The sequence below is a fragment of the Clostridium carboxidivorans P7 genome, from assembly GCF_001038625.1.
Taxonomy (GTDB): Bacteria; Bacillota; Clostridia; order Clostridiales; family Clostridiaceae; genus Clostridium_AM; species Clostridium_AM carboxidivorans.
In genome coordinates, this window is sequence record NZ_CP011803.1 from 922744 (window position 1) to 1845489 (window position 922746).

801 protein-coding genes, 2 tRNA genes, 3 rRNA genes, 2 other RNA genes, 8 pseudogenes, 6 riboswitches and 8 other annotated features (2 of these 830 cut by a window edge) are annotated in these 922746 nt (G+C 29.4%); of the genes and pseudogenes, 537 read left to right on the forward strand and 279 right to left on the reverse strand.

Annotation, left to right across the window (positions count from 1 at the left end):
* A protein-coding gene (locus tag Ccar_RS03975; RefSeq protein ID WP_007060417.1) for a hypothetical protein crosses the window boundary here: on the forward strand, positions 1 to 122 show its 3' end. It extends 244 nt beyond the left edge of the window; only the last 122 of its 366 coding nucleotides appear in the window; its start codon lies beyond the left edge, outside the window; the stop codon is at positions 120 to 122.
* Between the two features lie 173 nt (positions 123 to 295).
* On the opposite strand, the gene Ccar_RS03980 is transcribed toward Ccar_RS03975, so the two are convergent.
* Together Ccar_RS03980 and Ccar_RS03985 are read right to left on the reverse strand one after the other, a co-directional pair.
* A complete protein-coding gene (locus Ccar_RS03980) occupies positions 296 to 1750 on the reverse strand; it encodes an aminotransferase class I/II-fold pyridoxal phosphate-dependent enzyme (protein WP_007060416.1) in 1455 nt (484 codons plus the stop codon).
* 19 nt (positions 1751 to 1769) lie between these two features.
* Positions 1770 to 2495 (reverse strand): GNAT family N-acetyltransferase, encoded by a 726-nt coding sequence (locus Ccar_RS03985; RefSeq protein WP_007060415.1) that lies wholly within the window; start codon positions 2493 to 2495, stop codon positions 1770 to 1772.
* A 442-nt stretch (positions 2496 to 2937) separates the two neighbouring features.
* Between Ccar_RS03985 and Ccar_RS27325 the strand changes: the two are divergent.
* The 8 genes and pseudogenes from Ccar_RS27325 to Ccar_RS04020 form a co-directional block, all read left to right on the forward strand.
* Positions 2938 to 3210: pseudogene (locus tag Ccar_RS27325) on the forward strand (MBL fold metallo-hydrolase); the annotation flags it as partial.
* A gap of 130 nt (positions 3211 to 3340) precedes the next feature.
* Positions 3341 to 4045 (forward strand): helix-turn-helix transcriptional regulator, encoded by a 705-nt coding sequence (locus Ccar_RS03990; RefSeq protein ID WP_237737318.1) that lies wholly within the window; start codon positions 3341 to 3343, stop codon positions 4043 to 4045.
* Complete coding sequence (locus tag Ccar_RS03995; RefSeq protein ID WP_007060413.1) at positions 4008 to 4727, forward strand: MarR family winged helix-turn-helix transcriptional regulator; 720 nt, start codon at positions 4008 to 4010, stop codon at positions 4725 to 4727. The genes Ccar_RS03990 and Ccar_RS03995 overlap by 38 nt, the downstream gene beginning before the upstream one ends.
* On the forward strand, positions 4717 to 5703 hold the full coding sequence (locus tag Ccar_RS04000) for an alpha/beta fold hydrolase (RefSeq protein ID WP_007060412.1): 987 nt from the start codon (positions 4717 to 4719) through the stop codon (positions 5701 to 5703). Before Ccar_RS03995 ends, Ccar_RS04000 begins: the two co-directional genes overlap by 11 nt.
* A 195-nt stretch (positions 5704 to 5898) precedes the next feature.
* Positions 5899 to 6528, forward strand: a complete 630-nt coding sequence (locus Ccar_RS04005; RefSeq protein ID WP_007064576.1) for a transcriptional regulator Cap37 — start codon at positions 5899 to 5901, stop codon at positions 6526 to 6528.
* Positions 6529 to 6546: 18 nt separating this feature from the next.
* Entirely contained in the window at positions 6547 to 7269 is a 723-nt protein-coding gene (locus tag Ccar_RS04010; RefSeq protein ID WP_007060409.1) for a polymer-forming cytoskeletal protein, read from the forward strand.
* A 538-nt stretch (positions 7270 to 7807) separates the two neighbouring features.
* Positions 7808 to 8140 carry a hypothetical protein gene (locus Ccar_RS04015; RefSeq protein WP_007060408.1) on the forward strand — a complete coding sequence of 111 codons (333 nt, stop codon included), beginning with the start codon at positions 7808 to 7810 and terminating at the stop codon, positions 8138 to 8140.
* A gap of 179 nt (positions 8141 to 8319) precedes the next feature.
* Entirely contained in the window at positions 8320 to 8799 is a 480-nt protein-coding gene (locus Ccar_RS04020; protein WP_007060407.1) for a cyanase, read from the forward strand.
* Between the two features lie 185 nt (positions 8800 to 8984).
* On the opposite strand, the gene Ccar_RS04025 is transcribed toward Ccar_RS04020, so the two are convergent.
* Positions 8985 to 10055, reverse strand: coding sequence for an AI-2E family transporter (locus tag Ccar_RS04025; protein WP_081449294.1), 1071 nt, complete (start codon positions 10053 to 10055; stop codon positions 8985 to 8987).
* Positions 10056 to 10364: 309 nt separating this feature from the next.
* Between Ccar_RS04025 and Ccar_RS04030 the strand changes: the two genes are divergently transcribed.
* A complete protein-coding gene (locus Ccar_RS04030) occupies positions 10365 to 11915 on the forward strand; it encodes a cell wall-binding repeat-containing protein (RefSeq protein ID WP_007060404.1) in 1551 nt (516 codons plus the stop codon).
* A gap of 69 nt (positions 11916 to 11984) precedes the next feature.
* Here Ccar_RS04030 and ssrS read toward each other — a convergent pair.
* The 4 genes from ssrS to Ccar_RS04040 form a co-directional block, all read right to left on the reverse strand.
* Positions 11985 to 12176: non-coding RNA, 6S RNA (gene ssrS / locus Ccar_RS26250), on the reverse strand.
* 12 nt (positions 12177 to 12188) lie between these two features.
* Positions 12189 to 12454: signal recognition particle sRNA large type (ffs, locus tag Ccar_RS26255), an RNA gene on the reverse strand.
* 399 nt (positions 12455 to 12853) lie between these two features.
* Positions 12854 to 13639: a ribonuclease H family protein gene (locus Ccar_RS04035; RefSeq protein ID WP_007064579.1), complete on the reverse strand. Its 786-nt coding sequence runs from the start codon at positions 13637 to 13639 to the stop codon at positions 12854 to 12856.
* Between the two features lie 262 nt (positions 13640 to 13901).
* Positions 13902 to 14369, reverse strand: a complete 468-nt coding sequence (locus Ccar_RS04040) for a hypothetical protein (RefSeq protein ID WP_007060402.1) — start codon at positions 14367 to 14369, stop codon at positions 13902 to 13904.
* 205 nt (positions 14370 to 14574) lie between these two features.
* Here Ccar_RS04040 and Ccar_RS04045 point away from each other — a divergent pair, with 205 nt between their 5' ends.
* Together Ccar_RS04045 and Ccar_RS04050 are read left to right on the forward strand one after the other, a co-directional pair.
* A complete protein-coding gene (locus tag Ccar_RS04045) occupies positions 14575 to 15504 on the forward strand; it encodes an AraC family transcriptional regulator (protein ID WP_007060401.1) in 930 nt (309 codons plus the stop codon).
* Between the two features lie 30 nt (positions 15505 to 15534).
* Positions 15535 to 16518: a serine hydrolase domain-containing protein gene (locus Ccar_RS04050; RefSeq protein ID WP_007060400.1), complete on the forward strand. Its 984-nt coding sequence runs from the start codon at positions 15535 to 15537 to the stop codon at positions 16516 to 16518.
* A 119-nt stretch (positions 16519 to 16637) separates the two neighbouring features.
* Here Ccar_RS04050 and Ccar_RS04055 read toward each other — a convergent pair whose 3' ends face one another.
* Both Ccar_RS04055 and Ccar_RS04060 read right to left on the reverse strand, forming a co-directional pair.
* Positions 16638 to 17837: a pyridoxal phosphate-dependent aminotransferase gene (locus Ccar_RS04055; protein WP_007060399.1), complete on the reverse strand. Its 1200-nt coding sequence runs from the start codon at positions 17835 to 17837 to the stop codon at positions 16638 to 16640.
* A gap of 726 nt (positions 17838 to 18563) precedes the next feature.
* Positions 18564 to 20645 carry a methyl-accepting chemotaxis protein gene (locus tag Ccar_RS04060; RefSeq protein ID WP_007060398.1) on the reverse strand — a complete coding sequence of 694 codons (2082 nt, stop codon included), beginning with the start codon at positions 20643 to 20645 and terminating at the stop codon, positions 18564 to 18566.
* A gap of 335 nt (positions 20646 to 20980) precedes the next feature.
* Between Ccar_RS04060 and Ccar_RS04065 the strand changes: the two genes are divergently transcribed.
* The 7 genes from Ccar_RS04065 (at position 20981) to Ccar_RS04095 (ending at position 26072) form a co-directional block, all read left to right on the forward strand.
* Entirely contained in the window at positions 20981 to 21331 is a 351-nt protein-coding gene (locus Ccar_RS04065; RefSeq protein ID WP_007060397.1) for a hypothetical protein, read from the forward strand.
* 304 nt (positions 21332 to 21635) lie between these two features.
* Positions 21636 to 22118, forward strand: coding sequence for an RNA polymerase sigma factor (locus Ccar_RS04070; RefSeq protein WP_007060396.1), 483 nt, complete (start codon positions 21636 to 21638; stop codon positions 22116 to 22118).
* Positions 22111 to 22887, forward strand: a complete 777-nt coding sequence (locus tag Ccar_RS04075; protein ID WP_007060395.1) for a hypothetical protein — start codon at positions 22111 to 22113, stop codon at positions 22885 to 22887. The genes Ccar_RS04070 and Ccar_RS04075 overlap by 8 nt, the downstream gene beginning before the upstream one ends.
* Positions 22888 to 23112: 225 nt before the next feature.
* Positions 23113 to 23520: a MerR family transcriptional regulator gene (locus Ccar_RS04080; protein WP_007060394.1), complete on the forward strand. Its 408-nt coding sequence runs from the start codon at positions 23113 to 23115 to the stop codon at positions 23518 to 23520.
* A 306-nt stretch (positions 23521 to 23826) separates the two neighbouring features.
* Complete coding sequence (locus Ccar_RS04085; protein WP_007060393.1) at positions 23827 to 24363, forward strand: flavodoxin family protein; 537 nt, start codon at positions 23827 to 23829, stop codon at positions 24361 to 24363.
* Between the two features lie 14 nt (positions 24364 to 24377).
* A complete protein-coding gene (locus Ccar_RS04090) occupies positions 24378 to 24878 on the forward strand; it encodes a flavodoxin (protein ID WP_237737319.1) in 501 nt (166 codons plus the stop codon).
* 69 nt (positions 24879 to 24947) lie between these two features.
* On the forward strand, positions 24948 to 26072 hold the full coding sequence (locus Ccar_RS04095; protein WP_007060391.1) for an aldo/keto reductase: 1125 nt from the start codon (positions 24948 to 24950) through the stop codon (positions 26070 to 26072).
* 298 nt (positions 26073 to 26370) lie between these two features.
* Here Ccar_RS04095 and Ccar_RS04100 read toward each other — a convergent pair whose 3' ends face one another.
* Positions 26371 to 26901: a nitroreductase family protein gene (locus tag Ccar_RS04100; protein WP_007060390.1), complete on the reverse strand. Its 531-nt coding sequence runs from the start codon at positions 26899 to 26901 to the stop codon at positions 26371 to 26373.
* Between the two features lie 139 nt (positions 26902 to 27040).
* Between Ccar_RS04100 and Ccar_RS04105 the strand changes: the two genes are divergently transcribed.
* The 4 genes from Ccar_RS04105 (at position 27041) to Ccar_RS04120 (ending at position 29940) form a co-directional block, all read left to right on the forward strand.
* The gene (locus Ccar_RS04105; RefSeq protein WP_007060389.1) at positions 27041 to 27400 is read left to right on the forward strand and encodes a winged helix-turn-helix transcriptional regulator; all 360 of its coding nucleotides are present in this window, start codon (positions 27041 to 27043) and stop codon (positions 27398 to 27400) included.
* A gap of 91 nt (positions 27401 to 27491) precedes the next feature.
* Complete coding sequence (locus tag Ccar_RS04110; protein ID WP_007060388.1) at positions 27492 to 27779, forward strand: putative quinol monooxygenase; 288 nt, start codon at positions 27492 to 27494, stop codon at positions 27777 to 27779.
* 108 nt (positions 27780 to 27887) lie between these two features.
* Positions 27888 to 28361 carry a peptide-methionine (R)-S-oxide reductase MsrB gene (gene msrB / locus Ccar_RS04115; RefSeq protein ID WP_007060387.1) on the forward strand — a complete coding sequence of 158 codons (474 nt, stop codon included), beginning with the start codon at positions 27888 to 27890 and terminating at the stop codon, positions 28359 to 28361.
* A gap of 178 nt (positions 28362 to 28539) precedes the next feature.
* The gene (locus Ccar_RS04120) at positions 28540 to 29940 is read left to right on the forward strand and encodes a L,D-transpeptidase family protein (RefSeq protein WP_007060386.1); all 1401 of its coding nucleotides are present in this window, start codon (positions 28540 to 28542) and stop codon (positions 29938 to 29940) included.
* A gap of 93 nt (positions 29941 to 30033) precedes the next feature.
* Here Ccar_RS04120 and Ccar_RS04125 read toward each other — a convergent pair whose 3' ends face one another.
* Positions 30034 to 30579, reverse strand: a complete 546-nt coding sequence (locus tag Ccar_RS04125; protein ID WP_007064261.1) for a hypothetical protein — start codon at positions 30577 to 30579, stop codon at positions 30034 to 30036.
* Positions 30580 to 30844: 265 nt separating this feature from the next.
* On the opposite strand from Ccar_RS04125, the gene Ccar_RS04130 reads away from it, so the two are divergent.
* The 4 genes from Ccar_RS04130 (at position 30845) to Ccar_RS04150 (ending at position 35727) form a co-directional block, all read left to right on the forward strand.
* Positions 30845 to 31573: a J domain-containing protein gene (locus Ccar_RS04130; protein WP_007064262.1), complete on the forward strand. Its 729-nt coding sequence runs from the start codon at positions 30845 to 30847 to the stop codon at positions 31571 to 31573.
* 337 nt (positions 31574 to 31910) lie between these two features.
* Positions 31911 to 32741, forward strand: a complete 831-nt coding sequence (locus Ccar_RS04135) for a TerC/Alx family metal homeostasis membrane protein (protein WP_007064263.1) — start codon at positions 31911 to 31913, stop codon at positions 32739 to 32741.
* 398 nt (positions 32742 to 33139) lie between these two features.
* Entirely contained in the window at positions 33140 to 34255 is a 1116-nt protein-coding gene (locus Ccar_RS04140; RefSeq protein ID WP_007064247.1) for an amidase domain-containing protein, read from the forward strand.
* A gap of 740 nt (positions 34256 to 34995) precedes the next feature.
* Complete coding sequence (locus Ccar_RS04150) at positions 34996 to 35727, forward strand: TerC family protein (protein WP_007064582.1); 732 nt, start codon at positions 34996 to 34998, stop codon at positions 35725 to 35727.
* Between the two features lie 95 nt (positions 35728 to 35822).
* On the opposite strand, the gene Ccar_RS04155 is transcribed toward Ccar_RS04150, so the two are convergent.
* The 3 genes from Ccar_RS04155 to Ccar_RS04165 all read right to left on the reverse strand — a co-directional run bounded on the left by Ccar_RS04155 (position 35823) and on the right by Ccar_RS04165 (position 38377).
* A complete protein-coding gene (locus Ccar_RS04155; RefSeq protein ID WP_007064583.1) occupies positions 35823 to 37595 on the reverse strand; it encodes a M56 family metallopeptidase in 1773 nt (590 codons plus the stop codon).
* Between the two features lie 5 nt (positions 37596 to 37600).
* Complete coding sequence (locus tag Ccar_RS04160) at positions 37601 to 37789, reverse strand: BlaI/MecI/CopY family transcriptional regulator (protein ID WP_007061919.1); 189 nt, start codon at positions 37787 to 37789, stop codon at positions 37601 to 37603.
* Between the two features lie 291 nt (positions 37790 to 38080).
* Complete coding sequence (locus tag Ccar_RS04165) at positions 38081 to 38377, reverse strand: hypothetical protein (RefSeq protein ID WP_007061918.1); 297 nt, start codon at positions 38375 to 38377, stop codon at positions 38081 to 38083.
* A gap of 185 nt (positions 38378 to 38562) precedes the next feature.
* On the opposite strand from Ccar_RS04165, the gene Ccar_RS04170 reads away from it, so the two are divergent.
* The 9 genes from Ccar_RS04170 (at position 38563) to Ccar_RS04210 (ending at position 57398) form a co-directional block, all read left to right on the forward strand.
* The gene (locus Ccar_RS04170; RefSeq protein ID WP_007061917.1) at positions 38563 to 39384 is read left to right on the forward strand and encodes a HEPN domain-containing protein; all 822 of its coding nucleotides are present in this window, start codon (positions 38563 to 38565) and stop codon (positions 39382 to 39384) included.
* Between the two features lie 124 nt (positions 39385 to 39508).
* The gene (locus Ccar_RS04175; RefSeq protein ID WP_007061916.1) at positions 39509 to 40990 is read left to right on the forward strand and encodes a TIGR02677 family protein; all 1482 of its coding nucleotides are present in this window, start codon (positions 39509 to 39511) and stop codon (positions 40988 to 40990) included.
* A gap of 255 nt (positions 40991 to 41245) precedes the next feature.
* Positions 41246 to 42376, forward strand: a complete 1131-nt coding sequence (locus Ccar_RS04180) for a TIGR02678 family protein (protein WP_007061915.1) — start codon at positions 41246 to 41248, stop codon at positions 42374 to 42376.
* Positions 42377 to 42449: 73 nt separating this feature from the next.
* Positions 42450 to 46502, forward strand: a complete 4053-nt coding sequence (locus Ccar_RS04185) for a TIGR02680 family protein (RefSeq protein ID WP_007064585.1) — start codon at positions 42450 to 42452, stop codon at positions 46500 to 46502.
* Positions 46503 to 46579: 77 nt separating this feature from the next.
* Positions 46580 to 47881, forward strand: a complete 1302-nt coding sequence (locus tag Ccar_RS04190; RefSeq protein WP_007061912.1) for a TIGR02679 domain-containing protein — start codon at positions 46580 to 46582, stop codon at positions 47879 to 47881.
* Positions 47882 to 47976: 95 nt separating this feature from the next.
* A complete protein-coding gene (locus Ccar_RS04195) occupies positions 47977 to 49338 on the forward strand; it encodes a DUF4434 domain-containing protein (RefSeq protein WP_007061911.1) in 1362 nt (453 codons plus the stop codon).
* A 123-nt stretch (positions 49339 to 49461) separates the two neighbouring features.
* Positions 49462 to 52467 carry a PD-(D/E)XK nuclease family protein gene (locus Ccar_RS04200; protein ID WP_007061910.1) on the forward strand — a complete coding sequence of 1002 codons (3006 nt, stop codon included), beginning with the start codon at positions 49462 to 49464 and terminating at the stop codon, positions 52465 to 52467.
* On the forward strand, positions 52464 to 55802 hold the full coding sequence (locus Ccar_RS04205) for a UvrD-helicase domain-containing protein (protein ID WP_007061909.1): 3339 nt from the start codon (positions 52464 to 52466) through the stop codon (positions 55800 to 55802). Before Ccar_RS04200 ends, Ccar_RS04205 begins: the two co-directional genes overlap by 4 nt.
* A 174-nt stretch (positions 55803 to 55976) precedes the next feature.
* Positions 55977 to 57398 (forward strand): cell wall-binding repeat-containing protein, encoded by a 1422-nt coding sequence (locus tag Ccar_RS04210; protein ID WP_007064588.1) that lies wholly within the window; start codon positions 55977 to 55979, stop codon positions 57396 to 57398.
* Positions 57399 to 57553: 155 nt separating this feature from the next.
* Here the strand turns inward: Ccar_RS04210 and Ccar_RS04215 are convergent, their stop codons facing one another.
* The 7 genes from Ccar_RS04215 to Ccar_RS04245 all read right to left on the reverse strand — a co-directional run bounded on the left by Ccar_RS04215 (position 57554) and on the right by Ccar_RS04245 (position 64474).
* Entirely contained in the window at positions 57554 to 58867 is a 1314-nt protein-coding gene (locus Ccar_RS04215) for an AMP-binding protein (RefSeq protein WP_007064589.1), read from the reverse strand.
* A gap of 6 nt (positions 58868 to 58873) precedes the next feature.
* Positions 58874 to 60034, reverse strand: coding sequence for a thiolase family protein (locus Ccar_RS04220; RefSeq protein ID WP_007061904.1), 1161 nt, complete (start codon positions 60032 to 60034; stop codon positions 58874 to 58876).
* A gap of 19 nt (positions 60035 to 60053) precedes the next feature.
* Entirely contained in the window at positions 60054 to 60593 is a 540-nt protein-coding gene (locus tag Ccar_RS04225; protein ID WP_007061903.1) for a biotin transporter BioY, read from the reverse strand.
* Between the two features lie 447 nt (positions 60594 to 61040).
* Positions 61041 to 62333 carry an ABC transporter permease subunit gene (locus Ccar_RS04230; protein ID WP_007061902.1) on the reverse strand — a complete coding sequence of 431 codons (1293 nt, stop codon included), beginning with the start codon at positions 62331 to 62333 and terminating at the stop codon, positions 61041 to 61043.
* A complete protein-coding gene (locus Ccar_RS04235) occupies positions 62308 to 63195 on the reverse strand; it encodes an ABC transporter ATP-binding protein (protein WP_007061901.1) in 888 nt (295 codons plus the stop codon). The genes Ccar_RS04230 and Ccar_RS04235 overlap by 26 nt, the downstream gene beginning before the upstream one ends.
* 15 nt (positions 63196 to 63210) lie before the next feature.
* Positions 63211 to 63951 (reverse strand): hypothetical protein, encoded by a 741-nt coding sequence (locus Ccar_RS04240; protein WP_007061900.1) that lies wholly within the window; start codon positions 63949 to 63951, stop codon positions 63211 to 63213.
* On the reverse strand, positions 63944 to 64474 hold the full coding sequence (locus tag Ccar_RS04245) for an RNA polymerase sigma factor (protein ID WP_007061899.1): 531 nt from the start codon (positions 64472 to 64474) through the stop codon (positions 63944 to 63946). Before Ccar_RS04245 ends, Ccar_RS04240 begins: the two co-directional genes overlap by 8 nt.
* 421 nt (positions 64475 to 64895) lie before the next feature.
* Between Ccar_RS04245 and Ccar_RS04250 the strand changes: the two genes are divergently transcribed.
* From Ccar_RS04250 to Ccar_RS04335, 19 genes are all read left to right on the forward strand, one after another.
* Entirely contained in the window at positions 64896 to 65309 is a 414-nt protein-coding gene (locus Ccar_RS04250) for a DUF3139 domain-containing protein (protein ID WP_007061898.1), read from the forward strand.
* Between the two features lie 234 nt (positions 65310 to 65543).
* The gene (locus Ccar_RS04255) at positions 65544 to 66167 is read left to right on the forward strand and encodes a DUF47 domain-containing protein (protein WP_007061897.1); all 624 of its coding nucleotides are present in this window, start codon (positions 65544 to 65546) and stop codon (positions 66165 to 66167) included.
* Positions 66160 to 67149 carry an inorganic phosphate transporter gene (locus tag Ccar_RS04260; RefSeq protein WP_007061896.1) on the forward strand — a complete coding sequence of 330 codons (990 nt, stop codon included), beginning with the start codon at positions 66160 to 66162 and terminating at the stop codon, positions 67147 to 67149. The genes Ccar_RS04255 and Ccar_RS04260 overlap by 8 nt, the downstream gene beginning before the upstream one ends.
* Positions 67150 to 67323: 174 nt before the next feature.
* Positions 67324 to 68082 carry a SagB/ThcOx family dehydrogenase gene (locus Ccar_RS04265; protein WP_048029909.1) on the forward strand — a complete coding sequence of 253 codons (759 nt, stop codon included), beginning with the start codon at positions 67324 to 67326 and terminating at the stop codon, positions 68080 to 68082.
* 520 nt (positions 68083 to 68602) lie between these two features.
* Positions 68603 to 69703 carry an ABC transporter substrate-binding protein gene (locus tag Ccar_RS04270; RefSeq protein WP_007061893.1) on the forward strand — a complete coding sequence of 367 codons (1101 nt, stop codon included), beginning with the start codon at positions 68603 to 68605 and terminating at the stop codon, positions 69701 to 69703.
* Positions 69704 to 69792: 89 nt separating this feature from the next.
* Positions 69793 to 70611: an ABC transporter permease gene (locus tag Ccar_RS04275; protein ID WP_007061892.1), complete on the forward strand. Its 819-nt coding sequence runs from the start codon at positions 69793 to 69795 to the stop codon at positions 70609 to 70611.
* Between the two features lie 3 nt (positions 70612 to 70614).
* Positions 70615 to 71409, forward strand: coding sequence for an ABC transporter permease (locus tag Ccar_RS04280; RefSeq protein WP_007061891.1), 795 nt, complete (start codon positions 70615 to 70617; stop codon positions 71407 to 71409).
* The gene (locus Ccar_RS04285) at positions 71410 to 72480 is read left to right on the forward strand and encodes an ABC transporter ATP-binding protein (protein WP_007064592.1); all 1071 of its coding nucleotides are present in this window, start codon (positions 71410 to 71412) and stop codon (positions 72478 to 72480) included. It begins immediately after the preceding gene.
* Positions 72481 to 72493: 13 nt separating this feature from the next.
* Positions 72494 to 73444, forward strand: a complete 951-nt coding sequence (locus Ccar_RS04290) for a carbohydrate kinase family protein (protein WP_007064593.1) — start codon at positions 72494 to 72496, stop codon at positions 73442 to 73444.
* Positions 73437 to 74444 (forward strand): ADP-ribosylglycohydrolase family protein, encoded by a 1008-nt coding sequence (locus Ccar_RS04295; protein ID WP_007064594.1) that lies wholly within the window; start codon positions 73437 to 73439, stop codon positions 74442 to 74444. Before Ccar_RS04290 ends, Ccar_RS04295 begins: the two co-directional genes overlap by 8 nt.
* A 436-nt stretch (positions 74445 to 74880) precedes the next feature.
* Positions 74881 to 74956: transfer RNA gene (locus tag Ccar_RS04300), tRNA-Met, on the forward strand.
* A 270-nt stretch (positions 74957 to 75226) separates the two neighbouring features.
* Positions 75227 to 76738 (forward strand): 16S ribosomal RNA (locus Ccar_RS04305).
* Positions 76739 to 77062: 324 nt separating this feature from the next.
* Positions 77063 to 79961: ribosomal RNA gene (locus Ccar_RS04310) — 23S ribosomal RNA — on the forward strand.
* 120 nt (positions 79962 to 80081) lie between these two features.
* A 5S ribosomal RNA gene (rrf, locus tag Ccar_RS04315) occupies positions 80082 to 80198 on the forward strand.
* The 16S, 23S and 5S rRNA genes sit together here with 1 tRNA gene alongside, the layout of an rRNA operon.
* Before the next feature lie 109 nt (positions 80199 to 80307).
* The gene (locus tag Ccar_RS04320; RefSeq protein ID WP_007062213.1) at positions 80308 to 82029 is read left to right on the forward strand and encodes a spore germination protein; all 1722 of its coding nucleotides are present in this window, start codon (positions 80308 to 80310) and stop codon (positions 82027 to 82029) included.
* Complete coding sequence (locus Ccar_RS04325) at positions 82022 to 83122, forward strand: GerAB/ArcD/ProY family transporter (RefSeq protein ID WP_007062212.1); 1101 nt, start codon at positions 82022 to 82024, stop codon at positions 83120 to 83122. The genes Ccar_RS04320 and Ccar_RS04325 overlap by 8 nt, the downstream gene beginning before the upstream one ends.
* Entirely contained in the window at positions 83115 to 84389 is a 1275-nt protein-coding gene (locus Ccar_RS04330) for a Ger(x)C family spore germination protein (RefSeq protein ID WP_007062211.1), read from the forward strand. Before Ccar_RS04325 ends, Ccar_RS04330 begins: the two co-directional genes overlap by 8 nt.
* A 15-nt stretch (positions 84390 to 84404) precedes the next feature.
* Complete coding sequence (locus Ccar_RS26970; protein ID WP_007062210.1) at positions 84405 to 84572, forward strand: hypothetical protein; 168 nt, start codon at positions 84405 to 84407, stop codon at positions 84570 to 84572.
* A gap of 80 nt (positions 84573 to 84652) precedes the next feature.
* Positions 84653 to 85843, forward strand: coding sequence for an MFS transporter (locus tag Ccar_RS04335; RefSeq protein WP_007062209.1), 1191 nt, complete (start codon positions 84653 to 84655; stop codon positions 85841 to 85843).
* A gap of 134 nt (positions 85844 to 85977) precedes the next feature.
* Here the strand turns inward: Ccar_RS04335 and Ccar_RS04340 are convergent, their stop codons facing one another.
* Positions 85978 to 86901 (reverse strand): cation diffusion facilitator family transporter, encoded by a 924-nt coding sequence (locus Ccar_RS04340; protein ID WP_007062208.1) that lies wholly within the window; start codon positions 86899 to 86901, stop codon positions 85978 to 85980.
* 524 nt (positions 86902 to 87425) lie between these two features.
* Between Ccar_RS04340 and ftsH the strand changes: the two genes are divergently transcribed.
* Entirely contained in the window at positions 87426 to 89246 is a 1821-nt protein-coding gene (gene ftsH, locus Ccar_RS04345; RefSeq protein ID WP_007062207.1) for an ATP-dependent zinc metalloprotease FtsH, read from the forward strand.
* Positions 89247 to 89311: 65 nt separating this feature from the next.
* On the opposite strand, the gene Ccar_RS04350 is transcribed toward ftsH, so the two are convergent.
* Positions 89312 to 89887, reverse strand: a complete 576-nt coding sequence (locus tag Ccar_RS04350) for an ECF transporter S component (RefSeq protein WP_007062206.1) — start codon at positions 89885 to 89887, stop codon at positions 89312 to 89314.
* Positions 89888 to 90141: 254 nt separating this feature from the next.
* On the opposite strand from Ccar_RS04350, the gene Ccar_RS04355 reads away from it, so the two are divergent.
* On the forward strand, positions 90142 to 91017 hold the full coding sequence (locus tag Ccar_RS04355; RefSeq protein WP_007062205.1) for an FtsZ/tubulin family protein: 876 nt from the start codon (positions 90142 to 90144) through the stop codon (positions 91015 to 91017).
* A gap of 109 nt (positions 91018 to 91126) precedes the next feature.
* On the opposite strand, the gene Ccar_RS04360 is transcribed toward Ccar_RS04355, so the two are convergent.
* The 5 genes from Ccar_RS04360 to Ccar_RS04380 form a co-directional block, all read right to left on the reverse strand.
* Positions 91127 to 91645, reverse strand: coding sequence for a hypothetical protein (locus Ccar_RS04360; protein WP_007062204.1), 519 nt, complete (start codon positions 91643 to 91645; stop codon positions 91127 to 91129).
* A gap of 100 nt (positions 91646 to 91745) precedes the next feature.
* On the reverse strand, positions 91746 to 93002 hold the full coding sequence (locus Ccar_RS04365) for an ArnT family glycosyltransferase (protein ID WP_169823851.1): 1257 nt from the start codon (positions 93000 to 93002) through the stop codon (positions 91746 to 91748).
* 176 nt (positions 93003 to 93178) lie between these two features.
* Positions 93179 to 94081, reverse strand: coding sequence for a permease-like cell division protein FtsX (ftsX, locus tag Ccar_RS04370; protein WP_007062201.1), 903 nt, complete (start codon positions 94079 to 94081; stop codon positions 93179 to 93181).
* A 169-nt stretch (positions 94082 to 94250) separates the two neighbouring features.
* Positions 94251 to 96254: an ABC transporter permease gene (locus tag Ccar_RS04375; RefSeq protein WP_007062200.1), complete on the reverse strand. Its 2004-nt coding sequence runs from the start codon at positions 96252 to 96254 to the stop codon at positions 94251 to 94253.
* Positions 96244 to 97014, reverse strand: a complete 771-nt coding sequence (locus Ccar_RS04380; RefSeq protein WP_007065138.1) for an ABC transporter ATP-binding protein — start codon at positions 97012 to 97014, stop codon at positions 96244 to 96246. Before Ccar_RS04380 ends, Ccar_RS04375 begins: the two co-directional genes overlap by 11 nt.
* Positions 97015 to 97521: 507 nt before the next feature.
* On the opposite strand from Ccar_RS04380, the gene Ccar_RS04385 reads away from it, so the two are divergent.
* Together Ccar_RS04385 and Ccar_RS26260 are read left to right on the forward strand one after the other, a co-directional pair.
* Positions 97522 to 98037, forward strand: coding sequence for a sigma-70 family RNA polymerase sigma factor (locus Ccar_RS04385; RefSeq protein ID WP_007062197.1), 516 nt, complete (start codon positions 97522 to 97524; stop codon positions 98035 to 98037).
* Between the two features lies 1 nt (position 98038).
* Positions 98039 to 99169, forward strand: coding sequence for a DUF4179 domain-containing protein (locus Ccar_RS26260; protein WP_048029913.1), 1131 nt, complete (start codon positions 98039 to 98041; stop codon positions 99167 to 99169).
* Between the two features lie 65 nt (positions 99170 to 99234).
* On the opposite strand, the gene Ccar_RS04395 is transcribed toward Ccar_RS26260, so the two are convergent.
* Entirely contained in the window at positions 99235 to 100245 is a 1011-nt protein-coding gene (locus Ccar_RS04395) for a sensor histidine kinase (protein WP_007062194.1), read from the reverse strand.
* Positions 100242 to 100910: a response regulator transcription factor gene (locus tag Ccar_RS04400; protein WP_007062193.1), complete on the reverse strand. Its 669-nt coding sequence runs from the start codon at positions 100908 to 100910 to the stop codon at positions 100242 to 100244. Before Ccar_RS04400 ends, Ccar_RS04395 begins: the two co-directional genes overlap by 4 nt.
* 277 nt (positions 100911 to 101187) lie before the next feature.
* On the opposite strand from Ccar_RS04400, the gene Ccar_RS04405 reads away from it, so the two are divergent.
* From Ccar_RS04405 to ppdK, 3 genes are all read left to right on the forward strand, one after another.
* Entirely contained in the window at positions 101188 to 101985 is a 798-nt protein-coding gene (locus Ccar_RS04405) for an EFR1 family ferrodoxin (RefSeq protein ID WP_007062192.1), read from the forward strand.
* A gap of 244 nt (positions 101986 to 102229) precedes the next feature.
* The gene (locus Ccar_RS04410; protein ID WP_007062191.1) at positions 102230 to 104710 is read left to right on the forward strand and encodes an HD domain-containing phosphohydrolase; all 2481 of its coding nucleotides are present in this window, start codon (positions 102230 to 102232) and stop codon (positions 104708 to 104710) included.
* Between the two features lie 160 nt (positions 104711 to 104870).
* Entirely contained in the window at positions 104871 to 107504 is a 2634-nt protein-coding gene (gene ppdK / locus Ccar_RS04415; RefSeq protein WP_007062190.1) for a pyruvate, phosphate dikinase, read from the forward strand.
* Between the two features lie 137 nt (positions 107505 to 107641).
* Here the strand turns inward: ppdK and Ccar_RS04420 are convergent, their stop codons facing one another.
* On the reverse strand, positions 107642 to 107950 hold the full coding sequence (locus Ccar_RS04420; protein ID WP_050759724.1) for a site-specific integrase: 309 nt from the start codon (positions 107948 to 107950) through the stop codon (positions 107642 to 107644).
* A gap of 350 nt (positions 107951 to 108300) precedes the next feature.
* Between Ccar_RS04420 and Ccar_RS04425 the strand changes: the two genes are divergently transcribed.
* The 6 genes from Ccar_RS04425 to Ccar_RS04450 all read left to right on the forward strand — a co-directional run bounded on the left by Ccar_RS04425 (position 108301) and on the right by Ccar_RS04450 (position 116174).
* On the forward strand, positions 108301 to 109008 hold the full coding sequence (locus Ccar_RS04425) for a FadR/GntR family transcriptional regulator (protein WP_007062188.1): 708 nt from the start codon (positions 108301 to 108303) through the stop codon (positions 109006 to 109008).
* A 273-nt stretch (positions 109009 to 109281) separates the two neighbouring features.
* On the forward strand, positions 109282 to 109860 hold the full coding sequence (locus Ccar_RS04430) for a hypothetical protein (protein ID WP_007065143.1): 579 nt from the start codon (positions 109282 to 109284) through the stop codon (positions 109858 to 109860).
* A gap of 219 nt (positions 109861 to 110079) precedes the next feature.
* Positions 110080 to 111396 carry a pyridoxal phosphate-dependent aminotransferase gene (locus tag Ccar_RS04435; protein WP_007062186.1) on the forward strand — a complete coding sequence of 439 codons (1317 nt, stop codon included), beginning with the start codon at positions 110080 to 110082 and terminating at the stop codon, positions 111394 to 111396.
* A 348-nt stretch (positions 111397 to 111744) separates the two neighbouring features.
* Complete coding sequence (gene rarD, locus Ccar_RS04440; RefSeq protein WP_007062185.1) at positions 111745 to 112623, forward strand: EamA family transporter RarD; 879 nt, start codon at positions 111745 to 111747, stop codon at positions 112621 to 112623.
* Between the two features lie 358 nt (positions 112624 to 112981).
* Positions 112982 to 114916 (forward strand): sigma-54-dependent Fis family transcriptional regulator, encoded by a 1935-nt coding sequence (locus tag Ccar_RS04445; protein WP_007064137.1) that lies wholly within the window; start codon positions 112982 to 112984, stop codon positions 114914 to 114916.
* Positions 114917 to 115100: 184 nt separating this feature from the next.
* Positions 115101 to 116174 (forward strand): 2,3-butanediol dehydrogenase, encoded by a 1074-nt coding sequence (locus tag Ccar_RS04450; RefSeq protein ID WP_007064136.1) that lies wholly within the window; start codon positions 115101 to 115103, stop codon positions 116172 to 116174.
* Positions 116175 to 116264: 90 nt separating this feature from the next.
* On the opposite strand, the gene Ccar_RS04455 is transcribed toward Ccar_RS04450, so the two are convergent.
* Complete coding sequence (locus Ccar_RS04455; protein ID WP_007064135.1) at positions 116265 to 116930, reverse strand: TetR/AcrR family transcriptional regulator; 666 nt, start codon at positions 116928 to 116930, stop codon at positions 116265 to 116267.
* A gap of 307 nt (positions 116931 to 117237) precedes the next feature.
* On the opposite strand from Ccar_RS04455, the gene Ccar_RS04460 reads away from it, so the two are divergent.
* The 16 genes and pseudogenes from Ccar_RS04460 to Ccar_RS26670 all read left to right on the forward strand — a co-directional run bounded on the left by Ccar_RS04460 (position 117238) and on the right by Ccar_RS26670 (position 132210).
* Positions 117238 to 118563 carry a glycine/sarcosine/betaine reductase component B subunit gene (locus Ccar_RS04460; protein ID WP_007064134.1) on the forward strand — a complete coding sequence of 442 codons (1326 nt, stop codon included), beginning with the start codon at positions 117238 to 117240 and terminating at the stop codon, positions 118561 to 118563.
* A gap of 15 nt (positions 118564 to 118578) precedes the next feature.
* Complete coding sequence (grdH, locus tag Ccar_RS04465; RefSeq protein ID WP_082141586.1) at positions 118579 to 119892, forward strand: betaine reductase selenoprotein B; 1314 nt, start codon at positions 118579 to 118581, stop codon at positions 119890 to 119892.
* 150 nt (positions 119893 to 120042) lie between these two features.
* Positions 120043 to 121536 (forward strand): glycine betaine uptake BCCT transporter, encoded by a 1494-nt coding sequence (locus tag Ccar_RS04475; protein ID WP_007064298.1) that lies wholly within the window; start codon positions 120043 to 120045, stop codon positions 121534 to 121536.
* A 109-nt stretch (positions 121537 to 121645) separates the two neighbouring features.
* Positions 121646 to 122593, forward strand: coding sequence for a thioredoxin-disulfide reductase (trxB, locus tag Ccar_RS04480; RefSeq protein WP_048029919.1), 948 nt, complete (start codon positions 121646 to 121648; stop codon positions 122591 to 122593).
* A 14-nt stretch (positions 122594 to 122607) separates the two neighbouring features.
* Positions 122608 to 122931 carry a thioredoxin TrxA gene (trxA, locus tag Ccar_RS04485; protein ID WP_007065249.1) on the forward strand — a complete coding sequence of 108 codons (324 nt, stop codon included), beginning with the start codon at positions 122608 to 122610 and terminating at the stop codon, positions 122929 to 122931.
* A 29-nt stretch (positions 122932 to 122960) separates the two neighbouring features.
* Positions 122961 to 123437, forward strand: a complete 477-nt coding sequence (gene grdA, locus Ccar_RS04495; protein WP_081449327.1) for a glycine/sarcosine/betaine reductase complex selenoprotein A — start codon at positions 122961 to 122963, stop codon at positions 123435 to 123437.
* A gap of 95 nt (positions 123438 to 123532) precedes the next feature.
* Positions 123533 to 125071, forward strand: a complete 1539-nt coding sequence (gene grdC, locus Ccar_RS04500) for a glycine/sarcosine/betaine reductase complex component C subunit beta (protein WP_007063949.1) — start codon at positions 123533 to 123535, stop codon at positions 125069 to 125071.
* Between the two features lie 91 nt (positions 125072 to 125162).
* A complete protein-coding gene (gene grdD / locus Ccar_RS04505; RefSeq protein WP_007063948.1) occupies positions 125163 to 126317 on the forward strand; it encodes a glycine/sarcosine/betaine reductase complex component C subunit alpha in 1155 nt (384 codons plus the stop codon).
* Between the two features lie 35 nt (positions 126318 to 126352).
* A complete protein-coding gene (locus Ccar_RS04510) occupies positions 126353 to 126913 on the forward strand; it encodes a DUF3841 domain-containing protein (RefSeq protein WP_007063947.1) in 561 nt (186 codons plus the stop codon).
* Positions 126889 to 127482: a DUF3841 domain-containing protein gene (locus Ccar_RS04515; RefSeq protein WP_007065250.1), complete on the forward strand. Its 594-nt coding sequence runs from the start codon at positions 126889 to 126891 to the stop codon at positions 127480 to 127482. Before Ccar_RS04510 ends, Ccar_RS04515 begins: the two co-directional genes overlap by 25 nt.
* 288 nt (positions 127483 to 127770) lie before the next feature.
* Entirely contained in the window at positions 127771 to 128664 is an 894-nt protein-coding gene (locus Ccar_RS04520) for a sulfide/dihydroorotate dehydrogenase-like FAD/NAD-binding protein (protein WP_034827081.1), read from the forward strand.
* Positions 128665 to 128706: 42 nt separating this feature from the next.
* A complete protein-coding gene (gene gltA, locus Ccar_RS04525; RefSeq protein WP_007063944.1) occupies positions 128707 to 130095 on the forward strand; it encodes an NADPH-dependent glutamate synthase in 1389 nt (462 codons plus the stop codon).
* A 38-nt stretch (positions 130096 to 130133) separates the two neighbouring features.
* On the forward strand, positions 130134 to 130274 hold the full coding sequence (locus Ccar_RS26660) for a hypothetical protein (RefSeq protein WP_007065253.1): 141 nt from the start codon (positions 130134 to 130136) through the stop codon (positions 130272 to 130274).
* Between the two features lie 57 nt (positions 130275 to 130331).
* A complete protein-coding gene (locus tag Ccar_RS04530) occupies positions 130332 to 131471 on the forward strand; it encodes a YkvI family membrane protein (RefSeq protein WP_007063942.1) in 1140 nt (379 codons plus the stop codon).
* Positions 131472 to 131694: 223 nt separating this feature from the next.
* Positions 131695 to 131844, forward strand: a pseudogene (locus Ccar_RS27750) (L-seryl-tRNA(Sec) selenium transferase); the annotation flags it as partial.
* 269 nt (positions 131845 to 132113) lie between these two features.
* Positions 132114 to 132210: transfer RNA gene (locus Ccar_RS26670), tRNA-Sec, on the forward strand.
* A 99-nt stretch (positions 132211 to 132309) separates the two neighbouring features.
* Here Ccar_RS26670 and Ccar_RS04535 read toward each other — a convergent pair.
* A complete protein-coding gene (locus Ccar_RS04535) occupies positions 132310 to 132963 on the reverse strand; it encodes a TetR/AcrR family transcriptional regulator (protein WP_007065254.1) in 654 nt (217 codons plus the stop codon).
* A gap of 339 nt (positions 132964 to 133302) precedes the next feature.
* Here Ccar_RS04535 and Ccar_RS04540 point away from each other — a divergent pair, with 339 nt between their 5' ends.
* From Ccar_RS04540 to grdD (Ccar_RS04580), 7 genes and pseudogenes are all read left to right on the forward strand, one after another.
* The gene (locus tag Ccar_RS04540; protein WP_007064305.1) at positions 133303 to 134628 is read left to right on the forward strand and encodes a glycine/sarcosine/betaine reductase component B subunit; all 1326 of its coding nucleotides are present in this window, start codon (positions 133303 to 133305) and stop codon (positions 134626 to 134628) included.
* Positions 134629 to 134643: 15 nt separating this feature from the next.
* Positions 134644 to 135957, forward strand: a complete 1314-nt coding sequence (gene grdH / locus Ccar_RS04545; RefSeq protein ID WP_082141587.1) for a betaine reductase selenoprotein B — start codon at positions 134644 to 134646, stop codon at positions 135955 to 135957.
* A 128-nt stretch (positions 135958 to 136085) separates the two neighbouring features.
* Positions 136086 to 137035, forward strand: a pseudogene (gene trxB / locus Ccar_RS04555) (thioredoxin-disulfide reductase).
* A 14-nt stretch (positions 137036 to 137049) separates the two neighbouring features.
* Positions 137050 to 137373, forward strand: a complete 324-nt coding sequence (gene trxA, locus Ccar_RS04560; RefSeq protein ID WP_007061813.1) for a thioredoxin TrxA — start codon at positions 137050 to 137052, stop codon at positions 137371 to 137373.
* Between the two features lie 164 nt (positions 137374 to 137537).
* Positions 137538 to 138014 carry a glycine/sarcosine/betaine reductase complex selenoprotein A gene (grdA, locus tag Ccar_RS04570; protein WP_081457833.1) on the forward strand — a complete coding sequence of 159 codons (477 nt, stop codon included), beginning with the start codon at positions 137538 to 137540 and terminating at the stop codon, positions 138012 to 138014.
* A 95-nt stretch (positions 138015 to 138109) separates the two neighbouring features.
* Positions 138110 to 139648, forward strand: coding sequence for a glycine/sarcosine/betaine reductase complex component C subunit beta (gene grdC, locus Ccar_RS04575; RefSeq protein ID WP_007061810.1), 1539 nt, complete (start codon positions 138110 to 138112; stop codon positions 139646 to 139648).
* 61 nt (positions 139649 to 139709) lie between these two features.
* Positions 139710 to 140864, forward strand: coding sequence for a glycine/sarcosine/betaine reductase complex component C subunit alpha (gene grdD / locus Ccar_RS04580; RefSeq protein ID WP_048029928.1), 1155 nt, complete (start codon positions 139710 to 139712; stop codon positions 140862 to 140864).
* Positions 140865 to 141220: 356 nt separating this feature from the next.
* Here the strand turns inward: grdD (Ccar_RS04580) and Ccar_RS04585 are convergent, their stop codons facing one another.
* On the reverse strand, positions 141221 to 141682 hold the full coding sequence (locus Ccar_RS04585) for a PPC domain-containing DNA-binding protein (RefSeq protein WP_007061807.1): 462 nt from the start codon (positions 141680 to 141682) through the stop codon (positions 141221 to 141223).
* Between the two features lie 147 nt (positions 141683 to 141829).
* Positions 141830 to 142107 (forward strand) — a binding site (T-box leader).
* A 160-nt stretch (positions 142108 to 142267) separates the two neighbouring features.
* On the opposite strand from Ccar_RS04585, the gene Ccar_RS04590 reads away from it, so the two are divergent.
* From Ccar_RS04590 to Ccar_RS04605, 4 genes are all read left to right on the forward strand, one after another.
* Positions 142268 to 143587, forward strand: a complete 1320-nt coding sequence (locus Ccar_RS04590; protein WP_007061806.1) for an MFS transporter — start codon at positions 142268 to 142270, stop codon at positions 143585 to 143587.
* A gap of 150 nt (positions 143588 to 143737) precedes the next feature.
* Positions 143738 to 145360 carry a spore germination protein gene (locus tag Ccar_RS04595; protein WP_007061805.1) on the forward strand — a complete coding sequence of 541 codons (1623 nt, stop codon included), beginning with the start codon at positions 143738 to 143740 and terminating at the stop codon, positions 145358 to 145360.
* An 89-nt stretch (positions 145361 to 145449) separates the two neighbouring features.
* The gene (locus tag Ccar_RS04600) at positions 145450 to 146619 is read left to right on the forward strand and encodes a Ger(x)C family spore germination protein (protein ID WP_007061804.1); all 1170 of its coding nucleotides are present in this window, start codon (positions 145450 to 145452) and stop codon (positions 146617 to 146619) included.
* A 16-nt stretch (positions 146620 to 146635) separates the two neighbouring features.
* On the forward strand, positions 146636 to 147751 hold the full coding sequence (locus Ccar_RS04605; RefSeq protein ID WP_007061803.1) for a GerAB/ArcD/ProY family transporter: 1116 nt from the start codon (positions 146636 to 146638) through the stop codon (positions 147749 to 147751).
* Between the two features lie 59 nt (positions 147752 to 147810).
* Here the strand turns inward: Ccar_RS04605 and Ccar_RS04610 are convergent, their stop codons facing one another.
* Together Ccar_RS04610 and Ccar_RS04615 are read right to left on the reverse strand one after the other, a co-directional pair.
* Positions 147811 to 148977: an iron-containing alcohol dehydrogenase gene (locus tag Ccar_RS04610; protein WP_007061802.1), complete on the reverse strand. Its 1167-nt coding sequence runs from the start codon at positions 148975 to 148977 to the stop codon at positions 147811 to 147813.
* Positions 148978 to 149108: 131 nt separating this feature from the next.
* Positions 149109 to 150821: a methyl-accepting chemotaxis protein gene (locus Ccar_RS04615; RefSeq protein ID WP_048029930.1), complete on the reverse strand. Its 1713-nt coding sequence runs from the start codon at positions 150819 to 150821 to the stop codon at positions 149109 to 149111.
* A gap of 273 nt (positions 150822 to 151094) precedes the next feature.
* Here Ccar_RS04615 and Ccar_RS04620 point away from each other — a divergent pair, with 273 nt between their 5' ends.
* The 9 genes from Ccar_RS04620 to Ccar_RS04660 all read left to right on the forward strand — a co-directional run bounded on the left by Ccar_RS04620 (position 151095) and on the right by Ccar_RS04660 (position 156450).
* Positions 151095 to 151415 carry a PadR family transcriptional regulator gene (locus tag Ccar_RS04620; RefSeq protein WP_007061800.1) on the forward strand — a complete coding sequence of 107 codons (321 nt, stop codon included), beginning with the start codon at positions 151095 to 151097 and terminating at the stop codon, positions 151413 to 151415.
* Positions 151402 to 151995 (forward strand): DUF2812 domain-containing protein, encoded by a 594-nt coding sequence (locus Ccar_RS26035; protein ID WP_007061799.1) that lies wholly within the window; start codon positions 151402 to 151404, stop codon positions 151993 to 151995. The genes Ccar_RS04620 and Ccar_RS26035 overlap by 14 nt, the downstream gene beginning before the upstream one ends.
* A 47-nt stretch (positions 151996 to 152042) precedes the next feature.
* Positions 152043 to 152222 (forward strand): hypothetical protein, encoded by a 180-nt coding sequence (locus tag Ccar_RS04630; RefSeq protein ID WP_007061798.1) that lies wholly within the window; start codon positions 152043 to 152045, stop codon positions 152220 to 152222.
* A gap of 121 nt (positions 152223 to 152343) precedes the next feature.
* Positions 152344 to 152937, forward strand: coding sequence for a DUF5105 domain-containing protein (locus tag Ccar_RS04635; RefSeq protein ID WP_007061797.1), 594 nt, complete (start codon positions 152344 to 152346; stop codon positions 152935 to 152937).
* 24 nt (positions 152938 to 152961) lie between these two features.
* The gene (locus tag Ccar_RS04640; RefSeq protein WP_007061796.1) at positions 152962 to 153366 is read left to right on the forward strand and encodes a C-GCAxxG-C-C family protein; all 405 of its coding nucleotides are present in this window, start codon (positions 152962 to 152964) and stop codon (positions 153364 to 153366) included.
* Positions 153367 to 153432: 66 nt separating this feature from the next.
* The gene (locus Ccar_RS04645; RefSeq protein ID WP_007061795.1) at positions 153433 to 153750 is read left to right on the forward strand and encodes a nucleotide pyrophosphohydrolase; all 318 of its coding nucleotides are present in this window, start codon (positions 153433 to 153435) and stop codon (positions 153748 to 153750) included.
* A gap of 11 nt (positions 153751 to 153761) precedes the next feature.
* Positions 153762 to 155171, forward strand: coding sequence for a glycoside hydrolase family 1 protein (locus Ccar_RS04650; RefSeq protein WP_007061794.1), 1410 nt, complete (start codon positions 153762 to 153764; stop codon positions 155169 to 155171).
* Positions 155172 to 155498: 327 nt separating this feature from the next.
* Positions 155499 to 155843: a PadR family transcriptional regulator gene (locus Ccar_RS04655; RefSeq protein ID WP_035774842.1), complete on the forward strand. Its 345-nt coding sequence runs from the start codon at positions 155499 to 155501 to the stop codon at positions 155841 to 155843.
* Positions 155836 to 156450 (forward strand): permease prefix domain 1-containing protein, encoded by a 615-nt coding sequence (locus tag Ccar_RS04660; protein ID WP_007061792.1) that lies wholly within the window; start codon positions 155836 to 155838, stop codon positions 156448 to 156450. Before Ccar_RS04655 ends, Ccar_RS04660 begins: the two co-directional genes overlap by 8 nt.
* A 178-nt stretch (positions 156451 to 156628) precedes the next feature.
* On the opposite strand, the gene Ccar_RS04665 is transcribed toward Ccar_RS04660, so the two are convergent.
* Together Ccar_RS04665 and Ccar_RS04670 are read right to left on the reverse strand one after the other, a co-directional pair.
* Positions 156629 to 157351: an SDR family NAD(P)-dependent oxidoreductase gene (locus Ccar_RS04665; protein WP_007061791.1), complete on the reverse strand. Its 723-nt coding sequence runs from the start codon at positions 157349 to 157351 to the stop codon at positions 156629 to 156631.
* A gap of 14 nt (positions 157352 to 157365) precedes the next feature.
* Entirely contained in the window at positions 157366 to 157809 is a 444-nt protein-coding gene (locus Ccar_RS04670; RefSeq protein WP_007061790.1) for a MarR family winged helix-turn-helix transcriptional regulator, read from the reverse strand.
* Positions 157810 to 157999: 190 nt separating this feature from the next.
* Here Ccar_RS04670 and Ccar_RS04675 point away from each other — a divergent pair, with 190 nt between their 5' ends.
* The 3 genes from Ccar_RS04675 (at position 158000) to Ccar_RS04685 (ending at position 161927) form a co-directional block, all read left to right on the forward strand.
* The gene (locus tag Ccar_RS04675; RefSeq protein ID WP_007061789.1) at positions 158000 to 158548 is read left to right on the forward strand and encodes a helix-turn-helix domain-containing protein; all 549 of its coding nucleotides are present in this window, start codon (positions 158000 to 158002) and stop codon (positions 158546 to 158548) included.
* Positions 158549 to 158641: 93 nt separating this feature from the next.
* The gene (locus Ccar_RS04680) at positions 158642 to 161011 is read left to right on the forward strand and encodes a glycyl radical protein (protein WP_007061788.1); all 2370 of its coding nucleotides are present in this window, start codon (positions 158642 to 158644) and stop codon (positions 161009 to 161011) included.
* A 10-nt stretch (positions 161012 to 161021) separates the two neighbouring features.
* Entirely contained in the window at positions 161022 to 161927 is a 906-nt protein-coding gene (locus Ccar_RS04685) for a glycyl-radical enzyme activating protein (RefSeq protein WP_007061787.1), read from the forward strand.
* 183 nt (positions 161928 to 162110) lie between these two features.
* On the opposite strand, the gene Ccar_RS04690 is transcribed toward Ccar_RS04685, so the two are convergent.
* Positions 162111 to 162872 (reverse strand): SIMPL domain-containing protein, encoded by a 762-nt coding sequence (locus tag Ccar_RS04690; RefSeq protein ID WP_007061786.1) that lies wholly within the window; start codon positions 162870 to 162872, stop codon positions 162111 to 162113.
* A 274-nt stretch (positions 162873 to 163146) separates the two neighbouring features.
* Here Ccar_RS04690 and Ccar_RS04695 point away from each other — a divergent pair, with 274 nt between their 5' ends.
* From Ccar_RS04695 to Ccar_RS04710, 4 genes are all read left to right on the forward strand, one after another.
* Positions 163147 to 163593, forward strand: a complete 447-nt coding sequence (locus tag Ccar_RS04695) for a PaaI family thioesterase (RefSeq protein WP_007061785.1) — start codon at positions 163147 to 163149, stop codon at positions 163591 to 163593.
* A gap of 191 nt (positions 163594 to 163784) precedes the next feature.
* Positions 163785 to 164003 (forward strand): hypothetical protein, encoded by a 219-nt coding sequence (locus Ccar_RS04700; RefSeq protein WP_007061784.1) that lies wholly within the window; start codon positions 163785 to 163787, stop codon positions 164001 to 164003.
* 453 nt (positions 164004 to 164456) lie between these two features.
* The gene (locus Ccar_RS04705) at positions 164457 to 165491 is read left to right on the forward strand and encodes a threonine aldolase family protein (RefSeq protein ID WP_007061783.1); all 1035 of its coding nucleotides are present in this window, start codon (positions 164457 to 164459) and stop codon (positions 165489 to 165491) included.
* 331 nt (positions 165492 to 165822) lie between these two features.
* The gene (locus Ccar_RS04710; protein WP_048029931.1) at positions 165823 to 167088 is read left to right on the forward strand and encodes an ammonium transporter family protein; all 1266 of its coding nucleotides are present in this window, start codon (positions 165823 to 165825) and stop codon (positions 167086 to 167088) included.
* Between the two features lie 286 nt (positions 167089 to 167374).
* Here Ccar_RS04710 and Ccar_RS04715 read toward each other — a convergent pair whose 3' ends face one another.
* The 5 genes from Ccar_RS04715 to Ccar_RS04735 form a co-directional block, all read right to left on the reverse strand.
* Positions 167375 to 168811, reverse strand: coding sequence for a GldG family protein (locus tag Ccar_RS04715; protein ID WP_007061781.1), 1437 nt, complete (start codon positions 168809 to 168811; stop codon positions 167375 to 167377).
* 16 nt (positions 168812 to 168827) lie between these two features.
* Positions 168828 to 169691 carry an ABC transporter permease gene (locus Ccar_RS04720; protein ID WP_007061780.1) on the reverse strand — a complete coding sequence of 288 codons (864 nt, stop codon included), beginning with the start codon at positions 169689 to 169691 and terminating at the stop codon, positions 168828 to 168830.
* Entirely contained in the window at positions 169672 to 170640 is a 969-nt protein-coding gene (locus Ccar_RS04725; RefSeq protein ID WP_007061779.1) for an ABC transporter ATP-binding protein, read from the reverse strand. Before Ccar_RS04725 ends, Ccar_RS04720 begins: the two co-directional genes overlap by 20 nt.
* A gap of 154 nt (positions 170641 to 170794) precedes the next feature.
* Positions 170795 to 171979, reverse strand: a complete 1185-nt coding sequence (locus Ccar_RS04730; RefSeq protein ID WP_007061778.1) for an ABC transporter permease — start codon at positions 171977 to 171979, stop codon at positions 170795 to 170797.
* Positions 171969 to 172700: an ABC transporter ATP-binding protein gene (locus Ccar_RS04735; RefSeq protein WP_007061777.1), complete on the reverse strand. Its 732-nt coding sequence runs from the start codon at positions 172698 to 172700 to the stop codon at positions 171969 to 171971. Before Ccar_RS04735 ends, Ccar_RS04730 begins: the two co-directional genes overlap by 11 nt.
* A gap of 528 nt (positions 172701 to 173228) precedes the next feature.
* Between Ccar_RS04735 and Ccar_RS04740 the strand changes: the two genes are divergently transcribed.
* The 3 genes from Ccar_RS04740 (at position 173229) to Ccar_RS26040 (ending at position 178389) form a co-directional block, all read left to right on the forward strand.
* On the forward strand, positions 173229 to 174176 hold the full coding sequence (locus Ccar_RS04740; RefSeq protein WP_007061776.1) for an AEC family transporter: 948 nt from the start codon (positions 173229 to 173231) through the stop codon (positions 174174 to 174176).
* A gap of 198 nt (positions 174177 to 174374) precedes the next feature.
* Complete coding sequence (gene asnB, locus Ccar_RS04745) at positions 174375 to 176078, forward strand: asparagine synthase (glutamine-hydrolyzing) (protein ID WP_048029933.1); 1704 nt, start codon at positions 174375 to 174377, stop codon at positions 176076 to 176078.
* Between the two features lie 70 nt (positions 176079 to 176148).
* Positions 176149 to 178389: a hypothetical protein gene (locus Ccar_RS26040; protein WP_007061400.1), complete on the forward strand. Its 2241-nt coding sequence runs from the start codon at positions 176149 to 176151 to the stop codon at positions 178387 to 178389.
* Positions 178390 to 179136: 747 nt separating this feature from the next.
* Here Ccar_RS26040 and Ccar_RS04755 read toward each other — a convergent pair.
* Entirely contained in the window at positions 179137 to 179556 is a 420-nt protein-coding gene (locus Ccar_RS04755) for a PPC domain-containing DNA-binding protein (RefSeq protein WP_007061399.1), read from the reverse strand.
* Positions 179557 to 179624: 68 nt separating this feature from the next.
* Positions 179625 to 179826 (reverse strand) — a binding site (T-box leader).
* Between the two features lie 377 nt (positions 179827 to 180203).
* Positions 180204 to 180401: a binding site (T-box leader), on the forward strand.
* Between the two features lie 85 nt (positions 180402 to 180486).
* Here Ccar_RS04755 and Ccar_RS04760 point away from each other — a divergent pair.
* The 5 genes from Ccar_RS04760 (at position 180487) to Ccar_RS04780 (ending at position 186411) form a co-directional block, all read left to right on the forward strand.
* Entirely contained in the window at positions 180487 to 181683 is a 1197-nt protein-coding gene (locus Ccar_RS04760; RefSeq protein ID WP_007061398.1) for an aminotransferase-like domain-containing protein, read from the forward strand.
* Between the two features lie 113 nt (positions 181684 to 181796).
* Positions 181797 to 182798, forward strand: coding sequence for a ketol-acid reductoisomerase (ilvC, locus tag Ccar_RS04765; protein ID WP_007061397.1), 1002 nt, complete (start codon positions 181797 to 181799; stop codon positions 182796 to 182798).
* A 23-nt stretch (positions 182799 to 182821) separates the two neighbouring features.
* Positions 182822 to 184483: a biosynthetic-type acetolactate synthase large subunit gene (gene ilvB, locus Ccar_RS04770; protein ID WP_007061396.1), complete on the forward strand. Its 1662-nt coding sequence runs from the start codon at positions 182822 to 182824 to the stop codon at positions 184481 to 184483.
* Between the two features lie 290 nt (positions 184484 to 184773).
* A complete protein-coding gene (locus Ccar_RS04775) occupies positions 184774 to 185484 on the forward strand; it encodes an AraC family transcriptional regulator (RefSeq protein WP_048029936.1) in 711 nt (236 codons plus the stop codon).
* Between the two features lie 123 nt (positions 185485 to 185607).
* A complete protein-coding gene (locus Ccar_RS04780) occupies positions 185608 to 186411 on the forward strand; it encodes an epoxyqueuosine reductase (RefSeq protein ID WP_048029938.1) in 804 nt (267 codons plus the stop codon).
* A 66-nt stretch (positions 186412 to 186477) separates the two neighbouring features.
* Here the strand turns inward: Ccar_RS04780 and Ccar_RS04785 are convergent, their stop codons facing one another.
* A complete protein-coding gene (locus tag Ccar_RS04785; RefSeq protein ID WP_007061392.1) occupies positions 186478 to 187629 on the reverse strand; it encodes a Coenzyme F420 hydrogenase/dehydrogenase, beta subunit C-terminal domain in 1152 nt (383 codons plus the stop codon).
* Positions 187630 to 188213: 584 nt separating this feature from the next.
* Between Ccar_RS04785 and Ccar_RS04790 the strand changes: the two genes are divergently transcribed.
* Positions 188214 to 189176, forward strand: coding sequence for a D-2-hydroxyacid dehydrogenase (locus tag Ccar_RS04790; protein ID WP_007061390.1), 963 nt, complete (start codon positions 188214 to 188216; stop codon positions 189174 to 189176).
* A gap of 34 nt (positions 189177 to 189210) precedes the next feature.
* Here the strand turns inward: Ccar_RS04790 and Ccar_RS04795 are convergent, their stop codons facing one another.
* On the reverse strand, positions 189211 to 189624 hold the full coding sequence (locus tag Ccar_RS04795) for a transposase (RefSeq protein WP_479723270.1): 414 nt from the start codon (positions 189622 to 189624) through the stop codon (positions 189211 to 189213).
* A 56-nt stretch (positions 189625 to 189680) separates the two neighbouring features.
* On the opposite strand from Ccar_RS04795, the gene Ccar_RS04800 reads away from it, so the two are divergent.
* The 12 genes and pseudogenes from Ccar_RS04800 to Ccar_RS04850 all read left to right on the forward strand — a co-directional run bounded on the left by Ccar_RS04800 (position 189681) and on the right by Ccar_RS04850 (position 202282).
* The gene (locus Ccar_RS04800; RefSeq protein WP_007061388.1) at positions 189681 to 190583 is read left to right on the forward strand and encodes a sugar phosphate isomerase/epimerase family protein; all 903 of its coding nucleotides are present in this window, start codon (positions 189681 to 189683) and stop codon (positions 190581 to 190583) included.
* Positions 190584 to 190908: 325 nt separating this feature from the next.
* Positions 190909 to 191106 (forward strand): annotated as a pseudogene (locus Ccar_RS26270) (GntP family permease); the annotation flags it as partial.
* Positions 191107 to 191170: 64 nt separating this feature from the next.
* Positions 191171 to 192313 (forward strand): glycerate kinase family protein, encoded by a 1143-nt coding sequence (locus tag Ccar_RS04805; RefSeq protein ID WP_007061387.1) that lies wholly within the window; start codon positions 191171 to 191173, stop codon positions 192311 to 192313.
* Positions 192314 to 192589: 276 nt separating this feature from the next.
* The gene (locus tag Ccar_RS04810; RefSeq protein ID WP_007061386.1) at positions 192590 to 193621 is read left to right on the forward strand and encodes a CdaR family transcriptional regulator; all 1032 of its coding nucleotides are present in this window, start codon (positions 192590 to 192592) and stop codon (positions 193619 to 193621) included.
* A gap of 243 nt (positions 193622 to 193864) precedes the next feature.
* Positions 193865 to 194023 carry a zinc-ribbon domain-containing protein gene (locus Ccar_RS04815; protein ID WP_007061385.1) on the forward strand — a complete coding sequence of 53 codons (159 nt, stop codon included), beginning with the start codon at positions 193865 to 193867 and terminating at the stop codon, positions 194021 to 194023.
* 264 nt (positions 194024 to 194287) lie between these two features.
* On the forward strand, positions 194288 to 195202 hold the full coding sequence (locus tag Ccar_RS04820; protein WP_007061384.1) for a phosphate ABC transporter substrate-binding protein: 915 nt from the start codon (positions 194288 to 194290) through the stop codon (positions 195200 to 195202).
* Between the two features lie 59 nt (positions 195203 to 195261).
* The gene (gene pstC, locus Ccar_RS04825) at positions 195262 to 196131 is read left to right on the forward strand and encodes a phosphate ABC transporter permease subunit PstC (protein WP_007061383.1); all 870 of its coding nucleotides are present in this window, start codon (positions 195262 to 195264) and stop codon (positions 196129 to 196131) included.
* 13 nt (positions 196132 to 196144) lie between these two features.
* The gene (pstA, locus tag Ccar_RS04830; RefSeq protein ID WP_007061382.1) at positions 196145 to 196975 is read left to right on the forward strand and encodes a phosphate ABC transporter permease PstA; all 831 of its coding nucleotides are present in this window, start codon (positions 196145 to 196147) and stop codon (positions 196973 to 196975) included.
* 2 nt (positions 196976 to 196977) lie between these two features.
* Entirely contained in the window at positions 196978 to 197727 is a 750-nt protein-coding gene (locus Ccar_RS04835) for a phosphate ABC transporter ATP-binding protein (RefSeq protein WP_007061381.1), read from the forward strand.
* Between the two features lie 33 nt (positions 197728 to 197760).
* Positions 197761 to 198231: an HAD family hydrolase gene (locus Ccar_RS04840; protein WP_007061380.1), complete on the forward strand. Its 471-nt coding sequence runs from the start codon at positions 197761 to 197763 to the stop codon at positions 198229 to 198231.
* A gap of 375 nt (positions 198232 to 198606) precedes the next feature.
* The gene (locus Ccar_RS04845; RefSeq protein ID WP_007061379.1) at positions 198607 to 200622 is read left to right on the forward strand and encodes a methyl-accepting chemotaxis protein; all 2016 of its coding nucleotides are present in this window, start codon (positions 198607 to 198609) and stop codon (positions 200620 to 200622) included.
* Positions 200623 to 200824: 202 nt separating this feature from the next.
* Positions 200825 to 202282: an MDR family MFS transporter gene (locus Ccar_RS04850; protein ID WP_007061378.1), complete on the forward strand. Its 1458-nt coding sequence runs from the start codon at positions 200825 to 200827 to the stop codon at positions 202280 to 202282.
* Positions 202283 to 202345: 63 nt separating this feature from the next.
* Here the strand turns inward: Ccar_RS04850 and Ccar_RS04855 are convergent, their stop codons facing one another.
* On the reverse strand, positions 202346 to 204448 hold the full coding sequence (locus tag Ccar_RS04855; RefSeq protein ID WP_007061377.1) for a M1 family metallopeptidase: 2103 nt from the start codon (positions 204446 to 204448) through the stop codon (positions 202346 to 202348).
* 440 nt (positions 204449 to 204888) lie between these two features.
* Between Ccar_RS04855 and Ccar_RS04860 the strand changes: the two genes are divergently transcribed.
* The 11 genes from Ccar_RS04860 to Ccar_RS04910 all read left to right on the forward strand — a co-directional run bounded on the left by Ccar_RS04860 (position 204889) and on the right by Ccar_RS04910 (position 219895).
* On the forward strand, positions 204889 to 209064 hold the full coding sequence (locus tag Ccar_RS04860; RefSeq protein WP_007061376.1) for a DUF445 family protein: 4176 nt from the start codon (positions 204889 to 204891) through the stop codon (positions 209062 to 209064).
* Positions 209065 to 209228: 164 nt separating this feature from the next.
* Positions 209229 to 209915 (forward strand): response regulator transcription factor, encoded by a 687-nt coding sequence (locus Ccar_RS04865; RefSeq protein ID WP_007061375.1) that lies wholly within the window; start codon positions 209229 to 209231, stop codon positions 209913 to 209915.
* The gene (locus Ccar_RS04870; RefSeq protein WP_007061374.1) at positions 209912 to 211171 is read left to right on the forward strand and encodes a sensor histidine kinase; all 1260 of its coding nucleotides are present in this window, start codon (positions 209912 to 209914) and stop codon (positions 211169 to 211171) included. The genes Ccar_RS04865 and Ccar_RS04870 overlap by 4 nt, the downstream gene beginning before the upstream one ends.
* A gap of 91 nt (positions 211172 to 211262) precedes the next feature.
* Positions 211263 to 211943 carry an ABC transporter ATP-binding protein gene (locus tag Ccar_RS04875; RefSeq protein WP_007061373.1) on the forward strand — a complete coding sequence of 227 codons (681 nt, stop codon included), beginning with the start codon at positions 211263 to 211265 and terminating at the stop codon, positions 211941 to 211943.
* Positions 211936 to 214371 carry an ABC transporter permease gene (locus Ccar_RS04880; protein WP_048029940.1) on the forward strand — a complete coding sequence of 812 codons (2436 nt, stop codon included), beginning with the start codon at positions 211936 to 211938 and terminating at the stop codon, positions 214369 to 214371. The genes Ccar_RS04875 and Ccar_RS04880 overlap by 8 nt, the downstream gene beginning before the upstream one ends.
* Before the next feature lie 132 nt (positions 214372 to 214503).
* Positions 214504 to 215073, forward strand: a complete 570-nt coding sequence (locus Ccar_RS04885) for a LemA family protein (protein ID WP_007061370.1) — start codon at positions 214504 to 214506, stop codon at positions 215071 to 215073.
* 83 nt (positions 215074 to 215156) lie between these two features.
* Positions 215157 to 215945 carry a TPM domain-containing protein gene (locus tag Ccar_RS04890; RefSeq protein WP_007061369.1) on the forward strand — a complete coding sequence of 263 codons (789 nt, stop codon included), beginning with the start codon at positions 215157 to 215159 and terminating at the stop codon, positions 215943 to 215945.
* A gap of 284 nt (positions 215946 to 216229) precedes the next feature.
* Positions 216230 to 216784 (forward strand): SiaB family protein kinase, encoded by a 555-nt coding sequence (locus Ccar_RS04895; protein WP_242852190.1) that lies wholly within the window; start codon positions 216230 to 216232, stop codon positions 216782 to 216784.
* 8 nt (positions 216785 to 216792) lie between these two features.
* A complete protein-coding gene (locus Ccar_RS04900) occupies positions 216793 to 217176 on the forward strand; it encodes a DUF1987 domain-containing protein (protein WP_007061367.1) in 384 nt (127 codons plus the stop codon).
* Between the two features lie 2 nt (positions 217177 to 217178).
* Positions 217179 to 219032, forward strand: coding sequence for a SpoIIE family protein phosphatase (locus Ccar_RS04905; protein WP_007061366.1), 1854 nt, complete (start codon positions 217179 to 217181; stop codon positions 219030 to 219032).
* Between the two features lie 104 nt (positions 219033 to 219136).
* Positions 219137 to 219895 (forward strand): GGDEF domain-containing protein, encoded by a 759-nt coding sequence (locus Ccar_RS04910; protein WP_007061365.1) that lies wholly within the window; start codon positions 219137 to 219139, stop codon positions 219893 to 219895.
* Between the two features lie 109 nt (positions 219896 to 220004).
* Here the strand turns inward: Ccar_RS04910 and Ccar_RS04915 are convergent, their stop codons facing one another.
* The gene (locus tag Ccar_RS04915; protein ID WP_007061364.1) at positions 220005 to 221198 is read right to left on the reverse strand and encodes an alpha/beta fold hydrolase; all 1194 of its coding nucleotides are present in this window, start codon (positions 221196 to 221198) and stop codon (positions 220005 to 220007) included.
* A gap of 106 nt (positions 221199 to 221304) precedes the next feature.
* Positions 221305 to 222177, reverse strand: coding sequence for an AraC family transcriptional regulator (locus Ccar_RS04920; RefSeq protein ID WP_048029942.1), 873 nt, complete (start codon positions 222175 to 222177; stop codon positions 221305 to 221307).
* 144 nt (positions 222178 to 222321) lie between these two features.
* Here Ccar_RS04920 and Ccar_RS04925 point away from each other — a divergent pair, with 144 nt between their 5' ends.
* Positions 222322 to 223785, forward strand: coding sequence for an MFS transporter (locus Ccar_RS04925; RefSeq protein WP_048029944.1), 1464 nt, complete (start codon positions 222322 to 222324; stop codon positions 223783 to 223785).
* Between the two features lie 45 nt (positions 223786 to 223830).
* Here Ccar_RS04925 and Ccar_RS04930 read toward each other — a convergent pair whose 3' ends face one another.
* The gene (locus Ccar_RS04930) at positions 223831 to 225096 is read right to left on the reverse strand and encodes an L-cysteine desulfidase family protein (protein WP_007064286.1); all 1266 of its coding nucleotides are present in this window, start codon (positions 225094 to 225096) and stop codon (positions 223831 to 223833) included.
* Positions 225097 to 225485: 389 nt separating this feature from the next.
* Here Ccar_RS04930 and Ccar_RS04935 point away from each other — a divergent pair, with 389 nt between their 5' ends.
* The 12 genes from Ccar_RS04935 to Ccar_RS04990 all read left to right on the forward strand — a co-directional run bounded on the left by Ccar_RS04935 (position 225486) and on the right by Ccar_RS04990 (position 239846).
* Positions 225486 to 226130 (forward strand): GntR family transcriptional regulator, encoded by a 645-nt coding sequence (locus Ccar_RS04935; protein ID WP_007064285.1) that lies wholly within the window; start codon positions 225486 to 225488, stop codon positions 226128 to 226130.
* Positions 226131 to 226516: 386 nt separating this feature from the next.
* Entirely contained in the window at positions 226517 to 228496 is a 1980-nt protein-coding gene (locus Ccar_RS04940; protein WP_007063000.1) for a serine hydrolase domain-containing protein, read from the forward strand.
* A 256-nt stretch (positions 228497 to 228752) separates the two neighbouring features.
* A complete protein-coding gene (locus Ccar_RS04945) occupies positions 228753 to 229673 on the forward strand; it encodes an ABC transporter ATP-binding protein (RefSeq protein ID WP_007062999.1) in 921 nt (306 codons plus the stop codon).
* The gene (locus Ccar_RS04950) at positions 229666 to 230388 is read left to right on the forward strand and encodes an ABC transporter permease (protein ID WP_007062998.1); all 723 of its coding nucleotides are present in this window, start codon (positions 229666 to 229668) and stop codon (positions 230386 to 230388) included. The genes Ccar_RS04945 and Ccar_RS04950 overlap by 8 nt, the downstream gene beginning before the upstream one ends.
* Positions 230389 to 230596: 208 nt before the next feature.
* On the forward strand, positions 230597 to 231607 hold the full coding sequence (locus tag Ccar_RS04955) for an alpha/beta fold hydrolase (RefSeq protein WP_048029946.1): 1011 nt from the start codon (positions 230597 to 230599) through the stop codon (positions 231605 to 231607).
* 29 nt (positions 231608 to 231636) lie between these two features.
* Positions 231637 to 233472, forward strand: coding sequence for a serine hydrolase domain-containing protein (locus tag Ccar_RS04960; RefSeq protein WP_035775072.1), 1836 nt, complete (start codon positions 231637 to 231639; stop codon positions 233470 to 233472).
* A 127-nt stretch (positions 233473 to 233599) separates the two neighbouring features.
* A complete protein-coding gene (locus Ccar_RS04965) occupies positions 233600 to 234307 on the forward strand; it encodes a response regulator transcription factor (protein ID WP_007062994.1) in 708 nt (235 codons plus the stop codon).
* Positions 234308 to 234312: 5 nt separating this feature from the next.
* On the forward strand, positions 234313 to 235254 hold the full coding sequence (locus Ccar_RS04970; protein ID WP_007062993.1) for a sensor histidine kinase: 942 nt from the start codon (positions 234313 to 234315) through the stop codon (positions 235252 to 235254).
* Positions 235255 to 235429: 175 nt separating this feature from the next.
* The gene (locus tag Ccar_RS04975; RefSeq protein WP_007062992.1) at positions 235430 to 236197 is read left to right on the forward strand and encodes an ABC transporter ATP-binding protein; all 768 of its coding nucleotides are present in this window, start codon (positions 235430 to 235432) and stop codon (positions 236195 to 236197) included.
* Complete coding sequence (locus Ccar_RS04980; protein WP_048029948.1) at positions 236184 to 238082, forward strand: ABC transporter permease; 1899 nt, start codon at positions 236184 to 236186, stop codon at positions 238080 to 238082. Before Ccar_RS04975 ends, Ccar_RS04980 begins: the two co-directional genes overlap by 14 nt.
* A gap of 79 nt (positions 238083 to 238161) precedes the next feature.
* Positions 238162 to 238836, forward strand: coding sequence for a response regulator transcription factor (locus Ccar_RS04985; protein ID WP_007062989.1), 675 nt, complete (start codon positions 238162 to 238164; stop codon positions 238834 to 238836).
* Positions 238833 to 239846, forward strand: coding sequence for a sensor histidine kinase (locus Ccar_RS04990; RefSeq protein ID WP_048029950.1), 1014 nt, complete (start codon positions 238833 to 238835; stop codon positions 239844 to 239846). The genes Ccar_RS04985 and Ccar_RS04990 overlap by 4 nt, the downstream gene beginning before the upstream one ends.
* Before the next feature lie 140 nt (positions 239847 to 239986).
* Here the strand turns inward: Ccar_RS04990 and Ccar_RS04995 are convergent, their stop codons facing one another.
* The 6 genes from Ccar_RS04995 to Ccar_RS05020 all read right to left on the reverse strand — a co-directional run bounded on the left by Ccar_RS04995 (position 239987) and on the right by Ccar_RS05020 (position 245944).
* Entirely contained in the window at positions 239987 to 241171 is a 1185-nt protein-coding gene (locus tag Ccar_RS04995) for an MFS transporter (RefSeq protein ID WP_007062986.1), read from the reverse strand.
* Positions 241172 to 241303: 132 nt separating this feature from the next.
* Positions 241304 to 242746, reverse strand: coding sequence for an MDR family MFS transporter (locus Ccar_RS05000; RefSeq protein ID WP_007062985.1), 1443 nt, complete (start codon positions 242744 to 242746; stop codon positions 241304 to 241306).
* Positions 242747 to 242864: 118 nt separating this feature from the next.
* Positions 242865 to 243449, reverse strand: coding sequence for a TetR/AcrR family transcriptional regulator (locus tag Ccar_RS05005; protein ID WP_048029952.1), 585 nt, complete (start codon positions 243447 to 243449; stop codon positions 242865 to 242867).
* 222 nt (positions 243450 to 243671) lie between these two features.
* Entirely contained in the window at positions 243672 to 244121 is a 450-nt protein-coding gene (locus Ccar_RS05010) for a hypothetical protein (protein WP_007062983.1), read from the reverse strand.
* A gap of 15 nt (positions 244122 to 244136) precedes the next feature.
* On the reverse strand, positions 244137 to 245312 hold the full coding sequence (locus Ccar_RS05015) for a 4Fe-4S binding protein (protein ID WP_007062982.1): 1176 nt from the start codon (positions 245310 to 245312) through the stop codon (positions 244137 to 244139).
* Positions 245309 to 245944 (reverse strand): sulfite exporter TauE/SafE family protein, encoded by a 636-nt coding sequence (locus Ccar_RS05020; RefSeq protein WP_048029953.1) that lies wholly within the window; start codon positions 245942 to 245944, stop codon positions 245309 to 245311. The genes Ccar_RS05015 and Ccar_RS05020 overlap by 4 nt, the downstream gene beginning before the upstream one ends.
* A gap of 231 nt (positions 245945 to 246175) precedes the next feature.
* On the opposite strand from Ccar_RS05020, the gene Ccar_RS05025 reads away from it, so the two are divergent.
* Both Ccar_RS05025 and Ccar_RS05030 read left to right on the forward strand, forming a co-directional pair.
* A complete protein-coding gene (locus tag Ccar_RS05025; RefSeq protein WP_007062980.1) occupies positions 246176 to 247174 on the forward strand; it encodes a DUF4003 domain-containing protein in 999 nt (332 codons plus the stop codon).
* Positions 247175 to 247738: 564 nt separating this feature from the next.
* Positions 247739 to 248827 carry a VanZ family protein gene (locus tag Ccar_RS05030; RefSeq protein ID WP_007061736.1) on the forward strand — a complete coding sequence of 363 codons (1089 nt, stop codon included), beginning with the start codon at positions 247739 to 247741 and terminating at the stop codon, positions 248825 to 248827.
* A gap of 155 nt (positions 248828 to 248982) precedes the next feature.
* Here the strand turns inward: Ccar_RS05030 and Ccar_RS05035 are convergent, their stop codons facing one another.
* Genes Ccar_RS05035 through Ccar_RS05045 form a run of 3 tightly spaced genes read right to left on the reverse strand, consistent with a single transcriptional unit; the run spans position 248983 to position 250566 of the window.
* Positions 248983 to 249369 carry a sulfite exporter TauE/SafE family protein gene (locus Ccar_RS05035; RefSeq protein WP_007061735.1) on the reverse strand — a complete coding sequence of 129 codons (387 nt, stop codon included), beginning with the start codon at positions 249367 to 249369 and terminating at the stop codon, positions 248983 to 248985.
* Entirely contained in the window at positions 249370 to 249729 is a 360-nt protein-coding gene (locus Ccar_RS05040; RefSeq protein WP_007061734.1) for a sulfite exporter TauE/SafE family protein, read from the reverse strand.
* Between the two features lie 27 nt (positions 249730 to 249756).
* The gene (locus tag Ccar_RS05045) at positions 249757 to 250566 is read right to left on the reverse strand and encodes a TrmB family transcriptional regulator (protein ID WP_007061733.1); all 810 of its coding nucleotides are present in this window, start codon (positions 250564 to 250566) and stop codon (positions 249757 to 249759) included.
* 376 nt (positions 250567 to 250942) lie between these two features.
* Here Ccar_RS05045 and Ccar_RS05050 point away from each other — a divergent pair, with 376 nt between their 5' ends.
* The 4 genes from Ccar_RS05050 (at position 250943) to Ccar_RS05065 (ending at position 255387) form a co-directional block, all read left to right on the forward strand.
* The gene (locus Ccar_RS05050; protein WP_007061732.1) at positions 250943 to 251734 is read left to right on the forward strand and encodes an alpha/beta hydrolase; all 792 of its coding nucleotides are present in this window, start codon (positions 250943 to 250945) and stop codon (positions 251732 to 251734) included.
* 178 nt (positions 251735 to 251912) lie between these two features.
* Positions 251913 to 253577 carry a ribonuclease J gene (locus Ccar_RS05055; protein ID WP_035774828.1) on the forward strand — a complete coding sequence of 555 codons (1665 nt, stop codon included), beginning with the start codon at positions 251913 to 251915 and terminating at the stop codon, positions 253575 to 253577.
* A gap of 278 nt (positions 253578 to 253855) precedes the next feature.
* On the forward strand, positions 253856 to 254689 hold the full coding sequence (locus tag Ccar_RS05060; RefSeq protein WP_007061730.1) for an AraC family transcriptional regulator: 834 nt from the start codon (positions 253856 to 253858) through the stop codon (positions 254687 to 254689).
* A 149-nt stretch (positions 254690 to 254838) separates the two neighbouring features.
* Complete coding sequence (locus tag Ccar_RS05065) at positions 254839 to 255387, forward strand: DUF6144 family protein (RefSeq protein ID WP_007061729.1); 549 nt, start codon at positions 254839 to 254841, stop codon at positions 255385 to 255387.
* 68 nt (positions 255388 to 255455) lie between these two features.
* Here the strand turns inward: Ccar_RS05065 and pepI are convergent, their stop codons facing one another.
* Entirely contained in the window at positions 255456 to 256337 is an 882-nt protein-coding gene (gene pepI, locus Ccar_RS05070; protein ID WP_007061728.1) for a proline iminopeptidase, read from the reverse strand.
* A 224-nt stretch (positions 256338 to 256561) separates the two neighbouring features.
* Here pepI and Ccar_RS05075 point away from each other — a divergent pair, with 224 nt between their 5' ends.
* On the forward strand, positions 256562 to 258688 hold the full coding sequence (locus tag Ccar_RS05075) for a glycosyltransferase family 39 protein (RefSeq protein WP_007061727.1): 2127 nt from the start codon (positions 256562 to 256564) through the stop codon (positions 258686 to 258688).
* A 72-nt stretch (positions 258689 to 258760) separates the two neighbouring features.
* Here the strand turns inward: Ccar_RS05075 and hydF are convergent, their stop codons facing one another.
* Together hydF and Ccar_RS05085 are read right to left on the reverse strand one after the other, a co-directional pair.
* Complete coding sequence (gene hydF, locus Ccar_RS05080) at positions 258761 to 259996, reverse strand: [FeFe] hydrogenase H-cluster maturation GTPase HydF (protein WP_007061726.1); 1236 nt, start codon at positions 259994 to 259996, stop codon at positions 258761 to 258763.
* A complete protein-coding gene (locus Ccar_RS05085) occupies positions 259996 to 261420 on the reverse strand; it encodes an aspartate ammonia-lyase (protein ID WP_007061725.1) in 1425 nt (474 codons plus the stop codon). The genes hydF and Ccar_RS05085 overlap by 1 nt, the downstream gene beginning before the upstream one ends.
* A gap of 292 nt (positions 261421 to 261712) precedes the next feature.
* Here Ccar_RS05085 and Ccar_RS05090 point away from each other — a divergent pair, with 292 nt between their 5' ends.
* The 7 genes from Ccar_RS05090 to eutH all read left to right on the forward strand — a co-directional run bounded on the left by Ccar_RS05090 (position 261713) and on the right by eutH (position 269858).
* Positions 261713 to 263275 carry an ABC transporter substrate-binding protein gene (locus Ccar_RS05090; protein WP_007061724.1) on the forward strand — a complete coding sequence of 521 codons (1563 nt, stop codon included), beginning with the start codon at positions 261713 to 261715 and terminating at the stop codon, positions 263273 to 263275.
* 111 nt (positions 263276 to 263386) lie between these two features.
* A complete protein-coding gene (locus Ccar_RS05095) occupies positions 263387 to 264391 on the forward strand; it encodes an ABC transporter permease (protein ID WP_007061723.1) in 1005 nt (334 codons plus the stop codon).
* 17 nt (positions 264392 to 264408) lie between these two features.
* Complete coding sequence (gene nikC, locus Ccar_RS05100; RefSeq protein ID WP_007061722.1) at positions 264409 to 265302, forward strand: nickel transporter permease; 894 nt, start codon at positions 264409 to 264411, stop codon at positions 265300 to 265302.
* A gap of 14 nt (positions 265303 to 265316) precedes the next feature.
* Positions 265317 to 266288: an ABC transporter ATP-binding protein gene (locus Ccar_RS05105; RefSeq protein WP_007061721.1), complete on the forward strand. Its 972-nt coding sequence runs from the start codon at positions 265317 to 265319 to the stop codon at positions 266286 to 266288.
* A gap of 2 nt (positions 266289 to 266290) precedes the next feature.
* Positions 266291 to 267253 carry an ABC transporter ATP-binding protein gene (locus tag Ccar_RS05110; RefSeq protein ID WP_048029955.1) on the forward strand — a complete coding sequence of 321 codons (963 nt, stop codon included), beginning with the start codon at positions 266291 to 266293 and terminating at the stop codon, positions 267251 to 267253.
* Between the two features lie 121 nt (positions 267254 to 267374).
* The gene (locus Ccar_RS05115; RefSeq protein ID WP_007061719.1) at positions 267375 to 268679 is read left to right on the forward strand and encodes an alkaline phosphatase family protein; all 1305 of its coding nucleotides are present in this window, start codon (positions 267375 to 267377) and stop codon (positions 268677 to 268679) included.
* Positions 268680 to 268754: 75 nt separating this feature from the next.
* Positions 268755 to 269858, forward strand: a complete 1104-nt coding sequence (gene eutH / locus Ccar_RS05120; protein ID WP_007061718.1) for an ethanolamine utilization protein EutH — start codon at positions 268755 to 268757, stop codon at positions 269856 to 269858.
* A gap of 95 nt (positions 269859 to 269953) precedes the next feature.
* Here the strand turns inward: eutH and Ccar_RS05125 are convergent, their stop codons facing one another.
* On the reverse strand, positions 269954 to 271372 hold the full coding sequence (locus Ccar_RS05125) for an aminotransferase-like domain-containing protein (protein WP_007061717.1): 1419 nt from the start codon (positions 271370 to 271372) through the stop codon (positions 269954 to 269956).
* 265 nt (positions 271373 to 271637) lie between these two features.
* On the opposite strand from Ccar_RS05125, the gene Ccar_RS05130 reads away from it, so the two are divergent.
* The 5 genes from Ccar_RS05130 to Ccar_RS05150 all read left to right on the forward strand — a co-directional run bounded on the left by Ccar_RS05130 (position 271638) and on the right by Ccar_RS05150 (position 275912).
* On the forward strand, positions 271638 to 272417 hold the full coding sequence (locus Ccar_RS05130) for a PhzF family phenazine biosynthesis protein (RefSeq protein WP_007061716.1): 780 nt from the start codon (positions 271638 to 271640) through the stop codon (positions 272415 to 272417).
* A gap of 206 nt (positions 272418 to 272623) precedes the next feature.
* Positions 272624 to 272832, forward strand: a binding site (T-box leader).
* A 78-nt stretch (positions 272833 to 272910) separates the two neighbouring features.
* Positions 272911 to 274188 (forward strand): serine--tRNA ligase, encoded by a 1278-nt coding sequence (serS, locus tag Ccar_RS05135; protein ID WP_007061715.1) that lies wholly within the window; start codon positions 272911 to 272913, stop codon positions 274186 to 274188.
* 220 nt (positions 274189 to 274408) lie between these two features.
* Positions 274409 to 274597: a hypothetical protein gene (locus Ccar_RS05140; protein WP_007061714.1), complete on the forward strand. Its 189-nt coding sequence runs from the start codon at positions 274409 to 274411 to the stop codon at positions 274595 to 274597.
* A gap of 206 nt (positions 274598 to 274803) precedes the next feature.
* Positions 274804 to 275451: a DUF3786 domain-containing protein gene (locus Ccar_RS05145; protein ID WP_007061713.1), complete on the forward strand. Its 648-nt coding sequence runs from the start codon at positions 274804 to 274806 to the stop codon at positions 275449 to 275451.
* 146 nt (positions 275452 to 275597) lie between these two features.
* Positions 275598 to 275912, forward strand: coding sequence for a hypothetical protein (locus Ccar_RS05150; protein ID WP_007061712.1), 315 nt, complete (start codon positions 275598 to 275600; stop codon positions 275910 to 275912).
* A 211-nt stretch (positions 275913 to 276123) separates the two neighbouring features.
* Here the strand turns inward: Ccar_RS05150 and Ccar_RS05155 are convergent, their stop codons facing one another.
* The 5 genes from Ccar_RS05155 to Ccar_RS05175 all read right to left on the reverse strand — a co-directional run bounded on the left by Ccar_RS05155 (position 276124) and on the right by Ccar_RS05175 (position 280368).
* Positions 276124 to 276906, reverse strand: a complete 783-nt coding sequence (locus tag Ccar_RS05155) for an ABC transporter permease (protein ID WP_007061711.1) — start codon at positions 276904 to 276906, stop codon at positions 276124 to 276126.
* Between the two features lie 5 nt (positions 276907 to 276911).
* On the reverse strand, positions 276912 to 277703 hold the full coding sequence (locus Ccar_RS05160) for an ABC transporter permease (RefSeq protein ID WP_479723111.1): 792 nt from the start codon (positions 277701 to 277703) through the stop codon (positions 276912 to 276914).
* The gene (locus Ccar_RS05165) at positions 277687 to 278610 is read right to left on the reverse strand and encodes an ABC transporter ATP-binding protein (protein ID WP_007061709.1); all 924 of its coding nucleotides are present in this window, start codon (positions 278608 to 278610) and stop codon (positions 277687 to 277689) included. Before Ccar_RS05165 ends, Ccar_RS05160 begins: the two co-directional genes overlap by 17 nt.
* 132 nt (positions 278611 to 278742) lie before the next feature.
* A complete protein-coding gene (locus Ccar_RS05170) occupies positions 278743 to 279669 on the reverse strand; it encodes a sensor histidine kinase (protein WP_007061708.1) in 927 nt (308 codons plus the stop codon).
* A 3-nt stretch (positions 279670 to 279672) separates the two neighbouring features.
* On the reverse strand, positions 279673 to 280368 hold the full coding sequence (locus Ccar_RS05175) for a response regulator transcription factor (protein ID WP_007061707.1): 696 nt from the start codon (positions 280366 to 280368) through the stop codon (positions 279673 to 279675).
* A 250-nt stretch (positions 280369 to 280618) separates the two neighbouring features.
* Here Ccar_RS05175 and Ccar_RS05180 point away from each other — a divergent pair, with 250 nt between their 5' ends.
* The 3 genes from Ccar_RS05180 (at position 280619) to Ccar_RS05190 (ending at position 285487) form a co-directional block, all read left to right on the forward strand.
* A complete protein-coding gene (locus Ccar_RS05180; protein WP_007061706.1) occupies positions 280619 to 283696 on the forward strand; it encodes an efflux RND transporter permease subunit in 3078 nt (1025 codons plus the stop codon).
* Complete coding sequence (locus Ccar_RS05185) at positions 283686 to 284942, forward strand: efflux RND transporter periplasmic adaptor subunit (protein WP_007061705.1); 1257 nt, start codon at positions 283686 to 283688, stop codon at positions 284940 to 284942. Before Ccar_RS05180 ends, Ccar_RS05185 begins: the two co-directional genes overlap by 11 nt.
* 77 nt (positions 284943 to 285019) lie before the next feature.
* Positions 285020 to 285487 carry a MarR family winged helix-turn-helix transcriptional regulator gene (locus Ccar_RS05190; protein ID WP_007061704.1) on the forward strand — a complete coding sequence of 156 codons (468 nt, stop codon included), beginning with the start codon at positions 285020 to 285022 and terminating at the stop codon, positions 285485 to 285487.
* Between the two features lie 59 nt (positions 285488 to 285546).
* Here the strand turns inward: Ccar_RS05190 and Ccar_RS05195 are convergent, their stop codons facing one another.
* On the reverse strand, positions 285547 to 285996 hold the full coding sequence (locus Ccar_RS05195) for a MarR family winged helix-turn-helix transcriptional regulator (RefSeq protein WP_007061703.1): 450 nt from the start codon (positions 285994 to 285996) through the stop codon (positions 285547 to 285549).
* A gap of 287 nt (positions 285997 to 286283) precedes the next feature.
* Here Ccar_RS05195 and Ccar_RS05200 point away from each other — a divergent pair, with 287 nt between their 5' ends.
* From Ccar_RS05200 to Ccar_RS05225, 6 genes are all read left to right on the forward strand, one after another.
* Complete coding sequence (locus Ccar_RS05200) at positions 286284 to 286847, forward strand: spore coat protein (RefSeq protein WP_007061702.1); 564 nt, start codon at positions 286284 to 286286, stop codon at positions 286845 to 286847.
* A gap of 144 nt (positions 286848 to 286991) precedes the next feature.
* Complete coding sequence (locus Ccar_RS05205; protein WP_007063675.1) at positions 286992 to 287798, forward strand: MBL fold metallo-hydrolase; 807 nt, start codon at positions 286992 to 286994, stop codon at positions 287796 to 287798.
* A gap of 129 nt (positions 287799 to 287927) precedes the next feature.
* Positions 287928 to 288758, forward strand: coding sequence for a hypothetical protein (locus Ccar_RS05210; protein ID WP_007063674.1), 831 nt, complete (start codon positions 287928 to 287930; stop codon positions 288756 to 288758).
* A 220-nt stretch (positions 288759 to 288978) separates the two neighbouring features.
* On the forward strand, positions 288979 to 289632 hold the full coding sequence (locus tag Ccar_RS05215; RefSeq protein WP_007063673.1) for a response regulator transcription factor: 654 nt from the start codon (positions 288979 to 288981) through the stop codon (positions 289630 to 289632).
* A complete protein-coding gene (locus tag Ccar_RS05220) occupies positions 289633 to 291054 on the forward strand; it encodes a HAMP domain-containing sensor histidine kinase (RefSeq protein ID WP_007063672.1) in 1422 nt (473 codons plus the stop codon).
* Between the two features lie 188 nt (positions 291055 to 291242).
* Positions 291243 to 291800 (forward strand): prolyl-tRNA synthetase associated domain-containing protein, encoded by a 558-nt coding sequence (locus Ccar_RS05225; protein ID WP_007063671.1) that lies wholly within the window; start codon positions 291243 to 291245, stop codon positions 291798 to 291800.
* Positions 291801 to 291858: 58 nt separating this feature from the next.
* On the opposite strand, the gene Ccar_RS05230 is transcribed toward Ccar_RS05225, so the two are convergent.
* Positions 291859 to 292065, reverse strand: a complete 207-nt coding sequence (locus Ccar_RS05230) for a hypothetical protein (RefSeq protein ID WP_007063670.1) — start codon at positions 292063 to 292065, stop codon at positions 291859 to 291861.
* A 120-nt stretch (positions 292066 to 292185) separates the two neighbouring features.
* On the opposite strand from Ccar_RS05230, the gene Ccar_RS05235 reads away from it, so the two are divergent.
* Together Ccar_RS05235 and Ccar_RS05240 are read left to right on the forward strand one after the other, a co-directional pair.
* Positions 292186 to 293037: a helix-turn-helix transcriptional regulator gene (locus Ccar_RS05235; protein WP_007063669.1), complete on the forward strand. Its 852-nt coding sequence runs from the start codon at positions 292186 to 292188 to the stop codon at positions 293035 to 293037.
* 45 nt (positions 293038 to 293082) lie between these two features.
* Positions 293083 to 293541: a VOC family protein gene (locus tag Ccar_RS05240; protein WP_007063668.1), complete on the forward strand. Its 459-nt coding sequence runs from the start codon at positions 293083 to 293085 to the stop codon at positions 293539 to 293541.
* 166 nt (positions 293542 to 293707) lie between these two features.
* Here the strand turns inward: Ccar_RS05240 and Ccar_RS05245 are convergent, their stop codons facing one another.
* Positions 293708 to 294448: a zinc ribbon domain-containing protein gene (locus tag Ccar_RS05245; protein ID WP_048029958.1), complete on the reverse strand. Its 741-nt coding sequence runs from the start codon at positions 294446 to 294448 to the stop codon at positions 293708 to 293710.
* 506 nt (positions 294449 to 294954) lie between these two features.
* Between Ccar_RS05245 and Ccar_RS05250 the strand changes: the two genes are divergently transcribed.
* The 9 genes from Ccar_RS05250 (at position 294955) to Ccar_RS05290 (ending at position 303727) form a co-directional block, all read left to right on the forward strand.
* Positions 294955 to 295806, forward strand: a complete 852-nt coding sequence (locus Ccar_RS05250) for a DMT family transporter (RefSeq protein ID WP_007063666.1) — start codon at positions 294955 to 294957, stop codon at positions 295804 to 295806.
* Positions 295807 to 296166: 360 nt separating this feature from the next.
* Positions 296167 to 297750, forward strand: a complete 1584-nt coding sequence (locus Ccar_RS05255; protein ID WP_007063665.1) for a DUF5050 domain-containing protein — start codon at positions 296167 to 296169, stop codon at positions 297748 to 297750.
* A gap of 381 nt (positions 297751 to 298131) precedes the next feature.
* Complete coding sequence (locus tag Ccar_RS05260; protein WP_007063663.1) at positions 298132 to 298683, forward strand: helix-turn-helix domain-containing protein; 552 nt, start codon at positions 298132 to 298134, stop codon at positions 298681 to 298683.
* Between the two features lie 32 nt (positions 298684 to 298715).
* Positions 298716 to 299432 carry an alanyl-tRNA editing protein gene (locus tag Ccar_RS05265; protein ID WP_007063662.1) on the forward strand — a complete coding sequence of 239 codons (717 nt, stop codon included), beginning with the start codon at positions 298716 to 298718 and terminating at the stop codon, positions 299430 to 299432.
* 218 nt (positions 299433 to 299650) lie between these two features.
* On the forward strand, positions 299651 to 300373 hold the full coding sequence (locus Ccar_RS05270; RefSeq protein WP_007063661.1) for an AzlC family ABC transporter permease: 723 nt from the start codon (positions 299651 to 299653) through the stop codon (positions 300371 to 300373).
* Entirely contained in the window at positions 300363 to 300698 is a 336-nt protein-coding gene (locus Ccar_RS05275; protein ID WP_007063660.1) for a branched-chain amino acid transporter permease, read from the forward strand. Before Ccar_RS05270 ends, Ccar_RS05275 begins: the two co-directional genes overlap by 11 nt.
* A 321-nt stretch (positions 300699 to 301019) precedes the next feature.
* Entirely contained in the window at positions 301020 to 301619 is a 600-nt protein-coding gene (locus Ccar_RS05280) for a nitroreductase family protein (RefSeq protein WP_007060769.1), read from the forward strand.
* A gap of 281 nt (positions 301620 to 301900) precedes the next feature.
* Entirely contained in the window at positions 301901 to 302368 is a 468-nt protein-coding gene (locus Ccar_RS05285; protein WP_007060768.1) for a DUF6323 family protein, read from the forward strand.
* A gap of 6 nt (positions 302369 to 302374) precedes the next feature.
* On the forward strand, positions 302375 to 303727 hold the full coding sequence (locus Ccar_RS05290; RefSeq protein ID WP_007060767.1) for a DUF6179 domain-containing protein: 1353 nt from the start codon (positions 302375 to 302377) through the stop codon (positions 303725 to 303727).
* A 73-nt stretch (positions 303728 to 303800) separates the two neighbouring features.
* On the opposite strand, the gene yyaC is transcribed toward Ccar_RS05290, so the two are convergent.
* The 6 genes from yyaC to Ccar_RS05320 all read right to left on the reverse strand — a co-directional run bounded on the left by yyaC (position 303801) and on the right by Ccar_RS05320 (position 309228).
* Positions 303801 to 304475 carry a spore protease YyaC gene (yyaC, locus tag Ccar_RS05295; RefSeq protein WP_007060766.1) on the reverse strand — a complete coding sequence of 225 codons (675 nt, stop codon included), beginning with the start codon at positions 304473 to 304475 and terminating at the stop codon, positions 303801 to 303803.
* Positions 304476 to 304953: 478 nt separating this feature from the next.
* Positions 304954 to 305751: a hypothetical protein gene (locus Ccar_RS05300; protein WP_007060765.1), complete on the reverse strand. Its 798-nt coding sequence runs from the start codon at positions 305749 to 305751 to the stop codon at positions 304954 to 304956.
* A 245-nt stretch (positions 305752 to 305996) separates the two neighbouring features.
* The gene (locus Ccar_RS05305; protein ID WP_007060764.1) at positions 305997 to 306623 is read right to left on the reverse strand and encodes an ankyrin repeat domain-containing protein; all 627 of its coding nucleotides are present in this window, start codon (positions 306621 to 306623) and stop codon (positions 305997 to 305999) included.
* Positions 306624 to 306700: 77 nt separating this feature from the next.
* Entirely contained in the window at positions 306701 to 307351 is a 651-nt protein-coding gene (locus Ccar_RS05310; protein ID WP_007060763.1) for a chloramphenicol acetyltransferase, read from the reverse strand.
* 292 nt (positions 307352 to 307643) lie between these two features.
* Entirely contained in the window at positions 307644 to 308138 is a 495-nt protein-coding gene (locus Ccar_RS05315; protein ID WP_007060762.1) for a PTS sugar transporter subunit IIA, read from the reverse strand.
* Between the two features lie 166 nt (positions 308139 to 308304).
* Positions 308305 to 309228 carry a LysR family transcriptional regulator gene (locus tag Ccar_RS05320; protein ID WP_048029961.1) on the reverse strand — a complete coding sequence of 308 codons (924 nt, stop codon included), beginning with the start codon at positions 309226 to 309228 and terminating at the stop codon, positions 308305 to 308307.
* Positions 309229 to 309560: 332 nt separating this feature from the next.
* Between Ccar_RS05320 and Ccar_RS05325 the strand changes: the two genes are divergently transcribed.
* Positions 309561 to 310922, forward strand: coding sequence for a citrate:proton symporter (locus Ccar_RS05325; protein WP_007060759.1), 1362 nt, complete (start codon positions 309561 to 309563; stop codon positions 310920 to 310922).
* A 163-nt stretch (positions 310923 to 311085) separates the two neighbouring features.
* Here Ccar_RS05325 and Ccar_RS05330 read toward each other — a convergent pair whose 3' ends face one another.
* Together Ccar_RS05330 and Ccar_RS05335 are read right to left on the reverse strand one after the other, a co-directional pair.
* Complete coding sequence (locus Ccar_RS05330; RefSeq protein ID WP_007060758.1) at positions 311086 to 312039, reverse strand: GlcG/HbpS family heme-binding protein; 954 nt, start codon at positions 312037 to 312039, stop codon at positions 311086 to 311088.
* Between the two features lie 346 nt (positions 312040 to 312385).
* Positions 312386 to 312856 (reverse strand): metallophosphoesterase family protein, encoded by a 471-nt coding sequence (locus Ccar_RS05335; RefSeq protein WP_007060757.1) that lies wholly within the window; start codon positions 312854 to 312856, stop codon positions 312386 to 312388.
* Positions 312857 to 313321: 465 nt separating this feature from the next.
* Between Ccar_RS05335 and Ccar_RS26275 the strand changes: the two genes are divergently transcribed.
* Both Ccar_RS26275 and Ccar_RS05345 read left to right on the forward strand, forming a co-directional pair.
* A complete protein-coding gene (locus tag Ccar_RS26275) occupies positions 313322 to 315226 on the forward strand; it encodes an acyl-CoA dehydrogenase family protein (protein WP_007060756.1) in 1905 nt (634 codons plus the stop codon).
* 50 nt (positions 315227 to 315276) lie between these two features.
* Positions 315277 to 316476, forward strand: coding sequence for an FprA family A-type flavoprotein (locus tag Ccar_RS05345; RefSeq protein WP_007060755.1), 1200 nt, complete (start codon positions 315277 to 315279; stop codon positions 316474 to 316476).
* A gap of 75 nt (positions 316477 to 316551) precedes the next feature.
* On the opposite strand, the gene Ccar_RS05350 is transcribed toward Ccar_RS05345, so the two are convergent.
* The 5 genes from Ccar_RS05350 to Ccar_RS05370 form a co-directional block, all read right to left on the reverse strand.
* On the reverse strand, positions 316552 to 317154 hold the full coding sequence (locus Ccar_RS05350) for a cytidylate kinase-like family protein (protein WP_007060754.1): 603 nt from the start codon (positions 317152 to 317154) through the stop codon (positions 316552 to 316554).
* Complete coding sequence (locus Ccar_RS05355; protein WP_007060753.1) at positions 317136 to 317897, reverse strand: amino acid ABC transporter ATP-binding protein; 762 nt, start codon at positions 317895 to 317897, stop codon at positions 317136 to 317138. Before Ccar_RS05355 ends, Ccar_RS05350 begins: the two co-directional genes overlap by 19 nt.
* A complete protein-coding gene (locus Ccar_RS05360; RefSeq protein WP_035774635.1) occupies positions 317894 to 318541 on the reverse strand; it encodes an amino acid ABC transporter permease in 648 nt (215 codons plus the stop codon). Before Ccar_RS05360 ends, Ccar_RS05355 begins: the two co-directional genes overlap by 4 nt.
* Before the next feature lie 159 nt (positions 318542 to 318700).
* A complete protein-coding gene (locus Ccar_RS05365) occupies positions 318701 to 319576 on the reverse strand; it encodes a substrate-binding periplasmic protein (RefSeq protein ID WP_048029964.1) in 876 nt (291 codons plus the stop codon).
* Positions 319577 to 319749: 173 nt separating this feature from the next.
* Positions 319750 to 320613, reverse strand: a complete 864-nt coding sequence (locus Ccar_RS05370) for a LysR family transcriptional regulator (RefSeq protein ID WP_007060750.1) — start codon at positions 320611 to 320613, stop codon at positions 319750 to 319752.
* Positions 320614 to 321232: 619 nt separating this feature from the next.
* On the opposite strand from Ccar_RS05370, the gene Ccar_RS05375 reads away from it, so the two are divergent.
* Positions 321233 to 322471 carry an aspartate aminotransferase family protein gene (locus Ccar_RS05375; RefSeq protein WP_007060749.1) on the forward strand — a complete coding sequence of 413 codons (1239 nt, stop codon included), beginning with the start codon at positions 321233 to 321235 and terminating at the stop codon, positions 322469 to 322471.
* 429 nt (positions 322472 to 322900) lie between these two features.
* Here Ccar_RS05375 and Ccar_RS05380 read toward each other — a convergent pair whose 3' ends face one another.
* A complete protein-coding gene (locus tag Ccar_RS05380) occupies positions 322901 to 324430 on the reverse strand; it encodes a methyl-accepting chemotaxis protein (RefSeq protein WP_048029965.1) in 1530 nt (509 codons plus the stop codon).
* 190 nt (positions 324431 to 324620) lie between these two features.
* Positions 324621 to 324786, forward strand: a riboswitch (M-box (ykoK) riboswitch).
* A gap of 230 nt (positions 324787 to 325016) precedes the next feature.
* Between Ccar_RS05380 and Ccar_RS05385 the strand changes: the two genes are divergently transcribed.
* From Ccar_RS05385 to Ccar_RS05400, 4 genes are all read left to right on the forward strand, one after another.
* A complete protein-coding gene (locus Ccar_RS05385; protein WP_007060746.1) occupies positions 325017 to 326741 on the forward strand; it encodes an ABC transporter permease in 1725 nt (574 codons plus the stop codon).
* A gap of 12 nt (positions 326742 to 326753) precedes the next feature.
* A complete protein-coding gene (locus Ccar_RS05390) occupies positions 326754 to 328079 on the forward strand; it encodes an ABC transporter ATP-binding protein (RefSeq protein WP_007060745.1) in 1326 nt (441 codons plus the stop codon).
* Between the two features lie 106 nt (positions 328080 to 328185).
* Positions 328186 to 329004, forward strand: a complete 819-nt coding sequence (locus Ccar_RS05395) for a sulfurtransferase (protein ID WP_007060744.1) — start codon at positions 328186 to 328188, stop codon at positions 329002 to 329004.
* Between the two features lie 10 nt (positions 329005 to 329014).
* Positions 329015 to 329740, forward strand: coding sequence for a DUF1287 domain-containing protein (locus Ccar_RS05400; protein WP_007060743.1), 726 nt, complete (start codon positions 329015 to 329017; stop codon positions 329738 to 329740).
* Between the two features lie 764 nt (positions 329741 to 330504).
* Here Ccar_RS05400 and Ccar_RS26980 read toward each other — a convergent pair.
* Positions 330505 to 330645, reverse strand: a complete 141-nt coding sequence (locus Ccar_RS26980; RefSeq protein ID WP_007060742.1) for a hypothetical protein — start codon at positions 330643 to 330645, stop codon at positions 330505 to 330507.
* 240 nt (positions 330646 to 330885) lie between these two features.
* Between Ccar_RS26980 and Ccar_RS05405 the strand changes: the two genes are divergently transcribed.
* Positions 330886 to 333126, forward strand: a complete 2241-nt coding sequence (locus tag Ccar_RS05405; RefSeq protein ID WP_007060741.1) for an ATP-binding cassette domain-containing protein — start codon at positions 330886 to 330888, stop codon at positions 333124 to 333126.
* Between the two features lie 50 nt (positions 333127 to 333176).
* Here the strand turns inward: Ccar_RS05405 and Ccar_RS05410 are convergent, their stop codons facing one another.
* The 4 genes from Ccar_RS05410 to Ccar_RS05425 all read right to left on the reverse strand — a co-directional run bounded on the left by Ccar_RS05410 (position 333177) and on the right by Ccar_RS05425 (position 340634).
* A complete protein-coding gene (locus Ccar_RS05410) occupies positions 333177 to 334346 on the reverse strand; it encodes a hypothetical protein (RefSeq protein WP_007060740.1) in 1170 nt (389 codons plus the stop codon).
* Between the two features lie 224 nt (positions 334347 to 334570).
* A complete protein-coding gene (locus Ccar_RS05415; RefSeq protein WP_007060739.1) occupies positions 334571 to 335647 on the reverse strand; it encodes an aldo/keto reductase in 1077 nt (358 codons plus the stop codon).
* Complete coding sequence (locus tag Ccar_RS05420; RefSeq protein ID WP_007060738.1) at positions 335644 to 339699, reverse strand: leucine-rich repeat domain-containing protein; 4056 nt, start codon at positions 339697 to 339699, stop codon at positions 335644 to 335646. Before Ccar_RS05420 ends, Ccar_RS05415 begins: the two co-directional genes overlap by 4 nt.
* The gene (locus Ccar_RS05425) at positions 339675 to 340634 is read right to left on the reverse strand and encodes a tRNA dihydrouridine synthase (protein ID WP_053075332.1); all 960 of its coding nucleotides are present in this window, start codon (positions 340632 to 340634) and stop codon (positions 339675 to 339677) included. The genes Ccar_RS05420 and Ccar_RS05425 overlap by 25 nt, the downstream gene beginning before the upstream one ends.
* A gap of 328 nt (positions 340635 to 340962) precedes the next feature.
* Between Ccar_RS05425 and Ccar_RS05430 the strand changes: the two genes are divergently transcribed.
* The 4 genes from Ccar_RS05430 (at position 340963) to Ccar_RS05445 (ending at position 345650) form a co-directional block, all read left to right on the forward strand.
* Positions 340963 to 342381 carry a methyl-accepting chemotaxis protein gene (locus Ccar_RS05430; RefSeq protein ID WP_007060735.1) on the forward strand — a complete coding sequence of 473 codons (1419 nt, stop codon included), beginning with the start codon at positions 340963 to 340965 and terminating at the stop codon, positions 342379 to 342381.
* 199 nt (positions 342382 to 342580) lie between these two features.
* Complete coding sequence (locus tag Ccar_RS05435; protein ID WP_007060734.1) at positions 342581 to 343393, forward strand: hypothetical protein; 813 nt, start codon at positions 342581 to 342583, stop codon at positions 343391 to 343393.
* A gap of 208 nt (positions 343394 to 343601) precedes the next feature.
* Positions 343602 to 344297, forward strand: a complete 696-nt coding sequence (locus Ccar_RS05440) for a response regulator transcription factor (protein WP_007060733.1) — start codon at positions 343602 to 343604, stop codon at positions 344295 to 344297.
* Between the two features lie 36 nt (positions 344298 to 344333).
* Entirely contained in the window at positions 344334 to 345650 is a 1317-nt protein-coding gene (locus Ccar_RS05445) for a HAMP domain-containing sensor histidine kinase (RefSeq protein WP_048029967.1), read from the forward strand.
* Positions 345651 to 345835: 185 nt separating this feature from the next.
* Here Ccar_RS05445 and Ccar_RS05450 read toward each other — a convergent pair whose 3' ends face one another.
* Complete coding sequence (locus Ccar_RS05450) at positions 345836 to 346522, reverse strand: lysozyme inhibitor LprI family protein (RefSeq protein WP_007060730.1); 687 nt, start codon at positions 346520 to 346522, stop codon at positions 345836 to 345838.
* Between the two features lie 344 nt (positions 346523 to 346866).
* Between Ccar_RS05450 and Ccar_RS05455 the strand changes: the two genes are divergently transcribed.
* Positions 346867 to 348198: a CoA-disulfide reductase gene (locus Ccar_RS05455; RefSeq protein ID WP_007060729.1), complete on the forward strand. Its 1332-nt coding sequence runs from the start codon at positions 346867 to 346869 to the stop codon at positions 348196 to 348198.
* Positions 348199 to 348371: 173 nt separating this feature from the next.
* Here Ccar_RS05455 and Ccar_RS26045 read toward each other — a convergent pair whose 3' ends face one another.
* The gene (locus tag Ccar_RS26045; protein WP_007060728.1) at positions 348372 to 351122 is read right to left on the reverse strand and encodes an EAL domain-containing protein; all 2751 of its coding nucleotides are present in this window, start codon (positions 351120 to 351122) and stop codon (positions 348372 to 348374) included.
* A 537-nt stretch (positions 351123 to 351659) separates the two neighbouring features.
* On the opposite strand from Ccar_RS26045, the gene Ccar_RS05465 reads away from it, so the two are divergent.
* Positions 351660 to 353366 carry a methyl-accepting chemotaxis protein gene (locus tag Ccar_RS05465; protein ID WP_007060727.1) on the forward strand — a complete coding sequence of 569 codons (1707 nt, stop codon included), beginning with the start codon at positions 351660 to 351662 and terminating at the stop codon, positions 353364 to 353366.
* Positions 353367 to 353404: 38 nt separating this feature from the next.
* Here the strand turns inward: Ccar_RS05465 and Ccar_RS05470 are convergent, their stop codons facing one another.
* The 4 genes from Ccar_RS05470 to Ccar_RS05485 form a co-directional block, all read right to left on the reverse strand.
* Entirely contained in the window at positions 353405 to 354634 is a 1230-nt protein-coding gene (locus tag Ccar_RS05470) for a sensor histidine kinase (RefSeq protein WP_007063988.1), read from the reverse strand.
* Positions 354631 to 355305 (reverse strand): response regulator transcription factor, encoded by a 675-nt coding sequence (locus tag Ccar_RS05475; RefSeq protein ID WP_007063987.1) that lies wholly within the window; start codon positions 355303 to 355305, stop codon positions 354631 to 354633. The genes Ccar_RS05470 and Ccar_RS05475 overlap by 4 nt, the downstream gene beginning before the upstream one ends.
* Positions 355286 to 355972, reverse strand: a complete 687-nt coding sequence (locus Ccar_RS05480) for a GTP pyrophosphokinase (RefSeq protein ID WP_048029969.1) — start codon at positions 355970 to 355972, stop codon at positions 355286 to 355288. The genes Ccar_RS05475 and Ccar_RS05480 overlap by 20 nt, the downstream gene beginning before the upstream one ends.
* 110 nt (positions 355973 to 356082) lie before the next feature.
* Positions 356083 to 356916 (reverse strand): methyl-accepting chemotaxis protein, encoded by an 834-nt coding sequence (locus Ccar_RS05485; protein WP_007063984.1) that lies wholly within the window; start codon positions 356914 to 356916, stop codon positions 356083 to 356085.
* 468 nt (positions 356917 to 357384) lie between these two features.
* On the opposite strand from Ccar_RS05485, the gene ptsG reads away from it, so the two are divergent.
* Together ptsG and mmuM are read left to right on the forward strand one after the other, a co-directional pair.
* Complete coding sequence (gene ptsG, locus Ccar_RS05490; RefSeq protein ID WP_007063983.1) at positions 357385 to 359448, forward strand: glucose-specific PTS transporter subunit IIBC; 2064 nt, start codon at positions 357385 to 357387, stop codon at positions 359446 to 359448.
* 143 nt (positions 359449 to 359591) lie between these two features.
* Entirely contained in the window at positions 359592 to 360524 is a 933-nt protein-coding gene (gene mmuM, locus Ccar_RS05495; RefSeq protein ID WP_007063982.1) for a homocysteine S-methyltransferase, read from the forward strand.
* 127 nt (positions 360525 to 360651) lie between these two features.
* On the opposite strand, the gene Ccar_RS05500 is transcribed toward mmuM, so the two are convergent.
* Positions 360652 to 361938: an O-acetylhomoserine aminocarboxypropyltransferase/cysteine synthase family protein gene (locus Ccar_RS05500; RefSeq protein ID WP_007063981.1), complete on the reverse strand. Its 1287-nt coding sequence runs from the start codon at positions 361936 to 361938 to the stop codon at positions 360652 to 360654.
* A gap of 261 nt (positions 361939 to 362199) precedes the next feature.
* On the opposite strand from Ccar_RS05500, the gene Ccar_RS05505 reads away from it, so the two are divergent.
* The 11 genes from Ccar_RS05505 to Ccar_RS05555 all read left to right on the forward strand — a co-directional run bounded on the left by Ccar_RS05505 (position 362200) and on the right by Ccar_RS05555 (position 375143).
* Entirely contained in the window at positions 362200 to 362505 is a 306-nt protein-coding gene (locus Ccar_RS05505; protein ID WP_007064143.1) for an ArsR/SmtB family transcription factor, read from the forward strand.
* 130 nt (positions 362506 to 362635) lie between these two features.
* Positions 362636 to 363436, forward strand: coding sequence for an EFR1 family ferrodoxin (locus Ccar_RS05510; RefSeq protein WP_007064144.1), 801 nt, complete (start codon positions 362636 to 362638; stop codon positions 363434 to 363436).
* A gap of 50 nt (positions 363437 to 363486) precedes the next feature.
* Positions 363487 to 364518 (forward strand): DUF362 domain-containing protein, encoded by a 1032-nt coding sequence (locus Ccar_RS05515; protein WP_007064145.1) that lies wholly within the window; start codon positions 363487 to 363489, stop codon positions 364516 to 364518.
* Between the two features lie 297 nt (positions 364519 to 364815).
* Positions 364816 to 365433 (forward strand): GyrI-like domain-containing protein, encoded by a 618-nt coding sequence (locus Ccar_RS05520; protein WP_007064146.1) that lies wholly within the window; start codon positions 364816 to 364818, stop codon positions 365431 to 365433.
* Between the two features lie 18 nt (positions 365434 to 365451).
* Positions 365452 to 366204, forward strand: coding sequence for an N-acetyltransferase (locus tag Ccar_RS05525; RefSeq protein WP_007064147.1), 753 nt, complete (start codon positions 365452 to 365454; stop codon positions 366202 to 366204).
* A 126-nt stretch (positions 366205 to 366330) separates the two neighbouring features.
* Positions 366331 to 367215: a helix-turn-helix domain-containing protein gene (locus tag Ccar_RS05530; protein WP_007064148.1), complete on the forward strand. Its 885-nt coding sequence runs from the start codon at positions 366331 to 366333 to the stop codon at positions 367213 to 367215.
* 240 nt (positions 367216 to 367455) lie between these two features.
* Positions 367456 to 367884 carry a pyridoxamine 5'-phosphate oxidase family protein gene (locus Ccar_RS05535; protein ID WP_007064149.1) on the forward strand — a complete coding sequence of 143 codons (429 nt, stop codon included), beginning with the start codon at positions 367456 to 367458 and terminating at the stop codon, positions 367882 to 367884.
* A 328-nt stretch (positions 367885 to 368212) separates the two neighbouring features.
* Entirely contained in the window at positions 368213 to 369034 is an 822-nt protein-coding gene (locus Ccar_RS05540) for a methyl-accepting chemotaxis protein (protein ID WP_007059688.1), read from the forward strand.
* Between the two features lie 1120 nt (positions 369035 to 370154).
* Positions 370155 to 371126, forward strand: a complete 972-nt coding sequence (locus Ccar_RS05545) for a ComEC/Rec2 family competence protein (protein ID WP_048029971.1) — start codon at positions 370155 to 370157, stop codon at positions 371124 to 371126.
* The gene (locus Ccar_RS05550; protein WP_007059685.1) at positions 371126 to 374170 is read left to right on the forward strand and encodes a P-loop NTPase; all 3045 of its coding nucleotides are present in this window, start codon (positions 371126 to 371128) and stop codon (positions 374168 to 374170) included. The genes Ccar_RS05545 and Ccar_RS05550 overlap by 1 nt, the downstream gene beginning before the upstream one ends.
* Positions 374171 to 374669: 499 nt before the next feature.
* Complete coding sequence (locus tag Ccar_RS05555) at positions 374670 to 375143, forward strand: hypothetical protein (protein WP_007059684.1); 474 nt, start codon at positions 374670 to 374672, stop codon at positions 375141 to 375143.
* 316 nt (positions 375144 to 375459) lie between these two features.
* Here Ccar_RS05555 and Ccar_RS05560 read toward each other — a convergent pair whose 3' ends face one another.
* The gene (locus Ccar_RS05560) at positions 375460 to 376044 is read right to left on the reverse strand and encodes a LysE family transporter (RefSeq protein ID WP_007059683.1); all 585 of its coding nucleotides are present in this window, start codon (positions 376042 to 376044) and stop codon (positions 375460 to 375462) included.
* Positions 376045 to 376162: 118 nt separating this feature from the next.
* Here Ccar_RS05560 and Ccar_RS05565 point away from each other — a divergent pair, with 118 nt between their 5' ends.
* Positions 376163 to 376717, forward strand: a complete 555-nt coding sequence (locus tag Ccar_RS05565) for a helix-turn-helix domain-containing protein (protein WP_007059682.1) — start codon at positions 376163 to 376165, stop codon at positions 376715 to 376717.
* A 371-nt stretch (positions 376718 to 377088) separates the two neighbouring features.
* Positions 377089 to 377343, forward strand: coding sequence for a DUF3781 domain-containing protein (locus tag Ccar_RS05570; protein ID WP_035774332.1), 255 nt, complete (start codon positions 377089 to 377091; stop codon positions 377341 to 377343).
* A 77-nt stretch (positions 377344 to 377420) separates the two neighbouring features.
* Here the strand turns inward: Ccar_RS05570 and Ccar_RS27705 are convergent, their stop codons facing one another.
* The gene (locus tag Ccar_RS27705; protein ID WP_156184612.1) at positions 377421 to 377582 is read right to left on the reverse strand and encodes a SpoVR family protein; all 162 of its coding nucleotides are present in this window, start codon (positions 377580 to 377582) and stop codon (positions 377421 to 377423) included.
* 149 nt (positions 377583 to 377731) lie between these two features.
* On the opposite strand from Ccar_RS27705, the gene Ccar_RS05575 reads away from it, so the two are divergent.
* A complete protein-coding gene (locus Ccar_RS05575) occupies positions 377732 to 378493 on the forward strand; it encodes an ABC transporter ATP-binding protein (protein ID WP_007059680.1) in 762 nt (253 codons plus the stop codon).
* Positions 378483 to 380399, forward strand: a complete 1917-nt coding sequence (locus tag Ccar_RS05580; RefSeq protein WP_007059679.1) for an FtsX-like permease family protein — start codon at positions 378483 to 378485, stop codon at positions 380397 to 380399. Before Ccar_RS05575 ends, Ccar_RS05580 begins: the two co-directional genes overlap by 11 nt.
* A gap of 129 nt (positions 380400 to 380528) precedes the next feature.
* Here the strand turns inward: Ccar_RS05580 and Ccar_RS05585 are convergent, their stop codons facing one another.
* Complete coding sequence (locus Ccar_RS05585; protein WP_007059678.1) at positions 380529 to 381893, reverse strand: APC family permease; 1365 nt, start codon at positions 381891 to 381893, stop codon at positions 380529 to 380531.
* 326 nt (positions 381894 to 382219) lie between these two features.
* Between Ccar_RS05585 and Ccar_RS05590 the strand changes: the two genes are divergently transcribed.
* From Ccar_RS05590 to Ccar_RS05635, 10 genes are all read left to right on the forward strand, one after another.
* Complete coding sequence (locus Ccar_RS05590) at positions 382220 to 382786, forward strand: Uma2 family endonuclease (RefSeq protein WP_007059677.1); 567 nt, start codon at positions 382220 to 382222, stop codon at positions 382784 to 382786.
* Between the two features lie 437 nt (positions 382787 to 383223).
* On the forward strand, positions 383224 to 383916 hold the full coding sequence (locus Ccar_RS05595) for a response regulator transcription factor (RefSeq protein ID WP_007059676.1): 693 nt from the start codon (positions 383224 to 383226) through the stop codon (positions 383914 to 383916).
* 147 nt (positions 383917 to 384063) lie between these two features.
* Complete coding sequence (locus Ccar_RS05600) at positions 384064 to 384984, forward strand: ABC transporter ATP-binding protein (RefSeq protein ID WP_007059675.1); 921 nt, start codon at positions 384064 to 384066, stop codon at positions 384982 to 384984.
* On the forward strand, positions 384977 to 385702 hold the full coding sequence (locus Ccar_RS05605; RefSeq protein ID WP_156184558.1) for an ABC transporter permease: 726 nt from the start codon (positions 384977 to 384979) through the stop codon (positions 385700 to 385702). Before Ccar_RS05600 ends, Ccar_RS05605 begins: the two co-directional genes overlap by 8 nt.
* 15 nt (positions 385703 to 385717) lie before the next feature.
* Positions 385718 to 386452, forward strand: coding sequence for an ABC transporter permease (locus Ccar_RS05610; protein WP_007059673.1), 735 nt, complete (start codon positions 385718 to 385720; stop codon positions 386450 to 386452).
* 24 nt (positions 386453 to 386476) lie between these two features.
* Positions 386477 to 387358, forward strand: a complete 882-nt coding sequence (locus Ccar_RS05615; RefSeq protein WP_007059672.1) for a sensor histidine kinase — start codon at positions 386477 to 386479, stop codon at positions 387356 to 387358.
* 28 nt (positions 387359 to 387386) lie between these two features.
* Complete coding sequence (locus Ccar_RS05620) at positions 387387 to 390383, forward strand: helicase C-terminal domain-containing protein (RefSeq protein WP_007059671.1); 2997 nt, start codon at positions 387387 to 387389, stop codon at positions 390381 to 390383.
* Positions 390384 to 390568: 185 nt separating this feature from the next.
* On the forward strand, positions 390569 to 391849 hold the full coding sequence (locus Ccar_RS05625; RefSeq protein WP_048029973.1) for a S8/S53 family peptidase: 1281 nt from the start codon (positions 390569 to 390571) through the stop codon (positions 391847 to 391849).
* 125 nt (positions 391850 to 391974) lie between these two features.
* Positions 391975 to 393027: a methylcobamide--CoM methyltransferase gene (locus tag Ccar_RS05630; protein WP_007059668.1), complete on the forward strand. Its 1053-nt coding sequence runs from the start codon at positions 391975 to 391977 to the stop codon at positions 393025 to 393027.
* A gap of 96 nt (positions 393028 to 393123) precedes the next feature.
* Positions 393124 to 393915: a pseudouridine synthase gene (locus Ccar_RS05635; RefSeq protein WP_048029974.1), complete on the forward strand. Its 792-nt coding sequence runs from the start codon at positions 393124 to 393126 to the stop codon at positions 393913 to 393915.
* 113 nt (positions 393916 to 394028) lie between these two features.
* Here the strand turns inward: Ccar_RS05635 and Ccar_RS05640 are convergent, their stop codons facing one another.
* Both Ccar_RS05640 and Ccar_RS05645 read right to left on the reverse strand, forming a co-directional pair.
* Entirely contained in the window at positions 394029 to 394763 is a 735-nt protein-coding gene (locus Ccar_RS05640) for a TIGR03915 family putative DNA repair protein (protein ID WP_007059665.1), read from the reverse strand.
* A gap of 11 nt (positions 394764 to 394774) precedes the next feature.
* Positions 394775 to 396121, reverse strand: coding sequence for a putative DNA modification/repair radical SAM protein (locus tag Ccar_RS05645; protein ID WP_007059664.1), 1347 nt, complete (start codon positions 396119 to 396121; stop codon positions 394775 to 394777).
* A gap of 427 nt (positions 396122 to 396548) precedes the next feature.
* On the opposite strand from Ccar_RS05645, the gene Ccar_RS05650 reads away from it, so the two are divergent.
* Positions 396549 to 398447 (forward strand): type I glutamate--ammonia ligase, encoded by a 1899-nt coding sequence (locus Ccar_RS05650; RefSeq protein ID WP_007059663.1) that lies wholly within the window; start codon positions 396549 to 396551, stop codon positions 398445 to 398447.
* 149 nt (positions 398448 to 398596) lie between these two features.
* On the opposite strand, the gene Ccar_RS05655 is transcribed toward Ccar_RS05650, so the two are convergent.
* From Ccar_RS05655 to Ccar_RS26690, 3 genes are all read right to left on the reverse strand, one after another.
* The gene (locus tag Ccar_RS05655) at positions 398597 to 399109 is read right to left on the reverse strand and encodes a C-GCAxxG-C-C family protein (protein WP_048029976.1); all 513 of its coding nucleotides are present in this window, start codon (positions 399107 to 399109) and stop codon (positions 398597 to 398599) included.
* A 96-nt stretch (positions 399110 to 399205) separates the two neighbouring features.
* Positions 399206 to 400054 (reverse strand): alpha/beta hydrolase, encoded by an 849-nt coding sequence (locus tag Ccar_RS05660; RefSeq protein WP_007059661.1) that lies wholly within the window; start codon positions 400052 to 400054, stop codon positions 399206 to 399208.
* 140 nt (positions 400055 to 400194) lie between these two features.
* Entirely contained in the window at positions 400195 to 400350 is a 156-nt protein-coding gene (locus Ccar_RS26690; RefSeq protein WP_007059660.1) for a hypothetical protein, read from the reverse strand.
* 147 nt (positions 400351 to 400497) lie between these two features.
* Between Ccar_RS26690 and Ccar_RS26695 the strand changes: the two genes are divergently transcribed.
* From Ccar_RS26695 to Ccar_RS05710, 11 genes are all read left to right on the forward strand, one after another.
* The gene (locus tag Ccar_RS26695; protein WP_156184559.1) at positions 400498 to 400656 is read left to right on the forward strand and encodes a hypothetical protein; all 159 of its coding nucleotides are present in this window, start codon (positions 400498 to 400500) and stop codon (positions 400654 to 400656) included.
* Positions 400657 to 401208: 552 nt separating this feature from the next.
* Positions 401209 to 402771, forward strand: coding sequence for a hypothetical protein (locus Ccar_RS05665; RefSeq protein ID WP_007059659.1), 1563 nt, complete (start codon positions 401209 to 401211; stop codon positions 402769 to 402771).
* Positions 402772 to 403404 carry a hypothetical protein gene (locus tag Ccar_RS05670; protein ID WP_007059658.1) on the forward strand — a complete coding sequence of 211 codons (633 nt, stop codon included), beginning with the start codon at positions 402772 to 402774 and terminating at the stop codon, positions 403402 to 403404.
* Positions 403401 to 405794: an AAA family ATPase gene (locus Ccar_RS05675; RefSeq protein ID WP_048029978.1), complete on the forward strand. Its 2394-nt coding sequence runs from the start codon at positions 403401 to 403403 to the stop codon at positions 405792 to 405794. Before Ccar_RS05670 ends, Ccar_RS05675 begins: the two co-directional genes overlap by 4 nt.
* A 465-nt stretch (positions 405795 to 406259) precedes the next feature.
* The gene (locus Ccar_RS05680; RefSeq protein ID WP_007059653.1) at positions 406260 to 406505 is read left to right on the forward strand and encodes a hypothetical protein; all 246 of its coding nucleotides are present in this window, start codon (positions 406260 to 406262) and stop codon (positions 406503 to 406505) included.
* A complete protein-coding gene (locus Ccar_RS05685; protein WP_007059652.1) occupies positions 406505 to 406894 on the forward strand; it encodes a retropepsin-like aspartic protease in 390 nt (129 codons plus the stop codon). Before Ccar_RS05680 ends, Ccar_RS05685 begins: the two co-directional genes overlap by 1 nt.
* Before the next feature lie 266 nt (positions 406895 to 407160).
* Positions 407161 to 407928, forward strand: a complete 768-nt coding sequence (locus tag Ccar_RS05690) for an ABC transporter ATP-binding protein (protein WP_007059651.1) — start codon at positions 407161 to 407163, stop codon at positions 407926 to 407928.
* On the forward strand, positions 407915 to 409879 hold the full coding sequence (locus tag Ccar_RS05695; protein ID WP_048029980.1) for an FtsX-like permease family protein: 1965 nt from the start codon (positions 407915 to 407917) through the stop codon (positions 409877 to 409879). The genes Ccar_RS05690 and Ccar_RS05695 overlap by 14 nt, the downstream gene beginning before the upstream one ends.
* Positions 409880 to 409999: 120 nt before the next feature.
* Positions 410000 to 411982, forward strand: coding sequence for an FtsX-like permease family protein (locus Ccar_RS05700; protein WP_007059649.1), 1983 nt, complete (start codon positions 410000 to 410002; stop codon positions 411980 to 411982).
* Between the two features lie 74 nt (positions 411983 to 412056).
* Positions 412057 to 412785 (forward strand): response regulator transcription factor, encoded by a 729-nt coding sequence (locus tag Ccar_RS05705; protein WP_007059648.1) that lies wholly within the window; start codon positions 412057 to 412059, stop codon positions 412783 to 412785.
* Position 412786: 1 nt separating this feature from the next.
* Positions 412787 to 414181, forward strand: coding sequence for a sensor histidine kinase (locus Ccar_RS05710; RefSeq protein ID WP_048029981.1), 1395 nt, complete (start codon positions 412787 to 412789; stop codon positions 414179 to 414181).
* A gap of 71 nt (positions 414182 to 414252) precedes the next feature.
* On the opposite strand, the gene Ccar_RS05715 is transcribed toward Ccar_RS05710, so the two are convergent.
* A complete protein-coding gene (locus Ccar_RS05715) occupies positions 414253 to 414630 on the reverse strand; it encodes a VOC family protein (protein WP_007059645.1) in 378 nt (125 codons plus the stop codon).
* Between the two features lie 218 nt (positions 414631 to 414848).
* Here Ccar_RS05715 and Ccar_RS05720 point away from each other — a divergent pair, with 218 nt between their 5' ends.
* Positions 414849 to 415112 carry a winged helix-turn-helix transcriptional regulator gene (locus tag Ccar_RS05720; protein ID WP_007059644.1) on the forward strand — a complete coding sequence of 88 codons (264 nt, stop codon included), beginning with the start codon at positions 414849 to 414851 and terminating at the stop codon, positions 415110 to 415112.
* A 148-nt stretch (positions 415113 to 415260) separates the two neighbouring features.
* On the forward strand, positions 415261 to 416229 hold the full coding sequence (locus tag Ccar_RS05725; RefSeq protein WP_007059643.1) for a D-2-hydroxyacid dehydrogenase: 969 nt from the start codon (positions 415261 to 415263) through the stop codon (positions 416227 to 416229).
* A 176-nt stretch (positions 416230 to 416405) separates the two neighbouring features.
* On the opposite strand, the gene Ccar_RS05730 is transcribed toward Ccar_RS05725, so the two are convergent.
* Positions 416406 to 416681, reverse strand: a complete 276-nt coding sequence (locus tag Ccar_RS05730) for a hypothetical protein (protein ID WP_007059642.1) — start codon at positions 416679 to 416681, stop codon at positions 416406 to 416408.
* A gap of 170 nt (positions 416682 to 416851) precedes the next feature.
* Between Ccar_RS05730 and Ccar_RS05735 the strand changes: the two genes are divergently transcribed.
* Positions 416852 to 417697, forward strand: coding sequence for a protein phosphatase 2C domain-containing protein (locus Ccar_RS05735; RefSeq protein WP_007059641.1), 846 nt, complete (start codon positions 416852 to 416854; stop codon positions 417695 to 417697).
* 70 nt (positions 417698 to 417767) lie between these two features.
* On the opposite strand, the gene Ccar_RS05740 is transcribed toward Ccar_RS05735, so the two are convergent.
* Together Ccar_RS05740 and Ccar_RS05745 are read right to left on the reverse strand one after the other, a co-directional pair.
* Complete coding sequence (locus Ccar_RS05740) at positions 417768 to 418265, reverse strand: peptide deformylase (RefSeq protein ID WP_007059640.1); 498 nt, start codon at positions 418263 to 418265, stop codon at positions 417768 to 417770.
* A gap of 29 nt (positions 418266 to 418294) precedes the next feature.
* Positions 418295 to 419011, reverse strand: coding sequence for an alanyl-tRNA editing protein (locus tag Ccar_RS05745; RefSeq protein ID WP_007059639.1), 717 nt, complete (start codon positions 419009 to 419011; stop codon positions 418295 to 418297).
* A gap of 208 nt (positions 419012 to 419219) precedes the next feature.
* On the opposite strand from Ccar_RS05745, the gene pdxR reads away from it, so the two are divergent.
* From pdxR to Ccar_RS05770, 5 genes are all read left to right on the forward strand, one after another.
* A complete protein-coding gene (gene pdxR, locus Ccar_RS05750) occupies positions 419220 to 420644 on the forward strand; it encodes a MocR-like pyridoxine biosynthesis transcription factor PdxR (RefSeq protein WP_007059638.1) in 1425 nt (474 codons plus the stop codon).
* A gap of 171 nt (positions 420645 to 420815) precedes the next feature.
* Complete coding sequence (locus Ccar_RS05755) at positions 420816 to 422516, forward strand: methyl-accepting chemotaxis protein (RefSeq protein WP_007059637.1); 1701 nt, start codon at positions 420816 to 420818, stop codon at positions 422514 to 422516.
* Positions 422517 to 423084: 568 nt separating this feature from the next.
* Positions 423085 to 424155, forward strand: a complete 1071-nt coding sequence (locus tag Ccar_RS05760; RefSeq protein ID WP_007059636.1) for an HD-GYP domain-containing protein — start codon at positions 423085 to 423087, stop codon at positions 424153 to 424155.
* 16 nt (positions 424156 to 424171) lie between these two features.
* Positions 424172 to 427009, forward strand: a complete 2838-nt coding sequence (locus tag Ccar_RS05765; RefSeq protein WP_007059635.1) for a response regulator — start codon at positions 424172 to 424174, stop codon at positions 427007 to 427009.
* A gap of 39 nt (positions 427010 to 427048) precedes the next feature.
* Positions 427049 to 427411, forward strand: coding sequence for a response regulator (locus Ccar_RS05770; RefSeq protein ID WP_007059634.1), 363 nt, complete (start codon positions 427049 to 427051; stop codon positions 427409 to 427411).
* A gap of 100 nt (positions 427412 to 427511) precedes the next feature.
* Here the strand turns inward: Ccar_RS05770 and Ccar_RS05775 are convergent, their stop codons facing one another.
* On the reverse strand, positions 427512 to 428855 hold the full coding sequence (locus Ccar_RS05775; protein WP_007059633.1) for an MFS transporter: 1344 nt from the start codon (positions 428853 to 428855) through the stop codon (positions 427512 to 427514).
* 123 nt (positions 428856 to 428978) lie between these two features.
* Positions 428979 to 429181: a binding site (T-box leader), on the reverse strand.
* Positions 429182 to 429223: 42 nt separating this feature from the next.
* Positions 429224 to 429422: a binding site (T-box leader), on the reverse strand.
* A 118-nt stretch (positions 429423 to 429540) separates the two neighbouring features.
* Entirely contained in the window at positions 429541 to 430761 is a 1221-nt protein-coding gene (locus Ccar_RS26050) for a PAS domain S-box protein (RefSeq protein WP_007059632.1), read from the reverse strand.
* A gap of 381 nt (positions 430762 to 431142) precedes the next feature.
* Between Ccar_RS26050 and Ccar_RS05785 the strand changes: the two genes are divergently transcribed.
* The 3 genes from Ccar_RS05785 (at position 431143) to Ccar_RS05795 (ending at position 435204) form a co-directional block, all read left to right on the forward strand.
* Entirely contained in the window at positions 431143 to 432189 is a 1047-nt protein-coding gene (locus Ccar_RS05785) for a PocR ligand-binding domain-containing protein (RefSeq protein ID WP_007059631.1), read from the forward strand.
* A gap of 197 nt (positions 432190 to 432386) precedes the next feature.
* Positions 432387 to 432851: a GreA/GreB family elongation factor gene (locus tag Ccar_RS05790; protein WP_007059630.1), complete on the forward strand. Its 465-nt coding sequence runs from the start codon at positions 432387 to 432389 to the stop codon at positions 432849 to 432851.
* Positions 432852 to 433116: 265 nt separating this feature from the next.
* Entirely contained in the window at positions 433117 to 435204 is a 2088-nt protein-coding gene (locus tag Ccar_RS05795) for a methyl-accepting chemotaxis protein (RefSeq protein WP_048029983.1), read from the forward strand.
* A 121-nt stretch (positions 435205 to 435325) separates the two neighbouring features.
* Here Ccar_RS05795 and Ccar_RS05800 read toward each other — a convergent pair whose 3' ends face one another.
* Entirely contained in the window at positions 435326 to 436612 is a 1287-nt protein-coding gene (locus tag Ccar_RS05800; protein WP_007059627.1) for a glycosyl hydrolase family 18 protein, read from the reverse strand.
* Between the two features lie 192 nt (positions 436613 to 436804).
* On the opposite strand from Ccar_RS05800, the gene Ccar_RS05805 reads away from it, so the two are divergent.
* Complete coding sequence (locus tag Ccar_RS05805; RefSeq protein ID WP_007059626.1) at positions 436805 to 438097, forward strand: S41 family peptidase; 1293 nt, start codon at positions 436805 to 436807, stop codon at positions 438095 to 438097.
* Between the two features lie 17 nt (positions 438098 to 438114).
* On the forward strand, positions 438115 to 438993 hold the full coding sequence (locus tag Ccar_RS05810; RefSeq protein WP_242655064.1) for an amidohydrolase family protein: 879 nt from the start codon (positions 438115 to 438117) through the stop codon (positions 438991 to 438993).
* A gap of 113 nt (positions 438994 to 439106) precedes the next feature.
* Here the strand turns inward: Ccar_RS05810 and Ccar_RS05815 are convergent, their stop codons facing one another.
* The 5 genes from Ccar_RS05815 to Ccar_RS05835 form a co-directional block, all read right to left on the reverse strand.
* Positions 439107 to 440372: an MFS transporter gene (locus Ccar_RS05815; RefSeq protein WP_007059624.1), complete on the reverse strand. Its 1266-nt coding sequence runs from the start codon at positions 440370 to 440372 to the stop codon at positions 439107 to 439109.
* A gap of 40 nt (positions 440373 to 440412) precedes the next feature.
* Positions 440413 to 440664: a hypothetical protein gene (locus Ccar_RS05820; RefSeq protein WP_007059623.1), complete on the reverse strand. Its 252-nt coding sequence runs from the start codon at positions 440662 to 440664 to the stop codon at positions 440413 to 440415.
* 12 nt (positions 440665 to 440676) lie between these two features.
* Entirely contained in the window at positions 440677 to 441066 is a 390-nt protein-coding gene (locus tag Ccar_RS05825) for an SHOCT-like domain-containing protein (protein ID WP_007059622.1), read from the reverse strand.
* 64 nt (positions 441067 to 441130) lie between these two features.
* The gene (locus Ccar_RS05830; protein WP_007059621.1) at positions 441131 to 441493 is read right to left on the reverse strand and encodes a DUF2089 domain-containing protein; all 363 of its coding nucleotides are present in this window, start codon (positions 441491 to 441493) and stop codon (positions 441131 to 441133) included.
* A gap of 223 nt (positions 441494 to 441716) precedes the next feature.
* On the reverse strand, positions 441717 to 442559 hold the full coding sequence (locus tag Ccar_RS05835; RefSeq protein ID WP_035774324.1) for an aldo/keto reductase: 843 nt from the start codon (positions 442557 to 442559) through the stop codon (positions 441717 to 441719).
* A gap of 137 nt (positions 442560 to 442696) precedes the next feature.
* On the opposite strand from Ccar_RS05835, the gene Ccar_RS05840 reads away from it, so the two are divergent.
* Together Ccar_RS05840 and Ccar_RS05845 are read left to right on the forward strand one after the other, a co-directional pair.
* Positions 442697 to 443158: an Lrp/AsnC family transcriptional regulator gene (locus tag Ccar_RS05840; protein WP_007059619.1), complete on the forward strand. Its 462-nt coding sequence runs from the start codon at positions 442697 to 442699 to the stop codon at positions 443156 to 443158.
* 95 nt (positions 443159 to 443253) lie between these two features.
* Positions 443254 to 444063: a DUF2935 domain-containing protein gene (locus tag Ccar_RS05845; RefSeq protein WP_007059618.1), complete on the forward strand. Its 810-nt coding sequence runs from the start codon at positions 443254 to 443256 to the stop codon at positions 444061 to 444063.
* 128 nt (positions 444064 to 444191) lie between these two features.
* Here the strand turns inward: Ccar_RS05845 and Ccar_RS05850 are convergent, their stop codons facing one another.
* Positions 444192 to 444626 carry a nucleoside/nucleotide kinase family protein gene (locus tag Ccar_RS05850; RefSeq protein ID WP_007059617.1) on the reverse strand — a complete coding sequence of 145 codons (435 nt, stop codon included), beginning with the start codon at positions 444624 to 444626 and terminating at the stop codon, positions 444192 to 444194.
* 686 nt (positions 444627 to 445312) lie between these two features.
* On the opposite strand from Ccar_RS05850, the gene Ccar_RS05855 reads away from it, so the two are divergent.
* Together Ccar_RS05855 and Ccar_RS05860 are read left to right on the forward strand one after the other, a co-directional pair.
* Positions 445313 to 446014 (forward strand): DUF3298 and DUF4163 domain-containing protein, encoded by a 702-nt coding sequence (locus tag Ccar_RS05855; RefSeq protein ID WP_007063706.1) that lies wholly within the window; start codon positions 445313 to 445315, stop codon positions 446012 to 446014.
* Positions 446015 to 446042: 28 nt separating this feature from the next.
* Entirely contained in the window at positions 446043 to 446528 is a 486-nt protein-coding gene (locus Ccar_RS05860; protein ID WP_035775318.1) for a flavodoxin family protein, read from the forward strand.
* Between the two features lie 289 nt (positions 446529 to 446817).
* Here the strand turns inward: Ccar_RS05860 and Ccar_RS05865 are convergent, their stop codons facing one another.
* From Ccar_RS05865 to Ccar_RS05885, 5 genes are all read right to left on the reverse strand, one after another.
* On the reverse strand, positions 446818 to 447360 hold the full coding sequence (locus Ccar_RS05865) for a histidine phosphatase family protein (RefSeq protein ID WP_048029986.1): 543 nt from the start codon (positions 447358 to 447360) through the stop codon (positions 446818 to 446820).
* Between the two features lie 134 nt (positions 447361 to 447494).
* The gene (locus Ccar_RS05870) at positions 447495 to 447932 is read right to left on the reverse strand and encodes a MarR family winged helix-turn-helix transcriptional regulator (RefSeq protein WP_007063703.1); all 438 of its coding nucleotides are present in this window, start codon (positions 447930 to 447932) and stop codon (positions 447495 to 447497) included.
* Between the two features lie 74 nt (positions 447933 to 448006).
* Complete coding sequence (locus tag Ccar_RS05875; RefSeq protein WP_007063702.1) at positions 448007 to 448234, reverse strand: glutaredoxin domain-containing protein; 228 nt, start codon at positions 448232 to 448234, stop codon at positions 448007 to 448009.
* 21 nt (positions 448235 to 448255) lie between these two features.
* The gene (locus Ccar_RS05880) at positions 448256 to 449179 is read right to left on the reverse strand and encodes an NAD(P)/FAD-dependent oxidoreductase (protein WP_035775323.1); all 924 of its coding nucleotides are present in this window, start codon (positions 449177 to 449179) and stop codon (positions 448256 to 448258) included.
* Positions 449180 to 449205: 26 nt separating this feature from the next.
* The gene (locus Ccar_RS05885; protein WP_007063700.1) at positions 449206 to 449751 is read right to left on the reverse strand and encodes a glutathione peroxidase; all 546 of its coding nucleotides are present in this window, start codon (positions 449749 to 449751) and stop codon (positions 449206 to 449208) included.
* A 228-nt stretch (positions 449752 to 449979) separates the two neighbouring features.
* On the opposite strand from Ccar_RS05885, the gene Ccar_RS05890 reads away from it, so the two are divergent.
* From Ccar_RS05890 to Ccar_RS05915, 6 genes and pseudogenes are all read left to right on the forward strand, one after another.
* A complete protein-coding gene (locus tag Ccar_RS05890) occupies positions 449980 to 451653 on the forward strand; it encodes a GH3 auxin-responsive promoter family protein (protein ID WP_479723112.1) in 1674 nt (557 codons plus the stop codon).
* A 342-nt stretch (positions 451654 to 451995) separates the two neighbouring features.
* A pseudogene (locus tag Ccar_RS05895) lies at positions 451996 to 453192 on the forward strand (PEP/pyruvate-binding domain-containing protein); the annotation flags it as partial.
* 251 nt (positions 453193 to 453443) lie between these two features.
* Complete coding sequence (locus tag Ccar_RS05900; RefSeq protein WP_007063697.1) at positions 453444 to 453881, forward strand: MarR family winged helix-turn-helix transcriptional regulator; 438 nt, start codon at positions 453444 to 453446, stop codon at positions 453879 to 453881.
* A gap of 135 nt (positions 453882 to 454016) precedes the next feature.
* Positions 454017 to 454328 carry a 2Fe-2S iron-sulfur cluster-binding protein gene (locus Ccar_RS05905; RefSeq protein ID WP_007063696.1) on the forward strand — a complete coding sequence of 104 codons (312 nt, stop codon included), beginning with the start codon at positions 454017 to 454019 and terminating at the stop codon, positions 454326 to 454328.
* 53 nt (positions 454329 to 454381) lie between these two features.
* Positions 454382 to 454843, forward strand: coding sequence for an L-2-amino-thiazoline-4-carboxylic acid hydrolase (locus Ccar_RS05910; protein WP_007063695.1), 462 nt, complete (start codon positions 454382 to 454384; stop codon positions 454841 to 454843).
* 19 nt (positions 454844 to 454862) lie between these two features.
* On the forward strand, positions 454863 to 456659 hold the full coding sequence (locus Ccar_RS05915) for an FAD-dependent oxidoreductase (RefSeq protein ID WP_007063694.1): 1797 nt from the start codon (positions 454863 to 454865) through the stop codon (positions 456657 to 456659).
* 113 nt (positions 456660 to 456772) lie between these two features.
* On the opposite strand, the gene Ccar_RS05920 is transcribed toward Ccar_RS05915, so the two are convergent.
* Positions 456773 to 457057, reverse strand: a complete 285-nt coding sequence (locus tag Ccar_RS05920) for a putative quinol monooxygenase (RefSeq protein ID WP_007063693.1) — start codon at positions 457055 to 457057, stop codon at positions 456773 to 456775.
* 200 nt (positions 457058 to 457257) lie between these two features.
* On the opposite strand from Ccar_RS05920, the gene Ccar_RS05925 reads away from it, so the two are divergent.
* Both Ccar_RS05925 and Ccar_RS05930 read left to right on the forward strand, forming a co-directional pair.
* Complete coding sequence (locus Ccar_RS05925; protein ID WP_007063692.1) at positions 457258 to 457668, forward strand: YkvA family protein; 411 nt, start codon at positions 457258 to 457260, stop codon at positions 457666 to 457668.
* Positions 457669 to 457778: 110 nt separating this feature from the next.
* Complete coding sequence (locus Ccar_RS05930) at positions 457779 to 458261, forward strand: hypothetical protein (RefSeq protein ID WP_007063691.1); 483 nt, start codon at positions 457779 to 457781, stop codon at positions 458259 to 458261.
* Positions 458262 to 458387: 126 nt separating this feature from the next.
* On the opposite strand, the gene yeiL is transcribed toward Ccar_RS05930, so the two are convergent.
* Complete coding sequence (gene yeiL / locus Ccar_RS05935) at positions 458388 to 459047, reverse strand: transcriptional regulator YeiL (RefSeq protein WP_007064068.1); 660 nt, start codon at positions 459045 to 459047, stop codon at positions 458388 to 458390.
* A gap of 107 nt (positions 459048 to 459154) precedes the next feature.
* On the opposite strand from yeiL, the gene Ccar_RS05940 reads away from it, so the two are divergent.
* Both Ccar_RS05940 and Ccar_RS05945 read left to right on the forward strand, forming a co-directional pair.
* Complete coding sequence (locus Ccar_RS05940) at positions 459155 to 459784, forward strand: class I SAM-dependent methyltransferase (RefSeq protein ID WP_048029989.1); 630 nt, start codon at positions 459155 to 459157, stop codon at positions 459782 to 459784.
* A 201-nt stretch (positions 459785 to 459985) separates the two neighbouring features.
* Entirely contained in the window at positions 459986 to 460891 is a 906-nt protein-coding gene (locus Ccar_RS05945) for a glycerophosphodiester phosphodiesterase (protein WP_007064070.1), read from the forward strand.
* 40 nt (positions 460892 to 460931) lie between these two features.
* On the opposite strand, the gene Ccar_RS05950 is transcribed toward Ccar_RS05945, so the two are convergent.
* The gene (locus Ccar_RS05950; RefSeq protein ID WP_007064071.1) at positions 460932 to 461345 is read right to left on the reverse strand and encodes an Lrp/AsnC family transcriptional regulator; all 414 of its coding nucleotides are present in this window, start codon (positions 461343 to 461345) and stop codon (positions 460932 to 460934) included.
* 106 nt (positions 461346 to 461451) lie between these two features.
* Here Ccar_RS05950 and Ccar_RS05955 point away from each other — a divergent pair, with 106 nt between their 5' ends.
* From Ccar_RS05955 to Ccar_RS05990, 8 genes and pseudogenes are all read left to right on the forward strand, one after another.
* On the forward strand, positions 461452 to 462207 hold the full coding sequence (locus Ccar_RS05955; protein ID WP_007064072.1) for an MBL fold metallo-hydrolase: 756 nt from the start codon (positions 461452 to 461454) through the stop codon (positions 462205 to 462207).
* Between the two features lie 257 nt (positions 462208 to 462464).
* Positions 462465 to 463127: a TetR family transcriptional regulator gene (locus Ccar_RS05960; RefSeq protein WP_007064073.1), complete on the forward strand. Its 663-nt coding sequence runs from the start codon at positions 462465 to 462467 to the stop codon at positions 463125 to 463127.
* 19 nt (positions 463128 to 463146) lie between these two features.
* Positions 463147 to 464124 (forward strand): EFR1 family ferrodoxin, encoded by a 978-nt coding sequence (locus Ccar_RS05965; protein WP_007064074.1) that lies wholly within the window; start codon positions 463147 to 463149, stop codon positions 464122 to 464124.
* A gap of 42 nt (positions 464125 to 464166) precedes the next feature.
* Complete coding sequence (locus tag Ccar_RS05970; RefSeq protein WP_007064075.1) at positions 464167 to 464874, forward strand: 4Fe-4S double cluster binding domain-containing protein; 708 nt, start codon at positions 464167 to 464169, stop codon at positions 464872 to 464874.
* Positions 464875 to 465344: 470 nt separating this feature from the next.
* A pseudogene (gene larC / locus Ccar_RS05975) lies at positions 465345 to 466208 on the forward strand (nickel pincer cofactor biosynthesis protein LarC); the annotation flags it as partial.
* Between the two features lie 95 nt (positions 466209 to 466303).
* Positions 466304 to 467107, forward strand: a complete 804-nt coding sequence (gene larE, locus Ccar_RS05980) for an ATP-dependent sacrificial sulfur transferase LarE (RefSeq protein WP_007064082.1) — start codon at positions 466304 to 466306, stop codon at positions 467105 to 467107.
* A 258-nt stretch (positions 467108 to 467365) separates the two neighbouring features.
* Entirely contained in the window at positions 467366 to 468601 is a 1236-nt protein-coding gene (locus Ccar_RS05985; protein WP_007064081.1) for a hypothetical protein, read from the forward strand.
* Positions 468602 to 468808: 207 nt separating this feature from the next.
* Positions 468809 to 469747, forward strand: coding sequence for a DMT family transporter (locus Ccar_RS05990; protein WP_007064080.1), 939 nt, complete (start codon positions 468809 to 468811; stop codon positions 469745 to 469747).
* Positions 469748 to 469822: 75 nt separating this feature from the next.
* On the opposite strand, the gene Ccar_RS05995 is transcribed toward Ccar_RS05990, so the two are convergent.
* Positions 469823 to 470128, reverse strand: a complete 306-nt coding sequence (locus Ccar_RS05995) for a thiamine-binding protein (protein WP_007064079.1) — start codon at positions 470126 to 470128, stop codon at positions 469823 to 469825.
* Positions 470129 to 470431: 303 nt separating this feature from the next.
* Between Ccar_RS05995 and Ccar_RS06000 the strand changes: the two genes are divergently transcribed.
* Positions 470432 to 470950 (forward strand): putative ABC transporter permease, encoded by a 519-nt coding sequence (locus Ccar_RS06000; RefSeq protein WP_007064078.1) that lies wholly within the window; start codon positions 470432 to 470434, stop codon positions 470948 to 470950.
* 68 nt (positions 470951 to 471018) lie between these two features.
* A riboswitch (purine riboswitch) is annotated at positions 471019 to 471119 on the forward strand.
* A gap of 196 nt (positions 471120 to 471315) precedes the next feature.
* Positions 471316 to 471888, forward strand: a complete 573-nt coding sequence (locus Ccar_RS06005) for a xanthine phosphoribosyltransferase (RefSeq protein ID WP_007064077.1) — start codon at positions 471316 to 471318, stop codon at positions 471886 to 471888.
* 124 nt (positions 471889 to 472012) lie between these two features.
* Here the strand turns inward: Ccar_RS06005 and Ccar_RS06010 are convergent.
* Positions 472013 to 473448 (reverse strand): IS1182 family transposase gene (locus Ccar_RS06010; protein ID WP_242852182.1). Its coding sequence is split into 2 segments (ribosomal slippage): positions 472013 to 472872 and positions 472872 to 473448, totalling 1437 coding nucleotides; the frame shifts between segments, so codons are not numbered across the junction.
* A gap of 339 nt (positions 473449 to 473787) precedes the next feature.
* On the opposite strand from Ccar_RS06010, the gene Ccar_RS26985 reads away from it, so the two are divergent.
* From Ccar_RS26985 to dapB (Ccar_RS06020), 3 genes are all read left to right on the forward strand, one after another.
* Positions 473788 to 473928: a hypothetical protein gene (locus Ccar_RS26985; RefSeq protein WP_007059965.1), complete on the forward strand. Its 141-nt coding sequence runs from the start codon at positions 473788 to 473790 to the stop codon at positions 473926 to 473928.
* 299 nt (positions 473929 to 474227) lie between these two features.
* The gene (locus Ccar_RS06015; protein ID WP_007059964.1) at positions 474228 to 476216 is read left to right on the forward strand and encodes a methyl-accepting chemotaxis protein; all 1989 of its coding nucleotides are present in this window, start codon (positions 474228 to 474230) and stop codon (positions 476214 to 476216) included.
* 136 nt (positions 476217 to 476352) lie between these two features.
* Positions 476353 to 477150, forward strand: a complete 798-nt coding sequence (dapB, locus tag Ccar_RS06020; RefSeq protein WP_007059963.1) for a 4-hydroxy-tetrahydrodipicolinate reductase — start codon at positions 476353 to 476355, stop codon at positions 477148 to 477150.
* Positions 477151 to 477271: 121 nt separating this feature from the next.
* Here dapB (Ccar_RS06020) and Ccar_RS27330 read toward each other — a convergent pair whose 3' ends face one another.
* The 3 genes and pseudogenes from Ccar_RS27330 to Ccar_RS06035 all read right to left on the reverse strand — a co-directional run bounded on the left by Ccar_RS27330 (position 477272) and on the right by Ccar_RS06035 (position 479269).
* Positions 477272 to 477394, reverse strand: coding sequence for a hypothetical protein (locus Ccar_RS27330; RefSeq protein ID WP_237737378.1), 123 nt, complete (start codon positions 477392 to 477394; stop codon positions 477272 to 477274).
* Positions 477374 to 478033, reverse strand: a pseudogene (locus Ccar_RS06025) (response regulator transcription factor); the annotation flags it as partial. The pseudogene Ccar_RS06025 and the gene Ccar_RS27330, both read right to left, overlap by 21 nt.
* Before the next feature lie 24 nt (positions 478034 to 478057).
* Positions 478058 to 479269, reverse strand: coding sequence for a sensor histidine kinase (locus Ccar_RS06035; protein ID WP_007059960.1), 1212 nt, complete (start codon positions 479267 to 479269; stop codon positions 478058 to 478060).
* Between the two features lie 299 nt (positions 479270 to 479568).
* On the opposite strand from Ccar_RS06035, the gene eutM reads away from it, so the two are divergent.
* The 34 genes from eutM (at position 479569) to Ccar_RS06200 (ending at position 515023) form a co-directional block, all read left to right on the forward strand.
* On the forward strand, positions 479569 to 479850 hold the full coding sequence (gene eutM, locus Ccar_RS06040; RefSeq protein WP_007059959.1) for an ethanolamine utilization microcompartment protein EutM: 282 nt from the start codon (positions 479569 to 479571) through the stop codon (positions 479848 to 479850).
* Positions 479851 to 479950: 100 nt separating this feature from the next.
* Entirely contained in the window at positions 479951 to 480757 is an 807-nt protein-coding gene (gene pduB, locus Ccar_RS06045) for a propanediol utilization microcompartment protein PduB (RefSeq protein ID WP_179945242.1), read from the forward strand.
* Between the two features lie 18 nt (positions 480758 to 480775).
* A complete protein-coding gene (locus tag Ccar_RS06050; RefSeq protein ID WP_007059957.1) occupies positions 480776 to 482440 on the forward strand; it encodes a propanediol/glycerol family dehydratase large subunit in 1665 nt (554 codons plus the stop codon).
* Positions 482441 to 482455: 15 nt separating this feature from the next.
* On the forward strand, positions 482456 to 483124 hold the full coding sequence (locus Ccar_RS06055; RefSeq protein WP_007059956.1) for a propanediol/glycerol family dehydratase medium subunit: 669 nt from the start codon (positions 482456 to 482458) through the stop codon (positions 483122 to 483124).
* Positions 483125 to 483134: 10 nt separating this feature from the next.
* On the forward strand, positions 483135 to 483647 hold the full coding sequence (locus Ccar_RS06060) for a diol dehydratase small subunit (RefSeq protein WP_007059955.1): 513 nt from the start codon (positions 483135 to 483137) through the stop codon (positions 483645 to 483647).
* Between the two features lie 13 nt (positions 483648 to 483660).
* The gene (locus Ccar_RS06065; RefSeq protein ID WP_007059954.1) at positions 483661 to 485481 is read left to right on the forward strand and encodes a diol dehydratase reactivase subunit alpha; all 1821 of its coding nucleotides are present in this window, start codon (positions 483661 to 483663) and stop codon (positions 485479 to 485481) included.
* Position 485482: 1 nt separating this feature from the next.
* The gene (locus Ccar_RS06070; RefSeq protein ID WP_007059953.1) at positions 485483 to 485920 is read left to right on the forward strand and encodes a glycerol dehydratase reactivase beta/small subunit family protein; all 438 of its coding nucleotides are present in this window, start codon (positions 485483 to 485485) and stop codon (positions 485918 to 485920) included.
* A gap of 47 nt (positions 485921 to 485967) precedes the next feature.
* Positions 485968 to 486612, forward strand: coding sequence for a BMC domain-containing protein (locus tag Ccar_RS27540; RefSeq protein WP_007059952.1), 645 nt, complete (start codon positions 485968 to 485970; stop codon positions 486610 to 486612).
* Positions 486613 to 486617: 5 nt separating this feature from the next.
* Positions 486618 to 487271, forward strand: a complete 654-nt coding sequence (locus Ccar_RS06080; protein ID WP_007059951.1) for a phosphate propanoyltransferase — start codon at positions 486618 to 486620, stop codon at positions 487269 to 487271.
* A 5-nt stretch (positions 487272 to 487276) separates the two neighbouring features.
* The gene (gene eutJ / locus Ccar_RS06085; RefSeq protein WP_007059950.1) at positions 487277 to 488122 is read left to right on the forward strand and encodes an ethanolamine utilization protein EutJ; all 846 of its coding nucleotides are present in this window, start codon (positions 487277 to 487279) and stop codon (positions 488120 to 488122) included.
* Positions 488123 to 488135: 13 nt separating this feature from the next.
* On the forward strand, positions 488136 to 488930 hold the full coding sequence (locus Ccar_RS06090; RefSeq protein WP_007059949.1) for a flavoprotein: 795 nt from the start codon (positions 488136 to 488138) through the stop codon (positions 488928 to 488930).
* A 15-nt stretch (positions 488931 to 488945) separates the two neighbouring features.
* The gene (locus Ccar_RS06095) at positions 488946 to 489224 is read left to right on the forward strand and encodes a EutN/CcmL family microcompartment protein (protein WP_007059948.1); all 279 of its coding nucleotides are present in this window, start codon (positions 488946 to 488948) and stop codon (positions 489222 to 489224) included.
* Between the two features lie 11 nt (positions 489225 to 489235).
* Positions 489236 to 490267: a cob(I)yrinic acid a,c-diamide adenosyltransferase gene (locus tag Ccar_RS06100; RefSeq protein WP_007059947.1), complete on the forward strand. Its 1032-nt coding sequence runs from the start codon at positions 489236 to 489238 to the stop codon at positions 490265 to 490267.
* Positions 490251 to 491660, forward strand: coding sequence for an aldehyde dehydrogenase family protein (locus Ccar_RS06105; protein WP_007059946.1), 1410 nt, complete (start codon positions 490251 to 490253; stop codon positions 491658 to 491660). Before Ccar_RS06100 ends, Ccar_RS06105 begins: the two co-directional genes overlap by 17 nt.
* Positions 491661 to 492035: 375 nt before the next feature.
* On the forward strand, positions 492036 to 493364 hold the full coding sequence (locus tag Ccar_RS06110) for a 4Fe-4S dicluster domain-containing protein (RefSeq protein ID WP_007059945.1): 1329 nt from the start codon (positions 492036 to 492038) through the stop codon (positions 493362 to 493364).
* Positions 493365 to 493378: 14 nt separating this feature from the next.
* Positions 493379 to 493927: a BMC domain-containing protein gene (locus tag Ccar_RS06115; RefSeq protein ID WP_007059944.1), complete on the forward strand. Its 549-nt coding sequence runs from the start codon at positions 493379 to 493381 to the stop codon at positions 493925 to 493927.
* A 95-nt stretch (positions 493928 to 494022) separates the two neighbouring features.
* Entirely contained in the window at positions 494023 to 495165 is a 1143-nt protein-coding gene (locus tag Ccar_RS06120; protein WP_007059943.1) for a 1-propanol dehydrogenase PduQ, read from the forward strand.
* A gap of 30 nt (positions 495166 to 495195) precedes the next feature.
* Entirely contained in the window at positions 495196 to 495978 is a 783-nt protein-coding gene (locus tag Ccar_RS06125) for an MIP/aquaporin family protein (protein WP_007059942.1), read from the forward strand.
* 685 nt (positions 495979 to 496663) lie between these two features.
* Complete coding sequence (locus tag Ccar_RS06130) at positions 496664 to 497644, forward strand: asparaginase (RefSeq protein WP_007059941.1); 981 nt, start codon at positions 496664 to 496666, stop codon at positions 497642 to 497644.
* 27 nt (positions 497645 to 497671) lie between these two features.
* Entirely contained in the window at positions 497672 to 498115 is a 444-nt protein-coding gene (locus Ccar_RS06135; protein ID WP_007059940.1) for an Lrp/AsnC family transcriptional regulator, read from the forward strand.
* A 75-nt stretch (positions 498116 to 498190) separates the two neighbouring features.
* A complete protein-coding gene (gene aspD / locus Ccar_RS06140) occupies positions 498191 to 499822 on the forward strand; it encodes an aspartate 4-decarboxylase (RefSeq protein ID WP_007059939.1) in 1632 nt (543 codons plus the stop codon).
* 193 nt (positions 499823 to 500015) lie between these two features.
* Positions 500016 to 500215 (forward strand) — a binding site (T-box leader).
* A 48-nt stretch (positions 500216 to 500263) separates the two neighbouring features.
* Positions 500264 to 500462: a binding site (T-box leader), on the forward strand.
* A gap of 122 nt (positions 500463 to 500584) precedes the next feature.
* Positions 500585 to 500791 carry a hypothetical protein gene (locus Ccar_RS06145; protein ID WP_007059938.1) on the forward strand — a complete coding sequence of 69 codons (207 nt, stop codon included), beginning with the start codon at positions 500585 to 500587 and terminating at the stop codon, positions 500789 to 500791.
* Positions 500792 to 500828: 37 nt separating this feature from the next.
* Positions 500829 to 500981, forward strand: a complete 153-nt coding sequence (locus Ccar_RS26990) for a hypothetical protein (RefSeq protein ID WP_007059937.1) — start codon at positions 500829 to 500831, stop codon at positions 500979 to 500981.
* A 73-nt stretch (positions 500982 to 501054) separates the two neighbouring features.
* Positions 501055 to 502047, forward strand: coding sequence for a ketol-acid reductoisomerase (ilvC, locus tag Ccar_RS06150; protein ID WP_007059936.1), 993 nt, complete (start codon positions 501055 to 501057; stop codon positions 502045 to 502047).
* 29 nt (positions 502048 to 502076) lie between these two features.
* Positions 502077 to 503621 carry a 2-isopropylmalate synthase gene (locus Ccar_RS06155; RefSeq protein WP_007059935.1) on the forward strand — a complete coding sequence of 515 codons (1545 nt, stop codon included), beginning with the start codon at positions 502077 to 502079 and terminating at the stop codon, positions 503619 to 503621.
* A gap of 180 nt (positions 503622 to 503801) precedes the next feature.
* Positions 503802 to 505067, forward strand: coding sequence for a 3-isopropylmalate dehydratase large subunit (gene leuC, locus Ccar_RS06160; protein ID WP_007059934.1), 1266 nt, complete (start codon positions 503802 to 503804; stop codon positions 505065 to 505067).
* Entirely contained in the window at positions 505067 to 505558 is a 492-nt protein-coding gene (leuD, locus tag Ccar_RS06165; protein ID WP_007059933.1) for a 3-isopropylmalate dehydratase small subunit, read from the forward strand. Before leuC ends, leuD begins: the two co-directional genes overlap by 1 nt.
* Positions 505558 to 506625, forward strand: a complete 1068-nt coding sequence (gene leuB / locus Ccar_RS06170) for a 3-isopropylmalate dehydrogenase (protein WP_007059932.1) — start codon at positions 505558 to 505560, stop codon at positions 506623 to 506625. The genes leuD and leuB overlap by 1 nt, the downstream gene beginning before the upstream one ends.
* A 107-nt stretch (positions 506626 to 506732) precedes the next feature.
* Positions 506733 to 508340 (forward strand): biosynthetic-type acetolactate synthase large subunit, encoded by a 1608-nt coding sequence (ilvB, locus tag Ccar_RS06175; protein WP_007059931.1) that lies wholly within the window; start codon positions 506733 to 506735, stop codon positions 508338 to 508340.
* Between the two features lie 14 nt (positions 508341 to 508354).
* Entirely contained in the window at positions 508355 to 508873 is a 519-nt protein-coding gene (gene ilvN / locus Ccar_RS06180) for an acetolactate synthase small subunit (RefSeq protein WP_034826961.1), read from the forward strand.
* Positions 508874 to 509095: 222 nt separating this feature from the next.
* On the forward strand, positions 509096 to 511138 hold the full coding sequence (locus Ccar_RS06185; protein ID WP_007065147.1) for a glycosyltransferase family 39 protein: 2043 nt from the start codon (positions 509096 to 509098) through the stop codon (positions 511136 to 511138).
* Between the two features lie 232 nt (positions 511139 to 511370).
* The gene (locus Ccar_RS06190) at positions 511371 to 511745 is read left to right on the forward strand and encodes a BlaI/MecI/CopY family transcriptional regulator (RefSeq protein ID WP_007059928.1); all 375 of its coding nucleotides are present in this window, start codon (positions 511371 to 511373) and stop codon (positions 511743 to 511745) included.
* Between the two features lie 16 nt (positions 511746 to 511761).
* Complete coding sequence (locus Ccar_RS06195) at positions 511762 to 513594, forward strand: M56 family metallopeptidase (RefSeq protein WP_007059927.1); 1833 nt, start codon at positions 511762 to 511764, stop codon at positions 513592 to 513594.
* A 118-nt stretch (positions 513595 to 513712) separates the two neighbouring features.
* A complete protein-coding gene (locus Ccar_RS06200) occupies positions 513713 to 515023 on the forward strand; it encodes a VanW family protein (protein ID WP_007059926.1) in 1311 nt (436 codons plus the stop codon).
* A 74-nt stretch (positions 515024 to 515097) separates the two neighbouring features.
* Here Ccar_RS06200 and Ccar_RS06205 read toward each other — a convergent pair whose 3' ends face one another.
* A complete protein-coding gene (locus Ccar_RS06205) occupies positions 515098 to 515676 on the reverse strand; it encodes a DJ-1/PfpI family protein (RefSeq protein ID WP_007059925.1) in 579 nt (192 codons plus the stop codon).
* Positions 515677 to 515851: 175 nt separating this feature from the next.
* Between Ccar_RS06205 and Ccar_RS06210 the strand changes: the two genes are divergently transcribed.
* Complete coding sequence (locus Ccar_RS06210; RefSeq protein ID WP_007059924.1) at positions 515852 to 516742, forward strand: LysR family transcriptional regulator; 891 nt, start codon at positions 515852 to 515854, stop codon at positions 516740 to 516742.
* A 4-nt stretch (positions 516743 to 516746) separates the two neighbouring features.
* On the opposite strand, the gene Ccar_RS06215 is transcribed toward Ccar_RS06210, so the two are convergent.
* The 3 genes from Ccar_RS06215 to Ccar_RS06225 are packed head-to-tail and all read right to left on the reverse strand — an operon-like array spanning position 516747 to position 518552.
* Positions 516747 to 517679, reverse strand: a complete 933-nt coding sequence (locus Ccar_RS06215) for a GNAT family N-acetyltransferase (protein ID WP_007059923.1) — start codon at positions 517677 to 517679, stop codon at positions 516747 to 516749.
* 17 nt (positions 517680 to 517696) lie between these two features.
* On the reverse strand, positions 517697 to 517984 hold the full coding sequence (locus tag Ccar_RS06220) for a YciI family protein (protein ID WP_007059922.1): 288 nt from the start codon (positions 517982 to 517984) through the stop codon (positions 517697 to 517699).
* 28 nt (positions 517985 to 518012) lie between these two features.
* On the reverse strand, positions 518013 to 518552 hold the full coding sequence (locus Ccar_RS06225) for a nitroreductase family protein (RefSeq protein WP_007059921.1): 540 nt from the start codon (positions 518550 to 518552) through the stop codon (positions 518013 to 518015).
* A gap of 203 nt (positions 518553 to 518755) precedes the next feature.
* Here Ccar_RS06225 and Ccar_RS06230 point away from each other — a divergent pair, with 203 nt between their 5' ends.
* The 3 genes from Ccar_RS06230 (at position 518756) to Ccar_RS06240 (ending at position 522194) form a co-directional block, all read left to right on the forward strand.
* Positions 518756 to 520132 carry an aminotransferase-like domain-containing protein gene (locus tag Ccar_RS06230; RefSeq protein ID WP_007059920.1) on the forward strand — a complete coding sequence of 459 codons (1377 nt, stop codon included), beginning with the start codon at positions 518756 to 518758 and terminating at the stop codon, positions 520130 to 520132.
* Between the two features lie 120 nt (positions 520133 to 520252).
* Positions 520253 to 520870 carry a HutD/Ves family protein gene (locus Ccar_RS06235; protein ID WP_007059919.1) on the forward strand — a complete coding sequence of 206 codons (618 nt, stop codon included), beginning with the start codon at positions 520253 to 520255 and terminating at the stop codon, positions 520868 to 520870.
* A 202-nt stretch (positions 520871 to 521072) separates the two neighbouring features.
* Complete coding sequence (locus Ccar_RS06240) at positions 521073 to 522194, forward strand: glycosyltransferase (protein WP_007059918.1); 1122 nt, start codon at positions 521073 to 521075, stop codon at positions 522192 to 522194.
* A gap of 56 nt (positions 522195 to 522250) precedes the next feature.
* On the opposite strand, the gene trhA is transcribed toward Ccar_RS06240, so the two are convergent.
* Positions 522251 to 522904, reverse strand: coding sequence for a PAQR family membrane homeostasis protein TrhA (trhA, locus tag Ccar_RS06245; RefSeq protein ID WP_007059917.1), 654 nt, complete (start codon positions 522902 to 522904; stop codon positions 522251 to 522253).
* 488 nt (positions 522905 to 523392) lie between these two features.
* Positions 523393 to 523551, forward strand: a riboswitch (Lysine riboswitch).
* Between the two features lie 95 nt (positions 523552 to 523646).
* A riboswitch (Lysine riboswitch) is annotated at positions 523647 to 523819 on the forward strand.
* A 136-nt stretch (positions 523820 to 523955) separates the two neighbouring features.
* Between trhA and lysA the strand changes: the two genes are divergently transcribed.
* The 5 genes from lysA to dapB (Ccar_RS06270) are packed head-to-tail and all read left to right on the forward strand — an operon-like array spanning position 523956 to position 529173.
* On the forward strand, positions 523956 to 525257 hold the full coding sequence (lysA, locus tag Ccar_RS06250; RefSeq protein ID WP_007065149.1) for a diaminopimelate decarboxylase: 1302 nt from the start codon (positions 523956 to 523958) through the stop codon (positions 525255 to 525257).
* 17 nt (positions 525258 to 525274) lie between these two features.
* On the forward strand, positions 525275 to 526480 hold the full coding sequence (locus tag Ccar_RS06255) for an aspartate kinase (protein WP_007065150.1): 1206 nt from the start codon (positions 525275 to 525277) through the stop codon (positions 526478 to 526480).
* A 34-nt stretch (positions 526481 to 526514) separates the two neighbouring features.
* Positions 526515 to 527507 (forward strand): aspartate-semialdehyde dehydrogenase, encoded by a 993-nt coding sequence (locus Ccar_RS06260; RefSeq protein ID WP_007059912.1) that lies wholly within the window; start codon positions 526515 to 526517, stop codon positions 527505 to 527507.
* 21 nt (positions 527508 to 527528) lie between these two features.
* Positions 527529 to 528419, forward strand: a complete 891-nt coding sequence (gene dapA, locus Ccar_RS06265; protein ID WP_007059911.1) for a 4-hydroxy-tetrahydrodipicolinate synthase — start codon at positions 527529 to 527531, stop codon at positions 528417 to 528419.
* A gap of 1 nt (position 528420) precedes the next feature.
* A complete protein-coding gene (gene dapB / locus Ccar_RS06270) occupies positions 528421 to 529173 on the forward strand; it encodes a 4-hydroxy-tetrahydrodipicolinate reductase (protein ID WP_007059910.1) in 753 nt (250 codons plus the stop codon).
* Positions 529174 to 529270: 97 nt separating this feature from the next.
* Here the strand turns inward: dapB (Ccar_RS06270) and Ccar_RS06275 are convergent, their stop codons facing one another.
* Positions 529271 to 529879: a LysE family translocator gene (locus Ccar_RS06275; protein WP_007065151.1), complete on the reverse strand. Its 609-nt coding sequence runs from the start codon at positions 529877 to 529879 to the stop codon at positions 529271 to 529273.
* Positions 529880 to 529890: 11 nt separating this feature from the next.
* On the reverse strand, positions 529891 to 530331 hold the full coding sequence (locus Ccar_RS06280) for an Lrp/AsnC family transcriptional regulator (RefSeq protein ID WP_007059908.1): 441 nt from the start codon (positions 530329 to 530331) through the stop codon (positions 529891 to 529893).
* A gap of 303 nt (positions 530332 to 530634) precedes the next feature.
* On the opposite strand from Ccar_RS06280, the gene Ccar_RS06285 reads away from it, so the two are divergent.
* The 5 genes from Ccar_RS06285 (at position 530635) to Ccar_RS06305 (ending at position 534960) form a co-directional block, all read left to right on the forward strand.
* Entirely contained in the window at positions 530635 to 530883 is a 249-nt protein-coding gene (locus Ccar_RS06285; RefSeq protein ID WP_007059907.1) for a hypothetical protein, read from the forward strand.
* A 180-nt stretch (positions 530884 to 531063) separates the two neighbouring features.
* A complete protein-coding gene (locus Ccar_RS06290) occupies positions 531064 to 531714 on the forward strand; it encodes a TetR/AcrR family transcriptional regulator (RefSeq protein ID WP_007059906.1) in 651 nt (216 codons plus the stop codon).
* Between the two features lie 25 nt (positions 531715 to 531739).
* Positions 531740 to 532720, forward strand: a complete 981-nt coding sequence (locus tag Ccar_RS06295; protein WP_007059905.1) for an HlyD family secretion protein — start codon at positions 531740 to 531742, stop codon at positions 532718 to 532720.
* 17 nt (positions 532721 to 532737) lie between these two features.
* Positions 532738 to 533394, forward strand: a complete 657-nt coding sequence (locus Ccar_RS06300) for an HlyD family secretion protein (RefSeq protein ID WP_007059904.1) — start codon at positions 532738 to 532740, stop codon at positions 533392 to 533394.
* A 30-nt stretch (positions 533395 to 533424) separates the two neighbouring features.
* Positions 533425 to 534960 carry a DHA2 family efflux MFS transporter permease subunit gene (locus Ccar_RS06305; RefSeq protein WP_007065152.1) on the forward strand — a complete coding sequence of 512 codons (1536 nt, stop codon included), beginning with the start codon at positions 533425 to 533427 and terminating at the stop codon, positions 534958 to 534960.
* Positions 534961 to 535000: 40 nt separating this feature from the next.
* Here Ccar_RS06305 and Ccar_RS06310 read toward each other — a convergent pair whose 3' ends face one another.
* Positions 535001 to 535519, reverse strand: coding sequence for a hypothetical protein (locus Ccar_RS06310; protein WP_007059902.1), 519 nt, complete (start codon positions 535517 to 535519; stop codon positions 535001 to 535003).
* A 553-nt stretch (positions 535520 to 536072) separates the two neighbouring features.
* Between Ccar_RS06310 and Ccar_RS06315 the strand changes: the two genes are divergently transcribed.
* Positions 536073 to 539204, forward strand: a complete 3132-nt coding sequence (locus tag Ccar_RS06315; RefSeq protein ID WP_007059901.1) for an efflux RND transporter permease subunit — start codon at positions 536073 to 536075, stop codon at positions 539202 to 539204.
* Between the two features lie 4 nt (positions 539205 to 539208).
* A complete protein-coding gene (locus Ccar_RS06320) occupies positions 539209 to 540486 on the forward strand; it encodes an efflux RND transporter periplasmic adaptor subunit (protein ID WP_007059900.1) in 1278 nt (425 codons plus the stop codon).
* Between the two features lie 43 nt (positions 540487 to 540529).
* On the opposite strand, the gene Ccar_RS06325 is transcribed toward Ccar_RS06320, so the two are convergent.
* On the reverse strand, positions 540530 to 541225 hold the full coding sequence (locus Ccar_RS06325) for a DUF975 family protein (RefSeq protein ID WP_007059899.1): 696 nt from the start codon (positions 541223 to 541225) through the stop codon (positions 540530 to 540532).
* A 411-nt stretch (positions 541226 to 541636) separates the two neighbouring features.
* Between Ccar_RS06325 and Ccar_RS06330 the strand changes: the two genes are divergently transcribed.
* The 3 genes from Ccar_RS06330 to Ccar_RS06340 all read left to right on the forward strand — a co-directional run bounded on the left by Ccar_RS06330 (position 541637) and on the right by Ccar_RS06340 (position 554922).
* Positions 541637 to 545011, forward strand: coding sequence for an insulinase family protein (locus Ccar_RS06330; RefSeq protein WP_007059898.1), 3375 nt, complete (start codon positions 541637 to 541639; stop codon positions 545009 to 545011).
* Between the two features lie 1323 nt (positions 545012 to 546334).
* On the forward strand, positions 546335 to 550060 hold the full coding sequence (locus tag Ccar_RS06335; RefSeq protein ID WP_007065153.1) for a hypothetical protein: 3726 nt from the start codon (positions 546335 to 546337) through the stop codon (positions 550058 to 550060).
* Positions 550061 to 550062: 2 nt separating this feature from the next.
* The gene (locus tag Ccar_RS06340) at positions 550063 to 554922 is read left to right on the forward strand and encodes a DEAD/DEAH box helicase (protein ID WP_007065154.1); all 4860 of its coding nucleotides are present in this window, start codon (positions 550063 to 550065) and stop codon (positions 554920 to 554922) included.
* Positions 554923 to 555054: 132 nt separating this feature from the next.
* On the opposite strand, the gene Ccar_RS06345 is transcribed toward Ccar_RS06340, so the two are convergent.
* Together Ccar_RS06345 and Ccar_RS06350 are read right to left on the reverse strand one after the other, a co-directional pair.
* Positions 555055 to 555264, reverse strand: a complete 210-nt coding sequence (locus tag Ccar_RS06345) for a DUF1294 domain-containing protein (RefSeq protein WP_007060926.1) — start codon at positions 555262 to 555264, stop codon at positions 555055 to 555057.
* A gap of 112 nt (positions 555265 to 555376) precedes the next feature.
* A complete protein-coding gene (locus tag Ccar_RS06350; protein ID WP_007060925.1) occupies positions 555377 to 556516 on the reverse strand; it encodes a glucosaminidase domain-containing protein in 1140 nt (379 codons plus the stop codon).
* 144 nt (positions 556517 to 556660) lie between these two features.
* On the opposite strand from Ccar_RS06350, the gene Ccar_RS06355 reads away from it, so the two are divergent.
* Together Ccar_RS06355 and Ccar_RS27545 are read left to right on the forward strand one after the other, a co-directional pair.
* Positions 556661 to 557488 carry an alpha/beta hydrolase gene (locus tag Ccar_RS06355; RefSeq protein WP_007060924.1) on the forward strand — a complete coding sequence of 276 codons (828 nt, stop codon included), beginning with the start codon at positions 556661 to 556663 and terminating at the stop codon, positions 557486 to 557488.
* 95 nt (positions 557489 to 557583) lie between these two features.
* On the forward strand, positions 557584 to 558531 hold the full coding sequence (locus Ccar_RS27545) for a glycoside hydrolase family 73 protein (RefSeq protein WP_007065157.1): 948 nt from the start codon (positions 557584 to 557586) through the stop codon (positions 558529 to 558531).
* Between the two features lie 114 nt (positions 558532 to 558645).
* On the opposite strand, the gene hypE is transcribed toward Ccar_RS27545, so the two are convergent.
* The 3 genes from hypE to Ccar_RS06375 are packed head-to-tail and all read right to left on the reverse strand — an operon-like array spanning position 558646 to position 560955.
* Complete coding sequence (gene hypE, locus Ccar_RS06365) at positions 558646 to 559653, reverse strand: hydrogenase expression/formation protein HypE (RefSeq protein WP_007060922.1); 1008 nt, start codon at positions 559651 to 559653, stop codon at positions 558646 to 558648.
* Entirely contained in the window at positions 559650 to 560744 is a 1095-nt protein-coding gene (hypD, locus tag Ccar_RS06370; protein WP_007060921.1) for a hydrogenase formation protein HypD, read from the reverse strand. The genes hypE and hypD overlap by 4 nt, the downstream gene beginning before the upstream one ends.
* On the reverse strand, positions 560731 to 560955 hold the full coding sequence (locus tag Ccar_RS06375) for a HypC/HybG/HupF family hydrogenase formation chaperone (RefSeq protein WP_007060920.1): 225 nt from the start codon (positions 560953 to 560955) through the stop codon (positions 560731 to 560733). The genes hypD and Ccar_RS06375 overlap by 14 nt, the downstream gene beginning before the upstream one ends.
* Before the next feature lie 247 nt (positions 560956 to 561202).
* On the opposite strand from Ccar_RS06375, the gene Ccar_RS06380 reads away from it, so the two are divergent.
* Genes Ccar_RS06380 through Ccar_RS06405 form a run of 6 tightly spaced genes read left to right on the forward strand, consistent with a single transcriptional unit; the run spans position 561203 to position 565409 of the window.
* Entirely contained in the window at positions 561203 to 561625 is a 423-nt protein-coding gene (locus tag Ccar_RS06380; protein WP_007060919.1) for a cytochrome b5 domain-containing protein, read from the forward strand.
* A gap of 51 nt (positions 561626 to 561676) precedes the next feature.
* Positions 561677 to 562501, forward strand: a complete 825-nt coding sequence (locus tag Ccar_RS06385; RefSeq protein ID WP_237737379.1) for a hydrogenase small subunit — start codon at positions 561677 to 561679, stop codon at positions 562499 to 562501.
* A 16-nt stretch (positions 562502 to 562517) separates the two neighbouring features.
* The gene (locus Ccar_RS06390) at positions 562518 to 563918 is read left to right on the forward strand and encodes a nickel-dependent hydrogenase large subunit (protein WP_007060917.1); all 1401 of its coding nucleotides are present in this window, start codon (positions 562518 to 562520) and stop codon (positions 563916 to 563918) included.
* A gap of 38 nt (positions 563919 to 563956) precedes the next feature.
* The gene (hypA, locus tag Ccar_RS06395) at positions 563957 to 564304 is read left to right on the forward strand and encodes a hydrogenase maturation nickel metallochaperone HypA (protein ID WP_007060916.1); all 348 of its coding nucleotides are present in this window, start codon (positions 563957 to 563959) and stop codon (positions 564302 to 564304) included.
* A 3-nt stretch (positions 564305 to 564307) separates the two neighbouring features.
* Positions 564308 to 564961: a hydrogenase nickel incorporation protein HypB gene (hypB, locus tag Ccar_RS06400; protein WP_007060915.1), complete on the forward strand. Its 654-nt coding sequence runs from the start codon at positions 564308 to 564310 to the stop codon at positions 564959 to 564961.
* Positions 564962 to 564965: 4 nt separating this feature from the next.
* The gene (locus Ccar_RS06405; protein ID WP_237737377.1) at positions 564966 to 565409 is read left to right on the forward strand and encodes a hydrogenase maturation protease; all 444 of its coding nucleotides are present in this window, start codon (positions 564966 to 564968) and stop codon (positions 565407 to 565409) included.
* 155 nt (positions 565410 to 565564) lie between these two features.
* On the opposite strand, the gene Ccar_RS06410 is transcribed toward Ccar_RS06405, so the two are convergent.
* Both Ccar_RS06410 and Ccar_RS06415 read right to left on the reverse strand, forming a co-directional pair.
* A complete protein-coding gene (locus tag Ccar_RS06410; RefSeq protein ID WP_007060913.1) occupies positions 565565 to 566146 on the reverse strand; it encodes a hypothetical protein in 582 nt (193 codons plus the stop codon).
* Between the two features lie 289 nt (positions 566147 to 566435).
* Entirely contained in the window at positions 566436 to 566642 is a 207-nt protein-coding gene (locus Ccar_RS06415; protein ID WP_007060912.1) for a hypothetical protein, read from the reverse strand.
* 779 nt (positions 566643 to 567421) lie between these two features.
* Between Ccar_RS06415 and aroF the strand changes: the two genes are divergently transcribed.
* From aroF to Ccar_RS06455, 8 genes are read left to right on the forward strand one after another with little or no spacing between them, the layout of a single operon-like run.
* Positions 567422 to 568435: a 3-deoxy-7-phosphoheptulonate synthase gene (gene aroF, locus Ccar_RS06420; protein WP_007060911.1), complete on the forward strand. Its 1014-nt coding sequence runs from the start codon at positions 567422 to 567424 to the stop codon at positions 568433 to 568435.
* A gap of 18 nt (positions 568436 to 568453) precedes the next feature.
* Entirely contained in the window at positions 568454 to 569311 is an 858-nt protein-coding gene (locus tag Ccar_RS06425; RefSeq protein ID WP_007060910.1) for a prephenate dehydrogenase, read from the forward strand.
* 3 nt (positions 569312 to 569314) lie between these two features.
* Positions 569315 to 570376: a 3-dehydroquinate synthase gene (gene aroB / locus Ccar_RS06430; RefSeq protein ID WP_007065161.1), complete on the forward strand. Its 1062-nt coding sequence runs from the start codon at positions 569315 to 569317 to the stop codon at positions 570374 to 570376.
* 20 nt (positions 570377 to 570396) lie between these two features.
* Positions 570397 to 571677, forward strand: a complete 1281-nt coding sequence (gene aroA / locus Ccar_RS06435; protein WP_007060907.1) for a 3-phosphoshikimate 1-carboxyvinyltransferase — start codon at positions 570397 to 570399, stop codon at positions 571675 to 571677.
* Complete coding sequence (gene aroC, locus Ccar_RS06440) at positions 571655 to 572728, forward strand: chorismate synthase (protein WP_007060906.1); 1074 nt, start codon at positions 571655 to 571657, stop codon at positions 572726 to 572728. The genes aroA and aroC overlap by 23 nt, the downstream gene beginning before the upstream one ends.
* 14 nt (positions 572729 to 572742) lie before the next feature.
* Entirely contained in the window at positions 572743 to 573867 is a 1125-nt protein-coding gene (locus Ccar_RS06445) for a chorismate mutase (RefSeq protein ID WP_007060905.1), read from the forward strand.
* A gap of 6 nt (positions 573868 to 573873) precedes the next feature.
* Entirely contained in the window at positions 573874 to 574689 is an 816-nt protein-coding gene (aroE, locus tag Ccar_RS06450) for a shikimate dehydrogenase (RefSeq protein ID WP_007060904.1), read from the forward strand.
* Positions 574690 to 574729: 40 nt separating this feature from the next.
* A complete protein-coding gene (locus Ccar_RS06455; protein ID WP_007065162.1) occupies positions 574730 to 575224 on the forward strand; it encodes a shikimate kinase in 495 nt (164 codons plus the stop codon).
* A gap of 196 nt (positions 575225 to 575420) precedes the next feature.
* Here the strand turns inward: Ccar_RS06455 and Ccar_RS06460 are convergent, their stop codons facing one another.
* Positions 575421 to 576332, reverse strand: coding sequence for a LysR family transcriptional regulator (locus tag Ccar_RS06460; protein WP_034826978.1), 912 nt, complete (start codon positions 576330 to 576332; stop codon positions 575421 to 575423).
* Positions 576333 to 576681: 349 nt separating this feature from the next.
* Between Ccar_RS06460 and Ccar_RS06465 the strand changes: the two genes are divergently transcribed.
* The gene (locus Ccar_RS06465; protein ID WP_007060901.1) at positions 576682 to 578688 is read left to right on the forward strand and encodes an oxidoreductase; all 2007 of its coding nucleotides are present in this window, start codon (positions 576682 to 576684) and stop codon (positions 578686 to 578688) included.
* Between the two features lie 100 nt (positions 578689 to 578788).
* On the opposite strand, the gene Ccar_RS06470 is transcribed toward Ccar_RS06465, so the two are convergent.
* The gene (locus Ccar_RS06470) at positions 578789 to 579685 is read right to left on the reverse strand and encodes a LysR substrate-binding domain-containing protein (RefSeq protein WP_007060900.1); all 897 of its coding nucleotides are present in this window, start codon (positions 579683 to 579685) and stop codon (positions 578789 to 578791) included.
* 303 nt (positions 579686 to 579988) lie between these two features.
* Here Ccar_RS06470 and aroD point away from each other — a divergent pair, with 303 nt between their 5' ends.
* Both aroD and Ccar_RS06480 read left to right on the forward strand, forming a co-directional pair.
* Positions 579989 to 580756, forward strand: a complete 768-nt coding sequence (gene aroD, locus Ccar_RS06475; RefSeq protein ID WP_007060899.1) for a type I 3-dehydroquinate dehydratase — start codon at positions 579989 to 579991, stop codon at positions 580754 to 580756.
* Positions 580757 to 580813: 57 nt separating this feature from the next.
* Positions 580814 to 581686: a shikimate dehydrogenase gene (locus Ccar_RS06480; RefSeq protein WP_007060898.1), complete on the forward strand. Its 873-nt coding sequence runs from the start codon at positions 580814 to 580816 to the stop codon at positions 581684 to 581686.
* 122 nt (positions 581687 to 581808) lie between these two features.
* Here the strand turns inward: Ccar_RS06480 and Ccar_RS06485 are convergent, their stop codons facing one another.
* A complete protein-coding gene (locus Ccar_RS06485; protein ID WP_007060897.1) occupies positions 581809 to 582693 on the reverse strand; it encodes a LysR family transcriptional regulator in 885 nt (294 codons plus the stop codon).
* A 278-nt stretch (positions 582694 to 582971) separates the two neighbouring features.
* Between Ccar_RS06485 and Ccar_RS06490 the strand changes: the two genes are divergently transcribed.
* The 31 genes from Ccar_RS06490 to Ccar_RS06645 all read left to right on the forward strand — a co-directional run bounded on the left by Ccar_RS06490 (position 582972) and on the right by Ccar_RS06645 (position 621463).
* On the forward strand, positions 582972 to 583826 hold the full coding sequence (locus tag Ccar_RS06490; RefSeq protein WP_007060896.1) for a sugar phosphate isomerase/epimerase family protein: 855 nt from the start codon (positions 582972 to 582974) through the stop codon (positions 583824 to 583826).
* Positions 583827 to 583886: 60 nt separating this feature from the next.
* Positions 583887 to 585809: an oxidoreductase gene (locus tag Ccar_RS06495; protein ID WP_007060895.1), complete on the forward strand. Its 1923-nt coding sequence runs from the start codon at positions 583887 to 583889 to the stop codon at positions 585807 to 585809.
* 37 nt (positions 585810 to 585846) lie between these two features.
* Positions 585847 to 586716 carry a shikimate dehydrogenase gene (locus tag Ccar_RS06500; RefSeq protein ID WP_007060894.1) on the forward strand — a complete coding sequence of 290 codons (870 nt, stop codon included), beginning with the start codon at positions 585847 to 585849 and terminating at the stop codon, positions 586714 to 586716.
* Positions 586717 to 586904: 188 nt separating this feature from the next.
* A complete protein-coding gene (locus Ccar_RS06505; protein WP_007060893.1) occupies positions 586905 to 588104 on the forward strand; it encodes an MFS transporter in 1200 nt (399 codons plus the stop codon).
* 108 nt (positions 588105 to 588212) lie between these two features.
* The gene (locus Ccar_RS06510) at positions 588213 to 588488 is read left to right on the forward strand and encodes a hypothetical protein (RefSeq protein WP_007060892.1); all 276 of its coding nucleotides are present in this window, start codon (positions 588213 to 588215) and stop codon (positions 588486 to 588488) included.
* A gap of 80 nt (positions 588489 to 588568) precedes the next feature.
* Entirely contained in the window at positions 588569 to 589879 is a 1311-nt protein-coding gene (locus Ccar_RS06515; RefSeq protein ID WP_007060891.1) for an MFS transporter, read from the forward strand.
* Positions 589880 to 590132: 253 nt separating this feature from the next.
* Positions 590133 to 591461, forward strand: coding sequence for an MFS transporter (locus Ccar_RS06520; RefSeq protein WP_007060890.1), 1329 nt, complete (start codon positions 590133 to 590135; stop codon positions 591459 to 591461).
* 93 nt (positions 591462 to 591554) lie between these two features.
* Positions 591555 to 592511 (forward strand): alpha/beta hydrolase, encoded by a 957-nt coding sequence (locus tag Ccar_RS06525; RefSeq protein ID WP_007065165.1) that lies wholly within the window; start codon positions 591555 to 591557, stop codon positions 592509 to 592511.
* A 34-nt stretch (positions 592512 to 592545) separates the two neighbouring features.
* Positions 592546 to 593457, forward strand: a complete 912-nt coding sequence (locus Ccar_RS06530) for an alpha/beta hydrolase (RefSeq protein ID WP_007060887.1) — start codon at positions 592546 to 592548, stop codon at positions 593455 to 593457.
* A gap of 452 nt (positions 593458 to 593909) precedes the next feature.
* Positions 593910 to 594782 (forward strand): shikimate dehydrogenase, encoded by an 873-nt coding sequence (locus tag Ccar_RS06535; RefSeq protein WP_034826983.1) that lies wholly within the window; start codon positions 593910 to 593912, stop codon positions 594780 to 594782.
* 307 nt (positions 594783 to 595089) lie between these two features.
* Positions 595090 to 596394 (forward strand): MFS transporter, encoded by a 1305-nt coding sequence (locus Ccar_RS06540; protein WP_007060884.1) that lies wholly within the window; start codon positions 595090 to 595092, stop codon positions 596392 to 596394.
* 895 nt (positions 596395 to 597289) lie between these two features.
* Positions 597290 to 597994: an MgtC/SapB family protein gene (locus tag Ccar_RS06545; RefSeq protein ID WP_007064175.1), complete on the forward strand. Its 705-nt coding sequence runs from the start codon at positions 597290 to 597292 to the stop codon at positions 597992 to 597994.
* A gap of 257 nt (positions 597995 to 598251) precedes the next feature.
* Positions 598252 to 599292, forward strand: a complete 1041-nt coding sequence (locus Ccar_RS06550) for an ABC transporter substrate-binding protein (RefSeq protein ID WP_007064176.1) — start codon at positions 598252 to 598254, stop codon at positions 599290 to 599292.
* A 75-nt stretch (positions 599293 to 599367) separates the two neighbouring features.
* Positions 599368 to 601050 carry an ABC transporter permease gene (locus Ccar_RS06555; RefSeq protein ID WP_007064177.1) on the forward strand — a complete coding sequence of 561 codons (1683 nt, stop codon included), beginning with the start codon at positions 599368 to 599370 and terminating at the stop codon, positions 601048 to 601050.
* Positions 601051 to 601060: 10 nt separating this feature from the next.
* Positions 601061 to 602137 carry an ABC transporter ATP-binding protein gene (locus Ccar_RS06560; RefSeq protein ID WP_048029996.1) on the forward strand — a complete coding sequence of 359 codons (1077 nt, stop codon included), beginning with the start codon at positions 601061 to 601063 and terminating at the stop codon, positions 602135 to 602137.
* A 100-nt stretch (positions 602138 to 602237) separates the two neighbouring features.
* Complete coding sequence (locus Ccar_RS26280; protein ID WP_242852191.1) at positions 602238 to 604343, forward strand: BglG family transcription antiterminator; 2106 nt, start codon at positions 602238 to 602240, stop codon at positions 604341 to 604343.
* Between the two features lie 40 nt (positions 604344 to 604383).
* Positions 604384 to 604665 carry a PTS sugar transporter subunit IIB gene (locus Ccar_RS06575; RefSeq protein WP_007062021.1) on the forward strand — a complete coding sequence of 94 codons (282 nt, stop codon included), beginning with the start codon at positions 604384 to 604386 and terminating at the stop codon, positions 604663 to 604665.
* Positions 604666 to 604667: 2 nt separating this feature from the next.
* Positions 604668 to 605900: a PTS transporter subunit IIC gene (locus Ccar_RS06580; RefSeq protein WP_007062020.1), complete on the forward strand. Its 1233-nt coding sequence runs from the start codon at positions 604668 to 604670 to the stop codon at positions 605898 to 605900.
* A 58-nt stretch (positions 605901 to 605958) separates the two neighbouring features.
* Positions 605959 to 606606 carry a DUF4397 domain-containing protein gene (locus tag Ccar_RS06585; RefSeq protein ID WP_007062019.1) on the forward strand — a complete coding sequence of 216 codons (648 nt, stop codon included), beginning with the start codon at positions 605959 to 605961 and terminating at the stop codon, positions 606604 to 606606.
* Positions 606607 to 606896: 290 nt separating this feature from the next.
* On the forward strand, positions 606897 to 607739 hold the full coding sequence (gene licT / locus Ccar_RS06590; RefSeq protein WP_007065169.1) for a BglG family transcription antiterminator LicT: 843 nt from the start codon (positions 606897 to 606899) through the stop codon (positions 607737 to 607739).
* A gap of 191 nt (positions 607740 to 607930) precedes the next feature.
* Positions 607931 to 609835: a sucrose-specific PTS transporter subunit IIBC gene (locus Ccar_RS06595; RefSeq protein ID WP_048029997.1), complete on the forward strand. Its 1905-nt coding sequence runs from the start codon at positions 607931 to 607933 to the stop codon at positions 609833 to 609835.
* Positions 609836 to 609952: 117 nt separating this feature from the next.
* Positions 609953 to 610909, forward strand: a complete 957-nt coding sequence (locus Ccar_RS06600) for a carbohydrate kinase family protein (protein ID WP_007065172.1) — start codon at positions 609953 to 609955, stop codon at positions 610907 to 610909.
* Complete coding sequence (locus tag Ccar_RS06605) at positions 610849 to 612435, forward strand: glycoside hydrolase family 32 protein (protein ID WP_007062013.1); 1587 nt, start codon at positions 610849 to 610851, stop codon at positions 612433 to 612435. Before Ccar_RS06600 ends, Ccar_RS06605 begins: the two co-directional genes overlap by 61 nt.
* 379 nt (positions 612436 to 612814) lie before the next feature.
* Entirely contained in the window at positions 612815 to 613612 is a 798-nt protein-coding gene (locus tag Ccar_RS06610) for an FAD binding domain-containing protein (protein ID WP_007062012.1), read from the forward strand.
* The gene (locus Ccar_RS06615) at positions 613603 to 614052 is read left to right on the forward strand and encodes a (2Fe-2S)-binding protein (RefSeq protein WP_007065174.1); all 450 of its coding nucleotides are present in this window, start codon (positions 613603 to 613605) and stop codon (positions 614050 to 614052) included. The genes Ccar_RS06610 and Ccar_RS06615 overlap by 10 nt, the downstream gene beginning before the upstream one ends.
* Before the next feature lie 2 nt (positions 614053 to 614054).
* The gene (locus tag Ccar_RS06620) at positions 614055 to 616340 is read left to right on the forward strand and encodes a xanthine dehydrogenase family protein molybdopterin-binding subunit (RefSeq protein ID WP_007062010.1); all 2286 of its coding nucleotides are present in this window, start codon (positions 614055 to 614057) and stop codon (positions 616338 to 616340) included.
* Positions 616341 to 616423: 83 nt separating this feature from the next.
* Positions 616424 to 617158, forward strand: coding sequence for a selenium cofactor biosynthesis protein YqeC (gene yqeC / locus Ccar_RS06625; RefSeq protein WP_007062009.1), 735 nt, complete (start codon positions 616424 to 616426; stop codon positions 617156 to 617158).
* Between the two features lie 55 nt (positions 617159 to 617213).
* Positions 617214 to 617786, forward strand: coding sequence for a molybdenum cofactor cytidylyltransferase (mocA, locus tag Ccar_RS06630; RefSeq protein ID WP_007062008.1), 573 nt, complete (start codon positions 617214 to 617216; stop codon positions 617784 to 617786).
* Between the two features lie 3 nt (positions 617787 to 617789).
* Positions 617790 to 618623 (forward strand): selenium-dependent molybdenum cofactor biosynthesis protein YqeB, encoded by an 834-nt coding sequence (gene yqeB / locus Ccar_RS06635; protein ID WP_007062007.1) that lies wholly within the window; start codon positions 617790 to 617792, stop codon positions 618621 to 618623.
* A gap of 112 nt (positions 618624 to 618735) precedes the next feature.
* Complete coding sequence (locus Ccar_RS06640) at positions 618736 to 620163, forward strand: TldD/PmbA family protein (protein WP_007062006.1); 1428 nt, start codon at positions 618736 to 618738, stop codon at positions 620161 to 620163.
* 1 nt (position 620164) lies between these two features.
* Positions 620165 to 621463: a metallopeptidase TldD-related protein gene (locus Ccar_RS06645; protein WP_007062005.1), complete on the forward strand. Its 1299-nt coding sequence runs from the start codon at positions 620165 to 620167 to the stop codon at positions 621461 to 621463.
* A 192-nt stretch (positions 621464 to 621655) separates the two neighbouring features.
* Here the strand turns inward: Ccar_RS06645 and Ccar_RS06650 are convergent, their stop codons facing one another.
* On the reverse strand, positions 621656 to 622876 hold the full coding sequence (locus Ccar_RS06650; protein ID WP_007062004.1) for a multidrug efflux MFS transporter: 1221 nt from the start codon (positions 622874 to 622876) through the stop codon (positions 621656 to 621658).
* A 77-nt stretch (positions 622877 to 622953) separates the two neighbouring features.
* A complete protein-coding gene (locus Ccar_RS06655; protein ID WP_007062003.1) occupies positions 622954 to 623790 on the reverse strand; it encodes a helix-turn-helix domain-containing protein in 837 nt (278 codons plus the stop codon).
* Positions 623791 to 623934: 144 nt separating this feature from the next.
* Between Ccar_RS06655 and Ccar_RS06660 the strand changes: the two genes are divergently transcribed.
* The 5 genes from Ccar_RS06660 (at position 623935) to Ccar_RS06680 (ending at position 629518) form a co-directional block, all read left to right on the forward strand.
* On the forward strand, positions 623935 to 624381 hold the full coding sequence (locus Ccar_RS06660) for a staygreen family protein (RefSeq protein ID WP_007062002.1): 447 nt from the start codon (positions 623935 to 623937) through the stop codon (positions 624379 to 624381).
* A gap of 318 nt (positions 624382 to 624699) precedes the next feature.
* A complete protein-coding gene (locus tag Ccar_RS06665; protein WP_007062001.1) occupies positions 624700 to 625623 on the forward strand; it encodes a polysaccharide deacetylase family protein in 924 nt (307 codons plus the stop codon).
* Positions 625624 to 625775: 152 nt separating this feature from the next.
* Positions 625776 to 627419, forward strand: a complete 1644-nt coding sequence (locus Ccar_RS06670; RefSeq protein WP_007062000.1) for a sensor histidine kinase — start codon at positions 625776 to 625778, stop codon at positions 627417 to 627419.
* 4 nt (positions 627420 to 627423) lie between these two features.
* The gene (locus tag Ccar_RS06675; RefSeq protein WP_007061999.1) at positions 627424 to 628146 is read left to right on the forward strand and encodes a LytR/AlgR family response regulator transcription factor; all 723 of its coding nucleotides are present in this window, start codon (positions 627424 to 627426) and stop codon (positions 628144 to 628146) included.
* 148 nt (positions 628147 to 628294) lie between these two features.
* Complete coding sequence (locus Ccar_RS06680; protein ID WP_007065177.1) at positions 628295 to 629518, forward strand: L-lactate MFS transporter; 1224 nt, start codon at positions 628295 to 628297, stop codon at positions 629516 to 629518.
* A gap of 703 nt (positions 629519 to 630221) precedes the next feature.
* Here Ccar_RS06680 and Ccar_RS06685 read toward each other — a convergent pair.
* The 3 genes from Ccar_RS06685 to Ccar_RS06695 all read right to left on the reverse strand — a co-directional run bounded on the left by Ccar_RS06685 (position 630222) and on the right by Ccar_RS06695 (position 632225).
* Positions 630222 to 630659: a threonine/serine exporter family protein gene (locus Ccar_RS06685; RefSeq protein ID WP_007061996.1), complete on the reverse strand. Its 438-nt coding sequence runs from the start codon at positions 630657 to 630659 to the stop codon at positions 630222 to 630224.
* On the reverse strand, positions 630656 to 631405 hold the full coding sequence (locus tag Ccar_RS06690) for a threonine/serine exporter family protein (protein ID WP_007061995.1): 750 nt from the start codon (positions 631403 to 631405) through the stop codon (positions 630656 to 630658). The genes Ccar_RS06685 and Ccar_RS06690 overlap by 4 nt, the downstream gene beginning before the upstream one ends.
* Positions 631406 to 631556: 151 nt before the next feature.
* The gene (locus tag Ccar_RS06695; RefSeq protein WP_007065179.1) at positions 631557 to 632225 is read right to left on the reverse strand and encodes a hypothetical protein; all 669 of its coding nucleotides are present in this window, start codon (positions 632223 to 632225) and stop codon (positions 631557 to 631559) included.
* Positions 632226 to 632438: 213 nt separating this feature from the next.
* Between Ccar_RS06695 and Ccar_RS06700 the strand changes: the two genes are divergently transcribed.
* The 5 genes from Ccar_RS06700 (at position 632439) to Ccar_RS06725 (ending at position 637982) form a co-directional block, all read left to right on the forward strand.
* A complete protein-coding gene (locus Ccar_RS06700; protein ID WP_007061993.1) occupies positions 632439 to 634700 on the forward strand; it encodes an alpha/beta fold hydrolase in 2262 nt (753 codons plus the stop codon).
* A 27-nt stretch (positions 634701 to 634727) separates the two neighbouring features.
* Positions 634728 to 635282, forward strand: coding sequence for a GNAT family N-acetyltransferase (locus Ccar_RS06705; RefSeq protein WP_007061992.1), 555 nt, complete (start codon positions 634728 to 634730; stop codon positions 635280 to 635282).
* A 146-nt stretch (positions 635283 to 635428) separates the two neighbouring features.
* Entirely contained in the window at positions 635429 to 635995 is a 567-nt protein-coding gene (locus Ccar_RS06710) for a beta-class carbonic anhydrase (RefSeq protein WP_007061991.1), read from the forward strand.
* Positions 635996 to 636759: 764 nt separating this feature from the next.
* The gene (locus tag Ccar_RS06720) at positions 636760 to 637458 is read left to right on the forward strand and encodes a flavodoxin family protein (protein WP_007061988.1); all 699 of its coding nucleotides are present in this window, start codon (positions 636760 to 636762) and stop codon (positions 637456 to 637458) included.
* 182 nt (positions 637459 to 637640) lie between these two features.
* Entirely contained in the window at positions 637641 to 637982 is a 342-nt protein-coding gene (locus Ccar_RS06725) for a hypothetical protein (protein WP_007061986.1), read from the forward strand.
* Between the two features lie 73 nt (positions 637983 to 638055).
* Here the strand turns inward: Ccar_RS06725 and Ccar_RS06730 are convergent, their stop codons facing one another.
* Positions 638056 to 639072 (reverse strand): MarR family transcriptional regulator, encoded by a 1017-nt coding sequence (locus Ccar_RS06730; RefSeq protein WP_007061985.1) that lies wholly within the window; start codon positions 639070 to 639072, stop codon positions 638056 to 638058.
* 256 nt (positions 639073 to 639328) lie between these two features.
* Here Ccar_RS06730 and Ccar_RS06735 point away from each other — a divergent pair, with 256 nt between their 5' ends.
* From Ccar_RS06735 to Ccar_RS06760, 6 genes are read left to right on the forward strand one after another with little or no spacing between them, the layout of a single operon-like run.
* On the forward strand, positions 639329 to 641113 hold the full coding sequence (locus Ccar_RS06735) for a proton-conducting transporter transmembrane domain-containing protein (RefSeq protein WP_007061319.1): 1785 nt from the start codon (positions 639329 to 639331) through the stop codon (positions 641111 to 641113).
* 34 nt (positions 641114 to 641147) lie between these two features.
* Positions 641148 to 642077 (forward strand): respiratory chain complex I subunit 1 family protein, encoded by a 930-nt coding sequence (locus tag Ccar_RS06740; protein ID WP_007061318.1) that lies wholly within the window; start codon positions 641148 to 641150, stop codon positions 642075 to 642077.
* A 58-nt stretch (positions 642078 to 642135) separates the two neighbouring features.
* The gene (locus tag Ccar_RS06745; protein WP_007061317.1) at positions 642136 to 642747 is read left to right on the forward strand and encodes a hypothetical protein; all 612 of its coding nucleotides are present in this window, start codon (positions 642136 to 642138) and stop codon (positions 642745 to 642747) included.
* Positions 642748 to 642757: 10 nt separating this feature from the next.
* Positions 642758 to 644218: a proton-conducting transporter transmembrane domain-containing protein gene (locus Ccar_RS06750; protein WP_007065180.1), complete on the forward strand. Its 1461-nt coding sequence runs from the start codon at positions 642758 to 642760 to the stop codon at positions 644216 to 644218.
* Positions 644219 to 644248: 30 nt separating this feature from the next.
* Complete coding sequence (locus Ccar_RS06755) at positions 644249 to 645829, forward strand: NADH-quinone oxidoreductase subunit D-related protein (RefSeq protein WP_007061314.1); 1581 nt, start codon at positions 644249 to 644251, stop codon at positions 645827 to 645829.
* Positions 645830 to 645837: 8 nt separating this feature from the next.
* Positions 645838 to 646566, forward strand: coding sequence for an NADH-quinone oxidoreductase subunit B family protein (locus Ccar_RS06760; RefSeq protein ID WP_007061313.1), 729 nt, complete (start codon positions 645838 to 645840; stop codon positions 646564 to 646566).
* Positions 646567 to 646683: 117 nt separating this feature from the next.
* Here the strand turns inward: Ccar_RS06760 and Ccar_RS06765 are convergent, their stop codons facing one another.
* Complete coding sequence (locus Ccar_RS06765; protein WP_007061312.1) at positions 646684 to 647601, reverse strand: bifunctional helix-turn-helix transcriptional regulator/GNAT family N-acetyltransferase; 918 nt, start codon at positions 647599 to 647601, stop codon at positions 646684 to 646686.
* 336 nt (positions 647602 to 647937) lie between these two features.
* Here Ccar_RS06765 and Ccar_RS06770 point away from each other — a divergent pair, with 336 nt between their 5' ends.
* The gene (locus Ccar_RS06770) at positions 647938 to 649173 is read left to right on the forward strand and encodes an SGNH/GDSL hydrolase family protein (protein ID WP_007061311.1); all 1236 of its coding nucleotides are present in this window, start codon (positions 647938 to 647940) and stop codon (positions 649171 to 649173) included.
* A gap of 57 nt (positions 649174 to 649230) precedes the next feature.
* Here Ccar_RS06770 and Ccar_RS06775 read toward each other — a convergent pair whose 3' ends face one another.
* The 6 genes from Ccar_RS06775 to Ccar_RS06800 all read right to left on the reverse strand — a co-directional run bounded on the left by Ccar_RS06775 (position 649231) and on the right by Ccar_RS06800 (position 654898).
* Positions 649231 to 649911: a CPBP family intramembrane glutamic endopeptidase gene (locus Ccar_RS06775; RefSeq protein ID WP_007061310.1), complete on the reverse strand. Its 681-nt coding sequence runs from the start codon at positions 649909 to 649911 to the stop codon at positions 649231 to 649233.
* Positions 649912 to 650078: 167 nt separating this feature from the next.
* Positions 650079 to 651194 carry an ABC transporter permease gene (locus tag Ccar_RS06780; protein WP_007065182.1) on the reverse strand — a complete coding sequence of 372 codons (1116 nt, stop codon included), beginning with the start codon at positions 651192 to 651194 and terminating at the stop codon, positions 650079 to 650081.
* 4 nt (positions 651195 to 651198) lie between these two features.
* Positions 651199 to 651873, reverse strand: a complete 675-nt coding sequence (locus Ccar_RS06785; RefSeq protein ID WP_007065183.1) for an ABC transporter ATP-binding protein — start codon at positions 651871 to 651873, stop codon at positions 651199 to 651201.
* 12 nt (positions 651874 to 651885) lie between these two features.
* Positions 651886 to 653022 (reverse strand): FtsX-like permease family protein, encoded by a 1137-nt coding sequence (locus Ccar_RS06790; RefSeq protein ID WP_007061306.1) that lies wholly within the window; start codon positions 653020 to 653022, stop codon positions 651886 to 651888.
* Positions 653023 to 653046: 24 nt separating this feature from the next.
* Positions 653047 to 653691 carry a response regulator gene (locus tag Ccar_RS06795; protein ID WP_007061305.1) on the reverse strand — a complete coding sequence of 215 codons (645 nt, stop codon included), beginning with the start codon at positions 653689 to 653691 and terminating at the stop codon, positions 653047 to 653049.
* On the reverse strand, positions 653684 to 654898 hold the full coding sequence (locus Ccar_RS06800) for a sensor histidine kinase (RefSeq protein ID WP_007061304.1): 1215 nt from the start codon (positions 654896 to 654898) through the stop codon (positions 653684 to 653686). Before Ccar_RS06800 ends, Ccar_RS06795 begins: the two co-directional genes overlap by 8 nt.
* Positions 654899 to 655147: 249 nt before the next feature.
* Between Ccar_RS06800 and Ccar_RS06805 the strand changes: the two genes are divergently transcribed.
* The gene (locus Ccar_RS06805) at positions 655148 to 655528 is read left to right on the forward strand and encodes a MerR family transcriptional regulator (RefSeq protein ID WP_007061303.1); all 381 of its coding nucleotides are present in this window, start codon (positions 655148 to 655150) and stop codon (positions 655526 to 655528) included.
* Positions 655512 to 656306 (forward strand): carboxymuconolactone decarboxylase family protein, encoded by a 795-nt coding sequence (locus tag Ccar_RS06810; protein WP_007061302.1) that lies wholly within the window; start codon positions 655512 to 655514, stop codon positions 656304 to 656306. Before Ccar_RS06805 ends, Ccar_RS06810 begins: the two co-directional genes overlap by 17 nt.
* 56 nt (positions 656307 to 656362) lie before the next feature.
* Here Ccar_RS06810 and uppS read toward each other — a convergent pair whose 3' ends face one another.
* On the reverse strand, positions 656363 to 657082 hold the full coding sequence (uppS, locus tag Ccar_RS06815) for a polyprenyl diphosphate synthase (RefSeq protein WP_007061301.1): 720 nt from the start codon (positions 657080 to 657082) through the stop codon (positions 656363 to 656365).
* A gap of 275 nt (positions 657083 to 657357) precedes the next feature.
* Between uppS and Ccar_RS06820 the strand changes: the two genes are divergently transcribed.
* The 24 genes from Ccar_RS06820 to Ccar_RS06935 all read left to right on the forward strand — a co-directional run bounded on the left by Ccar_RS06820 (position 657358) and on the right by Ccar_RS06935 (position 682565).
* Positions 657358 to 657627 carry a hypothetical protein gene (locus Ccar_RS06820; protein WP_007061300.1) on the forward strand — a complete coding sequence of 90 codons (270 nt, stop codon included), beginning with the start codon at positions 657358 to 657360 and terminating at the stop codon, positions 657625 to 657627.
* A gap of 213 nt (positions 657628 to 657840) precedes the next feature.
* Positions 657841 to 658524 carry a response regulator transcription factor gene (locus Ccar_RS06825; protein WP_007061299.1) on the forward strand — a complete coding sequence of 228 codons (684 nt, stop codon included), beginning with the start codon at positions 657841 to 657843 and terminating at the stop codon, positions 658522 to 658524.
* Positions 658525 to 658749: 225 nt separating this feature from the next.
* Positions 658750 to 659490, forward strand: coding sequence for an ABC transporter ATP-binding protein (locus tag Ccar_RS06830; protein WP_007061298.1), 741 nt, complete (start codon positions 658750 to 658752; stop codon positions 659488 to 659490).
* Positions 659491 to 659502: 12 nt separating this feature from the next.
* Positions 659503 to 660315, forward strand: coding sequence for an ABC transporter permease (locus tag Ccar_RS06835; RefSeq protein ID WP_007061297.1), 813 nt, complete (start codon positions 659503 to 659505; stop codon positions 660313 to 660315).
* A 12-nt stretch (positions 660316 to 660327) separates the two neighbouring features.
* Positions 660328 to 661101, forward strand: coding sequence for an ABC transporter permease (locus tag Ccar_RS06840; protein WP_007061296.1), 774 nt, complete (start codon positions 660328 to 660330; stop codon positions 661099 to 661101).
* Between the two features lie 33 nt (positions 661102 to 661134).
* Positions 661135 to 662463 (forward strand): erythromycin esterase family protein, encoded by a 1329-nt coding sequence (locus Ccar_RS06845; protein WP_007061295.1) that lies wholly within the window; start codon positions 661135 to 661137, stop codon positions 662461 to 662463.
* Positions 662464 to 662479: 16 nt separating this feature from the next.
* Entirely contained in the window at positions 662480 to 663904 is a 1425-nt protein-coding gene (locus tag Ccar_RS06850; RefSeq protein WP_007061294.1) for a HAMP domain-containing sensor histidine kinase, read from the forward strand.
* 173 nt (positions 663905 to 664077) lie between these two features.
* The gene (locus Ccar_RS06855; protein WP_007061293.1) at positions 664078 to 665613 is read left to right on the forward strand and encodes a cell wall-binding repeat-containing protein; all 1536 of its coding nucleotides are present in this window, start codon (positions 664078 to 664080) and stop codon (positions 665611 to 665613) included.
* A 179-nt stretch (positions 665614 to 665792) separates the two neighbouring features.
* Positions 665793 to 666629, forward strand: coding sequence for a methyl-accepting chemotaxis protein (locus tag Ccar_RS06860; RefSeq protein ID WP_007065185.1), 837 nt, complete (start codon positions 665793 to 665795; stop codon positions 666627 to 666629).
* Between the two features lie 285 nt (positions 666630 to 666914).
* Complete coding sequence (locus Ccar_RS06865) at positions 666915 to 668078, forward strand: 1-propanol dehydrogenase PduQ (protein ID WP_007061290.1); 1164 nt, start codon at positions 666915 to 666917, stop codon at positions 668076 to 668078.
* A gap of 222 nt (positions 668079 to 668300) precedes the next feature.
* On the forward strand, positions 668301 to 669161 hold the full coding sequence (locus Ccar_RS06870) for a pyridoxamine 5'-phosphate oxidase family protein (protein WP_007065187.1): 861 nt from the start codon (positions 668301 to 668303) through the stop codon (positions 669159 to 669161).
* 206 nt (positions 669162 to 669367) lie between these two features.
* The gene (locus tag Ccar_RS06875) at positions 669368 to 671080 is read left to right on the forward strand and encodes a methyl-accepting chemotaxis protein (RefSeq protein ID WP_007061287.1); all 1713 of its coding nucleotides are present in this window, start codon (positions 669368 to 669370) and stop codon (positions 671078 to 671080) included.
* Between the two features lie 327 nt (positions 671081 to 671407).
* Positions 671408 to 672298: a GGDEF domain-containing response regulator gene (locus tag Ccar_RS06880; protein ID WP_007065188.1), complete on the forward strand. Its 891-nt coding sequence runs from the start codon at positions 671408 to 671410 to the stop codon at positions 672296 to 672298.
* A gap of 372 nt (positions 672299 to 672670) precedes the next feature.
* Positions 672671 to 673348, forward strand: a complete 678-nt coding sequence (locus tag Ccar_RS06885) for a Crp/Fnr family transcriptional regulator (RefSeq protein ID WP_007061285.1) — start codon at positions 672671 to 672673, stop codon at positions 673346 to 673348.
* 14 nt (positions 673349 to 673362) lie between these two features.
* On the forward strand, positions 673363 to 674106 hold the full coding sequence (locus Ccar_RS06890; protein WP_007065189.1) for a nucleoside phosphorylase: 744 nt from the start codon (positions 673363 to 673365) through the stop codon (positions 674104 to 674106).
* Between the two features lie 14 nt (positions 674107 to 674120).
* Entirely contained in the window at positions 674121 to 674723 is a 603-nt protein-coding gene (locus Ccar_RS06895; protein ID WP_007061282.1) for a membrane protein, read from the forward strand.
* A gap of 24 nt (positions 674724 to 674747) precedes the next feature.
* Positions 674748 to 675515 (forward strand): energy-coupling factor transporter transmembrane component T family protein, encoded by a 768-nt coding sequence (locus Ccar_RS06900; RefSeq protein WP_007061281.1) that lies wholly within the window; start codon positions 674748 to 674750, stop codon positions 675513 to 675515.
* Entirely contained in the window at positions 675512 to 676366 is an 855-nt protein-coding gene (locus Ccar_RS06905; protein WP_007061280.1) for an energy-coupling factor ABC transporter ATP-binding protein, read from the forward strand. Before Ccar_RS06900 ends, Ccar_RS06905 begins: the two co-directional genes overlap by 4 nt.
* Positions 676350 to 677156 (forward strand): energy-coupling factor ABC transporter ATP-binding protein, encoded by an 807-nt coding sequence (locus tag Ccar_RS06910; RefSeq protein ID WP_007061279.1) that lies wholly within the window; start codon positions 676350 to 676352, stop codon positions 677154 to 677156. The genes Ccar_RS06905 and Ccar_RS06910 overlap by 17 nt, the downstream gene beginning before the upstream one ends.
* Before the next feature lie 231 nt (positions 677157 to 677387).
* Positions 677388 to 678575, forward strand: a complete 1188-nt coding sequence (locus Ccar_RS06915; protein WP_007061278.1) for an ABC transporter substrate-binding protein — start codon at positions 677388 to 677390, stop codon at positions 678573 to 678575.
* A 288-nt stretch (positions 678576 to 678863) separates the two neighbouring features.
* Entirely contained in the window at positions 678864 to 679301 is a 438-nt protein-coding gene (locus tag Ccar_RS06920; RefSeq protein ID WP_007061277.1) for a hotdog domain-containing protein, read from the forward strand.
* 26 nt (positions 679302 to 679327) lie between these two features.
* Positions 679328 to 679732, forward strand: coding sequence for a hotdog family protein (locus Ccar_RS06925; RefSeq protein ID WP_007061276.1), 405 nt, complete (start codon positions 679328 to 679330; stop codon positions 679730 to 679732).
* Positions 679733 to 679939: 207 nt separating this feature from the next.
* Positions 679940 to 681148, forward strand: coding sequence for a PucR family transcriptional regulator (locus tag Ccar_RS06930; RefSeq protein WP_007061275.1), 1209 nt, complete (start codon positions 679940 to 679942; stop codon positions 681146 to 681148).
* A gap of 277 nt (positions 681149 to 681425) precedes the next feature.
* The gene (locus Ccar_RS06935) at positions 681426 to 682565 is read left to right on the forward strand and encodes an acyl-CoA dehydrogenase family protein (RefSeq protein WP_007061274.1); all 1140 of its coding nucleotides are present in this window, start codon (positions 681426 to 681428) and stop codon (positions 682563 to 682565) included.
* Positions 682566 to 682569: 4 nt separating this feature from the next.
* Here Ccar_RS06935 and Ccar_RS06940 read toward each other — a convergent pair whose 3' ends face one another.
* The gene (locus Ccar_RS06940; RefSeq protein WP_007061273.1) at positions 682570 to 682758 is read right to left on the reverse strand and encodes a ribosome alternative rescue factor ArfA; all 189 of its coding nucleotides are present in this window, start codon (positions 682756 to 682758) and stop codon (positions 682570 to 682572) included.
* 380 nt (positions 682759 to 683138) lie between these two features.
* Here Ccar_RS06940 and Ccar_RS06945 point away from each other — a divergent pair, with 380 nt between their 5' ends.
* From Ccar_RS06945 to Ccar_RS06960, 4 genes are all read left to right on the forward strand, one after another.
* Positions 683139 to 683327 (forward strand): ferredoxin, encoded by a 189-nt coding sequence (locus Ccar_RS06945; protein WP_007061272.1) that lies wholly within the window; start codon positions 683139 to 683141, stop codon positions 683325 to 683327.
* 400 nt (positions 683328 to 683727) lie between these two features.
* Entirely contained in the window at positions 683728 to 684717 is a 990-nt protein-coding gene (locus Ccar_RS06950) for a C40 family peptidase (RefSeq protein WP_007061271.1), read from the forward strand.
* A gap of 166 nt (positions 684718 to 684883) precedes the next feature.
* A complete protein-coding gene (locus Ccar_RS06955; RefSeq protein WP_007061270.1) occupies positions 684884 to 685747 on the forward strand; it encodes a methionyl aminopeptidase in 864 nt (287 codons plus the stop codon).
* Positions 685748 to 685824: 77 nt separating this feature from the next.
* Complete coding sequence (locus Ccar_RS06960; RefSeq protein ID WP_007065193.1) at positions 685825 to 686307, forward strand: S-ribosylhomocysteine lyase; 483 nt, start codon at positions 685825 to 685827, stop codon at positions 686305 to 686307.
* A gap of 384 nt (positions 686308 to 686691) precedes the next feature.
* On the opposite strand, the gene Ccar_RS06965 is transcribed toward Ccar_RS06960, so the two are convergent.
* Positions 686692 to 687771 carry an XdhC family protein gene (locus Ccar_RS06965; protein ID WP_007060679.1) on the reverse strand — a complete coding sequence of 360 codons (1080 nt, stop codon included), beginning with the start codon at positions 687769 to 687771 and terminating at the stop codon, positions 686692 to 686694.
* 351 nt (positions 687772 to 688122) lie between these two features.
* Here Ccar_RS06965 and Ccar_RS06970 point away from each other — a divergent pair, with 351 nt between their 5' ends.
* The 12 genes from Ccar_RS06970 to Ccar_RS07025 all read left to right on the forward strand — a co-directional run bounded on the left by Ccar_RS06970 (position 688123) and on the right by Ccar_RS07025 (position 701232).
* The gene (locus Ccar_RS06970; RefSeq protein WP_007060678.1) at positions 688123 to 689307 is read left to right on the forward strand and encodes a metallophosphoesterase; all 1185 of its coding nucleotides are present in this window, start codon (positions 688123 to 688125) and stop codon (positions 689305 to 689307) included.
* Between the two features lie 44 nt (positions 689308 to 689351).
* Positions 689352 to 690263, forward strand: a complete 912-nt coding sequence (locus tag Ccar_RS06975) for an ABC transporter ATP-binding protein (RefSeq protein WP_007060677.1) — start codon at positions 689352 to 689354, stop codon at positions 690261 to 690263.
* An 18-nt stretch (positions 690264 to 690281) separates the two neighbouring features.
* The gene (locus Ccar_RS06980; RefSeq protein WP_007065194.1) at positions 690282 to 691286 is read left to right on the forward strand and encodes an ABC transporter permease; all 1005 of its coding nucleotides are present in this window, start codon (positions 690282 to 690284) and stop codon (positions 691284 to 691286) included.
* Positions 691287 to 691330: 44 nt separating this feature from the next.
* Positions 691331 to 692158: an SGNH/GDSL hydrolase family protein gene (locus Ccar_RS06985; RefSeq protein ID WP_007060675.1), complete on the forward strand. Its 828-nt coding sequence runs from the start codon at positions 691331 to 691333 to the stop codon at positions 692156 to 692158.
* Between the two features lie 46 nt (positions 692159 to 692204).
* Positions 692205 to 692705: a hypothetical protein gene (locus Ccar_RS06990; protein WP_007060674.1), complete on the forward strand. Its 501-nt coding sequence runs from the start codon at positions 692205 to 692207 to the stop codon at positions 692703 to 692705.
* A gap of 23 nt (positions 692706 to 692728) precedes the next feature.
* On the forward strand, positions 692729 to 693895 hold the full coding sequence (locus Ccar_RS06995) for a M20 metallopeptidase family protein (RefSeq protein WP_007060673.1): 1167 nt from the start codon (positions 692729 to 692731) through the stop codon (positions 693893 to 693895).
* A 205-nt stretch (positions 693896 to 694100) separates the two neighbouring features.
* The gene (locus Ccar_RS07000) at positions 694101 to 695342 is read left to right on the forward strand and encodes an MFS transporter (RefSeq protein ID WP_007060672.1); all 1242 of its coding nucleotides are present in this window, start codon (positions 694101 to 694103) and stop codon (positions 695340 to 695342) included.
* Positions 695343 to 695362: 20 nt separating this feature from the next.
* Positions 695363 to 696121 carry a GGDEF domain-containing protein gene (locus tag Ccar_RS07005; RefSeq protein WP_007060671.1) on the forward strand — a complete coding sequence of 253 codons (759 nt, stop codon included), beginning with the start codon at positions 695363 to 695365 and terminating at the stop codon, positions 696119 to 696121.
* A 253-nt stretch (positions 696122 to 696374) separates the two neighbouring features.
* Positions 696375 to 698090 (forward strand): hydroxylamine reductase, encoded by a 1716-nt coding sequence (hcp, locus tag Ccar_RS07010; protein ID WP_007060670.1) that lies wholly within the window; start codon positions 696375 to 696377, stop codon positions 698088 to 698090.
* A 360-nt stretch (positions 698091 to 698450) separates the two neighbouring features.
* Positions 698451 to 699515 carry a glycosyl hydrolase family 18 protein gene (locus tag Ccar_RS07015; protein ID WP_007060669.1) on the forward strand — a complete coding sequence of 355 codons (1065 nt, stop codon included), beginning with the start codon at positions 698451 to 698453 and terminating at the stop codon, positions 699513 to 699515.
* 121 nt (positions 699516 to 699636) lie between these two features.
* Positions 699637 to 699912 carry a hypothetical protein gene (locus Ccar_RS07020; RefSeq protein ID WP_007060668.1) on the forward strand — a complete coding sequence of 92 codons (276 nt, stop codon included), beginning with the start codon at positions 699637 to 699639 and terminating at the stop codon, positions 699910 to 699912.
* A gap of 444 nt (positions 699913 to 700356) precedes the next feature.
* Complete coding sequence (locus Ccar_RS07025) at positions 700357 to 701232, forward strand: sulfite exporter TauE/SafE family protein (protein WP_007065197.1); 876 nt, start codon at positions 700357 to 700359, stop codon at positions 701230 to 701232.
* A 9-nt stretch (positions 701233 to 701241) separates the two neighbouring features.
* Here Ccar_RS07025 and Ccar_RS07030 read toward each other — a convergent pair whose 3' ends face one another.
* The 3 genes from Ccar_RS07030 to Ccar_RS07040 form a co-directional block, all read right to left on the reverse strand.
* Positions 701242 to 701883, reverse strand: coding sequence for a TVP38/TMEM64 family protein (locus tag Ccar_RS07030; RefSeq protein ID WP_007060666.1), 642 nt, complete (start codon positions 701881 to 701883; stop codon positions 701242 to 701244).
* Between the two features lie 262 nt (positions 701884 to 702145).
* The gene (gene asnB, locus Ccar_RS07035) at positions 702146 to 703987 is read right to left on the reverse strand and encodes an asparagine synthase (glutamine-hydrolyzing) (protein ID WP_007065198.1); all 1842 of its coding nucleotides are present in this window, start codon (positions 703985 to 703987) and stop codon (positions 702146 to 702148) included.
* Between the two features lie 172 nt (positions 703988 to 704159).
* A complete protein-coding gene (locus Ccar_RS07040; RefSeq protein ID WP_007065199.1) occupies positions 704160 to 705896 on the reverse strand; it encodes a DUF4153 domain-containing protein in 1737 nt (578 codons plus the stop codon).
* 347 nt (positions 705897 to 706243) lie between these two features.
* Here Ccar_RS07040 and Ccar_RS07045 point away from each other — a divergent pair, with 347 nt between their 5' ends.
* The gene (locus Ccar_RS07045) at positions 706244 to 707956 is read left to right on the forward strand and encodes a methyl-accepting chemotaxis protein (protein WP_007065200.1); all 1713 of its coding nucleotides are present in this window, start codon (positions 706244 to 706246) and stop codon (positions 707954 to 707956) included.
* 54 nt (positions 707957 to 708010) lie between these two features.
* Here Ccar_RS07045 and Ccar_RS07050 read toward each other — a convergent pair whose 3' ends face one another.
* The gene (locus tag Ccar_RS07050; protein ID WP_007060660.1) at positions 708011 to 708703 is read right to left on the reverse strand and encodes a YczE/YyaS/YitT family protein; all 693 of its coding nucleotides are present in this window, start codon (positions 708701 to 708703) and stop codon (positions 708011 to 708013) included.
* Positions 708704 to 708945: 242 nt separating this feature from the next.
* On the opposite strand from Ccar_RS07050, the gene pepF reads away from it, so the two are divergent.
* The 8 genes from pepF (at position 708946) to mnmA (ending at position 719609) form a co-directional block, all read left to right on the forward strand.
* Positions 708946 to 710733 (forward strand): oligoendopeptidase F, encoded by a 1788-nt coding sequence (gene pepF / locus Ccar_RS07055; RefSeq protein WP_048030535.1) that lies wholly within the window; start codon positions 708946 to 708948, stop codon positions 710731 to 710733.
* Between the two features lie 34 nt (positions 710734 to 710767).
* A complete protein-coding gene (locus Ccar_RS07060) occupies positions 710768 to 711547 on the forward strand; it encodes a serine hydrolase (RefSeq protein ID WP_007060657.1) in 780 nt (259 codons plus the stop codon).
* Between the two features lie 20 nt (positions 711548 to 711567).
* Positions 711568 to 712668, forward strand: coding sequence for a dipeptide epimerase (locus Ccar_RS07065; protein WP_007060656.1), 1101 nt, complete (start codon positions 711568 to 711570; stop codon positions 712666 to 712668).
* 19 nt (positions 712669 to 712687) lie between these two features.
* Complete coding sequence (locus tag Ccar_RS07070) at positions 712688 to 714712, forward strand: sigma-54 interaction domain-containing protein (protein ID WP_007065203.1); 2025 nt, start codon at positions 712688 to 712690, stop codon at positions 714710 to 714712.
* A 309-nt stretch (positions 714713 to 715021) separates the two neighbouring features.
* Complete coding sequence (locus tag Ccar_RS07075) at positions 715022 to 715753, forward strand: gamma-glutamyl-gamma-aminobutyrate hydrolase family protein (protein ID WP_007060654.1); 732 nt, start codon at positions 715022 to 715024, stop codon at positions 715751 to 715753.
* Positions 715754 to 715755: 2 nt separating this feature from the next.
* Positions 715756 to 717048, forward strand: a complete 1293-nt coding sequence (locus Ccar_RS07080) for an APC family permease (RefSeq protein WP_007060653.1) — start codon at positions 715756 to 715758, stop codon at positions 717046 to 717048.
* Positions 717049 to 717278: 230 nt separating this feature from the next.
* Positions 717279 to 718439 carry a cysteine desulfurase NifS gene (gene nifS, locus Ccar_RS07085; protein ID WP_007060652.1) on the forward strand — a complete coding sequence of 387 codons (1161 nt, stop codon included), beginning with the start codon at positions 717279 to 717281 and terminating at the stop codon, positions 718437 to 718439.
* Between the two features lie 93 nt (positions 718440 to 718532).
* Complete coding sequence (gene mnmA / locus Ccar_RS07090) at positions 718533 to 719609, forward strand: tRNA 2-thiouridine(34) synthase MnmA (protein WP_007060651.1); 1077 nt, start codon at positions 718533 to 718535, stop codon at positions 719607 to 719609.
* Between the two features lie 66 nt (positions 719610 to 719675).
* Here mnmA and Ccar_RS07095 read toward each other — a convergent pair whose 3' ends face one another.
* Positions 719676 to 720404 (reverse strand): DUF421 domain-containing protein, encoded by a 729-nt coding sequence (locus Ccar_RS07095; protein WP_007060650.1) that lies wholly within the window; start codon positions 720402 to 720404, stop codon positions 719676 to 719678.
* Positions 720405 to 720614: 210 nt separating this feature from the next.
* Here Ccar_RS07095 and Ccar_RS07100 point away from each other — a divergent pair, with 210 nt between their 5' ends.
* From Ccar_RS07100 to Ccar_RS07125, 6 genes are all read left to right on the forward strand, one after another.
* Entirely contained in the window at positions 720615 to 721166 is a 552-nt protein-coding gene (locus Ccar_RS07100) for an NUDIX hydrolase (RefSeq protein WP_007060649.1), read from the forward strand.
* 72 nt (positions 721167 to 721238) lie between these two features.
* On the forward strand, positions 721239 to 722270 hold the full coding sequence (locus Ccar_RS07105) for a DUF262 domain-containing protein (protein ID WP_007060648.1): 1032 nt from the start codon (positions 721239 to 721241) through the stop codon (positions 722268 to 722270).
* Positions 722270 to 723496, forward strand: a complete 1227-nt coding sequence (locus Ccar_RS07110; protein WP_007060647.1) for an AAA family ATPase — start codon at positions 722270 to 722272, stop codon at positions 723494 to 723496. The genes Ccar_RS07105 and Ccar_RS07110 overlap by 1 nt, the downstream gene beginning before the upstream one ends.
* Positions 723483 to 724385: a hypothetical protein gene (locus Ccar_RS07115; RefSeq protein ID WP_007060646.1), complete on the forward strand. Its 903-nt coding sequence runs from the start codon at positions 723483 to 723485 to the stop codon at positions 724383 to 724385. The genes Ccar_RS07110 and Ccar_RS07115 overlap by 14 nt, the downstream gene beginning before the upstream one ends.
* An 80-nt stretch (positions 724386 to 724465) precedes the next feature.
* Positions 724466 to 728191 carry a BREX-1 system adenine-specific DNA-methyltransferase PglX gene (pglX, locus tag Ccar_RS07120; protein ID WP_007065205.1) on the forward strand — a complete coding sequence of 1242 codons (3726 nt, stop codon included), beginning with the start codon at positions 724466 to 724468 and terminating at the stop codon, positions 728189 to 728191.
* Positions 728192 to 728539: 348 nt separating this feature from the next.
* Positions 728540 to 728740, forward strand: coding sequence for an alpha/beta-type small acid-soluble spore protein (locus Ccar_RS07125; RefSeq protein ID WP_007060644.1), 201 nt, complete (start codon positions 728540 to 728542; stop codon positions 728738 to 728740).
* Positions 728741 to 728889: 149 nt separating this feature from the next.
* Here Ccar_RS07125 and Ccar_RS07130 read toward each other — a convergent pair whose 3' ends face one another.
* From Ccar_RS07130 to cooS, 3 genes are read right to left on the reverse strand one after another with little or no spacing between them, the layout of a single operon-like run.
* Entirely contained in the window at positions 728890 to 730125 is a 1236-nt protein-coding gene (locus tag Ccar_RS07130) for an NAD(P)/FAD-dependent oxidoreductase (RefSeq protein WP_007060643.1), read from the reverse strand.
* A complete protein-coding gene (locus tag Ccar_RS07135) occupies positions 730113 to 730577 on the reverse strand; it encodes a 4Fe-4S dicluster domain-containing protein (protein ID WP_007060642.1) in 465 nt (154 codons plus the stop codon). Before Ccar_RS07135 ends, Ccar_RS07130 begins: the two co-directional genes overlap by 13 nt.
* Before the next feature lie 21 nt (positions 730578 to 730598).
* The gene (gene cooS / locus Ccar_RS07140) at positions 730599 to 732476 is read right to left on the reverse strand and encodes an anaerobic carbon-monoxide dehydrogenase catalytic subunit (RefSeq protein ID WP_007060641.1); all 1878 of its coding nucleotides are present in this window, start codon (positions 732474 to 732476) and stop codon (positions 730599 to 730601) included.
* Between the two features lie 253 nt (positions 732477 to 732729).
* Here cooS and Ccar_RS07145 point away from each other — a divergent pair, with 253 nt between their 5' ends.
* From Ccar_RS07145 to Ccar_RS07185, 9 genes are all read left to right on the forward strand, one after another.
* Positions 732730 to 734172, forward strand: a complete 1443-nt coding sequence (locus Ccar_RS07145) for a DEAD/DEAH box helicase (RefSeq protein ID WP_007060640.1) — start codon at positions 732730 to 732732, stop codon at positions 734170 to 734172.
* Positions 734173 to 734189: 17 nt separating this feature from the next.
* The gene (locus Ccar_RS07150) at positions 734190 to 735338 is read left to right on the forward strand and encodes a DEAD/DEAH box helicase (protein ID WP_007060639.1); all 1149 of its coding nucleotides are present in this window, start codon (positions 734190 to 734192) and stop codon (positions 735336 to 735338) included.
* Positions 735339 to 735496: 158 nt separating this feature from the next.
* The gene (locus tag Ccar_RS07155; protein ID WP_007060638.1) at positions 735497 to 736204 is read left to right on the forward strand and encodes a lantibiotic protection ABC transporter ATP-binding protein; all 708 of its coding nucleotides are present in this window, start codon (positions 735497 to 735499) and stop codon (positions 736202 to 736204) included.
* 5 nt (positions 736205 to 736209) lie between these two features.
* The gene (locus Ccar_RS07160) at positions 736210 to 736971 is read left to right on the forward strand and encodes a lantibiotic immunity ABC transporter MutE/EpiE family permease subunit (RefSeq protein WP_007060637.1); all 762 of its coding nucleotides are present in this window, start codon (positions 736210 to 736212) and stop codon (positions 736969 to 736971) included.
* A gap of 1 nt (position 736972) precedes the next feature.
* The gene (locus Ccar_RS07165; protein WP_007060636.1) at positions 736973 to 737743 is read left to right on the forward strand and encodes a lantibiotic immunity ABC transporter MutG family permease subunit; all 771 of its coding nucleotides are present in this window, start codon (positions 736973 to 736975) and stop codon (positions 737741 to 737743) included.
* A gap of 27 nt (positions 737744 to 737770) precedes the next feature.
* Positions 737771 to 738430, forward strand: a complete 660-nt coding sequence (locus tag Ccar_RS07170) for a response regulator transcription factor (RefSeq protein ID WP_007060635.1) — start codon at positions 737771 to 737773, stop codon at positions 738428 to 738430.
* Positions 738421 to 739818: a sensor histidine kinase gene (locus tag Ccar_RS07175; RefSeq protein WP_007060634.1), complete on the forward strand. Its 1398-nt coding sequence runs from the start codon at positions 738421 to 738423 to the stop codon at positions 739816 to 739818. The genes Ccar_RS07170 and Ccar_RS07175 overlap by 10 nt, the downstream gene beginning before the upstream one ends.
* Before the next feature lie 410 nt (positions 739819 to 740228).
* Positions 740229 to 740894, forward strand: a complete 666-nt coding sequence (locus Ccar_RS07180) for a corrinoid protein (RefSeq protein WP_007060633.1) — start codon at positions 740229 to 740231, stop codon at positions 740892 to 740894.
* A gap of 2 nt (positions 740895 to 740896) precedes the next feature.
* On the forward strand, positions 740897 to 741976 hold the full coding sequence (locus Ccar_RS07185; RefSeq protein WP_007060632.1) for a uroporphyrinogen decarboxylase family protein: 1080 nt from the start codon (positions 740897 to 740899) through the stop codon (positions 741974 to 741976).
* 638 nt (positions 741977 to 742614) lie between these two features.
* On the opposite strand, the gene Ccar_RS07190 is transcribed toward Ccar_RS07185, so the two are convergent.
* A complete protein-coding gene (locus tag Ccar_RS07190; protein ID WP_007061774.1) occupies positions 742615 to 743469 on the reverse strand; it encodes a cation diffusion facilitator family transporter in 855 nt (284 codons plus the stop codon).
* Between the two features lie 204 nt (positions 743470 to 743673).
* On the opposite strand from Ccar_RS07190, the gene Ccar_RS07195 reads away from it, so the two are divergent.
* A complete protein-coding gene (locus Ccar_RS07195; protein WP_007061773.1) occupies positions 743674 to 744099 on the forward strand; it encodes a hypothetical protein in 426 nt (141 codons plus the stop codon).
* 63 nt (positions 744100 to 744162) lie between these two features.
* Here the strand turns inward: Ccar_RS07195 and crcB are convergent, their stop codons facing one another.
* Both crcB and Ccar_RS07205 read right to left on the reverse strand, forming a co-directional pair.
* The gene (crcB, locus tag Ccar_RS07200) at positions 744163 to 744522 is read right to left on the reverse strand and encodes a fluoride efflux transporter CrcB (protein ID WP_007061772.1); all 360 of its coding nucleotides are present in this window, start codon (positions 744520 to 744522) and stop codon (positions 744163 to 744165) included.
* Between the two features lie 3 nt (positions 744523 to 744525).
* A complete protein-coding gene (locus Ccar_RS07205) occupies positions 744526 to 744954 on the reverse strand; it encodes a fluoride efflux transporter FluC (RefSeq protein WP_416101167.1) in 429 nt (142 codons plus the stop codon).
* Between the two features lie 289 nt (positions 744955 to 745243).
* On the opposite strand from Ccar_RS07205, the gene recQ reads away from it, so the two are divergent.
* Positions 745244 to 747379, forward strand: coding sequence for a DNA helicase RecQ (gene recQ, locus Ccar_RS07210; RefSeq protein ID WP_007061770.1), 2136 nt, complete (start codon positions 745244 to 745246; stop codon positions 747377 to 747379).
* A gap of 95 nt (positions 747380 to 747474) precedes the next feature.
* Here the strand turns inward: recQ and Ccar_RS07215 are convergent, their stop codons facing one another.
* On the reverse strand, positions 747475 to 748206 hold the full coding sequence (locus Ccar_RS07215; protein WP_007061769.1) for a protein kinase family protein: 732 nt from the start codon (positions 748204 to 748206) through the stop codon (positions 747475 to 747477).
* A gap of 581 nt (positions 748207 to 748787) precedes the next feature.
* On the opposite strand from Ccar_RS07215, the gene Ccar_RS07220 reads away from it, so the two are divergent.
* Positions 748788 to 749690, forward strand: a complete 903-nt coding sequence (locus tag Ccar_RS07220) for a 3'-5' exoribonuclease YhaM family protein (protein ID WP_007061768.1) — start codon at positions 748788 to 748790, stop codon at positions 749688 to 749690.
* Between the two features lie 22 nt (positions 749691 to 749712).
* Entirely contained in the window at positions 749713 to 750003 is a 291-nt protein-coding gene (locus Ccar_RS07225; RefSeq protein ID WP_007065208.1) for a DUF503 domain-containing protein, read from the forward strand.
* 88 nt (positions 750004 to 750091) lie between these two features.
* Here Ccar_RS07225 and Ccar_RS07230 read toward each other — a convergent pair whose 3' ends face one another.
* Positions 750092 to 751627: an Ig-like domain-containing protein gene (locus Ccar_RS07230; protein ID WP_007061766.1), complete on the reverse strand. Its 1536-nt coding sequence runs from the start codon at positions 751625 to 751627 to the stop codon at positions 750092 to 750094.
* 207 nt (positions 751628 to 751834) lie between these two features.
* On the opposite strand from Ccar_RS07230, the gene helD reads away from it, so the two are divergent.
* Together helD and Ccar_RS07240 are read left to right on the forward strand one after the other, a co-directional pair.
* Complete coding sequence (helD, locus tag Ccar_RS07235; RefSeq protein ID WP_007061765.1) at positions 751835 to 754123, forward strand: RNA polymerase recycling motor HelD; 2289 nt, start codon at positions 751835 to 751837, stop codon at positions 754121 to 754123.
* Positions 754124 to 754229: 106 nt separating this feature from the next.
* Positions 754230 to 755405, forward strand: a complete 1176-nt coding sequence (locus Ccar_RS07240) for an FprA family A-type flavoprotein (RefSeq protein WP_007061764.1) — start codon at positions 754230 to 754232, stop codon at positions 755403 to 755405.
* A 60-nt stretch (positions 755406 to 755465) separates the two neighbouring features.
* Here the strand turns inward: Ccar_RS07240 and rocF are convergent, their stop codons facing one another.
* Positions 755466 to 756365: an arginase gene (gene rocF / locus Ccar_RS07245; RefSeq protein WP_007061763.1), complete on the reverse strand. Its 900-nt coding sequence runs from the start codon at positions 756363 to 756365 to the stop codon at positions 755466 to 755468.
* 237 nt (positions 756366 to 756602) lie between these two features.
* Between rocF and Ccar_RS07250 the strand changes: the two genes are divergently transcribed.
* Complete coding sequence (locus tag Ccar_RS07250; protein WP_007061762.1) at positions 756603 to 757001, forward strand: hypothetical protein; 399 nt, start codon at positions 756603 to 756605, stop codon at positions 756999 to 757001.
* A gap of 35 nt (positions 757002 to 757036) precedes the next feature.
* Positions 757037 to 757600 (forward strand): flavodoxin family protein, encoded by a 564-nt coding sequence (locus Ccar_RS07255; RefSeq protein WP_156184563.1) that lies wholly within the window; start codon positions 757037 to 757039, stop codon positions 757598 to 757600.
* Positions 757601 to 757670: 70 nt separating this feature from the next.
* Here Ccar_RS07255 and Ccar_RS07260 read toward each other — a convergent pair whose 3' ends face one another.
* Positions 757671 to 757847, reverse strand: a complete 177-nt coding sequence (locus tag Ccar_RS07260; RefSeq protein WP_007065210.1) for an aspartyl-phosphate phosphatase Spo0E family protein — start codon at positions 757845 to 757847, stop codon at positions 757671 to 757673.
* A gap of 554 nt (positions 757848 to 758401) precedes the next feature.
* Here Ccar_RS07260 and glpX point away from each other — a divergent pair.
* From glpX to Ccar_RS07300, 8 genes are all read left to right on the forward strand, one after another.
* On the forward strand, positions 758402 to 759376 hold the full coding sequence (gene glpX, locus Ccar_RS07265; protein WP_007061760.1) for a class II fructose-bisphosphatase: 975 nt from the start codon (positions 758402 to 758404) through the stop codon (positions 759374 to 759376).
* A gap of 253 nt (positions 759377 to 759629) precedes the next feature.
* Complete coding sequence (locus Ccar_RS07270; RefSeq protein ID WP_007061759.1) at positions 759630 to 759818, forward strand: DUF896 domain-containing protein; 189 nt, start codon at positions 759630 to 759632, stop codon at positions 759816 to 759818.
* A gap of 19 nt (positions 759819 to 759837) precedes the next feature.
* Positions 759838 to 760767 carry an HPr(Ser) kinase/phosphatase gene (gene hprK / locus Ccar_RS07275; RefSeq protein WP_007061758.1) on the forward strand — a complete coding sequence of 310 codons (930 nt, stop codon included), beginning with the start codon at positions 759838 to 759840 and terminating at the stop codon, positions 760765 to 760767.
* Positions 760757 to 761305, forward strand: coding sequence for a 5-formyltetrahydrofolate cyclo-ligase (locus Ccar_RS07280; protein WP_007065212.1), 549 nt, complete (start codon positions 760757 to 760759; stop codon positions 761303 to 761305). The genes hprK and Ccar_RS07280 overlap by 11 nt, the downstream gene beginning before the upstream one ends.
* A 132-nt stretch (positions 761306 to 761437) precedes the next feature.
* Positions 761438 to 762376 carry a magnesium transporter CorA family protein gene (locus Ccar_RS07285; protein WP_007065213.1) on the forward strand — a complete coding sequence of 313 codons (939 nt, stop codon included), beginning with the start codon at positions 761438 to 761440 and terminating at the stop codon, positions 762374 to 762376.
* 198 nt (positions 762377 to 762574) lie between these two features.
* Positions 762575 to 763975: an aminopeptidase gene (locus tag Ccar_RS07290; RefSeq protein WP_007065214.1), complete on the forward strand. Its 1401-nt coding sequence runs from the start codon at positions 762575 to 762577 to the stop codon at positions 763973 to 763975.
* 209 nt (positions 763976 to 764184) lie between these two features.
* Positions 764185 to 765039 carry a DUF4236 domain-containing protein gene (locus Ccar_RS26055; protein ID WP_007061753.1) on the forward strand — a complete coding sequence of 285 codons (855 nt, stop codon included), beginning with the start codon at positions 764185 to 764187 and terminating at the stop codon, positions 765037 to 765039.
* 59 nt (positions 765040 to 765098) lie between these two features.
* Positions 765099 to 765323 carry a phage holin family protein gene (locus tag Ccar_RS07300; RefSeq protein ID WP_007061752.1) on the forward strand — a complete coding sequence of 75 codons (225 nt, stop codon included), beginning with the start codon at positions 765099 to 765101 and terminating at the stop codon, positions 765321 to 765323.
* A 123-nt stretch (positions 765324 to 765446) separates the two neighbouring features.
* On the opposite strand, the gene Ccar_RS07305 is transcribed toward Ccar_RS07300, so the two are convergent.
* The 4 genes from Ccar_RS07305 to Ccar_RS07320 all read right to left on the reverse strand — a co-directional run bounded on the left by Ccar_RS07305 (position 765447) and on the right by Ccar_RS07320 (position 773608).
* Entirely contained in the window at positions 765447 to 766286 is an 840-nt protein-coding gene (locus Ccar_RS07305; RefSeq protein WP_007065218.1) for a PHP domain-containing protein, read from the reverse strand.
* A 38-nt stretch (positions 766287 to 766324) separates the two neighbouring features.
* Entirely contained in the window at positions 766325 to 767383 is a 1059-nt protein-coding gene (locus Ccar_RS07310; protein ID WP_007061749.1) for a flavodoxin family protein, read from the reverse strand.
* Positions 767384 to 767411: 28 nt separating this feature from the next.
* Positions 767412 to 768653, reverse strand: coding sequence for a lactate/malate family dehydrogenase (locus Ccar_RS07315; protein ID WP_007061748.1), 1242 nt, complete (start codon positions 768651 to 768653; stop codon positions 767412 to 767414).
* Between the two features lie 92 nt (positions 768654 to 768745).
* Entirely contained in the window at positions 768746 to 773608 is a 4863-nt protein-coding gene (locus Ccar_RS07320; RefSeq protein ID WP_007061747.1) for a nucleotidyl transferase family protein, read from the reverse strand.
* Positions 773609 to 773873: 265 nt separating this feature from the next.
* Between Ccar_RS07320 and Ccar_RS07325 the strand changes: the two genes are divergently transcribed.
* Both Ccar_RS07325 and Ccar_RS07330 read left to right on the forward strand, forming a co-directional pair.
* Positions 773874 to 774398, forward strand: coding sequence for a 2'-5' RNA ligase family protein (locus Ccar_RS07325; protein WP_007061746.1), 525 nt, complete (start codon positions 773874 to 773876; stop codon positions 774396 to 774398).
* Between the two features lie 132 nt (positions 774399 to 774530).
* Positions 774531 to 774944, forward strand: coding sequence for an acyl-CoA thioesterase (locus Ccar_RS07330; protein ID WP_007061745.1), 414 nt, complete (start codon positions 774531 to 774533; stop codon positions 774942 to 774944).
* 329 nt (positions 774945 to 775273) lie between these two features.
* Here the strand turns inward: Ccar_RS07330 and Ccar_RS07335 are convergent, their stop codons facing one another.
* The 4 genes from Ccar_RS07335 to Ccar_RS07350 form a co-directional block, all read right to left on the reverse strand.
* Positions 775274 to 775603: a hypothetical protein gene (locus Ccar_RS07335; protein WP_007061743.1), complete on the reverse strand. Its 330-nt coding sequence runs from the start codon at positions 775601 to 775603 to the stop codon at positions 775274 to 775276.
* Positions 775604 to 775678: 75 nt separating this feature from the next.
* A complete protein-coding gene (locus tag Ccar_RS07340; RefSeq protein WP_007061742.1) occupies positions 775679 to 776638 on the reverse strand; it encodes an acyl-CoA dehydratase activase in 960 nt (319 codons plus the stop codon).
* Positions 776619 to 777716, reverse strand: a complete 1098-nt coding sequence (locus Ccar_RS07345) for a hypothetical protein (RefSeq protein ID WP_007061741.1) — start codon at positions 777714 to 777716, stop codon at positions 776619 to 776621. The genes Ccar_RS07340 and Ccar_RS07345 overlap by 20 nt, the downstream gene beginning before the upstream one ends.
* 1 nt (position 777717) lies before the next feature.
* Entirely contained in the window at positions 777718 to 778611 is an 894-nt protein-coding gene (locus Ccar_RS07350; RefSeq protein ID WP_007061740.1) for an acyl-CoA dehydratase activase-related protein, read from the reverse strand.
* A 217-nt stretch (positions 778612 to 778828) separates the two neighbouring features.
* On the opposite strand from Ccar_RS07350, the gene dhaK reads away from it, so the two are divergent.
* The 15 genes from dhaK to Ccar_RS07425 all read left to right on the forward strand — a co-directional run bounded on the left by dhaK (position 778829) and on the right by Ccar_RS07425 (position 792623).
* Positions 778829 to 779830 carry a dihydroxyacetone kinase subunit DhaK gene (gene dhaK, locus Ccar_RS07355; protein WP_007061739.1) on the forward strand — a complete coding sequence of 334 codons (1002 nt, stop codon included), beginning with the start codon at positions 778829 to 778831 and terminating at the stop codon, positions 779828 to 779830.
* A gap of 64 nt (positions 779831 to 779894) precedes the next feature.
* Positions 779895 to 780539 carry a dihydroxyacetone kinase subunit DhaL gene (gene dhaL, locus Ccar_RS07360; protein WP_007061738.1) on the forward strand — a complete coding sequence of 215 codons (645 nt, stop codon included), beginning with the start codon at positions 779895 to 779897 and terminating at the stop codon, positions 780537 to 780539.
* A 159-nt stretch (positions 780540 to 780698) separates the two neighbouring features.
* Complete coding sequence (dhaM, locus tag Ccar_RS07365; RefSeq protein WP_007065220.1) at positions 780699 to 781088, forward strand: dihydroxyacetone kinase phosphoryl donor subunit DhaM; 390 nt, start codon at positions 780699 to 780701, stop codon at positions 781086 to 781088.
* A 258-nt stretch (positions 781089 to 781346) separates the two neighbouring features.
* Complete coding sequence (locus Ccar_RS07370) at positions 781347 to 782261, forward strand: AAA family ATPase (RefSeq protein ID WP_007061074.1); 915 nt, start codon at positions 781347 to 781349, stop codon at positions 782259 to 782261.
* Positions 782258 to 783991 carry a vWA domain-containing protein gene (locus Ccar_RS26060; protein ID WP_007065221.1) on the forward strand — a complete coding sequence of 578 codons (1734 nt, stop codon included), beginning with the start codon at positions 782258 to 782260 and terminating at the stop codon, positions 783989 to 783991. The genes Ccar_RS07370 and Ccar_RS26060 overlap by 4 nt, the downstream gene beginning before the upstream one ends.
* A 121-nt stretch (positions 783992 to 784112) precedes the next feature.
* Entirely contained in the window at positions 784113 to 784799 is a 687-nt protein-coding gene (locus tag Ccar_RS07380; RefSeq protein WP_007061071.1) for a sigma-70 family RNA polymerase sigma factor, read from the forward strand.
* A complete protein-coding gene (locus Ccar_RS07385; RefSeq protein ID WP_007065222.1) occupies positions 784789 to 785688 on the forward strand; it encodes an anti-sigma-I factor RsgI family protein in 900 nt (299 codons plus the stop codon). Before Ccar_RS07380 ends, Ccar_RS07385 begins: the two co-directional genes overlap by 11 nt.
* Before the next feature lie 175 nt (positions 785689 to 785863).
* Complete coding sequence (locus Ccar_RS07390) at positions 785864 to 786334, forward strand: hypothetical protein (protein WP_007061069.1); 471 nt, start codon at positions 785864 to 785866, stop codon at positions 786332 to 786334.
* Between the two features lie 293 nt (positions 786335 to 786627).
* Entirely contained in the window at positions 786628 to 787089 is a 462-nt protein-coding gene (locus Ccar_RS07395; RefSeq protein ID WP_007061068.1) for a RuvC family protein, read from the forward strand.
* A gap of 10 nt (positions 787090 to 787099) precedes the next feature.
* The gene (locus Ccar_RS07400; protein ID WP_007061067.1) at positions 787100 to 788176 is read left to right on the forward strand and encodes a serine/threonine-protein kinase; all 1077 of its coding nucleotides are present in this window, start codon (positions 787100 to 787102) and stop codon (positions 788174 to 788176) included.
* 20 nt (positions 788177 to 788196) lie between these two features.
* Positions 788197 to 788388, forward strand: coding sequence for a hypothetical protein (locus tag Ccar_RS07405; protein ID WP_007061066.1), 192 nt, complete (start codon positions 788197 to 788199; stop codon positions 788386 to 788388).
* 170 nt (positions 788389 to 788558) lie between these two features.
* Complete coding sequence (locus tag Ccar_RS07410; RefSeq protein ID WP_048030003.1) at positions 788559 to 789752, forward strand: Y-family DNA polymerase; 1194 nt, start codon at positions 788559 to 788561, stop codon at positions 789750 to 789752.
* Between the two features lie 121 nt (positions 789753 to 789873).
* Positions 789874 to 790218, forward strand: a complete 345-nt coding sequence (locus Ccar_RS07415) for a phenylpyruvate tautomerase MIF-related protein (RefSeq protein WP_007061064.1) — start codon at positions 789874 to 789876, stop codon at positions 790216 to 790218.
* Between the two features lie 739 nt (positions 790219 to 790957).
* The gene (locus tag Ccar_RS07420) at positions 790958 to 791626 is read left to right on the forward strand and encodes a hypothetical protein (protein WP_007065225.1); all 669 of its coding nucleotides are present in this window, start codon (positions 790958 to 790960) and stop codon (positions 791624 to 791626) included.
* A gap of 4 nt (positions 791627 to 791630) precedes the next feature.
* Positions 791631 to 792623, forward strand: coding sequence for a tyrosine recombinase XerC (locus Ccar_RS07425; RefSeq protein ID WP_007061061.1), 993 nt, complete (start codon positions 791631 to 791633; stop codon positions 792621 to 792623).
* A 45-nt stretch (positions 792624 to 792668) separates the two neighbouring features.
* Here Ccar_RS07425 and Ccar_RS07430 read toward each other — a convergent pair whose 3' ends face one another.
* Entirely contained in the window at positions 792669 to 793085 is a 417-nt protein-coding gene (locus Ccar_RS07430; RefSeq protein WP_007061060.1) for a hypothetical protein, read from the reverse strand.
* A 258-nt stretch (positions 793086 to 793343) separates the two neighbouring features.
* On the opposite strand from Ccar_RS07430, the gene lexA reads away from it, so the two are divergent.
* Positions 793344 to 793952 (forward strand): transcriptional repressor LexA, encoded by a 609-nt coding sequence (gene lexA / locus Ccar_RS07435; RefSeq protein WP_007061059.1) that lies wholly within the window; start codon positions 793344 to 793346, stop codon positions 793950 to 793952.
* A gap of 83 nt (positions 793953 to 794035) precedes the next feature.
* Here the strand turns inward: lexA and Ccar_RS07440 are convergent, their stop codons facing one another.
* From Ccar_RS07440 to miaB, 6 genes are all read right to left on the reverse strand, one after another.
* Positions 794036 to 795316 (reverse strand): methionine gamma-lyase family protein, encoded by a 1281-nt coding sequence (locus Ccar_RS07440; protein ID WP_007061058.1) that lies wholly within the window; start codon positions 795314 to 795316, stop codon positions 794036 to 794038.
* A 106-nt stretch (positions 795317 to 795422) separates the two neighbouring features.
* A complete protein-coding gene (gene hfq, locus Ccar_RS07445) occupies positions 795423 to 795677 on the reverse strand; it encodes an RNA chaperone Hfq (protein WP_007061057.1) in 255 nt (84 codons plus the stop codon).
* Positions 795678 to 795748: 71 nt separating this feature from the next.
* Entirely contained in the window at positions 795749 to 796687 is a 939-nt protein-coding gene (gene miaA, locus Ccar_RS07450; protein WP_007065228.1) for a tRNA (adenosine(37)-N6)-dimethylallyltransferase MiaA, read from the reverse strand.
* Positions 796688 to 796799: 112 nt separating this feature from the next.
* Positions 796800 to 798701: a DNA mismatch repair endonuclease MutL gene (gene mutL, locus Ccar_RS07455; RefSeq protein WP_007061054.1), complete on the reverse strand. Its 1902-nt coding sequence runs from the start codon at positions 798699 to 798701 to the stop codon at positions 796800 to 796802.
* Positions 798702 to 798792: 91 nt separating this feature from the next.
* On the reverse strand, positions 798793 to 801504 hold the full coding sequence (mutS, locus tag Ccar_RS07460; RefSeq protein ID WP_007065229.1) for a DNA mismatch repair protein MutS: 2712 nt from the start codon (positions 801502 to 801504) through the stop codon (positions 798793 to 798795).
* 54 nt (positions 801505 to 801558) lie between these two features.
* Entirely contained in the window at positions 801559 to 802839 is a 1281-nt protein-coding gene (gene miaB, locus Ccar_RS07465; RefSeq protein WP_156184614.1) for a tRNA (N6-isopentenyl adenosine(37)-C2)-methylthiotransferase MiaB, read from the reverse strand.
* A 631-nt stretch (positions 802840 to 803470) separates the two neighbouring features.
* Here miaB and Ccar_RS07470 point away from each other — a divergent pair.
* Positions 803471 to 804655, forward strand: a complete 1185-nt coding sequence (locus tag Ccar_RS07470; protein ID WP_007061050.1) for an aminotransferase-like domain-containing protein — start codon at positions 803471 to 803473, stop codon at positions 804653 to 804655.
* 70 nt (positions 804656 to 804725) lie between these two features.
* A complete protein-coding gene (locus tag Ccar_RS26995) occupies positions 804726 to 804884 on the forward strand; it encodes a hypothetical protein (RefSeq protein ID WP_007061049.1) in 159 nt (52 codons plus the stop codon).
* Positions 804885 to 804904: 20 nt separating this feature from the next.
* On the opposite strand, the gene Ccar_RS07475 is transcribed toward Ccar_RS26995, so the two are convergent.
* The 11 genes and pseudogenes from Ccar_RS07475 to Ccar_RS07515 form a co-directional block, all read right to left on the reverse strand.
* Positions 804905 to 805768, reverse strand: coding sequence for a GNAT family N-acetyltransferase (locus tag Ccar_RS07475; protein WP_007061048.1), 864 nt, complete (start codon positions 805766 to 805768; stop codon positions 804905 to 804907).
* A gap of 92 nt (positions 805769 to 805860) precedes the next feature.
* Positions 805861 to 806910 carry a CotS family spore coat protein gene (locus tag Ccar_RS07480; protein ID WP_048030004.1) on the reverse strand — a complete coding sequence of 350 codons (1050 nt, stop codon included), beginning with the start codon at positions 806908 to 806910 and terminating at the stop codon, positions 805861 to 805863.
* A 112-nt stretch (positions 806911 to 807022) separates the two neighbouring features.
* Positions 807023 to 807403: an adenosylmethionine decarboxylase gene (gene speD / locus Ccar_RS07485; RefSeq protein ID WP_007061045.1), complete on the reverse strand. Its 381-nt coding sequence runs from the start codon at positions 807401 to 807403 to the stop codon at positions 807023 to 807025.
* A gap of 220 nt (positions 807404 to 807623) precedes the next feature.
* Complete coding sequence (locus Ccar_RS07490; RefSeq protein WP_007061044.1) at positions 807624 to 809549, reverse strand: bifunctional 4-hydroxy-3-methylbut-2-enyl diphosphate reductase/30S ribosomal protein S1; 1926 nt, start codon at positions 809547 to 809549, stop codon at positions 807624 to 807626.
* A 16-nt stretch (positions 809550 to 809565) separates the two neighbouring features.
* Positions 809566 to 810231: a (d)CMP kinase gene (cmk, locus tag Ccar_RS07495; protein ID WP_007061043.1), complete on the reverse strand. Its 666-nt coding sequence runs from the start codon at positions 810229 to 810231 to the stop codon at positions 809566 to 809568.
* Positions 810232 to 810414: 183 nt separating this feature from the next.
* Positions 810415 to 811638: a BaiN/RdsA family NAD(P)/FAD-dependent oxidoreductase gene (locus Ccar_RS07500; protein ID WP_007061042.1), complete on the reverse strand. Its 1224-nt coding sequence runs from the start codon at positions 811636 to 811638 to the stop codon at positions 810415 to 810417.
* Between the two features lie 184 nt (positions 811639 to 811822).
* On the reverse strand, positions 811823 to 813181 hold the full coding sequence (gene gdhA, locus Ccar_RS07505; protein ID WP_007061041.1) for an NADP-specific glutamate dehydrogenase: 1359 nt from the start codon (positions 813179 to 813181) through the stop codon (positions 811823 to 811825).
* A gap of 161 nt (positions 813182 to 813342) precedes the next feature.
* A complete protein-coding gene (locus Ccar_RS07510) occupies positions 813343 to 814221 on the reverse strand; it encodes a MurR/RpiR family transcriptional regulator (RefSeq protein ID WP_007061040.1) in 879 nt (292 codons plus the stop codon).
* 123 nt (positions 814222 to 814344) lie between these two features.
* The gene (locus Ccar_RS26285) at positions 814345 to 814509 is read right to left on the reverse strand and encodes a DUF4264 family protein (protein WP_007061039.1); all 165 of its coding nucleotides are present in this window, start codon (positions 814507 to 814509) and stop codon (positions 814345 to 814347) included.
* Positions 814499 to 814745, reverse strand: a pseudogene (locus Ccar_RS27345) (MnmM family RNA methyltransferase). Before Ccar_RS27345 ends, Ccar_RS26285 begins: the two are co-directional and overlap by 11 nt.
* A 188-nt stretch (positions 814746 to 814933) precedes the next feature.
* Complete coding sequence (locus Ccar_RS07515; protein ID WP_007061038.1) at positions 814934 to 815638, reverse strand: pseudouridine synthase; 705 nt, start codon at positions 815636 to 815638, stop codon at positions 814934 to 814936.
* 151 nt (positions 815639 to 815789) lie between these two features.
* Between Ccar_RS07515 and Ccar_RS07520 the strand changes: the two genes are divergently transcribed.
* Complete coding sequence (locus Ccar_RS07520) at positions 815790 to 816422, forward strand: undecaprenyl diphosphate synthase family protein (protein ID WP_007061037.1); 633 nt, start codon at positions 815790 to 815792, stop codon at positions 816420 to 816422.
* Positions 816423 to 816552: 130 nt separating this feature from the next.
* Positions 816553 to 816720 carry a CDIF630_02480 family spore surface protein gene (locus tag Ccar_RS26300; RefSeq protein WP_007061036.1) on the forward strand — a complete coding sequence of 56 codons (168 nt, stop codon included), beginning with the start codon at positions 816553 to 816555 and terminating at the stop codon, positions 816718 to 816720.
* A 65-nt stretch (positions 816721 to 816785) separates the two neighbouring features.
* On the opposite strand, the gene nifJ is transcribed toward Ccar_RS26300, so the two are convergent.
* From nifJ to Ccar_RS07590, 14 genes are all read right to left on the reverse strand, one after another.
* Positions 816786 to 820313, reverse strand: coding sequence for a pyruvate:ferredoxin (flavodoxin) oxidoreductase (nifJ, locus tag Ccar_RS07525; RefSeq protein ID WP_007061035.1), 3528 nt, complete (start codon positions 820311 to 820313; stop codon positions 816786 to 816788).
* A gap of 238 nt (positions 820314 to 820551) precedes the next feature.
* Positions 820552 to 823704, reverse strand: coding sequence for an AAA family ATPase (locus Ccar_RS07530; protein WP_007065241.1), 3153 nt, complete (start codon positions 823702 to 823704; stop codon positions 820552 to 820554).
* Between the two features lie 4 nt (positions 823705 to 823708).
* Positions 823709 to 824872: an exonuclease SbcCD subunit D gene (locus Ccar_RS07535; protein WP_007061032.1), complete on the reverse strand. Its 1164-nt coding sequence runs from the start codon at positions 824870 to 824872 to the stop codon at positions 823709 to 823711.
* Positions 824873 to 825070: 198 nt separating this feature from the next.
* On the reverse strand, positions 825071 to 825568 hold the full coding sequence (locus Ccar_RS07540; protein ID WP_007061031.1) for an SMI1/KNR4 family protein: 498 nt from the start codon (positions 825566 to 825568) through the stop codon (positions 825071 to 825073).
* Between the two features lie 257 nt (positions 825569 to 825825).
* Positions 825826 to 826515, reverse strand: a complete 690-nt coding sequence (locus Ccar_RS07545; RefSeq protein WP_007061030.1) for a DUF3786 domain-containing protein — start codon at positions 826513 to 826515, stop codon at positions 825826 to 825828.
* A 162-nt stretch (positions 826516 to 826677) separates the two neighbouring features.
* A complete protein-coding gene (locus Ccar_RS07550) occupies positions 826678 to 828039 on the reverse strand; it encodes an MATE family efflux transporter (protein WP_048030006.1) in 1362 nt (453 codons plus the stop codon).
* Between the two features lie 544 nt (positions 828040 to 828583).
* Positions 828584 to 828775, reverse strand: a complete 192-nt coding sequence (locus Ccar_RS07555) for a hypothetical protein (RefSeq protein ID WP_007065243.1) — start codon at positions 828773 to 828775, stop codon at positions 828584 to 828586.
* Between the two features lie 168 nt (positions 828776 to 828943).
* A complete protein-coding gene (splB, locus tag Ccar_RS07560) occupies positions 828944 to 829966 on the reverse strand; it encodes a spore photoproduct lyase (protein WP_007061026.1) in 1023 nt (340 codons plus the stop codon).
* 20 nt (positions 829967 to 829986) lie between these two features.
* Positions 829987 to 831219 carry an SGNH/GDSL hydrolase family protein gene (locus tag Ccar_RS07565; protein WP_007061025.1) on the reverse strand — a complete coding sequence of 411 codons (1233 nt, stop codon included), beginning with the start codon at positions 831217 to 831219 and terminating at the stop codon, positions 829987 to 829989.
* A gap of 163 nt (positions 831220 to 831382) precedes the next feature.
* Positions 831383 to 831913, reverse strand: a complete 531-nt coding sequence (locus tag Ccar_RS07570) for a 2-oxoacid:acceptor oxidoreductase family protein (RefSeq protein WP_007064332.1) — start codon at positions 831911 to 831913, stop codon at positions 831383 to 831385.
* A gap of 2 nt (positions 831914 to 831915) precedes the next feature.
* Entirely contained in the window at positions 831916 to 832665 is a 750-nt protein-coding gene (locus Ccar_RS07575; protein ID WP_048030010.1) for a thiamine pyrophosphate-dependent enzyme, read from the reverse strand.
* Positions 832665 to 833735, reverse strand: coding sequence for a 3-methyl-2-oxobutanoate dehydrogenase subunit VorB (locus Ccar_RS07580; protein WP_048030012.1), 1071 nt, complete (start codon positions 833733 to 833735; stop codon positions 832665 to 832667). Before Ccar_RS07580 ends, Ccar_RS07575 begins: the two co-directional genes overlap by 1 nt.
* A 13-nt stretch (positions 833736 to 833748) precedes the next feature.
* On the reverse strand, positions 833749 to 833961 hold the full coding sequence (locus tag Ccar_RS07585; RefSeq protein WP_007064349.1) for a 4Fe-4S dicluster domain-containing protein: 213 nt from the start codon (positions 833959 to 833961) through the stop codon (positions 833749 to 833751).
* 115 nt (positions 833962 to 834076) lie between these two features.
* A complete protein-coding gene (locus tag Ccar_RS07590) occupies positions 834077 to 834739 on the reverse strand; it encodes a nucleotide-binding protein (protein ID WP_007064716.1) in 663 nt (220 codons plus the stop codon).
* A 239-nt stretch (positions 834740 to 834978) separates the two neighbouring features.
* Between Ccar_RS07590 and Ccar_RS07595 the strand changes: the two genes are divergently transcribed.
* Complete coding sequence (locus tag Ccar_RS07595; protein ID WP_007061623.1) at positions 834979 to 835449, forward strand: MarR family winged helix-turn-helix transcriptional regulator; 471 nt, start codon at positions 834979 to 834981, stop codon at positions 835447 to 835449.
* Between the two features lie 100 nt (positions 835450 to 835549).
* On the opposite strand, the gene Ccar_RS07600 is transcribed toward Ccar_RS07595, so the two are convergent.
* The gene (locus Ccar_RS07600; protein ID WP_007061622.1) at positions 835550 to 836050 is read right to left on the reverse strand and encodes a hypothetical protein; all 501 of its coding nucleotides are present in this window, start codon (positions 836048 to 836050) and stop codon (positions 835550 to 835552) included.
* A gap of 314 nt (positions 836051 to 836364) precedes the next feature.
* Between Ccar_RS07600 and Ccar_RS07605 the strand changes: the two genes are divergently transcribed.
* A complete protein-coding gene (locus Ccar_RS07605) occupies positions 836365 to 836664 on the forward strand; it encodes a hypothetical protein (protein ID WP_007061621.1) in 300 nt (99 codons plus the stop codon).
* A 53-nt stretch (positions 836665 to 836717) separates the two neighbouring features.
* On the opposite strand, the gene def is transcribed toward Ccar_RS07605, so the two are convergent.
* From def to Ccar_RS07635, 6 genes are all read right to left on the reverse strand, one after another.
* Complete coding sequence (gene def / locus Ccar_RS07610; protein WP_007061620.1) at positions 836718 to 837188, reverse strand: peptide deformylase; 471 nt, start codon at positions 837186 to 837188, stop codon at positions 836718 to 836720.
* Positions 837189 to 837350: 162 nt separating this feature from the next.
* Positions 837351 to 839030 carry a B12-binding domain-containing radical SAM protein gene (locus tag Ccar_RS07615; RefSeq protein ID WP_179945243.1) on the reverse strand — a complete coding sequence of 560 codons (1680 nt, stop codon included), beginning with the start codon at positions 839028 to 839030 and terminating at the stop codon, positions 837351 to 837353.
* Positions 839005 to 839589 (reverse strand): hypothetical protein, encoded by a 585-nt coding sequence (locus Ccar_RS07620; RefSeq protein ID WP_007064714.1) that lies wholly within the window; start codon positions 839587 to 839589, stop codon positions 839005 to 839007. The genes Ccar_RS07615 and Ccar_RS07620 overlap by 26 nt, the downstream gene beginning before the upstream one ends.
* Positions 839590 to 839641: 52 nt before the next feature.
* Positions 839642 to 840358, reverse strand: coding sequence for a zinc dependent phospholipase C family protein (locus Ccar_RS07625; RefSeq protein ID WP_007061617.1), 717 nt, complete (start codon positions 840356 to 840358; stop codon positions 839642 to 839644).
* 37 nt (positions 840359 to 840395) lie between these two features.
* Positions 840396 to 841703, reverse strand: coding sequence for a PQQ-dependent sugar dehydrogenase family protein (locus Ccar_RS07630; RefSeq protein WP_007061616.1), 1308 nt, complete (start codon positions 841701 to 841703; stop codon positions 840396 to 840398).
* A gap of 114 nt (positions 841704 to 841817) precedes the next feature.
* The gene (locus Ccar_RS07635; RefSeq protein ID WP_007061615.1) at positions 841818 to 842378 is read right to left on the reverse strand and encodes a ferritin-like domain-containing protein; all 561 of its coding nucleotides are present in this window, start codon (positions 842376 to 842378) and stop codon (positions 841818 to 841820) included.
* A gap of 124 nt (positions 842379 to 842502) precedes the next feature.
* Here Ccar_RS07635 and spoVB point away from each other — a divergent pair, with 124 nt between their 5' ends.
* The 3 genes from spoVB (at position 842503) to Ccar_RS07650 (ending at position 845528) form a co-directional block, all read left to right on the forward strand.
* Positions 842503 to 844005: a stage V sporulation protein B gene (gene spoVB, locus Ccar_RS07640; protein ID WP_007061614.1), complete on the forward strand. Its 1503-nt coding sequence runs from the start codon at positions 842503 to 842505 to the stop codon at positions 844003 to 844005.
* Between the two features lie 148 nt (positions 844006 to 844153).
* Positions 844154 to 844966: a Cof-type HAD-IIB family hydrolase gene (locus tag Ccar_RS07645; RefSeq protein WP_007061613.1), complete on the forward strand. Its 813-nt coding sequence runs from the start codon at positions 844154 to 844156 to the stop codon at positions 844964 to 844966.
* A gap of 25 nt (positions 844967 to 844991) precedes the next feature.
* Positions 844992 to 845528, forward strand: coding sequence for a nitroreductase family protein (locus Ccar_RS07650; protein WP_007061612.1), 537 nt, complete (start codon positions 844992 to 844994; stop codon positions 845526 to 845528).
* Positions 845529 to 845665: 137 nt separating this feature from the next.
* On the opposite strand, the gene Ccar_RS07655 is transcribed toward Ccar_RS07650, so the two are convergent.
* The 8 genes from Ccar_RS07655 to Ccar_RS07690 form a co-directional block, all read right to left on the reverse strand.
* The gene (locus Ccar_RS07655; RefSeq protein ID WP_007064711.1) at positions 845666 to 846448 is read right to left on the reverse strand and encodes a hypothetical protein; all 783 of its coding nucleotides are present in this window, start codon (positions 846446 to 846448) and stop codon (positions 845666 to 845668) included.
* Positions 846449 to 846466: 18 nt separating this feature from the next.
* A complete protein-coding gene (locus Ccar_RS07660; RefSeq protein WP_007064710.1) occupies positions 846467 to 846781 on the reverse strand; it encodes a hypothetical protein in 315 nt (104 codons plus the stop codon).
* Positions 846782 to 846996: 215 nt separating this feature from the next.
* A complete protein-coding gene (locus Ccar_RS07665) occupies positions 846997 to 848385 on the reverse strand; it encodes a glycoside hydrolase family 1 protein (RefSeq protein WP_007061609.1) in 1389 nt (462 codons plus the stop codon).
* Positions 848382 to 848702: a PTS sugar transporter subunit IIA gene (locus Ccar_RS07670; protein WP_007061608.1), complete on the reverse strand. Its 321-nt coding sequence runs from the start codon at positions 848700 to 848702 to the stop codon at positions 848382 to 848384. Before Ccar_RS07670 ends, Ccar_RS07665 begins: the two co-directional genes overlap by 4 nt.
* 33 nt (positions 848703 to 848735) lie before the next feature.
* Entirely contained in the window at positions 848736 to 850073 is a 1338-nt protein-coding gene (gene celB, locus Ccar_RS07675; RefSeq protein WP_007061607.1) for a PTS cellobiose transporter subunit IIC, read from the reverse strand.
* Positions 850074 to 850123: 50 nt separating this feature from the next.
* Positions 850124 to 850429, reverse strand: coding sequence for a PTS sugar transporter subunit IIB (locus Ccar_RS07680; protein ID WP_007061606.1), 306 nt, complete (start codon positions 850427 to 850429; stop codon positions 850124 to 850126).
* 216 nt (positions 850430 to 850645) lie between these two features.
* On the reverse strand, positions 850646 to 853393 hold the full coding sequence (locus Ccar_RS07685) for a sigma-54-dependent transcriptional regulator (protein WP_007061605.1): 2748 nt from the start codon (positions 853391 to 853393) through the stop codon (positions 850646 to 850648).
* A 124-nt stretch (positions 853394 to 853517) separates the two neighbouring features.
* Entirely contained in the window at positions 853518 to 854480 is a 963-nt protein-coding gene (locus Ccar_RS07690) for a DMT family transporter (protein WP_007061604.1), read from the reverse strand.
* Positions 854481 to 854663: 183 nt separating this feature from the next.
* On the opposite strand from Ccar_RS07690, the gene Ccar_RS07695 reads away from it, so the two are divergent.
* The gene (locus Ccar_RS07695; protein WP_007064708.1) at positions 854664 to 855524 is read left to right on the forward strand and encodes a LysR family transcriptional regulator; all 861 of its coding nucleotides are present in this window, start codon (positions 854664 to 854666) and stop codon (positions 855522 to 855524) included.
* A gap of 29 nt (positions 855525 to 855553) precedes the next feature.
* Here Ccar_RS07695 and Ccar_RS07700 read toward each other — a convergent pair whose 3' ends face one another.
* From Ccar_RS07700 to Ccar_RS07710, 3 genes are all read right to left on the reverse strand, one after another.
* On the reverse strand, positions 855554 to 855985 hold the full coding sequence (locus Ccar_RS07700) for a hypothetical protein (RefSeq protein ID WP_007061602.1): 432 nt from the start codon (positions 855983 to 855985) through the stop codon (positions 855554 to 855556).
* A gap of 12 nt (positions 855986 to 855997) precedes the next feature.
* Positions 855998 to 856546, reverse strand: a complete 549-nt coding sequence (locus Ccar_RS07705; protein ID WP_007061601.1) for a LytTR family DNA-binding domain-containing protein — start codon at positions 856544 to 856546, stop codon at positions 855998 to 856000.
* A gap of 272 nt (positions 856547 to 856818) precedes the next feature.
* Positions 856819 to 857115 (reverse strand): hypothetical protein, encoded by a 297-nt coding sequence (locus Ccar_RS07710; RefSeq protein ID WP_007061600.1) that lies wholly within the window; start codon positions 857113 to 857115, stop codon positions 856819 to 856821.
* A 60-nt stretch (positions 857116 to 857175) separates the two neighbouring features.
* Here Ccar_RS07710 and Ccar_RS07715 point away from each other — a divergent pair, with 60 nt between their 5' ends.
* Together Ccar_RS07715 and Ccar_RS07720 are read left to right on the forward strand one after the other, a co-directional pair.
* Positions 857176 to 858129 carry an AEC family transporter gene (locus Ccar_RS07715; protein WP_007061599.1) on the forward strand — a complete coding sequence of 318 codons (954 nt, stop codon included), beginning with the start codon at positions 857176 to 857178 and terminating at the stop codon, positions 858127 to 858129.
* Positions 858130 to 858290: 161 nt separating this feature from the next.
* A complete protein-coding gene (locus Ccar_RS07720; RefSeq protein ID WP_007061598.1) occupies positions 858291 to 858509 on the forward strand; it encodes a DUF3892 domain-containing protein in 219 nt (72 codons plus the stop codon).
* 63 nt (positions 858510 to 858572) lie between these two features.
* Here the strand turns inward: Ccar_RS07720 and Ccar_RS07725 are convergent, their stop codons facing one another.
* Both Ccar_RS07725 and Ccar_RS07730 read right to left on the reverse strand, forming a co-directional pair.
* On the reverse strand, positions 858573 to 859478 hold the full coding sequence (locus Ccar_RS07725) for an NUDIX hydrolase (RefSeq protein ID WP_007064707.1): 906 nt from the start codon (positions 859476 to 859478) through the stop codon (positions 858573 to 858575).
* Positions 859479 to 859674: 196 nt separating this feature from the next.
* The gene (locus tag Ccar_RS07730; protein WP_007061596.1) at positions 859675 to 860526 is read right to left on the reverse strand and encodes a DegV family protein; all 852 of its coding nucleotides are present in this window, start codon (positions 860524 to 860526) and stop codon (positions 859675 to 859677) included.
* 276 nt (positions 860527 to 860802) lie between these two features.
* Here Ccar_RS07730 and Ccar_RS07735 point away from each other — a divergent pair, with 276 nt between their 5' ends.
* Complete coding sequence (locus tag Ccar_RS07735; protein ID WP_007064706.1) at positions 860803 to 861819, forward strand: AI-2E family transporter; 1017 nt, start codon at positions 860803 to 860805, stop codon at positions 861817 to 861819.
* A gap of 161 nt (positions 861820 to 861980) precedes the next feature.
* Here Ccar_RS07735 and Ccar_RS07740 read toward each other — a convergent pair whose 3' ends face one another.
* The 5 genes from Ccar_RS07740 to Ccar_RS07760 form a co-directional block, all read right to left on the reverse strand.
* A complete protein-coding gene (locus tag Ccar_RS07740) occupies positions 861981 to 863027 on the reverse strand; it encodes an HD-GYP domain-containing protein (RefSeq protein ID WP_007061594.1) in 1047 nt (348 codons plus the stop codon).
* Positions 863028 to 863314: 287 nt separating this feature from the next.
* Positions 863315 to 863746, reverse strand: coding sequence for an MOSC domain-containing protein (locus tag Ccar_RS07745; RefSeq protein WP_007061593.1), 432 nt, complete (start codon positions 863744 to 863746; stop codon positions 863315 to 863317).
* A 32-nt stretch (positions 863747 to 863778) separates the two neighbouring features.
* Positions 863779 to 864249 carry a cyclic pyranopterin monophosphate synthase MoaC gene (moaC, locus tag Ccar_RS07750; protein ID WP_007061592.1) on the reverse strand — a complete coding sequence of 157 codons (471 nt, stop codon included), beginning with the start codon at positions 864247 to 864249 and terminating at the stop codon, positions 863779 to 863781.
* A gap of 21 nt (positions 864250 to 864270) precedes the next feature.
* Positions 864271 to 864759, reverse strand: coding sequence for a MogA/MoaB family molybdenum cofactor biosynthesis protein (locus Ccar_RS07755; protein ID WP_007061591.1), 489 nt, complete (start codon positions 864757 to 864759; stop codon positions 864271 to 864273).
* 110 nt (positions 864760 to 864869) lie between these two features.
* Positions 864870 to 865142 carry a hypothetical protein gene (locus Ccar_RS07760; protein ID WP_007061590.1) on the reverse strand — a complete coding sequence of 91 codons (273 nt, stop codon included), beginning with the start codon at positions 865140 to 865142 and terminating at the stop codon, positions 864870 to 864872.
* 248 nt (positions 865143 to 865390) lie between these two features.
* Between Ccar_RS07760 and Ccar_RS07765 the strand changes: the two genes are divergently transcribed.
* On the forward strand, positions 865391 to 866071 hold the full coding sequence (locus tag Ccar_RS07765) for a TrkA C-terminal domain-containing protein (protein ID WP_048030014.1): 681 nt from the start codon (positions 865391 to 865393) through the stop codon (positions 866069 to 866071).
* Positions 866072 to 866126: 55 nt separating this feature from the next.
* Here the strand turns inward: Ccar_RS07765 and Ccar_RS07770 are convergent, their stop codons facing one another.
* Genes Ccar_RS07770 through Ccar_RS07780 form a run of 3 tightly spaced genes read right to left on the reverse strand, consistent with a single transcriptional unit; the run spans position 866127 to position 869104 of the window.
* On the reverse strand, positions 866127 to 867239 hold the full coding sequence (locus tag Ccar_RS07770; protein ID WP_007061588.1) for a glycoside hydrolase family 113: 1113 nt from the start codon (positions 867237 to 867239) through the stop codon (positions 866127 to 866129).
* Between the two features lie 55 nt (positions 867240 to 867294).
* A complete protein-coding gene (locus Ccar_RS07775) occupies positions 867295 to 868635 on the reverse strand; it encodes a Na+/H+ antiporter NhaC family protein (RefSeq protein ID WP_007061587.1) in 1341 nt (446 codons plus the stop codon).
* 13 nt (positions 868636 to 868648) lie between these two features.
* Entirely contained in the window at positions 868649 to 869104 is a 456-nt protein-coding gene (locus Ccar_RS07780) for a DUF441 domain-containing protein (protein ID WP_007061586.1), read from the reverse strand.
* 247 nt (positions 869105 to 869351) lie between these two features.
* Between Ccar_RS07780 and Ccar_RS07785 the strand changes: the two genes are divergently transcribed.
* The gene (locus tag Ccar_RS07785; protein ID WP_007061585.1) at positions 869352 to 870704 is read left to right on the forward strand and encodes an alpha-amylase family glycosyl hydrolase; all 1353 of its coding nucleotides are present in this window, start codon (positions 869352 to 869354) and stop codon (positions 870702 to 870704) included.
* A gap of 135 nt (positions 870705 to 870839) precedes the next feature.
* Here Ccar_RS07785 and Ccar_RS07790 read toward each other — a convergent pair whose 3' ends face one another.
* A complete protein-coding gene (locus Ccar_RS07790) occupies positions 870840 to 871613 on the reverse strand; it encodes a tetratricopeptide repeat protein (protein WP_007061584.1) in 774 nt (257 codons plus the stop codon).
* A 233-nt stretch (positions 871614 to 871846) separates the two neighbouring features.
* Between Ccar_RS07790 and Ccar_RS07795 the strand changes: the two genes are divergently transcribed.
* Positions 871847 to 872167, forward strand: a complete 321-nt coding sequence (locus Ccar_RS07795; protein WP_007061583.1) for a DUF1540 domain-containing protein — start codon at positions 871847 to 871849, stop codon at positions 872165 to 872167.
* A 250-nt stretch (positions 872168 to 872417) separates the two neighbouring features.
* Here Ccar_RS07795 and Ccar_RS07800 read toward each other — a convergent pair whose 3' ends face one another.
* The 9 genes from Ccar_RS07800 to Ccar_RS07840 form a co-directional block, all read right to left on the reverse strand.
* On the reverse strand, positions 872418 to 873989 hold the full coding sequence (locus Ccar_RS07800; RefSeq protein WP_007061582.1) for a cell wall-binding repeat-containing protein: 1572 nt from the start codon (positions 873987 to 873989) through the stop codon (positions 872418 to 872420).
* A gap of 304 nt (positions 873990 to 874293) precedes the next feature.
* Positions 874294 to 874836, reverse strand: a complete 543-nt coding sequence (locus Ccar_RS07805; RefSeq protein WP_007061581.1) for an NADH peroxidase — start codon at positions 874834 to 874836, stop codon at positions 874294 to 874296.
* Positions 874837 to 875131: 295 nt separating this feature from the next.
* On the reverse strand, positions 875132 to 875896 hold the full coding sequence (locus Ccar_RS07810) for a hypothetical protein (protein WP_007063839.1): 765 nt from the start codon (positions 875894 to 875896) through the stop codon (positions 875132 to 875134).
* The gene (locus Ccar_RS07815) at positions 875889 to 876593 is read right to left on the reverse strand and encodes an ABC transporter ATP-binding protein (RefSeq protein WP_048030017.1); all 705 of its coding nucleotides are present in this window, start codon (positions 876591 to 876593) and stop codon (positions 875889 to 875891) included. Before Ccar_RS07815 ends, Ccar_RS07810 begins: the two co-directional genes overlap by 8 nt.
* 7 nt (positions 876594 to 876600) lie before the next feature.
* Complete coding sequence (locus Ccar_RS07820) at positions 876601 to 876966, reverse strand: GntR family transcriptional regulator (protein WP_007063836.1); 366 nt, start codon at positions 876964 to 876966, stop codon at positions 876601 to 876603.
* Positions 876967 to 877045: 79 nt separating this feature from the next.
* Positions 877046 to 880420 carry a hypothetical protein gene (locus tag Ccar_RS07825; RefSeq protein ID WP_007063835.1) on the reverse strand — a complete coding sequence of 1125 codons (3375 nt, stop codon included), beginning with the start codon at positions 880418 to 880420 and terminating at the stop codon, positions 877046 to 877048.
* A 187-nt stretch (positions 880421 to 880607) separates the two neighbouring features.
* A complete protein-coding gene (locus Ccar_RS07830) occupies positions 880608 to 882296 on the reverse strand; it encodes a methyl-accepting chemotaxis protein (RefSeq protein ID WP_007063834.1) in 1689 nt (562 codons plus the stop codon).
* A 70-nt stretch (positions 882297 to 882366) separates the two neighbouring features.
* Positions 882367 to 882681 (reverse strand): SoxR reducing system RseC family protein, encoded by a 315-nt coding sequence (locus tag Ccar_RS07835; protein ID WP_007063833.1) that lies wholly within the window; start codon positions 882679 to 882681, stop codon positions 882367 to 882369.
* Between the two features lie 205 nt (positions 882682 to 882886).
* The gene (locus Ccar_RS07840; protein ID WP_007063832.1) at positions 882887 to 883159 is read right to left on the reverse strand and encodes an acylphosphatase; all 273 of its coding nucleotides are present in this window, start codon (positions 883157 to 883159) and stop codon (positions 882887 to 882889) included.
* Positions 883160 to 883333: 174 nt separating this feature from the next.
* Between Ccar_RS07840 and Ccar_RS07845 the strand changes: the two genes are divergently transcribed.
* Positions 883334 to 884308: an alpha/beta hydrolase gene (locus Ccar_RS07845; protein ID WP_007064702.1), complete on the forward strand. Its 975-nt coding sequence runs from the start codon at positions 883334 to 883336 to the stop codon at positions 884306 to 884308.
* Between the two features lie 41 nt (positions 884309 to 884349).
* Here Ccar_RS07845 and Ccar_RS07850 read toward each other — a convergent pair whose 3' ends face one another.
* Together Ccar_RS07850 and Ccar_RS07855 are read right to left on the reverse strand one after the other, a co-directional pair.
* On the reverse strand, positions 884350 to 886068 hold the full coding sequence (locus Ccar_RS07850) for a DUF2207 domain-containing protein (RefSeq protein WP_007063829.1): 1719 nt from the start codon (positions 886066 to 886068) through the stop codon (positions 884350 to 884352).
* 14 nt (positions 886069 to 886082) lie between these two features.
* Entirely contained in the window at positions 886083 to 886556 is a 474-nt protein-coding gene (locus Ccar_RS07855; protein ID WP_007063828.1) for a hypothetical protein, read from the reverse strand.
* A gap of 60 nt (positions 886557 to 886616) precedes the next feature.
* Between Ccar_RS07855 and Ccar_RS07860 the strand changes: the two genes are divergently transcribed.
* Together Ccar_RS07860 and Ccar_RS07865 are read left to right on the forward strand one after the other, a co-directional pair.
* A complete protein-coding gene (locus tag Ccar_RS07860) occupies positions 886617 to 886916 on the forward strand; it encodes a hypothetical protein (protein ID WP_007064701.1) in 300 nt (99 codons plus the stop codon).
* 293 nt (positions 886917 to 887209) lie between these two features.
* Positions 887210 to 887485, forward strand: a complete 276-nt coding sequence (locus Ccar_RS07865; protein WP_007063793.1) for a late competence development ComFB family protein — start codon at positions 887210 to 887212, stop codon at positions 887483 to 887485.
* Positions 887486 to 887551: 66 nt separating this feature from the next.
* Here Ccar_RS07865 and Ccar_RS07870 read toward each other — a convergent pair whose 3' ends face one another.
* A complete protein-coding gene (locus Ccar_RS07870; RefSeq protein WP_007063792.1) occupies positions 887552 to 889033 on the reverse strand; it encodes an L-fucose/L-arabinose isomerase family protein in 1482 nt (493 codons plus the stop codon).
* A 510-nt stretch (positions 889034 to 889543) separates the two neighbouring features.
* Between Ccar_RS07870 and Ccar_RS07875 the strand changes: the two genes are divergently transcribed.
* Positions 889544 to 891466 (forward strand): hypothetical protein, encoded by a 1923-nt coding sequence (locus Ccar_RS07875; protein WP_007063791.1) that lies wholly within the window; start codon positions 889544 to 889546, stop codon positions 891464 to 891466.
* A 100-nt stretch (positions 891467 to 891566) separates the two neighbouring features.
* Here the strand turns inward: Ccar_RS07875 and Ccar_RS07880 are convergent, their stop codons facing one another.
* From Ccar_RS07880 to Ccar_RS07895, 4 genes are all read right to left on the reverse strand, one after another.
* Positions 891567 to 893942 (reverse strand): ATP-binding protein, encoded by a 2376-nt coding sequence (locus Ccar_RS07880; protein WP_242852192.1) that lies wholly within the window; start codon positions 893940 to 893942, stop codon positions 891567 to 891569.
* A gap of 128 nt (positions 893943 to 894070) precedes the next feature.
* Complete coding sequence (locus Ccar_RS07885) at positions 894071 to 897316, reverse strand: DEAD/DEAH box helicase (RefSeq protein WP_007063788.1); 3246 nt, start codon at positions 897314 to 897316, stop codon at positions 894071 to 894073.
* Positions 897317 to 897412: 96 nt separating this feature from the next.
* Positions 897413 to 898921 carry an amino acid permease gene (locus Ccar_RS07890; RefSeq protein WP_007063787.1) on the reverse strand — a complete coding sequence of 503 codons (1509 nt, stop codon included), beginning with the start codon at positions 898919 to 898921 and terminating at the stop codon, positions 897413 to 897415.
* 72 nt (positions 898922 to 898993) lie between these two features.
* Positions 898994 to 899797 (reverse strand): hypothetical protein, encoded by an 804-nt coding sequence (locus tag Ccar_RS07895; RefSeq protein ID WP_007064698.1) that lies wholly within the window; start codon positions 899795 to 899797, stop codon positions 898994 to 898996.
* Positions 899798 to 899881: 84 nt separating this feature from the next.
* A riboswitch (SAM riboswitch) is annotated at positions 899882 to 899987 on the reverse strand.
* A gap of 168 nt (positions 899988 to 900155) precedes the next feature.
* On the opposite strand from Ccar_RS07895, the gene Ccar_RS07900 reads away from it, so the two are divergent.
* On the forward strand, positions 900156 to 901112 hold the full coding sequence (locus tag Ccar_RS07900; protein WP_007064697.1) for a tyrosine-type recombinase/integrase: 957 nt from the start codon (positions 900156 to 900158) through the stop codon (positions 901110 to 901112).
* A 638-nt stretch (positions 901113 to 901750) separates the two neighbouring features.
* Here Ccar_RS07900 and Ccar_RS07905 read toward each other — a convergent pair.
* From Ccar_RS07905 to Ccar_RS07935, 8 genes are all read right to left on the reverse strand, one after another.
* Positions 901751 to 902863, reverse strand: a complete 1113-nt coding sequence (locus tag Ccar_RS07905; RefSeq protein ID WP_007064197.1) for a LolA family protein — start codon at positions 902861 to 902863, stop codon at positions 901751 to 901753.
* Between the two features lie 117 nt (positions 902864 to 902980).
* On the reverse strand, positions 902981 to 904429 hold the full coding sequence (locus Ccar_RS07910) for a HAMP domain-containing sensor histidine kinase (protein WP_007064696.1): 1449 nt from the start codon (positions 904427 to 904429) through the stop codon (positions 902981 to 902983).
* A gap of 44 nt (positions 904430 to 904473) precedes the next feature.
* On the reverse strand, positions 904474 to 904761 hold the full coding sequence (locus Ccar_RS07915) for a 50S ribosomal protein L7/L12 (RefSeq protein ID WP_007063718.1): 288 nt from the start codon (positions 904759 to 904761) through the stop codon (positions 904474 to 904476).
* Positions 904762 to 904763: 2 nt separating this feature from the next.
* Complete coding sequence (locus tag Ccar_RS07920; protein WP_007063717.1) at positions 904764 to 905792, reverse strand: DUF1835 domain-containing protein; 1029 nt, start codon at positions 905790 to 905792, stop codon at positions 904764 to 904766.
* Positions 905793 to 905854: 62 nt separating this feature from the next.
* The gene (locus Ccar_RS07925) at positions 905855 to 906883 is read right to left on the reverse strand and encodes a DUF1835 domain-containing protein (protein WP_007063716.1); all 1029 of its coding nucleotides are present in this window, start codon (positions 906881 to 906883) and stop codon (positions 905855 to 905857) included.
* 135 nt (positions 906884 to 907018) lie between these two features.
* Positions 907019 to 907159, reverse strand: a complete 141-nt coding sequence (locus Ccar_RS27000) for a hypothetical protein (protein WP_007063715.1) — start codon at positions 907157 to 907159, stop codon at positions 907019 to 907021.
* A 13-nt stretch (positions 907160 to 907172) separates the two neighbouring features.
* Complete coding sequence (locus Ccar_RS07930) at positions 907173 to 910235, reverse strand: insulinase family protein (protein WP_007063714.1); 3063 nt, start codon at positions 910233 to 910235, stop codon at positions 907173 to 907175.
* Positions 910236 to 910258: 23 nt separating this feature from the next.
* On the reverse strand, positions 910259 to 910966 hold the full coding sequence (locus Ccar_RS07935) for a response regulator transcription factor (RefSeq protein WP_007063713.1): 708 nt from the start codon (positions 910964 to 910966) through the stop codon (positions 910259 to 910261).
* A gap of 374 nt (positions 910967 to 911340) precedes the next feature.
* On the opposite strand from Ccar_RS07935, the gene Ccar_RS07940 reads away from it, so the two are divergent.
* Positions 911341 to 912387: an FAD:protein FMN transferase gene (locus tag Ccar_RS07940; RefSeq protein WP_007063712.1), complete on the forward strand. Its 1047-nt coding sequence runs from the start codon at positions 911341 to 911343 to the stop codon at positions 912385 to 912387.
* A 131-nt stretch (positions 912388 to 912518) separates the two neighbouring features.
* Here Ccar_RS07940 and Ccar_RS07945 read toward each other — a convergent pair whose 3' ends face one another.
* The 4 genes from Ccar_RS07945 to Ccar_RS07960 form a co-directional block, all read right to left on the reverse strand.
* Positions 912519 to 912974 carry an L-2-amino-thiazoline-4-carboxylic acid hydrolase gene (locus Ccar_RS07945; RefSeq protein WP_007063711.1) on the reverse strand — a complete coding sequence of 152 codons (456 nt, stop codon included), beginning with the start codon at positions 912972 to 912974 and terminating at the stop codon, positions 912519 to 912521.
* A 53-nt stretch (positions 912975 to 913027) separates the two neighbouring features.
* On the reverse strand, positions 913028 to 913870 hold the full coding sequence (gene proC, locus Ccar_RS07950) for a pyrroline-5-carboxylate reductase (RefSeq protein ID WP_007064693.1): 843 nt from the start codon (positions 913868 to 913870) through the stop codon (positions 913028 to 913030).
* 75 nt (positions 913871 to 913945) lie between these two features.
* Positions 913946 to 914050: riboswitch (SAM riboswitch) on the reverse strand.
* A gap of 61 nt (positions 914051 to 914111) precedes the next feature.
* Complete coding sequence (locus Ccar_RS07955) at positions 914112 to 915818, reverse strand: methyl-accepting chemotaxis protein (RefSeq protein ID WP_007063709.1); 1707 nt, start codon at positions 915816 to 915818, stop codon at positions 914112 to 914114.
* Positions 915819 to 915931: 113 nt separating this feature from the next.
* Positions 915932 to 916486, reverse strand: a complete 555-nt coding sequence (locus Ccar_RS07960) for a helix-turn-helix domain-containing protein (RefSeq protein ID WP_007063708.1) — start codon at positions 916484 to 916486, stop codon at positions 915932 to 915934.
* A gap of 125 nt (positions 916487 to 916611) precedes the next feature.
* Between Ccar_RS07960 and Ccar_RS07965 the strand changes: the two genes are divergently transcribed.
* The 6 genes from Ccar_RS07965 to Ccar_RS07990 form a co-directional block, all read left to right on the forward strand.
* Complete coding sequence (locus tag Ccar_RS07965; RefSeq protein WP_007063707.1) at positions 916612 to 917091, forward strand: YbaK/EbsC family protein; 480 nt, start codon at positions 916612 to 916614, stop codon at positions 917089 to 917091.
* Positions 917092 to 918126: 1035 nt separating this feature from the next.
* Positions 918127 to 918957, forward strand: a complete 831-nt coding sequence (locus tag Ccar_RS07970) for a MerR family transcriptional regulator (RefSeq protein ID WP_007063212.1) — start codon at positions 918127 to 918129, stop codon at positions 918955 to 918957.
* Between the two features lie 28 nt (positions 918958 to 918985).
* Positions 918986 to 920479 carry a UbiD family decarboxylase gene (locus tag Ccar_RS07975; RefSeq protein WP_007063211.1) on the forward strand — a complete coding sequence of 498 codons (1494 nt, stop codon included), beginning with the start codon at positions 918986 to 918988 and terminating at the stop codon, positions 920477 to 920479.
* A gap of 94 nt (positions 920480 to 920573) precedes the next feature.
* The gene (locus Ccar_RS07980; RefSeq protein ID WP_007063210.1) at positions 920574 to 921173 is read left to right on the forward strand and encodes a UbiX family flavin prenyltransferase; all 600 of its coding nucleotides are present in this window, start codon (positions 920574 to 920576) and stop codon (positions 921171 to 921173) included.
* Between the two features lie 18 nt (positions 921174 to 921191).
* Complete coding sequence (gene lpdD / locus Ccar_RS07985; protein WP_007063209.1) at positions 921192 to 921575, forward strand: prenylated flavin chaperone LpdD; 384 nt, start codon at positions 921192 to 921194, stop codon at positions 921573 to 921575.
* Between the two features lie 137 nt (positions 921576 to 921712).
* Positions 921713 to 922746 carry the 5' portion of a methyl-accepting chemotaxis protein gene (locus Ccar_RS07990; RefSeq protein ID WP_007063208.1) on the forward strand. Its footprint extends 991 nt past the window's final position, so the window shows 1034 of its 2025 coding nt (coding positions 1–1034); it begins with the start codon at positions 921713 to 921715; its stop codon lies beyond the right edge, outside the window.

A 922746-nucleotide genomic window follows, 5' to 3' on the forward strand; every position in this document is an offset into this window, starting at 1 on the left:
GAGTATTTCTTACAGGAAGGCTTAATATTAATAACAAGATGGCATTTAGAATACTGTATTGGATAATAATAATAAAGTGGGCATTAACAACAATTCACCATATGATAAACTTTATGAAATAAAATCACATTGACATATATGTTTTTTGAAAAGGAATGTGCTTATCTTTTCACAGGTGATTTAGTCTATAAAGATTCTAGGAAACCGCATTATTCAATTAAATAATGCGGTGTTTTTGTGTTGTATCTCAAAGATTAGAAAAGTAAATTAATAAATGTAAGTATATGCTTGCTAATTATTCAATAATATTGATATATTCAGCTGTAGTATCCTGTAATCCATGTAATACTCCATTTTCTTTTTGAAGCATACTAATATATTTTACCATATCTTCTGTTAGCCTTTCTCCTGAAACAACAATTGGAATACCAGGTGGATATGCCATAACAGTTTCTCCACTTATTTTACCCACAGAATCATCTAATTTTACAGATACTTTATTTGAATAAAATGCATCTCTTGGAGAAAGGATAATTTCAGGATTTGTAAGTACACTATCAACCATTTTAACTTTTTCATTTTTTCTATATTTCACAGATATGTCTTTTAAAGCTTTAATTAAAGATTTAAGGTTTTCCTTAGTTTGGCCAATACTTAATATGGCTAATACATTATACATATCACTAATTGCAACTTGTATATTATATTTTTTTAATAATATATCATAAACTTCAAATCCTTTAAGTCCAAGATTTTTTACGCATATACCTATTTTTGTTTCATCATAATCATAGACTCCAGGAGTTCCTATTAGTTCTCTTCCGTAGCAGTACAATCCATCTATTTTATTAATTTCGCTTCTTGCCCATCTCGATATTTCTAATATATTAGTTAAAATTTTTTCTCCTTCTGTAGCTAGTTGTTTTCTTGCTATATCAAGACTTGTTAGAAGTAAAAATGAAGCACTTGTAGAGTTTATCATATTTAAATAGGTTCTAACAGTTTTTTCTGTTATTATACCATTATTCAATAATAATATTGAACTTTGTACAAAAGAACCACCAGTTTTATGTGTACTCACAGCACACATATCTGCGCCTAACGTCATAGCCTCCCCAGGTAACTCTGGATGAAATTTAAAATGAGCACCATGAGCTTCATCTACCAAAACAGCCATATTATTAGCATGTGCAATTCTTGATATTTCTTTTATATCTGATACTGCTCCATAAAATGTAGAATGGATGATAAGAACAGCTTTTGCATCAGGATTTTCCTTTATTGCATCTTCTACAGCTTTAGGGGTTATTCCCATAGCTATACCTAAACCTGTATTGATTTCGGGTTGTATGAATACTGGTATAGCTCCGCTGTATATCAATGCAGTAATAACTGATTTATGAGCATTTCTTGGTATTATTATTTTTTCATTTGGTTTACAAACACTCATTATCATAGCTATTATACCTGATGAAGTTCCATTTATTAAAAAGAAGGCATGATCTGCACCATATGCTTCAGATGCTAATTTTTCTGCTTCCTTTATTATTCCTGTAGGTTGAGAATACTTGTCTAACATTTTAAAACATTCATGGACATCAAAGTTCACTACTCTTTCCCCAAAGAATTCAGCCATTTCAGGAAGCCCTTTACTTCCCTTATGACCTGGAATACCCAAAGGTACTAATTTTTTCTTCTCTAATTCCTTTATTCCGTCAAAAATTGGTGTTTTATATTGATTTAAATTCATTCTATTAATCATCCTTCTCTTACAGCCTAAATTTTTCGTCAAGAGGTTTATACATAAGCATACATTCTGAAGCTATATTTTCTGGTATACTGTTAAACATTTCATTATCTTCATATCTAATGGAAATAGGTTTTTCATGTATATCGTCTATTGTGTAGAAACCTAATAATTTACTAGCAAGCATTTGAGACCTAAAATTAGTTGCTTCTACAATAGCTCCTTTAAAGCCTTTTTCTTTTGCAGTATCAAGTATTAATTGAACAAGGCTTGCTCCAATATACTTTTTATCTCTTTCTGTTCTTACACCCAACATAAGTGGATGTACATATTCTCTTACTTTCATTTCCTGATTTGTTTTAAATTCAACAACTTCTATAAACTTTTTATCTAATTGCCAAAGGAATTGAGTTATACCATTAATTGATTTTAATTCTCCTTTCAAAATTGGGGGCTCTTCCTTGGGATTGAAGTTCTCACAAGCTATAGCACCTACTAATTCTCCGGTGCGCGTATCTATTGCATAAGTACTCAAACCATCTTCTGTAACATATTTTAAATATTCTATAACAAATTCGGTCAAAGCTTCCTTGGATAAGTTAAGAGCAATTGACATAGGCTCTTTTATAAATGTACTACCTACTTGTACTCCTGTAAATGTTTCTGCAAGGCATTTTGCCATTTCCACTATTGTTTTTTCATCATTTGGACTGCATACTTCATATTCATAATTTTCATTAAAGTTCATATGTTACTGACTCCTTTCTTTATCACTAGTAGTTTCAATGAATAAAATTTCAACATTATATAATGATCTTATTATTGTTCATTAGATTAAAGTTGAGTATAGTACTTATTATAGCACATTTTGAAAAAATTACATATATTATGCATATAATGGGAAAATTGTTGGGGTTTTTAGGAGTGGAAATAGAAAATATAATGAAATAAAAACTTTATTTTTAAAGATACGTATATATATAAGTGATATTCTAATGCTCTGGTAAAGATATAACTATTTAAAATAGTGAAGAGAAGAAATTTATGTTTGATTATCTGTCAGTGGTAAATTTACTTATAGAATATAAAGTTTAATGTAGTAATTAGTAAAAATTCAATAATGAGATACATATGTGTTATAATTTAACAGTAAGTAGATTGAATTTTGTCATGATTTTATTTAAAGATTCAAGGAACGTGGTTATCTTTTTACAGGTGATTTAGTTTATAAAGATACTTTATTTGCTTATTATCCTTCTACTGATCCTAAAGCTTATTTGAAATCAATTGATAGAGTTGCATCACTTCCAGTAAAAAAGGTTTTTCCAGCGCATCATAGTTTGGATATACATCCAGAAATACTCATTAGAATGCGGGATGCTTTTAGACAACTAGAATCGGAAGGTAAATTGCATCACGATAGTGGTATTTTTAAATACAAAGATTTTGCCATATGGATATAATCGCAAGTTGTAAAAGACAGCATGAGTATAGCAAAAACTATAAATTTCAATTTATAGTTTAACAATATAAATTTGTTAAAAATTGTATAAAACTCAACAATCTTAGAAATGGTAATAATGAATAGTAGGAGTGGTTGTATTGTTTTCACAAAAGTTAAAAAAGTATAGAAAAGAATTAGGACTTACACAAAAGGATTTGGGCAAAAAATTAGATTTATCAAAAGAAAGTATAGGTCAGTTAGAGACTGGTTTGAAGGAACCCTCTAAGGCATTGCTTGAAAAAATATATAAATTCAGTGGTAAAAACATGAATTGGTGGCTTGATAAAAATGAACAATTTAAATTTAGCCAAACATTTAAATATACAATTTATCCAGCTAATAAATACAAAGCTATTTTTCCCATATTATTTTTAGCTATTTTTTCGACAGTGTTAATATTTGCATTAGCTGATAGTCCTAATACTTTAGAAGCATGTATTACATTTATTATATTACTCTTATGCTTAATATTTACTGCTTACTATACTGTGTTAGCTTACTATTTATTTAAAAATAAAATTTATATTACTATAGAAGACAATTATATAGAAATAAAAAAAATTTCTACAACCAAAAGGGTGAATATAGCAGATATAACAGAAATAGAGTTTATTGCACGTTCTAGAGGCAGTTACCCAATGGTAGTAATTAAGTGTGATAATAGCACAAAGTACTACTATAAAGATTTATATTTTCCTCAGTCATGGTTTGATAAGAAAGATATTAATAGTATAGTAGACAACTTGAAGGAGAGTAATGAAAATATATGGATTATTGGACGAGGGGATCTGTAAGAGTAAAGTAAGTGTTAAAACACAAATAATAGACAATATATTGACAAATTCACAAAATGCTATTAAACTACAATTAGACAATATATTGACTAACGGAGGAAAAATTTTTATGGATATATACAGAGAGATATTTTTAATGCAACAAACTTATGCAACATTATTTTCGCTGGCAAATAAACTTCAAGTGAAGGGAGATGAATATCTGGGGGATTTGACCTCAAGGCAATATATGACTATGGTTGCAATTGCTCATTTAACTGAAGGCAAAGCTACTTTCAATAATATTGCAAGAAAGCTTGGAACAACTAAACAAAATGTAAAACAAATTATTACCGCTATGGAAAAGAAAGGGTATATTGATGTTATACCTAATCCTGAAGATAGGCGCGCAGTTAATGTAATAATTACGGAAGCTGGAAAGCAGGTAGTGTATCAAGTTTCAGAAAGAGGAATATTTTTTATGGCAGAGCTTTTTAAGGATTTTTCAACTGAAGAACTGGAAAATATTTGGAAAATGCTCAAAAAGCTTTATCGATTTGATGGTGAAGAACAGGATGGCTTTGAAGAAGATAGTAACTTAAAAGCAGATGAAAGTCATAAGGAGGATGTAACAAGGATATTAAAGGAGTTTGAAGAGATAAGAAAAAATCAGAAAATGGAGAGAGAAAGCTATGAAGAATAAAAATAACAGACCAATATGTACTTCTGAATATGTAAGGATTAATGGAATAGATCAATTCTTATTTCATTTAGGAACAAGCTTTGATAATCCTGTAATGCTATTTTTGCATGGAGGGCCAGGTTCAGCAGAATCCTTATTTACAGGGTTATTTCAAGATAGATGGGAAGAAATATATACTGTGGTTCATTGGGATCAGCGGGGTGCTGGTAAGACTTTGACTAGGAATCCAGATAAGCTTCCTACAATAGAGTTAATGCTTCAGGATTTGTTTGAAGTCATCCAGTATCTTAAAAAAAAATATAACAAGAAAAAGATTGTTATATTTGGACATTCCTGGGGAAGCGTTTTAGGGTCAATATTTATAAAAAAACATCCAGAAGAAGTAGAATATTATATTGGTGCTGGACAGGTCGTTGGTATGGTGGAAAATGAGCAGGTAGCCTATAACAAACTTAAAGAAATCATTGAGCAGGCAGGTGATAAAAAATCATTGAAGAAGCTTGAGAGTGTAGGTGAATATCCTGGCAGCAAAATTGTTTTTGACAAAGAGTTTTTGAAGAAATGTAATATAGTTCATAAGCTTCTTGGTAAATATAAATTAGGTATGGAAATAGGCATTGATATATGGATAGCTATGTTTAAAAGCCCTATTTTTAAGTTTTCTGATATTATAGCATTTATGAAAATCTTTAAGGCAAATTCAAAAGTTCATAGTTTTCTTGGTGATTTCAATCTCCGTATAGAATCGAAAGAATATAAGGTGCCAGTATATTATATTTTAGGAGAAAGGGATTGGCAAGCTCCATGTGTTATAGCTGAAGATTATTTTAAAGATATAAAGGCACCAAATAAAGAAATATTCATCATTCCTGATGCAGGACACTTTTTAATGATGGATCAGACTGATCTTGTGTTTGATGCATTGTCAACAATAAATAAAAAAGAATCACTTGATCAACAGGCATTGGTTATATAAGGCTAAAATATGACATGATGAGTTACTATTAAGAATCTAAAGTAGAAAATTTATTTGAGTATGGGAACTTTGCAGCGTACATGTATAGTTCCTAATTTTTTATAACTAATTTCTTTATTTTGAACTAACTATTGCCAATGTAACAATGTTATGTTATACTGTTTTTGTAAAACAGTTGAAGAGGGGAATGAACATATGGAAGAAGAAAACTTAATTTCTAAAAAAGAATTGCTTAAAATAACGGATATATCCTACGGGCAATTATATAGATGGAAGAGGAAAAATCTTATACCTGAGGAGTGGTTTATAAAAAAATCCAGCTTTACAGGGCAGGAAACATTTTTCCCAAGAAAAGAAATACTAGAAAGAGTAGAAAAAATTAAAAGTTTTAAAGAAGATATATCTTTAGATGAGCTAGCAAGAATATTTTCTCCAAATCTTTCAACAGTATTTTTAGAAGAAAGTGATGTACTGAAACAAAACATTGTTTCACAGATTGCGATAAATCTATATAAAACTGCTCATAAAGAAAGTACTGGGTTTTATTTTAACGAGTTACTATTTATGAGCATTGTAGATAGATTTATCAAGTCTGGTAAGGCAAGTTTAGAAGAAGGAAAACTGGTGCTGGATACTTTAGAAAAAAACTACAAAAATTTTGATGGTAGATATTGTGATGTAGTGCTTATAAGAAAATTTGGAGTAGGATTATGTTTTTTAATGCTAATACCTAATGAAATATACATTGAAAGTGAAGCTGTACTTGTATTAAAGATAAATGCTGGAGAATGCGTAGAAGAGTTAAAATCAAAAATAAATTTGTAAATGAAGGGAAGCTTTAAAATGGAAGAAAAATTAGTTGATATGAAAATTTCTGGATCAGGAAAAATCAGCGGTGGAAAATATAATGAAGTGAAAATCAGTGGTTCAGCTAAAGTTGAAGGAGATATAGAATGTTACACTTATAAGTGCTCAGGCTCCTCTTCTGTTAATGGAAATGCAAAGGCTGAAACAGTTGGAATTAGTGGCAGCACTAAAATAACAGGAGATCTTGATACTGACGAAATAACTGTAAGCGGATCTTTACACATATTAGGTGATGTTAATGCAAGAAAAGTGAAAATAAGTGGATCTTCTGACATAGGAGGCAGTTTGCATACAGAAGATATACAAATATCAGGGTCAGTTTCTATAGATGGTGACTGTGAGGCAGAAAATTTTAATGCAAGAGGTGGATTTAAAATAGGGGGACTACTAAATGCAGGGAATGTTGATATAGAGATGTATGGAAACTGTAGAGTAAAAGATATAGGAGGAGAAAATATAAAAGTAAGATTAGGAAAAGGGCATTTTTTTGGCAAAATGCTAAATCTTTTTATGGATAGTAAGGGACTTGAAGCAGGTACAATTGAAGGTGATGATATTTTTCTTGAAAATACTACAGCAAAGATAGTAAGAGGAAATAATGTTACAATAGGAGATAACTGTAGTATTGAAACTGTAGAATATAGAAATAAAATAAATATTGATAGTAATTCTAAGACAGTTTGTAAAAAGATAGATTAAATTTATGAAACATCTGTAGATTTACACAAATAGAGAAAGCGTACTGGATTTTTTCAGTACGTTTTTGTCTATCTTTCTATAGAACTTTAAGAATCATCTGGTGATACTTTTCAATAATTATAATTTTAACAAGATATTTCATACAACAAAAACTGTTCCTATTTTTGTAAAGAGTCTGATCAGCTAAGGTTTTGTAGCTTTAAACAACTACTACAATGAATTATAAGAAAATATACTAGCATATAAGCTAAAAGCTCAAACATGCTATTTGAAACAGATAAATAGAAAGCTTTAGCTTACATGATATAACATTAGGTAATGTGTTGTAAAAATATTCTATATAAAAAATAATATAAATGATTTCAATATAATAAGGGAAAATGTGAAAAAAATAACAAATGGGAGATATTAAGTATGCTATTGGGATAATCGCCTCAAAAGACCATAAATGGTATTTGATTGGATAAATTTAGAGGTATATAATTAACTCATAAATTGATTGATAAAAAATTAACAATATGTAAGGGAGAGGGTAACAATGAGTAAATACAAAGTTGGAGATGAATTAATAATAATACAAAATCAAATGGAAGATGAAAAAAATTTAAGTAAATTAACAAGTTTAAATGTTAAAGATGATTTTGCACAAATTTCTTGGGGATTAAAAATACTTGATGTACAGTATGATAAGCCAAATGTTACTTTAACTTATAAAAATCCAAGTGGAGTTACTAGTAAAGTTTTTGCAGTTTGTAATGATATAGAAAATTTTGATCAGCAAAAGGTTTTGGAAAAAGCTTTATTAAAGGCATTTCAATCAGAAATAATAAATATTAGTGTAATAAAGAATGAAAAAGGCCGTAGTATGTAAAATAAAGTTTTTAATTAATATATGTTTATTATAGAGATATATAGTTAAGATATATTATATATCTTTGTTTTTTGCTTACATCCTTATATGATTTTAGTTGTTGATAATTATTAAATACAATGTTAAAATAATACAAAAATTCAAAATATTCAATAACATATCTATGAGGGGGTAAAAATATGACACCAATGAATAATGAAGAGTATCTACTAAAATTACAGTTTTCTGATGAATTAAAAGAATTGGAAGCTGCAAAAAAGGCATCTGGCTTAAACTTTGAACAACTTGCTGAAAAAATTGGGGTAAACAAGGTGTGGCTTGCATCTACATTAAAGGGCCAGCAGTGGGTTCCTGAAGAATATTGCATAAAAATTGCAAAGGCTCTTGGTATTAGTGTTGAAAAAACCATGTTTTTAAACAATCATCCATATAAAGGAAACACTGATCCCATATTATACAGACTTCACGAAGTACTTGATACCTATGGTCCTGCTATTAAAGATATTATACATGAACAAGGCGGAAATGCTATTATGAGTGCCATCGATTTTGGTCTTGATGTTGACGTTATTGAAGATGCAGAAGGTAATCATAGAGTAATTATAAAATTTGATGGCAAATTATTACCTTATGCAAAAAAAGGTAAATATCCATGGTAATCAGTAAATTTATTTGTTCAAGTGATTCTTAGACTCAGGTGGAGTTTGCCTGTGAGGAATACTTCTCTTCATCTGAGTCTTAGAAGAACTTATCCAGGCGCGTAGCAGTGCTTATTGGGGGTATTAGCAATGGTAGCGATCGGATAAACTTAGTGAAATAAGGTAGAGGAGTATAATAAGACACTCTACCTTATTATTTTATATTTATATAAGCTTAATACAATAACTTTTACCATAGCGTACAGGGGAACAATAATAAAAGCGGCCATAGGGCCTCCGTAGGAAACAGCTGTTACAACTAAAAATATATCTGTAAGAGGATGTATTTTTAGTGTAGATGACATAATTAGTGGAACTACTACTCTTCCTTTTAATGTTTGAACAGTAATAAATACTATACTAAGCTTTATTATCATATATATACCTTTGCTTACAGCTATAATTGAAGGAATTATCATAGATATAAAAAATCCTATAAAGGGTATAAAACCTAAAATAAAAGTAAATAAAGCCCATATCAATGCATTTGGCATACCTATTATTTTATAACCTATATATATCATAATAGCTAGGGAGAGTGCTACCATGAGCTGGCCAGTTACATAGGCATTTAATGCTTTATCCACATTATAAAGTGTTTCGGATAAAAAATTTTTATATTTTTCAGGAAACAAATCTATAAATTTATCTTTAAACTTAGAAGCATCCTTTAAAAGAAAAAACAAAATTAAAAGTACCAATAGTATTTTAGAAAATGCATCAACAATGTCATTTATATTTTTATATAGGCTGCTTTGAAATTTTTGTGTATAATTGATCATCATATTATTAGCTATTTTAATTAATTCGTTAATATTAATAGACTTATAAATTTCACTAACAATCGAATTTATAGGGTTTTGGCTAGTAATAGTGTTAGTATTAGGGCTAAGATTATGTATATTTTTAGCTAATCCATTAAACTCCCATAGGGCATATCTAATAAAAAAATATAAAATTAATAAAGCAGCAATTAGGCTAATAATTAGAGTGAGCAAGGAGGAAATACCCTTACTAATACCTTTTTTATTAAATATATTGTTCAAGGGTTTTAATATATAGTATAAGAATACTGAAATAATTATAGGAACTAAAATGCATTTATATAAGGTTCTTATTATCTTAAAAATAAAATGTATTTTGCTAAAAAGGATTATGGATAAAAAAAGCAGATTTATAATTATTAAAATCTTGATTACCTTATTGTTTAATATAATAAATCATCCCCTTAAAATTGTGAATTAATAGTTGTTTGTAAATATATTATGGATATAATTTATGATATTTATTTAAAGTACAATATGATAAGCTTATTATTACTCAAGAACAAGTTAATGGTACAATTGTAAAATAATTACAAAAAATGTTATGCATGTAATTTGAAAATAAAGAGAAAAAGGAAATAACAAGAATAATACGCATGATAATTACATATTCTAAATTATTAGCAGTAATTATACTTATTGCATTATTATGTATACTAATCCATAATTTAATCATTACGTCTTAAGGGGGACTTTATAATTATGAAAAAAACATTAATTTTAGGTTTAACAGCATTAATTGCGTTAGGTAGCTCTGCATCGGCTTATGCAGATAATGGTTACAACGTTTCAAGATTATCTGGAAATGACAGATATAAAACTTCTGTTAATATTTCAGAAAGCTTTAACAATGGTACTATACAAACCGTAATATTAGCTAATGGTGAAAACTTTCCAGATGCATTGTCTGGCAGCTTGCTATCAAAAAAATATAATGCACCTATTTTACTAGCAGGCTTAACGCCTAGTACAAGTTCTGATGCTTTCGAATATATAAAAAATCATTTAAGCAAAAGTGGAACTGTGTATGTTTTAGGTGGTACTTCTTCAATAAGTGATGATTCAATAAATTACATAAAGCAGCTGGGCTATAATAATGTAATAAGACTAGGTGGTCAAAATAGGTTTGATACAAGCAAGGTAATACTAAATGATATAAAAGTTCAAAAGGGAACCCCAGTTATACTTGCTAATGGCTTTGGTTTTGCGGATGCTTTAAGTGCATCAAGTATAGCTGCCATTAAGGGATATCCAATATTGATGACTGATTCAAAGATTTTGCCTGCTGAAACTAAAGATTTAATAAATGATATACAACCTAGTCAATTGTACGTAATAGGTGGTACTGGTGTTATTTCTGATAATGTTGTAGCAGAAGCTAAAGGTACAGCTAAATCATTATCCAGCGATAATGTATTTAGAATAGCTGGTAATAACAGATATGATACTTCTATGAATATATGTAAATATTTTAATTTGGATTCTGATACTGCAGTGTTAGCCAGCGGTGAAAATTTTCCAGATGCTTTATCTGGCAGTGCTCTAGCAATAAAATCAAAGGCACCTGTAATACTTACTGATGGACAAGATATATCGTCACAAAAATCTTATATGAGTACTAAAAATTTTAAAAATATAATTTTACTTGGTGGTGCTGGATCAATAGATGTAGTTGCAGAATATAAATTAAAGAGAGCAAGTGATATTTCACAGCAAGAAAAAGATTTTACAAAAAATCTTTTAATTTACTGTGGTAATTTTTATGACAGTACTGAAAGCTTTGCAACTAAGTTTAGTCAATATGGAGAAAGTATTCAAAAAATTTCCGCTAACTCAAATTCAAGCAGCATACAGGATGCGGAAAATTCCTTAAATCAAATTTTAGGTGTTTTTAATAATATGACTTTAAGTTTAAATAATTACAAGCAGACTTTACTTAGCGTGAAGAATGAAGTTTCAAGCATGAATGCTCCAGAAAGCTTAAATTGTTTAAAGACTGATTTAGTTAAAAACATTAATTCACAAATTGGAAATGTTGATAAATTTACTGGACTTATCAATAATTATTCAAGTTTAGTTAGTTCTCTTAATAATGCTGTAAAGGCAGGAGACTATCAGAAAATGTACAGTATAGTTGCTCAAATAAAAGGAGCTAATAACGAGTTATCTAAATTCAATACTCAAAATGCAATTTTAGATATGAATAAGTTAAGTCAAAAGATACTTACTATTAAAGGTATTATGAACTTTTAATTTTAATAAATTTAAATGACAAGATAAAAGCCAATGCTTAATAACTAAGCATTGGCTTGAAATTTCTAAACAATATCCAAAATATCGGTACTCTAATTTTGACACCTATGTCTCCATAGGTGGGTATCCTCATAAATGCCTCAATCGCCTTCAATGCAGTAAAAGGACTCACAAGAAAGTACATTTCTTCATCTAATTATTGGATTCCCTTAAATTAAATGTAGGTTCAAAATAAGAGCTTAGCGAGTATTTCAGAAATATTATCTATGTATATCGTGCACCCACTGTTGACAAATAATCTACTAACGTTACAAATCTAGTTAGCTCGAACCAGGTTGTTCCACGGCACTCAGAAGTTATCACTTACCGCTGCTTCCTTCCGGATCTGACGGAGTTTGCGAGCTTCTGCTGCATGGGACCCAATTCTCAATACCACTTTGATCAGGCAGACTAAGCAGATTAAAGCCTATAGTGGGAATTCGATCCTGCTGTAGCGGATTTCAGGTTACAGGGCACCGCTAGCTCCCCATCTAGCACGAATTTTATTTTTAATTTTGTTATTCTCTTGCTGTGAAAATATAATAACATAATCTAAATCTTTATTCAAGGGATATATATATGGTAATTGTAACCTGTTCAACTTTTGTAGTTTAAAAATAATGCGGTGCAACTTTTTAGAGGACAGAGGACAATTGACAGAGGACAGTGAAGGATGATTTTTCTCCGCTGCACTACGAAAAATCTTCAATTAAATTTTTGATGACTCGTTTCGCTAAAGCGAAACATTGCTGACTTATACAAATTTAAAGATTCTTTTGCGTTAGCAAAAAATCAACATTCATTGTCCTCTGTCCTCTGTCAATTGTCCTCTTAAAAAAGTATTATTATATTAAGTTAAAATTTTGTATGTGCGAAAATTAAGTTACTTAAACTTAACTTTAAATATTCGTAGCTGCATCTCTTGCATACATATCACAAAGAGAGTTTTCAAAGTGGTTGGAGTGGCCTTTTACCCATTGAAATTCAATATACTTTCCATTACAGATGTTGTCAAAGAGAAGCCAATTTTCAATATTTTTAACAGGCTCTCCATTGATAGTTTTAAAATCATTTAATTTCCAGCAGGGAATCCATTCAGTCAGACCTTTTCTCACATACTGGCTGTCAGTTACTATTCTTATTTTTTCTACATCCTTTAGTAATTGAATAGCTTTTATAACTGCTGTAAGTTCAGCCTGGCTGCTGCCTATTGCTTGAACTTTTTCTGTGTATAGCTTATAGTTTCCTTCTAAATCTTCTATTATAAAAGCAAAACCACCATATTTTTTATTTTCAAAATAACAAGCATCTGAGAAGATTTTATAAATTTTTTCTTCACATTTATTTTCATCTATAACATAACTATAATTATTATCATTTCGCTTGTCTAAAACTACTATTTTACTTCTATCATTAAAAGCTGCCACATCTTTATTGGATCTTAAAACAAGCTTCACTTTAAAACCAACATAATAAGTATCTATACGCTTATTGTGAAGCATTTTTCTAAGTTGATATTCGTTAGTCTTAAGACAATCAGTTAAATTATTATTGAGAATAAAGTTCAGGTCTTTTTTAAAAGGGTCAAATTCTATTAAAGTAGCTTCTATATCATTACTTATCTTGATTTTATAACTATTATCATAAACATCTATTATTTCCATTTTAAATAGCAGCATTTTCATAGGAAATGTATTTCACACCTTTCAAGCCATGTTTTAAATTGGTTCATTTCTTATTTTTATTTTAATACTTATTAGAAATTTTCTCAATTTATCTTGTTTATTTTTATTTTAGCAGAAAGGTATCTTAATATAAAAAATTTTTTACTATACAAATTTATTATACAATAGAAATATAATATGACTATATTATAAAAATTATATTAATAGTAAAAAGCCTGTATCTTTATTTAAGATGCAGGCTTTGCTTTATATTACATAAGGTTTATTTTAAAATTTTTTCAAGTATCGCAATATGACTAGCCTTATTATTAATCATGTTAGATAATATTTCATATGTTTTTGTATCTGTGTCACGGGTACTTTTAACAAACCTGCCTTGTAAATCAATAATTAAAGAATACACATCTTTTTGAAAACCAAGTGAAAACTTTAGATATTCTCTAGTATTAATAATTTCTGCTACATATACCTTTTTATTGAACTCATTTATTAAAAAAGACATTTTATCATATATTCCAAAATCAATTTCATCAGGATTTAAATCACCTAGTTCTTTTTTTAGGCATTCATTGTGCTGAATATTCTTATCAACTTCTTGTATTAAAATCTTTGACATTATTTTTATTGATGGAATATTACATTTTTCTTTTCCTATGTTTTCGTATAGAGTCTTTTCTTTAATTCCAATATTTATAGCTTTATCAATTAAATCTATAACATTATAACCCATAATATTACCACCTTAGAATTTAAACTAAATGAATTATTTTACATAATAGTAACTAACAGTATATAGTAAATAAAAAGTTTTTTCAATAGCTATTGGAAAATTCAATTAGATGGTAATATTTTCTTATCTTTAGTCTGTTAAGATTGATTCGTCAAGAAATAACATTTCTGTTATACTGGCATTAACAGGAACAGGAGGGGATTATATGTCAGAACATAAGTGTCAGGAAGAGTACATACGAAGAATTCATAAAGTACAGGATTACATAGAACATCATTTAGGACAGTCCTTGTCCATTGAGGAACTTTCTGGTGCCGCTGGATTTTCAAAATATCATTTCAGCCGGATATTTCAAGGTATGTTACATGAGCCGTTAGCCCATTATGTGAACCGGATTCGCATAGAGAGGGCACTTTTTTTGCTGGCACACCGGGAAGATAAAAATATGACAGACATTGCTTATGAACTGGGATATACGGATTCAGCTGTATTTTCCCGAGCATTTAAGAATTATTATGGTGCAAGTCCAAGAGAATACCGGAAGGAATATAGCAAGAATTGCAAAGATTCTTTTTTATTGTCTGAGTATAATAAGAACACAGCAAAGAAAGAATGGGCAGGCGATCCGTTCCCCGTGACAGGTCAGATTACCATAGAAAATCTGGAGGAAAAACAGGTTGGTTATGTGAGACATACAGGTACTTATGAGACATTAGCAAAAGAGTATATCAATCTGATACAGGCATTATTTGATTATGCAAGAAAGCAGCACCTTCTTGTGGATGGTCAAAACTGGGTGCTTGCCATATATCATGACAATCCAGAATTTGGAGAGGAGAGTCAGTTTCGTACCAGTTTGTGTCTGACAGTGCCAGAGTATATTCAGATTCAAGAAGATGGAATCCTTGGAACCATGAAATTAGAAGGTGGTTTGTATGCGGTGGGACATTTTCAAATTCAGCAGGAACAGTACAGCGATGCTTGGAATTACATGTATCAAGAGTGGCTTACAGGCAGTGGTTATGTTCCAAGAAACTCCTATCCATTTGAAGTGTATCGCAACGATCCCTATGTAAGTGAGAGTCATATCCACAAGGTAGATATCTACGTTCCCGTTGAGCCCATTCTTTTCTAACATGCTGAAAATTTATTCAGAGGTGATCATATGAATCAAAGAAAAAAGCTATGCTTAGAAAAGATAGTAAACAGCAGCTATAACAATACTGCAGGTATAATTGTACTGAAAGACGGTAAAACATTATATGAAAATTACTTTAACGGATATACAGCTGCTAGCACCCTTCATGTTTTTTCAGTAACAAAAAGTATTATTTCCATATTGATTGGTATTGCCATAGATAAAGGTTATATCAAAAGCATAGATCAGAAAGTACTAAATTTTTTCCCTGATTATGAAGTTAAAAGAGGAGAAAAAACGATACAGAATGTTACACTTAAGGATATGCTGACTATGACAGCTCCGTATAAATATGAGTCAGAACCCTATACAGAATATTTTACAAGCCATAACTGGGTAAATAGTGCACTTGATTTGTTAGGAGGTAAGGGAAAGATAGGAGAATTTAAATACACTCCTGTTATAGGGCCAGATATTTTCTCTGGTATTCTTGTAAAAACAACTGGACAATCCGTGCTTGATTTTGCAACAGAAAACTTATTTTCACCACTTGGCATTAATGTTTGTGGCAATGTAGTTTTTCATAATAAGGAGGAACAACTTGCCTGGTATGAAGAGAAAAATGTTAAGGGCTGGGTTGCCGATCCTCAAGGAGTAAATACGGCAGGATGGGGTCTTACCTTAACACCTATGGATATGGCAAAAATAGGACAGTTGTATTTAAATAAAGGAATATGGAATGGTAAACAAATTGTACCCACATGGTGGATAGAGGAGAGTATAAAAGAACATAGTAAATGGGGCAAGCTGTCTTATGGCTATTTGTGGTGGATTATTGATCATAAAGAACATATCTATGCAGCTTTAGGAGATGGAGGAAATACGATTTATGTCAATACAAAGAAGAAAATGGTAGTTTCTGTTGCTTCTCTTTTTATGCCACAGGCTAAAGATAGAATAAAACTTATTAAAGAGTATATTGAACCAATGTTTGAGGATTGTGTTGTATAGTTTAAGCATAATGCGACTAACTGAATATAAAATAAAAAGGAATTGAAATAAAAACTTCAATTCCTCTTTTATTTTGCAATAGCTGCAATTAATATTTCTAATTAAAAAATCTAAGATTACTACTTTGTAGTTCTTCCTGGATATTTTTTTAATCCTTCTTTTAAAATATTCATGGATTTTAACAAATCAGACTCATTAAGAATATAAGCTATTCTAACTTCATCTATTCCACGTCCTTCTGTTTCATAGAAGCCATCTGCTGGTGCCATCATCAATGTTTCTCCATCAACATCAAATTCCTCTAAAAGCCAAATTACAAATTTTTCTGCATTATCTACTGGAAGTTTTACCATGTAATAGAAAGCTCCTTCTGGTTTTCTGCATACTACACCTTCCATGCTGCTAAGGGCTTCAAAAACTATGTCTCTTCTCTTTTTATATTCTTCATTAACTTCTTTTAGATAATTTTGTGGAGTTTTGTATAAAGCTGCTGCTCCTATCTGTTCTAATTCAGCAACAGATAATCTTACTTCACAAAGTTTAAAGGCATTTGTCATAAACTCTTTGTTTCTGCTTACGATCAAACCTACTCTAGCACCACAAGCACTATATCTTTTAGATATGCTGTCTATTATTATAACATTATCTTCTATATCCTTTATAGTTCCAAAGCTTGCATAATCCAAATTATCATATACAAACTCTCTGTAAACTTCGTCAGATATTATAAATATACCTTTTTCTTTAGCAACAGAAGCTAATGTATTGATTTCTTCTCTTGTGTAAGCTGTTCCTGTTGGGTTTCCAGGATTTGATATTAGTATAGCTTTTGTTTTAGGAGTAATAATTTTTTCAATTTCAGCCTTTGAAGGAAGATGGAAACCTTCCTCAACCTTAGTGCTTATAGGAACAACATTTATTTCTAGCACTTGAAACATGCTCTTGTAATTTGCATAAAATGGTTCAGGAATAACTATGTCATCACCTTTATCAAATAATGACATAAGTGTGAATAATAAAGCTTCACTTCCACCATTAGTTACTAATATATCATCCTTTGAAAATTCCATACCATAATTTCTATAGTAAGGAATTACAGCATCAATTAATTCAGGTATTCCGTTAGATGGTGAGTAAGTTAAAATTTCACAATTAAAGTTTTTTACAGCATCAAAAAATTGTCTTGGTGTTGCTATATCAGGTTGTCCAATATTTAAATGGTAAACCTTTTTACCTTTTTCTTTAGCTTTATTAGCATATGGTATTAGTTTTCTTATTGGAGAGCACTCCATTGCAGTTATTCTGTCAGAAAATTTCATTTATAGTCTTCCTCCTCTTTAGCTATATAACACTTAATTTTATTAAGTGCTTATATGCTTTTATCTAGTGTTTTTTTCATAGCTATTAATTCAACTTTGGCACACATAAAATTCTTATGTAATAAAAGCATAATGCGACGAAACTTTTTTAGAGGACATTTGACAGAGGACAGAGGACAATGAAGGTGAGTTTTCCTCCTTACGTCAGAAAACTAATTTATTTTTACGCTTGTTTTGCTAAAGCAAAACATTGATTTAGCAGTTAGCTAAAATCTATGATTTTCAGATAATTTTGTTTGCTTAGAAAGCATTTCTTAAAAACAAAAAAACGTGAGTTTTTTTAAATTAAAGATTTTTCGTAGTGAAGTGGAGAAAAATCATCCTTCACTGTCCTTTGTCAATTGTCCTCTGTCCTCTGAAAAGAAGTTGCATCACATTATTTTTTAATTGCGAAAGTTGAGTAATTAATATATAGGGCTATGTTAAAATTTAAACGTATTTTGTTAACCTTTTCACTGTTTTATTATATTACTCTAAAAAGTCAAATGCAATAGTTTCATGAATATTTTGTTTCATTTGTATCATTTCTGAACTTATACAATTATTGAATTTACATTTATGAATTTTTTTATTTATATGATAAACTTACTCAATAGATAAAAAGCCAATACCTAACAACTAGGCATTGGCTTAAAATTTCTAAAAAGTTTTTTAAGAAACTTATTATTAGTTTAATTTGAAGATTTTTATTGATTCATTAAGAGTGGAGGACATTTTATTTAAGTCTTCTGCCAGTGCTGTTACTTCCTCCATAGCTGCATTTTGTTCTTCTGTTATAGCTGAAACATGCTCAGAAGATGCTGATAGAGTTTCAGATACTTTTGCTGCATCTTCCATAAGTATAAGTAGTTGATCTCTACTAACAAGTACATTATCAAGGCTGGATGCAGTAGTAATAATTTTGTTTACTACATCTTGAATTTTTGAGGAAATTTCATTAAAGGTTTCACCAGTATATTTAACTGCATCATTTTGTTTTTTTACTACAAGTTCTGCTTGAGTTATGGCCTCTTTGGCTTTATTAACATCCTTTTGAACATTGGATATAATATCTTTAACATTGTTACTTGAGGAAGCAGTATCTTCTGATAACTTCCTAACCTGATCAGCAACTACAGAGAATCCTTTTCCAGCGTCCCCAGCTCTTGCAGCTTCTATAGCAGCATTTAAAGCTAAAAGATTAGTTTGTTCTGAAATTGAAGTTATAGTATCTGCTATATTTCCTATTACATTAGCTTTTTCGCTTAGAGAATTTACAACTACTGCTATATTGTTTATAGAATTATTATTTTCTTTTGCAGCAGTTTCTAAGCTGCCAATAATATTAACTCCTTTAGTGCTGACAGTATATATTTTTTCAGCAGACATCTTTCCTTCGTTCATATAATTGGTCATGATAGAAATTTCGTCTGACAATTTTGTAGTTGTATCAAGTCCAGTAATAGAATTTGAAGTTTGTTTTTCAGCAGCAGCAGCAACATCTGAAATATTTAAGGTAACTTGGTCAATAGATTGAGAAGTTGCATCAGTGTTAATTGCTAAAGTTTTAGCTGAATCTGTTACAAGGTTTGAAGTATTGCTTATATTGTTAATAAGATCCCTAATTTGAGATACCATACAATTAAAGTTGTAGCTTAAGTTGCCAATTTCGTCTTCACTTTTATGGTTACATTTAACTGTTAAGTCTCCTTCAGATGCCCTTTTCATTAAATCTACTAGTTCAAGAATGGGTTGTGTAAATTTTTTAGCCAACAAATATATTAATATGGCAATTAGTATTAATAATCCTAAGGCTATAAAAGTATTCTTAAGTTGAGTAGATTTTAGTACTGACATAGCGTAGGCTTTGTTTTCAACTGTTACTACTGCCCAACTTTGTGATTGACCAGGAAGCTTTATTGTAGTATAGGCACCTAACATTTCTTTTTTATTATTATCTGAGTATTCAACAACACCAGATTCTCCCTTTAGTGCTTTTCCAACGGTTTCTTTAAGGGTTTGAGGAATAGCTATATCTTCAAGCTTAGTTTTTAGATTTCCTGATGCATCTTTTTCTACATTACCAGAGGCATCTTTAACTAATACTGTTTTTTTCAAAGTTTTATAATTATAAAGTTCTGAAACTTGAGTTTTATCAGGATGAGCAATTACAACACCTTCACTATCCAAAATAAATGAGTAGACATTTTTACCATCCGAATACTTGTCCACAAGTTTTTGTAATTCATTTAATTTAAGATCGGCTCCAAATATTCCTAACATATTAGAATTTTTATCAAAAATTGGGTGAAATATTGAAGTCACAGCCATATTTCCACTTGCAGAGTAATAAGATTTACTGACAAAAGGTTTTTTATCCTTCATCATTTGAGTAAACCACCATCTATTAGATCTATCTCCTAATTCTCCAGAGGAACGAGCTGTTTGTTTCCCAGAAGTATTTTGAATATAAAGTAAGTCAAAATAAGGATTCTTAGCTAAAGCGTTTGTAAGCATTTCTTTCTGATTTTCCTGATTGAAATCAATAGTTGTTTTGTTTTGGGCCATTTCTTCAGTAAGTGTGTAGGCTTTATCTATAAAATCCTTAACACCATCAGATATTGTAGATGAAAGTTTTTTGTTGTTATCGATTACGTTAGAAGATATACTGCTGGAAAAATAGTAATAACATACAAAATTAGTAATTAGAACTGGTAATAATACTAATAATACTGCAAAAGTAATTAATTTGTTTTTAATAGATTTCATAGAATATTCTCCTTTAAAATTAATGTTTATAAGGGGGAATTATCTTATACCATATTTGTCTGCTTTTATAAAATATTTTAACATAACTAAATGAAACCTTCTAGTATTATTATGATAATATATTACAAAATAACTTAAAATTTTTAAAAAAATTATAATGTCCCAAAAACAGGGTATAAATTGAATTTGCAACAATTTGTGTAAAAGTTGGAGTAAACAAAGTTTAATATAAACAAATATTTAAAAGTTATACCAATGCTATTATAGTTAACCAAAACTTGTTATAATTATAAAAAGATTTATTATGAATTATACTTTTACAGGAGGAGATAACCATGGAAGAAGCAGGTAAGATATTGTCAGAAGAACAAAATGAAATGAGGTCAAGACTAGACAAGGCATTACAAGCATTTAAAGGAAAACAAATTACAATAGATACTAATGAGGACATAATGACAAATCAGCTATATGAAAAATTTGATTATAATTTCTTTAAAAATTGTGAAGAAGAAGCTTTGCTGGATTTTCAAGATGAAGATAATGATTCTACTCCTACCATTTGTATAAATATAGATGATATTTGTAGTGTTAAAATTGATGAAGATGTGGATACACATTATGTCAAGGAGATAGAAATTGAACTTAAAAATAAATTTGTAATGAATTTAAAAAATTATTTTCTTTAACATGTATTTTTACAGTAAAGTTTTAAAAGGAGTTGTTCATAACTGCTTGTTATATTTAATAAACTTTTTAAGATATCATATTATTCAGAAATGGATTTTATGGTATCTTTATTTTGTAATTAATTTACAAAATTCAATTTATAGCATTGTGTTAAAGTATAATGAAAATAAAGTTAGTTTTACAGATTATAAAAAAATTTAAATTTAAGTGAAAATAAAATGAACCATTTAGTATATATATCCATCTAATTAGTGTAAAGCAAAAAAGTAGCGCTACAGTTTGCAAAGAAAGGTAGGAAGTCAATTGAATAAAGAAACATTTATAGCTAATGTCCTTGAAGCTGAATCTACTTTATATCATGTATCTAAATCAATTTTGACTCATGATCAAGATTGTGAGGATGCAGTTCAAGGGGCAATTTTAAAAGCCTATGATAAAATAGATACACTTAAAAAAGAACAATATTTTAAAACATGGTTGATTAGGATACTCATAAATGAATGCTATGATTTAAAACGCAAAGAGTACCCCGAGGTACCTTATGAAGAATACTTTGAGTCTGCTAAGGCTGAGGATAGAAAGGACTATAGTGAATTATATTTTGCCATTCGCAATTTACCAGAACGTATTCGTGTTACAATTGTTCTTTATTATGTAGAAGGATATTCAGTAGAAGAAATTAAACAGATTTTAGAAATACCTTCAGGAACTGTAAAAAGTAGATTGGCAAAAGGACGAAAATTATTAAAAATAAAGTTAGAGAATATGGAGGCAATTTATGAGTAATTATGATTGGAATAGAGTCTTTCCAGATACACCTGAAAGTTTTAAAAATAAGGTAAGTGCAACGTTAAATAGTTTACCAGATAAAAAGGAGATTGATAAAATGGAAAATGTTAAAATGTTCAAAAAAGGATCAATTAGGAAAAAAATTATAGGTGCATTAGTAGCTACTATGGTAATAGGAACAACTGTATTTGCTGCAGGAAAAGTAACTTCTATAACTTCAAGTTCAAGTAGTAAACCAACATATACTACTATACCTACAGTAGAACAAGTGAAGAAGGATTTTAAATCTAATCCTAAATTAGTTAATAAATTTGATAACGGATATACTTTTGTAGATGGAAGTATTGTAAATAATAAAGGAACTGATGATAAAGGCAATTTTGCAGGAAAAACAAAATCACTTGATTTTACTTATTCAAAAGGAAATGATAAATTAAATCTTTATATAGAAAATGGAAGGTTAGGTGAAAGATCAAAGAAGGAGACTGTTGTTGCTAATTATAATGGTATAGATTTATATTATTGTTCATATGCTGACAAATTTGAGCCAGAAAATTATAAAATGACAGAACAAGATAAAAAGGATAAATTATCTGGTAAATATGTATTTAGCTTTGGATCTGATTCTGATAAGGAAAAAATCTCTCAAGTTCAATCTTTAAATTGGATGCAAGATGGAATTTACTATTCTTTCTTAGGAATTGATTCTAATGCATCAAAAGATGAATTAGTTAAAATGGCGCAACAGGTTATAAGTACCAAATAAATAGAGTTCTTGGATAGTTAGATTTTGTATATAAAGCATTAGCCATAATGAATTTTAAGGTCATTATGGCTTTCTTTATTCAGTTCTTCAGATATGATAAATATTTTAATTATTTTCGCAAATATTTACTTGACCTTAAGTTTGCTTCAGGGCTTATAATTATATATTGCAAATATTTAAAGATAATAGTTGTGAAAATATATATATTTCTGGGAGGAACCATATATGAACATAAAAGAAGCTGCAAGGATAACGGGTATTTCTATTGATAATCTTCGTTACTATGAAAGAATAGGTTTAATTCCTGAAGTTCCAAGAACTGCATCTGGAATCAGAAATTATGATGAAATGTCATTACATTGGATAGAATTTGCTATGCACTTTAAAAGAGCAGGAATGCCGTTAGATTCAATTACTGAATACATTCAATTAGCTTTAAAGGGCGAAGCAACAAAGGAAGCCAGGAGGGAAATTCTCTTAGAGACGAAAGAAAATTTGGAAGAAAAAATGAGTGGGATACAGGAAAGTTTGGATGCTATTAATTATAAGCTGGATAATTATGACAAGAAATGTGAATCTGTTACCAAAGAATTAATAAAAGAGTGGAAAACAAGTAAACACAAAGAGAAATAATATAATAAGTACCAATACTGAAAGGTATTAAAGTAAATTCCTCTTTATGATTTGTATAGATACAGGAGATTGCGAAAAAATAGGTATTTTTGCTGATAGCTCGTGGAATTTCATCTGCGGTTTAGTGGAATCTATAGAATACCTTTTATCATATCCTCCTACAATGCGATCATAAGGAGGATTTTTGTAATGTTTTTTATGAAGAAAATTTAAAAAAGTACTTGACTTTGAGTTAACTTAAGGGTTTATAGTCAATATATCAGGAAAAATGATATAGATAAATATGTTTAAAGGAGAAAAATATTTATGAAGATAACAGTAATAACAGGAAGTCCACATAAGAAAGGTACCACTGCTTTATTGGCAGATAACTTCATTGCAGGAGCTACAGAAGCTGGACACGATGTATATCGTTTTGATGCAGCATTTCAGGATGTAAAACCGTGTCTTTCATGTGGATATTGTGAAAGCCATAAATCTGAATGTGTATATAAGGACTCCATGCGTGAACTCAATGAAAAACTATTTGAATCAGATGTTGTAGTATTTGTAACTCCGATTTACTATTACACCATGTCTGCGCAAATTAAAGCTGTAGTTGATAGATTCCATGCAAATAATGCAAAACTGTCAGGAAATAAAAAAGCTATGATTTTTGCAGCTGCCTATGGAGCAGATGATGGAACTATGGAAGGGCTCCAAAAAACCTATGAAGCTATCCTTCGCTATTTGAATTGGAAAGATACAGGTGTATTGTTTGCAAAAGGATGTCCCACAAGAGAAAGCATTGAAGAGACAGGTTATTTACAGCAGGCGTATGAGATGGGTAAAGCCTTAGTATAATGAAATAATTATGATTGGAGGTAATTAATATGTCTAAAAATATACTTATTGCATATTTCACACATTCAGGAAATACTGGCATAATAGCAAATCTTATTCATAATATTGTTGGAGGGATTACTTTTGAAGTACAACCAGAAGTTTCCTATTCTAATTCCTATAACATGGTTGTGGAACAGGCAAAGAAAGAAATTAAAGCTGGTTATAAACCAGTTCTTAAAACGAACCTTGACAGCATTGAAGTTTATGATACTGTATTTGTTGGTTCTCCCAACTGGTGGAGTACTATAGCACCTCCCATTGCGACGTTCTTGTCCGATCATGATTGGTCAGGAAAAACCATAGTGCCTTTTTGTACTCATGGCGGCGGCGGTCAGGCACAGGTCATAAAAGATATTGCCAAGCTTTGTCCTGGAGCAGCAGTGTTAGACGGTTTTGATGTGTACGGTAGTGGCTCGGCAGGAGACACACAGGCCCAAATATCAGCATGGCTGCATAAAATCTCAGTTATCTAGTAGGCTATATTGGGGGCATCATTGGTAAATTATTATAAGGCAAAGTAAAGAATAGAGGAGAGAAAAATAATGGAATATTTAGGTGAACAAATTAAAAAGTTAGGTTTTGGATTGATGCGTTTGCCAAAAGAAGGTGAAATCATCGATATTAAGCAGGTGAAAGATATGGTAGACCGATTCCTTTTAGAGGGATTTACCTATTTTGATACAGCATGGGCTTATCCTGGCAGCGAAGATGCAATCCGTCAGGCACTTGTGGAACGTTATCCAAGAGAAAAATTTCAGTTGGCAACTAAGAATGCAGCATGGATCAACTGCAAGACAAGGGAAGAAGCAATTGACCAGTTTGAAACTTCTTTAAAACAGACAGGAGCAGGATATTTTGATTTTTATCTGTTACATAATCTTGGAGAGCATCGTACAAAGTTTTTTGATGACTTTGATATGTGGAGTTTTGTGCAGGATAAGAAGAAGGAAGGCATGATCAAGCATATAGGTTTTTCATTCCATTCCACACCGGAAGAATTAGAAGATATTTTGAACAAGCACCCTGAAATGGAGTTCGTGCAGTTACAGATTAATTATGCAGATTGGGAGAGTCCATCCGTTCAATCAAAAGCATGTTATGAAGTTGCAAGAAAGTATGGAAAGCCAGTTGTGATTATGGAGCCAGTAAAAGGTGGTATGCTTGCAAATCCACCAGAACCAGTGAAAGAGGTTTTTAAAAAGGCAAATGAAAAGGCTTCTTATGCATCATGGGCAATTCGTTTTGCTGCAAGTTTGGATGGAGTAATTACAGTTTTGTCAGGAATGAGTAACAGAGAGCAGATGGAAGATAACCTATCTTATATGAAGAATTTTACATCCTTATCAAAGTTGGAAAGGGACACTTTACAGGAGGCACAAAAGGTTTTAAATAATATTCCATTAATTCCATGTACATCTTGCAACTATTGTGCAAAAGTCTGTCCAAACAACATTGGTATTTCAGGCTCTTTTACGGCAATGAATTATCTTACATTATACAAAAATGAAGAATCAGCAAGGACACAGGAAAACTGGTTAGTTAGTGGACATGGTAAGAAAAGTGCATGCGAATGTATCAAGTGTGGTAAGTGTGAGGAAGTTTGTCCGCAGCATATTGCAATTAGGAAAGAACTAGTAAAAGTTAATAATGCTTTTGCTAAGAAGTAAGTATTTAACTTTTGCAGGTTGAGCATGATACGACGCAACTTTTTTGAGATGACAATGGAGGTGAGTTTTCTTCCTTATGTCAGAAAACTAATTTATTTTTAAAGCTTGTTTTGTTAACGCAAAACAAGCTTTAAATTTATATAAGTCATCAATGTTTCACTTTAGTGAAACGAGCAATTTAAAATTTAATTAAAGATTTTTTGTAGTGTAACAGAGAAAAAACATCCTACACTGTCCTCTCAAAAATATTGTATTCTAATATTTTTGCATTAAATATATAAATTAAAAATCTTATTATCTATATAATTGTATTAATTTTTATATTTTGTTTTAATTCTCTTTCTTGTGCTAGTGGTTCAGTTGGATATCCTAGTGCAATACCAGAAATAGGAACAAAGCCTTCAGGCAAATCTAGTTCTTTAAGTAACTCTTTATCTGCATTAAATGCACATAAGGCTCCTAAAATATATACACTTCCTATGCCAGCATCTGTCGCAGCAAGAGTCATATTTTCTATTATACAAGCTGCATTAGCAATTTCAACATTAGGAAATTGTTCATTTGGTATGCCTGAAACTATTATTAATGTTGGTGCACCATATAATGGATTAGAATTTGGAGCCCCAAACATATTTGCAGCAGTTTTTGCTATCTTATTTAGTAGATTAGAATTTTGGATGACTGTTATATGAATTGTATCATAAGCTCCATTACCTACTGGTGCAGCACATCCAGCGCTAATTATATTGTTTAAAGATTCATCACTGATTTGTTCAGGTTTATAACTTCTTGTAGACTTACGCATTGCTATTACTTTCATCATTTCCATAGTTATTATCTCCTTTTCAACACATCATTTACTCAAGTAAATATACTTGGTATAATTATTATACTTGCACTGTTTTATACTAACAAGTACGCAGAATTTTGTTATCAGGTACTATTTTTCGTACCAGGGAGGGATCAAAATGGCCAGCAAACAAGAATTGGATGAGTACTTGAATATACTCAAAAAATCAGAAAGTAATGAGGAATGTCCTGTAAAATGTACATTGGAGATAATTGGAGGTAGATGGAAACTGAGGATTTTATCTCAATTGCTAAAAAATGAAGTAAGTCGTTTTAATGAATTGAAAAGAGAGATATCAGGAATAACCAATACAATGCTTTCCAGTTCATTACATGAACTGGAAAATGATAAATTAGTTAAAAGAGTTCAATACAATGAAATGCCTTTAAGAGTGGAATATTCTCTAACTGATTATGGAAAAAGTCTTTTGCCTCTATTCTATGATATAGCTGTTTGGTGGAATAATTATAACAGTTAAATTATAAAGGAGTTGTTTAGGATTAAAATTGATCGTTTACTTTGAATAATAACTGTTCTTTTAAATAATATGTTGTAAGGAGAAGATAACTATGATAGTAAAAAGTGTAACACTTTATGTTAACAAGAAGCATATAGAGGAGTTTATTGAAGCAACTAAAGAAAATCAAAATAATTCATTAAAAGAAGCAGGAATTATAGGTTTTGACTTTTTTAGGTGCAAAGATGATTCATCAAAATTTTTGCTTTATGAAGTTTATAAATCAGAAGATGATGTAAATAAACATATGGAAACTGATCACTTTAAGAAATGGATAAGTACAGTAGAAAAGTGGTTTTCAAAGCCAAGAGACAGAGCTACATATATTCCTGTTTCTTAGATTAAAGAAAGCTATAATATGATTATATAGAATTAGCAATGGTAGCGATCGGATAAAAATCAAAGAATGCTTTATAATAGGAAACAAAGATATAAAAGGAGTGATTTTATGTCACAAAACTATAAAAAGCCAAGTAAAGAAGAATTAAAGGAAAAGCTTGATGAACTTCAGTATAAGGTTACTCAAGAAAACGCAACAGAGAGGCCTTTTAATAATACTTACGACAACCATTTTGAAAAGGGCATATATGTTGATATTGTTTCTGGTGAACCACTATTTGCTTCTGCTCATAAATTTAATTCTGGCTGCGGCTGGCCTGCATTTTCAAAGCCTATAAGTAGAAAGTTTATAAAAGAAAAGGCTGATTTTAGTCATAATATGCATAGAATTGAAGTTAGAAGCAAGAATGCTGATTCTCATCTTGGCCATGTTTTTAATGATGGTCCTACAGAAGAAGGAGGATTAAGGTATTGTATCAATTCTGCTGCCTTAAAGTTTATTCCATTTGATAAAATGAAAGAAGAAGGATATGAGGAATACATTTCTTTGGTAGAGGATAATAACCATAAGAATCATATATAATTTTTTGCGATAAATTTAATCCTAGCAATATTTGCAATAGCATTATAAATAGATGCTTTTTGTATATTTAAAATTAACATCCATATATTTAGTTTTAAAATCAAAAATACAAGCATATTTTAAATTAGTTATTATATTTAAAATATGCTTGTATTTTTTATGAAAGGTATAAATTCATATGAGAAATATTAATGTGAAAAAGTTCTTCAAAAGTAAAGATAAAGCAAATATTGCTATTCTGATATTTTCAATTATACTGATATATTTACTTATTTCAGTATATTTTACTAATCATTTCTTTTTCAATACAGTAATAAATGGAGCAGATGTCTCATTAAAGTCATATGATGATGCTAATAATATAATTAGAAATTATACTAGAAATTATAAACTTCAGCTAGTAGAGAGAAATGGGCAAATAGAAGAAATAGTAGGACAAGATATAGGGCTGAAATACAATGAAACAAACAATGTTTTTAAAATTTGTCACAAGAAAAGTTCATTTAAATGGGTTATTTCTTTATTTAAAAATCAAAAATATTATGTAAATGATTTGTTTATTTATAATCAAGACAGCTTGGAAAATAAGATAAATAAATTAAATTGTTTGAATAAAGCTATTATAGAACCTCACAATGTGAATTTTAAATATTCAAATGGTTCTTATAAGGTCATTAAAGAAGTATATGGAAATAAGATAAATAAAGGTAAAATGAATGAAGCTATAAAAATGAGTATACTAGAAGGAAAAACAAAATTAGATTTAAACAAAGAATTCTGTTATGAAAACCCAAAGTACACTCTAAATTCTAATAAAGTTTCTAAAACTAAGGATTTACTAAATAAGTATGTATCAACAAAAATCACTTATATATTTGAAAATAAAAATGAAATATTAGATGGGAATATTATAAATGAGTGGCTTAGTGTTGATGAAAATTTAGAAACAGTAATAGATGAAAAAGCAGTTGATAAATATGTGCAGGGATTAGCAAAAAAGTATGATACAGTTGGAATAGCAAGAAAATTTAAAACATCTATAGGAAAAATAGTAGAAGTTGAAGGTGGGCTTTACGGATGGAAAATCAATTGTACTGCTGAAACAAAAGTGTTGTTAGAAAACATAAGGTTTGGTGAAACTCTAGAAAAAGAACCTATATATATTCAAAAATCTTTACCCAGAGGTGAAGATGAAATAGGAAAAACTTATGTAGAAGTTAATATAACAAGACAGCATTTATGGTTTTATAAAAATGGAAGGCTTATATCTGAAGGTGATATAGTAACTGGAGATCCTAATAGAGGATGCTCTACTGTGCTTGGTACTTATATGCTTAATTATAAACAAAATGGAGCAACTTTAAGTGGGCTAAATTATGAAACTGAAGTAAGTTATTGGATGCCTTTTTTTGGAAACATAGGAATACATGATGCAACCTGGAGATATTCTTTTGGAGGAGATATATATAAGAGAAATGGAACTCATGGCTGTGTAAATGTTCCGTTAGACTTGGCTAAAGCAATTTTTGATAATATAGAAGAAGGAACTCCTATTATTTGTTATGAAGAACAGGAATGAAGATAGAAATAGCATTTTTAAATCAATTGTATATGTTATAAAAGTCTGGACTATTTTTTAGGAGGTAGAGTTAAATTAATAACTCTACCTAATTTAATGCAATTTTTTCCATTTAGAATATTTGTCAGGGTATTTATTTTTTATTAGTCTAAAGAATATATTTAAATATCCAAATTTCTTTAATGTTTTTAGTATACTTACAGGATATTTTTCAACAATTTCAAAGTTTTTTCTAGGATCTATTACTTTAATAGATTTATCGGCTTGTACAAAAATATGAGGAGAACGAATATTTAATCTTGTAAATCCTAGTAGTTCAAAATTGTATATTAATTCTACTAATTCAAATGCTATCTTTTCATCTAAAGAATTATTTTTCAAGTATTCCTTAAGATTAGGTCCAGGTACATAATCCATAATTATAGAGTCGTCATCATAATTATATATCTTAGTAAAAAACCTACTTTCTTGTGCACACTTCAAAATATGAATTTGATCTTTGAAGGAATAATCATTGAAAAAAACTTTTATTACTTTGTCTGGCGGCAAGAAATATACTTTACCTTGACTGCCTTTTCCAATAAACTTTAATTTACTTACATCTATGCCACAATGGTAATTCTTGTGTAGCTTATTCATAACAAATACCTCGCTTTGTAATTCTTTGTCATGCGTAAATTATTTTATATTACAGTATATTATTAAAGTAATAATATGTTACTTATATACAAAAAGGTATGGATTTTATCAAAATAGTTATCATAAAAAAGTTTTAATAATATATACACAGTTTTGACACAATTTTGTTATACTAGTGTAACATTTCTAATATATTATTAAGCTATTAACTAAATTAAAAGCACATTATATACATATTATTCTAGTGTAGGAAAAGGAGTAAAATATGAACAGAGATAGCTTTAAAGATTATTATAAAATATTGCAAGTAGATAGAAATGCTTCACAAGAAGTAATTACCATGTCTTATAAGGCTTTAGCAAAGAAATATCATCCAGACTTAAATTTGAATAGTAACTTAAATGAAGCAAATGAAAAGATGAAGGATATAAATGAAGCATACAACATATTAAACAATGTAGAAAGCAGAACAAAATACAATGTAATTTATGATTCATACATGAAAGATACCATTAATAATATTAATATTGACAGCAGTAATATTAGTAATGTTAATAATGCGTATAATTCTTATATGTCAGAAGAAATTAGAAAAGAAGGTACAAAAAAAGAAAAGATTAAAATAAGCAGATTTTTAAAGTTAAATAAAAGGAATATTGTTATAGCAAGTATTATAGCAATTTTATTAATATATGGAGCTGTAGAAAGAATGTTAGTTAGCAGCGATTATACTTCAATTCATAAAATTCAGAGGGATATAAGTACAAACATAGTACAAATGGATAGAATGAAAGCCGGTATTGATGGTAAACATGTAAATTATTCAGATGATCATTCTGAAAATCATGATAAAAAAGTATATTCTCATCACAATATACAGATAGATGATACATCGAAACAAGATGAAATATATTCGGAAAAAGTTAGCCAATTGGAGTACCTAACGGAAGAAGTTCAAGCTCCTAGTGCATTAATTCATAGATTGTTTAATTAACTAGATAAAAATGTACTAAACAGAGATGAATTTGAAAAATTTAATATATTTAGAAATAAAATATATTCAGAACTGTTAAAAACAACTCATGAAATAAAAAGAATGTAGTAGATTTGTTTGAATAAAACCTAACTACATTCTTTTTTATATGTTTTTTTATTTAATTGTATTAATTTTAATGATTTGTTTTAATTCTTTTTCTTATTTTAAATTAAATTTAAAATAAGAAAAAGGATTTTAAGTATATATAATATAACATTGATATAATATAACATTGATATAAGTTAATATTGTGTTATAAAAATGTTTCAAATCTTTTTTACAAGGGAGGTAAAAAATGTCTACTAAAAAACATTTAATAAAGTTTCTACTGATTACTTTTATAGCTCTTATTATTAATTTAGGTATATGGTATTACATGGGTCCTGAAAAAGCATTAGAATTTCTTGGAGGTTATATTATTGAGCTCAGCCTTAGCGTTGATAATTTATTTTTGTTTTTGTTAATTTTCTCAAGTTTTGGAATAGGTTCTAAATACCAAAAAAGGGTTTTGAACTATGGAATTATTGGTGCTATTATATTAAGGCTTGTATTTGTAATATTAGGGATTGCCATTGTAAATAGTTTTAAATGGGTACTGTACATATTTGGAGTATTGCTTATTATAAGTGGTGTTAAAATTGTATTAAATAAAGAAGAAGATGTATCTTATGAAGATAGTAAATTAATTAAGCTCCTGAAAAAGATGATACCAGTTACAGAAGAACTTCATGAAGAAAAATTTTTTGTTAGGATAGATAATGTACTACATGCCACTCCATTATTTGCACTGCTATTTTTAATAGAAGGTTCAGATATAATTTTTGCAATAGATTCAATTCCAGCAATATTTGCAATAACAACTAATCCATTTATTATATATAGCTCAAACATTCTTGCAATATTAGGACTTAGAAATTTGTACTTTCTTTTAGAAAAGTTACATAGTACCTTTGAATATGTTAAGTATGGAGTAGGAGTAGTACTTATATTTACTGGTATAAAGCTTGGAATATCATTTAAATATCATATACCTGTGGCAGTATCTATTCTTGTTATCATTTCTATATTGGTAATAAGTGTTTTAGTTTCTATAATTATCAATAGAGGAAAAAAGGTTAAATCGTGACATTATTAATAAATTAAGAGAATAATTTTTTATATTTATGTATAAATTATAAGTGGGTTCATTGAACTAACCCACACGCTCAATTACATGAAGCCTGTACCTGTTTTAGGTGCAGGCTTTTAAAATAAAAGTTGAATGAAAATACTTTATTAAATATTTTCATATAACTTTAGTAATAATTATTTTAAAATAGTATAAACTAAAAGCATCCTCTATTCTCAATTGTAATAAAAACAATATAACAAATACACAAATTTAATATAAATCTTACACTAGGTTAAAATTCTAGAGTAAGATTTATATTTTCCTTATCTTTTTTTTACAAGAGAGGTAGAAATATAGTTTTTTATATTAATTTATTATATATTTTGCATTAAGAGATAAAGGAGAATTAGAATATGAAATTCTATATGATAAATAAACATAAATCCATGGTTGTAAGAATTGTAATATTAATTATTGTATCTTTACTGATATATATAAGTCATACTACTCAAGTATTAGGTAGTAATATTGATTCTAAAGAAGAAATTGCAAGTTCTATAGAAAAAATTTTTCAAAATAGAAATAAAGCTATATTAGATAAAAATTTACAAATGATAGAGCCTATTTATGATAAAAGTACTAAGTATGGAGTTTGGGCTTATGAACATGAAAAAAAGAAGATAAACTATATTGAAAGTTGGGAAGAAAAGCAAGGAGTTAAGTTTACTGACATTTTATCTAAAATATTAATTAAAAGTATTAAAGGCAAGGAGGACAAATATACAGTAAGTTTGTTATGTTCAATGGAATATAAATATATATATGAAAATGAGCCGCAATTAGTAAATACATCTAGAATAGGAATGCACCATTTGTTAAATATTGTTAACAAAGATGGAGTGTGGTTAATTACAAAAGAATGGTATGAAGACCCCTTTGCAGATTCTCTAAATTTAGATAGCTTAAAAGCGGATTCCATTAGACAATATATATCATCACAAACATCAAGGGATATTTCTAATATAAGTGAAAGGAGAATAAAGGCTGTAGAATATGCTGATCAATATAGTGGAGCAGCTAATGATGAAGTATATGGATTTAAATATAATAAAAAGTATAGAGATTATAATCCCATGGGAGGAGATTGTGCTAATTTTGCATCCCAAATACTATTTGAGGGAGGAGGATTTAGAAAAAATTCTGCTTGGAATTACGATAATATCGGAGCAACCCGAGCTTGGTTAAATGCTGATGGATTTAAAGCATATATGCTTCATAGTGGTAGGGCATCTGTTATTGCATATGGAAACTATGAGAAGGTATATAAGGATTCTTATAAGCTGCTTCCAGGAGATTTTATTGCTTATGAAAAAAAAGGTGATATTAAACATATTTCAGTTGTAACAGGTGTTGATTCAAAAGGATATCCTTTAATTAGCTGTCATAATACAGATAGGAACAGAGTACCATGGGATCTTGGGTGGAGTAATAAAAATATAAAGTTTTGGTTGATCCATGTAAATTATTAATATGCGAAATTATAAAAATATATTTATTTTTCCTTGAAAGTAAAAGAGCAAAGGTGTCATTTAACCTTTGCTCTTTTTTAAAATGCATATCTTTTAATTTTGTCTTTAATTAAGGTTTATAATGTACTTCTTATCTAGGTCTTCTATACTCACAATGTCCCGGTACCCAGCGGCGTTCCCAATGTCCAGGAATCCACCATCCATTAGGACCACAACGTTGAGGACGGGGACGTTGTGGAGGGTAATGCTGAGGTCGCTGACGGGTCATACCATAATCCATCATATCATCATCCATCATTGAATAAAATGGCATGTATGAGTAAGGTGAATAATAGTTTTCATCAGTGTCATAGTTATAATACATGTATATACCTCCATAGTAATTGACTACTATATTATTATATGCAGCAGTTCAGAAAAGGTGCATTTACTTATATGTGTTATATTACCATTCAATTTGTGTTATTCAATACAAGAACATTTTACTATAGTATATTTAGGCTATATTGCAGAATTCATGATTTGAGAAAGTAGTATGTATCTTTATAAACATTATTAAGGATTATTAAAGATAGTATGAGAATAATGAAGAATGTGGTATTTATGACTATTTACAGTATGCACAATAACTATAATATGGGATTATGAATGTTGCATTGCATGAGATTTATGATAAACTAGTATTAGATATTAAGCAATTATTTAATGTAGAATTAGAAATTACGGAAGGGGATAACAATATGCCAGATTTAAGCCTCTTTATGATGAAGGCTTTTCAAATTACTGTTATGGACTTAGTTTTAAGTGGTGATAACATAGGTGTTATTGCACTAGCTACTAGAAATTTACCTCCAAAGCATGCAAAATTTGCATCCTTTATAGGAATATTTGCAGCAATGCTGTTAAGAATTATATTTGCATGCTTTTTAGTATATATTTTGGCCATACAATGGCTTCCTATACGTCTTATAGGTGGGCTTCTGTTAGTAAAAATCACTTATGATTTCATAAAGCCTGAATCAAATGAAGAAAATAAACCTAAATTAAGTGAAGAATGTGCAGTGGAATCAAGTATAGAAGATACAAATATACATGCTTCAAATAAATTTATGAGAGCTGTATTTAGTATAGTTGTAGCAGATATTACTATGAGTTTAGATAATGTTCTTGCAATAGCAAGCTTGGCAGATGGAAGTATAGTACTTATAATATTGGGATTGATTTTAAATGTACCAATTATATTCTTTGGAAGTCAATTGGTAGCAAAACTTATGAATAAATATCCTATAGTTACTTATATAGGTGCTGCAATACTTGCTCATACATCCTTCAAAATGATTTTTGAAGATAGGTTAACAATAAATTTAGTAGCTCCTGTTGTAGTACAAATAATAAGCTATGGAGCAGCATTATTAACTATAATTTATGGAATTTATATTGTAAAAAAACAGCAATCACCAGTTAACTCTTAAGGAAAAGAGTAGATTATATTGGGAAGCTGGAAAGAAAATAATTGAGGCAAGCATCATCAAGGTGCTTGCCTTAATTGCTTTATTAATTGATTTTGTTATTTAGATGAGAGTTTTTGAGTATTCTTTATTGCTAAAACGAGGGCATCTATGCAAGCTTTAATATCTTTTTCGGTTGAAAAATCATTTCCAATCTCAATAAGTACTGATTTGTTAGATAAATCTTGGTTGAAGTAAGTGTTTCCCTTATTAAAGTAGATCATATTTGTTTGAATTTTACTCGAACGTTTAATGTTATCTACTATACAATTAGCAAACTTAAAGTTGTCCTTATAGTATGGACTTTCTTTAGCAAATACAAAGGTTATGGTTTTAGCTTTATCTGCCTCTGCTTCGGATAAACCTATAATTCCATGTATATCTATAAGAACTGTATTAGGGTAATTTTTTACATTTGTTTTTATCAAGTCACGTGAATTACAGTAGGATTTTGCATACTCTTTAGGTGCGGTGCATGAAAGAAATTTGCTATTTAAGCCTTCTTTTACAAGTTTATCATTGATTAAGGCACCTAGTTCACTTACTTTTATACTAGATGCTAATTTATAATCTTCATCAGGATGACTATTATAAATAACTATATCAGCTGAAAATGGTACTATAGTATTTGACTTATTGATTTGCAGCGATTTTATGCTATCTGATAGCTTGTCATTAGATATACTGCTAATGTTGCTTTTAGTAGTAATTTCTGATGCTTTTTCATGTATCTCTGCAGCTTTAGAATTGTTACATAAACCAATACTTGAAGTGTTCACTGTAATGCTTAATCCGCCTATGATAGTTATAACTATGCCTCCCAGCAATATGTTCTTAATACTTGGCTTTTTATATCTTGAAATCATAATAATCCTCCTTTTTATTTCAGAACTATTCATAACCATTGGTGTAGTTCCAATAAGTCTCTTATTTTTTCCAATTAACTTTAATACTCTTATTATTGTGTTTCCATATTGTATATTTTCACCTTGGCTTAAATTAGAGATTACTTGATAATCGCAATAAATTTCGCAATTCTCCCTGATTTTTTGAAAGCCATATAGCAAGACTGGATTAAACCAATATATAACTGATAGCAGAGTTATAAGTGAATTTATTATTATGTCTTTATTTTTGAAGTGGCATAGCTCATGCATTATGATGTATTTAAATTCTTCATCACCAATATTATCTGCAACAGTAATTGGAATTAATATCTTTGGTTTAATGAATCCACATAAGGAAGGACTGCTAATTTGAGAAGAATAGAACAATCCTAAGTGGGATCTTATGTTCATAACATTTTTACAATCATGTAGAATTTTTTTGTGAGAGTAGTTTATATCTTTTATAGAAACACTAACAATTTCTTTCAGTTTTTTATAGCCAAGAACTAATATTCCTGTTAGTAATATAATTACAAGAATCCATAAAAAACATAGTCCATTTTCAATAGTAGAACTGTTTTTTGAAAAGATATTAACAACGGTGTTAGTATTACTTTTATTTTGAAAATGAATAGTATTTGCTAGTGTTGAATAATTTATATTTTCATTTTCAAGCTTCACAGGAGATTTGATTTGTGTTTTTTGTGCATTTTCATTTGTATTAGTTTGTATATAAATGCTTTTGTGAATATTGGGAAAAATTAAGTGAGGTTGAGGTCCAAAAGGAATCATTAATTTTAGAATTAATATCATCCATACATAATAATGAAAGGTAGAATTTAAATTGTTTTTAAATACTCTTTTAATAACTAGTAACACTAGTACTAGTATACTGCCAATGAAGGATGAGAGTACAATCATTTGAAAGATACTTGTAAAATCCATATATATCAACCTTTCATTTTATTTGGTTGGTTTAGTATTTTTTTTAATTCTTCTATGTCTTTTTTAGATATTTCATTTGATTCAACAAAGGTTAGAAGCATAGATTTAATAGAACCATTGAATACCTTGGTGATAAAAGAATTACTTTCTAATTTTATAGATTCATCTTCTGATATTTTTGGAATTTTAAACATGTAACTTTACCTCCTGGATTACAAAAGTAATTTATAACTTTAGTTTACAACCGTAATCTTAGAAAGTCAATACTGTTTTGGAATTAATTGTAAAAAACCAAAAATGCAGAAATTGTGTTTTGCTAAGTTCATCAATAATTATTGGAAAAGTGAAAAACCTAAGTGATAACTAAATAGAAAGATTAAATAGAGTAAAAGAGGAAAAAGGATGGTGAAGACTAAGTAATATCAACATGTATTAAAACAGGTAGTCCAATTCTTATTTGAACTACCTTTCAATTATATAAGTTTTTAAAAAAATGAACTCACTAGTGATGATATAATCATTAAAATGATGAATATTATGGATAATGCTTTTCCTGGTTTAGCTAAATAATCGTTTTCGTATTTGTGTCCAATAAATATTGATATGCAAAATAAAATCAAAGAAATTATTGCTACAGGAAAAGATATTTTAAGTACACCTAAAATATGCTCTCCTACACATTTTCCATTAAAAAAAGTAAATGAAAACATAATAGAGAATATAGAAATTATTAATGATGAACTTCCTATTCCCCATCTTTTAGAATTAGTTAATTCCAACATAATTATCCCCCTATAAATTTACTAATATGTTTTAATAGAATTTTATTCTATATTATCCCTTGTACACATTATACCATAATTGTATTTATTTTCAAAATATTTATATGTGCTTGCCTTAATTGAACTATTATGTTATATAAATTATAATAAAGTTAAAGATAAATAATATAGAGAGGATTTATTTCATGATACCTTTTAGAGAAGAAATTGAAAAAATAAAGAATCAAATAGTTAAATTATATAATCCATATGAAATAATACTTTTTGGTTCATGTGCTAGAGGAAGAGCAAGGAAAGATAGTGATATAGATATATGTATAGTATTAGATTTTGAAGATAAGAGAGAGTTACTCTTAGATTTAACCATGAAAATAGAAAGTACTAGAGAGATTGATTTTATAGTATATACAAAAAGTTCATGGGAAAAAAATATAGCGGACACAGCATCCTTTGCTAGCTTAATCCAGAAAACGGGAGTGAAAATTTATCCGATGACTACCCGCTCTAATACTCCTGCTTCTCCAAGCGGGAGTAAAGAGCGGCTACGTCCCTGGATAACGATTTCTAAGCATCAGGTGAAGTTAAAACTCCATCTGATGCCAAGAACTCTGTTTATGGTTGATACATTAAAATACAATGAATGGTTTATAATGGGAAATAAAGATTTAAAAGGAGCAAAGATTCTTTATGAGTATGATGGAGATTTGGGACTTGTATGTTTTCATCTTCAACAAGCAGTAGAAAAGTATATGAAAGGTTTTTTAATATACAAGACTGGAATACTGCAGAATGGACATAACTTATTTAAATTATGTAAAACTGCCTCAATGTATGATAAAGAATTCAATAAATTCTTAAAAGATAGCGCTTTTCTAAATGCCTATTATATAGAAACAAGATATCCAGCAGAGGAACCACTGGTGGCAGAAAAAGAAGATGTTCATGAATCATTAAGAATAGCAGAAAATATAATTGAGTATATAAAGAAAATAGAAACTGATAAATAAAATGTGGTGAATTTCATCACATTTTTACTTTATGTGGGAAAATAGTGCGTAGTATATTTTTTATAAAATCACAATATGCTACAATGTGTGTATTAATATAAGAATAAAGAGAAGGGAAAATGAAATGTTTTTAGACAATAAATTAAAAAAGGAAATTGTAGAAACAAAATATCTATCTGTAGATAATACCTGGCGATACAGGCCAATAATAAGAATAATGTTTAAAAACTATGAAAAAATGAACTTTTGGCTTTTAAAAGAACAAATTTATGAAGAGCTTATAAAGTATGAGGATTTCAAGAAATATGATATGGAAACTTTAAAGCAGGATCTAGAAGTACTGGTGAATTGGGGGAATCTACTCACCATGTATGATACGAGAAAAATGAAAACGCTGGAGGAATTTAAAAATAAGCAGTATAAATATCAAGTATCACCTTATACTGTTGAAATAGAGAGGATGCTCATTAGACTTGAAACTCTAAAGGAGGAAAACAGGGGGTCCTTGGAGGCTACTTTGGTAGAAAGATTTAAAGAAGAACTTAAAGAGATAAATAGTATGTCTTCAAAAGAAAATGTTAAGGTATATGATTGGTGGAAGAGATTAAACAGAGATTTTAAAATCTTAAATGAAAATTATCAAGATTATATAAGTAAGTTTTATTCACCTAAAAGTGAAGAATTGATGAAAACTACACAATTCTTAATTTTTAAGGAAAACTTCATATCCTATTTGAGAGATTTTATAAAGGGGCTGCAAGTAAATGCAAGTGCTATTCGAGAATTTTTGCAAAGGTTAGATGAAAACGCTATAGAAATTGTAATACAAAAATCTTTAGAGCACGAAAAATCTCTTCCAAGATTGGAAGGAGAGTTAAATGAAGAGTTTTATATTGAAAAGAATAGAGGTAGGTTTTACAGTATTAAAAGCTGGTTTTTAGGAGAAGGACACAAAAGTTCTATGGCAGATCAGCTTTTAGACAGCACAAATGAAATAATAAGAAAAATCACAAGATATGCAGTGCAGCTTACAGAGATGAGATACATAAGTGGCAACAGAAAAGAAGAGTATAAGAAAATTGCAGAGCTTTTTTCAAAGTGCAGCACTATAGAAGATGCTCATAAGCTTTCATCAGTAGTATTTGGTGTTTTTATACCAAAGCATATTAAAGGAAATCCTGTTAGGGAAACGGAAAGCATAGAAAGCAGTATATATGAGGAAAAACCTTATTATGTCACAGTAAAGCCTAGAATAAGGCAGTATAGAGAGAAAACTGCCAGTAGAGTTGCAGTGAAGGATAGAAGTGTAGAAAAAAGGATAAGGCTTGGAAAAATAATAGCTAAAAGAGAAGAAGAAAAAAAGTTAGTAGAAGGTTTAATAGTAAATGATAAAATTACTTTTTCTAAGCTAGGAAGTATATCCAGAAATCAAAGGGGAATTTTGCTTAGATGGCTTTCCAAAGGAATAAATAACAAAAAGGGTATTGGTAAAACGGAATATGGCAAGATTTATAATGTGGTACAGCATGAAAATAAAGAATATATAACGCTGCATTGTGATGATGGTGAATTTAAAATGCCTGACTATACGCTTGTTTTTAAATAAGCTGATAAGCATAATATGACGGAATTTTTAGAGGACAGAGGACAATTGACAGAGGACAGTGAAGGAGGATTTTTCTCCGCTCTGCTGCGAAAAATCTTTAATTAAATTTTTGATGACTCCTTTCGCTAAAGCGAAACATTGCCGACTAGTATAACCTTAAAAATAAATTAGTTTTCTGACGTAAAGAAGAAAACTTACCTTCATTGTCCTCTGTCCTCTTTCAACTGTCCTCTGAAAATACTTGGAGGTGAAAGCGTGAAGGAACTTTTAGCACTACTAGAAAATTATATTATTTTAAAGGAAAAAAACAGGGAGCTTTATTATCAAATAAAAGATAATTATGATAATTTTAAGGATTTTTTAATTGAGAAACTGGGTTATAATTTGATTTTTCATGAGGATTTTGTGAAGCTTGAAAAGATACCAGGCAGGGCAGAAGGCTGGATGGGTATAGAAGGCTTTACTGATATAAAGGAGTATATATTTTTTGTGATACTTTTAATGTATTTAGAGGATAAAAATAAAGAAGAACAATTTGTATTGTCCTTTGTAACAGAGTACATATCAAATCAATACCAGAATGAAAAGATAGATTGGACAAAATACAGTAATAGAAAATCCTTGGTTAAGGTTATAAAGTTAGCATTAAAATTAGGAATTATGAAAAATAATGATGGTGATGAAGATGAGTTTTCCAGTAATGAAAATGCAGATGTACTCTATGAAAGTACTGGTATTTCAAGATATATAGTGAGAAGCTTTTCAAAGGATATTATGGAATGTGAAAGTCTTGAAGAACTTATGCACCACAACTTTGAAGGAGTGGAGCAGGATAAGGGAATGCTAAGAAGAAATAGGGTTTATAGGAGATTGCTTTTATCACCAGTTGTCTATAATGGTGGAACAGAAGATAGTGACTATGATTACATAAAGAAATTTAGAAGCAGCCTTCAGGAGAATTTTGAAAATAATTTAGGCTGGGATTTACATGTACATAAAAATGGTGCTCTTATAGTTTTAAGTGATGATAACAAAATAGGTGATTTGTTTCCAAGTATGAAGGGAGAAAGTGAAGCTATACTTCTATTTGGAAAGCTTATAAGGGAAAAGCTTGAAGAAGGAAAGCTTGTTTTAAATTTAAATGATGAGATAGTTTTAAGTAGGGAAAATTTTAATGAGCTTTTATTAGAGTTAAGAAATAAAAAAGGAAGCGGCTTTAAAAAAGAACTTAGAGACAGTAAGGATGAGTATTTTATAGATGTGTTGTTAAATTATATGAAGGATTTCCTTATGGTAGAAGAAAGGGAAGCTTCTATAGTGATACTTCCAGTACTAGGTAAGGTTGTAGGTGATTACCCAAAGGATTATTTAGCAGAGGAAAATTAGGTATATCTAAAAATAACTAAGAAGCTAGTATTGTTGTATAATACTGCTTTGCTTTAACAAAATGGAGGAAGAAATGAAGGAAAGATGGATTGCAAATAAGTTTGGCCTTTTTAATTTTTGGTATTATGATGAAGAGGAATTTCAGCTTTTAAATGGGAAAATTCTTTTAAGAGGAAGCAATGGAAGTGGAAAATCTGTAACAACACAGAGCTTTATTCCACTGCTTTTAGATGGAAATAAAGCACCCAGCAGGCTTGATCCTTTTGGTTCTACTGCAAGAAGAATGGAAAATTATCTTCTTCATGATAATCATGAGGACAGGATAGGGTATTTATATATAGAATTTAAAAAGCCTGAAAGTAACTTATATATAACTATTGGAATGGGAATGAGAGCACAAAAATCTAAAGCTATGGATTCTTGGTATTTTATTTTAAAGGATGGAAGAAGAGTAAATAAGGATTTTAAGCTTTATAAAGTTTTAGGAGAAAAGTATCCTCTTACAAAGCAGCAGTTTAAAAATTCCTTAGGTGAGGGGAATTTCTTTACTGAAAGTCAAAAGGAATACATGTATAAGGTAAATGAGCATCTTTTTGGTTTCAGTGACATTGAAAATTATGAGGAACTTTTAAAGCTTTTGATTGAAATAAGAAGTCCAAAGCTTTCTAAAGAATTTAAGCCTACTAAAATATATAACATATTAAATAATTCTCAAAAGACTTTATCAGAGGATGATTTAAGACCTATGGCAGAGGCTATGGATAATATGGATTCTTTAAACATGAAGCTTATGTCCTTTGAAAAAAGCTTGAAGGCAGCGGAAAGTCTTAAGGAAAGCTTTCATAATTATAATAAATATATACTCTTTTCAAAGTCTAAGGATTATTTGGAGAAAGAAGATTATGTAAGGGCATTGACAAAGGAAAGAGAAAGCTTGCTGCTTGACATTGAGGAGTTAAAAGATGAAAAAGATATAAAAAAGAAGGAAGCAGATAACTTAAAAGAAAAATATGATAAAGCAAGAGTGGAATATGAGAAACTCATAAAAAATGATATTTTTGCTACTAAAAATGAACTTGAAAATTTAAAGATAGAGATAAGTGAAGAAGAAAAAGAGGTCAGTGCTTTAAGAACTTCCCTAGATAAAAAGAATAAAGATTTAAAAGAGAAGGAAGGCAAACTAGAAGAAATAAAAAAAGAAGAAGAATACATAGAATCACAGATAATAAGAGAATTGGATGACATAGAAGACTATGGAGAAGAATTTAATTTTGAAGAAGGTGCTTTATTAAAAAAGGAACTTTTGAAGGGTATAAAGGACTATGATTTTACATTTATAAAAGAAAGCTTAAATAAGGAAGAAAGAAAATTAGAAAATGCTTTTAAATTCATAAAGACGTATGAAGATATAAAATCTGAAAAAGAAGAATGTGAACTAGAAAGAGACAAAACAGCTAAAATTGTAGAAGGCTTAAATAGTGAACTGAAAGAAAGCTATGAATATTTTACCCATATTAAAGAAGAATACATGGAAAAAATAAATATTTATAATGGAAATAATAATGAGCTCATTTTAAAGGATGAAGAGCTTCAAAAGCTATTTAAGTTGGTAAATGATATAGAAAAAAGAGGGGATTTGGAAAACCTGAAGCCAATTATAAGTGATGCTTACAATAATTTTAGAGGAAAACTTTTAGTAGAGAAAACAGGACTTCATGAGAAAAGGAAAAGCTTTTTAGAAAGCATTAAAGAATTAGAAAAACAGATAAAAATATTGGAGCAGGAAAAAGAAGCTGAGTTTATATTGGAGGAGGAGGTAAAGGTTAGCCGTGAAAAGCTTGAAGAGAAGAAAATACCTTTCATACCTCTATATAGAGCCTTTGATTTTACAGAAAACTTGTCAGAAGAAGAAAAGAAGCTCATTGAAAGTTCTTTAATAGATATGGGTATGATAAATGCCTTGATAGTACCTAATAAATATAAAAATGAATTGATGAATATAACTGCAAAGGATAGATATTTATTTGCTGGAGAGGAAAAGAAGAGCAATAATCTTTCATCATTTTTAAAAGTAGAACATGGGGAATTTGCTTCACTTTATAAAGATGAATTAGAAGCAGTGCTTAGTAGTATATCTGTAGAAGAAGGAACATCTACATATTTAAACAACAAAGGTATTTATAACATAGGTATTATAAAGGGAAAAACTTCCTCCAATTATGAATTGAAATATATAGGAGAGGAAAGCAGAAAAAGACATAGAGAAGCCTTAATAAAAGAAAAGCTTCAGGAAATCCAAAGCATAAGGCTGCAAGTGGATTCTTTAGAAGATGGCTTAAAGTATTTAGAGAAAAAAATGGTTATTCTGCAAAAAGAGTATGAAGCTTTTCCTTCTAAAGAGGATTTAAAAACCAATCTGGAGCTTATTGAAGAAAAGGAAGATGAGGTTAGAAGTCAGGAGAAAAGCTTACTTATTTTAAAGGAGAAATATGCTCAGTTAATTAAGAGGTTGGAACAGGCTAAAGTAAAAGTTTTTGAAGAAACAAGTGAAATAAGCTTAGAAAAGAATTCAAAGTCTTTTGAAGATGCCTTGGATGCTGCAGAAGATTATAGAAAAACTTTAAGTAAAATAGAAATTAGTGTAGAAAAGTTTAAAAGCTGCAGCTTGAGAATAATATCAATAGATGAGCAAATAGAATATCTTAAGGAAGATTTGGATAGACTTTGGCAGAATGTAGCAAGCTTAGATAAAAAAATAAAGAATAAAAGTATTAAGGTACAAGGGCTTCAGGAAGTACTTATAAAGGCTAATTTAAGTGAAATAGAAAGAGCCATAGAAGAGGCTAAGCACATAGTAGACAGCTATCCCTATAAAAGTAGTGAAATGAACAAAGCAGTAACTACTATAGCCAATAAGATTGAAAGCAATATGGAAAAAGAAAAGGAAAAGGAAATAAAAATAAAAAGGGAAAAAGAATTTCTCAAAATATTAGAAGAAAACTTATTAAAAGAAATTGAACTTAATTATGTAGAGATAAATGCAGCAGATACCTTAAAGGAAAAAGCTGAATATGTGGTTACTAATTATAAGGAAGACAAAAATAAAGATGAAAGAACCTATGGAAGAGAGCTTTTTGAAAGCGTACAAAGATATGAGGGAGATTTGAGAGAGTACAATTTAAAGCATATGGAAATCTTTGAACTAGAGGAAAATATAGAAGATGAGGAAAAGAAAAGGCTGTATATGAAGGGAAAAAGATATGATATTGTACTTAGATTTAATGGGAAAGTTTCCATTTATAATTTAACTCATCTTTTAAGGGAAGTCATAGAAGAACAGAAGTTATTTATCAGTGAGAAGGAAAGACAAATTTTTGAGGAAACTTTGATAAATACTATCAGTACTAAGATAACTGGAAAGATATATCAAACTAAGATATGGGTAGATCAAATGAATGATTTAATGGAGTCTATGAATACTTCAAGTGGGCTTAAATTTAGTTTAAGATGGGTTCCTAAAAAGGCAGATAGTGAAAATCAAATGGATGTTTCAAGCCTAGTAAACATTCTTGAAAGAGGTGCTGTAGTAACAGAAGAAGATATAGATAAACTATCTAAACATTTTAAAGAAAAGCTTAAGCAGCAAAAAAGGGATCTTGAAGCTAGTGGTGAAGTAGTAAACTATCAAAGTATTATAAAGGATATTTTAGACTATAGGCAGTGGTATGAATTCAGGCTTTATTATACAAAGCCTTTAGAAGGAAAGAAAGAGCTTACAGATAATGAATTCTTTAAGTTTTCTGGTGGAGAAAAAGCTATGGCTATGTATGTTCCACTTTTTGCAGCAGTAAATGCAAAATATAATGGAGCGGATAAAAAGGATTGTCCTAGAATTATAGCTTTAGATGAAGCTTTTGCAGGAGTTGATGAAAATAATATAAGTGATATGTTTAAGCTTTTAGAAAAGATGAATTTAGACTATGTATTAAATTCTCAGGTTCTTTGGGGAGATTATGAAACGGTAAAGGAATTGGCTATTTGTGAATTAACGAGAGATAACGAAGATGATATTGTTGTAGTTGAGAGATTTCAGTGGAATGGAAAGGAAAAGGTTATAGTTATATAGGATTACAAGGTGAAAGCTTAACTTATGCTCCGAAATTCTATATAATTTGAGTAATTTTGAACTTAAGGGAGAATGGTATGTTAGAGAAGGAAGCGGTGAAGTTTTTTCAGGACAGGAAGGAATATGAAAGGATACTTACTGCAATATTTGAAAAGTATAAAAGTATTGGTAAGCTTTCTGGAACTTTTCAATTAAAAGAGCTAAATGATGATGAGCGAAGAATACTTGCTCCTATTCATCATAAGTATTTTGCTGCTAAAGAAGCTAAGGTATCTGTGAAAAAATTTCTTGATCATTTTTGCAGTGGAAGATTTGAAGGTTTGGATTTTACAAAGGTTTTAGCAATATATTTTAAAGATAACCTTACAACTTATAGAGAAGAAAAGGAAGGTAAGAAAATAAAAAAAGAAGAGTTTTTTAAAGAATTAATCAATATAAATAAAGGAACAAAATCAGAATTATGGCTTCAGGAAGCACTAGAAAACAAAGGCTTTGGATACAATATATTGATAAAAAATTATGAAGCTTATAGTAAAGATAACAAGTTAGAAGATTTTAAGCTGCTTTTAAGTGCTGTATTAAATGGGATTAATTCACTTACCTTTAGTGCTAGTGCTTTAGAAAGTCTTCCTATATTTTCTTCTAGAATTACAAAAGATCCTCACTATTTTGATATGAATACTACAGCAGGAAAAATTTTAATACATGGTATATGCTATATATTAAAAACAGAATTTCCAAAAGATGCGGAAGAAACTGCCGAAATACTATATTCTGCAGGACTATTAAAGGATGAAATATCCAGTTATGTTGCAACCTTTGGACTTAAAGCTTATAAAGAAGAAGGTGAACTGGAATTTGTATATGGTTTTACAAATATGGGAGAGCCTCTTATTTTTACCTTAGGAAACTTGTCTAAAATAGATAGGTTTATTTGTAATAAAAATAGATTATTTATTTTCGAAAATCCATCCTTGTTTAATGAGGTTATAAAAAGAACAGCTGAATTTAAACCTTCTATTGTATGTACAAGTGGACAATTAAAGCTTGCTTCAGTGGTTTTGTTAGATAAAGTAGTTCAAGAAGTAGAAGAAATTTATTATTCTGGAGATTTTGATCCAGAAGGAATTTTAATAGCTAATAAATTAAAGCTAAGATATGGAGATAAATTAAAGCTTTGGAGATTTGATGTGGAGGATTATTTGAAGGTTATATCAAATAAATTCATATCTGATATCAGCAGAGCAAAGCTTAATAATATTCAAAACAGCGCTTTAGAACCTTTGATAAAAAAGCTTGAGGATATAGGAAAAGCTGGATATCAGGAAATGTTGATTGAAGAGTATGTTGAGGATGTTATAAAAGTAAGCTCAACATGAGTTCTATTAAGTGGGAAGATGTAAGGAAACAAACTATCATAAGATGTTTAATATGGTAATATGTTAAAAATTTTTGAAAGGAATTCAAAGATATTATGGGAATTTTAAAAGATGTTTCTAGTATAATAACTAATAAGTTGACAATGTTAAGCCTACGTAATATCAACAATCCTAATAAAAAATACCCTGTAGCAGATGGGTCATTTATTCAAGCTGATATGGTGGAAAAGTGGAATGATTCAAAATGGCAAAGTGAATTTAATTATTTAAAAGAAGTTAATATGCATTACGTTATTATGGGCACTTCTATTACTGAAAATGATTTAACCAAAACTATCTACCCAACCAAAATTCCTGGAGGACAAATGGAATATCCAGGTGTAGATGTTGTTGACATGTGTCTTAGAAACGCAGAAAAAACAGGTATGAAGATTTTTTTAGGTATTAATTTTAATAAGGCTTGGTGGGAAAAAGGGCCTAGAGATCCCAAATGGCTTTATGATCAAATGGAAAGAGCGAATATGATAGCCGACGAATTATATACTAAATACCATGTGGAATATCCTAATGCTTTTCATGGATGGTATTGGGTATATGAGGTAGATAATTTAAATTTTAAAACAAAGGATGATTTTTTTGTACTAGCTAAAGCAATTGATATTAATTTAAAACACTTAAAAGAAAAGAATCATCGATTACCGTTGATGTTATCACCTTTTATGAATTCTATTTATGGAACAGCTGAAGAATATGCAAAAAATTGGGCTTATTTATTTCAGCATACGGATTTAGAAAAAGGAGATATATTTTGTCCACAGGATTCCGTTGGCGGTGGTGGACTAAAAATAGATGAAGTAGATCACTGGTTTGCAGAATTAAGAAAGGCTGTAGATACTAAACCAGGGTTATTATTTTGGGCTAATACAGAAACCTTTAATCATTTAAATTGGTCTAGTGCCCCTCTTAATCGATTTATAAGACAGATGGAAATTGAAAAACCATACGTAGATAACATTATAACTTTTGCATATTGTCATTACTATAGTCCTAATAATATTGATAAAGGTTTCCATGAAACTTATTTAAAATATGTTAAAAGCGGTCGGTTAGAAAATCGTAAACCAACACTCCCAAAGAAAGTTACAGTCAAAGAGGTGGGGAAAAATGAATTTTTAATCTCTTGGGACCCTGCCCGTGATAACATTGGGATATATGGGTATGAAGTCTATAGAAATAAAAAATTAATTTTCACTACTAATGTAGATAGGATTTTCAAAGGAAAAGAAGCAAAAAAGGAAGAACTTGCAATGAGTTATATAGATAAGATACTCTTAGAAGATAAATTGAAAGAGCTTAATTATGAAGTAAGAGCAATGGATTTCGTTGGAAATATATCAAAGCCTAAAAAAGGAAATACTAACTTCATATCTAACTTTTCTAAAACCTTTCAGAAGTAAGTAGTAAAAATTCATTTATAGGTGCAATTCAGGATAATTCTATGGAGAAAAAACATGATTGAAAGAGGAAAGCTATGATATAATTACAAATAAAACCTAATAAAAACTAGGGGAGATTTAATCATGGAAAGAAAAGTTTATATGGAGAAGCTTTTTTCAAAGCGAAGAGAAAAACTTATAGATATGTGTATTAAACTTCAAAAACAAGGGGAAAGATTTCTTTACATAATGCCTTCCAGTGTTGCTATAAAAGAAGTAAGAAAAAGGCTGTTAAATGAAAGCTGTGGACTTTTAGGATCTAAAGTAATCGTTTTTGATGATCTAGAAATGGATATAATAAAGGAAGAAATTCCTCAGGATAGAGTTATCTTTGAACCTGTGGTGAAGGTAATTATTTCTGAAATTTGCAGTAATCTTAAGGAAACCGGGCAACTTAATTATTACGAAAAATTGTACAATAAAAAAGGTTTTCATAGTGAAATTGCAGCACTAATTAGAAGTTTAAAAAGAAATTGTATAGATGAAGAAAAGTTTTCAAAGGTTAAAGAAAATATAGAAGATGAAGTTTTAAAAGCTAAGATGGAAGATTTGCTTTTAATATATAGGTTTTACAATAAAAACTTAAAAGAAAATAACATTTATGATAGAAATGACATTCCATTAGAAGCTATTAGGTTAGCTCATAACTTTAAAAAAATAAGCAAATATAATTCCATTATAATAGATGGTTTTACAGATATAGAAAACATAAGTATAGAGCTTATGGAAGAAATAGCAAAGTACAGTGATATAAATATATATGTAAATTGTCCTTATGTAAATTCTTTTATGGAGGATTTCTTAGAGGAGGAAATAAAAAGTCCCTTTGAAAAAATGGGCTTTGAAATAGTGGGAGAAGATGGGGAACTTTATGATGTAAAAAATGATTTTAAGGAATTAGGAAGTAAATTTTATTGTGGTGAAAGCTTAACTTGTAATGTGGAAGGACTTAATATAAAGGCTTATCCTTGTATAAAGACGGAAATTAGGGAAACTGCAAGAGATATAAAAGAAAAGCTTATGGCTAAAATTAATCCAGAAGATATTGCTATTTACATAAATAATAGGGAAGATTACTCTCCATATATCATTGAAATATTTGATGAGTTTAATATTCCTGTGGCTTTAAATTATGAAATAGCCCTCAGCAGCTCGGAGCTTATTAGAAAAATGGTTAAAGGTCTTTTAGAGTATGAAAAAGACAGCTGCTCTGGAGAAGAGTGGTTTGAAATATTGTGCCAGCAGATGGAAAGTAAGAAAGACTATATGGCAGGGCTTATTTATAAGGTGTTTAATTCAAATATTGATAATGATGATAAATTTGAGATTATGGCTTTTGAAGGATTTAAAAATTTAATTTATGAACTAAAGCTTAGCTTTGAAAAAAGTGAAATTCTTAATAAGGACATATTAAAAGAGGATTTTGTTCAGCTTTTAAGTGATTGTATTCAAGGGATAACTTTCACTGTAAAGAAGGGAAATAATGAAGGAGTAAGAATTTTAAATACAGCTTTGGCTAAAGGAGTATATTTTAAGCATGTGTATATTTTAGGCTTAAATGAAGGAGAATTGCCAAAGTGTGTAAAGAACAATGGTTTGTTTGACAGCTTTGAAACTTCAATGCTTTGTGAAAATGGTATAAGATACAAGGATTATTTATGGGAGCTTAATAGAGAAAAAATTAGGTTTAATCTGTCCATAGCTTCAGCAGAAGAAACTTTAAATCTAAGTTACAGATCTGCTGGTGAGGATGGTAAGTTTGCTATTGCATCTTCCTTTATTGATGAAATTAAATTTATGTGCAGAATAGATAAAATAAATAATCTTACCATGAGAAATAGATTTGAAATAAAGTATGATGAAGTTATGAGCAGCTATGAACTTCAAGCAGTTTATTTAAGAAGCTATTTTCAAAGCAAATATTTAAATAATGAAACTGACAGCTTCAAAAAAAATTTGAGCCTTATGGAAAAAGAGGTAAATAAAATTATAGATAAAGGTCTTGTGGAGTATCATAGAGAAAAGGAAGAGGCTTTTAACGAATATGAAGGAATTTTAGGAAATGACTTTAAGGATATATCAGAAACATTATGCAGATTTTCTCCTTCCAGTCTTAATGAATATTTAAAATGTCCTTTTAGATATATGATGAATACACTATTTAACTTAGGAGAAGAAGAGGAAGAAGAAGAGTTTTCAAGCCTCGAAATAGGAAGCTTTTATCACAGTGTACTTTATAGATATTACAGTAAAGCACAGCAGTTTCAATGCTTTGATGAGGAAGTTTTTGAAGCTGTATTTAAAAAATCTCTTGGAGAATTGAGAAAGATAGATATTCCTAAAGAAGAGTTAAACTTAATATTTAATTATCTCTATAGAGTGCTTAAAAATTTTATTACTGCAGATATAAAGAGAATGGAAGTATTTGCGGATGTAACTAAAAATTCAATTTTAAAGCCTTATCTTTTGGAAAAATTCTTTGAAGAAGAAGAAGTTTTTGGAGTACCTATAAGATGTAAAATTGATAGAGTTGATTTGGAATATAGAAAAGAAGGAAATGAATTAATTCCTACAGGAAGATATGTAATATATGATTACAAAAAGAGCGGTATTTTAGGAATGAAGGATATTGTACAAAATAATGATTATCAAACAGCTATTTATTATTATGTGGTGGAAAAAGAACTTAAAAAGCTTTTAAAAACAGATAAAGTTGAATGTATGGCTTTATTATATTTAAGTATTGAAAAAACAGAAGATACTGTTGAAAAGGATGGAATTTATAAAACAGAGTATAAAAAGCAGTTGGATTTTGCTAGAAAACGTTCTGATATAAAGGGAGACAAATTTACTATACTTATGGAATATATTAAAGACTCTATTTTAGATACTATTGCTTCAATAAAGCAGGGTAAGTTTAATTACAAACCCATGTGCAGCTTTTTTGAGGAGTATAGTACTTATCCATGCGACTTTGAAAAACTTTGTAGATACAGTACAAATAAGATGAGAGCAATTATGGAAGGTCAATTTACGGTTCAGGAAAATGGCAGTGATGAGAAAAATGTACTTATGGAGGGAAAAAGATGAGCAGCATTTTTGGATTAAGTGAAGAACAAGAAAAGGCAGTGGATATAACCAAAAATATAGCAGTATCTGCAGGAGCAGGTTCAGGTAAAACTAGAGTGCTTACCAATAGATATTTAAGGCTTTTAGAAGGAGGTCTTCAAATTGAAGAAATAGCTGCTATAACCTTTACGGAAAAAGCTGCCTTAGAAATGAAGGAGAGAATTAGAAAAGCTATTAATGAAAAGATAAGCTCATCAGATTTTGACCATAAGAAACAATGGATGAAACATTTAGATAAGTTAAATAGAGCTAACATAAGCACTATTCATGGCTTTTGTTCTAACATTGTAAGGGAAAATGCAGCTTTTTTAGGTGTAGATTTTAGTTTTTCTATTATAGATGGTATAGATAAAGCTATGTTTTTACGAGAAGCTTCACAAAATGCTGCAGAGCACTGCATAGAATTAGAGGAATATGAGGAAGCTGTAGAAAAACTTAAAAGTGTCTTTGGTGAAGAATATTTGCAGGGAACATTTACTGAAGAAGCTTTAAGAATTAGAAGTTGTGTATTGGAAGAAGGAAAGTCTATAAAACAGCTTTGTGAAAGTAGTGAAGAAGGCAGTATAAGAAAATTTTGTTTAGCTGTAGCACTTAAAATTGAAGAAGCTTATTTAAACTACAAATTGAAAAAGGATCTTTTAGATTATGATGACCTTGAAACAATGACACTTAAGGTGCTTAGCATTAAAAATTTAAGGGAGAGGTACAGAAATAGATATAAAACCCTTTTAGTGGATGAATTTCAGGATACTAATGGCATACAGAAAAATATTTTGTATAAGATTGCAGCAGATGATAATGGCAGGCTTATAAATAAGAAGATTTTTATTGTTGGAGATTTTAAACAGAGTATTTATGGCTTTAGAGGTACTGATTATACTATTTTTAAACAGGTTTCCAAAGACATAGAAAATGAAGTGTCTTTAAGTACCTGTTATAGAAGTAAAAGTGAAATAATTAAGGGGATTAACTCTATTTTTAATGAATTAATAGATGGATACCAGCCTTTAAAATGTCCTAAGGATGAAGAAATAAAGGAAAAAAGAATTAAGCTTTTAACTTATGAAAAAATTAGAAGGACTTCAGATAATGTTTATACTGAAGTGAAAAATATGCTTCAGGGTAAGGAGTCCAAGAAGTTTGAAAATATTCAGCAAGCTTTAAAGGCACTTAAAGACAGTAATAAGGATATAACTGTAAAGAAAAATAAAGAAGGTATGGCAGTTATAAAGGCTATAAAGATTTTAAGGGATAAAAATTTGGAGTTTAAGGACATATGTATTTTGGTGAGAAGCAGGTCTGTGATACCTGATATAGAAGAGGAACTTAAAAGAAGAAATGTGCCTTACTGCATAATTGGTGGGGTAGGCTTTTACCAAAAGGCAGAGGTAGACGAAATATTAAACTTATATAAAGTTATTGTTAGAGGTTTTTCTGGTGAATTTACCTATGAAGAAAATAAGAATTTTATACAGGTTCTTAGAGGAAGCTTATTTGAAATATCTGATGACACTTTACTTAAAATGAACATTGAAAAAGAGGAGAGCAGCTTGGAAAATCTTTATGAAGCTTTAAAGGTTTATGAAGATGGTATGCATAGTGAAAAGCTATTAAATACTGTTACTATTTTAGAAAAATTAGCTGGACTTAAAGAAAAGCTTAGTGTGGTTCAAATAATCCAGGCTATTATAAAGGAATGCAATGTTTTTGAAATTATGCTGTGTCAGGATAATGGACTGCAGAAGTTTAGAAATATAGAAAAGCTGCTGCAGGAGGCAGAAAAGTTTGATAGAGAGCAGCTGTTTACTTTAGAACAATTTGTGAATTATATAAATTTATTAGATGAAGAAAATGGTGATGATTCTGAAGCAGCACTGGATACAGAGGATTCTGAGGCAGTTAAGATAATGACTATACATCAATCTAAAGGGTTAGAGTTTAAAGGAGTAATAATACCTAAGATTCATTCTGATTTGCTTTCTATGAGTAAAAAGGATAAGCCTAATTTAGTTTACAACAAGAACTCCATAATACTATCAAAAGACTTAGAAAATGTGGAATTAACAACTCCTGAGTATGAAGAGTACTTAAATAGTAAGCTGGAAAAGGAAATAGAGGAAACTGAAAGGCTTCTCTATGTGGCTATGACAAGAGCTGAAGATTATGTAATTCTCACAGGAGGTGATGATGGAAAAGATCCTACTCCTATAAAAGATGAAACAGATAAGATAAAAGAACTTAATAGCTTTTTAAAACAGCTTAAATATTCGTTTACTGTAGGAAATGCAGATAAAGAATTAATAGAATTTATTAATTCAGATGATATAGAGGATCTGGAGGTCATAAAAAGAAAAATATCAAAAGTGCAAATAGATAAAGAAAAACTTCAGGAAAGTTTGAATTATAAAGGCAATATAAAGAACTATGCATCAGTAAGTGCTACAAGGTACATGAAATATTTAAAATGTCCAAGAAGGTTTTATTTGGAAAGTGTTTTAAATATAAATGGGAAGGATTATATAGAAAAGGAAAATAAACATGATATAGCTGAATTTTTAGCTGAGGATACAGCAAAGATGGAAGTAGAAGATATTGAACAAAAAACAGAGTATAAGCTTAGCCAGTCTATCAGTGCTAGTACCATAGGCACAGCTGTGCACAGTATAATTGAGAATTTAAATAATGAAGTAAGCATTGATGAAAAAGACATAATAAAAGCTGCTGCAGAAAAATATGAATTAAATTATGTGGATGGAATTGAAAATAAACTAAAGCACTATGTTGAAGGCTATAAACTTTTGGAAAAAGAAAAGTCTTCTTATGGAAGCTTGGTTTCTAAATTTAATGAACTGGATTATTCATTATCACAGATGGAACATAGAAAAACATCCATATCAGGTTTTATTGACAGATTAGAGATATTTCAAAAAGATGGTAAATATACAGCAGTAATAACGGATTATAAAACTAATTTTATATATGGAAACAGAAAAATTAAGGAACTAACAGCAGCTTATGAACTTCAAATGCTTTTGTATGGCAAGGCTGTTAAAGAACTTTTATATGTTAAGGGCTTCAAAGTAGAAGAAATTATATTGGAATTGTATTTTTTAGATGTGCCTGAGAGGGTGCAGATAGTTTATGATGAAGCTAAGGTAAATCAGTATATTGAAAATATGGATTGTATTTTTGTAAGAAACTTAAGTACATGTAAAGCTTCAGACTTTCCTAAGGAAAAAAACAGTGAATGTGATAAATGCTGGTATAGTGGAGTTTGCAACAATAGTGTAATGTAAATTTCTATTTTATGCAAGATACCATCAATAATGGCAGAACTAACAATAATAAAGCCTTTCAGCTTTTAACAACTTATGATAATGTTTTTTTGAAGGCTCTAATTTTTGTTGAGAGATTAACATATATGTTGGAGTTAGTAGTACAAATTAATTTAAAAAAGGGGATTTAAATTGATGAAGAAAAATAAGTTTATGGTGAGTTTATTACTAACTACTATCATTGCTGGAGGGATGTTTTCAAATGTAAAGGCTGCTGATGTGAGCCAGCAGAGAATATTTGGTGAAGATAGATATCAGACTTCAATAAATGCAAGTAAGACCTTTTTAGGTGATGAAAAGCCTAAAAATATAATTGTTACATATGGTGAAAATTATCCAGATGCTTTAAGTGCCGGACTATTAGCAAAAAAATTAAATGCTCCAATTATATTAATAAGTAACATAGATAGTCAGGATAAAGGTACTTATGATTATCTAAAAAGCATATATTCCAGTGATGCAAAAGTAACCATTATTGGTGGTACTGGTGTTGTTAGTCCTGTTACCGAAAGTAAAATTAAGGATATAGGTTATAATGTTGATAGAATTCAGGGTACAGACAGATATGCAACTAATAGAAAAGTTATACAAAATTGTGCAGTTGCAGAGGGTACACTAGTGGTAATTACTTCAGGAGAGGGATTTGCCGATGCTTTATCTGCTAATAATATAGTTTCAAAACTAGGATATCCAGTATTTATGACTGCAAAAGACAGCATAGATCAGCAAAGTGTAGAATACATTAAGGAATTAAAACCTTCTAAGATTATTGTTGTTGGTGGACCAGGTGTAGTGGCAAATAATGTAGTGCAAACACTATCTGACCAAATTACTACTATAAAAAAAGATAAATTTATAAATTTAGATAGATGGTTTGGCCTTGATAGATATGAGACTAGCAGTGTTGTCTTAGAGAATTTATATCATTCAAATTATAATCCTGAAAAGGATTTAATAGTAGCTTCTGGTGAAAACTTCCCGGATGCTTTAGTTTCAAGTCCTCTTCAAAACAAATTGAATGCACCATTAGTATTGGCTGCCAATAATGGACAATCCAGCTATGTAGCTACAGGTTTTAATATTAATCCTAGCAGCATAAATATATTTGGTGGTACAGGTGTTTTAGGTGATAGCTCTGTCACTCAACTAAAGAATGATATTTCTAAGAATATTAATGGTATAGAGGAAGCCGGCAAAAAGTTTACTTATGAAATGGCTAACAGAATATATAATTTAAAAGATAGTGTTTATAATGAAGATTACAGCGTTATAGAAAATCTTTTAGACAAAAGTTCAGCAAATTATAATGCATCTGTTACTGCTTTAAATAGCTTTAAGGATATGGTGAATAAATCAAATACTGTACAAGATGGTGATAGAAAGAATATAAGCATAGATGTTTTGGAAGATGATGGCTCAGGTAATATAATGGAAGCCAAATATCAAAATGAATACATTATAGATGGTAAATCAGTAAGTATTGTATATACATTCTTAGTAAATAAAAATGATTTAACAAAGCTTCAAATAAATAAACTAGAATTTATCCAAAACTAATATAAGCAAATTTAATTAGGCTTGAAAAGCAAGTAAGGGAATCACTTGATTCTTTTACTTGCTTCATTTTTGTATAGGAATTTTCTATTTTTGCATAAAAAATATGTTTAAGGCATTGAAACTAAGTAGTTAGTAGATTTCAAAAAAATCTTTGACTAAAGTAGAGCCTTTCTATCGATTTTACCACTGGAGTTCAGTTTTAAATCTTTTACTATTTTTATTTTCTTTGGCTGCATATACGATTCAAGATTATTTCTGCAGTAATTTTTAATACTTTCAACAGTAACTATATCAGTTTTAGGTACAACTACTGCACATATTTCTTCTCCCTTTATTGGGTCTTTTACACCATATACCACGGATTTTAGCACATCAGGATTTGAATCCAGTACCTTTTCTATGTTATAAGGAAGTATTTTTACACCACCTTTATTTATAGTGTTATTTTTTCTTCCTAAAATATATAAATTTCCTTCTTCATCGATTTTTCCTAAATCATAAACAGAAGATCTAGGCTTAAAGTCAGGAGCTATATAGGGGCTTTCCACCCATATGATCCCATCCTTTAGCCAAAGCTTTACTTGTGGAAATGCTTTTCCAACACTGTCGGTTATATTACTTTCTCTAAAGTTTATATAGGATATATGACCTAATTCGCTTGCACCATAATATTCGCAGATACTAGCATTTGGAAATCGCTTTTTTAATAAATACACTGTTTCACAATCGAGTTTGTCTCCTGCACTTAAAATGGAGTTTACACCTTCAAGATCATTCTTAAGTTCCTTCAACAATATTCTGTAACGTGCAGGTACCATAAATATGCTTGTAACATTATTTTGTTGAATCTCTTTTATCCATATTCCAGGATAAATACTCTTAGAAAATACTATACTACCGCCTTCATTTAGCATATGTATTGTGCTGTTGAGATTTCCTGTATATGAAAGTGAGCCTACAATGAAAAGTACATCACTAGAGCTTATATTAAATACTTCACTTTGGTATTTGAAGGCACTTGACCAGCTGCTGTGGTCTCGCCATATAATTTTATTGTGTCCTGTAGTTCCAGAACTCAAAGCTCCAAGAAAAATATGTGAGTCATCAATATAAGGCAGCTTTGAATAATCTTTTTCTTCATATTTAAAACAAAATTTGTCATCTATAATACAGCTTTGTTTAACTTTTGCTGTTATTTGCTGTAATTTAAATGAAGTTGTTTTAGCTTCTACTGGAATCGCAATTAGTGCTGCTCTGGAACAGGCTAAAAAATTAATTACCGCATCTATTGGGTTTTTATTTTTTATTATTATTTTGCTTGCTGGTTCATATTTTCCTGCTAAAAACAATGCCTTTTCATCTATATTTTTTACAAGTTCTCCATATGTAATATTTTTTTTATTAAAAGTCATACATATTTTTTCTGGATTCAATTCTGCATTCTTGAATATTCCTGAAAAAATTAACATATTAAACTAATCACACCTTTCTATGATAGCGGATTCTCCCAATCCTCCAGCAACTCCTAATGTTGCCATTCCTCTTTTTTTATTGTTATACTTTAAAGCTTCTAAAAGATGAATCATTATAATACCTCCTGATGCTCCATAAGGATGTCCATATGCCAAGGCTCCTCCAAATATGTTTACTCTATGCTCTGGATAATTAAAGTACTTTAAAAATGCCAGCACCTTTACAGCAAAAGCTTCATTTATCTCTATAAAATCCATATCATCAATGTTAAAATCATATAATTTCAAAAGTTTTTTTGAAGCAGCAATAGCTCCAAGTGGAAATAGGTTTGGATCAACTCCTGAACTTTCTCCATCAATCCATAGGGCTTCAGGATGCAGGTTATATTTTTGTACTGCTTCTTCAGAGGCCATAATTATAAGAGCTGATCCATCATTGGTACTGCAAGCATTTCCAGCAGTTATAGTGCCGTGAACTCCTAAAATTGGCACAGTTCTTTCCATAAGCTTTAAGGAAGGATTTCTTCTAATGTTTTCATCATCTTTAATGATTTTTTCATCAGTTTGTATACTGCAGATTATATCTTCAAGTTTGTTTTCATTTCTTGCCTCTAATGCTCTTATATGACTTTGAAGTGCCCATGTATCCATAGCCTTTCTGGTAATATTGCAATACTTTGCTGTATTTTCAGCACCTTCTATCATATCAGGATCGCCAATTGAGCAGGGGGAAAATTGTGCTCTTTTAAAAAAAACATCTTTTCCTTTATACCTAGAATCTCTTGGATTATACTGCTTGTTAGGAGCTAAGCTTGTACTTTCTACTCCACCTGCTAGAACAATATTTCTCTGACCAGATCTTATTAAATTTCCTGCTAGGTTTATAGCTTTTAGTGAAGAACCACATTGAAAATCTATGGTTGTACCAACTGTATTAAAGGGCAAATCTGCTTCTAGCAAGCTGAGTCTTGCAATATTACCACCTGGTCCTATAGCATTTCCAAGAATGATTTCCTCTATAGAATCTCTTTGAAGCTTGTATTTATGTATAAGGCTTTTAATTATAAAGGCTGCCAGTTTTTCAGGAAGAAAATCCTTTAAACATCCATTAGTTTTGCCTATTGGTGTTCTGAGTCCTCCTATTATATAAACCTTTTTTTTCATTAAACCATTTCTTTTAGTACTAATTTCTTTTCAACTCCTTGTTTAATCTTGAGGATATAAAAGTAGCAACTATGGCTTTTAATAAATCTCCTGGTAAAAAAGGAAGAGAACCTGTTATAAATGCTTTTTTTATTCCAATATTAGTGATAAACCCAAGCCATGCTGCACCAATAATATGAACTAATACTATTCCGCCTATAACACAGCCTGCAAACATACCTGTAAAAGATTTGTTTTTTCTTGTGAGAATGCTTATGATGATAGCACCTAAAAGATATCCGATAAAATATCCACCAGATGGTCCTAAAAGAGTTCCAATTCCTGCTCTTCCTCCTGAAAATACAGGTATACCAACACATCCAAGGAGTAAAAAGGTGAACATGCTAAGTCCAGCTTGAAATGGTGTCAGAACACAGCCTGCAAGCATCACTGCCAGAGATTGTCCTGTTATTGGAATAGGACTAAAGGGAAGTGGAATAATAACATAACCTAGAATGGAAATAATTGTGGCTAATAATGAGGAATAAATAATATCTCTTATAGTTAATTTCTTTTTCAATTTAAATTCTCCTATCTATTATGTGAATTTTAATCATTTGTTTGTTATACCTAAAAAATATCACATTTTACATTCCCTCCAGTTTTAAAAAGTTTTTCTAATTTTGCATATGAAAATAATAAATCAATTATCAAGTATTGTCAACTGAAAAAATATAAATGGTTGACAATAGTTCTGGTTTAAAATATATCAATGATGTTTCTTGGAAGTTAAATAGGAGCAAAACTAATTTAATTTGTGGGTTTGCCAGAAAAAAGGCTGTTTTACTAAGAAGTTTACATACAATATGTTGTAAAACTTATTCTTAGTGAAACAGTCTTTTGAAAAACTAAAATTAGTAAGTTCAAAAATCACTAATGGAATTGTTCAATTTGCTTTATGCATATTCAAAAAAATAACAAGTCCATATGCTAGTCTATTTTTTGTAATACTGCGTCGACAGAACCCTTAGATGTCAGTTCTATATTTTTGAGATGCTAGGTAAGTAAAAGGTAATAAAGTAATTATAATAAAGATATATAACCATGGGAGAATTTCATAAGGGGTAAAAACTTTTCCATGAATATCATATAACGTAAATGCTGTTATCAATCGCCACCCAAGCATCAATTGATGCGGCATTACACTTAAAATCTTTTGAAGAATACCTTGCACTCCAATTGATTTATCTAAGATTGCTGGAACCATCATAATTAAAAAAATCAAAATAATTGTAAAAAAGGAGCTTTTCACTTTTGAGGAAAGAAACATTGAAAGTGTACCAATAAATAAGCAAGCTATGTAACCCAATAATACAACCATCCCAAATGCCTGACTGTTGGTTATATGATAAAAGCTTTTCCATCCCCCCATATAAGCCTGCAGAGGGCAATTTCCTCCTTCAATTCCAAACATGAGAAAAATAGGTAGATTAGCTAGGAACATAAACACAAAATACACTAAAGTAATAGATAACAAGCCTGCAATTAATTTGTAAATAATTGCTTTTTTCTTTCCATGTTCTGTAGAAAGAAGAATTGCTGCTGCTCCAGTTTGATATTCAAATGAAAATATAGGTGCTAGAAGTATACAAATAACAAATGCCAGAGCATAAATAACTGCAGCACTATATTCCAATGCTATTGACCAACCATCAGCATAAGAATACTCAAAAGGTGTATTTAACGTTTCTGCAGAATGAATTAAATACCTTTTTTTTCCTGCTGAAAGTTGGTTGGCTTCCTGGCTTTTAAGCCATGTTTTTAACTGATTGATTCTGTTAGAATAAAATTTGTTAGAATTATTTACATCTAACTTATCCATTAAATCGTAATCATAAGAACGAAACTCTGAATAAGAGCAGCAAATCAAAGCTTTAATATCATTAAATTCCTGTTTCTCTGAATACTGCATGTTTGAAAGCTTTGCATCAGAATCCGAAAGTTTAGTGTTAGAGTCAGCGTTTTTTATACTAGCATATTTACTTTGGGAATTAATGGTTTGATTCTTTTCTAGTACCGTTCTAATTCTTTCCTCTGTCAATGGCCCATTCCATGTCATTTTCGCATTTTTAAGCAGTTTTATAGCTTTAATTCCTTTTATATCTGTACCATCAGCGTTAACATATGTTATATATGGTGTACCTTTTATATTAAAAAACAACATAGCTGCAAGATAAAAGGTTAGCACCACAAAGCTGATTAGAACACTTTTTTTACAAAAAATTTTTTTGAATTCATATTTCAAAATCTGCAATTTCATTCACCTCTCCAAAATAGTACATAAATAAGTCTTCTAGTGTAGGAGTAATCTGCCTGGCAGATATAATTGGCTTTTCGCTAGAAATAATTCTAAGTTCTATATTTTCTCCAATGTTTTTCTCATTACTAATCACATACTTTGCACGCAACTGTTCTGCTTCTTTTAATGATGCTTCACAAATCCATATACTATTTTTTATTGGTGTTAGCAAACTTAATACATCACCCTGGGCGATAATACTTCCTTCCTTCATAATTAGAATTTCTTTTGCAATGGAGTCCAGGTCTGATACTATATGTGTGGATAAAAGCACGATCCTTTCTTCAGCAAGGTGGCTTATAAGATTTCTAAAACGTATCCTTTCCTTTGGATCAAGCCCAGCGGTAGGCTCGTCTAAAATTAAAATTTCAGGCTCATTAATTACAGCTTGGGCAATTCCAAGTCTTCGCTTCATTCCTCCTGAAAAAGTTTTGATTTTCTTTTTACTAACTTTTGTTAATGAAACTATCTCTAATAATTCTTTTACACGCTTTTTTGCTATTTTCGGTTTTAATCCTTTTAGGGATGAAATATATAACAAATAATCTTCTGCTGAAAATTCAGGGTAATATCCAAATTCCTGTGGTAGATAACCTAATATCCTTCGATATTTTTCATTAAGTTTTTCAATATTTTCTCCATTATATTGTATTTCACCATTAGTTGGAGTAAGAAGAGTACAAAGCATTCTCATAAGTGTTGTTTTTCCTGAGCCATTGGCACCGAGCAAGCCATATACTCCTTTTTCCAATGTAAAATTAATATGATTCACTGCCATATTATCTTTAAATTTTTTACATAAATCATTAACTTGTAATTGCATTTATATACCTCCAAATTACATCTGTATTTCACAATAATATCTGCTGTATTCTATAATTTTCTTCCCTGCAAAGACCATATAGCAAAAAGAAAGAAACAAAAGTAAATACCAAATTTTCATCTGCAGCATGGCATAAATATGATAATTATTCACTAACACATACCATAAAGCAGCCTGAATAATACATATTCCCAAGGCTAAAACCTCTGAACAAAGCCTTTTTTTCCCGCACAACAAAGAAAAACAAATACAGCTGGTAAAGTTGAAAGGAACAAAAAAATAAATAACAGCCTCATATATGGAAAACTTAACTATGTTCACTGCTGCTATTACTAAAATGGTTGCTATTATTAAATCCAGCATTCCCACAAGAAGTAATCTTGCAAAGTATACCTTTCGCAAATCAAAATAAGTTGTATTTTCTACTTCGTATGCACCAGCTGATATATTTTTCCACAGTTCTGGTATTGCAAAAATGATTAATAGGGGAGTGAGTATAGCGCAATAAGCGGCTTTATTTCCTATAAAATTATATTGATTCATCACTACTAAACTGCACACAGCTGCAAAAAATACAATAATTTGTGTTAGCCAGTAATTTTTACTTAAATACTGCATTTGCTCAAATAAAAATTCTAAACTGCTTATTGGTTCTGAAATTACTTGTTTTAAGTATTGCTTCTTTGAAAGCTCTATTGTTCGTTTCATTTTTTCTTTATCATAAGTAGGTATTTTATAGTCCCAATTTTTATTCATAAAAATCCTCCTTATCCATACTGTTTTTAAGAAATTTTTTACCTTCAGAAAGTCGATATTTAACCAGTGAAAGCTTTATATCAAGTATTTCAGCAATTTCACGTAATTTTAAATTCTGAAAGTAGTGCAGAAGAACAACTTCCTTAAAATCTTCTGAAAGCCTTGAAATTTCTTGCATAATTCCTTCCTTCAGCGTAAGCTCGTCCTGTTCCACTTTACTATTTGTCAATTGTTCTTCCATCAGATCAATAGATTCTTCTTTATGTTTCTTATACTGATTCTTACATAGGTTTCCAGCAATTACATAAAGATAGTTTTTGGCTTTTCCTTTATGAATATAATTGTTAAAATGTCCAAAAAAACGTGTAAAGGTATCCTGTGTAATGTCTTCGGCCAGCCATTTATCATTTAATTTGTAATAACAATATTTATAGATTTCACCATAGTACAATTTTACAAAATCATCTACTGCAGCTTCATCACCCTGTTTCATTCTTCGTATTATGAAAAAATCTTTGTCCACTTCTGCACCTCCTTTCACCAAGTCGAAAAGTACTTTTCATTTAGTATAACAATTTATCTAAGGAAAAAGTTAGAAAAAGTTTTATCTTTTTTATCCGATCGCTACCATTGCTAATACCCCCATCTTTATATGAAACTCCTTCTCCTATTGTCGAAGGAGTAAGTGATTCGCACAAAATCATAGATTTTGGCTCTCTACTTAACTTGGGGATAAGCACTGCTACACGCCTGGATAAGTTCTTCTAAGACTCAGAGAGGTATTCCTCACAAGCAAACTCCACCTGAGTCTAAGAATCACTTGATAAAAGACTATTTTACCAATTTTTGTTTGAACTAGCATAGAAAAAGGGAATCTAAATGATATAATGGTTTTAATGCATAATTTTTACTTAAAAATATACTTTTGAAAAGTGGAGGTTTTTATGAGAACTTTAAAAAGAAGAACTGTACCATTGGTTATTATTTTTATAATTAGTATTTTTTTAGTTGGTTGTGGTGAGACAGCATCAAAAGAATATAAAGAAGAACCTGTAGAAATTATTACACAAAAGGTGGTTAAAGTAGAACCTATAGAATCTGTTAGACAAAAGGTAACAGCACATTTGACAGCAAAAGGCTGCAAAGAAGGGGATTTTAAGCTAACCGTTGAGTATAATAAAGATAATATGAATTCATATAAAGGACCATACTCTATAAATGTAGTTTTTAATGATGAACCAAATGTTATTTATAATTATAGATATAATTATGATTCAGAACTTAAAGATATAGCTCAAACAAGTATATCACCAACGAAAGATAAAAAAGATAAAAACTTTAAACATGCTGAATATTAAAAATCCACTATCTTAAATATAATAAATCAAATTAAAAAAATGAATAATTTATTAGAACACCGCATTATCTATTTAAATTTTGTGGTGTTTTTTTTATAAGTAAATTTATTTGCATATAAATAAAACTACAATATAACATCTTATGCTTAATAGTATTTTTAGAATAATCTACTCATACTAGGGAAAATTATTAAATAATACACACATTATTTAATTTGCTGGGGAGGAATTCTTATGTTTAGTATAAAACCAAAGGATAATATGTTTTTTGATCTTTTCACACAAGGTGTAAAAATTTCAAATTCAGCTGCAAAGGAATTGCGTACACTTATGGACGAACTTGGTAATCCAGATAAAAGGCTTGCAAAACTAACAGATCTTGAGCATGAAGGTGATAAAGTCACTCACAGCCTTATAGAATACACAAATAAAATGTTTATTACACCACTAGATAGGGAAGACATAATTACTATTACTAGAGAAATAGATAATGTTACAGATAATATTGATGCAACGGGACATAGGTTTTATATGTATTACATGGATAAGCCAACAAATGAAGCAATGAATATGCTGGATAAACTTGTAGCAGCTACAAAAGAACTTGTAGATATAGTGTCTGAATTAAAGAATCTTCAAAAGAGCACTACTATGATTGATAAGGTAATATACGTTAATACAATTGAGAATGAAGCAGATCAGATATATAGAGCTGCTGTTAGAAAGCTCTTTGAAAATCCATCAGATGTACTTTATATAACAAAATGGAAGGATATATATAAATATATAGAGGATAGTATAGACTCCTGTGAAAAGCTTGCAAATCAAATAAGAGGAGTTGTTATGAAATATGATTAGTACATTTGTCATAGTTGTTATAGTATTGGCACTGACTTTCGACTACATAAACGGGTTTCATGATACTGCCAACGCCATAGCAACCGTAGTTGGTACTAAAGTATTGACTCCTACTAAGGCGTTATTGATGTCTGCCACATTGAATTTTGTAGGAGCCATGTTAAATACTGAGGTGGCTTCAACTATAGGTAAGGGAATTGTGAAGGAAGGCGTAGCTACACCTGAGCTGATAACTATGGCTCTAATTGGAGCTATTGCCTGGAATCTGATTACCTGGTATTTTGGAATACCAAGCAGTTCTTCACATGCACTCATAGGTGCACTTATAGGAGCTGCAATAGCCTTTCATAAGTTCGACTTTGGTGTTATCAAATGGAAAGGTTTCTTTAATAAAATTATTATTCCTCTTATTACTTCACCTATAGCAGGTTTGATATTTGGTTTCTTGTTTATGATAATTTTAATATGGCTTTTTCATAAGGCTTCTCATACTAAAGCTAGTGGAATTTTTAAAAGGCTTCAGATTGTATCTGCTGCACTCATGTCCTACAGCCATGGTTCAAATGATGCTCAAAAATCTATGGGTATTATTACATTAGCACTAGTGGCTGGTGGATTTTTAAAAAATTTTCAGGTTTTATGGGAAGTTAAACTTGCTTGTGCTGCAGCCATGGCCTTTGGAACTATGTCAGGCGGCTGGAAAATCATCAAGACTATGGGTGTAAATATGATTAAACTTGAACCTATAAATGGTTTTGCTGCTGAAACTGCTGCAGCCATTACTATACAGACTGCAACCTTTATGGGAGCGCCTGTTAGTACAACGCATATTATTACTTCTTCTATTATGGGAGTTGGTGCAGCTAAAAGAATTTCAGCTGTAAGATGGAGTCTTGCAAAAAATATACTTGTGGCTTGGGTGCTGACAATTCCTTGCAGTGCTGCAATAGCTGGGGTGTGTACTTTGATATTTTATAGATAGCTTGTAATAGGATTATTAAATTTATACTATACTCTTTTATAGTTGGTGAAAGTACATTATGTTTATTGACCATGAAATGCACTGTAATCTTTAAAAGTAAAGAAATTATGTTGTAAGTGTAAAGATAAAAACTTAAAACGGGTGTAAATTTAAATTAGGAAGAAGGTAATTTATATGAATAAAGGTAAATTACAAAGGGAATTGTTGAAAGCAAAGTTTAATTTACTTAAGGATATAGAAACAGACCAAAAACAAAAACTTCCGCAACCGCTGCTTCAAAAGTCCGTGAAAGAAGATGAAGAAATAATTATTCTTCCAAAAGTAGATAGGAATGTTATAGTAAAAAGAGATATTTTCGATTGCATAATGGATAGAAGCAGCAACAGAGTTTATACAGAAGAAAGTCTATCATTAGAAGAACTTTCATTTTTGTTATGGAGCACTCAGGGAGTAAAAAAAGTTGTCGGAAAAGTAAATTTTGCGACTTTTAGAACAGTGCCTTCAGGTGGAGCAAGGCATCCTTTTGAAACTTATTTAGTAATAAACAGGGTAGAGGGATTAAAAAAAGGAGTATATCGTTACTTGCCATTAGACCATAAAATTGTGTTTTTGTTTGATAAAAATAATATGGAAGAAGAAGTAACAGAAGCTTTTTCTGGCCAAAAGTTTATTGCTAGCAGTGCAGTTGTATTTATTTGGAGCTGTATACCATATAGAAGTGAATGGAGATATGATGTAGCTGCTCATAAGACAATTCTTCAAGACTCAGGTCATCTTTGTGAAAACCTATATTTGGCATGTGAATCTATAGGTTGTGGAACCTGTGCAATAGGAGATTATAATCAAGAAATAATAGATAAATTTTTAATGCTTGATGGTGAAGAGGAGTTTGTTATTTATGCGGCACCAGTAGGAAAGGTTAAAAATGAATGATAATAATACATAGTGAATAAACAACTCAAAGGATACCTATAGAGTAAATTTTTAATTAAGTAATTGTTGTTTTAATATTAATAAAAATCGTTAAGCAATTAAGATTGTTTAGCGGTTTTTTTGTTATATTCTTTATGGCAATTCACCAAATACAAAATTACTATTAAGTTTTTTAAAATATTCTTTACCATCTGTATATTCAATGAATAGCATTATTTTAAATTTAGTATAGGTTGGAAAAATTTTTGATTAGTAAAATTAATAGTATAAGTAGCGGTATATATGAATAAAAAGATGATTATAGACTGCAAAATTTAGAGCGATAAGCCATAAAAAAACTGTAAGTAGGTTTGTAATAAATTATAAAAGTTAAGAAAAAAGGTATAAAAGTTCAAAAAGTAATAGATAAAAAGAAGGGATTTAGAAAAATATGTAGAATATACTAACCGTACATTTGTAAACACCAATGTATATACAATAATGCAATGAAGTAATTTATTTATCCAAGGAGGAACAAAAAATGAGCAGAAAAAGTTTTTTAAAGAAAGGAATTGCACTAGTTTTAACAACTTTTATAACAGTTGCTTTTACAAGCTGTGGTTTAAAATCAAATCAAGCAAGTGGTGATCAAAAAAGTACTAGTGCTGCAAAAACACTTGTGGTGGTTAACTGGAAGGATTATGGCTCTGATAAAGCAGATGTGGTGAAGGAATTTGAAGATAAGTATAAATGTAAAGTTCAACATATTTATATGTCTTCAGAAGAGGAGCTTTTAACAAAGTTAAGAACTGATGGAAAAGGTAAAATAGATGTGGTACTTCCTAATGCTTCAGTACTTCCAGTGGCAGAAAAAGAAGGTTTACTTGAAGCAATAGATACCAGCAAATTAGAAAATTATAAAAATATAGTAGATAAATTTAAAAGCTTACCTGAAAATAGTATGAATGGAAAGACTTATGCAGTTCCATGGGTTTGGGGTTCTACAGCGTTAGCTTACAATACAAATACAATTAAAGAAAATGTTGATAGTGTTAATGTTTTATGGGATGCAAAGTATAAGGGACAGATTGCATTTAGGGATGACTTTAATGATGCAGTAATGACTGCTGCCATTGCACTTGGACAAAATCCAAATAACCCAAGTGATTTAAATGCAATTAAGAATAAGCTTATTGAACAAAAGGCATTAAACAAGACTTACTGGAAAACTGGTGATGAGTGGTCAAAATTATTTGCAAATAACCAAATAGCTGTTGGGGTTATGTGGAGTGGACAAGCTGCTTCTATGAAAAAAGAGGGCCAGCCAATTAAGTTTGTTGTACCAAAAGAAGGAGCTATTGGCTGGGTTGATAACTGGTCTATAGTAAAGAATGCACCTAATCAGGATTTGGCTTACAAATTTATAGATTTTATGACTAGTAAGGAGTTTCAGCAAAACTGGGCAAAATCAGGTGGACCAGCTCCTACAAATAAGCTTGCCATAGCTGCTCTTGATCCAAAATTAGTTGAGGATAATTCTATGAGCGAAGCAGTATTAAACAAATTAAATTTCATATCCTACCATGACGAAGCAACAAAGAAGGCTTGGAACGAATTATGGCAAGAGGTTAAGGCAAAATAATCTATTTATAGGAGAGTTTCTATATCAAAAGTTAACTCTCCTTATATAACTATACATTGGATGAAAAGTGAGATGAATGGAGGGGTAAAATGAAGAAGAGATATTTGCTTATGAGTCCTGCACTTTTTATTCTAATTGCCTTTGGTATTGTACCATTGTTCATAATGCTTTATTTTAGTTTTTTAAGTGATGGGCAAACTGCAAGTTTTACATTGAAAAATTATATAGATTTTTTTTCAAAGGGATTATACATAAAATTAACAGTAAAAACTATAAAGATAAGCCTTATTGTAACTAGTAGTTGTCTATTGGTAGCTTATCCTATGGCATATATTATGGCTAAAATTGTGCGAAAAGGAAAAGGCATTATGCTGCTTCTTATTATCATACCATTTTGGACAAGTGAACTTGTACGTGCTTATTCCTGGGTAAATCTTCTAAGGGATGGAGGAATATTAGAAATATTTTTAAGAAAACTTCACATTATTGGAGGAGGAAACTTAGGCATATTGTTTACACAGGCAGCAGTAATAATTGGGCTTACACATATTTTTTTCCCATACATGGTTATTACAATTTATATGTCTTTGGAGAAGTTAGATGATTCTATTATAGAAGCTTCTAAAAGTCTTGGAGCTACCAGTTTTAATACCTTTAAAAATATTACTCTTCCCTTGAGTAAAGTAGGAATTTTGACTGGAGCTATTCTGGTTTTTGTACCATGTCTTGGAAGCTTTGTTGAGCCTAGAATATTAGGTGGAGTAAATGGTTCAGTTATAGGAACAATCATTGAAGATCAATTTTTTGAAATATACGGATGGAATTTTGGTGCGGCAATAGCTTTTATACTTCTTGCTTTGGTATTAGTATCCTTAGGCATATTTTCCAAGTTCAACAGAGAGGTGTAATTGATGAAAAAGAAAATTTTTGGATGGACTTATGCTCTATTGGTATTTATATTCCTATATACACCAATAATTGTACTGGCATTGATGTCCTTTAACAAATCAAGATATAACACACTTCCTTTTAACTTCAGTACGGAGTGGTATTTGGAGCTTTTTAATGATATAAAGCTTATAAATGCAGCAACAAATAGTGTGTATATTGCCTTTATTACAGCTATTATTTGTGTGGTTTTAGGAACTGCTTTGATGCTTGGAATACCTGAAGAAAGGAAAAAAGTAAGTAATATTGTAAATTCAATAGTACTTATGCCATTGACAATTCCCTGGATTATTATGGGGTTGTCTTTATTACTATTTTTAATGAAGCTTGGTTTAAATAAAAATCTATTTGTATTAATAATTGGACATGTTATTATTTCACTGCCTTATGCAGCATTGGTAATAGGAGCTAGAATTTCGGATATGGATAAGTCAATAGAGGAGGCCTCATACAGCCTTGGAGCAAATGAATGGACAACTTTTAGAAGGATAACACTGCCTGCTATATTGCCAGCAGTCATTGCAGGAGGCTTTTTGTCTTTTATGATATCCTTTGACAATTTTGTTATTTCTTATTTTCTTATTCCTACAGGTAATAGTACTTTGCCAATTGAAATATATTCTTCAATCAAATTTGGATTTACCCCAGAAATTAATGCAGTAGCAACAATTATTTTGGTTGTTTCCCTGGCAATAATTATACTTATTGCCCTGCTTATGAAGTCATCTCTTAAGAATATATTTAGGAGGAAAGCTTAAATGTCATATTTTCAGATAAAAAATTTAAGTAAAAAATACGATTCCAATACAGTTTTAGATAAAGTAAATTTAAATATTGAAAAGGGAACCTTTTTGTCTTTACTTGGACCTTCCGGATGCGGAAAAACTACAACTTTAAGAATTGTGGCAGGTTTTGAAAGCTCAGATGAAGGAGATGTAATAGTAGAGGATAAAGTTATCAATAAAATTCCTGTGTATAAAAGAAATGTAGGAATGGTTTTTCAAAGTTATGCATTGTTTCCTCACATGAATATTGAACAAAATATTGCCTATGGACTTGAGCAGAGAAAGGTATCAAAAAGCGAAATTAAAAAAGAAGTATCAAAAGCAATAGAAATGGTACAGCTCACTGGCCTTGAAAAGAGAAAACCTAAGCAGCTATCTGGAGGACAACAGCAGAGAGTGGCCCTTGCTAGAGCATTGGTAATTAAACCAAGTTTACTGCTATTAGATGAAAGCTTAAGTGCACTGGATAAAAAGTTGAGAGTTGATATGCAGGTTGAATTACGTCAAATTCAGAAAAAAGTTGGGATAACGACAATTTTTGTTACACATGATCAAGAAGAAGCTTTAACAATGTCTGATAAAATAGCTGTCATGAACAAAGGAAAGATTATGCAGCTAGATACCCCTCATAATATTTATGAAAGGCCAATCAACTCTTTTGTAGCAGGATTTTTAGGACAGTCAAATTTCTTTAAAGGAGTAATAACAGACATTAATAATGATATTTACAGTATTAAAATGGAAAATGGTCACAATGTAAATATAGAAACAGAAGATAAGCTGAATTTAAATCAAAATTATATTTTTTCAATTAGACCAGAGAAAATTAGTATTGAAAAAGAAAAACCTGATAATAAAACTTCTTTAATGGGAGTAATAAAATTCATTACTTATGCAGGTAATTTATCAATATACAGGGTTGATGTAATGGGGCAAGAAGTCATAGTACAGCTGCAAAATTTCTTTGGAGAAGAAAAATTTAAAAATGGAGATAAGGTCTATTTAACTTGGGATAAAGCAAGTAGTGTTATTTTAAATGAGTAATGTAGGTGGTTTTATGAAAGCAGATAAAGAAAAGAAAGTACTTGTCATGGGAGGTTTAATAGTTGATAAATATATTGTGACAGACAAATATCCTCTAAAGGGAGAAGATGTTTTAATTACAGATTCCTTTAACAGAGTTGGCGGATGTACAATAAATGTTGCATCTACGCTGAATAACCTTGGAGTTGATGCATATCCTGTATCTACTATAGGTGGAGATGAAAATGGAAACATAATAGAAAAATATCTGCTGGAAGCTAATATTAATAAAAATTGTGTAATTGTAGAGAAAGATAAAAATACAGGTTACTGCTTGGTGATTTTAGATGGTACATCAGAGAGAACCTTTATGACTTATAAGGGATGTGAGGAGGAGTTTTCTTGCAACCTTATAAATCGTGATTTGTTGAAAGAAATTAAATTTGTTTATTTAACAGGGTATTATCTTTTAGGAAGTTTTGCAGCAGAAATATTAAGCTTTATAAAAGATATCAAGGAACTAGGTGCTTCTATTATGTTTGATCCAGGTCCATTAGTAGATGAAATTCAGTCAGAAATACTACAATTAGCTCTAGATTTATGTGATATTTTTATACCTAATGTTAATGAAATAGAAAAAGTTAAAATAAAGCTAAATATAACTCAAGAGTTTGGTGAATTGGCAGAAAAAAATAAAATACAATATGTGATTATTAAAAATGGAAGTAAAGGAGTCACTGCTTATAAAGGAAACAAAAAATATGAAAGGTTAGCTTATAGTGTAAAAGCAATAGATACTACAGGAGCAGGAGACAGCTTTGCAGCAGGATGTATTTATGGATTTTTGAATGAAATGGAATTTGAAGAAATATTAAATGTAGGCAGTGCATGTGGTGCTTTAAATACTACTTTTATAGGACCAAATGGGAAATATGGTATAGAAAATATAGAAAGGCTTATGAAGGAGGAGAATGACAATGCTTGATAGGGCATATGGAACTTTAATAGGTTCAGCTATAGGTGATGGAATGGGAATGCCTGCATCATTTATGACACCTGATCAAATAAAAAAATCCTATGGGAAAATTGTAGGATTCAACAAACCGTCATCAGAACAGATAGCACATGGTTCATTAAATGAAGGAGAAATAACGGATGACACCGAGGAAAGCATTATTATAGCATCAGTTTTAATAGAAAAATTCGGCTTTCATAGAGAATTATTTGTAGATAAAATGAGAGAATGGGCAATTAAAAATAAAATGCTGGAAACAACAGTTATTGGACCAAGTACAAGAAGATTTTTAACTTCTATTATTAATGGAGAAGACTATATTAAGGCAGGGAGGCTTGGAGATACTAATGGAGGTGCTATGAGGGCAGCTCCTATAGGAATTTTTCATCATGGAGATATAAAAATGGCCACAGAGGATGCCTTTGAATCGGCTGTTGTATCACACGGGAGCAAGCCAGGAGCAGGTTCTACTTGTGCAATAGCAGCAGCAGTGGCTTGTGCTGTGGAAGGAAAGGTTTCAATTGATGAAGTAATGAAATCAGCAATTTATGGAGCACATTATGGTGAAGAAAATGGATACGACATACCAGCACCTTCTATCGAAGAAAGAATAAAACTTGCCATAGAGGTTGCAGATAGAAATAAGGATAAAAGTTTAGATGAAGTTTCTAAAATGTTATATCGTTTAATTGGAGCTGGTATGAAAAGCTATGAATCAATCCCTTTAAGTTTGGGTGTTTTTTATGCAGGTGGTGGAAATTATGAAAAATGCTTAACTGCAGTAATCAATATTGGTGATGATGCAGATACTAATGGATCCATAGTTGGTGCACTTTGTGGTGCCTTCAAGGGTGCTTCAAATATTAGAGATGAATGGAAATCATATATAGAAAATACTAATCACATAGATTTTTATAAGATGGCTAAAGACATTCTTTCTGCCAGAAACAAAATTATAAGAAAAATTTAAATAAAAGAGTTTAATTCAGTTTTAAACGTGAATTAAGCTCTTTTGTATTAAAAAAGTATTCTAATAGAATATATCTTTCAAATCTACATTTAAATCACTAAATATAGCTGAAGAAATTATATCATCCTTTAAATAGACCATTGGTTCATTGTAAGACTGAATATCTTTATTAAAAACAAGTTATAAATTGAGAGGGAGAACAGAGATTTCTATTGAGTGCTAGGTAAGCAATAAAAAATGTTGCATAAACTTAGTCACGTGTGTCTCTATATTAAATAGAGAGTATATTGTAGCATATAGCATAATTAATAATATTATCTTCAATAAACACATGTGTTACTAAATTTTTTATATATACTTACATGATAACATATCACTTGTCGCTTGAAGGAGCGGCAAACAGAAACAAAATGTGCTTCAATGTAATAAATAATGACGCGGGGTGGAGCAGTTGGTAGCTCGTCGGGCTCATAACCCGAAGGTCACAGGTTCAAGTCCTGTCTCCGCAACCAAAAGTAAAGATGGCAATTTAATTTGCTTGATATTATTTTTAATCTTCATTATATATCTTTATATTGAGTTTGTTATTACTAAGTTGGTAGTAATTTACTGATTGACAGATAGCAATAAGCATGTTAAGATGTAAATCCAGTCGCTGATAGCGGCAAGATCCTTGAAAATTAAACAGAGTGAAAGTAAGATATAAATCTTATTTTAAATAAGCCAGTATTAGTTAAACTAACAAGTTTAACATCAAGAAATTTGAGTACAGATTGAGCTTTTAAATTGAGAGTTTGATCCTGGCTCAGGACGAACGCTGGCGGCGTGCTTAACACATGCAAGTCGAGCGATGAAATCCCTTCGGGGATGGATTAGCGGCGGACGGGTGAGTAACACGTGGGCAACCTGCCTCAAAGTGGGGGATAGCCTTCCGAAAGGGAGATTAATACCGCATAACATTAGTTTTTCACATGAATTACTAATTAAAGGAGTAATCCGCTTTGAGATGGGCCCGCGGCGCATTAGCTAGTTGGTGAGGTAACGGCTCACCAAGGCCACGATGCGTAGCCGACCTGAGAGGGTGATCGGCCACATTGGAACTGAGACACGGTCCAGACTCCTACGGGAGGCAGCAGTGGGGAATATTGCACAATGGGCGAAAGCCTGATGCAGCAACGCCGCGTGAGTGATGAAGGCCTTCGGGTTGTAAAGCTCTGTCTTTGGGGACGATAATGACGGTACCCAAGGAGGAAGCCACGGCTAACTACGTGCCAGCAGCCGCGGTAATACGTAGGTGGCGAGCGTTGTCCGGATTTACTGGGCGTAAAGGATGCGTAGGCGGATGTTTAAGTCAGATGTGAAAATCCCGAGCTTAACTTGGGAACTGCATTTGAAACTGGATATCTAGAGTGCGGGAGAGGAGAATGGAATTCCTAGTGTAGCGGTGAAATGCGTAGAGATTAGGAAGAACACCAGTGGCGAAGGCGATTCTCTGGACCGTAACTGACGCTGAGGCATGAAAGCGTGGGTAGCAAACAGGATTAGATACCCTGGTAGTCCACGCCGTAAACGATGAATACTAGGTGTAGGAGGTATCGACTCCTTCTGTGCCGCAGCTAACGCAATAAGTATTCCGCCTGGGAAGTACGATCGCAAGATTAAAACTCAAAGGAATTGACGGGGGCCCGCACAAGCAGCGGAGCATGTGGTTTAATTCGAAGCAACGCGAAGAACCTTACCTAGACTTGACATCCCCTGAATTACCTGTAATGAGGGAAGCCCTTCGGGGCAGGGAGACAGGTGGTGCATGGTTGTCGTCAGCTCGTGTCGTGAGATGTTAGGTTAAGTCCTGCAACGAGCGCAACCCTTATCATTAGTTGCTACCATTAAGTTGAGCACTCTAGTGAGACTGCCCGGGTTAACCGGGAGGAAGGTGGGGATGACGTCAAATCATCATGCCCCTTATGTCTAGGGCTACACACGTGCTACAATGGTGAGTACAGAAAGATGCAAGACCGTGAGGTGGAGCAAAACTTTTAAAACTCATCTCAGTTCGGATTGTAGGCTGAAACTCGCCTACATGAAGCTGGAGTTGCTAGTAATCGCGAATCAGCATGTCGCGGTGAATACGTTCCCGGGCCTTGTACACACCGCCCGTCACACCATGAGAGCTGGCAACACCCGAAGTCCGTGAGGTAACCGTAAGGAGCCAGCGGCCGAAGGTGGGGTTAGTAATTGGGGTGAAGTCGTAACAAGGTAGCCGTAGGAGAACCTGCGGCTGGATCACCTCCTTTCTAAGGATTAAAAGTCTAAATGACTTTTAATGAGTAATTTAGCCATTAGGCGGTAAAATTACTCTGGGTCGTTAGACTAAAAGCTTGCACTTAATTGTGTAAGTGACTGGAACTGTTTAATAGCTCTGTTTAATTTTGAAGAATCTAATTCTTCAAATTGTTCTTTGAAAATTGCACAGTGAATATAACTTTTAAATAAAAGTAAAGCTAAAGGTAAAACTACTTATTATATAAGTAAAAAACCTTTGTAGATTTTAACTAAGAAAATTAGTTAAATGAAATTCCACAGTAAAACTGCGGAGTGCAATTTGGACCAAATTATCAGGTCAAGCTACAAAGGGCGCATGGTGAATGCCTTGGCACCAGAAGCCGAAGAAGGACGTGATAAGCTGCGATAAGCTTTGGGTAGGCGCAAATAGCCTGAGATCCAGAGATTTCCGAATGGGGAAACCCACAATGCTAACGCATTGTACTGTAAGCTGAATACATAGGTTTATGGAGGTAAACCCGGGGAACTGAAACATCTAAGTACCCGGAGGAAGAGAAAGAAAAATCGATTTTCTAAGTAGCGGCGAGCGAAAGGGAAAGAGCCCAAACCAGGAACTTGTTCCTGGGGTTGCGGATAGATCATAAATACTGTGATTTCTTAATTGAAGAGAGCTGGAAGGCTCCGCCGTAGAAGGTAACAGCCCTGTAAGTGAAAGGAAATAGCAGTCAGATCTACTCCAGAGTACCACGAGACACGTGAAACCTTGTGGGAAGCAGGGAGGACCACCTCCCAAGGCTAAATACTAACTGGTGACCGATAGTGAAGCAGTACCGTGAGGGAAAGGTGAAAAGAACCCCGGAAGGGGAGTGAAATAGAACCTGAAACCGTGTGTCCACAACCGGTCGAAGCACTTTTATGTGCGACGACGTGCTTTTTGTAGAACGAGCCAGCGAGTTACGGTATGTAGCAAGGTTAAGTACTTAAGGTACGGAGCCGAAGGGAAACCGAGTCTGAATAGGGCGAAAAGTTGCATGTCGTAGACCCGAAACCGGGTGACCTATCCATGGCCAGGATGAAGCGGAAGTAAAATTCCGTGGAGGTCCGAACCACGTTGGTGTTGAAAAACCATGGGATGAGCTGTGGATAGCGGAGAAATTCCAATCGAACTCGGAGATAGCTGGTTCTCCTCGAAATAGCTTTAGGGCTAGCGTTGAGATTGAGTAGTGGAGGTAGAGCACTGAATGGGCTAGGGGCTGACAACAGTTACTGAACCCTATCAAACTCCGAATGCCATATACTTGTATCTCAGCAGTCAGACTGCGAATGATAAGATCCGTAGTCAAAAGGGAAACAGCCCAGATCATCAGCTAAGGTCCCAAAGTGTAAGTTAAGTGGAAAAGGATGTGGGATTTCTAAGACAACTAGGATGTTGGCTTAGAAGCAGCCACTCATTTAAAGAGTGCGTAATAGCTCACTAGTCAAGAGATCCTGCGCCGAAGATGTCCGGGGCTAAAACTTACCACCGAAGCTATGGGCTCGAAAGAGCGGTAGAGGAGCTTCCTGTATGGAGTGAAGTCGTACCGAAAGGAGCGGTGGACTGTACAGGAGTGAGTATGCTGGCATAAGTAGCGAGAAATAAGTGAGAATCTTATTGGTCGAAAATCTAAGGTTTCCTGAGGAAGGCTCGTCCGCTCAGGGTTAGTCGGGACCTAAGCCGAGGCCGAAAGGCGTAGGTGATGGACAATCGGTTGATATTCCGATACCACCAACTGACGTTATTACAAATGGGATGACGCAGGAGGATAGGATGTGCACACTATTGGATGTGTGTCTAAGCACTTAGACAGATCAGACAGGCAAATCCGTCTGGTTAATGTTGAGGTGTGATGGGGAGTGGCTTTATGCCGCGAAGTATCTGATTCCACGCTGCCAAGAAAAGTCTCTATGGAGGATGTTGGTGCCCGTACCGCAAACCGACACAGGTAGATGAGGAGAGAATCCTAAGACCATCGGAAGAATTGTTGTCAAGGAACTCGGCAAATTGACCCCGTAACTTCGGGAGAAGGGGTGCCTATGAAAGTAGGTCGCAGAGAATAGGCCCAAGCAACTGTTTAGCAAAAACACAGGTCTCTGCTAAAGCGAAAGCTGAAGTATAGGGGCTGACGCCTGCCCGGTGCTGGAAGGTTAAGGGGAATACTTAGCGCAAGCGAAGGTATGAACTTAAGCCCCAGTAAACGGCGGCCGTAACTATAACGGTCCTAAGGTAGCGAAATTCCTTGTCGGGTAAGTTCCGACCCGCACGAATGGCGTAATGACTTGGGCACTGTCTCGACAACAAATCCGGCGAAATTGTAGTGCAAGTGAAGATGCTTGCTACCCGCGATTGGACGGAAAGACCCCGTAGAGCTTTACTGCAGCTTAGCATTGAGTTTCGATATTGTCTGTACAGGATAGGTGGGAGACTGCGAAACAGGGGCGTCAGCTTCTGTGGAGTCATCCTTGGGATACCACCCTGACAGTATTGGGATTCTAACCGGCGGCCATGAAACTGGTCACGGGACATTGTTAGGTGGGCAGTTTGACTGGGGCGGTCGCCTCCAAAAAAGTAACGGAGGCGCCCAAAGGTTCCCTCAGAACGGTTGGAAATCGTTCGAAGAGTGCAAAGGCAGAAGGGAGCCTGACTGCGACACATACAGGTGGAGCAGGGACGAAAGTCGGGCTTAGTGATCCGGTGGTTCCTCGTGGGAGGGCCATCGCTCAACGGATAAAAGCTACCTCGGGGATAACAGGCTGATCTCCCCCAAGAGTCCACATCGACGGGGAGGTTTGGCACCTCGATGTCGGCTCGTCGCATCCTGGGGCTGAAGTAGGTCCCAAGGGTTGGGCTGTTCGCCCATTAAAGCGGCACGCGAGCTGGGTTCAGAACGTCGTGAGACAGTTCGGTCCCTATCCGTCGCGGGCGTAGGAAATTTGAGAGGAGCTGTCCTTAGTACGAGAGGACCGGGATGGACTGACCTCTGGTGTACCAGTTGTTCCTCCAGGAGCATGGCTGGGTAGCTATGTCGGGACGGGATAAACGCTGAAAGCATCTAAGCGTGAAACCCACCTCAAGATTAGATTTCCCATAGCGTAAGCTAGTAAGACCCCTTGAAGAACACAAGGTTGATAGGTCAGAGGTGTAAGCATGGTAACATGTTCAGCTGACTGATACTAATAGGTCGAGGGCTTGACCAAAATGTTTTATGAAACTCCACAGCTGAAGCTGAGGAGTACTGATTTGTTACCAAAATCAAAGATTTTGACAAATCAGCACTGTGCAATTTTGAGATAACAAAATCTCTAAAATTAAATAAATCTGGTAATTATGACATAAAGGTAACACCCGTTCCCATTCCGAACACGATGGTTAAGCTTTATAGTGCCGATGGTACTGCAGGGGAGGCTCTGTGGAAGAGTAGGTCGTTGCCAGGTAATCAAAAGGTGACTAAGTAATAATTTGCTTAGTCATCTTTTTTTTATACATATAAAGTCACATTATACAAATAATAATCTATAATTATTAAATATTATAGGTGGTTAAATGAAAAATAAAAATAGCAAAATTACAAGTATATTATCTAAAATTTCATATAAAAAACCTAAGCATGATGAGCAATTTTATATACCAGAATTAATTCCAGAAGATGACAAACAGAGTGCCAAGAAACAGTATGCTAATGGACAAAAGAATGATGCATCAAAAAATGATAGTTCACAAAATAAAAATAATGAGGAAAGTGGTATTCCAAATAATATTGATGACAACTTAAAATATATGAAGAAAAGCTTTAATTATCCTTTAAATAAGGATATAAAAATTCGTGAATTCAAGATATTTGGAAATATAAGAGCATTTATTATATACATTGATGGTATGGTAGATAGAAATATTGTGAATAGAGATATTTTAAGGCCATTACTGAGAAATAACTCATCAATAAATCAGGAAGAGTGCACTGTTGAGAACATACTAAATAGTGTTATAGAAACAAATGAAGTTGAAAAGGTAACTAACATGGAGGATGCTATATATGGTGTGCTTTTAGGGGATACAGGAATATATGTAGATAATTGCAATTACTATATTTTTTGTGAAACGAAGGGTTATGAAAAAAGGGCAGTTGATAAACCACAGGTTGAAAATGTTATAAGTGGATCGCAAGAAGCTTTTAATGAAAACTTAAGAACTAATACTGTTTTAATTAGAAGAATTGTGAGAAATAATAATCTTGTAACAGAATTTTTAAAGGTTGGAGAGAGAATTAACAAACCTTGCGCCATAATGTATATAAATGATTTGGTAAACCCTGCATTAGTAAAAGAAGTAAAAAGAAGAATTAGCAGCATAAATACAGATTTTATTACTGGTGATGGAATGTTAGAACAGCTTATCGAAACAGAGTCAAAGTCGCTGCTGCCAACCATTTTAAGCACTGAGAGGCCAGATAGAACTGCTGCCAGTCTTGTGGAAGGAAAAGTAGCTATAATTTCTGATGGAGAGCCTTTTGCATTAATAATTCCTGTTACTGTAACTGAAATGCTTCATTCTCCAGAAGATATGAGTGTAAGACCTTATTATGGAACATTGTTAAGGTTTATAAGAATATTTGCCCTTTTTGTTGCTACTCTTTTACCAGGGTTATACATTGCAGTGACAAACTTTCATCAGGAAATGATACCTACTGAACTTTTAATAGCAATAGGCACTGCAAGAGAAAATGTACCATTTCCAACTATACTTGAAGTTTTACTTATGGAAACTTCCTTTGAACTTATAAGAGAAGCAGGCGTGAGAGTTCCTGGTACTCTTGGTACAACTATTGGTATTGTGGGAGCATTAATATTAGGGCAGGCAGCAGTTCAAGCAAGTTTAATAAGTCCTATATTGATAATTATTGTTGCTATAACTGGACTTGGAAACTTTGCATTGCCCAATATACCATTTGCTTTTGGAATAAGAATAATGAGAGTAATGTTTATAGCTGCTGGAGCAACTTTAGGCTTTTATGGAATATCACTTTTAATAGTAACTTTATTAATATTAATGATGGATATGAAATCCTTTGGAGTACCTTATATGACGCTTATTGAACCAAAAGGAAGAAAAAGTCATGATATTTTAAGAAGAAGACCTGTATGGCAGCAGGAGTTTAGACCAGACTATACCAATCCTTTAGACATAAGAAGACAGCCTGAGATTTCAAGAAACTGGACTACTGAAAAGCCTGAATACAGCCATAAAAGAGGAGATAGTAATGAGTAAAGGTGGTAAATTCAGTACATATGAGGGAATATTATTTATGACCATTATTATATTTTCCAAAATACTGTATACCAGCCCAGCTGTAGTAGTTAAACAGGTTGGAACTGCATGCTGGTACTCTACGCTAATTTCCTGTGCTGCAGCTATAATTTCATTTTTGCTGGTATGTGTGTTATTAGGTAGGTTTCCAGGAAAAAGCTTAGAAAAAGTTTTTGAGGCTGTTTTAGGAAAAGTACTAGGAAAAGTATGTGGATTATTATTTTCCTTATACATACTTTTTTATGCTGCTTCAAGTTTAAGAGAATTTCTTGATGTAATAAAGGTATATAATCTTCCAGACACACCACCTAGTGTTATAATGATAACTTTTATAGCTGTTTCTATGTTAATTGCTTATAAGGGAATTGAAAGTATTGTTAGAGCTTCATGTATAAGCTTTTATTTTATTATATTTGGATTGATTATTATTTTACTTATGGCAGCTCCATATTATAACTTTGACTATATAAAGCCTTATTTTGGTTATGGATTAAAGAAATCTCTCTATGTAGGCTTACTTAGGAGTTCAGCTTATGAGGAAGTATTAACACTTGCTATAGTTATTACATCTCTTCATAGTGTAAATGATTGTAAAAAGATAGGAGTTACAAGCTTAATCCTTACAGGAATCATATTCAGTATTTGTTTTATATGTTACTTAGCTACTTTTCAGTATACCATGGGTAGTGAAAACTTGTCTGGAATGTTTCAACTATCTAGAACTATATATTATAGCAGATATGTACAGAGAATAGAATCCATATTCCTTTTTATTTGGGTGATAGCTTCATTATTAACCACATCAACTGCTTTTTATCTTTCAATAAGAGTTTATTGCCAGAGTTTTGATATAAAAGATCATAGACCTTTACTGTTACCTTTTGCACTTTTGATGTATGTAACAGCACTTCAACCTAAGAATGTATCAGAACTAATAAATATAAATTTATTGTTTATTAGACAATATAGTTATTATCCTAACTTTGGTATACCTATTTTAGTACTAATAGTATCATTGATATTAAGAAAAAAGGAGGGAGGAGGTAATGCGTAAAGTAGTTTCTACTATTCTAATTATACTGACATTCTCAAGCTTATTGCTAACAGGATGTAAAGATTCTTCAGAGGTTGATGATAATGTGTATGCTGTAGTAATTGGACTTGATAAGGGTATTAATAATAAAGTTATGGTAACAATACAATATCCAGTTTATATGCAAACTAATGGAGAAGGTAAAGGATCAGGAATGGGCACTAATGGAAGTAATGCAAATGTGCATTCTGTTGAAGGCCCTTCAATGCTTGAATGCATAAATTTAATGAATATGGCAATATCACGCAGAATTTCATTAGTTCACACAAAAATGCTTGTAATTTCAGAAGACTTTGCAAAGGAGGGAATAGGAGATTTTCTTTCTCCTCTTGCAAGATTTCGTGGAGTGAGAAGGACTATGTTTGTTGTAGTTACTAAAGGAACGGCAGCATCCTTTATACAGGAGAATAAAACCAATATAGGACCAAGTCTTACAAAATCTATAGAATTAATGATGGCACAATCAAAAAACACTGGATTTTTTCCCCCAGAAAATTTTCATAATTTTTATAGAGATATACTTTCTAATTATGGTAACTCCGTTGCAATTTATGCTGGATTAAATGAAGGGAAGAATATACAGCTAGAAGGGGGTAAAAGAAAGTCCCAATTGGTTATAGAAAAAGATATAAATCCAGGAGAGATGCCAAGGATAGGAACATCTAAAAGGGAGTTTGTAGGTAGTGCTTTATTTAATGGAGATAAAATGGTGGGAAGTTTGAACCCTTATGAAACAAGGTATACGATGATGGTTAAGGGACAATTTCGTCAGGGTATTATGACTATTGAGGATAAAAAATCTCCTGGCGAGGGGATAATAGTAAGCATAAGAAATGGAAGACCCCCAAAGATTAATGCTAGGTTTGAAAACGGGAAGCCTGTAGTTGATATAAATTTAAATATTGAAGCTGATATTGGAGCAGTTCACAGCAGAATAAATTATGAAAGTTTAAATCTTATTGAAAATCTGAATAAACAGCTTCAGGAAGAGATAAAGGATGGTGTGGAGAAGGTTATTGAAAAGACTAAAAAAGAGTATAAAACTGATGTATTTGAATTTGGTAAAAAATTTGCAGGATATTTTCCAACCATACCGGAATGGGAAAATTATCATTGGCTTTTTCATTATCCAGAAACAAAGGTAAATGTAAATGTAGTAGTTAATGTAAGGCGAACTGGACTTATGTTGAATTCCAGTCCTATTATGGAAAGACCTAATATAAAGTAGGAGGAGTGAATTTTTATGAAAATTATGCTATCCTTAATTATTATTGCAGCTTGTTATTATAGCTTTTCCTATGGCATTTATTTATGGAAAATTGAAAAAGAAAAGCTTGCTAGTTTTGGAGTATTGCTGCTAACTTTTTTGGGGACTGTGATTCCTATAGCAGCTGTATATATTATATTGTAATAGTCAAATTTATTTGATAAGATTAACACATGACTTATGTAAAATTTCAATAAGCAATAAAGTATTTGAGGAATTAAAATATGATAAAAGATAATAATATTGTTCAAAAAAACTTTGTTCTGAGTAACTCTTTAGTATTAATTATGGCTGCAGCTAGTGGCATAACTGTTGCAAATTTATATTATATTCAGCCTTTATTGGGAGACATTGCAAGGGCTTTTCATGTACTGCAAGGAAGCATAGGTGCTGCAGCTATGCTTACGCAAGTAGGTTATGCTCTAGGAATGTTCTTTTTTTTACCACTAGGTGATATAAAAGAGCGCCGATCACTTATTACTTTAATGTTATATTTCACTGCTGCAGCTCTTATAATAATGGCTGTATCTTTTAATGTTAAAATGATTTTTATAGCTTCCTTTGCAATTGGTTTTACCTCAATTGTTCCACAGCTTATTGTTCCATTTGCTGCACAACTGGCCAAACCAGACGAGAGAGGTAAGGTGATTGGAAATGTTATGAGTGGTCTGCTTATAGGAATATTGGTATCTAGAACATTTAGTGGATTTATAGGGGCAAACTTTGGATGGAGAACTGTATACAAAGCTGCAGCTGTCATGATGTTTCTTTTAGCAATAGTACTTAAGAAATTGCTGCCTGTGAGTCCTGCTAATTCAAGCATAAAATATAGTAAATTAATAAGTTCTCTATGGCAATTGATAAAAAGCGAGAAGGTGTTGAGGGAAACATCTCTTATTGGAGCCATGATGTTTGCAACATTTAGTGTATTTTGGACATCCCTAATTTTTTTACTAGAAAGCCCAATCTACAATTTAGGGACTGAAACTGCAGGACTATTTGGATTAGTTGGAATTACAGGTGCTGTAGCAGCAACGTTTGTTGGAAGAATAGCAGATAAAAAAAGTCCTAAATTTACAGTAGCAGTAGCTATTTGTATTTCTACTTTGTCCTACATATGTTTTTGGACCTTTGGCTTTAAAATGTTGGGACTAATAATTGGGGTTATTTTATTGGATATTGGAGTTCAATCAGCTCAGATTTCTAATCAAGCTATAATATATGCTTTAAATCCTGAAGCACGTAATAGATTAAATACGGTGTACATGGTTTCCTATTTTATAGGTGGTGCATCAGGGTCCATATTAGGGTCATATGCATGGCAGCACTTTGGATGGAGTGGAGTTTGTGTTGTTGGTCTATTGTTTCAAGCAATAGCAATTATGACATGCTTATACGAAAAAGTAAATAATTAGTATAGGAGAGGGGCTGTCGCATTAATAAATTTATATACAATATATTGCCTCGTAAATAAATGACAAGCACAATATGTTGTAATGTTTATTCTTGGTGTGATAGCCCCATCATTTTTTGTACCTTAGGGGTATTTTTATTCTACTGGTTCTAAATGTATTATTAAATGTATATTTAAATCCTCGGAAATTTCCTTTTCTGCTTTATCTACAATTCTATGAATTTCTTTTAATGAAACATCTTTAGGTACTTCTGCATGAATGGAAGCTAGAATTTTTCGTGGACCATAATTATGGATTACTAACTCATGCACTCCTTTGATGTATTCATATTTCTTAACTTTGCTGGCTATGTTTTTAACTAATTCAGGGTCTGGAGCTTCTCCAAGCAATGGGTTCAGTGTGTCCTTTATTAATATATAACCTGAATATAATATGAATGCTGAAACCAATAAGCCTATATAGCCATCTATAACTAAGCTAGTATACCTTGATAGAATTAATGAAAAAATTATACAGGTAGAGATAATTACGTCTACAAAAGCCTCAATTGATGATGCTTGAAGAGCTGAAGAATTAATTGATTTTGCTATGGTTTTATTGAATTTACTTATCCATATTTTTATTGCTATAGAAAATAATAAAACCACCAAGTAAATCCATTGAAATTCAGTTTTAGCAGGATTTATTATTCTTTCATAAGATGATTTGACAAATTCAACTCCTATGTATAATACAATAAATGAAATTAACAAACCGGATATATATTCAATTCTTCCATGCCCAAAGGGATGTTCTTCATCTGCTGGTTTTGATGAAAGCTTAAATCCTACAATGGTAATAACAGATGAAGTTGCATCTGATAAGTTATTCATAGCATCTGCAATAAGGGAAATACTGTTTGATAATCTTCCAATTATAAATTTGGCACCAGCTAGTAAAATATTGGTTAAAATGCCTATAGTACCGCCTAAGTATCCATATTTATCTCTGACCTTAGGATTCTCTATGTCTTTATAATCTTTTATAAATTTGCTAATTAAAATTTTTGATAGCACCATATTACAATACCTCTTAAAATTTTAATTTATCCGATCGCTACCAGTGCTAATACCCCTGCTTCCTTTGTATGAAACTCCTTCTCCTATTGTCGAAGGAGTAAGTGATTCGCACAAAATCATAGATTTTGGCTCTCTACTTAACTTGGGGATAAGCACTGCTACGCGCCTGGATAAGTTCTTCTAAGACTCAGATGGGTAAAGTGCATAAATGGCATTTTACGAGCTTTTGCTCAGGTAAAAGGTATTCCTCGCAGGCAAACTCCACTTGAGTCTAAGAATCACTTGATTACTTTTAGTATTACCTTTTTGGCATAAGAATAAACTCACAATAGTAAAAGATATTATCCAGCCACAAGAGGAAGTTTCAGATACAAAAAATTAATAATTTGTTTCTTTAATAAAGTAATTAAGTGTGGTATATTATAATGACTATACATACCGGCTAGGACGGTGTGTTAATCTTATGAAAGTGTAAAATACTTGTTAAGGAAACTATCAACAAGTAAATCCTAAGGAGGAGAATTATGTTACAGAAGAAAAAAAATTTAGCTAGTTATATTGTAGTTACTTTAATTATTACGTTAATGATAAATGTAGTTATAACCTGGTTTGCTAAATCTTCTTTTAAAGAAATAGACTATGGTACATTTCTTACAATGATTCAAAATAAGCAGATAGAATCAGTGAAGATTCAAGATGATAGAATTTTAATAACTCCAAAAGCTAATCAAAATGCTTCAGTTAGCGATAAGAAAATTTACTATACAGGAACTTTAAATGATCCTCAGCTAGTAGACAAACTTCATACTGCTGGAGTAAAATTTTCTACACCGGTTAAAGATATGCAGTCACCTATTGTAAACTTTTTACTTACATGGATATTACCTTTTGCCATGTTCTATTTTCTAGGATCATTTATAATGAAATCTCTAGGAAAGAAAATGGGTGGGGGTGCCATGTCCTTTGGAAAAAGTAATGCAAAGGTGTATATTGAAAAGAAGACCGGTGTTACTTTTAATGATGTAGCTGGACAAGAAGAAGCAAAGGAATCACTTAATGAAATAGTGGACTTCCTTCATAAACCATCAAAATATACTGAAATTGGAGCAAAACTACCTAAAGGAGCACTATTAGTAGGCCCTCCTGGTACAGGTAAGACCTTGCTTGCTAAAGCAGTAGCAGGAGAAGCAAATGTGCCATTCTTTTCACTATCTGGTTCAGATTTTGTAGAGATGTTTGTAGGAGTTGGTGCTTCCAGGGTTAGAGATTTATTTCAACAAGCTGAGAAAAATGCTCCTTGTATCGTGTTCATTGATGAAATTGACGCAATAGGAAAAAGTCGTGATAGTAAGATGGGTGGAAATGACGAACGTGAACAAACATTAAATCAGCTTTTGGCTGAAATGGATGGCTTTGATTCTTCAAAAGGTGTTGTTATACTTGCAGCAACTAATAGACCAGAGATTCTTGATAAAGCTCTTTTAAGACCAGGAAGATTTGATAGAAGAGTTATTGTTGACAAGCCTGATCTTAAAGGTAGAGAAGAGATACTTAAGGTTCATGGAAAGAATGTTAAACTTGACAGCGATGTTAATCTTGGAGAAATAGCATTGGCTACAGCAGGTGCTGTTGGAGCGGATCTTGCCAATATGGTAAATGAAGCAGCTTTAAGAGCTGTAAGAATGGGCAGAGACCTGGTTAAACAGGAAGACTTATTTGAAGCTGTAGAAACTGTCATAGCAGGCAAGGAAAAGAAAGATAGAATTATGACAGAGGAAGAAAAGAACTTAGTTGCTTTTCATGAAGTAGGACATGCACTTGCAGCTGCATTACAAAAGCAAACACAGCCAGTGCATAAGATTACTATTATCCCGAGAACTATGGGAGCACTAGGCTATACAATGCAGATGCCAGAGAAAGAAAAATTTCTTATATCCAAGGGTGAATTAACAGAGCAAATAGTAGTTCTTTTAGCTGGTAGAGCAGCTGAAGAAATTGTATTTAAAAAAGCAACTACAGGAGCTTCAAATGATATTGAAAGAGCTACCCAGATTGCAAGGCAGATGGTAACCATGTATGGTATGTCAGATAAATTTGGTATGATGGGACTGGAATCTATTCAAAATAGATATTTAGATGGAAGACCAGTTCAAACTTGTTCTACTGAGACATCTTCGGAAGTTGATAGAGAAGTTCTTCAAATTATAAACAATTGCTATGAAAAGGCATTAAGTCTTTTAAAAACTAATATGGAAGCACTTTCAAAAATATCATCTCACCTTCTTGAAAAAGAGACTATAATGGGTGATGAATTTATGGAAATATTAAATTCTGTACCTAGATAAATATGAACCTAGCTTAGTATTATGATATTAAGCTAGGTTTTGTTGTTTCTAAGAAAACCACCTAGTTATTTTTCAATTTTCACCTTTGATTGAAGAGCTTTAGCTAGTGGTATTGCAATTATCATGCCTAAGGTAACCTGCCCTATGTTACTTTGAATACCAGCTAATGCTATGGCAAGAGCTTGATTGAAGCTGCTAGCTTTAACTATAATATACTGAACGATTACTATCTTGGCTAAAAAGTATCCAAATACCATCCATAAACCACCAGCAATAAAACCAAATAGGTTATTTAACATATTTTTGCCTTGGTAAGTGCCTCTATAAGCAATAGATGCAGCAATATAAGCCATAATTGCTTTAATAATAAAAGTAAAAGGAACATAATAAGCATATCCAAGTAAGAAATCTGCTAAGCTCATACCTACTGCAGCGGTTATAGCACCTTTTTTCCTTCCAAATAAAATTGCACCTAAAAATACCATGCTGTCTCCTAAGTGATCATATCCAACCCCAAATAGTGTGGGTACTTTAATAACCATAGTAGATACACAAGTTATTGCTATCATAAGTGCCATTTGAACAAGACTTACTGTTGATAAACTATTTGTCCTGCTATTTAAAATATTTTCTTGTTTCATAGAAAAATCCCCTCCATAAATTAACTATTATTGATCAACATAGTTTAATAGGTTTGTTGGTATAATAACTCTACTTTTGTATTATATTCCAATATAGTATTATATCAAAATGTATCCATACATTTTGATGGGATGTGTCAAATTATTTTTAAGTCAAAATTTTATAAGGTTACTAATTGATTGATAATTTGTTGTCAATGTAGTAAAGTAATATATGTTGATATTTTTAATTATTTAAGGGGGATGAACCAAATATGCACACTATGGAAGAATTTGAGGGTATGTATTTACCAAAGTCAACAATATTTTGTACTTGTCAGGACAGGTATGATAGGATTGGCGGAGAGTTTAATTGTGAATTAGACAATGTAAACAAAGCTCTTATAAAAGATGAATTCTTAAATGAGGTTAATATAGAAGGAATTATATATCCGTTTATATATAAGGATGTATATCAATCAGGAGTATGTTATGTGATTGTTGCTTTAGAGAAAGAAAGAGATTTAAAAATAGCTAAGTACATATATAACATAGCAAAGAAAAAAGACATATTGACAATTGGAATAGGAATTAAACCATCACTTTCACAAAATAAGGAGTTCAGGGAAATTTGTGATTCTCGAATTGAGATGTTAAAAAATAATTTGGATTCTTTAGTATTAATAGATAATGAAATTTTAGAAAATAGTGAAAATATTATTTTAGATGACATAGAAAAACAAAGCAATGATAATGTGATAGCTACTTTAAAATCTATGATTTATCCAATATCTTTGCCAGGTGTAATAAATATTGAAGTATCAGATTTAAAATATGTAATGAGTGGAAATACAATAGCTTATATTGGATTTGGAAGTGCAAGTGGAGATAACAAAGCAGAAATAGCTGCAGAGCAGGCAATTAATAGCAAGCTTTTAGTAGAGCCTTTGAAAAAAGCAGCTAAACAGCTATTGATGATAGAAGGCGGTCCAAGTATGGATTTAATGGAAATATATAAGGCAACTAAGAAGATAACAGATGTATCAGATTGTGATACAAGCAATATTTTCTTTGGTGCAGTTATAAATGAAGATTTAAAGGATGAAATTCGGGTATCTATAGTGGCATCTGGATACGATGTTGAAAAATAAAGAATATAAGTTTTAAAGAAAGTATATAGAGCATAAAAAAATTTTTATTGTACATATTTAAAGCTTAAAAGATGAATAAAAGAAGACATAAGATTATGTAATCATCACGTTAAAAAAATACCATGTATTTTTTTAACGTCCTATGTAAAATTTGATAAAATGCAAACGATGCTAAAATCGATAGTAATGTAGAAAAAGGTATAAACAGAAAAAAGTTTTTAAAATATGTATATGCATCAAAACTGTATTCCATTTTCATTACAAAATAAGGTATATAAATCAGTCCTGTAATAATGACACTAGAAGTAGCTATTACTTCTATGGCAACTATTCTCACTAGATTAAGTATCAAAGGAGATATAATATTATCAGTTAATGCTCTAATATTTTCTTTATTTATATGGTGAAATTCTATGAAGGTTAATAGTGAAAATAAACTTCCACTTACTAGTATGGTAGATGTATAGAAATTCATAATGAAATTTTGGGATGGAACTTGATTATGTAAAGCTTCTTTTAGAGTGAAGCCTATTGCTGGAGAAAATATTATTAGTAGGATAACTACATAAACATTTTTTAAATGAAATATACGATTTAATTCCACTATAAGATAAGAAAACAAATTCATAGGTTCATCGACTCCTTTTCAATTAATACCAGGACCCTCCATTTCTATAGAAACATCCTTTAATACTTTTTTATTTTTTGGGGATATCATATTTAAATTTTTAACTGAAATCTTTATAAACATTATTGCCATCCTTGTAGTTAAAGGGGTAAAGTATTTTTTTATATTTGTGTATTGAAATCCTTACAAAATAACAAAAGCAATATATCATTATAAATATTTCTGGAAAAGCATATCTTCCCTGTCCTTCTGTTACAAAATATACAGCTGTAAACATATAAAACAGTATTACATTATATAAAGTATATTTATTTAAAAGCTGTGTTTTGCCTTTCCGTATATATCTTAGAATCACAATACTGTAAATAAGTATATATATTATAGCCATCACAAAAATTGTACTTCTAATATCATTGGTAACAGTAAATATAACAGCTTTAGAAGAATCACTTAATGCACTTCCATTTGTGCTATAAAGTAAATCATCTCCCCAAAAATATGTATTAAATAATCTTTTAAAACCTAGTTCTATAAACTGTATTGGGTGAGATTTTATCCATATTTTGGCTTTACTCGTAAGCATCTTATTTTTTTGTGTCATATTTGCCTCTTTGTATTCTTCTGTTTTTACAATAGAGTTTTCTACTTGATCTGCAGGCATCCATCTTCCTAGCTTATTTTGAGAATTATTATTTATATATAAAACAATCCCTCCATTATTGGACACATAAGTAGGCTGACCTACAAGTTTTGTGTTTCTATATATCCATGGTGCTATAGTAATAGCACAAACTACTAAAATTATTAATGAATTTTTTATAGATGTGATAATTTTTTTCTCTATTAATAATTCCACTAAAAATATAGCAAAGAAATATAAAATAAAAAAAGGTTTTATCAATGTATTTAATCCTACAAGTATACCTACATAAACATACTTATATTTAATATCACTAAAATATATAAAAGTAATAAAAATAAGTATAGTAGTAAACAATAGTTCTGTAGCTACCAAACTATTATAAAATATGTTATTAGGCATAAGAACAAATAATGTAAATATTATTTTTCTATCTCTTTCTTTTAAATTTACTCTTTTTATAACACCATAAAACGACACATAACTTGCAAAAGTTAAGAACAAATTAAGAAGCTTTGCCTTAAATAAACTTGCCCCAAAGAGTTTAAAAAATCCTCCAAGCAGCATACAGTATCCCACTGATGTATAAGTATCTCCCCAAGGAAGACCACTAGCTATGTCCACAGATAATCTATAATAATAATCAAAATCCGAAAATGGCTTGGTGTCTACAATAAGTATCCACAATATACATAACACCATTCCCAAGCCCATCATAATTTTATAATAATTTTCATTTTTTAAAATAAACCTTTTCACATTCAACCTCCTTAGTATTACATATTCAGGTGATTTCATCTTTTTTCCTTGAAACCATATTTTTTCAAAAATTAAACATCTTATACGTATATATTAGTTATCTTTGTAAGTTTAAGCCGCAGAGCAGCACAATATTAAACTATTAAGAACTTTCTTATACCAAGAATACTTCCTATAACACTCATAATTATTCCAATAAGTATAAAGCTCCATGATATAGTTGTTAATATAAAAGACGGATCTATAAAACTAATAGACATCATGACCAAATAAGGAGTTACTTTTCTATATACAAAACTATATAGAAAATAAATTACTATTACTGCAGATACTGCTCCTAAAAAACCGATTATAATTCCCTCAAAAATAAATGGCCATCTTATAAACCAATCTGTTGCACCAACATATTGCATTATAATAATTTCATTACGCCTTGGATATATAGCCAGTTTTATTGTATTTTTTATTAAAAAAGATGATGCTACCATAAGTATAAGAAAAAGTACTACTCCTATCCATTGAAGTGTTTTAACAATTACGAAAATTTTCTTCGGAATACTTTGTTTACTATTAATTTCATTTATACCTTGTAAGCCATTAGTTTGAGAAATTATTTTAGGTATATCTTCTGACCTATTCACTTTAATTATATATGATGCTGATACAGGAGTATCATTTTCAAAATCAGCTAATAAGCTTTTGTTTCTATTATCTAATTTCTTTTTCACATTTTCTGAAGATTGTTTTTTATTTCCAAAAGTAATATCCGTTACACCCTTTGCCGCTTTTATTTTATTATATATATTTTGCTGATCTGTAATCTTTATATCATCCATTAAAGTCACCTGTATTTCGAATTGGGAATAAATACCAATGAGTGCCGATTTAACATTCAATAAAAATATCAAAAATATTCCTAAAATAAATAATGTTGACATTACTGTAGCAATGGAAGAAGTGCTAATAATATAATTTCTTCTAAAACTTTTTAAAGCATCTTTTAAAAATAAATTTAAGACATTATTCCTCATAATCATAACTATCCCTTTCTTCCTTTCTTGCTAACATTCCATTTTATATAGCAATAACTCTCTTTTTCATATCATTAAACATATCTCTAGCATAATGTCTCCTAAGCATTGTAGTTCTTCTCTATTAATATCACTTTATAATTTTCATTTTTAAAAATAGATTTTCTATACTCAATTATCTCACCATTTTTTTAGCCCCAATATAAGTAATCCAAAAGTATCCTCCGTAGATTATGATGAAAATAAGTGTGGTTATTAAAAGCTGCTCTGCAACATTATTCGTTCCAAGGCAATTTACTATTACCTTAGCGACCTTTAATCCAACAATAGAGTGAATTAATGCTAAAAATAGCGGCATCATAAAATAAATTGCTGTTTGTTTAAGTATTGTTTTATTTAACATTTCATCATCTACACCCATTTTTTTGAGAAGCTTATATCTTTCGATGTTATCTGCCGACTGAGATAACTGCTGAAGGGATAATATTACTGCTGATATTATTAAAAATATCAATCCTATATAAAGAGCTAAATAAGAAACTATTCCAGCCCTTCCAAAAGTACTCGCTATTAATTGTTCTCTAGTTGAACATATACAGGTTGTTCCAGTTTCTTTGTTATCATCAAGTGTATTTATTTCCTTTAAAAACTCCTTCTCTTTCTTAGACTTATCTCCTTTAAAATTAAGATTTAAAAAGCCTAAAGTTGGAGTTAATCCACCTATTAGCTCGTCTCTTACTATAAAGGTACAAGAATTTGTTTTAGCAGGAATAGCATCCATAGTAAACTGCATAACAGGTTGTTTAGAAGGTATTAAATCTTGTCCATTTACTTTAATTTTTGTTTTTTTATCCATTGCTTTCTGAATAGAAGGTAATAGTTCCTTTATATCTCCAAATGCTGCATACTCTCCCTTATTTAAAGTTATACCTTCCTTTTTATAAAATTTCATAATCCTATTAAAATCAGACAGCTTTATTATTGTTATTAAATCATTCTTTGCAACAGTTGCATATGAGCTTTTTTTCTCACCTTCATCCTTACCAATATAAGTTTTAATCCCTAATTGCTCATTTTGATTTTTGTTATAATATTCATAATAAGTAACGTAATCTTCTGCATAATAATTTAAATATATATTTTTATTTAAAAACTCATTTATTGGAGGTTCACCAACATAAAGTAAACTAATATCATATTGTGGTGAATCATCTATATTTTTGTTTAAAGTTTTGCTAATGCTAAACCCACCTGCTAACATACATATTGACATAAATATCATTAAGCATGCGAAGGACAAGGACACAAATGTAGTGTTTATTTTACTGTTTATTTGTCTTAGTAAAAACGTATTTAATTCTTTTAAATATACTCTTTTACTAATTTGAACTAGCCTTAATAAAAAACCAGATAAAGAGAAGAAAAGCAGAAAAGTTCCAATTACAGCCAGTGTTATAGGTATAATGATAGTTCTATTTATAAATATTATTCCTGAATTTTTATCTAGAATTATAAAATAAGCTACTGCTATGCAAATAATACTAATAATAAATATTATCATTGAAGTTTTTAAGTTCTTTACTTTTATCTTTTCATTTTTTCTTCCATCAGTTAACAGGTCAACAGGTTTCAGCTTTGTTATGGATATAACATTAAATATAAATACAACTAAGTATATTACTGCAAAGTAAGCTATAGTTTTTATAAATGCTCCACTAGAAAATATAAATCTAAAACTCTCCATTTTCACATGAAATAGCTTTGCTGTAAAAATTGACATGCCTTGAGATAAAAATACTCCTAATAATAAACCTAGGCCTAAAGAAAATACTCCAATTAAAATAGTTTCAATTAGTAATATATTGGATATTTCTCTATTTTCCATGCCAAGAGTTAAATATATCCCAAATTCTTTTTTTCTTCTTTTTATAAGATAGCTGTTTGCATATATTATTAAAAATCCAAGTATACATGATATAAATATAGATACTATAGCCATTAACTCATCTATTTTCTGAAAACTGTGAACCTCATATTCATTAAGCTTCATCATGATCTTTTGAGAACCAATGGAATTAAAGGTATAAAAAATACATACTCCAAACACTAGGGTTAAAAAATATATAGTATAAATTTTTAAACTTCTTTCCATATTCCTTTTTGCCAGCTTAATGTACATGTCTTGTGTCACCCCCAAGAAGAGATACTACTTCTATAATTCTATTGAAAAATTCTCCTCTAGAATCCTCTCCTCTTATGATTTCATTAAATATCTTACCATCCTTAATGAATAATATTCTTTTTGCAAAGCTAGCTGTAAAAGGGTCATGTGTTACCAAAATTATTGTAGAATTCCTAGTTTTATTTAAGCTTTCTAAACTTTCAAGAAGGACTTTAGCTGCGTTAGAATCCAGTGATCCTGTTGGCTCATCTGCCAGTATTAAAGAAGGATTTGTTATAATTGCTCTAGCTGCTGCAACTCTTTGCTTTTCTCCTCCAGACATTTCATAAGGATACTTATTTAAAATAGCTGTTATATTAAGTGTCTCAGCAACTTCTTTTACTTTTTTATCAATATTTTCACTATCTATTTTCATTATACTAAGTGCTAAAGCTATGTTTTCATAGGTTGTTAAAGTATCTAATATGTTAAAATCCTGAAATATAAAACCTAATTCTTCTCTTCTAAACTTAGCTATTTCTTTTTTATTTAGCTCAGTGACATCCTTATCTTCTATATAAATATGTCCACTAGTTACCTTATCTATTGTTGAAATGCAATTTAATAATGTGGTTTTACCGCTGCCAGAAGCCCCCATAATCCCTATGAAATCTCCCTCACATGCTTGAAAACTTATATTATTGATTGCTTTTGTAACTACGCCACTATTACCATAATATTTTTCTACATTTTGAACTTTTAATATTGTTTTACTCACAATTTCCTCCTCAGAACCTTATTTTATCCGATCGCTATCATTGCTAATACCCCCATCTTCTTCAAGTGGGAGATAAGCACTGCTACGCGCCTGGATAAGTTCTTCTAAGACTCAGAGAGGTATTCCTCACAAGCAAACTCCACCTGAGTCTAAGAATCACTTGATCCCCTGTCTATCATTTTGCTAATACTCCATCTTTTTCAAATGTAGGTTCCTTATATGTATATATTAACTTCTTTTATAACTACAAACCATAGAATAACATAACATAAAACTAACAATTTTGTCACTTAAGCAGCGAACCCAAATCTATGATTTGGTGTGAGTCGCTTACTCATTCGACGATAGGAGAAGGAGTTTCATATAAAAAATATGCAAATCTATGATATATGGTAAGTTAATAAAAAATTTTGCAGAAATTAAAACGAAACCATATAATAGATTGTCTAATAGGTGAAAAAGTTATTACCGGTGATAACAGAATATCTTACTTGGAGGAATAATACTATGGTCATTGAAGAATTGGTTAATGAAGCAAAAAATGGAGATGAAAATGCCTTTTGTGAACTTATGCAGATAAATAAAGAAATTCTCTATAAAACAGCTTATGCTTATACTAAAAACCAGCATGATGCTTTAGAAATATTGGATAGCACTGTTTACAAAGCTTATATATCTATAAAAAAATTAAAGGATACAAAATATTTTAATACCTGGATTATGAGAATACTTATAAACAATTGCATTAACTTTCTAAATAAGAAAAAACGAATTATATTATTTAAAAAAAATGATGATATTATAAAAGAAACTCAATTTATTGAAAATAAGGAAGAAATATTAGATTTATATGAAGCCATTGATAATTTGGATAGTAAATTAAAAATAATAATTATACTTAGATATTTTCAAGATTTAACCGTTCCACAGATAGCTGAAATAATGGACTACCCTCTTGGTACAGTTAAAACCTATATTCATAAAGCTTTAAAGCAATTAAGAATTAAATTGGAGGTAGAATAAAATGGATTATAAGGATAATTTTAAAAATATAGAAGTTCCAATGGAAGCAGATTTGGTTATTAAAAGAGCTATAAAAAGGGCTAAAAATAGACATAAAAAAAGATTTTTAAAAATTTCCTCAGGCATTGCTGCTGTTTTGGCTTTATCAATACTTCTTGGAAAAACCTCTCCTGCTTTTGCTGAATATATAAATAATGCTGCTATTCCTGTTAAAAACTTATTCAGCCATTTTGAAAATAAAGGCATTGATAATGCAGTCAAAAACGGATTTGTTCAAGAAACCTCAAAGAATTCAAAAAACTCTGCTTCCGATAAAGGAATTACGGTAACTATTGATCAAGTTGCTGCAAGCGGAAATGAAATTATTATTGGATTTACTTTAAAAGCAGATGAAAAATATACCAATTGGAAAGACTTAAATATAGATAGATTTAAAATTATAGGTGATAATGGAAGACTTCTTTATGATAGAAGACCTGATGAAGAAATAAAAAAAGATGCTAAAAAAAATAACATTAATCCTAGCATAGGAGAGTTAGATGGTTTTAATACTAAATATATAGATGAAGAAAGTTTTAAAAATACCAAAATAAAACAAGGAGTATTTAAATTCCTCTCTCATAACAGCAAAATAGATAAAATACCTAATAATATTACTATAGAGTTTTATGATTTTTCAGATATTGTAGGCGGCTATTTCTACAATAGCAGTCATGGATTCTTTTATAAACTAACTCACAAATCTCCAAAATTTGTTAAAGGCACCTGGTCTATTCCTCTAAAAATTGATGATAAATTTAAAAATGCAAAAGAAATAAAATATGTTAAAGCAGAAGAAACAGCTAAAAATTCAAATATAAAAATAGAATATGTAAATGTATATCCTACTACTGCAAATGCTAAAATCTTACTTCCATATGATATGATTATAACCAGTATGCACTTAGAAGATGAAAAAGGCAATAAATATAATCAGAAGGGTGGGACAGGATACCAAACTGATACTATTAATGCATCATGCCCAAGTTTTGAAAGTCTCTACTTTGATAAGGTAGGAAAATTGTATTTAGTATTTGATGCTAAGGAAAATGGCAAAAATAAAAACTTTAAAATAGAACTTAAAAAACAGTAAACACATATAATAATAGGGTAGTCCTTATATTCACAAAGAATTACCCTATTATTCATATAATTTAATTAAGCTAGATACATATTATTTTTAGGGAACAATATAGATACGGTAGTACCTACCCCTTCTTTAGAAGTTATACTAATGCCTAATCCCAAGCTATCACAAAGTTTTTTACTTAAGTAAAGGCCAAATCCTGTGGATTCTCTAAATTTTCTACCATTCTCACCGGTGAAACCTTTGTTAAATACACTTGCTAAGGATTTTTCACTTATTCCAATACCTGTATCGCTTATATTTAAAACTATCTCGCCATTATTATTTTTACATTGAAATAGAATTTCGCCTTCGGTTTTTTCTATATATTTAATAGAGTTGCTTACTATTTGGTGTAAAATAAACTCAATCCACTTTTTATCACAAAAAACAAATTCCTCACATTCCATAATCTTCACCCTTATATGCCTATCAATAAGAGTATTAGAATTTCTTATAACTACATTGTTGATACACTCCTTGAGATTTAGCTTTTTAATTATATAATCCCTATCCACCTGGCTGCTTTTACTATAAAAGAGGGACTGATCTATATAGTTTTCTACCTTCTCTATTTCATTTAAAATATTAGAAGTTACCATTGATTTATTGTTATCTATGATTAATTTAATAGCTGCTATAGGCGTCTTTATTTCATGTATCCACATTTCTATGTATTCTTTATATTCCTGTTTATCATTTATAAATCTTCCTATTTCATCGTTCATTGACTTATTAGTTTGAGTTAAAATATCATATAAGATCTTGCTCTCTAAAAAATCCCCCTCAGAAATAAGCTCTGAAAGTAAATACTTTTTATCTAATGAATCTAAATTATCATATACCTTTTTATAATACTTACTCTTAGTAATGTAATCATACATATAAAAACCCATAAATGCTGCAAAGTTTAAAATGACTATAAAAATAATAGCATATAAATCAACACTTAAAGCCTTTAAAATCATGGCTGTAAATATTAATATAAGAATCTCAATTATAATAAAAATGGCCTTTTCCTTAAGATAATCTCCTATTCTCATGTTAAAATATATCCTTGTCCTCGCTTAGTTTGAATATAGCCCACTGCTCCCAAATCTTCTAATTTTTTTCTCAGTCTATTCACATTAACAGTAAGTGTATTATCATCGACAAACTCCGCTTGCTGCCATAAACATTTCATAATTTCGTCCCTTGAAACAATTTTTCCACTATTATTTATAAGGATATGTAAGATTTTACTTTCATTTTTAGTAAGCTCTATTTTACTGTTATTAAACTCTACCTGACTGGCAGCTATATTGTAAATAATTTCTCTGTACCTTAAAAAATCAGCTTGCGCATTTCCGTAGGTCCTTTTTAATACAGAAGTAATCCTTGCTAATAGGATTTGTAAATTATAAGGCTTAGTTATAAAATCATCCGCACCTAAATTTATACTCATAAGCTCATTTAACTCATCATCTCTACTAGTAACTACTATAATTGGTACCTGTGAAACCTTCCTAATTTCTCTACATACATAATGACCATCGAAGTATGGTAAATTAATATCTAATAAAATAATAGATGGATTTTCCTTTATAGCTTCTTCTACTATATTTTTAAAATTTATTGAAAATGAGCTTTCATATCCATATCTAGTAAGAAAGGTACAAAGTTCATCTCTTATTCTTGAATCATCTTCTATAATAAATACCTTTTTCATATGATTCCTCCCTATTGAAAAATTCAATTCAATATATTTATTATACCAAATATATGAAAACAAAAATTGTTATTTTATAATTGGTTTTATCAAAGGATTTATGAGTTATATAAAAACTGAAAAATGATAAAGAAGAAGAGGTTTGCAGTGATTTGATTCTGTAAAATGTTTGATATAATGTTAATAAAGAAAAAAATAATAATAAATAAGCTGCCGAAATTTTTTATAGTTGGCAGTTTTGTATAATTTTTGAATATAAAGGAGATAGGAAGTTAAGATGATATTTTATTTTTCGGGAACAGGAAATTCACTGCAAGTTGCTAAAAATATTGCACAGGAAAATAATGAAGAGATAATTTCCATTGCAGCTATGATGAATAGCAAAGAGGGTAAGTTTGAATACAGCCTTAAGGATAATGAAATAATAGGTTTTGTATATCCAGTATATGCATGGGCTCCACCAAAGATGGTATTTGATTTTATTCATAAGCTAAAGCTAAATAATTATAGAGATAATTACATCTTTTCTGCTGCAACCTGTGGTGCCAATATTGGAAATACCATGAAGGTTTTAGATAAAAGGTTAAGAGAAAAGAATTTACATCTGGATAGTGGTTTTTCTGTTATCATGCCAAGTAACTATATAATAATGGGAGATGTTGATTCTAAGACTGATCAGGAGAAAAAGCTTTCAGCTGTTCAAGAAAATTTAAAAAGTATAAACAGTATTATACAGAAAAGAGAAAAAAACATTTTTAAACTTGTAAAAGGAGCTATGCCGGGAATTCGAACTAGCATAGTAAATCCATTATTTAATAAGTCAGCCATGAACACTAAAAATTTTTATGCTAATGATAATTGCACAGGCTGTGGCATATGTGAAAGTGTATGTAACTGTCAAACTATAAAAGTTGAAGGGAAACCTAAGTGGGGAAATGAATGCAGTCAATGTTTAGCTTGTATTAATCTTTGTCCGGTTAAGGCAATTCAATATGGTAAAGCTACGGAAAGTAAAGGAAGATATAAGAATCCTGATGTAACTGTGGAAGAATTGAAAATCAATAATAGAAGCTAGTAAATTCTTATCTATAGTAGTAGACAAGGCAATTATATAATTCTAAAAAATTAGAATGAAATTAGATTGAATTATAAGATAATTAAGGTTATATTCAAAATATGAATATAGCCTTAAAAATTTTTTGAAAAGCAAAAAAATACAAAGGAAATTTATATTATTTGTAGAATAGTGTAAAAATATAAATCTTTTTAAAGTCAACAGCAAGATGAGGTGTATTGTAGTATATGTAAAAGGAAGGAGTATGATTATAATAAGACGTAAAGTTTTTATCATAGTATTTTTTATAATTTCAATTTTTTTATTAGATAACAATTTTGGAAAAGTAGTATTTGCTGATAATAAAAAAGGTGTGAATGTAAGTAAAGAAGTTGTTTATAAGGTGTCGAGCAATAATGAAAAAGAAGCAGATAGAACAATAACAATAGGTGATGATAAAGATTATCCACCTTACAGCTTTATAGATGAAAAGGGTAATCCATCTGGTTTTGATATAGAACTTGCTAAGGCTGCAGCAGAGGCAATGGGATTTAAGGTAAAGATTAAATTAGGTGTTTGGAATGATATTAGGAATGAGCTTGAAAGTGGTAAAATAGATGCCATAGCAGGTATGTTTTATTCTAAGGATAGGGAGAAAAATTACTCATTTACCACAAAGAGTACAATAAGTAGAGCTGATGTATTCACGAGAAATGGTAAAAGTGTAAAGAATATAAGTGATTTGAAAGGAAAAACAGTAGTAGTTGAGGCAGATGAAATATCAGAGGAATATCTAAAAAAACAGAATCTTGGAATTAATTTTATTGAAGTTAGTTCATCTGAGAATGCACTTAAACTTGTATCTATGAACAAGTATGAATATTCAGTAGTTCCTACTGTAATAGGAAATTATTTTATAAAAAAAGATAATCTTTCAAATCTAAAAAACAATGGACTAGTTATTAATCCTGATAATTATTGTTTTGCTGTAAAAAAGGGAAATGATGATTTATTATTTGCTCTTAATGGTGGTCTGCAAATACTTAAATCTACAGGAAAATATGATGAAATATATAATAAATGGTTAGGAGTTTATGAAGAAAAAACCTTTTATGAGACAGTAATGAAAAATATTTGGTTAATAGCAACAGTATCAGCAAGTATATTTTTATTATTATTGTGGAATATAACTCTTAAAAAAAGGGTTGTTGTACGTACTAAGGAATTATTAGAAACAAATGAAGCTTTGAATAAAAATAAACAGGAGCTTTTGGCATCAAATGAAGAAATAGAAGCTTCCTATAATGAATTACTTGCAATAGAGGAAGAACTTCGACGTCAATATGAAATGCTGATAGAAAGTGAAGACAATTTAAAGAAAAGTGAAGAACGAAATAGGGCAATAGTAACTGCTATTCCTGATATTATATTTGTTGTAGATGAAAATGGAGTTTTTAGAGATTGTCAAACAAGAGATACTTCTGTTTTAATAAAACCTAAAAATGAGTTCATAGGAAAAACTCTTTGGGAAGTGCTTCCACCTGAAATAGCTGAAATTGGTTATATTAAAATTAAGGTTGCTCTTGAAAACAATTCTTTGGAAAGCTTTGAATATGAAATTGATACATCAGTAGGCAAGAAACATTATGAGCTTAGAGTAGTTAAATGCAGAGGAAATGAGATTATTGCAATAAGCAGGGATGTTACAGTTGAAAGAAAAAATCGAAAGGAAATTGAATTTTTAAGCTATAATGATCAACTTACAGGACTACATAATAGAAGATTTTTTGAAGAAGAACTTAAACGATTAGATAATAGTGAAAATCTTCCTTTTACTATTGTTATGGCTGATGTTAATGGATTAAAACTAATAAATGATTCATTTGGACATGCTGTTGGTGATGAGTTGTTAAAAAAGGTTTCATCGGTAATGCTTAATGGTTGTGGTGATAATGGAATGATATCGCGTGTAGGAGGAGATGAATTTATAATATTGCTGCCAAGAAAAAATGCCCTTGAAACGGAGGAAATACTTAAGTATATTTCAGAATTAGCTTCAAAGGAAGAGGTAGCATCAATAAAGCTTTCAATTTCTTTTGGATTTGCCACAAAGCACCATGATGAAGAGGATATATTTGAAATATTGAAAAAAGCAGAGGATTTCATGTATAAAAGGAAGCTTTTTGAAAGTCCAAGCATGAGGGGAAAAACAATTGCCGCCATTATAAATACGCTGCATGAAAAAAATAAAAGAGAGGAGCAGCATTCTCATAGAGTATCTGAGTATTGTAATTCTTTAGGCAAAGCCATGAATTTGTCAGATGGTGAAATACAAGAATTGAAAACTGTAGGTTTATTACATGACATAGGAAAAATTGCTATACCTGAGGATATTTTAAATAAACCAGGTAAGCTTACTAATGAAGAGTGGGAAGAACTAAAACGTCATCCGGAAATAGGATATCGTATTTTAAGTTCTGTTAACGATATGTCAGAAATAGCGGAATATGTTCTAGCACATCATGAAAGATGGAATGGAAGTGGTTATCCTAAAGGTCTTAAAGGAGAACAAATTCCATTAAAATCAAGAATAATTGCAGTTGCTGATGCTTTTGATGCAATGATCAGTGAGAGACCTTATAAAAATTCTTTATCAAGGGAAGAGGCTGTAAAAGAGCTTATTAAGAACGCAGGTGTTCAATTCGATCCAGAACTTGTAAAGATATTTGTTAAAAAGGTAGTTTGAATTTTACATATTAATAGCACCATAAATGGAATATAATTTAATTTTTTTATATATTATGTATTGCATATAAGTTATTTTTGTTATATAGTATATAACATATAATAAAACGTATAGCACATATTGAAAAATAAAGTATTTACATTAGGGGGTTACTATTTGTATGGAAACTAGAAAATACGTATATCTTTTTAACGAAGGAAATGCAAATATGAGAAATTTACTTGGCGGGAAAGGGGCAAATCTTGCCGAGATGAAGAATTTAGGAATGCCTGTTCCAGAAGGCTTTACATTGTCTACAGAAGCTTGTACAAAGTATTATGAGGATGACAAAAAGTTATCAGAAGAAGTAATGAATCAAGTTTATGAAGCACTTATTAAGATTGAAGAAACAACTGGTAAAAAGTTTGGAAGTGTACATAATCCTTTACTTGTTTCAGTTAGATCTGGAGCTAGAGTTTCTATGCCGGGAATGATGGATACAATATTAAACTTGGGATTAAATGATGAAACTGTGGAAGGCTTAAGTAAGCTAACAGGAAATGATAGATTTGCTTATGATTCATATAGAAGATTCATTCAAATGTTTTCTGATGTTGTTATGGGGATTGAAAAGAGAAAATTTGAAGATATTCTTGATGAAGTTAAAGCACTTAAAGGAGCTAAATTTGATAATGAATTAACTGCAGCAGATTTAAAAGATGTTGTTAATAAATATAAAGATTTATATAAGAAAGAAATGGGAGTGAATTTTCCACAGAATCCAAAGGAACAGTTATTAGAAGCCATAACAGCTGTATTTAGGTCATGGGACAATCCTAGAGCTATAGTTTATAGAAGACTAAATGATATTCCAAGAGAATGGGGAACGGCTGTCAATGTTCAATCAATGGTATTTGGCAATATGGGAGAAACTTCAGGAACAGGAGTTGCATTTACAAGAAATCCTGCTACTGGAGAAAAGGCTGTATTTGGTGAATATTTAATAAATGCACAGGGAGAAGATGTAGTTGCAGGTATAAGAACTCCTCAGCCAATATCAAAATTAGAACAGGATTTACCAGAATGTTATAAACAGTTTATGGAAATAGCAGGAACCTTGGAAAATCACTATAAAGATATGCAGGATATGGAGTTTACCATTGAACAAGGAAAACTATATTTCCTTCAAACTAGAAATGGAAAGAGAACGGCTCAAGCTGCATTAAAGATTGCTGTGGACCTAGTAGCAGAAGGTCTTATTACAAAGAAAGAAGCAATATTAAAGGTTGAGCCTAAGCAGCTAGATTCCCTTTTACATCCTAGTTTTGATCAAAATGAATTAAAAAATACTGAGATTATAGGAAAGGGTTTACCTGCTTCACCAGGTGCTGCTTGTGGTAAGGTTTATTTTACTGCAGAGGATGCTAAGAGACATCATGAAGAAGGTGAAAAGGTAGTACTTGTAAGACTTGAAACATCGCCAGAAGATATAGAAGGAATGGTAGCAGCTGAAGGTATACTTACAGCAAGAGGAGGAATGACTTCTCATGCTGCAGTTGTTGCAAGAGGAATGGGAACTTGCTGCATAGCTGGATGTGCTGATTTAAAAATAAATGAAGTAGATAAGACCTTTGAACTAAGTGGAAAGCTATATAACGAAGGGGATTATATATCCTTAGATGGCAGTACAGGAAATGTTTATGGTCAAGCTATCAAAACTACTGGCAATGAAATAAGCGGAGACTTTAAAACCTTTATGATTTGGGCTGATGAAATAAGAATACTAAAGATTAGAACCAATGCGGACACTCCTAGAGATGCTGAAAATGCTGTTAATTTTGGAGCAGAAGGTATAGGACTTTGTAGAACTGAACATATGTTTTTTGATGAAGATAGAATACCAAAAGTTAGAGAAATGATAGTTTCAGAAACAGAAATGCAGAGAAGAAAAGCACTTAATAAATTGCTTCCAGTGCAGAGAGAAGATTTTATAGGAATTTATGAGGCTATGGAAGGCAAACCGGTAAATATAAGGTTATTGGATCCACCACTTCATGAATTCTTGCCTCAAGAAGATGAAGATATAAGAGATTTAGCTAAGGAAATGAAATTGGAGTTTGAAAGCTTAAAAGCAACAATTGAATCCTTACATGAAGTTAATCCTATGATGGGTCATAGAGGCTGTCGTCTTCCTGTATCATATCCTGAGATAGCGGAGATGCAGGCAAGAGCTATAATAGAAGCAGCTATAGATGTTAAGAAAAGAAAAGGCTATGATATAGTGCCAGAAATAATGATACCTCTTGTTGGAGAAATAAAAGAATTAAAATTTGTAAAAGATATAGTTGTAAGAGTTGCTGAAGAAGTAATTGCCAGTGAGAAAATAGATTTAAAATATTTAGTAGGTACCATGATAGAAATACCAAGAGCGGCTATTACAGCAGATGAAATAGCTAAAGAAGCTGAATTCTTCTCCTTTGGAACAAATGATTTAACTCAAATGACCTTTGGTTTTTCAAGAGATGATGCTGGTAAGTTCTTAGGAGACTACTATGATAAAAAGATATATGAATTTGATCCATTCCAAAAATTAGATCAAATAGGTGTAGGTAAACTTGTTAAGATGGCAGTAGGACTTGGAAAACAAACAAGGCCAGATATCCATCTTGGAATATGTGGAGAACATGGTGGAGATCCATCTTCTATAGAATTTTGCCATAATGTTGGATTAGACTATGTGTCTTGTTCACCATTTAGAGTTCCAATAGCAAGACTTGCAGCAGCACAAGCTCAGGTGAAAAATCCAAGATTGTAGAGTAATAAATCCAGTATTACAAGCATGGATTAAAGAACTTTAAAAAATGGACATTTAATACTATATGTATTATAAAAAATATAGGGTATTGTAAATTTAAATCATTGTTGATTTAAACTGCAATACCTTATTTATATTTAGTAATCTAAGATTTTATGCTTTTTACTTGGAATATAATTTTTAGGTGCATTTTTATAGCAGAAAAAACTATTAAACTTGGTCAATGCGGAAAGTTCAACATTTAGGGTTGTTTGTTTTCTTTTTTTTATGAATACTAAATAGTCTTTATAATTATTAATTATCTCCATATTTAATTTCAAAAGCTTTTTACCACTGCTGATATAGTACCAATCAATAAATTTTTGTATACACCTTGAATATGTTTTAATTGTACTAAAACTTTTATGTTCTTTATATAATAGATAGTTTTCAAATTTTTCTAACACGTATATTACCTCCATTGTGAACAAACATTATATGTCCGAGTTATTTTTGTTTTTAAAAATTGTCCTTTCAATATAAAGCAAATAGTTTATCAACGTTTTGTTTGAAATTTTTTTTAATAGTTTTATTGTTAAAGGTCGTACCGGTCATACCAATTATTTATTTGAAGTTAGTTTATCACGTTTTGCAGCATATTGCAATAAATAAAAAAATATATCATTGCAATGCATTAAAAAAAGTGGTAGACTAGCATTAATATTTAAAGTGGTATGACCGGTATAACCACTCGTGCGTAAAAATTATAATAATAAGATAAAAAGCTAAAAGTATTTTATTTTGGAGGAAATTTTGAATGCTTAATAAAACAAATAATACCAAGGTATATGAAAAGGTAATAGAAAAGATTAAAGATTTAATAGAAAAAGGTGAATTGACATGTGGAGATAAATTACCTTCTGAAAGAGAGTTGTGTGAACAACTTAATGTGAGCAGAACATCGGTAAGGGAAGCTTTAAGGGTTTTAGAAATATTAGGAATTATTAAATGCAAAATAGGTGAAGGAAATTTTATAAAAGACAGTTTTGAAGATAGTTTGCTTGAACCACTTTCCATGACATTTATGCTTCATGGAAGCAAAACAGATGAAATTTTAGATTTAAGAAAGTTTACTGAACCTGGAATGGCAGCATTAGCAGCAAAAAACATAAATGATAAGCAGCTTAAAGAAATAGAAGAACTAGTTAATTTATTAAATATCACAGAGAATGAAGAGGAATGTGCAGAACTAGATAAAAAAATGCATTATAAAATTGTTCAGGCATCGGGAAATTACTTGGTTTCTACTATGATGTTTGCAGCATCAACTTTGGTAGAAACATATATTGAAAATGTGTTAACTAATATGTTTCGAAATGTAGAGAATAAAAATATACTTAAAAAACAACATGAAGATATAATTCAAGCTATAAAAAAGCATGATTCTGCGGCTGCATCTATGGCTATGCTAAAGCATCTGGAATATACAGATGGTTATATTAGTAAAATAATCAAAAATAAATGATACTGAAGAATCAAGTGATTCTTAGACTCAGGTGGAGTTTGCCTGTGAGGAATACCTCTCTACATCTGAGTCTTAGAAGAACTTATCCAGGCGCGTAGCAGTGCTTATCCACAACTTGAAAAAGATGGGGATATTAGCAATGGTAGCGATCGGATAAAAGAGTTGCTTATAAAACTTGATAACTATTATGGTTGAAAAAAGAATGAATCAGTTAAGAGATTAACATTTAACAAGTTCTGTACAATGAGCATATCGAAGGGAATGAGTATAAATATGGAGAATGATAAAAATTTATCAGAAAATAAAAATTCAATTAGTAGATTATTGAGTTCAATTGATAATTTACTACGGGATGAGAAAGAAAGAAAATTTAGGATTAAATTAGGAAATAGAATAAAAGACTGTATTTTTACTGATGAGATTATGGCAGAGTTAAATGAAAGTGATTTTTCAGGATTAATTGATGAAGAAGAAGAAATAGTATTCCTTTTTTCTATGTTATTTCCAGTATTTGTAGAGAAGGAGGGAGTTACATTTAGATTATATAGACATAAAATTGAAGTTGATTTATCTGATGATATGAGGGATAGATATATTTATATATTTTCCGATGGTAGGTTGACATCAGGATTGTTTGAAAGTTTTAGACTTTATGATGATGAATATGTTTATGGAATAAAACGAATAATTAATGTAATTCCGCTCCTTAAAAAATCAATTAAAGAAGCATTAATTGATTTTGAAGAAAATGGAGGCCAACCTAAAGAAAAGATACAACATCTTAAAAATAAGGGTATAATAGCTAAAAAAAATTTCGATGAATTATCTGAGATGTTAAGAAAAAATATCTAATTTTATATATGTTAATTTTACTATAAATCTTTCATTATTCTCAGTAGGGGCATTACTTTTTGCTCAAAAAACTGTCGCACTAATTTTTTAGTGCCACAGTCCCTTCTTTTTTTATAAATTGTTTTTGGTATAAGATTGCAATAATTTGATTAAAATGTTAGTATAAATATGTATCATATATTCTGTAAATTATATTTATATTTTTAGGAGGGGATTGTTATGAATAAACCAGTTTTATCAGCACATTTTGAATCAAGAACACCATCAGATGTCAGATTGGCACAAATGAAGTATGATGAGCGTGAGGTTAAACCTGAAGCTGTAATAAATGTAGGTATTGGAAATGTTTCACTTCCAACAAATCCTGCTATGCAGAAAAGAATGTTTGCACTTAATGCTCCTGAAAGCCCATTTGCAAAGGGTGTTGTAAGATATTCAGGAACTGCTGGTTTTGAAGAATGCCAGAATGCATTTAAAAATATTCTTTCATGTGAAGGCTTTGATACTAGTAAATTATTAGTTCAAGTAACAGACGGCGGATCAAGTGGTATGGAATTAGTATTACTTGGTGTTTGCGGACCTGCAGGTACTGATGAAAAGCCTTTTATGATGATAGACCCAGCATACACAAACTATATTTCTTTTGCAGAAAGAATAGGACGTAAAACTGTTACAGTAAAACGTAGTTTAGGTGAAGATGGCAAGTTTAGTCTTCCAAAGCTTGATGAAATTGAGCAAACTATTAAAAAGAATAATCCTGGAGCACTTCTTGTTATACCTTATGATAATCCTACAGGACAGCTTTATGACTATGAAACACTTAAAGGACTTGCTGCATTATGCGTAAAATACAATATGTGGATGGTTAGTGATGAAGCTTATCGTGAACTATACTATACAGGTGACAACAGCCTAGTAAGTATCTGGGGAATTACTGATGCAGATGTACCTGGTATAGAGGGAAGAAGAATAAGTTTAGAGACAACATCAAAGGTATGGAATGCCTGCGGTTTAAGAATCGGTGCTGTAATTACTGATAATCCAGAATACAATAATCGTTCAATAGCCGAATATACTGCAAACCTTTGTGCTAACGTAATCGGTCAGTACATATTTGGAGCATTGGCACATGAAAGCAAGGAAAGTATTATTGGATGGTGCAAGAGTCTTCGTGAATACTATAAAGACATTATATTCAAAGTATATAATGGTTTGAAAGAGCAAGAACCAGGCTTAATCGTTTCCAGTCCTGATGCATCTATATACTCAGTAATTGACGTTAGAAACGTTGTAAAACCAGGATTTGATGCAATTGACTTTGTTCTTTACTGTGCACAAAAAGGAGCTGTAGATTGCAATGGAGTTCAAACAACTCTTCTAGTAGCACCTTTAAAAGGATTCTATGATATTCCAGCAGGAGAGAATAATCCAGGAAGCACTCAGTTCCGTATTTCATTCGTAGGAACTCCTGAAGACATGATGAAGGTTCCTGAGTTATTTGTTAAACTTTTAAGACAGTACGAAGCAAGCCGTTAATATAACATATAAATAAAAAAACATGTTTTTCCCTCAGACTAAGTTAAGTCTGAGGGAATTTTTGGTGTTCAGAAAATTTAAAAGATAACTGTATAAAAAATAATATAGAAAATTATAATTTATAATTTAAAATCTAATATTTATACAAAAACTTTACATATTTAATGTATAAATATTAGCTTATGAATTATAAGTAGAAAATAATAACTTATGAAAAAAAAGAAATTTAGTGTATAATGGAAAAAAGGTTTGACAAACAGAAGCTAATAGTGAAAGCTGTCAGAAAAGATTGATAGTAGTATATATACTTTTAAAGGTAGAAAACATATGAAAAAGGGGGGAAGATAAATGCGTAACGAAAAGACAGTTGGTGTGATATATGCAGTTGCAGCGTATACATTATGGGGTGTTTTGACTATATATTGGAAGTTGATAGATGGTGTATTTCCAATAGAGATTTTATCCAACAGAATTGTATGGGCTTTTGTATTTACAGTTGCAATTATTGCAGCAACTAAACAATGGGGAGAGTTAAAGCGTATAGCCAAGGATAAGAAGCAAATGCTTTATATCTTTATTGCATCTATTCTCATTGCTTTTAATTGGGGATTATACATTTGGGCTGTTAACTCAAATAGGATTATTGATGCAAGCTTAGGATATTACATTAATCCATTGGTTGCAGTAGCTCTAGGAGTGGTTATTTTCAAGGAAAAGTTGAGTTTGTGGCAGGGAATTGCCCTTTCTACTGCTTTTTTTGGAGTTATAATTAAAACATTGCAATATGGTAAAATTCCATGGATTTCATTAGGACTAGCTATTTCCTTTGGGTTATATGGTGCAATGAAGAAGTTTGTTAAAGCTAATTCCATAGTTGGGTTAACATTAGAGACAACCATGATTACTCCAATTGCAGCAGTATACATAGCATCAAGGCAATTTAGTGGGGTAGGTGCTTTTGGGAGAGAAAGTGCAGTAGTAATCTTTCTACTTATAGGGTCTGGTATAGTTACAGCTGTTCCACTGCTGCTTTTTGCAAGTGCAGCAAGAAGACTACCTTTGTCAGTGATTGGATTTACACAATACATTTCACCAACCATAAGCTTGTTTATTGGAATTTTTATGTATCATGAAGGTTTTACAAGTATAGATATGGTAAGCTTTGTATTCATATGGTCAGCACTAGTAATGTATTCTCTTTCACAAATAAGTTTAAATAAAAATTGACAAGCTATAAGATTAATTAACTAAACTTTTTCAGAGGACAGAGGACAATTGACAGAGGACAGTGAAGGATGATTTTTCTCCGCTTTGCTACGAAAAATCTTTAATTAAATTTTTAATGGTTCATTTCGCTAAAGCGAAATATTGCTGACTTATATAAATTCGAAGCTTGTTTTGCTTTAGCTAAATAAGCTTAAAATAAATTAGTTTTCTGACGTAAGGAGGAAAACTCACCTTCATTGTCCTCTGTCCTCTGTCAATTGTCCTCTAAAAATATTGATTGGCAATATTTTTAAACTGTGAAAGTTGAATAATTAACACAGAGTGTAAAATTGTATGTATTCAATATGAGGTGAATGATATGGAAAATTATGAAGAATTTATAACTTGTGCTTGGAATGAATTTATTAATAATGGATATATAAATCCTAAGGTAAGATGGGAAATAGCAGAGTCGTGGAAAAGGTGTATGGGCTATGAAGTAAATCCTATGGATGGAAAGGGAAATGATAAACATAAGGCCTCAGAAAAATTAAAGGTTGAAGAAAATGCACAATTAATTTCAGTGGCGCATCCTATAATTGAGAATATATACAACATTGTTCAAGGCTCAGGCTTTGCCATAATGCTTGCTGATAAGGATGGATATATAATGGACATAATTGGTGATGATGACATTATGAAGATGGCAGATGAGCTGAACTTTGTTAAAGGACAGCTTTGGACAGAAAATGTTGTGGGGACTAATGCAATTGGAACAGCACTATTTTTGGATAAGCCAGTGCAAACTATAGGAGCTGAACATTTTGGAATACATCAACACAGTTGGACTTGCTCTTGTTCACCTATTCATGATGAAGAAGGTAATATAATAGGATTTATTAATATGTCAGGAAATGTTCATAGTGCTCATTCCCATACGCTTGCTATGGTTACATCTGCAGCTCAGTTAATAGAAAAGCAGATGGCACTGACTATTTCAAATAATCTTATGAATATTACTTTTGATTCTATATGTGAAGGTATGATTGTTATAGATGAAAAATTAAATATCAAAAGAGTAAATGATAGAGCTGTTGAAATATTGGAGATAAGTTATAAAGAAATAGTGAAAATGAATATTAAACAGTTGATGAGTAGTGTGAACTTTAGTGAAATAATAGGTAAAAATATTACATCTTATAATAATGTAGAGTGTGATTTTTATATAAATACGAAAAGAGTGAAGTGCATCATAAATGCTGTACCAATGAAAGTAACAGATAAGGTTATAGGAATAGTTATAACCTTTAGAGAAGTGCAGGATGTTCATAAATTAGTAACTAAAGTAATTGGCTACAGTGCTTCTTATAATTTTAATGATTTTATAACTGAAAATGAAAGAATGAAAGATATAATAAACTTTGGTAAAAAAATAGCTAGAAGTCACAGCAATGTTCTCATTGAAGGAGAAAGTGGTACAGGTAAGGAACTCATAGCTCAATCCATTCATAATTATAGTGAAAGAAGAGAAGGACCTTTTGTTGCTGTAAATTGTGCTTCTATACCTAGAGAGTTAGTGGAAAGTGAACTCTTTGGATATGAAAAAGGAGCTTTTACTGGGGCTTCTAAGGAAGGTCATCCTGGAAAATTTGAAATTGCAAATGGAGGTACAATATTTTTAGATGAAATTGGAGAGCTGCCTTTAGATATACAAAGCAAATTACTAAGAGTATTGGATAATAATAAGATTATAAGAGTTGGTGGAACCTATGAAAAACAATTGGATATAAGGGTGGTAGGTGCTACTAATAGAAACCTAAAAGAAGAAATAAAAAGGAAGAATTTTAGGGAAGATCTTTATTATAGATTAAATGTGATGAGTGTAAAAACAATACCTTTAAATGAAAGAAAAGAAGATATAGATGTGCTAGTTAAGTATTTTGTAGAAATTTTAAATGCTAAAAGTAAGGATCAACATAAGAAAGTAAATAAAAGTTATTTAGATAAATTAAAAAAGTATAATTGGCCAGGTAACGTAAGAGAACTTAGAAATATAGTAGAGAGAGATTATTATTTAAGTGATGAGTATTTTGTTACTTCCTATAATGAAGAAGAGATGACATCTATTAAGGATGTGGATGTACAGGATAAAAGAGAATCAAGTATTATTCCAATGCAAATATTAGAAAAAGAAACTATTGAAAATGCCATTAGGATTTGCGAGGGTAACATAGTAAAAGCTGCAAATTATTTAAATATAGGCCGATCTACCTTGTACAGAAAAATAAAAAGATACAATATTAACAATGGTTAAATAAAAGTGTGCCAAAATGGGAAAAACAATTTTTACCTGTCAATATGACACAGTTTTAAATGTGTCAATATGATACACTTGGAATAAAAAGAGCTTGATAATAAGCTCTTTTTATTTTGGCATGATATTTGCTAAATATATCTGTGAATGAATTAACAATTATATTGAATTTGGAGGTATTATTATGAAAGCAGCATTATGGTATGATAAGAAAGATGTTAGAGTTGAAGAAATTGAAGAACCAAAGGTAGTAAAGGGATCAGTAAAAATTAAGGTTAAATGGTGTGGAATTTGTGGTTCTGACTTACATGAATATTTAGGAGGCCCTATATTTATTCCAGTAGGACAACCTCATCCTCTAAGTGGTAATACAGCTCCTGTAGTTTTAGGGCATGAATTCTCAGGCGAAGTTGTGGAAATAGGTGAAGGAGTTACAAATTTTAATGTTGGAGATAGAGTAGTTGTTGAACCAATTGTAGCTTGTGGTAAATGTCCAGCATGCAGAGAAGGAAAATATAATCTTTGCTCATCTCTAGGTTTCCATGGACTTTGTGGAAGCGGTGGTGGATTTGCAGAATATACTGTATTCCCAGAAGAATTTATTCATAAAATTCCAGATAATATGTCTTATGAACAAGCTGCATTAATAGAACCTATGGCAGTAGCACTTCATTCAATAAGAATTGCTAATTTTAAAACTGGAGATACAGCTCTAGTATTAGGATCAGGTCCAATAGGACTTGCAACTATCGAATGTTTAAAAGCAGCTGGTGCTAAACTTGTAGTTGTTTTACAGAGAAAATCAGTAAGACAGGAATATGCAAAAAGAGCTGGTGCAGACGTAGTTCTAGATCCAAATGAAGTTAATATAGCTGAAGAGGTTAAAAAGCTTACAGGTGGAGTTGGTGTTGATGTGGCTTTTGAAACTACGGGCGCTAAGATAGGTTTTGATACTGGACTTGACTCATTGAAGTTTGAAGGAACTTTGGTAATAACAAGTATTTGGGAAGGCGAGACAAGCTTCAATCCTAATGTTTTAGTATTCTCTGAAAAGAAAATAGTTGGAACACTAGCTTATAGACATGAATTCCCAGCAACAATTGCACAAATGAGTGATGGAAGAATAAAGGCAGAAGGATATATTACAAAGAAAATTCTACTAGATGATATAGTAGAAGGAGGCTTTGGTGCTTTAACTGGACCAGAAAAGAAATCACATGTAAAAATAATTATAACTCCAGATAAATCACTTTTATAGGAGTTTTATATTTGCTAGTCAGGTATTTATGGGGAAAAGCAAACCGCCGATTGTTATATCGGCGGTTTTTATTAATCTAAGAATAAATTTCTATTCTCTTTTTTGTATTATAAAAGAGTTTAAAACTTGTTTAATATATCCAAGTGTTTTTTGTGATACATCCTCTATTTTTAATTGATTTTCTGAATTTAAAACTTTTACCAGCATTCCATTATATAGCAGTATTGTCATTTCATTAACATCATTTAAATCTGACTTGTTTAAATAACCCTCTGATTGAATTTTTGATAATAATACTAAATTCCTTGCATATAAATCAGTACTTAAAAGCATTGGCATTAGTTCCTCTAGCTGTCCAACCAGTTCTTCAGGAAAAATGGAATAATACTCTTTAATTATCTGCGATATGGAATTATTGTGCTTTCCAAAAAAAATATTGTTATATATTTGAGGGCGTGAAAAAGAGTATCTGCAAAAACATTCCCATATCTTATAATACCTTTCAAGGCTGTTATTTGCTGATTTTATGTATTCTTTTAAGTTTAAGATATATTCTTTAAGATGCCTTATTGAGGCAAATAGTATAAGTTCATCTAGACTCTCAAAGTAGTTGTAAAGTGTAGCACTATTATATCCTGCCAAATCGGCAACTTTTCTTATGGTAACAAATTCAATTCCTTCCTCATCCATGATCTGAACAGCAGCATCAATAAAATAACTCATATTTCTATACCTTTTTAGTTCTCTTTTATCCATTTTGTCCTCCACAAATGTTTAATTGATATATTCTATTATAACATATAGTAAGTGTATTACTCAATCTTATAGGATGTATTTCAAATTTCTATAGCATGAAATCTTCAAATGCAGGCAATGCAATCCTTTTCAGCTTTATTTAAATTTATAATAGAATGAATTTGATAATTTAATAACAAACAATCGCGATTATTAAGCAATCACGATTGAAAAAACAAACATGATGTGATACTATTTATTCAAATAGTACTATTTAGACAATTTCAACAATTAAAAAATAATTTTTTATGGTAGAGGAGGTCCAATAATGAAACTTGAAATTGGAAATTTTCATGTTAAGGATATTGTTTTTGGCAACTCAACAAGTTATAAAGAGGGCATTTTAACAATTAACAAAAAAGAAGCTTTAGATTATGTATTGGAAGATGAACATATTACTGAGGCAGATCTCTTAATTGTAAAGCCTGGAGACAAAGTTCGTCTTGTTCCTGTAAAGGAAGCTATTGAATGCAGAGTTAAGGTTGATGGGTCTACATTATTTCCAGGTGTAACTGGAGATGTAATTCCAGTTGGAGAGGGTCGTACACATGCACTTAAAGATTGCAGCTTGCTTGTAGTTGGTAAGCATTGGGGTGGATTCCAAGATGGATTAATAGATATGAGTGGTGAAGGTGCAAAATACACTTACTATTCTCAGTTAAAAAACATAGTGCTTGTAGGCGATACAGATGAAGATTTCGAAAAGCATGAGCAGCAGAAGAAAAATAAGGCTTTAAGATGGGCAGGACATAAACTGGCCGAATATATAGGAAACTGTGTTAAGGATTTAGAGCCTGAAGATATTGAAACTTTTGAATTAGATCCTATTATGAAAAGGCCTGAAAATGTTCAAAAACTTCCAAGTGTTGTATTTGTTATGCAGCCTCAATCACAAATGGAAGAAATGGGATATAATGATCTAGTTTATGGATGGGATGCAAATCATATGGTTCCAACATTTATGCATCCAAATGAAGTATTGGATGGAGCTGTGATTTCAGGAAGCTTTATGCCATGTTCATCAAAGTGGTCCACTTATGATTTTCAGAATAATCCAACTATTAAAAGACTTTATGCAGAGCATGGTAAAACACTTAACTTCTTAGGAGTTATAATGTCAAACCTTAATGTAGCATTAGAGCAAAAGAAACGTTCAGCTTTATTTGTAGCTCAAATGGCTAAATCCTTAGGTGCAGATGGAGCCATCGTAGCTGAAGAAGGATATGGAAATCCAGATGCAGACTTCATAGCATGTATAGTAGCTTTAGAAGATGCTGGAGTTAAAACTTGTGGAATTACTAATGAATGTACAGGAAGAGATGGAGAATCTCAACCTCTAGTTTCTTTAGATATAAAGGCAGATGCTATTGTATCTACTGGAAACGTTTCAGAGTTGATAGAACTACCTGCAATGGAGACTGTTATAGGCGAACTACAATCTTTAGCTAGAGATGGTTTGTCTGGAGGTTGGTCAAATGATGAAATATTAGGACCTTCAGTAAGAGAAGATGGTTCAATTATTATGGAAAACAATGCTATGTTCTGCGGAGATCAGGCTGTTGGTTGGTCACCAAAGACAATGAAAGATTTTTAAGGAGGTGCAGTTTAGATGAAAAAAGCAATTTTATATTTGAACCAATTCTTTGGACAAATAGGTGGAGAAGATAAAGCAGATTTTCAACCAGAAATAAGAGAAGGATTAGTTGGACCAGCTTTGGAATTAAACAAAGATCTTAAAGATGCTGAAGTAACTCACACAATAATATGTGGAGATAACTTTATGGGTTCCAATGAAAAAGAAGCAGTAGAAAAAATACTAGGATTTTTAGAGGGAAAAGAATTTGACATATTCTTTGCAGGACCTGCATTTCAAGCAGGTAGATATGGAAATGCTTGCGGAGTTATATGTAAAGCAGTAAAAGAGAAATTTAATGTACCAGTAATATCATCTATGCACATTGAAAATCCTGGTGTTGAGATGTTCAAAAAAGATGTTTACATCTTTATAGGTGGAAATAATGCTGGAAGAATGAGAAAAGATGTAAAGGCAATGGCTAACTTTGGAAATAAAATACTTAGTGGTGAAAAACTTCTTTCTGCAGAAGAAGAAGGCTACTATGGAAGAGGCAAAAGACATCAAGTTTGGCTTGAATCAGGTAAACCAGCTGCTGATAGAGTAGTAGAAATGATGATAAAGAAATTAAACGGTGAAAAATTTGAAACAGAACTTCCTATTCCTAAAATGGATAGAGTTCCAATAGCACCAGCTATTAAAGACTTAAGTAAGGCAACTATAGCTTGTGTAACAACTGGAGGTATAGTTCCTGTAGATAACCCTGATAGAATTCAATCTGCTTCAGCAACAAGATGGGGTAGATATGATGTGTCAAAGTTAGACAGATTAGAAGGTGGAGTATTCAAGACAATCCATGCAGGATTTGACCCAGCAGCAGCAGATGCAGATCCTAATGTAATAGTTCCATTGGATGCTTTAAGAGCATACGAAAAAGAAGGAAAAATAGGCAAGCTTCATGAGTATTTCTATTCTACAGTTGGAACTGGAACTACTCAAGGAGAAGCTGCTAGAATGGCAAGAGAAATTATTGTACATTTAAAGGAAGCCAATGTAAACGCAGTTGTACTAACGTCCACCTGAGGAACTTGTACACGTTGCGGTGCAACAATGGTAAAAGAAATTGAAAGAGCCGGATTCCCAGTTGTTCAAATGTGTAATTTAATTCCTGTAGCAACAACAGTAGGATCAAACAGAATAGTACCAACTATTTCTATTCCATATCCACTTGGAAACCCTGCAGATTCTAAAGATCATCAGTGGAAATTAAGATATCACAGAGTAGGTGTAGCTTTAGACGCTCTTGCAACTGATATTGAAGAACAAACTGTTTTTAAAGTAAAGATCTAAATCAGTTAGACAGAGAGCCAAAATCTGTGATTTTGTGAGAATTACTTGCTCAATTTAACAAAAAGAAAATGAGTTTTATATAACTAAATAGGTCTTGTTAAAATGAATGAGACCTATTTAGATTAGTTTTGTGAAGGAGGAAAATTAATCATGTCAAATGAACAAAAGTCAAAAGACCGCTCAGTTCTGTATGTCTCTGCAGGTATAGCTCTGGTATTTGTAGCATTTAGTATAATCCTGCCTTCTCAAATGGCTAAAACATCGAATGGTGTGTTATCATTTTTAACTACTAATTTTGGTTGGCTATATCTTTTATCAGTATTTATATTTACAATATTTATATTTGTTATCGCTCTCAGCCGTTACGGTAAAATTAAGCTGGGGAAAGATGATGAAAAACCGGAATTTACAACTTTCCAGTGGTTTACTATGCTATTTGGAGGGGGAATGGGAATCGGAATGGTTTTTTGGTCCATTGCTGAACCAATGATGCATTATGCAGCACCACCTGTAGCAAAGCCAGGGACTCCACAAGCTATGCATGATGCCATGAGAATTGTATTTAATGATTTCGGTATTCATGTTTGGATTATTTACGGGGTTTGTGGTTTAGCTCTAGGCTATTTCCAGTATAGAAAAGGTCTTCCATGTTTAATCAGCTCAGCTTTCTATCCAATTCTTGGTGAGAAGGGTATTCGCGGACCTATTGGCAAAACTATCGATGTAATAGCGGTATTTGCGACTATGTTTGGCGTAGCTACTAGTTTGGGACTTGGGGCTGGTCAGATTGCAACAGGAATGCAATATATCTGGGGAATTAAAGCAACTCCTGGTCTTACTGCTATTGTTATCGCAGTCATGACAGTGATATTTACACTAGCTACTGTATCCGGACTACATAAGGGGCTGCAGGCTGTTGCTGACATAAAGATATGGCTTTCAATTGGATTTATGGTATTTATTTTCCTATTTGGTGGAATGGTATTTATACTAAATACTTTTACTCATACCCTTGGTGATTATCTTCAAAACTTTATCGGACAGAGTATGTGGATGGGCAATATTGAATGGACTAAAGCTTGGCCTGTATTCTACAGAGCGTGGTATATTGCATGGGCAGGATTTGTAGGTCAGTTTATAGCACGTGTTTCCAGAGGCCGTACTATTCGTGAATTTATACTTGCATCAGTATTCTTGCCTTCTGGTTTCTGCTTCATATGGCTTGCAATCTATGGAGGAGCTGCATTTAATCTAGATGCAATATCAAACGGTGCTATCTCGGCAGCTGTTAAAAACGATATTTCGACTGCTCTCTTTGTAACATTGCAACAAATGCCACTATATGCTATTACTGCACCGTTGGCACTTATCCTAATCATTACATCCTTTGCAGGAGCTGCTAATTCAGCTACGTATGTATTGAGCATGTTGACATCTGGAGGAGATGAGAATCCAAGTAAAAAATTATGCGGATTCTGGGGAATTGCTCAGGGTGGTATCACTATAATGCTTATTCTAGTAGGAGGTACTGCTGCGATAAAGACACTTCAGACCGCTTCCATTGCTGCTGCCTTCCCGTTCATGCTGATTATGCTCGCTATGTGCTATACCATATTTAAGGCTCTTAAGGAAGAGAAAGTTTAAAGAAGAAATATTAGTATGTAAAAAGTGGTAAATAAAAATTAGATTTATCTTAATAGTAAATAAATATTATTAAAATATTATTTAAAATATTAAGTAAAGAAGGTGCAATATGAATAATATTTATGATGTTATTATAATCGGTTCCGGTCCTGCAGGACTTTCTGCAGCTATATACTCAGCAAGAGCTAGACTAAAAACTTTGATACTAGAGAGAGTCAAAGTAGGCGGACAAATTGTAATTACAGATGAAGTAGCTAATTACCCAGGATCAGTTCAGCATGCTACAGGACCAAGTTTAATTGCTCGAATGGAAGAGCAGGTTGAAGGTTTTGGTGCTGAAAGAAAAAAAGATAACATAAAAGAAGTTGATTTTAGTGGAAAGATAAAAAAATTAAAAGGTGAGAATGAAGAATACTATGCTAAATCTGTAATTATTGCTACAGGAGCTAACCCTAGAAAAATTGGTTGTCCTGGAGAAAATGGACTGATAGGTAAAGGTGTATCTTACTGTGCAACTTGTGATGCTGAATTCTTTGAGGGCTTAGAAGTTTTTGTAGTAGGTGGAGGAGATTCAGCTATTGAGGAAGCTATTTATTTAACAAAATTTGCTAAAAAGGTTACTATAGTTCATAGAAGAGATGAATTAAGAGCTGCAAAATCAATACAAGAAAAGGCTTTTAAAAATCCTAAAATTGAAATAAAGTGGAACTCAGTAATCACTGAAATAAAAGGTGATGGAATAGTAGAGTCAGCAGTATTTAAGGATACTAAAACAGGCGAATTGAGCGAATATTTTGCAGATGAAGAAGATGGAACTTTTGGAATATTTGTATTCGTTGGTTATTTACCTACAAATCAATTAGTTAAAGAACTAGTTGATACTAGTGAAGCAGGATATATTATAACTAATGATAAGATGGAAACTAATATTGAAGGTGTATTTGCAGCAGGAGATATTAGAGAAAAACCATTAAGACAGGTAGTTACAGCTGCTGCTGATGGTGCTATAGCTGCTGTACAAGCAGAGAAATATATAGAAAAAAATTTTGAAGAATAGAAGGTGAAGTTAATATGATAATTTTAGACAAAGAGACATTTAATGGTGAGGTTTTAGAATCTGAAGGTTATACACTTGTCGATTATTATGGAGATGGTTGTGTACCTTGTCAGGCTTTGTTGCCAGATATAGAAGAATTATCAGTTAAATTTGAAGGAAAAGTTAAATTCTGCAAGTTAAATACTACAAAGGCTAGAAGATTAGCTATTTCACAAAGAGTACTGGGACTCCCTACAATTATACTTTATAAAGATGGACAAAAAATTGAAGAAGTTATAAAAGAAGATGCTACAAAAGCAAACATTGAAGCAATGATAGTTAAACATATTGGTGCTTAATTAAGTATATTATACAAGGAGGAAGAATAATGAGTTTATTAGAAGGAAAAAAAATAATTGCAATAGGTGACAGGGATGGAATTCCAGGTCCAGCTATCGAAGAATGTGCTAAAAGTGCGAAGGCAGAAGTTGTATTTGCTTCCACAGAATGCTTTGTTTGAACAGCCGCAGGTGCTATGGATCTGGAGATCCAACAAAGAGTAATTGATTTAACTTCAAAATATGGTGCTGAAAATGTGATTGTGTTAATAGGAGGAGCTGAAGCAGAGGCTTCAGGACTATCAGCAGAAACTGTAGCTGCTGGAGATCCAACTTTTGCAGGACCACTTGCAGGAATTGCATTAGGTCTTGGAGTGTATCATGTAGTAGAACCAGAAATTAAAGATGAATTTGATGCAGCTGTTTATGATGAACAATGTGGAATGATGGAAATGGTTCTTGATGTTGATGCAATTATTAGTGAAGTAAAGCCTATTAGAGATGAATATTCAAAGTACAATAAATAGTTATAGGCAACTTTAACGGTCTAAAAATGGCATGCAGAAATGCATGCTGTTTTTGAATATACAATAACTGAACATAATGAATGGAGGTTTTAAAAATGAGTTTTCCAGTAATAAAAAAAGCGGCTTATGTATTAGTAAATACACCAGATATGATATTGCACAATGGTACTACTCAAACCTTAGAAAGAGAAACAAATCCAGAATCAGAATATTTAAAGGAGATACCAAATCACTTAAGATCTTTTGAAGATGTTGTTAGTTATGCACCAAATCAAACTTACATTGGAAACATGACTCCAGAAGAATTAAGTGAAAGAAAAAGACCATGGTATGATGAAAAGGTTGAAGGTTTATCTAGATTTGGTAAGTTTGGTGAAATCATGCCTCAGGATGAATTCTATGGTTTGATGAAGATAAGTGATGTATTTGATCTTGTTTTATTAGAGAAGAATTTCACAGAGTCTGTTAGAGAAAAGTTTAAGTCTCATGCTGTTTTAAAGATTAAAGCAGATGAATTAAAAGAAGGAATTGACTTATCTGAAATAGAAAAGCTGTTAGAAAATCATGTAGCTGAAGGATTATATGATAATGGCAAGCTTGTTGGTTGTGTAAAAAGAGCTCATGAGTTTGATAAAAATCTAACTTCACATATTATTGTTGAAAATTTAGCTGTTAAGGCTTCAGGAGTTCTTGCATTAATGCATCTGGTAAAGAATTCAGGAGTAGATGTTAATGAGGTAGAATACCTAATTGAATGTTCAGAAGAAGCTATAGGTGATATGAATCAGAGAGGCGGCGGAAACATAGCTAAGGCTTGCGGTGAAATTGCAGGAATTAAAGGTGCTACAGGCTCAGATATGAGAGGCTTTTGTGCTGGTCCTTCACATTCAATAGTTGCAGCAGCAGCATTGGTTAAAGCTGGAATTTATAAAAATGTAATAGTTTTTGCTGGTGGAGCTACTGCTAAGCTTGGAATGAATGGTAAAGATCATGTTAAGAAGGGATTACCTGTTTTAGAAGATTGCTTAGGAGGATTTGCAATACTAATATCTGAAAATGATGGTGTAAGTCCAATATTAAGAACAGATGTAATAGGAAGACATAGCATTGGACATGGTGCTGCACCACAAGCAGTTTTGGAAGCATTGGTTTCGGATCCATTAAGTAAGAATGGACTAAAAATTACAGATGTTGATAAATTTGCTCCAGAACTTCAAACTCCAGATTTAACAGAACCAGCAGGAGCAGGAGATGTTCCAACTCAAAACTATAAGATGATAGGAGCTTTAGCAGTAAAGAGCGGGCAATTAGAGAGAAAAGAGTTAGCAAATTTTGTTGTAAAACATGGATACCCAGGATATGCACCAACACAGGGTCATATACCATCAGGAGTACCTATAATTGGTCATGGTATTGAACATATAATGGCAGGAAAATTAAATAACTTTATGTTAATAGGAAAAGGAAGCTTGTTCTTAGGAAGAATGACTAACTTGTTCGATGGAATTTCAATATTAGTTGATAAGAATACTGGCGCATCAGAAAGTGACGAAGCTTCAGTTTCAAAAGAAGAAATTAAGAACATGATAGCTGAAGAATTGAAAAAATTTGCATCTAAAATGATGGAAGAATAAAGAATGGTTCATGTAGATGAAAGAACGTTCTTGATTAATTATAGATATAATTAATTATTGAATAGATGCTAATAAAAAAGGAGGGAGCAACGTGGAGCAAACTAAAAAAGTAATTGCAGAAGTATTTAGTGAAATAGCTGATGGAATTATAAGTGGAAGCTTCGGAAAAAGAGTTAAAATTGGATTAACCACTTTTGGTTCAGAACATGGTGTTGAAGAGATGGTAAAAGCGGCAGCACTTGCCAAGAGCAAATATGGTGATTTTGATATAGTTTTAATTGGACCTAAAGTTGAAGGTGACTTTGAGGTAGTTGAAGTTAGTGATGCTGAAGAAGGACATAAAAAAATGGTAGAATTATTAGATAATAAAGTAATAGATGGATGCGTCACTCAGCATTTCGATTTTCCTATAGGAGTATCAACAGTTGGAAAAGTTATTGCACCAGGTTTAGGAAGAGAAATGATAATTGCCACAACTACAGGAACAACAGCCACTCATAGAGTTGAAGGAATGATTAAAAACACTATAAATGGAATAGCCGTTGCAAAAGCCTGCGGTATTGAAAATCCTAAGGTTGGCATATTAAATGTGGATGGAGCTAGAGGTGTTGAGAGAGCACTTAAAGAATTGCAAAGCAGAGGATATAAGTTTACTTTTAGTGAATCCTTGAGAGCTGATGGAGGTTCAGTCATGAGAGGAAATGACCTGCTGGCAGGAACACCTGATGTTATGGTTTGTGATTCATTGACAGGAAATTTATTAATAAAGATATTTGCTTCATATACAACAGGAGGAAACTATGAAACTACTGGATATGGATATGGTCCAGGAGTAGGAGAAGGCTATGGTAAGATAATTAATATAGTATCAAGAGCATCTGGAGCTCCATTAATTTGTGAAGCATTAAAATATTGTGCACTTTCTGCAAAAAATAATTTAGTACAGCTTGCTGATATTGAGTATAAAAATGCTAATGCAGCAGGTTTAAAAGAAGTAATAGGAAAAATACTTGAAAAAGATAAACCAGCAGCTGCAGCAGAAGAAGTTAAGATGCCACCTAAAAAAGTAGTAACCTACGGAATACCTGGAATTGATATTCTTGAGCTTGAAGATGCTTGTAGATCACTTTGGAAGGAAGGAATATATTCTGAGAGCGGAATGGGATGCACTGGTCCAATAGTTTTGGTAAGTGAAGATGAAAGCGAAAACGCTGTTAATATACTTATAAAGAATGGATTTAAGTAGTCCTAATTTAAGGCCTTTTATATTAAGGTGATTTTATGGGAGAAAAAATAAAAATATGGACCAGACAAGATGCAAGCATTCTTGACATTTTAGAAGATGAAGGAAGATATATTGCAAAAAGAGAATATATAGAACGTAAAATGGAAGATTGTGCAAAATATTATCTTGAGGTGTATTCTTGGTACACTAGGAAAGCAAGTGAAATAGTTGATAAACCTCAGGATGTAAAATATCCTATATGGGTTTCAGTAACTTCTGATTTTATGCTTCAACAGACGCCTGATACGGTTATATTAGAGCTTTTAGTGGATAAGAATTTGGTTATTGTAACGGATTCAGAAAAATGGGGCAGAATAGTTAATTTATGGTATGTTCCGCTAAATAAGAAGGATGAAGATGCATATGATAAAAAACTTGAAGATTATGGAATATCAAATCACTCAAATGCATATATGAGCAGTTTTTATCCTCAACTTAAAAGTGAAATAATAAAAAGCTGGAACAGACTATTTGATAATTCTTATTCATTGTCAGATTTGAAGCAGGGTACAATTTGGGAGGTGAAAAAAGAATGGGTGCAAAGAGTGATAAGATAATATTGTATACTTCCCAAAGTCCCATAGTTATTAAAACTTTACTTGAACAGAAGGTATGCCATGTAAAAAGAGAATATATTGTAAAAAAGTATCAAGAGGTTTCCAGTATATTTTTAGAGGCATATAATTGGTATATAAATAAAGCACAAAATATTGTGAAAAAGCCTGAACAGGCTGAGTATCCATTTTGGACACATAATAAAATAGATTATGCTGGATGGTATCCAGGCAATTACCTGCTTTCTTTGGAAGTGCCTGTAGAAGAATGTGTTTTTTTTAGAGCTGAAGATTGGAATAAGATTTTAAATCTAAAATATTTAGCTGCTGATGAAAAAGATGAAAGAATACACAAAGATATGTTGACAAAGTTTAATATTTCAATTGAGTCAGACATATTTACCAAGCCTTTTTATCCAAATTTGAAATCAGAAGTAAAAAGAAGCTGGGATAATTTATTTAAATATCATGAGTTAATAAAGTTTGGAGACATGCAGGAAAAAAATTTACAAGCAGGTTTATGGGAACTTAGAAAAGAGTGGATTATTGATATTAAAGAAAATAACCTCTAGATATAAAGTTTTACATAATCTATTGATAATTGTTTAATGATGAAATGACCACTAAGCAATTATGAGATTAAGTAATACTTGCAAGATTTTTAGTTGAGAATTTACAGTGAAGAATGGTTTGACTTGAAAAACATTTAGCTTATTAATCGCTGTTAGTTCTCAACTATTTATTTTTAAATTTATTGCATATGGTAAGTTAAATGAAAGCTAGGATTCGATGAGCTTTTAAAATGCATGCTAAGTTTTGGGGATACTAATAATTCAAGAAATATAATCGGAGGAATAGGTATGTTTAAAATTATTGAAAAGAAAATGTTAGCACCAAATATCTATCTAATGGATATAGAAGCTCCAAGAGTTGCTAAGTCTTGTTATCCAGGACAATTTGTTATAGTAAAAATGGATGAAAAAGGGGAGAGAATACCCCTTACTATTTGTGACTATGATGCTAAAAAAGGAACAGTAACTATAGTATTTCAAACACTTGGAGAATCAACTAAGAAGATGGCAGAATATGAAGAAGGTCAGACTTTTTCAGACTTTGTTGGCCCACTCGGTCAGCCATCAGATCTTGTTCATGAGGAACTAGAAGAGTTTAAGAAAAAGGACATAATATTTATAGCTGGCGGAGTAGGTACAGCACCGGTATATCCACAGGTTAAATGGCTGCATGAAAATGGAGTTAATGTAGATGTTATAGTTGGAGCAAAATCAAAAGAACACCTCATACTTGAAGAAGAAATGAAGGCAGTATGCAAGAACTTATATATTGCTACAGATGATGGAAGCTATGGATATAAGGGACTTGTTACAAACCTTTTAAAAGAACTTATAGATAAAGAAGGAAAAACATATAATCATGTGGTAGCAATAGGACCAATGATTATGATGAAATTTGTAACTAAGCTTACAAAAGAATATGGTATTAAAACTATAGTAAGCTTAAATCCAATAATGGTAGATGGAACAGGAATGTGCGGTGCCTGCAGAGTAACTGTAGGAGATGAAGTGAAATTTGCCTGTGTTGATGGACCAGAATTTGATGGACACCTTGTAAACTTTGATGAGGCTATGAGAAGACAGACTATGTATAAAACTGAAGAGGGAAGAAAACTTCTAAAAGAAATAGAAGGAGATACTCATCATGGAAAAGGCTGCGGCTGTGGAGGACATAATGACTAATAATCATTATGTGTGCAAAAGGAATGCAAAGGAGGATAAATAATGGATAGAATGAAGAGAACTTCAATAAAAGAGCAGGATTCAAAGGTAAGGGCAACTAATTTTCAAGAGGTTTGCTTAGGTTATAGTAAAGAAGAAGCAATGCAGGAAGCTTCAAGATGTTTAAATTGTAAAAACCCTAAATGTGTAGGAGACTGTCCTGTAACTATAAGCATACCAGAGTTTATTCAGCAGGTTAAAGAAGGAAACTTTGAAGAAGCAGCTAAAATTATAGCTAAATCTAGTGCACTTCCAGCAGTTTGTGGAAGAGTATGTCCACAAGAAAGTCAATGCGAAGGAAAATGTGTACTTGGAATAAAAGGAGAAGCAGTAGCTATAGGAAAGCTTGAAAGATTTGTAGCGGACTGGTCAAGAGAAAATAATATAGATTTATCAGAAACAAAGCTTAAGAACGGTAAAAAGGTAGCTGTAATAGGAAGTGGTCCTGCAGGCCTTACTTGTGCTGGAGACCTTGCAAAGCTTGGTTATGAGGTAACGATATTTGAAGCACTGCATGAAGCAGGTGGAGTTTTGGTTTATGGAATTCCTGAATTCAGACTTCCAAAAGAAACAGTTGTTAAGCATGAAGTTGAAAATGTTAAAAAGCTAGGAGTTAAAATAGAAACTAACGTTATAGTTGGTAGGACTGTTACTATAGATACGCTCCTAAAGGAGGAAGGCTTTGATGCTATATTTATAGGCTCTGGAGCAGGACTTCCTAAGTTTATGGGAATACCAGGAGAAAACTTAAATGGAGTATTTTCAGCAAATGAATTCTTAACAAGAAATAACCTAATGAAAGCTTTCAAAGAAGAGTATGATACACCTATAAAAGTAGGTGAAAAGGTAGCTGTTGTAGGTGGTGGAAACGTTGCCATGGATGCAGCAAGAACAGCATTAAGACTTGGAGCAGAGGTTCATATAGTATACAGAAGATCAGAAGAAGAACTTCCAGCAAGAGTAGAAGAAGTACATCATGCAAAAGAAGAAGGTGTAATATTAGACATACTTACTAACCCTACAGAAATCATAGGAGATGAAAATGGATGGGTTAAGGGCATGAAATGTGTAAGAATGGAGCTTGGAGAACCAGATGCATCAGGAAGAAGAAGACCCGCTGAGATAAAAGGTTCAGAATTCATAATGGATGTGGATACTGTAATAATGTCACTAGGAACTTCACCAAATCCATTGATATCTTCAACTACTAAAGGCTTAGAAATAAATAAGCATAAATGTATAGTAGCAGAAGAAGAAACTGGTCTTACATCAAGGCAGTTAGTATATGCTGGAGGAGATGCAGTAACAGGAGCTGCTACAGTTATTCTTGCTATGGGAGCAGGTAAGAAAGCTGCTAAGGCTATTGATGAATATTTAAGTAGTATGCTTTAATCTCTTGTACGACTTGGATAAAGTAGTACGCAGTTACTATGCTTTATTACTTTGGATGGATTAATACTATTCCAGGTCGTATGCTTATGTTAGCTGCTATTAGATGGGCTGTTGCTAATTCAGCTTATGTTATTGGCTTGGCAGCATCTGGTTCAATTGTTGTTTATTCAACAACCTAATTATAAAAAATAGTGTAAGAAAACTTGAACTAACAAATTATGCAAGGGGAGATAAGTGTGGAGAAACAATCAATTAGTATTAAAAAAGTAGCAATTCTTACAGGAGCATTTTGTGCGTACATGATTGGATCAGGGTTTTCAACAGGACAGGAAGTTTTACAATTCTTTTCAACAAGTGGTCCAGTCAAAGGGATTATTGCAGCATTGGTTTATATGGTTTTTATGATGTTCTTTACTTACATCTTGTATGGAATAGGACAAAGAGAGCAATTTAATAATCCATATGATGTTTTTGAATATTATTGTGGAAAATATATAGGTAAATTTTATACATGGTATAGTGTTGTATTGTCGTATGGTATATATATAGTAATGTTGGCAGGCGCAGGTGCAACAATTCATCAGTATTATGGAACTTCACAATACATAGGTACTTATGCAATAGCACTTGTTGCATTGGTTACAGCATTATTAGGAGTTGAAAAGCTTATTGAGATAATAGGTATTATCGGACCTGTTGAGATATTATTTATGATAATAATGGGTATAGCTGCTTTAGTTACTCTTGCTGGACAACCGAATTTGTTGACGGTTAATGGTGATCTTATAGTAACATCAGGATTTAAGACAGCTTCTAATAACTGGTTATGGGCGGCAATACTATATTCATTACTTGGTCTTATGTTTGGTGTAGCATTCTTTGTTATTAATGGACAATCTGCAAAAAGTGTAAAGGAAGCAAGAATTTCAGGTATGATTGGAACTGGTTTTTATACTCTTGCAATTATCTTGCTTACTATAACTGAAACTGTTTATTTAGATATTATTAAAGGTCAGCAAGTGCCTACATTAGCAATAGCTAAGCACATAGCTCCTGTCTTAGGATTGATTTTCGCAGTAATAATAGTATTATGTATTTATGCATCAGCTTCTTCTATTCTTTTGCTTGTTACTAGAAACTTTGCTGCTGATAAAACTAAAAAGTTTTATATTATTGGAATAGTTTTAACTGCTATAGGCATGTTCACCGGCACATTGCTACCATTTGATCGATTGATAAATATTTTATATCCTATATCAGGATATTCAGGTATTGTCTTTCTAGGATTTGTAGTTTATAAAGAATTCATAAATAAGAACGCCTTTTCTATGGATAAAAGAGCTAATGTTGATGAAATGATAAAAATTAATGAATAATCTAGACACTCTTTACTAGTTTGTAAAAAATTGTCTTGGAATGTCCATAGTTTCAAAAAATACATTTAAAAATTATATATCCTTAGGATTTATAAAAGAAAGTTATATAATAAATATTTCTCTTAAAAGATATATTTATTTAGTTATTAGCTCTAAGAGACCCCTTACTCCCGCTGCAAATGCTTTTTTTACTCTATGTAAGAGTCAGTATAAATTCTAATAAATAGATGTTATGAGCTTTAGTGGAGATAAGATGCTTGGAGGACCACAGGCAGGAATAATTATAGGTAAAAAAATATATATAGATAAAATGAAAAAGAATCAACTTACAAGGGCATTGAGAATAGATAAGATGACACTTGCTGCATTAGAAAAAAATTAAGAGAAAATAAAACTTCTATAATAATTAGAATTTCAGATAATGAAGTTGTTTTAGATGTAAGGACTATTTTTGATAAGGATTTTGATATAATAGTGGAGGCTTTTATGATATTAGATTAAAAGAGGGGTGGTAAGATTGTGAAGTATATTGTTGCATCATAAAAAATGATACAATTAATCACATAAAGTGATAATTGGGTTTACTTAAAGACGTTGACATAATAACTTGCATACTTTATAATGTTTTATGTAATCAAATATGGGAGTAGATAGGTTCTGGTGTTCCTGACGGTCTTCAAAACCGTTCTGCCGTGCTAAGACCACGACGGGTGGGTTCGATTCCCACATATTCCCGCCATTAAATAAAAGCGAGGCCCAAAAGTCACGCTTATTTTATGTAAAAAAACAAATGATACTAGCGTACCTATAAAACTCTAGTGTGAGTTAGATCCTTAGATTAATTTTTGAAAGAAGCAGTTATTTGTTTAATATACCTTAACATTGTTTCCGAGCACTCTTCAATATTTAAGGTTTCTCCACTATTTAATATTTTAGTAAGCATTCCATGATATAACAGTATGGTCATTTCATTAATATCATTTAGGTATTCTTCTTTTAAATATCCATAAGCTGCTAATGTTTTTAATAAAATTAGGTTTCTTTCATATAAATTGCTCTTTAAAAGCATAGGAAGCAATTCCTCAGAATGGTCTCCCAATTCTTCAGGAAAAATTGAGTAGTATTCTTCAATAATATTTGATATAGAATCGCTATGCTTCCCAAAAAAAATAATATTATATATCTTAGGACTTGAAAAAGAGTATTTACAAAAATATTTCCAAATTTCATAGTACTTATCAATGTTATTGTGAAGAGCGTTAAGATATTGAGAAAGGCTAAAAGTATACTCCTTTAAATGCCTTATAGAAGCATAAAGAATAAGTTCATCTAAATTTTCAAAGTAATTATATAACGTCGCACTATTATAGCCTGCTATATCAGCTACTTTCCTTATTGTTATAGCTTGCATTCCTTCTTCATCCATAATTTTAGAAGCCGCATCAATAAAATAACTCATATTTCTATGTTTCTTAATTGTTTTCTTAATCATTATTTATCTCCAATGTTCAAAATGTTAGTTTTTACTTAAGTAATGAAATCAAAATTTCATTGTGATTATTTTACTTCACGATTTTACAGTTATTTATTATAACATAAAATACTAGAGAGCACAATAAATGACAGTTATTGTCAATATCACTTTCTTTAATAAAAAGAACTATAAAAATAACAAATAAGAACTATCACAATTTTCAATCATGATTATATTATAATCATGATTGAAAAACAATCGTAATTGTGTTAAAATTAAGACAAATAGCGCTATCAAATTATGTAAATTGAGAAATGATGTGGAATAATAATTAATTTATAAAAGGGGGTATAAATATTGAAGTTAGAAATTGGTAACTTTCATGTTAAGGATATCGTTTTTGGTGAAAAGACATCTTATAAAGATGGAATTTTAACAATAAATAAAAAAGAGGCTTTAGATTTTGTTTTAGAAGATGAACATATAACAGAGGCAGATTTGGTAATTGTTAAGCCAGGTGATAAGATTCGTTTGGTACCAGTAAAAGAAGCCATTGAGCCAAGGGTGAAAGTAAACGGTAACACTTTATTTCCAGGTGTTACAGGAGAAGTAATGCCAGTAGGTGAGGGAAGAACTCATGCACTTAAAGATTGTAGTATTTTAGTTGTTGGAAAGCACTGGGGTGGATTCCAGGATGGATTAATAGATATGAGCGGTGAAGGTGCAAAATACACTTATTATTCACAGCTAAAGAACATAGTACTTGTAGGTGATACAGACGAGGATTTTGAGAAACATGAACAGCAGAAGAAGAACAAAGCGTTAAGATGGGCTGGACACAAATTAGCTGAATTTATTGCAAATTGTGTTAAAGACTTAGAACCAGAAGAAATAGAAACTTTTGAATTAGATCCAGTTACAAAAAGATCTAAAGAAGTTCAAGAATTACCTTCTGTTGTATTTGTAATGCAGCCGCAGTCACAAATGGAAGAGATGGGTTATAACGATCTAGTATATGGATGGGATGCAAATCATATGGTTCCAACCTTCATGCATCCAAATGAAGTATTGGATGGAGCTGTGATTTCAGGAAGCTTTATGCCATGTTCATCAAAGTGGTCAACCTATGATTTTCAAAATAACCCAACTATTAAAAAACTTTATGCTGAACATGGAAAGACACTTAACTTCTTAGGAGTTATAATGTCAAATCTTAATGTAGCGTTAGAGCAAAAGAAGCGTTCAGCTTTATTTGTAGCTCAAATGGCTAAATCCTTAGGTGCAGATGGAGCTATTGTAGCTGAAGAAGGATATGGAAATCCAGATGCAGACTTCATAGCATGTATAGTAGCTTTAGAAGATGCTGGAGTTAAAACTTGTGGTATTACTAATGAATGTACAGGAAGAGATGGAGAATCTCAACCTCTAGTTTCTTTAGATATAAAGGCAGATGCTATTGTATCTACTGGAAACGTTTCGGAGTTGATAGAACTACCTCCAATGGAAACTGTTATAGGCGAACTACAATCTTTAGCTAGAGATGGTTTGTCTGGAGGTTGGTCAAATGACGAAATATTAGGATCTTCAGTAAGAGAAGATGGTTCAATTATTATGGAAAATAATGCTATGTTCTGTGGAGATCAGGCTGTTGGTTGGTCACCAAAGACAATGAAAGATTTTTAAGGAGGTGCAGTTTAGATGAAGAAAGCAATTTTATATTTGAACCAATTCTTTGGACAAATAGGTGGAGAAGATAAGGCAGATTTCCAACCAGAAATAAGAGAAGGATTAGTTGGACCAGCTATGGAATTAAACAAAGATCTTAAAGATGCTGAAGTAACTCACACAATAATATGTGGAGATAACTTTATGGGTTCCAATGAAAAAGAAGCAGTAGAAAAAATACTAGGATTTTTAGAGGGAAAAGAATTTGATATATTCTTTGCAGGACCTGCATTTCAAGCAGGTAGATATGGAAATGCTTGCGGAGTTATATGTAAAGCAGTAAAAGAAAAATTTAATGTACCAGTAATATCATCTATGCACATTGAAAATCCTGGTGTTGAGATGTTCAAAAAAGATGTTTACATCTTTATAGGTGGAAATAATGCTGGAAGAATGAGAAAAGATGTAAAGGCAATGGCTAACTTTGGAAATAAAATACTTAGTGGTGAAAAACTTCTTTCTGCAGAAGAAGAAGGCTACTATGGAAGAGGCAAAAGACATCAAGTTTGGCTTGAATCAGGTAAACCAGCTGCTGATAGAGTAGTAGAAATGATGATAAAGAAATTAAATGGTGAAAAATTTGAAACAGAACTTCCTATTCCTAAAATGGATAGAGTTCCAATAGCACCAGCTATTAAAGACTTAAGTAAGGCAACTATAGCTTGTGTAACAACTGGAGGTATAGTTCCTGTAGATAACCCTGATAGAATTCAATCTGCTTCAGCAACAAGATGGGGTAGATATGATGTGTCAAAGTTAGACAGATTAGAAGGTGGAGTATTCAAGACAATCCATGCAGGATTTGACCCTGCAGCAGCAGATGCAGATCCTAATGTAATAGTTCCATTGGATGCTTTAAGAGCATACGAAAAAGAAGGAAAAATAGGCAAGCTACATGAGTATTTCTATTCTACAGTTGGAACTGGAACTACCCAAGGAGAAGCTGCTAGAATGGCAAAGGAAATTATTGTGCATCTAAAGGAAGCCAATGTAAATGCAGTTGTACTAACTTCCACCTGAGGAACTTGTACACGTTGCGGTGCAACAATGGTAAAAGAAATTGAAAGAGCTGGATTCCCAGTTGTTCAAATGTGTAATTTAATTCCTGTAGCAACAACAGTAGGATCAAACAGAATAGTACCAACTATTTCTATTCCATATCCACTTGGAAACCCTGCAGATTCTAAAGATCATCAGTGGAAATTAAGATATCACAGAGTAGGTGTAGCTTTAGACGCTCTTGCAACTGATATTGAAGAACAAACTGTTTTTAAAGTAAAGATCTAAAAATAAGATATGGTGCTGGAAAGAATAAACCAGGACTAATAAGTAGTATATTTATTCTTTGGAGTGTTTTCTAATTAAGATATGATATATAAAAAAACAACCTAAAATTTGTGCAAAGAAGGTGCAATATGAATAATATTTATGATGTTATTATAATTGGGTCTGGTCCAGCAGGGCTTTCTGCAGCTATATACTCAGCGAGAGCTAGACTAAAAACTTTGATACTTGAGAGAGTCAAAGTAGGCGGACAAATTGTAATTACAGATGAAGTAGCTAATTATCCAGGATCAGTTCAGCATGCTACAGGACCAAGTTTAATTGCTCGAATGGAAGAGCAGGTTGAAAGCTTTGGTGCTGAAAGGAAAAAAGATAACATAAAAGAAGTTGATTTTAGTGGAAAGATAAAAAAATTAAAAGGTGAAAAAGAAGAGTATTATGCTAAATCTGTAATTATTGCTTCAGGAGCTAACCCTAGAAAAATTGGTTGTCCAGGAGAAAATGAATTGATAGGTAAAGGTGTATCTTACTGTGCAACTTGTGATGCTGAATTCTTTGAGGGTTTAGAAGTTTTTGTAGTAGGTGGAGGAGATTCAGCTATTGAGGAAGCTATTTATTTAACAAAGTTTGCTAAAAAGGTTACTATAGTTCATAGAAGAGATGAATTAAGAGCTGCAAAATCAATACAAGAAAAGGCTTTTAAAAATCCTAAAATTGAAATAAAGTGGAACTCAGTAATCACTGAAATAAAAGGTGATGGAATAGTAGAGTCAGCAGTATTTAAGGATACTAAAACAGGCGAATTGAGCGAATATTTTGCAGATGAAGAAGATGGAACTTTTGGAATATTTGTATTCGTTGGTTATTTACCTACAAATCAATTAGTTAAAGAACTAGTTGATACTAGTGAAGCAGGATATATTGTGTAACTAATGATAAGATGGAAACTAATATTGAAGGTGTATTTGCAGCAGGAGATATTAGAGAAAAACCATTAAGACAGGTAGTTACAGCTGCTGCTGATGGTGCTATAGCTGCTGTACAAGCAGAGAAATATATAGAAAAAAATTTTGAAGAATAGAGGAGGAAGTTAATATGATAATCTTAGACAAAGAGACATTTAAAGGTGAAGTTTTAGAATCTGAAGGTTATACACTTGTTGATTATTATGGAGATGGTTGTGTACCTTGTCAGGCATTGTTACCAGATATAGAAGAATTATCAGTTAAATTTGAAGGGAAAGTTAAATTTTGCAAGTTGAATACTACAAAAGCTAGAAGATTAGCTATTTCACAAAGAGTACTGGGACTTCCTACAATTATACTTTATAAAGATGGAGAAAAAATTGAAGAAGTCATAAAGGATGATGCTACAAAAGCAAACATTGAAGCAATGATTATTAAACACATTGGTGCTTAATTAAATTTAAAAGGTAATTTGTGAGCGGAGCGAATGGGGTTAATTACCCCGCGTTCCGACTAAAAGGAGGCCAAAGCCCTAAATGGGCGTTGGCGGGTAATTCATGAGCGGGAGCGAATAGGGTTAATTACCCAGTGTTTCCGACTAAAAGGAGGAAAAAAATTATGAGTTTATTAGAAGGAAAAAAAATAATTGCAATAGGTGACAGGGATGGAATTCCAGGTCCAGCTATCGAAGAATGTGCTAAAAGTGCGAAAGCAGAAGTTGTATTTGCTTCCACAGAATGCTTTGTTTGAACAGCCGCAGGTGCTATGGATCTGGAGATCCAACAAAGAGTAAAAGATTTAACTGAAAAATACGGTGCTGAAAACGTGATTGTAATAATAGGAGGAGCTGAAGCAGAGGCTTCAGGACTATCAGCAGAAACTGTAGCTGCTGGAGATCCAACTTTCGCAGGACCACTTGCAGGAATTGCATTAGGTCTTGGAGTATATCACGCGGTAGAACCAGAAGTTAAAGATGAATTTGATGCAGCTGTTTATGATGAGCAGTGTGGAATGATGGAAATGGTTCTTGATGTTGATGCAATTATTAGTGAAGTAAAGCCTATTAGAGATGAATATTCAAAGTACAATAAATAGTTATAGGCAACTTTAACGATCTAAAAATGGCATGCAGAAATGCATGCTGTTTTTGAATATACAATAACTGAACATAATGGATGGAGGTTTTAAAAATGAGTTTTCCAGTAATAAAAAAAGCGGCTTATGTATTAGTAAATACACCAGATATGATATTGCACAATGGTACTACTCAAACCCTAGAAAGAGAAACAAATCCAGAATCAGAATATTTAAAGGAGATACAAAATCACTTAAGATCTTTTGAAGATGTTGTTAGTTATGCACCAAATCAAACTTATATTGGAAACATGACTCCAGAAGAATTAAGTGAAAGAAAAAGACCATGGTATGATGAAAAGGTTGAAGGTTTGTCCAGATTTGGTAAGTTTGGTGAAATCATGCCTCAAGATGAGTTCTATGGTTTGATGAAAATAAGTGATGTATTTGATCTTGTTTTGTTAGAGAAGAATTTCACAGAGTCTGTTAGAGAAAAGTTTAAGTCTCATGCTGTTTTAAAGATTAAAGCTGACGAGTTAAAGGAAGGAATAGACTTATCTGAAATAGAAAAGCTAATAGAAAATCATATAGCTGAAGGTTTATATGATAATGGCAAGCTTGTTGGTTGTGTAAAAAGAGCTCACGAATTTGATAAAAATTTAACTTCACATATTATTGTTGAAAATTTAGCTGTTAAGGCATCTGGGGTACTTGCATTAATGCATCTGGTAAAGAACTCAGGGGTAGATGTTAATGAGGTAGAATACTTAATTGAATGTTCAGAAGAAGCTATAGGCGATATGAATCAGCGAGGCGGCGGAAATATGGCTAAGGCTTGTGGCGAAATTGCAGGAATTAAAGGTGCTACAGGTTCAGATATGAGAGGCTTTTGTGCGGGTCCTTCACACTCAATAGTTGCAGCAGCAGCATTAGTTAAAGCAGGCATTTATAAAAATGTAATAGTTTTTGCTGGTGGAGCTACTGCTAAGCTTGGAATGAATGGTAAAGATCATGTTAAAAAAGGATTACCTGTTTTAGAAGATTGCTTAGGAGGATTTGCAATACTAATATCTGAAAATGATGGTGTAAGTCCAATTTTAAGAACAGATGTAATAGGAAGACATAGTATTGGACATGGTGCTGCACCACAAGCAGTTTTAGAAGCATTAGTTTCAGATCCATTAAGTAAGAATGGACTAAAAATTACAGATGTTGATAAATTTGCTCCAGAACTTCAAACTCCAGATTTAACGGAACCAGCAGGAGCAGGAGATGTTCCAACTCAAAACTATAAGATGATAGGAGCGCTTGCTGTAAAGAGCGGACAATTAGAGAGAAAAGAGTTAGCAAATTTTGTTGTAAAACATGGATACCCAGGATATGCACCAACACAAGGTCATATACCATCAGGAGTACCTATAATTGGTCATGGCATTGAACATATAATGGCGGGAAAATTAAATAACTTTATGTTAATAGGAAAAGGAAGCTTGTTCTTAGGAAGAATGACTAACTTGTTCGATGGAATTTCAATATTAGTTGATAAGAATACTGGCGCATCAGAAAGTGACGAAGCTTCAGTTTCAAAAGAAGAAATTAAGAACATGATAGCTGAAGAATTAAAAAAATTTGCATCTAAAATGATGGAAGAATAAATAATGGTATTATAGACATTAGAAAGTATTGAATAGATGCTAATAAAAAGGAGGGAGCAACGTGGAGCAAACTAAAAAAGTAATTGCAGAAGTATTTGATGAAATAGCTGATGGAATTATAAATGGAAGTTTCGGAAAAAGAGTTAAAATTGGATTAACCACTTTTGGTTCAGAACATGGTGTTGAAGAGATGATGAAAGCTGCAGCACTTGCGAAGAACAAATATGGTGATTTTGATATAGTTTTAATAGGCCCTAAAGTTGAAGGTGACTTTGAAATAGTTGAAGTTAGTGATGCTGAAGAAGGTCATAAAAAAATGGTGGAATTGTTAGATAGTAAAGTAATAGATGGATGTGTCACTCAGCATTTTGATTTTCCTATAGGGGTTTCAACAGTTGGAAAAGTTATTGCACCAGGTTTAGGAAGAGAAATGATAATTGCCACAACTACAGGAACAACAGCCACTCATAGAGTTGAAGGAATGATTAAAAACACTATAAATGGAATAGCCGTTGCAAAAGCTTGTGGTATTGAGGAGCCTAAGGTTGGAATATTAAATGTAGATGGAGCTAGAGGTGTTGAGAGAGCACTTAAAGAATTGCAAAGTAGAGGATATAAGTTTACTTTTAGTGAATCCTTGAGAGCTGATGGAGGTTCAGTCATGAGAGGAAATGATCTGCTGGCAGGAACACCTGATATTATGGTTTGTGATTCCTTAACAGGTAACTTACTTATAAAGATATTTGCTTCATTTACAACAGGTGGAAACTATGAAACTACTGGATATGGATATGGTCCAGGAGTAGGAGAAGGCTATGATAAGATAATTAATATAGTATCAAGAGCATCTGGAGCTCCATTAATTTGTGAAGCATTAAAATATTGTGCACTTTCTGCAAAAAATAATTTACTGAAGCTTGCTGATATTGAGTATAAAAATGCTAATGCAGCAGGTTTAAAAGAAATAATAGGAAAAATACTTGAAAAAGATAAACCAGCAGCTGCAGTAGAAGAAGTCAAGATGCCACCTAAAAAAGTAGTAACATACGGAATACCTGGAATTGATATTCTTGAGCTTGAAGATGCTTGTAGATCACTTTGGAAGGAAGGAATATATTCTGAGAGCGGAATGGGATGTACTGGTCCAATAGTTTTAGTAAGTGAAGATGAAAGCGAAAATGCTGTTAATGTACTTATAAAGAATGGATTTAAGTAGTAATAGTTACCTAATATATATAAAATATAAAGGTGATTTTATGGGAGAAAAAATAAAAATATGGACCAGACAAGATGCAAGCATTCTTGACGTTTTAGAAAATGAAGGAAGATTAAATATGATAAGTTAATAAAATCAGGAGTTATGCAGGAAGAAGATTTTCAATCAAGCTTATGGAAGCTTGCAAAAGAATGGATTATTGATATTAGAAAATAGTTGGAACACTAGTTTATAGAAATGAATTTCCAACAACAACTTGTATAAAGAACTCTCTCATGTGTTTAAATATGTATAAGCAAGGGAACTTAAAACGTTCCCTTGCTGTATTTTGTTTACAAGAATGTATTTGTAAAACCCTAAATGAAGTCTAGAAGTTTAAGGTTAAATACATTTTCATCTGTAATTCTTTCCATCGAAGGAGATAAAACTTCTACGAATACCATCTCAATTAGAAATTGAACCTTTCCACTGATAAAGTGACTGGTGTGTGCTGTGGCTGAATTAAGTCTGCTTCCAATGCTTATATGAAAATGTGGAAGTATTTTTCCAGTTTCTTTATCATAGGCTATTGTGCCGCAGCCAAAGGTTTCTACATTTTCAAAATATGCTGGTGAATTTAGCATTGGTGCTTGAGGATTTTCCATTTTGCCGCAGGTACCAACTATATTTATTTCACTAAAATCTCCAGAGAAGAATGGCACGTATCCTTGTTTTATATTGTTTACCCTGCAGAATTCTTCAAGTTCAGTCATAAAATCTTTCCCATGCTCAAATCTGATTCCAAAAGTTCGTCCTAATTTTAACTCCGAGTATATCATTATTATCACTCCTTGGATATTGTATATAATTTGTACAGCAATTAATTTTTTATATAAAATGATTATACTACATTATTCCAATATTTTTAAAGAAAAAAATATTTGACAATTTAGAAAAAAGATACTATACTTAACAACATATTAATAATATAAGCTTTGATGGAGAAAAAAGTATTTATTGTATTAACTTAAGAGAATCAACGGTTGGTGTAAGTTGGTGTTAATTTAAATATGTAATTAATCACTCCGGAGCTTCCAATTAGAAAGGCTTTTGCCAAGTAAATGAGGACGTATACCAACGATATATGGTTATGGTTCATGTTAAATAAAGTTTTTTATTTAAAGTCGACCTGAAATTGAGAGGTAATTAGTATATCTAATTGCAAATAAGGTGGTACCACGGAGATCAATCTTTCGTCCTTATGAATGCATTAAATTGTGTTTATAAAGATGAAAGATTTTTTTATTTATAAAAATATATACAAATGAGAAAGGAGGGTAGTTTTGTATTGGAATATTAAAAAAAATTGGGGCAAATTACAATACAATAATATGATACAAAAGTAAAAAAGGGGGCTAAAAGTTATGACAATTGAAGGTAGTCTAACTAAAAGAAAGTATTTAAATGTTATCTTGCCTTTGTTTATTGCTTCAATGCTGGCATATATTGATAGACTCAATATATCCTATGCAGCTTTGACAATGAATAAAGACCTAGGATTTAGTGCGCAGGTTTTTGGAATGGGGGCAGGTATTCTATTTTTCGGATATGTGGTATTCGAAGTACCTGGTACAGTATTTGCAGAGAAACGCAGTCCAAGTAAATGGGTTGTTAGAATTATGATTACTTGGGGTATCGTTACTGCACTTATGGGTTTTGTACAAACGGAACTTCAGTTTTACATAGTTCGTTTTTTGGTAGGAGCTGCAGAAGCAAGTTTCTATCCAGTTTGTTATTCAGCTATTGTTCCTCGTTGGTTTAATGCAAAGGAGAGGCCTAAGGCACTTTCAATATTGTTAACTTCTATGTTAGTTTCAAGCATTATTGGTTCTCCTCTAGCAGGAATGATATTAGGTATTACAGCTTTTGGACTAAGAGGTTGGCAAATGTTATTTATTTTAGAAGGAACTATGGCGTTTGTTTTTGGAATCATTCTTATTTTTTGGTTGAAGGATTGGCCTAAAGATGTTAATTGGTTAACTGCAGAAGAAAAAAAATCATTACAAGAAGAATACGAAAAAGAGATTGCTGCAAAAAATTCTATAAAGAAATATACATTATGGGAAGCATTGAAGGATAAGACTGTACTTAAATTATGTTTTATATATTTTATGTGGGTTACAGGATTTTGGGGCTTTGGTTTTTGGCTGCCAACAGTACTTAAATCAATTTCTGGATTGAGCAACTCCAGTGTCAGTTGGTTAATTATAATACCTATGTCAGCAGCACTTATTGGTTTCATAATTAATGGTAATTCTACATCAAAGACAGGGGAAACCAAATGGCATATAGCTCTTCCACTTTTTATTGGAGCTGTAGGTATGGCTTTAGGAACTTTGGTATCTAATCCTGTATTGAGTTTCATATTTACCTGTGTTACTGCTGTAGGTGTATATGTAGGAATGGGAGTATGGTGGACAGTGCCTATATCATTTTTATCTGGCCCAGCAGCAGCTGGTGCCACTGGTTTAATTAACTCTGTAGGAAATTTAGGAGGCTGGGTTGGACCTTATTTGGTTGGATTTATTAAAACTAGTACAGGATCTTATTCAGCTGCATATGTTTACCTGGCTGTGTCACTTATAATTGCAGGCATTACCATGCTTACACTTAAAGAAAAAGCTCACGTAAATATGTCATGCAAACAGGAAAATGATGATTTGAATAAAGTTGAAGTTGAATAAATAATATTACAAAGCATTATCATTTAGAAATATTTGATAGTGCTTTATTTTCTTTAATTTCCATACCTTTAAAAGCTTATATGTGAATAATTCTAATTATATTAAAACATACTAAATCTATAATTTAGTTGCTTTAAAGGAGGTTTTATTATGTCAATTTTCAAGTATTTTCATAAAGTGAAAAAAAATAAAACTGAACAAAGGCATGAAAAAATTGAAGAAAAATTGCAGCAGAAGATAAAACTTTCCTTGGATTTAGATTCCAACATTAACAAAATAAAAGAAAAAGTGGGGTTTTCAAGTGATGTAACAGTTAGAAAATTTACTGTTGCTCCAGGAACTGAAATGAAGGCAGCAGTTATTTTTATTAAAGGTTTAGTTGAAAGAGAGGTTGTTAATGAACAAGTTATTGGAGCATTAATGTTAAATGATAGGTTTAGTGGTGCGAAAGATAATGTCGAGTTTTTTCAAACTATAAAAGAATATGGCATACCTAATACTTATCTAAATGAAGAATTTGATGTTGATAAAATAGTGAGTGAATTGATTGATGGAAACACTATCCTTTTGTTGGATAAAATGGACAAAGTGCTCATAACAGGAAGCTCAGGATGGAAAGATAGAGCAATTTCTGAACCAACCTCTGAAAATGTAGTAAGAGGACCAAAGGATGGTTTTACAGAAAACATAGAAAATAATACTGCACTAATAAGGCGTCGTATAAAAAGTCCTAATTTAAGAGTTGAATTATTTAGAATAGGTACAAAGACTAAAACAATGGTATTAATAGTTTATCTTGAAGGTACAGCGAAGGAAGGGGTAGTGCAGGAAGTTAGAAAACGTTTGGGAAGGATTGAAATTGACGGTATACTTGAGAGTGGTTATATTGAAGAATTAATAGAAGATACTCCTATGTCTCCATTTCCTCAAATAGAGCATAGTGAACGACCAGATAAGGTTTCAGCGTCAATATTAGAAGGAAGAGTGGCCGTTCTTATAGATACAACTCCTTATGTACTTATGGTTCCTACAATCTTTTTTCAGTTTATGCAGGCAGCAGATGATTATTATGAACGTTTTCCAATAGGGTCCTTAACAAGATGTGTTAGGATTGTGGCTTATTTTGTTTCAGTTACTTTTCCTGCAATGTATATTGCATTAACAAGTTTTCATCAGGAAATGATTCCTACCACATTGGCATTATCAATTGCAGCTTCTCGTGAAGGAGTACCTTTTCCCAGCATAGGAGAAGCATTTATGATGGAAGGTACATTTGAGATTTTAAGGGAGGCAGGTTTGCGTTTGCCTAGGCAGGCAGGTCAGGCTGTAAGTATAGTAGGAGGTCTTGTTATAGGTCAGGCTGCAGTTCAAGCAGGTATTGTTTCACAAGCTATGGTAATTGTAGTATCCATAACAGGAATAAGTTCTTTTGCCATTCCAGCTTTTAATGCAGCAGCTTCAGGTCGTTTGCTTAGATTTCCTTTGATGATGCTGGCCTCCATACTTGGACTGCCTGGAATACTGGCAGGATTGAGTATAATAATTATTCACTTAAACAGCTTGCGTTCTTTTGGTGTAAACTACATGGAGCCTTTTGTATCAGCAAATAAAAATGAATTTAAAGATATTTTTATTAGATCTCCATGGTGGAGAATGAATCGACTTCCTAAGTATATTGCTAGAGGAGGAATTAGAAGAGAGATGCCTAATATGAAGCCAGAGCCAAAGTCAGATTCTGGTGGAGGTAATGATAACAAATCAAGTAATTCTTAGGTTCAGATGAAGTGCTTATCATCCAATTTGATAGAAGATTGGATGGAGAAATCGGATAATCTTGTTTTAGAGCAAAAGGAGAGGTGAAGATGAGGAAGATAGCCCTTGTACTAGTTCTTATACTTTCCATTTCACAAACTGGCTGTTGGAATGCTAGGGAAATTGATGAACTTGGTTTTGTACTTAGTATTGCCTTAGATAAAACTAGTTCTGGATTTAAGGTAACGGCACAAATGGCAAGCCCAGAAACTTACAGCAAGACACCATCAGGTACTGGTACTCAAAAGCCTAAACCTTTTTGGGTAATCACAAGTAATGGCAAAACCATCTTTGAAGCAGTACGTAATATGGCATCTGTATCTTCCCGTCGTATTTTTTGGTCTCATATTAAGGTAATAATTATAAGCGAGCAGCTGGCAAGAGGAAATACCCTTGAGATATTTGATTTTTTCATTCGAAATCCTGAACTTCGTTTGAGAACTTTAATTGCAGTTACTCCAGAGGAAGCGTCAAAGCTTATTGATGTTGTACCTATAATGGAAAAAGATCCAGCACAATACTTGGAAAAAATAATTAAGAATCAAAAGTTAACTGGTAGGTCCTATAGTATAATGTTAAAAGATTTTATGGAAGATTATCTTGATCCAAGTGTAGGCCCAGTAACTTCTAGAATTGTTTTTGATAAATCAAAATCAGAACCAGTTTTAAAAACCAGTGGCGCATATGTTTTTGATGGCAATAAATTGTCTGCTGTGCTTAGGGAAGAGGATACAAGAGGACTTTTATGGATTAAAAATAAAATGGATGATTCTGTGATGGTTGTAAATTGTCCATATGATAATAATCCTGTAACATTGGAAATTAAAAATGCTAAATCATCTATTAAAAGTTACATGGAAAAGGATGTCCCCCATTTTACGATTAATGTTAAAGCTGATGCTATTATTACTGAACAATCCTGCCTTACAGATTTTAATGATAGACAGAAACTTCATGAACTGGAAATTGCACTTGGAACAGCTATTTCAAAGGATATACAATCTACCATAACAATGGCAAAGAACATGCAAGTAGACTTTCCAGGATTAAGCCGCACGTTACATAAACAGCATAAAGAGCAGTGGCATCAAATATCTTCTGAATGGGATAAACTTTTTAGAAATAGTGAAGTTGCTGTTGATGTAAAAGTGAAAATTCATCATGTATCTTTGGCAAAGCCACTAGAACCAATAAAAACTCAAAAGAAAAATGCACAGTAAAGGAGCAATAGGTAATATGATGAAACAAAAAGAAGTAATTAACAATAAGCAGTTTAGAGATATTATTATTGCCTTTATGTGGCCTGCAACAATCAATTATGGAAGTGGTATTTTAGCTAGAGAAGTGGGACGTGACATGTGGATAAGTGGAATTATAAGTGTGCTTACTGTACTGTTGTTTGCTTATATTGTCATTTATGTTGGAAATAAATTTCCAGATAAAACAATGGTAGAATACAGCCATAAGCTTTTAGGACGTGTATTTGGAAAAATTTTAGGATTGATGCTTACAATATATTTTTTCCTTATTGCAGCTAGTTCAATATCAATGTACGTACACCATCTTAGTGATTTTTTATTACCTCAAACACCTTTTTTGGTGGTGTCTATACTACATATTTTTGTGATATGTTATTTAGTATGGAAAGGACCTGAAGTCATTGCAAGAACAAGCGTCATTGCTTTTGGTGCAGCTATAATTTTTTATTTATTAGTTTTGATGGCTTCTTTAGCTGAAATAGATATTAACAGAATTACACCAATCTTTGACTCGGGAGTTATACATGTATTTAAATCCAGCTTAAAAGGGGATACATTTGTTGGTCCTTCTCAAATGCTTATAGCAATGATTTTCCCAATGATTAGTGATAAGGAAAAAGCTTATGGTGCAGCTGCTTCAGGTTTATTAATTGGAGGCTCGTTCTTTATTTTCTATTTTATTGTAGAATTGATGGTCATGGGACCTCAAGTGGTAGCCTTAATGCGTATTGCCAGCATGGATTTTGTAAGATCTATTCAGATTACTCAATATCTACATCGTTTTGAATCATTTATGGTAGCTCTATGGTATTGGAGTATAATGAATCAAGCAGGAGTTATGACATTTTGTTCTTTAGAGTCTTTTAATCAAACTGTTGGAATAAAGAAGAGAAATCCATTTATTATTATTGCTTTTGGTCTAATTATGATAATTGTTACATATTATATAGGTCACGATAGAGTATTATTTTTAAAGTTAAGAGAACACATATGGCAGTACATTTCTCTTCCAGTTGATTTTGCAGTGCCTTTAATACTCCTTTTAGCATTGGTTATTAAAAAAATGCTTCTATCTTCTAAAGATAATAAATAAACACATACCAAATGGGTTTAATACCATCTGATATGTGTTTATTTTTTAAGGTTTATAGATTAAAAAGTGCAATCCTCACCTGTAAATGTGCACTGGAATAATTTTTTCATTTGGTCAAAATCTATTTCTCTTGGGTTAGAACCTGTACATGCATCTGTAAGAGCATTTTTAGATATAAAGTCTACATTTTCATTAAAATCTTCTTCGGTTATACCATAATCTTTTAATGTTAATGGAATATCTAGCTGTTTATTCATATCTCTAATCATAGCTACTAACGAATCTGTTAAGTCAGCATCAGTATTTCCATCCAATCCTAGAGTTTTAGCTATAACAGCAAATCTGCTTTCAGAAGCTTTTCTATTAAATTGAATTACATATGGAAGATATATGGCATTAGCACAGCCGTGTGGAATATGGAATACAGCACCACTTTTATGAGCCATACTGTGTACTATTCCAAGTAAAGCATTTGAAAATGCCATTCCAGCTAGGCACTGAGCTATATGCATTTCATTTCTTGCTTCTTTATCTCCACTATAGGATTTAATTAAGTGTTCTCTTACCATAACTATTGCCTGCATTGCAAGTGGATCAGAAAAGTGAGATCTTGCAGATGCAACATAAGCTTCAATAGCATGAGTTAAAGCGTCCATTCCTGTGTGAGCAGTTAATTTAGGAGGCATTGTTTGAGCCAAGGCTGGATCTATGATAGCTACATCAGGAGTTAAATTAAAATCAGCTAAAGGATATTTTATTCTTGCTTTGTAATCAGTAATTACTGAGAAAGCTGTAACTTCAGTAGCAGTTCCACTTGTTGATGGTATTGCTACGAATCTAGCTTTTTGTCTTAATTCTGGTATTCCAAAAGGAATTACAGCTTGTTCAAAAGTAAAGTCTGGGTATTCATAGAATATCCACATAGCTTTAGCAGCGTCTATTGGAGATCCGCCACCTATTGAAACTATCCAATCTGGTTCAAAATCTCTCATTACTTGAGCACCATTAAAAACAGTTTCAACGGATGGGTCTGGTTCAACACCTTCAATTAATTTAACTTCCATACCAGCTTCTTTTAGGTAGTTTTCTACTTTTTCAAGAAAACCAAATTTTTTCATTGAACCGCCACCAACAACTACTACAGCTTTTTTTCCCTTTAAATTTTTTAGTTCAGCTAAAGAATTATCTCCGAAATAAAGATCCCTTGGTAATGTAAATCTTGACATTTTATACCCTCCCTTATTTTAAAAAAAATTATAATTATGTATTGAAAAAAACAGTCAATATTATTATATCACAATTTTCAAAAAAATGAATATAATAGTCGAAAAAAATATTATTTATATGAATATTGCGATTAAACGGTAAACTTGTTTACCATTTGTGAAATTTTTTGTGAAAGTTCAGCTTGACTTTGTGAAGATAATGATATATCTTCAATTGCCTTAGTAACTTCATTTACACTTCCAATGATTTCTTCAGAACCAGATGCAGATTGTTCTGCTGTAGAAGCTGCATCGTCAATGGCTGTATTCACCTGTGATACTACTTCTTTTATTTGATTTAAGGAATTATTTATACCATTTGACATATCATTTATAAATTCGGCGTCCTTTTCATATTGAATTCCTGTATCCATGAGTAATTGATAATTAGGGGTAACTACATTTGCTATATAATCAAGTATGTCATTACCACTTTTAGATATATTATTAAAAGCACTTTCTACAGCAATTACCATTTGGCTTATACTTTTAACTGACTTTGAGGATTCTTCTGATAATTTTCTAACTTCTTCAGCTACAACAGCAAAGCCTTTTCCTTGTTCGCCAGCCCTTGCAGCTTCAATTGCTGCATTAAGTGCAAGAAGATTTGTCTGTTCTGATATACTTGCAATAGATGCTGACATAGTTTTAACTTCAGAAACAATCTTTCCATCTTCAATTGCTTTTATAATATTTTTCCTCTTTTCATCATATATTGTTTTGCCTTCTTCTATACTGCTTGAAGCCTTTTCTTTTATACTAATTGCACGTTTTTTTATGTCAGCTGAAGAATTTGCTGCTTCATTTGCCTTAAGGGAAAGTTTAGTTATGTTTTCATCTATTTCTTGAGTTGATGCACTTATTTCCTCTGTGACACTACTTAAGTTTTGAGAACCTTTAGCTATTTGGTTTGTTGATTCATTTACAGAAGACATCATTGACGAAATTTCTTCTGTAGTTGCAGATAACTCCTGGCTTGAAGCATTCATATGATCTGTACTCTGCATTATTTCTTTTACTAAAACTTTTATACTTTCACCTGCAATATTAAGCTTTTCAGCTATCATACCTATTTCATCCTTGCTAGTAAGTTCTATAGATTTATTTAAAACTCCATTACTTATATCCTCACTGAATTTCAAAATCTTATTAATTTCCTTTAGTGCAGAATTTGTAATTTTAATACCTAATAATGTTGATATAATAAAACTTATTAAAGTAACAGAAATTATAACTAAAAGTGAGCTTTTGTATGTGATATAACTTGAATTATTTCTATTATCTGCTCTTTTTACAGTAATACTAACTAATTTTTCAATAGTTGTAGTTAATTTTTCTCTATAGGATGCTGCTTTTTTATTCAGATTAGCTGCTTCATCATATTTTCCTTGAGACATAAGATTTAGTATGTCATTGCATATATTTCTCCAGTCCGTTAGTTCAGTATCCAGTTCATCTACTAAATTTTTTTCTTCAGGAGTTAAATTTAATTTTTTATATGAGCTTAAAAGTTCATTATTTCTATTTTTTAATGTATTACTAGTATTTATAGTATCTTGAGCCTTGCTGGCATCTCTACTTTCTACAAGATTTATTATTTCAAGTCTCAAATGAAGAGTATTTGTATCAAACTCATTTAAAGCTTGTAAAGTTTTCATGTCACTATTATATAATTCATTTGACACTGCATTTATTTTCTTCATGCCAACTCCACCAATTATGCCTGCAACTAAAACAAACAGTGCTGCAAATAAAAATCCTGATAATAATTTTTGCTTCATTTTTAAATTACTAAATAACTTCATAATAATCCTCCTAAAATTAAGTTTTTGTTAATTTTTATTAAATACTATGTAATATTTATTATTAAATAATATATTTTATATTATACACCATAATGTAGAAGAAAAAAAGTATAAATTTTCATATTTTAAATAATTAATGTATCAACAATAGAAAATCTCCTTATTTTCTAAAAGCATATTGACATGTATATCACGCTGCGATATAATATGTCACATCAAGATATATCACGTTACGATATATCGAAGAGCGACATGAAAGGATAGATAGTGATTATGAGTATAAAAGATTTTATTCCTATGAGTGAAACTGCTTATTACATTCTTTTGTCATTAACTGAGGAGCGGCATGGATATGCAGTTATGCAATATGTTTCAAAGCTTACAAATGAAAGGATTAATTTAGGGCCTGGTACTTTGTATGGAACATTATCTAAGCTTGAAAAAACAGATTTAGTTATGATTACAAAACAGGAAAATAAGCGTAAGTATTATAAAATTACTGAACAAGGAGAAGAAGTATTGGAAGCTGAAATTCAACGTATTGAAGAACTTTATACAAATGGTAGGGAGGTATTTAGTAATGGAAGAAAATAAAAAGTATGTTAGAAAGTCTTTTTTAGTTCATCAATATGAGAAGGAAGAAGAATTTTTATCTAATATGGCTAAAGAAGGATGGCATTTTGTAAAACTTCATAAGGGGATACCAACAAAATATGAATTTGTTAAAGGGGAAAAAGTAGATTATATATATCAACTTGATTTTGTGGCAGCAAAGGAAGATGCAGAAGATTATCACCAGTTATTTGAAGATGCAGGATGGAACGAAATTTATTCTTGGACTGGAATTGGAGGTAAGTGGTATTATTTTAGAAAAGTTCATTCTGAGGGTCAAGTTGAAAGAATTTTTACTGATTCTGAGTCAAAATATGATATGTATAATAAACTTTGGAAAAAATTTGGACTATATTTAATGTTTTCAATAATTATTGAGTTAAATGCAATATTAATATGTGCAGATAGGCTAAAGCAAGTTGGTTTAGTATCAGCAGAAGGTGCCATTTTGACTGTAATGTGTTGTCTTTTAATATTTTTTATAATACTGTTTGGCTCTGTTATCATGGGAATAATATCAGAAAAAAATAAAATAAAAAGAAGATTAGGCGGAATGTTATAATAATTAAACAATTGTTAATTATCATGTATTAATTGGGGGAGAAATTAATGGTTGAAAAAAATAATGATACTGAATATGAAGTTTTCTATATGCTAATAGGCATGTCACTTGGAATGTGTTTAGGAAAAGCTTTTGGTAATTTAAATATGGGCATGGGGCTAGGTATGTTATTAGGTACGATGGTTGATTCATTAGTATATTCTAATAAAAAGAAGCAAAAGAAGTGATTAATAATATTGTAATGAAAAGTTATTTGGAGTATTAATCATGGAATTTTATATTGAATATTTACAAATATCAACATTACTAATATAATTTTAATGTACCAAATATAAGGGGGATTAAATTATGAAGCTATTTAGAAAAGTTGCTGCTGTGGTAACAGTATTTGTTGTAATGTTAAGTTTAGCAGCATGTGGTCCTAAACCAGAAGAAACTGTTAAAAGTTTTTTTGATGCAGCTAAAAAATCTGATATTGCTACTATGGCTACATACATGAAAAAGGATGGAGACAAGGGTAATTTTAAATTTGATAACCAGGAACAAGAAAAAATTGTAAAAGCAGTTTTTGCAAAATTGAGTTATGAAAAAGTTTCATCAAAAGAGGATGGAAAAAATGCTACTGTAAAGGTAAAGGTTACATCATTAGATTTGCCACAGATATATGGTAAGGTTGTGACTAATATGCTTCCTTTGCTCATTTCTTCAGCTATGGCAAATAATTCAAATGAAAATGATGCAAAAAATCAGTTGCTGCAGGGATTCTTAAATGCTATAAATGATCCTAATGCACCAAAAACAACAACGGAAGTTGATATTAAGCTAATAAAATCAGATAAATCATGGCTAATAGAGCCAAATGATGATTTATTAAATGCTTTAACAGGAAATTTAAGTAAGGCATTATCAAAGACAGGTAATATAAATAACAATAAAAATTAATAAAAAGTAAATGGAGGAAGTCATATGTCAAAAGTTGAAAAAGCTGCTGAGAAGCACGGTAATGGATATAATTGTGCACAAGCAGTAACGTGCTCATTTTGTGAAGAAATGAAAATTGATGAGAGTACAGCAAAGGAAATTTCTAAAAAGTACGGAGGCGGGGCATTTAAGACTTGTGGTGCTGTTATGGGAATGTACATAGTGAATAATTTTATTAATGGAGAAAGAGACTTAGATGATCCTGCGGAGTGGAAAAACAGTAATAATGAACAACTACAGAAGCTGGAAAAAACATTTAAAGATAAAAATAACAGTGTTATATGTGCTGAATTGAAAGGACGAACTGGAAATAAAGTATTACGTTCTTGTAGAGGTTGTGTAGAAGATGCTGCTATGATATTGGAAAAATACTTAGAAAATCAAAAGTAAGCTGATAAAGGGTTCCTAGTTTGGAATCCTTTATAATTTGTACTAAAATAAAGGAAGGTAATTACAATGAAGGATACAATAAAAAGAATTAGAAAATTTAGAACTGATAGAGATTGGGAGCAATTCCATACACCAGCAAACCTATCTAAAGCAATTTCAATTGAAGCTGCAGAACTCTTAGAAAACTTTTTATGGGATGAAGAAAACTATGACAAAGAACATGTACTTGAGGAGCTTGCTGATGTTATGATTTATTGTATACACATGGCAGATTCTCTAGAGGTTGATTTAGAAGATATTATGAATAGTAAAATGGATAAGAATGAAAAGAAGTATCCAGTTGAAAAAGCTAAGGGAAATAGTAAAAAATATACGGAATTATAGGAGGAATAGTTATGTCAATTAAGTTTCCAGAAGGATTTTTATGGGGAGGAGCTACAGCTGCTAACCAGTGTGAAGGCGCATATAATGAAGATGGTAAAGGTTTGTCAACTCAGGATATAGCACCAAAAGGTATAAAGGGACCTATAACTAAGGAACCAACAGAAGATAATATGAAGCTTATTGGAATAGACTTTTATCATAGATATAAGGAAGATATAAAGTTGTTTGCTGAAATGGGCTTTAAAACTTTTAGATTATCCATTGCATGGTCAAGAATATTTCCTAATGGTGATGATAAAGAGCCAAATGAAAAAGGACTAAAATTTTATGACAATGTATTTGACGAATTAGCTAAGTATGGAATTGAACCTTTAGTTACAATTTCACACTATGAAACACCACTGGCACTTGCTAAAAATTATGATGGATGGGTTAACAGAAAACTTATAGGATTTTTTGAAAACTATGTGAGAACAATATTTACAAGATATAAGGATAAGGTAAAATACTGGCTGACCTTTAATGAAATAAACTCAGCAACTCATGAGCCTTATATGAGTGCAGGTATTTTGACGCCAAAGGAAAAATTAAGCAAGCAGGATTTGTATCAAGCAATGCATCATGAATTAGTGGCTAGTGCATTAGCAGTAAAAATTGGTCATGAAATAAATCCAGAATTCAAAATTGGATGTATGATTCTCGGAGTACCAAACTATCCATTAACTCCAAAGCCAAGTGATGTACTTAAAGCCATGGAACAGGATAGACAAAATCTTTTCTTTGCAGATATTCATGCAAGGGGACAATACCCAAGATATATGAATAGATTTTTTAAAGAAAATAACATAGAAATTAAGATGGAACCTGGTGATGAGGAAATATTAAAAAATACAGTTGATTTTATTTCCTTCAGCTATTACATGAGTGCTTGTGCAACTTCAGATCCAGAAAAGAATAAAAAAGGAGAAGGCAATATTATTGGTGGAATACCAAATCCGTACTTGAAAGCTTCAGATTGGGGATGGCAGATAGATCCAGAAGGATTAAGATACATACTTAATTTGTTATATGACAGATATCAAAAACCATTATTTATAGTTGAAAATGGCTTAGGTGCTGTTGATAAATTAATAACTGATGAAAATGGCAATAAGACTGTAAATGATGATTATAGAATTAATTATTTAAGAGATCATTTAATTCAAGTAAGAGAGGCCATTGAAGATGGTGTTGAACTTTGGGGATACACTACTTGGGGATGCATAGATTTAGTTAGTGCATCAACTGCTGAACTTAAAAAGAGATATGGCTTTATATACGTAGACAGACACGATGATGGGAGTGGGACTTTAGAAAGATATAAGAAAAAGAGCTTCTATTGGTACAAGAAAGTTATTGAAACTAATGGTGAAGAACTTTAAAAAGTACAAAATTTTGAAATATTGATTGTTAATTGTATCTGGAATACTCGTGTATTTTGAGATTAGAACTTTTAATAGGGGTTGCTGCATTAAGTTTAATTACTACAATATATTGTATTGCTTTTTAATTTGCAAAACAACGTATTGTATATAAATTACTTAGTGCAGCAGCCCTTTTTGTAGAATAAATCATAAATAAGTCGTACAAAAACATGTGACCAGGTATATCAATTTTAACCATTATATAGTATAATATTACTATATAATGTAAAGTACTATATATAATAATATGTGTAATAAAATGATTTTTCTAAGGGGGTTAAAGTGTTGCAGTTTGATAAAGAAATATTGAAAGGATATATTGACACAATAGTATTAAGTATTTTACAAAATGGTGATATGTACGGGTATGAAATTGCCAAAATGATAAAAGAAAAATCAAAAGAAGAATTTGAAATGAAGGAGGTTACTTTATATGTATCTTTAAAACGTTTAGAAAAAAAGAACTACTTAAAAGGTTATTGGAATGATAATAAAAGCAGTGGAGGTGGAAGAAGAAGATACTATACAATTACTGAGGAAGGCAGAAATTATTTTTCAATCAAGGTAAAAGAATGGAGTTTTTTAAAATTGTTGCTAAATAATTTTATGGAGGCTATATTAGATGAATAAGATTGAAGAGTATATTGATAGTATTTATGGGAATTTTGACAATTCGGATAAAGATGCAAAAATATCAAAAGAAGAAATGAGAAATTATTTGTATGAGGAAGTGGAAGAATTAAAGAAACAAGGGTTGAGTGAAGAGGAGAGTATATTTAAGGTTTTGCAGTGCTTTGGACAAGAAAATACTGTGGTAGCTGAAATGAACAGCATATTAAAGAATCGTAGTATATTTACAAAAATGCTTATAAAAGCTGGTGCTATTGTTTTTATAATAGGGATATTTTTTCAAATTATTGGGATATTATGTAATAGTGAAAATATTCAATATTTTAATGAAGATTTAGTTAAAAATGGATTTAAAAATATTTCGTATTTAATATTTATGATTTCTCTAGCAATTTGGGATATAGCATTTTATTATTACTATTTTATTAAAAAGCTTGAATTGGTTTTAACAGCATTTATAGTTTGTGATTTTGTTATATGTGTACCTTTAACTTTTGTATGGATTTATTTTCCTCATCACGTTATAGGAAGTTTGGCATTTATATTGGGAATTACCTTTGTTATAACTTTACTTTTAAGAATATATTACATTAAAGTTAAAAGATAGAATTAAGCACAGTACGAAAAGCCTATATGTTATTTTTTAAGTTAAGGTAGAGCTGGAAGTTTGTGAAAGTCTAGGAACTTGATGAAATTCGCTTATTTAAACAGGGCTAAGGTTTTCGCAAACTTTAAGCTAAAACAATAAGAAACAATAGCTGATGTGATGAAAAACTTACCATTGTTTATTTAAATCTAAGTCCTTCAGGAAGCATATTAATGAGCCAAGCTAAAATACGCCATCTTTTAGAAACGTATATTTTTTTCTTCTTGCTTACTATAGCATCATATATTTGATCAGCTGCTTTATCAGCACTGATAGCCCAGAAAACTTTTGACATATCAGCATTTTTAGTCATTTCAGTATATACCCATCCAGGAAGGACCTCTGTTACATATACATTTTTATTTGATCTATTAAATAGTATTCTTAGTCCTCTCAAATAACTTGATATAAAAGCCTTTGATGCACAATAGGCATTAGTTCTATCACTGTATGTAATTGCAGACATAGAAGAAATACCAACTATATGTCCATGATTCTGATTAGAAAAATATTGAGCAGCAGCATTAGCCATGGATGAGAAGCCTGATACATTTGTATCTATAGTTTCTTTATCTTTATTCCAATTGAGTTCAATATTTGGACTTACAATGCCAGGGCATATTACAATTAAATCTAAGCCTCCAATTTCTTTTATAAGATCTTTTAAAAGGTAAATTGCTTCATCGGTTTTGGAAACGTCTATTTTCTTTATAAAAGTTTTAGTTGCTATGGATTTTTGAACTTCTATAAGGCGTTCTTCTCTTCTTCCAGCTAATCCAACTTCATAACCATTTTTAGCTAATTTTTTAGCTGTTTCTTTTCCGATACCTGATGTAGCGCCTATTACAATAGCTTTTTTCATTTTTACTCCCCCAATTATTCTATTCCTTTACTAATTTTATCTAGCAAATTAATTAATGTATCTCTTTCGGAGTCTTTATCTAAAGCTCCAAGCACCTTTTTCCACAGTTGGTTTTCAGCATCTTCATGTAGTTCATTTATTTTAACACCTTCTTGTGTTAATTCTAATGAATAGGAACGTCTATTTTTTGAGCTTATAATACGTTTAACCAAATTTCTTTTTTCAAGTCTGTCAACTATGCTGGTAAGCGTACTCCCTGGTACATTTAGATATTGACTAATTTCCTTTAAAGCTGCATCAGGATATTTATTAGCTATTTTTAATACACTTAGTTCATTGCTTGTTATTCCACTAGGAAACATTGTATCTATATCCCCATGTAATTGTCTCAAGCGTTTATATATCTTGTGCATAACAGCATCAAATTTTTGAAATTGTTCTTCATTTACTTTATTCATATTAATTACTTCCTTTTAGTATTATTTCGATATCGTATTAATTCAACAACGAAATAATACTACATTTAACAAAATAAGTCAAGTAAAATTTGATTTAATAAAAGATGAAAAATGATGTATGCTATAATGTATAAGATATGTTATAATAGACACAACATAAAAATACAACATTGAGAAAGGCTGATATGAATTGAACGATCCAACATATAATATAGGCTCTGTTTTGAAAAGAGTAAGATTTGAAAGAGAATTGACTTTAGAGGAAACATCAAATTTAACAGGTGTAAGTAAAGCAATGCTTGGCCAAATTGAAAGAGGGGAATCCAATCCAACAATATCGATATTGTGGAAAATTTCTACAGGTTTGCGTATTTCATTTTCTGAACTTCTAGGAAGTGAAAATGATGATTACAAAGCAGTATCCATAGATGATATTGAGCCTGTATATGAATCAGATGGCAAAATGATATTGTATGATGTATTTCCTTTTAATCCTTTATCAGGGTTTGAATATTTTTACATTAAGTTACTTCCAGGTGCACATCATGTTTCTACGCCTCATCAGAGTTCAGTAGAAGAATATATTGTAGTAACAAAAGGAACTTTAAAGCTTACTCTAGGAGAGCAAACATTTGAACTTACTTCTCCAGCAGCATTAAGATTTAAGCCTAATAAAAGTCATACTTATAGTAATCCATATGATGAAGAAGTTATATTTCAAAATGTAATTAAATATTAAATATATATTTTGGACTAATTTTAAAAATCTTGTATGTTATAACATAAAATATATGTTATAACATAATATAAATATAAGTGGAGGGTGATAATCATGGTTACAGAAAGAATTGAAAAGGCAAGAAAAAATTATATCAATGCAAAGCCTGCAATTTCCTATGAAAGGGCAAGAATTTGGACAGAATCTCACAAGAAGACAGAAGGTGAAGCAATTCCAATAAGAAGGGCTAAAGCTTTTAAGGATACTTGTGAGCAAATTGATGTTAATATTTTTGAAGGAGAACTTATTGTTGGTGCTATTGGTGAATTTAGAAAATGTGGTATATTAACTCCTGAGTTCTCATGGACATGGGTAGATAGGGAAATGGATAACTTTGATAAAAGAGTTCAAGATCCGTATGTTATGACGGATGAACAAAGAGCATTTGTTAGAAAAAATATATTTCCTTATTGGAAAGGCAAATCTTTAGAAGAATCCTTTTTAGCACAGCTGCCAAAAGAAACTGCAAAGGTGGCTGTTGATACTGGTATAGTTGACAATGATTCAAAATGGAGACAGGCAGTTGGTGAAATAACACCTGATTATCAGGATGTTCTGTTTAAAAAAGGTTTTGGTGGAATTATTAAAGAAGCTAAAGAACATATATCAAAACTTTCTCTTACTTCAGTAGAAGATATAAAAAAGAAGGATTTTTACAATTCAATTATAATTACTTCTGAAGGAATTATTACTCTTGCCAATAGATATTCTGAAAAGGCTAAGGAAATGGCAGAGGCAGAAAGTGATTCTATAAGAAAAGCTGAACTATTAAAAATATCTGAAATTTGCAGTAAAATTCCTGAAAATCCTCCTGCAACTTTTTATGAAGCTATTCAATTTGTTTGGTTTACACAAGTTGGTGGAATATTAGCTGAAAATCCATTAGCACTTAATATAGGAAGATTCGATCAGTTTATGTATCCATATTATAAATCAGATATGGAAAAAGGAATTATGACAAAGGATGAAATTGAAGAACTTATTGAAGCTTTTTGGATAAAGTTATCAGAGTGGGTTTGGACAATTTCTGCAAATACTGCTGAATTCTTTGCTGGATATAATCAATTTCAAAATTTAACAGTTGGCGGAAAGACAAGAGAAGGAAAGGATGCTACTAATGATCTTTCTTATATGTGTTTGAGAGCAACTGAAAGAGTAAAAACACATCAACCAGGATTAAGTGTTAGAATTCATCAAGATTGTCCAAGCAGCTTTTTAGATGAAGTTACTCATTTGGTGAGCAAGGGTACTGGTTTCCCAGCAATTCACAATGATAATGCAGGATATCAAATGCTTATAAATGCTGGTTATGAACCAGAAGATGCTAGAGATTGGAACAACTGCGGTTGTGTAGTTCCTCATTTCCGTAAGACAGGTGAATGGACTTCCGCAGTAAATGTTAATTTTACTGCAGCTTTAGAATATGCTTTAAATAAAGGCGTAAGCAGAATTACTGGTGAAAAGATAGGTTTGGATGAAAAAGATCCATCAACCTTTAAATCCTATGAAGAAGTTGAAGAAGCTTTTTACAAGCAATTTGATAATTTAATTGGGCATTCAATTACAGCCACTTTGGTAGCACAGAGGATTCATAAGGAGATCGTTCCAAGACCATTTTTATCTGCATGTATAGAAGATTGTATGACAAAAGGAAAAGATTTAGTTGATGCTGGTGCTAAATACAATCTGGGTCCTGTAATCACTGGAATTGGACTTGCAGTTACATCTAACTCCCTTGCTGTAATTAAAAAGCTTGTTTTTGAAGATAAGGTTACAAACATGGAAACTTTAGTAAAAGCTCTTGATGCAAATTGGGAAGGCTATGAAGAGCTTAGAGGACTAGCTTTATCAGTTCCAAAGTACGGAAATGACATAGATTATGTAGATGACATTGCTATTAAGATGGCAAATCACTATTATAAAGAAGGGCACAAATATAAAGATATTAATGACAATAATTTTAACACTGCTTTTATGGGTATTTCTAACTATTTGCCAACAGGAAAGGTAGTTGGAGCTACTCCTTGTGGAAGAAAAGCTAAAGAGCCATTGTCAGAAGGTGTATCTCCTTTTGCAGGATCTGATACTTCTACACCACTTGCAGCTATGCGTTCAGCAGCAAAGGTTAATCAGGACGTACATTCAGGTGGAACATTATTAAATTTAAGATTAAATGAGGATTTGGTAAATACAAAAAGAGGTCAAAGTAATTTAGGAGCCATGATACAATCTTTCTTCTCATTAGGAGCTTTTCATGTGCAGTTTAATACAATATCCACTGAAACATTACTTAAAGCACAAGAACATCCTGAGGATTACAAAGATTTATTGGTTAGGGTTGCAGGCTACAGCACACAATTTGTAAATCTATCTAAATCAATGCAGGATGCAATTATTGCAAGAACGGCTCATGAAACTTATTAAGGGGATTCATATGGATAACTTACGTGGATACTTTATGGAGCCGCAGAATTTTTCTGTTAATGATGGAAATGGAATAAGAACAATAATCTTTTTTGCAGGGTGTCCTCTTAGATGCAAGTGGTGTTCTAATCCAGAAAGTCATACAAGCTTTAAGAAGGTTGCTCATTATGAAAAGACCTGTGTGAAGTGTGGAAGGTGTGCTCATATATGTCCTCAGGGAGTAGGTATAAATTTAAATACTCCACTTGAACAGGAAAAATGCAAGGCTTGTGGAGCTTGTGTAAATGAATGTCCAACTAAAAGTAGAAAAAATTTAATTTATGACTATAGTAGTGAAGAAATATTAAAGATAATTGAAAAGCAAAAGATATTTTATAGACATTCAGGTGGTGGCGTTACCTTTTCTGGAGGGGAGGCAACTATGCAAGTAGGTATTCTTAGAGAACTTGCATATAAACTTTATGATTCAGCTGTGGATTTAGCCATTGAAACCTCTGGCTATTTTGAGTTTGAAGAGGTAAAAGATATTTTGGAAAAAATGAGTTTGATATTTATAGATATAAAACATATGGATGACAGCAAACATAAACTTTATACAGGAGTCAGCAATGAAAAAATATTGAAAAATATATGCAGGCTTAATGAATTAAAGGTACCAGTAGTAGTCAGAATACCAGTAATTGAAGGTGTTAATTCAGATGTAGAGAACATAAGACAAACGGCTGAATTTGTTAAAGAAAATATAGAGATGCCTAAGATAGAGTTGCTGCCTTATCATTCCTATGGTGACAGCAAATATGAAGCTTTAGGTCTAGAAAAACCATCAAGACAGTTTAAAGCTCCTTCAGAAAAATACATTAAAGAGTTGTATGGGATAATTGAAAATGAAGGAGTTCAGGTAGCCAGTTATAAATAGACCTGGTGTTATTAAACAGCTTCCCAAATATAGCATTAAAATTATAAGACATATGAAAAGTGTATAAAGGGACTGCAGCATTAAGAATGAATATTACAACATATTGTATGTAAAGTTCTTAATGTGGCAGTCCCTTAATTTTATCAGTATTACATTAATAAGGTTTTATGGAACTTATGTTAATTAATATTGATAAACTAAGTTCACATTTGCTCTTATTTTATAGGTTCCTGAATTAATAGCTGTAGAAGCTGAGGAATTATTTAATGATGCTTTGTCGTATAATGGAACAGGATAATCATTAGGAACTCCACTTGAATTCTCTGTTATTTTTACAGGTGTTGTAAGTTTTGCACCTAAAAAACTGGAAATTGATTGTGCTTTACTTTGTGCATTTGATAGTGCATTTTGTAAAGCTGTATTATAATATTTCTCATAATTACTTACTCCAAAACTTATGCCATTAGAAATATTTGCTCCATTTTTTACAGCCGTATCAATTACTTGTCCAGCCTTACTGATATCCTTAACAGTAACTTTTAGAGTATTTGATACAGTGTATCCAGCTAGAGTACTTGCTCCTGTGTTTTTATCATAATTGTATTTAGGACGTATGCTATAATCATCTGTTTTTATGTCTTCATTTTGTATGCCTTCCTTTTTAATGGCAGCAATAACATTGTTCATTTCAGTAGAAGCAGTATTTTGAGCATCAATAGTCGTAGACTTGTCTACAGTTACTCCTAAATATAAGTATGCTATGTCTGGAGTTGCAGTTACTTCACCATCTCCTGTAACATTTATTATTCTTGCTGTATCAGCAGAAGCCACGCTTGAATCTGCAGCAAGTACTTTTGAAGCTCCAAATTGAAAAGCTAGGATAAAAGCAAATGCCAGTGCAAGAATGAATGAGAATTTTGGTCTTAATAAATTATTAGTTTTCATAAATCTAATCTCCTTTATAATTATTTTCATACATTAGACGAGCCATTATACAAGTCCGCTCCATAATTTAGTAAATTTTCAACTATTGATTGTACCTAATGCAGCAGATGTTAAAAAAACTAATTCTTATGGATAGTTATGAGATTAAGAAAAATATATTTTTGAAGAATTGAATAATAGAGTGTATTATATAGTTAATGTAATTTAATATGTAATATGTTTAAGTATAAATTACTTATTATAAAGTTATGAAAATTTATTTGGAGGAATTATTATGTCAGAAGAACATCTTTTATGGATACGAAATTATTTAAAGGAAATTTATGAAGCTCCTGTTCTTGAAAATTTTCTTGGACTTGAAGTTGTTGAAATTACTGAAGGAAAAATTGTCTATCGTACTAAAGTTATAAATGAACATTGTAATATGTATGGTTTTGTACATGGCGGTACTTTAGCTTCAATTTCTGATGTAGCAATGGGAGGTTCCTGTATAACAATTGGGAAACGTGTAGTAACTATTGATATGAACATTAGTTATATAAAAAATGTACCTACTGGAAGTATACTTACCGCAGTTGGTAAGGTTGTTAGTAGAGGAAAAACTATTATTAGGGCGGTATGTGAAATATTCGATGAACAACAACAGCTCCTTATTAGCTCACAGGCTTCATATTTTGTTACTGGGAAGTTTTTTGAGGACAGCCTTCCTCAATCTAATTAATTAATTAATGTAATAACTAGAAATGGGCACCTGGTTAGCTCCAGGTGCTTTATTCATAGAATGTTTTAAAAATATACATTAAGAAGTAACAAAGATTAAACAAAATTGTGACAAAAACCCTGTAATATAATAAGTGTTCTAAGAAAATATATTAGATAAAATAGAAACAATTATTTGAAAGGGTGAGTATAATGCGTAATTTTCCGGATGCTACTATAACTTATAGTACAAATAAATTAGAAGATATAGAAAATAAAATAGAAAAAATGAAACTGGAACATGAAAAGTTAAATAGAAATTGTGAAATTGAAATAGTACCCAAACCTAATCCTAAAACCATTATTTTTGATGAGAATACAAATATACCATTTCAATTATCTATATATATCAGGCATTTAAGTACTAACTAAAAATTATTTATGTAAAGTGGATTACTAAATACATTTTATGATATGAAAATGTATTTAGTTTGAATTTAAGTGGTTTGTTCATAGAATGTTTTAAAAATATACATTAACAAGTAACAAATATTACACAAAATCGTAACAATTACTCTGTATAATAATAATTGTTCTAAGGAGATAGACCTAGAGCAAAAGTTAAAAGAATATAATAAGTCCCCCTTATTATATATATTTGTTTTAGATAAGCACTAGTGAAAACTGGTGCTTACTTTTGTATTATCATTTATTTTTAAAAATAAATAATGCATGAATTTACTGGCAATAAAAAGTTTTTTATCATAGTTGAATATCTTGGTAAATTAGAAGAAAAAATAGCTCGGAAGATATATGAAAAATAATATGATATAATTGGAAGTAAGGAAAATTAGTAATTAGGATTAAAAAGGAGGGCTATTTATAATGTACAGTTTTAAAAATGATTATAGTGAGGGTACTCATGAAAGAATATTAAAGGCTTTAATTGAATCAAATTTAGAGCAGACAGAAGGGTATGGGGAGGATGTTTATACCCAGAAAGCTATTGAACTAATGAAGGAAAGAATAGGACGCAGTGATGTTGATATACATTTATTTGTTGGAGGTACACAAACTAATCTGACTGTGATTTCTGCTTTTTTAAGACCTCATGAAGCTGCTATTGCTGCAAATACAGGACATATTTTAGTTCATGAAACTGGAGCTATTGAAGCAACAGGACATAAGGTTATTTCCATAAAAGTAAATGACGGTAAATTAAGACCTGAAGACATCAAACCTGCTTTAGATGCACATACTGATGAACACATGGTGAAGCCTAAAATGGTGTATATTTCAAATCCTACAGAAATTGGTTCCATATATAGCAAGAATGAATTAGAACTTTTAAGTAAGTTTTGCAGGGAAAATAAGCTTATTTTATATGTAGATGGTGCAAGATTAGGGTCTGCTTTATGTTCAGAGGAAAATGACATGGAACTTTCTGATTTGGGAAAATTAGTAGATGCTTTCTACATAGGCGGAACTAAAAATGGCGCATTAATGGGGGAAGCACTTGTAATTTGCAATGATTCTCTTAAAGAAGATTTTAGATTCCATATTAAACAAAAGGGAGCACTACTTGCTAAAGGAAGGCTTCTTGGCATACAGTTTTTGGAACTTTTTAAAGATGATCTATATTTTGATTTGGCAAGAAATGCTAATGCAATGGCTAATTTATTGAAAAAGGAAATAACTGCAGCTGGATATAAATTTTTAACACATTCACCTTCAAATCAAGTATTCCCAATTTTACCTGATAAGTTAATTGAAAAGCTTCAAGCTGAATATTCCTTTTACATTTGGGAGAAGGTTGATGAATATAATTCTGCTGTAAGACTTGTAACTTCTTGGGCAACAAAAGAGGAGGAAGTTTTAGGTTTTATTGAAAATTTAAAAAAGTTTACTGTAAATAAATAACAATTTATTTTGTTGATAAAAGTTAAATAAAAGCTGTGGAATTAAGTAATATACTTGTATTTCACAGCTTTTATTAATGCATTAATAAGGAAATTGTTTGAGGAATATTTAACCTTTATAGTAAATTGTATGAGAACACCAGATTAGTAATATAAATTCATGTAATTTAAACGTTTTCAATGAATAAAAGTATGAAATGCTATTTTTGATATGATAGAAAAAGTGTTATTATACAAAAAGTGAGACAAAAGTGTCACACTAGTTACATTTTTGCCTCATATTTTGCAAAACAAAGTTAAAAAATATTAAAACATTATTGGGGGGATAAGTAATGGCTCAATTAACTACAAAAAAAGTAGTTGAAAACATTCCTAAAGGTTCTGAAAAAAAAGGACTATTAATATTTTTGTTATTAATTTTTATAGGTGCAGCTTTGATTTTAATACCTAGTATTAATCACAATGTGTCAATGGGAATATCAGCAATTAATGACCAAAGTTCTAAAGTAAACACAAATGCTGCTCAGTATAGTACTATTTTTGATACGTTAAAGTATGAAAGATCTATTCATATTTTGGCTATGCTGCTTGTGGGTTTTGGATTTCTTATGACTTTTGTAAGAAACCATGGATACACTTCATTAACAGCAACATTTCTTGTTGTAAGTATAGCAATTCCAATGTATGTGATTATAAAAAGCTTTGGTGGTGAAAGCTTTGCTAAATCAACTATAAGCATAGATACTTTAATATATGCAGAATTTGCTGCTGCAAGTTTACTTATAGCAATAGGAGCTCCATTGGGGCGTTTAAAAATGGATCAATACATAATAATGGGATTGTTATTTGTACCAGCTTACATATTTAATGAATGGCTTCTACTTGATAGCGGAATGTTTAAAGGTTTTCTTGATACTGGAGGTTCAATTGTTATACATGCCTTTGGTGCATATTTTGGATTAGGAGTAGTGGTATCAACTCTTTCTAAATTTAAGAAGAATCCTGTTTGTGAAAATACTCCAAACTCTAATCAATTTTCTTTGCTTGGAAGTATGATATTATGGATTTTTTGGCCATCTTTTACTAGTGCAATAGTGGCACCAGAAAGGGTAGTACTTACTGCAATAAATACAATTTTTGCTCTATGTGGTGCAACTTTGGCAACATACATATTTACAAAATTAATCAGAGGTAAAATAGAAATAGAAGATATTGCTAATGCTGCTTTGGCTGGAGGAGTTGCTATTGGATCAACTTGTGATATGACAACTCCAGGATATGCTATGCTTATAGGAATAGCAGCTGGAGCATTAAGTGTAATTGGATATAGTATTATAGCTCCTAAACTTGAAAACGTTATAAAGGGAACAGATACATGTGGAATCAACAATTTACATGGAATGCCAGGAATACTTGGAGGATTAGTAGCAGTGTTTATAACTGGAAATGTTGGAATTCAATTATTAGCAATAGTTATTAATGTAGTAATAGCTTTTGTATGTGGAAGAATTACTGGTTCATTTATAAGTTTACTTGGTAAGAAGCAAGAAACATACAATGATAAGGATGAATTCTTTGTTGAAAAGTTAGGGGCATAGAAGTATTTTAGGTTTAAATTATAGGAAATGTATTTCTGTAAAATAAGAATAATGTGACACAACTTTTTTAGAGGACAGAGGACAATTGACAGAGGACAGTGAAGGATGATTTTTCTCCGCTTTGCTACGAAAAATCTTCAATTAAGTTTTTGATGATTCGTTTCGCTAAAGCGAAACAAGCTTAAAAAGAAACTAGTTTTCTGACGTAAGGAGGAAAACTTACCTTCACTGTCCTATGTCCGCTGTCAATTGTCCTCTAAAAAATGCTTCACATTTTTTTTATATTTTATAATTTTCTTCTTCTAGCCCATACAACAATTCCCGCTATTAGAATTACGCCAGGTATAACAACAACTGTAAAAGCTGATGCTGTTAATCTGCTTAATGCGCTTACCTGTAGTGTATAATTGTCTAGATTTTTAGGCCTAACTGATATGCTGTCCTTTTTTCCTTGAGCCCAGCTAATTGAATTCATGAGAAAATCCAAGTTAGCATTATTACTTAAAGATATTACTTGTGAGTTAGTAAAAGTTGCATTGGCAATGACAACTATTCTTGTATCACTAACCTTAGGGCTTATGGATTTATCAGTTACAGCCACAGCTATATTAAAAGGACCAGTTAGATCACCAGATTGCTTTTCTAATGTGTCACTTTTTAAATTAGTTTTACCCCAGGAATTGCTGGTAGTTGTAAGCAGTGGATCAATTGTTAATGAACTTTTTTTGTTACTGGATATTTGTATGCTTTGAGCACCAGGAATGAGCACTCTTAAATTATCAGTGATCAATGAGTTCATAATGTCATGATTTTTTTGTTCAGGCAAAAGATATATAGGATTTTGAGAAACGTAGCTGTTGTCACCTTCAACCGAAACAGCTCTCTGCAGTGATACACCATAGCTATTTAGTACTGCTTGGAAGTTTGGCAAATCATTTTCAGTTACATCCATTAAAAATAAAGCTTTACCACCTTTAGAAAGGTAGCTTTTTATGGTATTTGCTTCTGGCTGAGATAAATCTCTCTTTGGAGATACTACAAGTAATATGGAATCTTCTTTCATGCTAGCATCTTTAAGGGATAAATTAATAGATTGCACAGTATAATTTTCAAGAGATAACTGCTTGGATATTTCTGAAGAAACATCACCTTCGCCTTGACCCTGCAGTGTATATATAATAGTGCTTTTGTCAGAAGTTACATATAATATGCCAGAAGTTATACTTTGCTCCACTGCAAGAGATTGAGTTGTTGAAGCAGATGGATTAGAAGTATCGCTAGCACTAGAATTCAAAAAAGAATTTTGGTCTAAAACCTTAAATTTTGATCCATTTTCAACGACTATAGAACCAACATCAACTTTACTATTATCTTTATTAAATTTTTGAGCAAGCTGAGGATATTTTGAAGGATCCCTATACAATATTTTAATGTGTTTTGAGTGAGCAGCATATTGATCCAAAATAGTTTTTACAGTATAGTTTTCCTGACCGGATTTATAAAATCCATATATTGTTACATCCTGCTTCAAGCTATCTAAAATTTTATAACTTTGATCAGATAAGGTAAACATTTTGCTCTTAGTTAAATCCTTATTCCAATTTAATTTTCCAATACCTAAATTTATTCCTATTAAAACAGCTAAAGCTAATACTAATGTTAGTACAGCTATGCTGCCTTTTTTAGATTTTTTGCTATTAAAAAGATTTTTTATATTTTTCATATGCTATTTCACCTCCCTAGCTCCATCTTCTTCTATCAATAACATTTATAGTTAGAAGTATGAAAAATGCACAAAATGATATATAGTATGCTATTGAACCTGCACTGAGCATACCCATATTGAAGGGTTCATAGCGTTTTATTAATGAAAACCAATCAACAAATTTTACTATAAAACCATCGAATAGACTTTTATTTTTTATATAAATTCCAAGAACTATTAAAGATCCTATAACTAAACTAGAAGCACTTATAATTATGTTTTGAGCATTATAATGTAAAAATAGGGCTATAATAGCAACTAAAATTTCTGCAAAAATAACTCCAGATAGAGTAGAAGTAGGTAATCCACTGCCTATCCAGTCAAGTATCCATATGATAAACAAGGTACCAAAAGTAGCTACCGCAGCAGTAACTTGATTTTCTGTTAAAGCTGAAATAAAAATACCTATTGAAATAAAGCAAAGTCCAACTAGAACAAAGCCAATATATGCACCAATGGTTTCACCTACGGGGAAGGAGCCTAATTTTTTTAGTATCAAAGGATATATAAAAGTTATTAGTACACCTATAAGAAAAACTATAGTAGATGCTAAAAATTTACCAACAACTATTTCCCATATTCTTAATGGTGAAGTTAATAGCAATTGATCTGTTTTTTCATGGGTTTCATTTGCAATTATCCTCATGGTTAAAATAGGCACAAGAAATAAAAATACAAATATCATTGAATACACTATATCAGTATAATAGCCATTTCCAGGCATTAGGTTTGACAATGTGAAAAATACTCCTGATATTAATAAAAATACAAACAAAAAAATATAAGAAGCAGAAGAATGGAAATATGATTTCAATTCTTTACTTAATATTTGCAACATTTGAAGATACCTCCTTTGATTCATCTGTTACTTCTAAGAATATTTCCTCTAAGGTTAGATTTAATGGTTTCATCATAAGTAGAGGAATATTTGCTTTGCTAAAAGCATTAAATAAGTCCTCTCGCAAATCATAATCTTCTTTACCTTCAACTATCAGATCTATAGTATTAGGTTCTTTAATACCATCATCAGTTATAGAATTAATATAAGGTATATTCTTTATAACTTCATCTGCTTCAGCTTTTGAACTCTTTATCCTTAAGGCTATCTTTGTTCCACAGCTTAGCTTATGTGATAAATCTTCAGGAGTACCTTCTGCAACAATAGATCCTTTATTTATAATTACAACTCTATCACATATTGCACTTACTTCTGAAAGTATGTGAGAACTTAGGATAATTGTATGCTCTTTTCCAAGCTTTGAGATTAAGTCTCTAATTTCAATAATTTGTTTTGGATCTAAGCCTACAGTTGGTTCATCTAATATAAGAACTTCAGGATTTCCAACTATAGCTTGTGCCAATCCAACTCTCTGTTTATAACCTTTAGAAAGATTTTTAATAAGCCTTTTACGTACATCAGTTAGTTTAATTGATTCTAGAATTGTATCAATATGTTCCTTACTTTTATTTTTTTCCACCTTTTTTAATTTACTTACAAAAATTAAATATTCTTCAACGGTCATATCTGTATATAAAGGAGGAATTTCAGGTAGATATCCTATTCTTTTTTTAGCCTGAATTGGACTTTTTAATATATCAAATCCATCTATTGATACTGAACCCTCTGTAGCAGATATGTACCCAGTTATTATGTTCATGGTGGTGGATTTACCTGCACCATTTGGACCTAAAAGACCAACAATTTCACCTTTCTCTATTTCTAAATTAATAGCTTTTACAGCTGTATGATTACCGTAATTTTTCCATAGATTATCGATTTTTATCAAGATTATCACCTCTCAGTATTTTTGCTCTACTTGAAATTTATAACAAATGAATATGTCATTTCTATGGCAATTTAATTACAAAACTGTAAAGTTATTGTTAACAAGCATGAAACATAGATTCTTCAAAAAAACATAAAAGTGTTATTTTAGAGCATTAAGCTCTAAAAATAACACTTTCTTTACTAAACATATATCTTGCAAATAAAATTGAAGCAATTATGTATAATATCATCCAAGCAAATGTTATACCTATGTGTGTATAATTGTGTATTCCAACTAAAAATTCTTTCATAAGGCAAGAAGCATTGGCAATAGGTATGTTAAAGAAATAAGTTTCTATGCTCTTGCCATCCTTCATCATTGTGGCATAAACGAGTATCATTGCTACTATTGAAACGGGGCTTAAATAGGTTTGAGCTTCCTTTGATGATTTTGCATAAATACTTATGGACAGACCTAAAGCTCCAAAAACCATTGTTAACATTATAGGTAAAATCATTATTAAAGCAATTGTTCCCACACCAATATTAACATCCTTTGCATTTTGAAAAATTCCACCAGTTTGATTTATTGCAATAAGTAAGCCTGCAATGTTTGCTAAGGATACTATAAGCCCCATTATGGTAATTGCAAGAAATTTACCCCAAAGTAAAGACATTCTGTTTGCTTTTGTAGTTAAAAGTGGTTCCAAAGTGCCTCTTTCTTTTTCGCCTACACCTAAATCTAATGCTGGTGCTACTGTATTACCTACACTTCCTAATATTAAAAGTAAAGGTACCACTACGTTAAGCAGCAGCATTCCCATACCACTTTCCTTTTTTTCTATGGTATCCTGCACTACATTTATTGGATTTAATATTTTAGAATCAATATTTCTTTTTTCTAATCTTTTTGAAACTATATCCTTTGAATACTTTTCTATATAAGAATTTAATATTTCAGAAGCTTGTGTACCATCACTGCTAGAGTTATCATAAGTTAATGTAATATTTTCATTCATGTCCTTATTTATATTTTCATCAAAGCCCTTTGGTATAGTTACTGCTGCTAAAATTTTACCGTCTTTTACATCCTGCTTTATATTAGTGGATTCAGTTATTTTAATATTTTTTTGTGATTTTAAAAAGGATTTAAAGTTACTATTCCCTTTATCTACTATAGCTACTTTTAAGTTATTTTGTACTTTTTTTTCACTGCTGCTAGTAGCCATACCTATAACAAATGAAAGTATGGGTAAAATTAAAATTGGAATTAATATACTCATAATTATTGTTTTTTTATCTCTAAACATATCTAATAATTCTTTTTTTAGTACTACTTTTATAACATTATTTTTCATTTGAATCACCTACTAAACTCATAAATATTTCTTCCATATCATTATTATTATATTTACTTTTTAAACTTTCTATAGTCCCTGTTTCTATAATTTTTCCTTTGTGAATTATTATAATTCTATCACAAAGCTTTTCCACTTCAGCCATACTGTGACTTGAAAATATAACAGCTTTATTATCTGCTTTGCACTTTTTTATAAAGTCTTGTACTATTCTAGCTGCTGTAACATCAAGTCCTGATGTAGGCTCATCAAATAACACTACGGAAGGGTTATGAACTATAGACCTTGCTATGGAAATTTTTTGTTTCATTCCTCTTGAAAATTTACCTACTCTTCTATCTAAGTATTCTTCCATTTCAAGATTTTTGGCTAAATATTTTATGCTTTTTTCAGTTTCTTCCTTTGACATTCCATTAAGCTGTGCAAAATAACTTATATTTTCTCTTCCAGTTAATCTATCATAAAGACCAACTTCTCCACCGAAAAGTATTCCTATTTCGCCTCTTACGTTTTCAGGATCCTTATTTACATCATAATTATTTATTAATGCGGTGCCTGATGTTGGCCTTAGCATAGTTGCCAGCATTCTAAGGGTAGTTGTTTTTCCTGCTCCATTTTCACCTAAAAGCCCAACTATTTCTCCATTATTAACTTCAAAGCTAATATTGTCTACAGCTGAAATATTTTTAAATGTTTTAGTCAATGCTTGAACTTTTATCATTATCTTTCCTGCCTTTCTTTTATATTAATAGTACAACTTTCTCACATATAGTTTTGTATTTAAAAAGTAGTATGAAGCTTTTTTTAAAACTGCGAAAGTTGAGTTAATAATCATTATAATATTAACTATTGCTTGCAAAATGAATATTTAGGCTGCAACTTATACTTTTTATTGTACCAGTTGTCATATTTTAAGTATTACAATTTATCCATAAATATCATTATAGCTGTTATAAATGTGAAAACAAGTAATTACAATGTAAAATTTACAATAATTTATGATAAAATGCAATAGGATACATTTATGCAATGATATTATGTTAATTTTTACGAATACTTGCAATTTAATAATGTTATTAGATTTAAGTTATTATATGTGGTTAACAATCCGTATATTATGTGAACTAATTTCTAAAGTAAACTAAATAATACAAAAATTATAAGATTATAGAAATAAATAATGAGACAAAAACTTTCAAAAATTTAATTTATATGACATAATATAATAGGCATCAAAGGAGGGGTAAGTATGGTAGTAATGAATGCAGTAGGAAGTGTGCTAAGTATAGTTATTATGATATCTATTGGGTATATATTAACTTCAAAAAAGTGGTTGGATGAAAAAATATCTAAGGTTTTTGCAAAGTTAGTTTGTAATTTAGCATTACCTTGTCTTATGATATCGGACTTAATGACTAATTTTGATAAGGAAAAGCTTGGACATTTGGCTAAAGGCTTGGTAATTCCTTTTTTATCTATGGCAGTGTGTTATTTAATAGCTATAGCTGTAAGTAAAATAATAAAGGTAAAAAAAGGGAGAATAGGCACCTTTAGATCCATGTTTTTTGTTTCAAATGCAATTTTTATTGGACTTCCAGTAAACATGGCTCTCTTTGGAAGTAAAAGTGTACCTTATTGTTTATTGTACTATATAGCCAATACTACATTTTTTTGGACTATAGGAGCTTATGGAATTTGCAAGGATGGACAAACTTCTAATGGAAAATCTGTATCAGGTATATTTTCTAAAGAAACATTAAAAAGAATAATGTCACCGCCTTTAATGGGATTTATAGTGGCTATTGTACTTATATTATTTAATATTAAGTTACCTAGATTTATATTAGATACCTGCAAATATATGGGGAATCTTACAACGCCATTATCTATGCTGTTTATAGGTATAACAATTTATTCTGTTGATAAAAGTGAAATAAAAATAAGTAGGGATATGATAGCTATAATTTTAGGAAGATTTTTAATATCTCCTCTATTAATTTTTGCCATGGCTTATTATTATCCAGTCCCTTTGCTAATGAAACAAGTATTTGTAATACAAGCAGCTATGCCAGTTATGACAAATACAGCTATAGTAGCTAGAGCTTATAATGCAGATCATAAATATGGTACAGTAATGACTGTAATTACTACTGTGTTAAGTTTGTTGTTCATACCACTATATATGGCTTTAATTTAAAAAATGGTATTTAAATAGATTTAAATGAAAGAAGAACTGTGAAATTGATATATTTTACAGTTCTTTTTTTATGCAATTAAAAAGTAAAATGTATGCAGGTACGAACAATATGAATTTTGATATCATAAAATATTGTGAAAAATGTATTGAAAATTAATATAAGCAGCTTTACTAATATATAGTTTAGGGGGATTCATTATGTGTGGCATTTTATGTGTGGTATCAAAGAAAAATGAAAAGTTAAATAGAGAAGATATTGTTTTAATGCGTGATAAAATGGAGCATAGAGGACCAGATGATGCAGGATTATTGATGGCAAGAAATGATAGAGTTGCACTGGCACATAGAAGATTATCAATTTTAGATTTAAGTAAAGCAGGGCATCAACCAATGAAATCTCAAAAGGGTAATTATATTTGTTTTAATGGAGAAATATACAATTATATGGAACTTTTAAGTAAGTTTTTAATCAAGAAAAATATTAATTCAAAAACTGATACAGAAATTCTTTTGAATATGATTGAAAGCTATGGTAGCAGTTGCTTGAATGAGTTAAATGGTATGTGGGGTTTTGTTTATTATGACACTGAAAAACAGCAGTTGATAATTTCAAGGGATAGATTTGGAGTAAAACCATTATATTATTATGAGGATGACGATATATTTATTGTTTCATCTGAAATTAAGCCAATCTTAAATTCACCATACTATAATAAAAAACTAAATAAGAATTCAGCAAATATATTTTTGCAAACTGGTTTGGTTGATGGGATTAAAGATACATTTTTTCAAGGAATAAAGAGATTTCCTGCAGCTCATTACATGATTTATTCTCTAAAAGACAACAATAGGATTTTAATGAGATATTATAATTTAAAGGATTCAATATATGAAGTAAGTGATAATTATGAAGAAAATATAAAAAAATTTAGAGAGTTATTTATTGACAGTGTGAAATTAAGACTTAGAAGTGATGTTCCAGTAGGAAGCTGTTTAAGTGGAGGTTTGGATTCAAGTTCTATATATTCTATAGTTTGTAATATTTCAAAAGGTGAAGTTCACTCATTTTCTTCAAAATATGTAGAAAAAGAATGTGATGAAAGTTATTTTTACAAAGCTGTAACTAAAATGTATCCAGGGATAAATCACGAAACAACTCCTATATATAATAATTTCGAAGATAAATTAAAAAAGATAATGTACTATATTGAAGAACCATGTAAAGCTTATGGAATAATTTCCATGTGGAATGTTATTGAAATTGCTAAGCCACATGTAAAAGTCATTTTGGATGGACAAGGTGGAGATGAAATATTGGCAGGGTATGACTTTTATTTATGGTATTACATTTTAGATTTATTGGAAAGTGGAATCAGTGATGCTGAGGTATCAGAAAAGCTTCAAGAAATAGAAGATATAAAAGGGTATGAATTTACTAAAGAAATTAATGATAGCTTAAAATTAATAACATCAAGTGGATTAGAAAAATTTAATAATTCCTATTTGAATGAAAGATTGTTTGAAGATCTTACTGCCTATATGCTGCCTGCATTTTTGAGATATGAAGATAAAATAGGTATGGCATTTTCTATTGAAACAAGATTTCCATTTCTTGATTATAGATTAATTAATTTTATTTTTTCTTTGGGAATAAGCAATAAAATCAGAAAAGGCTGGTCAAAAGCTATATTAAGGGATGCAATGAAGGGAATTTTACATGAGGAAGTTCGTTCAAGAAAGGATAAAAAAGGATATCCTACACCAATTAAAAATATATTATCAGCAAACCCTTCTATGAAAAAATATATTCCAGGCAATGTTCAGGATAATGATTGGATTAAATGGAGATTTATTTCATTTAATGTTTGGAGAGAAGTCTTTGGTTTTGATAATTACGCATAGATGAATTGAAATTTGCATTATAGAGTAAATTTGATATATTAAGCATTTTTAATATGGAAAGGTGTATATTATGAATGAAAATTTAATTAAAAAAATTTTATTTATTCAAAATGTGCCCTGTATAAGAACAAATAAGGTTGCAAAGGCATTGACTAATAGGGGCATACAAGTAGACATGTTGTATTTAGCAGCACATCCTTCAATAGTTTATAAAAATTTAAAATTGCCATATAAAAATATTTATCAATTAAAAGATATAAATGAAATGATAGATTTCATCAATAATAGTGATTATGATATTTTGTATAGTTCTAATGAACCTGATTATTTAACTGTACTATTTACAGCAACTAATAAACCTATAATTCATGATACCCATGACATGATGTCTTTAAGGTCGGATATAACAAATGAAGAAATAATTTTAGAGTATATTGCAAATGTAAAAAGCTCTGGAAATATATATGTAAATCCTATGATAAGAGATATAGCTGTAAGTAAATTTAATTTGAAAAATAAACCTGTTTTAACCTTGCACAGTTTTATAGAGGAAGAACAATTAACTTCAAAATATTATGAGAAGTTAAGTAAAAAGGATGGCGAAATTCACTGTGTTTTCGAAGGGGGACTCTATGGCACGAAAGGTCACCATAGATATTTAGAACCAATTTTTCTTAAACTTGCAGAAAATAATATTCATGTTCACTTGCATTGTCCTGTAGATGAAAATTATATAAAACAGTTAGTAAGAAAGTCAGAATATATACACTATGAAGGTGTTACTTCTCCAGAAAATTTAATTACTGAAATGACCAAGTATGATATAGGGTTAGCTATATTTAATTTAACGGAAAGAAATAAAACATTTCTTGATACTGCATTTCCAAATAAAATTTGGGACTATTTAGCGGCTGGATTGCCAATAATGTTTGCTGATCTGTTATCATTTAAAAGATTTTCAGAAGAAAGTAAGGTAGGGAAGGTTTTAAATTTAGAAGGTAATATAATTGAACAATTTAAAGACTTATTGAATATAAAAATAGATAAAAACTTTTTAAAGGATAATAAATGGACCATGAATGAAGCTGCTGATGATATAATTAAATTTTTAGTTCAGGTTAAAAATAACTACTACAATAATAACAGTAGAACGAATATAGTTAATACAAGAAAATATTCTAATATAATAAATGATATTAGAAAAACTTATAATGAATTTAAACTTTCCAGTATAGAAAAAATTATGCTGATTGGAGATTTTAACAGTATTGAAAAAGATATTGAAAATTTTAATTCGTCAATAATTAATGGAGTATGTGTTGTAGATAAAGAAGTGCAATATAAAAATTATAAAATGGTTGATTTAAATAGCGTAAATACTATTAATTATGATTATATAATTATAGATACAGAAGATGATTTAATTTCAAATGAAATAAAAAATAAGCTTATTAATTTGTGGGTTCCTGAAAATAAAATTGTTTTATTGAAAAATATAATTCTGGGTTTATTAAATATAGAAGGATTTCATTGTAAATTAAAAAATTATATAGAAGGAAATAACTTTGAAGCAATTATAACTGGCTTATCTTATGCAGAGTCAGGAATTGATACTAGTTATTTAAAAAAACCAACATTTAATTTTGCTCTTTCAGGACAGGATATGTATTATGACTATAAAATATTAAAATATATTTTTGAAAAAAGAATTAATGTAGATAATTTGAAATATGTTATTATGAATCTAGCTTATTACAGCTTTGGGTATGACTTGTCAAAAGGTAATAATAAATATAGGGTTCAAAGATATTATAATATATTAAAAGACACACATAATAACCATAGTATAAATGAAGTAAGATTATTAAGTAAAATGTATTCAAAATGTGAAAATAGTTTGAAGTATGAAAATTATTGCAAGACAGCATTTAACTGTACTATTAATAAAAATTTAGTTGATAATATGATGAATGAAATAAAAAAGCAGGGTAATATGATGTATCAAGAAACTATAAAAGAAAATAAAGATATTTTTGAAAAGATTTTAATACTTCTTAATCATAATAATATAAAACCTATTTTAGTAATTTTACCAGTTACTAAAGAATATCAAAATGTTTATGATTATAAACAAAGGGATGCATTTTATAGTATTTTAAATAGTTTCAAAGATAGATATTCATTTCAAGTTAAGGACTATTTTGAAAATAGTGATTTTGAAGATGATGAATTTCACGATTTTTCACATTTGAATTTGAAAGGAGCTAAAAAGTTTACAATTTTATTTAATGAGTATTTAAATAAAAAATAGTGTTGCTTTTTATTTAAAACTGAGTATATTTTAAAGGCTAAAATTTTTATAAGACAGTTTTACCATTAAGATTAAATTAAATTTAGTGAAAATTGTCGTTTCTTTTATCTTACTATCTGAATTAAAAGGACTTAACATTGATTTATGTTTTTATGAGCATTTTGAATTAAAAAAATAATATCATGATAATTATGAATAAAAAAATGCATAAAAATGCATAAGACATATTAGCATGTTAGATTGAATTTTAAATTTTATTCCATGATATAAAAATTATGCGACACAAAGATGCAGTTGAAGTTTGGATTTTAACTTTTACTCCGTGATATATGGTAAGTGTGTCATCACGGCTAAATGTTTTAATTATTCTAAAGTTCTAAGTTTTGGAAAACCTAAGAACTTTGTCAAACTCGGTTCCCTCAAACAGGACTAAAGTTCTAAGGCTTTCCAAAACTTAGAACTAAGAATAATACTAAAACAATTTAGCTAATGTGATGACACACTTATCATATATCACTGCATAAAAGTTAAAATCCAAACTAGTAACTTCAAGAGTACACATATAATTATATTGTCATAGGTAGTTTTAGTAAGTCAAAATTATATTTATAATCATAACTTATAATGCTTAAAAATTAAGGCATAGCCTGCTGTTAGGCTACTATATTTCATTTAAAAGCAAGTTACTTCGTTTACATATGCTTACGTCACAATATGCTTATTTTGTGTTACATACTTGAAAATTTTTTAGAATTTCAATGCTTCAGCACCTACAGAAGAGTTAAATTCCCTGCCTACTTCACCATCTATTGTATCAATAATTATTTCACCTATGATATTAATTACAGCAGAATGTAAATGACCTCCTATTGTGGAATAATCGCTGCCAGAAAGGCATATATGAGCGTGAACAAATGGTTCACCATTAAGATTTGTTATATTGCCAAGCAATGAGGATATTTCATAGTGTCCTGAAAATTCTTTTTCTATGTGAGTTTGAGTCTTACAATCAAAAACACCTAGTACAGCTTTGTCACAAGCTCCAATTCCAGTTATGTTTCCAAGAGATACTTTTGTCTGTTTACAAAATTCAGTAATAGAGTTTAGTATTTCATCTCCTTTGTCCAATCTGACTACATATTTGCTTCCAAATTTTTTGAATTCCATGTATAAAGCCTTCTTTCTAATGTTAAGTAAATTATATTTTTGCAATAAAAAAACAGATCTTCACCCTAATCTGGGGCGAGGTCTGTTCGCGGTACCACCCAATTTTTAACTTCATGATAATAACGGCAAATGCCGGTGCAGCTTACTATTTTAAATTCAGCTTACAGCTCAAGGGTGATTTTCAGCAAATTTATGTTTACGGGCTTTCACCTTGTTCCCACTCTCTTTAAAATATAATATATGCATACTCTTCCCTGTCATAGCTTTTTAATTAAGTTTTACCACATTATACTACAAAAAAAATTTTCTCGTCAACTAAATTTTAAAATTTTTTCCGTAGGAAAAAGAATTTAAAAAATCAAAAAAATAAAAATATGATTTTTTTCATTCAAGTATATTTTAGCTAACATATATATGCTTTGATTTTTTGTATTTAAGACCATAATATATTAAAAAAACATTTTTCAAAATTTAAAAAAAGCTATTGACAAATATAAAATAAAAACTTATGATATGTGACATAGCAGTTTTTAAGAACCCCAGAAATGAAAAAATTGGAGAATAAAAAAAACTGTTGACAAGTTTTAAAAAGTATAGTAGATTATAAAAAAAGGTTTCAACGAGAAACTTAAAATTGATTATTAAAACTAAATGCTATGATATGGGAAGAGTAAATAGTGAAAGATTTTTTAGAGAGTGAGGGCAGGTGAAAGCTCACAAATTGGAAGCTGTTGAAAATCACCCAGGAGCAGCAAGCTGAAATTAGTAAGCTATGCCGGCGTGAAGTCGTTATTAAAATTAAGTTATAAATATGGGTGGTAACGCGATCAAACCTCGCCCCAAATGGGAAGAGGTTTGATTTTTTTTATACTTTTTTCTGTATAAAAAGTGCATATGACCTAAAATTATACATAAAAAGGGGTGCTATAAATGAAAAACAAATTTGCAAGTAGAATGAAGGGCGATGGTCCAAGTGAATCAGATGAGAGTATAGCTCTTATAATGAAACTAACTGGGATGCCTGATGTAATATCTTTTGCAGGGGGTTTACCAGCTGGGGAGCTGTTTCCCATAGAGGAAATGAAAGAAGTTTCAAAAAAGGTATTAGAGCAAGATGGAAAAAATGCTCTTCAATATAGTTCCACAGAGGGGCAAATGGAACTAAGAGAAGCAATTGCAGATCAAATTATGAAAGCTTCAGGAGTAGAAACTAAAGCAGAAAACATACTAGTAACTTGTGGTTCACAACAAGCTTTAGAGTTCTCAGGAAGAATTTTCTTAGATAAAGATGATGTAGTTATTTGTGAAAGTCCAAGTTATTTAGGAGCAATAATGGCATTTAAAGCTTATGGTCCTAAATTTGTAGAAGTAGCAATGGATGAAGATGGAATGATCATGGAAGATCTAGAAAAAGCTTTAAAAGAAAATCCAAAAGCAAAATTTATATATACAGTTCCAGATTTTCAAAATCCAACAGGCAGAACTCTTCCAGTAGAGAGAAGAAAGAAAATGGTAGAACTTGCTGAAAAATATGATGTACTTATATTAGAGGATAATCCTTATGGAAACTTAAGGTTTGAAGGAGAAAGACTACCAGCTATAAAGAGTTTTGATAAAAGTGAACATGTAATTTATCATGGAACTTTTTCTAAAATATTCTGTCCAGGACTTAGACTTGGATGGGTTTGCACAAATGATAAGGAAACCTTCAATCAATATGTATTAGTTAAACAATCTGTGGATCTTCAAACTAATACAATGTCACAAAAAGAAACAGCATTATATATGAAGATGTATGACATCAATGAAAATGTAAAGAAAATAAATAAAGTTTATAAGGTAAGAAGAGACTTAATGATAAAGACTATGGAAGAGGAGTTTCCTAAGAATTGTTCCTTTACACATCCAGAAGGAGGACTTTTCATATGGGTAACTTTACCTGAAGAAATGGATGCTTCTAAAGTGTTAATGAAAGCTATGGATGAAAAGGTTGGATTTGTACCAGGTGTAGCTTTTTATGCAAATGAAACACATAAGAATAATTTCAGACTTAACTTTTCAAGTATGCAGGATGAAAAAATAGTAGAAGGAATTAAGAGACTAGGTAAAGTTTTAAAAGAATTTTAGCTCTAGGTGCCTTCAAAGGGCACCTACAAAAAATTTTTTAAACTTTTACAGTAAATAAATTCAATAAATTCAAAAATATTATAATTAAAGAGGAAATTTAGGAGGAATATAAAATGGAAAGATTAAAGGTTTATTATGATAAGGATGCTAATTTAGAATTATTAAAGGGAAAAACAGTAGCTGTTATAGGTTATGGAAGTCAAGGTCATGCTCATTCTTTAAATTTAAAAGAAAGTGGAGTAGATGTAGTAGTAGGTTTATATAAAGGAAGTAAATCATGGAAAGTGGCAGAAGAAGCAGGTCTTAAGGTAATGGAATCTGCTGATGCTGTGAAGGCTGCAGATTTTGTAATGATGTTAGTTCCAGATGAAAAACAAAGCAAACTTTATAAAGAAAGTGTAGAACCAAATCTTACAGAAGGAAAAGTATTGATGTTTGCTCATGGTTTTAACATTCATTTTAATCAAATAGTTCCACCAGCAAATGTAGATGTTATAATGGTAGCACCAAAAGGACCAGGACATCTTGTAAGAAGAGAATATCAACAGGGAAAAGGAGTACCTTGCTTAATTGCAATGCATCAAGATTATAGTGGAAAAGCTATGGATTATGCACTTGCATATGCAAAAGGTATAGGTGGAACAAGAGCAGGAGTACTTAAAACTACTTTTAAAGATGAAACAGAAACAGATTTATTTGGAGAACAAGCAGTACTTTGCGGAGGAGTAACAGAACTTATAAAGGCAGGCTTTGAAACTTTAGTTGATGCAGGTTATGCTCCTGAAAATGCATATTTTGAATGTCTTCATGAAATGAAGCTAATTGTAGATCTTATGTATGAAGGTGGCTTAAGCCGTATGAGATATTCTATAAGTGATACTGCTGAATATGGAGATTATTGTGTAGGAAAGAGACTTATAACAGAGGAAACAAGAAAAGAAATGAGACAAGTTTTAAAGGAAATACAAGATGGAACATTTGCAAAGAACTGGCTTCTTGAAAATCAGGTTAACAGACCATCTTTCTATGCTAAGAGAAGACAAGAACAAAATCAACTTATCGAAACAGTTGGAAAAGAATTAAGAGCCATGATGCCATGGGTTCAAAGTAAATAAGAAAGTTTAAGGGGGCTATCATTATGAAGTTAAAGGGTGCACAGGTATTATTGGAATGTATAAAAGAACAGGGTATAGACACAATATTTGGTTATCCAGGTGGTGCAGTTCTACCAATTTATGATGCCCTGTATTCTACAGAAGGGTTAACTCACATACTAACTGCGCATGAACAAGGGGCAACACATGCAGCAGATGGTTATGCAAGATCTACAGGTAAAATAGGGGTTGTAATCACAACCTCTGGGCCTGGAGCTACAAACGCAGTTACAGGTATTGCTACAGCTTACAGGGATTCAGTGCCTTTGGTAGTGTTTACAGGACAGGTACCTCAGAGTCTTTTGGGAAAGGATTCCTTTCAAGAAGTAGATATTACTGAAATTACAGTACCTATAACAAAAGAAAATTATATAGTTAAAGATCCAAATAAACTTACAGATACAATAAGAAGAGCTTTTAAAGTAGCAAGCAGCGGACGTCCAGGTCCGGTAGTTGTAGATTTACCTAAAGATATTCAGGTGGCTGAAATAGAATATGAATGTGTTGTAAATAACCAGGGGGCTTTAGATACAGAAAAAGAACAGATAGATGAAAATGCTATAAATAAAGCATTGGATATGATTAAAAACAGCCAAAAACCTGTAATATACGCTGGTGGAGGAGTTATAATATCAGGAGCAAATGTAGAATTGAGGGAATTTTCAGAAAACATAGATGCACCTGTATCATGTTCACTTATGGGAATGGGGGCTTTCCCAGGAGATCATGAAAACTATATGGGTATGCTAGGTATGCATGGAAGTCATTGTTCAAATTATGCAGTAACTAAATGTGACCTTTTAATTGCAGTAGGTGCTCGTTTTAGTGATCGTGTAATAAGCAAAGTAGAAGCTTTTGCACCTAATGCAAAAATAATTCATATTGATATTGACCCTAAAGAATTTGGAAAAAATGTAGACATAAATTTAGCATTAAAAGGTGATACAAAAGAAGTTTTAACTTTACTAAATGAGAAGCTTGAAAAACAAAGACATGAAGAATGGCTTTCTCAAATCAGCAAATGGAAAGAGATAAAACCTGTGAATGGCCCAGTTGGAAGCTTAAGTCCAAAGTTTATAATAGAAAAACTTTATGAACTTACAAAAGGAGATTGTATCATAACTACAGAAGTGGGGCAGAATCAAATATGGGCTGCACAATATTTTAAATATTTAAAACCAAGAACTTTTGTATCTTCTGGTGGACTTGGAACTATGGGCTTTGGTCTGGGTGCAGCAATTGGGGCAGCTATAGGCAATCCAGATAAAAAAGTTATAAATGTAGCAGGTGATGGAAGTTTTAAAATGAATTCTACAGAATTAGCAACTGTAGCAAAATATCAAGTACCTATGATTCAATTAGTACTTAATAATCAAGCTTTAGGTATGGTACATCAGTGGCAGGATTTATTTTATCAAGGAAGATTTTGCAATACAAAATTGGGGCCTGATGTAGATTTTGTGAAGCTTGCAGCTGCTTATGATATAGAAGCATTTAAAATAACTGAAGATTCACAAGTAGAGGATGTACTTAAAAAGGCATTGAGTATGAACAAACCAGTATTAATAGAGTGTGCTATAAATAGAGATGAAAAGGTATTTCCAATAGTACCTCCAGGAGCAGCTATAAGCGAAAGTATTGGATAAAGGTATTTTCAATATTTGATATTTGGACTTTGCTATTTAAAAATAAGGGCTATATGTCAAATTAAGATTTTTAAAAGATTAATTTTGTGCAATTTTGGGGCTGCACAGAAATAGGGTTTAGTACTAAAAGTAAAATTAACTTTAGTACTAAACCTTTTATTTTTATATTATAGAGAACTTTATTCAACAAATTGAGGTATATACTAAGATAGAGAATACTAAATTTATGCTATAATAAGGTTAGTATGTTAATTTGCAATTTATAGTATATAAAGAAAGAAGGAATACTTTTGGATAGTATAAAATGTGAACGTAGAATATATAATTCTAAAATTAGTACACATACTCATGAATATGGGCAATTAATTTTACCACTTCTTGGTATGCTTTCTATAGAAACTACTTATAAGAGATTAAAGTTAAAAGATGATTCTTTATTCTTTCTTCCTCCAGATTGTGAACATACTTTTAATGCTTATAATAGTAATGAATTCTTGGTTTTAGATATACCTGATAAAATGCTCAATGAGTATGATATGAAAAAAATGCGTGGTGGAAAAGATTTTTTATTTAATGAAAAATGGAAAGCTATACGATATTTATTATTAAGCGAAACTGATAATAACAAAAGCTCTAGCTCCATAAATAATCTATTCCTCTACTTTTATAATTTAATTACTATGGAAAACTTTCCTAATTCTATAAAATATATAAATGAAAATTTTACTGAAAATATAGATTTAAAGAAATTATCAGATATAGAGCATTATAATGTTAGTTATTATAGTGAATGGTTTAAAAATAATATGAATGTTTCCCCAATTGAGTATGTACAAAATCTAAGAGTAAAAAAGGCAAAAGAATTTCTTCTAAATACAAACTTAACAATTTTACAAATTTCTCAAATGGTAGGTTACGAACACAATTCATCATTTACTAAAGTATTTAAGCACATAGAAAAAATATCACCTTCAGAGTTTAGAAAAAAAATCAAAAAATAGACTAAAAAGTAACTGTATTTTAGCAAAGACTTGTCTAATTTAAGAGATATAATAATATATAGGTAACATTTTAAATGACTACTTGAAAATATTCCTTAATAAGAAGAAAGGATGTGCTTTTTTGTGAAAGAAAAAATCACTGCTAAGATACGTGACTTTGTTATGGACTACCAACAGAAAATAGATATTTCAACGAAATGGGGTGAGCCTTTGGTAGGCTTTGCAGATGCAAAACATCCCTATATTTTAAAGTTGAAGGAACTAATTACAGCAACTCATGGATTGCCTACTGAAGTGCTTCCCGATGCATCAATTGTAATAGCGTATTTTGTGCCATTTACCGAGGAATTAGCAAATACTAATAAAGTCACTGGTGATATATCGTCGCCTGAATGGGCATTAGCCTATGAAGAAACCAATGCAATGTTTAACAAACTTAATGAATATATAATAAAGTCATTAAGAAAAATGGGATATAAGGCAGATGTTTCACCTGAAGCTGCTACCTTTGACCAAAAAGCATTAAAAAGCAATTGGTCTCACCGACATTTTGCAAAAGCAGCGGGTATGGGAACTTTTGGTATCAATAATATGTTGATAACCAAGATTGGATGCTGCGGGAGATATAGCACCATTGTAACAAATCTTGATATTGAGCCAGATGTGCCCTTGAAAGAAGAATATTGTTTATATAAAAAAAATGGAAGCTGTGGTGTATGTGTAAAGAATTGTCCAGCAGGTGCTTTAACTTTAAATGGATATGATAGACAAAAGTGTTATGCTGTAGCTAGAAAAAATGCAGAAATATATACACAGTTTGGAAGTTCCTATACTAATGAATCAGGAGAACAGCCAAACAGTGTGGGTAGTGAAGTATGTGGAAAATGTGTAGTAAATACACCATGTGCCTTCAATAGAATAATATAAAATGTATAACTATACAAGGTAGCTACTTATTTATCAGCTACCTTGTATTTTAAATATACTTTATATTTAATCAGGTGTATATCTATCAGTATTCTTTATGTAATTTTCATAAATGTACTGGAAGCCTTCTTCTTTTACTTTAGATAAAATTTCAGATCTTTTTTTACGCATATTTAAGAAACCATCATGAATACGGGGATTTCCTTTTATTGCATCCTTCAAATCCTTATTGAAAAGCTTAATTTTATTTTGTCTTTCAAGTTCATGTAAAAGTGAAAGACCTTTAATATTATTTCCAAGTACTACAGAAATTCCACGCTCATCCATTAAATCTTCTGATATTTTCCAGAAATCACCCATAGTTATGTCACCAGTACGTGGAACAGCTGCAAATTTGCAGTTGTAGCAAGATAAGTTTAAATAAAGATCACATATGAAACCATGGAAAAATGGGTCCTGTCTTGTAATGCATTCATAAGGTTTTGCTTTGTCTATGTTCATTTTTACTTTATATTTTGACCATCCATTACTTTTATCTCTAAAGGTATATAAATTTACTTTATGTCCTTTAGCAATGGAATTTATGTATTCATCAAATATGATTTTAGAAGGAACCCCATGACAAAGCACATCTGCTGTAAATAAATTTTCACTTTTAGTAAAAGTTTTTAATGCAGCTACTTGGCAAGGGGTACCTGTAAATAACACTTTTCTGCCTTGATTTTCAACTAAGTCTACAATTGTTGAATAAATATTATCTAAATTGCTTTGAATATATTTTGAACTTCTAAGCTTTGAAAGATTCTCTTTGTTATCTACACATATATGTTTTACAGTTAAATTTTCTCCCCAGGCAGCACCAAATACAACACCACCTTCTTCAATGAAGCTTTCTGCAATTTCAGTAAAAATTCCACCAGAAGAGCTTGCAAGTCTTGTAGTATCATTTGTAGAAAAGGCAGCATAAGTTTTTATTTCTTCTTTTGTAAAATTATTTGACTCAAAGCTTATAACAGGACAATTTTTAGAGCAAAGACCGCAATTAACACATTTATCTTCTATAATTTCTGGTTTGTAAAATCCTTCCTCGGAAATTTTAATTTCAATTGCATTAAATTTACAAGCATTAACACATCCAAAACAGCTTGTACATTTTTTCAAGCCAATTATATTAATAGCAGGTAATTTGCTATTAATATGGTTATCATCATTAATCATTTATTTTTACCATCCTCAATTTCACAATTTATAGTTTTATTATAATACTTAGAGTGAAAAAATTCATTACATAATAATAGTAGAAACTTTTTTATATTATAGATATACAACATAATTAAATTTTACTTAATATAGTAAAATTAAGATTTTAAATTTGAATGTTTATAGTTATGTAATAAATTTTTAAATCAATTAATGAAGTGGCTTCTATTGTGCAAATAAACAAAAAAAATCGTTAAATAATCAATATTAAGTCATTAATAAATATATTAAAATGATTCAATAAGGAGAAAATAGAATGGCAATTATTCATTGGAGTGGAGCAATAATTGGACTAGCTATTGCAATAATATTAATTTTTAGAAAGGTAAATCCTGTATATACTCTTTTGGGCTGAGCTATTATAGGTGGAGTTGAGGAGGCACTATTAAAGAAACAGATATATCAGAAACTGCTGCAACAACTGTTAAGGAAAAACCAAGCTTTGCTAAAGAAATGCTGGGTATTGTATCGTTATCAATTAGTCCTATTGAATGAAAATATTGCTTACTTCTGATAAAAATAAATAAAGGAGAGATGCTAAATTGAAAATAGTTATTTTAGATGGATATACTTTGAATCCGGGAGATTTATCTTATGCAGAGCTAAAAAAACTGGGTGAATTAATAGTTTATGATCGTACACCAGAAGATAAAATCGTTGAGAGAATTGGTGACGCTGAAATAGTATTTACAAATAAAACACCAGTAACTAAAGCAACTTTAGAGGCTTGCACAAATATTAGGTTTATAGGTGTACTAGCTACTGGATACAATATTGTAGACACAGAAGCTGCTAAAGTAAAAGGCATTCCAGTAACAAATATTCCTACTTATGGGACAGATGCTGTTTCGCAGTTTGCAATTGCACTTTTGCTAGAGCTTTGTCATCATATTGGAAGCCATTCAGACGCTGTTAAAAATGGTGATTGGGCAAACAATGCAGATTGGTGTTTTTGGAACTACCCACTAATTGAGCTTGCAGGAAAGACTATGGGAATCATTGGATTTGGTCGTATAGGCCAAGCTACAGGTTATATTGCTCAAGCATTGGGAATGAAAGTAATAGCTCATGGTGGTCATCGTAACCCCGATTTAGTAACAGACACTTGTAGATATGCAGAAAATCTTGATGATTTACTTAAGAATTCAGATGTAATTTCTTTACACTGTCCTTTATTCCCTGAAACACAAGGAATTATTAACAAGGATAACATTGCTAAGATGAAGGATGGAGTGTTAATCATTAATGATTCTAGAGGACCATTAATAGTAGAGGAAGATTTAAGCGATGCTTTAAATAGTGGAAAAGTTGGTGGAGCTGCAGTTGATGTAGTGTCTACAGAACCAATAAAAATGGATAATCCATTATTATCTGCGAAGAACATAATCATTAGTCCTCATATTGCATGGGCACCAAAAGAATCCCGTGAGAGATTACTCAATATTGCAATAGATAATTTAAAACACTTTATCAATGGTGAAGCTATAAACATAGTAAATAAGTAAATAATTTAATTACTATTTAGAATAAAAAATAGAGCTAAAGAAAAGGATTGGAATTTTCTTTAACTCTTGATTTTAAGCCAGAAGTATTATATATAAGTTTAGAATTAAGGTTTTTCATAGGTGAATCATCTGGAAGAGCGATATTGATTTTTTCACAAATATCAATAACTTTAAGAACCATTAAATCAAATAAATTAGCAAGATCACTTTCAAAAGTAGTTTTAAACCTACTAAAAAAAGATTCATCAGGTACATATTTATAAAAGCCACAGAATTCTCTTAATTCATCAGAAAATATAAGAAAAATTGTTAATAAGGTAGTAGTAGGTATATGAAATATTTGCATGATTATTAGTGCTGATAGTACAGAAAAAAGTTCATATTCTCTATCTTTTCCTAAATCATAATAGTAGTGTTCCTTAAATGGATTAGGGATAAAGGTATTAATATGAAAATTTTCCGCAAGCGACTAATTATGAATCTTGTCTAAGGGAGGAAATATAAATGAAAGATCCAATTCAAAAATATTTTCAAATAGGAACTATCCAATGGATGAGTCATCCGCCGGTGAATTATAATTTGTTAGATTCGATTAAAACAATTACTTGTGATGAGTATTTTGGAGCATTAGAAATTACAAAAGTTTCAGATCCAGAAATAAGAGCAAAGGTGAAAAAAATGCTAGAGCAATCTCATCTAAAAGTTTGTTATGGTGCACAACCAAGATTACTAGGACCTGGATTAAATCCAAATGATATAAATGAAGAGGGTAGAAAAGCTGCAGAAGCAACATTAATAGAAGCTGTTGATGAAGCTGAATACTTAGGAGCAAAGGGAATTGCCTTCTTATCTGGAAAGTGGAAAAAAGATACTAAAGACCAAGCTTATGCACAATTACTAAAAACCACTCGTTCAGTATGTGATTATGCAGCAACAAAAGGCATGATTGTAGAACTTGAAGTCTTTGATTTTGATATGGACAAGTGCTCTCTTATTGGACCAGCACCTTATGCAGCACAATTTGCAGCTAATATGAGAACAACACATAATAACTTCGGATTAATGGTTGACTTATCTCATTTTCCTACAACCTATGAAACATCGAAATTTGTTGTACAAACACTAAGACCATATATTACTCATTTCCATATTGGAAATGCTGTTGTAGAAAAAGGATGTGAAGCTTACGGAGATCAACACCCAAGGTTTGGATATCCAAATAGTGCAAATGATACTGGCGAATTAGTAGATTTCTTCACAGTTCTTAAAGAAGAAGGATTCTTTAATGCAAAAAATCCTTATGTGCTATCTATAGAAGTTAAACCATGGGGTGACGAGGATGGAGATATTGTTTTAGCTAGCACTAAGAGAGTTATCAATAGAGCTTGGGCTCTTGTAGAAGAATAAAAGCTTAAAAAGATTTTGTTATTAGGGTTCTATACAAAGAGATTGCTAAAATTCATCATCTATAATCAAATTCTTAGAAGAATCTGAAGATACTTTAAAATTTAGTAAGGGTTTAAAAACTGCAAGAACTCAATTAGAGGCAGAAAAAATAACTTCCATTTATCATAAAACTCAAGCAGGAGAGTCTCTTGATGCCATTTTAGAGCTTTTTAATGCTGCATAAGATATCTCTTTAGTTATCATGCTGGAAAAATTTGTTGGGAATTTCGCTCATTTATAGTTAAATATAAAGGTTTTACAATCAATTTAAATTGATTCAATAATTATACTGCCACTTGCAGCAATAATGGTTCATACAGGAGCAACAGTTATCGATCACTTACCACATGACAGTTTTTTCCACACGACAGCAGATTCTGTAAAGATGAGCATTAATAAACGTATGAAACTAATTCCATATGAATTAATAGTTGGTGGATCTATGGCTATTGTAGCAACAATCATATACGGATTCTTAAAATAATGAAAATTTTAAGTTATGGTTTTAATGATGGAAAAAATATAAAATCAGGGTAGGAGAGTTAGATATGAAAAAAGATTTAGTTATTGTATTAGCACCGGATTCCTTTAAGGAAAGTATGACAGCAAAAGAAGCTTGTGAAGCAATGGAAAGAGGAATAAAAAAAGTAGATAGTAATATTAGTTGTGTACATGTACCAATGGCTGATGGTGGTGAAGGAACTATGCAGTCTTTAGTAGATGGCACAAATGGAAAAATATATTCCTTAAAAGTAGTTGGACCACTAGGTAATGAAGTGGAATCACAATATGGTATTTTAGGAGATGGAGAAATAGGGGTATTAGAGATGGCCAATGCTAGCGGAATACATCTAGTACCTTTAGAACAAAGAAATCCTTTAATAACTACAACTTATGGTACCGGACAGCTTATCAAGGCTTGTTTAGATCATGGAGTGAAAAAATTATTAATAGGTATTGGAGGAAGTGCTACAAATGATGGTGGAGCAGGAGTTGTACAAGCACTTGGTGGAAGATTACTAGATAAACAAGGAAAAGAATTAGGCTTTGGCGGTGGAGAATTAAGAAAACTGAATTCCATTGATCTAACTAATTTTGATTCCAGATTAAAAGAAGTTGTAATAGAAGTAGCTTGTGATGTTAACAATCCACTTTGTGGAGAAAGAGGAGCTTCAAATGTATATGGTCCACAAAAGGGTGCTACCAAAGAAATGATAGGAATACTAGATGACAATCTAAAACACTATGCAGATATAATCAAAAAACAACTTGGAAAAGATGTATTAGATGAACCAGGAGCTGGAGCAGCAGGTGGATTAGGGGCTGGACTTATGGCATTTTTAAATGGTACTTTGAAGAAAGGTATTGAAATGGTAATTGAATATTCAGGCTTAGAAGAAAAGGTGAAAAATGCAGACATGGTTTGGACAGGGGAAGGAAGTATAGATTTTCAAACTCAGTATGGAAAAACTCCTTTAGGTGTAGCAACAATTGCTAAAAAGTATAATAAACCAGTAATTGCACTAGCAGGAAGAGTTGGTGAAGGTACAGATGTATTATATAACATGGGTATAAATTCAATATTTGGTATTATGAGAGGGGTAGCTTCATTGGAGGAAGCTCTAACAAAAGGACAGGAAAATATTGAAAAAACTTCTGGAAACATAATAAGATTAATGAATTTATTATAAGTTGTGGTAGTACGAATAAATTCTATAAAATCTAAAATTTTTGTATGAGGTTTGGCTTTAGTCAAACCTCATATTAGTAAAAAAAGATTTTTTCTAACTCAAGTTATTGGATACTAAAAAATATATTGTGCTCTAAAGGATATGAAAATTTGCCAAAATTATTAAAGTATTTGGTGATATAATGATTGCAAGAGTTAATTTAGAATTAAAAATCCAATTAAAAGAAGTATTGTTCCTGTGAAAGAAGATTATAAGAATTAAAAGGATGTGAGTAATGTGGAATTATCTAAATTTACAGCACAAAAAATTGTCCAGAAGATGATGGAGGTAATTCCTTATAACATAAATGTTATGGATGAAGATGGAATAATTATAGGTAGTGGTGATATTAAACGTGTTGGTGATGCTCATGAAGGAGCTAGAAAAGCAATAGAGAATTGTGCTATTAATGAAGTGTATGATGATAAAGAAGGAATGAAGCCAGGGGTAAATGAACCTATTATTTTAAAGGATAAAGTAATTGGGGTAATAGGAATTACAGGGCATCCAGATGAAGTAAGAAGATTCAGCAAGCTGGTTCGTGTAACGGCAGTTCTTTTGATTGAGCAAGCTAAAGCAAATGAAGAAGTTCAAAATAAAAGATTGAATATGCAGAAATTTTATCAAGAACTTGCTCATAGAAAAAATGAGTATGATGAAGAGTTTTACGAGAAAGCTAAAAGTTATGGCCTTGATATTACAAAAAAGTGCCAGACTATTGTTGTGGATGGTGATTTAAATTCAAAGGAATTTAAAAGAATATGCCAAGGATATTCTAATTATTTTGATTTGGAAAACAATAAAACTGTATTTTTTATTACAAACGATCATGAATACAATACAGTACTAAATAATTTGAAAGATAGTAAAGTTGTAAATAAGATAAGTTTAGGTGGACAACAGGATATTGCTGCTGTTTCATTAGAAAATGCCCAAATGGCAATGGAATTTGGAATGAAAATGAAACCATCATATAAAATATATAACTATGAAGAGTTTAAATTCTTTATTCATTTGTCTTATGATAATAAAGAATCGCTGGTTTCTTTATTTGCAAACCTTGATAAATCTGGAAATAACATAGAACTTATTGAAACTTTACAAGCATATATAGAAGAAAATGGTGATATTAATAATGTAGCTAATAAACTTAATATACATCGAAATACATTAAATTATAGATTAGAAAGAATTCATAAATTGACTGGTAAAAATCCAAAAACCTTTTTAGAGCTATTTGAGCTATTATATGGATTAATATGGAGATGATTTTCGCTGTTGAATTAAAAAATTTCACATAGAAGCTTCATAAAGCTGGATATTTTTTTAAAAATAACTATATTAAGATTTAGAAATATTAAAAAATATTTAAAAATTAATACAAAAATTATTGCTTACTAATTATATCTATGCTATAATTACACATGTTGGAATCAAATATGATTAACCAATGAAATAAGAGATTTAATATAATTAAATCTTAATCTGAATCAAAGAGGAGAAATGTTTAAAATGGCAGATAAGACTTTAGTATGTAAAGATTGCGGAAAAGAGTTTGTTTTCACAGAAGGAGAACAGGCTTTCTATAAGGAAAAAGGTTTCGAAAATGAACCAGTAAGATGCCCAGAATGCAGAAAAGCTAGAAAACAACAAAGAGGATATCAAAGATAATATTATCTTTAAAAAAAGCTGTAAGAAGTAATTCTTACAGCTTTTTTAGTCGATTAATTTTCATAGTTTGAGCATATTGCGAAGCAAAGCTTCGCAATATTTTATATTAAGCCAAAATTTTATATGTGTGTAAGTTATAACAAATTATTATTAATTGTAGCATATTTATTAAAAAAAGTAATATATAAAGCATATAATTGTATTAGATGATAGAATGATATCATAAGTAATATATTATATATACATATTAAGGGGGATTAACTTATGAAAAAAAGTTCAAGTGTACTTTTAAGCTTATTTTTAGCTGCGGGTATGACATTTGCAGGATGCGGAAGTCAGAAAACTTCACAGAATAGCGGAGATTCCAAAGAAACAAAAATAATGTTTAGTGGATCTTCTACAATGGCACCAACTATTTCGAAAATAGGAAACAACTTTACGGAAAAAAATAAGACTTGGAATAAGGTTGACAGCAGTTTACCAGATAAGCCTATACAAATAACAGTATCTTCTGGAGGTTCAGGAACAGGAGTTAAAGCTGCAGTTGAGAAAACAAGTAATTTTGGATTGATATCAATGGAAATGCCAAAAGATCAAAAATCTAAAATGACTAAATATAAAGAATTCAAAATAGGTATGGATGCACTTACTATATCTGTTAATCCACAAAATTCTATTTTGCAAAAGAAGAAAGGTTTAACTAAGGAAGAAATACAAAAAATATTTTCAGGAGAAGCAAAGCTTTGGAGTGATGTAGATCCGTCATTACCTGCCAATAAAATAGTAATTGTAGTAAGAGATGCAGGTGGTGGTGCAGGTGAAGTTTTTGATAAGAGTATAATGAATGGTAAAAAAATAAGTAAAGAAGCTATACAAGCACCTTCCATGGGAGCGTTAGGTCAAAAAATTATGGAAAATAAAGATGCTATTGGATATGCATCAGTAGGTATAGTAGATCAAAATAAAGGAAAAATAGTTTCTATGGATGTTGATGGAGTGACTCCAACATCTGAAAATATACTATCAGGAAAATATAAAATAGCAAGACCTCTTCTAATAATAAAAGATGGAGATTTAAATGTAGAAGAAAACGCTTTTATAAAATATGTAACTTCAGAGGAAGGATTAAAAGTAGTTAAGGAATTAGGATTTGTACCTGTAAGTAATTCTAAACAATAAATGGACAAACTCCTCGGGATTATTACCTGAGGAGTTATTTTAATTAAAAGGTGAGTTAAATGAAAAATAGAAGAAATAAAATGGAAAGAACCTTTTGCATTTTAGTAAAATTTATAGCTTTTCTAGCTGTAAGTATTTTAAGCTTAATACTAATATTTATACTAAAAGAAAGCATGGGAGTTTTTAGCAAAGTATCTTTTATAAGTTTCATATTTGGAACTGAATGGCAGCCGTTAAATTCTAATAAGGTTGGAATAATGCCATTTCTTTTATCAACTTTATATGTATCATTTATAGCAATTTTAATTGCCATGCCCATAGGTATAGGTTTTTCTGTATTTATGTCCATTTTAGTAAATCAAAGATTGAAATATGTGTTAAAAGCTTTTGTGAATATGTTAGCAGGTATACCTTCTGTAGTTTATGGATTTATTGGACTTTCAGTTATAGTAAAATTTTTTGAAAAATATCTTTTCTTTTCTACAGGGGAATCTATATTTTGTGCAGCCATACTTTTAAGCATTATGATATTGCCTTACATAGTTTCAAGTTGTGATGAAACCATGAGTAAAGCTTATGAAAAATATGAAGTTTATTCAAAGGCACTTGGAGTATCAAAGTGGTATATGATTAGCAACTTGATACTGCCTGTTTGTAAAAAAAGCATATTATGTTCAACTATACTTGCTACAGCAAGAGCAATGGGAGAAACCATGGCTGTTATGATGGTTATAGGAAATAGTCCTATAATGCCAACCTTATTTAGAAAGGGAGAAACAATACCTGCACTAATAGCTTTGGAAATGGGATCAGCCCAAATAGGAAGTCTCCATTATCATGGACTTTTTGCTGCGGGACTTGTACTTATGTTGTTGATTTTGGTGATAAATGTAATTTTTTATAATATAAATAGGAAAATTCAAATTTAAAGAAGGAGCATATATGAATAGAGTTTTAAAAAATACAGTACTTGGGTTATGGTATTTTATAAGTAGTTTTATTGTAGTTTCCGTAATTATATTTATATTCTCTTATATATTTATTAAAGGATGTACTTCTGTAAATATTGGATTTATATTAGACAGTCCCAAGGGTACTCCTCTAGGTATGGAGGGAGGAATATTACCAGCCATACTTGGCAGTCTTTCTTTAATGTTTTTAGCTTGTGTGAATTCTGCAATCTTAGGAATAGGTACTGCTGTGTACTTGTGTCTATATTGTAACAATAAAAGAATTGAAAATTTTATACATTTGATAGTGAGTTCCATTGCAGGAATACCTTCAATTGTTTTAGGGCTTTTTGGATATTCTTTTTTAGTTTATTTTTGTAATTTTGGAGTAAGTCTTATATCAGGAGGTATTACTCTTGGAATAATGATTTTTCCATACATAGAAGTGTTAAGTGAAAAGTCTATTAGAGAAGTAGATAAAAATTTAATACTTTCTTCTTATGCACTTGGAATAGATAAATCATATACTTTTATTCACATAATATTGCAGCAGTGCAAGGGAGAAATTATATCGGGAATTATAATGTCAGGAGGATTTGCCATGGGAGCGGCAGCACCAGTTATGCTTACTTCAGCAGTGGTAGCTGCACCTAATCCAGACTCTCTTTTTTCTCCAGTAATGGCACTGCCTTATCATTTGTATATACTAATAAGCCAAGGAATTTCGCTGCAAAAAGCTTATGGAACTGCTCTTGTACTTATTGTAATGCTCATATTATTAAACCTTTTAGCAGCTCTTTTAAGTAAAAGAAAGAGAGGATAGATATGGATAATATATTAAAAATTAATGATTTAAATGTGTGGCTGGATGATAAGTTAATACTTGAAAATTTAGATCTTTCTATAAAAAAATGTAAGATAACAGCAATAATAGGTCCTTCAGGATGCGGAAAGTCTACATTATTAAAATCTATAAATAGGATAATAGATGAAGAGAAGAATTCTAAGGTGGAAGGAATTATTGAATTTAAGCACCAAGATATTAGAAAAATGGACAAAAATGTTTTAAGAAAGAATATAGGATGTGTTTTTCAGGCACCAACACCATTTCCTTTTTCTATATATAAAAACATGATATATGCACTAAAGTATCATGGTATATATAGCAATGATGATATTAAGAGTGTTGTTGAAGAAAAGTTAAAAATGGTAGGTCTTTATGAAGAAGTAAAAGATTATTTAAATATGTCAGCTCTTAAACTATCAGGAGGGCAGCAGCAGAGACTGTGTATAGCTAGAACTCTTACCATGGAACCAGAGATTATTTTAATGGATGAACCTTGTTCTGCATTGGATTTAAATAATACCATAAAAATAGAGGAAACACTTAAAAAATTAAGTGGAAATTATAGCATTGTAATAGTAACGCATAATCTAGCTCAAGCTAGAAGAATATCAGATTATACAGCTTTTATGATGGATGGACATATAGAAGAATATGAAGAAACAGAAAAAATTTTTAAAAATCCTTTAAAAGAAAGTACACAAAAATATATTGGAGGATTAATTGGATAAATTTATTAGTGGAATTTGAGAGGAGAAATACAAATGATAGAAATAAATATACCAGGAAGAGAAGATTTAAAAATAGAAAATGTTGTTTTTGACTATAATGGTACTGTAGCAGTAGATGGGGTGATGAACGTAAAGGTTAAAGAAATGATTAAAGAACTAAGTGAGTATTTAAATGTATACATAATAACTGCAGATACCTATGGAAATGTAAGAAGTCAATGCGAAGGACTACCAGTTAAGGTGGAGACTTTTTCAAAAGGTAATGCAACTTTTTATAAAAAGCAGTTTGTAGAAAAAATAGGGGCAAAATTTACTATGTCTGTAGGTAATGGACTTAATGATGTGGAAATGTTTAAAGTATCAGCCTTATCAGTAGTAGTCATTGAGGAAGAAGGATGTGCTTCGGAAGCTATAATGCATTCCAATATAACTGTAAAAAATATAAAAGATGTATTTAATATGATAATGAAAAAGGCTAGAATAAAAGCTACTTTAAGAGATTAAACATTATTATTTAATTTAGTATAAAAAGTCCATATTTAAAAGGAACTTTTAACAAATGCGTTTAGAATCATTAAAAGTCGAAAAATGTAATAAAAATCAAAGCTGTGAATTAAAATATTGTATTTATATTCACAGCTTTTATAATTAAAATAAAAAAATATATAATTTATTAAATTATACAAACAAAATTGGACTTTAAATAGTATCAATTTTTATTTATTTAAACAAAATTCTATTAAAAAATTAATATAATTATCCAATTTTTAAAAAATAATATTATTGGAAGATATGACAAATTGTGATATTATGGTATAGTATTGGTTAATATCAAGTTCAAATAATATAAATTTTAATTATGAATGGATGGGAATAGGGATGAAAAATAAGATTAAATTAAGTGTAAAAAAACTACTGATGACGTTTATACCATTATTCGTAATAATTCCTATATTTATAATTTCCATTTTTAATGGAATTAAGGTTAAAGACAATGAAACCAGGAATTTTTATGATTTAATGAGTGCAAGTAATGGAAAGATATCTAATATAATAGCTGATATGTATACTAATAATAAAAAGACTATTGATATGTTTTCTGTAAATGATGATGTAGTAGGTTTAAAACAAAAACCAGAATTAGAAGCATCTATGATGAAAACTTTTAATGATTATATAAAATATCATGAAGAGATAAGAGCAATTTACTATGGAGAAGCTTCAAAAGTTCATCACACAACTTCTGGAAAACCAAAACCTGGGTATGATCCAACAAGCAGACCATGGTATACAAAAGCAGTACAGGAGGATGGAAAGGTAGCGTTAACTGATCCTTATGAAGATGTAGTTAAACCAGGGACTTATGTAGTTACTTTGGCAAAAACGGTTAAAGACCCTAATACCAAAGAAACTTTGGGAGTAATAGGAGGAGACATACCATTAGATACTATAAGCAAGGAAATTTCCAATATAAAAATAGGAAATAGCGGATATACAGCTGTGGTAGATCAAACGGGTACTATTATTGCACATAAGGATAAGAAACTTGTAAGCAAAAAAAGCAAGGATTTAAAGTGGCTTGATGAAATAATTAAATCAAAAGATAGCAGCAATATAGTAAATATAGATGGACAAAAATACTTAACCTTAAAATCTCAAAATAGTGAAACTGGATGGTTAACAGTGACTTTTGTACCTAATCAAGAATTAAGTGACAAAATTAAATCTTTAATTATACCTAACATTATGGTAGGTTTGATATGTGCAATTTTGGGTATTATAGTTTCATTGTTTATATCAAAATATTTAATAAATTCTATTTATGAAATTATAGAAATTCTTAAGAACATAGGTAAGGGAAATTTAAGTGTACAAATAGAATGCAGAGATAATGAACTAAAAGAAGTATCAATGATAAAAGAAGAAATTAATGTTATGAAAAAAGAAATTGTATCTATTACAGATAAAACTATAGAGGTTTCTGAAAAGCTAAATGAATCTGCAAAGCATTTTGCTTCAGTTACTCAGGAGGTTAGCTCATCAGCAGAAGAAGTTTCTGGTTCTGTAAGTCAAATAACAGAAGGAGCTGCAAATCAAGCTGATCACCTGCAAGAAAGTTCAACCAGTGTGGAAACTCTTGGAGAATTAGTAGATAATACATTAAAAAGTGCTAAAAGTATGGAAGAAACTTCGGGTGAAGCTAATAAAGTTATAGAAAACAGTATGAAATTAGTTGATAACTTAAAAAACAATCTTGAAGAAGGGTTCCAGGTTAATGAAGAATTAATAAAAGAAGCAAAAGTGTTAAATAGCAATTCACAAGAAATAGTTGGTATAATAAATAATATTAAAGACATAGCAGAACAAACAAATTTATTAGCATTAAATGCTGGTATTGAAGCTGCAAGAGCAGGGGAATACGGAAAGGGTTTTGTAGTAGTTGCTGAGGAAGTTAGAAAATTAGCAGAACAGTCCACTATTTTTGCTGATGAAATTGAAATAGTAATAGGTAAAATGAAAAATAGCGTAGGAATGGTAACAGAGAAGATAAAAAATACAAAAGAAACTAATATGAACACAAAGGAAAATATGGTTACAGTAGATAATGGATTTGTAAAAGTAGAAAAAAATATAGATGAACTTAAAAATCATATTAACATTGTAGTTGAAGCATTAAAAAATATAAATGAAAATAAAAAAGTTGTAGTTACAAAGATAGAAGAAGTAGCAGCTATTTCAGAAGAAGCTGCAGCAGCTACGGAAGAAGTAAATGCAGCATCAGAAGAGCAAGCTGCAAACCTTCAGGATATTTCAAATTCAACAGAAGATCTTTTATTATTATCTGAAGAATTGAAGAAATCAATAAGCTTTTTTAGCTGTGATAAGTCAGTTTAAGTTTTTTTGAATAAGTAAGCACAAATATTAAGGCTGTGCTAAAATCAGCAATTTTGATTTTGGCACAGTATTTTTGCATTAAGTATGTAAATTCAAAAACTTGGCAGCCATATATATTAATGATAAAATAATAATACTGTGTTTATTTATATATGATATTTAAATTTAGCATAAGGAATATAGAAAGGAAGTATTGTCAATTATGGATTCTAAGAAAAAAAGTATAATTAGTGCACTGATGGTTTCTATGTTTCTTGCTGCTGTAGAAGGTACTGTAGTGACTACTGCCATGCCAACCATTGTTAAAGATTTAAATGGATTTCAGCTTATAAGTTGGGTGTTTTCTTTGTATTTGCTTACATCAGCTATTAGTACTCCTATATATGGAAAACTATCAGATTTATATGGAAGAAAAAATATTCTTTCTATTGGAATAATAATTTTTTTAATTGGTAGTTTTCTTTGTGGATTGTCTGGAAGCATGTACCAACTAATATTCTTTCGTACAGTTCAAGGGCTGGGTGCAGGATCAATATTTACTGTTACTTATACTATTGTAGGAGATGTGTTTACTCTTGAAGAAAGAGGAAAAGTTCAAGGGTGGCTGGGTACAGTTTGGGGAATAGCCAGTTTAATAGGACCTTTTTTAGGGGGATTTTTAATAGATAATCTTTCCTGGCATTGGATCTTTTTCATAAACATACCTTTTGGCATATTTTCTATAATTCTTATTCAAAGAAATCTTGTTGAGGAATTTGAAAAAAAGAAGCATAAAATAGATTATGCAGGTGCAATTACATTAAGTTTGGCTATTATGGCTCTTTTATATCTCTTTTTATCAATGGGAAAAAGTGAAGGTGTTTCATTATACGTAATTATAATGTGTATTATAGCAACAATAATCTTCTTTATTGCTTTCTATTTTATAGAAAATAAAGCTTTAGAACCTATTATACCTTTTGACATTTTTACAAAAACTAATATTTTGGTTAATATAATCAGCTTTCTGATTTCTGCCTTTTTAATGGGTATAGATGCATATATGCCTATTTATATACAAAATGTTTTAGGATTTCAACCAACTATTGCTGGAATTGCTTTAGCTCCAATGTCCTTATCATGGCTTATGTCTTCTATTATTTTAGCAAAGGCTATACCTAAATATGGAGAAAAGGTGATATCCAGCATATCTACAGTAATTTTGATAGTAAGTACTGCTCTTTTACCTACATTAACTACAAATTCATCATTGTTTACAGTTATAGTTTATGGATTCATAATGGGATTTGGCTTTGGAGGATGTTTTACAACGTTAACCATAGTCATACAAGAATCTGTAAATTATGATAAAAGAGGAGCAGCCACAGCTTCTAATGCTTTGGTTAGAACATTAGGTCAGACTATAGGAATAAGTGTGCTTGGAGGAATATTTAATTTAACTATAGATAAATATTTTAAAAACTTAGGCATTAAGGGAGTAAATTCAAGCAATTTATATAGTGCTTCATCATCATTAGCAGCATATTCCAGACATATAAAAGCTTCAATATTTTCTGGAGTTCATATATTGTTTATTATATTTATTTTAATTTCTATAGTTTGTTTAATATTAGCATTAGCTCTTCCTAATAATTTGAAGAAAAGAAAAAAACAAGCATAATGTTGTTGCATTATGCTTGTTTTGTCAAAGTTTAGAAGCATGTCTTATTTTAAAGATAATCTTTTAAAAACTTCCCTTGAAAAATTGTTTATTGTCTATAGATATTGTAAATTGAGAACCTGTATACCAATCTAAATCTGTATAAATTGAGTTATCCTTTGTCCAGAATAATACAAATATCAATTTATTAGCATTTTTAGGATTTTTAACAGTAAATGCTCCATTTATGTTTTCTCCTTTAAAGGAAAAAGCACTGGAAGAAATACCATCTTTGTTTATAGTTACAGGAAGAGAATTCTTCATAGAATCAAAAGCTTTATTTTTCCATGGGTTTCCAAGAAGTACTATGTTGTTATTGCTTATATCATTATCAGTTAAATCTTTATCTTGTTTTAATGATATGTTGCTGCTGTCAAATATTTTATTTTTGGTAATAGCATCTATGGATTTCTTTTCATCATCAGTTAAGTTAGATGGTGTTACTAGTATAGTTTTTTCACCATTTAATTGTCTAAGCAATATACTTCCAAGAATCAATCCTTTATTCTTTTCCAAGTTTTTAAGCCTATCTTTTTTTTGCTGATCTGCCATTTTTTGAATTTGATCATCTGTAAGCTTTAAGTTGTCTGCAGTATAATTATCAGAATTTAGAGAAGCACGAATAGCATCACTTACACTTTTTCCTGATACTTTTTCTATTACACCTAAGAAATCATCTATTGATGCATTTTTAAATTTATATTCTTTAAAGTAAGTCTGCATTATATTTAAAAAAGCAGCATCTCCAACTCTTTTTCTTAAATCTTGCATTAAAAGAGCACCTTTACCATATATAACTAGGTTATATCCTGCACCAGTAGAATCATTATCAAATTTATCTACTCCTGAAGCTATGCTTGGAAACTTATATAGAGATGCAATTCTAGCAATATTTGCACCATTATAAGAACCAATCATAGGAATTATACTGTTTGATGAGTATTCACCTGAAGTTTTTTCAAAATAGTAAGCAGTAGAAAAAGCAGTAAAAGATTCATCCAAGAAAGGTTCTTTAAATTCATCATTGCCTACAGTTACATACCACCACTGATGGCCTACTTCGTGTACTGCAGCTTCTGATATAAAAGAATCTTCATATGAAACATCATCATCTCTAGAGGCACTAGTAGAATTTTGTATTCTTTGAGCATACATTGGCATTTGAATTATTTGAGGATACTCCATTGCTCCACCAGATAGATGAGTTTCCATTAAATCTAATTCATCATAAGGATATTTGCCAAATTGCTGACTGAAAAATTTTACTGCACCTACAGCTGAATCAAGAACATTTTGAGCTGTAGCAGAATCATCTTCGCCTGGTTTAGAGATGTAATAACTGTTTACCTTTATTCCATCTATTTCTTTAGATAAAACTTTATAATTAGGACTCATTATGATAATGAAATCTCTTACATTACTAGCATTTAAATTCATTACTTTAGTGTCCTTTTCAGAAGATTTTTCAGCTTCTTTTCCAGTAGATGCAACTACATAGTTTTTAGGAACTTTTAAATTTACAGTATAGTCTCCTACATCACTGTAATTTGATTCTCCTACTACGTTGAAAGTATTTTCATCCCATTTATTTTCCTTTTCATTGTACATTGAAAGTATAGGATACCAGTTAGTCAATGAAACATCATTATCTATGTAGCCTAGTCTTGAAGTGCTCATAGGCAATTTTAATTTAAATTCGATGTATACCTTCATGTCTTCATTGCTCTTAAAATTGTTATCTAAGCTTAATTTGAGTACTTGATTATCTTGAGTAAAGTTTACTTGTTTATCATTGACAAGAACTTTACTTATGGATATGTCCCCCTTTTGAGCTTCGGTTAAGTTTTGAGTACTAGATATTCCAACTTGAGAAGGCATAGTTTCTTTTTTATTATAAGAATCTGGATAAAGATGGAATACAATATTTTTTAAGTCTGTACTAGTACTATTTTTAATGTTAACTTCTTCACTTCCAGTTACAGTTTTAGTATTTGCATTAAAGTCCAAATCCATATTGTACTTTGCAGGAAGAGCTGAAGCTTTGACAATTCCACTGTTAATTAAGCACACAGTGAACAAACTTAGAAAAAAGGTAAAAATAACATTCTTGACTTTTTTTAAGTTCATTTTAATATCACATCCTTTCTAACATAAATATGTTGTATGTAAATTATACCATAAAATATGGAAATAAAATCTTAAATAAATCTTAAATGTTAATTTCAAGTAAATTATGGAAAAGGATTTTTGTAAATTGAATTATTGAAGCGGATAGTTTTTGGATAAAGATGTTAAATAACTAAGGTATTTATAAAATTTAGTATGTAACTAAAATTTTTATATAAATTAATCTTAATTCTAGTTTTAGCCAATGTTAAGATATTAATTCATGAGAAAATTTAAAAAATATTCAAGTACATAATATAAGAGGTTAAATGTGGTTATTCAGTTTGCCTTTGTCAATTGTCCTCTAAAAAATGTGTTGCATTATGATTATTATATGAAATTTATGTTATAATTTTGTATAGTAAAAAAACATTGATAACAGCGTTATTAAGGAGGACAATATGGAATTTAATTTAATAAAGGAAATTTTGACAGGTTCAATAACAGGATATATAACTAATGCTTTAGCAATTAAAATGATATTTAGAGAATATGGTATTGGAAAATTTAAAGTGGGAGGAATGGTAGTAAAGACTAGAAATGAATTTATAGACAATGTAAGTTCGTTGGTTGAAAATGATATAATAAATTTTCATACTTTAAAAGGAGAATTGGAAAAGGAGTCTTTTAAACAGAGTATTAAAGGATTTTCTAATGATTTGTTAAAAAATAAAATTTATAAAAATACTTTGAATTTATCCTTAGGTGAAATTAAAGGATTTAATTCTACAATGGATAAAACAGAAAATTATATAAGGGAACATGCAGATGAAAACTTTTCTAATATATTTGAAGGTGTTTGCAGAAATGTTAGTTTAAAAGATGTATTAAATGATAAACAAGTTGAAAGTATAAGTGAAAATGTATTTAAATATGCATTAGACAAATTAAACAATTATGATTTTATAGAAAAAGCTATAGTAGATTTTTATAATGAAAATAGATTTTTAAGTTTTCAAGAGTTTCTTGGAGGCAAAATAGTAGAATGCTTAGGTGAAAGCTTTGAAGATAATCTCAGCAATTTTCATATGGATTTAAAAAATAATTTTAGTGAATCTATAGATAGTGCTTTTGAAAATACAATTGAAACTTTAAAAGTAGATGAAATCTTAAATAAATTACAAGAAAAAATATCTCAAAAGACAATTGTGGATTTTGTTAAAAGTGAAGATATCAATAATTTTTCAAGAAGTTTAAGCACTAAAATAGAAGAATTATTAAAAGGAAATGAAGGAAAAAAATTAATAGATAACTTTATCATTGAATTATTTAGTGCTATAAAATCTATGGATAAATCCATTTATGATTTGCTTTCAGAAAATGCAGAAGAAAATATAGAAATTTTTATAAAGGATAAGCTTCAATGTGGAGTAAAAGAATTAATACTTTGGATACAAAATAACAAGAATGATATAGAAGGTCTAGTGGAAAATGCATTAGATGATACTATAAATGCTATAGATGATGATATGAAAAAAGGAACCTTAAGTTCACTTAAGGATAAGTTTTTAAGTGGTTCAGCAAGCAGATTTGGTATGGTATCAAAGATAACAGGATATTTAGATAACAATTTAGATATAGATTCTGTAAGCACAGAAATAACAGATAAAATAATCAAGTATGTTAAAGAACAAAAATTATCTAGTGCTATAGAAAGCTTAAGAGAAAATAATGTATTTAATGGAGAAACCATTGAAAATTTTATAAGCTGCAGTTTTAGTAAGTATATAAATGAAAGCTTACAGGCATATGTTTTAGAAATTTCCAATAAAAAAATAGGTGATATTTGCACATTGGATTTAGTGGGTACTTTTAAAACGTATATTAAGAAGCCTTTATTAAGCACAATAAAAAATAAATATGTATATTCAGATAATATTACTAAATTAGTAAAGAATGAAGTTATTAAAGGGTTAAACAATATTAATGCTTTAAAATTCAGTGAGATTATAAGTGAAGAAATTGTTCATGAAAATAGCAGTATTATTAAAAAGTCAATAACAGAAAAACTAAATGATAATAAAGGATATATAGTAAATTTAATTTCTAAACAATTGGTAACTTCCATAGGAGATGGAAATTTATACAACAGTTTAAATGAAAATGAAAGAAAAAACATATTAAGTGAAGTTGTAGATAACATATTACATAAAGCTAATGATGCCATTGATGATTTGAAACAATTAGAAGTTAAAAAGCTTTGTGATGGTATAAATAAAATAGAAAATATAGATGGAATTTTAAGCAATAGTATTCAATTGTGGCTAAATGATAATCTGGAGTACGTTGTAAAAGGAAATATAAAGGAGACAATTTCAAAAAATTTATCTAAGCTAAAGGATGAAGAACTTAAAGTAGCTGTTGAAGAGTTTATGGGAAAGGAAATGAAGCCAATTACAGTAATTGGTGCACTTCTTGGAGCAATTGCTGGTATACTCATGTATTTTTATGATAAATCTACAGTAGGCTATAACTTTTTAACTGTAACTATTATTAATTTAATTGTATATGGATTTGTTGGATGGATTACAAATGTTCAGGCAATAGCAATGCTTTTTAGACCTTATACTGAAAAAAGAATTTTTGGTATAAAAATACCTTTTACCCCTGGTGTAGTGGCTGCAAGGAAACCTAAATTTGCAAAATCCATGAGTGCTTTTGTTGATAATAGCTTATTGGATAAAGATAGCATGAAGTATTTATTCAATAAAAATCAGGATACTATTTACAAAAAACTTGAAGAAAAGGTTTCTGAAAATGATTATAAAATAGCTGCAGATGTTTTAAATAAGTATTCAGACACTATAAATGATATGAGTTACAGCTATATTAAAGAGTTTATTAATAAAAATAAAGAAAAAATTTCAAATTCATTATTACAGGAATTAAGCAATTTTACACCTTCTACAGTTTCTTCTTCTCATATTGAAGAAAAAATAGTAAAAGAAGCTTTGGAAAAAATAAAGGAATCGCATAAAGTAATAAGCAGCAGCTTAGAAGAGTTTTTAAAATCAGAAAAGAGTATTTCAGAGGTGATTCCAGATAGCTTTAAAACATTATTAAAAAATAAATTAGATCACAAGGTTCAAGAAGAAGTAAATAAGTTATCAAATTATTTTAATGAAGAAAATGATTTTATGAATCAATTTCATAGTGAATACAATGAAATAGTAAATAAGCCAGTTAATGAAATAGTAGACTCTAAATATATAATAAAGTGGAATGAATTTTTTGGTGAATTAATAAAAGATAAACTATCTTCTAGGGAAACTGAAGATAAGATTCTTAATTTTATTGAAACTGTTATTTCTAAGGAGATTTCTTCCGATAAAAAAATAAGTGAATTATTTAATGGCTTCTTTGTAAAGATGTTAGGATATAAATTTAACTTTATAGTGGAAGGTATAATTGCATATGCTTCAAAGAAACTTACAGATAATGAGCAAATTATATCAGAAAGTGCTTCAGCTACAATTCAAGAAGGTTTAGGCTTCTTTGAAAAGTTAGGGTATAATATGCTAGGTGGAGATGCAATAGTAGCTGATGTAGTTAGTAATGTGATAAATAAACAATTTCCACATTTTATAGAAAGTAAAAAGCCTGAGTTATATCAAGTAATAGCTAACTTTGCAGGAGACAAAGTTTTAGGCAGTACAGTTTCTGACTTAAATGTTACTGTTGAAAGCAAAAAAGTTTTTAATATTGTGAGTAGTGAAGATTGTATGGGTGCAGTACAAAATAACTTGATGAAGACTGCAAATGAAATGCTTAATTCTTTAACGGAAACTAAAATAGAAAGCTATTTAAAGGATATATCCATTAACAATATAAAAGATTTATGCAGTGTGTTTGAAGAAGAAATTAAATTTATAGATAAAGAAATGGCAAATAGTATAAATGAACACAAGGATTTAATTGTAAGTGAATATAGTAACCTTGGTTATAAAGTTTTTCAAGATTTAATTTTATCAAGAAAAGTTAGTAATTTTACAGGAAAAATTGAAACTGAATATGTAGAAGATACAGCTAAAAATTTAAGCAATTTAGCATTTACAAGCAGTGCTGTACAACAAAACTTGCAAAGCTTTATAGAAGTATTGGCAAACAGTGCAATAACTGAAAAAGGTATTAGTGAATTCTTTGACTTAAAGGAATTTAATAATTCTATACTGTATGTTATAGAAAAACTTATAGAAAATAAAGAAATTGATGAAGAGCTTAAAAAATCCATTGCACATATAATTGAAGATGTTACAGAAAACAATTTAAATATTGTAGATAGTGATACTAAGAAGGATATACTTAGTATAATAATTAAATCAAGTATAGATGCAGCAGAAGATAATTTTTCAAATGTAATTGCCAGCGTGGATTTTAAAGGAATTACAGAGAAACAAATAAATAAAATGAATGCTAAGGAAATAGAAGATTTATTTAATTCCTTTGCTAAAAAATATTTTAACAGACTTAAATTATATGGTTTTGGTGGAGCGTTCTTTGGATTACATTGGGCTATAGGAGTTATTTCTTTTGTGATATATAAAGCTTCAGAATTAAAAGATAAATTAAAAGGTTAGTTATAAGATGGAGCTGCTGCATTAAAAAATTTATCTAGAGCACTTTTAGAGGACGTTTGACAATTGGCAGAGAACAGTGAAGGAGGACTTTTCTGCGTTAGCAAAAAATCAACCTTCACTGTTAATTGTCCTCTGAAAAAATGTTTTGTGTTAAGGAGATTTGTATGAAGAATATTTTACTTGTGGAAGATGATGAATCCTTAAATAGAGGAATTAGCTTTAAACTAAATAAGGAAGGTATGAAGGTTTTTGCTGCTAAAAATTTAGAAGAAGGAAGAGAAATATTTAATAACACATCATTAGATTTGATTATATTAGATATAGGGCTTCCTGATGGAAATGGTTTTGAATTTTGCAGTGAAATAAGAAAGCAAAGCGGAGTTTTAATTATATTTTTAACTGCTTGTGATGAAGAAGTGGATATAGTTACTGGTCTTGACATGGGTGCAGATGATTATATTACAAAACCTTTCAGCTTTATGGTTTTAATGTCAAAGATAAATGCACTTCTTAGAAGAAATAGCAGTAGTAACAGTTCTAAAATTGTTTCAGGAAGCATAGCTTTTTATCCTGAGGAGATGAAGGTATTAAAGGATGAAAAACAAATTGATCTAAGCAAAACAGAATTAAGACTTTTAAAATACTTAATGCTCAATAGTGGACAAATTATCAAGAAGGAACAGCTTTTGAATGAATTATGGGATTTAGATGGAGATTTTGTGGATTCAAACACAATTGCTGTAAACATAAGAAGGCTTAGAGAAAAGATAGAGGTGAATCCTTCAAAACCTAAGTACATTAAAACTGTGAGAGGTATAGGGTATATATGGTCTGAGGGGTGTGTGAAATGATTGATTATATAAAAAAAGAACCTTTACTAAAAAGGCTGCTTACCACATTAGTGATAAGCTTATTTTCCATGTGTTTTATTTTTCTAGCTGTGCAGTATTGTTTTTTAGAGCAAATCCACAGAAATCAAATTCAGTTAAATCAAAATGTAGTAGGAAAGCTTGTAAGTTTATATCCAGATAAGGAAGTAGAAATAGTAAAAACAGTGATAAATAAAAATGATGAAAAGTTTGTAAAGACAGGAAACGAAACTTTGATAAAATATGGATATGATATGAATACAAGAGCTTTTCAAGATGATATTTTTAGGGACAGCTTTTATAAATTTGTAAAATTCAACATTGCTGCTTTTTTAATTATAATTATGTTAAATGTCATTTTATTTTTGAAGGGAAGCAAATGTTTTGAACAGAAATTGGAAGCTTTTTCAAGTAATATAGATAAATTAATGGATGGAGATTACTCAGTAAATATATGTGATGAAGAAGAAGGAATATTGTCAAGAATTTCTACTCAGTTTGAGCAGATGTCAAGAAGACTTAAAATAAGTTTTGAGTCTTTGGAAAAAGAAAAGGAAAATATAAAATCTTTAATAACGGATATATCACATCAATTGAAAACCCCTCTAGCATCTATAAAGATGTTCAATTCACTTTTATTAGAAGATGGTGTAGGAAATTCGGAAAGAATGGAATTTTTAAATAGAAGTAAAGAAGATATAAAGAAATTGGAATGGTTAACTAGTTCTTTAGTAAAGTTATCCAGATTAGAAGCAGGTATGATTAATTTGAAAAAGGAAAAATGGAATATAAAAGAAACTATATTTAGAGCAGTTAATGATGTGTATTTAAAGGCAGCAGATAAGGATATAGATATAAGCTTAGGAGAGAGCAAAAGCATTTTTATTTTTTATGATTGTAAATGGACAAAGGAAGCAATTATTAATGTTATAGAAAATGCAATTAAATACACAAAAAAAGGAGGAAAAATAAAAATTACTATAAATAAAATGGAAACTTGTACAAGAATAGATATAAAAGATAATGGAATAGGCATAGAAGAAGAAGAAATTAATAATGTCTTTAAGAGATTTTATAGAGGAAAATCGAAAGCAGTACAAGCATCAGAAGGTTCTGGCGTAGGATTATATCTCACAAGAAAGATACTGGAAGAACAGGGGGGATGTATAACAGTTCAATCACAAAAGGGCATAGGAACTACCTTTAGTCTTTTCTTACAAAATTGTTATGAAAGTTGAAAGCAAGATGAAAGAATAAGATGCTATGCTTTAATTATAGATATAAGCTAAATTGATTGCAAATCTATAATGTAAAGTTGGAGGTAATATTATGGAAATATTAAAGACAAGTGAATTGAAAAAATACTATGGTAAGGATGAAAGCTTGGTAAAAGCTTTAGATAATGTAAACTTAGATATAAATGAAGGCGAGTTTACAGCTATTGTTGGAACTTCAGGTTCAGGTAAGAGTACACTTTTGCATTTGTTAGGTGGGCTGGATAGACCAACAGATGGCAAGGTGTTTATTGATGGTAAGGATATTTATTCAATGAAGGATGATAAGCTTGCTGTATTTAGAAGAAGAAAAATAGGCTTTGTTTTTCAATCCTTTAACTTAATTCCAGTTTTAAATGTATGGGAAAATGTGGTGTTTCCAATAGGGTTAGATGGAAAAGAGGTGGATGAAGCTTATATAAAAGAATTAATGGATACTTTAGGTATTTATGATAAAAAGGATATGCTAACTAATGCGCTGTCAGGAGGACAACAGCAGAGAGTTGCAATAGCAAGAGCGTTATCAACCAAGCCTTCCATTATTTTAGCTGATGAGCCTACAGGAAATCTTGATTCTAAAACAGGACAGGAAGTAATAAATCTTATTAAGCTTTCTGTAAAAAAGTATCATCAAACTTTGGTTATGATAACTCATAATGATAAAGTAGCTCAAATGGCAGATAGAGTAATAAGAATAGAAGATGGAAAAATAGTGGGAGGTTTGACAAATGAATAGTTTATCAAATCTTTCAAGAAAGAATTTAAAAGTAAATAAGTTAAAAAATGTACTAGTTATTATAGCTATAATGCTGTCTACTTGCCTAATAACTACAATAGGTATTTTATCTTACAGCATTCAGCAAATGCAAATAAAACAAATTGTAGCTCAAACTGGTGATTTGCATGTAGAGTATGAGAATGTCAGTGAAGAGCAGGTTGAAATGCTAAAAAATAATAAGAAACTTACCTCGGTAAATGAATATATAGGATTAGGATTCAATAACCGGTATATACCTTATTCAATTGAAATGTGTTATGTAGATAAGTCTACAGGGGATACAACTGATTATTTCAGATTGAAGGAAGGTAAGTGGCCTGAAAAAGAAAATGATATAGCTATGCCTAAATGGATGCTGGAAAAAATGGGTATTAAACCTAAAATTGGAGAGAAGGTTAATCTTTCTTACAGCCAGGAAAAGAAGAAATATAGCTATGAAGGTAAAGGACAATTTGTTCTTTGCGGTATTTTAGAAGATAGTGAACTTATGAGAACACAACTATATAAGGCAATAGCTGTAGTTTCAAAGAATTATATTTTAAAAGATGTAAAACCTGAATATAGATTTACACAAGTAACTGCCAAGATAAAGGGGAGAAACATTTCAAATACTGCTTATGAAGTAGGTCATGATGTAGGACTTAGTGACAAAAATATAAGTGTAAATAAAATGTATATAAATGCATTAGGACTATCTAAGGATGTTCTTATACCTGCAGGTATTGCGGGAGTTGTAGTAGTGCTGGCAACGGTACTTGTTATATATAATATTTTTTATATTTCTATTAAAGAAAGAATAACTCAGTTTGGATTGTTATCCGCTTTAGGAGCAACTAAGAAACAGATCAGAAGACTTATATTTAGAGAAGGATTGATGTTAGCACTTATAGGAATTCCTGGAGGCATTATTTTAGGGCATCTTTTAAGCTTGTTTATAATACCTTTGATTCCTTTGAATGTAAAGTTAACATTAGAAACTTCACCATATATAGTTATACTATCTGCTTTGGTAAGTTTAGTTACAGTAGCAATGTCCCTTAGAAAACCAAGTAAAGTTGCAGCTAAAGTATCTCCTATTGAAGCAATACGGTATAGTGGAGTAGAATTAAATTCAAAGAAAAAAGAAAGAAAGTCCAAAGGAATAATTACATTAAGAAGGTTAGCTTATTTGAATCTTTGGAGAAGTAAAAAAAGAACTATTACTACTATAGTGTCGATGTCATTAACAGGCATACTATTTATAGTGTTTTTTTCAATGTTTTCTAGTTTAAAGAACAATCAAGATAATTATATAACTAGTGACTTTGAGCTAACTTCATCTAGATTAACCCTTCATGGAAGAGATGATGGGAGTGACCCTTTAAATAAAGATGTATTAAGTAAGGTAAAGGCAATAAAAGGAATTGAAAAAATAAATATACTTAAGCATGAACAACTTTTTACAGCAGATAAAAGGATCCTAAATAAAGTTAATAATGAAGTTAAAAGTGATGATATGAAAAATTTTTCTGATATAAATTGTGACTTTTTTGGTTTTGATGACTCTATGCTAGAGGAGTTAAAAAACAATCTTTTACAAGGTGAAATTTCTAAAGAAAATTTAAAAAATAAAGATGAAGTTGTCATGGTAAATTATAATAAAGATAATCACACTACTGGAAATCCTCTTAAAGTTGGAGATAAGGTCATATTAGAAGATAAAAATGAAAATAATTCAATAAAAAAAGAATTTACTATAGCAGCTATAGTTAGTTATAATACAAGATGGCTTGGATATACTGCTGCTGGACCACAATTTATAGTTCATGAAGCAGCTTATTCCAAGGTGCTTAAGGATGATAGAATAGGAAAGATATGTATTGACATTAATAATGGAAGTTACAGTAGTGTAAAAAAGAGCTTGGAGAGTATATCAAAGGGAAATGATAATGCCATATTTTTTGATAGAAAAGAGTATAAACAAAAACAGGACTTAGAGTATAAGGGGATGGGACTTGCTGCTGTTAGTTTAATATCCATCATAGGTTTAATAGGAATTTTAAATTCTATAAATACTATGTTTACAAGCATAATGGCAAGAAAAAAAGAATTTGGAATGATGGAAGCTGTAGGTCTTTCAAGCACTCAGCTTAGAAAGTTGCTGCAAATAGAAGGACTTTATTATTCAGGTATAAGCATAATAGTATCTGTTATTTTAGGAATTTCACTTTCTTATGTGCTTTATTTGAATATGGAATTTGCAAAAAGCAGCGGATATAAATTACCATTCGTACCTGTAATATTAGTTGTTATGGCATTTATATGTATTCAAGGTTTCATAACCTATATTGGAGAAAGATCACTTAGAAAAGAATCTGTAATAGATAGAGTTAGATATAACGAGTAATTACACGCCCATATGTTTTTAAAATATATGGGCTTATTTTGGTTCAAGAAATTAAAATTTGATACACTAGTATATTTATTAAAAGAATTCCTTAAAATAAATATACTATTATAAAAAATGGTGGTGCATCAAATGAGTAGAAGATTAAAAACATCTTTAATTGTTATAGGAGTATTGCTAATTATATTTTTACCTTTAATAGGTAGTTATAATTCCATTGTAGGATTAGAGCAGAAAGTTAGTGCAGCACAGGCTAATATTGATACTCAGCTGCAAAGAAGATCAGATTTGATACCAAATTTAGTTGAAACTGTGAAAGGTTACGCAGCTCAGGAAAAAACAATATTTACAGATGTGGCAAATGCACGAGCTAGGCTTGCTGGAGCACAGACAGTTACTGATAGAGCAAATGCAGATGCTGAGCTTTCATCAGCACTTTCAAGACTTTTGGTAATTGTTGAAAGATATCCAGATTTAAAATCCAATCAAAACTTTAAAGATTTATCTGTTGCCTTAGAGGGTACAGAAAATAGAATAGGAATTGCCAGGCAAGATTATAATACTGCTGTTAATAACTATAATACATCCATAAGAAGGTTTCCAAATTCAATAATTTCAGGTATGTTTGGTTTTTCTCAAAAAACATATTATAAGGCTAGTCAAGGAGCACAGGAAGTTCCAAAGGTGAATTTTACAAGGTAGTTTAGATTACAACCTAAGATTTATTGATTGATAGACTAGGTTGTAAAAAAGCTATTTTAAATAATCTAAAATGGAAAATTTAAATGAATAAAGTAAATAATAAGTTAAAGGTGATTTTATCATCTTTAGGTATAATAATTTCTGTGCTAATTTTGATTTTGCCTTGTTTTGTAAAAGGAGCTGTAAATATACCTGTACCAACTAAATTAAAATATGTAAATGATTATGTAGGTATTGTTGATGAGAATTCTAAAGATTATATTGTATCGCTTGGTAGTGAATTGGAAAGTAAGACTGGTTCACAAGCAGTAATTGTTGTAATTAGTTCACTTGAAGGAAAAGATATAGAATCTTATTCTAATGAACTTTTCAGAAATTGGGGAATTGGACAAAAAGGTAAGGATAATGGGCTTTTAATATTGTTATCAATAAATGATAAAAAGTGGAGGGTGGAAGTAGGAAGAGGACTGGAAGGTGTAATTACAGATATATATTCTTCTAGAGTAATGAATAGTGAAGCAGTTCCACTCTTTAAAGAAGGAAGATATGGAGAAGGTTTAAAAAGTGCATATTCAATCTTTGTAAGAGATATAGCCAAAGAATATAATGTTAGTTTACAAGGGAGTAATCAAATTGCACAAGAGCAAAAATCAGTTTCTATAAATCCAGAAATAATATACTATATTCTAGGCGCTTTTGTATTGGACATTTTACTTAACAAAGCAAGGATAACCAGGTTTTTATTTTATTTGATGTTTTGGAATTCCTTTTGGGGAGGTCCAAGAGGAGGCAGCGGAGGCTTTGGCGGAGGTAACCAAGGCGGATTTGGAGGAGGAAGCTCTAGTGGAGGTGGTTCTTCAGGAGGTTGGTAAAATTAATAACTTATGCTTATTTCAAGGTTTCTTATAAATGTATTTTAAAATAAGCATAAGTTAATTTTTATTATCCCAATATTAAAGTAAATAAAATTATGTATAATATAATAGGTTTGTAATAAAAGTGTGGTATAATAAATTCAAAAATTACTTGTAATGGAAATTCTTCATAAATTTCATAAGAAAAACAGACATTAAAAATTATAGAAAACTGATAAAGTTAAACTTTATCAAGATAAATCATTATGTCAAGTAACGTATAAACTATTTATTAAAAAGGAGTGAAAACATTGGAAAATGCAATATATATGCTTCAAAAAAAGTTGAGACAATCAAACATTGAATTCATATTTTCAGGAACATTTTCTCAAGGATTAATAGAAGAACTTGGACTAGCCCTAAAGCAGAGAATGCAGCTTCAACAGGCTAAAAAGAGTAAAATTAGTTCGGTTTTTTTTACTTTTATTGAACAAACACAAAATATTAAGCAGTATGAAGTGTCAAAGGAAAACACAGAAGAATTTTTAACTATAGCAGGCTCTGGTGTAATAGCTATCTCAAAAACTGAGTCTGGATACTGTATAAATTCAGGAAATATTGTCCTAAATGAGGACATTTCAGGTTTGAAAGAAAAGTTGGATAAAATAATAGCAATGGATGGTGCAGAACTTACTAATTATTTTAGAGAGGTATCGAGAAGAGAAATTGATATGAATAAAGGGACATGTGGTCTTGGCTTGATTCAAATTGCAAGGAAATCTACTGAAAAGATTGAATATAACTTTGAAAAGATAGATGATGTTTATTCTTATTACACATTGACTGTTAGGATATGAGGTGGAAAATGGATAATTTTGTTATTGAAAATACTAAAAGCACTCCCTACGTGGAGTTTGACCCAGAACACAATAAATTGATTTTTAAAGGTGAATCTTATCCAGAAAATGCTTATGGTTTTTATGAACCTATTTATAAGTTGATAGATGAATATTTTGTTGAATTTGAAAAAATGACTGCAGATATTCAACTTTCCTATATAAATACTAGCAGCATAAAATGTTTAATTATGTTATTTGACAAATTAAATACTAATTATAATAATGGAAAAGATATCATTATAAATTGGTATTATGATGAAGATAATGGATTTGATTATGACATGGGACAAGATTTTAAGATGGACATAGATATTCCTTTTAATTTTATTTCAATTAGTGATGAGGAATAAAAATGAAAGAAAAAGAAACACCTAAGGAATTTAGTGAGTCTTATATAAAAAATATTTTTAAAATACTTCTTGTATCCAGCATAATTATATCCTTTGCAGTAATTATCACAGCGTTTTTAGGATATGAAAATACAAAAAATTCTCTTATAAGTAAAGCTAAGTCTCAGGATATTGTTTTTATGGTAAAATCAATGGCAGCTAAAATAGATGGACGTATTAACAGAGCTGTTGAAACTTCTTACATTTTTTCAAGAGATCCTTTAAATGTAAAATGGATAAATGGAGAAGAAAAGGATCAGGAGCTTGGAAAATTAGTTTTAAGTAACCTAGAAAATATTGAAAATTCTTATGATTACAATTATGCGTTTATAGCAGGAGTGAATACCAAACATTATTATTTTAGACAGAATTCCAATAAAAGCAATAAAAATTTTATGGTTTTATCAGAAAGTAACCCTGATGATAGATGGTTTTATCAAATGCTTAAATCTAAGAAACCAATTACCTTTAATATAAATTATGATATTGCGTTGGATGAATCATTTCTTTTTGTAAATACAATTATGGGAACTGTAGAAAATCCTATTGGTATAACTGGGGTTGGTTTGAATCTTAACAGTATAACAAAGGAATTTAAAGAATTTAAGGTAGGTAAAAAAAGTAATCTTTGGATGGTGGATGAAAATGGTGTAATCAAACTTTCTGATAAAAGAGAAGATATAGGAAAAAAGGTTCAGGATTTTTTACCAAAGGATGTAATTGGAAAAATTAAGGATAAACATTTAAATGAAGTGGGTAAGGTTAAAGTAGAGCAATACTACGACTTTGATAATGAAATTAATGATTATGCTTATTGTAAATTAAATTCAACTGACTGGACTTTATTTTATAAAATTCCAAGAAAAGAAAGCATATCTTTAATTGATTCATTAAGAGTGAATACCATTATAACTGTAATTTTAGTTTTATTATTTTTTATGTTATTATATTATTTTATTTCTAAGAAAATTGCCAATCCATACAAACAAGTTATGTTACTAAATAGTGAACTTGATTACAAGGTTAATATTAGAACTAAAGAGTTAAGGGAGTCTAATGAAAAAATAAAGGACAGTATTGAATATGCTAAAAGATTGCAAGAATCTATTTTACCTTTAAATAATGAAATAAAAAAAGCATTTAAAGATAATTTTGTAATTTGGAAACCTAGAGATATAGTTGGAGGAGACTTTTTTTGGTTAAGACAAACTGATGATGTAACTATATTAGCAGTAGGAGATTGCACAGGACATGGTGTTCCAGGTGCACTTATGACTATGACAGTAAATGCAATACTTCATAATATAGTTAGTAATATAAATAAAGATGACCCTAGTATAATATTAAAAGAACTTCATACTAGACTTAAAGAAACTTTAAACAAAAGCTCTAATCCAGAAAGTGTCGATGATGGATTGGATATAGCAATTTTTTGCATAAATAAAAAATCTAATTTGCTGTACTGTAGTGCTAACTTAGAACTGTATATTAAAAATGGTGAAGAAGTGAGAATTTTTAAACCTCAAACTAAAGGGGTTGGATATAATTACATAAAATTGAAAGAAAATTTATGCAATGAAAATATATCAATTGAAGAAGGGGACATACTTATAGTTACTACCGATGGTTTTATTCATCAAAATGGAGGCCAAAAAAATTATCCTTTTGGAAAGAAACGTTTGTATAATATGATTCAAAAATGTGAAGCTAAAGATTTAGATTCAATGAAGGTTGAATTTGAAAACACTTTACAGCAGTATATGAATGGTGAGGAGCAAAGAGATGACATTACTGTTTTTGCATTTAAAATTAAGTGATTTTTAGAAGGATTTAATCAGCTGTATATTACTTGCTATCTTATGATAGTGTTAAGGATAGCCGCTATCAGATAAAATGATTATAGTATTGGAGGGAAAATGTAGTGTCCATTGATTATGATTTTTTTGAAGCCGAAAAGACACTAATTAAAGAAGCAAAAGAATTAATTAAAAGTGGAAAAAATGATGAGGAAGTTTTGCTTGAAAATTTTTCACAAGTTATTGAAAGATTCGACAAGATGATAAGGGATGCTGAAAAGATAATCAAAATTAGTGATGGTCAGCAGGAATATCTTCACAGAATTCAAAGTGATTTAAAAAAGGAAATTGAAGATAGGATAAGAGCAGAGGAAAAACTGAAATATTTCGCAGCTATAGATACACTTACAGGTTGCTACAACAGGGGCATGGGAATAGCTCTTTTAGATAATGAAATAAAAAATATAAAAAGAAACAAAGGCATTTTTTCTATTTGTTATATAGATGTGAATGGATTGAAATATGTAAATGATAATTTTGGCCATTTTGAAGGTGATGAACTCATTGTAACCATGTGCAAATCCATTAAGAAAGCTGTAAGAGAAAATGATATTTTATGTAGGTTAGGCGGAGATGAATTTTTAGTTCTTTTTTCAAACAGTGAAGTTGAAGATGTAGAAAAGATTGTAGAAAGAATTAAATTTAATATAAATGTAGAAAATGAAAAGAAGTTGAAATCTTATTATATTTCTTTCAGCTACGGAATATTTGAAGTGGATTATAATAGTAATTTAAGCATTGATGAAATTATACGAAAAGCAGATGCAAAAATGTATGAAAATAAACAAAAGTATAAAAAGTTAGGTTTAGTCTATAATAACTAAAAATTAATGCAGAGTATGCTATTATGCTGTGAAGGAAGATTAGAACTTCTTAATGAAGTGAGTTTTCCTTCACAGCATATATCAATTTGAAACACTTCCCATCCTTGTTTTATTTGCCGATTAGAATTTTATTCATTTGCTTAACAAATTTATCACTTTCATTAATCCAAGGACTATGTCCAGAATGCTCAAACCAAACAATTTCTTTATGTGGAGCATCTAAAACATTGTAATAGTCTTCAATTAATGAAAGTGGAGCATTAATGTCGCGCTTTCCTATAAAAAAATAAACTGGTATTTTTATTTTGGCATAATCTTTTCTTAAATCAATATTATAAAGTTGAGGGTAAACATGATTGAAGGTATTAATAAGTCCCCTCATAAAGTTAATCTTATCTATAAGATCATATTCTGGTGAAAAAATATCTCTCCATGTATTAAATCGGGAATTATATATTTCTGGGTCTTTTTCCATATAAGAGCTTAAGTAATTTAAATACTCTGCACTTTTCCAAGTAACATCTGTTCCATAATATGGTGGATAGCCATTTGATCTTAGTCTTGAAATCTTATTAGTATTATTTTTAATCTTAGCTATTTCAATGGCTTTCTTATAATCTAATTCTTCTGTTTTAGAAAAATCAACCATTTGCCCTGTTCCAATAAAACTGTAATACTTTTCTGGGTATTTTTCAGCCAAAAAGATACCAAGTGCACTTCCCCATGACTCACCAACTAAATAGATTTTGTCCTTTTCAAATGTTTTACATAAATATTTAGTTAGTGCATATCCGTCTTGAATATAATTATTTACATTTAAACTTTTGATATTTGCAGCATAATAGGATTTGCCAGAACCAGGCTGGTCCCAATTCACAACAACAAAATCTTTCTCAAGTTTTTGAAGATTATAGCGTACTGCGGCCATTTGAGTCCCACCTGGGCCTCCTGCCAAAAACAATAATACTGGATTATTTCTGTTTTCTCCTCTTATGCTAATCCACTCTTGTTTACCATTTAATTCTACTTTTCTTAATTCAGCAATGCTTTCTGGCACAGTCTTTCCGTTCTTATCCACAATTGAGGGAGTACTAGCTGAAAAATGACTAAATGTTATTAATATAAGCATAAATATAAATAAACTTCCTAAAATGATGGTACTTCTTTTTAATTTTAAGATTATGTTATTTAATGGAACTTTTTTTCTTATCTTTACTATCCACAATACTCCAATGATAAGTTCCGTTATAAAGTTTCCAATAATTGAAATAAGAAGTATTACAAAAATAATTATCTGTATCATAAAGGTCACTCCTATAAAAATATAAGTTGAACTAATTACATGGTAATTTTTGTTAATAATAAATTCGACCGCTGGTCAAAATTATACATTATTATAGCATTTAGTACTAAATATGAATTGAATTTTTCCTGAATTCTACAGGAGAAATATTTTTATATTTTTTAAAAAGTCTGCTGAAATAATTTGTATCATTGAAACCACAGCTTAAGGCTATTTCAGTTATGTTGAGGCTGCTTTCATGTAAAAGATCTATAGCCTTGTCTATTCTTAATTTATTTATATAGTCTATGGTAGATTTGCCAGTGATTTGTTTAAAAAGTCTGCAAAAGTGATAAGTGCTTACATTAGCCATAGATGCAAGCTCACTAATGGTTATTTTCTGGGTAAAATTATTTTCTATATATTTTAATATATCACTAAAGCGTCTTAAATTATTGATTTGAGAATTGAATTCTTCCTTAGTAAGAATTTTTTCTATGTAGCCTCTAATTAATAATACAATCAGTTCATATATATATGATTTTACAGCTAATTCAAAGCCAATTTCTTTATTAAAGTACTCTCCAATTATTTTATTAATACAATTCAATATATCATTGTCATTACGCACTAAAGTTTTAAATAAAATTAAGTTTTGTGATAAAGGAGCTATAAATTTAGTTTGGCAGTAATCTATTTGGTTGCTAAAAAGAAAAGGTAAACCAACTCTAATAACATAATAGGATAAATAATCATGCAAGCTTTCAATATAATGCAGCTCATTGCTATTTATAATTACTATATCTTGAGCTTTAACATTTATTTTTTTAGAATTACAGTTAAGTATGCCTTCACCTTCGGTAATATAAAAAAATTGAATATGTTCATGCCAGTGAATGTCAAAAGCAGGTCCAGTATTATGATGTTCTTTTTTAAATATATCCACAAAAAAGTTTTCATCAGGCATTTTTTTATAAAAATAATTTGAGTAATCCTTCATTAAAACACATCCTTATCAAAATAGTGCTAATATCAAGCAATATAATTCATGAAATATACTGTGTATATTGATATTATAAGATTACCAATTTAAATTGTAAATATCAATAATGTGCTCATTAGTATTATGAAGAAAGGATAAATTATGAAAGAAATAAATAAAGATGTATATAAAAATAAATGGCCTATTCTGTTTGTAGTTGTATTAATGACTTTTATGGCTTGTATAGATTCTAGCATTGTAAATGTGGCACTACCATTAATGTCAAAAAAGTTATCAGCTTCTATGGCGTCTATAGAATGGGTAATAGTAAGTTATGTAATGACTATTTGTTCAATAATTTTAATATTTGGAAGGTTAGGGGACATAAAGGGAAAAATAAAGGTATTTAGGTGGGGTATAGTTATTTTTACACTTGCATCCTTTATGTGTGGATTTTCAAATAATTTAGTAGAATTAGTGTTCTTTAGAATAATTCAAGGAATTGGTGCAGCAGCTTATATGGCTAATAATCAAGGAATCATTACTCAGGTATTTCCTAAAAATGAGAGAGGTAAAGCTTTAGGAATTTTGGGATCCTTTGCAGCAATGGGAACACTTATAGGTCCTCCTGCAGGAGGGTTTATAATATCCATAATGGAGTGGAATTATATATTTTTAATTAATGTACCTTTAGGTATTGCTGCATTTATATTAGGTTTAAAGGTGTTTCCTAAATCAGAAAGCAATAGTGAAAAAATTGATATGAAAGGAGCAGTTCTATTTTTTATAGTAGTTATATGTTTATTTACAGCTTTAACCTGGGGACAAAAAATAGGTTACAATAATCCTATAATTATTTTAGGCTTTCTACTATCCATTATAAGTTTTGTAATATTTATTAAATTGGAAGATAAAATAGATAATCCTCTTTTGCAGTTGGATATTTTTGAAAATAATGTATTTTCTATAAGTTTATTTTGTGCCTTTATTTCTTTTATATGTTTAAGTGCATCAGGCATTTTAATACCTTTTTATCTTCAGGATACCCTTAAATTAACTTCAAGAATGGCAGGAGTACTTATGATGGTGCAGCCTTTAATTATTGCAGTACTTTCTCCATTAAGCGGCAACTTGTCAGATAAAATTGGATCAGAATTTCTAACTTTTTTAGGATTAATATTTACAAGTATGGGATTTTTACTTATGTCATTTTTAAATGAAAAATCTTCAATAATGCTTATAATAGGTTTCGTAAGTGTAATAGCAGTAGGAAATGCACTATTTCAACCATCTAACAATTCTTTGATAATGTCTTCTGTTCCAAGAGATAAGTTAGGTATTGCAGGAAGTGTCAATTCACTTACAAGAAACTTAGGACAAATTTTTGGAGTTACATTAGCTACAAGTTTTTTATATGTTTGTATGAGCTATAAAATAGGTTATCATGTTGTAGATTATATTGCAGGAAGAGATGATGTATTTATATATGGTATGAGATGGGTATATGCTATTTTGGTTGTTATATGTGGAATGGGATGGATGCTTACTGCTTTTAGGTTACACAAAAGTAAAGTTAAAACAGATTTAAATACAGAAAATTATAAAAAGAAAGTCAGCCATTTATAACTATAAAGAAAACTACCGGCTAAAGCCGGTAGTCATTATAAAAAATTATTTTCCTATCATGATATTAAGAATTTCCACATCAGTGGATTTCATGCCTTGACGTCCCATACGACCGATGTTTTGAATTGTCTTTTCATAATCTTCTTCAACAATTCCTTCTCCAAATGGAAATACTAAATCATGTTTTGCCATTTCATAACCCATGATTCCAGCATCTACTGAGCTAGAGATTTTTGCTGCACAGGAAGCTTTAGCTCCATCACATACAATACCACCAACATTACCAACGGAATTGATTATAGTTTTACCAATTGTATCATAATCAGCACCATTTAAATAAGCAATACCACAAGCTGCAGCTGTTCCTGCTGATACAGCTCCACAGTAAGCAGATAAATTTCCTATATAACGTTTTTGGTGTAAGGATATAAGGTTAGTTAAAACAAGAGCTCTGTAAAGTTTATCTTCATCTGCTCCCATATCTTCAGCATAGACTAAAACTGGCATAGTACAAGTGATTCCTTGATTACCACTTCCTGAGTTGATAACTACTGGAAGAGCACAGCCATTCATTCTTGCATCAGAGCCTGCTGCTGCTGCTGCTCTTGCTTTAATACGAACATCATTACCACCAAATTTCATAAGTGTTTGTCCAACTTGAGCACCCCAATTATGAGTTAAGCCTTCTTGTGATATAGCAGAATTATATTTAATTTGTGTGCTTATGACGTCTTTTACATCATCCAAGTTTACTTCATTGGCAAACTGAAGTATGTCTTTGATATTAAGCTTTGACTTATCTCCGGATTGCTGAGTTACAATATCAGCTTGCTCGAATATTACCTTACCATTTTTTTCAATTTTAGCAATGTGGTTATGTTTTTTTCTAACTTCTACAGCTGCCACATCTTGTCCAGCTGTTAATTCAGCACGTATGAAAAGATTTTCTTCTCCTTCTTCTAATTCACAGCTGCAGATTCCTTTTTGATATAATTCTTTAGTCTTATCAATGTCTTCTTGTTGTACTTCGCTGATAACTTGAAGCTCTAAGTCTGCCTTTCCTGCTACGGCACCTAAGATAGCTGCTACTTCTACGCCTTTTTGTCCACCAGAATTAGGTACAATAACGCCCTTTACATTTTTAATAATATTTCCGCTGCAGCGAACAACCATTTTTTCTGGCATCTGTCCAAGAACTTCTCTTGCTTTTGCAGCTGTAAAGGCAATGGCAATAGGTTCTGTACATCCCATAGCTGGAATTAGTTCCCCTTTTAATATTTTAACGTAATTATCGTATTGAATTTTATTCATTAAAAAGACCTCCTAATATATAATACTTAATTATTTTCCTTGCTAATATGATTACAAGAATATTTAATATAGTAAAACAGTAGTAATCACTGTTTTGCATTATGTAATTTCATACTTTAGTATGCATCCTAATCATATCACAGGGAGATGCAATAATCAATATTATATGTCGTATTTGTAAAATGTATTTGATTACATTGGGTATATAATGAAAAAATTGAAATTTAATGTAAAAAAAGATGATATATATTATTTTGTGATATGACCACAAATAGTAATCTGTTTGCTGTTTATGAAACTAAGTTTTATATTGACTTACTTTCTTTTTAAATGTATAATAACTTGACAATAATATTGGAATAAGGAGGTCGTTTTATGAGTGAAAAATCTTGGGTACATTAAAAAATCAAATTTATAATGCTTTATTTTCTGATATTATTAATGGAGTATATCCTCCAGATACCATCTTAACAGAAAAATTTTTGATTGAAAAATACGGCGTTAGTCGTGCACCAATACGTGAAGCACTTACACAGCTTATTGGAACTCATATATTGGCCAGTATTCCAAGGCAAGGATATAAAATTATTCAGCCAAGTGCTCATAAATTATTGGAAATTACAAAATTTCGTTCTGCTCTAGAATGTTCTTTTTTAGAAAATTATTGCATGTATATAGATGAAGCCTCAATCAAAGAATTGAAAAATATTTGTATGGGTCACACCAACTGTCCAGATAACGATTTTATTGTTCGCTGGAACTATAATTGTCAATTTCATTTAAAATTGTTCTCTTTTTATGGCAACCATTATGCATATAAACTTTTGGAAGATGCCATGAATATTCAAACTATTTGTTTTGTACAGAGAAAGCATTACAGCAGAACCAGTTTGCATATGGTTTTAATTGATTATTTGGAAAGAGGGGAAATTGAAATGGCTGTGAACATTTTGAAGGCAGATATTGAGAATCTTATGATTCCAGATATTGTTCCTATTCCAATAAACAAGGATAAAAAAGAAGATATGTCATAAATATGTTTTTAGTTGAGAATTAAATAAAACAATATGAGTTAAGTAAAAATAAATTTAAAAAACCAAGAATTTTTGAAGGTTTATCATTAAAACATCAAAAATTCTTGGTTTTAATATTTTCTCTTTGATTATGACCTTTCAGATAAAATTAATAATGTTTCTGCATTTAACTTGAAGTTAAACGTTCATCCTTACAATAATGTAACTTTAGTTAATGAATATTGTAAGGTAAATAAATGGCTCATACTAAGGATGTTTTTTATAATTTATTTAAAGGTTAAAGTTAAAGAATATGTACAGTTCTAAACTTGAAACTTTAAATAAGTAGTCTTAAGAAAAATACTAGTTAATTTCTTAATATGTTAAAGCTATGGAGGAACATGAGCATGTGTTATGAAAGATCTAAAAAAAATATAAATTTCTTGAAAAATAAGCTAATAAAACGGATATTTGCAATTATATCAATGTTTATAATATGTTTTGGGAACAGTATTACAGCTTTTGCAGAAGCTAATTCAAATGATGACTTGTTAAGTAATAAAGATGATTTGAAAGCATTTATGGACACTACTTTTCAAAAAAAGATGGAAAAGCAGCACGTTCCAGGAGCAGTAATTACTGTTGTTAAAGACGGACAGGTTATTTTTAGCCAAGGATATGGATATGCTGATTTAACAAATAAAGTACCTATGACAGCAGATAAAACATTAATAAGAATAGCATCTGTATCAAAGCTTTTTACTTATACAGCAATGATGCAGCTTTATGAACAAGGCAAGGTGGATTTAAAAGCTGATGTAAATAAGTATTTAAAAGGTTACAGTTTAAAAAATGAATATTCAAATCCAGTAACAGTGGAACAGCTTCTTACACATACATCAGGAATAGATGATAACAGAATAGCAGATTTGTCAAAGGATAAAAAAGATTTGGTGTCCATGAATGATTTCTTAAAAAAACATTTGCCTAAGGTGGTAAGAAAGCCAGGAACTATTATAAACTACAGCAGCTATGATACAGCACTGGCAGGAGGAATTGTTGAACAGATTTCAGGAAAACCTCTTAATAGTTTTATTGAAAATAACATATTTAAACCATTAGAAATGAACAATTCCACATTAAATAGGGATATGAATCCAAAGGGATTAGAGTGTGGTTACAATTATGAAAATGGTAAAATTTCAAAGGCTAAAGAAGTGGAAGGATATTTCAATAATTATGCCATTGGAGGCATAATATCAACTTCTGAAGATATGGCTAAATTTATGATAGCACACTTAAATAATGGGGCATATGAAGATGAAAGAATATTAAAGGAAAGTACAGCCATTAATATGCACAGTCAGCATGCAGCCTTTGATAAAAGACTTCCAGGAATGGCTTATGGATTTAATGAAAAAATTATAAATGGATATAGAGCTATTGAACATCTTGGATATTCACCAGATAATATATACAGTGATATGACTTTGTTTCCAGAGGAGAATTTAGGTGTTTTTATATCCATAAATCAAGGAATGAATAATGTACCTGATGAAATAGTAGGGGAAATGGTTAAAAAATATTTTCCACAAAAAGAAGTAATAAAAGATAATAAAAATGTTTCTACAGGGAAAAGTGATTTAAAGAATTTTGTAGGTACTTATAGATTTAGCGAAAACCCTGTAAGTACTTTTCATAAAGGGGATGCCTTTCCAGAAGGTGAAGGATTAACTATAAGTCTAAAGAATGAAAAAACTTTGACACTTAAAGGTAAAGATGTTTTTGTAGGAAATGAATATACCACTAATATCACTGAAGTAGAACCATTAGTATTTAAAAGGGCTGACAATGGGGAGTATGTGATATTTAAGAAGAATGAAGCTGGAAAAGTTTATTATTTAGCCCAGCAGCAAGACAGCTGGCATGGTACTTATGAAAAGCTTAACTGGTATGAGCTGCCTAAGGTGCAAATAGGAGTAGCTTTATTTTCTTTAATAGTGTTCTTAATTGTAGTTATATACTCTATTGGAAGGATAATTTATATTACAATAAAGAAGAAAAATGGTGAACTAAATCCTTTGAAAAAAACTAATTTTTACATGGCTTTTGTAATAAGCTTATTAAATGTTTCTTTCTTTATTGCAGCATTATTTGTACTGGGAGAACCAACACGATATGGTATAAGTATGGACGCCAAATTGTTACTATGTGTGCCAATATTGAGTTTGATTTTAAACTTACTCTTTTTAGTTTTTATAGTAATGGATTGGATGAAGAAAAACAGTAAATTATATTTTAGACTATATTATTTGCTCGTAGCTTTTACAGGAATACTATATATGTGGTTTTTAAATTATTGGAATCTTTTTGGATTTAAGTATTAATAGAGGATTATACATTCTTGATAAATGGTTGGTTTTTATATACTATATATCTAGAAGTGCGAATTCAACTTAAAAGGTTGTACGGATTTTATTGTGTGTGTTTACAATAATATAATTACTCAACTTTCGCAGTTTGAAAATGCTTCCATTTTGCTTATTATATTAAGTTTAAATTTTGTATATGTGAAAGTTGAGATAATTAAAAATAACGAAATAAAAGGACACGCCTGCTTAAGCCGAAAGGAGACTTAATATAGTGAATATCATATTAAAAACCAGCAATTTAACTAAAAAATATAAGGACAAAGTAGTGGTAAATAAGCTAAATATGACTATAAATAAAGGTGACATATATGGATTTTTAGGACGAAATGGGGCAGGAAAGACTACTACTTTAAAGATGATAATGGGACAGGCTACTGCAAATAGCGGTTCTATAGAAATATTTGGAGAGACAATAAGCAGCAGTGATTATAAATACAAAAGCAGAATTGGCCTAATACTGGAAAATCCAACATTTTATCCTAAGCTTACAGCAAAGGAGAATTTAGAGGTTTATAGAAGATCCATGGGTGTTCAAGATAAAAAAAAGATAGATAAAGTTTTGGATTTAGTGGATTTAAGTGATGAAGTAAATAAGAATGTAGAAAAGTATTCATTGGGAATGAAACAGAGATTAGGAATGGCAAGAGCACTTCTTAACAATCCAGAATTTTTAATTATAGACGAGCCTACAAATAGTTTAGATCCAGTAGGCATAAGTCAAATTAGAGAAATTATATTAAAGCTTAATAAGGAACGAAATACTACTGTACTCATATGTAGTCATATTTTAAGTGAAATAGAACTGATGGCAACCAAAATAGGTATTATTCATAAGGGGAATTTAGTAGAAGAAGTTCTCTATAAGGAATTAGAAAAAACAAATAAATCTTACCTTCAAATTAAAGTAAATGATCAGAAAAAAGCTTCTATTATTTTAGAACAGAAATTTGGAATAAATGAATATAGGATTTATGAAGATAATATCATTCGAATTTTTGATAATTCATATGAACCTGAAAATATCAATAAACAAATGATAGAAAATGAGGTTTTAGTAAAGGAATTAAAAGTAAATAGTGAAGCTTTAGAAGATTATTTCTTTAGATTAACAGGAGGTGAAAAAAGTGTTTAATTTGGTGTACTCAGAAATATTGAAGCTTAAAAAGTCAAAAACAATTTTATTTATAATTTTAATCAGTATATTTTTTCCTGTGTTAGGTTGTGTTATTACACCTTTTAATACTGAAGGACAAATATGGTTAACCTATGCTGGAGGGGCAGAAGATTTGACATTTGGTTTTGTGGGTACAATAGCTTTTATACTTTTATCATCACATATTTTTATTAGAGAATATTCATATGATACTGTAAAATTAATGTATAGTTATCCTTTAAGTAAAATATCAATATTCGTAAGTAAATTATTGACCATATACATAATAATAGCATTAATATATATTTTGCATTTTACAATATTATTTGGTGGAGGATTGCTTGTAATACATAAACCACTAACGAAAATATTTTTCTTAAGTCATGCATCGGCTTACATAGTTTCTATGATATTGGAATTTTCAATAGTACCTCTTATAATTTTTCTCATTAACATATTAAAAAATACAGCAGCATCAGTTTTTATTGCTGTAGTTACTTCGGTCTCAAATTTTTTTATGTATCAAACTAATAGGTGTAACTATTGGCCATTAATGCTGCCATATATTCCAATAAGAAAACTTCAGGTTAGTAAATTTATAGATTTAATGCCAGCGATAAAGTTAGGCGTGATAACAGTAATTATTGGAATACTGTTGTGCATATTTCAATTATCAAAAGAAAAAGATATTTAATAGTATAAGCACTGAAATTGTATTTTTAATATGATTTCAGTGCTTTTTTCATCAATAGTTTTTTATAGTATCAAGGTAAGAATTTATGATATGAATTTTAAGTTGTTTATAAAAATCGTAAGAAAATCGTAAGAAATACTAAAGTACATTGTAAAAATTAATCTATATAATTATGTCTTGTAAGTAAAAGTTAGTTAGGAGTGGACATATGAATAATCAGATAATACGTAATAAAAGAAGTACAGGTAAAAGAAAAAAGTTTTTGACAGGTATTAAAAAATTCTTAAAAGGTATGGCAGTAGTAATAGCAGTAATACTGATAATGGGATTTGCATATGAAAAATTTGGTCAGTATTCTGATAGTAAGAAATATAAACCTGTAGGTAAAATAATTAATGTAGATGGACATAATATGCATATTTTTGCAAAAGGAAAGGGAGATGCTACAGTGGTATTTTCATCTGGTTGGGGAACTCCATCTCCATATGCGGATTTTTACCCATTGTATAATGAAATATCCAAGCATACAAGAGTAGCTGTTTATGATAGACCAGGATATGGATGGAGTGATGTATCAAAAACCCCTAGAGATATTGATACAATAACAAAAGAGATGCATGAATTGCTTGTTAAATCTGGGGAAAAAGCTCCATATATACTTGTTGGACATTCTTTGGGTTCACTTGAAGTGGTAAGATTTGCTCAGATGTATAAGGATGAAGTAAAAGGAATTGTTATGATAGAGGGAGGGAATCCAGAGTATTATTCAAATGAGAAACAAGAGGATGTAAATGATGTATTGATTTCATCACTTAGCAAATCTGGAGCTTTCAGAGTACTATTTAACATACCAAGTTTAGCTTCTTCTATAAATGCACCAAGAAATAATCTTGCATTAGTACCAAAGGATTTAAAAGAACTTGATAAAGCAATGTACTTGAAAAACATGACTAATAAAAATAAAAATGATGAGTTAAAGAATGCAAAAAATAATGCCACTGAAGTAGTATCAAATGGTAAATTAGGAAGTATACCTCTTAGAATATTAACTTCTGAAAGTGAAGCTAATGGAGAACTTAAGTGGAAACAGAGTCAGCAGGCTTTTAAAAATTGGTCCACAGACAGTAAACAGATAATAGTTCCTGGTGCAGGTCACTTCATACATCAATATAAACCTGAACTCATAAATGAACAGATATTAGGAATTTTAAATAAATAGCGGAGTAGAAAGAAAGGGCAATTAGTTTTATGAGAAAAAGAATGGGTATGAAAAAAATATACAGTGTATTATTGATGATGTTGATTTTGTTGAATTTCAATTATACTTCTCTTGTATATGCAAAAACAACTGATTTGAGTACAGATAAAAAAATAACTGATTATATTGATGGAAAAGTTAATGAATTAATCAAAGATAAGAAATCCAAGGGAGCTATTGTGTCGGTAGTTAAGGATAACAATGTACTTTTAAGTAAAGGTTATGGTTATGCTGATGAAAAAAATAATATTAAGGCTGATGGTGAAAATACGGCATTTAGGATTGGTTCAGTGTCAAAGACTTTTGTAGCATTTGCAGCAATGCAAATGGTTGAACAGGGGAAACTTGATATGAATGCACCTATAAGCAAATATCTTGGAGAAGATTCTCCAAAATTAAAGTATCCTGTTACTATGCATGACTTGCTTACACATACTGCTGGATTTGAAGAAAAAAGTTCAGGACTAGCTATATGTCAGAATGCTAAAGAAGAGACACTAGGATCTGTACTAAAAAAGTATCTTCCAGCACAGGTTTTTAAACCAGGAGAAGTTGAAGCTTATTCGAACTATGGGGGTGCACTTGCAGGTTATGTAATTGAAAAAATATGTGGAAAACCTTTCAGTAAGTATGCAGAGGAAAATATATTAAAGCCGTTAAAAATGGACAGTTCTACCTTTGACCTCCATAAATCATCTGCATCATTAGTTTCAAAAGGGTACAAATTAGATGGCAGAGAAGGAATAGAGTCATTAATTAATATATATCCCGCAGGTTCCATGACATCAACAGCAAGTGATATGGCTAAGTATATGAATTTCTTGATGATGGATGAGGATTCATCCGTTCTTGGAAATAAGGCAAAAGAAATTATGTTTAGTCAGCAGTTTAAAATGGATAAGAAATTTTCATCTAGTATAGGTTATGCATGGGGAAGAAATGAGAGGAATGGACATTTTATATATTTGCATGAAGGTGGAACAGATAATTTTTCTACAATTGTTTTTATTATTCCTGATCAAAAGCTTGGAGTTTTTATATCAGCTAATACACAGTGTGGTGAGTTTAGTGAAATTATAAATACTGTGCTTAACAACCGATGTGGAGCGGAGCAGAAGAAAGAACCTTATAGTGGAAAAAATCAAATTGATATTAGTGGAAATTACATTTCTGTACGAAGCAGTTTTAAAAGTGACGAAAAGTTCTATAATCTTTTGAATACAGAATCAGGGTTATTACATATATCAGGTAATGTTAATAAAGGTTTTATCTTGAATGGCAAGAAGTTTACTTCTATTGGAAGAGATATGTATTGTCATCCTGATCTTGGAAATATAAAACAAATTGAAAAAAACGGGAGAATCTATATTACAAATGATGATGGACAATCATTTATAAGAGTACCATGGTATGAGGGCTTTACATGGCAGATTTCAGTTTTGGGATGTTTTGTTATTTTAACAATTGTTGTATCATTCATTTCTGCTGTTTCTTTAATAAGAGGTATTGTAAAGGGGAAAAAATCAGTAAAATATTCTTTGCTTGCAGAAATTCCAGCATTGTTTGTATTTGCAGCAGCAGCTTATACGTTTATTCACTTGTCTCTTTTCTTTGATAACGTTGTGTATTCAATGGCAGAAGAAATATTTGCTTTCACAAGAAAGGCATCTGAATTGATTAGTATATTGGGATTTTTGGGCGTATTATCTACAATACATTTCTGGTTAAGAAAGAGAAATGTATTTATCCGCTTGTTTTATGCAGCTTGGAGTATATCGTATATTTTGTTTTTAGTTTGGTTGATTCAATCGAACCTTTTATTCTAACTTTTTCAAAAGATAAAAAGTTATTTTATGATAAAATAAGTGGTGCAAGGTTAATAATAACAGAATAAATTAATCTAATGATTATAAACTATTATATGTTAAAATAGTCATTAAGAGGTGAGTTATTGTGAATGCTGTAAGTAACATAAAAATATTGGTAGTTGAAGATGATAAAGAGATTAGTACTTTAATTAGTAAGGTGCTTGAAAAAGAAGGATATGAAATGGTACAAGCATTTGATGGTAGAAATGCTATGGATAAATTTAATTTTGACGGAGAATTTCAGCTAATAGTGCTTGATTTAATGGTACCTTTCGTAGATGGCTTTGAAATAATAAGAAGAGTTAGACAAAAAAGTACTGTACCTATACTTGTAATATCAGCAAAAAATACAGAAATGGACAAGATATCAGCTATAAGCATGGGTGCAGATGATTATATTGTAAAACCATTTTCATTAAACGAGTTTGTAGTTAGAATAAAGGCTCTTATACGAAGATATATATACTTTAATAGTGAGCAGGAGATGCATGAATCTGCTATAAATTATAAAGATTTAGTAGTTGATATAGAAGCTCATACTATATTAAAAGGAAATCAATTAATAAAAGTTACTCCTATAGAATTTGAAATATTAAAGTTATTCCTTTTAAACCCCAATAAAGTTTTTACTAAATCTCAGATATATGACAGTATTTGGGGACAAGATGCTTTAAGAAATGATAATACAGTTATGGTTCATATAAAAAGACTTAGAGATAAGATTGAGCATGATGCGGACAGCCCCGAATATATATCAACAGTATGGGGAGTTGGATACAAATTAGGAGAGTAAATATTATGTATAAAATATTTATGATTTTGAGCATAGCAATAATTATAATTTTGTTTTTTATAATAATTTCCACCAGAAAAAAACTAAAACATATCAAAGTAGTTTTGGATGATGTACTTTCAGGTAATGTAAATAGAAGAATTACCTTAAATAACAGTGAAAAATCTATAGCGGATTTAGTTAATAGCATAAATAATATTGTAGATAATATGTGTGAAATTGAAAATGAAAAGAATAAGAAAGCTAGTGCCATGTCTAGAATGATTTCAAATATATCTCATGATTTTAAGACTCCTCTTACATCTTTAATTGGTTATATTGAACTCATAAAACAAAGCAATGATCTGAGTGTAGAAGAGCTGCGTGAATATCTAGACATCATTCATAGTAAAGCATATTATTTAAATACAACTTTAGAAAATTTCTTTTATTTATCAAGATTGGAATCAAATGATGAAAAACTTAAGATAGAAGAAATAAGTCTGACGGATGTAATACAAGAGCAGATAGTATTTTTCTATAATGATTTTATAGATTTAGGAATAACTCCAGATATAAAAATACCTGAAGAAGATATGTATGTTTTGGCAGATAGGATTTCAGTAAATAGAATAATAAATAATCTACTATCCAATAGCTTGAAATATGGAAAAGACGGAGATAAAGTTGGCGTATTAGCTAGAGAAGATGATAATTATGTTTATGTAGAAGTATGGGATAATGGCAAAGGTATTAGTGATAAAGATTTAAAATTAGTATTTGAAAGATTATATACTGTGGAAGATTCAAGAAGTGCTATGATAAGTGGAACGGGTATTGGATTAAGTATAGTTAAGCAGTTAGTGAAAGCTAATAAGGGAACAATAACTGTTCATAGTGAGCCATTTAAAAAAACGTCATTTACATTTTCACTGCCTAAAAGTAAAAACTTTAATAATGATTTTTAGTGAAATGGAAGGTTGAAGAGAGATTTAATCCATCTGAGTCTAAGAATTACTTGATATCCTTACATTAATGTAACATTGATTTGCTCATATTGTAAGGTAAAGAAATGGCGTATATTATAAATGCTTTGTATAATTTATTTGAGAATTGAAATTAAATATTAAGGAGATACACAATATGAAAGTATTAACTGTACAAAGTATAAAAAAAGTATATGGCGGACGTCATGGAGGAAATGTTTCAAATGCATTAAATGGAATTAGTTTTGAAGTGGAAAAGGGAGACTTTGTTGGGATTATGGGGCCATCAGGAGCAGGAAAGTCCACACTTTTAAATGTTATAGCTACTATAGACAAGCCTACTTCTGGTAATGTAAACATAGGAGGCAAAGATATAGTGCATTTAAAGGAACCTGAACTTTCAAGGTTCAGAAGAGAATGTTTAGGGTTTATATTTCAAGATTATAATTTGCTTGATACCTTAACTTTAAAGGAAAATATAATACTGCCTTTAACGCTTTCTAAAGTTAGTGTTAAGAAAATAGAAAGAAGTGTAGAGAAAATAGCAGAGGCTTTAGGTATAGAAAGTATACTCAATAAATATCCTTATGAGGTGTCAGGAGGTCAAAAGCAGAGAACAGCTGCAGCTAGAGCCATAATAACTAATCCAGAACTTATACTGGCAGATGAACCAACAGGTGCTCTTGATTCTAAGTCATCAAGAGAAATGCTTAACTGTATGAGTGAATTGAACAAGGAGGAAAATGCTACAATTTTAATGGTAACTCATGATGCTTTTGCAGCTAGTTTTTGTAGGAGAGTTATATTTATAAAGGACGGTAGCTTGTTCACTGAAATAATCAGTAATGGAAATAGAAAAGAATTTTTTGATAAAATTCTAAAGGTATTATCAGCACTTGGAGGTGAAAACAGTGACCTTCATTAATTTAGCTGTAAATAATGTTAAGAAAAACTTCAATAATTATATTATGTACCTTGTAAGTGCTGTATTTTCAGTAATGATATTTTATATTTTTTGTTCTATTGCTTTTAATGATGTATTTGTAAAACTTGCAGATAATAAGCCTACAGTTAAGCTTATATTTAAGGCTTCGGCTATTATAGTTGCTTTATTTTCTTTTATATTCATATGGTATTCAAACAGTTTCTTTTTAAAGAATAGGAAAAGAGAAATAGGTATATATTCTATGATTGGTATGGAAAAAAAGCAAATTGCAAAAATGTTATTTTATGAAAATTTAATTATTGGCAGCTTATCAATAGTTTGTGGAATAATTTTAGGAGTGATGTTTTCAAAATATTTTTCGCTTATGCTCATTTACTTAATGAGGGAAACTCTGAATATAAAATTTGCTATTGTTTTTAAAGCTTTTTACATAACTATTTTAGTATTTTTTATACTCTTCTTATTAAATTCTATTCACAGTTACAGTACAATATATAGGTATGAGGTAATAGAACTTTTAAGTGCACAAAAGCAGGGAGAAAAAACTCCAAAAGCATCATGGTTTATGTCGGTGTTATCCTTAGTATTTATTTTATCAGGATACTTTATGTCTTATAATAAAACTACAGTACAGCTTATAAGACTGGGTATACCAATAGTTATTTTAGTATCTATAGGTACATATATGCTTTTTAATAGTTTAATTATAATATTTGTACAAGCTATTAAAAAGAATAAAAGGTTTTATTATAGAGGACAAAATATGTTGTCTACAGCTCAAATCCTCTATAGAATAAAAAGTAATGCAAAAACTCTTTGTATTATTTCTCTTTTAAGTTCAGTAACCTTGACTTCTATTGGAGCAGCTTATTCTTTTTATAAAACCACAGAACAAGATATAAGCAGGAGTATGCCTTTTTCTTATGAGTTTATGAATACAAATAAAGAATTAAGTGAAAAAATTGAAAGTGTGATAAATAAATATAATGATAATAAATTGATTTCAATAAATAATTTAAAGCTTATAAATGCAAAGATTAATTTGCCTATGCTGCAAAAAGATGATTTTGAAGGGAAGATAATATCACAAAGTGATTACAATAGTGTAATTGCTATAAAAAATAGAGAAAATAAGATATATTTAGGAGATAATGAATGCTTACTTATTAAATCTGGTGAAGTATCTAATAAAGAAAAATATTATATCAATAGTAAGACTTCAATTAAATCAGGCAGTTCACAAATGAATTTTAATATTAAAAAAGTTACAGATCAGCAGGTAGTAAGCTATTTTATAACAACAAAAACTATTATAGTTTCGGATAAAGCCTTTAGTGATTTAAGCAGTAAGGGTGAAGTTATTAATATAACTGGATATTTAGTTCAAAATCCAGAAAGATCAAAAGAGCTTACTAAGGAATTAAGCAAAGTTGTTCCACAAGGAATATACATAGATTCCTATTACGATACTTATCAAGGATTTTATAAGGGCGGAGCTGTATTTATTTTTATTGGAATTTTTTTAGGAATATTATTTTCTCTAGCAACAGGAAGTATAATTTCCTTTAAACAATTAATGGAAGCAGCTGATGATAAAAAGAGATATTTAACTTTAAGAAAGATAGGAATGAACAAGAAAGAAATAAAGAAATCCGTAGCAAAACAATTATCAATAACTTTTGGAATGCCTTTAATAATTGCACTTTGTCACAGCACAGCAGCTTTAATGGTATTTCAAAGATTAATGAATGAAGCAATAATGAAATATTGTATAGTGATAATGCTATTTTATATATGTATTTACTTTATATATTACATTGCAACAGTAAACTCCTATACTAATATTGTGTGGGGGAAAGAATAGAGGTTATATATAGTACATTTTTTTAAGGAAAGGAAATATATAATGAACTTAGTGCATGTTCATTAGGTAAGGTGCGTTTATGTTTAAAATACTTGTAGTTGAAGATGATGAAATCATAGGAGAAGAAATAATTACTGCTTTGAAAAAGCAGGGATATGAGAGCAAAAAAATAGAAGATTTTAATATGGTCATAGAAGAATTTATAAAATATAAGCCAGATTTGGTACTCATGGATATAAACTTACCAGTTTATGATGGCTTTTATTGGTGCGGAAAAATAAGAATGCTTTCAAAGGTACCTATAATTTTTATATCTTCAAGAACTGAGGAAATGGACATAATAATAGCAACAAATATGGGTGGAGATGATTATCTTACTAAGCCATTCTCTATAAATATCTTACTTACTAAAGTAAATGCGCTGCTCAGAAGAACCTACGCTTATTTTAATGATTTGGAGTCAGATGTAATTACACATAAAGGCTTAATACTAAACTTAAAAGATGACACTATTATGTATAATGGCAAAAGTCTCCAGCTAACTAGAAATGAATTTAAAATACTTCATATACTTATGAAAAACAAAGGTTCCATAGTAAGTCGTGATAGAATTATAAGAAGTCTCTGGCAGGATGAGAGCTTTGTTGATGATAACACTTTGACTGTAAATATTACAAGGCTCAGAAAAAAACTTAAGGATATTGGACTGGAAAATTACATTCAAACCCAAAAAAGTATGGGGTATATAGTATGAGTTTAAAAGAATATTTAAGGGATAGAAGAAGTTTAATCATTTTCTTTATTACATTAATGATATTTATAGGTGGAGTAATTTTCTTTGATAAATCCATAAGAATGTTAAAATCCAATGCGGAATATTTAGTTACAGTTTCTTTTTTGATGTTCTTAATATATCTTGCAATTGATTATAGTATAATTGCTTGTCATATAAGTAAAATCAAGAAGATACCTAAGGAAGGATTAGATTGGATTTACAGCTTACCTTCTCCTTTAAGCTGGGAGCAAAAAATTTATTTGGATACAATAAATAAGTTACATGAAAATGCTAATATACAAATAGAAAAGCTTATTGACAATAACAATGAAAGTGTTGAATTTTTAACTACTTGGGTTCATGAAATAAAAACTCCTATTGCAGCTTCCAAGCTTATAATTGAAAACAATTTAAATAATGACAATGAAAAACTACTATATGCAGTAGAAATGGAAATAGAGAAGGTTGAAGATTATATTCAAAGGGTATTATTTTATTCTAGGATAAATGATTTCTCTAAAGATTATAGAATAGATACTGTTAAAATTGAACAGATTGTGAAAGATAGCATAAAAGGTGAGGCTTCTTGGTTTATAAATAAGGATATAAAATTGGAAGTAGAAAATTTGGATATAGAGGTTAATTCTGATTACAAATGGCTTAAGTTCATAATAAAACAGATTTTGGACAATGCCATAAAATATACAGCTAAAGGTGGAAATATAAAAATATATGCTAAGGTAGAACAAAAGGAGAAAATTCTTTGTATAAAGGATAATGGTATAGGTATAAGAAAAGAAGATATTGAGAGGGTTTTTGAAAAAAGCTTTACAGGTTACAATGGAAGGGTAAAGCAGCACTCAACAGGAATGGGACTTTATATAAGTCAGAAGCTTGCAGGAAAGCTAGGAAATTATATAACTATAGATTCTGAATATGGCAGCGGTGTGGAAGTTTCAATTCACTTTCCTTTTATGAGTTATATGTAATTTGAACAAAAGCTATGTATATAATGAAGTTTGTTTTCATATTTATACATGGCTTTTGTTTTTGTATAGAACTTTTATTACAGTTCATTATAAATCGTTCATAGCTTGATAGCGTATCTAGCTATAAATAGGCTAATTTTTTAGCTAGCTTGTTTTTTAAAATGGGGCTTTTTTATAAGATAGTAGCTTATAGAAGTAATGCAGCCTACAATTGCAATTACAGCTAATGTTAAGTAAGCAGCAGACATATTTGCAAAATCAATGATATTTCCTGCTAAAAGGGGAAATGTTGTCATACCAATTGCATAGATTGCCTGGAAACATCCCATTGCTGTAGACTTTTTATCTGCACTTATGCCATCCATAGCTTGTGCAGTAAGATGCGAGAAAAGGATTCCTGTAGACATTCCAGGTAAAATTTGAAACATACAAATTAAATAGATAATATGAAGGTTAGGAACAGCAGCACAATATACTGCTATAACACAAAATACAAAAGGAATCCAAAACCTTGGGCCTTTTTTTGAACAAAGCTTTGAACTGGCAAAACCAGCCCAAAAAACTGATGATAGCATGTAAATAATTGAAGATAATCCCACAATAAATGAAGAAGCACCTAATCCTTTAATTATTTGAGAAGTAAAGGACATAGTTGTTGTCATTTGAATACCTTGCTGTATAAGTGCTAATAGAGAGAAAAATATTAATTTTCTATTTAAGCATACTGACAGCAAGCTTTTAGTGGATGGAGAAGAAGTACGAGCATTATTTCTCTCTTTTATAAATAAACTTAATATAACACCTAATATTCCAGCAGCTACACTGGTTGTACAAATAAAATTCATACCAAGCTTATCATAAAATAAAGTACTGGTAATAAATCCACACAACATACCAAAATTATTTGCTAATATGATTTTACTAGTAGCTTTTTGCTGTTCCTCTCTTGAAAAAAAACTCATATAAAAAATCATGAAACAAATCCACATTGCAGAGGCAAGTCCAGAAAAAATGTTTGCAATTAAATAACCCAATCCATTTGGCATAATAACACGAAATATAGAGGCTGCACCTGAAGAAAAGGCACCAATCATGATAAAACGCTTATGTTTTCCAATCTTATCAGCCATAATGCCTACAGGAAGTCTTAATAATAATTGTGAAATTCCATAGGCACCAACAATAGTTCCAATCATGGAAGAAGTTACACCAATGGAAGCAAGATAAGGTGTTTGATATGGAATATAAACATACTGTCCAAACCAAAATAGTGAAACAATTAAAAGTAATAATTTTTTTTGGATAGACTGTTCGCCCTCATTCATAAAGTTAATTCTCCTTTGTTAAAAAAATAATAAGCCCCTCCAAACATCCTTAGGAGGGGCAAACACAACATTTGATACAATTTAGGTTAAATTATAGTACAAGTATTTTTCTTTGTCAAGGTGAGCATTATGTTAATTTTTATTACTTCTAGCTCTATTTTTTTTACTGAGAATTAAGGACAATATAAAACCTATTCCAATTAGTAAAGCTGCAATTGTTATAGAATGATTAAAACCAGTGTATATTGCATTTACTTGATTGGTGGAAGCTGAAGCATCATTTATATTTTTCAAATAGATATTCTGATAAGCTGTCATAATGCCTACAAATAAAGCTGAACCTAAAGCACCAGCTATCTGCATTGCAGTATTTACTATAGCAACACCATCTGCTTGATTTTTACCAGATAATTCACTAAGTGCAGTGGTTTGGCTGGTTGACATCGACATAGATATTCCTATCATTATAGCACAATATATAAGGGTAATTGTGCTTATAGGAGTTGATGGTGAAATATGTGATAACACAAAAGTAAAAATACATGCTACTGCGAAACCTAATGGAATGATTATATTTCCGCCTATTTTATCATAAATCTTACCAACAAATGGAGTTAATACACATCCAAGAAGAATTGGTGGTAATATAGCCATTGCTGATGTGAAAGAGGATGTATTTAAGCCGTTTTGCAGCAGTAGTGGTAATATAACATTTATTGAAAAGTTGAACATTTGCATTAATATAATCAGTAGTGTACCTATTGCAAATACAGGATGTTTAAATGATCGTATTTCCAATATTGGCTGCTTTAAAGATAATTGGCGTTTTCCAAAGAAAATTAATGCTATTAGTCCAATTACAAAAATAGCAGCAGTAGATAATAAACTTGAAGTACCAACTGAACTTACAGAATATATAATACCAGCAAAGCCTATAGTTGATAGTAGTATGGATAAATAATCAATTTTAGGTTTTGTTATTACAGAGATATTTTCTAAATAAATATAACCTCCAATAATACAAATCAATAAAATTGGAATTAACAGCATAAATAATGAGTGCCAACTAAAATGCTGAAGAAGTAAACCGGAAACTGTTGGACCAAGTGCAGGTCCCAATGTGATTATACAAACACATAATCCCATTATTGAACCACGCTTTTCTGGTGGAGTTACTACTAAAGCTGAATTCATCATAATAGGTATGAGCATACCAGTACCTAAGGCTTGAATTATTCTTGAAATTAATAGTGCTGTAAAGGTATTAGAAAATACAGCACATAGTGTTCCAATTAAAAAAATTATCATTGCACTTAAAAATAGTTGTTTTGTAGTAAAAGTATGAATAAGGAAAGCTGTAACTGGTACAAGAATTCCAACTACTAATACATAACCTGTGGTAAGCCACTGAGCCGTAGTAGCTGTAATGTGCATTTCTGTCATTAATTTAGGAAATGCTACATTTAGTATTGTTTCATTAAATAGTGCTATAAAGCTTCCAAGCAGTAATACAAACATAATTGCTTTTGCATTGTACTCAGGCTTTTCTTCTGTATAAATTTGTTTTGCTTCCATAAAATATAATCTCCTTAAATTTTTCTGTAGACCAGTCTATATATTAGGAGCATAAATAAGCACTTTAAAAATAATGCTTATTATAATAAGTTAAAATTTTATATTTGCCAAAATTAAATTATTTAGCATTTATGTATGAACTTAATAAAATACCAAGTTGTTTACCAACTGTTAAGAGAGCTCTAGGATTTTTTTCTGTAACTGATGCTGTAATAGCTCCTTCAATGGAAACTTGAATAAAGGTAGCCAGTTCATTTACCACTTCTTTGGAAAGTTCACTTTCCATTAGCTTTTTAGCATAGATATTTTCTATGGTTAAAAATGCTGATTCACAAGCTTTTCTCAAAGATTCAATTGATAAATAAGTTTCTAAAGCTATGAGACTTAAAGAAATATCTTTTAATTTTCCATTGTTTTCTAAGTCCTCCACGATATTTTTGATTACGGATTGTACAGCTTCAATTGGATTTGAGTGTGCATTTAGTGTGTTTTCTAATCTTTTTTGGATGGTCTTACTAGTAAGGTTTATAGCTTCTAAAGCTAATTCTTCTTTTCCACCTGGAAAATAGTAATATAAAGAACCTTTAGGTGAATCACTTTCCTTTAAAATTTCATTTAATCCTGTAGCATTATATCCTTTAATTTGAAAAAGCATTGCTGCTGCTGTGAGTATTTTTTCTCTTGAATCAGTTTTATTTTTCATTGAATTAATATCCTTTCTAATAATATAACGACTGGTCTATATATATTATATAAATATAATTTGAAAAATGTCAACAGTAAAATGAAATTAAAACATTTTGAAATATTTGTATTATAGTACATTATGTAAAACTATTAATTGAATTGTTGATTAACATAAATGTGAAATAAGCTCCACTGACTATAATTGATTATAGTTGGTGGAGCTTATTTTTTATAAAGTTTATTTTTTTAAATTTACTCTTATGGCATAACCACTTTTTATTTTATATACTCCTTTTAAAGAAACAACATTTTTATTTAAAGACTTAAACTCAGAAGTATTGTTTTGTGTGTTATATTTAATAGAAAAATCATCCTTACCATCATCATCAAAATCTATACTTTCAGAAATTATAGTAGGTGTGTTTTTGCCTGCATAATCAACTTCTACAAAACCTTCAGATCTATCAGAAAAAAGTCCTTGGAATACAGGTTTGTGTATTTTTATTTCAGCATCTTTAGAAGTAAGTGTTTTATATATTTCACCTCCAGTAAATAAAGGAGAAACCTTTAATGAAGTTATATTGACAAACTCTTTGGCTAAGCAATCATTGGCTATGAAAGTAGCTAATACTACAAACAAAGCTAAAACAGCAGCAAAGTATCCTAAAAAAGCTTTTAATTTAATCATTTCATTCACCTTCCTTTAAAAAAAACTGCCTGTAGTTATAAGTTTTAAAATTCTATATAATCCTTTAACTATTGCTCCACCACCAATTGTGAGTGCAAAAATATAGGCAGGGTAAAGAAAAAGATATCTGGATAAATTAGTCTTCACTCCTATTTTTGTTCCTTTTATATGATAAGATACAGCAGAAGAAGGACAGATATCTATACATTTTCCGCATTTAGTACAGGTTATTAAAGCCTTTCCATTTGAAAGACTACTTTCATCTATTGAGTAAGTTGGACATTCTCTTACACATTTTTTACAATTTAAACATTTATCCTTATCTATTCTTATTTCAAATATATTTATTTTGTTAAAGAGAGATTGAAAAGCTCCAAAGGGACAAAATAGTCCGCATTGAGTTCTTTTTCTAGTAAGTATAGGCAGTACTATAACTAAAATTAAAAATAAAGAGCAAAAAACTATAGTTTTAATTAACACTATTGTAGAAGTTATCTGTTCTGCTTCTGTAACTGCTTTAAAAGGACAAAGCCAATCACAGTAAACAGGAGAAAGAGTAGCTGCCGATAACAAAACAATGGATATTAAAATAGCAAATGGTAGATAAGTCCACTTTCTATTTATTTTTAACCTTGGCTTTTTGCATAGGGAAGAACATCCCTCATCAAGTCCTCCATAAAAACAAGCCCAGCTGCAAAAGCCTCGTCCAAAGGCTAAAGTAGCTCCAAGCCAAATAACTATCATACTTGCAATGCTGGCAAATCCAGTTAAAAGAGAGCCAGGGAAAATTATAGTTTTAGTTAAAGCAGCAGGTATTATGATCATTGGAATTACCATGTGGCAAAAAGGGGTTTCTCCATTAATAAAAGTAGATTCATTATAGAAAATGCTGCCTCTTACTTCTATTAAATTAGTCATAAAGCTGACTGCAAAAAGCAGCGCATAGGTTACAAAAAATATTTTCCTGTATTTATAGGTTTTCTTTGTGTATACCATAAGAAAAAATAATATGTTTATGAAAATATAAACTATGAAAAAGGAAATTTTCATTAAAGGTTCCTTTGGAAGAGTAATGCCTCCGTTCATTAAAACAATACTTAATAATAACACTGGTATACAAGCCATTATTGATTTTATGATTTTTTTATTCTTACTTGTTTCTGCTATTTTTTCAGTTTCTAAATTATTCATTTTAAAATCATCTCCTTAAAAAGCATTATAATTCCTGAATACATATAAAACACTCCAATTACTAAAGAGCACATTTGACCTACTAATTTAATTTGTTTTCCTTTTAAGACACCTATAAAAGGAAGTGGCATAAAGTAAATAGCAGTGCCTATAAAAAAGGCAGCAAAGTACAAAATACTGCTTATAACATTGGAAAAGAAAGCAGCATCAGAGAAAGCTAAAATAAATGGTGGACATACATTTATGCCAGTTAAAAATCCTAAAAGTAGTATAGTTGCAAAGTTTTTTTCCTTATTTGAGTTATTAAAAAATTTACTAAAATATTTAATATTGCAGACTCTATGAGACTTTGAAAATGTGTAAATTATAAGAGTAAATGATAAAAATATATAAGATACAGCAAATATAAATTCTTTATAGTGTGATTGTTTTATTATAAAGTTTCCTGTAATCCACGCTAAAAGAGCAAATAATACATAACCAAGAAGTCTTCCTAACATAAATTTTGATAAACAAATAAAATTCCATTTTGTCTTTTTATTTTCACTTAAAATATATGGAACAAATACGGGAATACAGGAAGCAAGACAATACCCCCCACTTGAAAGTCCTAAAATAAATCCTTTCAGCATATATAAAGTACCTCCTTTTCTCTATAATCCCATTGTAGTTAATTTTATGAACATAAACTATAGATTGCTTTTAACATGCAATATTGAGTATGTAAGATGCATTAAAATAAATCTTAAGGTTTTCTTAAGGTTTCCTTTAACATTTTTTGAATATTTTTTTTTAATATATATGTACAAGGTAAATATTTTAAGTGATAATAAAATTAAGATGAAATGGTGGAGGAAAATATTATGAATATAGAGATAAAGGAAAAAGCAAATTTGATGGCAGAAAATTACAAAGAACTTAAAGGAAACTTTAAATGGGATACAGGTATATTAAAACATTTTTGTGCAATGATGCATGCTGTAAGAGGAGAAAGAGTAAATGCAGATAAAATTAAAGAAATAAAAAATTATATAAAGGAAGAAACAGGTTGGACATCTGATTATAGAGGAAACAATTTATTGATTATATCTACTCTCTTGTGTTTTGAAGAAAATTATAAAAGCTTTTTTAAGAATATGGTAGAGGTTCATGAAAAAATGAGACAATATGGCTTTAGAAAAAGTGAATATTTGCCATTAGCTACCTATACTATGGTAAAAGATGTGCCTGAAGAACAGTGGAATTGTAAACTTCAAAGAATGGATGAGTTTTACAAAGGCATGAAGGAAAAGCATTTTTGGCTAACTTCTACTGATGATTATGTTTTTGCTGCAGTACTTGCTGCTACAGATTTAGATGTAAAGGAAACTATGAAAAAAGTAGAAGAGTGCTATAAAGCTTTAAATGAAGAAGGATTTGGGAAGGGGAATGATCTTCAAACATTGTCTCATATTATGGCACTTGGAGAAGAGTCTGTTTATGAAAAATGTAAAAAGGCAAATTCACTTTATAATAAACTTAGAAATGAAAAATGTAGGCTTAAATATAGTGGACTCGCAACTCTAGGAGTTTTAACTCTTATTGGAGGAAATGAAGATCAGATAGTTAGAGAAATAAAAGAGGTTAATGATTTTATTTATGAAAAAGATGGATATGGTATGTGGAGTTTAGATAAATCTATGAGAACTATACTTTCAGCTAATTTGGTTTGTGATTTTTATATAGATGAAATGAAAAAGGGAGTACTTAAGGTAGCACTGGCAAATAGTATTAATGCTATTATTATTGCTCAAGAACAAGCAGCAATTGCAGCTTGCATTGTAGCAAGCACAGCAGCAGCTTCATCATCAAGTTCATCATAAGAAAGTAAATATAATTATAAAAGTAACTTTCACAGTTTAAAAATTATGCGATGTAAAGATGCAGTGGAAGTTTGAATTTTAACTTTCATTCCGTGATATATGATAAGGGTGTCATCACGGCTAAATGTTTTAATTATTCTAAAGCTCGAAATTTTTGAAAACCTAAGAACTTTGTCAAACTCGGTTCCCTCAGACAGGACTAAAGTTCTAAGGTTTTCAAAAATTTTGAGCTAAGAATAATACTAAAACAATTTAGCTAATGTGATGACACCCTTATCATATATAACTGCATAAAAGTTAAAATTCAAACTAGCAAATTCAAGTGTACGCACATAATTACATTGTCATAAGTAGTTTTAGTAAGTCAAAATTATATTTATAATCATAACTTATGATGCTTAAAAATTAAGGTGTAGCCTGCTGTTAGGCTAATATATTTCATTTAAAAGCAAATTGTTTTCTATATTTATAAAAATCTTAAGAAAATCTTAAGGAATACTAAAGTATATTGTAAAAATTAAGCTATATAATTGTATCTTGTAAGTTATGAGAGGATGTGTTTAAATGTCAGAATATATTATTCCAATAAAGACAGCAGTGATTACTTTTCCGATTTTTGCAGCACTATTTACACTTCCATTTTTGATATACCAATATAGAAAGCATGGATATATAAATTATTACAGAGCACTATTTTTATACTCTTTCTTGTTATATTTGATAACAGCATATTATCTTATTATACTGCCCTTACCTAAAACACATGATGTACTGAGTTTACAAAAACCTGGAACCAAGCACACCCAGTTAATGCCATTTACATTTGTGCTAGACATTTTAAAGGAAACAAAGGTTCAGCTAGTAAAACCTTCAACTTATTTTCATTTATTTAAAGAAAGAGCTTTTTTACAAGCAGCCTTTAATGGAATTTTGCTATTACCACTGGGAATTTATTTAAGCTATTATTTTAAAAAGAGTCTTAAAAAGATTGTATTAATATCATTTTGTGTTTCTTTATTTTTTGAACTTACTCAGCTAAGTGCATTATATGGTTTTTACAATGCACCTTATAGAACTTTTGATGTAGATGATTTGATGTTAAATACTTTAGGTGGATATTTAGGATATATGACATCACCAGCATTCATGAGATTATTACCTAATGTTAGTAAGTTGGACGAAAGTGTTCAGCTTGAACAGATTACTATTGGTTTTATAAGAAGATTCTTAGCCTTTATATTTGATTGGGGTATTTTTATCATTTTATCAATAATTACATTAGGACATTTAAAAATATATATATTTGTATTCATCTATTTTATATTAATTACTTATTTTACTAATGGTAGAACTTTTGGAAAATGGATTCTTAGAATAAAGATTATAGGTAAGGATAAAAAATTAAAATTTAAAGAGGTATTTATAAGATATGGTGCATTATATTATGGTTTTTTTGGAGTAAATTATATAATTTTTATTGGTAATATATTAAATCGCAATATATTAAGCAGCTGTCTTAATTACATTTTAATGATTTTAGTGTTTTTATTAAATTTAGCAGTCATACGAAATTTTACAATACACTTTTTTTCAAAGGATAAAAAATTATTTTATGATAAAATGAGTGGGACAAGGTTAATAGTGGCAGATTAAAATAATCTAGCCAGTGACATTAAAGTTATTCACTCGACTTTCGCAGTTTAAAAATAATAAGAAGTATTATTTTGAGATGACAATGAAGGTAAGGTTTCCTCCTTCACTGTTCTCTCAAAAAGTTGTGTTGCAACGTGCTCGTTCGTTATATTAAGTTAAGCTTTATTTTTTACTTTTGTTATTTTAAATGAAGTTATCAGCAGTTGGATGCCTATTACTGCAAAAAATACGCTAAAAACTTTACATAACATATTATCATTGAGTGAATTGGCGAAATTAGATCCAATAAAGCCTCCAACAATTCCACCAATAGCCAGATAGATGCCTACTTTGTAATTCAGTAGACCATTTTTATGATGTTTTGTAGCACCTACAAAAGCTGTTGGAATAATAGCAGCCAATGCAGCAGCCTGGGCTGTATGCTGAGAAATATGTAATAAAGATACGGTAATCGCCACCATAATTGCACCGCCACCAATTCCTAACATTCCACTAAGTATACCTGTTAATATACCTGTCAATATTGATAACACGATAAACATTTAGAAAACGCCTCCCATCTTTAGTGCTGTAATGATACATAATAGTGCAAGTATGCGTTTTAATATCACAGCATTAACGTGAGGCATTAAAGATGATCCAATATACGCGCCTACCATACCACCAATTGAGAGTAGACAAGCCAAATAAATATTTAAATTACCATAACTGTTATAAACTATGGCACTTATTAGTGCAAGAGGTGCAATAGCTGCCAAGGAAGTAGCTTGTGCTTTATGCTGTGATAATCCTAAAAATAATATCATACCAGGAATCATTATGATTCCACCTCCAATACCAATCAATCCAGCACCTATTCCTCCAGCTACTCCAATTGATATAGATTTAATTCCATCTTTCATATTATACATACATCCTTTCTAATATTGTTATCTTTTAAGGTTGACTTTCATTTCGTTCAAAATTTCTGATATCATTTTGACAGCTTGATGCTCATTATCTTCTTTTTTTATAAGACGATTAATAACAATATCATGAAAAATATAATCTTCAAGTAAATAAATATGAGTAGGATCGTCAGTGTAAAAAGCATTGCCATTAAGTTCCGAAGAATGACCATATAATAATTTCTTGCTGTCAACGGAAAGAATGAACCAAGGTTTTTTTTCAATAGTATTATGTAGTTTACTTTTTCTATGTTTATCCAAAAAATTTATTGGATTGTCTACTTCAAAAGTCATTCCAGAAACCTTGCAGCCTCGCTCAATGCATAATTGTAAATCTGGTAACAATTCTGCATACATATGATTCCAAATAGAAATAACTATTTGATTCTTTGCGTCATGCATCAAATTTTTGCAAAAAGCTAAAATATTTTTTTCTCCTTTTACTGTTGAAACATAAATGTCTTCTTTTTTATCTTTATCTTCTATTAATTTAAGTTCTTTTTCAACATCATTGTAAGTACTGCTCCATTCTTCACGTATTCTTTCAAGAAATACATTACTAGGTAATGCGGTATAATTTTTAATATTATCACTTGTTTCTTCAAACATAATAATGCCGCGATTAGTAATAGACTCAAGAATATCATAAATACGTGAACGAGGTATTCCTGATGCTTTACTTATACTATAAGCATTTGCTGTTCCAATACTTAATAATGCTACGTAGGCTTTAGCTTCATATTGATTCAATCCGAATTTTTGTAGTTTTGTAAACAAAGAGTTTTTTTCCATTCTTATTTCAATCCTTTCATGAATAAAAATATTTTTATCAAATTTAGTACATACGATATAGTTACTACCATAGTAGTAACTATATTAGAAAAAGTAATTTATGTCAATAGTTATTTTATTGGAGTTGGCGCATTAAGAAATTTACTATAATATATTGGAAGATACATTTAAAATATTGATGCATAGTGTTTTTTATTATAATAAGTTTTTAGATTTTTTATAATTATATCCTCATGTCAAAATTGTGCTAAATTTGAGCAATATAATTCAGGAATTATATTGTAAATAGAGTTATCATAGTACAGGTGCCTTTTATTGGTAACAGCAAAATTATTCTAATGATTAAATTGGAAATTTTAAATGAGGTGATATAAAAATGAATAAATCAAAAGTAGAAAAAGTAAATTTTTATAGTAATATACTAAATAAAGAGATGTCAATGCTTGTATATTTACCTGAAAGTTATGATATTTTTACTCCACTACCTGTATTATATTTTTTGCATGGAAGAAGTGGAAATGAAAATATAATGCTTGAACTGAATATAAATATCAAAGCTGATGAAATGATAAAAAGTGGAGAAATTAAGCCTATGATAATTGTATGTCCAAGAATTGAAAACAGCCGTGGGTTGAATTCATCTTTAATATGCAAAGAAGTATCTGATTCTACAGATAACAATAGAAGTATAAATTTAGGAATGTATGAAGATTATTTTATAAAAGAAGTAGTGCCAACCATTGATAAAACCTTCAATACCATAAAAGATAAAAAAGGAAGATATGTAGGAGGAGTTTCTGCTGGTGGTTATATAGCTCTTCACAATTCTTTAAGACATCAGTATATGTTTTCAAAAGTAGGAGGACACATGCCTGCCTTGGAGCTGAAGCTTGAAGATGAAGACAAACCCTATTTCAAAGATATGGAGATATGGGAGAAATATGATCCAATAAATATTGCAAGAAATAATAATATTTCTTCTCACATTGCTGTCTATCTTGATGCTGGAGATAGGGATGAAGGTAAGTTTTACGAAGGCTGTTCAATTCTACATAAAATATTGAAAGAAAAGGGGATAAACTCTCAAAATCATGTATTTTCTGGTAATCACAGTATTAAATATATACAATCAAATATTGAAAAATATCTAAAATTTTATGGATGTTAATGAAAAGGCAATATAAGAATATATAAAAAATTATTTTTAATTATGCTGTCAGCATGCTTTTAAGTATAAAATATTCATATTTTAAAATAATAATTATAAAAGCAATTGCATAAAATTTTTGATGGTAAAGAGCCTTTTGTAAGATCACCTTCTTTACCAGATAGGAGTTTAGATGGTAATGAAAAATAAAAGTAAAGTAAAGGTAATTCCATTAGGAGGTCTAGGTGAAATTGGCAAAAATATGACAGCTATAGAATATGATAATGAGATAATTGTAATTGATTGTGGCTTAGGTTTTCCCGATATGGAGATGTATGGTGTTGATTTAGTCATACCAGATATAACTTATTTGCTAAATAATAGAGACAAAGTAAAAGGGGTTATGTTGACTCATGGACATGAAGATCATATAGGTGCTCTTCCCTATGTTTTAAAACAACTAAATGTACCGGTATATGGAACAAGGTTGACTTTAGGACTTGTGGAAAGTAAATTAGAAGAACATGAAATGCTTTCTAACTGTACTCTTCTTGAAGTTAAAACAGGAGAAGAGGTTAAAACTGAAAATTTCAGAATAGAATTTATACGAAGCTGTCATAGTATTGCAGATGCCTGTGCACTAGCTATACACACTCCAGAAGGTGTTATAGTTCATACAGGAGATTTTAAAGTAGATTATATGCCTATAGATGGGGATGTAATAGATCTTCATCAGTTTGCAAAACTAGGAAGCAGGGGAGTACTATTATTAATGGCAGATAGTACAAATGTTGAGCGTCCAGGTTATACAGTTTCGGAGAGGATTATAGGAGATAATTTAACAGGAATTTTTAGCAAGGCAAAGGGGAGAGTAATTGTTGCTACCTTTGCATCAAATACTAATAGAATTCAACAGATTATTAATTCATCTTTGTTTTATGGAAGAAAAGTTGCATTTAGTGGAAGAAGCATGGAGAAAATTTCAAGTATGGCTATGGAATTAGGTTATATGAAATTATCTGAAGATCAACTTATAAGTGTGGACGATATTAATAAATATCCTTCTGATAAAATAACTATTATAACCACTGGAAGTCAAGGAGAACCAATGGCTGCACTTTCAAGAATTGCATATTCAAACCATAGAAAAATTACTATTGAAAAAGGTGATGTTGTAATTATTTCTGCTTCACCAATTCCTGGAAATGAAAAACTTATATCTAAACTCATAGATGAACTTTTTAGGAAGGGAGCAGAAGTAATTTATAATGCTTTAGAAGAAGTTCATGTTTCAGGTCATGCTTGTCAAGAAGAGTTAAAATTGATGCATACTTTGATTAAACCTAAATTTTTTATGCCTGTGCATGGGGAATATAGACATTTGAAGCAGCATGAATTACTAGCTGAAAATCTTGGTATGGATTCGAAAAACATCTTTGTATTAGAAAATGGTCAGGTGCTGGAGTTAAATAGAAATAGTGCTGCAAGGTCAGCAAAAGTTACTTGTGGAACAGTTATGATAGATGGACTTGGTATTGGTGATGTAGGGAATATAGTACTTCGAGATAGAAAGCATTTATCACAGGATGGAGTAGTAACAATAGTAGTAACAATAGATAAAGCATCCTTTAGTATACTTTCCGGACCAGATATTATTACAAGAGGATTTGTTTATATGAAAGAATCTGGAGATTTAATAAATGAAGCAAGAGGAGTAGTAAAAGCAGAGCTGGATAAATGTATGGAAAGTAAAATTAAAGATTGGTTTACTATAAAATCCAACATAAAATATTCCTTAGGAGGATTTTTGTATAATAAAACAAGAAGAAGACCTATTATTTTACCAATAATCATGGAAACTTAGGAACAATTAATTATACATGCATAAAAGTTAAATCAAGTGATTCTTAGACTCAGGTGGAGTTTGCCTGTAAGGAATGCCTCTCTCCATCTGAGTCTTAGAAGAACTTATCCAGGCGCGTAGCAGTGCTTATCTCCCACTTTGAAGAAGATAGGGGTGTTAGCAATGGTAGCGATCGGATAAAAAATAGTAAGAAATCTAGGAGAGGAAGAAAAAAGCCTCTCCTTAAATTTTATGATATACTAAAATTAGTTATCAAAAAGCAATGAGGGTTGTGTATTATGATTACAAATAAATTAGTAAATCAAAGTATTGATTATATCATGCGGCATTTAGATGAGGAGATTTCTATTGAAGATGTTGCAGATTACTGCCATTTTTCAAAATATTACTTTAGCAGAGTTTTTAAGAAAGAAACAGGAGAAAGCATTTATGCTTTTATCAAACGCTTAAAAATGGAGCAAAGTGCTTTAAACCTCAAAATTGAAAAAGACAAATCAATTACTGACATTGGATATGATTATGGATATAGTCCATCAAATTATAGTTCAGCATTTAAGAAGCACCATAATATTTCTCCAGCGGAATTTCGAAAAAGTAAGAACACAACATGTGTACCTCATCCTTTTTACCAGGACAAGCTTGCTAAGTTCCAATCCTTTGAAGAATATGATCAACGGATACTTATACAGGAATTGGATGATTTTGTGGTTATCTATGAAAGGTATATTGGAAACTATATTGAATTGGGGAAAAATTGGTATGATTTCACAGAAAAATATAAAGATTATTTTAAGGAAGATACGCTTTTAATTGAAAGGTTTTATGATGATCCTTCCATTACAAGCCTAGATCAATGTTTATATGATATATGCATGACGGTTGATAAAAATTGTTCACTAGACAATGTTACAACTATTCAAGGAGGTAAATTTGCACTTTGTCGTTTTGATGGATTGATACAAGATATTTTTGCTGCTTTTCAAGGGGTATTCAATATTTGGTTGCCAGACAGCGGCTATGAAATGGATGAAAGGTATGGATTAGATATTTATCGAGCTATTGACTGGGAAAGTATGCATGTTGTAATGGATCTATGCATACCGATTAAATAGAGCAAGAATTCAGAAGTGAAAAAACAGGCGCCCTAGTATAATAAGAACTGTAACAGGGATATAGTTCGAGTTGAAAGGAGTCTGTTTTATGTTTTTATAAATTCACAATTCATAGTTAAATAAAACAAGAAAAATGGAGTGATTTGAAAATGTTTGATATAAGGAAAATTCAAGAACAAGTAATTTATGAAGCTGTAAAAAATGCCAGTAATGATGAAATTGCAGGAGAAATAGTATATGGAAAAGATAAGCTGGCTAAAACAGAGGATAATCCCACATGGGTGAAATCTACAATGAAGAGATTAGAAAACCATTTTGATAAGTCAAAGGTTAAGCATATTAGAGCACACTGTCAATGTGGATATGGTATGGATGACAAATTAGCATTGGTTAAAGAGTTGATAGAATCATCTTCAAGTATGGAGGAGTTTGGAAATTCAGATAAGGCAAAAGCAGCAGGACTTTCTTATGAAAATGGAGAACTATATCTGCAATTTCATTTTTGTCCATGTCCAATGCTTACAGATGTGGATAGATTAGATACCAATACCTGGTGTCAATGTACAACTGGGTATAGTAAAGTTCTTTTTGAAAAAGCCTTTGAGTGCAAAGTAGATGTGGAGTTGTTAAAAAGTATAAAAATGGGTGATGAGATATGCCTTATGAAAATAATTCCACAAGAATCTATATGGAAATAGAATATTTAAGTAGCTTGTGTCAACGACCCTAGAAAGTCGTTGACACATTATTTTTTTAAAGCTTATAATTAGTCGTTTTTATTCAACCATTTATTAAGTATTTTTATGTATTTTTCATTTTCTTCTACAAATGGCATATGCCGGCTGAATTCAAATAATTCCCATTCTGAATTAGGAATTTTATCATACATTGTTTTTGCAACAAGCGGTGAGCAAAGATCAAGCAAACCACTGATGATTAAACAAGGTTCTTGAATATCTTCAATTTCTTTCATGAAATCAAAGTTTTTTAATGTGCCAGATGGACTGAATTCATTTTGTCCCCAGGCAGTTATGTAAGCTTCTGTTCCAGCAACCTTTGGACGTCTTAAACATTCTGGAGAATCTGGTCCTACTTTACCTGCACAATGACGAAGCATGAATTCTGCTTCTGCCACTTGATATTCTTTTGAAGAATAATCTCCAGTTTTTTCTGCATTAGCAATGGCATCCTGCATTTCCTGTGGAAGGTATGCAACTCTTCTACGCTGTTCTTTTTCCCATAGTGCAGCAGATGGTAAAGTACTGGATAGGATATAGCTTTTTATTCCTTCAGGTTTGTATTCGCAAGCATATTCAATTGCCTGCATTCCTCCCCAAGATTGTCCTAATAAATGAATTTCATCTAAGCCAAGGTGTTTACGTAACTTTATTAATTCTTCAATCCATGTCTTAGCACACCATAAGTCAGGACGGGAAGGTGTCGCAGATAATCCACATCCTAATTGATCATACATAATAACTGCACGTCCATCTTCAGCAATCTTATCAAGTACTTCAAAATAATTATGTGTAGAACCTGGACCACCGTGTAATAAAACCAACGGTTTCTTATTTCCTATACATTCACCCACTATACGGTAGTAAGTTTTATATTCTAGATATGGCATATAGCCTTCAGTAATTTTCATAAGCAGTCTCCTTTTCTATACAAATATAATACAAACATAATAATATACTTATATGTAAACCTTGTCAATTTATAAGCAAACTGCGATTGTTGACAAATTGTTATTTAACTGCAACTAAATTGTAACAATTAAACGGTAAGATATATACATAAGCTAAATATTGAAAAACAATTGTAAATGTTGTTGATAAATTTTAATAAGCGGAAAGGGTTAGGGAAGTGAAAATGAAAAAGATAAAATTTACAAAAGAAACTTTTGGATTGGTAATGATTTTAATAATGTCTTCGGTATTGAATTTGGCAAATTTAAGCATAGAGGGATATGGAAATGAATATTATGCTGCAGGTGTAAAGAGTATGACTATGAGTCTGAAAAATTTCTTCTTTGTATCTTTTGATCCTGCAGGATTTGTAACAATTGATAAACCACCGCTGGGCTTTTGGATACAGGCTATATCTGCTAAGATATTTGGATATAGTGGATGGAGTATAATTCTTCCACAGGCTATTGCAGGAGTGATTTCCGTTTGGGTTATATATCGTGTTGTAAAAAGATCCTTTGGAACTGCTGCAGGACTAATTTCAGCATTATGCCTTGCAGTTACACCAGTTTTTGTTGCAGTAAGCAGAAATAATACTTGTGATAACTTGCTCGTTTTAACTTTACTCTTAGCTTGCTGGGCACTTTCAATAGCAGCTGAAAAAGGAAAATTAAAATACCTTTTGTTAAGTTTAGCACTTGTAGGAGTTGGCTTTAATATAAAGATGCTTCAGGCATACATGGTAGCACCAGCTTTATATATAACTTATCTTCTTTTTAATACAGTTTCTATAAAAAAGAGAATAGTACATCTTATTGCGGGAACAGCTATTTTATTAGCAATATCATTTTCTTGGGCTGCAGCTGTAGATTTAACACCTGCTGCCAACAGACCTTATGTAGGAAGTAGTGGAAGTAATTCAGTTATACAACTTATAGTTCAGCATAATGGCTTGGAAAGGCTCGGACTTAGCAGTGGTACATCAGGTTCTGGATCAAAGGGTAATCCAGGTGGTAACCCTCCAGGACAAAGCAGCAAGACACAAACGACGTCTAAAACACAAACAGATGCTACTTCTAGTGCAACAAAAGGACAGTCTACTCAAGGTAATAGTAAGCAAAGTACTTCTAATAATACTTCTGGACAAGTGGCACCTCCTAATGGTGGTGGTCCAGGACAAGGCACGCCTCCTAGTGGTGGCGGTCCAGGAAAAGGAGGCAATAGAGGAGGCCAAGGTGGAGGAACCTTTGGAGGACAAGAAAAATCAAGTATTACAAGGTTATTTTCCAATAATAGTTTATCAGATCAGATAAGTTGGCTTTTCCCACTTTCAGTATTTGGATTTATAGCAGCTGCAATAAAGGAAAGAAGACAAAAATCCTCTGATAATAAGAGAAAAATATCATTGGCACTATGGTTTATATGGATGGTTCCAGAATTTATATACTTTAGCTTCACAACAGGGTTGTTTCACCCATACTATTTAACTATGCTTTCTGCACCAATTGCAGCTTTAACAGGAATTGGAGTTGTATCAATGTGGAAGTTTTATAAAGAGGGTGGATGGAAGTCATGGATTTTACCAGCAGCACTTATTGCAGATGGGTTAGTTCAAATGCTTCTTATATCTTATTACTATAGTTCATCAAGTGTTGCAAAAATTATAATGATAATAATGTCAGTTTTATGCTTTGGATCTTCATTAATATTAATTGCTTTTAATTTACTAAAAAATAAAAACATAAAGTTAAAAAAAATAGTATTAGCTACTGCACTTACAGGACTTTTGGTTGCACCTACAGTTTGGTCAAGTACTGCTGCCTTTTGTAAAATGTCTGGAAGCTTCCCATCTGCTAGCTTGTCATTAATGACTAGTAAACAAGCGAGTATAGGAAGTACAAGTTCTTCAAACAGCAGTAATTCAAAGCTGATAAAATTTTTACAAAAAAATAAAACAAATGAAAAATATATCCTTGTAACATCATCTACTAATGGATATGCTTCAGACATAATAATTAAAACAGGCGAAGCTGTAATGACCTGGGGATTCTTTGGAAATGATAATGCAATTACACTAAGTCAGTTTAAGGAATTAGTGAATAAAGGTGAAGTAAGATATGTTATGGTAGGTGGTCAAGGTGGCAACAATGAAATTATGAACTGGGTTAAGTCAAATGGTAAAATTGTTTCAGAAAGTGAGTGGAAGGATTCAAATTCTAAATCTCAAGGTTTTGGAGGAGGAAATTCTGAGCAGCTGTACGATTTAAAGGGAGTTACTACTACTTCAACACCACTTCAACAAAATAAATAATAATTAAAAGAGGTGTTTTAAAGCTAAGAAATTAGTTCTAAAACACCTTTTTATGATTACTTATTTTGAATTTTACTCTTCTTCCCAGGTAAGCTTTGCCATTGGAAAAACTTCTAAAGCTCTATCAAATATGCCTTGAACATAACTTATTAAAACACCATAGTTTACAATAGGTACTTCAGCATTTTGAGCTTGCTCAATTCTATAAAGCATAGCTTTTCTATTGAGCATGCAGCCACCGCAGTGAACTATGAGAGCATAATTTTTTATATTTTCTGTAAAGCTTACTCCAGCTGCAAAATCAAATTCAAGCTTTTTGCCAGTAATTTGTCTAAGCCATCTTGGTATTTTAACTTTTCCTATATCATCAGATTGTCTGTGATGTGTACATCCTTCTGCAATTAGTATTTTGTCACCATCTTTTAAATTTTTTATAGCTTTAGCACCTTTAACAAGTTCTGTAAGATTTCCTTTGTTTCTTGCAAAAAGAATTGAGAAAGAAGTCAAAGGAATATCCTTTGGAGTATCAGCAGCTACCTTTAAGAATACTTGAGAATCAGTAATTACCATTCTAGGCTTTTTACCTAAATTAGCTAAAGTTTCCTTAAGTTCATATTCCTTTGTGACGACAGCTATGGCATCACTTTCTAGAATATCCCTTATAACTTGCTGCTGAGGAAGTATAAGTCTTCCCTTTGGAGCAGCTTTATCAATAGGTGTAACTAAAACAACAAAGTCACCAGGAGATATGAGATCTCCAACAATTTTAAATTTATCTTCGTCTTCAGGTACAATTTTAATGAGTTCATTTTTTATCAAGTCAATGCCTTTATTGGAAACAGCAGATACAGGAATTAATTTTAAATCCAGCTGATTTTGCATTTCAGAAAGAGCATCAGCATTTATGTTATTAATATCTGTTTTGTTTAAAGCTCCTATAACGGGAATCTTTCTTCCTCTAATTTTAGATAATATATCTTTATCAAAATCAGTAACACCAATTTCAGCATCAATAACTAAAATAGCCACATCTGTTTTTGTTAAGACCTCCATGGCTTTCTTTTTTCTAAGTTCACCTAATTCACCTTCATCATCAAGACCAGCAGTATCTATTAAAACTACAGGACCAATTGGCAAAATTTCCATTGCTTTGTATACAGGATCTGTGGTGGTTCCTTTTACCTCGGAAACAAGAGCTATTTCCTGTCCTGTAAGAGCATTTATGATACTTGACTTTCCAGCGTTTCTCTTTCCGAAAAGTGCTATGTGTAATCTGTTTGCACGTGGAGTTTCATTTAAATTGCTCATTATTTTTTACCTTCTTTCATTCCAGGAATTCCTGGTTTTGTTATTTCATAAGGGTTCAGTATTTCATTTAGCTTTTCTGGAGTTAAAATTCCTTCTTCCAGACAAAGCTCTTTAATAGTTTTATTTTCTCTTAGTGATTTTTTTGCAATTTCAGAAGCTTTATCATAACCTATATGGTGGACAAGAGCCGTAACTACAGAAGTAGAAGCTTCAAGATTATGACTGCAATTACCTTCATTAACTTCTAAGCCATTAATGCATTTTTCTGTAAATATGTTTACTGCATTGGTTAATATTTCAAGAGATTCTAAAAGTGATTCAGCAATTAAAGGACCAAAGGCATTTAATTCTAACTGACCAGAAGCTGCAGCATAGGTAATAGCAGCATCATTGGATATTACCTTCATAGAAGTTTGAGCAGCCATTTCAGCTATTACTGGATTTACTTTCCCAGCCATAATAGAAGAACCAGCTTGAACTTTAGGTAATGAAAGCTCTCCAATTCCACCTCGAGGACCAGAACCCAAAAGACGTATATCATTGGATATCTTTATCAAATTAACAGATGCAGACTTTAAAAGACCAGAAACTTCTACAAAGACATCCATGTTTTGAGTGGTGTCCATAGGATAGTCACTGCGAGCTAATCCAAGTCCAGTTAAATCTTGAAGGATGTCTGTCATGAGAAATATGTATTTTAAAGTTGCATTCATGCCAGTACCAATAGCAGTACCACCTATATTTACTTCACGAAGTCTTTCTTCAACCTTGTACAATCTCCATCTATCCCTGGAAATTGCTCTTGCATATGCTCCAAAACCTTGACCTGCCATCATTGGAAGTGCATCCATAAGTTGAGTTCTTCCGAGCTTTAATACATCTGCAAATTCATTTTCTTTTATTTGAAGAGCCTCCTGAAGATTAGCAAAAGCCAAACTTAAAGGCCTTAATAGTTTTATAGCAGCAATTCTTATAGCAGTGGGATATACATCATTAGTTGATTGTGACATATTCACATGATGAAGAGGATGAACAAGAGAATAATCTCCTTTTTCGCCTCCAAGTAATTCTATAGCAACATTTGCAATTACTTCATTTACATTCATATTAGTAGATGTTCCAGCACCACCTTGCAGAGCGTCTACTACAAATTCAGAATTAAATTCATCTTTTAATATTTTATCGCAAGCTTTTATAATTGCATCTGCTTTTTCTGGCGATAGCTCTTTTAATTTCTTGTGAGTAATAGCAGCAGATTTTTTTATTGTAACAATTGCTTTAATTAAATGTAAGTTGACTTTTTTGGAAGATACATTGAAATTATCTAAAGCCCTTGCAGTATTTATACCATAATAAGCATTGCTGCTTATTTTTTTTTCTCCAAGTAAATCTTTTTCTACTCTAAAGTTAGTATTTATAGCCATTATTTTTCACTCCTTTATATAAGTGGGTAATAATAGAATCTTATATTATATTATAAATTTTATAACTAAAACAAGCAACTTTTTAGAATTTTATTCATATAGAGCTAAAATAAAAATAAAATGGTTGAAATTGTCTGAAAACATGATATAATAGTATCCATTAAGAAAAATATTGATAAATTATCAATTTTACTTAAATAAATTTGCGCTTTTGTCAATTATTCTTCTTAAAAACTAATTATTGGTAATTATTAAGAATATTCAGTAATTAAATTAAAGGGGGCTTACTATAATGAAGAAAAAATTTTTATCCGCTATAATGGCTGCATTTTTAGCTGGAACTTTTTTAACTGGATGCGGCGGGGGGACTGCTTCTCAAAGTAGCAAATCATCTAAAACTTTAGTTTTTGCACAATCATCGGACCCTAGAGGATTGGATCCTGCTTATGCTGATGATGGGGAATCAGCAAAAGTAATGTGTAATGTATATGAAGGACTTATTGCTTACAAGGAAGATTCCACTGAAATTCAGCCTTGTCTTGCAGAAAAATGGAATATAAGTTCTGATGGAAAAGTTTATACTTTTAATCTTCGTAAAAATGTAAAATTTCATGATGGAACACCGTTTAATGCAGATGCAGTAGTTTATAACATAGAACGCCAGCTGCCACCAAAGGCAAAGGATGATATGCCATATGCTTCCTTTACTTTTGGAGAAGTTGCTAAAGTGGAAAAGGTTGATGATTATACTGTAAAAATAACTTTAAAAGAGCCTTATACTCCTTTCCTAGCAAACCTTGCTATGTCTTTAGCAGCACCAATGGCTAGTCCAACTGCTTTAAAGAAATCTGCAGATAAGATAATGGAAAATCCTGTTGGTACTGGTCCTTTTAAATTTGTTAAATGGACTAAGAGTCAATCTATAGAATTAGAAAAGAATAATGATTATTGGGGCACTAAAGCAAACTTGGATAAGGTTGTATTTAAATTTATAAAGGAAAATTCTGTTCGTGCCAGTGAACTTATATCAGGTTCAGTGGATGCAATAGACGGTATAGATCCTAACGATATAAAGAAAATAAAAGACAGCAAATTGAGCCTGTTCCAGAGCAAAGGTATGAATATTAACTATATGGGCTTTATGTGTTCAAGAGCACCATTTAATGATCCAAAATTGAGAGAAGCACTTTCTTATGCTATAAATAGGGATGAACTTGTTAAACAGTTATATCAAGGTTATTCTGAAGTTGCTAATAGTCCACTGCCATCCTTTATTCCTGGTTACAATAAGGATGTTAAGCCTTATGAATACAATCCAGAAAAGGCTAAAGCAATGTTAAAGGAATTAGGAAAAGAAAATTTAAAGATAAAAATACTTACTTATTCAGTTGCAAGACCATATAATTCTGTTAATGGACAAAAGTTAGCAGAATCTGTACAAGCGTATTTGGCTAAGGTTGGAGTTACTGCTACTATAGATGCATTCCCTTGGAAAGAGTATAAAGATAAGCTTTTCCAAGGAGAAGGTGATATGTTCTTCTATGGCTGGATTGGTGACAACGGTGATGCGGATAATTTCTTATCATTATTTGATACAAAGGAAATTAAATCAACTTTAAATTCTGCAAAGTATAGTAATGCTCAAGTAGATGAGTTACTTGCAAAGGGAAGAACTACTCCAAATGGTGATGAAAGAAATAAAATTTACAGTCAAATTCAAGATATAACAGCTAAAGATGTACCTTGGCTTCCAATATCTCATGCACAAGCTTTAGCTGCTTATTCACCAAAGGTAACTAACTTTAAGGTTCATCCTACAGGTTCAATATTCTTTAGTAAAGTAGATAAAAATTAGTTTGTAGTATACAGCCAAATTTCATTATAACTTAAGAAGGAAATGCCTTTTAGGTATTTCCTTTTCCATATAACACTAGTACAATTGATTAATTTTAAGGGAGGAGTAAAAATGATAAGATACGTATTAAAAAGATTGGCTCTTTTACTACCTGTTTTAGTTGGAGTATCTATAATAGTATTTGTAGTCATGCATGTACTTACCACTGACCCTACTTCTATAATTTTAGGTCAGCATGCTTCTGCAGATCAAATTGCAGCTCTTCGTAAGCAGCTTGGATTGGATAATCCTTTATATATTCAGTATTTAGATTTTTTAAAGGGACTTTTGCATAGAGATTTTGGTAATTCACTAATAACTCAAACTTCTGTATGGAGTGAATTAACTACTCGTTTACCAGCCACAATTGAACTAGCCTTTGCCGCTATAATAATTGCTTCAATAGTGGGAGTAACTATGGGTGTTATATCTGCTATAAAACAAAACTCTATAGTAGACTATATAAGTATGGTAGGTGCTCTTCTTGGAGTTTCTATGCCAATATTTTGGCTTGGACTTATATTGATAGTAATTTTTTCACTTCAACTTCATATTCTGCCTGTTTCCTCAAGAATACAAGTAGGCATGGAACCAGCACATATTACAGGTTTTTATATATTAGATAGTATACTTACAGGAAATATGGCATCTCTTGCAGATTCAATAAAACATCTTATACTTCCAGCTGTAGCACTTGCTTCATATTCCACAGCTATAATAGCACGTATGACAAGATCAACTATGCTTGAGGTTATAGGTCAGGATTATATAAGAACTGCTCGTGCTAAAGGCCTTGCAGAAAAAACAGTAATAATAAGACATGCTCTTAAAAATGCTTTTATACCTATAATAACGGTTATAGGACTTCAACTTGGTTCATTACTTGGTGGTGCCGTACTTACTGAAACAGTATTTGCATGGCCTGGTATAGGAAGTTATACCATAGATGCTATTTTAAAGGCAGATTATCCTGTAGTACAAGGAGCAGTAATGCTTATGGCAATTATATTTGTTACAGTTAACCTTTTAGTAGACTTAATTTACGGTTTAATAGATCCTAGAATTAAATATTCATAATATAGGAGGTATTATAAATGGAATGTGAAAGCGCAAAACAAGCATCTCAAATAGAAGTTAAAAGAAATAACTTTTTCTTTTTAAAAAATGCTTTTGAAGTAATTTTAAAAAATAAAGCAGCCACTTTAGGCTTATGCATAATATTGTTTTTAATACTAATATCTATATTTGGTAAGTTTATAATGCCTTATAATCCTTATTTAGGAAACTTATCTGATAGTTTAAAAGCCCCATCAGCTGCACATTTATTTGGAACAGATGAACAGGGAAGAGATATATTAAGCAGAATAATTGATGGTACCAGGATATCCCTTAGAGTAGGAGTAGTTTCAGTGGCTATAGCATTGTCATTAGGTACTGTTTTTGGTTCTTTAGCTGGATATTACGGCGGTAAAGTGGATTTAATAGTAATGAGATTTATGGACATGATACTTGCGTTTCCTTCATTATTACTAGCTATAGCTTTTATGAGTGCTCTTGGAAAAGGTATTGATAAAGCAATAATCGCAATAAGTATAGTTACTATACCTGAGTATGCAAGAATAGTTAGAAGCTGCATATTATCTGTAAGAGATAGTGAGTACGTACAAGCTGCTAAGGTAATAGGAAATAGTGATTCAGCTATAATATTTAAACACATATTACCTAATATATTGTCACCTATTATAGTTAGAGCGACGTTAGGAATATCTACAGCCATTCTCGAAACTTCTGCTTTAGGTTTCTTAGGACTTGGAGTTCAGCCTCCTTATGCTGAATGGGGAAGTATGCTTGGTTCTGGTAGAGGGTACTTCTTTAATGCACCTTATTTAGTGTGGTTTCCAGGAATCGCTATTACAATAACAGTATTGGCATTTAATCTTTTTGGAGATGGACTAAGAGATGCATTAGATCCAAAATTTCGTAAATAGTTAGGAGGGATTATATGTTACTTGAAGTTAAGAATTTAAAAACTCAGTTTAAAGTAAAGGGTGGATTAGTTAATGCAGTAAATGGAGTAGACTTTGACATAGATAAAGGTGAAGTAGTTGCAATTGTTGGTGAATCCGGCAGCGGGAAAAGTGTAACTTCACTTTCTATAATGAGCCTTATTCCAAATCCTCCTGGAAAAATAATAGATGGAGAAATTTTATTCAATGGAGAAGACTTGCTTAAAAAAAGTAAAAAGGAATTTGAACAAATCAGAGGTAATAAAATATCCATGATATTTCAAGAACCTATGACTTCGCTTAACCCGGTATATACTATAGGCAAACAAATATGTGAAGCTCTTATAAAACATAAAGGTATAAATAAGAAGGATGCTGTAAAGGAAGCTATAAAAATGTTGGAGTTAGTTGGTATACCTTCACCGGATAAAAGGGTTAATGATTATCCTCATCAGCTCAGCGGTGGAATGAGACAGCGTGTCATGATTGCTATGGCTCTTGCTTGTAACCCAGAGCTTCTAATAGCAGATGAGCCCACTACAGCTTTAGATGTTACAATACAGGCACAAATACTTGATTTAATGCTTAAATTAAAGGAAAAGTTTAATACTTCAATTATGCTCATAACTCATGATTTAGGAGTAGTTGCAGAAGTAGCTGATAGAGTTGTAGTTATGTACTGCGGAAAAGTAGTTGAAAAAGCTTCTGCATATGAATTATTCGAAAATCCAATGCATCCTTATACTGTAGGACTTTTAAAATCCATACCAAAGATAGATGAGGATGCAGATAAATTATTTATGATACCTGGTATAGTACCTAATCCTCTAGAGATGCCTGAGGGGTGTGCTTTTAGTGATAGATGCAATAAATGTATGGATATATGTAAAAAATCTATGCCATCTCTATTAAAAATGGAAGGCAAAGAAGTACGATGCTTTTTATATGATAAGAAAGGGGAGGATTAGTTATGGAAGCTTTATTACAAGTTAAAAATTTGAAACAATACTTTCCTGTAGAAAGCGGATTTTTTTCTAAGAAAAATTCTTATGTAAAAGCAGTAGATGATATTTCTTTTGATATATATAAAGGGGAAACTTTAGGTCTTGTTGGAGAGTCTGGTTGTGGAAAATCTACCACTGGGAAAATGCTTGTAAATCTTTTAAAGCCAACTTCTGGAGAGGTCATTTTTCAAGGCAAGGATATATCTAATTTAAAAGGTACTCAAAGAAGAAGCTTATCTAAAGAAATACAGATTATATTTCAGGACCCTTATGCTTCTTTGAATCCAAGAATGACTATTGGTGATATAATTGCTGAACCCATTAGAATAAACAATATATATCCAAAAGAAGAAATAGAAAAGAATGTACTTAGATTATTGGACTGTGTAGGACTTGCTTCCTATCATAGAAACAGATTTCCACATGAATTCAGTGGTGGACAGAGACAGAGGGTTGGTATAGCGAGAGCTCTTGCAGTAAATCCAAGTCTTATTGTATGTGATGAGCCAGTATCTGCTCTTGACGTTTCTATTCAAGCTCAGGTACTTAATTTGTTAAAGGATTTGCAGAAGGAATTTAATTTAACTTATTTATTTATAGCTCATGGACTTAATGTAGTAAAACATATTAGTAATAGAGTTGGAGTTATGTATCTAGGAAAGCTTTTAGAATTAAGTGATGATAAAAATTTATACAGTGATCCTAAGCATCCTTATACTCAAGCTCTTTTATCAGCTATTCCAGTTCCTGATCCAAAAATAAAAAAGAACAGAATTATATTAAAGGGTGATGTTCCAAGTCCCTTAAATCCTCCAAAGGGCTGCAGATTCCATACTAGATGTTTTAAATGTATGGATATATGTAAGGAAAAAGAGCCTGAGCTAAAGACTTTAGATAATGGGCATCAAGTAGCTTGTCATTTGTATTAGAGCAAAAGTGTGGATTACCACACTTTTTTGCCTTATAATAAGGACATGATAAAATATCGCAAATATTAATAGGGAGTATCTTTCTTTAATATAGGTTTGAATTATAGAGGTGTTAATACTGATGAAAAGAATATCAAAGCATTTAATTGTTGTATCTTTTGATGGATTGTCAACTTTAGATTTTGAGATTATACAATCGCTGCCTAATTTTAAAAAATTTATTGATGAATCATCTTATTGTAAAAATGTTTATAGTGTGTATCCTACACTTACCTATCCGGCACATGTCACAATAGTTACTGGAAAATATCCTAAAAATCATGGAATAATAAACAACACATTGCTTCAGCCAGGAAGAAGGTCTCCGGACTGGTACTGGCAGAGAAAGTATGTTAAGGGAGAAACCCTTTATGATATTGCAATAGATAGTGGAATGAAGGTAGCAGCACTACTTTGGCCGGTAACTGCTAAATCAAGTATACAATACAATATGCCTGAAATATTTGCAAACAGACCTTGGCAGAATCAGATAATGGTTTCTCTTTTTAATGGTAGTCCTTTATTTCAAATTAGCCTTAATAACAGGTTTGGAGCTTTAAGAGATGGGATAAGACAGCCAAATCTTGATAACTTTACTCATGAGTCTCTTTTATATACAATAAAAGAGAAAAAACCAGATTTAATACTTGTTCATTATACTGATTTGGATACTATGCGCCATCATCATGGTTTTAACTCTAAGGAAGCAGAAGAAGCGCTAAAAAGACATGATAGAAGACTTGGAGATATAATAGAAACCTTAAAGAAAAATAACATTTACGATGATAGTACAATTATAGCTTTAGGAGATCACAGTAGTATTGATGAAGATAAAATTATTAATCTAAATATATTACTAAAAGAAAATGGATATATTAAAGTTGATACATCAGGAAATATAATTGATTATAAAGCAATTGTTAAAAACTGTGATGGTTCAGCTTATGTGTATGTTAAGGATATACAAAATAAAAAGCTTATTTATGAAATTAGAGATTTAATAGATAACTTTAACAAGGAACATAAATGTATAGAGGCAGTTTTAACAAAAGATGAAGCTAGAGGACTAGGAGCAGACCCTCAGTGTGCAATGATGCTTGAAGCAAATAGAGGGTATTATTTTTTAGATCATGTGGAAGGCGAAATTATCAAGAATATTGAACCACATGAAGCTGGGCGAATACCTGATGTTACAAATGCAACCCATGGATATTCTCCATTTAAAGAAGAATATACTACTGTTTTTATGGCAGCTGGATGTGGAATAAAAAAGGGTGCTGCTATTGAAAAAATGAATCTTGTAGATGAGGGGCCAACTATGGCAAAATTATTGGGCTTGGAACTAAAAGATGTGGATGGACGGATTATTGAAGAGATTCTTGAATGACATACTATGATATTAAAAGGAGTTTCATAGAATAAAAATTTATAAGGTATTTTTAAATAAATTGGGGGCGGAAAAATGAGCAATATAATACTATATATAATAGGTACTTTTTTTGTGCTTGGGGGAATTGACTATATTTTAGGTAACAAGTTTAAATTAGGGGGGAAATTTGAAGAAGGAATAAAATCAATGGGAGTGTTGGCTCTTAGTGTGATAGGAATTTATTCTTTAACTCCAATAATTTCAAATGGATTAGGTGCAGTTATTATTCCTTTATTTAAAATGCTTCATTTGGATCCTTCAATATTTGCAGGTTCTTTGCTAACTACGGAGATGGGGGGCTATGTAGTGGCAAAAAACTTAGCCTTAAACACTAATATTGGATTATTTTCAGGAGTTATTTTGGCATCTAGTTTAGGTACTACTATAAGTTTTACAATACCAATAGGTATGGGAATGATTGATAAAAAGGATGAAAAGTATTTTTCCATGGGAATTATGGCAGGAATGATGACAATTCCTGTAGCGTGCATAGTTGGTGGAATATGCGAAGGGTTAGGTTTTAAAGATTTAGCATTGAGTATTTTACCGGTTGTGGTATTTTCACTTATCATTGGCATAGCAATTTTAAAAGTTCCTAGCACTTTGATGAAAATATTTAATGTTTTTGGAAAGTCAATAATATCAATTAGCATTATAGGCTTGATTATACAAGGAATAGGAGTTATATTTCATGTACAAGTTGTTTCTGGATTAGTTTCTTTTTCAGAAGGACTTAATCTTTTAGGTAAAATGACAATAGTTTTAGGAGGATCCTATCCTATGCTTTTTGCTATAAATTATTTTTTTAGAAAATATTTTGATAAACTTGGTGAAAAGATAGGCATAAATGGCGCGTCTGTAACAGGATTGATTGGAAATTTAGCCAATAATTTATTAGTATTTTGTACATTTAAGGATATGGATGCAAAAGGAAAAGTTCTTTGTACTGCGTATGGTGTAAGTGGTGCATTTATGTTTGGAGGACAGTTTGGTTTTGTATCAGGTGTAGCTCCTAGAATGGTACAAGCATTTGTTTTATCTAAACTTGTAGGAGGTATTTGCAGTGTACCTGTGGCTATATGGATATATAACCGTGAAGTAAATAGTAAAGCTAAGAGTTCAAAAAATGCAGCATAAATTATATAATTAGTAGTTTAAAAATATTGGGAAGCAACTTTTTCAGAGGACAATTGACAGACACTGTCCTCTGTCCTCTAAAAAAGTTGTGCTATTTATATTATTAGTGGATTTATATCTGTTTTATTAGCTGATTCAGTTAGCATATTTTTTAATATATATAGTCCTTTTTCTAATTCACCAGTATCATTAGGTGAAGAAAGAGACACACGTAAAAATTGCTTTTCGTGGTTGTTTCCCACTAAAAATCGATCAGAATGATAAATGTGAATTCCCTTTGATAAAGCATTTTTTTCAAATTGATTTGCATTGAATTTTTGTTCTAGTGGAAGCCAGCGAAAAAAGCTCATAGGGTTTTCACTTGAATTTTCCATTTTAAAATACTTTTCATAGATTTCATTACGTTCTTTTGAAATTAACAATTTATCTTTAACTACTTTATCTGCAATCCCAGTATTGATCATTTCAGCAATAACTTCTGCATTTAATGAAGAAGTCTTTAGATTTATGTTATATATTCCTCGAGTTATACTTGTGGAATATTTTTCAGGATATACTATAAAGGCTACTCTTATTCCAGAGCATAAAGACTTTGAAACACTGTTTATATAAATGGATTGTTCAGGTATAAAAGAAGTAATAGGAACGTAATTTTGAGGAGCAAGAAAATAATAAATATCATCTTCTATTAAAATAAGATCATTCTTTTTTATAACCTTTGCAATTTCCTGTCTTCGTTCCATATTCATTAAAATTCCTGTAGGATTATTACAAGAAGGCATAAGGTATATACCTTGGATATTATTTAGTTTGCATTGAGAATCCAATTCTTCGGGTTTCATTCCAAAAATATCCCCTCTTATTGGAATCAATTGAATGTTTAACATATTTGCAAGTTCTATAAAATTAGGATAGGTGTATGTATCTACTGCAATTTTATCTCCTGAGTGGAAAAGTGAAATTAACGTCACTGCAAGGGAGTTTTGGGCACCTGAAGTAACTGCAATATTTTCCACATTAGTATCTATATTATATTTTTTTAGCCATTTTTGAGCAGAAATTTTATGATGCGGACTTCCTAATGGATGGTTATAATTTAATAAATTTTCTACATATCCCTTTGACAAGATACTTTTCATTATGTCTGCTGTAATATAATTAGTTTGGTCAATGGGATTTATAATTCCCAGTTCTATGTAGCTTTTTTCTGCTTTACCATCTATTATTGATATTGTTGCACCTGCATTTGGTGAGACAAAAGTTCCTTTCCCAGTTGTAGCATAAATCAATCCTTTTAATTCACACATTTTAAATGCTCTTGTAATAGTGCTAAGATTAATATCCAGATAATCTGCAAGTTCTCTTTGAGGGGGCAATTTTGTGTTTGGAGCAAGATGCCCATTTACAATATCATATTCTAATAAATTTGCAATTGAAAGGTATAGTGGTGTTGTAAGTTGGGATTTATTGGGTTTCCATGACATTGGATAATTTTCAAAAGAATTTACAGGCATATAGACCTCCTAAAGTTTCTTATTTATGTATAAAAATTATTAATCCTTATGTTTAACATAATTGTAGTACATACAATTATAGCATTGAAACCATACAATCACAATGCTATAATTTGCTTAATGCATACATTGTATGTGTGTTGTGCCGGCAAGTATTATGAATTAGTTAAGAATAATAGGTAGTGCTGCCATTGATGTTTTATATGGTAAATTAGCATATTAAGCTTACATTTAATAAAAAATAAATATAATGGAGGAGTTAAAAATGAGAATACCAATTTATCAAGTTGATGCATTTACAAATAAGCAATTTGGAGGCAATCCAGCTGCAGTATGTCCACTAGAGCAGTGGATCGATGATGAATTGATGCAAAAAATTGCAGCAGAAAATAATTTAGCTGAAACTGCTTTCTTTGTTAAAAAGGACAGTGAATATGAATTACGATGGTTTGCTCCAAAAGGGGAAATAGATTTATGTGGGCATGCAACATTGGCTACATCTTATGTTATATTCAATTATATTGATAAGAATGCTTCGTCCGTAAAATTTAATACTAAAAGTGGTGTTTTAGAAGTTTCAAAAGATGGAAATTTACTTACAATGATTTTTCCATCAAGAGAAGCAGAAAAGTGTGAGGTACCAGAAGCACTTATTAAAGGCTTAGGTAAAGCACCAGTGGAAGTATATAAAGCTAGAGATTATATGGCAGTATTTGAAAAGGAAGAGGATATTTTAAATCTTCAATTAAACATGGAAGAACTTAAAAAATTAGATTCTGTAGGTGTTATAGTAACTGCAAAGGGAAATGAAGTAGATTTTGTTTCAAGATTTTTTGCTCCTAAGCTAGGAGTAAATGAAGATCCAGTAACTGGTTCTTCACACTGTACATTAATCCCTTATTGGTCCAAGATTTTAAATAAAAAAGAACTTAAGGATTTGCAGTTATCTGAAAGAAAAGGAAAACTGTATTGTGCTGACTTAGGTGATAAGGTGAGAATATCAGGTGAAGTGGCATTGTATTTAGAAGGAAATATTTTAGTCTAATGTAATAAATTCAACTTTTCTGTTGTCTTTTTACAGATTCTGTTGAAATAATCTCACACATATGTATAATTTTCAAGAATTAGGCAAAAAATAATAAAGATATTTTATCAAAATTTTAGATAATAACCAAGAAATAAAAGAATTTCATAAAAAGGCCTTGCAAACCAGTATGAATGTGTATATAATGATACATGAAATACATATTAAAAACAGTGATAATAAAAGCTACGATTTATAAATTTCTCAAGAGAGCCGGTGTTTGGTGAGAATCGGTGAAAGGTTAAATCTTTCCACTTTTGGAGCTGTCGGTGATGAACCGAAAGGTTGGTATACTTTATAATACTATATCGAGAGGCTAGTGTTTATTACATACTAGCAATTTGGGTGGTAACGCGGATCTACTTTCGTCCCATTGTTATATTTGGGATGGAAGTTTTTTTATGTTTAAAAAAGACACAATAATATTATACATTTAATTTTAGGAGGTAAAATTATGTTAGATTTAAGATTTGTAAGGGAAAATCCTGAAGTTGTTAAACAAAATATAAAGAATAAGTTCCAGGATAATAAGTTAGGTTTAGTAGATGAGGTAATTGAGTTAGATACTGAACTTAGAAATATAAAGAAGGAAGCAGATTCTTTAAGAGCTGATAGAAATAAAATTTCAAAACAAATTGGTGGATTAATGGCTCAAGGTAAAAAAGATGAAGCAGAAGAAATGAAGAAAAAGGTTACTGAACATTCTGAGCACTTAGCTCAATTAGAAGCAAAAGAAGATGAATTAGAAAAGAAAATAAAAACTGATATGATGACTATTCCAAATATAATTGATCCAAGTGTACCAATTGGTAAGGATGACAGTGAAAACGTAGAAGTTGAACGTTTTGGTGAGCCTGCTGTACCAGATTTTGAAGTTCCATATCATACTGATATTATGGAAAAATTAAATGGTATCGATTTAGACAGCGCAAGAAAAGTTGCTGGTAATGGATTCTATTATTTAATGGGTGATATTGCTAGACTTCATTCTGCAGTAATTTCTTATGCTAGAGATTTTATGATAGACAGAGGTTTTACATATTGTATTCCACCTTTCATGATCAGAAGTGAAGTTGTAACTGGAGTTATGAGTTTTGCTGAAATGGATGCTATGATGTACAAAATTGAAGGTGAAGATTTATATTTAATTGGAACTAGTGAACATTCTATGATTGGTAAATTCATTGATACTATATTACCAGAAGATACTCTTCCAAGAACTTTAACTAGTTATTCTCCTTGCTTTAGAAAAGAAAAAGGAGCTCATGGTATTGAAGAAAGAGGAGTTTATAGAATTCACCAGTTTGAAAAACAAGAAATGATCGTTGTATGTGAACCAAAAGACAGTCCGATGTGGTATGATAAACTATGGAAAAATACAGTAGATTTATTCCGTTCTTTAGATATACCAGTAAGAACTTTAGAGTGTTGCTCTGGTGACTTAGCAGACTTAAAAGTTAAATCAGTAGACGTAGAAGCTTGGTCTCCTAGACAGAAAAAATACTTCGAAGTAGGAAGCTGTTCTAACTTAGGTGATGCACAAGCACGTCGTTTAAAAATCCGTGTAGATGGTAAAGATGGAAAATACTTTGCACATACATTAAACAATACAGTAGTAGCACCTCCAAGAATGTTAATTGCATTCTTAGAAAACAACTTAAATGAAGATGGTTCTATAAACATCCCAACTGTATTACAACCATATATGGGTGGTAAAAAAGTAATTAAATAGTGATAAATTAGGCAGCGTATTGAATTTTTTAGTTCATACGCTGCCATTATTTATATATAAACATGATTAAATTTTATATTTTTAATGAAAATCAAAATTTAACTTTGATTTTATAGCAAAATTAAGATTTTGAAGTTAAATATTTATAAATAACACAATATTAAAAAAATTAAAAATATGGTATAATAAATATGTAAAACATAATAAAGGGGGTCGTTGTGTGGAAAATTATAGAGGGTACGAAATAACAGTTATAGAGAATAATGAAAAGGATTACCCATTTAAAGCAATTGCTAGAAAGGAAGACAAAGAAATTAAACATAAGGGCCAAACAAAAACCCAAGCAATGGATTTTGTTAAAAACAGTATCAATGTTATTATGGAAAGACAAAATCAAAGTATAGTCTAAGGTGAGAAAGTAAATTTGTTAAAACTATTTAATTCTCATTAATGAAAAACAATGCTTTATTAAAATTTAATAATTAAAAATGAGCTTAGGATACAAAGTTTATATTCTAAGCTTATTTATTTAATCAAATTTCAAAACAAGAAGATACCTTTATTCAAATGCAATAAGAGTAAATAATAGAAAAATAATGATAAGGAGATTTTAGTATGGGGGAAGAAAGAGAAAATAATTATAAGCTTTGTTATGAAAAGATGTGCAGAGAATTCTATAAATATAATCCGGAGGATACAGCTCAAAGAAGTAGGGCTTATTATGATTCTGAAAAAAAGCAATTTACATTAACCTATTTCAATAAAGAGTACTTAATTTCTTATCCAGATGGAAATATTGTGCTAAAAAATGGTAATGAAAAGAATATATCCAATAATGAAAATAGAATATTAATTCATAAAATGTTGATTTTGAGCTATTTATACCGAGCTGCTAATAGTGGACTTACAAATAAGTGGGTACCCTTTAGAGAATTAGAAGGAGTAGGTTATGCATATCATGGATTTGCTAAGAGTGGCATAGATAAATTAATTGAAATCTTTGGAAACAAAGGAGAGCTTTTTTTAAAAGCAGGTTTTAAACTAGGGGGAGAAAAGGTTAAAGTTGGCGATGTAGGAATAAAAATTGATGTATTACCTAATGTTCCTATGATTTTTGGATTATGGCTAGCAGATGATGAGTTTCCAGCTGATGCTACTATTCTTTATGATTGTTCTGCGGTTAAAGAACTGCATGTAGAAGATTTAGCAGGATTATGTTCTATAGCTGTTGATGAAATAGTTAAAAATGCTGAGTTAGTTTAAATATAAGTATTGATGTTATAGAAATCTTTGTTACCTAAGATATGGCTATTGCATAAATTAATAATCAGTAACTTTGCATAAAATCCCACATATACTGGAATAGGCTATATGTTGTTTCCTATAAAATTATACAAGGGGGATTAGATATGTATAGTAACGAAGTTTTTTCTACTGGAGTATTAGCTAAAAATACAACTAAGTATGCAGTAGCCAATATTGCCAATATAGGTACAAGAGAAACCTATGAAATTACTGTTGAAGTATGGGATTGGTCAAGCTATAGTAATCCTGTTAAATTACCTGTGTTAATTGGTGAAAATGAGAAAGTTATCTTTCCATATAAGCTTAAACCTAATCATTTAACTGTTATGTATACTAATATAACATCAGCGAGTATTAAGTTTTATGAGATCCGTGTTATTTATCCTAGAAGTAAGGATATAGTAATAAAGTGCTACTAGAAGAAGTGATTTTTAATTATATTAGTTATAGTATAATTTTATAATATTAATGAAATGTTATTTATGTTTCATAATTAAGTATAAAAAATAAGAATGTATTATCATGTAAGTGTTATACATTCTTATCTTTTAGTTACTATTGAAAAAATTTAGTTATTTAATATTTAAATTTATTGTTCCTGTAAAACTGTTATCTGATATAAGAAGATTATTACCATCCCTTTTTTCGTGCCTGTTTTGCAGCTTTTTTAGAAGCTTTTTTTAGTTTAATAGAATTTCCAGTGAAATGAAGCAAAAGGGTGGAAAAAAACAGTGAGATTCCTATACTTAAAAGGTTCAATAGCATATTCCAATGTATAGAAGAATCGTAGCTTCTATATTGAATTATGCCAAGACCTGCAGTAATTGGACACAGATTTGCAAGCAGCATATTGCCTGAGGACAACATACCAACATAACCATATACAAAAGACACAATAACACCAGCTAGAAAACCATTTGTTAAATGGCTTGTTATGATGATGATGGGCATCACAGCAAGATATAGGAAAAGATTAACTAATGTAATTTGACACAGAGCTTGTACTGCTAATTCTAAAGAAAAGTTTGGAAAACCAGCAAGGATTTCTGCTATAATTGTAAAAACAGTACAGGCAATACCAAGAATTAAAGACAACATTCCACATACAATCAATTTGCTCATAAGAAGCTGTTTAAAGGAAATAGGAATTGTCAAAATATTTTTCAAAGTGTCATCTCTTTGTTCACGGGTGATTATATATCCAGCAATCAAAGTAATACACATTGGAAAAATGGTGGACATATTATTTTTGATAACCTGTTCTATTAAATATCTAAAATCCCATACAGAACCATCCTTTGCCATAGAAGTAAATAAAGTTAACAATACCGAAAGGAGCATAAGTGCAATTCCAGCCCAAATAATATTATAGCGTTTTAGTTTCCAAAGTTCTGTTTTAACAATTCTCCACATTTTTATCACTCCTCCCATTTTTTATATAATCTAATTATCAAGTATATAGAAATTACAGCCATAATGAACAAAATAGTGACAACACAAAATGTTGATGGAATAAGTCCTGATAGTTCAGATAAATTCATTTTGGTATGACGTGCCATAAAATCTGCACTCCAAAGTTCAGTAAGTGACATGGGAATAAGCCATAATATTGATTTTGGAAGCGTGTCATAAAGAGATGTAACACTCAAACTTAATATACTGTAAAACACACAAAGTAAAATAGAGAAAATGTATGTTTTGCTGAAAAAGACCACCAGTACAATCAGTGGCAATGTTCCTGCTGCTATAAAGATTCCCATTTCAACAGACATAAGCAGTTTGCATAACATTCCATTTACCTTAAATACCATCATGCCGCATAGTGCCGTGGCTATTGTAGAAGTTACACAAAAGATAATGCTAAATATAAATAATACTGAAATTTTAGCAAAAATCATCTGTTCAATAGTAACTGGGATTGTCTTCAAACTTTTGAATGTATTACTGTCACGTTCCATAAAGAAAAGTATAGCTGCAATTATACCAAGTACAGAAGGTAAAAGAAACTGCATTCCAAAGCCAAGTACATCATTAAATAATCCATTAAAGGCATCTGCAGGACCATTGTATCTCTGCATAACTGATGGTTTGATAGCATAATATGTCAAGGGAATAGGAAACATAAAAGCGGCAGCAATTACCAGTTGAATAAATTTTTTTCGTTTGAGTTTCCAAAATTCGCATTTTATTAGTTTAAGCAATTCCGGCACCCCCAGTTACTTTTTTGAAGTAGTCCTCCAAGGTATCTTCACAGAGATGAGATTCAGAAACCTCCAATCCATTTTGCATAAAAGATCTATTAATTGCTGCTTGTGGTAAGTTGGTATCATAAAGCAAAATATTATGATCATCAACTACTCTAAAATTTTTACTCTTAAATACAGATTCTAATATGCGTGATGCCTGTGAGGTGTCTGAAAGCTCAAAGTGAATATACTTACTATTTTTATTTTCTAATTCTTGGAGACTTTCTTCTTCTAGTAGTACACCATGGTCAATAATTCCAATATCATCTGCCAAAAGGGAAATTTCTGAAAGAATGTGGCTTGAAATGAGGATTGTTTTTCCTCTTGTATCACATAAATCACGGATAAAGGTACGTACTTCTGCAATACCAATAGGATCAAGACCGTTAATTGGTTCATCTAAGATCAATAACTCTGGATCATGCATTACAGCAAGAGCAATGGACAAACGCTGCTTCATACCAAGAGAATACTCTGAGAATAGTTTTTTATCCTTATAAGGCAAACCAACTAATTTTAGCGAATTTTTAATTGAATCACGTTTGGGAATTCCTCGTAATTCTGCAAAGATACGCAAATTTTCTGTACCAGTGAGATTTGGATAAAATCCTGGTGCTTCAATTAGAGAACCAATGCGTGGAAGAATTCTTTTTTCATTTTTTCTAATATCTTTGCCAAAAATGAAAACTTCTCCAGAAGTTGGCTGGGTAAGGTTTAAAAGCATTTTCATAGTAGTTGTTTTTCCAGCACCATTTCTTCCTAGCAGTCCATAAATACGACCCTTTTTTATATGAATATTTAGATCAGCAACAATTTTTTGAGTGCCATATTGTTTAGTTAAATTTTTAGTTTCTATAACATAATCATTCATTTGTTCAAACCTCCTTTGTAGTTACAAGAAAGAGTATAACACGTGAACCTTGCATTAACCTTGCATTAGTCTTGCACAAACCTTGCTTTTTGAAAAAAGGTAAAAATCACAGCAAAAATGGGAATTTACTTATTAGTTTAAAGGAAATTTTATGATAAATGATGTGTACTTATCTGGCTCACTCTGTACGGAAATTGTACCATTCATATTTTCTACAATTTGTTGTACAATAGAAAGACCTAGGCCGCTTCCTTTTTCAGATCGACCTTTATCGCATTTATACAGTCGTTCAAAAATATGTTTAATATCTTCTTTTGATATTCCTTTTCCATTATCAGTAATACATATTTCAGCTTGATTAAGTTTGCTTAAAACAGAAACTTCAATATGGCTTGCATTGCTGTGTGTCAGAACATTTTGCACCAGATTATTGATAACACGAGTATATCCTTCTGAATCCACTGTTACTATTAGGGGGCTTTCAGGAATATCTATGTCATAGTTAAGCATCTTTTCCTCAAAAATAGGTATCCAGTCTTTTAATATATCCCTTGTCAATTCTGAAATTTCAAAAGGCTGAATAGAAAAAGTTTCTTCATTAGAATTTAATTTGAACCAATCGAAAAGAACATCAATGTAATCTTTTAAATCATGTGCTTTGCGTCTAGCTGTTTCTATGTAAGTTTCTCGTTCTTTTTCTTGAACGATTCCTTTATGTATTGCATCTAAATAACCAATTAAAGTAGTCAAAGGAGTCCGTACATCGTGGGAAAGGCTTGTCATAAGCTGTTTATTGGTTTCAGCAGCTTTTCGAAGAGAAGCAAGCTGCTTTTCATAACTATAAACAATATCGTTCATTTTATAACAAATAACAGCAGTTATATCATTAGGACTTGCTAAAATTTTATGGTTTCCATTACCTGCTTGAATATCGTTTAAGATCTCTAAAATGTCTTTTAATTTATTTTTTACTTGAAGTAACTTCATTAAAAAACTAAAAGCCAATATAAGTGAAATAATTGTAATAGCAGCAAGCATTAACAAAGTAGATGAGTCCATTTACTATACCTCCTTATTAAATCGATATCCAATTCCTTTTACTGTTTGAATAAAAGTAGGTTTGCTTGGAGTTTTCTCGATTTTTTTACGTATCCTGCTTATAAGAGCCATAATATTGCTGTCATCATAGGCATAGGGTTCACCCCAAACTTCTTCATAAATCTGTTTTTTTGTTAAAATTTTTCCTTGATTTTTTGCACAGTATAAAAGAATATCAAATTCTTTTGGTGGTAGTTCTAATGTTTCGTTATGAATCATAATGGTTCTGCTATCTAAATCTATTATTAACCCATCATAATCAAGCTTTGAAGCTTGTACACCATTAGGGTTGAAACGAGTATAACGTCGAATCAGTGAAATGACACGGGCAATAAATTCATCTATATTAAAAGGTTTTGTAAGATAGTCGTCAGCTCCAGCTCTCAGTCCTCTCACCTTGCAGCCGTTGTCATTTTTGGAAGTCAACATAAGAATAGGAACACTGCTTTTTTTACGAATTCTTTCTAGTGTTTCAAAGCCGTCTATTCCAGGCATCATAACATCAAGAACAACTAGTTGGTATTCACTATTTTTAAGAGCAGACAAACCAGCAGTTCCAAAGTGGCAGCAGTCTGCTTCTATGTTTTCACTGCTAACGCTTTTTTGGAGCAGTAAGCAAAGTTCTTTATCGTCATCTATAATTAAGATTTTGTTATTCATAGTTGTATTCTCCTTAAATTTTGTTTTGTCATTCTCTTTTAATAATTATACGATTTTATAAATTCAACATCAATTTTTTAAACTGAAATAAACACTAATGTTTATTAATATCTAATAAAAAACTATTGATTTCCATGTAAAATAATACTATAATTTAACCTATATTAATATTTAACATACATTAAATATTAATATAGGTTAAATTGTAATGCGTGTTAAATATTAACAACTTTATGCTAGGAGGATAAAAATGAAGATAACTGAAATATCCGTAAAAAGGCCGGCAGCAATGTGGATGGTAGTAATTTTATTAGTTGCACTTGGTGCTTTTGGCTATTTAAAAATGGGAGCAAATTTACTGCCTTCTATGAACAACCCTGTTATAACAGTTAGTACAATTTACAGCGGTGCGGGTGCTGATGACATTAAAAAAGATGTTATAAAACCAATAGAAGATGCAGTGTCAGGAATAAGTGGTGTTGATACAATTAATTCTACAGCAAAGGAAGGTTATGGTACTGTTACAATAACTTTTAAATCTAGCGCTAATTTAAACACTGCATATTCAGATGTTCAAAAAGCAGTTGAAAATGCTTCATCGGAGCTTCCTGAAGATGCTAATAAACCTACTATACTTAAGATGGATACTAATGCTATACCAGTTTTAGCGGTTTCTCTAAATGGAAATGTAAGCTATGATCAATTATATAATGAATCTGATATATTAAAACAGAAATTAGAAAAAGTGCCTGGTGTAGGAAGCGTAAGTTTAATGGGTGCTGATAAAAAGCAGTTAATGATAAAGCTTGATAAAACTGCTATGGAATATTACGGAATAAGCACTAATACTGTAATGGGCAAATTAAAGTCAGTTAACCTAAATGTACCTGCTGGTGAAATTAAGCAGGACAAGCAAGATCAAGCTGTTAGAGTAATTGGTCAATTTCACAGTATAGATGATGCTAAAAATATGCTAGTGCCTACAGCAAATGGAGGAAGTGTACGTCTTGGTGAAATTGCTCAAATAAAGCTAGAAGCACCAGATGCAACTGCACAAATAAGATTTAATGGTAATAAAACTATGGCAGTTGTAGTTGGAAAGCAAAGTGATGCCAATGTAGTAGAAGTAGCAAATAGTGTAAAAAAGCAGTTAGAATCAATTAAAAAGAGTATTCCAAGCGATATTAAAATTGATATTGCCTTTGATACCACTACTTTTATTACCTCTTCATTAAAGCAAGTACAGCACAATCTTATAGAAGGAATTATAACTACTGCAGTTGTACTTTACTTATTCTTCCGTAGTTTCCGTTCTTCTTTAGTTGTTTTAGTTGCTATACCTACATCACTTATAGCTACCTTCTTTATGATGTATAAGTTTAATTTTACTCTCAATATGCTGTCTCTTATGGGATTATCCTTGGTTGTAGGTACACTGGTGGATGATTCTATAGTTGTAATAGAAAGCATACAAAGGCATTTAGGTTTAGGTAAAGATCCTATAAGAGCAGCTATTGATGGACGTGATGAAGTAGGAATGGCTGCTGTAGCTATAAGTCTTTGTGACATAGTTGTATTTGCACCTATTTCTCTTATGTCTGGTATGATAGGACAGTTATTTAGAGAGTTTGGACTTACCATAGTTGTAGCTACAATATTTTCTCTTTTAGTATCTTTTACAGTTACACCAATGCTTTCATCTCGCATACTTAAAAGAGAAAATAAAGAAAAAGAAATCAAGAAGGATGGCTTTTTTAGCAAGGTCCTAGAAAAATATAAAAGTACTCTCATATGGTCCTTAGAACATAGAAAAAAGGTGTTATCTGCTGTTATTGTCTGTATAGTACTCAGTGTTGCTCTTATACCAATGGGAATATTAAAATCTGAGTTTATACCTACAGCTGATCAAGGTAGTTTTACTATTGACCTTGCTCTTACGCCAGGTTCTACCTTAAAGCAAACAGATGAAAAAATTACTCAAGTTGAAAAATATTTAAAGAACATGAAAGAAGTAAAAAGCTACTTTACAATGGTTGGCTCAAATGGACAAGGAACTTCAGATAAGGCTACAGGTGAAATTATGGTTAATCTAGTTCCTAAAAATGAACGTAAAAAAAGCCAAACCAAGTTAGCAGCGCAAGTTCGTGACTTTGGTAAAACCATGACTGGAGTAGATTTTACTGTAACAGAATCACAATCTGGTGGTGGAAGCAGTAAGCCTGTGTCTATTACCATAAAAGGAGATGATCAGAGTACCTTAGAGGATTTATCAAAGCAAGTTGAAAAAATAGTAAAAGCAGTGCCTGGAGTTATTGATGTAAGTAATTCTTCTAATATAAAAAGCAGTGAACTAAGAGTAAATATAGATAGTTTAGCTGCTGCACAATATGGAGTTTCATCATCTGATATAGGAAGTTCTGTAAGAACTGCCTTAGCAGGTACCAAAGCAGGAGTATATAGAGCAAATAATACAGAAAATGATATAACAATTAAATTTATGAATGGTCAGATAAAAAATGCTGAAGATATTAAATCTATAAAAATTACAAATGCATCTGGACAGCAAATACCATTAAGTGAAGTTGCTTCAATTGTAAAAGCGGATAGTGCACCATCAATATCTAGAGAGGATAAACAGGATGTTGTTACTATAGGTGCAAATCTTCAAGGTAGAGTTCTTGGAGAAGTAACAAAGGACATAAAAGCTAAGTTAAAACCTCTATCTATACCTGAAGGTTACAGTATAAGCTATGGTGGAACTCAAAAGAATATGGCAGATTCCTTTAGTTCTCTTGGATTAGCCTTAGGTGCTTCACTATGTCTTGTTTATATGATACTAGTGGTACTTTATGAATCTTTCTTAACACCAGCTATAAGAATGGTATCTCTGCCTTTAGCTATAATAGGTGCCTTTGGTTTGCTGGCATTAACAGGACAAACTTTAAATTTAATGTCAATGATTGGGCTTATAATGCTTGAAGGTTTATCATCTAAAAATGGTACCTTATTAATAGATTATACAAATACATTAATGAAAAAAGGAATGAACTTAAAAGATGCACTTATTGAATCTGGTGTTACCAGATTAAGACCTATAATAATGACAAGTTCAACAATGATAGTTTCAATGCTACCTGTAGCTTTATCCATGGGTGAAGGAAGTGAAATGAAGCAAAGTATGGCTATAGTAATTATAGGTGGTATGGTAGCATCAACTATACTTTCTCCAATAGTAATACCAGTGGTTTATACATTAATGGATGATTTAACCAAAGTTGTATTTAAGAAAAAGAAAAGTCATAAGGAGGCTGTGAAGTATGAAGTTTAATATCAATGGTTTAAATAAAAAGAAGTTAATAGTTGGTGTAGCATTAATACTTGTTGTTATTGGATGTGTTTCTATTTTTGGAAAAAGCAAAAAAGCAGAAGGAAAGCAAGACGTTAAAAATGTAAAAGTAGAAAAAGTAGCTGTTGGTTCAATATCTACTGAGTTAGAATATGCAAGTAAATTAAATCCTACTCAAGAGGTAACAGTTTTACCTAAAGCTGGGGGAAAAGTGGCTAGTGTAAATGTAGATATAGGAGACAAAGTTACAGCGGGACAAGTATTGTTTACACTAGATGCAGCACAACTTCAAGCACAACTTCAATCTCAACAAGCAGCCTTAGCAGCTTCAAATGCTAATTTAGCTAAAACAAGTGATTCTGGACTTCAACAGCAAATAACAGCTGCTGAACAATCACTTCAAAAATCACAAATAGCCTATAATGATGCTCAAAACAACTATGATAAGATGCAGAAACTGTATGCTTCAGGGGCTATAGCTAAACAAGATGTAGATAATGCAAAAGTTAAATATGATAATTGTTCTGCAGATTTAAAGGCTGCTCAAGATAACTTAAATCTTATAGTTCAAAAGTCTGGTCCTCAATCTACACAAGCAGCAGCAGCTCAAGTAGCACAATCTCAAGCAGGGGTAAATGCTGCACAAATTCAATTAAATGATGCTTCAATTACTTCACCTATTAATGGAGTAGTATCTGCTAAAGATGTTAAGGTAGGTCAAATTGCTGGTGGTCAATCTGGCTCAGTTACTATAATAGACAGCAGCAGCTTTACTGCAGAAATAAGCGTACCAGATAAGGTAGTTGGAAAAATTCAAATTGGACAATCTGTACAAGTAAGTGTAAGTGCATTAGAAAATAAAAAAGTAACTGGAGTAATAGATAAAATTAGTCCTAATTCTAGTTCTAAAGATAATTCTTATACTGTGAAAGTAAAGGTTAGTAATTCAACAGGGGAACTTAAAGCAGGTATGTTTGCAAAAGTATCATTGCCATCTGAAAAGAAAGATAATATACTAACAGTTCCAAATGAGGCGCTTAAAATTGAGAATAACGTAAACTATCTTTATTTAGCTGATAATGGAAAGGTTAAAAAACTATCTGTGGATGTTGGTATTTCTGATGAAAAAGTTACAGAAATAACTGGCAATATAAAAGCAGGAGCAGATGTAATTGTAGAAGGACAAAATTTATTAAGTAATGGAGATAAGATTAATATAGCTAAGTAAGTACTTAACAAAATGCGTTGATCTTGCAATTATAAAATCAACGCATTTTTTAATTAAAATTATAAGGGGGGAAACATATGTGTAATAATCCTGTGGATGCCTTAGCTGAAAATTTAATCACCTTTCTTCCAATGATGTTAAAAAAAGTTATAAGGCTTGATACAGTATATATTAAAAATCTTCCACATACAGAACCCATTAAAATTCTTCCATTAAATCAATTAATGGTGTTAGGAATTCTTCATGAAGAAGGAGGTTTACCAATTTCAAAACTATGTAAAAAGTTAACTATTTCTAGTCCACAAATGACAATTGTTATAGATAAATTAGTTGATTTAAAGTTGGTTTATAGGGTTCATAATGAACAAGATAGGAGAACAATCAATATTAATATTACTGAAAAAGGTGAAGAATATAGTTTAGAAATATTACAAATTGCTAAGGAAAATTTAAAAAATAAACTTAAAAATTTATCATCAGAAGATTTATTAATACTGCTAAATTCAATAGAAGTTACTAAGAGTATATTTAAAAAACTGGAATAGCAAAATAGCTGAAAGCGAGTCCAATGAGAAGCTTTCAGCTATTTTTTTATATATAGGAATTAGTATTCAGTTTTGTTTACATCTATATTTAATTTGCCTAATTTTTCATAAATAGAAGCTAAAGTTTCCAATTCATCAGGTTCTAAATAGGAAAGATAGCTTTTTAATACTCTGCGACATTTTTCCTCAAACTTACTTATTAATATTCTTCCTTCATCTGTTATGGAAACTAATACAGCCCTTCTATCCTTTTCACCATGCCTACGGCAAACTAACCCATTATTAGTCAATCTATCAATCATTGTTGTTATGGCGCTTGGCTTAACTCCCATTCTTTCAGCTAAATCCGTAACTTTGAATGATTCTTTTTTTGATAATAAATCCAACATATTAAACTGTGTTTCAGTTATTCCAAATTCAGTTAAATCTCTAAGGTTATCAGCAATTTTTATACTGGTATTCCATAATGCAACTTGTGCACGAGAAACATAATCTTCTTTACTTTTCATAAGTATTTTCCCCCTTGAACATCTATCTTGAATAATATAATGAAACAAATAAAAAGTCAAGAACTTACAATGATAGTATAACTTGCAGTTAAAAAATATTATTACTAAAAGTTCTTTTTTTATCAATAACGGAGAATATTGGATTTTAAGAATAATTAAAAGTTTCTTTAATTGTATAATAAGTTTTTGTCATGGAAATATTAAAGTTTGTAGGCATTAACAAAATAATTTATAATGAGTAATATTTTTTATATTACCTATGATATAAGAGATAGGAGGAATTTTTTATGCAGTTAGCAGCACATGAAGCATATGACTTACATGAATTGACTATAAGTTGTGTAAATTCTATAACAAATATGGCTATGTTTATAAATGTAGCACAGGATCAAGAATTAAAATCCATGATACAGGCACATTTTCCAGCACATATTCAAGATTATAATATGAAAGTTCAATATTTAAGTAAAGCTGATGGCGCTACTCAAAAATTAAATGTTCCTAAGTTACCTAACAATTTGCAGGATTATACTAAGTCACCAACTAACAATTTTCCACCAATCACACCAAGAACTGATGTACAGCAGATGAATGACAGAGAAATAGCAACTGCATATCTTTTAACTTTAAAAAGAGCAGGAAGAGAATATGCATGGTCAGCAATGGAAGCAAGTAATCCAGGGGTAAGAGAATTTTTAAAGGATGCATTTACTATGAGTTGTAATCATTCTTATGAAGTATGGCAATATATGGTCAAGAAAGGGTATTATCCATTAGAACCAGCAAATCAAAGCACATTGGATACAATGTCAAACATATATAAAGAAGTTCGTGAACCTGCTTTAGTATAGAATGAAAAAATGGATGTTTTAAATTGCGTTAATATGCATTTTTGGGCATCCATTTACCATTTTTGTAGATATTTAAATATTATATTATAATGTATATATAATTGTAAGATAATTTGATTACAAAGTGGATTAGGAGAAAAAATTATGAAGCTAAAAGTTTTGGTAGATAACAATACTTACATTGATCAGTACTATTGCGGTGAACCTGCTGTTTCATATTATATTGAAGATGAAGATACAAGCTTTTTGTTAGATGTAGGGTATTCTGATTTATTTATGAAAAATGCTAAAGCATTTAAAATAAACTTGGACAAGATAAGCAGTATAGTTATTTCTCATGGACATGATGATCATACAAGAGGATTAAAATACTATTTTAATGAAAATACAAGCAATAATATTTCTATTATTTCTCATCCAGATGCATTTAAAGAAAAAATAATGGAAAATTTAAAAATTTGTTCTCCAATTTTAGAGAAAGAGTTGAAAGAAAAATGCAATTTAATTCTTTCAAAAGAACCCATTAAAGTTAGTAAAAATATAATCTTTTTAGGTGAAATACCTGAAACAAATGATTTTGAAAATAGAAAATTTATAGGTAAACAAGCTGTTTGTGGTACCTTCATTGATGATTATGTAATGGATGACACTGCATTGGTATATAAAAGTGAAAAAGGTATTTACATTATTACTGGTTGCTCCCACAGTGGAATATGCAACATAATAGAATATGCAAAAAAAGTATGCAATGATACTAGAGTATTAGGGGTTATAGGTGGATTTCACTTATTTGAAGTTGATGGAAGAGTTAATAAAACAATCCAGTATTTTAAAAAGAACAACATAAAAGAATTATATCCTTGCCATTGTACTTCGTTTATTGTTAAAGCAGAAATACATAAGGTTCTGCCTATAAAAGAGGTTGGAGTAGGATTAGAAATAAAATGGTAAGTGTTCATAGATTTTACAACTTGGTGACAAGTGAAGGACGGCTTTTACATATCTCTAATATATACTTTATGTTGTAGTGAGGATGCTTAGCATTCTAAACAACTAAATACAATTTTGGAGGTATTTATCATGAATAGAAAAAGAATATTAGTTTGGGTACTGGCTTTACTAGTGGTAGGAGGTGCTTCAGGAATTACTTATGCAAGTCAAAAAAATGATACTACTAAAAATGTAGTTGTAGCAGCAGAAAGTAAGAGTAATAATAGTGTTGTTAGACAGCAGGGAACTATTAGTGATGAAAAGGCAATTAAAATAGCTGCGGAAGCTATGAAAAGCTATATGGGAAAGGATGCAAGCTACTTTTCGTCAACAAAAATACACAGGTCATCTGATAAAAGAAAAGAGTTAGAGGAATTTAGAAAAAAATATGCAAAAGAACATCCAGAAGAGGCAAAAAAGTTTGAAGAATCAAAGAAAAAATTTGCTAAGGAGCATCCAGAAGATGCAAAGATAATAGCAGAAAATACAGCTAAATTGAAAAATGAGAGCATAATAGACGTTGATTTTACCCCTAAAGATTTTGATAAAAATAAGGTGTGTTCAAATTTTGTTTCCATAAATGAAAAAACTGGTGAAGTAATAAATGTAACAGCTATAAATGGTTTGGATGAGAATTTAAAGTCTGCAATTGATGACAATAAGGTTAAGGATGCAACTTTAAGCTTCTTTAAGAAAATAGGAAAGAAAATTTCAGGTAATACTATAAGAGCTGATAAGGAAATTGATTTAGGCAGATTATTTCTAGATTGTAAGCTGGAGGATGGAAGAAATGCTGGAATTGAAATAAATCTTACAGATTATTCTGTAATACATTATGAGATAAAGGATAATGATATTAAGACTTTGCCTTCGATGAAAAAGAATAATGATAGTCAAACTAGAGAGATTAAGATTAATTAGTAAATAAAGTTATTAAGAGCGCAGGAAGTTTATTGGGTATTATTAAGTGAAGAACTATGGCTTTGCATAAAGTTAAAATGGAGATAGTCAGAGAGAGTTTATTCAATCTGATTATTTTCATTTAAGTAAAATATTAAATTACTACAAAACTAAAAAGTAAATGGTTATATTGAGAAATTGATATTATGAAAATTTAATGATTATGGGGGACAAGTAGGTAATGATAAAAATATTAGTTGTTGAGGATGAATTGCCAATATCGAACTTAATAAAGTTGAATTTGAATATGGCAAATTATGAGTGTAAAACAGCTTTCAATGGGGAAGAAGCTTTAAAGGAAATTGAAAATGACAGTTTTGATTTAATTCTTTTAGATGTTATGCTTCCTAAAATTGATGGCTTTACACTACTTGAAAAGATAAAGCCTCTAGGCATTCCAGTTATATTTTTAACTGCTAAAACTTCTGTTACAGATAAGGTGTATGGTCTTAGAGCTGGAGCAGATGATTATATAACAAAACCTTTTGAGGGTATTGAATTATTAGCTAGAATTGATAATGTGCTTAGACATTATAATAAAAATACTAATGTAATAAATTTTGAAGATGTAGAGATAAATTTAGAAGAAATGACAGCTAGGAAAGCAGGTGAAGCTGTAGAGCTTACTTTAAAGGAATTTGAATTATTAGTGGTTTTAGTACAAAATAAAAATGTTGTATTGACCAGAGAAAAATTAATAGAAAAAATTTGGGGATATGACTATGTTGGAGAAACTAGAACTATAGACAACCATATACAAAAATTGAGAAAAAAGCTTCAGTGGAAGGATAAAATTAAAACTGTATTTAAATTAGGATACAGGCTGGAGGGTTAAATGAAATTTTGGGAGAAGATATTTTTATGCACATTGGTTATATTTGAAATATTTTTTGTTCCTTCATCAATATATTTAATTAACAGCAATTTTAAACTGAATCTTAATACAGAAATTAATTCTGGAATAAATGAAGAGCAGAGATTTTGTTCCTTTGTAGAATCAAATTTATTTTTATTTAAAATTCAAAAAGAGTCTAATTCTTACAAGACTGAGCTTGATAAACAAAGTATAGATTCAATGATTAATACATATTTAAATAATTTTGGAAAACAGGATATATATATTGAGGTAATAGATAATAACAATAAAGTTATTTTTACTAATTTAAGTATGAATATATCAGATAAAAGAGAGGAACTTAATGTTCAGCTTAATAAAGTGAAATATATAATACGTGATATTGATGAAAAAAACTATTTATTCATAAGCAAAAAAATAAATTTAGATAATAATTACTATAAAATTTCTTATGTTAAGGATGTTTCAAGTATTTATAAAAATAAAAAATACTTGTTAAATCTTCTTTTAAAACTAAACATATTTGTATGTATAATTTTAGTTGCAGTAACCATAGCATTAAGTAAATTTATAGTAAATCCTATAAATAAATTAATTAAAACCACTCAAAAAATAGCTGATGGAAATTTTAGTGAAAGAGTAAAAGTAATATCAGATGATGAAATTGGATTATTATCAAAAAATTTTAATGATATGGCAGATGTTATAGAGGATAAAATTGGAGAACTTAAAATGGCTTCAAATGACAAGCAGAGATTTATTGATAATTTGGCTCATGAACTCAGAACGCCTCTGACTTCTATAATAGGATATGCTGATTTTCTTAGAACCACTAAGTATGATGAAGAAACCTTTATAAATTCATTAAGCTACATATACAGTGAAGGAAAGAGATTGGAAAAGCTAGCTTTCAAATTAATGGATTTAATAGTTTTGAGAAAAGAAAATTTTAAAAAGAAAAGTGAAAATACTTCAGAATTGCTAATTGAAATTAAAAATTCTCTACAGCCGAAATTGGAGGAGAAAAATATTCATTTGGAAATTTCAGCTGAAGATTTAAATTTATTAATGGACAAAGAGTTAATAATGGTAATGATAACTAATTTTATTGATAATGCTATTAAAGCATCTAAAATTGGTGATAAAATATACTTAAAAGCATATAAAAATAGCAGTTCTAATATAATACTAGAAGTTAAGGACAGCGGAATTGGCATTCCAGAAGAGGATATATCAAAGGTAATGGAACCATTTTTTATGGTGGACAAATCCAGAGCAAGGGCTAATAATGGTGTAGGACTTGGACTCTCTTTATGTGCGGAAATTGCTAAAATTCATAATGCTAGGATTGATATAGAAAGTAAGGTTGGAGAGGGTACCGCAATAAAGGTAATTTTTTAAGAGAGAAAATATTCCATAAAAAAGCAAATAATGCTATAATGAATTCATATTCTGTAGATATGGCTGTGGCGTTTGTATATTTTTAGTTTATGTATTTACAATCTTCTTGTTAAAACAAGAAGGTTCTTTTTTTAGAAGAGTTTTGATACTTATAATACCATGTTTAAGAAAGAGAGGTAATTAAATTAATGACAAAAATACATATAGATCCAACTATCTATACTGGGAAACCAGTAGATTCTAGATTATCTAAGGAAATGGCAGTTTACGATTTACTTGATAAGATTCACATCCCTTATAGTCGTATAGATCACGATGTAACAGCAAGCATTGAGGATTGTTATGATGTAGAAAAGCTTTTGGGTATTACCATTTGCAAAAACTTATTTTTATGCAACAGCCAGAAAACTGAATTTTATTTGCTTATGATGCCTGGTGATAAAAAATTCAGGACAAAAGAGTTGTCTAAGCAGATTCAATCTTCTCGTCTGTCTTTTGCACCAGCAGAGTATATGGAAAGATATCTTGACATCACGCCAGGATCTGTGAGCGTTATGGGACTTATGAATGATAAAGAACAGAAGGTAAAGCTTTTAATTGATGAAGATATAATAAAGGAAGATTATTTGGGGTGTCATCCTTGTATTAATACTTCCAGTCTTAAGATTAAAACCAAAGATATTATAGATAAATTCCTTTCATATACAGGACATATTCCAAAATATGTGCAATTAACAGGAGAATAGGTGTATCGTATTTATATAATATTCAGGGAAGTTTATAAGCTTCCCTGAATAATAAATCTTATTCAGTGTAATCAGTTACAGTTTCAGTAGTTTTAGAAGCCCATTCTTTTTCTTCAGGAAAATTAGGAAATAATGAGTTCTTGTCATCTTCGGATGCACTTGCAGATTCAATAGTTATGTTGGAAGAAGTTGATATTCCACGAGACTGTGATGTTGATGATGAATTTAATATTCTGTCATTTTTATTTGAATTATTCTTTTTCATAAAAACACCTCCAAGTGTATTATGTACAACTGAATTCAAATTATTAATTGTGAAAATTTGTGAAATTATGTATGTAACTATAGTATAATTATCAATATATTTGTGTGGGAGGAATAGAATTTGTTCTTTAATGATATTTTGGTAAAGAAGCATTTAAAAATAAAAGAAACACCTAACTATATATACATAGCTCCTCATCCTCTTCTTAGAAAATATATTGCACACTATACTATATTATTTCCAAACCCAAAGGAAATGGGAAAATGCAGTGATAACATTAATGATTTAACTTTAATACCTGACTGCAGTGGTTGTATCATATATACTTATGAAAACAATGATTTTTCATTAAGGCTTTGGGGTGCAACAACAAAAACAGTTATAGTAAAAAATGATGTGAACTTAAAAAAAATAAGATTCTTTATTGAGTTTATACCTGGAGGATTACATGCTATTACAGGGATAAAACAATCAGAGCTGTGTGATATTCAGACACAGGTAGATGAAGTTGACAAGCATTTACATGATTCTTTAAGGTGTGCTATGGAAGTTTCAAATAATGTAGATGATATGATTTCAATGATTAATATGATTTTGTTGAGATCAGTAGAGAAAAATAATAAACAACATGCAGTAATTGATGCTGCCTTAGAAAGAATTAAGATTGCAAGTGGAATATTAACAGTAAAAGAGTTATCGTCAAGTGAATATATAAGTGAGCGTCATTTAAATAGGCTGCTTAATGAATATATTGGAATAAATGCAAAGACGTTTTTAAGAATTTCCAGAGTAAACTATTCAATAAATATGCTAAAAAAAGCTGAATATAAAAGTTATATAAATGCAGCTCAAATCTTAGGCTATTTTGATCAATCACATTTTATTCATGATTTTAAACAAATATGTGGAATTTCTCCTAAAGAATTTTTCAAAAACATGTCCGATTTTTACAATGAACTTTTTAAATATTGATATATAATAAATAACGTTAAGAAATTATAGATAGGAGAGATTTAAATGAAATTTGTATGTCCACTTATAGCTGTTAGTGATATTGAAGCTTCAAAAAATTTTTATGGAAAGGTGCTTAATCAAAAGGTGACAATGGACTTTGGAGCAAATGTTACTTTTGAAAATGGTTTTGCAATACAAAAGGGCTTTGCAGAACTTATTGATATAAATGAAAATGAAGTTGCACATAGGTCAAATAATTTTGAACTCTATTTTGAAGAAGAAGATTTAAATGGATTTGTAGAAAGGCTAAAAAGCTTTGATAATATAGAATATGTTCATGATGTTAAAGAACATCCATGGGGGCAGAGAGTCATTAGATTTTATGATCCTGATAAACATATTATTGAAGTCGGGGAGAGTATGGTAAGTGTTATAAAGCGATTTTTAAGCCAAGGTTTAACTCCTGAAGAAACAGCTAAGCGTACTATGTTTCCTATTGAGTTTATACAAAAATTAGTTTAGGTACTTGTTTACAGGATTTTGCTGCATAAAATAAATAAAAAAAGAGAGGAGCATTCATATCTAATAAAAGATGATGAATGTTCCTTTCTAAACATAGTTCCGTAAAGAGAAACTTTTATTATTGAATTTAAAAATTATAAAGTTATACATTTTATCTAATTTAGTATTATTTTAATTTTTTACCACAATTGATACAAAAAACATAATCGTCTTTAATTTCTGCTCCACATTCACAAGTTTTAATTTTCTCTGAACTTTCTGGAGGATTACTATTTAAAATATCGTTGATTTTATCAAAGGTTTTATTTGCTACTTTTTTTGTTTGATTTTTTACATTATTAATAATTTCTTCTCTTTTTTGCTTAGCGTCTTCTTCCTCTTTAACTCTAATTTCTTGTTCTTTTTTAAGCTTGTCTTTAGAATACTCTCCTGAGATTACATATTTTACTCTTTCAAACTCCTCTGAATTTAAAATGTTTTCTTTAATTAATGGAGATAATGCTTCTAAAAATTCAGTTTCATTATATACAAAATTTAAATTCTTTAAACTTTCAATCCAACTGTTTTTTTTCAATATAAATTCTTGTTCGCTATAAATTTCATCTTTATATAATTTGTAAATTTTATCCAATTCGGAAACCACCTTACACAAACTATTCTTAGTGGAATTTTGTTGTAAAACAGCTTCATCTACTTTATTTTCAATATTACTTATTTTTTCTTCTGATATTTTTGGCGTAATACTGTTATTTTCTAAACTCATGTTGTAATTATCTAATTTTTTATTTATGGACTCAAGCAAGGATACAATTTTATTTTGTTTCCAATACCAACACCAAAATTCTCTAGCTATAAGTGTTATTATAATTATAATAATTAAAATTGTAAAAATACTGCTATCATTCATTTTAAGTAATTCTCCTTTTTATAAAATTTAATAAACTTTTTAGAATGGAAAGTATATATTGAAGATACTATGTATAACTCTAATTGAAGAAATTAATATTATTTAATGAAGTATAATTGCTAAAAATAATGCTAAAAGTAAAAAATAAATAAGGGCTTGTTTAATTTTATATCTAAGCAAAGATCTAATAAATAGAAAAAATAATATTATAATTACGAAAAACTTGTAAAGATAGTTCATTTTAATACCTCTTTCACCCATTATTTATACTATTTTGGTTAATATTTGTTAAGTTATTCGTGGCATTTTGATTATATTATACAATAGATACCTATATGTAGCAAATAACAGACATACCTTTCGTTTTTGTAGAAATAGTGGAAAATGCATGTGTTTTTATTTATAATTACATTGTATTGTTATAAATACTTTGTATTATTTTAGAATAAATAATATCTTTGAAAATTTTGCTTTCTAGAAGGCTTTTATGGGGGAGGGGTAACTATATGAATATAAAAAATAAAAATTTAATACAAATTCATTTTGCTGTTTTTTTATTCGGCTTATCAGGTTTGTTTGGAAAGTTATTATCACTGCCATCGATGATAATTGTTCTTGGAAGAGTTGTCTTCTCAAGTATATTTCTATTTACTTTAATGTTTTATTTAAAAAAGGATATAAAGCTAAAAGAAAAAAAGCATTATTTTTATCTGATAGTAATGGGCATAATTTTGGCTATTCACTGGAGCACCTTTTTTAAATCCATACAGACAGCTACAGTAGCAATAGGACTGCTTACATTTTCTACTTTTCCTGTTTTTGTTACTTTTCTTGAACCATACTTTTTCAAGGAGAAAATTAAGTTAAGAGATATTGTAATTGCAGTTATTACATTTTTAGGAGTACTTTTTGTGGTTCCAAAGTTTCAACTTGGAAATAATCTAACACAAGGAGTTCTTTGGGGAATAGTATCAGGCTTTACTTATGCTATTCTTTCAATGATGAATAGAAAATATGTAAAAGAATATTCCAGTTCATTAATTGCTTTTTATGAACAGTTTGTAGCAGCAATTGTATTAATGCCTTCATTATTTTTCGAGAAGCCTGTTTTTAGCTCTAGAGATATAGTGCTGCTTATAGTATTAGGTACAGTTTTCACTGGAATTTCTCATTCTCTATTCATAAATGGCTTAAAGAATATTAAAACCCAGACAGCAGGTATTATATCCAGTCTTGAGCCAGTTTACGGTATTGTATTTGCTGCTTTTTTACTAGGAGAAATACCAACTTTAAGAGAAATATTAGGTGGAATTATCATTTTAGGCACTGTTTTTTATTCAACTATTAAATGCAAATAGATTGATTCTTGATTTTTGGAATCTAGTCAAAATAAAACAACAACATTATAAGAATAAGATATAAATATTTTAAGAGTTTGGACTTAGTTCAGGCTCTTTTAATTTTATGAAAAAGAAAATGTAAAATGGATCTAAATTATTATGAAAAATTATGTAAAAAAACATATAAATAATGTACTATTTAATATTACGTAAACCATGATATAATTACCATAAGTCAAATAGAAACAGTAATATTTTTTTATCCAAAACCATGAAAATAAGAATTTTTAGGCAATCTTATGGTGAAACAGTAGTACTTTATAGCTTACATTATATTTACATAAGATAATTATAAAAAATAGAAAGGGGATTAATAAATTGAAAAACAAATTTTTAGCAGTAGCTTTTCTTAGTATTTTTCTATTGATTTCCCATAATGTACAAGCAGCAAATTTTATAGACAATCAAACAGTAGAAAAAGACAAAAAATGGACTATTAAATTTACAGGTGATGTTGGATTTGATGATGTAAGCAAACAAGGTATAACTATAACAGATAGTAATGGTGCTTTGGTGAATGTAGGAATTGTGGAAGGAGAAGATAAGAAAACAATTATAGTAACAGCTCCAGAAGATGGTTATATACAAGGAGAAAGTTACATATTAAATATTGGATCTAAGGTGCATTCTGCTGAAGGTAAGGCATTAAAAAAAGAATATAAGATACACTTTAACATAAAAAAAGAAGTTTTAGAACAACAATCATGCAATGGAAACTTACTTAATAAATCTTTTGTAGCAAAACAAGGTGATTGGATATACTATCGTAATCTTGATGATGGATCTAAATTATATAAAAAGAATGAAGCACAGGAAGCAGAAAAGATTAAATTGAGCGATAGATCAGCTTCTAACATAAATGTAGTAGGTGATTGGGTATACTTTATAGATTTTATAGATGATTTTAATACTAAAATTTGCAAAGTAAAAACTGATGGTAGCGATGAAACGATAGTATGTAAAGCTAATTATGATTCAGGACCTTATGCTAATGATGATAAGTGGGATATGACAGTAGTAGGTGACTGGATATATTATCATGATGATTATTATGCAGGCGATGGGAAAGACAGTATATATAAAATTAAAACAGATGGAACATGTAAACAAATGGTATGTGATTGTTTTACAGACAGTATGATTGTTTATGGTGATTGGATTTACTATAGGGATGCACTAGATTGTAAAATTTATAAAGTGACTACTGATGGTAAGAACAAATCAAAGTTAAATGATGATGGTAGTGTGCAGGCATTTAAAATAGGCGGTATAATAGATGGATGGATATATTATTCGTATTCATCAGATGTTTACAAGGTAAGAATAGATGGTTCTGAAAAAACGAAAATTTTTAACATAGAGCATGATAATAAAGAATGTGTAAGCAATATAAATGTAAGTAATGGATGGATGTATTATCGAATACAATGTGCAGTTTCTCCTAATAATAGTGATGTTGACGGAAAAGTATTTAAAGTTAAGCTGGATGGAAGTTGTAATACTAAATTATTTGATGGTGGATTTGATGTGATTTTTATGAATGTTATAGATGATGTGGTATTTGTTACAAATGAAACTGATGTTTTACGTAGTGATACTGGCAATACATTCAAAGTATTTCCGCCTCCTAAGCCTTGGACAAGAATATCACCAAATAATACGGTAGTCATAGGTTTGTCTCAATACTCGTATTTTGATTATTATAAAATTTATGTAGGAAATACTTCAGAGCAAGGTCCTTTTGCAGAAGCAGTTAATAGTGATTGGAACTTAGAAAATAAATGGAAATTAGATTGTTCTTCTATAAGCTTGCCTTATTTTGGACCAAAAATGTATATAAAATTAACAGGTGTAAAAGATGGTGTAGAATCAGAAGAAAAAATTATTAGTGTTTATAAATAATGTTAGTAACTGAGAGGTACAATAAATTGCATTATTATAATTATACATTTATTGCACAACTTTTTTGAGAGGACAATTGAGTGATAGCAGATGACAACCCACTAAGTTTAGATGAATTGATTTTTAAAGCTTCTTTTGATAATGCAAAGGAAGCTTTAAATTTATATAGTTGCATGATATATAAAATGTTTTGATTATTCTGATATATTTGCTTAATGGATTTTACATTGTAAGTATTAATTAAATAAATATTTTTAAAATAAAACTTGCAATTATAGTTTACGATATGTATAATATATCTAACGAATCGTAATAAATAAGTAACGAGTGTAAAATATAATTAACAATATTTAAGTGCTTATTTAACAGGAGGTCTAATATATGAATTTGAATCCAATAATTGCAGAAAATCTTAAACGTTTGAGGTTGGAAAGAAATTTAAGTTTAGGACAATTGGCAGAATTATCTGGAGTGAGTAAAGTAATGCTTTCACAAATTGAAAAGGGAGATTCAAACCCAACTATCAATACCGTTTGGAAAATTGCAAAGGGCTTAAATGTTCCGTATACAGTGCTAATTGATAAACATGAAGATGAAACTTCTGTGGTAAAAAAGTCAGAAGCAGAATATCAGAATAGTGAAGATGGAAGTTATCGTGTTTACTGTTATTATGGTAATACACCACATAGAAATTTTGAATTATTTTTACTTGAATTGGATTCAGAAGCAACCTATACTTCTGTTGGTCATTCTGAAAAATCTCAAGAATATATCAGTGTTATTCAAGGAGAACTTGTACTTACAACAAACAATGAGGATTATTTGCTTAAAAAGGAAGATTCCATTTGTTTTTCATCAGCAAATCCTCACACTTATAAAAGTTGTGGTAAGAGTACTCTTAAAGCTATAGTTGTAAACTTTTATCCAATTTAATAATTTTAAATAAAATTTAGGAGGAATGAGAAATGACTGAATTAATATTTCAAAAGGACAGTTACATAAAGGAATTTGAATGTAAAGTTATTGGTGCAGATGAGGCTGAAAATGCTGTTATTTTAGATAGAACAGCATTTTATATAGGGGGAGGTGGTCAACCTTGTGATGTTGGAGTATTGGAAACAGCTAAAGATAAGTATGTTGTTAAAAAGGTTAAGAAAAAAGGAAATGACATATATCACTATATTGATGGAAAACTTCCTGAAGTCAATGAAATGTGTACAGGAAAAATAGATTGGGAACACAGATATAAATTAATGAGAACTCATACAGCTATGCATATTTTATGTGGTGTTGTATGGAGAGATTATAAGGCACAAGTAACTGGTGGAGACATGGATTGCCTTAAAGGAAGAATGGACTTTGAGTTTGAAAACTTTGATAAGGAACTAGTAGAGGAAATTGAAGAGAAGGTTAATAAGGAAGTACAATCTAAAAGAGAACTTAAGGTAAATATTTTAGAAAGGGAAGAAGCTTTTAAAATCCCTGATCTAATAAGGACTAAAATAAATCTTTTGCCAGAAGGAATTAAACAAATAAGAACAGTTGAAATTGAGGGATTAGATCTTCAAGCAGATGGAGGAACCCATGTAAAAAATACTTCTGAAGTTGGAAAAATAAAAATAGTAGACTATAAAAGTAAGGGAAAAATCAATAAGAGAATATATGTTGAAATAGAAGACTAGTATAGAATGTTTTTTTTATAGAATATATAGGATTCTTATTTAATGTTAGGATTAATAGTTATAAAACCATAAAATTACAGTAACATTATTAACGTTATTACTCCCCTTAAGATAAACAGGTTTAGAAATAAAATCTGCTAGTGGAAAGGGGAGTATTTTTATATCAAAAAAGATGGAGTATTATTTTAAGAAATATAAGGATTAAAGGGGGCATTTATATGAAAGGAGCAATTAAAGCAGCATTTCCAATTACAATACCAGTTATGCTGGGATATATTTCTGTTGGAATGGCTTTTGGATTGTTATTTGAAAAGTCTGGATATAATTTACTATGGGCAATTTTAATGAGCATAATTGTATATGCAGGTTCTATGCAGTTTATAGCTATTAATTTATTAACAGGTGGGGCAGGTTTAATAGAAATAGCGCTTATGACTTTGTTTGTAAATATCAGACACATGTTTTATGGTTTATCTTTTATAGATAAGTTTAAAGAAATGGGAAAGAAGAAAATATATATGATATATTCTCTCACTGATGAGACTTATTCATTGTTATGTTCTTCAAAAGCACCTGAAGGTGTTAACAATAATTTATTTCTTTTTTGTATATCATTTCTCAATCAAGTATATTGGATAATTGGAACGATTATAGGATCAGCTTTAGGTTCATTGATTAAATTCAATACAAAGGGAATTGATTTTGCAATGACGGCCTTGTTTGTAGTTATTTTTATTGAACAGTGGTCATCCTATAAAACCCATATTCCTGTTATAATTGGTATTTTATCAACCATTATATCACTTTTAATTTTTGGAACTGATAATTTAATTTTGCCATCAATGATACTTATAACAGTAACTTTGATGATTTTTCAAAGGCAAATAGATAAGAACAATTATGAGGAAAGCAGAGGGGAGGATGTTGGTGATGCATGTTAATAGTAGTTATACTTTAATTGCCATATTAGTTATGGGAGCTGTAACATTTGCTATAAGAGCAGCAGCATTTGTTTTGTTTGGAAAAAATAAAACTACACCAAAATATGTAGTGTATATAGGTAATTATTTGCCTCCTGCAGTAATGGCTATGCTCATAATTTACTGCTTAAGAAATATTAATTTGCATGCATTTCCCTTTGGAATTCCTGAAGCAATTGGAGTTGCCACAGTAGCAGTATTGCATATTTGGAAGCGCAATAATTTGGTTAGCATATTGGGTGGAACAATAATATATATGATGGGAGTACAGTTGATATTTGTGTAATCTTTCATATTGAAAAATTAATAGAAAAGTGAAGTTAACTAAAGTAATATAAATAATTTAAGAGAGAATCTTTTAATTAGTATTAGAAGATTCTTTTTTAAATTGCTTATATTTAAATAGATGAATTTAAGTTATTTTTGGATATCTATTAAAAAACTATTGACTAATTATAGTTTTTATATAATAATAAATTTAAATTAGTTAGTAAATATAAGAATGTATAATAATTAATCAATTATGTAAGCTAAAAATAATTAATCAATAAATGGTGAAAATAATTGATGTGAAAAATATTTAAAATTATTAGAGAGGAATGATAATATGGGAAAAAATTTTTATTCTGCCGTAGCAGACAGACGTACATTTTATGGAATTAGTAAAGAAGCTGTAACTTCTGACGAAAGAATTAAAGAAATTATTGAATATGCTGTAAAACATGCTCCATCAGCATTTAATTCTCAAAGTGCAAGAGTAGTTTTGCTACTTGGAAAACACCATGATAGACTATGGGATATTACAAAGGAAGCTTTAAGAAGGATAGTTCCAGCTGATAAATTTAGTTCTACTGAGAATAAAATAAATTCATTTCAAAGTGGATATGGTACAGTTTTATTCTTTGAAGACAATAGTGTAATTGAAGGGCTTCAGGAGAAGTTTCCTGCCTATAAAGATAATTTTCCAATTTGGTCACAACAATCAAGTGGTATAAATCAATATATTATATGGACTTCATTAGAAATTGAAGGATTTGGTGTATCATTGCAACACTATAATGAATTAATTGAAGAGGATATTAAGAAGGAATGGTCTATACAAAATAATTGGAAACTTATCGGACAAATGCCATTTGGAAAGCCAACAGCACAACCTGATGAGAAACAGTTTGAACCTTTGGAAGATAGGGTTAAAGTATTTAAATAGGAAATTAATATTGATGCTACAATTATTTAATAAAATGTATTAAAATTTTAAATCATTGAGTTGTTTATATAATTAGCAAAGGACTTAAATCTCAATTTTACTGAGAATTAAGTCCTTTTTTATTGGAAAATTAAAAATTCATCTATTATAAACTGTAATTCAATAAAGTATATTGACAATAAAATGTATAAATGTTACAATGAACATTACATAATATATCATTTTAATCATAACACATTTAAAACAAAAAGTCAATACTTTTTTGAAAGGAAGTTTTGGAAATGAAAAATTCTATTGATTTGTTTCAAAATGAATTATTAGAAAAGCAAGTTTTTAATGACATAATTCAGTGTAACGAATCTACAAGAGAATATGGATTAAAGCTATCTTGTGAAGATGTTAAAGAAATCATAAACACAAGGAATATAGCGCTTGAAAAAAGTGGAAGAATAGAATTCAATGGTCAAATCATAAGTAAAATTATTGAAGCTTTTTGTGATTCACCATATATATCCCAGTATAACTATAGTGATACAATAAACGAACTTGTAGAAATTTTTTATAATTATAAAAATGAAACTTTAGATTATATAAGTGATGATGAATTAATAGAAATTATGGAGGATAAATTTGATAATTATTGTCAAGGATCATTAGAACTTTTAGAAGGAAGGGTATTGTATAAAATTGCTGATAATATAAAAAATGGTTTTAAAGATTATACAAATCTTGATAATGAAAAGGATTGATGAAGTATGGGTAAGAGTAATAGTATTGAAAAATATGATTATTTTGCAGGAGAGAACCTTGATGAGGAAAGTTTTTTAAAAGAGATTTTAGGAATTTGTTATCAGAAAAAATTACTAAATGATAATACCTTAAGAAAAGTATACTATGAAAGAATGGAGCTTTTAAAGGAGAAATTAAAATATTACACAAAGGATGAAAGCAGCTCGGTTAGAGTAGAGACAGTTGAAAGCATTTTGAAATGTATTGATTATACTATAGGGAGCTATTTAAAAAGCTTTAACAATATGGAACTTGTAATCAAAGAAATAAAGAATACTAGCCTATTTGAAATGTTGAGTAAAGGACAGGATTTGATTAGTAAAAAAGTATTATATAGTAAGAAGCTATTATACCAAATTAGTAAAAATAAACTTAAAGTTGATAATTACTCTTATAACGATACTATAGATTATGGAATTCCGTTGTTTTTTAAAGAATATAATAGTTTTTTTGCAGCTCATGAAGGTTCAGGATCAATAGATTATCAGCTTCACATTGATAATATGAACCGTACAGGTATTGAATATATATATAATTATTTAGAGACTTTAAGTTTAGAAAATGAGTTTTGTAATAAATTTTGTATTAGTGAAATTAATAAGTTGTTAAAAGCTTATGACAAAAACTGTGAATTGTTGTTGATAAACATATTTGAATTGGTATTTATTAATTCATTAGGAATGATTATTTGTGGTAAGGAGCCAAATAACCTTAATATTAGTAATTTGGATAGGAAGTGCATAAAAAATAAATTAGAAAAATTATCTTTGGAAGAATTACAATTAGAATTGTTAAAGTGTGTGAAAAAGTGCTCGGAAGTTTTGGATATTAAAAATGAGGCATTGATAGCTTATATGAAAAAATCTGCATTGAAAGCAGCTTTATTGATAAAAGAAAACGTAAAAATAAATAGATTAGAATCAGTATTTCTATCTTTTAAAGAAGATAATGTGGACGAAATGATTCAATACAATGATGGTGAAAGTATGTCAAACGCTCAATTTAAAAAATTAAGTGAAGAAATTAGAGATTGTTCCTCAGTGGAAGATAAAATATCATTAATTAAAGATAACATTAGTAGTTTGGAAGATTTATTTGATATATTAAGTGCTGATTGTCTATTTGAAGATGAATATATTACTTATTTTAAAAGCTTATCTCAAATGGAAGTAGTTCTTTTATCAAGATATATATATGATTTAAGTCTTGAAAATGAATATGAAAAGCAATGGTATCAGGAATTTAATAAGTATATTTTAGGTTTAAATGAGAAAGAACAAAAGGAAATAAAAGAACTTAGGGATAGAATACAGTTGTAAGTAGCAAAATTAAAGCTGTTATATCAGTATGTTTAAATACTTGATATAACAGCTGTATTATTTTGTAACGTGTTTACTTAAAATGATGTTTATTTTTAAAATTGGCAAAATTCAATATATTATCCTTGTGCAAATCATCAAATTTATCACTTTTGACTGCCTCCATTATTATATCTGCAATTTTATTAGCCATGTGTAGTACATCATTTAGACGAATATCGGAGAATTTAACATCATCATTACTAACTGCTATGGTTCCAACTATAGATACATCTCCTGTACTTGGTAATTTTTTGTTTACTCCAGCACCAGGATGAATAGGATAGTTTCTTAAATGAATTTGAAATTGGGATTCTTTGTTGCTAAAGCAAGCATCAATGGCTATAAAAAAACCATTAGGATGATTTTTCTTTATTTCTATTAAAGAATGTGATATATTAACTGCATGAATAGGATTTTCTATTGTGCCATAAATAGGAAGGCTAAAGCCTCTTGATTTTAAAATGCTTCCAACAAAAGGTGCCAAACTATCAAATATGCATTTATCTGTGCCAATACAAATTACAACTAAATTACTTAAATTGTCTTTTATAAGTTCATGGAAAAATGCAGCCCCATTGTAGTATGTTTCATTTTTTTCTACGATAAATTTTTTTGATGATTTTGTTTCAGTATAAGAAGATTCTAAAGAGCTTGTATATTCTTTTTTTAAGATTCTACTTTGGTAAATACTACTAAAGAGCCCCATGATATCACACCTCTCTTAATTATAAATCTATTCATAAAGTTTATACATTTACTTACATTTTAACATATTTTATTTAATTGTTTAATAATATCATGAAAAAATCTTAAAGAATTCTTAAAAAATCTTAGAAAGGAAAGTTAAAGTTAATAAGCTTTAAAAAATTGATTAAAAAACTGAGAGGAGTTTATTATTTTCAATAGTGTTATAAATATTACACAATTCATAGTGTGTTATTTAATGCGTTTATTTGGAAATGTAAATAGAGATATGATAGAAGAAAATAAATTAATTGTATAATAAAAGGTTTTGTGAGTATTGGGAATATAAATAAATTATTATGAAATTTAAATTTATTTACATTCCCCAATTGTTAGTCGTGCATATAAAATCACCCTTTGTTTTTGATTTAAAATATACTTTTGTACATAATATAGTATTGCCACATTTTATGTTACTATATAACTATAAATTTAAAAAATTATGATTTTGGTACATTCCATCGTAATGAATACACTAATAACATTGGAGGATTTGATATTTCCCAATTTATTACTCCATTATTGTCAAAACTTTTTTCGCATTTATCCAAGGCAATACGACTATCTATAATAGGAAATATTTCAGCATTTGCTGAACCTTTCCTATAGTTTTCTGATATTTTAATTTTTAATCTGAGAAGCTTTGTTGGTTCTACTATAGTTGAAGATATGACTGGATTAGCTTTATTTTCATTATCTTGCAATTCAAAAGTCAAGTGTAGGTTTATAATATCACCTTTCTTATAGATTTTGCCAAAATGAACTTCAAATTGTTGAAATGAGTCTCGTTTGGTTGTTAATATGATTATATGATCTTTATCAGCACTGTTAATTTTAGTTTTATCGCTGCCAGTCCAATTATATTTATCATAGTATCTATCAATACTTTTGCATAGAACCTTTAGTTTAATCTGCTTTTGATATATTATGTGGTGCATGTCTATATATTCATAGAAGCATTCTTTTTCTAAAAATATATATTTAAAATCGGTTTTAGTATATACATTGTATATAGGGCTATATTGTTTATATGCAAATAATCCTAATAATCCCATAGCTGCTGCAGCAATAATGGCTATTATGATTGAATAAGGTATCAAATAATCAACGCTAGAAACAACAATATGCATTGCTAGCCCAGTAATCCCAGTAATCACTATGAAAATTAAATACTTAATAATGTCATAAATTCCTTTGCTTAAAACGCTTTCTAATATTTTTTTTATACTTCCTGGCATTTTACAACCCCCGGAAATGTAGAGCTTTTACCATATAATATTCTTATTAATCTTCAAATATGACATTACAGTAAAAAAACATATTATATCTTCCTGTGATGTTAAAATGAGTGGATTATATATGGGGTTGTTGCAAATATAAATTTCTTAATGCTACAACCCCACTATTTAAGGCATATTCAAAAAATATTCGTCACATATGGATTAATTATTTTCTTTCAGATGCCTAATATTTAAAAATAAAACTATTTAAATGCACCGTATTTTACTAAAATACCCTCAATTTTTTCATTTTTGCAAAGAGCTAAGGGCGTTAGGCCTAAATCATTCTTTGAATTTATATCAAAACCCAAATTTAATAATGTTTTTAGAAATTCTTCAAAATGTTCATCAAGACAATTTACATAGTCATCATGAAGAAGTGTATTTTTATATTTATCCTTTATGTTTATATCAGCTCCATATTTTATAAGGAGATTTAATAACTCTACAGAATAACTAAAATTGCAGTAAAATACAGGAGTTTTACCAGATATATTGACAGCATTAACTTCAGCGCCTTTTTGTAATAGTATAGTTATTATATCAATATGAGGTACTGCTCTTGCACAAAGTTTATGAAGAGGAGTTTCTAAAAATTTGCTGTGATGGTTGTTGATATCAATGCCGCTATTCATTAAAAGTTTAATTGTTTCAAAATAATTATTTTCACAGTTGTCAATAGCATAATGAAGTATACTTTGAAGTTGAAAATCGGAATTTAAATTGTTAGAGCCATTTAAGTAATCTTTTATGTCATCTATATTTCCTTTTCTAATAGCTGCGTAAATTGATTTGTGGTTTGAAGAAAATATGCTGCTAAGTATACCCAAATGAGTCACCTCCTAAAAATAAAATAATGCCTAAATAATTAGTATTTGTAAACTTGTATAAGAATATTTTAACTTAATTATATTTGTTCTATATTAAATTTATCTATTGTTGTTTGAATGTTATTAATCAACATGCTTACATGATATCCATCAGCTGCTGCATGTGATATTGTAACCGTAAAGGGCATTAACCATTTTTCATTTTCTTTATGATATTTTCCGTATGTTATAATTGGCATTAGTGATGGATTGGAACCATTACTATATGTGGAATATCCTGTGAAATTTAACCATGGTACACATGATATACAATAAAAGTTTTCAGGTTGATTTGGCTTGATTTTTACTCCTTTAACATTTGAATATTTTTCAATATCCTTTTTATAATTATCATAAAATTTATGAAAATCATCTGTATACTCTGACCAAATATCTGAAAAGGTATGATCATCTTTATGAAAAATGGTATAGTTAGGATGAACAATATCGTACACAATTAACTGATTATTTTCTCTAAGTCTCATACAAAATTCTGGCATGGAATTTATGTTATAAGTAACACAATATATAAATGAAGGGTAAAATTTTAGATTATTCTTTTTTAATGATTCCTTAAATGAAGTAACATCAAGATTTGCAGTAATACTATAACCACACTTAATTTGCTCAGTATAGTACTTAAAGTGATCTTTTCTTTCCCATTTTTCCAAATCAACTATATGAAACATAAATTAATTCCTCCTTAATATAAAATATTAGTTTCTACATATATAGTAATTATATCAATACAATATGTTATATGTAAAATTTGATCAATAGGAGGAATCTTGTAAATGCCCATAAGAATGGTGTGAATTGGATTGAAGGTGGGTGAATTATATTAAGATAAAATTAAAATGAATTTATATTAAAAAATAAATAGGATATGTATTTTTGTGATAAAAAGATATTAAAAGGGGGCTATTGTAATAAGAATAAATATTACAATATATTGCTTAATGACGTAGCCCCATTTTTATATTATCGAATTATTACATTAACTACAGGAGTTTCTCCAGCAACTAATTCAGTAACATCATCATTCCATAATAATACAGTTTTATTTTTAGGAGCATTAGTTATTGTAGTTACAATTAAAGAACTATGTGCTTTTTCTTTTACAAAATCTAAATCAAATTTTAGTATATCTTGTCCTTTTTTTACAGTTTGATTTCCTGCTATTAAGTATTCAAATCCTTCTCCTTCTAATATAGCTGTTCCTATACCTACATGAATTAAAACAACATAGTTATCTTCTGTTTTGATTCCTACAAGATGTTTGCTTTCTGCAGTTGTTACGATTTTACCGGAAACAGGTGCTTTTACTATGCCGTCTGCTGGAATAACAGCAAACCCATTTCCTACTAGACCCTGGCTAAATAATGGATCAGGTACTTCAGTTAATTCCACAAAAGTACCATTTGATGGTGATACTATAATATTTGCTTCACGTTGTTCTTGATACATTTTAAACATAAGAAAAAACCCCTCTCGCTTTTAGTTTGCCTCGCTGAAAAAGCATAAAAACTAACTAAATTGTAGCTAATGAGCTTAATAATGTCAACGATTATGCATGTTCTTTTAGTGTATCTGTATGTTCTTTTAGTGTACTTTTATATTTTTGCTTAAAAGATATGTAAATCTATAAGTTATTGGATCCTAAACATTTTTTTGAAATTTTAATAAATTCTCGTGCATATTTAGATAAAGACTCTTTGCTTGAATAAGCAGCAATTACATCTGTAACTGTAATAGGAGAACCAATAGAAAAAAATACAGGTGTCTGTGGACAACAAATATGTTTAATGTGACTTTCAGAAATAAAGGTTAATCCATAACCTGAACTAGCAAGTCTTATAGAAGCTTCAATATTTCTGGTTTGCAGCATAATTGGAGGATTTATATCTGCTTGGTTAAAAACATGTCTTTCCATTTGTCCCGTAAATTGATATGGGAATTGAATAATAAATGCCTCATTCTTGCAAAGACGAATATCCATCCAAGGATAACGTAAACCTTCAATTTTCATTCCTTTTTTAGCTAAAGGGTGATCTTTATGCATAACAAGCAGCATTTCTTCTTGATGAATGACTTCATATTCTAAAGATAATTTACGATTAGGTTTATTAAAAATGACTAAATCACTTATACCATCCTTTACATTTTTTTCGATTTCAGCAGAATAACCTTCTGATAACATGATGTCTATATTTGGAAACTTTTCATGGAAAAGAGGTAAAATTGCTGGAATTAAATAGCTTCCCCTAAGTATAGGAATTGATAGTTTTAATTTTCCTCTTTCTGAATCAACTGATTCATTTAGCCTATTCAAAAGTTCGTTCCTTTGATGAAGTATTTTTAGCCCTTCTTCTATAAAAATTTCTCCCTCATAGGTTAAATTTATTTTATTGCCTTTGCGTTTAAATAGCACCAATCCTAATCTTTTTTCCATGTTTTTAATATATGTACTAAGAGTAGGCTGCGTTATATAAAGAAATTCAGCAGCTTTTGTAATATTATGATATTTTGAAATTGCATAGGCATATTCTATATCTTTAAATTCCAAAAAAACACTCTCCTTTTTGTGAACTATATGCTTTGTTATGCACTGTTGTGGTTATGATTACCAGTGCAATAATTTAAGTTGATTATAGCACGAAAATATAATAATACAAAAGTAAATTATTGTAATAGACTATAGAAAATACATATAACTATAGCTTGCGACTATGAAAAGTATAAAAATAAGCAATTTGAATAATGTCGAAAAATATCCTATAATGGCTTCATACACTTTGTTAAGTTGTAAACAATACCATTTTCCTGTGGGCCCTAGAAAATATATATGTTTTATGTATGGTGTATTAATAATTAAAAATGTTTTTGGAGGTATTAATAATGGGAACACTTATGGGTGCTATACTCATTTTTATATTCATTGTTGCAATTTATAAAAAGGCTCTTAGTCCATTTGTAGCTTTAGTTGCTGTTCCGTTAGTTTTTGCTATTTTTTATTGCTTAATAACTAATCAAACACCAATGAATGCTTTAAATTGGGTTACTGAAGGAGTATTTTATAAAGTTGCTAAAGGAAAAGTAACTGCAGGAACTTTTAAATCTGCATTAATGGTTTTATTCGCATGTAGTTATTTTACTTTAATGATGCAGGTAGGTTTATTCGATCCACTAGTTATAGCTATCATAAAATTAGTTAAGGGAGATCCCCTTAAAATCATAGTAGCTTCTACACTTACTGCTGCAATGGTATCTCTTGATGGAGATGGAACTTCTACAGTACTTATTACCACTGCTGCTTTCATGCCTCTTTATAAGCAATTTAAAATTAAGGGGATTTATCTAGCACTTCTCATAGCTTTACCGACTTCAGTATTTAACATGACTCCATGGGGAGGACCGCTAGCTAGAGTATTATCAGCCCTTAACATAGATGTAGCAGAACTTTTTCCAAGATTGTTGCCAGGTATGGTAGTGGTTATGATCTATGCCATTGTACTTGCATACTTTATTGGTAAAAAAGAAAGAGCAAGATTAGGATATGATCCAGCAAAAGCAGTTAATATTTCTCAAGAAGAAATGGAAAAAATGTTTGATGCTGTTAGAAAGAATGATCCAGAATTAAAAAGACCAAAGGCTTTTTGGTTCAACTTGATATGTACCGTTATTATAATGGTTATGTTAGTAGATGGTATGGCAAATAGTGCTATTTTATTCTTAATTGGTTTAGCGCTATGTCTTGTAGTCAACTATGGATTTAATTTTAAGGAACAAAAAGATAGATTAGCAGGAGCTATGGAAGAAGGAATGCCAGCTGCTGCAATGATTATTGGTTCTGGATTTTTTATGGGAGTTTTAAATGGAAGTGGTATGGGAACAGCTATTGCTACCACTTTAGGAGGCTTAGTACCTGCTGGAATGGGTAAGTTTATTCCGATTTTTACAGCAATACTAGGAATACCAGGACTTATTTTCTTAAGTTCAGACGGATATTACTTTGGAATATTACCAGTACTAGCAAAAGTTGCAGCTGGATTTGGAGTTACTTCAGTTACAATGGGTGTAGCAGCAATGATTCCACTGGCAACTTATTATGCAACACCACTTGTTGCTTGGATATACATACTTATTGGAAGAACAGAAGTTGAATTTGTTGATTATCAGAAGGGAATCTTAGCAGTAGGACTTCCAGCATTTGCACTTTATGTTCTAGTATTCATTTTAACTGGATCAATTCCATTGTAAAATTAAAAATACATTTACAAATAAAAATTATTATTTGAATATTTACACTGCTGACAAACCCACTTTGTCAGCAATTTTTTTGTTAGCATTTTTATGCATAAAGTTACAAGAAATATTGAAAGTCCTTAGTGCTAAATTACAATATTTATATATGACTAAAAAGTTATTTCTTTAATTCTGCATTATATACAGCCATAGCGGCTTGAGCTACTTGCATGTCTTCTTCAACAGAGCCGCCGCTTACCCCAATGCCACCTATAATTTTCCCATTATACTCTAATGGATAACCTCCACCAAAAATAATCATTTTTGAAACGTTTTGAACACCATATAAAGATGTTCCAGGTTGTGAAACTTCAGCAACTGCATCAGTTGGAAGTTTAAGAGTAGCTGCTGTATATGCTTTATTTAATGAAATTTCTCTACTTACAAGTAAAGCTTCTTCCATTCTTTGTTCTAAAATTAAATTAGCACCTTTATCTACTGCAGAAAACCACATTGGAACTCCTATTTCTATAGCTTTTTTCTCAACTGCAATAGCCATTTTTCTTGCTAGTTCAAGATTAATTCCATAATCAGTTATTTCTGTATCGGTTATATTTTTAGAAGCTTCTGATTGTGTTATTACTGAATCACTTCCTAAGCTTTCAGCAATTTCTTTATATTTTTTCAAACCAGCTTGTGCAACGGACATATCTTCTTCTACAGAACCACCGCTTACACCAATAGAACCAATAACCTGTCCATTTAATACGAGAGGAAAACCTCCACCAAAAATAACTATTTTGCTATCATTTTGGATACCATATAAAGCTGTTCCGGGCTGAGATAAAGTTGCAAGAGTGCTAGTTGGCATTTTTAATGCAACAGCAGTATATGCCTTGCCTTGTGATATTCTTTCACTAACTAAAATTGCTCCTGCCATCCTATTAATAGAAATTAAATTTGCATCAGCATCATCAATAGTGATATACATAGGAACTTTTATCTCTTTTGCTTTCTCCTCAGCTGCAGCAGTAATTTCCTTTGCAAGTGCTAAATTTACAATGGATCTTGCCACTTTAATATTAGAGTTTTGAGCTTCAAAAGTTTCAGGTTGAGTAGTATTTTTTCCCATTAATAAAACTCCTTTCATATTATATATAATTTACTTAAAAATTTCAAAGACTATTTTTACTTATAATATAGCATTTAAAATTTCTACTACTATTGATAGCTAAATTTCAATTAAATCACTTGTTTGAAGTTTGGTTTTTTCCATTGTTTCTGCAAGTAAACGTGAATACGTTTTCTAAAGTTTGAACTCATTTTATCTTAGAGCTTTACTATATGTCAATGAATAAATTTTCCATATACCTGAAAATGTAAAAATGGTATTTGGATGTATATTACAGAGAGTGAAATCATTGCAGATGTCCCTAAATATAGAGTATAGAGTATAGAGTTTTGATTTTATACTGAACTTATACTGAACTTATATTAATTAATTCTGCATCTATGCTATTATCATCTATATTTAATATTGCCATACTTATAGGTAAATTGAATCTTTTAGGACCAGCACTTCCTGGATTTAAAAATAATACATTATCGTGTCTTACTTTCAGTGGTCTGTGAGAATGACCGCTTATGACAATATTGATACCTGACGTTTCTAAATCTATATCTAGTTTATCAATATCGTGAAGTACATATATTAATATGTTTTCCACTTCTACCAATTCTGTTTTATTTAATTCATATGCAAAATTACCTTTGTCACAATTACCTCGTACTGCAGTAACAGGAGCAATTTTTTTCAGCTCCTTTAATATAGTAGGATCTACTACATCTCCAGCATGTATAATTAAATCACATCCTTTTAGAATTTCTAAAACTTCTTCTCTTAAAAGACCGTGGGTATCAGAAATTACTCCAATTTTATATTTCTTCATAAAAACCTCTCCTTAGTGCATTATATTGATTTTTTAATATCTTCATATGTGTTATGGAATAAAAAGCTAGTTATTCATACTATTAAAAAAATATATTTTTATATTGATTTCAATCAAACATAGTATAAAATTTTATATTTTAAAATATTATACTACAATTATATAGTTTTGAAACTATTTAAAATTTATTAATCCATTTACTGGTGATAAATAAAAAAATTTTTAAACTAAGTTGCAACAATAATTATCAAGTAGTATAATAAATTATATAAATATTACAAGTAATTGATAAAAATTACTTGTTAGACGTTACTTAGAATATATGGAAATAGCAAATATGTTAATTAGATGACTTTTAAAGAGGGGGGAATTAAAAGAGTCACCTGAATTTAAGAAGATTTCATTGATATAGTTCATTAAGCAAGGACATACATGAAAATGTTTTAATTTTGGGGAGGTATATTTATGTTTTTTAAAACTACAGAACAGCATGAAAATTTGAGGACAAAAATTAGGGAATTTTCTGAAGGAGAAGTTAAACCTATTGCATTTACACTAGATCAGGAAAATAAATTTCCATCAGAAGTAATTAAAAAGTTAGCTGATATGGGGATGCTTGGAATTCCATATGCAAAACAATATGGTGGAGCAGGTTTAGATGTAATCAGTTATGCCATTGCCGTTGAGGAATTATCAAGAGTAGATGGTGGTACAGGTGTAATTCTTTCTGCACATACATCTTTAGGCACATATCCAATTGCTGCTTATGGAACAGAAGAGCAGAAGCAAAAATATTTGATTCCACTGGCAAAGGGAGAAAAGCTTGGTGCATTTGGACTTACAGAGGAGAATGCTGGCAGTGATGCTGGTGGTACTGAAACTACTGCTGTTTTAGAAGGTGATTATTATATTTTAAATGGAGAAAAGATATTTATCACCAATGGAGGCGAAGCTGACACTTATATAATTTTTGCAATTACTACACCTAATATAGGCACACATGGAATCAGTGCATTTATTGTAGAAAAGGGATGGGAAGGCTTTAGTTTTGGACAACACTATGACAAGATGGGTATTCGTTCTTCTGCAACTGCAGAACTTATTTTCAACAATGTTAAGGTTCCTAAGGAAAACTTATTAGGAAAAGAGGGGGAAGGCTTCAAGATTGCCATGTCAACCTTAGATGGTGGACGTATTGGTATTGCAGCACAAGCTCTTGGTATAGCTCAAGGAGCTTATGAAAATGCATTAGAATATTCAAAAGAAAGAATTCAATTTGGTAAACCTATCTGTAGACAGCAAGCCATTGCTTTTAAGTTAGCAGATATGGCCACAAAGCTCAGATCAGCTAGATTGCTTATTTACAGTGCAGCTGAGCTGAAGGAAAATCATGAGCATTATAATATGGAAGCTGCTATGGCAAAACAGTATGCTTCAGATGTTTGTCTTGAAATTGTAAACGATGCTCTTCAAATATTTGGAGGAAGTGGTTATCTTAAAGGTATGGAAGTTGAACGTGCTTATAGAGATGCTAAGATTTGTACAATATATGAAGGAACTAATGAAATTCAACGTGTAGTTATTGCAGCCAGCATTCTTGGTAAAATACCCAAAAGTGAGCACACAGCTAAAGTCCAACATGAATCTGGTACAGGTTATCGTAAGAAAATTATTTACAAGGATGGGACTGCTGAAGAAAAAGTAAATGCTCTTGTGGAAGCTCTTAAGAAGGATGGTTATGATTTTACAATTGGAATTCCTACAGATACTGCTATTAGTAAAGCAGAAAGAGTGGTTAGTGCAGGTAGAGGTATAGGTGAAAGAGAAAACATGAAACTTATAGAAGAGTTGGCAGTTCAAGCAGGTGCTGCTATAGGTTCCTCACGTCCGGTAGCTGAAACTCTTAAATATGTACCAATGGATCGTTATGTAGGAATGTCTGGTCAAAAATTCAAGGGAAATCTTTATATTGCTTGTGGAATTTCTGGTGCAAGTCAACATCTAAAAGGTATAAAGGATGCTAGTACTATTGTTGCTATAAATATAGATTCTAATGCAAAAATTTTCAAGAATGCAGACTACGGTATTGTTGGAGACTTAGTTGAGATTCTACCTCTTCTTACTGAAGCTTTAGATAATGGAGAAGCAAAGAAGGAAGCTCCACCAATGAAGAAGATGAAGAGAGAGGTTCCAAAGAAAGTTGTTCCAACTTGGAAGCATTATGTATGTAATGGATGCGGTTATGAATATGATCCTGGAATCGGTGATCCAGAAGGAGAAATAGCACCTGGAACCTTATTTGAAAATATACCTGAAGAATGGACTTGTCCTGCTTGCGGTGAAGAAAAAAATGCTTTTATAGAAGTTTAATATAGATGATATGTTTTATTTATTGTTTTATTTTAAAGGAGGATTAATTAATGTATTGTGTTAGAAAAATAACTGAAGATCTTTATTGGGTTGGAGGTAATGATCATCGTCTTGCCCTATTTGAAAATGTTCATCCCATTCCAAGAGGGGTTTCTTATAATTCATATGTACTTTTAGATGAGAAAACAGTACTTTTTGATACAGCTGACTGGTCAATTTGCCGCCAGTTTATTGAAAATATTAAAGGAGTTTTAGGAAATAGAACTTTGGATTATATGGTAATTAATCATATGGAGCCAGATCATGCAGCATGTATTGAAGAGATTGTTCTTCGTTATCCGGATGTAAAAATTATATGTACTGAAAAAGCATTCATGTTCATGCATCAGTTTGATTTCCCTATAGATGACAATGTAATACAAGTTAAAGAAGGAGATACCATGTCCTTTGGAAAACATAATGTTGTATTTGTATCAGCTCCAATGGTACATTGGCCAGAAGTTATGGTAACTTATGATACTACAAATGGTGTGCTATTTTCAGCTGATGCCTTTGGTTCCTTTGGCGCTTTAGATGGTAAATTGTTTAATGATGAAATGAATTTTGACCGTGATTGGATTGATGATGCCAGGAGATATTATACAAACATTGTAGGAAAGTACGGTCCTCAAGTTCAAGCACTTTTGAAAAAAGCCAGCAGCATTGAAATTAAAACTATCTGCCCATTACATGGACCAGTATGGCGTAATGATCTTGGGTACTTTTTAGACAAGTACGATAAATGGAGTCGTTATGAACCAGAAGAAAAGGGTGTAATGATTGTCTATGGAACAATGTATGGAAATACAGAAGCAGCTGCTACAGATTTAGCAACTAGACTAGTAGAAAAAGGAATGACTAATGTAGTTATGTATGATGTTTCAAAAACTCATGTATCTTATTTGATTTCTGAAACCTTTAAATATAGTCATGTAGTACTTGCTTCTGTAACTTATAATTTAAAGATTTATCCACCAATGCTAAACTATATAATGGATATGAAAGCCTTAAATCTTCAAAAACGTACTTTTGCTCTTATAGAAAATGGTACTTGGGCTCCTCAATCTGCTAAATTAATGCGTGAGCTTTTAGATGAAATGAAAGATATGACTATTTTAGATGGTGATATGACAGTGAATTCAGCATTGAAGGAAAAAGATGTAGATTCCATGGATGCTATTGCTGATAGTATTATAGAATCAATGAAGTAAAACTTGTTTCATTATTTTAATTAAAAAGCTGTGAAATTATAGATATAGCCTTATAATTTCACAGTTTTTTATTTTTTAAGATAGCTTAAATTTTTTCCTTATTATCTTATATAAAATTTCTGCTGTACCTTTAACACCAAACAAACTACTGTCAATCATTATATGTTTATGTTCAATATCTTCAAAAGAGTATCCAGCATAATGTCTATAATAATTTTCTCTTGCTTTATCAACCTCTGCAATCATACGAACTGCTTCTCCTGGATCCATTTTTAATATGTTTACACAGTTATTAAAACGAGCTTCCCTAGGAGCATATATGAATACATTTAAGCAGTCTTTATAATCTTTAAGGATGAAATCTGAACACCTGCCAACAATAATACAGGATTCTTTGTCAGCTAAATTTGATATTATCTTTCTTTGAGTATCAAATATCTTATTTTGTTTATCAAGTGAACTATCTCCTAAGGGAAACAGCATATTAAGAAAATTTGAGGTATAGCTTGTTTCTTCATGATCACTAATGGTGGATACTGGCAGATTCAACTTTTGCGAAGTGGTTTCTACTATATCTCTATCATAATATTCTACTCCAAGTATTGTAGAAAGTTCTCTTGCAATTGGTCTTCCCAAACTTCCAAATTGTCTATTGATTGTTACACAATACTTTTGCATATATTATCATCACCTACTATTCTTGCAAGGAATGTTCTCGTACGTTGATTTTTAGGACTTGTAAAAATTTCTTCTGGTTTTCCTTCTTCAACAATATATCCATCCGCCATAAAAATTACTCTATCTGAAACTTCCCTAGCAAATTGCATTTCATGAGTTACTACTATCATAGTCATGCCTTCTTTTGCAAGATCACGCATTACTTCAAGCACATCTCCCACAAGTTCGGGGTCTAATGCAGAGGTAGGCTCATCAAAAAGCAAAGCTCTAGGTTCCATTGCCAGTGCTCTAGCTATGGCAACACGCTGCTGTTGACCACCAGATAATGTAGTAGGCATTACATTTGCTTTTGATGACAAACCGACTTTTTCTAGAAGTTCCATTGCCTTTTTTTCAGCATCATCCTTTGATTTCTTTTTGGTTAAAATTGGTGCAAGTGTTATATTTTTTAGTACAGTTTTCATAGGAAACAAATTGAATCTTTGAAATACCATACCAACTTCTTCTCGATATTTTCGTAAATCATTTTTTTGAGCACAAACATTTTTATCTTCATAATATATAGTTCCACCAGATTGGAGTTCTAATTGATTAATACAACGAAGCAAAGTACTTTTGCCTGAACCAGAAGGTCCAATGATACATATAACTTCACCTTCATTAACATCAACATTAATATCCTTAAGCACTTCCAGATCACCAAAGTTTTTAGACAAATTTTCAATTTTTATCAAACTTTTCATGCTTTAACCCTTCTTTCAATTTGTTTTTGAATAATAATGAGAATTGAGATTATCACCAGATAGAATACTGCACCTGCACTATAAGCTTGTATGGTATCAAAGGTAACTGCAGCATAATTTTGAATTTGTTTTGTTATTTCATTTACTACTATTACAGAAAGTATTGCCGTATCCTTAACTGTAATAATAAATTGGTTGAATAGAGCTGGTAACATTGATTTAAAAGCAGGTGGAATAACTACATGCCATAAAGTTTGAAAAGGTGTTAGACCAAGAGATACTCCTGCTTCTTTTTGACCTAGGTCGATTCCTTCTAAAGAGCCACGCACTATTTCAGCAATAAATGCACCTGAATTTAAAGATATTACTATAATTCCTGCAGCATTGCTCTGAATATCATGTCCAGTAATTTTTGGTATAACAAAGTATACATATAATGCTTGAACTATTAATGGTGTTCCACGAATAATCCATAAATAAATATTGGCAATAACCTTTGTAATTTTATTTTTGCATTGAAGTGCAAAACCAGATAAACATCCTATTAAAAATCCAAAAAAGATTCCGAACATTGAAACTTCTAATGTTATTTTTAGTCCATCTAAAAGCATGGGCATAAGAACTTTTAAAAAACTTAAATCCATAATATCATCCCTTCCTAGCACAAAACTTGCTACAATAGTAGTTATAATCATAGAAAAATAAATAGTGAAAGCTTCCTTTGGTTAATTCATATTCAATCAATGTGCTGCATTTATTGTAACAGTCTGAATAATCAAAGGAAGCTACTTGCATAAAGTTTATTATTTAGCAGCTTTACACCACTTATCTTCAAGTTTTGTTATTGTACCATCGTCATGTAATTTTTTAACTGCTGCATTTAAAATACTCATTAATTGAGGATTGCTTTTAGCAGCTTTAAATGAAACTGCAACTGCATATTGTGATTGATCCTGTGCAAACCATTTTCCAACCATTTGAAGTTTTGTATCCTTTTTAGTTGATATATAGTATGCAGTACCAGGAGCATCATGAATTACAGCATCTACCTTACCATCTTCAAGTGCTTGAAGAGCTGTTGTAATAGAATCATGTATTTGAAGATTATTTTGAGGTACATTAGCAGCAGCTAAATATAAATTACTGGCAGTTCCTTTTTCTACAGCAACCTTATATTTACCACTCTTAATACTGTCAATTCCAGTTATTTCTTTTGGACTAGTATTTTTATTAGTAACTACTGTTAATCCTGCATTATAATAAGTATCAGTGAAATTCATTACTTTTTTTCTTTTGTCTGTTGCACAAAGAGCTGCTACAACAAAATCAAGTTTACCTTCAGCAACGGATGTAGTTAATGGACTATAATCCATAGCTTGTAACTTGTCACCTTCAATTTTAAAGCCTAAGATTTTTTGTAATTCCTTAAGAAAGTCCATATCAAATCCTATTAAAGTTTTTCCATCCTTATCATAATAGGAAAATGGAGCATAAGTACCAGAAGTTCCTATTTTAAAGGTATAATCTTTCAAAGCACCTTGAAGTTTATCGGCGCTAACAGTAGTTGTTGTAGGAGCTGCTTCCTTTTTTGAAGAGCTGTTACCGCATCCAACTAGTGATACAATAAGAGTTAAAATTGTTAATACTGAAAATATTTTTTTTGTTAATAATTTTTTCATGTGTAATCCCCCCAAAAATTTAGTAATCAGTGATTTGTTGTATTCAGAATAGCACCTGATTAACAGATTGTCAATAAATAATATGTTTTTTTACGTTTTTGTTAATGAAATAATGCGTTTTTGCCATTATGTTAATTATCTTATTATTCTTTATTTTCAAGATGTTAAAATGTTTACAATAATTCTTTTGTATATTCAATAAATTTTTTGGCAGCAGGTGAAAGATATTTTAAAGATTTTACTCCAATACCCAAACTCCGAAATGTATATGGCTTAAGTGGCAAGGCAGTAATTAATGCTGACCAATCTTTTACAATTAGATTTGGAAGTATGCTAATACCAAGATGATTTGCAACCATGGAAATAATGGTGTGGTCATCTGTAGATGAAAAGTGTATGCATGGTGTTACCTTTGCTTTTCTTAATGCTAGGTGTATATCATAATCAATTCCTAATCCATGAATTATAAAAGGCTGATTTTGAAAATCAGAAATTTCATAAACCCCTTTTTCAGGAATTGAAAAATCTTTTGGCAAAATTGCCATAAGTGGATCATCTTTTAGGGGTATCCAGTCAAATTCTTGAGAATTTCTCTCACTGCAAAAACCAAAATCTACGGTACTATTTTCAATCCAGGATTCTATTTCGTCAATACCGCCTTCTCTTATATTTATATTAATGCTTGGAAAATCTTTTTGAAATTCATATATGATTTTTGGAAGCCAGTTTATAGCAATACTTGAATATGTACCAATGGTGATAGAACCTGTAACTAAGCCATTTATAGCATTTATGGTTTGCTCCAGATGAGAGTTATTTGCTAAAAGCTGTCTTATAAGAGGGAGAATTGTTTTGCCATTGTCTGTAAGAGATACTCCGCGTCTTGTCCTGACAAACAATGAAAACCCAAATTCGTTTTCTAATCCCTTTATTATGTGGCTAACTCCAGATTGAGTATATCCAAGTTTATTACCACTTATTGTGAAATTGCCACTATCAGCTACATCAGAAAAAAGTTCGTATTTTTTTAAATCCATTTTACATCTCCTCCTTAAGGCTAAGTATCGAATATCTAACTTAGAAATTTAATTTATGTGTGATATAGTGATAAAAATATATGATTAAATATAAATTAAGCTTGAAATTTGGAGGCCTACGGGAATACTGATTTTACACAATGAAAACGTATATATAATTTTTAGGTATGAAAAAATGTAATGTCTAACATACAAAAATGTAATTTTACTATTTTCAGAATATGTATTATTATAGTCAAAACGAATGAATAATACAAATATTGAAAAAAAGTTCATAAAGGATAACTTTGTAAGAAAGGAGAAACAAATTTTAAAACCACTGCAGACTAGGGGGGAGGCAATTATAGTAAATGCAGTTAAAGGAGAGTTTAACCTTACTTAATAAAACTGTTATGATATAAAAATTTAATTCAGAATATTCACATTTATGAATGAAATACTAAAATTAATTATCAAAAGAATTGCTTAAGTGCCCATAATTATATTTTATATGAATTTTTTATGGCAAAAAGGCTTTAACAAATAGTATTAAAACATGTATAGAGTCTTTCATTAATGCAATTGAGAAAGCTTTTTAAATTTAAATTAAGAAAATTTATAGATAAAGGGGAGTATGAATATGAAATTAAAAGATAAGAATTTAACTGAAAAAGATGTAAAGGCATTAGTAAAAAAGTATATGATTGATACGTATGAACGTTATGATTTTGTTTGTGAACGTGCAAAGGGTATGTATCTTTACAATGATAAAGGGGAGGAATATCTTGATTTTTATGGTGGTATTGCTGTAAATAGTGCAGGAAACTGTAATGAAAAAGTTGTTGCTGCTGTGAAAGAACAAGTCGAAGATGTAATTCACACATTCAATTATCCATACACGGTTCCTCAAGCACTTTTAGCAGAAAAAATTTGCAAAACTATTGGCATGGATAAAATATTTTATCAAAATTCAGGAACAGAAGCCAATGAAGCAATGATTAAAATGGCTAGAAAATATGGTGTAGAGAAATATGGTAAAAACAAATACCATATTATAACGGCAAAGAACAGCTTTCATGGAAGAACTTATGGTGCATTAACTGCTACAGGACAACCTGATAATGCTTGTCAAATTGGCCTTAAACCAATGCTCCCAGGATTCTCTTATGCTGATTTTAATGATTTGGAATCCTTTAAAGCATTAGTAACAGAAAATACTATTGCAATTATGATTGAACCAGTCCAAGGAGAAGGTGGAGTTATTCCAGCTACTCAAGAATTTATGGATGGTATTAAAGAACTTTGTGATGAGAAAGGTTTGCTGCTTTTATTAGATGAAGTTCAAACAGGATGGTGTAGAACAGGTAATGTTATGGCATATATGGGTTATGGTGTAAAACCAGACATAGTTTCTATGGCAAAAGCTATGGGTGGAGGAATGCCAATTTCAGCTATTTGTGCAACTAAAGAAGTGGCTAAGGCTTTTACTGTAGGATCTCATGGGACAACTTATGGTGGTAATCCAGTATGTTGTGCAGCTTCACTTGCTCAAATTAATGAATTATTAGATAAACATTTGGCAGAGAATGCTAAAGAAATAGGTAACTATTTCATGGATAAATTAAAGACACTTCCGTATATTAAAGCTGTTCGCGGCAAAGGACTACTTGTAGGTGTTGAATTTGATGAACCTGTAGGTAAAGATGTAAAACATGGATGTTTGGATAGAAAGATGCTGGTTACTTTGATTGGAGATTCTGTAATTCGTATGGTTCCACCACTTATTGCAACTAAAGATCACTGTGATAAAGCATATGAAATTTTAAAAGCATCCGCAGAAGAAGCATATAGAACACTTGAACTTAAAAATGTAGTTTAGAAAAATTATCCAATGAATATGATAATTGTAAGGCTGCTGATAAATGTATTTTTATTAGCAGTTTTTTTATATAATATGTTGACAATGATATGAGCTTGAAATTTACATAGTATATGATTATACATATTGATGAAGTTTAAAGCAGGATGAAATTGATTGCTTCGTTTAACATATTATAAAAAATGATATAAATTATTAATAAATTAATAATATATAAGTGTATTATTTATTAATATTGCAATAATCCTAAAAATAGTATATAATATAATTGTCCTAAGTTAGTATATAGATGGTTAACTTTAAAACTAAACTAATGATAAATTTTAAGGCTGAAGGATTATTAACTTGAAACTTGTAAATTACATAAGTTAAATTGAAGAGTTAACAATCTATATAACTTAGAGGAAACAACTAAAAGATTTAAGTAGGTTATGAAATCAATTTATTCATTTCAGCAGCTATGTCCTTTAAGTTTTCCGCACTGCTTGTCAATTCTTCACTTACTGCTGCAGTTTCATTTATTGATTTATCAACTAAATTGAAATTTGATATGGTTTCTTTCATAGTTTCATAAATGTTATTGTTAAATGTAACAACATTTTTAGTTTCTCCTAGAAGGGTAGTAGTCAATTGACTTATTTCATTAATATCGCTTCCTGAGTCCTTTAACTCAGTAATCATAATCTTTATATTTTCAACAGCGTTATTTATAATAGTGTCGCCATTGTTTACTTTTTCTGAGTTATCAGTCATAAGATAGTCTACTTGAGCAACTCTTTCTTTAACATCTTTAGTGATTAAAGAGGCATCATTCAATGATGTTTTTGTATCTTCAGCAAGTTTTCTAATTTCATCTGCAACAACTGAAAATCCTTTTCCGAATTCACCAGCTCTTGCAGCTTCAATTGATGCATTTAGTGCAAGAAGATTAGTTTGTTCAGATATTTGTTTTATTATAAGAAGTATTTCATCAATTTGTTTAGATTTTTTTTCAAGTATTTTTGTGGCATCAAGGGTATTATCTATGCTGTTTTTTATAGAATTTATGATATTTAGAGTTTCATTTAGATCTTTTTCATTTTTAGTAGATAAGTTGATTAAACTTATAGAATTAGTTTCCGTATTCTTAGCTTTTATAGATATAGATTTATTAGCATCTAAAAGTTGATTAAGTACTTTAGTATTTTCGGAAGAGTCCTTTAACATTTTATCTGTATCCTTAGTAATAGATTGAGTAGTGCTTGATATTTCTTCCATTGTTGCACTTTCTTCTGAAGCTATGGATGCTAAAGCTTCACTTGAATTTAATAAATCTTTGGCAAATTCAGAAGTTTTATTAAATAAATTGCTTATATTCTCATTATTTATTCTAAGTTCATTTTCATTCTGTTCAATAGATTTTAATAATTTAGATGCAAACCATGTAAAAGCAAAAAGCCCAAATGAAACTAGGAATATAGAAGTTATTCTAAGTATTAATTCTCTTAAAAAAAACTCATTAGGTAATGTATATGGATTTAAAGTAAATAGAATAATTTCACAGATAATACTCAATATAATGGAGGCTATATTAATTTTATTATCTAAGAATAGAGAAGTTAGAGTAATCATATAGAAAACAGTTACCCAAAGTTCTCTCGAAGGAATGGTAAAATTCATATAAAAATAGTTTATGTAACAAACAATAACTGTAGTTATCTTCATGTTTTTAAACATTTTGCTATTTAAATTTCCATCTACCACTGTTTGCTTGTACATAATTTTAAAAAAAATCATTTCTAAAATTCCTATTAAAAATAAACCCAGTAAATAAGGCCATTTAACTTTTTCATATAATCCTAATAGCTTCATTACTGAAAACATAGAACCTGCTAGTAATGCGCTTATGGAATATATAATTATTACAAATTTTAATGTTTGTACTTGATATTTAACTATACTGCTTGTATTAGTATTCATATTATAAATCAGCTCCTTAATTTATTGTCATTGAAAACAAAGAAATTTTTGTAATAGATTATTGTAATATTTGAATTATAATATAAATTATACTATAATTTTCATTAAATTCAATAAGATGCTTATTTTTATTGACAAACTAAGTGGAAAAACTTATACTTACAAGGGTACAAAAGTTCAAATAAAATTAAATATGGATTGTTAGGTGAGGCTCCTATATTAGATACATGCTACTGCCCAAAAATATCGAGAGATGCCAATGGGTCAACAGGTATTACCGAATTAAGGTTTTACTTAATGTAGCTGAGTTTAACTCAAAGCTATATAGTGCTAAAGCTCAACGAAGGATGGTTTATAAGAATATTTATTTATTCGTCTTTAGAGTTTTTTTTGGGAGCCTTTTTTAGGGCTCTTTTATTTTTATATAGGAATTTTCAGTTTCTCTACAAAAATTATGGCATGAAGTATTTAATTAAATTTCACATAGACTTGATTACATAATATGAAAGGTGGCGGTAATTATAATGAGTACTGAGGATGGTGATAATTATTGATTAGCGAGTAAAAATTAGGGAGAGTGATTAGAATGAAATTAGAAAAGACAGTTGTAAATAGAAAACTTGGAGTACTTGATATAATTATATTTTTAGTTATTGTATCAATATTATATTTGGCAATTGCTCCAGGTATAAAAGGAAATGTAAATACTAGTGGGATACAAGTTTCAACAGATATAAGGAATCTTCCAATATATGTTTTGAAATCAGTTGGCAGAATGACAGCAGCGTATATTTTATCATTGATATTTACACTTATATATGGATACATAGCTGCACATAATGAAAAGGCAGAGAAGGTAATGATGCCAATATTAGATATTCTTCAATCTATACCCGTATTATCATTTTTGCCAGCAGTAGTTTTGGGACTAATAGCGTTATTCCCTAGTCATAATATAGGTTTGGAATTATCTTCTATTATATTGATATTCACTGGACAAGCATGGAATATGACCTTTAGTTTTTATCATTCTATAAAAATATTGCCTAAAGATTTAGAAGAAGCTTCAGGAGTATTTGGATTAAATAAATGGCAGAAATTTAAAAGGCTAGAAGTACCCTTTGCTGTTATCGGATTAGTTTGGAATAGTATGATGTCTTGGTCAGGTGGATGGTTCTTTCTTATGGCTTGCGAAATGTTTACATTAAAAGGTAAGGACTTTAGGCTTGAGGGGATAGGATCTTTTTTGCAAACTGCTGCAAGTCAAGGAGATAAGAAAGCATTAGCTTGTGGTATAGCTGCATTAATATTTGTTATTGTGCTCTTAGATCAATTAGTTTGGAAGCCAGTAACTGTTTGGGCAGATAAGTTTAAGATGGAGCTTACTGAATCTGGTGAAGCACCTCATTCATTTGTACTTACACTTTTGAGAAGATCGGTGATTGTTGACTTTTTAGTTAAAAAAATATATGAACCTATTGCAGAAAATTTAAATGAGGCTATAGATAGATTTGTTGTGAAACTTGCCAGTAAAGAAAAAACTAAAGAAAAAGGAATAGGAATAGGTTTTATAGTTAGATGGATAGTAAGAATATTAATTTATGGAGTGCTTTTATATTCAGGCTTTAATGCATTTAAATTATTAATGCAGCTTTCAAAAAATGAATGGGGAAGAATACTTCCATCTGTAGGTTACTCATTTTTAAGAGTCGCTGCAGCTCAAGTTATAGCATTAATATGGACAGTACCTGTAGGAGTAGCTATAGGTATGAATAAAAAAGTAGCAAATGTTTTACAACCAATTATTCAGGTTGTAGCATCAATACCAGCAACTGCACTTTTTCCTGTGATTTTGATATATTTTATGAATAAGCTTGGTGGACTCAATATTGCATCAGTGATTTTAATGTTAATGGGAACTCAGTGGTACATATTATTTAATGTAATTGCAGGAGCAATGGCTATTCCTGAGGATTTAAAAGCTGCAGCTAAAACTTTTGGTATTAATGGATGGAAAAGGTGGAAAGTTCTTATACTTCCTTCTATATTTCCTTATCTTTTAACAGGAATGGTAACAGCTACAGGTGGATGTTGGAATGCAAGCATTGTATCTGAATATGTTAATTTTGGTGGAAGAACCGTGTCTACTGTAGGACTTGGAGCTCTTATATCAGAGGCTACAGAAAAAGGAAATTATCCTTTGTTACTTATAGCTACAATCATCATGTGTGTTGTAGTAGTTGGTGTCAATAAGACACTATGGAAGAGATTATACGTATTATCAGAAGAAAAATTTAAAATAGAATTATAAAGGGGTGGGAATATGAAAAATGTAAAAGAATTTATAAAGGTTAAAGGAATTACAAAATATTTTGGTGGCTCAGATAAGCCTACTTTAGAAGATATAAATTTAACTATAAATGAAGGTGAATTCATAGCTATATTAGGGCCTTCTGGATCAGGCAAATCAACACTACTTAGAACTATAACAGGATTAGTAAAGCCAGATTGTGGTGAAGTGATTTTTGATGGTAAGAAGGTAACTGGAGTAAATCCTTATGCTTCTATAGTTTTTCAAACCTTTGCACTTTATCCATGGCTTACTGTTAGTGAAAATGTAGAGCTAGGTCTTAAGGCTAAGGGATTTCCAAAAGATTATACAAAAAGAAAAGCTGAAGAACTTATAAGTCTTATAGGTCTTGATGGATTTGAGGAGGCGTATCCAAAGGAGCTTTCAGGAGGAATGAGGCAAAGGGTGGGGTTTGCTAGGGCATTAGCAGTAGAACCAAGGCTTTTATGCTTGGATGAACCTTTTTCAGCATTAGACTTTTTAACTGCTGAAAATTTAAGAACGGAGTTAGTTGAATTGTGGCAGGAAAAAAGGATGCCTATAAAAAGTATAATAATGATTACTCATGGTATTGAAGAGGCAGTACTTATGGCAGACAAAATTGTAATGCTCAGCAGAAATCCTGCACATGTGGTTGCTGAGATTAAAGTAGATCTTCCTCATCCAAGAAACAGAAAATCACCTGAATTTGAAAAAATAGTTGATAGTGTTTATAAGTTATTAATTCAAGGTAAAACTGCTAATAATGAAGAAAATAAATTAAGCAAAAGTGTAAATTTAGGTAAAGAAAAGGGAGAAGGTGGAGAAAAGCCTATTCAAATTCCTGATGCTCATGTTGGTGTGATGTCTGGTCTACTTGAACTTATAGATGATAACGGTGGTAAGATGGATATATATCAGCTAGGAGGAAATTTAATGATGGAAATAGATGATCTTCTTCCTAATATAGAGGGCATATCTATGCTTAATTTTGCGGAGGTAAAAGAAGGAGATATTTTTATAACTGAACTTGGTAAAAAATTTGTGGAGTTAGATAAAGATGAAAGCAAAGAACTATTTAAAAAACAGCTAGAGGGTATATCTACATTTCAATTAATAATGAATGTATTAAATAATAAAAAAAATCACACAATGAAGGAAGAATTTTTTAAGGAGTTATTGAAGCAGCATTTTCCACATCATGAAATTGAAGGAATGATGGATATTATAATTGATTGGGGTAGATATGCTGAATTGTTTACTTATGATCATGATTCAGAAGAGCTCTATTTGGATTTAGAGGAAAAACAAGTAATTTAAATATTTTTGAAGGGTCAATGACAAAATGGTATAATTATCTAGATAGCAGTGTAAATTTTGTATTTTACAGGATATGATGGGATATTAGTGAATTGGAGGAACTAAAATGAAAAATTTTGTAACAACTTATTGGTTAAAGAAACATATTGAAGATGCCAATTTAATAATTGTAGATTGTAGAGGAGATTTACTTGATGAAAATTATGGCAGAAGGGTTTATGAACAAGGACATTTAAAAGGAGCCAAGTTTATAAATTTGAGTAAGCAATTATCCTCTGCAGCTGGTGAACATGGTGGAAGAAATCCGCTGCCTGAAATTGATGATTTTAAAAACACAATTGAAGGCTTGGGGATAAATAATGATACTGTAGTAGTAGCTTATGATGAATATAAAATTGCAGGTGCTGCAAGATTTTGCTGGATGCTAAGACATATAGGACATCAATGTAATTATGTTTTAGATGGTGGAATAGATAAATGGATAAGTGATGAAAATGATATTTCAACGGATGAGTTAGAAGTATCAAAAAAAGGTGATTTTAAAATAAGTATAAATGAAAATTTAAAAACAAATATGAAACATATAAATGAAGTAAAATTAAATCCTGAAACTTTGGTAATAGATTCAAGAACGGAAATAAGATATAGTGGAAAAAATGAGCCAATAGATAAAATAGCAGGACATATAAAAGGCGCTCTAAATTACTATTGGAAAGACAACTTAAATGATGATAATACCATTAAAGATATATCATATTTAAAGGAAAGGTTTAAAAATTCATTTGGCAAAAAAGAAGTTATAGTATATTGTGGTTCTGGCATAGATGCTGCTTTTAATTTTTTGGCATTAGATGAAATTGACGTAAAAGCAAAACTTTATGTTGGAAGCTGGAGTGATTGGATAACTTATAAGAAAAATATTTAGGAGATAAAAAATGAGAAAAAAGTTCTTTATAATATTTTTAATTTTCATTTGTTTAAGTATTATAGGATTCAAATTTTGGGCTCAGAAAAGCGCATTTTATAGTAAAAATACAAAAGAAGTACAAACTAAAAGTACAACTAGTGAAAAAAAACAAGAAACAATTAATGAAAAATTAAAGAAAGAAATTGCAGTAATAAATTCAGATAAAGATAAAAGCGTTATAAAAAATCGGGAAGCTATAGTTGTTGGGGCAAGGAAGGAAGCAGAAAAGAAAGTAAAATATAAAAGTGAATATTATGTAGGTGGATATCCACCAGATAATGAAGGAGTATGTACTGATTTAGTATGGAGAGCTTTTAAGGATGCAGGATACAATTTGAAAGATATGGTAGATGAGGATATAAGAAATCATCCTGGTGACTATAAAAGAATTGAAGGAAAACCAGACCCTAATATAGATTTTAGAAGAGTACCTAATCTTTATGTTTATTTTAAAAAATATGCAACAAGTATTACCACTGAGTTGAAACCTAACGATATAAAGAATTTAAAGGAATGGCAGCCAGGAGATATCATAACTTTTGATCACAGTGAACACATAGCTATAGTTTCTGATAAAAGAAGGACGGATGGTGTTCCCTATATAATACATAATGCACCACCTTATGCTAGAGAAGGTGATGAAATTATGTATTGGATGCCAAGAATAACAGGTCATTTTAGGTTTCCTAAATAAGGACAACCTTTGGGGATACACCTAGTATCTCCAAAGGTTATTACAGAAACCATAAAGCTTTGTTATTGATTATGTAATTTGAATATTAAAAATATAAAGAATATATTGACAAACACTATACATCACATTATAATATTATCAAGATAACTAATTAGTTACTAAAAAATATTAACCAAAATGTACTTTTAGTTTTTACAAGTAGGTATTTTAAAACTGAAAGTAAATAAAAATGAAAAGGGGTGAGTCCACCAAAACAGTAGGTTAACCAAATGTGTGATTAAATTAATTTTTAAGTCAAGATCTCAAGTTAAATCTATTTTTAAAAAATTCTAACTCGATATTTTAGTTCTTAGTTTAATTAAACTTATGTGTCTTTTGTTTATTTAGAAATTTAATAGTTAAGTATGGATTCTAGTTCAATGAGTTTAGTCTTAAGAATTTAGGTTAGAAAGAAAATTAAAATAGTCAGTAAGCTTTAAATTTAAGTTAATGAGAGTTAAGTGTAAATGTATTATAAAAATTTTTCTTACTATAGTGAGGATTGAGTTACAAAGTTAATTAGTCAAATTAAATTGAAAAATTTAGATGTCACGTTTAGGAAAATGTTTAAGGTGAGTATTATTTGAAAAATGAGTTGGTAAAAGGATAGAAACCAGAATACCTAATTTATATTATAGGTAATCTGGTTTCTGTTTTGTTATTTTAACTTTTAAAATGCTTTGCTTATATTAAGTACAAATTTTGTATATGCGAAAATTGAGTAACTACTTATTATTTGTTTTGTGATTATTATTTTTGCCAGTAGCATTGTTATCAGTATTTAAGGAATGTATACTAGTGCTATTTCCCATATTTTCTATAGCTTTGTTCATTTTTACATTTTTATCTTTTTTATTTCTATTCATAAATTTATACTCCTTTCAATAATAAAAGTTATTAATGTATATTCATTATACACTATAGGATTTACATATTAGCTATGAATATGTATGTTAGAAGAAATTACATATAATCCAAAATTATGTGTTGACTCTCCCGTTACAGGAGAATATATACTTATTAAATGAATGGAAAATAACTAGTAATTATGCTAGTTATTTTCTTTCAAATGCCCAAAAGATACATTAAGAAAGAAGGATTATTTTATGCATATTCATTTAAAAGGACTTAGACAAAATAATTTAAAAAATATATCTATAAGTATTCCTAAGGAAAGGATTGTGGTATTTACAGGTGTTTCGGGATCAGGAAAATCAAGCATTGTATTTGACACAATTGCAGCAGAATCTCAAAGACAGATGAATGAAACTTATCCAGCATTTATAAGAGGTAGACTTCCTAAGTATGAAAAACCTCATGCAGATTATATAGATAACCTTACAGCATCAGTTATTGTAGATCAAACAAGGCTTGGGGGAAATGCACGTTCAACAGTTGGAACGATTTCAGATTTATATGCAAGCTTACGACTGCTTTTTTCAAGAATAGGAATACCAAAGGTTGGAACTGCATCATATTTTTCTTTTAATGATCCCAAGGGTATGTGTAAAAAGTGTGCGGGAATTGGTAAAGTTACTGTAATTGATATGGAAGCCATGCTAGATAAGAGCAAGTCATGGATAGAGGGCTGTGTAAAGGATTCTTTGTATGCACCTGGAAGCTGGTATTGGAAGAAGTACAAAGAGTCAGGAATATTTGATATGAAAAAGCCTCTTAATGAATTTTCAAAGGAGGAATATAATCTTCTAATGTATGGTTCAAGAGATGGAAAGAGTGAACAGGAATATCCTCAAATTGAGGGATTATATAATCATTATACTCGTTTATATTTAAAAAGAGATACCAGCAATATGAGTAAACATACAAAAAAGAAGTCAGAAAACCTTATAAAAGAAGAACTATGTCCAGTCTGTAGGGGAAAACGACTTAATGAAGAAGTGTTAAATTGTAAAATAAAAGGATATTCCATTGCAGATATGTGTGAAATGGAATTTATAGAACTTTTAAGAGTACTTAAAACTGTTGATGATAAAAGAACGGCTACAATAGTACAATCTATATGTAGTGGTTTGAAAAGAATGATAGATATAGGATTACCTTATCTTCATTTAAATAGAGAATCTTCTACCTTATCAGGGGGTGAAGCTCAACGTGTTAAGTTAGTTAGATATATGGGAAGTAGTCTTACAGGAATGACATATATATTTGATGAACCAAGTACAGGACTTCATCCAAGGGATGTAAATAGAATGAATCAGCTGCTAATAAAATTGAGAGATAAGGGAAACACAGTGCTTGTAGTGGAACATGACAAAGATGTAATTTCTATTGGAGATGAAATAATTGATGTAGGTCCATGTGCGGGAAAAGAAGGTGGAAATATTGTATTTCAAGGAAGTTATAAAGAATTATTGCAGGCAGATACGTTGACTTCAAAAGCCATGAAAATAAATGTACCCCTTAAGGAAAAAGTTAGGAAGGTGCAGGGATATTTTCCTATTGAAAATGCAAAATTGCACAATCTTAAAAATATAAATGTTAATATTCCAAAGAATGTAATGACTGTGGTAACAGGTGTGGCAGGTTCTGGAAAAAGCACTTTAATATCTCAAGTATTTGCTGAAATATATAAGGAAGATGTGATAAAAGTAGATCAAGGACCAATAACAGCTACAAACCGTTCTACGCCAGCTACATTTTTAGGTTTTTTTGATGAAATTCGAAAGCTATTTGCAAGTGAAAATGAAGTAGATGAAGGGTTATTTAGTTTCAATTCAAAGGGTGCATGTCCAGTTTGCAAAGGGAAAGGTGTTATTGTAACTGAGTTAGTATTTATGGATCCTGTTATAACAGAATGTGAAGCATGCAGTGGGAGCAGATATGGTGAGAAAGCTTTATCTTACAGATACAAGGAAAAGAATATAGTAGAGGTACTATCTATGACAGTGGAGGAAGCACTAATATTTTTTGAAGATAAAAAGATAAGAAAGACTTTACAGGCAATGAAAGAAGTAGGATTATCATATATGACATTAGGGCAGCCACTTCAAACATTATCTGGTGGTGAAAGGCAGCGCATGAAGCTGGCAAAATATATAAACAAGAAAGGGAACATTTATATACTAGATGAACCAACTACAGGTTTGCACATTTCGGACATTAATAAACTGCTGCAGCTTTTTGAAAAAATGGTTGATAGGGAAAATACAGTTATTATCATTGAACATAATATTGAAGTTATGAAACAAGCTGATTGGATTATTGATATAGGACCAGATGGAGGCAAAAATGGTGGTCAGGTAGTATTTGAAGGAACTCCAAAGGAAATGTTAGAGAAAAGTAATACAATTACTGCTAAATGTTTAAGAAAAGAAATAGCTGGTTAAAGAATAAGCAGATTTGAATTTCATTCAAATCTGCTAAGTTTCTTGATAGGTTAATTACTTGTTGTAGTTCCAGTTGATCCTCCACTAGATGTTTTTTGGTCTGTGTTTCCAGTTGATCCTCCAGTTGAGGTTTTTGAACCTGTATTTCCACTTGAATCACCAGTAGATGCCTTTGAATCTGCATTTTTGGTTGTTCCTTCAGTAGATGCCTTTGAATCTGTATTTTTACTTGTCCCTTCTGTAGATGCCTTCGAACCTGTATTTCCACTTGAATCACCAGTAGGTGCCTTTAAATCTGCATTTTTAGTTGATTCATTATTAGCTGCTTTTGAATTTTCAGTTGCTTTTTCATTAGATGTCTTTGAGTTTGCATTCCCAGTTGACTTTCCATTAGATGTTTTTGAACTTGCATTTTTGGTTGATCCTCCAGATGAATTTTTAGCATCGATGGATTGAGAAGGAACTATAGTTTTTTCATTAGAACTTGATGCATTATTAGGTGTTCCTTTAAAGTAAGATTTTGCTAAAACTCCAACAAATACAAGTAAAGCAATAGAAACAACAACTATTATTCCTTTTTTACTTTTACTAGGTTTTTTATTTTTATAAGGTGTTTTTCTATTTCCTCTGTTTAAGTTTCTCTCATCAATTAATGGTCTATCCATAATCATTGTAAAGTCATTTTTTTCATTAGGAGCCATTGGCTCAGTTTTTTTCGACGTATTAGACATTGAATTACTTATATTTTTAGGTATACTAAACAGCGTATACAATAATCCATTTTGCTTTAAAGACTCTATCTGTTTAAAATTTTCAGGTGATCTTAGTATAATAGCTGGCTTATTCATTTTATATTCATTATCGGAATATACTGTAACCGAAAATTTATCATCCTTACTTAAAAAAGGAATATATATATCCAAAGTGTTATTATTTATTGAAGAATCGAATTTTAAACCCTTTGTTATTTTTGCATTTGTAAATCTCAAATTAGCTTGAGAACTTTGTATATATAGTGTTAAATCATGAATTGTCTTATTTGATACATTACTAACATTAACAATATATGCACAAAGTTTTTTATTACTAATTCTTACAGGCATAGAACTTTTTATAGCACACAATATTCTAGGTGCCAAGTTTTTATAATACTCTAACAGTAAACCAGATATAAATGATATTATTATAGTTATAATTGCAGTCTTTATAATGTTTGCCATATTAATTTTCGCTTCCTTACTTTTTAATTACCTACTAAATTATAAAGTAGATATATATTTGTGTCAAACTTAAAAATTACTTATAATATGTCTAAAAATTTGTATATATCACAAATAAAAATCTTATAGCTAAGATTTAAAATCAATACATATATTTTTTAAGTTCTTAATACAGTATATATGTATTGAGATAAAAATAGAAGTTAAAGAAGCTGTTGCTTAATTTATATAATAGAGTTCCTAATATGTTTTTTTACCAATTCTTTTATCATTTGCATTGTTTCAGGTATATTTATTGTTTGAGGGCATTTTTTTATACATGACATATCTGTACACTTTTTACATAGTTCAGCACTTTCCTGTATATTGAGATCAAGTTTTCTAAGAGCCCAATAATCCTTACCAAGAAAATAGTAATTATACTGCCTAAAAATTATATGTATTTTAGTGCCATATATGCATCTGCATTTTTGACATCTGTCACATGGAATTGGAACAAAATTCTTTTCAAGCACTGATATTACTTGTGAAAAAGTAGGACAATTATAATCTTCAGGTTCTTTTAGCATTACTGCATCGACTTGTTCATCAGTTCCTATACCTATTAATGCACTTGATATAGGATATGAAAGAACACCAGACAAAAGAGTTTTAACAGGGAAGAAGGCTGGAAGTATTCCTGCTGCGTATACTTTATTTAAAATGAATCCTTTTTGTTTAAATAAAGGTTCTAATGCTATTCTATCAAGCATGCCTCTTTCAAGAATGTTTCCACTACCTTGAAGCACATCTACTCTCTTGTCTTTTGCACCTCTTAACAGTATGTCATAATAGTGAGTAGCAACTCCTGTAAATTTAATTTTACCTTCTGACTTAAGTTCATTTAATGCATCGATAGCACCATATTTTCCAAAGGTAATATCCTCATTTTCTTCATCTACCTGATGTACAAAATAAATATCTACAAAGGTACCAAGATTTTTGCAGGACTCATGAACTGCATTATACATTTCATCTCCGTTGAAAAATCTAGATTTGTCTGATATAATAATTTTTTCTCTTCCTACTAAAGCTGCAAATTTGCCTAGTTTTATTTCTGCATCTCCATATTCAGGAACTATGGCAGTATCAAAAAGGTTACAACCAAGTGTAAAGGCATAGTTCATTATGTTTATGGCAGTTTTTTCATCAGGGCTAAAATAGTCAGGTAGTACAGGAACATTTCCACTGAGTATAGGAATTGTTCCAAAACCTATTTCGGATACCTTAAGTCCAGTACCGCCTAAAATTCTGTACCTCATGATTCCCTAAAACTGAAGGTATCATCCTTCACTGAAACATGTTCTGGAAGATGTTCAATATCTATTTTTGAGCACCAGGCAAAGGCTCTTGAATCTATTTTTTCAAGGTTTTCTGGAAAATTTATTTCTGTTAGTTCATAACAAAAAGCAAAAGCTTCTTTTCCTATATTTTTAAGAGTGGAAGGCAGGGAAACCTTTTTTAAATTTTTGCATCTGTAAAATGCTTTTTCTGGAATTTCAGTAATACCTTCTGGTATCTGAATATTTTTTAATGAGGAATATTCAAAAGCCCTCATTCCTATATACTGAAGGTTATTAGAAAATTCAATGCTTTCTAATATATAGCAGCCTGAAAATGCAAATTTTTCTATCTTTTTTATACTACCTGCATTTTTTACAGAAACAAGCCATTTACAATTTTTAAAGGCACTTTTACCAATTGTGACAGTATCTTTGGTTAAGGTTATATGTGTAAGTAAATTACTATCCTCAAATACATTATCATAAATATCGGTGATGCCTTCTGGCAAAACCAGATTGTTGATATTTCCTGTACATTCCACAAGAACATTGTTTTCATCCGTTTTAAAGCAATTTAAACAATCCATAAAAATTTGTTTTACATTTTGAGGAAGCATTTCATTTTCTCTATCTTGAATTTTTGTTAGTCTATATTCTCTTCCATCAGCCAAGGTTACTTTTTTAAAATTAATGCAGTTCCTAAAAGCATATTCTTCTATAATTGTTTTTGAAGAAGAAAAGGTGATTTCTCTAAGATCATAACAATTAACAAAAGCCCATCCAGAAACTATTTTTACATACTCTGGAATTAGTACATTACCATGACAAGAAGAAGCATCAATTAATATGTTATTTACAATTACTATAGGTGTAATAGACTTTTGTTTTTCTAACCACATTGTATTATAAAAAGCTCTTTCACCAATATATTCTACATCTTCAGATATATATACTTCTTTAAGATTCATTGCATCTTTAAAAACTTCACGTTCAATTCTTTTAATTCCTTTTGGAATATGTATTAAAGAACCTTTATTTATATATCTAAATAGTGAAAGATTTTCATCTATATTAAAGCAGCTCATTGCACTATTATATATGGATTTTACTATGTCTGGAATATTTCTTTTAAAAATCACTAAATACTCATCTGTAATATACTTTCTATTGCCAATATATATTGCATTAATAGCAGTACAACCTGAAAAAGCATAGCTGCCATATTTCAAGCCTTCACCTGATAAAATTATTTCTTTTAAGTTTGCACAATCTTCAAAAGCATGGGAAGCAGCATAAGTGTTTTCGTTTAAGTAAATATTTTTAAGAGAATTACAGCTGGAAAAGGCACTAACACCTATGAATTTCACATTGGAAAAATCAAAAGTTTCTAATGCAATACATTCATTAAAGCAATTATCACCTATATATTGAAGTTCATTGCATTCACAAGTTTTAAGAGCAGCACAGCCGCAAAAAGCTTCCTGCTTTAAAGATACTGTTTTATTAAGTATAACATCTTCTAAATTTGTACAGTAGGAAAAAGCTCCTTCTCCTATAATTTCAGCACAGCCACTGACCTTAGCAAGTGATACACACTTTTCAAAGGATTTTTTTTCAATAGATTTTATTGAAGGTAGAACAAGTTCCTTTATACTTTTGCATCCACTAAATGCTCCACTACCTATAATTTTCAGGCTTTCTGGAAGTGTTATACTGGTTATATTATCGTTTCCTGAAAAAGCATAAGGAGAAATGCTTATTATTCCTTCGGGAACAATAACATCACCTGTACAGCATTTACCGTCTACCAAAGTATTTGATACTATGATAAGTGATGAATTAACCCTTAAGCCATCTAAAAAAGCAGTATTTCTAAAAGCATCTGCTTGTATGTCTTGGCAATTTAGCTGTATATTATCAAGCTTTTTACAACCATTAAAGGCATTTTTACCTATATGTATGGCATTTGAAGAAGGAACTTGTTTTATAGCACTGCACCCATAAAATGCATTATCTGATATATATTTAATTTTGCTTTGTGATTTTACACTTTCTAATGAAGTGCAATAGGAAAAAACTCCTTCTTCTAGTACGCTTACACCACTAGGAAGTACTATATCTTTAAGTGAAGTACATCCACAAAAAGCTCTTGAACCAATTTGTGCAAGAGAGTTAGGGAAGTTTACAGAGGTAATTTTTGCATTGCCATAAAAGGCACCTCCAGCAATGGCAGTCATTCCATCAGGAAGTACAATATTTCCTGAAAGTTCACTTCCATCTATAAATATATTAGATGCTGTATTTTCCATAAGTTCTTTTATATAAATGCTATCTTCAAAGGCATTTCTGCCAATGTACTCAATGGTGGAAGGAAGATTTACATATTTAAGAGAAATACATTTAAATGCAAATTTGTCACCAATATTCTTAACCCCTTCACCAAAAGTCAGTTTTCTAAGCTTGCTGCATTCTGAAAATACATCTGTTCCACATTCTTTTAAATCACAATTTACTGATGCTGATTTTATACCTGAATATGTAAAAACATTATTACCAAGCTTAACTAACGATTTTGGAAGCGTTATTTCCTTTAAAGAAACACATTTATAAAAGGCCATATCACCTATACTTATGAGTTTTTCTGGTAGGTGTACATTTTTTAGGGAATTACATCCATAAAAAGCTAAGCTAGCTATTTCTTTAATATTGCTTCCAAATAGCACTTCATTTAAATTTTTACATCTATTAAATACTGAGTTTTCTATCTTATTAAGTGATTCTGGCAATTTTACATGTATAAGCTTTACACAGTTTTCAAAGGCTGATTGACCAATATACTCCAGACCTTCTGGAAGTGTAATAGTTTGTAAAAGAACGCAATCAACAAAAGCTTCCTCATGAATTTCTTTTATAGAAGCTGGTAAAATAACTCTGCCAATTATCTCATTACCTGCAAAGGCCTTTTCACCAATTACTGTTATACCTTCTGGTATTACTACTCTTTCTTCCTTTCCCCTATATTGCATTAAGGTTGTTCCGCTAATAAAAAAGTTATTCAGTATTTGAGAATGAATTGTATGTATTATTTCAGGAAAATTTTCATTATATTTATCTGGAAGCCCTTTAAGTTCATAGGTGTTTCCATTAGATAATGTGATATATTTTAATGTCGTACAGTTTTTGAAGGCATCTGCATTTATAGTTACATCTTCACTAGCAAATTCCACTTTTTCTAAATTGATACAATTTCTAAAGGCTTTACTCCCAATATCTTTTAAAGTTTTAGGTAGTTTAACAGACACTATACCTTTTTTATCAAAAAAACAACTTTTAGAAATAGTAGTTATTCCATTTGGTATTTCTACATCTTTAACATTTATAAGAAATCTTAACAGCATAGCATCTTCAATTTTCATCATTCTATATATATCAGCTGCAATTGTTTTAATTACTGGATGTATATTAGAATGTGAAGATATAATATCAATGACACTTTCAATATTGTAAGTTGTTCCATTTGATAAGGTTATTTTTGAAATTTTACTGCAGCCTGTAAATACATCGCAAATGCATGACAAGTTCAAGTCATTTGAAACTTCTATTTCTCTTAAATTTGTGTCATTTGAAAAAACTTGCTTGCCAAGTTTTGTTACTCCAGGCATAGAAATTTGTTCAAGATTATCACAATATAAAAATGCACAGCTTTCAAGATATTTAACTGTAGAAGGCAATTTAACACTATGCAGTGAATGACATCTATGAAAAGCATATTCTCCTATATGAGTAAGCTTTGAAGGAAAGTTGATTTTTTTTAATTTTCTACATCCTTTAAAAGCATCGTCCATAATGTCTGTTACAGTTTCAGGGAGAGTAATTTGTTCAATAGATACACATCCTTTAAAGGCACCTTTGCCTATTATCTTCACTTCATTTGGAACTTCAACTAAGTTTTCTCTAAGTGTATATGCTTCTAGAACTCCATTTTGAATAATAAATTTATCTTCCATTAATCTTTCTCTCTCTCTTTGCAAAAAATTTCCTCTAGAATATCTCTAAGTTCTGGTATATTACCAGATTTGTATAGTTCTGTTTTATATTTATTATTTCCTTTTTTACCTCTCATTAAAAAAGAAGCAAGTCTTTTGATATAAGAAATTGCAAATGTCTCATCATAGCATTTGGTTGCCAAATCAATTTGTTCAAATATTATGGTGTGCTTATCCTTTTTAATTTTTTTATGTGTAAGTTCACTGAATATAAATGGATTTTCAATGGCATATCTTGCAATCATAACACCATCTGCTCCTGTAAGCTTCATCATTTTATCAGCATCTTCTTTTGAAAAAATACCACCATTTGCAATTACAGGTATCCTAACCACCGATTTTGCTTGTTCTATTTGATCAAAATAAGGAGTACCATGATACATCATATTTCTAGTTCTGCCGTGTATAGTGATCATATCTGCTCCTGAAGCTTCACACATTTTTGCAAATTCTGCTGCGATCATTTCATCTTCCTTAATTCCTACGCGGAATTTAACAGTAATTACTTTTCCGCTTTTTTTACAGCCTTTAATTATAGAGGATGCTTTTTTTAGATCTCCAAGCAGTGCACTGCCTTGGCCACTTTTAAATACATTTGGCACTGGACACCCCATATTAATGTCTATTATATCAAATTTTGAAAAGTAATCACTTCTTGCCATTTTCTCCATTATTCTTGGGTCAGAACCTATTAACTGGGCAGCTTTTATTTTTTCTTCTGGTGTTGTAAAAAGTAGTTTCTGTGTCGCTTTATCCTTATATTTAAGTGCATTGCAATTTACCATTTCTGTATAGCATAGTCCTGCGCCTAGTTCACTGCACAAAATCCTAAAAGGATAGCAGGTGTACCCAGCAAGTGGTGCTAGAAGAACATTGCAGGGTATAGTCATGTTTCCAATTCTTAATTCTTTTATCTCCAAGTGCTACTATCTCCCTTATGAATATATTTACTTATTTATTTTTTATAAAATGTTAATACTTATACTTTTTATTTTCATCTCATAGGAATTTTGTTTCATAGTTTTTGCTTTTTAGGCAATTAATATTTTATCACAAAATTAATGGAAAAATTTCTTTGAAAATTTTTTGGGGAATTTTTTAATAGTTGTAATCTTACCATTTAATAATGTATAATTATATATATTGTAATAATTATTATGTAATAATAAATTAATGAAAAAATGCCAAGTAATAAATAATTAGTATTTTATTGTGAGCTTAAAATGTATTTGAAGGGAGATAAGACTAATGTTTAAAGAAAAAATTAAAATTAAGAATATTGAAAAAATACTTGAGGAATATTCAGAAAATAGCAGCGATCCTGTTAGGAGCATAAAATATAAATTTAAAGCTGTAAATAAGGTAGCTCCTTTGATCAGGAACATGATAAAGGGCGTTATTGATGTAGCTATTAACATTAGCAGTTTTAATTTAAAGCTAAAATATAGATCAAATGAATTAACAGCTAAATCTAAAAAATTAAATAATTATACAAATGAAATTAAGGATGTAATACATGAAGTAAATGAAAATATGATTGAAATATCAAATAATACTACAGAGTATGCTTCATCAGTAGAAGATATATCATTTCAAGCAAATTCATTATTAAATTTAAATGAAAAAAATAATAAATCGTTAGATAAAGTCAATGATTTAAAGGATGATGTACTTAACTATTCATTATCAATGGAAAGTGATATAAATGTGTTATTTGAATTTATAACTAGCATGGAAAATACTGTTGATGGCATAAAACAAATATCAGAACAAACCAATTTATTGGCTTTGAATGCAAGTATAGAAGCAGCAAGAGCTGGAGAGCATGGTAAGGGATTTGCAGTAGTAGCTGAGGAAGTAAGAAAACTTGCTGATGTTACAAAAAAACAACTTGTTTTTATAAGTAATTTAATGAACAATATTAAAAAAGCTTCAGCTAAGAGTAAAGATAGTATATCCGAAACAAAAACTGTTATATTTAATATGAATGATTCAATTAATAGTATGTCTGAATCTATTAAGGAAAGTAGAGAAAGTATTAAATTAGTTTCAAGCAATATTGTTCAGGTAGCTAGTACATCACAGGAAATAAGTTCATCTATTGAATTTGTAAGTGATGAAATTCAAGCTTTGATTAATAATACTGATAATATTAATGATGTATCAGAAGAAGTTAATATGGAAGCAATAGAAATTAGTAATATGGGGGATTACATTGCTAAAATTGAAAATGATGTTTCAAGTTTAGCAAAACTTAGCAATGGTATTTTTGATGAAAACAATTTCAAATTGGATAATATTACATTTATAAATGTAATGAATAATGCAATTTCAGCTCATATAGATTGGATTAATCTTCTTGAAGATATGGCTGATAAAATGTATATAAAACCATTGCAAACAGATGGGCATAAATGTGGACTTGGACATTTTTATCAATCAGTAATGCCAAGAGATAAGGATATTAAAATTATATGGGACAAAATAGATTCTATACATATAGAATTACATCAAATTGGGAATATAGTTATTGATAAGATCAGGTCTGGAAATAGAGAAGAAGCTGTAAATAATGCTAAAAGAGCAAAAAAAATATCATTAGAAATTATTGAAATGCTTAATAAAATAAAGAATAAAGTAAGTGATAATGATAAAAGTGTATTCTAATTTAATTTATATTTTCTACATAAAGAATATATGATAAATTATACATAAAATAAAATTCAAATTCTAAATTACTTGCAAAGTGGTGTATTGTTAATAATTTTTAATTATTATTTATAAAGTTTAATTTTAATCTCCTTTTTATTTAATAAAGTTTTTTTACAATTATATTATATTAAAAGAACTGAAAGGGGATTTAAAAATGAAAAAAACAATAATATCCGTTTTAACTGCTTCATTAATATTAGGAACTTCTACAATTGCATTAGCAGCAGATAATACAAGTGTTTCAAGTACAAACAATTCTATATCAGTTACACAAACTGCAGGACAAACTTCAGCTAAAAAGCAATTTTATTCTACAATTTATAAGGATAAGATGGCAGCTATAACAGATTTGAGAACTCAAACTAAAAATGCATTAGCTTCAAATAAAGCTGTATCAGATAAAATAAAAAGTGCAGTGAAATCAATGAGCACTACTAGTGATTTACAAACACAGGTTAAATCAGGAAAAGAAAAATTGAAAAATGATTCAGCGCAGCTTAAAACTTTAGTTCAACAAAGAAATACTTTGCACAGTCAGTTAGAAACCGCTAAAAAAGCTAAAGATACATCAACTATAAGTAGTTTACAAGCACAAATAAAATCATTAAGTTCACAAATAGAGACTGCAAAGCAACAGTATCAGACAGATAAATCAGCAGTACAGCCTTTAACAACACAATTAAAGACTGCTAATAATGCAAGAAAACAAAAACTTCAGCAATTACAGCCTTTAATACAACAGAATAAAGATTTACATCAGAAAATAGCACAAGAAGAGGCAGCTAAGAATAAATTATGGGAGTCATATAAGGCACAGGTAAAATCAGGAGATTTTACTTCAGCAGGAAATACTCTTCAAAGCATTATAGATGCCAAAACTCAAATACTTAATGACATAAAGACTAAAGGAGATACTTTGAATCAATTGATTAGCAGCATAAATTCTTTAAATGGATCTCAACAATAAATAGTATTTGATATCAGCCTCGGTGAAAATAAGGGGATAAATGTATTAATAATATATTTATTCCCTCATTTTTTTATAATAACTTTTTTATGATATTAAGTCCTTTTAGAATTTAGGTATTTTTTTCTAAAATCTAATGATATAATTTTAAATTAAGGAATAGTGCTAAACATTAATTTATGTATCTATAATAAAAGGAGTGCTTAATATGAATAAAGGAAAAATTCTTATAGTAGATGATGATAAAGATATTGTAAATTTAATAACTGATATTTTAGAGGATGAGCTGTATCAAGTGGACAAGGCTTATAGTGGTCAGGAAGCTATAAACAAGGTAGAAAAGGAAAGTTTTGATTTAATTATTTTGGATATAATGCTGCCAGATATTGATGGTATAGATGTATGCAGAAAAATAAGAGATAAGTTCTTAGGAACAATAATATTTTTAACTGCTAAGAATAGAGGCGTAGATAAAATAGTAGGACTTGAAATTGGAGCGGATGATTATATAACTAAGCCATTTGATGATGGTGAACTATGTGCAAGAGTAAAGGCACATTTAAGAAAGCAAAAAAGGTTAAACAGCTTGAACTTAAAAAATGATGAAACAATTAGGTATAAATCCATAGAAATAAATAAAAATTCTTTTGAAGTTTTTGTAGACAGACAAAGAATAATTTTGTCTACAAAGGAATTTCAAGTACTTTACTATATGATTGAAAATCATAATATAGTTTTGACTAGAGAACAGATATATAATAGTGTGTGGGGATTTGGAGATTTTGGCGATATAAATACTGTTACGGTACATATTAAAAAGTTAAGGGAAAAGATACCTGGCTGTGATAGATTTATAAAAACCGTATGGGGAATTGGCTATAAGTTTATAGGAGAAAGGCTATAATGCAATATTTTTTTATTTAAAAGGATGGGCGTCAAAATGAAAAATATATATCAAAAGATAGCTTTATTATTAGCCTTTGGATTCTTTGTTCAGCTTATAAGTTTTGCAATTTTTTATAGACAAGTTGTTATAAATAGGGTAATTACAGAAATAAATTATCAAGAAAATAGAAGACAATCCATTTTACAGAAGGCTATTGACGATGTGCAAAAATATCGTAAAAAAACAGATAAATTAGAAAAGGTTATGGATGAAGCATCTAAAAAATATAATACTAATTTTGTAGTTAAGGATGTAGAGGAAAATACAATATATGCTTCTAAAAAACCTAAAAGATCAAGTACTAGTATAGAAAAAGAGGGATATTTAAAAATATCAGGAAAAGTAGAATATATTGTTTATGGATATTTTCCGGCTAAAATATATGATAGTGATATTGCTGTAAAAGGACAAAATATTAGAATCTTAATAGTTACAGTTATACTAGTCATTTCTTTAGTAGTTCTTTTTACAATATATAGAGTTATAGCTAATCCATTGAAGAAATTAAGCAAGTCTGTTAAGGGAATACAGTACGGAAATACTTTGGTTAAAATTCCTTATTACGGCAAGGATGAATTAGGTCTTTTGTGCAGAAATTTTGAAGATATGGGAAAGAGACTTAAAGCATCAGAAGATAATCAACAAGAGCTTATTCAAGCTATATCTCATGATGTAAAGACACCTTTGACTTCTATTATGGGATATTCAAAAAGACTCACAGAAGGCAAGGTTAAAGAAGAAAAACTAATAGATTATTATGAAATTATTTATAAAAAATCAACAGATTTAAAGTTGCTTTTAGAAGAATTAGAGGATTATTCTAACATAAATTCTTGCAGTAAATATAATAAAGAATTAATAAATTGCAGTAAAATGTTTGAGAACTTAATGCTGGATTTAAAAACGGAATTACAAAACAAAAATGTTAAATTTGATTATTCAAATTTAATAGATAAGAATTTACTTCTAAAATTTGATATGAATAAAATGAAAAGACTTTTTGTAAATTTAGTAGATAACTCAATTAAATATGCAGGTGAAGGATGTATTATTAATATAGCAGGTACTAGTAGTGAGAAGGTATTGAGATTTGAAGTTAAGGATAATGGAGAAGGAGTTAAAGAAGATTGCATAGATAAAATTTTTCATAAATTTTATAGAGTAGATTCTTCTAGGTCTAGAGAAAAAGGTGGAACTGGATTGGGACTTGCTATATGCAAAGACATTGTAGAAAATCATGAAGGCTTAATAAGAGCAGAAAATTTACCTGATAAAGGATTGTGCATACTGATGGAGTTTAAAGTGGAATGAGTAGTTAAGTGTAATTTATAATAAAAAATAGTTTTATTATTAGGATACTGTTATATAAGATTATTAAAAGGGCTGTGGTATTAAGTAATTTATATACAATAATATTGTTTTCTAAACAAAAACTCAAAACAATATACTGTATTATTTAAGCTTAGTTCCACAGCACCTCTTAAATTAAAGCCTCATTAGTGCATATATTTTTCTACTAATTCGTAACATCTAGATCTTGTTGTAGCTGCTAATGAACCAGTATACAATACTGATTCCATTGAGCCGCCTTTCATTTCTGATGCTGATTTTTCAGCTTTAGCATCTCTATTTGATATCCATTGAATTTCTTCGCTTTGCAAATTTTTCATATCGTTAGCTGATAGTTGCCCCTTCAGTACACCATAAATTTCATTCAAAGCGGCGTCCCATTTCTTATATCTTTCATTAACAGAAGTTCGCATATCTGCTGTTGTTCCAGAAGCTTCTTTTTCATCTAAATATTTTAGAGAATTTTCAATGTTAGCTAATTTATTTTCATATTGTTGTTTTTGGCCTTGCGGCTGTATTGCATTTTTACTTTCTTCTGTTTTAGCTGATTCTGAATCAATTCTTTCTTTTAATTTGTTAACAGTAACTTTTTGAGATTCACTGAGATCGTTACTATTTAATTTTTGCATCAATGACTTTGCATCATCATACTTCTTTTCATCAATTAAGGTAACCAATTGACCAATGATGCTATCCACATTATCCTTAGTACTTTTTTTATCTTCTACTTTAGTATTTGAACCATTAGCATTTCCTTTTGTTGATTCACTGCTTTTGCATCCTACTAGTCCTAGCGCTAATAGCAAAGCTAAAATTCCTGCTATTTTTTTCATAGTTTCCATCCTCCTATAACAAAATCATGATTTGTAATAATATTTTGATTTTATGAAAGATTAATTTTTTAGTATTCATAAAATAATCAATGAGGATTTTTTCGCTTTTTAACATTGAATTTAGCTACTAGTAATTATATCATAATTTTTTTCAGTGGTATCGTAAAAAATGTCGCAAAATTCAATTTTGAAATATGTATAATAATTGTAGAAGTTTTTATTGACTTAAAAGGGTAGGAAAATAGTAAATATTATAGAAGATTCATTAAATTTTGACATAAATATATGCATATTGGTATAATAAAGTAAATATTTTAGAAGTTTCTCAAAGTAGGAGGGATTTTATGAAGGTTGTAATTATAGGTGGAGTTGCTGCAGGTATGTCAGCTGCGTCTAAAATTAAGAGAATTGATAAAAGTGCTGAGATTGTAGTTTATGAAAAAGGTTCATACTTATCTTATGGTGCTTGTGGACTTCCTTATTATGTAGCAGGTATGAATGAAGACCATACTAAGATGATAGCAAGAACTAAGGAAGAATTTGAAAAGTCAGGAATGAAGATAAATATTAAGCATGAAGTTATCAAGATTATGCCAGAAAACAAGGAAATTTTAGTTAAGGATTTAGAAGATGGAAGAGTATTTGCAGATTCTTATGATAAGCTCATGATAGCTACAGGTACTATACCAATAGTACCTCCATTAAAAGGCAGAGGTTTGAAAGGCGTTTATGTACTTAAAACTTTAGATGATGGATTAATATTAAAAAAGGCTGTGGAAGCTCCAGAAGTGAAAGATATAATAATTGTTGGTGGAGGATATATAGGTATAGAAGCAGCAGAAACGTTATCCACAAAGGGTAAAAATATTAGAATTGTAGAATTGGCACCAAGAATAATACAACCTTTTGATGCTGAAATAACTGAAATGGCATCAGAGATTATGATGCAAGGTGGAATCAAACTTAATTTAAATGAAAAGGTTGAAGAAATAATTGGTTCTGAAAAGGTTATAGGAGTAAAAACAGACAAAGGAAGTTATGAAGCAAATTTAGTTATATTAGCTATAGGTGTAAAACCAGCTACAGAATTTTTAAAAGATTCTGGGATTGCACTAGCTAAAAATGGTGCAGTTGTTATTGATAGAGAAATGAGAACAAATATTGATAGCATATATTCAGCAGGAGATTGTGCAGAAGTATATAATAAGGTAAAAGAAGAAAATTCCTTTATACCATTAGGAACTAATGCAAATAAATGTGGAAGATTAGCTGGAGAAAATATTACAGGTAAGCATAATAAGTATGTGGGAACCCTTGGAAGTACAGCTATTAAAATTTTGGATTATGAAGTAGCAAAGACTGGTTTATCAGAAAGTGAAGCAAAAGCTTTGGCTATTGATTACAAAACTGTATTTGTTAAGGCAAGTGATCATCCAGGGTATTACCCTGATTCAACACCTATTTGGATTAAACTTATATATGAAGAAAAAAGTAATAAAATTTTAGGTGCACAGGCCATAGGCAAAAAAGGAGTTGTACTGAGAATAGATATGTTTGCAATAGCAATTCATAATAATATGACTACAATGGATTTAGGCATGACAGATTTATGTTATGCACCTCCTTTTTCAGGAGTATGGGATGCAGTTCATATAGCATGCAATGCAGCTAAATAGCAGCAATATAGTTAATAGTTAAGAATGAAGAATTAATAGTTAATGTGGATATTTTTTTGTTACACTACAAAAAATCATCCTTCACTATTAACTCTTCATTATTAATTTTTAACTTGCAAAGCTTTGCATAGTGTTATGCCAATAAGCATTAATAATAAAATTATAAATTTACTCTAATTATAATTAAATTGCTTTACATATTTTATAAAGTCATCAATAATAAGGGGTTTACTAAAATAATATCCTTGTAATTCATCACAACCTTCATCCATTAGTCTGTTAGCTTGTTCTTCTGTTTCTACTCCTTCTGCAACTGTCTTTAGATTAAGAGTTTTTGCCATAGAAATAATATTTGAGGTTAGGTTTTTATGGTTTGTACTTAGAATATCATCTATAAAGGACTTATCAATTTTTAAATAATCTACAGGTAAACGAGCTAAATAGCTGAGAGAAGAAAAGCCTGTACCAAAGTCATCTATTGAAATTTCAATTCCTAGTTTTTTTATTTCTAGTAAACTTTGAATTGCACTTTCAGTATCCTGTAATAAAAAACTTTCCGTTATTTCAATTACTAAATCAATGTTTTGAGAATCATTTTCTTTGAAAAGTTCTTTAATTTTTGAAACTAAGTTACCATTTTCAAATTGTTTTGATGAAATATTAATTGATAATTTAATGTTAATGCCATTGTCTTTAAGTACTTTATCAATTCTAAAAATTTCTTCTAATATCCAGTTACCAATAGGTATTATCATTCTATTAGTTTCAGATACAGGGATGAACTTATCAGGTGTAAATATTTTACCATCTATTGTTTTCCATCGGATAAGGGCCTCAGCACCAATTATTTTAAATTCATTTTCAGCAAAAATAATTTGTGGCTGAAGATATAAATTGAATTCATTATTATCAAGAGCCTTATTAAGCTTTATTTGCATTTCAAGAATTTCATGGTTTCTTCTTTCGATTTCGTCTGAGGAAAATGAATATTTTCCTTTTCCAGATTCCTTTGCATCATACATAGCTGCATCTGCTTTTCTAACTAAACCTTCAACAGTGGATTCATCATAGGGTGATAGTGCTATTCCTATACTTACTCCTAAAGTTATTTCACGTCCAAGTATACTATAAGGAAGCAATATTTTTCCAATAATGGATTCTGCAGCAGCTTTTGCATCTTCATGGTTGTTCACATTTTCAAGAATTACAGTGAACTCATCTCCTCCTAATCTTGATACAGTATCGGATCTGCTAATACTAGATTCAATTCGAGCTGCAACCTCTTTAAGAAGTAAATCTCCAGCTGCATGACCCAAGGAGTCATTGATAACTTTAAATCCATCTAGGTCCATAAAAAGTAAAGCTACTGATCCTTTATTATTATTTGCCCTTATGAGTGCATTTTCAAGTCTTTCATAAAATAAAGTCCTATTTGGTATTCCAGTTAATAAATCATAATAGGCGAGACTTTGAAGTTTATCTTCTGTCTTTTTTATTTTAGTGATATCTGTAGAAATAGCTATATAATTTTCTATTATACCACCTTGTTTTTTTAAACATGTTATTGACATCCATTTTGGATATAACTCACCATTCTTTTTTCTATTCCAAATTTCACCTTCCCAATAGCCATAAGTAAGCAAATCATTCCACATATTCAAATAGAAGCTCTTATTATGGTGTCCAGATTTAAGTACTCTTGGATTTTTGCCAATTAACTCTTCGCCTTTATATCCTGATATTCTTTCAAAAGAATTGTTTACTTTGATAATGTTTCCTGAACTATCTGTTATTAATATACCTTCCATTGCAGTACTAATTATTCTATCTGAAATTGATAATTCTTCATTTAGTTGTTTAAGATTGTTGGTATATTCTTGTATCTTTGTTACATCGTGAAACATGAATAATCTTCCAATTTGTGATTTATTTGTATCCAAAATAGGAGATTTATACATTGTAAAATAAAAAGTTTTGCCATTAAAATTAAAAGAAACCATGGATTCATTTCTTGAATCCTTTGTTGCAGCAGAATATTTTATATCTGGTAAAAAATTTAGTATTTCATGAATTTTTATTCCTATAAAATTTATTTTTTGTTCAGTATTAATTTTTTTATTTTCATGTCTTAAAAATTTTATAAATTTAATGGCTGCAGGATTTATATCAATTATTTTGTTAGAAGAATCCACCACAATAATAAAGTCTTTAATATTTTCTACTAAAAGATCTCTAGCAATTGGTACTACTATTGATTTAGGCATGTAGAATGATCCCCAGTATAATATAATCAAGGTTAATAGTACACAAATCGAAGTGGCATCTATAAAAATTGATTTAGATTTAGGGCTAATAAATAAAAAATTCATTGAAATAGATATAAGTGTGCCTATAAAAATGAATGTACTTTGCCTGCGGTATAATTTTGGAGACTTTATTGCTACCATCATAAGAATATAACATCCAATCAAGATACTTGAATAGGAATAAATGATATGAATGTAAAAACCCACATCTGGAGAAAATAAAAATATTGGAATATCTTTAGCATAGTATATACTAACGTTTGACATAAATTTATAGGGTATTTTGTTAGAAATCAATGATAGTAATGATAATATTGGTACAATAAAAATTAATAATGTGTAGTAAATGCTTTTTTTATTTTTGGCAGCATATTCTCTTACTATTAAAAGGTAAAGTGGAGAAGCAAATATAATGCTTATGAACTTTGCTTTCTGAAATAGTATTGCAATTTCGTTTATTCTAATACAATAGCTAAGAATTTCCATAAGGATCCAGAAAGCAACAAGTATAGTACATTTGATTAATAACTTTGCAATATTAACATTTCTTACTTTATATAAAAAAACTAATAAAATTATAGAAATTATAAAACTTACATCGAATAAAACTTCATACATTGCTGCACTCCTCTAAACTAATCCAATTATTATTCATAAACTATTTAAAGTCATATTATGTATAATTTCAACATTTTTGTACAATTCATATTTATAAATATGCTGTAATTTGTGTAATCATTTAATATATATAATTATAACAAATATGTAGTACTAATTAAATTGTCAATTAAAATATAAATTTCTAAGTTTATATTTACATTTTCATAAAGCATATAAATTGTATATTAAATGCTGTTTTCTGAATTTTTATAAAAATATATCTAGCTACTTCATAATGCCTGAAAAGTATTTAAAAAGAGATGTTTAACGAAGACAATACAATTAATGAATATGTGTAAGAAAATAAATTATATATTAAAAAATGAATTGTAACATTTAAAATAATGCAAAAAACAATTTTAATTAGTAGCTTTATAATATATAATATAATAAATGTAGTATTTTGAAGGTAAATGAATGTTTATGTAAAATTGTTGCAAAAATTCAAAAATAACTATAATTTTGTAATTTATGCGTAGGAGGGATTTAAAAATTATGAGTAGACTTGGTTTAAAAGTTCTTAGACTAGTGTCTATAGTAGTTGGAATTGTTGTATTAATATCTTTTATAAGCTATGGTATTATATTTAAGAATGTGGAGGTGAAGTTGAAGGAGAGTGCTAAAGCATCTATTGCAGAATCAATTAATGTTGTTGATAAAGATAAAATAGAAAAGGTATTAAAAGATAACTCTAATAAATCTAAAGAATACAAAGAAGTATTAAATTCAATGACAGTATTTAAAGCAAAAAAAGATATAAAAAACTTTTATATTTATATAAAGAAAGATGATAAAAATGTTCAATTTCTTTTTGATGCTTCACCTGAGCCTGCTGAATATATGGAAAACTATGAAATGCAAAAGGAAATTTCTAGTGCTTTTGAGGGCAACATTGTTGTTAGTGACAAAGCATATTCGGATAAGTGGGGAACATATGTATCAGCCTATGCACCAATAAAAAGTTCATCTGGACAAGTTATAGCTATTATTGGAGCTGACGAGGATATTTCAACTTTTCAAAATATTAAACAGTTGTTTTTTAGGATAGCCATTTTAGAAATCATAGTTGCTATTATCATATCGTTATTATCAGTATGGTTATTTTCAAAGAAATTAAAGTATAATATTGGCATAATTCAAAACAAATTAGAAAATATGAGTAAAGGAAATTTGCAAGAAAATATTGAGATAAAAACAAAGGATGAAATTGAAGAAATAGCAAGTTTTTTAAATGACTTTAGATTAAAGGTTAATGATATGTTAATAAATATAAAAAATGATGTAAGTACTGCACAGGAAAGTTCAGATGGTTTATATAATACAGCTAAGGATATAGCATTAGCTTCAGAGCATGTTGCTTCAATTACGCAGGGAGTGTCGGAAAACTCCGTAAAACAAACATCAGATATTCTTAGCATAAAAGAGAACTTCAATGAATTTGGAAGGGTTATAGATAATACTGTAAAAATAGTAAGTGAATTTGATACTATGGCAAATAATATTAAAGAAAAATCTAAGGAAAGCAGTAAGGATGTAAGTTTGTTAATAAATTCAATAAATGATTTAAATATTCACTTTAAAGCTGTTATAGAGAAAATTCATGGATTAGGTTCTAGTATTGACAAAATTAATGATATTACAAATTTAATAAATGATATATCAGATCAAACCAATTTACTTGCGTTGAATGCTAGCATAGAAGCAGCAAGAGCTGGGGAATCAGGCAAGGGATTCAGTGTTGTAGCAGAGGAAATTAAGGTGCTTGCAGAACAATCTAAAATATCCTCTAAAAACATTAGTGAACTTTTAAAAAATCTTTCAGAGCAAAGTAATATGGTTGTAATTAATACTAAAAATGTAGATTCTCAATTTTCAAATCAAATTACAATTGTAAATGGCATTGCTAGTTCTTTTGGTGGAATAATTGGTGATATGGAAAAATTGCTGCCAGGAATAAATTTAGTCAATAACTCTATGATTGAGGTAAATAGTAAGAAATCTATAATATTAAGTAATTTATCAGATTCATCTTCTGCTTCAGAGGAAATTTCAGCATCTTCAGAAGAGATAAGTTCTTTATCTGAGGAATTAAATGGCTCAACAGAAGAAGTTAGTAATGCTGCTGAAAAACTATTAGGTATGGTTAACGATGTAATGAATAACGTAAATAATTTTAAAACAGAAGGTAAAAGTTTAGATTAATAAAAAAATCCTACGGTTTAAGGAATCGTAGGATTTTTTTATAGTAGAATAGTAAAATAAATTGATTTCCCATCATCACTTTTGGCAGAAATTTTTCCGTGATGAGCTTGCACAATGGATTTGGCAATGGAAAGACCTATTCCATATCCTCCGCTTTCTCTGGATCTTGAGGAGTCTGCACGATAGAATCTGTCAAATAATTTATCTAAATTTTCTTTATCAATTTTATCAGCTGTGTTATATACTTCAAGTTTTGATCCTTTTTTTGTACAGGATAAAGAAATTTTGATGGTTCCTTCTTCATTAGAATACTTCATAGCATTGTCAACAAGGGTAGAAATGAGTTGGTTAATACTGTTTTCGTCTCCATGTAATTTTACTTCTGGCCTAATATCCATTATAAGCTTTTTGCCCTGTGTTTCAGCAATGGTTTCAAATGAACTTGTTATTTTAAAAACTGCATCACTTAAATCAAAATCAGTAAATATCAGTTTAATATTTCCTTCATCCATTTTGGAAAGCGTCAGCAGATTTTTTACGAGCTTATCAAGACGAGTAACTTGATTTCGAGTGCTTGTAATCCACTCATTTTTACCTACAGTTAATTCTAGTACATCTGCATTAGCTGAAATAATGGCAAGTGGAGTCTTAATTTCATGTCCTGCATCTGTAATAAACTGCTTTTGTTTTTCCATGTTTTCAATAATAGGATTAATGGCTTTTTTAGAAAGAATAGATACAAGAATGAATACGAGCAAAAGAGTTATTAGTGCAACTCCACAAGAAGTCAGTAAAAATAAAGTAGCCATTTGGATTTGACTTCTACAATCCATGAATACAAGCATATAACCATCTGGAGTAGAGACTACTGAGTATTTATAGATATCTTTATAACCATTACTTTTATTGATGTTTAGTATTTTTTTAGCATATGCTGCTGCATCATCTGACGAAACAGCAGCAATATGACTTGTATCAATTTCCCGAATACTTTTGTCTTTATTAAGTTTCACTACAAAATATCGTGTTTCAAATGGAGTTTCTTCATTCATTTCAAAACCAAAATGCAGATCATTAACTGGAAGTTTTCCTTTTTTATATGTTGGAAACCTTCCTTGATTTTCCGAAAGGATTTTAAGAGCACCATTAATTTTACGGTCTATCTGATAAAGATTAGCTGTATTAATGGAACCAAGAAGAATTACCATAACCAAAGCTAATGAACCCATTGTAATCATAATAAATTTTCTCTGTAATTTTTTTATCATTTAGTTTCCTCCAATGTATATCCAATACCTCTTCCTGCCTTGATTTTTATATTAGCATTTAAGGATGCTAATTTTTTTCGTAGGTAAGAAATGTATACCCATACCACATTGATTTCAGCTTCAGCATCATATCCCCAAATTCTTTCCATAAACTGTTCTGTAGAAATCAAACATTTTGGATTGCTCATTAACATTTCAAGCATTTGAAATTCCTTATTACCAAGTCTTAGAGAGGATTTTTCATTTGATAGTTCATAGTTTTCCTTGTTAAGACTGATGTTACCAACTTTAACTAAGTTTGGTGTAAATTCTGATTTTCGTCTGGTCATAGCACGAACTCTAGCTAGTAATTCCCCCATAGCAAAAGGTTTACTTAAATAATCATCTGCTCCTGCATCTAGTCCAACAATTCTATCCTCAATTTCAGCTTTTGCAGTAAGCATCAAAATAGGTGTATGTATTCCTTTTTTTCTTAAGTTTTCTAGTGTCTCAAGCCCATTCATTTTTGGCATCATAATATCTAAGATAATCACATCGTAATTTTGTGACAATCCATATTCTAATGCATCAGCTCCATTATATACAGCATCCACTGAATAATTGTTATGTTTTAAAATGGCAACTAAAGCATTTGACAATTCCTTCTCATCTTCAGCAAGTAAGATTCTCATAAGTATCCTCTCCATTTTCATGTTGTATTTCTTTTATCATATCTGAAATGGTCTGTAAATTCAAATCTGTTGAGGCAATTTCATCTGCACATCGTTTTAACTCTTCAGCAATCATTTTTTCATTAGGAATATTTTTCTTGTATTTTAACTGATGCTCTAAGCTTGCCCAACAATCCATTGCAATAGTACGTATTTGAATTTCACAGTAAACCATTTCAATTCGGTTTTCCAAATGTAATGGTACTTGCAAGATCATGTGATAACTACGATAGCCATTGGGTTTAGGATTGCGAATATAATCCTTTTCCTTAATAACCTTAATATCCTGCTGATTTTTTAGCATATTTACAATCCAATAGATATCATCTAAAAATGGGCAAATGACGCGGATTCCAGCTGCATCATAAATTTCCTTTAAAGCACTATCCACTGTAACAGGCAAATTTTTTCGTTTTAATTTTTCCTTCATACTGCTTGCCGATTTAATTCTGGCCTTACAGTGTTCAATAGGATCTTTACATTTTTGTGCTGCCTTATATTTTCGAATAATATCTAATCTAGAAAGGACTTCAATAATTGCTCCTTCTAATAGTATATAAGATTCTTTATAGAATTCATGCTCTGGTGATAGTGTTTCATATTTTATATCATAATTATGTTGTTGCATTAGGTATTCCTCCTTGCAGAAATAATTGTTTTTAACTCTTACTATAAAATATACCATTGCAACCTTAAATATACTTTAAAAATTATAATATAAAACAATATGTTATATAATTAATTTAGCTTCATATTATCAACTAATGTTTGTGAATTATCAGTAATTTGTTCTACTGTTGCAGATACTTCTTCTAGTGAAGCAGCTTGATTTGATGCTATTTCTCCTAATTCATTTATAGTATCTATTAATGCTTTCATGTTGTTACTCATTTTAGCAAGTGCGGCTGAAATTTTTTTGGAAGATCCACTGCTGTTTGATGCCAGTTTTCTCATTTCACCTGCTACTACCGAGAAGCCTTTTCCGTATTCACCAGCTCTTGAAGATTCTATTGCAGCATTGAGTCCAAGTAGATTGGATTGTTTTGATATACTTTCAATTAAATCGATAGCTTCATTACTTTCAAATATCAATTTTTTTGTTACTTCAGTGTTTTCTATAACATAATTTAATTTTTCAGACAATTTAACAGCATCATTAGTAATTTTTGATATTGTTGAACTTGTTTCCTGAAGAGAACTCTTTAATTCTGATGAGGAATTTTGGATTTTTAGTACGTTTTCTATATCTGTTGACAAACATAATACCCCAACAGCTTCACCATGCTTATTAATTGCAGGAATTAGGGTGATCTTGGCATCTATGCCATGTTCAGTTTTATTAAATATAGCTGTAAATGTTTCTTTCTTATTAAAGATAGTATCAATAGCACCAATATTTTTAATAAGACTCATATTAGACTTGTCTCCAACTTTAATAGTAGATTTCTTATTTTTACTATCTAAAGAGTATATACATTGTTCTTTATCCCAAATTGTGATAACTACATTTCCTTCAAGTGCTTCGCTTATGATTGGTGCTGTATTAATCAATGATTGAAAAATTTTTTCCAATTATAATCCCTTCTTTCATATTTTTTAGAAATATTTTATTAACAATATAACACAAATTTCTACTTTTTTCTACTTTTAGAAAGGTCTGATGAATAAGAAGAAGTTAAAAAATTTGTTAAAAAAAATTTAAAAAAGGTATTGAAAGAATAATAATGCTTTGATATAATAAACACATAGCAAACCAAGTACAGTATTTTAAAAAGATTCTGAAAAGGTTTGCGAATTATAAAAAATAAATATTAACATTTGCGTGTTACTGATTCGATCAGGCATGAGCAAAGGTTGTTTTAGATTATATTATATCTATTTATACTAGTCGAATAGATATAATATAGTTTTAATTACCTTAGCTCATGCCTTTTGTGTTTTGTGGCACAATAAGAATAGTTAATTGATTAATTTAAATTATGAAATAAAAATAATTACAATTAGTTAGTGTAAAAATAGAAAACGAAGGGGGACAATTATATGTCTAAAAAAGGTAGTATTTTTGGTAAGTTACAACAAATTGGTAAAGCGTTAATGCTTCCAGTTGCAATATTACCAGCTGCAGGTATCTTGCTTGCATTTGGTAACATGTTTCAAAATCCGGCTTTCTTAAGCCATGCAGCATTTTTAAATAATCACGCATTCCAAACTTTTGCTAAAGTTATGGAGCAATCAGGAGATATTATTTTCGGTAATCTTTCATTATTATTTGCAGTAGGTGTTGCGGTAGGACTTGCAGGTGGAGAAGGCGTTGCAGGACTAGCAGCAATCGTTGGTTTCTTAATAATGAACAAGACTTTAGGAATAGTAGCAGGAGTTACTTCACAGTTAGCAAGTGGCAATAATCCAGCTTATGCATCAGTTTTAGGTATTCCATCATTACAAACAGGTGTATTTGGTGGTATCATAATTGGTATTGTAGCAGCGCAGCTTTATAAGAAATTCTACAATATAGAGTTGCCTTCATATTTAGGTTTCTTTGCAGGAAAAAGATTTGTTCCAATTGTAACAGCAGTAACATCTATATTTATAGGAATTATACTTGTATTTGTATGGCCACCAATCCAATATGGATTAAATACATTTTCACACAACATGATTGATGCAAATCCTACATTGGCGGCATTCGTATTTGGAGTTATTGAAAGATCATTAATACCATTTGGATTACACCACATATTCTATAATCCATTCTGGTATCAATTTGGAGAATATGCAAGTAAAGCAACTGGTCAAATTGTAAGAGGAGACCAAACAATATTCATGGCTCAATTAAAAGACTTCACTCAATTTGGTCAACTTAGCAACGGCGGCACACAATTTACAGCAGGTACATTTATGGTAGGTAAATTCCCATTCATGATGTTTGGATTGCCAGCAGCAGCACTTGCAATGTATCATGAAGCAAAACCAGGAAAGAAGCTTATCGCAGGTGGTATACTTGCATCAGCAGCATTAACTTCATTCTTAACTGGTATAACAGAACCAATAGAATTCTCATTCTTATTCGTTGCACCAGCACTATTTGCAATACACGCTGTATTTGCAGGTTTATCTTTCATGACAATGCAATTGTTAAATGTTAAGATAGGTATGACCTTCTCTGGAGGTTTAATAGATTACATGCTATTTGGAGTTATACCAAATAGAACAGCATGGTGGTTAGTAATACCAGTAGGTTTGGTTTTTGCAGTAATTTACTACTTTGGATTTAGATTTGCTATAAGAAAATGGGATCTTAAGACTCCAGGACGTGAAGATGATGAAGAAGAAGTAACAACAACTTCTGTTCAAAAGTCAGAACTACCAGCAGCAATATTAAAAGCATTAGGCGGAAAAGAAAATATAACTAATTTAGATGCTTGTATAACTCGTTTAAGAGTAAGTGTTAGTGATATTAAAAATGTAGATAAGGCTGAACTTAAGAGATTAGGAGCAGCTGGCGTTATGGAAGTGGGAAATAACGTTCAGGCTATATTCGGAGGAAAGTCTGACCAGTTAAAGACTCAAATTAAAGACATTATGGCTGGAAAAACTCCTGTAGTTGAAAATGATTCAGTTAAAAAAGAAGTGGCAGTAACAAACTTAGATGATAAAACTTTTGTAGCTCCACTAGATGGAAAGATATTGCCTATAACAGAAGTTCCAGATGAAGTTTTTTCACAGAAAATGATGGGTGATGGATTTGCTATAGAACCAGCAAATGGTGAAGTTGTATCTCCTGTAAATGGAGTAATAACAACTGTTTTCCCAACAAAACATGCTATTGGAATAACTGCAGCTAACGGAAATGAAATATTAATTCACTTTGGTATAGATACAGTGAATTTAAAAGGTGAAGGACTAGAAGCTTTAGTAGAGCAAGGAGCTGAAGTTAAAGCAGGTCAGCCTATATTAAAAGCAAACTTAGATTTAATAAAAGATAAAGTTCCAACACTAATTACTCCAATTGTTTTTACAAATTTAGCCGAAGGTCAAACAGTTTCAGTTAAAGCTGGAAGCCAAATAAAACGTGGACAAAAGAATATAGTAACTATTAAATAGTAAACTTAAAAAGCCAGTGTATACTTAGTGTATATACTGGTTTTTTAGTTAAGATGTTATTTTATAAAATATATAACTTGAAGGGCATTATCAAAAAATGTTATAGTTATCATACACAAAACAAATGAAAAAGGAGTGTTACTATGAATCCAATAGAAAATATTTTAAAAGAATTTTCGCCAATTATTTTAGATGGTGCATTAGCTACAGAACTTGAAAATAGAGGTTGCAACATCAACGATGCCCTCTGGTCGGCTAAAATACTTGCTGAAAATCCTAAGATGATAGAAAAAGTTCATTATGATTATTTTTGTGCGGGTGCTGATTGTGCTATTACTTCAAGTTATCAAGCTTCTATTGAAGGCTTTATAAAAAAAGGTTTTTCAAAAGATGAAGCGGTATCACTTATAAAAAGGTCTGTTACAATTGCTAAGAAAGCAAGAGAAGATTTTTGGAAAGAACCGTCTAATAGAGTGAATAGGGCATTTCCGTTAATTGCTGGTTCGGTAGGCCCTTATGGAGCTTATCTTGCTGATGGTTCTGAATACCGTGGTTACAGTAGCATTAATGAGGAAAATTTGATTAATTTTCATAGACCAAGAATGGAAATTTTAGTAGGAGAAAAAGTGGATATACTTGCTTGTGAAACATTGCCTAGTCTTTTAGAGGCAAAAGCTATTGTTAAATTACTTAAAGAATTTCCTGAAACTTATTGTTGGATAAGCTTTAGCTGCAAAAATGCTCTTGAAATAAGTGATGGAACTCCAATTTCTGAGTGTGCAAAATTTTTGGATAGCTGTGAACAAGTTGCTGCAATTGGAGTAAACTGTACTGCACCTCAGTATGTACAATCCTTAATTGAAGAGATTAAAAAGAATTCTAATAAACCTGTAGTAGTTTATCCAAATTCAGGTGAAGAGTATGATGCTAACTCCAAAACATGGCATGGTAATTCATCTTGCAAATCCTATAGCTGCAATGCCAAAGGTTGGTTCGATAAGGGAGCTAGTATTATTGGTGGCTGCTGTAGAACTACTCCAGAAGATATTAAAGCTATTGCTAAATGGGCTAGATAGTTGTATGGAAGGGTAAAATGCTTATAATGAATTAGCATAGGATAGAATATCATAACTATCTAAAATACAAGATAAGTGAACTAGGGATTGGTTAGAATATGCTAGCCAATCCCTTTTATAAGTAAAATTATTTAATACAATCTAGAGCTTGTGAAATATCAGAAATTAAATCTTCTTTATCTTCAATTCCACAGCTGATACGGATTAATTCTGCTGGAACACCAGCTTCCTTTAATTGTTCGTCATTCATCTGACGATGTGTACTTGTTGCAGGATTTAGACAGCAGGTACGAGCGTCTGCCACGTGTGTTTCAATGGCTGCAAGCTTAAGATTTTTCATGAATATTTCAGCTGCTTCACGACCACCTTTTAAACCAAAGGAAACAACACCACAAGAGCCATTTGGAAGATATTTTTTTGCAACTTCATAGTATTTATCACTTGGTAGACCGCAGTAGTTAACATAGGCAACCTTTGGATGCTTTTGAAGAAATTCTGCAACAGCCTGACCGTTTTCACAATGACGTGGCATACGGACGTGAAGGCTTTCAAGTCCTAGGTTTAGGATGAATGCATTTTGTGGTGATTGGATAGAGCCAAGATCACGCATTAGCTGGGCAGTACATTTGGTAATAAAAGCTCCTTCCTTGCCAAATTTTTCGGCATAAGTAATACCATGATAACTGTCATCTGGTGTACAAAGCCCTGGAAATTTATCAGCATGAGCCATCCAATCAAAAGTTCCAGAATCCACAACGGCTCCACCTAGTGCAGCACCATGACCATCCATGTATTTTGTAGTGGAGTGGGTAACAATGTCAGCACCCCATTCAAAAGGACGACAGTTAATAGGAGTTGGAAAAGTATTATCCACTATAAGTGGAACACCATGTGCATGAGCAGCATTTGCAAATTTTTCGATATCCAATACAGTAAGAGCAGGATTAGCAATTGTTTCACCAAAAACTGCCTTTGTGTTAGGCTTGAAAGCAGCATTTAATTCTTCTTCTGTACAGTCAGGAGAAACAAATGTAGCAGTAACACCCATTTTGGCCATAGTTATGGAAATTAGATTGAAAGTACCTCCATAAATGCTGGAAGAAGCAACGATGTGATCTCCACAGTTACAGATATTAAAAAGAGCAAAGAAATTGGCAGCTTGCCCTGAAGAAGTTAACATTGCAGCAGTACCGCCTTCCATATCGGCAATTTTGGCAGCTACATAGTCATTTGTTGGATTTTGAAGTCTGCTGTAGAAATAGCCAGTAGCTTCCAGGTCAAACAATTTTCCCATATCCTCACTGGTATCATATTTAAAGGTTGTACTTTGAATAATAGGAACCTGACGTGGTTCTCCGTTGCCTGGTCTGTAACCGGCTTGTACACATTTTGTATTCATTTTATAATTTTTCATTTTATTACGTCCTTTCTGAAAATAATAATATAATTATTATAATTTTAATATTTTATCAATTCAAGGGGGAATTAGTATAAAAATTAATAAAAAGGTTATAAATATTATTTATAATAATGTTTGATAGAAGATTCTTAGTTATAATTGCAAAAAGAATTATGGGCAACTTAAGGGAAAATAGTAACAGTTATTGACGTAGAATTTTAAATAGTGTAAACTTATGTTAATAATTCGATGTTTATCAAAGTGTTAGGAGCAATTATGGATACAAAAGAGTTAGCAAGGATATTTAAAGCTCTTTCTAATGAAAATAGATTGGAATTATATTTTCAAATAGTAAGGAGTGCTGAAAAAAGTTTTGATACAAATTGTGAATGCTTTATAAATGATGTTATCAGTAAATTAAATATAGGTGCACCTACCATTTCACATCATTTAAAGGAATTAAGCAATGCAAATTTAATTTTTACAGAGAAAAAGGGTAAATTTTTAGTTGCAAGAGCAAATGAAGAATTGTTAAATGAAATTTGTAGTATATTAACAATTAAAAGAGATGAAAAAAAATAAATCTCTTTTATTTTTAAACAATACTTTGATAGTTGTCGAAATATAAAAGTAATTAGTGGCATTAAAAGTATTTTAAGATTGTTTTTTTAATGTGCTGAAGATAAATAAAAGCTTATAGGAGGGTTATAAAGTGAACAAGAAAACAATTATTTTTTATTTTAGTCAGTCAGGAAACTCTCTTTATGTAGCAAAAAAATTGGTTGAAATTATTGAAAATACAAAATTAGTATCAATACCAGAAGCTATCTATAACAATCAATATAAATATTATAACTATGAAAGAGTTGGTTTTATAATACCTTTATATTTTATGAGTATGCCAAATATGGTAAAAGAATTTATTTCAAAGTTGGAAATTTCAAAGGATAGTTACATTTTTTCAATTGTAACAAGAGCTATTACCAAGGGAAGAATATTTCATGATATTGATATATTATTGAATAAAAAGAATATTAAAATAAACTATGGGGAATACATAACCTTTCCGGATAGCTATATCAAATGGGCTGAAGCTCCTAAGGAGAAAACTATTCTTAAAGTATTTCAAAAAGCAGAAAAACACATAGATTTAATTGCAAATAATGTTCTAAAGGAACAAGTTTATAGAGAAAGTGAAGGATTTATTCTTAAATCAATCTCATCAGTTGTATATACTATTTGGAAGAGCAAATTAAAATCAATAAGCAAAAGTTTTAAGGTAAACAATTTTTGTATTGGTTGTGGTATATGTGAAGAAACTTGTCCTGCTGCAAATATTAAATTAGAAAATAGCATACCTATATGGTCAAATAAGTGTGAAGATTGTATGGCATGTGTGCAGCATTGCCCTAAAAAAGCAATTTATTTCAATTCAAGAACTATAAATAAAAAAAGATATATTAATCCTAATATAAAATTAGAAGAGTTACTTTCTAAAAAAAGGATAAAATAAATAATTATAGTTGAATATTCAATGATGAAAATTTAAAGGAGAGATTTTTTATGAAAAAGGTATATTTTAAGGCTGTAGATTCATATTTAAAAACACAAGATATAAATGAAGCAACAAAGGTGCTTTTGAATCGTTTGGTGGAGGACGAAAGTATTACACTGGAAAAGTATATACCACTAAAGGTTCATTTTGGTGAAAAAGGCAATAAGACATATATAGAATCCAAAAATTTTGAGGGCATATTAGAATATTTTAAGGAAAGAGAAATAGAAAGTGCTTATATGGAGACAAATGTTCTTTATAGAGGGGAGAGAACTACGTCAAAAAATCATATTAAGCTTGCTGGAGAACATGGATTCACTCAATTACCTATTGTAATTGCAGATGGTGATCATGGAGAAAATTATGAAGAGGTAGAGATAAATAAAAAGAATTTTAAAAAGTGTAAAATAGGTGCGGAAATTGCAAAACAAAAACAAGTTATGGTTATAAGTCACTTTAAAGGACATGCTTTAGCTGGTTTTGGAGGAGCAATTAAGCAGCTGGGAATGGGATGTGCTTCAAGAGGTGGAAAGCTTGCTCAACATGCTAATTCCATACCTAAAATAAGTTATTTCAAATGTAAAGGCTGTGGATCATGTGCTAAAAATTGTCCTGAAAAAGCAATTGTTATGGGATCAAAGGCTAAGATTAATAAAGATAAATGTGTTGGCTGTGCTGCCTGTATGACAACTTGTAATTTTGGAGCAGTTTCAAATAGTTGGCTGGCATCACTTTCAAAAAGTTTTAATGAAAGACTTGCTGAATATGCCTATGCAGCTTCAAAGGATAAGAATAACATTTACATAACTTTTGCCTTTAATATAACAAGAAATTGTGATTGTGATGGTCACAGTATGAAACCTGTGGCAAAGGATATAGGAGTATTTGCAGCTACAGATCCGGTTGCTATAGATCAGGCTTGTCTTGATGTACTTGACAAAGTTAACGGGAGACGTGTATTCAGAAGAGGCAAATATACTCTTGATTATGCAGAAAAGATAGGCTTGGGAAGCAGAAAATATGAACTTGTAGAAATATAACAAGATGATTTTTGTAAGCAGATGAAAATTTATTATCAAATATAAAGTGATAGAAAATAGCATTTAGTTATGTATATACTAGGTGCTTTTTTTATGTAGAAAAATTAGGATCTAAGAATATAAACAATAGAATAAAACATCTCATAATTAATTATGAAATATGACATACAGTTGTCATGTTACTTTTGTTATACTATAAAAAAGAAAGATCAAGAAGATCATTACATAGTGCAGATTTGAAATCAAATGTATTAAGAATCAATCATTATAAATGTTAGTATAAAGGAGATAAGTAGCATGAAACATGAGTGGAGAAAACATGAAAAAGAATTATATTTGCCAAAAGCAATTCCTGAGTTAGTTAAAATTCCAAAACAGAAGTTTTTTATGATAAAGGGCAAAGGAAACCCCAATGATGAAGATTTTTCTGAGCGAATAGGAGTGTTATATACTATGTCATATGCTGTTAGAATGATGCCTAAGAATGGATTTACACCAGAAGGATATTTTGAATATACAGTATATCCACTAGAAGGTTTATGGGACTTGACAGAAGAAGGTAAAAAAGCAGATGCTTTAAATAAAGATGAGCTATTATATACTATTATGATCAGGCAGCCTGACTTTGTGGATGAAAATGTTGCAGAAAAGGCATTAGCAATTACTCGCAAGAAAAAACCTCATCCACTATTAGATGAAATTGTGTTTGATGAGGTAGAGGATGGCTTAAGTATTCAAATGCTGCACAAAGGTTCTTATAACAATGAGCCAGAAAACTTTGCAAAGATGAAAGAATTCATGGATAATAGTGGCCTTCAAAGGAAATCAATGATTCATAGAGAAATTTATCTTAGTGATGCCAGAAAAGTTGAGGAAGACAAATTGAAGACAGTATTACGATATATGGTAAAATAAATTCATGAGGAGGATATGATGGAACTGATAAAGGTTACAGAGGAAAATATAGAGGAAGAACATATTTGTTGTGCAATTTCAAGCAATAAGGATTGTCAAGTTGCATCAAAAAAACAATGGTTGAAGAAACGTTTTAAAGAAGGCTTAGTATTTTTAAAAGGAAATGTCAGGGGAAAATGTTTTATAGAATATGTGCCAGCAGAAAATGCATGGTGTCCTATTGAAGCAAATGATTATATGTTTATTGATTGCTTGTGGGTATCAGGGAGATTTAAAGGACAAGGATATTCAAATGAACTTTTGAAGGCTTGTATTGCTGATAGTAAGAAAAAAGGAAAGTTAGGATTGGTAATATTGTCTGCCAGAAAGAAAATTCCCTATATTTCAGATCCCAAGTATTTAAAATATAAGGGATTTAAGCTAGCTGATACTTCAGAGCCTTTTTATGAATTATTCTATTTACCCTTTAGTGAAAATGCACCTAAACCTTGTTTTATGAAACATATAAAATCACCTTTAATTAAAGAGCAAGGTTTTGTTTTGTATTACTCAAACCAATGTCCATTTACTGCAAAATATGTACCTGTCATTGAAAAAATTGCTCATGAGAAAAAAATTCCCTTTAAATCAATTAGAATTGAATCCACTGAAGAAGCAAAAATGGCACCAGCTCCTTTTGTTACCTATAGTTTATTTTATAATGGTGAATTTGTGACAAATGAAATTCTTTCAGATAAGAAGTTTGAGAAAATAGTAAATGAAAAAATGTAATAGTTATTAGGTGTTTTTCATTTAAATAAGTTTAACCTATGATAGAATATAGGTATAGAACAATGAGAAAATTATTGGAAAAGGATTTGATTTAACAGTAACTTGGATATTTGGGGAAGTGATTACATGAAAATAGATAAAAAATCTTTAAAAAGAATTCAAAGCCTTGTGGGTAATGTAACACAAGAAAATTTGAAGTATGTAGATTGTTACATATCTCAGAATTTAAGTATGTTTATACCTAGTGTTGGATTTTGTGAATATGCTATCACACCTAATCACACCCATCCAGCTTATTCTTTTGTGTTATTCTTTTCTAAAGAAAAAAGTATAGTGCCATTAGAAATACAAGTGTTACCAAATCATTATTTAGTTGCAGCAATGTCACCAAAAATTAGTCATGAAGAAAAAGAAACAGATAATTTTACTAGATATATTGCTATTTTTATATCCAGCGAATTTTATGAAAAATATTATAGTATATATAGTGATAAAAGTCCTGAAAGGTACTTTTGGAAGCAATTTTTAATCAAACAGGATTTTATGGTTTATATAAAGAAATTCATGAGTGAGTATGAAAATAAACAACCAGGTTATGAAAGTATTCTGGAAAGTCTATCAACTATTATTACAAATGAACTAATAAGAAGTATTCTTGAAGTGCCTGCTTCATCAGATTTATTCATAGAAAAATTGGAAACAGAAAAAGCTATAGAATATATGCATCAGAATTTTGGTTGCAAATTGAAAGTGGAGTATTTGGCAAGGCTTGTAAATATGTCTGAATCTCATTTTATACGTACATTCAAAAAAGAAACTCAATTATCCCCAATTGAGTATTTAATTAGACTTAGACTTGATAAGGCAAAGAAGCTTATAAGGGCAAAATCAAACACTATTACAGAAATTGCGTTACAATGTGGATTTAATAGTTCCCCTCATTTTTCTTCCTGTTTTTTAAAGCAGTATGGAATTACTCCAACAGAATATCAAAATTTATATTCAAAATAAGATGTTCTCAAAAATATTAAGGACATTTCTATTTCCTAATTTTTTAGATGCTTAAAGAGCAAAATTATGAAATATGTTGATAATATTTTGAAAGAAATCCTCTTAAGTTTTTTGTATATTTAAATATGTAAAAAGCAAAATTAGGAGGTTAAAGTCCTAAATTGACTTTAACGAGTAGTTCACAAGTGGAAGCGAGTAGGATTAACTACTCAGTGTTTTCGACTAAAAGGAGGAACATATATGTTAAAAGAACAGATTTTTGAATTAATGAGGAATAATCCAGTATTTTTTTTGGCTACTGTAGAGGAAGACCAACCAAGAGTTAGGGGAATGCTGCTTTATAGAGCTGATGAAGATGGAATTATATTTCATACAGCTGTAACAAAGGATGTATATAATCAGGTACTAAAAAATCCAAAGGCTGAATTATGTTTTTGTGAAAATGGAACTCAGATACGTATAAGTGGAAAGTTAGAAATAGTAGATGATAATAAGCTTAAAGATGAAATATCAGAACATCCAACTCGTAAATTCTTAAAACCTTGGAGAGAAAGTGGTGACTTGAAGGATTTTTATAATAGTTTTGCAGTATTAAAATTAAGAAATGGTGTAGCTACTATATGGACTATGGAAAAAAACTTTGCGCCTAAAGAAATGATTCAACTTTAGAGTTTATGAATGTTGAAGGTTAACTTTTAGTATTTGATTTTAGAAAAATAAATAATGAAAACTAAAATTAATTTAATGTATAAAAGGTCATGTTAAATCAATTAAAATTTAACATGACCTTTTTATATTTAATCAAAATTTATTTTCTAAGAATTTCAATTTTATTTTTACTTCACTTTAATACAAATTTAAACAATCTTTAGCAAATTTAATGTAATAAATTATAAGTTTGTGTTACATATGGTATAATTGAAATATAAATTTTATAAAATATTATTTGATATTAAAATTATAGAACAAAATATTTAATACCCCGGGGAGGAATAGTATGGAAAACAGTATGATTAACTCTTTAAAAAATGTACTACCAATTTTGGAAGAACTTATTCAAGAAGATGTATCTACATGTATTACTGATAGGGAAAAATGTATTGCAGTATTTATAAATGATAAGGTTCCTGTGGCTTTTAAAGAAGGGGACAAGGTTCCAAAAGATAACCCATTATTTATGGCTATGGAAAAAAATAGAGTGTTTTCTGCTGTAGTACCTAAGGAAGCCTTTGGAGTTGATTTTAAAGCAATTGCTTATCCAATAAGAGATTCTAATGGAAAAGTAATTGGGGCTGTAGGATTAGCTAAAAGTTTAGACAAACAAGTAAGTATAGAGAATTCAGCTAAAAATTTATTCACTTCTCTTGGACAAACAAGTGAAGCAATTGAAGAAATTGCTGGAGGTTCTCAAAAGCTATCTAATGTTATTAATGATATATTATCTGCTGCTAACGATACAAATGAGAAGATTAATGAAACTGATTCGATAATTACTTCTATTCAAAGCATAGCTTCACAATCAAATTTATTAGCATTAAATGCTGCAATAGAAGCATCAAGAGCTGGAGATGCAGGCAAAGGCTTTTCTGTTGTAGCTCAGGAAATGAGAAAGCTATCACAAAACAGCAGCGAATCTTCTAAGAAAGTTATGGCCGCCCTTGTTGAAATGAAAAAATCTATTGATGCTATAGTGGGCCAAGTAAATGAAGCTAATGCAGTTGCTGGAAATCATGCTGCAGTTACAGAAGAAATGAATGCCACAATAGATGAAATAACTACAATTTCTAAAACTCTTGTTGATGAAACAAAAAATTTATAATTATAGTAAAAGAATTAATCTTATATTTTACCTATAGGGTTAATTCTTTTGTTTTATTTTCAATCTTTTCATCTAACTCAGTCTTACTTAAAGGTTCTGTAATTACCTTATTTATTAGCTATGTAACTTCATCCTTGGTAAATTCCATCATTTCATTAAAATCGTCATGTTTTGTTAAATCCACTAGTTAAGCTGTCTAAGGTTAGTTTTAGTAATTAGCCAAGTATATAGGTAAAAAGACTTTTCTCAAAACGTTTTGATCTTAAAAAGTTATATAAGTTGAATCATGATTTTTGAATTTTTTAATGGAGTTTGTTTTATCTACATATATAGCTATTTTCTACTATGATTTTATAATTACTTTGACCATAGAGAAGCTTTTTAGGCATAAAATAAACCTCACTTTTAATTTACTTCAAGGATGTGGAAGTTATATTTTTATATTTATTATATCCTAAAGTAAATAAAACTTAAATATAACAATGGAACCTTGTTTGTGAGTACAAATATGTAAACTAATTTTGGTATTTTATACATTATAGCCATAATTTAGAGGAACTTTAGTTTTTTTGTAGAAATATTAGGTAGATGGTTTTAATGTATAAAATGTCTATAACGCGAAGTTGAGATGGTTTACAATATAAAGAACACATAGGAGTTCAACGAGGTTCGCCTCCACCATTGAAACCCACGAAAATCTAAAATTTGGATTTTTGCGGGTTATTTTTATTGTGAAATTTAGTTTCGTGAATTTATGGGAGTTGGGAATATACAAATTTTTTATTTATAATTTCCAACAAATATATTTTATAACAAAATTAGAATGTTATTATGATAAGGTGACAATATATTAAAATAAATATGTAAACATTGTTGATGCGTAATTATTTGAAGTTTTAGTAATAAGAAACGTGACAAGAACAATGTTTGAATGAAGCCAAGTTTAATGCGTTTGGAAGATAGTAAAAGAAAGGATACATGTCTTTAGTATAAATATTGATTACATTAATAGTTAGCTAAATAGATTTTTATTATATATATTATAAAATTTCATATATGATGAGAATATGGTAAAATATTAATTATACGGAAAACGTTTGTAATAAAAATGAGGTGAATTATGAGCTTAGAAATTAAAGTAATGAGAGTTGATAAAGGGGACTGTATGTGGCTTAGATATGGAGGAGAAACTAAGACTAATATAATAATTGATTCTGGGACAGCAGGAACTTCAAATGAATTTAAGAATATTATAGATTCTGTTGAACAGCTTAATGAGGTAGTTGATCTGCTTATTTTAACACACATAGATGGTGATCATATTAATGGATTTAATAAATATATTGAAAAAAATGATTGTGAAATTATAAAAGAAGTATGGTTTCATGGAAAAGGAGCAAAAGCATATTTATCTTCAGGAGCACACTCGCCGAGAAGTGCTCCATTGTTATTGGATAAAATGAAAGATAAAAAAATAGAAATTACGGAAGTTTATAAACATGATAAATATATTATAAATAATGCAGAATTTTATCTCCTTACGCCTACTAAAGAGGCGGTAGTAAAAGTGGGAGAGGTTATTGACAAAGTATATAAACCACATGTAGGTGAAATTCATAATCAAGATTTGGATTATATTTATGAAAAAGACAACTACGAAAAAGATACAAGTGATACAAATGCTGCATCTATATCATTTTTGTTTACTTATAATGATAAATGTATAGCTTTTCTGGGAGATGCTCATGCTGAAGATATTATAGATGACGATAATGAAATTTTAACAAAAGCACATATTGATTTTGTTAAATTACCGCATCATGGAAGTCCTTATAATGTTTCAGAGGAATTAATTAAATTTTTAGGATGTAGCAAATTTATAATATCAACAAAACAAACTGTTGAAAAGAAGACCATTGCTAGAATTGTACATGCAGTAGATAAGTGTACAATATATTGTAATTACGCTTGGTTTAGCAGGAACAGTTATTTTACAAATAATGATAAAGAAAAATACATTAAAACAGGAAAGCTTATAATGAAGGAACTAATCAGGGATGAATTTTGGAAGATAGGGGATGAGAATGACTAATGTCTGTAGAAAGAGAACTAAAAGTGCTTTCAGTAAGAATTGAAGCTAAAACAGGTGATAATCAGGGAAATGATATTTTGGGAAGCGGTATTTTATGGGCTTTGGATGATTCAAGTAAATATATGTATGCATTTACTGCTGCACATGTAATATTTGAACATGATAATCTGGTTATAAGATACTGGGATAAAGATGATGTTTCAGGTGAAATTTATATAAACCAAAAAGACAACATTGCATTACATGAAGATAATAATTGTGATAAATGGAATTGTGATAAATCAATTCTTTTACGAAATGATGTGGCAGTTATTAGGTGTTTGCATAAAAAAATTGAAGGACTTGCATATAAATTAAAAATAACTAAGGATATTAATGAAAATGAATCATTACTTATAATAGGTTATCCTAAGATGGTGTGGAACAATGAAAATTCAAATACATCAAGAAGAAAATTAACTGCACAATTTGATGAGCCAGATAATATTCATAAATTTTTTAACTATAGGATAACTTCAGACCTGAATCCTCAAGATAGGAATGAGGATTTATTAGGTTATTCAGGTTCCGGAGTTTTTGAAAATAATAAGCCACTAAGGATGATTGGTATACATTCTTATGGGGATTTTGATGTGCATTTAAATACGGTAGTTGGTATGCAAGCTTGTCTCATTCGTGAAGTATGCCAAAGTAAAAACTGGGATTTACCACAATATGATGATAATATGGCACATACTAAACCTGATATGAGTAAATGGTTTAAAACTGATGATACATTTTTTAATGAGCATAAGAAATGCTCAAATGATAGTTTAAAAGATTTTCTGAAGGGAAAAAACTGTGTATGGAGCTTAATTAGTAATGGCTTTATTGTTAAACGAGAAGTAACTCAAGAAGTTTTAAAAAAAATTAGTGATAACAGCATGATTGGAATTTTAGGTGCTGGAGGAGAAGGAAAGACGACAATTTTAATGCAGGTATGTTATGAACTTAATAATAAAGGGTATACAGTTTATTGGAATGTAGAGCAGATTAACAAAACATTCAATATGGAACTAGAATTAACTACTGATGATGTTGTATTTGTTATAGATGATGCTAGTGGTGATATGAAATTTGAAAAATTTGCACTCGAAGCATCTAAAAAAGGATATAAAATTATTTTTGCAGCTAGAGAAAATGAATGGAATATGGATCGACTAAAAGTAGGTGGTGCTGAGATTGAAAGAGATACAGAATTTATTAGATTAAAGTCATTTGCTGAAGGAGAGCCTTATAAGTTTGCTAAATTGATAAGTAGTACAATGAACATTGATAAAAGTGAAGAGGAAATAAGGATAATATTTGAAAAAAATAGTGAGGGATTTTTATTAGCAGCTATGCTTATAGCTGTTTATGGTAAGCCACTTGAAATAATCATTAAAGATATGCTAATAAAAATAGGAGATGAAAGAGAAGAAATTTTAAAAGTATTATCAATAATTTGCTATGTGGAAAGTTTAAAAGAAAGATCTTTAACTAATTTAAGTATTACATCAGATGTATATAAAATTTTGTATGAATATTATAGTATTAAGACAAAAGAAATAAAGGGAATTTTATGTAATGAAGTTAGAAAGGGGAGTGCAAATACAATACGGACAAGACATCCAGAGATATCTAAAATAATATTAAAATTTTTACTTACAGAAGAAGGTTCTAGATTTGATATAAATGAGATATTAGATGATTTCATAAAATCTTTTTATAATACGGCAAACAATAAAGGCAAAAGAACTATTCCACAAGAAATTATAAAGAAAATTTATCCAATAATGATAGCAATAATGAACGATATTTATAATAATTTTAATGACTTTGAGACAGAATATATTGCTAACAATATTGCTGATATATATTCATATAGGGAAGATATATGGTTATTATGGGGTAAACTTGAAATTAAGCGAGGTAATGTAGGACAAGATTTTAATGAAGAATTTACAGCAAGATGGATTTTTAAAAGAGCAATAGAAAAATGTCTAAATTGTGCGAATGTTTATATTAAAGCAGCTGAACTAGAATTAGATGTAGGTAATACTGGAGAAATAAATAAGGAAAATAGTGCAAGATGGATTTTAAAAAAAGGAATGGAAAAATGCCCAAGTTATGAAAGTATATATATTAAAGCAGCTGAACTAGAAATAGATGCAGACAATATTGGAGAAATAAATCAAGAAAATAGCGCAAGATGGATTCTTAAAATTGGTATGGAAAAATGTGAGAGTAGCGAAAATATATATATTAAAGCGTCAGAATTAGAATTAGATGCAGGTAATATTGGAGAAATAAATCAAGAAAATAGTGCAAGGTGGATTCTAAGAAAAGGACTAGAAAAGAGCCCCAATACTGAAAATATATATATTAAAGCGGCACAATTGGAATTAGATGCAGGTAATGTTGGAGAAATAAATCAAGAAAATAGTGCAAGATGGATTTTAAAAAAAGGACTAGAAAGATGTTTAGGTGATGCTAATATTTGTATTAGTGCAGCACAATTAGAAGTAGAATCAGATAACATTGGAGAAATAAATCAGGAAAATAGTGCAAGGTGGATTTTAAAAAGAGGACTAGAAAGATGTCCAAGTACTGCAAGTGCTGGAAGTATTTATGCTAAAGTAATAGAAGTTGAGATAAATAAAGATAATATTGGAGAAATAGATATAGAAAATAGTGCCAGATGGTATATAAATCAGTATCTAAACTTAAATATTAATAATAGTAAGGATTATATTTTATCATTAGCTGCATTGATGGAAGCACATAATAATAATTTTAATAATACAGAGAAATACTTAAAAATATTATTAAAAATAAGTGGAAAAACACGAGATTATTATGTAGCTTATTTATGTTATAAAATGTGTAATTTGGAAGAAGTGGCTGGATGTTATAAAAAAGAATTGTCTTATGAGGATATAGAAAATTGTAAGAAAGAAAGTTTTATTCAATTTAAACTATGGGAAAAGGGTTGGATTGAAAGAATGAGAGAGGAAAAATTATAGTATTATGCTGAAATAAGTGAATCTGATAACATATATTAAATTAGGATATGTATACCAAGAGAGATATTTACTGTTTAAAGATATCATTATAATTTTTATTTTGTTTTATAATAATAAAATTAAAAATACAAGTATATATTAGCTAAAAGTAAAAAACTTGTAAGGAATAGAGTTGAGGCAATGAGATTTTTAATTCATTATTTGGTTTTAAAATAGAGGATTTCAAAGGTCGCGCTTCACCTCCACCAATGAAACATAGGAACACATATGACCGTATTGAAGAAATACGGTTTTTTAATTTTACTATGATTTAGAATTATGAAAGATGAATTGTATTATAAAAATAAGTTGAGATACTTAAATAGAATTGAATAGTCTATTAGTCAACTTCCAATTAGGCTAATAATGGGTAGTTCAATGTCTTGAAGGTGCCATTTAATAAAATTTAGCAAGTGACACAATAGTAAAAAATTGCGAATTAAACTGGAGGGAGATTAAGTTGAAGTTAAAGAAAGAGATAACAATTGCTTTAATTGTTATAATGGCTTTAATGATTTTTACTTATGCAAGGCATTTGGGTATTGTAGGAAATAGTTATCTAAAAATAAGTGAAGATACTAAAGAAAAAATCACTTCAATTATTAAAAAGAGCAAAGGGGAAATTCCAAATCTACAAACAGATAATTGTAAAGAAAGTTGGATTAAAGAAGCACATATTAAACAAAAAGAAATGATGGATAAAGTTTTAAATACATTAACTGTTGTAGGTGAATCAAGAAAAGGTAAACCAGATAAATTTATAATCGCAACTTTCTATGATAATATGCAAGTATATATTCCTTATAATAAAAAAGATGCCCATAACAATATTATAGTTGAAATAGATAATCATTATTATATTGCAGTTGCAAAAGAAGATGATATTAAAACAATTATCAATTACATGGAAAAACAGGGTGTATTAAAGGAATAATCTAAATTAGAGATTAAAGAAATGTGACACAATTTTTTTAAATTATGACATAACTCCTGAATGCGTAATGGGATTAAAAGAACCTAATATAACTCTCAATTATTCACATAATTTGGAGTGCTATTATCATTCTCATAAGGCTAATAATGGGTAGTTCAATGCCTTGAAGGTCCCATTTAATAAAATTTAGCAAGTGACACAATAGTAAGATAATATGAACTAACCTATATTTTGAACAATATAGATCCGCTTTCATCTCTTGGAAAATGTAAGCGGATTTACTTTGATTATTTTTTAATTTTCAAAATAATATTTATTAACGAAACAATGACACTGCACAATAGACAAGTAGAAGCGCCATAATAGTGTTAAAGACTTTATAATGTTTTACAAGAACTTTCTGAAATACAGAGCCAAACAATGACCAGCAGCAGGTTCCTACAAAGCCAAGGAAAGCAAGAATCACAGAAAAACTTGTAAGCATGAACACAGATTTGTAATATGGTACGATGAATGTTGAAACGGTTGCAAGTCCATAAATAATAACATTCGGATTGACAAACTGCAAAAGTAAGCCGGATAAAAATGTATTTGTACGCTTTTCAGGTTTGTCCTCACTGTTAGGTTTGCTCTTGTAGGTTTGCCATGCAAGCCACAGCATATACGCTGCACCAACATATGACATAATTGATTTGATTGATGGGATAAAGCTGTAAAGCGCTATACTAAAAATACTACTTAAGGAAAATAGAATAAAAACACCAAAGAATATGCCTACATTAAACATTATGCTCTTCTTAAATCCGTATCGGCTTGCATTTGACATTGACATAATAGTATTTGGTCCTGGACTAAAGTTTGCAATAAGGACATAGGATAAAAATGCTGTAAAATTTGGCATGGATATTTACCTCCTAACTATTGTATGGTATAATGCACAAAAAGGATAATATATTATACTGTGCAATATAATAGTACTATTTGTGCAGTATAATGTCAATAGATTGGAGAGGATTTTTTTGGAAAAACTTAATTTTATTATTGCTGAAAACTTAAAAAAGCTTCGTGTAGAAAAGACGCTTAGCCTTGACAATGTCTCAAAGTTGACCGGTGTAAGCAAAAGTATGCTAGGCCAAATTGAACGTTGTGAAGCAAACCCTACTGTGTCAACGGTATGGAAGATTGCAAATGGGCTTAAAATATCATGTACCCAACTTATGAGCATGCCAGAGGCTGACTTTGAAATCGTAGATAAGTGTCAAGTGCAACCACTTGTTGAAGATAACGGCAGGGTTAAGATATTTCCTGTGTTCACCTTTGATAGCGTAAGGCGGTTTGAAATGTATTCTATTGAGATTGACACTAACGGTTATTTATCTTCAGAAATTCACCAACAAGGTACACAGGAATTCATTACTGTATTTTCTGGCAATCTTACTATGAGTATAAATGGTAAAAATTTTGTTGTAACAACAGGTAATTCCATACGATTTAAGGCAGACTGCCCTCATGCTTATCAAAATACCGGAGATGCAATTTGCTCATTAAGTATGGTTATTTACTATCCAATGTAGAAATCAATGATGTAGCTTTAGAGATCATTTTGAACAGATATTTATGGGGATATATTTTGCGATGTTATAATTTATTAAGTGTTGAGGTACTTGGTTTATAGCAAATATATAAAAACTAAAACATAAGCTCAATTGATTCGCATTTTTCATAAATTATGACATAACTCCTGAATGCGTAATGGGATTAAAAGAACCTAATATAGCTCCTAATTATTCATATAATTGGGAGTGCTATTATCATTCTCATAAGGCCAATAACAAGAAGTTAAGGCATATAAATATTTTAGCTGTGTTGTTAATATAAATTAATACTGATCATATAACTTATAGATAAATAGTAATTTTGCAAAGGAAAATACATGGTGACGAAAATGAATGATAATAAATGTGAATTAATACAAAACTTAGATAAGCTGCACACAACCGAGTTGGGAGTTGGACGAATTAAAAACAATCTTTCTTTAGATGTGGATGATGTAGTAAAATGGTGTAGCAGCAAAATATTAAAGTCCAATGCCATAATAGTTAGAAAGGGTAAAAACTGGTATGTAGACATAGATAACTGTGAAATAACAGTTAATGCATATAGCTATACCATTATTACTGCTCATAAGATAAAAAAATAGATTGAATTTCTCAATTACATAATAAAACAAAAGGCCATTGTTAAATCATTTAAAATTCAACATGGCCTTTTTAATATTTAATCTATGCCATATTTGTTTTCTATGAATTTGAACATTTCAAAACCTAAATGATAAGAATTTATTCTTCCCATGCTTGGGGTAATGACATCATTATGTCTTTTAATAAATTCAATATGATTAGCAATACATATAAAATTTATGCTAATAATTATGTTTATGGAAAAGTATAGTAACTAAGAGTATAATTGTAACTATGCTAATTTTATCCCATGGATTCTGAGTCTAAGAATCACTTGATTAGCTGGTGTAGTTACTTTTGATTTAAAAGTAAAATTATAATTATAGTAAAAATATTGGAGAGAATAAGATGAATATATTGGATATTGAAAACTTGGAAAAAAGCTATAAATTTAGCAAGAAAGATAAGGTTAAAGTTTTAAGTGAAGTTAATTTGAAAGTAAAAACAGGAGAATTGGTTGCAATTATGGGACCATCTGGTAGCGGAAAAACTACATTATTAAATATAATAAGTGGAATAGATTCTGCTGATGGGGGAAGAGTTTTATTTCATGGAAATGATTTAATTAATATGAGCAAATCACAATTAGCGTTGTTTAGAAGACATAAGATGGGAATGGTTTTTCAAGAATTTAATTTGATTGACAGCTTAAATGTAAAAGAAAATATAATGATGCCAATGATTTTGGATAAAAGGGAAATGGAAGAAATGGAGGCTAAAACTCAAGAACTTACACAGCTGCTTGGAATTTCAGATATATTGAACAAAAATGTATATGAAATTTCTGGAGGACAAAAACAGCGTGCAGCTATATGCAGAGCTCTTGTAAATGAGCCAGATATAATATTTGCAGATGAGCCTACAGGAAACTTAGATTCTAAATCAACAAAGGATGTTATGAATTATTTGAGCAAAGTAAATGAAAATTTGAGGACAAGTGTGTTGATGGTAACACATGATTCTTTTGCTGCAAGTTACTGCAGTCGAGTGGTTTTGTTAAAGGATGGGAAAATCATTTCAGATATATCAAAAAAAGCATCTAGAAAAGAATTTTTTCATGAAATATTAGATGTACTTTCTTTAATTGGTGGTGATTTTGATGAATTTTAATAAGATAGCTTTAAAAATGCTTAAAGTAAACTTTAAACGGTATTTATTGTATTTTATATGTAATACCTTTTCTGTTATCTTGTTTTATTGTTTTGCTGCTTTATTTACAAACAATTCATTTATGAAGAATCCATCAGTAATTGATACAAGTATTTCAAGCAATATTATAGCTCCAAGCCTTCTTGTTTCAATATTTATTGTATTATTTGTTCCATATTCTCATAATGCATTTCAAAAGCTTCGCAGAAATGATTATGGAATTTTGATGACACTGGGAATGACAGAAAAAGAGGTCTTAATCAATATGTTGTTTGAGAATGGAATAATTGCTTTAATTTCTGTTGTATCTGGATTGTTTATAGGAACTTTTATTTCTATGGCTTTTTATGAAGTTATCATAAAATTTATTGGCATTTCAGCTTTAAAGTATCAGATGAATATTAAAGCTTATGGGGTTACAATACTTTTTTATGGAGCAGTATTTATAATTACTGTAATAATAAGTATTTTTCAATCATTAAAAATGAAGATTATAGATTTAATAAAGGAACGATATAAAGCAGATAAAGAGAAAAAAACTCATAAGGCAATATTTTATATTGGTACAGTTATGTTAATCACTGCAGTAACTATTATGATAAGAAACTATAAAGCAGGACATTCTACTGATGTGTGGTTTTACAGTATGCTTTTATGCCTTATAGGAACTTATTTCATTATTGGTAATTCGGATATTATTATACTATGGTTAGAAAGAAATAATAAATCATATTATCTGAAAAATAGTTTGTTTTTTTCTGATTTAAAGTATCATTTTCACTCCACTAAGAAAATTTTAACTTCAATGGTATGGTTGTTTGAATTTGCCATATTTTTTGTTGCACTTTGTATGATAACATATCCTAGTTTTACTAAAAATGCTGTTACATATACTCCATATGAAATGGAGTTTGCTCAAATGGGCAAAATAAATCAAATTTCTGATAAAGCTTTAGAAGAAATATTGAATAGTGGAAGTACGAAAGTAACAGAAGAAAAATCAATGGAATTCTTGAGAAATGGGGCATTTAATATATTGTCGGAATCACAGGTGAATTCTACTTTAAAGCGAAATTATAATATAAAAAAGGGTACTTTCATGACAATATTTATGTATGATTTAAAAGATGGTTATGCACATGATTTAAGTGCTCCAGAGAATATGCTTTTTACATGCAGTGACAAAGAATTAAATCTAAAATCGGCAGGAAGCAAAGTAGACATATTGGTTGATAAAAATTATATGGCTGATAGAACAATAATAGTCAATAATGATGATTATGAACAAATTAAAAATACTTCTAAGGATTATCAAATTGTGGTTTCAAAATTATTTAACTTTGAGGATTGGAAAAAATCAGGAGATATAGTGGAAACACTACAACAACAATTAAATAAGTTAAACCATGAAGATGGTTCGGAGTTAAAGCGTTATAAAATTAGTTCAAGAATTGAGCAATATAAAACAGCTGAGCAATCATCATTGTTTTTGACTGTTACTGTAGCTTTTGTGGTGATTTTGTTTTGGTTTTCAGCAAACATAATACTGCATTTAAAATTACAATTAGAATTTGAAGATGAATATAGGAAATATAGGGACTTGTATAAAATGGGGATGCAGGAAGAGGAAGCTAAACATTTGATTTTAAATAAGCATTATTTTATGTTTATGGTTCCTGTATTTATTGGAGCTATCATTGCTATGTTTTATAATTATTCCATCAATACTATTTGTGATTATGGATGGACAGCTGCGAAGTATTGTGGCATAGTTTCAATAATAGTTATCATTATTCAGATTGTATTTGTAAAAATTTATACAAATGTTTATTCAAAAGGATTATTAAATAAGGTATTAAATAATTAGTTACTATAAGTTGTTTTATATAATCAAAACAATTAGAAATTCAAGATGCTTAATATTAGCTAATCTGAATTTCTAATTGTAAATAATTTAAATTACAAATTAATAAGATTTTCCTAAATATAAATTTGTTTAAGCTGATTCTTTTACATTAGCTCTTAATCTGACAAATAAGTAGAGTGGAATACCACCAAGCATAAGTAAAAATCCCCACATAACAGATTCAGATCCAGTTCCATATATTGTATATAAAGCATAGATAAATGCTAGAAGTGGTACAAGTGAATTTTTGATAAAACTAAATATTGTAATTTTATTACCTTGTTTTCTAGCAATTACAATATCAGCAGCTGCAACAAATACATAAGGTGGCAGTGCTACCATTGTTGCAAGTAACATAACAAATTCATAGGCTGCATTAAGTCCCTTAAAATAATTCATTGAAATTAGTATTAATGAAAATATACTGCTGATTATAATAGAAGCAGAAGGTGTATTGTATTTCTTATTTAATCTTGAAAATATTGGAGGAAATAAATTATTTTGTGCAGCTGAAAAAGCTGAACGAGATGCTACTATTATTCCACCATTAGCACATCCAAGTGTAGAAATGACAACACCAGCTGCAATAAATAAACCACCCCAAGTTCCACCTGTCATTTTGTTTAACATATCTGCAATTGGAGCTTTTGATTGTGCAAGTTGATCTTGTGGCAATATACCTGTAGAAAGGATACTGACTAATAAGTAAACAACCACTAAGCCTAACGTTCCAAAAATAGTTGCTCTTTTTATATTTTTTTCAGGATCTTTGATTTCACCACCTGCTGTTGTTGCACTTTCTATTCCTGTAAATGACCACATAGTAATTGCTATTGCAGCTGAAAGCGAAGAGAGGCCATTTGAACCATTTTTTTGAACAGATACTTGTGAAACAGTATGAAAGTTCGCAGGGTCAAAATGGAAAATTGCAAGTAATACAAATAATGCTAAAGGTAATAACTTACAAATGGTTGTTACTGTTGATATCATCATGCCTTGCCTTATACCTCTAATGTTTATATAAGTTAATGAACAAAATATTACACATCCAATGACAAATGCCAGTAAATTACTATCTGCAATTACAGGAAAAATTTTGCTCATGTATCTTAAACAAGCAATAATAAGTGCAGCTCCTCCAGTGGATTGTCCAATCCAATAAAACCAAGCTACAATAAAAGCAGCAAATTCACCAAAAGCAACACGAGTATATTCTACACAACCTCCTGTCTTAGGAATTTTAGCAGCAACGCTAGCAAAACTTAATGCGATCATAATAGCTCCTAGGCCAGTAATAATCCATGCAAGAATTGAAACACCAGGTGATGATGATTTGGCTAAATTTTGTGGAGCCATGAATATTCCTGATCCAATGGTGCTTCCGATTACAAAAAGTATAGCCACTCCAAGACCAACTTCTCTTTTTAATCCATCTTCATTATTTTCTTTTTTCATTTTAAAACCCCCCTATATCGGCTGATTTATTATTATAGTTGCTTACGGGATTTCACAAATAATTAATTTATGTAACCTTTTAGGCATTAAAATTTTACATTTTCTTCAACTATTAAATAATAAATGTTACCAAATTATATATCTTCTTATTATAATATACAGCAAAACCCCTGTAATTGGGAAGTGTTACACAGATTGTAATTTTTTCATTAAATTAAATGAAGTGCATTTAATAGTCAATAGAAGCCTGCTGAAAGCTTCTGTTTGATAAGCTGAAGCGTATAGTATATACTTAGTAATATACAAATAGTAGGAGGTGGATTTTAATGGAGCCTTTATTTAAAAATGAGAAAGTGTCCTATGAAAAATATTTAGAGCTTAAAGAAAAAAGTGATAAATTACTAGAATATATAGATGGTATAGTATATATGTCACCATCACCATCTACTAAACATCAAAGAATATCAAGCAAGTTACATGCTAAATTGTATAATTTACTTGAAGGAAAAGATTGTGAAGTATTTCATGCTCCATTTGACATATTATTAAAAAATGATGATATTGAAGGGGAAAAATTAGTAATACCTGATTTATCAGTAATATGTGATAAAAGTGGATTTACAGATAATAAATATATAGGAGTACCAAGCCTCATAATAGAGATATTAAGTCCATCAAATCAATCTCATGATTTAGTTACAAAATTGAATTTGTATATGAAATATAGGGTAAAGGAGTATTGGATAGTGAATCCTATATTAAATACTGTAATGCTATATACATTAAATGCAGATAATATGTATGAGCAGAGTATAGTTAAAACTGAAACTGGAATTGTAAAATCAAAAATTTTCGAGAGTTTTGAAGTAGATATAGAAGAATTATTTAGGTAATTTTACAAAGTAAAGAGAGTTACAAATGCACATATAAAATTTAGGCTTAATATAGCACATTGTGACACAACCTTTTCAGAGGACATTTGACAGAGGACAAAGGACAATGAAGGTGAGTTTTCCTCCTTACGTCAGAAAACTAATTTATTTTTACGCTTATTTTGCTAAAGCAAAATATCGCTTTAGCAGGAAGCTAAAATTTATGATTTTTAAATAATTTCGCTTGATTAGAAAGCATTTCTTAAAAACAAAAAAACGTGAGTTTTTTTAAAATTAAAGATTTTTCGTAGTGAAGCGGAGAAAAATCATCCTTCACTGTCCTCTGTCAATTGTCCTCTGTCCTCTGAAAAGGTTGCGTCGTATTATTTTTAAACTTCGAAAGTTGATTAATTTATTATATAAATTTAGGTAAAAAAGTAATTTGGTTGGTGATAAGAATGCAGAAAAAGATTTTGATTATAGAAGATGATTTGGAAATTTGTAGTTTACTTAAGGAATTTTTGGAGGAAAGCGGATACGATATAAAAGTATCTCATACTGGAATAGATGGCATGAGGGAACTAAGGACTTTAAATTATAATTTAGTTCTTTTAGATTTAATGCTGCCATTTAAAAGTGGGGATGAAATATTAAGAGAACTTCGTTCTTTTTCAGATATTCCTGTAATAATATTATCTGCTAAAGATATGGTACATACAAAGGTGGATTTATTACGTTTAGGTGCAGATGATTATGTGACCAAGCCCTTTGATTTAAATGAAGTACTGGCAAGGATAGAAAGCAATTTAAGACGCTGTAAGTCAGATACATCAAGTACAATTGAAAAAGAGCCAATTTTAACTTATAAAGACATTACTTTAAATGAAGAAGAAAAAAAGGTAGTAGTAAATGGAAATACATTAGTGCTCACATCGAAGGAATATGGTATTTTGTTGTTATTATTAAGTCATCCGCAAAAAGTTTTTTCAAAGGCTAATTTATTTGAAAGCATTTGGAAAGAGGAATATTTTAGTGAGGATAATACATTAAATGTCCATATAAGCAATATTAGAAATAAACTTAAAAGTGCAAATCCTAATGAAGAATATATAGAAACAATTTGGGGAATGGGCTATAAGTTACATGAATAAATTATATACTAATATAAATAAGCAGGAACAACACCTGCTTATTTCTTATGTTGAAAATTATTTAAGGTTTTCTTTAGAATTGATTTAAGTTTTTCTTTATATAAAATTTTTAAAATGAAAATATAGAAAAGCAAAGGAGATGTAACTATGACTTACGTTTTAGAAACTAAAAACTTAACAAAAAAATATAAAAATACACAAGCATTGGATGGTATAAATATAAAGCTTGCCAAGGGAAATACTTATGGTTTTGTTGGACAAAATGGAGCAGGAAAAACTACTTTAATAAGACTTATTACTGGTTTATCTTTTCCTACCTCTGGTGAGTTATATTTATTTGGACAAACTGGAGAAAAGCAGCTTCAACAGCAGAGAAAGCGTATAGGCTGTATGGTTGAAACTCCAGCTTTATATCCTAATATGACAGCTTATCAAAATTTAGAAATTCAGCGTATTCAAAGAGGTATTCCCGATAAAAAGGTTATTTATGATACATTAGAATTAGTTGGATTAAAGGATACAGGAAAAAAGAAGGTAAAGGACTTTTCACTGGGAATGAGACAGCGTTTAGGAATTGCTCTTGCTTTAATTAACGATCCCGAGTTTTTAATTTTGGATGAACCTGTAAATGGACTTGATCCTATTGGGATTGTGGAAATAAGGGAACTTATAAAAAGATTAAATAAGGAAAAGGGAATGACTATTCTAATTTCCAGCCATATCTTGGAGGAACTTTATCAAACTGTTGATCATTATATTATCATTTCTCATGGTGTGATTTTAGAAAATTTAACTCAAGCAGAACTAAATGAGAAATGTAAAAAGCATATTTCAATTAAAGTAGATGATGTATCAGCAGCAGCAGCTATTTTGGAAGAACAGCTTCATACAATGAACTATCAAATTATGCCAGATAAATCAATTCGTTTATATGATTATTTGGAAGATATTAAATCTGTTTCAACAGCATTATCAAGAAATAATTTAATAATAACTGGAATTTCTTTGGATGGAGATAACCTTGAAGATTACTTTATTCGTAGAATTGGAGGTAATAAATGTGATTAATCTTTTTCGCATAGAGGTTTATAAATTATTTCAAAGCAAGAGTTTTTGGATAATATTTTTCATAAGTACATTCATTGGAGTCACTATACCTTTAGATGGTCATGGCTACACTACACAATATGAGAATATTGGTGCCAGCTTTTATAATACATGTTTACTTATGATATTTCCTATATTACTTGGAGCATTATCTTTTGGAAATGATTTCGTAGAGAGAACTATAAATAATGCAGTTTGTGCAGGACACAGTAGAGCAAAAATATTTATTTGTAAGGTTTTAGCTTATCTTATTGGAGTGAATATTGTTCTTTTGTCAAGTCCAATTATTAGCATAATTGCTAATAATGCATCTCACAGATATACTTCTTATAATTTGATAAGTAGTGGAAGTGTTTTAGTAAAAACTTTTTTAGTAATATCTTTACTAGGAATGGCTATATCAAGTATAAGTGTATTTATTACTTTTATATTTAAAGACATTGGAAAGTCTGTTGGATTTTCTACTGGAGTATATTTGATGAGTGTTGTTCTTTTAAATTCAACACGTGACATAATGGAAAATCCCTTTAAAATATTACCACTAGCACAAATGCGTCTTATTTTATATAGACCAATAGTGCCAAATCAATTTGAAAAAGCAGCATTAATTGGATTTATCACAATAGTACTTTTTTTAACAGCTTCATATTTATGTTTTAAAAAGTCAGAACTGCATTAAAAGGAAGTGTATAAAATGAAAAGATTATTAAAAATGGAAATGTATGAACTTACACACGATTATATTTGCTTATTAACTATTGGAATGAATTTCATTCTTGGAATTTTTATGGCAAGCGGTTATTTGGAGAATGATTATTTTAATTTACCTTTAGGTGGATACCAAGTATTTATTGCAATGATGCATGATTCTACAGGGTTTATTATATTAACTAGTGTTTTTATAGCATTGTTAATGGGAAAAAGTTTTTCAAATAGAATAATAGCATTAAAAATAATGTCTGGAAATAGTAGAAGTAATGTTTTTTTATGTAAGGTGTTTTCAATACTTGCTGTTTCCACTATAGCTATGCTCATTTTTCCTATTATGGGAGCTATAGTTATCACATTAAGGTATGGATGGAATGCACCAATACTACAATCCATAGTTGCTTTATTTAAAATATTAGTTTGCAGCGCATTACTAGACTTTGTTATTTTTTCAGTTATAATATTCTTTGGAGTAATATTTAGGGATACAGTAAGAACAGTTGCAGCATCAGTTATCACAATATTTTTTAATGCATTGTATTTGGCCTATGCTAATGATTTAAAAGTACCAATATCTATGCATCCAATGCGTTTATTAAGAACTGTTTTAACAAATAATTCTTGGTATCAATTTGTAATGTTTTCTCTATATTCAATAGTATTATTAAGTGTTATATTATTAGTAAGCTATAATATATTTCGTAAATGTGAATTAAAATAAGTTTATTATATGAGGATGATCATAATGGCTACTATACTAATATTAAGTCTTTCTGTTATTTTATTAATTTCTTATGTATTTCATTTGAAAGTTCAGATAAGAAGTATAGGAAAACAGTTAGAAAATATTTTAGAAGGTAAAACAGAAAAGAAAATAGACATATCTCTGCTAGATAAGGATATAGAATATCTTGCAGGTAATATTAATAGAAATATCAATTTTCAAAAGCAGCTGAGAATAGAGGTTTTAAGGGATGAACAAAAGCTTAAGGATTCCATTGCAAATATATCTCATGATTTAAGAACACCCCTTACCTCTATAATGGGTTATCTTCAATTATTAGAAAAAAGTGAGCTATCAGAAAAGCAAAGAGAAAAAATAAATATTTTAAAAAAGAAATCAGAAACATTACAAAATCTTGTTACTAGTTTTTTTGAAATAACAGTTATTGAAAATAATAATATACATATAAATTTAGAAAAAATTAATTTGAATAATTTTCTTTCAGATGCTTTGCTGCAGAATATTGTTTCCTTTAAAGAAGCAGGAATTGAGCCAATTTTTGACTTGCCAAATACTACGATTTTTATTGAAGCAGATAAAATAGTTTTACAACGAATTGTTCAAAATTTAATATCTAACATATTAAAATATGGCTCAAGCTATGTTAAAATTTCACTTACAACAAAAGAAAATGTTGAACTTAGCTTTGCAAATAAGGTTAAGGACCCTGAAAAAATAGATGTAAACTTATTATTTGAAAAATTTTATATAGCTGACAGGTCAAGAAGTTCAGGTAGTACAGGTTTAGGTCTTTCTATTGTAAAATTACTTGCTGAAAAGATAAATGCTAAAGCTTATGCAGAAATTGAAGAAGATATTTTAACATTGAAAATTGTATTTTAATATTTAACTTATTTATCAAGGAGAAGATATGAAAACATATAGTGTACTAAATGATGTAATATTTTTAGATATAGAAACTACACATACGGATAATAAAGTTATAAGGATATGTGCTGTTAAAATAAAAAATAATGAGATTTCAAGGTTTTCAAGCTTGGTTAATCCTGATAAATTAGTAGAATTAAGTGATTCTCAGCTTTTAAGAGGAATTACACAAAAGGAACTGGATAGTTCTTGTAACCTTAAGGAAGTGCTTAATAAACTACAAACTTTTATTGAACAAATTCCATTGGTTTGTTTTGATGTAACTTTTAAAGAAAAGCTTTTTAATATACATAATGAATTTTTAGATATAATAGAACTTCTTGCAATCCTTTTTCCAGAGCTTAGATCCTTTGAACTTCAATATTTATTAAAGAAGTTTATTCCTGATTACAAGAAAGATAATTACACAGAATTCAGTTATGTAGAAGACATAATACTTATGGCTAATTATGCTATAAGCCATTTTTATTATGAAAATGGTTATTCACTTCCTATGAGCATTACAGAACTGGAAAAGTGGAATTGGTATAAGCATATTACAAAGGTAAATATGGAGGATGTAAAATGCTTTATAGAAAATAAAGCTGTTGAATTTGAAGAGAAAGCTAATGAACCATATCCTGTTTTTGCACTGAAGGATTATGAAAAACTTTTTGAGCATAAAGAAATATGGAGAAGAAATGGGAGAAGTTATACCCTAAGACCACAACAGAGGGATGCATCAAAATTTATAAGAGAAGGATTGGAAAAAGGTAAAATTACCATAATGGAAGCACCAACTGGACTTGGAAAAAGTATGGCATATTTACTTCCAGCAGCTATATATACGCATCTCAAGCAGCAGAAAGTTATTATATCTACTAATACAAAGGGATTACAAAATCAGCTGGTTGATAAGGATATTCCTAATCTTTTAGAAGCATTAAATTTGAAAAGGGATGTAAGCTATACTCTGATAAAAGGGAAAAGTAATTACCTCTGTTTTGACAGGTTTGGTGATATAGAATATCCTGTGGATATGAAAACTCTCGTTGGATATGTCTATTTAAAAAGACTAATGATGGAAAAGGGTATTGGAGAAATAGAGGAAATAAGTCCTGCTATAATGGAAAAGTTTAATTTAGGTTTCTTGATAAATCAGTGTAATTGTGATTCGGAACTTTGTGATGTGGGAGCTTGTAGATATAAAGATCGATGTTATTATGCAGCAAAGGTTGAAGCACTTAAGGAAGCTCAACTCATTGTGGTAAATCATTCTTTATTGTTAAAGTGGCCATATAAGAGTATAGTTCCTCTTGAAAATATTGTAGTGGATGAAGCACATAATCTCACTCAAGAAGCCTATGATGCTTTTGAAAATGCTTTAGTTTCTTATGAGTTTGAAAAGTATCTTAAGGAAATATATAATAGCCCGGAAAAAAGCGGATATCTGTATTATTTATCAAGGAGAGCCAAAAAGGATACTTTGCCTTTAAGCGAAGTAGAATCCTGCATAGAGCAGTGTATAAGACAAATGGCAAATATTAAAGCTTCCTTTGAAAACTATATAACTCAAAGTGGAATAAGTAAGGATTATAATATAAAGGATCATTTAAATATAAACAATGCTAAAATGTCATTTATAATAAGATATTTAGAGTATCTTAAAGAAGATTTAAGCAGTTTGAACATAAGCTTGGAGAAGGCAGTTTCTGTTTTAAAGGATATATCTAATCTTCAAAAAGATAAAAGGCTTAAAATATTAATGGAAAAAGTAGAAGGAATAAATAGTTATAGCAGACTTTTAGAAGCTGTGATAAATCAAAGTGAAGAAGGATATTGTTTTTATTTTGAAGTAGATAAATTTTTTAAATGGTGGAAAATATCCAGTATTCCTTTAGATGTATCTGGTGCTTTTTATGAAAAAGTTCTAAGCAGTGTTAAGAGTTGTCTTTTTATATCTGCAACATTAAGTACAGATAGTGGTTATAATAGTTTGAGAAATACTCTAGGAATAAACATTGCAAAGTCCCAAAATAAAGAAATAGTAGAGGTTCCGCCTATAAAGCCTGTGTTTGATTATAAAGGTAAAAGTGTAATATATGCTATGGAGAATATTGATCCTAACGATATAGGTGCTTTTTCAGAAGAAATGAAAAAATTTGTTATAAAGCTTTTACATAATGTTGAAGGAAATATTATTATTCTATTTACCAGTAGAAAAAGGCTTGATGCCTTTAAAGAAGAAGCTACAGAAAGTTTAAGAACTTTAGGAATAAAGGTTGTATATGGTAAAAAGGACATAGAAAAATTGAAATCCAGGGATGAAAGATATATTCTACTAGGGTCAAAGGGATATTTTGAAGGAATAGATATTCCAGGAGATGCCATGACTACAGTGATTTTAGATAAAGTTCCTAATATCAATAGTAAGGAACCTTTTTATAAATCCTTAATAGAAAATCAAGTTGAAAGAGGAAAAAACTATTGGCAGGCTTATGCAAAGGTTAATTTTCCAATTGTGTCCATAGACTTAAAACAGATTTATGGAAGAATTATAAGAACTGAATATGATTATGGTGACTTATTTATTATGAGCAAGTTTGACAGCGTTAATCCTACAGTAAAAAAGCTTGAAAGTCAGCTTCATGATGTTTCTATTATAAGAAAAAATGAAAATGAAATTTTTAGAGATTTAAATATTAGGGTGGCAAGGTGGAAGCAAATAAATCTTTATAAGATAATGAAGGAAGTTAAGCCTTCTTTGAAAAAAACTATTTTGGAGAAAAAAATGCTTAAAAATAGCATGTCACTAAAAGAAATTGAGGAGATTATAAATGAATTTATGTCTTTAGAGTATAGAAAAAGAAATTTGAAATATGACGTAAATATTTACTTAGCTAGTGGATTGAATATTTATATTGATGATAAAGTGCTAAAATTAAATACAACAAATAGAGAAAAAATAACTCAATATTTTAATGATATTATAAAAGTTTAAGGAGAAGGAAAAGTTAACCTTCTCTTTTCTATTTAGTGGAATTTAAAACTTTAGTATTTATAAGTATGTATATCAATCGTAAAAATGGAAATACTTTCTTGACAGGTTTGGATTACAATGGTAATATTAAATTATTAATTACAATTGTAATCCAAGTTAAAAATAAATAGTTCAGGAGGTAAAGTATGTTAGAAAGTATTAAAAAACTGAGTTTAAAAAAGAAGATACTTTTTTTTATTGTCATTATAATAGGAGCATTTTTAATATTTGCTTTCAATTTTCCACTAGGCCAATATACTGATTATAAGGTAAATGGAAATACTGGAATAGCTAGGGTGCCTAAGGCTTTAGGTTATGGAAGAGGAAAGCTTAAAAAGCTTCCTAAATATGATGAAAACTCAGAAAAAGGTTGGCAGGTAGATTTAAGAAGTTATGACTTATCAGAACTTAATGTTAAGGATAATTTAAAAGATTTAATGCATGCAGATTTTGATAATAAGACAAAATGGCCTTCTGATATGCCAAAAGGGTTTGATACTCAAGCAATTATGGAAATGGGAAAGAATCCAGGGTTAAATATAAGAAAGCTTCATGAAAAAGGAATAACTGGAAAGGGAGTAGATATAGCTATTATTGATCAAACTCTTTTAACTGATCATGAAGAATATAAAGACAGATTAAAGTTTTATGAAGAAATTCATAATCCTAAAGAAAACAGTGCACAGATGCATGGACCAGCAGTTGCATCAATTGCAGTAGGTAAGAATGTAGGAGTTGCACCAGAGGCAGATTTATACTACATTGCTGAAACTCATGGAAAATTTACTTTAAGCAGCATGTTAGGTGACTTTCCTTATGATTTTAAATATTTAGCTCAATCTATAGATAGAATTATAGAAATAAATAAAACTCTGCCTAAAGAAAAAAAGATAAGAGTTATTTCTATGTCAATAGGTTGGAGTGAAAATCAAAAAGGGTATAAAGAGGTGGATGAAGCAGTAAAAAGAGCTAAAAATGAAGGGATATTAGTGGTTTCTACAAGCTTTGACAAGTATTATGGAGTAGATTTTTGGGGACTTGGAAGGGATGATATGAAAAATCCAGATGATTTTAAAAGTTATGAACCAGGAATGTTCTGGGAGAGTATGTTTTTTAAAGACAATAAAAAATTTGATATAGAAAAGAATTTTATGGTACCAATGGACAGCAGGTGTACTGCATCTCCTACTGGAAAATCAGATTATGTATTTTACAAACAGGGTGGACTTAGTTGGACAGTTCCTTATGTGGCAGGTTTATATAGTTTATGCTGTCAGGTAAATCCCAATATAACTCCAGAAAAGTTTTTGAAAGCAGTGATGGATACAGGGGATGTGGTTCAAATTGATAAACAGGGTAAACAATATAAATTAGGTAAAATAGTAAATCCAGAAAAGCTTGTGGAAAAGGTGTCTTTACAAAAATAAAATGAATCATTATATTAAAGTCTTATAGAAAAAGTTTGATCTATTGGTATTTAGTATGGTTATAGAAAAATTATTATTGTAATGATAGAATTCAACTAAGGACATAAATTAAGGAGTTGATATCATTGATTAAAGAAGAAATGACACCAAAAGAAAGAGTACAAGCTTTTTCTAAAGGAGAAGAAATTGATAGAATAGTATGTGTTCCTGATATGGGAGTTACCATGACACCTTTTATTGGAGTTAAAGCTAGTGAATATTATCATTCAGCACAACTTATGGCGGATCTAGAAATAGCTTTATTTAAAAGACTTCGCCATGATGGTGCAAGTATATCAACTAGTCTTAGAGGAGTTGCTGAAGCTATGGGAGCCAAAATAGGATATCCTGATCACGGCATCTCCTATCTGATAGAGCCAGCAATTAAATCTGTAGAGGAAATAGAATCTCTTAAAATTATTGATCCTTTAAAAGATGGTAATTTGCCAGTTTTAATTGAAGCTATAAAACTCACTAAAAATGCACTTATGGATGAAGTAGATGTTGGGGCTGCTATGTCAGGACCTTTTAGTGTTGCGGCTTCAGTAGTTGGAACAGAAAATCTATTAAAATGGATAATTAAGTGCCCTGAAAAGGTTCATACTTTAATGGATATAATAGCAGAATGTAATAATAGATATATAGACGAAGTGTCTAAGTTAGGTGTATCTATTGGATTTGCAGATCCAGTTTCATCTACTAGTCTTATAAGTCCAAAACAATTTAGAGAGTTTTCATTACCTTCTCTTAAGAAAAATATTGATAGAATAAAAGAAAAAACAGGAAGTTCTCCTGCAATACATATCTGTGGCAAAAGCAAGGGTATCTGGGAAGATGTTGTAAATGCAGGTATTTCTAATTTTAGTATCGATAATTACGAAGATTTAGAAGAAGCTAAAAAAATAATGGGAGACAGAGTGGTTATTACGGGAAATGTTCCACCAGTTGAGGTTATGTATGAAGGAACAAAAGAAGATATTTTTAACTCAGTTAAAGAATGTATCAGAAAAGGACATGATTCTAAAAAAGGTTACATTTTGAGCACAGGCTGCCAAATTCCAATGAATACACCAATAGAAAAAGTTGAAATGTTTATGGAAGCTGGAAAAACCTATGGAAAATACCCTTTAAAATTATAAATTAAGAAAACTTAACATTATGGATATTAGTTAAATATTTTGTTATAATACCCTAGATGATAAAGTGATTTTACAAAGGAAGAGAAGTTATGAAATATGAGATTAGATAAATTTTTAGCAGAATCATCTGTTGGAAGAAGGAAAATTGTTAGGATTTATATCAAAGAAGGTTTGATTGAAGTAAATGGAGAAGTTATAACAGAACCTTCAATGGACATTAACGAAAACTCTGATGTCATTAAGTATCTTGGTAAAGTAGTTTCTTATACTGGAAAAGTGTATTATATGTTTAATAAACCGGCTGGATGCATTACTGCAAGAAAGGATAAAGATCACAGAACAGTATTTGATTTTTTTGATGATGATAAAATGAATGGAGTATTTCATGTTGGAAGATTAGATAAAGATACAGAAGGGTTATTGTTACTTACCAATGATGGTGAATTTGAACATAAATTAATGCATCCACAAGAACATATCGAAAAAACTTATTTTTTTTGGGCTTTAGGTTCTTTAGACGAGGAAAATAGGAAGCAATTAGAGCAAGGAATTTACATAGGAAAAGGTGAAATACTAACAAAACCTGCAAAAATAGAAGTACATAGATGTGGAATGTATAAAGACTTTAAACATGAAATGCCTATTGACAATTTAAACAATATAGATTCAAACCAGTATAATCAGCCAGTTGTCTCTGGATATCTTACTATTACAGAGGGACGCAACCATCAAGTAAAGCGTATGTTAAAGGCAGCAGGTTGTTATGTGGTATATTTAAAAAGGGTTTCTATCGGAGGATTAATGTTAGACGAATCAATGGAAAAAGGTCGGTATCGACTCTTGACAGAAGTGGAAATTAAAAAGCTAGGTATTGGAAGAGTAATTTAGGCATCTTCAAATAAATAACAAGTCAATATGCTAGTCTATTTTACATCTTGACTTGTTATTTGTTTTTGGATACCTTAAATAAAAATACGCATGAATATCATCCATTTCTTTTATTATCTGAGTTCTGTAAGGTGAGACCAATATCTTTTAGGCATATAGTGGCTGCGTAGTTTTAGATTTTCACGTTCTTTTATATTAACAGAGTTATAAAAAGTTTTCCAAAGAGCTTCAAATTCTCCATCTGGTGAAGAGAAAATTTTAGAATCTTCTCTTTTAAATTCAGTTATAAGTGCTTTTTCTCTATTATATATGATTGCCAAATTCCTTTTTAAATCATGAATTATAAAGTTTTGGTCAGAAAATCTTATTGTAAAATGATTAAGTATTAAAGGTAAAATGTTATGATCAGGTTCTATGGAAGCATAAAAGCTTAAGGGTGCTATTTCTTTAAATCTTACAAATCCAGTGAACATATGAGCTTCATGGGTAACCTTTTTAGTATATTTATCAACTAAAATTATAATATCATTATTTTTAGCTAAGTTAATATTTGTACCATATTTATAGCAAAGCTTAAGATATTTCAAAGCAATAGAGCTAGAATCTGGAATTCCGCAAAGATATAAGTAGTATATATTTGTTAAAATTTCAGTATTTAGTTTTTCTACAATACTTTTATAAACTCTATTGAACTTATCATATTCAGTGGTAATATTTAAAACCTCATTGAGAAATGAGGAGGTATAGTCACTTGATTTTGTTATAATACAATCTTCTTTGCAGCTGTAAGCATAAAAAATGGCAGTAAGCAAACCTTCAAAAGTGTTATCATATATGTATTCTTTCACACTAAAACCTCCTATAGTTCACCAGTAATTGAAGTGGATTTATCGTTTAATAAAAGCAATTTATTATTATTTGAAATACCTTTAGGAGCAATTAAATTACTTATATTGTTGTCAAAAAAGCTTAGTTGATGAGCACCTTCATCTATTGAATTCAAATCAAATTTGGGAGTAAGAGCTTTTCTAATGCGCATATCATCAAAGGCTACAGAACCATAATATTTACCTTTGCAGGTAATGAAATATTGAGCTCTTTTCATAACTATACCGAGCTTTTTTAGATCATGAAAATCTAATGAGCTAATTTTACGAGCACTTATTATTTTATATGCACCACGTACTCCAATACCAGGTATTCTTATAAGAGTATTGTAAGGAGCTCTATTTATTTCAACAGGAAATAGGTGAATATTATTTAAAGCATAGGTTGTTTTTGGATCAAGATTAATGTCAAAGTTGGGATTTTTTTCGTTTAGTAATTCCTTTGCTTTAAAGCCATAAACTCTTAACAGCCAATCACCTTGATATAGTCTATGTTCTCTAAGAGTAGGGGGAGTCTTAATTTCAGGAAGATTTTTGCTGTTATTAACAGGAACATATGCTGAATAATAGACTCTTCTTAAATCAAATTTATTATATAGGCTTTCCGTTAGATTTAGTATGTTTAAATCATTTTCTTTTGTGGCTCCAACAATAAGCTGAGTACTTTGACCACCAGGCACAAATATAGGTGATTTTTTGTATTTCATGCGTTCATATTTATTTACAACAATATTATTCTTAATATCACCCATAGGCTTTAAAATATCATCTTTATTTTTTTCAGGAGCTAATAATTTAAGTGATTTTGATGAAGGCAGTTCTATATTTACACTCATTCTGTCAACAAGGGAGCCAGCCTTTTTTATAAGTTCTTCATCAGCTCCAGGAATTGCTTTTAGATGAATATAACCTCTAAAGTTATGTTCATTTCTCAATTTATCAACAACTATTGTAAGGAGTTCCATAGTGAAATTAGCATTTTTTATAATTGAAGAACTTAAGAATAAGCCTTCTATATAGTTACGTCTGTAAAAATTCATTGTTAAATTTACAATTTCGTCAGCAGTAAAAGAAGCTCTCTCAATATCATTAGATCTTCTATTGATACAATAAGAACAATCATATATGCAATAATTTGTTAAAAGTATTTTTAGAAGGGATATACATCGTCCATCTGGAGTAAAGCTGTGACATATGCCACTTCTATCTACAGAGCCAATATTACCTTTCTTTGAACTTCTATTTGAGCCAGAAGATGAACAAGACACATCATATTTAGCTGCAGAAGATAAGATTCTTAACTTTTCATCTATTTCCATACTTCATCACCAATCTTTGTATTTTTATGAATTTATTATAACTCATTTTTTATCAGAGAACAAGTGTTCGCAATAAAGATGATTTAGAAAAATGTATATATGATGAATTTGTATAATAAAAAAATATTGACATTTGTTTAAAAAGTGGTATTATATTTCTAATAGTATAAATTAAATAAGAAAATGAATTTTTAATAATAGTTGATTAAAAATAGTTCTTGAAGGTTATGTTTACTATTTAGATGAATATAAAAATAAATAATTGATAAGGCAACGGTGTCTTAAGAAAGAAAAAATTATAATTTTTTCTTTCTTAGTGGCACCTTTTTTTATTATATGAAACAAGTAAAAGCATTACTTAAGTTCTGTTTTTAAAAAAATATTATGTATAGAGTCATTTATCTATTATTTGTAGGAGGTAGTATTTATGTTTAAAGATCTAATATATGTTATACCAAAAGAAAAGCATTCCGAGGAGGATTTAAGGGATATATTAACTTCTCATTCTGAAATAAAGTTTGTGTCTCTAATTGGAATAGACCTATCAGGAAATGATACTGATGAAAGAATTCCTATGAAGGTTTTCTTAGAAGACATTTCTGGTTTTATACAGGGAGCAATTCAAACAGATGGATCATCAGTTGTTCTTCCAGGAATAGCAACATTAAATAACGCTAAAGTTGATATGATAGCTGATACAGATGTTAACTGGTTTGTAGACTATAATTTTGAGTTTATAGATGAAGAAACTAGCAAACCAATAGGTACAGTAAGAATTCCTTGTTTCTTAATACATGAAGGTAAAGCCGTAGATTCTAGACATATTTTAAAAGCGGCAACAACTTATGTTAAAGATACATTATTTGATTCATATAAGAAGTATCCTGAGCTATTAGCTGCATATGGAGCTGCATTTGACGATGTATCTGATGTAATAGCTACAGCTGCTACTGAACTTGAATTTTGGGTAAAAACTCCAGAAGACAAAGCTGAAGTTCAAGAACTTTTTACATCTCAAGTACTTCAAGAACAATATTGGACTAGAACTAAAGGTGTTGTAAGATCAGCTCTTGAAGAAACTTTATTATTAATGGAAATGTATGGTTTAGATCCTGAAATGGGTCATAAAGAGGTTGGTGGGGTAAAGGCTCATTTAACTGAAAGTGGTAACCTTACTCATGTTATGGAACAACTTGAAATAGATTGGAAATATGCTGATGCATTGCAAGCTGCGGACAATGAACTTTTTGTTAGAACATTAGTAAAAGAAACCTTCAGAAGATATGGGCTTGATGTTACATTCTTAGCTAAGCCAATTGATGGGGTAGCTGGAAGTGGAGAACACACTCACTTGAGTATTGCTTTAAAATTAAAGAATGGTAAAAGATTTAATTTATATGCCTCAACTGATAACAATTTCTTAAGTATATATGGATATGGTTCCCTAATGGGTATATTAAAGAATTACGAAGTTATAAATCCAATTGTATCTGCAACTAATGATTCATTAAGAAGATTAAAACCTGGATTTGAAGCTCCAGTATGTATAGTTACATCCTTAGGACATTCAGTTGATGTTCCTTCAAGAAATAGAACTATATTATTAGGTGCTATTAGAGATCTTAATAACCCAATGGCAACAAGGTTTGAACTTAGAGCTCCAAACCCATTTACAAACACTTATTTAGCATTAGCAGCGTTATTTGTTACTTCAATTGATGGTATAAGCTATGCTATATCAAATAAGAAAACTGAAGCTGATTTACTTGCTGAGCTTTCAAAGGCTGATGGAGAAGAAACTGCATATCTTGAAAAAGATAGAGCTTATAGAAGTGAAGAAGATGTATTTGAAGATTATTCTGATGAAGAAAGATCAAGATTATTTGGTAAAGCACCAGCTACAGTTTATGAAAATGTACTAGCATTAGATAAGTATACTGAAAAAGTTGATGTGCTAAAATCTGGTAATGTATTTACAGAAGAGATACTTAACAGTTTCCGTATTGGTGTAGAAAGAAGATGGTTAACTGAAATTGACTCAAGAATAATTTCTGATTACACTGATGAAATTAGAAGCTTCAAGAAACTTCATTGTGTTGAGAATGCTTTAGACCTTGATGTAGCTAACTGGCAAAAAGTTAATGATTTAAGACAATACTTGTTAAAAAATAGCTATTCAACAAAGAGCTTATTCACAAGTGTAAAAGATGCTATAAATGCTGGTGATTATGCAACAGTTTCAGAACTTCAAATTAAAATGGATGCCAAGATAGCTGAACTTAGAAGCTTATACAATGAATACAAGAATAACTTATTAGATATCTAATTAAAGATCAAGTGATTCTTAGACTCAGGTGGAGTTTGAAGGGTATGCCGCATTAAGAATAGATATTACAATATATTGTATGTAAATTTCTTAGTGCGGCAGCTCTTTTTTCTATTATACTGATAAGGATTTTATTATAAATAAAATGATTATTCAGTTTTTTTCTTATTGATTTCACCAGCATACTTTGCTGCTAAAGAAGCACAATATCCAATGATTTGCTGGCAGTTTTTCTTCCTTTCTCTGCTTTCAAAATCACCATGTGGTGCTGAAAGTTCTTTGCAAATCAATGTTCCATAATGGTTCTCAATTTCATTAACCATATCAGCAAAAGGAGCATAAACCTCTTTAAGTTCTTGTGCTCTCTCTGCAGGTGTTTCTTTTTCAAAAGGATTCTTTCTTCCTTTAATAGAACCTAATGATAATACAGCACCTGTTACAGCACCACAGGTATTTCTCGTATGTCCCATGCCGCCTCCAAATCCAGAAGCAAGGCAAATGGTATCTGGTGATAAATCTGGTTGATACAAGTCTAAAATAGTGCGGTAAACACATTCTGAACAGTTTAAACCTTGTCTAAAATAATTTCTAGCAATAGTCTCAGCTTCAGTCATAACATCTTTAATGTCTTTTTTAATGTCTTTATTTTGTTTTATATCCATGAAAACGCCTCCTTACACTTCCAAGTTTGTAAATTAAATCATTAACTAATTATATCATGAATTGAAGTATAAGGAAGTATATTTCATTCATTATACTTATATATGCATAAGCCATAACAGTGCTTTACTAAATCTTTTTGTAATTTCAGTAAAATGACCTCCATTATTCCATTCCAGCATTATGTTTTGTGAAGACACAAGCTGTTTTGACAATATAGAAAAAGTCTTTTCAGTGCAATCTCCAACTTTAGCCATACGTTGATTTCTACTGCGTTCTTCACTTTTTCCAAGAGAAAGGTATACTTTTGTACTAGTATTTATAGGAGAATTACAACTCATGAATTCAATCCAACTATCATACCATAATGAACCAGATAAACTTCCTACTTTTCCGAAGGTTCCAAATAGGTAAAGGCTGTATAAAGTTGCAAGTCCACCTAAGGAATAGCCAATTAGTGTAGTATTTTCAGGTTCAGTTTTTGTTTTGTAGTGTGCGTCTATAAAAGGCTTGATAACATTAGTGAGGTTGCTTAGATATTCGTATGCACCTCCACTAAAGTCTTCATTATTTTTGGTTAAAGCTGGTGCAGGCCATGGAGAAAAATCATGATTCCAGTTTTTAGATTCAATACTTACAAGTATAAAAGTGCTGCAGTCCATATTAAAATGAGATTCTATAGAATTTAGTATTTCTTCTATATTATTATCTCCATTCATATATACAACAGGATAATTAATATCAAATGTATTGTAGTTAGGCGGAAGGTATAGTGAACAGTGATGCTCATTGATCCGATGGCTACCTACTGTAACACTCCCACTTTTATCAAAGCTGGAGCTAACGGTAGCTACGCCCCTGGATAATTCATCTAAACTTAGTGGGGGAAACAAATCTCCCACTAAGCAAGATTCATTGATATTTAAACTTTGTATAGTTCCTTTCATGTCTTCACCCCTTAGAATAATTTGGATTGATAATTATTAATTTACAGCAAATTATGGATAAGTACAAATTTTTTTGCTTATCCAGTAAGCAGATAAGTAGTTAAGGATTGACTCACACTGCAGAAAGAGAGTTATAAAAATTAAAAGTTTCTCCTTTCTTTTAAATTTTCTATTGTGCCTAATAGGAATGACGTTCCTTTGAGGTTTTCTCCAATTACTCGATTAGCATCTTGTTTTGCCAATGCTACCATATTAGATAAATATATCGATGCATAAAAATCTTGTGCTATTGCCATTGATGATTTCCTTTTTATAGATAATATTTTATGGTTATACCTACATTAAAATATGTATATAAATCCAAAGATATTAATAAAATTCAAGGATGCCTAAGTTTCAATAAGAATTCAGAAATAAAAGAAATTTGAAGTTTTATTGGCGGTATGAAAAAGGATTATAGCAGTGTTGAAAATTCATTTATATTTAATGAGAGCAACATGACTTTGGAAGGAAATATAAATAGACTAAAAATGATTAAAAGATCTATGTTTGACAGAGATAGTTTTGACTTTTTACCAAAGAAAGTATTGCTTAATTTATAAGAAGTCATCTGTGATTTGATGAATTCCATCAAATTTGAGGAAGAATCAATATTAATTGTAAACCAATAACTAAGGAAAGAAAGAAGAAATATATACATATATTTGTAAAAAAGGAGTATTTTGAAGATATGCAGAAAATTGAACTGTGTATGATAAATCTTAATTAAACTAACAAGAGAGCTGAGAAAGCTGGATTTTAGGATGCTTTTTAGAAAAAAATGTAAATGTAGGATATTTAAGTTAATCGATGTTTGGCAATAGAAATATTAACAGATTTTTTTATGGCTAATTATGTAAAAATACAATATATATGTTATTATATATATATGCCTTCAAATGGAAAAGCATCCAACTTTGGGCATTATGAGAGGTAAAGTAAGTTTGCTAGAAAATTAAAAGGTTGCTAAAATATTGTTGGTATTTGTGGCACAATTATACTGTTTATATTAGGAAATAGATAGTGATTTTTTAGATAGTGTTATATAGTTGATTTATATCAACATAAGTAAAGATTGATTTTAATAAATAAAAGTATGTGATATGAGGAACAACATGAAAAATAATTTGAATGATAAATTTACCAATATAATAAATTATAATGAAATTAAAAAACTTGATAATATGTACTGTGGAGATTGTGTTAGAGACGCAAGTAGTGGTATTCGAGGTTTCCTTTTTCAGGATTTGGTAGCATTAAATTATTTAGTAGATGAAAAAACAGAATACATATGTTCTGAATATTTAGAAGATGTTGATGTGTTTTGTAAGGATAGTATTATTAAAGTTATGCAAGTAAAGTATTATCCTAAAACATCACCAAATAGAGAGGAAATAATGGGAGATTTGTACTATCAATATCTTCGATTCAAAGTATTAAAAAGTACATTTAATCCTATGCCAGTTCTAGTAATACACAGAAGTGCCTATCCAAAGGAAACTACTTTCAAAGAAATGCAAGATAATATCGTGAGAGTTAAACGCTCAAATAAACCAGAAGAAATAGTAGATCCAGAGGATTGGTTGAAGAAAAAAGTTTATTGTTTTGAAAAAAAAGAAAAACAAAAAGAAGCATTATTTGAAAGAGCAGCATATGATAGTTCAATATATGATTTTTTAAATATATTTAGAATTATTCATGTTAAAGAATCAATAAAAGATTATAAAATGCAAGTGGCTAAAAAAATTGATTCATGCATAATAGATAAAGGTGAGTTTGAAGATGAAGATATACGACAACAAGTTTTACTTGGATTGTCAATGAATTTTATACAAAAGCGTTATGATGAAAATACTAAATCAGGTTTAGATGAATTTAAATGTAATAAAATTGAATTAATTAAGTATCTCAGCCAGCATCTAAAAATAAAGAGTGAGGAATGTATTACTGCTTATCTGGCAACTTTGGTGAATGAAAGCTTTATAGATATTGTAGAAGATAATATAGAATTGACGGATGAACAGATTTCAATGCTTGATGTTATTTATAAAAATACACAAGTATGGATTTGTAAGTTAGCCCAAAATGTTGATGGGCAGTATAAGTTACTAAATACTATTAGTTTTTATACAAAAGATAAGTTAACGCAGTTTAAAAAATTAGATGTAAATAGTAGATATAATAAAATTATCGCGCAGGAAGATAATATATTTTCGTTTTTGTACTATTTATGGAAAATTATGATGAATTTAAATACAGACTTATTAAAGAATACATTTAATCTGAACGTTGAAAGCTTAACCCCTGAATTTTACATTGATAATAGTGTTGGCGAATATATTAGTATGAAATTTAAAGGGGATACAGTGGATTCAAGTATAATTATTCCAGAGATAGCAGCAGGTCGAGAAAATAAAAAACATGATGATATTTATTCACGTATGTTTGAGGTAAAACCTAAAAAATGGTATATGTCAGGCTCTTTTGGAGGAAATTATGAATATACATTTAATGTCGCAGATACAGGAGACGGTACATCAGTTTTTGATGTGGGAAAAGATAGTTACAGAATTGAATGCATGGAATGCATAGAAATAGATAAAGGAAAGTGGTATAAGGCTGAAGAATGTTCGAAATGTATTTTTACTAATAATTGTGTTAAGGGGAAGGATTATTAAATGTTGTTAAAAGATATTTTTAGAAATCATGGGTATCGAAGTTTATTAGATAATAAAATAGCAGATAATTTGAATTTATTTATAGAAATATTTCAAGAGGATGAAGCATTTCCACAGGAACTAAAGGAAATATATATTAGTCAGAAAAATGATGAAGTGTTTTTTGTTTTAGATCCAATGAATCTTGATATTAGCCAAATGAGTGATTTTTGGAATCGAAAAATCAGCTCATTTCTTATATTCGGGTCAAATGATAAAGATATTTTAAATAAAATAAAATATAATATCACGCAAATAATACTCGATTATACAAAAATCGAAGATAAAAATTTGGAAAGTTCATTAACTATATCAAGAAAAATTTTTGTTCCTTGTTTAAAAGATAAAGACAACAATTATTATATTGAAGAAAAAGATGTCTTTCTTTTACCATTTATACTTGTAGAGCCAGGAGATTATCATCCAGATGAAAGTATGGTGAAAAAATTAAAGGAATGTTTGCCAACTGATTCAACACTAGATTTTCTTGATTTTAAGATAAAAAAAGTTAAAAAAATAAAAACTGATAATAGTATAAAAAAAAGTTTAGATGAAAATCAATTTAAAATGATTAGAGGATGGTTGGAAAAATGATTATAAGCTCTGTGATAATAGAAAATTTTAGAGGAGTTGAAGGGAAAAAAACTTTTGAATTTGAAAATAGAAATTTTATTCTTTTATCAGCCTCAAATGGAAAAGGAAAAACTACAGTTATTGATGCAATCGAATGGTGCTTAACTGGCGATATTGGTAGACTTTCAAGTTCATATGATATTAGAAGTACTAATAATGAAGAAAGAAAAAAAAATGTTGATGGGCTTTTGAAAAATAAGAATTGTTCAGATGATGTAGCAGTATCGGTTACTACGAAGGTTGAATTTGAAGGCTATAAATATTGTATTCAAAGGATACAAAAAAAAGATGTTTTAAAAGAAAATGAGAGCAGAGTGATTGTAAATGGAAATGAAAAAGATGCAAAGAAATTTCTTAGTCAGTTTGTTGATAAAAACTTTTATAATTATTATTTTTGTGATGTACAAAAGACATTTAATTTACTAAGCAAAAAGCGTGCAGATTTACCAGAATTATTTACAGAGTTTATTTCAGATTATTCAAGAGAAGAAACAATTGCACAAAATCTCAATGTATTTCAAGACGATATAGATAGAAAAATAGAAGAACTAGAATCAACAAAAACATCTGAAAAGGAAATAAGTTCTTATCATAAAATTTTAGAAAGATATACAAAGGCACCTGATATAGTACCGTATAATAAGGAAAAAATGTATGAAGGAGAAAAAATAGATTGCTCGGAAATGAATTTAGATGAAATGTCAGCACAATTAGATGTGCTATATAAATGTGGATATTGTAAAGTAAATGATATATTGAAAGAAGTTAATTTGAATGAAACCAATAAAAATTTCATTCAGCAATTAAAATATATGTTGGGCATTGTTGAAAAAAAAGGAGATAAGATAAATGAAGCTATAAAATTAGGATTTCAAAAGGGTTATAGTAAAATAACTGATATAGAAGTTGAAATTAATAAATTAAAAAAAATAGACCTAAAGACTACTAATTTTCAATTATATATTCAGACATTAATTAATCTTAAAAACCCCAAATTAACACAATCTGTATATGATAAAAAAAATGGCATTATACAGGAGTTAACGAAAAAAATAGAAAATCTAGATAAAGAAATAGGAACTTTATCGAAAGGAAATGCAATTATAGAATCACTTTCTACACTTGCAAGCAAGAAGGAAGGAGTTATTGAATATAGAGATAGAATTAAAAAAGATGGTGAAATAGCAAATTGTCCTCTATGTGGTTCGTCGACATTTGATAGTTTAGATGAAGAGAATGTTTTTAAAATAGCAAATGAATATATAGGTGAACATAATCAGTTAATTGTTGATAAGAAGAAAGAAAAAGAAAATATAATTAAAGTTAAAAACACTAATTTTGAAGATTTAATAAAAGTAGGAAATGAGATTATAAAAGTTCAAATTGATGTTCTTGAAAAAAATTATTGTTTATTTAATGATTTAAAAAATGAAACAGAAGAATTTTTAAAAAAAGCATTTGAAATTACAAAGAAAAATCCAAATAAATATACAATACAAAATCTTTCTTCGGAAGAGTTCCTGTTACTTGAACTTAATTTATTAAAAAATCAAGTTCAAGTAGAAGAGTTAGTCGAAAAAAAGAGAAAAGAATATCGTGAAATTTTAATGTTGTTAGGATATACTTACGGTGAAAATGAAAATGAAAATGTAACCTATGCTAGAGTAAGTTCATTAGTAAAAGAGTGTCCAAAAGTTATTAGATTTTCTATTGACATTTTAACTGGAAAAATTAATTCTTTAAGAAGTTTAATTTCAAATAATGAATATTTGATAATTCAAAAACAATTAAAGGACGCATTGACGAATAATAAAGTTATAAAACAAGAGGTAGAAAAATTAACTAAATTAAAGGTTAATGCACAAGAACGTGCAGAGAAGATCTTAAATATAGTGATGGAACTTAAGCGGAATGAATATGAAAAGGTTGGTCCTTTTTTACATAAATTTTATTGCAAACTATCAAGGGTAGAGTCTATTAAGGATATATCAGTTATTAATGATAGTGGTAAAATTTCTCTTCATGATGAAAAAGATAAGAGTCTTTTAAATGTATTAAGTAATGGCCAATTAAGCGTATTTATGCTTGCATATTTTTTGGGAGGGGCTGTTTCTAGAAATCAAAGTGATAAATTTAAAATATATTTTATTGATGATTTAACTGCTTGTATGGATGATATAAATATGTTAGCATTTATTGATTTTTTAAAATATTTATTAATTGAAAACAGTGGATTTATGGAACAAATATTTTTTGTTACATGTGATGATAGAGTACGTAGGTTGATTCAATATAAAATGAAAGGTGGAGGAATTGAATTTACAGAGTTAGGAGAAGGGGCGTTTGCATAATTTGCAGTCATTGACCATTTATGTAATAAGAAATAAATTTTTTCTAGACTTTTGGTAATGAGATGGCTATAATTCAGCTCGAGAGCGTCTATAATTTGTAAATGCTGGAACAAACAAAATCATGTAAAATAATCTCTCATTTGATATACTTTTAATAAAGTAAAGAAATGGAGGGTTTTATTTTGAAATCCACAATTTAAAAAAAGCTACAAGTTTTTCAAAGTAACTAAATTAGTTTTTTGGAGGTACTAATGGATAAAGTTACTCATGAAATGCGTTTAATTCAGAGGACAAATATTGTGCTACAGCCCGTTTATTATTCATTTATGTAGAACCTTTTTAAAAAAATAATGAATAAGTTAATCGTCTATATCTTATATTTTTACCAAGTATTATGTTTTGAGTATAATTATTTGATATAATATTAAGTAATAAAAATTATAATTATATAAGGTGGTGCTAAATATGAAGTGGGAAGAAGTAAAAAAAATTTATCCTAATCAATTTGTTAAACTTCAAATTTTAGAGTGGCACATGGAAGGAAATAAGAAATATATAGATGATATGGCTGTTATTAAGGTAATAGAAGATAATAAGGAAGCTACAAAAGAATTAGTAAGGTCAAAAGAAGATGTACTTGTCTATCATACAGGAAATGAAGATATTGTTCTTGAAGTTAGAAATATAAAAGGTTATAGAGGTATAATGTAATGAATATAGAGTTTAGAGACGGATTATTATTTACTTCTGTAGAAATTTTATATAAGGGCAATTCAAAACAGATAGATAATATTGTAATAGATACTGGAGCAGCAGAGTCTATAATTTCACCAGATATAGTCGACGATATAGGAATATATGCGGAATTAGGTGATAGAATTATATCTTTCTATGGCGTGGGAGGCAGTTTGCATAATTCTTTTATAAAAGTTATTAATAACATAAAAATAGGTTCACATAGTATTAAAAACTTGGAAATAGATTTTGGAATAATTGACACAAAGGGTGAGATTAATGGACTGCTAGGATTAGATATATTAATGAGAGCAGGGGCTAATATTGATTTGAAAAATTTAGTATTAGAACTTAGCGATGAATAGTTATTTGCCACTGACAAGAAAAAATATAATCAGCATAATTTTAAAAAGATAGTAAGTACCTTCTTCTAAGGCTTTGCTATCTTTTTTTATGACAATAATTCAAGCTGAGTAATTTCATCTTAAGTCAAATAAACTTAAGATGAAATTAAGATCATTTTAAATCCACCTTAAACTCATACATATACAATCTAACTGTAGTCAAATTTAGGAGACTAAAGGATTGATAATCCTTTAGCACAATATGAGGAATACAGGAGGAAATTTCTATGAATATAATGGAAGTTAGAGATGTAAAAAAAGAGTATGGTTCAAAAAATGGAGGAAGTAAATCAAATGCACTAAATGGAGTGAGCTTTTCTGTTCAAAAGGGTGAATTTCTTGGAATTATGGGGCCTTCAGGAGCAGGTAAGTCCACATTGTTAAATGTAATATCAACCATTGATAGTCCAACATCAGGAACAATTACGCTTGGAGGAAAAAGTTTTTTAAAGCTTAATGAAGATGAATTATCAATGTTTAGAAGAAAGCAGCTTGGATTTATTTTTCAAGACTACAATCTTCTTGATACTTTAACCTTAAAAGAAAATATTATTTTACCACTTTCTTTATCTAAGGTAAATGTGGCGTCCATGGAAGAAAAATTAAAAAAAATTAGTGAAATCTTGAATATTGGAAACATATTAGGAAAATATCCTTATGAAGTTTCAGGAGGTCAGAAGCAAAGAGCTGCAGCTGCAAGAGCTATAATAACTGATCCAGAAATAGTCTTTGCAGATGAGCCTACAGGAGCACTGGATTCAAAATCTTCAACAGAGCTTTTAAATAACCTTTCTTTATTAAATAAGGATAATGAAGCAACAATTGTTATGGTAACTCATGATGCATTTGCAGCAAGTTACTGTGACAGAATTATATTTATAAAGGATGGAATGCTTGATACTGAGATTGAGAAAACAGGAAGTAGAAAAGATTTCTACAATGAAATATTAAGAACCCTTTCTATTGTAGGAGGTACTGAAAGTGAGCTTGCTTAATCTTGGAATAAACAATGTTAAACACAATTTTAAAAGTTATGTTTCTTATTTTATTAGTACTGCATTTTCTGTTTTCATACTTTTTGTGTTTTTTTCTATTTATTTCAATAAGCAAATGGAAAGTTATAGTAGTGGAAGGTTAAAATTATATACTGTATTTAAAGTTGCTTCAATTATAGTAATAATTTTTTCAGCTCTTTTTATTTGGTATGCTAACAGTTTTTTTATAAAAAGTAGAAAAAAGGAAATGGCTATATATTCCATTGTTGGCATGAAAAAAAGAGAAATAGGAGTTCTCTTATTTTGTGAAAATATGTTTCTTGGAGTATTAGCAATAATTATAGGGGTACCATTAGGTGCTATAGCTTCAAAATTTCTTTTTCAGCTTCTTGTTAATATGATGAAAACTAGTGTTGTTGCATACTTTACTTTAGACATAAGGGCAGTAATTGCTACAACTATAATATTTATGGCTTTATTCGTATTTAATTCAATTAAGGCGTATAGGGTAATATATAAATTTAGCCTTATTGAACTTTTACACGCAGACAAGGAAGCTGAAAAGGTGCCTGAAGGTTCAAAAGTAAAGGCACTAATATCTATCGTTATGATTTTGCTTGGATATTTTATTGCTTCCACTAAAATTCTTCAAGGTGGAAGTAAAATGATGTATTTTGCAATTCTTGTATTGATATTGGTAATTTCAGGAACATATATTTTGTTTAATAATTTTATTATAGTAATGCTTAATAAGCTTAAAAAAAATAAAAAATTGTATTATAAAGGAGAAAATCTTATAAGCATTTCTCAGATACTATATAGGATAAAAGCAAATTCTAACATTCTTGCCACTATAGCGATAGTGTCAGCGGTTGCACTTACTGCAATAGGTTTCACATTTAGTTTTTATACAACTTTGCAAAAAACGCCTTCGTATATATCACCTTTTTCATTAATGTATAAAGGTGGAGATGAAGATTTAAACAATAAAGTAGAACAAATAATAAATAAGCACGGTGAAGTAAAGGTTACTCACAAGTCAGATATAGAACTGATTAATGTGAAATCACTTACGTCAAAGTATAAGGGACCTTATGGTGTGGATTTAAAGGCACCTTTTGATGCATATATAATGTCTAAAAGTGAATATAACGAAATTATGAATAATTCGGAAATGAGCAGGACTAATTCCGTTGATGGCTTTCAGGTAGTTAAAGGTTTAAACTTTACAAATGATAATCAGTGCTTTTTTATTGAGGTTACTAATGAAAGTCAACATGGAAGGCTTAAAGGAGAGAAAGTCAGTGTTCAAGACATTAGTAATAAATTTAATTTAAATATTGTAGATTCTGATGGTAAGGGTGTTGTGGGAAAAAATTTTGCAAAAACCATGATTGTTGTTACAGATAATACGTTCAATAAATTACTTAATAGCAATAAAGATAATACTACTAAAATAAGAGGATATATGTTAGATAATCCTCTAAATTCTGAGAAGCTTGTTTCTGAATTAAGTCATGTAATTACTAAGGATAGATACTTTGATTCATTCTATGATGCCTATAGTATTTCTTATAGATTATATGGATGTTATGTGTTTATTGGTGCGTTTCTTGGAATTTTATTTATACTTTCAACAGGTAGTATACTTTACTATAAACAACTTATGGAAGCATATGAGGATAAGGAAAGATACAGTATATTGAAAAAAATAGGTGTTAGTAAGAAGGAAAAAAGACATACTGTTGTTAAGCAACTTGCACTAATATTTGGATTGCCTGTTTTAGTGAGTTTGTTTCACAGTATTGCAGCTTTATATATATTTATTGCCTATGCCAGCGAAGCTAAAATTATCGTAGAATGTGTTGGGGGAGTAGTATTAGTTTATATTGCAATTTATTTATGCTATTATATGATTTCGGTTAAATCATATATGAAAATCATCAAGTGATTCTTATATTCATATGGAGTTTCATACAAAGAATGGTGGGGGTAGCAATGGGATAGAAAGTGCTTAAAAGCAGAAAGTAACTAGACACCATATCTTTAAATATAATAGGAGGTACTGAAAGTGACACTATTTAATCTTGGAATAAACAATGTTAAACACAATTTTAAAAATTATGTTTCTTATTTTATAAGTACATTAACTTCAATTTTCATTCTCATGATATTTTATTCTATGTATTATAGTAAACAAATACATTCATTTAGTTCAGATAAAGTTAAGGTTGGAGCTATTTTTAAAGCGGCAGCTTTTGTAGTTATAATATTTTCAGCCATTTTCATAGGTTATGCTAATAGCTTTTTTATAAAAAATAAAAAGAAAGAAGTTGCTATTTATTCAATGCTTGGTATGAAGAAGAAAGAAATAGGAACACTGATGTTCTTTGAAAATATCTTTCTAGGGATATTAGCCTTAATTGTTGGTGTACCCTTAGGAGCATTTACCTCCAGGTTCTTCTTAAAAATACTTAATGTATGCATGAAATCAAACAAGCCTATACAGTATACTTTTGATATTAGATCTATATTAATGACAATTCTTGTTTTTATGATTATATTTTTGTTAAACTCCATAAAAGCTTACAGGATAATATATAAGTTTAGACTTATAGAGCTTATACATGCGGCTAAGGAAGGAGAGAAGAAACCTAAATTTTCTAAGGTTCTAGCATTATTATCATTAATAATGGTGATTAGCGGATATATTGGTGTATTAAAAATGAATTTGGAGTCTGGTGGAGCCCAAATGCTGTACAAAGGTCTCCTTATAACGCTGCTTGTTATTGCAGGAACTTATATATTGTTCAACAATTTCATAATTTATATCTTTAAGCTATTTGAGAAAAATAAAAAAGCTTATTATAAGGGAGAAAATCTAATAGGAGTATCTCAAATAATCTACAGAATTAAAGGAAATTCTAATCTTCTGGCAACTATAGCGGTTGTATCTGCTGTTGCTATTACCGCATTATGTTTTACATTTAGTCTTAATTTGACACTTGATAAAATTGCACCAAGTGGATGTCCTTTTTCAATAATGTATCAAAGCGGCAGTGAAGGATTAAATAAAAAAGTTGAAGCTGTTATTAATAATCATAAAGAAATTAAAACAACTTATAAAACAGATATTGTAATGATAAATGGAAGTGGGCTTACACAAAAATATAAGGGTCCATTTGAGAAAGATTTAAAGGCTCCTTTTGATATGTTTATAATGTCTGCATCTGAATACAAGGATATTGTAAATAATTCAGGTTTTAATGATGGTACAGATGTTGTTGATAGAGCTAAGGACATTAAAATTAACAAAGAAAATCAATGCTTTTTCATTGAAGTAAGTAATTCACTTGAAGCAAGAGGAAGACTTGCGGGTGATGAACTTAATGCAACTATTGGAGGGAAAGCCTATAAAGTTGATATCTCCGACTCAAGTAAGAAATGCGTTTTAGGAGTTAAATTTCAAAAAACAACTATAGTAGTACCAGATACATTTTTTAATAAGCTTTTAAATGATAATAAAAATAATACAACTGTTATAAGAGCATATAATTTTGATAATGTATTAAAAAGTGGAAGTGTTGTTGCAGAAGTTTCACAAATGATGCCAAAAGGCAGAATTTTTTCTTCTTACTATGACATGTATACTGAGGTTCATACTTTGTATGGAAGCTATGTGTTTATAGGTGCATTCCTAGGTATTCTCTTTGTTGTTTCCACTGGAAGTATAATGTATTATAAGCAATTAACAGAAGCCTATGAAGATAAGAATAGATACTCTGTACTTTCAAAAATAGGTTTAACTAAAAAAGAGACTTTAAGAATTATATCAAAGCAATTGGGATTCATTTTTGTAATGCCACTTCTATTTGGTATTCTTCATAGTATATTTCCACTTATAGCCTATATGAAATATCTCTGCGGCTTTTCAATAACACAGCTGGAATGGATGGGTATGACAATGGGAGTATATGCAGTAATTTATTTATGTTTTTATCTTCTTTCTGTTAAATCTTATATGAAAATTATAACAAAAAATGTTGTATACTAAATATATAATTTAAAAATTAGATTCCAAGTTAATAGAATGCTTGGAATCTAATGATATAAAGAGGTGTTTTGGGAGTGAATTTAGTAAACAATGCAGATAAAAAAATATTACTTATAGATGATGAAGAAGATATAACAGACTTAATAGAAGATATTTTGTTAAAGGAAGGCTTTAAGAATATCAAAAAAGCTCACTGTGGTTTAGATGGTATAAAGATATGTGAGGATGAAAAGCCTGATATAGTAGTGCTGGATATAATGCTTCCAGATATTGATGGAATAGAGGTATGCAAAAAAATAAGGCAGTTTTCTTACTGTCCAATTTTATTTTTATCTGCAAAGAATAGTGATGTTGATAAAATCGTTGGGTTGAGCATGGGTGGAGATGATTATGTTACTAAACCTTTTAGTCCAAAGGAAATTGCCTTTCGTATTAAGGCACAGTTTAGGAGACAGCAGTATGATGGTATAAAGGAAGTAAGTGATAATAAAAATGAGAATATAAAAATTAGTAACATTAATATTGATAAGCTGCACAGCCAGGTATATAAAGAGGATATAGAGGTAAAGCTTACAGCAAAAGAATACAAGCTTCTTTTATACTTAGCAGAAAACTCTAACAAAATAGTTAATAAGGAAAGATTATGTGAAGTAGTATGGGGAGATGATTATATTGGATATGATAATACAATTTCTGTTCACATAAGACATTTAAGAGAAAAGCTTGAGAAGAATCCTTCTAAACCAGAAATTATAGTTACTGTAATAGGACTTGGGTACAAGCTTGTAAAAGGGAATGAATAGAATGAAAAAATCAGGATATAAAATAATATTTAACTTATATTTTAAATTTTTTATTGGTCTTCTTATTTTAATTTCAATTTTTATGGGAATAGTATTGTATATATTAAATGTTAATATGTATAGTGAAAACAGTTATGCTAACTGGAGCAGCTGGCCTGGATACTTTACATCAAATTTCTATAAAAAAATTAGTTTTGAAGAAGGCAAACCAAGGCTTACAGATTCAGCAGTAAGTCAATTGAAGGAGTACAAGCTTTCTTTTCAAATTGTTGATAAAAATGGAGATGCAGCGTTAGAATATAATGAACCTAAAGGAGCTTTAAAACACTATTCTCCAATAGATATAGTTCAATTGTACAAAAATGGATACAGTTCAGGGAATTATACTATGTTCGTTGGAAGTGTTAATAACAGAGGAGAAAAATGGACGTATATTATAGGTTTTCCTGCGAAAATATCGAAAATTACTATGTATGTGAATTATGATAAGTTTTCGAAGATTAAGTTTATTATATTAAGTTTATTTATATTACTTATACTTCTTGTTGCAGTTTATGGTATATGGATGAATCATATATTATCTAATATAACAACAGGTATAAAAAGACTTGCTTCAAATGATTATATTCCTATGAAGGAAGAAGGAATGTATAAGAATGTGATTTACAGCCTTAATATTTTAGATAGTAAACTTAAAGCTAGTGAGGAAGAGAGAAAAAGAAATCAAACTTTGAGAGAAGAATGGATAGCTAATATTTCTCACGATTTAAAAACTCCATTATCACCAATAAAAGGATATGCAGAAATATTAACTGATTCTAAATATGATGTTAGCCTTTTAGATGTAAAAAAGTATGGAGAAGTAATACTTAGAAATGCAGAAAATGTGGAGGATATAGTTGAAAATTTGAATTTTACATATCAATTAAAAAATGGAATGCTTCCTATAAATCGCAGTGAGGAAAATTTAGTGCGTTTGTTAAAGGAAGTAATTATAAACATATTGAACCATCCTAAATATGAAGAAAGAAATATTATCTTTAATTGTATAGAAGACAGGATAAACTTTAATTTTGATAATACACTTTTGAGAAGAGCTTTTACAAATTTGCTATATAATTCAGTAATTCATAATGCTCCAGATACTATAATAAAAGTTTCTGTAAGACAAGAGGACAAAATATATATAACCATAGAGGATAATGGAAAGGGTATGTCAGAAGAAGAAGTGAAAAAGCTTTTTGAAAGATATTATAGGGGTACAAAAAGTTCGGTAAGTGTTAAAGGTTCAGGTCTTGGAATGGCAATTGCAAAGCAAATAATAGAGGCACATGGTGGAAAAATTAATGTTAAAAGCAAACAGAATTTCGGTACATGCATACAGATTGAGTTGTAAGCTGATTAAAAATATGAATGAAGGATCATGATTGTATGATTCTTCATTCATTTCAAGTAAGGTTTATAGGATTATTTTATTACCCAGTTAAGATTGGCTTTATGTTCAACATATTCAACTATTGTACCGTCAAAATGTTTTACAGTCATATTCATTCCTGAGGGTACTATTTTTAAATCTCTAATAATAGCAGCACCATTATTTAATAAAAATTCTTTAAATTCAGTAATAGAGTCAACTAAAAATGTTGCTTGAGTGTCTTTAAATGGCTTTAATGCTTCATCAGAACCACTTATTATTAAAATATTTCCAACTGTAGCTAATTCTAAGCTTGCTTCAGAATATTTAAATATATTGCTGCATTTTTCATTTAAGATTTTTTCATAAAACTTTATTGCTTTTTCCATGTCATTTACATAGAAACGATTTAAAACTTTTTTTATTTCCATTTGTAATCATACTCCTTTTCAAAATTGATTTCTGATTTATAAGCTACTATAATATTATGGTAATAGATGTAATCATTCAAGTACGTACTTTTTTATTAGATACTAACAAAAATAGTACTATTGAGGAGGAAAGAGGTTTTAATGGGAAGAATATTAAAAAATCCCCAGTCTAATAAATCATGTCCAATAGCAACAGTACAATATTTGATTTCTGGAAAATGATAATATTATTTCATTTAAGTCAAAAAACAAGGAGATTTAATGAACTTCAAAGATTATGCAAACAGATTTCTCAACCAATTCTCGCGAAACAGTTAAGGAAACTTGAAGATGATGGAATGGTTCATAGAGAAATTTATAAGGAAGTACCTCCAAGAGTAGAATATTCATTAACAGAAATGGGACATTCTTTTGTTCCTGTATTGAAAACTATGGGGGAGTGGGGGAAAGTTTATATAAATTCTATGGAAGAAAATGAGTAATCATTTTCAGAGGACATTCACTGGCCTCTCAAAAAAGTTGTGTCGCAATGTGCTCATATTAAGTAAAAATTTTATATGTGCGAAAGTTGAGTTATTAAATTTATAATAGTATTTATAGTATAATGGTACTAGAAGGAAGTGATATTATATGAGAATTTTAGTTGTAATTCCATTAAGTGAATATGAAAAACAAAAACTTAAATCAAAGATGCCAGAAGCGGAGTATATTTTTATATCAACTAGAGAAATTAGTGATGAAATTGTAAAAAGCGCTGATATAATTATTGGAAATGTTCCTCCAGAATACATAAAGGGAAGTAAAAAGCTTAAATGGCTTCAGTTAAACAGTGCAGGTACTGATGGATATTGCGAAGCTGGTGTAATTCCTGAAGGAGCATACCTTACAAATGCATCAGGTGCCTATGGTCTTGCAATATCTGAACATATGCTTGGTATGTTATTTGAAATTAAAAAGAAGTTGAATTTATATTATATGAATCAGAAAAAACATATATGGAAGGATGAAGGAAATGTTACCTCAATAGAAGGAAGTACAACATTAGTTGTAGGTCTTGGTGATATTGGAGGGGACTTTGCTAGGAAAATGAAAGCACTTGGAAGTTATACCATAGGAGTGAAGAGAACCAAAGGACAAAAGCCAGAATATATTGATGAATTGTATACAATGGAAGCTTTGGATGAACTTTTGCCTAAAGCTGATGTAGTGGCTTTAAGTGTTCCTGGGACAAAGGATACTCACCATTTGTTTAATAAAGATAAATTTAATTTAATGAGAAAAGATGCAATCATTCTTAATGTGGGAAGAGGAAGCTGTATATGTACTGAAGATTTGTGTGATGCTCTTGAAAATGGAATCATTAGTGGGGCAGGTCTTGATGTAACAGAACCAGAACCGCTGCCACCTGAACATAGATTATGGGATGCGCCAGGGGTTGTTATTACTCCTCATATATCAGGATTTTTTCATCTTCCAGAAACTTTAAGAAGAATTGTTAACATAAGTATTGAAAATCTTGAATATTTTAAAAATCAGCAGCCATTGAAGAATATAGTGGATTTTAAAACTGGTTACAGAGTTAATAAGAAAAAAGTTTAATAGAAGTATATTAAATTATTTATAAAGTCATAAGTAAAAGATATTAATAAATATAATGCTGAATAGAGTGATAATGGTATTTATAACTGTTTATCACTTTTTTATTATAGTAAAATGACTCAAAAAGAGATCTTACATCTGAATTTTTTGAAGATTTTATATCAGATGCTAAATTGTTAAGGATTTTTTGAAAAATTAATACCTTTCAATTTAAGCAAATTTATTAATGAATTTGCAGTGTAGTATAAGTTAGAAAAACTTGGATTGCTATCATATTCAGTGTGCATAGAGGATTTAGAACTTACTTTCTGAACTTTATCCTCAGAAGAATCTGAATTAGGAGACGAACTTGTACGTGTACTTGTAATATATAATTGAGGGTTTGAAAGGGCATTTATCTGATAAGCTTGATTATAATAGCTATAATTATAGTAATTAGAAGAAATGTTCATAATTTTACCTCCAAAATTCCATTTATTTTCTATATTAATTGAAAATTTTGCATGTACGAAAGTTGAGTTATGATATAATATAAAGGATTATATAAAAAATATATTATTGGAAATATGAGGTTATGCAATAAATACAAAATAATATACAATAAGATTAAGGGGTTAGATTTATGAAGTTTTCAACATATGATTTTATTTCCATGTCAGAGGATAGAGTTAATGAGGATATTGCCTATGCAGAGAATAATTATGGCTGGGTTATAGATGGTGCAACAGGACTTAACAAAACTAATCTGACAGGTTCTAAAGGTGATGTGTATTGGTTTGTTAATGAATGGAATAATTATCTTAAAGACAATATTTTAGATAAATCAAAAGATATTAAAGAAATTGTTTCTAAAGGAATGGATTTTATAGGTAATAAATTTAATAAAATTTCTTCAACAAAATATCCTGATAAAGTTGATTTGTCAGCTGCTTCTATAGCTATAATTAGAATTAACAATAATAAAGTAGAATACTTTTTACTTGGAGATTGTACACTTATAGTTGAGAATAATAATGGAAAGTCAAGTATTATTAAACAGATGTTGCTTGATAAACTAGATAATATAGCTAAAGCTGAAATGAACAAGTTAATGTTGAATGAAGGAATAAGTTTTATTGAGGCTAGACAGAGAATAAATCCACTGCTTATTAAACATAGATTGCTTAAAAATACTCCAGAAGGTTACTGGACATTAGGATTTGATAAAAATGCAGTAGAAAATTCCCTTTATGGGTATTTGGATTTGGAAGAATGTAAAAAGGCTTTATTAATGTCAGATGGGTTTTCAGCAATTTTTGATAATTACAAATATATGCAGGCTGATGACCTTATTTCAATTATTGAAAAACAAGGATTGCATCAAGTATATAAGACTATAAGACTCATTGAAAATGAGGATGCAGATGTAGTGAAATTTCCTAGATTTAAAAAAAGTGATGACTCATCTGCAGTGATATTTTTGCAATAAGTTCAAGTAGTATTGCGCTACAAAATAAAACTTTAATATTTAAACTGAACTCATACATTTTTAAGGGAAGCTAGTAGCTTCCCTTGCTTTGCTTTTTTAGATAGAAAGATTTGTTGTCTATAGCCCTCATTGTAGCTAAAATGCCATCAAGATGATCATATTCATGCTGTATCAATTCTGATAGATTGCCTTCAAACTTTATTGTTCTGTCTATAAAGTCTATATCTTTATACATAACAGTACATTCCTTATAACGGTTAACTTTTACTAAAAGATTTGGAAAGGACATGCAGTCATCCATTACTTCCATGATTTCCTTGTTGTCAAATTTTAATATAGGATTAATAAAAACTATAGGCTTATCAATATACATATATATTAATCTTTTAAATACACCAATTTGTGGAGCAGCAATTGCTCTTCCCGCATTATATTTTTTGCGAAAGTCAATTAAAGTATCATGCAAATCTAAAACAGTTCCTTTTATTGAATCTAGTTCTTCCTTTTGAACAAGTAAGCTTTTTTTATACAAAGCATCATTTCCAAGTAACAGTATTTCTTTTAACATAATATAACCTCCCTATTAATACTTTTGATTTAGTCTTCTATATCAACATATATTCTCTTATTGATTTTTCCTTTGCTTTTATAATCTACTATTTTTATTTTTCCAACTTCAGAAGTATTTTTTACATGAGTTCCTCCATCTGCTTGAAGATCTAATCCCTCAATTTCAACTGTTCTTATTTGTTTAATTCCTTCTGGCAAAAGATTTATTTTTGTTCTTATTAAGTCAGGAATTTTTAAGGCTTCTTCCCTTTCTAAAATATTTACCTTAATATCTCTTTTGCATTGTACTTCTTTGTTAACCTTCTCTTCAATTTCCTCTACTAATGCCTTATCAAAGTTTTGAAACTCAAAGTCCATTCTTCCTTTAAGACAATCCATATCTCCACCAGTTACCTGTGCTTTATAATCTCTCCATACAACACCACATAGAATATGCATAGCTGTATGAGTTCTCATTAATTTATACCTGTGATCCCAATCTATTTTTCCTGTGCATATTTCATTAACTTCAGGAAGTTTTCCATCAATATAGTGATATACATCATTTCCTTTTTTCTTAACTTTTTTAACAACATACTTATTTACATCCGTTTTTAATACTCCAACATCACAAGGTTGACCACCTCCCCCTATATAAAATGCTGTTTTATCCAAAATAACGGCATTTTCAGCCTCATCTGTACTAATAACTTTACATTCAAATTCCTTTATGTAACTGTCTTTTTGAAATATTAATTCAGTCATTTATCATTCCTCCTAAAATTTGTTTAATATCATTAAATTAAAGTTTGCAACTATGTTTTTAAGAATATGCTATCCATAAATTTTATAGGCGTCAGGATTTGCTGATGAAAAGCAAATGGAATCTTATTTGTAAATTTGATAAAATAATACTATAAAATTGTAACTATAAAAAGGTACGATTTTTATAAAATTTATGGGGATGATTTTTATGGAAATACCAATATTTATTGAAAGACATAGTGAAAAACCACTGTATATTCAGATATATCAATTCTACAAAAAAGCCATACTGGAAGGAACACTTAAAAAGGAGGATAAGCTGGAATCCATAATGCAGCTTAAGAATAGGCTTGGTATAAGTAGAAATACAGTTCAGGCTGCATATGATCAATTATTATGTGAAGGATATATTTACAGTAAGAATGGAAGTGGATATTATGTGGAGGCTATAGAACATCAAATAAAAACTATTAGAAATGAAAATAGACCTTTGAAGCTTAAAAAGTTAAAGAGTATTCATACAGATGATAAAGTATATACTTACAATTTTAAACCTGGTTCAGTAGATCAGGAAAGTTTTCCATTTACGACCTGGAGAAAAATTGAGCAAAGTGTCATGAAAAAAGAAAACATAGATATACTAGCTTATTCAGATCCTAGAGGTGAATTTGAACTAAGAAATCAGATTGCAGAATATGTTAAAAATTCAAGAGGAGTAGTTTGTTCATCTGAACAGATAATTATAGGTGCAGGAACTCAAACCTTAATGGCAATATTATGTGATTTATTTAGTGAGTCAAATAATAAGAATATTGCTTTTGAAGAACCAGGGTTTTCAGCTGTAAGAAAGGTTTTTCAATGGTATGGATATAATATAGAGCCAATTGAATTAACAAAAATGGGAATGAATATAGAAAAACTTGAAGATATTAAAATAAATCCTAAGTTTATATATGTAACACCATCTAATCAGCATCCTTTAGGAATGTCTATGCCTGTTTCAAATCGTATAAAACTTCTTAATTTTATCAATAAGTGTGGTGGATATATTATTGAAGATGACTATGATAGTGAATTTAGATATAATGTAAATCCAATACCTTCACTGCAAAATTTGGATAGTGAAAATAGAGTAATTTATCTTGGAACTTTTTCTAAGACTCTTTTTCCTGGAATGCATGTTGGTTATATGATTTTACCTGAAAGTATAATGAATATTTTTATTGAAAAGGGAAGCTTTATAAATCAAACTGCATCAAAAATTCATCAGCTTACCATTGCAGAATTTATGAAAGAAGGTTTATTTGAAGCTCACCTCAGAAAAATGAGAAGTATATATGCTAAAAAACAGCACTTTCTTATAAATTGTATAAGAAAAGAATTTGGAAATAATGTTGATGTTTATGGTGAAAGCTCAGGAGTTAATATTGCACTTCAGGTAAAAAACAATTTAAATGAATTGGAACTTATAAATAAAGCTTTAGAAAATGGAGTTAGGGTTTATCCTATATCATTTTATTATTTTGATCAAAATAATTATAAGAAACCTAATATGGTACTAATGGGATATGGACATTTGAGTTTTGAGAAAATAGAAAATGGAATAAAGCTTTTAAAAAATTCATGGTTTTAAGTCTTCGAATTTTATGGAAACAAAAACTAAGTCTAAATTGCAATGAAATTGTGATTAAATTGTAACATTTACAATTTAAAATAAAATCATTAAATGGAGGTTAGATAAGTTTTCAACTTTTAGACTAAGTTTCCATAAAATTATGCAAATGAAATGCGAGGGGGATTTAATATGAATTTTATTAAAAACTTAAAAATTGTACATAAAATCAGTTTACTTTCTGCTAGTTTCTTTATTTTTCTTTTATTACTAGGTGTTACTTCAATATTACAAGTATCAAAGGTCAATTATGGAATTAAACAGTTAAGTGAATCAAGATTGACACCAATTGTAGAATTAGAAAAAGCCAAATCCAATATAGAGTATATTAGAACTAAATCTAGTTCATTAATGGATGCAACAGATGATAACACAAGAAAGACTGTAGAAGCTGATCTTACAACTCATATAACTGCTGTAGATAAAGCTTTAGAAAAGTATAAAAGTAATAGTGAATATAAAACCTTACTTGATAACTATGATAAATTTATATCAGCTGAGGAAGCTTTTATAAAAACAGCTGAATCTGGAAATATTACAAAGCAAGGACCTCCTACTGAAGCAATTAATCTCGATAAAGCCAAAATTTCTGTTGTAGCATCTTTTGATGAAATTATAAATAAGCATGTTGCATCAGCAAATTCCACTTATGAAATGAGTAAAAAAGTTTTTGGAAGTACAATGATTATAATAATATCACTTGTAGCTATATGTTTAATTATAACAGGAATTTTATCCTTGATTATAATTAAAGAAACTGTTGTTCCAATTAAAAAGGTTACTGAAAGATTAAAAGAAATTTCCAATAATAATGGAGATTTAACTCAAAGAATAGGTTATGAAAGTAAAGATGAAATAGGAGAGCTTAGTTCAAATTTTGATATGTTTATTGATAAGCTGCATGTGATTATTAAAGAAATATATGGTTCTGCCAATACTATTTCAGCTTCAAGTGAAGAATTAAGCATGGCAACAAAGACTACTGCAGAGTCACTTGATACTATATCAAGCACTGTTGCAGAAATAGCATCCAGCACTTCTGATGGAGCAGCTGTTTCCGAAGAGACTTCAGCCCATCTTGCAGAAGTTGCAAGGTTTACTGAAGCAACTTCTTTAGCAACTAAAAATACTACAAGTAATAGTAAAAGAGCAAAAAGAGCAGCAGAGGATGGTTCGATTAAAATATCTGAAATTGTTTTATCTATAACAGACATAGCAGATTCTTCTAAACAAGTATCTCTTATGATAAGTGAATTAGATAATTCTTCAAAAAAGATAGGAGATATTATTCAAATTATAACAGGTATATCAGAACAGACCAATATGCTAGCACTAAATGCAGCAATAGAAGCAGCACGTGCTGGGGAAGCTGGAAAGGGCTTTACTGTAGTAGCTGATGAAATAAGAAAGCTTGCAGATGAAAGCAATTCTGCAGCTAAGCAAATATCTGATTTAATAAAAGAAAATCAGTTAAAATCTGCTTCAGCTGTAAGTTCAGTTAGTAAAGTAGAAGAAAAAGTATCTCTTGGAGTTAACAAAGCTTCTGAAGTTGGACAAATCATGCAGAATATAATCGAGAATACACAAGAAATTGTAAGTGAGGTAGAAGAAATTGATAAATCTACAGAAACTCAAGTTGAAGGTACCAAAGAAATGGAAATGGCTATAAATACTATAGCTGCTAACTCAAGTGAAATAGCAGCAGGAACTGAAAATATAAGTGCAAGTATTGAAGAACAATTGAGTATTGTGAATGAAGTTGAAAGAACTACAGAGAATTTATCAGAAATGTCAAGAAAATTAAAAGAAATAGTTTCTGGATTTAGAGTATAATAGAAAATGGATAATTATATATCATAACGATAAGTAAGTATAATGAATGATTTCATCAAAATATGTTATGAGCTATGATAAATAAAGAACCTTGTGGTTTTGTAATAAGATATGTTATCTTAAAAAATCACAAGGTCCTTCTATTTATTATTCCAATAAACTAATATAAGTAAATGACTATAGAAAGAATAGATTTAATAATGAAATGGAAGTGACAATTTATAACAAGTTTAGTTAAGAGATTATCCATAAAGGTGATTGTTTAACGCTTAATGAAAATATATTTTATAAATAAAGGAATTAAGGCTGAATTGTAGAATTTATTACAAGTGCAACAAATTATATGATTATTATATAATTTGTTTGTTTTTACATTTAAAATAATCAGTATTAAGAGCGTATTTTTAGTATAATAATTAAATACAGTTCCATTGGATGCTGCTAATACCTATACTTTAAAAACTGCACAATAAAATTATATTATACCTAAATTTTTAGTATAGAATATATTTTTTATAAGAAATTTTCATTATATAGAAAAATTTAATTATTTCATTTGGAGGTATATATGAGAGTTGTTAATGTCTCTAGCCTGAAGGGGAATGAAGTCCTTGGAAGGCAGATTTACGATGAATTAGGCAGAGTTTTACTTAATGTAGGAGTACAATTAAAGCCTTATTATATAGAAAAAATTAAAGAACTTGGAATTATTTCAGTATACATTGATGATGATATATCAAAAAATGTGGTTATTGAAGAAAGTATTTCCGAAAAGACAAGACAGATGGGTAAGAACGCTGTCAAGGAAATGATTGGAAAATATTGCCGTGAAGGTAAAACTGACGATAGTAGTGTTATGAATTCAGTTAATTCAGTAATTGAAGATGTAGTATCAAATAAAGATGTTTTGATAAATGTTGCAGAAATAAGTTCAAGCGATAATAACATATATTCACATTCTGTAAATGTTTGTGTATTAGCTACAATAATAGGAACTCATATGGGATACAGTCCATTAAAGCTCAAAGATATAGCAGCTGGTGCGTTACTGCATGATATAGGTAAGATAAAAATTTTGAATGATAAGAAGCTTTTATCAGAGTTCAAAACTAAAGAAGAATTGGATAAATATATTACACTTATGCATCCAAGAGTTGGTTATGATTTTTTAGGAGAGCAGCATATTTGGAATGCAACTGTAAAGGTAGTTGCGTTAATGCATCATGAAAGAAGCGATGGAAGTGGATATCCTTTAAAATTACAAGGTGATGAGATAAATCAAATTGCAAAAATGGTATCCATATGTGATGTATTTGATAATTTGATATCAGGAAGAAATAATGGGGAAGCTAAAAGTGTCAGTGAGGTTATTGAATATCTTGTAGGCACCAGTAACACTTATTTTGATGTAGAAATGGTTAGAAAATTTACTATGAACATAGCTGCATTTCCAACTGGAAGTGGAGTTATGTTAAGTTCAAGTGAAAAGGGGTTAGTAGTAAATCAAAATAACTCAATGCCAACGAGACCAGTGGTAAAAGTTATATATGACAAAGCAGGAAATTTACTTTCAGAGCCTTATGAAATAGATTTATTAGAGGAATTAACTCTTTTTATTTCAAAAACTTGTGAGCTTTAAATTTAGGGGGGATTTTATGAATGGTGAAGATAATTGTATAAATATTGAATGTCTGAAGCTAGTTAATAGTAATTTTCAGAAATTCTTAGATATACATAGCACTAATTATCATATTGAATTAAAAAAATCATTGGAGGAAATAGGTTTATTTTTTGATTTGGATAGAATTTATATATATTATTTTTCCAAAGATCCTACTTTTATGCAAATAGAATGTCAATGGAATAGGAAGGAAGTAAGACCTAAAAGAGAATTTAACGAGGAAGAGGTAGTTTATGCCTTGCCATGGTTAATTCGGAAGATCAAAAATAGCAATGATGTTGTAATAAATAGCATAAATGAGATTCCAGATGAAGCAGTATCAGAAATAGAAGCTTTTTCAAAGGAAGGAGTAAAATCTTTTCTTATAATTCCGCTAAAAAGTGAAAATAAATTAATTGGATTTATAGGATATGAAAGCTTGTTAAAGTCTATAGTTTGGAAAGAAGGTCAAATTAGGATATTAGGAGATATTTCAAAAGCATTTTCACATACAAAAGCAAGAATAGAGAAGGAAAAAGTATATGAAAAAGACATTAATGGACAATCAATTTTGCTTAATAATTCTGAATCACAAATTTGGGCTTTAAGCAATGTTACTTCCTATGCAACTGCAAATGAGGCTCATGCAAAGTTTTTTGGAAAGACAAAAAGTGATTTAGAATATCAAGATTTATACGATATATTTGATATAGATACTGCAAATAAGCTTTCTAAAAGTAATTGGGAATTATTCCAAAAGGGTGAACCAGCAGAAAAAGAACTTGAAATTAAAAATTTTAAAGGTGAAAATAGACTGCTTAAAATTAAAAGTAGACCTCAAAGAGATGATAAAGGTAATATTCAGTATCTTATTTGCACTGCTAATGATATTACAGAACAAAGGTTGGCAGAAAAAGAATTGTACAAGGCAAAAGAACAAGCAGAAGCAGCTAATACAGCAAAAAGCCGATTCCTTGCAAATATGTCTCATGAAATAAGAACACCTATGAATGGAATATTTGGATTTCTTGAGCTTTTGCAAGCAACTAATTTATCCTTGGAGCAAAAAGAATTTATACGTGAAGCAAAATCTGCTTCAGAGATATTATTACATATTATTAATGATATATTGGATTTTTCAAAGATTGAAGCTAAAAAGCTAACTATGGAAAAAATCAAATTTAATTTGAGGAATTCTATTGAAGATGCAGTTTCATTGCTTGCTCCCAAGGCTGCAGAAAAAAATCTAGAGCTTTATACCATGATTAATCCTAATGTTCCTGAAGAGGTTATTGGTGATCCATCAAGGCTTAGACAAGTTTTAAACAATCTAATAAGTAATGCAGTAAAATTTACAAGCAAGGGTGAAATTTCTGTCAAAGTTGATTGTTTAAAAGAAGAGAATAAAATAGCGTTTCTTAATTTTGAAGTAAAGGATACTGGAATTGGAATTCGTAAGGAACATATTAACACTATTTTTAAATCTTTTAGTCAAGCAGATGCTTCTACTACTAGAAAGTATGGAGGAACAGGTCTTGGACTTGCTATATCTAGTGAGTTAGTAAAGATGATGGGCGGTAAAATCCAAGTGGAAAGCATAGTAGGGGAAGGATCTACATTTAAATTTGATGTAAAGTTAAAGATTGTAAAAGGAGCTTCAGTGCAGAAATTTGACTTTGAAAAGCTTCGTGGTATGAATGTTTTAGTTGTTGATGACAATGATAATAATAGAAAAATTGTAGTTTCATATCTTCAAGAAACTGGACTTATGGTATTTGAAGCTAAGAATGCAGCTGCTGCTATTACTACAATTATTTCAAAAGCAAATACAAAAAATAAAATAAATACTGCTATCATAGATTATCAAATGACAGATATGAGTGCATATGAACTAGCAACCACATTAAAAACAATGCCTTTTGCAAAGGATGTTAAGTTAATACTTCTAGCCTCTGTAAATCAAAAGGGAGAGACAAAGAGTTCAAAAGAGTATGGTTTTTCATGTTATTTAGGAAAACCTGTGAAAAGAGATGATTTACTTAATTGTATTGCCATGGTGCTTGGACTTAAAAAAGAAGATGAGGAAAAATGTGAAGTTGTAACCAAACATATAGTTAGAGAAGTTAAGAATGAGTTAAAACCTAAGATTTTATTAGTTGAAGATAATGTAATGAATCGTAAAATAGTTATAAATATACTTAAACTACATGACATGACTTGTGATGTGGCAGTGAATGGAAGTGAAGCACTAAAAGCAGTATCAGAAAAAGATTATGATGTTGTTTTTATGGATTGCCAGATGCCAGTAATGGATGGTTATGAATGTACAGCTAAAATAAGAATTTTAGAAGGAGATAAAAAGCATACTACAATTATTGCAATGACTGCCAATGCTATGGAAGGTGACTCAGAAAAATGTATTGAAGCTGGAATGGATGCTTATATAAGCAAACCTATTAATTTTGATACTATGTTTAAAATGATAGAGGCGAATACTAAAAAGAGAGAACTTGTACCAGATTATAATAAAATAATAGATGACAATATTGATTGTTTTGTTGAAACTACAGGGCTTGAAAAAGCTGATGCAAGGGAAATACTTGAAGAATATACAAGATGTCTACCTGATTTATTGGCAGATATTAACCGTGCCATAGATGACAAGGATTTTGATAAATTGGCAGGAGTGACTCATGAGTTAAAAGGTTCTTCTGGAACTTTAAGGATAATGTCTATTCATGAATTGGCAATAAAGTTAGAAGCAGCAGCTTTCAAACATGAAGAAGATGAATGTGGTAGACTTTTTGCTGAAATAAAAGCTTTGTTTTACTAGAAGAACTTTAAAAATCAGAGATATAAAGGAGTTTTTGATATGAAAAAGGTATTAATAGTTGATAATTCGTCATATATGAGAATGTTTGTGAAAAAAATTATTGAAAAAGGAGGCTTTCCCAGCACCTTTGAAGCATCAGGGAGAGAAGATGCAATAGAAATATTCAAAGCTGAAAAACCAGATATTGTACTCTTAGATTTGAATATGTCGGAGTTTAAAATGGATGGTATGCATGTATTAAGTGATATAATGGAAGCTGATTCTGAAGCAGTTGTAATTATCATGTCAGCAGTAGGACACGAAGAAGTGAAGGATGAATGTATAGCAGCAGGAGCTAAAGGTTATATTAAGAAACCTTTTACTACTGAAACTTTATTGAAGGCATTAGAAGAATATAAATAAAATTATATATAATCAATAAAAGTTATATAGAAAAACAAAGGCCATGTACGAACAGGAAAAAACTTCCTAATGTGCATGGCTTTTATTTGTGAAAATATATTTAGATTTCATCTAGAGATTTTTGTTTTGTTTCAACTCCTAAGGTTGCAATAATTAATGCTACTATTATGAGTAAAATGCCAAGTGCTATAAAAACAACTTTAGTATCATAGTTTTTAAGTATCCATGCTACTCCATAAGGAGTAAAAATAGTTGCAAGCCTTCCTATTGCATTACAAAATCCTGATCCCCTAAGTCTTATGTTTGTAGGGAATAATTCAGGTACATAAATTGCAAGACCAAGTGTAAGTAATATGTATATGATGACGGTTAAGAAAAATCCCATAGTAAGTATTACCCACATGGTATTTTGTGAAGCATATGCATAACCAAGTACACCTGCTGCAAGCATAAATATAGTAATACACCATTTACGCCCGAATTTATCTACAATGAAACTACCAAGCAAAGCTCCAAGTGGTGCGCCTATCATCATTATAGTTGTGTATCCTAGAGATTTAGAAATATTTATTCCTTTTCTCAAGAAAAATGTAGGTGCCCAACTTACGAATGTATATATCAAGGTGTTTATTGCAATTAATACAACACATCCAACTATAGTTCTTGAAATCATATTTTTATTAAATAAGTCAGAGAAGTTTCCTGAATTCTTATATTCACTATGTGCTTTTTTTATAACATATGGTTGATTTATAGAATTACCTGACTCTATTTCTGCTTCTTTATAAAATATGTTTATTACATGTTCTGCATTTTCCTCCATACCTTTTGATTCATACCATCTTGGAGATTCAGGCATGTCTTTTCTTAAAATCCACACAATGAGAGAAAATATTCCTACAAATACAAACATCCATCTCCAGCCGAATCTAGGTATTATGAGATATCCTAAAAATGCAGCTGCTGGTGTAGATACATTAGTTATGAGAGAAAGCATGGAAACCCATTTTCCTCTTGTTTTTGCAGGTACAAATTCACCAAGAAGTGCATATCCAGTAACAATTTCAGCACCAAGACCAATTCCCATTACACCTCTGCATGCTATTAAAAAAATCATATTAGGAGAAAAGGCAGCAACTAAAGATGCTCCTCCAAATATTAAGAGGTTCAGTTGATATGAAAATTTACGTCCTAGACTGTCTCCTAAAAATCCAGTTGCTAGAGAACCTATTAAAAGACCTATAAAAGTTACAGATATAAAAGTAGCATTTAAGCTCATAGTTGACCATTTACTTTTTAAAAGAACACCTAAAACTCCTCCTGCTAGATATACATCAAATCCATCTAAAAATATTCCAAGACCTATAAGCCATAAAATTTTATAATGTAATTTAGATATTGGAACATAGTCCATTTTTTCACAAATACAATTAACTTCTGACATTAAAAATACCTCCAATCGATAAATAAAAACTGAATATTACAAATATTTGAAATATTGTATAAATATAATTTTACTGGCCAGTAAAAATTACTTACTAAAAATGGGCATAAAAAATAGACCTTCCTATGGGGCGAGGTCTATCGCGGTACCACCCAAATTTATTACTCATGAAAATTTAACGACTTTATGCCGGGGAATCCTACTAAACAAGCGTTCAGATTGCAATTTAAGAGTGAGTTTCAATATAATATAAATGTGGATTTTCACCAACTTCCACTCGCTTTGAATTATAGTTATATCTACTTATTCTCTATCATAATTTTTATATTATTAAATTGTTTGTAAAAATAAAAAAGCAGCATTGATCCTCTTGGAGCGAGAAACAATACCGCGGTACCATCCAAATTTTTTCTTACAAGATAACGGCTTTTTAAACCGACACAGCTTACTATAGTTTCAGCCTGTAACTCTAGGATGAGTTTTCAATATATAGACATTATGAATTTTCACCAACATTCACTCGCTTTGAATACCATATATTTACTTGATTCCTATCAATGTTTTTTTTATTTATTTTTTACCATTATACAATTAAGTTATTTTATTGTCAAATTTATTTTGTATTTATAATTAACGAATGTTATAAATATAAAATCTTCTGCTAAATTCGTCATAGCTTCTTTTATTAATCGTCTATTATAGAATTATATAGCTTCTGTATAGCAGAACTTGGCTCGATTCCTAATTCAGCTTTATATAGTTCTTGTACGTATTTATAATGATTTATAAACGATATTCTGTCCTTAAGGATTAAATGTAATTTTAAGCATATTTCATTTGCATGTTCATCTAAAGGATATATTTCTAAAACATTATGAATAATTCTTTTAGCGTCAATATAGCTTCTTTTTTTCATATAGTAATCTATTAAGTGCTTTGCTAATTTATGATATCTTATTGAATATAATTCCCTTTGAGAAAAGGCCCATTCAAAGTCATTTCCCTCTAGATAAGGATTTTTATACAATAAAAATGTTTTCTTATATTTCTTTATCGTATCATCATTTATAATCATATCGGGAATTACAACAGAATTAAATTCTGAAACATCAACATATGCATCAGGAAGACAAAACCAGTAGCAGCCGTTCACAAATTTAATATTAAAGTTTATATTAGCTGAATTTAAAGTTTTTTTCATTTTATATAAGGTTGTATGTAGTCGATTATTAACTTTATTAGGATCGCATTCTGGCCAAAGAGTGTCACAAATTTTCCATTTACAAATTTCTTGTTCTCTATTTTGCAGTAAATAGGTAAATAGTTCTTCAGATTTTTTGGTACGCCATTTAACAGGAGAATTACTATTGCTTCCATAAACTAACAATTTGCCAAAGCAGTATATTCGTCCGTTAGGAACATCTAAAACCTTATGAACATTATTAAGTAAACTTTCTAACTTATAATTAATTTTATTATTTGAACTTTTCTTGTGACCTATATCCTGCGTTATACCTAATATATTTAAATTGTTTGATTCTCTGTTGAAGATAAATCTAATTGCGATTTCTACTTTTTTTATTGAGCCATCCTTACAATATTGATTATAAGTGTCAACATTTGATTTAATTTCTTCATTTCTAACTCCATCTAAAAATTGATATAACATACTGATACATTGAGACTTCAATTTTTTCAGTGATTCAGAAGTAAAGGAATCTTCAGGCTTTTCTTTCAGCGCTTCTTGTACAGTTAATCCTCTTAAATTGAAGACAGATGGACTTACGTACTTTAAACAATTACTTGCTAAATCGAATAACCATAGGCATTCAACTGAATCGTCTGAAGTTAATCTGCATTTTTCAATTGATTTTAAGTATTCTTTTATATTATTAAAATTATCCATAGTGTTCACCTGTTCTATATGTGTTATTTTATTAACTAATATTTGGTCTACTGCAATATTATTAAAGTTAGCTCTAAATATTTATTGATTTTATATTAATAATGAAATTTATCTTATATAAAGTTAATTTTTTATTATAATTTCAATTCATACATAAATAATAAATCCCATATTCAATAATTGCAACAATATTATTATAAAATTGTAAATTATATTTAATACAAATTGTAGAAATTGGTCAGAATATGGTCAGAATATGCTGATATAATAAATACTGCAATTTATTAATTGGTGAAAAATATGAAACTGAATATGTTAAAAATTATCTATTTTGCATGGATATATTCAAAATAAAGTTTAGTGTATTTTTGGAGGTTTTTTATGTTAAAAACAAATAATGATAGAGATGTTGATTTGAATTCAATAGAGATTAAGGACGTTATTGATATTGATTTGCTTCAAAGATTTCAAGATAATTTTGCGGAAAGTATGGACATTGCCAGTGTAACAGTAGATATTAATGGAAGGCCAGTAACTAGACCAAGTTCTTATACAGATTTTTGTATGAAATTTACTCAGTCCACTAAGGCAGGTATGGACAGATGTGATGAATGCCATAAAAAAGGTGGAGAAGAAGCTGCAAGAACAGGAAGACCTTATGTTTATACTTGTCATGCAGGATTAATTGATTTTGCTGCTCCTATATTAATAGAAGGTAGACAAATTGGAACGATTTTAGGTGGACAAATATTGAATTCTAGCCCTGAAGAATCAAAATATAGGGAAACTGCAAGAGAATTAGGTGTTAGTGAAAATGGATATGTGGAAGCAGTAAATAAAATAAAAGTTACTAGTGAGAAAAGTATAAGAGCAGCTGCAGAGGTGCTATATATTATTGCTAATGCATTATCAAAAATAGGATATGAAGAATTAAAAATTAGGAGTATGTCTCAAGTGCTTTCAGATAATTTCAATCAAATTTCAGCTACCATGGAAGAATTATCGGCAGCTTCAGTTAATGTAACTAATAATCAACATACTTTAAGTGAAGAAATAGTTAATGTAAAAAATATATCTACAGAGATTAATGCAATACTTGATTCAATAAAAAGCATAGCTGACCAAACAAAAATGCTTGGATTAAATGCAGCTATAGAAGCAGCTAGAGCAGGGGAAGTTGGAAGAGGTTTTGGAGTTGTTGCAACTGAAATAAGAAGCTTATCACAAAATTCTAAGGAAACAGCTTTAAAAATATCAGAGCTTACAAGCAAGATAGAGAATTCAGTAGATAAAACTATAGATTCATCTAATTCTACATTGGAAAATACAGAGCAACAATCTGCTGCAATTGAAGAGGTTACTGCAACTTTACAACAAATTGCAGAATTTACTGATACACTAAATAAATTAGCAAACTCTCATAATTAAAAAATAAGATTTTTATTTAATTGGGATTTGTAAAAAATTAAAATCAGCAATGTGTTAAATAAAGACAGCATTCGCATGAAAATTAAAGTTTTATGTGAATGTTATTTTTTATAATAATATTGAATAAATTAATTTGAATTTTTTTCTATATATTATATAATATTAACATAATATATGTCAGGGAGGGTTATTCTCATATGAAGAATATACTAACACAAGAAAATATCGATAAATTAAAGGAAGAACTAGACTATAGAATGACTGTAAAAAGAGCTCAGATAGCAAAAGAAAAATTGGTAGCTGCTGCACATGGTGATAGGTCAGAAAATGCAGAATATAAGGAAGCTTGTGCAAATTATAGAGAAAACGATAATAGAATTCAATATTTATTAACTATGATTTCAACTGCAATTGTAGTAGATGATAAGAGCCAAGATAAATCAGTTATAGGAGTTAATAGTAAATTTAAAATTAAATTTGTAGATGATGAAGACGAAGAAGTTGTATCATTAGTGACTACTGTAGATGCAGATCCAGAAAATATGCTCATAAGTGTAGAATCAGATTTAGGTAAAGCGTTAATGAGCAAAAAAGCTGGAGATATAGTTGAAGTTAACGCTCCAAGTGAAAATTATACAGTGGAAATATTAGAAATATTATAAACTTATGTTTAATGGGCTCTAATTTTTGTATGAATATAGTGAAAAAGCACTGTACTAATAGCATTTAAATTTTTTAATGCTAGTACAGTGCTTTTTCATTAAATTGCCTTAATATTTTTGCCTATGTTATAATAATTAAAAAGATAGTTGTTTTTAGTAGTATTTTGAATAAAAGTGATATATATATGATAAAATAGAATATATTTCTGCTTTTATTAATATTATAATTTTTACGAATTTTACAAAAAAGGAAGGTTATGATTAAATGAAAGAAAATACCAATTTAAAGCTTAATATTAAAAATAAACTAATTGTATGTTTTGTTTCACTAACTGTAATTTCATTACTTTTGATGGGTACAATTGTTTATTGGAAGGTAGTTATACAAACAAAAAATGATTATATGAATTCAGTAAATAAACAATTAACTGAAGTAAATACAGGGGTAGACAATTATATTTCATTAATTCAAGAAGATACCCGTATGTTAGCTAAAAGTGAATTGCTTAAGCAAGCAGATTCAAGAATAACTTCATATGTGGATAAAAAAGATCCATCAGGTTCAGTTCAAATGACACCACTTACCAATAATCCTTATGAGGCAGAAGTATATAATACTTTTAAAAATTTTAAAGATGCCCATCCTGAAATACAAAGTGTTTCGTTAGGTGTTGAAACAAATGGAGGGTATGTACAATATCCAGCTTCAGCCAGAAAAAATGGCTATGATGCAAGGACAAGAGATTGGTACAAGCTTGCGCTTGCAAATCCAGATAAGGCTGTTTTAAGTGATGTATATTTTTCTTCAGATGGCTCTAAAAGTATTGTTTCTCTTTCTTTAATAAAAGATGCGGCTGGTACGGTTAAAGGTGCAGTAACCATGAATATTGATCTTGATAAGCTTACAAAAATCATTAAAGGTATTAAAGTTGGAGAAAATGGATATATTGTTTTAGTTGACAAACATGGTACTATTTTAGCAGATGCAAAAAATCCAAAGTTAGTTTCGAAAAACGTAAAAGAATTAAATATAAGCAAATTAAATGATTCTTATAACAAGGATACTTCATTTGAAATGAAGCTTCAAGATGGAAAAAAATATTCTATAAATGTTGAAAAACAATCAAAGTCAAATTTAGATTGGAATTACATATGCTTTATAGAAACAAGTGAATTTATGAATAGTGCTAAGATTATAGGAAGAATTTCTTTTTCAATTATATTGATATTTACATTGTTAAGTATTGCTATAACAATTGCTTTATCAAGAAAAATTGCAAGCCCAATAAGCAGTATAACTGAACATCTTAAATTAATGGGAAAAGGTGATTTTTCTAATGAAATTAATTCAAAATATCTTCATATTAATGATGAAGTTGGAGACATTGCTCAATCAACTAGTAAAATGCAAGCTGCTTTAAAAGAAATGTTTATTAAAATAAAAACGCACTCTCAATCTATTGATGAAAAAGCTGAAGATTTATATAGCTCTGCTCAATTTGTAGAAAGCTCATCTGGTGAGGTTGCAAATGCAGTTCAAGAAGTTGCAGCAGGAACAGAAAAGCAAGCTCATGAACTTGTGGAAGTAACTAATATACTTACTGAGTTTGGAAATTCAATACAGGAAATAACAAAAACGTTAGTTGAAATTCAAAAAAAATCAAAAGCAATTGATAATGTTGCAAATGAAAGTAATAACAATATGAATGGTTTAGCCAAATCAGTTGAAAATATTGATGGAACCTTTAAGAAATTTGGTCAAAAGCTTAATATTTTAGGTGAAAATGTTAATAAGGTAAATAATATAATAACTTTAATAGATAGCATTGCAGAACAAACAAATCTATTAGCTTTGAATGCAGCAATTGAAGCAGCAAGAGCAGGGGAGTCAGGTAAAGGATTTGCAGTAGTTGCTGAAGAAATAAGAGAACTTGCTGAACAAAGTAAAAATTCCTCTAATGAAATTACCCAACTGTTAGGCAATATATCTAGTGATACCAAAACTATTTTAAATGATAGTGGTAGTATGAATGATGAATTAAATAATCAGATGACTTCTATAAGCGAAACAATTAAGTGTTTTAAAGAAATTGTAGACAAAATAGAAAATATAATTCCTGAAATAGATAGAGTAAGCTATTCAGCTAAAAATATAAACAAGCAAAAAGATTCAATTTTAATGAATGTAGAAAGTACTTCATCTATTTCACAACAAAATTCAGCTTCATCTGAAGAAATAGCAGCTTCATCTGAAGAAATGAGTTCAACTGCTCAAAACTTATTTTCAACTGTTGAGAAGTTAAGAGATATGGCTAAGGATATGACAGATGAGATAAGTAAGTTTAAATTGTAATATGTAATTTGCCAAGGATAAAATATAATATTTTCCAGGAAATAATTAACAGCTTTCTGGATTACCCAAACAAAATACTAATGAAGGTATTTTGCTTGGGTAATATGAGAAATATTATAATCTAGCGTTTTGTTACATTAAAGTTATTTTCTATAAGCAGCCAATTTTGAGGAAAAGAAAGACCTAATTTCCAGTAGCTTACACCTCGTAAACCTAATTCTTTTACAAGATTAAATTTTGCTTGAATTGATCTTGCATCTTCGAACCATACTTCATGCTGTCTTCTAGCCTCATCTGTATAGTTGAAATGAGGAGCCTGTGCTTTATAGTCATATTTAATTGGTACATTATACTTAACAGCAAGCTCAATAGCTTGTTGAGGACTAACTGCTTTTGCAAATTTTCCTCCAGGTACAAAAGGTAATGTCCAATCATATCCATATAAATTTTGGCCCATCATAATTTTAGAAGCAGGTATTTCAGTTAGAGCATATTCTAGTACATTTCTCACAGGACCTATTGGCGATACAGCCATTGCTGGACCACCACTGTAACCCCATTCATAAGTCATTATTACAACAAAATCTGAAATTTGTCCATGAGCTTTATAATCATGAGCTTCATACCAAGCACCTACTTGGGTGGCACTGGTTTTTGGAGCAAGAGCTGTTGACATTAATAATCCTTGTGAAGATAATCTTGCTTTTGCCTTTCTTAAGAAGCTGTTATAATTTTCTCGCAGTTCAGGAGGTAAAAATTCCATATCAAAGTGTATGTCTCTAAAATTATATTGTTTTGCAAGTGCAATGATATTATTAAGCAAACGATTTTGTATTTCCGTATTTGTTAAAATGATTCTTCCAAGTTCTGCACTAAATTTTCCTTCCTCAATATTAGTAACTACCATTATTAAGCTTGCATTATTTGCTCTAGCTATGGCTGCAAAATTATTTAGAGGAGGTGGTTCCAAAGTTCCATTTCGTTGAATACGGAAACTGAATGGTGCCAGATATGTGAGAAATGGTGCTGCACTTCGAGCTGACTGCTCCAATTCAGGGTCAACTTTTCCTCCTATTGGTTCAACATATGCATTTATTTCTGCATTTCTTTTAGGACGTGGTGGGATGTACAATCTTAATCCAACTTTTAGAGGGGTACCAGGTGAAATTCCATTAACCTGTGCAAGTCTTCGATAATTGATACCAAAGCTGCGTGCAATGCTATATAGGCTATTTCCTGGTTGAACCCAATAATAACTTCCAACTATAGGTATTACTAGCGTCTGTCCTACAACTAATTGGTTAGGGTTTGGCACTTCATTGGAACCTACAATTGCTGAAACTGTAGAGTTGTATAATCGGGCAATATCAAATATAGATTGTCCTGCTTGAACAACGTGGATTTGCATAGTATACTTCTCCTTATAAAACTTATACAATATCATTATATGGTATAGAAAAGGGAAATGTACTATGAAAAAGACAGTAATATGAAATTGTTAAAACATCTATTTGTATCTTAAAGTTAAAGATACTATAATTAAATGGTAAATATAACCTAGAATCAATTATAGTAATTTTAAAGAAGGGAATTATGTATTATGAAATTAAAAAAGAAAAGTTTGATTTTTATAGTAACAGGTATAATAGTTATAGCTGCAGCAGCAGGTATTTATTTTTATAATGCTATGTTTAATAGAACCACTAATTCACCTGTACTTAATACTTCAAATAGAAATGAAAAGTGGACATCAGACTTAAAATTTGTAAAAAAAGAATTACCTAAAAAACATAAAAATTTATTTTTTCCCAAGAGTAAAACTGAATTTTATAATCAAATGGATTCACTTATTGGAAAAGTTAATAAATATAATGATATGGAAATTAAGGGTGAGCTTGCAAAAATAATAAGTTCTATAAACGATAGTCATACAACAGTTGACATTCAAGGAGATTCATCGTATCCAGTAAGTTTTTTTCAATTTGATGATGGAATTTATGTAGTTGATTCGTCCATTGAATACAAAGAGCTATGGGGAAAAAAATTAACTTCGGTTAATGGATATTCTATGGCACAAGTTCAAGAAAAAATTGATCCTTTTATATCTAAAGATAATAAAGCTATTATAAAGAGCCAAATTTGTACTTTATTAAGATCTGTGGAAGTGCTTAAAATTGCAGGAATAACTAAGGAAGATAATATAGTTTTAAATTTTGAAGGTTATCCAAACAGTGTAAATATACAACCTTTAAAAAAATCAGATTACAAAAATGTAAAGTTTTTATCAGATAATATCGAGTACAGTAAAAGGTTTCCAATTTCAAAACAAAAGCAGGATAAAAATTATTGGTTTGATTATATCCAAAATAGTAATTTACTTTATGTAAAGTATAATAGTTGTTCCAATATACCTGATTATTCTTTTTCACAATTTACAAAGGATGTTTTTAATACCATTGATAGCAAAAAAGTTAAAACTTTAGTTATAGATTTTAGTGATAATGGTGGTGGGAATTCTAAGCTTTTTGATAATTTTTTAGATGAAATAAAGAAAAGGGATAGTATTAATAAAAAAGGAAATTTGTTTGTTATAGTGGGAAGAAAGACATTTTCTTCTGCAATATTAAATTCTATGGATTTGAGGAATAGCACAAAAGCAATACTTATTGGTGAACCTACAGGAGGTAAACCAAATCATTTTGGTGAGGTAAAGGTAATACATTTATCAAATACAAATGTAAATATATATTATTCTAGTAGTTATTTTAAAACCACTGATAAGGAAACGGATTCTATATACCCTGATGTTAACATTCCTCTTAAAGCTTCTTCATACTTTAATGGTAAATATGATTTCTTGGATTATGTTTTAGATAAAAGTAATGTTAAATAATAGATATAGTTAAGAAGGTGATTTTGTTGATAATTGATTCGCATATACATATTGCGCATAATAATTTGTTTAAAAAAAGTCAGTGGAGTAATTCTCCAATTGAATTGCAAAGACAATGGCTTACTGAAATTTTGAGGGAATATAAAAAGAAAGATGTATGTGCTTTAAGGGATGGAGGAGATGGAATATTTGCTTCCTGCTTAGCACGGGAAATTGCAAAAGAGGAAGGAATAATATACAGAACACCTATATTTGCAATTTGCAAAAAAGGCCATTATGGATCATTTTTAGGAAGAGCTGTTGATGGAATAGAAGATTTTAAAAGAGAATTTCATATTTTAAAGGAGAATAAATTAGATCATCTTAAAATTATATTAACTGGAATAGTTAATTTTGATAAATTTGGTGATGTGGGAAGTGTGGCATTTTCATATGATGAACTGGAATATATGGTGAAAAGTGCAAAGGAATATGGAGTTCCAATTATGGTGCATGCTAATGGTAAACAGGGGGTATCTCAGGCTATAAAGGTAGGAGTTAATACCATAGAACATGGATTCCTTATTTCAGATAAGGAGATATATGAAATGGCAGAGAAAGAGATAGTATGGGTACCTACTCTTTCTCCGCTGGGGAATATACTTAAAAGAAATGATAGTAACTTTAAAGATCAGATGGATACAATAAGAAAAGTATATACAGTGCAGATTCAAAATATAGTAAAAGCTTATGAAATGGGTGTTAAAATTGCACTTGGAAGTGATGCTGGTGCATATGCTGTGCCTCAGGTTACTGGTATTTTCGATGAAATAAATCACTTTGAGAATATTGGATTTAGCAAAAACGCAGTATTAAAAATGTGTTTGGAAAATGGTTCATCTTCACTTAAACTATAGATATGCTTTATTAACTTTCAATTTTGGCAAATAAAACTAATCTACAAAAATTTGATAATATTTAAATTCTTTTTAGATAGTAGATTAGTGCTCTATGAGGGTTAATAGAAAAGCTATATTTGAGAGTGTAAGATTTGTGGTTCATAGACTTCTGCAACTGCTTTAATAATAAAAATAAAACAAGCAACAAGAAATATTATGGTTACAATTAGAAGTACATATTGGTAAGCAAATTTTCCAAGTACAAATCCATAAATTAATGATCCAAAAGGGACAGCTCCTTGACAGAATACACCAAGTATAGCAAAGAATCTTGCTCTCATTTCATTTGGCACCATTTTTTGAAGATTTACATTTATAGGTGTGTTTATTCCTGAATTGAATAATCCACTTAGTAATATTACTATTGCTAGTATTATAAATAATTTAAGATCATGTCCACCAAGATAGTTTATGAAATTTGGATATACTGAAAATGTAAGAATGAAAAGCATAGCTGCTTGAAGTAAAATTGCAACCTTTATTACTATTTTTGTACTAAAGCTTTTTAAGTAAATACCTATGGCTATGTTCCCAAGAAGTATTCCAACAGTAAAGCATGAAATTAAATAACCATATTGCTCAGAATTGAAACCTACACACTTTTTTAATACATAGGGAAATACTATATCAAAGAATGGTGCAACAAGAAAATTAATTAATAAGCAGAATAGGAATAGTTGATTCAGAGCTTTATTTTTCGTTATAAAGCTGACTACACTGGCATTTTCTATGAAAAATGATTTTAAAGTTATTTTTCCTTCTTTGTCATTTGCGTTTTTATAAATTATGAGAACTGAAGAAACTGCTGATAATATAAAGGATAAACCATTTAAACAAAATACTGTTTTTATTCCCCAAAGTCCATAGATTATGCCTCCAAGAGAAGGTCCTATAATCATGGAAATTGCATCACTACCACCTCTCAGGGACATAGCTTTCATAAGTTCTTCTTCTTTTATAAGTTCTGGAAGAATTGCTGTAGATGATGCTGAAAAGATACTATCCATAATAGAAATAAATATTTGTATTAAAAACAGTATATAAATATTCAAGCTGTTCCAAGAGGCTAAAAGACCTAAAGTTAATATTAAAACTCCTCTTCCAATATCGGTTATTACCATGATATTTTTTCTATTTTTTCTATCACCTAAAATACCTGCGAAGGGTAATGTAATTACATTAGGTAATAAATTAAGAGCAGAAAATATTCCCATCATAATTGCGGAGTGAGTTATATCCAATATATAGAGTGGCATTGCTATTTGCTGTATTCCAGTTCCAATATAGGATATAAATCTTCCCAACATATAAAATGATAAATTTTTTTGAAGTTTCATTTTGTCTCCTTATATATTAAAATTACTCTTTTAAATTTATTTATAAAGTTATGGTAACATGGCTTCCATCTTTAGAGTGTACATCCACAATTTTTAAGCCTTTGTACTCTCTTAAGATGTCAATAGAACTTGAAAGTTCCTTCCAGTTAATCATATTTACATACTTTTTATCTTTTTCAGATATATGTTTTTGAATAAATGGGGCATCTACAATTGAAATTCCAAATTTTAAAAGTACATTAGGAACAGGTATTGTAAATCCCATTTTGCCTGATTTAATATATATTTTCATAATACATCCTTTCTATTCTATGCTAACTTCTACTAAATCGCCATTTGCACTTTTAACATCTACTATTTTTCCAGAAAGGTTATTATCTATTGCATCTGAAATAAGATTTAAATCTAAATTTTCCATTCCTTTAATATTATCAGTTATTGGTATTTTACCTATAGTTTTTAGCATGGTTTTTATAAACTTAATTGGAAGATTAACATTTACATCGTCTCCATCGTGAGAAGTAACCTTTATTTTAAGCATTTTATTCATAATATCTGCATCATTTGAAGTACTTTGAAAGGTCTCAATGGATTTATTTTTAGGATTAAGTGATTCAATAAGCTGTCCTGCCTTTTCAGAAGTTATTTTACCTTCTTCTACCATTTTTAATATTTTTGATATTTCTTCATTCATTTTAAAATCTCCTTTTTATAATCTTTAAATTTTTTAATATATGTACTTGCTTTTAATTAACATACTATTCATTTAGCATCTTAATTGCTTGATCTGGAGTTATTTCTCCTTTATCCAGCATATCTACTATTTTCTTTTTATCTACTGAAGGTTCCTTTGCTACCTTGTATCCAAGAGCAGTTATAACTTCATCTAATTTTGCTCTTACTGTTGGATAGGAGATGCCAAGCTCCTTTTCAACATCTTTTATATTTCCTCTGTTTTTTAAAAATACCTCTATAAATTTCAGTTGTTCTACTGAAAGATATTCAAACTTTGACATTTCAAAATCATTTTCAATTATAGTATTGCATTTAGAGCATTTTAGTTTTGAAATGAAAAGCTTAGAAGAACAAACAGGGCATTTACTAATAACTTTATATGCCAAATTATCACTTCCTTTCCTGTGTTTATAATATATCACTTTAAATTAAATAAATCAATACTAAAATTAAAAAAATTAATATTAATTTGCTTATAATTTAATATTATTAAGTTTTTTGTTTATATTTTAAAGTTTAAAATTAATATTTTTAAGTTCTGAATTAACATTTTTAATTTGATGTTTTAAGTTTAGGCTGTGTTATAGTTGAGTAAATAATTAAAATATACTAATCTTTAATTATTTGTCCTTGAAAAACCTTATATGGGTCCATTCCTATTCTAAAATTAATATTTAGTTTTTTTATTTTATCAATATCTTCTTTACTTATTTCAAAATCAAATAAGTCTGCATTTTCTTTTATTCTTGATGGACTAGTTGATTTAGGAATAGTAACAATACCCATTTGCAAATCCCATCTTAGTACAATTTGAGAAATTGTTTTTTTATATTTATTTGAGAGCTCTTTTAAAAGTGGAATTTCAAAGACTTTTCCACGCATTAAAGGTGACCAAGCCTCTAATTGAATATTATGTTTTTTACAAAATTCTATTAAATTATTTTGAACAAGATAAGGGTGGAATTCAACTTGGTTTACCATAGGTAGTATTTCGATGCTTTGAAATAATTTTTCTAATTGTTCAGTTGTGAAATTGCTTACACCTATAGCTTTAATATAACCTTCTTTATAGAGCTTTTCTAAAGCTTTCCAGGTTTCTTTACTTAAAGGTTGAGGCCAATGAATTAAATATAAATCAAGATAATTGGTTCCAAGCTTTTTAATAGTAGTTTGAAAAGCCTGAAGAGTTTTTTCATAACCTTGATCTGAGTTCCAGACCTTACTTACTAAAAATATTTCTTCTCTAGAAATTTTGCTTTCTTTTATTGCAATTCCTACACCTTCTTCAGTATTATAGAAAGGAGCTGTGTCTATATGTCTGTATCCAATTTTTAATGCTTCCTTTACCACTTCAACAATACTGTTTTTGTCATCAGCTTTGTAGGTACCAAAGCCAAGCCAGGGCATTTTTACTCCATTGTTCAAAATTGTATAACTTTTAATGTTCTTCACTTTAATCATCCTTTCGAATTTGATAATTGAAATTAACTATATTATAATATATAAATGGTAAAATTAACTTAATATTTGATACTATTTATTAATAAATATATTTTAAATAAAATGAAATGAAAGGAAATTTATATCATATGAAAATGGACAATACAGATATTAAAATTTTAATGGAACTTCAAAAAGATAGCCGTTTATCTATAAGAGAATTATCAAAAAGAATTAATTTATCACCTCCATCTGTAACAGAGAGGATAAGAAAGTTGGAAGACAGTGGAGTGATAGAAGGGTATACTATAAAGATAAATGAGAAAGCTTTGGATATGTCTATACAATGTATAATTCAAATCGATCTTAAAAACAGCAAATTTGATAAGTTCAAAGAATTCATTTATAATCACCCACGCGTAATTTTTTGTTATAGGATAGCAGGACATTCTTGTATACTTGTGAAATTAAGTACTAAATCCATTTTAGAAATTGAAAAGTTTGTTGATGAGGTTTCAACACTAGATGCTACTACATCTACTAATATCATATTTTCAGAAGTCCCTATAAATAAAAGTGTGGGAAAGTTTTTTTCGTTTTTTGAAGATTGAGTATAAGTATGAGAAGTTTTGTATAAAATTTTGTAACACATTTTAAATATAAGCATATTATATAGTTAGTGAAATAATTGTGTTGGAGGATACAGTTGAAGTTTAGTAGTATTGAAGAAGTGGCATTATTTGAACATCAATTTTGGCTTCAGATTTTAGGAGACCATTCTCGTTTTATTTTGAATTCACTTTCTCCAAAGGAAGAAGCTTTTATTCAGCAGGCACAAGAATTTATAAACTTATTTGATAATTTGTTGAAAAAATCTAGAGAGCCATTGTCCAGACCTTATTTCCCTAAGCTTAATCAACAAGCATATAATGCAGCGATAAAAATTAAAAAATTTAAGCTTCATATACTTAGTAAACATATTACAGGTAAAATTGCTATGTCGATGCCGCCTACCTTTATTAATCATATGCTTAACGAGTTAGATGAATATATATTAATTTTAAATGCTTTAATAAGAGGTAAGATAGCTAATGTGGGTGTCATTCATCTTCATATTTTATGGCTTCTTGACGGATCAGGTCATGCTTTAACTATAGCTAGTAATCTTGATAGTACAGAAAAAGAATTAATTAAGAAGAGTAGGGAATATTCTAAGGAGTTTGATAATTTGTACTCAAAGAGCATGGAATACAATGGATATACAAGAACTGGCATTTTTGATTTCCCTGCACTTAGAAAACTTAATTATAATGCAGACAAAATAATGACGTATTTTAAAGATTTTTTAGATGAATTAAAAGAAGAAATAGTAGAAAAAAAAGTACTTGGTACACTTCAGCCTCTAGCAGCTGATCACATGTCAAGAGAAGAGTGTTATTATCTTACAAAGCTTTCAATGTATTCTGATGTAAAAGAACCTAAATGTGATCCTACAAGACCAAGAATACAATATTAGATTTTCAAAATAGAACAAGAATTTGTATAAAGCAGTGTAAAGTTAATACATGGGATTATTAATTTAGAAGTTACTACAAGGTATAGTCTAGCATACCTTGTAGTAACTTTTTTTCTTTAAATATTGTACTAGCTCCAAAGAGAACAAATATAATATACAATTTCATTAATATTATTATTATTAATTAAATGCAAATCACAACAGTTTTTGTAGCTTTTGTATTTTTCATGAAAATGTTCCTTAAGATTATGAATTTCAGCTTTTAAAAGAGTTCTATTATTAAGGACTTCTTCATCTTCTATGATTTTTTCTACAGGTTTATCTATGAAAATTACAACTCCATTTTCTTTTATAGAAAAACATTTTTTTAATGTGTCTACTTCAGTGGAAATTATAGAACATTGTCCACTTGAAGCATTTGGAAGCTTAGATGAAGATTTATCTGCATCTTCATTTGTATCAATAAATTTAAATCCAAGCTTTTTAGACAAAATTTTACCTATAGTAATTTTTTCAGAACCGGGCATACCTATTAAAATTATATTTTTATTTAATTCTCCCATTACAATATCTCTCCTTTATAAATAAATTTTATTTAATTCTTAAGCAGTGAAACGAAATTTATGATTTGGTGTCAGTGGTTTAGTATTAAATATATAATCAAAAACTTCTTGCGCGCTGTAGAGATTTTTAATTATATATTAGATAATTGATGCATTTTACATAAAATTAGGTAAAAAAATAAGGCTCTAATGAGCCTTATTGCGTAAATCAAATTTATAATCTTATACGTATAGAGGTTTCTTATACGAGATAAATTTTGACTTATTAAACTCATTGAAAATTGGAATAAATATTTTTTTGCAGAAAAAATAACCAGCGCTAAAATAAAAGTAACCCCAGCTAAAATAAAAATAATATTTTCCGCTTATTCCCTTTCCAATGATATTTTTCATAATTTTATCCCCCTAAATATTTTTACTATAGATGAATTCTATAGATTATTAGCATAAATTCTATTTATATGTATTATATCATCTACTTTTTTTATGTCAATATAAAATTTCATAATTATCACTAATTTTTAGTACATATATAGTATTAAAATAGATATTAATATGTCCGCTTGCAGATTTTAAGCGTAAAGTCATAATAGTATTATTAAAAACTATACGAGGTTAATACATAGTATATATTTAGCTATAAAGAATAAATATATTATAAAGTGTATTTTTTAAAGGAGTTAAGAATGTTTTATTTTAGTTATCCTGATAATTGTAACGATTTATTTTATGAAAAAGATGTTTTGACTTATAAAAATAGCACTCATAATTATAGAAATTTTAGAAAAGCTATAAATTTGAAAACTCAAAACTTAATGCCTCCTAAATTTAAAATTTCATATCCAGTAATTGAGAATCCAGATTCTAAGAAGAGTATAACAAAAGTTAATAATATAATTGCAGACGAAGTAGATAAACTTTTTGGTATTCAAGTATTACGTCCTGAAGTTATGGATTTTGAAGAGGTACTGGGAACTTATGAAGTAACTTTAAATAGAAACAGTATTTTAAGTATACTTTTTGCTTTATATGTTTATGAAAGAGGAGCAGCTCATGGATTTACTTTATATTCTTCCATAACAGTTAATGTAGAGAATGGTGAAGTTTATAGTTTTAATGACATGTTTAATCCTAAAATGTATTATATTCCTATCCTCAATGAATTAGCACAAAAGTATATTAAAGAAAATAATATTTTACTGATAAATAAGTACAATGGGATAACCAGAGACCAACAATATTACTTAACGAACAATAGTTTAGTATTATATTATCAAGTTTATGAATATACACCTTATGCTTATGGTTTATTTAAAATAGAAATTCCATATAGCAAAATAAGAAATATAATAGGTCCAATGGGCCCTATATCTAAAATATTATATTAATCTATCATTTATAGAAAGGGATGATATGATGAAAACACTTATTGTTTATTATTCCTTAGAAGGTAATACCAGGTTTATTGCAGAGGCTGTAGCAAAATGTGTTAATGGGGATATATTAGAACTTAAACCTGAAAAGGATGTACCAAGTAAAGGTTTTTTAAAATTTGTACTTGGTGGAAAGCAAGTTATTTTTAAAGAATGTCCAAAGTTGAAAACTTTACAAAAAAGTATAGAAGATTATGATATGATTTTTTTAGGTTCTCCTGTATGGGCAGGAACTTTCACACCTGCTTTTAATACGCTTTTTTCTAAAAAGAAAATAGAAAATAAAAAGATAGCATTATTTTGCTGTTATGGTGGTCAAAGTGGAAAAATCTTTGGTAATTTTAGAAATCACTTAACTAAAAGTACAGTAGTAGGGGAAATAGGTTTTAAAGAACCATTAAAAAATGATAAAGAATTAAATAAAAGTAGAGCAGAAAAATGGGCCAAAAATATAATGAATAAATTATAAATCTAATTTTATATAGAAGTATTAATAGTAAAAAACATGTATATTATGAAATGATAATTAAATATTAAAAAATAAAATCAACTGTAAATGAAATTGAAAATTGCTTCATTTACAGTTATTTTCATTTAAAATAGTTCCATTAACATAGGAGTACAATTCTTGATTGTGTTTTGTCAAAGTATATATTGTCAGTAACAAAAACTAATTTAAACGACTAAAGTTCTAAGATATACTAGGCTAAAGTCGTTTAAATTAGAATAGTTGAGAGTGGAAGATTAATACTATTAAATTAACTAAGAGAGTCATTTTCCATAACATATAACTTACCATTTCTAGCTTTTATAAAGTTATGTCCTTTAAATCCTTTTTTTCTAAGTATTTTTCTTATTTCATATAATGCTCCAGCATGACTTACAATTAGAATGTTTTTATCTTTTTGCTGTAATATTTCATCAACTATTTCATTAAGTCTTTTTAAAGTTTTTGTTCTACCTTCAGGTTGTGAAATGTGATTTCTAAACCAAGCAATTCTATTTAGAAATGTCCAAAAATAATAGGGTAGAGGAAGCTTGGTATTTATTCTGGCTGTAAAGGATATTTCTACTAGTTTGTTTGTTATTATTATGTCACCATGATATATAGTTTTTGCAGTGGTAATAGCTCTTTGCATACTACTGCAGTAGCATTTATCCCAGTTCTTATCTATAACTAATTCATTAGGAATAACTCTTGTTTCTTCATATTTATTCATGTACTCATTATACATTTGCGATGACATAAAGGAACTTCTTTTTAAACCTACTTTAAAGTGTCTTACAAGTCCTATTTTCATGTTAATTCCCCATTCTATATAAATATTTCAATTTATATAATTTGCAGAATTAAAAATACTATTCATAATTAACTATTAACTAAAAATATTTAAAGTATAATAAAAGCATAGGATTCTAAATAAAGAACAGAATCCTATGCTTTTTCATCTAAACTATTTAATAAGTTTTTTAGCTTATCTTTTAAATTTGAGGCTTCTTCCATAGAAAGACCTGTACTGCAAAACACTTTTTTAGGTATTTCTAAGGCCTCATCTCGCATATTTAAACCTTTATCGGTTAATTTAATATATACATTTCTTTCATCATGAGTATCTCTTATTCTTTTTAATAATTTCATACTTTCAAGCTTCTTTAATAAAGGCGTAAGGGTGCCAGAATCCAAGTGAAGCTTTTTTCCAAGCTCTTTTACAGTTAAGTTATCCTGCTCCCAAAGTACTAGCAAAGTAATATATTGAGTATAAGTTATACTAAACTTATCAAGAAATGGTTTGTAAATTCGAGTTACTTCTTTAGCACAAGCATATAGTGCAAAACATAATTGGTTATCCAATTTCAATGATTCATAATTCATATATTATCACAACCTTGCAAATTAATAATGATGTAAAATATTTTCTATAATATTTTACATCATTATCAAGAAGTTTACAAATTTAAGTATTCATCTATTTTATCTTTATCAAATCCCACAATTATATTACCATTTATATTTATTGTTGGTATATTTTGTTCCTTTGATATTTCAAGCAATTCCTTCCTTCCAGCTATATCTTTTTCAACATTTATATCTATATAATCTATTCCTTTAGTGTTAAGATAAGCTTTTGCTTTTTTACACCAAGGACAATCAGGCATTGAATACACTTTTACCATAAAATCACCTCATTTTTAAAATTAATACTCATTTTTTATATATTTTTCTGCCATTAATGCGGCTGTTGTTCCATCACTTACAGCGGTTGTCAATTGTCTAAAAGGCTTAGTTCGCACATCACCAGCTGCAAAAACACCTTTTATATTAGTTTCGCAAGTTTCACCTGCTTCAATGTTGCCAGAGCTATTAAGATTCAAATAATCTTTATACAAATCAGTTCTAGGAGCTGTTCCTATATATACAAAGATACCATCTAAGTCTAATTTGTAAGTTTCTTTTTCATTTTCAATAAGAACAGATTCTAATTTATTATCTCCAATTGCATGTTGTATTTTAGAATTCCATAGAATTTCTACTTTTTTATTATAAAATAGTTCCTGTTGATTTTTTTTATCTGCCCGTAGGTAATTTCGTTTATGGATTAATGTTATTTTTTTTGCATATTTAGATAAAAAGTTAGCGGCTTGAAGTGCTGAATTTCCACCACCTACAACTGCAATATGTTTGCCTTCATATAAATGGCCATCGCATAGTTCACAGTAATGAATTCCTTTTCCATGGAATTTTTCTTCTTCAGGTATTGGTAATTCTCTTTTTTTAGCTCCGGCTGCTATTATTACTGCTTTAGGCTTATATATATAGCTTTTAGTTTCAATAACTTTTTCACTATTTGTAAGTTTTACAGATACTATTTTATCAAATTCGTCTATTTCCACACCACAGTTTATAGCTTGATTTTGAATTTTATCAATTAATTCTGATCCACTTATGGAAATAAAGCCAGGATAATTTTCAACTGTATATGCATCTTTTATTTGCCCACCCACTAATTCATCTTCAAGAATTAAAGTTTTAAGTTTAAGTCTTGCTGCATAAATAGCTGCTGTTAGTCCTGCTGGTCCTGAACCTATTATTAAAAGGTCTAATTTTTTTTCTTTTTTAATCATTTTATCACCGGCCTTTTAACTTTTTATAATAGTTTTTCTATTTCAGAAATCATGTCTAAAGGTTCGGTTGTAGGTTCAAATCTACCAACTACATTACCTTCTTTATCTATTAAAAATTTAGTAAAGTTCCATTTTATAGAGTTGCCTATCAAATATTCAGGAAATTGTTCCTTTAAAAAGTTATATAATATTTGTCCGCCTGGGTGGTTTAAGTTTAAGCCTTTAAAAGGAACTTCTTCACTTAAGTATTTAAATAGAGGATGTGCTGAAGAACCTCTTACATCTATTTTTTCAAATAGTGGGAAGGATACCCCGTAGTTAAGCTGACAGAAGTTTTTAACTTCTTTATTATTTCCAGGTTCCTGTCCAGCAAATTGATTGCAAGGGAAGCCTAATATTTCAAGACCTTGCTTATTATATTCATTGTAAAGTTTTTCTAAGTCTGCATATTGAGGTGTAAATCCACATTTGCTTGCAGTATTTGCTATTATTAATACCTTTCCTTTATATTTTTCAAGAGATATTTCCTCTCCATCTATTCCTATAACTTTGTAATCATAAACTGACATAAATTTTTCCTCCTTTTATCCCGATAAATATATTTTATAAAATCATTTAATGTACAATTAAATTGTGTACAACTATTCTGTGATTTAAATTTATCATGAAAATTAAGCTTTGTCAATAGTAATTATTAATAAAATAATTTTGAAAGTGATAAAAAGAAAATATCAACCATTTAATTTTTTTCATATATTGATTATAGAAAAATACTTAAGGAGTGTATTATTACGAGTATAATAAGTAAGATATTATATAAAATTTCAATAGAGGGTGGAGCAGCAGTTAAAAGGAACTTTGACATAGAAACTGAAAATTCCAGGGAAGTAAATGAAAAAGTGTTATTTAAAATATTGAAGTTAAATTATAAAAGTGAAATTGGAATTAAGTTTAATTTTAGGAATATTAAATCCATAGATGATTTTAAAAAACAAGTTCCATTAACGGAATATCTTTATTATGAAGATTATATAGAACGAATGGCAAATGGAGAAAAAAAGGTCTTAATAAGTGACAAGGTTGAATATTTTGGACATACCTCAGGAACTACAGGTAAACAAAAGTTAATTCCTTGTACTAAAAGAAGTAGAAAGATTGCTTCAAAGTATATGGCACTGCTTATTAATAAATATTCTTATGATAATTTTAAAGAAAATTGGAATTATGGAAAAGGATTGATGATAGCTGACATGGTCATGACTACTTATACTAAGGCAGGAATTCCAATATGTTCTGCTACGTCTGGAGGAATGAATGGTATAAAACGCATATTACCTTATTTATATACTTCTCCAATAGAGGTAATGAAAATAAAAGATAGAGAAGCTGCTCTTTACCTTCATTTACTATTTGCACTAAAGGAAGTTGGACTTTTATATATAGGTGGAGTTTTTATTTCTAACATATTAGATTTATTTAGAGTATTAGAAAGTAAACATGAAAGCTTGGTAAGGGACATAAGAAGAGGACGTATAAGTAATAATTTAAATATTGACGAAAGTACTAGGTGCAGCTTAAATAAGCTTCTTTCACCTAATGCAGGTAGAGCTTATCAGTTAGAATGTGAATTTAAAAAAGGCTTTAAGGGGATAAGTAAAAGGATATGGCCTAACTTATTATATATTATAACTGTAACAGGGGCAAATTTTTCTATATATGATGACAAAGTAAATTATTATACGAATTCTCTTAGTATTTATTCTCCAGGCTATGCTGCTACTGAAGCTATGATGGGAATTAATCCTTATGCAAAAAAAATAAGATATATAATTATTCCTGATACTGTTTTTTATGAGTTTATTCCAATTGAAGATGGAAAGGCAAATATCAATCATACCTATCGTTTAGATGAATTAAAAGTAGGAAAAAAATATGAGATAGTGATTACTAATTATGCTGGACTTTATAGATATAGAATTGGGGATGTTATTAAAGTAGTTGATTTTTACAATAACTGTCCGGAAGTTGAATTCTTATATAGAAAAAATCAAGTACTTAATATGGCGGCAGAAAAGACTAATGAAGAACATTTAGCCAATTCTATAAGAAATACCATGGGAAATTTGAGTTTAAACTTAGTGGATTATACCACAATACCTGATAATTCAGTTACGCCTGGAAGGTACATTTTTTATTTTGAATTTAAAGATGTTATTCCAGATTATAAAATTCAGTTAATAGAGAAAACTTTAGACAGTGAACTTAAAAAGTCAAATTCAGCTTATGATAGAGCTAGAAACAATAAAAGATTGGATAAAGTAAAGGTAATACTTTTAAAACCAAATACCTTTAATTTGATAAGAGAAGCTTTATTCAATAAAGGAATATCTAAAAATCAAATTAAAATTCCAAGGGTCATAATTAACAATAAAACTATATTAAATATTGTTAACAAAAATATTTGTAGATAGATTTTTATCTGTATATCCTAAGCAATTTATAATAATTAAATATTTTGATGATATTTTAAAGAATAAATTTGGTAAAATTGCATAATATAAAAGATAGATTAAAAACAGGTAAAACTTTTAATTTAGAAAGTTTACCTTTATTTTTTATGTAAGTTTTGTATTAAATTAAATTTGGTGTTTTATGAAAAAAGTAATGGGTGCACACAAAATAGTGCATATTACAGTGTAAGTAGCATACACTATATATTGAAAAGTATATACTAAATGTTATATAATATATACTATATAGTGATCGGTGAATATTATGTATTGAAATGTTTACATTAAGAGGAGTGCTGTTTTATGGAATGCAAAAAGTATGTATACCTTTTTAATGAAGGAAATGCAAAGATGCAGAATCTGCTTGGTGGAAAAGGTGCCAACATTGCTGAAATGATAAATTTAGGAATACCTGTTCCACAAGGCTTTACGTTGTCTACAGAAGCTTGTACAAAATACTATAAAGATGACAAAAACTTATCTGAAGAAGTAATAATTCAGATATATAAAGCATTATTTAAAGTTGAAGAGTTAACTGGCAAAAAATTTGGAAGTCCACACAATCCACTGATTGTTTCAGTAAGATCTGGAGCTAGAGTTTCCATGCCGGGAATAATGGATACCATATTAAACTTAGGTTTAAATGATGAAACTGTGAAGGCTTTAAGTAATTTAACTAATAATGAAAAATTTGCATACGATACCTATAGAAGATTTATTCAAATGTTTTCTGATATTGTCATGAAAATAGAAAAGATAAAATTTCAGGATATTCTTGATGAAGTAAAAGAAAATAAAAAAATTAAATTTGATAATGATTTAGATTTATATGATTTAAAAGAAATAGTGGAAAAGTACAAAGCTTTATATAGAAAAGAAATAGGAAGGGAATTTCCACAAGACCCTAAAGAACAACTACTAGAAGGAATAAAAGCTGTATTTAGATCCTGGAATAATCAAAGAGCAGTGGCATATAGAAAATTAAATAACATTCCAACAGAATGGGGAACAGCTGTTAACGTTCAAGCAATGGTATTTGGAAATATGGGGGAAACATCAGGAACAGGAGTTGCATTTACAAGAAATCCATGTACTGGAGAAAAGCATATATTTGGGGAATACTTAACAAACGCACAGGGAGAAGATGTGGTGGCTGGAGCAAGAACTCCTCATGAAATATCAAGATTGGAGCAGGAATTACCAGACTGCTATGAAGAGTTTATAAATATATCAGAAAGATTGGAAAGACACTACAAGGATATGCAGGATATAGAGTTTACCATTGAACAGGGAAAACTATATTTTCTTCAAACAAGAAATGGTAAAAGAACAGCTAAAGCTGCACTAAAAATTGCTGTTGATCTGGTAAAAGAAGGTCTTATCTCCAAAGAAAATTCTATGTTAATGGTTGATGATGATCAATTGGAGTCTTTTTTACATCAAAATTTTGATGAAGTAAAATTAAAAAGTACTGAAATTATACCTAAGGTTTTTCCAGCATAGTAGATGCTTAATATAATAATAAGCACATTATGACACAACTTTTTGAGAGGACAATTGACAGAGGACAATGAAGGTGAGTTTTCTTCCTTCACTGTCCTCTGTCAATTGTCCTCTTAAAAAAGTTGTGGTGCAATATTTTTAAACTGAGAAAATTGAGTTATAAGTAAAAAATTTCCTTGACAAATTTTATGAACTGTTTTAATATTATTACGTAATCAAAATATTACGAAGTAAGGAAGAAATGTACTATGATAAATGATGAAGATATTAAAATTGTTGATGCTGCTATACATGAACTTATATATAAAATGATGAGCAGTAAGTTTATGAACGAGTACTCTGATTTAACCAAAGGAATATCAATGGTTGATTTTAGGGTTTTAAGAGTAGTAGCAGAAAATCCGGGAAAACAGATAAAGGACTTATTGAATATATTAAAAATACCTAATAGTACATTGACGAGTGTTATAAATCGTCTTGAAAAGCGTGGAATTTTGAAAAGAGTTATAAGTCCTGAAGATAGACGTTCTTTTAACCTTGAAATTACTGATTTAGGTAAAGATATTCAAGAAGAACATATGAAATTTGACTATGCTGTTGCTAGAAAATATTTAGAAGCAACAGAAAGTGAAGAAGAAAAAAGGTTTCTTATTAAGTTCCTTAAAAAACTAGCAAGTTCTATATAAATAAGAATAGAAGATTTGGCATGAATTCAAATATTTAATTTAAAGATATTTGAATTCGTCCAAATTTTTTTAATAACATATTACGAAGCTCGTAAATTATATGATTCGAAAATTATTACAATCGGAGGTTTTGAAATGAAAGTAAAAGTATATCGATTTGAACCAACAGTAGAAAACAGTGAGCATTATGATTATTTTGATGTTCCAGTAGTTTTTAAAGAAAGGTGGACTGTAATGAATATTCTTGATTATATACAGGAACATTGTGATAGTGGTCTTAGTTACTACAAACATAGTACCTGTGGCCATGGAATTTGTGGAAGATGTACACTTATGGTTAATGGTAAGCCTGTTCTTGCATGCACGCATGTAGTAAAGGATGATAAAGAAATTGTCCTTGAACCTTTAAAAGGAAAAAAGTTAATAAAAGATTTAGTTACTCGATAACTATTAATTTTTCTTTTTTAATTATTAACTAAAAAAAGATGGAGGGAAATAAAATGAGTAATTTAAAAAGTAGTGAAAATCCGGAAGTGAGATATGCAAAGCTTATGGCTGAACTATATTATTTTATGGCACATGAAATGGTTGAAAGAATGGGGAATGAGAATGGAAGTGAAGCAATTTCATCTGCAATAAATAAATTTGGTGAGGCAAGAGTAAAGGCTATGAAGGCTGAAGCAAAGGAAAGAGGATTGGATGAGGATGATATAAAAACATATGCTGCTGTAAGGGATATGCCATCGACAGGATGGAAGCATTCAGATAATAATCCTTTAGAGATTACTTATTGTCCTATGGAGGATATATGGTCACAGTATGGAAAAGCTGGTATGGAGGTAGGACATTTGTATTGTGATATAGACAATATCTTATTTGAAAGTTTTGGGATGAAGTTAGAAAGACCTTATTGTATTGCAAAGGGTGATAAAGTTTGCAAGTTTAATTTAAAAAAGTTATAAGAATAAGGAGATAATTAAGATGAAAATAGATAAGATAATTAATATGGATATATTAGTTGTTGGTGGTTCTGGAGCAGGATCAATGGCAGCTGTAACAGCTGCTGAAAAAGGAGCAAAAGTACTGCTTGCAGTAAAAGGAAAGCTTGGGAAAAGTGGTAATGCCATTATGGCAGGAGCGGGATTTTCAATGGATGGAGAAACTGCATATTATAAATATGGAATCAAGGAAGCAGATCCTAAAAGTACAAAAGAAGACTTATTTAAAGAAATTGTGAAACAGTCTTTTTACCTAAGTGATCAAAACATGGTTGAGCAGTTCGTTAATGATTGTGGTGAATGCTGCTGGAAACTCAAACAGTGGATTGAAAAAGCAGGACATAAGGTTGCATTTTTTGGAGAAGAAGGATATATAACATCAGGTAAAGCTGTTGCAGATGGATGCCGATATGGAGTTTCTGAGGCAGGCAGCATTGATGTTATACAAGATTTTATGGTTGCAGATGTTTTGATGGAAGATGGAAGAGCTGTAGGTGCAGTTGGAATAGATATATATTCAGGAGAGATTATTGAAATTAGATCAAAGTCAGTTATTTTGGCAACTGGAGGATATCAACCTTATTCCTTTAAGTGTACTGTTTCCGATATGACTGGCGATGGCATGGCTATGGCATATCGTGCAGGAGCAAAGCTTGCAGACATGGAATTTTTATTGTATATACCAGGAGTTGCTCTTTCACCATCGGTATATAAAGGTTCAATTTATCCTTTTTTACACTCAAATATGCTTATGCCTATTGTTAAAAATGGTAAGGGTGAATGCATTTTAGACAATATACCAGAAGAATTGATTAAAATGAGCAAAGAAAGTGAAATGGGAAAGCTTATATTTACCTACTATTTTGGAGAAGAAATTGCAAAGGGAAAAGGTACTCCAAAGGGTGGAGTATATTTTGATTACTCAAACGTGCCTTTCGAGACTTATGAAGGATTTCTAAAACAAGTTGAGCCATTAATGAGTATGTGGTATGGAAAAGGATTTTATCAAGGAAATAACCTAGATACTTTCGTTGAAAATATTAAAAAAGGAATTCCATGGGAAGTAGGTCTTGGATGCGAGTACAGCATGGGTGGTATTGAAGTAGATGAAAACATGTATACTGGAGTACCAGGACTTTATGCAGCTGGTGAAACTACAAGTGGTGTGTTTGGAGCTATGAGAGTTGCAGATGGACTTATTGAAATGCTGGTACAGGGATATAGGTCAGCATTATCAGCTTGTGAATATATACAAAATGCAAATGATTCAACTATGAAAAATACAAACATTGATAGTATAATTAAAGACATACTTTTACCTCTTGAAAGAAAAGAAGGAATAAGCCCTATAAAAATACACAGAAGTATAGAAAAAACAGCTGATGCTGGCTTTAATTTTAGAAGAAATGAAGAAGGACTTACAAAAGCTTTAGATGAAGTTTTGAAAATGCAAGATCATGCTATTAACGAAATGAGTACTAAAAGCAAAAATAAGGTTTATAATTATGAATGGCTAGAAGCAATACAATCTCGAAATCTTTTAACTTGTGTAGAAGCAGGTGTAAGAGCTGCTCTTATGAGAAAAGAAAGTAGGGGAACCCACATACGTGATGATTATGAATTTGTAGATAATGATAACTGGCTTTTAAGAATTATGAGTTCAAAAGGTGAAGATGGAAAAATGAAAATGTCTACTAGAAAGCCTAAAGTTACAACAATGGAGCTTATAGAAGGTAAAAATAAGAACATTCCTGATTATATGATTTCAATTTTAAAATAGTAAAATTGATTATTAGAACAAAATAAAATTACCAACAAAGGGGAAATGAATTCTCTTCTTTGTGGTAATTTAAATTAATTATGTATTAAAGCTACTATTTCAAATATGAATTATTATACTTCCGTATACTTATTTAGATCACTTTTACCTACACGAAGGTCACCAAATTGAGGAACTATTCTTTTAAAGTGTTCAGTATTATTATGATTTTTAATTGCTTCTTCATCTCTCCAGTCTTCTACGAAGGTAAGAATCAAAGGATTATTTATGTCTTCAAATAGATGATAAGCTATGCAGCCATCTTCTTTTCTGGTTTTTTCTATTAGTTCTTTTGTTATTTTTAAGAATTCATCTCTTTTTCCATCTTTTAATGTGTTTTTAGATATTATTCTTATCATAATTTGTCACCATCTCTTTCAATAAAATTAATAATTTAATAATACTACATTGATTGTTAATTTTAAACTTAATTTTAAAATTAACAATCAATGTGCAAACAGAACTTTATAATTCACTAGGATTAAGGTATAATTAACATCTAAACAGCTAAATGCATATATAAAGGCTATTAAATATGCACAAAATTTTGAGGTGTTTTATGAATAATGGATTAAAAACTTGTTTTTTAAATGTTAAACAAAAGGCTAAAAAAATCAAGAAAGAGATTGGGGCGTTATATTTAGCATATAAACGTGATGATGTACCCTTTTATGCAAAATTAGTCTCAATACTGGTAGTAGGATACGCTCTAAGCCCTATTGATTTAATACCTGATTTTATACCTATACTTGGATATGTTGATGATTTGATTTTAATACCACTTGGAATTATGTTTGCTGTAAAGCTCATACCAACACATATTATGAATGAATGTAGACAACAATCAGAAAATGTTTTTAAAAAGGGAAAACCTAAGAATTGGATTGTTGGAGGCATTATAATATGTATTTGGGTCATTATAATTGCTTATATTTTGCTAAAGTTTATTAGAGTAAAAATTAATGTATAAAGTTTACATTAATAATTGGAGTAAAAGTATGTTGTATTTAGACATAAAAGTTTTTATATGGTATAATTTTTATGGTTTTACAATATCTATAACAAATTAGGAGGATAAACATGCTTTCAAAACGTAAAAGAACATTAATTGCTGCTGTAGCTATGGTAGTTAGTTTGCTTGTAGGATGTAGCAATGATGTTGCAGATAAGGTTTATGATGACAATTCTAAAATATGTAAAGAATATGATACTTTTGGTATGGATAACAGTAATGAAAAGGTAGAACAAGGTTTATATAAAGCAAACTTAAAAATTAGTGGCGACACAACAATTTGGGAATATAAAAGTGATAAAGATTTTGATTTGAAAGTTCCATATAATTTGTCTGTAAAAAGTGGTAAGGGAAAAATTGTTTTAATATCTCCAGATAATAAGGTTACCACTCTAGTAGAAAAAAGTAGTAAAGCAGATAATGGAGGAAAAGAATCTATGATGTTGTCAATTAAAAAGGGTAATAATCGTATAAAATTAGTAGGTTACAAAAAAGCAGATATGAATGTTGAAATACATCTAGATAAAGGTAATTTTAAAACAAATTCTTAGCGAAACATTAAATAGCAAATATACATATTAAAAACAATAAGTATCTAAATTTTTAATTTGATGCTTATTGTTTTTTTAGACATAAGGCAATTTGAAATAGGGTTAGTCAAATGGGAAGAACATAAATTAGTTTTTTGCTATTTTATTAAGTAGTTTCATATTTATTATTTTATATCCATTCGTTGTTTTTTTGAGTATACCTGATTTGCAAAAATCAGCAATAACATATAATAAATGACGATAACTTACTCCCAAATATTCACACACTTCAGAATGTTTTTCAACATATAATCCATTACTATTTGTTAGTAGAATGAAAGAAGCTAATCTATTTTTTAGAGGATATGCTTGATTTTGCGTATAATTCGTTGTATTTTCAATAGCTTTTTTACTAAGAAAAAAACAAAGATACTTTAAGAAAACTTTATCATCTAAAAGTAATTTGCTGCACTTTGATATATCAAAGGAAAAACAAATACAGTTACATAAAGCTTGCACTTCATTAGTGCATTGTTGAGCTTTGATTAATTCCATTTCTCCAATAAAACAGGGTGCTTTTAAAAAGTTTATAAGAGATACTTTACCATTTTTATGGGTTAGATAAAGCTTGGCATTTCCTTTTATCATGTAAAATAAATAAGAAGGCAAACTGTCTTCTTTGTAAATGAAATCTCCATCATCAAATTCTACTAAACTTAAAAAAGGAAGTATATTTAAAGAAAAATATTGCTGTATAGGATATTCTTTAAGATATGACATTAATAAGTTTCTATCATGATATTTCATTTTCTTATACCTCCATTAAAAAACAGTATGATATTTCTCATATTATTGTACCGAAATTGATGGTATACTTCAATTAATTTGCTAGAAAAATTAGGAGGAATAATGAAATGAAACAAAAAGTATATTGGAATAATGTTGCTTATAAAAAAGAGTTTACAACACCATTTCATTTTGAAGCTTTTGAAAAAGTTGTTGGAAAGGATGCTTTTATTTTAGATATTGGTTGTGGTTATGGTAGAACATTACAACAATTATATAAGCATGGCTATAGTAATTTAGTAGGTATTGATTTTTCTGAAAAAATGATTGAACGTGGGAAAAATCAATATCCATATTTAGACTTAAGAGTTAAAAATAAAAAAGAAATTGAATTTGAAGATAACAGTTGCGATGCTGTTATACTGTTTGCAGTCTTAACTTGTATTATTGATGATAAAGAACAATTGGATTTGATAAAAGAAATAAAGAGAATTTTAAAGCCAAATGGAGTTATTTATATAAATGATTTTTTACTTAATTCAGATGAACGTAATTTGAAAAGATATAAAGAATTTGAAAACAAATACGGAAAATATGGAGTATTTGAATTACCAGAAGGAGCTGTTGTTAGGCATCATAGTATTAAATGGATTAAAGAACTATGTGATTTTTTTGAGTATATAGCTTTAGAACAAGTTACATATACGACTATGAATGGAAACAAGTCTAATGGATTTTATTTTTTAGGACGAAAATAAGTAATGAATTAGAGTTGAGTAAATTAGAATTACTAGAAAAAGTATAAAATTATGATTTCAATATTTACAAAAATATGATTGAAGTAATATTATATATCTAATGGACAAAATTTTAGATGTAGAATTTAAAGATTATAAGTAATATTTATACAAATTATTAAAATTATTAAAATTATTAAAGAAATATATGGAGTTGATAAGGTGAAAAGAAAATTTTGTAAGATTTGCTTTGTTTTTGTAAGTATAATATTAATTGCTTCAATTTGTATTAGTGAACATAAAAAAAGTTTACCAAACAATATTAATCAAGCTATTTTACTTAAGAACTCATCTAATAAATTTAAAGGTGAAAAAAGTTATTTAAATAATAACACATTAGAAGTGCAAAATGTAAAAGTAATTGCCCATAGAGGACAGTGTTCTGGAGAACCAGAAAATTCTTTAAAAGCAATTCAAAGTTCAATAAAATATAAAGTGAATTATGCAGAAATTGATGTTCAAGAAACTGAGGATGGAGTAGTAGTATTGATGCATGACAGAAATCTTAAGAGACTTACTGGTTTAAATAAAAATGTGGATCAATTAACTTTTAATGAAATTGAAAAATTAAATATAGAGTCACCTTCTCACAAAAAAGATGTAGAAAGGATTCCAACGTTAGATGAAGTGATAAAAAAATGTAATGGAAAATTAGATTTAATAATAGAGATAAAGCCTTATGGGAATACTGAAGATCTTACTAATAAAGTAGTTAAAATTATTGATGACAATAATTATGTTAGTCAATGTAAAGTTCATTCAGTAAATTATACAATTTTACTAGATGTAAAAAAGTTAAATCATAATATACAAACAGGTTACATAATTAGTAGACCTATGAATAATTTAAGTTTATTAAATGTAAATTTTTATAGCATACAGGAAAATGCTATAAATGAAAAAATGGTACGTGATATTCACAAGGTAAATAAAGAAATATATGCATGGACTGTTGATAGGAAAGTAGATATGAATAATATGATAAAGTTAAATGTTGATGGAATTATATCAGATAAACCTCAGATGTTATTAAATATTAAAAAGGAGAATAAAATCTTTAAATTATAAATTAAAAATGTTGTCTGATTAAAATTGAAACTTTAAAAAGTTATTTTATTTTATCAATAGATATATTAAGGCGATAATTTCCAAAGTCTAAAATTTTATTTAATAAGCACATAAGATTTTCTTCATTAGTCACATTTGCCTTTATTAAATAACAGCCATCTCCACTTATCCTGTGGCATTCAACTATTGCTTTATTACTTTTAACAAATTGTATAAAAGCAGGATGGTTAGAGGTTTTCATAAAAACAGTTATATATGCACTTAGACTTTTACCAAGCTTGGAGTTATTTGAAATTATAGTATATTTTTCAATAACTCCACTTTGTTCCATTTTTTTAATTCTGTTTGCTACTGCCTGTCCTGTTAAATGAACTAATTCTCCAATTTCACGCCATTGGAGCCTAGAATTCTCCTTTAATAAGTTTAAAATTTTTATATCTGTTTGATCAAGCATAATTATAAACTTCCTTTCATGGTGTAACTGAAAACATACAACTACTTTCTCCAAGTAAAAGCAGTATGACATATAATTAATATATCATATAAAAGGAGGAAAAACTATGAAAATTCAGCTTATACGTCATGCAACCATAAGGTTAACTATAAATAATAAGGTGATTTTAGTTGACCCGGTGCTTAGTAAAAAAGGAACAATGGATTGTATTCCTAATGTTTCAAATAAAAATAAAAACCCTTTGGTGGAATTACCAATTGATGTTAATACTATTACAAAGACTGATGCAGTTCTTTTAACTCATATGCATAGTGATCATTTTGATGAAACTGCAGCAAGGTTAATACCTAAAGATATACCTATATTTTGTCAAGCCGAAGATGAGATGAAGGTGAAAGAAAAAGGATTTCGATGTATTAATGCAATTGAAAAAGTTTGCTCTTGGAATGATATAACTTTTAACAGAGTAGGTGGACAACATGGTAAGGGTGAAACTGCAAAAGAAATGGGAACAGTTTCAGGATATGTTATTAAGACTAAAAATGAACCTTCTTTATATATAACAGGTGATACAATATGGTGTTCAGAGGTAGAACAAGCATTAGAAGCTTATGTACCTGAAGTAATTATTAGTTTTGCAGGGGCTGCTCAGCTGACAGAGGGAGGTATTCCTATTACTATGGACAAAGAAGATATACTTAATATTTGTAATAAGGCACCAAATTCCAAAATGATAGTTGTTCATATGGAAGCTTGGAATCACTGCGGACTTACGAGAAAAAAATTAAGAAATTTTTTAAAGGATAATTCACTTTTGACACAAGTATTTGTTCCAGAAAACGGAGATTATATAGAGTATTGATGTGTTTTGAAAAGTTTTAAATTTATAGGCAGTAAATTAAACATTATTTACTGCCTATAAATAATGTTATGTGGAAAGATATTATTTTATTTTTTTGTGTAGACAATTAATTGTTTGTCCATAGAACTTATTTCCTCTATGGATGCATTCCCTTCTTTTGTAATAGAAGCCTGTAATTGTTTTTTATTATAAATTATGATATAATTTTTTTAAGATGACTGGTCAAAATAAAATAAATGTACATTAGGAGGAATTATATGCCTAAAGTTGGAATGGAGCCCATAAGAAAAAGTCAAATAATTAATTCAACATTAGAGTGTATTTGTATGGTAGGAATAGAAAAAATGTCACTAGACATGGTGGCAAAAGAAGCTAATTGCTCAAAGGGGGTTATCAGCTACTATTTTAAAAGCAAAGATACTCTTATTCTTGAAGCTTTTAGAGCATTTTTAAGTTACTATAATACAAAGATAAATAGTGAAGTTAGGGAGGATATGAAACCTTTTGAGATTCTTCAAATAGTTCAAAAGAATGCTCTGCCGGAGTACTACAATATTGATAAGGAAGCTGAACCTAAAATAAATGTGTCTGAAATTCGTGGAGTAGAAGCAATGAATATACCTCCAGCTAAAAAAGCTAAATTGTTTGTAAGCTTCTTTTCAAGAGCAATGCTGGATACAAATTTGCAGGCAGTTTTGCAAGAGGTATATAAAGGTGATTATAAGGGTATTTTATCAATTATTTCTTATGGAAATGAGATTGGTATTTTTAAAGAAACAGATGCAAGCAAATCTGCTTATGCAGTAATGGCATTGTACATAGGAATAAGTATGCTTAGAGTAGTTGGTTTTAAACCAGAGGAAGTTAATGATGATGTTGATGTATTTTGGAGTGTTGTAAATAGTATGTTTGGTAAATGATAAAGGGGGATTATTATTTATGTGTAAATATCTTATTCATTATTTTTCAGGAACAGGAAATACTTATCACATGGTTAAGACAATAGAAAGCCAATTAATAAGTAGGGGCTTTGAAGTAGGTTTACTAAATATTGAAAAAGATAAAATTAGAAAATTAAGTGATTATGAATTTCATATATTTTGTTTTCCTGTTTATGGCTTTGGAACTCCTTCAATTATGTTAAAATACATTTTAAAACTTAAAGCTTCTGTTGAATGTAAGGCGGCTGTTTTGTGCACATCTGCTGGAGCTGAAGGACAATCCTTAAGTCATGTCAAATATATACTAGATAAAAGAGGATTTAGAGTATTTCTTACTGATATGGTTATTTATACTTATAATTTCACTCAAATTTTAAGTCCTCAAAGTAAAGAAGTAGAAGAAAAAGTGTTTAAACATGCAGAGATTAGAATAATGGAAATAACAAAAAGAATAATTAATAATGAAGAAAGTTTTAAGAAACTAAACACTATAGCATTAGCGGTGAGCTGGGCTGTTTTTATTATGTTTATTAATTTAGGAAGAAGGATTTTGGGAAAAACGTTTATAGCAGATGACACATGTATTGGATGTGGTAGATGTGAAAAAGTTTGTCCGGCAAAAGTAATAAGTATGCACAATGGAAAACCTAAGTGGAGCAGCAATTGTGAAAGCTGCCAAAGATGCATCAATACATGTCCACAAAAATCAATCCAATTGTCCGTAATAAAGTTGACTATCTTTCTAATTTCAGAATTGGCACCAATCTTAATAATAATGGATATAAATAAATATATGCATCATTTATCTATATTAGTAAATATAATTTTATACTTTGTAATGTTTGCAGTAGGTACTTTTATAGCAAATCTATTAATTTCTATAATGGAAAGGTTATGTATATTTAAAAAAATACTTAATATCAGTTATACTAAAGGTTATAGAAGAAATACAGCAAAGGGGTTTAATATTAAGTAATATTTTACTATAAATAATTAAAAAAGATAAGGGGATGTTTTTATGCTTGAAGAAAATATAAAAAAAATATTAAACAATTTTATGATTGATTATTATGGAGTTGCAGATATAAGTGAATATGAAAGTGAAATTGTTAAATATGGTGGAGAGCTTGTAGCCGGTTATCCAAGAGCTATTTCAATGGGAATTGTGTTTCCTTCTACTATTGTTGATCATTTAAATGATTCTAATAACATCGTAAAAATAGAATATGATCACTGTTATGAAGTTATAAATAACAGGTTGGATAATATAGCTTCAGTAATAAGCTCATATATAAATAAAGAAGGGTATAGAGCACTTCCAATATCTGCAGCAGAAAGAGTAAATAGTGATTATATAAATGCATCATTTTCACACAAGCTTGCAGCAAGGTTAGCTGGACACGGATGGATAGGCAAGAATTGTTTGTTAATAACTCCTGACCATGGCCCAAGGGTAAGATGGATAAGTGTGTTAACAGATGCACCTTTGAATATTACGGGTAAAAAAATGGAACAAAAATGTGGAAGCTGTATGGCTTGTGTGGAAATATGTCCAACTAAGTCACTACATGGTAGAAATTACAAAGAAGGTGAAGAACGAGAAGAGAGATTTGATGTAAAAAAATGTGATAGATATTTTAATGAAATGAAAAATAATGAAGAAGTACCTGTATGTGGTATGTGTTTGTATGTATGTCCTTATGGAAGAAAAAAGATTCATTCATAAAATGTTAAAAAAATATACATAAACAATCAACAAAAATTACACAAAGATGTAACAATTGAGATATATAATAATAATTGTACTAGATGAACAAAACATAATAAAGTTTAATATAATAAGTCCCCCTTATTATAGATAAATTTTGTTTAAATAAGCACTGGTGAACAACACTGGTGCTCATTTATTTTAAAACTAAGTTTTCATTTCTACGTTCTTATCACAAATATCATATTAATGTTAATTTATTCAACAGTATTTTTATTATAATAATGGTACTATTTTTGGAAAATAATATAATTGCAGATAAAGATGTGGAAATATTGTGAAAAATGAAGAATTTTTAAAAAAGTATAGTATTATATATATTAAATATTATTAACTCAACTTTAGCACATACAAAATTTTTACTTAATATTTTTAAATTGAAAAATGAAATATTATTTATAATACAAAAGTTACAAGGAGTGATTATCATGAAAATATTATATTATGATTGTTTTTGCGGCATAAGTGGTGATATGAATTTAGCAGCATTATTAGATTTAGGAATTCCTAAAGAATATTTAATAGAAGAACTTTTAAAGCTTAATTTAGATTCAGAGTATGAAATAAAAATTAAAAATGATGCAAAGCTAGGAATAACAGGAACTAGGGTAGATGTTATAATAAATTCACAATCAATTAATAAAGCAGAAGTTTTACATGACCATAATGGTGATCATCATGTTCATGATCATATTCACCACAGCAGTGAAGAACATCATGCACATGAGCACTGCAATCATGTACATATTAGCAGCAGCACTCATGAGCATCATCATAGAAATTTAAAAGACATAGAAAATATAATAAATTCAAGTGATTTAAAAGATAATATTAAGAAACTAAGCTTAAATATGTTTATGAAGGTAGCAGAAGCAGAGAGTAAAGTTCATGGAAAAGCTTTATACGAAGTGCATTTTCATGAAGTAGGAGCTATTGATTCTATCATAGATATAGTAGGAGCAGCTATTTGTTTAGATTATTTACAAGTTGATAAAATCATTGCATCTCCAGTTCAATTAGGAGGCGGGTTTGTTAAATGTGCTCATGGTATTATACCAATACCTGCACCAGCAACTGTTGAAATATTAAAAGATATACCAATTAACATTGGAAGAGTGTCTTTTGAAACAACTACACCTACAGGGGCAGCTATATTGGCAGCTAATGTTGAAAAGTTTACTGAAAAAATAGGCTTTTCAATAAAAAAAGTAGGGTATGGAATTGGTCATAGAGATTTAGAAATCCCAAATGTTTTAAGAGTTTACTTAGGGGAAAAAGATAATTTTGAAGAATAGATACTTATTTATGTTAGATTTATAAATAAATATGAATAATTTTATATTATAAAAAGTGAAATGATTTTTATATGAAAGGTGAGAGAATATACATGATAAATAATGACAAGTATAAAGAATTAATAAAATATCTGAAAAGTTTAGGAAAAGTAGTTTTGGCATTTTCAGGTGGAGTAGATAGCACATTCTTGCTTAAAGCGTCTAAAGAAGCATTAGGTGATAATGTAAAAGCAGTGACAATTTTATCTCCATATATTCCAAAATGGGAAATAGAAGAAGCAAAGGAATTGGTTAAAGAATTAGGTGTTAAACATGAGATCATAGAAGCTCCAATTATTGATTCTATCAGATATAATCCAGAAGATAGATGTTATCTTTGCAAAACAGCGGTATTTAGTATGATATTGAATGCAGCTAAAGAGCAAGGATATGATTGTGTAATTGATGGAACAAATTTTGACGATATAGGTGATTATAGACCAGGTCTTAGAGCGCTAAAAGAATTAGAAATAAAAAGTCCACTTTTAGAATGTAAATTGACAAAAGCAGAAATAAGAGCTTTTTCTAAAGAATTAAAGCTTAACACTTGGGATAAGCCTCCATATGCATGTCTTTTAACAAGAATACCTTATGGTAATGAATTAAAAGAAGAGGATTTTGTAAAAATTGAAAATGCGGAAAAATATATGATGAGCATAGGATTTAGAGCTATTAGAGTGAGATGCCATGGAGATTTAGCAAGAATTGAAGTGAGTAAAAATGATAGAAGCAAATTATTTAATGAGGAACTTTTAGATACTATTGCAAATAAAATAAAAGAATTTGGATTTAAATATGTAACGTTGGATTTGCAAGGTTATAGAGTAGGAAGCTTTAATGAAACTATTGGAAAATAGATTTAAGTATACTAATTTTAAAATATCTTTTTTAAAATAACAATATTCAAAATAGAGTGACCATAAATAAATATATATATAGTTTGTATAATAATGTTAAAACAACCTGTAAAAGGTTGTTTTTTGTTGCATAAAAAGTAAAAAAACAAAAGATATTATATATTTTTAAATTTCATTTAAAAATATAATAAAAACATATAAAGCTTTAGATAAATAAAGCGAAAATATTAATATATTCTTATAAAGGAGGAATTTTCCGTGGTAAAGAGTAAAATTTTAGTTTTGTCAGTGGCACTAATGGTGTCTTTATCAAGTACTACTGTATTGGCAGCTTCTGTGAATAGTAAAGGTAATGGGTTAAATCACACTAGTCATAGTGATGCAAAGAATAGCACTGGTAAAAGTGTAAAGAATAATGGTGATAAGAAGTTAACAAAACAGATTTATTTAGTGTCAAATAGGATTGATAAGATAGAATTATCACTAAATCAAATTGAAAAATCTATAGACAAGTATTTTAGTACTACGCCAACAGATACAAATAGCACTCAGACTGGTACGGATACTTCACAAACTAATACAACTGATAATTCAACAGACAGTACAACTAATTCCTCTGGAGATACAACGGCTCAGCCAGGAAGTACAAGTGACTCAACATCAGGTACAGATAGTACTAACTCTACAACTTCATCATCAAGTACAGAGACTAGCACAAATAATACTACTAATTCCACAACAGATACCACAACTCAATCAGGAGATACAAGTAATACAACAGGTGGAGATAATACTACCACAACAACTCCAACATCAGATACAACCAATACTACGACTACATCAGATGAATCAACAAACAGTGGTACCCAAGATACAGCTGTTGATAATCAAACAGATGGATCTAGTGGCGATAACACTGATATAACTGGTACAGAAGATGAATTAAGTGATGAATTCGAAAAGGAATACGACAGTGAAGATAATTCAAGATATAATAGCTTTATTGGTAAATTAAATGCTACAAATAATAAGTTGAATACAGTAGAAAAAAATATTTCTAAGATTAAAGGTATGAGCGACAGCCAAAGTAGCGAATTGAAAAATAAAATAACTGCATTAAGGGAGAAAATTGTTAGTTTGCAAAAGAAGGTAACTGATAATGAAGCTAAAGCATTAGACAAAGTGAATAAATACTCAGCTAAAAAAGTTTTGCCAGATCAAGAAATAAATGATAAAAAGACAAGTTGGAATATGAGTTTTACACAGGCAGTAGATGAGCAAAGTGTAAATTCTACAAATATTATGATTAAGGACAAGGATGGAAACCTTTTAGATACGGAAATTTCTTTAGATTCATCTAATAATGTAAAAATTAGTACTAAAGATGGTTTTGTAAAAGGCGAAGAGTATACCTTAATAATAACTGGGGACTTGAAATCAAAAAATGGACAAAAATTGAATAAAACAGTGGAGAAGAAATTTGTAGTGAAATAGTAAATTTTAAAAAATGGGCAATTAAATATAATTTAGTTGTCCATTTTTTTGTTGTCTTAAGGTTTAACTATTATACATTAGATAGTTAAGTTATTTTCATATTAAAATAAAGTTAGTTGATTTTTTGAAAAGAGGTGTACTAATTAGTAAATGTGTATTATACTTATATTTATACATAAATTTGCATAAATAAGGGGGCTAACTTTAGTGAAAACACAAAAAATTAAATTCAATTTGTTACTTTTACTTACAGCTTGCATATGGGGATTTGCATTTGTTGCCCAAAGAGTTGGAGGAAAATATATAGGAGCTTTTACTTTTAATGGTGTAAGATTTGCACTTGGAAGCATATCTTTAATTCCGCTTATTCTCTTTTATAATAGTTCTGGTGAAAAACATGAACATGCTAAGGAATTTAAAAAAGCATTTTTACCAGGAGTTGCTGCAGGAATTTTTATATTTTTAGGGTCATCATTTCAACAAGTAGGAATAATGCATACTACAGCAGGAAAAGCTGCTTTTATAACTGGTCTATATATTGTGGTTGTACCTATTTTGGGTATATTTTTGAAACAACGTATTGGTATTAATACCTGGATTGGCGCTTTAATTGCTGTCATGGGATTATATTTTTTATGTATAACAGATAAATTTTCAATATCATATGGTGATTTTCTAGAGCTTATATGTGCTTTTTTCTTTGCAGTTCAGATACTTTTGATAGATAATTTTGCTAAAAAAGTTGATAACTTAAAATTGGCATTCCTTCAATTTGCTACATGTTCAATACTTAGTTTAGTATGTGCTCTATTTGTAGAAAAAATAGCTATAAGTTCAATTATTATGGCGATTATACCTATTTTGTATGGAGGCATTCTTTCATCTGGGGTTGCATATACGCTTCAAATTGTAGCTCAAAAAAATGCTGAACCATCAGAGGCAGCTATTATAATGAGTATGGAATCAGTATTTGGAAGTATAGGCGGTTTTTTAATTTTAAATGAAAGCTTTGGAACGAGAGGAATCTTGGGATGTGTGCTTATGTTTATAGGGATGCTTTTAGCACAGGTTCATATTGAAAAAGAGAATAATTTTATTTCTAATTTTACAAATAAAAAGTTTAAAAATAAAAATAGTATGTCCTAAATTTATATAAATATATCCTATGGAGTAGATTTTTTATTAATACACTCTATAGGATATATTTTATTTTTAAATAATTTAGCTATTGCTATTTTCTAAATGATGCTTTTTTACTTTTTTATCAATAGTCCATACGCCTTCAGGATTATAACTTATTTTAACATAGGACATAACACTTGGAGCGCCTTGCTCTATGCATATAAGTTGGCATCTTTTTACGATGTTCATTAGTTCATCATAGTCACCTTCAATTGTAGTTTCAAAAGGACCAACAGACATATTTAATCCAGTACTTCTAATATAAGCTATGACTTCGTCTACAATACGGATAGTTTCTTCTCCTTCCACCTTTGGTAGTACTTGAATTGCTACACTTGCATTCATTTCTTAAATCCTCCTATTTTTTATTTATAAATTAAGAAAAGCATGAAAAGTTAATGTACCTGTAATAGTACATCTATCTTAATACTTTTTTAATTTTAGCACATATTTTATAAAAGTAAAAATTGCATAAAATTACAATTTTTTTTAGTTGATAGCTAATAAAAGTGTGTAATTATTAGATATTAAAACAAATTTTAATAATTTGGAAGTTATATATCTAATTTTATAACTAATACTAAAAATATAAGAAATGATTTATAAGTTTAAGTAAGAACTTTAATATGCATAGGAGGGGAAAATAACATGACACATAATAAGTCCAGTCACTATTGGAAAAATAAATTAATTCATTTTATTTTTTTCGGAAGCATTTATCTAAATGTAGAAATAATAACAAGAGCTTTTGGTGGTTCATTAGTAGGTTATAATGGAATATCAAAATGGAGTTTGTGTGGATGGACTTCCTTGTGGATGTTTTTAGTAGGAGGGTTTTGTGCAGCAATTGTAGGTTCTTTAAATGATAAACCTAGATATTATAATTTAAAAATGTGGCAGCAGGTAATTATTGGTGGTTCCTTAATTACTGCGGTGGAACTGCTTGCAGGTATATTTTTTAATTTATACTTACATTTAAATCTATGGAATTATTCATCAATTAGGTTTAATTTTTTAGGACAGCTGTGTTTACATAATTGTATAGCATGGTATTTGCTAAGTGTAGTAATTATATGGCTTGACGATGCTTTATCTCATTATTACTATGATGATGAAAAACCAGATACATTGTTTAGTTATTTTGTAAAACTATTCAAATTACAATAGATTAGAAAAAAAATTTAGTACATTAGTAAAAATAAAGAATGTTTTTAAGGACAAAATATGATATAATGTGGTGTATCATGCAAGAAACTCGTATATATTCGGAAATATGGTCCGAAGGTTTCTACCTGCTACCGTTAATTAGCAGACTACGAGGTATTGATTTTAGTTTTTAGGTATACTTATATCTATTTGTCTGAAATATAACACCTCAATGCGAATTGAGGTGTTTTTTTTATAATACTGAAAATTATAGTTTGCCAGGTTACATGTATGATAAATATTTCTTAAAGTACAGACAAGAATGTATGGAAAAGTTAATCTCTAAGTCTGCAAGGTTAAACAAAAATGTATGAGGTGATAATATAGTGGAAACATTGTGTAAAAGAATTTTAGAAGAAGGACGTGCGTTGTCCTCAACTGTATTAAAGGTGGATTCTTTTTTGAATCATCAAGTAGATCCAAAATTAATGTATGAAATAGGAACTGATTTTAAAAACTATTTTAAAGATAGAGGTATTACTAAAATATTTACTATTGAAAGTTCAGGAATAGCTCCAACAGTTATGACAGCAATGCAAATGGATTTACCCATGGTAACATTAAAAAAACAAAAAGGAAGAAATTTAGATGGGGATGTTTATCAAACTACTGTGCATTCATTTACTAAAGGCAGCGATTATGAATTAACATTATCTGCAAAGTATATTACAAAGGAAGATAATATATTAATTATTGATGATTTCCTAGCAAATGGAGAAGCAGCACTTGGAGCAGCTCGTTTAGTTGAGGAAGCAGGTGCAAAAGTTGCAGGAATAGGAATTGTAATTGAAAAATCTTTTCAACCTGGACATGATATGATAATGAGTAAAGGATATGACTTGTATTCCTTAGCTCGTATTTCTAAGTTAGAAGAAGGTTTAATTGAATTTGTAAAATAACCATTAGTATTAGATAAAATACTAATAATATAATTTTAAAAACATAAATTATTAAAAAATGGACATAGGTAGAAATACCTATGTCAGATTGTTCATAAACCCAGCATTTTTTAAAGTGCTGGGTTTAATTTTGTCTTAAATATTTATGCGGTAGCATATAAAAAAAGAATGTTATCCATAAATTGGTTAGTGCATTCTTTAAAAATTGCAAAAATAGGTGCGATAGCACCCTAGCTATCTTTTTCATATTCTGAACTGCTGCTGTTAACAAACATTGTTCAGAAACTTTTTTAATTCCACGCATGCGACAATAGCGCAGACCATGGAGATTTTTTGAATCTGCAAAGCTACGCTCGATAGTTTCTTTTCTTCTTTTATATAGCCAGTTTCCTTTATCAGTCTTAGTAAATTTGATTACTTCATCCTTGTAATCTTCCCATACATGGCGATAAACAACTTTTCTTTTACTTTTATCTGATAAGCAATTTTCTTTTTTATTGCATTGGCTGCAGTACTCGATTTTACATGCATATTCTCTATAGCCATCACGGTTAGTAGTTCTATATTCTAATGCTCTTAAATCTGGACAATAATATACATCTTGTTCTTTAACATATTGGAATCTAAATTTAGTAAATTTACCTTTTACATGAGGACTACGTCTATAGCCCATAACTGCTTTTAGTTCTCGTTCAAATATTTGTTTACAAATATTATTAGTAGAATAACCAGCATCGGCTCCAACATATTTAGTTTGCAAATTAAACTTTTTAATTTGAACATCTAGTCTTTCTATATAAGGATCTACATCATTTATGTTACCAGGCGTTACATAAACATCTGTTATTATGTTATACTTTCCATCTACAGTTCTATGATCTAAATAAAAAAATCCTTTTGGTTTTCCATCCCTATGCATATAGCCACTATCAGGGTCTGTAGTACTGGTCTTAATTTCTTTAGTTTTTTCTATTTTATCTTTTTTTTTAGAGGTTGTTTTCCATGAGCTACTCTATCCTTATTAATGTCTTCTTCTAACTCATTAAAATAGTCTTTGGTTGATTGTGTAATTTGTTCTTTTGTAAACTTGTTTTTATTAGCGTTAGCTTTCAAATGTGTAGAATCTGTATATAGAATTTTACCATCTACCAATTTTTTATTTATTGCTTGAAATACAATATTATCGAAGATTTCTTGGTATATATTTGTATCCTTAAATCTTGTTATTCTATTTTGGCTTATAGTAGAATGACTTGGGATTTTATCTGTTAATGAAAATCCTAAAAACCAGCGATAAGCTACATTTACTTCAATTTCTTTCACGAGCTGTCGCTCTGATCTTATTGCAAATAAGTAACCTATAAATAACATTTTGAATAAAACTACTGGCTGAATTGCTGGTCGTCCATTATCAGGACAATAGAAGTCCTTAGTTAAATCTCTTATAAATGAAAAATCTATATATTTATCAATTTTCCTTAAGATATGATCTTTGGGAACTAAATTTTCTATATATACTAACTCTAATTGTTGCTGTGCAGAATTATTTTCTTTAATCATAATAGTTAACTCCTTAAAAAATCTGATATTATACTAATTCTACACAAAATCTTAAAATCCTTTTTGAATTTAAAAAAAGCCCTATCGGGCTAAAAATTTAAAAGACTGCTGACAAAATATGTTTATCAACAGCCTGACATAGGTAGAAATACCTATGTTTATTTTTTTTAGTATAAGTTTCCAATGTAACACTATTGTAACTTTAATGAAACAATTTTGTAAAAAGTATTGTGTAAAATAAATATTAATAAGGAGTACAATTGTTAAAAAAAGATTGATTTACAAATAAAGTAAATGGTATAATTTGGATATGAGTTAAATTGAAAAGGTGGTAATGTTATGGAAGTAAGTAAAATATCCAGTATAAGAAAATTAGAAATAAACCAAAAATTAAATGAACCTTATGTAAAAAGAAAACAAAAAAAAGGAGAAAAACAATTATCCTTTTCAGAGGTACTGAATTTAGTGAATAAAAAGTAAGGGAGTTGTAAATAATATTAAAGGCACAAGTTATAATATAATAAAAAGCTAGAAAGTAGATTAATAATTAAGTATTATATAGAATAAGTTTTTATATAATACATTTTATAAAATCACTTTCTAGCTTTTTTATAGTTTTAATGTTATATAATAAGTGAGAAAAAGGTAAATATTCTAAAAAAGTATACTATTATGTAGAATTGTATTGAATTATATGTTAAGTTAGTATTATATTATAAAATTAACCAATTTCCATATTATATAATTATTAATTAAATTTAATAGGAATGGGAGGAAATATGAAAAAGGTTCAAAGTAAATTAACATTACAAATTTTTTTATTGGTTTTAATAATATGTGGAGTTCTAAGTTTTGGAACTTATTATATTTCATCAAGTTCATTAAATGAAACTGTAAAAACAAACTTAATAGAAAGGACTGATGATGTTTCTAAGCTTTTATCAAATTATATGAAAAATGAACAAACTGCACTAAATGGGCTTGTAGCTTTAAATGAAGTAAAGTCAGGAAATTGGGAAATTCAAAAACCTATATTAATAGAGGAAAGTAAAAAATTTGGTTTTGAAAAATTAGGGATAGTAGATTTAAACGGAAAAGCGCATACCACTTTAAATGACAATGAACTAGATGTATCAAAGATAGAATATGTAAAAAAAGCTCTTAATGGTGAAACAGGTTTTTCTGATGCTACGAAAAGTAAAGTAAACGGATCACTCATTATGGATGCATATGCTCCAATAAAAGGAAGTGATGGCAAAACTATAGGTGCCATGATTGGAACATTAGATGTGCAAAAGGTGAGTACTTTTTTACAAGGAATGAAATTTTCTAATTCAGTATATCCTTATGTGATAAATAAAGAAGGAACAGTAATTTTACATAAAGATATAGAGGTAGTAAAAAAAGAGGATAATTCTATTAAAAATGCTGAAAAAGACTCTAGTTATAAAGAACTAGGTAATTACATCAAAAAAGTAATCACTGGTGAAACTGGATATGGAGAATATAAATACAAGGGGCTAGAAAAAATTATTTCTTATGCTCCTGTAAGTGGATTAAATTGGTTTATAGTGGTAGAAGCTGATAAATCAGTATTATTTAATTCCATACAGCACTTAAAATTAATGGCACTCATTGCTACCATAATTTTTATATTGGTAGGATTAATTTTTGGATTATTTATAGCTAAATCCATAACAAAGCCTTTACTAAAAATTAGAAATTTAGCAGAAAGGCTTTCACAATATGATTTTTCAAATGAAACGCACATGTTAAGAAAAGATGAATTTGGAGAAACTGCAGCAGCTCTTAATACTGCTCAGGAAAATATAAAAATATTAATTAAAAAGATTATGGACGGAGCACAGGATATGAGCGCTGCTAGTGAAGAATTATCTGCAACTTCTGAAGAACTTGCTTCAAGATTTGAACATATAAATATGTCAACTGAAGATATAGTAAAAATAGCCCAAAAAGCTAACTCATCAACAGGAAATGTTACAGTTTCTATAGAAGAAATAGATTCCAGTATAATGAAACTTTCAAATAAAGCAATGGATGGAAGTAATAATTCAAATGAATCTAAAGATAGAGCTATTTCAGTACAAAAAAATGCTAAGAATGCTATATCTGAAAGTAGAAATATTTATAAAGATAAAGAGGAAAAGATTTTAAAAGCTATAGAATCAGCAAAAGTTGTAGGAGAAGTAAAGACAATGGCAGATGCAATAGCAAGCATTTCTGAGCAAACTAATCTATTAGCATTGAATGCAGCAATAGAAGCAGCAAGAGCAGGAGAGCATGGTAAAGGTTTTGCTGTAGTTGCTGAAGAGGTAAGAAGTTTAGCTGAACAAACTTCAGAAACCGTTTATACGATACAGGATACTATAGAAAAGGTACAAGAAGCATTTAAAAATCTTGCTGATAATGGCAGTGAGTTGTTAAAATTTATTGATGAAAATGTAAATAAACAATTTGACTCATATTTAAATACAGGAGAACAATATTATAAGGATTCAGAATATGTGTCAGGAATGGCTGAGGATTTATCATCCATGGCTCAGCAGATTACAGCATCAGTAAATCAGGTAACCAATTCAATTCAAAGTATGGCAGAGGATTCAGAAAAATCATCTGCAAGTACAAATGAAATAAAAGATAGTATACAGGATGCATCACTTGCTATGGAACAGATAGCTAAAACAGCACAAAGTCAAGCTCAATTAGCACAGGAACTTAGTGGAATAGTTCATAAATTTAAAATATAACTAGATTTTTTAAATAATCATCAAAATTTAAAATAAGGCAGGTGAAAACTGGAGTTAGGCATATGGCGAAAATATGTCTTAGTCAGTAAATTTTATTGTAAATGTAGAATTACTGATTTATGATCCAGATAAATGTATGAATGTAATTATAACAGGACCAAAGGGTAAAATGGGAAAACTTATTGTAAAAATAGCTAATGAAATGAATGAACTTAATATTGTAGGAGCTTTAGCACCAAAAGGAAGAGATTATATTGGAAAGGATGTGGGATTGGTTTCTTCCATAGGAATTGAAGTAGGAGCAGTTGTGGTAGATAATATTGAAAGTATCATAAATAAAACTGATGTAATCATTGACTATACTACACCAGAAAGTTCTATGAGTATAATGGAAAAAGCACTTGAATATAAAAAAGCAGTGGTTTGCGGCACTACTGGATTTTCTAAAGAACAGTATGATAGAATTGTAGAAATTTCAAAGAGCATTCCTGTGGTTTTTGCAGCCAATACATCTATGGTTGTAAATCTTATGTATAAGCTTTTAAAAATTTCAGCAGAAACTATAGGAAAAATGTCTGATATAGAAATAGTAGAAATGCATGATAGGTATAAAAAGGATGCTCCTAGTGGAACTTCTAAGGAAATGGGAGAAATTATAGCAGAAGCATTAGGTGAAAATTTAAGTGATATAGCTGTATTTGGAAGAGAAGGAGAAGGTGCTAGAAAAGAAGGTACAATAGGTTATCATTCTTTAAGAGCAGGGGATATATCCAGCAGTCATACAGTTATGTTTGGACTAATGGGAGAAAGATTGGAAATTACTCATCATGCACATAATTGGGAGTGTTTTGCAAATGGTGCTTGTAAAGCTGCATTGTTTTTAGAAGAAAAGACACCAGGGCTTTACACAGTTAAAGATGTACTAGGGTTATAGTGATTTTCAATAAATATATTTAGAAAAACTAATGAACATAATTTTTATAAAGTTTAAAATAAAGGGGATAGTACTAAAAATCATAATACTATCCCATTTTTTTATTGATATATAAAATGGACTAAGAAATATCCAAGTTTATAGAGCTTTTTCTCTTCATGACTCTATATTTGTGAGGAGATATTCCTTCATATTTTATAAAAACCTTAGTGAAGTAAGCAGGGTCTATATATCCAATATCCATAGATATTCTACTTACACTTTTATCAGTAGATGCTAGTAATTTTTTTCCTTCTTTTATTCGTACTTTTGATACATACTCTGTGAATTTTATTCCTGTATTATTCTTGAAATATCTACTAAAATATTGAGGATTTAAATGTACGTGATCTGATACTGATTCAAGACTTATGTCTTTATTAAAATTTTTATTTATATATTCTAGGGCTTCATGAATAGAGTCTTTTGTATAATTTACTTCTTTTGAAGTTTGTGAATTTATTTTTTCTCTTTGCAATAGTGATATGACTTTGCTAATGGATTCATTCAATTCTTCTGGTTTTATTGGTTTTAATATATAATCAACTACACCAAGCTTAATAGCATTTTGTGCAAAATTAAAATTATCAAAGGCTGTTAAAATAATGGTCTTTATATTGGGGTTAAATTGCATAATTACTTGCTGTGCTTATAAACCATTTTTTTCTGGCATTTTAATATCCATGATAATTATATCGGGATCATGTTTTTTTGCGAGTAATATAGCTTCTTCACCATTAGTAGCATCTCCTATTACTTTTATATTGGAAAAACTTTTCTTTAGCATAAATCGAATAACCTTACGTTCGAAAGCTTCATCATCAACAATTAACAGCTTATACATGATTTATACACCTCCTAAAAAGTTTTAGTCGACAAGTGGAAATTTAATGTATACAGTTGTACTTATATTAGGAATACTTTCAATTTTAATACCAAATTCAGGTCCAAAATAATATATTAACCTATCATGAACAAGTTTGATTCCAATGCCTCCATTAATAGTAGTGGAATTGAGTTTGTCATTTATGATGCTTAACTTTTCATTGCTTATGCCTACTCCATTATCAATTACTTTAATTTCTATAAATTTATCAGGAAGCATTTTACCGTGTATTTCAATTTTTACTGGATCTTTTTTAGGCTCTAAACCATGTATTATGGCATTTTCAATAATAGGTTGTAAAGTCATTGATGGAATTTTATATTTGAATATTTCCTGTGGAATTTTTATATCATAATTAAGCTTGTCACTATATCTGGTTTTTTGAATAAATAAATATTTTTTTATGTTTTCCAATTCAGTTTCTATTTCAACCATATCTTTTGAGCTTTTAATACTATACCTCAATATATCTGAAAGAGAATATATTAAATTAGCAGTTTCATTACAGCTTTCCATAAGTGCCATTCCAGCAATTGTATTTAAAGTATTGAACAAAAAGTGAGGATCAAGTTGAGATTGAATGGATTTAATTTGAGTATCTTTAGCCAGCTGTTGAAATTTCATTTTTTCTTCAGTTTCCTTTAATAGTTCAGTGTGAGTTATATTGGCAACTCCCATTTTTGCAATTAAGTTTGTACATAAAGAAAGAAAATCAGCAGATGCTATTATTCTATTATATTTTATAGATTTTACTTGTTTTAATGCAGCTTCAAGCTTATCAATAGGGAGTTCCAATTCTTTAGATAGTCTTTGCAAATCAACAGCTTCTTTATTATCCTTGTCCTTAACAGCAACTTGACCAAAAAGCATTGAACCAAATTCAATATCGTTTACAACAATTGGTGCACATAAATCTGTAAGTCCAGCATGACAAGTATAAATTGCGGGATTCTTTTGCAAAGTTGAATGCAAACCACCTTTAGCATCACAGTTCATACAACGCCTATAACCTTCTTTAGAAGTTCTTATTAAATTGCAAAATTTTGAGAAGCTGCTGGGCTTCGTTATAGGAGTACCAGTTTTATCAACTGTTATAGAAGCCATATTTGTCATTTCAGAAAATTTATCTTGAATACTTTGTAGAGACGATATGTCGATAATTTCATCTAATGTATACTTATTTAAGTTACTCATAAAAACACCTCATAAGTTAGAATTGCAAAAAAACTTATTATATAGATTTTATTATACTTATAAATGCATACAAAAAGCAATTAGCAATTAGTATTAATTAGGAAAAATATTATTTTTTTGGAGTGATTATATTAGCTGATGTCGAAAAAATACATAAGCAGGTACAAAAAGTACAATTTCAAGAAGTTGATTTTGACAATAAAGTAGTCTAAATATTATAAAAATTGTTGAGTGTATTAATATAAAATATAACCATAACAACAAATAAAATTATTTTAATATTTTTAGGAGGTATATTTATGGGACAAGAAGCATTGGGAATGATAGAAACAAAAGGTTTAGTTGCAGCAATTGAAGCTGCTGATTCAATGGTTAAAGCTGCAAACGTTGCATTAGTAGGATATGAAAAAATAGGATCAGGGCTTGTAACTGTTATGGTTAGAGGAGATGTAGGAGCAGTAAAAGCAGCTACTGACGCAGGTGCTGCATCAGCTAAGAGAATTGGCGAAGTTGTATCTATACACGTTATTCCAAGACCACATACAGATGTAGAAAAAATATTACCTAAATTATCTGAATAGAAAAGATGCGAGGTAAAAGTTTATGGATAACGCGTTGATTGAAAAGGTTTTATTGGAATTAGGGAATAGGATAAATTTGCAGAGTTTAGATAAAGAACAAATGAGTAAAATTATTGAAAGTGCAGCACAAAAGATACTTGATAAAGAAGCTGTACAAGTAAATGAAAAAGAAAATGTGGTAGAAGAAAAAAGGGAGGTATTATCTATGAGTGCACCATCAGCAATAACGGAATTTGTAGGAACAACAGAATTGGGAGATACCATTGGTTTAGTTATAGCTAATGTAGATTATTTTCTTCATGAAAAAATGGGATTAGATAAAAAATATCGTTCTATAGGAATAATTAGTGCAAGAACAGGGGCTGGTCCTCATATTATGGCAGCAGATGAAGCTGTAAAAGCTACTAATACAGAAGTAGTAACTATCGAAATGGCAAGAGATACAAAGGGCGGAGCTGGACATGGTTCATTAATAATCCTAGCTGCAGAAGATGTATCTGATGCAAGAAGAGCAGTAGAAGTTGCTCTTAAAGAATTAGACAGAACTTTTGGAGATGTTTATGGAAATGATGCTGGACATATAGAACTTCAATATACAGCAAGAGCAAGCTTGGCATTAGAAAAAGCATTTGGCGCTCCACTTGGAAAGGCTTTTGGAGTAATTGTTGGTGCTCCAGCAGGTATTGGTGTAGTAATGGCAGATACAGCTATGAAAACTGCAAATGTTGAAATGGTAACTTACGCTAGTCCAGGAGCAGGTACAGCACATTCAAATGAAGTTATAATAACAATTACAGGAGATTCAGGTGCTGTTAGGCAGTCAGTAATTGCAGCTAGAGAAGTTGGTATATCCTTATTAGGAAATATGGGAGATGAACCTAAGTCAACTACTCAACCATATATTTAACAGGGGGTGATGTTATAAATGAAAAGATCTAAAAGATTTGAAATATTAGAAAACAGACCAGTTCATAATGATGGATTCGTTAAAGAATGGCCAGAAGTAGGGCTTATAGCTATAGGAAGTCCAAGTGATCCAATTCCAAGTATTAAAGTGGAAAATGGAAAAATAGTTGAAATGGATGGAAAAAAGAGAGAAGATTTTGACTTTATTGATAGTTTCTTAGCTAATCATGCTATTAATATAGAAAATGCTGAAAAGGCTATGGCAATGGATTCTTTATCCATAGCTAGAATGTTAACAGATATAAATGTTTCAAGAGATGAAATAATTAAAATAACTACTGCTTTAACACCTGCAAAGCTTGTTGAAGTAGTTGACAAATTAAATGTAGTTGAAATGATGATGGCTGTTCAAAAAATGAGAGCTAGAAGAACTCCATCAAATCAATGTCACGTTACTAACTTACGTGATAATCCAGTTCAAATTGCCGCAGATGCTGCTGAATCAGCTTTAAGAGGCTTTGATGAAATGGAAACAACAGTAGGTATAGTAAGATATGCTCCTTTTAATGCTTTATCACTTTTAGTAGGGGGACAGGTTGGTAGACCAGGAATATTAACTCAATGTTCATTAGAAGAAGCTACAGAACTTAAGTTAGGTATGCTTGGATATACTGCTTATGCAGAAACTATATCTGTTTATGGAACTGAGGACGTGTTTGTTGATGGTGATGATACTCCTTATTCAAAAGCATTCTTGGCATCAGCTTATGCATCTCGTGGTCTTAAGATGAGATTTACATCTGGTACTGGATCAGAAGTTCAAATGGGATATGCAGAAGGAAAATCTATGCTTTACTTAGAAGCAAGATGCATAATGATAACTAAAGGTGCAGGATCTCAAGGATTACAAAATGGTTCAGTTAGCTGTATAGGTGTTCCAGCAGCAGTACCAGGCGGAATAAGAGCCGTACTTGGAGAAAATCTTATCACTACAATGTTAGATTTGGAAGTTGCTTCAAGTAATGACCAGACATTCACTCATTCTGATATAAGAAGAACTGCAAGAACTATGATGCAATTCTTACCAGGAACTGACTTTATATGTTCAGGATACAGCTGTACACCAAACTATGATAACATGTTTGCTGGTTCAAACTGGGATGCTGAAGACTATGATGATTGGGTAATCATGGAAAGAGACTTAAAAATTGATGCAGGTCTTGTTCCAGTTAAAGAAGAAGATGTAGTAGCTATTAGAAATAAGGCAGCAAAAGCAATTCAAGCAGTATTTAGAGAATTAGGCTTACCTGCTATTACTGATGAGGAAGTTGAAGCAGCAACTTATGCTCATGGTAGTAAAGATATGCCAGCTAGAAATGTTGTAGAGGATTTAAAAGCAGCTCAAGAGTTATTAACTCGTGGAGTAACAGGACTTGATATCGTTAAAGCTCTTCACAAAGGTGGATTCCAAGAAATTTCTGAAAGACTTCTTAATCTGTTGAAACAAAGAATAGTAGGAGACTACCTTCATGCATCAGCTATTTTTGATGAAAATTACAATGTTATAAGTGCAGTTAATGATATTAATGATTACATGGGACCTGGAACAGGATATAGACTTGAAGGCGAAAAATGGGAAAAAATTAAAAATATAACTAACGCTTTAGATCCTGATAAAATGTAGGGGAGTGATTTATATATGGTAAATTCAGTATCTAATGAAGAACTAATAGAGCTAATAACCAAACAGGTTTTAAGTAAATTAACAGAAGGTATAAGTTCAAATAGTGTTAAATCTAGCACTGTACCTGCAAGAGTCGGTAAGATGAGATTAGAGGAAGTTGGTACAGCTGAAATTGGAAAAAGAAGCGATGAGGTTGTTATAGCATTAGGTGCAGCTTTTGGAAAAACTCAAACTGAAACTATAGTTGGAATACCTCATGATGAAGTATTAAGAGAAATTTTAGCAGGTATAGAAGAAGAAGGAATTACTCCAAGAGTAGTAAGAGCTTTACGTACATCAGATGTATCTTTTATGGCTAATGATGCTGCTAAAATAAGTGGATCAGGTATAGGCATAGGAATACAATCTAAGGGAACTACAGTTATACATCAAAAAGATTTACAACCATTAAATAACCTTGAATTATTTTCACAAGCACCATTAATAGATAGAGAAACTTTCAGAGCTATAGGTAAAAATGCTGCTAAATATGCTAAGGGAGAATCACCAGACCCAGTTCCAGTTAGAAATGATCAAATGGCAAGACCAAAATATCAGGCTAAAGCAGCAATACTCCATATAAAAGAAACAGAACATGTAGTACCACATGCTAAGCCTATAGAATTAAAAGTAATTTTCGAATAGGGGTGAAGTTATGGAAAATAACGCTTTATTAGAACAAATAATCAATGAAGTTTTAAAAAATATGACAACTAGCGGAGATAAGTCTGCAGAAAAATGCGAAAAAAATTCCTCTGGAAGCTTGACTAAAAATGATTATCCTTTAGCTCAAAAGAGAAGCGATTTAATAAGAACTAAAAGTGGTAAAACCTTAAATGATATAAATATTGAAAGTGTATTAAATGGAAGTGTATCTGCAGAAGATATAAAAATAACTCCAGAAGTTCTTATATATCAAGCTGAAATAGCAGAATCTATAGGAAGACATGCATTTGCAAAAAATCTTAGAAGAGCTGCAGAGTTAACAGCAGTTCCAGATGATAGAGTTCTTGAAATCTATAATGCATTAAGACCTTATAGATCAACAAAGCAGGAATTACTTGATATAGCAGATGAATTAGAAAATAAATATAATGCAAAAATAAGTGCTGCACTTGTTAGAGAAGCTTGTGAAGTATATGAAAAGAGAAATAGACTAAAAGTTTAGGTAGGTGATACAAGTGAAACTTGTAGCAGGAGTTGACATAGGAAATTCTACCACTGAAGTTGCCATTGCTGATTTTGATGCTGATTTAAAATTTGTGACTAGCAGTATGGTTAAGACCACAGGAATTAAAGGGACCACTGATAATGTGGCAGGAGTGCTTCTTGCTTTGAAAGAAGCTTGTAATAATATAGGTACCCCCGTAGAAAAATTGCACACTATATGTATAAATGAAGCGACTCCAGTTATTGGTGATGTAGCCATGGAAACTATAACGGAAACTATAATTACAGAATCTACTATGATAGGTCATAACCCTGATACACCAGGAGGCCTAGGAGTAGGTACTGGTAAAACGGTTTTCCTTGATGAACTAGAATACCTTCATGCAAATGAAGAAGTAATATGTATAATTCCTAAATCAGTGGATTTTGAAACTGCAGCTAAGAAATTAAATGAAGCATTTAAGAGAAATGTTGAAATTACTGGGGCAGTGGTACAAGCAGATGATGGAGTAATAATATCAAATAGGCTGGACAAGAAAATACCTATTGTAGATGAAGTGGCTTATATTGATAAAGTTCCTATGGGAATGCTTGCAGCAGTTGAAGTAGCGGCATCTGGAAAAACTATAAAGGTGTTATCTAATCCTTATGGACTTGCTACTGTATTTAAACTTTCACCTGGAGAAACAAAACATATAATCCCAATTTCAAGGGCTCTTATTGGCAACAGGTCAGCTGTTGTCATAAGAACCCCAGAAGGGGATGTAAAGGAGAGAGTTATACCTGCTGGAAAACTAATTCTAATGGGAACAAAACAAAATAAGATTGGGATAGAACAAGGTTCCAGTGCAATAATGGAAAGTTTAAGTGAAGTGTGGCCTTTAAAGGATGTAACTGGAGAGTCAGGTACAAATGTAGGCGGCATGATTGAACGAGTAAGACAGATAATGGGAGAGTTAACAGCACAAAATATAGAAGATGTAAAGATTCAAGATATTTTGGCTGTAGATACATTTATACCTCAAAAGGTTCAAGGTGGTCTAGCTGAAGAATTTGCACTAGAAAATGCTGTAGCTCTTGCAGCTATGGTAAAGACAAGTAAGCTTCCAATGGAGACTATTGCTAAAAAACTGCAAGATGAAACTGGAGTAAAAGTTTTAATTGGTGGAGTAGAAGCAAATATGGCAGTACTTGGAGCGCTTACAACTCCAGGAACAGATAAACCTCTTGTTATATTGGACATTGGAGGAGGTTCAACGGATTCTGCATATATAAGCAAAGAAGGAATTGTAAAATCAATTCATCATGCTGGTGCTGGAGAAATGGTTACAATGCTTATAAAATCTGAATTAGGACTGGAAGATTATAATTTAGCAGAGGATATAAAGAAACATCCTTTAGCTAAAGTAGAAAGTCTTTTTAACATAAGATATGAAGATGGAAGTGTATGTTTCTTTCAGCAGCCTTTAGATGCATCCCTATTTGCAAGGAATATAATAGTTAAAAATGAAGAAATGGTTCCTATTCCAACTAAGCATGCATTAGAAAAGATAAAAATGGTTAGAAGAGAAGCAAAAAGAAAGGTCTTTGTAACTAATGTTATTAGAGCACTAAAAGATGTTGCACCTAATAATGATTTGAGAAGTATTGACTTTGTTGTACTAGTAGGTGGATCTGCATTGGATTTTGAAATTCCTGAAATAATTTCTGATGAATTATCTCATTATGGTGTTGTGTGTGGAAGTGGTAACATAAGAGGAAATCAAGGACCTAGAAATGCAGTTGCAACTGGACTTGTAATATCTCATTACAATAGCTTGAGAGGTAATTAAAATGATAGCTAATAATTTAGAAATGCCTTGCATTTTTGTATGTGTAAAAAATTTCAAAGAAGCTCTTCTAAAAGAAATTCTTGCTGGAATAGAAGAAGAAGGCATTCCTTACAGTGTAAAAAATATGAGCCTTAGTGAAGACAGTATTTTGAGAGAAGTTTATGTTAAAGCACAGGAATCCAGGATGGGTATAGCTATTGGAGTTATGGAGGATAGAATAGTACTTCACTATAACAAGCTTAAGGAAGAAAAGCCTCTTATTGATATGAAATTAAATTTGTATGAGAAAGAAAAAGCAAGAATAATTGGATGTAATGCAGCAAGACTTTATAAGACAATGCCTTTCAAAAACATAGAATCAGTTAATATGGAATTGATAGAGAAAATTAGAGCATCAGTTATTTCTGTTATTGATAAATTAAATATAAAAATTACCTGAGAAAAATTGGAAGTATGATTAAGTTGAATTTTTAAGGAGGGGTTTTAATGAATAAAGAAGCCCTCGGTGTTATTGAAACCGTTGGAATGGCTGCAGCAATACAGGCAGCAGATACTTGTGTTAAATCGGCCAATGTGGAATTAATAGGGTATGAACTTACTAAAGGATCTGGGCTTGTAACTATTAAAATAAGAGGAAATGTAGGAGCAGTGAAAGCTGCTATTGAAGCAGCAAAAGTTAGTGCAGCTAAAATTAATCAGGTGTATGCAACACTTATAATACCAAGACCAGCTGAAAATATAGAGGGAATTATTGAATCTGAGGAAACTATAGGTATTAAAGCTAAAGAAGCTGAAATAAAGGATACTATTGAGGAAGAAAATAAATTAGAAAATACAGTTGATATGGAAGAAAAGATTGAAGATAAAGTGGAAGATAGTACTAATGTTGAAACAGAAGAAAAGGTAGAAGATAATGATGCCAGTTTAGATAGTCCAAGGTCACCTGAAGTTTTTCAAGAAGAAAAAGTTAGTAATGAGAAGGAGCAGGATAAAGAATCCACACATAATGATAGTTATTTAAATGAACAGGAAAATAATGAGGTGTGCAACATATGTCATGATCCTGCTTGTACAAGAAAAAAAGGGCAGCCAAAAACTTTATGTATTAACTATAAAGGTAATAGAAGGTGATAGGAATGATAGATATAAATGAAAATCTAATAAAAGATATAGTATTAGATATTGTGACAAAGAGTGAAATAAAAAATAGAGATTTTTCAATACCTGTAGGTATATCTAATAGACATATTCATGTTACTCAAGAAGATTTAGAATGCTTATTTGGTAAGGGGTATGAACTTACAATAAAAGGTAAAGTAAAGCAGCCAGGACAATTTGCTGCCAATGAGACAGTAACTATTGCAGGACCTAAAGGTTCTTTCCAGAAGGTAAGAATTTTAGGTCCTGTAAGAAAATACAGCCAAATTGAAATATCTAGAACAGATGCCTTTGCGTTAGGAATAAAGCCACCAGTTAGAAACTCTGGAGATTTGGAAAACTCAGCAAGTCTTTGTGTTATTGGGCCAAAGGGTATGTTGACTTTTAACAATAAGGTTATTTGTGCTAAAAGACATATTCACATGGTTGCAGAACAAGCCAAAGCTTATGGAGTAAAAGATGGAGATCTTGTAAATGTAGAAACTGCTGGAGATAAGGGATTAATATTTAAAAATGTACTTATTAGAGTTAGTGAAGCATCAGCTCTAGAAATGCATTTAGATACGGATGAAGCTAATTCAGCAGAATTAAAAAATAATGAATTTATTAGGATAATGAGTAGAAGCAGGTGATGGATATGGTAGGAAACACTAGTACAGAGGATATACTAAATAGAGCCAATATGTTTATTAAACAAATGGAGGATACTATTTCAAAACCTAGTGAAATAGATGAAAAGGAAGAAATTAAAGTAGGAGTTGATTTAGGTACTTCAAATATTGTTATAACCGTATTAGATAAAAATAATGTACCAGTAGCTGGAGAAATTTATCCTGCAAGCGTTGTAAAGGATGGAATAGTAGTTGAATATCTAAAGGCTGTTACAATAGTTAGAGAATTAAAAAGTAAGCTGGAAAAAACTTTGAACAGAACTTTGGATTATGCTGCTACAGCTATACCACCGGGAATAAGCAAGGGTAATGTTAAGGTTATTCAAAATGTAGTAGAAGCAGCGGATTTCATTGTGACTAATGTAATTGATGAACCTACTGCTGCATCTGAAGTTTTAAAAATAAAAGATGGTGCAGTAGTGGATGTAGGTGGAGGTACTACTGGAATATCCATATTAAAAAATGGTGAAGTAGTTTATTCAGCAGATGAGCCTACAGGAGGACACCATTTAAGTTTAGTAGTAGCTGGAAGCCTGGGAATAGAATATGAAGAGGCTGAAAAATTTAAAGTTAATCCTGATAATTATAATACTGTGTTTCCTGTAGTTAGACCAGTAATAGAAAAAATGGCGGATATAGTTTTAAGACACGTACAAGGGCATGATGTGGAAACCATTTATCTTGTAGGTGGAACCTGCTGTCTTAAAGATATAGAAAAGGTAGTTGAAAAATACACAGTTATTAAAACTATAAAGCCATATAATCCATTACTAGTAACACCAATAGGAATATCTATGAATAGTATCAGATAAGAGAGGTGAGTAAATGGATATTGAAGATTTACTAAAACCTATTATTGCACAGATAATAAATATGATGAACAAACGAGTTCTTTTATTTGTATCTGGTGGTGCAGTAAATTTAAAAAGTATATTTGAAACATTAGCTTCCATGAAAATGCTGCAATATGACGTAGTAATGACAGAAGCAGCTAAAAAAGTTATACCAGAAGAATACATCAATAATTTAAATGGAAGATTAATAGACTGCAAAGTTGAATTGACTAAAGCTGTAAAAGAAGATGACATAATATTAGTACCAATGATGACAAGAAACACTTTAGCTAAATGTGCTACAGGTATTCAAGATAACTTAGTTACTACAGGAATAGCCGAAGCTCTTATGATGAACAAAGAGGTAATTGCTGTTAAGGATAGTTTTGATCCGCAAAATCCTAAGAATATATCTTTAGGTTTTAGCAAAAATCCAGCATACAATAAGTTTGTTCTAGGATATCAAGATGTACTTACTAACTTTGGAATGAAGTTTATTGATGCAGATGGTATAAAGAAGGCTATAAATGGTAGCTTTAATATTAATAATGAAATTATTCCAAACATAGAACCAATAAATAAAACTATAGTGAAAGAAGAAAATGTTACCCCTATAGTTAATAAAGTTACTGTGAGTGGCAAAGTATTATCAGGAGTTTTGACAACAGAGGATATTATAGTAGCTGTTAATAGGTCTAAGGAAATTTGTGTTAAAGAGGGTGCTTTAATAACTCCTCTAGCAAAAGATTATATATATAACAACAAGATTAATGTTAAATATTGTTAGTTAAGGAGTGTAATTATGTTTTTAGGAAAGGTTGTTGGAAAAGTTGTCTCTACACAAAAAGATCCAAAGTTTATTGGAAGTAAGCTTCTAATAGTTAAAAAGATAGACGAAAGTGGAAAAGTATCAGGAGAGCCTATAGTTGCAATTGATACAGTAGGTGCAGGTATTAGCGAAACTGTAATTGTAGTTACAGGAAGTGGTGCAAGATATTTAGATGCTACAGATAAGGTTGTACCTGCAGATGCTTCAATTATGGGTATTGTTGATTCCGTTGAATGGGATTCAGATTGCTAGGTGGTGATAAAGTGAAAATATACACCAAAACTGGAGATAAAGGAACTACTAGCCTTGTTGGTGGAGATAGAGCTGAAAAGCATGATTTAAGAGTATGGGCTTATGGAACTATAGATGAAGTAAATTCATCTATAGGTGTAGCAAGAGCTTATATTAAAGAAAAAGAGTTTTCAGAAATACTTTTGAAAATTCAAAAGACTCTTTTTGAAGTTGGGGCTGAACTTGCTTCTCTTGGAACAGATTATTACAAGGAAAGAATAAAAGATGAGGATATAACATTTCTTGAAGAAACTATAGACAAACTAGATGGACTTAAGCCCTCCTTTAATGGATTTATAGTACCTGGAGGAACTGTAGAGTCAGCACATCTTGATATTGCAAGAACAGTTGTAAGAAGAGCTGAAAGATGTATATCTGAGCTTAAAAATAACTATGAAGTTAGCAAAAATTTAATGAAGTATACTAATAGGTTATCTGATGGTCTTTATGCTGTAGCTAGATATTTTGATTACAAAGATATAATGGAAAAGACCAAAGAAAATATAGAAAAGTTTAATCAAAGTGGCAAAATGGAAGATAATTGTCATATAGAAGAGATTAATAAAACCATGCTTAATATGACAGTTATTGATAGAGAAACTGCTAAATATATAGCTGAAAAATGTGCAGAAAAATCCCATGAAGTTGGTGTACCTATGGTTATTTGCATAACAGACTTTAGTGGAAACATTACATTGCTTGAGCGTATGGATGATTCTCTACTTGCAAGTATAGAAATAGCCATGAAAAAGGCATATACGGCAGCAGCGCTTAAATCTCCAACTCATGAATTAAGAGAAGCATCATTGCCAACTGGTGAACTTTATGGAATTAATAACGTTGAAAAAATAATAACCTTTGGTGGAGGATTTCCGCTAAAAATAAATGGAAAAATAATAGGTGCAATAGGAGTCAGTGGTGGTACCGTTGAACAGGATATGAAAGTTGCACAATATGGATTAAAAGCTTTTGAGGGGGTTTTGACAAATGGAATTACAAAGTAATGAATTATCACTTATAATAGAAAAAGTTTTAAAGGAAATGAATAAAAAGGAATTAAAAGAAGAAGTTAGCGATGGAGTATTTGACACTATGGAGGAAGCTATAGAGGCAGCATATGAAGCTCAGAAAAAGTTCTCAAGCTATACAATTGAACAACGTGAAAAATTAATAGCTGCTATGAGAAAAGCAATAATTGATAATGCTATGGAGATAGCAAATCTTTGTGTTAATGAATCAGGAATGGGCAGAGTTGATCATAAATATTTAAAGTTGAAGTTAACAGCAGAAAAGACACCAGGAACTGAAGTGTTACAGACCACAGCTTTTACAGGGGATAAAGGGCTTACACTTGTGGAAAATGGTGCTTTTGGTGTTATAGGATCAATTACACCATCTACCAATCCAGCAGCTACAGTTGCATGTAATGGAATAGGAATGCTTGCAGGAGGAAATACTGCTGTATTTTCACCACATCCAGGAGCTTTTAGATCATCTTTAGCTATGCTTAGAGCATTAAATAAAGCAATAAAAGAAGCAGGTGGACCAGACAACTTACTTACATCAGTTAAAAAGCCATCAATAGAAAGTACAAATTCAATGATGAAAAATGACAAAATAAGAATGGTAGTTGCAACAGGTGGACCTGGAATAGTTAAAATGGTTCTTTCATCAGGAAGGAAGGCTATAGGTGCTGGAGCAGGAAATCCTCCAGTAGTAGTTGATGAAACAGCAGATATCAAAAAGGCTGCAAGAGATATAATTGCTGGCTGTACTTTTGATAACAACTTACCTTGTATAGCAGAAAAAGAAGCTTTAGTAGTTGAAGCAGTTTATGAAGAGTTAATAAAAGAAATGAAAAATAATAGAGCAGTATATGAATTAAATGATGAGGAAGCTGCTAAAGTAGCTGAATTAGTATTGGTTCATAATAAAGAAAAAAATACTTATTCTATAAACAAAGCTTTTGTAGGAAAAGATGCTAAATATATATTACAAAACATTGGCAAAAATGATGCTGAAGGAGTTGAATGCTTAATATATAGAGCAGAAAATAGCCATCCTTTTGTTCAAGAAGAACTTATGATGCCTATTCTTCCTATAGTTAAAACAAAGGATTTCGAAGAAGCATTAAAGCTTGCTGTTCAAGATGAACATGGAAATAGACACACAGCTATTATGCATTCTAAAAATGTAGACAATTTAACTAAAATGGCTAGAGCAATAGATACAACAATATTTGTTAAGAATGCACCATCCTATGCTGGAATTGGTTTTGGCGGTGAAGGATATACTACCTTTACTATAGCTGGACCTACTGGAGAAGGGTTAACTAATGCAGTTTCCTTCACTAGAAAGAGAAGATGTACTATGGCGGAGTCATTTAGAATAGTGTAATACAGTATATTATGGACAAAGTATTTTGTTAACTTTTGAAGATACAAAACTTTTTTAGAGGACAGAGGACAATTGACAGAGGACAATGAAGGATGATTTTTCTACGCTGCGCTACGAAAAATCTTTAATCAAATTTTTGATAGCTCGTTTCGCTAAAGCGAAACATTGATGATTTATATAAATTTAAAAATTCTTTTGCAATAGCAAAATAAGCTTTAAAATAAAGTAGTTTTCCGACGTAAGGAAGAAAACTCACCTTCATTGTCCTCTGTCCTCTGTCAAATGTCCTCTAAAAAATGCTTTGCAATATTCTTAAACTACGAAAGTTAAATAAATAATAATTGTCAATTTTAAACTAAAAGGGGAGGTGTAATTGTGGACTTGCTTGAAAAAATTCAACAAGCTGGAATTATAGGTGCAGGTGGAGCTGGTTTTCCTACTCATATTAAGTTAAACTGCAAGGTTGAGTATTTCATAGTAAATGGATTAGAGTGTGAACCATTACTTCAATCAGATAAATATATGATGAGAAATAAAAGCGATGAAATAGTACAAGCAGTAGAAGAAATAGGTAAAGCTATTGGAGCAAAGCATTTAGTAATAGGATTAAAAGAAGAGTATAGAGATGAAATACAAGCATTAAAAAATTCTATAGAAAAATTTAATTCTAAGATAAAACTTCATTTAAGTAGAGCTTTTTATCCAGCAGGAGATGAACAAGTTTTGGTCTATGAAGTAACTGGAAGAACAATACCACCAGCGGGAATTCCACTAAATGTTGGAGCTGTGGTTTCAAATTCTGGTACCATACTCAATATATTTGAAGCTATGCAGGATAAGGCTGTTACTTATAAATTTGTTACTGTTATAGGTGAAGTAGCTAAACCTTCCATTGTTAAAGTACCTATAGGCACAAAAGTAAAAGAGGTTTTAGAAAAATGTGGTGGTGTGCTTACTAAAGACTATGCAATAATAATGGGTGGTCCTATGATGGGAAAGAGAATGTCAAAGGATCAAATAGAAGGTAGAGTTATTACAAAAACTGATGGTGCAATTATAGTACTGCCAGAGGATCATTATTTAGCTCAAAGAGAACGAATGACCATTGAACATATAAAAAATCAAGCTAAGTCAGCTTGCATACAATGTCATTTCTGTACGGATATGTGTCCTAGAAATCTTATAGGACATCCAATAAATCCCCATAAAATTATGAGAAGTATTGCACTAAAAGAACAGAACGAGGAAGTACTTAAGCAAGCAATGATATGTTGTGAGTGTGGAGTATGTGAAATGTATGCTTGCCCTATGAGATTATCACCTAAGCGTATCAATGTTTATGTGAAAGGAATGTTAAGAGAAAGTGGAGTAAAATGGCAGAATACTACAAATACATTTACACCTAATATACTAAGAGACTATAGAAAAGTTCCTACAGGTAGATTAATAGCTAGATTGCAGCTTGATAAATATAGAAAACAAAGATTGCAGGAAGGTGAAGGGATAAATCCTGCTGAAGTGAAAATTCCTTTAAGGCAAGGAATAGGTGCAGGAACAATTCCTGTTGTCAATGTTGGAGATACTGTGGAAAAAGGACAGCTTATAGGAAAAGTTGAAGAGGGAAAAATGGGAGCCAATGTTCATGCTAGTATTAATGGTACAATTTCTGAAATAAGCGATAGTATAGCTATAAAAGCTATTTAAGCAGAGGTGATAAAATGATAAGAACTATAGGATTGATAGAATTAAATAGTATTGCTCATGGAATACAAGTTGCAGATGAAATGATTAAATCTGCAGAAGTAGATTTACTTTTAGCTAAAACTGTTTGTCCGGGTAAATATATTATTTTGATTACAGGAAATGTGGGCGCTGTTCAAGCAGCTATTAATCGTGGAGAAGCTGCAGGAAAAGAATCTGTAATTAATAAATTATTAGTTCCAAATGTGCATCCGCAGGTAATTCCTGCAATTAATGCAGCTAATAATGTTGAAAAATTAAAAGATTTAGGAGTGTTAGAATTCTTTAGTATTGCGTCTGCTATTATTGCTGCTGATGCTGCTGTTAAATCAGCAAATGTAGATTTAATAGAGGTTAGATTAGGAGTTGGAATTGGAGGAAAGGCTTTCATAACACTTACTGGTGACATAAGTTCAGTTAATAATGCTGTAACAGTGGGAGCAAATACTGCTCTTGAAAGTGGAATGCTAGTAAATAAAGCTGTAATAGCTGCTCCAAGAAAAGAATTACTTCAAAGTTTATTGTAACTTCTTAATGAGTTTAAAACTGTTGGCAATTTTGCTGTTATAGTGGTTATTGTACTATTAGAACATTATATATTATACGAAAAAGAAGGGATTATATGAATACGTTTAGCGTTAAGCCTAAAATTTATTTTGATAATGGATCAGTAGAATATTTAAAAAATATAAAAAATAAAAAAGTGTGTATAGTTACAGATCCATTTATGCTGAAATCAGGTGCTGCAGATAAGATAATTAGTATTTTAAAATCTAATAAAGTGGAGTATGAAATTTTTTCAGAGATAAAACCAGATCCGCCAATTGCAACTGTTGCTGCAGGAGTAAATAAAATGATAAATTTTAAGCCAGATGTGATAGTTGCATTAGGTGGTGGTTCTTCAATTGATGCTACAAAAAGCATTATACTATTTACTGTTAAAATACTAAATGCCAGTGGAGATGAATATTCTAAGCCATTATTTATAGCTATTCCAACTACTAGTGGTACTGGATCTGAGGTTACTTCTTTTTCAGTAATTACTATGGGAAATGCAAAGTTTCCTCTAGTTGATGATGAAATGATTCCAGATATAGCTATAATAGATGCAGATTTTGTTAAAACAGTACCTGCACAAATAACAGCAGATACCGCAATGGATGTTTTAACTCATGCTATTGAAGCTTATGTTTCCACAAATAATTCTGATTATACAGATGCTCTTGCTGAAAAAGCTGTAAAATTAGTATTTGAATATTTACTCAAAGCTTATAAAGATGGAAACAATGTGATAGCAAGGGAAAAACTCCATAACGCATCTTGCATGGCAGGAATAGCATTTACAAATGCAAATTTAGGAATAAATCATAGTATAGCTCATACTATAGGAGGAAATTTTCATATTCCTCATGGTAGGGCAAATGCAATTGTTTTACCTTATGTAATTAAATTTAATGCAAATCTTGAAGCACAGGAAGAAACAGAAACAGCAAAAAGATATGCTGAATTATCTAAAGTATTAGGTTTACCATGTTCATCAATAGAAGAGGGAGTTAATAGCCTTATTTGTGCAATAAATATACTTGGTAAAGAAACAAATATTCCTAAAAATTTAAAAGAAGCAAGTATAGATGAAAATAGCCTATTTAACAAGCTGGAAAATATGGCAGATGCAGCATTAAAAGATAATTGTACAAAAACTAATCCAAGAATACCTACTAAAGAAGATATAGTAAACTTAATTAAAGAAATTTATGGTGAGTAAATTATATTAAAATATGAGGGGGAAATTATTATGAGAAATAATTTATTTGGTGAATGTTTAGCGGAAGTTTTAGGAACCTTTGTCTTTATGTTTATAGGAATAGGAACTGTTGCTTCATTAGTTGCAGCAGGGACAAACATAACCTTTTGGGACTTATCCATATGTTGGGGACTAGCAATAACCATATCAGTATTTATATTTGGAGTTATTTCAGGTGCACATTTAAATCCATCAGTTACAATAGCACTTGCAGTATGGAAGGGTTTTGATAAAAAGAAAGTTGTTCCATTTATTATATCTCAAATAATAGGAGCTTTTTTAGCAGCAGCATTAGCTTATGCATTATATGGATCAACTATTACAGCTTTTGAAAGCACTAAAAATATAGTTAGAGCATCAAGTGCAGGTTGGGCTACAGCTGGAATATTTACTACTTTTCCAAAGGCAGGTCTAACAATGGCTAATGCATTTTTAGTAGAAATGTGTATTACTGCATTTTTAGTATTAGTTATATTTGCAGTGTCAGATGGAAGAAATGAAGGATGTCCTAAAGCAGGATTTCCAGCAATAGCTATAGGTTTAACTGTAGCATTTATAGGAGTTTCTTTTGGACCATTAACTGGTTTCTCAATGAATTTAGCACGTGACTTTGGACCAAGATTATTCTGCATGTTAGCAGGATGGGGACCATCAGTGCTTGGACCTAACTCATATGGACTTATTGTACCAATGTTTGCACCAATTATAGGTGGACTTATTGGAGGAGGCATATATGAAAAATTAGTTGCACCTTATTTACCAAGTGCAAAATAGTATCAAAGCAATATAGTACTATTTAAAATTTTATTATGAAATAATTTATAAAAAATAAAAGCTAAGTTTATAACTTGGCTTTTATTTTTATACGTATATAGTAAGCATAATGCGACACAACATTTTCAAAGGACAATTGACAGAGGACAGAGGACAATGAAGGTGAGTTTTCCTCCTTATGTCAGAAAACTAATTTATTTTTAAGCTTGTTTTGCTAAAGCAAAACATCGCTTAAGCAGGCAGCTGAAATCTATGATTTTTAGATAATTTTGCTTGATTAGAAAGCATTTCTTAAAAGCAAAAAAATATGAGTTTTTTTAAAATTAAAGATTTTTCGTAGTATAGCGGAGAAAAATCATCCTTCACTGTCCTCTGTCAATTGTCCTCCGTCCTCTGAAAAGGATGCATCGTATTATTTTTAAACTATGGAAGTTGAGCTTAAAATTATGATTTCGACGAAGTTTTATTTACATAAAATTTCCTTAATTGCAAATAATATTATAAAAGCATTCTTTAGTTTTTTTAGTAAACAAAATCTTAAAAAATAAATAATTAAATAAGGTGAATATGATTTATAACCTTACTTTAAATATGTACGATGCAAAATCAATGTGCTAAAATAAAGTTACATTAAATGATGAATTCATTATTTCATAGCAAATACATAATAAAAAGGAGTAGTTCGATGAAAAAGGTAATTATAATATTTACTGGTGGAACAATATCCATGAAAAAAGATGAAAATGACGCAGCAGTACCATCTATGGGTGGTGGAGATATACTTGAGTTAACTCCGGGTATAGAAAAAATTGCACAAATAGATTTTTTAGATTTTGGCATGGTTCCAGGGCCTCATATGACTCCAGAAAAAATGCTAGAGTTATCTAAAATAATAAGCAAGAAAGTTGAAATTGAAGGCTACGATGGAGTAGTAATTACTCATGGTACAGATTCATTAGAGGAAACTGCATATCTTGTAGATTTAACTTATAATGGATTAAAGCCTGTAGTATTTGTTGGTTCAATGAAAAATAGTTCTGAATTTGGATGGGATGGTCCTTCCAATTTAATGGATGCAGTTAATACTGTAATATCTGAAGATGCAGTTAATAAGGGTGTAATGGTAGTTATGAATAAAGAAATACATTCTGCTTCTCAGGTAACTAAAACTAGCACTTATTCATTAGATACTTTTAAAAGTATGGATTTTGGACCTATTGGAATTGTTGATAATAATAAGGCCAATTTTTATTACAGCTATGATAAAAAACAATATATTCCTGCAGATAAAGTTGATGGAAATGTAGCACTTATAAAATGTGGTTGTGGTATGGATGATAGCATTTTAAGATTTTGTGTGGATTCTGGAAGTCATGGAATAGTAATTGAAGGTATGGGAAGAGGAAATATTCCTCCTAAAATGGTATCAGGTGTGGAATATGCTTTAAGTAAGAATATAGCTGTAGTTTTAGTTTCAAGATGCCTTAAAGGAAAAGTTTCAGCGGATTATGGATATGAAGGTGCAGGAAGAGAACTTACTGAAAAAGGAGTAATTCTTGGAGACAACTTACCTGGTCAGAAGGCTAGAATCAAACTTATAGCAGCTTTAGGTTTTACAAGAGATTTAAATAAAATAAAAGAAATATTTGAGAAGAAGTTTTATTAAAAAACATCTTTTTAGGAGGTGTGTTTTATGGATATTACTGATTATAAAATAATTGAAATACTTCTTGAAGATGGAAGGATATCTATGAAGGAACTGGCACAAAAGGTATCCTTAAGTGCACCAGCAGTGGCAGAAAGAATGAAAAGGCTTGAAGATGCAAATATTATATCTGGTTACAAAGCTATTATAAACTATGAAAAACTGGGAAAAAATATTAATGTACTTATAAATTTAGATATGAAAGTGCAAAACACTAAAAAGTTTATGGAATTTATAAGTACTGAAGAGTCAATAGTAGAATGTCATCATGTTACTGGGCCTTATTGTAAAATTCTTAGAGCAAGATTAGGAAGTATTGAAGAGTTGGAAAGACTAATTGAGAAAATACAGAGATTTGGAAACACAGAGACATTTATAATACTTTCTTCAATGGTAAAAGATAAAGTTGAGCTTGATGTGGAAGAGGATTAAGTACAGTGCTGAAAAATATTAAAATTATATAGCAAAATTTTCAAATTAAAGATGAATTAATCAGGAGGAAAAATTATGAATAACTATAATCTTCAACGTGAAGAAATAGAAAGAGTTTATGGAAAAATTAGCCCTTTTGAACTTAAAGATAGATTAATAAGTTTAGCTGAAGAATGTAAGGAAAGTGGTGCACATTCACTATTAGACGCAGGTAGAGGAAATCCTAACTGGATTGCAGCAACACCTAGAGAAGCTTTCTTTACATTTGGTCAGTTTGCTGTAGAAGAAAGCCGCAGAGTATGGAGTGATAATGATTTAGGTGGCATGCCTCAAAAATCAGGAATTAGAGCTAGATTTTTAGAGTTTTTAAATAAAAATGAAAATGCACCAGGAATTGAACTTTTAAGAAGAATGATTAATTATGGTGTGACAGTAAAAGGTTTTGATGCTGATGATTGGATATATGAACTAGTAGATGGAATTATTGGAGATAATTATCCAGTACCAGATAGAATGCTTAAACATGTGGAAAGTATAGTTCATGATTATTTAATTCAAGAACTATGTTATAATGAGCCTTTACAAAGAAAGTTTGATTTATTTGCAGTGGAAGGAGCTACTGCAGGAATGTGCTATATTTTTGACAGTTTAATTGCAAATAATATACTATCAAAAGGAGATAAAATAGCACTTATGGCTCCAATTTTTACTCCTTATTTAGAAATTCCACATTTACCAAGATACAATTTTGAAGTAGTTGAGCTTTTAGCAGAAGAAGTGGGTGAAAATGGAACACATACAGGTCAATATTCTTATTCAGAACTTGAAAAACTTTGTGATCCAAGTATAAAAGCCTTATTTATAGTTAATCCAAGTAATCCCCTTTCTGTAGCAATGAAGCCAGAAATAGTAAAGGATTTGAAGGAAATTGTAGAAAACCATAATCCTGATCTTATGATTATTTCAGATGATGTATATGGTACTTTTGTAGATGATTTTCATTCATTAATGGCAGACTTGCCTTATAATACCATTGGTGTATATTCATTCTCGAAATATTTTGGAGTAACAGGTTGGAGACTTGGAACAATTGCACTATATGAAAATAATGTATTTGATAAGCTGCTTAGAGAACTTGATGATGATAAAAAAGAAAGAGCAAGAATACGTTATTCTGGAATTTCAACTAACCCTGAATCAATTCCTTTTATTGATAGAATTGTGGCAGACAGCAGGCAGGTAGCTCTTAACCATACTGCAGGATTATCTACTCCTCAGCAGGTGCAAATGGCATTTTTCTCATTATTTGCTTTAGTGGATAAGGAAAATAGATATAAAAAGTTAACTAAAGATATTTGTCATCGTCGTCAAAAATTATTGTTTAAAGGATTAGGATTGAAACTTACAAAGGACCCATTTGATGCTGCATATTATACTCAGTTTGATTTATTAGAATGGGCTAAATATAACTATAGTGAAGAATTTGCTAATTACTTAAAAAATAATTATAGACCAATAGATGTTTTGTTAAAGCTTGCAGAAGAATCTTCTATTGTACTTTTAAGTGGAAGTGGTTTTCATGGACCTGAATGGTCTATAAGAATATCTCTTGCAAATTTAAGTGATGAATGTTATTCAAAAATTGGAGAGGTTATTCGTAAAATATTAGAAAACTATGCTGAAGATTGGAAACAAATAAAGGGTTAAAAATGAAATAAAACATTCAATAAAATGAAAAAAGTTAATATTATGAAAATATATTTTTGTATTGACAATAGAAAATATGAATGTTAGAATTAAAAAAATCAAGAAAACAAAACAGTTTGAAAAATAAATTTTCAAAAATATTTAAAAAATGTATTGACAGGAAATAAAATCTAAGGTATACTCATATACAACATTAAAAACTGTGATAGGGACCAAGTAAATATGGTTAATATTTTAAAGAGAGTGAACGCTTTGGTGGAAGTTCATAAATGTTACATATTGAAACTCACCCTGGAGTTGCAAGCTGAAATAATAGTAAGCTGTGCCGGTGCAAGCCGTTATATAATTGAGTAATAAATTTGGGTGGTAACGCGACAGATCTTCGCCCCATAGCGGAGGTCTGTTTTTTTTATACAAATTATTTGGACTATATAAAATAATATAAAAGCTTAGATAGGGATCAAGTAAATATGATTAGTGTTTTACAGAGAGTGGAAGTAGGTGAAAATCCACAAATACTGCATATTGAAACTCACCCTGGAGCTGCAGGCTGAAATAATAGTAAGCTGTGCCGGTTATGCCGTTATAAAATCAAGTGAAAAATTTGGGTGGTACCGCGAACAGACTTCTCGCCCCATGGTGGATGGCTGTTTTTTTTATACCTAAAATTAATTAGATATAAATTTCCAACTTATCATTGGAAACTTATTATATATCCTTTGTAAAATAATGTAAAATATGTAATTGAAAGGAGGGAAAATAATGTCAAAATTTCAAGGCAAATCACAATCAGTAAATTTTAAGGGGGTTAATTCAATGGTATCAGAATGGAATAAAAATAGTTCAGTAAATGATTCAGAAGTTTTAGTTTCTCAAAATAATAGTGCATACTATGAATATTTAAGGGAAATGAAAAATGGAGACTTCAATGACACTTGTGATTATGCAGCATCTTTTATGACATTTTAAAAGTTAAAAGAATTATATTAAAAAGGAGGTTAAATCAATGTCTGAAGAATGGAATAAAAATAGTTCAGTAGATAATACAGAAGTTTTAGTTTCTCAAAATGGTGGGGCATATTATGAATATTTGAGAGACATGAAAAATGGAGATTTCAATGATACTTGTGATTATTCAACATCTTTTATGACATTTTAAAAGTTAAGAAAAATTGTATTAACAAAAGTATATTAAATAAAAAAACTCATGAATAAATTAGGGGGAAACGGAAATGGCAAAAATGTATTACGATAAGGACGCAAATTTAGAATTATTAGCAGGAAAAAAGGTAGCAATTATAGGTTACGGAAGTCAGGGACACGCTCATGCACTTAACTTAAAAGATAGTGGAGTAGATGTTTGTGTAGGATTATATAAAGGCAGCAAATCTTGGGGCATTGCAGAAGAAGCAGGACTTAAAGTAATGGAAGCTTCAGAAGCAGCAAAAATAGCTGATTTTATAATGATATTAATACCTGATGAAAAACAAGCAGCACTTTACAAGGAAAGTATAGCACCAAATCTTACAGAAGGAAAAACTTTAATGTTTGCTCATGGTTTTAACATCCATTATGGACAAATAAAACCACCTGCTGATGTGGATGTATTGATGGTTGCTCCTAAGGGACCAGGACATACTGTAAGAAGTCAGTATAAAGAAGGAAAAGGAGTACCTTGCTTAATTGCAATGCACCAGGATTATAGTGGAAAGGCAAAGGAATATGCTTTAGCTTATGCAAAGGGAATTGGTGGTTCTAGAGCAGGAGTTTTGGAAACTACATTCCAGGAAGAAACAGAAACAGATCTTTTCGGAGAACAAGCAGTATTATGTGGTGGAGTTTGCGAACTTATAAAGGCTGGATTCCAAACTTTAGTAGAAGCTGGCTATCAACCTGAAAGTGCATATTTTGAATGTTGTCACGAACTTAAATTGATTGTAGATCTTATAAATCAAGGTGGATTAGGCTATATGAGATATTCAATAAGCGATACAGCTGAATATGGAGATTATGTAAGTGGAAAGAGAGTCATTACAGAAGAAAGTAAAAAGGGAATGAAGGGAATTTTGAAGGATATTCAAGATGGAGTTTTTGCTAGAAACTGGCTTCTTGAAAATCAAATAAATCGTCCAAATTTCAATGCTGTTAGAAGACAAGAAAAGCAGCAGCAAATAGAAACTGTTGGTGAAGAACTTAGAAAAATGATGACTTGGAATAAAAAGTAGTAAATTTAGCACTATAGGGAGGTCTTTTTATGGATAAGAAAATATATATATTTGATACAACTTTGAGGGATGGGGAACAAACACCAGGAGTTAGTTTAAATCTTCAAGAGAAGTTAGAAATAGCAAAGCAGCTTGAAAAATTAGGTGTAGATGTCATTGAAGCAGGGTTCCCCCTTGCTTCAAAAGGAGATTTTGAAGCAGTTAAAGCAATTGCTAAGAATGTAAAGGGACCTGTTATTGTAGGCCTAGCTAGAACATCAAAGAAAGATATAGATCGTGCTTGGGAAGCTCTTAAATATGCTGAAAAACCTAGAATACACACATTTATAGCTACTTCAGATCTTCATATGGAGCATAAATTAAAAATGGAACCAGATGAAGTATTAAATACAGCTGTAGAAATGGTTAAGTATGCCAAATCATTGTGTCCAAGTGTGGAATTTTCACCAGAGGATGGAACAAGAACAAGACCTGAATTTTTATACAAGGTATTAGAAGCTGTAATAGATGCTGGAGCTGATATACTTAATATACCTGATACTGTAGGATATTCAACACCAAATGAATATGGTGCATTTATTAAGGGAATTAAACAAAATGTTCCTAATATTGAAAAAGCAATTATAAGTGTTCACTGTCATAATGATTTAGGTTTAGCTGTGGCAAATTCTTTGGCAGCTATTGAAAATGGAGCAACACAAGTAGAATGTGCAATAAATGGATTAGGAGAAAGAGCTGGTAATGCAGCACTAGAAGAAATTGTGATGGCTATCAAAACACGATCAGATAATTTTAATTGTTATACAGATATAGTTACAGAGCAAATAAGCAAAACTAGCAATTTAGTAAGTCATATGACAGGTGTAGAAATTCAACATAACAAGGCTATTGTAGGAGCTAATGCTTTTGCTCATGAATCAGGTATACATCAACATGGAGTATTAAATTGCAGGGAAACTTATGAAATAATGACTCCAGAATCCGTAGGCTTAAAGAAAAACTCTATAGTGCTTGGTAAACATTCAGGAAGACATGCTTTTGAAGAAAGATTAAAAGAATTGGGATATGCTAATTTAAGTATGGATAAGATAAATGAAGCGTTTATAAAGTTTAAGGATTTAGCAGATAAGAAAAAATCTGTTTCAGATGAGGATATTGAAGCTTTAGTTATACAAGAAGCTTTTCAAATTCCAGAACTATTTAAGCTTGAGTATTTTCAAATTTCCAGTGGAAACAGTACTTTAGCTACATCCACAGTGAAGCTTGGATTTGAGGATAAAAAGCTTGAAGAAGCTTCCTTAGGTGATGGACCAGTGGATGCAACTTTTAAAGCTATTGAAAAAGCTATTGGAATTGATGTGATATTAAAGAATTATTTCTTAAAGGCTATTGGTAGTGGAAAGGATGCATTAGGAGAAGTGACTTTGAAGATTGAAAAAGATAATAGAATCTATTCTGGTAAGGGAATTAGTACAGATGTTATTGAATCCAGTGCAAAAGCTTTTATAAATGCTATTAATAAAATGCACTATGAAATGAATTATGACACCAATGAACTTAATCCAGTGCAATAAAAATGAACATGTTTATATGAAAACTATAAATCATTTATGATAACTTTCATTAACTATAAGTTGTTAATAAAATTGGATTTTTACACCTATAAATAGGTTAAAAAATACAATAAAATAAGTTTTATAATATTATTTAAAATACAAATGTTAACTTAAACACATAGATAGGGGGCAAATAATATGGCGATGACTATGACACAGAAAATTTTAGCTGCTCATGCAGGAGTTGAAAGTGTAAAACCTGGACAATTGATAAAGGTAAAATTGGATTTGGTATTAGGTAATGATATAACCACTCCTGTGGCTATTAAGGAATTTGACAAAATAGGAGTAAAAAAGGTGTTTGACAAGAAAAAAATAGCTATTGTTCCAGATCATTTTACACCTAATAAGGATATAAAATCTGCTGAGCAGTGTAAGTGTACAAGGGAATTTGCGTGTAAAATGGAAATTGAAAATTATTTTGAAGTTGGACAAATGGGAATAGAACATGCACTTATTCCTGAAAAAGGTTTAGCTGTTTGTGGAGATGTAATAATTGGTGCAGATTCTCATACTTGTACTTATGGTGCTTTAGGCGCATTTTCTACAGGTATTGGAAGTACTGATATGGGAGCAGGTATGGCTACAGGAGAAGCTTGGTTCAAGGTTCCAGAAGCTATAAAGTTTGTATTAAAGGGAAAGATGGCACCTTGGGTGAGTGGAAAAGATGTTATTCTTCATATTATAGGAATGATAGGAGTAGATGGTGCCCTTTATAAATCTATGGAGTATACAGGTGAAGGTTTAAAAAATTTATCTATGGACGATCGTTTCACTATGGCTAATATGGCTATTGAAGCAGGTGCTAAAAATGGAATTTTTGAAGTAGATGATAAAACTATAGAATATGTAAAAGAACATTCAAATAGAGAATATACTGTTTATACTGCAGATGAAGATGCAGAGTACAGCAAAGTTATAGAAATAGATTTGTCATCCATCAGACCTACAGTTGCATTCCCGCATTTACCTGAAAATACAAGAACTATTGATGAAGTTGGAGAAGTTTTTATAGATCAAGCAGTTATAGGTTCTTGTACTAATGGAAGAATAGAAGATTTAAGAGCAGCAGCTAAGGTCTTTAAAGGAAACAAAGTTAATAAAAGAGTAAGAGCAATTATATTCCCTGCAACTCAGAAGATTTATCTTGAAGCTTTAAGAGAAGGACTTTTAGAAATTTTTATAGAAGCTGGAGCAGTGGTTAGTACACCTACTTGTGGACCTTGTCTTGGAGGACATATGGGAATTTTAGCCAAAGGAGAAAGAGCTATTGCAACTACTAATAGAAATTTTGTAGGAAGAATGGGACATCCAGAAAGTGAAGTATATTTAGCAAGTCCAGCAGTAGCGGCAGCATCAGCAATTACAGGAAAAATTTCATCTCCAGAGGAGGTAGCAAAATAATGATTAAGGGTAAAGCAATTAAATATGGAAATAATGTGGATACAGATGTTATTATACCAGCAAGATATTTAAGTACAAGTGATCCAAAAGAACTAGCAGCTCATTGTATGGAAGATTTAGATAAGGATTTTAAAAATAAAATATCAGCTGGAGACATTATGATAGCAGGAAAGAATTTTGGATGTGGTTCTTCAAGAGAACATGCACCTATTGCTATTAAAGCATCAGGCATAGGATGTATTATAGCAGAAACTTTCGCAAGAATATTTTTTAGAAATTCAATAAATATAGGACTTCCTATAATGGAATGTACTGAAGCAGCAAAAGATATTGAAGAAAATGATGAAGTATCTATAGATGTTTCTACAGGAATAATAACTAATATTACTAAGAATAAGACTTATACTGCAGTGCCTTTTCCAGAATTTATGCAGAAGATTGTAGATGCAGATGGACTTATAAATTATATTAAGCAAGAGGTGAATGAATAATGAAAATAGCAGTAATGCCAGGAGACGGAATAGGTAAAGAGATAATTAAACAAGGAATAAAGGTAATAAAGGCAATTTCAAATAAATATAAATGTGATTTCGAAATTAAAGAAGCATTAATAGGTGGAGCTGCTATAGATGAAACAGGATCTCCACTGCCAGATGAAACTATAGAAGTTTGTAAAAATAGTGATGCAGTGCTATTAGGTGCTGTGGGTGGACCTAAGTGGGATAAACTTCCAGGAAATTTAAGACCTGAAGCAGGTCTTTTAGGTATAAGAAAGACTTTAGGAGTGTTTGCTAATTTAAGACCAGCTATTTTATTTCCTCAGCTTAAATCTGCTTCAAATTTGAAAGAAGAAGTATTGGGCAATGGTTTAAATATTATGATTGTTAGGGAACTAATTGGTGGTGCTTATTTTGGAGAAAAAAAGAGAGTAGATATAAAAGAAGGACAAAAAGCTTGGGACACTATTGTTTATTCTACTCCTGAAATAGAGAGAATTGTAAAAATGGCCTTTCAGGTTGCAAGAAAAAGAAACAAAAAGCTTACATTAATAGATAAAGCTAATGTACTTGAAAGTTCAAGGCTTTGGAGAGAAGTTACAAATAAAATATCAGAGGATTATAAAGATGTAGAGTTAAATTATATGTATGTGGATAACGCAGCTATGCAGCTTATTCGTGATCCTAAGCAGTTTGATACTATAGTCACTGAAAATATGTTTGGGGACATTTTAAGTGATGAAGCATCTATGCTTACAGGATCTTTAGGAATGCTTCCTTCTGCAAGTTTGGGAGAAGGAAAGGTTGGTATGTATGAACCTATTCATGGCTCAGCTCCAGACATTGCAGGATGTGATAAAGCTAATCCTATTGGAACTATCATGAGTATTGCAATGATGTTTAGATACAGCTTTAATATGGAAGAAGCAGCAAGAGATATAGAAAATGCAGTTTCAAAGGTTTTAGATAAAGGTTATCGTACATCAGATATTATGGAACAAGGAAAAGTATCAGTAGGAACAGAAAAGATGGGAGAACTTATAACACAAGAAATTCAATAGAGCGGGTATAAAATGGGATAAATGAAAAGGGGGCTTTTCATATATAACTTGGGGAATTTCCCTTATACCTTAAGTGCTAATAAATGTATAGATAAGGGGGTAAACTAATGAAAGCTGCAGAAGCCATTATTCAATGTTTAATAAAGGAGAATATAAAAACTGTATTTGGGTATCCAGGTGCTACAGTAGTAGCTTTGTATGAAGCTTTAAGAGAATCAGAAATTGAACATATATTAGTTAGACATGAACAGGCAGCAGGACATAGTGCCAGTGGATTTGCAAGAGCTACAGGAACTACAGGAGTTTGTATTGTAACTTCTGGTCCCGGTGCAACTAATGTTATAACTTCAGTTGCTACAGCTTATATGGATTCTATACCAATGGTTATTATTACGGGGCAAGTTAAATCCAATTTAATTGGAAAAGATGTTTTTCAGGAAGCGGACATTACTGGGGCAGTGGAATCTTTCACAAAGCATAATTATTTAGTGAAAAGTGCTGAGGATATTCCACGTATTATAAAGGAAGCTTTTTATATAGCAGGAACGGGAAGACCAGGACCTGTATTAATTGATATACCATCAGATATTCAAGAACAGGATATAGATTTTGAATATCCAGAAGAAGTAAACATTAGAGGATATAAACCTACAGTTATTGGGCATAAGGGGCAAATAAAAAGAGCTTTAGATAAGATTAAAAGTAGTAAAAAACCTCTCATCTGTACTGGGGGCGGTATTGGATGTGCTAAAGCAGAAAAAGAATTAATGGAATTTGCTAAAAAATCTAAGATTCCAATTGTACATACTCTAATGGGCAAAGATTGTGTGCAGGGAGATAATCCTTATTATATAGGGCTTATTGGATCTCATGGATTTAGTTACGCAAATAAAGCAGTATCTGAGGCTGATGTTTTAATACTTATTGGTACTAGAATTGCAGATAGAGCTACAGCAGGATCTAAATATTTTGGAAAAGATGCAGAAATTATTCATATTGATATTGATCCAGCAGAAATAGGAAAAAATTTAGGAACTAATATTCCTGTAGTTGGGGATTGCAAAAACATATTAGAAGAATTAATTAAGGGGATAGAACCGTTAAAAACAGAGAAGTGGATTGATGAAATAAGAAGCTGGCAAAAAGAAAAAAATATGTGTAACTTTGAAAACAAGGTTAATCCTAAATGCTGTTTAAAGATTTTATCGGAAATTATAGAAGATGATGCAATTGTTGCAGCAGATGTAGGTCAAAATCAAATTTGGTGTGCTAGAAATTTTACTGTAAAAGGTGAAAGAAGATTTTTAACTTCTGGAGGACTTGGAACTATGGGATATTCTCTTCCAGCAGCAGTAGGTGCAAAAATAGCGGAGCCTAATAGAAGAGTAGTTGCTGTTATGGGAGATGGATCATTTCAAATGAGTTTATTTGAGCTTGGGACTGCAGCTCAAAACAATGTGAATTTAATAATAATATTGTTTAACAATTCAGGACTTGGAATGGTTAGGGAAATACAAAACAGAATTTATGAAGGAAACTATGGAGTTGCCTTAAGCTGTAATCCAGATTTTATTAAAATAGCTGAAGCTTATGGTTTTGCAGGAAGAAAAGTTAATTCTAATGAAGCTTTTGAAAAAGCTCTTAAAGAGGCTATGGAATCTAATAGGACCTTTGTTATAGAATGTGAAGTTGATCCATTGGAAAGCACTTTTTAAAGGGGGCGATTATTATAAATAAGTATGTATTATCAGTACTGGTAGAAAATCATTCCGGAGTTTTAAGCAAAATTTCAGGATTATTCAGCAGAAGAGGCTATAATATTCACAGTTTAACAGTAGGAGTTACAGAAGATCCTGAAATATCACGTATGACCATAGTTATTATAGGTGATGAATATATGTTAGAGCAGATTAACAAGCAATTAAATAAACTTGTGGAGGTTATAAAAGTAGTAGAATTGGATACAAATAAATCTGTTTATAGAGAACTTGCTTTAGTAAAAGTAACTGTGGATATGAATACTAAATCGTCTATTACGGAAACAGTTAATATATTTAGAGCTAATATTGTAGACTTGAATAATAAAAGCATGACTATTGAAATAACTGGGGATGAAGGAAAAATATCAGCTTTTATTAATCTTATGAAGCCTTATGGCATTAAGGAAATTGTGAGAACAGGTGTAACTGCTCTTGAAAGAGGATGTAAATCCATAGATATAGAAGGGATTGAGTGTAAATTTGCATAAGAGCAAATTTACATTCAATCCTTTTAATTTTGAAGAAAAGAGTTAACAAAATTGTAACCAATCTGATATTAAACTGACACAAAAAAATGTAAAAATGTGTACATATCTATAAGAAGTAGAAAAGATAATTAGTTAAGTTAGATATAAAAATTAATTAGTTTATTTTTTATAGACTTAAGTAAAGTATATATTGCAATAGTTTAATTGAGGAGGTAATGGGTTTTGAATAAAAAAATAAAAACTACTAAGGAAAACTTAGCTATATCAGTTATATTAATTTTTTCAGCAGTATTGAATTTTGCCAATATAGGTATAGAGGGTTATGCTAATACCTATTATGCTGCTGGTGTAAAGAGCATGCTGATGAACTTAAAGAATTTCTTTTTTGTGTCTTTTGACCCATCTGGTTTTGTAACTATAGACAAACCACCTTTAGGTTTTTGGATACAAACCATATCGGCAAAAATATTTGGTTTTAGTGGATGGAGCATAATTTTACCTCAGGCACTTGCTGGAGTAATTTCAGTTTGGCTTATGTATTATTTAGTTAAAAGAACTTTTGGGAGTATACCATCATTGATTGCAGCACTATGCCTTGCAATAACACCTATATTTGTAGCTGCAAGTAGAAATAATACTATAGATAATTTATTAGTTTTAGCTTTATTAGCTGCTTGTTTAGCTGTTTCAAAAGCAGCTGAAGAGGGTAAATTTAGCTGCCTTATATTGAGTTTAGTATTTGTAGGTATAGGCTTTAACATCAAAATGGTGGAAGCTTATATGGCAGCGCCAGCTATATATATAACATATCTTCTTTCTTCTAAATTATCTTTAAAAAAGAGAATACAGCATCTTGTCTTAGGAAGTATAGTACTTTTGGCAGTATCATTTTCCTGGGCTTTGGCAGTGGACTTAACACCTGAAGCAAATAGACCTTTTGTAGGCAGCAGTACTAATAATTCAGTTACGGAGCTCATAATTGGACATAATGGTTTAGAGAGAATTGGATTAGGAAAAAGTTTGAAAATAGGAAATTTGTTTAGTTCAAAAAATAAAAATACATCGGAGAAAGCATCTAACGAATCGAAAAAGTTACCAGAAAATTTTTCAAGAATGGAAAGTAATAATAAATTTAATGATAACTCTAACTTGAAAAATAGAAAAATTCCAACAAATAATATGAATTTTGGTGGTATGGGAAATGGTTCAAAAGCTGGTATTGTGAGATTGTTTTCTTATAATAATATGTCTGATCAAATATCATGGTTATTACCTTTTGCATTGTTTGGTTTTTTAGCAGCAGCAATAAAAGAAAATTTAAAAGCACCTTTTGATAACAAAAGAAAATTATCATTGATATTGTGGATAACATGGTTAATTCCTGAATTTATATATTTTAGCTTCACAAAAGGATCTTTCCACACATATTATTTAACTACCATGGCACCATCAATTGCTGCTTTAACTGGAATTGGACTTTGGTCCATGTGGAAATTATATAAAGAAGGCAGCAAAGCAGCATGGCTTTTACCAATTGCATTTATGATAAATGGTATTGTTCAAATAAGATTATTAAGTTATAACTATAAAATAACAAGTTATAAGATAATAATCATAGCCATAGGAGTTTTGTGTATTTTGAGCTCATTAATTTTAGCAGTACTCCAAATAATCAAAAATAAGAATTTGATATTAAATAAAGCAGTAGTTGCTATAGCCTTTATAGGTATTTTAGTAGCACCAACAGTTTGGTCATTTACGCCAATGTTTTATAAGATGAATGTAAGCAGTCCTTCAGCAGGATTAGAACTTTCACATAATAAGCAAGTTGGAAACTTTAGTTCAAGTACTAATTCAAAGCTAATAGAATTCTTGGAAAATAATAAAAACAATGAAAAGTATTTAGTGGCAGTACCTAGTGCTATGAATTATGCTTCGGATATAATACTGAAAACTGGAGAACCTGTAATGACAATAGGTGGATTTAGTGGCTCAGATAAAATAATTACTTTGGATCAATTTAAAAAATTAGTTAAAAGTGGAGAAATAAGATATGTTATTGTAAATGGAACTATCGGTGGAATTGGTGCATCAAGGAATGGTTCCAATAGTGATATAATGAGTTGGGTTAAGGAAAATGGAAAACTTGTTCCAAATACTCAATGGCAAAATAATGTTTCTTCAAAAAATCAAAAAAGTAATGGTAAATCTAATATGAATGGACAAAGAAATTCAATTGAATTATATGATTTGAATAAAAATTAAAATCATTGTTGTAGAAGGGATTGAAGATAAATTGGCATGAAAACCAATTTATTTTCAATCCCTTTAATGTTCAATAAATTGTTTTAAAAACTGTATTTTAAAATTTGGAATTCATTTAATAAAAAGAAACAAAAATAATTTAATAGAATATATTGACAAATAGAGACTACAAGTGTAGTATGGAATTATAAAGTGAAGACTACATTTGTAGTACGTAAAGGAGGGAAAAACATTGAAGGAAATGCCTAAAATATCAGATTCGGAATGGGAGGTGATGAAGGTTTTATGGAAGAAGTCTCCAATTACTTCTAGTGAAATAATTGAAGCTTTAAAAGAGTATATTTCATGGAGTCCTAAGACTATTCATACTCTTATTAGCAGATTGGTAAATAAAGACGCCATTGAAGTAAAAAAAACAGAACCTTTCTATTTATATTCTCCTAAGATATCTGAAGATGAATGTAAGAAAGTGGAAACAAAGTCTTTTATTAAAAAAGTTTATGATGGTTCAATACACTTATTGATTTCTAATTTCTTAAAGGATGAAAAATTGTCAGGAGAAGAAATAGAAGAATTGAAAAAAATATTAGATGAGAAAAAGAAATAGAAGGAGGTGATTTTATATGGAGCTTTCTTCTGTATTTAAAATGGTGATTTTATCATCAGCTACAGCTAGCATAATTGCAATTATAATTTTAATTGTAAAAAAATTATTTAAAACAAAACTTAACGTTACATGGCAGTATTACATCTGGTTTTTACTTATTATAAGATTGATTGTACCTAGTAGCTTTGAAACTCCAATAAGCAAATTTAATATGGCTGCAGTAACTGAAAGGGTTGAAATATCTCAAAGTTTATTAAAAAATAGTAATAATCAGCAATATAATACCCAAGACAGCAATAAAGTTTCAAAAGTTAAGACGGAAGCAAAAAGTGATTTAAAAGAAACAAAGGATAAGGATTTCAAATACTACTTTAATATAGCAAGTATAGTATGGATTATAGGAGTTGTTTTAGCTTCAGTTGTCATATTCTTAATAAATGGATTACTTTTTGTAAAAGTAAATAAACAACCTATTTGTAAAGACCCAAATACAGTGAAAGTATTTGAAAAATGCAAATCCATTATGAAAATTTCTAAATTTATACCAATTGTTTATGATAGATATGCAGGTACACCAGCACTTTTTGGATTAATTAAACCTAAAGTTTTAATTAACCCAGATTTAATAAATAAACTTTCTTTTGAAGAAAAAAAATTTATTTTTCTGCATGAACTTTCACATTTTAGAAGAAAAGATGTATTTACAAGTTGGATAATGATATTTTGTGGTGTAGTTAATTGGTTTAATCCTATAATATGGTTTTCTTTTCATAAAATGTGGGAAGATTGTGAGTTAGCTTGTGATGCTTATGTACTGTCTCATTTAGAAAATGAAGAACAAAAACAATATGGAAAAACAATTATAAGTTTAGCAAGCTTTGTTTCTCGTAATAAATGGATTCCTGGAACTACAGGAATAATAAATGGTGAATCAAATATAAAGAGGAGGATAATTATGATAAAAAATTTTAAAAGAACATCATATAAATGGACAGCAATACCAATTTGCATTTTGGTAGCTTTGGGTATGATAGGTTTAACTAATTCACCTACTAAGGCTACCACCTTGAAAAATGAAGGAAATTTATTGCAAACCAAAGAAAGTAAAGAGAATTATGTCAATATAGTTAAAGAATTTTTGCCTAAAAATTCAAATATAGTAACTACAGAAACTACAAAAGAAGCTGACAATGTTTTTGTAAAGGATTTGGATAATGATGGTAAGGGTGAAATTGTAAGTGCTTACAAATTAGCTGGAGAAGATGAAAAAATAAATGTAATAGTTTTGAAGAAGACAGGAAAAAGTTGGGCTAAAATTTTAGATGAACCTGCAGAAGGATATAAAATAGAATCAGTTCTAACTGCAGATATAGATGGAGATGGCAAAGATGAAGTACTTATAAGTAAGAGAGTTGGAGGAACTTTAGCACAACTTTCTGTATACAAATTGAAAGATAATTTGTTAAATAAAATTTCAAATGAAGATGTGCAATATTCTAAGTTAGATATACTAAGTATTCCAGGGAAAAATTCAAAAGCTATAGCTACATGGATGCATGATACTGGAGAGGCTTATATAGTAGATGTTTTGAAATGGGATGGAAAAACCTTTGTTCCAGCACAAGATCTTTATGATAATTATTTCAAACAATCAGTTGTACCTTACTATGAACAAAAGGTAAAAACAATGCCTGAAGCAGGATTTTATTGGTACTATTTAGCAGATGCGCAAATAAAGGCCAAGGATAAAAAAGCTGCACTACAATCAATAGAAAAGGGATTAAGTTTAAATAAAGGATATCCTTCAACGAAAGAATTCAATAAACTTAAAGAAAAAGTTGTCCAATAGTAGTATAATATAATGTATATTAATGAAATTAATATAATTTGATGGAATTTTACCTATAATTTTCAGTAAAATTCCATCTGAATTGATTTTTAATTTGTAGGAGGAATTGTGGCAATAAATGGTAGAAAGTATGGACAATAACGGTAAAAGTGCTAAAAAGCCAAAATTGAAGATAAATAAGAAAAAAATGGCAAGATCTTTGTGTATACTTGCTGTATTAATTTATATTATACGTATATCATGGATACATTTTTGGGTTAATAAGTATGATAAACTTATATATCCAGGGGTTAAAGTAGAAGGTATAAAGTTAAGTGGAAAGACTAATGAAGAAGCTGTAGCTGCATTAAAGCGTAACTATGTAAATGAAATATTTAAGAAAAATATAGTAATTAAAATTGAAGATAAAGTATATACAATAAACTATTCAAAGCTAAACATAAATTATAATATAGAGGATACCGTAAAAGATGCCTTTAAATATGGAAAAGACAAAGGTACTATTAATGACAAATATAAAATCATAAGAAGTGCTAAGGAAAAGCAGTTTAGCTTAAAGTATAATTATGATAAAAAAGAAATTGAAGATACTGTATCTAAAATTCAACAACAATTTGATAAAAAACCAGTAGATGCTAAGATAACTAAGGATAAAGATGATGAATTTAAGATTACTGCAGAAAAAGATGGGCAAGAGGTAGATAAAGACAAGCTTATTAAGGATATTGATGCAGGAATCAGCAACAAGGCCATTAAGGATGTAGTAGTTAATGCTTCATTGAAAAAAGTACAACCATCTGCAAAAAAATCAGATTTGCAAAAAATCGATACAAAAATATCTAGCTTTACTACTAATTTTGCTTCTTCTTCAGATAGTAGAGTTAATAATATTAATGTAGCTGCAAAGGCTTTAGATGGAACTACTATAATGCCAAAGGAAAAGTTTAGTTTTAATAGCATAGTAGGAGAAAGAACAGAAAAAAGAGGCTATCAAGCTGCAACTGTCATTGTAGGTGACAAATTAGAATCGGGTCTAGGTGGAGGAGTATGCCAAGTATCAAGTACTCTTCATAATGCTGTAGTAAGAGCAGGTATAACACCAACAGAAAGGGATCATCATAATATACCTGTTAGTTATGTAGGGCTTGGAATGGATGCAACTGTGGATTATGGGAATATAGATTATAAGTTTAAAAATACATTGGATTATCCCATATATATAGAATGTATAGTAAAGGATAAAGATATAACCTTCAATATTTACTCTAATTCAAAATTAAATGATAAGACCTATGATCTTGTAAACAGTGTTAAAACAGCAAATAAAGGTAATAAAACTATATGTACGGCAAAAGCATATAAAGTTACTTATGTAGATGGAAAAGAGGTTTCCAGACAAGAAATAAATAGCGATGATTATGTAAAATAAGATTTTGCATAATGAAATAGGGACTTTGAAAGATTTTTTTGTTAAAATTTATCTTTCAAAAGTCCCTTGATTTATTAAAATCCCATTAATCTTTTTACATTATTACAATTTTCCTTGGAGGTAAGTAATTCTAAAAGCTTAAAAGCTACATTAAAAGCAGTGGAAGGGTTATAGGAAGTTATTATGTTTTTATCTATGACAATTGGCTTATCAGGAATAACATTTACCCCAAATTCAGATAATTGCTTTTGCCTTTTACCTAAATTATAGGTTGTGGCATTCCTACCATTTAAAACTCCACTTTTTCCAATAGGTAGTGCAGCAACACAAATAGAAGCTATTATTTTATCTGCTTTGTCAAATTCTCTTATTAAATTTAAAAAATCTTCACTAAAAGCATCTTCATAAAAGCCAGCTTCTTCAAACCCACCTGGAATAGCAACAGCATCAAACTCCTCTACATTTACTTCACTTAATAGCATTTCAGGAATTATTGTGAAGTTCCAAGTACATTTTAATCTTTCTCTCATTCCTGCAGTTACCAAAGTTGTAGTGCCATCACCTTCAAATTTATTCCATCCAAGAACATCTGTAAAAACGCTAGCTTCTACTGCTTCAAATCCATTGGCTAAAAGTAACAATATTTTTTTCATTATAAAACATCTCCTTAATAATTTACTATATTATGTGAAGATCATGATCTAACATGGGTAGAGTATAACACTATATATATCATCAGTAAAATTGAAATAATTGAAGTAAATAATCGAAATATATGATACTATAGTATTATAAAGTTATAGTATATATGGTAAGGGATGAGGATAGATGGAAATAAGACAATTACAAACTTTTTTAACTATTGCTGAATTAGGTGGATTTACAAAGGCTGCTGAACATTTGGGATATGCTCAATCTACTATAACAGCTCATATTCAAATATTGGAAAATGAATTAGGTATAGTAGTATTTGATCGTCTTGGAAAGAAAATTGTTTTAACTGATGCAGGTAAAAGATTATTACCTAAGGTAAGACAAATGTTAGAAATTTATAAAGACATTGAAAATATATCAGAAAATAACAATTGTATATCTGGGGATTTAGTTATAGGAGCAGGGGAATCCTTATCCATATATAGATTAGGAGAAATTTTAAAGGAATATAGAAGAACTTTTCCTAAAGTAAATATTATTTTAAAAAATTCAATTTGTAGTGATTTAAGAAAAAGGTTGCACAATGGTGAACTAGATGTTATTTTTACTATTGAACAGCAAATTAAAGATGAGGATTTAGTGATTAGAAATTTAAAAGATGAGAAGATGATGTTTATTTCAGCACCAGAAGTAGATTTAAGTTTCTTATATTCCAATGCTAAAAATAGTAGGGCAAAAGAGCCTATTATATTCAGTGAAAAGGGGTGCAGCTTTAGGATATTTTTTGAGAATTATTTAAGGCAAAATAAAATTAAATATGCAAACCCATTAGAATTTTCAAGCATAGAAGCTACAAAGAAATGTGTTATGAATGGTCTTGGAATATCATTATTGCCATTTTATGCTGTTGAAAGTGAAATTGAGCAAGGAAACCTTAAAGGAGTGGAACTTCCGAAGTCCTATAATGATTTCCATACTCAACTTATTTATCATAAAGATAAAAAAATATCTCAATTAATGAGTAAACTAATAGAAATTACCTTAAAATATTGTTGTAATTGGTGATTTTTTATCCAGCCCATCTGCACAGAATAATACCATTGAAATCACTAATGTAGTTTTCATTTCCCATAATTAAAATAAGTCTAGGCTGCTCTATTTTAAATTTATGGTTATGAAGCAAATGAGTACAAATATCATAGTTGTAAGTAGTACAATCTATTGATATACTTTTGTAATTTATGCTTTTTGCATATTTAATACAGTGATGTAGTAGAGAATCTAAAGCATCCTTATAGTTAACATCAGAACTTATGCAAAGAAGGATTATCTCTAAACAATCAGTGGTATCTTCTCTTATGCTTTTATGATGACACAAAGCAAAGCCTTTAATTTCATCATTTTGTTTTAATACAAAAGCAGTTCCAAAATCGTTATGTTTTATTAAGTAAAGCTGAGAAGATAAATCCAAACCATTGGATATTTTATTGGAAAGAGCTTTTATATCTTTTTTCAATTTTAAATAATTTGATTCATTAGAAACATCTATATTTGTTATTTCATATTTAGGATAGTAAGAATAATTACAACAATCATCAAGTTGTTTTTTCATGTTTAAAGAAAGTTTAAGTGGTTTAAACCCCATACTCATATATAATCCCACATTATAACTGGATTCAGGCATGGTGTACAGGCCAATATTTTGAACTTTTACATCTTCTTTTAAAAATTTTATTGTATGATTGAGCAGTTCTTTACCAATACTTTGTCCGCGATATAAAGGATCAACTCCAAAACTACCAAACCATCCAAAGTTACCCCAAGTATGTATGAAATTATAGCCTACAACTTTATTATTGAGCTCATATACAATGCTAGCACGATTACTTTTTTCTATATAGGCTTTAATTCCTTCAACGCTTCTTGGAGTACTAGCTTTAAAACATATTTTATCTATTCTTTGTATTTCAGGAATATGATCAAAATTCATCTTTTTTATCATAGAATAGACTCCTTTCATTAACTTATAAAATATTTAAATCTTTCATCATATTTTGTAGGTAAAAATTCAACTATTTCATAATGAGCAATTTTTTGTGAGTAAAAAGGGTCTTCTTTTATTATTTCATTTACTTCACTGAGACTTTTTGCATTACATAGTATGACTCCACCTGTTCGTGGATTTTGTCTTCCAGAACATATAAACTTTTTTAGAGAATAATATTTTTCTAAATAATTTATATGAGAATTTAATGCTTTTTCAACTTCTTCAATAGGTTTTATATATTTTAAAAGTAAAATGTACATAAATTTAGTACCTCCTTTAATGTTGACTTTACCAATTTTCATAATGCACTATTTCTTCAAGTTTTTTTCTTGGACGGGGTTTAGGTTCTTCATCTGCATACCCAACAGTAAGAATACTAATTACATATTTATCAGAAGGTATATTTAGTATTGTTCTAATGTCCTCTTGAGTAAACCATGCTACCCAGCAAGTACCTAAATTCAAATTGGCAGCTTGAAGTGCAATGTGTTCTATGGCAATAGAAGTATCCCTGATTATTTGTTTAACTTCTTCCTCAGTGCTATTTTCGTTTAAATGCATGTGTGTACTTTCTTTTATTCTACAATTTATATCTGCAGCACATACAATAAAAACAGGAGCAGACATCATCCATTTTTGATTGTGGGATGCTTCAGCTAATTTTTTTCTCATGGATTCAGATTTTACCACAATAAAATGCCAGGGTTGAGTGTTACTGCCGGAAGGTGCAAGTCTTGCACTTTCAAGTAATTCAATAATTTTTTCATCTTCAACAGGTTTATCTAGATATTTTCTTATGCTTCTGCGCGTTTTTATTTCATCAATCATTGTTACACCTCTCTATTTAAGAAATTAATAGTTTTTATAAAAAATCCATATTTTTTATAAAATTCTAATACAGTTTCATTTTCTACAGGTACTCTTATTATTTTTATAATGTGGTACAATTAAAGTGTAAAATATAATTAAATATAATACAATAGATGAAAATAATGATTGTACTGGTACAAAATGCAGAGGAAGGTGTGTAAATGAGCAAATATAATGATATTGTAAATTACATAATAAGTGAAGTTGAAAACAAAAATTTGAAATACAAACAAAAGCTTCCTACAGTAAGAATGTTATCTGAAAAATTTGATTGCAGTAAAGCAACAGTAGTTAGAGCTTATGCTGAACTGGAAAAGGAACACGTAGTATATTCAATACCACAAAGTGGATATTATTTAGTGGAAAATAATGATGAATTAAATAGAAGCGTGCACACTGATATAATAAACTTTTCTTCAGCAGCTCCAGATAAAGGAATATTGCCTTATGAGGAATTTCAACACTGTTTAAATAAAGCAATAGACATATATAAACAAACTCTTTTTGATTATTCAGATTCCAAGGGGCTTCCAAATTTAATAAGTGTACTTAGAGGGGAATTTCAGGAATATCAAATATTTTGTAGGGAGGAAAACGTTTTTATAACTTCCGGTTCTCAACAAGCAATAAATATTTTATTTAACATGCCTTTTCCCAATGGAAAAAATAATGTACTTGTAGAACAACCTACTTATAATGGTGCATTGAAATCATTGGAATTTAGCAGTGATCGTATTATTGGTATTCAGAGGAGCTTTAAAGGTATAAATTTAGATGAACTTGAAAGAAGGTTTGCAAATTGTAATATAAAGTGCTTTTATACCATACCAAGATTTCATAATCCATTAGGAACAAGCTATTCTGGTGAAGAAAAAAAGCAAATTTTAAAACTGGCAGAAAAATACGATGTATACATAATAGAAGATGATTACCTTGCTGATTTAGAAATTAAGAGCAATTCTTATCCTATGTATTATGATGATATTTCCTCAAGAGTAATATATTTAAAAAGTTTTTCAAAAATATTACTACCAGGACTTAGAATTGCAGCAGTAGTACTGCCTAAAATTTTAACAAATGTGTTTAAAGAATATAAAAAGTGGGCAGATTTAAGCACTTCAGTATTATCTCAAGGAGCCTTGGAAATTTATATAAAAAGTGGTATGTTTAAAGCACATGTTAAAAAAATTAGAAAAACTTATTCTGAAAGAATGAATTTAGTAAAAAAAGAATTAGCACAGGCAAATATGCCTTATTTAAAATGTCATGTGCCTGATACTGGATTTTTTGCTTGTATTGAATTAATAGAGAATGTAAATGTAAGTAATATTATTAAAGAGCTTAGATACAGTAGTAATATATATTTAGAAGATGTAGAAAAAAATTATTTAAAGGATTATTTCAATGATAATATTCTAAAAATAAGTATAGCAAGAGCTAATTCAGAAAATATAAAATCTGGAATTCCAATTATTTTAGATAAAATATCTAAAATAAAAGAAGAAAAAAGTTTTTATAATGATGTTTTTAATATTTAAAATTTAATTTGAGATAAAGTCTAAATTGGCTGTAAATCTTGTTTAGATTTATACATAAGAAATGGTGTCTATTGGATGAATTTTTTGCAGCATAGTCTGCAGTATAGGGGGATAAACATAATGATTTATGAAATTATTAAAAAAGAAAACCATAAAACCAGTGAATGGTCAGGAGGAACAACAACTCAGCTTTTAATTTATCCAAAGGAAGCTGTATATGGTGAAAGAAATTTTAAATGGCGTTTGAGTTCTGCAAAGGTTCAAATAGAGGAATCTACATTTACACATTTACCGGGAATATCCAGGATAATAATGATTTTAAAGGGTGAACTTGTTCTTAATCATGAAAATCATCATAATACTGTATTAAAAAAATTTGATCAGGACAGCTTTAGTGGAGATTGGAATACCAAGAGTTATGGAAAAGTAACAGATTTCAATTTAATGATGGCTGAAGGCTGTAGTGGAAAAGTGGAAGCTATTGAGATTAGTACAGAAGAAGCTAAAGAAATAGTGCTAGAAAAATTACAAAGTAAAGATTATTCTATGTTAACAGAAGTATTTTATTGTGTGAGTGGACAAGTAGAAGTTTATGAAAGTAGCGGTAAGAATTTTAATTTAAGTGAAGGTGATTTATTGGCAGTAACAAAAAACAATGAAGAATTACAAGGTACACTTAAATTTACTAATGTGTCTGAAAAGAAAAGTGAAATAGTTAGAACTATAGTGTATTACTAAAAGATTAAATTGAGTCTTTTAAGGAATGTTTTTATTGAAATGTAATATAAATTATACTAAGGCAAAAATGAAATAAGGTGTGATAAAAGTGAATAATATCAAATTACCATGATTTATAGTAAAGTAAGTAATTAAAAGGGTTATGGAAATATGATTTGGAAAGGTATATTTAGCAAGGTAATGAAGGAGAGACTTATAAAATATGTCAAAAATGATTTTGTATATAGTCTCAAATCTTGAGTCATCTGAAATAACTAATCAACTATATAATATATTGAGAAACATTAATAGAAGAGAATTTAGACCTAAAATTATTACTTTATTAAAGGAACCTGAAGATAGTGTATATGAAGATTTTGAAAGGCTAAAAATTGATATTTATTCTTTAGGTTTATCAAGAACAAAATTGTGGTTAAAAGGGAAAAGGATTTTGGCTGTGACTTGTGAAGAGCTGCAGCCAGATATTATACACACCATAGGATATGATGCTGATATACTCGCTGTAAAGTATTTAAGCAAATTTAAGCATTGCAGTACAATTTGCAATTTCCCATATGAAGAATATACTACGGCATTGGGTAAAATAATAGGAAAAATTAGAGATAAGAGATATGTTAAATATCTATTTAAAATGAATTGTCCTATTGTATCCTCATATAGCTTAAGAAGAAAATTAAAAGAATGCTATGATGTTAATGCCTATACCATACCAAATGGAGTAGACGAAATATATTTTTCACCAGTAGATAAATTAGAAATATCAAGACGTAGAGAAAAGCTGGGATTAGATACTACAAAGAGAATTTTTATTTCAATTGCATCAATGAGTAAAATTGAAGATCCTCTTACAATAATTAATGCATTTCAAAGAGCTAATATTTCAAATTTTGCAACTCTTGTTTTACTTGGATATGGACCACTTTTAAAGAAGTGTAAAAAGTATAATAGTGAAGGTATTGTGATAAAAGGCAAGGTTGACAATTTAAGAGAATTTTTAAAGTGTGCAAATATTTTTATATCTTCATCTAAATCTGAAAAGTTATCAGTATCTGTTTTACAAGCACTAAATTGTGGGCTTCCAGTAATTTTATCAGATACTAAATGTCATAGAGAAATATTAAACAAAGATAATACAGTTGGTAATAAGTTTAGTGTTGGCAGCATAAGTGAATTAAAAGAGTATTTTAGATATTATACAAGATGTAGTTTGGAATATAAATCTAAAAAAGCGAGAATAGTTGGAGAAACTTTTTATGGTTCAAAAATCATATGCAGCATTTATGAGAGAATGTATACACAAATAATATCACAAGGAATCATATGAAGATTAATAAAAAAATAAGTGTTGAATTAAGATAAATTAATTCAACACTTGTTTTTTTATATAACATATTTTAAAACGCATATATAGTGACTAAAACTTCCAAGTAATACGAATATGTGAAATATTTCATGAAATCCTAATAACTTTAAGTTCAATTTTGGCCATTTAGCAGCATATATAATGCCACCAACAGTATAGAATATACCACCAAGTATCAGCCATGCTACTCCACTTATAGAAAGAACTTTTGAAATAGGTGATATAACAAAAATTGCAAGCCATCCCATACCTATATAAAATGAAGTGGATATCCAGCGAGGGAGATTAAACCATATCATTTTAAACATTATCCCAGCTACGGCCATTGACCATACAGTGATAAATAAAACCCATCTTAATGTACCACTTAAAGCGATTAAGCATATAGGTGTATATGTTCCAGCAATAAGTATAAATATCATTGAATGATCTAACCTTCTTAAAAATTTAATTACTTTTTCTGAAGAATTTACTAAATGATAAACAGAACTTGCTGTATATAAAAATATTAAGCTTAATCCAAATATTATAACCCCTGTAAGTTTAAGAGCGCTTATGGATGGGGATGAAAATATAACTTTTACTATAAGCAAAATCAACCCTACCAGTGATACAACGGCTCCAAATACGTGGGTAAAACCATTAACAGGTTCTCTAAAAATTTTATTCATAACATTACCTCCATATAATGAGCTTGAAAATATTTATTAAATTCGTGAACAAATGTCACTTAAATTAACTTTAACATATAACTTTATTATGTGTCATTATATATATTATATAACTAATATATATAATTTCAATTTAGAATAGACATGAAAATATACGTTGATTAATTATTTATCAATAAATTTCTCAAAAATGCTTAATAATGCTATAAATATAAATATAATAATATGTAGTTTTTAAAACTACGTGAAATTACGCAGCAAAAATAGAGGGATATCATATTCTGAAAATTTAAAATATAAAAACATTAATCTTTTTAAATTTTTAAGATATCTATGTAAACCCAGAAAATAGCAGGTTATTTTCATATATTTAGAATAAAATAAAAGTATAAATATACAAAAATATAAAAAAAGTAGTTGACTAAGTGAATATAATTTGTTAAACTCCTAAGTATACCAGATGAAAATAAAAAACGAATATATAAACAATGTGACATAGAGGCCGCGGTTGTTATAAGTACTGACTACAGGAAAGGAACACCCGCCGAAATACATAAAATTTAATTTTATGTATTGGGATTATACTGAATAAGTATAGTACTGTCTTTGAAAAATTGCCCGATTTTTTAAAGGAGTGCTTGTCATATTGGGGCAAAAGGTTTGTTGTCATACACAGCAGTTGTGAGTGCCTTTTGCTCACAACTGTTTTTTATTTACCCAAAAACACTAAATTTAATATAGACAATATGGTACAGAGGTTGCGGTTGTCATAAGTAATGTATATTTAAAATACAAGAAAGGGTCATCCGCCGAAGTTTACAAGCTTTAATGTTTGTATACTGGGACTATGCTGAACAAGTATAGTACTGTCTTTAGGAAATTGCCCGATTTTTTAAAGAAGTGCTTATCATATTGGGGCAAAAGGCTTTGTATTGTACATGCAGTTGAGAGTACCTTTTGCTCACAGCTGCTTTTATTTTACACAAATTTAATATATTGATAATTAAGCAAAAATTTACATATTTAAAATTAATGAAAAGAGGAAGATAAGATGAAATTATTTGGAACTATGAATGTGAATAGTAAAGGACATTTAGAAATAGGAAAATGCGATACCACTGAACTAGCAAAAGAATTTGGAACTCCTCTATATGTGGTAGATGAAGATTTAGTTAGAAGCACTTGTAGAGAATTTAAAGATAATTTTGAAATAGAAGGTATTGAAAGTGAAGTTATATATGCATCTAAAGCATTTTTGAATTTGGCAATTGCCAAAGTTATCTGTGAAGAAGGATTGAGTTTAGATGTGGTATCTGGTGGAGAACTTTATACAGCTTTAAAAGCAAATTTTCCTGTAAGTAGAATTTATATGCACGGGAATAATAAAACAGAAGGCGAATTAAGCATGGCTATTGAAGCAGGAATAGGAAGAATAGTAGTAGATAATAGAAATGAATTAGAAGTAATTGAATATTTATGTAAAAGCTTAAATAAAAAAGTTGATGTTTTATTAAGAGTAAATCCAGGTATAGAAGCTCATACTCATGAATATATCCAAACTTCAAAAAACGATTCAAAATTTGGAGAATCTATATTTGATGAAGATATGTGTAAAATTATAAACAGATTTCAAAATAGTGAAAGTGTAAATTTTAAGGGATTTCATTGTCACATAGGATCTCAAATTTTTGAAGAAAAATCATTTTACTCAGAAGTATCAGATATGATTAAGTTCTTAGAAAAAATAAAAAATCAATGCGGATTTAGTACTGAAGAGTTAAATCTAGGAGGAGGTTTTGGAGTATATTATTCTGAAGGAGATAAACCTGTTAATTTAAAGAGTTGTCTTAAAAACATGCTTTCAATACTTAAAGAAGAATCACAAAAATCAGGTTTAAATATTAAAAAAGTTATGATAGAACCAGGTAGATCAATAATTGCCAATGCAGGTACTACTCTCTACAATGTAGGAGGTACTAAAAAAACTTATGGTGGTAAACAGTATATTTTTATAGATGGAGGTATGGCAGATAATCCAAGAACAGCATTATATGATGCAAAATATGAGGCTGTAGTTGCAAATAAAGTTAATTCCGAAAATAGTGAAATATATACTATTGCAGGAAAGTGTTGTGAATCTGGAGACATAATAATAAAAGAAATTGAACTCCCAGAAGTTGAAAGAGGAGATATTATGGCAGTTCTAACTACTGGAGCTTATAATTACAGCATGTCTAGCAATTATAATAGAATACCTAAGCCAGCAGTAGTATTTGTTAAAGAAGGTGAAGCAAAAATAGCAGTAAAAAGAGAAACTTATGAAGATATTATTAGAAACGATATATTATTTTAATGAAGGGGGTAATGAATTTGGCTACAATAGTACAAAAATATGGCGGAACATCCGTAGGAACTATAGATAAAATAAAGGCTGTTGCAAAGAAAGTAATAGAAAGAAAAAAGGAAGGTAATGACATTGTAGTGGTGGTTTCTGCTATGGGTAAGACCACAGATAAGCTTATAGATATGGCAAAACAAATTTCTGATAATCCTAATAAGAGAGAAATGGATATGTTAATATCAACTGGAGAGCAGGTGACAATTGCACTACTATCTATGGTATTTCAAGAAAGTGGATATGATTCAGTGTCATTAACAGGATTCCAAGCTGGAATAAAAACAGGAGGAGTTCATACTAAAAATAGAATATTTGATATAGAGATTCAAAATGTAGAGAATCATTTAAAGGATGGAAAAATAGTAGTAGTTGCTGGATTTCAGGGCATGAATGAAAATGGAGATATAACAACTTTAGGAAGAGGTGGCTCAGATACCACTGCTGTAGCATTAGCTGCAAAGCTTAATTGTACCTGCGAAATATACACAGATGTAGATGGAATATATGGTGTTGATCCAAGGGTTTGGCCTAATGCAAAGAAGTTGGATTATATAAGCTATGAAGAAATGATGGAAATGGCAAGCTTAGGAGCTGGTGTCATGGAAACAAGAGCAGTGGAAATAGGATGTAAATATAAAATTCCTATTTATGTAGCATCAACGCATGGAAATCAAAAAGGAACTTATATAAAGGAGTATGATGAAACAATGGAAGAAAAAGTAATAACAGGCCTTTCAATTAGTGATGATGTTCTTATGGTTACAGTGAACAATGTACCATATAATTCTAAAAATATATCGATAATATTTGACAAATTGGCTAAACATCATGTGAATATTGATATGATAAGTCAAACAGCACCATTTAATGGATATATAAATGTTTCCTTTACTGCATCAAAGGAAGATGTAAGTACAATCAATGAGGTTGAAAAAGAATTAAAGGCTGAAATACAAGGTATTAAAGTTTCTAAGGAATCAGATATTACAAAATTATCTGTAGTTGGAATAGGTATGATGAAGCAGTCTGGAGTTGCAGCTTCTATATTCACCATATTTGCAGAAAATGATATTGAATTTAAGCAAGTAACTACTTCAGAAATAAGTATATCTTATACTTTAGATTCAAAAGATAAACAAAAAGCAGTAACAGTTTTAGCACAAAAATTAAACTTATAATTATTAACTAAAAAATATATATGAGGTGATTGAAATGAGAAATGCGAATATTGCTATCGTTGGAGCAACAGGAATGGTTGGAAGAACATTTTTAAAAGTATTAGATGAAAGAAATTTCCCTATTGATAATTTATACCTTTTTGCATCAAAAAAATCTGCTGGAAGCAAAATGGAATTTAGAGGTAAAGAATATATAGTAGAAGAACTAAATGAAGATTCATTTAAAAGAGATATAGATATAGCATTATTTTCTGCTGGTGGAGATATTAGTAAAAAGTTTGCTCCTATAGCAAAAGAAAATGGGGTAACAGTAGTAGATAACAGCAGTGCTTGGAGAATGGATAAGGATATTCCTTTAGTAGTACCAGAAGTAAATCCAGAAGATGTAAATTGGAATACAGGAATTATTGCAAATCCTAATTGTTCTACTATCCAATGTGTAGTACCACTTAAAGTATTGCATGATGCATTTAAAATAAAGAGAATAATTTATTCTACTTATCAGGCAGTTTCTGGATCGGGAGTTGGTGGAATAAAGGATTTAGAAAATGGTATAAAGGGAGAAGCACCTAATAAATATCCTTATCAAATAGCTTACAATTGTCTTCCTCATATAGATGTATTTATGGAGAATGGATACACAAAAGAAGAAATTAAAATGATAGAAGAAACTAAAAAGATATTAAATGATTATGATTTAAAGATAACAGCAACTACAGTTAGAGTTCCAGTAAGATATGGACACAGTGTTTCTATAAATTTGGAATTTGAAAAACCTTTTGAACTAGATAAGGTATTTGAAATTTTAGGAAATGCTGACGGAATAATTTTACAAGATGATGTTAAAAATACGGTTTATCCAATGCCAATAAATGCTGAAGGAACTGATGAAGTTTATGTTGGAAGAATAAGAAGAGACTTTAGCATAGAAAATGGGCTTAATTTATGGGTTGTAGCTGATAATATAAGAAAAGGCGCAGCTACAAATACAGTTCAAATAGCAGAAGTATTAGTTAAAAATCTTTAATTTATTTTAGGAGGGTTATTTATGTGTTTATTTGAAGGATCAGGAGTAGCTATAGTTACCCCATATACAGAAAGTGGTATAGACTATGAAAAATTAGGTGAATTAATAGATTGGCAAATAGAAAATAAAACAGATGCAATAATTATATGTGGAACTACTGGAGAAGCTGCAACTATGACAGATGCAGAAAGAAAAGAAACCATAGAATTTGCAGTTAAGAGGGTAAATAAGAGAATACCAGTTATAGCAGGTACAGGAAGTAATAACACAGCTTATTCTATAGAATTAAGCAAATATGCAGAAAAAGTGGGAGTAGATGGAGTATTGCTTGTAACTCCTTACTATAATAAAAGTACTCAAAAAGGTGTTATAGAACATTTTAAAGCTATAGTGGGTAGTATAAAAGTTCCAGCTATTTTATATAATGTTCCAGGAAGAACTGGAATGAGTTTAAAGGCAGAAACAGTATATGAGCTATCAAAGGTTGAAAATATAGTAGCTATAAAAGAAGCTAGTGGTGATATAGTTTTGGCAGCTGATATTGCTAGATTGTGCGGAGAAGATTTTTCTATCTATAGTGGAAATGATGACATGGTAGTTCCTATATTATCTCTTGGAGGCAAAGGTGTAATTTCAGTAGTTGCTAACATATTACCAGAGGATACTCACAACATGGTTATGGAATATTTAAATGGCAATGTTAAAGAAGCAAGAAAGCTGCAGCTTAAAATGAATGGAGTTATACATGCATTATTTATAGAAACAAATCCTATTCCTGTTAAGACTGCTATGAATGTTATGGGAATGAACGTTGGAAAATTGAGAATGCCTTTAACTACTATGGAAGATAAAAATAAGAAGGTATTAATAGACAACATGGAAGAATACGGTATAGAAGTAAAGGAGAAATAAGATGTTAAAGGTAATAATAAGTGGATGCAATGGAGCTATGGGACAAGTTTTGACTAAGACTATAGAAGCAATGGAAGATGCTGAAATAGCTGCAGGCATAGATAAAAATGTAGATAGATGTAAAAATAATTATGAGGTTTACAGTGAAATATCTGATTATAAAGGAAATGCAGATGTCATCATTGATTTTTCTAATCCAGCTGGGTTAGAAGGCTTGCTGAATTATGGAATTGAAACAAAAACTCCAATAGTAATAGCAACAACAGGGCTTTCTTCTGAAAATATGGATAATATTAAAAAAGCTTCTGAAAAAATAGCTGTATTTCAATCAGGAAATACTTCGCTTGGAATTAATGTGTTAACTAGTTTGGTAAAAAAAGCAGCAGCTGTTTTAAGTGAAAGCTTTGATATAGAAATTATAGAAAAACATCATAATAAGAAGGTTGATGCACCTAGTGGAACTGCCTATATGATAGCTAATGCAATAAACAATGAATTAAATAACTCAAAAGAGTTCATATATGGCAGAGAAGGAATAAGAAAAAGAGAAAAAAATGAAATTGGTATACATGCAGTTCGTGGAGGCACTATAGCAGGTGAACATACTGTTATATTTGCAGGCATGGATGAAATAATAGAAATAAAACATACTGCAATGTCAAAAAATATATTTGCTCAAGGAGCAGTGAAAGCTGCTAAATATCTTGTTAATCAAGATAAAGGATTATATAATATGGATGATTTATTAAGCTAAATTAAATCACGTATATTTAAAAAATGAGGATGTCGTACTAAGAATGAATATTGCAACATATTGCATATAAATTTCTTAATGCGGCAATCTCATTTTTTTATGTCTTTTTTAAAAACATTTTAATACTAAAGCATATCAATAAAAAACCAACAATTATATTTAAAGTTTGTATTATCTCCATAGGTAGAAAGCTATTTGCAAAGTTTCCTGCTAAAGAAATTAAAGTTAAAAAAAACATTGTAGATAACAGTGCTCCAAAACCAAATAGGTAAATATCTGTTTTTTTCATATTTTCTTCTGTAATTTTGGATAAAAATACACCAGACCAAAAGATTATAGTAAGTGGATTTGAAGCAGTAATTATAAGTGAATGGAAAAATGCATTATTTGTATTACTAGTATTTTGTATGCTTAAGCTTGGTAAAAAGTCTATATTAAACTGGTTTAGAATTGTGCTAAGTCCAAAAATAAATAAAACTACAGCACCAAATATCTTTAAAATGAATTTTATATTTTTCCTTTCAATTATAGAAGATATACCAATAGTAGCAGCAAAAATGAATAATCCATCAATTAAAACAGCACCTAATACACCTGTTTCTGCAGTGTAAAAACCTTTTGATGATGCCATTTGGAATATAAAGATGCAGACAGGACCTATGGCAAATTGCAACAACATACCAAATTTAAAACCTTTAAAAATCATTTTAGCACCTCTTAAATATTTATGTTTTCTTTTAAGGAAGAAAGTACAATTATTGTATTTGATTTAAGTACACCTTTAATTTTCTTCAGGGTATTTGATAAAAAATATTCTAGAGACTTTGTATCTTCTACTAATACTTTCAAAACATAATCATATTCACCAGCAACATGATGGCATTCCAGTACAGAATTATATTGAACTATAGACTTTCTGAAATTTTCTATGTTTTCTGTTTTGTCAATGTTTACGAAAATGAAGGCTAAGAGTTTATAATTAATTTTTTCTCTATTGATTTTTATAGTGTATTTTTCGATTATATTTCCATCCTCAAGCTTTCTTATTCTTTCAGCTACTGCAGGAATAGAAAGGTTTACTTTTCTACTTATTTCTGAAGAAGTTGACCTACTATTTTCCTTCAAAGCATCAATGATTTTCAAATCTATGATATCCATAAATGAACCTCCTTTTTTACTACATTAATGTAATTTTACATATAACGTTAAATTAAGTAAATGATTTTTCAAAATACATTAAAATATTAAGGAATTTGTTTTTAAATTTTAAATAATTAAAGTTTGAAAACAAATATTAAAAGTAAACTTAAAAAATAAAAGTGCATATTTTAATATTGAAAAAGATTATTTATAATATTAACTATTTAAAATAATGTTAATTTTAAATAGTTGATATTATAAAAATTTAGGGTATCACATACAATTGAATTGTATGAATAATTTATAGGGGTTAATTTAATAATGAATTTTATATTTGATTTAATGCTTCTTGCTTTAGTTATGATTCCTATCATACTAGAATGTATTAAAACCAATAGAAAACGTAAACTTCTTCCAATTCTTATTTATTTTAATCTTATAATAATATCCTTTTTTGAAAGACTAAGTGTAAATAGCCATTTAATAATACTAGCATTATGTGTTAATTTGTTTTTTGCAATTAGATTTATATATGTTGAATATAATGATGAATGTAAAAGGAAAAAGTAGATATACTAAGATATTATATATTTTGAAATATGCGCCTTGGTGTGAAAAATTCCTCAAATTATCTTTAAAATAATTTGAGGAATTTTTTACAATACACCTATTGACCATGTGGTCAATAGGTATTATAATATATTTATCGACCATGTGGTCAATAAAGTAAAATTTTTGGAGAGTGATAAAATGTACGAGAATTTTGAAAAAATATCAGAAGAAAAAAAGAATAGAATTATTAAAGCAGCTTTAAAAGAGTTTGCTGTAAAAGGCTATGAAGAGGCATCTACTAATAATATTGTAAAAGAAGCAGGTATATCTAAAGGAATGATATTTCACTACTTTGAAAATAAAAAGAATTTGTATTTATACATTTTAGACTATTGTGCTGAATTATATTTTCAAAAGACAAAAGAAATATGTGAAAAATATCATAATAGTGCATTTGAAAAGTTTAATCAATTATTGGAAGAGAGAACAGAATGGCTTAAAGGTGAAATGTATTTAGGAATTATTATTTCAAATGCACTTTTGTGTAATTTACCAAATGAATTACAACCTATAGCAGCTGAAAAAACTCAAAGCTTAATACAAAGAATGAAAAAAGTTATGCTTAATAACATAGACACATCAGATTTTAATGAAAATGTGGATTTAAATAAGGTATTTGATATGTTTTCATTTATATTTCAAGCACTTACAATGAGATATTTAAAAAAATATTCTTTTATTCAAAGTGAATTAAAGGAGGAGGAAGTTATAAAAGAATTAGAAATGATGAATAAAGAACTTGTATGTTTTATGGAAATAATAAAATATGGTGTTTGCAAGAGAGAGTAAATATGTTTTTAAGAGGAGGGATAAAATGAAGAATCATATTAAAAAATTAATTCCGGTATTATTTATAATTCCAATGTTATTAAATGGATGCAGTTATTCTAAATCAAATGAAAGAGAAAGTATTAGTACAGCATCAGCTCCAAGGGAAGTTTTTATTTTTGCTGGAAAAATTCAAGCTGATAATTCCGTAAATTTGTCTTCTAAAATTTCACCTTCTAAGGTTACAAAAGTTAATGTACAAGTGGGAAGTAAAGTTAATGCTGGAGATTCAATTGTATATCTAGATACTACAGATTTAAAGAATCAACAAGATCAAGCAGAAGCAAAAGTAAATACAGCTAAGGCTGCTTTGGATAAAGTGCAGAGCAAAGCAAGACCTGAAGATATATCCATAGCAGAAGCAGCTATAGATAATGATAATAAAATTTACGAAAATGCTCTTAATAATTATAATCGAATAAAAAAGTTATATGACACTGGAAATGAAACAAAACAAAATTTAGAGCAAATGGAAGCAAGCTTAAATACTGCAAAGGATAAGTTGATTTCAGATAAAGGTACTTTGGATAAACTTAATGATGGTGCTACAAAACAGGAGATAGCTTCTTCAGAGGCTTTGGTAAATGAAGCACAAGCTGCAGTGAATTCAGCTGCAAGTCAAGTAAATAATGGAATCATAACTTCACCAATATCTGGCACAGTAAGTGAATGTAATATACATGTAGGAGAAATTGCAGGAACAGGTGTTACTTTAGTTAAAATTGTAGGTAATAATCAGCTTTATATAGATGGATATGTACCTGAAAATGTGTTTAAAAAGATTAAAGTAGGTGAAGAGGTAGTTGTTAAAGCAGATGATATACCGGATAAAAGATTTAAAGGTGAAATATCTGTAATAAATCCTACACTTAGTTCTAATGGGAAAAATGTAGTTAGAGTTACTTTAAAAGAAGGAGCTGACATATTGAAACCAGGAATGATTACAGAAATAGGGCTTAAAGAATAGAGGAGATGAAAAAGCATATGAAATCAAAAAAGAAGATAATAATGAGCAGTATATTAATACTTATGATGGTAACTATAGTAGGAATAGTAGGATATTACTGGTATAATAGTACTCATTTTGTTTCTACAGATGATGCTAAGCTTAATGCAGATTTATTAAAAGTAAGTCCTCAAATATCTGGCAAACTTTTAGAATTTAGTGTTGAAGAAGGAGATAAAGTAAATAAAGATCAAATAATTGGAAGACAGGATATAGCTGGACAAACTAGTGATACCTTAGAAAATGCTATTATTCGTTCTCCTATAGATGGAATAATTATAAAAAAGCAAGCAAATGTAGGAGAAATGTGTACAGCAGGTCAGACACTTGCTTATGTAATAAATCAGGATGACATATATGTAACAGCTAATATAGAAGAAACAAAATTAACTAAATTGAGGTCAGGTGAAAAAGTTGATATTACTATAGATAAATATAAAAATAAAAAATTTACTGGAAAAATAGATTCTATTGGTGAAGCATCTGCTGCTACATTTTCCTTACTTCCAACGTCAACCAGCGCTAACTTTACAAAAGTTGTACAAAAGGTACCAGTTAAAATTAAATTAGATAAGTATAGTAATGTTAAACTTTTACCAGGTATTAATGTAGTAGTTAATATACACATAAAGTAAAAGAAAGGATTATAAAGGTAGGTGAATAGTGTGGAAGAAAAAGAATCTCCTTCTTACAAATGGTTATGCTTGGGAATAGTAATTATTGGAACTTTCATGGCATTTCTTGATACTAGTATTGTAAATATAGCCGTAACAAAAATAATGTCTTCTTTTGGATCGACTCTAGATAGAACTCAATGGGTTTTAACTGGATATATGTTAGCATCAGGAGCAGTGATACCTCTCACTGGATATTTAGAGGATACTTTTGGAATGAAAAAAGTGTATGTATTTTCTCTAATTGTTTTTACAATTGGATCATTTATGTGTGGAGTTTCATGGAACATAAATGTATTGATATTTTCAAGAGTAGTACAGGCAATAGGTGGAGGAATGATCATGCCTGTTAGCATGTCTATGGTATATAAAATAATGCCTAAAGATAAAATTGGAATAGCTACAGCAATTTATGGAATAGCAGCAATGGCAGCACCAGCTATTGGACCAACTTTAGGTGGATATATAGTTGAATATTTAACTTGGAATTTGATTTTTACAGTCAACGTCCCTATTGGAATTATTGGAACCTTTTTAGCCATAGTGATTATAAAGGATAGTAAAGGAATGAAAGGACAAAAGTTGGATTATATTGGAGTAATAACTTCAACTTTAGGATTAGTAAGTATTCTCTATGTCATAGGTGAGGGATCTAATATAGATTGGGGAGAAATAAAATATCCATTATTAATTGCATTTGGAAGCTTTAATCTTATACTTTTTGTTTTACAAGAACTCACTACAGATAATCCTTTATTAGATTTAAGAATATTAAAAATATATAAATATACTTTAAGTTTAATAGTAACAAGTATTATAATGTTTGGTATATATGGTTTGCTGCTTTTAATGCCATTATTCTTACAAAACTTAGTAGGCCTAAGTGCTGTGAAAACTGGTATTATGATGATGGCTTATGCATTTGGATCAGCTTTATTTATGATGATAAGTGGCAAAATTTCAAGTAAAATTGGAGGTTTACCTTTAATCATTTTAGGCATGATTTTAATGTCAGTTTCAACTTATAAATTATATTTCTTAAACTTGGATACAAGTAACAGCATTTTTACTTTATTAGTATTTTTAAGAGGGGCTTCAGTAGGAATGTGTATTATACTGATTCAAAATGAGGGGATGAATGCCTTGCCTAAGGAATTAGTAGGAAGAGGATCTTCTCTTCAAAATACAGTAAAACAAGTAGTGGGATCTTTAAGCATAACTATACTTACAATATTCCTTCAGCATAGGCAAAATTTGCATTATTATAGATTAGCTGAGCAGTTTAATAGTATAAGTCCTATAAGTTCAAATTTTTTAAATTCAGCTAAAGAGTATATATTAGGGAAAGGTTTTGATTCAATAAATCCTCAAACTGGAGGTTTGTATCTTGCCTATTCATATTTAGGAAAAGAAGCTTATTTACATGGAATAGATGATGCTTTTATGCTAACCTTATTTATCATGTTAGCAGCTATACCATTAGTATTTTTGTTTAAGAAAAGTGTTAAATTAAATGATAATCCATAACCATACTGCTTTATCAGTACGGTTGGATTTCATTTACAATTTAATGATAAGTTTTAGTATAAATTGTATTTGATAATTTACTTTCTGAATGTGAAGTCATTTCTTCTAGAATATCTAAATATCTTTGAGATACTTCAGGACATACTGTTAATATAGTATCTATAACATAGTCGATATTGCTATCATCAATTTTTTTTGCATTGCTATCTTCATCACAAATCATATCTGTGCTGCTTAAAGAATTATATATAACATTTGTTATTGGAGATTCCATAACGTCATCGCCTTCTATACATTTTTCTGAAAAATATAAAGAACCATCTATTGCTAAAAATTCTCCATACACATATTCTTTTGAAGTATTATCTGAAGGACAATCATATTTAGTATGTTCAACATGTTTTAAATCAAGTATATTTTCTTCCTCTTTTCTTGTTAAAACACATCTTACTTCTAAATCTAATAGTCTTTCCTTCATATGTTCAGAAAAATTTTCTCCGAATTCTGAAATAAAGTGTTTTACTGATATAGTTTTTTTTATTTTATAATTTTTTCTCATTAATAAATCCTCCTTAAATTACGAAAACTTTTTTATTGAAGTTTCTCAGATACAAAATAAAGTAAATGCTTTAGCCTGAATAATCTAAAACATAAAAAGAATTACACGCGGCATAAGAACTCCAACTGCTTAAGCAAAAGAGTTCTTATAGCAACTTTAAAAGATATATATTAAGATGAAATTAAAATATAGGGTTAAAAGTTTTATAAGATAAAAAAACACCTTGTAAAGGTGATGGAAAATTTAATGTAGATAAAATATTAAGATTTCTAACATTTTAAAGTTCTAACCTTTTATGATGTTAAAAATTTTAAAATCTTTAATTTTTTCTACTCAAAAATAAACCTAGCATTCTTAAATATTAAATGGTATTAGTAACATTTCGCTTATTCTTCTAGTATACCACAATAGTTGAAAATTAACAAAATTTTTTTATTCCTTAAAAATAAAAAATTATAAAATAGTAAAAGTATGCATTTGTAACACAGTTGACACAATTGGCTTTTATAATTAAAAAAGAATTTACATAATACTTTAAAAAGGAGGCTAAAAAATGAATATAACTGAGATATCTGTGCGAAGGCCTGCTGCCATTACAATGGTAATAGCTTTCCTTATAGGGTTAGGTATATTTGGGTATAAAAATTTAGGTGCAGATTTAATGCCATCTATGGATGTACCCGTAATTACTATAAGGACTACATATACTGGTGCAAATGCTGATGCAATAAAGAAGGATGTGGTAAAGCCTGTTGAAGATGCAGTTTCTGGTATAAGTGGAGTGGATACTATATCATCTACTGCTAGAGAAGGATCTGGACAAACTGTAATACAATTTACCAGTGAAACAAATATGAATACAGCTTTTCTTGATGTGGAAAAAGCAGTAGAAAAAGTACAAGGAAAACTTCCTACTAATGCCGATAAACCAGTATTATCTAAAGTAGATTTAAATGCATCATCAGTTTTAACTCTTTCGCTAAATGGTAACGTTCCTTATGATCAACTGTGTAGTGAAGCAGATAAGGTACAACAAGCTATGGAAAAGGTTCCTGGTATAGGTAATGTAACCTTGCAAGGAAGTAATCCAAAACAATTAACTATAAAGCTTGATAAAAATGCATTAGAATATTATGGAGTAAATATAAATTCACTTTTAAGTAAAATTAAAAGTGACAATGCAAACATACCAGCAGGACAGATTAAACAAGAAAATATGAATGAAACATTGAGGGTTATAGGAGAATTTGAGAATATAGATGACATAAAGAATATAACTGTTCCTACTGCCAATGGAGCAATTATCAGATTGAGAGACATAGCTGAAATTAAATTAGATTATCCAGATGAAACTCAATTAAGAAGAATTAATTCTAAAAGCACTATAGGAATTGATCTTCAAAAACAAAGTGATGCAAATGTAGTTGAAGCTGTAAATAATGCAAAACAGCAAATTGCAAAAATACAAAAACAACTTCCTAAAGGTGTAAATTTAATCATAGCAGATGATACCACTACAACTATAACTTCATCACTTTCAGAGATTAAACACAATCTTGTAGAGGGAATAATTACTACTGCCATAGTGCTTCTTTTATTTTTACGCAGCTGGCGTTCATCTTTAGTTGTTTTAGTAGCCATACCAACCTCTCTTATATCAACCTTTTTTATGATGTATGAATTGCATTTTACTTTGAATATGATGTCTCTAATGGGATTATCTTTATGTATAGGTATACTGGTGGATGATTCTATAGTTGTACTTGAAAATATTCAAAGACATTTAGGGTTTGAAAAAGATCCTAAAATTGCAGCAATAGAAGGCCGTAACGAAATAGGTATGGCTGCAATTGCAATTACTCTTTGTGATGTAGTAATATTTGTGCCTGTAGCATTTATATCTGGTATGGTAGGAAAATATTTTAGAGAATTTGGATTAACTATTGCAGTTGCTTCTTTATTTTCTCTTTTTGTATCTTTTACCATTACCCCTATGTTGGCATCACGTTTGCTTAAGAAAAAGGACTCAAATTTGCAAATTGGATTATTTAGAAAATTTAGAAACAATCCTATTTCGAGAATTTTTGCTAGATTTTCAGTTTTCTTTAATAAAGTTACTAAAGCTTATAGTAAATTTCTTGTTTGGTCTTTGGATAATAGAGGTAAAGTTTTAATAGTGACATCAATATTAGTAATTTTAAGTATTTCATTAGTAAAGTTAGGAATTATAAGTACAGAATTTATGCCTCAATCAGATCAGAGTAGATTCACTGTTAACTTATCTCTTAATCCAGGATCTACTTTGAAGCAAACAGATGAAAAAGTAAAGCAGGTAGAAAAAGTTTTGCAAAAGATTCCAGGAATAGAGAGTTATTCTTCAACTGTTGGAGGTAATAGCGATACTGCTTCTGGAAATATAGTTGTAAGGCTTAAACCAAAAAATAAACGTAATAAAACTCAAACACAAATTGCAAGTCAGGTACGTGCATTTGGTATGAGGATGACAGGTGTAAGATTTTCTGTATCAGAATCAAGCGGGGTACCTGGTGCTGGCCGCGGCGGCGGAGGTGGAAATAATTCACGTTTGTCTATCAATGTAGCTGGAGATGATTTGAATACTTTAAAAACTATTGCAGATAAAGTTGAGAGCATACTTAAATCTGTTCCAGGTGTTACAGATGTAAGTAATTCAACCACAACAAGTCAAAGTGAAATACAGGTTAAAATAAATAGGCTTGCTGCTTCTGAATATGGGGTTTCTACATCGGATATAGCATCAGTTATAAGAATGGCTGTTCAAGGTTCAACTACAGGAACTTATACTCAAAATGATATTGATTATGATATCAATGTAGGATTTGCAGATGGACAAATAAAGAGTCCGGCAGATATTGCATCTATAAAAATTTTAAATTCATCAGGACAATTAGTATCACTAGGGCAGGTAGCTTCTGTTACACAAAATGATAGTCCTGTTACTGAATCAAGACAAGACAGAGAGGATGTAGTTACTCTCTCAGCTAATATGCAGGGAAGAGCATTAGGCGATATTAATAATGAGATTAATACAAGATTAAAAGCATTAACATTGCCAGAAGGATATTCAATAAAATTTGGCGGAGAACAAAAACAAATGGCACAAGCATTTACTCCTCTTATAGAAGTTTTATTTGCTTCTTTTATATTAGTTTATATGATATTAGTAGTACTTTATGAATCTTTCTTAACACCATTTATAAGAATGATTTCTCTTCCATGTGCAATGATTGGAGCCTTTGGAATATTAGCATTAACAGGCAAAACTTTAAATATGATGTCCATGATAGGATTGATTATGTTGGATGGCTTGGCTTCTAAAAATGGTACTCTGCTTATTGATTATACCAATACTCTTATGAGTAGGGGACTTAATTTGAGAGAAGCACTTATAGAAGCTGGAACAACTAGGTTAAGACCAATTATAATGACTACTGCTACAATGATTGTGGGAATGCTGCCATCAGCATTAGCTTTGGGAGATGGTAGTGAAATGAAATCGGGAATGGCATGGGTAGTAATAGGAGGAATGATTACATCAACGTTGTTATCACCTATTATATTACCTATAGTGTATACACTAATGGATGATTTAAAACATTTTATTTCTAGGAAGTATAAACAAATATTACAGATAGAGGAGGCGTAGAACTTTGAAGTTTGATATATCTAATGTATTAGTAGAAAGAAAAAAGTTGTTAATAGCTATTGCTTTAATTGTGATAGCAGCATTATTAGGTTATAGAAGCTACAGCAGTTTAAGCAAAAAGAAAACATTACAAAATAGGAATCAAACAACCAATGTAAAAACAGTAAAGGTTTCTCTTGGATCAATATCTTCAGAAATAGAATATGCCAGTAAATTAGTTCCAAACCAAGAAATATCTATTGCACCTAAAAGTGCAGGTAAGGTTGCTGCTATAAATGTTAAAGTTTCTGATAAAGTTACACAAGGTCAAATTTTATTTACGTTGGATTCATCAGAATTGAAAGCGCAGTTAGATCAACAGCAGGCTAATTTAAATCAACAGCAAGCTAATTTACAAAAAACACAGGATTCTTCTCTGGCACAGCAAGTAGTACAAGCTAATCAAACATATCAAAGTTCACAATTAACATATAATGATGCAAAAAGTTATTATGAAAAGATGCAAAAGTTATATGAAACTGGGGCTGTATCTAAGCAGGATTTAGATAATTCTGCACTTAAATTCAATAGTGCACAAGTAGCTTTAAATGCTGCTCAAGATAATTTGAATTTAATACAGCAAAAAGTTGGACCTGAATCAGTGTCTGTAGCTCAAGCTCAATTACAGCAAGCTCAAGCAGGAGTGGATTCAGTAAAGACACAGATAAGTAATTATACAGTTACATCACCTATTACAGGTATAGTATCTGCAGTAAATGTACATGTAGGAGAAATTTCTTCTTCAGGAACATCAGCAGTTACTGTTATAGATCCTAATTCATTATTTGCACAAATAAACGTTCCTAGCAATTTAGTATCAAAAATTCAGGTAGGACAAAGTGTTACAGTAAAAATAGCTGATTCATCTGAAAAAACTGCAGCAGGGACTATAGAGACTATAACACCTGAAGCAGATAGTAAAACTCAATCCTATTTAGTAAAAGTAAAAATTGATAATTCAAAGGGTGATTTTAAACCTGGAATGTTTTCAAAAGTAGCACTACCTTCTGACACAAAAAATAATGTAATAACAGTACCTAATGAAACTATAAAATATGAAAGTGGAGTAGGTTATGTTTATACGGTGGTAAATGGAAAAGTTAAGAAGAATTTAGTCACTACAGGTATATTTAATAGCAAGTACACAGAAATAACATCTTCTTCAATTAAAGCGGATGATGATGTAATTACAGAAGGTCAAATTTTCTTAAAGGATGGGCAAAAAGTTAAAATAGCTGATTAAAATATTTAAAGCACTGCTAGATTTTAGCAGTGCTTTAAGTTTATTAATCAATATAAGCTTGTTTTAATTCTTCGTAAAAATTAGCCTTTGAAGTTTCATAATAAGGTGAAATCCATATAAACCCTATTCCTAAAGTTAATATTCCTAGTAAAAACCATCCAAAGAAACTTAATACTAAACAAAATAATCTGCTTTTATGTCCATCCATCATTTTAGTACTTAAATCTATAGCATCTGTAACACTTAAATCAGGATTATCAATTATTATATAATAAGCCATAGAATACTTAAGAGATGCAATGATTCCAGGAACTATTAAAAGTAAAGTCCATAAAATTATAAATAGAGATTTTATAAGCTCTAATAAAAACAGTTTTCCAAAAAGATTAAAGCTTTTAAAACCATATAACAAATCTTCAACTAAAGCATTTTGGTTTCTTATTAGTTTTAGGAAAAATAAAGAGGAACCTGCATATAATGCACCACTAAATAAGAAACTTACAAAAGTAAGTATATTGTCAGTTGATGAATTGTCCATAAAGTTTAAGTGAATGTGATTATTTAAGAAAGAAATGTGCTGAATTCCATCATTAACATTTGATATATTTGAGAAAGAATCAGCAACAAACCAGCATATGAAGCAAACAAGCATAGCTTTAAGCCAATTTTCTTTTAGTTTTTCTCTAGCCAATTCCCTTAATTCTTTAGAATTTTTAAAAATGTAATTATCTACAGTCATAGATGACTCCCCCTAAATTATTAATATTTTTATCACTTTATAGGTTATATAATACTATTTAACATAATAGTTGTCAATACGTTTTATAATATTTATTATAACATTTTGCGACATAATTTTACTTCAAGTGTAATATTTAAATAAGAAATTTTAAGAAACATTATGAGTATTTAGTACATACTAAAATTATCTTTATATTAGTTTTTTGACATAAGGAAGAAAACTTACCTTAATGTCCTCTGTCCCTTGTCAATTGTCCTCTATAAAAGTTGAGTAATTTGTTTAATGCTGTGCGGCGACAATTGAACACATAATATGTATAATTTAACAGTATTGTATTTAGAAATTAGAAAAAACTAGTATAATATATAATTAATAAGATTATTCCAGTTTTTACAAGGGGGATTTAAAATGAATAAAAGGTTAAAGTCTATAATTGCGTTAACAGTAGTAACAATGCTGTCTTCACAGGCTTTTCTTATGGAACTATCAAACAATGTGAAAGCAGAAGGTTCTAATGTGCAAGTAAGCAGTACTATTAATGACTCCTTAGGAGGATTTCAATTAGTTTCTAAAAAGTGGATTGAAGATTTAAAATCCAATGTATGTATTTATAAACATGCCAAAAGTGGGGCTCAGCTTATATATTTACAAAATGATAGTGATAATAAAATGATGTGTGTAAATTTTAGAACTCCTACAAAGGATAACAAAGGAGTTAATCATGTAATAGAACATTCAGTTCTTTATGGTTCTAAAAATTATCCTGTTAAAGATGTTTTATCTGAAATGGCTAAGCAGTCATTAACTACATATTTGAATGCTGTGACTACAGGTGATAGTACATTATATCCTGTGGCAAGTAAAAATGATAAAGATTTTCAAAATTTAATGGGGATATATTTAGATGCTGTTTTTTATCCTAATGTATTAAAAGATAAAAAAATTTTTGAGCAAGAAGGTATAAGATATGAATTAAACTCTCCCAATGATGATTTAACATATAATGGTGTAGTATATAACGAAATGAAGGGAAATTATTCTTCACCTGATTGGGTGCTAAATAGAGCTGTAAATCAATCACTTTTTCCAGATACTTCATACAAATATGAAGCTGGAGGTGTTCCTGATGAAATGCCTAACTTAACTTATGAGGAACTTTTAAAAACTTATAATGAAAATTATAACCCTGCAAATAGTTATTTCTACTTATATGGAAAAATGGACATTGATAAAACATTAAAGTTTATAGGAGAAAAATATTTAAATAATTTTGATAAAAAAGATGTAAACACTGAATTAACACTCCAAAAGCCTTTTAATCAAAGTGTAGAAAAAACTGTAGAATACTCCTTACCAGAAGGAGCAGCTACTAAAAATAAAAGCTATTTGAGCTTGAATTATGTAATTGACAAAAATACAAATAAAGATGTAGTAGAAGCCTTCTCTTTCCTTCAAACTTTACTGGGTGGAATACCATCTTCACCAATAAAAAAAGCATTAAAGGATAATGGTTTTGGTGAAAATGTCAGCGTTAAATTTGATTTTTCAGGAATTCAACCAGTTTTTAGTATAATTGCAGAAAATGTAGATGAAAATCAAAAGGATAAGTTTAAGCAGGTTGTAAATGATAGCTTAAAAAATATAGTACAAAATGGTTTTGATGATCAATTGTTAAATTCAATTTATAAAGTATATGAACTAAATAATCGTATGGTAAAAGGTGATTATGCTCTTGCTTATGATTTGCTTATTATGAGGAGCTGGATGCATGGAGGAGATCCTACTGCTTATTTAAATGTAGATTCTGATATTGCAAATATAAAAGAAAAAGTTAAACCTGAACATTTTAAAGAGCTTATAAAGACTTATCTGTTAGATAATAAAAGTTCATCTTTAGTAGTTTTAAAACCAGTGACAGGTCTTGAAAATAAGAAAGAAGCTGAGTTAAAGTCTAAACTTGCAGCATATAAAGCATCACTTTCTAAAGATAAACTTGATTCATTAGTTAAAAGTACTCAGGATTTAAAAAAGTGGCAAAATACACCACCTACTAAAGAAGAACTAAGCACCCTGCCAACTCTTACTCGAGAAGATATAAGTACAAATACAAAAGAATATAAAACAGTGGAAAAAACGGAAAGTGGAGTTAAGGTTTTAGAACATCCTGTGTATACTAATGGTATAGATTTTACTACATTATATTTTGATACTAGTACAGTACCTCAAGACAAACTTGGATATGTTTATTTGTTAAGTAATGTTCTTGGTAATATAGCTACAAAAAACTATTCTAAAGATGATTTAAGAGAACAAACTTTAATTAATAGTGGAGGAATTACTCTTTCTCCAGGATGTGTAGTGAATCATGAAGATAGTAATTTGTATTATCCAAAGATGACAGTTACATTGATGCCTTTAAATGAAAATTTAAAAAATGGTTTTGACATTTTAAATGAGATGATATTCAATAGTAATTTAAATGATAAAGCTCGTTTAAAAGAAATAATAAACAATTTAAAAATTCAAAGAGAGCAGCAGTTAGCATACAATGGAAATTTATTAGGTAGAGAAAAACTTTTATCATATATGTCTGAATCTGGTAAATATAATGCATATAAAGATGATGGATTTTACTCTTTATTATGTGACTTGGATAAAAACTTTGACAGCAAAAGTGATGAGATTATAAAAAACTTGAAACAAGTTAGAGATCTTGTATTCAACAAAAAAGATTTGATAGTTAGTTTTACTGGCAATGAAGAAAATTATAAAACCTTTGCTGATAATTTAAAGCCTTTTTTATCTGATTTGAAAAATGAAAATCTTGAAAAATATAAATATAGTTTTGATAGTTCAACAATAAATGAAGGGCTAATTATTCCTTCAACTGTTCAATATGTGTATAAAGGTGGAGATCTTAAAAAATCAGGTTATAATGAAAATGGTAAATTTAAGGTCCTTGAAAATATATTAAATATGGATTATTTATCTCCTATTATAAGAGAGAGAGATGGAGCTTATGGAGCTTATATGGGAGTAGACAATGGTAAAGTTGTATTTTTCTCTTATAGGGATCCTAATCTTCAAAAGACCATAGATACCTTTAATCAAACACCTGAATTTTTGAAAAATTTCAATGCTGATGAGAAACAAATGACTAATTATATAATAGGTACAGTAGGACAGGAGGATAATAAATATAGCGAATTAGATCAATATTATGGAGCTGCTGCTGACGGAGTTATAGCTGATGACTTGTATTTAACAGGAACTAAGCAATCAGATTTAGAAAAGGAGAGAAAAGAGCTTATATCTACAACAGCAGAAGATATAAGAAATTTTGCACCAGTTATGGATGCAGTTTTAAAGCAAAATTATCTTTGTGTTGTAGGTGGAGAAACAAAGATAGAAGAAAGCAAGAAAAATTTTATGACTATAAAAAATGTATTAACTTCTAAAGAAGAAAAAGGGAATATAATAAATATGGAGAAGAAAGAAAATGTAGCTTCAAATAAAACATGGACATTTAAATTTGCAAAAGATTTAGATGAAGTAACAGTAAACACTGCTAATGTATATGTATTAAATGATAAAAATCAGCAGGTTAAGGTTAATGTATCTTATGATAAAAATAATAAGGCCATTAAAGTGGCACCAGTTGATTCTTATGAAAAGGGTAAAAAGTATACCATATTTATAAAAGATATTCAGTCTGTTCAAAAAGATAAAACATCAGCTAAGCTTATTGCTCCTGTAAATATGGAGTTTGTAATTGAAAAGTAGATAAAGCTTATAATTTAAAAGCTTATATAATAAGCGTAATGCGATGTAAAGGTACAGTGGAAGTTTGGATTTTACCTTTTATTCCGAGATATATGATAAGGGTGTTATCACGGCTAAATGTTTTAATTATTCTAAAGCTCGAATTTTTTGAAAGTCTAAGAACTTTGTCAAACTCGGTTCCCTCAGACAGGACTAAAGTTCTAAGACTTTCAAAAATTTTGAGCTAAGAATAATACTAAAACAATTTAGCTAATGTGATGACACCCTTATCATATATCACTGCATAAAAGGTAAAATTCAAACTAATAACTTTAGGTTTACACATTTAATTACATTGTTATAGTTGATTTTAGTAAGTGAAGATTGTATTTAATTATAAGTTATAGTGCTTAAAAATTAAGGCATAGCCTTTTGATGTTTTAACAGAGATTTAGCATCTAAATTCCAGTGAAAATTTTATTTTTATCGGAATTGTATTTTTTACACTTATTTAAAGGGCTGGTAAGCCCTTAGACCGGTAGGTCGTAAAATTGTTACGCATTCCCCTGCTTCAAAAAATCTTAATGCAAAGTTTCCAGTTTTTATTTTAAAATTATGTCTTTATGAATAGTGGATTATCCCAATCATCTTCTATAGTAAATCTTTCATATTTTCAATAACATCTATTTGAAGCATGAATCCAAATAATACTACAAAAGCTATTGTTGAAACTTTTACTTGAGATTTTGTTATTTTATCTTTTAAACTATTGATTTTTTCATCTATATCATATACTTTGTTAATATAAGTAAGTAATTGTTTTAAATAACTTTTACTTAGTTTATCAGCATCCTTTAATTTTTAGTTTATAGCAAAACCATAATAAAAATGGTGCTTTCATTATGAAAATTTTACCTATATAATTTCCAGTAAAAATCGGAATCTATTAATTCTACTGTAAATATTCATAAGGCTTTATAATTCAAAGGACTACCGTCCTAAAAATTTTTTAAGTGCTAAACTTCTGATGTTTTAATATGTTAGATTTAAAAATAAGTTATTTCTTTTTTTAATATTAATAAGTGAAGAGAACACTACAGCTGAAGTGTTGCTGTATGTATAACATAATAAGTCTTATTACTATAAAAACTAAAATATAGTATAATATTATTACAGAATGCGTTATTTGTGTTTTAATTTTAACAACTGTAAATTAAATACAGTAAAAATCCTTGGGCTAATTTATCAAATATATGTAGCGTTAAAAATGTGCTTATCTATGAATAATGGAGGTAAATCTGTATAAAATTAGTGAAATAAATAGGATTAGATGGGGATGATAAAGTGTTTAATAGTCTAAGCATAATTCAAATAAACAAACTTTTAGAAAGTAGAATGGAAAAATGTGAGTTAATAAGCGATTTAAGCCTCTCAAGAGGTGAGTATGTGCAATTACTGGAAAAAGTTATAGATTCTTTAGAGTATGCATATAAGAGTGGCAATTTAGATTTATTAGTTAAGAATAATCAATTAGTATTTGCAACTATACTAGTTTATATTGCCATGTATGAATACGAAGGAAACTATTGGGACAAGGCAAAAGAAGTTTTACAATTATCAGAGTTATCCCAACAACGTAGAGATATTTTAGGGGATAATGTTTTAAGGATAATTAATAAGTATAATTTAAAAAAGTTTGATAATGGTGGATATAAATACATTACACCTATTATATGTCATGCTGGAATACCAAATAAAAGCTTACCTGGAATATTTGATATTATGTTAGATAATTATGATGATAATACATTAACGGCAGAAGCATTAATAGATAATATTAAGTATTTTATTAAGTATAAAGTAGATAAAACAGTATATAGATTTATAACTTTTAATGAAGATAGGGCTATAACTTTTTTACATGATTTAAGAGACTTAGTCACTATTGTTGAAGATAATGAATTAAATTTGTCTGAATTATTAGATAAGTTCAGTTATTTGGATGAGAGAATAATAACTCAGTATTGCAAATGGAGAAAGGAAAAGAAGGTAGATAAAGAAAAGAAACGAAACAGAAATAGAATACTGTCTCCTAAAATTAAATTTGATGGAATTTCATTAGGAGTCTATTTACATTTACCATCTCAGCATATTAGCAAGCAATATAATGATTTTGTTGAGTGGAGTATAGAGTATGATAGTGGAGAAATAATAAATGTAACAGGGGACTTGTATTATCAAAATAGAGAATGCATTACAGATGAACAAAATATAGTCTTAAAGCCATCTAAAACCTATAAAATAAATTTAAGTTACAATGATGAAGTTTTAGGTGAATGGGTATTTGATGGTATAAATGGAGATCAACATTATATTATATTTGATGAGGATGATAATGTTGTTAAGGGAAACAATATCTCTACTAAGACAATAACGTGCATTTTAAAAGAAGATTGCAAAATAGCAGAGAAAGGATTAGTAGTAACCTACTATAATTTACCCAACAAACATTGGTTTGATTTCAACTGTGTTGGTATCACACTATTGGATGAGTGCGACAGTATAAGTCTGATATCTACAAATGGAGAAGTGAAAATTCAATATAAAAAAGTTAATATAATAGAGCTACAGGACGGAAATTTTCTTTTTAATGAAGGTTGTAAAAGAGATGAAATTCCAATATATTCTGGTGTACTACCTAAAATATCGTTAGAATATGAAAATAGTTTTTATAAGAACATAATGATAGATACATATTCTTTAACCATAGTGAATTTAAAAGAAAACATTAATTTGCTTCAAAACTTAAAGTCGTCTGATTATGAAATAATCAATAATAGAATAATAATTGATTTAAATGAAATAGAAATATTTAAAAAAATTATTTATGGAGAATATGAGATAAGAGTATTAGACGGAAGGAACATAAAGAGAGTTTTTACACTAAGGTATCTTCCAAAGATTAGTATTAGTGAAAACAATTTAGGTAAGTGGCCTAAGGACAAAAAAGGATATGTTAACAATAGTTTCAAGGTAATATGCCAAAATAATGTAACATTTAGTTTTTCAGATTGCATACAAGAAGAAGTAATTGATGGGAGCATGAAGAATATTTCTATAGAATCATTAACACGATCAGAATATTTAATAGGCACTGTTGAGATTATTCAATTTAATAAAGCTATTACTTTTCCATTAAAAAAGAAGATAAGAAATCTTCAATGGTCTTTAATAAAAGAAGGGGAGCAAAAGGTACAATGGGAAAAAGATCCTAATACATTATTTATTAGTCAACTAATGGATAACAATTATAATTTAGTGCTGAAAATAAATGATGATATAAGTGATGAATATACTATTAAACTTTTTTTATTAGATTATAAGGACAAGATATATCAAGAAAGTACAGCTAAATTAAGACGTGGTAAATTACATGGAATAGCTTTAAATCAGTTTTTAGATACTCTTAAATCAAATGATATTAATAGATATTTTATAAAAATAGAGGTTTATAACAATTATAATTATTTGCTGTGCAGCTTCACACCTTTGATAATAAAGGAAAAAGTAACTACACAAATAATGAGTTATAAGAATAATGAATCTGGAATTGTGTCAATTACATGGAAGCAAGATGGAAATATACACAGAGAAACTATGATACTAAAGCTATATAATATATCTAAGCCATGGAATGAATATATTAGTATACCTTTGAACAAAGGTTATTTTAGTTCAGAGAATAATATTTGCAGTTTACAAATAGATAGTGGCGAATTTCTAATATCAGAGGATGGAATTTATTTATTTGAGATTGAAGATAACTCTAGCAGTGAAGATTTATTTTTTGATGAAAATGAGATTTATAAGCCTATTAAAATATTAAACAGTAGTGTTTATAAATACAGAAATAATTTTGAAGACATTGTAAATAACATAGAAATTAATAGTCTCAAGGAATCAATTTTTTATTTTGTATATTGCTTTGAAACAAAAAATATAAAAAAAGTATATGATAAAATTAAAGAATTAAAAACTTTAGAAGCTTATGATATAAGCCTGTTAAAATCCATCTACACTATTTACAGAAATAGAAAATATTTTATAAATAATTGTCAAGAGGAAAATAAAAAGGTAGTAAGAGAAATAATAATAATGCTTATGGCTATGTTTGGAAATAAGTACAATTCATTCAGGATACTAGAAGATTTAATTGATATTGATGAAACTTTTATAATGGATTTCTTTAAATGTATAAAAAAGCATAGTTTTAAAGTTGATAGAGAATATATAATACCAACAGAAAAAAGATCTATATTATGGGATTTGGATAAAGAAAAAAGTTTTATGATAGAAACTAGGAGTGGAAGAATTTCTAAAAATATATTAACTAATAATATTATTGATTGGTTAAATATTCATAGCTTTAAAGATATACTTTTACATGGAGAACAGTGTAGATCATGTAGATTATTGAATAATAAGGGATGCTTAAATAAATATCTTAAAGGTAAATGCCAAGGGAGAACCTTAAACATGTCTCCAAAGCTAATAGGGTCCAAAGATGAGTATAATAAATTGTTTAGTAATATAGATATGACAGATAGGAGAAAACTAAATAAGTTGGATTCAATTAACTTATTAGAATATTTTGAGGATGACGGAATTAAATTATTTAATAAAAGCTATGTAGAGATTGTATATACCTGGAGTAATGAAAACGGTGCAGAAGTTAGAAACAAGATATATGATGACATAAAAGAGTATATAAGCATATTAAATACTTATATAAGAAAAGAGGTTGTTAATACAAAATTCAATAAGTTGTACAATTCATTTTTAAAAAGAAAGGATAGTAGTGAAAAAAGTTGCAATACACTAACCTATTACATAGGAACAGTTGTATTGATTACAGCATTAGATAGTTTTGGAAAGTTAGAAAATAAAATGAATCATCAGGAGAAAAAAGCTGTTAATAGACTATATAACAAATTTAGAGAAGAATTGAAAGAGTTATTTATTAGAGACTTAGTTTTAGTTGAATTATACGTTACGGGATTGGGGGAATAGGGATGTCGATGAATCCAGTAAAGACAACAGAGTACATTAGTGATAAATATATTGAATACTTAGAATCAATATTGACAGTAAAGGATAATGACATTAGAGAAAAAGCAGTTGATAAAATAAAAAGAGAAAATAAGTTTATTAAAGGACCTTTTGTAGAGATAACACCGCCATTTGTTGCGGGAAAATCTATTAGCCAATTAGTAGAGGAAGGTATTTTGAGCAGTGAATTTAAATATATTGATGGAGCTTTAAATAATAAAAGAAGCTTATATAAACATCAGGAAGATGCTGTAAGAAAAATTGTTAGTCAGAATAGAAATTTGGTTGTTGCTACAGGAACAGGCAGTGGAAAAACAGAATGTTTTTTAATACCTATAGTTAATTATTTAATGGGACAAAAAGAAAATGGAAAATTAAATTCAGGGGTAAGGGCACTGCTTTTATATCCAATGAATGCTTTAGCAAATGATCAAATTAAAAGGTTGAGAAGTTTACTAAAGGATTATCCTGATATAACTTTTGGTAGGTATACTGGAGAGACTGTTAAAGAAACAGGTAAGGCTCTTCAAGATTATAGAACCCAAAATAATGGTGAAGCTCCAATGCCCAATGAATTAATCTCCAGAGAACAAATGAGAAAAAATCCACCACATTTTTTATTAACTAACTATGCTATGCTAGAATATTTGCTTTTAAGACCTGAGGATAATGATTTCTTTGATAAAGAATACAGCAATGAATGGAAGTTTATAGTTTTAGATGAGGCACACAGCTATAAAGGAGCTAATGGGGCGGAAGTTGCTTTATTGTTAAAAAGGCTTAAAGAGAGGATAAATAGGGGAGAGCAAGGTAAAATCCAGTGTATTGCAACAAGTGCTACATTAGGAGGTGGAAAGGAAGATTATCCTAAGGTAGCTCAATTTGCATCAGATCTATTCAGTGAAAAGTTTTATCCAGAGGATATAGTAGAGTCATCAAGGGTAAATATGGCTTTAAGAGAAAATATCAGCATATATAGAAGTTGCGATTTTTACAATAATTTAAAGGATGACTATTACTTATTTTTGGATGGAAAGAAAACGTTTGATGAGTTTAAGAATAAATATAACATTGATATTAGAATCGATAATATAGATAGAGCCTTATATGAGATTCTGAAGGATGATGAAAATTTGATAGCTTTACAAAAAGAATTAGGTCAACAAACTCAGTCAGTAGATAAGGTAGTTGATTTAGTGTTTAAGAGGGATGCAGTAGAATACAGAAAAAAAGAAGAAGGTTTAATTAGTTTAATAGATATAGCTTCAAAAGCAAAAGCAGATAAGGAATCTAAAGCATTACTGCCTGCTAGATATCATCTATTTGTAAGAGCTTTGGAAGGAATGTATGCATCATTTTACCCTCATAAAGAGGTATATTTGGAAAGAAGAGAGAAAATTAGGGCTGGGAATAACTTAGATGTTTCTGTATTCGAATTAGCTAATTGTCAAAAATGTGGACAAGAATATATAGTAGGAATTATAGATAGGCTAGGATATCTAAAGCATTATACTACTGATTTTGGAGATAACAGTAAAGTAATGACTTATTTTATGGTAGATAATAGTGAGCAAGAAATTGACTCTATAGATGAGGATGAGGGATTAATCTACGAAGCTGATAATTCTAAGGCAGAGGATTGGATTTTATGTTCTGTATGTGGAAAAATAGAGAAAGCAGGAAAAGTATCAGGTTTTACCTGCTGTAATGTAAATGATAGCAGAAAATATATAAAAGTTAAAAAGATTTTAAAAAAGGGTTATTCATTAAATACCTGTATGGCATGTGGTGGAGTATCACCAAATATAGTAAAAAGATTCTTAACATCCTATGATCCAGCCACTAATGTTTTGGCTAGAAGCTTATATGAAATGATACCATCAACGAAAACAGAAGTCAAAACTGAGGTTGTTATTGACAGTAATGAAAATGTTGAAGATGATTGGTTTATAGATGAGGATTCGTTGGGGGATGACGTATTTGATGAGGTATCTAGTACCATAGTTGACAATGTTAGTAAAGAAGAAAAGAAGCTATTGGTATTTTCAGATAATAGGCAAGAAGCTGCATTCTTTGGAGCTTATATGGATAACAAATATAATCAATTGCTTTGGAGAAAAATTTTATTAAGGGCTTTAGAAGAATTAAAAGTAGATTGTGATGAAGATATCAGGGCAGATGGATTAGCTACGAGAATGGTCAAATTAGCTTCAGAAGCTGGTGTATTTGATGAAACTTTCTCATTACAGGATAAAAAAAGAATAGTTTATGCATATATAATGAAAGAGTTAATAGCTATAGAAAGAAATACTGGACTAGAGGGCTTGGGTCTCATAAAGATAAAGCCTGTTAAAATAGGTATTAATAAATCTAAAAAGTATGATCGATTAAAAATAAATGGTGAAGAGCTGGAAATATTGATTAATGTTATTTTAGATTCATTTAGGTTCTCAAGTTGTATTTCATTTCCAAATAGTATATCTCCTCTGGATGAGGTTTTTGCACCAAGAAATAGAAATGTATATTTTAGAACAGAAAAATCTGAAAATGGAAAGAATATTTCAATATTAAGTGCTTTGCCAAGTGAGAATATAGAGAATAAAAGAAGTAACTTTATTAAAAAAATATTATTAAAAAATGGAGTATCTCAAGAAGATGCTAAAAGCCGTTCAAAGGAAATATTAAAGAGTATATTAGGGTTATTTGAGGATGTCTTGATAAAAAAATCATATATAGAAAAAGTAAATGAAGGTAGTTACGGAATAGTAAAGAGACTAAACTATAAGATGTGGAATATAGCTCTTGCTTCTTCTGAAGATAAGCTATATATATGTAATAAATGTGGTAAGGTAACTTCAAATAATATTAAAAATATATGTCCCGAATTTAGATGTGATGGAGAGTTAACAGAGTTAAACAATAGACAGCCATCTAAGTATGACTATTATAGAAAATTATATTCTGATAGAAGGATTGTTCCTATGATTGCTAAAGAGCATACAGCTCAGTTAACGAGTACTGCAGCAAGTGAATTACAGAAAAAATTTGAAAGTGGAAAGGTTAACGTATTAAGCTGTTCAACAACCTTTGAAATGGGTGTGGATGTGGGACAGTTAGAGGCTATATTTATGAGAAATGTTCCACCAGAAACAGCTAATTATATACAACGAGCAGGTAGAGCTGGAAGAAGAGGTTCATCAACTGCTTTTGCATTAACCTTTGCAAGAAGAAGAAGTCATGATTTAAACTATTATAGCAATCCTACTAAAATTATACATGGAGCTATCCAGCCTCCATATATTGAAGTGAAAAATGAAAAGATTGTAAAAAGACATATGTATTCAGTTATTTTTGCATATTTTTTCAGGCACCATCCGGAACTGTTTAAAAATACTGAAGACTTATTTATAGAAAATGAAGATATGTATGCAACAAAAGAAGTTAGGGAATTATTGGAGAGCTACCCTAAAGAGTTAATTACTTCTCTTAAGAATATAGTACCAAGTTCTTTACATGAAAAACTTGGACTAGATAACTGGAGTTTTATTGACGAGCTATGTGGTGAGGAAGGTAGCCTTAGGAAAGTTGAAATTGAATATAGAGATAACTTAGAAGAGTTAAATAGAATAAAACAAGAGAAATTTGAAAAAGGTCAAAACATAGATTATATAAATAGAATAATGAACACGTATAAGAAAAAATCAATTATTAATTATTTATCAGATAGAAATATACTTCCTAAGTATGGATTTCCAGTAGATGTTGTAAGCTTAGATATTTTAAATGATAGCGTTGATGCAAAAAATATTGATTTATCAAGAGATTTAAAGATGGCAATTACTGAATTTGCACCAGGAAGTTCAGTGGTGGCAAATGGAAAACTGTGGACATCATATTCCATAAATATTGCGACTAATAAAGGATGGCCAACCTATGAATATGCAATATGTACTAAATGTAAAAAAATTCATACATCTCAAAGTGATTTAGGAAATACTGAGCGATACATTGAATCTTTTTGTGATTGTGGAGAGGAATTGCAAAGAAGATTTTTTATAAAGCCACAGTTTGGTTTTTCAACATGTTTAGAAACACCAAAAACACCAGGAGAAAACAGACCAAGTAAGTTTTATGCAACAAATATAACATTTGATGATTTTGAACAGTTAGATAAATATCAAGAAAAAGAAGTTATTGCAGATAAACTGAGATTAAATGAAAATGATATTTTATATAAGTATTCACCTATGGGACGATTTTTCTTAGTAAATAAAGGTATAGGAAATTTAGGCTTTAGAGTATGTAAACTATGTGGATATGCTACAGCAGAGCCACAAGACAAAAAAACTAAATTTAAACATAAAAATAAATTTGGCTCAATTTGTCCAAGTACAAATTATTATATGACTGATTTAGGACATGAATTTACAACGGATGTTCTACAAATTACACTGCCACCAATAGGACAACTAAGTGAAAATTTATGGATAACTCTTTTATATTCAATAATTGAGGGAGCATGTGATACTTTTGATATAGTAAGAAGTGATATAAATGGATGTTTATACTATAATAATAATGACTATATGTATCCTTCAATCATATTATTTGATGAAGCTGCAGGAGGAGCGGGTCACGTAAAGAAAATATCCTCTAACATTAGACAAGTGTTACAAAGTGCTTATGATAAAGTTAGTAACTGTGAATGTGGAGAAGAAACAAGTTGTTATGGTTGTTTAAGAAATTATAACAATCAAATTTTCCATGAGAAGCTGCAAAGGGGATTGGCAAAAAAGTATTTAGGTATTTTATTAGGTAAATAAAAAGGTTCTGTCTTAATTTTTAAGTGTTATAATTTATAATTAAATACAATTTTGAGTTGGTAAACTTATTTATAACAATGTAATTAAATGTGTACACCTGAAGTTAACATTCAAATTTACAATGCACTTTAACTAAAAACTAAAGTATTTAGCAAATATAAATACTTGAACAATAAGTATTAATGGTATTCCAATTGTAAATCTTTTATGCTTAGTTTTATGTCTGAATAAATACATACCTATGAGTATGCCAGGGCTTCCAAGAAGAAGTGCTGTGATGAAGAGAGTTTTTTCAGGTATTCTCCATTTGCCTTTTTGAGATTTACTTTTATCAGAATGCATCAAAAATATTCCATATAAGTTTATAACTAAGATATAACATAAAAAAAATTTCATGGCTCATATTTATATACTTTTAAAAGTATAATTCCTTTTGGAATCCTCCTGTTCGTAATTACTTGCATTTTTCACTCAAATCTTTAAATATAGCTTCTACACCTTTACCCCAATTTTTATCTTCAGCATAGCTTTTGCCAACCCATAAAAATGGATCTGAATCTTTAGGCATATCTTTAGATAAATTGATAACAGTTCTTGCAGCTATTTTTGAAGTATCTTTTATATCTGTATTATACTCCTGCCAGCTGTGAAAAACGTTAAAAGGGTTATTGGCAATTTTAGAAGCAAACTTTGTATCTTCAGGTACAAAGCTTTGTTCTTGTCCAGTTATTGCAAAGAGTACTAGAGGATTTAAATTAAATTCTTTTGCAACGGACATAATAGTAGAAAAATAAGGCTCCTTTACAAGTAAAGATTTATGTAGAGTTAAAAACTTTTTTAATTTTACTTCATCTATATCTTTATATTTCATGTAATCAGGAAGATGAGCATTTGAAAATTTACTACTAGTATTTTGTAGTAAACCTTGAGAAATACTTTTTTCCTTGAAAGAGTAAAATTTAAAATTACTTTTAGAGCTCATGCTATAAGCAACTTTACTTATAGGATAAAACATAATAAGGAATATTATACCGCTAAAAGTAATAATAACTCTACTATTAAATTTCAATTTTTTCAAATATTTTAAAGAAGTATTTGAAAATTTGTAAGTAGAAGTGTTATTTTCAACAGTAATGGTATTGTCAGGTACATTAACCATAGGCTTGCTATCATCAGTGTTTTTAACTTTTAATTTATCTTTAACTTCTTCTTTAAGACCTAAGTATGATTTCAAATCTTCATCTGTAATTGGGTTGTCTATATTTAAGTTAAGCCAATTTGTTAATAGGCTTGTACAATTAGTTTTTAGTTCATTTTCCATCAAACAACAATTGAAAACATCATACATAGTAATTGAGGTCTTATTTTTGGCAAAGGTATTTTTTAGTATATTTACTTTTATAGAAGATTTATATTCATCTGGTATTCCTTCCAATTTTGTGTATAGTATATGATGAATAGTGTTTGAAAGCATACTAGCTCTTTCTTTAGTTTGATTTTTAGCATACTTTTTATCAATATAATTTTTAAAAGTCTGAATATCATCTCTATTTATAACTTTTTTTGCTTTTAATTCATCTGTAAATTTATCCATAGTTTTCACAACCTGTAAAAAATATTATATCGTATTATAGTTTTATCGTAGTTTTAAAAAAAAACTTTATATTAGCACTATTATATAATATTTTAAAGGAAAGTGAAAACTTTTGTAGAATAATTTATTACGGAGGTGGGATGTATGCTAAATAATTTACAAGGTGAATTTAATACATTTGATGGTATCAAACTATTTTATAGTAAGGATATAGTAGATTCTGCAAAGGCAGTAGTTGTAATAGTGCATGGCCTTTGTGAGCATTTAGAAAGATATAATTATTTTACAAAAAAGTTAAATGATTTTGGTTATACAGTTTATAGATTTGATAATAGAGGTCATGGAAAATCTGGAGGAGAAAGAGGCTATGTAGAAAGTTTTCAGGATTTTTTTAAGGATGCAGATAAAGTAGTAGATATGGCTTTAGAAGAAAATAAAGGACTGCCTGTATTTATGTTTGGGCACAGTATGGGAGGCTTTATTACAGCAGGTTATGGAATGAAATATAAAAATAAATTAAAGGGTCAAATATTATCAGGGGCTGCAATTACAGAACCTCATGCTTTTAAAGACTTAAAAAAGGATAATTATTTTGAAAAACATCCAAGAGAAAAATCACCTAATGCTTTAGCTAAATTTATTTGTAGGGATGAGAATGTAGTTAAAGATTATGATAATGATCCTCTTGTACTTAAAGAAACTAACATAAAACTTTTAGGAGAAGCATTTATAAAAGGTTCTAAATGGATTAGTGAAAATGTTAAAAACTACGAGTATCCATGCCTTATACTTCATGGAGAAATGGATAGAATAGTTAAAAATGAAGCTTCTAAATGGATGTTTAGTAATATACACTCTGATGATAAATCTATTAAGATATATCCAAAATGTTATCATGAGATACTAAGTGAAAAAGAGGAAAAAGATGATGTTATAGAGGATATACATAAGTGGATTGAAGAGAGAATTTAAAGAATTTTTGTAAATAATTTAATTTAACTGGTACAAAGTATTCTCATTATGTAGTATACTAATATGGGTTTAAATTTAAAGACAGGAGAAGCTTAATGGGAAAAAAAATAAATAATTTAGTTAAAATAATTGTTGTGATAGTTTTATTTTGTGGTATTTTTGGTATAGCAAAATATTATATATATAAACATGATCATATAAATACAAAAAATATTAATATGACTCTTTATATTGATACTACAGATAATGTAAGTAAAGATAAACTTCAAGTAAATTGGAAACAACTTGCTGCTATTGATGGTGTTAGGTATAAAAATGACTTTTCAAAGGCGAGTGAAGAAAATATAACGAAACTTGCAAGTATGTTTTTAGTAAAGAATACATCAGTTCATAATGTTGGAAATAGTAAGTATAAACTTTTAAGTTTAGATGAAGTTTTGGACAAGTTATCTTTAAAAAAGGGTGAAAAGGAAAAGGTATATAGATATTTAAAAGATTTAGATTCTGTAGCGTTAAATAGCAAATTAAAGGATGATCCTTCTTATAAAAAATTTATAGATGAGTTAACTCCAGAAGCAATTGACATATATAATAAATATGGTATTTTACCTTCTGTAACCATATCACAAGCAATATTGGAGTCAGGTTGGGGAAAGTCAGAACTTACTTCAAAATCTAATAATTTATTTGGTATAAAAGCTGACAGCAGTTGGAAGGGAAAAAGCATAATTATGAAAACTTCCGAGTACTATAATAAAATTATAAAGGATTCCTTTAGAGTTTATGCTAGTAAAAGTGAGTCACTTAGGGATTATGGTGATTTCCTTTATAAAAATAAAAGATACAAGGATAAAGGTGTTTTATCGGCTTTAAATTATAAAGATCAAGCAGAAGCTATAGAAAAAGCTGGATATAGTACTGTACAAGATAAAAAGGGTAACGAAATTTATGCAGATTTAGTGATAAAAATAATAAAGGAGAACAATCTTCAACTTATAGACAATAAGATTCAATTAGAAAAGAGTCAAGCATTATCTAAGTGATTAAATAGTGCAAAGTTGTCTATAATTAAAAATACAAAAGTATTTAGTGCCACAGCAGGGATACATAAGGTGGCAGCAAAATAGGCACTTGAATTTCAAGTGCCTATATAAATTTCAACATATTCTTGGAAGAGCATATCCAGATGGCATGTCTATAATCTTTTTTCCTCCTATAAAAGTATTCATATATACTTTTGCGGAGTCTTCAGCTACTACTTTACCTATAATAGATGCATTGATTCCTAAAGGGTGCTGCTTCATTTTACATAAAACTGCATAAGCATATTTTTCAGGTACAAAACAACAAAGTTTTCCTTCATTGGCAAGATACAGAGGATCAACTCCAAGTATTTCACAAGCATCGTTTACTTCTTCCTTTATAGGAATGAAATTTTCTTCTAGTTCAATAGATATATTGCTAGCTTCTGCAATTTCATTTAGTACTGCAGCAAGGCCTCCTCGTGTAGCATCTCTAATTACATGTATGTAAGGACATATGTCTAACATTTCACCAACTAGAAAATTTAAAGGAGCACAGTCACTTGATAAATTACCGTAGAATTTTAAATTATTTCTCTCACACATAATTTCTATACCATGGTCACCTAAAGTGCCATTAACAATAATTATGTCCCCAATTTCAGCATTTGAAGCTTTTATATTTACATTATCATAAATAAAGCCTATGCCTGAAGTATTAATAAAAATACCATCTGCTCCTCCTTTAGGAACTACTTTTGTATCACCAGCAACAATTTGTACATTAGCTTTTTTGCAGGTTTCAGCCATGGATTTTACTATTATTTCTAAATTTTCTATGGAAAAACCTTCTTCAATTATAAAGGAACTGCTTAGATACATAGGTTTAGCTCCACTTACAGCTAGATCATTTACTGTACCACATATAGATAGCTTGCCTATATCTCCTCCATTGAAGAATATAGGACTTATTACAAAAGAATCAGTGGTGTATGCAATTTTTTTATTGTTTATATTAAGCAAGGCAGAATCATTTAATTCATTTAATACAGTATTGTTAAAATATTTTAAAAATAAATTATTTATTAAATTGTTAGTTGCTTTTCCACCATCTCCATGAATCAGTGAAATCTTATTTTTCATCTTAACCTCCAATTATGATATTTATAATAAGCTGCACAAGTACCTTCAGAAGATACCATACATGGACCTACGGGATTTTCGGGGGTACATATTTTTTGAAAAAGCTCACATTGAATAGGGGTGATTTTTCCTTTTAATATATCACTGCATTTACATTTGCTAATTTTAGTACAATTAGGCAATTCAATTTTAAAATGCTTCATGGCATCAAACATTTCATAGTTTTCATTTAACTCATAGCCACTTTTAGCAATGACTCCAAATCCACGCCAATTGCTGTCTACTACTTTAAAAACTTTTTCTATGTATTTTAAAGCATTTATGTTTCCATCATATTTTACAACTCTTTTATAGCCATTAATTATTTTAGGGGTGTTATTATGAATCAATTGTAAGATTATTTTTATACTTATAAGCATATCTGCAGCTTCAAAGCCAGTTATAACTCCAGATATTTTATAGTTATCACATAAAAAACTATATGGTTTTTCTCCAATAATGGCACTTACATGACCTGGAAGGAGAAATGCATCTATATTAATTTCCTTATCTTCTAGTAAATTTTTAAGTACAGGAATAACTAATTTATGAGAAGTTAGAAAAAATAAATTTTTTATATTATTATTTTTAGCTTCAATAGCCGTTACAGCTGTCATAGGAGTTGTAGTTTCAAAACCTACAGATAAGAAAATTATATTTTTAAAAGGATTTTTTTTAGCTAGTATTAAAGCATCCATAGGAGAATAAACAATTCTTATGTCGCTGCCTTCTGATTTCCTTTCCATTAATGAAGAGGTTTTTCCAGGAACTTTCATCATATCTCCAAAGGTAGCTATAATAACATTTTCAATATGAGAGAGCTTTATTGCAGCATCAATATAATTTTCAGGAGTGACGCAAACAGGACAACCAGGTCCAGATATTAGTTTTATATTTGAAGGTAATACATCATTCAATCCATATTTAAATATAGACATAGTATGAGTACCACACACTTCCATGATGTTTATTTTTCTATCTGTCATATTTTCAATGGATTTTATAATTTTTTTAGAGTAATAACCATTTCTAAATTCGTCAACAAATTTCATGTTCACCTATCTCCTTGAGTATTTGCAAGGTTTTAAAAGCTTCTTTTTCATTTATAATTTCAATGGCGCAGCCAGCATGTACAAGTACATATTCACCAACCTTTACATCAGGTACTAAGTGAATAAATATTTCACGCTGCAGTGCACCTATTTCTACTGTTCCTCTATTTTCTTTACGGTTTATAAGTTTACCTGGTACAGCTAAACACATATATAACCTCCAAATTGTATTATTTAATATTTGATAATATACAGATTAAATTTAAAACTTCACAGTTTACTTTATACTTATTTAAATTTAAAAAACTTTATACCATCTAAAAAGCATAATAATTTTTTATTTTTTGAAGATACCTTATGTTTGAAAAATAATTACTAGTAATCTGGGGTGAATTTTCAGTAATAAATTTAAGGTTTTAAAATATATTTACATTGAAGATTATAAGAGGGGGAAATTTATGAACGAACGAACTTCTCAAGAACTTAAGAATATGCTTCAAGAAATAAATCATTATAAAAAAATGATTAATGCTTCTATATGTCCTTATGAAAAAATACGTTTGATAAATACAATAGCCTATAAGGTAACAGAAATTTTAGATAATATAAATATGGATAAAGATATGGAAAGGGAAATGATGGCTCAATCATCAAAGGAAATTACTATTGAAGAATTAGCTAAATATGATGGTTCCATGGGAAAACCTGCTTATGCAGCAGTAGATGGTATAGTTTATGATTTAAGTCTTATCAGTGTTTGGGGAGGAGGAACTCATTTTGGATTGTATGCAGGTAGGGATCTTTCAAAGGAGTTTAAGAGTTGTCATGGCAATAAAGTTGAAATATTAAAAAGTCTTCCAGTTATAGGAAGAATTAAGTGAATGTTTTAATTTTATCAGAGAAATGCATAGGAGGTATAAATTTTGCCTTTAATGAAACTTGTATATGAAGCTATAGATAAAATCAATAGAGGATTAATTAAGAAACCTAATTTTATTTGGCTTGAATGTACTGGATGTGAGGGAAATATAATTTCTTTTCTCAATGCAGATAAACCAGATTTTAAGTATTTTCTTAATCAAATGGTAAATTTAAAATACAGCAATAGTTTAATGCAGCCTGATGGAGAAAAAGCTTATGAAAATTTTCTAGAAACATTGGATACAGATTTTATACTTGGAGTAGAAGGAGCTATTACAGAGAAAGATAATGGATTTTATACATTAATGGCATATTATAAGGGAAAACAAGTATCTGCAGCAGAAGGAGTTAGTTTAGCAGCAGCAAAGACAAAAAAAATAATAGCTATAGGAACTTGTGCTTCCTTTGGCGGAATATCTGCTGCAAGACCAAATCCTACTGGTTGTATGAGTTTAAGTGAATTTTTAAATAGGAAGATTATAAATGTTCCTGGATGTCCAGCAAATCCTTTATGGGTTATAGGCACTATTGCCAGTTTAATTTTATATGGTGATGTGGATGTGGATGCTAAAGGTAGACCTTTAATGTTTTATAGAGAAACCAATCATACTGATTGTCAAAGACGTTCATATTTTGATAATAATATATTTGCAAAAAAACTTGGAGAGCATGAATGCATGTTTAAGCTTGGATGTAGAGGTCCTATAACAAAAGCTTATTGTCCTTTAGGAAAGTGGAATTCAAGAATGAATTGGCCTGTAGAAAATAATACTCCTTGTATAGGTTGTGCTAATGAATATTTTCCAGATGGTACAGAGCCTTTTGTAAGGTATTAAGGGGGGAAAAGCTGTTATGGCTACAAGGATAACTATAGAACCAATAACTAGAATTAGTGGACCTTTAAGTATAGAAGTTGAAATTGAAAAAAATAAAATAGTAAATGTTAAAAGCAGTGGAGTATTGTTTAGAGGTTTTGAAAGTATGTTAGAAGGAAGACCTCCTTTAGATGCGATATATTTTACTGAAAGGATATGCGGCATATGTTCAACTGCACATGGAGTAGTGGCAAGCTTAGCTCTTGAAGATGCTTTAAAGGTAAAACCGGATGAAAATGGAGTAAGGGTAAGAGATTTTGCTCATGGAGCTGACTTTATTCAAAATATCATAAGGCAGATTTGCCTTTTTGTATTTCCTGATTATGTTAAGATAAAGGAGGTCCCAGGAAGTATAGATTATGATTTTAGACTTCCAGATAAGTTAACACGAAAAATTAGCGAGGACTATTTAAAAGCATTAGAATATAGTCGCTTTGCTCATGAAATGGTAGCTATTATTGGAGGAAAAGCTCCTCATAGTCATGGTGTATTTGTAGGAGGAACTACTGCAAATTTGGATGCTTCTAAAATAATAAGACTTAAATATTTGCTGGAGCAAATTTATGAATTTATATGTTCGGATATGGTTGAGGATATAAACATTATATCAGCATATTATCCAGAATATTTTAAAATGGGAGCAGGAACAAAGAATCTTTTGACATTTGGTTTATTTAATGATTTGCCTGAAAAGGAATTAGTTTATGTTTATCCTTCTGTATACATTGATGATAAAAAAAGTGGCTTGGATGTAGATGCTATAAAAGAAGGTGTAGAATATTCCTGGTATAAGAATACAAAATCCAACACAGTGCCCTCTGAAAAACCTTCAGAATTAGATATTAAGAAACCTGGAGCTTATACCTTTGTAAAAGCACCTAGATATAAAGGTGAAGTTGTACAGGTAGGTCCCTTAGCTCGCATGATTTTATCTGATAACTATAAATACAGCATATCAACTATGGACAGATTAATTGCTAGGGTACTGGAAGGAAAGTTATTATCAGAAAAAATGCTTAAGCTTTTGGATTTAATAACCCCAACAAATGCAGTTCAAAATCAATATATAATTCCTGAAAGTGCAGAAGGAAAAGGACTTTATGATGCAGTAAGAGGAGCACTTGGACATTGGATAAAAATAGAAAATGGAGTTATAAAAAATTATGATATAATCACGCCAACAGTATGGAATCTTTCACCTAAAGATAGTATGTTACAGCATGGAGCTATTGAAGAATCACTAATAGGCACTGAAATTGAAAATGTAAAAAGTCCTGTGGAAATAGGAAGAATAATTCGTTCCTTTGATCCTTGTATATCTTGTGCAACTCATGTGACTATAGATTGTTGTAAAGACTATAATATTGAAATTGTATAAGGCAATTTAAAAATATGATGTATATTTTTAGGAAGGTGATGAGATTGCATGAGATATCTATAATGGAAAGCACTATAGATATTGTACTTAAAAAGGCTGAAGAATGTAATTTTAAGACTATAAGAAAAGTTACACTAAAGATTGGTGAGTTGTCAGGGGTAATGGATGAGGCTTTAAGGTTTGCGTTTAATGAACTTAAAAATTACTCTATGCTAAAGGATGCAGAACTTTGTATAGATAAAATAAAAGCAAGGGCTTATTGTAAAAATTGTGATATAAATTATGATATAGATCATTTTAATAAACTTTGTCCCATTTGTGCAGGGTTTCCTGCAAAGATTGTAAGTGGATATGAATTATATTTATATTCCATAGAAGGAGAGTGAAATATGAGTGAAATTAAAGTTATTGTAAACATGCTTCATAATAACGAAGAAATTGCTTTAGAAAATAAAAAGATTTTTGATGATGAAGATATATTTGTAATAAATTTAATGAGTGCTCCAGGTTCAGGTAAAACTTCTATACTTGAAAAATTAATTTGCAGCATTAAAAAGCATTTAAAGATAGCAGTAATAGAAGGTGATATATATACTACTAAGGATGCAGACAGAATAGAAGCTAAAGGAGTTCCAGTTGTACAAATAAATACTTCAGGAGCTTGTCATTTGGATGCAGATATGATAAGAAATGCAGCACTTAATTTAGATTTGAGAAATTTAGATATGATTATTATAGAAAATGTAGGAAATCTAGTGTGTCCTGCAGAATTTGAAGTAGGAGAAGATATGAAAGTATGTGTACTCAGTGTAACAGAAGGAAATGATAAACCCTTAAAATATCCACTTATGTTTGAAAAAAGTGAAGCATTGATTTTAAATAAAATAGATTTAATACCTTTTACCGATTTTAGTAGTGAGGAATTTTATAAGGATATCAATACAGTAAATTCTAAAATTAAAATTTTTGAGACTTCTTGTACTAACAATAAAGGGATAGATGAATTATGCAATTGGATTTTACAAAAAGCCAATGAAAAATAATAATATGAAAAAAAAAGTAATAGGCATAGGTAATAAACTTATGATGGATGATGGGGCAGCTATCTTTGTGCTTCAAAATATAAAAAATGATTTAGAATATAATGGTATAGAAGTCATAATTGGAGAAACAGATGTGGATTTTTGCTTTTCCAAGTTAAATAATGTTGATGAATTTTACATTGTGGATTCCTATTTTTCTGGTAAGATTCCTGGCACTTTGACGTTTAAGAAAATTAAAGATGTAAAAAAAATAAGAAAGCATTGTGCTGTACATTCTTTAGGGTTAATGGATTTAATTGATATATATGGAATAGAAGTAAAAGGTTATTTTGTAGGAATAGAAGTAGGAAGAATAGATATGAATATAGGATTGAGTAATGACTTACAGGTGAAATTTAAAGATGTATGCAGTAAAATATTGAAGTTTATGATAAACAATAAAAATTAAATTTATGCAGTTAAGAATAAGTTATTATAAAAAAATGAATTAAATACATTGGATAATTATAAATACTGAATACAAAAATTCAAAAAATTATATAATAAGGCACTTGAATAAGTTTCAAGTGCCCTATTAGAAATTTTGATAAATTTATCTTTGCTTTACCAAGGTAAATCTTCTCTATGATGGTATTTTTTATGATGATAAGGGTAGTGAGGATAATATGGGTAATATGGATAATAAGGGTAATATGGATACTTATGATGATATTGGTGATAAGGGTGATAAGGGTAAACTCTATCCTCATCAACATCAATATCAACGTCAATATCGTCGTCTTCGCTGCGCATTCCCATTCCACAAGAACAATTTGCATTTGCATTTGCATTTGCCTGAGCACCTGGGAATGGCATTGCAGCACCTTGGAATGGCATTCCAGGGAATCCGCCACCCATCCAAGGGAATCCACCGCCCATCCAAGGAGAACAACTATTCATCCAAGGAGAGCAACAGCTATTCATCCAAGGGAAAAATGGCATACAGCAGCAATTGCGTCTGCGACGATGACGGGTCTGTTCATCATCAATGTCGACATCAATATCCTCATCTTCACCGCGCATTCCCATTCCACAAGAACAATTTGCATTTGCATTTGCATTTGCCTGAGCACCTGGGAATGGCATTGCAGCACCTTGGAATGGTGCAGTACCTTGGAATGGCATTCCAGAGAATCCGCCACCCATCCAAGGGAATCCACCGCCCATCCAAGGAGAACAACTATTCATCCAAGGGAAAAATGGCATGCAGCAACAACAATCTCTGCGACGATGGTGATGACCGCGGCTCTCATCAACATTAACGTCAATATCAGTGTTAATATTCTCGCTATCATTTTGATAGTACATGTACATACCTCCGTAAAATCTATCTTCACTATATATAGTATTAAAAAAGTAAAAAAAAGTTACAACTTTTTAAAAAAAATAAGACTTTGCAAATGAAATGCAGAGTCTTATTTCTTATGGTGCTATTTTATCTTCTGAAAAAATAAAATAATGCTATAATTATCATTAATATAAACAAAGGTCCAGCAAAAATTATTTTAAATATTAATGCAAAAATCGAAATTACTATACCTATGGCAAAAATAAAAGCAAATATAGGTAGGGCTACTGCAGCAAGTACTGAACCTAAGAGTATAAATACTACAGCAGATAAAAGTATTGTTAAGATTATCATAAAAATAAACCTCCAAATTCATATATTTATAAATTTTTTTAATTATTCACATAAAAGAGTAATTCAATATGTGTTATGAGGTATATTATACTATATAATGAAGAAAGTACAAAGTTCAATTCTTGTTAAAACTTCTCAATTTAAAGCAAATTGCAGCATGTACAAAAAAATAGTTAACATTGTGTATAAAAGCTGGTTTTTACTTTGGTATAGTAGTTTTTATGTTTTAGTGAATAGCCTATAAAGTATTGAATTAAATATCTATGAAAAATCATAATATTTAAAAAAAGTAAAATTGTTTATTGACATCATAAAAATATATGTTATAATTACAACTAATATCAAGTTAATTTTAACATAAATCAATAAAAATTGTTTTGGAGGGAAAAATCATGAAAAATATCATTGGAAAGGGAATAAGCGGAAAATTTTATTTTTACTTTAGCTGGGGCTATCTCTATTTTAGCGCTGGTTACTTTTTCTGCAAAAAATTATATATTCCTGTTTTCAATGAGTTTAATAGATGGAAATTTAATTGGTGTAAAGAAATGCTATGTGTATAGCACTATACATTTAATTTATTTAGTAAGGCTCATTAGAGCCTTACTTTTTTTTATCCATAATGAGGTAAAGTACTCAATAATACCATATATTTTATGAAAAAATAACAATTTAATCCAAAATTTATAAAAATAATTTTAAGCCGGCAAATAAATTATTTAATATATAAAAAGTAATATACAAAATAATATTTTTAAAATTTTAAGGAGGTTTATTTTATGGTAGTAATTATGAGATGCGATGCAACAAGAGAGGAAATAGCAAGAATAAAAGAGAGAATAGAGATGGAGGGCTGCAGGGTGAACTTAATACAAGGAGAAAATCAATGCATATTAGGAATTATTGGAGATACTACAAAGCTTGATCCTGATAAAATTCAAGCCAATGAATGTGTAGAAAGAGTTACTAAGGTACAACAACCTTTTAAATTAGCAAATAGATTATTTCATCCAAGTAATACAGAAATAAAAGTTAATGATCAAGTAATAGGTGGAGATAAGATAGCTATTATGGCAGGACCTTGTTCCGTAGAAAGTGAAGAACAGATTTTAGAAATTGCAAAAACTGTAAAGGAAAGTGGAGCTGGCTTTTTAAGAGGAGGAGCTTTCAAACCTAGAACTTCACCATACAGCTTTCAAGGACTTAAGCAAGAAGGATTAGAACTTCTTAAGCTTGCAAGAAAAGAAACAGGACTTCCTATAGTAACAGAAATAATGTCTCCTGATATGATAGATACATTTGTTGAAGATGTAGATGTTATTCAAGTGGGTGCAAGAAATATGCAAAACTTTGATTTATTAAAACAACTCGGAAAAACAAGAAAACCAATTCTTTTAAAAAGAGGCTTATCCGCAACTATTGAGGAATTAATCATGTCTGCTGAGTATATAATGGCTGGTGGAAATGAAAATGTAATATTATGTGAAAGAGGCATAAGAACTTTTGAAACATATACAAGAAACACCTTAGATTTAAGCGCTATACCAGCAATAAAAAGATTAAGCCACTTACCTATCATAGTTGATCCAAGCCATTCAGCAGGAATGTGGTGGATGGTAGAACCTTTAGCAAAAGCAGCTCTAGCAGTAGGAGCAGACGGACTTATCATTGAAGTACACAATGATCCAGCTAATGCTAGGTGTGATGGACAACAATCTATAAAACCAGAAAGATTTAAAGAACTTATGGAGGAACTATCACAAATAGCTAAAATAGAGAAAAAGGCAATTTAAGGTTTGGAGGGGATTACATTGGATGAGTGTGGTTTTGACTTTAATATATTTATCGTTGGATTAGGTCTTATAGGTGGATCGTATGCTATGGCATTAAGAAAATTAAATCCTTTAAGTATATGTGGTATAGATGTAGATGAAAACTCATTGAAAGAAGCTGTAAATAGGGGAATAATAGATCAAGGATTCACAGATGGAAAAGAAGCATTAAGAAAAGCAGATTTAGTTATTATGGCCACTTATCCTGAAGAAATTGTAAATTTTATGAAAAACAATATAGGTAATTTTAAAAAAGGGGCTGTAATAACTGATACTTGTGGAATAAAAGAAGGATTAATAGATATTATAAATTCCTTTTTGCCTGATGAACTGGACTTTGTTGGAGGGCATCCAATGGCAGGCAAAGAGTCAAAAGGTATTAAGGTTGCTTCTGATGATATTTTTAATAATGCTAATTATATAATTACTCCTACAGAAAGAAATCGTAAGGAAAATATAATGCTAATAGAAAAAATGGCTAGAGCTATAGGATGTAAGAAAGTAATAAGTATATCACCTAAAGAACATGATAAGATAATATCATTTACAAGTCAGCTTCCACATGTTATAGCAGTATCACTTATGGATTCAGATTTAGTAGAAAATAATATAGAAACTTTTACTGGAGGAAGCTTTAAAGATGCTACTCGTGTTGCAGTTATAAATTCTACCTTGTGGTCAGAGTTATTCTTCCTTAATTCAGATAATTTAATTACTGAGATAGAAAGATTTCAAAAATCTATAGAAAAAATAAAAAATGCTATAATGTCAGAGGATGAAAATACTTTAAAACATATATTTAAAAATGCTACTGCCAGGAGAAAGAAGATGGTATAGATTATGAAAATAATTGAAGTAAAGCTTAAAGACAATGGTTATAAAATTTATATTGAAAAAAATATTTTTGAAAAGATAGCAATTTATTTGAAAGAAAACCATGAAAATAAAAAAATTGTTATAATAACGGATAAAAATTTAGAAAAATTATATGTAAAAGCTTTAAATAAAACTATACAGGATAAAAATTTTAAAACAAAGATTATTTCCATAGAACCAGGAGAAAGAAGTAAATCTATAGATACACTAAAAAAATTGTATGAGGATTTTACTAATTTTAATCTTACAAGAGGAGATTTAATATTAACCTTTGGTGGTGGTGTTGTTGGTGATTTAGGTGGCTTTGCTGCTTCTACATACTTAAGAGGAGTACCATATATACAAATACCTACATCACTTTTAGCTCAAGTAGATAGCAGTGTAGGTGGTAAGGTTGCCGTGGATTTACCTTGGGGAAAAAATTTAGTAGGAAGCTTTTATCAACCTAAAGCTGTTTTCATAGATCCAGAATTACTTAAAACTTTGGATAAAAGATTTTTGCATGATGGATTAGCAGAAGTAATAAAATACGGATGCATAAGAGATGAAAGTATATTTAGAGAACTTATGAGTTATGAAGATGATGAAGAACTTTTAGATAATATAGAAAAAATAATATACACATGCTGCAATATAAAAAAGAAAGTAGTGGAGAGTGATGAGAAGGATTTAGGTGAAAGAATGATTTTAAATTTCGGTCATACTTTAGGTCATGCTGTAGAAGAATATTTTAATTACAGCAAATATACTCATGGTGAAGCTGTTGCTATAGGCATGGCTGAAATAACTAGAAGAAGTGAAGAACTTAACATTACTAAAATTGGCACTCATAATTTTATAGAAAAAATACTTATGAAGTATGGATTACCATACAAAAGAATAGAAATGGACAAGGAAAAAATACTTCACACAATAAAGTTGGATAAGAAGAGTAGTGGGGAAAATATTAATTTAATTCTTCTAAATAAAATAGGTGAAGGTTTTATTAAAAAAGTGTCCATTAGAGAAATAGAAAATTATATTTAAAAAATAGGGGGCTAAATTTTATGAAATATGTAATGATTAATCCAAGTAAACTCAGTGGAAAGGTGCAAGTTCCAACTTCAAAAAGTGCTTGTCATAGAGCAGTAATTTGTGCAGGTCTTTCAAATGGAATTAGCAATATTTCTAATGTAGTCTTTTCAGAAGATGTAGAAGCTACTTGTGAAGCAATGAAGAACTTAGGAGTAAGAATTAAGAAAGAAAAAGATTCTCTTCAAGTTAGGGGATTAGAAAAGTTGAAACCTGTAAATTCTAGTATGGATTGTTCCGAATCTGGATCAACACTTAGATTTTTAATACCTATAGGAGCAACAACAGGAGAAAAACTTACTTTTAAAGGAAAAGGAAAGCTTGTAGAAAGACCTTTAAAATGTTATTACAATATATTTGATGAACAAAAACTTAAATATGACAATGCAGGTGGAAAACTTCCATTAACTATAAAAGGTAAATTAAAATCAGGTGAATATAAAATTAGAGGAGATGTAAGTTCTCAATTTATTAGTGGATTGATGTTTGCTCTTCCACTATTGGATGGAGATTCAAAAATAATAATTACTACAGAATTAGAATCAAAACCTTATGTAGATTTAACTATGGATATGCTTAAAAACTATGGTGTACAAATAGAAAATAGAGAATATAAGGAATTTATTATAAGAGGAAATCAAAACTATAAATCATCAGATTGTGAAGTAGAAGGAGATTATTCTCAAGCAGCCTTTTGGCTTGCAGCAGGATTACTTGGAAATGATATAGTATGTGAAGGATTGGATATAAATTCTCTTCAAGGAGATAAAGCTATCCTTAATATAATAGAAAGTATGAATGGCAAAATTTCTATAGAAGGAAATAAAGTAAAAGCTATACCTTCTAAAACAAAGGGAACAATTATAGATGCTTCTCAGTGTCCGGATCTTGTACCTGTATTGACATCACTGGCAGCATTAAGTGAAGGCACTACAGAAATAGTTAATGCAGCTAGACTTAGAATTAAAGAATCTGATAGATTAAGTGCAATAAGTACAGAACTTAATAGACTTGGAGCAGACATAGAGGAAAAAGAAGATGGACTTATAATAAGAGGAAAAGAAAGTCTTAAAGGTGGAGAGGTTCAAAGCTGGAACGATCATCGTATAGCTATGGCACTAGCAGTAGCTTCCATAAAGTGCACGGAACCTGTTATAATAAAAGATGCATCTTGTGTTAAAAAATCATACCCTGATTTTTGGCAGCATTTCAGAACTTTAGGAGGTAATATAGATGAGTGGAGTTTGGGGCAGTAAAGTAAAGCTTTCTATTTTTGGAGAGTCCCATGGAAAAGCTATAGGAATAAATATTGATGGTATAAAGCCAGGTATAGAATTAGATTTAGATTATATAAATAAAGAAATGAAAAGAAGGGCTCCAGGAGGAAGTGAACTTTCTACTCCTAGAAAAGAAGAAGATAATTTTGAAATATTAAGTGGATATTTTAATGGAAGAACTACAGGAACACCTTTGTGTGCTATTATTTATAATAAAAATCAACATTCCAAGGATTATGAAAAAACTAAGAATTTAATGAGACCTTCCCATGGAGATTTAACAGGACATGTTAAATATCAAGGTTTTAATGATTATAGAGGAGGAGGGCATTTTTCAGGAAGGATAACTGCTCCCTTAGTATTTGCAGGTGCTATCTGCAAACAAATATTAGAGAAAAAAGGTATATTTATTGGAAGTCATATAAAAAGTATAGCTAAAATAGAAGATGTAAGCTTTAATATGACTGAAATAGAAAATGAAATCTTAAAAAGTTTAAATGAAAGTAAATTTCCTGTTTTAACTGAAGAAATAGGTATTAATATGAAAAACAGCATAGTAAGAGCTAAGGAAGAAATGGATTCTTTAGGTGGAGTTATAGAGACAGCAGTAAATAATTTACCAGTAGGTCTTGGAGAACCTTTCTTTGACTCTGTAGAAAGTGTTTTATCACATTTGTTATTTTCTATTCCAGGAGTAAAAGGAGTAGAATTTGGTGAAGGCTTTAATATATCAAAAATGAAGGGTTCAGAAGCCAATGATGGATTTTATGTTGAAAATGAAAAAATAAAAACCTACAGCAATAATAATGGAGGAATTTTAGGTGGAATTACAAATGGAATGCCTTTAGTATTTAGAACAGCTGTAAAACCAACACCATCCATTGCAAGAATTCAAGATACAGTGGATATAGAAAAGAAAGAAAATGCTAAAATAGAGATAAAAGGAAGACATGATCCTTGTATTATACCTAGAGCACTTCCAGTGGTGGAAGCTGCAGCTGCAATAGCAATAATTCAATTTATAGATTAAGGAAAGTGATAAACATGGAAGATTTAAACTATTTAAGAGAGCAAATTAATGAAATAGATGAAGAATTAGTAAAACTTTTTAAAAAGAGAATGTCAGTAGTTTCTAATGTAGCTCATTATAAAATAGAAAACCACATGGAAGTATTGGATAGTAGTAGAGAAAATCAAATTATAAACAAGCATTTGAAGAACGTTGAAGATAAAACTTTACAAAACTATTTAAAAGAGTTTCTTCAAGATTTAATGAGTATAAGCAGAGAATCCCAAAAGGAAATTCTCTCTAAGGCATCCTGTAATTGTGAAGTAGATGAAGATAGTGAATTTAAAGTAGGATTTCAAGGGGTTCCTGCCTCATTTAGTCACCAAGCGGTAAATGAGTATTTTGGTAACAATGTAAAGTCAGATCATTTTAAGAGTTTTAAAGATATTTTTGAAGCAGTACAAAAAGGTGATATAAAATATGGTGTTTTGCCTATTGAAAATTCATCAACAGGTGGTATTTCTGAAGTTTACGATCTTATGAGGGAATATGGATTTTATATAGTTGGTGAAAAATGTGTAAAGGTAGACCATAATTTAATGGGAACTGAAGATGCTGAAATTTGTGATATAAATGAAGTTTACTCACATACACAAGGTTTTTTGCAGTGTAAAGAATTTTTTGATGACCATAGTGATTGGAGATTAATTCCATATTTTAATACTGCTAAAAGCGCAGAGTATGTAAGCAAGGAAAATTTGAAAAATAAAGCTTGTGTGGCAAGTAAAAAAGCAGCAGAATTTTATGGACTAAAAATTTTGAAGGAAAATATAAATTATAATAGCAACAATTATACCAGGTTTATAATTATAGGAAGAAAAGAAGAAAGTGATATTAGTTCTGATAAGATAAGTGTTATTTTATCAATATCTCATAAGGTAGGAGCTTTATATAAAATTTTAAAGCATTTTTCAGATAACAATTTAAATATGATGAAAATAGAGTCAAGACCAATTGTAGGTAAATCGTGGCAATACTTTTTCTATATAGATTTTCAAGGAAATATATTAAATGAAAATACGAAAAGCGCTTTAAGGAGTATAGAAGAAGAAAGTTTATATTATAAGTTTTTGGGAAACTACAAAGGTGAGGTGAGTTAAATATAGATGGGAAATTTATATGGACTAATTGGGAAAACTTTGGGACACAGCATTTCTCCTAAAATACACAGTTTAATATTAGAAAGTTTAAATTTAGATGGTTTTTATAATTTGTTTGAAGTAAACAATGAGGATTTAAAAAAAGCTGTAATTGGATTAAAAGCCCTTGGAGCTAAGGGAATAAATGTGACTATACCTCACAAAGTGAACATTATGCAATACTTAGATGATGTATCTCTGGAAGCATCAAAAATAGGAGCCATTAACACTATAGATTTTAAAGAAAATAAACTTGTAGGATATAATACGGATTATTATGGCTTTGGTGAGTCACTTAAAAAAGAAAAAATAGAGGTTCATAATAAAGAAGCTGTTATACTAGGTACCGGTGGGGCTTCAAAGGCAGTATTTCACTATTTATTGGATAATGGCATAAATGATATCATTTTTGTGAGTAGAATTCCTGAAAATACTAAAGATAAGCTTAAAGATTTTAAAGTTATATCTTATGAAGATATGAATAAGCTTAACTGTAAGGATATAATTATAAATTGCACTCCTTGTGGAATGTATCCTAAAGTAGAAAGTTGTTCAGTGGATAAAAGTATATTAAGTAAATTTAGTTCAGCAGTGGATTTAATATATAATCCTATGGAAACTATGTTCTTAAGAGAAGCTAGAGAAATTGGAGTAAAAACTGTAAATGGGCTTTATATGTTAGTAGCCCAAGCTATAGCATCTCAAGAAATTTGGCAGAGGATGGAAATTGGTCAGGAAATTAAAAAGCATATTTATGAAGTTATAAAAAAATATAATTGCTAAATTTTCAAATAAAATATGAAGAATGAAAGGTGTTATAAATATGATAAGTAAAAATATAGTATTGATAGGCATGCCAGGCAGCGGAAAAACAACTATAGGAAAAATTTTATATGAAAAATTGAGAACGGATTTTATTGATATGGATGATTATATAGAAGATAGAGAAGGAAAAACTATACCAGATATATTCAAAAATGGAGAAGATTACTTTAGAAAATTAGAAAAAGAAGCTGTTTGTGAAGTAAGCACAAAAAAATCAGCTATAATATCCACTGGTGGTGGAGTAATCAAAAATTTTTCAAATATAGAAAACCTTAAGAAAAATGGAATTGTAATTTTTATAGATAGACCTGTAGAAAATATTGCACAGGATATAAATGTATTAAGCAGACCTCTTTTAAAAGATGGAGTAGGAAAATTATATGAACTTTTAGATGAAAGATATGAACTCTACAAAAAGTATTCGGATTTTCAAGTTGAAAATAATGGTAAAATTGAAGATGTAATTGAAAAAATACTTGAATTAGCCAAATAAAAAAATCATAGTTTCACAAGATTTAGGCATATGAAGAAAATAACTAGTAAATACTTAAATACATTCTCAACTTGTTATTTATTTCATATGTCTATAATTATATATTGCATCTTTTAAAATATCTAATAGTTTTTTTATGTATAATCAATAGAACAATTCTATAGATTGTAAAGCGCATATAAAAATTAAAAAGATCTTATATGCACTTATTTACATCTAAATAATTTTTTTTACCATATTTAATTGCAAATGAACGAAAAGAATCTGTAGCAAGAGTATTATAACGATCTTTAACAGTAGCTGCATAAATAAATCTTTTGTAATTTGGCTGCTTAATTTTAATTATTTTCACATCAAAATTTTTTAAAGATGGTATATTTGGAATAATTGCTATTCCATAGTTAATAGCTACAAAACCAGCTATAGCACTATCCTCTTCAGCCTCACATGCAATTTTAGGTACGATATTTGAATCTTTAAACATTTTATCTATGAGTGGGCGCAAACCACTTTCATTACTGAAGAAAACAAAAGGATAAGGTGCAGTTTCGTTTAAACTTACACTTTTATAATTGGAAAGAGGATGATCTTTAGGTACAATGATAACTAATTCTTCTTGTGCTATAGGAATAAAATCGATATTTGGTTCATTTTCAACAAAAGAGCAAAAAACCAGGTCAAATTTTCCTTGCTTAAGGTTATTGATTAAATATTGAGTGTTTCCTTGAGCAAAAGAAAATTCTACATTTTTATAATTAGTTTCATTTAAAAAGCTTTGAACTATATTAGGTACAAATTTGGAACCTAAAGTGTAAATAAAGGCTAGGTCAACTTTTCCTTCCGTAGGGCTTACCATTTTTAATAATAGATTTTTACCCAAATCCAATTCATCAAGGGCTTTTTCTACATAAGAAAGAAAAAAACGTCCGTACTTTGTCAGCTTTACATTTCTACCCTCCTTTTCAAATAACTGAGTACCAAATTCTCTCTCTAATTCTGAAATACTATAACTTAAACTAGGCTGTGTTATGTATAATTTTTCAGCTGCCCTTGTGTAATGCTCGGTTTGTGCTAAAACACGAAAGTATTGAAGCTGTTTTAAATTCATTTTAACTCACCTCTGAAAATATTGTTATTTTACTGCTTTTTTTAGAATTTTTTATCGTTTATAGTATTAATTATAATAGAATATATAAATAAATTCTATAGCTTTGAAGGAAAATATGAATTAGATTTATGATAACGGTTTTGCTATAATGAATCACAAGATGAATGTTAATTAACAAACACATTCATTTAAGTTTAGTTGTATTGTTAAAAAAAGTATTTAATGTAGTGAAAATCCAATTATCCGTACAAACACGATATAAATACAATATGTAAAAGAAAAATTTTTCATATTGTTTCTAAATTCTACTATAAAGATAAAAATAGAATATAAAAATGGAGGAAGAAAAATGAAAAGCAAATATCCAAATCTTTTGTCACCAATTACTATAAATGGAATGACACTTAGAAATAGAACTGTTATGCCGCCAATAGGTAGTAATTTTGCTACTGTTAGTGCAGAAGTATCTGAAGAGATGATTAAATATTATGAATTAAGAGCAAAAGGTGGCACAGGACTTATCATAGTTGAAAATGCTTGTGTTGATTTTCCAATGGGAACTAATGGAACAAAACAGTGTAGAATTGATGATAATCAATATGTACCTGGACTTTATACATTAGTGGAAAGACTTCATGCTTATGGAGCTAAAGTATCAATTCAACTTAACCATGCTGGAGCATCTGCTTATGCTGCAAGATTAGGTGGTGTACAAGCAGTTTCAGCTTCTAATATTCCTTCAAAAACAGGTGGAGCAATTCCTAGACCTTTAACTGTAGAGGAAATGAAAGATATTGCAAAAAAATATGGAGAATCTGCTGCAAGAGCTCAATTAGCAGGATTTGATTCAGTTGAAATTCATGCAGGTCACTCTTATTTACTTAATCAGTTCTTATCACCTTTATTTAATGATAGAACTGATGAATTTGGTGGAAGTGCCGAAAATAGAGCAAGATTTGCAGTAATGGTTATAGACAGCGTAAGAGCTGCAGTAGGTCCTAGATTTCCAATTTCTATAAGAATCAGTGCCGATGATATGATTGAGGGAGGTAACACTCTTGAAGATTCTCTAGAATTGATGGGATATATGCAGGAAAAAGTAGATTTTTTAAATATTTCTATAGCGCAAAATGATACTTTATATCTTCAACATGACAAAATGAGTTTAGCAGAAGGCTGGAGAAGCTATATGGCTAAGGATTTCAAAGAAAAATTCAATAAACCAGTAATAACTTCAGGAAACATCCGTTCTCCAAAGGTTGCTGAGGAAATCATTGCTAAAGGAGATGCAGATCTTCTTGCTATGGGTCGTGGTTTAATTGCAGAGCCATATTGGGCTAACAAGGTTGCTAATGGACAGGAACATCTTCTTAGAAGATGTATATCTTGTAATATAGGATGTGCTGATCACCGTTTAGCAAAATCACAACCAATTCGCTGCAGTATAAATCCAGATCTTTTATTTGAAGATGCTTATAAAGAAAAACAAGTAAAGAAACCTGTTAATGTTGTAGTTATTGGTGGAGGTACAGCAGGACTCGAAGCTGCATGTACTGCTGCAGAAGTAGGTTGTAATGTAACATTATTAGAACAAAAGGACAGATTAGGCGGATTAGCTTGGATGATAGGAACGATTCCAGCAAAAGCAAGAATTCACTATTTCGTAGAATATTTAGAGAATAGAGTGAAAGAACTTCCTAACCTTAAAGTAAAACTTAACACAAAAGCTTCAAAGGAAGTATTAGATGAATTAAATCCAGATATTATAATAAATGCAACAGGATCGAAACCATTACTTCCTCCAATAGCAGGATTATTGGATCGTGTAGATAAAGCTGGATCAAAGGTTAAATCAACATTTGGCTTTATTAATAACATCAAAGATTTTGATAAAGACTGTAAAGATAAAAAAGTCGTAGTAGTAGGTGGAGGCGCAGTAGGACTTGATGTTGTAGAATTCTTTGCTGAAAGAGGAGCAGATGTTGCTGTCATAGAAATGATGCCAGTAATAGGAAAAGATTTAGATACTAATACAAAGCTTGATGTATATCATATGATGAAAGTAAATAATGTTAAACAGCTTGCAAATACTGCACTTCAGGCTGTTAATGATAGTTCCTTTACAGTGAAAAATCCTGAAGGAGCTGTTGTAGATATAAACTTCGATTATGGTTTTGTATGCCTAGGAATGAGATCAGAAAATGCTGAATTCCCTATGGTTGAAGAGTATGCTTCAGAAAAGGATGTAAAACTTCTTAACATTGGTGATAGTGTAAGAGCAAGAAGAATAATATCTGGTGTTGAAGAAGGTAGAAATGTAGTTAAAACTTTAGAGGTTATGGGTGCATTTAAATAATAGGATACTATTGTACTACTTAATGAAACTGAAGTAATAATTAAATTGAGTAAAAATAATGCCGATTAAGATGATTTGAGTTCATCTTAATCGGCTATTTTTATAAGCAGTCACTTACAGAACTTTTTTCCTTTATGTATGAAATAAAATTGATAACAGCAGGAGGAAAATACTTATTCTTTTTGTATGCAAGATATATTATCTGAGAATATCTTGGGCTGCTGATGTTTATTTTTTTTACTTTAGCATGTGCAAGAGCAGGTGCTTCAGATATAATAGCTACTCCAAAGTTTGCAGCAACTAGTGAAGAAATAGCATATTCATCAGCAGCTTCACAAATAATTTTTGGATTTAAATTAATACTTTTCAATAATTTTAAAGTAGTTTTTCCCATAGCAGAAGTTTTATCATATGCTACTAAAGGATAGGGTTCAATGACATTCAAATCAATGCTGTCAAATTTTGAAAGTGGATGATCAAAAGGAACAATTACAAATAAATCCTTTTTAATAATGGGAACAAACATAATGTCAGGTTCATTTTCTATATGAGAACAAAAAATTAAATCATATTTATCGTTTTTTAGTTCTTCTAACATTTTATAAGAAAAACCTTGTTTAAATGTGAAAGTAACATTTTTATTTTGTTCTATATTTAAAAAACTACGTACTGTATCAGGAATATAATATTGTGCTAATGGAGAAATATATGCTATATCAACATGGCCATGTTCACTGCTTGCTAATTGATTCATCTTATTTTTTGCATTTTCTAATTCGTTTAATATGTTTTCGACATATTGTAAAAATATTTTACCATATTTAGTTAAATGAACATTCCTTCCTTCTTTATCAAATAGGCAAATACCAAGTTCTGATTCTAAATTTAGCATTGATTTACTTAAACTAGGTTGAGATACATTTAACTCTAAAGCTGCTTGTCTAAAGTGCTCTAATTGAGCAATTTTTCTAAAATAATACAATTGGCTTAAGTTCATAAATTAGTCCTCCTAAATAGAATAATATATAGTATACCATAATTGATAGATAAAAACTATTAATAATCATAGAAATATGTATTAGAATTATCAAACACATTGCAGTATAATAAAGTCAAGATATGTTAAAAAAATAACTAAACTGTTATAAAATATACAATTATAGTAGAAAAACTTTTATTATGTAGTGTTTTGTACAACATTATCTGTTAAAATCTATAAGTAATAAATTTTTTGATTCTTTAAGATAACGATTACTTAATCTTAATTGATAATTTAAAAAGTTAAGAAAGGAAGGAAAAAATGAAAAGTATAGTTCAAGTAAGAAATATGAAATTAGGTCAGGGAATTCCTAAAATAGCAGTTCCATTTATGGGACGCAACAATGAAGAAATTATGAAAGATGTAGCTTATTTAAAAGAAATTAAGCTGGATGTTGCAGAATGGAGAATCGATTTTTACGAAGATGTATATAAAATTGAAAAAGTAAAAGAAATTTTGGCTGAGGTTAGAAAAGCCTTAGGAGATACAACTTTATTAGTTACTTTCAGAACTTCTAAGGAAGGTGGAGCAAAGGAAATCACATTAGAATATTATGTAGAATTGCAAAAGGCAATAGCAGCAACAGGCAATGCAGATATGATTGATGTGGAATTATTTGTTGGTGCTGAAGAAACTGTAAAAGGAATTGTAAAAGCAGCACATGAACATGATGTTAAAGTAATTATGTCTAATCATGATTTTGATAAGACACCTAGCAAAAATGAAATAATAGCAAGATTGTGCAAAATGCAAGAATTAGGAGCAGATGTTCCTAAGATAGCAGTAATGCCTTTAAGCAGCACAGATGTAATTGAATTATTAACAGCTACAAATGAAATGGTACGTGATCATGATAGAACACCAATTATAACTATGTCAATGGGTCCACTAGGAGTTATAAGCCGTTTAGCAGGTGAAGCCTTTGGATCAGCACTTACTTTTGGATCAGCAAAAGTTGCATCAGCTCCAGGACAATTGGAAGCAAATGAATTGTGCAAAATACTTTCACTTATTAGTGCTAACAAATAGTTATTATAATAAACAACTATTTAAAAATATAATTTAAATATAAAGGAGACGATTATTATGGCAGAAAGAATTACAGGACACACAGAACTTATAGGATTAATAGCATATCCAATTAGACATTCAAGTTCACCAGCAATGCACAATGAAGCATTTGCAAAATTAGGCTTGGATTATGCTTACCTTGCATTTGAAGTAGGTAATGAAGAATTAGAGGATACTATAAAAGGCTTCAGAGCAATGAAAGTTCGTGGATCAAATGTATCAATGCCAAATAAAACAGTGGTACATAAGTATCTTGACAAGTTATCAGAAGCAGCAGAGCTTTGCGGTGCAGTTAATACAATTGTAAATGACAATGGTGTTTTAACTGGACACATCACAGATGGTATTGGTTATATGCAATCATTAAAAGATGCTGGAATTGATGTTATTGGCAAGAAAATAACAATAGCAGGAGCAGGTGGAGCAGCTACAGCAATAGAAATACAAGCAGCTTTAGATGGAGTAAAGGAAATATCAATATTTAACCGTAAAGATGAATTCTTCGAAAGAGGAAAGAAAACAGTAAAAGATATTAATGAAAAAACTAACTGTAAAGCAACTTTATATGATTTAGATGATCTTGCAAAACTAAAAGAAGAAATTGCAGATAGCTATTTATTTGCTAATGCAACTGGTGTTGGAATGAAACCTTTAGAAGGACAAACTTATATTCCAGATCCAAGCTTCTTAAGACCAGATTTAATTGTAACAGATACAGTTTATGCACCTGCAGAAACTGCATTGTTAAAAATGGCAAAAGAAGTAGGATGTAAAACAATGAATGGTTTTGGAATGATGCTATTCCAAGGAGCAGCAGCTTTCAAACTATGGACTGGAAAAGAAATGCCTATAGAACACATGAAAAAGGTATTAAACATTAAATATTAATTAAGATTTTATATACATATAATAAACATAACATATACACAAATTCAAGTGTGTTAATGTTTATTAAATGTTTATTATATGTATACAATTCACATTAAAATACAACTAAACTTAAATCATTATTATATTTGAGCATGTTCTATAACAAAATTTTTGAATTCATGAACAACTGGTGCAAGGTAACCATCTTTCAACATTGCTAAATAAAATAACCTTTCAAAACTTGGACTTGAAATTTCAATTACTTTCAAATTCATAGAATTCAAAATAGGCATGTTAGGACAAACTGCAATGCCAAAATTTTTAGCAACAAGTCCAGCAATTACTTGATCTTCTTCAACTTCATAAGCAATTTTAGGTTGCTTACCAATTTGTGCAAACAAATCATCAACTATAGGTCTAAGTCCACTTTTGCTTGTAAAAAAGATTTGAGGATACGGAATAGTATCAATTAGATCTATTGAGGTTTTATCTGCAAGTGGATGGTTAGTAGGAACAATTAATACTAGCTCTTGACTAGCAACTGGTGTAAATTCAATACCTTGTTCTTTACCAATTTTGGAGCAGAAAGCAATATCATATTTTCTCTCCTTAAGACCTTGAATGATATCAACAGAAGTTGCTATAGTGTGAAAATTAAATTCTATTGATTTTTGTCTGTAGGCTTCTAGAAATTTTCGAGTAATATCTGGCACAAAATCTGTTCCTAATGTGCGAAGAAAGGCTAGATGAATTTTACCTTCACCACTGCCAATGAGTTTTAAAGTTTTAATACTTGAATCAAGAATTTCTAAGGATTTTTCTACATTATTTAAAAATATTTTTCCATATTTGGTAAGTACAATGTTTCTACCATCTTTTTCAAACAAAGAAATACCTAATTCATTTTCTAATAATGATATTGCGTGGCTTAAACTTGGCTGAGTGATCATTAATTTCTCGGCAGCCTTTGTATAATGTTCTAAATGTGCCAAAGTTACAAAATAGCGTAAATGATATAAATTCAATTTCATACCTCACTTTCAAAATATGATTGACATGATTATAACATAATCTATACATAAAATCTATGAATTATTAGGAAATTATCAATTTGTTTTATGAAAACTTATATAATATAATGAATTTATAAATTTCACTTAAATCGATTACTTAATTGAAATTTAGGCTATTTTAATAGAAAATCTATCGGTAGAAACTAGTTTGATTAAGTTAAATTTTTTATACATAAATTGAAAACTAAGCTAAATTAATAACAATTTTTTACTTGAAAGGGGATTATACTATGAAAAATCAATGCCCACCAATTACAGTTAGTTCATGGACATTAGGAGATCAATGCAAATTTGAAGAAAGAGTTAAAGCAGCAAAGGAAGCAGGTTATGACGGAATAGGTCTTCGTGCTGAAACATATGTAGATGCATTAAATGAAGGTTTATTCGATGCTGATATACTTGATATTCTTAAAAAATATGATATGAAGGTTACTGAAGTTGAATATATTACACTTTGGGCTGAAGATAATCGTTCCTATGAACAAAAATATAAAGAACAAATGTGCTTCCATATGTGTGAATTATTCGGTGTTAACCATATAAATATTGGATTAATGGAAACTTATAGTGTAGAACACACTGCACAAAAATTAAAAGAATTATGTCAAAGAGCTGGTAAATATGTTATTGGTGTAGAACCTATGCCATACAGTGGTATTCCAGATGTTAAAAAGGGCTGGGCAGTAGTTAAGGCTTCTGGCTGTGACAATGCTAAGCTTATATTAGATACATGGCATTGGGCAAGAGCAAATCAAGAAAATGATATTAAATTATTAGAAGGTATCCCAGCTGATAAAATTGTATCTATACAGATCAATGATGTTTATGAAAGACCTTATGCAAAATCTATATTAAGAGATGAGTCAATGCATGACAGACTTGCACCAGGTACTGGAATCAATGTAACAGAAGGTTTTGTTCAGATGATCAAAGAAAAAGGTATCAAACCTGCATGTATCGGTGTTGAAGTAATAAGTGATGCTATTTTAGCAAAAGGTATTGCCGAAGCAGCTAAGCACACATATGACAATACTATAAAAGTATTAGATAAAGCTTGGCCAGAAGTTTCTCCAAAGACAAAATAGTAAGACATAATATATTATAAGTTTTAATGGATTTTAAAAAACGAAAGGATGAGATTTTTTATGATGTTTAAATCCATGTTTACACCAATAAAAATTGGACCTATGACAGTTCCAAATCGTTTTGTAGTTTCACCTATGGGAAACAATTTTGCAAATACAGATGGAACCATGAGTGACAAATCATTGGCCTATTATAGCAAACGAGCTCAAGGTGGTTTTGGATTAATAACTTTTGAAGCTACAGTTGTGCATAAAGAAGCTAAGGGAGGTCCTAGAAAACCTTGCTTATTTGATGATAGCACTGTGGAAAGCTTTAAACGTGTAATTGATGCTTGTCATGAAAATGGTGCAAAAATATCTATTCAACTTCAACATGCAGGACCTGAAGGTAATGCAAAGATTGCTGGATATCCATTGAAATCTGCTTCAGCAATACCATCAGCATTAGGACGTAATATACCTGAAGCTATGACTACTGAAGAGATTTATGAATTAATTGAAGCATATGGTGATGCAGCAGTACGTGCAAAGAAAGCTGGAGCTGATGCAGTAGAAGTACACTGTGCACATGGATATTTAATTAGTAGTTTTCTTTCTCCAAGAACAAACAAACGTGTAGATGAATTTGGAGGATGCTTTGAAAATAGAATGAGACTTCCTCGTCTAGTTATTGAAAATATTCGAAAAAAAGTTGGACATTCTATAGCTATTATATGCCGTATAAATTCTAGTGATGAAGTTGCAGGTGGATTAGATGTTCACGATAGTGCAGTAATTGCGGCTTACTTAGAAGAATGTGGTATTGATGGACTTCATGTTTCACGTGCTGTACATCTTAAAGATGAGTATATGTGGGCACCTACAGTTATACATGGTGGCTTCAATGCTGAATTAGTTACAGAAATAAAAAGAGCGGTAAATATTCCTGTTATTGTTGTAGGACGTTTTACAGAACCACATTATGCAGAAATATTAGTTCGCGAAGGAAGATGTGATTTAGTAGCTTTTGGACGTCAAAGTTTAGCTGATCCAGAAACACCTAACAAAGCTGCAGCTGGCTGCTTGGATGAATTAACTCCATGTATTGCTTGTCTACAGGGATGTGTTTGCAACATGTATCAAGGAAAGCCAATTACTTGTCTTGTTAATCCACTACTTGGAAGAGAAGATGAATTAAAAGCAGCTGATACTAGTAAAAAAGTAGTAGTTGTTGGAGGCGGAGTTGGTGGTATGCTTGCAGCATGGGTATGTGCTAAGAGAGGCCACGATGTAACATTGTTTGAAGCAACTGATACACTTGGTGGACAAATGCGTTTAGCAGCTTATCCTCCAGGAAAAGGTGATATTACAAATATGGTACGTAGTTACATCAACAAATGTAACAAATATGGTGTAAAAATCCAAATGAATACAAAGGTAACTCCTGAAATAATATCAGAAGAAAAACCTGATGCAGTAGTTCTAGCTACAGGAGCAACACCACTTGTACTTCCAATACCAGGAATTAACGATTCTGGATTAATCCATGCAGTTGACCTTCTTGATGGAAAAGAAGCTTGTGGTAAAAAAGTTCTTGTTGTAGGAGGCGGTATGGTTGGATGTGAAACAGCTGCTTTCTTAGGAGAACTTGGACATGATGTTACTGTTATAGAGCTTCGTGATGAAGTAGGAGCTGATGTAATATCAGAACATCGTAAATATTTAATGAAAGATTTTAATGAATATAAAATTAAAACTATTACAGGAGCAAAAGTTGCAAAATTCTTTGAAGGCGGTGTAGCTTATACACTTGCAGACGGTATAGAACAAAGTGCTTGTGGCTTTGATTCAGTAGTTCTTGCTATGGGATCACGTAACTACGATCCATTAAGTGAAGAAGTTAAGAAAGTTGTAAAAGAAACTTATGTTGTTGGAGATGCAACAAGAGCACGTAGAGCATTAGATGCAACAAAAGAAGCACTAGATGCAGCATTACAAATATAATGCTATAGCACTATAACAATTTTAGGGGGCTCACATTATGGAAAAAAGAATTTCAGGAACAACAGCTTTATATAGTTTAATAGGTACACCAGTAGGACATTCAGGATCTCCTGCTATGTATAATTACAGCTTTCAAAAGTTAGGAGTGGATTCTGCATATTTAGCCTTTGATATTTCTCTAGAAAAAGTTCCTGATGCTATTGCAGCCATGAAGACTTTAAATATTAAAGGATCAAATGTTACAATGCCATGTAAGAGTGAAGTAGTTAAATATATGGATGAGTTATCTCCAGCTGCTCGTATAGTAGGAGCAGTAAATACTATTGTTAACAACAATGGCAAATTAACTGGAAATATTACAGATGGAGTTGGATTTGTACGCAGCTTAAAAGAAAATGGAGTAGATGTAAAAGGTAAAAATATAACTATTATTGGTGCAGGTGGTGCTGCAACAGCTATTCAAGTACAATGTGCTTTAGATGGAGCTAAGGAAATTTCCATATTTAATATAAAGGATGATTTCTATAAAAGAGCTGAAGAAACTATTGAAAAATTAAAGCAAGAAGTACCACAGTGCGTTGTAGAGTTATATGACTTAGAAGATAGACAAAAACTTAGAGAAAAAATTGCATCTTCTAATATTTTAGTAAATGCAACAAAAGTAGGAATGCATCCTCATGAAGATGAATCTCCAATAAAGGATAATGCAGTTTTTAGAAAAGATTTAGTTGTATCAGATACAGTATATAATCCAAAACAAACAAAGTTTTTAAAAGATGCTGAAGCTGTTGGATGCAAGACAGTAGATGGTACAGGAATGTTATTATGGCAAGGAGCGGAAGCTTTCAAGTTATATACTGGATTAGAAATGCCAGCAAAAGAAGTTGAGGAATTATACTTTAAGTAGTGGCTAACATTTAATATCCAAATGGGTTGGATTTAAAAATCCAACCCAATTGTTAAAAGGTAAAAAGTTAATAAATTAACAAAAAAAGTATATAAAAATTAACAACAAGTTATGGACGGAATTTTAATATATAAAAATATGCTCTTAATTAATAAAACTTTTAGATGAAGAATGAGAGGAGAAAAGAAATGAATAATAAAAAATATTATCCAACGGCCTTAGCATTGTATTTCACCTATTTTGTACATGGTATTGGGGTATCAATTTTAGGACAGTATAAAAAGGATTTTGCTACTGCTTGGGGAGGACATATTTTAGCTAATGGTAGTGTTGATGTAAGTATAGTACTTGCTGTTATTGCTGCACTTGGACTAGGACGTCTTATTGGATATCCTTTTTCAGGACCTATTTCAGATAAGTTCGGAAGAAGAGTTTCAGGATTAATTGGTATAGTACTTTATGTATGTTACTTCTTTGGTCTTATAGCAGCACCAAATATGTATGTTGCTTATATATTTGCACTAATCGGTGGTGCAGCTAATGCATTTTTGGATACCTGTGTTACTCCATCATGTTTAGAGATTTTTGTAAATTCTGGTGATGTTGCTAACATGTTTACTAAGTTCTCTATATCTATATCTCAGTTTTTACTTCCATTTATGATAGGTATTGTTTCAGCAAATCATATGACTTATAAAACTATTTTTATTGTAACAGGCATTTTACTTGCTATAGATGGTATCTTAATTGCATTTATGCCTTTCCCTCCAATGAATACTAGTGCTAAAAGTGATAAGCCTAAGGAAGAAAAGATGAAATTTACACCAACTAGTATTGCAGTTATTCTTATTGGTTTTACATGTACATCTACATTCCAATTATGGTTAAACTGTAACCAGGAATTAGGAAAGTTATATGGTCTTGCTAAACCAGCTCAAATTCAATCATATTATGCAATGGGATCAATGGTTGCAGTACTTGTAACAGCAGCCCTAGTAAAGGAATTCCTTAAACCAGTTAAAGTACTTGTTCTTTATCCTTTACTTTCCACAATAATGCTTTTGATTATATACTTTGTACAAACCCCAACTATTTGTTTAATAGGCGGATTTGTAATTGGATTTTCAGCAGCAGGTGGAGTACTTCAGTTAGCTGTATCTACAGCAAACTCAATGTTTCCAGCAAATAAAGGTAAAATTACTTCTATAGTTATGCTTGCATCTAGTGCAGCAAACTATATTATCTTAAATGCTGCTGGTGCTATAACAAAATCTGGTGGCACAAATGGACCAAAATATGTAGTTTTATTTAATGTAGTAATTACTGTTATTGGTGTAATACTAGCTTTATATGTAAACAGACAATATGCAAAACATGCAGTAGCATAATAGAATAGAACATACTAAGTAAACTTAATTGCAGATATTATAATATCTGCAATTAAGTTACATCTATTTCTTGAAAAATAATTGTTTGAAAATTATGGATTTTGAATTGTGAAAGTTAAAATTAACTCAATCACGCTTAGTAAGAATATATTAATAGTAAGGGAACAACATAAAGTTAGTAATTTAAAAGAATCAACTAGAAAGATGATTTTTATTATTGAGTACATAGTTGTTTTAACAGCATTTTTTATAAATTGCTTTTTAGATTGCTTTATAAGCGAAAAGAATATGTTAAGTATAGAACTTTATAATCAATTTGAGTATGTATCTATGATAAGAATATTACTTATATGCAAAAGGAATGGTAAAAGGTGGACGGAATAGTTATTCTTACATGCTGTATGTTAACTTTTAAATTATTGAAAATATAAATTATGAAAAATAATTTATACAGGAGGGGAAAAATGATGGAAGTAATTGAGGAGAAAGAAAAAAGCAAGGCAACTGGAAAAAGGTGGTTTATACTACTGTTAGTGTGTGTAATAACGTTTGTAAATTATCTTGATAGGGCGAATTTATCGGTAGCATCAACATCAATATCAAAGGAATTTGCATTAAATCCTGCTGTAATGGGATTGATATTTTCAGCTATGAGCTGGGCATATACTTGTATGCAAATTCCATGTGGGTGGTTTCTTGATACATTTGGACCTAGGTTAGTATATGGAATTGCTCTTTTAGGCTGGTCTTTAGTTACAGGAATTATGTCCTTAGCTTCTGGAGTAAGTAGTTTGATAGCTTGCCGTATTGGTCTTGGCTTTTTCGAAGCACCAGCTTTTCCAGCAAATAATCGTATTGTTACTACTTGGTTTCCGTCTCACGAACGTGGCTTGGCAATTGGAGCTTATACTGGCTCGGAATATGTAGGACTTGCACTTTGCACTCCAATTCTTACATGGCTTTTGGTAACGTTTGGCTGGAGATCCATTTTCATTACTACCGGTGTACTTGGGGTATTATGCTTTATAGGTTGGATTGCTTTTTATCATGATCCTGCTTCTGCAAAAGGCGTTAATAAAGCAGAACTTGACCTCATTAAAAATGGGGGTGGACTTTCTGACACTATAAAAGAGAAGAGAAAGATTAGCTTGAGAGAATTAAAGTATCTTTTTAGTAATAGACAATTGTGGGGCATGTATATAGGTGGATTTTCAATTGCTTCGATATTATTCTTTTTTATGACATGGTTTCCATCTTATCTTGTAAATGAAAAACATATGGCTATATTGAAATTTGGTATATATGGTGCAATACCATATTTTGCAGCTATTGCTGGCGTATTTGTAGCTGGAAGATGGTCTGATTGGATGCTTTCAAAAGGACTTAGCATGAGTATATCTCGTAAGATGCCTGTTATTATTGGTTTGTTACTATCAGCTATGATTATAGGTGGTAATTATACAAATAATATTAGTCTTGTTATAACTTTTATGTGTATTGGTTTCTTTGGACAAGGTATGGCATCAACTGTTTCTTGGGCACTTCTTTCCGAAATAATGCCAAAGAATTTAGTAGGTTTATGCGGAGCTACTTATAATTTTATAACTAATATGGGAGGAGCATTATCGCCTCTTATAGTTGGCTATCTAATCGCTAGAACTGGTTCATATTCTTCAGCATTGGTTTTCATATCAATTATGGGTATTATAGGTGCTGTATCTTATATATTTATAATTGGAAAACCTGAACGTATTATAATTTCTGAACAGGAATAGGTGTGTTGATGGCAATAATTGTTAACATTCGTCATCGTAAAGTTTTCGGCACTTTATCTAAAGAGTAAATGTTTAAATTTTAGTTATTTTATCTATAAAACACCATCATATTCATGACAAGTATTTTATCTATGTGTAAAATGTTTTGGCAAAAAGTGAGTATGATGGTTATTCGCATAGATTATATGTTAATTTTTAAATTATTAAAAAATATGAACCATATCGTAAATTATTCAGTAAGGGGGAGTATATTATGGAAACTTCAACAAAAAAAATACCTGGGGCAAGATGGATGTATATTTTGCCAGTATGCTTTATTACAACTTTTTTCTACTTTATGGACAGGCAAATTATAAGTATAGCGCTGCCAGGAGGTCTTCAAAAGGGACTTGCTTTAAATTCTACAATGGCAGGTTTAGTGGCAGGAGTTTTTTCTATTGGTGTATTATTTCTTTCTGTGCCAGCTGGACAGCTAGCTCAAAAGGGAAAAGTTAAAAAATTTGTTTCACTTTGTATTGCTGGATGGAGTATATTTACTATACTTACTGGATTCGTTCAAACTGGTTGGCAATTAGTAGCAGTTAGATTTGTTATTGGATTTTTTGAAGGTGCATTTTCTCCTGCAATTACTACTATATTTACATTCTGGTTTCCAGATAAAGATGGAGAACGAAACAGAGCAAATTCAACTTATTTTACAGCAATTTCAATAGCAGCAGTTTCTATGGGACCTATTGGAGGAACTCTTATACAATTTTATGGATGGAGAAGTTTATTTATAATACTTGGTTTATTAAGTTTAGTAGGTTGTGCTCTATGGCAATTTTTTATTTTTGATAGACCTGAACAGGCAAAATGGTTGAGCAAAGAAGAAAGAGAGTATATAGAAACAACTATACAACAAGAACGTGAAGAAGCTAAAAAAGTAGCAGGAAATGTTGAAGTAAAAAGTGAAAAATTACCTTTAGGAATTTTATTACGTAACAAATATGTATGGAGTTTATGTATTGTAGGTTTTACTGTAAATATAGGTCAATTTGGTTATACTATTTGGATGCCTACAATGATTAAAGCTATTACGAAAACTAATATTTTAAATGTAGGATTTATATCTATAGTACCAAATATTTTTACAGTAATTGGTCTTTGGGCGTGGACTTATATTGCAACTAAGGTGAAAAATAGAAGACTTACTACAGGTTTGCCTCTTATTATGTTTGCAGCATCTCTGCTAATAGCTAATTTTGCAGGAGGTACATTAACTCCAGTAGCTGAGATTGGATTATTATGTCTTGTCAGCATATTTGTACAAGGACATATGCCAAGCTATTATTCAATACCATCTCTTGTGCTAGTAAAGGAACTTGATGGTCCAGCAAGAGGTATGATGGCTGTTGCTATGGGTTTAGGATCATTTGTTGGTCCATATGCAGTGGGCTATTTTATTACATTAACTGGTTCATCAAAAGCTGGAATGTACTTTTTAACAGCTATGCTTATAATTGGAGGTTTATCTACATTAATATTACCAAAGAATATGGTAGCAAATCCTTCTGGTTCTAAACAGGGAGAAGCTTCTTAAAATGTTTAATAGTTATTGATAAATCTAATTATTAATTGTTAACTAAGTATTTATGGTATTTACTAAAATATTACTATTTAGGAGGAAGTTATTATGGATAGAAATGATGCAATTGGTAGGGAAGTATCAAATGAAGCACTTTTAATGCTTGATGTAGAAAAGGTTTTTGAGAAAACTTATTTGGATATTTCATATGCTAACGAAAGTAAACATCAAAAAATGGATATAATTATTCCAAATGAAGGCGAAGGACCATTTCCGGTAGTTATTAATATTCATGGAGGTGCATGGTTCTTTGGAGATAAGAGAAATGTGCATACAAGATCAAGTATCCAGTTGGCTTTTAAAGGATATGCTGTTGCAACTATCAATTACAGGTTAAGTGGTGATGCAAAATGGCCAGCACAAATATATGATTGTAAGGCAGCTGTAAGGTTTTTAAGAGCAAATGCAGCTAAGTACAATATAAAAACAGATAAAATTGGAGTTATAGGTAATTCATCAGGAGGACATCTTGCTGGAGTTATGGCAGCTACAAATGGATGTCCTGAATATGAAAATTTATCAATGGGAAATTCAGAATATTCTAGTGATGTACAAGCTGTAGCAACATGGTATGGAATTTTTGATTTTATCAATATGGAAAATCATAAAAAGCAACTTGTTAAAGTAGGAGAAACTTATAAAGGTGAAGATGATGGTGTTTTAGATCGTCTAATGGGATGCAGCATAAAAGGAAATGAAGATAAATATGCTGCTGCATCTCCAATTTACCAAATGAGCAAAAATATGCCTCCAATGTTAATTCAGCAGGGGACATCTGATAAAGTAGTACCATATCTACAAGCAATTGATTTCTTTAACAAGTATATAAAATTTTGTGGAGATGAAAATGTGCATATTGATATATTAGAAGGAGCTATTCATGGCGATGATGCTTTTAGGACTAATGAAAATATGTATAAAGTTCTTAAATTTATGGATAAGTATATTATGGAAAGTCAAGATAGATCATATGGAGAAATTCCTGAAATTCCATTAGTTAAATAAATATTAAAAGCTATTGCATAAGGAGTGATACATAATGAAAGTAAAATTGCATCCTGAATATGAAGTTTTAGGAAATCTTCCAACTGATGTAAAAGAAGTAAATAAAATAATTGAACCATTTAAACATTGTGATATACCAGATGATATAGAAATATATGACTCAAAAGTACCTGGCATAGAGGGTGAACCTGATGTGCCAATAAGAGTTTATAGAAAAAAGGGAAGTTCTAAAGCTCCATTGCTTTTAGGCATACATGGAGGAGGATTTGTAGCTGGAAATATCGATAATGACAATGTGCGTGACATAGGCTTTGTAGAAAATGTGCCATGTACTGTTATTTCTGTAGATTACAGATTGGCTCCTAAGCATATTTTTCCTGCACAACTTAACGATTGTCTTGCTGTATTAACCTATGCACATGATCATCCAGAGGAGTTTGGAATAGATCCTGAAAAAATAGCGATATTTGGAACAAGCGCTGGAGGTGCAATTGCAGCAGGTCTTTGCTTATATTTACGTGATCATAATGGTCCTAAAATTTCAATGCAAATTTTAAATTTTCCAGCTCTTGATTATTTAGCAAATACCACTTCAGCTACTCAACTTTTTGATGATGTACCTATGGTTAGAGGAAATGGTTTATCTGATGTATGGAGATTGTATCTTGGTGGTTTTAATGGAACCCAGCCTTCATATTATGCAGTTCCTGCTTTAGCAAGAGATTTATCTGGATTGCCAGCTACATTTGTTGTTACACTGGAATATGATCCACTTCGTGACGAAGGAATAGATTATGCTAGAAGATTGATGGAGTTTTCAGTACCTACAGAACTGTATAGTTTGCCACGTGTTTGTCATGGCTATGATATGGTACCTGGTTCTTTGACATTATGGATAAGAGAAGGAATGTATAATTCCCTTAGACGAGAATTTAACATATTATAATTTCGAATTAGTATGATTTTAGATTAGGTAAAACTATTTGTAAACAAATAATAATTGTTCAAAAAAATATGAAAACATGTAATGAAAAGATGGTTTCTAAGTTGATTAGAAATCATCTTTTTGCATAATATAAAATTTTTTGTCCCAAAATAAGGAATAATTATGAAGGGTATTACAATACATAGAAAAAAGCTATTAATAATTATAAAAATATGTATTAGAATTGTTAAAATATAAATAGTATAATATAAACACAAAATGTTAAAAAAATAACTATATATTAAATGGTGAATAATGATAGTAAAGAATACTTTTTGTAAAGTTGCTTATTTAAAAATTATATAAAATAATTATTTATATCCTTTAAGATAACGATTACTAGAGGTTTATATTAATTTAGTGACTGATTACAATAATATATAAAAATTTTAAATTTAAAGGAGAGAATTATTATGGCAGAAAGAATTACAGGACACACAGAACTTATAGGATTAATAGCATACCCAATTAGACATTCAAGTTCACCAGCAATGCACAATGAAGCGTTTGCAAAATTAGGTTTGGATTATGCTTACCTTGCATTTGAAGTAGGTAATGAAGATTTAGAAGATACTATAAAAGGTTTTAGAGCAATGAAAGTACGTGGATCAAACGTATCAATGCCAAATAAAACAGTTGTTCATAAGTACCTTGACAAGGTATCAGAAGCAGCAGAGCTTTGTGGTGCAGTTAATACAATTGTAAATGATAATGGCGTTTTAACTGGACATATTACAGATGGTATTGGATATATGGGAGCATTAAAGGATGCTGGTATTGATATCATTGGTAAAAAAATGACCATTGTAGGAGCAGGTGGAGCGGCTACAGCAATAGAAATACAAGCTGCTTTAGATGGAGTAAAGGAAATATCAATTTTCAATCGTAAGGATGAATTTTATGCTCGTGCTGAAAAGACAGTAAAGGATATCAATGAAAAAACAAATTGTAAAGCAACATTATATGATTTAGCAGATCTTGATAAATTAAAGGAAGAAATTAAGGATAGTTATATATTTACAAATGCAACTGGAATGGGAATGAAACCTTTAGAAGGACAAACTTATATTCCAGATCCAAGTTTCTTAAGACCAGATTTAATTGTAGTAGATGTTGTTTATTCACCAAGAGAAACAGCATTGTTAAAAATGGCAAAAGAAGTAGGATGTAAAGCAATGAATGGTTTAGGAATGATGTTATTTCAGGGAGCTGCTGCATTTAAATTGTTTACAGGAAAAGATATGCCTATAGAACATATGAAAAATGTATTAGATATTAAATACTAATTAGAATTTATATGTGCATAATGAATAAATCATGAAAATGTTGAAAGTTAAATTATGGGTTGGATTTTTAAATTCAACCCAATTATTGAAACTGAAAAGTTAATAAGTTAACAAAAAAAGGAATTCATAAATTATTAATAATAAAATAATATAGTGAAAATGAATTTTAAGTATATGAAAAAAATCATTTGTATAATACAATAGAAGTGAAATTACGAGAAAAATTGTCTGAAAATTTCAAAAAATACAATTACAAATATTTAACAAACCAATTTAGAAAAATTTAAGTGAAATTGGAGGAGTATTGATGAAAGAAAGTAATATGAACAATTTACAAAACAAACCAACTAAAAAAAGATGGTTTATACTGCTTTTAGTATGTACAATAACTTTTATAAATTATTTGGATAGAGCTAATCTCTCTGTTGCTGCACCGTTTTTATCAAAGGATCTTCATTTAAATCCTGCTCAAATGGGATTGATATTTTCAGCATTAGGATGGTCATATACTTGTATGCAAATTCCTTGTGGATTTCTTCTTGACCGTTTTGGAACTAAATTGATATATGGAATTGCACTTTGTGGATGGTCGCTCTTTACTGGAGCTATGGCTATTACATACAATGTTGCAAACATAATTGCTTGCAGAATTGGACTTGGATTTTTTGAAGCACCTGCTTTTCCTGCTAATGGGCGTATTGTTACTACATGGTTTCCTTCTAAGGAACGCGGACTTGCAATAGGAGCTTATACTGGTGCCGAATATATAGGACTTGCACTTTGTACACCTATAATTACATGGATTATGATAAATTTTGGATGGAGAGCTGTATTTATAGTTACAGGAGCATTAGGACTTTTATTTGCTTTTGTTTGGTTTGCTTGTTATAGCGATCCTGCTAAAACAAAAGGTATTAATAAAGAAGAACTTGAACTTATTAAAAATGGAGGAGGTCTTTCAGATACTGTACCAGAAAAGAGAAAAATCAGTGCAAAAGATTTAAAATATTTATTTTCAAACCGTCAATTATGGGGTATGTATATAGGAGGCTTTTCAATTGCTTCAATACTATTCTTTTTCATGACTTGGTTTCCATCATACCTTGTAAGTGAAAAACATATGCCTATATTAAAAGTTGGAATTTATGGAGCATTGCCTTATTTTGCAGCAATTGCTGGAGTTCTTGTATCTGGAAGATGGTCAGATTGGATGGTTTCTAAAAATCTAGGAATGAGTATATCAAGAAAACTTCCTGTTATTACTGGATTATTATTGTCTTCTGTAATTATAGGAGCTAATTATTCAAATGATGTTAATACTATAATTACATTTATGTCCATAGCATTTTTTGGTCAGGGAATGGCATCAGCTATATCTTGGGCACTGTTATCCGAGATAATGCCAAAAAATTTGGTAGGTTTGTGCGGCAGTACTTATAATTTCATAACTAATTTGGGAGGAACTTTATCTCCAGCTATAGTTGGATATTTAGTTGCTAGAACGGGATCTTATTCTTCTGCGTTAGTTTTTGTATCTGCAATGGGTATTTTAGGAGCCTTTTCTTATATATTTATTATTGGTAAACCTAAACGTGTTGTAATTCCTGACTAGAAAAAAATTTGATTTCATAAGATAAGCACATTGTTACACAAGCGTGTAAGCGAAGTAACTTTCAACTGTATTCCGGCTGATATATGCTGTGAAGGAAAACTCACTTCATTAAAAAGTTCTAATGCTTGAGATATTGAAAAATATCTACCTTCTCAAATGCGACCTCCTGTCGCTTTCGGAGCTTTTGCCGTCCTGGCAAAAATTACGATATTTTTCAATATCTCAAGCAAAGAACTTCTAAAATTCGTTCGAATCTTCCTTCACAGCATATATCAGTCTTCATACAGCTGAAAGTTACTTCTTAGTGCATTACGTGTACACATAATACTTTATGATATTAAATTATAGTTATAAATATGATTGTTGCTTACTAAAATTACCTATAACAATGTAATTAGGTGCGTATGCTTGGAAGTTACTAGTTTGAATTTTAACTTTTATGCAGTAATATATGATAAGGGTGTCATCACATTAGCTAAATTGTTTTAGTATTATTCTTAGCTTAAAATTTTTGAAAGCCTTAGAACTTTAGTCCTGTCTGAGGGAACTGAGTTTGACAAAGTTCTTAGGCTTTCAAAAATTTTGAGCTTTAGAATAATTAAAACATTTAGCCGTGATGACACCCTTATCATATATCACGGAATGAAAGTTAAAATTCAAACTTCCACTGTACCTTTATGTCGCATAATTTTTAAACTGCTAAGGTAAAATCAAAAACAATCCAATAAGAAAATTTTAACAATATTATATTTGTATATTAAAATGTTTTCAATAACAAAATAATTAAATATAGAAAAATTTTAAAAATTTCTTAATAATAATTTATTATGTTATATTAACTTAAAGTTTGTTATAATAAGATGAAAATTTACAAATAAATTAGGGAGTAGATTAAATGAGAGTTTATGAAGTTGCAGTTAGACTGCTATTGGCTATAATTATTGGAGGATTAATAGGATATGAAAGGGAATATCAAAATAGACCAGCAGGATTTAGAACGCATATACTTGTATGTATAGGTGCTTGTGTGATATCTATGATACAACTATATGATGTTCAAAAAACTGTTGAAATGATAGGGCAAAATCCACAATTGAGTAGTGCGTTAAAGGCAGATATAGGTAGAATAGGAGCTCAAGTAGTAAGTGGTGTAGGCTTTTTAGGTGCTGGTACTATACTTCATGAGAAAGGTTCTGTTAAGGGACTTACTACTGCTGCTAGCTTATGGGTAGTTGCATGTATTGGACTTGCAGTTGGATTAGGTTATTATGTGCTAAGCATTTTGTCAACTATTGCTGTAGTTATTGCACTTGTTAGTTTGAAAAAATTTGAAGCAAAATTTATTGATAAGACTAATTTAGTAAAATTGGAAATAGAGTATATGGATAAACAAGGAATGGTACAAATGGTTAATGGGTATTTTGAAGGAAAAAGTATAAAAATAAAAAACATTGAGTTTTTAATTGAAGAAGTGGATGGATGTGAAGATGGGTGTATGAAGAGTCTATATACCATATTAATACCAAGACATGTAAGAAAATCAGAAATTATCAAGCATTTGGCATCTATAGAGGAAGTTATGAGGGTAACAGTTAAATAATTAATTTGACCAAAGTTGATTGTTAATATAAATACAATAATAAACAAAGAAGCTGTAAAAATATTTTGAGGTTAAAAGTATTATATACATTTTTTATTTACAAAAGGTGCTTTTATACTTAATTCTTAAAATAAAGCAGCTTTTTTATTTTTTGCTAAAAACATAAATTTTGCACATTTACTTTTACAATATTTTATATTTTGCAAGTTAAAAGCTGTGATAAAATGAATTTAAAGTTAACAGAGGGGGATTTTGAAATGCTAAAATTCAAGAAAACATTTTCAATATTGATGGTTGCAGCTTTGACTGCAGGATTATTTGCAGGGTGTGGATCAAAAAGTTCTCAAGCAACTAATACACAGGGAAAAGATCAAAAGCTTACAATTTACTGTGGACTTATGGAAGACCATATGGTAGCAGCAACTAAACAATTTCAAAGTGAAACTGGAATAAAAGTAGAAGCTGTTAGAATGAGTTCTGGTGAAATAATGGGAAGGATAAAAGCAGAAAAAGCAAATCCAAAAGCTTCAGTTTGGTTTGGAGGTCCAGCAGATGGCTTTATACAAGCTCAAAAGGAAGGACTTCTTGAAAAGTATGCATCACCAAATGCAAAAGAAATTCCCGACCAGTTTAAAGATAAGGAAGGATACTGGACTGGAATATACAAGGGATATTTAGGAATTGTATCTAATAAAAAATTACTTGCAGAAAAAGGAGTACAAGCTCCTAAAAGCTGGCAGGATTTATTGAAACCTGAATTTAAAGGACAAATAGTAGCAGCTAATCCAGGATCATCAGGAACAGCATATACATTTCTTGCTACCATTATACAAATTATGGGGGAAGAAAAAGGTATGGACTATATGAAGAAACTAAATGGTCAAATTAAGTCATATCAAAAATCAGGAACAGCACCAGGTAGAATGGTTGGACAAGGTGAAGCAATAGTTGGAATTACATTCCTTCATGATGCAATAAAATATAGAGAAGAGGGTATGAAAGACATAGTATTATCTACTCCAAGTGAAGGAACAGGTTATGAAATAGGAGCAGTAGGTATTGTAAAAGGCGGGCCAAATCAAGATGCAGCTAAGAAGTTTGTTGATTGGTGCTTAACTAAAAAAGCTCAAGAAATTGGACAAACAGTAGGTTCATACCAATTCTTGACTAATCCTAAAGCTAATCCACCAAAACAAGCTGAAGAATTAAAAGATGCAAAACTAATAGATTATAAGCTTGAATGGGCAGGATCACATAAAAATGAATTAGTAGAAAAGTGGAACAACGCAGTTAAATAATATTAAATTGGGAATGAAGCAGAAAGCTGCATTCATTTCCAATTTTCCATTTCCAATTTAAAACGAGGTGATGGTATGAAAAATAGTTTAAAAACAGAAATGGATGATGCAAAAAAAATATTTAGAGATCCTATACTTTTAACTACAATAATTTTAGTTGTTTTGTCACTTTTAATTTTTGTAGTTTGGCCATTATATGATGTTTTTAAGGAAAGTTTTTTAACTAAAGATGGTTCTATTACATTTCAATACTATAAGCAAGTTTTAAGTCAGACGGAAACAAAAAAAGTTCTTGCAAATACTTTGATATTGGGAATTTCTGTTGGTTTGGTATCAACAGCAATAGGTTTCTTATTTGCTTATGCTGATGCATATATAAAGATTAAATTTAAAAAAATGTTTAATATACTTACTATTTTACCTATAGTGTCTCCTCCATTTGCATTAGCAATGTCTTTCATAATGCTTTTTGGACAAAGAGGATTTATAACTTACAATATTCTTCATATGAAAAATGCTAATATATATGGATTTACAGGACTTGCTACAGTTCAAATATTAACTTTTTTTCCAGTAGCATATCTAGTTTTGGCAGGATTACTTAAGCAAATAGATCCTTCTTATGAAGAAGCAGCAAGAAATATGGGAGCTTCTAGAGGATATATATTTAAAACTATAACACTTCCTCTTTTAAAGCCGGGAATAGCTAATGCTTTTTTACTTGTATTTATACAAAGTGTAGCAGACTTTGGAAATGCTATGGTTATTGGAGGAAATTTTACAACATTGGCTGCTAAAACTTATTTGCAAGCTATGGGAAATTATGATTTAAAAGGTGGTACAGCATTAGCTACTATATTACTTTCAGTATCTATAATGATGTTTGTTATTCAAAAATACTGGGTAGGTAATAAATCTTATGTAACAGTAACAGGAAAGCCTTCAAGACAAAGAGACTATATTACAGAAAAAATTGTAACTATTCCAGTACAAGGTCTTTGTTTTGCAATTTGTGTATTTATAATGATTTTGTATGTATTAATACCTTATGGATCCTTTGTAAATCTCTGGGGTATAGATTATACACCAACACTTAAGCACTATCAATATATAATGGCATTAGGAGTGAAACCTATAATAGATACAACTATTTTGTCATTAATAGCAATGCCTATAACAGGAATATTAGGTATGATAATAGCATTCTTAATAGTAAGAAAAAAATTTTTAGGAAGAAGAGCAGTGGAATTTGTATCTATGCTTTCTATGGCAGTTCCGGGTACAGCTATAGGTATGGGATACATATTAGCTTATAATAAAGAACCTCTTATTTTAACAGGAACTGCTATTATAATAATTTTGGCATTTATATTTAGAAGTATGCCTGTTGGTATAAGATCAGGTGTTGCATCTCTTCAACAAATTGATCCAGCTATTGAAGAAGCAGCTCAAGATTTAGGAGCTAATTCACTTAAGGTGTTTAGTTCAGTTACAATACCTCTTATAAAATCTGCATTCTTCAGTGGGCTTGTGTACAGCTTTGTAAGAAGTATGACAGCTGTAAGTGCAGTTATTTTTCTTGTGTCTGCTAACTATAATCTATTAACAGTAACAATAATGTCACAGGTAGATGTGGGAAGAATTGGAGTTGCAGCAGGATATTCAACTATACTTATATTTATAGTACTTATAGTTGTTGGAATAATGAAGTTTTTACTTGGTAAAATTGGAATAAATACTTCAACTAGAGAGGTATAGGAGGGATAATATGAGTTCAAAATATGTTAAACTAAAAGATATAGTTAAAATATACAAAGGCGATGCTGGTAAGACTTTTACTGCAGTAGATAATGTATCTCTAGATATAAAACCTGGAGAATTTGTTACACTTTTAGGGCCCTCGGGTTGTGGTAAAACTACAACATTAAGAATGATAGCAGGTTTTGAAGTTCCTACTAGTGGTGATATATATATAGGAGAAGATAAAGTTAATAGTTTGACTCCTGATAAAAGGGATACGGCTATGGTTTTTCAAACTTATGCTCTATTTCCTCACTTGGATATATTTGAAAATGTAGCCTATGGGCTTAAGATAAAAAAGCTTTCTCAGGCTGATATTAAAAGAAATGTAGATAATATACTTAATTTGGTAGGACTTCAGGGATTAGCTAAAAGGGCACCAAATCAACTTTCAGGTGGACAGCAGCAAAGGGTTGCATTAGCTAGGGCACTTGTAATGCAGCCATCAGTGCTGCTATTTGATGAACCACTATCGAATTTGGATGCAAAACTTAGAGTATATATGAGAACTGAAATAAGAAAAATACAAAATAAAATAGGAATTACAAGTGTATATGTAACTCATGATCAGGCAGAAGCTATGAGTATGTCAGATAGAGTTATCATAATGAATAAAGGAGTAATAGAACAAATAGGAACTCCACAGGAAATTTATAAGAAACCTGCTTCAGAGTTTGTAGCGGATTTTATAGGAGTTGCTAATATATTTAATGCTAAGGTTAAAGAAATTACTTCAGAAGGAGTTTGTATAGAATTATTTGATAATAACTTTGTTGTTAAGACAGATAGTAAAGTTACAGTAAATGATGAAGTGAAGGTAGTAATGAGACCAGAAGCTCTTAAACTTTCTGATGAAGGCAGTATAAAGGTTAATGTTAAATCTTCAGTGTTTATGGGAGCTTATCAGGATTATGTAGCAAACTATAAAGGTTTACTAGTAAAAGTTTTAGAATATGATCCAGCAAACAAAAAAGTTTATAAAGAAGGTGAAAATGTTTATTTGGATGTATATCCAAATATCATTCATATAATCCCAAGAGGATAAAATTATAAATTACGACCGCAAAAAAAGACCAATTATAAGGTCTTTTTTTGTATTAATGCCAAATTTTAAAATATGCTGTATAATTAAAGTAGTAGGTGGTATGGTGATTAAAGATATAGAATACAAAATATTGAACTATATGATACATATAGATGATTTTTTAACTATTAAAAACATAGCTGAACAATTGGATATAAGTGAAAGAATGGTAAGATATGCTTTAGATAACATTGAGTATATTCTTAAAAAAAACAATATGCCTGAACTTAGAAGAAAATATGGTTTAGGCATTAAGATTTGTCTTACAAGAGAACAGTTAGACCTTATTGCAAGAAGAGAATCCATATATAAAAATTATCTAGGTTTTAGTAATAAAAATAGGCTTATATTGTACCTTTTAAAAAGTCATTATTCTAGAACACTTCTAGAACTTTCAGATTTTACAGGTGTCAGCAAAGCTACAGTATCTAAATATTTGTGTGAAGTTGAAGAATATTTGTTGGAAAAAGATATAAAGCTTGTTAAAAAGAGGAATAAAGGGGTATATCTTATAGGTAAAGAAGTAGCTAAAAGAAGGTTGATATATAGTATTGTTTTAGAGAGCTATGATTATTCAAAAATGCAGGGGTTATTAATGCCTAAAAATATGGATGACTTAATGATAAAAAATTATTTTTACGGCATAGATATAAAGTATATATGGGAAATACTGAGAAAGTCTTTATTGCAGAGAAAAATTACTTTTTCAGATGTAGCCTTTTATAACATGATAATAAATACTTGCATAATGTTAAAAAGAATTCAGCAGAGATTTTTAGTAGATATAGAATTGGAAAAAATAAATTATTTGTCAGAAACCTTTGAATATGAAGAAGCTAAAAAATACTGCAAAGATATTTCAGAAAAATATTCTGTAGTTATACCTAAAACAGAAATAGTCTGGATTACAATGCATTTTTTAGGTGCTAATCCTGTAAAACTTCTTGAAGAAGATATTTTTTCTAGTGTGTCACAGAGAACAAAGCTTATGAATTGTACTGCAGCTATGGTAGATGCTTTTGAAAATGAGATGCACATTAAGTTTAACAATTCTGATGAGATTGTAAGAGGATTATTTGTACACCTAATTCCAGCTATAAATAGAATGAAATACAATATATTTATAAAAAATAATTTAAAAGAAGATATAAAAAATTGTTATCCAGAAACATTTGAAGCCGCAGTAAAGGTTTGTAAGTATGTTGAAGATCAATTTAAAATAAAGTTTAGAGAAGATGAAGTGTCTTATGTGTGTTTGCATTTTGGAGCAGCTTTAGAGAAAATGAATAAAGGATTTACAACTAAAAAAAGAGTTATAGTAGTATGTTCTACAGGAATTGGAACTTCAAAACTTCTAGCTAGTAAACTAAAGAATAACTATGAAGATATAGAAATAGTAGATGTACTTTCTTACAATGAATTTGTATCAAGAAATACTTATGATATAGATTATGTCATAAGTACTGTAGCTATAAAAGAAGCTAATGTTCCAATTATAGTAGTAAATCCTTTAATTAATAATGATGATAAAATCAAACTTTCAAAAATTTTTAATCCTAAGATAAGAAGAAATGAAGAAGATATAGATGCTATTATGAAAATAATAAGCAGTAACTGTATTATAAAAGATGTGAACAAGCTTAGAGAACAATTAGTTAAGCATCTAATTGGAGATTATAAAGAAAAAACTCTTCATATATATGATTTACTAAATGAGAAATTAATTTTAACACAAGGAGAATTTTCATGTGCAAAGGAAGCAATAAAGTATTGTGGTAAATTGCTTTTAAATAATGGTATTGTAAATGAAAACTATGTAAATAGCCTTGTAAAATCTATAGATAGAAAAGGGAAAAATGGTCCTTATATTGTTATATCTGATGGTATAGCACTTCCACATAGTAGACCAGAGGATGGCGCTTTGGATACTGGATTTTCCATTATAACTTTAAAAAAGCCTTTAAATTTTGGGCATAAAAATCATGACCCAGTTAAAGTTATAATAACATTTGCAACTAAGGATAATAAAAGCCACCTAAAGGCTTTAGAAGAAATTATAACAATTTTTAATCATAGAGAAAATTTAAGACTTTTATTAAAATGTAAAAATGAAAAAGATTTTATGAGAAGTATTTTACATTTACTTAAAAATGAATCTGTACATTAGTAGTAAGAAACATAAACCTTAAAAACTGGAGGTAATTATAGTGATTGACATAGTAGTAGTATGCAGCCTTGGGCTCGGAAGTAGTTTTATAATAGAATGTAATGTTAAAAAGTACCTTGAAAATAAAAATTTAAAATATAACATTATAAGAAGTGATATTACTACAGCAGAGTTTTATGATCCAGATGTTTATATATGTTCAGAAGATATAAACTTTACAGTAGATAAAAGGCAAATAAATAAAATAGAGCTATTAGATTTGATGGATGAAGAAGAATTGAAAAGTAAACTTGGTGGCTTTCTAAAAAGTAGGAGTTTTTAAACATGGAGACTTTAATGAAAAGTGATGTGTTTTTAGTAATCATTGTTGCATTAGGGCTTATAGTGCAAAGAAAAAACTTTAGAAGCATAGTTGTTTCATTAATAAAGGTAAGCATGGGATATAGCATTATAAATTTTGGGTCTAGTATAGCAAAAAATAGTTTAAGTGTACTTAGTCTTATCATAAGAAGATCAGTGCATGCATTTGACATTATTCCAAATAATGAGACTATGGTAAGTATAATAGGTAATTCTGATGGAAAAATAGTATTTTTTATAATGATTATTGCTATGCTAGTTAATATTATTATATGTAAATTCACAAGGATTAAATATATTTTCTTAAATGGATATTATATTTTTTATATGGCAGGAATGATGGCTATTCTAATTAACAACAAAAATTCAAAAATATTTATCATGCTGGCAGGTGCATATTTAGGAATTTTCATGAGTATACTGCCTTTTATTACATCAATATTTATTAAAAGAATATCTAAGAGGGATGACATAGGATTAGCTCATTTTGGAAGTTTTGCTTGTATCATTGGTGGTATTTGTGCTTTAATATTTAAAAAACGTGAAGAAATAAAAAAAGAAAAAAATAAAATTTCATTTATGAGAGACAGCAGTGTGCTTATGGCAGTAAGTATGTTTGTAATATATCTTTTAGCTGTAATAAATGTGGATAAAGGCTTTTTAAATGATTTTACAGGAGAAACTGATAAATTATATATAGCATTTAAATACAGCATAAATTTTACTGTTTCATTTTACTTAATAGTCTTAGGAGTAAGAATGATGACAGATGAAATATTGTATTCCTTTAAAGGAATTGCAGAAAAAATTATATCTGATGCCAAACCAGCTTTGGATGCTGCTGTATTTTTTGTGTACAAACCTGAAATGATAATTATAGGCTTTATATGCAGTCTTTTAGCAGGAATAATAACACTTTTAATTCAAATAAAGCTTAAAACAACTATAGTGGTTCCAGCAGTAACTGCACATCTTTTTTCAGGTGGAACTGCTAGTATTTTTGGATATTCTGTTTCAGGAAGAAGAGGAGCAGTATTATCTTCATTTGTGCATGGAGTAATTATTAGTGTATTACCTATATTTCTTCTTCCTATATTAAAGCCTAATATAGGACTTATGAGAACCTGCTATGCTGATTCAGATTTTAGTATATTGGCAATGATATTTAATTCTATAATGAAGCTTTTTTTTCAATAACAAAAAAATTATAATCACATATAATATTATAGTGTAGTAATATTGAAAGGTGATTTAAATGCCATTTTGTCCTTACTATTATAGCTATTTTAGACAGAGTTCAGCATATTCATACATTAGAGTTTTTCATGCAGCACCAGATGCTCCCGCAGTAGATGTTTATGCTAATAACGCTGTGATTGTGTCAAATATTAAATTTAAAGGCTTTTCACAATATATAAAAGTGCCACAAGGAAGATATAAAATTAGGGTTTTTAAAAGAGGTACTAAGAATAATCCATTGATAGAAAGAGATATGATTGTACCTGAAAATAAAATACTTACTTTAGCTGCAGTAGGTATAATGCCTAACTTGGAACTGAAAACAATAGAAGATACTTTAGAACCTTTAAGACGTGGAAGATCTAAAGTAAGATTTATTCATCTGTCTCCAGATGCACCTGCTGTAGATATTACATTACCTAATGGAGATGTAATTTTTAAAAATGTGTCCTACAAGGAAATTACTGGATATAGGGAGATTCGTCCAGGAAGTTATAATCTCCAAGTAAGAGCTGCGGGTACAGATCAAAAAGTATTACTTTTACCTAATACTAGATTTGGACCTAATAAATTTTATACTATTTATGCAGTAGGTTTAGTAAATAGAGAACCTAAATTGCAAGTTGTGATGCCGTTAGATGGAAACACATATTTAAAATTTTAAAATATGACCTTTATAAAATAAGCATATTGCGAAGCAAAGCTTCGCAATGTTTTTAAACTGCTTAAAACTTATAGCATTATTAATACGATAAAAGTTTACTAACTAGTATTGACAAGCTTTAGTGAAAATGTTATCATTATTCCATAATAAATTAATTGAGGATTGTTACTGGTTATGCAGGCAAAACCTAAATTAAAGTAAGCAACATTTTTGTTTATTTTAATTTAGGTTTTATTATTTTATAAGATAAGATCCTTTTATATAGTATACTTTAGTAGTGGGGGATATATATGGTAATAAAAAAGATACTGAATAATAATGTAGTTACTGTTATAGATGAATCTACTGGATTAGAAAAGGTTATTATGGGTAGAGGAATTGCTTTTAAAAAAAATGTTGGGGAAAATTTAGATGAGTCAAAAATTGAAAAAGTGTTTTCTATAGAAAATAAAAATGAAAATGTAAAGTTTCAAAAGCTTATAAATGAGATACCACTTGAATACATAAAAGTATCTGAAAAGATAATAAGCCATGCAAGAGAAGTTTTAGATAATAACCTAGATGATCATATATATGTAGCTTTAACAGACCATTTAGCTTTTGCTATAAAAAGATCAATATCAGGTATATACATAGAAAATCATTTGCTTTGGGAAATACAAAGAATTCATAAAAAGGAATATGAGATTGGGCTTTGGGCTTTAAAGTTTATAAAAGATGAATTAAATATTGAAATGAAAGAAGATGAAGCTGGATTCATAGCTTTACATTTAATTAATGCAACTATAGGGCAGAATATGAATAATACTATGAATATAACTTCTATAGTACAAGATATATTAAATATAATTAAATATTATTTTACCATAGAATTTGTAGAGAATGATATTTCTTATGATAGACTAGTAACACATTTAAAATATTTTGCTCAAAGAGTTATGAGTAAAAAGCATTTAACAGAAGAAGAAGTTTCATTTTTAAAATTAGTAAAGGAAAATTATGAAGATGCTTATAAATGTACTTTAAAAATTAAAGCATATATAGAAAAAAATTATGATTATATGGTAAGTGATGGAGAAATAGTTTATCTAACCTTACATTTGCAGAGAGTTATATCTGCTTTGAAAAATTAATAAATTAGGATTGTTACTGTTGTCAGGCAAAACCTAAATTGAATTAATATATATTTAAGCTAAATTATGCTTTAATGTATTTTAATCAATTTGGGTTTTTTTATATTAAATTAAAAATTAAAACATTAAGCTGTAGGCGCCGCAAGTTTAATGTTATTTATTAAAAATGTTATATAAGGAGGAAAATTGATATGGATTATAATAAAGTAGCAAAAGAAATTTTGCCATTAGTTGGTGGACAAAAAAATATTGAAAGTGCAGCTCATTGTTCTACAAGATTGCGTTTAGTTTTAAAAGATAATAAGAAGGCTAATAAAAGTAAATTAGAAGCCATGGAAGAAGTTAAGGGGGTTTTTGAAAGTGCAGGTCAACTTCAGATAATTATAGGTCAGGGAGCTGTTAACAAGGTTTATGATGCTTTAATATCAAATACAGATATTTCAAAAGCCAGCATGGGAGAAGCCAAAAAGGCAGCTATGAAAAATATGAATCCTCTGCAGAGATTTGCTAGAGTTTTATCCAATATATTTGTTCCTATTATACCTGCTATAGTAGCTAGTGGACTTTTAATGGGTGCTTTAGGAATGTGCAGTACTTTTGGATGGATAAATTCAAAAAGCGGAATGTTTGTACTTTTAGATATGTTTTCTAATGCTGCTTTTGTATTTTTACCAGTTTTGATAGCTTTTAGTGCAGCTAAGGAATTTAATACAAATCCATTTTTAGCAGCAGCTTTAGGGGGAATTATGATTCACCCTAGTTTACAAAATGCATGGACATTAGGTGAAGGAATAAAAAATAGTATAACAGTTTTTGGTTTACATCTTAGCATGGTTGGATATCAAGGAACAGTTTTACCTATACTTATAGCAGTTTGGGTAATGGGATATATAGAAAGGTCACTTAGAAGAGTAATTCCAAATGTGTTAGATATACTTGTAACTCCATTTTTAACTTTAATGATTACTGCATTTTTTTCAATGTTTGTTATAGGACCAGCAGGAAGGTTTATTGGTGATGGAATATCATTAGGATTTCAATCGTTATATAATGGAGCAGGATTTTTTGCAGGTATTGTACTTGGAGGATTATATTCTACTATAGTAATAACAGGAGTACATCACAGCTTTCATGCCATTGAAGCAGGACTTTTAGCTAATCCACATATTGGTAAGAACTTCTTGCTGCCAATTTGGTCTATGGCTAATGTAGCACAAGGTGGAGCAGCTTTAGCAGTATACTTTAGAACAAAAAATAAAAAAATAAAATCCATTGCAGTTCCAGCATCATTATCTTGTTTGCTTGGAATAACAGAACCAGCTATATTTGGAGTAAATTTAAGATTTGGAAAACCATTTATTGCAGCTGCTGCAGGTGGTGCTATAGGTGGTGCTTACATGGCATTTACTAAAGTATCTATGACTGCAGTTGGAGTTACAGGTATTCCTGGAACTGCTATTGTAAAACAAGGATCAATAATTAATTATTTAATTGGATTAGTTTTAGCTTTTGGAGGAGCCTTCATAATAACTATAATACTTGGTTTTAAGGATGAAATTGAAGCAGATAATAAGAACAATGATGATAATGAATCTGAAAAAGAATTAGAAAAAGCTATTAATAATTTAGATAGTGTAGAAAAACTAGTAGCTCCAATGAAAGGTGAAGCAATAGATTTAACAAGAGTACCAGATAAAACATTTGCAGCAAAATTATTAGGTGAAGGTATGGCTATAGATCCTGAAGATGGTGTAGTTATATCTCCTATAGAAGGAAAAATAGCTCATTTATTTGAAACAAAACATGCTGTAGCTATAGAAAGTAAATCTGGTATTGAAATATTAATTCATATTGGAATAGATACGGTAAAAATGAATGGAGAAGGTTTCAAAGCTTTTGTAAAAAGTGGAGACAATGTTAAAGCTGGAGATAAATTATTAGAAGTAGATTTAAATTTAGTAAAAGAAAAGGCAAAATCACCTATAACTTCTGTAGTTGTGACAAATTCAGAAAAATTTAATTTTATTAAAGGCGTAAAAGAAGGAAAAGTAGAATTAAATGATGAATTTATATTGGTAGGAAATACTAAAGATTAAAGTGCAGTGAAAGTTAAAATTCAAACTGGTAACTTCAAGTGTGCACAGTTAATTACATTGGTATGGATAATTTTTAAGTTGTAAATCGCTGCAACTGCAATTTTAGGAGGAATAATTATGAATAACAGCATATTATGTGTAGGTGAATTGCTTATTGATTTTATTTGTTCAGATGTTAACTCTAGTTTATCAGCAGGAAGTAATTTTGTTAAAAAGGCAGGGGGAGCACCTGCCAACGTTACAGCAGCTATAGCCAAGTTAGGTGGAAAGGCTTTATTTGCAGGTAAGGTTGGAAAGGATGCCTTTGGAGTATTTTTAAAGGATACTTTAGATCAAGCAGGTGTAGATACTTCTATGCTAATTATGGATGATAATTCAAATACTACACTAGCTTTTGTTTCTTTAAAATCTAATGGTGAAAGGGACTTTATATTCAATAGAGGTGCAGATGGATTATTAAAGTATGAAGAGTTAGAAGAGAAAAAAATAAAAGCTTCAAAGATAATACATTTTGGATCTGCTACAGCACTCCTTGGTGGAGAATCAAAAGAAACTTATTTAAAAATTATGGAGGTTGCAGAAAAACAAAATATATTTATAGCTTTTGATCCTAATTATAGAGTAGATCTATGGAAAGGAAGAACTGAAGAATTTATAGAAACATCTAAGTTTTGCATGAAGTATGCTGATTTGGTAAAAGTAAGTGATGAAGAAATAAAAATTATATCAGGAGAAGATGATTTAAATAAAGGACTAGAAGTTCTTCATAAACTAGGAGCTAAAATTGTAGCTGTAACTTTAGGAAAAGAAGGAACTTTAATATCAAATAGTAAAGATTATACTACAGTTAGTAGTATAAAAATAAAATCTATAGATTCTACAGGTGCAGGAGATGCTTTTGTTGGAGCATTTTTATATAAAGCAGCAGAACTTGAAGAGCCTAAGTCTTTAATAGAAAATTTCGAGAAAATAGAAGAAATAACTGCTTTTGCAAATAAGGTAGGAGCTGTTGTATGTACAAAATTGGGAGCTATAGCATCATTACCAACGTTAGGAGAAATAGAAAAACTGTAAAGAATATTATTGATTTTATGCAAAATAGAGAAATGGTGTTAAATATGAATAGAAATGAAGAATTATTAAAAAAGGCTTATGAGAGTATGGAAAAAATGAAGCCTTTGGTGCAAGCTGATTATTACAGGCTAAAATATCATATAATGCCTCCAGCAGGACTTTTAAATGATCCCAATGGCTTTATATATATTAATGGTGAGTATCATTTGTTTTATCAGTTAAATCCCTTTGATACAAAGCATGCATCAAAGCATTGGGGACATGTTAAAAGTAAGGATTTAGTCAACTGGAGTGATGCTTCTATAGCCTTGGTTCCAAGTAATTGGTATGAAACTCATGGGTGTTATTCTGGAAGTGCAGTTAATGATAATGGTGTTTTAACTATTATGTATACTGGAAATATTAAAGATAAAGAAGGAAATAGAGAAACTTATCAATGCTTAGCTATGAGCAAGGATGGCATGAATTTTGAAAAGTACGATAATAACCCAGTAATCAATAATCAGCCTGAAGGATATACTAGACATTTTAGAGATCCTAAGGTTTGGAAGAATGGACATTTGTGGTATGCAGTACTAGGTACTCAAACTACAGAAATGGAAGGCAGGGTTTTACTATATAAATCAGAAAACTTAAAAAAGTGGGAGCTCATAGGAGAAGTTACAGGTTCAAATATAAATGGTTTGGGGAATTTTGGGTATATGTGGGAATGCCCTGATCTTTTTCCTTTAGATGGTAAGGATGTATTAATAGCGTGTCCTCAAGGGTTAGAGCCTAAAGGCGATTTATACAATAATATATATCAATCAGGATATTTTATAGGAAAATTAAACTATGATACTGGAAAAATGGAGCATGGTGAGTTTGTAGAATTAGATAGAGGATTTGAATTTTATGCACCTCAAACAACTATAGATGATAAGGGAAGAAGAATTTTAATAGGATGGATGGGGCTGCCAGAAAGGGATGAACATCCTACAGTAAATCATGGATGGCTGCATGCCATGACCATTCCAAGAGTATTACAGCTTAAAGGTGAGAAATTGTATCAAAGTCCTGTAGAAGAAGTGAAATTACTTAGAAAAGAAGAAGTTTCATATAATAATATAATAATAGACAATGAAGAAATTCAGCTTGAAAATATTCAAGGGGATGTTTTAGAGCTTTATGTGGAATTTGAATTAAAAGAAATAAGTAATTTAGAAGAGATAGGTATAAAGGTAAGGTGTTCAGAAGATAACAAAGAATATACTACATTATCATATAATTTATATAGTAACAAGTTCATACTAGATAGAAATAATAGTGGAAAAGGTTATAAAGGCATAAGAAAATGTAAAATGGATTTTTGCAAAAAGCTAAAATTAAACATTTTCATGGATACTTCCTCAATAGAAATATTTATAAATGATGGTGAAGAAGTTTTTACAAGCAGGATTTATCCTGAAAAGAATAGCAGAGGCATAAAATTTTTTGCTAAGGGTGGTACTGTAAAAATAAATAAAATAGTAAAATGGAATATATAACGATTTAGAATGCTCCATAAGAAAGTAAATTTCTTGTGGAGTTTTTTAATATGAATTCTACAAATATATGTAAAAAATAATATTTATGAGTTAGTTTGCTTTAAATCAATTAATGTACAATACGTGTAAAAATATATATAATATTAGAAAATGTTGGGCATTTACGAAAATTTCTTGTAAAAAATAAATAAATGTTCGACTTTTTTAAAAAATATGATATAATAGCATTTGTGAAAATGGAAAACTATGAACAATATTTAGATTTATGGTAAATACTAATTAATTTAGTAGATTTTTGTTTAAATTAAAATAATAGATAAAATTAAAGTATTTTTATTCCTATATTGAAAGTGAAAATACAGATTATAAGGAGGTAAAGATGTTTACAATACTAGATTTAGTTCAACCCAATACAATAGATGAAGCATATAAAGTACTTGTAGATAAAAAAAGCAATACCATTCTTGGAGGTTGTGCTTTTTTAAGGATGGGTGCTAAAAGAATAGGTACAGCTGTGGATTTATCAAAGCTTAATTTAAATTATATAAAAGAAGATGATGAATATATAGAAGTGGGAGCTATGACCACCTTTAGAGATATTGAGACAAGCCCTTTATTTAGAGAATACTTTAATGGAATATTACCTAAATCAGTTAGCAATATAATAGGAGTTCAGTTTAGAAATGTAGTAACTGTAGGTGCTACTGTATACTCAAAGTATGGATTTTCTGATTTGATAACAGCATTATTGTGTTTAGATACAGAAGTGGAATTATACAAAGGAAAGAGAATGTCCTTAGAAGAGTTTTTAGAAAGACCTTATGAAAAGGACATTTTAACTAGAATATTTATAAAGAAAAATAACAGAAAAGCTGTTTATGGAAATTTAAGAAATGCTATAAGTGATTATCCTATATTAAATGTATCTGTTTCTAGATTAGAGGATAAATGGACTGTAGTTGTAGGAGCTAGACCTTTACATGCTAAAATTGCAAAAGGAGCATCCCGTGAGTTATCTAGTGGAAATTTCAGCATTGAAAATGTAGAAAATGTGGCAAACATAGCTTCAGAAGAGCTGCATTTTGGAAGCAATATGAGAGGTTCAGCCCAGTACAGGAAATCTATGTGCAAGGTTCTTGTAAAAAGAGCGATAATGGAGGTATTACAGTGCAAATAGAAATTATTTTAAATAATAAAAAAGTTAATTTTGAAATAGAAAAAGATGAATTTTTAGCTGACACTTTAAGAAAAAATGGAATATTAAGTATAAGAAAAGGCTGTGATACAACTTGCTGCGGTCTTTGCACAGTATGGATAGAAGGAAAGCCAACTTTATCCTGTTCAACTTTATCTATAAGAGTTAATGGAAAAAATATTACTACTATAGAAGGATTAAAAGAAGAAGCAGAGGAATTTGCCAAAATTCTTGTATCAGAAGGTGCTGAACAATGTGGGTTTTGCAGTCCAGGTTTTATAATGACTGTAATTGCCATGAAAAATGAACTTAAAAATCCAACAGAGGAAGAAATAATTCATTACTTAACTGGTAACTTGTGCAGATGTACAGGCTATATGGGTCAGTTAAGAGCAATTAAAAAATATCTGGGGGTAGCATAAACATGAGAATAGTTGGTAAAGGTATTTCAAAGATAGATGGAATGACTATTGCAACAGGTAAGCCTGTTTATACAGAAGATTTAGCGGTAAAAGATGCTTTAGTAATAAAAATACTAAGGAGCCCACATGCTTTTGCAAAAATAAAATCTATAGATATATCAAAAGCAGAAAAAATAGATGGTGTTGAATGTGTTTTAACCTATAAAGATGTTCCAAATGTGAGATTTACATTAGCTGGACAATCTTATCCTGAACCTTCACCTTATGATCGTTTAATATTAGATGAAGTTGTTAGATATGTAGGAGATGAAGTTGCAATTGTAGCTGCTGTAGATGAAAAGACAGCTTTAAAGGCTATAAAGTTGATAAAGGTTGAATATGAAGTGTTTGAGCCTGTTTTGGATTTTGAAAAAGCAGAAGAACATGAATCAACAGTTCATGAAGAGGACCTTCATTGTAATTTTGACATTGGTATGCAGAAGGATAAAAATATTGTTTCCAGACAAAAGATGGAGTATGGAGATGTTGAAAGCGAATTTGATAAGTGTGATGTAGTAGTGGAAGATACTTATTACAATCAAGCACAAGCTCATTGTATGATGGAAACTTATCGTTCTTTCAATTATATTGATCATGCAGGAAGACTTGTAGTTATAAGTTCAACACAAATTCCATTCCATGTTAGAAGAAAATTAGCTAGAGCTCTTAACATACCATCGAGCAAAATAAGAGTAATTAAACCAAGAATAGGCGGCGGTTTTGGAGGTAAACAAACTATTGCAGTGGAAATCTTTTCTGCAATAGTAACTATGAAAACAGGTAAACCATCTATGATAATATATGATAGAAAGGAAACCTTTGAATGTACAACTAGCCGTCATGCTATGAGAACAAGGGTTAGATTAGGTGCAGACAAAGAAGGATATATAAGAGCTATAGATATACAATGTTTATCGGATACAGGAGCTTATGGTGAACATGCTTCTACAGTATTTGGACTTGTAGGACAAAAAACACTTCCTTTATATAATAAGACAAAAGCTGTTAGATTTATGGGAGATGTAGTTTATACAAATAAAACTCCAGCAGGAGCATTTAGAGGGTATGGAGCAACACAGGGAGCCTTTGCAGTTGAATCAACAGTTAACAAATTAGCAGAAAAGTTAAATATGGATCCAACAGAAATTAGACTGAAAAATTTAATTAAAGAAGGAGAAACTTCTCTTGCTTTTGAAGGAAAGATTTTAGGAAGTTCAGCTCTTCATAGATGTATAAAAAAAGGTAAAGAGTTAATAGGTTGGACTGAAAAATATCCAAGAAGAGAAATAAGTAAAACTAAAGTAAGAGCTATTGGTATGGCAGTAACTATGCAGGGATCAGGAATTGCATGTATAGATACTGCATCTGCAGAAGTAAGATTAAATGATGATGGAAATTATACACTTCATATAGGTTCTACAGATATGGGAACGGGAAGTGATACAATATTATCACAAATGGCTGCTGAAATTTTAGAAACATCAATGGAAAAAATCATAGTAAATGCAGCAGATACGGATATTTCTCCTTATGATCCAGGTTCCTACGCTTCAAGTACAACTTATGTTACAGGAATGGCTGTAGTGAAGGCGGCAGAATCACTTAGAAAACAGATTATTGAAACAGGAGCTAAATTACTTGAATTGTCTTCTGAAGATGTAGAATTTGATGGAGAAAATATAAAAGCTGTTAATGGAGACAAAACTATGAGCTTAGAAAAATTAGCTGAACTTATGGTTTTAGGTGTAGGAAAGCTTCAATTAGTTGGTAATGCTACTTATGGAAGTGAGGTATCACCTCCACCATTTATGGCAGGCTTTGCAGAAGTAGAAGTAGACAAGGAAACAGGAAAAGTGGATGTAATAAATTATGTAGCAATAGCTGATAGCGGAACTATCATTAATCCAAATTTAGCAAGACTTCAAGTAGAAGGTGGAATTGTTCAAGGAATAGGAATGGCATTATATGAGGATATTAAATTTAACTCAAAAGGAAGACTTGAAACAAATACATTTATGCAGTATAAAATTCCTTGTAGAAAAGATGTAGGAAGTATAATAGTGGATTTTGAAGAAAGCTATGAGCCAACAGGACCTTTTGGAGCAAAATCCATAGGAGAAGTTGTTGTAAATACTCCATCACCAGCAATTGCACATGCAGTTTATAATGCTGTAGGCGTTAGAATGACATCTCTTCCAATGACACCAGAAAAAGTGTTTATGGCAATGCAGCAATTAGATAATAAATAGAAATTTTTGATTAATATAAAGTCTTATTGAAAAATGCTGCAGTTATTATAACATGAAGGATAAATTAATTTTTGAGGTGCAATATGAATTTAAAGGATTTATTAAACTTAAAAAAAGGTGATGTAATATCCATTGTAGGTGCTGGAGGAAAAACCACCTTCATGTATTCTCTAGCAGAAGAATTAAGAGGTGAAAATAAAGTACTTGTAACTACTACTACAAAAATTTATATGCCCAATGAAAAATATTATGATTTTATCACTATAAATGAAAGTAACTTTAATAAGTATAATTATGAAAAAACTAATGGTATATATTTATATGGAAGTTATTTGAATGAAGAAAATAAAATAATTGGATTGGATACTGAGCTTTTAGAAGCTCAGTTGCCATATTTTGATTATGTTTTAGTGGAAGCAGATGGTTCTAAGAGAAAGTCCATTAAGGGATGGAAAGATGATGAACCTGTAATAAGCCAAAATACCCATAAAACTATAGGCATTTTAAGCATAGATGCTTTAGGTAAAAAAGTAAATGCTGAAAATGTTCATAGATTATGTGAATTCAAGAGTATAACTAATTCAAAAGAGAATGAAATTGTAACTGAAAAACATTTAACTTCTTTAGTATTTCATAATAAGGGTTTGTTTAAAGATTCTAAAGGAGAGAAAGTTTTATTTATAAATAAGGTAGATACAGATAATGAACTTGTTTTAACACAAAAATTAGTAAATAACATTTTAGAAAGTAACGATAATTATATAGATGAAATTTTAATTGGAAGTTTAAAAAATAAGCAATACCAATTGGTAGTTTAAGTTTACAAAATAAAAATATTTATATAAATCAATATGGTATTTAAGGGTGATAAAAATGATTAGTGCTATTATTATGGCATCTGGTTTTGGAAAGAGAATGGGTAAAAATAAGCTTCTATTGCCGTATAAAAACAAAGCTATGGTTGAGCACATTATAGAAAAGGTTATGGTGTGTGATTTTTTCAGCAAAATCCTTGTGGCTAAAGATGAAGAAGTATTGAATATAGGCATAAAAAAGGGTATTAAGGTTGTAAAAAATAGAAATGCATTTAAAGGTCAAAGTGAGTCCATAAAACTTGGAATAAGTGCTTCACAAGAAGCTGATGGATATATGTTTTTTACATCAGATCAGCCTTTGCTTGACATTGACACTATAAAGATTCTAATGGATGTATTTGAAAAAAATAATAATTGTATAATTGTTCCTATCCATGAAGATAGAAAAGGAAGTCCTGTAGTATTTCCAAAAAGATTCATAGATGAACTTAAATTGCTTCAAGGAGATAATGGCGGTAAGAATGTCATTAATAATCACACTAACGATGTAATAACTGTAGATGTTAGAAATGAATATGCTATGGTAGATATAGATACCTGGCAGGATTATGAGAAAATTACAAGGGGTTAAAGTATGATTGAAGATATTGTTATAATAAGAGGCGGAGGAGATATTGCCTCTGGTATAGTACAAAAATTATATAGAAGTGGATTCAAGGTTTTAATAGCAGAAGTAGAAAAGCCTACTTCCATTAGAAGAAAAGTGTGTTTTAGCGAAGCTATATTTGATGGTTATGTAATTGTAGAGGGTATAAAAGCTGTTCTTGTAAAGAATATATATGAAATTAAGAAGGCTTGGTCTGAAGGAATTGTACCTGTTATTGTAGATCCAGAAGGCAAATATATAGATATAATAAAACCTCAAATTGTTATAGATGCAATAATAGCAAAGAAGAATTTAGGAACAAATTTGAACATGGCACCTATGACTATAGCAGTGGGTCCTGGATTTGAAGCTGGAAAAGATGTTGATGTAGTTGTAGAAACTATGAGAGGTCATAATTTAGGAAGATTGATATTTAGTGGTATGGCTATGAAAAATACTGGTGTGCCTGGAAAAATAGCTGGTTATTCAAAAGAAAGAGTAATACACAGTCCTGCTAGTGGTATTATTGACAATATAAAAGAAATTGCAGATATAGTTAAAGCTGGAGAAGTTATAGCTTATGTGGATGGAATAGAAGTTAAAGCTACTATTGATGGAGTATTAAGAGGATTAATAAGAAATGAAAGTAAAATTTCCAAAGGACTTAAAATAGCAGATATTGATCCTAGAATTGAAGAAAAGCAGAATTGTTATACAATTTCTGATAAAGCTAGAAGTATTGGTGGAGCAGTGTTAGAGGCTGTATTGTATTTAAAAGCAACTAAAACCAAGACTTTTAGAGAAATGACTAAGGTAGTATAAAATAATAGTTTTAATTTTTTAAGCATTACTTGTTATTTGGTACAAGTAGTGCTATATTTTTATTATTTGTAATGGTAAAATATAGAATGGATAAAAATAAGGAGGAATTTATATGAAGGTTAAAATGTCCAATTTTTTAAATAACACAAAACCAAGTATAAAAAAACTTATAAAAAACCTATCTAAGGATTTCAAATATGTATCAGTTTTAGGTAGTGACGTTTGTGGAAAATTATATTCTGTTCAAAGAACAGGAATTTCCATTCAGGATTCATTTTGGAGTGAAAGAGGTTTTGTAGTAAAGGTTTATAATGGAATTAGTTATTCTGAAATTTCTTTTAATGAAATAAATGAAAATGAAATTGAAAGTATATCAGAAAACATAAGAAAAAAAGTAAAAGGACAAATTCAATCCTTAAAAAACAAAGTGAACATAAATGCTTATGATTTGATAAATGAAGAAAAAATAGAAAAAACTTTTATAGGAGAAGTTAAAGTGCTTCCAGAACAAATAAGCGATAAAGAAATAGTAGAAAAAATGATAAGCATAAAGGATAAGGCTTTTTCTTTAAGTGATTTTTTAATAGATTTAAGAGTTAGATACCAACAAGTTCATGTATCAAAGATTTTTATTTCTAATAATAAGGATTTAGCCCAAAGTTACATATGGAGTGAAGGATCAATATTTAGTATTGTAAGACGAGAAAATAAGACTAAATATTCATATAGCCCTTTTTCTGGACTTAAAGCTTCTGAACTTTTAGAGGAAATTTCAGAAAAGGTAGATGAAACTGTAGATATTTCTATAAAACTTCTAGATTCGAAGCCAGTTACCCCTGGAGAATATGAATGCATATGTTCTCCAGATGTTTCAGGAATAATTGCACATGAGGCTTTTGGCCATGGTGTAGAAATGGACATGTTTGTGAAAAATAGAGCTAAGGCAGCTGAATATATGGATAAGGAAATAGCATCTCCACTTGTAACTATGCATGATGGAGCTGCTTCAGCTGTAGATGTTTCTTCCTATTTATTTGATGATGAAGGAGTTTTAGGAACAGATACTGTAGTCATAGATAAAGGAATACTTAAGAAAGGTATATCAGATACACTTTCAGCTTTAAAGTTAGCTACTACTCCAACAGGAAATGGTAAAAGGCAGTCTTTTGAAAGAAAAGCTTATTCAAGAATGACTAATACTTATTTTGCAGCTGGATCCAGTAAGCTTGAGGATATGATAGCTTCAATAGAATTTGGATATTTATTAGATTGTCCAATGAGTGGTATGGAAGATCCTAAAAATTGGGGAATACAATGTATGGTGAATTATGGCCTTGAAATAAAAAATGGAAAACTCACAGGGAATATTGTATCTCCAGTAGTTTTAACGGGATATGTACCTGATCTTTTGAAATCTATATCCATGGTTTCAGATAAAGTAGAACTTTGTGGTTCTGGTGCTTGTGGCAAGGGATATAAGGAATTTGTAAAGGTATCTTCTGGAGGACCATATATTAAAGCGAAAGTGAGGCTTGGATAAAATGATAAACAGAATAAAAAGTATATTAGAAATTTTGGATGTTGATGGATATAAAATAGTTGAAACAAAGGTAAATTCAGAAGAATTATTTTTCATAAAGAAAGATTTAGATATGAATAGAAGTAAAGATGTTCACCATTTTAAAGTTACAGTTTACAAGAACTTTGAAGAAAATAAAATGAAATATAAAGGATCTTCTATAGTAAATATTCATCCTACCATGAGTGATGAAGAAATTAAAAAGTCTTTGGAAGGTGCGGCTTTTGCTGCTAACTTTGCTAAAAATCAATATTATGATCTTCCTAAAAAGGCTATAAAAGAAAATGAAAAGATTAAAGAAAGCAGTTTTAAAGGCAATACACTTTCTTATTGGATGGAAAAATTAACAGAAAAGCTTTATGAAGCTGACAATAAAGAAAATGGAAATATAAATTCATCAGAACTTTTCTTGGAAAAAGTATATAAGAGAATTATAAATTCAAATGGAGTAGATGTTAGTTTTGAAAATTATAAAGGAACTATTGAATTTATAACTAATTGGAGAGAAAAAGAAGAAATAGAACTGTATAAATCCATAGGGTTTTCAAATTTTGATGAAAAACAAATTGTGTCCTCTGTAAATGAAATGCTATTTGTTTCACAGCAGAGAGCTTTGGCAAAAGATATGCCAAAGGCGGGAAAATATAAAGTTATATTTACAGGATTAGCTGTTAAAGAGCTTCTTTCCTATTATGTATATCAAGGAAATGTAGAAGCAGTTTACAACAATATGTCTATAGCTAGGCTAAATGAAAATATACAAGGTGATGATGTAAAAGGAGATTTGTTAAGTATAACACTGGATCCAGCTTTAGAAAACTCATCTTGCTCAGTTCCTTTTGATGAAGATGGAATTGCTTTATCAAAGATTCAAATATTTGATAAAGGTGTACTTAAAAATTATCATGGAGATTTTAGACACAGTTTTTATTTAGAAACAGAACCTACAGGAATTATTAATAATTTCATAGTAGATGGAGGAAGCAAATCTTATAAAGAAATGAAAAATGAACCTTATATGGAGCTTGCTGAATTCTCTGATTTTCAGATAGATAAGCTTACTGGAGATTTTGGAGGAGAAATAAGGCTTGGATGGTACTTTGATGGAACAAAAACTATTCCTATAACTGGAGGTTCTGTATCTGGAAATATGAAGGATTTTCACAGTAATATGTATCTTTCAAAGGAAATACAAAAAGATAATGAATTTCAAGGACCAAAGGCATTAGAACTATTTGATGTATCCATTGCTGGTAAGTAAATAGCAATCGTTAATATAGTAAAAATCACTATCAAAATTTATTGGAATTCAATAAAATAGATAGTGATTTTGATTCTTTAAAGTAATAGGAGATTTTGAAAGATGGATTTTTGACAAAAGCTATTTCTATAATGCTTAGAAACATTATAGAAATAGCTTTTATTTAGTTTTCTTTTATGCGATTAATAACTTTTAAACCATATGACCTTTTAATAAAGGAGTAGTGCCCGAATTTAATTTTTTACATATTTTGTTGTAAACCAATATAGCATTTAAAATAAGTAATGTGCTGGTAATGAAAAATACATATTTTATGCCAAAATGTGAAGCTATTTGTCCACCAAGTAAAGAACCAGAAAAGGTTCCTAAATAAAATGCACTCATATTAAAACCATACATTCTTCCAGTAAGAACGTCTGGTGTTATTTTCTTTAATAAGGTGTTAATTGATGGTGCTAGACCTGCTGTTACAAAACCTAATGCAAATCTTAATATTATTAATTCCCAGGAATTTTTTACAAAAGCTTGAGGTATAAATATTAAACCAGCTATAATAAGGGATGCAAGCATAACTTTTTGAGGTCCAACTTTATCTGATAACTTCCCAAGTCTTGGAGCTGAGATAATGCTGGCAACACCTGAAGCAGAAAAAGCCATTCCAGAAATTAAGGCAATATGAGCTGAATTACGGGATAACTCAGAGATATATATTGTTACTATTGGTTCTATAGAAAAAAATGCAAGCTGCAAAATAAAAGAAGTAGCAAATAGAACAATAATTAAATGAGAATCAGGCAGCTTATGCCAAACCTCTTTTGTACTGAGTACTTTTTTATCAGATGCTGCAAAATCTTCTTTTACAAATAGTAAAGTTAGGATAAAAGCAACTAACATAAGAGCACCAGTAAAGAAAAAAGTGAATTGTAATCCTAAAATTTCATCTAGATATCCTCCAATAAGCGGACCAAGTAGTGAACCTGAAATAGAAGCTGTGGATAGTACACCTAACGCCCAACCGGAATGTTCTTTATCAGTTTGAGTTGCAACTAATGTCATACAAGCTGTGCTGTAACCTGCTACAATTCCCTGGAGCATTCTTAAGGCAATAAGCTGATATACATTTTGTGCAAACCCCATAGTTGAAATTACAATACACATACCGAAACTTGCACGTAAAAGCATAGGTTTTCTACCAATTTTATCAGCTGCATAGCCCCAAATTGGTGAAAATATTGCTAAAACTACAAAAGTAATTCCAAAAGCAATTCCAGATATTTGTTCAACAGCAGAGATATTGTGAACACCAAGCTGCTTAATGTAAAGTGGCATTATAGGTGCTATTTGGCTCAGTCCTAAAGCAGTTACAAATGATCCAAACCAACATACAATTAGATTCTTTTTCCAAATTTTCAATAGTGTCAACCTTCTTTCGCAATTAACAATTATATTTTAATTATAAGCTTAAAGAAGGCTTAATTACATGAAATATTTTAATATTCATGGACATTTTTGTTGTAGAATTCTTTAGGGCTTATACCTTTGATTTTTTTAAATAGCCGACTAAAGTAAAATTCATCTTTAAAACCTAGAAGTTCAGAAATCTCTTTGATTTTTTTGTCGCCAACCATAATAAGTGCTTCAGCCTTATCTATTTTCATTTTATTAAAAAATTCAATTATTGAATATCCTGTTGTATCCTTAAATGTCCTTGAAAGATAACTAGGAGAAAAAGAAACAAGATCTGATAATTCTTTTAATGTAATGGATTTATTTATATTTTCATGTAAGTATTTTATAATTTTTTCTACTTTAAGGGTTGATGAATAATTTGTATCTTGTCTTTTTAAATTATCATGTATTTCTAGTAGAAGCTCTTCAAGAATCATTCTGCAGGAAAATTCGTAATCAGGTAACTTTGTACTCCATGTTTCAACAAGTTTTTTAAATATATGGAAAAGTGGGTAATGGTTTTTAAACTTCTGCATTGTAGGAAATTTTAGATATTCAATTTCAGTAGATAAATTCCATTTATCATTGCAAAAATTCACACAAATAAAGCTAAAATGAACAGATAAAAAGGTAAGCGGTTCACTTAAATTTGGTTCTATTGAATGAAAAACGTCAGGTTTTAAATAAAATAACATTCCTTTCTCTACAAAGAATTCTCTGTTTTCAGTTGATATATAACCTTTACCACCAGTTACAAGAAAGAGTTCATGATGATTGATTTTTCTAGCAATTTTTTTCTTGTGTTTTTGTTTCCAATCCTCATAAGTTTCTCTGTGAGTACAATAATGAATATGAAAATAAAGATTATTCTTGTCCATAATATTTCTCCTATTTATAAACTATAGTTTTGTTTCTTGTGCTTTGAACACATTATATAATGTATATTTAAATTATTCAATTTTCACAGTTTAAAAATAATATGAATATTATAGTAAAGAGAGCTATTAAAAGGAAGGATAAATTTGAAAAAATTAAATCCAGAAAAGCTTTTTGTAAAGTTTAAGGATGGAGTTAACAAGGTAAGCCCAATTATACTAAGAAGGTATACATTAACACATTCGGATAAAACAGCAGAACTTTTTTTAGTAATAGGGTTAACATATGCTTATGAAAACATAACATCAGAGAGGGATGAAGTATTAGCAGAATGGAAATTCGTAAACAATCAATATGTTTTAAATGTATTTTGTCATGTTGGAGGTGAAAACAATAAGAATAAAGCTGCTTTAAGATATAAAATCTTTATAAGAGAATTGCCATTAGCTTTAGAAGCAATTTGCTACGGAGATAGAAAGCTTTTTGAAGTACATCAATTTCTAAAAAATTCACCAATAATAGTTAGATTTGAATCTGTTTATCCACAATATAATGGTATAAAATACTTTGGAAGGCCTAAGAATTATTTATAATTACAGTAAAAAGCGGAAATTCATTAATAGAAATGGAGCTGTGGCACTAAGAATAAATATTACAATGTGTTGTGTTAGGTTTTAATTTGCAAAACACCATATTGTAAAGAAATTGCTTAGTGTAACAGCTCCTTAATTATTGATACTGATAAGTTAAATTTATGATAAATTTAAAAAAATGGAAAAAGATTGAAATTTTCTGTTATAATAGTTCTAATAGCATTTTTGTGAATTTGTTTAATAATTGAATTTACATAGACCAAGTATAATGAAAAGTGTTAAAATGCTGTAATCTGACATATATTTGGAGGGATAAAATTGATTAAAAAGAACTTAGCTTTATGCATGGCTTTAGTTTTATTTTTTTCAGGATGTGGGGCAGTAAATAAAAATGCATCAAAAAATACAGAGAACAAAAATGAAACTACTATGAATGATAAAAATAATAATTCTACCAATAAAAATTCTGAAAATAAGCAAAAAGAAATTGATAAGTCTGAAACGGAAGGAAAAGCTTTTACTCCTTTAGTGTTGTCAGATACTTCATCGCTTAGCACTAAAGCTATATCCTGGTCATGGATGTATTCACCAAGAGATAATGCGTCACTATTATCAAAATATAAGGGGTATGCTTTTGGAGATACTTCAAAAAAAGTTATTTATCTTACCTTTGATGAAGGATATGAAAATGGGTATACATCTAGTATTTTAGATACATTAAAGAAAAATAATGTACATGCAGCTTTCTTTGTAACTAAGCCATTTGCAACTGGCAGCTTTAAAGGAGTTCCAAATGCCAGTTTATTAAAGAGAATGAAGGCTGAAGGACATATAATAGGAAATCATTCTGTACATCATAAATCTATGCCTACATTCAAAAATGAAAAAGCTTTTGATGATGAAATTACTGGAGTAGAGTCTGCAGTAAATAGTATTCCTGGATGCAAGATGTCAAAATATTTCAGACCACCAGAAGGTACCTTTAGTGAACTGTCTCTTTACTATACTCAAAAGATTGGTTATAAATCTATATTTTTTGCTCTTGCACATCAAGATTATGATGTAAATAAGCAGCCTGATCCAGAAAAATCTAAAGCACTTCTTTTGAAGAACACACGTAATGGTATGATTTGTTTACTTCATGCTATGTCTAAAACTAATGCTGGTATTTTAGATAGTTTAATCAAGGAATGGAAGAGTAAAGGATATGAATTTAAAACTTTAGATGAGCTTCCAAATTAACAAGTTAAGATGAAAGTTTATTACAAAAGATGGTGTTAATTTAAAAAATTATATCATCTTTTTAAAGTTTAATTAAACATAAATAGATATATGTTTAATTAAATGATACAATTATAATGCAAAAATATTATTAAGAAAGAGAGAAATTAACATTGTATGATTTATTATTTCAATTTGTAGATAGGGCTACACTACTGCTTATATGTATATTTATTATAACCAGAATACATAGCTTTAGAAAGATTTTTTTAAAAGACAATTATGAGAAAAAAGATTATATAATTATTTGTATAGTTTTTTCTATATTTGCAGTATTAGCAACTTATACGGGATTAAATGTAGAAGGTTCATTAATAAATGTTAGAATAATTACCATAGTATCTGGAGGAGTAATATTCGGGCCAGTTGTAGGAATAGTTACAGGAATAGTGTCTGGAATTCATAGGTACTTGATAGATATACATGGTATAACATCTATTCCTTGTTTAATAAGCAGTATTACTGCAGGAATAGTATCTGGATATATTAATAAAAAGGTTGAAAAAAAATATACTTGGCTGGCAGGTATAGCTGCAGGCATGCTTTGCGAAATATTGACCATGGTGCTTATATTAATATTCAGTAAACCTCATTCTCTTGGTTTTGATATAGTATCTAAAATAGGAATTCCAATGGTACTTGGTGAAATTAGTGTTGGATTTATAGTTTTGTTAGTTCAAAGCGTTGAAAATGAAAAGGAAAAGATAGCAGCTAAGCAAGCAAAGCTTGCTCTTGATATTGCAAATAAGACTTTGCCGTATTTTAGAAATATAAATACTGATGCTTTAAATAAGATATGCGATATTATTAAAAAAGATATAGAGGCTGATGCAGTGTCCATAACTGATAAAAAAAATATACTTGCTTATGTTGGACTTGGAAAGGAATATTATAATATAGGACATGAAATAATAACAGAAGATACGAAAGATGCAATTACCAGTGGTAAAATAATTATAAAAAATGATGGTATAGATCATAAATATGCAGCGTTAAAATCAGCTATAATAATACCTTTTGAGGATAAGAATGAGATTACAGGGTGCTTAAAGATATATTATGTAAAAGATCATAAAATAACATATCCATTACAAACTCTTGCAGTAGGGCTTTCACAAATCATATCAACACTAATGGAGGTATCTAAAGTTGAACAAATAAAAGAAATGGCAAATAAGGCAGAATTAAAAGCACTTCAAACTCAAATAAACCCACATTTTTTATTCAATGCATTAAATGCTGTAGCTTCATCCATAAGAATAAATCCAGATAAGGCAAGGGAACTTATAATAAATTTATCTAATTACTTAAGATACAATTTGGAGTTAAATGACGAATTTATAGATATAAAAAAAGAATTAAAACAAGTTAATGATTATGTGGAAATAGAAAAAGCAAGATTTGGAAATAAACTAAATGTAATTTATGATATAGATGATATACATGTTAATATACCTAGTCTTATAATACAACCATTAGTTGAAAATGCTATAGTTCATGGGATTTTAAAAGATAAAGGAATGGGTACAGTAACTATAAGTGTAAAAGAAAAAGAAGAAAAGATTAAGATATCAATAGTAGATAGTGGCGTTGGTATAGATAATAGTATAATAGAAAAAGTTTATAATGATAATATTCCTAAAAATAAGATAGGCTTATACAATGTGCATTTAAGATTAAAGCTTATTTATGGGGAGGGACTTAAAATAAAAAAATTAGAAAAAGGCACTAAAATAGAATTCTATGTAACGAGGTGATTTTATGAAAGCTATAATAGTTGAAGATGAATTTTTAGCTAGAGAGGAACTTAAATATTTTATTAAAAATTGTAGTAGTATAGAAATAGTAGATGAATTTGAAGATGGCATAGAGGTATTGAAGTTTATTCAACAAAATGAGGTTGATGTTATATTTTTAGATATAAACATACCATCCTTAGATGGAGTATTACTTGCTAAAAATATAAGTAAATTTTCTAAAAAACCCTATATAGTCTTTATAACAGCATATAGAGAGCATGCTGTAGAAGCATTTGAAATAGAAGCTTTTGACTATATACTTAAACCTTATTCTGAATCTAGAATAATATCTATGCTTAAAAAATTAGAAATGACCTTTAATCATGAGAATGTTAGCTTACATAACAATCCTATCAGTAATAAGATAAATTTGTGGAAAAATGAAAAAATAATAGTTGTGGATATGGATGATATATATTATTGTGCTGCTAAAGAAAGAATAACTTGTGTCTTTACAAAGCATGAAGAATATTCTGTTAATGTTAGCATATCAGAATTTTATAATACTTTACCAAAGGATAAGTTTTTTAAGAGTCATAGGTCTTATATAGTAAATATAACTAAGATAAGAGAAATAATACCATGGTTTAATAATACATATAATTTAAGACTTCAGGATATAGATTATGAAGTACCAGTAAGTAGGAGCAACATAAAAGAGTTTAAACAGATTATGAATATATAAGTGTATTTCATGTAAAGTTTTATGCATTTCATTCCTAAATTAATAATTTTATATTTTATGAATATATAATTAGGCTATAGTAAAGCTTAAGCACTAGTAAAAGTTTTCATAGTATATTATTAAAGATTTAATAAAGGGAGTGTATAAAATGAAAAATACATCAAAAAATCCATGGTTAGTGGTACTTGGTACAGTAATTGCACAATTAGGCTTAGGAACAATCTATACTTGGAGTTTATTTAATCAAGCAATTTCAGATAAGTTTGGATGGGGAGTAAGTACTGTTGCAGTTACATTTTCTATAACAAGTTTTGCTTTATCTCTTTCAACATTATTTGCAGGAAAGATGCAGGACAAGTTAGGAATGAGAAAACTGATATCATTATCAGGTATAGTACTAGGAATTGGACTTTTATTAACATCTAAGGCAACTTCAATATCTATGCTTTATATTACAGCAGGGGTGATTGTTGGAGCAGCAGATGGTATAGGGTATATTACTACACTTTCTAATTGTATTAAATGGTTTCCTGAAAAAAAAGGTCTTATGTCTGGTATTTGTGTAGGTGCTTATGGAACAGGAAGCTTAATATTTAAATATGTTAATGCAAGCCTTATTTCTTCAAAAGGAGTATCCATGGCTTTCTTATACTGGGGTATAATTGCTATGATTTTAGTATTTATAGGAGCTCAATTCTTGAAAGATGCTCCTAATGTAGAAAATGTTAATAATGATATATCAGAGAAGCATGATTTTACTGTAAAAGAAATGTTAAATACTAAAGAAGTGTATCTTTTGTTTATAATATTTTTCACAGCATGCATGAGTGGTCTTTATTTAATAGGCATTGTTAAAGATATTGGTGTTAAATTAGCAGGCTTAAATCCTGTAGTTGCAGCAAATGCAGTAGCTATGGTAGCTATATTTAACACTGCAGGAAGAATTATATTAGGAGCATTATCAGATAAGTTAGGTGCATTGAAGGTTGTATTGGGCACCATGGCAGTAACTGCAGTATCAGTGTTCATATTGAGTTTTGTACATTTAAATTTTGGAATATTCTTTGCTTGTGTTTCAGCAATAGCATTCTGTTTTGGTGGAAACATTACAGTATTTCCTCCAATTGTAGGAGATTTCTTTGGAGTAAATAATCAAACAAAAAATTATGGAATTGTGTATCAGGGATTTGGAATAGGAGCTCTTTCAGGAACTTTTATATCTACAGCAGTAGGTGGATTTAAACCAACATTCATGGTAGTTGGAGTATTATGTATAATTTCAATTTTTATAGTTGCTACTATAAAAGCTCCAAATTTCAAGAGTACTGAAAAAGAAAAAGTTAATCTTAGATTAAATAATAAAGTTGCATAATTGATTGTGGAGATACTGCAGGTTTTAATATATTATTTACTTAATATAGGCATTATATGACCCTGAATAAAAAGCGTAGCTTTCATAATACCTACTATTCAGTTTATGTATATTTCAGCTATTTTAATAATACTTTATGGCGCAGCCTGCAAAAATAATAAATTTGTTAATTATTATGTTTATGAGATGCTTACATGTTTTTTATGTTATATTTTTCAACAACCTAGATAATAAGTTTCTTTTAAGGTATTTCTATAAATATAGGAAGTAACTTGTTTTTTAATGAAATATAGTAGCCTAACAGCAGGCTACGCCTTAATTTTTAAGCATTATAAGTTATGATTATAAATATAATTTTGACTTACTAAAACTACTTATAACAATATAATTATATGTGTACTCTTGAAGTTACTAGTTTGAATTTTAACTTTTATGCAGTGATATATGATAAGGGTGTCATCACATTAGCTAAATTGTTTTAGTATTATTCTTAGCTTTAAGATTGGGAAAGCCTTAGAACTTTAGTCCTGTTTGAGGGAACCGAGTTTGACAAAGTTCTTAGGTTTTCCAAATCTTCAAGCTTTAGAATAATTAAAACATTTAGCTGTGATGACACCCTTATCATATATCACGGAATGAAAGTTAAAATTCAAACTTCCACTGCACCTTTATGTCGCAATATTTTTAAAATGTGAAAGTTGAGTTACTTAAGTTTTTGTTTTGCTAATTTTGAAATGAAACGAAAAGCCGTTGTAGAAAGCATTATGCCAAATGCAATTGCTCCTCCTACAGCAATGGTTTGCATACCTTCAGAGGATGCTAAAGAATACTTTTGTTCTACAATACTGTTTATAGTAGTATAGGCTGTTATACCAGGTACTAGAGGAAATATTCCTGGTATTGAAAATTGTACAGCAGGTGTTTTAAGTATTCTTGCCATTAATTCACTGTATATACCTACAAAAAATGCTCCTACAAAGGATGAAGAAACAGGACTGTAAGTATACTTATAAACTGCAAGATATGCAGCCCAACCAATAGCTCCACAAAATCCGGCCCATATTATTTTTTTTCTATCAATATTAAAAAGAATAACAGGAAAAATGCTGCCTAAAAATGCTAATAATATTTGTTTTATCATAGTTTTACACCCATCCCAATAGTTAATGCTGAACCAATTCCTGCTCCTACTGCAGTTATAATAAGCATTGCTTCACCAAATTTGGTTATACCTGATTCAAAGTCACCAGATATAATATCTTTTATACCATTGGTGAGAGGAACTCCTGGTAATAATATCATTATTGATCCAGTTATGACATTACCTTTGTTTACAAGAGGTAATGAGCTTTGAGCAATTATACTAGCAATACCTATAATAAAACCTGAAAGAAAAAATTGTAAAAAGACGGTTCCAGATATTTTTTCTAGTATGAAATAAATAACTATACTTATAATTACTGAAACTACTGAATCACATATAGTACCATTAAAAAATAGTGAATAAATGAATGAAGTCATACTAGCAGCAAATAGTCTTATTGGAAAACTGAAATATGGAGCTTGATCTATATCTTTTAATATTTGTTTAGCTTTTTCATAGGAAATGGGTTCATGCTGAATATCTCTTGAAAAAGAATTAATTAATTCTATTCTATATAAATCCACATTTCTTGTTCTGATTTTTTTTAGTGAAGTTATTTTTTCATCATTATGATCTATTATAGAAATAAATACTCCTTTAGCAGTAACCATACATTCACATTTTAGATTATATGCATTACATATTCTTTCAATTGTTTCTTCAACTCTATAGGATTCTGCACCACTGCTTAAAAGCATTTGTCCTGCACAAAGAGAAATTTCCAAAACTTGTTTGGCTTCCATAGTATACTCCTTCAATAAGCTTTTTATATGAATAAAGATCATAAACAACCTTATTCAACATTTAAAGTTTATAAAAAATTTATAAAAAATGCAATGCTTTTGTTTCAGAAATAGAATTTATTATTTTATATAGACTATTATAGATTTAAAATTATATTGAAGAGTGCTGTTCATCTTGCAATTCTGAATCCTTCTCAAAGGATTCATTAATGTTTTCTTGCATAAAGTTTATAGTACAAGAAATATTGTTTATCACATGTTTATAAGTATTACTGAGTTGAGTTAATGAAGCTACTTTTTCATGATTTTTTTTCTTTTTATATTCTTCTATTTCCTTTAAAACTTTTTTGTGTTCTGCTTTAAATATCCAAACAAGGCTGGTAGCTGTTTCATATTGTTTTTGACTCTTAGTTAAAGTTGATGAAGACAGCTTCATATTATCAGATTTAGTAGAGGATTTAAGTAAAATATTAGAAGCATGATTTAATGCACCCTTAAATGCATTATCAAGTAGGTCCATATACTTATTTGTATTGTTACCATAAATACCAGAATTAATTTCTTTTTTTATATTCTCATATTCTGAATTATACTTTTCTACGAAAGGAGATTTAGTAATGTCCTTTACAGAACTTTCAATACGATTTAAAAATTTATAACTAACTATAGCATCATTAGATATGTGTGAATCATCTGTGCTTTGAAAAATAGTATTATTGTTGGAATTTTCATTTTTATGTTTATTATTGTTAAGTGAATTTTTATGTTCGTTAGCATTAGTTTCATAAGTTATTGATTTATTTATTACAATTGAATCCATAATAATCCCTTCTTACATTTTGTATATATTTTCAATATCGAAGAATATTTAGAAGACTTAATATAATATTTACAAATTATTGGTTAATCATTCCTATATGAAGTAGCAAATGTTTTTACATAAAAATCCAGAAAATATTGCTTTTTATAAAGTATCTGTTATAATTAATGTATAACATGTATAATAAATATATCAATAGAAAAGAGGAGTAATATGTTAAATAGAAATGTTAGATTAAGTTTAATTTTGGCTATTACAGCATGTACTTTTATATCTTCTTCGGTTTATGCAGATGGAAATATCAGTATAAAGAGACTTAATGGTAACGATAGATATGAGACTTCGGCCAGCATAGCTAATTATTATGAAGCTGGACAATTAGATAGTGTTGTTGTTACTAGTGGTAATGGATTTGCAGATGCACTTTCAAGCAGCTCACTTCAAGGACTTGGAGGTTCCCCTGTAATGCTTGTAGGAGATAATATACAAAATAGCAGTAAAACTATAAATTATATTGAAAATCATTTAAAGAAGGAGGGTACTATATATATTTTAGGAGGGGAAGCTTCTGTAAATAGTGAATTTGAGAAATATTTTAAAGAAAAAGGGTTTAATAAAATAATAAGACTAGGTGGAAATGATAGATATGAAACTAATATAAAAATAGTAAATCAATCTAATGTAAAGGAAGGTACCCCAATAGTTATAGCAAACGGCGATAATTTTCCCGATGCTTTAAGTATATCTAGCATAGCAGCGTATAAGGGATATCCTGTTTTTATAACTCCATTTAGTAATTTGCCAGGTAAGACAGAAGAAAAAATAAAGGAAATTAAACCTTCTAAAATATATGTTATAGGAGGAAGCAGTTCAATAAGTAGTGGAATAGAGGATAAATTAAAACAAATATCAAAGGATGTAGCAAGAATACAAGGTAAAGATAGATATGAAACCTCTATGAATATATGCAAATATTTTGATGAGAATTTAGATAATGTAATAATTGCCAGTGGAGAAGCTTTCCCGGATGCACTTTCTGGAACTGCTCTTTCAGCTAAACTTAAAGCACCTATAGTAATAACGGATGGAAATAATATTAGTAGTATTAAAGAATATATAAAAGATAGAAAGTTTAAAAAAACAATAATACTTGGAGGAGAAGGTGCAGTTTCAAAAAATGTAGAAAGTGTTTTAAGTTCTAATGAAGATACAAATTTATCTCAAGATTTAAAAGTTAAAGCTGAAAGTTTTGTAAGTAATTTATCAAATAAGAATATTGATGAAGCTTTAAAACAATTAAGTAGTGATTTAAAAACAGGTTATGGAGAAGGAATAATGAAAAATTATCTTTCAAGTGTAAGCTTTAAGGGAGTTGATACAAAACCAATAGATGTAAAGCAGGAAGAAGCACCACTTGGAAATGTAATTACACTAACTTATAAAGTTGAAGGAAGTTCTACCACTGTTGATGTAAAAATAAAATATGACAATGATGGACAAATATACGATTTAGTATTTGAAAATACTCCAGTTGATAGTAAGTATAAACTGCCAAGTTATGCAAATACAGATAACTTTACTGAAAAGAATGTAACCATAGGTGATGGAAAATATAAATTACCAGGGGTATTAAGTATGCCTAAAGGGAAAGGTCCATTTCCAGCAGTAGTACTTGTTCATGGCAGTGGTGCTAATGATAAGGATGAGACCTATGGAGATACAAAGGTATTCAGGGATGTATCAGCAGGACTTGCTTCAAAGGGAATTGCAGTATTGCGCTATGATAAAAGAGCAAAATATTATGGAGCATTAAGTTCAGTAGATACAAAAGTTGATTTAAATGGCGAAACAGTAAATGATGCAGTGGAGGCTGTAAATTTATTAAAGAAAACTGAAGGCATTGATTCGAATAAAGTTTTTGTTTTAGGACACAGTTTAGGAGCAATGCTTACATCAACAATAATAAAAGATTGTGGTGATAATGGGGCAGCTGGAGGTATAATGATGGCTGGACCTGTAGATTTCCTTGACACTCTTTTAGAGCAAAGTAAATATTTAAATTCAATAGGAGAGATGAATGAAAATCAGTTAAAGGGAATGAAAAGTGTATATAGTACAGTAAAAAATAAAGACTTTCCAGGAAATTTACCTGAAAATACACCGATTTTCGGTGCTTATCCATATTATTGGTTAAGTGTTAAGAATTCAACTCAAGTAAATGATGCTGTAAGTATAAAAGAACCTCTTCTTATTCTTCAAGGAAAAATGGATTACCAGGTGGATGTTTCTAATTTAGATAAATGGAAAAATATATTGAAAAATAAGCAAAATGTAAATTACAAATCTTATGATAAATTAAACCACTTTTTTATAGAAACAAACTCTAAATCAATGGAAGGTTACGGAAAAGCTGCTAATGTGCCTGATTATGTTGTTAATGATATAATTAATTGGGTTGATGAATATTCAAAATAAAACAGAAAGCTGGGAAGTGAATTATATTTGTTTAAATATGTAATTAATGATGATTTAGAATTAAAGTTGCTAGAAAATTGCTATATAGAAGAACAATTTGCACTAATACAGAGGAATCGTCTTTATCTTAAACAATGGCTGCCTTGGGTAGATGGAATTAAGACTTTTGAAGATGTGGCAAAATTTATAAAGATTACTAAAGAGCAATTTGTAAACAATGATGGATTCCAATGTGGAATATGGTATAAGGGAAGAATGGCAGGTATAATTGGGTATCACAATATTGATTGGTCAAATAAGTCTACAAGCATTGGTTATTGGATTGGAGAAGAATTTCAAAAAAAGGGTATTATGATAAGAACTTGCAAGGTTTTAGTAGATTATGCTATAAAAGAGTTGGGATTAAATAGAGTGGAAATTAGGTGCGCTGAAGAAAATTTTAAAAGTAGACATATTCCAGAAAAGCTGGGTTTTAAAAATGAAGGCACTTTGAGAGAGTCAGAATGGCTATATGATCATTATGTTAGTCATGTTGTTTATGGAATTCTTAAAGATGAATGGATGCATATGTATTCCAGGTAACAAATTATGAATTTTGTTGATAACTTATTTTATTTAAATTTTCCCATTTAGAGATATATAGATATTTGATAAAAGGAATTTTCGTAGTATAATATATCTAATATAATCTAAAACATATATATATATAAATTATTTGGGGGTACAAAATGAGCAGATTAGAAGAAATATTAGAGTACAATGAGAATTTTGTAAGTAATAATGAATATGAACCATATGTAGTTAGTAAAATTCCAAAGAAGAAGATGGTTGTATTATCTTGTATGGATACTAGATTGACAGAGTTATTACCAAGGGCTATGAATATAAAAAATGGTGATGCTAAAATAATAAAAGATGCAGGAGCAACAGTTATTCATCCTTTTGGCGGTGTTGCCAGGAGTATAATGGTTGCAATATATGAATTTGGAGCAGAAGATGTTTTTATAGTAGGACATTCTGGCTGTGGAATGAGTAATTTAGATACTAAAAGTCTTGTTAATAAAATGATAAGTAGAGGAATAAGGGAAGATACTATAGATACATTAAACAATGCAGGTGTTCATGTTGAAGAATGGCTTCATGGTTTTGAATCAGTGGAAGAATCTATAAAAGAAAGTGTTAAAATGATAAAAAATCACCCTTTAATTCCTAAAGATATTAAAGTACATGGATTAATTATGGATTCAGAAACAGGGAAAATAGATGTAGTTATAGATGGAGATAAAGAAAATTAGATAATAAGATTTATTTTGTTTTCAAAACCATAAAATTTTATTAATAATTTATTCATTTTTATTAATCCAAAATGTGTTATTATATGGTATGTTGAATCTTAATTATCAAAGGAGAGAATACTAATATGGTATATACAAACTTCTTGTACAAAAATCGTAATTTAATTTATATTTTAAATAACATTTTAAATTGCATTCTAGTGTTTAAATCCATAATTACAAATCACTTTAATTTAGTTGCTGTATGTGTGGTTTTTTTTGCTGTTAATTTGTATGCATATAATAAAATTAGTGATATGAAGCTGCAGGGAGAATAAAATAAATTAAGAAAATATATCAATGAATTATAGATTTTTAAGGAGAGCCTCTTAGAATTTATATCTAATTTAAAAGATTGGGTGTAAATTCTAAGAGGTTCTTCTTATTTTTGCATATTAATAAATTCAAATACTAAACTAAAAATTATTTCGTTGGTAAAAATATATTGACTTTATATATCACTCTGATATAATTATATATATCAAGGTGATATATATAACAATGATACATGAATTGGAGGCGAAATTAAATTGGCAAAGATAAATAAAAAGAATTCAATATTATGGATCAGCACAGTTAATTTTGGAATGCACGATTGTGAAGTAAAATTAAAGTGGTGTGAGGAAACATTATAAGCTTTAGAAACTATAAAAGATTTATAAAGTAAAATTTAATTTATAAAGTATTTATTAGTAATTTGATAAAATGAGAGGAGATATTTTAATATGAAAATTTTAGCTATAAACGGAAGCCCAAGAGGAGAAAAAGGAAATACAGAGGTTATTTTAAAGCCATTTCTTAAAGGGTGTGAGGAAGCTGGTGCGGAAACAGAAATAGTATACCTTAAAGACAAAAATATAAAGCACTGCAGTGGATGTTTTACTTGTTGGACAAAAACTCCAGGAAAGTGTATTCATAAAGATGATATGGAAGAATTGCTTCAAAAAATATTAGAAGCTGACATAATAGTTTATGCCACTCCATTATACTATTTTACTGTAACAGGCATAATGAAAGATTTTATGGATCGTATGCTGCCATTAAATAATAGAGAAATTGTTAAAAAAGGTGAGAACTATACACATCCTAAGCGTTTTGGAAAAGCACCTGCTAAGACTGTATTGATTTCAAATTGTGGTTTCCCTGGACAATATAATTTTTCAGGTTTAGTTGAAACATTTAAAGTTATGACAAAAGGAAATTTAGCAGGTACAATTTTATGTGCTCAGGGAGGAATACTTCAAGCTGTTAATATGGATGATATGCTTAAAAAATTGTATGCTCCTTTCCTTTCAGCATTAGTTAGTGCTGGAAAAGAAATTGTGAATTATGGATATATAAAAGATGAAACACAAGCTGTATTGGATAAGGACGTTATTGATCCTGAAATTTATATAAAAAATGCAAATAGTAGTTGTATGTAATTTAACTGAGGAGGAAGACTAACCATGGAAAAATCATCTTCAAAAAATCAATCGATGTTGAAAAGTATATTTAAAAAAGAAATAGGGGTTAGTTATCAAGTGGCATTTCATTTACTTTTCTGAAAATAAAGGAGATTGAGTTTTTTTGTAGAAACTATATTTAAGAGGGGATGAGTAAAATCATGGATAAATATAATATACCATTGGGGACTTTAGTTGAGGTAAATCATATTGACTTAGAAGCCGATAAAAAGAATCATGGAGTAAGGCTTTATGTTGTGGCACATCATAAAGATGCAAAAGGAACACCTATATATTCATTAGGACTAAAAGGAGAAACTAATGCCTTAAAAATGTATAATGGATATTATGAGGAAAATTTAAAAGTTATTGATAAAATATCTGTTGAGTTAACTAAGGATGAAATAAATGATATAGTTCAATGGGGAGATACTTGTGAGGAAGAAGGATGGCTAATTGATAAGGAAGTAAAGCTAAAAGATAGATTAAGTAAAATTATTTAATTCGTATCAAAAAAATCTCTGTATTTTTAAAAACTGCTGACAAAAATGTTTTGCTAGCAGTTTTTCTTCTAAATTATCTAAATTTATCATGGTAGCTTTCTAATATTTCGTGAATCTTTTCAATGTAGGTTTCTACCATGTCATTTTTGAGCTTTTTATTAATCAAATATAAGTGATTATTTATTGTATTTAAAGTTTTTTCTTCTGTATCTTTCAAATAATCATTAATAATTAGTCTATGATTATTTAGTTTAAAATCTTCTATTAAGGTTTGTTCTCCCTTAGAATTTATAAAAAGATAAAGAGAGTTTTTTACTGCTGCTTTTTCTTTATAAATAAGGTCTTTAGTGTATAAATTTTTTACAATTAAACTTGCTGTTGAAGGAGACCAGAAGGCTAGAGAACTTAACGCTCTAGACGTAACTCCAGGAAAAGCTTCAATTATCCATAAGGCTCTTAATTGAGGGTAAGTCAAATTTAAATTTTTTAATAAGAGCCTATGATCATGTTCTACATGTAAAATAAATATTCTTAAAGTGTTATAAAAAAATACAAGCTTTTTTAATTTTTTAGTCTCATCTTCAGAAAAATCAGTATAATCTACTTTTAAACTTAATGAATTAATTTTGTCTACATATTGGAAAATATAATCCTTACCACATTTAATAACAATATCTTTATAAAAATCTACAATAAGATCAAGCTCTTCTTCAGAGAATAAATTCATTAAATCAAAGAGATGAAAATTCTTAGATTTATTTTGTTTATTTATATTAATATATTTTTCTCCTTCTTCGGTAACATTTAGTTTATAAACTTTTTTATTTACTGAATCTTCTTTTACAACTAATTTTTTATCAACTAGAATTTTTAAAATATTAGTTACTGTAGGACATGTCCAATAGCCTATAGTTGCAATCTTTCCTAGGGATATTCCAGGAAAGGCTTTTAATATCCATAAAATTCTTAGTTGAGGTAGTGTTATTCCAGTTTGTTCTACAACAGAACTATAATTATATTCTATATTTAAAAAGCAATACCGGGATAAATTATAGAATGTATGTATATCAAGTGATTTTCTATTTTTCAATGTGAAGCCCTCCATAGTATAAGTTAAACATTTTTAGTTTGTTATTTTTACAAGATATAGTATTAAGCAAAAGTCAAATATATTGTATTTTCGACAATAAAGTGATATGATAGATTTCGTGTCGCATTCTAATATTCGAATACTAACTATATTAAAAAATTTGACATAATTAAATTCTAATACAAAAAATAAAAAAGTACATAGTTATTTTAATATTCGAGTGCTAATTATAATTTAAAAAGGAGTGAAAAATATTTTGTTACCAACATTTTTTTGTAATGGTGTTATGAACGATCCAATTTCTATATTTTTTGCAATTATAATTTTTGTAGTTTTTGCACCTATTTTTATATATTCAATAGGTTATACTGCAGAATATAAAGGTAAGTATTCAGTTAAATATAATTTTATGTTAATGCTCTTATTTGCAGCATCAATGTTATGTGTAGTACTAGCACGAGATAGCATTACTTTTATTGTATTTTGGGAAGTTATGAGTGCTGTATCATTTTTTCTTGTTGTTTATGAGTATAAAAATAAGGAAAATATAAGGTCAGGAATAATGTATTTTATAATGACACATATTAGTGGGTTATTCCTAATGATTATGTTTGCATTTTTATATAAATACACAGGCAGCATAAGCTTTGATAAATTTTATCAGTTATCAAATGATTTTACAATAAGTCAAAAATATATAATTTTTACTTTTGCTATTTTAGGATTTGGTGCAAAAGCAGGACTTCTACCACTTCATGGCTGGTTGCCCAAAGCTCATCCTAGTGCACCATCCAATGCCTCAGCTCTTATGTCAGGGGTTATGCTTAAGGTGGCCATTTATGGATTAATAAGAGTAACTTTTACATTTATTAAAGTACTTCCTTTAAAAGCAGCTCTTTTATTAGTACTTTTAGGAGCAGTAACTGCAATTTTTTCAGTATTGAATGCATTAGTTCAAAAGGATATTAAAAAACTGCTGGCTTATTCCAGTGCTGAAAATATAGGAATAATAATTTCAACTTTAGGACTTTCTTTAGTATTTTACAATTTGAATTTAAATTCCTTTGCCAATCTAACTTTAATTGCAGCTTTATTTCATATATTCAATCATGCTATTTTTAAAAGTCTGCTTTTTGCTAGTGCAGGTAGTGTTTTATATTCTACAGGAACAAAGAATATGAACGAGTTAGGAGGACTTTATAAGAAAATGAAATTTGCAGCTATATGTGCTTTTATTGGTACTGCAGCTATTTCAGCAATTCCTCCTTTAAATGGTTTTGCCAGTGAAATTTTAATATTTAAGTGCTTTATAATTGGAACTGCTTCAATTAAAGGTACATGGACTGCCTTAATCATTATAGGTAGCGGACTTATTATAGCACTAACTAGTGGAGTTACATTATATGCATCTGTTAAGAGCTTTGGAATAACTTATCTTGGAGCACCAAGAAGTGAAAAAGCAATAAATGCACATAAAATTCCACTATCAATGAATATTGGGCTTGGAATTTTAGCTTTGCTATGTATAATTTCAGGAGTATTTTCACCTTTTATAATTAATTTAATATCAAAGGTTTCAAATTCAATTTTAAATACAAATTTACCTTTGATGAATAGTGAAATAAATAATGAAATAATAATCGTATCCAGTATTTTTGTAATTATAACAGCTATTTTAGCTTTAATATCAAAAGTATTAAATAACAAAAAAGCTACAGTAATAAAAGAAACTTGGGGATGCGGCTTTAATAATGTAAAGTCTAATATGCAGTATAGTGCAAATGGACTAAGTCAGCCCTCAACAAGAATCTTTGGAAAAGTAGTTCGATATGAAAAAGAAGTGAAAAATGGTTATTCAATATTATTAAAAGACAAGGTATTAGATAACATAGAAAAGTACATTTATGGATCAGTAGTTAAGGTTGTTTATTATATATCATTACGTGTTACTAAAATTCATTTTGGAAAGATACAAGTATATGTATCATATATTTTTGTTTCACTTTTAGTTACAGTTTTAATTGTTAACATGTTTATGTGATGGCAGCATTCATTGATTTAAGGAGGTAAAAATCTTGAAGTACATAGCAATTAATTTTTTACAAAGTATGCTTCTTATTATAGTAACTCCTCTTTTTATGGGTATTCTTAAAAAATTCAAGGCTATTTTAAGAGGATATAAGGGAAGTAGTATTTTTCAAGTATATTATGATTACCAAAAGTTGTTTAGCAAAGGAAGGATAAGGAGTAGCCAGAGTGGTTTTATAACACAAATAGGACCTATATTAAGTTTAGCGGCTGCTATAACTGCTGTTTTTATGATTCCTACTTTTTTCAGCAGTGGAGAAACATACTTAGGAAGTTTATTTCTTATTATTTTTATGATGTCTATTGTAAAATTTTTAAATACATTAATAGGATTAGATTGTGCCAGTACCTTTGGAGGAATGGGGACAAGCAGGGAGCTTTTCCTGTCAATGCTTGCAGAGCCAGTAATGTTTCTTACTATTATGTTTTTATATTTTGAAAATAAATCCTTTAATATTTTCACTATATGCTTCAATAACAGTGCAGGGGCTTTTTATGGTATAGGACATATTTTAGCAGCAATTTCATTTTTTATATTGTTACTCACAGAAAATGCAAGACTTCCTATAGATAACCCAGAAACCCATCTAGAGCTTACTATGATACATGAAGCAATGATATTAGATTTATCAGGAACGGATTTAGCTTTTGTAGAAATGGCTTCACAAATTAAGCTCATGATATTTTTAACTATTTTTATAAATCTTTTTATGCCCTTTGGAGCAGCAACAACACTAGGTGCGGTTATTATATTGAAAGCTGCTGTAGTTTTCTTTGTAAAGATTCTAGTTATTTTATTTGGTATTTCTATTATTGAAATTTCAATGACAAAATCAAGATTGTTTAGAGTGCCAGAACTTTTATCAGCAGCATTAGCTATTGCTATTGCAGCTATATCTTTAAACTATTTTTTATAATTAATTATTAAGTGATTTAGCATAAGCTTTGAACAAGGTATAGAAAGGAGAATAAAAAATGTTACAGCTTTTACTTGCTATTGTGATATTATCTGGGATTTTAATATGTGGACTTAGAAGAGTTAAGCTCTTAGTATTAAGCTTTGCATTCCAATCCCTTGCCATAACTTTTATATGTATTATTTTAGGATACAATACAAAAGAAATTCATTACTACATAATGGGACTTTTAACTTTAATAATAAAGGTGATTATAATACCTTATATAATAAACAAATCTACTAGATATTTAAAAGTGAAAAGAGAATTAGATTTGATTATAAATGCAGTTAATTCCTTTGTACTTTCAGGTTTCTTTATAATAATTGTTTGTGCTTTCTTTAGGAATTATGATAATACTTATTTAAAAACAGCAGTGTTTCTGGCACTTGTTGGTGGAACCCTTATGATAGGTAGAAAAAAAGCAATTACTCAAATGATAGGGTTTTTAACTATAGAAAATGGGATTATTTTATTTGAAATGTCAGTAGTAAAGCTTTCACTTATTTTAGAAGCTTGGATGGCCCTAGAAGTTTTAGTTCTTGCTCTTCTTATGGGAATAATGATATTTAATATTAATAAAACCTTTGACACTATAAATACAGACTACCTTTCAAATTTAAAAGAATAGAGGTGAGAAAATGGTATTATCTATATGTGCAATTGTATTTGCAGTAGTTATTTTATTAAACATACTTCTTAAAAGTATTAAAGCAATATCTATTTTAACAATTTTAAATATGGTTATGCTTGCCGCAGTTTCGCTAGTATTTTATAGAAATCTTAAATTACAGGATTCACTTAATTTTTGTAATAATTTAATATACATAGATAGTTTAAATATAATTCAGTTAATTTTAATAAGCACTATATCGTTAGTTGCAGCATTATATTCTCATAAATACATAGGAGAAGAAATACATAATGGTTCAATAAGTATTAATTTTGCTAAAATTTATTATTTCTTATTTAATTTATTTGTATTATCAATGATTGCAGTTGCAATAAGCAATAACATAATATTAATGTGGATAAGCCTTGAAGCAACCACTCTTTCTACAGCATTCTTAATTGGTTTTAATAGGCATAAGCTTTCATTAGAAGCTGCATGGAAATATATTATTATTTGTTCTATTGGTATAGTATTAGGTTTGATAGGAATAATTTTATTTATTTATTCATCTGGAGATCCTTCTAATAAGGTTTTAAATTGGACATACCTTGTTAAAAATTATTCTCTACTAAATAAGAGTATAGTTAAATTTGGTTTTTGTTTCATTTTTGTAGGTATAGCCACAAAAGCTGGACTTGCTCCAATGCATACATGGCTTCCAGATGCTCATAGTGAAGCGCCATCTCCAATTAGTGCTATGATGTCTGGAGTGCTTTTAAATCTTGCACTTTATGTAGTTTTAAGATTTTATATAATAGTTAAACTCATAAGTGGACTAGAAAAAATGAAATACTTATTTATAGTATTTGGATTGATATCTTTGATTATATCAGCCTTCAGTATATTGAATCAAAAAAACTATAAAAGATTGTTGGCTTTTTCTTCTGTAGAAAATATGGGAATTATTACATTAGGTTTTGGTATAGGCGGACCGATTGCTTTGTACGGTTCAATGCTTCATTCTATTATACATGCATATGGAAAGTCACTGTTATTTTTGATATCAGGCAATATACTAAGTGTTTATAAAACAAAACGTATAGATAGGGTAAATAATTTAATAAAAACAATGCCTATAAATTCAGTGATTTTGATTTGCGGGGTTCTTGTTATAACAGGTATACCACCATTTCCATCATTTTTTAGTGAATATAATATACTTGCTGCATCAATAAAAAATGGTCATTATCTTGTATGTGGTATTTATGCTTTATGCCTTCTTATAGTTTTTGCAGGCTTTTTAAAAGTTTTTATTAATATGATATTTAGCGATGATAAGGACTTTAATACAAGAAGTGAAAAGGATAAGGAAAATATAATTCCACTAATTATTATATTTTTCATAATAATTATTCTAAGTTTTTTCTCTAGATACGAAATAGCTTCATTAATTAACAAAGCTATTTTAATTATTAATCCCATGCAGTAACAAGTTTATTAATATAAGGATGTGAAAATAGTGAACATTGACTTATTTAAAGAAGAATTAAGCAATCTTAAATATAATAGTGAGATTAAAAACAAGAATGAAATTTATGTAGACGTTGAAATTTCACATGTTAAATCGTTAATTAGTTTATTTTTAGTAAAATATAAATTGAAATTTATTGCGCAATTTTGTGTTGATAACAGTAATGAAGAAAATGCCCAAAATGATTTTATGATTAACATTATACTTTCTAATAGTAAGAAAAGGTATTTTGTAATAGTACGATATAAGACTCAAGAAGAAATTAAAACTTTCCAGGATATTTTGTTCCAAAGTCATTTATTTGAAAGAGAAATGTGCGACTTATTTGGTTTGAAAATAAAAGATGGTATAGATACTAGGAAAATTGTTAAACATGAAAAATGGCCTGAGGATGTATATCCATTAAGAAAAAGTTTCCCTTATGGTGCTAAATTAGAAGAAAAAAATGAAATTTTGCCTTATAAATGTAAGGAAGCTTTTGGAGATGGAGCTTATCAAATATCTGTAGGACCTGTGCATGCAGGTATAATTGAACCAGGACATTTTAGATTTAGTGTTATAGGTGAAGCTATTGAGAATCTAGAACTCAGGCTTAATTATAAGCATAGGGGAATAGAAAAGATTTGTGAAAATGTAGATGCAAGTAAGCTTAATCTTGTATTTGAAAGAATGGCATGTGAATCCTCTGCAGCTTATGCTGAAAGTTATGCTCTTTTAGTTGAAAAGTTATTATCTTATGATACACCTCAAGAAATAAAAGCATTAAGAGTAGTGCTTTTGGAATTAGAAAGAATATATAATTTTTTAGGTGATATATCTGGCATATGTGTGGATATTGGATTTAGTTATCCTGCTAAAAGATTTGGAGCTTTTGGGGAACAAATTCACAAGCTTTGTGAAAGAATAACTGGAAGCAGGTTTATGAGAAATGTTATTATTCCCTGCGGTATAAATATAGATTTTACAAAGGAACATATTGAAGATATTAAAAAGACTTTAAATGGTATGAAAAAGAGAATGGATAAGATTATAGAAATCACATTGGATTCTGTTTCTTTTTTAGATAGAGTTGAAAACACTGGGATAGTACGTAATAAAACTGCTAAAAAGCTTTATATGACTGGTATCACCGGAAGAGCTTCTGGAATTAATTATGATGTTAGAAAGAGCTTCCCTTATGAAATATATGGCATTCTAAAAAAGAATAATAATACCCTAGAAATTGGTGGGGTTTTTGAAAGGTACAAATTAAAAATTAAAGAAATTTATGATGCTTATAATTTTATTTTTGCTTCATTAGATTTTATAAATAAAGACATTTTAAAAACTAAAACTGAATTTAAGTTAGTAGAGGAAACAGAAGCACTTGCTGCTGTGGAAACAGTAAAGGGTGAACTTATTGTATATGGTAAGGTTGGTAAAGATAATAAATTCAATAGAATTTATTTTAAAACACCTTCTGTTACTAACTGGAATGGTCTAACCTATGCAGTTCTTGGAGAAATAGTACCAGATTTTCCTTTGTGTAATAAGAGTTTTAATATGTCTTATTCTGAAAATGATAAGTAGGTGATGAAATGAAGTTTTTATTAGATAGAATAAAAAATGGAAAAGATACTGTTAAAAATCCTCTTACAGATAACCCATATAGTTATGGAAGGATAGAAGTTTGTAATGATAATTGTACAGGCTGCGGTAAATGTGTACAGGAGTGTTTAGTTGACGCTGTTTCCATTAAAAAAGATACTAAACACAAAAGCATTGATATAGATTTTAAAAAATGCATTTATTGCAATAATTGTGTTGATGCATGTCCATCTAAAGTATTAAAGAGCAGTAATGATTATAAAATGGCAAGCATTGAGATATTAGGACAAGAAGTTAAAGAAAAAATATACAGCAAATTTAAAAGATCCTTAGTTTTAAGATCTGTTGATACAGGGTCTTGCAATGGATGTATGATGGAAGTATCTAATACACAAAATACATACTATGATTTATCAAGATATGGTATTAAGTTTGCAGCATCTCCAAGACATGCTGATGGAATAGTGGTTACAGGTCCTGTTACCTTAAACATGAAGGAAGCATTAATAAAAACATATGATGCTATTTCAGATCCTAAGATTGTTATAGCAGTAGGCAGCTGTGCTTACAGTGGAGGTATATTTAAGGATGGATACAGCGTTTGTGAAGATTTAAATGAAATATTGAAAGTTAACCTGGTTATACCAGGCTGTCCACCATCTCCACAGGCAATACTTTATGGAATGCTTAAAATTATTAACAAATTAGATGAAGAGTAAATAATACAAAGTTAAAGCTGGAATAACCTAAAACTAATGGTTTATACCAGCTTTTATTTTTAACAATGAAAATTGAAGATCAGGTTGCTATAAATTTTTTATTAGAAAATAAGTCACTTATAAATCTAAATCCCAGCGCTCTTCTAAAATATCTTTTCCCCAAGTTGTATTTTCATGAGTTTGTGTTATTTTAAATCCTTCGCTGGCATAAATATGTCTAGCTGTTTTGAGACAGGAAATTGTTTCAAGAAAGACATGTTTATAACCTTTTTTACGGCAAAAATTAAGTGCCATATCAACAAGTTTATGACCTAAGCCTCTGCCTCGGGTTTCAGGTTCAAGCAGGAAATATCTCAAGTGCGCTGTTTGGTTATCAAATTTAGAAATGGCGATACTTCCAACAGCTTTACCATTCATCTCAGGTATAAGCATACATTCTTTTTCACTATCATAATTCTGTACAAATTCATGAACGCCTTTTTCTACATAATCACCAAAAATAGGTGACAAGTTGTATTCTTTTGCATATAAAGTTTTATGTTGTAAGATGATATTATTTATGTCGTTCTTGATAAAATTTCTTATATTAATTGGATTAACTGTTTCTGAAAATTTGTTTTTTATAATCTTCATTGCATCTAAAACTTTTGTAAGCTCATCTTCAGTTAAATGTTCAATCAAATTTTCCATTTGTTCATCTGATTTTTTGCTAAGAATATTTATAGTGTGAGTACCTTTTTCTGTTATTAAAACAAAATTTATACGATTGTCTTCTTTAGATTGAATTTTAGTTATAAGTTCATTCTTTTCCAAGTGTTTTATTATTCTGCTCATATAACTTCGGTCAATTTTAAGCTTGTTTACTAAAATGTTTGCAGTGCATTGATTCAACTTGCTAATTTCAAGCAAAACCCTTACTTCTGTTAAAGAATAACCACTGTCTAAAATGTGTTGATCAAGTAATCCAAGCACATTTGTATAAAATCGGTTAAAACGTCTAATTTCACTAACAGCATTTAATTTCACTAACAGCATTTAATTTATCATTCATAATTTTTATACTCCTTTTATCTAATAATGGTGGACTTAGTCCATAAATATATTGTAAAACAATTAATGGACTAAGTCAACTATTTCTATCATTGGATTATTATGAAAATAAGGTGTAGTTAGTGGGAGACAAGATAAATTTCTAGTATAAGTAAGGATAACATTTAATCGATTTAGAAAAACAAAAAAATATTAAAAGTATAATTTTATTTAGAATGTATTAAAATTGTATAGTAGTACAATTTCTTATGAGATATGATATCATAAATCAAATAGTTGAAAGTAAACATAATAAAAAAGTAACGATTATAGGTGGATGAAATGAAAAAGCAAATTAGAAGGTTAATTATTTTATTAGTAAGTATCATAGTAGTTTTAGTTTTTTTAGGTAATTGTAGCAAAACAAATAGATACACACATTGGATTGGTACATGGAATGGAAGTGCATCAGATTTTACTTTATATAAATTGAGATATAAAAATCAAACTTTGTGTACAATAGTAACTTCAACTTTTGGTGGCTCAAAAGAGAGAATAAAAATATCAAATGAATTTGGAACTGGGCCTATTAATATTGGTGAAGTGAGTTCTGCTGTAGTTAATTCAGATGGGAGTGCTTCTAAAAGTTTAAAAAAGACACTTACTTTTGGTGGTAAATCAACTGTAGATATTGATAAAGGAAGTTTTGTGTGGAGTGATCCTTTTGAACTTGATATAAAAGCATTGGATAAAGTAGCTGTAAGCATTTATGTTACAAATGAAGTTAAAAATGTAACTGGTGCTTGTGGGGGCGTTGAATCTTATTTTTCAAAAGAAGGAAATTTTACAGACTCAGTTGATACAAGAAATGACTTTAAAGCTGTTTACAAAAATGGAGCTCTTAAAGTATCCCCATTTTTTACGTCTATGGAAGTAATGACCTCTAAAGAAAATGGTTCTATTATTGCATTTGGAGATTCTATAACCACTTTATCCTGGCCAGATTATCTTGTAAAACGATTGAATGATGCAAATATAAAAAATTTATCTATAATTAGAGAAGCTATTAGTGGTAATAGGATTTTACATGATAGTGAAAGTACTCTTCATGGATTGTGTGGACCATCAGGAATTTCAAGATTTGAAAAAGCAGTTACAGATCATCAAGGAGGAAAGTATGTAATTGTTTTAGAAGGTGTTAATGATATAATGCATACAGGGCCAGGAGGACCAGCTCCAGCATCTGAAATTGTAAGTAAAGATGAAATAATTGATGGACTTAAAACATACATTGAAATAGCGCATAAACATAACTTAAAAATATATGGTGCAACGATTATGCCATTTGGAGGATATGAAGTATATAGTCCTGAGCTTGACGTTAAGCGTAAAGAAGTCAATGAATGGATTAGAACTAGTGGAATGTTTGATGGAGTAATTGATTTTGATAAAGCTACTCTTGATCCTAATAATCCAACAAAATTATTACCACAATATGATAGTGGGGATCACATTCATCCAAGCGATGTAGGAAGTGAAGCTATGGCAAATATGGTTGATTTAAAACTTTTTAAATAAAGTTTAATTTTAGGGTACAATAAGGGAAGTTCAAACTGACTTCCCTTAAAAATAACCTTAGCTTATTATAGAACATATTATTGAAATTAAATTGACTGAACCATGTGCTACTATAGGTACTATAAGTCTTCTTCTTTTAATATAAAAAGCATACCAAAGTAAACCAGCAATAAATGAAATTCCCGTTGTATGCCAATCGAAAACACCAAAAATAATATTACTTATTAAGACAGATACAAGCATTCCATATTTTTCTTCTAAAAATAATTTTGAGTATAGTCTAAACACAATTTCCTTAACAAGAGGAGCAATAATAACTAATGTTAAAAATTGAATTAAAATAGGAGTCAAATCCTTTTGTCCTGATCCAATACCTTTAATAGGAGTGAATGAAACTATTAGTACAGTTATAATAAAAGTTAATATTCCGCCTAAAAGTCCAAATAAAATATCGCCAATTAATTTATTTTTATCTATAATTTCTTTTTTTAATAATTCAGGGCTTACACCTCTTTTTTTTAAATCTTTTAAATAAAATGGAAGCATGACAAGTAATATTACAGCTAAATAATAGATATAAAAGTTACTCCAGGTTTGTAATGCTGATTTAATATTCTTACCATTAGTGAAGTAAGGAATTGCAATAAATGAGATGCCTACAACTAAGCAAATTATAGATAACACTGACATTGTAGGTATTACAGCTTTTCCATTAAGATTTTTAGTCTTTTCATTCATAAAATAACCTCTTTCTTTTTTGATTTTGTATTAATCATGTCAAACACAATAAATATCATAGTTATCAATTGAACTAACCAATAATTTCTTTGTCCATTCACATAATATAAGAATTTTAAGTAATAAAAAAGTTACTGAAGTCATAATTTTTATGACTACAGTAACTTTTATATATTTAGGTTCTCATAATTCATGCATTTGAACTTCCGTAAATAAATAAGCATATTTACTAAAGAAACAGATAAAGGAATTAAAAAGGCTGTAATAATATACTCTAGCTTAAAGCTTAATACATACTGACCTTTTGGCATCCATATAGTTATATTTAAAAGTTGTGTAACTATAATTGCAATTATAATACCTGTTATAAAACCTAATAAATTTAAAAGAAAGCTTTCTTTAAACAATTTTTTCAAAAGAAAGTTTCTTTTATAGCCAATAGCACGTAAAATAGCAAATTCATTTTTCCTACTAATAAAAATGATATAATTTAAATTTCCAAGAGAAATACTTAAAACTATAATTATAAGGAAATGAAAAATATATATAAAAGAATCCAAACTTTTGATGTAGTCATGAATTTGGCCTTTTACAGTTTTATAATCAGATATTATTATATTGCTGTTTCCTAAAGTTTTAATATGATAAGTAAGATTATTGTTATTTGTAGAAAACATTATGCTGTATTTCAAAGCATTTTCTTTTGAAGTATTAAATTCATTAGAAGTAATTGCAATATTAACTGGACCATCTATAATTCCACACACTATATACTTTTTATCCATTACTATATTCTTTTCAAAACTGCTTGAAATGCTTTGTCCAACTTTAATTTCATTTTGTTTTGCATATTTTAAAGGTAGTATTATTTCATCTTTATTTAAAGAAGGAAGCTTACCTTTAACTAGCTTTAAATTAAATATATTTAAAAGTTTAGAAACATCATTTTGAAAAACATTATAGCTATTGAAGCTGCTGCCACCAAAGGGATTATCATATTGCAAGTGGCCATTGACGCTAATTATTGGAATTATATCCGCTGCAGGGGAATTAGTCTTAATTTCATTAATTACATTACCTGGTATAGGCATTTTTGAATTTGAGGTAACAATAGTAACTTTTTCAGCCATATTTAAATTGTTTAAATTAAGTGCATAATTACTGCTAGATATTAATATTGAAACAAAGTAAACTAAAAATACACTAAAAATCATGGAAATAAAACTTGGTAATATTTTATTTATATTATTTATCAAATATGTTATAGAGGAAAGAGGTTTCATTTTATCACTCTCTTTCTTTGTCAATGCTTTCGATTGTACCATCTAGCATGTTTATGACATGATCTGCATTTTTAAGTATAGAATGATCATGAGTTACAATTATAATCATAGTATCTTTTTTATAATTCTCAAGAAAATTTATAACTTTTTTAGCACTAGTATGATCCAGTGCAGCAGTAGGTTCATCAGCAAAAATTACTTTAGGATCATTTATTAATGCTCTTGCAATTGCAGTTAATTGTCTTTGTCCTACAGAAAGCTGATGAGGCTTTTTATCTGCAAGGTGAGCAATACCAAAGCTATTTAAAATGGAAAAGGCTTTTGCTTTTGAAGTTTTACTGTCATCATTTATTGGAGTTAATACATTTTGCATAACTGTCATATAATCAATTAAAAAATGCCTTTGAAATATAAATCCAAATTCTCTTCTTCGAATATTTTCATTTTCAGAAGGGGAAACTTTGCTGTAATCTAAATCATTATAGTAAACTTTACCAGAGGTAGGAATCTTAAAACCAGCTAAAGCATATAAAAGAGAACTTTTTCCACTGCCAGAAGGTCCCATAATTCCTATAAAGTTTCTTCCATCAAGAGATAAATTTATATTTTTAAGTGCATAAGTTGGTACTTCTTTATCTATATCATAAATTAAATTTACATTTTCCATTTTAAAAAGCATTAAAAATCACCTCTAAGTTTTTTCAATCATATTGATTGGGTCAAGTTTATTAATCATTGAATTTACAGGAATTATTGTAAAAAGAGTTGTAAATAATGGAATATAGGAACATACAATAAATGCTTTTAAATCTAATACTATGCCCAAAGCTCCACAACTTTGAAATATATAATATTTATCTATGTAACTTAAAACAATACCTATAATTAATCCTAAAATATATGAGATAAAATTAACAAGAAAAACTTCAAATATAACATTTTTTAATATTTGTATTTTAGTGTGACCAATGGCATTTAATATACCAAGATCTTCTTTTCTATTTAAAAATTGAACGTATTTAGAACTGCCAACAGTAATTACCATCAAGAAGATAGTTAATATAGTTATAATATCTAATATTTTTGAGAAATCTAAACTTCTTTTTAGTTCAACACTCATAGTATTCATAGTTTCTGGCAGAATTGTGTCTTTAGGCAGAGAATCAACTAATTTACTAACTTCATTAAATTTATTCTTTTTAGGAAATATAACAAGTCCGCCTTTAGATACTATTGAAGTATTATTTTCATAGGAAACAGCATCATTTATTGGTGCTACCGAAACCATATTGTAACCTTTAAGTATACCAACAACTTTATATTTACCATAAAGGCTATCAAGATTGTTTACTATAGACCCTACACTATCTCCAATATGTAAATTCCTATTTTTTGCAACTAAATAATGCACTGCAATTTCATTCTTACCTTCAAGAGGAAGTCTTCCAGAAAGTACAGTAATATTTTGTTTATTTAAAAAATAATTTATATCATTGTTATTTAAAGCTAACACTTCACTATCAGCAGAAATTCCCATAATATTATAGTTTAGTGCATACCATTTAAAAGGAATAATCTTTTCTACATTCACATCTCTTTTTACAGTATTTAAAATATCCTTAGGTATAGAATTTTTACTGCCAAAAGATTTAATTCTAGCATAAGTTTCATATTGGGAAAGATAAAGTTTGTAAAAGGAAACTTCAACTGATTTTATAAAAGTATTAGTTACATATAAAAAAGCTATTACAATAGCAGCTGAAACAATTGAACATATAAAGCTTTTTTTATTACCTCTGTAGTAATTTAAAATAGATATAGGCTTCATAACTTATTCACATCCCTTAAATAATTAAAGCATTTTCTTTATCATAATTGCAGCAGAAGTTCTGTCTGATGTTCCAAGTTTACTATAAATATTACTTATATAGTTTTTGACAGTGCCTTCAGATATAAATAGGGAAGAAGCTATTTGTTTGTTATTAAAGCCCATGGATAACATTTTAGCAATTTCAGTTTCTCTTTCTGAAAGCTCATTAATAACTTTTTTTTCATTTGGTTTAAACTTTGGATTTGACGAAAGACTTTGAACAAGTTTTTTAGCTACAGTTGAAGGAAGCATCATTGAACCTTTGTAAGCATCATTTATTGCTTTTATAAGTTCATCACCTTCAATATCTTTTAATATATAACCTGAAGCACCATAATTTAATGCTTCAATAATATAATCACCATCATTAAATGTAGTCAAAATCAAGATTATAATTTGTGGATATAGAGCTTTAAGCATTTTTGTGCATTTAACACCATCCATTTCAGGCATTCTTATATCCATTAGTATTAAATCAGGAACATTCTGCTTGCAAAACTCAAGTACCTCACTGCCATTTTTTACAGCACCTACTACAGTAAAATTTTCTTCAAGTTCAAGAATGGTTTTTAATCCATCTCTCATTAAAGTTTGATCATCTGCAATCAATATTTTAATATTACTCATAATTCACCTCTTTTACATCCATGTACTTTGGAAAGGATATATATAAACCAAACCCTTCATTAGCCTTTGAAGATACATGAATATTACCATTAAGCTCTAAAATTCTGTCTCTCATGGCTCTAAGACCAAAGCCAGGAGTTATTATATCCGAGCCAATTCCATTGTCTTCGAGAGAAAAAAATATATTTTCATTTTTCTCATATATTTTAAGCAAAAAAGCACTACTTTTACCGTGTTTCATTCCATTAGTGAGACCTTCTAAAAATGCAGAAAGAATAACTTTTTCTTGGGATTTTTCAAAAGATATATTTTCATCTATTTGAGATTTAATAACAACTTCAGAATGCTTTTCTGTTTCTTTTATAATTGAATGTATTTCAGAATAAAAATCAAGTATATCATTACCACTTTCTAAAACGCGTACAGAATTTCTTATATTGTTAAGACCTTTTCTAACCTGACTTTGAGCAAGTCCAAGTTTTTCAAGTGCGGTATCAGTATCTTTATTTATAAGTCTTTTGGAAGCTTCTAGTTGAATCAAAACTGTAGTTAAAGTATGTCCAACAGTATCATGTATGTCTCTTGCTATTCTATTTCTTTCCTTTAATGCAGTCATAGCTTCCACACGTTCATAAGCTAACTTAAGATTAGCATAAAGTAAGTCTTTTTCTAGCTTTTTTATTGTAATGTCTCTTAAATTATCTTCTATAATACTTGTTTGCTTTAAAAGATAATTTATAAGAAAAAATATTATATAAACAACAATAAAAATTGGCAAAGCTATAAGAATATAAGTAACAGCTTTACTAATATCATAATATAATTTATTTAAAATGGAAACACAGCACATTATATACATTATAAAAAGTGAAATAATCCCAATATTAAATTTTTCATTTACAACAATATCTTCCAGTAGAAACAAATAAAGACTTGTTGATAAAAAACTAGAGTCAAATTTATTAATGAAAAATATAAGACTTACTTCAAAGAAATAAATAAAAAAATTTAATAAGGTTAGTTTTCTATTCTTATTATACAAACCATGAAGAAAAAAAGTGTTTATAGAGTAAAAAGCTAAAAATATAAAATATAATGACAACAGCATAATCCAGTTTGAAACATTATATATTGAACTGGCTATCATAACTAATGTGAAAGCACAGTAATTTATACATGTTATAATATTTTTAGATTTACTCACCATTAATTTTCACCTCATAAAGTTTACTAATATAAATTATATCATAATTAAAATTTTAAGTTTTTACTAAGGTTATTCTAGTTTCTATAAAGAATAGTAACGTTATCAGATATATTTGAAAAATAGTAAATAAAATTAAAATTTTGCTATTGACTTAAAGTGCACTTTAAGTGATATTATTTTGTTATTGGGAGACAAGATAGTATAAATGATCATTTAAGGCAACATAAGGAAAGTGGGAGGAATTTTAGCTTGGAATTGGAAATAAGTGAAGTATCAAAGATAACTAAATTAAAAGCACATACCCTTAGGTATTATGAGGATATTGGATTAATTAGAGATATAAAGAGAAATTCTGCAGGAAAAAGAGTTTACAGTGAACAGGACTTAAAATGGCTTGAGGTAATAAACAGGCTTAGGGCAACAGGAATGAATATAGCTAAGATGAAAGAATATGCAAACTTAAGGCATATGGGAGATGAAACTATTACAGAAAGAAAGAATATTATGGAAGAACATTTAAAATTTATAGAACAGCAAATTGAAAAATTGCTAGAAGCAAAGGATTATGTTGCAAGAAAAGTTCAAATTTATAGTGAGATGGAGGAAAAAATTAATGAAAGAAGAGACTAGATTAGAAAGAGGATATAGAAAATTACAAGAAATTGATGGAAAAGCAGGTGAAGAGGTAAAAAATAGTTTAAATGATATATCGCCTGATTTGGTAAAATATATGATTGAATATTCCTTTGGAGACATATATTCAAGGGATGGATTGGATTTAAAATCAAAGGAAATTGCTGTTGTTGCATCACTAACAGCACTTGGAAATGCAGAGCCTCAATTAAAGGTTCATATAAATGGAGCGCTAAATGTTGGATGTACGATCAATGATATAAAAGAAATAATACTTCAAATGTCAGCATATTCTGGTTTTCCAACATGCATAAATGCTATGAATGCATTAAAGGATGTTTTAAGTGAACGTGAAAAACAAGGAATAAAAGATTCTATAGGGGAGGAGGCAACAAATAAAATTTCTCCTGAGGATAGATATGAGGTTGGTGCAGCTGAACTTTCAGAATTAGATGGCAATCAAGTAGAAATTCTTGAAAATGCATATAATAATTTTTCACCAGATCTTGTGAAATTAGTAGTGCAAAGTTATGCAGATATTATTTCAAGAAATAATTTAAATAAGAGATATAGGCAAATTGCTACTATTGCTGCATTAACTGCTTTAGGCAATGCTAAGTCTCAATTAAAATTTCATATTAATGCAGGACTTAATATAGGGTTAACAGCTGATGATGTAAAGGAAATAATGCTCTTAATGACAATTTATGCTGGTTTTCCATCTGCCATAAATGGGACAAATATTTTAAAAGAAGTGTTACATGAAAGAAAATAATTTAAAAGGATTAAAGAGCCTCAGTCTTATGAAAATTAAACACTGGGGCTTTTTTATTAATCATCAATTTCATTGTAAAATTTAATTGCTTCATTTAGATGACCAATTTTAAAGTCAGGCCAAAAATATTTAGTGATCCACAGCTTTGCTTTTGCAGACTGCCAAAGTAAAAAATTACTTATTCTCCTTTCACCACTTGTTCTAATGATTAAATCAACATCTGGCAATCCAGAAGTGTACATATAGCTATTAATTAGAGTTTCATCTATTTTATCATTCCTAAGATTTTCATTATTCATATCAGAAATAATACTTTTAACAGCATTTGTCATTTCTGAGCGGCTTCCATAATTTAGTGCAACATTTAATACCATACCAGAATTATTTTCTGTTAGCTTTTCTGTTTTTTTAATTTCATTTATCAGTTTAGAAGAAAGACTATCCATATTGCCTATATGTTTTACTTTAACATTTTTTCCAACTTCATTTTGTAATTTTATAAAAAACTCTATAAAAAGATTCATTAAGAAATTTACTTCTTGTTTTGAGCGATTCCAGTTTTCAGTAGAAAAAACGTAAAAAGTTAATACTTCAACTCCTAATTCTGAGCAAGCTTTAGTGATGGTTTTAATTGGATCTGTACCAGCTTTATGCCCTAAATAGCGTGGTAAGCCTTTTTCTTTGGCCCATCTTCCATTTCCATCACAAATTATAGCAATATGTTTTGGAATTTTAATATTATTGTCATTTAATAAACCCTTTATTGAATTATCCATTTTTTTCTCCTATTCTATCTTCAAAATTTTTAATTATTATGTATTTTGTAAGGAAGTAGCATATTACATTGTAATTATTGCCTTTGATTGTATATTTTAGTTCAGTTAACCTAATTATAGAAATTATAACACATTATCTATATTATAACTCAATCGTTTTGCTTTATATAAACAGAGTAGATTTTATGTTTATTTTTCAGATAGATGTAACAGGAATCAATAAAAAATAAGGGGACATAATACAAAATATAACTAATATACAGGAGGACAATATAATGAAAAAAATAGATGAAGCAATTGACAGAATTAAGACGCTTGAATGTGCAACAGGAAATTTAGAAAATAGAATTGTTGGAATATTAGAGGAGTATGGGGTTGCAGATAGAAGTAAAATAGACATAAATAGAAATAGCAATTTTGATACGGATGAAGCACAAGGATATAAAGTAAAAATAGAAGGTGAACCAGGGTCCATTGTAGTAGTAGCTAAATCTGGATATGATGATTATGTAGCAGAGGTTATAGATGCTTACAGCAAATCATAGATAATTAGATATAATACAATTTAAATGTAGGCAACATATTAGCATTTTTTGATTACTAGTATGCTGTCTTTTTTAGTTTATCAATTTGCCCATATTTGAATAGTATTATGTATTATGATAGGATAATTTATAATAACCTGATTTTGTTAGGTAATAAGATGAACTTAAGTAAAATGATAAAGATATTTTATGTGAAGTTGGAGATGTTAAGTATTGAAGGAAAAGATATTAATTGTAGATGATGAAGAAGATATAATTTCGTTTTTAAAGGATTCGCTTCAAGAGGATGATTATGAAGTTTTTGTGGCATATAGTGGTATAGAAGCTGTTGAAAAGGCAAAGCTTAATCCTGATTTAATATTGCTGGATGTTATGATGCCAGGTAAAAATGGATATGAAGTATGTAGAGAAATAAGAGATATAGTGAATTGTCCTATTATCTTTTTAACTGCAAAGAGTGAAGAGGAAGATTTAATTACAGGTTTAGGAGTAGGTGGAGATGATTACATTTCCAAGCCCTTTAGCTTAAGACAATTAAAAGCAAGAATAAGTGCACATTTAAGGAGAGACCAAAGAAGCTTTAATAATGAAAATAGAGTAAATTTATATTTTGAAAATTTAAATATAGATTTAAAAGGAAGAACTATTTTTTGTATGGGTGAAGTTATTCCTTTGACTAAAAAGGAATTTGGAGTAATAGAGCTTTTAGCAGTAAATTGTGGACAAGTATTTTCCAAGGAACAAATATATGAAAAGATATGGGGTTATGATGCAGAGGGGGATTCAGCAACAGTGGCAGAACATATAAAGAAGATACGATATAAATTGAAAAAATATGATAAAGATAGAGAATATATTTCTACTGTATGGGGGGTAGGATATAAGTGGGAAAAGTAAAATTTTTTTGAGTGATAATGAAAAATTGTTTGATATTTAAAAACCGTGAAATATAGGGCTAATGTCCTAATTTCATGGTTTTTTTATGCACTTCTGTTTTTGGTAATAGTTTTCTATGAATTAAATTTTTTTTAAAAACTTTATAAAAAGTTTAAAAATGAATTTTAAAATTAAAGAGCAGTAAAGAAAAGATTGGTAATTTTGAATTTATAGGAGGCAATTAATATGTTAAACAAGAAAATTGAAGTCAAAAATGTTACTAAAAAAATAGGAAAGAGAACTATACTAGATGGAGTTTCTTTTGATATATACGAAGGAGATATATGTGGTTTTATAGGTCCAAATGGGGCAGGAAAAACTACCTTAATAAGAGTTATAACAAATTTGATATCGCCTACAGAAGGTGAAGTAAGTGTAGCTGGAGTAAATGTTAATGAAAATAGAAAAACTGCACTTACTAAGCTTGGAGCAATTGTTGAAGAACCCATATTTTTCTCATATATGACAGGCAGGCAAAACTTAAAAAATTTAGCTATGCTAAATCCTGATATGTCAAAAGAGGAACAAAAAGAAAAAGTAGAAGAAGTATTAAAAATAGTTGATCTTGAAGATAGGGGCGATGATAAGGTTAAGACTTATTCTTTGGGAATGAAGCAGAGACTAGGAATTGCTCAAGCACTTTTAAATAATCCAGAAGTAGTTATTTTAGATGAACCAGCCAATGGACTTGATCCTATAGGAATGAGAGATTTAAGAAATCTTATTTTGAAACTTAGAGAAGAGAAAAATATAACTTTCTTTATATCAAGCCATCTTTTAGATGAACTTCAGCAAATGTGTAATAGATTTATTGCAATAAATAAAGGAAAAATTATATGGCAGGGAAGTAAGGAAAATTTATTAAAAAATACAGGAGAAGGCGGAAGATTAGAAGATGCATTTATAAACTTAGTAAGTGGCTATTAAGGAGGAAGAAGGATGAAACAATTATTTTTGAGTGAATGGCAGAGAATGTGGAAACGAAAATCAACATGGCTTTGTTTTGGGTTAGTACCTATAATATTGTTTAACTTTGTTAAATATTATCTTAAATTAAACCTTAAATTTACATCAAGCAGTACTAAATATACTACATTTTTAAATTTTCCAAGTACAGTGCTTCAAATGAATCTTACTCTATTTTTTAACATCATAGCTATCTTGTTAATAATCATATCTATAACTAGTGAATATAGAACAGGTGAGCTTAGAATGATTATGATAAGAGCAGTATCCTTTAAGGATATAATAAAGGCAAAATTTTTGGCAATTGTAAGCATGCTGTTTTTGTTATTAACTAGTCATTTAATTATAAGTTATATACTAGGGTACTTATTTCTTCCACATGAAAAAGTTAAATTTAGAACTTATAATTATGCTTTTACACTAAATGAAGCAGTTTTATACAATTTTAAGTATTACATTATTGCGTTTATAACGCTTATTGCTGCAGCTGCAGTTATTATGGTTATATGCATAAATTGCAGGACAACTACAGGAGCAGTTGGAGGAAGTTTAACTTTCATAGCAGCATCAGCATTATATCCAACTATGTATTCAGTATTTACAAATAAGGTAAGTGAAATAGTAGACCTTTCATCCTTAGTGTCAATTCAAGACCACGGTATATTAATTATACTTGCACAAAATCCAAAGGATATAGGGTTAATAATATTTATAATTGCTTTGTATATAGGAGTATTTTACTTGATTGCAGTTAATTTGTTTAATGATAAGGATTGTTATATTTAGGGAGGAATTATTATGAAAAGATTGATAGAAGCTGAAGTTCAAAGAATATGGATTAATAAAAAAACAAGAATATTATTAATGCTCATTATAGTAGATACAATACTTAGTTGTATATTTAGATTAAAGTGTCCAAGTGGTTCTTATGATGCAAAAAATTATACGGTAGCGTTGAACTCACTAAATTTTTCACCTTTTATATATCAGGAAGTTAGTTTAGTTTTATTGTATATAGCATTACCAATTATATTTATTGATTCAATAAATTATGAACAAATTACAGGAGCTTTTAGAATGTATATGATAAGGCCTTACAAAAAATATGAATTTATGATATCAAAATGGATAAGCTTAGCATTAACTACATTTATATTAATGTTTATAGTATTTGCAATTAGTACCATTTTTGGATATTTGTTTATGCCTAAGGTGTCAACTGTTACCTTCTATAATATACAGCATAAATTTAATGCATTAGGTGCCTTATTATACATTGCAAAATTTTATATGATACAGTTTCTAGTGTTATTAAGCATTCTTTCTATAGCATCTATTATTTCAGTGATAATATCTAATTCTGTAATTTCTATTTTATCTGTAATTGGATCAATTGCAATTTTAACACATTTTACAAATGTATTTGAGTTCTTATGGAAAAATGTGAAATATGGATTTTACACTTTAGGTCATACAGTACCTGTAAGTGAGCATATTGCTGTATTGGCTTTAATTGTGTGTGGGCTTTTTATGGGAATAGAAATATGGATAAAAAAAGACTACCTCTATTAAGGTGAAATATGAAAGGTTGGAGGTATGATGTAAATGAAGAAAATAGTAACTATAATACTTTGTGCTCTAATTTTAATTTTTGGAGTTTTCGTAGTAAATAATCAATATGAAGAATATAAAAAGGTTAAAGTTGTAGAGGCTTTAAAAAGTAAAAAAGTAGATATAAACACAGTAAAAGCAGGAAATGATTTTAAAGATTTAATGCCTCTTAAAAGTGTACTAAAGAATAAGCGAATTATAGCAATGGGAGAGGCTACTCATGGAACAAAGGAATTCTTTCAAATGAAACATAAAATGCTTGAATTTTTAGTTGAAGAAATGGGATATAATGTTTTTGGAATAGAAGCATGTATGAGTAACTGTATGGCTGTTAATGATTATGTTCTATATGGAAAAGGGGATGCTGAGAAGGTTGTAGGTGGAATGGGATTTTGGACATGGGATACGAAAGAAGTAGTAGATATGGTAAAATGGATGAGGGAATATAATAAAAATCATGATAAAAAAGTTAAGTTTTATGGTTTTGATATGCAATCATCTGATATAGCAGCAGCAAAGGTTACAGAATACTTGAAAAAAGTAGATCCAGTTTATGAAAGTCAAATAGATAGTGTACTTGAAAAGTTTAGAAGTCCAAATGTATTTGATAATAAAGATGTACAGCTTCCAGGAGATAAAGTTAAAGAAATAATCAATATAATGGAAAAAAACAAAAATGATTATATTAACAAATCATCTAAAGAAGATTATGAACTTTATAAACAAAATTTAAATATTATATATCAAGCTTATGATATGCTTCATGGAAAACAAAGTGATGCTGAAAGGGAGAATAAGAGAGATAAATATATGGCTGAAAATGTTAAATGGATATTAGATTTTGAAGGACAGGATGCAAAAATTATGCTTTGGGCACATAATACACATGTAGACAAGCAGGAAGATAATTTAAATAATGAGGATTATAATGTAAAAAGAATGGGAGCAAATTTGTATGATATGTACAAGGACAAATTATATGTTATTGGGTTTCAATTTAATGAAGGAAGTGCCATAGCAGTGGACAAAACTTCTAAGCCTAATGCCCTTAAAAAATGTACACTTAAAGCAGCAAACAAAGAATCAGCACCATGTATTTTATCTAAAGTTAGTCCTTTATTTTTTATAGATTTTAAAACAGCAGCAGAAAATAGATACATTAAGGATTTTATATCGTCATCACAAAGTTGTCGTGATTTTGGTGCTGATTTCAATGGAGATGATAAAAGCTATGTAAATACTACTTTAAATGAAAGTTATGATGGTTTGATATATATAGACAAGACAACTCATTCTGAACCAAATTATTTGATTCCAAACTAATAGAGGTAGGGTTTAAATGAAAAATATTACTTTTAAAAGACGATTTATTTTTTCTATATTATCAGTATTAATTTTGAGCATGCTGTTTACTTTTGTAGGAATTTATATAGACTTAAAGTTAACAGAAAAAAACATAATATTAAGATCAAATTATTATGAATCCATTGTACCAGATATTGAAAAGTATATAAGTGAAAATAAGGATAGAGTTTTAAATAAGAATTTTAAAGGCAATTTGGAAAAAATAATTCCCCTTCAAGGCATAGAATATGAAGTTGTGGATTCAAGAGGAGAGTTATTATATGGTTACTTTAAAGAAAGTATAGTAAATACTCCAGTTAAATTAAGAAAAGAACCTGAAATTGATAAAAGCAGCACACCAAAGATGATAAAATATGTACCTATTATATATAATAATAAAATACAAGGAATGGTTATTTTTAAGTATTATTTAAGAAGTAGTGCTTCTAACCCTAAATATAATTGGATAGTTAAGTATTCAGAAAATATAATGCTTTTATCTCCATTTATATATATTATAATTTTCACTGCTATTTTTGCATCCAGGCTTAATAAAAAATTAAAAATACCCTTAAAGCAGCTTATGGATGGTGCTGAAAAAATAAAAAATAAAGATTTAGATTTTACTATAAATTACAACAGTAAAGACGAATTAGGAAGACTTTGTAAATCCTTTGAGGAAATGAGATCTGAGCTTAAAAAATCTTTAAATCATCAGTGGCAAATGGAACAAGAAAGAAAAGAAATGGTATCTGCCATTGCCCATGATTTAAAAACACCAATTACTATAATTAAAGGTCATGTTGAAGGTCTTATAGATAGTAAAAGATTTGATGAAGATAAGGTTTATAGATACTTAAATTTAATTGATAACAATGCAGATAGAATGACTAAATTAATAGAAAAAATGAATATTTTAACTAAAATTGAAAAGTCGGATTTTACTCTTAAATATAAAAAATGTAACATAATTGAATTTATAAATGAAAAGTCTTTTGATTACAATATACTTGCAGAAGATAAAAAAATAAGTTTTAAATGTATAATTAATGATGAAAGAACAAGCAAAGCTTTAGTAAGTATGGATTGTTATGCACTATCTGAAATATTGGATAATTTAATTTCTAATAGTTTAAGATTTACTAAAGAAGGAGGAAATATAGAACTTAATTTAAATTTAACTGAAGAAAAAATGGCTCTTTGTATTTCAGATACGGGATGTGGATTTTCAAAAAAAGATACTCTCAATATTTTCAAAAAATTTTATCAAGGGGATGAATCAAGATCAAAGGAAAAGGGACATTCAGGGCTTGGGCTATATATAGTAAAAGCTTTAGTGGATAAATTTAATGGAAAAATTGAAGCTGAGAATAATGAAAAAGGTGGAGCTGTAGTCAAAGTTAATATTAAATTAATATAAAAAGTAAAAACTAACAAGGGTTTAATTTCCTATGTTAGTTTTTATTTTTTATATTTTAAATACTTAGTTTAAATGGAACAAATTATATGATAGAATTACATAAAAAGGACTTGCCTGAGTAAATACTAAAGTTTTTGGCATTTTAACCTATTAAAATAAGGGAGGCGAAGAATTTGAACAAAAGATTGATAACGATGATAATAGGAATTTTCGCGTCAGGGTTATTAACAACTAATGTAAGTGCACAAGATAATACTACAAGATTATCTGGACAAACTCGTTATGATACATGTAAAGCAGTTTCCTCAAGTGGTTGGAGTACTGCGGAAAACGTTATTATAGCAAATGGTGAAAATTATCCAGATGCATTAGGTGCCTCAGCATTATCATATAAATATAAAGCTCCTATACTATTAGTTCAAGGAAATTCCATGAAGGATAACCCTGTATTAGTAAGTGAACTAAATAGGCTAAAGCCTAAAAATATAATAATATTAGGTGGAAAAGGTGTTGTTTCTAACGATATTGAAAATTCACTTAAAAAAAGTGGTTATAATTTAAAAAGATTATCAGGACAGGATAGATATTCTACAGCTGTAAATATAGCAAAGGAATTAGGAGATGTAGACGAAATTTTTATAGCAAATGGAGAGGATTTTTCAGGTTCTTTATCTGCAGCACCTATGTCAGCTAAGGATAACGCTCCAGTATTATTAGTTTCTAAAGATGAAGTTCCCAATGTTGTACAAGCCTATCTTAAAGAACATAATGTAAAAAATACATATGTATTGGGCGATGAAAGCTTAATATCAGAATCAGTAGCAAATAAGTTTCCAGAAGTTAAGAGAATATCAGGAAATGCACCTTATTCATTGAATGAAAATATTATAGATAATTTTAAAGCAAATATAAATTTTAATACTATTTATATAACATCAGGTGAAGGCTTTGCAGATGCATTAAGTGCTGTAGGATTAGCAGTAAAAAATGGCAGTCCAATAATATTTGCAGGAAATAGTGATAACAATCATATTAATAAATTATTACAAGAAGAGGTAATTGAAAATAAAGTTATATTAGGCGGAGAAGGTGTACTGCCTATATCAAAAGTTAATAATTTATTTCAGCAGCAGGTAGTAGTAGATAAGGATAATAATGATGCTACAAATGCACCTAATAGAAGACAGTTTCTCATTGGCGATGCAGAAAGGGATGGAACATTTGCCAAACTCAATGGCAATTGGCAATACACAACTAAAGAAGCAAAGCAGCAGAATATAGAAAATGTTACTATTAAGGTATGGGATTATGTAGATAAAAATGATAAGAGTAAGGGCAAGAAAACTGTAATTAAAAGTATTGAGGTTAACAAGAAATTATCGTCAGTTGTAAAACAAATTTTTGATGAAATATATGCACTGCCTCAGCAGTTTCCAATAGATGATGTAGGTGGATTTAGAGATTCAGATTCATGTATTAATCATCCAGCAGGAGCTGCCATTGATATAAATCCAGATGAAAATTATTATATTCAATTAGATAAGGATGGAAAAGTTCAATCTCAAGTTGGAAATTATTATAAGCCAAATGAAGACCCATATTCTATAACACCAGAAATAGTTAAAGTGTTTCAAAAGTACAAATGGGATTGGGGAGGTAACTTCAAAAATCCAAAGGACTATATGCATTTTAGTTATTTAGGTGGCTAACTTAGAAATATGTAATTTACATTAAGAAAGCGTTTATATAATTTAAATAATTACCTTGAATTATTTAGAATTAAAGGATAAAATAGTGTTATGAAAAATATGTAGAGTTTTGGCTATGAGAATTAATAATTTAATCATATTAAGTAATTGCAAAAACATAACAAAGGAGTTTATTGGAAATGAAAAATTTGGATGACGATAATTTTATTTTAGGTATTAGCTATATATTGCCTTCTATTAGCGAATTATTTGGTAATGAAGTACGATTTATGCTTACGGATAGAGAAAAAATAATTAAAATTACTAAATTTGGTGTTGATAGTTATAAAGGTAATTATGGTGAAGGTGATAATATACCTCATGATATTCCAGCTTATTTATGCATGCAGCAGGGAAAGACGGTGACAAAGGATTTACCTAAGGAATATTTTGGTATGGCTATAAAAGCAGTAGCATCTCCAATAAGGAATAAAGATGGACAAATTATAGGTAGCATTGCCATAGGAAAAAGAAATTGGGGAGAAGATATTAAAGAACACTCTAAGACTTTTGTACAATCTTTTTCAGAAATTTCCAAAGTTATTGATAATGTAGCATCTGGAATACAAGGTGTAGCTAAAAACAGTAATGATATATTACAAGAAATAAATGCTACAAATGAAGACATGAAGAAAACAGATGAAATTATAGGCTTTGTTCAGAATGTATCAAAGCAAACTAACTTGTTAGGACTTAATGCAGCAATAGAATCAGCAAGAGCTGGAGAAATGGGAAAAGGTTTCAGTGTTGTTGCTAATGAAATAAGAAAATTATCAAATTCAAGTAGTGAATCTATAGGTGAAATAAATAATGTTTTGACTAAATTGAAAACTTCAATTGGAAATGTTACAAATAGCATTTCTGAAAACAATAGTGCTTTTGAAACTCAAGCTGCCAATGTTGAAGAAATTAACAGCAGTATAAGTGAACTTAGTAATACAGCGAAAATAATACAAGAAATAGGTGAAAAGCTTTAATTATATTATAAACAAATTAAAAGAAAAAGCCATTTAAATATAACAGCTTAGTATGTTTTTTAGAAAGTAGAGAATTTATTAATAGTTCTCTGCTTTTTTATTTTACTTTTTATGATAAGTCAATTTTGTCATAAATGTAAATAAAGTCTTAATATTTTAATAGTTTAATGGTTTTAAAATGACAATATATGCTGCAGTGATTGTTAATTTATAATTGACGCAGTAAAATAAATATGAAAATGTAATTAATTTAAGAATATGGTGACTGAATATGGGGGTGTTAAAATGAAAAAATTCAAAGTTCCATGTGATATATATTATGAAGATGGTGCAATTAACTATTTAGAAAGTTTAAAATGTAATAAGGTTTTTATAGTTACAGATGGTGTTATGGTTAAAGTTGGAATGCTAGATAAAATAAAAGAAATATTTGAAAAACAACATATTGATTATAAGATATTTTCTGAAATTGAGCCTGAACCTTCTTTAGAAGTAGTAACTAAAGGTTTAGAAATTTTTTCTGAGTATGGTGCAGAAACTTTAATTGCTGTTGGCGGCGGTTCGGTAATTGATGCATCTAAAGCTATTATATATCTTTTGAAAGAAATGCTTAAAAAAACTTCTGGTGGAATTAAAAATCATACACACTTTATAGCAATACCAACTACTAGTGGAACTGGTTCAGAGGTAAGTTCATATGCAGTTATAACTGATAAAAGACTTCATAAAAAAATAGCGCTGCAAAGTGAAGAAATGTATCCAGATGTAGCTATACTTGATTGTGATTTTACAAAAACAGTACCACCTTCAGTTACTGCTGATACAGGTATGGATGTATTAACTCATGCTATTGAAGCTTTTGTTTCAAAAAGAGGGTCGGATTGTACTAGTGCCTTGGCAAAAATGGCTATAGAATATGTATTTAAGTATATTGAAAGAGTGTATAATACTGGTATGGATAAAATAAGCAGAGAAAAAATGCATAGTGCATCTTGTATGGCAGGAATATCCTTTGAAAATTCTTCCTTAGGAATAAATCATAGTATGGCTCATATATTGGGAGCAAAATTTAAAATACCTCATGGAAAGGCAAATGCAATATTATTACCTTATGTCATAAAATATAATTCAGGTTTATTTGATGAAAAAGAATATATTAGTTTTGATGCTGCAGAAAAATATTCTGATATAGCAAGATTAGTAGGTCTTCCACAAGCAAATATTAAAGAGGGCGTAATAATGCTTATGAAAGCAATAAAAGTTTTAAATAGAAAATTAAATATTCCTATTTGCATAAGTGAGTTAGGAATTGATGAAAATGAGTTCTTAAATTCACTAAAAGAAATGTGCAAAGTTGCTATGGAAGATGTTTGTACACAAGGAAACCCAAGAACTCCTAATGAGGATGATATATGTAGTATTTTTAAAGAAGCATATTATGGTAAATAATCCATTAAGAAATGATGGCAAATATGTTTCATGAATTTAACTGTCAAATTTATTGTATAAAAATACAATATATGAAAAGCTGTTATCAATGTAAAGTTAATTTTGATAACAGCTTTTATTTTATTAGTACTTATTTTTAGAATGTTTGGCTTAATGAAATAGTTAAGTGTTTTATATTTTTGTGGTAAAATTATAATGTAAATAAAATTAGGAAGTGGTTAAATGGATAGTACATTGGTCATTTATAAAAACCAAGGGTATACCATTAAAAAGTTTGCCAAGGTTTTAAGTTGTACTCTTGGACCAGCTAAAACCATGTTATTTGAACAATTTAGAACGAGTTTTAAAAATTATTCTAATGTGGTTATTGTCATGTCAGTTAATTCAAAAGATGATTTTTGTAAGTATGTAAATTTTATAAAAGCAAATGCTAATGAATTAGAAAATAAGAAAGTTGCAATTCTTTCTACATCTTTAAACATTGTAAATTCAGATGAACTTCTGAAAAAGGTATGTAATATACTAGGAAAATGTATAATTTTTTCAGAACACTTTCCATCACTTATGGATGAATCAGAAATTTCCAATAAAGCTTTACAAATAAAAAGTATTTTTAAAGATAATAGTGATATGCCAGCAGATATTTTAAAAATGAAAATTGAAGATTTTCTTCTAAAGCATAATACATGTACCTTATGTACTGCACATGAAAATAAAGTAAGAGCTACACCTATTGAATATAAATATTTAAATCAAGCAATTTATTTTATCAGTGAAGGAGGTGAAAAATTTGCACATATCTATGTAAACCCTCATGTTTCTATAGCAGTATATGAAAATTATAAGGACTTTAAAAGTTTAGCTGGAGTTCAAATTTCAGGTACTGCAATTTTAGTAGAAAGATTTAGTAATGAATATAATACTGTCATGAAAAACAGAGGATTAAACATAGAAAATTTAAAAAATATGCCTATCTATTTAAATGTCATAAAGGTCAAACCCAATAAATACGAAGTCCTTTTTTCAGACTTTTCTAAAGAAGATTATAATGTAAAACAAGTTTTGCAGTGCTTTGATGATTAATTATAGAAGCGTTTTTTCATAACTTCAACAAAAAAACATAAAAAGTGCAGGGAAAAACATCAAAAAAACTTGGTAGTGTAAGAACTCTGTCTTATAATTAACTTAAGATTGCCTATATGTGTAGAATAATATGCTAAGTTAATTATAAGACTTTAAATGAATTTAATATAAAAGTATATGTATTAATTAAAGGGGGAGAAGTTTTGATGAAATGGTTTAACAATTTAAAAATATGGCAAAAAATAGCGAGTTTATCTGTCTTTATATCAATATTTATAATAATAGTAGGTGTAGTTGGAGCTGCTAACATAAAAAAGATAGGAATTAACTCCAATGAAATGTATTCTGATAACTTTATTGGAATAAATGCTATTAGGACCATAAAAGATAATCAGACACAAATTAGAGCAGATTTGCTTTTACTTGTATACAAAAGAGATAGAAGTGAACTTGAAGATATAAAAAAAGAGATATCTGATTTGGAAAAGGAAACTAGTAATGCACTAAATACATATAAGGAAGGTTCTACTACAAGTGATGATACAAAGATGTATACAGAACTTGAAAAGTCAATAGCTGACTATAAAGAAACTCGTGACCAACTTATAAAACTTGTAGATGAACAAAAATATGACGAAGCTGTTAAGTTCTTCCCTAAGGTTGGAACTGCTAGGGAAAAAGTAAGTAAACAAATTGAGAATATGATTAAATCAAACGAAAAAATGGCGAAAGAAAAAGATGTTAGTAATGGACAAACAACAGTTAGCTCTTTAAGAACTATTGGATTTGTAAGTGTTTTAGCATTAATTATTGCTATAGCGCTAGGTGGAATAATAGCTAATATAATGTCTAAACAATTGAAGCAAATATTAAAATTTGGAGAAGCCTTTGGAGAAGGAGATTTGACACAGCAAATTGATATTGATACTAAAGATGAAATAGGAAATCTTGCTAAAGCTTTAAATACTGCAGGAGAAAATATAAAGAATTTAATTTCTCAAATTAATAATAGTGCATCGGATATAAGTGCTTCCAGTGAGGAATTATCAGCAACAACAGAGGAAGTTTCTGCTAATACCCAAAATGTAACTCAATCAACTGAACAAATTGCAAAGGGAAATGAAAATTTGGGTGCTGTAATAGAACAGGTAGATGCTTCTGTACAGGAAATAAATTCAACTACAATTGAATTATCAAATAAAGCTGATAAAGCAGCTTTATCTGTAAGAGAAATAAAATCCCGAGCATTTGAGGTAAAAGATAAAGCTAAAAAAGATATAGAAAATGGAAGTAAAATTTACGATGAAAAATATAATAATATAATAAAAGCTATAGAAGAAGGAAAAGTAGTAGGTAAAGTAAGAGAAATGGCTGAGTCCATAGCAGATATATCAGAACAAACAAATTTATTGGCTTTAAATGCAGCTATAGAGGCAGCAAGGGCTGGTGAACAAGGAAAAGGGTTTGCTGTAGTAGCTGAAGAAGTAAGAGAGCTTTCAGAACAATCTGCAGGTGCTGTTACACAAATTCAGAATATGGTAGCACAAATTCAGAGTGCATTTAATAATTTATCCAACAGTGCAAAAGATATATTGGATTATGTAAATGATAGTGTAAAGCCAAGTTATGAATTATTGCTAAAAACTGGTATAGCCTATGAAAAGGATTCTGAATTTATTAATAACATGTCAGAAGAAATAGCTTTAGCAACAAAAAAAATGAGTGAAACAGTAGGTCAAGTAACAAGAGCTATTGATAATGTAGCTTCAACTGCACAAACATCTGCAGCAGGCTCTGAAGAAATATTAAGCAGTATAGGTGAAGTATCAACTGCAATAGAAGACGTTGCAAGATCAGCACAAACTCAATCTGACCTTGCACAAAAGCTTAATGAAATGGTAATGAAATTTAGAGTATAGAAAGCTAATTGATAGGTAGTATTTATCATACATAATTTATTAAAATAGCTAAGGAACTATGGTGTAATTCATAGTTCCTTATTTTGTATATATAATAAGTGAATATGGATTTTATAAAATCAGTTACAAGTTATATATTATAAATTATAAGATTTAATTTCGATTTTTATAAAAATATAGAAATTAAAATTATTTTCCTTGATGAAATGCTTGAATTCTAATATAATTCAAGATATAGTTTACTTTTAGTTGGATAATAAAATTAAATTTTACAATAAAACCTGGATTTTCTTAATGTTGATTACAAAAATAGAAGGGGAAAATAATATGGCAAACGCGAAAATATTAGTGGTTGATGATGATAAATTAAGTTTGACACTTATGACAGATATTTTAAAAACTGAGGGATATACAGTTTATCCATTTGACAATGGAAGTTCTATATTAGAAATGGTGTATTTGATCAAACCATCTGCAATACTTTTAGACATAATATTACCAGGAATTGATGGATTTGAAATTTGTAAAATGTTAAAGGGAGATATTCAGACTGAAGATATACCTATTATTATGATAACAGGAAGAACTCATAGTAGTGATGTAAAAAAGGCATTGGAGCTAGGAGCTTTTGATTATATTAAAAAACCTATAGATGAAGTGGAATTAGCTGCCAGAGTTAAATCTGTTTTAAGATATAATGAATATCAAGAAAAGTTAAAGGCTATGGCTATTAAGGATGGTCTTACTGGATTGTATAATCATACCTTTTTAATAGAAATATTGGAAAAAGAAATTAGAAAGCATGAAAAAAAATCTTCTAGTATTTCTTTTGCAATGATAGATATTGACCATTTTAAAAAGATAAATGATGTTTATGGTCATTTATTTGGAGATAAAGTATTAAAGGGACTTTCTGATATTTTATCAGAATCAGTAGCTAATTTTGGTATTGCAGGTAGGTATGGTGGAGAGGAATTTGGAATTATATTTACAAATTCAGATAAAGAAGGTTTATGTAACTTATGTGAAAAATTAAGAAAAAATGTTCAAGATAATGAGTTTCAAATAGGTAATGATAAAGTAAAGATAACCATAAGTATAGGTGCTTGCTTTAAGGAGGATGTTAAAGATTTAAAAAGTGATGAAATTATAAGACAAGCTGATGAAGCATTATATAAAGCTAAAAGTAGCGGGCGTAATAAAGTAGAAATTGTTTAATAAAATATTTTTCAGTACTTTAAAATAAGTTAATATATGAAAATGAAAGCTGTGGAATCAATAATTTAGAATTATATTCCATAGCTTTTTAAGTTATAAGTATAATCTATACTACAATTAATTATATATATTTATCTATGTAGAGTATCATAATTCATTCCTTGAATAATTATATTCATCATATTGATAATTAATATGAGTGATTTATAAGCTTTAAAATAATAATTATATTATGCTTATTTTATATTTTAGGAAGTTTGTCTTGAATTTTTATCAGTTTATTTATTTAGAATTATTGCTATAATTTTAAATGGGACATATGTCCTGTATGTAAAGGTTTAATTATATTATTATTATAAAGGAGAACGAGAGATGAGCATTTTAAAGGTAGTAGAGGTTATTGAAAAAGAAAAAACTATTTACAATATTTTAAAGTCGTGTCCTTATGAAATACTTAAGCAGTGGGAGATATTTAAATATAAAAAAGGAAAAATGTTTTTGAAGCAAGGCGAGATATATCCATACTTTTTTATAATAATTGAAGGGGAAGCTAATATTTTCATTATGTCTCATAATGGAAAAAGATATTCTCAATCAATATATACAAAGGGTAATTTCATTGGTGAATTGGAAATATTCAATAACATTCCCTTTAGTTGTTCCATTGAAGCAATAACAGATATTAAGCTTTTGGCTTTAAAAAGAGAGTATTTTTTAAAGTGGTATGACATGGACAAAAATATATCTAGATATATTACAGAACAAATGAGTTTTGCATTTTACACTCTTTCACAAAAATCAGCAGAAGATACCTTGTACACATTAAGAGAAAGAATATGCAACTATCTTTTAGAAGAATATAGTAAAAGTTTTAAAACTAATATAAAAATAGACAAGGATACTTTAGCTGCACAATTGGCAGTAACAAAAAGAAGCTTAAATAGAACTTTTATGGAATTTAGAAAAGAAGGTATCCTTGAAATAAGCAATTCTCAAGTTTTCATTAATGATTTGAATAAATTAAAAAATTTAACAAAGAAGAATATTTAAATGGAGGCTTATTTATGACACTTATTCAACCACACATAAGATGTTCAAAGGATTTAGAAGTAAAATATGCTATACTTCCAGGAGATCCTAAAAGAGTAGATAGAATAGCAGAATTTTTAGAAGATGTAGAAGATGTAGAATTTAATCGTGAATATAAATCTTTAGTAGGATATTATAAAGGAATAAAGATACTTGCCATGTCTACAGGTATGGGAGGGGCATCTACTGGTATAGCTGTAGAAGAACTTAAAAATATAGGTCTTGAAGTTTTAATAAGAATTGGAAGCTGTGGAGCTACACAAAATGGAATAAGAATAGGAGATCTCATTATACCTAATGGAATAGTGAGGGATGAAGGAGCTTCAAGAGCTTATGTTGAAGAGAAATACCCAGCAGTACCTGATACTGAACTTTTATTCAATATTATTGATAGTGCACAAAAGAAAGGATTTCCTTACCATGTAGGTATAACAAGAAGTCATGACAGTTTTTATACTGATGAGGAAGAAAATATAGATAATTATTGGAGTAAAAAAAGAGTTTTAGGTGCTGATATGGAAAGTGCAGCAATATTTGTCATAGGAGGATTAAGAGGATTAAAAACTGCATCAATTTTAAATGTAGTTGTAGAATTTGATGGCAATTTAGAAGAAGACATAAATGGTTATGTTGATGGAGAAAATGGCACCTTAGATGGAGAGAAAAAAGAAATATTGACGGCACTCGAAGCAATTTATGCTTATAGTAATAAAAATTAAATGGAGGTGATATTATGAGTAAAAATAAAGGATGGTCTTTAAAGCTTTCAACTACATCTTTAGTTTTAATACCAGCAGCAGTAGGTATAAATTATATAGGTAAACTTTTTGCAGGAATATTAAAATTGCCACTATGGCTTGATGCTATAGGAACCATGCTTGCTAGTATATTGGCGGGCCCAGTGGTTGGTGCTGTAAGTGGAGCTATTAACAATGTTATTTATGGATTGACTATGGATCCTATATCATTTATATATGCTTTAACGTCTATTTCAGTTGGGCTTGTTTTAGGTTTTTTAAGCTACAAAGGTTTTGTAAAAAATGCATTTACAGCAGTAATTGCAGGAATAATTGTAGCTTTAGTAGCAGCTTGCGTATCTACACCAATAAATATAGCATTTTGGGGTGGACAAACAGGTAACTTATGGGGAGATGCTTTATATGCAATTTTAACAGCTAAAGGTCAACCAATTTGGATAGCTTCATTTATAGATGAACTGGCAGTAGATATTCCAGATAAAATAGCTACAGTTTTAATAAGTTATGCTATATTTAAGGGACTTCCAAAGGCTCTTACAGTTTTATATCAAAATAATGAAGTTTATGACTTGGATTAGTCATTTTTAAGGTGAGGTGGTCACATGAAAAATTTAAGTTTATATACAGAAGGAAATAGTTTTGTACATAACATAGATCCTATTAATAAAATTTTATATATAATTACAGTTATAGCTGTTGCTGTAATAATTCCAAATAAAATGTCAGCTTTAGCTTGCATAGTAGTAAGTTTTATATTAATAGCTTTTGCTAAAGTTTTTAAAAAGGTTATTCCACTTATAAATTTTAGTTTGCTTATTCTTATATCTATAGTCATAATTCAAGGATTATTTTTCCAAGAAAATAAAAATGTTGCATTCACTTTAGGAAAAGTGAATTTTTATAAAGAAGGTTTATCTCACGCTATTCTTATATGTTTTAGAGTAATCAATATACTTTGTGCTTTTGCCATACTAATTTTGACTACTAAACCTTCTGATTTAATAGAAGAGCTTGTTAAAAAAGGATTATCACCAAAAATAGGATATGTTTTAAGTTCCGTTTTACAAATAATCCCCCAAATGACGTCAACTATGGGAACTATAATGGATGCACAAAAGTCAAGAGGTATGGAAACTGAAGGAAAACTTATAGTTAGACTAAAAGCGTTTTTCCCTCTTATAGGTCCTGTGGTTATGAATTCATTAATAGCCACTAGAGAAAGAGCTATGGCTTTAGAAGTAAGGGGATTTTCGTCAAATGGAAAAAAGAGCTTTTTAAATGAGAGAATTTACCCTAAATTTAATGGACTTTTTAGAATATGTATGATTTTGATGATAGCTGCAGCAGTAGTATGGAGGGTAGCTTTATGAAGAAAATAGTAGTAGAAAATTTAAAATATAAATATCCTCTTTCAAAGGATTTGGCGCTTAAGGGTGTATCATTTGAAATAGAAGAAGGAGAGTTTATAGGTATTGTAGGAAGAAATGGTGCAGGAAAATCAACTTTATGTCAGGCATTGACAGGGTTAGTACCTAATTTCTTCTTTGGCGGATATGGAGGAAAAGTATTAATTGATGGACTAGAAGTGAGAAAAACTCCTATAAGTGATTTATCTTTAAAGGTTGGTATAGTTTTTCAAAATCCTTTTACTCAAGTTACAGGCTCTAAACTTACTGTATATGAAGAAATTGCCTTTGGACTTGAAAATATGGGACTTTCAAGAGAAGAAATGAAAGAGAGAATAGATTATTCTTTAAAGCTTTTATCTATAGAAAAATTTAAGGATAGAAATCCTTTTGCACTATCAGGTGGACAGATGCAAAGAATGGCAATTGCCAGTATAATAGCAATGAAGCCAGATATAATAGTTTTAGACGAACCTACATCACAGCTTGACCCTGAAGGCTCAGAAGAAGTATTTAAATCAGTTCATAAATTAAGTAAGGAAGGCATGACTGTAATAATGGTAGAGCATAAAATTGAAAAGATAGCTAAGTATTCTGATAGGATCATGCTTTTAAGTGAAGGAAAGTTAATAGATTTTGATACACCAGAAAAGGTTTTTTCAAGAGAAGATTTAAGAAGTTATGGTGTTAAAGAACCTTCCTATACAGAAATGTGTAAAGAATTATCTATAATAAATCCTAAAACTGGATTATATCCAGCAACCTTAGAAGAAGCTTATGATTTGGTGGTGAATTCAAATGAACAAAAAAATTGAAGTTAAAAATCTTCATTTTTCATATAGCAAGGAAGAGGAAATTTTAAAAGGAATAAATCTACAGCTGGATAACAGAAGTACAGCTATAATTGGTCAAAATGGTGCAGGAAAAACTACTTTTGTCAAACTATTAAAAGGTCTTTTAAAACCTTCAGAAGGAGACGTACTTATAGAAGGTATAAATACTAAAGAAGCAACTGTAGCTAACTTATCATCAAAAATAGGATTGGTTTTTCAAAATCCTAATGATCAAATATTTAAAAATAAAGTAATAGATGAAGTTATGTTTGGAGCATTAAATATTGGACAAAGCAGAGAGGAATCGTATAAAAATTCCATGGATGCTTTAAAAACGGTAGGGTTAGAGCATTTAGAACACAGCAATCCTTATGATTTAAGCTTATCTGAAAGAAAACTTATAAGTATAGCTTCAATAGTTTCTATGAATACAGATATCATAATATTTGATGAACCAACAATTGCGCAAGATTATGAAGGAAGAGAAAAAATTAAAAATATAATATTAAAATTGAGAGAAAAAAATAAACTTGTTATAACCATAATTCATGATATGGACTTTGTAGCAGAATGCTTTGAAAGAGTTGTTGTGTTTGCTCAAGGGAAAATGTTAATGGATGGCACAACAAGGGATGTTTTTTCAAGAGAAGAGGAACTTAAGAAAGCATATTTAGAAGCACCTCACATAACTAAGTTTTGTAAAAAGTTAGGCTTTAGTGAAACGTTCTTAACTGTCCGTGAATTTGTAGAATACAAAAAAAGCATTTCATAAGGTTAAAACACCCTGTAAATTTACTTGTATAAAGTATTTTACAGGGTGTTTTATAATATAAAAATGGTGTTTGTAATGGTATACAACTATAAAACTCATAAATTAAAGTTAATATTTTTGTAAAATAAAAAAATATGTGTTTAAGTATCCCTAAATTTGAAGTATAATATTTTTATGGAAAAAATTACAATTAGTGTAAAAGATACAAAACTAGTTAAGGGGGATACTTAAATGAGTATTAGAAAACAAAATTTTGTTAGGAGATTGTTGGTTACATCCATATGTATACTTTTATTTGCTTTTATAGCATGGACTATTTTTATGAAAACAGCAAGTAAAAAACCTATAATTATTGGTTTTGATGCTCAACTTACAGGCAAACAGTCTGAAATTGGGGTACAAGAGAGAAATGGAGTTCAGCTTGCAGTTGAAAAGATTAATGCATTAGGTGGTATTAACGGAAGAAAAATACAATTGATGATACGTGATGATCTTGGAATGCCAGAGCAGGCAAAAAAAATGGATTCGGATCTAATTAAACTAGGTGCTGTTGCCATTATTGGACATGCTACTAGTGAAGAAACTTTAGCAGGTGTTAAGATGGCAAATGATTCTAAAGAAATAATGATAGGACCAACTGTTTCTACTCCAAAATTAACTGGAATAGATGATTATTTTTTTCATGTGTATCCTTCCTTTAACGAGAGTTCAAAAGCTTTTGCAGAATATATTTATAAAAAGAATAATTTAAAGCAAATGTGTATAATTTATGATACAGATAATAAAGCATATTCAGAGGATTATGTTGAAATTTTTGAAAATAAATTTAAATCTTTAGGTGGTAACATAAATGAAGAAATCAGTTTTTCTTCTAAGAGTCAATCAGATTTTTCTTCATTATTATCTAAATTAAATGATAGTAAACCACAAGGAATATTCATAATTGCATCAGATATTGATACAGCTATGATTGCTCAAAAAATTAGAGCTATGAATTTGTCACTTCCACTGTATGCTTCATCTTGGGCACAAACACCAACTTTAATTACTAATGGCGGTACAGCAGTTGAAGGAATGAAGGTTGAACAATGTTATGTTCCTAATAGTAAATCTCAAGTTTTTAAAGATTTTCAAGATAAATATAAAACTAGATTTGGAAATGAGCCTTCATTTGGAGCTGCTTTTGGTTATGAAGCTGCTTCAATGCTTACAGATGCCCTTAAAAGAAATGAAGGAAAGAAAAAAGGCTTAAAGGAACAAATCTTAAAAAATAGTAATCCCAGAGGAATAATGGATAGTTTTTCTGTAGATAAGCTTGGTGATACGAAAATACCTTTCTACTTAAGTTCTATTAATGGAGGTCAATTTGTTGTACTTGAACAATTAAGCCCAGCAAATGTTGAAAATAGCATTAATTGATGAAGTATATGATTAATGCATATTTCATTTTTAATTAAGCTATTTTTATAGTAATTAAATAAAAATTTTTATAAAGGTAACTCCCTTTGCTTATAAGCAGGGGAGTTTATTTTTTTACTTAAAATCCTATTGGTAAAAAAGCCCAAAAAGATTGTTAACTTAATACATATATTTCCATTTGATAAGGTGTTACTATAATCATGAAAGAAAGATACATTAGTTATAAATTAAAACATATAAAGAAATTAAATTTTTATATTACTACAAAACATTTTGGAGGTGTTTTTTATGGTTAGAGAATCTATTCTTAGATACAGGGTAAATCCTGACAGTACACATTATTTAGGTGGGGTTATGAAACCCAATAAACATTTAGATATATATGGTGATGTAGGAACTGAACTTTGTGTTCTTCAAGATGGTGATGAATCACTATTTGCAGGATATGAAAAAGTAGAATTTTTAAAACCAGTTTATGAAGGAGATTATATCGAGTGCCATGGACGTATAATTAAAGTTGGAAATTCTTCCCGTAAGTGTGAATTTGAAACATATAAGGTAGCTACTCCTGCTAGACTTAATGGAAAACCTGATGCTAAAGTAAATGATGTTGACGTTCTAGATCCACCAGTTTTGGTAGCAAGAGCAATAGGAACTTTAGTTGTTAAGAAAAATTGTCAAAGAGGAATTCAACCAGAGGGTGTTATAAAAAATAAATGGGAATAATATTATAAATTTAGGAGGCGGTTATAATGTCAGATACTTTTGTTAAACCAGAAAAAAATTATGAAACTATGATACGTACTCGAATGTCTTCAGGTGAAGCACATTATGCAGGGGAATTAGTTAATGGTTCTCATACAGTAGAATTAATGGGTGACGTTGCAACTAACCTAATGATTATGCGTGATGGCAATGAGGGTACATGCTTAGGTTATGATGAAATTAGATATACATTTCCTACTTATGCAGGAGATTTTATAGAGGTAGATGGACGAATAATAGGAGAATGCGGAAATAAAAGAAAAGTACAGTTAAGAGCTTTTAAAATAGCTGAAAATGCTAGAATGTTAAGACAGGATTCTGCTGTGAATGTTTACGAAGATCCTGTTATGACAGTTGAAGCTACAGCAATTTATGAAGTGCCTGAAAAATAATTCAGTTAACAATAAAAATAGGGTTTGATACTGATTCAGTATTGAACCCTATTTTTATTATAATTTCCTTTAATTTTTAATATAAATATTTATAGGTTTATATTGACCGAATAAACATTTTATTACATTAATATATCTTTTTGGAATTAAAAGCATTAAAATATAATTGAATAAGTTTGAAATAGCTTTGATGGGGGAGAGTTAATTATGGAGATTACATTTGATCAGTTAATAAACTTGCCAGAATTAAAGGATTTGAAATTAGTAAGTGGGAAGAAGGGGATTTTTAGAAGGGTAAAATGGGTACATATTATGGAAACTCCTGATATAGTAAGTTATGCACAAAGTGATGAAGTAATAATACTTACAGGAGTAGCAATTTTTGATGATAAGGATGGATTTGTTGAATTAATAAAGGGGTTAATAAAAAAGGATGCAGCAGGGTTAATTGTAAATGTTGGAAAGTATTTTTCAAAGGTACCTGACTATATAAAGAAAATATCTGATGAAAATAATTTTCCTGTTTTTGAAATTCCATGGAAGATTAGTTTATCAGAAGTTACTAAGGTTATTTGCAATCACATAGTAAAAGCATATCTAGAAGAACTTCCTTATGAAAATTTATTAAAGAATATAATATCTGATAAAGTAACCTATGAAGATTTTACAAAAAGGCTTTCAGATTCAGGGTATACTTCATTTAAATCCTTTAGAATAATTATTGTATCAATGGACAGGTTTCAAGAATATTTATATTCTAAAAATATTAAGGATGAACAAAGTATATTTCATATGAAAAGTAGTTTTTTAAGATGTGTGAATAGTTCAATTTGGGATGCAAAATTTCAACCTATCAGCTTTTTAGAAGATGAATCTGTAGTTTTTCTCATGATAAATGAAAAAGATAAGCTTATTAATTTAGAAAAGCTTTTGGAGTTTATAAGAGAAAATGGTAAAAAGAACTTTTTAGATATTAATTTGAGTATAGCAGTTGGAAATGCATATACTAGATTTTTTGAAATAAAGACAAGTTATTTAGAAGCTTTGAAAACTTTAAAAGTGATAAAGTCAGAAGGTAGTATTGACAAAAATATGTTTTATTCAAATATAGGAGCTTATAAATTGCTCAGTGAAATAAAAAATGTAACTTTATTAAAGGAATACTATGATGAGACTGTAGGCATACTTGAGCAATATGATGCTCAAAATGATACTGATTTTACACATATATTTTATGTGTTTATAGAAAAGAACGGAAATTATATACAGACGTCAAAAAAGCTGTATTTGCACAGAAATACATTGATGTACAAGATCAATAAAATACAGGAAATTTTAAAAAAGGATTTAACAGATACAAAGGTTAAATTTGAATTTTACTTAGGTTATCTTATAAAAAATTTTAATAACTTTTAAATACAGTTTCAATTATTATATATCTAAAATTTAAAAATATTATAAGTGAAGAAAGTTTAACAGTATAAAATTTTTATGTACTTAAAATAAGTATATAAAAACTTTATACTGTTTTTATTTATATAAAGATTAGTAAAAAAGTTTAAAAAATCTATTCAATTAATACATATATTTCTATTTATTACAATGTTATCATAATTTATGGAAGGTATTATAGCATTTTGAAATTTAAACAAAGTAAAATTGTATAAAAATTTAATTAATAGGAGGAATATATATGGATTTTAGGTTAGAAAAAAAACAGGAAAATGTAAGAAACATGGTAAGAGAATTTACGGAAAATGAAATTAAACCCATTGCTGGAGAAGCGGATAAAACAGGTGAGTATCCTATGGAAGTATTTAAAAAAATGGCAGATATAGGGCTTGTTGCATTACCATTTTCTAGTGAGTATGGGGGAGCAGATGGCGATTATCTAGCATATGTAATAGCTGTAGAGGAAATATCAAAAGCTTGTGCTGCTTTAGGAATTTCTTATTCTGTGGATGTATCACTTTGTGCATCACCTATATATATGTTTGCTTCAGAAGGTCAAAAGAAAAAATATTTACCTGATTTGCTTAGTGGTAAAAAAATAGGAGCATTTGGCTTAACTGAAGCTAATGCAGGTACAGACGTTTCTGGAGGACAAGCTACTGCAGTTTTAGATGGAGATTATTATATATTAAATGGAGAAAAAAAGTTTACAACCAATGGACCAATTGCTGATACCCTTATGGTATTTGCATTGACAGATAAAACTAAGGGTTCAAAAGGTATGTCAGCATTTATAGTGGAAAAAGATTTTCCGGGGTTCTCAATTGGAAAGCTTGAAGATAAGATGGGAATAAGAGCAGCTCAAGTATCAGAAACATTATATAAAAATTGTAGAGTTCCAAAAGAAAATTTAGTTGGAAAAGAAGGAGAAGGATTTAAAATAGCCATGAAGGCCCTAGATTGTGGAAGAATAGGAGTAGCAGCTCAAGGACTTGGAATTGCAGAAGGAGCATTAGAGGAAACAATTAAATATGTAAAGGTAAGAAAGCAATTTGGAAAAGAAATATATAAGTTCCAAGGATTAGCATGGATGATGGCAGATATGGATATGAAAATTGAACAGGCTAGGAATTTAGTATATAAAGCAGCTTGGGAAAAGGATAATGGCATACCATATTCAGTATCAGCAGCAAGAGCAAAGCTTGCAGCTACTGATGCAGCAATGTATGTTACTACAGAAGCAGTTCAAATTTTAGGTGGATATGGATATATGAAGGATTATCCATTAGAGAGAATGATGCGAGATGCTAAAATAACTCAAATTTATGAAGGTACAAATCAAGTTCAAAAAATGGTTATATCAGGAGCAATGTTTAAATAAAAAATTAATACCCGTAAGAATATTCCCAATTTTTATTCTTACGGGTATATGAACCTTTACCTTTTTTAGCTTTCTGAATGCCAGTACCTCTAGAAATTTCGTTGGTATCAAATTTTCTAGAATTTAAAGCTAATTCATTAACATTAATAGTGAAACTTAAATTTTGAGCCATACATTTCTTTGACTTTTTCATTTAAATCATCCCTTCTTAAAGTATAATATTTTAATCTAAGTATACTAAGCATTCTTCAATAACGTCTATAGGAATTTCGAATTTTATTTCCATATTGATTTTACACCTCCTAATAAAAACTTGTTTCTAATAATAAAAAATATTTTTTGATAAAATTTATTAATAAACTTTGTTTGTTAGACTATTATATCATGTAAATAAAAAAGTTCAAGCCTTTTTTGATTTAATTTAAAAATTTTTTTGCTTTAATTTAAAATTTTAGTGGAAGTTTAAGATAAGAATTAAATAATATTTTAATATTGATGAATTGAAATTTAAAAAATCGGGAAAATAAATTATGAACTATTTAAATTATAAAGTGAAAGGAGTCCTATAATATCATGAAAGCTAATGTTGATAAAGATACTTGTATAGGTTGTGGATTATGTCCAGATGTTTGTCCAGAAGTATTTCAAATGGACGATGATGGTAAAGCAAAAGCTATGGGAGATGCAGTACCATCTGGGCAAGAAAGTAGTGCACAAGAAGCAGCAGATCAGTGTCCTGTAAATGCAATTTCAGTGGAATAAGGTGCATTAAAAACAACTAGAAGATGAGTTAGTATATTTTGTGAAATATTTTTTGAAAAGAATAAAACAATTGTAATTGGTAATATGAATTCAATAACACAAAATATACTAGCATCTTTCATTAGTTAATTGATGGATTTAATTACAGAATTTAAAAAGATTAAGATTAAGTAAGATAGTCTATTTATAATAAAATATCATATAAATTTATTAAAAGTAAGGCATTTAATTTTTTAAAATAAACTATAAAATTAAAAAATATAAAAATAAATTTCAAAATTTCTTAAATTTATGGTATAATGAAAAAGATTGTTTTTCATTTTGCATATTATAACCTATTATAATATGTAATTGGGGAAAGAGTAAAAATAATTAAGAAAAGTATAAAGGAGAGATATTAGTGAAAAAAATAGTAAAGTTTATTACGGGAACTTTAACCGCAGTATTCTTACTGGGAAATACGGTTTTTGCAAAACCAGCAGCTAATGACCCCTCACAAGACGGAAATGTTAATGTCAATATAGAAAAACTAGATAACGACATACAAAATGCTTTAGTAAAGTTGGATAGCAGCAATAAGGAAATAACTAAAACTTCAAATGACATAAAATCATTAGAACAACAGATAAAAAATAATGATAATGACATAACTCAGCACAAAGACATATTGAAAAAAAGAGTACGAGCAGCATACATAAATGGATCTGATGGATATATTGAAATGATATTGGATTCAAAAGATTTTTCAGACTTTTTATCTAGAATGGAAGCAATAAAGACAATTGTAGCTTTTGATAACAAAACAATTGCTTCTTTAAATGATAAAAAGAACAAAATGGAAACAGAAAAGAAGAACTTAAGTGAAAAGAGTACTAAATTACTAAGTTTAAAAGCAGATACGGAAAAAAAGATTGCCAAGCTTAATTCAGATAAGGATGCTGCTAAGAAGTTAGCTGCTCAATCTCAGCAAACACAAGGCTTATATGCTTCAGCAGCGGTTTCTAAAGCTAGCTTATCAAGAGGAGCATCTGTATCTTTAGGAAGCAATGCAGTAGTAAATTATGCTTATAGTTTTATAGGAACTCCTTATGTTTGGGGCGGAACTTCACCTTCAGGATTTGATTGTTCAGGATTTACTCAGTATGTTTATGCACATTTTGGTGTTGGACTTGGAAGAACTACTTATGAACAAATAAATGATGGTAGTACGGTATCAAGGGCTCAGCTTCAACCAGGAGATTTAGTTTTATTTGGAACATCAAGTAATCCTCACCATGTTGGAATATATGTAGGTGATGGAATGTATATTCATGCACCACAAACTGGGGATGTGGTTAAAGTTTCACCTCTTACAAGAGGAGATTATTTAACTGCTAAAAGAGTTAAATAAATTAAAACAGAAATGGACAAGTTAGCAGCATAAGTTATTTTATGTTGCTAATTTTTTTTATTTATTATACTAAAATTAAAAACCATGTTTTGAAAATTATGTTTAAATTATTAGAAAAGACTGGTATTATATTAATAGGCTAAATATTTGATTGGAGATGTATTTGATGAAAAAACCAGGTAGAAATGATTTATGTTGGTGTGGAAGTGGTAAAAAGTATAAGAAATGTCACATGGAGCAAGATGCTAGATTATTCGAATATGAAAAAGAAGGTTTCACAATTCCTTCTTTTGATTTAATAAAAACACCAGAACAAATTGAGGGAGTAAGAAAAAGTGGGATAGTTACTAATGAAATATTGGATATTGTAGCAGAGAGAATTAAAGAAGGAGTAACTACCAATGAAATAGATGATTGGGTTAGGGAGCACACTGCAAAAAGAGGAGCTATTGCTGCTCCATTAAATTATTTTGGATATCCCAAAAGTGTTTGTACTTCTATAAATGATGTTATATGTCATGGCATACCAGACAATACAGTTTTAAAAAGTGGAGATATAATTAATATAGACGTAAGTACTATATTGGATGGATATTATTCTGATGCCAGCAGAATGTTTATAATAGGTGAAGCTAGTGAAAATGCAGTTAAACTTGTAGAAGAGACAAAAAAAGCTATGTATATAGGTATTGATGCAGTAAAACCTTATGGTAGCCTTAATGCTGTAGGAACAGCTATAGAAAATTATTGTAACAAATTAGGATATTCCGTAGTAAGAGACTTAGGAGGACATGGTGTAGGGTTAAAATTCCATGAAGAACCTCATGTAGACCATTTTGCTAAGGATGGAAAAGGAGTATTATTACTTCCAGGCATGGTATTTACTGTAGAACCTATGATAAATGAAGGAGATTATAAATGTATTACTCTTGATGATGATTGGACAGTACTTACTAAAGATGGTTCTCTTTCAGCTCAATGGGAGCATACTATAGTTGTTACAGAAAATGGAACAGAAATACTAGTGTAATATTGCTCTTAGGTGCTTACTTGACGTAAAAATGTATAAATGTTAAGATTGGATTGGATTTATAGGAGGTAATAGAAATGGAAAAAATCGCAAGTTTTACAGTTAATCATGAAAAACTACTTCCAGGTGTTTATGTTTCAAGAAAAGATAAATTTGGAGAAGTAGCTCTTACTACTTTTGATATAAGAATGACAAGACCAAATTTTGAGCCAGTTATGAATACTGCTGAAATGCACACTATTGAGCATCTTGCTGCAACTTTTTTAAGAAATCATAGTGTATATGGTTCAAAAACTGTATATTTTGGACCTATGGGATGTAGAACAGGTTTTTATTTAATTTTAAGTGGAGATTATAAATCAAAAGATATTGTTGATTTATTAATAGAAATGTACAAATTCATTGCAAATTTTGAAGGTGATGTACCTGGTGCTGCAGCTAGAGATTGTGGGAATTATTTAGATATGAACCTTCCTATGGCAAAATATATAGCAAACAAATTTTTAAATGAAGTTTTATTAAATGTAAATGAGAAAAATTTAAATTATCCAGAAAATTAATTTTACATTGCGACACAACTTTTTAGGTGGAGTCCGCATTAAATATATGGTGTATAAAAGCCAGCCGTTCATTAAGGAGCGCTAATGACTAAAATTAAAAAAATCTCTACCCGCTCAAATGTCCCTTCCTGGGACTTTCGCGGCTTGAATCGTCCTGATTCAAATTACGAGATTTTTTAAATTTTATGCATAAGGGCTCCTAAATTTACTCAAAAGTTTTTATACACCATATATTTAAAGCTCCCTCCACCTAAAAAGTTGTGTAGTAACTAGTGTAATTCTAATATAAAAAATTGTTTATAATACATTATGGTGAAGAGCTCAATAAAAAAGAGTAGCTTTCATAATACTTATTATCTAATTTATGCATACTTTTGGTTATTTTTAAAATGGTTCAATGAATACATCCATTATTCCGCCGCAAACCATACCTTCTTCTTCAGCAATATAACCTGTCATGTCTATACTTTCAACCTTGCAGCCGCCATTTCTTAATATGTAACGAGCCGTATTGATTACTGAACCTTCACTGCAGCCTCCACCAATACTTCCAAGAATTTTACCATGAGGATAAACTATCATTTTTGCTCCTTCTTTTCTTGGAACAGAACCCTTAGTAGAAATAATTGTAATAATGGCTTTAGGCTCTTTTTCTTCTTGGCTTAATGCAATTAGTACATCACGGTCAAATTCTGGCCAATTAGCCTTTGTAACTTTTTTGATACCATTTTTTGAAGCAACAAGTCTCCTATAGCTAATAACTTGAGCTATAATAGAAGTGGCTATTTCTTCAGGAGTAACTGCACCTATATCAAGACCAATAGGAGCATTGACATTATCAAGCTTTTCTTTAGAGTAACCTTCACTTAATAATTGATTCATGACACCATTAACTCGACGTTTAGAGCCAATCATTCCAGTATAGGCTGTGTCATATTTTAATACTTGTCTTAAACAATCCATATCATGTCTATGACCTCTAGTTACAATTACTACAAAAGTGGATGGATTTAAGTTAATTAAGTCAAAACATTTTTCAAAGCTTTCGCAAATTACATTTTCAGCATCGGGAAATCTTTTGCTGTTAGCAAAGGATGGTCTATCATCAATGACAGTAACTGAAAATCCAACTTTTGCTCCAAATTCTACTAAAGGTTTAGCAATATGTCCTCCACCTAAAATTATTAGTTTAGGCTCAGGAAAATAAGGTTCAATTAAATATATTTCTTTTCCAGAGGATTCAAATTGTAAATTGCCAGATTCTAGAGCATATTTAACTTTTTCATAAAATTCGCTGTCGAAATTGTAATTGTTATTACCGCTTTCTAAATCTTCTTCAGTTAAAAGGATTTTTTTAGACAAAGTTGTACTTTCACTATTTTTATCATTAACTATTGTAACCATAACAGCTCTTTTTCCTGCATTTAACTGGTGTAATAAGTTTTCATAACTAATTGAATTCATAATAATGTACCTCCTAAAAAATTAATTGTAGCCAGGTGAAACTTGTATATTACCTTTGTAAATAATATTACTAATTATTGATATGTAAATTATTACAAGCTTAAATTAAATGTCTTTTTATGATTTTAACATAAAGTGACACTAAGGTGTAGTAATTGTTACTAAATATTATGAAAAGAATGAAAAGTTAATTGGAAATTTTATAATTAATACAATTAAATTTTTGATGTTGACTATGAGATATCTAAAATGTACTATGTACATATGACACTAGTGCATAACGAGATAAATTGCACATAAAGAAAGAAATCTATGATAAAAAGTCACAGTTTTCAAATGGAGGAGTATTAAATGCATATATTGATATCTATTGGAACTATACTCTTGCTTTTGTTTTTTGTGTTTTTATATGTGATGTCATGTTACTATATTGGAGTAAAAGGTAAAGGTGTATTTTCATATAAAAATAAAAAAATAAGAAGTAAATTATATTGGTTTATATTTTGGAGTTTATCACTTTCATATATCATAAGTGTTTTACTTAGAAGTTTTTTATCTGCAAATAATTTATTAACCTCAATATTTACAGCAATAGGAGCCATTTGCCTTGCTATTACATGCTATCTTCTTATATTGTTTCCTATGGTAGATATTGCCAAGCTTATACTAAATAAAATAGGTTATAGGGGAAAAGTTAGAAATTACTTAAGCAGATTGTATGGAAATGGAGTGTCAGTTTTCATAGTGGTATTTATGATAATAGGCTTTGGACTTTGGAATGCTGCTCATATAGTAGTTACAAACTACAATTTAACTGTTAATAAAAAAGCTGATAAAATCAATTCACTTAATGTAGTAATGGTTGCAGATGTGCATATGGGAATAGGTGTTAAAGAAAAAGGTATTGATAAAATGGTAACTTCAATCAATTCACTGAATCCTGATATAGTTTTCTTTTGTGGTGATATAATGGATGAAAGCAGTACTACAAAATTGAAAAGTTATGCATCAAATGCTTTCAAAAGTATAAAGTCAAAGTATGGAGTTTATGGTATCACGGGAAATCATGAATATATAGAAAAAGATTTACCAGAAACTCTTTATTATTTAAAAAATGGCAATGTTAAGATGCTGCATGATAGTGCAGTAAAAATTGATAATAGTTTTTATGTGGTTGGAAGGGATGATCCAGCAGGAGTTGACAGAGAAAAAGAAAGTATTAAACCACTTGATAAAATACTAAAGGATGTTAATAGGGACCTTCCAATTATAGTACTAAATCATAGACCTACAAATTTGCAGGAAGATGAAAAGGAAAAAGTGGACATTCAACTTTCAGGGCATACTCATAAAGGACAATTTTTCCCCAATAATTTTATTACAAAAATGATATATGAAGATGATTATGGATATTTAAAAAAAGACAATTTCAATTTAATAGTTACTTCCGGTTATGGAACCTGGGGGCCACCTATAAGAATAGGAACAAAGGCTGAAATAGTTAATATTAAAATTAAGTTTAAAGAGATAAAGTAAATACATTTTTCAGGATATGATATAAGGGAAGAAGGTTTGTTATCATGAAAAGGGAAGTTTTATTACTAGATAAGGTTAGTAAGATTATAAAGGGAAAAGAAATTATAAAAGATATAAGTTTTTCAATAAAGGAAGGAGAAGTTTTAGGCTTCCTTGGCCCTAATGGAGCAGGAAAGTCAACTACCTTGAGAATGATTGTAGGACTTTCCAGACCAACCTCTGGAAATATTAATATATGTGGATATTCCATTGTTAAAGATTACGTAAAAGCTATGGAAAGTGTTGGATGTATTATAGAAGGACCTAATTTGTATAATTATATGAGTGGAATGGATAATCTTAATATGCTAGCTGCAATGAGTAATAATATCAAGAAAGAGAACATTATGAATGCAGTGAAATTAGTAGGACTTGAAGATAGAATATATGATAAAGTAAATACCTATTCTTTGGGAATGAAGCAGAGATTGGGACTTGCTCAAGCTTTAATTAATAAGCCTAAACTTCTTATTTTAGATGAGCCTACTAATGGGCTGGACCCTGCAGGTATAACAGAGTTTAGAAACATAATAAAAACACTTGCAAAGGAAGAAAACATTTCTGTGCTTGTATCAAGTCATCTTATTTCAGAAATAGAGCTTATGTGTGACAAGGTAACTATAATTAAGAATGGAAGTATTTTAAAAAATGCAAATGTAAGTGAACTTTTAAATAATCAAGAAGTATTTTGGATGCTTAATGATAATGAAAAGGGAAAAGAAATACTAAGTGATGTTTGGAAAATTGAAAGTAAAATAGTTAATGGGAAACTTCAAGCAGAAGTTGATTTATCCAAAGTAGAAGAGATAAATGAAAGCTTTTTTAAGGCAGGTTTAATGTTAAAATTTGTAGACAATAAACATAAAACTTTAGAGGATTTATTTTTAAGTATAACAGAAAATAATAAAATTGTTTAAGGAAATAAGGTGAGAAATTTGCTAAAGTTAATAGAAAATGAAGTTATTAAAATGCTTTCTAAAAGGAAACTTTTACTTATAACAGCCATTTTATTGGTATTAGTATCGCTTTTTGCTTATGGAGAAATGCACTCTTATCAAAATACCATACAAAGATATATGAAAAGCAGTGGGCAAACTCAAAACTACAACTGGAAATCGTTAGCCAATCAGCAAATAACAGATTTAAAAACTATGATAAACAGGCCAAACATAAGTGAAAATAGAAAAAATTCTATAAGTATACAAATTGAGCAATTGCAATATTATGTAGATCATAATATAAATCCTATTACTCCAAGTGCAGGAAAATTTACTGTGGAATTTATGCAGCAAGCGGTTTATTTGTTTTTTCCACTTTTAATAATAATTTTATCTGGTGATATTGTTTCGGGTGAATTTTCAGCAAAAACTATAAAGATACTTTTAACGAGAGCAGTTCCTAGATGGAAAATATTATTGAGTAAATATGCAGCTGTTTTAATTTTATCTTGTATTGTTATTTTAGAAACAGCAGCTATGTGTATTTTAATATCAACATTTATGTTTCATAATTCTGCATGGTTAGAGCCTGTCATAACTGGTTTTAAGGCTGTGAATGGTAATATAGATACTTCTGGAGTAGTAAGATTGTATCAATGGCAGTATGCAATATTGGTATATTCTTTAGGATGGTTTTCTGCTATTTGCATTGCAACTTTGTCCTTTATGATTTCGGTATTAGTAAAAAATACAGCAACTTCTATTGGTATAATTATGGCTTCTATAATTGGAGGACAGTTTCTTCAGTTTTATTTATCAGATTGGCCTTTAGTTAAATATTTTTTTGCAGTTAATTTAAATTTACCACAATATTTAACAGGATCTTATGAACCTGTAAATGGAATGAGTCTTGTTTTTTCTATATTAGTACTTTGTGCATGGGCTTTTATATCTTTAATCATCAGCTTTAAAGTATTTTCAAAGGAAGATGTACTGGTTTAGAATATAAAAATAATAATATGAAGCAGTAATCAGGGAGGAAAGTTATGTATAAAAAATTTAAATGGAGAGTTATACTAACCATTTCAATAATAACAGCAGTTGTATTAATTGTAGGTTTTGTATCAGCTATTTTTATTACAGGAACATCCAGTGCTAAAAATGCTTTTAAAGCTGAAGATAATAAACAAGTTTCTAATAATAATAAAAAAGAGGATAAAGTGAAAGAAGTGGATAATAAATCATATAATATCTTAGTTATGGGTGATTCTCTTGCAAAAGGTACTGGAGATGAGAAGGGTAAAGGGTTTGCAGGTGATTTTGCTGATCTTTGGAAAGCTAAAGAAACAAAGACTGTAAAGGTTACTAATGTTTCAGTTATAGGTGATACTTCTTCAGGACTTGTTAATATTGCAAGTGAAGAACAAACCTTGAAATATATAGAAGGTTCTAATATTATACTCATTTCCATTGGAGGAAATGAAATTAAAAATTTTACAAACTTTGATTCAACTTCAACAGATTCAAATAGTAATGCTTTTAAAATTACACAGGAAAAGTATTTGAATAATCTTAAAAATGTTTTTAAAGCTATAAGAAGTAAGAATTCTAAATGTATGATAATATTTGTTGGCTTGTATAATCCATTTGGTAAAAATTTAGCATCAGATAAAATAAACTTACTTGACAATTGGAATTATGAAACCAATAAAATTGTATCATCAGATTCTAAATCTATATTTATTCCAACTTATGATCTATTTAAGTATAATACAGATAATTATCTTGCCATTGATAAATTTCATCCTAATGGAAAAGGATATGATGCTATTTCTAAAAGGATATTTGAAGCATTAAATAATTATAAGGATTAATAAGTTAGGTAATAATTATTTAATATGATTTAAGGAGGAAGAATATTTGAAAAAAGTCATATATATATTTAGTGCTATTGCTGTGTTTATTATATTTAGTTATGCTAATAAACTAAATGTTACAGATAATGAAAAGGTAGCACAACAGTATATCAAGTCACAAGGATATAAGATAATTTCCTCTAGTGGTCAGCTAGAAAAATATACTTTAGAAAAAAGTAAATTTTCAGAAACAGTAGGAATTGTGCCGCTGAAGCAAATATGGGGATTGCAAAAAAATGATCCTGATGGATATTTTGGAAAGAGAATATATGTATATGGATTTATAGTTACCAAGCATCCATTAGAGAAGAAACATATAAATTTTAAAAATGGTGTAAGTGTATATGTTATGGTATCAGAGGGTACAGTAATAGGGGGATATTCTCGTATTAATTCTAATATACTCACAAACTTTACATCTTTGGATGGAAAAACTTTAGAACAAGTAAAAGGAATAAGTTTTGAACAGTGGAATGAAAAGTGGAAAAAAAATTATGAAAACTGAAATGGAGATGGATTTATATATAAATGGATAATAATTATATAAATTTAATAGAGAAAATAACACCTGAAATAATTAAAATAAGAAGACAACTGCATATGTATCCAGAATTAAGTTTACAAGAGTTTGAAACTTGTAAACTTATTTGCAGTTTTCTACACAAAATTGGTATACCTTATAAAATAGTAGCAGATACAGGAGTGGTTGCAGAAATTATAAATGATGAAAACTATCCTACTTTTGCCATTCGTGCTGAAATGGATGCATTGCCAATACAAGAAGAAACATCTTGCGAATATGCATCAAAAAATGAAAATATTATGCACGCTTGTGGTCATGATGCTATAGTTTCAATTGCTCTTGGACTTTCCTATGTACTTTATCAAACTAAGGAAAATTTAAAATGTAATATAAAGTTTATATTTGAACCTGGAGAAGAAATAGGAAAAGGTGCAAAGGCAATGATTAAAGGTGGTGCACTATTAAAACCAAAGGTTGATAGAATACTGATTTTTCATTTAGCCAATTCATTACCTGTAGGAATGGAAATTCGAAAAAATGTATCTACATGTGAGATAAGTTCTTTAAATATTAAAATTAGAGGAAAAGCAAGCCATTGGTGTGAAGTAAATAAGGGTATTGATGCTATTAAAGTAGCTGGAAAAGTTATTTGTGCTGTAAGTGAAATAAATGATACATATAAATCAAAAATGCCTTTTGTGGTTGGTATTGGAACTATAAGAGGAGGAGTAAAGACCAATGTAATTGCAGAAAGCGTTGAAATGAAAGGAACTTTAAGAACTTTTTATGAAAGAGATAGAGTTAATATTTGTAAGCTTTTGAGCAAAATGCAGGAAAAGTTACAAAAAGAAAGTGGCAGTTTAATAGAAATTAAGACAATGCCTAAAATACCTAGTGTTTATAATGATGATGAGCTTGTAACTATAGGTAGGAAGGTTGGAAAAAGTATATTTGGTAAGCAGCATGTAACTACTTCAATTAAACCATATCTTGCAGGGGATAATGCAGGGTTTTATTTTAAAAGAGTAAAGGGTGCAAGAGTGGTTTTTTTTGCAGAAATAGAAGGTGAAAAAAATTATCCTCTACATAATTCAAAATTTAATTTTGATGAGAAGATTATTCCATTAGCAATACAGACTATATATAAAATAATAACAACAAAATTTTCATAATTAACAAATAAAGGTATCTTATTTGGAGAACTTTTAAATATAAACAGTTGATGATATAATAGCTAATATGTAAGTCGAAAATTAGCATAATAGGAAAGGAAGTGAAAACCTGATAATATTTAGCGAGTAGCAAAGAAATATTGAAATTTTAAGGTTAATATACATTACTATTTGTTATAATTTTGAGATCAGGTAATAATCAATAATGGAACGATGGAAAATAAATCTTTATACTGTTTGGTTTTCACAAATTTTGTCCATAATGAGTTTTAATTTTGGAATGCCTTTTTTACCATTTTATATACAACAGCTTGGAATTACATCACCTAATGATGTTAAATTATACTCAGGCATTTTAAATGCAGCACCTGCAGTTACTATGGCTATTATGTCTCCAATTTGGGGAATTATTTCGGACAAATATGGTAGAAAACTTATGCTTATAAGGGCCATGTTATTTGCTTCATTTATAATTGCAGGCATGGGTTTGATTGTCAATGTAAATCAGTTAATAATTTTAAGGCTTTTACAAGGCATATTTACTGGAACTGTTACAGCAGCTATAGTTTTAGTTGCAGCTAATACACCTAAAAACAGACTTTCTTTTGCCCTTGGATTTTTATCTTCTTCTACATTCATTGGACAATCTATTGGTCCAGTAATAGGAGGTATTGTTGCAGAATTTGTTGGGTACCGTGTAAGTTTTATAGTTGGTGGTATTCTTATGTTTTTGGACTTTTTACTGGTTTTATTTATTGTAAAGGAAGAAAAAGAAATTGCTGTGAAAGGTGAAGAAAAGAAGGAAAAAGAAAAAGTGCCAATGCTTTCTATTTTTACAGCTACAGCTGTATCAATGCTTATAGTGCTTCTCTTTATAAGAATAGGTCGTACTGTATTTAATCCTTATATTCCAATATATGTACAAGAAATTAAAAATACTACTAAGGGTATAGCTGGAATAACAGGGCTTATAAATGGATTTTTAGCATTTACAACAGCTTTAGCTGGATTAACTTTAAGTAGATTAGGGGATAAATATAACAAAATGAAATTACTATTAGTATATTTAGTGCTAGGTGCTGTATTTTCCATACCCCTTGCATATATAAATAACTTGTGGATATTTACAGGCATTTTTGGTATGGTATTCTTTATTACAGGAGGGGTTGAACCTGTAATAATGTCAATTACAACAGAGGATACACCTGTTAATAGAAGAGGATTGCTATTTGGTGTTCAAGGAACTGTAGGAAGTATTGGTTTTGCTGTGGCTCCTTTACTTGGCGGGGTAATTTCTATAAAATATTGTACTAAAGCTGTGCTCTTATTTATACCTGTATTTTTACTAATTTCAAGTTTGGCAGTTTTAGTGATTATGTTTCGTAAGATGAAAAATAATTCTCATTCAAATATAAAATTAAAAAATACTTTTCAAAACAAGATATAAGTTAAGGTTGGTGGCTACTTATGATTGAGCTTCAAAAAATTCTAGTTTATTTAGTTACTACAATACTTCTTTTTTATATGGCAAGGTTATTAATTTTTACAAAGAGGAGATGGAAATTTAGAACATATACTTTCATTATATTAATTGGAGGATTAAGTTTAATTAATATTGCCACTTTTGTTGATATGATTAACTATTTTAAAGGTTCTCATTTGGCATATATGATAATAAAAATAGGATTTACCTTAGGTGCTATCATATACGTGTTAGGTGTAATATTGTGGAGTGATTATACAAAGAAAACTATTGAAAAATTTGAGGAACTTGCATTAACTGATCACATGACTGGCATGCTAAATAGAAAGGGAATAGAAAATAGTTATAAAATGGTTTCAGAAGCTGGAAATTGTTTTTATGTTATTCTCTGTGACTTAGATGGAACAAAAAGAGTTAATGATGATTATGGTCATATTTATGGAGATAAATATATTAATGGTGCAACTAAAATTATAACAGATGCTATAGGATTAAAAGGTAAGGCTGCAAGAATCGGAGGAGATGAATTTGTTATACTTTTAAGTTATGTAGATATTGAAGAATTACAACAAATTATTTCAAAGATAAAAGCTTCGGTTTCTCAAATAGTACCAGAGAAAAATACAGGAATAAGTTGTGGATATTCATTGTTTCCTGATGATGGAGTTATTTTTGAAGAATTAATAAAAATTGCAGATGAAAGAATGTATGAAGATAAAAAAACAAAAGAATGCAGAGAATAATTAACTAATTTTTAATGAAAATAATTATAGGTATTGTTTATCATAAGTAAGCTAAATAGTAAGTTTCAATACAATTTGTTTTTAAGGCGGTAAAAAATTAACCGTCTTTTTTTATATTTTTTGAATTGGTAACAATCGTTACAGATTTAATATGAGTATTTTAGTAATATATAAACATAGAAAGCAGATAACACAGAAAATAACACAGTAAATCATAAATTTAAATTTTAAAATTGAAAGGTGGAATTATTAAATGAGTATGTTTTGTTATCAATGTCAAGAAGCAGCTAACTGCAAAGGTTGTACAATAAAAGGGGTATGTGGAAAGACAGAAGATTTAGCAAAGGCACAAGATTTATTAATATATATAACTAAAGGAATTTCAGTATTCAGCACAAAAGCAAGAAAATTAGGAGTAGACAACAAGGAAGTAAATAAATTTGTAGTAGAAAGCTTATTTGCAACTATAACTAATGCAAATTTTGATAGAAATATATTTATAGATAGAATAAAAAAAGGATTACAGTTAAGAGAAGAAGTTAAAGAACAGTATATAAAAGCTGGTGGAAAACTTACTGAAACAAAAGAAAATACTTCATGGCTTAAAAAAATCTTTGGACTTGGTGGAGCTAAAAAAGAAGAAGATCTTAACTTACCAGAAGCAGCAGTATGGTTTGCTGATAATGTAAATGCTTTTGATGCAAAAGCAGAAAAAGTAGGTGTACTAGCTACTGAGAATGAAGATATAAGATCATTAAGAGAACTTTTAGTTTATGGATTAAAAGGTATGGCTGCATATATTAAGCATGCTAATAACTTAGGATATGATGATGGAAATCTTCATGGTTTTATGCAAAAAGCATTAGCAGCAACTTTGGATGATAGCATAGCAGTAGATGGATTAATAGCTTTAGTACTTGAAGCAGGCAAATATGGAGTAGATGCTATGGCACTACTTGATAAGGCAAATACTGAATCTTATGGAAATCCAGAAATAACAAAAGTTAATATAGGGGTTGGAAATAAACCTGGAATATTAATAAGTGGACATGACTTGAAGGATATGGAAGAATTATTAAAGCAAACAGAAGGTACAGGAATAGATGTATATACTCACAGTGAAATGCTTCCAGCAAATTATTACCCAGCATTTAAGAAATACAAACACTTTGTTGGAAATTACGGAAATGCATGGTGGAAGCAAACTGAAGAATTTGAAAGCTTTAATGGTCCAATTTTAATGACTACAAATTGTGTTGTTCCTCCTAAAAATTCATATAAAGATAGAATGTATACTACTGGTGCAACAGGTGTTCCTGGAGTTAAACACATACCAGACGGAAAAAATGGAAATGCAAAAGACTTTTCAGCTATAATTGCACATGCTAAGAAATGTAAGTCACCAAAGGAAATTGAAAAAGGAGAAATAGTTGGTGGATTTGCACACAATCAAGTTTTAGCTTTAGCTGACAAAGTTGTAGAAGCAGTTAAAACAGGAGCTATAAAGAGATTCTTTGTTATGGCAGGGTGTGATGGAAGAGCTAAGAGTAGAAGCTATTATACAGATTTTGCTGAGAAGCTTCCAAAGGATACAGTTATACTTACAGCAGGATGTGCTAAATATAAATATAACAAGCTTGATTTGGGTGATATTGGAGGAATTCCAAGAGTATTAGATGCTGGACAATGTAATGACTCATATTCATTAGCAGTAATAGCACTTAAATTAAAAGAAGTATTTGGATTAGAAGATATTAATGAACTTCCTATATCATATAATATAGCTTGGTATGAGCAAAAGGCTGTTATAGTATTGTTGGCATTACTTCACTTAGGAGTTAAAAATATTCACTTAGGACCAACTTTACCAGCATTCCTTTCACCAAATGTGGCTAAAGTTTTAATAGAAAACTTTGGAATAGGTGGAATAACAAACGTAGATGACGATATAAAAATGTTTTTAGGATAATATAACTAAATATCACTAGTACCTCCTATATATAAGTTTAGTGATATTAGTTATAAAATAAATTAATTTTATATTAATGAAAAAGAGTTTATGTGACCTATTTAAATAACGCATAAACTCTTTTTTATGTTTATAGACTATAAGATTATATATGAATTATTCAGTTCAATACATTGTGTAAAAATATTGAATTTGTGGAGCAAATCTCTAATTGACAAGAAAATGCCAGCATGATAGGATGGACATCTAGTTACAAATAAAGTAGTAGAATTATCACCATATAAAAAATCACTAAGTGTTTATTACTTCTTAGTGATTTTTATTTATATAAATATATATAAACCTTAGGAGGATAACACTATGGTTAATAAAAAAAGATTATTGCAAATTCTTTTAGTAGGGATTTTTATAATTTTGGTTACAACTACAGCTTTTTTTAAATATAACAAAGAAAAGAATGCAGCAGAGATACCAAAAAATAAAAGTAAAACAGTGCTTGCGTTTACAACCTATTACTACCCTGATGATAAATCTTCTTATAATAAAATGATACAAAATGCTGGTTCAATAAGTAGTATAGCTACAAACACTTATACTATAGATATTAAAGGAAATTTATCTGGTACTGTTCCTAAGCAACAAATAGAATATGCTAATTCTAATAAAATTGAAACTTTAGCTATGATAACAAATAATTTTAATAGTAATACAGTTAAATCATTACTTGAAAGTTCAACTAATAGAAGTTTACTTATAAATAACATTTTAAATACATTAAAGGCAAATAATTATAAAGGAGTAAACATAGATTTTGAAAATGTTTATTATTATGATAGAAATTATTATACAAGCTTCCTAAAGGAGCTATATACACAACTTAATTCTAAAGGTTTTATTGTTACAGCTTCAGTGCCAGCAAAAACTAATGATAATGTTAAAGCTGCTTGGAGTGGTGCATACGATTATAAAGAAATAGCAAAGTATACAGATCAAGTTATAATAATGACTTATGATGAGCACTCTCCAGATGGAGCGTCCGGACCTGTGGCTTCTATTGATTGGGTAAAGAATACTATTAAATATGCCACATCCCAAATGCCGACATCTAAGATAGTTTTAGGGGTGGCAAGTTATGGCTATGATTGGTCTAAAAATGGTGCAAAAGCTTATGGTATTGATGCTATATCTAAGTTAGCTGAAACTTATAATTCAAATATAGAATGGAGCGATGCTTATAAAAGTCCATTCTTTAAATATAAAGATAAGCTGGGAGTTAATCATACTGTATGGTTTGAAAATAGTACAAGCCTTTCTTACAAATTAGATGTTGTTAACGATAATAATTTATCAGGAATAGCTATATGGAGACTTGGACTTGAAAATGAAGATTATTGGTCTACTATTAAAGATAAATTAGGTGAATAATATTGTATTGTTTAAACCAAGTATTGATCTATAAAATGAATTAATATGGATAAATACAATTTTAATGGTAATAATTAAAATAGAACTCGTGTTAAGATTAATTTATTAAAGGAGTTGTGTAATGAAGGATTTAGAAACAGATTGCAATTTCAAAATAATAATACCTGATGCTGTACAAAATGAAATGAAAGAAAGATTAATTCTTTGTGAGGATGTAAAAAAAACCATCATTAATGCACAAGAAAATAAAGAGAGATTTCTAAACACACAAAACTCACATTATTTGACAAGAATGAGAATTGATAGTGTAACCTATTGGGTGGAATATGAAGAGAAGAATAATGAATTACTTGTTCATAATGTCTATACACATAGAATGGAAATTGTTGAGAATTAATTAAAACTTATAATCATATATAAAAATTATATACGCTTATGAATTAGGTCTAAAGAATAAACTTTAGTTTTGCTGCACATAGTATCATCTATGTGCTTTTATATTGCTTTTTATTAAATATTAATATATCAAATTAATATTTCTTACTCTCTTCTAAATATTGTAGAATTTTAGTTTTTCATGTCTTTTAACGTTAATAAAACGTTTTTTATCCATCTTTGAATTTATTGTATAGTAATGATGCAATATAAAAATATAGATAAAATAAAGAAGATGTTAAAAACGGTGGTTTGAAAATCACTAAAAATAAAAAAATAAATAAAATTTATTTAAAAATTCAATTTACTGAATTTACTTTACAATAATTCCTTTAATATTTTCCTGAAATATTGTATAATTATAACAAGGCTAAGTATTATGTGTAAATTAAAAGGAGATTTTGCCATGATTATTAAGATTGTTTCAGGAATCCTTATGGCTTTTACCTTGTTTTTTGTATTTGTTTTTTTTCAAGATTACATGAAAACAAAACAAGAAGGAAGACTTGAGGAAGGCGGCAACTGGTTAGTTTATGGAATAGTAGGTTTAATAGCAAATTTCTTTGATACCTTGGGAATCGGAAGCTTTGCACCTACCACTGCAGTTTACAAATTTTTAAAGCTTGTGGATGACAGAATAATTCCAGGTACTTTGAATGTTGCAAATTGTGTTCCAGTAGTGACAGAAGCACTTATATTCATGACTGTTATTAAAGTGGATATAACTACATTGGTTACAATGATTTTAGCAGCTACTGCAGGATCCTATTTTGGAGCAGGAATAGTATCCAAGCTACCGAAAAAAAAGGTTCAGATTGGCATGGGAATAGCACTTCTGATTGTTGCATTTGTAATGTTGTCCGGATTGCTAAATATAATGCCTATAGGAGGAACAGCAACATCACTTACGGGAGTTAAACTAATAGTAGGTCTTATAGGTAACTTTATACTGGGAGCTTTAATGTGCATAGGAATAGGAAATTATGCGCCATGCATGGCTTTAGTTTTTGCACTAGGAATGTCTCCTAAGGTAGCTTTTCCTATAATGATGGGTTCATGTGCATTCCTTGAGCCTGTAGCCGCTATAAAGTTTATTAGAGAAGGAGCTTATCATAGAAAAGTATCTTTGGCCACAAATCTTTTTGGTATTATAGGTGTTCTAATTGCTGCTTATATTGTTAAGGAATTACCGCTTACCATGTTAAAATGGGTGGTAGTGTTCGTAATTGTATTTACATCTATCATTATGTTTAAATCTGCAATGAAAAAGAAGGTTGAATAAACCTTCTTTTTAAGCTAATTTTTCATTTCTTTGTTCCTTATTCCATAAGTAAATAGAATACATACTTATCAAAACTATAATAGTTGAAATTATTATTGTATTGTTAGGTGATGATATAATACTATCTCCAAGAAAGCTATAAAGTATCATCATTGGTATATTAGCAGCTATTATTGTTAAAATGAATTTTCTATAATTTAATCCTGTGGAGCTAGCTAAGAAACAAGCTGCATCTGAAGGAGCTATTGGACATAAAATACCTATAGCTAATATTTTTGTGTTGTTTCTAAGTAATAATTTGTAAAACTTAGGATATTTGTTTGTAAGATAATTCTCAATACCTGAACTAACTAAAATTTTTGAGGCTATGTAAACAATAGTTCCACTTAGTATAACTGAAATAAGAGTAAAAGCAAACCCTTGAGTAGGAGTAAATATCATTCCTACTAGAATCATAAATACTGCACTAGGAATTAATGCTGCTATTCTTAATGAAGATAAAGCGATGAATATTAATGCTTTATAATTGCCACAGCTGCTAAAGAATTCATTTAAATTATCTAAATTTCCAGTTAATAAATTTAATCTAAATATTGTATATATTAAAGCTATCCAAATAGCTATTATTAAAAATCTGCTTATTCTTTTCATGTTAAAATCCTCCCATTTGTATTTTTTTTATTTAAAACTTTCTAACTAAATATTCTTCCTTTAGTATAAAAGAAAATTATTACAGTTCTGTTACAGTATGATGACAATAGTTTATATTTTCAAAACTTTATTTGGCTTTACCAAAAAATATAACTTGAGCATAATAAAAAATTTTCTTTAATTATTAATAAAAATTACCCTGTATGATAGCACAGCTTTTTTATATGTCTATCTTGCAGGGTAGAGTTTAATATTTTAGTAATTAAAGTTCTAGCTTAATTTTATATTCTTTAAGCCAGGTGTTGATTTGTATTAAATAAGCTAATAATTGAGGGCCTCTCATAAGCTGTCCAAACCAAGGAGCTTTAAAAGATGCACCGCCAGTTTCTATTAAAGTTGATACTGCTTCTTTGTCTATTAAAGGAATAATTGGAGAAGATTTATCTTTTAATATATCAGCCATCCATTGTTGAACTATTTTAGTGTACATAGGATTATGAGTTTTTGGATAAGGACTCTTTTTTCTATAGATTATATCATCTGGTAAAATTCCCTTTAAGGCTTTTCTTAAAATACCTTTTTCTCGATCTTTATAGAATTTTATATGAGATGGTATATTGAATGCATATTCTACTAATCTATAGTCAGCAAAGGGTACTCTTACCTCTAAGCTGTTTGACATGCTCATTCTATCTTTTCTGTTTAAAAGTGTAATCATAAACCATTTAATGTTTAAATAAAATAATTCACGCATACGACGATCTAGTTTAGATTCTCCATCTAAATAAGGAACTTCCTTCAAAGAATTTTTATATTGACAATCTAAATAGCCTTCTAAGTCCAATGATTTTAAATCTTCGGATAATATCTCTTTTCTAGCACCTACAGACTTGGACCAAGGGAACGTATTGGCACTAATGTCTTCAGGTCTTCTGAACCAAGGATATCCACCAAAAATTTCATCTGCACACTCACCAGATATTGCTACCGTAGCATGTTTTCTTATTTCTTTACAGAAGAGATATAGAGAAGAATCGATGTCAGCCATTCCAGGCAAATCATAAGCTCTTACTGAATCTACTAAAGCTGAAGCTAAATCTTCACTGCTATTAACTACAACATGATGATTACTCTTTATATATTTTGAAGTTCTTTGTGCCCATACTTTATCAGAAGTTGGTTCAAATTCGTTAGCTTCAAAATATAAGTCATCATCTTCATAATCTATAGCATAAGTGTTTAATGTATTACCGTGCTTTTGAAATTCTTTTGAAGCTATAGCAGATATGGCACTTGAATCTAAACCACCTGAAAGAAAAGTGCAAACAGGTACATCAGCTGTCAATTGACGTGTTATAGCATCCACTAAAAGATTTCTTAAATGGTAAGCTGTAGCTTCTTCATCTTCTTTATGCTCAAAACAGTGTAGTTTCCAGTATTCTTCAAGTTTTAGGCCATATTTATTATACATTAAACAGTAAGCTGGTGGAACTTCCTGTATATCTTTAAAAACTCCGCTGCCTAAAGCTCGAGCTGGTCCTAGTGCAAAAACTTCTGTTAAACCTTCTCTAGTTAGTATAGGTTCTACCATTGGGTGAGCAAGAAGAGTTTTAATTTCAGAGCCAAATATTAAAGAATTATCTTTTAAAGTATAAAACAAAGGTTTAACACCTAAAGGATCTCTTGCAAGAAAAATACTTTCATTAGTTTCATCTAATACGGCAAATGCAAATATACCATTTATCTTTTTTACACAATCCGCACCCCAGTGAATATAAGAAACCAATAGCACTTCCGTATCAGAATAAGAATCGAACTTATACCCCTCGTTTAAGAGAATTTTTCTAAGATCCTCAGTATTGTAAAGTTCACCATTATATATGATTACATATCTATTACCATTTATGATTTTAGTCATTGGTTGAGCGCCGCCACTAGGATCTACCACAACAAGTCTTCTGTGACCTAATAGGGTATTTGTAGATATATAATAACCTTCATCATCTGGTCCTCTTTTTTTTAACGTACGAGTCATATTTTTAATAATTTCCGTTTCTTCTGAAATATTTTTTTGAAAGTTTACCCAGCCTGCAATTCCGCACATTTCGTTTTCCTCCTAAATAATAAATTATAAAACTGTATGATTATAATTTATGAATTTACAATATCATGTGTTACAAAATCCAATATAATGTAAATGATATCAAGAAAACAAAAAAAACCTGTTAATGAGTATCATCAACAGGTTTAAATGTATAGAAAAAACATTATAAATTTTATTTGATTTTAACAAGCATATAAAAATTAATTTCTTTGGCATTAATTTCTCTATTTGAATCATTTTTGTTGCCAGATATATTCAAGAATATAAATTTAACTTTAACTTTTTCATTTTCTTCAGTTAATGTCATTTCATCAGGTGATAATGCATTTTCCTTTGAAAGCATACCATATTTATCAATGAGATTTTTTGCAAAAGAACTTAAATCTTTAGCGTAAATTTCATTGCCTTTATAAATTATCTTTATAACAGAGGTTTCATAGTTATAAGAAGCACTTAAAGGTGAAATAGAAGTACTTTTGCCATTTTCCAGACTCCTCATATCAAAAAGATAATCATATCCACTTACATCAATAGATTTTTCTGATTGGTTTCTTATAAAATTAAAGTATCCCATGTAGGAACCATAATTTTGAGGTACAAAAGAAAATCCAAATAAATTATTCATATCTTCTAACTTAAAACCTTTAGGAATATATTTAACCTCTTCTAGGGTATGATTTTTATTAAAATAATCCAGTATACTGCTAATTTCAGATTTATCTTCCTTAGAAATATCAGGAGAACTTTGAATCTTTCCGTTTTTTATCATATTATCTTTTAAAAGAATTTTTTCAAGTCTATTGTTTTGGCTGTTTTTTGAAATAGAATAACTGCTTAAAGGTCCAAATACTGAAATTAAAGCTACTATGGAAAGAGTAAAAGGAATTAATATGTTTCTAATTTCTTTAATAAATGATAAATACAGCATTATAAAAAATAACCAAATACCTAATATAAGGACGAAATATCTTTTTTCTGTTACTCCATAGGCATTTAGGCGTATAGCTATGGAAATAAACATCATTACAATAAGCGGTAAAATTATTTTGGGAAAGATTTTGAAAAAATTATTTTGCCAGGAATTATGATTTTTTATAGGGGTAATAAAGAATAAAACTATTGTAACAATGACTGAATACCACAAAACCAAATGTGAAACTAAGCCAACAGGCCATTGTCTAGTTATTATTATTTTACCAAAGTATATATATAATATTATTGTATATACAGTTAAAAGAGGCATTACAATATATAAAAGCAATATTCTTAAAAGCTTTGGATAAGATTTTACGGATATTTCTTCCTTTTTAAATGGTACTCCTGAAAGAAAATATAATAGTGAAAATACAAATACTACAAATAGCCATGTGTAATAATAAATTTTTCCTAAGATCTTTATACCAAGCAATTTATCTATTGTAAATAAAATTGCAGAAAGTCCCAAATACAATACAATTGAGTAGATTATAGTGATAAAAAATCCTGTGAATATGGTTATGACATACATTTCAAATTGTTCTTTTTTTAAAAAATAAGGGATGAATAGAAAAGCTAAGTATAATGCAGTGCTTACACCAATATATCTTGTAACAGGAACCATATCCATAGTTTTCAAAAATAAAAAATAATAAGCAATTAAGAATAAAACTCCACATAAATAAGCTGAAGCAAGCTTAAACATGCTTTTTTCATTTGTTTTTTCAAAGAAAAGTTTTATGCAAAGTGAAATGGGGATTCCTAGTGCCAATATCATAGCAATTCTAGCCAGAGTATTTTCTTTAGGAGTAGTTTCAGATATTACTATAAGTGTTAAGAAAACAGAAAATGAGAACATTATTGTTAAAGGAAATCTCTTAAGGCTTAAATACAGACCAGATAAGATGTTTTTAACATATTCCATAAATTTCATAATATCATCTCCTTGTTATCATAATTTTGATTAACTATTATTTTATATTATACCTGATATTAATAGAATTAATATATTAATTACTGTAGAAAATTTCAATGTATTTGTGCTATTTAACAAATACATTGAAATTTTTGCAATTAAATATAGCATTTATATATAAGTTTGCTTAAAAGTTTTTGCATGATTTGTGATAATGATATTATGCTGAAAAATATTTGTGCAATTGACCTATTACGAAGGTTTGATAAATAATTATGTGTGTGATAAAATCTGAGCTAAAGTTAACCGGAAAGAAATTAAATTATATTTATTTTCCGAATTATACTAAGGGGGATATAGTTATTATGAATTTATTGAAAAATGTAAAAGTAAAAGTAAAACTAATTTTAGCCTTTTTAATAATAAACCTGCTTATAGTAGCAATAGGTTTTAGCAGTTCTAAAGATTTATCAATTGTAGGAACAAATTCTGATAATATGTATAATAATAGTTTGCAAAGTGTTTATATGCTTACTGATATAAAGCAAAATTTAACCAGAGTTGAATATGATTTAATGAGACTAATTTATGTGAAAGATGCTTCAGAAAAAGCTAGTTTAAAAAAAGAATTGCAATCAGAAGTAGATGAAAATAATGGATATATAGCAAAATATGAAAAACTTTCTATGAATAAATCAGAAAAACAAAATTGGCCTAAATTTAAAAGTGATTTAGACCAGTGGAGAACTTTAAGAGCTGGTGTGGTTAAATATATAGATGAAAATAAATTTCAGGAAGCTTCAAGTGAGCTTGAAAAATTGAATCCTATTGGTAAAGATTTGTTTCAAAATTTAGATACAGTTATAAATTCCAATTTGAAGGATGCAAATGAAGCTAATGCAAATAATCATTCAATATTTATTGCAGCCAATAGAAATATTATTATATTTACCTTGATTGGATTAGGCCTAGCTGTAATACTTGGATTTATTATGTCAAAGGATATAAATAGTGCCTTATCAAAGATGATGAATTTATCAGAAAGTTTGGCTGAATATGATTTGTCTAATGAATTTAAACAAACTAGAAATGATGAATTTGGAGAAGCTTTTGGATTACTTCTCAAAGCTCAAAGTAATATTAAGGAACTAGTAACTACAATTATGAATAATACTGAGGATATTAGTAATTCTAGTGTAAATCTTTCAGTTACAGTTGAAGAAATAACCTCAAAATTTGAAAATATTAATAATGCAACAAAACGTATAGCAAATGGTGTGCAGGAAACAAGTGCATCTTCTGAGGAAGTCAGTGCTTCTATAGAAGAAGTTAATTCCAATATTAATGAGTTATCTGCTAAAGCTGTGGAAGGAAGTAACAATGCAAGTGAATTTAAAGATAGAGCTTCTGATATAAGAAAAAAGGGCAGTGCATCTATAGATGAAACAAACAGATTATATGAACAGAAGGAAGAAAGGATACTTAATGCCATAGAAGCAGGTAAAGTAGTAGAAAATATAAGATTCATGGCAGATACTATTGGCAGTATAGCAGAGCAGACAAACTTACTTGCTTTAAATGCAGCTATAGAAGCAGCACGAGCAGGAGAAAATGGTAAGGGTTTTGCAGTAGTTGCTGAAGAAGTAAGAACTCTTGCAGAACAATCAGCTGAGTCAGTAGTAGGTATTCAAGATACCATTTTAAAAGTTCAAGAAGCATTTAAAAATCTTTCTGGAAATAGTAGTGAAATTTTAAAATTTATAAATGAAGATGTAAATGTCCAATTTAAAGCTTTTGGAGAAATGGGTAATCAATATTATAACGATTCAGATTTTGTTAGCAAAATGTCAGAAGAAATAGCATCTATGACAGAAGAAATTAATGCTACTGTAGGTCAAGTAAGTTATGCAGTAAATAGCATGGCTGTAAATGCACAAGAATCTTCTGAAAATATAGCTGCTATAGAAGACAGTATTAATGAAGCTGCTAAAGGTATTAACAAGGTAGAAAAAACAGCTCAGGGACAAGCTGAACTTGCTAAGAAGCTTAATAGTATGGTACAGAAATTTAAAATATGATAATTTAATAGAATTAGGATAATATTTAAGTTTTATCCTAATTCTAAATTGAATTTAAGTTAAATTTTTATTGGTAGTAAAAAATTTATACATTTTAATCAAATCCATATGATTGGTAGTCTTGGAATCATATTTTCCGATTTTAAAGGCAGTGTCTACAGAAAATCCTACTAGGAATGCCATAACTAGTGTCCCAACACCTACAGGCCCACCTAAAAAATATCCTATAATGAGCACTGATATTTCAATAAATCCTCTTATTACCCAAATAGGTTTGTTTAACTTTTTTACCAGTCCTTCCATTAAGCCATCTCTTGGACCAGCTCCAAGTTCAACTCTTAAGTAGAAAAATGATCCAAAACCTGTAAGGACTATTGCAAATAAAAGCATAAGAAATCTTTGCAGCATACTATTTGGAGTCCGTATAATTCCTAATTTATCAATGAAATCAATAAATATACCTATAAAGTACATATTAAAAATGCTTCCTATACCAGGAACTATACCTAGAAAGCATGAAATGAATATTATAATAAGTCCAACAATTTGAGAAATTTCACCAAGAGTAAGGTGAGTATTATAAACAATTCCCATATGCAGTACGTCCCAAGGTGCTACTCCTAGATTTGAATATACTGTTTCTAATGTAGCTATAGAAAAAAGTATAAATCCTAAAAATAAAGAAGGCATTTTTAAAAGCAATTGTATCCATTTATTATGACTTTTAACTTTTAAATTAAACTCCATTTTTATTAAACTCCTTTTTATCATATTAACTAAAATCTATTAATATTTTTATTATACTCTAAGAAATTGTACATGTTAATTATTCTTTTTTATATTTAAGCTGATGTAAACCATTATAAATTGAATAAGGTAATAATATGGAGTAAAAAGCTTGTTAATGCTATAATTAAAGTAAAAAATGGGAAAACTAATTGAGAAATTTCCTAAGTACTAAAAATTATAGAAAAGGAGCAGAATTTTATATGGCACAGATAAAAAAAAGAGATGAAATATCACAACAAGATAAATGGAAGGTAGAGAAAATATATGAAAATGTAGAAAGCTGGGAGAAGGATTTTGAAAAGTTAAAATCTATGGCACCAAAATTAAATGAATACGCTGGTAAATTATCAAAAGGTGAGAAGCTTTTAGAATATTTTAAGTTGGATGAAGAAGTTTCAAGATTGGCAGGAAAACTAGCTATTTTTGCCCATATGAAAAGTGATGAAGATACTGCTAATCCTGCTTTTCAAGTTTTAAGAGATAAAATATATGCATATAGTGCTGAAATACAAAGCATGGGAGCTTTTTTTATTCCTGAAATATTGAGTTTAAAAGAAGGAACAATAGATAAATTTATAGAAGATATTCCTGAACTAAATATGTATAAGTTTTTATTGGAAGAAATTTTGAAAAAGAAGCCTCATGTTTTAAGTGTAGAACAAGAAGAACTTATAGCTTCTGTATCGGATTGTTTGAATGCTCCAGAGAAAGTCTACAGTATGCTGTCTAATGCAGATATGACTTTCCCAAAAATAAAAGATGAAAAGGGTGAAAGTGTTGAACTTACTGATGTAAACTATTCAAGCTTTATAAGGTCTAAAAATAGAACAGTTAGAGAAGAAGCATTTAAAGCTTTATTTAACACCTATAAGAAATATAAAAATACTTTAGCTGCATCACTTACTTCAAATATAAAAAATTTTGTGTTTATATCAAAGACTAGAAAGTATAAGAGTTCTATGGAATGTTCATTAAAGCCTAATGATATTCCTATGGAGGTTTACAATAATACTGTTGATACTATAAATAATAATTTAAAGTCATTGCATAGATATGTAAGTATTAAAAAGAAGCTTTTAGGACTTGATGAAATGCATATGTACGATTTATACGTTCCTTTGATAGATACTGTGCAGGAACATATAGAATATGATGAAGCAGTTAAAACAGTAAAAGAAGGATTAAAGCCTTTAGGAAAGGAATACTTGGATATATTTAATGAAGGAATAGAGGATGGCTGGGTAGATATATATCCAAACAAGGGTAAAAGAGGAGGAGCTTATTCTACAGGAGATTATGATACTATGCCTTATGTGCTTTTAAATTATGATTATAAGCTTACAGATGTTTCTACTTTAGCACATGAAATGGGTCATTCTATACACTCTTATTATTCAAGAAAAAATCAGCCTTATATATATTCAGATTATTCTCTTTTCTGTGCAGAAGTAGCTTCAACTACCAATGAAAGTTTATTAATGCATTATTTAATTGGTAATGAAAAGGATGAAAAAAGAAAACTTTATCTTATAAATCAAGAATTAGAGCAAATTAGGACTACTGTATTTAGGCAGGTTATGTTCGCTGAGTTTGAAAAAATTACTCATGAAAGTATAGAAAATGGAACTCCGCTTACAGGAGAGGATTTGTGTAAGATTTGGAGAAATTTAAATAAAAAATATTTTGGACCTGATATGGTGGTGGATGAAGAAATAGATATGGAATGGTCAAGAATTCCACACTTTTACTCTGACTTTTACGTATATCAGTATGCTACAGGTTATGCAGCAGCACATTCTTTTGCTAATGCAATATTGAAAAATGGAGAATCTGCTGTGGAAGCTTATAAGGGATTTTTAAAGAGCGGATCTAGTGATTATCCAATAAATGTACTTAGAAAAGCAGGAGTGGATATGACTACACCTAAGCCTTTAGAGGATACTATAAAGAGATTTGATGAATTACTTGATATGTTAGAAAATGTGTAGGGTAAAAAACTTATATTGTGGGGATGGGGATTTTATGTTAGAAGAATTATTAAAAAATAGTTTAAAAAATTCAGAAGCTAAATATAGTCTGGCAGTAAAAAATTTAAGAAGTAAAGAAAATTGTTATATAAACACTCATGAAGTGGTACCTTCTGCCTCTATTATAAAACTTTTTATAATGTCAGAAGCCTTTAACAAGAATAAGATGGGAAAGTTAAATTTGCATGAGATAATAAAAATAGATAATGATAAAAAAGTGCCTTTTAGTATAGTATCTCTTCTAAATTCAGTAGAGCAATACAGTGTCAAAGATTTAATTACTCTTATGATAATTCAAAGCGACAATACTGCAACTAATGTACTTATAGATTTTTTAGGCATAGATAATATAAACAATTTTATAAAGGAAAGAGGATTTAAAAATACTGTATTAGGCAGAAAGATGATGGATTTTGAAGGTGCTAAAGCTGGAAAAGATAATTATACTTCTGCTTATGATGTATTTTCATTCTTGGAAAAGCTATATAATCATAATTTAGTAGGAGAAGAAGAGGATAAGCTTATGATAGATATTTTGAGTCATCAGCTTGATTTTTCTATGATGAGAATGGACATGCTAGATGATTTAAAAATTGCTCATAAAACTGGAGATTTAAATTGTTTAAAACATGATGCAGGTATAGTCTACAGTGAAAAAGTGGGAGATTATATTTTTGTAATGTTTACTTATGAAGCAAAAAGTGATGGATATGCTAGAAAATTAATATGTAAAACTTCAGAGCAAATATATGATTATTTTCAAAATGACAATTAAGAAAGTGAGGGGAATTAATTATGAAAATTAAAGATATACAAATAGGAAGAATATCAGTTCCATTAAAAACACCTTTTAAGACAGCACTTAGAACTGTGAATAGTGTAGAAGATGTAATAGTAAAAATAGTAACGGATAGTGGCAGTGTAGGTTATGGAGAAGCACCACCTACAGGAGTAATAACAGGTGATACAACAGGAGCTATAATAGGAGCAATAGAAGATCATATAAAGAAACTGCTTATAGGCAAGGATATAGAAAATTTTGAAGATATTATGATTACTTTAAATAACTGTGTGGTAAAAAATACTAGTGCTAAGGCAGCAGTGGATATAGCTTTACATGATTTATATGGACAAAGATATAAGGCACCTTTGTACAAGCTTCTTGGAGGATATAGAAAAGAAATAGAAACAGATATAACTATAAGTGTGAATAGTCCTGAAGAAATGGCTGAGGATAGTTTAAAAGCAGTAAAAAGAGGATATGATACTTTAAAAATAAAAGTTGGGGTAGATTCTTCAATGGATATAAAAAGAATGAAGGCTATAAGAGAAGCAGTAGGGTATGATGTTAGAATAAGAATAGATGCCAATCAAGGATGGAAGCCTAAAGAAGCTGTGTACACTTTGAGAAAAATGGAGGATTCAGGGCTTCAAATAGAATTTGTAGAGCAGCCTGTAAAAGCTCATGATATTGAAGGATTAAAATTTGTTACAGATAATGTGTCTATACCTGTAATGGCAGATGAAAGCGTATTTTCTCCAGAGGATGCTTTAAAGATAATGCAGATGAGAGCAGCAGATTTAGTGAACATAAAGCTTATGAAAACAGGAGGAATATATAATGCTTTGAAAATTTGTTCAATGGCAGAAATCTATGGAGTATCATGCATGATAGGGTGTATGTTGGAAGCTAAAGTAAGTGTTACTGCAGCAGTTCACTTGGCAGCTGCTAAAAGTATCATAACTAAAATAGATTTAGATGGACCAGTACTTTGTAGTGAAGATCCTGTAGAGGGCGGAGCTATATTTAATGAAAGAAAAATTACATTGAGTGATGAGTATGGTCTTGGAATAAAGAATGTCAATGGAATTAAGTGGATAAATAATCATATTTAAAATTATAAGGAGAAATTTCATGAAAACCATTGGTATTGTAACAAATAATAAATCATCTGTAGCAAGTTTTATAAGAAAAAATTTGGAAGATATATTTAAAAATATTATAAAAATAAATAATTATTATATAAGTGATTTGAAGGATGATTATATTATAAAAGATGATGTAGTTTTGTTTATGACAAAAGAAAAGAGTTTTCAATGCGAAAAAAATGTTTTAAATAAAGAAAATATAATAGTAATAGAAAGAACATTAAAAGGCAGTGAAATTTATAAGATATTTACCCTTCCCAAGAATACAAAAGTGTTGGTAGTAAATGATGATAGGGAAACTACTATGGAAATGGCATCTTCACTTCACCATATAGGTGTAAATGATTTAGAACTTATTCCTTATGAAGAGGATAAAAATTATGAAGATATAAAAATAGCCATAACTCCAGACGAAGAAGAATATGTACCGGATTATATAAATACTATAATCAATGTAGGAAATAGACATATAGACATGTCTACTTTTTTAAAAATAATGAATAAGTTTAATATAGAAGATAAAAATGTAAGTGAAAGGCTTATAAAATATTCAGATAATTTAATAAACTTAAATGCAGGAATAAAGGATAGTTATAAGGAATTATTTGTAAAAAAAGAAGAGCTGGATATGGTATTAAATATATCTAAAGAGGGAGTATTGCTTATAAATAATGAGGAAACCATTATATTCTGTAATAATGCTTTTAAAAATATTTTTGATATATATGAAGATGTAAAAGGTAAAAAAATAGCTTCAGTTTTAGATGCAAATATTACAGAAGCATTTAGATGTGAAAATTTAAAGGATGAAATTTTAGAATTTAGAGATAAAAAGATAAATGCTAATAAACAAGTAGTACAATCATTATCAGAAAATATAGGATTTTGTTTTAATTTGCAGGAAGTTACATATATTAAGCAATTAGAGCAAAATTTGAACAAAAAGCTTAGAAATAAAGGTTTAGTTGCTAAGTACAATTTTGATTATATAAAAACTTGCTCTACTAGTATGAAAGAATGTATTAATTTAGCTAGAAAAATTGCATCTTCAGACCTTACAGCATTGATTATTGGAGAAAGCGGTACTGGAAAAGAATTATTAGCTCAGTCAATACATAGTGCATCGCCGAGAGCTAAACAGCCTTTTGTAGCTATAAATTGTGCTGCACTTCCAGAAAACCTTTTGGAAAGTGAACTTTTTGGATATGAAGGTGGATCTTTTACAGGAGCTTTAAAAGAAGGAAAAATAGGCTTATTTGAACAGGCTAATAATGGTACTATCTTTTTAGATGAAATAGGAGACATGCCCCTGTCACTTCAAGCTAGAATACTTAGAGTTCTTCAAGAAAGACAAGTTATGAGAATAGGATCTCAAAGTGTTATAGATATAAATGTTAGGGTAATATCTGCTACCAATAGAAAGCTTATGGAAATGGTGGACCAGGGTAAGTTTAGAGAAGATTTGTTTTATAGGCTTAATGTACTTCCAATAAATATACCTCCTCTTAGAGAAAGAAAAGATGATATTATAAGCACAATGAAAGATTTTATAACAAGAAAGGAACTTAAAATTTCTGATGAAGTAAAAAATATTCTCTTAAACTATAGATGGCCTGGTAATGTTAGGGAGCTTCAAAATGTAGCAGCATATATAGAGCTTATGAGTGATAGTACAGTGAATTTGGAGAACTTACCTTTTTATATTTTAAATAAGAATATGGATTTTGAAAGGGAACTCCAAATGATAAATAGTAAATGTAACTTAAATAATGCTGTTGAAATTATCAAAATAGTAGAGGAAAAGAATCATTTAAATGAAGGAGTTGGAAGAAAAAATATTGAAGCTATTTTAAAAGAAAGATACATATCAGTTACAGAAGCCGAAGTAAGGAGAATATTAACTATACTAAATGGATTAAATTTGATAACTTCTAGTGTAGGAAGAAAAGGTAGTGAAATAACAGTAAAAGGGAAAAAATTTATTGAATGGGTAAAAAACAGGATAGATTAATATCCTGTTAAGCCTAAAAAAGGAGGTAAAATTAAGTTTTACTTCCTTTTTTATATTAAATATATTTAATTTTTTATTTAAAAAATATTTTTAAATAAAAAATACTGAAGTGTTTGCTGTGATTGATAATTAAGAAAATTTTGCTTTGAATCAAAATTTACGCTTGAATATACAATGGTTTCAACTATAATTTTTTAGTTTGTTAAAAATAACTTTTATACATTTATTATAAAATAGAAGTTTGATTACTTTTTTTAGGCACAAAAATTGCTATACAATATATCATAAGAAATTTAGGGGGATGACATTATGAGAAAACCACTTATAGGAATAGTAGGAAATTTACTAATTGATCAAGGAGGAATGTTTCCAGGATATGAAAGAGCTTATGTAAATAACGATTATGTACAATCAGTTGCAAAAGCAGGGGGTTCCCCTGTAATATTACCATTAATTTCAGATTATGAAGGGGTAAAAACACAAATAGAAGCTGTGGATTCCATAATAATATCTGGAGGATATGATGTTAATCCATTAATTTATGGTGATGAACCTTCACAAAAACAGGGATTTCTTTGTCCTGAGCGTGATGAATATGATCTTATGGTCATTAAAGCAGCTATGGAGCTAAATAAACCTATATTAGGCATTTGTAGAGGATTACAAATTTTGAATGCAGCTTTAGGTGGAAACATTTATCAAGATTTATCTCAAATAGAAGGCTGCTATATTAAACATGTACAGGAATCCAGACCAGAAGTGGCTGGGCATAGTGTGGAAGTTGTAAAGGGAACAAAATTATATGATATTTTAGGAGAAAAAGTAACAACAAATAGCTTTCACCATCAAGCAGTAAAGGATTTGGCACCAGGCTTTAAGGTAGCAGCTATATCAAAAGATGGAGTTATAGAAGCTATAGAAAAAGAAGAAGGTTTTGTTATAGGTATTCAGTGGCACCCAGAAATGATGACTAGAAAAGGTAATGAATTAATGCTTGGTTTATTTAAAAAATTAGTGCAAATATCAAATAAGGGGGATTAAAAATGGGAGATAATAAAAAATTAGGTTTATGGAGTATAATACTTCTTGGTATCAATGGTGTAATAGGTACAGGTATATTTTTACTTCCAGGAAAAGCAATGAAGCTTATGGGTCCGGGAAGTATTTGGGTGTATTTTTTTGACATGGCGTTAGTTATGGCTATGGCATTGTGTTTTGCAGAAGTTGCAGGCTTATTTAATAAAAATGGAGGACCCTATATTTATGCTAAAGAAGCTTTTGGTGAATTTGTAGGATTTGAAGTAGGCATTATGAAATTGGTAGTAGGTATGATAGCTTGGGCTACTTTTGCAGTGGGGTTTACTACCGCACTATCTAATATTTGGCCAGCAGCATCTAATCCTTTAATTAAAAATTCAATACAAATAGGTATAATTTTAGTTTTATCAATTATAAATATTTTAGGAGTCGATTTTGCAAAAAATTTAAATAATATAATGACTATAGCAAAACTTGTACCGCTAGTGTTATTTATAGCAGTAGGTATTTTCTTCATAAAAGGAGGAAACTTTGTACCTATGTTTCCAAATCAAGTAACATCATCAAGTTTTGGTGCTACGGCAATATTAATATTCTTTGCTTTTACTGGTTTTGAAGCTATAGCAGTAGCAGCTGAGGATATGGAAAATCCTAAAAAGAACTTACCTATAGCAATCATGATAACTATGTTTTTGGTATCAATAATATATATACTAATTCAAGCAGTATCTATAGGAACATTAGGTGCAAAGCTTGCAGCAAGCAGCACTCCAGTAGCACAATCAGCAGCTACATTTTTAGGAGGTTTTGGAGGACTTTTAGTTACAGTTGGTACTTTAGTATCCATAGGTGGTATAAATATAGCAGAATCTTTTATACTTCCAAGATCAGCTGTGGCTCTAGCTGAAGATGGACTTTTACCTAGAATTATAGCTAAAAAGAATAAAGCAGGTACTCCTTATATAGCAAGTATAGTAACTGCAGTTTTAACTATTCCGATTGTGATGACAGGAAGTTTTACACAACTTGCAGCAATAAGTGCAATTTCAAGATTTACTCAATACATACCAACTTGTCTTGCTGTTATAATTTTTAGAAAAAGAGGAATGAAATCTACTTTTAAAGTACCTTTTGGACCAGTTCTTCCTATATTATCTGTAGGTATTAGTTTTTGGCTTTTAACTCAAGCAACTAAGGTTCAGATTACATGGGGACTTGGAGCAATGGTAATAGGAATTCCATTATACTTTATTATGAAGAGTAGTGATAAGAAGATTGATAAATCAAGTAATTGTTAGTTTAGTGTAAAATTATTAATATTGAACTTAATAAGAATAATGCGAAGCAAAACTTCGCATTATTTTTATATGTAGTATTTATTGTAAATTTAGAATAGCTAGATTTAATAGGTTTCATATTGACAAAAGGCAATTTTAAAAATAAAATAGTAATATCATAGTAATTTACTCTGAATTATTTTTAGAAATTGTTACTATATTAAATAAAAGTTTAGGGAGACGATAAATTTATGTCTAGAGAAGTTTACATGGATCATGCAGCTACAACTTATATGAAAGAAGAAGTTATTGAAGAGATGAAGCCTTATTTAACAGATTATTTTGGCAATCCTTCATCTATATATAAAATATCTAGAAAAACCAAAATGGCCATAGATGAAAGTAGAATGAGAATAGCCAATGCTATAAATGCCAATGCAGATGAAATATATTTTACTGCAGGAGGTTCTGAAGCTGATAACTGGGCTTTAAAAGGTACAGCTTTAGCAAATAAAGATAAAGGAAATCATATAATAACTACAGCTATTGAACATCATGCAATACTTCACAGTTGTGAATATTTGGAAAAGTTAGGTTTTGAAGTTACTTATTTGCCTGTAAATGAATTTGGAATAGTAGATGTGGAAGATGTTAAAAAGTCTATTACAGATAAAACTATATTAGTTTCTATAATGTTTGCTAATAATGAAATAGGCAGCATACAGCCTATAGAACAAATAGGAAGTATATGTAGAAGTCAAGGAATTATTTTTCATACAGATGGAGTTCAAGCAGTAGGCAGCATACCTATAGATGTAAAAAAAATGAATATAGATTTACTTTCTATGGCTTCACATAAGTTTTATGGACCTAAAGGAATAGGTGCGCTTTATATGAGAAAAGGAATAAAAGTAGATAATTTAATTCATGGTGGAGCACAGGAAAGAGCTAAAAGAGCTGGCACAGAAAATGTTATGGCCATTGCCGGCATGGGAAAAGCCATAGAATTGGCAGATCAAAATATGCAAGAAGAAAGAAGAAGATTAACTTATTTAAGGGATAAAATGATAAATGAGCTTTTAAATATACCAGAAACTAAATTAAATGGAGCAGACGGAGAAAATAGGTTACCAGGGAATGTAAATATAAGCTTTGAGTCTGTAGATGGTGATACACTGCTTATGCTGCTTGACAGTGAAGGTATATGTGCTTCTAGTGGAAGTGCTTGTTCTGCAGGTGCTTTGGAGCCATCACATGTTTTAATGGCTATAGGATTAAATAAGGATTTAGCTAAAGGTTCCTTAAGACTGACTTTAGGATATAAAACTACAGAAGAAGATGTAGAATATGTAGTAAATACAATAAAAGAAGTAGTAAATAAAATTAGAGATAACAAGAAAAAGTGGCAGTAGAAAAAATCACTTGGAATTCTATAGATTATAGTATAAAATGTAGTATTGTAAGTAAATATGTCATTGTAATTATATTAGAAAAAGGTGATAAATATGAATAAAAAAGTTGTAATTGGTATGAGCGGAGGAGTAGATAGTTCTGTTGCAGCATATCTTTTAAAACAGCAGGGTTATGATGTTATAGGCGTGACCATGCAGGTGTGGCAGGAAGATGAAGAATATGAAGCAGTAGAAGGAGGGTGTTGTTCTTTAAGTGCTGTAGAAGATGCTAGAAGAGTAGCATATAAGTTAGACATACCTTTTTATGTTATGAATTTTAAAGATATATTTAAAAAGAATGTTATAGATTATTTTATTGATGAATACATGCAGGGAAGAACTCCTAATCCATGTGTAGCTTGTAATAAGTTTATAAAATTTGATGCATTATTAAAAAAGGCTATGGAATTAGGTGCTGATTATGTAGCTACAGGACACTATGCTGTAGTAGAAAAGCATGATAATAGATATATTTTAAGAAAATCTGAGGATGATAAAAAAGATCAAACTTATGCTTTATATAATCTCACTCAATTTCAATTAGAGCATACTCTTATGCCTTGTGGTGTTTACAAGAAGGAAAGAATAAGAGAAATAGCAAAAGAAATAGGTTTATTAGTTCATAATAAAAAAGATAGTGAAGAAATTTGTTTTATCCCAGATAATGATCATGGTGGATACATAAAAAAGCAAGTTCCGAGTAAGGTAAAACCAGGAAATTTTGTGGATAAAGAAGGAAATGTATTAGGAAGACATAAAGGAATAGTTTATTATACAATAGGACAAAGAAAGGGACTTGGAATAGCTTTTGGTGTACCAATGTATGTAACAGATATAAATCCTTTAAGAAATGAAGTAGTATTAGGCAGCGAAAATGACATATTTAAGACAGAATTGATTGCTAAAGATATTAACTTTATACCTTTTGACAGTCTTCAAGGTACAATGGAAATTCAAGCTAAAGTTAGATATTCTGCAAAACCTTCAAGAGCATGGATAACTGCTTTAGATAATGGAAGAGTAAAGGTTGAATTTGAAAATAAACAGCGTGCTATAACTAAAGGTCAATCCGTTGTATTCTATAATAATGATTTATTATTAGGCGGCGGAGTTATTGATGAAATATTGTAGTTTGCAATAAAGTGTATTAAATAGTGATTTTTTCATGATAATGGATTAGAGTTGAATTAATATGCTCTAATCCATTATGTTTTTATCTTTAATATTATTGTTTTTTAAGCTTACATATAAATTATTGTTAGTATCAACAGAAGCAAAAAATACTTCATTCAAAGATTTAATTTTTTGTTTTTTTAATTGATTTTTTAGCCAGGATTCATTAAGATTCATGAGTTTTAAATTTGAATACATTATTTTGCCATCTATAACTATGCTGGCACATAATCCTTCATATTCTACGGGAATCTTTAAATCATAAGGAGTTAATGGCAGTTTTTCTCGTTTTAATTGAACACTAACTTTTCCAGTACTTTCAAGTATTGCAAATTCTACATCTTTTATATTAAATACACCGTTTAATCGAAGTTCTTCAAGAAGATCATTTATATTAAAGCGTTCCTTTCTAAGATTTCTTTCTATAATTTTACCATTTTGAACAAGAATAGTTGGTGTATCTTCAAATTTTCTTCTTAGAAACATACATTTAAGAGAAAAGTAAGATACAAGTATAGGGAAAACTCCCCATATGATTAATGATTCTATTACTTCAAAGTAAGGTATATTTTCATCTACAGAAAAGGATGCAGCTATGGAACCTATGCTTATTCCAACACAATAATCAAAAAAAGTAAGTTGAGAAACTTGCTTTTTACCCATAAATCTTGTAAGGGAAAAGAGAAGCATTAATGCAATTGCATTTCTAATAAAAATTTCAAAACCTAATTTTAAAAATTTAATTATTATCATCTCCTTCTATATAAATAAGCTACTAATTATTATTCCAAGGTTAAAAACAAAAATTCATTTGTGTATAGCAGAACTACTGTATTTCAATTATGATATAATATTGTAATAAAGTTTAAACATATGTGATATGTGAAGTTTGAAATGCAAACTTTTACATAAAATAAATTAATTAATATATAAACCTATATGATATATAGAAAGGATAAAAATATGAATTGGATTGAGTCTATAAAAAAATATGTTCCTTATAATGAACAAGAAGAAAAGGATAAAGAAGTAATTTTAAAATGTATTGATAAATTTGATGATGTATTAACCAGAAGAAATGAAATTGCTCATTTAACCAGTTCAGCTTTTGTGATTAATAAAAATAAGGATAAAGTTTTAATGGTATATCATAATATATATGATTCATGGTCATGGACAGGTGGTCATACAGATGGAGAAGATGATTTGCTAGCTGTTGCAATTAGAGAAGTAAAAGAAGAAACTGGAGTGGAAAAACTTAAAGTACTATCTTCAAGTATATTTTCAATGGATATATTAACAGTATTAGGTCATATAAAAAGAGGACAGTATGTATCTCCTCATTTACATTTATCAATTGCCTATTTATTAGAAGGTGATGAAAATGAAGAACTTATTGTTAAAGAAGATGAGAATAGTGCTGTTAAATGGATTCCTATAGAAGAAGTGATTATGCACAGCAGTGAACCTCATATGCAGAAGTTGTATAAGAAATTGATAGCAAAACTGGAATAATACATATTAAACTTCCATTGTGATATAATATTGTCAAGTTTAAATGTTTGAAATGGAGGTTATAATTACAGAATGAATGAAAATTTAAAACCTCAAAATATAAATATAGCACAATTGACATTTTCAATTTTTGAAACGGTGAGAAAGGTTGAAAGAGGGGATATTCAATTAGAAGCTGAATTTCAAAGAAATTTTAAATGGCTGCCAGATAAAAAGTCTAAGCTGATAGAATCTATCATTTTAGATATTCCTATTCAAGCAATTTACTTGTCAGAGGATGACGATTATAAATATGAAATAATAGATGGTCAGCAGCGAATAAGAACCATAACGGAATTTGTTAATAATAAGTTTAAATTGCAAAATACAGTGCTATTTAAGGAAAATAAATTATTTAAAGATTTAGAACCAAGTATTCAAAGGAAAATTGAAGATTTTCAACTTGTAATTTTTGTGGTGAAAAAGGATAATAATCCAGATATAAAGTTTGAAATTTTTGAAAGAATTAATACTGGTGCAGTAAGATTAAATTCCCAAGAACTGCGAAATTGTATTTATAGAAATAAAGGCATACCATTTATAAAGCAGCTAGTTAAGGAAAGTGATTACAGAAAATTAATAAAGGATAAGAAAGTTAATATAAATTCAATGCAGGATCAAGAATTAGTATTGAGATTTATGTCGTTTTATTATAGAGGAATTAAATCCTATGGTGGAAATTTAAAAAAATTTCTCAATGAGACTTTGGATAATTATGATGACTATAGACATAGAGAAAATGAATTTAAAAGTACGTTCTTAAATACAGTAAACAGTATATATAATGTTTTTGGAAAGGATGCATTTGTAATAAAGAACAAAAATAAAAAAGGTAAGCTTAATGTGGCACTATTTGAAATACTCATGGTATCTTTTTCAAAATATGATTCTGCTTGTATAGAAAAAAATAAGGAATGTATAAAGGATAAATTGGAGAAGCTTTTAATGGAAAATGAATCTTTTAGAGAATCTATTGTAGGTGCATCAACTACTACAAAAACTAAAGCATATGAGAGATTTGAAATATGGGATAATTGCATGGAAAAAATGTTAGGAGAAGAGTAATGATTAGTAAATATTCAATTAGTAACTTTAAAATTCATAAATCAGGATATATATTTAACTTAAATGGATTAACAATTTTAACTGGAACTAATAACTCAGGAAAATCATCATTAACTCAAAGTTTAAGGCTTCTTTCAAAAATAAATAGAAACTCATTTAGTTATACAAAATTGCCATTTGAACAAATATCAGAATTAGGTGACTTTAAGAGAACTTTAAATAAGGAAGTAAGCAGAAGAGAAAGCATAAAGTATAAATTATCTCTTAAAGTAGAAAATCTAAAGTTTTGTAATGTTGAATTGGAGTTTGATTCCATATACAATTATAAACTAAATTTTGTTGATATGGCAGATGTAGCAATATTGAAAAGGATAGACATTTATTTCAAAAACAACACTGAACTTGTAAAAAATTATGAATTTGTTATAAATACAGATAACAGTAATCCAATAACTTATGATTTAAATGAAATTATTTTAAATGATAAAGAAGAAAAAAGAATTTTGCTGCAAAAAGGAATTTTAGTTAAAGGATTATATCCCAATTTTATACCTCAATTTTTACAACAAGGCTTTAAGGAATTGCTAACTGTAAATGCACATTTAGGAAATATAAATGAAAATTCAATAAAGTATATACCTGCATTAAGAAGTAATGGTAATATGGCCGATATTTTGGATAACTTTAAAGAAAATATAATTTTTGATAATAAAACAAGATTAATAGATGCATTCTATATTTGGACGAATAAAATATTAAATTCAAATTTCAAATTAAAAATAGAGGAAAATAAGCGAAAAATTGTTGCTTTAGAAAATAATATAGAGTTTGATCTTCAACAAATAGGATTTGGAAATACTCAAATACTTCCTATTTTAATAACTATTTTAACTGCTAAAAAGGGAGATTTAGTTATAATTGAAAATCCAGAAGTTCATCTGCATCCAAAGTGGAAGACTAATTTAGTTGAATTATTTTATTATGCTGTTAAATGTGGAGTTAATATATTGATTGAAACTCAAAGTTTAGAAATTGTTAATAGGGTAAGATTATCTGTCAAAAATGATAATACATTAAAAGATAAAACATCGCTTTATTTCTTTGAAAATCACAGTTTAAAATCTAGTATACAAAAAATAGAAATAGAGGATACGGGAAGTTTAGATCTATGGCCAGATGACTTTGTAGATAAAGTAACCATAGAGGATAACTTTGGATTATTATAATATGGATTTTTATCTTAATGAAAACAATTTAATTATAGATAAAGAGAATGTAGCAGAAAATTTAAAAGAGATAAAGCAATTTTATGATTTATTAAAAGTTAAAAATTATAAGCTGTGTATTAAGGATAATCTTGATTTAGATTATAAAAATTTGAATGCTGATAAATCCATTAGTACATTATTAGTATTTTTAAAATACTTAGATCCTATAGAAACTTATGGAGTTAATACAATAGACTGTGATGAAGTTGATCCGTTCATTGATAATTATTATTTTATTGAGTTAATGAGTTTATGTCATAAATATGATAATAATATAATATTATCTTCAGCTAATGAACATGAAATAGTAAATTCAGAGTATAAGGTTAATATTAATAAAAGAACTGAAATAGTAAAAAACATTATTGGAAAGAGTAAATTGGAAGAATATTTAATTTTTAATCCTGCACCTAAAAATATAAATGAAGTTTTTAAAAAAGCGGAGTTGGAATTCCCGCATATAAAATTTACAGATAGAGCATATAAAACGGCAAATTCACGAGAAGATATATATAAGCAGTATGGTTTTATGAAACTATTAAATATTTTTAGGGTACTGGAAACATTAGTATATCCATTTTTAAAAGGAAAGTTACAAGGATTTTTTGAGGATAGTATAGAAGAAGAGTTTAAGAAACAGACTAATGGAATAGAATTTTCACATGAATCAGATTCAACTATGAATAAATATGGCAAAAAAAGAGAAGTCACCATTAATGGAAAAAAGATAAAAATGAGCTATCATATAAAACTTGGAGATAACAGAATGTACTTTATTTATCATAAAGAGGATGATTGTATTTATATTGGACATAGTGGGGAACATTTACAAATAGCAGATCAATAAATGAGTAAAATCCATAGCATAGTTTAATTTGTCTATGGATTATTTGTTATGAAAATATAGCATAAAGAAAGGTAATATTTATGGATAAGACTAAAGTAAAATCCTTTTCAGTTTGGGCTAGAAGAAATTTGATAAAAGCAGTAGCAAAAAGAGCTTTAAAAATAGGGGTAGAAAAAAATAGCATTTCAGAAGTAGAAGAGTTTCAGCACGGATTCAAAATAAAAGGAAAAGAAGAAATAATTGATTTTCCTGTTAGATACAGAAAAACTCTAATTGATAATATAAAACAAAAGGGCTTTGAAGAAATAATAGAAGAAGTTGCTTGTACATGGTTTTTTAGATTTATTGCTTTGAGATATATGGAGGTCAATAGTTATCTTCCAGAAAAAATAATAGATCTGCCATTAGAAAAGTTTCCTATTGACAAACAAAAAGATATGCCAAAATTATATAAATATATTTTAATCAAAGAATGCAGTGAGTTAGGAAAAATTATTCCTGAGATATTTCAAAATAAGAGCGATTATATGGAAATTTTGATTCCAGATAACCTTTTGAATGAAGATTCTATAATTAAAAGATTAGTACAAGATATTGAAGAAGAATGTTTAAAGGAAGAAAATAATTTTCGACAGGATTACAAAGGTTTATGTGGGGTAGAAGTTATAGGATGGATGTACCAATACTACATATCAGAAAAAAAGGATGAAGTTTTTGCAGCGTTAAAAGAAAATGTGAAAATAGAGAAGGAAAATATACCGGCAGCTACACAATTGTTTACTCCAAAATGGATTGTAAAATATATGGTAGAAAATTCATTGGGAAGATTATGGATTGATAAGTTTAAAGGGGATAGTGAATACATAGATAATGAAAAATGTACTAGCAGTAAAGGTGGAAGGTTACATATAGGGTTATTAAAGGAGAAATGGCAATATTATTTAGAAGAATCTCAGCAAGGATTAGAAGTAGAAAGAGAATTAGATAAAATTAGAAAATATGAAAATAATATATCCCCAGAAAACATAAGAATATTAGATCCTTGCATGGGAAGTGGACATATATTAGTTTATGCTTTTGACTTGCTTTACGAAATATACATTGATGCAGGCTATAATAGAAGAGAAATACCAGAACTTATACTTAAAAATAATATATATGGTTTAGACATAGATGATAAAGTAACTAAACTATCTTCCTTTGCATTGAAAATGAAAGCAAGATATTATAACAAAGAATTATTTAAAGACATACAAAGAGATAGATTAAAGTTAAACATTTGTTCAATAGAAGAAAGTAATGAAATAAGCAAAGAAGTAATAGATTACTTTTGTAGTTCACAAGTGTTGAAAAAAAGTATAAATAGCAAAGTTAAAAGTTCAAAGAACATAGTAAAAAACTCAAGGGTAGACAAAAGTCAGGATAGGCTTAAAGTAGAAGAATATAACTTAAGGAAAGATGTTGAATATTTAGTAAATACATTTAATAATGCTAAAGAATATGGATCTATACTTGAGGTAAGGAAAATTAACTTTGAAGAATTAGAGAGTAGAATAGAGGAAATAAAAAAAGAGGATAATTTCATATTTGGAGATTATAGAAAACTGATTTTAGATAAAATTCCTCTGCTCATAAAACAAGGGAAAATAATGAGTATGAAATATGATGTGGTTATTACTAATCCACCTTACATGGGACTTAGGGGAATAAACAGTAAATTAGCAGATTTTTTAATTAATAATTTTCCAATATCAAAATATGATTTATTTTCTGTTTATATGGAAGTATGTTTAAAATACAGTAAAAGATATGGAATAGTGTCTATGATTAATCAGCATTCATGGATGTTTTTATCTAGTTTTATGGAATTTAGAAATTGGCTTTTAGATAAATCTACTTTCATAAATATGCTTCATTTGGGGACTAGAGCTTTTGAAGAGAATGTTGGAACTATTGTTCAAAATGTAGCATATGTAAGTAGAAATTATTTTAATTATTCATATAAAACTAAAGTAATAAATCTTACAAAGGAAAATAGTAGTGAAGAAAAAAATATTAAATTAAAAGAGATATGCAGTAATATTTCAAAAAGAGAAATTTATGAACTGGCTTTGAAACAATTATTTATAATTCCTAGTAAACCTTTTGCTTACTGGGTTAATGAAAACATATTGAAGGTATTTTCTTCTTTTAAGCCTTTAAGTGAATTGGCAAAGCCAAGACAGGGAATGGCAACTTCAGATAATAAGAGATTTTTAAGACAATGGTTTGAAGTTGATATTAATAAAATCAAATTTGATGCTAATAACTCAGAAGAAGCACAAAATTCAGGGAAAAAGTGGTTTCCATATAATAAAGGTGGAGAATATAGAAAGTGGTATGGAAATAATGAATTTATAATAAATTGGGAAAATGATGGCAAAGAAGTAAAAGAGTATGCAGCTAAATTGTATAAATCTTATAGCAGAACTATAAAAAATGAAAAGTTTTATTTTAAAAAAGGGTTAACTTACACATTTATATCAGAAGACATAGGAGCAAGGTATTGTCAAAATGGATTCATATTTGATGTGGCAGGTTCATCTATTTTCTCTGAAAAAGAGGAACAAATTAATATAGTTTTGGCATTGTTATGCAGTAAGATATCTAAAATGTTCTTGGATATAATGAATCCAACTTACAATATCCAGGTAGGCGATATAAAGAATATTCCCATAAGTAAAAAGATATTTCAGGAAGAAATAAGTTATAAGATTAAAAATTTAGTTCATGAAAATATAATTATAAGTAAAAATGAATGGGATTCATTTGAAACTTCCTGGGACTTTAAATGGCATCCATTTTTATTAATTAAGAGTGGAGAACTAGAACCAGACATAAGTGAAGCTGAAAAAAATTTGCGTAATAAATACATATCATATGGATTTGATGTTTGGAAGTCTTTTACACATAAACAATTTCAAAAATTAAAGGAAAATGAAGAAGAATTAAATAGAATGCTTATTGAAATATATGGATTTAAGGAAGAATTAACACCTGAAGTTAAAGATAAAGACATAACTATTAAAAAAGCGGATAAGGAAAGAGATATTAAATCTTTTATATCCTTTGCAGTAGGTTGTATGTTTGGAAGATATTCTGCCCATAAAAAAGAGCTTATTTGTAATGAAAGCATAGATGATAGTATTATTATTCCAATAACAGAAGAAGAATGTTTTGAGGATGATATAGTTTTAAGATTCATTAATTTTGTTAAAGCTTTGTATGGCAAAGAAACTTTAAATGAAAATTTGGACTTTATTGCAGATTCTATAGGAAGAAAATCCTTTGAAACTTCAAAGCAGTGTATAAAAAGATATTTTTTAAGAGAGTTTTATAAAGATCATTTAAAGATATATAAGAAAAAACCTATTTATTGGCTATTAAAATCTGGTAAAAATGAAGGTTTTAGTGCATTAATATATATGCATAGGTATAATGAAAATATTATACAAAGTGTTAGGACAAATTATATTCATTTAATTATAGAAAAGTATACAAAACAAATGAATAAGTTAAATATTATAGTTTCTTCAGAAGATTATTCAAGTAAGAATGTAAATAGTGCAAAGAAAGATATTGAAAAAATTTCTAAAAAAATAGAAGAATGTAAGGAGTATGAAAAATTTTTAGAATATTTATCAGCTAGGAAAGTGTCTATTGATTTAGATGATGGAATTAAAGCTAATTATGAAAAATTTCAGCAAATTAAGTTTATTAATTTCAAGGGAGTAGAAGTTAAAAAGGATTTATTTTTTAAGATATAAAATAAAATAGCCTTGAATTTAATCTTGGCTATTTTATTTAGACTGAACTATATATGGGAATAAATATAAATATTTATTAATGGATAAGTTATTCTAAGGGTTAGAGAAATTTAGCATAGGAAAACTTTCACTTAAACTTAGAATAACTTTATAAAGGAGTTATTACATAATGAATATATAGTAAAGTTTAACCACGTGAGAGTTTTTTATACATAAAAATATTAAAATATTTTTTTTGAAAAAGTTTTCTATTTTTACATATAGTTTAATAGGGTAATAATATTAAAATTGAGCAAACTCTTACTACACACATAAATATATTAAATTTTTTATAAAGGAGATGTTTTTATGTCAAACAATAGTAGTAATAGAGTTTTAGTACCAGAAGCTAAGGAAGGTTTAAATAGGTTTAAAATGGAATCAGCTAGAGAAGTAGGAGTAAACTTAAAGGATGGGTACAATGGAGATTTAACAGCAAGAGAAGCTGGTTCAATAGGTGGAAACATGGTTAAGAAAATGGTAGAAGCATACGAAAAAGGATTAGAGTAAATAAAATGCTTTTACTAATAAATTAAAGGACTTTATTAAGGTAGACCTATATTTATAATTTTTAATAAATATACAAATAGGGATTAGTACTATAAAGTTAATTTTAGTACTAATCCCTTTATTTAATTACTATTAGCGATGTTTCTAATTTATTTAGAAACTAATTTGTAATTATATTGACCATCTAAATCTACGTTATAGAAATCAGAATAATCGATATCAAATATATTTTTATGAATGTGCTCTATATTTATTTTATTTTTTATTAATTCTCCTAAAACTCCGCAGTAGGATATATCTCCAATCAGTAATGCACCATAAATTATTCCATCCTTATGAATTATTTTCTTGTAAATTCCTTGTCCTTCAATTATATCTACATCATAAGTATTATCCGGAGGATTTACATTTCCAAGGGAAACGCATTCTAAACCAAGTAAATTCATTGAATTTTTCATGCCGAAGTTGTCAGTTAAATCTTTGTTATTACCTGACATATTAAAGGCTGCAGTAATACCTTGTTTTACAGCTATAGGCCATATTGGTGCAGTAAAGGTTACATCACCAGCAGCATATATGTCTGGTGCATTGGTTTTACAGTATTTATCTACTACAATTCCTTTTTCAACCTTTATCATATTATCCTTTATAAAATTTATATTAGGTCTAACTCCAGCTGCAACTATTATCATATCGCAGTCTAAAGTGGTTGAATCAGATAATACTGCCTTGTGTGCATAGCCACTTTCATTTAAAATAACTTCCTCCAATTTAACAGAAGTAAAAAGGTCAATATTTTTTTCCTTTAAAAGTTTTTCATATATAGAGGAGGCTTTTTTATCTAATTGAAGTGGGAGAAGTCTATCGCCCATTTCCACAATTGAAATTTTAATGTTTTTTCTCATAATACCTAAAACTGCATCCACTCCAACAAGACCTGCACCAAGTATCACCACATTTTTTGCATTTTTAAGTGTATTTTCTATGGCAGTGACATCTTCAAAGTTTCTAAGAGAATATACTCCTTTAGCTTCTCTTAAATTTTTAACAGGAGGAATGAAGGATGAAGCTCCAGAGGCTATGAGCAACTTATCAAATTTATAACTAGTTTTATCTTCAACTAATACTTTTTTATTGTCTATATCAATATTAGAAACTGCTGCATTTTTAATCCAGTTAATATTATATTTTTCAAAGAAATCTTCCTCTATAAAACTTAACTCTTTTAATGTTCTGCTTCCATCTAGTGCTCTATGAAGCATACATCTAGAGTAAACAGAGTCATCTTTTGAAATAATTGTTATTTCACTATCTTTGTCAAGATTTCTCAAGGTTTTAGCAGCATTTATTCCAGCAGCACTGGCACCTATTATTAAATATTGCATAAGTCGCCATCCTCCTTTTCTAAATAAATTGCACCTGTTGGACAATTTTCAACACATCTTGGAATTTCTTTATTAGTACACAGGTCGCATTTTATTATTTTGCTCTTAGTTTTAGAATCAGGCTTTAAAACTCCATAAGGGCAGGACATGACACACATAAAGCAGCTGGCACATTTATTTTCATCATAGGATACTATGCCACTTTCGGGATCTTTAGTCATTGCTCCGCTCATACAAGTCATAACACATTCAGGCTCATCACAATGACGACAGAAAATAGGAAATTTATTACCTTTTTCATCTAAGGATATATGATTCCTGCTTTCAAGAGAAGTATCTTCTAAATCCAAATCTAAAAATGATTTTCCGTTTTCATTATGTTCTGACATGCAAGCTAAGGTACAATTTAAACATCCTGTACATAGGTCCTTATTTATCATTATCCTTTTCATAAAGCACACCTTCCAATCTACTTAACTAAGTCCTAAACTTTGTCTACGTTTAAGTATGATTTGTTCTAGCTCATCTGCGGCTTTTATTATGTCATCTTCTATTATTAATTTTCCACCTGTAAGGCTTTCCATATCTTCTGTAAGAACTTTTGTTACAACTTTACTTCCACCTATGAAAGGAGATGAACCAAGATGAAGAGGAAGTCCAAGTGCAAGTCCAAAACATCCATCTGCTAGTGCTTGTTCTTCAAGCCATTGAGGTGCAGAAAGTACAAGAGGAAGTTGAGGTATATCTATTTTTAAATATTCTGCTAGTTCTTTTGCTACAATTTCTAATCTTCCTATAGCAAGACATGGACCAAAGTTTAAAACAGGTGGTACGCCAAGAGTTTTACATACTTCTTTTAAACTATCGCCTGCAAGTTCAGCTGCTGATGGTGACATTAATCCTACATTTTCAAGACCACCACTGGAGCATCCTGCAGAAAGTACAATTATGTTTCTCTTTATAAGTTCTTTTGCAAGTTCTACTGTAAATATATCATGACCTTTAGTTGTTAAATTTGAACAACCTACTATTCCTGCCACACCTTTTATTTTTCCAGCAGCAATTAAGTCTACTAGAGCTTTCCAGTTTCCACCTAAAAATGCTTTAAGAGAAGTTTCGCTTACACCTGTTATTACATCATCAAAACCATGATCTTTTGGAACGTTCATTTTAACTTGAGCTCTTCTTGTTTTATAACTTTCAAGAGCTTTGTCTATTACATAATTGCTTATTTTTTCTCTATCTTCAAAAGAGTATTCAAAATAATCTGCGTTAGCTTTTTTAGCAACTTCATCTAGGCATATCATTTTAACCATGAATTCATCTGCTATAGGTTCAATTCCAGGAAGAGTACAGTTGAATTCTGATACTATTGCATCTATACCTCCAGTAGCTATTAAAGCTTCACTTGTAAAGTTATTTCCAGCATGTCCTGAAAATACTTCATCATAGTGTTTTCCTCTGAGTTGTAAATCCTGACCTACACAAGTACATCCAACTAACTTGAAGCCTTTAGCTCCAACTTCCTTAGCTTTTTGCACTACTTCAGGTTTTATAAGTTCTTCTTCTAAGTGTGATATTATAGATTGTTGGTGTCCTGTTATCATTAAATTTATATAATCCGTATCTACAACCTTAAAACCAACTTTTGCAGCTCTTATTGCTGGTTCGCCTAAAACTATGTCATTTAACAAATTAGTCAAAGTAAGTCCATATACACCAGTGGATATTCCAAGTTTTAAACAATTTAAAAGCATATCTACAGGATCACTGTTTAAATTTGTAGACGTTTTTACAACTGCATCAAAAACTTCTGATTTAGCTCCTCCAGGCATTATGTTTAACTTGTTCCAATTTTCAAGTCTAGGAGCATATCCTATCTTGTTTACTATGTCCATTTTTTCAAATTTTGGTTTATATAAATCTTTTAGTACTTCTTCAGCTACGAGTACTGCTTTTTTATGAGGATCAGTTTCTGTTATGCCAAATTGTTCTGCCAGTGTATTAAGTGCGTTGATTCCTTTTATTTCTCCACCAGTTTCACCTATGGATTTTACATTTCTAGCTGTAGTTTCTACTACATGAATATAACATCCAGAACCTGCAGCTACAGCCCTTAATAAGTTTCTAGCAACTATTGTATCAGCATTAGCACCGCATATTCCCTTTGGAGAATTAGGAGTTATTCTGCAGGGACCATTAGAACATAACTTACAACAGACTCCAAGTTGTCCAAAACCACATTTAATCTTTTGATTTTCTACTCTGTGATGAGAAGTTTCTACATCTAAGGAGCTTATAAAATTTTCTAATACAGCATCTGCTGATTTACAAGTTTTGTTATTTGACATTATAAAACCTCCAAATATAATTTATTAATACTACTTATTGTTTAGTATTTTTTGTTTTAAGATATATGTAACTTACAAATAGTATTTATCCATAGGATAAATATAAACTATTTCCTGATTCTTGTCAATATAACAATATTAATTAACGTAAATATTAGATAAAATTACATATAATATGATTGTGTGATATAATAGTAAAGCTATATGTGAAAGAATTTTAAAAGTGGATATAATAAGAAAGGAAAATATTAATATGAGTGAAATAAAATTTGAAGATTTTAGATTAGGGCAGGATATACTAAAATCCATTAAAAATATAGGATATAAGAAACCTTCTAAGGTTCAACAACAAGTAATACCTTTAATTCTGCAAGGAAAAGATGTTATAGTAAAGTCTCAAACTGGAAGTGGAAAAACTGCTGCCTTTGCTATTCCTATATGTGAACATATGGAAATAGAAGAAAATGATGCTCAGGCCTTAATACTAACTCCAACTAGAGAACTGGCAGTTCAGATAAAAGAAGACATAAGTAACATAGGGAGATTTAAAAGAATTAGATGTTCAGCTATTTTTGGTAAACAGCCTATGGATACACAAAAGAAAGAATTAAAACAGAGGGTACATATAATAGTTGGAACTCCAGGAAGAACTTTAGATCACATAAAAAGAGGAAATATGAATTTACAAAATATAAAATTTTTAATTTTAGATGAAGCTGATGAAATGCTCAATATGGGATTCATAGAAGAAGTAAGTGAAATTATAGAAAATATTCCTGTAAGTAGACAAAATATGCTTTTTTCAGCTACTATGCCTGAGGCTATAGAAAATTTATCAAAAAAATACATGAAAAATCCAGCTAAAGTAGAAATAACCCCAGAAAAACTTACAGTAGATAACATAGAACAAAAATGTTATATTATAGAAGAGAATAACAAATTTTCTTTACTTAGAAATTTACTTTATATTGAGAATCCAGATACTGCAATAGTATTTTGTAGAACAAAGAATAATGTGGATTACGTTACAAGTAGAATGAAAGCAGAAAAATACTCTTGTGATAAAATACATGGTGGAATGCTTCAAAATGAAAGATTAGATACAATGAATAGTTTTAAAATGGGAGAATTTAGATTCCTTATAGCTACAGATGTAGCTGCTAGAGGTATTGATATAGATAATGTTACTCATGTAATAAATTATGATTTGCCTATGGAGAAAGAAAGCTATATTCACAGAATAGGAAGAACTGGTAGAGCAGGAAATAAAGGTACTGCTATAACATTTTCTACTCCTAATGAAGATAGATTTTTAAGTGAAATAGAAGATTATATACAAATGGAAATACCAAAGTGTGAACTTCCAACAGAAAAAGATGCAAATCAAAATAAAGAAGCTTTTTTAAGTAAAAACAAAATAAAACCGCTTAAAAAGGGAAAAACTGCAGATTTAAACAGTGAGATAACAAAGATATACATAAATGCAGGAAAGAAAAAGAAGATTAGACCGGGAGATATAGTAGGAGCTATTTCAAATTCTACTGGACTTAGTGCAGAAGTAATAGGAGTTATAGATATTCATGACACTCACTCTTATATTGATATACTAGAAGGAAATGGTGAGAAGGTATTAAAGGCTCTTAGTGAGGGCACTATTAAAGGTAAAAAAGTTAAAGTAGAATTAGCTAGTAAATAAAAAGGAGTTAAAAACACATGACAAAAACTTTATTTAAAGAATTAGGTATAAATGAAAAAATAACAGAAGGTTTAAAAAAAGAAGGCATTGAATATGCAACAGAAATACAAGTGGAGGCAATTCCACAGGCTATTTTGAACAAGGATATAGTAGGGGAAGCAGAAACAGGCAGCGGAAAAACTTTAGCTTATTTAGCTCCTATATTTCAAAATATAGATACAAATAGTAAAGCAGTGCAGGCATTTATACTTACACCTACACATGAACTTGCAATACAGGTGAATGATGTGATAAAAACTTTAGCTGAAGATTCAGAAATACCAGTTAAATCAGCGGCTATAATAGGAAATATAAATATAAAAAAACAAATAGAAAATTTAAAAAACAATAAACCTCATATAGTAGTGGGATCTACGGGTAGAATACTTCAACTTATTAAGCTAAAAAAAATGAAAGCACATATGATAAAGACCATTGTAGTTGATGAGGCAGATAAACTTTTAGATAAAAACAATGTAGAAGATGTTAAGGCTATAATAAAAACTACATTAAAGGATAGACAATTAATGTTTTTTTCAGCAACTATAGATGAAAGAACTTTAGATGTAGCAAAAACTTTAATGAAAGAATATGAAGTTATAAGAACACAGGGAAAAACTTCTATGAATGAAAATATAGAACATATGTGTTTTAAATGTGAGCAAAGAGATAAAATACTAATTTTAAGAAAGGTTTTTCACATATTAAATCCTAAAAAGGCTATTGTATTTGTAAATAAACCTGATGAAATAGAAGTACTTACTGAAAAGCTAAATTATCATGGAATAAAATCAGAATCTATATACGGAACCGCAGATAAAGAAGTACGTAAAAGAGCTCTAGAAGACTTCAAGGCAGGTAAAATTAATTTACTCGTAGCTTCTGATATAGCAGCTAGAGGTCTTGATATACAGGATGTAGAGTGCATTTTTAGCTACGATATACCAGAAGATACTGATAACTACCTTCACAGAGCAGGAAGAACAGCTAGAGCTGGTAAGGCTGGCAAATCTATATGTATATTTACAGATAGAGAGCAGAGTTTAATTAAGCAATATGAGAAGACTTTTAATATAAAAATAAATCTAAAAGACATGTACAAAGGAAAAATAATAGAACGTAGGTAAAAATAATTTTGGTTAAATAATCTCAGTGATGAAAAAGTCACTGGGATTATTTTTTTTAAATCCTTATAAAATCCTTAAAATTGATGTTTATAATAAATCATGAATTAAGACATTTTAAAAAATAATGTATTGATAGTTAAATGAGAGGATTGATAATAATGGAAAAGTATATTTTAAAAACGGAGAATCTATGTAAAAATTTTAAAGGGCAGCGAGCAGTAAATAATATTTCACTTGCTATTAAAGAAAACTCAATTTATGGTTTGTTAGGACCAAATGGTGCTGGAAAGTCTACCACATTAAAGATGATTACAGGAATGCTTCACCAAACTTCAGGAGAAATTGTTTTTCAAGGACATCCTTGGAGCAGAAAGGATTTAAATAGTATTGGTACATTAATTGAATCACCTCCACTATATGAAAATTTAACTGCAAGAGAAAATTTAAAAGTGAGAACTACACTTTTAGGACTTGAGGAATCCCGTATTGATGAAGTGCTCCAAACTGTTGATTTAACAAACACAGGAAAAAAACGTGCAGGACAGTTTTCTATGGGAATGAAACAGAGGCTTGGAATTGCCATTGCACTACTTAATCATCCTAAACTTCTAATTTTAGATGAACCTACTAATGGATTAGATCCTATAGGAATTCAAGATTTGAGAACGCTTATTCGTTCATTTCCAGAACAGGGGATAACCGTTATTTTATCCAGCCACATATTGTCAGAAGTAGAGCTTATTGCAGATCATATTGGAATTATAAGCAATGGTATTTTAGGATATGAAGGAAAAATTAATCCAGGTGAAGACTTAGAAACTCTCTTTATGGAAGTAGTTAAAAAAAGTAAAAGGGAAATGAGGTAATTAAAATGAGTTCATATTTGAAGGCAGAAAATTTAAAGTTAAAAAAGACAATGACAAAAAAACTTGTTTTGATTTTTCCAATTATTACATTGCTTTTTGGTGTTATGTCAGGAGTTTATTATGAGTTAAATACATTTAATTGGTGGTACATGGTAATGCTGCCAGGAAATATTGCACTTCTCTGTGCACTTGTAAATCAAAAAGAAGAAAAGAAAATTAAATATAGAGCTGTTTTTTCTATGCCTATTGACTTAAAAAAAGTTTGGACTTCAAAAGTTATACTTATAGCTATTTATGTTTTATTTTGTTGTATTATTTTGCCATTAGGAGCAGCATTAGTAGGAAAATTTATTTTACCAAGAATTATTTCAGGTTTTGCTTTAAGTTCTATAGTTACTATTCCAATTGTAAATGCAATAACTGCAGCTATTGTTATTGCAATAACATCATTATGGCAAATTCCTCTTTGCTTATTTTTAGCTAAGAAATTTGGATTTTTTGTACCAGTTATCTTAAATGTTGCAGTAGGTATAGCCCTTAACAGTATGATGGCTGTAAAATCCATTTGGTGGATATGTCCTTATAGCTGGACTAGCCGTCTTATGTGTCCTATGCTTGGAATACTTCCCAATGGGCAGATGCCAGCAGCAAAAGATTATATGCTTAATACAGGTGTAGTTCCTATAGGAATTATATTGTCTATTATGCTATTTGTTGTAATACTTATTGCTACATCACATTGGTTTAAAAATCAGGAGGTGATATAATATGGTATCATTATTTAGAGCTTTAAGAGCTGATTTTCAAAAGTTAAAACATACCCAAATATTTTGGATTCATATTGTAATTCCTGTATTGGGTGCATTGTTTTTTCTAATGTGTTACAATTTGTTTAACAGTGTGGAAACTGTAGAAAAGCATGTGCTCTATTTTGAATGTCTTAGTATGTTGTTTCCACTACTAATTGGAATAATTTGTGGTATAGTTGTTTCACAGGAGGAACAAGCAGGTCAATTTCAAGTATTGCTAAGTACAAAATCAAGGATTACTACGTGCTTAAGTAAGCTGCTTACTTTGATTCTTATGGGAATGTTTTCACTATTTTTAGCTCTTGGTATAGTACTTTTGGGATTGAAATTGTTTTTGCATGTATATAGTATTCCATATTCATTATATTTTCAAGCATTTGCATGGATTACTTTTGGTAATATATTTATTTATATATTGAGTTTTTGGCTTAGCTTAAAGTTTGGCAGAGGTGCATCTATTTTTCTTGGAATTGCAGGAATGCTTATTGCTGCTCTAATGATTACAGGACTGGGAGATAGATACTGGATGTATATTCCATGGGCATGGAGTGTAAGATTTTGTAATTTTATTGCTTTAAATTTTATGGCTGTAGCCATGCATAAAGAAATTCCTGACTTTTCATACTACTTTCGAAAAGCAGCATTTATTACAGGTACATATACTTTTGGAATATTGATATTAGAACTTTTATGGTTTAAGTTTTGGGAAGGCCGTAAGTGTGATGAATAGTCTTTTAGTTTGAAAGGGGTTGTCATTATGGCAAAAATTTTAGTAATAGATGATGAAAAAGATATTTTAGTTCTTGTTAAAAATGTTCTTGCAAAGGATGGACATGTCATTACAATAGTTGATGATGCAAAGAAATTGTCAGTTAATGAATACACCAAATATGATCTGATTTTATTAGATGTTATGATGCCCGATATAGATGGCTTTGAATTATGCAAAAAAATTCGTGAATTAGTAGACTCACCAATATTATTTTTAACTGCTAGAACTATGGAAAGTGATATAATGTTTGGACTTGGAATAGGTGGTGATGATTACATAACCAAACCATTTGGCACAGGCGAACTTCGTGCCAGGGTTAATGCCCATTTGCGAAGGGAAAATAGAGAAAAGCACAACATGATTTCTGTTTCTGGTATGAAATTTAACCTGGCAAGTAAGGAAATCATAATACAAGATAGAAAAGTTCCTATGACAAAAAGTGAATATGCTATTTGTGAATTTCTTGTACGAAATAGAGGACAGGTATTTACAAAAGAGCAAATTTATGAAGCTGTTTACGGATATGAAAGAGAAAGTGACAGTTCAGGTATTGCAGAACATATAAAAAACATAAGAGCAAAACTTTTAGTTTTTGAGTTATCTCCAATTGAAACAGTTTGGGGGATTGGCTATAAATGGGAATAATTAAAAAATCACCTACTATGAGGAGGATTTTTTTTAGATATCTATTAACTATGATTATAGCATTCATTGTTTTTTTATCAGTATATTTTGAACTTATTTTATTGCTTATAAAGTTCAATGTATTTTTGCCTGCAAATTATAGTGAAGGTTTAGCTGCAGCTTCAAAATCTCAAATTCAATCTGCACAAAGTGTTACGGAAAGTATGATTCCTAAAGGATGTAAGTTTGTTGTTTTTGATAAAAATTATAAAGTAATTAAAACAGATTTAAACTCTGAGGATTTAGAGAAAGCGAAAAAATGTGCAATGGGAGGAAGTTATGGTTACCGAGGAGGGACAAAACAGTATTATGTTATCACAAGAAAAGATGGAGTATGCGTACTACAGTATTATATTATAATGAGGTATAGTCCTGACTTTTTAAATAATAGTTTACCTAATCCTCAAGTAATGTTTGCTTTAATATTTATTTTTTTATGTGTTACTATTATTTTTGGTGTTTCAACACTTTATGGAAAAAAAATAAAAAAGCAGCTAAATCCTTTACTTGAAGCAGTAGAAAAAATTAAAGAAAAGGATTTAGATTTTGAAGCAGGCTATTCTAAAATTAAGGAATTTAATGATGTGTTATTGTCACTTTCTGATATGAAGGAGGAATTAAAAAAGTCCTTAAGTGAAAAATGGAGTATTGAACAAGCAAAAAGAGAGCAAATTTCAGCTCTTGCTCATGATATAAAAACTCCTCTTGCAGTTATTAAAGGAAATGCTGAACTACTAATAGATTCCCCTTTAAATGAAGATCAACAAGAATATACAAATTTTATTCATAAAAATGCCAATCAAATTGAAAAATACATAAAATTACTTATTGAACTTTCCAAAGCGGAAAAAGGTTTTCAAATACAGTTGAAAAGAGTAGATACAAAAGAATTTATAAAGAGTATTCATAACCAATTAAATACTCTTGCATGTATAAAAAAGTTACAGGTTGAATTTAAAGATGAAGGTTTACCAAAGAAAATTAATATTGATTACAGTTTAATGTATAGAGCAATCATTAATATTATTTCTAATGCAGTTGATTATTCAAAAGAAGATAGTAAAATATATTTTAAAGCAGAGTATCTACAGAACAACATTTGTTTTACTATTACAGATAGTGGTAAAGGCTTTTCAGAAAAAGATATTAAATTTGCCATAACACAATTTTACACAGGTGACAAAAGCCGAAACTACTCTAAAGCCCATTATGGTATGGGATTGTATATAGCTCATTCAATTGTAAAGCAGCATGGTGGTGAACTTTATATTGGAAATTCACCTATTACAGGAGGAGCACAAGTTGTAATTAAGGTGCCTGAGAATTTTAAGAGGACAGAGGACAATTGACATAGGACAGTGAAGGATGATTTTTCTACGCTACACTACGAAAAATCTTTAATTTAAAAAAACTTACCTTCATTATCCTCTGTCAAATGTCTTCTGAAAAAATTGAGTTGCAGTGTACTTATTATACAAATATTAAATCTGAGAATATATTAGTAAAAAACAGCTTTTGATGAGCTGTTTTTTATGTTGTATTTAAAACAATTAGTATAACAAAGAATAATTGAAGGAGGCATGTCTATTAAATTTACAAATAATTATTGTCTAATTGGTATAAAAGTAAATACAATTAATTTAGGGCATTTTTAGAAAGAGGGTGCAGAATTTATACATAATCAAATATAAAAATAAAAATGCTGGGTAAAGATGTGAATTAAATATAATTATACAAACTTTGAAAGGAAGAGAAAATTATGAAAGACGAATTAATTAAAAAGTTATCAGATGCAGTTGTTGATATGGAGGAAGATGAAACTGTAGAAATTTCAAAACAGTGCGTACAAAATGATATAAATGCATATGAAGCTATAGATAAGGGATTAGCTAATGGTATGAACAGGGCAGGTGAACTTTATGAAGAAGGAGAATATTATATTCCAGAATTGTTAATGTGTTCAGATGCTATGTATGCAGGACTTGATGTATTAAAGCCTCATTTGAAGAAAGATGAAAATGAAGTTAAGGAAAAAGTGGTAATAGGAGTAGTACAAGGAGATACTCATGATATAGGAAAAAACTTAGTTAGAATAATGATGGAAACAGAAGGTTTTGAAGTAATAGATCTTGGAAGAGATATACCTCCAATAGATTTTGTTGAAAAGGCTAAGGAAGTAGGAGCATCTATAATAGTTTTATCAACTCTTATGACTACAACTATGGATGGTATGGCTGAGGTAGTAAATATATTAAAAGAACAGGGATTAAAGGATAAAATAAAAGTTATGATAGGCGGCGGGCCTATATCACAAAGCTATGCAGATAAAATAGGAGCTGATGGATATACTACAGATGCTTCAAAAGCTGCTAAATTTGCAAAAGATTTGGTAAGTAAAATGAAGGGTAACGGTTTGGAGGCTTAAATATGAAGGATCAAATGACTCCTATGGAGAGAGCTATAGCATTGGGTAAAGGAGAAATTGTTGATAGATTACCTTGTAATCCCAATATAGCAAATGGAGTAGCACGTATTTATGGTTGTAAAATTTCAGAATTCAATACTAGTGGTAAAGCTATAGCTGAAGCACAAATAGCTGCTTACAGAAAATTTGGAATGGATGGGGTTAGAGTCTTTACTGATCTTTATGTTTGGGCAGAGGCCATGGGTACCAAGATTCTATTCCCTGAAGATAACACAGCAGATCTTTTGAAACCTGCAATCAGTGATATAAAAGATATTGATAAAATAAAAGTAGCTAATCCTTATAAAGATGGAAGACTTCCAGTATTTATAGAAGCTATGAAATACTTATCAGATGCTTTAGGAAAAGAGGTTCCTTGTTCAGGAGGTATTGTAGGTCCATTTACTAATGCTTTTTTTCTTGTAGGTATTGAAAAAATGACAAAATTATTTTTTAAAAATCCAGAAGCAGTACATAAGCTTTGTGAAATTTCACTTCAAACTTGTATAGAGTATGCCAAGGTTATAATGGATGTAGGACTTTCACCTACTATTTCAGAACCTCTGTCTTCTTCTACTATAATAAGTCCTAAACATTTTAGAACTTTTTGTCTTCCTTATTTGAGAAGGCTCTTAGAATTTATTAATTCAAAAGGTAAAACTTGTGTTTTGCATATATGTGGAAAGACAGAAAAAATATGGCCTGACATAAGAGAAATGGCATCCATAGGTGTAGGTGGCTTTAGTATGGATAATATAGTAAGCCTTTCGGATTGTAAAAAGACTATAGGAGACAAAATGAAGGTAATAGGTAACATAGACCCATCCAATGTTATGTATGCAGGCACAAAAAATGAAGTGAGGAATGCTGTAATAAATAGCGTTATGGAAGGTTATGACAGTCCTAAAGGATATGTTATAATGTCAGGATGTAGTCTTCCTGTAGAAACACCTTTAGAAAATATACAGACTATGATGGATACTGCTAGGGAAATTGGATATCCAGTGAATAAGGAAAAGTTGGAAAGAATGATAGTAAAATAAGATTCAATTTTTGCAGTTTAAAAATTATGTGACATAAGGGTGTAGTGGAAGTTTGGATTTTAACTTTCATTCCGTGATATATAATAAGGGTGTCATCACGGCTAAATGTTTTAATTATTCTAAAGCTCGAAATTTTTGAAAACCTAAGAACTTTGTCAAACTCGGTTCCCTCAGACAGGACTAAAGTTCTAAGGCTTTCAAAAATTTTGAGCTAAGAATAATACTAAAACAATTTAGCTAATGTGATGACACCCTTATCATATATCACTTCATAAAAGTTAAAATTCAAACTAGCAACTTCAAGTGTACGTACGTAATTAAAAATTATATTTAATCATAACTTATAACATTTAAAACTAAGTCAGAGCCTGCTGTTGGGCTAATATATTTAATTTAAAAGTCAGTTGCTTTTTATTTTATAGAAATACCTCAAAATAGATTTATTATTTAGGTTGTTGAAAAATATAACATAAAAAATATACAATTATTTCCAATGTAGTTAATAATCAACTAACTCACTATTTTTGCAGGCTGCGCCATAAAGTATTATTTAAAAATAGTTCAAATGTACCTATTATATAAAGTTAAAATTTTGTATGTGCCAAAGTTGAGTAAACAACAATTTTTTAGTCAGTAATTTATTTATATGAAGGTTCTGCATGAATTAATACATAAGATTTAGGTAGGGATACTTTTATTTCACTTTCAACAGTATCACATAAATCATGTGCTTCTATTAGTGAAAAATTTCTGTTGATTATTAAATGAATATCTATTTGTTTATTTTCTCCACACTTTCTTGTTCTAAGTCTGTGATAACCTGTAATGTCTCTATGAGAGCTTACGATTCTTACAATTTTTTCTATATCTTCATCGGAAAGTTTACTGTCAACTAAATCATTTAAAGATTTTTTTATTAAATCTATAGAAGTTTTAATAATTAAACAAGCTACTAATATAGCTGCTATAGGGTCTATTATTGAAAGTCCAGTGATTTTTACAAGTATAAGTCCAAAAAATACACCTAAAGCTGTGGCTACATCTGTCAATAGATGAAGAGCATCTGCTTCTAGAGCAATAGAATTTGTTTTTTTTGATATTTTCATAAGTACAGTAGAAATTATGAAATTAACAAAAGCAGATACAAACATCACTAGTAAACCAGGGCCAACATTTTCTATACTAGAGCTATAAATTACTTTTTTTAAAGCTTCATAAATAATTAAAATTGCTGCAAAAAGTATGAGAAGTGCTTCTACAAAGCCAGAAACATTTTCATATTTACCATGTCCAAAAGGATGTTCTTCATCTTCAGCCGCAGCAGCTTTTTTTATAGAAATAAATGCTATAAAGCTTGCTAGTAAATCCATAGAAGAGTGAATGGCTTCAGACATAACACTTATAGAACCTATGGATATAGCAGCTATAAATTTAAAAATTACAAGTGTAGAATTTGATACTATAGATAAAAGAGCTGCTTTCTCTTTATTCATTTTGTATAGCCTCCTGTTTTCCTTAAGTATTGCAAGATTACTTATGTTTTATTAAATAATATATGCTCAGCAAATGAAAATGCTACAATGAGGTAAACTTTTGATTTAAAAGTGGGGAAACATATATTACTAAATAATAAAAAGTATTTGTGGAAAATAACTTTGTATGATACAATATACATAAATTTTACAGGAGGTGATAAAGTGAAAGAATTTGGAAAAATGTTGGGGTGGATAAGCTTTTGGGGGTATGGAGTAGCTTTACTTAATTTTTTTATGAAATATATTAATAAAAAATACATAAATAAGCTTCCTAAGGATAAAAAAAGTTATTCTGATTTTTACAGAATGGTTATGAAATATGTTGTTAAATATCATAAAATGGCAGGAATTATAGCTTCTATAGCAGTACTAGGACATTTGTATTTAATGTATATGACAAAGGGATTATCCATACCAGGACTTACAGCATTAATAGTGATGATTGTAGTAGCTTTACTTGGTATATACGGATTTTTTATAAATAGAAATATGAGAGGACATTGGTTAAAGATACATAGAATTTTATCATTTATATTGATAGCTTTAATTTTATTTCATATATTATTTAAAAAGTTTCTTATCATTTAAAAATATAATTATAAAGTAAAATAAGTGAGTATGTAATTTAATCTACATACTCACTAAATATTTTTAATGTAATAATAAACCTAGTTTCATACCTATTATGTATCCAATTATACCAAGAATAAAAGATAGTAATATATAGGCAATAGCATTGAGTTTAAAATTCTTTTCAAAAAGATTAAAACCTTCATACATAAATGTAGAAAAAGTAGTATAAGCACCTAAAAAACCATCACCTATAAGTAAATACATGTTTTTATTTATGCCTATATAGCTAACTATGCCAAGTAAAATTGCACCTGTAATATTTATAATAAAAGTTCCTATAGGAAATGGTGATTTTGAGTATTTACTTATAAATTTCCCTAAAGAAAACCGGGTTAAGCTTCCTAAAATACCACCAATACCTACTAGCAAGATTTCCATAATTTAATTCTCTCCTAAGTTTTCAACAGTTCTATTATATAATTTAGATACGGCAGTTCTAGCTATAATTACTCCTAAATAAGCAGCAGTTAATCCTAAAAATGCTGAATACAATATATAAGTTAATGAATAAAGCGAATGTGATTTGTAAATGAGTTCAGAGCTTTCTTTGCATAAGGTTGAGAAGGTTGTATAAGCACCTAGAAAGCCTGTACATATACCTAGCTTTAAATCTGTACTTATTTTAAAGCCTTCCAGTGCTGCAGTAGTTATAAGAGCTAATAAAAAACTTCCTGTAACATTGATAAATAAAGTGTTTACAGGAATCATATTTCCAAGATTATTAATGGGAGCAGTTTTAACTAGAAATCTTAAAATAGCACCTAAAAATCCTCCAAGTCCAATAAAAAAGTATTTTTTCAATTTTAACACTTCCTTTTTATCATAAAAAAATTGTTCTTTAGTTTTTGAGTGAATTGAATTACATTTTAAAAGTATACTATATTTTGGTCAATTTTGAAAGTCTCATTGCAAAAAAATAAAAGAAAAGTGGTGGATATAAAATGCTCACCATATATAGGGGGACTTGATGTTATAGATTTGATGATGTATTATTGTCATTAGAAATAGAAAATAAATATTACAATTTGAATATTTTTAATTTATAGAGGTTAGTATTATTGTTAAGATATACAAATAAATGCAGGAGGTCTGTCTTTTAATGCTTGAAGAGGCTAAGGTTTTATTAAAGAAATATTATGGATATGATAGTTTTAGAGAAGGTCAAGAAAAGGTAATAAATAGTATATTGGAAGAAAAAGATACCTTTGCTATAATGCCTACAGGAGCAGGTAAATCTATATGCTATCAAATACCTGCTCTTTTAATGAAGGGAATAACAATAGTTATCTCTCCATTGATATCGCTTATGAAGGATCAAGTAGATGCTCTCAATGATATAGGAGTAAAAGCAAGTTTTATAAATAGTTCATTGGACCAATATGAACTTCAAGAAAGAATATTAATGGCAGTAAGTGGATATACGAAACTTTTATATGTTGCACCAGAAAGGTTAGAATCCGAAAGTTTTTGTGAACTTATAAAGACACTTAATATATCAATGATTGCTATAGACGAATGTCACTGTGTTTCACAATGGGGGCATGACTTTAGACCAAGTTATAGGTCTATTGCACCATTAATAAAAAAATTAGACCATAGACCTATAATTTCAGCTTTTACAGCTACAGCAACTAATGAGGTTAAGGAAGATGTAGTAAAACTTCTAGGCCTTAAAGAGTCTAATGTGTATACTACAGGTTTTGATAGAAAAAATTTATATTTTTCTGTGGTTAGGGGAGAAAATAAAAAGGATTATTTACTTAAGTATTTAGAAAATAATAGGGATCAAGTTGGAATAATTTATGCAGGAACCAGAAAAGAAGTGGATAATATTTATGAATCTCTTAAAAAGAAAGGTTATTCTGTAGGAAAATATCATGCAGGTATGAGTGATACAGCTAGAACAAAAGCTCAAGAGGATTTTTTATATGATAATGTAAATATAATTGTGGCTACTAATGCCTTTGGAATGGGAATTGATAAATCCAATGTAAGATATGTTATACATTATAATATACCTAAGAATATGGAAGCGTATTATCAAGAAGCAGGACGTGCAGGAAGAGATGGAGAACCAAGTGAATGTATTTTATTATTTGGAGCTCAGGATATCATGCTTCAAAAGTTTCTTATAGAACAAAGCATATTTTCAGAAGAAAGAAGAATTAATGAATATAGAAAGCTTCAGGATGTTGTTGATTATTGCCATACTACTAAATGTCTTAGAAAGTTTATTTTAGAATATTTTGGGGAAACTGATGTGCCAGATTTTTGTGATAATTGTAGTGTTTGTAAGGATGAAACAGAGCTTTCAGACATAACCATAGATGCTCAAAAGATATTTTCATGCATAGCTCGTATGAAGCAGAGGTTTGGAACAGTTTTAGTATCACAGGTACTACGAGGTTCAAAAGATAAAAAGGTATTAGATTTTGGCTTTGAAAAACTTTCTACTTATGGAATAATGAAAAATTATACTGTAAAGGAAATAAAGGATTTAATAAATGTACTTATAGCAGATGATTATTTATATCTTACTGAAAGCCAATTTCCTGTGGTAAGACTTAAGGAAAAAGCAGTAAGTGTTCTTAAAGGTGAAGAAAAGGTATTTCAAAAAATTCATAAGGCTAAGAAGAAAGTTGTTCAAGAAAATTCTCTTTTTTTGCTGCTTAAATCTCTTAGAAAAACTATATCAGAAAGAGAGGCAGTACCTCCTTATATAATTTTTGCAGATGCAGCTTTAAGGGATATGAGTGAAAAACTTCCTGAAAATGATGAAGAATTTCTTGATATTAAAGGTGTTGGAGAATCAAAGCTTCAAAAGTATGGAGAAGAATTTTTAAATACCATAAGAGCTTATATAGAAGAACATCCTTCAGAAAAAGTTTCGTATAAAACTGAGAAAGAATTAAATGAGGATGTGTGCGAAAAACATGATGTTCCAAGTCATGTTGTAACTTTAAACATGTTTAATGAAGGCAAATCATTAGAAGAAATAAGCAAGGAAAGAAATTTGAAATTTATGACTATTGAGGATCATATAATGAGATGTGCCATGGAAGGAATGGATGTAGATTTAGATTTTTTCATACCAAAGGAGTATGAAGAATGCATTTTTCAAGCTATAGAAAAGTCAGATAGTACAAAGTTAAGAAATATAAAAGAAATGCTGCCAGAAGAGGTAAGCTATACTGCTATAAAAGCAGCTTTATGCAAAATGAAAAATTCTGCATAAAAGAAAATTAATGCGTTGGTATAAAAGAGAGAGCTTTAAACCAACGCATTTTTAATTATTTCCTATTAACATATTTTATATAAATATATGGTCAATTATATTTCATAGTGTTTAAAACATAAGAAATCATGTTCTAATTCATCTAAACTTTTATATTTTTTTTCAATACCCATAAGTCTTTTCAAAAACATTAATTCTTCTTTATACAAATTTAATTCATCATACCAAGGTTTACTTTTTTTATTTACAATTTCAAAGGATGTGTAATATAAGTGTAACAAAAAATCACCTAAATATGAAAAATCCACATCTATAGTATAGCGTTCATCATTAATCCATCTAGCTAATCCAAAGTCTAATAAATAAACTTTACCATTATTATATAGTGTATTTGGTACTCGTATATCCCTATGAACAATACCCATACTATGCAAATACTTTAAAATGCTGATTAACTGAAAACAAATTTTATATATTTCTTTTCTTTTAAAAATATAGTCATCCTTAAAAATTATTTCTTCAAAGGTTTTGCCTTCTTTAAATTCTAAAATATAACCTGAAAATTTATCTTTTTCTATTTTTTCTATAAATCGTGGTATACAGTTATGATTAATGGAACTCAATATTTCTTCTTCAAAGCAGACTTTTTTTCCTATCTTTTTTAGCATTTCTTTTTTTAGTTGCTTTAATATATAATTTTTATTGTTATTAGATACTAAATAACAAATTCCATATCTGCCTTCGCCAATTATTTTTACTATGGTATATTTGTCAATTTGTTCACCAGGCAAATATATTTTATCTCTTTTAAAAAAATTTAAGACCATGAGCTGTGGTGATGCCTTCTATGATGATATTGATGGTGGTCAGAATGAGAATAATGTTTGCGGGAGTGAGAATGGCTTCTGGAAGAAAACACACTTCCAATTATTGAACTAAAGAAGCCAGATTTTTTATGATGTTTCCTTTTGTAATAATCGCTGCCATGGTCAGTATTGCCATGATGTCTGCTTGAACTTCTTGAGAAAAAAGAAAAAATGCCCATATAAATCCTCCTTAAACATAAATATTTGTAATGAATATTATCAATTGATAATATTTAATGTGTTATTATAATATACTAAGATTGAGAAAATGTAAAGGCATTTCTGAAAAATATTTTATACGAATTTTATTATTAATTGATAATGAAAATTGTTAATAATGGTGTTAATAAAAACTTTTTTATAAAATGGTTAAGTTCAATTAATTAATGTGAGGAAGTTTATGATAAAATACGATTATAAGTATAAATAAATTTTTTACATATACTAAATTTACAACATGTTAAAAGCAAATAAGTGAATTTTTTAAAATAAGATTTTTATTTTTAATACTTATTTAATATGCTTAATTTGGAGGAAAAAGTATGATTAAAAAAGAGAACTTTTTAAATGATATAAAAAGTAGCAGTAGCATAAAAGTATCATTAATGGTAATGAAGGTAATATTTAAGGATAGTGATAAAATAGTATGCATACTAGGAGATAAAAGTGGAGAAATAAAAGCTAATATACCAAATAAAAATAATGAGATAACAGAAGGAATAGTAATAGAAATTGAAGGTATAAAAGATGGAAACCTGGATGTTAAAAAATATGAAGTGATTTTAGAATATAATATTTCAGATTATCTTCCAACAGTAAAAAGACCTATTGAAGAAATTATGGATGAAATTGAACTATATACTAATGAATACATTGTTTCAAAAGAAGCTAAGGCTTTAAATGACTATTTTTTTAAGAATGAAATATTTTTAAATAAATTCAAAAAGGGAATAGGTGGAGTTTCCATGCATCATAATTATCTAGGTGGGCTTGCAGAACATACATTAAATGTCATGTATTTAACAGCTATACTTTGTGAAAGATATGGATGCAGGAGGACAGAAATAGCCATGCTTTCGGCAAAGCTTCATGATATTGGAAAAGTTTATGAATTATATTATGATGGGCCTTTTAAATATACTAATAGAGGAGAAATGGAAGGACATATTGTCATTGGAGTGGAATTAATAGATAAAGCAATTAGAGAAAAACCTGAATTTTATTCAGAGGATTTTATAACAAGAGTAAAAGGGTGTATTGTTCAGCATCATGGAAAGCTTGAATTTGGTTCTCCAAGGACAATGAAAATGGAAGAATCATTTATAGTTAATTATGCTGATTCAATAGATGCTACCATGAATAAGATTTGTCAAATAAAAGATAAAACAGAACCTAATAATTGGTCAGATTATGATAGAAGAATTGAAACAAAATTATATTTATAGAAAAAAGAGATGGTGAAAATACGTGAAGATTTTGCTTATAAAAATTACTTTGAGGGCATCCTGGGTACATTCTTTAAAGGAAAAGAGAATGATTGTAAAAAGTATTGTTCAAAGGTTAAAGAATAAATTCAATATATCAGTGGCAGAAGTTGATGAGCAGGATATTCATCAAATAATAGTAATAGGTATTGCAGGAATATGCGGAAGCTCCTCACAAGCAGATTCTACAATGGAAAATATTATAACTTTTGTAGAATGTAATACTGATGCAGAAATAATAGATATTCAGAGAGAAAATATTGAAGGTGTGTAAAAAATAAAAAAACAGATTGTCCATAATAAATAATTAGGCAATCTGTTTTACTATTTCAATTAATATAGAAAATATATACTTATAAAATTTAGTTGTTCAATTTGCTTCCTTCACACTTTAAAAAGTCTAAACATCTAGCATCTAATTCATCGAAAGACCATAATCCAGAACATTTGAATTTATATGCTGCATAGTCAGCGTAATCGCTATAATATACATCATAGGTTTGTATTAAAGGATATATAGGCTTGTCCAATTTATAATTTTTATAGTCTTTAATCATTAAATCCATACATTTTTTTATTGGCCATTTCATTTCGCCCCAGTAACATTGAGGCGCAGAAAAATCGCAGTATTTATTGAAAACTGAATATGGTATATCTTGATGATAACTTGCTATAGGATAAGAAGTATATCCAATAATAGCATTTGGACATTTACTTCTTAAAATGCTGCATACTTGTTCAGATTCAGAAGTTTTACCTATTACAGCATCTTCTACATCAAGAACATAATAATCACTATGATTAATAGCATCAACTATTATATTGGCTTCAGCTTCAACATTAGTAAAGTGATTGAAGCCCCAGGTACCTACTTTAAATCCTGCTTGTTTAAAATTATTTTCATATTTCAAAAAATCATCTCTAAAATTCATGCCGCCTCCGGTTGGACTTGAACCTTCATGATACTTAATACAGACATTATTTATACCTAAAGATTTTAATTTTGATATTAAATTATCTATGCTACCATATTTATTTACTAAATCTTGAAGCTGCCATATCCATGCGGAAGTAGTGCTAATACTAGATAGATTATTTTTATTAGGAGCATTTACAAGCAAACTCAAAATTACTTTTTTACTATATCCATCAATGGTTCCTTGAAAAATGTAGTTTCCTGGAATGCTAGAGGAATCAAAAGGCTTGTCCCAAATAATTTTTACCTGCTTTTTATCTCCAGAAGACATAACAGCAGTTACTGTATCTGGCAATTTATAGCTATCACTTTGATTTATAGATACATCCATATTGTCCACTGAGTTTATTTTATCTATAGAGGCTGCTTTTGAAACAGTTTTAAAATTCATACTGAAAGAAGTGTTTAAGTATTTACTGCTTGTAGACATCAAAGTCTTATCAATGTTTAATGAATAATAATTATCAGAATTATATTGAGATATAGTGGATATAGTTATACAAAGGTTATTTTTTGTAAGTGATATATTTAATGGTACTTCTGTATTGTTTTTTTTATCTATAATTTTTATACTGCTTTTAGCAGAAGATAAATTTATAGGTTGATTAAATTGTATTGACCAAATTTTATCTAAAGGTACATTGCTAATGTTATCTACATTAGATGTTGAGAAAGCAAAAGTGTTTTCAACATTTGAAGAATCAGATACATTTTTTTGTAGTAGAGTTTTAGAAGTATCTTGTGCTGTTGAAACTTTAGGTGCATCTTCTTGTGATTTATTAGTATTTTTATCATTAGTTGAAATGGTTTGAGTTTTAGATGCAGGAGGCACATTGGAAGCTAGCGCTATATTATGAGAATTTAATTGATATGCTATAACAATGCCTGCAAATATTAAAAGTTTTTTTGATGTTTTAATCAATTGTCTCTCTTCTTTCTATTATTTAAATTTTATCATATTATTTTAATTTACAATTTTTATAAAAGTAATATAATAATGCACATAAAATATACCATTTAACTTATGCGTTTATCAAGTAAAAATTTTCCATTGGCATGTTGTTATACTTGACATATCATATGCTTAAATATAAAATTAATTTTTGTATATATATTTGGGGGTGTTCTAATGGCTTTAAATGATGAAGATATTATATTGGAAAAAAATAATTTAAGTGAAATGGAAGATTGGATACATAATGAAGAAATAAAAATTAAAGAAAATGATGATGAATTAAAAAAGAGGATAGATGGTCTTAGAAAACAATCTAAAGGTAAATATAATGAAGAATTAGAAACAAAGGAAAAGTTATATAAAATAACCCATAAAAATTTAGAAAAATATAATGAAGCTAAAAGTCAACCATACTTTGGAAGAATAGATTTTAGAGAATATAAAAGGGATAATGAGATTTTTTATATAGGAAAATTTGGACTTATGGATATGACAACTGGTGATGAAAAAGTTATAGATTGGAGATCGCCAATAGCTGATTTATATTATAGTGGAACCTATGGAGAAGTTTTTTATAGAGCACCTATGGGAATAGTTAGTGGCGAATTAACTCTTAAAAGAAAGTTTTTAATTAAAGAAGGTAAACTTATAAATGCTTTTGATGAAGGCATAAATGAAATAATTTTAAGATCAGCAGGTGGTGGAGAAAATGTTCTAATGGATGAATATTTAAAAATCAATTTAGAGCAAAGTGTAAGTAATAAATTAAAGGATGTTGTTGCCACCATACAAAAAGAGCAAAATGATATAATAAGAGCTGAAAAGAATACAGCACTTATAGTTCAAGGTTCAGCTGGGTCAGGAAAGACTACAGTAGCACTTCATAGATTAGCTTATTTAATATATAAATATAATGGAAAACTTAAAGGAGAAGATATTTTAGTTGTAGCTCCTAATAAGTTATTTTTAGATTATATATCAGAAGTTTTACCTGACCTTGGAATAAATACTGTTAAACAGATTACTTTTGAAGAAATAGCTCTTGAAGTATTAAAGCTTAAAGGAAAACTAATTACAAAGGATAAAAAGCTTTCAGATATATTAGAAGCAAAAGATAGTGAAAACTTAAAGTATATGACTAAAAGCAGCAACATTAAAGGTACAATGGAATATAAGCTACTTATGGATAAATATATAGAGTATGTAGAGTTAAAAGATTTAGATATAGAGGATATAAAGGTTGAAAAGTACTTGCTTTTCGATAAAAAAGAGATAAAAAGATTATATTCTAAAGATATGGTAAATTTATCTTTAAATAATAGAAAAGATGAAATTAAAAGATATTTTACATTAAAAATAGATGAAAAGATAAGAAATGTACTAGATAAAATAGATTTTTCTTATGAATATATGATAGCAAGAGTAAAAAAAACCATGGAAGATGGTCCTTTAAGAAGAAAGAAACTAATAGAATTATATGATGCAAGAGATAATAAGAAGGTGCAAATAAAGCAAGCAAGCATCAAAAATTTTGAAGATTATTTTGATAAGTGGAAAATAACAGATACTAAAAGATTTTATTTTGACTTATTTAATGAAGAGGAAATTTTTAATGAAGTTATTAAGGATAAAATACCTAAAAAACTTGCTTTGTATGTGAAAAAGGAATTAAGTTACAATTTTGAAAATGACATTTTTGATAGTGATGATTTAGCAGCTATGATGTATTTAAAATTCAAAATAGAAGGCGTGCCAGAAAAATATAAATATAAACATATAGTTATAGATGAAGCACAGGATTATAGTATGTTTCAAATAGCTGTACTAAACGAAATGGTTTTAAATAATTCTTTAACTATAGTAGGAGATATAGGACAGGGAATATATTATTATAAGGGTATAGAGAGATGGGAAAGCTTAGTAGATGATGTATTTAGAAATAAAGCTACTTATATACAGCTCACTCAAAGTTACCGTTCTACAGTGGAAATAATAGAATTTGCAAATAAAGTGCTTAAGAAACAAAAAAATAAGTTAAAACCTGCTATGCCTGTTTTAAGGCATGGTAAATGTCCGGAAATTATTGAGTTTAATAATAATAGAGAGTTTGCAGAAAAATTAGACTCTATAGTAGAAGAAGTAAAAGCTATGGATAAAAAGAGTATAGCAGTTATAGGAAGAACTTACGAAGAATGCAAAAAGATAAAAGAGCATTTAAAAAAATACAGCAATTATAAATGGGAGCTTGTTAAAGAAACAGATAAAAATTTAAAATTGGAGAAAATAATAGTACCTTCCTATATGACAAAAGGATTAGAGTTTGATTGTAGTGTTATATATAATTGTAATAAGGATAACTATAAAGATAACGAATTAGATAAGAAAATATTATATGTTTGTCTCACTAGAGCACTGCATTTACAGTATATTTTTTACAATAAATGTATATCTGAACTTATTTAATAATATTTTTTAAAAAATAATCATTATCAGTATTGAAAAATTTTCGTTTTATGGTAGAATAGGAAATAACAAAAGTCAAATTTTAAAAAAATGGAGGGGATATTTTATGAGTACTGTAAAATTAAAGGATAATATTTATTGGGTTGGAGTGAATAATCCCGAATTAAGAGTATTTGACATAATAATGGAAACTAAAAAGGGAACTACATATAATTCTTATTTAATAGACGATGATAAAGTGGCAGTAGTTGACACTGTAAAGGATGGATATTTTGATGAATTCCTTTCGAATATAAAAAGTATAATTGGAGACAGAAAGGTTGATTATGTAATTGTTCAACATACAGAATTAGATCACAGCGGTTCATTAGGCAAATTACTTAAAGCTTATCCAGAAGCTACTGTCATAGCTTCTAAAGCTGCTATAATGTATGCTGAAGAAATAGCTAACATGAAATTTAAAAATCAGGTTGCACCAAATGAATTAAGTCTTGGAAAAACTAATCTTAAGTTTATAAGTGCACCAAATTTACATTGGCCTGACACTATGTTTACTTATGCAGAAAATCAACAAGTGTTATTTACTTGCGATTTCCTTGGATGCCATTATTGTCCTGAAAATTCTATAACTGATAATTGTTCAGATGATTATTTTGATGAAATGAAATATTATTTTGATGTGATAATGGGACCATTTAAAAGATTTGTACTTATGGGTCTTGATAGAATAAAGGATTTGAATATAGATATAGTAGCGCCAAGCCATGGTCCAGTACATATAGATGATGTACAAAAATATGTTGAACTTTATAAAACTTGGGCGGAAGTAGAAAAATCCAATGAAAAGAATGTACAAATATTTTATATATCAGCTTATGGAAATACAGAAAAAGTTGCAAATTATATAGCAGAGAAAATAAATGACAAGGGAGTTAAAGCAGAAGCTCATGAAATAACTTCTATGGATATTAATGATATAGTAACTTTAATAGAAAAATCTAATGGAATATTAATGGGTTCACCAACTATAAATCAGGATGCTGTTAAACCTGTATGGGATGTATTATCTTTAGTATGTGCTATTACTAATAGAGGAAAAGCAGCAGGTGCCTTTGGATCCTATGGATGGAGCGGAGAAGGTGTTCCTATGATGACTGAAAGATTAAAATCATTAAAGTTTAATGTAGTTCAAGAAGGAGCTAGATTTAAATTTGTTCCAAGTGAAGATGAATTTAAAAAGATTGATGAATTTGTAGATAAATTTATGACAATATTGAAATAAAAATAAAAAATCAAACTAATAGCTTAGCTGCTGTTAGTTTGATTTTTTTAAGTATTTAATTTATTCTAAATACTTAAATGTCCAATCTAAGAGATCTATGCACATATCTGCAGTACAATCGTTTTTATCCAAAACAGGATTTAATTCTACAAAGTCCATTGACTTTACAAGTTTAGTTTCCATTAGATATTTTAAAAGATATTTAGCATGATCTAAATTCATTCCATTTTTAACTGGAGTACCTGTACCAGGTACTAAACTAGGGTCAAGACAGTCTATGTCAAAGCTTAAATGAATTCTTTCAATTCCATTTTCTTTAATTTTAGAATGTACTTCTTCTGATATTCTTTCCATACCCATATTTTTTACATCTTCTGTAGAGTAAACATTGAGATTTTTGCTTTTTATTAAAGCTTTTTCACCTTCATCTAAATCTCTTGCGCCTATAATAAATACATTTTTAGAGTCCACTTTTGTACCCTTATAGTATAAGTCTGTAAGTTCGTTAGATCCTATGCCCATAGCTGCAGCAAGTGGCATACCATGTATATTACCAGTTATACTAGTTTCATGCGTATTTATATCACCATGAGCATCAATCCAGATAACTGCAGTATCACTATCATACTTACTAGCACCTGATATACTTCCAAGACCTAAGGAATGGTCTCCACCAATAACCAAAGGAAAACTGTCAGAAGTAAGAGCACTGTAAACTTGATGAGCTAAATTTTTATTTACATCCACGATGGGTTTTAAATATTTCATAGTAGGATGAAAATTAAATTTTTGTTCTTCATTTATATTTTCAACGTAGAGATTTCCACAATCATATACGGTATGATTATTTCTGGTTAAAATATCTATAATACCTTTTTCTCTAAGCTTGTCAGGACCAAATTCTACACCTTTTTTGTCAGAACCAAAAAATATTGGCACACCAATTAAACTAATATTCATTAAAATTACCTCCATATATGAATTATGCCGTATGATACTTGATTATATACTAATAAAAAAAAATAGAAAATAGTTTTAAAAAAGACAATGTATTAAAAATATTCTGGAATGTTATAAATATTAATTTTCGTGAAAAATATTCATAAATTTATTAAGTCCTTATAATAGATAAAATATTTAACATATGATAAAATGGTTACACTAGAATTATATTCTAAATATTAAGGAGATGTTATTATGGATAAAGAAAAAATAGTTCAATATTTAATTAAAAATGGTTTAGATGATATACAGGAGTTAAGCTGCAATGATGAAGCAATAGTATTAAGATTTTTTTATGATTTTGATGATGAGGAACTTAGTGCTGCAAAAGCATATGCAAATGACGAAAGTGAAGAAGAAGCAGAAAGTGACAAATGGTATTACGATTGCTTTCTCCCTTACTTAAGTGATTTATCAGTGGATAATGTTGGAGAAATAATAGAGGATCTTATGGAAGAAGTAAATCTAGAAGCACAATATACTACTTATGAATTAGATAAAGAAAATTATGATTATAATGAATTTGTAGCAGCCTTTTATGAAAAAGGTAAAAATGTAGATTTAGATAAAATTTTAGATGAATTAGAAGACTAATTAAAATAAAATCTTAACTTGAATTTAAAGGACAGGTGATATTGTTGAAAACTTTGGCTTTTATTGCATCACCACATAAAAATGGTAATACTGCAGTACTTTTAAATCATTTTTTAAAGGGTATTTCAGGTGAAGTTGAGATTATCGATGTATATAATGTAAATGTAAAACCTTGCATTGATTGTAAGTATTGTCATGAACATAAGGAATGTGTATTAAAGGATGATATGACAGACATTTATAAAAAAATAGAAAATAGTGATAATATAGTTATAGCTTCTCCTGTATATTTTTCATTTGTGCCAGCACCTTTAAAGGCAGTTATAGATAGACTGCAGGTAAACTGGAGTGGGAAATTTATAAGAAAGGATTTTAAGATACCTGTAAATAAAAAAGTTGGAGTTCTCATTATGACTGCAGGATCTAATATGGAAAATGTTTTTGAGCCAATAGAATATGCAATGAAACAATTTTTTTCAATAACAGGTTCGGAATTTTCTCATAGAATATATGCAATAAATACTGACAACGTTCCTATAGAAAAAAATGAAGAAATTAAAAGAAGAGCATTTGAAATAGGCAAAAGTATAAAAATTTAGATTTAAAGCCTGCAGAATATAATTCTGTAGGTTTTTTATATAATTGATTGGCTTTTCATTTTGTAAATTACTAAATTGAGAATTTATCTGATTTCCTTATTTTTTCATATTCCAAAATAAGCTTGTCCAACTCTTCACTACAATGAATTACATCTGTGTTCGTAATTTCCTTACAGTTTAACAACATATATAAAGTTTCTTTTAAATAATTAATTTCCAAATCTAAAATTTTCAAATCAATATTCATAATTAATATTACCCCATGATTATAATTTATACTTGCAAGTACATGTTAATTAATATGCTAATAATAGTATAAAATTTTAGCAATTTAAATTATTAACACTATTACATTTTAACAGATTATATATATTAATGCAGAGGTTTTGTAAGTCAAATACATACATCAAATTACATAAGTTAACATTATATCTGTAGATAACGTGTGGATTATATTGTGGAAAAAATGTGCAAAACATGAAAATATGTCCGAAGAACGTTTGAATAGAATATTTGTAAAAAAATGTAAAAAGGGAATGCTGTCTAAAAGTTTTTTAATTTATAGTGAAATTTTAATGAAAATTTTAATCAGAACTAAAATTACATATACAAATAATTAGTATACACAATAAGAACTTAAAACTTGTTTTATTTGTTAAATGTGATATAATATTTAACTATAATGTTCAAAAATATAATATAGTATATATTAATAAATTAATATTTATAATTAATAAACAGTATATTTAATTATAATAGCAATTAATATACTTAATATAAGATAAGTTGGAGGTAAATTATATGCTTAATACGGATATTGCAATGGGATTAGCTAGAGTTACAGAAGCTGCAGCACTTTGCTCTTCAAAATTTATGGGTAGAGGAGATAAAATAGCAGCAGATCAAGCTGCAGTGGATGGTATGGAAAAGGCTTTTGCTATGATGCCTGTTAGAGGAACTGTAGTAATAGGAGAAGGTGAATTGGATAATGCTCCAATGCTTTATATAGGACAATCGGTAGGTGTAGGAAGTGCTGATATGCCTGAAATGGATATAGCTGTTGATCCATTGGATGGTACTATTTTAATAGCTAAAGGATTGCCTAATGCTATAGCAGTAGTTGCTATGGGGCCTAAGGAAAGTTTATTTCATGCACCTGATATGTACATGAAAAAAATAGCAGTTGGACCAGGAGCGAAAGGTGCTATAGATATAAATAAAAGTCCTAAAGAAAATATAATAAATGTGTCAAAAGCGTTGAATAAGGATATAACTGAAATGACTGTAATTGTTCAGGAAAGAGAGAGACATAATTACATTGTTCAAGCTGCTAGAGAAGTAGGAGCTAGAGTTAAACTTTTTGGTGAAGGTGATGTTGCTGCAGTACTTGCTTGTGGCTTTGAAAATACAGGAGTAGATATATTTATGGGTACAGGCGGAGCACCAGAAGGGGTTATTGCAGCAGCAGCTATAAAATGTATGGGTGGAGATATGCAAGCTAAATTGGAACCACATACAGATGAAGAAAGAGAAAGATGTAAAAGTATGGGTATAAGTGACTTAAATAAAGTTTTACTTATAAACGATCTTGTTAAGGATGATGAGGTTTACTTTGCAGCTACAGGTATAACTGATTGTGATTTATTAAGAGGAGTAGTATTTTCTAAAAATGATTGGGCAACTACTCATAGTGTAGTAATGAGAGCAAAAACAGGTACTGTAAGATTTATAGAAGCTCATCATGATTTAAAAAGAAGTAGTTTAGTTGTAAGGTAAAATAAATTTCAAATGTGAATGATAGGTTAAATATGAAGTGATTTAAATTTAACTTATCGTTCTTTTTTTATGATTGTAAATATTTTATTGAATAATTATTCAACAAAAAATATTTATAATTATATATTATATATTTCTTCAATTTCCATATTTAACTTAATTAAATAAGTTTTAATATTTATTTTGTTTATAAGTTACATAAATTTTAGTATAATATAGAATGAGAATAAGTAATTTGGCAGGAGTGAATAAAATGAAAATGGATGAAGTAATAGAACAAATAAATTTTTTATACAAGAAAAGTCAAAATGAAGGACTTACAGAGGAAGAAAAAATTAAACAAAAAGAATTAAGACAAATTTATATTGATTCAATCAAAAGAAATTTTAAAGCTCAACTAGATGGCATAAAAAGAGTTCCATCTAATGAAAAATTGAACTGAGAGGAGTTAACATTAAAAAATGGAAGTAACAGTAAAGGAACTAATAAGGGATTTCAACCTTGAAGTTATAAATAAAGGAGAAAGAATTAATAAAATAGATATAAGTGATATCAATAGACCTGGACTCCAATTTGCAGGATTTTATAATTATTATGCCAATGAAAGAATACAAGTGGTTGGAAAAGCTGAATGGAGTTTTTTAGATGCAATGCAGCCAGAACTTAGAAAAAAGAGATTAAAAAAATATTTTGAATTTGATAATCCGTGTACTATAGTAACAAGAGGGTTGGTACCTCATAAGGAATTTATGGATAGTGCTATAGAAAATAAAAGATGGATATTAAGAACAAATACTATTTCTACAAGATTTGTAAGTAAACTCATGAATTATTTAGATGATAAATTAGCACCAGAAACTAGGTTACATGGTGTACTTGTAGATGTATACGGTATAGGTATTTTGATCACTGGGGAAAGTGGTATTGGTAAAAGTGAAACTGCTCTCGAGCTTATTAAGAGAGGACATAGATTGGTTGCTGATGATGCTGTGGACATCAAAGAAATTGATGGAGAATTATTTGGTACATCCCCATACATAACTTCAGGTATGATTGAAGTAAGAGGAATGGGAATCATTGATATACCAGCGTTGTATGGGATAAGTTCTATACTAAAAACAAGAAAAATTAATCTTGTTGTATATATTGAGCAATGGAAGGAAGGTGAAAATTATGATAGATTAGGAATTGACAATGAATATGTGAATATATTAAATATACCATTAAAAAAATTGACAATTCCAATTAGACCAGGAAGAAATATAGCTGTAATAATAGAAGCCGCAGCAGCAAACTTTAGATACAGCTTTATTTCAAATATTACTCCTGTAGATATAATAAATCAGAGAATTAATGAAGAAGCTGAAGGAAGGGAATCAGGTGGAAAGTAAAAAATCCATAAGGAAATTGGTACAAGAAAGAAAAGATGCTCTCTCCAAAGATGAAAGAAAAAATTTAGATAATATAATATTTGATAAAGTAATAAATAGTGATGACTATAAAAATTCACATACAATATTTATATTTGTAAGCTATAATAATGAAGTAGATACACATAAAATTATAAAGCAGGCATTAACGGATGGAAAAATTTTATGTGTTCCTAAAGTAATATCTAAAGAAGAAGGCATGGATATTATACAAATAAAAAGCTTTGAGGATTTAAAAGAAGGTGCTTATGGCATTTTAGAACCTGCTACTAGTGAATTAAAGATTGAAGAAAAGAATATAGATTTATCATATTTACCGGGCTTAGCATTTGATAGAAAAGGCGGAAGAGTAGGCTATGGCGGGGGATTTTATGATAGATTTTTATTAAAAACAAGAAAAAATTCTAAAAAAATAGGATTGGCTTATAAATTTCAAGTATTTCCAGAAGTTCCAATGGAAGAACACGATGTTTTTATTAATGGAATAATTACAGATTAAAGCACACAAACTATAAATAAAGATTTGAAATGAAAATTGAGAATTACTTTAATGATTCTCAATTTTCATTTCTTTGAAGGTCTATAAATAATTTAAGTTCCCATTAAGTTTACCAAATGAGTGGGTGTGTTTATGAAAGTATTGGATATAGCTAACAACTTTAAAGAAATTAAAGAAAATTTACAGTTAGGAATGAATCACTATTGGGTACTAATAAAAGCAGATGAATTAAGAAAACTTAGAAATTTTATTTTGTTAGATGAAGAAAGCATACAAGAATGTAGCAAGTTTGCACAACCATCCAAAATAAGCTTTTTTGATGGATATATTTTTATGAATTTAAATGTATTAAATTATTGTAATGAAACAATTAATTCAAAAGAATTAAATGTTTTTTTAAGCAAAGATTACATAATAACTGTTTACAAAGAAGATATAGATATAATAGAAGAATTTATTCAAGATATTAAGGATTCTAAAAACTGTTTTGTAATAAAAGAAAAACCTAAAGTTTGTATACTGCTTTATTATATTTTAGATAGGATAATAGTTAAGAATTATGACATAATAGCTGCTTTAGAAGCTCAAGTAGATGAAATAGAAATAAGTATTTTGAAGGAACCTAAACATGAACAAATAGACAATCTTATAAACTTAAGAAGACAAGTATATAAAATAAGAAAATACTTAAATCCATTGAGATATATAGGCGATAGTTTGGTAAGTAATGATAATATGGTGCTGGAAAAGGAAAATATTATATATTTTATAAATTTAAATAGAAAAATAGATAAATTAATGATGGCACTGGAAAGTTTGGTTCAGGATTTAGCTTTAGTTAGAGAGGCCTTTGAATCTGAAATTGCCAATAAAACAAATGAACTTATGAAAGTATTTACTATTATAGCAACAATATTTTTACCTTTAAATTTAATAACTAGCATGCATGGCATGAATATGAAGGGGATTCCTTTTGAAAAGATGGAAAATGGTTATCACTGTATGGTAGTAATAATGTTAGTTATAGCTTTAATACTTGTGGGGATTTTCAAAAAGAAAAAATGGCTTTAATAACAAAATAATTTAACAAGTTTCAATGAATTGGTATTTTGAGTAATAATTTTAAAAATATGATTTATTTTAACCATTATTCTAAATTTTATGGTAAAATATATTAAGAAAGCTTTTTAAATTAATATAATATATAAACATAATTGTTATGAGGAACAATGTTCCTTGAATGCTAGATATCGAGAGGGGATTTTAGTTATGAACGAGGATTTAACAAAAAAATATGAATATGCATGGGATAAATATTCTAAAGATGATTTGAAAGATGTGTTTCATTTGTCAGATAAGTATAAAACTTTTATGTCAAAATGTAAAACAGAAAGAGAATGCGTAGAAGAATTTATAATTAGAGCAGAAGAAGCAGGTTTTAAAAATTTAGAAGATGTTGTATCAAAAAATGGCACTTTAAAGTCAGGAGATAAAATATATGCAAATAATAAAGGAAAAGGACTAGCATTATTTGTTATAGGAAATAAGAAATTTGAGGATGGTATGAGAATATTAGGTGCTCATGTGGATTCACCAAGGCTAGATTTAAAACAAAATCCTTTATATGAGGATACTGATATGGCTTTATTTGAAACTCATTATTATGGTGGAATAAAAAAATATCAATGGGTTACACTTCCTTTAGCTATACATGGTGTCATTATAAAAAAGGATGGTACAAAAGTAAATGTAGCAATTGGAGAAGATGACAATGATCCTGTATTAGGTGTTTCAGACCTTTTAGTGCATTTAGCTTCTGAACAAATGGAAAAAAAGGCAAACAAGGTAATTGAAGGTGAAGATTTAAATGTATTAGTTGGAAGTATGCCAATTGAAGATAAGGAAGCTAAAGATAGAGTCAAACGAAACATATTGAACATATTAAATGAAAAGTATAGTATTGTTGAAGAAGACTTTGTTTCTGCTGAACTTGAAATAGTTCCAGCTGGAAAAGCTAGAGATTATGGTTTGGATAGAAGTATGATTATGGCTTATGGACATGATGATAGAATATGTTCATATACTTCTTTTGAAGCTATGCTTAAATTAGAAAAAAGTGATAAAACTTGCGTAGCACTTTTTGTGGATAAAGAAGAGATAGGCAGTGTAGGTTCAACTGGTATGCATTCAAGATTTTTTGAAAACACAGTAGCTGAAGTTATGAACCTTTGTGGAGATTATACAGAATTAAAATTAAGAAGGTCTCTTACTAACTCTAAAATGCTATCTTCTGATGTATGTGCAGCTTTTGATCCTAATTATCCATCAACTATGGAAAAGAAAAATTGTGCTTATTTTGGCAAAGGTATAGTGTTTAACAAATATACTGGAGCAAGAGGCAAATCAGGATGTAATGATGCTAATCCAGAGTATATAGCACAAATAAGAGCTATAATGGAAAAGCATAATGTTTCATGGCAGACATCAGAACTTGGAAAAGTTGATCAAGGTGGTGGTGGAACTATAGCATATATACTTGCTCAATATAATATGGAAGTTATAGATTGTGGTGTTGCACTTCACAATATGCATTCTCCATGGGAAATAGCAAGTAAAGCAGATATATATGAAACTATGCGTGCTTACTATTCATTTTTATTGGAAGCATAGAAAAATGTACAATATAAAAAGTTAAGGATTTGAAAATTAAACAATTCATTTAAAAACATAACATTTGAAACTTAAAATGCACCTAAATGTAGGCTTTATATTTAACATTTAAAGGTGCATTTTCCATATACAAAAGAAATAAAAGAAAAAGCAGCATATTTTTTGTCTTGGAATAATATGGTATAATTATTATGAGAGGTGAGGAAAATATGGGATTAAATTTTAGAAAGACTATTAAAATAGGTAAGGATATTGTAATTAATTTTAACAAAAGTGGTGGAATAAGTATCTCCAAAGATTCCAAATGTAGTAAATTTAAAACAAATAAAAATAATATATCAAACAAAGAAATAATAAAATATAAAAAAAATACTATAAAACATACAATTAGGAGATCTGAAGGAAAAAATAATAAATTTAACGAAAACGTTATCACTGCGAGAAAAGGTCATATTTTATTAACGATTTCCATATGTATTTCATTGTTTTTGGGATTTGTTAATCCTATATTTTTAATTTTTACTATTATTCCAATATTATATATGTTTATCAGTAAACGTGGCAGGCAGAGAATGTATATATCAGCTTCAGTACACAATTTACAAGCATTAAAAATGGACAAGGCAGAAAAGTATTTAAAAAAGGCTAAAAGGATACTTGACAATGAATTAATATTTGAATTGGAAGAAGATATAAATAATATAAAAAATAAAAATTCAAATAGAGGAAAATCTTTAATTATAGAATATAAAGATATTTTATTTAATAAACAAGTTGAAAGAAATTGTAAGGCTAGAGAATTTGAAGCACAAGGTGATATAAATAGTGCTATAGATTTGTATGAATTAAACATTAAAGAAGGATTTACAGAAATAGTTCCATATGAAAGGTTGATGGAGCTATATGAAAAACAACAAAAATATGATGATGAGATTAGAATAATAAATAAGTCTATAGAAGTATTCAAAAATGTATGGAAGGATAAAATTGATAAGAAATCTGAAATGGAAATGTTCACATCAAGGTTAGAAAAAATTAAAGTATTAAAAGAAAAATTGTATTGATACAAATTAGTAACAAAAGTTTTTCCTGATGAATAAAATGCATTGGGAGGGAGTTTGTTATGAACAATAGATTTAAAAATTATGGTTTGTGGGTTTCTATAGCAGCATTTATTCCGTTACTCTTAAATGGTTTTGGCATAGATGTTCTTCCTAAAAACTATAGTGATGTAGTAAATGCATTACTTGGAATTCTTGTAACAGCAGGGATTTTGAGCAACCCTCAAACTGAATCAAAAGGATACCTTGATGACAAGAAAACTGATGAAAATAAAGACAGTAAATAAAAATGTTGCAAAATAATATTTTAAATAACAAATAACAAAGTTCAAATATCAAATAAGGATAATTTTCTTCCTAATGTGAGAAAATCGTCCTTATTTGAACTTTGTACTTTTAAAATGTTTTGATTATACCTCTTTAAGTTTTTCTAAAAATATTTTAATGTCTTCTTCTTCTAGAAAAACTTGACCTATTTTTAAAGCATGTTTTGAATCATCCTTAGTCATACCATGAAAATCAGAACCAGCTGTAATTATTTTATTATATTTTTTAGCTAAAGCTTTAAAATTTTTTGTGTCACTAGGTTCATTCATAGAATAAATAGCTTCAATTCCATCAAAAGGCATATTTAAAAGTTCTGCAACATCTATATTTTTTATTAAAATAGGGTGAGCAAGTACTACTAAAGCATTATGATCTTTTAAAATTTTTATGCCTTCCTCAGTGCTCAATTTTTTATTTGGTACATAAGCAGGACTATTTTCGCCTATAAAATTTTTAAAAATGTAATCCCATTTATAGTTATAACCAGCAGCTATTATTGCTTTAGCAATATGGGGTCTTGCTATAATGCCTTCAGCATCATCTAATATTTTTTCATAGTTTAATTTTATATTGAAAAATTTATTTAAATTTTCAACTATTTTTTTACCTCTATAAGTTCTATATTCATTCATATCTTTTAAATAATCTTTTAATTTACAGTCTATTTGTGTAATGTCATTAAAGTAGCCTAAAATGTGAATGTTTTCTTTGTAGTATAAAGTTGACAATTCTAATCCAGGTATTACCTTAATTCCAAGTTTTTTTCCCTCAAGCACTGCTTCAAGAACTCCATATATAGTATCATGATCTGTAATGGACATTATATCTATATTTTCTTTTGAAGCCATGTTAACTAACTCTTTAGGAGAAAATTTCCCATCAGAAGCAGTAGTGTGTAAATGAAAATCTCCTTTTTTGTACAATGAAATCACCTACTTGTTAAAATTTACTGTATATATCATTATACTCCGTTAATTAGATGTTTTGCAAAATTTTCTGCTTTAGAATCTATATTTTCTATTTTAAATATAGCTTTTGGGTTATTAGCAGTTTCGGTAATTATGGCATGGGCAGGCAGCATAAATACCTTATTTATATTTAAGGCACCAATGAGTTGCTTGGCTACAGAGTCACTGCCGGAATTTCCAGATACAATTATACCAAACATAGATTTATTATGGAAACTCATTTTATTATACAGCACTGTAATTCTATTTATGACTGCAGTTAAATTAGCAGCAATGGCATCATTATAATTAGGACAAAGCCATACTATTCCATCAGCTTCCTCTATAGCTGGAATTACATTGTCTACCATAAATCCACCATAAAAGCATTTGTTTTGTTTACCATAATGTAAACATAATTTATAAGAACAACCTTTACAATCAAGTATTTTGCCGTTTTCAATGTGTATTTCCTTTATTATGAAATTGTTTAATCGTTTAGATATCATATGCCATAAATCTAAAGTGTTAGAAAACTTGTGAGTAGAAGAGTATAAAATTGTAATTTTTTTCTTATGTTGTGTTAAAGGTATAGTTTCTTCATATCCTGAAAGCCTTTTCCCAAGATCATAGGACAATTTTAAACAAATTTCTTCTAAAGGGATGTTTAGGTTTTTTTGCCAATTTAAAAAGTTTTTTAAGCTTTTAGTAGCTTCGATTATAGGATGACCTAAAAATTTGCATCCTAAGTTATTAGAGATAAAGATAACATCTTGAGCAGCTCTTTTAGTTCCAAGTTCTGAATTACTGTTTATAAGTAGTGTACCTATAGAATTTTCAAAAGCATTTTTATCATTAAGGTTTAATTCTTTTAAAAATGTAAGCATAGGTAAGTCAAAACCATTGACATCTAGCTCAAGTAAAAATAGTAATTTTTTATTTTTTAAATCTAATGAATGTGTAAAATTTTTTATATACTTGATAGAGTGAAAGTTTTTTATAAAGTTTTCAGTCATAAGTTTAAGTCTATCTGACAAATCATCATTTGGTGATATAACATATAAAGTCCCCATAATTAAACCTCCCCAATCAGTAACAAAATTAAAAAGACAACAATTTATTATAAGTATTTTCAAGTCTGTTAAAAAGCTTAGAAGGCATATTTTTATAAGTTTCAAGTTCTATACCAGAAGCTAGTAATCGATTTCGACATCCCATAAAAGCACCTCCTAAGAAAGTAGCACTATAATGCCAATCACTTTTAATAGTGGCAATAATTGAAAGAGCACCAGAAGATAGTGCAGGAGCTATGTAAGGTTTAAAGCCTAAAGAACGAACTTCCAAATTGGATTTTATTGTTTTTTCAGTAAGATATTTAGAAATTTCTTCGTCATAGTTATTTATACTATCTGCAATAACAAGGTCTTCTCCATGAGGTCCAAAGGCTCTGCCTTCTTTTAAATATTGAAAGCAGTCATTTCTTTGTGAAGCATAATATGAAGCTCTGGCATTCATAACACCAAGTCCATATCCTCTAATTTGTTCAGGTAAAAGATGTTCATTTAATGCTGCTTTGCAAAGTAAATCTACAGGGTCAGATACAACAGAAAAAATTCCTTTAAAATTTTTTTCTTTAGCTAGTTTAGCGTAGTATCTAACTATTTTTGAATTACCATCAAATTGAATTAAGCGTACATCAGAAGATTCTTTACCAACTTCAGGTACACCTACAGAAACGCAGAAAATGAACATGTTACAGTTGAATAAATCTTTTTCATCTGCTGGAACTACAGGAGGGTAAAATACTGTCGGATCAGGAGAGAGTATTTGATTGCATTCAAAACACCATCTCTTAATTTTATTTTCATCCTTATCATATACATTAATTTGAGATATACAATCTCCTCCTAAAAGTCGCAGCCCTGTAATTAAGGTTCCTCCTACATCACCTAAACCCACTATTGTTACATTCCATTTTTTAAAATGTTGATTTTTATCCATAACGGGAAAGGATTCATTTAGACCTTTCTGCCAATTGTAATAATTTGTATTTAATGATATGACTCTTCTTTCTTTAATAGCATTTTGAATGAAGGAGGGCAAATTTGAGCTGCCACAATTAGTATTTTTAAGTAAACCTAAATTTTCTTCCTTTATAAATAAAGTTTCTTCAGAACTAACACAAAAATTTCTTCGTGACTTCTTAGAATCCAATTTATTTAAAGCAAACATAAGGCCTTTATAGTTATACGCACAATCTTCAGAAACTTCATTTAAATTGTAAGGTTCATTTGATATGAGCAATTTATTATCTAGAATATAATAAAACAAATTAGTATCCATTAAAAACACTCCTTTTTGGTAGTACATCTAAAAAATAATAGATTAAATATACATTAATATATTTATCCATTATTTTTTAGATGTATTATAATTTAATCATCAAAAGCAAGATTCATTCTAAGTAATAATTCTAAATCATTTTTCAAGTAGCTGGAAGGATTTAAATTTAAATTATAATCTATATTTGCACCATGATCAGGACATCTAGGTGTGGTAAAAACCTGACCTAAAGAAGATAAAGTTAAGTTCTTTTCATGCAAAATATGATATTCATCTTCTAAAACTTCAAGTATTGAAATAGAATTTTCAATAGAAGTTTTAGATAGATTAAATATAGCAGATTTTGAAGTATTCCTTACAAATGTAGGATAAGTGTATGGCAATATTAAATTTATAGATGGAAGGAGATTTCTTTCAGGATAAACTCCACGCCATAATGCATCTCCACCTATAAATGGATATAAGGAATTTTCACTAAACCATAATTTTAGTCTTGGTATAAAATAAACACTTTCCACATCTCTATTCTGCATATCCATAAGATCTTTTCCTCTTCCAGATAACACACCTACAATAATCTTTTTGACCTTTACATCTTCACCCTTAAAGATTGGATCTAAAGCTTTAATCCTGTATCCTTTGTGTAGTAGATTATCAACTAATATTACTGGTTTTCTAAAGGATTTAATCATTTTTACCTGAGTTTTTAAATTTAAATAATGAGGAAACTCTCCAATATTAAAGTTTTTCATATCAGGATAAAATAATTTTTCAGTGTGAAGAGCTTTAGTAACTGTATTAGGTATAACATATCTTTCAAGTATATCTCCATAAGGAACACACATAGCATCACCAAGTTTTCTTGGTACTAAATTTTCTGTAGGTACTAAATTTTCTTTGCATATTTTTCTTATCATGCACTGATATACAAAATTCACATCGAAGGGGAGAACTAATTCTCCTGGATAAAGCTTTGTTATAGCTTCCATAAGTCTCTTTCGTGATTGATTAAGTACATTTCTAACTTTAGGATTAGTTCTAAAAGGACTTTTTATTATATTTTGTATATCTAAGTTTAATATACAAGGATTGCTCATGTTTACAGCGTAAACAGGATTGCTGTCATCGCAAAAAGGAACCTTTACAAATCCATAATGCTTTAGCAAATTATAAATATTTTCTGAAGCCAGTTCTTTATTAAACATATTTTTGTAAATAGCATATTCATAATCTTCAGCTATACATGAAGATAGAGTTTGAGTTAAAAGAGTTTGTTCTAACTGCTTATTTTTATCAAAATTATTTATAAATATGCCGCTTATTAAAATAATTCTACCTGAACTTTTTTCACGTATATATTGAGATACTTGAGAATTTTTAAATTCATCATAAAGCATAGCAGATCGAATCCAGTGAACAATTGAAAAACCAAGTATTTCTCCTGTAACAGTATTTTTTAGAAGTACTATCTTGGCAGATGGCTTGAGAGTTATATCCATCAACGTTTTTTTGAAGGTACTATCTGAATTAATAGTGTAACTGCATAGTTTATTGATTATATCCTCGTTAAACTCTTCTATTGTTTCAGCATCTAACCATAATGATTTAATTGAAGATTTATCCTGAGATTCTCTTTGATAAAAACCATTGCTATATATATATTGCTCAGACATAGGGTCTACAAGACTGGATATATCTCTATTTTCATCAATATAATTTCGTATTTGTGTAGAACTTATTTCTGAATACTTAGAAGAAAGAGTTAGGACTAATACATCACCTTCTATGTTTTTTACTGCATCATTAAATTTTGAACTTTTTCCTCTTTCAAATATTATATGAGAAAAAGTTTGTATTGAATTTTCTGTTTTAGGAAGTTTGTAGCTGGAAGCATTAAGCAATACATCACTACCTATACATATGTATACCTTGGAGTTTGGAAAATTATCCTTTAAAACTTTTAAATTATCAGTATTTGATATATTAGTAGGATATATATCTGGGTACATATATATATTCAATTCAGATGATATTGAAATATTGACTAAATTTCCTCTTAAAAGACTTGGAAGCGTTTTTTTAGACCAAGAAAATTCGTCTACTGCTAAATACACCTCAAACCCCAAATCCCTTATATGCTTTGCTATCTCCATATGGCTTAAAGAAAAAGGATCAAAAGTTCCAGGAAAAAATGCTACTTTAGGTGGAATAGGCATATTTATACTTCCTTTAGAAAAAGTAAAATCAGATATAAATCTATAAATATGATTTAAACTAGCTGATCTTGTTAAAAACAATAATTCATGTCTATCATTACCTGTAATTAGAGTAAGAACTTTTTTTGCAATGAGCTTAAATATGAATTCTTTTTTTTCTAGATTCATAAAAGGACTTCCAAAAATATATTTACCTATAACACTGAATGCAGATTGTTTAACCTGTGGATCATAATTTCCAAGTCCATTTAGAAGAATTCCAAGCATTTTATTTAATCTTTCATAATAGAAAATTTCATTTTCATAAAAACGATTTTTGTAAATATTATAATTTGATATACATATACCAACAGTTTTTAATATGAGAGATTTTAAATTGGAATTAGAGCTTTTAACTTTAATTATACAATCATCTATGATTTCGTCTAATTCTTTAGGTTGAAGCCATAAAATAGCTTGACCTGTATATCTTGGTATATACTCTGTAAATTTATTACCTTCTATTTCAAGAGCTCTTATTAATTCTACAGCAACTTCATTTCTTTCAGCTAGAGTTAAATAGGGCATAATTTCTAAAATAGCACTTCCTGCACAGTTTCTTACACTTTCAATTGCGCTTACCTTTAATAAATTACAAAAATGTATAGCAGTATGGAGTCTGCTGGATTGAGGAGCTTTAAGTGCATGGCGTAAAAGGAGTTCTACGTGATTTCTCTTTCTTATCCAATCTGTAGCGGTTTTTAAATTATTTAAGAATATATCCGTAACTGCTTTGTTGCTAATTTCACAGTAATGCTTGAATAAACTTATGTTATTGTATAAATTTAATGCAGTATTTATTTTAAGCAAAAGTAAATTTTCAGCTGGAATTTTACTTTTTGTACTTATAGAAGAAAAATATTCACTTAGTTTTTTTATGAAAAGGTTATTCTTTGGTAGTTTTTCTATAAGACACAAAATAGTTTCTAAAGATTCCAATCTTAAAGTACTATTTCTCTTTTTTATTTTAGAAAAAATATAATTAAAAATTATTTCTATATTATCATTATCATCACTTAGCGGTATACATTTTGTAGTTTCAAGTAAAAATAGTTCACAATCTGTACTTTTATAATTATCATTTTTATAAAACTCCAATATAGCCTTTTTGTAATGCTTAATGAATGACTTTTTACAGTTCATAAATAATGAATTTACCATTATGCTAATGCTGTATCCAATATTAAATTTATGTAAAGGAATGATTTTATGACCCGGACATAACATAAGATTTAAGTATTCATTTAATAAATCAATACTGCTTATTGAACCATAGTGAAATTGCACATTTTCGGGAATTTCCTTTCTATAATCTTCGTCGAAAAGAGCAATGAGGTTTCCAATTAGTTCGGCACAATGCCTTCTTATATCATCTTCAGGATGTATTAAGTTTTCATACAAAAACCTAATAGTTTGTGTCTTTTGTTTTTGAGTAAGGTAAGTGGAGTATTCTTGAAAGATTCTTATATATTCTCTAAGGTTTTTCCAATCAGTTTCACTACGAGCTAATTCTAATATGATATCAAGGGAATATTCATCACGAAGATGATGCATAAGATTAATATTATGCTTTACAGCTAAATATTTTAAATTTTGAACTATATCATCTCCCTGAAGAAGAGCATAGTTTTGTTTTCCTTTTTTTGTAATATTAAAGTTTGTCTTAGGTTCTATGTCAACTCCTAAACTTAATACAAAGTCTTCAAAATCCTTTAATTTAGAATAAACTTTTTTGTATCGTTTACATTTTTCATCGTCTACATTTTCTAGTTTATCTAAGATTACATAAAAAGCATTTTCAAGAGAAAAAAGCTTCATATTTGGAACATTATTATTAAATTCATTTTTAACCCTAAAATCAGAATATATCAAAAGTAAAGATTCCAAAGATAAATTTTCAAGTTCTAAATCCCATGTAGAATGGTTTATAGCTATATTTCTTATGTAATTTATGCCATATTTTTGAAACCATTGATCAGTATAGTAATAATGAAGACGGGGAACTCGCTTAAGTTCAGCACCTTTGCATCCATATTTTCCTATGTCATGACCAGCTGCGGCACCTGAAACCCTTCCTAAGTCCACAGGCATTCCTATAATTTTTAGTTGACGAGCTATGAAAAGAGAAAGATAATGAACTCCACATACATGATCTAAAGTATTGAATCCTGTTATTTCTCCATTTATTTTCATCATTTCATAAATGAAATCATCTTTGAAAGCTTTAATAAATTTTCTATATTCCTCTGGATATTCTAATTCATTTTCTTCTTCCAAAGTTAAAAAATTCATTGGATAAATACTTTGCCAACTATTATCCTTAGAACTTTTTTGAGTTTCACATATAACTCTAAAAATTCTTAAGTAAACCTCACAAGGAGAATTTAAATTTTCTATAAAACTTATAGAAACAGTTTCAGGAAAGGTTTTATTGAGAGTATATTGATATATGTAATTAATCCAATCAGAAGGGGACTTATCACCAGCCATTTCTTCAAGCATATTTTTACACAAATTTAAAATTGCTTTAGCAGAAAAATCTCCAGTTTCTATAATGTTTTTTAATTCATCAATAAACTCTTTGGTTTTAATATGTTTATCTATAAAGGTTTTATCTACATTCCATTTTTGAAGCCATTTTATACTTGAAAGTTTTCTAACTACTTTATTGTATACTTGACCATAAGATAAATTAATCATATGAACCTCCTCAAAGAATTTCTTACAAAGATTATATACTTTATGTAAACTTTTTTCAAAACATTTTTATGTTAAATATAAATTAAAGTTATTAAATTGTATGATAAATACTTTTGGGGCTAAAAATAGGGAGGATATATTAACATACTAAGTATTATGTTAACTAAATAAAAGTAAACTACAAAATTAAAAAAATAATATAATAAATATGAAATAAAAATTAAACAATAATAAAAAATAAAACAATTAATAGGAGGAAAAATAAATGAATAGATATGTTTTAGTATGTGTAATAGGTGGTGAGGTTTTAAACTTTCATAAAGAAATAAGAAGTGATGTTTGCTATAAATTTAATAAAAGGCCTCAAAAGCTTCCAGCACATTTTACTATAAAAGCTCCTTTTGAAACAGATAAAATAGATGAGATGATTAAAGTTTTAGATGAGTTTTCAAAGGATAGGAAAAAAGCACCTATTAAAATAGATGGTTTTGGAAAGTTTAGAGAAGATGTAGTATATATGAATATAAAATTGTCAGATGAAGCTAAAAAAGTTCATGATGAGCTCATAGATGAACTCCTAAAAATATCTTGGATTGAGTTCAAACCTAATGAAGGGAAAAATAAAATTTTTCATTGCACCATAGTATCTAGAAGGATTCGAGATAAATTTAAGGAAATATGGGAATATGTAAATCAATATGAATGTAATTTTGAAAGCTATTTTGATAATATTTCATTATATAAGTGGAATAATAATACATGGGAATTATATAAAAAATATGAATTATAAAATATTTCTCCAAGTTATATAAAGTTCTATACTATGGACAAAGTTTTTAATAATAGTAAAATAAGTATATAATGAAATTTTAATTTTATACTATGAAAATATAGAATTTTACATAATGATAGGAGAGATAAGATGTACACAAGTGAAACAAAACTTACTGTAAGATATGTAGAAACCGACAAAATGGGAATAGTCCATCATTCTAATTATTATCCATGGTTTGAATTAGCTAGGGGAGATTTTATTAAAAAAATTGGTATGAAGTACAGTGAAATGGAAAGTTTGGGGATTATGATGCCTTTAGTAGAAAGTTACTGCAAGTATTATGAAGGAGCAAAGTATGAAGATGAGATTATAATTGAAACTTCTATAGAAAAAATTACTCCTGTAAAAGTTATTTTTAATTATGATGTTATAAGGGAATTGGATGGAAAGCTTTTAGCTAAAGGAAAAACAACTCAAACTTTTATAGATAAAGACTTTAAAATAGTAAATTTAAAAAAGAAATATTCAGATCTTTGGGAAAAGATGCAGCAGTTAAAATAGTAACCAATAATGTAAGTAGTACATAAAATGGCTTTGAGAAGTATATTAATATCGTATAGTTATATGATGTTAATCTAGGAGGTTTACTTATGCTTTTAAAAGCACTTTTAAGTACTCTTATAGTTTTAATAATAATACTTATAGTTATATCTACGGCTATTTATAAAGTTTTAAATGAAAATAAAAGAAATATAAAACATAAATAAAGAATGACAAATTATTTATTTATATTTGTCTATATAATATTAAAGTATAAAAAAATATAACTGCAAATTCTAAATGCAGTTATATTTTTAAATTTAAATGTATAACATATACATGCAATGTATTTACCTGCAGCAGCAACATGGGTAATATGGATAGCACTGATAATATGGGTAACATCCAAAGTATGGATAGCAACAATTACAGCAGTGCCTGCGGCGTCTATGTCTATATCCTTCAAGTTCAGAATCAGATTCATCATCTTCTCTAGGGTACATAAACATGGATTGATTTTGCATCATTGAACAATAATTCATGTAAGGACAATAAAATGTTTGTTTAGAAGAGTTTTCATCTTCATTATTACGGTTCAGATTATCTCCATCGGTGTTTTGTTTATTTTCTTCCTCAACGATGACCTTTTTAGTATCTTGATTATCATTTTTGCTGCTCATGTATATACCTCCAAAACCTTAACTACATTAATATCATATGCAGCAAATCAAAAAATGTTACTAAAATTAATTATTTTAACCAGCTAAATTGCTGCTCCATTTTCCACATATATCACCAAAACAACCTAAAATAGCCTCATCAGATTGAATTTTTACTATTTCACATCTATTAGAACATCCTTTGCATTCAAAACTTTTAGAATTAAAGTTCATATTTGATAAATCAAAGCCTTTAAATTTAGTTTTAAAATTGGTTTTTGATAATAATTCTTTAGATAAAATTGCAGCACCAATAGCACCCATAACTTTAAAATTTGGAGGTATTGTAACTTTTAAACCTAATGAATTTTCAAAAGCTGCTTTCATTCCTATATTTGCAGCTACTCCTCCTTGAAAGAATATTTCAGAACGTATTTCTTTTCCTTTTCCAACATTATTAAGATAATTTCTAACTAATGCTTCACAAAGGCCTCTTATAATGTCTGATTCGCTATAACCAAGTTGTTGTTTATGTATCATATCTGATTCTGCAAAAACAGCACATCTTCCAGCTATACGTACAGGATTTTTGGATAGTAAAGAATAATTTCCAAAATCTTCAATTGGAATATCTAATCTTTCTGCCTGTCTGTCAAGAAAGGACCCTGTACCTGCAGCACATACTGTATTCATGGCAAAATCAGTTACAATACCATTATTTAAAGTTATTATTTTTGAATCCTGTCCTCCAATTTCTATGATGGTTTTTACATTATTATTTACATGTAGAGCAGCTACAGCATGAGCAGTTATTTCATTTTTTATTACATCTGCTCCAATTACAAAAGAGCAGATGTGTCTTCCGCTTCCAGTGGTACCCACAGCTTTAATTTGTTCGTTATGGTATTTTTTTTGCAAAGTTTTAAAACCTTCTTGAATTGCATTTATAGGCTTACCTTTAGTTCTTAAATATAAAGATTCAACTACATTGATATTTTCATCTACTATAACAATATCAGTACTTACAGAACCTACATCAACTCCCATATAGTACATTTCTTTGTCTCCTTTCTAATAAATCTAAAAATGCTTCTACTCTAGTTAAATAACCTGCATCACCAGTCATTTCATCTACCACTAAGGTCATAATAGGAAAATTTTTATCCTTAGAAATATTAGGTAGTATGGACTTAGAAACAATTTCTGGCATACATCCCATAGGCATAATTTGAATAGCTCCATCGCAACCGTTTTTTTCAGCTAGTAAAGCTTCACCAATACATTCTTTTGCATACCCTCCAATGGGTATGGGAATATAATTTTTTGAAATCTTTTTTATATCTAATGAATTCATTTTAAAAATACCTAATATAGTATTTTTAATCCACCAACTTGGAGAAAGCTGTCTAATGCTTGACACGCTGTAATCCATAAGCTTATCTTCAATATATAGATTTGAAAATGGCTCTATTATAGTGTAAATTTCTCCAATTATGGCTACTTTAAGAGGCCTTTTGCTTTTGTCTAAAGGAATATCCTCTATAATCGCTTTATACCTTTTAAAATGCTTTATCATGTTATCAGGAGTATTACAATAAAATGCTTCATCTTTGCATTGATTTAAAATTTTTTTAAAAATTCCTTTAGTAACTTCGTAACCTGCAGCTAATTTACAATATGATTCAATGACATCTATTATATTTATAATTTTATAAGCTTTGTAAAGTATATTTAATTTTTCTTTAACTTTTATAGAACTTTGAGATGATATTTTATTAAATCTATTTATAAATTCCATAAACCCTATAGAACTTGGTTTATCAAAAACTATAAAATTTAAATTATAGCCTAATTTTTTAAGTATATTCATTTGAAGTTCAGAATACTCCCCAAATCTACAAGGGCCACAGCTTCCTACAGATAATATAGTATCAGCACCATTTTCGATACCTTGAATATAATTCCCTAACATTATTTTAAATGGAAGACATATTTCTTCAGGAGAATATTTTGAACCTATTTCTAAAGCTTTTCTATTGCTAGAAGGTGGAATTATATAATCTATTTGAAGTCCATCAAATATTGCTTTAAGTGCAAAGCATGTATTACCTAGGTGAGGAAAGGTAACTTTCATTTTAAATGTACCTCCTTTCAAGCATATCTGCAAAGGCTTCTAAACGTGTATAAAAGCCTGCTTCACCAGTTTGCTCATCTATTTTTAATATTAAAAATGGAAAATATGCTAGTTGATTTTTTATTAATTCAATTGTTACAGAATCTATTCCACAAGCAAAAGATGAAATGTATATTATTCCATTTACTTTTTTATTCAATGCCACATATCTTGAAAATCCATAAGAATTTCTTGTAAAAGTCCAAAAAGGTTTTTTAAATAAGCTTTTAATTTGGCTATTTATTTTATCCTTTTGTATAAAATCTTCTGTAACTACACCTATACCAAGACCATTCAGTTTTTTTACTAAATTCATGTTTGCAAATTTATCATAAATATTATAAGGATGTCCTACTAGGGCTACATTTAATTTAAATCCAGTATCTTTTATACCATTTTTGTATTTTATTTGAGCTTCAATAGCTTTTTTATAAGCTTCTTGTATTTTAAAATAATTTTTAGTTATGTATGTGCCCATTTTAAAAATACAAATTTTAAAATAACTATGTGAAAAAGCATAAATGGGGTAAGTTATACATTTTGGCATATTAGGTACATCATTTAATATCATTTCTGGAAGTCCACAAAATTTAGGACAAATATACTCTTTTTTATTAAGACACATTATACGTGGTATAAGCATAATATCACATTTATTTTTTAAATAAGCTACATGTCCGTGAAAAATTTTAATAGGTAAGCAAGCTTCATCTACAGAATATTTTACTCCCAAGTTTAGAATATCTTTATTGCTTTCAGGAGAAGTTACAATATCTGCACCTAACTCTGAGAAAAAAGTATTTATAAATGGGTGGTACTTACAATATAATAAGCCTTTTGGTATACCAATTTTCAAATTAAACACTCCTTGTTTTATGCTGATAGTTAAATTAGTGAATATACATTTTTAATGCAAATAAATCCATGTAAAGCTAAAATATATACTATATTATATTTTTTTCTAATTGATGAAATATTATTCAATATTTATTGCGAAAATGTGATAAAATAGAAAGTAAATTAAGAATAGTTTACTTTATTAAGTAAATTAATGAAAAAGGGGGAAAATGTACATGAAAAAAATAATTAATAATCCAAATAATGTTGTAGAGGACATGCTAGATGGAATGGTGGCAGCCCATCCTGAATATATAAGAAAATTAGATACTGCTAATGTAATCGTTAGAAAAAATTCACCTATAAAAGGAAAAGTTGCTATAGTAAGTGGTGGTGGAAGTGGACATGAACCAGCACATGGGGGATATGTAGGTACTGGTATGTTAGATGCAGCTGTAGCAGGAGCAGTATTTACTTCACCTACTCCAGACCAAGTATACGAGGCAGTTAAAGCAGTAGATGGTGGAGCTGGAGTTTTACTTGTAATAAAGAACTATAGTGGTGACGTAATGAATTTTGATATGGCAAAAGACTTGGCTGATATGGATGGTATAAAAGTAGAATCTGTAGTTGTAAATGATGATGTAGCAGTAGAAAACAGTACTTATACAGCAGGAAGAAGAGGTATTGCTGGAACTGTATTTATTCATAAAATTGCAGGAGCTAAGGCAGAGCAGGGTGCTTCTTTAGAAGAAGTAAAAAGAGTAGCAGAAAAAGTAATAAGCAATGTACGCAGTATGGGAATGGCATTAAGTTCTTGTATTGTACCTGCAGCTGGAAAACCAAATTTTACTTTAGGAGAAGATGAAATTGAAATAGGTATGGGTATTCATGGTGAACCAGGTACTCATAGAGAAACTATAAAAACTTCAGATGAAATAACTGAACATTTAGTTAATAAAATATTAGATGATATTACTATAGAAAAAGGCGAAGAAGTAGCTGTTATGGTAAATGGTTTATGCTCTACACCTTTAATGGAGTTATATATAGTAAATAAAAAGGTTAATGAAATGCTTCAAAGCAAGGGAATAAAGATTCATAAAACTTTTGTAGGAGAATTTATGACATCTCTTGAAATGGCAGGTTATTCAGTAACTATATTAAAATTAGATGATGAATTAAAAGCTTTATTGGATGAGCCAGCAAATACACCAGCTTTTAAGAGTATAGAATAACATATTGAAATAACTGAAATTAGATTAATAGTATATACAGGAAATAATAAGGAGATTGAAGGCAATGAGTATTAATACAGCAGAAGTAATAAAAATATTAAATAAAATAACTGATGTTATGTCCCAAAACAAAGCTTTTCTTTCAGAATTGGATGCAGCAATAGGGGACGGAGACCATGGAATAAATATGGAAAAAGGCTTTTTAGCAGTTAGTGACAAAATTAAAGATGATACTGAAGCTGCTATAGGAGATGTATTAAAAAAAGCTGGTATGGCATTGGTTTCAAATGTAGGAGGAGCTTCAGGTCCACTTTATGGTACAGCTTTTATGAAAGCTGCTGTAGAGCTTAAGGATGCAAAGACTATGGATTTAAAGGATTTCTTAAATGTAATGAATGCTGCTTTAGGTGGAATAAAAATGAGAGGAAAAGCTGAATTAGAGGATAAAACCATGGTAGATGCCATTGTTCCTGCCATTGAATCCTTAAATGAATCAGTATCTTCAAATGAGGATACTGTTATAGCATTGGAAAAAGCTAAGGATTCAGCTTTAAAGGGAGTTCTCCATACTAAAGAGATTATAGCTAAAAAAGGACGTGCCAGCTACTTGGGTGAAAGAAGCATAGGACATCAGGATCCAGGTGCTACATCAAGCTATTTAATGTTAAATACTATATATGAATGTATAAAAGAAATTTCTCAAAAATAATCATTGATAGAATATGGTGTTATTACTTTGGATAGTGAAGTTATATGGATTTTAAGCAGTAAAAGAAACTCTTGAGAAAATTATGTATTGTTAAAAATGCATTTTGCTCATAGATGGTTAATATATAGGATAAGGATATATAGTAAGGGAGATTAAAAAATGGTTGGTATTGTAATAGTATCTCATAGCGAAAAAATTGCTGAAGGAGTAAAAGCACTTGCCCTGCAAATGGCTGAAGAAGTACCTATGGCTGCAGCAGGCGGAACCTCAGATGGCAGAATAGGTACTGACATGGAAAAAATAAGTAATGCTATAAATGAAGTTTACTCTGAAGATGGAGTATTAGTTTTATTTGATCTTGGAAGTGCCTTTATGAATGCAGAAATGGCTTTAGATTTTCTTCCAGATGACATGAAGGAAAAAGTTGAAATTGTGGATGCTGCTTTAGTTGAAGGTGCTGTAACTGCAGCTGTAGAAAGCAGTATAAGTAAAAGTAGAGAAGATATAAAAAAATCTTTAAAAAGCATTTCTATTAATAAAATGCCATAAAGTGTCTTTTATTAATTACAAATATTTATAAAAAATAAATAATGGATAATACCAAGTCTTAAAGTATAATTTTTTACAATAGAAAAAATAGAGGAAGGCAGGTATTATCCCTACTTAGAAAATGATCCAAAATCAAAAAATAAATTTTGGTTTTTTTTAGTGTTGTCATTTTTTAGTTTATCAAGTTGTTCAAGAAGATTTAGACTAATACATAAAATAATTACCATAGTATTTTTTAACAATAGTGGGAGGTGTAATATGTTAAATTTTTTAAAAAAAGAAGGAATTAGTGAAAATTTAATTACTGAAATAAAAGATTTTCAAAATTTTTATAAGGTGAGCCCGGATGTGAAATACAGAATACCAAAACCAAAATATAATTATTATGGTAAAGAAATTTGGGAAGAAGCAATTACAGCTATTCTTTGTGGTGAAAACCTTCTCTTGGTTGGTCCTAAGGCAACTGGAAAAAACGTATTGGCAGAAAATTTAGCAGCTGTATTCCAAAGACCTAGCTGGGATATTTCTTTTCATGTCAACACAGATTCTTCATCTCTTATTGGTACTGATACATTTAAAGATGGGGAAGTTGTTCTAAGGCATGGTCCAATTTACCAATGTGCAGCACTAGGTGGTTTTGGAATTCTTGATGAGATTAATATGGCAAAGAATGAATCTATTGCACTTCTTCATGCTGCTTTGGATTTCAGAAGAATCATTGATGTACCTGGTTATGACAAATTTTCCTTAAAAGATGAAACTAGGTTTATCGCTACGATGAATTATGGATACGCAGGCACAAGAGAACTTAATGAAGCTTTAGTTTCACGTTTTATGGTTATTGAAATGCCAACTATTTCTTCTGAGAACCTCAGAAAACTACTTAAGTGCGAATTTCCTAATATGAAGAATGAATATGCCGAACAATTCACAGGACTATTTCAGGATATTCAGAAGAAAAGCGAAAGTTCAGAAATTTCTACAAAATCTGTGGACCTAAGGGGACTTCTTTCTTCTATTCACCTTATGAATAAAGGACTAGAAGCATCTAAAGCACTTAAGATGGGAATAACAAATAAATCATTTGATAGCTTTGAAAAAGATCTTATAGATGATGTTATTCGACTTAGGATACCAGAAAAAGTGGAAAGAGGTGAAATTTTTACAGATTGAGTATGAAAGAAGATAGTAATGAAATAAGAAGGGCTTGTAATATTATATGGAATGCATCATCTGATTATTCCTTTAGTCCAGAAATCAAAGTATATGATAAAAACGGAAAGGCTGATATTTACTTAAATTATATTATTGGAGCTGTTCACAAATATTATAATTATTCACTTCTGAAGAATTTTTTTGATTATCTTAAACAAGATACGGGCCAAATACCTTTAGAAGAACTAACTTGGATAGGTTTAGAAAATTGTACTTATAAAAAGGGAAAAGATAAACGGTTAGCCCTTGAAAGTCTAAGACGAGAGTATTCAAAAAATTTTCTTGATAAGTATGATTCATCTTCTGTTATTGATATTATAGATGAAATTAAGATAGCTCATTTTAAGAGAGCATTGGGTGAAAGACCTAAGATGACAAAAATGGTGAGTAACATTTTAAATGATTTAGAATTTGATGAATATATGAATACGGAACAAATTATATTTCGTATGAATGAGATTATAAAAGTTTATTTTCAATATAAATATGCTAGCAGTAAAGAAAAAAATGTAAAAAGTAAAAGCAAAAGTCTTCTTCAAATGGATATTGAAATGGTTCGTTCTTGGCGTAATTTGCTTTTTAAACATTTTAATTTAATATCTGCTAATTTAATCTGGAAAATTAGTTTTGAAAAAGATAAAGAAAAACCTAATAATGAAACTTTTCATTTGTTCAAATCTACAGATGAAATAAATAGAGATGAGAGAAAATTTATACAAGGATATTATGGAAATTCAATTTTACAAGAATCAGAAATAAAGATTCTCGAAAGAAATTTGTGTGTTGGAAATCATAAAGATTGCCATATTCATTTTACGAGAGGAGATTTTGACGTTAATAATAAAAATGCAGTTAATCATAGAAATAAAGTTTTAAAGCAAAAACAAAAAAATAACGAATATTATAATGAAAACTTTATAAAGAACAATAATAACATTTTAAAGTTGACGAATAAAATTAGAAATACAATACTTGTTAATTTAGAATCTTCTTGCATATCAAAAACTGGAAAGTTTGCAGCAGGAAAAGCCTGGAGAAATCTTTACCTTTATGATGATAAGATTTTTATAAAAAATTTTAAGAATGATTTTGGAAATCTAACTGTAGATATAATGTTAGATGCATCAGGATCTCAGGCAAATCGTCAGGAAATTATTGCAACAGAGGGATATATCATAGCTGAAAGCCTTACACGTTGTCAAATTCCTGTAAGAGTATACTCTTTCTGCAGTCTTAAAGATTATACAATTATTAATCTTTTTCGTGATTATAATGAAGTTAATAAAAATAATAAGATTTTTGATTATAATTCCTCAGGATATAATAGGGATGGATTAGCTATACGTACTGCAGTTTATATGATGAAAAATTTGAATAGTGAACATAAAATACTCATAGTATTATCTGATGGAAAACCCAATGATATGCAGTGCATACCATCTAGTGGGACTAATCATATTCAATGTGATTATGCAGATGCAATGGGCGTTAAGGATACTGCCTTGGAAGTTAGGAAAGGTATACATAATGGAATTCCCATTCTTGGGGTTTTTACAGGGATTGATGAGGATGTTCCTGCTGTTAAGAAGATATATGGACATAATTTAGTACATATTAAATCTTTGGAGAGATTTGCTGATATAGTTGGAATTATGTTGCAAAATGAATTGAAGAACATATATGAGTAAATAAAAAATTAACTTAGGAATACTTTCCAGTTGAATTTATTAAATATTAATGTAAATTTATATTAAGGACCCCTTTAAATTAAAAAATTAATTCGTATAAATATATGAGGTGGTTAGCTAAATGGATTTACAGGAAAATTTAATTAAAGACAGAGACACCTTTATAGAGGAAAATAAGAAGTTTATTTATAATGTTACCTTTTCAATATGTAAGAAAAAACTTCAATGGGAAAATGACGATGAATTAAGTGTGGCACTTATTGCTTTTAATAATGCTTGTAACAGCTATGTTGAAACTAGAGGAAATTTTTTTAGTTATGCAAAGGTTCTTATAAAGAATGCTCTCATAGACTATTTTAGAAAAAATTCTAATAAGTATCAATTATCCTTTGGTGAAGAAAATGAAGAATTAAAGGATGCTTTCTTAAAAAATTCCTTAACAGAGTATGAAATAAAGCAAGAAAATTTAAAGAGAAGTGAAGAAATAAAGGTCCTTTCTGAAGAACTTAAAAGGTATAATGTAAGTTTTAAGGATCTAGTCAATAATTCTCCTTCTCACAAAGATACAAGAGACAAGCTATTAGATGTTTCATTTGCATGCTCAAAAGATAGTTCCATATTAAATTATATTCATAAATATAAGAAACTGCCTGTGAAACAAATTTGCATTACTATAGGATGTAATAGAAAATTTATAGAACAGTGGAGAAGGTACATTTTATCTTTAATAATAATTATATCTAATGAAAGTTATTATTATATAACTTCTTATTTAAACATAAAAGTAGGTGATAAAAATGGAAAGTAAAAAAGGCATAGTTATTTCTGTTGAAAAGAAATTTGTTTCTATACTTACATGTGATGGGGAATTTTTGAATGTATATGTAGATAACGAAAGGAACATTCCTAATATAGGAGAAGAATATGAAGGTCTATTGACTAAGAAGGGTACAATTAGTAGTAATCTTTTTAAGTATGCAGCTGCTTGTTTAATATTTTTTATGATTTTATCAGGAGGATCTGCTTACGCTTATTATACTCCAGTTTCTACAATAGTAGTTAATATAAATCCTAGTTTGGAAATGAAATTGAACAGATGGGATAGAGTAATAGATGTAAAACCATTAAATGAGGATGGAGTTAAACTATTAAAAGAGATAAATATAAAAAATGATGTAGTAGATAAAGCTCTTATGGAAATTTTAGAAAGAAGTGAAAAAGATAAGTTTATAAATGAAGATTATACTAAAGAAAATAAAATTGTTACCTTAAATATAGAAGGAAAAAAAGACGTTGATCTATCTGGATTTAAAAAGGAGATAGATAAGGAAAAACTGAATTTAAGGATAGATAAAAATGGAACTGTAATTTTTAATAAAACAAACAGCGATAAAAATTATAATGCTGAAGATAAAAAGGTAAAAGAACCTGGTAATGGAGAAGATACTACGAACAATAATTTAATAAACAGTGAAAGTACTGTAAATAATGATAAAAATATTAAAGATAGCGGCACAGGTGAGAAAAATATTGAAGGAAATAATAAAGCTGTACCAAATAAAGATAATTTAAAAAAATCTAATGAAAATACTAATGTTAAAGAAAATGAAAAAAATTCAAATTCATCAAGTGAGAAAAAAACTAATTTAAAAGAAAAGACAATAAATAAAGATAACAAAAATAAAGAAAAAAATTAATAGGATAATACCTGGCACTTATTATTAAGTAATTCTAAATTCAGCAATACAAATTTAATAAATGTCCAGGTATTATTATTTATATTAAGTTTGTGATAAAATGTGAATTAAAGATGTATTATATGTAAATTTATCATATGTCTAATAAGTTAACAAGTAAGGAGGGAAAATCATTATGAACTATACAATTAAGGATGTTTTAGATAAATTAATTGAAATAGAAATAAATATGTCATCAATATATGAACACATTTCAAATTTACAATTTGATGAAAAGTACATGAATTTAAAAGTCTTAGCAAAGGTAATGTGTAATGAGGAAAGAAGGCATGCCGCTTATTTTAAACAAATTAAAAATGATATATCAGCGGATGAAAATATAGAAATAGATTTTCTAACTTATGATAAAATATCTACACTTATATATGAGTTTGCAAATAAAATACACGAATTTAATAAATATAGTGTTAAAGAGTTTTTAAAGGATATATTTAATTTTGAAAAAGAGAATGTTGCACTGCTCATATATATAAAGGGGAAAATTGCAAAGACCAGTTTATCTGTAAACAGTACTAATTACAAAATATTATCTCAATTAATAGATGAAGAAAATGAGCATGTAAAAAATATAGGAAAATATTTATAAATTAGAATCATTTATTTAGTAATAAATACACATAAACGAGATATTTCTATATAAAATATTTGATTATAGTATAAATAATAAATATTATGTAAATTAAACCTAAAGTAAACTAACAAAATATAAAAATTTAAAATAAATATATTTAGTACATATAGCAAATTAAAAAACATTAGAATAAAATGAAAATTCTAATGTTTTTTTGTGTAATAATTTATATTACTAAAAACATTTACTATTTATGATAGAGATGAATACTATAATAATGATGTTACATTTTATAGGGGGACAGATTTATGAATTCCATTGGGATTAGAGTAACACCAGTAAAAGTTTATTATTCTATTGTAAATAGTGATGATAAAGAATTTCAAGTACTGGTATGTTCGAATTTAACTGTTCCAAAAGTATTAAACATGCCAGAAAGGTTAGGTTTTATTAGAAATTGTTTATTTTCTATAATATTAGAGTATAAGGTTAAAAATGCAGGAATTAGAATATTAGAGGAGGCTGTCAATTATGATGTTGAAGCAATTTATATTGAAGGTGTAATACAGGAGTTAATATATAATAGTTCTATAGAAAAATACTTTATTGGTGTAAAATCAAAAATTGCTTTAATATTAAAAAAAGATGTTCAGGAAATTACTTATTGCATTAATAACAAAAAAATTTTTGAAAATATTAGTCAATGGTCAATTTATTGTAAGGAAGAAAGAGAAAGCATCATTGCTGCTGTTGCAGCAAGTCGTATATAGGAGGAATTTTATGGGACTATGTTATACTCAATTGAAATTTGATTTATTGGAGGTAATGGGAGAGGAAGGTAAAAATTCCACAGTATATAAGGCATTTGATCCCCAGTTAAATGAAAATTTAATTATAAAGAAAATTTCTAAAAAAGCTATTAATGAAGATTATAACAATACTGATGAAAGTAATTTCTTTAATGAATCAAGATTATTAAATGATGTAAAACATCCTAATGTTATGCCCATAAAGTATGCAAGTGAAGATGAACAATATATATATATTTCAATGCCTTACTATAAAAATGGTTCCTTAAATAATTTATTAAATAAGAAATTTTTAACTGTAAAAGAAATAATAAAATACTCATTAGAGTTCCTTAGTGGAGTACATTATATTCATACAAAAGGATTAATTCATTTTGATATAAAGCCTACTAATATAATGATAGATGATAACAATAAGGCAGTAATTACTGATTTTGGCCTTGCAAAATATATAGATTCTTATGGACTGGCAAGACCTAATAAGTTGTATAATTTGCATATGCCTCCAGAAGTGAATAAGTATACTGATTTTTCAAATAAAACTGATATTTATCAAGCAGGAATAACCTTGTATAGAATGTGCAATGGTAATAAAGTTTTTCACAGTATGTTTCAATATTGGAATACAAAAGGTCAGGCAAGGCAAGCAATTACTGAAGGTAATTTTCCTGATAGAAAATTTTATTTACCACACACTCCAATAAAATTGAGAAAAATTATAAATAAAGCAATAAATATTAATGTTGATGAAAGATACGAAACAATACTGGATATGATAAATGAAATTTCTAGTATTGAAATAGATGTAAATTGGATATATAATACTAAAGAGAACAATTGTTTGCAAAGTTGGTATACCCTTAATAAAAGGGGAACACATTTCGATACAATAGAACTAGTTAATAAAGGTAGTGGTATTTATGATGTTTATGGTAAGAGAATACGGTTAAACGATAATGATGTTACAAGAATAAGAAATTGGGATTTAATTAATGTAAAAATTACTGATGCCTTTAAAAAAATAGAAACGATCATAAAAAACTATTAATATAAAGGAGAAGGATTTTTATGAAAAAATTAAAAATTAAACAAAATAAATTATCTCGTCAAGATTTAGCAGATCCATTTCGTCATATGTCTTACTATGAAAGATTATTAAAAGCTGGTTCAATTGATTTGCAAAATAATCATATAGTAGAAGAATTAGAGGATGGGTATATCAAAATAAAGCCAATTGATGAAAGTAAATTAGTTAAATGATCTATAATTATTAATAGTTATAGAAAATATCAATAAACTTAATAAGTACAATATACTTATTAGGCTTATTTTTTAATATTGTATAAATAATAAATATTATGTAAACAAAAATAAAAGTTAACCAAATAATATCAATCTATTATGTCATTAGATGTGAGGTAATTTAGCATATGGATTCTAAAATAATTTTTCATATAGATGTAAATTCTGCTTTTCTTTCATGGAGTGCAGTATATAAGCTGAGTCAGGGAGAAAAAATAGATTTAAGAGAAATACCTTCTATAATAGGAGGGGATGAGAGTAAAAGGCATGGTGTTGTGTTAGCAAAATCTATTTCTGCTAAAAAGTATGGAATAAAAACAGGGGAAGCTATTGCAAAAGCTAAAAAGAAGTGTGAAAATATTTTGGTAATACCTCCTTTGTTTTCGATTTATTCTAGATACAGCAAAGCTATGTTTAGTCTTTTGAATGAGTATACACCTGTTGTTGAAAAGTTTTCTATAGATGAATGTTTTTTAGATTTAACAGGTGAAAAAGAATATATAAAACTTGCACATATTATTAAAAATAGAGTAAAAAAGGAATTAGGATTTACAGTGAATATAGGTATATCCTGTAACAAAATTTTAGCAAAAATGGCATCAGATTTTGAAAAACCTGATAAAATTCATACGCTTTTTCCTAATGAGATAAAAAATAAGATGTGGCCACTTCCTGTAGAAAATTTATTTATGGTAGGAAGAGCTACTTTACCTAAACTTAATGAAATGAACATTTTTACTATAGGTGATTTAGCTAATTATGATTTAAAGTTTTTAAAATATAAATTTAAGAGCTATGGAGAACTTTTATGGAATTATGCTAATGGTATAGATAAATCCAAATTAGGAACTAGAAGCAAAGAAGCTGCAAAAAGCATAAGTAATTCCACCACACTAACTTATGATATAACAAATAGGGAAGCTGCACATAAAATAATACTTTCTTTATGTGAAAATACGGCTATGAAGTTGAGAAATAATAAATTTCTCTGTAATGTTATAGCTGTTTCTATAAAAAACAGTAGTTTTGAAGTATATTCAAAGCAAAAAAAGATGAATATAGCTACAGACTGCACAGATGAAATAATAAAATGCAGCTATGAACTTTTTGATAAGTTATGGAAGGGAGAACCTATAAGATTAATTGGAGTGACTTTAGGAGATTTGTGCAAGGAAGGAATAAAACAGATAAGTTTGTTTGATGATAAAAATTATGAAAAAAAATTAGAAAAGAATAGGTCCTTGGATAAAGCTATAGATAATATAAAAAATAAATATGGAGATAATTCTATAGTTAGATCATCATTTCTAAATAAGGACTAAAATTTGAGATTGTATCATTAATATGATACAATACATGATGTTAGAATAATATTTTTAAAATGAAGTTTTTTAATTTGCAATGCAAAACATATTATAAAAGAATATAAAGGAGTGAAGTTTAATGCCATATATAAATTCAACTTTAACTGTAAAATTATCTGAAGAAAAGAAAGAAGTTATAAAATCAAAAATGGGTAAAATAATTAGTGAGATACCTGGAAAAAGTGAAGAATGGTTAATGGTAGGATTTAATGATAACTATTCTCTTTTCTTTAGAGGAAATAAAATGGATAAGGCAGCTTTTGTAGAAGTTAAAATTTTTGGAACTGCTGAAAAAAGATACAAAGAAGCTATTACATCTAAAATATGTGAATTATTTGAAGATGAACTTTCTATTTCTAAGGATAGTGTTTATATAACCTTTTCCGAAGTAAAAGATTGGGGATGGAATGGATCCATGTTTTAAGACCAGCAAAATCTGGTCTTATTTTTTTATCTATAATTTTGCTTGTAATTTATTGCTTAGATTTTACAATACTTTCCTAGCCCTTTCTGTTAAAAAAATAAAATTTAAAAAGCTTCAAACTTTACAACTTTATGTTTGGAGCTTTTTTATTTTTTGTTTTTTTAAATAAATTGATATTTATTGATGATAAATGTAGTAACTTCTGCGCCCTGCTGCGAAAAGTAGAAAAGATAATAAAAAATTGAATCCACACAATTATCACCAGTTTGTGGAAATATATAAAATTAATAACTAGTCACATTTATTATGAATGTTATGAAATTAGAAATGAATAAAAAATGTTAACTTTCCCCTACTACAGCAATTGATAATGTTATCAATTGAAATACAGTTATATAAAAATAACAGATTTTTTTACAAAAATGTACAAAAGATTAACTTACATTTGTATTTTGATGTTTTGTGCATGTTTTCTTTATAAATGTCATTTTATATATAATATTAGAATTCTTATATATTGAATTTGTAATTTTTAAATACAATATATAAGTAAATGCTTTATTAAATAGCAGCATGATTATATACAAATAAGTACTATTTGTATATAAAGAAAACCACTATTTCATCACATATAAAATTATATGCGCTAAATATACATTTATTAAACTTCGTGTATTGAATTATGCGAAGTTATATAGTATAATAGAATCAACGATTACAATGCATTTAGGAGGTTTTTATGGCTAGAGGTAGAACTATAACATTTAAATATAAGCATTTTGAATATGATGAGCATGTAAAAAAACTATTATCCATAGATTTAAATTCTAAGGATGAAATGGAGATTAAAAAAATATATAATAATTATGAGTCTTTAAACGTTCATAGAGGCTACGAATACATAATAAAGGATCTATATATACTGATGATAAAAAGAAACATAAGCACTACAGATATAGCGAATATATATGACGTTGGCCCCCGAACAATACAAATATGGCTAAAAGAATTAGGTCTAAATAGAACCCAAAAGGAAGCTCAAAAAATAGCTGTAACTAAAAGAGATTATAAATCCATAAAAAAAGGCAGCACTATGCCTACTCAATTACTTAGTTGTTCTCACGAAAATAATATAAGGTATAAATTAAACATGTTCCTTGAACAAGAACTCAATAAATATGAAATTATAATTGGTGTAACTGCTCTTGGAATTTCAGATTTTGAAACAGACATACCTGTAATTATATTAAAGTCACTCTCAATGAGCAAATTTTTAATTGAAATTGAAAAGCATTCTCATAGTAACAATAGTAGGGCGAAAGGATATACTATTTTAACACTAAGCAATGAAGAAGATGCTTTAAAAAAAGTGGTTGCACAAATATTAAAAGAAGTGAAAGGAATTTAATACTATGAAATACAATATAGCATCAATAAGAAATAACACTTTACCTCAAAGTTTAATAGATTTTCTAAACTATTTAGAAACAATAAAAGGTAAATCTCAAAATACTATAAAAGGCTATAAAATTGATTTAACTATGTTTTTTAGATTTTTAAAAATTTATAAAGGTCTAATCAATGATGAAACTCTTGATTTTGAGGAAATTCCTATAGGTGATATAGATAATTCCCTTTTGAGAAAGATAACCTTGGCAGATCTTTATGCATTTTTATCATTTACAGAAAAGTATAGACAAAATAGTACTTATGCTAGGGCCAGAAAAGTTGCTACATTAAAATCTTTTTTTAAGTTTTTAAGCAGCAGAGCTAAAGTTATAGATGAAAATCCTGCTGTAGATTTGGAATCGCCAAAAATAAGTAAAAGAAATCCTACTTATCTTACTTTAGACGAAAGTAAATCTCTTTTAAAGGCTGTATCCGGTAGGAATAAGGAAAGAGATTATTGTATAATAACTTTATTTTTAAACTGTGGTCTTAGACTTTCTGAGTTATGCAGCATTAATATTTCCAATATTAAAGGCGACATATTAACTGTTATAGGTAAAGGAAATAAAGAGAGAACCGTTTATTTAAACAATGCATGTATTAAAGCTTTAAATAATTATTTAAAGGTTCGCAGCGAAAATATAGATAAGATAATTGATAAGGATGTTCTTTTTATAAGTAAAAACCATACAAGAATGAGCAAAAGAACTGTAGAGGTTATGCTAAAAAAACACTTAATTAATGCAGAACTGGATTCAGAAAAGTATACTCCTCATAAGTTGAGACACACAGCAGCAACACTCATGTATAAGTATGGAAATGTGGATATAAGAAGCCTTCAAAAAATATTAGGTCATGAAAATGTATCTACTACTCAAATTTATACTCATGTAGATGATGAAAAGTTGAGGGATGCTGTCAAACTCAACCCTTTAAGTCAAGAAGATAATGATTAAAAAACAAAAGGCTTTGTCCCCTGTTTTAGGACAAGCCTTTTATTTCTATTCCCTCTCCTCACCTTTAAATCTTATAAGTCCTGGGAATTCTTCATAGGTCAAATCTTTAAAAGCACCTTCATCTTCGATAATTTCTCTCAAGCCTTCTATATCGTCTATATATTCTATCTTATCATCCATATTTTCGAATTTATCATCTTCTAAATTGCTATCTTCTTTAGAAGTACATTCACTTTTTTCGTCATGTAAATGATAATGATTTTCGTTTTCTTGTTGAAGTTCTTCTGTATCAATTTTATCTTCTAATATTTCATCAACTTTTATTGCCTTCATATCATAGCCTTCTAACTCCAAACATTTGCCGCAATTAGTACATTTCTTGTTTGCATTTAAATCGCATCTATCGCATTCCCCACAATTAGTACAATCTTTATTAGAGTTAAATATACACTTTTTATTCATCAATTAATTCCTTCCCTTTTCAACATAAAATATTATATTTGGCGCTTAATAATTTAAAGCCTAAATACTATTATACACAATATAAATTAAATTCCAAGTTATTTTTGTTTAGAACTGCCATAATTTGATCATCAAACGTTTTTGGCAATTTTGTAAAAATAAATAACATAAGCAAAAAAATCACAGAACATAAGTTTGATAAATATAGCATTATATGATATAATTCAGATAAATAAAGGTGTTTAGAGAGGTGTTTTTATGTCAGGACGCAAAAGCAATAAACAGATGGAAATTTACGAATTCATAAAGGAACAAATTAAAGAAAAAGGTTATCCACCTTCTGTAAGAGAAATATGTGCAGCTGTTGGATTAAGTTCTACATCTACAGTTCATGGCCACTTGGAAAGATTAGAGAAAAAAGGTCTTATAAAAAGAGATGCTACAAAACCCAGGACTATAGAAGTAATAGAAAATTCTTTGAACAGAAAAGAAATGATAAACGTTCCCATAATAGGCACTATTACTGCAGGTATGCCTATTTTAGCAGTAGAAAATATAGAAGACACCTTTCCTTTACCTGTAGATTATGTAAAAAGCAATAAAGAACTTTTTATGTTAAAGGTTAGTGGAGAAAGCATGATTGATGCAGGAATACTAAATGGTGATTTTTGTATAATTGAGAAGACCAATTCTGCTGAAAATGGTGATATCATTGCTGCGTTAATAGATAATGAGGCTACTCTTAAAAGGTTTTTCAAAGAAAAAGACCATATAAGACTCCAACCCGAAAACAAAACTATGAATCCGATAATTGTACCTAATTGTCAGGTTCTAGGTAAACTGGTTGGACTTTATAGAAATTATTAAAATTATATTTTCACACATAATAAAAATAGTACCCATATCCAATTATATATGAGGTACTATTTTTATGTTTATCCTAATTAACATTAAATTATTTTAGAAAGAGCAATTAATATACCTATTTTGGCATGATCAAAAGTAAGACCACCTTGAAGGTAAGCTATATAAGGCTCTCTTATTGGTGCATCTGCAGATAGTTCAATAGATGAACCTTGAACAAAAGCACCAGCTGCCATTATTACTTGATCAGCATAACCTGGCATATCCCATGGTTCGCACTGTACAAAAGAATCTATTGGAGATCCTTGTTGAATGCCTTTACAGAAGTTTATTAATTTTTCTTTGTCATTAAACTTTATAGCTTGTATTATATCACTTCTCTTGTCTCGATAGGATGGAAGTACTTCAAAGCCAGAAAGCTCCATTATTCTTGCACAGAAAAGAGCACCTTTTAATGCTTCTATAGCTACGTGTGGTGCAAGAAACAATCCTTGATATAGAAGTCTCATAACTCCAAAAGTTGAACCGCATTCTCCGCCTATTCCTGGTATTGTTAATCTGTAAGAAGCTTGTGTAACATATTCTTCTTTTCCAGCTATGTACCCTCCTGTTGGTGCTATTCCGCCTCCTATATTTTTTATAAGAGAACCTGCAATTAAGTCAGCACCCACATCTGTAGGTTCTTGTATATCTATAAATTCTCCGTAACAGTTATCAACGAAACATATTACTTCAGGTTTGATACCTTTTACAAAATCTATTATTTCTTTAATTTCTGATACCAATAAAGCTTTTCTCCATCCGTAACCAGTAGATCTTTGTATATGTACTAATCTTATGCTAGAATCATTTTCTAATTCGTTTTTAATATTATCATAGTTGAATTTTCCATCACAAGTTAAATCAACCTGTTTGTAATTTACTCCAAAGTCCTTTAAAGAACCTATATTTTCTTTTCCACTTATTCCTATAATATTATGTAATGTATCATAAGGCGTACCACATATACACATCATAGTATCATTTGGTCTTAAATTTCCAAATAAAGCAGCTCCTAATGCATGGGTACCATTTACAAAATGAGGTCTTACTAATGCACTTTCACAGTTGAATATTCTAGCATAAACCTTATCCAAAGAATCTCTTCCTATATCTCCATATCCATATCCTGAAGAATTAGTAAAATGGGAGTCGCTTATTCTCTCCTGCTGTAGTGCATTTAAAACCTTTAATTGATTATATTCTCTTATTTCATCATATTTTGCAAATTCATCTTTTATATCATTTATGGTTTGTTCATAAAGTTTAATGACTTTATCACTTATACCATAATAATCCTTTAACTTTTGTTTTGTCATTTCAATCATTTTATCAAGCTCCTTTTAATTTTATCCATACAAAAATTAGATTCTCTATAACACAATGTTTATAATAGCACATTAAAAAAAAATAGGCAATGATATGCCTATTTTCTTACTTTTCTGGTTGGTTTTCTTCACAAGGAATATTGTTAAATAAAATAGTTTTAGCCGGTGTAATAGTAGATATTGCATGTTTGTATATCATCATTTGCTTACCATCACAATCTAAAACCACAGTAAAACTATCAAAGCCTTTTACATTACCTTTAAGTTGAAAGCCATTAGTTAAATGTATAGTAACTGCAGTTTTATTTTTTCTGGCACCATTTAAAAATATATCTTGTAAGTTGCTAACTGTTTTACTCATATTCTCTACACCCTCCGTCGTAAGTTTTATTTTTATATATTCTATAAATTATTATAAATTCCTTTTAATTATTATAATTTCTTTAATGATGCAAAAATATCTACTATATTATCTACGATTTCATTATCATCATTAAATTTATCTTTGTCTATCCAAATAACTCTTTTATCCTTTCTAAACCAAGTAAGTTGTCTTTTAGCATAATTTCTGCTTCCTTTTTTTATAGAATATACAGCTTCATCTAAAGAAATTTTATTATCTAAATAATATAAAATTTCCTTATATCCTATACCTTTCATTGATTGCATTTCAGCAGAATATGCCATTTCTTTTAGTTTTTTTACTTCTTCTATTAATCCATTTTTAAGCATAATATCTACTCTCATATTTATTCTTTCATAAAGCTTTTCTCTATTCATGGTAAGTACAAAATAATAAACATTGTATGGGATATCATATATATCATTTTCTAAATTAAATTCACTTATGGTTTTTCCTGTGAGTTTATAAACTTCTAGAGCTCTTATAACTCTTTTTAAGTCGTTGGGATATAATCTATTAAAAGATTGAACGTCTACTTCTTTGAGTAAGCTATGTACATATTCTTTTCCCTTTGTTTCTGCTAAATTATGAAGATATTGTCTGTATTCATAATCTGTAGATGCTTCTGTAAAATCATAGTTGTAAATTAAAGAATTAATATATAAGCCAGTACCTCCTACTAGCATAGGTAACTTGTTTTCGGAAGTTATACATTCTATTTCTTTTTCTGCCATTTTTTTATATTCAGAAACATTAAAATTTACATTAGGTTCTATTATATCTATAAGATGATGCGGTACATTTTGCATTTCTTCCTTTGTAACTTTTGCAGAACCTATATCCATGTACTTGTAAATTTGCATGGAATCAGCAGATATTATCTCTCCATTTAGTTTTTGAGCAAGTTTTATGGATATATCGGTTTTACCTACAGCTGTAGGACCTGCTAATATAAATAAATCCTTCATAAAATCCCCCCCTTTTTTCATGGATGCCATATTGTTAAGTTAATATTTAGCTTAACAACTTAAAACTTCCTTTAAAATAAAATGCATTTTCATAATAAATCTTTTAACATAATTATTGTATTCTTTTAAATTTTTTTTCTAACTCATTTAATGTGAATTTTATTATAGTAGGTCTCCCATGAGGACAATTAAATGGATCCTCTATAAACCTTAAATCTTCTACTAAAGCATCCATTTCTATATTAGATAAATTATCATTAGCCTTAATTGCGGCCTTGCATGCCAGCTTAGCTATAGCATTATACTTTATCGTCCAAGTTTCACCTGAGCCCATGTTCTTAAGATTTTCTAATATATCCATAAATAAATTTTTCACATCAGGCTTACCTAATATCAAAGGTACTTCTCTTATACTTATTGTATTATCGCCAAAAATCTCTATATTAAAACCTGCTTTAGAAAAAATTTCTTTATTATCTGTATAATATAAGAAATCTTCGTGGTATAATTCAATAATTACAGGAGTTATTAAAATTTGAGCTATTACATCATTTTCTTTAATGCTATTTTTATATTTTTCAAATAGTATTTTTTCATGAGCAGCATGTTGATCTATAAGATAAAGAGTATCTCCATATTGAGCTAATATATATGTATTATGAAATTGTCCTATTACATTCAATTTAGGGAACTTAGCTTCCATTTCAATGTTCTTTTCATCATTTTCATTTTTGCAATTACTATCTATTTTTAATAGTTCGTTATTTTCTTTGCATAATTGAAAATCCTTACTATTATATTCTTGTATCTGATTTTTAATATAACTTTTATCCTGGGCAGGTTTTGGACTTTCATAATTGTGCTGCCATTTTGAATTTAAATCAATAGGAAGCTGTATTAAATCTTTTTTATTTTCTATTTTTCCTAAACCATCCTTTGTCAAACTATCTTCACCTTTATTTTTATCTCCTATATCAGGTAAATCGTTGTTAATTTCTTCAACAGGAATATTAAAGGAGTCTTTAATACTATCTCTTAAAGCTGCATGAACAGTGTCAAAGATAATTTTAAAAATTTCTCTATCGTCCCTAAATTTTATTTCAGATTTAGTAGGATGAACATTTACATCTATGTATTCCGGGAATATATCTAGGAACAATACAAAAAAAGGATACTTATTTATCATCAAAAAAGATTTAAAGGCATTTTCCACTGCTGCTGTTATTAGCTTATTTTTTATGTATCTCTTATTTACAAATATACTTTCATTGTTTCTGCTTCCTCTGCTTATTTCAGAATTGCCAATGTATCCATATATAGACATTATATCTGTATGTCTTTCAAAGGTTAGCACATTATCACATATGGTTTTTCCATATACACATCTTATAGCATCTAATAAATTTCCTGTACCATAAGTTGTAAGTACTTTTTTTCCATTATTGATTAGCTTAAAAGAAACATCGCTGTGAGCCAGTGATAACCTATTTAATATATCTGTTATATAAGCAGATTCTCTACTAGAAGACTTTAAAAACTTTTTTCTAGCAGGAACATTAAAAAATAGATCATTAACTTCTATGGTAGTTCCTAAATTACAAGCTGCATCTTTAATATAATTTATATTTCCTCCACTTATTGAAATTTCTTTTCCAAAATCAAATTCTTCTGCTCTACTTCTTAAAACAGTATTTGATACAGAAGCAATACTAGCTAAAGCTTCTCCTCTAAATCCCATAGTATTTATGCTATAGACATCCTCTATATTTTTTATTTTACTTGTAGCATGAGGCATAAAAACTTTTTCTATATCATCTGCATGGATGCCGTCTCCATCATCTAAAACTTTTATACTTTTCTGTCCACCATCTATGGTTTCCACAGTTATATTTTTAGCTCCTGAATCTATGCTATTTTCAACTAATTCTTTTACTACTGAAAAAGGTCTTTCAACTACTTCTCCTGCTGCTATTTTATTAGATGTTTCTAAATCCAATACATTTACTCTTTTCAAAATATTATTTTCACCACCTACATGACTTATTAAAAATAAGTAACTAAAAATCCAGTTACTTATTTTTAATGTTTTTATATTTGATACGTACCTAATTAAGCTCCTTTGCTTTTTTTATTATATCATAAAGCTTATTAAATCCATCCATAGGTGTCATACTTAATACATCAAGAGAACTTATTTCTTTTATTAAATTTTCCTTTTCTATATCAGTAAAACCCATTTGAAGAGGTACATTTTTATTTTCTTTAAGTATCAAATTGTTACCTTTTAATTTTTTAGATGGAATATCTTCATCAACACTTATATATTCCTTTTGTGAATGTGCTATATGTTCTTTATTTACTTGAATATTATTGTTTGAAATTTCATTAACATCTATATCGCTGCTTTTCTCAGTTTCAATGGAATTTAGTATCTCTTTTGCTCTTTCAATAACCTTATCAGGAAGACCTGCTAATTTTGCTACTTCTATGCCGTAAGATTGGTCTGCTCCACCACGTATTATTTTTCTCAAAAATACAATGTCACTGCCAATTTCTTTTACAGACACTGAGTAATTTTTTACACCTTCAATTATGCTTTCTAGTTTAGTAAGTTCGTGATAATGGGTTGCAAATAATGTTTTACACTTAAGTTTTTTACTGCTGCAAATATACTCTATTACAGACCAAGCTATACTTAAACCATCATAGGTGCTAGTTCCTCTTCCAACTTCATCTAATAATATCAAGCTTTTATTGGTAGCATTCTTTAATATATTTGACACTTCCCACATTTCAACCATAAAAGTACTTTTACCAGCAGCTAAATCATCAGAAGCGCCTATTCTTGTAAATATTTTATCACAAACAGATATTACTGCCTTTTTAGCAGGAACAAAACTTCCTATTTGGGCCATAAGTACAATTAAAGCTACTTGTCTCATATAAGTAGACTTTCCTGCCATATTAGGACCTGTTATGATTAAAAGCTGTTCATCAGAAGTATTTATAACAGTATCATTTGATATAAAACTTCCTGAAGATATCATCTTTTCTACTACAGGATGTCTTCCCTCTTCAATACAAATATCTTCCTTGCTGCTGATTTCTGGTTTGCAATAATTGTTTTCTAAAGCTATAGTAGCAAGTGAACTTAAACAATCTATTTCAGATATAATCTTTGCAGTTTCTTGCATTCTATCTACTTGCTTTTCTATTTTATCTCTTACATCAATAAAAATGTCATATTCCAAATTAATAAGCTTTTCTTCTGCTCCAAGTATTTTATCTTCCATTTCTTTAAGACTAGGAGTTATATATCTTTCTGCATTAGCTAAAGTTTGTTTCCTTATGTACCTTCCTTCTGGAATAGAACTTAAATTAGACTTTGTTACCTCAATATAGTATCCAAAAACTTTGTTGTATCCAACCTTTAAGGATTTAATACCTGTAATTTCTCTTTCGCTGTTTTCAAGAGAAGCAATCCAATCCTTACCATGTGCTTTTGCTAATTTTAATTCATCAACTTCTCCGTTATATCCTTCTTTTATAAGATTACCTTCCTTTAAAGATATAGAAGGAGTATCTATTATAGCCTTATCTAATATTTCGTATATATCCTGTAGTTCATCTAATTTAACGCCCATATTATGAAGAAGGGTAGTTTCAAAATTTGAAAGCATTTTTTTAATAATTGGTATTTTTTTTATGGAACCTTTAAGAGATATCAACTCTTTTGCATTAACGTTTTTAGAAGATATTTTTCCAACTAATCTCTCTATATCATAAATTTCTTTTAAAGCTTCCTTTAAATCTTCATGAACAGATAAATTGTTTAATAACTCTTCTACAGAATCAAGTCTTAATTTTATTGAACTGCTATTTATTAAAGGTTGTTCTATCCATTTCCTAAGTTGCCTTCCTCCCATAGCTGTGTTTGTTCTATCCATTACCCAAAGAAGAGATCCTTTTTTACTTTTATCACGTAAAGTTTCAGTTAGCTCTAAATTTCTTCTAGAATTTATATCTATAGCCATATAGTCAACTACATTATAATAATTAAAACAGTTAATATGAGATAATGAAGTTTTTTGCGTTTCAACAATATATTTCAAAAGACCATTTGAACATTTGATTAAAGTTTCACTATAATCCTCTTCTTTAAAGATGCTAAATTGTTTGCTTAACAATTCTTTTGAGTTTAAAATAAAAAACTCTTCAGAAAGACTTGTAAAGGATGAACTAAATCTTTCTTTTATATCCTTTTGTATTTTTTCATCTAAATTATCTTGTATCAACACTTCCTTTGGCGAATACTTGGAGATTTCATCCAGCAGAGTTGCTAAGTTAAAGTCCATATCTGTGCAGTTAAATTCTCCCGTAGACACATCTGCAAAACATAGCGCACACATATTTTTTTCTTTTTCTAAGTATAAAGACATTATATAGTTATTCTTATTTTCTTCTAAAAAAGAAGCATCTGTATATGTACCGGGAGTAATTACTTTTATAATTCCCCTTTTAACTATTCCTTTAGCTTGAGATGGATCTTCAAGTTGTTCACAAATGGCAACTTTATATCCTTTATTTATTAGTCTGCTTATATAGCTATTGGCAGCATGATAAGGTATCCCACACATAGGTGCTCTATTTTCTAGTCCACAATCTCTACCTGTGAGTACAAGTTCCAGTTCTTTAGAAGCTATTTCCGCATCCTCAAAGAACATTTCGTAAAAGTCTCCTAATCTAAAAAAAAGTATGCAGTCCTTACATCCTTCTTTTGCATCTAAATATTGCTGCATCATTGGAGTTAATCCCAAATTAAAAACCTCCTCTAAACCATGTGGCAAGGGAAATAAAATCCCCTTGCCACTTTAAATTTCTTCCCCTATTAATGAAAATGAATTTGCTTTAACAATTTTAACTTTAACAAGTTTTCCTATGCTATCTTTACTGCCAGGGAAATTAACAAGTTTACCTGTTCTTGTCCTTCCAGTCAATTTAGTGTCATCATTTTTGCTAAAGTCTTCAACTAAAATTTCTTCAATTCTACCTTCGTATTTTTTATTATTTTTAGCACTAGAAGCATTAATTATTTCTACTAGCCTATTAAATCTTTCATGCTTCACATCTTCAGCTATTTGTTCTTCCATTTCATCTGCAGGGGTTCCTTTTCTTCTTGAATATATAAATGTAAATGCAGAATCATATTGTACTTCTCTTGCTAAACTTAAAGTTTCTTCAAAATCTTCCTCTGTTTCTCCTGGGAAACCTACTATAATATCTGTAGTTATAGCTACATCAGGTATCGTTTCTCTTATTCTGCGTACTAAATCAAGATACTGTTCTTTTGTGTAATGTCTATTCATCTTTTTTAATATCCTGCTTGATCCTGATTGTACAGGTAAATGTACTTGTTCACACACATTCTCACACTCTGCAATAGCATCTAGTACATCCTGTGTAAAATCCTTAGGATGAGGAGTCATAAATTTAATTCTTTCTAATCCTTCTATTTCATTTATTCTTCTTAAAAGATTTGCAAAGCTTACTTTAGGTTCTAAATCTTTACCATAAGAATTAACGTTTTGTCCAAGTAAAGTGATTTCTTTATAACCCTTTGATATTAAATCTTTTATTTCATTTTCGATATCTTCTGGTTTTCTGCTTCTTTCTCTACCTCTTACAAATGGAACTATACAATAAGTACAAAAATTGTTGCATCCATACATTATTGTAACAAAAGCTTTAACATCACTTTTTCTGTCTATTGGAAGTCCTTCAACAATTCCATCTTCTTTATTTTGAATTTCAATTATGGAATTTTGTTCTTGCTTTACCCTATTTAAATACTCTGGGAATTTATATGCATTGTGAGTTCCAAATATAATATCTACAAAAGGAAATCTTTTTACTATTTCCTTTGCCATTCCTTCCTGCTGCATCATACATCCGCATATTGCTATTATCAAATCAGGTTTTTTATCCTTAAGCTTTTTTAGTGCACCAAGATTTCCATATACTTTTAATTCAGCATTTTCTCTTACGCAGCAAGTATTAAATATTATTAAATCAGAATCTTGTTTTACTTCAGTTCTTTCATAACCGATTTTTTTAAGCATTCCAGATAACTTTTCAGAATCCTCTTCATTCATCTGACAGCCCCAAGTTTCTATAAAAAATAGCTTATTATTCTTTTCTTTAACTTTTAATTCATTGTTCAATTATTTCACCTCTACATTTATGCTACTTATTTCATTGTTGTATACTTAACCTTTTACATTATACTATATTTTTTTACTAATATCTATTTTATATTATTCATATATATAAAAAGCTACTAAATTTTTAAAATTTAAATACATTGATACAAAATGAAATAAATTCTACTTCACTAATAATAAGTTCACATTAAAGCATACTCATTATCAAACATTTGCATCTTTTAATTTTAAATTTTTCTTATTTTTAAATATTTAGTATAAATAAGCTGATGTAAGCCTGTGTAAACGTTTTTTAAATTTAAATACATAATGTTTAAAAAACACCATATTTAATCTTTATTATCAGCAAAATAGTGAATGAAAAATTGTAATATTATTAACATAAAAAAAGCATTTTGTCCACTCTGAAAACGTTTTTAAATTAGCTGAATTTTATATCAATTATAGTATATGTTTGAAACAATATGCAATTTTCTATAAAATAAAAAGGATTTTTTTGTTTTTTATAGAATAGATATTAATATAGACACCAAATATTATATAATTTTTCGGAGGGATTTTTATGGATATACGTTTTTCAGAAAGAGCTGATGGCCTAAAGGCATCAGAAATTAGAGAGCTTTTAAAGTTAACAGAAATGCCTGAAATCATTTCTTTTGCTGGTGGATTACCTGCTCCTGAATTATTTCCTGTTAAAGAAATGGAAGGAATCATGCAAAAAGTCTTAGAAAGAGATGGAAAAGTAGCTTTACAATATAGTTCTACAGAAGGTTTTAAACCTTTAAGAGAAGTAATCGCTAAACAAAGAATGACTCCTGCAAAAGTAAATGTTACTGCTGATGATATAGCTATGACAACAGGTTCACAACAAGGAATAGAATTTTCGGCTAAAGTATTTGTAAATGAAGGCGATGTAATTATTTGTGAAAGTCCTAGTTATTTAGGCGCTATTAATGCATTTAAAGCATATATGCCAAAATTTGTAGAAGTACCAATGGATGAGCATGGTATGATAATGGAAGATTTAGAAAAAGCATTAAAAGCAAATCCTAATGCTAAAATGATATACACTATACCTGACTTTCAAAATCCAACTGGAATTACTATGTCAGATGATAGAAGAAAGAAAGTTGCTGAATTAGCAGAAGAGTACAAAATTCCTGTAATCGAAGATAATCCTTATGGAGATCTTATATTTGAAGGAACAAGACATCCTTCTATAAAAAGCTTTGACAAAGAAGGATGGGTCATTTATCTTGGAACATTTTCAAAAAATTTCTGTCCTGGTTTAAGATTAGGTTGGATATGTGCTGCACCTGAAATACTAGAAAAATATATAGTAGTAAAGCAAGGTGCTGATTTACAATGCAGCACATTAGATCAAAGAGCAACAGCATTATTTATGGAAACTTATAATTTAGATGAACATATCGAAAGTATAAAAAAAGTTTACGGAAAACGTAGAACTTTAATGCTTGAATGTTTGGATAAATACTTCCCTAAAGAAGTAACTCATACAAATCCTTATGGAGGTTTATTTACATGGGTTAAATTAAAAGAAGGACTTGATGCTGCAGAAATATTAAAAGAAGCTTTAAAAGAAAATGTTGCATATGTTCCTGGTGGTTCATTCTTCCCTAATGGCGGTCATCCAAATTATTTTAGATTAAACTATTCTTGTATGCCTGAGGATAAAATAGTAGAAGGAGTAAAGAGATTAGGCACAGTTCTTGCTAAATATTACTAAAATATCTAAAAAATTAATTAATAAATCCCTCCTTTTAGGGTAAACTACTCCTAAAAGGAGGGACTATTTTATGCATGATATGAAAAAATCAGATCAACTTGAAAAGGATAAGGATTTAATAAGATGTGAATGTATTGGAGATAGAAATTATTTTCAACAAATTCAGTTTGAATCCATGTTTCAATTAAAATCAGCTTATGTTCCAATTGAAGATATTATAAAAAAGTAATCTCTGTATTATAACAGAGATTATTTTTTAAATTGCCATTTATATATTTGTCCTATTATTTCAAAACCTAAACTTTTATATAAATTTAATGCTACTTTATTTGAAGATTTCACTTTTATTTTTACTTTAGTAAAATTATTGCATTTAATTATATTAAAAAGATATCTAATCAATACTTTACTATATCCAGATCCTCTATATTCTTCAAGTATACCAAAATTCACTATAACTGGCATGTCATCCTCTAATATTATTTGACCATACCCAATGTATTCCTCATTTCTTTTTAAGAATATAGAGCCATTCTGAACGTAATAATTCTGCATCTCATCAAAATATATATCTTCCAATGTTAAGGGTATTCTAGAATCATCTTTAAATATTTTATTTTGTATATCGCATCTTAATTTCTCATCAACACCTAATCTAAAAATTTGAAATTCTAAGCCTTCTTTTTGTATTAATGGTATATGATCTTCAATACAGTATGAAAGTATTAAAGTTCCATCCTTTTTATGAAAACCTATACTCTTCAAAACTTCAAAATTATAATTGTTATTTTCACATAAATATGAAATAGTACAATTACGTCTTATAGCATCTATTAAAAACTTGTAGGGCAAATGATTATGTACTTTAGGTACATTTAAAGAATTTATATTACAATTATTTTTATCTTCCATCTCAAACCAAATGTATCCTATATAATCATCTTGGTTTTTTAGTAATTTAACTTTTCGTTTCAAAAACATCTGGCTAGCAAAATTACATTTATCATAAGCCTCAAAGAAATCTTTGTTTAAAGAATTAAAACTAGAATTACTTGTATTTAGTTTTTTGAAAATATCGAAATTCTTTTTATTTAGTCTTACGCATTGAAACATGTTAATTATCCTCATAATTGAAAATTATTAATAACACCTTATTTTAAGTATAATTCCTAAGTTATTTTTAGTCAAATTCACTAATAATTTTGTTAGTAACTTTCAATATAATTTAAATATTCTTCCAAAAACTTATTCTGCATATCATTATATTTCATAAGTCTATTTAGTTTGTGAATATATTTGTTTTCATCCCAGTTTTTATATTTGATATATCTTTTTCTACCAAGTTTCCAAAACTTATGTGGAAAAACTATTAAAGCAAGCATTACTTCTAATTCATTTTTTTCTAATTTATTAACCTCGTTATAAGCTTCTATTAAAGTTTTGGCTTTTTGAAAATCCCATTCATACGAACCTTTGAACATCAACCTTCTTATAAGTTTACCTAAATCATTAACATGAAGATCTATAATAATGCTATCTAAGTCTATTATATAATATTGATTATTCTTTTTTATAATGTTTTGGTAATAAAAACTATCATGACATATAGTTTTATTTTTTTCTGCTTGTCTGGATAACTTATAATAATCGGAAGTATTTAAAAAATTTAAAGATGTCATTGCCCTATGGTATATATTATCTAAATAGCTAGAATACATTGAATCAAATTCAGTTTTTATTTTTTTATTTTTCACAATCCTTTCAAACTTTTCTAAATCTCTCAAGTTATCTTTAAAAATTTTGGGCCAATTTTTTAAATTATTGCGTATTTTAAGTTCTGTGGTATCTATACCACTTGTTGCTTTGTGATATTGAGCTAATAATTTTACACAGGTTATGGCTTCTTCCATGTTACTTAAATCGCATTCTTCTCCATCTATCCATTCTGTAGCATAAAACAATATATCTTTATATTTAACATATTTACCTTGAGTTTTAGTTTTATAATATTTAGCTGTATTAAAAAATCCTTTATCTGAAAGAGCTTCTACCAAAAAACTCCCATTATGAGGCTTATATTTTCCATGATTTATTCTCTTCAAACAAACGTTACCATTGCTAGTTTCTATTTTATATGCGCTTCTAACCTTAGAATAATTTATAATTTCAAAATCATATTTTTCAAGAACTGAATTTATCATACTTTTTTCTTTTTTTGACATGTTATTTTCAGCCGTAATATCATTATTTTCCATTTATATTTTCACCACCTATAAAACATATATACAATAATATATTAAAATAGATGAAATTTAATTACATTTATTTAATCTTAAACGAATAAGAGACCATCTTATCGATGATCTCTTATATATTTGACGCTTTAACTGACACAGGTTGTTCAAATATTCCTCGCTTGACCTCAGTAGCGGTCATATTCTTTGCGTTTAATTTTTCAGTCATATAATTACATGCATCCCATGGATTTACTTTATCACCACAAGTAAATACGTCAACAGCGGCGTATCCAAGCTCTGGCCAGGTGTGTATTGTCAAATGAGATTCTGATATTATAACAACCCCACTAACACCTTGAGGACTAAACTTATGGAAAGCAACTTCTCTTACTTCTGCACCTGCCTTTAATGCAGAATCCACCATTACTTTTTCAATAAATTCTTTATTATTTAAACTTTCGGAACTACACCCATAAATTTCTGCTAAAATATGACGTCCTAATTCATTCATTATCCGTATTTACCCCCTTATATAAAATGATAACAATTAAATTTTATCAAATATAATAAAAAAGTCAATATATATAGGTATTTTTTCATAATATGCATAAAAAAACTCTCGTTATTTAAAAATCCCTCTTAAATACTATAGAGTTTATTTAACATGTATATAAAAAATGCGTGCTCTATAGTTTATATTACACGCATTTTACAAAAATTATTCTAAAATATTAAATTTCATCTACTTCTTTTATACTTAATCCTATCTTTTTGTTTTCTTTATTTACTTCTAATATTTTTGCTTTTATTTCTTCACCTATCTTTAAGGCATCTTCAGGCTTATTTATTCTCTTGTGACTTATTTGAGATATATGAACCAAAGCATCTACACCTGGTTCCAATTCAACAAAAGCACCAAAATTAGCAAAACGAACTACTTTTCCAAGAACTATATTTCCAAGAACTATATTTCCTACAGGATATTTAATTTCTACATTAGTCCAAGGGTCCTCTATAGTCTTTTTAATAGATAAAGAAAGCTTTTTCTTCTCCTTATCTATATCAAGTATATAAACTTTTACTTTCTTTCCTATTTTAAGTGAATCTTCAGGTTTTTCAACCCTGCCCCAAGATATTTCTGATACATGAAGAAGTCCGTCAACTCCTTGTACATCTACAAAGGCACCAAAATTAGTCAATCTCTTAACTTCACCTTCTACAACAGTATCCTTTTCTAGTGAATTCCATGTTCCTTCTTCTTTAACTTCTTTTTCAGATTTTAATAATTCTCTTCTTGAAGCTACTATTCTTCTTCCTTTTCTATCTTCTTTAAATTCTATTATATTTACTTCTAGTTCTTTGCCTATATATGAAGAAAGATCATTTACATGAAAAAGCTCTACATGTGACGCAGGTATAAATATTCTTATACCTTTATAAGTTGCAACTAATCCTCCCTTTACTGCATCTTTAACTAACACTTTTAATGAAATTTTATTTTCACTTGCTTCTTTAATTTCTTTAAAAGCACTTTCTCTTTGAAGTTCTATTTTAGATAAAACTACATAACCATCTTCGTTTTTTCTTCTTATAACCTTAACTTCTAATTCATTTCCAACTTGAATTAAATCTGCTAAATTTAAATTAACATCCTTTGTTACTTCTGATTTAGGAAGTAAACCATCTGATTTATAACCTATATTTAGAAATGCTTCTTTTTCATTTACTGTAATTACAGTACCTGTAATTACTTGACCTACTATTATTTGTCTATCATTTTGTTCCATGTAAGCTAGCTGCTCACTCATTTCTAGATTTTTCCCTTCGCACATTTTTGAAATTGCCTCCTTTATTATCCAGTGAGGTGTTGAAGCACCTGCTGTAACACCTATAGTATTTATTTTAGAATTAATTATATCATCAGGTATTTCTCCTGAATTTTCAACATGAATAGTATTTGAGCAGTTATTTTTACATATTTCATAAAGTTTAGTAGTATTAGAACTATTTCGTCCACCTAGAACCACCATAAAATCTACTTTTTTAGAAAGTTTTTCAGCGGAATTTTGTCTTAACTCAGTTGCACTGCATATAGTGTTAAATGCAACAATTTCTTTGCAATTTTTAACTATTATACTTAAAACTCTTTTCCAATTCTCTTGTTTTTCAGTGGTTTGTGAAACAACACATATTTTTGAGGGCAAATTTTTTAAATCTGAACCATCCTTAGATATAATTGCTTTATTTTCACACCATCCATTAATGCCTACAACTTCTGGATGATTTTTATCACCTACAATAAGTATGGAATAGCCTAGTTTATAGTATTCATCCACTTTTTTATGTATATTTGCTACATAAGGACATGTAGCATCAACTATGTTTAAAGACTTGCTTTGCAGCAGTTCTATAGTTTTTCTTGGAACGCCATGAGATCTTATTATAACTATATCGTCTTTATTTAGATCATTTATAGTATCTAATTCTATTGGATATATATTTTTCTCTTTCAAGTAATTAACTACATCACTATTATGAATTAAAGGTCCTAAAGTAAAAACTTTCTTATTATACTTTTTTTGCACATTTTCTGCTTCTTCCACTGCCCTTTTTACTCCAAAGCAGAAACCAGCTTCATCTGCTAAAACAATTTTCACCTTCAATCACCTTCAATCATATTTGATTTTTCATATAGTCTTCTATGTAACCAGATATTACACTGATTACATCATCTATAGATAATTTGGAAGAATCTATTTCTATAGCATCATGAGCTTTTCTTAAAGGATTTACTTCCCTATTAGAATCTATATAATCTCTTTTTAGTATATCATTTAGTATGTTATTATATTCTACAACAATACACTTTTCCTTAAGCTCTTCATATCTTCTTTTTGCTCTTTCTTCTGCACTAGCAGTTAAAAAGAACTTAAGAGGAGAATTTTTTAAAACTACAGTACCAATATCTCTTCCATCCATTATTACATCATATTTATTTGCTATATCTTGTTGGAGTTTTACAAGTATTTCTCTTACTTCAGGTATAGCAGCATAATTAGACACATTATTGCTTACTTCAATGCTTCTAATTTCTTCACTTACATCTTCGCCATTAACTATCAGTGATTCACCTTTAAAATACATATCCAGAGAATTTGTAAGATCACATACAGAATTAACATCTTTATAATTTATATTATTCCTTAAGGACATTAGTGTAACAGCCCTATACATAGAACCAGTATTTATATACATTAAATTAAATTTAGTAGCTATAATATTAGCTATTGTACTCTTTCCTGCACCAGCAGGTCCATCAATTGCTACAGAAATACTCAAATTTTCATTCCGCCTTTCTAAAAAGTAACATAAATATATATATTTTGTCATTTGATTTATAACACATATCTTATATATATTCTATATAAAAATATAAAATCCTTTATTTTATTCCATAATTTATTAAATAAAAACTTATTAAATCTTAATATTTATTTAAACACTTGTATTTAAATAATTTCCTTATTCATCTATTTTAGTGCCTGCTAAATAACCTGTTGAGAGGGCTATCTGTATATTAAATCCACCTGTATAGGCATCTACATCAATAATTTCACCAGCAAAATATAAATTATTTAATATTTTAGATTTCATTGTAGAAGGATCTATTTCTTTAACATTTACACCTCCAGCGGTAACTATTGCTTCTGCCATAGGTCTAAGGCCTTTTATATTTAATGATAGGTTTTTAACTAAATTCACTAAATTTTTTCTTTCTTCTTTTGTAATTAAATTTACCTTTTTAATTGGATCTATTCCTGAAAGAGCAATTATTATACTTATAAGTTTTTTGGGAAGAAGTTCATCTAAAGAATTTTTAAAATCTTTATTTAAACATTTAGAAAAATCTTTTTGTATTCTCTTATCTAATTCTTCATTTGATAATGCAGGTTTTAAATCAATAATAGCTTTTAAATTATTAGATTTATTTATGATTCTACTTGCACTTAAAACTATAGGACCTGAAATACCAAAGTGGGTAAAGAGCATTTCGCCAAAATCCTTATAAAGAATTTTCTTTTTGCTATCCTTAATAGTTAATTCTACATTTTTCAAAGAAAGACCTTGCAGTTCTTTTATCCAATCTTCTTCTATTTCAATAGGAACTAATGAAGGCATAAGCTTTGTTACATTATGTCCTAGCCCCTGTGCAATTTTAAAACCTTCACCAGTAGAACCAGTTTGAGGATAAGAAACTCCACCTGTACACAATACGAAATCATCACCTTTAATAGTTGAACCATCTTCAAGTTGTACTGCATTTATTATATTATTTTCAAATAGAAATTTTTTAATCTTTGTATTTAATCTTATATCCACATTATTTTTTCGTAAAGCTTTCTCTAATGCACTTATTATATCCGAAGATTTATCAGACTTTGGAAATACTCTATCTCCTCTCTCTACTTTTAATTCAACATCTAAATTTTTAAAAAAATTCATTGTGTCTTCATTAGTAAATGTATAAAGAGCACTATATAAAAAAGTAGAATTACCTGGTATGTAATCAAAAAAATCATTTATATCTTTAGCATTAGTTACATTACATCTTCCTTTTCCTGTTATGTATAATTTTTTTCCAAGTTTTTCGTTTTTTTCAATCAATATAGTATTATGTTTTTTAGATGCAGCTATTGCAGCCATCATGCCTGCAGGACCACCACCAATTACTATAACTGTTGACATAAATTCACCACCTTAAATTTAATCAATTATAATATTAATATATTAAAATAGTTTATGCAAATTGGAAATAAAAGATTTGATAGCATGAAGCGATCCTTAAATTTAATTTAGATTATTCATAATCAAATAAAAGAAGACGAATCCAACAAATGAATTCGTCTCTTAAATCTAAACTTGATTAAAATTAGTAGTTTCCTTGTGCATGCATTGCATCAGCAACTTTTACAAATCCTGCAACGTTAGCTCCAGCAACTAAGTTATATCCAAAGCCATAAGTTTCAGCTGCATCTTTACAATTGTTGTATATATTAACCATTATTTGATGAAGTTTTGCATCAACTTCTTCTGCTGTCCATGATAATCTTTCACTATTTTGTGACATTTCAAGAGCTGAAGTAGCAACTCCACCAGCATTAGCAGCCTTAGAAGGTCCTACTATAACGCCATTTTTCTGGAAGTATTCAACTGCTTCATTTGTACATGGCATATTAGCAACTTCACAAACCATTTTAATTCCGTTTGCAACTATTTGTTTAGCATGTTCTAATTGTACATCATTTTGAGTAGCAGCTGGCATTACGATATCAACTTTAACTCCCCATGGTTTTTCTCCCTTAAAGAATTTAACTCCAAATTTATCAGCATAATCTTGTACTTTATCTCTTCCAGATGCACGCATTTCAAGCATATAGTCGATTTTTTCTCCTGTTACTCCATCTGGGTCATAGATATATCCATCTGGACCTGAAAGTGTTACAACTTTACCACCTAATTGTGAAACTTTTGTACATATTCCCCATGATACATTACCAAATCCTGATATTGCAACTGTTTTACCTTTAAAGTCTGTTCCTTCATGTTTAAGCATTTCTGAACAATAATAAGTTGCACCAAATCCTGTAGCTTCTGGTCTTATTAAACTTCCACCATAAGACATTCCTTTTCCTGTAAGAACTCCATTTTCAAATGCCCCACGTATTCTTCTATATTGTCCATAAAGATATCCTATTTCTCTTCCACCAACACCGATGTCTCCTGCTGGTACATCAACATCTGGTCCTATATGTCTGTAAAGTTCAGTCATAAAGCTTTGGCAGAATCTCATAACTTCATTATCTGACTTTCCTCTTGGGTCGAAGTCAGAACCACCTTTACCTCCACCTATTGGAAGTCCAGTTAATGAATTCTTTAATATTTGTTCAAAACCTAAGAATTTGATTATTCCTATGTATACTGATGGATGAAATCTTAAACCACCCTTATAAGGTCCTATGCATCCATTAAACTGTACTCTAAATCCACGATTAACTTGAACTTTTCCTGCATCATCAACCCATGGAACTCTAAATACAATTTGTCTTTCTGGTTCACAGAATCTCTCTAAAAGATTTTCCTCAACATACTCTGGGTGTTTTTCAAATACTGGTCCCAAAGAAGCTAAAACTTCTTCTACTGTTTGTAAGAATTCTGGTTCATTACTGTTTCTCTTTTTTACTTTTTCTAGTACCTCATTGATATAATTTTGTACATTTTCTTTTGTCATTATAAACCCTCCCCATGATAATTAAAATATATTTATATGATATCCTTTACTCTATATAATATTCAACAAAAAATTCATTTTTCCTTCTTATTTTAAAAAAAAATTTATGATTTTTGAAATTTTTAATTTATTATCAAGCTCGAGATACAACTTTTACTTCTTTATAAATCATTTTCCTTAAAGGAATACACTTGGTATTCTTGCCAAATTCCTTCTAAATCGGCGAATGTTTTAGAGATTTTCTCTTTTTCTCTTAATCCTACTGCAATTATCAGTGCATTAATGACACTAAGTGGTGAAACTAATGAATCTACAAAAGATGCCATATTACTTTGAGCAATTAATGTATAGTCAGCTCTAGCAGCTAATGGTGAAAGTAAACTGTCAGTAATTGCAGTAACTTTTGCACCTCTACTTTGTGCAAATGATAGTGCTTCAATAGTTCTTGCTGCATATCTTGGAAATCCTATTCCTATAACCAAATCTTTATCTGTAACATTAATCATTTGCTCAAAAATATCACTTATACCGTAGCTAACTACTTTTACGTTGTCCAAAATAAGGTTTAAGTAGAATCCTAAAAATTCAGAAAGTGCTGTAGAACTTCTAAGACCTATTATATAGATTTTTTTAGCTTCAAATATATTATTTACAACATCTTCAAAGGTCTTATGGTTTATTTTTTCAAGAGTTGCTCTTATATTTTCCATATCTGATTTTAATACACCCTTTAAAGCACTTTCTTCACTTACAAAGTCATTAGAAAGTTCAATTCTTTGAACTGTAGTAAGTTTATTTTTTATTAACTCTTGGAGAGCTTTTTGAAGTTTTGGATACCCTGAAAATCCAAGTTCATTTGCAAATCTAACTACTGTAGATTCACTTACTCCTACACTAATACCTAACTTGGCTGCAGTCATAAATGCTGCCTTATCATAATGTTTTAAAATGTATTCAGCTATGAGTTTCTGTCCTTTACTTAATCTTGGAAACTTAACTTGAATGGTTCTCATTAAATCTTGCTTATTATTATCTTCCATAACTATTCAATCCCTTCTTCTCATCTTCATATCAATCCCTTCTTCTCATCTTCATACTTTTGCAATATTTATTTCATTTTAACATCTATTGAACAAACTTTCAATAGATCTTTCAATTGTTAATCATTTTTCTTTGTAAATATTTACAACGCTCTTGTTTTCTTTTTCGCTTACACCTAAAACAATATTATATTCGCTTAGGTTTTTGTTCATAAAATCTACAATTTTATACATGTCTTCATAGTATACAAACTCTTTTGATGCTATTAATTCTAATTTATCTTTCATTTTTTTGCCTCCTAAGTTTATTTTTTTCTATTACAATTAAAACGGGAGCATTTATATCCCTATTTACAAAAGAATGAAGCATTACTGCATATTTATTTTTTGGAAGATTCTTAACAAAGTTCATGAGCTCAGCTTCTTCTTTTTTCCCCTGGAAGAAATCCTAGATTGTAAACCAAGTAATAAATTTCTTCACTTATATGTACATTAAAATTTTCGTGAGAATCATTTATTAGTATAGTATTTTCTTTAGATTTTTTTTATAATTTCTAATATTATCTAATTGAATATCGAATGAGTATATTTTTCTCATTTTGGTTTACTTTTATTTTTAATTAACATAATATTAAATATGTTAATATTAAGTTTGGCTTAAAATTAAGATTGTATAAAATTTTAAAAATATATACAATCTTAATTTACGCAATTATTTTATATTTTTCACTTCTTTATTACTTAAATATCTCCATTTTCCCAAAGGTAAATTTCCTAGTTTTATATCACCTATTTGTATTCTTTTTAACTCTAATACCTGATGGTTTATAAAATCACACATTTTTCTTATTTGTCTATTCCTACCTTCATGTATAATTATTTCAACTTCACAATAATCTTTAAATTTTTTTATAATTTTAAATTTTGCTGGTGCTGTAACATATCCATCTATATTTATTCCTATTTCAAATTTTTTTATATCATTTTCTGTAGGAATTCCTTTAATTAATGCTATGTAAATTTTATTTTTTTCTTGTTTTGGATGTATTATTTTGTTATATATGTCACCATCATTAGTAAGAAGTATCAATCCTGATGTATCATAATCCAATCTACCTATAGGATATATTCTTTCTGTAACATCTACTAAATCTAAAATGGTTTTTCTTCCCCTTTCATCTTTCACCGTGGAAACATATCCCTTTGGCTTATTAAGTGCAATATATACTTTGTTCTTTTCTTTCTTTATTAATTTACCATCTAATGTTACTAAGTCCTTTTCTTCATCTATTTTAACTCCTAATTCATTCACAATTTTCCCATTAACCTTAACCCTAGCTTGTAATATAATTTCTTCACATTTTCGTCTAGAAGCTATTCCACAAGCTGCCATATATTTTTGTAGTCTTTCTTCCATAAAGCTCACCTCCTTTGGAAATTACTATTAAATTATAAAACTATTTATGAAAGTATACAACATAGTTAAAATAGTTATATTATTTTAGAATAAATCTTCTAACTTATGTTAATAATTACATTAATATCTGGTATTAGAAGGAGGAATTTGAATGAGACTTCCAAATCACATTGGTATTATACCTGATGGCAATAGACGTTGGGCTGTTAATCATGGATTAGAAAAAGAAGCTGGTTATGCTTGGGGACTTCAACCTGGTATGGAAATATTCAAAATTTGTAAAGAACTTGGAATTAAGGAGTTAACTTATTATGGATTTACTGTAGATAATACTAAAAGACCTAAAGTACAGACTAAAGCTTTTACTACAGCATGTGTAGAAGCTGTTAGAATGCTTTCAAAGGAAGATGCTTCACTTTTAGTAGTTGGAAACTCTTCTTCTCCTATGTTTCCACGTGAATTATTGCCTTTCACAAAAAGGAAGTTTTTTGGTAAAGGTACTATGAAAATTAACTTTTTAGTAAACTATGGTTGGGAATGGGATTTATCACCTGTACACAATTTAGACAATAATACTAAACATTATTTAAAATCATCAGATATAAACAGAGTAGATTTAATAATAAGATGGGGCGGCAGAAGGAGGCTTAGCGGTTTTCTTCCTGTGCAATCTGTATATTCAGATTTTTATATTATTGATGATTATTGGCCTGATTTTAAAAAATCTCAACTAATGGATGCGTTAAATTGGTATAGTACTCAAGATGTTACTTTAGGAGGCTAGTACATATTAAAAGCATTTTAATTAGTTTTAAAAACACTATGCTATTTTTTGATATATCAATATTGATACAAATTTTCGAACTAATAATTTTTATAAATTTGAAAATAATAATGTTGAAAGGGTGATAATAATGAATAATGAAACAATAAAAAATAGTTCTTTTAAAACTCCCATTGAAAAGCATGATACTGCAGCTTGGGCAAACATTACTGAAACTAGGCCTGTTAGTAATGTTTCTATTCCAAATGAATATGAAACTAGAAACGCAAAAGAATGGGTTGATTCAAATCAAAAATAGATAGCTTTACTTAAAAAGGGAGTCTCTTAAATTAAAAAGAAGACTCCCTTTCTATTTATAATATATTAAAATTTTTGTTCTGCTAATCTTTTATAGGTTTCATATCTTTCCTTTGCATGCTTTTCTGCTTCAGTAAACATATCTTCTGCAATATCAGGAAATACATTCATAAGAGATGTATATCTTATTTCTCCATTTATAAAATACTTGAAAGATTTTGTTGGTTCCTTTGAATCCATTATAAATGGATTTTTGCCTTCAGCTCTTAATTCTGGATTAAATCTATACATATGCCAATATCCTGATTCCACAGCTTTTTTTCCTTCCATGACACTAGTTGCCATACCAGATCTTATACCGTGATTAATACATGGCGCATAAGCTATTATAAGTGATGGTCCTTTATACTTTTCAGCCTCAATAAGTGTTTTTATAGTTTGATTCATATTAGCTCCCATGGATATTTGTGCCACATATACATATCCATAACTCATAGCCATCATTCCCAAGTCTTTCTTCCTTATTTTTTTACCTGAAGCTGCAAATTTAGCAACAGCAGCAGTTGGAGTTGCTTTTGAAGATTGCCCTCCTGTATTAGAATATACTTCTGTATCCATTACAAATAAATTTACATCATCACCAGATGCGAGAACATGATCCAATCCTCCATATCCAATATCATATGCCCATCCGTCTCCACCTATTATCCATTGAGACTTTTTAATTAGAAAATCTTTTTTATCTAGTATTTCTTTTATTATTTCATTTCCACTATAATTATGATCATTTAAAATCTCAAGTATCTTTTCTGAAGCTGTTCTTGATGCTTCACCATCATACATGGCTCCAATCCACTCTTTAAATACATCCTTTATTTTATCAGTTCCTGGAGAAGCTATATATTGTTCCATTAAATCTTTAAGTTTCTCCCTTATTTGTTTAACTCCTAAATACATTCCATATCCATACTCTGCATTATCTTCAAAAAGTGAATTCCCCCAAGCAGGACCTTTTCCATCTGCATTTACAGTATAAGGTACTGATGGAGCACTTGCTCCCCAAATAGAAGAACATCCTGTAGCATTTGCAATCATCATTCTTTCTCCAAACAATTGAGTAATAAGTCTTACATAAGGAGTTTCTCCACATCCTGGACATGCACCATTAAACTCCAAAAGTGGTTTTACAAATTGGCTTCCTTTTACTGTCCCCTTATCCATGACAGTATCTTTATAAGTAATCTTATTTGTATATTCCCAATTTTCTGCTTGTTTTTCAATTTCATGTTCTGCTTGCTCCATAATAAGCGCTTTTCCTGGTGCTGGACATATATCTGCACAATTTCCACATCCAGTACAATCCAATGGATCTACTTGAATACGATATTCAAATGTTTCTAAACCTTTACCAGCAGCTTTTTTTGTTTCAAAAGTATCTGGTGCATTTTTTACTTCTTCTTCATTCAATAAGAATGGTCTTACAGTAGCATGAGGACAAATATATGAACATTGGTTGCATTGAATACATTTATCTATTTGCCACTGAGGTATCATAACTGCAATGCCTCTTTTTTCATAAGCAGTAGTACCTAATGGGAATGAACCATCTTCCATTCCTGAAAATGCACTTACTGGAAGATTATCTCCTTGATGTTTTGACATTGGTATTTGAATATTCTTAACAAACTTGTTATCCACCTGAGGCTCTTCTTTATCTTCACTTGCATTTTTCCATGAATCCGGAACATTTACTTTTATAAGAGATTCTATTCCCTTGTCTACTGCAGCTTTATTCATTTCTACAATTTTTTCGCCTTTTTTTCCATAAATTTTTTCTATGGAATCTTTTAAATAGCTTACTGCATTTTCTATTGAAATTATATTTGATAATTTAAAGAATGCAGATTGCATAATCATATTAATTCTTCCACCTAAACCTATATTTCTTGCAATTGACACTGCATCTATAGTGTAAAAATTAATATTGTTTTCAGCTATATATTTTTTCATTGTTCCTGGAAGTTTTTCTTCTAGATCATTAGCATCCCATGGACAATTAAGTACAAAACTTCCCCCTTTTTTTAATCCTTGTAATACATCCTGTTGATATATAAAAGATTTATTATGGCATGCTATATAATCTGCACTATAAACTAAATAAGGAGATTTTATAGGCTTTTTACCAAATCTTAAGTGAGAAACAGTAGTTCCACCTGATTTTTTACTATCATAAGAAAAATAAGCTTGAGCATAAAGCTGAGTATTATCTCCTATTATTTTAATAGCACTCTTATTAGCTCCTACAGTACCATCAGAACCTAGTCCCCAAAATTTACAACTTACAGTTCCTTCAGGTGTAGTTTCTATAGACTCTCCATTAGCCAGTGAAGTATTAGTTACATCATCTGTGATTCCAATTGTAAAGTTATCCTTAGGAGAAGAACTTTTTAAATTATTAAATACAGCTAATATTTGAGATGGTGTAGTATCTTTAGAACCTAATCCATATCTTCCTCCTACGATTAAAGGTTTATTATCATTTTTGTAAAATAGATGAACTACATCTAAATATAATGGTTCTGCCAATGCTCCTGGCTCTTTAGTTCTATCTAATACAGCTATTTTCTTTGTTGTAGTTGGAAGAACATTAAAGAAATATTTTTTTGAAAATGGTCTATACAAATGAACTTTTACGCATCCTACTTTTTCTCCTTTATTCATTAGGTAATCTACAGTTTCATCTATAGTATCACATACAGATCCCATGGCAACTATCACATATTCAGCATCTGGTGATCCATAGTAATCAAAAGGATGGTATACTCTTCCTGTAATTTTTTCTATCTCTCTCATATAACTTTCTGTTATATCTGGTACTGCTTCATAAAATTTGTTTGAAGCTTCTCTACCTTGGAAATAAATATCTGGATTTTGTGCTGTTCCACGTACTACAGGATGTTCAGGATTTAAGGCTTTATCTCTAAATTCCTTAACAGCATTATAATCTACTATTTTATCTAAGTCTTTATAGTCTATAACTTCTATTTTTTGATATTCATGAGAAGTTCTAAAACCGTCAAAAAAGTGTAAAAATGGTACTCTGGATTTAATTGCAGAAAGATGAGCAATACATCCTAGATCCATTACTTCTTGAACACTGGAAGAAGCTAAAAGTGCAAAACCTGTTTGACGACAAGCCATTACATCCTGATGATCTCCAAAAATTGATAAAGCATGTGCAGCAATTGCACGTGCTGTTACATGAAAAACTCCTGGTAAGTGCTCTCCTGCTATTTTATACATATTAGGAATCATTAATAATAATCCTTGTGATGCAGTATAGGTAGTTGTCAATGCACCTGCAGAAAGAGATCCATGCACTGCACCTGCTGCACCTGCTTCAGACTGCATTTCTGAAACCTTAACCGTTTGATTAAATAAATTTTTCTTTCCATGTGCTGCCCATTCATCAACGCCCTCTGCCATAGGTGTTGATGGAGTAATTGGAAATATAGCTGCTACTTCTGTAAAAGCATAAGAAGCATATGCAGCTGCAGCATTTCCATCCATGGTCTTCATAACTTTTTTCTCCATATATTAATCCTCCAAACTAATTTTTATTTTCTATATTATTGTTTGGAAGAAAAAGAGTATTATTCATATTATTTATGAATATTTAATATTTTTTAAGTTTACTTTTATTTTTAGTTAACATAATATTTAATATGTATCTATACCTAGCATAATTTATGAGCTTTAAATAAGACTTAGGTAATAATTAAAATGTCATTTTAAACTTACTTAAAACTCATTAGAATTTTAGATTTCAAAGCTATAATATATTAAATTTAGCAGTACTTCCTTCTGCACTAGGTATTATTTCAAGTCTTGCATCAATTCTTTCTTTAAGTTCAGGAACATGAGATATTATGCCTACAAGTCTTCCTGTATTTTGTAGATCCACAAGACACTGTATAGCGTTTTCTAAAGATTCAGGATCTAAAGTACCAAAGCCTTCATCAATAAACATTGTATCTAAACTTATACCTCCAGAATAACATTGAACTACATCTGATAAACCTAATGCCAATGATAATGATGCCTTAAACCCTTCTCCACCTGAAAGTGTTTTTACATGTCTATACTTTCCTGTATAATTATCATATACTTGAAGCTCAAGTCCACTTTGAGTTAATCCTTTACCTTTTTGTTTAATTCTATCTAGTTCATACCTGTTTTCACTCATTTTAGCAAATCTTATATTGGCCGCTTCTATAATATTATCAAAAAAGAAAGCCAGTACATATCTTTCAAAAGTCATCCTTTCACTATTATTACCTTTTGCAGCCTCTGACAAATCTCCAACTATGCTGTACTCTTTTTCTTTATCTTTAATTTCTTTATTTAATTCTCTTATACGTAAAAACGCATTACTATTTATTTCTATCTTTGCATGAAGTGCTACCTTTTGATTATCCAGCAATTCTCTTTCTTTCTTTATAATTTCATAATCATTTTCAAGAGTATTTACATTAACTAAACTTTTCCCTTCTATATCCTTCAGTATTTTTATATATCTATCTTTTATAGATTTTAATTCCTCATTAAAATCATTTATATACTTATTTAATTCCTCTTGTTTCCTTTCCGTAAGTTTTGATTCCTTATAATCCTGTAAATCTTTAAATCCTCTTTTAGTTATTGCTTCATTTAATTTGTTTTCTGAATCCCTTAGAGAAATTTCTTCTTCTTTTAAAGCTTTTATTATTCCTTCTTTTTCTATAACAAGTTTTTCATACTTAAGTTTTAAATTATTAAATCTTTCCTGTGACTCTTTTAATGCTTTCTCCATAGTAGTCTGTTTATATTCCATTTCTGTTATAGCATTTATTAAATTTTTTTCTCCACGAAACTTTTCAGGTATTTCTTGCTCTATTTGCTTTAATGTACCTTTCTCTCTCTCAACTACACTTAAACTCAATTGATATTTATTATTTAATTCCTCGAAATCTTTTTCTAATTTCAATTGTAAATCTTTTTTTTCATTTAAAAGTTTCAGCAAATTATCACGATTATTTTTTTCTTTCTCCAACCTTTGTGCTTCTATGCTTAAACTTTTTCTATTTTCTTCAAAGTATAAAAGTTTCTCCTTTATAAAGTTAGTTAATTCATCTTTTGCAAGTGTGACTATATCGTCCTCTATTAATGATTGAAGTTCCTCTTTCAATCTATTTACAATACTGTTTTGAGATCTACCTTTAACATCCAATTCTATAAAACTTTCATTACTACTTTGAAACTTTTTTAATGCTTCCTCCAAATAATCTTTCTTTATCTTTAGCTCAGCTTCTGTAGGTACACCTTTCTCAAGTAGTGCTAATTTAGGATGGTGAATTGCTCCACAAACAGGACACAGCATTCCCTCCTCTAAATTTTTTGCTAAAAGACCTGCTTGACCTTCTCTAAAAAGTCGTTCTAATTCTTTAAAATTAAGTTCTGCTTCTTCTAATATTTTTTTATCCTCTGCAGCCTTATTTCTATATTTTAAATAATCGCCTCTAATTTTTACAAGTTTTTTATTTTCTGAATCCAAAGTATGAATTTTACTATATATTTCATTAACTTTTTCAAGCTGTGCATTTAATTTTATAAACTCTTCTGAGGACTTTCTAGCTAATTCTAATTCATTGTTATGATTATCTATATCCTTCTTTAACTTTTCTATTTCCTGTCTTTTCAAAAGTTTATCTTGTTCTATTAACTTTAAGTTCTTATCTAAAATCTTCAAACTTTCTGCTTTCTTTTCAAAATCCTTAACTTTACTTATATACCCTTTTAATATAGTCGTATCTTCTAAGAGTTTTTTTCTTTCCTCTTCCCTAGAACTTTCAAATTTAAAACATTCTTCTGCCTTCTTTAAATTTTCTACATCTAACTTTATACCCTCTTGCTTTTCTAAAAGTTCTAGTTTTTTTGACTCTAATCTTTTTTCCTTTTCAATGCAATTTTCTTCTATACCAACTATTTCACCAGCTTTTCTAGCCTTTAAAAGTATAGTTTTCTTTTCTTCTATGGTACTTTCTTTATCTTCTAAAGACCTTTTCTGAATTTCTATGCCATCTTTTTCTTTAAACTTTTTGTTATTTTCTATGGCTTCTAAAATTTCTTTCTGTTTTTCTTCTAAAAGCTTTTCCTTTTTAGTTATAGACTTTTCAATAACATTTTTTCTTTCATTATCCCTTTCAATATACACCTTTAATTCCTCTATAATAGAAGATACATTTTTATTCTCGCTTTCTACTAATTCAACTAATGCTGCATTATCATTACACTGCACAGTACCTATGATTTCATTTTGCTTATGCTCCAGCTCATTAACATTTCTCTTAATTTTCCCAGCCATTTCATTAAGTTTTATTTCCACTAATTTGTAAGCTTCTGTGCCAAAAATTTTTTGAAGTATTTTTTCTCTATCTTTACTTTCTGAAGTTAGAAGTTTTCTAAATTCTCCTTGAGGTATCATCATAATTTGTTTGAATTGTTCATAATTTATACCCATAATTTCATTTATTTTTTCATTTACGTTACTTACTCCTGAAATTACCTTAACATCACCGTTTTTTTCAAATACCTTCATCTCAGCATCTGTTTTTTGCTCAGTTACTCCTTGTCCTCTAGCTTTTCTTTTTTCTTGCTTTGGTATTCTTTTTATGTAATATTCAACACCTCTAAGATGAAATTCTAGTTCTACAGAAGTTAAAGTATCAATATCTGCAAATTGACTTCTCAAGCTTTCTGAATCTCTATCCTCCCCACTGGCTTCTCCATATATAGCATAACTTAAGCCATCAAAAATTGTAGTTTTACCTGCTCCTGTTGGACCTGTTATTAAAAATATGTTTCTTCCATCTAACTTAGTAAAATCTATTTCTTCCTTCTTGGCATATGGTCCAAAAGCTGTCATAGTCAATTTTAAAGGTCTCATATTATTACTTCACTCCTTTCTTTTCTACACTTTTTAATACTTTTATTAAAACTTCCTTTTTTTCTTCAGTAAATTCTCTTCCTGTTATATTTGTATAAAATTCATGAAAAAGTTCTAACATTGTTTTATTATTATAGTCTTCTTGTATTGAATTTCTTCCATTTTCCACTTTTCTATTAAAAGAATTTCTTGTAAGCTTAAGCACATTAGGATAAACTGTTCTAAGTTTGCTCATAGGCTCTATAATTTCGCACTCATCCGTTAAATCTACATAAATATAATCATTGATATTTGTATCCTTGTAAACCTCAGGATTTAATAAATCTTCCATTTTTCCTTTTATAACTCTCATATCCTTATGAGGAATAAGACTCTTAAGTTCTATATTTACTTCTCCATTTTTATCTAAATTAACTATAGTAATAGATTTTTTTTGTTTAAATTCCGAAAAAGAATATTTAAGTAATGAACCAGAATATCTAACTTTATCGCCTCCTACCTTTTGGGCTCCATGTAAATGCCCTAATGCAGTATAATTAAAAGAATTAAAATTTTCTATATCTATAAATTCTGTCCCACCTATAGAAAGAGGTCTTTCAGATTCACAAGTATCTCTTTCACCTGCACCTATTACAAATCCATGGGCTATGAGTACATTTCTTTTGTTTGCATTCATAGTTTCTTTTATAGAACCTATTATACTTTTCATAGCTTCATTATGATTGTGTATATCTTCATTCTCCATTACATGTCTTACTTCTGCTGGATCTGCATAAGGAACTGGATAAAAATTAACTTCTCCATATTCATCTTTTATTACTATTGGATTAAAACTTTTTCTTAACCTTCCACAAATATATAAACCTTTATCTTTCAAAATTTGACTGGCAAAACCAACTCTATCTCCACTGTCGTGATTACCTGCAATAGCAATTATAGGAACATTTAAATCTACAAGTATTTTTGTAAAAACTCTATCCAAAAGATCTACTGCAGAAACTGGAGGAACTGATCTATCATATAAATCTCCTGCAATAACTATAACATCAGGTTTTTCTTCTTCTATCAATTTTATAAATTCCTTTAAAATGTATTCTTGATCCTCAATCATTTGTACCTGGTGTACCATTTTACCTATATGCCAGTCACCTGTGTGAATTATCTTCATTAAAACTTTCCCTCACTTTTCTATTAATTAACTTTGCAAATACCTTTTAAATTACGTTTTTGTTTTCTCAAACTTTTACTACAGCAACATAAAATTATGTAAGCTGATACACTTATATTATAACGTCAAAAAAATAAAAAAGCATAGAATATGCTCTAGAAAAAGCATCCATTCTATGCATTAATTATTTTTCATTAATTATTTTTTGCATAACTTTTCTCTACTATGGCAAACCATATTATCAAATTTTTCAAAAGAACTTGATACAAAACTAAAATTCTCCTCCATCCACTCTTCTAAAGATCTTTCTTTTAATTGTGATGGTGTAATATCCTCAATGCATAAAGCTTCTTCATGTTCCATATATAATATAACTGGTTCATTTGTACTTCCTAGATAATCAAATAATAATACATCTCCATTTAAAGTTGATGCAAATGGAATAATTCTTTTTTTATCTAGTATTCTATCATTAAATAATTTATTAAAATTTATAAATTCTTCTTCTATCATCCTCTGAAAATTAAAAGTAATTAAGCCATAACCAGGAATATTCACTTTATAATCTACAATTTCTGGATACATTTGCTCACTTTTAATCATTATTTCTTTATATGCATTTGGGAACTTTATTCCAAAATAGCTTTCAATTTTTTCTATACTTTCAATGTTATACAGTGATTCTTTTTTGCTCATAATCTATTCCCCCATATCTAAAATTCTTTAAACGTTATCACTTTTAACTTGTCCACATACAAATAAAACATTGTGAAAAACGCCAATTGTAAAATATATTGTTAGATATCTTTTTTACTTTTAGTATCTCACCATAAACCATATTTACCCTGAGCATCATTTAAATTCAATTTGATGGTTGGTTTGGTTATATAGGAACCTTATACCATATATTTCGGCGATTTTATGAAATACTGTATAACATTTTTTATTACAGCTTAATTTATTTCATACCCATCTTTAGTTTTCTTTTGATAAAGCCCTATCCAGTTAGGTATTTCTCCCTTGTTTTTTAACAATTCTATAGCCACATCTCCTACTACAGCTAAATCCTCAGCATTAAAATAATATTGTATGTTTCTATCAAAAAGTATATTTGACGAAGCTTCTAATTCATCATCCCCCTGCCATACTATAAATGTTATATATACGTTATTTATAAATTCAAATCTACAAGCTGCATCTCCTTTTTTTATTAATTTACCACCTATTGATATAGTATTTTCTTTCATTGATTTTAAATCATTACCAAAAATCTTAGCCAACTTCAATATAGTCCTATTATAAAAATTTCTATAATAAACTAATCCACCTGGTATTTCCTTATAAGTTATGTCCTGATTAAAAGCAGGCACATTTTTTGAATTTACAAGATATCTTAAAACTAAAGTTTTTATAGTATATGCTTTTATTTCCTTCTGTATTTTCATATCATATACAGTTCCATAAGGATGCTTTATAATATAGTTTCTTCCCATAATCTTTACTTTAAAATAGTGCTCATCTTCATTATAATAAATTCCTGATTGCTCAGATATTTGAAATGGGTCTTCCTTTGCAAATATGCTTTGTATGTATTCATAAGGAACTCTTCCTTGTCTGTCGTCTTCCAATTCAATATTATTCATAAGCTATGCATAGAGAACTTACTTACAATAATTTTATAAATCCTCTAAGATTCACCTCCTCTTATAATTTATACACACATTATTTACAAAGTTTATCATGTTTTCTATAATACTTCAATATATGGATAATGATATAAATTTTAAATATTTTCACGTCATTATCTAAAGAGTTTTTGACAAAAATAACTTATTTCTACTATTTAACTTTTTCTCAAATAATATAAGCATCAATATTGCATCAACTCCCCACTGTATGACTGTAACCCACCATACATAAATTACGGAAAGTTTTAAAAAATGTATAAAATAAAATATTAAAGGTAATCTTATAATCCAACTAGTCATTAGAGAAACTATAAGAGGTGTTTTAGCATCACCTGCACCTTTTAATGCACTAGAAAACACTGTTGATATTGCTATAGACGGCTGCTCAAAAGCTCCTATGAAAAGACATAAAGATGCTAAATATATAATTTTCTTTTCCCCTTCATCTATAAATAAATTTACCAATATTCCCGGCATCACTAAAAATACTGCTGAAAAAAATCCCATCATTAGTACTGCACATACTGCACATACATATGTGTACTCCTTCGCTTTTTTATAATTTTTTTCTCCTACTTTAATCCCTACTAATGTAGTTGCAGCTACTCCAAATCCCATACCTGGCATAAAAGAAAGAGATTCGATAGTATTGGCAATTTGATTAGATGCAAAGGCAATATTTCCTGAATGCATAATAATAAATGTACAAAGTAACCTACTTAATCCAAATGCAGCATCCTCCATTGAAGATGGTATAGAAAGTAATAAAATATTTTTGATTTTTGATACTTTTAAGCAAAAAATATATCTAAGTTTTATTTTTACATAGGATTCTTTAATAAAATAAATTAATACAACAATAAAACCAGCAGCTTGAGAACATATAGAAGCTATTGCTGAACCCATGATACCTAACTCTGGAACAATTATTCCAAATATCAATATTACATCCAGCAGTAGATTTACTGTAGTAATAAAAGCTGCTATTAAAAATGGAGTATAGGTATTTCCATATCCCCTTAATATAGAATTTATAACATTGGTCATCATATTAAAAAATATAGCTATAACAGTTATCTTTGTAAAGATATTGCTCAGATCCAATACCTTTCCTTTTGCACCAGCCAAAAATAATATATTTTTACTAAACTTAAATAATATGTAACATATAAAAATAGAAACTATTAATCCTAAGAAAAAACCTATGGACGCATATTCCTGAGCTGAAGATTTCTCGTTTGCACCTATGCTCCTTGAAACAAAAGAAGTTATTCCTATAGAAATACCTACTACTATAAAAATATTCACACAAGTATTCAATATTTCATTGCTTATTCCAACAGCACTTACAGCAGTGCTTCCTCCATATTTGCCAATCATCATAGTATCAAATATGGACATAAACGTGTAAAGAGTGCTCTCACCTACTGCTGGAAGTGATATATCTAAAACTTCTTTAATGGTATTTTTATTTAACATAGTTAACCACCTTTTTATAATTTCTTAATTTCCTTCCATATTTTTAAATATATTAGTAACTTATTGTTTTTAATATAAAATTTATTTGAAATTATAAATTTTTGAAGCATTTATATATATCACGGAAAAATATAGATGATTTACAGAAAAATGAATATTTAATAGAGAAGATCTTTTAAAGATTTGATAACTATTTGTTATATAAAAAAGCAATATGGATATTTTAACAAATTTCCATACTGCAGACATAATAACAATTTAATCTTAAATATTGAACTAAAATATTTAATTTTATCAATGTTTTCTAAGGCAACGTACAGCAATGAAATATATTGCAGCAAGACCCACAATAGCTACACATATCAATGCTATAATGCTACTATACATTTTAAAATCACCCCAATTTTCACTTTTTTTGAACTTTTAGTTTATTTCTCATTAAAATATGGTATACTATCAATAAGAAGCTGTTGAGAGTTTTGTATTAATTCATGGTTTAAAATGATTTACTTTATCACAGGATGCTTTTGCGAGAAGCATCCTTTTACTTTTTTGAAACTTTATCTTTAATTTTATCTTTGTCTTCTGCAGTAATAGCTATTTCATTTTTTAGCAAACCATCAACTTCATTATTCATGCCAAGAGTTACCTTGTCTTTATGAAAAGAAGCCAATGCTACTATTCCAACTATTGCCACAATGGCAACAATAGCTACAATAATAACTTCACTATCCACTTTACGTCACCCCCCTTTGATGCTAAATTCTCTCAACAGCTTCTACTGGCAAGAGGATAAATTTGAGGTGACGTTTCAACCATGCTTATTCTCTTATTTACTATTATACCATGTTTACCCATTATAATACATTATAAATGACTTGTATTTTAAAACAAAAATAAGTAATTATATAATATACTTAACTTCTTTGTTGTTAAATAATTCTTCTATTTCTTTCATAAAAAATTCCTTTATTTCATCTAAACTTTCTTTTGGATATATATATTTTCCATATCCAAATTGTCCATATTTAAATTTACGTTCTTCATCATTCATTGGTAATTCATTTTCAGGAAATACTTGAACTATTATATTTTTAGCTGTTGTAGTGTATCTATGCGATATAACCTCGAAGGTTATTGGAAATTTCAAATCATTTGGAAGCTTTTTTCTTAATTGCAGCAATAAATCATGGTATTCCTCTTTCCAATTATCATAAATAAATACAGGCGCAATTAAAAAACCAACTGGATATCCAGCCTCTATAGCTTTTATGCTTGCTTCTATTCTTTTGTCTCGAGAAGCTGTAAAATGTTCATACTTATTTATAACTGAAGATGTATTAATGCTAAATCTTATTTCTGTATGTTCGTTATGGTTTAAATCAAGTAGTGAATCTATATCATTATATTTGGTTACAAATCTAAATCTAGCATTTTTTCTTTCTCCAAAAAATACTACTGCTTTTTCTAAAGAATAACTATAAGGTTCTACAGATACAGGATCAGATGTAGCGGCTCCCTCAAATATGGTTATATCAGGTAATCTTTCATCTATATATTTTTGTGCTTGATTTAATATATCATCTATGTTTACATGAATTTTTACAAAGGGTTTATCACCTAATTTAGTATTCAAATAACAATACTCGCATTGACCCATGCATCCTGATACTAAAGGGAGCTGATAATGAGCTGAAGGTTTACAGGATTGAAATTTTAAGCTTTTCTTAACTCCAACAACTAAAGTCTTCTTACCTTCCCTATAGTAAGAAAATAAGTCCTCACCTGGAATATGCTGTTTTATTTTATTGGAAGTTAACTTTATAATTTCAATACCATCCTTGTTTTTAAACCTATTGAGAATATTCTTAGCCATGCTATATTCTAGAGAATCTTTTTCAAATATAATTCTTTTTGGTACAAACATATCTTCACCTCTATCTAAGTTTACTTTAAATTATCATAAATAATATCTCCAATATATTTATAACCTTTATCACTTGAATGTGCAGTATTTGTTCCACTAGCTCCTGAATAATCATTAATTGCCATTCCAAATAATCCTGCTTTCTGTGCAGTAGCATAATCCTTGAAATAAGCTTTATAGATATCTATAAGTCCTGTATTATAAGCATCTGCTATTTCATATAATGCTGTTATATAAGCAGACCAGTTTGTTGTCCATAAATCTGTAGGTTTTTGATTTGCTATTATACACACATTACTTCCCCTTCCCTGCCAGTAGGTTACTATATCTATCATGCTTTCTTTATATTTTTCAACAGGAACATGATTTCCTGCATCATTAATACCAAAAGATAAAAGCACTAAATCTGGCTCTTTTGAAGTATTCCAAATTTTTTTGCTTAAGTCTGTAGTAAAATAATTTGCTTGTTTACTTGAAATTGCCATCTTATCTATCTCTATACCTGTTTTACTTGACGAAGCAATTGCACCTTCTATAAAAACACTTGATGTTGTATTTGGTGTTATTATCAATTTATGAATGCCTTGTGATAATCCATAATAAGAAGCTCTGTATGAAAAACTTGTTTCTTCACCTAAACAATTTATGGTATCTACTCTTTTATCATCAATTGTTATAAGAGCTGTTCCTCCATCCTTTCTCTTAGAATATAGTAAATCTAAATCTGTTCCAGTAAAAGTTAAGATTGCAGGTGAACTACTTTTATTAGATGTTCCATAGCATCCACCAAAACCTCCTACATTAGACATAAAAGTATTAGAGGCCCCTGGCACACTCCATTCTTTTCCTAATGTCCATCTTGGTTTGGTACCAGAAGACAGAGCACCTTCATAAATACTAATAAAACCTTCTCCAGCATTTCCAAATTGTTTTTGTAATGATGATTTCATTATACCAACCCAGGACTTATTTACCTCATCACTGGAATATTCTCCTCTCATACTGGATTCACCTATACAATATATTCTTATCTTCTGTGTATTTGAATTTTTTAATTTACCTTTATATTTTGATAAACCATTATTTATATTGTATCCATATTTTTTATAAGGTGATTCTTCTTCAATTACTTTAGTATTTTGTTTAACTTTTTTTGATAAATTAGTTTTTATTCTTATATTTATAAAAATGCTTATAAAAAATATAAATACAATTGAAATAATAATCAGTAATGATTTCTTCAAATTCAGCACCCCTTATGAATTCCAATGACTTCCTTTAATGTATTTGTTTGAATTTCTAAATCTTTATATACTTTAATATGTCTAAAAGCTTTAAATTAAATGCATGACAATAATAAATTGTAAAATAAAAAACTACTTAGTACGCGTACTAAGTAGTTTTTTATTTTACAATTTATTTTACAAAATCTATTCCTTTTTGAATAGCATTTTTATTTGATTCGAAGAATTTTTCTTTTCCATGTGCTTTTAGTGAATCTAGTAAAGCTTCTATGGAAACTATTCCTGTTTCCTTTACTAGTGCTCCTAAAAGTATCATGTTTGCTATTTTTTTACTTCCTATTTCTTCTGCTATTGTTTGTGCTGGTATTGATATTACCTTTACATCTTTTCTCTTTGGAACTATATCTACCAAATCCGAATCCATTATTATGACGCCATTTGGCTCTATAATATCTTCAAATTTTTCTAGAGAAGGTCTGTTCATTACAACTATTGTATCAGCTTTTGTTACTATTGGTGAGCCTATTGCTTCATCTGTTAGTATTACTGAACAGTTAGCTGTTCCTCCTCTCATTTCTGGTCCATATGATGGTAACCATGAAACATTTAAATTAGCATCCATTCCTGCATATGCTAGGAATTTACCCATTGATAATATACCCTGTCCGCCGAATCCAGCGAAGATTATTTGTTGTGATGCCATTTTTATTTCGCCTCCTCAGTATTATCCTTCTTAACTCCTAGTGGATAATATGGAATCATATTTTCCTTTAACCATTTCATTGCTTCTGAAGGTGATAATCCCCAGTTAGTTGGACAGATTGATAATACTTCTATTAGTGAGAAGCCTTTTCCTTCTAACTGATTTTGGAATGCCTTTTTTATGGCTTTTTTTGCTTTTATTATATTTGGAACTGAGTCTACAGATACTCTTTCTACATAACATGCTCCTGTTAATGTTGAAATCATTTCTGAAACTCTTATTGGATATCCTGCTATTTTAGGATCTCTTCCATATGGTGTTGTTTCTGTTACTTGTCCTGGCAGTGTTGTTGGTGCCATCTGTCCGCCTGTCATACCATATATACAGTTGTTTACAAATATTCCTGTTATATTTTCTCCTCTTGTTGCTGCATGGACAATTTCTGCTGTTCCTATTGCTGCAAGATCTCCATCTCCCTGATATGTAAATACTACTTTATCAGGATTTGTTCTCTTTATTCCTGTTGCACAGGCTGGCGCCCTTCCATGTGCAGCTTCAAACATATCACATGCAAAATAGTTATATGCTAAAACTGAACATCCTACTGGAGCTACCCCTATTGTTTTATCTAATATGCCAAGTTCATCTATAACTTCAGCAACTAATTTGTGAATTATACCATGTGTACATCCTGGACAATAATGTGTAGGCACATCTAATAATGCCTTTGGATTTTCATATACTATTGCCATTATTTTGCACCCCCTACTATGGTTTTTACTTTCTCAAGAATGTCTGTAGGATCTGGAACCATTCCTCCTGATCTTCCATAGAAATCTACAGGTTTTCTTCCATTAGATGCTAGTCTTACATCTTCAACCATCTGTCCACAGCTCATTTCTACTGATAGATATCCATGTTTAGTATTACCTACAGTCTTTTCAAATGCTTCAAATGGGAAAGGCCATAAAGTTATTGGTCTTATTAATCCTACTTTTATTCCTTCCTTTGCAGCCATCTTTATTACATTTTTGCATATTCTTGAAGTTGTTCCATATGCAACTAGTACTAAATCTGTTTCTCCTTCACAGTTAAACATTTCATATCTAACTTCATTTTCTTCTATTGTTTTATATTTAGCTTGAAGCTTTTCATTGTGCTTTTCTAATGTTTCTGGCTCCAAAAATAATGAATTTATTATATTATGCTCTTTTCTTCCATTCAATCCATTGGCAGCCCAGTCTTTTTCTGGAAGCTTCTTTGCTGGTCTTTCCTTGAATTCTACTGGTTCCATCATTTGACCAAGCATTCCATCTCCCATTACCATACAAGGTGTTCTGTACATATCTGCTGTATCAAAGGCATCTTGAATTAAGTCAACCATTTCCTGTATTGATGCTGGTGCAAATATTGGCATTCTATAATCTCCATGTCCGCCGCCTTTTGTTGCTTGAAAATAATCTGACTGAGCTGGCTGGATACTTCCAAGTCCAGGACCTCCTCTAACTATATCTACTATAACGCAAGGTAGTTCTGCACCTGCTATATATGATATGCCTTCTGCTTTTAAGCTTATTCCAGGTGAACTTGATGATGTCATAGACCTAACTCCGGTACCTGCTGCTCCATAAACCATATTTATTGCAGCAACTTCACTTTCAGCTTGTATAAATACTCTTCCTATTTTAGGCATTTTTCTTGACATATAAGCTGCAACTTCTGTTTGAGGAGTAATTGGATAACCAAAGAAGGCTTGACAATTTGCTCTTATGGCAGCTTCACCAATGGCTTCATTACCTTTTATTAATACTTTTTCTCCCACAAAGAATCCCTCCTTATTCCTTTTCAACTGTTATTACGCAGTCAGGACATATTTTTCCACAGGATGCGCAAGCAACACATTCCTTCATTTTTTCTTCTGTAACAGTAGCTGGATGATATCCTTTTGCATTCAGTCTATCTGCAAAGCTTATTATTTTTTTAGGACATGCTTCTATACAGTGTCCACAACCCTTGCATCTTTCTTCTCTAAAAGTTACCTTTGCCATAAGAAAGTTCCCTCCTTAAATTTTGGTAGTTTAAAACTTTTCTTAAATATTATTTTTATAAAGTAATTGAATTTATATTTATATGAATTTTATTGATAACTAATTATTATAGTTCTTACCTCCAGGGTGGTTTCATGTATATATCTATTGAAAATACTTCACCTTTAACTTTATTTTTTACTTCTTCTACTAAATCTTTTCTACATACTGTATATTTATATGGTATATTTAATTTTTCACTTAATTTTGTAACTTCTTTATCTCCTCTTAATATGTCTTCCACCTTTGTTTCATAAGACATATTAGTATTAGATATTAAGTGAGTTACTTTTAACCTGGAAACCTTTTCAACCGAATGTAAAAATTCCTCTGTTTCATTACTGTTAGAGGTCAAAATTCTGTTATTATTTACTACAAAGTACATATCATAAGGTTCTTCTTTGAAGTATTTATTATATTGTCCAAGAACAATAGCTCCTTGATCATCTCCACCTATATCCATAACTACTTCATAGCTTTTATCATTAAATATAGCTAAAACTTCAGCTGGAACTACTGCTAGTTCTGCATTAGAAAGACTAGGATCTGATGATATTACTCTAATACCATTTTCTTCGAGATATTTTCTTAAGTCCCTTGTGCAAAAATAAGGATTTACAATATCAATATCTACAATTGCAACTTTTTTACCCTGTTTAGCTAAACTCAATGCATAATTTATTGATATTTCTGTTTTCCCACTTCCAAAATGTCCTGTAAAAATTCTAATCCTACTCATAATACCACCTCCTGTGAATATCCATTATAGAATTTAGTATTAAACTTAAATAAGTTTTTTATTAAAACGTTATCATTAATACGTCAACTTAATTGACCTATTATCATGATATCATACTGTAATAATATATGTCAATAATGTTGACCAATTTATTTTATAAATCACTCTGGAAATATACCCAAGTAAATGATAAAATTAAAGCAAAATAATTAGTAGGAATACTGAAAGGAAGATTATATATGACTGTAGAAACTGAAAAGAAACTAGATGATATAAAAGCCTTATTTTACTTTGCGTACAAAACATTTACTGAAGAACCAGATCATATGTTGGTTAAATACGGAATTCAACGTATGCACCATCGCATACTTTATTTCGTTGCACGCTTTCCAGGAATAAGCATAAATGAACTATTAACACTATTAGAAATAAGCAAACAAGCACTTAATAGTCCATTAAGAAAGCTCATTGAAAAAGGCTTTATTACCAGTGTACCTTCAAAACAAGACCTTCGTGTAAGACAACTTACTCTTACAAAAGAAGGTAAGGAACTAGAGAAAAAACTTTCTTATGTTCAAAGCAGAGTACTTAAAAATATTTTTAATGAGCTTGGAGAAGACTGCCTTATTTCATGGATAAAGGTTATGGAAAAATTTGCTGCATCAAGGCCTGGAAATGACTTGTGGTGTAGTAAAAAAGGAATTGAATAATTCATGAAATTTATAATAATCATATAAATTTTCCTTAAAAGTAAAAGATCCAATGTAAAATAATTTTCATTTATTTTACATTGGATCTTTATAATTACACTTAAATTGTTGATTTTCTCAAATCTAATCTTAAGTTTTTCGCTAAAGCTTTAACTAAAGCAAATGCAATAATTCCATCCACCATATGGTGCAAGAATGATCCTACCCCTACTACTACAAGTACCTTGTACATAGTAAATCCGAATGGTATTACAGCTATTGCTTCTAAAATTGCATGTATAGGTGCTGTTATAATAACCACTTTACTGAAGGATACTCCCTTTCTTATAAGCAAAGCACCTGCTAATCCAACAAAAGTATGCATAAAAGCTCTTGCAGCCACAACTGCCGGTGCCGATACCAAAAATCCTAAGGCAGATCCAGCTCCCACCATAACTGCCGCAAAAGGTCCTAAAAGCATAGCTATAAATAATGGTACATGTGCTGCTAATGTAGCACTAAAAGGTCCTGCTTGAATTTTTAAAAATCCAAAAGTTAATGGAATTACAATGGCAAGTGCAGTCAAAAGACCTGCATAAGTAAGTTTCTTTATATTTTTCATTTTTACTTTACACCTCCAAGTTAACTATTGTATATACACAAGTATACAGTATATATTTGCACATGTAAATAGTTTAATTCTGCTTAATATGTAAATTCTCCTTAATTGTCAAGATTTATAGCCATTGATGTTGACAATAAACTTGTTATATATTAAAATTATATAACACACTGTATAGGTATAAATTAACATGGAACTTAAATACATAAATGGTGTTTTATTTTACAAATATATAATTTGCATCTTATTTTATATATAAATGTTAAAAACCTTTAATTTATTAGTGGAATATTTTTAAAATAGGAGATGATTTTATGCTAAATATTGATGAAAAGGCTCTTAAATATGCTAAAGAAAATAAAGGATGTTTCGTTGTAAAAACTGTTTCTGCTTCTGGTGGATGCTGTGATATGGACGTTAAAAGTATTACTGTTGAATTTTTAAAGGACTTTAAAGGAAATAGTAACTACATTGTTCATGAATATGATAGCGTAAAAGTTTTTATAGAAAAGGGGTTAATATTAGAGGATAATATTCTTATTTACCACAAAATCAAGCTTCCGTTATTTGGTAATATATTTAGTAGTAAAGGAATATCCATTAAATATATTTAAAAAACTGTTGAATTTTTTAATGTTAATACACTAAAAGATTCAACAGTTTTTTCTTACTCTTCCTCTTGAATTCTATATATTTTTTTTGCTTTATCAGTATATAAAATTCCGCTGAGATGATCTATTTCATGACAAAATGCTTTTGCCAAAAGTCCTTCTGCTGTATATTCTACATCTTCCCACTTTAATGATTTTCCTGCCACTATAACCTTTTTAGGTCTTACCACTATTCCTTCATAACCAGGGTAACTTAAGCACCCCTCCACACTATCTTCTTTTCCAATTTTCTTAATAATTTTAGGATTTATAAGTAATATAGGCTCTGTTTTATCTCTAAGATCTATAAATATTACTTTTTTTAATACTCCTATTTGAGGAGCAGCTAGTCCAATTCCTGTACCATTATATAAACTATCTTTTAAATCTTCCACAAGGCCTAATAATTCTTCATCTACTTTTTCTACTCTTCTACTTGATCTTTTTAATATATTATCTCCAAATTGCAATATTTGTTTTACTGCCATAATCTTACCCCTCTTTAATATTTTCTTTTTAAAAATTATTTGATATTTAATGCAAATATTTATCACATCAAATAAGAACTCCTGTATGTATTTACTGGAGTTCTTAAATATTCTGTTTTTATTAGTAAAATCATTCTAAAATTACTAAAAGTATCTTAAATATTACATATCTATTTGTATTTCATTTTCATCACTTTCATCAAATAAAATGTAACACTGCTTTTCTTCTAATAAATTTTCATTGACATACTTATTTATGTCCACAAAAAACTTTTCCATGTGATAATTTTTAGATAGTTTTATCCCTTCATCCATAATTTTTTCTTTTATTTTTCTTTCTTCTTCCTTATTTCTTTCCCTTACTAAAAATTCTGGAATCCACTTTTTCTTATTAAATTTCAAATAATCATATTTTATTATCTCTTTCAATTTATTACTATTTTCTTTAAGGCTTTCTTCATTGAATTCTATAAAAGCCCTATAGTATTCTGCAGAAGATATATTTCTGTTTAAGTATCCTTTATCATAAAAGAACTCTCCTAAACTCCTATAAAAATCAAAAGGAGTCTTAAACTTTGGTAAAAAATAATTTAATACATTATCAAATTTTCTAGAATTATAATACTTATCCAGCACCTCTTCTATTCTTTTTAATATAATTATTTCATTATAACTTATATCCTTTGTTTTAAGAATTTCATAAGGAGTATAAGGTGAATATACCATTCCCCACTTTAGAGCTTCTTCTCTCATAGGTGATCCCTTTAAAAGTTTTAAAAATCCCAATTGTATTTCCTCAGGCCTTATAGAATACACATCATTAAAAGATTTTTTAAAGGATTTAATATTTTCTCCTGGAAGACCTGCTATAAGGTCCAAATGCTGCTTTATATTTTTTATACTTTCCAGCTCTTCTACTTTTTCTCTTATATCTTCAAAATTAACATTTCTATTTATATTCTTTAAAATTTCATTATTTGTAGTTTGTACTCCAACTTCAAATTGAATTCTACCCTTTGGAGCATTAGATAAAAGCTTTATTTCTTCTTCTGTTAAAATATCTGCTGAAATTTCAAAATGAAAAGTAGCTTCTGTATCTAATTCTGTTAAAAACTTCCATACATCCATAGCAAATTCCACATTGCAATTAAAAGTTCTATCAACAAATTTTACAAGCTTAGCTCCTTTGTCTACTAAAAATCTCAATTCTTTTTTTACCCTATTTATATCAAAAAATCTAACTCCATGAGTTGTTGATGATAAACAATATTTACAGTTAAATGGACATCCTCTGGAAGCTTCATAATATACTATTTTATTTTGTAAATTATCTTGTTCATTATATGGAAAAATAACCTTGTTTAAATCCATAAGCTCTCTATCACCATTAAAATAAACTTCTTCTCCAATTTTAAAGCTCAATCCCTTAATAGATTTAAGTTTTTCTAAAGTTTCTTCTTCCAATTGCCAATTTATAAATTCTCTATAAGTTTCCTCACCTTCACCTACAATTACATATTCTCCAACACTTTCTTTTAAAAAACTTAGACTGTCATAGGATACTTCTGGTCCACCATAAAGTATTTTTATATTTGGGTTAACAAGATTAATAAGCTTTGCTAATCCTTGTATGAATTCTATATTCCATATATAACATGAAAAAGCTATTACATCTGGTTCTTCCTTTATAAGCTGCTCTAAAACCTTTTCCCTTCTATCATTTATAGTAAATTCCCTAATTATACATTCATAATTTAAATCTTTAGTATATGCTTTTAAATACCTTATAGCTAAATTACTATGAATAAATTTTGAATTAAGCGCTGTTAATACTACTTTCATCTTTTTTTTCATTTCCTTCCTGCAAGCTTTCTTCTTTATAAGCATTAATTTTTATTTTGCTTTTCTTTTTGGCTTTAATATAATAAATGCCATTTAAAGCATTACCTTCTGTTATATCAAAATAATTTTCTAAAATACTAACTGTATTATCTTTAGAATTGTCTTTAAATATATTTAAATCCTTAATTTTTATTTGTTTAATTTTATTTCCTGGTATTGTTACATTTATAGTACCAGAAAATGTTTTTTTGTATCCTTTATCTATATCCCATATATAAAGGATTCCATCTTTATTTAAATAATTATATATATTTTTTATAAAACTTTTCTTGTTCATTTTAAACCATATACTGCTAAAAGAAAAGAATAAAATACAGATATCATAAAAATTATTCTTTACATTTGTCTCTTCTTCCTTTCCAGTTATATAATTAATGTTTATATCTTCACTTCCCTCTTTACATACATTATATATGATTCCATTGTTTTCAAAACCTATATCAAGCACATTGCCTTTAAAAATTTGGTTTTCCATATTCAAAAAAATCTCTTTTTTCATACAATCACCACCTTTTATATACTTTCTGCAAAAGAAAAAAAATTCCTCCAAATTAAGGAAGAATTTTATATTTATTTATATCTTTGTAATATTTAACCATAAGACCTGCTGTAGTTCTTTGTGCTTCTTTTAGTATTGTAGTAGCTATTCTAGAATATCTTTCATCTCTAGAATGTATTGCCAAGTTCTTAATATAAGTGCTATTTGCCATAATAGCATTATTAACTATATAATCTTCTATTTCATCATATATTACAGTACCATCTTTAGCTATAAAAGAATAATCCGTCATAAGCCTACTTATAATCCATAGTTCAAATTTTCTATGGCTTTTTAAAAGTTTATTATTCACATGTTGTGGTACTGTAGTATCTTGCACCAGGTGACAAGCAGCTCCAAAATAAAATAATGCTTTAGATACATCACCAGCATCAATAAATGCTATTGATCTATTATAATATTTTTTACATTCTGTTAAAGCATCCGAAAATCCATATAATCCTTTACCTCTAGTTACATGATAAAAATGATTTGAACTTTTAAAATCTTGATCTGCCCATGTTACACCATTATTAAGACTAGCTATGTGCTTTTTAAAAAAATTAGCTTCTTCTTTATATCCATCATTTTTTAATATTTCAATTGCCTGTATTATTATAAACTTGTGAACAGTACAATAAGTTTTCAAAAGCTTTTTTTTAAGAGGATTAACTGCATGCATTATACCTTTTAATGCGTTACCATACGTACTTTCAAATTTGTTTTTCATTTATAACTCTATCTCCCTTTTGTTTTTAAAATTTAACTTAGTTTTTTTCAGCTTTTAATAAAATTATTATAAGAACAACAACCAATGCTAATAAATAAAAATAAATACTTTTATTTACTTTTAAGGCATTGTTAATATTTCCTTTTTCTATACTATATAAATATCCTTCTTCTCCGTCAAGTATTAATAAACCTTTTTCATAAAATTTTAAGCTGCAAACATCACCTTTATTAAATTTAACTTCTTCCTCAATAGCTCCTGCACCATTAAATTTATATAGTATTTTATTACTTATATCATAAAAGTACATAGCATTTTTAGCACTTAAATTTCCATTATTATCTACAGCTAATGATTTTATGCTGCTTAAAGTTTTATGCTGATAAAGTGGTGCTGGAGGATTTGTAGTTGGATGATTTTCTAATACAAATTGAAGCATGGAATTTGCCTTTCCTTTAAATTTAGGAGATGTAACAGGATCTCCTCCACTATAATCAGGCCATCCATACCAAGTATTTCTTTTTATTTCATATATATAATCCGTATCACCTTTAACAGGTCTTACTCCTCTGTCTTCCATTCCACCTGTTGCTGCTATTAATTTACCCTCGCTTGTAAAATCCATTCCTGTTACATTTCTTATGCCCCAAGCCATGGTTTCCATATTTCCAGTATTCAGATTATATATTAGTATACTGGAATTACCTGGGAAATGTTCTGGAATTATTTGACCATTTATACTTTTAGTTTTATAGCTTTGATATGCTCCAGTTTTAAATTTTCCAAAATTTATACCTTTTAATGTTATGTCCTTTGGAGATATATCATGATTATATGGATTTTCTTTAATCCATTTGTTATCCTCACCCACTACACCTGAATTTGTAGCTGCTCCTACTGCTATATAAAGATAGTTGCCTCTTATTTTTATAATACTATTCTTATAATCTCCATAGTTGGGTATATCTTTAATTATTTCTAAAGTTTTGTCATTTTTAATATCATAGCAATATATCTTAGTATCTGATGAAAAATACAACTTATTATTAAAGTATTCTATACTATAAATATTTAAATTACTATTTTTAAACAAATAGTAGCTTTTACCATTACCTTTTATAATTTGTATCTTATCCTTGTATGCTATGTAATAATTTCCATCATTGTCCATGGTAAAATCCACTGATGATTTTAAACCTTTATATTTTATGTTATATTTTAACCCCTTGACATTCATATTTAAATTTTTAACGCTATAATCATTATAATAATGCTTCTTTATCATAATAATTATAAAAATTATACAAAAAAACAACAGTAAAATTTTAAAAAATTTTTTCACCATACATCCCCTCATACAAGATTTCTTTAAGATATATATATTTTTAAAATTTACTGTATATGTATATTCTTAAGCTATTTATTAAAACTTTAAATAAAAGCCATAATTAATTTTCAACTATTCACTTGTAAGCACTATATGTTCTTCTTCAACTTTAGAAAGTACATTAAATATCTTTACAATGTTTTCTTCATGAATTTCTTTTCCATACTTCTTATAATACTCTACAGCATGTTTTTCTCTTTGACAAGCTGCAGCAAGCAAAGCTTCATCAGTGTTGTATTTTGAATAATCCATATTTCTAAGTACTGGCATTTCTTTAATACCAGCTATTTTTTTATGAATTCTAGCATGCATATATTCTATACTTGATAAAGCCTTAAACATATTTTTTATATTTTCATCCTTTGCCATATCTGAAGCCTTCTTATAAAAGTCTCCATTAAAAACTTCCAATTTAACTGCATGATCTATTATTTTCAAAGCATTCTCATCTAATTTATTCCTATCATATTTTATTTCTTCTCCATTTTCTATTAAATATTCCATTGGTGCTCCACAAAATGGACAATACATAATTTTTTCATTACTATTTGAATTTGTAAATGCTTCTTTATTAAAATTATAATTTTTTTCATTTATTTGTACACCACAAACAATACAAGTCATTTTAACCATAAATAACATCCCCTTCTAAATAACTTTCAATTTTAGTATAGCATAAAATTTAGCACTTATTATACTTTTCAAATTAAAAGCATATATATAAATACTAATAATTTGATGTAAATGAGGTTTTATTTTGGTAAGAGATAGATTTTTAAAAAATTCACTCACATTAATATTATCTAACTTAATTACTGGTATTTTTGGTTTTGTATTTTCCATAATACTTTCCCGTAAAATGGGAGCTGAAGGTATGGGCCTTTATGGGCTAGTAATGCCTATATACGATTTATTTATATGCCTTATATGTGGTGGTATGGTAACTGCTATATCAAAGGTTGCTGCAATTTATTATAGTAAAAATGATTTTAGAAATTTAAACAGATCTATAGATATATCTATGCTGTTTGATTCAATTTGGTCAATTATGGTTATTTGCTGTGTATTTATATCTGCTTCATACATAGGTAATAATATAATAGAAGATTCTAGAACTATACATTGTATACAAGCCTTTTGCCCTGCAATGCTTTTTATTGCACTTTCTTCAATACTTAAAGGCTATTTTTATGGTGTTTCAGACATTAAAATACCTGCTATCATAGACATATTTGAAAAATTTGCACGAATAGTTATATTTCTCAGCATTGTAACCACATTATTCCTTAAAGAAGTTTCAACTACCGTTACAGCTGCTTTTGTAACTTTGACATTAGGTGAAGGCATAAGTCTAATTTTGCTTTATATTTTTTATAAGAAAAAAAAATTGCAACTTGGAATCACCTTTAACACTAAAGAAGATAAACTTCAACTTCTATTTAATATAATTATTATATCTTTTCCTTTGTGTATAAATGGATTTTTGACTACAGGATTATCTGCAATATCAGCTTTAATAATACCAAGAAGACTTGTTAGTTCAGGAATAGAATATTCTCTAGCCTTATCTATGATAGGTAAATTTAAGTCCATGACTTTAAGCATAATATTTTTTCCTATTACAATTGTAAATTCTATATCCACAGTACTTGTACCTGATTTATCTGAAAAACTAAGTAAAAAAGATTACTGGTCAATAGAAACTAGAATAACCCAAGTTATAAAAATTGCTTTCCTTCTTGGAATTACTACAATGGCTATTTGTATTACTATTCCTAATGAATTAGGCAAGCTATTTTTTTTCAGAACAGACTTAGGAAACTATATAAGATTTGCCTGCCTTTGTGCACCAATTACTTACACTGCTGTAACAACTTTTGCAATACTAAATGGGTTAGGCAAACAAAATATTATCCTTAGAAATTCATTAATTGTATCTTTGGAAGAACTAGTTCTTTTATATGTCCTTACAGGTATATCCTGGATAAACATATATGGATGTGGTATAAGTTTAATATTAACTTCTCTTTCAACTTTAATCTTAAATTTGTATGAAATAAGAAAAACTTTTAACTTAAACTTAAATTTAAATGACCTTTTAATATACATTCTTTTAGGTATTTTTTTGTATTTAATACCATCTATACTTTATAATTTGATACCTTCTTTTATGTTTACATTTAAAGTTTTTACTGTTATAATATCTTCATTTTTACTGTGTTTAATTTTTGCAATTTTTATTCTTAAAAAAGTTTTTTAACAAGTACCTTTATTGCCATATTGGACAATTTAAATTTTTAGTATAAAATATATATTATATTTGCATTCAAATATACAAAAACAAATTAACTTACTGGATTTATTCTTGTACTTTATATACTTAAAAAATTAGAAGGATGAGGAATCATATGAATAAAAAGTTTAAAGGTTATCTTTTAATTTCCGATATGGATGGCACTCTGCTAAATTCCAATAAAAAAATTTCTAAAAATAACATTGAAGCTATAAATAGATTTGTAGCCCAAGGCGGAATATTCACTTTTGCTACAGGTAGAATGTTGGAATCTGCCAAAAAGTACTTGGATGTAGTTAATGTAAATGTACCTGTAATATTATATAATGGTTCCAAAATTCATGATTATGGCAAAAAAGAAACCATATATGAATTGTTTTTAGAAGATGAAGTTAAAAATATATTAAAACAAATAAAACAGCAGTATTCCTATTTGGGATTAGAAATATATTGTAAGGAAAATGTTTATATATTTAATAAGTGTAGATTTAGTAAAAGATTTGCTTCTAATAGATCAGATGTTCACTATGATATACCAGAAAGCTTGTGGACTGAAAATTGGACAAAAATTTTGATTTTAGGTGAAGAAAATCAATTGGATATATTGGAACATAATTTTATTTCAAAATTTGGGCAGTTTAATATAGTTAGAAGTGGAGAAAATTATTTAGAAATACTTCCTCTAGGTACGTCCAAAGGACAGGCTCTACAAAAATTGTGTAAAATTATAAATATAGATATTTCTAATACCATTGCAGTTGGGGACAATATGAATGATTTTGAGCTTTTAAAAAAGTCAGGTTATGGTTTCTGCGTAGCAAATGGGAATAAAAAACTGCTAGCTAAAATAAATTACAAATGCAGTTCTAATGACGAACATGCTATAGAATATATAGTAAATTGGGCTGAAAAAAATATAGTTGTATGAAAATAATTGTGAAAGGAACATATTTATGAATAATTATTTTGATCTAATTAATAAAAGGGAAAGTTGCAGAAATTATATAGATAAACCAGTTGAAAAAGAAAAGCTAATAGCTTGCATAGAAGCATGTAGAATTGCTCCTTCTGCCTGCAATGGTCAGCCGTGGAAATTCATAGTTGTAAACAATAAAGAACTATCACCTAAAGTCGCAAAATGTCTTCAAAACTTAGTTATGAATAAATTTACAGATAAGTGTCCAGCATTTATTATAATATTAGAAGAAAAATCGGATATTAAAGCTCGCATTGGAGGAACTATTAAAAATCAAGATTACTCTTCTATAGACATTGGTATTGCAACTGCTCATTTATGTCTTGCAGCTACTGAATTGGGATTATCTACATGCATTATGGGTTGGTTTAATGAAAAAGAATTAAAAACACTATTAAGCATACCAAAATCTAAAAGAATCAGATTAGTAGTAAGTATTGGCTATTCTGCTGATAAAAAGCTTAGAAATAAAATACGTAAAAGCATAGATGAAATTTCTCTATTTATAGATTAATCTAAAAAGCATGTTCTATCTTTTATGGATTAAGTAAAAATTGAAAATAAGGTTTAGTATCTTTTATACATAAAAAGTACTCTTTTGTGGAAACAATTTAAATGATAAAAAAATTTTTCCACAAAGAGTACTCCTTATTATTCCTTTTTACTAAAATTCTTAATTTCCTTTGTTCTTAAATCCACTTCTATTCTATATTGAACACTAGAGTTATTCTTAGCCTGTTCTGCATCCTTGTCTTTATAGTAAGTTACATATATTGAACAAGTATTGTTATACATATCAAAATCTATACTTGGCTTGTATCCACTCAGAACTTTATTCATATCTACTTTTTTATTTATAATATCATATATATCATTTATATCTAGCTTACTTTTATCATATGAAAAAGCATATTTATCAAATCTATAGCTTTTATTTCTGCTGCAGTAAATTCCTGAAATTTGTTGATTATCAAGATCTATAGGGATACTAATCCTATGTTCAACATTATTAATCAAGCCTTTATTAATTTTTATATATTCCATACTCAATCTAGGTTTTTTGTTAATTATATTTTGTGAACCATTTATATACCCATTGATTCCATTTAGTTTAGCTTTTTTATTAATTTTTAAAGCTTGAGAATCAGTAATTTTAAGTGCTTCCTTCAAAGTGGTAACTTTTTTATCCAAATATATGGTATTATTGTAATAAGTAGATTTATGCACCTTAACAATTGCACATATAATAAATAGTAAAATGCTTATTAATATAACTACATCTTTCTTTTTTATCCATTTATCTTCAATATTTAAAGATAATGCTTCACTTTGTAAATCTTTATTTGATTTTTTTGAGATTTTCTTTTTATTTTTCTTTTTTGTTGTTTTAAATACTCCAGATCTAAATTCTTCATGCCTGCTTCCTTTTAACATTGCAATATCCTTTCTCTATTAATTTTTCTTCATATATTTAAGCTTTCTTATAGTATTTCTTCTATTTAAGAATTCTGATTTTGCTTTTAAAGCATGTACAAAACTAACAATCCAAAAAATATACCAAATTTTATAAGCTATATCTCCTTGATCAAGCATTGTCAGAATAAAAGGTATAGCATACACTAATGCTGCATATATTAGTCTTTTATTTTTAGATGCAAAACCTGCATATATAAAAAATAACCAATTAGACACAAATGCTATAAATACAAAAATTATTGCTAATATACCTCGATCCATTGTTGTAAAATAAATGTCACCGAAATTCACCTTATATCTCACTCCTTATATAATTTATTTCAAATTTTTTCAGAACACTATTGAGTATAGTTTAAGTACATAGAATACTTTACTACAAAGAAAAGACAATGACAACATTGTAAATTTTATGGTAAACCAGTAAAATATGTGGTATAAAAAATAGAAATCAAAATACCTCTTATTATTTAAGATATTTTGATTTCTATGTTAATATATATATAATTTTAAAAGCCATTATTTTTAGAAACTTCTTTTATCCAATAAGCACTTTTCTTTAAAGTTCTTTTTTGTGTTTTTAAATCTAATTGCACAAATCCATATCTATTTTTATAAGCATTACTCCATGACCAACTATCTATAAATGTCCACATATGATATCCTTTCACATTGCAGCCCTCTTGTATGGATTTATGAAGCCATTTTAAATGTTCCTTAACAAAATCTATTCTATAACTGTCATCAATAATACCATCTTTAATAAATCTTTCTTCATTTTCAACTCCCATACCATTTTCTGACACATAACATTCTATATTGCCATAATTATTTTTTAAATTAATCATTATATCATATATACCTTTTTCATAAATTTCCCAACCTCTGTAAACATTCATTTTTCTTCCTGGCATTTCATAGTTGTCAAAAAAAGTTTCTGGCATCATTGGTGCATTAGGATTAGGCATATTTTCCTTTGCTTTTACTCTCCTTGGCATATAATAGTTAACTCCAAGAAAATCCACTAGATTATTCTTTATCAATTCTTTATCACCATTCTCTACACAAGGTAATAAATCATTTTCTTTAAACAACTGTATAAGTTCTTTAGGATATTCTCCTTTTACTACTGGCTCTAAAAAACTTCTATTATATATTAAATCTGCTATATTAGCCGCTTCTAAATCAGCTATATTACTGCTTCTAGGATATGATGGTGTTAAATTTAGGACTACACCTATCTTACCATTTTGTATATTTAAACTTTTAAATTCTTTAACTGCTTTACAATGGGAAACCATAGTATTAAAACCTACTTGAATTCCTCTTTTAAAGTCTACTATATTAGGATAATGGAAATCGTGTAAATATCCACCCTCTACGGGAACTATTGGTTCATTATGTGTAATCCACACCTTTACTCGATCACCAAATAATTTAAAACAAGTCTTTGCATATTCACCATATGCATCTACTACTTCCCTGCTTTCCCATCCACCTTTGTACTGCATTTCTAGAGGCATATCAAAATGATATAATGTTACAAAAGGCTCTATGTTATTTTTTATTAATTCGTTTATTACATTATTATAAAACTCTACTGCCTTTTCATTTATTCTTCCAGTTCCATCTGGAATCAATCTAGACCAGGAAATTGAAAACCTAAATGAATTATGGCCTATTTCCTTCATCAGTTTTATATCTTCTTTATATCTATGATAAAAATCTGATGCAACTTCTGATGATATACCTTGAAAAAATCTATTAGGTTCTTTTTCATACCATAAATCCCATATACTTAATCCCTTATCATCTTCTCTTCCTGCTCCCTCCATTTGGGTTGCAGAAGCTGCACTTCCCCACCAAAAATTTTTTGGAAATTTATATTTAATACTCATATTGTCTCTCCCACCTTAACTTTATATAGTTCTACTATTTCTGTTGCTAAATCTCTAACTGTCATAGCTGTCATAAGGTGATCCTGCGCATGTACAAGTAAAATATTTACTGGTTTTGATTCACCATTTGCTTCAGCTTGAATTAATTTAGTTTGAAATTCATGAGCCTTTCCAAGTTCTTCTGATGCTTTTTTTATTAGTTCATCCGCTTTTTCATAATTACCTTTTTTAGCTTCTTGTATTGCTTCCATAGAATAAGATCTTCCATTTCCTGCATATAATATTAATTCAAATGGTACATTCTCTAATTCTTCCATTTCACACACCTCTAATTTTTCTTTTATTTTTGTTTAAGTTGTTAAATTGTTTTCATTTTTTATACTTTTATTTTTTGCTTTTTCAATAGCTTCTTTTGCTTCTTTTTCAGCTTTTTTGTATTGTTTGTCTATAGTAAGTATGAATGGTAACCAGATTAAAAGTACAACTGTAAAATTGAAAAGCTGTAAAATTCCACCTCTAAGTGAATTTGTGGCCAGCACTCCACTAAAGAATATTGGTATTGTCCATGATACTTCAACTCCTGTAGTCTGTGGAACTATTCCTGTTGCCATAGCAAAATAAGTAATAACTGTTACTACCATTGGAGCCAGAATCCAAGGTATTATTATCATTGGGTTTAAAACTATTGGAAATCCAAATATTACAGGTTCATTAACATTAAATATTCCTGGTGGAGTAGCTATTTTACTTAACTCCTTAAGTTGTTTACTTCTTGCAAATATTAATATTCCCACAAGTACAGCAAGTGTCATACCAGTTCCACCCATTGAAACAGTAAAGGTATCCATAAACTGTTTGGTAACTATGTGAGGTAAATGTTTTGCTCCTGCAGTAAAAGCTTGATAATTTTCTAAAGACAATGATCTCCATATTGGCTCTAAAGCAGAATTTATTAAAATTTGTCCATGTAATCCACAGAACCAGAATAACTGAGTAAATAATATTGCCACTAAAGTAGCAGGCAAACTAGATCCTAGTGCCATTAAAGGAGTTTGTACAAATCTATATATAAAATCATGCATATTGCCCCAAGGAGTAAACATAAATATTATTTTTATGATTAAGAAAAAACTTAATGTTATAAATGCTGGTATTAGTGAAGCAAAAGATTTTGATACTGCTTCAGGTACTCCTTCTATCATCTTAATTGTCCAATTTTTTTGTACAATTCTTCTATAAATTTCAGTTGCTATAAATGCTGCAATCATTCCAACAAATAATCCTTTAGCACCTAGTCTATCAAATGCAAGTACTGAATCTACAATCTCCTTTTTTCCTTTAACTACAGTAGGAGTTAATATGATAAATGCAGCAACTGATACAGCTGCTCCATAAACTGCTTCTATTTTGTAATGCTTGCTTAAATTATATCCTATACCAAACACCACAAACAATGCCATGATTGACATTGTAGAATTATTAGCTGCTCCTAAATAATTGGCCAATACTGCCATTTGGTCCTTTGACCACCATGGTAAATTTGCTATAACTACAAATACAGATCCAAATATAATTAAAGGTAACGTTAACATAAATGCGTCTCTTATAACTGTCAAATATACATTATTATTCATTTTTTCTGCTACCGGCATCAAATATTTGTCGATAATCTCCATAAACTTTTTCATGAATTTTCACTCCTTTACCTATTAAACGTTATCAATTTGCTCCTTGAAAATTATTTTTTTATAAGATCTATAGCTGCATCCAAAATTGCATTACCATCACATCTTCCATAATCCATTGGCTTAATAATATCCATATTTATACCTATTTCTTTTGCCATTGTTTCAAATTTCTGTTTTAAAAATCTCATTTGAGGTCCTATTAATAAAACATCTGCCTTTTTCATTTCTTCTTCTACTTTGTCTTGAGCAACAGCCCAAATTTTACACTCTATGTTTCTCTTTGCTGCTGCCTCCTGCATTTTTTTTACTACTAAACTTGTAGACATTCCTGATGAACATGCTAATAAAATATTCATAATAATTCCCCCTAAATAATATTTTTATCTTTGCTTATCTATATAGCAAAACACGTGCCAAATAAGAAAACATAGGAAATTTGCCCTATGCTTTCTTTACCCTTTATACACATTTTTAAAATACTATACACATGATGTTTTTTATTAATGTGTATAATGTTTATTTATACACATTATATTTTTATACAAGTTTATTTTTATACACATGCTAATTTTTTATATATTTACTATATTTAAAATTATAATTAATATATGGCAAAATTCATCATCCGAAAATTTGATATTATAAAACCTTTCTATTGGTCTTAATGATTCCTTTAAGAAATTATACTCTTTGGAATAACTCATTACTTTTTGTTTTCTTATACATTTAGGTGTATCTTCTTTATTAATCAATCTAATTATGGCACAAGCTAAATGAAGTATTAATCCTGAAACCATATATATATCTATATTATCAGTTATATTTTCTCTTACATTATCTAAAAAATTTATGCACAAAGGCTTAAAATCACTCATACTTAATTCCTTAATTTCATTTCCTAAGCTTTGAAATATTTCATTATAGAAGTTTTCTAATGTTTTCACTCTGTTTACTATATCCTTTAGTCTTGTATAATTGGAATCTAAAAAAAGTTCCGAAACAGGTATAAATGGTATTCCATACACATTAGGATTTACAGTTCCAACTACAGCAATTATTTTCTTGTTTTTAGATAATATATTTATAGTATTATACATCTCTTTCCTATCGCTAGCTGATAATGGAACTATTTGTATATCCTTTGATGCTAAATTTATTTTTTCTTCAATCATATTTTTTACCTTAATGGCACTACCTTCACCTGTAATACAATTTGTTATTATTATGTTATCCTTTCTTGGTATATAAGTTTCACTTAAACTTATATTATAATTATTTAAAAAACTTACTGATTGTTTAGCTTCTTCACATATAATATTTATATTATTATTAGTAAGAGCTTTTCTTGCACATTCAATAACAAGCAATGTAGACACCATATCAATTACTCTTATTTCAATCCCCGTTTCTTCACTTATAAGTTCTCCAAACATTCCTAAAGATCCCATATCTACCAAAAGCATTACTCCTGATCCTTGATGATTTGTTATTATAAAATCTTTAAGCTCTATATAAGCTGTTTGTGGATTTTTATCTAACGTCATATCATAAGCATATACATTGTCACCACCTACCAATTTATTAGCCACTTCAGCCATAGATGAAGCTGTACTTTTTCCATGCATGGCAACTACAATGATAGGCTTATAAGCTATCCTATCTCCCTCCAAATCATCTACACATAAAAACATAGCAATAAACTCTATTTCTTCTGATGGTATTTTAATATTAAATTCATCTTCTAATTTGTCTACTAAAATTAATGCTAATTTATATTCTTCTCTATCTTTTTCTACTATTTCATTTAAATTATGATTAATTAAATTTTTATTATGAATTATCCTTTCAATACTTGAACTAATATGAAGGCATAATCCATAAAATATCTTAACTGGGAAAACCTTTTTCATTTTCTTTGATGCAATGTCTAAAAATTTTTCTACTATATTGATTATTCTCTTATCTACTATTTTAGATAATTCTTCTTTTTTTACTTCTTGTTCAAATTCGCCTACATATTTTTTAAAATACTTTTTTATATCAAAAGCCATTAAAAAATTAATATCATTTTCTTCTATACCACGCTCTTTAAGTTCCTGTATCCTTTTTTCAATACTTTCATAAAAATTATTAGGTAAGGATTTGTCATTTATTTTGATCTTATGTTTGGTTATCTTAGAATTAAAATTCAATTCAATATCTTCATTAATTATTTTATCTAATACTTCTGAATTTTGTTTATATAATAATAATCCTTGTCTTACATTATTCAAAAAGTCTGTGCTGTGTACTTCTATTTTTTTCTTACCTTTAGACACATACTTTAAAAATGCATTGGCACATCCAAGCTGTATATCACCTTTTAATTGTCCTATGTTGCCTGTACAATTATAAAGAAGCAAAGCTCTTATTGTGTTAGTTGATACAAATATTTCTCTTCCAATCCTTTCTGATTCTGTCCTAAAAAATTCACAAATAAGTTCGAATCTTTCCTCCAAACTTCTGTCTTTAAGCATTGGTATATTTATTGTTATAGGAATTCTTCTAGTAAATGTGCTTAAAAGCACACTATCCACATTCTCCGTAGTTGCGCATATTATACGCACCTTACTAATTTTCTTTTTCTCTATATCGCCTAAAGGTGTATATATTCCTTTATCAATTAACATAAATAACATTTCTTGACCTTCAGGAGGCAATCTATGGATTTCATCTAAAAACAATATTCCTCCATTAGCTTTATCCACAAGACCATCTTTATCTTTATTAGCACCTGTAAAGGCACCTTTTTTACTTCCCAAAAGATGTGCTAGTATTAACTGAGGATTATTGGCATAATCTGCGCAGTTAAAAGCTACAAAAGGACTATTTATAGGAATAACCGCTTTTTCTATTGCAAATTTATACATAACTTCAGCAAACATTGTTTTTCCAACACCAGTTGGACCTAAAAGCAAAGTATGCAATCCATTAGGAGGGTACAAAATAGCAGCTTTAGCTTGTTCAATACATTTTTTTAAACTTCTATTTCCACCAATAAGGGTATTAAAATTTGCAGAATTTCTTTTAAATTTTTTATCATCTTCATGTTCTCCTTCATACAAATTTATAGAATATATAATAGGTTTTCCCTTTATTTTAAAAATCTTTCCTTGTTTACATAGCATATTTAGTATACTGCTTACATTTGTTCTTTGAAGAGACAAACTATCCGCAATTTCTTTAGTACTGCAGCCTAGAACTTCAGTCAATCCTTTTCTTTTTTGTTCTTTACATTTATCATACAAATACTTAAATATAATATCTTCTGATTTTCTCATAGTTTATCACCTTCTATTCCACACTATTTTTACCATGTAAGTAAATTATATCATATGACATTTAAAAGAGACTGTTATAATTAAAATAACAATCTCTTTTATTTTATAAATAGCTTTTAAAATTTTATACTAATTCTTCTTTTACTTTGGCAGTTTCTAATCCTGTTCGCTTCTTATTAGATATAAACGTTATAGATGAACTTATGACAATTAAAACAATTCCTACAATTGTATTTAAATTAATAACCTCTCTTAAAATGATTAAAGCCAGTATTGGTGCTAATGCAGGTTTTATATAAAACACTAAAGAAGCAGTAGCTGCAGACGTTTTCTCCATTGCTAACAAATAAAAAGTATAACCTAACCCAGTTACAAACACTCCTACAAAAATCAATCCAGGTATACTAGATAATGTAATTCCCTTTAAAATTGGTATATCCGAGAAAACCTTAAATTTAGACTGCTGGATTATTTGTGCTACAAAACTTATTTTACTTATTAGTATGATCAAAAACATTTCAGCACTTCCCATAAGAAAGCAAAAACAAGTTTGCACAACACCACCATACTTCTTACTATATTTCTTTCCAATTACACCATATAAAGCAAAAGTAACAGCAGCTAAAATAGTAAACAAAATGCCATACATATTATTAGTCATATGAAATGGATTCATAATAGTTATAATTGCTATAATGCTTATAACTAATGATGCAATTGTAGTTTTGTATATTTTCTCACTAAGCATAAAATAAGCAAAAAGTATTACAAATATTGGATTACAACTAAATAATATTGCAACAATAGATGCTTTACTATATAAAATAGCTAATTGATAAAAAGTCATACTTACTACAACACATATAAATCCTAAAAGTGCAAATACTTTAAAGTCATCTTTTTTTAATGAAATTTCTCTATCTTTTAAACCTTTTAAAGCTGCTGGAAGAAGTATAACTGCTCCTATTAAAAATCTTAAAAAAGTTAACTGTATTGGATTAAATTGACCTGAAACTAACTTTAATGCTACCTCCATACTACTAAATAAAATTGTTGCTAAAATAATACTAACATATCCCTGTTTCACAAAAATTACCCCCTACATAAAATATTGTTTTCATAAAAACATCAAACTTTTTTCTAAATATTTTTAATACTTAATTATTTATGTTTACTATTTTAGTATAGCAAAATACTACTTATAAAAAAAATACTTATAATATATAATATATATATACAAATTATATATATTATAGAAAGGATTACTAATATGGATATTAAGCAGCTTAAATATTTTTTAACCATTGCCAGAGAAGGCACTTTAACTAATGCATCTAAAAAGCTTCATATAGCTCAACCTCCTCTAAGCTATCAATTGAAAATGCTTGAAAATGAAATTGGTATAAAATTAATTGAAAGGACTACTAGAAAATCTCAATTAACAGATGCAGGGAAATTCTTATATAATCGCAGCGAAAAAATTGTTGAATTAGTTGAAACTACGCTTAAAGAATTAAAAGATTTTAACAAAGGCATTGAGGGAACTTTAGCTATTGGAACCATTGCTTCTACAGCTTCAATCCTACCTGAAAAGATAAATGACTTTCATAAACTCTATCCGAAAGTAAATTTTCAAATAAGAGAAGGAAACAGTACTAGAATATTAGATCTTTTAAATAATGGAATTATACAAATAGGAATTATTAGGTGTCCTTTTGATTCTAAAAATCTTAAATACAAATCTTTATCCAAAGAACATATGCTGGCCGCAATACATAGTAATTTCTTGTCTTCAACAAAGAAAAAAAAGATTAGCTTAATTGAGCTTAAAAATTTACCTTTGATAATACATGTTAGATTTAAATCCATGATAGTTGATGCTTGCAGCGGACTTAATTTCACTCCAAATATATTTTGTGAAACTGATGATGTAAGATCTATGCTAACCTGGGCTACTACAGGTATGGGAATAGCTATAGTTCCTAAATCTACTGTAAATCTTATTCCAAATATAAATTTGACATATAAAGAAATTACTAATCCCAATTTAGTAACTGAAACCTTTTTAGTTTGGTTAAATAATAGTTATATGTCCAATACCATGAAAAACTTTTTAAAAATGCTTACTTAAATATAAAGACTGTGGACAACGCCACAGCCTTACTTTTGCGAAAACTGTTTTTTCTTATTTACTAGTTTTGAATTAAGTTCTAAACATTTTTTATAAGAATAATAGCAAAGGCTCATACCAAGAAATTCTGCTGATATTACAATTGACATTAGTCTTACTATAGAAATATTAATATTTTGAATAAAATATAAATAAATAGATGGTGTGCTAGAAATAATTCCTATTATCATAAACACTGCTATAAATGCTATTTTTATATCCATTTCTTTCATCTCAAATATGTATATAAAAGTGAACATTGATATTGTTCCAATAAAGGCACCAATCAAAGAATCAGTAATTAATGTAGCTACTACCATACTACTCATATTTGTAATAGTTACTTCAAGCATACCAACAAATAATCCGATAAGAGAAGATACAAATAAATTAAATAAGAAATCCTTTAAATTTTCTTTCATAACTAAAACACCTCAAAACCCAAGAAATTTTTTAAATTCAGTTAAATATTTTCTTGTAACATAAATTTCTTCATTTATGTCTATTATTTTTAATATAAGTTTGCTGTTAAACCACGAAATAATACGATCTACTTTAACTATATTTACAATAAAGCACTTGCTTATCCTTATAAAACCCTTACTTTGTAATCTTTCTTCCAGCTCATAAAGCTTTTCTTTAACCTTATATTTTTTATTCTCTGTCCTGCAAAAAACATCATTTCCCATAGCTTCAAAATAGTAAATATCATCATAAGTTAATACTTTAAGCTCATCATCATCACATTTTCCTGTTATTACATTTTTAAAATCTTCTTTATTTGAGTTCATATAATCCAAATAGTCCATCAAAACATTTATTGATTCCATATCAAAATATATTCCTATTTTGCCTTTCTCTAATTCAAATCCTCTTTCAATTATGCATACTTTAGAATCCTTACTAATTGTTATTTTTCTATTACTAAGAATTTCTTCTATAATTCTCCTAAGATTTTCCGAACAAATTAAATCCATTTCCATACTAAAACCTCATTTTATACAATTTAAACTTTGTTAAATCATATTATTATAATGAATTTTCTATAAAACATTATTTAAAATTTATGATTCTATTTTATTACATTTCATAAATTTTAACTATACATTTCTTTTAAAATGCATTATTCAACATACAAGATACATTATTTAAGCTTTAAAGAATATTATATAAATTAATATTTGAAAACTTTCAAAATAAAATAGGCACAGATTTTTACCATGTCTACTTTATAAATAATATGATTTAAGATTAATTAAACTTTAAATTTTGAAGCAAAATCTTTTAAGTTCTCTGCACTCTGTTTTACATTATATGCTTCATTTCTCACTTGACTTGCCCTATCTTTTATTTGTGACAATTTATCAGCAATATCATTTGTACCTTCTGACCCATCATTACTTGATTTTGATATTCTATCAATTGATTCTGAAACAATTTTTATGGATGCTAAAAGTTCTTCCGAAGTTGAACTTAATTCTCTAACTAAATCATTAATATATATTGCATCTTTTTCATAGTTTTCTCCTACAAGAATATTAAACTTTGACATGCAATCAATTTATGTAGTAGGATAATAAAATAACTATATACTTAGAAAGAAGGATTACAAATGAATAATTTAATTTTCAGTTTTAATGTTATTATGCCTATTTTTTTAGTAGTTTTCTTAGGCTATTTTCTAAGGAAAATTAATATGATAGATGATTCTTTTGTGAATATGGCAATTAAATTTAATTTTAGAGTGGGACTAGCAACTCTTCTTTTTAAAAACATATATACTGCCAAGTTCAGCAACGTATTTAATATAAAGCTTATTTTATTTGTATTTTTATGCATAATTATTTCTATCGCAGCACTTTGGTTAATAGTTCCTATGTTTATTAAAGATAAAAAAAGAATTTCTGCTATGATACATACTATATATAGAAGTAACTTTGTACTTCTTGGTATTCCTCTAGGAATAAATATGTTTGGACAAGGTCATATAGCTTCTATAGCGATTTTGCTACCTATAACAATACCTACATATAATTTTTTTGCTGTACTAATTCTTTGTGCCTTTGGTGAAAATGAAAATAAAAACACCATAGACAAAATTAAGGCCACTGCAATAGGTGTAATAAAAAATCCACTTATTATAGCTTCTTTCTTAGGAATTATATTTCAAGTTTCTTCTATTAAATTGCCTATATTTATTGACAGGGCAGTGTCTGATGTGGCTTCTTTAGGAACACCTCTAGCATTAGTAACTTTAGGTGCACAATTTAAATTTGACAGTGCACTTAAAAATTTAAAATATTCCATAATAGCTACAATAGGAAGACTTATACTGTTACCAGGTATAATTATTATTCTTGCAATACTTGTAGGCTTTAGAGGATATGAATTAGGTGCTATTTTTATTCTATTCTCTGCACCATCTGCAGTTTCTTCATATGTCATGGCAAAGGAAATGAACTCTGACTATGAACTTACAGGCGATGTAGTACTTCTAACGACATTTTTTTCAATGTTTACAATTTTTGCAGGAATTTATATGCTTAAAGCAACTTCACTCATTTAGTAGAATTATTTTGTATACTGTATTGAGAAATTAATGTAAGCCATTAAGATATGATTAATTTAATATTTCCGACAACAGATATATAATAGATTTTAATAATGAAATGTAAACTGCATATAATATAGTTTGTAGCTATATTATAGATAGGAGTTGAATTTTTCATGAAGATAACTAAAGTTAGAAAAAATGCTGATGGTGACATAACAAATGTAATAACTGATGATGGTACTGAAATGGCCGTAAACAAAGCTGTAGCCTTGGCAAAATTAGGACGAATAGACTCTGTCGTTGTAAGAAAAAATAGAAATGGAAATGATGTTATAGCATCTTCTTCTAACAGTAGCCAGGAAAATGACTTAGACAATTTGCCTACTTTTTAGTTAAAAATTAAAACACAATATTTCTTCTCTAAAGCAATAGAGACTGTTTTTCATTAACATTCTCTATTGCTTTAGAAAAAATAATATCATTACATAAACCATTTTATTTATTAAATTTCCTTTCCTATTAGGTTTTACCATAGGTAAAATCTTCTTTGTAAAACTTTTCTTAAGTAAAGTCCTGTTTAAAATAACTTCATAAATCTTCTGAAGTTCTGTTAATGTAAAACGTTTTGGCAAAAACAAAAAAGCTATGGGTGTATATTCTATTTTATTTTTCAAACTTTCTAGTGCAGCATCTATAATTTTCACATGATCAAAAGCCAATTCTTCCTTACTAAAACTTAAAGGCTCATATTCTGACTTCTTGTTAGGCATAATACCATTTTTAATATATTTTTCAGTAACCTTATATACTATTTTATTTTCTTCATCATCAGATGTTAATATTAAATTATATATATCCTTTTTTTCATCTTTTTCTTTAATGGAAAATATAAATTCTTTTTTTACAGAAAACCATTTTACATCACTGGCATCATCTCCAGCCTTAGGCTTTATACTATTTTTATCTACTAAGGCCATATAAGATATTGATATAACTCTCATTCTGGGATCTCTTTTTATATCATCCCCCCAAGTGTACAGCTGTTCCAAATATATATTTTCTACACTTGTTTCTTCTTTTAATTCTCTGTAAGCTGCTTCATTTAAAGCTTCATCTATATTTACAAAACCACCTGGGATTGCAAAACACTCCATATAAGGATGATTTCCTCTTTTTATTAGAAGAATTTTAAGCTCTTTTTCAGATGATTTTTTTACATCATCATCTACTAATTTATCATCCATTGTAAAAAGCAGCATATCAACAGTATTAGATGGCTTTTCATAATTTCCTGGTTTATAACCTTCTAAAAACTCCTTTTCAGTTAATCCATCTTTATTTTTAAGTAACATATTTCTCATAAATGTTTCATCCTTTCGTTAAACTTATTTCCAATTTTTCCACAATGTTATCATCATTTAAGTAATAAATCAATAATTTGTTTACTCTGTAAAATAGTATATACTAACACAATATGTTTTAACATTCTATGCATATATAAAAAATAGCAAGTCAAGCATAAAACTACGCTAACTGGCTATTTTTATATACTCCTACTCAAAAATCCAATTCTCTCATTATTACAAGTCCTAAAAGTCCTGGTCCTGTATGTACTCCTGCTACAGGACTTATATCTCCCATACCAAGAAAAGTTATGTTAGGTAATGATTTAAAAGCTTCATACATTTTTTTACATTCATTTTCAGCACCACCATGCATAACCCAAATTCTGCATTTCGAAGAAACTAATATGTCTTTTACAATATCCATCAACTTATTTAAAGCCTTTTTGCTTCCTCTAACTTTTGCATAAGTATAGTATATTCCAGAAGAATCTATTGATATTATTGGTTTTATATTTAAAAGTTCACCTACAGTACCTGAAACCTTACCTATTCTTCCTCCAACAATAAGATACTTTAATGTATCAACAGCATAAAATACAGATATACTGTCTCTTATTTTAGGCAAAACTTCCACTATTTCTTCATAAGTTTTACCACTTTCTAAAAGTTCACCACACTTTATCAATATAGCTCCTGCACCTAAAGTTAAAGACTTGGAGTCAAAAACTGTAGTTATAATATTAGGATAGTTTTCACTTACTAACTTTAATGTGCTGTATGTACCTGATAACCCTGAAGAAATAGGTACTATAATAGCATGTGTATATCCTTCAGTTTCTAATTGTTCAAAAAGCTTTTCCATATCCTGCATAGATGGTAATGATGTATGAGGAATTTCTTTTTCTAAATTATCATAAACTTCTTTAGGTGTTATATTTACCCTATCTATATATTCTTTATCCTTATAAACTATCCTTAATGGTAATACTTTTATATTGTACTTATTAATTATATCTTTATCTAAATCAGATGTACTATCTGTAACTAACGCAATTTTAGTCATTATAATTAGCCGCCTCCCTTGTTATCAAGTATATTATATATCATATTGTTAATATATATCAATAGTGGAATATCAATGTTCATATGCATTCATCTTATATTAATGTTAAAATATAATATTCATATCAAATATTGTATTTTAAGTATATTACTTATACAATATGGGCGCTATATTTTTCTTTAAAATTACAAATTATATATTGTAATTTTTTAAAAATAACATTATATTAGAATATACAGGAAGAAAAACTAAAACTTTAATCTAAGGAGACTTTTTATGGACTTTTTAAAAGAATTTTTTTCAAAAGAATCTACTAAGAGATTTCTATTTTTTGTTGTTTTAATAATAATTTTGTATTTGGTGAAATCTTTATTAAATATGCTATTGCTAACTTTTCTATTTACTTACTTAATGAATAGTTTGCAAGGTGTAATTGTAAGGCAATTAAAAAAAATTACTCCTGTAAGAGAAAAACTTATTACAATTCTTTTGTACACTTTATTATTTACTTCTATAGTTTTAATAATAGTAAATTATATACCTTTACTTATTACTGAAACTAAATCTCTGTTAAATCAGCCTATATTTGATTTTAATACTAATTCTAATTCAGACATTATTCAAAAATACTTAGTAAGTGCATTTCAACAAATTGACTTACAAAAGTATGTAAAATCAGGTTTTGATATTACAGTTCAGCTAGCTGCCAATATTGGAAAATGGAGTGCTAATGTATTCCTTGCTATAATGTTAAGCTTATTCTTTATGCTAGAAAAGAATAAAATTATTACTTTCTTAGAAAAGTTTAAAACAAGCAAAGTAAGTGTTATGTTTAAATACTTTAGCTTTTTTGGAAATAACTTTTTAAATTCCTTTGGTAAGGTAATACAAGCTCAAATTGTAATAGCTTTTGCAAATACCATAATTTCTGTTATTATGCTTTCTATATTAAAATTCCCTCAATTAATTTCATTGGGATTTATGATATTTATATTAAGTTTAGTTCCAGTAGCAGGAGTTATAATTTCACTTATACCACTTTCATTAATTGCATTTAAAATAGGTGGATTTACTAAGGTTTTATATGTGTTAATTATGGTAGCAGTAGTTCATTCACTTGAAAGTTATGTTTTAAACCCTAAATTGATGTCAGCTAAAATTGAATTGCCTATATTCTTTACTTTTATAATACTTATAGCTTCAGAACATTTTATGGGAGTATGGGGATTACTTATAGGTATTCCACTTGTAATGTTCATATTGGACTTACTTGATGTAAAAGTAAATGATTAGCTCATCATATTATTCTAAAATTATTACAAAATAAAAGCTATGAAACTAAATATAATAAAATGTACCTTAAAGTAGATCATTTTAAAAATCTATTTTTTAGGTACATTTTTATTATTTCCTTATTTCATAATTTTTATATAAAATTAATTTCACAATTTCCATTACATATCTTCTACAGCAACAATGGTTACATTTCTTAAATTCCAATCATAAGTTAAATCATATACTTCTTGAGTTTCTACATTTCTAACTTTAGGACGAATAGAACATTCTTCATTATTTTCTATTACAATAACCTTTTCTCCATTGCTCAATCTTAAAATTGATCCTATAGGATATGGTGCCACCCTTCTAAGAAATACTTTTACTAACTTTGGATCAAACATTTGTCCATTATTAGCCATTATGTATTCTATGGCTTCTGAAGGTATACATGCCTTTCTTGTAGGTGCTTCTGTAACTAACTTATCATAGGCATCACAAAGACATATAATTCTTCCAAACTGTGATATCTCCTCTCCTTTTTTACCATCAGGATAGCCTTTTCCATCAAATCTTTCATGATGCTGAAGCACACCTACATAAGATGTAACAGGTATAGTATAATATTGCTTTATGTATCTATATCCAAGTTCAGCATGGCTTTCAACTAACTTTTCTTCTTCTTGTGTTAATTTTTCAGTCTTATTCAGCACATCTTTAGCTATAAACACTTTACCAATATCATGTAATAATCCTGCCGCTGTTAACTTTTCTATTTTCTTACTATCTAAATTAAGTCCTACTCCAACCACTGCTGCTAGCACACCTACATTTAAACAATGAGTGTACATATAATCATCAAAAGTTTTAATATCTATCATATTTATCATTATATTTTTGTTGCGTAAAATTTCAAACATAATACTTTTAGCTATATTTTCAACCATATTTATTGTTCTTCCTATATTACGGGAATTGTTATATATACTTTTAATGGATTTAATTGCTTCAATTCTAAGTTCATCTGAAATTATATTTTGTACTACTATGTCAGAAGATATATTATCATCTATATAAACACCATTAACACCTATTTTTATAAGACTAGCTATATATTCCTCAGTTAAAATTACATCTTCGGCTAAAAGTACAACACCTTCAGTAGAATATATGTTTTTGCCAAGCTTCATACCTTCCTTAAGGCATAGTACTGGAATGTATCTCATACTTACTATTTCCTCCAATTCTTAATCATATATTATAATTATCGAACTAATTAAAGATAGCTTTATTTTTAATTTTTACCATTTAATAATAAATATCTATTGATATTTATTATTAAATGGTATATAATATATTTAATCCATTATATTCAGAAAGTAGTTGTACCCCACATCCATTAATTTTTGATTTTTAAGATCCCCCAAAAAAAATTACTACTTTCTGAATACTTTTTTATATAAATAAATCCTTTAATAGTATGTTAACCTATTAAAGGATTATTTTAATTATCTTAAACTCTTTCTATTGTATCTCCTGATTTTATATAACCACCTTTTAAAACTTTTGTAAATATACCTTCCCTTGGCATAATACAATCGCCTACCTGACTACGTATAGCACATCCTTTATGGCATTCTTTTCCTATTTGAGTCACTTCCATTAAAGTTTCACCTATTTTAAGCTTAGTTCCAATTGGAAGTTCATATAAAGTTATACCTTCTGTAGTTATATTTTCTGCAAATTTACCACTACTTAATCCTTCTACTCCCATAGCTTTCATTTTATCAATACTTTCCTTCGAAAGTAAACTAACCTGCCTATGCCAGTCCCCAGCATGAGCATCTCCCTCTAATCCATGATTTTCTTTAAAATAACCTCTTTCTATAGGTTTTTTTATAACTCCCTTAACTTCACTTATATTTACAGCAACAACTTTAGCCATTTCTTCATTCCTCCTGATATATAATTTGAAAATTAGCGTTGAAATACTCCCGATTTCCCTCCACTTTTTCGCATGAGCATAATATCTGATATTACCATTCCTCTATCTATGGCTTTACACATATCATAAATGGTAAGTGCAGCCACTGAAACTGCAGTAAGAGCTTCCATTTCAATTCCGGTTTTTCCTACAGTTCTAGCTACTGCTTCAATATCTATCTTCAAATTTTCAAAATCTAAATTAAATCTAATGTCACATCCTGATATCATAATTGGATGACACATTGGAATAATATGTGACGTATTTTTAGCTCCCATTATAGCACCAACCTGTGCCACTGAAAGTACATCACCTTTTTTTATTCCACCATCATTAATTCTTTTAAGAGTTTCCTCTTTCATATATATGGAACCTTTTGCTATTGCTTCTCTTTCGGTATCATTTTTTTCACTTACATCAACCATTTTAGCTCTTCCTTCATCGTTTATATGTGTAAGTTCCATGTTCTTCCTCCTTTTTTTATACTATCTTGCACACTCTGAAGCCTTACCTGTCAATATATCTATTCCATGTGGAAGTGCAGGTAGTACTGCTTGCAAATTTTCCACTGCTCCCTTAGGGCTGCCAGGCAAATTAATAATTAGAGTATCGTTTCTTATACCTGCAATTGCTCTTGAAAGCGCAGCTTTAGGAGTTACTTTTAATGATTCACTTCTCATAACCTCTCCTATGCCAGGTACATATTTTTTTATCACTTTCATTGTAGCCTCAGGGGTCACATCTCTTTTTGAAAAACCTGTGCCTCCATTAGTTAGTACTAAATTTACTTTTAAATCATCAGAAAGATATACTAATTCTTCTACTATTTTGTCCAATTCATCGGGTATAATTTTATAGTAGTCTATACTATAATAATTTGGATCTAACATATTCTTTAATGCTTCTCCCGTTCCATCCTCTCTTTCTCCTCTAGATCCTTTATCACTTACAGTAATTATGGCTGTCTTTATCATTTTATCCCCACCTAACAATGAAAATTTATATTTTAGATTTATGTAATATTCTTAAACCTATAATACATGAATTTTCAAAATTTTGCAATGTAACACTTAAATTTAGTGTACTATACTTCCTTATAATCTACATCCACAATTTTCTTTTCAGAAAGGTCAAATTCATCCTTTTCATCATATATTGTACTATTTCTCTCAAACGTTTCTTCCTTTATGTTCTTTTGATTTTTCCAACTTTTAATTTTTTTAATTACTTTACTAAATGCCCATAAAACAAGACCAATCAACGCTACCCAAGGTAAAATTCTAATAAATAAAACAAACACTATTATCCCAATTGCTATTTTAAACATTCCTGAAAAATTTTTATTTACAAAATCCATAATTAACAAACCTCTTTTCATTTTTGATATTTTTTAATTTACTATCTTTTAAATAATATATTCTTACTATATGATATATTATATCATAATATTTTAATAAACGGTATTAAATATTACTTAATAAAGTATTAATAAAGTATTAACTTTTTTCAATCAACTTATCTTTTATATAAATATTAAAAAGGAATATTTCAAAAGAGGTGGAATAAATATATCTATAATAACTATAATGAAAGGCAGGTCACAATATGCTATTATACTTTTTACTATCTATAATACTCTTCTTACTAATAGTAGAAATAATTACTGTTTTTTTTAAACTTACAGGTTTGTCTGAAGAAAAGTCAAGATTTCAAGTTATATCTTTACTTACAGGATCCGGATTTACAACAAAAGAAGCTGAACTCATAACCCAACATCCAACTAGAAGAAGATTAGCACAAATACTTATGATTTTAGGATATGTAGGCTTTCTTACTGGTATATCTTTTTTAGTAGATATAATTAAACATTCTATGTCTATAAAAAATCTTCCCATACTGATAATATTTTTCATATTTATGTGGTTAATTTTAAGAGAAAAACTACTTATAGGCTATTTGGACAACCTTATAGAAAAAATAATATTAAAAAAATATTCAAAATATAAATCTCCAACTAAAATGTACAAGCTTGTTACTAGAGCTAAAGGTTATGGTGTATATAACATTGTCATAGATGAAAATAGCGGATTAGTTGGTGTTGCATTAAAAGATTCTAATTTAAAACCCAGAAATATGATAATTTTAAATATAGATAAAGGTAATCAATTTATAGGTTTTCCTAAGAGAGATTATGTACTAGAAAAAGGAGATAATATTTTATTATATGGTAAAGTAGAAGAAATTCTAAAAACATTTCATTTAAACAAACCTCCAAAAAAACATTAAATTCTTAAACAAAAGGACAAATCATATTATAACTTGATTTGTCCTTTCCATAATATTATTTTTTACTGTCTTGATACCAATTGTTAATAACTTTTGTACTTTCTTCGCTAGGATAATATCTTTTATCTGTACTATTTTCTCCTATTGCAAATATGGAAAATCCTAAGAACCAGGATTCTTTTTCAAATGCTCTTCTATAGCCTTCAAAGCAATTAGCTTGCTCTACATTATTGGTTATATCATTTTGATATGGATTCCATGGATGTACAGAAGCATCATTAGTTTTTGGAAATCCTAATTCTCCAAAGAAAATAGGTTTATTCCACTTATCATGGAAGTTTTTTATTTCTTGCTTTATATTCTGCTTTCTATCATATATTTGTGTACTCTCTATAGCACTAAATATATTTTCTGCAGTATTAGTACTGCTATTTGTAAGTTCAAAGTAAGCTGCAATAGAAATAAAATCCAGCTTTGAAAACATTTTATTATTTAATTTGTTTTCATAAGCAGTAATTGTATCTGGCTTCCACTTAGCTGTATACCACCAACCCATTCTATAAGTTACTAATCCTTTATAATATTTTCTAACATAATCTATAGTGTCACACCAATAACCTTCTGCAAATTCCATATTTACAAAGCTTGAACCTATATTTAATGCATCTACATGATATGGTACTGCAATGTCATCAATTAAAGTTTTTAATACCTTACTTTTCCAATTCCAAAAAAAAGTATTTAAATCATTAGGCTTCCAAGCCGTTTCATATTTACTTCCATTATCTATCCATGGATAAGGTTCTAATATTATGTTTATCTTCTTTCCTTTTAGTTTCTTTATCAAATTTTTTGCCTTCTCTTCACTAGCTTTATCCACTGTCATATCACTAGATGACAAATCTTTTATGTTTACAACAACAGGAACATTTAAAGTATTTAACTTAAATTTATCTACATCACTTACAGCCTCATCTATTTTATAATCTGTAGCTAGATTACCTGATTTAATTTTTGTTTCAAATTTTTCATTTAGCGTTTTTCCCTCAATTTTATTTATATTTTTGTTAACTAATCCTCTGGAATCTGGATTAGTCATAATAACATGAAATGCAACACCAATTATAATTATTATTACCAATAATATTATGATTTTTTTCTTATTCATTTTTACCTCCATTTGTTAGATAATTTTTCTTATGTTAATTGAAACTTTGTTTAAACTAAGTGTAATGTTTGCAAAAGAAATACTTTTGTTTTGATTTAAATTTTAAAAACAGTAAATTAAAAATAGGCAAGATATATAAATAAAATAAATATGGTGTACATGAAGCATCTGCTCCTAAATTCACTATTGGAAGAAGTAATGCAATATTCCATGGTATTAAAGCACAAATAATTATTGCTGTATTTTCCAAATCAACAGCTAAAGCTTCATTATTCATTTTATTTTTTTCATAAGCTTTTTTATTCAACATATGCGTTAATATAACTGCAATAGCTTGGCTACATCCAAATGCTGAAGAGAGTATTCCTGTGATAACCATATTTCTAAAAAGCTTATATCTTGAATTTGCCTTATAAGTTATATTTTCAATGATATTCAACATTCCAGTTTCTTCAAAAATACCAGAAAAAGCAGAAGATATAAATACCACTAAAGATGTTTTTAACATTGAGATAACTCCCCCACCTTTTATTATTGAATAAAGAGGATTAGTCTTATCCATACTGTATCCTAAAATTATATATTTCATTGAATTTACAATAGTATTATGCTGTACAATAACACTCAATAAAAAAGCTGTAATTATACTAATAAGCATTGAAACTTTTACATTCACTTTAAATAAGGAAAAAATAATGATTACTAAAGCAGGCAGTAAAACAACTATATTTACACTAAATGCTTTTAATATTTCATCATTTATAGCACTGCTGGATTTATGTAAAGGGAATATTTGTGATATCACAGCATAAAAAATAACAGAAATAAAAAAAGGTACTATACAGCTCTTAAACATATTTTTTATATTATCATAGATATCTGTTTCTGTAATATAGGCAACAAGGCTTGCACTAGAAGACATAGGAGAACATCTATCTCCAAAATAAGCACCTGCTATAATAGCTCCTGATGTTGCTGCAATATTAACCCCGCCACTTCTTGCAATAACTATAAGTGCTATCCCCACAGTACCTACAGTGCCAAAAGATGTTCCTATAAGTAATGATACAAAACTACTAATTAAAAATGCACATAAAATAAAAATATTAGGTCTTAATAATTTTATTTCATAATAAACTATTGCAGACACAGTGCCTGAAGCCATCCATACTGCTGTAATAGCCCCAATAAGCACAAATATTTTTATAACTAAAACAGATTTTTTTCCTCCTTTATAAGCCATTATTAGAACAGCCTTAACAGGGTAACCCCTTTTTACTGCTGCTGCAAAAAACAGTATTAAACCTATAATTAAAGGATATGCAACAAATATTCCTTTGTAAACACTTAAAATCAACAGTAAAAATGTAACAATAAAACATATAATCAAATCCACGATAACCACCTCATTATTTGTGTATTAATTTTGCAATTACTGCAAGCATTCCTGATGTAATCAGTGGTCCTACTGGAACTCCACCCAAAAAAGCTGCTGCTGCTACTGATCCTAAAATCATTGCAGGCATAATATCTCCATGTCCTTGTACAGTAAGATAGTTTAAACCAAGGCCACTTAAATAGGTAGTTAAAAAGGATAAGATTAATGCAATTATACCTATCCATGATGTAAATACACTTTTTACATTATTGGATGTAACGGTTCCCTTAGCAATGGGAATTAATATAGCAGCTATAAGTAATATCAATCCTATAGTTACACCATTCTTCTCTATAGATGGAAAAATATATTCTTCCATATTTAAAAGTTTAATCATTAAAAGAATACAAGTAGCTATTGCTACAGAATTTGCTTTACCTACTACTGACGCAATAAGTATTACAATTAACATAATATTTGATTCCAAAACAAATCATCCCCCGCTCAAATATAATTATTAAATATCTTTAATACAGAATATATTCTTTTACATTTAAACTATTCACAATCCTGATTTAAATTATAATTTAAGTTTGACCATTTTACCATAGATAGGCATAATATATATTATACTCCTCCATAAATCAATATGTAATATATAAATCTAAGTTATATAGTTACCGCTAATTGTAAGCATTATTATAATTTATATTTCAATGAAAGGAATGTTGAAAATGAAATCTTGGGTACATGAATCAATATTTTATCATATATATCCATTAGGATTTTGTGAAGCTCCTATTTTAAATAATTCTGAAATTCAAATTGTAAATAGAATAGAGAAAATTAAACAGTGGATTCCACATATGAAATCTTTGGGTATAAATGCAGTTTATTTAGGTCCTGTTTTTGAATCTAATACTCATGGATATGATACAACTGACTATTATAAAATTGATAAAAGACTAGGGAGTAACGAAGATTTTAAAAATCTTTGTAAATTACTACATGAAAATGGAATTAGAATAGTACTAGATGGAGTATTTAATCATGTAGGAAGAAATTTTTTTGCATTTAGAGACATCATAAAAAATAAACAAAACTCAAAATACTGCAATTGGTTTTCCAATATTAATTTTAGCTTAGAAAGTCCTTACAAAGATAATTTTTCATATGATACCTGGGAAGGACATTATGAACTAGTAAAACTAAATTTAAAAAATCCCGAAGTAAGAGAGCATTTATTTAAGGCTATATCCTATTGGATAGAAACTTTTAATATTGATGGTTTAAGGTTAGATGCTGCCAATTGCTTAGATATAAATTTTCTAAAAGACCTTTCATTTTATTGTAAAAGCAAAAAGGAAGATTTTTGGTTAATGGGTGAAGTAATACATGGTGATTATAATATATGGGCAAATGAAAATATGTTAGATTCTATCACTAACTATGAATGTTATAAAGGTATTTATTCAAGTTTAAATGATAAAAATTATTTTGAAATAAATTATTCTCTTAATAGACAGTTTGGAGAACATGGAATATACAAAAATTTAAATCTTTATAATTTTATTGATAATCATGACGTAACTAGAATATCAAGTATATTAAATAATCCAAATCATATTTATCTTGCATATACTATGCTTTTTACAATGCCCGGAATACCTTCTATATACTATGGCAGTGAATATGGTATTAAAGGAAAAAAAGAAAAAAATTCTGATTTAGCTTTAAGGCCCAGCTTAAGTGAAATAACAAATGAAACATTGAATGAAGACATTTTTAATTTAATAGCTCAACTTTCTAAAATAAGAACTTCTTCTCCTTCATTAAAGTTTGGAATATATAAGGAAATTGTTATAAAAAATGAACAAATTGTCTTTGCTAGAATTCATAATAAAGAAACCATTTTAGTTGTATTAAACTTATCAGATAAGGAAATTAGCTCTTTTAAATTTAATATTCCTAATTATGGAACTTACTTAGTAGATCTTCTAGATAATAATAAGGAATACACTTTAATAAATGGAACAATAACTTTAAATCTTGAACCTTACTGTAAAAAAATATTAAAAGTTTGCTAAAAGCTTTTTTTCCAGATGAAAATTGATAGTCAAATAAATATACATCCAAATTTTATAATTTATTTTTCAATATAATACTATCAATCTTCATCATATTACTACCAATTATCACTTGTTATAAATTTCAAAGACATGTTATATTCTATCTTTGAAATTTAGCATAATACATTTTTTATTTTCACCACATATAATACTACACATATTTTTTTCTGCACATATTAACGATATGTTATAATATATTTCTGAACTATTAGGATTTAATTTTATAACCTTTATATAATCCTCAATGGCTTCTTTATATTTTCCTATTAAATAAAATGCTGTTCCTCTATTGTTATAAGCATCTTCATATTTACTATCTATTTCAATTGCTTTAGTATAATCTTCAACTGCTTTATTGTATTTTCCAGTATTATAATATATAATTCCTCTATTAAAATAAGCTTCTTTATCCTCAGGATTTAAAACAATTGTTTTATAAAAATCTTTTATTGCTTTATGATATTTATTTTGAGCTTTATATGTTAACCCCCTATTAAAATAAGCATTATAATTTTCATGATCTAATTCTATTACTTTAGTATAGCTATCTAAAGCTTTTTCATATTCTCTATTTTCGTAATAAGCAACTGCCATATTGTTATAGGCATCTTTGTCCTTAGGATTTAATTCTATTACCCTTATAAAATCCTTTATTGCTTTAGAATATTCTTTTAAACTTCTAAATACCTCCCCTCTATTAAAATAGGCATCTATATATTTAGAATTCATATTTATTGCCATTGTGTAAAATTTAATTTTTTCATCATGGTAAATTGAATAATATGCTTTACAATAAAATTTTTCTGCCATCTTCTTTTTATCTTCCAATGTTTTTAATTCAATGGGTTTATTATTAATTATAAACATCTCCTTTAAAACATCCTATTCTACTATTATATGATATATCTAAAAATTGTTACCACTTTTTAGATATATCATATAATTCGTAACACTAATAATTCTAAGCTTTATATACAAATAACAACTATTTATTTCATTGAAAAGTTATTTAATTCAATAAAAATTTGTATTAGTATTAAATAATTTATCTTATTTTGGGTTAAACTTCTTAATATATCAAGCAAGAAGGGAGATATATTATGTCAAGAATTAATTGTGATGTTATAAATTGTTCACACAATAATGAAAGAGTTTGTTATGCTAATGTTGTAACCGTTGGTGGAAAAAGTGCTCATAGTGATTCTGAAACCTGTTGTGCCTCTTTTTTAGATTCCATGGTTTATAGTCATCTTACAAATAACGTTAATGATCCTCAACATAGCTGCAACTCAATCACTTGTAATGTAGTCACTTGTACTCATAATTCCAATAATGTATGTAATGCAGATTCTATAAAGGTTAATGGTGATAATGTTAATTTATATACAGAAACTAATTGTCTAACTTTTAAAAACGAATAATTTATAGCAAAAGGATTCCTTAACCTTGCAATTAGGAATCCTTTATTTTTACTTAAAATATCTGTCTAATAAACCTTTAAAAGCTCTGCCATGTTTTGCGTAGGTATCAAGTTAGCCAGATATAAAATTAAGAGTACATTCCTATATTAAATGAAGCTCATAAAAAGCCCTCAGAAAGTTTGAAAATGCTTCTGAAGGCTTCTTGTATCAAATTATATTTTAGTTGCTTAGAAGGGCAAATAAAACTGTTTTATTTACCTATAACTTTATCTGTCACAACTCCTGTTCCACCGAAAATGTAGGACTTGTCCAATGTATTCTTGTTTATATATTGTGCCATAGCATCACTAACACTTTCTTTACTTACAAGCACTAAAGGTGTATTGTTTTTTGCTGCTAAGGCTGCTCCTGCTAAGGCATCTGGGTAATTTTCTCCTGAACTTATTGATATACTTTTGTATCCGTCACTTGGTGCAAAGTGTTTTATGATTTCAAGAGCTGTAGCATACCTGTCTTGTCCAGCTAAACGTGTAACCGTAATTCCCATGCTCTTTAAGCTGTCTTCAACTGAACTTGATATTACTCCTGTTCCTCCTACAATTACTACATTCTTTATACCCCAATCTTTTAACGCTTTTAATGTATCATTTCTTAAACTATCTTTGCCTGAAAATAATATTGGCATAGTATTCTTTGCTGAGAATGGTGCTATTGCTAATGCATCTGCAAATCCACCTTGTGATGAAATTGCTACTGTGTCAAATGACTTTGTTTTTCTGATCTCTTCTCCAACTTTTACAGCTGTATCAAATATGTCTGTACCACATATTCTCACTACATTGCATTTCTTACTTAGCTCATCTTCTACACCTTGCGATATCGAAGTCTTATTTCCTAACATATAAACTGTTTTTGCTTTAAGCCTTGTTATTTCATTACTAATATCACTGTTAAGCTTATCTGATGGTGTTGTTAACACTGGTGCATCTTTTAAATAAGCATAACTTGATCCAACTAATGCGTCAGGATAATTGTTTCCATCAGCCAGTATTACATTATCTGATTGAGTCCAACCACTTTGGCTTATAGCTACAGCTGTTTTATATCTATCTGCTCCAGCTAATCTTGCTACATTGTTTGCCTTAATTTTAGTATTTTCAGTTGTAACAGTACTTGAATCTCCTCCAACATTTACACATATAATATTTAATGGACTTGGACTTACTGCTCCACAATCATGCAAAACAAACAGATATTTACCAGGTTTATTTATTTTTACAGATGTACCAGATGCAAATAACCAATGTCCAGCAGGCATAGTGTCATAAGTTTTTGATGTATCCATTGTTGATAGATTACCATTTAAAGTCCAATACTTAGGGATGAATGTAGCCTGTGTGGCATCATCGCCTTTCCAAAAATACATAAATGCTGTCATTGGCTTTTTTGCAGTTATAGTAGGCATGCTGCTTGCATAATATACAGGAACTCCATCCCAATACTTATTTAGATCTTTTACAATACTGCTGATTGAATGACTCTTGTCTTCATCATCAGTATATATAATTTTATCTATTATTCCGTCGTCATCAAGATATGTCATAAGCTCCTTAGTATCCATTTTAACATTTGCTTGAGAGTCTATGTTTGTTAACTCCATTTGAGTTGTACCATACACTCCCAGTTCTGGCTTGAAAATATTTACTGCACTTGTTACACCTCCGTTAAATATTACCGTCTTTCCTGCTTTGGCAAATACTGGTGTACACATTACGCTTGCCACCAATGTTGTCGTAAGTAGAATTGATGCTAATTTTTTCATTGTTTTTTGTCCCCCTCGTTTAACTATTATTTATTATACGTCACTTACCATCATTGGCAACTGGCGTTAATATATAAAAACGTTTTCTTTCCATTTTATCACAATTTAAGTACTAATTCAACAAAATAACTTATAAAATAACAAAATATTCCTAAAATGTACAAAAGATATAGCCAACCATATAACAGTAATTATAGGTACGCTAAAATCATTAATCATAGGTTTAACCACGAAGTATGTCACTTTCAAATAAAACCCCTTGAAAACACTAGGTTATCAAGGAGTTCTGCCTATCATTATTTATTTACTTAAAATATCTGTCTAATAAACCTTTAAAAGCTCTGCCATGTCTAGCTTCATCTTTGCACATTTCATGAACTGTATCATGAATAGCATCTAAATTTTTTTCCTTTGCAAGACTTGCAAGTTTTTTCTTTCCATCACAAGCTCCGTATTCAGCTTCAACTCTTGCCTTTAAATTTTCTTTGGTATTAGGCTTTACTACTTCTCCTAAAAGTTCTGCAAATTTTGATGCATGTTCTGCTTCTTCAAAGGCTATTCTTTTATATGCTTCACCAATTTCAGGAAGTCCCTCTCTATCTGCCTGCCTTGACATAGCAAGATACATACCTACTTCTGTGCATTCTCCTAAAAAATTTGCTCTTAACCCTTCTACTATTTCATTATCAACCTCTGATGCTACACCAATTCTATGTTCATCTGCCCAAGATAGGTTTTCGCTTAACTCTTTAAACTTACTTGCATCAGCTTTACATATGGGACATACTTCTGGTGGTTCATTTCCTTCATGGACATATCCACAAACTGTACAAACAAACTTTTTCATACAAATTCTCCTTTTCTAAAAATTTTTACCTTACTATTTTTCTCTTTTAAAGTTTTTTTACTCTAGTAATATAAATATTTTTATCAATACATTATACAATCTAAAATGATTTTGTTTATTATTGAACAATTTTTATTAGTATATTGAAATGATATTTATAATTTTATGATTTAATATAAATTGTTTACTTTAAGTTTTGTTTACATAATATTTAGTATGTAAATATATTATTAGAAATAAAAAAAAATAAAAACAGTACTTATAAATTTTCAGTACTGTTTTTAATAGTATAAAATTATAAATCTATTTTATTTTCTAAAATATAAGAAGTTATTATAAAAAGAACTATAAGTATTATAACTTCAAAAATTAAAGATGCTATGTTGATGTCAATTCCATGCATTTGATACATAACCATAACATTTTGTAGTTTAGATGATACTATATTTACATTAAATGTTTCAGGAAAAATTTTAGATGTTATTCTTAAAAGTTGGCCTATTATAATTGAAAGAACAACAAATATTGCAAAAGCACTTAATTTTCCTAGTTTTCTATTTCTAATTGCAACCCTACTTAGTGATATTGAAAAATATATTATTGTTAGCAAATATACAATATATACTACAGCACTTACAATGATAAGTATAACAAACCCAGGATTAAGATAACCTGAAACTTTTGATAAAATTTCTTTCCAATCATTTGCAACTTGTGTAAATATAATAAAATTAAAAAGAATTGCTGTTAATCCCACTATTACATTTTGAATTAAAGCTGTTAAAAGCTTTGCTCCTAAAATAGAATAACCACTTTCTGGAAGAGTAAATAACAAATATCCACTATCCTTATACATATCCTTACTAAATAAGGCTATATTCCATACAAAAACCACAATAAGTATGGCAAAAGTTATCATGCATGATAAAGAAACTATTCCTTCATTTGACCATGCTTTTATTCTTGTGAGCAATAACAAATTAAGTACAATAATTATACCAAGACTTATAATAAGTTCTTTTGCATACCCCTTTAATTCATATTTTATTAGATTAAGCATCCTTAAACACCTCCCTATATAATTCATCTATAGATATTCCTTTTTCATTTCTAAATTCCTCAGCATTACCACTTAACACTATTTCTCCATTTGATATAAATGCTACATCATCAAATAATCTTTCAATATCATTTACAAGATGAGTAGTTATTATCATAGAACTATCTTCACTATAGTTATCTAATATAGCATCTAGTATTTTTTCTCTTGTAGTAGGATCTACTCCTCCCAAAGGCTCATCCAATATATAAAGCTTTGCTTTTCTAGATAAAGTAAGTGTTAAATATAATTTTTCAGACATTCCCTTTGAAAGAGCTGTAATTTTAGAATTCTCATCTAAATTCATAAATTTTAAAAGATCTGCAGCTTTATTTTTATCAAAATCTTTATAAAAGCTATTAAAAAATTCTACTGCATCCTTGATCTTCATCCATTTAAATAAATAGTCCTTATCCGGTAAATAGGATACTATAGATTTAGTATATACTCCTGGTTTATGTCCATCTATAAATATTTCTCCACTACTTTGTCTTAAAATACCTGCAGCTATTTTTAAAAAAGTAGTTTTACCACTACCATTAGGACCTAAAAGCCCTACTATCTTTCCTTTTTTAACTTCTAAATTTAATCCATTTAATGCTTTTTTATTGAAATAACTTTTTTCAATATTATTAGCTTTTAAAATAAAGTCTTCCATAATTTTATTAGTCCTCCTGTATTCTATTCTGGATTATCTGAATTATTTCTTCACTGCTAAACCCTAAATTTTTCATTCCATTTATAAAATTATCTATAATTTCCTTTGCCATATCCTTTTTTAACTTACTTACCATACTTATATCCTCCTTTACAAAAGTACCTGTACCTCTTTGTGTATAAGTTATATTTTCTCTTTCCAATTCTTGATAAACCCTTTGAAGTGTATTAGGATTTACTTTAAACTTTGCTGACATTTCTCTTACTGATGGCAATTTATCGCCTGGTTTCAAATTTTCTGAAACTATATCCCTTTTTATATTATTCATTATTTGAACATATATAGGAAGTTTATCATCAAACTTTATATCCATTTCTCTACCTCCTTATATCTTAGTGTTATATGTACATGGTACACTAAGACTGTATGGTAGTCAATAGTAATTCTATTTTTTAAAATTCTTTTTCTAAAATATTATAAGTATATATAATTAAAAAACTTGTAATTATTAGAGACAGTCCAACACTTACATTTAAAGTAGGATATTGATTTAAAACAATACCTTTAATGTTTGATAATATGTACATTATTCCAATAAAAACAGCACCAAGTGCAGCATTATACTGGAAGAAATATTTGTAAAGCAAGATATAAATTACTCCGCATAACAATGAGAACACTAGCATTGCTGGTGATGAAGACGTAAAAGAACTTGCTATTCCATAAGGTAATATGAGTAAAATGGTTAAACCTATCCTACTATATCTATTTTTAGCATTCTTAATAGCCATAAGTATTGCAAAAAACAAAGCTATTTTACCTATATATGAAGTACACATATAAGTTAACTGTCCTAAAAATTTATTTAAAGCTCCTAAGGAACAATATATAGATCTATCAACTTCTATTACATTTCTTCCTGTAAAAATATTTGAAATAGAAAAAAGAAACAATGCAATACACAAAATCGCCATCACATTAAAATAATTATACTTTGAAGATTTCTTATAAAAATTCTTTGCATATGCTATTATTGACACTTGAATAAATGAAATAATTACCTTTCCAAACATTCCTCCCGCTGCAGAAGTTATTAATTGTGATTCAAAAGAACTGGTAGTTGAAAATTCTATTTGCCTTTCAGGCATGTTTAAAAATAAGGATGCTACATTTAAGGTTAGTAGTATAAAAAACAACCTAAAAAATATAGGCTTTGATATTTGATTTTTACTCCAAGCAATTATAGCTTTTATTCCAATCCATATTATTGGTATAGCAAAAGCTAATATTAATATAATTACAACAATCAACATCCAAGCATATTTCTTTAGAATTTCGCTCTTCTTACTTTCAGAAACCTGCAGTGTTTTGTTTATTTGCAATACTTCATTTCCTGAAACCACTGCACTTATTTCAGGCTTATAAATTTTAAGCTTAATGGTTTTATCTTCCAAAGTAAAGGTCCAATCAGTGCGGTTATCTAATTTATTTTCTTTTGCTGAAATTTCTTTTAAATCTGTTCTATTTATTGCATATTTATTTTTTATAAAATCATAAAGTACTCTTTCAGCTTGTTCTTTAGTAAGTTTTTCTCCTTTCTTGTTTTGTGGAAGAATATGTTTAACATTTATATTATTTTTTTTATCAATAACTGTAACTTGAAATTCTTCAGCTCTTTCATTAATATCACCATTAAACTTTACAAACCTCACCTTCCACTTAAATGGATTTATATAATTTCCTATTAAAGATTTATATTTATCTTTTCCTTCTTTCCTAGCAAAATCTTGAGATACAAATACTCCATTATCATTTTCAAATATATCCTTAACTTGTACATTACTTATAACCTTCCAATCACTAGAAAGTTTAAAACCTTCTTTTTCAATTTCCTGTTTTGCTAAGCTTTCAGCTTGTAACCTTTCGATAGTAAACTTAGGTATTACTGAATCAATAGTAAATAACGATATTATAGCAAAAATAGCTAAAAAGGCTGCAATTACTGTGACTATTGTATTTTTCTTCTTTGTTTCAATAAAACTTTCTATTTTATCAACTTCTCTTTCTTCAATATCTAAGACAGGCTCTTCCCTAGTTTCTTCTATATTTTTATCTAATTTTTCTACACATTCTTCTATATTTGCAGAATTATATACGCTTTCCTCTACGTCTATCCAACACCCATTTTTCATTCTTCCATATATAGCTAAAATTAATGGCAAAATTACAATGGCTGGTATTAAAATTTTTTGGTACATAAGTGCTTTACCTGTTGTTGTCATAATCATCATAGACATAAGTATAAAATCATAGGTAAAATGAGCTATTATTCCTGATATAATTCCCAAAAAATAAAATATTAATCCAAAACCTAAAGCTACAATTAAAAGTTCAAGTAATCTTGCATAAGCAGGAAATCCAGGGTAGTTAGCATGAGCAGCACTAAATACCAATATTTCAAACACAAATGCTATCACTATACACAATTTTCGTTTATTATATTTGTTTCCTATTAAAACACCAATACAAATAGGCATTGCTCTAAAAGCAAATTCTTCAAATACCCCTGCATTAAGAGCTTCAGCAAAGCTTCCCATCCATGCAAACCAGTTATCTTGTACATTAGGATCTGTTGTCATTGAAGCTGGCTGCCACCAACCAGGAAAATGATTCATAGTTCCATAAAACATAGTTTCATATATAAGCATTAATGCAACAAATACGTATGCAATAATTACTCTATTTAGAAACCGCCAGGAACCAAAATTTCTTACAGAAAGCATCTTCCAAAAGTTCAAATGGTTAGGAAATGCTTTTTTATATAATCCTTCACCAATACATATAGAAACAAAAGTAAATATTCCTGTTAAAACCCCTGTCATAAGAGATATAAATATTTTAACTATATAAAATAATGTTGGAGTTAAATATGTAGTATCCATATAAGTCAAATCCTGCTTCATATTAAAGATTCCATTTATAAAAGTCATAAAAATCAAAAACACAACAAAAATCAACGGATTTTTCCATGCTATCATCTTTCTTTTATTTAAATAGAAGAAGCAAAAGAATCCAACTATAAAAATTAGTATGTAAAATATAAAAGATGACGTATTTGCAATATTGTCATTACTGCTTCTTTGTTGTTTATAATTCCTGGTAAAACTTTCTGGTATATCAAGGTAATGTTGGACTTTAACTAATTTATCTCCCTTTACCTGCAATTCTACCTTATCCTTTGCCTCTCCTATATTCGTATATCTTATGTAATTAAAAACATAATCTATCCTTCCATTGCTTTGTATTTTTTGTGATTTATCCACTAATTTGTATTCTTTTAAATTGAAATTCCAGTTATTTACTGATTCTTTTTCAGCAATGTTTTTTGCAGCATTTTCACTTAATGCTGGTCCTTTTACATCATCAAGTACATTTTTATAAAATCCATAAGCCTTTCCTAAAGGTGTAAAATATACATCAACTTTTTCATCCCCTCCTTTTGGTATAATACTAACTGTCCAAGTAGCTGGTATATATCCTTCTTCCTTCTTTATTAAAGAATTTAATTTTTGAAAATTTCCTACTTTAAGTTCATAATAGGTTTGAGCTTTTTCATCTAAAGAAAATGAAGCAGTTTCTCTAGAATTTTTTAATGTCCATCCATGCTTTTCTGCAAGTTTTTTTGTTTCATTTATGGCTTGATTTTTGTCCATTTTCACATTAAAATCTAATTCTCCTTGAGCACTTGGTGCAAAAACAAAAAAAAGTATTGCTGATATAGAAAATAGAATTAATCCTAAAGCTTTTTTCCATGTATTATTTTTCAACTTTTTTCTCATCTCCTTAAAAAATATTATGGGTAAAATCATCTTTTGGCATACACTAGACAAAATTCCTTAATACTACAATTTTACATAATTATTATTTCGTCTATCTTAACTTAATCTTAAAATTTTTTTAATTTAAAAAAAGGTTGCTGAACAAAAGCAACCTTCTTAGACATCATAAAACTTTTTACTTAATTTTAAACTTATTCACTAAATTATTCAATTGATTTGATGAATTGCTTAGATTTTCGGCCATTTCCGCAAATTCTGATATTATATCAGCTTGTGATTGAACACCATTAGATACAGACTTTATCTCAGCTGACATTTCTGCATTACTATTACTTACAGCTTCCATAGTAGATGTAAGCTCTTCAATTGAAGCACTTTGCTCTTGTGCCGATGCCGCTATACTTTGAATTTTACTGTTTATATTATTTATTCCTTCTATAATCTTTTCAATCTGTATAACTACCTCTTCAACCATTTTGTTTCCCTTTTTTATATTAGATGCTTCTTGTGCTGCCGAATCTATTGTATTTTTTATCATTTCATTTATACCCTCTATTATATTTTCAATGCTCTTAGAGGATTCATTGTTATTTTCAGAAAGCTCCCTTATTTCATCAGCCACTACTGCAAAACCTTTGCCATGTTCTCCTGCTCTGCTAGCTTCTATAGAAGCATTTAAAGCTAGCAAGTTAGTTTGATCTGATATTGACTTAATAGTATCAATTATATTTCTAATTTCTTCTGCTTTAGCTCCTAATTTTTCATTTATAACCATATTGGCTGAGGAGATGCTTTCAATTTTATTCATTTCTTCTCTAGTGCTCTTTACAAATTTACCACTTTCCATAGCAATATTATTAATTTCTTCTGTCATTATGCTTATATTTTCAACCTCTTCAGCTGTAATTTGTGTTGATTCTGCAATATTAGAAGAACTTGCAGCAACTTCACTTACTGAACTAGAAATATTTTCACTTCCATTATCCAATTCAATCATATTTTCATTTATTTGCCTTATACTTTCTATACTTTTTTCAGCTCCTTCATTTAGTACTTCAGAGCTTTTTGATACAAGAATAGAATTTTCTTTTATATTTTCTATCATGCTAACTAGTTGATCCATAAAATTATTAAAGGATTTAGCCATTATACCTATTTCATCATCAGATTTTATTTTTATTCTTTTACTTAAATCTCCTTGTCCATTTTCTATATCCTTAAGTATAGCAAACATACTGTTAATTGGCTTTAAAATACTACCTTGTAACAATATTATAACTATAACTGCTAGAATTAAAGAAAAACTTCCTAATACTATTGAAAATACTTTGTTCCTAGTCATAGTGCTTTGTATGTTTTGTAAATCTGAATTCATGGAAGCTTCAGCATTATCATTTAATGAATTAATTTCATTAGACAAATTAGTTGCCATAGGATCAAATTGAGTCATTAATACATTACCCTTGTCAGGACCTTCCTTTATATAAACATTTGCCATGTTTACTCCAAGTTCGTAAAATTTATCAAAATCTTTATCTATCTTTTCAGTTTCACTTTTAATATTGGGATTTATGCTTTCAAGCTGCTTTAATGAATCTTTGAAAGTTGCCTTACATTTTTCAGCCTCTTTAAGGCTGTCCATGTTTTTAGTAGCAGAAGCATCTGATAAAAATTGCTGAACCTCAATTACTGAAACATTTATATTAGATGAATATTTTAATTGTTTATATGTAAAATTTCTTACTTTACTTATACTTTTATCATTATTATTAAGGAAACTGATACTGATTACAATATTAAGCAAAAAGCATACTAAAATTACTCCAAATGCCAAAATTAATTTTGATCTTATTTTCAAATTCATATTGATCCCTCCTAAGATATTTATTTTTAATAAAAGAGGCCCTAAAGCCTCTTTTCAAACTAATAATATATTACATATCATCCCAATGAATTACTTCTGCATCCTTATCTATCACAGCAGACTTATCAAATAATTTTATAATTATAACAGCTAGAATAAAACCAACTACTCCTCCTCCAATTTGAAAAGTTCTAATAGATGTTTCCATAGATTTTCCAATGTATCCTCCTAAGAATACACCTAAAAATACAAGCATTATTGGTAACATGAACATCATGAAAGCAGCTAACAACATATTAGTCTTTTTTGTTTCTGTTTTTTCTGGTGATTTTTCCGTTTTTTTATTAATTGCATTTTCAAACATCTTTTCTTGTTCTGTTTTCATACAAACCACACTCCTCTGTGAAAGTTCCATTTAAATTTAATATTTTTTTGATAAATAACTGTTAAAACTCCATACAATAATATTAATGTATTGCTTGCTTTTGTGGAATTTTCAAAATTGAAATAATCTGCATAAAAATCACCTAAAATAAACTTTGTTCAATTCTAAGTATAATATATACTTTTGTGTATTACAATATCAGTATTTAGTAAATGACTCTAAAAGTCTTTTCTCTATTAATAGGCTCTACTTCCATACAGGTTATATCTTCAACTTTAGCAAATCTATTGCCTTTTTTAACCTTATCTATAAACAAAATCACACTATCATTCATTCCCTGTACTTCCATCTGAACACTTCCACCTTCACAATTTTTTACCCATCCTGTTACTCCAAAAGTTTTTGCAGTATATTCTACAAAATATCTAAATCCTACTCCTTGTACTCTTCCAAATACTTCAATAAAATATCTAACCATAAAAATCTCCTTCCACCTTAAATATCTATGTAAATATATTACACATAAATTACTACTCGTTCAATTATGTCTTTCACATACAATTATTTAGTTCGATATATGTAACCCTTATGCTATAATCTTAAATATGAACTATAATATAATTAATCAAAGCTTAAAAAGGAGTAATAGACTATGGAAAATAAAACTGAATTATTAAAAAGACACTTAATTCCACTTTTAGGCTTAAATAAAACTATAAAAGTAGTATTAATTTTCATATTAATTGCTATTTTATTTTTAGAAGCTTTTTCAGTTTATATTGTAATTAAATTTAGTCATCCTAAATCAATAAATCTTCATCCTAACATTGAAAGCTATGGAATAAAAAATTATGAAAATGTAAGTTTTAATAGTTTTAATGACAATATAAAATTAAATGGCTATCTTATAAAAAATGGCAATAGCAAAAAAACTGTTATAGTATGCCATGGATATGGAGATTCTAAATTTATGGTTGGTGGAAGAACCCCTTCTTCCGTAAAAGTAGATAATCTTCAATTATCCAAGATATTTTTAAAGGAAGGATATAACACTTTTTTATTTGATTTTAGAGGTCATGGTGATTATGCTGGGAGAGATGGTGTTACTATTGGTTTTAAGGAACAACAAGATCTTTTAGGAGCTGTAAATTTTATAAAATCAAAGGGTATTGGAGATACTATAGGAGTTATAGGATTTTCTATGGGAGCAGCTACTGCATTAAGCTCTATAGATAAAACAAATGATATAAATTTTGTTATTGCAGATTCACCTTTTAGTGATTTAAAAACTTATTTACATTCTAATATGAAGATTTGGACAGGTCTCCCTGACTTTCCTTTTGTTCCCATGATACTATTGAATTTTAAGCTCATTTATGGAGTTGACTACAATACTGTAAGTCCTGTGAACATCGTTAGTAAATCTAAAATACCTATACTTTTGATACATGGAAAAAAAGACACTACAATTCCTTACACTGAGAGCTTAAAAATAGAAAAATCTTTCAAAAACAGTAAAAGCAAATTAGTCAGCTTTCCTTACTCAACACATGTAGGTTCATACTTTATGTATCCAAAAAAGTATGAGGAAGTTTTAAAAGGCTTTTTACAATCAATTGAACTATAACAGTATTTTTAGAGGACAATTGTGCTCTGTCCTCTATTAATTTAAAATGCTCCTGAATCTCCACCGCCTCCTCCGGAAAAGTCTCCTCCTCCAGAAAAGCCTCCAAAACCACCGTCACCACTGCTGTCATTATTATTACTATTTTTAGTGTTATTATATATATTATCGTCTATACTGTCCCAAAGATACAAGTTCATGAGGTAATATGAGTAGTCATTATACATATAATAATAGTTAGAATCTCCTGAATTATAACAAAGGTTATTAAGTTTTTCATGAAACTTTTCTAAATAACTATTATCTATTTCTAGAGCTGAAGCATATATTAAAATATCTTCATTGTTAAGCTCATCCTTATATTCTTCATGGTTTGAAAGATAATCTAAAATGTATTTTTTATAAGCATTCCATTTAATTTTCTCATTGTAGGCTTCATTATTCAATACTTGCTTACCTTCTATAGTAGTATAAAAATTTAGTCTTTTTCCTTCTTCCTTTATTAACTTTTCCCATTTTGAAAAACATTCTTTAAATTCTAAAGCACCTTCTCTAGAACTTACTTTTTCTTTAATACATCTTAAAGTTAGAAATCCATTTTCTTCATAAGCTTGCATCCATTCCACAAAATATTTTAAATGAGAATAATTAAGGCTTGTAATATCATCATTTCTTAAAAAGCATAAGTCTTCTTCCTTATTTTCCTTTGATGCTTTTGATCTTAAGCTTTTATCCTTTTCCAAAGTATAAAATCCTTTTTGGCATAAATAAAATAGTGTAGAAGGAATAGTAGACTTAGAAATATGTTTTTCATGATATAATAAGTTTACCAGAGCTGGAGGAGTATCTTCTGGTTTGGTTTTTAATGTCTCTCCTTCAAAAAACTTAAATTTTTCTCTATATTTTTGAAGTGCTTCTTTAAACTTTTTATTACTTCTATTATGAAAAAATATAATTGAAGAAGCACATAGTGCAACAAGAACACCCACAAAAACAAATCCAAAATCTTCTTTATTAGATTTTTTACTTTCCTTTAAAGCTGTACCTTCATTACTATTTTTCATATTTTCTTCATTATTTTCTTTATAAGTTTTTTCATCAATTTTTAAAAATTCTGGTTGAAAATGAATCTTTACCCCTAAAGTTGAAGTAAGATTGCTTCCATTTATGTTAATACTACTACTATCATAATTTGTTTTAAATTCTCCTCCATCTACATAAACCCAATACTTAAATTTGTTCAAATCAAATTTTGAATTTTTTAATGATAAGTTAAGATTTACATCTTTAATTGACTTGCTGTTCTCAACTTTATAAAAATTCCAATAAAGCTCCCCAAATTCTTTATATCTATTTGCAGCGCCTTGAATTGTGTAGTTAAGTATGAGAGTTTTCTTTTCATTGTCACTTTTTGAAAATACTTTTATTTGAGTGTTATTATCAGACTCAATAATTTCATATGTATTATTTTTTGAGTTGCTGCCAGGAGAAATTGGCGTTATATTATCATTTTTATCCTTCATGGCTACTTTTGATATTACATAGCCATTAGTTTTATTTTTAGAAAGATTCCTATAAACACCATTAAAACTTCCATTAAAAGTATAAGTTATTTGCTCTTGAACTTCTACATCTCCTTTTTCTGTAATTTTTGCAACAGTATTTAATTTATCTATAGTATAATTTTTTTCATCAGCAATAACTTTTGTAGGAACAATAAATATCAATAATACAAGTAAAAATGTTACTACTACTTTACGCAAAACTTTTCCCCCTTTTATTTTGAATTTAATTTTTCTAAAATTCTCAACTGAGCTTTTACTAAATTACCATCTTTCCTTATAACTGTGACACTATAATAATAGTTATTAATTATGTATTTTATTGTATCGCTGTACTTTTTATCTATACTATGTACTGACTCACCCTTCTTATTTACTAATACATAAAGAGAATTAACCTCCTTTATAATCAATTTTTCCCATTCCTGAAGCTCTGGCTTATTGTTTATATTGAAGATTATACCTCTAGATTTCAATACTTCTATTAAAGAATTATATATCTCATTATATTTTTCATTTTCCTTTTTAAACCTTTCCCTTAAATTTAGAAGATTATTAAATTTACTTAATTCTTCTTCAAGTTTAATCTTTATGTTTTCTTTTTTATTATCCAATTCATTAATTTGTTTCTTTTTAGCTTTACTGTAAGACCTTATGTATCTGGATAATAAAGCATATTTTTTTTTCATTTTGCCCTCCTTGCATTTCTACTTAAAATTAGTATAAAATAACATAAGGGGGATGTCAAAATGAATAAAAGAGAATCAACAACAACTAAGTTTTTAAAAGCTCTTAAAAGATTAAAATTATATATTATAAGATATTACAAGATTTTTCTAAAAAATAAAAATGCTATAGATACTATGTATCTTCCAATGATACAAGAAAAAATGAAAGAAAATAAGAATTTAAGCTTAAAATTGAAAAATGTACAGTCTAAAAACCTTATCCTAGAAAAGGAAGTGCAAAACTTGAAAGCTTCTGCAGCAAAAAAAAGAAAGCTAATTGAAGACCTTCAGCAATTAACTTTAATAAGATCTGATTACTAATCTTTATAAATAAGAAAAAGAATCTAAAATGATTCTTTTTTTATTTACAAAAATTAATTCTATAATTACAAAATTAACATTATATTTCATTGACAATTTACAATGTTTAATTATTTTTTTAATTATATCTAAATAATGCCATGAATTCACCGATATATATTATATTAAATAATTCCAATGTTGACAATTTTTAAAGCACTTATATTCACTTAAAAATTTTACTTTAGTTCTATTAATTATACAAGCCATCATATACAAAGTTTGGTGAACAAATAACTTTATGGAGGGTAAAAATGATTGAAAATTATATGGAAGAAATTATTGACAAAATGCTTCCAAAGGTTTTAAAAGAATATCCAAATATATGTACCTGTGAAAAATGCATGGATGATATAAAAGCTTTGACTTTAAATAAATTTATGCCTTTATATGTTGCTTCTCAAAAAGGGATACTTTATTCAAAAATGAATGAATTAGAATATCAATTTAAAGCAGATGTGCTAAATCAACTTATTCAATCAATTAATAAAGTTTCTAAAAATCCGAGGCATAATATGGCTATAAAATAATTTTTATTCTGTAAATAAAGCCAAATTTAACTTAAACAGTAAAATTTGGCTTTTGTAATCTTATAACTATTTAAATGGATTTTCATTTTTATAAAGCATATTTTCTGGTTGATTAAATGAAATATCCTCAATGCCCAACATTTTCATAGCATCAAATAAAACTTTTCCTATATGTTTAAAGGCCACACCTGCATGATGAGGATACCTTTTTCCTATTAATACATATCTGTAAAATCTCGCCATATCCTTGATTGCAAATATACCTATTCCTCCAAATGAATTAGGGTTTACATCTATTACTTCACCTTCTGCAACATAACTTCTAAGCTGTGCTCCTGCTGTACTTTGAAGTCTAAATAAGGTTATATCCCCAGGTCTTATTGCACCTTCTAATGTTCCTCGTGTAATATCTGGTTCTTTGCCTGGTTCCAATTGTCTATGCATAATACGTTGATATTTCATAGCTGCATTTTTCATACAACTTTTTGGAGTGTTTCCACAGTGAAATCCCATAAATAATTCATTAAGCTTGTACCCTTTGAAGCTTTTAATATTATCATTAAACATGTCTTCTGGAACTGAATTATTTATATCAAGTAATGTTGCAGGTATTTCTGTAGCACAAGTTATAATATATTCACTAAGAGCTCCATAAATATCTGTTTCACAAGCTGCTGGAATTCCTAAAGAAGCAAGTCGCGAATTAACATAGCAAGGTACCATTCCAAATTGCGTTTGAAATGCAGGCCAACACTTATTTGCAAACACTGCATATTCTGAAGCTCCCAGATTATTTTCCATCCAATCCTTTAACGTAATTTCATACTGTGCAAGTCTTTCTAGTATACCAGGATATGCATTTCCTTCACCTAATTCTTTTTCCATTTCCTTAACAACATCTTTAATTCTTGAATCTTCCTTATGATTATTAAATGCTTCAAACAAATCTAATTCTGAATTTTCCATAATTTCTATGCCTAAATCATATAAAGGTTTTATTGGTGCATTACAAGCTAAAAAATCTTGTGGTCTTGGACCAAAGCTGAAAATTTTAAGCTTGGAAATACCAAGTATAACTGCTGCTACTTGATGAAAATGAGAAATCATATGAGCAATTTCATTTGGTGTACCTATAGGATATTCTGAAATATAAGGATTTAATTTTCTTAATGCTAAATTATAAGAGGCATTAAGCATACCACAATATGCATCTCCCCTACCATCTATAAGACCATCTGCTGCTTCCTCAGATGCTGCAGCATACATAGTTGGTCCCTGAAATTTTTGTGCCAATATTGTCTCTGGACCCTCTGGTCCAAAATTTCCAAGGTATACAACTAAAGCATTCACATTGGCATCTTTTAATTCTTTTAAAGCTTTTAAGCAATCCTTTTCATTTTCCACAATTGTATCAACTTGAAAAATTTCAATTTTCTCTTTTTTGCAAGCTTCAACTACTGCATTACTTCTTTTTTTGCTAAGTTCTATAGGAAAACAATCTCTACTTACAGCTACAATCCCCAACTTTACTTTTGGAATATTAATCATTTAAATTCCACCCCCATAATTAAAAATTCAACAGAAATATTATGTACAAGTTCATTATACTCTCCAAAACTTGTACGTACAACTATTTTTTGTCAATTATGAAGTACTTTTGTAATTTAGTATATTACAAACAATTTATTTTTCACCACTTATTAATTTTTTAGAATCAGCAACTATTTGTTGACTTTTTGTTTGTATTTCTACAATGTTATTTGAGTTATCTATGAACTTATTAACTTTGCTATTCATTTGTTTAACATTTTACTATATTTGCTATAATTACTCAATATATAATATTTTTGACTTTAATAAAATTATTTATATGCTTTTACTTTATATAATTTTAACATAATTAAATATATAAGGATTGTGTACAAATATATTGAGTTAATTACACATAATGTTGATTTTTCTAGTATATGGTTATATAATGTATATGAATAATAGGAGTCAATATTCTGACATATTATTTTTATTACAGAATTAAAAGTATGGAGGCGTTATGTAAAAATGTATAAAACAAAAAAAATACTTGCTGTATTATCAACTGCTGCAGTAACAGGCTTGTTGATATCAGCAGTAAATTCAACAGCATTTGCAAAAACTACAGCAATAGCTGTAAATGGCACTGATGGTAAGGTGTATGAATATCAGTATGATGCATTAAAAGCATCTGCAATATCTCTAGAGCTTAATGGTTTAGATGATTCACATTCCAAATTGTATACTGATTTTCTTAAAAGGAAAACAACTGTTAAAGCTTATTATGACGATACAAAAAAGTCATATATAGAATTCGATACCATATCTAAAGAAGCACTTAACTGTGTTGAAAAAGGTATTTCATTTAATTTAAATTCTTTTACTGAATCTGCTAATACACCAGCTATAAAATTGACTACTAATACAGTATCAACTGATAGCTCTGGTAATTTGTTAATTAATGGACAAACAGTATCTGAAAAACCTACTGTTAAAAGTGTAAAAGTAATTGACAATAAAACTATTCGTGTATGTTTCAACAAAAAAGTTGATTATAATTATGCTACAAATGTAACAAACTATCAGTTATTGAATAGTGAAGATACAAATAAACTAGATATAAGTAATCATATTAGCGGAATTTACAATTCACAAAACCAGTCTGATACTCAAAACACAGATACTTATGACATAAAATTAAAAGATTGTAATCCATATAATAAAAATGAAGATTGGAAATTAAGTGACTCTAAATACACACTTGTAATAAAAAATATAATTGATACATCAACAGTACACAATGCAATGGATACTTATACGTGCGTTTTAGATGCTAATTTTTCAGCTCCTTCTGTAACAGGAATGTATAAAAATATATCATCAAGTACTAGCAATAAAATTATTGTTTACTTTAGCGAAGCCATGAATGTGGATACAATTGCAAATAGAAATAACTATAAATTTGTAGATGGATTAGGAAATGTGAATCCATTACCAGAAGCTGCAAATATAATAATTGGAAAAACTTCTAAAAGTGCAAGAATAGAATTTCCTTCCTCTTATCATATAGCAACAAATACTACTCAAAACACTGGTAATTCCAAAGATGTAATTGGCTTAGTAGTTTCCAATGTTAAAGATACATCAGAAAACATATTAAAGGATACATCATACAAAGGCACAATTTCTGAGCCAAAATTATATGACACATATGTAAAAAGCAACTCCATTGAAGCTCATTATGATAAAGATGACTTAATTATTAATGTCTCATTTAGTAGGGAATTAGATGATATAACTTCAAGGGACTTTACATTTGGCGGTGTAAAACCAGATGCTGCAGCTGTATTTGACGATAAGTTAAGCCTTAGATTTGTACCGGAATCTTTACCTACTGCTTCAGAAATATCAGCTCATCCAGTAACATATGCTAATGGGAAAACTAATACTAGTCCAACTAAAATAGATATTATAAAAGCTCAAGGTCCATCTGCTAAACTTGTTATAAATCCTAACAGCCTAGTAGATGAAACTGGTGCTAGCGTGGCGTGTACTCTTTCAGATGAGCAATCTAAAGTATATGATTATGAATTACGTCCAAGAACTGCTCCAAATTACTGGAGTGCAACAAAAGAGTCAGATGGTGTAAATGTTTATATAACATATGATACTCCTCTCTCTATTTATAGCGGCCTAAGGCCCGATGATTTTATATTTACAAGCACCAATGGCAAAAATCTACTAGCCGACTCAGTAAGAATAACCGGAAATACACTTATATTTAATATTAAATCCACTAACGAAAATTATGCATTGTTAACAAACTCCATTAATGTAAAATGTAAAGATACAATTTGCCTTATGGGTAACCACGGTCTATCTGGAGATTTTTACCAATATATTCCTTCAAATGATGATTTATCTGGAAGAATTGTAAATGTAGCACAATAACATATTAACCTTGTAATTTAAATATAATATATTATAGCATCAGGTTATTTTCTTTTAATAAAATAGGCACCAATTTTTTAAAATTAGTGCCTATTTCCTCTTAATTAATCTTAGATTCCTTTAAAATATTATTATACTCTTTTAAAGTCTTCATCATTTTCTTTTTTACATATTCTAAAATATTTTTATCAGAATCATTTATGTTTTTATCTTTAAATAGTATCTGGATACAATCACAAATGGTATTTACTGAATATATATGGAACTTTCCTTGTTCCACTGCCTCTAATACCTCTTCCTTTAATACAAGATCATCCACATTAGTATTTGGTATTATAACACCATGTGTTCCATCAAGGCTATTTAATGAGCATATGTCAAAAAAGCCTTCTATTTTGTCATTAACTCCTCCTATTGGCTGTATTTCTCCTCTTTGATTAACTGAACCAGTTATTGCTATGCTCTGATTTATTGGAATTTCTGATAAGCTTGATAATAATGCTAATAATTCTGCTGCTGAAGCACTATCTCCTTCTATTCCTGAATAAAGCTGTTCAAACACAATATTGGCATTAAAGGATATAGGAATATCCCTTCCTACAAGCTGTCCTACAAAACCAGCTAAGATCATTACACCTTTACTGTGAATATTTCCACTCATATCAGCTTCTCTTTCAATGTTGATTATTCCATTTCTTCCTGCAAAAGTTGAAACAGTTATTCTATGCTGCTGCCCAATTACACAATCACCATAATCTGAAACTGAAAGTCCATTAATTTGTCCAACCCTTTTCCCTTTTAACACAGTTATATATTTTTTCTTTTTATACATGTCAAGAATTTTCTTTCTGATAAGTCCATGCATGGATTCCTGTTCCTTTAATGCTGCTGCAACATGTTTATCTTCAACAATTTCACTGTTATCTTTTTTAGCATAATAATTTGCAATATCCACTATTTTAAAAAGATTACTCATAGAAGCAGAAAAATTATCCTTACTTTCTGCAAGTCTAGAAGAAAATTGCAGTAGCCTTTCAACTCCCTCTCTTCTTATATGCTTAAGACTATTTTCATTGATATAATAGTTTAGTAAACCTACAAGGTTACTTATATTACCTCTATCCTTTTCAATTTCATTGTCAAATTCAGCTTTTATTTTAAATATCTTTTCAAATTCTAAATCATTATTTAAGAGTGCTGAATATATATAATTACTTCCAATTAATATTACTTTAATTTTTAAAGGTATTTCTTCTGGACTAAGTGTTGAAATAGGAAGTACCTCTATATTGTATTTTGAATTATTAATAGATATATTTTCTAAATTTATACATTTTTTTAGTAATTCCCAAGAAGAAGGTTGAGTTAATAGCTGCTGTGCTTTAATTATAATATATCCTCCATTGGCTTTATGCAAATAACCTGGCTTTATTAATGTAAAATCAGTAATAAGACTACCCATTTTATTTTCATATTCAATATTACCAAAAACTTTACCTTGTGCAGCTGAATCTGCAAAAATAACTGGTGCTCCTTCACTTTCACTATTATCAACTAAAACATTAACTTCATATCTTTTTAAAAATAATTTTTTTACATTTTTGACTTCTTCATTATTGTCATCTTCTTCAAAGAAATAGGATATATTTTCAATTACATCTTTTTTTACTGCATTTAAATAGTTTATAACCTTTTCACTGCATCCATAACTATTTATTAATTCTTCTATTTTTTCAGAAATTATATTTTCAGCAATTTTATCATCTAAATATTTCAATTCACTTTCTAACTTTTTTTGAACTTGATTGCTTTGTTTAAATATATCAGAGGATATATTTCTAAGTTCACTTATTGAATTTTCTATAACCTTTCTTTCTTCATCTGTTAAATTTTCATATTCATCATCACTTAACTGCTTATCATTTTTTAACGCAATAAAAACAAATTCCCCTGTTGATGTCTTTTTTACTGAAAACCCTCTTTTTTTTGCTTCAATATTCAGGCCTCTGGACAAATCTAGAAGCATTGTTTCATATTTGCCAATTATACTATTTTTTTCGTTTTCATAATTTTCAGAATCAAAATAAACTGGAACTTCTTTAATGATATATTTAATAAATGAATTCATACCTTCCCTAAATTTAATAGCGGTTCCTGTATTAAGAGAAATCGAAATAGGATTATTAGAATTTTCGAAATTGTAAACATAACACCAATCCTGTGGTGTAGGCATTTTTTTCGCATATTCCTCTATTTTTCTTACAATATATCCTGTTTTACCTGTGCCAGTTTTACCAGATATGAATATGTTATACTGCTTACTATCCATATTTAATCCAAGTTCTATGGATTCTACTGCTCTTTTCTGACCTATTACCATATTATAACTTTCTACATCACAAGTAGTATCAAAATCCGGCATTTCCTCAAATTGAAGCTCTAAATCCTTTCTTGTCAACTCTGAATATTGTTTCATACTGTCCACCTCCAGAAATTATTCTTAAGCATTATTTATAAATTATATATTTCAATATTTATTGCCAAATTCCTGCAAATTCTCCTTAAAAATATCAAATAATTAAAATTTAATTGTACATTTCTATACTAAATACTAAACAGTTCAACTATATCTTCTTCTGTTAAACTTAAAAATTTCTTTCCATTAAAGGACTCATTTTCTATAAGGGATCCTATAAGTTTTTTCTTTTCTTCTTGCAAGGATATAATTTTTTCTTCAATGGTACCCTTAGCTACTATCTTTATAACCTCTACTACCTTCTTTTGTCCTATTCTGTGAGCTCTATCTGTAGCTTGTTCTTCCACTGCTGGATTCCACCAGGGATCAAAATGAATTACTACATCAGCAGAAGTCAAATTTAATCCTGTTCCCCCTGCCTTTAAGCTTATTAGAAATACTGAATTTTCACCTTGATTAAAATCATTTACTAAATTTATTCTCTTCTCGGAAGGTATGGAGCCATCTAAGTAACTAAAACATATATCCTCTTTATTAATTCTTCTTCCAATGTTTTTGAGAACAGATGTAAATTGCGAAAATACAAGTATTCTATGCCCCTGTCCTATACTTTTACTTAAAAGTTCTACTAGTGCTTCTATTTTGGCACTTTCACCATTATAATCTTTTATTATTACTCTAGGATCCAAGCATAACTGCCTTAGCTTCGTTATATAAGCTAATATCTCTATTTTGCTATTTTGGAACTCAAAATCCTTTACCTTTTTCTTAATAAGTTCCATAGCATAATTAGCATAAGTCTTATATATCTTTTTCTGTTCATCATTTAGTGTTACAAGTAATTTTTTTTCAATCTTAGAAGGTAATTCTTCTATAACTTCACTCTTTCTTCTTCTAAGTATGAAAGGTTTTATAAGTTTACTTAACTCTTCTATAACTTCTGGAGCTTCATTAAGCTTTTTGTGATATCTTACACTAAATCTTTTTTCATCATATAGATACCCTGGCATTATAAAATCAAATATAGACCACAACTCCATAAGAGAATTTTCTATTGGGGTACCAGAAAGCGCAAATCTATTATTTGCCTTTATTTTCTTCACAGCTGCTGCATTCTGAGAATTTGAATTTTTTATGTATTGTGCTTCATCTAATATACAAAAGTCAAATTCTAATACCTCATAACTTTCTAAATCCTTCTTTAATAAATTATATGTTGTTATAATAACATCATAGTTTTCTATATTTTTAAGTACTTCCTCTCTTTCCGACTTTATACCATATGCAACACCCACCTTAACAGTAGGTGCGAACTTTTCAAACTCACTTATCCAGTTATATACTAATGATGTAGGTGCTACAATTAAAGATTTACTTTCTATATTAGATACTATAAATGCAATGGTTTGAATTGTTTTACCAAGGCCCATTTCATCTCCCAAAATGCCTCCAAAACCTAAATATTGAAGAGTTTTAAACCAATTATAACCTACCTTTTGATACTTTCTTAACTCTCCCTTTAAAGCACTTGGAATTTGAAATTTCATATTTTTTATATCATGAAACTTATCTTTTACCTCTTTTAATTGATTTTTACCCTTTATGTATCTAATTTTATTTTCTTGCATAAAGCTTTCTAAGAAAATACTTTTATTTTTAGGTATTTCTATAGAATTTTCTTCTATTTCATTATGAGAAATTACATCTAAAAGTTTTAAAAATTTATTAAGCTCCAATTCCTGTAAATCAAGATATTCACCGCTTTTCAATTTATAATATTTAAGATTATCTCTAAATGCTCTTAAAATTTCATTAGTCTCTTGTGGACTTATATCTGATATTTTAAAATCCATTTGAAAATAATCGTATTTTCCTGATTTAATTTCTCCCTTTATTCCCTTTGTACCTAAATGCTTTATTCCTTTAAAGTTTTCAGAATAATATACATCACCCATTTGTTGAAGCTTTTCAACTTCGCTTTTAAAAAACTTAAACATATAATCATCATCTTTCAAAAAATAAAATTTTTCATCTATTTCTTCAAAGCCCAAACTTCTTACAATTTGTATAACTTCATTTTCCTTTTTAGAATCCCTATATATTATTTTTTCTTTATAATCTTGAAAAATATTAAACTCAAATTGCCCATAATTTACTTTTACTAATAATGTAACTTTTTCTTCTTCTTTATCAAAATAAAAATTAAAACTACAATCATCTATTACTATCTTATCTTTTATATTTTTAGATACACTTATATTATCTGTTAAAAGTTTGAGATGAGGAATTAGTTTTCTTAGTATAATTTCCTCCTCAGTATCCTCCATGGTTATAACTTTATTTTGGCTAAATATTTGAAGATATGGACTTATCTTATAGCAAAAATCATAATCTGGAAGATATATAGTTGTTCCATATAAAAAAGCCTCATTTTTAGAATCCAAGCTTATTGGCATTCCTCCTGAGGATTTTAGTATATATTCATCTTTTATCTTCTTTAAATCAAAATCTATAGGTGGAACATCATGTAAAATTTCCGTTTCCACAGTTCTATAAAAAAATCCTTCATTTAAGTAAACTCTATGTTCCTTTATAATTTCAAAAAACTCTCTAACAAAATAATCTGGAATATTTATATATTTTCCTTCTATAAAATTTTCCCTATTCTTAGTAATAAGATTGTTCTTTTCCTCTATATCCTTTAGTGTTTTTATAAAATCTATAAGTCTTCTATCCTTTGTAGCTAACCTTTGATTTTTTATATTGAAAGTAAAGTTTTTACTGTACTTTATAGGAATATTATTGTAAATGCATAATAATAATTGATTTATATCCTTTAAAACATAAAGATTATTAGAAGACATAAAATTCAATCCTATTTTAAACTCAACCTTAAGTTTATCAGTCCATCCATTTTTATTTATATATACTTCTATTTTTATTTTTTCCTTATTTTTACTATCACCTAAAAGCATAGATAGTATATTACTTTTTCTTTTAAATACAATTTCCTTATCAGATGCATTTTCATCTAAAATAGAATAATCCTCTAACCTAGGTAAAGCCTTATAAAATGTTGCCACCAAATGTTTGCAACAATAATTTTTCTTTTTTAACTCATTTTTTTCATAGTCAAGACAACTGCAATAAGTAGAAAAAATGCTTTTTTTCTCTGTATCTATTTCAATTTTCGTATTATATTCATTAAAAAGATTTTCCGAAATTACATTACCATCTATATGAATTAAATTATCTGAATCTGTAATATCTATAGAAGAAACTAAATCATTATTTAAAACCCTCTGACCTTTGCTGTAGTTATTACCACTAGTTTCTTCATTAAATATTTGTAACAACATATCTTCTCTTAACATATTTTCTCCCTAATAACTTAAATTTTAACCCTTTTATTATATCACATGACACAAATGTTTAAAATTTATATTATTAGGGATACTTTTATCATTTTACTAACTTTTCACTTTTTCTTCTTCACTGTATTCAAAATTACATTCATTTAAAGGAACCATTTTGGTATTTTTAACTTTTTTGTATCCGAAATACAATAACATAAATACAGGAATACATACATAATTTGTTATAAAATCAAACCAACTAAATTTTTCAGCTTGAAAAATCCATATGTTAGATCCAAATATAACAATTGTACAAAATATAATAGCCATAATAGGTCCTAACGGGTACCATTTAGCCTTGTATTTTAAATCTTCCAATTTTTTACCTTGAGCAATATATGCTTTTCTAAATCTATAATGGCATATACCTATACCTAACCAAGCAAAAAAAGCTGTGATACCAGAAGCATTATAAAGTATGTAGTATATCTTTCCATCACCAATTAATGATGCAAAAAATGCTGAACAAGCAACTATGGTTGTAATATATAATGCATTCATGGGAACCCCTCTTTTATTTACCTTCGATAAGAACTTAGGTGCTTTACCTTCCTTTGATAAAGAATAAAGCATACGTGATGCCACATAGAGTCCAGAATTTCCACAAGAAAGAACAGAAGTTAAAATTACTGCATTCATAAGACTAGCTGCAATGGCTAATCCAGACTTTTGAAATACCATAGTAAATGGGCTGTATGCAATATTGTCAGCACCACTTTTTAAAAGATTTGGATCAGTAAAAGGAATTAAAAATCCAATTATTAAAATTGCTCCCATATAGAATAATAAAATACGCCAGAAAACAGTTTTTATTGCCTTTGGAACATTTTCTTCAGGATTTTCTGATTCTCCTGCAGCAAGTCCAACTATTTCTGTTCCTGAAAATGAAAAACCTGCAACTAAAAAAACATTGATAATTGCCAATATACCACCTACAAAAGGTCCTTTTTTCCCAGAGTTATCTGCTAATACCCAATTAGAAAATCCAGGTGATTTTCCTCCTAATATACCAAATATCATGAGTACACCTACTACAAGAAATATAATTATAGTAACAACTTTAATGCTTGCAAACCAATATTCTCCCTCAGCATAAGCTCTTGCAGATAAAATGTTTAAAGCAAAAATAATTATTAAAAAAAGTACACTCCACAAAGTAGTATTTGTATTTGGAAACCAAAACTTAACTATAAGCGAACCTGCAACTAGTTCTGCTGCAACACATATAGCCCAACAAAACCAGTAATTCCACCCAAGAGTAAATCCTAAAGCTGGATCTACAAATCTTGTAGCATAAGTTTCAAAAGAGCCTGATATAGGTAATAATGTTGCCATTTCACCTAGTGATGTCATTAAAAAATAAACTAAAATCCCCATGATTGTATATGCAACTAATGCTCCTCCTGGTCCTGCAGTACTAACTGCACTTCCACTTGCAAAAAATAAACCTGTTCCAATTGCTCCACCAATAGCAATCATATTCATATGTCTTGCTTTTAAGCTTCTCTGAAGTTGTCCTTTAGCTTTTGTTTCTACATCTTTTGTTTCCAAATTAGTGTTCATAATAGCCCCCCAATCATTTTTAGCTTTTATAATGAAGCTTGTCTTAAAATTCTATACTTATTTTTATTACAATTACTTTCCTATTGGACATGAATATTCACAAATTCTACAATACTTTATAGTATTTTCAGGGCCATTTGGAGTAAGCTTTGGTACTTCCATAGGCTCCATATTAGCTTCATTTTCTTTCATTTCTATGTTACATAAAGTTCTATCAAAATTTCCTATTCTTCCTGGAAGTTCTCTTCTTCCAAGCTTCTCTTCAAAATATATTTTTTTTGCAAAAGCACTTTTCGCACATTTTTCCCAGCATTTTATTTCACATGAAGAGCACGGATCATAACCTGAAGGACCATCTGATGGTAAATCTAAACTCAAGCCTATTGCTCTTAACCTTACATGCGAACCATATTCTGGAGTAACCAATAAATTATTTTTTCCAATGCATCCAAGTCCTGCTACAACCGAAGAATCCTTTAAAAATATTCCTCCTTTTTCTATATGATAATTAAATGAATATGTATCAATTCCTGAATCTAGCATAACAGCTTTAAATTTCTTTCCAACTTCTATAATTTCCTTATTTCCTATTGTATTATTAACCCCTTCAACCCAATAATCCATTTTAGGATCATCTACAGGATGATGATAAGCTAAAACAATTACACTTCTTATTCCTTCAGGCCATACTACCCCTGTCAAAAATGAATCATCTTTTCCTCTCATATAAGTTCCAACACCGTTATATTCAGGCATTTTAGATACAACAGTAAAAGCTGGTGCCTTTTTTAAATCTTCCACATTTGCAACTCCTGCTAATGAAGCTCCACATTTAAGTGCAATATCCACTATTTCTTTTGAAGTAAATTTTTTCATAATATTTTTTCTCCTCTCTAAATTTATTAATAAAAAAAATCTCCTTGTAGATAGAACTACAAGAAGATTAAATTTCCATATAGCTCCTCATCTTTCGGTATATAACCAGCTGGAATTAGCACCATTAAATAATAAATATTCAGGTTGCCGGGCGTCATAGGGCCAGTCCCTCAGCCTCTCTTGATAAGAAGTTTTTTTATTTAATTGTGAACATTATAGCAATTTTTGCTATTAGTTGTCAATATATTATTTTTTGAATTTTAATTCTATTTTAAATTAGTACAAAATATCATATTTTTCTCTACACGATAATTTGTTATAATTTATATTAAAGTATACTTAAATTAGGAGCAAAAAAATGAAGAATTTTTATAAATATAATAATTATTTATTAAAACAAAATATGAAGGATAGTTCTATATATTTGTACATATATTATTTAAGGAAATTCTTAAAATGGTACGAAGAAGTCATAAAAACTCCATTTAAAAGATTAGAAAAAAACATTGTAAAAAAATACATGAAAGATATTTCTTCAAATATAAGTGAAAGCTCTATAAATAATTACATCAATTTCTTTAAATCTTATAATAACTTTTTAATAAGTGAAGGTATTCAAAAAGAAATGGTAGTAGATAATTCTCTAAGAGTTAAAATTTCAAAAGTTAAAGTTAACAATAGCAATTATATAGATGAAAAATACATAGAAAACTTGCTTCAACAAATTTGCTGTAATGATGGAATAAAAAATTATACAATGTTAAGTTTAATTGCATATTCTGGATTAAGAACTGCTGAGGTTATAGAACTTAAATTAAAAGATTTAGATTTTGATGAAAGGGTTATAAATATAACTGGTTCTTATGAAAGGGAAGTTCCTATGAACTCTAGTATAGAAAATTCCTTAAAGTTGTATTTAAAAGAAGTATACACTATGGAAGAATACCTTTTTATAAATGAAAGAGGTACTAAATATACAACTGCAGGACTACGCTGGATATTTAGAAAAAATTGTCCTTATAATAATATTACCTTATCCACTTTAAGGGACTTTTATAAGCTTAAATTAAAAGAACAAGGTTATATTGCTAAAGAAATAGATGAATTACTTGGATATACTACAAAATATAAAAGCTATACAGATAAAAAATTAAAAGAAATGCTTACACCTTCTGAATTTGCAAAAATATTTAATGTAGCTCCCATTACTGTAATTAAATGGTGTGACAAAGGCTTGGTTAAGGCTTATAGAACAGATAAAGGCTTTCGTAAAATACCTTATTCTGAGGTAGGCAAATTAAAATCTCTTCGATAAACATGCAATCATTTTGTATATATAAGCGAAGTAACTTTCATAATAACTATTGCCTAATTTATATATATTTTAGCTATTTTAATAATACTACTATGGCGAAGCCTGTAAAAATAGTGAATTTGTTAATTATTAACTTTATGAAATATTTGCATATTTTTTTATGCTATATTTTTAAGGTATTTCTATAAAACAACTGACTTTTAAATTAAATATATTAGTATAATAGCAGGCTTAGCCTTAATTTTTAAGCATTATAAGTTATGATTATAAATATAATTTAGATTACTAAAATTATCTATTTTAATGTAATTAGATGCGTATAACTGAACTTGCTAGTTTAAATTTTAACTTTTATGCAGTGATATATGATAAGGGTGTCATCACATTAGCTAAATTGTTTTAGTATTATTCTTAGCTTGAAGATTTGGAAAGCCTTAGAACTTTAGTCCTGTTTGAGGGAACCAAGTTTGACAAAGTTCTTAGGTTTTCCAAATCTTCAAGCTTTAGAATAATTAAAACATTTAGCCGTGATGGCACCCTTATCATATATCATGGAATAAAAGTTAAAATTCAAACTTCCACTGCACCTTTATATCGCAATATTTTTAAATTGCAAAAGTTGAATATCTAACAATTTGTTACTTATAGTATTGTAAGCTTTCCACTAGTTTTTTACCATTATCTACATTTAATGTAGGATCTTGAATTAACAAATTATAATTAAATCCATCTTCACTCCATGATATAGTTTTTATAGGTTCTTCCATAGACATTCCTTTTTTTCCTCTTATAGTAATATCTTTTTCACCATCAATTTTTGTATCATCCTTCTGGGTATCCTTATTATCATATGGAACTATAGTTGTAAGAATCAATTGATCTGCTCCATTTTTTTCATAAGTTTGATTTATTTCTTTATGTTTTACACCTGGTGCATCCATATAAGTTACACTTTTTAGCTTGTACCCAGATGTTTCTTTTAATGTTAAAATAGGTTTTCCTGCTATTTTTTCTGCTTGTTTCATATCAATTTTATTTTCTTTAAGTTCGCTGTTGTTATCTATATCCTCTATTTTAACATCAGAAGGAATATTTTGAGTAAATAAACTATTATCTAACTTAGGTGAAAATTTTATCTTTGTATATTCTGTATCTGTTTTCATATTAGAACTTTCCGATGTACACTTTATAACAAACCAGCTGCCCTCATCTATCCAATAGTTCATATCACCTAAAATGCTATTTTTCTGTTTTGGTTTAGCATACAAATGATAGGTTTTGAATCCATTAACACTTTCTTCTCCTTTATAAGTTAAATCATGTGTTTTAGATATACTGCTGAGTTGTTTCATAAGCTGTGATTTATAATCATTATTGCTATCTGATAAATTATTTCCTGCTTTCATGGACATAGCCTTTTTATCTTTTACCATATATACTAATACTTTATTACCATCATTAGTAGATATATTTTTTCCACTAATACTAGAATTTAATTCATAACGTCTTCTCATTTTATTTGATGAATTATCTGCCCATTCCTTCATATCGGCTTTTTCACTTAATTTTCCGTTTTCATATATTTCCAGCTTTGCTTCACCATAATATGACTTAGGTTTCTCATAAGCACTCATAGCTTTATTTATAACCTCACCTGGTATTATTGTATCCTTCTTTAAACTGCCGCAGCCTTGAAACAAACTTGCTGTTATTAAAGTTGCAGTAAATATTGCTAGTATTCTCTTCTTCACAATAAAACATCTCCTTTTAATCTCTTAGTAAATTTTTTAACCTTATGTATACATTATATAAATACTTTTTCTATTTTTATTAAACTTAATAATTTCTTTATAATATTAAAATTAAGCTTAACTGTGTACAGGTATCCAGCATGTGAACATTGTACTGTTTCCTTCTGAAAAGACTTTAACTTCACCATAATGCTTTTCAATTACTAATTTAACAATGCTAAGCCCTAATCCTACACCATTCCACAACTTTTTATTTCTAGAATCATCACTTTGGTAAAAGGGCATAAATACCTTTTCTTTTTCTTTATCTATAATGCCATCACCCTGATTTTTAACTACAATCAGCAAACCATCTTTTTTCCAAGGAATTGTTTTATTTTCTGTGCCTATTTTCAACCAGCCTGGCATTTCATTATCTAGTGAAACTGCACCCATACATATATATCCATCTACAGGAGTATATCTTAAAGCATTTGCCATCAAATTATCTACTACCCTTGTCATCTGCCTTACGTCTACTTTGTATTTACCTTGAACATCTATATCTATAGTAAGTTTTATTTTCTTTTGTGTACAAGACTCATCATACCCTGAAAATAGCATTTCGAAGAACTCCGAACCTTCAAGTTCTACAAAATTCATTTTATATTCTGTAGTAAGAAGATTGTACATCATTAAATCATCTATCATATTTTTCATATAATCACTTTTATTCAGTATAACTAAAGCCTTATTTTTATTGTCTTTTATATCTAAACTTTCATCGTTAATCATAGCTTCAGCATAGGCTCTTATGGCAGTTAACGGTGTTTTTAAGTCATGAGATATGGCAGATATCATATATTCCTTAGATTTTTGCTGTTGCTCAATAATCTCTCTTTTCTCTTCAATATCCTTTTTCATATCATTAAAATGTTTTATAAGTTCTCCTATCTCATCACTGTATTTATAATCTACTATGTTTTTATCTCCTAAGGCAAACTTATTCATTCCTTCTACTAGAAGTTTAATTGGCTTATTAAGTTTTTTGTTTAAAAGAAGCCCTACTGATATAAAAATACACAAAACTATAATTATAAAAAATAAAACTGTAATAACGGTTCTATAATTTATACCTTCAACAAAATCTTCCCTTGCTATAGCTATTTTATAAAACCCTACCAGTGCACTGTCCTTATTAAATACAGGCATCTTCAGTGTATATGCTCTAGCTCCCGTTTGTATTTTATATAAATCTGAAAATGCAATCTCCTTTGAAATAAAACCAGCTATATTATCATCTGAAGAATATATTTCCTGACCTACAGCATTGTATAATTCTATTTTTATAGAATTTCTGTCTTTACTAGATATAAATTTTTTATCTTTTAAAGGGTATCCAACATATATATCAGGATTGTCCAATTGCTGCTCATATGTTTTAAATTTGTTCACAGCAGATATATAATCTGAAACTTGAGTATTGCTATTATAATTACCTATAATTACATATAATAACAAACCTGAAATCACTGGTGTCAGCATAACTGTTAAATGAGACAATATAAGCCATCTTTTAAGTTTCATGTACACTTCTCCCCTAATTTAAACTTAATATAAATCTTATTTAATTATTCACCTATTTTTAATTCTTCTTTTAAGGAGTCAATATATTTCTTAGCCTCAACTAATCCACACCCCGTAGCCTCTCTGTATAATCTAATTGCTTTAATAGTTTCATGCTCTGAAATAAGCTTTTTTAATTCAGTTGTTAATTCATCGAATGCTCCAACTTTTCTAGCAATCTTATTTAAAGTTGCATTCATTCTCATATTGTCATTTCTCATCTGGCTTATAGCAGCTGATATCCACATTATAACCCCTACAGCTGCAAGCATTAAAATAATTTTATAGTCCATAATTAATTTTCCTCCAAACCTTTAACTTGTTCTATACTTAAACCTGTTTTTTCTGCTATAGTTTCATTATCTAAAACACCTTTTAATTTTTTTGCTATATCCATTCTTTCTTCCATTATACCTTGCTTTCTATATTTGTTTCTGATCTCTTCTTCCTCTTCTGATTCTTTTCTATCCTCTTCCCAAATCCTCATGGCATCTTTGTCAGTACTTAAATATTTGAGTCCTTCTTCTGTTATTTTTATTTCCATTCCTATAACTCCAAATTTACCATTGTGTTCTATTTTTCCTGTTTTAATTAACTCCTTTATTCTCCAAAATATGTATTCATCTGAAATTCTTTCTTCACTTTTGCCTAATACATCTCCTATTGTTCTTATGGGATTTCTAAATTCTTTTGGGGTGTATTTTAGTATATCTATATCAAAATAATTTTCATCTACACTTTCTAACTTTCCATCTTTAATAACACGTAATATAGAGTTATCCTTTTTTAGTAATTCCCATTTATCAAGAAGCTCTCTATATTCATTTAAATTCAGCTTTCTTTTAGCTGCTGCATACTTTTCTATATTTTCTGATATAATTTCTCCGGTAGACCTTGCTTTAAATTCAATTTTTTTACGTTTAATAACTGTATCCTTTACATTTATTAAATATATATCTAAATTTTTATCCTTCAAAAGCTCTAAAGCATATAACATTCCACAGAACTCTCTACTAGAACCATACCATAAATACAAAATATCACTATTATCTACTTTAGAAATTTCATTATGAAATGTTCTATAATTTTCTTTTAAATCATCTATATCATAATCAACAGCTGGCTTTAATTGATTTTCTCTCATAAAAGTATTATACCAATTGATTCTTTCCTCAATATCTATTCCATCCTTTATGGCTCCCTGTGAAAGATCATCAAGAAAAAGTATTATCTCCTGATTACTCTGAAGTATTTTAGTACTAATAGCATGCTTAAAACTTCCTCCTGCACTTTCTGAAAAACATATGTTAATTATTTTGTTCATGCTTATCCCCCTATGACTTTTAATTTTGTAGTACTATTTATTAAAACACACTAGTTTCTATATTATAAATTTTTAACTTGCCCTACAGTTAAGCCTGTTTTTTCTGCTATGGTTTCTGCATCTAATACGTCCTTTAATCTTTTTGTAATATTTATTTTTTCTTCCAATCTACCTTCTTCTATGTATTCATTTATAATATAATCTTCTGGATTTAAATCCTTTTTAATATTTCTCCAAATACTCATGGCCTTTTGATCAGCACTTAGATAATTTAATCCTTCTTCTGTTATCTTTATATTCATTTTAAGGCTCTCAAATTTACCATAATAAGTTTTATCGTATATGTAGTCAATTTTTCCTAACTTAACTAATTCTTTTATTCTCCACATTATATAATCAAAGGAAATTTCCACATCACTATTGTCTACTACCGATCTCACAATTTTAGCTGAATTTTTAAATTCTTTTGGAACATATTTCAGTATATCCATATCAAAATAATTTTCATCTACACTTTTTATTTTTTCATTTTTAAAAACACGTAACATTGAATTGTCATTTTTTAATAATTCCCAGGTATCAAGAAGCTCCCTATATTTATCTAAAGCCAGTTTTTCCTTTAAACTTGCATATTTTTCTATATATTGTGGTACAATGTATCCAGTATCTCTAGCTAAATATATATTCTCTTTATGTTTCACAACTGTATCTGTTACATTTATTAAATATATATTTAAATCCTTATTCTTTAAAAGTTCTAAGGTATATAACATTCCACAAAACTCCTGACTGGAACCATACCACAAGTATAAAACATCGCTGCTATCTACTTTTGAAATTTCATTGTGAAATGTATTATAATTTTCTTTTAACTCATCTGCACCATACTCAATAAAATATTCATCTCCACTTGCAACTCTCCACCAATTAATTCTATCTTCAATATTTATTCCACCTTTTATAGGTCCATGTGAAAGATCATCAGAAAGAACCATAACCTTTTGCTTGCTATTCAGTTCATTCATCTTACTAGCAATTCTAAATTTCCCTCCTGCGCCTTCTGTAAAACATATATTTATTATATTATTCACATTTATCCTCCCATCAGCTTTCTATTTTAATTTTATAGTAATATCATTTATTTAAACTTATTAAAATCTTAAAAATCTGCAAATATATTAAAGGAGGAAAAACATTCCTCCTTATAATACAAAGTTATATTGAATTTAGTCATCTTTTAAAAATAAACAAGCTATAATTGATATAATCCATGAATAATGTACTATGGGTGATATCACTATTCCTATAAGAACAATTACAAATGCAATATCAATATCTTTCTTACCTATCCATGTTATCAAATTCATTTAACAACCACCTTTATTTTCCAGTATCTATAACTTCATTAAACAATGCCTTGTTTTGTTCAATAGCTTCTTTAGAGCCTTCTACAAAATACATATTTTGCTTTAAAATCTTATCAAGCATATCTCCATAGTTTCTTATATCCTCTGGTGTAGTTGAAAGAGCCTGTTTTTCATACTCAAGCAAATCATTTACAGAAGAATTAGTGAGATACATTGAATCACAAAGTGAACTTTCCATAAGAGGTCCATTACTTTTTAAGTTAACATATTGTCTAACGGCGCCTATAATATAATTGTTCATTTCACTATCCGTAGCTTTAAATTTTTTAAGATAGTCAACTGTACCCTTAAAAGCTTCTAAAGTTTCTTTAAGGTTTGGATCTCTCATTGAAGCAAGTATAACTCTTCCATCAGATGAAAATGCACTTTGAACTCCATAAGCGCCACCAGTTGTTCTCACCTTATTCCACAAATATCCCATATCTAATACATTTTGAAGTACCATCATTTTTCCATTGTAAGTATATCCTGCCTTTTTTAAATCTCCTCCTTGTATTACTGTTTGTACTTTTGCAGTAGAAGAAAAAGCAGCATTCTTACTAGGCTGAGAAAAAGCATATTTTTGATGTGGAAGTACTTGTGAATTAATTTTAGGACTTATACGATCTAATTCCTTACTAAATACTTTAGCATCATCTTCACTTCCACTATAGCTTACTACAAGATCATTTCTATTAAATGCAAGATTACATGTATCCTTAAGATTTTTGGAAATACTGTCCCATTTTGCATCAAAATTGTTGTCTAAGTCCTGTAAAAATTTATAGTATGAAAGTCCTGTAATTGCTTCACTATATCTTCCACTTTCATTCATATATGCATTCATTCTCATAATTGCAGCACTTCCTGAACCCGATGTCAAAAGCATTTGTAGAGCTGATTTGTTCTGCTCAATAATTTGCTTTATTCTTTGCTTGTCCTCAAACTTGCTGCCATTTATGATTTCGCTAATCATATCAAAGGATTTTGAAATACTATCCTGTGGTACTAAAATTGATGCTGTAACTTTAGGACTGTAGTTATCAGGACTTTTACTGTTTGCTACTGCTGAAGGAACAAAACTTATAGCCCCTCCTGTATATTGCAGCATTTCATTTGAAAGTCCTTTATAATTATGTTCTTTAGTATCTACATTTCCAAGTAATGAACAAAGCAAACTTAAATATTGTAATTTATCTTGAGGAACCCTAGATGTATCAAAGTAAAAATTTATAATTGAAAGTCCATTCAAATCTGAATTATGTGTAAGTACCTTCATACTTGACTGATTTTGAACACTATAATTTAAATTTGGCATTTCAGGTTTAACTTCTTTAAGAGAAAGCTTTGGCAAAGTTTCAAGTGCTTCTTTAGAATCTTCAGTTTTTTGCCATGCATTAAAATCTTCAGTACCTTTTAAAAGAGAATTAACCCCTGTTTCACCAATCTGACTCTTATAGCTTGCAAGCTTTTTAGCTGTATTTTCAGCATTTTTACTTTCAAGTCCTGCTTCAGGCTTTAACACAACTAGTGAATGATAGTTATTTGAAAGCAAGCATTTATTGATCAAATTCTGGAAATACTTATTTTGATCTGTTTCCTTAATTTTTTTCATAACACTATCTGTTTCAAAATACATTGCAGGATCCTTATCATATATCCATGTGGATAATGCAGTTTGTGATAAAATAAATCCATTTCCACCAAGCATAGGAGTTACAAGTTTTTCAGAACGATTACTTATGTCATAAGATGCCATAGCAGATTTAAGGAAATCTTTGTCAAATCCATTTTTCGAAATACTATCTAAAGTATTAAAAATTGTCTTTTCAAAAACTTCCTTTGAAGCTTCATCAGAATTAATAGCACTAATTGAAAATATAGGTTGAGCACCTTGCATACTAAAAGAACAACTTACATTTTCTGCAATACCAGCGTCAGTAAGTGCTTTTTTCAGTGGAGCAGTATCTGTTCCCATAAGCAAATAATCTAAAAAATTAAGTGCCACATTTGTTTCCTTATCATCTATATTACCTGTAACAAAATTTAATGAAAGATATGTTTTCTTTTTTGTATCTCCATCTTTAGGTACAGGATAAGATACTACCTTCACAGGAATATTGGACAAAGGTTTTTGAGTTTTAATGGAAGTATCCACATTAACCTTATCAAATTTACTTAAATAGTTGCTGTCAATGAATTTCAAATATTCACCTATATCCAATTTACCATATAAATATATATAACTATTTGAAGGTGTATAATTTTTCTTATAAGTTGAAACTAATTGTTCTCTTGTAAGATTAGGAATAGCATCTGGATTTCCACCTGAATCCCACTTAGAAGATGTATCAGGGAAAAGTGATTGAGTTATTGCACTACGCAAAAGCCATTGAGGATTGGAATAATTACCTTTCATTTCATTATACACAACTCCATTAACTGAAAGAGCTGAATCCTTTGATGGAAGCTCATATCTCCAACCTTCTTGTTTAAATATATTTGGGTCAGTAGTTAGTTTTGGATAAAATACCGCATCTAAATATACTCCCATAAGATTTTTAAGATCCTGTTCATTAGTACTTGCTACAGGAAATGTAGTATAATCAGTACTAGTCATAGCATTGATAAATGAACCAAGTGATCCTTTAAGCATTTCTTTAAATGGAGATTTTACTGGATAATTTTTAGAACCATCAAGAACTGAATGTTCAATAATATGATTCACTCCAGTATTGTCTGTAACTGGTGTACGAAATGTAATGTCAAAAACTCTTTGTGTATCATCGTTTTTAACATACATAAGCTTTGCACCTGTTTTTACATGAGTAAACATCATAATAGTAGATTTACTCTTTGGCTCTTCCTTAACTGAAGTAAGTTGAAATCCATAATAGTTTTTACCTACTTCATTAACTGTTATAGTATCCGCATCTGCTGCATAAACAGTTTGTCCAACAAATGCTGTGTTACAGGAAGAAAATAACATAAAAAATGTTAAAATAAAAATACTAACTTTTTTCAAAAATGTTTTCATTTTGTGTCCCCCTTACTATATTTTTAATATATTTTTTCTCCTATAAATTTATAGCCTGTTCCCCATACAGTTTGAATAAAAATTGGATTTTTACTGCTATCTCCTATCTTTTCCCTTAGTTCCTTTATATGTACTGTTACTGTATTATTTCCATCTAAATCTATGCTATCCCATACATGGTGATATAGTTCTTCCTTTGAAAATACCTTGTTGGGATTTTGAGCCATAAGTTGTAACAATTCAAATTCTTTTAATGTCATTTGAGTTTCTTGTCCATTTATAGTAACCTTTTTTTCTTCTGGTATTATAATAAGATCTTTTTTAAACTTCAAAGTACCATTTGATATTAAAGTTTTGTCCATTTTTCTATATCTTCTTAAATGCGCTTCTACCCTTGCAGAAACTTCAGTTAAACTAAATGGTTTAGTTATATAATCATCTGCACCAAGTTTTAATCCTTTTACTTTATCCATATCCGTTTGCTTTGCACTAAGTATCATTATTGGTATATCTTCATTAATCCATCTTATATTTTTACAAAGAGTAAACCCATCCATTTCCGGCAGCATTATATCTACCATTGCTAATGCAAATTTATACTTCTTAAAATCCTCCAATCCTTCCTTGCCAGTTGATGACCAATTAACTTCGTAACCTTCTTTTTCAAGGTGTTCTTTTAAAATGTTTGCAATTGCTTCATCATCTTCAACTATTAGCAGTTTTTCCTTCACTATTAGTTCCTCCCATACATATTAATTATATAGTTTCTATTTTGTATTTTATAAGACTTAATAATTTCTTTATAATTAAAATGCTTGTAATAAAAAATATCTTTATTATACATATATAAATGCTACTTTAAGTGAAATTATAACATATATTTTCCAATCCCTCAATTTTATTCAATTATTCTTAATTCAACTTTCGCACATACAAAATTTTAACTTAATATAATGAGTGTAAATATGAAGGAACTTTTTTAAAACTTCAAAAGTTAAGTTCTTACTAAACAAATTACATTGACTTAATTGTATACTTTTTCTATAATTGAGGAGCATATATGACTACTTTTCACTAAACTTGTTTAATCAGGAGGATATATAATATGAAAAAAATCAGTGCACTATTACTTGTATGTATTTTCATTACACTTTCTCTAACTTCATGCTCCAATAATAATACTCTATATGAACAAAATGCTATTAAAATGGATACATTTATGGATTTAAAAGCTTATGGTCCTAATGCTAAATTTGCAGTTGAAGAATCTTTGAAAAAAATAGATGAATTAGACAAAATGGCAAGCCCCAATATTAATACTAGCGATGTTAGTAAAATCAATAATGCTTCTGGAAAGAATTATGTAAAGGTTCATCCTGAGATAATGAAAATGATTAAAGCATCAATTCAGTATTCAAAATTAAGTAATGGTGCCTGGGACATAACCACTGGTCCTTTAATAAAATTATGGGGCATTGGAACTGAAAACGAGAGAATACCTTCTGATTCTGAAATAAAATCCAAGTTAACTTTAGTAGGGTATGACAAAATCAGTATTAATGAAGCTGACAGCAGTATTATGCTTCAAAAGGCAGGTATGTCTATAGACTTAGGAGGTATTGCTAAAGGCTTTGCTTGCGATGAAGTATTAAAAATTTATAAAAAGTACAATATAAAAAATGGTCTTATAAACTTGGGAAACAGCAGTACATATGCTGTTGGTCAAAATGAAAATAAGTCGCCATGGTCTGTGGCAATTCAACATCCTAGAAGCAATAGTAGTGATAATTTTCTTGGAATCATTGGGGTATCTAATAAAGCTTTGTCCACATCAGGTGACTATGAAAGGTATTTTATAAAAAATGGTAAAAGATATCATCATATAATTAATCCACATACAGGATATCCTGCAGATAATGGTGTTATCAGTGATACAATAATAGCTGATGGAAATCTCAGTGATAGTTCTATGATTTGTGACCTTTTGTCAACAACTGTATTTATATTAGGAAGAGAAAAAGGTATTCAATTTGTACAAAAATTACCAAAAGTAAACTGTGAAATTACTACATCTGATTATAAAATATACACTTCATCAGGATTGAAAGATAAAATCCAAGATATAAATAAAGATTTTAAATACATAAAATAACATTTTAAATATAATAGTTTCTATAAATTATTTAAAAACAAAATAAGAACATATTTTTTAACTTAAACTTTTCTTTTAAACACATTTATTTAAGTTTAAAAAATAATGTTCTTATTTATTATTTTATATGATCATTTTCTATCTTTAACTATAAATCTACAACATCTATCTCCATTAGTTTTGCATAAAGGTCTTTGAAAATCCAAATTAAATTTATTATATAAAACAGCATCTATTTCACAATATAATGCTCCAATATCCTCAGCTTCTAATTGTTCCCACATATCATGCATAGGACAATATGTCATATCACAAGGATTATCTGGATCTTTTTCCCATGAAATTGACGGCATATCTTTTATCTTGGAAAAGGTTTCTGCATTTATTTCAAGTCCTTTTTCTTTTGCTTCTTCTAGCATGACTTCAGCTCTTGCTTCACCAAATTTAGTTATGGCAGCTCTAACTGCTTCTTTTCCTTTTTCTTCACCTAATCTATCTATCATCTCCTTTGCCATAAAATAATGTAATTCAGCCATAAGTTTCGCCATTCTCCCTACTGGTTCATCTGTACTTCTTATTTTACCCATAATTTATCTTCCTTCCATATTATTAAATCATTTCATTATTCAAAGCATAATTATTATTCTGATTTTTTTGCAACTTGTTCCATACGTACTTTGCCAGCTTCAATGGCATTCATAATGGTACCTCTAAATGCCCCTTGTTCTAAGGCTCTAACACCTGCAATAGTAGATCCTCCTGGAGAACAAACCTTATCCTTCAAGCTTCCTGGGTGTTCACCAGTTTCTAAAACCATCTTAGCTGCTCCCATAACTGTTTGGGCTGCCAAGGTTTGAGCCATTTCACGAGGAACTCCTAGCTCCACTCCACCATCAGCCATAGCCTCAATAAGCATATAAACATATGCAGGACCACAACCACTTATAGCCATTACAGAGTCAATTAAATTTTCAGGTACTAAATAGGTTACTCCTAGAGCTTTAAAAATTTTAAGAGCTACTTCAGAATGTTCATCCTTTGCATTCTTACCCTTTGCTACCCCTGAAGCTCCAACATTAACTAACATAGGTGTATTTGGTATTACTCTAATCACAGGGATTTCCTTTAAATATTTTTCAATAAACGAAGTATTTATACCTCCAACAATTGAAATTACAAGCTGATTTTCCTTATGCCAGTTACAATTCTCTACAAGTTTTAAAACTTCCTTTATAACCTGTGGTTTAACACATAAAAATATAATATCACAATTATCTACCAAATAACTGTAACCTGTACTTTTATCACTACTTGAATTAACTACATCAAACTTTTCTTTAATATATTGAAGTCTGGAATCTAAAATATCCATAGCATATATATCACAAGGAGCTACAAGTTCTGCTTTTATTAGCCCTCTCATTATAGCTTCTCCCATTTGTCCTGCTCCAATAAATCCAATTTTTTTACCTAAAGTGCTCATTTTTATCCTCCCTTATGTAATTATTTTATAAAAAATAAAGTTCAAGGAAAACCTTGAACTAAATAAACAGCGTTGTCCTTATCTTTCAGCTTAAGCTGCAGGAATTGACACCAATGTACTATAAATAATACTGGTTGTCGGGTTTCATTGGGCCAGTCCCTCCACCACTCTCGATAAACAAATTTTCAATTTATTATTTGTATTATACTAACAAACAATTTCTCTGTCAACAGAATTTTCTTTATCTTTCATTTTCTTTTAATGTTTTGAACTTATTTACATTATTCATTACATTATCAACCATATGCAGCAATTTTTCAGAAGCATTTGCAACTTCCTCAGTAGAACTGCTTAATTCTTCAGCTAAAACAACTATTTCTCTAGAGGATGTAGAAATTTCTTCTGCAGAAGAAGATGAATTTTCCAAACTATTTATTATTATAGATTTTTTATTATTAGCTTCAATAATAGATTTATTAACTAAATTTATTCCTGGTAACAATCTTTCAATATCACTAATTATTTCACCAAAAGAGCTGGCAATACTATTTATAATACCCATTTGACTTGAAAATTGAGAATCCACATTTTTAGTGTCAATTACAACATTACTACTTTGTTTAGAAACATTTTTTAAAAGTTCACTAATATTCTGCGAGGACATTTTTGATTGTTCTGCAAGAGTTCTAATTTCATCTGCTACAACACTAAATCCTCTTCCAGCTTCTCCTGCTCTAGATGCTTCTATAGAGGCATTTAATGCAAGTAAGTTAGTTTGATCTGATATATCATTTATTAAATTTGTAATATCATTTATTTTATCAATATTAGAACCTAAATTTTGAATTTTTTCAGCTACAGATTTAAATTTAATATTTAAATCATTTATTGAATTTGTCAATAAGCTTAATTTACTATTACTTTCTTTAGATTTCTCTTTAATATCAATTGCCATTATATCAAATTCGCCCATCATTTTGGCAGTATTTTCTATACTTTTACCAAATTCGTTAAAGTTTTCTTTTATATTGAAAATGTCAGAAGCCTGCTCTGCAGAATTTTCAGATATATTTCCTACTATTAAAGAAACATTTTCTGCTGACGATGACATTTCCTCAGATATGGTATATAGACCTTTAGAATCCTCATGAACATTGCACACATTATGTTTTATACTTATTAAAATATCGCTAATCTTCAATCTAAAATTATTTAAGCAGTTTGCTATTTGTGCAATTTCATCCTTTGTTTTCAACTGAATTTCCCCTTGTAGGTCTCCTTCACTCATATTCATCAATTTACTTTCAATTATATTAATACTATATTTTAATTTTTTTGAAAACAACCATACAGAAACTAAAGATATAATAATGGCAACTGCAATTTCTAAAATTGATATAATAAGAAATGACTTCTTGATATTTTGAAATGTAGAAATATCTTCATCTACACCAATACTAGCTATAACTTGTCCAGATGAATCTTTTATTGGAGCATACGCTGACACATAAGTTCCCCATTTATCTGTGCATGGTTCATTATCAACAACAATTTTACCATCAAAAGCAGTTTTCATTTCATCCACCATTTCATAATCTTCCATGTAATCAGCTGGCTCTGGTGAAGCATCCAAAAGAAATTGTGCAGTTTTATCATCTTTTTTTACATAGACATAAAAGTTCTTTATATCTTTTTTAGCCTTAAACGTTATCATAGAATTCAGCACTTCAGAATATTCTTTAGATTTATTAGACTTATCTTTAATTATTTTCTCCACTTTATCTTTGTCAATAACATTAATTGACTCAGTAACAGACTGTTTTGCTTTATCTTTCAATTGCATTTCTACATTTTTAAATATAATAAAATAACTTATCAAGGATATTACTACAATTATACCAGATACAAAACTAACTAATTTAAAAATTTTAGCACCAAGTTTACTCATAATTCCCCTCCTTATATAACACATACTTGATGTTTTTTTACATTTTATAAACTATATTTCGTTCAATTTATAATATCCTTAACTTATTTTTATGTAATTGTAAATTTAAATATCTATTTGAAATAATAAATTATATGCTGAAAAATTACTATTTCATTTGTTGTATTTCTATAACAGTGAGGTTTATTCGCAAAATATCTAATTGCATCTCCATATGACAGTTTATACACAAGGTCTCCTATCACTGCCTCCATCTCTCCTTTTGCAACAACAATATATTCTTCTGTACCTTCATTATGTGGTACAGATTTATGATTACATCCTGGTTCTAATTCAATAGTAAACACTTCAAATCTCCTAGTATTGTCATAAGGAAACAGTGGATATACCATCATTTTTTTATCATTTTCTAGTATTGGTTTAATATTATTATGAGAAACATAAACAATTTCTCTATTTTCTTCTTCCATAAAATACGAAAAAGATACATTCAATCCTGTAGCTATTTTCCATAATGTAGTTACTGTTGGATTTGAAATACCTTTTTCTATTTGTGCCAGCATTCCCTTACTTACTCCAGTAAGTTCAGCAACCTTATCTAGGCTCAATCCTTTTTGTCTTCTAATATTGTTTAAGTTTTTTCCTATTATTAAATTAAAATCTTTCATTTTTTCCTCCAATGTATTGTATGTTATATTATATATATGTATAATATATTATACATGATTGTTTTAATATTTACTATAATGATTTAACATAAAAATAACAATTAAAGTTAAAGGAGGTAATCTTTATGTCATCTAATTTAAAGAAAAGTGCTCAAAAAGTTCAAACTGTACTCAATGAATTTGGATTTGAACTTAATGTAGTTGAGTTATCAGATTCTACTCGTACTGCGCAGGAAGCAGCAAATACTATAGGTTGCACAGTAAGTCAAATAGCTAAATCATTAATTTTTAAAGGTAAGTCTTCCCAAAAACCTATTCTAATTATAGCAAGCGGCACAAATAGAGTAAATGAAAAAGTTATTAAGGAACATATTGGCGAAAAACTTCAAAAAGCAGATGCTGACTTTGTTTTAGAACACACAGGTTTTGCCATAGGTGGTATTCCCCCTATCGGTCATAAAGATTCTATTATTACATTAATTGATGAAGATTTAATGCAATATGATGAAATATGGGCTGCCGCAGGTACACCTAACGCTGTTTTTAAATTAACTCCAAAAATTTTAGTTGAAATAACAAAAGGAGATGTTATCTCTATCAAATAATTATTAACTCAACTTTCTCACATATAATTTGGGGTTAATATAAGCGCATTGCGACGTAAGTTGCAGTAGAAGTTTGGATTTTAACTTTTATTCCATGATATATGGTAAGGGTGTCATCACGGCTAAATGTTTTAATTATTCTAAAGCTCGAAATTTTTGAAAGCCTAAGAACTTTGTCAAACTCGGTTCCCTCATACAGGACTAAAGTTCTAAGGCTTTCAAAAATTTTGAGCTAAGAATAATACTAAAACAATTTAGCTAATGTGATGACACTATTACCATATATCACTGCATAAAAGTTAAAATCCAAACTAGTAACTTCAAATGTATGCATCTAATTGCATTGTTATAGATACCTTTGGTAAAAAAAGTATATTTATAGCAATAACTTATAACGCTGAAAATTAATGCCGAGTATACTCTTGTACTAATATATTTAGTTCAAAAAAATAATTATTTTTTAATTTATGGAATGAATTTAAAACAAATTTATCATTTAGTGTATTAAAAAATGTATAAATATTTGAAATACAGTTAATAATCAACCAACTTACTATTTTTGCAGGCTTCGTCATAGAATATTATTTAAAAAAACAAAATGTGTAAAAACTAATTAATAAGTATTATGTGTACACGCAATGCACTAAGAAGTAACTTTCAACTGTATGCAGACTGATATATGCTGTTAAGGAAGATTCGAACAAATTTTAGAAGTTCTTTGCTTGAGATATTGAAAAATGGCGTAATTTTTGCCAGGACGGCAAAAGCTCCGAAAGCGACAGGACGTCGCATTTGAGGAGGTAGTCATTTTTCAATATCTCAAGCATTAGAACTTCTTAATGAAGTGAGTTTTCCTTAACAGCATATATCAGCCGGAATACAGTTGAAAGTTACTTCGCTTACATACGCTTGTGTCACATAATTTTTAAATTGCAGAAGCAGAATATGAAAGAAATTGAAAATTAGTATTGACTATATAGTTATTATACACCTTAAAATCTTAAGTAAGTAGATAAAAAAGAAAGGAGCAATATCTTGGAAAAATATCTATCAATAAGTGAAATGGCCTCAATACATAATATTTCAAGACAAACTCTTATTTATTATGACAAAATAGGATTATTTAAGCCAACTAATGTTGATGACAAAGGCTACAGATACTATAGTCCTTATCAGATTCCATTCTTAAGAGAAATTTGTTTTCTAAAATTTATAGGCATCAAGCTTGATGATATAAAAAAACATATAGAACATAGAAATCTTACTTCAGCTATTTCCTTATTGGAATACCATAAAGAATTTGTAGATGAAGAAATTAAAAGCTTGTTATCCATTCGTGAACTTATTAAGCAAAGATTAAATGTATATACAAACGTTGATCAATTTAAAGATGAACTTTGCAAACCTATAATAGAAGAATTTGCTGAAAGAAAAGCGCTATTTATTCCTTTTGAAAATGAAATATCTAAAAAGGAACTACACCTTACTAGTATGAAGGCATATAATATTCTAAATAAAATCGGAATACTTTCTCCCAAAAAATTTGGTACTATTATAATGAAAAATCAATTAACGGAAAAATACATATTTCAGGGTGCTGGAGTATTTTCAATAATATCTTCAATATCTTCTGATAATAACATGGAAAACATTATTACTCTTCCCTCTGGAAAGTATGTTTGCATGTATAAATACGGTATGCCTTATGATACTAAATTTTTATACCAGTTAATAGAATGGATTAACGATAATAGTTATAAAATTACAGGAAATATAATTGATATGTGCCTTTTGGATACTACTTTTTATGATGAAAATACAAATGTTGACTTTTGTCAATTACAAATTCCTGTAGAAAAAATTTAATATATTTTAATTTTTAGGAGGATTACATATGAATGAAAAAAATAAAATAACTGATTTGCGTTCTGCCATAAAATTATTAGCATCAATACCAGGACAGTTAATTGAAACTAATGAACCTGTAGATCCTCATGCAGAACTATCTGGCGTGTATCGTTATATTGGTGCTGGTGGAACAGTAATGCGTCCAACAAAAATTGGACCTGCTATGATTTTTAATAATGTTAAAGGTCATAAAAATGCAAGAGTTATTATTGGACTTTTAGCCAGTCGTGAGAGAGTTGGCCTTATGCTTGATTCGAAACCAGAAAAATTAGGATTTCTATTGAATGAAGCTGTAAAAAAACCAATTGCACCAGTAATAATTCCTCAAACTGAAGCAGTTTGTCAGGAAGTTGTTCATTATGCAGATGATCCAAATTTTGATATTAGAAAATTGGTACCTGCACCAACTAATACAGAAGAAGATGCTGGCCCATATATCACCATGGGCATGTGCTATGCTTCTGATCCAGAAAGTGGCGAATCCGATATTACAATACATCGTTTATGCTTACAAAGTAAGGATGAAATTTCAATGTACTTCGTACCAGGTGCTCGTCATTTAGAAGTGTTTCGTGAAAAAGCAGAAAAATTAAATAAACCATTGCCAATTTCTATTAGTATAGGTGTTGATCCTGCCATTGAAATTGCATCATGTTTTGAACCACCAACGACTCCCCTTGGGTTTAATGAATTAAGCATTGCTGGTGCCATTAGAGGAATACCTGTTAAACTAACCAACTGTTTAACAATTAACGAAAAAGCTATTGCTAATGCAGAATATGTTATAGAAGGAAATTTACTTCCTAATGTACGTGTTAGAGAAGATCAAAATACAAATACAGGGAAAGCCATGCCAGAATTTCCTGGATACACTGGACCAGCTTGCAGTGAACTGCCAGTAATTAAGGTAAAAGCTGTTACTCATAGAATAAATCCAATAATGCAGACTTGCATTGGACCAAGTGAAGAACATGTTAGTATGGCTGGTATTCCAACAGAAGCAAGTATACTACAAATGATAGAAAAAGCCATGCCAGGCAGACTCTTAAATGTTTATGCACATCCATCAGGTGGTGGCAAATATATGGCTATTTTACAATTTAAAAAAAGTAAACCAAGTGATGAAGGACGTCAAAGACAAGCTGCATTATTGGCATTTTCAGCATTTTCTGAACTTAAGCATGTAATCTTGGTTGATGAAGATGTTGATCCATTTGACAGTAATGATGTAATGTGGGCTCTTAATACACGTTATCAAGGTGATATTGACACAGTATTTATACCCGGCGTACGTTGTCATCCATTAGATCCTTCTCAAAATCCTTATTATAATCCACTACTTAAGGATAAAGGTATTTCTTGTAAAGTAATTTTTGATTGCACAGTACCTTATAATTTAAAAGACAAATTCCAAAGAGCCAAATTTAAAGATGTGGATCCAAGCCGTTTTGCTCCAGAATTATTTAAAAATATAGAATAATAATTTATTTTAACTCATTTATCAAGTTATAGTTTTTATAATATAACTTGATAATATAATTTTAAAAAACTAATTAAAAAAGGTGTTTAAATTTATGGAATATAATGTAACAATTAATAATAAAAAAAGACTAATAATAGGTATGAGTGGTGCAAGTGGTGCCACATTAGGTATTGAAATATTAAAAACACTAAAAAAATATCCTGATTGGGAAAGTCATTTAGTAATTTCTAAAGGTGCAGAACAAACTATACTTGAAGAAACAAATTACAAATTAATAGATGTCATTAACCTAGCAGATAAAACTTATTCACCAAAAGATATTGGTGCAAGCATAGCTAGTGGTACCTTTAGAACCGAAGGTATGGTTATAGTTCCCTGTAGTATGAAAACTGCTGCTGGTATTGCATGTGGTTATTCTGACAACTTACTTTTGAGAGCTGCAGATGTTACTATTAAGGAAAGAAGAAAATTAGTGTTAGTACCTAGAGAAAGTCCTCTAAGCACAATTCATCTAAGAAATTTACTTTCCTTATCCGAGCTAGGTGCAATTATTGTACCTCCAATGATGTCATATTATAATAAACCTGCTAGTATAGAAGATTTGAATACACACATTATTGGTAAAATTCTAGATAAATTTCACATTGAGGTAAATGGATTTAATAGATGGGGAGAAAATGCCATTTATTAAATATTCGGAGGTTAATAAGTGTACGATTTAACTATAGAAAAAGGTAGAATAAAGATTAACTTAAAAGCTATTTTAATAGGAAAAGATTTATGTATCATAATTTCAGGTGGAGATAGCCCTCACATAGGTTCTGTAACTTTAAGTATTCCTAGACCAAGTTTATCAGATTTTAATAAGAATAGTGCAACAACATCTATTTTAAATTTATTAGGACATAAAGATGATGAAGCTGCAAGATATGTATCTCATACCATTTCTTCAAAATTAAATAAAAATGTAGTTGTAACCTGTGGTATTCATGTTGACAATATAACAGTTGAAGAAATTAATATGGTTATGGATATTTTGAAAGAATTAACAAACATGTTGTTATCCAAACTTCCACACAAATATCATCAATAATATATAATTTAACTTAAAATTAAATTATACTTAAAATTAAACTTATTGAATTTTGAATATAGTTGATGTAAAATATAGTTTGTGTTTGTCCAATTATGGCAAATTATTTAATACTATAATGAAAATGGAGTGATTTTGTGGAAAATGGAAGTATGGCAAAAAAAAATTCATTGAAAGTCAAAATAACTGCCAGTGCAGTTGTTGTGCTTTTAGTAGCTATAGCAATATTAACTACTATAATTTTTTATGTTGCAAGTAACAAACTGAAGGGGGAAGTTGAACAGCAAGGAATAAGTTTAGTTAAAGAAATAACTTCAGAAATGGAAACTAATAAGGCTATGTCAAATCAAATAGATGCTGTTTTAGGTGATAAAATGACTTCAGTAGGCTATTTAATAGGACAAAATCCATCAGTATCCGATGAATATTTAAAGGAAATAGCCTCCAAAATAGGTGTTCAAGAAATAGACATAGCTAACGCTCAAGGAATTATAACACATTCTAATATGCCTGCTAATATCAATTTTAATTATAAGGATAATGCAAACGTGCAAGCAATATTAAAAGGAAAGCAAGAAAAAGCTGTAGAAGCCATAAGAAAAAGTTCATATATAGGTGATGGTAATTATTATAAATATGGTGAAATAGCCATACCTGGTGGCGGAATAGCTCAAGTAGGTATTATAGCAAACGAAATAGCAAAGCTTAATGATTCTATAAGTGAACAAAATCTTGTAAGCAGATTACTAAAAGGTTCAAATATAGTTTATGCTGCCACTATGGATAAAAATGCAAAGGTTACTGCCCATAGTGATAAGAGTAAAACTGGAACTATTCTAGCAGATACAGGAAGTAAATCCGCAATTCAAGACGGAAAAATAAGTTCTTATGTAAAAAGTTATAACGGACATGGAGTATATGATATTACAATCCCATTACACAGTGGTGAAAATGTAGCAGGAGCTGTACAAATAGGAATTTCCTTGGCAAGTCAAAATGCAGCATTAAGAAACATAGCTATAATCTCCTTAGTGGTAGCATTATTGGCAGTTATACTAGGAGGATTTATAATAATAACAATAGTATCTAATAATCTAAAGCCTTTAGCTAAACTTGCTGAAGTTGCAGAAGAGGCAGCAAAAGGAGACCTTACTAAATCCGTAGAAATTAA

Bases quoted from the DNA above. Each gene is read 5' to 3' on its own strand.
- Ccar_RS03980 (WP_007060416.1), bottom strand. From the start codon at position 1,750: ATGAATTTAAATCAATATAAAACACCAATTTTTGACGGAATAAAGGAA.
- Ccar_RS03985 (WP_007060415.1), bottom strand. From the start codon at position 2,495: ATGAACTTTAATGAAAATTATGAATATGAAGTATGCAGTCCAAATGAT.
- Ccar_RS03995 (WP_007060413.1), top strand. From the start codon at position 4,008: ATGAAAATATATGGATTATTGGACGAGGGGATCTGTAAGAGTAAAGTA.
- Ccar_RS04000 (WP_007060412.1), top strand. From the start codon at position 4,717: ATGAAGAATAAAAATAACAGACCAATATGTACTTCTGAATATGTAAGG.
- Ccar_RS04005 (WP_007064576.1), top strand. From the start codon at position 5,899: ATGGAAGAAGAAAACTTAATTTCTAAAAAAGAATTGCTTAAAATAACG.
- Ccar_RS04010 (WP_007060409.1), top strand. From the start codon at position 6,547: ATGGAAGAAAAATTAGTTGATATGAAAATTTCTGGATCAGGAAAAATC.
- Ccar_RS04015 (WP_007060408.1), top strand. From the start codon at position 7,808: ATGAGTAAATACAAAGTTGGAGATGAATTAATAATAATACAAAATCAA.
- Ccar_RS04020 (WP_007060407.1), top strand. From the start codon at position 8,320: ATGACACCAATGAATAATGAAGAGTATCTACTAAAATTACAGTTTTCT.
- Ccar_RS04030 (WP_007060404.1), top strand. From the start codon at position 10,365: ATGAAAAAAACATTAATTTTAGGTTTAACAGCATTAATTGCGTTAGGT.
- Ccar_RS04035 (WP_007064579.1), bottom strand. From the start codon at position 13,639: ATGAAAATGCTGCTATTTAAAATGGAAATAATAGATGTTTATGATAAT.
- Ccar_RS04040 (WP_007060402.1), bottom strand. From the start codon at position 14,369: ATGGGTTATAATGTTATAGATTTAATTGATAAAGCTATAAATATTGGA.
- Ccar_RS04045 (WP_007060401.1), top strand. From the start codon at position 14,575: ATGTCAGAACATAAGTGTCAGGAAGAGTACATACGAAGAATTCATAAA.
- Ccar_RS04050 (WP_007060400.1), top strand. From the start codon at position 15,535: ATGAATCAAAGAAAAAAGCTATGCTTAGAAAAGATAGTAAACAGCAGC.
- Ccar_RS04055 (WP_007060399.1), bottom strand. From the start codon at position 17,837: ATGAAATTTTCTGACAGAATAACTGCAATGGAGTGCTCTCCAATAAGA.
- Ccar_RS04060 (WP_007060398.1), bottom strand. From the start codon at position 20,645: ATGAAATCTATTAAAAACAAATTAATTACTTTTGCAGTATTATTAGTA.
- Ccar_RS04065 (WP_007060397.1), top strand. From the start codon at position 20,981: ATGGAAGAAGCAGGTAAGATATTGTCAGAAGAACAAAATGAAATGAGG.
- Ccar_RS04075 (WP_007060395.1), top strand. From the start codon at position 22,111: ATGAGTAATTATGATTGGAATAGAGTCTTTCCAGATACACCTGAAAGT.
- Ccar_RS04080 (WP_007060394.1), top strand. From the start codon at position 23,113: ATGAACATAAAAGAAGCTGCAAGGATAACGGGTATTTCTATTGATAAT.
- Ccar_RS04085 (WP_007060393.1), top strand. From the start codon at position 23,827: ATGAAGATAACAGTAATAACAGGAAGTCCACATAAGAAAGGTACCACT.
- Ccar_RS04095 (WP_007060391.1), top strand. From the start codon at position 24,948: ATGGAATATTTAGGTGAACAAATTAAAAAGTTAGGTTTTGGATTGATG.
- Ccar_RS04100 (WP_007060390.1), bottom strand. From the start codon at position 26,901: ATGGAAATGATGAAAGTAATAGCAATGCGTAAGTCTACAAGAAGTTAT.
- Ccar_RS04105 (WP_007060389.1), top strand. From the start codon at position 27,041: ATGGCCAGCAAACAAGAATTGGATGAGTACTTGAATATACTCAAAAAA.
- Ccar_RS04110 (WP_007060388.1), top strand. From the start codon at position 27,492: ATGATAGTAAAAAGTGTAACACTTTATGTTAACAAGAAGCATATAGAG.
- msrB (WP_007060387.1), top strand. From the start codon at position 27,888: ATGTCACAAAACTATAAAAAGCCAAGTAAAGAAGAATTAAAGGAAAAG.
- Ccar_RS04120 (WP_007060386.1), top strand. From the start codon at position 28,540: ATGAGAAATATTAATGTGAAAAAGTTCTTCAAAAGTAAAGATAAAGCA.
- Ccar_RS04125 (WP_007064261.1), bottom strand. From the start codon at position 30,579: ATGAATAAGCTACACAAGAATTACCATTGTGGCATAGATGTAAGTAAA.
- Ccar_RS04130 (WP_007064262.1), top strand. From the start codon at position 30,845: ATGAACAGAGATAGCTTTAAAGATTATTATAAAATATTGCAAGTAGAT.
- Ccar_RS04135 (WP_007064263.1), top strand. From the start codon at position 31,911: ATGTCTACTAAAAAACATTTAATAAAGTTTCTACTGATTACTTTTATA.
- Ccar_RS04140 (WP_007064247.1), top strand. From the start codon at position 33,140: ATGAAATTCTATATGATAAATAAACATAAATCCATGGTTGTAAGAATT.
- Ccar_RS04150 (WP_007064582.1), top strand. From the start codon at position 34,996: ATGCCAGATTTAAGCCTCTTTATGATGAAGGCTTTTCAAATTACTGTT.
- Ccar_RS04155 (WP_007064583.1), bottom strand. From the start codon at position 37,595: ATGGATTTTACAAGTATCTTTCAAATGATTGTACTCTCATCCTTCATT.
- Ccar_RS04160 (WP_007061919.1), bottom strand. From the start codon at position 37,789: ATGTTTAAAATTCCAAAAATATCAGAAGATGAATCTATAAAATTAGAA.
- Ccar_RS04165 (WP_007061918.1), bottom strand. From the start codon at position 38,377: ATGTTGGAATTAACTAATTCTAAAAGATGGGGAATAGGAAGTTCATCA.
- Ccar_RS04170 (WP_007061917.1), top strand. From the start codon at position 38,563: ATGATACCTTTTAGAGAAGAAATTGAAAAAATAAAGAATCAAATAGTT.
- Ccar_RS04175 (WP_007061916.1), top strand. From the start codon at position 39,509: ATGTTTTTAGACAATAAATTAAAAAAGGAAATTGTAGAAACAAAATAT.
- Ccar_RS04185 (WP_007064585.1), top strand. From the start codon at position 42,450: ATGAAGGAAAGATGGATTGCAAATAAGTTTGGCCTTTTTAATTTTTGG.
- Ccar_RS04190 (WP_007061912.1), top strand. From the start codon at position 46,580: ATGTTAGAGAAGGAAGCGGTGAAGTTTTTTCAGGACAGGAAGGAATAT.
- Ccar_RS04195 (WP_007061911.1), top strand. From the start codon at position 47,977: ATGGGAATTTTAAAAGATGTTTCTAGTATAATAACTAATAAGTTGACA.
- Ccar_RS04200 (WP_007061910.1), top strand. From the start codon at position 49,462: ATGGAAAGAAAAGTTTATATGGAGAAGCTTTTTTCAAAGCGAAGAGAA.
- Ccar_RS04205 (WP_007061909.1), top strand. From the start codon at position 52,464: ATGAGCAGCATTTTTGGATTAAGTGAAGAACAAGAAAAGGCAGTGGAT.
- Ccar_RS04210 (WP_007064588.1), top strand. From the start codon at position 55,977: ATGAAGAAAAATAAGTTTATGGTGAGTTTATTACTAACTACTATCATT.
- Ccar_RS04215 (WP_007064589.1), bottom strand. From the start codon at position 58,867: ATGTTAATTTTTTCAGGAATATTCAAGAATGCAGAATTGAATCCAGAA.
- Ccar_RS04220 (WP_007061904.1), bottom strand. From the start codon at position 60,034: ATGAAAAAAAAGGTTTATATAATAGGAGGACTCAGAACACCAATAGGC.
- Ccar_RS04230 (WP_007061902.1), bottom strand. From the start codon at position 62,333: ATGAAATTGCAGATTTTGAAATATGAATTCAAAAAAATTTTTTGTAAA.
- Ccar_RS04235 (WP_007061901.1), bottom strand. From the start codon at position 63,195: ATGCAATTACAAGTTAATGATTTATGTAAAAAATTTAAAGATAATATG.
- Ccar_RS04240 (WP_007061900.1), bottom strand. From the start codon at position 63,951: ATGAATAAAAATTGGGACTATAAAATACCTACTTATGATAAAGAAAAA.
- Ccar_RS04250 (WP_007061898.1), top strand. From the start codon at position 64,896: ATGAGAACTTTAAAAAGAAGAACTGTACCATTGGTTATTATTTTTATA.
- Ccar_RS04255 (WP_007061897.1), top strand. From the start codon at position 65,544: ATGTTTAGTATAAAACCAAAGGATAATATGTTTTTTGATCTTTTCACA.
- Ccar_RS04260 (WP_007061896.1), top strand. From the start codon at position 66,160: ATGATTAGTACATTTGTCATAGTTGTTATAGTATTGGCACTGACTTTC.
- Ccar_RS04265 (WP_048029909.1), top strand. From the start codon at position 67,324: ATGAATAAAGGTAAATTACAAAGGGAATTGTTGAAAGCAAAGTTTAAT.
- Ccar_RS04270 (WP_007061893.1), top strand. From the start codon at position 68,603: ATGAGCAGAAAAAGTTTTTTAAAGAAAGGAATTGCACTAGTTTTAACA.
- Ccar_RS04275 (WP_007061892.1), top strand. From the start codon at position 69,793: ATGAAGAAGAGATATTTGCTTATGAGTCCTGCACTTTTTATTCTAATT.
- Ccar_RS04280 (WP_007061891.1), top strand. From the start codon at position 70,615: ATGAAAAAGAAAATTTTTGGATGGACTTATGCTCTATTGGTATTTATA.
- Ccar_RS04285 (WP_007064592.1), top strand. From the start codon at position 71,410: ATGTCATATTTTCAGATAAAAAATTTAAGTAAAAAATACGATTCCAAT.
- Ccar_RS04290 (WP_007064593.1), top strand. From the start codon at position 72,494: ATGAAAGCAGATAAAGAAAAGAAAGTACTTGTCATGGGAGGTTTAATA.
- Ccar_RS04295 (WP_007064594.1), top strand. From the start codon at position 73,437: ATGCTTGATAGGGCATATGGAACTTTAATAGGTTCAGCTATAGGTGAT.
- Ccar_RS04320 (WP_007062213.1), top strand. From the start codon at position 80,308: ATGAAAAATAAAAATAGCAAAATTACAAGTATATTATCTAAAATTTCA.
- Ccar_RS04325 (WP_007062212.1), top strand. From the start codon at position 82,022: ATGAGTAAAGGTGGTAAATTCAGTACATATGAGGGAATATTATTTATG.
- Ccar_RS04330 (WP_007062211.1), top strand. From the start codon at position 83,115: ATGCGTAAAGTAGTTTCTACTATTCTAATTATACTGACATTCTCAAGC.
- Ccar_RS26970 (WP_007062210.1), top strand. From the start codon at position 84,405: ATGAAAATTATGCTATCCTTAATTATTATTGCAGCTTGTTATTATAGC.
- Ccar_RS04335 (WP_007062209.1), top strand. From the start codon at position 84,653: ATGATAAAAGATAATAATATTGTTCAAAAAAACTTTGTTCTGAGTAAC.
- Ccar_RS04340 (WP_007062208.1), bottom strand. From the start codon at position 86,901: ATGGTGCTATCAAAAATTTTAATTAGCAAATTTATAAAAGATTATAAA.
- ftsH (WP_007062207.1), top strand. From the start codon at position 87,426: ATGTTACAGAAGAAAAAAAATTTAGCTAGTTATATTGTAGTTACTTTA.
- Ccar_RS04350 (WP_007062206.1), bottom strand. From the start codon at position 89,887: ATGAAACAAGAAAATATTTTAAATAGCAGGACAAATAGTTTATCAACA.
- Ccar_RS04355 (WP_007062205.1), top strand. From the start codon at position 90,142: ATGCACACTATGGAAGAATTTGAGGGTATGTATTTACCAAAGTCAACA.
- Ccar_RS04360 (WP_007062204.1), bottom strand. From the start codon at position 91,645: ATGAATTTGTTTTCTTATCTTATAGTGGAATTAAATCGTATATTTCAT.
- Ccar_RS04365 (WP_169823851.1), bottom strand. From the start codon at position 93,002: ATGATGGGCTTGGGAATGGTGTTATGTATATTGTGGATACTTATTGTA.
- ftsX (WP_007062201.1), bottom strand. From the start codon at position 94,081: ATGATTATGAGGAATAATGTCTTAAATTTATTTTTAAAAGATGCTTTA.
- Ccar_RS04375 (WP_007062200.1), bottom strand. From the start codon at position 96,254: ATGTACATTAAGCTGGCAAAAAGGAATATGGAAAGAAGTTTAAAAATT.
- Ccar_RS04385 (WP_007062197.1), top strand. From the start codon at position 97,522: ATGGTCATTGAAGAATTGGTTAATGAAGCAAAAAATGGAGATGAAAAT.
- Ccar_RS26260 (WP_048029913.1), top strand. From the start codon at position 98,039: ATGGATTATAAGGATAATTTTAAAAATATAGAAGTTCCAATGGAAGCA.
- Ccar_RS04395 (WP_007062194.1), bottom strand. From the start codon at position 100,245: ATGAGAATAGGAGATTATCTTAAGGAAAAGGCCATTTTTATTATAATT.
- Ccar_RS04400 (WP_007062193.1), bottom strand. From the start codon at position 100,910: ATGAAAAAGGTATTTATTATAGAAGATGATTCAAGAATAAGAGATGAA.
- Ccar_RS04405 (WP_007062192.1), top strand. From the start codon at position 101,188: ATGATATTTTATTTTTCGGGAACAGGAAATTCACTGCAAGTTGCTAAA.
- Ccar_RS04410 (WP_007062191.1), top strand. From the start codon at position 102,230: ATGATTATAATAAGACGTAAAGTTTTTATCATAGTATTTTTTATAATT.
- ppdK (WP_007062190.1), top strand. From the start codon at position 104,871: ATGGAAACTAGAAAATACGTATATCTTTTTAACGAAGGAAATGCAAAT.
- Ccar_RS04425 (WP_007062188.1), top strand. From the start codon at position 108,301: ATGCTTAATAAAACAAATAATACCAAGGTATATGAAAAGGTAATAGAA.
- Ccar_RS04430 (WP_007065143.1), top strand. From the start codon at position 109,282: ATGGAGAATGATAAAAATTTATCAGAAAATAAAAATTCAATTAGTAGA.
- Ccar_RS04435 (WP_007062186.1), top strand. From the start codon at position 110,080: ATGAATAAACCAGTTTTATCAGCACATTTTGAATCAAGAACACCATCA.
- rarD (WP_007062185.1), top strand. From the start codon at position 111,745: ATGCGTAACGAAAAGACAGTTGGTGTGATATATGCAGTTGCAGCGTAT.
- Ccar_RS04445 (WP_007064137.1), top strand. From the start codon at position 112,982: ATGGAAAATTATGAAGAATTTATAACTTGTGCTTGGAATGAATTTATT.
- Ccar_RS04450 (WP_007064136.1), top strand. From the start codon at position 115,101: ATGAAAGCAGCATTATGGTATGATAAGAAAGATGTTAGAGTTGAAGAA.
- Ccar_RS04455 (WP_007064135.1), bottom strand. From the start codon at position 116,930: ATGGATAAAAGAGAACTAAAAAGGTATAGAAATATGAGTTATTTTATT.
- Ccar_RS04460 (WP_007064134.1), top strand. From the start codon at position 117,238: ATGAAACTTGAAATTGGAAATTTTCATGTTAAGGATATTGTTTTTGGC.
- Ccar_RS04475 (WP_007064298.1), top strand. From the start codon at position 120,043: ATGTCAAATGAACAAAAGTCAAAAGACCGCTCAGTTCTGTATGTCTCT.
- trxB (WP_048029919.1), top strand. From the start codon at position 121,646: ATGAATAATATTTATGATGTTATTATAATCGGTTCCGGTCCTGCAGGA.
- trxA (WP_007065249.1), top strand. From the start codon at position 122,608: ATGATAATTTTAGACAAAGAGACATTTAATGGTGAGGTTTTAGAATCT.
- grdC (WP_007063949.1), top strand. From the start codon at position 123,533: ATGAGTTTTCCAGTAATAAAAAAAGCGGCTTATGTATTAGTAAATACA.
- Ccar_RS04510 (WP_007063947.1), top strand. From the start codon at position 126,353: ATGGGAGAAAAAATAAAAATATGGACCAGACAAGATGCAAGCATTCTT.
- Ccar_RS04515 (WP_007065250.1), top strand. From the start codon at position 126,889: ATGGGTGCAAAGAGTGATAAGATAATATTGTATACTTCCCAAAGTCCC.
- Ccar_RS04520 (WP_034827081.1), top strand. From the start codon at position 127,771: ATGTTTAAAATTATTGAAAAGAAAATGTTAGCACCAAATATCTATCTA.
- gltA (WP_007063944.1), top strand. From the start codon at position 128,707: ATGGATAGAATGAAGAGAACTTCAATAAAAGAGCAGGATTCAAAGGTA.
- Ccar_RS26660 (WP_007065253.1), top strand. From the start codon at position 130,134: ATGCTTTATTACTTTGGATGGATTAATACTATTCCAGGTCGTATGCTT.
- Ccar_RS04535 (WP_007065254.1), bottom strand. From the start codon at position 132,963: ATGATTAAGAAAACAATTAAGAAACATAGAAATATGAGTTATTTTATT.
- trxA (WP_007061813.1), top strand. From the start codon at position 137,050: ATGATAATCTTAGACAAAGAGACATTTAAAGGTGAAGTTTTAGAATCT.
- grdC (WP_007061810.1), top strand. From the start codon at position 138,110: ATGAGTTTTCCAGTAATAAAAAAAGCGGCTTATGTATTAGTAAATACA.
- Ccar_RS04585 (WP_007061807.1), bottom strand. From the start codon at position 141,682: ATGATATACTCGGAGTTAAAATTAGGACGAACTTTTGGAATCAGATTT.
- Ccar_RS04590 (WP_007061806.1), top strand. From the start codon at position 142,268: ATGACAATTGAAGGTAGTCTAACTAAAAGAAAGTATTTAAATGTTATC.
- Ccar_RS04595 (WP_007061805.1), top strand. From the start codon at position 143,738: ATGTCAATTTTCAAGTATTTTCATAAAGTGAAAAAAAATAAAACTGAA.
- Ccar_RS04600 (WP_007061804.1), top strand. From the start codon at position 145,450: ATGAGGAAGATAGCCCTTGTACTAGTTCTTATACTTTCCATTTCACAA.
- Ccar_RS04605 (WP_007061803.1), top strand. From the start codon at position 146,636: ATGATGAAACAAAAAGAAGTAATTAACAATAAGCAGTTTAGAGATATT.
- Ccar_RS04610 (WP_007061802.1), bottom strand. From the start codon at position 148,977: ATGTCAAGATTTACATTACCAAGGGATCTTTATTTCGGAGATAATTCT.
- Ccar_RS04615 (WP_048029930.1), bottom strand. From the start codon at position 150,821: ATGAAGTTATTTAGTAATTTAAAAATGAAGCAAAAATTATTATCAGGA.
- Ccar_RS04620 (WP_007061800.1), top strand. From the start codon at position 151,095: ATGAGTATAAAAGATTTTATTCCTATGAGTGAAACTGCTTATTACATT.
- Ccar_RS26035 (WP_007061799.1), top strand. From the start codon at position 151,402: ATGGAAGAAAATAAAAAGTATGTTAGAAAGTCTTTTTTAGTTCATCAA.
- Ccar_RS04630 (WP_007061798.1), top strand. From the start codon at position 152,043: ATGGTTGAAAAAAATAATGATACTGAATATGAAGTTTTCTATATGCTA.
- Ccar_RS04635 (WP_007061797.1), top strand. From the start codon at position 152,344: ATGAAGCTATTTAGAAAAGTTGCTGCTGTGGTAACAGTATTTGTTGTA.
- Ccar_RS04640 (WP_007061796.1), top strand. From the start codon at position 152,962: ATGTCAAAAGTTGAAAAAGCTGCTGAGAAGCACGGTAATGGATATAAT.
- Ccar_RS04645 (WP_007061795.1), top strand. From the start codon at position 153,433: ATGAAGGATACAATAAAAAGAATTAGAAAATTTAGAACTGATAGAGAT.
- Ccar_RS04650 (WP_007061794.1), top strand. From the start codon at position 153,762: ATGTCAATTAAGTTTCCAGAAGGATTTTTATGGGGAGGAGCTACAGCT.
- Ccar_RS04660 (WP_007061792.1), top strand. From the start codon at position 155,836: ATGAATAAGATTGAAGAGTATATTGATAGTATTTATGGGAATTTTGAC.
- Ccar_RS04665 (WP_007061791.1), bottom strand. From the start codon at position 157,351: ATGAAAAAAGCTATTGTAATAGGCGCTACATCAGGTATCGGAAAAGAA.
- Ccar_RS04670 (WP_007061790.1), bottom strand. From the start codon at position 157,809: ATGAATAAAGTAAATGAAGAACAATTTCAAAAATTTGATGCTGTTATG.
- Ccar_RS04680 (WP_007061788.1), top strand. From the start codon at position 158,642: ATGGTTACAGAAAGAATTGAAAAGGCAAGAAAAAATTATATCAATGCA.
- Ccar_RS04685 (WP_007061787.1), top strand. From the start codon at position 161,022: ATGGATAACTTACGTGGATACTTTATGGAGCCGCAGAATTTTTCTGTT.
- Ccar_RS04690 (WP_007061786.1), bottom strand. From the start codon at position 162,872: ATGAAAACTAATAATTTATTAAGACCAAAATTCTCATTCATTCTTGCA.
- Ccar_RS04695 (WP_007061785.1), top strand. From the start codon at position 163,147: ATGTCAGAAGAACATCTTTTATGGATACGAAATTATTTAAAGGAAATT.
- Ccar_RS04700 (WP_007061784.1), top strand. From the start codon at position 163,785: ATGCGTAATTTTCCGGATGCTACTATAACTTATAGTACAAATAAATTA.
- Ccar_RS04705 (WP_007061783.1), top strand. From the start codon at position 164,457: ATGTACAGTTTTAAAAATGATTATAGTGAGGGTACTCATGAAAGAATA.
- Ccar_RS04710 (WP_048029931.1), top strand. From the start codon at position 165,823: ATGGCTCAATTAACTACAAAAAAAGTAGTTGAAAACATTCCTAAAGGT.
- Ccar_RS04715 (WP_007061781.1), bottom strand. From the start codon at position 168,811: ATGAAAAATATAAAAAATCTTTTTAATAGCAAAAAATCTAAAAAAGGC.
- Ccar_RS04720 (WP_007061780.1), bottom strand. From the start codon at position 169,691: ATGTTGCAAATATTAAGTAAAGAATTGAAATCATATTTCCATTCTTCT.
- Ccar_RS04730 (WP_007061778.1), bottom strand. From the start codon at position 171,979: ATGAAAAATAATGTTATAAAAGTAGTACTAAAAAAAGAATTATTAGAT.
- Ccar_RS04735 (WP_007061777.1), bottom strand. From the start codon at position 172,700: ATGATAAAAGTTCAAGCATTGACTAAAACATTTAAAAATATTTCAGCT.
- Ccar_RS04740 (WP_007061776.1), top strand. From the start codon at position 173,229: ATGGTAGTAATGAATGCAGTAGGAAGTGTGCTAAGTATAGTTATTATG.
- asnB (WP_048029933.1), top strand. From the start codon at position 174,375: ATGTGTGGCATTTTATGTGTGGTATCAAAGAAAAATGAAAAGTTAAAT.
- Ccar_RS26040 (WP_007061400.1), top strand. From the start codon at position 176,149: ATGAATGAAAATTTAATTAAAAAAATTTTATTTATTCAAAATGTGCCC.
- Ccar_RS04755 (WP_007061399.1), bottom strand. From the start codon at position 179,556: ATGGAATTCAAAAAATTTGGAAGCAAATATGTAGTCAGATTGGACAAA.
- Ccar_RS04760 (WP_007061398.1), top strand. From the start codon at position 180,487: ATGAAAAACAAATTTGCAAGTAGAATGAAGGGCGATGGTCCAAGTGAA.
- ilvC (WP_007061397.1), top strand. From the start codon at position 181,797: ATGGAAAGATTAAAGGTTTATTATGATAAGGATGCTAATTTAGAATTA.
- ilvB (WP_007061396.1), top strand. From the start codon at position 182,822: ATGAAGTTAAAGGGTGCACAGGTATTATTGGAATGTATAAAAGAACAG.
- Ccar_RS04785 (WP_007061392.1), bottom strand. From the start codon at position 187,629: ATGATTAATGATGATAACCATATTAATAGCAAATTACCTGCTATTAAT.
- Ccar_RS04800 (WP_007061388.1), top strand. From the start codon at position 189,681: ATGAAAGATCCAATTCAAAAATATTTTCAAATAGGAACTATCCAATGG.
- Ccar_RS04805 (WP_007061387.1), top strand. From the start codon at position 191,171: ATGAAAAAAGATTTAGTTATTGTATTAGCACCGGATTCCTTTAAGGAA.
- Ccar_RS04815 (WP_007061385.1), top strand. From the start codon at position 193,865: ATGGCAGATAAGACTTTAGTATGTAAAGATTGCGGAAAAGAGTTTGTT.
- Ccar_RS04820 (WP_007061384.1), top strand. From the start codon at position 194,288: ATGAAAAAAAGTTCAAGTGTACTTTTAAGCTTATTTTTAGCTGCGGGT.
- pstC (WP_007061383.1), top strand. From the start codon at position 195,262: ATGAAAAATAGAAGAAATAAAATGGAAAGAACCTTTTGCATTTTAGTA.
- pstA (WP_007061382.1), top strand. From the start codon at position 196,145: ATGAATAGAGTTTTAAAAAATACAGTACTTGGGTTATGGTATTTTATA.
- Ccar_RS04835 (WP_007061381.1), top strand. From the start codon at position 196,978: ATGGATAATATATTAAAAATTAATGATTTAAATGTGTGGCTGGATGAT.
- Ccar_RS04840 (WP_007061380.1), top strand. From the start codon at position 197,761: ATGATAGAAATAAATATACCAGGAAGAGAAGATTTAAAAATAGAAAAT.
- Ccar_RS04845 (WP_007061379.1), top strand. From the start codon at position 198,607: ATGAAAAATAAGATTAAATTAAGTGTAAAAAAACTACTGATGACGTTT.
- Ccar_RS04850 (WP_007061378.1), top strand. From the start codon at position 200,825: ATGGATTCTAAGAAAAAAAGTATAATTAGTGCACTGATGGTTTCTATG.
- Ccar_RS04855 (WP_007061377.1), bottom strand. From the start codon at position 204,448: ATGAACTTAAAAAAAGTCAAGAATGTTATTTTTACCTTTTTTCTAAGT.
- Ccar_RS04860 (WP_007061376.1), top strand. From the start codon at position 204,889: ATGGAATTTAATTTAATAAAGGAAATTTTGACAGGTTCAATAACAGGA.
- Ccar_RS04865 (WP_007061375.1), top strand. From the start codon at position 209,229: ATGAAGAATATTTTACTTGTGGAAGATGATGAATCCTTAAATAGAGGA.
- Ccar_RS04870 (WP_007061374.1), top strand. From the start codon at position 209,912: ATGATTGATTATATAAAAAAAGAACCTTTACTAAAAAGGCTGCTTACC.
- Ccar_RS04875 (WP_007061373.1), top strand. From the start codon at position 211,263: ATGGAAATATTAAAGACAAGTGAATTGAAAAAATACTATGGTAAGGAT.
- Ccar_RS04880 (WP_048029940.1), top strand. From the start codon at position 211,936: ATGAATAGTTTATCAAATCTTTCAAGAAAGAATTTAAAAGTAAATAAG.
- Ccar_RS04885 (WP_007061370.1), top strand. From the start codon at position 214,504: ATGAGTAGAAGATTAAAAACATCTTTAATTGTTATAGGAGTATTGCTA.
- Ccar_RS04890 (WP_007061369.1), top strand. From the start codon at position 215,157: ATGAATAAAGTAAATAATAAGTTAAAGGTGATTTTATCATCTTTAGGT.
- Ccar_RS04900 (WP_007061367.1), top strand. From the start codon at position 216,793: ATGGATAATTTTGTTATTGAAAATACTAAAAGCACTCCCTACGTGGAG.
- Ccar_RS04905 (WP_007061366.1), top strand. From the start codon at position 217,179: ATGAAAGAAAAAGAAACACCTAAGGAATTTAGTGAGTCTTATATAAAA.
- Ccar_RS04915 (WP_007061364.1), bottom strand. From the start codon at position 221,198: ATGATACAGATAATTATTTTTGTAATACTTCTTATTTCAATTATTGGA.
- Ccar_RS04920 (WP_048029942.1), bottom strand. From the start codon at position 222,177: ATGAAGGATTACTCAAATTATTTTTATAAAAAAATGCCTGATGAAAAC.
- Ccar_RS04925 (WP_048029944.1), top strand. From the start codon at position 222,322: ATGAAAGAAATAAATAAAGATGTATATAAAAATAAATGGCCTATTCTG.
- Ccar_RS04930 (WP_007064286.1), bottom strand. From the start codon at position 225,096: ATGAATAAAATTCAATACGATAATTACGTTAAAATATTAAAAGGGGAA.
- Ccar_RS04940 (WP_007063000.1), top strand. From the start codon at position 226,517: ATGTGTTATGAAAGATCTAAAAAAAATATAAATTTCTTGAAAAATAAG.
- Ccar_RS04955 (WP_048029946.1), top strand. From the start codon at position 230,597: ATGAATAATCAGATAATACGTAATAAAAGAAGTACAGGTAAAAGAAAA.
- Ccar_RS04960 (WP_035775072.1), top strand. From the start codon at position 231,637: ATGAGAAAAAGAATGGGTATGAAAAAAATATACAGTGTATTATTGATG.
- Ccar_RS04970 (WP_007062993.1), top strand. From the start codon at position 234,313: ATGTATAAAATATTTATGATTTTGAGCATAGCAATAATTATAATTTTG.
- Ccar_RS04975 (WP_007062992.1), top strand. From the start codon at position 235,430: ATGAAAGTATTAACTGTACAAAGTATAAAAAAAGTATATGGCGGACGT.
- Ccar_RS04985 (WP_007062989.1), top strand. From the start codon at position 238,162: ATGTTTAAAATACTTGTAGTTGAAGATGATGAAATCATAGGAGAAGAA.
- Ccar_RS04990 (WP_048029950.1), top strand. From the start codon at position 238,833: ATGAGTTTAAAAGAATATTTAAGGGATAGAAGAAGTTTAATCATTTTC.
- Ccar_RS04995 (WP_007062986.1), bottom strand. From the start codon at position 241,171: ATGAATGAGGGCGAACAGTCTATCCAAAAAAAATTATTACTTTTAATT.
- Ccar_RS05000 (WP_007062985.1), bottom strand. From the start codon at position 242,746: ATGGAAGCAAAACAAATTTATACAGAAGAAAAGCCTGAGTACAATGCA.
- Ccar_RS05005 (WP_048029952.1), bottom strand. From the start codon at position 243,449: ATGAAAAATAAAACTGATTCAAGAGAAAAAATACTCACAGCAGCAGCA.
- Ccar_RS05010 (WP_007062983.1), bottom strand. From the start codon at position 244,121: ATGATTAAATTAAAAGCTTTTTTAGGATACTTTGCTGCTGTTTTAGCT.
- Ccar_RS05015 (WP_007062982.1), bottom strand. From the start codon at position 245,312: ATGAATAATTTAGAAACTGAAAAAATAGCAGAAACAAGTAAGAATAAA.
- Ccar_RS05020 (WP_048029953.1), bottom strand. From the start codon at position 245,944: ATGCTGAAAGGATTTATTTTAGGACTTTCAAGTGGGGGGTATTGTCTT.
- Ccar_RS05025 (WP_007062980.1), top strand. From the start codon at position 246,176: ATGAATATAGAGATAAAGGAAAAAGCAAATTTGATGGCAGAAAATTAC.
- Ccar_RS05030 (WP_007061736.1), top strand. From the start codon at position 247,739: ATGTCAGAATATATTATTCCAATAAAGACAGCAGTGATTACTTTTCCG.
- Ccar_RS05035 (WP_007061735.1), bottom strand. From the start codon at position 249,369: ATGTTTATCGTGTTATCAATATTGACAGGTATATTAACAGGTATACTT.
- Ccar_RS05040 (WP_007061734.1), bottom strand. From the start codon at position 249,729: ATGAAAGATGGAATTAAATCTATATCAATTGGAGTAGCTGGAGGAATA.
- Ccar_RS05045 (WP_007061733.1), bottom strand. From the start codon at position 250,566: ATGGAAAAAAACTCTTTGTTTACAAAACTACAAAAATTCGGATTGAAT.
- Ccar_RS05050 (WP_007061732.1), top strand. From the start codon at position 250,943: ATGAATAAATCAAAAGTAGAAAAAGTAAATTTTTATAGTAATATACTA.
- Ccar_RS05055 (WP_035774828.1), top strand. From the start codon at position 251,913: ATGAAAAATAAAAGTAAAGTAAAGGTAATTCCATTAGGAGGTCTAGGT.
- Ccar_RS05060 (WP_007061730.1), top strand. From the start codon at position 253,856: ATGATTACAAATAAATTAGTAAATCAAAGTATTGATTATATCATGCGG.
- Ccar_RS05065 (WP_007061729.1), top strand. From the start codon at position 254,839: ATGTTTGATATAAGGAAAATTCAAGAACAAGTAATTTATGAAGCTGTA.
- pepI (WP_007061728.1), bottom strand. From the start codon at position 256,337: ATGAAAATTACTGAAGGCTATATGCCATATCTAGAATATAAAACTTAC.
- Ccar_RS05075 (WP_007061727.1), top strand. From the start codon at position 256,562: ATGAAAAAGATAAAATTTACAAAAGAAACTTTTGGATTGGTAATGATT.
- hydF (WP_007061726.1), bottom strand. From the start codon at position 259,996: ATGAGCAATTTAAATGAAACTCCACGTGCAAACAGATTACACATAGCA.
- Ccar_RS05085 (WP_007061725.1), bottom strand. From the start codon at position 261,420: ATGGCTATAAATACTAACTTTAGAGTAGAAAAAGATTTACTTGGAGAA.
- Ccar_RS05090 (WP_007061724.1), top strand. From the start codon at position 261,713: ATGAAGAAAAAATTTTTATCCGCTATAATGGCTGCATTTTTAGCTGGA.
- Ccar_RS05095 (WP_007061723.1), top strand. From the start codon at position 263,387: ATGATAAGATACGTATTAAAAAGATTGGCTCTTTTACTACCTGTTTTA.
- nikC (WP_007061722.1), top strand. From the start codon at position 264,409: ATGGAATGTGAAAGCGCAAAACAAGCATCTCAAATAGAAGTTAAAAGA.
- Ccar_RS05105 (WP_007061721.1), top strand. From the start codon at position 265,317: ATGTTACTTGAAGTTAAGAATTTAAAAACTCAGTTTAAAGTAAAGGGT.
- Ccar_RS05110 (WP_048029955.1), top strand. From the start codon at position 266,291: ATGGAAGCTTTATTACAAGTTAAAAATTTGAAACAATACTTTCCTGTA.
- Ccar_RS05115 (WP_007061719.1), top strand. From the start codon at position 267,375: ATGAAAAGAATATCAAAGCATTTAATTGTTGTATCTTTTGATGGATTG.
- eutH (WP_007061718.1), top strand. From the start codon at position 268,755: ATGAGCAATATAATACTATATATAATAGGTACTTTTTTTGTGCTTGGG.
- Ccar_RS05125 (WP_007061717.1), bottom strand. From the start codon at position 271,372: ATGCCTGTAAATTCTTTTGAAAATTATCCAATGTCATGGAAACCCAAT.
- Ccar_RS05130 (WP_007061716.1), top strand. From the start codon at position 271,638: ATGAGAATACCAATTTATCAAGTTGATGCATTTACAAATAAGCAATTT.
- serS (WP_007061715.1), top strand. From the start codon at position 272,911: ATGTTAGATTTAAGATTTGTAAGGGAAAATCCTGAAGTTGTTAAACAA.
- Ccar_RS05145 (WP_007061713.1), top strand. From the start codon at position 274,804: ATGGGGGAAGAAAGAGAAAATAATTATAAGCTTTGTTATGAAAAGATG.
- Ccar_RS05150 (WP_007061712.1), top strand. From the start codon at position 275,598: ATGTATAGTAACGAAGTTTTTTCTACTGGAGTATTAGCTAAAAATACA.
- Ccar_RS05155 (WP_007061711.1), bottom strand. From the start codon at position 276,906: ATGTGGAGAATTGTTAAAACAGAACTTTGGAAACTAAAACGCTATAAT.
- Ccar_RS05165 (WP_007061709.1), bottom strand. From the start codon at position 278,610: ATGAATGATTATGTTATAGAAACTAAAAATTTAACTAAACAATATGGC.
- Ccar_RS05170 (WP_007061708.1), bottom strand. From the start codon at position 279,669: ATGGACTCATCTACTTTGTTAATGCTTGCTGCTATTACAATTATTTCA.
- Ccar_RS05175 (WP_007061707.1), bottom strand. From the start codon at position 280,368: ATGAATAACAAAATCTTAATTATAGATGACGATAAAGAACTTTGCTTA.
- Ccar_RS05180 (WP_007061706.1), top strand. From the start codon at position 280,619: ATGAAGATAACTGAAATATCCGTAAAAAGGCCGGCAGCAATGTGGATG.
- Ccar_RS05185 (WP_007061705.1), top strand. From the start codon at position 283,686: ATGAAGTTTAATATCAATGGTTTAAATAAAAAGAAGTTAATAGTTGGT.
- Ccar_RS05190 (WP_007061704.1), top strand. From the start codon at position 285,020: ATGTGTAATAATCCTGTGGATGCCTTAGCTGAAAATTTAATCACCTTT.
- Ccar_RS05195 (WP_007061703.1), bottom strand. From the start codon at position 285,996: ATGAAAAGTAAAGAAGATTATGTTTCTCGTGCACAAGTTGCATTATGG.
- Ccar_RS05200 (WP_007061702.1), top strand. From the start codon at position 286,284: ATGCAGTTAGCAGCACATGAAGCATATGACTTACATGAATTGACTATA.
- Ccar_RS05205 (WP_007063675.1), top strand. From the start codon at position 286,992: ATGAAGCTAAAAGTTTTGGTAGATAACAATACTTACATTGATCAGTAC.
- Ccar_RS05210 (WP_007063674.1), top strand. From the start codon at position 287,928: ATGAATAGAAAAAGAATATTAGTTTGGGTACTGGCTTTACTAGTGGTA.
- Ccar_RS05215 (WP_007063673.1), top strand. From the start codon at position 288,979: ATGATAAAAATATTAGTTGTTGAGGATGAATTGCCAATATCGAACTTA.
- Ccar_RS05220 (WP_007063672.1), top strand. From the start codon at position 289,633: ATGAAATTTTGGGAGAAGATATTTTTATGCACATTGGTTATATTTGAA.
- Ccar_RS05225 (WP_007063671.1), top strand. From the start codon at position 291,243: ATGACAAAAATACATATAGATCCAACTATCTATACTGGGAAACCAGTA.
- Ccar_RS05230 (WP_007063670.1), bottom strand. From the start codon at position 292,065: ATGAAAAAGAATAATTCAAATAAAAATGACAGAATATTAAATTCATCA.
- Ccar_RS05240 (WP_007063668.1), top strand. From the start codon at position 293,083: ATGAAATTTGTATGTCCACTTATAGCTGTTAGTGATATTGAAGCTTCA.
- Ccar_RS05245 (WP_048029958.1), bottom strand. From the start codon at position 294,448: ATGAATGATAGCAGTATTTTTACAATTTTAATTATTATAATTATAATA.
- Ccar_RS05250 (WP_007063666.1), top strand. From the start codon at position 294,955: ATGAATATAAAAAATAAAAATTTAATACAAATTCATTTTGCTGTTTTT.
- Ccar_RS05260 (WP_007063663.1), top strand. From the start codon at position 298,132: ATGAATTTGAATCCAATAATTGCAGAAAATCTTAAACGTTTGAGGTTG.
- Ccar_RS05265 (WP_007063662.1), top strand. From the start codon at position 298,716: ATGACTGAATTAATATTTCAAAAGGACAGTTACATAAAGGAATTTGAA.
- Ccar_RS05270 (WP_007063661.1), top strand. From the start codon at position 299,651: ATGAAAGGAGCAATTAAAGCAGCATTTCCAATTACAATACCAGTTATG.
- Ccar_RS05275 (WP_007063660.1), top strand. From the start codon at position 300,363: ATGCATGTTAATAGTAGTTATACTTTAATTGCCATATTAGTTATGGGA.
- Ccar_RS05280 (WP_007060769.1), top strand. From the start codon at position 301,020: ATGGGAAAAAATTTTTATTCTGCCGTAGCAGACAGACGTACATTTTAT.
- Ccar_RS05285 (WP_007060768.1), top strand. From the start codon at position 301,901: ATGAAAAATTCTATTGATTTGTTTCAAAATGAATTATTAGAAAAGCAA.
- Ccar_RS05290 (WP_007060767.1), top strand. From the start codon at position 302,375: ATGGGTAAGAGTAATAGTATTGAAAAATATGATTATTTTGCAGGAGAG.
- yyaC (WP_007060766.1), bottom strand. From the start codon at position 304,475: ATGGGGCTCTTTAGTAGTATTTACCAAAGTAGAATCTTAAAAAAAGAA.
- Ccar_RS05300 (WP_007060765.1), bottom strand. From the start codon at position 305,751: ATGCCAGGAAGTATAAAAAAAATATTAGAAAGCGTTTTAAGCAAAGGA.
- Ccar_RS05310 (WP_007060763.1), bottom strand. From the start codon at position 307,351: ATGTTTCATATAGTTGATTTGGAAAAATGGGAAAGAAAAGATCACTTT.
- Ccar_RS05315 (WP_007060762.1), bottom strand. From the start codon at position 308,138: ATGTTTAAAATGTATCAAGAACAACGTGAAGCAAATATTATAGTATCA.
- Ccar_RS05325 (WP_007060759.1), top strand. From the start codon at position 309,561: ATGGGAACACTTATGGGTGCTATACTCATTTTTATATTCATTGTTGCA.
- Ccar_RS05330 (WP_007060758.1), bottom strand. From the start codon at position 312,039: ATGGGAAAAAATACTACTCAACCTGAAACTTTTGAAGCTCAAAACTCT.
- Ccar_RS05335 (WP_007060757.1), bottom strand. From the start codon at position 312,856: ATGAAGAAATATAAAATTGGAGTAATTTCTGATACCCACGGTCTTTTA.
- Ccar_RS26275 (WP_007060756.1), top strand. From the start codon at position 313,322: ATGTTTTTTAAAACTACAGAACAGCATGAAAATTTGAGGACAAAAATT.
- Ccar_RS05345 (WP_007060755.1), top strand. From the start codon at position 315,277: ATGTATTGTGTTAGAAAAATAACTGAAGATCTTTATTGGGTTGGAGGT.
- Ccar_RS05350 (WP_007060754.1), bottom strand. From the start codon at position 317,154: ATGCAAAAGTATTGTGTAACAATCAATAGACAATTTGGAAGTTTGGGA.
- Ccar_RS05355 (WP_007060753.1), bottom strand. From the start codon at position 317,897: ATGAAAAGTTTGATAAAAATTGAAAATTTGTCTAAAAACTTTGGTGAT.
- Ccar_RS05360 (WP_035774635.1), bottom strand. From the start codon at position 318,541: ATGGATTTAAGTTTTTTAAAAGTTCTTATGCCCATGCTTTTAGATGGA.
- Ccar_RS05365 (WP_048029964.1), bottom strand. From the start codon at position 319,576: ATGAAAAAATTATTAACAAAAAAAATATTTTCAGTATTAACAATTTTA.
- Ccar_RS05370 (WP_007060750.1), bottom strand. From the start codon at position 320,613: ATGGATTTAAAAAAATACGAACTTTTTTCTGATGTAGCTGATAGTGGC.
- Ccar_RS05375 (WP_007060749.1), top strand. From the start codon at position 321,233: ATGAAATTAAAAGATAAGAATTTAACTGAAAAAGATGTAAAGGCATTA.
- Ccar_RS05380 (WP_048029965.1), bottom strand. From the start codon at position 324,430: ATGAATACTAATACAAGCAGTATAGTTAAATATCAAGTACAAACATTA.
- Ccar_RS05385 (WP_007060746.1), top strand. From the start codon at position 325,017: ATGAAATTAGAAAAGACAGTTGTAAATAGAAAACTTGGAGTACTTGAT.
- Ccar_RS05390 (WP_007060745.1), top strand. From the start codon at position 326,754: ATGAAAAATGTAAAAGAATTTATAAAGGTTAAAGGAATTACAAAATAT.
- Ccar_RS05395 (WP_007060744.1), top strand. From the start codon at position 328,186: ATGAAAAATTTTGTAACAACTTATTGGTTAAAGAAACATATTGAAGAT.
- Ccar_RS05400 (WP_007060743.1), top strand. From the start codon at position 329,015: ATGAGAAAAAAGTTCTTTATAATATTTTTAATTTTCATTTGTTTAAGT.
- Ccar_RS26980 (WP_007060742.1), bottom strand. From the start codon at position 330,645: ATGAATAGAAATAAAAAAGATAAAAATGTAAAAATGAACAAAGCTATA.
- Ccar_RS05405 (WP_007060741.1), top strand. From the start codon at position 330,886: ATGCATATTCATTTAAAAGGACTTAGACAAAATAATTTAAAAAATATA.
- Ccar_RS05410 (WP_007060740.1), bottom strand. From the start codon at position 334,346: ATGGCAAACATTATAAAGACTGCAATTATAACTATAATAATATCATTT.
- Ccar_RS05415 (WP_007060739.1), bottom strand. From the start codon at position 335,647: ATGAGGTACAGAATTTTAGGCGGTACTGGACTTAAGGTATCCGAAATA.
- Ccar_RS05430 (WP_007060735.1), top strand. From the start codon at position 340,963: ATGTTTAAAGAAAAAATTAAAATTAAGAATATTGAAAAAATACTTGAG.
- Ccar_RS05435 (WP_007060734.1), top strand. From the start codon at position 342,581: ATGAAAAAAACAATAATATCCGTTTTAACTGCTTCATTAATATTAGGA.
- Ccar_RS05440 (WP_007060733.1), top strand. From the start codon at position 343,602: ATGAATAAAGGAAAAATTCTTATAGTAGATGATGATAAAGATATTGTA.
- Ccar_RS05445 (WP_048029967.1), top strand. From the start codon at position 344,334: ATGAAAAATATATATCAAAAGATAGCTTTATTATTAGCCTTTGGATTC.
- Ccar_RS05450 (WP_007060730.1), bottom strand. From the start codon at position 346,522: ATGAAAAAAATAGCAGGAATTTTAGCTTTGCTATTAGCGCTAGGACTA.
- Ccar_RS05455 (WP_007060729.1), top strand. From the start codon at position 346,867: ATGAAGGTTGTAATTATAGGTGGAGTTGCTGCAGGTATGTCAGCTGCG.
- Ccar_RS26045 (WP_007060728.1), bottom strand. From the start codon at position 351,122: ATGTATGAAGTTTTATTCGATGTAAGTTTTATAATTTCTATAATTTTA.
- Ccar_RS05465 (WP_007060727.1), top strand. From the start codon at position 351,660: ATGAGTAGACTTGGTTTAAAAGTTCTTAGACTAGTGTCTATAGTAGTT.
- Ccar_RS05470 (WP_007063988.1), bottom strand. From the start codon at position 354,634: ATGATAAAAAAATTACAGAGAAAATTTATTATGATTACAATGGGTTCA.
- Ccar_RS05475 (WP_007063987.1), bottom strand. From the start codon at position 355,305: ATGAGAATCTTACTTGCTGAAGATGAGAAGGAATTGTCAAATGCTTTA.
- Ccar_RS05480 (WP_048029969.1), bottom strand. From the start codon at position 355,972: ATGCAACAACATAATTATGATATAAAATATGAAACACTATCACCAGAG.
- ptsG (WP_007063983.1), top strand. From the start codon at position 357,385: ATGTCTAAAAAAGGTAGTATTTTTGGTAAGTTACAACAAATTGGTAAA.
- mmuM (WP_007063982.1), top strand. From the start codon at position 359,592: ATGAATCCAATAGAAAATATTTTAAAAGAATTTTCGCCAATTATTTTA.
- Ccar_RS05500 (WP_007063981.1), bottom strand. From the start codon at position 361,938: ATGAAAAATTATAAAATGAATACAAAATGTGTACAAGCCGGTTACAGA.
- Ccar_RS05505 (WP_007064143.1), top strand. From the start codon at position 362,200: ATGGATACAAAAGAGTTAGCAAGGATATTTAAAGCTCTTTCTAATGAA.
- Ccar_RS05515 (WP_007064145.1), top strand. From the start codon at position 363,487: ATGAAAAAGGTATATTTTAAGGCTGTAGATTCATATTTAAAAACACAA.
- Ccar_RS05520 (WP_007064146.1), top strand. From the start codon at position 364,816: ATGAAACATGAGTGGAGAAAACATGAAAAAGAATTATATTTGCCAAAA.
- Ccar_RS05525 (WP_007064147.1), top strand. From the start codon at position 365,452: ATGGAACTGATAAAGGTTACAGAGGAAAATATAGAGGAAGAACATATT.
- Ccar_RS05530 (WP_007064148.1), top strand. From the start codon at position 366,331: ATGAAAATAGATAAAAAATCTTTAAAAAGAATTCAAAGCCTTGTGGGT.
- Ccar_RS05535 (WP_007064149.1), top strand. From the start codon at position 367,456: ATGTTAAAAGAACAGATTTTTGAATTAATGAGGAATAATCCAGTATTT.
- Ccar_RS05540 (WP_007059688.1), top strand. From the start codon at position 368,213: ATGGAAAACAGTATGATTAACTCTTTAAAAAATGTACTACCAATTTTG.
- Ccar_RS05545 (WP_048029971.1), top strand. From the start codon at position 370,155: ATGAGCTTAGAAATTAAAGTAATGAGAGTTGATAAAGGGGACTGTATG.
- Ccar_RS05550 (WP_007059685.1), top strand. From the start codon at position 371,126: ATGTCTGTAGAAAGAGAACTAAAAGTGCTTTCAGTAAGAATTGAAGCT.
- Ccar_RS05560 (WP_007059683.1), bottom strand. From the start codon at position 376,044: ATGCCAAATTTTACAGCATTTTTATCCTATGTCCTTATTGCAAACTTT.
- Ccar_RS05570 (WP_035774332.1), top strand. From the start codon at position 377,089: ATGAATGATAATAAATGTGAATTAATACAAAACTTAGATAAGCTGCAC.
- Ccar_RS05575 (WP_007059680.1), top strand. From the start codon at position 377,732: ATGAATATATTGGATATTGAAAACTTGGAAAAAAGCTATAAATTTAGC.
- Ccar_RS05580 (WP_007059679.1), top strand. From the start codon at position 378,483: ATGAATTTTAATAAGATAGCTTTAAAAATGCTTAAAGTAAACTTTAAA.
- Ccar_RS05585 (WP_007059678.1), bottom strand. From the start codon at position 381,893: ATGAAAAAAGAAAATAATGAAGATGGATTAAAAAGAGAAGTTGGTCTT.
- Ccar_RS05590 (WP_007059677.1), top strand. From the start codon at position 382,220: ATGGAGCCTTTATTTAAAAATGAGAAAGTGTCCTATGAAAAATATTTA.
- Ccar_RS05595 (WP_007059676.1), top strand. From the start codon at position 383,224: ATGCAGAAAAAGATTTTGATTATAGAAGATGATTTGGAAATTTGTAGT.
- Ccar_RS05600 (WP_007059675.1), top strand. From the start codon at position 384,064: ATGACTTACGTTTTAGAAACTAAAAACTTAACAAAAAAATATAAAAAT.
- Ccar_RS05610 (WP_007059673.1), top strand. From the start codon at position 385,718: ATGAAAAGATTATTAAAAATGGAAATGTATGAACTTACACACGATTAT.
- Ccar_RS05615 (WP_007059672.1), top strand. From the start codon at position 386,477: ATGGCTACTATACTAATATTAAGTCTTTCTGTTATTTTATTAATTTCT.
- Ccar_RS05620 (WP_007059671.1), top strand. From the start codon at position 387,387: ATGAAAACATATAGTGTACTAAATGATGTAATATTTTTAGATATAGAA.
- Ccar_RS05625 (WP_048029973.1), top strand. From the start codon at position 390,569: ATGTTAGAAAGTATTAAAAAACTGAGTTTAAAAAAGAAGATACTTTTT.
- Ccar_RS05635 (WP_048029974.1), top strand. From the start codon at position 393,124: ATGAGATTAGATAAATTTTTAGCAGAATCATCTGTTGGAAGAAGGAAA.
- Ccar_RS05645 (WP_007059664.1), bottom strand. From the start codon at position 396,121: ATGGAAATAGATGAAAAGTTAAGAATCTTATCTTCTGCAGCTAAATAT.
- Ccar_RS05650 (WP_007059663.1), top strand. From the start codon at position 396,549: ATGTTTAAAGATCTAATATATGTTATACCAAAAGAAAAGCATTCCGAG.
- Ccar_RS05655 (WP_048029976.1), bottom strand. From the start codon at position 399,109: ATGGATATAAAACAAAATAAAGACATTAAAAAAGACATTAAAGATGTT.
- Ccar_RS05660 (WP_007059661.1), bottom strand. From the start codon at position 400,054: ATGAAAGGAACTATACAAAGTTTAAATATCAATGAATCTTGCTTAGTG.
- Ccar_RS26690 (WP_007059660.1), bottom strand. From the start codon at position 400,350: ATGGCAATAGCACAAGATTTTTATGCATCGATATATTTATCTAATATG.
- Ccar_RS26695 (WP_156184559.1), top strand. From the start codon at position 400,498: ATGAAAAAGGATTATAGCAGTGTTGAAAATTCATTTATATTTAATGAG.
- Ccar_RS05665 (WP_007059659.1), top strand. From the start codon at position 401,209: ATGAAAAATAATTTGAATGATAAATTTACCAATATAATAAATTATAAT.
- Ccar_RS05670 (WP_007059658.1), top strand. From the start codon at position 402,772: ATGTTGTTAAAAGATATTTTTAGAAATCATGGGTATCGAAGTTTATTA.
- Ccar_RS05675 (WP_048029978.1), top strand. From the start codon at position 403,401: ATGATTATAAGCTCTGTGATAATAGAAAATTTTAGAGGAGTTGAAGGG.
- Ccar_RS05680 (WP_007059653.1), top strand. From the start codon at position 406,260: ATGAAGTGGGAAGAAGTAAAAAAAATTTATCCTAATCAATTTGTTAAA.
- Ccar_RS05685 (WP_007059652.1), top strand. From the start codon at position 406,505: ATGAATATAGAGTTTAGAGACGGATTATTATTTACTTCTGTAGAAATT.
- Ccar_RS05690 (WP_007059651.1), top strand. From the start codon at position 407,161: ATGAATATAATGGAAGTTAGAGATGTAAAAAAAGAGTATGGTTCAAAA.
- Ccar_RS05710 (WP_048029981.1), top strand. From the start codon at position 412,787: ATGAAAAAATCAGGATATAAAATAATATTTAACTTATATTTTAAATTT.
- Ccar_RS05715 (WP_007059645.1), bottom strand. From the start codon at position 414,630: ATGGAAATAAAAAAAGTTTTAAATCGTTTCTATGTAAATGACATGGAA.
- Ccar_RS05720 (WP_007059644.1), top strand. From the start codon at position 414,849: ATGATAATATTATTTCATTTAAGTCAAAAAACAAGGAGATTTAATGAA.
- Ccar_RS05725 (WP_007059643.1), top strand. From the start codon at position 415,261: ATGAGAATTTTAGTTGTAATTCCATTAAGTGAATATGAAAAACAAAAA.
- Ccar_RS05730 (WP_007059642.1), bottom strand. From the start codon at position 416,681: ATGAACATTTCTTCTAATTACTATAATTATAGCTATTATAATCAAGCT.
- Ccar_RS05735 (WP_007059641.1), top strand. From the start codon at position 416,852: ATGAAGTTTTCAACATATGATTTTATTTCCATGTCAGAGGATAGAGTT.
- Ccar_RS05740 (WP_007059640.1), bottom strand. From the start codon at position 418,265: ATGTTAAAAGAAATACTGTTACTTGGAAATGATGCTTTGTATAAAAAA.
- Ccar_RS05745 (WP_007059639.1), bottom strand. From the start codon at position 419,011: ATGACTGAATTAATATTTCAAAAAGACAGTTACATAAAGGAATTTGAA.
- pdxR (WP_007059638.1), top strand. From the start codon at position 419,220: ATGGAAATACCAATATTTATTGAAAGACATAGTGAAAAACCACTGTAT.
- Ccar_RS05755 (WP_007059637.1), top strand. From the start codon at position 420,816: ATGAATTTTATTAAAAACTTAAAAATTGTACATAAAATCAGTTTACTT.
- Ccar_RS05760 (WP_007059636.1), top strand. From the start codon at position 423,085: ATGAGAGTTGTTAATGTCTCTAGCCTGAAGGGGAATGAAGTCCTTGGA.
- Ccar_RS05765 (WP_007059635.1), top strand. From the start codon at position 424,172: ATGAATGGTGAAGATAATTGTATAAATATTGAATGTCTGAAGCTAGTT.
- Ccar_RS05770 (WP_007059634.1), top strand. From the start codon at position 427,049: ATGAAAAAGGTATTAATAGTTGATAATTCGTCATATATGAGAATGTTT.
- Ccar_RS05775 (WP_007059633.1), bottom strand. From the start codon at position 428,855: ATGTCAGAAGTTAATTGTATTTGTGAAAAAATGGACTATGTTCCAATA.
- Ccar_RS26050 (WP_007059632.1), bottom strand. From the start codon at position 430,761: ATGGATAATTTTAATAATATAAAAGAATACTTAAAATCAATTGAAAAA.
- Ccar_RS05785 (WP_007059631.1), top strand. From the start codon at position 431,143: ATGTTAAAAACAAATAATGATAGAGATGTTGATTTGAATTCAATAGAG.
- Ccar_RS05790 (WP_007059630.1), top strand. From the start codon at position 432,387: ATGAAGAATATACTAACACAAGAAAATATCGATAAATTAAAGGAAGAA.
- Ccar_RS05795 (WP_048029983.1), top strand. From the start codon at position 433,117: ATGAAAGAAAATACCAATTTAAAGCTTAATATTAAAAATAAACTAATT.
- Ccar_RS05800 (WP_007059627.1), bottom strand. From the start codon at position 436,612: ATGCAAATCCACGTTGTTCAAGCAGGACAATCTATATTTGATATTGCC.
- Ccar_RS05805 (WP_007059626.1), top strand. From the start codon at position 436,805: ATGAAATTAAAAAAGAAAAGTTTGATTTTTATAGTAACAGGTATAATA.
- Ccar_RS05815 (WP_007059624.1), bottom strand. From the start codon at position 440,372: ATGAAACTTCAAAAAAATTTATCATTTTATATGTTGGGAAGATTTATA.
- Ccar_RS05820 (WP_007059623.1), bottom strand. From the start codon at position 440,664: ATGAAAATATATATTAAATCAGGCAAAATGGGATTTACAATACCTGTT.
- Ccar_RS05825 (WP_007059622.1), bottom strand. From the start codon at position 441,066: ATGAATGAAGAAATATCAAAAATATTAAAAATGGTAGAAGAAGGTAAA.
- Ccar_RS05840 (WP_007059619.1), top strand. From the start codon at position 442,697: ATGAAAATGGACAATACAGATATTAAAATTTTAATGGAACTTCAAAAA.
- Ccar_RS05850 (WP_007059617.1), bottom strand. From the start codon at position 444,626: ATGGGAGAATTAAATAAAAATATAATTTTAATAGGTATGCCCGGTTCT.
- Ccar_RS05855 (WP_007063706.1), top strand. From the start codon at position 445,313: ATGTTTTATTTTAGTTATCCTGATAATTGTAACGATTTATTTTATGAA.
- Ccar_RS05860 (WP_035775318.1), top strand. From the start codon at position 446,043: ATGAAAACACTTATTGTTTATTATTCCTTAGAAGGTAATACCAGGTTT.
- Ccar_RS05865 (WP_048029986.1), bottom strand. From the start codon at position 447,360: ATGAAAATAGGACTTGTAAGACACTTTAAAGTAGGTTTAAAAAGAAGT.
- Ccar_RS05870 (WP_007063703.1), bottom strand. From the start codon at position 447,932: ATGAATTATGAATCATTGAAATTGGATAACCAATTATGTTTTGCACTA.
- Ccar_RS05875 (WP_007063702.1), bottom strand. From the start codon at position 448,234: ATGGTAAAAGTGTATTCAATGCCTGATTGTCCTTGGTGTAAAAAAGCA.
- Ccar_RS05885 (WP_007063700.1), bottom strand. From the start codon at position 449,751: ATGTCAGTTTATGATTACAAAGTTATAGGAATAGATGGAGAGGAAATA.
- Ccar_RS05900 (WP_007063697.1), top strand. From the start codon at position 453,444: ATGATAAATGATGAAGATATTAAAATTGTTGATGCTGCTATACATGAA.
- Ccar_RS05905 (WP_007063696.1), top strand. From the start codon at position 454,017: ATGAAAGTAAAAGTATATCGATTTGAACCAACAGTAGAAAACAGTGAG.
- Ccar_RS05910 (WP_007063695.1), top strand. From the start codon at position 454,382: ATGAGTAATTTAAAAAGTAGTGAAAATCCGGAAGTGAGATATGCAAAG.
- Ccar_RS05915 (WP_007063694.1), top strand. From the start codon at position 454,863: ATGAAAATAGATAAGATAATTAATATGGATATATTAGTTGTTGGTGGT.
- Ccar_RS05920 (WP_007063693.1), bottom strand. From the start codon at position 457,057: ATGATAAGAATAATATCTAAAAACACATTAAAAGATGGAAAAAGAGAT.
- Ccar_RS05925 (WP_007063692.1), top strand. From the start codon at position 457,258: ATGAATAATGGATTAAAAACTTGTTTTTTAAATGTTAAACAAAAGGCT.
- Ccar_RS05930 (WP_007063691.1), top strand. From the start codon at position 457,779: ATGCTTTCAAAACGTAAAAGAACATTAATTGCTGCTGTAGCTATGGTA.
- yeiL (WP_007064068.1), bottom strand. From the start codon at position 459,047: ATGAAATATCATGATAGAAACTTATTAATGTCATATCTTAAAGAATAT.
- Ccar_RS05940 (WP_048029989.1), top strand. From the start codon at position 459,155: ATGAAACAAAAAGTATATTGGAATAATGTTGCTTATAAAAAAGAGTTT.
- Ccar_RS05950 (WP_007064071.1), bottom strand. From the start codon at position 461,345: ATGCTTGATCAAACAGATATAAAAATTTTAAACTTATTAAAGGAGAAT.
- Ccar_RS05955 (WP_007064072.1), top strand. From the start codon at position 461,452: ATGAAAATTCAGCTTATACGTCATGCAACCATAAGGTTAACTATAAAT.
- Ccar_RS05960 (WP_007064073.1), top strand. From the start codon at position 462,465: ATGCCTAAAGTTGGAATGGAGCCCATAAGAAAAAGTCAAATAATTAAT.
- Ccar_RS05965 (WP_007064074.1), top strand. From the start codon at position 463,147: ATGTGTAAATATCTTATTCATTATTTTTCAGGAACAGGAAATACTTAT.
- Ccar_RS05970 (WP_007064075.1), top strand. From the start codon at position 464,167: ATGCTTGAAGAAAATATAAAAAAAATATTAAACAATTTTATGATTGAT.
- larE (WP_007064082.1), top strand. From the start codon at position 466,304: ATGATAAATAATGACAAGTATAAAGAATTAATAAAATATCTGAAAAGT.
- Ccar_RS05995 (WP_007064079.1), bottom strand. From the start codon at position 470,128: ATGAATGCAAGTGTAGCAATTCAAGTACTACCAAAGGTGGAAGGAGAA.
- Ccar_RS06000 (WP_007064078.1), top strand. From the start codon at position 470,432: ATGACACATAATAAGTCCAGTCACTATTGGAAAAATAAATTAATTCAT.
- Ccar_RS26985 (WP_007059965.1), top strand. From the start codon at position 473,788: ATGGAAGTAAGTAAAATATCCAGTATAAGAAAATTAGAAATAAACCAA.
- Ccar_RS06015 (WP_007059964.1), top strand. From the start codon at position 474,228: ATGAAAAAGGTTCAAAGTAAATTAACATTACAAATTTTTTTATTGGTT.
- dapB (WP_007059963.1), top strand. From the start codon at position 476,353: ATGAATGTAATTATAACAGGACCAAAGGGTAAAATGGGAAAACTTATT.
- Ccar_RS27330 (WP_237737378.1), bottom strand. From the start codon at position 477,394: ATGGATATTGGATATATAGACCCTGCTTACTTCACTAAGGTTTTTATA.
- Ccar_RS06035 (WP_007059960.1), bottom strand. From the start codon at position 479,269: ATGAGTAACTTAAATAAGTATACATTAGATGAAATTATCGACATATCG.
- eutM (WP_007059959.1), top strand. From the start codon at position 479,569: ATGGGACAAGAAGCATTGGGAATGATAGAAACAAAAGGTTTAGTTGCA.
- pduB (WP_179945242.1), top strand. From the start codon at position 479,951: ATGAGTAAAATTATTGAAAGTGCAGCACAAAAGATACTTGATAAAGAA.
- Ccar_RS06050 (WP_007059957.1), top strand. From the start codon at position 480,776: ATGAAAAGATCTAAAAGATTTGAAATATTAGAAAACAGACCAGTTCAT.
- Ccar_RS06055 (WP_007059956.1), top strand. From the start codon at position 482,456: ATGGTAAATTCAGTATCTAATGAAGAACTAATAGAGCTAATAACCAAA.
- Ccar_RS06060 (WP_007059955.1), top strand. From the start codon at position 483,135: ATGGAAAATAACGCTTTATTAGAACAAATAATCAATGAAGTTTTAAAA.
- Ccar_RS06070 (WP_007059953.1), top strand. From the start codon at position 485,483: ATGATAGCTAATAATTTAGAAATGCCTTGCATTTTTGTATGTGTAAAA.
- Ccar_RS27540 (WP_007059952.1), top strand. From the start codon at position 485,968: ATGAATAAAGAAGCCCTCGGTGTTATTGAAACCGTTGGAATGGCTGCA.
- Ccar_RS06080 (WP_007059951.1), top strand. From the start codon at position 486,618: ATGATAGATATAAATGAAAATCTAATAAAAGATATAGTATTAGATATT.
- eutJ (WP_007059950.1), top strand. From the start codon at position 487,277: ATGGTAGGAAACACTAGTACAGAGGATATACTAAATAGAGCCAATATG.
- Ccar_RS06090 (WP_007059949.1), top strand. From the start codon at position 488,136: ATGGATATTGAAGATTTACTAAAACCTATTATTGCACAGATAATAAAT.
- Ccar_RS06095 (WP_007059948.1), top strand. From the start codon at position 488,946: ATGTTTTTAGGAAAGGTTGTTGGAAAAGTTGTCTCTACACAAAAAGAT.
- Ccar_RS06105 (WP_007059946.1), top strand. From the start codon at position 490,251: ATGGAATTACAAAGTAATGAATTATCACTTATAATAGAAAAAGTTTTA.
- Ccar_RS06115 (WP_007059944.1), top strand. From the start codon at position 493,379: ATGATAAGAACTATAGGATTGATAGAATTAAATAGTATTGCTCATGGA.
- Ccar_RS06120 (WP_007059943.1), top strand. From the start codon at position 494,023: ATGAATACGTTTAGCGTTAAGCCTAAAATTTATTTTGATAATGGATCA.
- Ccar_RS06125 (WP_007059942.1), top strand. From the start codon at position 495,196: ATGAGAAATAATTTATTTGGTGAATGTTTAGCGGAAGTTTTAGGAACC.
- Ccar_RS06130 (WP_007059941.1), top strand. From the start codon at position 496,664: ATGAAAAAGGTAATTATAATATTTACTGGTGGAACAATATCCATGAAA.
- Ccar_RS06135 (WP_007059940.1), top strand. From the start codon at position 497,672: ATGGATATTACTGATTATAAAATAATTGAAATACTTCTTGAAGATGGA.
- aspD (WP_007059939.1), top strand. From the start codon at position 498,191: ATGAATAACTATAATCTTCAACGTGAAGAAATAGAAAGAGTTTATGGA.
- Ccar_RS06145 (WP_007059938.1), top strand. From the start codon at position 500,585: ATGTCAAAATTTCAAGGCAAATCACAATCAGTAAATTTTAAGGGGGTT.
- Ccar_RS26990 (WP_007059937.1), top strand. From the start codon at position 500,829: ATGTCTGAAGAATGGAATAAAAATAGTTCAGTAGATAATACAGAAGTT.
- ilvC (WP_007059936.1), top strand. From the start codon at position 501,055: ATGGCAAAAATGTATTACGATAAGGACGCAAATTTAGAATTATTAGCA.
- Ccar_RS06155 (WP_007059935.1), top strand. From the start codon at position 502,077: ATGGATAAGAAAATATATATATTTGATACAACTTTGAGGGATGGGGAA.
- leuC (WP_007059934.1), top strand. From the start codon at position 503,802: ATGGCGATGACTATGACACAGAAAATTTTAGCTGCTCATGCAGGAGTT.
- leuD (WP_007059933.1), top strand. From the start codon at position 505,067: ATGATTAAGGGTAAAGCAATTAAATATGGAAATAATGTGGATACAGAT.
- leuB (WP_007059932.1), top strand. From the start codon at position 505,558: ATGAAAATAGCAGTAATGCCAGGAGACGGAATAGGTAAAGAGATAATT.
- ilvB (WP_007059931.1), top strand. From the start codon at position 506,733: ATGAAAGCTGCAGAAGCCATTATTCAATGTTTAATAAAGGAGAATATA.
- Ccar_RS06195 (WP_007059927.1), top strand. From the start codon at position 511,762: ATGGAGCTTTCTTCTGTATTTAAAATGGTGATTTTATCATCAGCTACA.
- Ccar_RS06200 (WP_007059926.1), top strand. From the start codon at position 513,713: ATGGTAGAAAGTATGGACAATAACGGTAAAAGTGCTAAAAAGCCAAAA.
- Ccar_RS06205 (WP_007059925.1), bottom strand. From the start codon at position 515,676: ATGAAAAAAATATTGTTACTTTTAGCCAATGGATTTGAAGCAGTAGAA.
- Ccar_RS06210 (WP_007059924.1), top strand. From the start codon at position 515,852: ATGGAAATAAGACAATTACAAACTTTTTTAACTATTGCTGAATTAGGT.
- Ccar_RS06215 (WP_007059923.1), bottom strand. From the start codon at position 517,679: ATGATAAAAAAGATGAATTTTGATCATATTCCTGAAATACAAAGAATA.
- Ccar_RS06220 (WP_007059922.1), bottom strand. From the start codon at position 517,984: ATGTACATTTTACTTTTAAAATATATAAAACCTATTGAAGAAGTTGAA.
- Ccar_RS06225 (WP_007059921.1), bottom strand. From the start codon at position 518,552: ATGATTGATGAAATAAAAACGCGCAGAAGCATAAGAAAATATCTAGAT.
- Ccar_RS06230 (WP_007059920.1), top strand. From the start codon at position 518,756: ATGAGCAAATATAATGATATTGTAAATTACATAATAAGTGAAGTTGAA.
- Ccar_RS06235 (WP_007059919.1), top strand. From the start codon at position 520,253: ATGATTTATGAAATTATTAAAAAAGAAAACCATAAAACCAGTGAATGG.
- Ccar_RS06240 (WP_007059918.1), top strand. From the start codon at position 521,073: ATGTCAAAAATGATTTTGTATATAGTCTCAAATCTTGAGTCATCTGAA.
- trhA (WP_007059917.1), bottom strand. From the start codon at position 522,904: ATGAATAAAATTTTTAGAGAACCTGTTAATGGTTTTACCCACGTATTT.
- lysA (WP_007065149.1), top strand. From the start codon at position 523,956: ATGAAATTATTTGGAACTATGAATGTGAATAGTAAAGGACATTTAGAA.
- Ccar_RS06260 (WP_007059912.1), top strand. From the start codon at position 526,515: ATGAGAAATGCGAATATTGCTATCGTTGGAGCAACAGGAATGGTTGGA.
- dapA (WP_007059911.1), top strand. From the start codon at position 527,529: ATGTGTTTATTTGAAGGATCAGGAGTAGCTATAGTTACCCCATATACA.
- dapB (WP_007059910.1), top strand. From the start codon at position 528,421: ATGTTAAAGGTAATAATAAGTGGATGCAATGGAGCTATGGGACAAGTT.
- Ccar_RS06275 (WP_007065151.1), bottom strand. From the start codon at position 529,879: ATGATTTTTAAAGGTTTTAAATTTGGTATGTTGTTGCAATTTGCCATA.
- Ccar_RS06280 (WP_007059908.1), bottom strand. From the start codon at position 530,331: ATGGATATCATAGATTTGAAAATCATTGATGCTTTGAAGGAAAATAGT.
- Ccar_RS06285 (WP_007059907.1), top strand. From the start codon at position 530,635: ATGAATTTTATATTTGATTTAATGCTTCTTGCTTTAGTTATGATTCCT.
- Ccar_RS06290 (WP_007059906.1), top strand. From the start codon at position 531,064: ATGTACGAGAATTTTGAAAAAATATCAGAAGAAAAAAAGAATAGAATT.
- Ccar_RS06295 (WP_007059905.1), top strand. From the start codon at position 531,740: ATGAAGAATCATATTAAAAAATTAATTCCGGTATTATTTATAATTCCA.
- Ccar_RS06300 (WP_007059904.1), top strand. From the start codon at position 532,738: ATGAAATCAAAAAAGAAGATAATAATGAGCAGTATATTAATACTTATG.
- Ccar_RS06310 (WP_007059902.1), bottom strand. From the start codon at position 535,519: ATGAGAAAAAATTATAAAATAAAAAAAACTATATCAGTAAAACACTTT.
- Ccar_RS06315 (WP_007059901.1), top strand. From the start codon at position 536,073: ATGAATATAACTGAGATATCTGTGCGAAGGCCTGCTGCCATTACAATG.
- Ccar_RS06325 (WP_007059899.1), bottom strand. From the start codon at position 541,225: ATGACTGTAGATAATTACATTTTTAAAAATTCTAAAGAATTAAGGGAA.
- Ccar_RS06330 (WP_007059898.1), top strand. From the start codon at position 541,637: ATGAATAAAAGGTTAAAGTCTATAATTGCGTTAACAGTAGTAACAATG.
- Ccar_RS06340 (WP_007065154.1), top strand. From the start codon at position 550,063: ATGTCGATGAATCCAGTAAAGACAACAGAGTACATTAGTGATAAATAT.
- Ccar_RS06345 (WP_007060926.1), bottom strand. From the start codon at position 555,264: ATGCATTCTGATAAAAGTAAATCTCAAAAAGGCAAATGGAGAATACCT.
- Ccar_RS06350 (WP_007060925.1), bottom strand. From the start codon at position 556,516: ATGGATAAATTTACAGATGAATTAAAAGCAAAAAAAGTTATAAATAGA.
- Ccar_RS06355 (WP_007060924.1), top strand. From the start codon at position 556,661: ATGCTAAATAATTTACAAGGTGAATTTAATACATTTGATGGTATCAAA.
- Ccar_RS27545 (WP_007065157.1), top strand. From the start codon at position 557,584: ATGGGAAAAAAAATAAATAATTTAGTTAAAATAATTGTTGTGATAGTT.
- hypE (WP_007060922.1), bottom strand. From the start codon at position 559,653: ATGAAAAATAAGATTTCACTGATTCATGGAGATGGTGGAAAAGCAACT.
- hypD (WP_007060921.1), bottom strand. From the start codon at position 560,744: ATGAAATTTGTTGACGAATTTAGAAATGGTTATTACTCTAAAAAAATT.
- Ccar_RS06375 (WP_007060920.1), bottom strand. From the start codon at position 560,955: ATGTGTTTAGCTGTACCAGGTAAACTTATAAACCGTAAAGAAAATAGA.
- Ccar_RS06380 (WP_007060919.1), top strand. From the start codon at position 561,203: ATGAACGAACGAACTTCTCAAGAACTTAAGAATATGCTTCAAGAAATA.
- Ccar_RS06385 (WP_237737379.1), top strand. From the start codon at position 561,677: ATGAAACTTGTATATGAAGCTATAGATAAAATCAATAGAGGATTAATT.
- Ccar_RS06390 (WP_007060917.1), top strand. From the start codon at position 562,518: ATGGCTACAAGGATAACTATAGAACCAATAACTAGAATTAGTGGACCT.
- hypA (WP_007060916.1), top strand. From the start codon at position 563,957: ATGAGATTGCATGAGATATCTATAATGGAAAGCACTATAGATATTGTA.
- hypB (WP_007060915.1), top strand. From the start codon at position 564,308: ATGAGTGAAATTAAAGTTATTGTAAACATGCTTCATAATAACGAAGAA.
- Ccar_RS06405 (WP_237737377.1), top strand. From the start codon at position 564,966: ATGAAAAAAAAAGTAATAGGCATAGGTAATAAACTTATGATGGATGAT.
- Ccar_RS06410 (WP_007060913.1), bottom strand. From the start codon at position 566,146: ATGGGTGGCGGATTCTCTGGAATGCCATTCCAAGGTACTGCACCATTC.
- Ccar_RS06415 (WP_007060912.1), bottom strand. From the start codon at position 566,642: ATGATAATCTTAACAATACTTTTATCTGCTGTAGTATTTATACTCTTA.
- aroF (WP_007060911.1), top strand. From the start codon at position 567,422: ATGGTAGTAATTATGAGATGCGATGCAACAAGAGAGGAAATAGCAAGA.
- aroB (WP_007065161.1), top strand. From the start codon at position 569,315: ATGAAAATAATTGAAGTAAAGCTTAAAGACAATGGTTATAAAATTTAT.
- aroA (WP_007060907.1), top strand. From the start codon at position 570,397: ATGAAATATGTAATGATTAATCCAAGTAAACTCAGTGGAAAGGTGCAA.
- aroC (WP_007060906.1), top strand. From the start codon at position 571,655: ATGAGTGGAGTTTGGGGCAGTAAAGTAAAGCTTTCTATTTTTGGAGAG.
- Ccar_RS06445 (WP_007060905.1), top strand. From the start codon at position 572,743: ATGGAAGATTTAAACTATTTAAGAGAGCAAATTAATGAAATAGATGAA.
- aroE (WP_007060904.1), top strand. From the start codon at position 573,874: ATGGGAAATTTATATGGACTAATTGGGAAAACTTTGGGACACAGCATT.
- Ccar_RS06455 (WP_007065162.1), top strand. From the start codon at position 574,730: ATGATAAGTAAAAATATAGTATTGATAGGCATGCCAGGCAGCGGAAAA.
- Ccar_RS06460 (WP_034826978.1), bottom strand. From the start codon at position 576,332: ATGAATTTAAAACAGCTTCAATACTTTCGTGTTTTAGCACAAACCGAG.
- Ccar_RS06465 (WP_007060901.1), top strand. From the start codon at position 576,682: ATGAAAAGCAAATATCCAAATCTTTTGTCACCAATTACTATAAATGGA.
- Ccar_RS06470 (WP_007060900.1), bottom strand. From the start codon at position 579,685: ATGAACTTAAGCCAATTGTATTATTTTAGAAAAATTGCTCAATTAGAG.
- aroD (WP_007060899.1), top strand. From the start codon at position 579,989: ATGAAAAGTATAGTTCAAGTAAGAAATATGAAATTAGGTCAGGGAATT.
- Ccar_RS06480 (WP_007060898.1), top strand. From the start codon at position 580,814: ATGGCAGAAAGAATTACAGGACACACAGAACTTATAGGATTAATAGCA.
- Ccar_RS06490 (WP_007060896.1), top strand. From the start codon at position 582,972: ATGAAAAATCAATGCCCACCAATTACAGTTAGTTCATGGACATTAGGA.
- Ccar_RS06495 (WP_007060895.1), top strand. From the start codon at position 583,887: ATGATGTTTAAATCCATGTTTACACCAATAAAAATTGGACCTATGACA.
- Ccar_RS06500 (WP_007060894.1), top strand. From the start codon at position 585,847: ATGGAAAAAAGAATTTCAGGAACAACAGCTTTATATAGTTTAATAGGT.
- Ccar_RS06505 (WP_007060893.1), top strand. From the start codon at position 586,905: ATGAATAATAAAAAATATTATCCAACGGCCTTAGCATTGTATTTCACC.
- Ccar_RS06515 (WP_007060891.1), top strand. From the start codon at position 588,569: ATGATGGAAGTAATTGAGGAGAAAGAAAAAAGCAAGGCAACTGGAAAA.
- Ccar_RS06520 (WP_007060890.1), top strand. From the start codon at position 590,133: ATGGAAACTTCAACAAAAAAAATACCTGGGGCAAGATGGATGTATATT.
- Ccar_RS06525 (WP_007065165.1), top strand. From the start codon at position 591,555: ATGGATAGAAATGATGCAATTGGTAGGGAAGTATCAAATGAAGCACTT.
- Ccar_RS06530 (WP_007060887.1), top strand. From the start codon at position 592,546: ATGAAAGTAAAATTGCATCCTGAATATGAAGTTTTAGGAAATCTTCCA.
- Ccar_RS06535 (WP_034826983.1), top strand. From the start codon at position 593,910: ATGGCAGAAAGAATTACAGGACACACAGAACTTATAGGATTAATAGCA.
- Ccar_RS06540 (WP_007060884.1), top strand. From the start codon at position 595,090: ATGAAAGAAAGTAATATGAACAATTTACAAAACAAACCAACTAAAAAA.
- Ccar_RS06545 (WP_007064175.1), top strand. From the start codon at position 597,290: ATGAGAGTTTATGAAGTTGCAGTTAGACTGCTATTGGCTATAATTATT.
- Ccar_RS06550 (WP_007064176.1), top strand. From the start codon at position 598,252: ATGCTAAAATTCAAGAAAACATTTTCAATATTGATGGTTGCAGCTTTG.
- Ccar_RS06555 (WP_007064177.1), top strand. From the start codon at position 599,368: ATGAAAAATAGTTTAAAAACAGAAATGGATGATGCAAAAAAAATATTT.
- Ccar_RS06560 (WP_048029996.1), top strand. From the start codon at position 601,061: ATGAGTTCAAAATATGTTAAACTAAAAGATATAGTTAAAATATACAAA.
- Ccar_RS26280 (WP_242852191.1), top strand. From the start codon at position 602,238: ATGGTGATTAAAGATATAGAATACAAAATATTGAACTATATGATACAT.
- Ccar_RS06580 (WP_007062020.1), top strand. From the start codon at position 604,668: ATGGAGACTTTAATGAAAAGTGATGTGTTTTTAGTAATCATTGTTGCA.
- Ccar_RS06585 (WP_007062019.1), top strand. From the start codon at position 605,959: ATGCCATTTTGTCCTTACTATTATAGCTATTTTAGACAGAGTTCAGCA.
- licT (WP_007065169.1), top strand. From the start codon at position 606,897: ATGGTAATAAAAAAGATACTGAATAATAATGTAGTTACTGTTATAGAT.
- Ccar_RS06595 (WP_048029997.1), top strand. From the start codon at position 607,931: ATGGATTATAATAAAGTAGCAAAAGAAATTTTGCCATTAGTTGGTGGA.
- Ccar_RS06600 (WP_007065172.1), top strand. From the start codon at position 609,953: ATGAATAACAGCATATTATGTGTAGGTGAATTGCTTATTGATTTTATT.
- Ccar_RS06605 (WP_007062013.1), top strand. From the start codon at position 610,849: ATGTACAAAATTGGGAGCTATAGCATCATTACCAACGTTAGGAGAAAT.
- Ccar_RS06610 (WP_007062012.1), top strand. From the start codon at position 612,815: ATGTTTACAATACTAGATTTAGTTCAACCCAATACAATAGATGAAGCA.
- Ccar_RS06620 (WP_007062010.1), top strand. From the start codon at position 614,055: ATGAGAATAGTTGGTAAAGGTATTTCAAAGATAGATGGAATGACTATT.
- yqeC (WP_007062009.1), top strand. From the start codon at position 616,424: ATGAATTTAAAGGATTTATTAAACTTAAAAAAAGGTGATGTAATATCC.
- mocA (WP_007062008.1), top strand. From the start codon at position 617,214: ATGATTAGTGCTATTATTATGGCATCTGGTTTTGGAAAGAGAATGGGT.
- yqeB (WP_007062007.1), top strand. From the start codon at position 617,790: ATGATTGAAGATATTGTTATAATAAGAGGCGGAGGAGATATTGCCTCT.
- Ccar_RS06640 (WP_007062006.1), top strand. From the start codon at position 618,736: ATGAAGGTTAAAATGTCCAATTTTTTAAATAACACAAAACCAAGTATA.
- Ccar_RS06645 (WP_007062005.1), top strand. From the start codon at position 620,165: ATGATAAACAGAATAAAAAGTATATTAGAAATTTTGGATGTTGATGGA.
- Ccar_RS06655 (WP_007062003.1), bottom strand. From the start codon at position 623,790: ATGGACAAGAATAATCTTTATTTTCATATTCATTATTGTACTCACAGA.
- Ccar_RS06675 (WP_007061999.1), top strand. From the start codon at position 627,424: ATGAAAGCTATAATAGTTGAAGATGAATTTTTAGCTAGAGAGGAACTT.
- Ccar_RS06680 (WP_007065177.1), top strand. From the start codon at position 628,295: ATGAAAAATACATCAAAAAATCCATGGTTAGTGGTACTTGGTACAGTA.
- Ccar_RS06685 (WP_007061996.1), bottom strand. From the start codon at position 630,659: ATGATAAAACAAATATTATTAGCATTTTTAGGCAGCATTTTTCCTGTT.
- Ccar_RS06690 (WP_007061995.1), bottom strand. From the start codon at position 631,405: ATGGAAGCCAAACAAGTTTTGGAAATTTCTCTTTGTGCAGGACAAATG.
- Ccar_RS06695 (WP_007065179.1), bottom strand. From the start codon at position 632,225: ATGGATTCAATTGTAATAAATAAATCAATAACTTATGAAACTAATGCT.
- Ccar_RS06700 (WP_007061993.1), top strand. From the start codon at position 632,439: ATGTTAAATAGAAATGTTAGATTAAGTTTAATTTTGGCTATTACAGCA.
- Ccar_RS06710 (WP_007061991.1), top strand. From the start codon at position 635,429: ATGAGCAGATTAGAAGAAATATTAGAGTACAATGAGAATTTTGTAAGT.
- Ccar_RS06720 (WP_007061988.1), top strand. From the start codon at position 636,760: ATGAAAATTTTAGCTATAAACGGAAGCCCAAGAGGAGAAAAAGGAAAT.
- Ccar_RS06725 (WP_007061986.1), top strand. From the start codon at position 637,641: ATGGATAAATATAATATACCATTGGGGACTTTAGTTGAGGTAAATCAT.
- Ccar_RS06745 (WP_007061317.1), top strand. From the start codon at position 642,136: ATGTTACAGCTTTTACTTGCTATTGTGATATTATCTGGGATTTTAATA.
- Ccar_RS06750 (WP_007065180.1), top strand. From the start codon at position 642,758: ATGGTATTATCTATATGTGCAATTGTATTTGCAGTAGTTATTTTATTA.
- Ccar_RS06760 (WP_007061313.1), top strand. From the start codon at position 645,838: ATGAAGTTTTTATTAGATAGAATAAAAAATGGAAAAGATACTGTTAAA.
- Ccar_RS06765 (WP_007061312.1), bottom strand. From the start codon at position 647,601: ATGCTGTTAGTGAAATTAAATGCTGTTAGTGAAATTAGACGTTTTAAC.
- Ccar_RS06770 (WP_007061311.1), top strand. From the start codon at position 647,938: ATGAAAAAGCAAATTAGAAGGTTAATTATTTTATTAGTAAGTATCATA.
- Ccar_RS06775 (WP_007061310.1), bottom strand. From the start codon at position 649,911: ATGAATGAAAAGACTAAAAATCTTAATGGAAAAGCTGTAATACCTACA.
- Ccar_RS06780 (WP_007065182.1), bottom strand. From the start codon at position 651,194: ATGAAACCTCTTTCCTCTATAACATATTTGATAAATAATATAAATAAA.
- Ccar_RS06785 (WP_007065183.1), bottom strand. From the start codon at position 651,873: ATGCTTTTTAAAATGGAAAATGTAAATTTAATTTATGATATAGATAAA.
- Ccar_RS06790 (WP_007061306.1), bottom strand. From the start codon at position 653,022: ATGAAGCCTATATCTATTTTAAATTACTACAGAGGTAATAAAAAAAGC.
- Ccar_RS06795 (WP_007061305.1), bottom strand. From the start codon at position 653,691: ATGAGTAATATTAAAATATTGATTGCAGATGATCAAACTTTAATGAGA.
- Ccar_RS06800 (WP_007061304.1), bottom strand. From the start codon at position 654,898: ATGGTGAGTAAATCTAAAAATATTATAACATGTATAAATTACTGTGCT.
- Ccar_RS06810 (WP_007061302.1), top strand. From the start codon at position 655,512: ATGAAAGAAGAGACTAGATTAGAAAGAGGATATAGAAAATTACAAGAA.
- uppS (WP_007061301.1), bottom strand. From the start codon at position 657,082: ATGGATAATTCAATAAAGGGTTTATTAAATGACAATAATATTAAAATT.
- Ccar_RS06820 (WP_007061300.1), top strand. From the start codon at position 657,358: ATGAAAAAAATAGATGAAGCAATTGACAGAATTAAGACGCTTGAATGT.
- Ccar_RS06830 (WP_007061298.1), top strand. From the start codon at position 658,750: ATGTTAAACAAGAAAATTGAAGTCAAAAATGTTACTAAAAAAATAGGA.
- Ccar_RS06835 (WP_007061297.1), top strand. From the start codon at position 659,503: ATGAAACAATTATTTTTGAGTGAATGGCAGAGAATGTGGAAACGAAAA.
- Ccar_RS06840 (WP_007061296.1), top strand. From the start codon at position 660,328: ATGAAAAGATTGATAGAAGCTGAAGTTCAAAGAATATGGATTAATAAA.
- Ccar_RS06845 (WP_007061295.1), top strand. From the start codon at position 661,135: ATGAAGAAAATAGTAACTATAATACTTTGTGCTCTAATTTTAATTTTT.
- Ccar_RS06850 (WP_007061294.1), top strand. From the start codon at position 662,480: ATGAAAAATATTACTTTTAAAAGACGATTTATTTTTTCTATATTATCA.
- Ccar_RS06860 (WP_007065185.1), top strand. From the start codon at position 665,793: ATGAAAAATTTGGATGACGATAATTTTATTTTAGGTATTAGCTATATA.
- Ccar_RS06865 (WP_007061290.1), top strand. From the start codon at position 666,915: ATGAAAAAATTCAAAGTTCCATGTGATATATATTATGAAGATGGTGCA.
- Ccar_RS06870 (WP_007065187.1), top strand. From the start codon at position 668,301: ATGGATAGTACATTGGTCATTTATAAAAACCAAGGGTATACCATTAAA.
- Ccar_RS06875 (WP_007061287.1), top strand. From the start codon at position 669,368: ATGAAATGGTTTAACAATTTAAAAATATGGCAAAAAATAGCGAGTTTA.
- Ccar_RS06880 (WP_007065188.1), top strand. From the start codon at position 671,408: ATGGCAAACGCGAAAATATTAGTGGTTGATGATGATAAATTAAGTTTG.
- Ccar_RS06885 (WP_007061285.1), top strand. From the start codon at position 672,671: ATGAGCATTTTAAAGGTAGTAGAGGTTATTGAAAAAGAAAAAACTATT.
- Ccar_RS06890 (WP_007065189.1), top strand. From the start codon at position 673,363: ATGACACTTATTCAACCACACATAAGATGTTCAAAGGATTTAGAAGTA.
- Ccar_RS06895 (WP_007061282.1), top strand. From the start codon at position 674,121: ATGAGTAAAAATAAAGGATGGTCTTTAAAGCTTTCAACTACATCTTTA.
- Ccar_RS06900 (WP_007061281.1), top strand. From the start codon at position 674,748: ATGAAAAATTTAAGTTTATATACAGAAGGAAATAGTTTTGTACATAAC.
- Ccar_RS06905 (WP_007061280.1), top strand. From the start codon at position 675,512: ATGAAGAAAATAGTAGTAGAAAATTTAAAATATAAATATCCTCTTTCA.
- Ccar_RS06910 (WP_007061279.1), top strand. From the start codon at position 676,350: ATGAACAAAAAAATTGAAGTTAAAAATCTTCATTTTTCATATAGCAAG.
- Ccar_RS06915 (WP_007061278.1), top strand. From the start codon at position 677,388: ATGAGTATTAGAAAACAAAATTTTGTTAGGAGATTGTTGGTTACATCC.
- Ccar_RS06920 (WP_007061277.1), top strand. From the start codon at position 678,864: ATGGTTAGAGAATCTATTCTTAGATACAGGGTAAATCCTGACAGTACA.
- Ccar_RS06925 (WP_007061276.1), top strand. From the start codon at position 679,328: ATGTCAGATACTTTTGTTAAACCAGAAAAAAATTATGAAACTATGATA.
- Ccar_RS06930 (WP_007061275.1), top strand. From the start codon at position 679,940: ATGGAGATTACATTTGATCAGTTAATAAACTTGCCAGAATTAAAGGAT.
- Ccar_RS06935 (WP_007061274.1), top strand. From the start codon at position 681,426: ATGGATTTTAGGTTAGAAAAAAAACAGGAAAATGTAAGAAACATGGTA.
- Ccar_RS06940 (WP_007061273.1), bottom strand. From the start codon at position 682,758: ATGAAAAAGTCAAAGAAATGTATGGCTCAAAATTTAAGTTTCACTATT.
- Ccar_RS06945 (WP_007061272.1), top strand. From the start codon at position 683,139: ATGAAAGCTAATGTTGATAAAGATACTTGTATAGGTTGTGGATTATGT.
- Ccar_RS06955 (WP_007061270.1), top strand. From the start codon at position 684,884: ATGAAAAAACCAGGTAGAAATGATTTATGTTGGTGTGGAAGTGGTAAA.
- Ccar_RS06960 (WP_007065193.1), top strand. From the start codon at position 685,825: ATGGAAAAAATCGCAAGTTTTACAGTTAATCATGAAAAACTACTTCCA.
- Ccar_RS06965 (WP_007060679.1), bottom strand. From the start codon at position 687,771: ATGAATTCAATTAGTTATGAAAACTTATTACACCAGTTAAATGCAGGA.
- Ccar_RS06970 (WP_007060678.1), top strand. From the start codon at position 688,123: ATGCATATATTGATATCTATTGGAACTATACTCTTGCTTTTGTTTTTT.
- Ccar_RS06975 (WP_007060677.1), top strand. From the start codon at position 689,352: ATGAAAAGGGAAGTTTTATTACTAGATAAGGTTAGTAAGATTATAAAG.
- Ccar_RS06985 (WP_007060675.1), top strand. From the start codon at position 691,331: ATGTATAAAAAATTTAAATGGAGAGTTATACTAACCATTTCAATAATA.
- Ccar_RS06995 (WP_007060673.1), top strand. From the start codon at position 692,729: ATGGATAATAATTATATAAATTTAATAGAGAAAATAACACCTGAAATA.
- Ccar_RS07000 (WP_007060672.1), top strand. From the start codon at position 694,101: ATGGAACGATGGAAAATAAATCTTTATACTGTTTGGTTTTCACAAATT.
- Ccar_RS07005 (WP_007060671.1), top strand. From the start codon at position 695,363: ATGATTGAGCTTCAAAAAATTCTAGTTTATTTAGTTACTACAATACTT.
- hcp (WP_007060670.1), top strand. From the start codon at position 696,375: ATGAGTATGTTTTGTTATCAATGTCAAGAAGCAGCTAACTGCAAAGGT.
- Ccar_RS07015 (WP_007060669.1), top strand. From the start codon at position 698,451: ATGGTTAATAAAAAAAGATTATTGCAAATTCTTTTAGTAGGGATTTTT.
- Ccar_RS07020 (WP_007060668.1), top strand. From the start codon at position 699,637: ATGAAGGATTTAGAAACAGATTGCAATTTCAAAATAATAATACCTGAT.
- Ccar_RS07025 (WP_007065197.1), top strand. From the start codon at position 700,357: ATGATTATTAAGATTGTTTCAGGAATCCTTATGGCTTTTACCTTGTTT.
- Ccar_RS07030 (WP_007060666.1), bottom strand. From the start codon at position 701,883: ATGAAAAGAATAAGCAGATTTTTAATAATAGCTATTTGGATAGCTTTA.
- asnB (WP_007065198.1), bottom strand. From the start codon at position 703,987: ATGTGCGGAATTGCAGGCTGGGTAAACTTTCAAAAAAATATTTCAGAA.
- Ccar_RS07040 (WP_007065199.1), bottom strand. From the start codon at position 705,896: ATGAAATTTATGGAATATGTTAAAAACATCTTATCTGGTCTGTATTTA.
- Ccar_RS07045 (WP_007065200.1), top strand. From the start codon at position 706,244: ATGAATTTATTGAAAAATGTAAAAGTAAAAGTAAAACTAATTTTAGCC.
- Ccar_RS07050 (WP_007060660.1), bottom strand. From the start codon at position 708,703: ATGGAGTTTAATTTAAAAGTTAAAAGTCATAATAAATGGATACAATTG.
- pepF (WP_048030535.1), top strand. From the start codon at position 708,946: ATGGCACAGATAAAAAAAAGAGATGAAATATCACAACAAGATAAATGG.
- Ccar_RS07060 (WP_007060657.1), top strand. From the start codon at position 710,768: ATGTTAGAAGAATTATTAAAAAATAGTTTAAAAAATTCAGAAGCTAAA.
- Ccar_RS07065 (WP_007060656.1), top strand. From the start codon at position 711,568: ATGAAAATTAAAGATATACAAATAGGAAGAATATCAGTTCCATTAAAA.
- Ccar_RS07070 (WP_007065203.1), top strand. From the start codon at position 712,688: ATGAAAACCATTGGTATTGTAACAAATAATAAATCATCTGTAGCAAGT.
- Ccar_RS07075 (WP_007060654.1), top strand. From the start codon at position 715,022: ATGAGAAAACCACTTATAGGAATAGTAGGAAATTTACTAATTGATCAA.
- Ccar_RS07080 (WP_007060653.1), top strand. From the start codon at position 715,756: ATGGGAGATAATAAAAAATTAGGTTTATGGAGTATAATACTTCTTGGT.
- nifS (WP_007060652.1), top strand. From the start codon at position 717,279: ATGTCTAGAGAAGTTTACATGGATCATGCAGCTACAACTTATATGAAA.
- mnmA (WP_007060651.1), top strand. From the start codon at position 718,533: ATGAATAAAAAAGTTGTAATTGGTATGAGCGGAGGAGTAGATAGTTCT.
- Ccar_RS07095 (WP_007060650.1), bottom strand. From the start codon at position 720,404: ATGATAATAATTAAATTTTTAAAATTAGGTTTTGAAATTTTTATTAGA.
- Ccar_RS07100 (WP_007060649.1), top strand. From the start codon at position 720,615: ATGAATTGGATTGAGTCTATAAAAAAATATGTTCCTTATAATGAACAA.
- Ccar_RS07105 (WP_007060648.1), top strand. From the start codon at position 721,239: ATGAATGAAAATTTAAAACCTCAAAATATAAATATAGCACAATTGACA.
- Ccar_RS07110 (WP_007060647.1), top strand. From the start codon at position 722,270: ATGATTAGTAAATATTCAATTAGTAACTTTAAAATTCATAAATCAGGA.
- pglX (WP_007065205.1), top strand. From the start codon at position 724,466: ATGGATAAGACTAAAGTAAAATCCTTTTCAGTTTGGGCTAGAAGAAAT.
- Ccar_RS07125 (WP_007060644.1), top strand. From the start codon at position 728,540: ATGTCAAACAATAGTAGTAATAGAGTTTTAGTACCAGAAGCTAAGGAA.
- Ccar_RS07130 (WP_007060643.1), bottom strand. From the start codon at position 730,125: ATGCAATATTTAATAATAGGTGCCAGTGCTGCTGGAATAAATGCTGCT.
- Ccar_RS07135 (WP_007060642.1), bottom strand. From the start codon at position 730,577: ATGAAAAGGATAATGATAAATAAGGACCTATGTACAGGATGTTTAAAT.
- cooS (WP_007060641.1), bottom strand. From the start codon at position 732,476: ATGTCAAATAACAAAACTTGTAAATCAGCAGATGCTGTATTAGAAAAT.
- Ccar_RS07145 (WP_007060640.1), top strand. From the start codon at position 732,730: ATGAGTGAAATAAAATTTGAAGATTTTAGATTAGGGCAGGATATACTA.
- Ccar_RS07150 (WP_007060639.1), top strand. From the start codon at position 734,190: ATGACAAAAACTTTATTTAAAGAATTAGGTATAAATGAAAAAATAACA.
- Ccar_RS07155 (WP_007060638.1), top strand. From the start codon at position 735,497: ATGGAAAAGTATATTTTAAAAACGGAGAATCTATGTAAAAATTTTAAA.
- Ccar_RS07160 (WP_007060637.1), top strand. From the start codon at position 736,210: ATGAGTTCATATTTGAAGGCAGAAAATTTAAAGTTAAAAAAGACAATG.
- Ccar_RS07165 (WP_007060636.1), top strand. From the start codon at position 736,973: ATGGTATCATTATTTAGAGCTTTAAGAGCTGATTTTCAAAAGTTAAAA.
- Ccar_RS07170 (WP_007060635.1), top strand. From the start codon at position 737,771: ATGGCAAAAATTTTAGTAATAGATGATGAAAAAGATATTTTAGTTCTT.
- Ccar_RS07175 (WP_007060634.1), top strand. From the start codon at position 738,421: ATGGGAATAATTAAAAAATCACCTACTATGAGGAGGATTTTTTTTAGA.
- Ccar_RS07180 (WP_007060633.1), top strand. From the start codon at position 740,229: ATGAAAGACGAATTAATTAAAAAGTTATCAGATGCAGTTGTTGATATG.
- Ccar_RS07185 (WP_007060632.1), top strand. From the start codon at position 740,897: ATGAAGGATCAAATGACTCCTATGGAGAGAGCTATAGCATTGGGTAAA.
- Ccar_RS07190 (WP_007061774.1), bottom strand. From the start codon at position 743,469: ATGAATAAAGAGAAAGCAGCTCTTTTATCTATAGTATCAAATTCTACA.
- crcB (WP_007061772.1), bottom strand. From the start codon at position 744,522: ATGGAAATCTTGCTAGTAGGTATTGGTGGTATTTTAGGAAGCTTAACC.
- recQ (WP_007061770.1), top strand. From the start codon at position 745,244: ATGCTTGAAGAGGCTAAGGTTTTATTAAAGAAATATTATGGATATGAT.
- Ccar_RS07215 (WP_007061769.1), bottom strand. From the start codon at position 748,206: ATGGTCTTAAATTTTTTTAAAAGAGATAAAATATATTTGCCTGGTGAA.
- Ccar_RS07220 (WP_007061768.1), top strand. From the start codon at position 748,788: ATGATTAAAAAAGAGAACTTTTTAAATGATATAAAAAGTAGCAGTAGC.
- helD (WP_007061765.1), top strand. From the start codon at position 751,835: ATGGCTTTAAATGATGAAGATATTATATTGGAAAAAAATAATTTAAGT.
- Ccar_RS07240 (WP_007061764.1), top strand. From the start codon at position 754,230: ATGAGTACTGTAAAATTAAAGGATAATATTTATTGGGTTGGAGTGAAT.
- rocF (WP_007061763.1), bottom strand. From the start codon at position 756,365: ATGAATATTAGTTTAATTGGTGTGCCAATATTTTTTGGTTCTGACAAA.
- Ccar_RS07250 (WP_007061762.1), top strand. From the start codon at position 756,603: ATGGATAAAGAAAAAATAGTTCAATATTTAATTAAAAATGGTTTAGAT.
- Ccar_RS07260 (WP_007065210.1), bottom strand. From the start codon at position 757,847: ATGAATATTGATTTGAAAATTTTAGATTTGGAAATTAATTATTTAAAA.
- glpX (WP_007061760.1), top strand. From the start codon at position 758,402: ATGCTTAATACGGATATTGCAATGGGATTAGCTAGAGTTACAGAAGCT.
- Ccar_RS07270 (WP_007061759.1), top strand. From the start codon at position 759,630: ATGAAAATGGATGAAGTAATAGAACAAATAAATTTTTTATACAAGAAA.
- hprK (WP_007061758.1), top strand. From the start codon at position 759,838: ATGGAAGTAACAGTAAAGGAACTAATAAGGGATTTCAACCTTGAAGTT.
- Ccar_RS07285 (WP_007065213.1), top strand. From the start codon at position 761,438: ATGAAAGTATTGGATATAGCTAACAACTTTAAAGAAATTAAAGAAAAT.
- Ccar_RS07290 (WP_007065214.1), top strand. From the start codon at position 762,575: ATGAACGAGGATTTAACAAAAAAATATGAATATGCATGGGATAAATAT.
- Ccar_RS26055 (WP_007061753.1), top strand. From the start codon at position 764,185: ATGGGATTAAATTTTAGAAAGACTATTAAAATAGGTAAGGATATTGTA.
- Ccar_RS07300 (WP_007061752.1), top strand. From the start codon at position 765,099: ATGAACAATAGATTTAAAAATTATGGTTTGTGGGTTTCTATAGCAGCA.
- Ccar_RS07310 (WP_007061749.1), bottom strand. From the start codon at position 767,383: ATGGGGACTTTATATGTTATATCACCAAATGATGATTTGTCAGATAGA.
- Ccar_RS07315 (WP_007061748.1), bottom strand. From the start codon at position 768,653: ATGGATACTAATTTGTTTTATTATATTCTAGATAATAAATTGCTCATA.
- Ccar_RS07320 (WP_007061747.1), bottom strand. From the start codon at position 773,608: ATGATTAATTTATCTTATGGTCAAGTATACAATAAAGTAGTTAGAAAA.
- Ccar_RS07325 (WP_007061746.1), top strand. From the start codon at position 773,874: ATGAATAGATATGTTTTAGTATGTGTAATAGGTGGTGAGGTTTTAAAC.
- Ccar_RS07330 (WP_007061745.1), top strand. From the start codon at position 774,531: ATGTACACAAGTGAAACAAAACTTACTGTAAGATATGTAGAAACCGAC.
- Ccar_RS07335 (WP_007061743.1), bottom strand. From the start codon at position 775,603: ATGAGCAGCAAAAATGATAATCAAGATACTAAAAAGGTCATCGTTGAG.
- Ccar_RS07340 (WP_007061742.1), bottom strand. From the start codon at position 776,638: ATGTACTATATGGGAGTTGATGTAGGTTCTGTAAGTACTGATATTGTT.
- Ccar_RS07345 (WP_007061741.1), bottom strand. From the start codon at position 777,716: ATGAAAGTTACCTTTCCTCACCTAGGTAATACATGCTTTGCACTTAAA.
- dhaK (WP_007061739.1), top strand. From the start codon at position 778,829: ATGAAAAAAATAATTAATAATCCAAATAATGTTGTAGAGGACATGCTA.
- dhaL (WP_007061738.1), top strand. From the start codon at position 779,895: ATGAGTATTAATACAGCAGAAGTAATAAAAATATTAAATAAAATAACT.
- dhaM (WP_007065220.1), top strand. From the start codon at position 780,699: ATGGTTGGTATTGTAATAGTATCTCATAGCGAAAAAATTGCTGAAGGA.
- Ccar_RS07370 (WP_007061074.1), top strand. From the start codon at position 781,347: ATGTTAAATTTTTTAAAAAAAGAAGGAATTAGTGAAAATTTAATTACT.
- Ccar_RS07380 (WP_007061071.1), top strand. From the start codon at position 784,113: ATGGATTTACAGGAAAATTTAATTAAAGACAGAGACACCTTTATAGAG.
- Ccar_RS07385 (WP_007065222.1), top strand. From the start codon at position 784,789: ATGGAAAGTAAAAAAGGCATAGTTATTTCTGTTGAAAAGAAATTTGTT.
- Ccar_RS07390 (WP_007061069.1), top strand. From the start codon at position 785,864: ATGAACTATACAATTAAGGATGTTTTAGATAAATTAATTGAAATAGAA.
- Ccar_RS07395 (WP_007061068.1), top strand. From the start codon at position 786,628: ATGAATTCCATTGGGATTAGAGTAACACCAGTAAAAGTTTATTATTCT.
- Ccar_RS07400 (WP_007061067.1), top strand. From the start codon at position 787,100: ATGGGACTATGTTATACTCAATTGAAATTTGATTTATTGGAGGTAATG.
- Ccar_RS07405 (WP_007061066.1), top strand. From the start codon at position 788,197: ATGAAAAAATTAAAAATTAAACAAAATAAATTATCTCGTCAAGATTTA.
- Ccar_RS07410 (WP_048030003.1), top strand. From the start codon at position 788,559: ATGGATTCTAAAATAATTTTTCATATAGATGTAAATTCTGCTTTTCTT.
- Ccar_RS07415 (WP_007061064.1), top strand. From the start codon at position 789,874: ATGCCATATATAAATTCAACTTTAACTGTAAAATTATCTGAAGAAAAG.
- Ccar_RS07420 (WP_007065225.1), top strand. From the start codon at position 790,958: ATGGCTAGAGGTAGAACTATAACATTTAAATATAAGCATTTTGAATAT.
- Ccar_RS07425 (WP_007061061.1), top strand. From the start codon at position 791,631: ATGAAATACAATATAGCATCAATAAGAAATAACACTTTACCTCAAAGT.
- Ccar_RS07430 (WP_007061060.1), bottom strand. From the start codon at position 793,085: ATGAATAAAAAGTGTATATTTAACTCTAATAAAGATTGTACTAATTGT.
- lexA (WP_007061059.1), top strand. From the start codon at position 793,344: ATGTCAGGACGCAAAAGCAATAAACAGATGGAAATTTACGAATTCATA.
- Ccar_RS07440 (WP_007061058.1), bottom strand. From the start codon at position 795,316: ATGATTGAAATGACAAAACAAAAGTTAAAGGATTATTATGGTATAAGT.
- hfq (WP_007061057.1), bottom strand. From the start codon at position 795,677: ATGAGTAAAACAGTTAGCAACTTACAAGATATATTTTTAAATGGTGCC.
- miaA (WP_007065228.1), bottom strand. From the start codon at position 796,687: ATGAAGGATTTATTTATATTAGCAGGTCCTACAGCTGTAGGTAAAACC.
- miaB (WP_156184614.1), bottom strand. From the start codon at position 802,839: ATGAATGAAGAGGATTCTGAAAAGTTATCTGGAATGCTTAAAAAAATC.
- Ccar_RS07470 (WP_007061050.1), top strand. From the start codon at position 803,471: ATGGATATACGTTTTTCAGAAAGAGCTGATGGCCTAAAGGCATCAGAA.
- Ccar_RS26995 (WP_007061049.1), top strand. From the start codon at position 804,726: ATGCATGATATGAAAAAATCAGATCAACTTGAAAAGGATAAGGATTTA.
- Ccar_RS07475 (WP_007061048.1), bottom strand. From the start codon at position 805,768: ATGTTTCAATGCGTAAGACTAAATAAAAAGAATTTCGATATTTTCAAA.
- Ccar_RS07480 (WP_048030004.1), bottom strand. From the start codon at position 806,910: ATGGAAAATAATGATATTACGGCTGAAAATAACATGTCAAAAAAAGAA.
- speD (WP_007061045.1), bottom strand. From the start codon at position 807,403: ATGAATGAATTAGGACGTCATATTTTAGCAGAAATTTATGGGTGTAGT.
- Ccar_RS07500 (WP_007061042.1), bottom strand. From the start codon at position 811,638: ATGTCAACAGTTATAGTAATTGGTGGTGGTCCTGCAGGCATGATGGCT.
- gdhA (WP_007061041.1), bottom strand. From the start codon at position 813,181: ATGACAAAAGAAAATGTACAAAATTATATCAATGAGGTACTAGAAAAA.
- Ccar_RS07510 (WP_007061040.1), bottom strand. From the start codon at position 814,221: ATGGAAGATAATAATAAGCAAGATTTAATGAGAACCATTCAAGTTAAG.
- Ccar_RS26285 (WP_007061039.1), bottom strand. From the start codon at position 814,509: ATGAAAGATAAATTAGAATTAATAGCATCAAAAGAGTTTGTATACTAT.
- Ccar_RS07515 (WP_007061038.1), bottom strand. From the start codon at position 815,638: ATGGAAGAAAGACTACAAAAATATATGGCAGCTTGTGGAATAGCTTCT.
- Ccar_RS07520 (WP_007061037.1), top strand. From the start codon at position 815,790: ATGAGACTTCCAAATCACATTGGTATTATACCTGATGGCAATAGACGT.
- Ccar_RS26300 (WP_007061036.1), top strand. From the start codon at position 816,553: ATGAATAATGAAACAATAAAAAATAGTTCTTTTAAAACTCCCATTGAA.
- nifJ (WP_007061035.1), bottom strand. From the start codon at position 820,313: ATGGAGAAAAAAGTTATGAAGACCATGGATGGAAATGCTGCAGCTGCA.
- Ccar_RS07530 (WP_007065241.1), bottom strand. From the start codon at position 823,704: ATGAGACCTTTAAAATTGACTATGACAGCTTTTGGACCATATGCCAAG.
- Ccar_RS07535 (WP_007061032.1), bottom strand. From the start codon at position 824,872: ATGAAGATAATTCACACAGGTGACTGGCATATAGGTAAAATGGTACAC.
- Ccar_RS07540 (WP_007061031.1), bottom strand. From the start codon at position 825,568: ATGAGCAAAAAAGAATCACTGTATAACATTGAAAGTATAGAAAAAATT.
- Ccar_RS07545 (WP_007061030.1), bottom strand. From the start codon at position 826,515: ATGAATAATATTGAATTGGAAGACGACAGACAAGGAAGAGTTCCTTAT.
- Ccar_RS07550 (WP_048030006.1), bottom strand. From the start codon at position 828,039: ATGTTAAATAAAAATACCATTAAAGAAGTTTTAGATATATCACTTCCA.
- splB (WP_007061026.1), bottom strand. From the start codon at position 829,966: ATGTTTGTACCAAAAAGAATTATATTTGAAAAAGATTCTCTAGAATAT.
- Ccar_RS07570 (WP_007064332.1), bottom strand. From the start codon at position 831,913: ATGGCATCACAACAAATAATCTTCGCTGGATTCGGCGGACAGGGTATA.
- Ccar_RS07575 (WP_048030010.1), bottom strand. From the start codon at position 832,665: ATGGCAATAGTATATGAAAATCCAAAGGCATTATTAGATGTGCCTACA.
- Ccar_RS07585 (WP_007064349.1), bottom strand. From the start codon at position 833,961: ATGGCAAAGGTAACTTTTAGAGAAGAAAGATGCAAGGGTTGTGGACAC.
- Ccar_RS07590 (WP_007064716.1), bottom strand. From the start codon at position 834,739: ATGAGTAGGATTAGAATTTTTACAGGACATTTTGGAAGTGGGAAAACA.
- Ccar_RS07595 (WP_007061623.1), top strand. From the start codon at position 834,979: ATGACTGTAGAAACTGAAAAGAAACTAGATGATATAAAAGCCTTATTT.
- Ccar_RS07600 (WP_007061622.1), bottom strand. From the start codon at position 836,050: ATGAAAAATATAAAGAAACTTACTTATGCAGGTCTTTTGACTGCACTT.
- Ccar_RS07605 (WP_007061621.1), top strand. From the start codon at position 836,365: ATGCTAAATATTGATGAAAAGGCTCTTAAATATGCTAAAGAAAATAAA.
- def (WP_007061620.1), bottom strand. From the start codon at position 837,188: ATGGCAGTAAAACAAATATTGCAATTTGGAGATAATATATTAAAAAGA.
- Ccar_RS07615 (WP_179945243.1), bottom strand. From the start codon at position 839,030: ATGAAAGTAGTATTAACAGCGCTTAATTCAAAATTTATTCATAGTAAT.
- Ccar_RS07620 (WP_007064714.1), bottom strand. From the start codon at position 839,589: ATGAAAAAAGAGATTTTTTTGAATATGGAAAACCAAATTTTTAAAGGC.
- Ccar_RS07625 (WP_007061617.1), bottom strand. From the start codon at position 840,358: ATGAAAAACAAATTTGAAAGTACGTATGGTAACGCATTAAAAGGTATA.
- Ccar_RS07630 (WP_007061616.1), bottom strand. From the start codon at position 841,703: ATGGTGAAAAAATTTTTTAAAATTTTACTGTTGTTTTTTTGTATAATT.
- Ccar_RS07635 (WP_007061615.1), bottom strand. From the start codon at position 842,378: ATGGTTAAAATGACTTGTATTGTTTGTGGTGTACAAATAAATGAAAAA.
- Ccar_RS07645 (WP_007061613.1), top strand. From the start codon at position 844,154: ATGAATAAAAAGTTTAAAGGTTATCTTTTAATTTCCGATATGGATGGC.
- Ccar_RS07650 (WP_007061612.1), top strand. From the start codon at position 844,992: ATGAATAATTATTTTGATCTAATTAATAAAAGGGAAAGTTGCAGAAAT.
- Ccar_RS07655 (WP_007064711.1), bottom strand. From the start codon at position 846,448: ATGTTAAAAGGAAGCAGGCATGAAGAATTTAGATCTGGAGTATTTAAA.
- Ccar_RS07665 (WP_007061609.1), bottom strand. From the start codon at position 848,385: ATGAGTATTAAATATAAATTTCCAAAAAATTTTTGGTGGGGAAGTGCA.
- Ccar_RS07670 (WP_007061608.1), bottom strand. From the start codon at position 848,702: ATGGAAGAATTAGAGAATGTACCATTTGAATTAATATTATATGCAGGA.
- celB (WP_007061607.1), bottom strand. From the start codon at position 850,073: ATGAAAAAGTTTATGGAGATTATCGACAAATATTTGATGCCGGTAGCA.
- Ccar_RS07680 (WP_007061606.1), bottom strand. From the start codon at position 850,429: ATGAATATTTTATTAGCATGTTCATCAGGAATGTCTACAAGTTTAGTA.
- Ccar_RS07685 (WP_007061605.1), bottom strand. From the start codon at position 853,393: ATGAGAAAATCAGAAGATATTATATTTAAGTATTTGTATGATAAATGT.
- Ccar_RS07695 (WP_007064708.1), top strand. From the start codon at position 854,664: ATGGATATTAAGCAGCTTAAATATTTTTTAACCATTGCCAGAGAAGGC.
- Ccar_RS07700 (WP_007061602.1), bottom strand. From the start codon at position 855,985: ATGAAAGAAAATTTAAAGGATTTCTTATTTAATTTATTTGTATCTTCT.
- Ccar_RS07705 (WP_007061601.1), bottom strand. From the start codon at position 856,546: ATGGAAATGGATTTAATTTGTTCGGAAAATCTTAGGAGAATTATAGAA.
- Ccar_RS07710 (WP_007061600.1), bottom strand. From the start codon at position 857,115: ATGTCAAAGTTTAATATTCTTGTAGGAGAAAACTATGAAAAAGATGCA.
- Ccar_RS07715 (WP_007061599.1), top strand. From the start codon at position 857,176: ATGAATAATTTAATTTTCAGTTTTAATGTTATTATGCCTATTTTTTTA.
- Ccar_RS07720 (WP_007061598.1), top strand. From the start codon at position 858,291: ATGAAGATAACTAAAGTTAGAAAAAATGCTGATGGTGACATAACAAAT.
- Ccar_RS07725 (WP_007064707.1), bottom strand. From the start codon at position 859,478: ATGAGAAATATGTTACTTAAAAATAAAGATGGATTAACTGAAAAGGAG.
- Ccar_RS07730 (WP_007061596.1), bottom strand. From the start codon at position 860,526: ATGACTAAAATTGCGTTAGTTACAGATAGTACATCTGATTTAGATAAA.
- Ccar_RS07735 (WP_007064706.1), top strand. From the start codon at position 860,803: ATGGACTTTTTAAAAGAATTTTTTTCAAAAGAATCTACTAAGAGATTT.
- Ccar_RS07740 (WP_007061594.1), bottom strand. From the start codon at position 863,027: ATGAGATACATTCCAGTACTATGCCTTAAGGAAGGTATGAAGCTTGGC.
- Ccar_RS07745 (WP_007061593.1), bottom strand. From the start codon at position 863,746: ATGGCTAAAGTTGTTGCTGTAAATATAAGTGAAGTTAAGGGAGTTATA.
- moaC (WP_007061592.1), bottom strand. From the start codon at position 864,249: ATGGAACTTACACATATAAACGATGAAGGAAGAGCTAAAATGGTTGAT.
- Ccar_RS07755 (WP_007061591.1), bottom strand. From the start codon at position 864,759: ATGATAAAGACAGCCATAATTACTGTAAGTGATAAAGGATCTAGAGGA.
- Ccar_RS07760 (WP_007061590.1), bottom strand. From the start codon at position 865,142: ATGGATTTTGTAAATAAAAATTTTTCAGGAATGTTTAAAATAGCAATT.
- Ccar_RS07765 (WP_048030014.1), top strand. From the start codon at position 865,391: ATGCTATTATACTTTTTACTATCTATAATACTCTTCTTACTAATAGTA.
- Ccar_RS07770 (WP_007061588.1), bottom strand. From the start codon at position 867,239: ATGAATAAGAAAAAAATCATAATATTATTGGTAATAATAATTATAATT.
- Ccar_RS07785 (WP_007061585.1), top strand. From the start codon at position 869,352: ATGAAATCTTGGGTACATGAATCAATATTTTATCATATATATCCATTA.
- Ccar_RS07790 (WP_007061584.1), bottom strand. From the start codon at position 871,613: ATGTTTATAATTAATAATAAACCCATTGAATTAAAAACATTGGAAGAT.
- Ccar_RS07795 (WP_007061583.1), top strand. From the start codon at position 871,847: ATGTCAAGAATTAATTGTGATGTTATAAATTGTTCACACAATAATGAA.
- Ccar_RS07800 (WP_007061582.1), bottom strand. From the start codon at position 873,989: ATGAAAAAATTAGCATCAATTCTACTTACGACAACATTGGTGGCAAGC.
- Ccar_RS07805 (WP_007061581.1), bottom strand. From the start codon at position 874,836: ATGAAAAAGTTTGTTTGTACAGTTTGTGGATATGTCCATGAAGGAAAT.
- Ccar_RS07810 (WP_007063839.1), bottom strand. From the start codon at position 875,896: ATGCTTAATCTAATAAAATATGAATTAAAGGGGTATGCAAAAGAACTT.
- Ccar_RS07815 (WP_048030017.1), bottom strand. From the start codon at position 876,593: ATGGAAGACTTTATTTTAAAAGCTAATAATATTGAAAAAAGTTATTTC.
- Ccar_RS07820 (WP_007063836.1), bottom strand. From the start codon at position 876,966: ATGGATATAAAGTTTGATGATAAACTTCCTATATATGTTCAAATAATG.
- Ccar_RS07830 (WP_007063834.1), bottom strand. From the start codon at position 882,296: ATGAATTTGAAAATAAGATCAAAATTAATTTTGGCATTTGGAGTAATT.
- Ccar_RS07835 (WP_007063833.1), bottom strand. From the start codon at position 882,681: ATGAAAACAGAACAAGAAAAGATGTTTGAAAATGCAATTAATAAAAAA.
- Ccar_RS07840 (WP_007063832.1), bottom strand. From the start codon at position 883,159: ATGGTTAGATATTTTATTGAAGTATTTGGAAGAGTACAAGGAGTAGGA.
- Ccar_RS07845 (WP_007064702.1), top strand. From the start codon at position 883,334: ATGGAAAATAAAACTGAATTATTAAAAAGACACTTAATTCCACTTTTA.
- Ccar_RS07855 (WP_007063828.1), bottom strand. From the start codon at position 886,556: ATGAAAAAAAAATATGCTTTATTATCCAGATACATAAGGTCTTACAGT.
- Ccar_RS07860 (WP_007064701.1), top strand. From the start codon at position 886,617: ATGAATAAAAGAGAATCAACAACAACTAAGTTTTTAAAAGCTCTTAAA.
- Ccar_RS07865 (WP_007063793.1), top strand. From the start codon at position 887,210: ATGATTGAAAATTATATGGAAGAAATTATTGACAAAATGCTTCCAAAG.
- Ccar_RS07870 (WP_007063792.1), bottom strand. From the start codon at position 889,033: ATGATTAATATTCCAAAAGTAAAGTTGGGGATTGTAGCTGTAAGTAGA.
- Ccar_RS07875 (WP_007063791.1), top strand. From the start codon at position 889,544: ATGTATAAAACAAAAAAAATACTTGCTGTATTATCAACTGCTGCAGTA.
- Ccar_RS07880 (WP_242852192.1), bottom strand. From the start codon at position 893,942: ATGAAACAATATTCAGAGTTGACAAGAAAGGATTTAGAGCTTCAATTT.
- Ccar_RS07885 (WP_007063788.1), bottom strand. From the start codon at position 897,316: ATGTTAAGAGAAGATATGTTGTTACAAATATTTAATGAAGAAACTAGT.
- Ccar_RS07890 (WP_007063787.1), bottom strand. From the start codon at position 898,921: ATGAACACTAATTTGGAAACAAAAGATGTAGAAACAAAAGCTAAAGGA.
- Ccar_RS07895 (WP_007064698.1), bottom strand. From the start codon at position 899,797: ATGAAAAAATTTACTTCAAAAGAAATAGTGGATATTGCACTTAAATGT.
- Ccar_RS07900 (WP_007064697.1), top strand. From the start codon at position 900,156: ATGAAGAATTTTTATAAATATAATAATTATTTATTAAAACAAAATATG.
- Ccar_RS07910 (WP_007064696.1), bottom strand. From the start codon at position 904,429: ATGAAACTTAAAAGATGGCTTATATTGTCTCATTTAACAGTTATGCTG.
- Ccar_RS07915 (WP_007063718.1), bottom strand. From the start codon at position 904,761: ATGGACTATAAAATTATTTTAATGCTTGCAGCTGTAGGGGTTATAATG.
- Ccar_RS07920 (WP_007063717.1), bottom strand. From the start codon at position 905,792: ATGAACAAAATAATTAACATATGTTTTTCAGAAAGTGCAGGAGGAAGT.
- Ccar_RS27000 (WP_007063715.1), bottom strand. From the start codon at position 907,159: ATGAATTTGATAACATGGATAGGTAAGAAAGATATTGATATTGCATTT.
- Ccar_RS07930 (WP_007063714.1), bottom strand. From the start codon at position 910,235: ATGAAAACATTTTTGAAAAAAGTTAGTATTTTTATTTTAACATTTTTT.
- Ccar_RS07940 (WP_007063712.1), top strand. From the start codon at position 911,341: ATGAAAAAAATCAGTGCACTATTACTTGTATGTATTTTCATTACACTT.
- Ccar_RS07945 (WP_007063711.1), bottom strand. From the start codon at position 912,974: ATGGGTAAAATAAGAAGTACAGATGAACCAGTAGGGAGAATGGCGAAA.
- proC (WP_007064693.1), bottom strand. From the start codon at position 913,870: ATGAGCACTTTAGGTAAAAAAATTGGATTTATTGGAGCAGGACAAATG.
- Ccar_RS07955 (WP_007063709.1), bottom strand. From the start codon at position 915,818: ATGAGTAAACTTGGTGCTAAAATTTTTAAATTAGTTAGTTTTGTATCT.
- Ccar_RS07960 (WP_007063708.1), bottom strand. From the start codon at position 916,486: ATGAAAGATTTTAATTTAATAATAGGAAAAAACTTAAACAATATTAGA.
- Ccar_RS07965 (WP_007063707.1), top strand. From the start codon at position 916,612: ATGTCATCTAATTTAAAGAAAAGTGCTCAAAAAGTTCAAACTGTACTC.
- Ccar_RS07975 (WP_007063211.1), top strand. From the start codon at position 918,986: ATGAATGAAAAAAATAAAATAACTGATTTGCGTTCTGCCATAAAATTA.
- Ccar_RS07980 (WP_007063210.1), top strand. From the start codon at position 920,574: ATGGAATATAATGTAACAATTAATAATAAAAAAAGACTAATAATAGGT.